The 743,523-nt window shown below is 54.3% G+C and carries 645 protein-coding genes, 6 tRNA genes and 13 rRNA genes (1 of these 664 running past the window's edge); 306 read left to right on the forward strand and 358 right to left on the reverse strand.

The window, feature by feature from the left end; all coding sequences use genetic code 11:
* Together K0H81_RS16900 and K0H81_RS16905 are read left to right on the forward strand one after the other, a co-directional pair.
* Positions 1–142, forward strand: partial view of a TonB-dependent receptor plug domain-containing protein gene (locus K0H81_RS16900; RefSeq protein ID WP_220059088.1) — the 3' end only. 1,700 nt of this gene lie to the left of the window's left edge; only the last 142 of its 1,842 coding nucleotides appear in the window; the start codon falls outside the window, past its left edge; it ends in the stop codon at positions 140–142.
* A gap of 378 nt (positions 143–520) precedes the next feature.
* Positions 521–1,483, forward strand: coding sequence for a LysR family transcriptional regulator (locus tag K0H81_RS16905; RefSeq protein WP_220059089.1), 963 nt, complete (start codon positions 521–523; stop codon positions 1,481–1,483).
* Between the two features lie 177 nt (positions 1,484–1,660).
* On the opposite strand, the gene K0H81_RS16910 is transcribed toward K0H81_RS16905, so the two are convergent.
* Genes K0H81_RS16910 through nrfD form a run of 3 tightly spaced genes read right to left on the reverse strand, consistent with a single transcriptional unit; the run spans position 1,661 to position 6,362 of the window.
* A complete protein-coding gene (locus tag K0H81_RS16910) occupies positions 1,661–4,735 on the reverse strand; it encodes a molybdopterin dinucleotide binding domain-containing protein (RefSeq protein ID WP_220059090.1) in 3,075 nt (1,024 codons plus the stop codon).
* Positions 4,736–4,739: 4 nt separating this feature from the next.
* A complete protein-coding gene (locus K0H81_RS16915; RefSeq protein ID WP_220059091.1) occupies positions 4,740–5,456 on the reverse strand; it encodes a 4Fe-4S dicluster domain-containing protein in 717 nt (238 codons plus the stop codon).
* Between the two features lie 9 nt (positions 5,457–5,465).
* Positions 5,466–6,362, reverse strand: a complete 897-nt coding sequence (nrfD, locus tag K0H81_RS16920) for an NrfD/PsrC family molybdoenzyme membrane anchor subunit (protein ID WP_220059092.1) — start codon at positions 6,360–6,362, stop codon at positions 5,466–5,468.
* A gap of 555 nt (positions 6,363–6,917) precedes the next feature.
* Between nrfD and K0H81_RS16925 the strand changes: the two genes are divergently transcribed.
* Entirely contained in the window at positions 6,918–7,595 is a 678-nt protein-coding gene (locus tag K0H81_RS16925; RefSeq protein WP_220059093.1) for a TorF family putative porin, read from the forward strand.
* Between the two features lie 236 nt (positions 7,596–7,831).
* Here the strand turns inward: K0H81_RS16925 and K0H81_RS16930 are convergent.
* Positions 7,832–7,918, reverse strand: a tRNA-Leu gene (locus K0H81_RS16930).
* 51 nt (positions 7,919–7,969) lie between these two features.
* Positions 7,970–8,054: transfer RNA gene (locus K0H81_RS16935), tRNA-Leu, on the reverse strand.
* A gap of 312 nt (positions 8,055–8,366) precedes the next feature.
* On the opposite strand from K0H81_RS16935, the gene K0H81_RS16940 reads away from it, so the two are divergent.
* Complete coding sequence (locus K0H81_RS16940) at positions 8,367–8,495, forward strand: DUF3149 domain-containing protein (RefSeq protein WP_011867043.1); 129 nt, start codon at positions 8,367–8,369, stop codon at positions 8,493–8,495.
* 131 nt (positions 8,496–8,626) lie between these two features.
* On the opposite strand, the gene K0H81_RS16945 is transcribed toward K0H81_RS16940, so the two are convergent.
* Positions 8,627–9,238 (reverse strand): superinfection exclusion B family protein, encoded by a 612-nt coding sequence (locus tag K0H81_RS16945; RefSeq protein ID WP_011867044.1) that lies wholly within the window; start codon positions 9,236–9,238, stop codon positions 8,627–8,629.
* Positions 9,239–9,467: 229 nt separating this feature from the next.
* Here K0H81_RS16945 and K0H81_RS16950 point away from each other — a divergent pair, with 229 nt between their 5' ends.
* Positions 9,468–11,108, forward strand: coding sequence for a sensor histidine kinase (locus K0H81_RS16950; protein ID WP_220059094.1), 1,641 nt, complete (start codon positions 9,468–9,470; stop codon positions 11,106–11,108).
* Between the two features lie 7 nt (positions 11,109–11,115).
* On the opposite strand, the gene pepT is transcribed toward K0H81_RS16950, so the two are convergent.
* Both pepT and tcdA read right to left on the reverse strand, forming a co-directional pair.
* Positions 11,116–12,345 carry a peptidase T gene (gene pepT, locus K0H81_RS16955; RefSeq protein WP_220059095.1) on the reverse strand — a complete coding sequence of 410 codons (1,230 nt, stop codon included), beginning with the start codon at positions 12,343–12,345 and terminating at the stop codon, positions 11,116–11,118.
* 112 nt (positions 12,346–12,457) lie between these two features.
* Positions 12,458–13,270, reverse strand: coding sequence for a tRNA cyclic N6-threonylcarbamoyladenosine(37) synthase TcdA (gene tcdA / locus K0H81_RS16960; RefSeq protein WP_144202770.1), 813 nt, complete (start codon positions 13,268–13,270; stop codon positions 12,458–12,460).
* Positions 13,271–13,636: 366 nt separating this feature from the next.
* Between tcdA and K0H81_RS16965 the strand changes: the two genes are divergently transcribed.
* Positions 13,637–14,695, forward strand: coding sequence for a porin (locus K0H81_RS16965; protein ID WP_144202767.1), 1,059 nt, complete (start codon positions 13,637–13,639; stop codon positions 14,693–14,695).
* Between the two features lie 504 nt (positions 14,696–15,199).
* A complete protein-coding gene (locus K0H81_RS16970) occupies positions 15,200–16,222 on the forward strand; it encodes a porin (RefSeq protein ID WP_220060885.1) in 1,023 nt (340 codons plus the stop codon).
* Positions 16,223–16,329: 107 nt separating this feature from the next.
* Here K0H81_RS16970 and K0H81_RS16975 read toward each other — a convergent pair whose 3' ends face one another.
* Positions 16,330–16,986, reverse strand: a complete 657-nt coding sequence (locus K0H81_RS16975) for a thiopurine S-methyltransferase (protein WP_220059096.1) — start codon at positions 16,984–16,986, stop codon at positions 16,330–16,332.
* Between the two features lie 105 nt (positions 16,987–17,091).
* Entirely contained in the window at positions 17,092–17,436 is a 345-nt protein-coding gene (locus tag K0H81_RS16980; RefSeq protein WP_011867058.1) for a hypothetical protein, read from the reverse strand.
* Between the two features lie 211 nt (positions 17,437–17,647).
* On the opposite strand from K0H81_RS16980, the gene K0H81_RS16985 reads away from it, so the two are divergent.
* The gene (locus K0H81_RS16985) at positions 17,648–19,483 is read left to right on the forward strand and encodes a protein kinase domain-containing protein (protein WP_220059097.1); all 1,836 of its coding nucleotides are present in this window, start codon (positions 17,648–17,650) and stop codon (positions 19,481–19,483) included.
* 33 nt (positions 19,484–19,516) lie between these two features.
* Here the strand turns inward: K0H81_RS16985 and K0H81_RS16990 are convergent, their stop codons facing one another.
* Positions 19,517–20,125 carry an FxsA family protein gene (locus tag K0H81_RS16990; protein WP_220059098.1) on the reverse strand — a complete coding sequence of 203 codons (609 nt, stop codon included), beginning with the start codon at positions 20,123–20,125 and terminating at the stop codon, positions 19,517–19,519.
* 525 nt (positions 20,126–20,650) lie between these two features.
* Here K0H81_RS16990 and cutA point away from each other — a divergent pair.
* The 8 genes from cutA to K0H81_RS17030 all read left to right on the forward strand — a co-directional run bounded on the left by cutA (position 20,651) and on the right by K0H81_RS17030 (position 32,881).
* Positions 20,651–20,974: a divalent-cation tolerance protein CutA gene (cutA, locus tag K0H81_RS16995; protein WP_144202758.1), complete on the forward strand. Its 324-nt coding sequence runs from the start codon at positions 20,651–20,653 to the stop codon at positions 20,972–20,974.
* Positions 20,971–22,779 (forward strand): protein-disulfide reductase DsbD, encoded by a 1,809-nt coding sequence (locus K0H81_RS17000; protein ID WP_220059099.1) that lies wholly within the window; start codon positions 20,971–20,973, stop codon positions 22,777–22,779. Before cutA ends, K0H81_RS17000 begins: the two co-directional genes overlap by 4 nt.
* Before the next feature lie 152 nt (positions 22,780–22,931).
* Positions 22,932–24,560 carry a cation:proton antiporter family protein gene (locus tag K0H81_RS17005; RefSeq protein WP_220059100.1) on the forward strand — a complete coding sequence of 543 codons (1,629 nt, stop codon included), beginning with the start codon at positions 22,932–22,934 and terminating at the stop codon, positions 24,558–24,560.
* Positions 24,561–24,653: 93 nt separating this feature from the next.
* Positions 24,654–25,640 carry a TolB family protein gene (locus K0H81_RS17010; RefSeq protein WP_220059101.1) on the forward strand — a complete coding sequence of 329 codons (987 nt, stop codon included), beginning with the start codon at positions 24,654–24,656 and terminating at the stop codon, positions 25,638–25,640.
* Positions 25,637–28,855, forward strand: coding sequence for a glycoside hydrolase family 2 TIM barrel-domain containing protein (locus tag K0H81_RS17015; RefSeq protein WP_220059102.1), 3,219 nt, complete (start codon positions 25,637–25,639; stop codon positions 28,853–28,855). The genes K0H81_RS17010 and K0H81_RS17015 overlap by 4 nt, the downstream gene beginning before the upstream one ends.
* An 18-nt stretch (positions 28,856–28,873) precedes the next feature.
* Positions 28,874–30,298, forward strand: coding sequence for a solute:sodium symporter family transporter (locus K0H81_RS17020; RefSeq protein ID WP_220059103.1), 1,425 nt, complete (start codon positions 28,874–28,876; stop codon positions 30,296–30,298).
* Between the two features lie 264 nt (positions 30,299–30,562).
* Positions 30,563–31,729: a galactokinase gene (gene galK, locus K0H81_RS17025; protein WP_220059104.1), complete on the forward strand. Its 1,167-nt coding sequence runs from the start codon at positions 30,563–30,565 to the stop codon at positions 31,727–31,729.
* Positions 31,730–31,840: 111 nt separating this feature from the next.
* Positions 31,841–32,881, forward strand: coding sequence for an aldose epimerase family protein (locus tag K0H81_RS17030; RefSeq protein WP_220059105.1), 1,041 nt, complete (start codon positions 31,841–31,843; stop codon positions 32,879–32,881).
* Positions 32,882–32,997: 116 nt separating this feature from the next.
* Here the strand turns inward: K0H81_RS17030 and K0H81_RS17035 are convergent, their stop codons facing one another.
* A complete protein-coding gene (locus tag K0H81_RS17035; RefSeq protein WP_011867069.1) occupies positions 32,998–33,432 on the reverse strand; it encodes a hypothetical protein in 435 nt (144 codons plus the stop codon).
* A gap of 310 nt (positions 33,433–33,742) precedes the next feature.
* Positions 33,743–34,756, reverse strand: a complete 1,014-nt coding sequence (locus K0H81_RS17040) for an NAD(P)H-quinone oxidoreductase (RefSeq protein ID WP_220059106.1) — start codon at positions 34,754–34,756, stop codon at positions 33,743–33,745.
* 282 nt (positions 34,757–35,038) lie between these two features.
* On the opposite strand from K0H81_RS17040, the gene K0H81_RS17045 reads away from it, so the two are divergent.
* Positions 35,039–35,503: a chemotaxis protein CheX gene (locus K0H81_RS17045; RefSeq protein ID WP_011867071.1), complete on the forward strand. Its 465-nt coding sequence runs from the start codon at positions 35,039–35,041 to the stop codon at positions 35,501–35,503.
* A 26-nt stretch (positions 35,504–35,529) separates the two neighbouring features.
* Here the strand turns inward: K0H81_RS17045 and K0H81_RS17050 are convergent, their stop codons facing one another.
* The 3 genes from K0H81_RS17050 to dnaB form a co-directional block, all read right to left on the reverse strand.
* The gene (locus K0H81_RS17050; RefSeq protein ID WP_220059107.1) at positions 35,530–36,819 is read right to left on the reverse strand and encodes a BamA/TamA family outer membrane protein; all 1,290 of its coding nucleotides are present in this window, start codon (positions 36,817–36,819) and stop codon (positions 35,530–35,532) included.
* 4 nt (positions 36,820–36,823) lie between these two features.
* A complete protein-coding gene (alr, locus tag K0H81_RS17055; protein WP_220059108.1) occupies positions 36,824–37,900 on the reverse strand; it encodes an alanine racemase in 1,077 nt (358 codons plus the stop codon).
* Between the two features lie 109 nt (positions 37,901–38,009).
* Complete coding sequence (dnaB, locus tag K0H81_RS17060; RefSeq protein WP_011867074.1) at positions 38,010–39,416, reverse strand: replicative DNA helicase; 1,407 nt, start codon at positions 39,414–39,416, stop codon at positions 38,010–38,012.
* Between the two features lie 116 nt (positions 39,417–39,532).
* On the opposite strand from dnaB, the gene K0H81_RS17065 reads away from it, so the two are divergent.
* Together K0H81_RS17065 and K0H81_RS17070 are read left to right on the forward strand one after the other, a co-directional pair.
* Positions 39,533–41,737 carry a S46 family peptidase gene (locus tag K0H81_RS17065; protein WP_220059109.1) on the forward strand — a complete coding sequence of 735 codons (2,205 nt, stop codon included), beginning with the start codon at positions 39,533–39,535 and terminating at the stop codon, positions 41,735–41,737.
* Between the two features lie 141 nt (positions 41,738–41,878).
* Complete coding sequence (locus tag K0H81_RS17070; protein WP_220059110.1) at positions 41,879–42,292, forward strand: hypothetical protein; 414 nt, start codon at positions 41,879–41,881, stop codon at positions 42,290–42,292.
* A 78-nt stretch (positions 42,293–42,370) separates the two neighbouring features.
* Here the strand turns inward: K0H81_RS17070 and rplI are convergent, their stop codons facing one another.
* From rplI to rpsF, 4 genes are read right to left on the reverse strand one after another with little or no spacing between them, the layout of a single operon-like run.
* Complete coding sequence (gene rplI, locus K0H81_RS17075) at positions 42,371–42,823, reverse strand: 50S ribosomal protein L9 (RefSeq protein WP_144202729.1); 453 nt, start codon at positions 42,821–42,823, stop codon at positions 42,371–42,373.
* A gap of 27 nt (positions 42,824–42,850) precedes the next feature.
* Positions 42,851–43,078 (reverse strand): 30S ribosomal protein S18, encoded by a 228-nt coding sequence (gene rpsR, locus K0H81_RS17080; protein ID WP_011867078.1) that lies wholly within the window; start codon positions 43,076–43,078, stop codon positions 42,851–42,853.
* Positions 43,079–43,090: 12 nt separating this feature from the next.
* Positions 43,091–43,396: a primosomal replication protein N gene (gene priB, locus K0H81_RS17085; RefSeq protein ID WP_144202728.1), complete on the reverse strand. Its 306-nt coding sequence runs from the start codon at positions 43,394–43,396 to the stop codon at positions 43,091–43,093.
* 8 nt (positions 43,397–43,404) lie between these two features.
* Positions 43,405–43,812 carry a 30S ribosomal protein S6 gene (rpsF, locus tag K0H81_RS17090; RefSeq protein ID WP_144202726.1) on the reverse strand — a complete coding sequence of 136 codons (408 nt, stop codon included), beginning with the start codon at positions 43,810–43,812 and terminating at the stop codon, positions 43,405–43,407.
* Between the two features lie 222 nt (positions 43,813–44,034).
* Here rpsF and K0H81_RS17095 point away from each other — a divergent pair, with 222 nt between their 5' ends.
* Positions 44,035–44,778 carry a DUF481 domain-containing protein gene (locus K0H81_RS17095; protein WP_144202724.1) on the forward strand — a complete coding sequence of 248 codons (744 nt, stop codon included), beginning with the start codon at positions 44,035–44,037 and terminating at the stop codon, positions 44,776–44,778.
* Between the two features lie 311 nt (positions 44,779–45,089).
* Here the strand turns inward: K0H81_RS17095 and K0H81_RS17100 are convergent, their stop codons facing one another.
* The 12 genes from K0H81_RS17100 to zapE form a co-directional block, all read right to left on the reverse strand.
* The gene (locus K0H81_RS17100) at positions 45,090–45,842 is read right to left on the reverse strand and encodes a Clp protease/crotonase-like domain-containing protein (protein WP_220059111.1); all 753 of its coding nucleotides are present in this window, start codon (positions 45,840–45,842) and stop codon (positions 45,090–45,092) included.
* A 147-nt stretch (positions 45,843–45,989) separates the two neighbouring features.
* Positions 45,990–46,226: a hypothetical protein gene (locus K0H81_RS20285; protein WP_258406324.1), complete on the reverse strand. Its 237-nt coding sequence runs from the start codon at positions 46,224–46,226 to the stop codon at positions 45,990–45,992.
* Positions 46,190–46,411 carry a hypothetical protein gene (locus tag K0H81_RS20290; protein ID WP_258406325.1) on the reverse strand — a complete coding sequence of 74 codons (222 nt, stop codon included), beginning with the start codon at positions 46,409–46,411 and terminating at the stop codon, positions 46,190–46,192. Before K0H81_RS20290 ends, K0H81_RS20285 begins: the two co-directional genes overlap by 37 nt.
* Before the next feature lie 353 nt (positions 46,412–46,764).
* Positions 46,765–47,256: a hypothetical protein gene (locus tag K0H81_RS17110; protein ID WP_220059112.1), complete on the reverse strand. Its 492-nt coding sequence runs from the start codon at positions 47,254–47,256 to the stop codon at positions 46,765–46,767.
* 594 nt (positions 47,257–47,850) lie between these two features.
* On the reverse strand, positions 47,851–48,591 hold the full coding sequence (gene rlmB / locus K0H81_RS17115) for a 23S rRNA (guanosine(2251)-2'-O)-methyltransferase RlmB (protein ID WP_220059113.1): 741 nt from the start codon (positions 48,589–48,591) through the stop codon (positions 47,851–47,853).
* A gap of 14 nt (positions 48,592–48,605) precedes the next feature.
* A complete protein-coding gene (gene rnr / locus K0H81_RS17120) occupies positions 48,606–51,080 on the reverse strand; it encodes a ribonuclease R (RefSeq protein WP_220059114.1) in 2,475 nt (824 codons plus the stop codon).
* Positions 51,081–51,137: 57 nt separating this feature from the next.
* Complete coding sequence (locus tag K0H81_RS17125; RefSeq protein WP_186300623.1) at positions 51,138–51,827, reverse strand: tetratricopeptide repeat protein; 690 nt, start codon at positions 51,825–51,827, stop codon at positions 51,138–51,140.
* Positions 51,828–52,118: 291 nt separating this feature from the next.
* The gene (locus K0H81_RS17130; protein ID WP_011867087.1) at positions 52,119–53,414 is read right to left on the reverse strand and encodes an adenylosuccinate synthase; all 1,296 of its coding nucleotides are present in this window, start codon (positions 53,412–53,414) and stop codon (positions 52,119–52,121) included.
* Between the two features lie 66 nt (positions 53,415–53,480).
* The gene (locus K0H81_RS17135; RefSeq protein WP_011867088.1) at positions 53,481–53,669 is read right to left on the reverse strand and encodes a DUF2065 domain-containing protein; all 189 of its coding nucleotides are present in this window, start codon (positions 53,667–53,669) and stop codon (positions 53,481–53,483) included.
* A gap of 106 nt (positions 53,670–53,775) precedes the next feature.
* Positions 53,776–54,168, reverse strand: coding sequence for a 30S ribosomal protein S9 (gene rpsI / locus K0H81_RS17140; protein ID WP_011867089.1), 393 nt, complete (start codon positions 54,166–54,168; stop codon positions 53,776–53,778).
* Between the two features lie 15 nt (positions 54,169–54,183).
* The gene (gene rplM, locus K0H81_RS17145; RefSeq protein ID WP_011867090.1) at positions 54,184–54,615 is read right to left on the reverse strand and encodes a 50S ribosomal protein L13; all 432 of its coding nucleotides are present in this window, start codon (positions 54,613–54,615) and stop codon (positions 54,184–54,186) included.
* 286 nt (positions 54,616–54,901) lie between these two features.
* Entirely contained in the window at positions 54,902–56,008 is a 1,107-nt protein-coding gene (gene zapE, locus K0H81_RS17150) for a cell division protein ZapE (protein WP_011867091.1), read from the reverse strand.
* A 310-nt stretch (positions 56,009–56,318) separates the two neighbouring features.
* Between zapE and degQ the strand changes: the two genes are divergently transcribed.
* Complete coding sequence (gene degQ, locus K0H81_RS17155; RefSeq protein ID WP_144202716.1) at positions 56,319–57,671, forward strand: Do family serine endopeptidase DegQ; 1,353 nt, start codon at positions 56,319–56,321, stop codon at positions 57,669–57,671.
* A gap of 137 nt (positions 57,672–57,808) precedes the next feature.
* Positions 57,809–58,888 carry an outer membrane-stress sensor serine endopeptidase DegS gene (gene degS / locus K0H81_RS17160; protein WP_144202714.1) on the forward strand — a complete coding sequence of 360 codons (1,080 nt, stop codon included), beginning with the start codon at positions 57,809–57,811 and terminating at the stop codon, positions 58,886–58,888.
* 149 nt (positions 58,889–59,037) lie between these two features.
* Here degS and K0H81_RS17165 read toward each other — a convergent pair whose 3' ends face one another.
* The 8 genes from K0H81_RS17165 to K0H81_RS17200 form a co-directional block, all read right to left on the reverse strand.
* Complete coding sequence (locus K0H81_RS17165) at positions 59,038–59,196, reverse strand: hypothetical protein (RefSeq protein ID WP_220059115.1); 159 nt, start codon at positions 59,194–59,196, stop codon at positions 59,038–59,040.
* A gap of 151 nt (positions 59,197–59,347) precedes the next feature.
* Positions 59,348–60,607, reverse strand: coding sequence for a UDP-N-acetylglucosamine 1-carboxyvinyltransferase (murA, locus tag K0H81_RS17170; RefSeq protein WP_220059116.1), 1,260 nt, complete (start codon positions 60,605–60,607; stop codon positions 59,348–59,350).
* Between the two features lie 15 nt (positions 60,608–60,622).
* Positions 60,623–60,874, reverse strand: a complete 252-nt coding sequence (locus tag K0H81_RS17175) for a BolA family protein (protein WP_011867095.1) — start codon at positions 60,872–60,874, stop codon at positions 60,623–60,625.
* Between the two features lie 15 nt (positions 60,875–60,889).
* Positions 60,890–61,183: an STAS domain-containing protein gene (locus K0H81_RS17180; RefSeq protein WP_220059117.1), complete on the reverse strand. Its 294-nt coding sequence runs from the start codon at positions 61,181–61,183 to the stop codon at positions 60,890–60,892.
* Positions 61,183–61,803 (reverse strand): MlaC/ttg2D family ABC transporter substrate-binding protein, encoded by a 621-nt coding sequence (locus K0H81_RS17185; protein ID WP_258406470.1) that lies wholly within the window; start codon positions 61,801–61,803, stop codon positions 61,183–61,185. The genes K0H81_RS17180 and K0H81_RS17185 overlap by 1 nt, the downstream gene beginning before the upstream one ends.
* Positions 61,804–61,847: 44 nt before the next feature.
* Entirely contained in the window at positions 61,848–62,321 is a 474-nt protein-coding gene (mlaD, locus tag K0H81_RS17190) for an outer membrane lipid asymmetry maintenance protein MlaD (RefSeq protein WP_011867098.1), read from the reverse strand.
* A gap of 71 nt (positions 62,322–62,392) precedes the next feature.
* Positions 62,393–63,178: a lipid asymmetry maintenance ABC transporter permease subunit MlaE gene (gene mlaE / locus K0H81_RS17195; RefSeq protein WP_144202706.1), complete on the reverse strand. Its 786-nt coding sequence runs from the start codon at positions 63,176–63,178 to the stop codon at positions 62,393–62,395.
* On the reverse strand, positions 63,165–63,974 hold the full coding sequence (locus tag K0H81_RS17200; RefSeq protein ID WP_434086895.1) for an ATP-binding cassette domain-containing protein: 810 nt from the start codon (positions 63,972–63,974) through the stop codon (positions 63,165–63,167). The genes mlaE and K0H81_RS17200 overlap by 14 nt, the downstream gene beginning before the upstream one ends.
* 234 nt (positions 63,975–64,208) lie before the next feature.
* Here K0H81_RS17200 and K0H81_RS17205 point away from each other — a divergent pair, with 234 nt between their 5' ends.
* The 15 genes from K0H81_RS17205 (at position 64,209) to K0H81_RS17275 (ending at position 75,943) form a co-directional block, all read left to right on the forward strand.
* Positions 64,209–65,168 carry a calcium/sodium antiporter gene (locus K0H81_RS17205; RefSeq protein ID WP_186300621.1) on the forward strand — a complete coding sequence of 320 codons (960 nt, stop codon included), beginning with the start codon at positions 64,209–64,211 and terminating at the stop codon, positions 65,166–65,168.
* A gap of 33 nt (positions 65,169–65,201) precedes the next feature.
* Positions 65,202–66,179: a KpsF/GutQ family sugar-phosphate isomerase gene (locus K0H81_RS17210; protein ID WP_220059119.1), complete on the forward strand. Its 978-nt coding sequence runs from the start codon at positions 65,202–65,204 to the stop codon at positions 66,177–66,179.
* A 1-nt stretch (position 66,180) separates the two neighbouring features.
* Positions 66,181–66,732 carry a 3-deoxy-manno-octulosonate-8-phosphatase KdsC gene (kdsC, locus tag K0H81_RS17215; protein ID WP_144202704.1) on the forward strand — a complete coding sequence of 184 codons (552 nt, stop codon included), beginning with the start codon at positions 66,181–66,183 and terminating at the stop codon, positions 66,730–66,732.
* A complete protein-coding gene (gene lptC, locus K0H81_RS17220) occupies positions 66,729–67,286 on the forward strand; it encodes an LPS export ABC transporter periplasmic protein LptC (RefSeq protein ID WP_011867104.1) in 558 nt (185 codons plus the stop codon). Before kdsC ends, lptC begins: the two co-directional genes overlap by 4 nt.
* On the forward strand, positions 67,273–67,818 hold the full coding sequence (lptA, locus tag K0H81_RS17225; protein ID WP_220059120.1) for a lipopolysaccharide transport periplasmic protein LptA: 546 nt from the start codon (positions 67,273–67,275) through the stop codon (positions 67,816–67,818). Before lptC ends, lptA begins: the two co-directional genes overlap by 14 nt.
* Complete coding sequence (gene lptB / locus K0H81_RS17230) at positions 67,815–68,546, forward strand: LPS export ABC transporter ATP-binding protein (RefSeq protein WP_011867106.1); 732 nt, start codon at positions 67,815–67,817, stop codon at positions 68,544–68,546. The genes lptA and lptB overlap by 4 nt, the downstream gene beginning before the upstream one ends.
* 134 nt (positions 68,547–68,680) lie before the next feature.
* Positions 68,681–70,168, forward strand: coding sequence for an RNA polymerase factor sigma-54 (locus K0H81_RS17235; RefSeq protein ID WP_220043409.1), 1,488 nt, complete (start codon positions 68,681–68,683; stop codon positions 70,166–70,168).
* A gap of 30 nt (positions 70,169–70,198) precedes the next feature.
* Complete coding sequence (gene hpf, locus K0H81_RS17240; protein ID WP_011867108.1) at positions 70,199–70,486, forward strand: ribosome hibernation promoting factor; 288 nt, start codon at positions 70,199–70,201, stop codon at positions 70,484–70,486.
* A 2-nt stretch (positions 70,487–70,488) separates the two neighbouring features.
* On the forward strand, positions 70,489–70,932 hold the full coding sequence (gene ptsN / locus K0H81_RS17245) for a PTS IIA-like nitrogen regulatory protein PtsN (RefSeq protein ID WP_011867109.1): 444 nt from the start codon (positions 70,489–70,491) through the stop codon (positions 70,930–70,932).
* Positions 70,929–71,777, forward strand: a complete 849-nt coding sequence (rapZ, locus tag K0H81_RS17250) for an RNase adapter RapZ (RefSeq protein WP_220059121.1) — start codon at positions 70,929–70,931, stop codon at positions 71,775–71,777. The genes ptsN and rapZ overlap by 4 nt, the downstream gene beginning before the upstream one ends.
* Complete coding sequence (locus K0H81_RS17255) at positions 71,770–72,045, forward strand: HPr family phosphocarrier protein (protein WP_011867111.1); 276 nt, start codon at positions 71,770–71,772, stop codon at positions 72,043–72,045. The genes rapZ and K0H81_RS17255 overlap by 8 nt, the downstream gene beginning before the upstream one ends.
* Positions 72,046–72,145: 100 nt before the next feature.
* A complete protein-coding gene (gene mgtE / locus K0H81_RS17260) occupies positions 72,146–73,513 on the forward strand; it encodes a magnesium transporter (protein WP_220059122.1) in 1,368 nt (455 codons plus the stop codon).
* A gap of 104 nt (positions 73,514–73,617) precedes the next feature.
* On the forward strand, positions 73,618–74,301 hold the full coding sequence (locus K0H81_RS17265; RefSeq protein WP_220059123.1) for a response regulator transcription factor: 684 nt from the start codon (positions 73,618–73,620) through the stop codon (positions 74,299–74,301).
* A gap of 11 nt (positions 74,302–74,312) precedes the next feature.
* A complete protein-coding gene (locus K0H81_RS17270) occupies positions 74,313–75,575 on the forward strand; it encodes a sensor histidine kinase (protein WP_220059124.1) in 1,263 nt (420 codons plus the stop codon).
* A gap of 119 nt (positions 75,576–75,694) precedes the next feature.
* On the forward strand, positions 75,695–75,943 hold the full coding sequence (locus K0H81_RS17275) for a hypothetical protein (RefSeq protein WP_220059125.1): 249 nt from the start codon (positions 75,695–75,697) through the stop codon (positions 75,941–75,943).
* 155 nt (positions 75,944–76,098) lie between these two features.
* Here K0H81_RS17275 and K0H81_RS20295 read toward each other — a convergent pair whose 3' ends face one another.
* From K0H81_RS20295 to mnmC2, 3 genes are all read right to left on the reverse strand, one after another.
* A complete protein-coding gene (locus K0H81_RS20295) occupies positions 76,099–76,230 on the reverse strand; it encodes a hypothetical protein (protein WP_258406326.1) in 132 nt (43 codons plus the stop codon).
* Positions 76,231–76,575: 345 nt separating this feature from the next.
* Complete coding sequence (locus K0H81_RS17280; protein WP_220059126.1) at positions 76,576–78,105, reverse strand: FG-GAP repeat domain-containing protein; 1,530 nt, start codon at positions 78,103–78,105, stop codon at positions 76,576–76,578.
* A gap of 196 nt (positions 78,106–78,301) precedes the next feature.
* The gene (gene mnmC2 / locus K0H81_RS17285; protein WP_220059127.1) at positions 78,302–79,012 is read right to left on the reverse strand and encodes a tRNA (5-methylaminomethyl-2-thiouridine)(34)-methyltransferase MnmC2; all 711 of its coding nucleotides are present in this window, start codon (positions 79,010–79,012) and stop codon (positions 78,302–78,304) included.
* A gap of 386 nt (positions 79,013–79,398) precedes the next feature.
* Here mnmC2 and rarD (K0H81_RS17290) point away from each other — a divergent pair, with 386 nt between their 5' ends.
* Positions 79,399–80,325, forward strand: a complete 927-nt coding sequence (rarD, locus tag K0H81_RS17290) for an EamA family transporter RarD (RefSeq protein ID WP_220059128.1) — start codon at positions 79,399–79,401, stop codon at positions 80,323–80,325.
* Here rarD (K0H81_RS17290) and K0H81_RS17295 read toward each other — a convergent pair.
* The gene (locus tag K0H81_RS17295; RefSeq protein WP_220059129.1) at positions 80,245–80,880 is read right to left on the reverse strand and encodes an alpha/beta fold hydrolase; all 636 of its coding nucleotides are present in this window, start codon (positions 80,878–80,880) and stop codon (positions 80,245–80,247) included. The genes rarD (K0H81_RS17290) and K0H81_RS17295 overlap by 81 nt on opposite strands.
* A 105-nt stretch (positions 80,881–80,985) precedes the next feature.
* Between K0H81_RS17295 and K0H81_RS17300 the strand changes: the two genes are divergently transcribed.
* The gene (locus K0H81_RS17300) at positions 80,986–81,999 is read left to right on the forward strand and encodes a class I SAM-dependent rRNA methyltransferase (protein ID WP_220059130.1); all 1,014 of its coding nucleotides are present in this window, start codon (positions 80,986–80,988) and stop codon (positions 81,997–81,999) included.
* 445 nt (positions 82,000–82,444) lie between these two features.
* The gene (locus tag K0H81_RS17305; RefSeq protein ID WP_220059131.1) at positions 82,445–83,614 is read left to right on the forward strand and encodes an MFS transporter; all 1,170 of its coding nucleotides are present in this window, start codon (positions 82,445–82,447) and stop codon (positions 83,612–83,614) included.
* Here K0H81_RS17305 and K0H81_RS17310 read toward each other — a convergent pair.
* Positions 83,611–84,852: a cation:proton antiporter gene (locus K0H81_RS17310; protein ID WP_220059132.1), complete on the reverse strand. Its 1,242-nt coding sequence runs from the start codon at positions 84,850–84,852 to the stop codon at positions 83,611–83,613. The genes K0H81_RS17305 and K0H81_RS17310 overlap by 4 nt on opposite strands.
* A 78-nt stretch (positions 84,853–84,930) precedes the next feature.
* Positions 84,931–86,376, reverse strand: coding sequence for an MBL fold metallo-hydrolase RNA specificity domain-containing protein (locus K0H81_RS17315; protein ID WP_220059133.1), 1,446 nt, complete (start codon positions 86,374–86,376; stop codon positions 84,931–84,933).
* 443 nt (positions 86,377–86,819) lie between these two features.
* On the opposite strand from K0H81_RS17315, the gene K0H81_RS17320 reads away from it, so the two are divergent.
* The 3 genes from K0H81_RS17320 to K0H81_RS17330 all read left to right on the forward strand — a co-directional run bounded on the left by K0H81_RS17320 (position 86,820) and on the right by K0H81_RS17330 (position 93,038).
* A complete protein-coding gene (locus tag K0H81_RS17320) occupies positions 86,820–89,471 on the forward strand; it encodes a DUF6242 domain-containing protein (protein ID WP_220059134.1) in 2,652 nt (883 codons plus the stop codon).
* Positions 89,472–89,723: 252 nt separating this feature from the next.
* Positions 89,724–91,655, forward strand: a complete 1,932-nt coding sequence (locus K0H81_RS17325) for a bifunctional diguanylate cyclase/phosphodiesterase (RefSeq protein ID WP_220059135.1) — start codon at positions 89,724–89,726, stop codon at positions 91,653–91,655.
* 177 nt (positions 91,656–91,832) lie between these two features.
* The gene (locus K0H81_RS17330; RefSeq protein ID WP_220059136.1) at positions 91,833–93,038 is read left to right on the forward strand and encodes a GGDEF domain-containing protein; all 1,206 of its coding nucleotides are present in this window, start codon (positions 91,833–91,835) and stop codon (positions 93,036–93,038) included.
* Here K0H81_RS17330 and K0H81_RS17335 read toward each other — a convergent pair.
* From K0H81_RS17335 to K0H81_RS17360, 6 genes are all read right to left on the reverse strand, one after another.
* Positions 93,022–93,798, reverse strand: coding sequence for a Crp/Fnr family transcriptional regulator (locus tag K0H81_RS17335; protein ID WP_220059137.1), 777 nt, complete (start codon positions 93,796–93,798; stop codon positions 93,022–93,024). The two genes, K0H81_RS17330 and K0H81_RS17335, sit on opposite strands and share 17 nt — an antisense overlap.
* Positions 93,799–93,920: 122 nt before the next feature.
* A complete protein-coding gene (locus K0H81_RS17340; protein ID WP_144202666.1) occupies positions 93,921–94,373 on the reverse strand; it encodes a copper chaperone PCu(A)C in 453 nt (150 codons plus the stop codon).
* Between the two features lie 20 nt (positions 94,374–94,393).
* Positions 94,394–95,032 (reverse strand): SCO family protein, encoded by a 639-nt coding sequence (locus K0H81_RS17345; protein WP_220059138.1) that lies wholly within the window; start codon positions 95,030–95,032, stop codon positions 94,394–94,396.
* A gap of 17 nt (positions 95,033–95,049) precedes the next feature.
* A complete protein-coding gene (locus tag K0H81_RS17350) occupies positions 95,050–95,886 on the reverse strand; it encodes a hypothetical protein (protein WP_220059139.1) in 837 nt (278 codons plus the stop codon).
* 79 nt (positions 95,887–95,965) lie between these two features.
* Entirely contained in the window at positions 95,966–97,144 is a 1,179-nt protein-coding gene (nirK, locus tag K0H81_RS17355) for a copper-containing nitrite reductase (protein WP_144202660.1), read from the reverse strand.
* Positions 97,145–97,550: 406 nt separating this feature from the next.
* Entirely contained in the window at positions 97,551–98,051 is a 501-nt protein-coding gene (locus tag K0H81_RS17360) for a MarR family winged helix-turn-helix transcriptional regulator (RefSeq protein WP_220059140.1), read from the reverse strand.
* A gap of 179 nt (positions 98,052–98,230) precedes the next feature.
* Between K0H81_RS17360 and K0H81_RS17365 the strand changes: the two genes are divergently transcribed.
* Both K0H81_RS17365 and K0H81_RS17370 read left to right on the forward strand, forming a co-directional pair.
* Positions 98,231–99,127 carry a DMT family transporter gene (locus K0H81_RS17365; RefSeq protein ID WP_220059141.1) on the forward strand — a complete coding sequence of 299 codons (897 nt, stop codon included), beginning with the start codon at positions 98,231–98,233 and terminating at the stop codon, positions 99,125–99,127.
* Positions 99,128–99,215: 88 nt separating this feature from the next.
* Positions 99,216–99,425: a TOBE domain-containing protein gene (locus K0H81_RS17370; protein WP_144202655.1), complete on the forward strand. Its 210-nt coding sequence runs from the start codon at positions 99,216–99,218 to the stop codon at positions 99,423–99,425.
* Between the two features lie 126 nt (positions 99,426–99,551).
* On the opposite strand, the gene K0H81_RS17375 is transcribed toward K0H81_RS17370, so the two are convergent.
* Together K0H81_RS17375 and K0H81_RS17380 are read right to left on the reverse strand one after the other, a co-directional pair.
* Entirely contained in the window at positions 99,552–99,926 is a 375-nt protein-coding gene (locus K0H81_RS17375) for a GFA family protein (protein ID WP_220059142.1), read from the reverse strand.
* Between the two features lie 96 nt (positions 99,927–100,022).
* Positions 100,023–100,178 (reverse strand): hypothetical protein, encoded by a 156-nt coding sequence (locus K0H81_RS17380; protein ID WP_190272400.1) that lies wholly within the window; start codon positions 100,176–100,178, stop codon positions 100,023–100,025.
* A 514-nt stretch (positions 100,179–100,692) separates the two neighbouring features.
* Here K0H81_RS17380 and K0H81_RS17385 point away from each other — a divergent pair.
* Positions 100,693–102,750: a TonB-dependent receptor gene (locus K0H81_RS17385; protein ID WP_220059143.1), complete on the forward strand. Its 2,058-nt coding sequence runs from the start codon at positions 100,693–100,695 to the stop codon at positions 102,748–102,750.
* 75 nt (positions 102,751–102,825) lie between these two features.
* Here the strand turns inward: K0H81_RS17385 and K0H81_RS17390 are convergent, their stop codons facing one another.
* The 5 genes from K0H81_RS17390 to yegS form a co-directional block, all read right to left on the reverse strand.
* Complete coding sequence (locus K0H81_RS17390; RefSeq protein WP_220059144.1) at positions 102,826–103,806, reverse strand: sensor domain-containing diguanylate cyclase; 981 nt, start codon at positions 103,804–103,806, stop codon at positions 102,826–102,828.
* Positions 103,807–104,006: 200 nt separating this feature from the next.
* On the reverse strand, positions 104,007–104,543 hold the full coding sequence (locus K0H81_RS17395) for a response regulator transcription factor (protein ID WP_220059145.1): 537 nt from the start codon (positions 104,541–104,543) through the stop codon (positions 104,007–104,009).
* A complete protein-coding gene (locus tag K0H81_RS17400) occupies positions 104,540–105,721 on the reverse strand; it encodes a sensor histidine kinase (protein WP_258406471.1) in 1,182 nt (393 codons plus the stop codon). The genes K0H81_RS17395 and K0H81_RS17400 overlap by 4 nt, the downstream gene beginning before the upstream one ends.
* A gap of 69 nt (positions 105,722–105,790) precedes the next feature.
* Positions 105,791–106,714 (reverse strand): dTDP-4-dehydrorhamnose reductase family protein, encoded by a 924-nt coding sequence (locus K0H81_RS17405; protein WP_220059147.1) that lies wholly within the window; start codon positions 106,712–106,714, stop codon positions 105,791–105,793.
* Complete coding sequence (gene yegS, locus K0H81_RS17410; RefSeq protein ID WP_220059148.1) at positions 106,714–107,637, reverse strand: lipid kinase YegS; 924 nt, start codon at positions 107,635–107,637, stop codon at positions 106,714–106,716. The genes K0H81_RS17405 and yegS overlap by 1 nt, the downstream gene beginning before the upstream one ends.
* A 201-nt stretch (positions 107,638–107,838) precedes the next feature.
* Here yegS and K0H81_RS17415 point away from each other — a divergent pair, with 201 nt between their 5' ends.
* Complete coding sequence (locus K0H81_RS17415; protein WP_220059149.1) at positions 107,839–108,534, forward strand: MliC family protein; 696 nt, start codon at positions 107,839–107,841, stop codon at positions 108,532–108,534.
* A 32-nt stretch (positions 108,535–108,566) separates the two neighbouring features.
* On the forward strand, positions 108,567–110,417 hold the full coding sequence (locus K0H81_RS17420; protein ID WP_220060887.1) for an alkaline phosphatase D family protein: 1,851 nt from the start codon (positions 108,567–108,569) through the stop codon (positions 110,415–110,417).
* 34 nt (positions 110,418–110,451) lie between these two features.
* Here K0H81_RS17420 and K0H81_RS17425 read toward each other — a convergent pair whose 3' ends face one another.
* From K0H81_RS17425 to K0H81_RS17435, 3 genes are all read right to left on the reverse strand, one after another.
* On the reverse strand, positions 110,452–111,360 hold the full coding sequence (locus K0H81_RS17425; RefSeq protein WP_258406327.1) for a pseudouridine synthase: 909 nt from the start codon (positions 111,358–111,360) through the stop codon (positions 110,452–110,454).
* A 66-nt stretch (positions 111,361–111,426) separates the two neighbouring features.
* A complete protein-coding gene (locus K0H81_RS17430; RefSeq protein WP_011867145.1) occupies positions 111,427–112,005 on the reverse strand; it encodes an LON peptidase substrate-binding domain-containing protein in 579 nt (192 codons plus the stop codon).
* Between the two features lie 210 nt (positions 112,006–112,215).
* Complete coding sequence (locus K0H81_RS17435) at positions 112,216–113,271, reverse strand: alpha/beta hydrolase (protein ID WP_220059151.1); 1,056 nt, start codon at positions 113,269–113,271, stop codon at positions 112,216–112,218.
* Between the two features lie 117 nt (positions 113,272–113,388).
* Here K0H81_RS17435 and K0H81_RS17440 point away from each other — a divergent pair, with 117 nt between their 5' ends.
* The 4 genes from K0H81_RS17440 (at position 113,389) to K0H81_RS17455 (ending at position 118,111) form a co-directional block, all read left to right on the forward strand.
* Positions 113,389–113,829, forward strand: a complete 441-nt coding sequence (locus K0H81_RS17440; protein ID WP_220059152.1) for a hypothetical protein — start codon at positions 113,389–113,391, stop codon at positions 113,827–113,829.
* A 28-nt stretch (positions 113,830–113,857) separates the two neighbouring features.
* Positions 113,858–114,916, forward strand: a complete 1,059-nt coding sequence (locus tag K0H81_RS17445) for a DUF3080 family protein (RefSeq protein ID WP_220059153.1) — start codon at positions 113,858–113,860, stop codon at positions 114,914–114,916.
* Between the two features lie 89 nt (positions 114,917–115,005).
* Positions 115,006–115,467 carry a NanQ anomerase/TabA/YiaL family protein gene (locus K0H81_RS17450; RefSeq protein WP_011867149.1) on the forward strand — a complete coding sequence of 154 codons (462 nt, stop codon included), beginning with the start codon at positions 115,006–115,008 and terminating at the stop codon, positions 115,465–115,467.
* Between the two features lie 364 nt (positions 115,468–115,831).
* On the forward strand, positions 115,832–118,111 hold the full coding sequence (locus K0H81_RS17455; RefSeq protein WP_220059154.1) for an aminotransferase class V-fold PLP-dependent enzyme: 2,280 nt from the start codon (positions 115,832–115,834) through the stop codon (positions 118,109–118,111).
* 83 nt (positions 118,112–118,194) lie between these two features.
* Here K0H81_RS17455 and K0H81_RS17460 read toward each other — a convergent pair whose 3' ends face one another.
* From K0H81_RS17460 to K0H81_RS17490, 7 genes are all read right to left on the reverse strand, one after another.
* A complete protein-coding gene (locus tag K0H81_RS17460; RefSeq protein ID WP_144202795.1) occupies positions 118,195–119,415 on the reverse strand; it encodes a carbohydrate porin in 1,221 nt (406 codons plus the stop codon).
* A gap of 715 nt (positions 119,416–120,130) precedes the next feature.
* Positions 120,131–123,361, reverse strand: a complete 3,231-nt coding sequence (locus K0H81_RS17465; protein WP_220059155.1) for an efflux RND transporter permease subunit — start codon at positions 123,359–123,361, stop codon at positions 120,131–120,133.
* Positions 123,362–123,373: 12 nt separating this feature from the next.
* Complete coding sequence (locus tag K0H81_RS17470) at positions 123,374–124,609, reverse strand: efflux RND transporter periplasmic adaptor subunit (RefSeq protein ID WP_220059156.1); 1,236 nt, start codon at positions 124,607–124,609, stop codon at positions 123,374–123,376.
* A gap of 81 nt (positions 124,610–124,690) precedes the next feature.
* Entirely contained in the window at positions 124,691–126,001 is a 1,311-nt protein-coding gene (locus tag K0H81_RS17475) for a TolC family protein (protein WP_220059157.1), read from the reverse strand.
* Positions 126,002–126,212: 211 nt separating this feature from the next.
* On the reverse strand, positions 126,213–126,644 hold the full coding sequence (locus K0H81_RS17480; protein ID WP_220059158.1) for a hypothetical protein: 432 nt from the start codon (positions 126,642–126,644) through the stop codon (positions 126,213–126,215).
* Between the two features lie 141 nt (positions 126,645–126,785).
* A complete protein-coding gene (locus K0H81_RS17485; protein WP_011867156.1) occupies positions 126,786–126,968 on the reverse strand; it encodes a DUF3012 domain-containing protein in 183 nt (60 codons plus the stop codon).
* Between the two features lie 49 nt (positions 126,969–127,017).
* A complete protein-coding gene (locus tag K0H81_RS17490; RefSeq protein ID WP_011867157.1) occupies positions 127,018–127,401 on the reverse strand; it encodes a SpoIIAA family protein in 384 nt (127 codons plus the stop codon).
* A 112-nt stretch (positions 127,402–127,513) separates the two neighbouring features.
* Between K0H81_RS17490 and arfB the strand changes: the two genes are divergently transcribed.
* The 4 genes from arfB (at position 127,514) to accC (ending at position 130,338) form a co-directional block, all read left to right on the forward strand.
* Positions 127,514–127,924: an alternative ribosome rescue aminoacyl-tRNA hydrolase ArfB gene (gene arfB / locus K0H81_RS17495; RefSeq protein WP_220059159.1), complete on the forward strand. Its 411-nt coding sequence runs from the start codon at positions 127,514–127,516 to the stop codon at positions 127,922–127,924.
* Between the two features lie 116 nt (positions 127,925–128,040).
* Positions 128,041–128,493 (forward strand): type II 3-dehydroquinate dehydratase, encoded by a 453-nt coding sequence (gene aroQ / locus K0H81_RS17500; protein ID WP_220059160.1) that lies wholly within the window; start codon positions 128,041–128,043, stop codon positions 128,491–128,493.
* 6 nt (positions 128,494–128,499) lie between these two features.
* The gene (accB, locus tag K0H81_RS17505; RefSeq protein WP_220059161.1) at positions 128,500–128,931 is read left to right on the forward strand and encodes an acetyl-CoA carboxylase biotin carboxyl carrier protein; all 432 of its coding nucleotides are present in this window, start codon (positions 128,500–128,502) and stop codon (positions 128,929–128,931) included.
* A gap of 54 nt (positions 128,932–128,985) precedes the next feature.
* Positions 128,986–130,338 (forward strand): acetyl-CoA carboxylase biotin carboxylase subunit, encoded by a 1,353-nt coding sequence (gene accC, locus K0H81_RS17510; RefSeq protein ID WP_220060888.1) that lies wholly within the window; start codon positions 128,986–128,988, stop codon positions 130,336–130,338.
* A gap of 86 nt (positions 130,339–130,424) precedes the next feature.
* On the opposite strand, the gene K0H81_RS17515 is transcribed toward accC, so the two are convergent.
* From K0H81_RS17515 to K0H81_RS17530, 4 genes are all read right to left on the reverse strand, one after another.
* Positions 130,425–133,622, reverse strand: coding sequence for an HD domain-containing phosphohydrolase (locus tag K0H81_RS17515; protein ID WP_220059162.1), 3,198 nt, complete (start codon positions 133,620–133,622; stop codon positions 130,425–130,427).
* 80 nt (positions 133,623–133,702) lie between these two features.
* Positions 133,703–134,755 carry an MJ1255/VC2487 family glycosyltransferase gene (locus K0H81_RS17520; RefSeq protein ID WP_144202609.1) on the reverse strand — a complete coding sequence of 351 codons (1,053 nt, stop codon included), beginning with the start codon at positions 134,753–134,755 and terminating at the stop codon, positions 133,703–133,705.
* 25 nt (positions 134,756–134,780) lie between these two features.
* Complete coding sequence (locus K0H81_RS17525) at positions 134,781–135,311, reverse strand: phosphatase PAP2 family protein (RefSeq protein WP_220059163.1); 531 nt, start codon at positions 135,309–135,311, stop codon at positions 134,781–134,783.
* A 104-nt stretch (positions 135,312–135,415) separates the two neighbouring features.
* Entirely contained in the window at positions 135,416–135,670 is a 255-nt protein-coding gene (locus K0H81_RS17530) for a YgjV family protein (protein WP_011867165.1), read from the reverse strand.
* 335 nt (positions 135,671–136,005) lie between these two features.
* Here K0H81_RS17530 and rraA point away from each other — a divergent pair, with 335 nt between their 5' ends.
* Positions 136,006–136,491 (forward strand): ribonuclease E activity regulator RraA, encoded by a 486-nt coding sequence (rraA, locus tag K0H81_RS17535; RefSeq protein ID WP_220059164.1) that lies wholly within the window; start codon positions 136,006–136,008, stop codon positions 136,489–136,491.
* Positions 136,492–137,089: 598 nt separating this feature from the next.
* Here rraA and K0H81_RS17540 read toward each other — a convergent pair.
* The 3 genes from K0H81_RS17540 to K0H81_RS17550 form a co-directional block, all read right to left on the reverse strand.
* Positions 137,090–137,449, reverse strand: a complete 360-nt coding sequence (locus K0H81_RS17540) for a hypothetical protein (protein ID WP_220059165.1) — start codon at positions 137,447–137,449, stop codon at positions 137,090–137,092.
* 90 nt (positions 137,450–137,539) lie between these two features.
* On the reverse strand, positions 137,540–137,821 hold the full coding sequence (locus K0H81_RS17545; RefSeq protein ID WP_220059026.1) for a barstar family protein: 282 nt from the start codon (positions 137,819–137,821) through the stop codon (positions 137,540–137,542).
* Positions 137,822–137,918: 97 nt separating this feature from the next.
* Positions 137,919–138,338 (reverse strand): hypothetical protein, encoded by a 420-nt coding sequence (locus tag K0H81_RS17550; protein WP_220059166.1) that lies wholly within the window; start codon positions 138,336–138,338, stop codon positions 137,919–137,921.
* A 617-nt stretch (positions 138,339–138,955) separates the two neighbouring features.
* Between K0H81_RS17550 and K0H81_RS17555 the strand changes: the two genes are divergently transcribed.
* The 11 genes from K0H81_RS17555 (at position 138,956) to hemB (ending at position 149,350) form a co-directional block, all read left to right on the forward strand.
* Positions 138,956–139,999, forward strand: coding sequence for a formimidoylglutamase (locus K0H81_RS17555; protein WP_220059167.1), 1,044 nt, complete (start codon positions 138,956–138,958; stop codon positions 139,997–139,999).
* 213 nt (positions 140,000–140,212) lie between these two features.
* On the forward strand, positions 140,213–140,968 hold the full coding sequence (gene ubiE, locus K0H81_RS17560) for a bifunctional demethylmenaquinone methyltransferase/2-methoxy-6-polyprenyl-1,4-benzoquinol methylase UbiE (protein ID WP_011867169.1): 756 nt from the start codon (positions 140,213–140,215) through the stop codon (positions 140,966–140,968).
* A 234-nt stretch (positions 140,969–141,202) separates the two neighbouring features.
* Positions 141,203–141,826, forward strand: a complete 624-nt coding sequence (locus K0H81_RS17565) for a ubiquinone biosynthesis accessory factor UbiJ (RefSeq protein WP_220043455.1) — start codon at positions 141,203–141,205, stop codon at positions 141,824–141,826.
* Positions 141,823–143,472, forward strand: coding sequence for a ubiquinone biosynthesis regulatory protein kinase UbiB (gene ubiB, locus K0H81_RS17570; RefSeq protein WP_220059168.1), 1,650 nt, complete (start codon positions 141,823–141,825; stop codon positions 143,470–143,472). Before K0H81_RS17565 ends, ubiB begins: the two co-directional genes overlap by 4 nt.
* A 60-nt stretch (positions 143,473–143,532) precedes the next feature.
* Positions 143,533–143,763 carry a Sec-independent protein translocase subunit TatA gene (gene tatA, locus K0H81_RS17575; protein WP_011867172.1) on the forward strand — a complete coding sequence of 77 codons (231 nt, stop codon included), beginning with the start codon at positions 143,533–143,535 and terminating at the stop codon, positions 143,761–143,763.
* A 6-nt stretch (positions 143,764–143,769) separates the two neighbouring features.
* Positions 143,770–144,168, forward strand: a complete 399-nt coding sequence (gene tatB / locus K0H81_RS17580) for a Sec-independent protein translocase protein TatB (protein ID WP_011867173.1) — start codon at positions 143,770–143,772, stop codon at positions 144,166–144,168.
* 3 nt (positions 144,169–144,171) lie between these two features.
* Positions 144,172–144,927 (forward strand): twin-arginine translocase subunit TatC, encoded by a 756-nt coding sequence (tatC, locus tag K0H81_RS17585; protein WP_011867174.1) that lies wholly within the window; start codon positions 144,172–144,174, stop codon positions 144,925–144,927.
* 111 nt (positions 144,928–145,038) lie between these two features.
* A complete protein-coding gene (locus tag K0H81_RS17590) occupies positions 145,039–145,578 on the forward strand; it encodes a hypothetical protein (protein WP_220059169.1) in 540 nt (179 codons plus the stop codon).
* Positions 145,578–146,387, forward strand: a complete 810-nt coding sequence (locus K0H81_RS17595; protein WP_011867176.1) for a TatD family hydrolase — start codon at positions 145,578–145,580, stop codon at positions 146,385–146,387. Before K0H81_RS17590 ends, K0H81_RS17595 begins: the two co-directional genes overlap by 1 nt.
* Complete coding sequence (locus K0H81_RS17600) at positions 146,374–148,242, forward strand: sensor domain-containing diguanylate cyclase (RefSeq protein ID WP_220059170.1); 1,869 nt, start codon at positions 146,374–146,376, stop codon at positions 148,240–148,242. The genes K0H81_RS17595 and K0H81_RS17600 overlap by 14 nt, the downstream gene beginning before the upstream one ends.
* Positions 148,243–148,333: 91 nt before the next feature.
* Positions 148,334–149,350, forward strand: coding sequence for a porphobilinogen synthase (gene hemB / locus K0H81_RS17605; protein WP_011867178.1), 1,017 nt, complete (start codon positions 148,334–148,336; stop codon positions 149,348–149,350).
* 78 nt (positions 149,351–149,428) lie between these two features.
* Here the strand turns inward: hemB and K0H81_RS17610 are convergent, their stop codons facing one another.
* From K0H81_RS17610 to K0H81_RS17635, 6 genes are all read right to left on the reverse strand, one after another.
* Positions 149,429–149,989, reverse strand: a complete 561-nt coding sequence (locus K0H81_RS17610; protein ID WP_144202581.1) for a hypothetical protein — start codon at positions 149,987–149,989, stop codon at positions 149,429–149,431.
* Positions 149,990–150,214: 225 nt separating this feature from the next.
* Positions 150,215–151,075, reverse strand: coding sequence for a 4-hydroxybenzoate octaprenyltransferase (gene ubiA / locus K0H81_RS17615; RefSeq protein WP_220059171.1), 861 nt, complete (start codon positions 151,073–151,075; stop codon positions 150,215–150,217).
* 116 nt (positions 151,076–151,191) lie between these two features.
* Positions 151,192–153,372 carry a DNA helicase II gene (gene uvrD / locus K0H81_RS17620; protein WP_220059172.1) on the reverse strand — a complete coding sequence of 727 codons (2,181 nt, stop codon included), beginning with the start codon at positions 153,370–153,372 and terminating at the stop codon, positions 151,192–151,194.
* A gap of 159 nt (positions 153,373–153,531) precedes the next feature.
* On the reverse strand, positions 153,532–154,467 hold the full coding sequence (locus K0H81_RS17625) for an SPFH domain-containing protein (protein ID WP_144202575.1): 936 nt from the start codon (positions 154,465–154,467) through the stop codon (positions 153,532–153,534).
* Positions 154,464–155,390, reverse strand: coding sequence for an SPFH domain-containing protein (locus K0H81_RS17630; protein ID WP_144202573.1), 927 nt, complete (start codon positions 155,388–155,390; stop codon positions 154,464–154,466). Before K0H81_RS17630 ends, K0H81_RS17625 begins: the two co-directional genes overlap by 4 nt.
* A gap of 29 nt (positions 155,391–155,419) precedes the next feature.
* Positions 155,420–155,881 carry an NfeD family protein gene (locus K0H81_RS17635; protein ID WP_144202571.1) on the reverse strand — a complete coding sequence of 154 codons (462 nt, stop codon included), beginning with the start codon at positions 155,879–155,881 and terminating at the stop codon, positions 155,420–155,422.
* 301 nt (positions 155,882–156,182) lie between these two features.
* On the opposite strand from K0H81_RS17635, the gene K0H81_RS17640 reads away from it, so the two are divergent.
* Positions 156,183–156,935, forward strand: a complete 753-nt coding sequence (locus K0H81_RS17640) for an outer membrane protein OmpK (protein ID WP_220060889.1) — start codon at positions 156,183–156,185, stop codon at positions 156,933–156,935.
* A 76-nt stretch (positions 156,936–157,011) separates the two neighbouring features.
* On the opposite strand, the gene udp is transcribed toward K0H81_RS17640, so the two are convergent.
* The gene (gene udp, locus K0H81_RS17645; protein ID WP_220059173.1) at positions 157,012–157,770 is read right to left on the reverse strand and encodes a uridine phosphorylase; all 759 of its coding nucleotides are present in this window, start codon (positions 157,768–157,770) and stop codon (positions 157,012–157,014) included.
* Positions 157,771–158,213: 443 nt separating this feature from the next.
* Here udp and K0H81_RS17650 point away from each other — a divergent pair, with 443 nt between their 5' ends.
* Positions 158,214–158,429 (forward strand): HP1242/YdcH family protein, encoded by a 216-nt coding sequence (locus K0H81_RS17650; RefSeq protein WP_160793842.1) that lies wholly within the window; start codon positions 158,214–158,216, stop codon positions 158,427–158,429.
* A 66-nt stretch (positions 158,430–158,495) separates the two neighbouring features.
* Here K0H81_RS17650 and K0H81_RS17655 read toward each other — a convergent pair whose 3' ends face one another.
* Positions 158,496–159,671, reverse strand: coding sequence for a type III PLP-dependent enzyme (locus tag K0H81_RS17655; protein ID WP_011867188.1), 1,176 nt, complete (start codon positions 159,669–159,671; stop codon positions 158,496–158,498).
* A gap of 223 nt (positions 159,672–159,894) precedes the next feature.
* Positions 159,895–160,350, reverse strand: coding sequence for a hypothetical protein (locus K0H81_RS17660; RefSeq protein ID WP_220059174.1), 456 nt, complete (start codon positions 160,348–160,350; stop codon positions 159,895–159,897).
* 231 nt (positions 160,351–160,581) lie between these two features.
* On the opposite strand from K0H81_RS17660, the gene K0H81_RS17665 reads away from it, so the two are divergent.
* Positions 160,582–161,415 (forward strand): mechanosensitive ion channel family protein, encoded by an 834-nt coding sequence (locus K0H81_RS17665; protein ID WP_220059175.1) that lies wholly within the window; start codon positions 160,582–160,584, stop codon positions 161,413–161,415.
* A gap of 24 nt (positions 161,416–161,439) precedes the next feature.
* Here the strand turns inward: K0H81_RS17665 and K0H81_RS17670 are convergent, their stop codons facing one another.
* Complete coding sequence (locus K0H81_RS17670) at positions 161,440–162,318, reverse strand: radical SAM protein (RefSeq protein ID WP_220059176.1); 879 nt, start codon at positions 162,316–162,318, stop codon at positions 161,440–161,442.
* Positions 162,319–162,613: 295 nt separating this feature from the next.
* Here K0H81_RS17670 and K0H81_RS17675 point away from each other — a divergent pair, with 295 nt between their 5' ends.
* Positions 162,614–162,790, forward strand: a complete 177-nt coding sequence (locus K0H81_RS17675) for a hypothetical protein (protein ID WP_258406328.1) — start codon at positions 162,614–162,616, stop codon at positions 162,788–162,790.
* A gap of 155 nt (positions 162,791–162,945) precedes the next feature.
* Here K0H81_RS17675 and K0H81_RS17680 read toward each other — a convergent pair whose 3' ends face one another.
* Both K0H81_RS17680 and K0H81_RS17685 read right to left on the reverse strand, forming a co-directional pair.
* Complete coding sequence (locus K0H81_RS17680; RefSeq protein ID WP_220059178.1) at positions 162,946–163,398, reverse strand: GNAT family N-acetyltransferase; 453 nt, start codon at positions 163,396–163,398, stop codon at positions 162,946–162,948.
* Between the two features lie 65 nt (positions 163,399–163,463).
* Positions 163,464–163,622, reverse strand: coding sequence for a hypothetical protein (locus K0H81_RS17685; RefSeq protein WP_220059179.1), 159 nt, complete (start codon positions 163,620–163,622; stop codon positions 163,464–163,466).
* Between the two features lie 160 nt (positions 163,623–163,782).
* Here K0H81_RS17685 and K0H81_RS17690 point away from each other — a divergent pair, with 160 nt between their 5' ends.
* From K0H81_RS17690 to K0H81_RS17720, 7 genes are all read left to right on the forward strand, one after another.
* Positions 163,783–164,079 carry a c-type cytochrome gene (locus K0H81_RS17690; RefSeq protein ID WP_220059180.1) on the forward strand — a complete coding sequence of 99 codons (297 nt, stop codon included), beginning with the start codon at positions 163,783–163,785 and terminating at the stop codon, positions 164,077–164,079.
* Positions 164,080–164,426: 347 nt separating this feature from the next.
* On the forward strand, positions 164,427–166,493 hold the full coding sequence (gene nosR, locus K0H81_RS17695; protein ID WP_258406472.1) for a transcriptional regulator NosR: 2,067 nt from the start codon (positions 164,427–164,429) through the stop codon (positions 166,491–166,493).
* Positions 166,494–166,545: 52 nt separating this feature from the next.
* Entirely contained in the window at positions 166,546–168,432 is a 1,887-nt protein-coding gene (nosZ, locus tag K0H81_RS17700) for a TAT-dependent nitrous-oxide reductase (RefSeq protein WP_220059182.1), read from the forward strand.
* A 189-nt stretch (positions 168,433–168,621) separates the two neighbouring features.
* Complete coding sequence (locus K0H81_RS17705; protein ID WP_220060890.1) at positions 168,622–169,995, forward strand: nitrous oxide reductase family maturation protein NosD; 1,374 nt, start codon at positions 168,622–168,624, stop codon at positions 169,993–169,995.
* A gap of 4 nt (positions 169,996–169,999) precedes the next feature.
* A complete protein-coding gene (locus tag K0H81_RS17710) occupies positions 170,000–170,968 on the forward strand; it encodes an ABC transporter ATP-binding protein (RefSeq protein WP_220059183.1) in 969 nt (322 codons plus the stop codon).
* Positions 170,965–171,783, forward strand: a complete 819-nt coding sequence (locus tag K0H81_RS17715; RefSeq protein WP_220059184.1) for an ABC transporter permease — start codon at positions 170,965–170,967, stop codon at positions 171,781–171,783. The genes K0H81_RS17710 and K0H81_RS17715 overlap by 4 nt, the downstream gene beginning before the upstream one ends.
* Positions 171,783–172,319 (forward strand): nitrous oxide reductase accessory protein NosL, encoded by a 537-nt coding sequence (locus tag K0H81_RS17720; protein WP_350354823.1) that lies wholly within the window; start codon positions 171,783–171,785, stop codon positions 172,317–172,319. Before K0H81_RS17715 ends, K0H81_RS17720 begins: the two co-directional genes overlap by 1 nt.
* A 34-nt stretch (positions 172,320–172,353) precedes the next feature.
* Here K0H81_RS17720 and K0H81_RS17725 read toward each other — a convergent pair whose 3' ends face one another.
* Together K0H81_RS17725 and K0H81_RS17730 are read right to left on the reverse strand one after the other, a co-directional pair.
* A complete protein-coding gene (locus tag K0H81_RS17725; protein WP_144202549.1) occupies positions 172,354–173,970 on the reverse strand; it encodes a DHA2 family efflux MFS transporter permease subunit in 1,617 nt (538 codons plus the stop codon).
* A complete protein-coding gene (locus tag K0H81_RS17730) occupies positions 173,967–175,043 on the reverse strand; it encodes an HlyD family secretion protein (RefSeq protein WP_220059185.1) in 1,077 nt (358 codons plus the stop codon). Before K0H81_RS17730 ends, K0H81_RS17725 begins: the two co-directional genes overlap by 4 nt.
* 110 nt (positions 175,044–175,153) lie before the next feature.
* Between K0H81_RS17730 and K0H81_RS17735 the strand changes: the two genes are divergently transcribed.
* From K0H81_RS17735 to K0H81_RS17745, 3 genes are all read left to right on the forward strand, one after another.
* On the forward strand, positions 175,154–176,089 hold the full coding sequence (locus K0H81_RS17735) for a LysR family transcriptional regulator (protein ID WP_220059186.1): 936 nt from the start codon (positions 175,154–175,156) through the stop codon (positions 176,087–176,089).
* Positions 176,090–176,197: 108 nt separating this feature from the next.
* Positions 176,198–176,923, forward strand: a complete 726-nt coding sequence (locus K0H81_RS17740; RefSeq protein WP_011867204.1) for a YebC/PmpR family DNA-binding transcriptional regulator — start codon at positions 176,198–176,200, stop codon at positions 176,921–176,923.
* 372 nt (positions 176,924–177,295) lie between these two features.
* Positions 177,296–178,327, forward strand: coding sequence for a DUF4382 domain-containing protein (locus K0H81_RS17745; protein WP_220059187.1), 1,032 nt, complete (start codon positions 177,296–177,298; stop codon positions 178,325–178,327).
* Between the two features lie 102 nt (positions 178,328–178,429).
* Here K0H81_RS17745 and K0H81_RS17750 read toward each other — a convergent pair whose 3' ends face one another.
* Positions 178,430–179,869: a permease gene (locus tag K0H81_RS17750; protein WP_220059188.1), complete on the reverse strand. Its 1,440-nt coding sequence runs from the start codon at positions 179,867–179,869 to the stop codon at positions 178,430–178,432.
* 3 nt (positions 179,870–179,872) lie between these two features.
* Positions 179,873–180,349: a Zn(2+)-responsive transcriptional regulator gene (gene zntR / locus K0H81_RS17755; protein WP_011867207.1), complete on the reverse strand. Its 477-nt coding sequence runs from the start codon at positions 180,347–180,349 to the stop codon at positions 179,873–179,875.
* A 296-nt stretch (positions 180,350–180,645) separates the two neighbouring features.
* Between zntR and purH the strand changes: the two genes are divergently transcribed.
* The 3 genes from purH to K0H81_RS17770 all read left to right on the forward strand — a co-directional run bounded on the left by purH (position 180,646) and on the right by K0H81_RS17770 (position 186,903).
* Entirely contained in the window at positions 180,646–182,259 is a 1,614-nt protein-coding gene (purH, locus tag K0H81_RS17760) for a bifunctional phosphoribosylaminoimidazolecarboxamide formyltransferase/IMP cyclohydrolase (RefSeq protein ID WP_220059189.1), read from the forward strand.
* A 51-nt stretch (positions 182,260–182,310) separates the two neighbouring features.
* A complete protein-coding gene (gene purD / locus K0H81_RS17765) occupies positions 182,311–183,612 on the forward strand; it encodes a phosphoribosylamine--glycine ligase (protein ID WP_220059190.1) in 1,302 nt (433 codons plus the stop codon).
* Between the two features lie 288 nt (positions 183,613–183,900).
* Positions 183,901–186,903 carry a hypothetical protein gene (locus tag K0H81_RS17770; protein ID WP_220059191.1) on the forward strand — a complete coding sequence of 1,001 codons (3,003 nt, stop codon included), beginning with the start codon at positions 183,901–183,903 and terminating at the stop codon, positions 186,901–186,903.
* Between the two features lie 117 nt (positions 186,904–187,020).
* Here K0H81_RS17770 and K0H81_RS17775 read toward each other — a convergent pair whose 3' ends face one another.
* Positions 187,021–187,827: an SDR family oxidoreductase gene (locus K0H81_RS17775; RefSeq protein ID WP_144202533.1), complete on the reverse strand. Its 807-nt coding sequence runs from the start codon at positions 187,825–187,827 to the stop codon at positions 187,021–187,023.
* An 89-nt stretch (positions 187,828–187,916) separates the two neighbouring features.
* Positions 187,917–190,490 (reverse strand): sensor domain-containing protein, encoded by a 2,574-nt coding sequence (locus K0H81_RS17780; protein WP_220059192.1) that lies wholly within the window; start codon positions 190,488–190,490, stop codon positions 187,917–187,919.
* Between the two features lie 323 nt (positions 190,491–190,813).
* Between K0H81_RS17780 and K0H81_RS17785 the strand changes: the two genes are divergently transcribed.
* The 4 genes from K0H81_RS17785 (at position 190,814) to K0H81_RS17800 (ending at position 194,581) form a co-directional block, all read left to right on the forward strand.
* The gene (locus tag K0H81_RS17785; RefSeq protein WP_220059193.1) at positions 190,814–191,515 is read left to right on the forward strand and encodes a spondin domain-containing protein; all 702 of its coding nucleotides are present in this window, start codon (positions 190,814–190,816) and stop codon (positions 191,513–191,515) included.
* A 9-nt stretch (positions 191,516–191,524) separates the two neighbouring features.
* Positions 191,525–192,253, forward strand: coding sequence for a spondin domain-containing protein (locus K0H81_RS17790; RefSeq protein ID WP_258406329.1), 729 nt, complete (start codon positions 191,525–191,527; stop codon positions 192,251–192,253).
* A gap of 109 nt (positions 192,254–192,362) precedes the next feature.
* Positions 192,363–193,091 (forward strand): response regulator transcription factor, encoded by a 729-nt coding sequence (locus K0H81_RS17795; RefSeq protein ID WP_144202527.1) that lies wholly within the window; start codon positions 192,363–192,365, stop codon positions 193,089–193,091.
* Between the two features lie 2 nt (positions 193,092–193,093).
* Entirely contained in the window at positions 193,094–194,581 is a 1,488-nt protein-coding gene (locus tag K0H81_RS17800) for a sensor histidine kinase (RefSeq protein WP_220059195.1), read from the forward strand.
* An 8-nt stretch (positions 194,582–194,589) separates the two neighbouring features.
* Here K0H81_RS17800 and K0H81_RS17805 read toward each other — a convergent pair whose 3' ends face one another.
* Positions 194,590–194,805: a hypothetical protein gene (locus K0H81_RS17805; protein ID WP_144202523.1), complete on the reverse strand. Its 216-nt coding sequence runs from the start codon at positions 194,803–194,805 to the stop codon at positions 194,590–194,592.
* Between the two features lie 176 nt (positions 194,806–194,981).
* On the reverse strand, positions 194,982–196,046 hold the full coding sequence (gene hemE, locus K0H81_RS17810; protein ID WP_144202521.1) for a uroporphyrinogen decarboxylase: 1,065 nt from the start codon (positions 196,044–196,046) through the stop codon (positions 194,982–194,984).
* A gap of 477 nt (positions 196,047–196,523) precedes the next feature.
* Here hemE and rsd point away from each other — a divergent pair, with 477 nt between their 5' ends.
* Entirely contained in the window at positions 196,524–196,991 is a 468-nt protein-coding gene (rsd, locus tag K0H81_RS17815) for a sigma D regulator (protein WP_186300617.1), read from the forward strand.
* Between the two features lie 93 nt (positions 196,992–197,084).
* Here rsd and acnB read toward each other — a convergent pair whose 3' ends face one another.
* Positions 197,085–199,682 carry a bifunctional aconitate hydratase 2/2-methylisocitrate dehydratase gene (gene acnB / locus K0H81_RS17820; protein WP_144202517.1) on the reverse strand — a complete coding sequence of 866 codons (2,598 nt, stop codon included), beginning with the start codon at positions 199,680–199,682 and terminating at the stop codon, positions 197,085–197,087.
* Between the two features lie 413 nt (positions 199,683–200,095).
* On the opposite strand from acnB, the gene hxpB reads away from it, so the two are divergent.
* A complete protein-coding gene (hxpB, locus tag K0H81_RS17825) occupies positions 200,096–200,767 on the forward strand; it encodes a hexitol phosphatase HxpB (RefSeq protein ID WP_220059196.1) in 672 nt (223 codons plus the stop codon).
* Between the two features lie 87 nt (positions 200,768–200,854).
* Here hxpB and K0H81_RS17830 read toward each other — a convergent pair whose 3' ends face one another.
* The 9 genes from K0H81_RS17830 to ampD form a co-directional block, all read right to left on the reverse strand.
* Positions 200,855–202,909, reverse strand: coding sequence for a M13 family metallopeptidase (locus K0H81_RS17830; protein ID WP_220059197.1), 2,055 nt, complete (start codon positions 202,907–202,909; stop codon positions 200,855–200,857).
* Between the two features lie 131 nt (positions 202,910–203,040).
* Positions 203,041–205,254 (reverse strand): patatin-like phospholipase family protein, encoded by a 2,214-nt coding sequence (locus K0H81_RS17835; RefSeq protein ID WP_220059198.1) that lies wholly within the window; start codon positions 205,252–205,254, stop codon positions 203,041–203,043.
* Positions 205,255–205,349: 95 nt separating this feature from the next.
* Positions 205,350–209,804, reverse strand: coding sequence for an EAL domain-containing protein (locus K0H81_RS17840; protein ID WP_220059199.1), 4,455 nt, complete (start codon positions 209,802–209,804; stop codon positions 205,350–205,352).
* A 142-nt stretch (positions 209,805–209,946) separates the two neighbouring features.
* Entirely contained in the window at positions 209,947–211,374 is a 1,428-nt protein-coding gene (gene lpdA / locus K0H81_RS17845) for a dihydrolipoyl dehydrogenase (protein WP_041509825.1), read from the reverse strand.
* Between the two features lie 153 nt (positions 211,375–211,527).
* Positions 211,528–213,483, reverse strand: coding sequence for a dihydrolipoyllysine-residue acetyltransferase (gene aceF / locus K0H81_RS17850; RefSeq protein ID WP_220059200.1), 1,956 nt, complete (start codon positions 213,481–213,483; stop codon positions 211,528–211,530).
* Positions 213,484–213,494: 11 nt separating this feature from the next.
* Positions 213,495–216,161, reverse strand: a complete 2,667-nt coding sequence (gene aceE / locus K0H81_RS17855) for a pyruvate dehydrogenase (acetyl-transferring), homodimeric type (protein WP_220059201.1) — start codon at positions 216,159–216,161, stop codon at positions 213,495–213,497.
* 69 nt (positions 216,162–216,230) lie between these two features.
* On the reverse strand, positions 216,231–216,983 hold the full coding sequence (pdhR, locus tag K0H81_RS17860) for a pyruvate dehydrogenase complex transcriptional repressor PdhR (protein WP_220059202.1): 753 nt from the start codon (positions 216,981–216,983) through the stop codon (positions 216,231–216,233).
* Between the two features lie 238 nt (positions 216,984–217,221).
* Complete coding sequence (gene ampE, locus K0H81_RS17865) at positions 217,222–218,073, reverse strand: beta-lactamase regulator AmpE (protein ID WP_220059203.1); 852 nt, start codon at positions 218,071–218,073, stop codon at positions 217,222–217,224.
* 56 nt (positions 218,074–218,129) lie between these two features.
* Positions 218,130–218,675 (reverse strand): 1,6-anhydro-N-acetylmuramyl-L-alanine amidase AmpD, encoded by a 546-nt coding sequence (gene ampD / locus K0H81_RS17870; RefSeq protein WP_220059204.1) that lies wholly within the window; start codon positions 218,673–218,675, stop codon positions 218,130–218,132.
* A 446-nt stretch (positions 218,676–219,121) separates the two neighbouring features.
* Between ampD and nadC the strand changes: the two genes are divergently transcribed.
* From nadC to mutT, 9 genes are all read left to right on the forward strand, one after another.
* Positions 219,122–220,003, forward strand: a complete 882-nt coding sequence (gene nadC, locus K0H81_RS17875) for a carboxylating nicotinate-nucleotide diphosphorylase (protein WP_220059205.1) — start codon at positions 219,122–219,124, stop codon at positions 220,001–220,003.
* Positions 220,004–220,940: 937 nt separating this feature from the next.
* Positions 220,941–221,351 carry a type IV pilin protein gene (locus K0H81_RS17880; RefSeq protein WP_220059206.1) on the forward strand — a complete coding sequence of 137 codons (411 nt, stop codon included), beginning with the start codon at positions 220,941–220,943 and terminating at the stop codon, positions 221,349–221,351.
* Positions 221,352–221,454: 103 nt separating this feature from the next.
* Positions 221,455–223,161, forward strand: a complete 1,707-nt coding sequence (gene pilB / locus K0H81_RS17885) for a type IV-A pilus assembly ATPase PilB (protein WP_220059207.1) — start codon at positions 221,455–221,457, stop codon at positions 223,159–223,161.
* 26 nt (positions 223,162–223,187) lie between these two features.
* The gene (locus tag K0H81_RS17890) at positions 223,188–224,453 is read left to right on the forward strand and encodes a type II secretion system F family protein (protein WP_220059208.1); all 1,266 of its coding nucleotides are present in this window, start codon (positions 223,188–223,190) and stop codon (positions 224,451–224,453) included.
* A gap of 57 nt (positions 224,454–224,510) precedes the next feature.
* Entirely contained in the window at positions 224,511–225,422 is a 912-nt protein-coding gene (locus K0H81_RS17895) for a prepilin peptidase (RefSeq protein WP_220059209.1), read from the forward strand.
* 20 nt (positions 225,423–225,442) lie between these two features.
* A complete protein-coding gene (gene coaE / locus K0H81_RS17900; protein ID WP_220059210.1) occupies positions 225,443–226,048 on the forward strand; it encodes a dephospho-CoA kinase in 606 nt (201 codons plus the stop codon).
* An 8-nt stretch (positions 226,049–226,056) separates the two neighbouring features.
* On the forward strand, positions 226,057–226,791 hold the full coding sequence (gene zapD / locus K0H81_RS17905; protein WP_220059211.1) for a cell division protein ZapD: 735 nt from the start codon (positions 226,057–226,059) through the stop codon (positions 226,789–226,791).
* 48 nt (positions 226,792–226,839) lie between these two features.
* Complete coding sequence (gene yacG, locus K0H81_RS17910; protein WP_041407493.1) at positions 226,840–227,052, forward strand: DNA gyrase inhibitor YacG; 213 nt, start codon at positions 226,840–226,842, stop codon at positions 227,050–227,052.
* Entirely contained in the window at positions 227,053–227,442 is a 390-nt protein-coding gene (gene mutT, locus K0H81_RS17915; RefSeq protein WP_220059212.1) for an 8-oxo-dGTP diphosphatase MutT, read from the forward strand. It abuts the gene before it with no gap.
* A 1,218-nt stretch (positions 227,443–228,660) separates the two neighbouring features.
* On the opposite strand, the gene rrf (K0H81_RS17920) is transcribed toward mutT, so the two are convergent.
* The 12 genes from rrf (K0H81_RS17920) to K0H81_RS17975 form a co-directional block, all read right to left on the reverse strand.
* Positions 228,661–228,776 (reverse strand): 5S ribosomal RNA (gene rrf / locus K0H81_RS17920).
* Between the two features lie 134 nt (positions 228,777–228,910).
* A 23S ribosomal RNA gene (locus tag K0H81_RS17925) occupies positions 228,911–231,803 on the reverse strand.
* Between the two features lie 280 nt (positions 231,804–232,083).
* Positions 232,084–233,626: ribosomal RNA gene (locus K0H81_RS17930) — 16S ribosomal RNA — on the reverse strand.
* A 1,629-nt stretch (positions 233,627–235,255) separates the two neighbouring features.
* Positions 235,256–235,371, reverse strand: a 5S ribosomal RNA gene (gene rrf, locus K0H81_RS17935).
* A 9-nt stretch (positions 235,372–235,380) separates the two neighbouring features.
* A tRNA-Thr gene (locus K0H81_RS17940) sits at positions 235,381–235,456 on the reverse strand.
* 83 nt (positions 235,457–235,539) lie between these two features.
* A 5S ribosomal RNA gene (gene rrf, locus K0H81_RS17945) occupies positions 235,540–235,655 on the reverse strand.
* Between the two features lie 134 nt (positions 235,656–235,789).
* Positions 235,790–238,682 (reverse strand): 23S ribosomal RNA (locus tag K0H81_RS17950).
* 273 nt (positions 238,683–238,955) lie between these two features.
* Positions 238,956–239,031 (reverse strand) — tRNA-Ala (locus K0H81_RS17955).
* A 114-nt stretch (positions 239,032–239,145) separates the two neighbouring features.
* Positions 239,146–239,222: transfer RNA gene (locus K0H81_RS17960), tRNA-Ile, on the reverse strand.
* Between the two features lie 205 nt (positions 239,223–239,427).
* Positions 239,428–240,970: ribosomal RNA gene (locus tag K0H81_RS17965) — 16S ribosomal RNA — on the reverse strand.
* Together the 16S, 23S and 5S rRNA genes with 3 tRNA genes alongside form the textbook arrangement of a ribosomal RNA operon.
* A 706-nt stretch (positions 240,971–241,676) precedes the next feature.
* Positions 241,677–244,400: a preprotein translocase subunit SecA gene (secA, locus tag K0H81_RS17970; RefSeq protein WP_144201749.1), complete on the reverse strand. Its 2,724-nt coding sequence runs from the start codon at positions 244,398–244,400 to the stop codon at positions 241,677–241,679.
* A gap of 58 nt (positions 244,401–244,458) precedes the next feature.
* Positions 244,459–245,358, reverse strand: a complete 900-nt coding sequence (locus K0H81_RS17975) for a M23 family metallopeptidase (RefSeq protein ID WP_011867242.1) — start codon at positions 245,356–245,358, stop codon at positions 244,459–244,461.
* A gap of 27 nt (positions 245,359–245,385) precedes the next feature.
* Between K0H81_RS17975 and K0H81_RS17980 the strand changes: the two genes are divergently transcribed.
* Positions 245,386–245,841, forward strand: coding sequence for a DUF721 domain-containing protein (locus K0H81_RS17980; RefSeq protein ID WP_144201747.1), 456 nt, complete (start codon positions 245,386–245,388; stop codon positions 245,839–245,841).
* Between the two features lie 3 nt (positions 245,842–245,844).
* On the opposite strand, the gene lpxC is transcribed toward K0H81_RS17980, so the two are convergent.
* From lpxC to mraZ, 15 genes are all read right to left on the reverse strand, one after another.
* The gene (gene lpxC / locus K0H81_RS17985; RefSeq protein WP_011867244.1) at positions 245,845–246,765 is read right to left on the reverse strand and encodes a UDP-3-O-acyl-N-acetylglucosamine deacetylase; all 921 of its coding nucleotides are present in this window, start codon (positions 246,763–246,765) and stop codon (positions 245,845–245,847) included.
* A gap of 178 nt (positions 246,766–246,943) precedes the next feature.
* Positions 246,944–248,119: a cell division protein FtsZ gene (gene ftsZ / locus K0H81_RS17990; protein WP_011867245.1), complete on the reverse strand. Its 1,176-nt coding sequence runs from the start codon at positions 248,117–248,119 to the stop codon at positions 246,944–246,946.
* A 34-nt stretch (positions 248,120–248,153) separates the two neighbouring features.
* Positions 248,154–249,389 (reverse strand): cell division protein FtsA, encoded by a 1,236-nt coding sequence (gene ftsA, locus K0H81_RS17995; protein WP_011867246.1) that lies wholly within the window; start codon positions 249,387–249,389, stop codon positions 248,154–248,156.
* A gap of 3 nt (positions 249,390–249,392) precedes the next feature.
* Positions 249,393–250,157: a cell division protein FtsQ/DivIB gene (locus K0H81_RS18000; protein WP_144201745.1), complete on the reverse strand. Its 765-nt coding sequence runs from the start codon at positions 250,155–250,157 to the stop codon at positions 249,393–249,395.
* Positions 250,158–250,300: 143 nt separating this feature from the next.
* Positions 250,301–251,755, reverse strand: coding sequence for a UDP-N-acetylmuramate--L-alanine ligase (gene murC / locus K0H81_RS18005; RefSeq protein ID WP_220059213.1), 1,455 nt, complete (start codon positions 251,753–251,755; stop codon positions 250,301–250,303).
* On the reverse strand, positions 251,748–252,842 hold the full coding sequence (gene murG, locus K0H81_RS18010; RefSeq protein WP_220059214.1) for an undecaprenyldiphospho-muramoylpentapeptide beta-N-acetylglucosaminyltransferase: 1,095 nt from the start codon (positions 252,840–252,842) through the stop codon (positions 251,748–251,750). The genes murC and murG overlap by 8 nt, the downstream gene beginning before the upstream one ends.
* Positions 252,843–254,057: a cell division protein FtsW gene (gene ftsW / locus K0H81_RS18015; RefSeq protein WP_011867250.1), complete on the reverse strand. Its 1,215-nt coding sequence runs from the start codon at positions 254,055–254,057 to the stop codon at positions 252,843–252,845.
* The gene (murD, locus tag K0H81_RS18020) at positions 254,050–255,381 is read right to left on the reverse strand and encodes a UDP-N-acetylmuramoyl-L-alanine--D-glutamate ligase (RefSeq protein WP_220059215.1); all 1,332 of its coding nucleotides are present in this window, start codon (positions 255,379–255,381) and stop codon (positions 254,050–254,052) included. The genes ftsW and murD overlap by 8 nt, the downstream gene beginning before the upstream one ends.
* A 6-nt stretch (positions 255,382–255,387) precedes the next feature.
* The gene (mraY, locus tag K0H81_RS18025) at positions 255,388–256,470 is read right to left on the reverse strand and encodes a phospho-N-acetylmuramoyl-pentapeptide-transferase (RefSeq protein ID WP_011867252.1); all 1,083 of its coding nucleotides are present in this window, start codon (positions 256,468–256,470) and stop codon (positions 255,388–255,390) included.
* A complete protein-coding gene (locus K0H81_RS18030; protein WP_220059216.1) occupies positions 256,470–257,840 on the reverse strand; it encodes a UDP-N-acetylmuramoyl-tripeptide--D-alanyl-D-alanine ligase in 1,371 nt (456 codons plus the stop codon). The genes mraY and K0H81_RS18030 overlap by 1 nt, the downstream gene beginning before the upstream one ends.
* The gene (murE, locus tag K0H81_RS18035) at positions 257,837–259,306 is read right to left on the reverse strand and encodes a UDP-N-acetylmuramoyl-L-alanyl-D-glutamate--2,6-diaminopimelate ligase (protein WP_220060892.1); all 1,470 of its coding nucleotides are present in this window, start codon (positions 259,304–259,306) and stop codon (positions 257,837–257,839) included. The genes K0H81_RS18030 and murE overlap by 4 nt, the downstream gene beginning before the upstream one ends.
* A complete protein-coding gene (locus K0H81_RS18040) occupies positions 259,303–261,039 on the reverse strand; it encodes a peptidoglycan D,D-transpeptidase FtsI family protein (protein ID WP_220043507.1) in 1,737 nt (578 codons plus the stop codon). Before K0H81_RS18040 ends, murE begins: the two co-directional genes overlap by 4 nt.
* Positions 261,036–261,350 carry a cell division protein FtsL gene (ftsL, locus tag K0H81_RS18045; RefSeq protein WP_011867256.1) on the reverse strand — a complete coding sequence of 105 codons (315 nt, stop codon included), beginning with the start codon at positions 261,348–261,350 and terminating at the stop codon, positions 261,036–261,038. The genes K0H81_RS18040 and ftsL overlap by 4 nt, the downstream gene beginning before the upstream one ends.
* Positions 261,351–261,387: 37 nt before the next feature.
* Positions 261,388–262,329 (reverse strand): 16S rRNA (cytosine(1402)-N(4))-methyltransferase RsmH, encoded by a 942-nt coding sequence (rsmH, locus tag K0H81_RS18050; RefSeq protein ID WP_011867257.1) that lies wholly within the window; start codon positions 262,327–262,329, stop codon positions 261,388–261,390.
* 33 nt (positions 262,330–262,362) lie between these two features.
* On the reverse strand, positions 262,363–262,821 hold the full coding sequence (mraZ, locus tag K0H81_RS18055; RefSeq protein ID WP_011867258.1) for a division/cell wall cluster transcriptional repressor MraZ: 459 nt from the start codon (positions 262,819–262,821) through the stop codon (positions 262,363–262,365).
* Between the two features lie 413 nt (positions 262,822–263,234).
* Here mraZ and K0H81_RS18060 point away from each other — a divergent pair, with 413 nt between their 5' ends.
* From K0H81_RS18060 to K0H81_RS18070, 3 genes are all read left to right on the forward strand, one after another.
* On the forward strand, positions 263,235–263,945 hold the full coding sequence (locus K0H81_RS18060; protein ID WP_220059217.1) for a peptidase: 711 nt from the start codon (positions 263,235–263,237) through the stop codon (positions 263,943–263,945).
* Positions 263,942–265,066 (forward strand): 2Fe-2S iron-sulfur cluster-binding protein, encoded by a 1,125-nt coding sequence (locus tag K0H81_RS18065; protein WP_220059218.1) that lies wholly within the window; start codon positions 263,942–263,944, stop codon positions 265,064–265,066. Before K0H81_RS18060 ends, K0H81_RS18065 begins: the two co-directional genes overlap by 4 nt.
* Before the next feature lie 146 nt (positions 265,067–265,212).
* Complete coding sequence (locus K0H81_RS18070; RefSeq protein WP_220059219.1) at positions 265,213–265,521, forward strand: hypothetical protein; 309 nt, start codon at positions 265,213–265,215, stop codon at positions 265,519–265,521.
* Between the two features lie 42 nt (positions 265,522–265,563).
* Here K0H81_RS18070 and glpK read toward each other — a convergent pair whose 3' ends face one another.
* From glpK to leuA, 7 genes are all read right to left on the reverse strand, one after another.
* A complete protein-coding gene (gene glpK, locus K0H81_RS18075) occupies positions 265,564–267,060 on the reverse strand; it encodes a glycerol kinase GlpK (RefSeq protein WP_220059220.1) in 1,497 nt (498 codons plus the stop codon).
* Between the two features lie 11 nt (positions 267,061–267,071).
* Positions 267,072–267,569 carry a nuclear transport factor 2 family protein gene (locus K0H81_RS18080; RefSeq protein ID WP_220059221.1) on the reverse strand — a complete coding sequence of 166 codons (498 nt, stop codon included), beginning with the start codon at positions 267,567–267,569 and terminating at the stop codon, positions 267,072–267,074.
* Between the two features lie 201 nt (positions 267,570–267,770).
* The gene (locus tag K0H81_RS18085; protein ID WP_144201766.1) at positions 267,771–269,123 is read right to left on the reverse strand and encodes an outer membrane protein transport protein; all 1,353 of its coding nucleotides are present in this window, start codon (positions 269,121–269,123) and stop codon (positions 267,771–267,773) included.
* Positions 269,124–269,689: 566 nt separating this feature from the next.
* Positions 269,690–270,295, reverse strand: coding sequence for a 3-isopropylmalate dehydratase small subunit (gene leuD / locus K0H81_RS18090; RefSeq protein WP_144201720.1), 606 nt, complete (start codon positions 270,293–270,295; stop codon positions 269,690–269,692).
* A gap of 9 nt (positions 270,296–270,304) precedes the next feature.
* On the reverse strand, positions 270,305–271,705 hold the full coding sequence (leuC, locus tag K0H81_RS18095) for a 3-isopropylmalate dehydratase large subunit (protein ID WP_220059222.1): 1,401 nt from the start codon (positions 271,703–271,705) through the stop codon (positions 270,305–270,307).
* Positions 271,705–272,799: a 3-isopropylmalate dehydrogenase gene (gene leuB, locus K0H81_RS18100; protein ID WP_220059223.1), complete on the reverse strand. Its 1,095-nt coding sequence runs from the start codon at positions 272,797–272,799 to the stop codon at positions 271,705–271,707. The genes leuC and leuB overlap by 1 nt, the downstream gene beginning before the upstream one ends.
* 55 nt (positions 272,800–272,854) lie before the next feature.
* Positions 272,855–274,426, reverse strand: coding sequence for a 2-isopropylmalate synthase (gene leuA, locus K0H81_RS18105; protein ID WP_011867268.1), 1,572 nt, complete (start codon positions 274,424–274,426; stop codon positions 272,855–272,857).
* Between the two features lie 581 nt (positions 274,427–275,007).
* Between leuA and K0H81_RS18110 the strand changes: the two genes are divergently transcribed.
* Positions 275,008–276,693, forward strand: coding sequence for a tetratricopeptide repeat protein (locus K0H81_RS18110; RefSeq protein WP_220059224.1), 1,686 nt, complete (start codon positions 275,008–275,010; stop codon positions 276,691–276,693).
* Between the two features lie 90 nt (positions 276,694–276,783).
* Here K0H81_RS18110 and recQ read toward each other — a convergent pair whose 3' ends face one another.
* A complete protein-coding gene (gene recQ, locus K0H81_RS18115) occupies positions 276,784–278,616 on the reverse strand; it encodes a DNA helicase RecQ (protein WP_220059225.1) in 1,833 nt (610 codons plus the stop codon).
* Between the two features lie 238 nt (positions 278,617–278,854).
* Here recQ and K0H81_RS18120 point away from each other — a divergent pair, with 238 nt between their 5' ends.
* Together K0H81_RS18120 and rarD (K0H81_RS18125) are read left to right on the forward strand one after the other, a co-directional pair.
* The gene (locus K0H81_RS18120) at positions 278,855–279,319 is read left to right on the forward strand and encodes a thioesterase family protein (RefSeq protein ID WP_144201708.1); all 465 of its coding nucleotides are present in this window, start codon (positions 278,855–278,857) and stop codon (positions 279,317–279,319) included.
* Positions 279,320–279,475: 156 nt separating this feature from the next.
* Entirely contained in the window at positions 279,476–280,363 is an 888-nt protein-coding gene (gene rarD, locus K0H81_RS18125; protein ID WP_220059226.1) for an EamA family transporter RarD, read from the forward strand.
* Here rarD (K0H81_RS18125) and K0H81_RS18130 read toward each other — a convergent pair.
* The 5 genes from K0H81_RS18130 to radC all read right to left on the reverse strand — a co-directional run bounded on the left by K0H81_RS18130 (position 280,334) and on the right by radC (position 283,927).
* Positions 280,334–280,873 carry a hypothetical protein gene (locus tag K0H81_RS18130; protein ID WP_220059227.1) on the reverse strand — a complete coding sequence of 180 codons (540 nt, stop codon included), beginning with the start codon at positions 280,871–280,873 and terminating at the stop codon, positions 280,334–280,336. The two genes, rarD (K0H81_RS18125) and K0H81_RS18130, sit on opposite strands and share 30 nt — an antisense overlap.
* Before the next feature lie 186 nt (positions 280,874–281,059).
* Positions 281,060–282,382, reverse strand: a complete 1,323-nt coding sequence (argA, locus tag K0H81_RS18135) for an amino-acid N-acetyltransferase (RefSeq protein ID WP_144201702.1) — start codon at positions 282,380–282,382, stop codon at positions 281,060–281,062.
* Positions 282,383–282,709: 327 nt separating this feature from the next.
* The gene (gene rpmG, locus K0H81_RS18140) at positions 282,710–282,883 is read right to left on the reverse strand and encodes a 50S ribosomal protein L33 (RefSeq protein WP_007651290.1); all 174 of its coding nucleotides are present in this window, start codon (positions 282,881–282,883) and stop codon (positions 282,710–282,712) included.
* Positions 282,884–282,889: 6 nt separating this feature from the next.
* Positions 282,890–283,126, reverse strand: a complete 237-nt coding sequence (rpmB, locus tag K0H81_RS18145; protein WP_011867275.1) for a 50S ribosomal protein L28 — start codon at positions 283,124–283,126, stop codon at positions 282,890–282,892.
* 123 nt (positions 283,127–283,249) lie between these two features.
* Positions 283,250–283,927 carry a RadC family protein gene (radC, locus tag K0H81_RS18150; protein WP_220043519.1) on the reverse strand — a complete coding sequence of 226 codons (678 nt, stop codon included), beginning with the start codon at positions 283,925–283,927 and terminating at the stop codon, positions 283,250–283,252.
* Positions 283,928–284,062: 135 nt separating this feature from the next.
* On the opposite strand from radC, the gene coaBC reads away from it, so the two are divergent.
* The 5 genes from coaBC to folE all read left to right on the forward strand — a co-directional run bounded on the left by coaBC (position 284,063) and on the right by folE (position 289,421).
* Entirely contained in the window at positions 284,063–285,259 is a 1,197-nt protein-coding gene (gene coaBC, locus K0H81_RS18155) for a bifunctional phosphopantothenoylcysteine decarboxylase/phosphopantothenate--cysteine ligase CoaBC (RefSeq protein WP_220059228.1), read from the forward strand.
* On the forward strand, positions 285,256–285,714 hold the full coding sequence (dut, locus tag K0H81_RS18160) for a dUTP diphosphatase (protein WP_144201696.1): 459 nt from the start codon (positions 285,256–285,258) through the stop codon (positions 285,712–285,714). Before coaBC ends, dut begins: the two co-directional genes overlap by 4 nt.
* Positions 285,715–285,843: 129 nt before the next feature.
* Positions 285,844–286,437 (forward strand): nucleoid occlusion factor SlmA, encoded by a 594-nt coding sequence (gene slmA, locus K0H81_RS18165; RefSeq protein WP_011867279.1) that lies wholly within the window; start codon positions 285,844–285,846, stop codon positions 286,435–286,437.
* A 149-nt stretch (positions 286,438–286,586) separates the two neighbouring features.
* On the forward strand, positions 286,587–288,551 hold the full coding sequence (locus tag K0H81_RS18170; RefSeq protein WP_220059229.1) for an alpha/beta hydrolase family protein: 1,965 nt from the start codon (positions 286,587–286,589) through the stop codon (positions 288,549–288,551).
* A 225-nt stretch (positions 288,552–288,776) separates the two neighbouring features.
* Positions 288,777–289,421 carry a GTP cyclohydrolase I FolE gene (gene folE / locus K0H81_RS18175; RefSeq protein ID WP_041508989.1) on the forward strand — a complete coding sequence of 215 codons (645 nt, stop codon included), beginning with the start codon at positions 288,777–288,779 and terminating at the stop codon, positions 289,419–289,421.
* 82 nt (positions 289,422–289,503) lie between these two features.
* Here the strand turns inward: folE and pyrE are convergent, their stop codons facing one another.
* Both pyrE and rph read right to left on the reverse strand, forming a co-directional pair.
* Positions 289,504–290,145, reverse strand: coding sequence for an orotate phosphoribosyltransferase (pyrE, locus tag K0H81_RS18180; RefSeq protein ID WP_220059230.1), 642 nt, complete (start codon positions 290,143–290,145; stop codon positions 289,504–289,506).
* 84 nt (positions 290,146–290,229) lie between these two features.
* A complete protein-coding gene (rph, locus tag K0H81_RS18185) occupies positions 290,230–290,943 on the reverse strand; it encodes a ribonuclease PH (RefSeq protein ID WP_011867283.1) in 714 nt (237 codons plus the stop codon).
* 181 nt (positions 290,944–291,124) lie between these two features.
* Between rph and K0H81_RS18190 the strand changes: the two genes are divergently transcribed.
* Both K0H81_RS18190 and K0H81_RS18195 read left to right on the forward strand, forming a co-directional pair.
* Positions 291,125–291,988 (forward strand): YicC/YloC family endoribonuclease, encoded by an 864-nt coding sequence (locus K0H81_RS18190; protein WP_220059231.1) that lies wholly within the window; start codon positions 291,125–291,127, stop codon positions 291,986–291,988.
* 180 nt (positions 291,989–292,168) lie between these two features.
* On the forward strand, positions 292,169–293,404 hold the full coding sequence (locus K0H81_RS18195; RefSeq protein WP_220059232.1) for a tyrosine-type recombinase/integrase: 1,236 nt from the start codon (positions 292,169–292,171) through the stop codon (positions 293,402–293,404).
* Here the strand turns inward: K0H81_RS18195 and K0H81_RS18200 are convergent.
* On the reverse strand, positions 293,379–294,710 hold the full coding sequence (locus K0H81_RS18200; RefSeq protein ID WP_220059233.1) for a hypothetical protein: 1,332 nt from the start codon (positions 294,708–294,710) through the stop codon (positions 293,379–293,381). The genes K0H81_RS18195 and K0H81_RS18200 overlap by 26 nt on opposite strands.
* Positions 294,711–294,723: 13 nt before the next feature.
* On the opposite strand from K0H81_RS18200, the gene K0H81_RS20330 reads away from it, so the two are divergent.
* The 6 genes from K0H81_RS20330 to K0H81_RS18230 all read left to right on the forward strand — a co-directional run bounded on the left by K0H81_RS20330 (position 294,724) and on the right by K0H81_RS18230 (position 302,200).
* Positions 294,724–294,906 (forward strand): helix-turn-helix transcriptional regulator, encoded by a 183-nt coding sequence (locus K0H81_RS20330; protein ID WP_220059234.1) that lies wholly within the window; start codon positions 294,724–294,726, stop codon positions 294,904–294,906.
* Between the two features lie 169 nt (positions 294,907–295,075).
* Positions 295,076–295,372, forward strand: coding sequence for a hypothetical protein (locus K0H81_RS18210; RefSeq protein WP_220059235.1), 297 nt, complete (start codon positions 295,076–295,078; stop codon positions 295,370–295,372).
* Positions 295,369–297,078: a type IV secretion system DNA-binding domain-containing protein gene (locus K0H81_RS18215; RefSeq protein WP_220059236.1), complete on the forward strand. Its 1,710-nt coding sequence runs from the start codon at positions 295,369–295,371 to the stop codon at positions 297,076–297,078. The genes K0H81_RS18210 and K0H81_RS18215 overlap by 4 nt, the downstream gene beginning before the upstream one ends.
* Positions 297,072–299,615 (forward strand): MobF family relaxase, encoded by a 2,544-nt coding sequence (mobF, locus tag K0H81_RS18220; protein WP_220059237.1) that lies wholly within the window; start codon positions 297,072–297,074, stop codon positions 299,613–299,615. The genes K0H81_RS18215 and mobF overlap by 7 nt, the downstream gene beginning before the upstream one ends.
* Positions 299,616–299,861: 246 nt before the next feature.
* On the forward strand, positions 299,862–300,023 hold the full coding sequence (locus tag K0H81_RS18225; RefSeq protein WP_220059238.1) for a hypothetical protein: 162 nt from the start codon (positions 299,862–299,864) through the stop codon (positions 300,021–300,023).
* Positions 300,024–300,082: 59 nt separating this feature from the next.
* On the forward strand, positions 300,083–302,200 hold the full coding sequence (locus K0H81_RS18230; RefSeq protein ID WP_258406331.1) for a C39 family peptidase: 2,118 nt from the start codon (positions 300,083–300,085) through the stop codon (positions 302,198–302,200).
* A 98-nt stretch (positions 302,201–302,298) separates the two neighbouring features.
* On the opposite strand, the gene K0H81_RS18235 is transcribed toward K0H81_RS18230, so the two are convergent.
* The 3 genes from K0H81_RS18235 to K0H81_RS18245 are packed head-to-tail and all read right to left on the reverse strand — an operon-like array spanning position 302,299 to position 305,195.
* On the reverse strand, positions 302,299–302,634 hold the full coding sequence (locus K0H81_RS18235) for a ubiquitination-like system serine protease family protein (RefSeq protein WP_220059239.1): 336 nt from the start codon (positions 302,632–302,634) through the stop codon (positions 302,299–302,301).
* Positions 302,631–304,037, reverse strand: a complete 1,407-nt coding sequence (locus tag K0H81_RS18240; protein ID WP_220059240.1) for a HesA/MoeB/ThiF family protein — start codon at positions 304,035–304,037, stop codon at positions 302,631–302,633. Before K0H81_RS18240 ends, K0H81_RS18235 begins: the two co-directional genes overlap by 4 nt.
* Positions 304,038–304,046: 9 nt before the next feature.
* Positions 304,047–305,195: a multiubiquitin domain-containing protein gene (locus K0H81_RS18245; RefSeq protein ID WP_220059241.1), complete on the reverse strand. Its 1,149-nt coding sequence runs from the start codon at positions 305,193–305,195 to the stop codon at positions 304,047–304,049.
* A 366-nt stretch (positions 305,196–305,561) separates the two neighbouring features.
* On the opposite strand from K0H81_RS18245, the gene K0H81_RS18250 reads away from it, so the two are divergent.
* The 3 genes from K0H81_RS18250 (at position 305,562) to K0H81_RS18260 (ending at position 309,731) form a co-directional block, all read left to right on the forward strand.
* Positions 305,562–306,473 carry a BrxR family helix-turn-helix transcriptional regulator gene (locus tag K0H81_RS18250; RefSeq protein WP_220059242.1) on the forward strand — a complete coding sequence of 304 codons (912 nt, stop codon included), beginning with the start codon at positions 305,562–305,564 and terminating at the stop codon, positions 306,471–306,473.
* A gap of 433 nt (positions 306,474–306,906) precedes the next feature.
* On the forward strand, positions 306,907–307,518 hold the full coding sequence (locus K0H81_RS18255; RefSeq protein WP_220059243.1) for a paraquat-inducible protein A: 612 nt from the start codon (positions 306,907–306,909) through the stop codon (positions 307,516–307,518).
* A 461-nt stretch (positions 307,519–307,979) separates the two neighbouring features.
* Positions 307,980–309,731, forward strand: a complete 1,752-nt coding sequence (locus K0H81_RS18260; protein WP_220059244.1) for an amidohydrolase — start codon at positions 307,980–307,982, stop codon at positions 309,729–309,731.
* A 203-nt stretch (positions 309,732–309,934) separates the two neighbouring features.
* Here the strand turns inward: K0H81_RS18260 and K0H81_RS18265 are convergent, their stop codons facing one another.
* The 4 genes from K0H81_RS18265 to K0H81_RS18280 form a co-directional block, all read right to left on the reverse strand.
* Entirely contained in the window at positions 309,935–311,221 is a 1,287-nt protein-coding gene (locus tag K0H81_RS18265; protein ID WP_220059245.1) for an acetyl-CoA hydrolase/transferase family protein, read from the reverse strand.
* A gap of 178 nt (positions 311,222–311,399) precedes the next feature.
* Positions 311,400–312,464: a phosphotransferase enzyme family protein gene (locus tag K0H81_RS18270; protein WP_220059246.1), complete on the reverse strand. Its 1,065-nt coding sequence runs from the start codon at positions 312,462–312,464 to the stop codon at positions 311,400–311,402.
* Complete coding sequence (locus K0H81_RS18275; protein WP_220059247.1) at positions 312,457–313,398, reverse strand: NTP transferase domain-containing protein; 942 nt, start codon at positions 313,396–313,398, stop codon at positions 312,457–312,459. Before K0H81_RS18275 ends, K0H81_RS18270 begins: the two co-directional genes overlap by 8 nt.
* A gap of 87 nt (positions 313,399–313,485) precedes the next feature.
* A complete protein-coding gene (locus K0H81_RS18280) occupies positions 313,486–314,685 on the reverse strand; it encodes a hypothetical protein (protein WP_220059248.1) in 1,200 nt (399 codons plus the stop codon).
* Between the two features lie 239 nt (positions 314,686–314,924).
* On the opposite strand from K0H81_RS18280, the gene gmk reads away from it, so the two are divergent.
* The 33 genes from gmk (at position 314,925) to K0H81_RS18445 (ending at position 346,492) form a co-directional block, all read left to right on the forward strand.
* A complete protein-coding gene (gene gmk, locus K0H81_RS18285; RefSeq protein ID WP_220043530.1) occupies positions 314,925–315,548 on the forward strand; it encodes a guanylate kinase in 624 nt (207 codons plus the stop codon).
* Positions 315,549–315,607: 59 nt separating this feature from the next.
* Complete coding sequence (rpoZ, locus tag K0H81_RS18290) at positions 315,608–315,889, forward strand: DNA-directed RNA polymerase subunit omega (protein WP_011867293.1); 282 nt, start codon at positions 315,608–315,610, stop codon at positions 315,887–315,889.
* Positions 315,890–315,902: 13 nt separating this feature from the next.
* Positions 315,903–318,008, forward strand: coding sequence for a bifunctional GTP diphosphokinase/guanosine-3',5'-bis pyrophosphate 3'-pyrophosphohydrolase (gene spoT / locus K0H81_RS18295; RefSeq protein WP_220059249.1), 2,106 nt, complete (start codon positions 315,903–315,905; stop codon positions 318,006–318,008).
* Between the two features lie 34 nt (positions 318,009–318,042).
* Positions 318,043–318,426: a RidA family protein gene (locus K0H81_RS18300; RefSeq protein WP_011867295.1), complete on the forward strand. Its 384-nt coding sequence runs from the start codon at positions 318,043–318,045 to the stop codon at positions 318,424–318,426.
* Positions 318,427–318,494: 68 nt separating this feature from the next.
* A complete protein-coding gene (gene trmH / locus K0H81_RS18305) occupies positions 318,495–319,199 on the forward strand; it encodes a tRNA (guanosine(18)-2'-O)-methyltransferase TrmH (RefSeq protein WP_220059250.1) in 705 nt (234 codons plus the stop codon).
* A 343-nt stretch (positions 319,200–319,542) separates the two neighbouring features.
* Positions 319,543–321,198 (forward strand): AMP-binding protein, encoded by a 1,656-nt coding sequence (locus K0H81_RS18310; protein ID WP_220059251.1) that lies wholly within the window; start codon positions 319,543–319,545, stop codon positions 321,196–321,198.
* A 177-nt stretch (positions 321,199–321,375) separates the two neighbouring features.
* A complete protein-coding gene (locus K0H81_RS18315) occupies positions 321,376–322,308 on the forward strand; it encodes a calcium/sodium antiporter (protein ID WP_220059252.1) in 933 nt (310 codons plus the stop codon).
* Positions 322,309–322,479: 171 nt separating this feature from the next.
* Positions 322,480–323,145 (forward strand): tetratricopeptide repeat protein, encoded by a 666-nt coding sequence (locus K0H81_RS18320; protein ID WP_220059253.1) that lies wholly within the window; start codon positions 322,480–322,482, stop codon positions 323,143–323,145.
* A 100-nt stretch (positions 323,146–323,245) separates the two neighbouring features.
* Complete coding sequence (locus tag K0H81_RS18325) at positions 323,246–324,337, forward strand: sensor histidine kinase (protein ID WP_220059254.1); 1,092 nt, start codon at positions 323,246–323,248, stop codon at positions 324,335–324,337.
* A 7-nt stretch (positions 324,338–324,344) separates the two neighbouring features.
* A complete protein-coding gene (locus K0H81_RS18330; RefSeq protein WP_144201664.1) occupies positions 324,345–324,941 on the forward strand; it encodes a response regulator transcription factor in 597 nt (198 codons plus the stop codon).
* 157 nt (positions 324,942–325,098) lie between these two features.
* The gene (gene recG, locus K0H81_RS18335) at positions 325,099–327,174 is read left to right on the forward strand and encodes an ATP-dependent DNA helicase RecG (protein ID WP_220059255.1); all 2,076 of its coding nucleotides are present in this window, start codon (positions 325,099–325,101) and stop codon (positions 327,172–327,174) included.
* Between the two features lie 126 nt (positions 327,175–327,300).
* The gene (locus K0H81_RS18340) at positions 327,301–328,170 is read left to right on the forward strand and encodes a DUF3014 domain-containing protein (protein WP_220059256.1); all 870 of its coding nucleotides are present in this window, start codon (positions 327,301–327,303) and stop codon (positions 328,168–328,170) included.
* 194 nt (positions 328,171–328,364) lie between these two features.
* Complete coding sequence (locus K0H81_RS18345; protein ID WP_220059257.1) at positions 328,365–329,099, forward strand: beta-ketoacyl synthase chain length factor; 735 nt, start codon at positions 328,365–328,367, stop codon at positions 329,097–329,099.
* Positions 329,092–329,913 (forward strand): lysophospholipid acyltransferase family protein, encoded by an 822-nt coding sequence (locus K0H81_RS18350; protein ID WP_220043542.1) that lies wholly within the window; start codon positions 329,092–329,094, stop codon positions 329,911–329,913. The genes K0H81_RS18345 and K0H81_RS18350 overlap by 8 nt, the downstream gene beginning before the upstream one ends.
* A complete protein-coding gene (locus K0H81_RS18355) occupies positions 329,891–330,145 on the forward strand; it encodes a phosphopantetheine-binding protein (protein ID WP_011867306.1) in 255 nt (84 codons plus the stop codon). Before K0H81_RS18350 ends, K0H81_RS18355 begins: the two co-directional genes overlap by 23 nt.
* 8 nt (positions 330,146–330,153) lie before the next feature.
* Positions 330,154–330,402, forward strand: coding sequence for an acyl carrier protein (locus K0H81_RS18360; RefSeq protein ID WP_011867307.1), 249 nt, complete (start codon positions 330,154–330,156; stop codon positions 330,400–330,402).
* The gene (locus tag K0H81_RS18365; RefSeq protein ID WP_011867308.1) at positions 330,402–330,950 is read left to right on the forward strand and encodes a COG4648 family protein; all 549 of its coding nucleotides are present in this window, start codon (positions 330,402–330,404) and stop codon (positions 330,948–330,950) included. The genes K0H81_RS18360 and K0H81_RS18365 overlap by 1 nt, the downstream gene beginning before the upstream one ends.
* A complete protein-coding gene (locus K0H81_RS18370; protein WP_220059258.1) occupies positions 330,947–332,308 on the forward strand; it encodes an AMP-binding protein in 1,362 nt (453 codons plus the stop codon). Before K0H81_RS18365 ends, K0H81_RS18370 begins: the two co-directional genes overlap by 4 nt.
* Positions 332,301–332,672: an ApeI family dehydratase gene (locus tag K0H81_RS18375; RefSeq protein ID WP_220059259.1), complete on the forward strand. Its 372-nt coding sequence runs from the start codon at positions 332,301–332,303 to the stop codon at positions 332,670–332,672. Before K0H81_RS18370 ends, K0H81_RS18375 begins: the two co-directional genes overlap by 8 nt.
* A complete protein-coding gene (locus tag K0H81_RS18380) occupies positions 332,672–334,390 on the forward strand; it encodes a glycosyltransferase family 2 protein (RefSeq protein WP_220059260.1) in 1,719 nt (572 codons plus the stop codon). The genes K0H81_RS18375 and K0H81_RS18380 overlap by 1 nt, the downstream gene beginning before the upstream one ends.
* Complete coding sequence (locus tag K0H81_RS18385; RefSeq protein ID WP_220059261.1) at positions 334,391–335,953, forward strand: HAL/PAL/TAL family ammonia-lyase; 1,563 nt, start codon at positions 334,391–334,393, stop codon at positions 335,951–335,953.
* A 10-nt stretch (positions 335,954–335,963) separates the two neighbouring features.
* Positions 335,964–336,398, forward strand: a complete 435-nt coding sequence (locus tag K0H81_RS18390; protein WP_011867313.1) for an acyl-CoA thioesterase — start codon at positions 335,964–335,966, stop codon at positions 336,396–336,398.
* The gene (locus K0H81_RS18395) at positions 336,395–337,150 is read left to right on the forward strand and encodes an outer membrane lipoprotein carrier protein LolA (RefSeq protein ID WP_220059262.1); all 756 of its coding nucleotides are present in this window, start codon (positions 336,395–336,397) and stop codon (positions 337,148–337,150) included. The genes K0H81_RS18390 and K0H81_RS18395 overlap by 4 nt, the downstream gene beginning before the upstream one ends.
* Positions 337,147–339,705 (forward strand): MMPL family transporter, encoded by a 2,559-nt coding sequence (locus K0H81_RS18400; protein ID WP_220059263.1) that lies wholly within the window; start codon positions 337,147–337,149, stop codon positions 339,703–339,705. The genes K0H81_RS18395 and K0H81_RS18400 overlap by 4 nt, the downstream gene beginning before the upstream one ends.
* On the forward strand, positions 339,702–340,961 hold the full coding sequence (locus tag K0H81_RS18405; RefSeq protein ID WP_220059264.1) for an NAD(P)/FAD-dependent oxidoreductase: 1,260 nt from the start codon (positions 339,702–339,704) through the stop codon (positions 340,959–340,961). Before K0H81_RS18400 ends, K0H81_RS18405 begins: the two co-directional genes overlap by 4 nt.
* Complete coding sequence (locus K0H81_RS18410; RefSeq protein WP_220059265.1) at positions 340,952–341,524, forward strand: DUF3261 domain-containing protein; 573 nt, start codon at positions 340,952–340,954, stop codon at positions 341,522–341,524. Before K0H81_RS18405 ends, K0H81_RS18410 begins: the two co-directional genes overlap by 10 nt.
* Before the next feature lie 21 nt (positions 341,525–341,545).
* Positions 341,546–342,751 carry a beta-ketoacyl-[acyl-carrier-protein] synthase family protein gene (locus K0H81_RS18415; protein ID WP_220059266.1) on the forward strand — a complete coding sequence of 402 codons (1,206 nt, stop codon included), beginning with the start codon at positions 341,546–341,548 and terminating at the stop codon, positions 342,749–342,751.
* Between the two features lie 53 nt (positions 342,752–342,804).
* A complete protein-coding gene (locus K0H81_RS18420) occupies positions 342,805–343,308 on the forward strand; it encodes a hotdog family protein (RefSeq protein WP_220060894.1) in 504 nt (167 codons plus the stop codon).
* Positions 343,305–344,030 (forward strand): 3-ketoacyl-ACP reductase FabG2, encoded by a 726-nt coding sequence (locus tag K0H81_RS18425; protein ID WP_220059267.1) that lies wholly within the window; start codon positions 343,305–343,307, stop codon positions 344,028–344,030. The genes K0H81_RS18420 and K0H81_RS18425 overlap by 4 nt, the downstream gene beginning before the upstream one ends.
* The gene (locus K0H81_RS18430) at positions 344,030–345,271 is read left to right on the forward strand and encodes a beta-ketoacyl-ACP synthase (RefSeq protein ID WP_220059268.1); all 1,242 of its coding nucleotides are present in this window, start codon (positions 344,030–344,032) and stop codon (positions 345,269–345,271) included. The genes K0H81_RS18425 and K0H81_RS18430 overlap by 1 nt, the downstream gene beginning before the upstream one ends.
* Before the next feature lie 116 nt (positions 345,272–345,387).
* Positions 345,388–345,843, forward strand: a complete 456-nt coding sequence (locus tag K0H81_RS18435; RefSeq protein WP_220059269.1) for a GNAT family N-acetyltransferase — start codon at positions 345,388–345,390, stop codon at positions 345,841–345,843.
* 132 nt (positions 345,844–345,975) lie between these two features.
* Positions 345,976–346,314 carry a rhodanese-like domain-containing protein gene (locus tag K0H81_RS18440; RefSeq protein WP_144201625.1) on the forward strand — a complete coding sequence of 113 codons (339 nt, stop codon included), beginning with the start codon at positions 345,976–345,978 and terminating at the stop codon, positions 346,312–346,314.
* Entirely contained in the window at positions 346,307–346,492 is a 186-nt protein-coding gene (locus K0H81_RS18445) for a hypothetical protein (RefSeq protein ID WP_220059270.1), read from the forward strand. Before K0H81_RS18440 ends, K0H81_RS18445 begins: the two co-directional genes overlap by 8 nt.
* 103 nt (positions 346,493–346,595) lie before the next feature.
* Here K0H81_RS18445 and K0H81_RS18450 read toward each other — a convergent pair whose 3' ends face one another.
* Complete coding sequence (locus tag K0H81_RS18450) at positions 346,596–347,189, reverse strand: FMN-dependent NADH-azoreductase (protein WP_011867324.1); 594 nt, start codon at positions 347,187–347,189, stop codon at positions 346,596–346,598.
* Between the two features lie 305 nt (positions 347,190–347,494).
* Between K0H81_RS18450 and K0H81_RS18455 the strand changes: the two genes are divergently transcribed.
* The 3 genes from K0H81_RS18455 (at position 347,495) to mtr (ending at position 352,733) form a co-directional block, all read left to right on the forward strand.
* Positions 347,495–348,868 carry a DUF4397 domain-containing protein gene (locus K0H81_RS18455; RefSeq protein WP_220059271.1) on the forward strand — a complete coding sequence of 458 codons (1,374 nt, stop codon included), beginning with the start codon at positions 347,495–347,497 and terminating at the stop codon, positions 348,866–348,868.
* 185 nt (positions 348,869–349,053) lie between these two features.
* Positions 349,054–351,477 carry a glycerol-3-phosphate 1-O-acyltransferase PlsB gene (gene plsB, locus K0H81_RS18460; protein WP_144201618.1) on the forward strand — a complete coding sequence of 808 codons (2,424 nt, stop codon included), beginning with the start codon at positions 349,054–349,056 and terminating at the stop codon, positions 351,475–351,477.
* Positions 351,477–352,733 (forward strand): tryptophan permease, encoded by a 1,257-nt coding sequence (mtr, locus tag K0H81_RS18465; RefSeq protein WP_220059272.1) that lies wholly within the window; start codon positions 351,477–351,479, stop codon positions 352,731–352,733. The genes plsB and mtr overlap by 1 nt, the downstream gene beginning before the upstream one ends.
* Before the next feature lie 70 nt (positions 352,734–352,803).
* Here the strand turns inward: mtr and K0H81_RS18470 are convergent, their stop codons facing one another.
* A complete protein-coding gene (locus K0H81_RS18470; RefSeq protein WP_220059273.1) occupies positions 352,804–353,217 on the reverse strand; it encodes a globin family protein in 414 nt (137 codons plus the stop codon).
* A 126-nt stretch (positions 353,218–353,343) separates the two neighbouring features.
* Between K0H81_RS18470 and K0H81_RS18475 the strand changes: the two genes are divergently transcribed.
* Together K0H81_RS18475 and K0H81_RS18480 are read left to right on the forward strand one after the other, a co-directional pair.
* Positions 353,344–354,123 (forward strand): VOC family protein, encoded by a 780-nt coding sequence (locus K0H81_RS18475; protein ID WP_220059274.1) that lies wholly within the window; start codon positions 353,344–353,346, stop codon positions 354,121–354,123.
* A 159-nt stretch (positions 354,124–354,282) separates the two neighbouring features.
* Complete coding sequence (locus tag K0H81_RS18480; protein WP_186300602.1) at positions 354,283–354,435, forward strand: hypothetical protein; 153 nt, start codon at positions 354,283–354,285, stop codon at positions 354,433–354,435.
* Between the two features lie 70 nt (positions 354,436–354,505).
* Here the strand turns inward: K0H81_RS18480 and K0H81_RS18485 are convergent, their stop codons facing one another.
* From K0H81_RS18485 to K0H81_RS18510, 6 genes are all read right to left on the reverse strand, one after another.
* Positions 354,506–357,649: an efflux RND transporter permease subunit gene (locus K0H81_RS18485; RefSeq protein ID WP_011867329.1), complete on the reverse strand. Its 3,144-nt coding sequence runs from the start codon at positions 357,647–357,649 to the stop codon at positions 354,506–354,508.
* Positions 357,650–357,657: 8 nt separating this feature from the next.
* On the reverse strand, positions 357,658–359,247 hold the full coding sequence (locus tag K0H81_RS18490; protein ID WP_220059275.1) for an efflux RND transporter periplasmic adaptor subunit: 1,590 nt from the start codon (positions 359,245–359,247) through the stop codon (positions 357,658–357,660).
* Positions 359,248–359,270: 23 nt separating this feature from the next.
* Positions 359,271–359,804: a heavy metal-binding domain-containing protein gene (locus tag K0H81_RS18495; RefSeq protein ID WP_011867331.1), complete on the reverse strand. Its 534-nt coding sequence runs from the start codon at positions 359,802–359,804 to the stop codon at positions 359,271–359,273.
* 271 nt (positions 359,805–360,075) lie between these two features.
* The gene (locus tag K0H81_RS18500; RefSeq protein ID WP_220059276.1) at positions 360,076–360,483 is read right to left on the reverse strand and encodes a hypothetical protein; all 408 of its coding nucleotides are present in this window, start codon (positions 360,481–360,483) and stop codon (positions 360,076–360,078) included.
* 105 nt (positions 360,484–360,588) lie between these two features.
* Complete coding sequence (locus K0H81_RS18505) at positions 360,589–361,026, reverse strand: DUF2057 family protein (RefSeq protein ID WP_220059277.1); 438 nt, start codon at positions 361,024–361,026, stop codon at positions 360,589–360,591.
* Positions 361,027–361,145: 119 nt separating this feature from the next.
* Positions 361,146–361,604 (reverse strand): hypothetical protein, encoded by a 459-nt coding sequence (locus tag K0H81_RS18510; protein ID WP_220059278.1) that lies wholly within the window; start codon positions 361,602–361,604, stop codon positions 361,146–361,148.
* A gap of 394 nt (positions 361,605–361,998) precedes the next feature.
* On the opposite strand from K0H81_RS18510, the gene K0H81_RS18515 reads away from it, so the two are divergent.
* A complete protein-coding gene (locus K0H81_RS18515; RefSeq protein ID WP_220043567.1) occupies positions 361,999–362,562 on the forward strand; it encodes a NapC/NirT family cytochrome c in 564 nt (187 codons plus the stop codon).
* A gap of 210 nt (positions 362,563–362,772) precedes the next feature.
* On the opposite strand, the gene K0H81_RS18520 is transcribed toward K0H81_RS18515, so the two are convergent.
* The 5 genes from K0H81_RS18520 to K0H81_RS18540 form a co-directional block, all read right to left on the reverse strand.
* Positions 362,773–363,243, reverse strand: a complete 471-nt coding sequence (locus K0H81_RS18520; RefSeq protein ID WP_220059279.1) for a thioesterase domain-containing protein — start codon at positions 363,241–363,243, stop codon at positions 362,773–362,775.
* Between the two features lie 2 nt (positions 363,244–363,245).
* Positions 363,246–363,683, reverse strand: a complete 438-nt coding sequence (gene dtd, locus K0H81_RS18525; protein ID WP_220043569.1) for a D-aminoacyl-tRNA deacylase — start codon at positions 363,681–363,683, stop codon at positions 363,246–363,248.
* A 29-nt stretch (positions 363,684–363,712) separates the two neighbouring features.
* Positions 363,713–364,276, reverse strand: a complete 564-nt coding sequence (locus tag K0H81_RS18530; RefSeq protein WP_220059280.1) for a hypothetical protein — start codon at positions 364,274–364,276, stop codon at positions 363,713–363,715.
* Positions 364,277–364,403: 127 nt separating this feature from the next.
* The gene (locus tag K0H81_RS18535; RefSeq protein ID WP_220059281.1) at positions 364,404–365,354 is read right to left on the reverse strand and encodes an alpha/beta fold hydrolase; all 951 of its coding nucleotides are present in this window, start codon (positions 365,352–365,354) and stop codon (positions 364,404–364,406) included.
* Positions 365,351–366,229 carry a virulence factor BrkB family protein gene (locus K0H81_RS18540; protein WP_083764388.1) on the reverse strand — a complete coding sequence of 293 codons (879 nt, stop codon included), beginning with the start codon at positions 366,227–366,229 and terminating at the stop codon, positions 365,351–365,353. Before K0H81_RS18540 ends, K0H81_RS18535 begins: the two co-directional genes overlap by 4 nt.
* 134 nt (positions 366,230–366,363) lie before the next feature.
* Here K0H81_RS18540 and K0H81_RS18545 point away from each other — a divergent pair, with 134 nt between their 5' ends.
* The 6 genes from K0H81_RS18545 (at position 366,364) to K0H81_RS18570 (ending at position 372,786) form a co-directional block, all read left to right on the forward strand.
* Entirely contained in the window at positions 366,364–366,585 is a 222-nt protein-coding gene (locus K0H81_RS18545; protein ID WP_011867341.1) for a hypothetical protein, read from the forward strand.
* Between the two features lie 24 nt (positions 366,586–366,609).
* A complete protein-coding gene (locus K0H81_RS18550) occupies positions 366,610–367,260 on the forward strand; it encodes a DUF2959 domain-containing protein (RefSeq protein ID WP_144201590.1) in 651 nt (216 codons plus the stop codon).
* 319 nt (positions 367,261–367,579) lie between these two features.
* Positions 367,580–368,197 (forward strand): hypothetical protein, encoded by a 618-nt coding sequence (locus K0H81_RS18555; protein WP_220059282.1) that lies wholly within the window; start codon positions 367,580–367,582, stop codon positions 368,195–368,197.
* Positions 368,198–368,390: 193 nt separating this feature from the next.
* Complete coding sequence (locus K0H81_RS18560; protein ID WP_220059283.1) at positions 368,391–369,605, forward strand: 4Fe-4S binding protein; 1,215 nt, start codon at positions 368,391–368,393, stop codon at positions 369,603–369,605.
* 749 nt (positions 369,606–370,354) lie between these two features.
* Positions 370,355–371,680, forward strand: coding sequence for an SIR2 family protein (locus K0H81_RS18565; protein ID WP_220059284.1), 1,326 nt, complete (start codon positions 370,355–370,357; stop codon positions 371,678–371,680).
* The gene (locus K0H81_RS18570; RefSeq protein ID WP_220059285.1) at positions 371,644–372,786 is read left to right on the forward strand and encodes a hypothetical protein; all 1,143 of its coding nucleotides are present in this window, start codon (positions 371,644–371,646) and stop codon (positions 372,784–372,786) included. The genes K0H81_RS18565 and K0H81_RS18570 overlap by 37 nt, the downstream gene beginning before the upstream one ends.
* Before the next feature lie 648 nt (positions 372,787–373,434).
* Here K0H81_RS18570 and K0H81_RS18575 read toward each other — a convergent pair.
* Positions 373,435–374,211, reverse strand: a complete 777-nt coding sequence (locus tag K0H81_RS18575; protein ID WP_220059286.1) for an AraC family transcriptional regulator — start codon at positions 374,209–374,211, stop codon at positions 373,435–373,437.
* A 99-nt stretch (positions 374,212–374,310) separates the two neighbouring features.
* On the opposite strand from K0H81_RS18575, the gene K0H81_RS18580 reads away from it, so the two are divergent.
* A complete protein-coding gene (locus K0H81_RS18580) occupies positions 374,311–375,453 on the forward strand; it encodes a multidrug effflux MFS transporter (protein WP_220059287.1) in 1,143 nt (380 codons plus the stop codon).
* Here the strand turns inward: K0H81_RS18580 and K0H81_RS18585 are convergent.
* The 3 genes from K0H81_RS18585 to K0H81_RS18595 all read right to left on the reverse strand — a co-directional run bounded on the left by K0H81_RS18585 (position 375,431) and on the right by K0H81_RS18595 (position 379,549).
* Complete coding sequence (locus tag K0H81_RS18585) at positions 375,431–376,600, reverse strand: BamA/TamA family outer membrane protein (RefSeq protein ID WP_220059288.1); 1,170 nt, start codon at positions 376,598–376,600, stop codon at positions 375,431–375,433. The two genes, K0H81_RS18580 and K0H81_RS18585, sit on opposite strands and share 23 nt — an antisense overlap.
* A gap of 166 nt (positions 376,601–376,766) precedes the next feature.
* On the reverse strand, positions 376,767–378,410 hold the full coding sequence (locus tag K0H81_RS18590) for an aspartate-alanine antiporter-like transporter (protein WP_220059289.1): 1,644 nt from the start codon (positions 378,408–378,410) through the stop codon (positions 376,767–376,769).
* A 230-nt stretch (positions 378,411–378,640) separates the two neighbouring features.
* Positions 378,641–379,549: a LysR family transcriptional regulator gene (locus tag K0H81_RS18595; protein ID WP_220059290.1), complete on the reverse strand. Its 909-nt coding sequence runs from the start codon at positions 379,547–379,549 to the stop codon at positions 378,641–378,643.
* Positions 379,550–379,786: 237 nt separating this feature from the next.
* On the opposite strand from K0H81_RS18595, the gene K0H81_RS18600 reads away from it, so the two are divergent.
* From K0H81_RS18600 to K0H81_RS18625, 6 genes are all read left to right on the forward strand, one after another.
* The gene (locus K0H81_RS18600) at positions 379,787–379,999 is read left to right on the forward strand and encodes a DUF1656 domain-containing protein (protein WP_144201572.1); all 213 of its coding nucleotides are present in this window, start codon (positions 379,787–379,789) and stop codon (positions 379,997–379,999) included.
* Positions 380,000–380,012: 13 nt separating this feature from the next.
* Complete coding sequence (locus K0H81_RS18605) at positions 380,013–380,876, forward strand: HlyD family secretion protein (protein ID WP_220059291.1); 864 nt, start codon at positions 380,013–380,015, stop codon at positions 380,874–380,876.
* Between the two features lie 16 nt (positions 380,877–380,892).
* Positions 380,893–382,431 (forward strand): FUSC family protein, encoded by a 1,539-nt coding sequence (locus tag K0H81_RS18610; protein WP_220059292.1) that lies wholly within the window; start codon positions 380,893–380,895, stop codon positions 382,429–382,431.
* A gap of 519 nt (positions 382,432–382,950) precedes the next feature.
* Positions 382,951–384,642 carry a porin family protein gene (locus K0H81_RS18615; RefSeq protein ID WP_220059293.1) on the forward strand — a complete coding sequence of 564 codons (1,692 nt, stop codon included), beginning with the start codon at positions 382,951–382,953 and terminating at the stop codon, positions 384,640–384,642.
* 251 nt (positions 384,643–384,893) lie between these two features.
* Positions 384,894–386,984 carry a carboxylesterase family protein gene (locus K0H81_RS18620; protein ID WP_220059294.1) on the forward strand — a complete coding sequence of 697 codons (2,091 nt, stop codon included), beginning with the start codon at positions 384,894–384,896 and terminating at the stop codon, positions 386,982–386,984.
* A 74-nt stretch (positions 386,985–387,058) separates the two neighbouring features.
* Positions 387,059–388,528, forward strand: coding sequence for a phospholipase D-like domain-containing protein (locus tag K0H81_RS18625; protein ID WP_220059295.1), 1,470 nt, complete (start codon positions 387,059–387,061; stop codon positions 388,526–388,528).
* 911 nt (positions 388,529–389,439) lie between these two features.
* Here the strand turns inward: K0H81_RS18625 and K0H81_RS18630 are convergent.
* The 3 genes from K0H81_RS18630 to typA form a co-directional block, all read right to left on the reverse strand.
* Positions 389,440–389,868 carry a hypothetical protein gene (locus tag K0H81_RS18630; protein ID WP_220059296.1) on the reverse strand — a complete coding sequence of 143 codons (429 nt, stop codon included), beginning with the start codon at positions 389,866–389,868 and terminating at the stop codon, positions 389,440–389,442.
* Positions 389,869–389,902: 34 nt separating this feature from the next.
* On the reverse strand, positions 389,903–391,072 hold the full coding sequence (locus K0H81_RS18635; RefSeq protein ID WP_220059297.1) for a patatin-like phospholipase family protein: 1,170 nt from the start codon (positions 391,070–391,072) through the stop codon (positions 389,903–389,905).
* A 1,114-nt stretch (positions 391,073–392,186) separates the two neighbouring features.
* Positions 392,187–394,010: a translational GTPase TypA gene (gene typA / locus K0H81_RS18640; RefSeq protein ID WP_220059298.1), complete on the reverse strand. Its 1,824-nt coding sequence runs from the start codon at positions 394,008–394,010 to the stop codon at positions 392,187–392,189.
* 368 nt (positions 394,011–394,378) lie between these two features.
* On the opposite strand from typA, the gene glnA reads away from it, so the two are divergent.
* Both glnA and K0H81_RS18650 read left to right on the forward strand, forming a co-directional pair.
* Positions 394,379–395,788 carry a glutamate--ammonia ligase gene (gene glnA, locus K0H81_RS18645; protein ID WP_011867348.1) on the forward strand — a complete coding sequence of 470 codons (1,410 nt, stop codon included), beginning with the start codon at positions 394,379–394,381 and terminating at the stop codon, positions 395,786–395,788.
* Positions 395,789–396,182: 394 nt separating this feature from the next.
* Positions 396,183–397,007 (forward strand): N-acetyl-ornithine deacetylase, encoded by an 825-nt coding sequence (locus K0H81_RS18650; protein WP_220059299.1) that lies wholly within the window; start codon positions 396,183–396,185, stop codon positions 397,005–397,007.
* Between the two features lie 168 nt (positions 397,008–397,175).
* On the opposite strand, the gene K0H81_RS18655 is transcribed toward K0H81_RS18650, so the two are convergent.
* Together K0H81_RS18655 and K0H81_RS18660 are read right to left on the reverse strand one after the other, a co-directional pair.
* Entirely contained in the window at positions 397,176–398,288 is a 1,113-nt protein-coding gene (locus tag K0H81_RS18655) for an aminotransferase class V-fold PLP-dependent enzyme (RefSeq protein WP_220059300.1), read from the reverse strand.
* 3 nt (positions 398,289–398,291) lie between these two features.
* Positions 398,292–399,464 (reverse strand): PrnB family protein, encoded by a 1,173-nt coding sequence (locus K0H81_RS18660; protein ID WP_220059301.1) that lies wholly within the window; start codon positions 399,462–399,464, stop codon positions 398,292–398,294.
* A gap of 187 nt (positions 399,465–399,651) precedes the next feature.
* Here K0H81_RS18660 and K0H81_RS18665 point away from each other — a divergent pair, with 187 nt between their 5' ends.
* The 7 genes from K0H81_RS18665 (at position 399,652) to K0H81_RS18695 (ending at position 407,491) form a co-directional block, all read left to right on the forward strand.
* Positions 399,652–400,113: an Lrp/AsnC family transcriptional regulator gene (locus K0H81_RS18665; RefSeq protein WP_011867352.1), complete on the forward strand. Its 462-nt coding sequence runs from the start codon at positions 399,652–399,654 to the stop codon at positions 400,111–400,113.
* A 390-nt stretch (positions 400,114–400,503) separates the two neighbouring features.
* Entirely contained in the window at positions 400,504–401,046 is a 543-nt protein-coding gene (locus K0H81_RS18670; protein ID WP_258406132.1) for a DUF4124 domain-containing protein, read from the forward strand.
* Positions 401,047–401,172: 126 nt separating this feature from the next.
* Complete coding sequence (gene glnL / locus K0H81_RS18675; RefSeq protein WP_220059303.1) at positions 401,173–402,228, forward strand: nitrogen regulation protein NR(II); 1,056 nt, start codon at positions 401,173–401,175, stop codon at positions 402,226–402,228.
* Positions 402,229–402,269: 41 nt separating this feature from the next.
* Entirely contained in the window at positions 402,270–403,679 is a 1,410-nt protein-coding gene (gene glnG / locus K0H81_RS18680) for a nitrogen regulation protein NR(I) (RefSeq protein ID WP_220059304.1), read from the forward strand.
* A 256-nt stretch (positions 403,680–403,935) separates the two neighbouring features.
* Positions 403,936–404,826: a LysR family transcriptional regulator gene (locus tag K0H81_RS18685; protein WP_220059305.1), complete on the forward strand. Its 891-nt coding sequence runs from the start codon at positions 403,936–403,938 to the stop codon at positions 404,824–404,826.
* A 510-nt stretch (positions 404,827–405,336) separates the two neighbouring features.
* Positions 405,337–406,194, forward strand: coding sequence for a hypothetical protein (locus K0H81_RS18690; protein ID WP_220059306.1), 858 nt, complete (start codon positions 405,337–405,339; stop codon positions 406,192–406,194).
* Positions 406,195–406,204: 10 nt separating this feature from the next.
* Positions 406,205–407,491 carry a DUF4785 family protein gene (locus K0H81_RS18695; protein ID WP_220059307.1) on the forward strand — a complete coding sequence of 429 codons (1,287 nt, stop codon included), beginning with the start codon at positions 406,205–406,207 and terminating at the stop codon, positions 407,489–407,491.
* A gap of 70 nt (positions 407,492–407,561) precedes the next feature.
* Here the strand turns inward: K0H81_RS18695 and K0H81_RS18700 are convergent, their stop codons facing one another.
* The 5 genes from K0H81_RS18700 to K0H81_RS18720 all read right to left on the reverse strand — a co-directional run bounded on the left by K0H81_RS18700 (position 407,562) and on the right by K0H81_RS18720 (position 414,173).
* Positions 407,562–410,672, reverse strand: a complete 3,111-nt coding sequence (locus K0H81_RS18700) for an efflux RND transporter permease subunit (RefSeq protein WP_220059308.1) — start codon at positions 410,670–410,672, stop codon at positions 407,562–407,564.
* Positions 410,669–411,976: an efflux RND transporter periplasmic adaptor subunit gene (locus tag K0H81_RS18705; RefSeq protein ID WP_220059309.1), complete on the reverse strand. Its 1,308-nt coding sequence runs from the start codon at positions 411,974–411,976 to the stop codon at positions 410,669–410,671. Before K0H81_RS18705 ends, K0H81_RS18700 begins: the two co-directional genes overlap by 4 nt.
* Positions 411,969–412,622, reverse strand: coding sequence for a TetR/AcrR family transcriptional regulator (locus K0H81_RS18710; RefSeq protein WP_220059310.1), 654 nt, complete (start codon positions 412,620–412,622; stop codon positions 411,969–411,971). Before K0H81_RS18710 ends, K0H81_RS18705 begins: the two co-directional genes overlap by 8 nt.
* A gap of 133 nt (positions 412,623–412,755) precedes the next feature.
* Positions 412,756–413,625, reverse strand: a complete 870-nt coding sequence (fieF, locus tag K0H81_RS18715) for a cation efflux pump FieF (RefSeq protein ID WP_220059311.1) — start codon at positions 413,623–413,625, stop codon at positions 412,756–412,758.
* Between the two features lie 65 nt (positions 413,626–413,690).
* Positions 413,691–414,173, reverse strand: a complete 483-nt coding sequence (locus K0H81_RS18720; RefSeq protein ID WP_258406332.1) for a Spy/CpxP family protein refolding chaperone — start codon at positions 414,171–414,173, stop codon at positions 413,691–413,693.
* Between the two features lie 235 nt (positions 414,174–414,408).
* On the opposite strand from K0H81_RS18720, the gene K0H81_RS18725 reads away from it, so the two are divergent.
* Positions 414,409–415,092 carry a response regulator gene (locus tag K0H81_RS18725; RefSeq protein WP_220059312.1) on the forward strand — a complete coding sequence of 228 codons (684 nt, stop codon included), beginning with the start codon at positions 414,409–414,411 and terminating at the stop codon, positions 415,090–415,092.
* Positions 415,092–416,459 carry an ATP-binding protein gene (locus K0H81_RS18730; protein WP_220059313.1) on the forward strand — a complete coding sequence of 456 codons (1,368 nt, stop codon included), beginning with the start codon at positions 415,092–415,094 and terminating at the stop codon, positions 416,457–416,459. Before K0H81_RS18725 ends, K0H81_RS18730 begins: the two co-directional genes overlap by 1 nt.
* Here the strand turns inward: K0H81_RS18730 and K0H81_RS18735 are convergent.
* Positions 416,443–417,096, reverse strand: a complete 654-nt coding sequence (locus K0H81_RS18735; protein ID WP_220059314.1) for a TetR/AcrR family transcriptional regulator — start codon at positions 417,094–417,096, stop codon at positions 416,443–416,445. The two genes, K0H81_RS18730 and K0H81_RS18735, sit on opposite strands and share 17 nt — an antisense overlap.
* 121 nt (positions 417,097–417,217) lie before the next feature.
* Here K0H81_RS18735 and K0H81_RS18740 point away from each other — a divergent pair, with 121 nt between their 5' ends.
* A complete protein-coding gene (locus K0H81_RS18740; protein WP_220059315.1) occupies positions 417,218–418,087 on the forward strand; it encodes a LysR family transcriptional regulator in 870 nt (289 codons plus the stop codon).
* A gap of 73 nt (positions 418,088–418,160) precedes the next feature.
* Here the strand turns inward: K0H81_RS18740 and K0H81_RS18745 are convergent, their stop codons facing one another.
* From K0H81_RS18745 to ardA, 4 genes are all read right to left on the reverse strand, one after another.
* Positions 418,161–419,288: a hypothetical protein gene (locus tag K0H81_RS18745; RefSeq protein WP_220059316.1), complete on the reverse strand. Its 1,128-nt coding sequence runs from the start codon at positions 419,286–419,288 to the stop codon at positions 418,161–418,163.
* A gap of 86 nt (positions 419,289–419,374) precedes the next feature.
* On the reverse strand, positions 419,375–420,619 hold the full coding sequence (gene dddY / locus K0H81_RS18750; protein ID WP_220059317.1) for a dimethylsulfoniopropionate lyase DddY: 1,245 nt from the start codon (positions 420,617–420,619) through the stop codon (positions 419,375–419,377).
* Between the two features lie 397 nt (positions 420,620–421,016).
* Positions 421,017–421,370: an acrylate reductase cytochrome subunit ArdB gene (gene ardB, locus K0H81_RS18755; protein WP_220059318.1), complete on the reverse strand. Its 354-nt coding sequence runs from the start codon at positions 421,368–421,370 to the stop codon at positions 421,017–421,019.
* A 26-nt stretch (positions 421,371–421,396) separates the two neighbouring features.
* Positions 421,397–422,917 carry an acrylate reductase flavoprotein subunit ArdA gene (gene ardA / locus K0H81_RS18760; RefSeq protein ID WP_220059319.1) on the reverse strand — a complete coding sequence of 507 codons (1,521 nt, stop codon included), beginning with the start codon at positions 422,915–422,917 and terminating at the stop codon, positions 421,397–421,399.
* Positions 422,918–423,220: 303 nt separating this feature from the next.
* Between ardA and K0H81_RS18765 the strand changes: the two genes are divergently transcribed.
* Positions 423,221–424,150, forward strand: coding sequence for a LysR family transcriptional regulator (locus K0H81_RS18765; RefSeq protein WP_144201517.1), 930 nt, complete (start codon positions 423,221–423,223; stop codon positions 424,148–424,150).
* A 103-nt stretch (positions 424,151–424,253) separates the two neighbouring features.
* On the opposite strand, the gene acuI is transcribed toward K0H81_RS18765, so the two are convergent.
* Both acuI and K0H81_RS18775 read right to left on the reverse strand, forming a co-directional pair.
* Positions 424,254–425,234, reverse strand: a complete 981-nt coding sequence (gene acuI / locus K0H81_RS18770) for an acrylyl-CoA reductase (NADPH) (RefSeq protein WP_220059320.1) — start codon at positions 425,232–425,234, stop codon at positions 424,254–424,256.
* 103 nt (positions 425,235–425,337) lie between these two features.
* Positions 425,338–427,113 carry a sigma-54-dependent Fis family transcriptional regulator gene (locus tag K0H81_RS18775; RefSeq protein ID WP_220059321.1) on the reverse strand — a complete coding sequence of 592 codons (1,776 nt, stop codon included), beginning with the start codon at positions 427,111–427,113 and terminating at the stop codon, positions 425,338–425,340.
* Between the two features lie 326 nt (positions 427,114–427,439).
* Between K0H81_RS18775 and exaC the strand changes: the two genes are divergently transcribed.
* Positions 427,440–428,960 carry an acetaldehyde dehydrogenase ExaC gene (gene exaC, locus K0H81_RS18780; RefSeq protein ID WP_220059322.1) on the forward strand — a complete coding sequence of 507 codons (1,521 nt, stop codon included), beginning with the start codon at positions 427,440–427,442 and terminating at the stop codon, positions 428,958–428,960.
* 119 nt (positions 428,961–429,079) lie between these two features.
* Here exaC and K0H81_RS18785 read toward each other — a convergent pair whose 3' ends face one another.
* From K0H81_RS18785 to K0H81_RS18815, 7 genes are all read right to left on the reverse strand, one after another.
* On the reverse strand, positions 429,080–429,421 hold the full coding sequence (locus tag K0H81_RS18785; protein ID WP_220059323.1) for a hypothetical protein: 342 nt from the start codon (positions 429,419–429,421) through the stop codon (positions 429,080–429,082).
* Positions 429,422–429,685: 264 nt separating this feature from the next.
* Entirely contained in the window at positions 429,686–430,135 is a 450-nt protein-coding gene (locus K0H81_RS18790; RefSeq protein ID WP_220059324.1) for a DUF6174 domain-containing protein, read from the reverse strand.
* A 79-nt stretch (positions 430,136–430,214) separates the two neighbouring features.
* The gene (locus K0H81_RS18795) at positions 430,215–430,523 is read right to left on the reverse strand and encodes a hypothetical protein (protein ID WP_220059325.1); all 309 of its coding nucleotides are present in this window, start codon (positions 430,521–430,523) and stop codon (positions 430,215–430,217) included.
* 8 nt (positions 430,524–430,531) lie between these two features.
* Positions 430,532–431,038: a hypothetical protein gene (locus K0H81_RS18800; protein WP_220059326.1), complete on the reverse strand. Its 507-nt coding sequence runs from the start codon at positions 431,036–431,038 to the stop codon at positions 430,532–430,534.
* Between the two features lie 102 nt (positions 431,039–431,140).
* On the reverse strand, positions 431,141–431,515 hold the full coding sequence (locus tag K0H81_RS18805; RefSeq protein ID WP_220059327.1) for a hypothetical protein: 375 nt from the start codon (positions 431,513–431,515) through the stop codon (positions 431,141–431,143).
* Positions 431,516–432,174: 659 nt separating this feature from the next.
* Entirely contained in the window at positions 432,175–432,756 is a 582-nt protein-coding gene (locus K0H81_RS18810) for a cysteine dioxygenase family protein (RefSeq protein ID WP_220059328.1), read from the reverse strand.
* Between the two features lie 420 nt (positions 432,757–433,176).
* Positions 433,177–433,728: a GNAT family N-acetyltransferase gene (locus K0H81_RS18815; RefSeq protein WP_220059329.1), complete on the reverse strand. Its 552-nt coding sequence runs from the start codon at positions 433,726–433,728 to the stop codon at positions 433,177–433,179.
* Positions 433,729–434,018: 290 nt separating this feature from the next.
* Between K0H81_RS18815 and trmL the strand changes: the two genes are divergently transcribed.
* Positions 434,019–434,483, forward strand: a complete 465-nt coding sequence (gene trmL, locus K0H81_RS18820; protein ID WP_144201498.1) for a tRNA (uridine(34)/cytosine(34)/5-carboxymethylaminomethyluridine(34)-2'-O)-methyltransferase TrmL — start codon at positions 434,019–434,021, stop codon at positions 434,481–434,483.
* 19 nt (positions 434,484–434,502) lie between these two features.
* Here trmL and K0H81_RS18825 read toward each other — a convergent pair whose 3' ends face one another.
* The 4 genes from K0H81_RS18825 to K0H81_RS18840 all read right to left on the reverse strand — a co-directional run bounded on the left by K0H81_RS18825 (position 434,503) and on the right by K0H81_RS18840 (position 438,521).
* Positions 434,503–435,009 carry a hypothetical protein gene (locus K0H81_RS18825; protein ID WP_220059330.1) on the reverse strand — a complete coding sequence of 169 codons (507 nt, stop codon included), beginning with the start codon at positions 435,007–435,009 and terminating at the stop codon, positions 434,503–434,505.
* Positions 434,993–435,544: a hypothetical protein gene (locus tag K0H81_RS18830; RefSeq protein WP_220059331.1), complete on the reverse strand. Its 552-nt coding sequence runs from the start codon at positions 435,542–435,544 to the stop codon at positions 434,993–434,995. The genes K0H81_RS18825 and K0H81_RS18830 overlap by 17 nt, the downstream gene beginning before the upstream one ends.
* 200 nt (positions 435,545–435,744) lie before the next feature.
* On the reverse strand, positions 435,745–437,136 hold the full coding sequence (locus K0H81_RS18835; RefSeq protein WP_434086896.1) for a M16 family metallopeptidase: 1,392 nt from the start codon (positions 437,134–437,136) through the stop codon (positions 435,745–435,747).
* A gap of 53 nt (positions 437,137–437,189) precedes the next feature.
* Complete coding sequence (locus K0H81_RS18840; protein WP_220059333.1) at positions 437,190–438,521, reverse strand: M16 family metallopeptidase; 1,332 nt, start codon at positions 438,519–438,521, stop codon at positions 437,190–437,192.
* Between the two features lie 213 nt (positions 438,522–438,734).
* Between K0H81_RS18840 and K0H81_RS18845 the strand changes: the two genes are divergently transcribed.
* Positions 438,735–439,445, forward strand: a complete 711-nt coding sequence (locus K0H81_RS18845; RefSeq protein WP_220059334.1) for a flagellar brake domain-containing protein — start codon at positions 438,735–438,737, stop codon at positions 439,443–439,445.
* A gap of 60 nt (positions 439,446–439,505) precedes the next feature.
* On the opposite strand, the gene K0H81_RS18850 is transcribed toward K0H81_RS18845, so the two are convergent.
* Entirely contained in the window at positions 439,506–440,141 is a 636-nt protein-coding gene (locus tag K0H81_RS18850) for a class I SAM-dependent methyltransferase (protein WP_220059335.1), read from the reverse strand.
* A gap of 11 nt (positions 440,142–440,152) precedes the next feature.
* Complete coding sequence (locus K0H81_RS18855; RefSeq protein WP_220059336.1) at positions 440,153–440,500, reverse strand: hypothetical protein; 348 nt, start codon at positions 440,498–440,500, stop codon at positions 440,153–440,155.
* A gap of 265 nt (positions 440,501–440,765) precedes the next feature.
* Here K0H81_RS18855 and K0H81_RS18860 point away from each other — a divergent pair, with 265 nt between their 5' ends.
* On the forward strand, positions 440,766–442,871 hold the full coding sequence (locus K0H81_RS18860) for a putative bifunctional diguanylate cyclase/phosphodiesterase (protein WP_220059337.1): 2,106 nt from the start codon (positions 440,766–440,768) through the stop codon (positions 442,869–442,871).
* A gap of 188 nt (positions 442,872–443,059) precedes the next feature.
* On the opposite strand, the gene K0H81_RS18865 is transcribed toward K0H81_RS18860, so the two are convergent.
* The gene (locus K0H81_RS18865) at positions 443,060–443,662 is read right to left on the reverse strand and encodes a tRNA-uridine aminocarboxypropyltransferase (protein WP_220059338.1); all 603 of its coding nucleotides are present in this window, start codon (positions 443,660–443,662) and stop codon (positions 443,060–443,062) included.
* Between the two features lie 224 nt (positions 443,663–443,886).
* Between K0H81_RS18865 and K0H81_RS18870 the strand changes: the two genes are divergently transcribed.
* Entirely contained in the window at positions 443,887–444,840 is a 954-nt protein-coding gene (locus K0H81_RS18870) for a porin family protein (protein ID WP_220059339.1), read from the forward strand.
* 78 nt (positions 444,841–444,918) lie between these two features.
* Here the strand turns inward: K0H81_RS18870 and K0H81_RS18875 are convergent, their stop codons facing one another.
* Positions 444,919–446,121, reverse strand: a complete 1,203-nt coding sequence (locus K0H81_RS18875; protein ID WP_144201477.1) for a multidrug effflux MFS transporter — start codon at positions 446,119–446,121, stop codon at positions 444,919–444,921.
* 110 nt (positions 446,122–446,231) lie between these two features.
* Between K0H81_RS18875 and K0H81_RS18880 the strand changes: the two genes are divergently transcribed.
* Entirely contained in the window at positions 446,232–447,224 is a 993-nt protein-coding gene (locus tag K0H81_RS18880) for a LysR substrate-binding domain-containing protein (protein ID WP_144201475.1), read from the forward strand.
* A gap of 141 nt (positions 447,225–447,365) precedes the next feature.
* Positions 447,366–447,716 carry a hypothetical protein gene (locus K0H81_RS18885; RefSeq protein WP_220059340.1) on the forward strand — a complete coding sequence of 117 codons (351 nt, stop codon included), beginning with the start codon at positions 447,366–447,368 and terminating at the stop codon, positions 447,714–447,716.
* On the opposite strand, the gene K0H81_RS18890 is transcribed toward K0H81_RS18885, so the two are convergent.
* The 3 genes from K0H81_RS18890 to K0H81_RS18900 form a co-directional block, all read right to left on the reverse strand.
* Positions 447,706–448,989 (reverse strand): hypothetical protein, encoded by a 1,284-nt coding sequence (locus K0H81_RS18890; protein ID WP_258406333.1) that lies wholly within the window; start codon positions 448,987–448,989, stop codon positions 447,706–447,708. The genes K0H81_RS18885 and K0H81_RS18890 overlap by 11 nt on opposite strands.
* A gap of 90 nt (positions 448,990–449,079) precedes the next feature.
* Positions 449,080–450,498: a tetratricopeptide repeat protein gene (locus K0H81_RS18895; RefSeq protein WP_220059342.1), complete on the reverse strand. Its 1,419-nt coding sequence runs from the start codon at positions 450,496–450,498 to the stop codon at positions 449,080–449,082.
* Between the two features lie 48 nt (positions 450,499–450,546).
* On the reverse strand, positions 450,547–451,260 hold the full coding sequence (locus tag K0H81_RS18900; RefSeq protein WP_041406790.1) for a hypothetical protein: 714 nt from the start codon (positions 451,258–451,260) through the stop codon (positions 450,547–450,549).
* Positions 451,261–451,425: 165 nt separating this feature from the next.
* Here K0H81_RS18900 and K0H81_RS18905 point away from each other — a divergent pair, with 165 nt between their 5' ends.
* Entirely contained in the window at positions 451,426–451,944 is a 519-nt protein-coding gene (locus tag K0H81_RS18905) for a DUF2780 domain-containing protein (RefSeq protein WP_011867388.1), read from the forward strand.
* Between the two features lie 91 nt (positions 451,945–452,035).
* The gene (locus tag K0H81_RS18910) at positions 452,036–452,488 is read left to right on the forward strand and encodes a tellurite resistance TerB family protein (RefSeq protein ID WP_220059343.1); all 453 of its coding nucleotides are present in this window, start codon (positions 452,036–452,038) and stop codon (positions 452,486–452,488) included.
* 51 nt (positions 452,489–452,539) lie between these two features.
* Here the strand turns inward: K0H81_RS18910 and K0H81_RS18915 are convergent, their stop codons facing one another.
* Complete coding sequence (locus K0H81_RS18915; RefSeq protein ID WP_258406334.1) at positions 452,540–453,319, reverse strand: class I SAM-dependent methyltransferase; 780 nt, start codon at positions 453,317–453,319, stop codon at positions 452,540–452,542.
* 198 nt (positions 453,320–453,517) lie between these two features.
* Here K0H81_RS18915 and K0H81_RS18920 point away from each other — a divergent pair, with 198 nt between their 5' ends.
* A complete protein-coding gene (locus K0H81_RS18920; RefSeq protein WP_220059344.1) occupies positions 453,518–454,138 on the forward strand; it encodes an energy transducer TonB in 621 nt (206 codons plus the stop codon).
* 78 nt (positions 454,139–454,216) lie between these two features.
* Here K0H81_RS18920 and yjeH read toward each other — a convergent pair whose 3' ends face one another.
* Positions 454,217–455,476, reverse strand: coding sequence for an L-methionine/branched-chain amino acid transporter (yjeH, locus tag K0H81_RS18925; protein ID WP_220059345.1), 1,260 nt, complete (start codon positions 455,474–455,476; stop codon positions 454,217–454,219).
* Positions 455,477–455,645: 169 nt separating this feature from the next.
* Here yjeH and K0H81_RS18930 point away from each other — a divergent pair, with 169 nt between their 5' ends.
* From K0H81_RS18930 to menE, 5 genes are all read left to right on the forward strand, one after another.
* On the forward strand, positions 455,646–456,074 hold the full coding sequence (locus K0H81_RS18930) for an Lrp/AsnC family transcriptional regulator (RefSeq protein WP_220059346.1): 429 nt from the start codon (positions 455,646–455,648) through the stop codon (positions 456,072–456,074).
* A gap of 109 nt (positions 456,075–456,183) precedes the next feature.
* Positions 456,184–457,887: a 2-succinyl-5-enolpyruvyl-6-hydroxy-3-cyclohexene-1-carboxylic-acid synthase gene (gene menD / locus K0H81_RS18935; RefSeq protein ID WP_220059347.1), complete on the forward strand. Its 1,704-nt coding sequence runs from the start codon at positions 456,184–456,186 to the stop codon at positions 457,885–457,887.
* Complete coding sequence (gene menH, locus K0H81_RS18940; RefSeq protein WP_144201458.1) at positions 457,887–458,684, forward strand: 2-succinyl-6-hydroxy-2,4-cyclohexadiene-1-carboxylate synthase; 798 nt, start codon at positions 457,887–457,889, stop codon at positions 458,682–458,684. The genes menD and menH overlap by 1 nt, the downstream gene beginning before the upstream one ends.
* Positions 458,681–459,739, forward strand: coding sequence for an o-succinylbenzoate synthase (menC, locus tag K0H81_RS18945; RefSeq protein ID WP_144201456.1), 1,059 nt, complete (start codon positions 458,681–458,683; stop codon positions 459,737–459,739). Before menH ends, menC begins: the two co-directional genes overlap by 4 nt.
* Positions 459,736–461,292, forward strand: coding sequence for an o-succinylbenzoate--CoA ligase (gene menE, locus K0H81_RS18950; protein ID WP_220059348.1), 1,557 nt, complete (start codon positions 459,736–459,738; stop codon positions 461,290–461,292). The genes menC and menE overlap by 4 nt, the downstream gene beginning before the upstream one ends.
* A gap of 39 nt (positions 461,293–461,331) precedes the next feature.
* On the opposite strand, the gene rpoH is transcribed toward menE, so the two are convergent.
* The 4 genes from rpoH to ftsY form a co-directional block, all read right to left on the reverse strand.
* Positions 461,332–462,189: an RNA polymerase sigma factor RpoH gene (rpoH, locus tag K0H81_RS18955; protein ID WP_144201452.1), complete on the reverse strand. Its 858-nt coding sequence runs from the start codon at positions 462,187–462,189 to the stop codon at positions 461,332–461,334.
* Between the two features lie 292 nt (positions 462,190–462,481).
* Positions 462,482–463,447 carry a permease-like cell division protein FtsX gene (gene ftsX, locus K0H81_RS18960; RefSeq protein ID WP_144201450.1) on the reverse strand — a complete coding sequence of 322 codons (966 nt, stop codon included), beginning with the start codon at positions 463,445–463,447 and terminating at the stop codon, positions 462,482–462,484.
* A gap of 14 nt (positions 463,448–463,461) precedes the next feature.
* The gene (gene ftsE, locus K0H81_RS18965; RefSeq protein WP_144201448.1) at positions 463,462–464,163 is read right to left on the reverse strand and encodes a cell division ATP-binding protein FtsE; all 702 of its coding nucleotides are present in this window, start codon (positions 464,161–464,163) and stop codon (positions 463,462–463,464) included.
* A 119-nt stretch (positions 464,164–464,282) separates the two neighbouring features.
* Positions 464,283–465,890 carry a signal recognition particle-docking protein FtsY gene (gene ftsY, locus K0H81_RS18970; RefSeq protein WP_220059349.1) on the reverse strand — a complete coding sequence of 536 codons (1,608 nt, stop codon included), beginning with the start codon at positions 465,888–465,890 and terminating at the stop codon, positions 464,283–464,285.
* Positions 465,891–466,138: 248 nt separating this feature from the next.
* Here ftsY and rsmD point away from each other — a divergent pair, with 248 nt between their 5' ends.
* Together rsmD and K0H81_RS18980 are read left to right on the forward strand one after the other, a co-directional pair.
* Positions 466,139–466,726, forward strand: coding sequence for a 16S rRNA (guanine(966)-N(2))-methyltransferase RsmD (rsmD, locus tag K0H81_RS18975; RefSeq protein ID WP_220059350.1), 588 nt, complete (start codon positions 466,139–466,141; stop codon positions 466,724–466,726).
* Positions 466,726–467,016, forward strand: coding sequence for a DUF1145 domain-containing protein (locus K0H81_RS18980; protein WP_220059351.1), 291 nt, complete (start codon positions 466,726–466,728; stop codon positions 467,014–467,016). The genes rsmD and K0H81_RS18980 overlap by 1 nt, the downstream gene beginning before the upstream one ends.
* Before the next feature lie 77 nt (positions 467,017–467,093).
* Here the strand turns inward: K0H81_RS18980 and K0H81_RS18985 are convergent, their stop codons facing one another.
* The 12 genes from K0H81_RS18985 to gspC all read right to left on the reverse strand — a co-directional run bounded on the left by K0H81_RS18985 (position 467,094) and on the right by gspC (position 478,747).
* Positions 467,094–467,855 (reverse strand): type II secretion system protein N, encoded by a 762-nt coding sequence (locus K0H81_RS18985; RefSeq protein WP_220059352.1) that lies wholly within the window; start codon positions 467,853–467,855, stop codon positions 467,094–467,096.
* A gap of 20 nt (positions 467,856–467,875) precedes the next feature.
* Positions 467,876–468,352 (reverse strand): type II secretion system protein M, encoded by a 477-nt coding sequence (locus K0H81_RS18990; RefSeq protein WP_220059353.1) that lies wholly within the window; start codon positions 468,350–468,352, stop codon positions 467,876–467,878.
* A gap of 1 nt (position 468,353) precedes the next feature.
* Positions 468,354–469,544: a type II secretion system protein GspL gene (gspL, locus tag K0H81_RS18995; RefSeq protein ID WP_144201438.1), complete on the reverse strand. Its 1,191-nt coding sequence runs from the start codon at positions 469,542–469,544 to the stop codon at positions 468,354–468,356.
* Between the two features lie 84 nt (positions 469,545–469,628).
* A complete protein-coding gene (gene gspK / locus K0H81_RS19000) occupies positions 469,629–470,627 on the reverse strand; it encodes a type II secretion system minor pseudopilin GspK (RefSeq protein WP_220059354.1) in 999 nt (332 codons plus the stop codon).
* Positions 470,620–471,414, reverse strand: a complete 795-nt coding sequence (gspJ, locus tag K0H81_RS19005) for a type II secretion system minor pseudopilin GspJ (protein ID WP_220059355.1) — start codon at positions 471,412–471,414, stop codon at positions 470,620–470,622. The genes gspK and gspJ overlap by 8 nt, the downstream gene beginning before the upstream one ends.
* Entirely contained in the window at positions 471,395–471,799 is a 405-nt protein-coding gene (gene gspI / locus K0H81_RS19010; RefSeq protein WP_220059356.1) for a type II secretion system minor pseudopilin GspI, read from the reverse strand. Before gspI ends, gspJ begins: the two co-directional genes overlap by 20 nt.
* A complete protein-coding gene (gspH, locus tag K0H81_RS19015) occupies positions 471,792–472,370 on the reverse strand; it encodes a type II secretion system minor pseudopilin GspH (RefSeq protein WP_220059357.1) in 579 nt (192 codons plus the stop codon). The genes gspI and gspH overlap by 8 nt, the downstream gene beginning before the upstream one ends.
* 20 nt (positions 472,371–472,390) lie before the next feature.
* The gene (gspG, locus tag K0H81_RS19020; RefSeq protein WP_011867410.1) at positions 472,391–472,825 is read right to left on the reverse strand and encodes a type II secretion system major pseudopilin GspG; all 435 of its coding nucleotides are present in this window, start codon (positions 472,823–472,825) and stop codon (positions 472,391–472,393) included.
* Positions 472,826–472,896: 71 nt separating this feature from the next.
* On the reverse strand, positions 472,897–474,117 hold the full coding sequence (gene gspF / locus K0H81_RS19025; RefSeq protein ID WP_144201428.1) for a type II secretion system inner membrane protein GspF: 1,221 nt from the start codon (positions 474,115–474,117) through the stop codon (positions 472,897–472,899).
* Between the two features lie 2 nt (positions 474,118–474,119).
* Positions 474,120–475,691, reverse strand: coding sequence for a type II secretion system ATPase GspE (gene gspE / locus K0H81_RS19030; protein WP_144201426.1), 1,572 nt, complete (start codon positions 475,689–475,691; stop codon positions 474,120–474,122).
* The gene (gene gspD / locus K0H81_RS19035; RefSeq protein WP_144201424.1) at positions 475,684–477,807 is read right to left on the reverse strand and encodes a type II secretion system secretin GspD; all 2,124 of its coding nucleotides are present in this window, start codon (positions 477,805–477,807) and stop codon (positions 475,684–475,686) included. Before gspD ends, gspE begins: the two co-directional genes overlap by 8 nt.
* Before the next feature lie 22 nt (positions 477,808–477,829).
* On the reverse strand, positions 477,830–478,747 hold the full coding sequence (gspC, locus tag K0H81_RS19040) for a type II secretion system protein GspC (RefSeq protein WP_144201422.1): 918 nt from the start codon (positions 478,745–478,747) through the stop codon (positions 477,830–477,832).
* A 262-nt stretch (positions 478,748–479,009) separates the two neighbouring features.
* Between gspC and hslR the strand changes: the two genes are divergently transcribed.
* From hslR to K0H81_RS19080, 8 genes are all read left to right on the forward strand, one after another.
* Entirely contained in the window at positions 479,010–479,402 is a 393-nt protein-coding gene (gene hslR / locus K0H81_RS19045) for a ribosome-associated heat shock protein Hsp15 (RefSeq protein WP_011867415.1), read from the forward strand.
* A 13-nt stretch (positions 479,403–479,415) separates the two neighbouring features.
* Positions 479,416–480,276, forward strand: coding sequence for an Hsp33 family molecular chaperone HslO (gene hslO / locus K0H81_RS19050; RefSeq protein WP_144201420.1), 861 nt, complete (start codon positions 479,416–479,418; stop codon positions 480,274–480,276).
* Positions 480,277–480,466: 190 nt separating this feature from the next.
* Entirely contained in the window at positions 480,467–482,008 is a 1,542-nt protein-coding gene (locus K0H81_RS19055; RefSeq protein WP_011867417.1) for a phosphoenolpyruvate carboxykinase, read from the forward strand.
* 208 nt (positions 482,009–482,216) lie between these two features.
* A complete protein-coding gene (locus K0H81_RS19060; protein ID WP_220059358.1) occupies positions 482,217–484,010 on the forward strand; it encodes a hypothetical protein in 1,794 nt (597 codons plus the stop codon).
* A 324-nt stretch (positions 484,011–484,334) separates the two neighbouring features.
* Positions 484,335–485,561 carry a dicarboxylate/amino acid:cation symporter gene (locus K0H81_RS19065; RefSeq protein WP_220059359.1) on the forward strand — a complete coding sequence of 409 codons (1,227 nt, stop codon included), beginning with the start codon at positions 484,335–484,337 and terminating at the stop codon, positions 485,559–485,561.
* 254 nt (positions 485,562–485,815) lie between these two features.
* A complete protein-coding gene (locus K0H81_RS19070; RefSeq protein WP_144201413.1) occupies positions 485,816–486,241 on the forward strand; it encodes a hypothetical protein in 426 nt (141 codons plus the stop codon).
* Entirely contained in the window at positions 486,238–486,435 is a 198-nt protein-coding gene (locus K0H81_RS19075; protein ID WP_011867421.1) for a helix-turn-helix transcriptional regulator, read from the forward strand. The genes K0H81_RS19070 and K0H81_RS19075 overlap by 4 nt, the downstream gene beginning before the upstream one ends.
* A gap of 149 nt (positions 486,436–486,584) precedes the next feature.
* Positions 486,585–487,067, forward strand: a complete 483-nt coding sequence (locus tag K0H81_RS19080) for an MgtC/SapB family protein (protein ID WP_220059360.1) — start codon at positions 486,585–486,587, stop codon at positions 487,065–487,067.
* Here K0H81_RS19080 and K0H81_RS19085 read toward each other — a convergent pair.
* The gene (locus K0H81_RS19085) at positions 487,061–487,819 is read right to left on the reverse strand and encodes a ComF family protein (protein WP_220059361.1); all 759 of its coding nucleotides are present in this window, start codon (positions 487,817–487,819) and stop codon (positions 487,061–487,063) included. The genes K0H81_RS19080 and K0H81_RS19085 overlap by 7 nt on opposite strands.
* 31 nt (positions 487,820–487,850) lie before the next feature.
* Here K0H81_RS19085 and bioH point away from each other — a divergent pair, with 31 nt between their 5' ends.
* Positions 487,851–488,630, forward strand: coding sequence for a pimeloyl-ACP methyl ester esterase BioH (gene bioH, locus K0H81_RS19090; protein WP_220059362.1), 780 nt, complete (start codon positions 487,851–487,853; stop codon positions 488,628–488,630).
* Between the two features lie 58 nt (positions 488,631–488,688).
* Positions 488,689–489,183 (forward strand): hypothetical protein, encoded by a 495-nt coding sequence (locus K0H81_RS19095; protein ID WP_220059363.1) that lies wholly within the window; start codon positions 488,689–488,691, stop codon positions 489,181–489,183.
* Here the strand turns inward: K0H81_RS19095 and K0H81_RS19100 are convergent.
* Positions 489,176–491,164 carry an LTA synthase family protein gene (locus K0H81_RS19100; RefSeq protein WP_220059364.1) on the reverse strand — a complete coding sequence of 663 codons (1,989 nt, stop codon included), beginning with the start codon at positions 491,162–491,164 and terminating at the stop codon, positions 489,176–489,178. The genes K0H81_RS19095 and K0H81_RS19100 overlap by 8 nt on opposite strands.
* 494 nt (positions 491,165–491,658) lie before the next feature.
* Here K0H81_RS19100 and K0H81_RS19105 point away from each other — a divergent pair, with 494 nt between their 5' ends.
* A complete protein-coding gene (locus K0H81_RS19105) occupies positions 491,659–491,877 on the forward strand; it encodes a hypothetical protein (protein WP_160796810.1) in 219 nt (72 codons plus the stop codon).
* Positions 491,878–491,964: 87 nt separating this feature from the next.
* Here K0H81_RS19105 and K0H81_RS19110 read toward each other — a convergent pair whose 3' ends face one another.
* The 3 genes from K0H81_RS19110 to greB all read right to left on the reverse strand — a co-directional run bounded on the left by K0H81_RS19110 (position 491,965) and on the right by greB (position 496,984).
* Positions 491,965–494,328: a Tex family protein gene (locus K0H81_RS19110; protein WP_220059365.1), complete on the reverse strand. Its 2,364-nt coding sequence runs from the start codon at positions 494,326–494,328 to the stop codon at positions 491,965–491,967.
* 127 nt (positions 494,329–494,455) lie between these two features.
* Entirely contained in the window at positions 494,456–496,267 is a 1,812-nt protein-coding gene (locus tag K0H81_RS19115; protein ID WP_220059366.1) for a thiamine pyrophosphate-binding protein, read from the reverse strand.
* 234 nt (positions 496,268–496,501) lie between these two features.
* Complete coding sequence (greB, locus tag K0H81_RS19120) at positions 496,502–496,984, reverse strand: transcription elongation factor GreB (protein ID WP_144201397.1); 483 nt, start codon at positions 496,982–496,984, stop codon at positions 496,502–496,504.
* 406 nt (positions 496,985–497,390) lie between these two features.
* On the opposite strand from greB, the gene ompR reads away from it, so the two are divergent.
* The 4 genes from ompR to K0H81_RS19140 all read left to right on the forward strand — a co-directional run bounded on the left by ompR (position 497,391) and on the right by K0H81_RS19140 (position 502,495).
* Positions 497,391–498,116, forward strand: coding sequence for an osmolarity response regulator transcription factor OmpR (gene ompR / locus K0H81_RS19125; RefSeq protein WP_011867431.1), 726 nt, complete (start codon positions 497,391–497,393; stop codon positions 498,114–498,116).
* 21 nt (positions 498,117–498,137) lie between these two features.
* Positions 498,138–499,448 carry a two-component system sensor histidine kinase EnvZ gene (gene envZ, locus K0H81_RS19130; protein WP_144201395.1) on the forward strand — a complete coding sequence of 437 codons (1,311 nt, stop codon included), beginning with the start codon at positions 498,138–498,140 and terminating at the stop codon, positions 499,446–499,448.
* Between the two features lie 138 nt (positions 499,449–499,586).
* The gene (locus tag K0H81_RS19135) at positions 499,587–501,545 is read left to right on the forward strand and encodes a methyl-accepting chemotaxis protein (protein WP_220059367.1); all 1,959 of its coding nucleotides are present in this window, start codon (positions 499,587–499,589) and stop codon (positions 501,543–501,545) included.
* A 104-nt stretch (positions 501,546–501,649) separates the two neighbouring features.
* The gene (locus K0H81_RS19140) at positions 501,650–502,495 is read left to right on the forward strand and encodes a hypothetical protein (RefSeq protein WP_144201391.1); all 846 of its coding nucleotides are present in this window, start codon (positions 501,650–501,652) and stop codon (positions 502,493–502,495) included.
* 113 nt (positions 502,496–502,608) lie between these two features.
* Here K0H81_RS19140 and K0H81_RS19145 read toward each other — a convergent pair whose 3' ends face one another.
* The 9 genes from K0H81_RS19145 to K0H81_RS19185 form a co-directional block, all read right to left on the reverse strand.
* The gene (locus K0H81_RS19145; protein ID WP_144201389.1) at positions 502,609–503,082 is read right to left on the reverse strand and encodes a peroxiredoxin; all 474 of its coding nucleotides are present in this window, start codon (positions 503,080–503,082) and stop codon (positions 502,609–502,611) included.
* A gap of 132 nt (positions 503,083–503,214) precedes the next feature.
* Positions 503,215–503,760, reverse strand: a complete 546-nt coding sequence (locus K0H81_RS19150; RefSeq protein WP_220059368.1) for a DUF2937 family protein — start codon at positions 503,758–503,760, stop codon at positions 503,215–503,217.
* Between the two features lie 26 nt (positions 503,761–503,786).
* A complete protein-coding gene (locus K0H81_RS19155; protein WP_011867437.1) occupies positions 503,787–504,005 on the reverse strand; it encodes a DUF7661 family protein in 219 nt (72 codons plus the stop codon).
* Between the two features lie 138 nt (positions 504,006–504,143).
* Positions 504,144–504,959, reverse strand: a complete 816-nt coding sequence (locus K0H81_RS19160) for a substrate-binding periplasmic protein (protein ID WP_220059369.1) — start codon at positions 504,957–504,959, stop codon at positions 504,144–504,146.
* Between the two features lie 311 nt (positions 504,960–505,270).
* Complete coding sequence (locus K0H81_RS19165; protein WP_220059370.1) at positions 505,271–506,515, reverse strand: DUF1501 domain-containing protein; 1,245 nt, start codon at positions 506,513–506,515, stop codon at positions 505,271–505,273.
* A 19-nt stretch (positions 506,516–506,534) separates the two neighbouring features.
* Complete coding sequence (locus K0H81_RS19170; protein ID WP_220059371.1) at positions 506,535–512,840, reverse strand: LamG-like jellyroll fold domain-containing protein; 6,306 nt, start codon at positions 512,838–512,840, stop codon at positions 506,535–506,537.
* An 84-nt stretch (positions 512,841–512,924) separates the two neighbouring features.
* Entirely contained in the window at positions 512,925–514,166 is a 1,242-nt protein-coding gene (locus K0H81_RS19175) for a DUF1501 domain-containing protein (RefSeq protein ID WP_144201378.1), read from the reverse strand.
* A gap of 19 nt (positions 514,167–514,185) precedes the next feature.
* Positions 514,186–520,539, reverse strand: coding sequence for a LamG-like jellyroll fold domain-containing protein (locus tag K0H81_RS19180; RefSeq protein WP_220059372.1), 6,354 nt, complete (start codon positions 520,537–520,539; stop codon positions 514,186–514,188).
* A 1,182-nt stretch (positions 520,540–521,721) separates the two neighbouring features.
* Positions 521,722–522,501: a class I SAM-dependent methyltransferase gene (locus K0H81_RS19185; protein WP_258406335.1), complete on the reverse strand. Its 780-nt coding sequence runs from the start codon at positions 522,499–522,501 to the stop codon at positions 521,722–521,724.
* Between the two features lie 159 nt (positions 522,502–522,660).
* Here K0H81_RS19185 and K0H81_RS19190 point away from each other — a divergent pair, with 159 nt between their 5' ends.
* Complete coding sequence (locus K0H81_RS19190; RefSeq protein WP_220059373.1) at positions 522,661–523,497, forward strand: 23S rRNA (adenine(2030)-N(6))-methyltransferase RlmJ; 837 nt, start codon at positions 522,661–522,663, stop codon at positions 523,495–523,497.
* A 28-nt stretch (positions 523,498–523,525) separates the two neighbouring features.
* Here K0H81_RS19190 and K0H81_RS19195 read toward each other — a convergent pair whose 3' ends face one another.
* From K0H81_RS19195 to K0H81_RS19210, 4 genes are read right to left on the reverse strand one after another with little or no spacing between them, the layout of a single operon-like run.
* A complete protein-coding gene (locus K0H81_RS19195; RefSeq protein ID WP_144201372.1) occupies positions 523,526–523,888 on the reverse strand; it encodes a nuclear transport factor 2 family protein in 363 nt (120 codons plus the stop codon).
* Between the two features lie 5 nt (positions 523,889–523,893).
* Positions 523,894–524,625: a lytic transglycosylase domain-containing protein gene (locus tag K0H81_RS19200; RefSeq protein ID WP_220059374.1), complete on the reverse strand. Its 732-nt coding sequence runs from the start codon at positions 524,623–524,625 to the stop codon at positions 523,894–523,896.
* The gene (locus tag K0H81_RS19205) at positions 524,625–525,635 is read right to left on the reverse strand and encodes a DUF3137 domain-containing protein (protein WP_220059375.1); all 1,011 of its coding nucleotides are present in this window, start codon (positions 525,633–525,635) and stop codon (positions 524,625–524,627) included. Before K0H81_RS19205 ends, K0H81_RS19200 begins: the two co-directional genes overlap by 1 nt.
* 16 nt (positions 525,636–525,651) lie before the next feature.
* Positions 525,652–526,221, reverse strand: a complete 570-nt coding sequence (locus K0H81_RS19210; protein WP_144201366.1) for a LemA family protein — start codon at positions 526,219–526,221, stop codon at positions 525,652–525,654.
* A gap of 875 nt (positions 526,222–527,096) precedes the next feature.
* On the opposite strand from K0H81_RS19210, the gene K0H81_RS19215 reads away from it, so the two are divergent.
* Positions 527,097–528,710, forward strand: a complete 1,614-nt coding sequence (locus K0H81_RS19215; protein WP_258406336.1) for an AbgT family transporter — start codon at positions 527,097–527,099, stop codon at positions 528,708–528,710.
* Between the two features lie 100 nt (positions 528,711–528,810).
* On the opposite strand, the gene K0H81_RS19220 is transcribed toward K0H81_RS19215, so the two are convergent.
* Entirely contained in the window at positions 528,811–529,683 is an 873-nt protein-coding gene (locus tag K0H81_RS19220) for a LysR family transcriptional regulator (RefSeq protein ID WP_220060899.1), read from the reverse strand.
* Positions 529,684–529,775: 92 nt separating this feature from the next.
* On the opposite strand from K0H81_RS19220, the gene K0H81_RS19225 reads away from it, so the two are divergent.
* Complete coding sequence (locus K0H81_RS19225) at positions 529,776–530,279, forward strand: lactoylglutathione lyase family protein (RefSeq protein WP_220059376.1); 504 nt, start codon at positions 529,776–529,778, stop codon at positions 530,277–530,279.
* An 85-nt stretch (positions 530,280–530,364) separates the two neighbouring features.
* Here K0H81_RS19225 and prlC read toward each other — a convergent pair whose 3' ends face one another.
* Complete coding sequence (prlC, locus tag K0H81_RS19230) at positions 530,365–532,404, reverse strand: oligopeptidase A (RefSeq protein WP_220059377.1); 2,040 nt, start codon at positions 532,402–532,404, stop codon at positions 530,365–530,367.
* 327 nt (positions 532,405–532,731) lie between these two features.
* Here prlC and K0H81_RS19235 point away from each other — a divergent pair, with 327 nt between their 5' ends.
* The 3 genes from K0H81_RS19235 to gorA all read left to right on the forward strand — a co-directional run bounded on the left by K0H81_RS19235 (position 532,732) and on the right by gorA (position 535,676).
* A complete protein-coding gene (locus tag K0H81_RS19235; protein ID WP_220059378.1) occupies positions 532,732–533,508 on the forward strand; it encodes a YjbH domain-containing protein in 777 nt (258 codons plus the stop codon).
* A gap of 153 nt (positions 533,509–533,661) precedes the next feature.
* A complete protein-coding gene (locus K0H81_RS19240; RefSeq protein ID WP_220059379.1) occupies positions 533,662–534,189 on the forward strand; it encodes a hypothetical protein in 528 nt (175 codons plus the stop codon).
* Positions 534,190–534,320: 131 nt separating this feature from the next.
* Positions 534,321–535,676 (forward strand): glutathione-disulfide reductase, encoded by a 1,356-nt coding sequence (gorA, locus tag K0H81_RS19245; protein ID WP_220059380.1) that lies wholly within the window; start codon positions 534,321–534,323, stop codon positions 535,674–535,676.
* 192 nt (positions 535,677–535,868) lie between these two features.
* Here gorA and K0H81_RS19250 read toward each other — a convergent pair whose 3' ends face one another.
* Positions 535,869–536,675 carry a PD-(D/E)XK nuclease domain-containing protein gene (locus K0H81_RS19250; protein ID WP_220059381.1) on the reverse strand — a complete coding sequence of 269 codons (807 nt, stop codon included), beginning with the start codon at positions 536,673–536,675 and terminating at the stop codon, positions 535,869–535,871.
* Positions 536,676–537,390: 715 nt separating this feature from the next.
* Between K0H81_RS19250 and rimK the strand changes: the two genes are divergently transcribed.
* From rimK to K0H81_RS19275, 5 genes are all read left to right on the forward strand, one after another.
* Positions 537,391–538,296 (forward strand): 30S ribosomal protein S6--L-glutamate ligase, encoded by a 906-nt coding sequence (rimK, locus tag K0H81_RS19255; protein ID WP_011867458.1) that lies wholly within the window; start codon positions 537,391–537,393, stop codon positions 538,294–538,296.
* The gene (locus K0H81_RS19260) at positions 538,297–539,319 is read left to right on the forward strand and encodes a succinylglutamate desuccinylase/aspartoacylase family protein (RefSeq protein ID WP_220059382.1); all 1,023 of its coding nucleotides are present in this window, start codon (positions 538,297–538,299) and stop codon (positions 539,317–539,319) included.
* 30 nt (positions 539,320–539,349) lie between these two features.
* Positions 539,350–539,775 (forward strand): ATP-dependent zinc protease family protein, encoded by a 426-nt coding sequence (locus K0H81_RS19265; protein WP_011867460.1) that lies wholly within the window; start codon positions 539,350–539,352, stop codon positions 539,773–539,775.
* A gap of 123 nt (positions 539,776–539,898) precedes the next feature.
* Entirely contained in the window at positions 539,899–541,269 is a 1,371-nt protein-coding gene (locus K0H81_RS19270) for a magnesium transporter (RefSeq protein WP_220059383.1), read from the forward strand.
* A 171-nt stretch (positions 541,270–541,440) separates the two neighbouring features.
* Positions 541,441–542,388, forward strand: coding sequence for a YeiH family protein (locus tag K0H81_RS19275; RefSeq protein ID WP_434086871.1), 948 nt, complete (start codon positions 541,441–541,443; stop codon positions 542,386–542,388).
* Here K0H81_RS19275 and K0H81_RS19280 read toward each other — a convergent pair.
* The 9 genes from K0H81_RS19280 to K0H81_RS19320 all read right to left on the reverse strand — a co-directional run bounded on the left by K0H81_RS19280 (position 542,329) and on the right by K0H81_RS19320 (position 550,738).
* Entirely contained in the window at positions 542,329–542,520 is a 192-nt protein-coding gene (locus K0H81_RS19280; protein ID WP_220059385.1) for a hypothetical protein, read from the reverse strand. The two genes, K0H81_RS19275 and K0H81_RS19280, sit on opposite strands and share 60 nt — an antisense overlap.
* A 129-nt stretch (positions 542,521–542,649) precedes the next feature.
* Positions 542,650–543,375 carry a DJ-1/PfpI family protein gene (locus K0H81_RS19285; protein WP_220059386.1) on the reverse strand — a complete coding sequence of 242 codons (726 nt, stop codon included), beginning with the start codon at positions 543,373–543,375 and terminating at the stop codon, positions 542,650–542,652.
* 123 nt (positions 543,376–543,498) lie between these two features.
* Entirely contained in the window at positions 543,499–544,671 is a 1,173-nt protein-coding gene (locus tag K0H81_RS19290; RefSeq protein ID WP_220059387.1) for an HD-GYP domain-containing protein, read from the reverse strand.
* A gap of 239 nt (positions 544,672–544,910) precedes the next feature.
* Positions 544,911–545,117: a hypothetical protein gene (locus K0H81_RS19295; RefSeq protein WP_220059388.1), complete on the reverse strand. Its 207-nt coding sequence runs from the start codon at positions 545,115–545,117 to the stop codon at positions 544,911–544,913.
* A gap of 30 nt (positions 545,118–545,147) precedes the next feature.
* The gene (locus K0H81_RS19300) at positions 545,148–545,885 is read right to left on the reverse strand and encodes a DNA-binding protein (protein WP_220060900.1); all 738 of its coding nucleotides are present in this window, start codon (positions 545,883–545,885) and stop codon (positions 545,148–545,150) included.
* A gap of 20 nt (positions 545,886–545,905) precedes the next feature.
* The gene (locus tag K0H81_RS19305) at positions 545,906–546,445 is read right to left on the reverse strand and encodes a core component of ECF transporter (RefSeq protein WP_220059389.1); all 540 of its coding nucleotides are present in this window, start codon (positions 546,443–546,445) and stop codon (positions 545,906–545,908) included.
* A 14-nt stretch (positions 546,446–546,459) separates the two neighbouring features.
* Positions 546,460–547,131: an energy-coupling factor transporter transmembrane component T gene (locus K0H81_RS19310; RefSeq protein ID WP_258406337.1), complete on the reverse strand. Its 672-nt coding sequence runs from the start codon at positions 547,129–547,131 to the stop codon at positions 546,460–546,462.
* Positions 547,121–548,497: an ATP-binding cassette domain-containing protein gene (locus tag K0H81_RS19315; RefSeq protein WP_220059390.1), complete on the reverse strand. Its 1,377-nt coding sequence runs from the start codon at positions 548,495–548,497 to the stop codon at positions 547,121–547,123. Before K0H81_RS19315 ends, K0H81_RS19310 begins: the two co-directional genes overlap by 11 nt.
* 9 nt (positions 548,498–548,506) lie before the next feature.
* Entirely contained in the window at positions 548,507–550,738 is a 2,232-nt protein-coding gene (locus K0H81_RS19320) for a TonB-dependent receptor (protein WP_220059391.1), read from the reverse strand.
* Positions 550,739–551,127: 389 nt separating this feature from the next.
* Between K0H81_RS19320 and K0H81_RS19325 the strand changes: the two genes are divergently transcribed.
* Positions 551,128–552,486 (forward strand): isochorismate synthase, encoded by a 1,359-nt coding sequence (locus K0H81_RS19325; protein WP_220059392.1) that lies wholly within the window; start codon positions 551,128–551,130, stop codon positions 552,484–552,486.
* Between the two features lies 1 nt (position 552,487).
* Here K0H81_RS19325 and K0H81_RS19330 read toward each other — a convergent pair whose 3' ends face one another.
* Positions 552,488–553,243 (reverse strand): transporter substrate-binding domain-containing protein, encoded by a 756-nt coding sequence (locus K0H81_RS19330; RefSeq protein WP_220059393.1) that lies wholly within the window; start codon positions 553,241–553,243, stop codon positions 552,488–552,490.
* A gap of 236 nt (positions 553,244–553,479) precedes the next feature.
* Between K0H81_RS19330 and K0H81_RS19335 the strand changes: the two genes are divergently transcribed.
* Together K0H81_RS19335 and K0H81_RS19340 are read left to right on the forward strand one after the other, a co-directional pair.
* On the forward strand, positions 553,480–554,148 hold the full coding sequence (locus K0H81_RS19335; RefSeq protein WP_220059394.1) for a 7-cyano-7-deazaguanine/7-aminomethyl-7-deazaguanine transporter: 669 nt from the start codon (positions 553,480–553,482) through the stop codon (positions 554,146–554,148).
* Between the two features lie 80 nt (positions 554,149–554,228).
* The gene (locus K0H81_RS19340) at positions 554,229–554,690 is read left to right on the forward strand and encodes a GNAT family N-acetyltransferase (RefSeq protein ID WP_220059395.1); all 462 of its coding nucleotides are present in this window, start codon (positions 554,229–554,231) and stop codon (positions 554,688–554,690) included.
* Between the two features lie 272 nt (positions 554,691–554,962).
* Here K0H81_RS19340 and K0H81_RS19345 read toward each other — a convergent pair whose 3' ends face one another.
* Entirely contained in the window at positions 554,963–557,104 is a 2,142-nt protein-coding gene (locus tag K0H81_RS19345; RefSeq protein ID WP_220059396.1) for a sensor histidine kinase, read from the reverse strand.
* A 2-nt stretch (positions 557,105–557,106) separates the two neighbouring features.
* Entirely contained in the window at positions 557,107–558,537 is a 1,431-nt protein-coding gene (locus K0H81_RS19350; protein ID WP_011867476.1) for a sigma-54-dependent transcriptional regulator, read from the reverse strand.
* A 231-nt stretch (positions 558,538–558,768) separates the two neighbouring features.
* Here K0H81_RS19350 and K0H81_RS19355 point away from each other — a divergent pair, with 231 nt between their 5' ends.
* From K0H81_RS19355 to mutM, 8 genes are all read left to right on the forward strand, one after another.
* Entirely contained in the window at positions 558,769–559,581 is an 813-nt protein-coding gene (locus tag K0H81_RS19355) for an ABC transporter substrate-binding protein (protein ID WP_220059397.1), read from the forward strand.
* Positions 559,578–560,285, forward strand: coding sequence for an ABC transporter permease (locus K0H81_RS19360; RefSeq protein WP_011867478.1), 708 nt, complete (start codon positions 559,578–559,580; stop codon positions 560,283–560,285). Before K0H81_RS19355 ends, K0H81_RS19360 begins: the two co-directional genes overlap by 4 nt.
* Positions 560,286–560,287: 2 nt before the next feature.
* Entirely contained in the window at positions 560,288–561,004 is a 717-nt protein-coding gene (locus K0H81_RS19365; protein ID WP_220059398.1) for an ATP-binding cassette domain-containing protein, read from the forward strand.
* Complete coding sequence (mobA, locus tag K0H81_RS19370) at positions 560,988–561,578, forward strand: molybdenum cofactor guanylyltransferase MobA (protein ID WP_144201319.1); 591 nt, start codon at positions 560,988–560,990, stop codon at positions 561,576–561,578. The genes K0H81_RS19365 and mobA overlap by 17 nt, the downstream gene beginning before the upstream one ends.
* A 14-nt stretch (positions 561,579–561,592) precedes the next feature.
* Positions 561,593–563,392 carry a bifunctional molybdopterin-guanine dinucleotide biosynthesis adaptor protein MobB/molybdopterin molybdotransferase MoeA gene (locus K0H81_RS19375; protein ID WP_220059399.1) on the forward strand — a complete coding sequence of 600 codons (1,800 nt, stop codon included), beginning with the start codon at positions 561,593–561,595 and terminating at the stop codon, positions 563,390–563,392.
* Positions 563,393–563,451: 59 nt separating this feature from the next.
* Positions 563,452–564,438 (forward strand): GTP 3',8-cyclase MoaA, encoded by a 987-nt coding sequence (moaA, locus tag K0H81_RS19380; protein ID WP_220059400.1) that lies wholly within the window; start codon positions 563,452–563,454, stop codon positions 564,436–564,438.
* Positions 564,439–564,501: 63 nt separating this feature from the next.
* On the forward strand, positions 564,502–564,954 hold the full coding sequence (locus tag K0H81_RS19385; protein ID WP_220059401.1) for a hypothetical protein: 453 nt from the start codon (positions 564,502–564,504) through the stop codon (positions 564,952–564,954).
* 23 nt (positions 564,955–564,977) lie between these two features.
* Positions 564,978–565,793 (forward strand): bifunctional DNA-formamidopyrimidine glycosylase/DNA-(apurinic or apyrimidinic site) lyase, encoded by an 816-nt coding sequence (gene mutM / locus K0H81_RS19390; RefSeq protein ID WP_144201311.1) that lies wholly within the window; start codon positions 564,978–564,980, stop codon positions 565,791–565,793.
* Positions 565,794–565,917: 124 nt separating this feature from the next.
* On the opposite strand, the gene K0H81_RS19395 is transcribed toward mutM, so the two are convergent.
* Together K0H81_RS19395 and coaD are read right to left on the reverse strand one after the other, a co-directional pair.
* Positions 565,918–567,423, reverse strand: coding sequence for a capsule assembly Wzi family protein (locus tag K0H81_RS19395; RefSeq protein WP_220059402.1), 1,506 nt, complete (start codon positions 567,421–567,423; stop codon positions 565,918–565,920).
* A 10-nt stretch (positions 567,424–567,433) separates the two neighbouring features.
* Positions 567,434–567,910, reverse strand: a complete 477-nt coding sequence (gene coaD / locus K0H81_RS19400; RefSeq protein WP_011867486.1) for a pantetheine-phosphate adenylyltransferase — start codon at positions 567,908–567,910, stop codon at positions 567,434–567,436.
* Between the two features lie 290 nt (positions 567,911–568,200).
* Between coaD and K0H81_RS19405 the strand changes: the two genes are divergently transcribed.
* Positions 568,201–569,226 carry a glycosyltransferase family 9 protein gene (locus K0H81_RS19405; protein WP_220059403.1) on the forward strand — a complete coding sequence of 342 codons (1,026 nt, stop codon included), beginning with the start codon at positions 568,201–568,203 and terminating at the stop codon, positions 569,224–569,226.
* 45 nt (positions 569,227–569,271) lie between these two features.
* Positions 569,272–570,225: an ADP-glyceromanno-heptose 6-epimerase gene (gene rfaD / locus K0H81_RS19410; RefSeq protein ID WP_220059404.1), complete on the forward strand. Its 954-nt coding sequence runs from the start codon at positions 569,272–569,274 to the stop codon at positions 570,223–570,225.
* A gap of 46 nt (positions 570,226–570,271) precedes the next feature.
* Here the strand turns inward: rfaD and K0H81_RS19415 are convergent, their stop codons facing one another.
* Both K0H81_RS19415 and K0H81_RS19420 read right to left on the reverse strand, forming a co-directional pair.
* Positions 570,272–570,664, reverse strand: coding sequence for an FAD synthase family protein (locus K0H81_RS19415; protein ID WP_220059405.1), 393 nt, complete (start codon positions 570,662–570,664; stop codon positions 570,272–570,274).
* On the reverse strand, positions 570,661–571,731 hold the full coding sequence (locus K0H81_RS19420) for a CDP-glycerol glycerophosphotransferase family protein (RefSeq protein WP_220059406.1): 1,071 nt from the start codon (positions 571,729–571,731) through the stop codon (positions 570,661–570,663). Before K0H81_RS19420 ends, K0H81_RS19415 begins: the two co-directional genes overlap by 4 nt.
* 315 nt (positions 571,732–572,046) lie before the next feature.
* Here K0H81_RS19420 and K0H81_RS19425 point away from each other — a divergent pair, with 315 nt between their 5' ends.
* The 3 genes from K0H81_RS19425 (at position 572,047) to K0H81_RS19435 (ending at position 575,146) form a co-directional block, all read left to right on the forward strand.
* The gene (locus K0H81_RS19425; protein ID WP_220059407.1) at positions 572,047–573,234 is read left to right on the forward strand and encodes a glycosyltransferase family 9 protein; all 1,188 of its coding nucleotides are present in this window, start codon (positions 572,047–572,049) and stop codon (positions 573,232–573,234) included.
* 16 nt (positions 573,235–573,250) lie between these two features.
* Positions 573,251–574,105: a glycosyltransferase gene (locus K0H81_RS19430; protein ID WP_220059408.1), complete on the forward strand. Its 855-nt coding sequence runs from the start codon at positions 573,251–573,253 to the stop codon at positions 574,103–574,105.
* Positions 574,106–574,354: 249 nt separating this feature from the next.
* A complete protein-coding gene (locus K0H81_RS19435; protein ID WP_220059409.1) occupies positions 574,355–575,146 on the forward strand; it encodes a glycosyltransferase family 2 protein in 792 nt (263 codons plus the stop codon).
* On the opposite strand, the gene K0H81_RS19440 is transcribed toward K0H81_RS19435, so the two are convergent.
* The 3 genes from K0H81_RS19440 to K0H81_RS19450 all read right to left on the reverse strand — a co-directional run bounded on the left by K0H81_RS19440 (position 575,143) and on the right by K0H81_RS19450 (position 578,507).
* Positions 575,143–576,267 carry a glycosyltransferase gene (locus K0H81_RS19440; RefSeq protein ID WP_258406338.1) on the reverse strand — a complete coding sequence of 375 codons (1,125 nt, stop codon included), beginning with the start codon at positions 576,265–576,267 and terminating at the stop codon, positions 575,143–575,145. The genes K0H81_RS19435 and K0H81_RS19440 overlap by 4 nt on opposite strands.
* A complete protein-coding gene (locus K0H81_RS19445; protein WP_220059410.1) occupies positions 576,233–577,309 on the reverse strand; it encodes a glycosyltransferase family 9 protein in 1,077 nt (358 codons plus the stop codon). The genes K0H81_RS19440 and K0H81_RS19445 overlap by 35 nt, the downstream gene beginning before the upstream one ends.
* A gap of 118 nt (positions 577,310–577,427) precedes the next feature.
* Positions 577,428–578,507: a glycosyltransferase family 9 protein gene (locus K0H81_RS19450; protein WP_220059411.1), complete on the reverse strand. Its 1,080-nt coding sequence runs from the start codon at positions 578,505–578,507 to the stop codon at positions 577,428–577,430.
* 140 nt (positions 578,508–578,647) lie between these two features.
* On the opposite strand from K0H81_RS19450, the gene rfbC reads away from it, so the two are divergent.
* From rfbC to K0H81_RS19470, 4 genes are all read left to right on the forward strand, one after another.
* Positions 578,648–579,196 (forward strand): dTDP-4-dehydrorhamnose 3,5-epimerase, encoded by a 549-nt coding sequence (rfbC, locus tag K0H81_RS19455; RefSeq protein ID WP_220059412.1) that lies wholly within the window; start codon positions 578,648–578,650, stop codon positions 579,194–579,196.
* Positions 579,189–580,259 (forward strand): dTDP-glucose 4,6-dehydratase, encoded by a 1,071-nt coding sequence (gene rfbB / locus K0H81_RS19460; RefSeq protein ID WP_220059413.1) that lies wholly within the window; start codon positions 579,189–579,191, stop codon positions 580,257–580,259. The genes rfbC and rfbB overlap by 8 nt, the downstream gene beginning before the upstream one ends.
* A gap of 51 nt (positions 580,260–580,310) precedes the next feature.
* A complete protein-coding gene (gene rfbD / locus K0H81_RS19465; protein WP_220059414.1) occupies positions 580,311–581,228 on the forward strand; it encodes a dTDP-4-dehydrorhamnose reductase in 918 nt (305 codons plus the stop codon).
* 65 nt (positions 581,229–581,293) lie between these two features.
* A complete protein-coding gene (locus K0H81_RS19470; protein WP_220059415.1) occupies positions 581,294–582,019 on the forward strand; it encodes a 3-deoxy-D-manno-octulosonic acid kinase in 726 nt (241 codons plus the stop codon).
* Here K0H81_RS19470 and waaA read toward each other — a convergent pair.
* The gene (gene waaA, locus K0H81_RS19475) at positions 582,016–583,281 is read right to left on the reverse strand and encodes a lipid IV(A) 3-deoxy-D-manno-octulosonic acid transferase (RefSeq protein ID WP_220059416.1); all 1,266 of its coding nucleotides are present in this window, start codon (positions 583,279–583,281) and stop codon (positions 582,016–582,018) included. The two genes, K0H81_RS19470 and waaA, sit on opposite strands and share 4 nt — an antisense overlap.
* A gap of 283 nt (positions 583,282–583,564) precedes the next feature.
* On the opposite strand from waaA, the gene K0H81_RS19480 reads away from it, so the two are divergent.
* The 5 genes from K0H81_RS19480 to glpG all read left to right on the forward strand — a co-directional run bounded on the left by K0H81_RS19480 (position 583,565) and on the right by glpG (position 588,126).
* Positions 583,565–584,218 carry a TetR/AcrR family transcriptional regulator gene (locus tag K0H81_RS19480; RefSeq protein WP_011867502.1) on the forward strand — a complete coding sequence of 218 codons (654 nt, stop codon included), beginning with the start codon at positions 583,565–583,567 and terminating at the stop codon, positions 584,216–584,218.
* Between the two features lie 430 nt (positions 584,219–584,648).
* Positions 584,649–585,842, forward strand: a complete 1,194-nt coding sequence (locus K0H81_RS19485; RefSeq protein ID WP_144201280.1) for a glycine C-acetyltransferase — start codon at positions 584,649–584,651, stop codon at positions 585,840–585,842.
* 10 nt (positions 585,843–585,852) lie between these two features.
* Positions 585,853–586,878 carry an L-threonine 3-dehydrogenase gene (gene tdh / locus K0H81_RS19490; RefSeq protein WP_011867504.1) on the forward strand — a complete coding sequence of 342 codons (1,026 nt, stop codon included), beginning with the start codon at positions 585,853–585,855 and terminating at the stop codon, positions 586,876–586,878.
* 88 nt (positions 586,879–586,966) lie between these two features.
* On the forward strand, positions 586,967–587,272 hold the full coding sequence (gene glpE / locus K0H81_RS19495; RefSeq protein ID WP_144201276.1) for a thiosulfate sulfurtransferase GlpE: 306 nt from the start codon (positions 586,967–586,969) through the stop codon (positions 587,270–587,272).
* Positions 587,273–587,289: 17 nt separating this feature from the next.
* A complete protein-coding gene (gene glpG / locus K0H81_RS19500) occupies positions 587,290–588,126 on the forward strand; it encodes a rhomboid family intramembrane serine protease GlpG (protein ID WP_220059417.1) in 837 nt (278 codons plus the stop codon).
* 130 nt (positions 588,127–588,256) lie between these two features.
* Here the strand turns inward: glpG and elbB are convergent, their stop codons facing one another.
* Entirely contained in the window at positions 588,257–588,910 is a 654-nt protein-coding gene (elbB, locus tag K0H81_RS19505) for an isoprenoid biosynthesis glyoxalase ElbB (protein WP_011867507.1), read from the reverse strand.
* A 388-nt stretch (positions 588,911–589,298) separates the two neighbouring features.
* Between elbB and polA the strand changes: the two genes are divergently transcribed.
* Positions 589,299–592,049, forward strand: a complete 2,751-nt coding sequence (polA, locus tag K0H81_RS19510; RefSeq protein WP_220059418.1) for a DNA polymerase I — start codon at positions 589,299–589,301, stop codon at positions 592,047–592,049.
* A 782-nt stretch (positions 592,050–592,831) separates the two neighbouring features.
* On the opposite strand, the gene yihA is transcribed toward polA, so the two are convergent.
* On the reverse strand, positions 592,832–593,488 hold the full coding sequence (yihA, locus tag K0H81_RS19515) for a ribosome biogenesis GTP-binding protein YihA/YsxC (RefSeq protein WP_011867509.1): 657 nt from the start codon (positions 593,486–593,488) through the stop codon (positions 592,832–592,834).
* A gap of 168 nt (positions 593,489–593,656) precedes the next feature.
* Here yihA and K0H81_RS19520 point away from each other — a divergent pair, with 168 nt between their 5' ends.
* The 5 genes from K0H81_RS19520 (at position 593,657) to hemN (ending at position 598,411) form a co-directional block, all read left to right on the forward strand.
* On the forward strand, positions 593,657–594,277 hold the full coding sequence (locus K0H81_RS19520; RefSeq protein WP_011867510.1) for a c-type cytochrome: 621 nt from the start codon (positions 593,657–593,659) through the stop codon (positions 594,275–594,277).
* 774 nt (positions 594,278–595,051) lie between these two features.
* Complete coding sequence (locus K0H81_RS19525) at positions 595,052–595,720, forward strand: methyltransferase domain-containing protein (protein WP_220059419.1); 669 nt, start codon at positions 595,052–595,054, stop codon at positions 595,718–595,720.
* A 47-nt stretch (positions 595,721–595,767) separates the two neighbouring features.
* Positions 595,768–596,301 (forward strand): Der GTPase-activating protein YihI, encoded by a 534-nt coding sequence (gene yihI, locus K0H81_RS19530; RefSeq protein WP_220059420.1) that lies wholly within the window; start codon positions 595,768–595,770, stop codon positions 596,299–596,301.
* Positions 596,302–596,394: 93 nt separating this feature from the next.
* A complete protein-coding gene (locus K0H81_RS19535; RefSeq protein WP_220059421.1) occupies positions 596,395–596,862 on the forward strand; it encodes a DUF2489 domain-containing protein in 468 nt (155 codons plus the stop codon).
* A gap of 172 nt (positions 596,863–597,034) precedes the next feature.
* Positions 597,035–598,411 carry an oxygen-independent coproporphyrinogen III oxidase gene (hemN, locus tag K0H81_RS19540; protein WP_144201261.1) on the forward strand — a complete coding sequence of 459 codons (1,377 nt, stop codon included), beginning with the start codon at positions 597,035–597,037 and terminating at the stop codon, positions 598,409–598,411.
* A gap of 56 nt (positions 598,412–598,467) precedes the next feature.
* Here the strand turns inward: hemN and add are convergent, their stop codons facing one another.
* Positions 598,468–599,463, reverse strand: a complete 996-nt coding sequence (gene add, locus K0H81_RS19545) for an adenosine deaminase (RefSeq protein WP_220059422.1) — start codon at positions 599,461–599,463, stop codon at positions 598,468–598,470.
* A 234-nt stretch (positions 599,464–599,697) separates the two neighbouring features.
* Here add and K0H81_RS19550 point away from each other — a divergent pair, with 234 nt between their 5' ends.
* Positions 599,698–601,482: a DUF885 domain-containing protein gene (locus tag K0H81_RS19550; RefSeq protein ID WP_220059423.1), complete on the forward strand. Its 1,785-nt coding sequence runs from the start codon at positions 599,698–599,700 to the stop codon at positions 601,480–601,482.
* Positions 601,483–601,588: 106 nt separating this feature from the next.
* Positions 601,589–602,578 (forward strand): alpha/beta fold hydrolase, encoded by a 990-nt coding sequence (locus K0H81_RS19555; protein ID WP_258406340.1) that lies wholly within the window; start codon positions 601,589–601,591, stop codon positions 602,576–602,578.
* Here K0H81_RS19555 and K0H81_RS19560 read toward each other — a convergent pair.
* From K0H81_RS19560 to K0H81_RS19580, 5 genes are all read right to left on the reverse strand, one after another.
* Positions 602,567–605,065 (reverse strand): putative bifunctional diguanylate cyclase/phosphodiesterase, encoded by a 2,499-nt coding sequence (locus tag K0H81_RS19560; protein ID WP_434086872.1) that lies wholly within the window; start codon positions 605,063–605,065, stop codon positions 602,567–602,569. The genes K0H81_RS19555 and K0H81_RS19560 overlap by 12 nt on opposite strands.
* Positions 605,066–605,457: 392 nt before the next feature.
* Positions 605,458–605,534, reverse strand: a tRNA-Asp gene (locus tag K0H81_RS19565).
* 36 nt (positions 605,535–605,570) lie between these two features.
* Positions 605,571–605,686: ribosomal RNA gene (gene rrf, locus K0H81_RS19570) — 5S ribosomal RNA — on the reverse strand.
* Positions 605,687–605,817: 131 nt separating this feature from the next.
* Positions 605,818–608,710: ribosomal RNA gene (locus K0H81_RS19575) — 23S ribosomal RNA — on the reverse strand.
* Between the two features lie 251 nt (positions 608,711–608,961).
* A 16S ribosomal RNA gene (locus tag K0H81_RS19580) occupies positions 608,962–610,506 on the reverse strand.
* 532 nt (positions 610,507–611,038) lie between these two features.
* On the opposite strand from K0H81_RS19580, the gene K0H81_RS19585 reads away from it, so the two are divergent.
* The gene (locus tag K0H81_RS19585; RefSeq protein ID WP_220059425.1) at positions 611,039–611,596 is read left to right on the forward strand and encodes a gamma carbonic anhydrase family protein; all 558 of its coding nucleotides are present in this window, start codon (positions 611,039–611,041) and stop codon (positions 611,594–611,596) included.
* A gap of 134 nt (positions 611,597–611,730) precedes the next feature.
* On the opposite strand, the gene K0H81_RS19590 is transcribed toward K0H81_RS19585, so the two are convergent.
* Both K0H81_RS19590 and aroE read right to left on the reverse strand, forming a co-directional pair.
* Entirely contained in the window at positions 611,731–612,003 is a 273-nt protein-coding gene (locus K0H81_RS19590; RefSeq protein ID WP_220059426.1) for a DUF1488 family protein, read from the reverse strand.
* A gap of 38 nt (positions 612,004–612,041) precedes the next feature.
* A complete protein-coding gene (gene aroE, locus K0H81_RS19595; RefSeq protein ID WP_258406341.1) occupies positions 612,042–612,881 on the reverse strand; it encodes a shikimate dehydrogenase in 840 nt (279 codons plus the stop codon).
* A gap of 177 nt (positions 612,882–613,058) precedes the next feature.
* On the opposite strand from aroE, the gene K0H81_RS19600 reads away from it, so the two are divergent.
* Complete coding sequence (locus tag K0H81_RS19600) at positions 613,059–613,487, forward strand: group II truncated hemoglobin (RefSeq protein WP_220059427.1); 429 nt, start codon at positions 613,059–613,061, stop codon at positions 613,485–613,487.
* A 56-nt stretch (positions 613,488–613,543) separates the two neighbouring features.
* Here K0H81_RS19600 and hemF read toward each other — a convergent pair whose 3' ends face one another.
* The 3 genes from hemF to K0H81_RS19615 form a co-directional block, all read right to left on the reverse strand.
* Positions 613,544–614,455, reverse strand: coding sequence for an oxygen-dependent coproporphyrinogen oxidase (gene hemF, locus K0H81_RS19605; protein ID WP_220059428.1), 912 nt, complete (start codon positions 614,453–614,455; stop codon positions 613,544–613,546).
* 18 nt (positions 614,456–614,473) lie between these two features.
* Positions 614,474–615,031, reverse strand: coding sequence for an L-threonylcarbamoyladenylate synthase type 1 TsaC (gene tsaC / locus K0H81_RS19610; protein WP_220059429.1), 558 nt, complete (start codon positions 615,029–615,031; stop codon positions 614,474–614,476).
* Between the two features lie 102 nt (positions 615,032–615,133).
* Positions 615,134–615,697 (reverse strand): DNA topoisomerase family protein, encoded by a 564-nt coding sequence (locus tag K0H81_RS19615; RefSeq protein ID WP_220059430.1) that lies wholly within the window; start codon positions 615,695–615,697, stop codon positions 615,134–615,136.
* Between the two features lie 136 nt (positions 615,698–615,833).
* On the opposite strand from K0H81_RS19615, the gene K0H81_RS19620 reads away from it, so the two are divergent.
* Positions 615,834–617,645 (forward strand): collagenase, encoded by a 1,812-nt coding sequence (locus tag K0H81_RS19620; protein WP_220059431.1) that lies wholly within the window; start codon positions 615,834–615,836, stop codon positions 617,643–617,645.
* Positions 617,646–617,702: 57 nt separating this feature from the next.
* Here K0H81_RS19620 and K0H81_RS19625 read toward each other — a convergent pair whose 3' ends face one another.
* The 3 genes from K0H81_RS19625 to K0H81_RS19635 form a co-directional block, all read right to left on the reverse strand.
* Positions 617,703–618,176, reverse strand: a complete 474-nt coding sequence (locus K0H81_RS19625) for a DUF494 family protein (RefSeq protein WP_011867527.1) — start codon at positions 618,174–618,176, stop codon at positions 617,703–617,705.
* Positions 618,177–618,178: 2 nt separating this feature from the next.
* On the reverse strand, positions 618,179–619,198 hold the full coding sequence (dprA, locus tag K0H81_RS19630) for a DNA-processing protein DprA (protein ID WP_220059432.1): 1,020 nt from the start codon (positions 619,196–619,198) through the stop codon (positions 618,179–618,181).
* 88 nt (positions 619,199–619,286) lie between these two features.
* Entirely contained in the window at positions 619,287–620,384 is a 1,098-nt protein-coding gene (locus K0H81_RS19635; RefSeq protein ID WP_220059433.1) for a LysM peptidoglycan-binding domain-containing protein, read from the reverse strand.
* A 125-nt stretch (positions 620,385–620,509) separates the two neighbouring features.
* Between K0H81_RS19635 and def the strand changes: the two genes are divergently transcribed.
* Genes def through K0H81_RS19660 form a run of 5 tightly spaced genes read left to right on the forward strand, consistent with a single transcriptional unit; the run spans position 620,510 to position 626,188 of the window.
* On the forward strand, positions 620,510–621,022 hold the full coding sequence (gene def, locus K0H81_RS19640) for a peptide deformylase (RefSeq protein ID WP_144204151.1): 513 nt from the start codon (positions 620,510–620,512) through the stop codon (positions 621,020–621,022).
* Between the two features lie 7 nt (positions 621,023–621,029).
* Entirely contained in the window at positions 621,030–622,016 is a 987-nt protein-coding gene (gene fmt / locus K0H81_RS19645; RefSeq protein WP_220059434.1) for a methionyl-tRNA formyltransferase, read from the forward strand.
* Entirely contained in the window at positions 622,013–623,296 is a 1,284-nt protein-coding gene (gene rsmB, locus K0H81_RS19650) for a 16S rRNA (cytosine(967)-C(5))-methyltransferase RsmB (RefSeq protein ID WP_220059435.1), read from the forward strand. Before fmt ends, rsmB begins: the two co-directional genes overlap by 4 nt.
* A 9-nt stretch (positions 623,297–623,305) precedes the next feature.
* Positions 623,306–624,715, forward strand: coding sequence for a Trk system potassium transporter TrkA (gene trkA / locus K0H81_RS19655; protein ID WP_144204148.1), 1,410 nt, complete (start codon positions 623,306–623,308; stop codon positions 624,713–624,715).
* Between the two features lie 30 nt (positions 624,716–624,745).
* Positions 624,746–626,188 carry a TrkH family potassium uptake protein gene (locus tag K0H81_RS19660; RefSeq protein ID WP_220059436.1) on the forward strand — a complete coding sequence of 481 codons (1,443 nt, stop codon included), beginning with the start codon at positions 624,746–624,748 and terminating at the stop codon, positions 626,186–626,188.
* Between the two features lie 21 nt (positions 626,189–626,209).
* Here the strand turns inward: K0H81_RS19660 and rlmF are convergent, their stop codons facing one another.
* Together rlmF and K0H81_RS19670 are read right to left on the reverse strand one after the other, a co-directional pair.
* Entirely contained in the window at positions 626,210–627,421 is a 1,212-nt protein-coding gene (gene rlmF, locus K0H81_RS19665; protein ID WP_220059437.1) for a 23S rRNA (adenine(1618)-N(6))-methyltransferase RlmF, read from the reverse strand.
* Positions 627,422–627,464: 43 nt separating this feature from the next.
* A complete protein-coding gene (locus K0H81_RS19670; protein ID WP_041509788.1) occupies positions 627,465–627,872 on the reverse strand; it encodes a flagellar basal body-associated protein FliL in 408 nt (135 codons plus the stop codon).
* Positions 627,873–628,046: 174 nt separating this feature from the next.
* Between K0H81_RS19670 and K0H81_RS19675 the strand changes: the two genes are divergently transcribed.
* The gene (locus K0H81_RS19675; protein WP_220059438.1) at positions 628,047–628,613 is read left to right on the forward strand and encodes a chorismate--pyruvate lyase family protein; all 567 of its coding nucleotides are present in this window, start codon (positions 628,047–628,049) and stop codon (positions 628,611–628,613) included.
* 31 nt (positions 628,614–628,644) lie between these two features.
* Here K0H81_RS19675 and K0H81_RS19680 read toward each other — a convergent pair whose 3' ends face one another.
* From K0H81_RS19680 to K0H81_RS19690, 3 genes are all read right to left on the reverse strand, one after another.
* Entirely contained in the window at positions 628,645–631,500 is a 2,856-nt protein-coding gene (locus K0H81_RS19680) for an immune inhibitor A domain-containing protein (RefSeq protein WP_220059439.1), read from the reverse strand.
* A 388-nt stretch (positions 631,501–631,888) separates the two neighbouring features.
* Positions 631,889–634,087 carry an MGH1-like glycoside hydrolase domain-containing protein gene (locus tag K0H81_RS19685; protein WP_220059440.1) on the reverse strand — a complete coding sequence of 733 codons (2,199 nt, stop codon included), beginning with the start codon at positions 634,085–634,087 and terminating at the stop codon, positions 631,889–631,891.
* Between the two features lie 177 nt (positions 634,088–634,264).
* Positions 634,265–634,858: a YhgN family NAAT transporter gene (locus K0H81_RS19690; protein WP_144204141.1), complete on the reverse strand. Its 594-nt coding sequence runs from the start codon at positions 634,856–634,858 to the stop codon at positions 634,265–634,267.
* A gap of 228 nt (positions 634,859–635,086) precedes the next feature.
* Here K0H81_RS19690 and K0H81_RS19695 point away from each other — a divergent pair, with 228 nt between their 5' ends.
* A complete protein-coding gene (locus tag K0H81_RS19695; RefSeq protein WP_220059441.1) occupies positions 635,087–636,685 on the forward strand; it encodes a ZIP family metal transporter in 1,599 nt (532 codons plus the stop codon).
* Between the two features lie 69 nt (positions 636,686–636,754).
* On the forward strand, positions 636,755–637,561 hold the full coding sequence (locus K0H81_RS19700) for an NRDE family protein (RefSeq protein ID WP_220059442.1): 807 nt from the start codon (positions 636,755–636,757) through the stop codon (positions 637,559–637,561).
* Here K0H81_RS19700 and K0H81_RS19705 read toward each other — a convergent pair.
* Complete coding sequence (locus K0H81_RS19705) at positions 637,558–637,980, reverse strand: YybH family protein (RefSeq protein WP_011867543.1); 423 nt, start codon at positions 637,978–637,980, stop codon at positions 637,558–637,560. The genes K0H81_RS19700 and K0H81_RS19705 overlap by 4 nt on opposite strands.
* 108 nt (positions 637,981–638,088) lie before the next feature.
* Between K0H81_RS19705 and K0H81_RS19710 the strand changes: the two genes are divergently transcribed.
* Entirely contained in the window at positions 638,089–638,640 is a 552-nt protein-coding gene (locus tag K0H81_RS19710) for a lysophospholipid acyltransferase family protein (RefSeq protein WP_011867544.1), read from the forward strand.
* A 75-nt stretch (positions 638,641–638,715) separates the two neighbouring features.
* A complete protein-coding gene (locus tag K0H81_RS19715; protein ID WP_220059443.1) occupies positions 638,716–639,339 on the forward strand; it encodes a LysE family translocator in 624 nt (207 codons plus the stop codon).
* A gap of 39 nt (positions 639,340–639,378) precedes the next feature.
* On the opposite strand, the gene K0H81_RS19720 is transcribed toward K0H81_RS19715, so the two are convergent.
* A complete protein-coding gene (locus K0H81_RS19720) occupies positions 639,379–640,635 on the reverse strand; it encodes a mechanosensitive ion channel family protein (RefSeq protein ID WP_220059444.1) in 1,257 nt (418 codons plus the stop codon).
* A gap of 183 nt (positions 640,636–640,818) precedes the next feature.
* On the opposite strand from K0H81_RS19720, the gene K0H81_RS19725 reads away from it, so the two are divergent.
* Both K0H81_RS19725 and K0H81_RS19730 read left to right on the forward strand, forming a co-directional pair.
* Entirely contained in the window at positions 640,819–641,343 is a 525-nt protein-coding gene (locus tag K0H81_RS19725; protein ID WP_220059445.1) for an outer membrane beta-barrel protein, read from the forward strand.
* Between the two features lie 93 nt (positions 641,344–641,436).
* Positions 641,437–642,150 carry a DUF3157 family protein gene (locus K0H81_RS19730; RefSeq protein WP_220059446.1) on the forward strand — a complete coding sequence of 238 codons (714 nt, stop codon included), beginning with the start codon at positions 641,437–641,439 and terminating at the stop codon, positions 642,148–642,150.
* A 51-nt stretch (positions 642,151–642,201) separates the two neighbouring features.
* On the opposite strand, the gene K0H81_RS19735 is transcribed toward K0H81_RS19730, so the two are convergent.
* From K0H81_RS19735 to hutC, 4 genes are all read right to left on the reverse strand, one after another.
* Positions 642,202–642,681 (reverse strand): PaaI family thioesterase, encoded by a 480-nt coding sequence (locus K0H81_RS19735; RefSeq protein WP_011867549.1) that lies wholly within the window; start codon positions 642,679–642,681, stop codon positions 642,202–642,204.
* Positions 642,682–642,831: 150 nt separating this feature from the next.
* Positions 642,832–644,364, reverse strand: a complete 1,533-nt coding sequence (gene hutH, locus K0H81_RS19740; RefSeq protein WP_220059447.1) for a histidine ammonia-lyase — start codon at positions 644,362–644,364, stop codon at positions 642,832–642,834.
* 27 nt (positions 644,365–644,391) lie between these two features.
* The gene (gene hutU / locus K0H81_RS19745) at positions 644,392–646,062 is read right to left on the reverse strand and encodes a urocanate hydratase (RefSeq protein WP_220059448.1); all 1,671 of its coding nucleotides are present in this window, start codon (positions 646,060–646,062) and stop codon (positions 644,392–644,394) included.
* Between the two features lie 123 nt (positions 646,063–646,185).
* On the reverse strand, positions 646,186–646,893 hold the full coding sequence (gene hutC, locus K0H81_RS19750; RefSeq protein ID WP_220059449.1) for a histidine utilization transcriptional repressor HutC: 708 nt from the start codon (positions 646,891–646,893) through the stop codon (positions 646,186–646,188).
* Between the two features lie 185 nt (positions 646,894–647,078).
* Between hutC and hutI the strand changes: the two genes are divergently transcribed.
* Complete coding sequence (gene hutI / locus K0H81_RS19755; RefSeq protein ID WP_220059450.1) at positions 647,079–648,305, forward strand: imidazolonepropionase; 1,227 nt, start codon at positions 647,079–647,081, stop codon at positions 648,303–648,305.
* A 1,126-nt stretch (positions 648,306–649,431) separates the two neighbouring features.
* Here hutI and K0H81_RS19760 read toward each other — a convergent pair.
* Positions 649,432–649,656, reverse strand: coding sequence for a GDCCVxC domain-containing (seleno)protein (locus K0H81_RS19760; RefSeq protein WP_220059451.1), 225 nt, complete (start codon positions 649,654–649,656; stop codon positions 649,432–649,434).
* Between the two features lie 313 nt (positions 649,657–649,969).
* On the opposite strand from K0H81_RS19760, the gene K0H81_RS19765 reads away from it, so the two are divergent.
* Entirely contained in the window at positions 649,970–651,040 is a 1,071-nt protein-coding gene (locus K0H81_RS19765; RefSeq protein WP_220059452.1) for a hypothetical protein, read from the forward strand.
* Between the two features lie 31 nt (positions 651,041–651,071).
* Here the strand turns inward: K0H81_RS19765 and K0H81_RS19770 are convergent, their stop codons facing one another.
* Positions 651,072–651,602, reverse strand: coding sequence for a helix-turn-helix transcriptional regulator (locus K0H81_RS19770; RefSeq protein ID WP_220059453.1), 531 nt, complete (start codon positions 651,600–651,602; stop codon positions 651,072–651,074).
* 236 nt (positions 651,603–651,838) lie between these two features.
* Here K0H81_RS19770 and K0H81_RS19775 point away from each other — a divergent pair, with 236 nt between their 5' ends.
* The 4 genes from K0H81_RS19775 to K0H81_RS19790 are packed head-to-tail and all read left to right on the forward strand — an operon-like array spanning position 651,839 to position 657,465.
* Positions 651,839–653,071 carry a TolC family protein gene (locus K0H81_RS19775; RefSeq protein ID WP_220059454.1) on the forward strand — a complete coding sequence of 411 codons (1,233 nt, stop codon included), beginning with the start codon at positions 651,839–651,841 and terminating at the stop codon, positions 653,069–653,071.
* Complete coding sequence (locus tag K0H81_RS19780) at positions 653,068–654,108, forward strand: efflux RND transporter periplasmic adaptor subunit (protein ID WP_220043737.1); 1,041 nt, start codon at positions 653,068–653,070, stop codon at positions 654,106–654,108. The genes K0H81_RS19775 and K0H81_RS19780 overlap by 4 nt, the downstream gene beginning before the upstream one ends.
* A 1-nt stretch (position 654,109) precedes the next feature.
* Positions 654,110–657,163 (forward strand): efflux RND transporter permease subunit, encoded by a 3,054-nt coding sequence (locus tag K0H81_RS19785; RefSeq protein WP_220059455.1) that lies wholly within the window; start codon positions 654,110–654,112, stop codon positions 657,161–657,163.
* Complete coding sequence (locus tag K0H81_RS19790; protein ID WP_144204123.1) at positions 657,160–657,465, forward strand: DUF3240 family protein; 306 nt, start codon at positions 657,160–657,162, stop codon at positions 657,463–657,465. Before K0H81_RS19785 ends, K0H81_RS19790 begins: the two co-directional genes overlap by 4 nt.
* Positions 657,466–657,521: 56 nt before the next feature.
* Here K0H81_RS19790 and K0H81_RS19795 read toward each other — a convergent pair whose 3' ends face one another.
* From K0H81_RS19795 to K0H81_RS19805, 3 genes are all read right to left on the reverse strand, one after another.
* On the reverse strand, positions 657,522–658,469 hold the full coding sequence (locus K0H81_RS19795; protein ID WP_220059456.1) for a PDC sensor domain-containing protein: 948 nt from the start codon (positions 658,467–658,469) through the stop codon (positions 657,522–657,524).
* A gap of 271 nt (positions 658,470–658,740) precedes the next feature.
* On the reverse strand, positions 658,741–659,895 hold the full coding sequence (locus tag K0H81_RS19800) for an alpha/beta hydrolase-fold protein (protein WP_220059457.1): 1,155 nt from the start codon (positions 659,893–659,895) through the stop codon (positions 658,741–658,743).
* 43 nt (positions 659,896–659,938) lie between these two features.
* Entirely contained in the window at positions 659,939–660,745 is an 807-nt protein-coding gene (locus K0H81_RS19805) for a tetratricopeptide repeat protein (protein ID WP_220059458.1), read from the reverse strand.
* Between the two features lie 240 nt (positions 660,746–660,985).
* Between K0H81_RS19805 and mtnC the strand changes: the two genes are divergently transcribed.
* Both mtnC and K0H81_RS19815 read left to right on the forward strand, forming a co-directional pair.
* Positions 660,986–661,663: an acireductone synthase gene (gene mtnC / locus K0H81_RS19810; RefSeq protein WP_220059459.1), complete on the forward strand. Its 678-nt coding sequence runs from the start codon at positions 660,986–660,988 to the stop codon at positions 661,661–661,663.
* Between the two features lie 192 nt (positions 661,664–661,855).
* Positions 661,856–662,284 (forward strand): acyl-CoA thioesterase, encoded by a 429-nt coding sequence (locus K0H81_RS19815; RefSeq protein ID WP_220059460.1) that lies wholly within the window; start codon positions 661,856–661,858, stop codon positions 662,282–662,284.
* 17 nt (positions 662,285–662,301) lie between these two features.
* On the opposite strand, the gene K0H81_RS19820 is transcribed toward K0H81_RS19815, so the two are convergent.
* Positions 662,302–663,285: a Solitary outer membrane autotransporter beta-barrel domain gene (locus tag K0H81_RS19820; protein WP_258406343.1), complete on the reverse strand. Its 984-nt coding sequence runs from the start codon at positions 663,283–663,285 to the stop codon at positions 662,302–662,304.
* 157 nt (positions 663,286–663,442) lie between these two features.
* Here K0H81_RS19820 and K0H81_RS19825 point away from each other — a divergent pair, with 157 nt between their 5' ends.
* Positions 663,443–663,688 (forward strand): GNAT family N-acetyltransferase, encoded by a 246-nt coding sequence (locus K0H81_RS19825; protein ID WP_186300669.1) that lies wholly within the window; start codon positions 663,443–663,445, stop codon positions 663,686–663,688.
* A 5-nt stretch (positions 663,689–663,693) separates the two neighbouring features.
* On the opposite strand, the gene K0H81_RS19830 is transcribed toward K0H81_RS19825, so the two are convergent.
* The 5 genes from K0H81_RS19830 to K0H81_RS19850 form a co-directional block, all read right to left on the reverse strand.
* Positions 663,694–664,098, reverse strand: a complete 405-nt coding sequence (locus K0H81_RS19830; protein WP_011867569.1) for an acyl-CoA thioesterase — start codon at positions 664,096–664,098, stop codon at positions 663,694–663,696.
* Between the two features lie 161 nt (positions 664,099–664,259).
* Positions 664,260–666,056, reverse strand: coding sequence for an AMP-dependent synthetase/ligase (locus K0H81_RS19835; RefSeq protein ID WP_220059462.1), 1,797 nt, complete (start codon positions 666,054–666,056; stop codon positions 664,260–664,262).
* 127 nt (positions 666,057–666,183) lie between these two features.
* A complete protein-coding gene (locus K0H81_RS19840) occupies positions 666,184–667,446 on the reverse strand; it encodes a hypothetical protein (RefSeq protein ID WP_220059463.1) in 1,263 nt (420 codons plus the stop codon).
* A complete protein-coding gene (locus K0H81_RS19845; protein WP_258406344.1) occupies positions 667,443–668,288 on the reverse strand; it encodes an ABC transporter ATP-binding protein in 846 nt (281 codons plus the stop codon). The genes K0H81_RS19840 and K0H81_RS19845 overlap by 4 nt, the downstream gene beginning before the upstream one ends.
* 14 nt (positions 668,289–668,302) lie before the next feature.
* Positions 668,303–668,683 carry a GntR family transcriptional regulator gene (locus tag K0H81_RS19850; protein WP_220059465.1) on the reverse strand — a complete coding sequence of 127 codons (381 nt, stop codon included), beginning with the start codon at positions 668,681–668,683 and terminating at the stop codon, positions 668,303–668,305.
* Positions 668,684–668,798: 115 nt separating this feature from the next.
* Here K0H81_RS19850 and K0H81_RS19855 point away from each other — a divergent pair, with 115 nt between their 5' ends.
* From K0H81_RS19855 to K0H81_RS19875, 5 genes are all read left to right on the forward strand, one after another.
* Positions 668,799–670,352 (forward strand): alpha/beta hydrolase, encoded by a 1,554-nt coding sequence (locus K0H81_RS19855; RefSeq protein WP_220060905.1) that lies wholly within the window; start codon positions 668,799–668,801, stop codon positions 670,350–670,352.
* Positions 670,345–671,079: an ABC transporter ATP-binding protein gene (locus K0H81_RS19860; RefSeq protein ID WP_220059466.1), complete on the forward strand. Its 735-nt coding sequence runs from the start codon at positions 670,345–670,347 to the stop codon at positions 671,077–671,079. Before K0H81_RS19855 ends, K0H81_RS19860 begins: the two co-directional genes overlap by 8 nt.
* Positions 671,079–672,212, forward strand: a complete 1,134-nt coding sequence (locus K0H81_RS19865; RefSeq protein WP_186300670.1) for an ABC transporter permease — start codon at positions 671,079–671,081, stop codon at positions 672,210–672,212. The genes K0H81_RS19860 and K0H81_RS19865 overlap by 1 nt, the downstream gene beginning before the upstream one ends.
* Positions 672,213–672,268: 56 nt before the next feature.
* Entirely contained in the window at positions 672,269–672,517 is a 249-nt protein-coding gene (locus K0H81_RS19870) for a hypothetical protein (protein ID WP_220059467.1), read from the forward strand.
* A gap of 201 nt (positions 672,518–672,718) precedes the next feature.
* Positions 672,719–672,970, forward strand: a complete 252-nt coding sequence (locus K0H81_RS19875) for a hypothetical protein (RefSeq protein WP_220059468.1) — start codon at positions 672,719–672,721, stop codon at positions 672,968–672,970.
* A 90-nt stretch (positions 672,971–673,060) separates the two neighbouring features.
* On the opposite strand, the gene K0H81_RS19880 is transcribed toward K0H81_RS19875, so the two are convergent.
* Positions 673,061–674,068: a GlxA family transcriptional regulator gene (locus tag K0H81_RS19880; protein ID WP_220059469.1), complete on the reverse strand. Its 1,008-nt coding sequence runs from the start codon at positions 674,066–674,068 to the stop codon at positions 673,061–673,063.
* A 127-nt stretch (positions 674,069–674,195) separates the two neighbouring features.
* On the opposite strand from K0H81_RS19880, the gene K0H81_RS19885 reads away from it, so the two are divergent.
* Complete coding sequence (locus K0H81_RS19885) at positions 674,196–674,375, forward strand: hypothetical protein (protein ID WP_144204107.1); 180 nt, start codon at positions 674,196–674,198, stop codon at positions 674,373–674,375.
* Between the two features lie 71 nt (positions 674,376–674,446).
* Here the strand turns inward: K0H81_RS19885 and mog are convergent, their stop codons facing one another.
* The 11 genes from mog to K0H81_RS19940 all read right to left on the reverse strand — a co-directional run bounded on the left by mog (position 674,447) and on the right by K0H81_RS19940 (position 688,550).
* The gene (mog, locus tag K0H81_RS19890) at positions 674,447–674,980 is read right to left on the reverse strand and encodes a molybdopterin adenylyltransferase (protein ID WP_011867581.1); all 534 of its coding nucleotides are present in this window, start codon (positions 674,978–674,980) and stop codon (positions 674,447–674,449) included.
* A 175-nt stretch (positions 674,981–675,155) separates the two neighbouring features.
* Positions 675,156–678,272 carry a hybrid sensor histidine kinase/response regulator gene (locus tag K0H81_RS19895; protein ID WP_220059470.1) on the reverse strand — a complete coding sequence of 1,039 codons (3,117 nt, stop codon included), beginning with the start codon at positions 678,270–678,272 and terminating at the stop codon, positions 675,156–675,158.
* Positions 678,273–678,275: 3 nt separating this feature from the next.
* On the reverse strand, positions 678,276–679,238 hold the full coding sequence (locus tag K0H81_RS19900) for an ABC transporter substrate-binding protein (RefSeq protein WP_220059471.1): 963 nt from the start codon (positions 679,236–679,238) through the stop codon (positions 678,276–678,278).
* Positions 679,239–679,251: 13 nt separating this feature from the next.
* Positions 679,252–680,154 (reverse strand): diguanylate cyclase, encoded by a 903-nt coding sequence (locus tag K0H81_RS19905; RefSeq protein ID WP_144204103.1) that lies wholly within the window; start codon positions 680,152–680,154, stop codon positions 679,252–679,254.
* Between the two features lie 226 nt (positions 680,155–680,380).
* Positions 680,381–681,034: a porin family protein gene (locus tag K0H81_RS19910; RefSeq protein ID WP_144204102.1), complete on the reverse strand. Its 654-nt coding sequence runs from the start codon at positions 681,032–681,034 to the stop codon at positions 680,381–680,383.
* Between the two features lie 639 nt (positions 681,035–681,673).
* Positions 681,674–682,045, reverse strand: a complete 372-nt coding sequence (locus K0H81_RS19915; protein ID WP_220059472.1) for a hypothetical protein — start codon at positions 682,043–682,045, stop codon at positions 681,674–681,676.
* Between the two features lie 32 nt (positions 682,046–682,077).
* Complete coding sequence (locus tag K0H81_RS19920) at positions 682,078–683,217, reverse strand: BamA/TamA family outer membrane protein (RefSeq protein WP_220059473.1); 1,140 nt, start codon at positions 683,215–683,217, stop codon at positions 682,078–682,080.
* Positions 683,218–683,296: 79 nt separating this feature from the next.
* Entirely contained in the window at positions 683,297–683,644 is a 348-nt protein-coding gene (locus K0H81_RS19925) for a hypothetical protein (RefSeq protein WP_144204099.1), read from the reverse strand.
* A 120-nt stretch (positions 683,645–683,764) separates the two neighbouring features.
* On the reverse strand, positions 683,765–684,187 hold the full coding sequence (locus K0H81_RS19930; RefSeq protein ID WP_220059474.1) for a PACE efflux transporter: 423 nt from the start codon (positions 684,185–684,187) through the stop codon (positions 683,765–683,767).
* Between the two features lie 97 nt (positions 684,188–684,284).
* Positions 684,285–687,413, reverse strand: coding sequence for an efflux RND transporter permease subunit (locus K0H81_RS19935; protein ID WP_220059475.1), 3,129 nt, complete (start codon positions 687,411–687,413; stop codon positions 684,285–684,287).
* A gap of 6 nt (positions 687,414–687,419) precedes the next feature.
* A complete protein-coding gene (locus tag K0H81_RS19940; RefSeq protein ID WP_220059476.1) occupies positions 687,420–688,550 on the reverse strand; it encodes an efflux RND transporter periplasmic adaptor subunit in 1,131 nt (376 codons plus the stop codon).
* Between the two features lie 243 nt (positions 688,551–688,793).
* On the opposite strand from K0H81_RS19940, the gene K0H81_RS19945 reads away from it, so the two are divergent.
* Complete coding sequence (locus K0H81_RS19945) at positions 688,794–688,946, forward strand: hypothetical protein (RefSeq protein ID WP_160798254.1); 153 nt, start codon at positions 688,794–688,796, stop codon at positions 688,944–688,946.
* Between the two features lie 43 nt (positions 688,947–688,989).
* Here K0H81_RS19945 and K0H81_RS19950 read toward each other — a convergent pair whose 3' ends face one another.
* Entirely contained in the window at positions 688,990–689,862 is an 873-nt protein-coding gene (locus K0H81_RS19950; RefSeq protein WP_220059477.1) for a LysR family transcriptional regulator, read from the reverse strand.
* 104 nt (positions 689,863–689,966) lie between these two features.
* Here K0H81_RS19950 and K0H81_RS19955 point away from each other — a divergent pair, with 104 nt between their 5' ends.
* Positions 689,967–690,662 carry a hypothetical protein gene (locus K0H81_RS19955; RefSeq protein ID WP_144204094.1) on the forward strand — a complete coding sequence of 232 codons (696 nt, stop codon included), beginning with the start codon at positions 689,967–689,969 and terminating at the stop codon, positions 690,660–690,662.
* Positions 690,663–690,724: 62 nt separating this feature from the next.
* On the opposite strand, the gene K0H81_RS19960 is transcribed toward K0H81_RS19955, so the two are convergent.
* The 5 genes from K0H81_RS19960 to K0H81_RS19980 all read right to left on the reverse strand — a co-directional run bounded on the left by K0H81_RS19960 (position 690,725) and on the right by K0H81_RS19980 (position 695,573).
* On the reverse strand, positions 690,725–691,825 hold the full coding sequence (locus tag K0H81_RS19960) for an MFS transporter (protein WP_220059478.1): 1,101 nt from the start codon (positions 691,823–691,825) through the stop codon (positions 690,725–690,727).
* 155 nt (positions 691,826–691,980) lie between these two features.
* A complete protein-coding gene (locus tag K0H81_RS19965; protein ID WP_220059479.1) occupies positions 691,981–693,165 on the reverse strand; it encodes a BaiN/RdsA family NAD(P)/FAD-dependent oxidoreductase in 1,185 nt (394 codons plus the stop codon).
* Positions 693,166–693,416: 251 nt separating this feature from the next.
* On the reverse strand, positions 693,417–694,436 hold the full coding sequence (gene gpsA, locus K0H81_RS19970) for an NAD(P)H-dependent glycerol-3-phosphate dehydrogenase (protein WP_220059480.1): 1,020 nt from the start codon (positions 694,434–694,436) through the stop codon (positions 693,417–693,419).
* A 6-nt stretch (positions 694,437–694,442) separates the two neighbouring features.
* Positions 694,443–694,931, reverse strand: coding sequence for a protein-export chaperone SecB (secB, locus tag K0H81_RS19975; RefSeq protein ID WP_011867598.1), 489 nt, complete (start codon positions 694,929–694,931; stop codon positions 694,443–694,445).
* 207 nt (positions 694,932–695,138) lie between these two features.
* Positions 695,139–695,573 carry a rhodanese-like domain-containing protein gene (locus K0H81_RS19980; protein WP_041406823.1) on the reverse strand — a complete coding sequence of 145 codons (435 nt, stop codon included), beginning with the start codon at positions 695,571–695,573 and terminating at the stop codon, positions 695,139–695,141.
* A 241-nt stretch (positions 695,574–695,814) separates the two neighbouring features.
* On the opposite strand from K0H81_RS19980, the gene gpmM reads away from it, so the two are divergent.
* From gpmM to K0H81_RS20000, 4 genes are read left to right on the forward strand one after another with little or no spacing between them, the layout of a single operon-like run.
* Positions 695,815–697,359: a 2,3-bisphosphoglycerate-independent phosphoglycerate mutase gene (gpmM, locus tag K0H81_RS19985; protein WP_220059481.1), complete on the forward strand. Its 1,545-nt coding sequence runs from the start codon at positions 695,815–695,817 to the stop codon at positions 697,357–697,359.
* 58 nt (positions 697,360–697,417) lie between these two features.
* A complete protein-coding gene (locus tag K0H81_RS19990; protein WP_220060906.1) occupies positions 697,418–698,503 on the forward strand; it encodes a murein hydrolase activator EnvC family protein in 1,086 nt (361 codons plus the stop codon).
* A 35-nt stretch (positions 698,504–698,538) separates the two neighbouring features.
* The gene (locus K0H81_RS19995) at positions 698,539–699,744 is read left to right on the forward strand and encodes a S41 family peptidase (RefSeq protein WP_220059482.1); all 1,206 of its coding nucleotides are present in this window, start codon (positions 698,539–698,541) and stop codon (positions 699,742–699,744) included.
* 15 nt (positions 699,745–699,759) lie between these two features.
* The gene (locus K0H81_RS20000; protein ID WP_220059483.1) at positions 699,760–700,515 is read left to right on the forward strand and encodes a divergent polysaccharide deacetylase family protein; all 756 of its coding nucleotides are present in this window, start codon (positions 699,760–699,762) and stop codon (positions 700,513–700,515) included.
* 21 nt (positions 700,516–700,536) lie between these two features.
* Here the strand turns inward: K0H81_RS20000 and K0H81_RS20005 are convergent, their stop codons facing one another.
* The 6 genes from K0H81_RS20005 to ccoG form a co-directional block, all read right to left on the reverse strand.
* Positions 700,537–700,989, reverse strand: coding sequence for an Rrf2 family transcriptional regulator (locus tag K0H81_RS20005; RefSeq protein ID WP_011867604.1), 453 nt, complete (start codon positions 700,987–700,989; stop codon positions 700,537–700,539).
* A 10-nt stretch (positions 700,990–700,999) separates the two neighbouring features.
* Positions 701,000–701,254, reverse strand: coding sequence for a YkgJ family cysteine cluster protein (locus K0H81_RS20010; protein ID WP_220059484.1), 255 nt, complete (start codon positions 701,252–701,254; stop codon positions 701,000–701,002).
* A 946-nt stretch (positions 701,255–702,200) separates the two neighbouring features.
* Positions 702,201–702,316 (reverse strand): 5S ribosomal RNA (gene rrf / locus K0H81_RS20015).
* Between the two features lie 134 nt (positions 702,317–702,450).
* Positions 702,451–705,343: ribosomal RNA gene (locus K0H81_RS20020) — 23S ribosomal RNA — on the reverse strand.
* A gap of 280 nt (positions 705,344–705,623) precedes the next feature.
* Positions 705,624–707,168: ribosomal RNA gene (locus tag K0H81_RS20025) — 16S ribosomal RNA — on the reverse strand.
* 651 nt (positions 707,169–707,819) lie between these two features.
* On the reverse strand, positions 707,820–709,247 hold the full coding sequence (gene ccoG / locus K0H81_RS20030; RefSeq protein ID WP_220043771.1) for a cytochrome c oxidase accessory protein CcoG: 1,428 nt from the start codon (positions 709,245–709,247) through the stop codon (positions 707,820–707,822).
* 88 nt (positions 709,248–709,335) lie between these two features.
* On the opposite strand from ccoG, the gene K0H81_RS20035 reads away from it, so the two are divergent.
* The 4 genes from K0H81_RS20035 to K0H81_RS20050 all read left to right on the forward strand — a co-directional run bounded on the left by K0H81_RS20035 (position 709,336) and on the right by K0H81_RS20050 (position 711,818).
* The gene (locus tag K0H81_RS20035; RefSeq protein ID WP_011867607.1) at positions 709,336–709,689 is read left to right on the forward strand and encodes a hypothetical protein; all 354 of its coding nucleotides are present in this window, start codon (positions 709,336–709,338) and stop codon (positions 709,687–709,689) included.
* A gap of 122 nt (positions 709,690–709,811) precedes the next feature.
* Complete coding sequence (locus tag K0H81_RS20040) at positions 709,812–710,714, forward strand: 1,4-dihydroxy-2-naphthoyl-CoA synthase (protein ID WP_220059485.1); 903 nt, start codon at positions 709,812–709,814, stop codon at positions 710,712–710,714.
* 189 nt (positions 710,715–710,903) lie between these two features.
* Positions 710,904–711,095 carry a DUF2061 domain-containing protein gene (locus K0H81_RS20045; RefSeq protein WP_144202201.1) on the forward strand — a complete coding sequence of 64 codons (192 nt, stop codon included), beginning with the start codon at positions 710,904–710,906 and terminating at the stop codon, positions 711,093–711,095.
* A gap of 192 nt (positions 711,096–711,287) precedes the next feature.
* Complete coding sequence (locus K0H81_RS20050) at positions 711,288–711,818, forward strand: porin family protein (RefSeq protein ID WP_220059486.1); 531 nt, start codon at positions 711,288–711,290, stop codon at positions 711,816–711,818.
* A 102-nt stretch (positions 711,819–711,920) separates the two neighbouring features.
* Here the strand turns inward: K0H81_RS20050 and K0H81_RS20055 are convergent, their stop codons facing one another.
* The 23 genes from K0H81_RS20055 to ubiG form a co-directional block, all read right to left on the reverse strand.
* Positions 711,921–712,271 carry a cupredoxin domain-containing protein gene (locus tag K0H81_RS20055; protein ID WP_220059487.1) on the reverse strand — a complete coding sequence of 117 codons (351 nt, stop codon included), beginning with the start codon at positions 712,269–712,271 and terminating at the stop codon, positions 711,921–711,923.
* Between the two features lie 9 nt (positions 712,272–712,280).
* A complete protein-coding gene (locus K0H81_RS20060; RefSeq protein WP_258406345.1) occupies positions 712,281–714,524 on the reverse strand; it encodes a heavy metal translocating P-type ATPase in 2,244 nt (747 codons plus the stop codon).
* A 2-nt stretch (positions 714,525–714,526) separates the two neighbouring features.
* Positions 714,527–714,988, reverse strand: coding sequence for a MerR family transcriptional regulator (locus K0H81_RS20065; RefSeq protein WP_220059489.1), 462 nt, complete (start codon positions 714,986–714,988; stop codon positions 714,527–714,529).
* A gap of 180 nt (positions 714,989–715,168) precedes the next feature.
* Positions 715,169–716,998, reverse strand: coding sequence for a glutamine--fructose-6-phosphate transaminase (isomerizing) (glmS, locus tag K0H81_RS20070; RefSeq protein WP_144202228.1), 1,830 nt, complete (start codon positions 716,996–716,998; stop codon positions 715,169–715,171).
* 35 nt (positions 716,999–717,033) lie between these two features.
* Positions 717,034–717,804 carry a DeoR/GlpR family DNA-binding transcription regulator gene (locus K0H81_RS20075; protein WP_011867631.1) on the reverse strand — a complete coding sequence of 257 codons (771 nt, stop codon included), beginning with the start codon at positions 717,802–717,804 and terminating at the stop codon, positions 717,034–717,036.
* Between the two features lie 145 nt (positions 717,805–717,949).
* Positions 717,950–720,088, reverse strand: a complete 2,139-nt coding sequence (locus K0H81_RS20080) for a TonB-dependent receptor (protein WP_220059490.1) — start codon at positions 720,086–720,088, stop codon at positions 717,950–717,952.
* Between the two features lie 210 nt (positions 720,089–720,298).
* A complete protein-coding gene (gene glmU, locus K0H81_RS20085) occupies positions 720,299–721,663 on the reverse strand; it encodes a bifunctional UDP-N-acetylglucosamine diphosphorylase/glucosamine-1-phosphate N-acetyltransferase GlmU (protein WP_144202232.1) in 1,365 nt (454 codons plus the stop codon).
* A gap of 110 nt (positions 721,664–721,773) precedes the next feature.
* A complete protein-coding gene (locus tag K0H81_RS20090; protein ID WP_220059491.1) occupies positions 721,774–722,127 on the reverse strand; it encodes a DsrE/DsrF/TusD sulfur relay family protein in 354 nt (117 codons plus the stop codon).
* 165 nt (positions 722,128–722,292) lie between these two features.
* Positions 722,293–722,721: a F0F1 ATP synthase subunit epsilon gene (locus K0H81_RS20095; protein ID WP_011867635.1), complete on the reverse strand. Its 429-nt coding sequence runs from the start codon at positions 722,719–722,721 to the stop codon at positions 722,293–722,295.
* A gap of 33 nt (positions 722,722–722,754) precedes the next feature.
* Positions 722,755–724,131 carry a F0F1 ATP synthase subunit beta gene (atpD, locus tag K0H81_RS20100; protein ID WP_011867636.1) on the reverse strand — a complete coding sequence of 459 codons (1,377 nt, stop codon included), beginning with the start codon at positions 724,129–724,131 and terminating at the stop codon, positions 722,755–722,757.
* A 35-nt stretch (positions 724,132–724,166) separates the two neighbouring features.
* Positions 724,167–725,027 carry a F0F1 ATP synthase subunit gamma gene (gene atpG, locus K0H81_RS20105; RefSeq protein ID WP_144202235.1) on the reverse strand — a complete coding sequence of 287 codons (861 nt, stop codon included), beginning with the start codon at positions 725,025–725,027 and terminating at the stop codon, positions 724,167–724,169.
* Between the two features lie 49 nt (positions 725,028–725,076).
* Positions 725,077–726,618: a F0F1 ATP synthase subunit alpha gene (gene atpA, locus K0H81_RS20110; RefSeq protein ID WP_011867638.1), complete on the reverse strand. Its 1,542-nt coding sequence runs from the start codon at positions 726,616–726,618 to the stop codon at positions 725,077–725,079.
* 14 nt (positions 726,619–726,632) lie between these two features.
* Positions 726,633–727,166 (reverse strand): F0F1 ATP synthase subunit delta, encoded by a 534-nt coding sequence (gene atpH, locus K0H81_RS20115; protein ID WP_011867639.1) that lies wholly within the window; start codon positions 727,164–727,166, stop codon positions 726,633–726,635.
* Positions 727,167–727,180: 14 nt separating this feature from the next.
* The gene (gene atpF, locus K0H81_RS20120) at positions 727,181–727,651 is read right to left on the reverse strand and encodes a F0F1 ATP synthase subunit B (protein WP_041509599.1); all 471 of its coding nucleotides are present in this window, start codon (positions 727,649–727,651) and stop codon (positions 727,181–727,183) included.
* 37 nt (positions 727,652–727,688) lie between these two features.
* Complete coding sequence (gene atpE / locus K0H81_RS20125) at positions 727,689–727,940, reverse strand: F0F1 ATP synthase subunit C (RefSeq protein WP_011639455.1); 252 nt, start codon at positions 727,938–727,940, stop codon at positions 727,689–727,691.
* A gap of 70 nt (positions 727,941–728,010) precedes the next feature.
* Positions 728,011–728,805, reverse strand: coding sequence for a F0F1 ATP synthase subunit A (gene atpB / locus K0H81_RS20130; protein WP_144202236.1), 795 nt, complete (start codon positions 728,803–728,805; stop codon positions 728,011–728,013).
* A 12-nt stretch (positions 728,806–728,817) separates the two neighbouring features.
* A complete protein-coding gene (locus tag K0H81_RS20135; RefSeq protein WP_144202237.1) occupies positions 728,818–729,201 on the reverse strand; it encodes an ATP synthase subunit I in 384 nt (127 codons plus the stop codon).
* 225 nt (positions 729,202–729,426) lie between these two features.
* Positions 729,427–730,305, reverse strand: coding sequence for a ParB/RepB/Spo0J family partition protein (locus tag K0H81_RS20140; RefSeq protein WP_220059492.1), 879 nt, complete (start codon positions 730,303–730,305; stop codon positions 729,427–729,429).
* Positions 730,306–730,315: 10 nt separating this feature from the next.
* Positions 730,316–731,104 carry a ParA family protein gene (locus tag K0H81_RS20145; protein WP_011867644.1) on the reverse strand — a complete coding sequence of 263 codons (789 nt, stop codon included), beginning with the start codon at positions 731,102–731,104 and terminating at the stop codon, positions 730,316–730,318.
* 96 nt (positions 731,105–731,200) lie between these two features.
* Positions 731,201–731,824 (reverse strand): 16S rRNA (guanine(527)-N(7))-methyltransferase RsmG, encoded by a 624-nt coding sequence (gene rsmG, locus K0H81_RS20150; protein WP_041406831.1) that lies wholly within the window; start codon positions 731,822–731,824, stop codon positions 731,201–731,203.
* Positions 731,825–731,926: 102 nt separating this feature from the next.
* On the reverse strand, positions 731,927–733,816 hold the full coding sequence (gene mnmG, locus K0H81_RS20155; protein ID WP_220059493.1) for a tRNA uridine-5-carboxymethylaminomethyl(34) synthesis enzyme MnmG: 1,890 nt from the start codon (positions 733,814–733,816) through the stop codon (positions 731,927–731,929).
* Between the two features lie 479 nt (positions 733,817–734,295).
* Positions 734,296–734,736: an FMN-binding protein MioC gene (gene mioC / locus K0H81_RS20160; RefSeq protein ID WP_220059494.1), complete on the reverse strand. Its 441-nt coding sequence runs from the start codon at positions 734,734–734,736 to the stop codon at positions 734,296–734,298.
* Positions 734,737–734,866: 130 nt separating this feature from the next.
* A complete protein-coding gene (ubiG, locus tag K0H81_RS20165; protein ID WP_220059495.1) occupies positions 734,867–735,649 on the reverse strand; it encodes a bifunctional 2-polyprenyl-6-hydroxyphenol methylase/3-demethylubiquinol 3-O-methyltransferase UbiG in 783 nt (260 codons plus the stop codon).
* A 186-nt stretch (positions 735,650–735,835) separates the two neighbouring features.
* Here ubiG and K0H81_RS20170 point away from each other — a divergent pair, with 186 nt between their 5' ends.
* A complete protein-coding gene (locus K0H81_RS20170) occupies positions 735,836–736,804 on the forward strand; it encodes a nucleoside hydrolase (RefSeq protein ID WP_220059496.1) in 969 nt (322 codons plus the stop codon).
* 62 nt (positions 736,805–736,866) lie between these two features.
* On the opposite strand, the gene K0H81_RS20175 is transcribed toward K0H81_RS20170, so the two are convergent.
* The gene (locus tag K0H81_RS20175) at positions 736,867–737,508 is read right to left on the reverse strand and encodes a LysE family translocator (protein WP_220059497.1); all 642 of its coding nucleotides are present in this window, start codon (positions 737,506–737,508) and stop codon (positions 736,867–736,869) included.
* A gap of 210 nt (positions 737,509–737,718) precedes the next feature.
* Between K0H81_RS20175 and K0H81_RS20180 the strand changes: the two genes are divergently transcribed.
* Positions 737,719–738,417, forward strand: coding sequence for a sulfotransferase (locus K0H81_RS20180; RefSeq protein WP_220059498.1), 699 nt, complete (start codon positions 737,719–737,721; stop codon positions 738,415–738,417).
* A gap of 846 nt (positions 738,418–739,263) precedes the next feature.
* Here K0H81_RS20180 and mnmE read toward each other — a convergent pair.
* From mnmE to rpmH, 5 genes are all read right to left on the reverse strand, one after another.
* Positions 739,264–740,625 carry a tRNA uridine-5-carboxymethylaminomethyl(34) synthesis GTPase MnmE gene (gene mnmE, locus K0H81_RS20185; RefSeq protein ID WP_220059499.1) on the reverse strand — a complete coding sequence of 454 codons (1,362 nt, stop codon included), beginning with the start codon at positions 740,623–740,625 and terminating at the stop codon, positions 739,264–739,266.
* Positions 740,626–740,719: 94 nt separating this feature from the next.
* Complete coding sequence (gene yidC, locus K0H81_RS20190; protein WP_220059500.1) at positions 740,720–742,348, reverse strand: membrane protein insertase YidC; 1,629 nt, start codon at positions 742,346–742,348, stop codon at positions 740,720–740,722.
* A gap of 3 nt (positions 742,349–742,351) precedes the next feature.
* Positions 742,352–742,606, reverse strand: a complete 255-nt coding sequence (gene yidD, locus K0H81_RS20195; protein ID WP_011867657.1) for a membrane protein insertion efficiency factor YidD — start codon at positions 742,604–742,606, stop codon at positions 742,352–742,354.
* Entirely contained in the window at positions 742,573–742,929 is a 357-nt protein-coding gene (rnpA, locus tag K0H81_RS20200; RefSeq protein ID WP_220045366.1) for a ribonuclease P protein component, read from the reverse strand. Before rnpA ends, yidD begins: the two co-directional genes overlap by 34 nt.
* Before the next feature lie 15 nt (positions 742,930–742,944).
* Positions 742,945–743,082, reverse strand: coding sequence for a 50S ribosomal protein L34 (rpmH, locus tag K0H81_RS20205; protein WP_011867659.1), 138 nt, complete (start codon positions 743,080–743,082; stop codon positions 742,945–742,947).
* Positions 743,083–743,523: the final 441 nt, after the last annotated feature.

Consider the following 743,523-nt stretch of genomic DNA (forward strand, 5'->3'; position numbering starts at 1 on the left):
CTATCAGATCACTCCGAACCTGTCGGCCAAGGTGTGGAGCGAAAACCTCACCAATGAGAGCTACTTCTATAGCAGCGACGAGTTGGCCACCCTGGCTCGGGGCAGGCAGTTTGGCATCACCCTGAGCTATCAATTTCAGTAAGCAGAGTTAACCCCTGAGGTCGGCGTCAAGAGACGGGCACCCACCTCTTTTAACCTTAGCTATACTCCCAAAGCATGGATGCTTCTTTTTTTAGTTCTTGCTAGTCAAGTCCATTAGCTCGCCCTTATCTCCGGCGTTTCCACCGGCTATTTTGAAGACCTTTTTAATTAAGTACTCACCTATTAAATATTCAGCTATTACAAATGTTTATGATTTAAGTTTGAGCGCCATTATCGCCTTTGAGAAATAAGCTTGTCCGGGCCATTAGGCTTTAGTCGATAAAAGCCAACCTGACACACAGAATTGCCAGGCAAATTTGTTTGATGCCTAGGTAAAATGGTAAAAATTAACCAATAAAAACCGTGAATTGCTCTCCTCATGAATATTGATAAACTCGATTATCATTCGCTGATCATTTTCGAATCCATCAGTCGTCACTTGAATGCAGGCCTGGTCGCCAATGAGCTGGGGATGAGCATCTCTTCAGTCAGCCGTCACCTTGGCATACTGCGCGATATCTTTAAGGACGTACTCTTCATCCGTCGGGCACAAGGTTTTGTCTTATCAGACAAAGCCATACAGCTACTGCCTTACATCAAACAGTTGCTCCATGACTATCAGGTGATCAAACACAACCATATTCATTTCAATCCGCTCACCGCCCGGGGCCACTTTAAGATCTATGCCTACAACGAGTTCACCTATGTGATCAACAAGGTGATTCATCAATATATATTGCCTCAGGCACCTAATTTAACCTTCGAGGTGCGCACCCTCTCCAACGACTGCAGCCGCGCCATAGAACATGGCGAGATTGACTTTGCCGTCGTCTACGAAAGATTTAAAGATCACAAGATCATCTGTGAGATGTTTTCCCCCACCGAGGAGCTGTTTTTAATCGCCAAGGAGGGACATGCGGTATTTGAGGACGAATTTACCTTGGCCAACTTATGCCAATATGATTATTTCGCCCTGGATAATTATAACGATCTGCCCATGCCGCTACTGGAACAACTGGGTAAGACGGAAGGCAAGGCGGTTAACGTGCTCGGTGCCACAGACAATATCGCCGCCCTGAGCCGTCATATTCTCGATGGACGCGCCATCTCCATGAGCTGTAACGTCTTCACCCGCGAGTTTTATTCGCTGATCAAAGGAATACGAACCGCCACACTACCGAGCGAGCTCACCGAACGCCTACTCAAGCAGATCACAGTCGGTCGGACGGTCGGCAATTACCTCATCTACTCGGAGATCAACCAGTCACCCACCCACCACTGGCTCAAGCAGCAGCTATTCAACGGCATACGTGATGAGTGGTATCTGGCCATGGGCCGCTAAAAAGAAAAAACTCTATCTATCAAAGCTAAGGATAAATAGAGTATCTAGGTAAAACCTCGGTCGCTAAGACAGGAGATGGGGGCAAGAGTGTCCTATCCGAATGATTGACGACAAAGGCGGCCTAACAACAGCGTAATAAGATGCGCCGCGTCGAAATGACGCGGCGCTTTCTTTGGGTCACACCTTACGGATCGCCACAGGCACACCATGTCTGGCGGTCGAACCAAAGGTACGGTCACGGTAGAGGCTGGCACCCTTACGGCTAGGATCCACTATGTTGAAGGGGTTAGGACAGACCCCCGTTCCTCTCGATGGAATGCCAGGGATCACCTGACCATCGACCTCCAGATCGCTGGCGCCGAAACACCAGTGGCCGTAGCCCATACCCACCACTATGGTGTTGCGGGCCACCGTCTTATCGGCCTGCACTATCCCCTCGATATGTTTCCCCTTAGGAGACAACACCTGCGCCCTATCGCCATCCTTGATGTCAAACTTGGCGGCATCATCCTCATGCAGATGGATATAGTTGGTCTCACCTAGGGCAGTGATGCGCGGCAGCGCCACAGAATAAGGGCTACGAAGATGCAACTTGAAGGTCGACAGGTTGAAGGGATACTCATTCACCTTCCACAGCGCACGCACCGCCGAGCCGTCCCAGAAGCGGTCCACATCATAGACGGGTTGGCCGTCGTTATACTCGCCACTGTAGGAGTCTTTCACCCGGGCCAGGGACTCGTTGTACACCTGGAATTGAGTGTCCATACGCATCATGGGGTTGAAAAACTCCCCTTCGTAACGCTCATCCACCCGCTCGTAACGCCCCCCACGGGTCAGCATATAGGCGGTCGGCCCCACCTCCTCGGGCTTGAGTCTGGCCTTGAACAGCGGCAGCACGCGATCCACGCTGGTAAAGGCGATATCTTCCTCCGTAGGCGATGGCAGCACAGATCCTGTATGGGCGATATTGGCAAACAGCGGCACATAGAAGTCGGCCGGCTCATGAATCGGCAAGTCGCGTCCCTCGACGTCCTTAAGCGCCTTCTCACCAAAGCCTGGCAAGCCTATCGCCTTGCTAATATCGATCAGGAACTGCTCCATGTTGACCTCTTGGCCCAGGGCTGTCTTGACGTTACGTGAAGCCACCACGGGCACACAGGCCACATCGCCGACAAACTCGCTGCCCCACATGCGTGAGTTGGCCCACTGCTCATACTGCAGTGAGTCCGGCACAATGTAATCGGCGAACACATTGGTCTCGTTGATGTAGGGATCCAGGGCGATGATCAGCCCCAGCTGCTTAGGATCTCTGATGGAGTCCTCCACCTGATCCTGCAAGCCTGAGCAGCCATAGATAGGGTTGGTCGCCCAGGTAATCCAGGCCTTGAACTGGAACGGATTCTTGTTGGCATGGGCCACCAGCAGCTCGCCGCTGTTGTCCTGCACGAAGGTATTGTTCCAGGGCTGCTCCGCCGGGTAAGGGTTTATCCCCTTGGCCAGCTTCTGTTGATACTCATGGCTCAGCTCATAATCGCCGGAGCGCTCGGCGTTAAAGCCAGTCAGCGAGGTGTGCTCAAAATCCATCAGGTTATAGAGAGGGCCATCGTAGATGTCATACATGGCGGCGTAACCCACGCCCCCCATGTGCATCATGCCGCCCTTAGCGTTATGGGCGCCAACCAGAGTGCCCAGCATGATCATGGCGAAGGTAAACTGACCGCCGTCTGAGGCATTGCAGCCGGTACAGGTCTCAATAGCCACACTACGCCCATGGGAGGTGAACTCCTTGGCGAGTTCCTCTATCTTGACTATCGAGATACCGCAGCGCTCGGAGAGCAGGCGCATCGGATAGCCGTTTACCCTCTGCTTAAGCAGCGAGAAGGCTGTCTCCACCTGCAGCTCGACGCCATTACCGATCGCCAGCTTACCCTTGTAGAAGAGCTCGGCGGGTTGTTCGCTCTCGCCTGTCACCAGCTGACCCGTGGCCTTGTCGATCACCATCTTGACCTCGGCCTCGCCCACGCCACAGGCTTCGGCGGTGAGGAACTGGTTATAGAGGGGATGACCAGGCTCTTTCACCACCAGATAGGTGGCATTGGTGTAGTTGATCTCGCCGATGGCGTCGGCGCAGGCCTGGCTGGGCGCCTCAAGATAAGCGCGGCGATAGCGATCATGATTGATGATGTACTGCATCATGGCAAACATCAGCGCGGTATCGCCACCCGAGATAATGGGCAGCCACTCGCCCTGCCCGTTATCCACCTCAGAGGTTAAGGAGCGCAAGATGGGATCCACCACCACATACTTAAAGTCGGGGCGATCGCTACGGGCCTTGGCCAGACGGCGCGAGCCCACGTTGAGGCCGTTACCACTGAGCCCTGGGTTGGTGCCGATGAAGATGGCAAACTTGGTCTCTTCATAATCCACCTGGGGCAAGGCCATCTCGTCGACGGCATCAAAACAGCCCAGGGCGCAACCCGCCACCTGTTGGTGACCACAGTAGGAGTCTTTATTGCCTATGTTGGGCGTACCCCAGGATTCCTTGACGAAGCGATGTAAAAAATCGGCCCGCGCCCCCTGCTCAGAAGAGGTAGAGACCAGCAGTTGATTCTTCACCGGACCGAAATCGGGATAAAGCGGATTGGCCAGCGCAGGGTTGTCGTGAATCGTCCTCAGCCCCTCGACCTTGCCCTCGCCGAACAGATCACCGCCCTCAATCACCTCCTTGAGCAGCTGCTCATAGGAGATGCTCTGCCAGCGATTCTCACCTCGCTTGCCCACTCGCTTGAGGCACTGGGTGATACGGTGCTTATCCTCGAACGCATCGGGCACGGCATTGCCGCGGCCACACAGAGTAGCGCGATTGCTCTGACTCAGGCCGCTGACGGCGGAGAGTTGTAACATCGCTTCCTTAGGTGGCGTCTCCATGGTAAAGGGCTGACCTGCGTTATTGGTCAGGGTATAGGGATTACCCACGGCGCGTAGCACCTTGTCTGTCTTGTTGTCTATGCTGACCCGAGCGCCGCAGACGTTAAAGCAACCGAAACACTTGGAGAAGGCGAAACGCTGCTCAGGGTTTTCCACCAATTGCTTGTCCTGATCAAAATAGTACTCAGGAGTCAGCGAGGTCGGGGCATAGCGGCTGATCTCGGCGTCGCTCGTGCTCGCCTTTGTTGCGGCCTTGGCGCCCAGCGCGCCAGTTGTCATCACGGCGGCAACCGAACCCGCCTTTAAAAAATCTCTACGATCCATGCTGCTACCTCTGCCAGGTTTGAGGAGAATTGATACTGTATGCCCTGTTGCTCTCGTCTTGGGTCAAGCCAATATAGAACACATTGGGGGAGGTTTGCTTACCGGCCTGCAACACTAGCGGCCTGTGCTGACGTATCAGCCTGGAGAGCTCGCTCTCGGGATCGTTAATGTCACCAAAGACACGGGCGCCACCGGTACAGGTCTCGACACAGGCAGGCAGCAAGCCGCGGCTGGTTCGCTGAATACAGAAATTACATTTATCCACTGTACCCGTGGCCGAATGGGTGAAACGCACCCCATCGTAGGGGCAGGCCTGTATGCAGTAGTTACAACCGATACACAGCTCTGAGTCCACCACCACTATGCCATCCTGCTCGCGCTTGAAGGTGGCGCCCGTCGGACAGACAGACACGCAGGAGGGCTTGTCGCAGTTGTTGCAGAGGATCGGCATGTTTAACACATACTGCTTACCATTCAGATCCACGCTGTGTTGCGGTACCTGAGTTCTGTGTTCCTCAGGCAGGTTGCCATTCTCTATGCCACAGGAGACCACGCAGGCCTTGCAGCCATTGCAACGACCGAGATCGATCACCATGGCCAGACGCTTCTTACCCTGACGACGAATATCGGCGATCACAGGATCGGCGGGGATAAACATCATGCCTGTGGTTGCGATGGCGCCGCCAGCCAGGAGTTTGAGTGTTCTTCTTCTATCTAACATCTTTAGCTCCTAATAAGACTGACCGGCCAACAAGACCGAATAACGTAAACAGAAGGCGCCAACCAAGGTAAGTGCGGCGATGCCGTATTCCTTGGCATGAGACACGCCGACTCTGCCGACGATGGAGGTAAGGTTAAGCAGCAGCGGCAGCAGCAAACCTATCAATACAGCGCCAAGCCACCAGATCTTACCGGCCGATGTCGCCATCCCCAGCAGGTTATCCAAGCCATAGAACTTGCTCACATTGGCGATGGCGTAAACGAAGATACCCAGTACAAACAGCTCGATGAGCATCACCATGGAATCTGCCTTGGCGAAGTGATGATGTGGGTCGCTCTGCTTTAGCCAGGTCTTGACGATCAGCACCACGGCGGCGCCGGAGGAGATGGCAGACACCAGGAAGATCACTACCAAGATGCTGTTAGACCAAACTATGTTGTGCTTGATGTCACCGATCAGCAGCGCAGTATAGGAGGCAACGCAGACCGCGAGGATCAGATTGATCAGCGCATAGCCACGGTTGGTAAAGGTCTCCTGATTACGCCGCTTAAAGGAGAAGCAAAACAGCAGCGCGAAGATGATCGCCAGGGTCAGCAGCCAGGTACCTATACTCATCATTGAGCTGGGCTCGAAGGTCATAAACAGACGATAGAAGCGCAGCAGCTTACTCATGTCACCATTGAAGATGCCGTACTGGAACGAGGTCAGATCGAAGACGATCATCCCTGTGCCCAGCATCAAGAGTAATAGGCCCGCGATGGCGCTAAACTTCGCCGTCGACCAGTGGTGGGCGTGAACCACCTTTTCGGACAGAACCAGGGCGCCACTGATAAATAAGGCCCCCGCTCCCGCACCGGCCAAGAACAGATAGGCTGCCACCAACAGCCCCCAATGCACTTCGCTCATAGACATTCCTTATTATTCTATTTAACTCTTTATTCCAGCCAATTAATTGATCGACGTAGACATAAAGAATTTTAAGATGATGTATAACAGACCAAACGGGAGAAATAGATTTATTCACCCTTGTTAAAATCATACAAACCAAATCAAAATAAATAAGGAGCAAGATCACACTAACTATTAAGCGTATTCCCTCAATGGTGAGAATTTGAAGAAAGTGGTTATTTTCACTTTTCGAGAAATCATTTTGCGACTAACCCACAAAGTACGCAAGCATCACAAATAACACATTAAACTTTTATAATCAACAAGATATAAACGCTACCATGAACATTTATTATCCTCGGTATTCTCCTGCAAGATGCAAATTGCATTTTTACCAAAACAGAAAAAAGCCATTCAATCACAAATAAACAATATTTTAATAAAGGGTTATTATTTTATTTATATCTATTTATTACAATCTAACCACCACAATAAAAGTGGCAAGTAGTTACATTTAAATAAATTTAATATCAAGTTTATTAGAACAGACTAAAAATAGTTTAAGGGTTGATAATGAATAAGATAATACTCTCCTCTTGTGCCTTAGCCATCGCCTGCACCATGAGCCAACCTCTAGCGGCCGAAGAAAGTCAATTCGCCGCCTCAGGCGTACTCATGGGCCTCAGCAACTACCTGTGGCGCGGCCAAACCATCAGCGACAACAAGCCCACCCTGCAGGGCGACCTTATGGTGGAACATGAAAGCGGCTTCTATCTGGGGACCTCATTCGAGACCTATCGATATGAAGACGAAGGCAGTATCTACAACGATTATGAGATCGATTACTACGGCGGCTACTACCAGATGGTCACCGAGGATCTGGGCCTGGGTTTCAATGCCATGAAATACACCTATGGGGCCGGTGGCTACAGCGTCGAGTATGCAGTAAGCATCGACTACAAGACCCTCAATCTGACGGTGAACTACGATCAGGATGTGGAAGCCTGGTATACAGAGGTCAACTATGGCTTAGATCTGTTTAACGAGAGTCAACTGGTCGCGCACGTGGGCCTGTTTACCGATGCGGAAAACTATGGCTATCTCGACAATGGCAAGGTGGCCGATAGCATTTACGATGTGGGATTGCGCTATCGCTACCCACTGCTATCTCAGTTGGATCTCATGCTAGAGGCCAGCTACCAGGAGTTCGAACACGACCACTATATGATAGGTCTCGCCTACAACTTCTAGTTGCAGTCATACACAGAGTTAAAATAAGCAAGAGATGGGGCGCCGAAGGCGCTCCAGCTGTTTAGGCTAGAGGCTTGCGACTTCTTGCTATTACTAGCAACTCAGCAGAGGCTGTTAAGAGCTGTCGATTAAGGCGAGATGCTGCCGAGATTTCAAACAAGGACAAATTTCAGGCATAAAAAAACCTGCTATTAAGCAGGTTCTTATCTCTTCTAGAGAGGAGTGCATCAACAAGTTGGTACAGATGGCGAGACTTGAACTCGCACGGCCGTTAAGCCACTAGCACCTGAAGCTAGCGTGTCTACCAATTCCACCACATCTGCATCTTGTCTGTCTGATCTTACCGCTATTCTCTCGAGGAGAGCAACTGATAATGGTACCGAAGGACGGACTTGAACCGTCACTCCCGAAGGAAACGGATTTTGAATCCGTCGTGTCTACCAATTCCACCACTCCGGCTCATCAATCAGACCTTACTCTCTGTCTCGAGTAAGTGAACGGAATTATACCTTTGCTTTTACTAATGGCAAGCCTTTTGCGACACCTTTATTACCGACTGCCGATTTTTCATCCTAAGCGGCTAAAACTCGTCACAATCACCCTGTTCACACGGGATAAATTTGCCACCAGGCTCACAAAATTCAGCAAAACGATGATAGGGCGCTATCAAATTGACAGCATTCATTGATCGAGATCAGCATTTCTCATATCCATTCGCGCTAATTTAGCTTCAGACAACGATATAAACAGCTGCGAAAGAGGATTTCTCACATGGCATTTTGGTTAGATTTAATGTTCGGTAACCCCATTGGCCTGCTATCTATGATAGTGATCTTCACCACCATCGGCATAATGTCATACATCATGTGGTTGTTTATCTCGAAGTCGAAACCAGAATAGATAGGACTTAGAAGTCCAGAAAATCATATTTCTAATGCAAATGGGGGCTGATGCCCCCACTTTTTTATCTAGCGCTCGGTGTTTTCACACCAAACCTCCTACACAGTTCCTACCAAAACCCCAAAACGAGATTAGGCGGCGTGCTTGCGACTCGGCACTACACTGTGAATAAAGTGGGGTCTGGCCTTGATCAGCAGCTGTAGCTGCTCTTGATTAGGCTCGCCTTGTGGCAGACGCAACACCTGGCGATTGAGATGGGATCTCGCCTCCATGGCGATCTTAAAGTCAGCCGTCGGCCCGTGGATGGCGTACTGTTGCTTGTTGCCCAGATACTGCAAGATGTTGGCTTGCAGCAGGCTCTGCACCGCGGCCTCATTTTCAGGCAGGGTCAGTACCGTCTCCCCTTGCAGGAAGAATTCTCGCAGCAGGGCGCGCTCTGTGGGATCCAGCAGCCTCACCTTCTTCTCGATCGTCTCCTTGGTGCGCTTGCCCTTGAGATGCTTGATCGCCTCGTCGAGAAAATAGTTGGTCACCTGAGTCAGCAGATAGGCGGCGCCGACAATCAGCCCTAGGCCGATGAAGTGGGCATACTGGTTAACCAGCAGCTCTAACCTCAGGGTCTGCATCAAGGAGGTGGGTGCAAAGAGTAAGGCGGCGCTGATCAGGGTCAGCCACAACATCAAATTAAAGATCACTTGTTTGGGACTCGTCTGTTTAAACAGCATCAGATTTACTTTTTCCATCTTGATACCTAGTGTCAAAAAACCTGCAGTAAGCAGAATAACTGCAAGTAAAATGCCAACACGCATAGCTACATAAAGACTTTACAAACATCATCTTGGCGACATTTTTATCCCTTTACCCGAGCAGAAGATAATAATCAGGCTATGCTTAAAGCTATGTGATCTGGACACTGCACCTAGCGTCAATCGTCGGCCGTTCTTATGGTGCTTAGGATAAGCGAACCCATAAATGGCAAACCACACAGCGCAGCTACTCAAGAGTCCCATCGGCAGAAAACTCACCCTGTCGATCATCCTCTTTAGTTCCTTGATCACCCTGCTCACCACGGGCTTTCAGCTGATCAACGACTATCGTAGCGACGTCAACCGCATCACCCGCCAATTCGACAGTATAGAGAAGGTCAATCTCGACGTGCTGGCGGCCAGCATCTGGGTGATCGACGAGCGGCTGATCAACACCCAGATAGATGGCCTCATCCAACTGCCGGACATCACCTATATAGAGATAGACGACGACAGTGGCCAGCATTGGCAGGCGGGCACGGCCACGCCGGAGAACACCATAGAGCGCAGCTTCAAGCTGATCTATAGCTCGGGCAGCGAGAATATCGACGTGGGTACCCTGCTGGTGCAGGCAGATCTTAGGGTGGTCTATGAGAAACTGCTGGATCGCGCCATCGTCATACTGCTCTCCAACGCCATCAAGACCTTCATCGTCGCCGGCTTCATCCTCTTCCTGGTCTGGTACCTGGTTACCCGCCACCTGCATAAGCTCAGCGACTACAGCCAAAACATCAACCTGGAAGGCGAGTTCGAGCCCCTGGTGTTCGTCAAGGACAGCCATAAGAATGACGAATTCTGGCTGGTTGCCGAGGCGATAAACAAGATGCAGCAGCAACTCAGGCACTCCTTCGACGACATCAAGGCCTCCAAGCTAGAGCTACAGGAAGCCCTGGCGGATCGCGAGCGCCTGCTGGAACTGGAACGTAGCTACAAGGATGAGCTGGCCCGCCAGGTGAAGGAACGCACCCAGGAACTGGAGCAATCACTCTTAGTGCTCAAGCGTGCCCAGCAGGTGCTGGTCGAACAGGAGAAGATGGCGGCCCTCGGCGGCCTGGTCTCTGGGGTGGCCCACGAGATCAACACCCCCATAGGCATCTGTCTCACCGCCGCCAGCACCCAGCTGATCCATATAGAGGAGCTGATCAAACTGATCCACAGCGAGAACGCGACCCTGGAGGAGATCAACGCCATCTTGGAGGAATACCAGCAGAGCTGCGAGCTGATCATCAGCAACATCACCCGTGCCAGCAGTCTAATCCAGAAGTTCAAGACCATAGCGGCCGAGCAGAGCCTGGAAGATAAGCGCAGCATCAATCTCAAACAGGGACTCGAAGAGCACCACGAGTCGATGCGATTTATCTACGGCGATAAACTGGCCGAGGTGGAATACCGGGTCGATCCCGACCTCAACATACTCACCAACCTGAGCCTGTTTAAGCAGATAGTCACTAACCTCTTCTCCAACGCCTATGCCCATGGCTTCAAGGGCCGCAGCCAGGGGAAAATCAGGATAGATGCCGAGGTGGACCAGGGGATGCTCAAGATCTGTATTCAGGACGATGGACCAGGGATCGACAGCGAGGCCACCGGCCATATCTTCGAGCCCTTCTATACCACCACGCGCTCTGAAGGCGGCACAGGCCTAGGCCTCTCCGCCGCCTTCAACGCCGTCACCCTGCTCAAGGGCAATATTCGCTATCGCGACGACGGCGAGCTGGGCGGCGCCTGTTTCGAGGTAAGCTTCCCGGTGGAAGTACTGGACAGCGAGGCCGTCGAGCTCAACCTCTCTAACCCATCAGGCTTTTAAGCACTCATCAGGCTTTCAACTGCTTGGCCGTCAGCTGACAGATCCCCATGATCACCTCGGTCGCCTTCACCATAGATTCCAGACAGATAAACTCATGCTTGCCATGGAAGTTATGGCCACCGGTAAACAGATTAGGACAAGGCAGCCCCATGTAGGAGAGACGACTTCCATCGGTGCCGCCGCGGATCGGTTTGATCTTGGGGGTGATGCCGAGATCAGTCATCGCCTGCTTGGCGATATCGACGATATGGGGATGGGGGATCAGCTGATCGCGCATGTTGTAGTAGCTGTCTGTGATGCTGACGCTTAATGAACCCTGCTGTAGCTGAGCATCGCAGGCCTCGACCCGCTCGACAAGCCAACGCTTGCGCTGCTCAAACTGGTCCAGATCGAAGTCGCGGATCAGATAGGTGAGCTGCGCCTCTTCGGTCACCCCTTTCATCTCAATCAGGTGGAAGAAGCCGGCGTAGTCCAGGCTGTTCTCCGGGGTATCGCCCAGCGGCATCTTGGCATGAAAACGCGCAGCCATGGTCTGGGCGTTAACCATGACGCCGTAGGCCGAACCCGGATGGCAGTTGTTGCCCTTGGCGGTCACCACGGCCGTGGCGCCGTTGAAGTTTTCGAACTCCAGCCCACCTAGCTCGCCGCCATCTACCGTGTAGGCCCACTCGGCCTTGAAGGCGTCGAAATCAAACTTGTCGGCGCCGCGCCCTATCTCTTCATCCGGCGTGAAACAGAGATAGACATCGCCATGGCGACTGTCGGGATCTTGCAGAAGGGTCGATAGCGCTGTGATGATCTCGGCGATCCCCGCCTTGTCGTCGGCGCCCAGCAGGCTGCTACCATCTGTGGTGATCAGCGTCTGTCCCAGGTAGTGATCTAACTCGGGAAACTCCTCGGGAGAGAGTCTATGCTGCGCGCCGAGGGGGATATCGCCGCCATCATAGTTCTCGATCAGCTGAGGACGAACATTGGCACCGCTAAAGTCGGGCGCCGTGTCCAAGTGGGCGATAAAGCCAATGGGCGGAACCCCATTGACCGTCGCGGGCACCAGGGCCGTCAGATAGCCAGTCGCGGAAAGCGCCACCTGACTGAAGCCTAACTTGATCAGCTCCTCTCTGAGTTGATCCGCCAGCGCCATCTGTCCCTGGGTACTGGGGCAGCAGCTTTGGCTCCCGTCAGACTGAGTATCAAATTGCACATAGCGTAAGAATCGATTTAACAGGGCCTGTTTCATAATCAATCACCAGCAAAAAATGTCGACTGAGTCTAACAAGTGACCAAAGGGTGACTTTAGACTTAAATCAAGTTTTTGGTGATTTACGCCTCAGGCCAGCAGGCGATATCGGCTATGCCTTGGCGGCAAGCTTGGTCAGCACCCGGCTCACGGCGGTAAAACCGAAGCTGCCTGTCACGACTGTGACGGCGCCAAAGCCAGAGGCACAATCCATGCGCATGCTACCCTCGGCCGTGGCCTTGACGTTGCAGACGCTGCCATCGGCCTGGGGATAGACCAACTGCTCGGTGGAGAACACGGCCTCGATACTGAAACGGCGCTGCACATTCTTAGAGAAATTGTATTCGCGGCGCAGCAGGTTACGTACCTTGGCCAGCAGAGGATCTTGGTAGGTCTTAGCCAGATCCGCCACCTGGATCTGAGTGGGATCTGTCTGACCGCCGGCGCCACCTACCGTCACTATCGGCAGCTTCTGGCGCTTACAGTGGGCGATCAATGCCGCCTTAGGTTTGACCGCATCGATACAGTCGACCACATAGTCCAGACTACCGCCCTGCTTACGACCGGTAAAATAGTCATTCAGGTTATCTGTGGTGATGAAATCTTCCACCTGATTGACCCGGCACTCTGGGTTAATCTGCATGATACGCTCGGCCATTACGGCCACCTTAGACTCACCTATCGTCTCCTTGAGGGCGTGCAGCTGGCGGTTGGTGTTGGTGACGCAGATATCGTCGAGATCGATCAGGGTGATCTCGCCTATGCCGCTGCGGGCCAACGCCTCGGCCACCCAGGTACCTACCCCGCCTATGCCGACCACAGCCACATGGGACTGCGCAAATCGGGTCAGTGCCTTAGCGCCATATAGGCGGCCAATGCCGGCAAAGCGATTGAGATAGGCGTCAGAGAGTTCAGGTTGGCTCAAGGTGGGCTCCGGTAAGATAACTAAAATCCCGCCGATTTTACCGCAATCCCAGGCAAATGCCCAAAAAGAAAAACGGTGACAAGTGTTAAGCCTATGGGGCGATTGCAGCAGCCAGGAAAGCAGAGGGTGAAACAGGGTAAAGACCAAATTAACCCACTGTTTTTAAATGTAAAACAACATGATAAAACTCACGTAAAACCAATGATTTGCGACACGGATCACATCTCAACATTGCACTTCTGGGCACACTGACGCCGCGACGCAGCATAAGCGGCCAAGAAAGCTCCCTCTGGGCCCATGACTCTCGCTAGCTAAAAAATCAAAGGCCCTCTTTGAGATGGCCATAATCGCTACAGGAAGATGACAATGAAAAAATCTGTTCTATCGGCAAGCATTTTCGCCACCCTCGCAGCCACCTCATTCACCGCGCTCGCCGACGGTCCTCAGTTCTATGGCCGTGCCGATCTTGCCTTCACTCACTCGGATAATGGCATCGCCACCCAAAACCAGAAAGATGGCACCATCATAGAGAACAACTTCTCTTGGTTAGGGGTGAAGGGCAGCGAAAAAGTCGCCGACGGCCTGGAAGTGATCTACCAGATGGAGTTTGGTGTCAGCAACTATGACAACTCAGGCAATACCTTTGCCGCACGTAACACCTACCTGGGGCTAAGAAGCGTCATAGGTACCGCCCTTGTGGGTCGTAACGACACCGTATTTAAGGCATCCGAAGGTGGCTTCGACCTCTTCGGTAACACCAACTCAGATATCGATCTGCTGGCCGCCGGTCAATCGCGTACCGCAGACGGTATCACCTACTACTCGCCTAAGATCGCCGATCTCATCACCTTGAACGCCACCTACCTGATGGAAGACAACTATGTGACCTATGACGGCAACGAGCGCGTGGCACCAGACAACATGTATGCCCTCAGCGCCACCTTAGGTGATAAGGCGCTCAAGGCGCAGAACTACTATGTTGCCGCGGCCTACAACGACAACATCGACGATGTGAAAGCCTATCGCGGCGTAGCACAGGTGAAGCTAGGTCAGGTGATCTTAGGCGCCCTGTATCAGAACAGTGAACATGTGGACAGCAAGTACGCCAACCTAGAAGGCGATACCTACTTTATCAATGCCGCCTATGTGATGGGTAACCTGAAGTTTAAGGCGATGTACGGTAAGGACGATTCGGGTCTGGGCAAGTATGTGAAGCGTTATGTGGGTGGTAGCGATGGCGCGGGCATGGAAACCCTGTCTGACGTAGATCTACAACAGTTCAGCATAGGTGCCGACTACCGTATCAGTAAGAGCACGCTGTTTTATGGTCACTACACTAAATATGATGGCGACCTGAAACTGGCTGGCATGAAGCAAGATCTGGGTGATGACATAGTCACCCTAGGTATGCGCTTCGACTTCTAACTTGTCTCCAGCTTAAATAAAGGCGGCCAAGAGCCGCCTTTTTGCTTTTCTTCTAGCCGCTTTACTCGCCGCGTGGCTTTATCTGCGCTCCCACTGCTTTCGACCCTGTCAGCGAAAAAACACGCAATATTTGTGCGTAAGCGCACACTTTTTAAACATATTTATGCTTTACCAAGCAAAACGCCTACAATTTTAGCAACTTCTTAATAAGTTACAGTTTGTTTACATCAACAGCAGAGTGCATACCCCTTTGGGAGTAGGCGTAATACGTTAAATTTACAAGGATTGGCTGTTTTTTAAACGGATGAGACAGATCTGTCACAAATTCCTCGTAAAGCTAATCTCGATAAGCAGAAATTTGATCTGCGCCACACTCTTGCTGCCATAAAACTGTAAACTTCTGGCCAACTTTGTTACGAGAACGGACCCTCGGAGCAAATTATGGAAACTATGTTAATAACCATTAAAAAATGGAAAAGAACTCAGTTCTTGGGAGCACAATACATGAAAAAATCTCTAATCTCTGCATCAGTAGCATCTGTTATTGCACTGACCTCATTCGGCGCGCTAGCCGATGGCCCTAACTTCTACGGTCGTTTAGACCTAACCCTAACTAACTCTGACAAGGGTTCAACTACTCAAGAAGGTAAAGATGGTACTATTCTTGAGAACAACTTCTCACACCTAGGTGTGAAAGGTTCTGAAAAGATTTCTGACGGTATCGATGTTATCTACCAAATGGAATTCCAAGTTGAGAATACTTCTTCTAAAGGTGACGTATTCAAGGCTCGTAACACATTCCTAGGTCTTAAGAGCGCAGCCGGTACCCTGCTTGTTGGTCGTAACGACACAGTATTCAAGCAATCTGAAGGTGGCATCGACCTATTCGGTAACTCAAACGCCGATATCGACCGTCTGGTAGGCGCGCAAACTCGTAGCGCCGACGGTATCTGGTACTACTCTCCAAAGATCGCTGACCTGATCACTCTGAACGCGACTTACCTGATGACTGACAACAACCAGGCTGGCGTTGAAAATGCTGATGACCAGTACGCTCTAAGCGCAACTCTGGGTGACAAGAAGTTCAAGGCACAAAACTACTATGTTGCAGTAGCTTACAACAAAGGCATCTCTGGTATCGACGCATACCGTGGTGTTGCTCAAGTTAAACTAGGCGACTTCAAAGTAGGCGGTCTATTCCAAAACTCTGAAAGCGTTAAAGACGGTTCAGAAGACAACAACACTTACTTCGTGAACGTTGCCTACAACCTGAACGGCGTTAACCTGAAAGCTGAGTACGGTAAAGACGAAGCTGGTTTCGGTAAGTACTACAAAAACATCTCTGGTGTAGCTGGTACTGACATCAACGTGACTAACATCACTGTGGGTGCTGACTACCGCGTAGCTAAATCAACTCTGATCTACGGTCACTATGCAATGTACGAAGGCGACCACAAAGTTGCTGGCATGAAAGTTGACCTAGAAGACGATAACATCTTCACCGTTGGTGTTCGTTACGACTTCTAATTCGATGAGCCTCTGGCTCTCATGAAAAAGGCGACCCTAGGTCGCCTTTTTGCTTTCTAACGCTTACTTTTTTTAGCTTAGGTTTCTGTAGCTTAAGTTGCTGTAGCTTAACGCCTCACCAGACGATAGACAGACTCGGTCAGCCAGGGCACCTGCTTCTTCACGAACCTTGGATTCTCGGCCAGCACATCCTGGGTGCTGAGGCACTCGATCTCGAAATAGGGGCTCATATGCTCCTGGATCCAGGCATCCGATACCGCAAATGGTGGGCCTTTTAGCGCTTCCTGGGGATAGTCTAAGGTGATCAGCAAGCCTATGCTCTTAGGCGGCAATAACCCGGCCAGGCACTCCACATATTGCTGGCGCATCTCTGGGGGCCAGGCGATCAGCGCCGCCCTGTCATAGAAGCCGCTCACCGCCTCCAAGGGTTCCTTTGGCAGCCGAAACAGATCCCCTTGGTAGATGCTCACCTGCTCGGTGCGGTAGCACTCATGCTCGCCACTCGATTGGCGCTCGACCGGCAGCTCGTTGTCGCTGAAGAACTGCTCCACCGCGCTCTGGTTCAGCTCACAGCCGATCACCTCTAGCCCCTGCTCGGCCAGATAACAGAGATCTAAGGTTTTACCACACAGGGGAACAAAGACCTGGCTGCCGGCAGCTAACTCGAGCTGCGGCCAATAATCGATAAGAAGGGCGTTGACCTCATCCAGATGAAAACCTATCTGCTGTGAGGCCCATTTGTCGTGCCAAAAACTGGGTTGCATCGTTAGCTCCGCATAAGCAAGTGTCTCATTATGCAGGCTACTCTAATCTCTCGCTGGCCAAGATGCCAGCTTACCGATTATTTCAGCAAGCTTTTCTCTTGGTCGTTATTGAATATCCAGGACTTTTTGTACCCGTCTGAGCCAGACACAGTTTTCACATTCGCAGTTACGGCGCGACAGGTGATGAGGGGTGAGGCTGGAGTCGATAAAATCAACCGCGATCAGCAGCTGTTGCTTCAGCTCGGCAACCGACTTGCGTTCGACGGCCACCAGCTCGTCGTTATGGTTCATCCAGACGCACTCCATCCCCTGATAACAGTGGATGCACTGGGGGTCTGTGCTATTGAAAAAACCCGCGTGAGGACAAAACTTTAGCTCCATCGACTGCACGATGCGCTTCCTCGGATATTCTAATAACTCAATCAATAGGGCTTTGTTTAGTTCCGTCATTTCGCCCTCCTCACTCATCAAAGTCGCTCAAAAATGAAGCTTAGTTTTATATTAGCTTCAGGTTACCTGTATGTGTATGTAACAGAATTGATATAGGTCAACATCTCATACGAAAATATCGGTTAGGCATCGCACTGCTGAAAAATCTAGCTATTGTGCCTAGCCGCCGCTTCTTGCTATAAAAACATATCAGTATTCAGTGAAATGACCCATGCCCAACAGCCAAGCCCCCAGCCCTGAGCTACAACACTTCTATATCTCCGAAGAGCAGTCTATCTACCTGCTCAAGGCCGATGACGCCCGTAAACACAGGGCGTGGATCAGGCTCTGTAAACAGCAGCTGAGCAAGCTGGGCTACTCAGACATCGAACTGGTGGGCAAGGGCGCCTACGGTTTCGTGTTCGCCGGCATCAATGGCCATGGCCATGCACACGTGTTCAAGTTCTCCCGTATCACCCTGCCCCAGCAGATCCAGGACAGGCTGGAGGAGGAGGCCTATATGCTCTCCCAGGTGATCCACCCTAATGTGCCTCCGGTGATCAAGTTTGAGCATGTGGGCAAGCAAGGGATCCTGGTGATGGCCAGGGCGCCGGGGGAAGATCTCGACAAGCTCTGCCTCAGGCATGGCGCCCTGCCGGCGCGCATCATAGTCAGTATCGCTCGCCAGCTGGCGCAGATCCTCAACTATCTGCACAACGGCCGCCCCCTGGTACACGGCGACATCAAGCCCTCTAATCTGGTGTACGACATGGAGCGGGATCATCTCTCGCTGATCGACTGGGGCTCAGCGGTATTTGCCCAGCGCGATGGCGAGGGCAATCCGGTCAACGGCAATGTGATGGATCTGCTCTCCAGCGATCAGCAACACACCAACGCCCGCATGGGGGATGTCTATTTCATCGGTGAGGAGCAGCTTAGCGGCGCCCTCTCCAGCCCCAGATTCGACGAGCAAGGGGTGGCGGCGACCCTCTACGCCCTGGCCTCGGGTCAGGCCAGCCGATTCGGCAGCAAGGTGATCCCCGCCAGCAGCATAGGCCTGCCCATAGAGCTGGCCCGCACCCTGGACGGCATGCTCAGCGAGGATCCCGTCACCCGCAACCGGGCCGGGGATTACTTTCTTAAGAGCATGGCCCATAGCCATCGTCTGCATCTGCCGGATCTGCCCATGGCGCCACTGCAGCCTGAGATCCCAGTGTGGACCCTCAAGCAGGCCAAAGATGTGGAGACTGTCACCTACAGCTCGCGTAAATCCTTTCTGCGGGAGCACAACGAGGATGAGCCGATAGAGAAGATGGACGATCTCCAGCTGGAGAAGTACTACCGCAACTTCATGGCGGGCATGGGAGACACAGAGAAGGGTTTTATCGCCGCGGTCAGCCGGGTGGGCCAATATTCGCTGGTTGGCGGACTGGCGATCCACTGGCAGGAGTCCGGGGTCTTTATCGACTCTAACCTGGCCACCTATAACGCCGAGGAGAAGGCGGCGCTCATCCTGGCGGTGAACAACATGGTGACCCTGGCGCGGGGCATCCGCCGTATCGGGGTGTTTAAGGCCTGCTTCTTCAACGCCCGCGACACCCTGCATCTGGAGCGCGACGACACCAGTCAGCCCTTCAAACCAAGCCCGGATCAGCAGCTGCCCTTCGAGGTGGGCGATGTGCCTTCGCTGGAGGATAAATCCAGGCTGCACTCCTACTTCGAGGACGGTCGCGACCCGGATGAAAATCTGGAGCTGCCCAAGGAGATCATGACAGAGCTTGGCTGGATCAACCAGATCCACCACACCGGCTGCATCATCTTCGAGGTGTTACCTAACCATATGAAGATCCACAGCTATCTGCGTCTGTTGAATCCCCGTAAGCAGGCCGCCTTCAGGGCGAGCCTAGACAGGATCCTCAGCCATGTGGATAAGATTCAGGGGAAAGGGGTGTCAGGCTTCATGAAACTGCCCTACAAGAACACCCGCCGTTTTCAACATATCGACAGGAAGGCGGACCACTTCTACCCCAGAAATCCCAAGGAAGTGATGGCCCAGCTAGATGAGTAATGGCTCAACAAGAAGGCTAATGACTAAGCCGATTTACTTCGGCTCGCGCTTGTCCTCGTCGCTCGCCTTATCACCCTCAGGCTTATCGACCTCAGGCTTGTCGCCTAACTGACGCTCTTCATCGAGCTTCTCGGAAGGATCTGGCTTGCGCTCATAGTCGCCATCGAAGGTGTTGCCCTGCTCATCGAAGGGTGAGCGGTCGAAGGGCGAGCGGCCACCGGCCGAACCATTTGACCCAAATGGCCCCTGCCCAAATTGGCCATGAAAGCCTCCCTGCTGACTCACCTTGACCTGCATCCGCTTGTAGAGGAAGGCGGCGATGGGCGCGCGGGTGAGCGGGGTTAACAGCAAAAGGCCGATAAAGTCGGTCACGAAGCCTGGGATCAGCAGCAGTAGACCAGCCATGGCCAGCATCATCCCCTCGACGATCTCCTGACCCGGCGCCTCGCCGCGCGCCAGCTTCTGCTGCACCTGCATCAGGGTGTGTATCCCCTGGCTACGCACCAGAGAGACCCCCACCACGGCGGTGAAGATCACCAGGCCCACGGTTGTCCAGCTGCCTAAGTTTTCGCCAACGCGAATCAGCACATTGAGCTCAATAACGGGAATGAGAACAAAGATAATCAATAGGATGAAAAACACGCTGACCTCACAAACTGACGAAATTTCTAATTGATTGAAAACTAAATGGGGGCGAACGGGTCTACTTTCAAGTCAGGCGGCTTTTTTAGCGAATTTATCCCAGTGACAAACTTGGGATAAGCTCACTATTTTAGCAATAGCTTAATGCAAGTCGCCGACAAAACACGTAAAGTAGCTAGGGTCTGTTGACCTTTCCTGTTTGTTTTTGCAGCATTTTGTAGGGGATTTATACAAGGCAGAGCCTGTGTAGTGTAGTTAATCTACATGAACAGGAGATAACGCCGTAGAAATGGCCTACAAAAGCTGCCCGAAGGGTTCATTTAAACGCGCCTTGCCCGGTGTTGCGTGCTTTTTACATAGAATAACTATGCGACACAGCACGCGCCTTGAGCAAGACACGTTTAGATTGAACAAAAATTAAACCTGAAAGATAAACAGACCCTGATGCTCACGATACCCTCGAGAGCCAGTATAACCCGGTTACCTTAACACCCAATTAATGACCATACAGGGTAATAGCAACAGATGCAGGAAAAATGTCTACTCGTCACCACCAGCTGCCCGGACAATGAGACGGCCAGCACCCTGGCCCGCGCCTTAGTGGAAGCCAAGCTGGCGGCCTGTATTCAGATCTCCGCCCCCGTCACCTCGCTCTACACCTGGGAGGGTGAAGTGTGTCAGGAGACAGAGGTATGCCTGCAGATAAAATGTCTCGCCCGTCATTACGACAAGTTGGAGCAACGCCTCTTGTCGCTGCACCCCTACCAAGTTCCCGAGCTGATCGCCACAGAGATCCACACAGGTTCGGCGGCTTACTTAGCATGGATAAAAGAAACCTCACTATCATGAAGAAAATACTGTTCCTCTTCCTCTCGACCCTGCTGTTGATCGCCCCCGGGGCGCAAAGTGAAAGCCTGTTCAGCAACAGTAAGTTTGATTTTCTTAAAGATGAACCTCAGCTGATGCCTGTGGATCAGGCCTTCGTCTTCGATGCCCAACAAGAGGGCAACCTGGTCAAGATCAGCTGGGTGATCGCCGACGGTTACTACCTGTATCGCGACAAGCTCAAGTTCGCCGCCGACGGCGCGACCCTGGGTGAGATCCAACTGCCTAAGGGCAAGGCTCACAGCGATGAGTATTTCGGCGAGCAGGAGGTCTACTACTCTTACGTCGAGGTGCCTGTGGCTCTCAAAGAAGCCACGGCCGAGGCCAACATCAGCGTAACCTTCATGGGCTGCGCCGAAGGTAAGCTCTGCTTCCCGCCCACCACACGTAGCGCGGCCCTGACCCAGGTCGCCGCCAACGAGGGTCTGCTACCCGAGGCGATGAAGGCTGCACCAGTAGCGAGTGAAACCGCAAGCAATCAGGCGCCTATCACCCAACAGGATTCTCTCAGCCAGATGCTTTCTGGCGACAACCTGCTGTGGACCCTGGTTATCTTCTTCGGCCTGGGCATAGGCCTGGCGCTGACCCCGTGCGTCTTCCCCATGTACCCGATCCTGTCGGGCATCATCGTCGGCCAGGGTGAGAAACTCTCTACCGGCAAGGCCTTCAGCCTCTCCATGGTCTATGTGCAGGGGATGGCGATCACCTATTCGCTGCTGGGGCTTATCGTCGCCTCGGCAGGCATGAAATATCAGGCCGCATTGCAACACCCTGCCGTGTTGGTGGGGCTGGCGGTCCTCTTCTTAGTTCTCAGCCTCTCAATGTTCGGCCTGTACGAGCTACGCCTGCCGTCTAGCTGGCAGGAGAAGATGAACCGCTTCTCTAACAACCAGAAGGGTGGCAACGTCCTAGGTGTGTTTGTCATGGGGATCATCTCGGGTCTGGTGGCATCCCCTTGCACCACGGCGCCGCTATCGGGCGCCTTGGTCTATGTGGCACAAACCGGCGACCTGCTGCAAGGCTTCCTGGCCCTCTATGTGCTCAGCATGGGCATGGGGCTGCCGCTGCTGATCATAGGCTCATCGGGCGGTAAGCTGCTGCCACGCGCCGGCGCCTGGATGGATGTGATCAAGACAGTGTTCGGCTTCCTGCTGATCGCCGTCTCTATCCTGATGATAGGCCGAATCTGGACCGGACTGGTGTCGGATCTGCTCTGGGCCCTGTGGGGCATCAGTCTAACCGCCTACCTGATGCATCAGAACAAACTCACCGAGTTTAACTGGAAGCAGACGGTGCGCTCGGTACTGCTGTTATTGATCCTGCTGGGCAGCTTCTCCTATGGCTTCCAGGCCGTCATGGCCAGCCTGGGCTACCAGGCCCAGACGGGTGCGGTTAGCCATAAGGTGAGCCACAAGACCATCAAGAGCCTTGAAGATCTACAGGCCGAAGTGGCCGCCGCCAGTGCACAGGGTAAGCCCGTGATGCTGGATCTCTACGCCGACTGGTGTGTCGCCTGTAAGGAGTTTGAGAAGATCACCTTCGTCGACCCAGAGGTGCAGGCCCGTCTGTCGCAGATGGTGTTCCTCCAGGCCGACGTGACCAAAAACGACGCCATCGATATCGAGCTACTTGAGCACTACGAGGTGCTGGGGCTACCTACCCTGTTGATGTTCGATGCCAAGGGCGAGATCCGCGACGATCTGCGGGTCACTGGCTTCATGAAGCCTGCGGAGTTTGCCGCCCACCTGGATCACTTGCTAGCCAAATAAGCTCAGGCAGTCTCGTCTAAACTACCTAAAAACCTCCTGCGGGAGGTTTTTTATTAAGGGCTAAAAGATAGCTCGCTCATCAAAGTTTTCATTTATAGTTAACCCAATTCCTATACAATCAGGGGTATACCTTACGGATCTCTAGGAGCAACATGGAACCCGCCATCCTCATCATCACCTTAGCCTGTGGCATGCTTGTCAGTCGTATCGGTTTACCACCACTCATAGGTTATCTGGTCGCGGGCTTTGTATTGTTCCTCTTCGGTATCGACGAGAGCAGCCTGCCCCTATTGGAACAGCTGGCGGAGCTGGGTGTAACCCTGCTGCTGTTTGCCATCGGCCTCAAGCTGGATATTCGTAGCCTGTTTAAGGCCGAGGTGTGGGCGGGCTCCAGCCTGCATCTGATGGGATCTATTATCTTCCTGGTGCCCCTGCTTAAGCTGCTCGGCCTGCTGGGGCTGGAGCAACTGAGCGGCCTGGCGTTCAATCAGCTTACCCTGCTGGCCTTCGCGCTGAGCTTCTCCAGCACCATCTTCGCCGTCAAGGTGCTCGAAGATAAAGGTGACATGCAGTCCCTCTATGGCCGTGTCGCCATCGGTATTCTTATCATGCAGGATATCTTCGCCGTCGCCTTCCTCACCATCTCCAAGGGGGATATCCCTTCAGTCTGGGCTCTGGGACTCCTGCTGCTGCCCTTCGCTAAACCGCTCATCTACAAGGCGTTCGACAAGGTCGGTCACGGCGAACTCTTAGTGCTCTTCGGCCTGGTAATGGCCCTGGTGGTGGGTGCCGGCCTATTCGAACTGGTCGGTCTCAAGCCGGACCTGGGTGCGCTTATCATAGGCATACTGCTAGCGGGTCACGCCAAGTCGTCTGAGCTGGCCAAGTCGCTCTTCTACTTCAAAGAGCTGTTTCTGGTGGCCTTCTTTCTCACCGTAGGTCTCAATGGCTTGCCGAGCTTCGCCGACATCGGCCTGGCGGCCCTCTTAGTGCTTATCGTGCCGGTGAAGATAGTGCTCTTCCTCTACTTGCTGACCCACTTCAGGCTGCGTTCGCGTACCTCCTTGATGACCTCGTTCAACCTGGGCAACTACAGCGAGTTTGGCCTGATCGTCGCCGCCGTGGCCACCAGCAAGGGCTGGCTACCCGGGCAATGGTTGGTGATCCTGGCCGTCGCCCTCAGCCTCAGCTTTTTGTTTGCCGCGCCCCTTAATGCCGCCTCGGCCCGCCTGTATCAGAAGTTTCAGAGTCGCTTGCAGAAGCTGGAAAGACACCCGCTGCACCCCGAAGACAGACAGATCCCCGTGGGCAACCCACGCTTCCTCATCCTGGGGATGGGACGTATCGGTAGCGGTGCCTACGACGAGCTGGCCAATCAGTTTGACGGCGAGATCCTGGGGATAGAACACAAGCAAGAGTTGGTGGACTTCCACCGCCAGCAGGGACGCAACGTGGTACAGGGCGACGCCTCGGATACCGACTTCTGGGAGAAGCTGGACAGGGCGCCGAATCTCGAACTGGTGCTGCTGGCCATGCCCCATCACGCGGGTAACCAGTTTGCGGTGGAGCAACTAAAGCGCCTGGATTATCAGGGCAAGCTGAGCGCGATCGTGCAATACAGCGAGGATGCCCAATCCCTCAAGGCCGCCGGGGTGCACAGTGTATTCAACCTCTACGAGGCCGCCGGCGCCGGTTTTGTCGAACATGTGGTTTGCGAGCTCAAGTCCGGCAGACAGCACGAGGCCGATATCGCCGTCGAGCCTCAGGAGACCACAGGCTAGCCCTAACTGCGCTCAAACCATAGATTGTATACATTATTCCAAATATCTTGTATTGTACTTGCCATCCTGCGATAAGATGGGAAGTACAATACTGTGCCGACAAAAAAACAAAAAACTAATCAATCCAATACTTTCGGAAACATACTCAAGACCAGCCTCTGCCTGTTAGGCGGCGCGACCGCTCAGGTCAGCGCCGCGGGCTATGACATCTGGCTCTATCCCTTAACCAAACAGGCCGACGCCCCCCACTGGCGACTCGGCGAGCCCGTCAGGGTCAGCGACCGCCCGGGTTACGACAATCAGGCTGCATTTGGCCCCAAGGGCAAACAGCTGGTGTTCGCCTCCGATCGCGCCGGTGATCATAACGACATCTTTCGATTCGACATCGAAACGGGCAAAATAACCGCCCTGACCCACACCCCAGAGATCAGCGAATACTCACCTCAGCTAACTTCACAGGGCCTCACCTATGTGGCCGAGCAGGGTGTGCCCCACCAGAGCATCTGGCGACAGTCACTGCATGATGAAACCGCTCCCGAGCGCGCGGTAAACAGCCTGATCCCAGCAGGTTACCATGCCAGGCTAGAGGGTATCGGTACCCTGATCTGGGCCAGATATGGCTATAACCTCTACTATGAGCCAGTTGGCGAAAGCGCCGACGAGCGTCACTTCGTGGTGAGCGATGTCGGGCGCAGCCTGCACGCCCTGCCGAGTATCAAGCAGTTTAGCTACCTTAAGAAACGCATGGACGGCGAGCGAGTCGTCACCCTGTTCGACCCAGAATCTCGCAGCCACACGCCGCTTATCGCCCTAGGCCAGGGCAGTGAAGACTATGCCTGGAGCAGCGATGGTTGGCTGTTTAACCTTGAGGGCACTGTGCTTCGCGCCTGGCCCTACCTGCCGTTAGCGGGCACACATGAAAGAATGACCAAGACGCCCCAGCAAGAGCTGCGCAGCTGGCAGGCGGTAACCCAGCTTACCCCGCCGACGCCACACCATCACAGCCCCTCTCGGATCGCCATCAGCCCCACTTTGGATTTTATTGCCATCACCTGGCAACGTAAGGACACACCACAATGATCAATCGCTTCTCTCTGCTACAGAAACTCTCCTATGCACTTGCATTCTCCCTAGTCTTTGGGCTAGTAATCTCCAACCCGGCGTTTGCAAGGGATCGCTGGCAGGATCACACCCTATTCGAGGTCAACAAGCTGGCGTCCCATGCCAGCTTCTTCGGCTATGAGTCCGAGCCCCTGGCGCTGTTAGATGAGATGGATCGCAGCCAGCATTATCTGGATCTCAACGGCCGCTGGCACTTTCATCTGGCCAAGAATCCCGGCGCCACCCCTAAAGGCTTCGCCGCTGCCGAGTTTGATGCCAGCCACTGGGGTAGCATACAGGTGCCGGGCAATTTCGAGACCCAGGGCTACGGCCACGCCATCTACCTCGACGAGCGCTATCCCTTCGACACGAAGTGGCCCGATGCACCAAATGATCACAACCCCACAGGCCTCTACCGCAAGACCTTCACCCTGCCCGCCCATTGGCAGCAGAAACAGGTGTTCATCCATATAGGCGCGGCGCGCTCGGCCCTCACCCTGTTCGTCAATGGCCGTGAGGTCAGTTACAGCCAGGGCGCCAAGACCCCGGCTGAGTTCGACATCACCCCCTACCTGCAAGCGGGCGACAATCTCATCGCCATGCAGTTGATCCGCTGGAGCGACGCCAGTTACCTGGAAAGCCAGGATATGTTGCGCATGACGGGCATAGAGCGCGAGGTCTACCTCTACGCCACGCCCAAGCAGCGCATAGAAGATATCCAGGTCATCACTCATTTAAACGAGGATCTCACCCAAGCCGAGCTTGCCATCAGGGTAAATCTCACCAGCCACCAGCCAGAGGTAAGAGCCCTTGAATTGGAGGCGCGCCTGTTGGATCCCCAAGGCAAGCCGGTCGCGAAAGCTAACCAGCGCCTGAGCCTGAAAGGCGATGCCAAGCTCGACTTTAGCCAGATTCTAAAATCCCCCAAGCTTTGGAACGCCGAGACCCCGAATCTGTACCGGCTCATCCTGACCCTCAAGACAGAGGCGGGAGAGACGCTTCAGGTCGCCAGTCAGCAAATCGGCGTGCGCAAGATCGCCATCGAGAAGGGTCAGCTTAAGGTCAACAACAAGGCGATCACCATACGCGGCGTGGATCGCCACGAAACAGACCCCCAAACCGGCCATGTGGTCAGCCGTGAGACCATGGAGTTGGATATCCGCCTGATGAAGCAGAACAACATCAATGCGGTGCGATCCAGCCACTACCCGAACCATCCCTACTGGCTCAGCCTCGCCGACCGCTATGGCCTGTATGTGATCGATGAGGCCAACATAGAGTCCCACCCGCTGGCGATAGACGACAAGACCCAGCTGGGCAACGAGATGAGCTGGCTGCCCGCCCATCAGGCACGCATCGAGCGTATGGTCGAGCGCGACAAGAACCACCCCTCGGTGATCATCTGGTCCCTGGGTAACGAGGCGGGCGAAGGCAAGCTGTTTGAGCGCCTCTATCAGTGGATAAAACAGCGGGATCCCAGCCGCCCTGTGCAGTATGAACCGGCGGGCGAGGCGCCTTACACGGATATCGTCGCCCCCATGTATCCCTCCATCGAGCGGATACGCGAATACGCCGAGCGTGCCAGCGACCGACCGCTGATCATGATCGAGTACGCCCACGCCATGGGCAACTCTGTGGGCAACCTGCAAGACTACTGGGATGTGATAGAGGCCTATCCCCAGCTGCAGGGTGGCTTCATCTGGGACTGGGTGGATCAGGCGCTGGCCTTCAGCAACGATTTAGGTCAGAGATACTGGGCCTACGGTAAGGACTATCACCCCGATATGCCCACCGACGGCAACTTCCTCAACAACGGCCTGGTGGATCCCGACCGTAACCCCCATCCCCACCTGAGTGAGGTGAAGAAGGTCTATCAGCCCATCAAGTTGACAGACTTAAAGATTGAAGGTGATAAGGCCTGGGTGAATCTCATCAACGGCTTCGACTTCGCCTCCACATCAAACCTGAGCCTGAACTGGACGCTGCAGCGAGATGGCAAGATCATCGCGAGCAAACGCCAGGTCATGCCGATACTCTCCCCCGGCGAGCAGGCCCGTGTCAGCTTCACCCTGCCGGGCAAACAGAGCCTTAGCGCCCCCTTCGAGTATCACCTGCTACTCGAGGTGCTGGTCGATGCTCCTAGGCCGCTGCTGCCGAGCGATCACCGCATCGCCTTCGAGCAGTTTGCCTTGCCACGCTTCGGGGCTAGAGCCGCTTATCAAGTAAAGAAAAACCAGGCCAAGATCAGCGAGGATAGCGGCAGCTATCGCCTCACCTCGGGTGAGCTGAGCTATGAGTTTGATAAACGCAGCGGCTGGCTGACCCAGATCTACCAAGAGGGTGAGCCTCAGCTTAAGGCGCCACTGATGGCTAACTTCTGGCGCGCGCCAACCGATAACGATCTGGGTAACCAGATGCCTGAGTGGGCCGGGGCCTGGCAAGACGCGGCGACTGAGCTTGAAGTTACGGCGATCGACGCCGATCCCGCCCTTGGCCTGACCATAAGCCAGAGCCATGCGGAGATGGGCTTTAGCCTGCGCACCCGCTATAGCCTGGATGAGGCGGGACGCCTGACAGTCGACAGCCAATTTATCCCCGGGAATAAGCCGCTCGCCGATCTGCCCCGCTTCGGCTTCAGCACCAAGCTAAGCTTTCAGCACAGATACCTGAGTTACTTTGGCCGTGGCCCAGAGGAGACCTATGCCGATCGCCAGTCGGGCAATCCCCTGGGTTGGTATGCCCTGCCAATCGAGCAAACCTATCACAGATACCCAAGACCCCAGGAGACGGGCCAGCGCACTCAGGTGCGCTACGCCGCGGTGACAGATCATCAGGGTCAAGGATGGCTAGCGATCGCTAACCAGGCTCACACAAGAGATCAGCGCCAAGAGATCGCCACCCTACAGACCAGCCTCTGGCCATTCGCCCAGGCCGACATAGATTTTCGCCGCGGCGATGCCCAGGACTCGGCCTCGGGTCTGGTGGCGGTCACCCGCAACCACGGCGCCGAGATCCCGCTCAGGGAGTTCGTCACCTGGAATATCGATTACCGCCAGATGGGCGTCGGCGGTGATACCTCCTGGGGCCGTCCTGTGCACGGGCCCTACTGCATCAAGGCCGAGTCGATCCGCTTCGGCTTTACCCTGATGCCAGTGGGCAGCGATGACGATATCCGCACCCTGGCAAGACAATAACAATAAGGAAGCAAGCAGATGGAACAGACAATACAGGTGGCGATCTTCGTCGCCCTCACGACGCTGGTCGCCCTGATCACCTATCTTAAGTGTCGCAAGGTGACCCGCGACGCCAACGACAGTCGCGACTACTTTCTCGCCGGTGGCGGCCTGAGCTGGATAGTGGTGGCCGGCTCCTTGATGATGACCAACATCAGCGCCGAGCAGATCGTCGGCATGAATGGCGCCCAGACCCTGCTGGTCGCCTGGTGGGAGATCGCCGCCGCAATCGGTCTTATCATCCTGGCCAAGTGGCTGATCCCCATCTATTACCGCTACAACTGCACCACCACCACAGAGCTGCTGGAGCGTAAGTATCAGGACAAGGGGATCCGCGCCATGGTCTCTGTGCTCTTCATGCTGGGCTACGCCTTCATCCTGCTGCCCGTGGTGCTCTACACAGGTTCGCTGTTCATGAAATCCATGTTCGGCCTCTCCATCTCCGTCACAGTGCTGGCGATCATCTTTGCCGTGGTGGGCGCCATCTACGCCATCTTCGGCGGCCTGAGAGCCATCGCCATCTCTGATACCCTCAATGGCCTGGGGCTGATCCTGATGGGGCTGGCAGTCTCCTATCTGGCGATGCATGCCGTGGACTGGGATCTCTCCGGCGTCCCGTTGGAACGCCTGACCCTGATCGGCGATAGCCAGTCGGATATTCCTTGGTCGACCCTGCTCACCGGGATGATCTTCATTCAGATCTTCTACTGGGGCACCAACATGGTGATCACCCAGCGCGCCCTAGCTGCCAAGTCGGTGAAGGAGGCGCAGAAGGGTCTGTACGCCGCCGTGGTGATGAAGCTGATCATCCCAGTGATCGTGGTGCTGCCGGGCATAGTCGCCTTTAAGCTCTATGGCGATGTGGGCGACGTGGCCTACGGCAAGTTGGTGGGTGACCTGCTGCCAAGCTGGCTCTCTGGCGCCTTCGCCGCAGTGATTGCCGGCGCCGTGCTCAGCTCCTTCAACTCCTGCCTCAACTCGGCCGCCGCCCTCTACACCTGCGACATCCACCAGAACTACATCAACGCCGATGCCAACGTGCGCAAGATAGGCACTCGGGTCGCTCTGGTGTTCACCCTGATCTCGGTCGCCCTGGTGCCCCTGTTCGCCCGCTCCGAGAGCATCATAGCCCTGCTGCAACAGCTCAACGGCCTCTACTCGATGCCGGTACTGGCGGCCTTTATCTGTGCGCTGGTCTTCAAAAATGTCAGCGCCAAGGCGATAAAATGGGGTCTGGTCTTCGGGGTCTTGCTCTATGCCCTGTTCACCTTCGTCTGGAGCCCACTGCACTTCATTCACCTGATGGCGATCACCCTGCTGGCGACCATACTGGTTACCTTGGTCTTGAGTCGCCTGATTGCCCAGCCTGTCGTCGCCCCCGTCGCCGAGCCAACCCTGGACTAAGCTATTTGGCTAGAGCAAACAGACCCGTTCCAGGCAGACCTCAGCCGAGCCCATGATGGCTCGGGAACTGGCCAAGATAAAACATCAGGTTAACACTAGAGCCTGTCGGCGATATTTTCCCGATCCCAGCTGACAAATCTCAGTTACATCAATGACTGAGACGTGATATAAAAATGACAAGGATGACTCATGGTTGTTACCACCATGAATAAGACTGCCCACAGGGGCAGAGAACGCTAACTTTTTCTGAGAAGTTCAACACCAATGTCGAATACCGCACAGCGCGCCAATAAACTTTTTGTGCAGACCTTTGGTACCACGGCCGATGACCTGTATCAGGCGCCGGGCCGGGTTAACCTGATCGGCGAACATACAGATTACAACGATGGGTTCGTCCTCCCCGCCGCCATCAACTTTAGAACCGTTATAGCAGTGAAACAACGCGACGACGACAAGTTCCGCGCCGTATCCGACGCCTTTCCCGGCAAGATCTACACCTGGCACTTCGGTCAGGAGGGTGAGATGGATCCCAACGACAGTTGGATCAATTACCTCAAGGGCTTTACCGCGGCGGTATCAGCCAGCGGCCTGCCCGCCAAGGGGATGGATCTGGCGGTCGTCGGTAGCGTCCCCCTAGGGGCTGGGCTTTCCTCGTCTGCGGCGCTAGAGATCGCCTTCGGCACCGCGCTCAACGATTGCAGCCAGCTCAGGCTATCGCCGCTGGCCGTGGCCCAGATGGCCCAGCGCGGCGAAAACCAATATGTCGGCTGTGCCTGCGGCATCATGGATCAGATGATCAGCGCCATGGCCCAAGAGGAGCATGCCCTGCTGATCGACTGTGAAGATCTCGACTGCGAGCCTGTGCCTATCCCGGAAAGCCTGAGCCTGATCATAGTCAACTCCAACGTCCCCCGCGGTCTGGTGGACAGCGAATATAACCTGCGCCGTGAACAATGCGAGCAGGTCGCCGAGCATTTCGGCGTCGAGAGCCTGCGTCATCTTGAGCTGCGTACCCTGGAAGGGGCAAAGGATGATCTACCCGAGGTCTGTTACCGCCGGGCGCGCCATGTGCTGAGCGAAAACCGCCGCACCCAGAACGCCGCCCACGCCCTTGAGGCGGGTAACATAGCCAAGCTAAGCGAGCTCATGGCCCAGTCACACCAATCGATGCGTGACGACTTCGAGATCACCGTGCCCGAGATAGACAAGCTGGTCGAGATCATCGACGCCGTGGTCGGCGATCGCGGCGGCGTACGCATGACGGGTGGCGGCTTCGGCGGCTGCGTCGTGGCGCTGGTGGATCACGACCTTACCGACGCCGTGGTCGAGGCGGTCGAGCGCCAATATCAGGCGGCAACGGGCCTGGAAGCCAGCGTCTATCTCTGCTCGGCCAGCCAGGGCGCCTCAAGGTTGGACGAGGAGCTCTACTAATCGCGGGTCATCGAGCGTAAATCGCTGTTTAGAATACGTATTCATGCCCTCGTCCAGGGGCGAGATAATACAATAGGATCCCAACTTTAATCGCTTAAGGAAAAGATTATCATGGTACGTTTTCGCCCGCTCGATGCCTGGAACGATCCCCGTGGTGGCCAGATTGAACGCATCATCATAGACAACGGCACCCTGGCCATCGAGGTGCTCAGCCTCGGCGGCATTATCCGCTCCCTCTGGGCGCCGGATAACCAGGGCGAGCGTGGCAATATCGTGCTGGGCTGCGACAGCGCCCAGGATTATCTGACCCAAGACGCCCACCTGGGCGCCATCGCCGGACGCTACGCCAACCGCATCGCCGGTGCCCGCCTGAGCCGGGACGGTCAAGAATTCAGTCTGGATAACAACCATCAGGACAACTGCCTGCACGGTGGCCGCGAGGGATTCAATCGTAAGCAGTGGCATATCGGCCAACTCAGCGATGGCGTGCGCCTAAGCCTGTTCAGCCCGGATGGCGACATGGGCTTTCCCGGTAACGCCAATATCCAGCTCGACTACCGCCTGGTGGGCAATAACCTCTATGTGGAGATCCTCGCCAGCACAGATAAACCCTGCCCCATCAGCCTGACCCAGCACAGCTACTTCAACCTGGAAGGTGCGAGCGAGCGCAGCAGCCTGGGGCATATTATCCAGAGCGACAGCCAGCATTACCTCACCACCGATGAGCAGGGGATCCCAACCGATGTGACTCGGGTAGCCGGTACGCCGCTGGATCTCAGCCAGGGACAGTCCCTCGCGAGCCTGAAGACGGCGCTGGAAACCGAGCCGACAAGGGGCATAGATCACTGCTACCTGACGCCCAACCATGACGGCAAGGCCCTGAGCCGCTTCGGCACTGTCAGCGCCCCGGCCTCAGGCAGACGCATGACCCTCTACACCAATCAGCCAGGTGTGCAGATCTACGGCAGTAACTTCCTCGAGGGCACCCTTGGCAAACAAGGACAAAGACTGGCCTCATATCAGGCGGTATGTGTCGAACCTCAGCAACTGCCCGATGCCCCCAATCAGGCACACTTACCGGGCACGCCTTGGCTGATGCCGGGCGAGGTGTATCACCACATGAGTCGCTATCAGTTCGATCTCATCAAATGAGATGCTAACGGGAAGAGAGATAAGAGAAGTAAAATGATTTAGGTAGGGGTTCCAGAGGGACCGGAACCTCTTACCTAAGGATGGCGGCGAACTAAGCAGGAGTCCTGGCAGGTTGCCTAGTTGCGGTCGTCATCGTCAGACCAATCATCATAGCCGTCGTCCAGGCTATCGACTTCGAGTTCGACATCGTCATCGTCGTCATCGCTGGCGCCTTCTTCGGCATCCACCTTCACCTTCTTAGGCGCTGGTGCAGGTTTAGCATGAATCGCCTCAACCCAACCGGCATGCTGCTGCATGAAGGCGGCTCGGGTCGCTAACCAGTTCGCGTCATATTCAGCTTTAGCGGCCTTAAGTTCCTCTTCCGTAAGGTCATGCAGGTTCACCTTAACGATGTCCTCGGCATATTCAATCACGGCATCTCTTACCGTGTTATAGAGATAAACTCGTCCCGCCGTGGCTTCGGGAAACTCTTTGTCGTGAATGAGGATAGTATTACCTCGAGCCGTACGAAGTTCACCATACCAAACAGGTTCTTTAGACGTGTCATACATATATGCTAATACCCTTAAATCAACACATACCAATATAAAATTATAAAGCTGACAACAGTTAGCTTAGTCACTGCCATCGCCACAAACGCCTCTGGACAATAGCCCACACATTTTTAATAAATACCGCCAGAAATCAATAGCCAAATGGATCTATTTTATTTAATTGCTATCAAAATGTTCACTCGGTAGATACTAGTAACGAATTTAGCCGATCAAATCAGTTATTCAAGTTTTTTCTAACCTACTTTATACCAAAGTTAACAGACCGCTCAGCCCCCATGAGCGCGCGGCTTGTCACACCAGTTGACGGCTAGTCTTTCGCTACCTTGAGCACCAGCTTTCCTCTGTGTTGCCCCGACTCCATCAGGGCGTGGGCCTTGGCCGCATCACCCAGCGCAAACTCGGCGAACAGGTGAGGCACCAGGCTGCTGCCCTCCTGGGTGTCGAACTTAGGCCACACCTGCTGACGCAGGCCATCGGCGATCGCCTGCTTGGCCGCCACCGATTGCGGCCTCAGGGTCGCCCCTGTCCAGCAGATACGCTTAGCCATCAAGAGCGCCACATCCACCTCGGCACGCCTGCCCCGTTGCAGGGCTATGGTGACCAGGCGGCCCTCGATCGCCAGCGCCTTGAGGTTGAGGTCGATAAGGTCACCCGAGGCCATATCCAGTACCAGGTCCACCCCTTGAGGCGCCACCGCCTTTATCTGAGCCAGCAGATCCTCGTCGTGGTAGTTAAAGCCGTGGTCGGCCCCCAGGGCGAGGCAGTAGTCAATCTTCTCCTGACTGCCGCAGGTGACCAGCACCTTAACAGCGAATTGTTTCGCTAAGGTTACCGCCGCCGAGCCGATACCGCCCGAGCCGCCATGAATAAGCACTGTCTCACCTGCCTTAAGGCCGCCGCGCATGAACATGTGTCCCCACACGGTGAAGAAGGTCTCGGGCAGCGCCGCCGCCTGGGCCATGGTCACTCCTGTGGGAATAGGCAGGCAGTGCACGCCCCAGGTCGCCACATACTCGCCATAGCCACCGCCGGGTACCAGGGCGCACACCCTGTCCCCCAACTGCCAGCCGGTCACCTGCTCGCCCTTGGCCACCACTGTGCCAGACACCTCCAACCCCAAGATCTCGCTAGCACCGGTTGGCGGTGGATAGAGGCCGCGGCGCTGGGCGACATCCGGGCCATTCACCCCGGCATATTCCACCTTGATCAGCAGCTGATCCGGCGCTATGGCAGGCAAGGGACTCTGCGCCAGCTCCAGCACCTCGGGCCCACCTGGGGCGTTGAATTGTACATGGGTATAGTGTGTGGAAAGCATTGACATGGCGGCTCCTAACATTAGCGGGCGTTAATGCTGTCGAGGCTAGCGCGAAATGGATGAATTGAGCAAGCCTTAGCCGCCATCCTTATACGCCTTGGGCGGCTAAAACAAACAACAGCTCACAAATATCTTTATCATTAGTAAGTTAGATATAAAAGATTTGTCGCCGTGCCAGAGCTTTATGTTATGGTGTTAAAGTGCCAGCAGGCTTTAAGTCCATTTATCACCTAAGCTTAAAGTCCGATATGCTGCAATCTGTTATCACCAGAAGGGGCTGCACCTGCGATGAATGTAGACTTTATCAATCCTTTTCTCGATTCCCTGCTCAATGTGCTCAAGACCATGGCCAACATGGAGCTCAAACCCGGCAAACCTAACCTGAAGAAAGATAACCTGGCCAAGGGCGATGTGTCAGGCCTGATCGGCATGGTCGGCCCTCAGACCAAGGGCTCGCTATCCATCACCTTCGAAGAAACCTTGATCTTAGAGATCATGAATAAGATGTTGGGAGAGAAGCCGGAGAGCATAGACGAAGAGGTGACGGATCTGGTGGGTGAGCTGACCAACATGGTGACCGGCGGCGCCAAGAATCTCCTAAGCGATAAAGGCTACGAGTTCGATATGGCGACCCCCATAGTGGTATCGGGTAAGAACCACACCATAGCCCACAAGTCGGACGGGCAGAAGATCATCATGCCCTTTAGCAGCATCTACGGCACCGCCTACATAGAGATCTGCTTCGAGGGCTAACCAGCCCAGCAATACTCAAGTAATGACTAGAAAGGCTGGTTCACCATGACCCAGAACTGGCTTTCCTCCTCGCCGATGGCAAGATCCGTACGTACCACCACGCCTTCCACCTCGAAGCGGATACCGGCGCCGAAACTGGTTTTCATCTGGCTGTGCAGGCTATCTAAGGCAAACTCGTCACTCACCTTGCCCGCCTCGACAAATGCCGTCCACTGCCACCAGGGAATATCGAACCAGCGAAACACGGGCAGGCTCTGCAATGGCTGCCACTTGGGCTCTAGCCGATATTCGGCCGCATAGAGCAAGGCGCTGCGGCCGGTGAACTGATCGCCGCTGTAACCACGCAGGCGCTTAAAGCCCCCCAGGCCCACCCCGGCAAATCCAGGCGGACGCCCGTTGGTCTGACTGTTTGGGTCAAAGTCGTTCCAGGTAGGGGTGTCGGCGAGATAAAAGTTAAAGGCCAATACTCGGCTGTCGAACCAGCCAGATTGCCCTAGGGACAGATAGAGGCTCTGCTCAAACTCCCAGGTGGTCCAGCTCTGACGCTGGCTACTGCCCCAGTCGCGGGTCAGGGTCAGGCTGGTGCGCCCGCCCTGCTTACTGTTCTCGCGATCGTCGCGGTTGTCCCAGGCAAGCTCAAGCTCAAGCCCCCGCGCCGATTGTGGCAGCGACTCATATCCCTCTAGGCGTTGCTCGGTATAAAAAGGGGTCAGTTCTATGCTGCTCACCCCTGAGGTGAGCGGGTTCCATTCCTGGTTGCCTAATGGTGCGCTGCGCAAACTGGCGGCCGCGCCCTTGGCGCCTCGTCCCCAGGGCAGCACATATTTAAGGTGCAACCTGGCAAAGGACTCATCCCCCAGAGTCACCACCCGCTCAGGCGCATCGGCGGCGCGTCCCACCTCCTGTCCGGGGATGTAGAAGATCCCTTCTGTGTAGCGGGCGCGGTAATACTCACCGGAAAACAGCCAGCTATCGACACCCGGCAGCTGATAGTCGTTGGCGCCAAGATAGGTGACCCAGGAGTCGTTGGCGGTGCCCAGCCCCAAGGCAAACAGGGAGGCCTGACGCTGACCGGCATGCTTGACCACGCCAGCGGCGCCTACAGAGGTACTCAGGCTCTCGGTAGCGAAGATGAAGGGCACGGCCACATACTCGGCCTCGGTGCCATCGTCGCTGCTCACCTGAACCTGAGGTGCCAGGTCATCGCTGGCCAGTGCCTGCTGACTCCCTAAGGCGAGCAAGCCTGTAAATAACAGACGGCTAGCCCGAGAAGCTAGCCGCATGAGAAATAATTTCGCCATGAACAACTTAGTCATCTGATCATTCGAGGCAGACGGCGACACGGGGAGTCAGCTTAGTCACCAGCTCATAGGCGATAGTGCCGATATGCTCGGCCACCTCTTCGACCGGCAGCGCCTTGCCCCAGAGCACGGCGGTATCGCCCACCTTGTCTGTGGCATCCAGGCCGAGATCCACCGTCAGCATATCCATGGAGACACGTCCCACCACGGGCACCAGGCGGCCATTGACCCAGACAGGTGTACCTTCTGGGGCGTTACGGGGATAACCATCGCCATAACCTATGGCCACCACGCCTAGCTTGGTGTCTTGCTTGGCGCACCAGTAGCTGCCATAGCCGACGGGGTCGCCGGCCTTATGATCCCGCACCGCAATCAGCTGAGACACCAGCTCCATGGCGGGCTCCAGGCCATGATTGCGACCGAGATCGCCGACCACAGGCGAAACGCCATAAAGCGCGATCCCCGGGCGGATCCAGTCTGCCTGAGTCGCCTGCCAGTAGAGGGTCGCGGCCGAGTTGGCCAGGGTGCGATCGCCAGGAAGGTCTGCCGTCATCAGCTCGAAGCGGCGCGCCTGCTCGGCAGTCGCGGGATTATCCGGCTCGTCGGCGCAGGCAAAATGTGTCATCAGATTGATGGGCTTGGCCACGTTGGGACAGGCCTGCAGACGCTGATAGATAGCCTCAAACTGATCCAGATTAAAGCCCAGACGATGCATGCCGGTATCTATCTTCATCCACACGGTCACCGGCTTGGCCAGGTTGGCGGCCTCCAGCATCTCGAGCTGCGACTCGTGGTGCACCACGGTATCGATATCATGCTCGACCAGGGTCGCCACGTCGCTTGGGCGAAAGAAGCCTTCCAGCAGAAGCAGCTTGGCGCTCACACCACCGGCCCTGAGCTCCAGTGCCTCTTCGAGGCGCGCCAGGCCGAAGCCGTCGGCGCTGGCCAGGCAGTGGGCCACATTTAATAAGCCATGACCATAGCCGTTGGCCTTCACCACGGCCATCACCTTACTCTGGGGTGCCAGCTGGCGTAATCGCTTTAGGTTAGCTTTCAGCGCATCGCCGCTGATCTCTGCTCGGGGAAAGGATTTCAAACAATAACCTTAATGTTAATGGCGTCGAGACTCGATGAGGGTAACGCAAAATAGCGACCCATAGGGCTAATTAAATCAAGTTTAATCTCACCCTATGAGCTTAGTCGGATTAATCTTCTTCGAACTGCGGACCGGCGTAGTTATCGAAACGGGAGAACTGGCCCTGGAAGGTCAAACGTACCCGGCCGATGGGGCCGTTACGCTGCTTACCTATGATGATCTCCGCGGTGCCCTTATCTTCGGAGTCGTCGTTATACACCTCATCACGATAAATAAACATGATCAAATCCGCATCCTGCTCAATAGAACCAGATTCACGCAAGTCGGAGTTTACCGGGCGCTTGTCGGCACGTTGCTCTAGGGAGCGGTTGAGCTGCGACAGGGCGATCACCGGGATCTCGAGTTCTTTCGCCAACGCCTTGAGCGAGCGGGAGATCTCGGCGATCTCCAGCGTACGGTTGTCGGACAGAGCGGGCACCTGCATCAGCTGAAGGTAATCGATCATGATCATCGACAGGCCGCCATATTCGCGGGCGATACGTCTGGCGCGGCTGCGCACCTCGGTCGGCGTCAGGCCCGAGCCATCGTCGATATACATCTTGCCCTGCTCCAGCATGATCCCCATGGTGGAGGAGACGCGCGCCCAATCGTCATCGTCGAGCTGACCCGTACGTATCTTGGTCTGATCCACCCGGCCCAGAGAGGCCAACATACGCATCATGATCTGCTCCGAGGGCATCTCCAAGCTGAAGATGAGCACTGGCTTGTCTTCGTGCAGCGCCGCCTGTTCACACAGGTTCATGGCGAAGGTGGTCTTACCCATAGAGGGACGCGCCGCGACGATGATCAAATCGCCCGACTGGAAACCCGCCGTCATGCGGTCGAGATCGTTGAAGCCGCTGGACACCCCGGTCACACCGTTGTGAGGGTTGTTATACAGTTCCTCGATCTTATCGACCGTCTTCTCGAGGATGGTCTTGATCCCCTCTGGGCCCTCGTTGGCGTTGGCGCGCTGCTCGGCGATCTTAAATACCTTGCTCTCGGCCAGATCCAGAAGCTCGCTGGAGTTACGCCCCTCGGGGTTAAATCCGGCGTCGGCGATCTCGTTGGCCACCTTGATCATCTCGCGCACCACGGCGCGTTCACGCACGATGGCGGCGTAGGAGAGAATGTTACCCGCGCTCGGGGTGTTCTTGGCGATCTCGCCCAAATAGGCGAAACCACCGGCATCTTCCAGGTTGTCTTCCAGCTCCAACTGTTCGGAGACGGTGATCAGATCGATCGGCTGACCCGCGGCCACCAGGGCCTCCATGGCGGTAAAGATCATCTTGTGGGAGCGGGAGTAGAAGTCATCCTTCACCACGGCCTCGGCCACCTTATCCCAGGCATCTGAATCCAACATCAAGCCACCGAGCACAGACTGCTCGGCCTCAATCGAATGGGGCGGCATCTTCAATGCGTCGATCTGTATATCTCTAGGCTTTTTCTTAGCCTGAAATCCACCTTGCTGTGACATTAACTCTCCAAATTTCCAACGATTAGGCAAAATATGATATAAAACCCGGGTCAAGCAGAAACAGGCCTCTTACCTGTTCGTCCTACAAACTTACACATAATAATTAAGGAATAAACATGCGCAAAGCATTGGTTGCAGCCTTAATGCTGTCATCTGGCGTAGTGATTGCCGATGAAGGGCAATGGCAACCGTATCAAATGCCTTCGATCGCCGACAAGCTGAGCGAACGCGGTATCCAAATTCCAGCAAAACAACTCGCCGATCTGACCCAATATCCTATGAATGCAGTTGTCGGACTGGGGTATTGTACCGCCAGTTTCGTGTCCCCCCAAGGGTTAGTTGTGACGAATCACCACTGCGCCTACCGCGCGATTCAATACAACAGCAAGAAAGAGCACAACTACATCGCCGATGGCTTCCTGGCGCGCAAACAAGCGGACGAACCTTCTGCCGGCCCTAACGAACGTCTCTACATCACAGAGGCGGTCACCAACGTAAGCGAGCAGGTCACCAAAAACCTCAGCGACGATCCGCTGAAACGCTACGAAGAGATCCAGGCCAACCGTAAGGCACTGATCAAAGAGTGTGAGAGCGACGACAACTATCGCTGCTCGGTGCGCAGCTTCCACAACGGTCTGGAATACTACCTGATCAAGCAGCTGATCATTCGCGACGTGCGCTTGGTGTACGCGCCACCTAAGAGCGTCGGCTCATTCGGCGGCGATATCGACAACTACGAATATCCACGCCACTCCGGCGACTTCACCTTCCTGCGCGCCTATGTAGGCAAGGACGGCAAGCCGGCGGCCTACTCGCCTGACAACGTACCCTTCAAGCCTAAGAGCTACCTGAAGATCAACGCCGATGGCGTCAAGGCGGGCGACGGTGTGTTCGTGGCCGGTTACCCGGGCTCGACCAGCCGCTACCGCCTCACCAGCGAGCTGAAGTTTGCCAGCGACTGGCTCTACCCTACCCTGGCCAAGCGTTATCAGCAGCGCATCGACACCATAGAAGCCATGGGCGCTCAGGACGCAGGCGTTAAGATCAAGTACGCCGGCACCCTGGCCTCTATGGCCAACCGCATGAAGAAATATAACGGTCTGCTCGACGGCTTCAAGGCCACCGACATCGCCGGCATCAAGCAGGGTCGTGAAGACGACTTCCGCAAGTGGCTCACCACAGACGCCCAGTACCAGAGCTATCAGGCCAAGTTTGATCAGCTAGAGACTCTGCTAGTTGAGCAGCGCCAGGCGCAGCAGACCCGCTACTTCTTCGAGAACGCCCAATCGAGCGATCTGCTCTCTGCGGCCAACCGCCTCTACCGTCTGGCCAAAGAGAAGACCAAGCCAGATGCCGAGCGTGAAGAGGGCTACCAAGAGCGCGACATGAAGATGTTCAAGGCGCGCCTCAAGCGTATCGACTCAAGCTTCGCCATCAGTGTCGACAAGACACTCTGGCTACAGGATCTCGACGCCTATCTTGCACAGGACAACCGCGTACCTGAGCTCGATGCCATGCTAAAATCGGACGATACTGAGGTGAGCCTGAGCGACAAGCTGGATGGCCTCTACTCGCTAACCGGCCTCACCAACCAGGATGAGCGTCTGGCCTGGATGGACGCCGATGTGAAGGCGTTTGAAACTAGCGCCGATCCTTTCATCCGCATCGCCGTGGCCCTGTACGACACCAACCTGGCTCAGGAGCAAGCCAAGAAGACCCTGGCCGGTAAGCTGTCTAAGGCACGTCCTGGCTACATGGAAGCGGTTATCGCCTATTACAAGGCCAACAACTGGCCCGTCTACCCAGATGCCAACGGCACCCTGCGTATCACCTACGGCATGGTGGATGGTTACCAGTCGAAAGATGCCCTCTACAAGCAGCCCTTCACCCGCCTGGAAGGTATAGTCGCCAAGCACACGGGCGTTGAGCCGTTCGATGCACCTCAAAAGGTGCTGGATGCCATCAAGGCCAAGCGCTATGGCAGCCACAAGGTCGAGTCTGTCTATCAAGACCCAGCTTCTTGGTTATGCCGCCTCTTCTCTTGCCTGGATAAGCCGGAAAGCTTCGGCTCTGTGCCGGTGAACTTCCTCTCCAGCGTCGACACTACAGGCGGCAACTCTGGCTCGCCCGTGTTTAACGGCAAGGGCGAACTGGTGGGGCTAAACTTCGACTCCACCTATGAGGCGATCACCAAGGACTGGTTCTTCAACCCGACCATCACCCGCGCCGTGCACGTGGATTTCCGCTACATTCTGTGGATGATGGATGAGGTGGATCACGCCGACAACCTGATGGGCGAGCTGGACCTAGTCAGAAACTAGTCGGAAACTAGTCTTAAGTCAGAGCGTTTACCCTATCGACAATACCCGGCCTCGCCGGGTATTTTTTTACTTGTCGCTAACTCGGCAGTGGCATAGGTTAATAAGATGGACATCAAGATGAGGCATAGGACGAGGCATAGGATGAGCAGCCCATTAGGCGGATTTTATCTCGCGGCCCAACAACGAAGAATGCAGGCCCTGCAGCGCCAGCGCGACACACCTAAGTGCCGCCTCAACTTAACCCTCACATGCGACGACCGACCGCTTATCGCACAATGCCTCACTCTCGAGCCAGGCGTGAGTGAACTTAGCAATCAAACAGTGAGTATCCAGCTTTGCTCAAGCTTCACCCCAACGGGCCTGCTTAAGGTGGTGAGTGACATCTACCTATGCACTGCGGATGAACCTCGCCATATCGGCACGCAAGAACTCTACCTTAGCCCGAATGAACCCGTGACCAGCCTGGTAGCAGGCAACTGTCACTATCGACTCACTCTGATGGCCTCGCAGCTAGCACAGGATAATACCAAGCAAAATAGGCTTGAGAGCAGCTAGCGGTATATTCCAGGCATAAAAAAACACCGCACTAATCAGATTAGCGCGGTGTTTCTTTTAATCGTTTAAAACTGTGTATTAGTCTTCTGCAACAACAGAAAGCTTAACAACAGCCTTAACTTCAGCGTGAAGCTGAACGTCGATTTCGAATTCACCAGTAGCGCGGATAGCACCTAGTGGTAGACGAACTTCGCTCTTAGCCAGTTCAACGCCAGCAGCAGTTACTGCATCAGCGATGTCACGGTTACCGATTGAACCGAACAGCTTGCCTTCGTCGCCTGCTTTAGAAGCGATAACAACAGTTTCAAGAGCAGCCAGCTTCTCAGCGCGCTCTGTAGCAGTTGCTAGTTCAGCAGCTAGCTTAGCTTCTAGTTCAGCACGACGTGCTTCGAATACTTCAGTGTTAGCAGCGTTAGCAACTACCGCTTTACCTTGAGGTAAAAGGAAGTTACGAGCATAACCAGCTTTAACTGACACTTGGTCACCCAGGTTGCCCAGGTTAGCGATTTTATCAAGTAGAATAACGTTCATTATTAATTCCTCTAAATTGATGCGCTATTACTGATGTAGATCAGTGTAAGGCAGTAGAGAAAGATAACGAGCACGCTTGATAGCGCGAGCCAGTTGACGTTGGTATTTAGCGTTTGTACCAGTGATACGGCTAGGAACAATTTTACCACTTTCAGTGATGTAGTTCTTTAGAGTAGCGATATCTTTGTAATCGATCTCAGTAACGCCTTCTGCAGTGAAACGGCAGAACTTGCGACGACGGAAATAACGTGCCATTTTGACAGTCTCCTAAGTTTTCAATTCGACATTTTCAGCGTGTAATACCAGGCGGTTTTGTCCATTGCGTCCTCTCTGGAGGGCGATGAAACCTTTGACCTCAATATCCACACCGGTTTTCAGTTTGTCTGTGATGCTGTTAAAGCGTTCGCCACTTAATATCACTTGCATCTGGCAGTATACGTTTCTCAGCATCTCTGCTTCATAAACCTGCGATTTGTGTTCCAGCATGATCACACAATGTGGGATGCCTGCCGGGCTACTAAAGCTTCTGGACCGGGTTATGGTTCCAGATAACACCAAGTGATTGGTGGCCACAAATAAACTTACTCTGCTGCGTTTTCAGCGGCTTCTTCAGATGCTTCAGCTTCTACAGCTGGGCGCTCTTCGCTAGAACGACGTGCTTCACGCTCGTCTTTCGCTTTAGCCATTGGAGAAGCTTCGGTGATGGCACCCTTGGTACGCATAACCATGCTACGAAGAACAGCGTCGTTGAAACGGAAAGCTGTTTCTAGCTCTTCAACCGATTCTGCAGTCGCTTCTACGTTCATCAGAACATAGTGAGCTTTATGCAGTTCGATGATTGGGTAAGCCAGTTGACGACGGCCCCAGTCTTCTAAACGGTGGATTTGACCGCCAGCTTGGGTAAGGATACCCGTGTAACGTTCGATCATACCTGGCACTTGTTCACTCTGATCAGGGTGAACTAAAAATACGATTTCATAATGACGCATTTTTTGCTCCTTACGGTTATCTAGCCTCGTTGTTGGCTCAGTCAGACCAAATGGAGGCAAGGAACTAAATAAAGTGACTGAATTAAGCCGCGGAATAGTACATGGTCACACCTCAAAACTCAAGCAATATCTTTCGTTATTCACTTTGCCCATTGCCCGGTGAAACGGTATGATAGTCCGCTGTCATTTTTGTGTTCTAGACGCGTGCAAAAAATAAAAATAATGTTAAGAGCAACAAGTTTATTTATCACACTCGGCCTCAGCCACAGCGCCTGGGCATTGGTGCCCCCGGACTATCAGGAACCCCCCAGCGACTTCTCTGCCGAGATAGAGGCCGGGCTGCAGATTAACACGGGTAACACAGAGTCCAGCAGCTTCAATGGCCGCACCAAACTCGTCTACGACACAGACAACTTTCGTCAGGAAGGAGTATTCAAGGCTTACTTCGCCTCCGACTCGGAAAAGACCACCTCGGAGAAATACGACGTCCAGCTCCAGTCGAGCTACAAGATCTACTCAGGCTATGTCTTCGCCCGCGGTGATTTCACCGAAGACAGATTCGGTAGTTATACCCGCATCTCCACAGTGTCGACCGGTTATGGTTTTGACGCCATCAGCGACGACAGCACTAAGCTGAGTCTCGAAGTCGGTCCAGGTTATCGATACAACCTGCCCCAGGTGAGTGAGTCAGTGCCCGACCCCGAGGCCGACCGCGAGATCATTCTGCGTACCGCCGCCAAGTTCGAGCAGAAGATCCACGAATACACCAGCTTCAACGCCGACCTCACCGCCGAGACCGGCGAGGCCAACAACACAGTCACCCTGGACATGAGTTACAAGAACACCCTATTCCAGGACTGGGCGTTTAAAATCGGCATGAACATCAAGTACACGGAAGTGGTACCTGAAGGGTCGAAGCAGACAGATACCGTCACCACCTTTAATCTGCTGTACACCTTCAAATAAAGGTTTGAGTGCCCCCAAATGATGGGGCAATTAATCTGACTTGCCAGTCGTGGCCACTAGCCACTTTGATATTTGCTCGGAAGCCTTGAACCATGGCTTGATGATGTATCAATTGCCTGCCGCAGGCTTTATGTGCAAACACGTTTTTGGCACGCCACTAGCACTTCCCTGTGGGCTCTACGAAATCATCCCTGATTTCGAAGGCCAATAACGTGTTTACACCGATATCTATCGTCTCTTCGATTTCACCTTACTGGTGTCAGTCGGTTATCAATCAGGAGCGAATCTGTTTTAGACATTATTATCTTTTCTCAATTCGTTCCATATACTCTGGCTTGAGCCAAACGTAGTGAATGATTTTTCAACATCACTTGCAACTGTTGAGGAGATAGCTGAAACACCTGAAGAACCTCATTTCCCTCGACATCAAATCGGTTTTGCTCACCAACATACTTAATACTCGTTCCCAATAAGTTTAGTGTCTGCTTATCAAAGCTATATAGCATCGTATTTCGCTTTTCTTTTAGTCCAGGCACCATACCCAAAACTGTCAAAGACTGATTCACACCAACTTTCTCAAAGAAGGCTCGTTCCTTTAACTGCCACTCCGCAAGATATTCCTTAAAAGATTCTTTATCTGTAAAAAGCGAATCGAACCAATCATGCTCAAACCCTCCATATAAGGATTGCAGCGAACCACCATGCCAACCAAGTACAGCTCCTTCTTCAACTATGACATTACTACTGGCGGTCGCAATATAGTTGGCACAAGAAGAGGCACATACTCCTCTAATGATTACGTTCAATTGATGGGAGTGAACGAGTTCACCAAGGTAAATACCTGACAAAACATCCCCCCCAACACTTTTGATTACGATTGTAGCGACTTGTTGGAATTGAGCGTTTAACAGCTCTTCAAAAACAGCTACATTTTGCTGTGTTATAGAGCCGTCAAAAAGAATAGTATCTGGAGAAATTAGGCTAATCTTGGCTTGTTCATCGATCCTAGTATTCGAACAACCAACAAAAATCAGAGTAAGCCAGAGTGTAAGAATCCATCTCATTAATTGCTTCCTTGTCAAATGCACTGCTATTACGGCAAAAATCATCTTAAAATGTAACCAATGAAGCCAAACCTAAGAGGCTATCAAAATAGGTGAACGCTGCTTTTATCATTCGATATCAAGGATAACTCCCGCTGACTTGGCTTGTTAGCTGCTTTGCTCAATAGCCTTTATTAAGTTTTCAGGATCGTTTGTACCCAAACTAACGGTTGTGCCATCTTTGAGTTTTAATTCAACAGCTGTTAGACCTGAAACGTTATATAACCATCCAGTTGAAATTAAACGAATTCCAAGCCCATAGTACCATTTCGTTCTTGTCTTTTTGATCGACTCGATTTCAGATATTTTTATTGATTTATTCCAAAATTTTGGACCAAAAACCACTTTACTTCTCCACCTTCCACTTTAATGGTTAATGATGAAAAAAGAATAGAAAGCACACCTAAAATTAAATACGCAAATCCAATAGGTTCGGTAGGCTTCGTTACCGAAGCAAAGACAAGCACCAATACTACAATTCCCATAATTGAAAGCATCGCGATTCCAGGCTGAGTGTTTTTATACTGCATAACGATCTCCTTTCTACAGCTAGTGGCTTATTATCCGACCTACCGGATAAATCCCTGCCGATAATTAATTTACACTCCAAGTACCGATGTAACCAATTGATGAAGAGGCTAATCCATCACTATTTGGCCTATATACAGTTAAAGCATTCCTCAAAATTAATCAACATCATTTGCCAATGCCAAGTGAAGCCAAATCGAAGAGACGTTTAGATGCGGGGGTAAGCACTTCCCCCGCCGGGCAGCCGATAGATATTAAGGAAGGTGCGTTCCTCAAACTTAACTAACAAATGAATGAATCGTCAATTGCTACAATGCAAACGAAATTGAATGGCATTGGAAGAATTGGTTCCCACCTATAACAAACTCTTTAGATCTCTAATTTTATGAGACAAGTCCATGTTCTCTTGCCTAATTTGTTGATCTGTTTTCCGAATAGACTTCTCTATTTCTCTAACTTCGGTATCCGAAGTGCTCGCAGCGCTTAGCTTTTGATGTTCAATAGACCTTTGCTCATACAAAGACTTTAATCTTTCATTGTGAGCCTTAGTCATCTCTTCAATTTGCGACTCAACGAAATCAGTAGATAGAGGAGAACGGTTTTGTGCAGAAGTAATCATGGCTTCCACCAGGGGATTCGGTTCATGTTCCAAAAGCTTGGGTATGTGTGGTGCGGTAAAAGCCAGTACTCCTAACACCAGTGAAAAGGCCATATAAAAATAGATAGCCTTAAAATACTCCTTACGCTCTTCTCTTACTTGTTTATTTAACAGGAGTCGATAAGCCATAAAAGCGAGCAAAAAGGCTAAACCGCCAAACCCTAAATTTAGTATTTCAACTATGTTCATTCCCTTGCCCACTGTTTCAGCCTAGAAGCCTTATCATCCGAAAGCAGCTATATTACAAATCCTACATAAGTATTTAAATACTGAATAGAATTTTACTGCTCATAAAATCACTCTTTCATACCCCTACATATAAAAAGAACCTAGAACTGGATAACCCAATGCTGCTCAATCGAAGAGACGTTAGATACCGGGTGTAAGCACGCTTTTGGCTCTCGGCGGCATGGACGCCGCCGTGAAGCGTATAGGGATATATTCACAGCGTGCCAAAAGAGTGCTTGCACATCCCCCGCCGGGCAGGCGATTGATAACAGCGAAGGTTAACGCTACAAAACCCAACCCAAGTACACATTCCCCCGCTGGGCAGGCGATTGGTAACAGCGATGGTTAACGCTGCACAACCCACCCCAAGCAAATATCCCCCGCCGGGCAGGCGTTAGATAACAATGAAGGTTAACGCTACAATCCCCTCACTAAACGACCACGTCATCAAACGACAAATACAAAAATGCCGATGAAGCCTAAACCTCATCGGCATTCCTACCACCTATGGAAACCCACTAGGCCAACTCAAAAATTGAAAGATCGAATTTCCGATCACCCCAACCTTTGGCGAACCGCCTCAAACAAACAGATCCCAGTGGCTACAGAGACGTTGAGGCTAGAGACGCTCCCCGCCATCGGGATAGACGCCAGCGAGTCGCAGCTCTCGCGAGTCAGGCGGCGTAGGCCCTTGTCTTCGGCGCCCATGGCGATGGCGATAGGGCCTTTCAGGTCGGCCTTGTAGAGGTCGTGCTCGGCTTCGCCGGCGGCGCCGACGATCCACACGCCCTTCTCTTGCAAGGCCTTCATGGTGCGCGCCAGGTTAGTCACCTGAAACAGGGGCACCACTTCGGCGGCTCCGCAGGCAACCTTGCTAACGGTTGGCGTGATGCCAACCGAATTGTCGCGCGGCACAATCACCCCATGTACCCCGGCGGCGTCGGCGTTACGCAGACAGGCGCCCAGGTTGTGAGGGTCGGTTACGCCATCGAGGATCAACAGAAACGGCGTCTCTGTCTTATCCAGTAGCGCCAGCAGATCGTTATCATTGAGTTGCTTGGCAGGCTTAGCGCGTACCAGCACGCCTTGGTGCTGACTGCTACCGGCCTTGTCGTCCAGCGCCTTGCGTGAGGCCTGCTGCACTGACACACCATATTCGGCGGCCATAGCGATCAGCGGCATCAGACGCTGATCGTCGCGCCCCTGCAACACCCACATCTCGATCACCCGCTCAGGGCTGTTTTTTAGCAAGGCCTCGACGGCGTGGATGCCGAAGGTGAAATCTTGTTTCTTCATCTAATTTGAGTCTCTTATTTCTTACTGCTGCGCTTCTTCACGCTCTTACGTTTCTTGGCGCCCGGCTTGGCCGATGACTTCTTCGCCCCGGCCTTCGACTTGCTCGCGCCCGCCTTACCGGCTCCCGACTTACCTGCTCCGGGCTTACTTGTCCCAGGTTTAGCGTCGCTGCGTCTGGCGGAGCGGCGCTTACCGCTCGGCTTGTCATCTTCTTTACCCTTGCGCGCCATCTTGGCACCCTCGAGGTTGACCCGCTCGCGGGCGGTCAGTGGCTTCTTGGCGCGGCGGGGGCGCGACGTCTTACCATCGTCGCCCACCATCATGAGATCGATCTGGCGATCGTCCAGGTTGACCGCGGCCACCTTGACGGTAACTGGGTCGCCTATCTGATACACCTGGCCCGAGGCCTCGCCCACCAGGCGCTGACGCATATTATCATAGTGATAATAGTCGCCACCCAGGGTGGAGATATGCACCAGACCATCGATGAAAAGATCGCTCAGACGGACAAACATGCCAAAGTGAGTCACAGAGGCGATCACCGCCTCGAAGGTATCGCCCACATGGTCACGCATAAACTCACACTTGAGCCAATCGCTGACATCGCGGGTCGCCTCGTCGGCTCGCCGCTCTGTGTTGGAACACTCCTCGCCCAGCAGATCCAGCTCTTCGATCTGGTAGTGGTAACCGCCATCCAGCGTCCACTTGTCGCTGGCCTCACCACGTTCCTTCGCCAACAGGTAACGGATCACCCTATGGAGGATGAGGTCCGGGTAGCGGCGAATCGGCGAGGTAAAGTGAGAGTACTCCTCCAGTGCCAGGCCGAAGTGGCCCTCGTTATCCGGGGTGTAGGTTGCCTGACGCATGGAGCGCAGCAACATCACCTGGATCAGCTCGGCATCGGGTCTGTCGACCACCTGTTCCATCAAGGCCTGATAGTCGGCCGGCTCAGGCTCTAGGCCACCGCCCATCGACAGGCCGCGCTCCTTGAGGAAGTCCTTGAAGTTGGTCAGCTTCTGCTCAGACGGCGCCTCATGCACCCGGTAGAGCACCTCGCCCTTATGCTTCTTCACAAACTTGGCCGCCGCCACGTTGGCCAGGATCATGCACTCTTCGATGATCTTATGGGCCTGGTTACGGGTGCGCGGCTCGATGCGCTCGATCTTACGATCGGCGTTGAAGATAAACTGGGTTTCCGTGGTCTCAAAGGCGATGGCACCGCGCTGGGCACGGGTATCGTCCAAGGTCAGGTAGAGCGACTGCAATGTCTGCAAATGCGGGAAGAGTGGCTTGAGCTCATCGCTCACCTCGCCACCCTCGAGCATATCCGCCACCTGGGTATAAGTGAGGCGCGCGTGGGAGTGCATCACGGCCGGGTAGAACTTGTAACCCGACAGCTTACCCGTTGCCGAAATGGTCATCTCGGCAACCATACAGAGGCGGTCGACCCCTGGGTTGAGGGAGCAGAGGCCGTTAGACAGCTTCTCCGGCAACATAGGGATCACCTGAGACGGGAAGTAGACAGAGTTACCGCGTGCGCGGGCCTCTTTGTCCAGCGCCGACTCGGTGCGTACATAATGACTCACGTCGGCGATGGCGACCCACAGGCGCCAGCCGCCACTCTTCTTGGTCTCGGCGTACACGGCATCGTCGAAGTCGCGTGCATCTTCACCATCAATCGTAACCAAAGGTAGCCTGCGCAGATCGACTCTGCCCTGCTTATCCTCTTCGGTCACCTCATCGGGGATCTTACGCAGCTTCTTCTCGATCAGGCTCGACCAGGTATGGGGCAGATCATAGTTGCGCAGGGCAATCTCTATCTCCATGCCCGGCGCCATCTCTTTGCCCAGTACCTCTGTGACCTTGCCCGCCGCCTTCATGTAGCGACCGGGGCGGCGTGTCAACTCGACCACCACCACATCGCCCTGACGGGCGCCGTTGCGAGCGTCATCGGGGATCAAGATCTCCTGGGTGATACGCTTGTCGTCGGCGATGACAAAGGCCATGCCGGAATCCAGATGGAAACGCCCCACCAGAGGCGCGGTGCGCTCATGGGTCAGACGGACGATGCGTGCCTCGCGGCGCCCCTTACGATCGACGCCAGCCTTCTGCGCCAATACCTTGTCACCGTGAAAATACATCAGCATGTCACGGTTGTTGATAAAGAGGTCGTCGCCGCCCTCATCGAGTTTGAGGAAGCCGAAGCCATCCTTGTGCCCCAGAACGGTACCGCTGAGCAGATCCATACGCTCGGGCAAACCATAGGCCTGGCCACGGGTAAAGACCAGCTCGCCGTCTCGCTCCATGGCTCTGAGGCGACGGCGCAAGGCTTCGAGCTGCTCTTCATCGCTGATGTTCAGCGCCTGGGCGATTTTCTCGCGATTGAGGGGTGATTGCTGTGAGCGTAAGTAATCTAAAATATACTCACGACTAGGAATGGGGTTGTCGTACTTCTCTTGTTCACGCTTTAAATGCGGATCTTTGATCATTCATTATCCATAAATTTTGCCCAGGCTCTCCTGCTGTTGCTAAGGGGCTTAGGGCGTTTACCGGGATCTCAGGTGCGCCTGCTTAGCCCTCTCAACTGCACTTGCGGGCATTTTCGCTTCCAGCACCATCAATAATTTCAGGGCTTCCTGTTTGGTCGCCTCATCACTAAATACATCGTTGTATAGCCAGTGGTAACCCATCTCATAGTCTCTGGGGCTACCATAGCCTTCGCCAAACAATCTGACCAGCATCATGCGCGCAGGCAGATCGCCACTGGCGGCAGCGGGCAGTGTGTATTGCACCGCACGCTCCTTATCTTGGATCACGAACTTACCGTCATGGTAATACTCGGCGATCCTGACCATGGCCTCGGCGCTCCCCTGCTCTGCGGCGTCGCGTAGCATGGAGATCCCCCGTGGCGGATTGGCCGTGACGCAGATGCCATAGTTCAGCATCTCCGCCCATAAATATTGGTACAGCGGCTGCTTCAATACCTCGGCGCGAGCCTCGATATCTTGCACCAGCTGACAGTCGTCCCCCTTGACGCGAGTCAGGTAAGACTTGTCACGGATCATCTCGACAAGCTGCTCTTGGCTGTAGATGTTGACCGCCTTGAGCTCCGCCTTCTTATCGGCAGGCTTGTTATCGCTAGCCTTAACGGCTTGTACCTCGGCTTGTACTTGTGTTTGGGCCTGGGCCAGCGTCGATAGACAGGCCAGCAAAATAACGCATACTAATCTCGTCATCACTCTTGCCTTAACTCCTACCTTAACTCTTGCATTAACTGTTACGTTAGTTAAGGTCTCTAGATTGATCTCACGCCTTATCTTTATGACAGACTTAGGCAGTATACCTTATCTTATCGGCCGCTGCGGCGTTAGCTTAAAAAGTGATTACGCGCTTATCGCTAATCTAGCCTATTTGGCTAAGTTTATTCTAACTAGGCTTACTAACCAGGCTTAATCTAACCAGGTTCGCTTTCGCTACTCTAGGCTAGGCCCTAAAAATAAAAAGGCCGCTTAACGCGGCCCTTATGATTAACTGAACGGATTCACTAGAATCATGGTCTCGTTTCTATCGGGACCCGTTGAGATAATGTCGACTGGCGTTTCCAGTAACTCTTCGATTCGCTTGATATAGTCGAGCGCTGCCTGTGGCAGTTGATCGATAGAGGTCGCACCGAAGGTGCTTTCGCTCCAACCAGGCATAGTCTCGAGCACAGGTGTTACCTGCTCGTAGCCTTCGGCTGCCAGCGGAGTTACGGTAGAGATGCTGCCATCTGGGTACTGATAACCCACACATAGCTTCACTTCTTTCAAGCCGTCGAGTACGTCGAGCTTAGTCAAGCAGAAACCGCTGATGCTGTTGATCTGAACCGCGCGCTTCATGGCAACGATATCTAACCAACCTGGACGACGCTTACGACCTGTGGTCGCACCGAACTCTTGACCCTTAGTACCTAAGTGATCGCCGATCTCGTCACGCAGTTCAGTTGGGAAAGGACCCGCACCTACACGTGTGGTGTATGCCTTGATGATACCGCAGACATAGTCCAGATGACGTGGACCGAAACCTGAACCTGTTGCTACACCACCGGCAGTCGTGTTTGAAGAGGTTACAAACGGATAAGTACCGTGGTCGATATCCAGTAACGTGCCCTGAGCGCCTTCGAACAAAATGTTGTCGCCATTCTTACGGGCCTGATCCAGCAGTTCAGTAACATCGGTACACATGCTCTTCAGATAGTCGGCAATGGCCAACGCATCTTTTAGCGTGGTCTCGTAATCAACCGCTTCGCAACCATAGTATTCGGTCAACATGAAGTTGTGATATGCCATCACTTCCTTCAGTTTCTCGGCGAACAGTTCTGCGTTAAACAGATCGCCAACACGAAGACCGCGACGAGAGATCTTATCTTCATAAGCAGGACCGATACCACGACCCGTTGTACCAATAGCTTTGTTACCGCGTGCTTTTTCACGTGCGATATCTAAGGCACAATGGAAAGGAAGGATTAACGGACACGCTTCGGAGATAAGCAGACGCTCCTCTACAGGGACGCCACGCTCTTTAAGCATGTTGATCTCTTTCATCAGGGCGTCGGGCGCAAGCACAACACCATTACCGATAATGCATTTTACATTATCGCGTAAGATCCCTGATGGAATAAGATGAAGAACGGTTTTGTCACCATCGATAACAAGTGTATGACCAGCATTGTGGCCACCTTGATAACGAACGACATATTTGGCCTGTTCGGTAAGTAGATCGACTATCTTACCCTTTCCTTCGTCACCCCATTGGGTGCCGAGAACTACAACGTTTTTGCCCATTATTTGCTGCAAGGTAGTGGTTAAAACGGGATTTTAGCAGATCTTGGGGGGGAAGTGGCAAGTAATTTATGAAAAAATAATCAATATGACCACGCCCGCGGTCACTAAAGCACCACCCAACCTTTGTAAAACCCGTTGATTTTGGCTGGAAATTTCTTGCAAATATGCCCGCCAACGATTCGGAAATAAAAGCGGACCTATCCCTTCGATAATCAGCACTATGGCCAAAACCAGCATCAGGAGTTGGAATGTCATCTAGGTGTGTTTCCTGTAGCGAACAATTAGGGTTTAAAAATAGCAGAAAACAGCCATAAAAAAACCCAGCACAAGGCTGGGTTTTTCCAATCTTCGCAGCGTAATATTAACGCTTTGAGAATTGTGGCTTACGACGTGCTTTACGTAGACCGACTTTCTTACGCTCAACTTTACGAGCATCACGGGTAACGAAACCAGCGGCACGTAGAGATGGACGTAGAGCTTCATCAAGCTCCATCAGGGCACGAGTGATACCGTGACGGATTGCACCTGCTTGGCCAGTGATACCACCGCCCTTAACAGTTACATAGATGTCTAGCTTTTCAGTCATTTCAACTAGCTCTAGAGGTTGACGAACAACCATACGAGCAGTCTCACGACCAAAATATTCGTCAAGTGGACGTTGGTTCACGACGATGTTACCACTACCTACTTTAGCGAATACGCGAGCAGTAGATGTTTTGCGACGGCCAGTGCCGTAGTACTGAGTTGCAGACATTAGCTTACTCCCGGATTAGATATCAAGAACTTGTGGTTGTTGTGCAGCGTGGTTGTGCTCTGCGCCAGCGTAAACTTTCAGTTTACGGTACATGGCACGTCCTAGAGGACCTTTTGGCAACATACCTTTTACTGCTTTCTCGATAATCATTTCTGGCTTATGATCTTGCAGCTTATCGAAAGTAATCTGCTTGATACCACCTGGGAAACCAGAATGAGAGTAGTAAGTCTTAGCTGCTGCTTTGTTACCAGTTACAGTTACTTTCTCAGCATTGATAACGATGATGTAATCGCCAGTATCAACGTGAGGAGTGTATTCTGCCTTATGCTTGCCACGTAGACGACGAGCGATTTCAGTCGCGATACGACCTAAAGTTTTACCTTCAGCGTCAACAACGAACCATTCGCGCGTCACTGTTTCTGGTGTAGCAGTATATGTAGTCTTCATTTACAAAAACCCAATGTTTAAATTCTGTCTCAAATGCCATTATTTTTTAATAAATAACAACACAAAAAATGCCATTCTCCGCCCCTTCGAGCAAAGAATAAGGCTTTACAACTTCCGCCGTTTTGGCGGAGTAACGAGGGCAGGTCGCGAATTATAGACAAAGCTGAGTTAAAAATCACCTAATTTTTTCAGCTAATTTAAATGATTTACTCAGCTTGGCATCGATTTGATGACGAAAAGGCAAAAAGCGCCCTTTATCGCATTAATCTAGGACTTAGGGCAGCACTTAGGGTAGGTGTTCCAGCGCTAGATAATCGTGAGATTGCATCTCGGTCAGGCGCGAGCGACAGCGTCTGAATTCGAAACTCAGTAGCCCCTGGGTATAGATCTCCTCCAGTGCTACCTCGGCCGAGATGATCAGCTTCACATGGCGCTCGTAGAACTCATCCACCATGGCCAGAAAACGACGGGCGATATCATCCCCCGTGCTCTGGCTACCCATCTGCTCGACGCCGCTGAGCAATACGGTGTGATAGAGACAGGCCAGCTCCATATAGTCGCGCTGACTACGGGGGCCGTCGCACAGGTCGCGAAAATCGATCAGCAACACGCCCTGTGCCTGCTGACGTATGCCTATCTCACGGCCATCGATATCTATGGCCTCGCGGGAAACTTCCGACTCAGGCGCAAGCTGCTGGAAGTAACTCAGCAGGTTCTTGTCGGCCTGAGGATCCAACGGATAATGATAGATCTCCGCCTGCTCCAGGGTGCGCAGACGATAATCTATACCGCTGTCGACATTCAGCACCTGGCAGTGTTTGTTGATCAGCGCAATCGCCGGCAGGAAACGCGCCCGCTGCAGGCCGTTACGATAGAGCTCGTCCGGAATGATGTTTGAGGTGGCGACCAGAGCCACCCCTTCGGCAAATAGCGCCTGAAACAGGGTGCCCAGCAACATGGCGTCTGTGATGTCGGAGACGAAGAACTCGTCGAAACAGATCACCTGATAACGCTCGGCCATCCGCTTGGCAATCACCAACAGGGGGTCTCGTTGCCCCTTGAGGCCGTCGAGGTCCAGATGGATCTGATGCATGAAACGGTGAAAGTGCGCCCTGAGCTTACGCTCGCCCGGCAGGGCATCATAGAAGGTGTCCATCAGATAGGTCTTACCGCGCCCTACCCCGCCCCAGAGATACAAGCCTTGCACCTGAGGCGCTGGCTTAGCCAGGAAACCCAATAGTTTCGCCATCCCCGAGGGCTTTTGCTGCGCCGCCAGCAACTCATCATAGACACGTTGCAGGGCCTTGACCGCCTGCTCCTGAGCAGGGTCATAGGAAAAGTCATCACGTTGTAGATCGGCTTGGTAATGCTGCCAGGGGGTGAGATGCGACACTGAAATTATTCTCTTCTATCCTTAATTCAACCGCCAAATGGTATCACGACAATCGATCCCAGGGTATATGTGGGCCAAGCTAAAACCTAAGCTGGCACAGACAAGCCTTAATGGGACGGTCAAGGCTGTATCGCTCGCTAGTCGATGAAGACTAACGAAAAATTAACCTTTGTTAATCACCTGAACTTTATCGAGAAGGCGATAGTCGGATTGAGTAACACTGCATTATTTAATCACTTGATTTACGTCCGAGTAGCCTTATATCTACAGAGTCATAAGTTCATAATTGCAACATTGGAGTCATGAATAGATGAAAACGAAATTATCACTACTTTCCGCCGCACTGCTCGGCGCGAGCCTGATGGTTATGCCTGCCGTTTCTCAAGCCGCCATTCCACTGGCCGTCGACGGACAAGCGCTGCCCAGCCTGGCCCCCATGCTGGAGAAAACCACCCCAGCCGTGGTTGCCGTCGCCGTCTCTGGCACCCATGTCTCTAAGCAGCGTCTGCCCGATGCCTTCCGCTACTTCTTCGGCCCCAATGCCCCGAGAGAACAGGTGCAGGAACGTCCCTTCAAGGGTCTGGGTTCGGGCGTCATCATAGATGCTAAGAAAGGCTATATCGTCACTAATAACCATGTGATCGAGGGCGCCGACGAGATCTTGATTGGCCTGCACGATGGTCGTGAGATCGAGGCCAAGCTTATCGGTACCGACGCCGAGTCAGACGTGGCCCTGCTACAGATAGAAGCCAAAAACCTGGTGGCCCTCAAGCGCGCTGACTCGGATGAATTAAAGGTGGGCGACTTCGCCGTGGCTATCGGTAACCCCTTCGGTTTAGGCCAGACGGTCACCTCGGGTATCGTCAGCGCCATGGGCCGCAGCGGCTTAGGTATCGAGATGCTGGAGAACTTCATTCAGACTGACGCCGCCATCAACAGCGGAAACTCGGGCGGCGCCCTGGTGAACCTCAACGGTGAGCTGATCGGCATCAACACCGCCATCGTCGCCCCGGGCGGCGGGAACGTGGGTATCGGCTTCGCAATCCCCGCCAACATGGTCAACAACCTGGTGGATCAGCTGATCGAACACGGTGAAGTCCGCCGCGGCGTGCTGGGGGTCAGTGGTCGTGACTTAGATAGCGAGCTGGCTCAGGGCTTCGGCTTAGATTCGCAGCACGGCGGCTTCGTCAACGAGGTAATGCCAGACAGCGCCGCCGACAAGGCGGGCATCAAGGCCGGCGACATCATAGTCAGCGTCAACGATAAGCCGATCAAGTCCTTCCAGGAGCTGAGAGCCAAGATAGGTACCATGGGCGCTGGCGCCAAGGTGAAACTGGGTCTTATCCGCGACGGCGATGAGAAGACGGTCACCGCGGTATTAGGCGAGGCGAGCCAGCAGACAGAAACCGCGGCGGGCGCCGTACATCCAATGCTGGCGGGTGCCACCCTGGAGAACAACAAGAAGGGGGTCGAGATCACCGAGATCGCCCAGGGTTCTCCGGCGGCGGCCAGTGGCCTGCTTAAGGGCGATATCATAGTCGGGGTCAACCGTACCCGTATCGAAGATCTTAAGGAGCTCAAGGCGGAACTGAAGGAGCAACACGGCGCCGTGGCCCTGAAACTGCTGCGCGGTGACAACAGCCTCTATCTGGTTCTGAGATAAGGCGCACTAGAGGCCATGGCAGGGTTTACACACCCTTGTTGTGGCCTCTTTTATTTCCTGCTTATGCACTTAGGCCAATAGTGCCCTATAAATAAACATGTTAATCTAACGCTACTTATCCTATAACACCTTAAATCATGACGCTTAAAGACACGGTAATTTACATCGCGAAAGCAGTTTTTTTCGGCCTCATCATGGCCGCCGTCTTTCTGGTCATCACCCCATGGATCACAGGCACTGCCAATCACGGTAACTTCTTCCAGAGCCGGGGACAAAACGGGATAGAACTCTCCTTCTCTCAGGCAGTACGTCGCGCCGCACCCGCCGTGGTCAACATCTATAGTCTGAGCATAGATCAGAGCCGCCCGCTCAACTCGGGCTCCCTGCAAGGCCTGGGGTCAGGCGTGATCATGAGCAAAGAGGGCTACATACTCACCAACTATCACGTGGTCAAGAAGGCGGACGAGATAGTGGTCGCCCTGCAAGATGGCCGCAAGTTTACCTCAGAGGTGGTGGGGTCAGACTCTGTCACCGATCTGGCTGTGCTCAAGATAGAGGGCGATACCCTGCCCGTGGTGCCTATCAACTTAGACGTGCCGGCACAGGTGGGCGACGTGGTACTGGCCATCGGCAACCCCTATAACCTGGGGCAAACCATCACCCAAGGGATCATCAGCGCCACCGGCCGTAACGGCCTTAGCTCGGGTTATCTGGACTTCCTGCAGACAGATGCCGCCATCAACGCGGGCAACTCGGGCGGCGCGCTTATCGACACCAGCGGCAGACTGATCGGCATCAACACCGCCGCCTTCCAGATAGGTGGCGAAGGTGGTGGCCATGGCATTAATTTCGCCATCCCCATCAAGCTGGCCCACAGCATCATGGGTAAGCTGATCAAAGATGGCCGGGTGATCCGTGGTGCACTAGGCATCACAGGCGAAGCGATCAACCCGGTGATGGCGCAGATCCTCAACCTGCCGGATCTGACCGGTGTCATGGTAACTGGTGTGGATCATCAGGGACCGGCCGCCCAGGCCAAGCTGAGACCCAGAGACGTGATCACTAAGTTTAACGACGAGACCGTTCCCGGCGTCGAGATGCTGATGGATAGGATTGCCGAGACGCCACCGGGCACTCAGGTGACCATGACCATTATCCGCAGTGGCAAGTACTATGAGGTACCTGTCACCATAGGGGAAAACCTGGGTACGGAATAACGAGTTCTGAAGAATAGCGACTCAAGCCCGCAGACCAAAAAAGCCAGCAATCGCTGGCTTTTCTTTTATCTTTTCATTGTCACGCTAATCTCATGATGTCGAGCGGCTAACTTGCTCAGGCTCTGAGCATTAGCGCTTAGCTTAAGCCCTTAGCTTGGGCTCTTAAACAGCCTCAGCCAGAAACCACATTCGAGCAGCGCGCCGACGACCAGCAGGCTCAAGGCCCCCAGGTGCATTCCCACGCCGTAACAGATCAGGGCGCCGATCAGCAGCCCCACTAATAACGCTATCCTTTTGCCATGTGCCATATACTCTCCTTAGCATATTCAAATTGGCCTACCCACCAATCATAAGCTTAGCCTATGTAAATTACCTGCATTATTTTGTGAGCAGTTGCGTCATCCATGCATCAGGCACAAAAAAGCCACCCTAAGGTGGCTTTGTAAGATGAAGCTAGGCTTAGCTGACCCGCACGACTTCGCCGCCCAGCCCCTTAAACTTCTCTTCGATATGCTCGTAGCCTCTGTCGAGGTGATAGATACGATCTACCGTGGTTACGCCGTCGGCCACTAGGCCGGCGATCACCAGACTCGCCGAGGCGCGCAGATCCGTTGCCATCACCTGAGCGCCGTTGAGCAGCTCACAACCCTTGATAATACAGGTGTTGCCTTCCAGCTCCATGTTGGCGCCCATGCGGATAAGCTCGGGCACATGCATGAAACGGTTCTCGAAGATGGTCTCGGTAATGGTCGCCGTACCTTCTGCCAGGGCGTTGAGTACACAGAACTGCGCCTGCATATCCGTCGGAAAACCTGGGTAAGGCATGGTCTTGATGTTGACCGCCTTGGGGCGTTGCCCCTGCATGTCCAGCTCGATCCAATCTTCACCGGTTGTGATGCTGGCGCCAGCGTCTTCGAGCTTGGCGAGCACGGCCTCCAGGGTCTTAGGATCGGCATCGACACAACGTATCTTGCCCTTGGTTACCGCCGCGGCCACCAGGAAGCTGCCGGTCTCGATACGGTCTGGCATCACGCGATATTCGCAGCCACTAAGCGACTCGACACCCTGGATGCGAATGGTATCGCTACCGGCGCCGCTGATCTTAGCGCCCATGGCGTTGAGGCAGTTGGCGAGATCAATAACTTCTGGCTCACGGGCCGCGTTCTCTATCACCGTCTCGCCATCGGCCAGGGCCGCCGCCATCAGCAGGTTCTCTGTGGCACCTACGCTGATCATGTCCATGAAGATATGGGCACCCTTGAGGCGACCATCGACACGGGCCTTGATATAACCCTCTTTCACTTCGATCTTCGCGCCCATCTGCTCCAGACCATGCAGGTGCAGGTTAACCGGGCGGGCGCCGATGGCACAACCACCGGGTAGAGAGACGTCGGCGGTGCCGTAGCGAGCCAGCAAGGGCCCCAAGATCAAGATAGAGGCGCGCATGGTCTTCACCAGCTCATAGGGCGCGCAGAACTCGTTGAGATGGGTGGTAGAGATGGTGATCTTACCCTCGTCGCTACGGCTCACCTCGGCACCAAGACAGCGCAGCAGCTCAAAGCTGGTGTTGACGTCCCTCAGGTTAGGCACGTTGCTGACCACAAAGTCTGTCTCGGCCAGCACACCGGCCATCAGGATCGGCAGGGCGGCGTTCTTGGCGCCAGAAATCACCACGTCACCGGCCAGTGCACCACTGGCCTGAATTGTTAATTTATCCACTATGAGTCTCTAGCCTTACATGTTGAAGATTTTTTCACGCTTCCACTGCGTAGGGGTAAAGGCGTTGATAGTGATGGCATGCAGCGCCCCACTGGTCACATGTTCCATCAAAGGGCCGTAGATCATCTGCTGTTGCTTCACGCGGCTCACACCGTCGAAACACTCACCGACGGCAACAATCTTATAGTGTGTCCCATCCTGGCTCACGTGTACTTCATCCAGTGTCAGCGCTTGGCTAAGCAGCTGTTCAATCTCATTACATTCCATAAACGGATAACCCTTTTATTTGGCTTCTTCGGTGAAGAAGTCTTGTAAATCATATAAATCTATTAACTTTTGCAGTTGCGCCGGCGGATTACAGAGCACCAGCGACTGACCCTTTTTCTGCTGCTCTGCCACCAGATGCAGCAGCAGGGCGACACCGGCGCTGTCGCTATAAGACACGCCGGCAAGATCCAGTCGGTCACAGGCACCATTGAGTAGCATCTCCAGCTTAGGCCAGAGCTCCACCACCGCCGCCTGAGACAGCTCACCGCTGACCTGGCACTGCCCCGCCGCCTGGTTAAAGGCCAGCATTATAGCTTAGTCCCCTTGTTAACCAAGCTGATATGGTTATCTGTGTGGGTCTCCAGCTCTTTTATTACCGCATCTATGCCATTTTGGCGGATCAGGTTAGTGATCTCCGCGCTCTTAGAGGAGAGCAGGCTCACCCCTTCGGCCACTAGATCGAACGCCTTCCAGGTATCGTCCTTCAAGCGACGCACCCTAAAGATCAGCTTGATAGGCGGACGGCCCTGCTCGATGATCTGCACGTTGACATCCACCATCTTCTCACCATCGAACCCCTTAGCCGGGGCAAACTCCACCTGCTGGTCGGTATACTCGGTAAATGCCTGGGCATAAGTCGCGATCAGATAAGTCTTAAAGGCCTCGGCGAAACGCTCGCGCTGATCCGGCGTACTCTGACGCAGGTAGGGCCCCATCACCTTGTAAGACGCATACTTATAATCGATATAAGGCATCAACTCGTCAGAGACTATCACCTTAAGATGGTCGGGATTGGCCTGAATTGTGGCAATATCCTGATGAAAACGGGCAAAAGTCTTGTTGGCCACGGACTCCACCATGGCATAGGGGTCCTTGGTATTGACCGAGATCTCCTCGGCGCTAACCGCACCGCCGATCATCAATAACATGGAGGAGAAGAGTACTTGCAACAACTGTTTCATATTCGTCCCTATTAATTTTCTTTAGACTTCATACTGTATAAGAACTGGCCAATGAGATCTTCGAGCACTAAGGCCGAATGGGTATCGTCGATACGATCGCCATCTTTGAGCATGCCGATATCGTCCATCACAAATCCTGGGGTCAGCCCCAAGAACTGCTCGCCCAGCAGACCCGAGGTGAGGATCGACAGGCTACTGGTCTCGGGGAACTGATCGTATTGATTGTCCATGGCCAGCTCGACCACCGCCACCAGTTCCTCAGGATCCAGGCTGATGTTTGTCACCCTGCCAACCACCACGCCACCCACCTTGACCGGTGAGCGCACCTTGAGGCCACCTATGTTGGTGAACTTGGCATAAAGAGTGTAATGGCTCTGGCCAGGCTTCACCTCGACATTGGCCACGTTGAACACCAACACCAGAAAGGCCATCAGGCCCGACAGAATAAACAGGCCAACTAATAGTTCAATTTTTCGAGTCAACATACTCAATTACCACTCAGTTCTATACATACCACGACGGCAAATATATAGGTTTATCCATAAACAAAATTTAATCAGCGGCCAAACATCATGGCCGTCAACAGGAAGTCTAACGCCAACACCGCCAGGCTGGACTGCACCACGGTTTGGGTGGTCGCCCGGCTGATCCCCTCGGGATTGGGGATCACATGATAGCCGCGATACAGGGCTATCCAGGTCACCACTACGGCAAATACCAGGCTCTTGATCAGACAGTTCACTATGTCCTGACGCCACTCCACCGAGGCCTGCAGGATCGACCAGAAGCTACCGCTGTCGATCCCCTTCCATTCCACCCCGACCAGATGACCGCCATAGATGCCCACGGCGGTAAACATCAGTGCCAGTAGCGGCAGGCTTATCACCCCGGCCCAGAAGCGCGGCGCGATCACTTGCCGCAGGGGATCGATTGCCATCATCTCCAGGCTAGAGAGCTGCTCGGTGCTCTTCATCAAACCTATCTCGGCAGTGAGCGCCGAGCCGGCGCGTCCGGCAAACAGCAGCGCGGTCACAACTGGCCCCAGTTCACGTAGCAGACTGAGCGCCACCATGGGCCCCAGGCTGTCTTCTGTGCCAAAACCCACCAAAATATTATAGCCCTGCAACGCCAGCACCATGCCGATGAAGAGGCCAGAGACCAGGATGATCACCATGGACTGCACGCCAATCACGTACAGCTGCTTAATCAGCAGAGGCGTGCCCTTGCGCACCCTGGGCATCTTGGCGATGGCGCCCCACAACATGAGTCCGGCGCGTCCCAGGCCGGTGACGCTATCGATCGCACCACGACCTAAGCGGGCGATTTGATCAATCACGCTCACCTAACATCTCCTTCTGGTAATCCTGGGCGGGAAAATGAAATGGCACGGGCCCGTCGGGCTCGCCGCCGATAAACTGCTTCAACTTAGGGTTATCTGCCGCCTTCAACTCGGCTGGCGTGCCGTGGGCGATCACCTTCTTGTCGGCCAGCACATAGACATAGTCGGCGATCCCCAGCACCTCTTGCACGTCGTGGGACACCACCACAGAGGTGAGGCTCAGCGCATCACTCAGCTCGCGGATCAGCTTCACCAGCACCCCCATGGAGATGGGATCCTGACCGGCGAAGGGCTCATCGTAGAGCACCAGTTCCGGCTCCAGGGCGATGGCTCGGGCCAAGGCCGCACGTCTCTGCATGCCGCCGGAAAGCTCGCTCGGCATCATCTGCGCCGCGCCTCTTAGCCCCACGGCTTCGAGCTTCATCAGTACGATGCGGCGAATGATCGCCTCGGGCAGGTCCGAGTGTTCCCTAAGGGCGAAGGCGACGTTGTCGAACACATTCATGTCGGTAAACAGGGCGCCGCTCTGAAACAGCATGCTCATGCGCTTGCGCAGGGCAAACAGCTCGCCGCGATTGCATTTATGCACGTCAACGCCATCGACCTTGATGACCCCAGAGTCCGGCCGCAGCTGACCACCGATCAGCTTAAGTAGGGTGGTCTTGCCTATACCGCTGGGCCCCATGATGGCGGTCACCTTCCCTTTGGGAATGGTGAGACTGACGTCGTCATAGATAACATGGGTGCCACGACTGAAGCCCAGATGACTGATCTCCACCAATGGCTGTACGTGTTCCATCGACGCTTGTTCCATCGGCTTAGTCTCACCCTTGGCTTGGCTGTCATGACTTAACGATTGATGACTCATAACGGGACCTAATGCGTTCCATGGTTAGGCGGCAGGAAAAGAGACAAATTGTACGAAATTGACGGATTGTGCACAACTGAATCGACACTATCTTTGCGCAATACTTTCAATTTTGTTCAATTCCAGCGAAAATGCGCGGCAGACTCTTAAACAAAAAGATTTTCAATGCTATTTAATATTTTCTTACTGATTGCTGGTTTGGGTGCCCTTGTCTGGAGTGCCGACAAATTTGTCTTCGGCGCCGCAGCATTCGCCCGTAATCTTGGGCTGCCGCCCATGTTGATTGGCCTCACCATAGTCGCCATGGGCAGCTCGGCCCCGGAAATGTTTGTGGCAGCCACCGCCTCCCTCGAAGGCATGACAGACACCGCCATAGGGAATGTGCTGGGCTCCAACGTCGCCAACATCACGCTGATCCTGGGGATCACCGCCCTATTAGGCGCAATCTCGGTAAGCTCACAGACACTCAAGCGAGAAATCCCTATGATGCTAGGCGCTACGGCGCTGGCGGGTTATTTCCTCCACGATGGTCAGTTGACCCGCATCGAGGGTCTGGTGCTATTGGCACTCTTCTTTGCCCTCATGGGGTATCTGATCTGGCATGCCATCGTCAACAAGGAAAAGGATCCACTCATCGACGAGGCCGAAAGCGAGGTGCCTAAAGATGTGCCTACACCTAAGGCGATCCTCTGGCTGGTGATTGGCCTTGTGCTGCTGCCCCTGTCTGCCGACTGGATGGTGCAGGGCGCCGTGGGTATCGCCAAGGCCTTCCATATGTCAGACTTAGTCATAGGCCTTACCATTATCGCCGTCGGTACCAGTCTGCCTGAACTGGCGGCCTGTGTGGCGGGCGTATTAAAGAAAGAGGACGACCTTGCCATAGGCAACGTGGTCGGCTCGAACCTGTTTAACATTCTTGCGGTGCTGGCGCTGCCCGCCCTTATCGCCCCAGGCGCGGTCGACGCCGCCGCCAGCAGTCGCGACTTTTATATGGTGATGGCAACCAGCGTTGCCCTGGCCATACTGATTTTATTAACCGGCAAGGCCCGCCAACTACGCCCCTGGCATGGCGGTGTGTTATTAGCGACTTTTATCGCGTACCAAGTCACGCTTTTCCTATCCTAATAACGTTTAGGCCGACAAAATAGAGAGAACAAGATGGTAGATGCAGATCAATTACGTCAATGGGGACGCAAGGTTATCGATACCGAGCGCAACGCGCTGGACAACCTGTATCAATATGTCGACTCGAGTGAATTTGCCAAGGCCTGCCAACTGATCCTCGCCTGCACCGGCAAGGTGATCGTGATGGGCATGGGCAAATCCGGTCACATAGGTAACAAGATCTCGGCCACCCTGGCCAGCACAGGCACCCCAGCCTTCTTCGTCCACCCCGGCGAGGCCAGCCATGGCGACCTGGGCGTGCTGAGCGAGAACGATATCGTGCTCGCCATCTCCAACTCGGGCGAGGCCAGCGAAATTTTAACCCTGATGCCTGTGATCAAGCGCATGGGGCTGCCTGTCATCGCGGTGACGGGCAAACCTGAGTCCAATATGGCCAAGCATTCGGTCGTTCATCTGTGTATCGAGGTACCGGAAGAGGCCTGCCCGCTCGGACTGGCGCCCACCTCGAGCACCACGGCGACGCTCGTCATGGGCGACGCCCTGGCGGTAGCCCTGCTGCAAGCCAGAGGCTTCACCAAAGATGATTTCGCCCTCTCCCACCCCGGCGGTAGCCTGGGACGCAAGCTGCTGCTCAAGGTGAGCGACGTGATGCACAAGGGTGATGACTTGCCTCTGGTAGCCGAAGATATCTGTATCACAGAGGCCCTGTATGAGATCTCCAAGAAGGGGCTGGGCATGACAGGCGTGGTCAACAGCCAGGGCATGCTGGTCGGTATCTTCACCGACGGTGACCTGCGCCGGGTGATCGACGCCGAGATCAACCTGCGCAAGACCTCCATCTCAGAGGTGATGACCCATGGCTGCGTCACCGTTAGCGAAGGCATCTTAGCCGCCCAGGCCCTCAAGGTGATGGACGAGAAAGAGATCAACGGCCTGATTGTCACCGACGAGCAGAAGAAGCCGATTGGTGCACTCAATATGCTGGACATGGTTAAGGCGGGGGTGATCTAACATGGCACATCAAGGTTTTTACGGCCCGATAACCGACGCAGTCTGGCAGAAGGCTAAACAGATCAAGCTCTTGATCTGCGACGTCGACGGCGTCTTCTCCGATGGTCTGGTCTATATGAGTAACTCGGGCGACGAACTCAAGACCTTCCATACCCGCGACGGCTATGGCGTCCGCTCGCTGCTGACCAGCGATATTCCGGTGGCCATCATCACGGGGCGCAAGTCGCAGATAGTGGAAGATCGCATGACGGCCCTGGGTATCACCCACATCTACCAGGGGGTTGACAACAAACTCGAGCCTTATCAGGAGCTGCTTAACCTCTATAAGGTGACGCCAGAGGAAGTTGCTTATATCGGCGATGACATGGTGGATCTGCCCGTGATGGAGCAAGTAGGCCTGTCTGTGTGCGTGGCCGACGGTCATCCCTATGTGCGCCAACACGCCGACATGGTTACCCATATCAAGGGCGGCCACGGCGCGCTGCGTGAACTGACGGATCTCATCCTGCTCAGCCAGGATAAGTTTGCCTCAGCCCACGGAATGAGCATATGAACAGAGTCACGCTGGCGATCATCGCCTTCTTCGGCACAGCACTGATCCTCTATTGGCAGGTTCAGTCGAAAAAGGGCAGCGAAGAGCTGGCCCTGGATAATGTCGATCGTCCCGACTACATAGTCCGGGATCTCAAGAGCGTGCAATACAATGATGAGGGTGGTATCAACAGTCGCGTATCGGCCAGTCACATGGAACACTACGCCGAACGCAACCAGACCTACTTTACCCAGCCCATCTATCTGGTCTACCCCGACAACGGCGATGCCCAGTGGCGCCTGAGATCCACCAAGGGCACACTGGACAAAAATAGCGGACGGGTCACCCTGGAAAATAATGTTATCATTGATGCCATTAGCCCAGAGGAACCGATTCAGACCATAGAGACCACCTATCTGGAGCTGGATCTCAATACTATGATTATGACATCCGACAGAAGCATTCGGATCACAGGGCGCGATTTCCTCATCACGGGGGAAGGCCTATATGCCGATCTTAACGCCCAAAATATCAAACTGACGAGTCAGGTAGAAGGAACATATGAAACTAAATAGCCTTATTCTTGCGGGTCTGCTGCCCCTGGTCAGTGTTGGCACCCACGCCAAGGTAAACGACCTGCTGCAAGAGGTTAAGATCTCTGCCGCCAGCCAGGAAGCTGACATTAAGAACAACCAGATCATCTTCCACGGTCCGGTCGAGGTCACCCAAGGCTCTATCAAGATATTGGCCAGTGAGCTGCGTGCCTTCAGCAAAGAGAAGAACAGCGGCAAGATACTGATCGCCACCGGCAACCCGGCCACCTACTCTCAGGTGATGGAAGATGGCCGCCCCGCCTCGGCCAGCGCCAAGGAGATCCGTTACGAGCTTTCCAGCCGCACCCTGACACTGATCGGCGACGCCACCCTGGAACAGGAAGGCAGCCAGGTCACGGGTTCGCAGATCCGCTACAACATAGAGCAGCAACAGCTGATCGCCGAGAGCACAGGCAAAGACAGAGTGATCACCATCATTCAGCCTGAGAACTACCAGGAACAGATCCAGCCAGAGCAGAAGCCCGAGAAGAAACCAGAACAGGAAAAACAATGACAGACCTGATCTTGAAGGCGGAGAACCTCGCCAAGAGCTATAAGAGTCGTGCCGTTGTCCAAGACGTGAGCCTCACGGTAAAGACCGGGCAGATCGTCGGCCTGTTGGGGCCAAACGGCGCCGGCAAGACCACTACCTTTTACATGGTCGTCGGCCTGGTACAGAGCGACAAGGGCCGCATCTTTATCGACGATGACGACCTGACGCTAGACCCCATGCACCTACGCGCCCGCAAAGGCATAGGCTACCTGCCTCAGGAAGCCAGTATCTTCCGTAAGCTCTCGGTGCGGGACAACATCATGGCCGTACTCCAGACCCGCAGCGATCTTAATAACGATGGCCGCGAAGAGGAGCTGGAACACCTGCTGGAAGAGTTCCACATCACCCATATCCGTGACAGCCACGGCATGGCACTCTCGGGCGGTGAACGTCGCCGGGTGGAGATCGCCAGGGCGCTTGCCGCCAACCCTAAGTTTATTCTTCTCGACGAGCCGTTCGCCGGGGTCGATCCCATCTCGGTCATCGACATCAAGAAGATCATCGAGCAGCTCAAGAATCGCGGCCTGGGGGTGTTGATCACCGACCACAACGTGCGCGAAACATTAGACGTCTGTGAGAAAGCCTATATCGTCAGCCATGGTAATCTGATCGCCGAGGGCACACCCGCCGAAATCTTAGACAACCAGCAAGTACGAGCAGTGTACTTAGGTGAACAATTCAAGCTATAGTTAATCTTATAATGGGGCCACAGAGGAAAAACCACGCGTTAATTGTGGCCTTAGGAACTATCCGATATATTTGTCCGGCACATATAGCCAGAGCTTTCTCATTTTATAATTAGAAACAAGGGAATAGCAGTACGATGAAAGCGTCACTTCAGCTCAAAATGGGTCAGCATCTCACCATGACGCCCCAGCTACAGCAGGCCATACGTCTGTTGCAGTTGTCGTCATTAGAGTTGCAGCAGGAGATCCAGCAGGCATTAGAATCCAACCCGTTACTGGAGTTGGATGAAGAGCAGGAGAGCGCCAGCATCGAGCTGCAAGACGATAGCGTCAGCGACAGCTTCGACAACAAGTACGACGACAAGATAGAGCTGGATTCGAGCCAGGATAACTCAGGGGTCGAGACCTCAGATGCCCTGACTCAAGATTCCATGCCAGACGAGTTGCCGGTAGATACCACCTGGGATGAGGTCTACACCGCCTCACCAAACTCAAGCTCGGGCGCCATGCGCGACGACGACATGCCTTTTCAGGGCGAGACCAGCGAAGGTCTGTATGAACACCTGGAATGGCAGAAGAACCTGACCCCTTTTTCCGATAACGACCTGGCCATCGCTACCGCCATCATCGACGCTATCGACGAGCGCGGTTACCTCACCCAGACCTGTGAAGATATTCTCGAGGCCATGGGCGACCCTGAGATCGAACTCGACGAGGTCGAGGCGGTGCTCAAACGGGTACAACACTTCGACCCTATTGGCGTGGCGGCCCGCGACCTCAGCGAATGTCTGACGATCCAGCTGGCCCAATACAGTGACGACACGCCGCACATCGCTAACGCCCGCATGCTGATCAAGGAACACCTGGATCTCATCGCCGGACGCGACTTCCGCCTGCTGATGCGCAAGACCAAGCTCAAGGAAGATGAGCTGAGGGATGCCATCGCCCTGATCCAGACCCTGAATCCCCGTCCAGGGCTCGCCATCACCGCCAGCCGCGACGAGTACGTGATCCCAGATGTGACCGTCACCAAGAAGAAGGGACGCTGGGTAGTCGAGCTTAACCCAGACAGCATGCCCAAGATCAACGTCAACCAGCAGTACGCCGCCATGGCCCGCAGCACTAAGAGTCAGGCGGACGGCCAGTTTATTCGCGGCCACCTGCAGGAAGCCAAATGGTTCCTCAAGAGCCTGGAGAGTCGCAACGAGACCCTGCTCAAGGTGACCAACTGTATCGTCGACTTCCAACAAGGCTTCTTCGAATTTGGCGAAGAGGCGATGAAGCCCATGGTACTGAACGACATCGCCGAGGCGGTGGAGATGCATGAATCCACCATCTCACGTGTGACCACGCAAAAATATATGCATACCCCGAGAGGGATCTTCGAGCTTAAATATTTCTTCTCCAGTCACGTCGGTACCGACGATGGCGGAGAGTGCTCTTCAACAGCAATACGTGCCTTCATCAAGAAGCTGGTTGCTGCGGAAAACCAGAAAAAGCCATTGAGCGACAGCAAGATGGCTCAACTCTTGGCCGAACAGGGTATTAAGGTGGCTAGACGCACCATTGCCAAGTATCGCGAGGCAATGCTTATACCGCCCTCGAATCAGCGCAAGAGCTTATAAAACAAACCTGGAAACTGGAGGACTATCTTTATGCAAATAAACCTGACTGGGCACCATATCGAGATCACCCAATCTCTACGAAGCTACATCGAAGAGAAATTCACAAAGCTTGAACGTCATTTCGATCAGATCAATAATGTGCACGTTGTATTAAATGTCGAAAAGTTGCAACAGAAGGTTGAGGCAAAGTTACATCTCCGTGGCGGAGAAGTGTTCGCAACATCCGAACATGCGGACATGTATGCCGCGATAGACTCCCTGATTGACAAACTCGATCGTCAGGTCATTAAACACAAAGAGAAGCTTACTAAACATTAACGATGGAACTGAGTACCATCCTGCGGCCGGAGTGCACCACCTGCGCCACTCCGGGCAGTAAGAAAAAGGTACTGGAGCTTATCAGCGACTTAGCCGCTGTCCAGTACCCCACCCTCTCCTCTCAAGAAATATTTGAAAGCCTTCTGGCTCGAGAGAAAATGGGCAGCACAGGTATAGGCAATGGTATCGCGATTCCTCACGGGCGGCTGACTAACATAGATCAACCCGTGGCCGTACTGGTGAAATGTGCTGAACCAATCGCATTCGATGCCATTGACAATCAGCCCGTCGATATCCTTTTTGCGTTATTGGTGCCCGCAGATCAATGCGAGCAACATCTTAGCACCCTGGCCGCTATGGCCGAGAAACTCAATGATAAGGCGATCATGAAGCAGCTAAGAAAGACCCAAGACGAATCCGAACTCTATCAGGTGATCACCCAATGAAATTGGTTTTGGTATCCGGACGCTCAGGATCGGGAAAATCCGTCGCACTCAGGGTCCTAGAAGATCTAGGCTACTACTGTGTCGACAATCTGCCCTTGCAGATGATGGAGTCCCTGCTTGAGCAGCTCAAGGGGCGCAGCGAGCTCGTGGCCATCAGCGTCGATGTGCGCAACATGCCAAGCGAAGAGATCCAGCTGGAAAAGCAGCTGGCCAAGCTCCCTAAAGATACCGAAATCTTAAGTTTCTTCCTGAACTCCAGCGACAATGTGCTGCTCAAGCGCTATAGCGAGACCCGCAGGCTACATCCGCTGTCGCGCTCTAAGGTCTCCCTCAAGGAGGCTATTCAGCTCGAGGGCAAGCTGCTCGATCCCATAGCCAAACTCGTGGATCACTACATAGACACCTCTAACCTCAACATCTATGAGTTGAGCGACAAGGTGCGCGAGATCCTGCTGGGCACGGTCGACAAGGAGCTAGTGATCAACTTCGAGTCTTTCGGCTTTAAATATGGCATGCCGACCGAAGCCGACTTCATGTTCGACGTGCGCTTCCTGCCTAATCCCCACTGGGAACCTGAGCTAAGGCCTCTAACCGGCCTGGATGAGCCTGTGCAGCAGTTTCTGAGTCAGCAACCCCTGGTCAACAAGTTCATCTGGCAGATCGAAAACCTGCTGGAGACCTGGTTACCACACCTGGAGCGCAACAACCGCAGCTACCTCACCATCGCCATCGGCTGCACCGGCGGCCAACACAGATCTGTCTATGTGACCGACCAGCTCGCCAAGCTGTTCAACAAGGGCAAGCATAAGGTTCAGGCGCGCCACCGAGAGCTAAAGCATGACTAAGTTGGCTCGCGAGCTGACCATCTGCAACAAGTTGGGCCTGCACGCCAGAGCGGCGACCAAACTGGCTGTGCTCGCCGCCAAGTTCGACGCCGAGGTCACCTTGATCCAGGGCGATAAACAGGCCTCTGCCGCCAGCGTACTCGGCCTCTTGATGCTCGAAACCGGCATGGGTAAAACCATCACCATCACCAGCGAAGGCAAAGATGCCCAGGCGGCCTTAGATGCCATCAGCGCTCTTATTGACGCCAAATTCGATGAGGCCGTATAATCGGCTCGCTTTGCGGTGCCCGCTTAATTTCGTCCTATACTTATCATAGACTTACAAGCCTACCACCCAAGCCGTTCAATCAACTGCCAAAGGAGGAGCTATGCCGATCGAAGTGTTAGATAGTGAAACCACAGATCAACGCATTAATCAGCTAACTCAAGCCTTAGGCAGCGGCATGTTTGTCCATGTGCGCAGCATGCTGCACGACATGGCCGCCTCTGATATCGCCTTCATCCTGGAATCTTCACCACCGCGAACCCGTCAGGTGCTCTGGCAGCTGATCGATCAGCAGCACACGGGGGAGATCCTCGACGAGCTAGGCGAAGAGCTCAAAGATACCCTGATCACCCAGATGAGTCCCGAGCGCGTCGCCAAGGCGGCCGAAGGAATGGACACTGACGATCTGGCCTACATACTGCGTAGCCTGCCCGACAGCGTCTTCAATCAGGTGTTGCAGTCGATGACGGCGCAAGACAGGGCCAGGGTAGAGCAAGCCCTCTCCTACCCTGAAGACACCGCCGGCAGTATCATGAACACGGACACCGTAACCGTACGCCCCGATGTCACCATAGATGTGATCTTGCGTTACCTGAGGATCCGCGGCGAGCTGCCCGATGCCACCGATACCCTCTATGTGGTGGATAAGCGCGACAGCCTGCTTGGCGGTGTGCGCATTACCGATCTGCTCACCTGCGACCCCAACGCCTCGGTGCGGGAGATCATGAACGACGATCTCGAAGGGATCCCCGTGGGCATGGATGACGGCGAAGTCGCCCAGCTGTTCGAGCGTCACGACTGGGTCTCAGCCCCCGTGGTCGAAGAGGAGAGCAACCGTCTGCTGGGGCGTATCACCATCGATGATATTGTCGACGTGATCCGTGAAGACGCCGAACACTCCATGATGGGGATGGCGGGGATGGACGATGACACAGATACCTTCGGCCCTGTGGTCAAGAGTACCCTGAGGCGCTCCCTCTGGCTGACCATCAATCTGTTTGCGGCCCTGCTGGCCGCCTCGGTCAGCAACATGTTCGAGAACACCCTGGAGCAGTTTGCCACCATCGCCATCTTGATGACCATAGTGCCCAGTATGGGCGGCGTCGCCGGCAACCAGACCCTGGCGCTGGTGATCCGCGGTATCGCCCTGGGACAGATAGGCCAGAGTAACTCCCGCTGGCTGATCGGCAAGGAGCTGGCCATCGGCTTTCTCAACGGCCTGCTCTGGTCCTTGCTGGTGTTTGCCGCCGTCTGGCTGTGGAAGGGCGATATCGCCCTGGGCGGCCTGATCGGCGGCGCCATGCTGATCAACATGACGGTCGCCGGTCTGGCCGGCGCTTGTATCCCACTGCTGCTGAAGAAGTTTAACGTCGATCCCGCGCTGGCCGGTGGCATGGTGCTGACTACAGTCACTGATGTGATCGGCCTATTCGCCTTCCTCGGCCTGGCGACCCTGTTCCTGCTAAATTGATCAGTAAGCGCATCCCAAGGCCCAATCGGATGCGCTTGAATTTCAATGTTATCGACATCTTTTTCACGCTAGGATAGGTAGAGTCACTCGGCCAGAGAACTGCCATGCAAAATACTCAAATACTCATCATAGAAGATAATGCCGATGTCGCCGGTGTCCTGGGAGACTATCTCGAATCCCAAGGAGCTCAGGTAGATTATGCCAGCAATGGCGAGCTCGGCCTGCGCCTCGCCACCGAAGGGCACTTCGACGCCATAGTACTGGATCTCATGCTGCCCAAGATGGACGGCTACGCCGTGGCCAAGGCCCTGCGCGAGCAGGGTTCCAGTGTGCCCATATTGATGCTGACGGCGCTGGACGACAAACAAGATCTGTTGCAAGGCTTTCATAGTGGCGCCGATGACTACCTGACCAAGCCCTTCGATCTCGATGAGCTGCATGTGCGCCTGCTGGCCTTGATCAAGCGTCAGCTCGGGCGTGTCGCCCAGGGCTGTCAGCAGTGCGGGCCGCTCACCCTCAACATCGCCGAGCATACCGCCTATCGCGATGGCAAGAAGCTACAGCTCACCCCAAGCTGCTATCAGATCCTCCACCTGCTGATCTCCCGCGCGCCCAACGTGGTGAAGCGAGAGGAGATAGTGCAGCACCTGTGGGGAGAAGAACCGCCCAACAGCGACATCTTGCGCAGCCATATGTACCAGCTGAGAAATCAGGTGGATAAACCCTTCGACACCCCCATCATACTCACCGTGCCTAAGATAGGCTTCCGGTTAGACGTGAACCAATAGAGGCCCTACAGGTGCAAAAAACCGCCAAGAGTCTGACTCGCAAGCTAAGTTTCTACTTCGGGGGGATCGCCCTCTTGGTGGCCGCCATTCTCTACCTGCTCAGTATCGTTATCCTCTACTGGGTCGAAGATGAGCTCAACCGTCGCACCCTGGAACAGATAGCGCCTAGCGCCCAGACGGCGTTCCAGCAGGGCGCCGAATCGCCGCTGGTGTTGAGCACTACTATCGTTGCCTATAATGATATCGCCAGCTTACCCGATGAATATCAGCGCATTGCCGACCTGCCCAATGGTTTTCTCGATGAACTGCACGACACCTTCAAGGAAGATATCTTCATCTTTCGCGGCCAATATGGCGAGGGCGAGGCGACACATCCCCTGATTCTGGTGATGGACGCCGAGCAGGTAGAATTGAGCCGTAACGAATGGAACAACATCAGCCTGGTGATCCTGGCCGTCACCTTGATGTTGTTTGCCCTGTTCGGCTTTGCCATCACACTGCTCACCCGCAGGCTTATCGCGCCCATTCGCGCCATCAGCGAGCAGCTCGAGGATTCGGAGGGCGACCAGAGCTTTAGTGTCTCCAAGGATGCCACCCAGGAATTTCATGCCCTCACCGCTAGCCTCAACCATTATCAGCAGCAGATCGCCCAGCTGATCCGCCGGGAACAGGCCTTCTCCCGCTACGCCAGCCATGAACTGAGAACCCCGCTGACCATTATTCAGGGCGCCAGCCGTCTAATGGAACAGGAGGGCAAACCTGAGTTTATGCAACGACAGCGAAGCCGTATCGCCAAGGCCGCCAGCAATATGCAGCACATCATAGACGCGCTACTGAGCCTGGTGAAACAGGAGAAGGGGCTGAGTTCACCCGACCTCAGACCGCTACATGAGAAAGAGCTGAGACAGATCCTTGCCGAGGTCGAGCCGCTGGCGAGTCAGAAACAGATCCAATTAAGCCTCACCCTAGATGCCACGCCTCAAATTGCCCCCAGCGAGGCGGTGCTGCGCATGCTACTGATCAACTTGCTCAATAACGCCATCAACGCCAGCGACAGCGGCCGCATCGCCATTAGCGTCGACGAAGAGGGGATCTCGGTGAAAGATCAGGGCCGCGGCATGAGCAGCAGCGACACCCGCCCCCAGGGCCATGGCCTAGGACTGGAGATAGTCGAGGCCCTGTGTCAGCGTTATCAATGGCGTTTTAGCCTCAACAATTGCGACAAGGGCTGCATCGCCAGATTGCACTTTCCTGCATCAACCCATGCCTCCTGATGGTGCAAGATAGGCACTGAGCCGAGTAATCGCTCACTCAAGACCCTGTTTTTCACCTGTCATCTAATTGGCATAAGTTTCGCTTATCCTAGCGCGGTCACGCACTAGGAGGCTTTCCCTTGTATCCACTCAAGACACAATGGCACACCAATGACACAGACGCGTTTTGGCAACCTCAATACGACGGGGAACCAAGCCATGAAGAAGCGCCTTACCCGCACCCTCTAGGCGGTCATCCACAGCGGGGCGCGATAGATGCGCGGCTAAATGCGCTAGGTCGGGAAGAGATAGGCCAGAGCCAGCAGCTCAGCCTGAATCGGGAAATCATGACACTGATCGCCGAGCAGGCCAGGTTATCGCTTAACTAGCTTTAACCTCAGCTAAGTTTTTAAGCTCAAACAAGTTTTTAAGCTCAACTAGCCAGGTTATCGCTCAAGCAGCCAGGTTATCTCTAAAGTAGAGTGCTAAGCTCGGCCACCGGCGAATCAATAGCGCGGCAAAATGGCGCTCGGACGATATGCCGCTAACGGGAACGCGGGGTAATATTGGAGAGACTATCGAAGAATTTTTGTCTCTGCTTCTCGGCATCGAAGCGGCGCACCATCTGCCACTCCTGATACAGGGCAATTGAAAACCCTATGACCACCACCAACAAGCATCCGGCTCCCAGGTAGGTGATGATATTTACTGCGACATCTGCTCCTGCAGAACTGCTGGCGCTGCCAAAACCTATCATACACAACCCTTACACTTAGTCTCTGGGTGACCAGGAGTCACCTTCGACCTCAGGGTAGCGATGAAAAATTAAACAAAACTTAAGCCAATTAGCCCCCTCGAGAGGTATTTGTGTTAGTGAGAGCTAACTCACTGAAGCAGAGCGGGTTATTACCGGCCAATCGAGCCCAGCTTAATTGCGACAAAGTGTATCACCAGGTCCGAGCCACCTTGCCGCGACCGACACAACGGGCAAAACTGACACAACTGACAAAGCAGCCAAGGGCTATTGGGTCATGATCACCAAAAACTGGCTCTGCAACTCGACCTTATCCTGCCTGCCATACTTGATCAGCAGGTCCGCCTTACCGTCTAAATTAAGATCTTCGCTGCTGAGCATGTCACCATCGATAGGCAGGGTGAGCTTGAGGCTTTCTTTGCGATCGAAGGGCTTGCCCTTGGCACTACCCAGAAACAGATCCAGCTCTGTGTCGCCGTCGGACAGCAGTAGATCCTGACGCTTGTCGCCATCGATATCCGCCAGCTTTACCACGGGCGCACCGCTCTGGCCCGAGGTCAGGCTGAAACTCAGCTCCACCGACTTGCTCATGTTCGGTTTGGCGGCGAAACGCCGCTTATCGTCCATGGTAAACAGGTGCACATCCTGATCTATACTGCCCGACACCAGGGCGCCGATGATCTGCGACAGGCCGATATCGAACCCAGACACCAGTACCTCGCTGCGACCATCTAGGTCGATATCCACCAGCTCGAACCCCGTCAGGGTACCATCGCCGCGGATCACACTCTGGGGCTGCTTGCCAAAGCTCACTCCCTTGTCACCCTTCACCCCTAGATAGATCTCATAGTCGTTGACCCTATCCAGCACACCAGAGCTCTTGGTGTAGCGCACCACCATATCCACAAGGCCGTCGCCGTCGATATCCTGCAGCGCCTCGACCTTACGATAGACGAGATCGCTCTGATCCAGCGCCTCGCCATAGGCATCGCGCCTGTCCCACCAGTCCAGGCCGCTGATCGCCTGACTCACGGGCTGAAATCTGGGGTAGGTTTCGAACTTGCCATCTTGATGCTGGGCATAGATCTCAAGCTCCCCCTCGCCCACCTTGATGATGTCGTCGTGACCATCGAAATTCATGTCGGCGAAATAGAGCTTGGTCTCGCTGTAGCGGGCGCCATCGCGATAGAGCAGCACCTTGGGCTGAATCGCCAGGGTCTGGGGCTGCCAGCCATCGCCTTGACTGAGGAAGAGCTGTGTCTGCTCAAACTGGCCCACGATAAAGTCATCACGGCCATCGCCGTTGAGATCCCGCACAAACTCGCCGCGGGCGATAAACTCGATGCGCGGCTTCACCACCAGCGGCGCTACATCTAAAAGCTCGCGAAGCGCCAGCCCCTGGTCGCTGACCGTTAACACAGAGAGGTGAGCGCGCGACATAAAATAGACGGACTGAAGTGAATTGGCCTGCTTTGGCTTAGCGCTCACATCGTATCGATAGAGATCGCCAGGCAGAGGCATCTTATGCAGCAGCCGATACTGGCTGCTTTCGCCATCTAAGCCATAGACGGCGAGCCATTTGGTCTGGCGATCATCGACACCGATCGCCAGCAGCTCCTTGTTGGCATCGCCGACCAGGTTGAGGCTCTCCAGCGGATGGGTGAGCTTAAAACCGGTATCTATGGTTTGAGACACGAAGGCCAGTGGCACCTTATCGGCCAACACCTGCATGGAACAGAGCAGAGTCAGGCTGGCGGTGAGCCAAGGCGCGAGGGCTCGAATTGCCGGTATTTTCACAGATCATTTCCCTATGTGAAGCGAGTTGGGTTCTAATCTATCGATTCCCGGCGAAAAAGAAAGTTCAGTTAATGACTTGTTACAAACAAAAAAGTGCTCGAGGTTGCCGGCAAGCTTAAGCGAAGCTGACGACTATTCCGGCTTAGTCTTCTATTCCGGCTTAGTCTTCTATTCTGACTCAGGTTTCCAGTAAGGATTATTCTTCCTGTCCCGGCAGAGGCTTCCAGGCCCGGGTCATCTCCCGTCGCCCTAATGCCCCCGGATGGGGCTTCACCTTAAAACCTGCGGCCTTAAGATTACGCTTGAACTGGCCGTTGGCGCAGTAGCTGACCAACATGCCGCCCGGCATCATCATTGGAAAGAGGCGATCGAAGTTATCCTGGGTCCAGAGCTCGGGCTGCTTGCTGGGCGCAAAGCCGTCGTAGAACACCAGGTTGATGGAATTATCCGGCAATTCCAGGCTATCCCAGGTGGCGTGGATCTTATGCAGCACGAAGCCGGGAAACAGGGTGACATCCTCGCCCCAGGGCGCGCTGTGTAGGCTATCGAACAGATCCTGCAGCGCAGGCGGCAGATGCTCCTTGTAGTTCAGCTGAGCGATCACATCGCTAGGAACGGGGTAGGCTTCTACCGTCACGAAACGTATCGGCCTTATGAGCCTATCCGGCTTACCATCGCTACCCAGCACCTGCTTTAGTGTCAGCATGGCGTTCATGCCCGAACCAAACCCCAACTCGAGAATGTTCACCCGATCGAAGCTGGGATCCAGATCGGCAAGGCCCGACTGAATATAGACATGTTCAGACTCACTGATGGCGCCGTTATGGGCATGATAACTGTCGTCAAACAGGCTGCTCATCAGGGTGTGGGAACCATCCTTGGTCATCTGTACGTGGATCTTGTTCATTCTCGGCTCATTAAAGGTATTTACCGGAGCCAGATTGTACCTTAGACCGGGCCCCGACATGCAAGTCTTTCCCATAAGCCCACTGACCAGACTCCCGCTAAAAACAAAAAACACCCAGAGTGATCATGCTCACAGCCAAGAAGCCATAGGAATGGGAAAATCCGCTCCACTTTCAGTCATCTAGATGAAGCCGGGTATTTTATCCATGTGACTTGGCAGCTCACTTGCTGATGCGTCAACAGCCAGTGCCTCACCAGCTAGCGCTTTTCGAGATCAGGCCAAGGGCCAAACCCAAGAGTCTGAGTATCGGACGAGAGAGCGATGACAAGGCAGTGCCCAGCACACAACCCAATACAAACATAAGCAAATAATACTTACGAGTCCCTATGCCCAGCCACACCCAAGTTAGCGCCAAAGGCAACGCCCTGGCGATCGTCTCCTTTCTGCTGTGGGGGCTCCTGCCCCTCTACTATCAGTTTCTGCCGGGCGCGGATATCACTGAGATGCTGGCGATTCGCCTGCTCTGCTCTGTGCCTTTCATGCTGCTAGTCTTTCTGCTGCTTGGCAAACCTCTGCCCAACCTGGCACTGCTCAAGGCGAATCTTCCCTCAGTCGCCCTGTGCGCGCTAGCTTCGCTTATCATGTGCGTCTCCTGGTACAGCTTCACCTGGGCATTGACCCATGGTCAGGTGTTGGCGGCGAGCCTGGGCTTCTTCATCAACCCGCTGTTTGCTATCGGATTGGGGGTGCTGTTTCTAAAAGACAGGCTGACTGTCGCCCAGAAATGGGCTGTGCTGCTCGGCACTCTGGGCATAGGCTACATGGTGATGGCCTATGGTCAGCTGCCCTGGCTGGCGCTGTTGATGGGCAGCTTCTTCGCCCTCTACGGCCTGTGTAAGAAGTTTATCCGCTTCGACTCGCTTACCTCAGTCACCATAGAGGCGGCGCTGCTCACCCCCATCGCCGCCGGCTATCTGCTCTGGCTAAGTGCCACGGGCCAGAGCGAGGCGCTCTCGAGCGGCACGGGTACAATGCTACTTTACATGGGGTCGGCGCCCGTAACCCTGTTACCGCTGATCTTCTTCGCCCTGGCGATTCGTCACACCAGCCTCTCCATGGTTGGCCTGCTGCAATACATAGAACCCACCATGCACTTCCTGCTGGCGATCTTCCTGTTTAACGAGGCGTTCGATAGCGTCAAAGCGGTGAGCTTCTCCCTGATCTGGGTGGGGCTACTCCTCTGCTCGCTGGAGGCCCTGCCCGGTTTGTGGCGAAGTCTCGCCACCCGGCGACAGCTGCACCACCCCAGCTAGGATCTCTGCCACCACGCGGCGACTGAAGATCATCGACAGATGTAGCGGTCGCCAGATCACCTTATTCTCGGCCCCCGGCCAATGGGAGCTGCGACTCGGCACTATGGTGAAATCGATGGGCGTGCGAAACGAGTAGAGGGCTATACCCTCGAGATTCTCCTGGCTGTCGGCGAGCTGAGACAACAACTGACTCTTTGGCCTCAGCTCACGCATCGCCCGCGACGGATAGGGCAGCCAGGCGAGATAGCTGCCGTGATGGGGAGAAGAAATAGAGAACAGCGCCTTGGTGCGTTTCTCGCCCCCCAGATGCTGTAGGTAGTAACGGGCAACTATGCCGCCCATACTAAAGCCGATGAGGCAGATGGTCTCATCCTCGGCCAGGGCTGCCTCGATATGGCTTTGCAGCTGTTTGGCCGCAAAGGCGATACCACGCCTGCCATCGAAGGGGGCCAGGGTAGGCGTTAGGCACTCATAGCCGTGACGCTCAAACTGACGCCGCATCCACCCCATCACCTGGCCGGTATTAAAGATCCCATGGACTAACACGAGTTTCATCCCTTCACCCTCTTGCTAACGTCTGAGTTAATCGCCCCCAAGGGGCAAATATTTGCTATGATCCGCGCTCACTCCAGCATACCACCGATTAGGGATCATAAGATCATGTCGAACGCCGACCTGCTGCGCCAGGCGATCAGCCAAAGAGCCGAGCTACTCGCCGCGGCACAAACCGCCAACACCAACTGTTTTCGCGTGTTTCACGGCACGGTCGAGGGGATAGACGGACTCACCATAGATCGCTATGGCGACGCTTGGCTGATCCAATCGTTTCACCAGAGTCTGACGCAAGAGGAGCTTGAAAGCCTCGGCCAAGAGCTCAAGCAGACTCAAGATCTTCCCGTCATCTACAATGATAGATCCAATAAAAACTCGCGTATTCTCAACCCGCTGACGCCTGAACTCGACGCCTTCGCCAGCGCCGAGCAGCAGATGACGGAAAATGGCATCCGCTTCATCAGCAAGTTGCGCCACGAAGGGCAAGATCCCCTGCTGTTTCTCGACATGCGGGTCGGCCGGGAATATGTGAAGGCCAACAGCCAAGGCAAGTCTGTGCTGAACCTGTTTTCCTATACCTGCGGTATAGGCACGGCCGCCGCCGTCGGCGGTGCAGAATCGGTCACCAACGTCGACTTCTCATCCTTTGCCCTGGCCGCCGGCCGCCGCAACGCCGAACTCAACGGGGTGAGCGACAGGTGTGAGTTTATTCAGAGCGATGCCTTTCCCGCCATGCGTCAACTGGCGGGCATGAAGGTGGGTGGACGCCGCAACCAGAAACTCCCCAACTACCCTAAACTGGCACAGCGTCAGTTCGATCTGGTGTTTCTCGACCCGCCGCGTTTCGCCAAGAGCCCCTTCGGCACTGTGGATCTGATCAACGACTACCAGAGCCTGTTCAAACCCGCCATGCTGGCCACCAAGGCTGGCGGCACCATAGTCTGCTGCAACAATGTCGCCAAGGTTGAGCGTCAGGCATGGCTCGACGCCTTGATTCGCTGCGTCGAGAAGCAGGGGCGGCAGGTCGCCAGCTTCGAGTGGCTCCATTGCCACCAGGACTTCCCCTCCTTCGACGGCAATCATCCGCTTAAGATAGTGGCGCTCACCTTGGCAGAGCAGTAACTGAATCGCTGCAAACTGGTCATGGTTAGCCTAGCCAGTTTAGAAAAGACAAAATGAAAGTGGTAAAAATTTGGCCGCTAACTTAAAAATTTACGGCCTTTAGCTACATAACGGCAACAAACAACAAGCTGGCAACATAAAAACAGACAATTTACGCCGAAAATCCGCCACCAAAAGTTTCAAACCAGCCTCACACCAGGTTTAACCGCAAGAGTCCATCAACAAGAACGGCTGCGTGTTAATTAGTCGCAAAATGGCTTTTCAGGGCAAAATTAGCGCTATTACTGCGATTTTTATATCAAAAAATCATCAGCCATCAAAATTCACTTTACTTAGCGTCTCGCTGGCACTACATTTCGCTTCCCGCTAAACAGTGAATAAATGGCAGTCCAACACACACTTCCTTCCAAGGTGCCATTTACCCTACTTAATTTGGAGATTATTGGTGTTAGACGTCGCCGATAACTGTAAATCGAACAATCCTACGGCACCCGTAATAGGTCTCTCTTTCTTTGCCGTCGCCTCAGGTTTTCTGATGAGCCTGATCCCCCTATCATTGGGCAACTTCGGCCTGTCGCCGGACCTGGCCCCTTGGCTCGCCAGCATCTTCTATCTGGGGTTGCTCTTCGGCGCATTGAGGGTCGAGCGCCTGATCGCCCAAATGGGCCACAGACGCGGCTTTGTGCTGTTTCTCTCCCTGCTGATCGCCAGCATAGTGGCCATGTTGCTCTTGCCTGGTGCCGGCGTCTGGCTCGCGGCGCGCCTGCTCGCGGGTTTCGCCGTAGCAGGCGTCTTCGTGGTGGTCGAATCCTGGTTACTGATGGCCGATAGCGCCAAGGCGCGCGCCAGACGACTGGGGATCTACATGGCCGCGCTTTATGGCGGCAGCGCCCTCGGTCAGCTGGCCATAGGTGAACTGGGCACTCAGGGGGTCTTGCCCTATCTGTTTGTCATCGTCCTGCTCCTGTTAGCCATAATGGCCCCAGTGCTGATCCGCTCGGGTGAGCCGGCCCACCAGGCGCAGCAGAGACTCTCACTCAAGGAGAGCACCAACCTGAGTCGCCCGGCGATCATAGGCTGCCTGGTCTCAGGCCTGCTGCTCGGCCCCATCTATGGCCTGATGCCCGTCTATATCGACAATCAGGTAGAGGAGCCAACCCAGACGGGACTCTTGATGGCGGCGATTATCTTGGGCGGCATGGCGGTGCAGCCGTTGATCAGCTATCTCTCGCCGCGGATGGACAAGCGTCTGCTGATGGCCATGTGTACTCTGGTGGGCTTGGTCGGTGTGGTCGGCGCCATAGAAACCAGCGCCTTGGCGTTTAAGGGATTGAGCTACTTCATCTTGGGGGCGGCCAGTTTCGCCCTCTACCCTATCGCCATCTCGCTGGCCTGCGACAGGCTGCCGAGCATCAAGATAGTGTCGGCGACCGAGGTGATGTTGCTCTGCTATAGCCTAGGCTCTGTGGCCGGGCCCCTGCTGGCCTTGACCCTGAGCGACAAAGGCCACGGCATGATGATCTACCTGGCCATCTGTCTGCTGAGCACCTGCCTCTACATGCTACTCAAGAGCCTGCAGAAACTCGACGGTCAGACAGATCGCCTGCAAAGCTAAGCAGTACTGTCCTCGCCATCGGTATCAGGCTCAGCAGGCCGATGGCGTTTGGCATACCAGTTAGCTAGCGGCTGAGCCGATAGACCATGGGCCAATATACTCATCAAGACGGTCACAGTTACCACGGCATAGAGGGTCTCAAACCCCTTGATGCTGCCCATCTCATGGGCGACGATCAGCACATAGAGGATAGAGGCGATCCCCCTGGGGCCAAACCAGGCGATAAAGGCACAGGTCGCCAGATCTAACTTAGTCCCTATCAGGGAAATCATCACGGGCAACATACGCAGCAACGTCAGGCTAAGCAGGGCGTAGCTCACCACTTCCATAGTGACATAGGGCAGCGTGGTTGGCACAAACGCCAGGCCGAAGATGAAGAAGCTTATCAACACCAAGAGCTCCCCCTCGCTCTCGGCAAAGTCTTCGATATGCCCCCTGGCCATCTCGCTGGTGTTACCGGCATAGAGACCGGCGAAGAAGGCGGCGATGAACCCATTGCCCGAGAACTCCTCCGCCAGATAAAAGGCCAATATCGCCAAGGCGATGGGGATCAGGTTGAGGTAGGTCTCCACCATGCCATCACGCTTGAAACAGAAGATCTGCAACTTGGTACCCAGATAGCCGACGGCGCCGCCCACCAAGGCCCCAAACAGGATCTGCTGCAACACATAGACCAGCCAGTGTTGGTCCTGGGCGTGATCCAGACCGCTCATGATCAAGGCCACCACGGTAATTAACACGGGGAAGATAATGCCGTCGTTCAGCCCGCTCTCCACATTGATCGTGGAGCGTATCGTCTTGGGCACCTTAGGGTCCGAGACCACCGCCTTACCCAGGGCAGCATCCGTGGGAGTCAGCAGCAGGGCTAACATCAGCAGATAGAGAAAGGGTTGGTCGGGAAAGAAGAATCCCGCCACTAGTGTGCCAGCCGCAACCGTGATCGGCAGGCCAATAAACAACAGGCGCGCCGGTAGCTGCCATGACTCCTTAAGCAGCCTGAGATCAAGCAGGGCGGCGTCGCTAAACAGCACCAACACTAAGGCGATTTCCACCATGATAGTGACAAATTCGGCATCCACCTTCACCTGAGTCACATCCAAGCCGAAGGGGGACAACAGCAGGCCGAAGGCGGTAAATACCATGGGGCCTGAGATGTCGAAACGCGCCAACCACTTAGAGATATAGCCGTAGAGCAATACGACTAAAGCAATGATAAGTATGACGATATGTTCATCCATTGGGGCTTTCCTTGGCTAGCTGATGGCTTGTAGCTTAAGCTAGCAGAAATTATTCCCCATGGCTCTAGCTGAAACGGACTATTCTCTGCCTGGCAGCCAAACCAGCTCCGGCAAGGCGGTAAGGTCTAAAGTATCGCCCCGCTCGGCGATCACCACATGGGGTGACTGGCTTCCCTCGGGCACCAACTCAGTCTTGAGCCGCTCCTGCGCCTCGCGCTCACCATGGATCAGAATCAGCGGCGGCGTGTGTTTAAAGTGTCGATACCAATGGATAAGCTCGGCCTGGTCCGCGTGAGCCGACAACCCGCCGACCGTATGTATCTTGGCCTTCACCGGAATATCACGGCCATGTATGGTGAGCGACTCGGCGCCATCCACCAGCAGGCGCCCCGGCGTGCCCAAGGCCTGGAAACCACAGATGATCACATCCGACTGGGGATTGGCCAGGTTATGCTCCAGATGGCTGCGGATCCGGCCGCCATTGCACATGCCGCTACCGGCGATGATGATCAACCCCTGATGGATCTCGTTAAGCTCCATCGACTCTTGGGTGCTGTCGATAAAGTCCACATTCGAGAGCAGCGGATGTTTGCCCGGCGACAGACGGGTGAAGCGCTTAAAGTCCTCATCCATCAGCTGATAGTTGGCCACATAGATCTGGGTCGCCTTGATCGCCATGGGGCTGTCGAGACAGATACGCCAGTTGGACAGCGCCCACTCCTTGGCATAGAGGTGAAACAGATAGAGCAGCTCCTGAGCCCGCCCGACGGAGAATGCCGGCAGAAGAATATTGCCGCGGCTCTCCTTAATCGTCTTGGCGAAGATCGCCTTAAGCTCCTCCAAAGTATCGTCCCAGCTGCGGTGCAACCTGTCGCCATAGGTGCTCTCCATCAACACCAGATCGGCATCATCGATCAGCGTAGGATCATCCAGAATCGGCATGCCCGCTCGCCCCAGATCGCCGCTAAACACCAGCTTCTTGCGCTCGCTTCCCTCACCCAGCCACAACTCGACCACGGCCGAGCCTAGAATATGGCCGGCATCGCTTAGACAAGCCGTCAACTGAGGCACCACCTGCACCGATTGACCATAATCGAGGGCGACAAACTGCTTGATCACCAGCGCCACATCTTCTTCGTCGAACAGGGGCTCCAGCGGCGGCAGATCCATCTTCACCCGCTTCTTGTTAAGGCGCTCCACATCGCGTACCTGCAGCATGGCGGCATCCCTGAGCATCACCTCACACAGCTCAACCGTCGCCTTATGGGTATAGATGGGGCCGGTAAAGCCAGACTTGACCAGCAGAGGGAGACGCCCCGAATGATCGATATGGGCATGGCTGAGCACTACGGCATGGATCTCTTTAGGCTCGAAGAGGAAGGGCTCGTGATTGCGCAGGGCATCGAGCTTACCACCCTGGATAAGGCCGCAGTCGAGCAGCACCTGACGACCCGAGATATCGAGAAGATGACAGGAGCCCGTCACCTCCTGGGCCGCACCGAGAAAAGAGAGCGTCATCTTCATAACAATGTCCTGTGCATAACTAGGTCCTTTGAGTAACAAGGCCTTAGAGTGCCCGTAAGCGGCAAGGCAAAGAGAATACCTAGCCCAAACGAGCCTGAAAGAAATGATTCGGCTTATGGTTAAAAGATAGTCTTTTTAGTAGCTTCCAACCAGTTGTCTCAAAGAGAATCACAACCCCAGAAGCGATAAATCTGGTTCTGTCCACACCAAAAAGGCTAATGAGCCTGACTACGAGCAGACGCGAATATTCTCATTCCTTAGTCTTATTTTCTTGTGTCTTTATCATTGACCAATACACAACAAGCAAATAACATATCGACAACAAATCTTATTGATGTACAAAGACTTAATTAAGTAAAAACGAATCTAATACGAGATAAGATAGGGGGATGCACTCAGGCATTCCCAAAATAACAACAAACAGAAAGATAGGGACATTCGCTATGCTTAAGGGATTAATGCGTATAGGCTGCTTGCTTATACTCGCCTCGCAACTCAGCGCCTGTGGCGGTGGAAGCGGCTCATCAGAAACAGATAAAACCGCGGTCAAACTCAACCAGACACTCAGCTTTAGTCAAAGTGGCACCATAGAGAAAACCTACGGTGACCAAGCCTTTAGCAACTCGCTTCAAGGTTTATTGGGAACTGGAGCTATAAGTTATACCAGCTCTAACCCAGAAGTTGTCAGCGTCTCCAATGATGGTTTGGTCGCGATATTAACCGCGGGTTCCAGCACTATTACCGCTCATATCGCCGAAGATGCCAAGTACCTGGCAGCCTCCGCCGCCTATCAAGTCAATGTCGCCAAGGCGGAGAGAGCTATCGCCTTTGACAACACAGGCACAGTGGCGCTCTTTATCGATCAAACTTATCTGAATCCCGTCAATGTCGATGTTGCTAACCTAACCTTTAGCAGCCAAGATCCTGCCGTGGCCTCGGTGGATACCAGTGGACAGGTGACGGCGCATACGCCTGGCGAGGCGCAAATCTTTGTCGAGATCGCCGAAACCGCTAACTACCTTAAAGCCAGCAGCAGCTTCTTTGCTTCTGTCGCGCCAAAGTCGCTAACACTCAAGTTGCTGATAGGAACCGATGACACAAAAGTGTTTACTGATGTAGATACTCCTCTGCAACTAGCCAGAACCACTCAGGCCGACTGTGATTTTAACAATCTCAGCAACTGCGATAACGGGCTGGTCGACAAGCTATCCACACAGCCGCTAATAGACAGCAGCTTAACCACGACGAGTGATGCCTACTATAACCTCTTCCACGGCCAACATGCTGGTCAGGCAACCTATGTCGCCAACAATACCCCTTCTGGCCGCTCTTCAGGCAAGGTCGTTTCTTTCGATGGCTATCTCTGGCTCATCGGTGGCTATGAGCAAGCAGGTAATGATGCCAGTATCTGGCGATCGAGCGATGGCAACATCTGGCAAAAAGTGGTTGATGAGGCTCCCTTTGGCGTGCGTCCTCCCGTGGCTGTCATTACATTTTCAGATCATATCTGGCTCATAGGAAACCGACGTGACACTACGCTTAACGATGTATGGCGCTCAGAGGATGGCATCAATTGGACACAGGTAAATGCCGATATTGGCTTTGGCGAACGCAACAACTATTCGGTGACGACTTTCAAAAACAAGATGTGGATATATGGCGGCTTTGATTTGCAGACTCGCGAGCATGTCAAAGAGATCTACTCCTCAACCGATGGCATCACCTGGAACCTGGAATCGTCAGATTCAACTGCAACCCAGAGAGTAAGCACCGCCTTTGCTGAATTTAATGGCAAGCTGTGGCAATTTAGCGGCAGAAACGATACCGGGAGAGTCGCCGACATATGGAACTCAGACGACGGCATTCATTGGACATTGGTGACAGACACACCAGAATTCTCGGCTAGGGAAAAGCATGAAGTTAGGCAAGTCGGTAATCAACTAATTTTGCTGGGCGGTTATATCGATCAGCTCGATCCGAATCGCTCTCAGAATCCAAACGATGTATGGACCTCCACCGATGGCGCCTCTTGGACGTTAGCAACAGATGACGCCAACTTCGGTGTACAGTCGCCATACATGGCCGATAGGATACGCTTGTACTTCACCACCGCGGTACATAATGATGCCCTGGTCGTTATCGGCGGCAAAAGTGATAATGGCGTCTTACTCAACGACAACTGGCAAACGACAGACGGCAAGCATTGGCTGCCACTCAATAATCAGCTACCAGCCATGACAGACATTCAGGCAGTCAGTCACCAGGGAGAGATACAACTGCTTTCTGGCACCAACGAAGATTTCGAGAAAGTAAATACTCGTTGGCACTCTACTGACGGATTCAGCTGGACATTAGATGATTCCACGACGCTTCCCTTCCCGACGGACAGCAAGATACTTACTTTTTCAGGTAAGATTTGGGCCTTGCACGCAAGTGGTAGCTACTCATCACTCGATGGGAAAAACTGGACCCAAGAGGCTCTTACCGGGCCAAATGTTGGTACGCAAAACGGTCAATACTCAGTCTATCCATTCGACAATAAATTATGGGCTATCGACACGCAAAACAGCGTCGTATATCGCTCAGAAAATGGTATCAACTGGACAGATGTAGGCAACAATAACTTCCCCGCGCGCGCCGTAACCCAAATCAGCAGCTTTGGCGGCAAACTCTGGGCTGTTGCGGGTCATGAAACCCAATCACGAACGACTCAACTCAGTGACATCTGGTCCACCACAGATGGCATCACCTGGACTAAGGAGGCAGACAGCACTGAGGTCGGCGCGAGGCATATTCACCAGCTCGTAGAATTTGACGGTAAATTATGGGCCTTTGGTGGATATGGCGCTAACCAAACCTTAACCGATCTCTGGTATTCCCAAGATGGCACCAGCTGGACCAAAGCCATGGATAACTTCCCCTTCGATGCTAAGCGTGGTTATCGCGCCATGGTTCACGGCAATCAACTCTTCATTTTGGGAGGGATAATGCCCTATCCCTTAGATGCCACCTATCACACCACCGCGAAGCAAGTATGGATGACGACTAACGGCACCGAATGGCGCCGAGCGTTACAGCACACGCTGAGTTTCTAAGCCCAAGCGGCTAACGGCAAGAATGAAGAGGCTCGATGAGATAACCACTCATCGGGCTTTTTTTTATTTTTCAGCCTATGCCATCGCGCCAACCAAGTAAGCTTTTGCGTTAAAGCCAACCGAAAAGAAAAGGTAAAATTAGCCCTAAACCTGCCGCTGATTAAAAAAACAACAAAACAGCGAAAGACAGGGATGAAATCTTTAGGTTATAGTTAGTTAAACGGATGGCACACGCGCTTTTCAGGATCCCCTATGAAGCCCTATCAAGACGCTCTCTCATTGCTGGAGCAAGACCCGCTCTTCAGCCAGACTCAAGTCAACACGGCCCAGCTTGCGGTGCCGGATGAGATGTTTAACGGCTGGCAGCAAACCTTAGATCTCCTATCGGAAATCGTCGACACCCCGGCCATCCTGATCATGCGGGTGACGGAAAAGGATATCTCTGTCTTCACCAGCAGCCATCATCCAGATAATCCCTATAAACGCCATGACACCGAGAGCCTGGGCCATGGTCTCTACTGCGAGACAGTGATCAAGCGCCAGGCAGAGCTGGTCGTGCCCAACGCCTTAAAAGATAAGGAGTGGGATCGCAATCCCGATATCAAGCTGGGGATGATTGCCTACTGTGGTCTGCCACTCACCTGGCCCAACGGCCAGCCCTTCGGCACCCTGTGCATGCTGGACAACAAGGAGAGGGACTACGGCCGCACCTTTCGCCATCTGCTGGCGCGGTTTCAAAACGCCATCAATGCCAATCTCGCCAGCCTGTATCAGAGCGCCAAACTCTTCCATCTCAACCAAGTCTTAGAGACCAAGGTGCAGCAACGTACCCAGGAACTCACCAGGCTCAACAAGAAACTATTGAACGAGATCGAGCAACGTACCGTTATCGAGAGTTCGCTGCAATTTCATAAGGATCATGACCCATTAACCGGCCTTGCCAATCGACTGGGGTTCGTGAATCAGCTCTCACAGCAACTCAGCCAACCCGATGAGCTGTCTACCTATGTGATCTACTTTGGCCTACGCAACTTCAAGTCGATCAACGAGAGCTATGGTTACGTGGTCGGCGACAAGGTGCTGCAACTCTTCAGCCAGCGCATCAAGCGCATCCTGGATAAGGATACCCTGTTTGCCCGCATCGCCGGCGCCGAGTTCGTCATCGCCCACAGGGGCAAGAATCCCCTGGAGCTTCCCCTGATCGACAGCATAATACAGACCGCCAATATTCCCTTCGCCCTGGCAGAGTTCAGCATCAATATTCCCTGCTGCATTGGGGTCGCGGTCGCACCGACGGACGCCCAGGAGGCCTCTGAGCTGATGCAGAAAGCCGGCGCCGCCATGAGCATCAGCAAGGCCGAGGCCACGCCCTATAGCTTCTTCAACAAGCATACTCAAACCAATATCGAGCGCCGCTGCCTGCTGGAATCACACCTGGTAGACGCCCTCAAGCATCAGGAGCTAAGCCTGCATTACCAGCCGCTGTTTAGCCTGCAACACAAGCGGGTTATCGGTGCCGAGGCCCTGCTCCGCTGGCACAGTCCACAGCTCGGTAATGTGCCGCCGGATCAATTTATCAGCCTGGCTGAGCACAATGGTCAGATCATCGCCATAGGTAACTTCGTGCTGCATACCGCCATCGAACAGGCCGCCAAGTGGCGCAGCCAAGATCCCAACAGGCCGTTTAGGGTGGCAATCAACATCTCGCCGCTACAGTTTCGCGATGCCGATTTTGCCGACTATATTGCCAACCTCTTAAGTCTCTACCGCCTGCCGGCCTCCGCCCTGGAAATGGAGATCACCGAAGGCGTGCTGCTGCAAGATGAGCAGCTGGCGCAGCATATCATAGGCCAGTTGCAGGCCCTGGGGGTGAGGATCTCCCTCGACGACTTCGGCACCGGCTACTCCTCCCTGAGCTACCTGCAAAAATACTCCTTCGACACCCTTAAGATAGATCGCTGCTTCATCACGAATCTGGAGAAGAACGAGCAGGACAGAGAGCTAACCCGGGCGATCATCGCCATGGGCAAGAAGCTGACACTCAACGTGATCGCAGAAGGAGTAGAGACCCAGGCGCAGGATGCCTTTATCCGCCAGGAGGAGTGCGACTTCGGTCAGGGTTATCTCTATGGCAGGCCTGTGGATGCGCAGACCTTCGAACGCGACTATCTGAGCGCTGACTAAACTTAAGTTAAGCACGGCTGAGACCCAACAATTAAGGCCAGACCGAGTCACCCAGCGCCGCGAAACCTGATAAGCGCTAGCCCGCTGACGGACAAGACGAACATAACAATTTAGTAACAAACAGTTTCACTCGACGCCACGGCTGCTTTATAGTGTAAAAAAATAAAAAGATCGCTTATGAATATTGACCCCATTGCCGAGCTCTTGGTGCTATTTATCTGCCTGCTCGCCAGTACCTCTACCCTTGCCTGGGGCCTGATGGCCTACCCGCTGCGCATCGCTCCCCGCGCCAGCACCTATTTCTCCCTTGCCAACCTGTTGATCTTAATGGGAGTGCTCCTCACCACCCTCAGAGATCAGACGCCGAGCTATCTCTACTGGTTGGGGGCAGACATGCTGCTGTTACTCGGTTTCGTGCTGCTTCGTAGCGGCACCCAACGCCTGTTTCGCCTGCCAAGCAGCATCAAAATAGATGTCGCCTTACTGCTCCTGACCGGGCTCTTGATGCTAACTCAGCCACCCAGCATAGCAGCCAGCGATACCCTGGGCATCTTCTTCTCCTTCATGGCCGCCAGCACCTTCTTGCTGATGGCCAAGGACAATCTGGTCGCCCTGGAACACACGGTCAAACGCCCCATCGCAGTGATCCTCTTGAGCCCCATCGCCCTGATGGGCGTCATTTTCGGCCTCAGGGCGCTATTACTGCTCATCGAGCCTACTCTAAAATCCCATCTGGCCAGCATTCAGAGCGCCGACGCCATCCCCATGTTATGGCTGTATGTGGTCATGACCTTATGGATCAACGTGATCATGATGGGCAACGCCCTCACCCGCCTGGTGCAGAAGATGCGCCAACAGGCAGACAGGGACTATCTCACAGGGCTATGGAACCGGCGCGCCATGCAGCAGCAACTTGAGCAGCTGCATCAGCGTTGGCTCAGGGATGGACAGGCCTATAGCCTGATCCTGTTCGATCTGGATTTCTTCAAACAAATAAATGACAAGTTTGGTCATTCTGCCGGGGACGCCGTGCTAGTTAAGACGGCGCAGCAGATAGGTAAGGTCACCCGCGCCATGGACATCTTCTGCCGACTCGGCGGCGAGGAGTTTCTGCTGGTGTTACCCGGCACAGATGGCGAGGTGGCGGAGATCATCGCCCAGAAATTGCAGCAGGCCCTGAGACAATCCAGCCTCAACTGGCAGGGCAGCCTAGTCCCCATCAGCGCCAGCTTCGGCATAGTCACTACGGCAACAGGCGATACACCGGACAGCCTATTGGCGCTGGCCGACAAGGCGATGTACCGCGCCAAGGAAACCGGCAGGGATCGCTGCTGTACGGCAGAGCGACGGCTAAAACAGGCTCAGGCTACACCATCTCAATAGCAATCTGCTGACAGGGCGCCTTACCCGAGCGAATGAGCGGCTCGTTGGTCTGCATTGCCTGATTGGCAAGTGGCATGTTGGCGCTGGTATAGAGCTTACCGAGATCTTTAATGTCTATGGCACCACGAGACTCGCCGATGATCCCTTCGGTCACCATCTTCTTCATCAGGCGGGAAAAGGTTTCCGGCTGAATCGACAGGCGCGACGCCAACACACGTTTAGGAATATCCAACTCGACCCGCCCCTGGTTGTCGCCGATCTTCTGCATGTTGCGCAGCAGAAAAAGCAGCAGGCGCGACTGGGCATTCTGCACAGATAGCAGCTCTACCTCATTGATATCCTTGCGTAATCTGACACTCATCTCCGCCATGATGGCGATGCAGGCATCGGGATTGCCCCTGAGCATGGCGAGGTAACCTTCGCTGTCGAAGCTGACCAGAGTGCAGTGGGATACGGCCTGGGCCGACACAGGATAGGAGGCCTGGCGACTAAACATCAGCGCCTCGGCGAAGGTGCGCCCCTCGCGTACTACCTCTATCACCTTGTCCTGCCCCTGCAGGCTGGTGCGATAGAGTTGCAGATGCCCCTGAATCACCAGGTAGAATCGCTTGGCCAGATCGCCCTGATAGAACAAATTTTCGTGGGCGGCCAGGGTGATCTTGGCGGCTTGCCCCAGCAGGCGACACAGCTCCTCTTCGCCCAGTGCCGAAAACAGGTGGTGTTGGTGAATGCAGGCCTTAATCTGTGGATCTGTTATCATCGCGCCTTCCTTAGTCCTGTTGCTCCGTTAATCTAAATCACAACCTGATAACAAGTCGTGATCTAGATCATAATGAACAGGTATTAAAGATGAATCAAATTCAAAAAGCGCGTGAAGCTAAATTAGTGATGCATGCTGTGGTCGTGAGCCTCTCCCTGGGCCGTGACTTTGGCCGTCACCGACAGGGTCTCGCCATCCGCCAGGGTAAGCGTCAACGCCACCTCTTCACCCAAAGCCGGCACGCCAGTCTTAAAGTCCGACATCATGCCGTGATAGCCACCGGGCGCCAATTTCACCATGCCATGGGGCGGGATCTGTATCGCCTCCACTCCTTGCATGCGCATCACCTCATTCTCCATCAGGGTCTGGTGCAGCTCGACCACGCCGCGAGGACTGCTGATGGCCTTCAGGACCAGTGGTTTGTCGCTGGGATTATGCAGCGACAGGTAGACGGGCACTACACGAGAGGTGGGCGGCATGCCGCGGATCCAGGCGTCGTGCACCATCAGCTCGCTGGCCTGGGCGGCACCGAAACAGCTACAAAGCAACACAAATAAGCAGAAACGACCTTTCATATAATTTCCTTTTTTCATGATTAGAGCAGACTCTCGATCTGTTGACGCATCTCGTCTATAGGGGTGCCTGTGTAGAAGAAACCGCGCACCCGCTGTTTGCCATCGAGCACGAAGATCTTGGCGGTATGGGAATAGAGATACCCCTGACGCTTAGGCGCCTTGCTATCTTCCAGGCTCAGCTTCTTATACTCAGTAGTCACCTTCTCTTCGGCCAACTTGGTGTAGTCGGCCTTAAATAACGCGGCGACCTCATCTATCTTCTCCCGCTCATCCACCAAGCCGATAAAGCTGGGGTCGAAGTAGCTGAGGTATTTGTTCAGGTGCTTGGGCGTGTCGTAATCGCTGTCGATGCTGATAAAGAGCACCTGAATGCGATCTCGGGTCTCACTCGGCAACTGATTCATCAGCTGGCTGATGTGGGCCATGGTGGTTGGGCAGATGTCGGCGCAGTTGGTGTAACCGAAAAACATCATCACCACCTTGTCGTTAAAGTCCGATAGACGAACCTCGCCCCCCTTGCTACTGCGCAGGCTAAAATCGCCACCTATCCCCTTGAGGATCGGCATGTTCGCCATGCAAGCAGCGCTCATCAGGCTGCCCATAAGCAGCACACAGAGGCTCAGGGCCAGATGAAACTTACCTTGGTTAACTCGTGTCATAGTCAATTCCTTCTCTGCTAACAACGCACCTCGGCGCCGAGATCGGTTACCGGCGGCAGGTACTCGGCACGGTACAGCTGCACCTTAGCCCCATCTGGCGTCACGGTGAGCAGCATAGTTACGCCGACTCGCGCCAGCTCGACCTCGCCCTCGCTGTTGGTGGCCGTCCACTGATACTCGAAACTCAAACGGTATTGCCCTGCCTCGGGCGTCAGGCTGTAGTTCTTGATCACCCGCCGACTGTCGCTGTGATTCAGGCTGTGCAGGTAGGCGAGATACTGACTCGGGGTCTGGCTAGCATCTTCGGGGCCGGTAAAGCTTGCATCCTTAGCTAACAGACCGAGCAGAGTCACGTCATCCAGCCTGTCTAGCGACTCGGTCCAGCGATAGAGCGCCGCGCGAACCAGATTGATCTCGGCAGCGGGGCGATAACGGGAAGTGAAATCATCATACTCGTTGACCAGGGTGACACTGCTGCGCACCAATCCCAAACTATCCAAGCTCAGGCGTTGCACCACATATTGCCCCCTCACCTCACTCTCGCCTTCGGTTGGCGAGGCCAGCTGAAACTCTGTCTCCACCTCGACCTCGACACTTTCCTGACTGCGAGCGATAGGGGTGATGGACATGAGGTGATGGGCGCCTTGGCTCGGCAGGCTACCGGCATACTCGGCATAGTCCACAAGATCCCTCTCTGGCGCCAAGCGCTTGTCGGCCTGGCCCATATCCAAATTGGCGTACCAGAGATAGACATTTGCCTCCAGGCCATAGTCCACCTCGGCAGCCGCTGCGCTGCGGGTCATAACGACGACTGCCAGCATCATCAGCAATCCCATCAGGAGTAACCTTTGCATCTGCATCTCCCCAAGTCGTGACGATAAATGGCTCGAGCCTCACCTAGACCCGAGCCCTTTTTGCCTAAGCCCTTAGACCTTAGGCAGTGGTGATGTTAGATGGCTTCTTGATCTGCACCATCAGGTTGTCATCCCACTCGCCGTCGACCTTAATGTGCGCCGCGGCGCCCTTGATGATCGCCTCGATCAGATTGTGGTTCACATAGGCATATAGACCAGGCTGACGGAAGTTGTACATAGCGGCGCAGGCACTGCCCCCGGCTAGCATCCAGGTTTCCAGGTTGGTCTGTGGCGCGTCGGTAAAAGAACCCGCTGGCCAGACATAGTCACCGTGTCCGCCGATGATATGCGGACGGGAATCCCGGTTGGCCTGAGAGTGGATAAAGAGCACTGACTCACCCACCTTGGCGGTCATGGCGTTCTTACCTGTCAGGGCACCCACGGCGCCGTTGAACACCACGTGAGATGGGGTAAGCGTCTTCATCACCTCCAGCACCTCATTCATGCTGCCCATCACGGTGTCATAGGCCTTGTATTTACCCTTGGCATCCTTTGGCACATAGAAGTCGGCCTCACCAATGTAGTAGGCCTTGTCATATTTAACTGGCTTGCCTTCGGCATCTTTCAGGCCGTCACGAGGTAGCACCATGATGGCGCCGTGCATGCCCATGGCTACGTGCCAAGGGATCATCACCCCGCCCGGCGCACAGTGATACACGAAGGTGCCGGCCTTGGTCGCCTTGAAGCGGAAGGTCACCTCCTGGCCGGGAGATACTAAAGTCAGCTCGCCGCCGCCCAGGGCGCCCGTGGCCGCATGCAGGTCAATGTTGTGGGCCAGGGCATTGCTGGCGGGGTTCACCAGAGTCAGCTCGACGAAGTCATGTTGATGACAGACGATGAGCGGGCCAGGCACGCTACCGTTGAAGGCGCAGACCCAGGCCTTGGTGCCGTTTTCCAGTTCTACCTGCTTCTCTTCTATCACCAGCTTCACCTGCACCACCTTAGGCTTACCCTTGGCGACCTGATCATGCTTAGGCACCATTGGTGGTGGCACCAACTCTTGAGTAACACGCTCCAGCTGATCCGCCTTGTAGTTTGCCATACGGTCTGACTTGGTCTGTGTGGTGGCCGAGGCACTGCTTGATACCAAGCCGGCCGCCATACCCGCACCCACCAGGCCCAAACCGACTGAACCACTCAAGAAGCTACGACGTTGCTGATCGACATTCACTGCTGGGGTAGAAGATTGCTTTTCCATAAAATACTCCGTTGTTAGCGCATTTCACCAAAGGGGTTCAAACTGCCAGAGCCACTGTGATGAAGGTGTTATTACCTTGTTGCGGTTAAGACTATGCCTTTGACGCAGATTGAAATTGACTTTGGTCAAGTCGCTCAAGAAATTTCAAATTGACTAAATTAGCCGAGAAAATCCGATGGTTTCAGGCGAGAAACGGGGTGAAAAAACTGACAAAAAACCTCGCTATCCCAGACGGGACGGCGGGGTTAAAAGGACAATAGGCGGCGAGGTTCAGGCTGTCAAAGTGACCGGGAAAGCCCCAGCAAGCTTTGCCATTTGTAATGATAAGTTTACAGAAATGAGAAAGCCAGACGGTGAAAAAGTCGGCAGATTCAGGTTGGCCTCTACCGACAGAAGAAGGATAAAGTTAAGACTCGAATGCCTGCAGCCAATGTTTAAACAGCGCATCCAGCTGCTGTTTCTCATCTAACGACAGTTGACTGGTCAAAGCCTGCTGGGCCGCCACATGGGCCTCGATCGCCTCATCGATTAACGCGAGCCCCGCCTCGGTCAGGCCGACGCTGACGCTACGCCTGTCTTCCTGACAATGGCTGCGGGACACCAGCCCCTTCTTCTCCAGGCCATCGACACGATTGGTCATGGCACCCGAGGTGAGCATCATGGCCGCCAGCAGATCCGAGGGCGTCAGGCGATAGGGCTCCCCCGAGCGACGCAGGGTCGCCAGCACATCGAACTCCCCCATGCTGATGCCAAACTGCTTGTGACAGGCGCTAACCTCTGTCTCCAGATGTTTATAGATCCGCATCATGCGGCCGAGGATCGCCATAGGCAGAGTATCCAGTTGCGGCTTCTCCTTGGCCCATTGGGCCCTTAGGCGATCGACGCCATCGAGGTGATTTGAGTTCATCTGCTCTCCGTGAACACATATAGTGATGACAGGCACAATGGTCGCGACTCATAGAGGTATTGAATGACCATAGGCATTTATCTTCAGGCAAAGATAATTAATCCTGAGATACTTTACAAGCAGAATCAAAAGGTGCAGACTTATATCTTCACATAAAGATACTTTTTATTGAGATAAATATGAATGTACTGCTAGCCATGATCCCCGCCTTCTTCTGGGGCACCACCTACGCGGTGACCCAATATACGCTGCCAGATTGGCCTCCCCTGTTGCTTGGGGCCTTGCGAGCGCTGCCGGCGGGCCTTATCCTGCTGGCGATCAGACCCAGCCTGCCAAAGCGTCAGGAGTGGAGCCTGCTGTTTCGCCTAGGCTTTATCAATATCGCCGCCTTCTTCAGCCTGATCTTCGTCATGGCCCTCACCCTGCCCTCGGCCATCTCAGGCGTCGGTATGATCTCTGTGCCTGTATTTGCCATGCTCTACCAGTGGCTGTTTCATGGTCGTCGCCCCGGCCTGACCCAGGGCTTCTTCGGCCTGGTGCTGATCGGCCTGGCCTGGCTACTGTTTAACCCCAACTCCATCAGCCTCAACCCCATAGGCCTACTCGCCATGTTGGCTGCCATCAGCTGCATCATAGTCGGTAGCGGCATCACTAAGGCCCTTGGGGATCGCATGCATTGGTGGACGGTATTGACCTGGCAGCAGATCATCGGCGGCGTGCTGCTGAGTGTAGCGGCAAGCGTGCATGCCTGGCTGGCACCACAAGGCTATGGCAATGCGCTTAGCCAACTCAGCCCAAACAACTTTATCGGCATCGGCTGGATCATCCTGCTCAATACCGTACTGGGCTATATCATGTATGTCTGGCTGTTGCAGCGCATGAGCGTGGTGGACTTTACCTTTGGCGGCATCGCAAACCCAGTGGCGGGTATCGTCTCGGGCATGGTACTACTGGGCGAATCCTTTACGCCGCATCAGTACCTGCTGATGTTGGCCATGATCGCCGCCTCACTGATGCCACAAATCATAGGCTTGATCGGCGAACGTCGGCATGTCGCTCAGGCTAAACCCCAATAGGCTTCACAAATATCTATATCTGAGTATCCCCAATTTACACTAAGGGTTACCATGGCTTTTTCATTATTTAACAGGAAGATAAATTAGTATGAAAATTAGCGCACGCAACAACCTCACAGGTAAGATCAAGGCAATCGAAGAAGGTTCGGTAAACAACGAAGTGGTGATCGAGCTAGCCCCAGGCGTTGAGATCACCTCTGTGGTCACCAAGAAATCATGTGAACAGCTGGGTCTGGTGGTGGGGGGCGAAGCCTATGCCATCATCAAGGCAAGCAATGTGATGATCGCCGTCGACTAATCACTCTTTCGAGATGGATTTAGGCATAGGGCTGAAAAGTTAGAACAGATGCCCTATGCCGACATGGCTTAGTTTAACCAATAAAATCGAGACACTTTAATCCCAGCGATTTTAATCTAGGCGCCATTAATCCAGGTACTGCCAGGTATCGGCACCATCGAAGTGGCGGATCTGAATGTTCTCGCGCAGCGCCTCTGGCGCCATCCTGAAATTCAGCGCTATCCTGGGCTCGCTCACCTTGTCCGTCGTCAGCGTATGGGTCACGCAGCCACAGCGCTTGCAGTGGTAGAAGACCAGATACTTATCCCCATGGCTATACCCCACAGACGCACTCTCCTCCTGGCCGGACGTAGCCTGCTCGTTAAGGCTGACCTCCTTGGGATCAAAATAGCCCCACAGGGCGGCATAGCGGCTGCAGATGGAGCAGTTGCAAGAGGTAAGCGTTTCTGGAGGCGTCGCCAGGGTCAGTTGTACCAGCCCACAATGACAAGAGAGTTGCATGTCAAAATATCCTTATTTGTTAAGTCATGCCTAACCTAAAAGGTTAACTCTCTTATATCAAGACAAGGCCTATTTGGCCGCGGTTACCGCTGGCGATCAGTTATACCCCAGGATATAGCAATCTGGCTCTTCATCTTTAAGATCTGTCTCGTTGCCCGCCAACATCTCCTGCAGCCATTGACGACGTGTCATGGCGCCATGATCAGATTCAGTCTCGGTAACCCTGTGTGCTGTGTTTGTTTCGTGTTCCATAATCAATACCCAATTCATCTTCACCCGCCGGTAATTCACCCAGCCCTAATTAAGCATTTGAGAGCACAACAAAACGCCCGCCGCGTTTAATTTATCAAACACTTAAATTTGATTAAATGACTGAAAACCATTGATGTCAATGAATTTTATTGGTCATACAAATAAACCAACAAAAGCTGCACGCAAAAACCGATAGATCACAAACCATTAATTATAAAGAACTTTACAAACTGAACTCTGTATTCAATCTTTTAAAAACCATAAACCAAGCGACTCGTATCCTTAAAAAAATTAATCTTCAGACCATCAAAATCAACGCCTCTCGCCCGATTGATAAAGCAAACACTTGTTTGAATATCCTCCTCTGGTGAGCCTAAAAGCCAAGAATTAGATGCCAAACCACTCAGGCACGCACCGGGTGCGACACCTTGTCGCACTATCTGAGTTTGCCTTTGTCAGGCCTAAACAGGGCTGCCACAATGCCGCCACCTAACTACCTAAGAACTACAAGATTATGGCGCTGCGTCTCTCTTTCCTTACGCTCTCAATCGGCACAGCCTTGCTGACTCTACCCTTTGCCCAGGCTCAAGAAGCCGCCTTCGAGATCATCGAAGTCCATGGTGCCCATCAGGGTAGCTATACCTCTGTGACCCCAGAAGCCCAGGCCCCCGTCAGCGACATCAGCGGCCTGCTAACCCAGCTACCGGGCACGGCCGTCAACGGTAACGGCCCGCTGACCGGCATAGCCCAATATCGCGGCCTGTTCGGCGACAGAGTCAACACTCAGGTCAATGGTGTCTCCCTCGCCGGCGCAGGCCCCAATGCCATGGACACGCCGCTGAGCTATGCCAGCCTGATCAACAGCGAGCGCATCGAGATGCACCGCGGCATAGCCCCTGTCTCGGCCGGCACTAACACAGTGGGTGGCAGCATCAAGGTGATCGAGTTCCAGGCCAGCTTTAACGATACTCAGGGTCGCATCGCCGCCCAGTATCAAGGCAATGGCGGCCAGAGCCATCTGGGGGCCAAGGTCAATGTGGGTGGCAAGACCCACGCCCTGCTGGTCTATGGCGACCTCATGCATGGGGATGAGGATATGAAATCCGGCGACGATCTTCGCCTCTCTCCCACAGGCTACGACAAGCAGATCATCGGCGGCCAATACCGCTTCAACCTCAGCGACAAGGGGCTGGACGATGAGTCCATCGCCATCGGCTACCAACACCTGGAAACCACAGAGGCGGGCACCCCGGCGTTGCCTATGGATATCGACTTCATCCGTACCGACAGGGTGAAACTCGAAGGTGAGCACAGGCTCGATACCTGGGATCTCAACTGGCATCTGGCCCATAGCGATGCCAGACACGGCATGGACAACTTCAGCGAACGTCAGAAGCCCGAGAGTGCCAACGCCCGTTACAACAACGCCGAGAGCCAGAGCTATGATATGGCGCTGACACTGGGCAGAGATGCCTGGCTGTTTGGCCTCGACAGCCAGCTGAGTGAACACAACTCGCTGATCACAGATCCCACCAAACCCATGTTCAGGGTCGACAACTTCAACAAGGTGCAAGACGACACCTACAGCGCCTTCGCCCAATGGCAACAGGAGATCGACCAGTGGCATTGGCAGCTCGGCGCCAGGGTGAAACACTACCGCACCGATGCCGATGAGGTCAGCCACTCAATGGCTGGCGCCATGCCTGCCATCAAGGTGTTGATGGACAGATATAACCAGGCGGATCGCACCCAGGTTCAAACGGGGCTGGATTTGGTGATCAACGGCCGTTATCGGGTCAATGAGGAGCTAACCTGGATACTCGGGCTAGCCCGCAAACAGGACAGCGCCAGCTATCAGCAGAGATACCTGTGGATCCCTATGCAATCGACCGGTGGACTCGCCGACGGTCGCACCTATGTGGGCAAGATGGATCTGGATCTGGAGACGGCCTATCAGCTGGAGCTGGGCGCCGACTTCAACCGCCAGGGACTAAACATCAGCCCACGAATCTTCCTGCATCGCATCGACGACTATATCCAGGGGGTGAAGTCTACCGATCCCGCGGTGATCATGGCCGCCAACATGATGGGCAGCCAAGATCCTATGGAATTCGCCAATGTCGATGCCCAGCTACTGGGGATGGATATTAACGCCAGCTATGAGATCACAGATCAGTGGCAGTTGGATCTCCTGGCCAGCTATGTCAGCGGTGAGCGCCGCGACATCGACGACAACCTCTACCGCATAGCGCCACCTAAGGTGAATCTGGGGCTCAACTTCAGAGAAGGCAACTGGTCTGCCCGCATCGAAGGGGTGATGGTGGCGGCTCAGGACAAGGTCTCAGAGAGTCAATCCGAGCAGGCAAGCGCCGGCTACGGCCTGGTCAACCTGGTACTGGCCTACGACAGACAAAACTGGCTGGTTAAAGCTGGAGTCAACAACCTGTTCGATACCGACTATGAAGATCATCTCGGCGGCTACAACCGGGTGTTCAATACCGACCTGGCGCCGGGCCAACGCATGCCGGGCACTGGCATGAATGCCTGGCTCACCGGAGAGTATCGCTTCTAAAAGTTAACTCGTTTTTGGGAACCCTCCACTGCGCTCCCGGCCCCGAGCACCCTGCACGCTCGGGGCTTTTTTTATCTACAACGCCTGTTTGTCACGTTTACGGCGCAGCATATCTTCGTCGGCCTGAGCCAGCAAGGTATCCAGTCGCGCATCCTGATCCACTATCTTATGGCCTATGGTCACAGTCACCTCGGGCAGATGGCTGTCGAGCATAGCATTATCCAACCCCTGCATGATGCGCGTCTCAGTGGCAATCACATCCTCATCGCTCTGACACATAAGCAACACCACAAATTCATCGCCACCGATACGGCCCACCACATCAGCTCCCCGTACGCTCTGCTTGATGATCCCCGCCAGCAGCTTGAGTACCTCGTCGCCCACCGAGTGGCCGTGGCCGTCATTGATCCCCTTAAAGTTGTCGACATCGATATAGAGCATCGCCAGACGGCTGTCGTTGCGCTGGGCCAGCTTCATTCGCTGCCTGGCTAACCCATTAAATCCGCGGCGATTATTGATATGACACAGGTCATCCAGATGCGCCAGCTGCTTGAGCTCGTCGTAGATATCCAGCAAGGCGAGATCCGCTTCAAGGATCTCCTTGAGTTCGTGGATCAGCTCGATATAGCTGGCCTGATAATCTGTCTTGGCATAGTCCATCACGCAGAAGGTGCCGAAACAGCTGCCATCGGGCCAAAACACGGGCACCCCAAGGTAGGAGGAGAAGCCATCGTTTTGTACCTCGGGATTGGTGTCCCAACAGGGATCTATCTTGGCATCTGAGACGTAGAGCGCGGCCTGGGTTTCGACGATACGCCGGCAAAAAATATTGGTATCGGGCGGGATCACCACCCCAGACGGATAGGGATTGCTGACCTGCTTGCTGGCGATGGTCACCTGAAATCCCTGCGGGGTGTATTGCACCAAGAAGCTGGCCGGCGCATTAAACACATGGGCCAGCAGATTAACGGTTTTCTGCCATTTATCGAGCGAGATGAGATCGATAGGATTATCGAGAAGAAAGCGTTCACTGCTGTACAAAGATTCTGTCGACATCGCCTTTCCTTTCTTGAGGATAACGAAATCGCCTTCCTGGCGTCTTGACCTCAGGTCAAACACACCTGCCTGTGAACTAATCATGCCTTAGAGCATAGAGGTCAACGGAGAGCAATTCAAACCCAAATAATAAACATTATAAATACATCTTTTATTAAATTATGAGATGAATTACTCACTAGAGCAATGATCTAACGGGCTTATTGACTGATATCTTGAGGCTTCTTGAGCAGCTTACGCTGCAGGGTTCGCCTATGCATTCCCAGTTGCCGCGCCGTCGCCGACACATTGCCCTTGTTGGCGGTCAGCACCTGCTGCAGATGTTCCCACTCCACCCGCTTGGGACTCAGGGGCGCCTCATCCACCTCGGAGGCGATCGCCTTGGGCGCCCTATCGTCCAGCACCCTCAGCAGGGTCGCGGTATCGGCGGGCTTGGTCAGATAGTTATCGGCCCCCAGACGCATCGCCTCGACGGCGGTGGCTATGCTGGCATAGCCGGTCAGCAGCACCAACACGGCCTGGGGCACGGCCCCCTTGAGCGGCGCGATCAGCGCCAAGCCATTGTCTTCGGCCAGCTTCATGTCCAACAAAATATGGCTGGGCTTAAACTGACGCGCCTTGAGCAGCGCCTGAGTGGCATCGTGGGCCATTTCACACTCAAAGCCGTGCTTGCCCATGCGCCGCGCCAGGATCCCGGCGAAACTCAGCTCATCTTCGATGATCAATAAGCGCTTCATGCGGCCCCCTGTATCGGCAGGTAAACCTGGGCCACGGCGCCACCATCCACATGACTGCCGAGGATCAAGCGCCCACCCAGACGCTCCAGGCTCGCATGGCTGAGCAACAGGGCGACCCCCATCCCCTTGGGCTCCTCGATTATCTGATGCCCGAGCTGCTGCACCAAGGACGTAGGAATACCCGGGCCGAAGTCGCGCACCCCAAGCACCAGTTCATTTCCCTGACGCTGGGCGGAGAAGCTCACCTTCTGCTCCCCCGTCGCCTCCTGGCTGGCTCTGGCACCATTCTCAATGAGCGCCAGTAAGGCGGGCTGCAGGCTGGCATCGACCCGCAACTGTAGCCTGTCGAGGCCATCATCTGGCTCCAACGACAGTTTCACCGCCGGCATCAGCAGATTGACCTGCTCACTCAAGCCGCTCAGCAGTTGCTCGCAGGACTCAAGCCGCAGCGCCCCCTCGCGGATCGATTCGGTGGCGCTGCGCAGCGCCGTCAGGGTGGACTCGCACACCGCCAGCGCCGATTGCATCTCCTGCAGCGCAGGGCTATCGCCCTCCTCCTGCAACTCATCCACCAGCAACCTCATGCTAGCCAGTGGAGTCGCCAGCCGATGAGCCATCTGCGCCGAGGCGGTACCCAGGGCGATCAACTTCTCCTGACGCAACTGCGCCTCACGCATAAAGGCAAGCTGAGCATCCTGGCGCCGCATGCGTTTGGCCAGCAAGGCCACACTCGTGGTCAACACCAGGGAGGAGATGATGAAGTTGACCCACATCCCCAGATAGTGAGACTGCATATCCATGCCGTGATGACTCATGGCGCTCTCCGGCATGGTAAACAGCATCAGGCTGTAGGCCAGATTCGACAGCAGGGCCAAAGACCAGGGCGCCCAGAAGGGCAGCAGCACGGCGGCGATCGCTATCGGCAGCAATAGCAGGGAGATGAAGGCGTTGGTGGCGCCGCCGGAGAAATAGAGCCAGGAGATCCACAGCAAAGTGTCGAGCACCAGGGCGATAAACAGCCCAGACTCGCTGCTGAGCAGGGGCTTTCTCAGCCAGAAGGTGAAGCTTAAATAGAAGGCCTCGAGGATCAGGGTCAGGTTCAGCGCCGGGCTGTGAAGCGACAGGCCGAAGGTGTCGGCAAACAGGAAGGTAAGACAGAGTTTGAGCATCAAAGCCATGATGCGCAGCAAGGCCAGTTGGTCGGCGGCCCGGTAGCGGCCATAACTCAGAGTCGTCACATTGCTTTCCTATTTGAGCTCAAAGACTAATCCTATCTTCGCCAGAGCGTCACCCGAGCGGGACAGGCTGTATTTTACGCCCTGTTCGAAGTCGATTTCACTCTTTATTGCCAAAGATTTGAGGCGCGCCATACTCAGACTGCAATCTCTAGGCCGCTTGGCCAGGTCGCTCGGGCTCGACTGAGGCGAGATGTGCTGGCTGCTCAGCCCTAACATCTCGGCCATCTTAAGCAGCATCTGATACTTGGTCATGCGTTCAACGCCGGTGAAATGATAGATACCCGCCACATCGCCCGCCTCTTGTTGGCGTGCCACCAGCTTAACCAGGGCGTTGGCGATATCCAGTGTCGAGGTTGGGCTGCGCACCGCCCAATCATCCTGCTGAGTGGGCGACTGGTTCACCAGCTGTTTGAGCATCACCAACACCGCCGATTCATCCAGCGACTCGACCCGACCATAGAGGATAGGCAGACGCAGCACGGCGAACTCTCTGGACACATCAATCAGTGCCAGCTCCCCCTCACGCTTGGTCTCGCCATAGAAATTGAGCGGATGCGTCTGATCCTCTTCGTCATAATCGGGCGAGGTGCCATCGAACACATAATCTGTGGAGATGTAACAGAGCCAGGCGCCATTAGCCTTAGCCGCCTGAGCCAGCCGTCGGGTCGCGGCCAGATTCAGGGCCTTTGCCGCCTCGGGGTCGCGCTCGGACACGTCCGGTCGCCGCTCGGCCGCGCAGTGTAGAATCACCTCGGGTTTGTGGGTCTCGATAAATCGGTTCACCGCCCCCTCGTCGGTCAGATCCAGCCTATGGGTATCGGCTCCCGCGCGCGAATAACCGCAGGCCAGTAAAGTCACCGGCTCCTTTGCAAATTGCTCAACCAGAGCGCGCCCTAGCAGGCCGGTGGCCCCGGTTATCATTATCTTCAACATTAATGGGTTTCTCTGTTAATAGGCTCGCTGCCCGGCTGCAGCAAGGGGCAATTTTCGGGTAATACCATGGCGATCGCCCCGGCCTGAAGCTCGAACTCCACCCGCGACTCGGCGATGGGCTCGCCATCGAGATTAATGGGCATAGGCGGATTGGAGCGCCAGCTAGCCTGGGTGTCGCGATGATGCTTCACATACTGGTTATCGGCCTTGGGCGACTGCAACTCGGCGATCACCTGCGCCAAGTCCTCGATGGGAAACTGATGTAGGGCGACTAAGTCCATCAGGCCGTCGTTGATATAGGCATCCGGCGCCAGTACCTGGCCACCACCGGCCTGACGACCATTACACACGGCGCCCACCAACAACTGCTGCTGGCTGGCCTCGCCATGTATGGTAAATTCGCCGTCATAGGGCTTGAAATTGAGCGCCTGCACCAGCCCGGACAAGGTATAGGCGCCGCCACCGAGAAAGTGTTTCAGCGCCAGCGGCGTATTGGCGGTGACCTGGGCGCCGAAACCACCACTGGCAATATTCACCACATATCTGTCGTTAGCGCGGATCACATCCACATCATAGGCAGAAGCTCCGGCCGCCAGCATCAGCGCCGCCTCCAGATCAGCAGGCACCCGGGCCGCTGTGGCAAAGTCGTTGGCGGTACCCAGCGGCAAGATTGCCAGCTCGCAGCGCTTATCCTTGTCATGATCCATCAGGGCGCTAACCAGCTCGTTGAGCGTGCCATCTCCGCCTGCCGCCACCAAACGCTGACAGCCCTCGGCGATAGCCTCATCCACCAGCCGGGCTACATCCCCGGCCTCGAAGGTGACCCTCACCTGAATCTCATGATCGGCGCGCACGCTGGCAATCGCCTGACGCAGCAGCTCGTCACCGGCCTTCTTACCATTGAGTATGATGCGAAGCTTCACGTTTACTCTCCTACTGAATTGCCTTTGACAAGGCGCCAAGCACTCGACTTATCATAGCAGCAAGCAGCAACGGGCTAAACCTGACTTGCAACCGGACGACAGCATTAAACGAGTTTAATCCAAGGGAATTTGCCGCGCTCGGCGCAACAGGATATCCTCTTAAATTATCAAGGATATCAGGCCCTAGCTCGGAGCTTAACCATGAACAGATTAGCCATACTCGCCATTGCCAGCATACTGCTGCCAGCCTGCAGCCAGCAGGCCACACAAGCCAATAGCGAGTCTTCTTCAACAGTGCCCTCTGCAGTGCAAAGCGCGCAGCAAACCGAGAGCCAGGCGCCAAATAAGCCAGAAAATCGCACGGCCAACCAGCCCAGCTTCGACTGTGGCAGTGACAAACTCTCCAGCATAGAGATCCTGGTCTGCCAAGACAGCGAACTTGCCGCGCTGGATCGCCAATTAGCCGAGGTCTACCAAGCCGCCAGTGCCAAGGCCGTCAACGAACAGCCACCACTCTTGAAAGCCGAACAGAGAGGCTGGATAAAGGGGCGCGACGAGTGTTGGAAGAGTGACGACAAACATAGGTGCGCGTTTGACAACTACCAGGTGCGTATCGCCGAGCTGCAAGCCAGGTATCGCCTCGTCGCTCCCAGCGCCGAGGTCAGCTACCAGTGCGACGGCATAGCCGCCAAAGAGGTGGTGGTGAGCTATTTTGCCACCGAGCCAGGAACCCTGATCGCCGAGTTCAGCGATAGCGTCTCGCTCATGTACAGCCAGCCCAGTGGCAGCGGTAGTCGCTATCAGGGGCGCAACGAGTCGCTATGGGAGCACCAGGGTGAGGCGCGCATCACCTGGGGCTATGGCGCCGAGCCGATGATCTGTAAACTCGCCGACTGATCATGACCCTGCCTCTGCTGCTGACAGGCCCCATGCTGCGTCATTGCGACGCAGACCATTTCACCCTGACGTTGGTGACCAGTGAGCCGCTGTCGCAGTTAACCCTCACCCTGGGTGAGACTCAACACCTGCTTGCCGATGGCGCCATCGAGTGCCTGGAGCTAGGTACTCACGCCTTCTTCTACCTCATCTATCTGAGCAAGCCCGGGCTCAATTCTCTCGGCACCAGCATTCCCTATGGCCTTAGCGACAGCCACCACGGCGACCTGTTCGCGTCGCTGGCGCAGCTGACCTATGGCGACAATCAGACACCAAACTTGGTGATCAAGCCAGAGATCGATACCCTGTTGCACGGCTCCTGCCGCAACGCCCATCATCACAGCAGCGATGCCATGGTCGCCGCCGATACCCTGCTCGAGAATGGACCGGATGTGGCCGAGCGTCCGGCGCTGATGATGTTGAGCGGCGATCAGATCTATGTCGATGATGTTGCCGGCCCCATGCTTTACGCCATCGGCAGAGTCATAGAGATATTGGGCCTGTATGAGGAAGAGTTTCAACAGGCGCCGCTCACCCATAGCAAGCAGATAAGCTACCACCCGGCGGCCATGTACCAGAGGCACAAGAAGCTGCTGCCGCGCACCGAATACCCGGCCGGCAGCGCCCTGGTGCGTTGGTATATCAATCACCCTATCTTCACCTCCTCCATCGCCGAGAATCACCTGGTGAGTCTGGCCGAAATCGTCGCCCTCTATCTGCTCTCCTGGTCGCCCGAGCTGTGGCAGCTCATCGATATTCCCAAGGAGGTAACAGGCCTGTCGCCCGCCAATCAGCAGAGATGGCAGAGGGAGTGGGTTCACTTACTCGAGTTTAAGGCGGGGCTAACCAAGGTGAGACGCCTGCTGGCACATCTGCCGACCTATATGATCTTCGACGATCACGACATCACAGACGACTGGAACCTCACGGCGAAATGGGAACAGGCGGCCTATGGCCACCCCTTCTCCAAACGCATCATAGGTAATGCGCTGATCGGCTATCTGGTGTTTCAGGGGCTGGGCAATCAGAAGGATAAGTTTAGTGCCGCGATTCTGCCTAAGCTCAAACAGTTTCTCACCAATCGTGAGGAAGCGCAGCATGACGAGCTGATCGACGCCCTGCTCGGCTTCGACGAGTGGCACTACAGTCTCAATACCTCGCCCAAGTTGGTGGTGCTCGACACCCGCACCCAGAGATGGCGCAGCGAATCCAACCTGGCCAAGCCCTCTGGCCTGATGGACTGGGAAGCCCTGATGGAATTTCAGCAGCAGTTGGTGGGACAGGAGAAGGTGATTATCGTCTCGGCGGCGCCCATGTTCGGCGTCAAGCTGATCGAGGCGGTACAACGAGCGGCCACCTTTATCGGCGCCTCTCTCCTGGTGGACGCCGAAAACTGGATGGCGCACCCTGGCACGGCCAACACCCTGCTGAGCATCTTCCTGCACCGCAAGACGCCGCAGCAGTTTGTGATCCTCTCTGGCGATGTGCACTACTCCTTCGCCTATGACATAGGGATCCGCTTTCGCACTCAGGGGCCGCAGATCTATCAGATCACCTCGAGCGGCATCAAGAATCAGTTTCCCGAGAAGCTGTTACCCGTGTTCGACAAGTTTAACGGCTGGCTCTATGGCCATTTCTCGCCGCTGAACTGGTTCACCAAACGCAAACGCATGTCGATTCGCGGCCGCCGCCCCAACGGCATGCGCAGTCAGCGGCTAATCAACGCCAGCGGCATAGGCCTGGTCAGCTTCGCCAAAGATGGGGCGCCCTCCAAGATCGCCGTACTCCATGGCGACATGAGCACCACAGAGTTTTTGCCGCCGCGCCAGTCCCGCAAAGACTAAGTCTCGCAAGGGCTAGGCCCGGTCAGCAACAGATCTATAGAGACAGTTCCGGCAGACAGATATCCAGCTTTCGACCGGTGACTGGGTCAGTGAAGGCGAGACGACGCGCCAGCAGCTTCATCGGCTGGGCAACATCCTCGGCGCTTCTGGGCAATAGAGTCGGATAAAAATTATCGTTAAGGATCGGCATCCCCAGGCTGTTCATGTGCAGGCGCAGCTGATGGGTCTTGCCGGTGATCGGCATCAGCTCGAAACGACCAATCTCTCCCTCGACGCTCACCAGGGCTATCTCCGAGTGGCTGTTGGCCTCGCCGTCGACGATGCGCATGGTAAAGCTGGGCGTGCCCTTATCGATGCGATTCTTCACCGTCCAGCGTCTGGGCAGGCTAAGTTTACCGGCGTGATACTCAGCCAGTAGCTCTGGGGTAAGGCGCGCCAAGGCCTGATATTCCTTGGTGATCTGTCCATGGCGAAACAGGCCATGGTAGGCGTCGCGGCGATCACTCTGCTTGACCAGCAGGACGATGCCCGCGGTGGCGCGATCAAGACGATGGGCGGCGATCAGCGTCTCACAGCCGGTGCGCTCCCTTAGCCGGTTGATCAAACACTGATTGATCACCTCACCACCCGGATGCAAAGCCATGAAATGGGGCTTGTTGGCCAATACTATCTGCTCATCTTGATACAGAATCGACTCACTAAAGGGAGGCGTCTCCTCATGGGCGACCTCACGGTAGTAGTACACCTTCTGCTGAGGCCGATAGGCGCTGGTAAGTTCCAGCGGCTGACCATCTTGCCAATGCACCTTGCCCAGGATGAAGCGTTCGCGCCAAACATCTGCGGAAATATTATCGAACCGCTGACAGAAATAATCGTAAACACTCGCCGGGGAATTATGGGTTAGAGGTAATACGATGAAGGAGGCTTGAGCCGCGCGAACCATGACAGAAAGGCCTAAAGATGAAGGAGCGGCCATGGTATCAAAATTTGCGGCCCGGATGAGAGCAAATTATTGCCCCGCGTGGGACTTGATCAGTTCGAGTACAAAATCCATCGTCTTGTGACAATCGGGCTGATTGACCAGCACCTGCTTGTCACGATTATACAGGGGCAGCACCTCGAGCCAACGCTGGCTGACCCAGGTGGCATCTTCCAAGTGCAGATCCGCATATAGCTCCTGCAAGGCGGGATTGACCAGATAGAACTGCTCTAATGCCGCACTGATCAGCTCAAATTCGCCCTTGATGGGTTCTTCACGCCAATTGTTACAGCTGAGCGTCCTGGCGATCCAGTTACCGTCGCGTCGCTTGGCCGCCGAGAAGATCTTCACCCTCTGCTTGCCTTCCAGCACCAGGCCTAAACAATCGTCTTCGAGCTGATTAAAATCTATGATCTCGCACTGAGTCGCCAGCGGGTAACAGGGGGGATTGGCCTGAGGCCGTGACATGGCAAAGGCCAGGGGGAAGTGCCCCTTGAGCACCTCGGCAATCAGTTTCAAGCTGCTAGGCCCCGCCACTCGTATCTCTATTCTGCCGTCGGGCAAAAGTAGTTCGTCGCGGGTGATCAACGCCATCTCTTGAGTCAACATAGCAACCTCCTCCCCCTTGGTCGGTGATCGCCGTGAGTGTCGTGTCAGTGCGACTAAAAATTAACCAAGGAGCAATAATGATAAAGTGTAGCAGTTGTCAAAATTACTGCTCGAAACGCCATTATTGGATCGGCGATGCCATGCCAATCAAAATACCCGATCCTTCGCTTATTAGACCCAGAAAGATTCCCTTTTGTTGCAGCCATTTCATTAGAAAGTGTTAATGTGACGCATAATATCGCCACTTTTTAATACTTTATCTAAGTCGTCTGCCAACACCTCACTCATCTGCACCGCCTGTCGCCAATAGCGTATCCGCTCCTCGGTATTGAGGCGGCTAAAGTCGTTTCGGTCCGGCAGCTTGCCATAGGGAAGTTGGTTTAAATACGACTCGCTTGGAGCCAAAATCAGGGCGTTGTCATAGTTATGTTTGGCCCGCCGCCAGGGCAAGGACTTGTCGAACCAGCCGGGCAGAATCTTGCTGTAGAAGTGGGGATACAGGGTCAATCCAGGCGCGTGGGCCAGCGGCAGATCGAAGTGATAGTCTGTGATGCCACCGTCGTAATAGTGGCCGGCAGGAGCCCCTTCGATGCGCTCAACAGGTGCCAGCACCCAGGGGATAGAGCCGGTCGCCAGCAGAACCTGGGCAATATTTTCCCCGGTCAGGGCCAGGTGACGACCCGGCAGATCCTTTAACTCATTAAAGGGCGAGGCGACGCCGCCGCTGCCAAACAGGTAACGCTCGAAGTGCCATCCCAGGGTGCGGCGACTTAGCAGATTAGTGACCGCCGTGGTGGCAAGACCGGCGCCAAGTGCGGCTCTATGGGACAAACGGTTGAGATGACGGCCACGACAGGCGATGAAATGGCTCTTGATCACAGGATTGCCGACGATATCCGCCCCCTGCTGCGCCCCCAATATGCCAGAGACGATACCGGCTACCTTATGCGATACCTCGCTCGCCGTAGGCTTGGTCTCGTAACGCTGGCCAATATACTCCCGCTCCAACCGCTCATAGGCCGCCAGTGGGTCTTGCTGTGCCAAACAGGCCAGACGCCAGGCGCCGGATGAGGCCCCCAGGGTATAGAGCGGCGTCTGTCTCGCCTTGAAGAAGGTGCCAAACAGATACTTATCCAGCGCGGCTATGCCAAGCCATTTGGGCCCACCCGACGCCGCCAACACCTGAGTAAAAAGCTCGGGTTTTAGCCCCTGCTCGGCGATCTGTTTGTAGGCGGTCGGCCCGGCAAGAAAACGTAACTTAAGCACCTAACTCGGCTCCCTGAATTTATCTGTGTGCATGGCTTAAGCCATTCTATAAGAATTGCACTAAACTTGTCAGCGCGATTAAAATAGGCCGGTGGCAGGAGGTCACTGAGGATCAAAATGGACGACACGCTAACAATTAAGCCCTATCAAACACTCGCCTACGTCATCATCACGTTGACGGCCAGCCTGTTTATCATAAAGCAGCTTTTCCTGAGCGCCTTCGATGACCAATGGTGCCTCTTTATGGGCTACTGCCTGGCAATGCTCATCTGGGCTGGCGCATTACTGAAACAAGAGATCGTTTTTACCCCGCGGGCGATCGCCTTTATCAATATCCCCCTCACAGGTAGGACAGACCTTGGCAAGGAGACCCAGATCGCCTATAGAGATATTACTGGTTGCCACCTAATGCCCGCCGGATTGGAGATAGCGACAGACACAGAAGTTATCAAGGTTAACCTCAGACTCAACGACAGGCTCATCTCCCGCATCAGCGATAGTTTCGAGCGCCACGGCCTGCAAGCTACCCGAGAGACTGAGCAGAAAAACCTGGCCTAAATTCACCCCATTCTCGGAAGGAGTCAACTTGCCACAGACTCACGTCAGACTAACGACCAAGGGCCTGCTGATGCTCTGTTTCTTGCTCTGTCTCTTACTCTGGCTGCCTGGCTGTCAGCGCGCCAAGGATGTGGATTATCTCTGGCAGAACTACAGCCAGCGACTGGCCCATGTGATAGACCAGCCCTACTCGCCCCCGGAATTTAAGCCCATGCAGCTCGGCAAGGCCGATAGACAAGAACAGGCCTCTCTCACCATCTCGATTCTCGACACCCTGTCTCTGGGCCATTGCCCCCTGGGCCGCCTCATCGCCGACCATAACAGCACCCTGGGCAAGGTGGCACCGCCCAGTCAACAACTCATCTATCAGATAAGCTTTATTCAGCTGGCGCCCGCCTGTATCGACACCTTGGATGAGGGGGAGCTTAAGAACAAGCTGACACAGGCACTCCAGCAGAAACAAGCTCATGCGATGTCCTACTTTAATCGGGTGCTCACCAGAGACAAGAGCTTCACCAAGAGCCTGTTTATCGGCTACGACTCCCTGGTACTCGATGAGATGCGCGCCGGTCGCTTCGAGCTGGAATCGGCAATCGGCCAACTGCTGAGCATCAAAGATCACATCAAGCAGCGCCAGTGGCAGCAGATAGACACGGCCCAGATAGAGCCCGCCCTCGCTCTCATGGCACACCAAACATTGCTGCAGAGATACCTGAGATCCCTCGCCTACAGTCAGGCGCAGCTCATTGCCCTCAACGACTATCTGCAGCTACATAGCGCATCGGTCGCCTGTCGACCCAATCATGCCAACCGCAAACAGGAGATACTGCAGAATGTATTTCATAAATACTACCTGGCCCAGACTCAGGCCTATCTGTCACAGCTCAATCAGCTGCATTATCGCCTGAGTGAACCGCTACTCGCCCTCTTTGCCGGCAGTAACCATCAGGCCTTCATCGAGCACTACTTCGGCGAGCAACCAGGGGCCCTGCCGGAGCAGCTAAAATCCCAGATGCGCAGACACGTCAAGTGGTGGCAGGTCTTCAGGGAGAGCTGCAATATTGCCCCGCCTAGCTCCTCCACCTAACCGCTAGATAAGCTGCTACACCTGAGGCTATCTTGCCGACCAAAAAGCCTGCTACACTATCGGCTCTTTACAAGCCCGAGCCTCCAATCATGATCTTAGACACCTTAGAAAACCTGGCACACTACACCCACCTGGGACCACGCATTGCCAAGGCACTGCAGCACCTCAAAGAGACAGATTTCACTCAGCTACCGGTGGGAAACTACGAGCTGGAGGGCAAAGATATCTTTGTCATCGTCAACGATTATGAGACCAAGCCCAGAGAGGTCGAGCCCTTCGAGGTGCATCGCAAATATATCGACGTTCAGTATGTGGTGAGCGGCGAAGAGGAATTTGGCTATCTGCCCCTGGCAGACCAGACCCCATCCAAGCCCTACTACGACAAACACGACTACGCCGAATTTGACTATGAGTCGAACAAGGCGCGCGCCGCCTTTATTCCCTTCAAGGCCGGCATGTTTGCCCTCTTCTTTCCCCAGGACATGCATATGCCGGGCGTGTCGGCGACGCCGCAGAAGGTGCGCAAGGTAGTCATCAAGGTGAAAATTTAGAGTCTGTTGGCCTTTACTGTTTGTGAACGCCCGCGCCTGTCGCGGGCGTTTTGCCTTATCGCACTCACACCTCATACCTATCTGATACAAAATGTTACCCGGGCTTATCCTCGCCCGCCATAGCCATATTCCGATGCTCCCTCCACTCACATAGCCTCTGATGCCGCTTCTCTTATGCGGCTATCTCCGAATTCTCAGACTTAGCCACTTGTACAAACCCCACTTAAAAATGCCTGTTTGACGCCAAAAACATGATCTTGATCAATACTCACAAGCTGCTAATATAGCCACATCGAATTACATATACCATTTTGTTATATGGGAATTTTTTCTAATAATAAAAACAGCAAGAAGCGAGTATCCCATGCACCACACATCCCCGCTTAGCCAGATATACCTAGACGCCAACGCGACAACCCCGGTACTGCCTCAGGCAGCCAAGGCGGCACTGGGCGCCATGGAAGACCTTTTCGGTAACCCCTCGAGCAGCCATATCACGGGCCTGAAAGCCAAGAGCCTGATGGAGCAGACCCGCCTGCGCGCCAAGCAGATCCTGGCAAGCGGCCAGGGCAATATTATCTTTACCAGCGGCGCCACCGAAGGCATACAGACCGCCATTCTCTCCGCCCTCATCAAGGCCAAGGCTAGCCTGGATCCCAACAAGCAATACAGCCTGCTCTATGGCGCGACCGAACATAAGGCGGTGCCCAACTCATTGGCCCACTGGAATCAACTATTAGAGATAGGCGCCGAGCTCAAGGCGATTCCCGTCGATGACAAGGGTGTACTGGATCTCGACTTCATCGCCAGAGAGGTGCCCAACGCCCTAATGATCTGCACCATGGCGGTCAATAACGAAACCGGCGTCTATCAAGATCTTAAGGCACTCGATACCTGCATTCGTGATCACAATCCTGAGGTGTTCTGGATGGTGGATTGCGTCCAGGCCCTGGGCAAACGCCCATTGGCCCTGGCGCAGACCAGCATAGACTACGCGCCATTCAGCGGTCATAAGCTGTATGCCCCCAAGGGGATCGGCTTCGTCTATATTCGTGATGGTGCCCCCTTCACTCCCTTCATCGCAGGCGGTGGTCAGGAAGGCGGACTGCGCTCGGGCACAGAGAACCTGCCGGGCATGGCCGCCCTTAATCAGGTGTTCGCCATGCTGCTAGCCGAGCAAAACAGCGCCTTCCATAGCCTGTCTACCCTCATAAATTACCGTGAGCAGCTGGCCCAGGCATTGAAGCGCGCCTTCCCGACCCTGGTGTTTAATCACAGCTTCGACAACAGCGTGCCCACCACCCTGAACTTTGCCGTGCCAGGTTTTAGCAGCAAGGAGATCATGGATCTCTTCGACGCCGCCAATATCCGCGTCAGCTCAGGTTCGGCCTGTAGCTCTAAAGTCACCCGCAGCTTCGTGCTCGATGCCATGGGCCTCCTGGCCTGGCAGAGCGAGTCGGCCATTCGCCTCTCCTTCGGTCCGGCCATGACCCAGGCTGAGGTCGATCAGGCCTGCGAGCGCATCCAGTCTGCCGCTAACGCCTTGGGCAACAGCTGCCTGACCCTGAGCGCAGACGATGCCACAACAGATAAAAAACCGCTTAACGGCTTAGTACAGCTCAAGTCTGGCTCCAGCTGCAGCTGGATCTATGCCGACCAGGAGAGTAAACAGGCGGTGGTTATCGATCCCCTGCCGGAACTCGATCAGCGTATCGATACCCTGCTGCAGTGCCAGCAGCTAGAGCCTATCGCCTTCATCGACACCCATGGCCACGCCGATCATGTCTCGGGCCGTGTGGCATTAGCCGCCCGTTATCTGCCACAGCAGACGAGCGATCATCTGGGCTGGCCTGAGGATCACCAGATCACCGAGATAGGCGCCAGACCGGCGCAGACAATCTCCCTAGGTCAGTACTCTCTGGTGAAGCTCGCCACCCCGGGCCACACCAACGACAGCATCAGCCTGCTGCTATGCTCGCCCCAAGGCGAGGTGATCTACGGCTTCTGTGGCGACCTCGTCTTGATGGGCAGCCTGGGCCGCACCAACTTCGACAGCAGCTGTGCCAAGCAGATGTACAACAGCCTCAAGCTGCTACACAGCCTGATTGGTAACGATACCCTGCTCTGCCCGAGCCATGACTACAACAATGAATTCACTACCAGCTTCGCCGCCGAGTTCAGGGGCAATCCGCTGCTGAACGAGGTGATCAACGGCACCATCTCTATGGCACAGTTCGAGCAGCAGAAGGCGAGACTGGATACCCATCTCAAGGATGAAGCCGGCAGCGAGATCATCTGCGGCGCCTATACTGGCGGTTGCAGCAAGGCCAAGGTGAAAGAGTATGACAGCCAGTCGCTCCAGCTACAGCTGGGTCAGTCGCCGCAGCTTAAGTTACTGGATATTCGCGAGCCCCACGAATACGCCCTGCAGCATGAGCTGGGCACCCTGGGTGAGCAGACAATCAACGTGCCTATGACCAGGCTGGTGCAGTTCGTGCAGGAACATAAGCAGGAGAGTGACGCCGAATGGGTGCTGGTCTGCCGCAGCGGCAGCCGCTCACTGGTGGCAGCCCAGGCACTGCACAGACTCGGCTTTAACAAGATAGCCCACCTCAAAGGCGGCTACGCGCTGAGTGACAGTTAAGGTTGGCTATTACCCCTCAGCTGATCGGCACAAAAAAACCGCATCAAATGATGCGGTTTTTTTTATTGGCTTACACTAGACCACTAGAAGTAGTAGCCGAAGTTGATGTTAAAGCGCTTGTTGGTACCGCCATCGCCCACCATAGAGCCGCCGATGAAGGGCTGGTTCTCGGCCACCACGAAGTCGAAATAGGTATAGAGGCCACCTGCGGTGACCGCCACCCCAGTCACATTCATGAAGGTGTCTTTCTGCCCGCCAGGCTTGTCGGTAACAAGCGAGTAGTCGTTATAGAAGGTCAGATTTGACACAGGCCCCCAGGCCACCGGCAGGCTATAGGCTATGTCGGCCACATAACTGGTCGCCTCGGCGGGGATCGAGTCATAGAAGGCATAGGCCGCCACCACCATGCGCTCCACATCCATGCCATCGACATCATATTTGTAGTCGGTGAGCTGCAACTTGAGGTTCCAGCGATCGTAATTGACCACGCCGTGCAGCGCCGCCGCGACCTGGTCGCCATCCGTGCCGTTCTCGATCTCCAGCTGACCCAACTGGCCCGATACACCCAGCTCCAGACTCACCTCATCAAACACGAAATTATGACTGTAGCGGGCATTGAAGGTGTTCTTCTCACCGGCGGCATAGCCAGCCGTAGGCGCATCATAGATCCCCTCACCAGGCAGACGAACGCCGACCACGTCATAGGCGTATCTATGGGTGCGGTCCGACACATAACCGTCCAGGCCACCCTGCTCGTCATTCTTGTAGAAGGCGAGATCCAGTCGGTTAGCGTCACTCTTATAGGTGTAGTTCAGACCCAAGTCGTAGTCGTCTTCCAGGCCGAGATAGAAGTTTGAGCTAAAGAAGTAGTTGTTCGAGGCGTAGGTCAGGATACCGAAAGGCACCTGGGTTACCCCTATCTTACCCTGCTGCTCATCGTCGAAGTTGTAACCCACCCAGGCGTGATGGATCACATTCATATACTCGAACCAACGGTACTGGGCAGAGAAGATAACGTCATCCAGATTACCGTTCACATCGATACGAAATAGGTCGAAGTCGAAGTCGCCACCGCGATCGGCGTTGGCATCGGAATAGTCCTCATAGGAATACTGGAAACGGGCCGCGCCGCCAAACTTGATCGACTTGTCCATCTCCTTTGCTTCGGGTGCCTGCTCCTTTTCGGCCTCCAGCTGCTCGATGCGCGCCTTGAGCGCCTTAAGCTCCTCATCTACCGTGGTGGCACCTGCGTTAGCGCTCAGGGCTAGCGCAATACAACTGGCTGCAAGTGTATAGCGAATCATCATTCATCCTCTTTGATTTATTTAGTTTTCTGCTTTCAAGCTGCCATCAACATCATGAGTATAGAAACCAGGGAACAGTTAGTACAAAGACCCCCAGAGAATTCAGTTCAACGTAAGTATTCACCATAGAGATAAATCCTCACAGGCTTAGCCGAGCGAGCATAAACATCGAACTATAATAGTTAGTAACCTAATCATGAAAAATTATTAGTATTATTGTTGGCGACAGCCCAGATATGACCCAAGCCTAAAAAAACCGAATCAAACCTACGCATTAGTCGCTAAAACTTAACACATTTCACTTGAAACTTACAGGAAGGAAAGATTTTATAAGAGTTAGGCGCCAATAAAACCTCTAGCCATTAGTTACACATCAAATCAAATTGGCATTAAAGGCTCATGATAATGCCTAGATTAATGGTTTCTTGACGACTGGAGATTGTCCCACGAAGGGCATGTAGATAAAGAAAGCTGTGTGCCGTCCAATAGCAAAATGTACAAACAAAAAAGCGCGGCGTCCTGCCGCGCGTGCTCGCTAAAGGGCACTCCCCTTTGCAGCCTCTCCCCACAGGTTAGGAATAGCGAGAGACAGAAAAGAAGACTTCTTGTGCCCTAGAGCGTCACCAAGGAGACGCAACTGCGATGGCAAACTGAAAACATCGCGGCCTCCGGCCGTCCCAGGCCCCATCGAATCACTTGGTCTTGGTGCAACAAACTAATCTAAGGCTTCCAGTTCCTTGTCAGCCTTAAGCGCCTTGATCTGATATAGCCAGCGGTACAGGGTCGGCAACACCAGCAACGTCAGCGCGGTAGAGCTAAACAGGCCGCCTATGATCACCACCGCCAGCGGCTTTTGGATCTCGCTGCCCACACCGCTAGACAGGAGTATTGGGATCAACCCCAGCGCCGAGGTCAGTGCCGTCATCAGCACGGGGCGCAGGCGTCCCACTGTGCCTTCATACACGCTGGTGTAGAGGGCTTCTCCCGAGGCGCGCCTCTGATTGATCGAGTCCACCAGCACCACGCCGTTAAGCACCGCTACCCCAAACAGGGTGATGAAGCCGATGGAGCTAGGCACAGACAGATAGGTGCCGCTGACATAGAGGGCCACCACGCCGCCGATCAGCGCCAGCGGCACGTTGGCCATGATCAGCCCCACCTGCTTGATGGAGCCAAAGGAGAAGTAGAGCAGCAGGGCGATCAAGGCGATGGAGATGGGCACCACCAGCATCAGCTTCTGCTGAGCCCGCTGCTGGTTCTCATACTGACCGCCAACCACGACCGTATAGCCCGGCGGCAGATCCGCCTGGGGTACCATGGCGTAGATATCCTTGACCACAGAGCCCATGTCGCGTCCCGACACGTTGGCCTGCACCACCACCCGGCGCTGCACATCGTCACGGCGAATATTAGGCGGCGCCATCTCAACCACCACATCGGCCACCTCACCCAGGCGCACGGTGGCACCATTTACGCCACTGAGCATCAGATCCTCCAGCGCATCGGGCGCGCTGCGATATTGACTGGCCAGACGCACATTAATGTCGTATCTGGCGTTACCGTCGATCACCTGCCCAGCGCTGACACCACCAATGCCCTGGCTTACCAGGCTCATCACCTCATCGACGCTGATGCCATAGCGGGCCAGTAGATCGCGCTTGGGACGCACCACCAGCTGGGCCTCGCCAGACACCTGCTCCAGGGAGACGTCGACCGCCCCCTCGATACCCGACACCAGCTCGCTGAGCTCCTGTCCCTTGCTGGAGAGCACCTCGAGATCCGGGCCAAACAACTTGATCGCCAGCTGGGCCTTCACCCCTGAAAGCAGCTCATCGACGCGGGTGGCGATGGGCTGAGAGAAGGTAAACAGCAGGCCGGGGAAGACGCTCAGCTTCTCTTCCATCTTGCGCTGTAGCTCAAGACGGCTATTAGCATGTTCCCACTGCTCGATCGGCTTGAGGCCGATATAGATCTCTATGTTGCTCACAGGCTCAGGGTCGCCCCCCAGTTCCGGGGCACCGATACGGCTCAGGGCATAGTCGACCTCGGGGAAGGTCATCAACATCGCCTCGAGTTTAGGCGCCACATCCAATGAGGTGCTCAGGCTGGCGGTTGGCGCCAGGGTCACCCTCAGGTTGATGGTGCCCTCCTCGAGCTCAGGCACAAACTCGGTACCTAGCCTTGGCAGCAGCGCCATGCTAATAGCAAACAGGGTCACAGCCGTCAGCAGCACCAACTTGGGCCTGCCCATGGTGGCACTAAGCAGGTGACGATACAGGGCCTCAACCGGCTTGAGTACCGGGCTCTCCCTCAGGGTCACGCCACGCTTAAATAGATAGACGGCAAGGGCCGGCACGCCGATCAGGGCGACAAACAGCGCCGCCACCATGGCCAGGATGATGCTCATCGCCATGGGTTGGAACAGCTTGCCCTCTACCCCTTCCAGGGCAAATAGCGGCGCAAACACCACTATGATGATGGCGGTGGCGAAGAAGATGGGGCTACACACCTCCTTGGCGGCCAGCATCACCCTCAGGGCGATGCCGCTGCGCTCTCCTTCCTCCCGACCATCTTCCTCGCCGTGGTAGGGGTCACACTCACCCGAGGCTCGCGCCTTGGCTTGATCGAAATGGCGCCTGTCTGGCTGGGTCAGGTGCTTGAAGATGTTCTCCACCATCACCACTGAGCCATCCACCAGCATTCCGATGGCCACTGCCAGCCCGCCGAGGGACATCAGGTTGGCCGACATGCCAAAGTAGGCCATCACCATCAAGGCCAGGCCGATGGAGACGGGGATAGAAAGCAGCACCAACAAAGTCGCGCGCAGGTTCACCAGAAAGAGCGCCAGGATCACCAGGATAAACACGAAAGCCATCAAGAGGGCATCGCGCACCGTCTCTACCGCCTTGTTCACCAGATCTGCCTGATCGTAGAACACCTCGAAGGAGACGCCCTTGGGCAGGGCCTGTTCTATCATAGCGGTGCGGGCCGAGATATCGTCAATGGTCGCCTTGGTGTTGGCCCCCATACGCTTGAGCACCACGCCGGCAACCACTTCCCCCAGCGCCTGTGGCGTTCCAGCATCGTCGCGGCGGGTCATGGTTACCGCGCCCACACGGATCTCGGCGCCAAAGTCCACCTTGGCGATGTCGGCCACCCGCACCGGCGTACCGCCTGCCTCTGTGAGTGGGATCTGGGCGATCGCCGCCAGGCCAGCTTCACCCGCGGGCAGCAGGCCGTAGCCGCGCACCACCAGCTGCTCCTGCCCCTGATCCATAAACCAGCCACCGGCGTTGCGGTTATTGCTCTCCAGCGCCTGGGTCACCTGGGCCATAGAGAGGCCATAGCTGCGCAGCTTGTTGGGCTCTATCTGCACCTGATACTGACGCACCTCGCCCCCGAAGGAGAGCACATCGGTCACGCCCCCTACCGGCATCATGATGAGTTTCACCAGATAGTCGTTGAGGCTCCTTAGCTCGGCGGCATCTATGCCGGACTCAGGCGTGGCCCGCAAAATGTACTGATAGATCTGTCCCAAGCCTGAGGTGTTGGGGCCTATCTCGGGCACACCCACCCCGTCAGGGATCATCTCCCTGGCGGCCTGCAGCTGCTCAAACACCTGTTGGCGGGCAAAGTAGATATCTGTGCCCTCGGCAAACACCACAGTCACTATGGAGAGGCCGGTGCGCGACAGAGAGCGCACCTCGGTCACCGATGGCAGGGCATACATGGCCGACTCCACCGGGTAGCTGATCAGCTTTTCCACCTCCTCGGCTGCCAGCCCCTCGGCGGCGGTGTTGACCGTCACCTGCACATTGGTGACATCGGGAAAGGCATCGAGATTGAGCTTAGGTAACATGGCGACACTGGCTACCACACCACACAGCAGCGCCAGGGCCACCAGAAGCCGATTGCGTATCGCGCTATCGATAAGTTTCTGAAGCATAAGGGCTACCTCTTAGTGGTTGTGAATGTCGAAGCCTGACTTGGCCTGCTCTGACGCCAGGAAGAAGGCGCCCGAGACCACTACACGCATCTTGGGGCTCAGCCCCTGCACCAGGTTCATGCCGCGTTGGCGCTCACTCACCTCGACCTCGACGGCCTCAAAGCCATCCCCCTCTTCGACAAACACCTGCCAGTCACCGTCACCGCCGCGGGTCAGCGCCGCATCGGGCAAGATCACTCCATCCTGGTTGTTGTCGGCCAGATAGATCTCGGCAAACTGACCGGCGTGGAGCACGTGGCCCGGATTGGCGAAGGCCACCAGGATCTGCTCGGTACGGGTAACGCTATCGATCTCATGGGAGCGGCCGATCACCTCGGCCTCCAGGCTAAAGTCGCCCACTTTCACCAGCGCCTTGCTGCCTACCTTGATCTGCTGAGACTGGGTCGGCGTCACCTGAGCCTCGACCCAGAGGTGAGACTCGTCGGTGAGCTGCATCAGGGCGGTGCCACCGCTGAACACTTGGCCTTTCATGGCCACATCCTGCTGCACCCTGCCATCGAGCGGCGCCAGCAGCTGATAGCTGCCGATCGTCTCGGGATCCGACTCCAGCGCCTTGATCTGCGCCGGCGTCATCTTGAGGGCGCCGAGTATGGCGCGCTTGAGTTCGGCATCCACCTGCGCCTGCAGACGGCGGCTGGCACTCACCGCGCTCTGGCTCATGCGTTTAACACGGCCCCACTCGGCCGCGGCATTGATGTAATCCGCCTGGGCCTGAGCCACGGCTGCGCCCCCCAGAGTCAACAGGGGCTGGCCCTTAGTGACCTCCTGTCCCGGCACCACATGACGCGCCAACACCCGCACATCCAGCTGGGGCGCCAGGGTCACGGTGCGCTCTCTGTCCACCACCAGGGTGGCCGTGGCGACTGCGGCTAGGCTAAAACCTTGATTGGTGACCTGCTCCACACGGATCCCCGCCAGCTGACGCTGCTCCTCGCTGAGCACTAGCTCGCCGCCATGAGCTTCTTCGTCGCCCTTCTCTCTTACCTGTTCTTGGGCCCGCTCTCTTTCCTTGTCGTGAGCCAGCTCTTGAGACACTTGCACCCTGGCTAACTCTGCTTTGTGATCATACCCCTCGGCGCCGAGAGCAACCCCGCCCACGGCCGTCATACTCATCAAGACGCCGAAACCCATGGCCCGCATCAGTGGGCTTAGCTGTAGAAAACATGTTTTATTTGATTGATTCTTCATACTTTTCACCTAAATTCTTTATCCGATTTGCTGAAATCCGCTCGCTAAAGTCTGCTCGCTAGCTTTAGCGCCTTAGCGCGACTAAACGCCTTCGCGGCCGAGTTGACGCTGCAGATAGTTCTCGAGCTGACCGCTCTGCCCCATCCAGTCGAGCCAGCTGCGATAAAGAGCGCTCTCGAGGGAGAGGCCAGCCAGATAGCTGTTAGCCAACTGCCTCTGTCCCTGCAGGTAGTCGCTGGTGCTGATGTCGCCCGCACGCCACTGCTGTGACAGGGCATCCTGCACACCGGCGCCAGAGGTGAGCACCAACTCACGCCACTCGCGGTAACGCTGCTGCAGCCTGGGCAGGCTTAGGTGAAAAAGTTTGGCGGCCTGGGTGAGGCTACGTTCACGGGCCAGATAGTCTTGCTCGGCGATGGCAACCTGGGTTCCGGCCGCGGCCTTGGCCTCGCGATAATCGTTGCGGATCTGAATCGGGATCGACAGCCCCACTCCCAGCTTGTTCTCCTCGCCTTCACGCTCGGCGCTCAGGCTGATACTGGGATCGGCGCTGGTGTCTGCCGCCACCTGCTGGCTGGCCAGCTTGGCCATCATCACCTGCTGGTAGGCGCCGGCCAGCGCGGGCAGATCCGGGCCGACCTCCTGACTGGTGTCGACACTGAGGGCGCCGATAAACTCGGCGAAGGGCAACTCCAGCTCGCCAAAGCGGCTGAGCACGCTGGCATCGGCGGCCAGCGAGGCCTGCTCGGCACTGGCGTGATCCGCGGCCTTACTGGCCAGATCCAGCTGCATCAACTGCAGCTCGGCTTGTGACAGGGCGCCCGCCTCCAGCTGCTGCTTGGCGATGGCTGCCTGCTGTTTAGCGCTCTCTAGCAAACGTCCCTGAAAGGCGAGTAATTTCGCCTGCTGCGCCTGCTCCACCAGCGCCATCAGGAGTTCGCCATAGAGCTGACTGCGGGCCAGACGGTTGTCGGCCAGCAGGATCTCGGCCTCGAGCTGAGCCACACGTGTCGCCACCCCGCGCTTGTCGCCCCAGTCCAGGGTCTGACTCACCTCCAGGGTATAGGTATCTTCGCTGGCATTTTGGTAGCTCACCCCCAGCTCAGGGTTATAGACGGGCCTGTCGGCGGCCTCCACCAACAACTGGGCCCGACGCACCTTGGCTTGCTGCGCCTGGATCTCGGGCAGTTGATTCACCTTGCTCATCAAGGGAGCAAGCCAGCCCTTAAAACCTGTCTGGTCTATCTGTGCCAGCAAGGGAGCCGGTGCCATTGAGCCGCTTCCGGCGTACTCTGGCTGGGCGAACTCTGGTTCTGTGTACAAGGGCTCGGCGAACAGGGGCGCGCCCCATATCCCGCCCAATAATGCGGTGGCGATTAAGCTTTTTCTCATCGCAATTCCTAATCTTAAGGATCAGGTGTCTCTGCTGCCTGCCAAGGCAGGTTTAACCTTAGCCAGGCAGGCCATGCACAGCATCGACCCGCGGCAAGATAATTCACCACGGCCCAGGGCTGACAGTTAACAGAGAACGCCCGATAAAAAACGGTAACCCAACAGCGCCCGCGCCATGCACTGGGCCTGAAAAGGCATTATTTTCAGAAGATTAAGAAAGGTAGATGGGTGGGCGATAGGCCGCTTGTTGCTCTGGTGGCAGGTAGTGCAATCTGGCGCTCGCGGGCTCATCGCTCACGGGCACAGAAGGGGTCAGGGCCAGCTGAGACACTAAGGTCACGTGACCACCATGACACTGGCAGTCGAGGCAGAGATCGAAGGTCTGAGTCTCTGTCTTGCTGATCTGGTGTTGATGTGGCGTCTCTAGCTCGGGCTCATCGAAGGCGCATTGGCAATCGACACATTGAGCCAGGCTCACCACTTCGGCAGTAAACTGCAGATGGGGATGGGTTTCGCTCTCCTCTTCGTGACTGCCAAGATGCAACTGATGCGCGCCAAGATTGGCCCCTGCAAACTGCAGTGCGACCACGGCTATCATCATCAAGGCAATCTTGTGAACCAGTTGTCGAAAGAAGAGACTCAAGCAAACTCCAAAGGGGAAAAAGCGTAAAAAGGTCTAGTAATCAGACTCAAGGGGTGGCAAATAGTTCCACGGCTACCGCTAAATTAACAGGAGGTTCCTCCTGTCATGCCAGCCAGATCACACTTGCCACCCGCTAAGGAATTACTTGAATACACAGTGCTTGGTGTAGTCGGCGGCTTCGTTAGCCGTCCAGTCGCCCTTAGGCTTATCTTCCATCTGCTTACACCACTTTTCGCTACCAACCTCGGGAGCACAACCAGAAAGTGACGCCATCAGAGCCAGGGCCAGTGCAGCGGACGTCAAAGAGAGTGAAGATTTTAACATGAAGATATTCCTTTAGGAGGTCAGATAATGTTGTTCCCAGTCACCGAGCCTAAGACTCGCGCACCAGTGGACAACTCAACTTAGCGGTGATCCACTCGATAGCCTGGGGCTTATCCTCGAGAGCATACCACGCCACCTCCCCTTGCATAAAGGGGCCCATGAGACGCACGGCGTTACCAAACCAATCGGGCCCGCCCACCAACACCAAGGCATCGAACCTGGGCAGTTGCAGTTCACCCACGCCCGAGAGTGACTGGCTCTCCCAGCCTTCCAGCAGCACGTCGGCCTCGATATAGAGGCACACCTTACCCGAGGCCTGCTGATATTCCTCAATGATGGGGACTATCTTGTTGCAATAGTCCTGGGTCGACAATCGCCCGCTGGCAAATAAACTGATCACCCCATTGGTGATATCGGCGATTTGACATAACATACTCACACTCCGAGAAGGCGCCTAATTTGGCGACCATTTTGCATCATTTTGACTAGCCAATGATACAGGTCTAGATCAAATAAGCCGAACATGCCGACAAGCGAGCCCTCAGTTGATAAAGATCTCTCAGCGCGTCCAAATAGCCGATAACGAACTGGAATGGCAATTCATCCGCTCCAGCGGCGCCGGTGGCCAGCACCTCAACAAGGTCTCCACCGCGGCTCAGCTGATCTTCGACATTCGCCAATCCTCGCTGCCGGAGTTTTACCAGCACCGCCTGCTCGCCAAGGCAGACCACCGCATCACCAAGAGCGGCAAGATCATCATTAAGTGTCAGGCCAGCCGCAGCCAGGACGCCAACCGTCAGACGGCGCTGGAACAGTTTATCGCCCTGGTGGCCAGCGTCGGCCACACCGCCAAGAAACGTGTCGCCACCAAGCCTACCAAGGCCAGCCAGCGCAGACGGGTCGATAGCAAGAAACAGCGCGGCGCCACCAAGGCCCTCAGGCAGAAGCAGTTCTAATCCGTCCTCACTCTTTGCCTCATCTTGATTTTTGTTAACGAGACGCCAAAATCGCCGATAAGTGTGCTAAGTTGCAGGTATCTGACTTAAAAGACTGAATCCATAAGGTGTTGTGCATGAGTAAAGCGGTGAAAATTCTCCTGGTAAACGGCCCCAACCTCAACCTGCTGGGTCGACGCGAGCCCGGCCACTATGGTCATCACACCCTGGCGCAGATCGTCGAGCAGCTTAAGCTACTCGCTGCCGAGCATGGCGCCAGCCTGGATCATATTCAGTCCAACGCCGAACATGAGCTGATCGACGCCATCCATCAGAGCGACGCCGACTTCATCATCATTAATCCGGCGGCCTTTACCCACACCAGCGTGGCCCTGAGAGACGCCCTGCTCGGCGTCGCCATCCCCTTCATCGAGGTGCACCTCTCTAACGTGCACGCCAGGGAGGCCTTCAGGCATCACTCCTACTTCTCAGACAAGGCGGTCGGCGTCATCTGCGGCCTGGGAGAACAAGGCTATCGCTACGCGCTGGACTCGGCCATTGCCCGCGTCAGAGCCAGCCAGGAGAAGTAGCCTGTCATGGATATTCGCAAGATAAAAAAACTGATCGAACTGGTGCAGGCATCGGATATCACCGAGCTGGAGATCAAGGAGGGCGAGGAGTCGATTCGCCTCTGCCGCCAACCAGCCGCCTCGGCTAGCGGGCAAAAGGCTGGCGTCACTCTCGTGAGTTCCCCCGATGCAGGAGAACCGTCCGAGCAGGAAGATTATGATGAGGAGACGCTGCTGCGCTCCCCCATGGTGGGCACCTTCTATCTCGCCCCCGCAGTCGATGCCGTCCCTTTGGTCAAGTTGGGTCAGCGGGTCGAACAGGGCGAGCCTGTCTGCATCATAGAGGCGATGAAGATGATGAACCAGATTCAGGCGCCTCACGCTGGAGTGGTAACCGCACTTATCTGCCAGAGCGGCGATGGCGTCGAGTTCGATCAGCCTCTAATGGTGATCGAATAATGATGATCAAATAGAGGCAAAACCAAATTCCAGGAGGCTAGGGTGACAGCTTTGATGCGTCGATTCGACAAGGTCCTGGTCGCCAATCGCGGCGAAATTGCCCTGCGCATCATACGCGCCTGTCGCCAGCTGGGCATCAAGACGGTCGCCGTCTACTCAAGCGCCGACAAAGATAGCGGCCACCTGAGGCTCGCCGACCAGCAGATCTGCATCGGCCCCGCCCCCGCCAAAGAGAGCTATCTCAACATCGCCGCCATCTTAGGCGCCGCCGATCTCGCCAGGGTCGATGCTATCCATCCGGGTTACGGCTTCCTGGCTGAAAACGCCGATTTTGCCCAACAGGTGGTAGATAGCGGCTTTCACTTCATCGGCCCAGAGGCCGACACCATACGCCTGATGGGCGACAAGGTGAGCGCCATCGCCGCCATGAAGGCCGCAGGCGTGCCAACCGTGCCTGGCTCAGACGGCCTGCTCGGCGATAATGAGGCCCAGAGCCTAAAGGTCGCAGCCCAAATCGGTTACCCGCTGATCATCAAGGCCACCGCAGGAGGTGGCGGTAAGGGGATGCGGGTCGTCGAGAATGAGGCCCAGCTGCTTGGGGCCATCGCACTCACCCGCCAGGAGGCCGAAGCCGCCTTCGGCAACGGCGGCGTCTACCTGGAGAAATATCTCACCCGGCCACGTCATATCGAGGTGCAGGTGCTCTGCGACCATCAGGGTCATTGCATCTCACTGGGCGAGCGTGACTGCTCGCTGCAAAGAGCCCAGCAGAAGGTGATTGAATCCGCTCCGGCGCCAGGGTTAACGCCCGAGCAGCGCCAGCAGATAAGTGAAAGCTGCATCAAGGCCTGTCAGGCCATCGGCTATCGCGGCGCCGGTACCCTGGAGTTTCTCTATCAGGATGGCGAGTTCTACTTCATGGAGATGAATACCCGCATTCAGGTGGAGCACACCATCACTGAGATGGTGACCGGAGTGGACCTGTTAGTGCAGCAGCTGCGAGTTGCCCAGGGCGAGTCGCTCGCCTTACAAGAGTCGTTAATTCAGCCTCAGGGCCACGCCATCGAGTGCCGCATCAACGCCGAAGACCCCGCCAGCTTCGCCCCCTCCCCCGGGAGAATAGACAGGCTCGTGGTGCCTGGCGGCCTGGGGGTGCGCTGGGAGTCCCACCTGTCCCCCGGCGCCAGTGTGCCGCCCTATTATGACGCCATGATCGCCAAGTTGATCGCTTGGGGCGACGACAGAGCTCAGGCGATTGCCCGCATGCGCACCGCGCTGGATGAGCTGGTGATCACTGGCGTTAAGACCAATGTGCCCCTACTCAGGGCGCTGCTGGCCGATCCTAAGGTGCAGCAGGGAGAGACCTCGATTCACTACCTGGAAGAGATCTTCTTGCCTAGACGATAAGTGCCTGGAAGCTACCTTTCTACCTGAAAGATGAGTATCCAGGCTTCCTCCACGCGCTAATGCCAACAACCGCTAATGCCAACAAGCTAAGCTACCAGATATTTTTCGATATCCACCTCGTCTATCTGCTCCGGCGCCAGATAACGCTCGGCGTACTCCAGATAGATGCCGCTGGTGAGAAACAGCTTAAACACCTCACCATCTACATGCTGGTCCAGCACCATCTTATGCAAAATATCGATGGCGACACTCAGCGGCTTGGCCTTCTTGTAGGGCCTGTCGGCGGCGGTGAGCGCCTCGAAGATATCCGCCAGCACCAGGATGCGCTCGGGTATCGACAGATCCTCGCCGGTGAGTTTTCTGGGGTAGCCGGTTCCCTTCAGCGTCTCATGATGGGTGGAGGCGTAACGGGGTACTCGGGCCAGCTCTGGCGGGAAGGGTAGGTTCTCCAGCATCTTGATGGTGCTGGTAATGTGCTGATTGATCTTGAACCTGTCCTCATCGGTCAGGGTGCCGCGAGAGATGCTGAGGTTATAGATCTCGCCCTGATTGTAGAGCGCTTCGGGTACCGTCATCTTGATGCCAAACTTAGGATCGAACAGCTCGGGGCGGTGACGGGCGATCACATGCTGGGGCTTATCGGCCAGCAGCTGCTCTGTCACCGGCAGACTGACCTCGGCGGAAAATTCAGGGTGATTCAGCTCCTCCACCGGCGACAGGCCGAGACGATCGTCGAAGTGACGCTGCCAGGTGATTTTAGCCAGGGCCTTCAACCTGTCGATATCGGCCTGCTCCATAAACTCGCCGCCCACGTTGGCCCCGGCGATAAAGGCGAAATCCTCCGTCAGCTGCTCGCGGCGCCGCTCAAGCTCAGCTCTATGCTCGGACTCATGTTCTGGATCTGCCTGGCACTGCTCGAGACAATGGATCTCGGCGTCGCGCCACAGCACCTCGAAGCGCATGCGCACCTCATGGATGCGGTTGTAGATCAACTCCAGCTTGCTGCCCTTATCCACGATATGCTCAGGCGTGGTGATCTTGCCGCAGTCGTGGAGCCAGGCGGCGATGCGAAACTCCCTGTGCTCATCGGCGTTCTTGAAGCGAAATTCCTTGAAGGCGGGCAGATCCGACTTGGCCGCATACTCGGCCAGCATCAGCCCCAGCTCGGGCACCCGGTTACAGTGACCTGCGGTGTAGGGAGATTTGTCATCGATCGCCTGAGCGATCAACTTGATGAAGGCGTCCATCAGTGCCTTGTGATCCTGCTCGTGCTGGCGAATCGACTCGGACATATCCACCAGGGAGATCGCCAGCTCATCGATCTCCTTGATGTAGGAATCCACCTTGGTCACCTCGTCATAGCGGCGGTACTTCACCTTGAGATTTTCCAGCGCCAACAGTTTTATCGGTGAGATGATGGGAGAGGCAAACACCCAGGAAAACGGCAGCGCCAGCAGCAAGCAGAGGCCTGTGATGGCAATCGACTTCTTCACCTTATCCAAGCTAGAGGCCAGCAGCATCTCCTGGGGCACCAGAATGGCAAAAAACTCCTGCTCGGCGGCGTGACTTCCGAGCGGCGAAACATAGACAAAACTGGGCTCGCCATTGAGCGTGATGGCGACAAGCTGCTTCTGCCGCCCGGGGTCGTCGGCGAGATCGATCAGCGCCTTGTAGGGCACAGTGCCCTGCACATTAGCCGGGGCCACCTGCTGCCCCTCGGCAAACCATTTGTTGCGTAGCGCCCGCACCTGTTCTGGGCTGATCTCGGCGATCGCCCTGTCGATCAGCGCGATGACGTCGGCGTTCTCCGGGTGCATCACTATGCTCAGCCCGGCGTGAATATCGATGGGGGCGTAATCCAGATCCTCGTGAAACTGTAGATCGTCGATAAAGTACTGCTGCGCCGTGTAGTGCAGCACTATGCTGTTATCGATGGCCGCATACACCCGCCCCTCTTTCACCGCCTGCAGTATGCCCCGGGTCGATGACACCTCGACCACCTCGATCTCGGGAAAATACTGTCTGATGATGGGGATGATCGACCAGCCCTTGGGAATGGCCACCCGCCTGCCCGTCAGCTGGGCCACATGCTTTATCGGCGCCTGATCCAGCCCTGTCACGGCGGCGAAGGGCATGGTCAGAAAGGGCTGACTAAAGACCCCAAGCGATTGATTCGCCTCGCTGTTCAGCACAGAGTGCAGCAGGTTGATCTCCCGCGCCTTGAACTTGTCGACAAATTCCGGCCAGGTGAAGCCATTGTTGTAGTTGATGGTTAGCCCCGTCATCTCGGCCACCAGATTAAGCACGTCTATGCTGTAGCCCATGGGGCGACCGGCCACGGCAAAATCGATCGGCGGCCAATCGGTCTCGTTAGAGGCGATAAGCGCCGGGGTATTGGCCACCAGCGCCTGCTCCTCTGGGGTCAGGATCAGCGGCTTAGCCATGGGAATCTCCCCCTGAGTCGCCTGCAGACGATTGGAAGCTACCAGGGCACCACTGGCGCGGTAGACATAGACCTCGCGCCCATCTTGAGTATCTCCCCTTCCCAGCTGCGCCAGATAGTCATCCAGGCTCGACAGGGCCACATCCACCGCCAGCACGGCGTCGCTACCCGGCAGGCGGATCGAATAGGTGATCCCCGGCGCCTGCAGGTTCTGAAACAGGTAGGGCTCTGTCTTAAACACCTTGTCAGGGCGGGCGTCGATAAACCAGGGGCGGATGCTGGCGTCGTAATCCGTGGGCTCCATTCGGCTGGCGCGCTGATTAAAGTCGGCGTCTAAGTAATGAAAGGCGCGGATACGCCCCTGACCCTTACCTTGAATGCTGATGATCACCCAGCGATCTTCCAAGGAAGCCTTGAGCTGCCGTCGCACTATAGGATGGGCATCGAGATTCACCAGCTCGAACAGATCCCCATCAGGGCTGCCGAGATAGATGGCGTAGATAAACCTGGCCGAGCGCATCGCCTGGCTAAACACCTGCTTGGCCTCTTGGCTCAGCCCCATGGTCGTGTACAGGCCCTCGAAGTTAGCCACCAGCTTAGTGGTGTTGATCGCCTGGTTGTCGAGCTGATTCAGGTAACTGCCTGTGCTGTCGGCGCTCTGATTGTAGAGCTTGAGGCTGGCCTCGGTGGCCAGACGCTGGCTGAAATAATACTGCAGGCCGATGGCCACCACGGCCGTGAACAGGGTGGCGATGATAAAGGTGCCCACCACGGTAACGCGTATGGTAAGCCGCTTGGGTTTGGCTAAGGTGAGGCCCAGCATGCGGTGTCCTTTTCCCATGAGTATCCGACCCAATGAGTATAGTCAGAGATCCGCATGCCCCACGCTTAAAGTGAATTAACTCCCTAAAAAATCACAGATTAGGGGCTTTTCTTGCGCCAGGACTCGGGCAACTCCACCTGCTGCCACAGCTCCTGACACAGCTGCTCTCCCTGATGCCAGTTGCCCTGCTTGATCCAAGTCACTAAGGCATCGCCCACTTGAGGATAGTCGATAGGCTCTGGCTTGGAAGCCCGCAGCCAACGCTTAACCGCTGCGGGGTCGAGCCACTTCATGCTCTCGGCGGCGCCGAGCAGTTCCAGCGCCGCCACATTTGACAGCTGCTCGAACTGACCGTGTAGCGGCTTCACCAGCAGCTTCTTACCCAGGGTTAGCGCCTCACTCGCCAGCTCGAAACCGGCGCTGGCGATCACCCCGCCGCACTGGGCCAACCTGGCCTTGAAGCCCTCACGGTTAAAGCCAGACCAGATCACATTGTCGGCGCACGCCGCAGGCGCGCCGGAGCCGTGAAAGACATAGAAGCGATACTCGCTAAAGTCTTTGAGCAGCTGATGAATATCTTCGGGCGACTCGAACGGCAGATAGACCAGAATATCGTGGGAGTTATAGGCCACCGCCTCGCTCACCTCCACGAAGGGTGGCAGCAGGGGGAAGCCGAAGTGGTGCCAGTGGCAGCCGAGCGCTCTATCGACCGGGGCAAAGTAGTTGAGCAACATCTGATTAAACCAACCGTTGCCCACCTTAGGCACATCATATTGCAGCGCCGCCTGATGGCTCACCCCGATAGAGGGCACCCCCTGAATGCGCGCCGCCCAGGCAGATACGGGCTCGAAGTCGTTAAGCACCAGGTCGTAACCGCTGAGATCCAGGCCGCGTACGTCCTTCACCAGGGCGCTCACCGAGTTCTGCAGCGCCGTCTTGGCGATGCTGACGCAGCCATTTTGGGTCGCGAAGGTTAATCCGGCCTGGGTGCGGTACTCGCCGAAACACTGCATGTCGAAGTAGCGCTGACTGTCACGTCCCGAGAAGAAGAAATCGACATCGACCTGCTGATTTTTAAAGGCTTTTGCCATGACTCTGGCACGACTAAGATGGCCATTCCCTGTGCCTTGCACACCGTAAAGAATACGCATGTTTGTGCTGACTCCTGCTAGTGATTTATTGACCGACGAGAGGTAATGCCAGGTAGCAACTCGTCACGCCCAGAAGGGCACCAGCCAGAATATCCAGCGGGTAATGCACGCCCAAGATGATACGCGAAACACCGATAGCCGTGGCCCAAGCGAAGGCGAGCCAGGCGAAAGTGGGATAACACCAGGCGATGGCACTGGCCATCACGAATGCCGCAGCCGTGTGGCCCGATGGCAGGCTGAACTTGTCTGACGGCTCGAAGGTCAGCATCAGACCGTTGCCGCCGGGCAGCGACTGATGGCAGGGGCGCGTGCGCCGAATGCTGTTCTTCAGCACCAGATAGAGAGGCAACTCTATGATGAAGGCGGTGAGCGCCGCGTTGAACAGTGTCTCGCCGCGCCCATCGAGCAGCAGTAGGAGCACACACAGATAGAGATAATATGGTCCGTCGCCCGTGGCCGAGATGACTCTGGCCTTAGGATTTAGACGGTAAGCCACGCCATAGGCGTTGATCGCGGCAAAGGCTTGACGATCTAGCTTAGCTAAGGTCTGAAACATAAAAGGCTCCGGATCATGATGATATGATCAGGAGCCTAAAAACTCGCTATGACGCCTAGGTGACATCTAGCCTAAATATTTATGACAGCAAAGCTCAGCAGGCACTAGGCCTCGGCGGTTTTACCCACCTGAGTCTTGGCACGGAACAGCTTCACTAGGTGATAGACGTTGATACAGGCAACAAAGGCATTCATGCCGGCAACCGGCCAGGCCGAGATGTAGATCCCGTAGATCACAAACAGTGCACAACCGGTAAAGTTAAGACATCTTAGCCAAACTATATCTTTCATCATCAAAGAGATAGCCACCATTACTGAGGCGGAATAGCCAATTAGTTCAATTGTGTTTGAAGCTTCCATAAGGCACCTTCTTAAGGCCCTCTGCCATCCATAAGCTAACTGGGGGATCCGTGCCCCTAAAGCAAGTTAAAGTTAAGTTAATCGTTACTGCCTACATGCTAACAAATTTAGCCCCAGCTTGTAATTAAAATACGTTATTTAATGACCTTGGTCATGTTTTTTGCACAATAAGAAAGCAATGTAAGAAAGATTACAACAAGTTAGCCAAACGCCGCTATTATCGCCAATAGCGTGAGTTATAACGCTTTTCTTTTTAAGAATCCCTTATATACTGGCTGGTAACAATATATTGCTGATTTATCCCAGTAAAATGCCTCTCTACAGGAGTATGACTTATGGAATACAACACCTCAGAACTTTGTGACACTTACATTGATGTGGTCGATGTTGTTGAACCCATGTTCAGTAATTACGGTGGTTGTAGCTCTTTCGGCGGTTCAATTAGCACCATTAAATGCTTCGAAGACAATGGATTAATCGCTGAGGTTCTGCAACAGGATGGTGAAGGCAAAGTACTGCTGGTCGATGGTGGCGGATCTCTGCGCCGCGCCTTGGTCGACGCGAGCATCGCCGAGATCGCCGTGGCAAATAACTGGGAAGGCATTATCGTTTATGGTTCGGTGCGCGATGTCGACGCACTGGAAGATCTGGACATTGGCATCCAGGCCCTGGCCTCTATCCCTGTGGGCGCAGACGGCCACGGCGTGGGCGAACTGGAGATCCCGGTTAACTTCGGCGGCGTCACCTTCCTGCCGGCCGACCATATCTACGCCGACAACACAGGCATCATCCTGTCACCCGAGCCTCTAGATATCGATTAAGCTGATGCCCGAAATGGCTTAATGATTTTGGCTTGCCTGTTTAGGCTAGATAAGTTAGCCCTAGCCTGAAAGCAAAAAGGACGACCATGAGTCGTCCTTTTTTGTGGCCTATCGATGGCCACCCATCTCTCACTGTAATCAATAGTTATGTCGAAATACCTTCGGCCAGTAAAGAACAGCGTTATCTTTTTTGCCTCAAACTAGCTTGATGTTTAAGAGAGAGCTTTAAACCATAGCTTTATGATGTATCAATTGCCTGCGGCAGGCTTATGTGCAGGTACTGCTGAGGCACGCTGTAGACCCATCCCTGGGCGCTCTACGATTTCATCCCTGAAATCGAAGGCCTCAGCCGCACCTGCACCCGAATTCTCCATCTCTTCGATTTGACCTTAATGGATATCCAAAACCCTTAAAAACTATTTTGTTTTTGGACATTTCCGAGTTAAGGCCTTAACGCTAACTTGTCAGTTTCGGATAAAAATTTCTATGGGCTAACTTTCCGATAACGGGCGCAGGCACGAGGGGCATAATGGCGAAGCCACCCCGCGTGTATGCGTCCCAGCGAACGAAGTAAGCGAGTTTATTGACTTGTTAGCAGTCATGCCGATTTAAACCTCCATTTTTCAATTTTTGGAGGTATGAAAGCAACTAAAAAAAATAAAAGGGCAGAAACGTACTCGAGTGAACTATCTTCGGATACGCCAAATCCTAGTTCAGGTAATATAACTTGTGTAAACAAGCCAATAACAACACCTAGGAAAAGCAAAGTTTCCCAATGAATTTTCGTAGTTTTAGATAAACGCCGTCCAAGTAAATAGCCCAAGGTTGGCAGAAGGTCCATGAAGATAGAAAAGGCGATGAGAAATATGTATTGGCCACTAGAAAGCTTATCTTCCATTGGTATGCCAAGAAGAATAAACAAACCAACAATTGCATTTCCTAAAAATAAATAAAGCATAAAATTCCTTTTGACTGCTAACGCCCAAAGCAGCGGCGCGCGTTAGCGCGTCCAGCCCGCAGGGCGATGCTGCCTTTGTTTGTTATGTTTTTATTCCGAGACAATTTTAATGCCTCTGTTTTCTGCAACACCTTCATTGAAGATGGCGAGTACTTTTAGCTGAAATTCAGCCATATGTTCTGGAGCGGTACCTGTATTGATACTATGAATTGTATATGGAGGTTCAATTGAGTTTATATCCCCAGTAACCACACTATCTGCCAGGGCATCAAGGTTTCTCCCGTGCCACTCTGGCGCTTTTACCTGGGGGAGGAACATGTTGTAGAAATCCTCCTCTTTCTCAATTTTTTTCCAGTCAACGAGTATCTCCATGATTCATCCTGAAACATAACGCTTTGCTAAGGGGCTGGCGCCACATGCCAGTCCCATGGAGCCAGCCGAAGCTGGCGTAGTAAACTTGAGCAACTGGTTATGAAGCCAACCTCGGAATCCAGTACATTACTTTGGTTACACCATCATTTTCAATTACTTGAGGATGTACCGAAAAAGTCATTATTCTCGATTTAACTGCATCGACCCCAAACGTTCTTACGCATGGTGCGATAAACCATTTATTAAAACTCGGATCATTCTCAATTAGTGATGCAAAAACCAAATCATCAAACAGTGCTTTAGGTACAGGATTTACCTTTTCAAGTAGCTTTGCGACAAACCATTTTTTACTGTCATGAGTTAAAGCCATTGTAAACCACGCTAAAGCCTCAGGATTATCCTTCGGAAAATTACAAGCAACCTTACCTATCACTTTTTGAATTGCCTGATGACCGGCACTTTTTTCTTTCACCGATTTTGCTTGGACATATTCTTCGTAAAGAGACTCTAGGTTCATCAGATACCTTTGGCTTCATAACAACTTATTAGTGAGACCTTGCAAGGTACGCTACCTTGTATGGTAGGAGACCAAGCATGTAAATGAATGGGGTCAGAGTAAACTTTTGAGGGCGTTGGTTGGCGCATGGTGGTTGACTTTTCCTTCCCTGAAAGACGTAGTCGATGTTTGATTCGAGTTCGCCTAGCTCTGTCCTTAATTGGTTACACATTAAGCTATTGATCAGGCAGCAATCAACATGTTCAGTCACATTTTCGCGCGTTTTTTATTAAAAAGAATAGTTTGTCTCAATATCATCTAAGTAAGGCGAAATCGAAGAGACGTTGGATACCCAGTGTAAACACGATTTTGGCCCTCGGCGGCAGGGAAGCCGCCGTGGAGCGTATAGGGACATATTCACAGCGTGCCAAAATAGTGTTTGCACATAAGCCCACCGCAGGTGATAGGTTGCCATGAAGGTACGACCTTCAAATTGACTCAACAAATGAAAACATCACCAAACACGACTAATCCAAAAAACTGAAATTTGTGCAGCCCACAAAAAAATCAAACTTTTCTAAATTTTATCCATTAAAATTACCCCACCTTTGCATCAACAACAAAAAACAGAACCCATAATGCAAACCCTAATCCCATTTACCGCCGAGCGTTGCCAGGGCTTTGTCGCCAAGCGCGAGGGCGAAACCAAGATAGGCCAGACAATTCATTGTTATGAAGGCAAGACGCCACTCGGCGAGCAGCTGGCCAATGCCAAGGCCGACGGGGTGCGCTTCGTCATCCTTGGCATAGGCGAAGATATCGGCCCCAGGGCCAACCTGGGACGCGGCGGCGCCGTCGATGGTTTCGAGGCCGCCATGGCGCAGTTTTGCAACTTTCAGTCGAACCAGTTTCTCGACGGCGGCCACTGCCTGGTGCTGGGGCAGATCGCCACAGACGATCTACAACTGCCAGAAGGCAGCAGCGCGCAGGCCCTGAGAGAGAACGTCGACAAGTTAGATGAGCGGGTAATCGAGATAGTCGGCGAGATCATGGCCGCCGGGCTGGAGCCGATTGTGATCGGCGGCGGGCATAACAACGCCTACGGCCTCTTGATGGCCACCAAGCAGGCGACAGGTAAAATGGTAGCGGCGGTTAACTTAGACCCCCACTCAGACTTTCGCCCGCGAGAGGGTCGCCACAGCGGCAATGGTTTCAGCTATGCCGCCGCCAGCGGCGCCTTGGGACACTATCATGTGCTGGGTCTGCACGAGCTGAAAAACAGTCAGCAGACCCTGGAGCAGCTAACGGCCTTCGGCGGCAAGTGGCACACGCTACAGGCTATCTGGGTCAGACGCGAGACAAGCCTGGAGCAGGCGCTCAAGACGATAGTCGAGGACCTCAACGCCAGCGATCTGCCGGTAGCGCTGGAGCTGGATCTCGACGCCATCACTAACATGCCCAGCAGCGCCTCGACCGCGGCGGGGATCCCCCTACTCGACGCCCTCTATTATGTGAATCAGGTGGCCAGCAAGACGCCAGCCGCTTACCTGCATCTGGCCGAGGCGGCGCCAAGCTGTCACGTGGCGGGTGTCGAGGCCGGTCGCCGGGAGACGGGCCAGAGCATCGGCGAGCTGATCTACGCCTATATCCAGGGACGACTGGCACAACATCCCCTGGGGTAAGTCACTCTGCGCATTTGGCATATTGCTAATATTGTGCTGTAATGCGCTCCTCGTTTTTGAAACTCTGGTTGAAACTCTGCGCTATCACGCATTTTTCAATTAATTGTGCACGGATTATTTACATCGATCACAGAGTGATAGACCAATGATTCAGCAAACTGAGTCAATCACTTACACTCGCGGTTAACAGCAGCAATAAACAGGAAGCCAGTAATGTCAGAGGGCAGCTCAAACAGTACCCACTTTGGATATAAGACGGTCGATGCTGAGAAGAAAGCAGACCTAGTGGCCGACGTCTTTCACTCGGTCGCCGCCAAATACGACATCATGAACGATGTCATGTCCTTTGGTATTCACCGTCTGTGGAAGCGTTTTACCATAGAGAGTGCGGGTGCGCGTCCGGGCATGAAGGTACTGGATCTCGCCGGTGGCACAGGCGACCTAACCGCCAAGTTTTCCCATATCGTGGGTAACACAGGTCAGGTGACCCTGGCCGACATCAACGATTCCATGCTGAAAGTGGGCCGCGAAAAGCTGCGTAACCGTGGCGTTGTGGGTAACGTCAACTATGTGCAGGCAAACGCCGAGGCGCTGCCTTTCCCAGACAACCACTTCGATATCATCACCATCGCCTTTGGTCTGCGTAACGTGACCGACAAGGATGCGGCGATCCGCTCTATGCTGCGCGTGCTTAAGCCAGGTGGCAAGCTGCTGATCCTCGAGTTCTCTAAGCCACAGCACGACCTGATGCGTAAGGTCTACGATCTCTACAGCTTCAAGATACTGCCTAAAATGGGCGATATCATCACCCAGGATGCCGGCAGCTATGAGTATCTGGCCGAGTCTATCCGCATGCATCCGGATCAGGAAACCCTTAAAGGAATGATGGTAGATGCCGGATTCGAGCAGGTGGAATACACCAATATGACAGACGGTATCGTCGCCCTGCACAAGGGTTACAAGTTCTAATATTGGTTCGAATACCAATTCTTATACCGAAAGAGGCCCCGCACAATCGGGGCCTTTTTGTTGTCGCCTATTTGTTGTCGCCTACTTTGGCCGCCTCGCCTCAATCTCACTGAATAAATGACATTTTTACCTAGCCCTTTTGTCGCCAGTTTAGTGTAGAATAGCGTCACCTTTGCGCCGTCATCAGTTGATGATGAGCCCAGCAGCCAATGATTCTCAGGTCTTAGGTAACGCATGAAACGTGAAATTGCATTGCTGATCTGTGCGGCCCTCGAAACCGCACTCAAAAAAGTGACTCAGCAGTCTCCCGGCGCCTACGCCAAACTCCACAACCTGCAGGGGCGAGTACTCTGCCTCGAACTCAGCCAACTGGGCTGGCCCATCTACCTACTCTTTGCCAAAGAGATTCAGGTCTTTAGCCAGTATGATGGCGAGGTGACCACCAAGGTGTATGCCGATCTGACCACCCTCTATAAGCTCACCGAAGGCGCCAACCTTACCGAGCTGATCAAGCAAGACAAGCTGACTCTGGAAGGGGATCTCAACCTGCTACAGAGCTTTAGCCACTTCATGCAGCAGGTGGAGTTCGACTTTGCCGAACCTCTGTCGCGTTACATAGGCGATGCGCCGACTCACCTGCTCACCGAGGGCGCCAAGCAGCTGAAACAACAGCTGAGTCAGGTACTGAGCAAGAGCTGGGATCATATGGGCCAGCTGGCCACAGAAGAATATCGCCTGAGCCCCCACAAGATAGAACTTGTGCATTTTAGTGATAGAATCGAGCAACTTGAGGCAGATACCAACGCCTTAAGCCAACGGATTGAGCGACTCATAAACAAGGCAAACAGCAACAGATGACAATCAAAAGCATGCGGCGCGCATACCAAGTCGTAAAGACGGTGCTTCAATATGGTCTGGATGATCTTATCCCCGCTAAGCTCAAACCCTGGTATTTCAGGCTGCTACGCTGGAGTTTCTTCTGGTTAACCAACCAACATAAAGACAAGGTGGGCGGCGAGCGTCTCAAGCTGGCGATGCAGGAGCTGGGCCCCGTCTACATCAAATTCGGCCAGATGCTGTCGACTCGCCGGGATCTGCTCAGCGATGAGTGGGCCGAAGAGCTCGCCATGTTGCAAGACAGGGTGCCCCCCTTCGATTCCGCCATCGCCCGCGCCCAGATAGAGGCCGAACTCGGCGCCCCCATAGAGACCTATTTCGATAACTTCGACGACACGCCACTGGCCTCGGCGTCCATCTCCCAGGTACATACCGCCACCCTCAAGTCTAACGGCGAAGAGGTGGTGCTCAAGGTGCTCAGACCCAATGTGGAAGAGAAGGTCCACGCCGACCTGCTGCTGATGACCCAGAGTGCCCAGGTACTGGAAACCCTGCTTGGCCACGGCAACCGCCTGCGCCCCGCCGAGGTGGTAGAGGATTATCGCACCACCATTGAAGGTGAACTGAACCTCAAGCTCGAGGCCCTCAACGCCATCAAACTCAGAAACAACTTCATCGACTCGGGCGCCCTCTACATCCCTAAGATGTATGAAGAATTTTGCTTTACCCGCCTGATCGTCATGGAGCGCATCTATGGCGTGCCCGTGTCAGACAGGGCGGCACTGGAAGCCCAGGGCACTAACCTCAAGCTGTTGGCCGAACGCGGCGTCGAGCTCTTCTTCACCCAAGTATTTCGCGACAACTTCTTCCATGCCGACATGCATCCCGGCAACATCTTTGTCAGTACCGAGCATCCGGAGGATCCCTTCTACATAGGGCTGGACTGCGGCATCATGGGCACGTTAACAGAGCAGGATAAGCGCTACCTGGCGGAGAACTTCCTCGCCTTCTTCAACCGCGACTATACCCGTATCGCCCAGCTCTATATCGAGTCGGGCTGGGTGGCGGCCGACACAGATCTAGTCGCCTTCGAGCAGGCGATCAAGGTGGTGTGCGAGCCCATGTTTAACAAGCCTTTAGATGAGATCTCCTTCGGCCATGTGCTGCTGGAGCTGTTTCGCACCGCGCGCCGTTTCGACATGGTGGTGCAGCCGCAATTGGTGCTGCTGGAGAAGACCCTGCTCTATATCGAAGGCCTGGGACGTCAGCTCTATCCTCAGCTGGATCTCTGGCAGACGGCCAAGCCTTTCCTGGAAAGCTGGATGGCCGAGCAGATGGGTCCTCTAGGCATGGCGAAGAAGATCAAGAAGCAGTTCCCCTATTGGACAGATAAGCTGCCGGAGCTGCCTGGACTGGTCTATGACAACCTGAAAATGGGTAAAAACTTCGTCAATAGCCAGAATCAGCTGCTTGATCGCTACCTGAAGCAGCAACAAAAAGCCCATAAAAGCAACTACCTTTTAATCACATCAGCAGTTTTAGTGATCTGTGGCAGTATTTTGTTTTCTCAAAACGCTACACTATGGGCCTCTTATGCTTGTATCGGCATCGGCGCAACCTTGTGGTTACTCGGATGGCGATCTAGACCAAAGAATCGCAAATTTTAGCTAGCACTAAATAACCAAAGGGTCATAATAGGACCAGTATTACATCAAGAGGAAAGTTACATGGGTGGCATCAGTATTTGGCAACTTCTTATCATTGCTTTAATCGTTGTTTTGCTTTTCGGAACTAAGAAATTGCGCTCTCTAGGTGGTGACCTCGGCGGTGCTGTTAAAGGCTTCAAGAATGCTATGTCTTCTGAAGATGAGAAGAAGGCTATCGAAGACACCAGCGCAGAAAAAACAGCTCAGACTGAAGAGAAAAAGACTGAGTCCAAGGATAAAGAACAGGCGTAACTCCTTATGTTCGACGGTATCGGCTTTATGGAGCTGCTGTTGATTGGTGTTTTGGGGCTGGTCGTACTCGGCCCCGAAAGACTACCGGTCGCAGTGCGCTCAATTACAGGCTGGATTCGTGCCATGAAGCGCATGGCTAACTCGGTAAAAGACGAGCTGGAGCAAGAGCTTAAAATTGAGCAGCTGCACGCAGATCTTAAGAAGGCGGAAAGCCAGGGGCTAAAGAACCTCTCTCCCGAGTTACAGGATTCAATCGATCAATTAAAAGAAGCAGCCCAATCTGTTAATCGTCCCTATAAGGTAGAAGATATTGCCACTGGCAGCGAACCCGCCAGCAGCGAGGCGAAACCTGCAGAGACCACGACAGCCAAGGCCAGCAATTCAACCGAAAAATCTGACGGGTAGTTCATGTCGCAACAGCAGCCGTTAATCAGCCACTTGCTTGAGTTACGCAACAAGTTGCTCAAAGCCATTGGCAGTGTCCTCCTGGTCTTTATCTGCTTAGTCTACTGGGCAAACGATATCTATCACTACATGGCCACGCCGCTTATGCAGGCGCTACCCGAGTCCAGTAGTATGATTGCGACCGATGTGGCCGCGCCCTTCTTTGCTCCCTTTAAACTGACGCTGATCCTAGCGTTTTTTATCGCCATTCCCTATGTCTTGTACCAGATCTGGTCCTTTATCGCGCCAGGCCTCTACAAGCATGAGAAGCGTCTGATGGTGCCGCTACTGGCCAGCAGCACCATACTCTTCTACCTGGGTATCGCCTTCACCTACTACATAGTATTTCCCGTGGTGTTTGGCTTCTTCACCAGCGTGGCCCCCGAAGGGGTGCAGGTGGCGACCGATATCAGCAGCTACCTGAGCTTTGTGCTTAAGCTGTTCTTCGCCTTCGGTCTGGCGTTCGAGATCCCGATCGCTGTGATCTTGCTCTGTTGGGCGGGGGTTACTACGGTTGAAGATCTCAGGGCGAAACGTCCTTATATTATTGTCGGCGCCTTCGTGGTCGGCATGCTGTTAACGCCGCCAGATATCATCTCACAAACCATGTTGGCCGTGCCTATGCTGATATTGTTTGAGGGGGGATTGATTGCCGCGCGTTTCTACAGTAAAAAGGACTCTGACGAAGACGAGCTCTCCGAGCAAGACAACGCTGAGTAATAAAACAGAATCTTGCTGCAAGCTATCCGGCAACGGATAGCTTGTTGTTATTTATTACCCCATCATCAGCCTGTCTCGCCGCGAGCCCTCCATAATAAAAAGGAACTCTATATGCGCTTAAGTTTTGCGGCACCGACCAGCTGGATAGCACTCTCCACTCTTCTTTTCTCACTCAACGCCTCTGCCGGTATCGAGCAGCAACTCAGCCAATGTGCGGCAAAACAGGACAAGCTAGACAGACTGATCTGTTACGACAACCTGGCAGCCAAGGTAGGCAATAAGTCTCAAACCAGCAGCCATATGGCGCCCGTCTCTAAACCCGCTCCTGCAGCACAACCTAAGCCAGCACCACAGGCAGCAGCCGTAGTTGCCAGCACACCCGCTTCGGCAGAAGCCAGTTTCGGTAAGGTCTACAAGGAAGATAAAGCCGACGTCGAAAAGATTGTCATGACGGTCAAGTCGGTGAAGAAGAATCCCCGTGGCATCCTGACCATCAGCTTCGACAATGGCCAGGTCTGGAAACAGAATGACACCAATCGCTTCAAGGTTAAGGCGGGTGAAACCGTATTTATCGAGAAGGGCGCCCTAGGCTCTTTCCTGTTGGGTAAAGATGACACTAACGCCACCATCAGGGTCAAGCGCATCGACTAATGCCCAGCTACATAGACATAGCTGTCAACCTGGTTGGCAGCCCGTTAGAACAAGAATGTGACACGCTAATCAGTGATGCGGCGGCCCATGGGGTTTCGCCGCTCATTGTTATTGGCTCCAGCCTAGACGAGAGTCAGCAGGCGATCGCCTGCATCGCCCGTTATCCAAACGCCCTCTACACCACGGCGGGCGTGCACCCGCACCATGCCAGCGAGTGGGACGCCACTAGCCGTGATCGACTCATACAGCTGGCTAGGCAGCCAGGCGTTGTGGCCATCGGCGAATGTGGCCTGGACTATAACCGTGATTTCTCGCCCCGACCGAAACAGCGCGAGGCCTTCGAGGCCCAGCTGGCCCTGGCCGTCGAGCTGGAGATGCCTGTGCTGATGCATGAGCGCGATGCCCATGAGGACTTTGCCGCCATACTGCAGCGCTATCGCCCGCATCTGAAGGGTGCTCTACTGCACTGCTTTACCGGCAACCGCGCCAGCCTGGAGCGCTACATAGAGTTAGATTTGCACTTAGGGATCACCGGCTGGGTGTGCGACGAGCGCCGTGGCCAAGAGCTGGCCGAGTTGGTGGTCGACATTCCCGCCGAGCGCATCATGATAGAAACCGACAGTCCCTATCTGCTGCCTCGCAGCATGCGACCCAAGCCGAAATCGAGCAAGAACAAGCCGCAATACCTGCCCTACATCAGCCGGGTCATCGCCCAGCTCAGGGGCGAAACTGAGGAGGCCTTTGCCCGTCAGGCCTATCACAACAGCTGCGCCTTCTTCGGCCTAGAAGCGGACTATGAGCCCCTTTAAGCTGTTGTTACTGCTTATCACCCTGAGCTTCCCCGGCTTTAGCCAAGGGGAGTCGCTGCTGGCGGTCAATAAAAACCAGTCTATCGAGCTCGCCTCCTGGCTCTATTATGTGCAAGATGATTCGCTGACCAGCCTGGAGCAGGTCAGCAAGCTAAGCTCCAGCCACTGGCAACGACTGACCCCGGAATTTAACCAGCACCTGGGGGTAGAGCCTTTCTGGGTCAAGATAAGCCTCTACAACGCCACTGATACCCAGATGCGGCGATATCTCAAGCTGGGCAACCCGCACCTGAATAGGGTCAGCCTGTACCACCTACAGAGAGGTAAGCCGACAGTTCACCTGGAGATGGGCGACAGCTATCCGTTCAGCCAACGGCCCATCATCAACAACGATTTCCTCTATCGTTTCGAACTGGCGCCCGAGGTAGTGCACAGCTTCTATATTCGGGTCGATACCGAGGGCAGTGCCAACCTGCCCATCTCCCTGCTGTCGCCGGACCATATCGTCAAGGCCACGGAGACACAGTCCCTCTATCAGGGATTCCAGCTGGGCGCCCTGATGGCGATTGGCCTGTTTAGCCTGTTTATCGCACTCACCTCGCGCTCCTACAGTTACAGCTATTACTCTGGCTATGTGTTGTCGGTGACCCTCTTGGTGGCCAGCCTTCACGGCCTGTCGTTCCGTTATCTCTGGCCCAACTGGCCCGTGTTGCAGGCGGTGATGATCCCCATACTGATCCCGATCGCCCTCACCTTCGTGCTGATGTTTTCCGAGAAGGTGCTGCAGCTCAAGTACCACAACCTCAAGATGTTGAGGCTCTGTCGTTACAGCGCCGCTACCGGGCTGTTTCTCACCTTGGTCACGCCGTTTTTAAGCTACTCTGTGGCCCTCAAGGTCAACATAGTCGCCGTGCTGATCACCACCAGCATGCTGATGCTGATCGCCCTGCTGCTGAGCCTGCGAGGCCACAAGCTGGCCAGGCTCTACACCCTGGCCTGGTCTGGGATGCTAATAGGCTCCTTCGTTACCGCCATGATGTATCTGGGGGTCATCTACCTGCCTATCATGCATCAGACACCGATAATGGTCGGCCTGAGCTTCGAAATCGTCTTCATGGCGGCGGTATTGGCGATTCGCTACAACGACGAGCGTAAGGCCAAGCTCAAGATCCAGCAGGAAGCCTTGCTGCAGGCCCAGCGGATCCGTCAGGCCCGGGAGGAGGCGCTGCAGATCGAGGCCGACAGCAACGAACGCCTGGAGCAGATGGTGCAGGAGCGCACGTTAGAGCTCGAGATCGCACTTCGAGAATTAAATGAGGCCAACCAGAAACTTACCGAACAAAACACGGTCGATAGTCTCACAGGCGTGAAAAACCGCGCCGCCTTCGAGAAACGCCTACAGGCCGAAGGCCGCCTGAGTCGTCGTCAGCAGACGCCGCTGGCGATCCTCATGATAGATATCGACCGCTTCAAGGCGATCAACGACACCTATGGCCACCTGGCCGGGGATCAGGCGCTCAAGACCATAGCCCAGGCGCTAAAGGAAAAATTAAGACGCCCAAGTGATCTGGTATCACGTTTCGGTGGTGAAGAGTTTGCTATGATACTGCCGAATACCTCCTGTGACGGGGCGCTACAGGTGGCGGAGCTGATGCGCAGCACCGTCTGTGAGTTGCCACTGGCATGGGGAGAGCAGGCTATTCCGCTCACCATCAGTATAGGGATCTGCGCCGAAGTGATCGTCGATGATCAGCACACTCAGCTGCTGGTCGACCAGGCAGACAAGGCACTCTATCGTGCCAAGCATGAGGGCCGAAATCGCGTATGCGTCTATTCGCCCGAACTCGAAGAATAAAGTAACCGACTTAGTGGCTATGCCCCATCCACGGATGAGCTGTGAAGTGTGTAGCCCAATAAAGCAAACAACCCTAAATTAGGAGTCGAATGTGAACATCATTACCAGTGCTTTCCCTCAGCGCAGAATGCGCCGCATGCGTAAACACGACTTTAGTCGCCGTCTGATGGCCGAAAACCAGCTGTCGGTAAACGACTTGATCTACCCTATGTTCGTGCTCGAAGGTAATAACCGCACAGAGCAGGTCGCTTCAATGCCTGGCATCGAGCGCTACTCAATCGATCTATTGCTCAAGGAAGCGGAAGAACTCGTTAAGCTGGGGATCCCTCTGGTGGCCCTGTTCCCTGTGACCCCAGCCGAGAAGAAGACCCTGATGGCCGAAGAGGCCTACAACGCCGACGCACTGGCGCAGCGCGCGGTTCGCGCCCTGAAAGAAGCCTTCCCACAACTTGGGGTGATGACAGACGTGGCGCTGGATCCCTTCACCACCCATGGTCAAGACGGCATCATTGACGAAGATGGCTATATCCTGAACGACATCACCACTGAGATCTTGGTGAAGCAGGCCCTGTCTCACGCCGAGGCCGGTGCCGATATCGTGGCGCCATCGGACATGATGGACGGCCGTATCGGCGCGATTCGTCAGGCGCTGGAAGCAGCGGGTCACGTGAATACCCAGATCATGGCGTATTCGGCCAAGTACTCCTCTAACTACTATGGTCCCTTCCGCGATGCGGTCGGCTCTGCCGGCAACCTCAAGGGCGGTAACAAGCACAGCTACCAGATGGATCCGGCCAACAGCGACGAAGCGCTGCACGAGGTCGCCCTGGACATTCAGGAAGGCGCCGACATGGTGATGGTTAAGCCTGGCATGCCATACCTGGATATCGTTAACCGCGTCAAGACAGAGCTGGCCGTACCGACCTTCGCCTATCAGGTGAGCGGTGAGTATGCCATGCACATGGCGGCCATCGAGAATGGCTGGTTGGCCGAGAAGGCGATCGTGATGGAGTCACTGCTGTGCTTCAAGCGCGCCGGTGCCGATGGCATCCTGACCTACTTCGCCAAGCGCGCCGCGCAGTGGCTGAAAGAAGCCGATAACAAGTAAGGTTATCTTTTTAAACAAAAAGCCAGTGACGCGAGTCGCTGGCTTTTTTGTCTCTATGCGCGAATTGAATGATGACAGTTAACGGCTGGCGGCCAGCGCCATACCTTCATCGTCAAACAGCTGCTCCACCTTAACGATACAGGGCGCCTTGAGAGTATAGCGATTGCTGCGATAGGTGTAGTGATACTCGCTCCAGTAGATGGAGAGCCGCAGGTGGGCGTCGGGGTGAAACTGATTCTGAGTATACAGGGCGCGGTAGCAGCGGGCACTGGGGAGATAGCCTGAGTGATACAGCTTAATGGCACGCTCATCCAGGCTGATCTCGCGGTAATCTATGCCATGTTTGGCCACGTTAGAAAACTGATAGTCGCCGTAGTGAAAGTTGCCCTCGACCACCTCAAGCTTGGCGCCTCTTACCAGCAGGTCGCTGAGCTGACTCACCTGAAGACGGCTCTGCGCGCAAAGGGTTACTAGGCCGCCACTGACTATCAACACCAGGGCCCAGCGCCAGAGTCCCAGGGGCCACCAATGTCCAATCAGCAGACTCAGTAGCAAGATCCCCAGGCCGACACCCAGCAAGACCAGCTCATAGAGCTGCCACTCACCCACCTCAAACACCAGATTCGAATATGACATCATCCCTTGCCTCACCTCAACGCTGCGCCCATTGAGCTTTCCTGTAGCCTGAGCTATTGCGTTAAGTAAGTGTAGAAGGCAATAGCCTTCTTGGCTCGTCAGACAAGATGCTATAGGGAGGTGATGTCAGTTTGGTGAATGGGCTAACTTGCAGGAGGCAGGCATTAAAAAAGCCATGGCGCCGCTACTATAAGCAGTGTCATGGCTTTGTTTTTCATCCTAATGGTATTAGATGAGGTAATCGGCGCCCAGGGTCACGAAGAGCACCATGCCGGCCCAGTTGTTATTTAAGAAGGCTTGCAGGCAGGGGGCGCGCTCACGGTCGAAGATCAACTTCTGCTGGTAGAGGCCGAAGCCGATGAAGGTGAGGATCCCCAGGGCGAAGACCAGGCCGCGATCGGCGCTGAGCCCCGCCATTATGAAACAGCCCAGGGCGGCCAGCTGAAACAGGCCGATGATCTGCCGGTCGAAGCGGCCAAAGAGGATCGCCGTCGACTTGATGCCCACCTTAAGATCATCGTCTCTGTCCACCATGGCATACATGGTGTCATAGGCCACAGTCCAGCACCAGTTGGCGGCAAACAGCCACCAGGCTTCTATCGGCACTGTGCCTAGCTGCGCCGCATAGGCCATGGGAATCGACCAGCTCCACACCACGCCGAGGAACATCTGCGGCATGTTGGTGAAACGTTTGGTAAAGGGGTAGATGATGGTCAATATGATGCCGACGAAGGAGAGTTGTACCACCAGCGGGTTGAGCATCAGCACCAGGGCGAAGGCCAGCAGGCCCATCACCACGAACAGGATAAGCGCCTCTTTGACCGTTACCTCGCCACTGGCCAGGGGGCGGCTCTTGGTGCGCTCCACATGGGAGTCTAACTTGCGGTCGGCATAGTCGTTGATGATGCAGCCACAGGCGCGCATCACCACTACACCGATAACGAAGATAATCAACACCTTAAGATCCGGCATGCCGCCGGCCGCCAGCATCAGCGCCATCAAACATGGCCACAGCAGCAGGAAGGTACCTATGGGTCTATCCATCCGCGCCAGACGCAAATAGGCGTCCAATTTATCCCTTAAGCTCATTTTCTAGGCTCTCCTAACGACTGCTTTGGCCTTTGATTTTTGTGGGCAAGCTCATCAATATCCTTTGGCATTATGACTGACACCCTAAGAGTTTCAAGCGCTTTGTCAACGCAGCCCTACAAGGTCTCGAGACGGGCATAGGCGACCACCAGCCACTTGCTGCCCACGTCGAGAAAATCCACCTGGACTCTGGCCTGGGCGCCGCTGCCCTCGAAGTTAGTCACCTTGCCTTCGCCAAACTTGGGATGATTCACCCGCTGGCCGATATTGAAGCCGGAATCGTTGAAGGCTGAACCGTTAAAGGCGGGCTGGGCCTGACCGAATCTGTTGCTGCTCGCCGGCGCCGACACGCTGGTTCGCATGCGGATCTCCTGCACATAGTCGCCAGGGATCTCCTTGATGAAACGTGACGGACGGGCATAGTTTTCCCGGCCATAGATACGGCGCGACTCGGCATAGGTGATATAGAGCTGCTTCATGGCGCGGGTCATACCCACGTAGCAGAGACGGCGCTCCTCATCCAACCTGTCGCCCTCATCCATCGCCATCTGACTGGGGAAGATCCCCTCCTCGACGCCCGCCATGAACACCATGGGGAACTCAAGCCCCTTGGCCGAGTGCAGCGTCATCAGCTGCACCGCATCGGTGAAGGCATCGGCCTGGCCCTCGCCCGCCTCGAGCGCCGCATGAGACAGAAAGGCGTTTAGCTCGCCCATGTCTTCGAGATCTTCCGGCATCACGAAGGTGCGCGCCGCGGTGACCAGCTCCTCTAAGTTTTCCACCCTGGCGCGGGCCTTCTCGCCCTTCTCCGCCTCATACATGGTCTTGAGGCCGGAGGCCTGAATTACGTGGTCGGTCATGCGGTGCAGCGACTGCTCCGCCGTCTCCTGCTGCAAGGTGACGATAAGATCCATGAAGCCACGTACCGCGTTTGCTGCGCGGCCAGAGAGCACCTTCTCATCGAGCAGGCGCAGACAGGTCTGCCACAGTGTCAGCTCCTGCTGGCGCGCCGTGCTACGCAGGATCTCCAGGGTACGGTCGCCTATGCCACGGGTCGGCGTGTTGATGATACGCTCGAAGGCGGCATCGTCATTTTTATTACTGATCAGGCGCAGATACCCCATGGCATCCTTGATCTCCTGACGCTCGAAGAAGCGCAGGCCGCCATAGATGCGATAGGCCATTCCCTTGTGCAGCAAGGCCTCTTCCAACACCCGCGACTGGGCGTTGGAGCGATACAAGATGGCACAGTCACTGAGGTTACCGCCCATATCCTGCCAGTCTGTGATGCGACCCACGATAAAGCGGGCCTCATCCATCTCATTGAAGGCGCAATAGAGGCCGATCTTCTCGCCGTCCTTGTCCTCGGTCCACAGCTTCTTGCCCAGTCGATCCGGGTTATTGGCGATCAGCTCGTTGGAGGCGTTAAGAATGTTGCCGCTGGAGCGATAGTTCTGCTCCAGGCGTATGGTCTGGGCCGCCGGGAAGTCCTGCAGGAAGCGGTGCAAGTTCTCCACCTGGGCGCCGCGCCAGCCATAGATAGACTGGTCGTCGTCGCCGACGATCATCACGTTGGCCGTGCTGCCGGCCAGCACGCGGATCCAGGCATACTGGATGGCGTTGGTGTCCTGAAACTCATCCACCAGGATGTTCTTAAAGCGCTCCTGATAGTGCTCCAGAATATGGGGCTTGTTGAGCCATAGCTCGTGGGCCCTTAGCAAGATCTCGGCAAAATCCACCAGGCCGGCGCGATCACATGACTCCTGATACACCTGATAGATCTTCAACAGGTTCTGCTCAATGGGGAAGCCACCGGCATCGATATGCTTAGGCCTCAGCCCCTGATCTTTCTTGCCATTGATATAGCCCTGGGCCTGACGGGGCGGATACTGCTTCTCGTCCAGGTTGAGGCTCTTAAGGATCCGCTTGATCAGCCTGAGCTGGTCGTCTGAGTCGAGGATCTGGAAACTCTGGGGCAAGTTGGCGTCTTGATAGTGAGTGCGCAGCAGGCGATGTGCCAGGCCATGGAAGGTACCGATCCACATGCGGCCCATGTTGCTACCGCTCACCTTCTCCACACGCTCACGCATCTCGGCCGCGGCCTTGTTGGTAAAGGTCACCGCCAGAATAGAATAGGGACTCTGCTGCTCTACCTGCATCAGCCAGGCAATGCGGTGGGTCAGTACCCGGGTCTTACCACTGCCCGCGCCCGCCAACACCAGCATGCTAGATTGTGGTGCGCCGACGGCCTCGCGCTGTTTGTCGTTTAAGCCGTCGAGTAAAGAAGATACGTCCATTCTTGCCTCCAAAAAATCAGGCGGCAAGTATAACAGGAGGCGTTGCGCGATCCTACCGTCGACCACATCGCCATAGGTCATCCACACCTAACCCAAGGCAATAAAAAAGCCCAGGCAAGGGCCTGGGCTTTTGGGGTTCGTTAGGGCGCCAAGTGAGGATTAGTCCTTGCTCTCTTCCAGCCCTATGCTGTCCATCCAGTGATCGAAGTCCATCATATTACCCGGCAGCACTATCTTATTGGCGCTGTTGGTCAGGCCATCGAACTGCTTAAGGTACTGGGCACCAAGCTGCATGCGCACCACGTTCTTTCCGCCTGGCGCCGACACCACCTGGGCCATGCGCTCGATAGACTCGGCAGTCGCCTTGGCGATGGTGAGGATCTCCTCGGCCTTACCCTCAGCCTCGTTGATCCGCTTCTGCATCTCACCCTCTGAGCGGTTGATCATCTCCGCCTTGACCCCTTCGGAGCGATTGATCTTGCTCTGCTTGTCACCCTCGCTCTTGGCCAGCAGGGCGCGACGTTCACGCTCGGCGTTCACCTGCATCTCCATGGCGTTCTTCACCGTCTCGGGTGGTGCTATGTTTTTGATCTCATATCTGTGTACCCGGATCCCCCAGGTGGCCCCGGCCTGATCCAGCACCTCTACCACCTTGGCGCTGATCACGTCACGCTCCTCGAAGGTGCGGTCGAGATCCAAAGTACCAATCACAGAGCGAGTGGTGGTCTGCGCCAGTTGAATGGCCGCGTAACGATAGTCGGTCACCCCATAGCTGGCCTTCACAGGATCCACCACAGAGATATAGATAACCCCATCTACCTCGACGTTCACCTCATCGCTGGAGAAACACTCCTGAGGCGGCACATCGATGGTTTCCTCTTTCAGGTCATGCACATAGGCCACCTTGTCGATGAAAGGCACCAGGGCATGGAAACCGGCATCCAAGGTGGTGTGATACTTACCCAGACGCTCGACGATATAGGCCGACTTGGTAGGTACCAGGCGAATCGACTGAAACAGCTTGATGATGAAGATGGCAAAGATCAGTCCCCAAATGCCCAGTACGATTAAATCTGTGTTGATATCTGCGATCATGCGCGACCTCCTTTTACCTGACCCACACTCTGAGTCACCTGCTCCATGCCCTCAAAGAATCCTTCCAACTTGGCCATCTCGGCCGGCACCACTGAAATATCGGCTTCGTTGAGTATCTTACCCAACTGGGTGATGAACTGCTCCTTGAGCTGCATGTTCATCGCCTCATTACCGCCCTCCAGCGCCAAGGCCTCTGAAACCATGGTCATGGCTTCCGCCTTGGCGCGGGCGACGATGGCGATCTCCTGGGCCGTCCCCTTGGCCTCGTTGATCCGTTTCTGCTTCTCACCTTCCGACAGGTTAATTGCCTCCTGGCGCTCCCCCTCGGAGAGGTTGATCATCGCCGCCTTCTCGGCATTGGCCAAAGTGATCTCGGCGCGCTTGCTACGCTCGGCCTCCATCTGCTTCTCCAGGGTGTGGATCACCTTGTGAGACGGGGTAATGTTCTTGATCTCGTACCTGAGCACCTTGATTCCCCAAGGATCAGACGCCTTATCGATCTCACGCACGATAGACTCGTTGAGGCTGTCTCGCTCGGAGAAGGTCTCGCTCAGACTCAGCTTACCTATCTCGGAGCGCATTGTGGTCTGTGCCAGGTTCACCGCGGCGCGGCGATAGTCTTCGATACCATAGCTGGCCAGCTTGCCATCCATCACCTTGAGGTAGACCAGGCCGTCGACCTCCAACTGAGTGTTATCCTTCGAGATACAGCTCTGTGGCGGCACATCCAGCACCTGCTCGCGGGTGTCGTGGCGATAGGCTACGCGGTCGAAGAAGGGAATTAAAAAGTGAAAACCTGGCTGCAACACCACCCTAAACTTACCCAGACGCTCGATAACGTGTACCTCGCGCATAGGAACGATCAGCAATAAGTTATAAAGAATAAAGAAAACGAAGAGTATAAAAATGGTAAATTCGAACATAGATTCCATCCTGTAAAGTAACAGCCAGGCTATGCCTGCTCTGTCAAAGGTTCAACGACCAGGGCAATATTCTCGCGGCAGATCACTCTGACGCGCGCGCCGATGGGGATCTCGCTGCCATCACCCAGTGCTGGCCATTCGCTTCCCTGAAACTCGACGCGTCCCTGCTGCTGTGCCGGGCCGATCACCGCCTTGACGACGGCAACTTGGTTATAAAGGTCAAACTCCTCATCGGTATTATCCACATGGGAATCACCACCCACCAAGCGCTGTGTCACCTGACGAAAAGCCAGCAACAAGACGATAGCGGCGATGAACCAGAGCGTCAGGGCCTGCACAAAGCCTTCGACCCAACCTAGGGTCAATGCGCCCGCCACCACCAAACAGGCGGCGCCCAGGAAAATAACGATACCGCCAGGCAGAATGATCTCGGCTAACATCAAGACTAAACCGACGGCAATCCAGATAAAGATAGGATTAGAAAACTCCATATTTCCCCCCTGAAATGAGAGTATCCCTGCCAAGACTATATCAGCTCTTTTCTCGCAATGCGACATATTATGTCATGATACAAATGTGACACAGGCAACAAACATTTAATTTACCTAGGTAAAAGACATTGTTTTGGAATTGGGCACAATGGCGAAATCCCGTATACTTGCGGCGCATAAATAATAGGGCGTGAAAACAAACCGAAAAGACACCTTGAGAGTGCCGCGATTGTTTTCAAATCAGCCCCAAATAGCGGCGTCAAAAGCTGCCCCAAAAAATAATGATAAAGGTAAAAAGATGATGAACAGGAAATGGCTTCTCCTCGCGCTAGTCGCCGCCCAGCCCGCGCTGGCCGATGATATGATTCAATGGTGGGATTTCAGTGCCACCGCCCTCTATGGCGACAAGTATGATCTGGCGCCCTCGGAGCGACAAACCACTATTACCCTAGAAACCGCCGGCGGCTGGAAGTATGGCGACTGGTTCGCCTTCCAGGACTTCATCTACTTCAATGGCAATAACGGCGGCAAAGACAGAACCACCTATGGAGAGATCTCGCCCCGCTTCAGCGCCAGCAAGATCTTAGGCAAGCCTGTGGGCGTAGGCGCCATCACAGACGTGTCACTGGCACTCACCTACGAAGAGGGCGAAGGCCCGGTGAAGAGCTTCCTCTATGGTGTGGGTCTCGACTTCAAGATCCCTTATTTCAGCTACTTCCAGCTAAACACCTATCGCCGCGATGCCATCAGCACCGGCAACCTGAGCGATGGCTGGCAGCTGACCCCAGTCTTTCGTATGGACTTCCCGGTAGGCCACTCGAACATCGTCTTCGACGGCTTTATCGACTGGGTATTCTCGGCCGACAACACTGGCTATGAAGAGAACTTCCACTTCAACCCTCAGGTTAAGTATGACCTGGGGGCGGCCATCTTCGGCGCCCACAAGAAAGATAAGCTGTTCGTCGGTATCGAATACGATTACTGGAAGAACAAGTATGGTGTTAAGGGCATAGATCAGAACACCTACTCGGTGATCGCCAAGTATCACTTCTAAGTTTTTGAGTACGCTTTGCTCATAAAAAAGGCGCCATCAGGCGCCTTTTTTAATCTCGCGAGTTAAGCAGCTAGGCTTAAGCCAGCAGTTTCTTCGCCGCCGCTACCACGATAGACACGGCACTGGTTTCGGTCTGCTTCATGGTCGCCTCATCAGGGATCTCCTGCTGAGTACGGTTAACGATCACACCGGCCACACAAGCCGCGCGCCAACCTTGAGTCGCACACATGGTAAACAGAGTCGATGACTCCATCTCATAGTTGAGTACGCCCATGTCCTGCCACTCTTTCATCGAACCGGCAAAACGACGAGTCACACGACCCGTCACGGTATCGTAACGCTCTTGACCTGGGTAGAAAGTATCTGACGAAGCTGTGATACCGATATGAGGCTCAAGACCCGCTTCACGGCTCGCCGCCACCATGGCGGTTGTACATTCGAAGTTCGCCACGGCTGGGAACTCCATAGGTGCAAAGTGCAGACTCGCACCGTCTAGACGCACTGACGCCTGAGTCACGATCACATCACCCACGTTAACCTGTGGCTGAATAGCGCCTGTGGTGCCGACGCGCAAGAAGGTGTCGATACCCAGCTGAGCCAGCTCTTCCACGGCGATAGAGGTCGATGGACCACCGATACCGGTAGAGCAGACCACCAGCGGCTTACCATCGATATAGGCAAGGTAGCTGGTGTATTCGCGGTGACTGGCCAGGAATGTTGGATTGTCCATCAACTCGGCAATACGTTTCACACGCTCTGGGTCGCCCGGAACGATAGCAAGTGTTGCACCATCTAACATCTCTTTCGTCAGGCCTAAATGAAATACATCTGACATTGTGAAAACCCCTTTCAATTTTGATTATAAAATTCTTATAAAATGGACTTTAACCTAGTATGAAAGCCATTAAGGTTAACCTGATCACACTTTCCCCGCCAGTAGTTAGATAATTTGTTGTAATGAATTTACCAAAGCATTTTCGCTAGCAGCACTGAAAATATAGCAAGTCCCACCTAGGCTGCCAGCCACCCGGGAAAATTTATCACTTGCCCAGAGCCGTCGCCGAAAACCTGGTTTTACCCCCAAATAAGAATGATAAAATAAGCTTGTATGACAACAGGTTAAATCAGCTGTAGTAAAGCCACGAAAACGAAATCCCAGGCGGTGAAGTCGATCACAAAACCAGCAAACAGATCGCGCTAGGCTGAAACCATAGCAAAGGGAAATTAACCACTTTTGCTATGACCTCTCACCCATTTTGACCAAGAAGGACGGCCAATATGTTTCCAGAATACAGAGACCTGATCAGCGAACTAAAATCAAAAGACGCGCATTTTCTTAAGATGTTTAACAAACACAACGAACTCGACGACGAGATTAAAGAGCTAGAGCAACATGCGGCCAGCGATTTCACCCCAGAGGTCAAGGTACTCAAACAGCAGAAACTGCATATCAAAGAGGAACTGCATCAGATCCTCAAGTCCCACGACAAATAGTGCGGACATCAGACATTAAAAAGGGCGCCTAGGCGCCCTTTTCTTATCTCTTAGAAATTCTATCTACTACAGATAGTAATCCTTCAGCGGCGGGAAGCCGTTGAAGCAGACCGCCGAGTAGGTGGTGGTATAGGCGCCGGCCGTTAGCCAGTACATGCGATCGCCTATAGCCAGATCCAGCGGCAGGCCGTAGCTGTAGTGCTCATACATGATGTCGGCACTGTCACAGGTCGGGCCGGCGATCACGCAGCGATCCAACTCACCCTGACGCTCGGTATAGATGGGGAATTTGATCGCCTCATCCATGGTCTCGATCAGGCCAGAGAACTTACCCACGTCGGTAAATACCCAGCGCTCCAATGCCGTCTGCGACTTCTTGCTGATCAGCACCACCTCAGACACCAGCACGCCGGCATTAGAAAGTAGCGAACGGCCAGGCTCAAGGATGATCTGCGGCAGCTGATCGCCAAAGTCCTCCTTGAGAAAGTGGGTGATCTGCTCGGCGTAGGTGCCCAGCTCGTTAGTCTTGTCCAGATAGTTCGCCGGGAAACCGCCACCCAGGTTGATCATCTTCAGCTCTATGCCATGCTCTTCACGCAGACGCTCGAAGATACTCTTCACCTTGGCGATGGCTGAGTCCCAGGCGCCTATGTCGCGCTGCTGTGAGCCCACATGAAATGAGATGCCATAGGGTTCCAGCCCCAGCGTCTTGGCCAGCACCAGCAGCTCGAAGGCCATCTCATTCTGGCAGCCGAACTTACGCGACAGGGGCCAGTCAGCCGTGTGGGTGCCTTCGGTTAGGATGCGCACATAGACGCGAGAACCGGGGGCTTCCTCGGCAATCATACGCAGATCGGCTTCGGAATCAGAGGCGTACATGCGCACGCCACGCTCATAGAAGGCGCGCACATCTTTACGCTTCTTGATGGTATTGCCATAGCTGACCCTGTCAGGCGTCACGCCGATGTCGCTCACCATATCCAGCTCATAGATAGAGGCGATATCGAAATTAGCGCCGCGGTCACGCAGCAGGGTCAATACCTCCTTGGCCGGGTTAGCCTTGACGGCATAGTAGATACTGGCATAAGGAAAGTTATGCACCATGTCATCATATTGTTTTGCAATGATTTTAGTGTCAATCACCACGAAAGGTGTCGGTTTATCCTGAGCAAACGCCTTGATACGCTCAAAGGTAGCTTGGTCATAATACTCATTAACATCAATCGCTTGAAATTGGCTCATCTCGCCAGTATCTCCGTAGCAGAATAAAAATAATTTAGCGTGATTCGGTTAAAAATCGCTGCGAAGTAAACGCTATTTTTTCGTTGAGATCAACGAATTTTTATGCTTAATAAATAAATTTTTATTCCAAAACGGATAACCTGATTTTCATCGGTGCAAAATCCAAGCTAAGTTATTAATTTTTAAATTAAATTATGCTAACCATCGGTTAGCACTTTTCGCGCTATTTCACCGCCTCGAGCAGGGCCTTGGCGGAATCGACGCTCACTACCTTGATCACCTTGAGCCCATCCAGGGTGATCACTGTCGCCGTCTCCTTGTCACCAGGCAGCAGATGGGTCGCCTCGCCCTCCTGATCCAGGCCGATGGCGAAGTTGAGATCTTGCATCTTGGGGATGGCCACGAACTTGGCGATAAGCGATGGCATACCGCTGATGTCTGCCACATAACGCCAGTTCCCCGGCATGGGGCCCTCTAGGGACTCAAGTGCCTCCTGAATGATCTCGCCCCCCTTCATGCCGCGGCTAAAGAGTAAAACCTGGGTATTGCTGTTGAGCTCCCACACGGCTTGGTGTTGATCCGCCAGGGTGATTGCCTCGATACGATCGCCTGTGGTCAGGCTGCTGGCTAGGCTGGCGGCCGAAAACAGCACGCCCACAGCCAAGAATAGCGCTTTCATAATGCCTCTTTTACTAAGGATTAGGTTACTTAGGGGTGAACTAGACTATATCTTATACTGGCCGCCATGCCCTCGGATGCGTGCCAATTGCTTGATATGCTTCACGCTAATGAGTGTCATGGGACATAAATGAGATATTGGTTATCAAGCCATTGAATATTAAGTAACATACCCAGGTTGGATTCTATGCCCGCGCGATAGTGGTTCGCGGCAAATTTTAGGACGAATGTGATGAACGAAAATGGTCTGGAGCAGGAGCTGGCGCAACTGCAAAATGTCTACAACCTGTTGACCGAGTTTCTGGTGAAGTACAGCTTCCAGCTGGTCGGCGCCCTACTGATCTTCCTGTTGGGCCTCTGGGTCGCCAACAAGATCTCCAACCTGGTGGCCAAGCAGTTTGAGAAGCATGAGATAGACATCACCCTGAGCAACTTCGTCTCCAATCTGGTGCGCATTCTCATCATAGTCATGGTAGGGGTTATCGCCCTGGGCAAGCTCGGGATCAGCATCACGCCTATGGTCGCGGCTATCGGTGCGGCCTCTCTGGGCGCCGGCCTGGCGCTACAGGGGATGCTCTCTAACTACGCGGCGGGCGTCACCATAATCGTTACCCGCCCCTTCGTGGTGGGCAACACCATAGAGATCCAAGGGGTCAGCGGCGTGGTCAAGAGTATCCACCTGGGACTGACCCTGCTCACCAACGAGGAAGGCGAGGTGATCAGCATCCCCAACAAACATATCGTCGGCGAGATCCTGCACAACTCCTTCAGCGACAAGCTGGTCGAGATACGCTTCAACATCAGCTACGCCAGCGATGCCAACCAGGTGCTGGCCATCGCCCAACAGGTGCTGGATGCCAACGAAGAGGTAAATCAGGAGCGTGCCCCTCAGATAGGGATCAACGGCTTCAACAGTATTGGCTTAGAGATAGGCCTGCGTTACTGGGTGCCCACCAATCGCTACTATCAGAATAAATACCAGGTCAACCTTGAGCTGATCAACGCGCTGCGCCAGGCCGACATAGAGATCCCTTGCCCGGTACGCGAAATTCATATCGAGCGCTAGCACCAAAGATAAGGCGGCGTAGCCCTAGAGGCCTCGCTGCCACTCCTGGCGCAGGGGCACCAATCCCTGAATAGCCTGCTCGACCTGGATCAACAGGCTCTGCTTGTCACGACCCAGTATCCCCTTGAGCACCAGATAGTTAGAGGCGTGATCTGACCTGAATATGGTCTTCTCCAGCTCGAGTTCACCCAGCAGCAGCTGCATCTCGCTCAGCAGGCCATGCTGATCCGGCAGTTTAAAATCACCGTCGAACCCGGCGTCCATTCGCGCCTTCCCAAGGGGTAGAGTCACCACCAGGGTCGACAGATAGTCGGGCTGCGCCTCATTCATCAGGCGCGCCGAGTTGAGCGCGTGTTGCCTCGACAGCTCCACGCCCCCCAGACCATTGAGTATCATCACTGAGGACTTGATGCCGGCGGCGCGTATGCGCTGCAAGGCCAGCAGCGAGGAGTCGAAGGTCTCGCCCTTCTCGATACGGGCCAGCACCTCATCGTCCCCACTCTCACAGCCCACATACAGCAGGCTTAGCCCCAGCTCTCTGAGCCGGGCAAGCTGCGCATCCGTCTTATTATTGAGATTGCGCGGCAGACAGTAGCTGCTGATGCGGGTCACCTGGGGCAGATGCTCACGGATCAACAGACAGATAGCCTCCAAACGATTAAAGGGCAGGCTCATGGCATCGCCATCGGCGAGGAATATCCGTGAGATCGGCAGGTTTCGCTGGGCGACCCGTTGAATATCCTCTGCAATTTTATCTATTTTTTGTGCACGAAATTGCTTCTGCGGCGCGGTATACATGTCGCAGAAGTGGCAGCGATTCCAGCTACAACCATTGGTTACCTGGAGTATGAGGGACTTCCACTCGGAAGGCGGCCGAAATAACGGCTCGATATAATTAATCATTTTATGCCTGTCTCAAAATGTGACCAAGATGTGAGCATTTTCATAATTTTTCGCTTTCGGGCCCACTTCTCGCCCCATAAATTGATCTCGTTCAATTAATGTTCAATTAAAGTCAGTAAAATGACTGACGTTAATCTAATTAAGATTAATCTTTTAAAACTGGCTGGCGGTGCCAGCATAGAAAGAAATATTGGCTACATCGGCCGACAAACGTGTAGATAATAACATGCAAATAGCACAGCAACTGCAAGACAGGCGAGGGAACGTCCTGCATCATGATGAGCATTGGAGCTCGATGAGTGCGGAACAAAAGATGGCCCTCTATAGCCTGCATCGATACGGGTATCGGCTGTTGTTTGTTCGCCATTTGCCTTCGGGTCCACTAGCGGTCATCGCCCAACAGAGCCAGCTGTCGACCATAGACAGATATGGCGAAGTTGAACATGATCCTAAGATCCAACTCAGGGATTAGTCACCGACTCGGAGACTAACGAGCCTAACGGCTTAATTGCCCGAACATAGAGGAGCACACCCTGTGCTCCTCTATTTGCACGTCTCTATGACCCATTCGTTAGACCCTTTCGTTAGTCCCTTTCTTTAGACCCTTAGTGTGCCCACAGCTCTGCATCAGGCATCCAGCAACATGTCGAGATGGGGAATACCATCTTCCAGATAGACCTCAGACACGGTTCGAAAGCCCACTCCTTGATAGAAGCCCTTAAGGTATTCCTGCGCACCAATCTGTATTCCCTGCTCAGGCCAAGCCTGTTTGGCTATAGCAATGGCCTCCTGCATCAATGGCTTGGCAACGCCCGCACCGCGAGCCGATGGCGCGACGATGACCCGGCCGATACTGGCCTGGGGGTAACTCACCCCAGGGGCTAAGATCCTCGCATAGGCGACTATCCGTCCCTGCTCATCCAGACCTAACAGATGACGGGTCTCGGCCAGGGTGTCTTTGCCATCCAGCTCGGGATAGGCACAAGCCTGCTCCACCACAAACACATCGACCCTTAACTTCAACAGCTCGTAGAGCCGCTCAAGGCTCAGCTCGGCAAACGCCACACTCTCCCAACGCACAGCTATCCCCTCATTTGTTAATCCCGGCGCCTATCGCCGTTTTTTCAATTGCTTTTGCCTAGCCGTTACAGATTAACCGCTTCGGCGGCCATCAACACCCACGTAAGCGTCTGTTCGGTATACGCCTGCTCTGTAAGCACCTGACCAGTGCCCCAAAAGAGGTGACAGGCTGTGACGCTCACCGCAAATTTCGGCGAGACTTGACCTCGGTCAAATACATGCATTATAAATACACCTAAGATTCACATGCCCAATTTACCCCATTCTAAACTAGGAAGCATTCGATTGACGCCGCCTACATTTAGATGACCAAAGTCGTCTGTCATCAGATATTGCGACAACAATTGTTCTTAAAAATAAAGAACTTATTCTAATGGAGTTCATATGAAAAAGATTGCCCTCATCGCTTTTGCAAGCCTAATGTCTCTGACGGCCCACGCCGGTGATATCGAAGCCGGTAAAGCCAAATCTATGCTTTGTGCCGCCTGCCACGGTGCCGACGGTATCTCTCTGGCGCCCATCTACCCTAACCTCAAAGGCCAGAAGGCTCAATACATTGAGAAACAACTGAAAGCCTTCAAGGAAGGTACACGTCAAGACCCAGTGATGGCGCCTATGGCCATGCCACTGACCGACGAAGATATTGCCAACCTAGCCGCCTATTACGAGAGCCTCAAGTAAGCCCTCTCGTCCTCGCAAGACAGCACTCTCCCAACAGGTCGCGCCCCGTCGCTCAGGTGACGCGGCCTGTCTTTTCCCCGATCCTTCCCCCCCTTCTACAGAGTCGCCGATGCCCAATTTTTGGGTGATCGCCACCCCAATCCGCCTCGCCTCAATGCGTGTCAAATTAACAAAATCGCGATTTATTTGATCTCAGTCACGTCACAATTTTAAAGATGCATTTAGGATGCACTATAAATAACACTAGGTTGACACACCCAGGGACTGACTGTAGGAGCGTTCGAGTGGCAAGATTGATGCACCATGCGAGGCAAGCAAAATGGATTTTATTGACCCTGTTGGCACTCATGCTGGCTGCGCCCAGCTATGCCCTGTTCGTCAGCCCGCCCAAAGATCCCCTACCCATTCTGCGTGAGCTGTTCCCGGAGGCGACACGCATCTCAGACAAACAGGGCGAGCCTGCCCTGTGGACCATCTACAAAGATCAGCAGATCCTGGGCTATGGCTTCGAGACCAATGATATCGCCCGCATCCCGGCCTATTCTGGCGAGCCGGTCAATATCCTGGTGGCCATCGACCCAGAGGGTAAATACCTGGGTGCCAAGGTGCTCGAGCACCACGAACCCATCATCCTGGCGGGGATCCCAGAGAGCAAGCTGTGGAAGTTTGCCGAGCAATATACCGGGCTGTCGGTCAAAGACAGGCTCAAGGTGGGCGGCAACGAGAAGGAGGGCATAGTCGCCATCGACGGCCTCTCGGGCGCAACCGTGACCGTCATGGTGATGAACGTCGCCATCACCAAGGCCGCTACCCAGGCCGCCATCGCACTCGGGATCATCGAGCAGCAGGCCGACCAGATCCAGCCAATCTCCACCATCAAGCAGGAACTCTTCACCTCGGCCAACTGGACCGAGCTGACCGGCGACGGCTCGATTCGCAAACTCTACCTGACCCGCGGCGCCGTCGATGACGCCTTCGCAGGCACCGCCGCCGAGGAGGTCGACAAGGCCAGCGACGATGAGAAGCAGGAGATGTTTGCCGAGATCTACTACACCCTGGCGGACATCCCTACCATAGGCAAGAACCTCTTCGGCGAGGCCGACTATCAGTGGCTGATGCAGACGCTGCAGCCCGGCGAGCACCTGGTGGCCGTCATGGGCAATGGCTACTCCTTTAAGGGCTCTGGCTATGTGCGTGGCGGCATCTTCGATCGCATCCAGGTGCACCAGAAAGATAACGCCATCTCCTTCAGGGATCTGGACCACAACCGCATCAGCGATCTCTACATCCAGGGCGCCCCCAAATTTAACGAGATGTCAGTGTTTCGCATCGCCCAGCACCACGAGTTCGACCCAGGTAGCAGCTGGCAGTTTGAACTACTGGTGCGCCGCCAGACCGGTCCTATCGACAGCATCTTCACCAGCTTCAAGGGGCAGTACGACCCGCTGGACAAGTATGTCGACACTCCAGCGGCCATAGTACCCGAGCCGGAGCTCACCATGGTGCAGCAGATCTGGCACGACAGACAGCTGGAGGTGGTGCTACTGCTGATCCTCATGGGTGTCTTGCTGCTGATCCTCTTCTTCCAGGATATTCTGGTGCGCCACCCTAGCTTCATGCATCGCCTGCGTCACGGCTTCCTGGTGGTTACCGTGGTGGTGATCGGCTGGAGCTGGGGCGGACAACTCTCTGTGGTCAACGTGTTTACCTTCCTGCACGCCCTGATGAAAGATTTCTCCTGGGATCTCTTCCTGCTCGATCCCATCATCTTCATCCTCTGGTGCGCCGCCGCGGTGACCATGCTGCTGTGGGGGCGCGCCGTCTACTGCGGCTGGCTCTGCCCCTTCGGCGCCCTGCAGGAGCTGGTCAATGTCATGGGCCGCTACTTCAAGCTGCCGCAGGTCGAGCTGCCCTTCGCCGTACATGAGCGCCTGTGGGCCATCAAGTACCTGATCCTGCTGGCGCTGTTTGGCCTATCGCTAGACTCACTGGCCATGGCGGAGCAATTTGCCGAAATAGAACCCTTCAAGACCACCTTCTTGCTCAAGTTCGATCGCGAGTGGCCCTTCATTCTCTGGGCGCTGCTGATGATCTTCTCCAGCCTGTTTAATCGCAAGACCTTCTGCCGCTATCTCTGCCCGCTGGGCGCGGCCTTGTCGGTGAGCAACAGCGTGCGTCTGTTTGACTGGCTCAAGCGCCGCCCCGAGTGTGGCACCCCCTGTAAGACCTGTGCCAAGGAGTGCGAGATCCAGGCGATTCATCCCAACGGGGTGATCAACATGCGCGAGTGCCACTACTGCCTCGACTGTCAGGTGACCTATTTCAACGAAGAGAAGTGCCCACCGCTGAAAAAACTGGCGCGCAAACGCCAGCAATACAAAGACCAAGAGATCCCAACGGTCACCGCCGTATAGGACGAATCAACACATATAAGTGCAGGTAACATAACTAAGATGGAGATGGACTATGCAAGATAAGAATAACAAACCAGCCAATCAGTTGGAGAACGCTGGTCGACGCGAGTTTATGGGCAAGACGGCCCTGCTGGGGGCGGGTGCAGTGGCCGCCCCCATGAGCGCCGCCATGTTCGCCTCGATGGCCAAGGCCCAGGCGGCCGAGGCCAATAACAGCCCAGTGGTTCATCCGGGCGAGCTGGACGAATACTATGGTTTCTGGAGCGGTGGACACTCTGGAGAAGTTCGTATCATGGGCCTGCCCTCGATGCGCGAGCTAATGCGCATCCCGGTATTTAACATCGACAGCGCCACCGGCTGGGGCATCACCAACGAGAGTAAGGCGGTCAAGGGCGAAAGCGCCCACCTGATGGCTGGCGACGCCCACCACCCACACATGAGCATGCAGGACGGTCGCTACGACGGTAAGTATCTCTTCATCAACGACAAGGCCAACACCCGCGTGGCCCGTATCCGTTGTGACGTGATGAAGACAGATAAGATGATCACCATCCCCAATGCCCAGGCCATCCACGGTCTGCGGGTACAGAAGGTGCCATACACTAAATATGTCATCTGTAACGGCGAGTTCGAGGTCCCGCTGAACAACAATGGTAAGGAGACGCTTGAAGATGTCAGCACTTACCGCTCCTTGTTCAACGTCATCGATGCCGAGAAGATGGAGGTCGCCTTCCAGGTGATGGTAGACGGTAACCTGGATAACACAGATGCCGACTACGACGGCAAGTACTTCGCCTCAACCTGCTACAACTCAGAGATGGGGATGAACCTCAGCGAGATGATCACCGCCGAGCGCGACCATGTGGTGATCTTCAACCTGGCCCGTTGTGAAGCTGCGGTCAAGGCCGGTAAGTTCAAGACCTACAATGGCAACAAGATCCCCGTACTGGATGGTCGCAAGGGCTCAGATCTCACCCGTTATATTCCCGTGCCTAAGTCACCACACGGCCTGAACACCTCGCCAAGCGGTAAGTACTTCGTCGCCAACGGCAAGCTGTCGCCGACCGTCTCTATCATCTCTATCGAGAAGCTGGACGACCTGTTCGACGACAAGATCAAGCCAAGAGACGCCATCGTCGGTGAGCCAGAGCTGGGCCTAGGCCCGCTACACACTGCGTTCGACAACAAGGGCTACGCCTACACCACCCTCTTCCTCGACAGCCAGATCGCCAAGTGGAACGTGGAAGAGGCGATTCAGGCCTACCAAGGCAAGAAGGTCAACTACCTGCGCCAGAAGCTGGACGTACACTATCAGCCAGGCCACAACCACACCTCTCAGGGTGAAACCCGCGACGCCGATGGCAAGTGGCTGGTGTCTCTGTGTAAGTTCTCCAAGGACAGATTCCTGCCCGTTGGCCCGCTGCGCCCCGAGAACGATCAGTTGATCGACATCTCAGGCGATGAGATGAAGCTGGTGCACGACGGCCCAACCTTCGCCGAGCCTCACGACTGCATCATAGTGCACCGTAGCAAGCTCAAGCCGAAGAAGCTGTGGACCCGTGACGATCCGCTGTTTGCCGATACTGTGGCCATGGCCGAGAAAGATGGCGTGCGCCTGATGATGGACAACAAGGTGATCCGCGACGGCAACAAGGTTCGCGTCTACATGACCTCGGTCGCGCCCAACTACGGCATGAGCGAGTTTAAGGTCAAGCTGGGCGACGAGGTTACCGTAGTGGTCACCAACCTGGATCAGGTGGAAGACGTGACCCACGGCTTCTGTATGACCAACCATGGCGTGCAGATGGAGATTGGCCCACAGGCCACGGCATCTGTCACCTTCATCGCCGACAAGCCAGGGGTACAGTGGTACTACTGCAACTGGTTCTGTCACGCCCTGCACATGGAGATGCGTGGCCGCATGTTGGTAGAAGCCTAAGTGAAATACAGGCGTCTGATGCCCCCGCGTCAGGCGTCTGCCTTAACCAAGGGCTAGCGTAAATAAAAGCGATAACAACGAAAACGAAAGCAACGAATACGATAACAACCAAAACGACAGACACCAGAGGTGTAACTGACCTTGAACCACAAGCCAAACAGATCCACCACCAACCCCGGTATCTCCTCCATGGCATTGAGGCTTAGGCTAGCTGATGGCCTGGGGTGCTGCGGCCTACAGATTGTGCAGTTCTGTGGCTTGATTGCACCAAGCCTACTCTCTTTCTGCCTGCTCTCTTTCAGCCCTCTTAGCCAGGCCGCCTATATCGAGGTGAGTCCAGAGCAAGACCTTCAGCAGGTGCTGGATAGCGCCCAGGCGGGAGACGATATTCAGCTGCAGCCGGGTCGCTACCTTGGCAACTTCGTCATCAAACAAGGGGTACGCCTTACTGGCGCCGACGACTATACCAGCATCATAGACGCCCAAGGCAAGGGCAATGCCCTGCTGCTGCAAAGCTCCAAGGTCACCATAGAGAGACTCAAGATAGTTAACTGGGGCGACGATCTCACCGCCCAGGATGCCGGCATCTATTCGGATCAGAGCGCCAGCGAACTCGTCATCAGAGAGAACCGCCTACAGGGCGACGGCTTCGGTATCTGGCTGCAAAAAGGCAAGGAGATCAAGGTTCACCATAACCGCATTCAGGGCAACCCGGGGCTGCGCTCCGCCGACAGAGGCAACGGCATTCAGCTCTCCATAGTGCAGAACGTCGAGGTCAGCGACAACGAGGTCAGCCAGACCCGCGACGGCATCTACATCATCTCCAGCCAACACAACACAATTAAAAACAACACCATGCATAACCTACGCTACGGGATCCACTACATGTATTCCCACAGCAATCGCGTGCAGGACAACCTGGCCTACGACACCCGCGCCGGTTATGCCCTGATGAGTTCACGTCAGCTCACCGTGAGCGGCAACGAGAGCCGCGACAGCCAGGACTACGGCTTCCTAATGAACTTCATCACCTACTCGGAGATCAGCCATAACCGCATCTACCGGGTCTGGACCAAGCCAGAAAACAAGGTACTGGGCCGCGAGGGCAAGGGGCTGTTTGTCTATAACTCGGCCTACAACAGCATTAATCACAACCTGATCGACACCGCCGAGATCGGCATCCACCTCACCGCAGGCTCGGAGCACACCAAAGTATTTGGCAACAGCTTCATCAACAACCCGGTGCAGGTCAAATATGTGGCCAACCGTCAGGCCGAATGGAGCCAGGACGGCAGAGGCAACTTCTGGAGCAACTACCTGGGCTGGGATCTCGACAACGACGGCTTCGGCGATCGCCCCTTCGAACCCAACGACGGCATCGACAAGCTGATATGGCAATACCCTGAGGCCAAGATGCTACTGGACAGCCCGGCGGTGCTTATCCTGCGCTGGATTCAGACCCAGTTTCCCGTGCTCAAACCCGTGGGCGTCAAAGACAGTTTTCCACTCATGCAGGCGCCACCTCTGGCTGGCCAGCAGGCAGTAATCAATGAGGCAGAGTGACACAATGCAAGCATCTTCTCCTTCAAGGCCCATCGTCTCCCTGAGCAGCGTCGCCAAGCGCTATGCCAAGGTAACGGCCCTCGAGCGTATCGACTTCGAACTCTTTCCCGGCGAAGTCATGGGGCTGTTCGGCCACAATGGCGCGGGCAAGACCACCATAATGAAGCTGATCCTGGGGATCATCCCGGCCTCGGACGGTCAGGTAAAGGTATTCGGCCAGGATCCCCTCTCCAAGCAGGCCTTCGAGGCGCGTAAGCAGGTCGGCTACCTGCCGGAGAATGTCAGCTTCTACGATCAACTCACCGGCCGCGAGGTACTGCGCTACTTCGCCCGTCTCAAGTCTGTACCCAAACAGGCGATTACCCAGCTGCTGGAGCAGGTAGGCCTGACCCACGCCATGGATCGTCAGGTGAAGACCTACTCCAAGGGGATGCGTCAACGTCTGGGACTGGCTCAGGCCTTCCTCGGCAGCCCCAAGTTGCTGCTGCTGGATGAACCTACCGTGGGGCTGGACCCCATCGCCACCCAGGAGTTTTACGCCAGCGTCGATAAGCTCAAGAGCGAGGGGGCCAGCATCATACTCTGCTCCCATGTGCTGCCGGGCGTCGAGCAACATATCGACCGTGCGCTGATCATCTCAGGCGGTCGCCTGCTGGCCAAGGGCAGCCTGAACGAGCTCAGACAGCAGGCCCAGCTCCCCGTCGCCATCAAGACTCAGGGACTCAATGGCGCCCTGAAACAGGATGCCCGCTTCACCCCCTATCTCATCGCCCCGGATCAGCTGCTGGTGCCCGAGCAGGAGAAGCTCGCCATCATACGTCAGCTGGTAGAACTGGATCAGCTGGGGGATATTCGTGTCGAACCGGCGGATCTGGAACGTGTCTACCAGCACTACCTGGGTCAGCGCCCAAGTAAGGCGCACAAAGGGGATAACGAAATAGAGATTAGCCATCAAGGAGGGCAGATACAATGAATGCCATTCTCGCCGTCGCCATCAAGGAGTTTCAGGACGGGCTACGTAATCGCTGGCTGATCTCCATCACCCTTATCTTCGCCGTGCTCTCCCTGGGACTCAGCTACTATGGCTCGGTCGCATCGGGCCAGCTGGGCACGGCATCGCTGTCGTCCACCATCGCCAGCCTGTCGAGCCTGGCGGTGTTTCTGATCCCGCTGATCGCCTTGCTGTTGGCCTACGACAGCTTCGTCGGCGAGCAAGAGGCCGGCACCCTGCTCTTGCTGCTCACCTATCCTATCAGCCACACCCAGCTCTTGCTGGGCAAGTTTATGGGTCAGGGGGCCATCATGGCCCTAGCCACCAGCCTGGGCTTCGGTAGCGCCGCTGTGCTACTGGCCAGCCAGTCCGACGCCAGCGCCGTGCTGCAGAGCTTCGGCCTCTTCATCGCCACCGCCATCTTGCTCGGCCTCTGCTTTATCAGCATCGCCTACGTGATCAGCCTGTCGGTGAGTGAGAAGTCCAAGGCCGCCGGGCTGGCGCTGATGCTCTGGTTCTTCTTCGTGCTGGTGTTCGACCTCGCCCTGCTGGCGGTATTGGTCGGCATAGAGGAGGGACTGAGTCAGCAGCAGCTGGTGCAGCTGATGATGCTCAATCCGGCGGATCTCTTCCGCCTGGTGAATCTGGCCAGCCTGGATACCAAGGATATCAACGGTGTGCTGGCGGTGGCCATCAACAGCAGCATGTCGGCCGGCGGCCTATTCTCATTACTACTCGCCTGGGTATTCGCCCCGCTCTCTTTAGCCGCCCTCATCTTTAACAGGAAGACACTCTAATGCGCCAAACCCAAATGCACCAAACCAAGATGCACCAAACCAAGCTTACCAATTCGCCACTTTTCATGGGTCTCGTCAGCCTACTCCTGCTGGGGCTGAGCGCCTGCGGGCAAGAGAGTGAGCATAACGCTATTCGTGAGGCGGTGGCCATGGAGCACGGCGACGAGTGTCACCTGTGCGGCATGTTGATCGGTAACTTCCCCGGCCCCAAGGGCGAACTCTATCTCAAGACAGAAGAGACGGTGAAGAAGTTCTGCTCCACCCGGGATCTGTTCAGCTTCCTTTTGGACCCCGAGTATCGCAAGCAGGTCAAGGAGATCTATGTGCACGACATGGCTAAAAGCCCCTGGCAGGCACCACTGGACAGCCACTTCATCGATGCCAGACAGGCCTGGTATGTGGTGGGTTCGAGCCAGACAGGTGCCATGGGCAAGACGCTAGCCAGCTTCGGTGAGCGGGAGGATGCCGAGGCCTTTGCCGCCGAGTTTGGCGGCCAGGTTTACCCCTTCGGGCAGATCAGCCTCTCTATGCTCTAGACTCTCTATGCTCTAGCTGGCAAAGAACTAATGGCTAGGCGGCGTCGGGCTTAGGCTTGCGGATCATCAGCACGGCCACCACGGCCAGCATCAGCAGCACTGAGATGATCAGAAACACATCGTTGTAGGCCTGAATGTAGGCCTGCTGGGTCATGGTTTTGGCCAACATGGCCTTGGCCTGCGCCTGGGCGGTCACGGGATCCGAGCCTGCCTGCACAAACAGCTGACTGGTCTGCTGCAGATATTGATAGGCCTGGCCGCTCACCGCCGCCACCGTCTGTTTCATGTCCGCCAGATGGGTGCGCGACTGATTATCGACCAGGGTGGCCACCAGGGCGATGCCGAAGGCGCCGCCGAGATTACGGATCACATTGAGCACAGTCGAGGCCGACGGCGTCTGCTGGGCACTGATGTGCATGGTCGCAATGATGCCAATAGGCACCAGTATGAAGGGCTGACCAAGGGCCCTGACCACCTGCGCCGCGATCATCTGCTCGCCGGCAAAATCCAGCGTCATATGGCTGTTCATGTAGTAGCTCAGGGCAAACATGCTAAAGCCAAAGGCGGCCAGGTACCGCCCGTCGAATCTCTGCAGCAATCTCGGCACCAGGGGCAGCACCAACAGCTGAGGAAAGCCCATCCACATGATCACCTCGCCGATCTCCAGCGGACTATAGTCATGGATCTGCGACAGATAGAGGGGGATCATGTAGATGGCCGAAAACAGCGCCATCCCCAGCAAAAAATAGGCCAGGGTCGACAGGGCGAAATCACGCTGCCCCAGTAGCCTGAGGTTCACCAGCGGCGATGACTTTCGCAGCTGAATAAAGACAAACAGGGCTATGTTGATGGCGGCGACGATCGCTAGATTCTGGATCAGCTCTGAGCCAAACCAATCCTTACGATTGCCCTCCTCCAGCACTACCTCGAGGCAACCCATGCCCAGCGCCATGGTGACTATGCCGGAGTAATCGGCGTTCTTCAGCTTATCCCAATCGATAGCCTGAGCTCTCAAACCATAGGCCAACATGACCATCACCAGCAGTCCGGGAGGAATATTGATATAGAAGAGATAGTGCCAGCTAAACTGCTCGGTGAGCCAGCCCCCCAGGGTGGGGCCGATAGATGGCGCGAAGGTAGCGGTGACGCCAAACAGCGCCATGCCCGTGGCGCGTTTCTCCTCGGGGAGCAGCTCCAGGATGAGTCGAAAGGCCAGCGGGATCAGCGCGCCGCCGAAGAAGCCCTGCAGGGCGCGAAAGGCGATCATTGCCTCCAGGTTCCAGGCCAGCGAACAGAGGAAAGAGGCTAAGATGAAGGCCGCCGTGGTCCACAGCAGATAACGTCTCACCGACAGCCCCTGACTCAGCCAGCCCGATAGCGGGATGGCGATCATCTCGGCCACCAGGTAGGCGGTGGCGATCCAGGAACCCTCCTCTAACGTCGCGCCCAGGCTGCCCTGGATCTCCTTCATCGAGGCGTTGGTGATCTGAATATCCAGGATCGCCATGAAGGCGCCCAGCAGACCGGCAAACACGGCGACCCAGGAGCGAAAACTGCCGCGCTCATAGCCCTGGGGGCCAGCGACTTGCGGTGTAGCGACTTGCTCTGCTACCTCGGCAGGACTCTCTTGGGCGACACTCACGCTGCTCATTGGGTGGCCTTAACCGAAACCTGCTTACGATTGCTGGCGATCACTGTGTCTTTCGGCGCACCTCGGGTATCCACCTTCACCACGGCGCTGAGGCCGGGAACTATGTTGGTCTGGTCATCCAGATCCAAACGGATCCGCACCGGAATACGCTGCACTATCTTGGTAAAGTTACCGGTGGCGTTTTCCGCCGGTAACAGGCTGAATTTGGCGCCAGAGGCGGGTGCCAGGCTATCGATCACACCAGTAAAGCTCTGGTTGGGAAACGCGTCGAGATGAACCTGAACCAACTGCCCAGGCTGCATATGCTGGATCTGGGTCTCCTTGAAGTTGGCGGTGATCCACACCGCGCCATCCGGCACCAAACTGTAGAGCGACTGCCCCGGCTGCACATACTGGCCGGTCAGGGCGCCGCGCTTGCCGATCACCCCCGAGAAGGGAGCTCGAATCTGGGTATCGGCCAGCTGGATCTCTGCCAGCTCAAGGCCCGCCTTGGCCTGCGCCACCTGTGACTGACTCTGATTCAGCTGAGCGTTAAGCACCGCCAGCTCAGCCTGCTTGGCCACCAGGGCCGCCTTGGCCTCATCCAGATGGCCCACGGCCGAATCGAAGGCGGCAGTCGCCTGATCCACCTCATCTTGTGAGCTGTAATCTCTGTGCTTTAGCTTGGTGGTGCGTTTGAGCTGCTGCTCGGCGCGGATCTTCTCCGCCTCGGCGCTGGCCACACCGGCGGCCGCCTGGCGTATGATGGCCTGTTGCAGCGTCACCTTGGCCGACAGGGTCTGCAGCTCTGCCAGACTACTCTCCAGGCTCGCCTGACTCTGGCTCACCTTGGCACGGTACTGGTTCGACTCCAGCTCGGCCAGCAGCTGCCCCTGCTCCACATGCTGGTTATCTGTCACCTTAGCGGTCACCACATAGCCCGGCACCTTAACACTGATATTAGAGATATCGGCCTCTACATAGGCGTTGTCGGTCGACTCGATAAATCGAACCTGACTCCACCAGTAGTAGCCTCCAACTGCCACAACCAATAACAGCAGTGGTAGCACGATAAATATGCGACGTTTTGACATCCAATCCCCACGGATAAACACCTTGATTAGTATTTGATAGTTTACTACTGTCTTATAATGTTTATTAGTCAGTTAAAAAATTACCAACTGTTTCACAGGTGTAACAATAGATGGATTTGAATCGCATTCAGATGTTCGCCCAGGTGGTGGATAAAGGCAGCTTCACCTCGGCCGCCAAGGCGATGGGACTCACCAAGGCGACGGTGAGCCGTAAGATCGCCGAGCTGGAGACAGATACCGGAGTGCAGCTCTTGTACCGCACCACCCGCGCCCTCAAGCTTACCGAGGCGGGAAGCATCTATTACAACAAGATCCAGCGGATCCTCATGGATCTGCAGAGCGCCGAAGACCAGCTCAGCGCCAGCCAGGAGACCATCAAGGGCAACCTTAAAATCGTCTGCCCGATAGAGCTGGGGCAGCTGTTCTTCGGCCGCATCTTCGCCCGTTTTCTCGAGGCGCATCCCGAGATGACCCTGGACGCCGAACTGACCAACCGCAAGGTCGACATGATAGAGGAAGGGATAGATATTCTGTTTCAGGTCTCAGATGTGCGCGACTCTAGGCTGCAATCCTACCGGGTGCTTAACACAGACAAATCTCTGGTGGCCAGCCCAGACTATCTGGCCCGCCATGGTACACCAGCCGCGCCGCAGGATCTGATCGACCACAAGGCGATTCGCCTCAAATCGACCCACATCGACGGTGGCTGGAGATTGTTCGATGGTCAACAGTGGATCACCATAGAGCCCGAGGCCCAGCTGACGGTCAACAACGTCACCCTGGCCCGTGAGGCAGCCATCGAAGGATTGGGGATCGCCACGGCGCCAACCTTGGTGGCCCAGGCTGCCATCGACGAGGGGCAACTGATCCCATTGTTGACCGACTTTCCCATGGCGCAGACCGCCATCACCCTGAGCTTTCCCCGCCGCGCCTACCTGCCGCGCAAGTATCGCGCCTTCATCGAGTATATCTATCTGTCGCTGTTCGACCGCAGACCCGGCGAGATACTGGAGATCCCAGATTTCATCACCCCGCCCCAGCGTTAGGGAGTTGCCGCGCCACAGTTTTGACAAAATAAGCAGCGGAGTCTGCAAAATCGTCGACAAAGCTGCTAACATTGGGCCAATTTTTTTCGCTTAAAGAGATATCGCAAGATGGGAAGAGCATACCAGAACCGCAAAGAATCTATGGCCAAAACGGCTGGGCAAAAGACGAGACTCTACTCTCGCTACGGCAAAGAACTCTATGTTTGCGCAAAGAACGGTGGCTTCGATCCTGACGGCAACCTGGCACTGCGCCACATGATCACCAAGGCTAAGAAAGATCAGGTTCCTGCTCATGTCATCGAACGCGCCCTGGAGAAAGCCAGAGGCGGCGGCGGTGAAGACTATGAAACGGCTCGTTACGAAGGCTTTGGTCCAGGCGGCACCATGGTGATCGTCGACTGTCTAACCGACAACGGCAAGCGTACCTTTACCGAGGTACGTCAGGCCTTCGTGAAGAACGACGCCAAGCTGGGTAGCCCAGGTACTGTTGGTCATATGTTCGATCATCAAGCGGTATTTGCCTTCAAGGGCGAAGATGAAGAAGCGGTACTGGAAGCCCTGATGATGGCCGACGTAGATGTGGCCGACATCGAGGTAGAAGATGGTATCATCAGCGTGTTCGCGCCAAATACTGAGTTCTACAAGGCCAAGACGGCGCTGAACGAAGCCTTCCCTGAGACTGAGCTGGAAGTGGAAGAGATCGCCTTCGTACCACAGACCATGACAGAACTCACCGACCCAGAAGTGATCGCCCAGTTCGAAAAATTCCAGGCCGCACTGGAAGATTGTGACGACGTACAAAACGTCTACCACAACGCCGACATCAAGGCCTAATTTCAGGCATAAGCAGAAACCGAGTTAACGCCTCTTCGACCAGCCAATCTGGTCGAAATAAAACCAAGAGCGATTCGTCGAACCCGCTGATGAATCGCTCTTTTTTTAGCCAATCCGATCGTGATTTTCCCGTAAGTTTTTTGACTCTCGCCAAGGCCTTGGCGTTTAGAGTAAGTGCTCACCACCCTGGCAATTAAACTTTATTCATAGTGCACCTTTTAGCCCTGTTTTAGGTGGACTTGAGCGCCTGTTCGCCTATTCTTATAGCTGACTTATAAAAGCAAGAATCAACCCCGCCGAGACTCGCTGCCTCCCCTTAGGGCATCGCGACCTTGGCCACCTTGATTAACCAAGATGATAAACAGGTAACCTATGAAGTATTCAAAATCGATTATCGCCATCGCACTCACCAGCCTACTCGCGGCCTGTGGTGGCAGCGATGACACACCAGAAACACCTAAGACAGGTGTCTTCAGCCTGGGGGTATCGGACAACCCTGCCGATGCTAAAGTGGTAAATATCGCCTTCAAACAGGTGGTACTCAAAGGAAGCGATGGCTCCCTGTCATTCGATGTATCAGAAAATGGTGAGCTGAAACACGTTGACCTGCTGACGGTACAAGGCCAAGAGGTCGAGACGCTGGTAAGCGGCCAGTCTATTCCGGTCGGCGAATACCAGATGTGCATCTATATGCAAAACAGCGAAGTGGCCGACACCAACAGCTCTTACGTGAAAACCATGGATGACATGGACGCGGGTCTGGTCACCAACAGCAACGGTAGCTGTGGCGGCGTAGGCGCCGAAGAGGAAGGCACGGGTCGTCTCTTCTTCAACAAGGCCTTCACCATTGCGGCCGGTGTAAACAACTTCGTCGCCGAGTTTAACCTCTCTCAAGGCCTGCAGGCACCCCACGGCAACAAGGACTACTGGACCCTTAAGCCTACCGCGGTACAGCTGGTTAACAACGCCGAAGTCGGCGCCATTCACGGCATGGTAGACACCAGCGTGATGGAAGAGTGTGAAGCCGCCGCCGGCGGTTCAGAGTTCAGCCCTGCCGTCTACCTCTACCCAACGGCGACCGTGCTGGATAACATGCTGGACTTCCGCCCCGAAGCCGACATTGCCGAACCGCAAGTGGCACCTATCGCCTCGGCGCGCGTTAATCCAGTCACCGACGAGACAGAAACAGTGGTGGGCTACGAGTATGAATTTGGCTTCGTTGCCGCCGCCAACTACAGCCTGGGCTACACCTGTCTGGCACAGAATGACGATCCTGAAATGGCCAACGGCGTAGATGACGTCGACGCGCCTTTCTTCATTCATGTGGATGAGCAGGACGTGACCGTTACCCAAGGCACTACCACCGAGCGTGACTTCGACGCTGCCGAAGTACCTGCACCATAAGCCCTTGGATTAAGCGTTTATTTGTGAAGTAACCAATATACAGACAGCAAAAAGGCACTCTCATGAGTGCCTTTTTTATTGGCTTAATGCGCTATCTCGATATTAAGAACAGCAATCCCGGCGCCACCAGTTCTTCGGCAGCTTGGCCAGCAAGACTTTGAGCATCAAAATCGCCAGTATGATCCCCGAGGCATTTACCACCAGGGAAGGCAACAGGTTATGCTGCTCGCCCACCTGAGGCATCACCTCGAAACCAAAGGTCGCCACCAGATAGTTCACCAAGACGCCCGATACCAAGGCCACACCCAAGACGCCACCCAGGTAGCCATAGAGGGCGCGTTTACCCAGCTCCTTGGTCACCACACCTAGGGTAGCGATATTGGTCGCCGGCCCCGCCAGCATGAAAACCAGCACCGCGCCTGGCGATACCCCTGCCAGCAATAGACCGGCAGCAATCGGCGTCGACGCCGTGGCGCAGATATACATGGGCACAGAGATCAGTACCATCACCAGCATAGCCAAGATGCCATCGCCCCACTTGGCCATGAAGTCACCCGGTACATAGGTCTGCACCAGGGCCGCGAAAAAGAGGCCGATCAACAGCCAGACTGTGGTGTCACGCACCAAGTCAGTCGCCGCATAGTGCAGGCCCTTGCCCATGCGCGCCAGCACCGAAGTGCCCTTAAGTTCACTGGCGACATCTTTGGTCGATTCGCAGCAACTCTCGCCCTGATCTGCACTCTGCTTATCGGCTTTAACACTCGAGCAGCATGAGCTCGCCGCCTTCATCTCTTGCTTACTGCTACAACATGAGCTGACCGGCTCCGGCGCCGCCTTGCTGGCACAGCATACACCGCTCGCGGGCTTCACAGACGTCGGAGCGGCCACTGGCTTAACCAAGGCTTCTTGCTTGAGAATGGAATCTGAGCTCACGGGGCGCATCATCACGGGCGAGGCATCCGCCGTCATGCGTACAGGCGCACTTGGCTTATCACCGCAGCAACTCGATGACTCAGCCTTATCGAGCGACTTTTCATCAGGCTTTTCGGTAGCCTTACTGCTGCAACAACTGCTGCTCGCCTTAGCCTTCTCTGCCCCGTTTTGCTTAGAATCAGCCAAGTGAGCGACTTCACCAGCCTTAGCTTCATCATCGTCACGCCCCACCAGCAGGCCAGCGACAATGGCGCTGGTGACCGCGGCGATGGGTCTGACAACCGCCATGAAGGGGCCGAGCAGCACATAGGAGACACTTACAGAGTCGATGCCCGTCTCTGGGGTGGACACCAAGAATGAGGTGGTGGCGGCCTTAGAGGCGCCTGAGCGGCGTAGGCCGACGGCGGCAGGGATCACCCCGCAGGAGCACAGCGGCAGGGGCGCGCCTAACACGGCAGCCTTGATAGTGGTCTTCACCCCGTGGCCTCCCAGCTGCTTCTGCATCCAGGTCATAGGCACAAACATCTTCAACATACCGGCAAGCACCAGACCCAGCAGCAGCCAGGGCGCGGAATCGAGAAAGAGATCGATAAAATTAGATAACAACATAGGTTAACCCTTTAGCTTACAACTGGTTTTATATTCGGTTTCGCCGTGATCATGGCTGTGGTTCTCACACTTCACCTCGACGTTAGACTCGAGCGCCTCCAGGATGGAGCAGTGTTCGGCGCTCTCCGGGCCGCCACAACAGGCATCGGATAGCCGCTGCAGAGAGACGCGAAAATGGTTCAGCTCGGCGATCTTCTCTTCCACATTGGCAAGCTTGATATCCACCATCCCCTTCACATCGGCGCAGGCCCAGTTGGACTTGTCCAGATCGATAGATAACAGCTCGGTGATCTCCGACAGGGTGAAGCCCACCGCCTTGGCCCGCAGAATGAAGCGCAGACGCTCGGCGTCCTGTTCTGTGTAGAGGCGATAACCCGAGTCGCTGCGCATCGACGGCGACAACAGGCCATGTTTCTCATAGAAACGCAGGGTATCGGCCTTGACCTCACACTGTTTGGCTAACTCTCCAATACGAAACATCTTGCCTCCACGGCGCCTTTTTCATTGCGATAGTGCCAGTATAAACCTTAGAGTTAAATCTAAGGTCAAGGGTTATTCTGCCGTAAATTACAATCTGTTGCTTGTTCGCCATGGCGTATTGTGAAATCGCACAGAAAAAAACAGCATGGCACACAGTTTTACGGTAAAATACGCGCGCCGCGATGGTCAGTAAAAAATTGAGGGGCTTTTGGAAAGCAATACGCCCGGGTTAGTTGGCACTAACTGTTCTGTTTTCCGAAAGATCCTTAAAATAACCACTGGACCCTGTACCTAAAATGAATAATGCCAGACCTATTCGTCGCGCGCTGTTAAGCGTTTCTGATAAAACCGGAATCCTGGAGTTTGCACAAGCCCTGCACGCTCAAGGTGTTGAACTGCTATCTACTGGCGGCACCGCTCGTCTGCTAGCAGACAACGGTGTGCCTGTCATTGAAGTCTCTGACTACACGGGCCATCCTGAGATCATGGACGGCCGCGTAAAAACCCTGCACCCTAAAGTGCACGGCGGCATCCTCGGCCGTCGCGGTATCGATGAGATAGTGATGGAACAGAACGCCATTAAGCCTATCGATCTGGTTGCCGTTAACCTCTACCCCTTTGCCGAGACAGTGGCCAAAGAAGGCTGCACCCTGGCCGACGCCGTGGAAAACATCGACATCGGCGGCCCAACCATGGTGCGCTCTACCGCGAAGAACCACAAAGACACCACCATTATCGTTAACGCCAAAGACTATGATCGCGTGATCCAAGAGATGCAGGCCAACCAGGGCAGCACCACGCTGGAGACGCGTTTCGATCTGGCTATCGCCGCCTTCGAACACACGGCCGCCTATGATGGCATGATCGCCAACTACTTCGGCACCCAAGTGCCACCGCACGCGGTGAATGGGGTACCGGCTCACAGCCAGGACGAATGCCACCAGGATTCTAAGTTCCCACGCACCTACAACACTCAGTTGGTGAAGAAGCAAGATCTGCGTTACGGCGAGAACAGCCACCAGAGCGCGGCCTTCTATGTGGATCTCAATATCGATGAAGCCTCGGTTGCCAGCGCGACTCAACTACAGGGTAAGGCACTGTCTTACAACAACATCGCCGATACCGATGCGGCGCTGGAATGCGTCAAAGAGTTCAGCGAGCCAGCCTGTGTTATCGTCAAGCACGCCAACCCTTGTGGCGTCGCCATCGGCAAGGATCTGCTCGAGGCCTACAACCGCGCCTACCAGACCGACCCAACCTCAGCCTTCGGCGGCATCATCGCCTTCAACGGTGAGTTGGATGCAGAGACCGCCAGCGCCATCGTCGAGCGTCAGTTTGTCGAAGTGATCATCGCGCCAGTCGTCAGCCAGGCGGCACGCGACGTTGTGGCGGCCAAGGCCAACGTTCGTCTGTTGGAGTGCGGTCAATGGGCTAGCAAGACCCGCAGCCTGGACTACAAGCGCGTCAACGGCGGCCTGCTGATCCAAGACAGAGACCAAGGCATGGTCGAGATGAGCGACATCAAGGTAGTGACCAAGCGTCAGCCTACCGACGCCGAGATGAAAGATCTTATGTTCTGCTGGAAGGTGGCCAAGTTCGTTAAGTCTAACGCCATCGTCTACGCCAAAGACAGCATGACAATCGGTGTGGGCGCCGGCCAGATGAGCCGCGTCTACAGCGCCAAGGTGGCCGGTATCAAGGCTGCCGATGAGAATCTGGAAGTCGTAGGTTCGGTCATGGCATCCGATGCCTTCTTCCCGTTCCGCGATGGCATAGATGCCGCGGCGGCCGCCGGTATCAGCTGCATCATCCAGCCGGGCGGTTCGATTCGCGATGAAGAGATCATCGCAGCCGCCGATGAGCATGGCATGGCCATGGTCTTCACCGGCATGCGTCACTTCCGTCATTAATTTGCTTTCGCGCCTGGGTCACAAGCCCGGGCGCCGTTTTAAGGATATAGCATGAACGTATTAGTAATAGGTAGCGGCGGACGCGAACACGCGCTGGCCTGGAAGGCCGCCAAGTCACCGCTGGTCGAGAAAGTCTTCGTGGCACCGGGCAATGCCGGCACGGCGCTGGAGCCTAAGCTTGAGAACGTTTCGATTGCCGTCGAAGCCATCTCTGAGCTGGTAAGCTTCGCCAAGGAGCAGGCGATCGAACTAACTATCGTCGGCCCGGAAGTGCCGCTGTCATTGGGCGTGGTCGATGCCTTCAACGAAGCTAAGCTACCTATCTTCGGTCCAACCCAAGGTGCGGCGCAGCTAGAGTCTTCTAAGGCGTTCACCAAGGACTTCCTGGCCCGTCACAACATTCCGACGGCAGCCTACTCGAACTTCACCGAGATCGAGCCTGCCAAGGCCTACGTCACAGAAGTCACCGCCAACACAGGCTTCCCTATCGTCATCAAGGCCGACGGCCTGGCGGCGGGTAAAGGGGTGATCATAGCTCAGGATCAGGCCGAAGCCGATGCGGCTATCGAAGATATGCTGGCCGGTAACAAGTTTGGCGAGGCCGGTTCTCGCGTGGTGATCGAGGAGTTCCTCAAGGGCGAAGAAGCCAGCTTCATCGTCATGGTCGATGGCAAGAATATTCTGGCCATGGCCAGCAGCCAGGACCATAAGGCCAGAGACAATGGCGACAACGGCCCAAACACGGGCGGCATGGGCGCCTACTCTCCGGCGCCAGTGGTCACTCAGGCGGTTCACGACTGGACTGTTGAAAACGTCATTCGTCCAACCGTAGATGGCATGGCTGCTGAAGGTAATGTCTATACAGGTTTCCTCTACGCCGGTCTGATGATTGCGCCAGATGGCAGCGCCAAGGTACTGGAATACAACTGCCGCTTCGGCGACCCAGAGACCCAGCCTATCATGATGCGTCTTCAGTCAGATCTGGTCGAGCTCTGCCTGGCCGCCACCCGTGGCGAGCTGGACAAGGTGACCGCAGAGTTCGACAGCCGCGCCGCCGTAGGCGTGGTGATGGCTGCCGGTGGTTACCCAGATGCCTATCGCAAACACGATGTGATCGAGGGACTCAGCCTGGGCAGCGATGATGCCAAGGTGTTCCACGCGGGCACCAGCATGAAGGATGGCCATGTGGTCACCAACGGCGGCCGCGTCTTGTGTGCCACCGCCCTGGGCCAAGATGTGACTCAGGCGCAGCAGCGTGCCTATCAACTGGTCAATGAGATCCACTGGGATGACGTCTATTTCCGTACCGATATCGCCTATCGCGCCATCGCCCGGGAAAACGAGCAGGCCTAATACCCATAAAGGGATATTCATAGAAAATTGAGATCTAAGTCACGCTCAGTTTTCATGCAATAAAATCGCATAAAAGCACCTATACTCCATAAGGGTATTAGGTGCTTTTTTATACGACTCAATAAGTTAACTGCGAATTCCGAATCATGTATTAAAAATAGCCTGAATACATTATTTCTATACAATAAAAACCACAATATTAGCATAATTCAATATTTTACCCTCATATTGCAGCAGAATATTCACATCTGTATACTCGCCGCCTCTGTTTTTTAAGCTGGAGGCTTAATGAGATACTTCATCCTGTTGTTCACCCTTTTACTTACCGCTTGTGGCGGAGGCGACTCGGACAGTCCTGCACCGCAAGCCGAAAAACTAGCGCACCCTGGCATTCAAATTCAGGAACTGGTGCAAACCTATGCGCCAGATCAGCGCCTCACCCCGGCCATCACGGGCAAGTTAGGCAGCATCAGCTATCAATTGGTTAACGGCGCTCCTACCGATGTGGTCAAGATCTCTGCCGACAAGCAGTATCTCACTATCCTCAATGCCGGCAGCACAGAACTGATCGCCACAGATAGTGGCAACAGCCAAACCAAGCCGGTCAGCCAACGTTTTAGCATCAGCATCAATAAGGCACCTCGCACGCCGCTACTGACTAACGATATCAGCCAGGGCTATGTCGCCGGCGCCCAGCTCTCTCCTAGCATCAGCGGTGTCAAAGGCAGCCTCAGCCTGATGCTGGCCGAGGGTCAGCCCGCAAATGTAGTGACAGTCGACGCCCAGGGTAAGATCACTGTGCTAGGCACTGGCAGCGTCAAACTGCTGGCCAAAGATGATGGCGGTCGTAACTTCCAGGCCGACTCGCGCGAATTTCAGGTCAACATCTCGCCTGCCGAGACCGCCTACGCCACTTATCAGAATATCGCAGGTAAGCCACTGATCTTTGGCGGTAAGCTACTGCCCGTCTACAGCGGCACGCCCACCACAGAGGCTCACTACCAGCTGGTTGCTGGCGCCAATACTCAGGTGGTTCAGGTGCATCCCACCACGGGGGCGATGAACATACTTGGCGCCGGTGAGACCCAGGTTGAGGTGCAGCAAGTCGCGCCGGCCAACCATACTCAGGTGCCAGTTCAACGCTTTAGCGTTCAGGTCGACAAGGCGCAGAACCTGGCCTTCAAGGCAAGCGATGTCACCACACGTTTCGACGCCGATAAGACGGCGAGCTTCGATGTCACCGGCGTCCAGGGCAAGCTACGTTACGCCATCAAGGCGGGTGCGGCCGAGGATGTCATCAGCATCACTGATGCCGAGCTGGGTGAGTTTAGCTTCCAGGGCGTCGGCGAAACTGAGGTCGAGGTAACCGACACCGGTAACCACAACTATCTGAGTACCAGTCGCACCATTAAGGTCAAGGTCGAGGCCATGATCGCCAGCTCTCTACAGGCTATCGATATCAACACCCAATATCAGACCAATCAAACCCTGACGCCGCAAGTTGTCGGTGCCAAGGGCAGCCTTAGCTACAACCTGACCGCCAGCAGTGCCACAGATGTAGTCACACTGGATACCAAAACCGGCCAGATGCAGGTGTTGAAGCCAGGCACGGTAGCGGTGATCGTTAAAGATGATGGCGGCGAGCTGTGGACGGCGCAAGAGAAACAGTTTAGCGTCACCATAGACAAGCAGGATAACAGCCTGTTTGTGGTGGAAAATAGCCGTGTGGACTTTGCCGCTAACGCGCCCTTCGTCCCTCAACCTAGCCATAATCAGGGCCAGGTCAGCTACCAGGTAGACAATGGCGGCGACGGCGTCTTAAGCCAGGATGCCGGTACCAAGGCAATCACTATCGTCGGCGCAGGCCGAGGCTGGATCACCGCAACCGATGCGGGCAATGACTTCTATCATCCCGCCAGCAGCCGTTTCTTCGTCGATGTGGCACCGCTAAACGGTAGCCTGCAGATATCGTCCGTGCGCAGCCAATACGCGCCGGGCAAGACACTCACTATTCCCATGTCGGGCGCCATCGGCAGCCTGAGCCTGGCGTTAAAAAGCGGTCAGGACGATGTGGTCGGTGTCGACCTAGCCAACAAGACCCTGACGGTTAAGAACGCCGGCAGCGTCACCTACATAGTGACAGACAGCGGCGATGCCGGTCACCTGTCACAGAAGGCCGAGCTAAATGTGGTGATAGACAAGGGAGCCGAAAACCCTGAACTGGCACTCTCAAGCACCTTGGTCAGCAGTGCCTATAGCCCAGATGCCAGCCTCAAGGCACCTGGCGTCAGCGGTCGCGGCATCGACAGCGAGATCAGCTACTATACGGATACGGCATCCAGTAAGGTGGTAAGCCTGAACGATACGACAGGTGAGATGACGGTGCTAGCGGCCGGCATGGCCAAGGTGACTGTGATCGAGCAGAGCCGCAACTACGAGCGCACCCTGCGCGACTTCAACGTCAGCGTCGCCAAGGCGGTTCACCCTGGCCTAAGCCTGGATGAGATCAGCCAGTCCGTGGTTTACTATCCGGATCGCAAGGTGCTACCGCCAGAATTTACCAACGCCTTTGGTAAACTCACCTATGCCTTCGGCCTACAGGTATCACCCGAATATGCCGAGCTCACCTCGACGGGCGAGCTCACCCTGCATGCCTATCCACGTTCTGGCGATAACGACTACTTCGACATCATAGTCACCGACGATGGGGGCAACAACTATCAGAGCACCAGCCTGAACTACAAGGTATTCCTTAAAGATATCGAGCCAGGCCTTGGCGAAGAGGCCAGCCTGACCTTCGATGGCAGCGAGCTGCAGCTAGTCTCTCCCGCTGACGTTGCCTCAGGTGATGTCTCCTACTTCACCGCCATAGGTGGACGAGGCGATGCCCTCAGCAAGGATGGCGACGATGAACTAGACGGTGGCTACACCAATATGGTGACTCAGGTGTGTACCGATCCGGACAATTATAAGGGCTGCACGCTGATCACCCTCAGGCTGCAAAATACCAGCCTGTGCAGTGATGGCAGTAGAGTCGCCTATCCGATCGCCTCTGACAGCCGTTACACCTGCCCGGGCATGAGCCAGCCAGTCAGCTCCGAGGTTAGCGTCAGCATGCATAGCGACGATCCTTACAACGCCTGGTTCGTCAACCCGGGACGTTTTAAGACCCTCAAGCCTATCGTGGTGACACATTTTGCCAAGCCATATCGCAGCGGCGACGTGGTCGAGGCGGGTGACATTCAGGCCAGAGCCTGGTGGCTGATTAACTTGGATATCACCAAGAAGTAAGCTCGTCTTTACTCCTTACAAAAAAAGCCCAGTTTAAACTGGGCTTTTTTTATTGCTCTACCGCTTCTGCTTTACCAGAAATTTTAAGCCTGCCAGCTAGGACCTTAGCGAATCTAATCAATGTCCTGAGGCGATCGCCTTGCGGGCGATCTTGTCGATAAGGCCTGGGGCGATGATCTTAAACCAGCGGCCCAAGCGCCCCCGCGTCGAGGTGATAAGCAGCCGCTTACGCCCGGCGATGGCCGGCAGCATCATCTGGGCGCACTGCTCGGCGGTGATGATCTTAGCCTCCTGCATCGGGCTCTTACCGAGAGGCTTACCCTGACCATCCAGGGCGCGCTTATGGATCTCAGACACCACGAAATCGGGACAGATATGGGTGACGGCCACATCATGTTCCACCAGCTCGATGCGCAGTGAGTCAAAGAACCCCATCACCGCATGCTTAGAAGCGCTGTAACCGCTGCGGGTAGGCACACCGGTTAGGCCTGCCACCGAGGCCACCACCACAATCTGACCACGACTGGCCTTGAGGTGCGGCAGGGCAAAATGGGTCAGCATGGCCGGGGCCAGGTAGTTAACCTGCATCACACGTTCGAGAATGGAGAGATCTTCGAGCTCATCGAAGCGCGACCACATGGTCATGCCGGCATTGTTGACCAGAATATCCAGGCGGCCGAAATGGGCCACACAGGCATCGATGAGGCCTTGGCAGGCAGCGGCGTCGGTGACATCGGCAGGGATCACTAAGGGCGGTACACTGGCGATGGACGAGAGCTCCTGCTGCAGGGAGTGCAGTCGCCCCTGACTGCGGGCGGTGAGCACCAGGCGACATCCCAAGGGCGCCATCGCCTTGGCCAGGGCGCGGCCAATTCCCTCTGAGGCACCCGTGATGATAACGACCTTATCGGCTAAAGTTTGCATCGAAAACCTAAGGTGTGAATGGATGGATAAGCCACAAATTCACACACTTAAGCCCAAAGTACAAGCCTTAAAACGGGTCGACCATGCAGTTAGGCCATCAGCCGATGCACATTGTCGGTCGGCGCAGTGAGGTATTGATCCAGGCTCTTGGGACGACCGATGGCATAGCCCTGGGCATAGTTGATACCGATCGACTTGAGGCGCTCGATGATCTCCTGGTTCTCCACGAACTCGGCCACCGTCTCTATGCCCATCACGCGGCAGACGTCGTGTATCGATTTAACGATGGCATAGTCCTTGGCGTTGCTGGCCAGGGACTTGATGAAGCAGCCATCGATCTTCACATAGTTCACCGGCAGCTCCCGCAGGTAACCATAAGAAGCAAACCCGGTGCCGAAGTCGTCCAGGGCGAAGGAGAAGCCCTGCTTCTTCAGCTGATTGAGCATCTCCATCGCCCGGTTACGATTCTGAATCGCACTGGTCTCGGTGATCTCGAAACAGATGCACTGACTGGGGATGGCGAAACGCTCCAACTGGGCGATGATATAGTCCACCATGCCCTCGGCCCCTAAGCTATTGGCCGAGAGGTTGATCGACAGGCAGTGATCTGCCCACAACTCCTCATGCAGAGAGAGCCAGAGGAAGGTCTTACGTATTACCTCCTTATCCACATCTGTCATCAGCTTGAAGCGTTCGGCAGCGGCTATAAACTGCGCCGGCGCCAGGATGCGCCCACAGGGTTCCTGGATCCTCAGCAGAACCTCCATGCGCTGCTTGCCCTGAGGCCCCAACGCCTTGATGGGCTGATAGTAGAGCAGTAGCTCGTTGTGTTCGATCGCCTGGGCGATACGCACTGCCCATTTGGGGGCGTTGCGCTGATAGGTGAGCTCCTTGTCCTTATCATCATAGAAATGCACCTGGTTGCTGCCCTTGCGCTTGGCGGCGATACAGGCAATATCGGCATCTTTGAGTAGCTCCAGCGCATTGATATAGGGTGCCCTGGCCAATGCCACCCCGGCGCTGATCCCCACATGATAATGGCAGCCGTGATGCTCCATCACCTGTTTGCCGACGGCATTGATGATCTGTTTCACCTGCTGAGCCAGTGCCACCACGCCTAAGTCTTTCAGCGCCAGGCCAAACTCGTCGCCGCCCAGGCGGGCCAACAAGCCCTGCCCCTCCAGGCTGGCCTGAATCGCCTTGGCCACCATCTTTAACATGGCATCGCCGGCGTTGTGACCGCAGGAGTCGTTGATAAGCTTAAACTGCTCCAGGTCGAAATAGCAGATCGCCAAGGTCTGGGCGTCCTCGGCAAAGGCTTGTAGCCGCTCCTCGAAGGCGCAGCGATTGAGCAAGCCGGTGACATTATCGAAGTTTGCCCTGCGTCTGAGCTGATGCTTGAGCAGCTCCTCCTGGGTGATATCCCTCAGCACGATCACGGTGCCGATGATCTTGTTGTTCGGCCCCTTGAGGTTACTGATGCTGCGCTCCATCAGCCTGGGGGTATGACTGGTAAACTTGACCTTGCTCAGCATGGGCGTCGGCGTGCCACTCGCCATGAAGGCAAACAGCGACTGATTCAGCTCGGGTTCGCTGCGAAACACCTTATCCAGATTCATCCCCACCGCAGATTCGGCCTTCACCTTGAGCAGCCGCTCGGCCTGGGGATTGAGGTAGATCACCTTGGCCCAGCTATCGGTGAGGATCACCGCCTCGGCAATCGCCTCCAGGGTGATCTTGGAGCGCTCCTTCTGCTGAAAGATACGCGCCAGCAGGCTGTTGACCTGCTCGGAGATCACCATAAATTCTGAGGTGCCCTTGGCCCGGATGGGTTGATAGGTCTTCGCCGTCGGATCCACCCGCGAGAGCTGACGCAATAACTGCTTGAGGGGATTGACCACCCCATGACGCAGCCAGAGGTAGCCCAGCAACAGCAGCAACAGGCTAATGCCACCGATGAGATAGACCAGGGTCGCCGGACCGCTCTGCACCAGGCTGTCTCTCTGTGTCAGCTCGATATCTAATAGCAGCGAATGGTCACCGAGCAGGCTGGGCACCTCCAGAGTCACCCGCTGTGGCGAAGTCTGCGCCAGCAGGCTCGGCGTGGTGGTCGCCAGCCTCAGTCCCGCCAGCGACGAATAAGCCTGATAGTGTTCGAATAATTGATTGTCGACCCGGCGCACCATCAGCAGGCGCCTGTTGTCAGACAGAGGGATCACGCAGGCCAGAAAACCTTGCTTGCCCTGGAGCAGAAAACCGGTGCGAACGCCATCCAGAGTCAGGAGATCGGGCCAGAGCGCATCGAGATCCAATACCTGGGTTTCCGGGCTGGGCTCTGCAAAAGCGCGAATGCCATCGTCCTCTACGCCATAGAGGCTGACATGGGCAGACAGGGCCATGGCATGCCAGGTCGCCGACAGGGTCTGACGCTGGTCGGCAGGCAAGAGCGCCATGGGCACGCCGTAGAGCTGGGCCAACATCTCAAACTGCCCCAGATCTTCCTCGAGATGGTGGGCGATATTCTGCTGCGCCCGCTGACTCATCTCCTGGCGAAGATCGCTCAGGCGCAGTTCGTACCAGGCGTTTAACCCATAGGAGATGGCCATGATGGCGGGCAGGCAGAAGCCGGCCACAAAAACCACAATTTTCTTGCTAATGCGCATCTTGTCTCTGAGCCATCCTATCGGTATCGCTTTTTGGGGCTAGGTTTGAATCGGCGAGGAAAATACCCTATTTGCCCTAGGGTTTAAACCGCCGGGCGACTGCCCGTTGCAAAACTAGCCAATAGCCTGCCTGCGGCGAACGGCCGCTGCATTGACTTAGCGCAGGAATTGACGATTGAGGGGCAATTCTAAGGACAAATTGAGAGCCAGTTCACCGCCAAGGGGCAGTTGTGAAACTTTTGTGATAATTTGGCGATACTTAAGTGAACTCCAAACGCCATGCTTGAAGCTAGGATTCGATCATGTCAATCAGGAGAACACCCATGACCCTACGCAAAATCAGCGCCGGCCTAATTCTAGCCGGTTTAGTCGCCACCCCAATCAGCGCAGCCGAACTCACCATCAGCATCAGCAACCTCACCCATGGCAACCACTTCACCCCAGTCCTCATCGCCGCCCATGATGCACAGATGCATCTGTTCCAGGCGGGCGAACCTGCCACCAGCGCACTGCAGAAGATGGCGGAAGGGGGGGATATCGCCGATCTCGCCGCCATGGTTGACGGCGCCAGTGGCGTCACCCTGTCTAACCCGGCCGGCGGCCTGATGGCACCGGGACAGAATGTCGCCAGCATCAGCTTTGACTCCCAGGCGATGACTCATCTGTCCCTGGTCGCCATGATACTGCCTACCAACGACGCCTTCGTCGGCCTGGACAGCTGGGAGATCCCAACCACGCCCGGCACCTATACCCTGAACCTCAACGCCTACGACGCAGGTACCGAGGCCAACGATGAGGTGATCAATGGCGGCGGCATGCCAGGCGTGCCGGGGATCCCTGCGGCGCCGGGCGGCGATGGCGGCAGCAATGCTAGCGGCGTGGCCGACACCAGTCCCAACGACAAGGTGCATATCCACCCCGGCATTCTGGGTGACACAGACCCTGCGGGCGGCATGAGCGATCTCGACAGCCGGGTACACCGCTGGCTCAACCCGGTCGCCCGCGTCACCATCACAGTTAAGTAGGAGGCCATGATGAAACTGCAACAGCTTAAGAGTGGCCTCCCCTTGACGGCGGTGGCACTGAGCGTGGGGCTGCTGCTCAGCGCCTGCTCAGACAACGACCATGACACTAATATGCCAGAGCCGCCAACAGCGCCTGTGGAGCGCAGCTTTACCCTGACGGTGACCAACCTGACGGCGAATCAACCTATGTCTCCCCTGGCGCTGCTGGCAACCTCCAACGGCTATCATGCCTGGCAAAACGGCGAGCCTGCCAGCCTGGCGCTGGAGCAACTGGCCGAGGGCGGCGATCAGTCGGGCTATAGCGCCGAGATGGACGGCATAGATATGGTCGTAAGCGGCGCCGGCATACTCCCTCCCGGGGCGAGTGAAAGCCTGACCCTGACCCAAACCGAGGCGGCAACTGCCTCCCTGTCACTGCTGACCATGCTGGTCAACACCAACGACGCCTTTAGCGGCCTTGACGCTATTGATATCAGTCTGATGGCTGTGGATCAGAGCCAGAGCTTCTACACGCCCGCCTATGACGCCGGCACAGAGGCCAACAGCGAAATCAAGGGAAGCATCCCTGGGCCGGCGGATGGCGGTGAAGGCTTTAATGCCGGCCGTGACGATGTAAATCGTGTGCACCTGCACCCAGGGGTGATCAGCCAGGACGATGGCCTAAGCGACTCTGTGCTCAAGGCCAGTCACAGGTTTGACAACCCTGTACTTAAGGTGACCATTCAGCGCACCCGCTAGCACACCAAGCTAACCGACAAGCTAACCGACAAGCTATATTTAGCATCGACGAAATAAATTCCCTCTGGGCTGGGTCTACTGGATGTAGGCCAACTAGAGGGAGTTTGCTATGTCTGTGTTAAACGGTGACAGGACGCTAGGTGAAGGGCGACGCATCTTGCTGGTCGAGGATGAGCCAGACCTCGCCCGTCTGATCCGTCTCAACCTGGAATCTCTGCAACATGAGGTGACCCAGGTCAGCACTCTGAACCAAGCCAGGCAACAGCTGCGCAGCAAGTGTTTCGATCTCCTGCTGCTGGATCGCATGCTGAGCGACGGCGATGGCCTGACCCTGTGCCAGCAACTCCGACAGGAGGGCAAGAGCTTACCCTGCATGATGATCACCGCCAGAGACAGCGAGGCAGACATAGTCCTCGGCCTGGAGTCCGGCGCCGACGACTATTTAGTCAAACCCTTCAGCGTGTTGGAACTCAGGGCCAGGGTCAAGGCGCTACTCAGACGCTCCGCCCAGCAGGCCGCCGACCAGTATGCCCTCACCTTCGACGAGCTAGTGATCGACAGTAAGACGCGTGAGGTCACCGCCGCTAATCAGCCCCTGACTCTCACCGCCAGGGAATTCGATCTCCTCTACTACCTGGCCCAACATCCACGTCAGGTATTCAGCCGCATGCAGCTGCTGGAAGCCGTGTGGGGATACTCCTATGCGGGTTACGAACACACGGTCAACAGCCACATCAATCGCCTCAGGGCCAAGCTGGCCTGCTGTCCCAGTAGCAACGAGCTGGTGCAAACGGTATGGGGCGTGGGCTATAAGTTCGCTCCACCGGCGGCGCACTAGCCATGGTTAATAGCCTGTTTGGCCGCATCCTGCTGCTTGCCAGTGCCTGTGTCTTGCTGTTGTTTCTCGGCTTCTGGCAGTGGTCTAGCCTGAGTCAGCAACACAGCCAACGCCTGGTACAGCAGTCCCTGCACAGAGAGCTGGCAACCCACATGGCCGAGATCAACCCGCTTTTGTCACAAGGGATCACCTCGGACGCCGCCCTCAAGGAGGCCTTTCACGACCTCATGTTGCTGGGGCCCAGCTTCGAGATCTACACCTTAGATACTCAAGGCAGGGTGATCGCCTTCGACGCCAGGGAGGAGCAGATCAAGACCCACAGGGTAGACACAACCAAGATACATTCCTTCCTCAAGGGTGACACCCTGCCAATCCTGGGCACAGATCCCAGGAGTGACGACCAGCAAAAGATCTTCTCCGTCAGCCCACTTATAGGCCCGAGCGGCACCCTCAGCGGCTACCTCTATGTGATCATCGGCGGCGAAGCCTTCGATAGTTGGCAGTCGCTTATCCAGGCCAAAGACCTGCCCGAGCGCTGGGGCGTCGCCCTGGGCGGCTGGGCCCTGTTTACCCTAATCTTATTTGCCCTGCTGCTGCGCTACCTGACCCGGCCCCTCAATCGCCTCACCCAGGCCCTGGGCGAGCTGGAACACAAACCGATAGATCAGCCCCTCGCCCTGCCCCTGGCGCCGAGCCGCAGCCAGGAGATGGCCCAGCTCAATGGGCAGATCAATCGTCTGTTAGAAGAGGTAGCCCAGAAACAGCGCCAGGTGACTGCGCAGCAGGCGGCCAAGCAGGAGTTCCTGCTGCACCTGTCACACGATCTCAAGACGCCGCTCACTACCCTGCTGGGATACCTGGATACCTGGCTGCTAAGTCCGGCCGATGAACGCGACGACAGTCTGCTGCAGTACGCAGCGGCCTCGGGGCAGAGACTACAGCAGCTACTGGCGCAGATGCTCGAGTTGGCGGCGCTGGAGAACGGTCAGATCAAGGCGGATATGCGCCGCGTCTCGCTGCAGTCGATTCTCGATGAACTCACCCAGACCTTCGCCCCTAAGGCTAAGCGGGCCGAGGTCAGCCTCCGCCTAGACCAGGGTGACAGTGAGGGTCAGGGCAAGGGTGAGTTTCTCTACACAGATCCCCAACTCATGGGCCGAGTGCTCAATAACCTGCTGGACAACGCCCTACGCCACACGCCGCCGGGCGGCGAGATAGCCGTCTATCCCCAGACGTTGGCCTCGGGCTCTTACCTGGTGATCCAAGACTCGGGCAGCGGCATGCAACCCGAAGCCATTGCCGCCCTGCAGCATACTCCTAGTCCAAGCCAGCCCGAGCTCTACTATTGCCGGGGCGAAACGCTACCACAGCTGGGCGTTGGCCTGGCAATCGTCAGGCAGCTATTGGCCAGACTCGGCTGTCGTATCGAGGTACAGAGTGCAACCGATCGAGGCAGCCGATTCATGATCGCACTGCCCCGATATCGATGAGGCGGGGGTTATTGCGGGGAGATCACCAGATGGCGACGGAGGAAGGGGTACGCCAGGCTAGCCAGCGAGGCGAAGAGGCTGGCCCACATGACCACCACCAGCGCGGCAACCATATATTGGCCCAGAATAGTGTCTGCGTTAGCAACATAGATGTGGTGAATACCATTAAGCAGACCGAAGAATACTGCGAAACATATCACGCTGATTGCTATAAACTTTTTCATATCGAAATCCTTGTTTTTCCCTGACTGAATTCAGGTTAGCAGATGTTCCCCGACAATTCACACTAGTTACTATTCGATTTATTAATAGGTTAAGGAGGAAGAATTGACAGAGAATCGTGGGCAAAAAAATAGCCAGCCGGGTTGCCCCTGGCTGGCTATCTCAATCTGGATATTTATTACTTATGGTATTGCGCCGACAGTTCGTGAACTGACTTGATGAAGGCGCCCGCATGCTCTGGATCCACATGCTGATGAATACCATGACCCAGGTTGAATACATGGCCCGAACCTTCGCCGTAACCGGCCAGGATCTGACGCACTTCTTCATGGATGCGCTCTGGTGAGGCGTAAAGCATAGATGGATCCATGTTACCCTGCAGCGCAACCTTGTGACCCACGCGACGACGTGCATCGGCAATGTCCACTGTCCAGTCAAGACCTAGTGCATCACAGCCAGTCTCGGCCATCGCCTCTAACCAGAGTCCGCCACCCTTAGTGAACAGCGTCACAGGCACCTGACGGCCATCGGCATGACGAGTCAGACCATCAACGATCTTCTGCATGTAGCGCAGCGAGAACTCACGATAGGCAGTATGCGACAGTGCGCCACCCCATGAATCGAAAATCATCAACGACTGAGCACCGTTCGCTACCTGAGCGTTCAGGTACAGAGTCACAGAATCGGCCAGCTTGTCTAACAGCATGTGCAGCGCCGCAGGCTCGGCATAGGCCATCTTCTTGATCTTCTCGAAGGTCTTGCTTGAACCGCCCTCAACCATGTAGGTCGCCAGTGTCCAAGGTGAACCAGAGAAGCCGATCAGCGGCACTTCGCCTTTCAGCTCGCGACGAATGGTGCTAACGGCCTTCATCACATAGCCAAGCTCATCTTCTGGATCCGGTACGGCCAGCTTCTTGATGGCATCTAGCGTATCGGTTGGACGCTCGAAACGAGGACCCTCACCGGTTTCGAAATAGAGACCCAGGCCCATGGCATCTGGCACAGTCAAAATATCAGAGAATAAGATCGCAGCATCGAGATCGTAACGACGAAGTGGTTGCAACGTCACCTCACAGGCCAACTCGGCATTGCGGCACAGTGACATGAAGTCGCCGGCTTGTGCGCGGGTTGCTTTGTATTCAGGAAGGTAACGACCCGCCTGACGCATCATCCACACAGGAGTCACATCAACAGGCTGTTTTAGTAAGGCACGTAAATAACGATCATTTTTTAGTTCTGCCATAAGGCTCTATTCCTACGCTTATTGATTTTCGCTGGGACAGTAGTTTAGCATTTACGCGAGTAAAGTAACCTCCATCGGCGCATTTATGTGACAAACGCCGCTTGATTATTTTTTTATCCCCGCGCGCTTTCACTCAGGGTTTGGCCTGGGGCGCAAATTGCTCGCTTCAGCCCGCAATTCGTTAGAAAAAAGTTGCACCCCCTCTTTGCCTTTGGTATAAAAAGTCTGCGCTAGCAAGAACAATCAAGAAGCTCGTCGCATCGAGCCCGCAAAAACTTTACTCGCCCAGCGATAGATTTCTATCGCTGGGCATTTTATTTCCGGCCCTCTCAATAGTGCCTCCCCCGTCATTTTGTATACAAAACAAGCAGATTCGACCAGCTGAAAGATCGCCCGGATCGACTAAAAAATGGTTGATCAAAGCAGTGTTTCTCACCTACATTAGAAGTCATAGAATAACTTGCGATGGGGACCATCATGCTAAAGCAATTGGAACGGGCCGAACAGAAATGGGGTGGCGCCAATACCCTGATTGATCAATGGCTAAACCACCGTCGTAAGTTGCTGATTAACTACTGCCAAATCGCCGGGCTGCCGCCCTACGAGGCGATAGACAAGTCACTTCCCGCCTTCAAATCGGTGAAAGAGTTCTGTGATCTCTTGGTCGATTATGTCTCCGAAGGCCATTTCGAAGTCTACGACCGAGTGATGACAGCCTGCGAGCAAAACGGTGAATCAAGCCATTCGCTGGCACAGACCATAGTGCCTAAGATCAGCGAAACCACAGATATGGCCCTGGACTTCAACGACAAATACACCAGCGCCAGCGACGACAAGATCCTCTATCAGCTGGACAAAGATCTCTCCTCACTCGGCGATGCCATGGAAACCCGCTTCCAGCTGGAAGATCAGCTATTAGAAGCCTTACACGCTAAATATTCATAACCGAGAACAAGCCGCTCACTTTGCAAAGTTAACGGCAAAGCCCAATAAAAAAGGCCAGCTAATCAGCTGGCCTTTTCGCGTTATCAATCCTGATTACACAGCAGACTGGAAGATCACTTCGCCCGCTTTTTGTGTGTATGAATCGATCTGGTCGAAGTTCAGGTAACGGTAAGTATCGGCTGCAGTGGCATCGATCTCTTTCGCATACTCTTGATACTCTTCAACGCTTGGCAGACGACCCAGAAGTGCGGCAACCGCGGCCAGCTCGGCAGACGCCAGGTAGACGTTTGCGCCAGTACCCAGACGGTTCGGGAAGTTACGGGTAGAAGTCGATACTACCGTCGCGCCCTCGGCAACACGTGCCTGGTTACCCATACACAGAGAACAACCTGGGATCTCGATGCGTGCACCGACACGACCGAAGATGGCGTAGTAACCCTCTTCTGTCAGTTGATCACGGTCCATCTTAGTTGGTGGTGCGATCCACAGACGAGTTGGTAGCGTCTTGGCGAACTTGTCCAGCATCTTACCAGTTGCACGGAAGTGACCAATGTTAGTCATACAAGAACCAACGAACACCTCGTCGATCTGAGTGTCTTTCACCTGAGACAGGAGAACGGCATCATCTGGATCGTTTGGCGCACACAGGATAGGCTCTTTGATCTCGTTCAGATCGATCTCGATCACTTCGGCGTATTCTGCATCAGCATCCGCTTCCATCAGCTCTGGGTTAGCCAACCACTCTTCCATCGCAGTGATACGACGCTCTATGGTGCGACGGTCACCGTAACCTTCGGCGATCATCCACTTCAACATCACTATGTTAGAGTTGAGGTATTCGATGATAGGCTCTTTGTCCAGCTTGATGGTACAACCGGCAGCACTACGCTCGGCCGAGGCATCAGACAGTTCGAATGCCTGCTCAACCTTCAGCTTCTCCAGACCTTCGATCTCTAGGATACGACCAGAGAAGGCGTTGATCTTGCCTTTCTTCTCAACGGTCAGCAGACCCATTTCGATCGCCTTGTGCGGAATCGCATGTACCAGGTCACGTAGCGTGATACCAGGCTGCATTTCGCCCTTGAAGCGAACCAATACCGACTCAGGCATATCCAGTGGCATCACACCGGTCGCTGCGGCGAAAGCCACCAGACCAGAGCCCGCAGGGAAAGAGATACCGATTGGGAAACGAGTATGCGAGTCACCACCCGTACCAACGGTATCAGGCAGCAGCATACGGTTCAGCCAAGAGTGGATAACACCATCACCTGGACGTAGCGACACACCGCCACGGTTCATGATGAAGTCAGGTAGTGTGTGGTGAGTGTTCACGTCCACAGGCTTAGGATAAGCGGCTGTGTGACAGAATGACTGCATGGTCAGGTCGGCACTGAAGCCTAGACATGCCAAGTCTTTCAACTCGTCACGCGTCATAGGACCCGTGGTGTCTTGTGAACCCACAGAAGTCATCTTAGGCTCACAGTATTGGCCTGGACGCACACCGGCTACGCCGCATGCCTTACCCACCATCTTCTGCGCCAGGGTGTAACCCTTGCCAGAATCGGCCACATCTTGTGGACGTACAAATACGTCAGAGGCTGGTAGACCCAGGGTCTCACGGGCGCGATCTGTCAGACCACGACCGATGATCAGCGGAATACGGCCACCGGCACGTACTTCGTCAAGCAGCACGTCAGTCTTGAGCTTGAACTCAGATATCACTTCGTCGCTGCCGTGTAGCTTAACCACACCTTCGTATGGGTAGATGTCGATCACATCGCCCATGTTCATCTTGCTTACATCTAGCTCGATTGGCAGTGCACCGGCATCTTCCATGGTGTTGAAGAAGATAGGCGCGATCTTGCCACCTAGACAGAAACCACCGGCACGCTTGTTAGGTACGAATGGGATATCGTCGCCCATGAACCAAAGCACTGAGTTGGTCGCAGACTTACGTGAAGAACCTGTACCCACAACGTCGCCCACATAAACCAGTGGATGACCCTTCTGTTTCAGGGCTTCGATCTCATTGATTGGGCCTTTCACGCCCGCTTCGTCTGGTACTATGCCATCGCGCGCGTTTTTCAGCATCGCCAGGGCGTGCAGTGGGATATCTGGACGAGACCAGGCATCAGGAGCTGGTGACAGATCGTCTGTGTTGGTTTCACCCGTCACCTTGAATACGGTCAGGGTAACCTTGTCGGCCAGCTTAGGACGACTGAGGAACCACTCGGCGTTCGCCCAAGACTCAACCACTTGCTTAGCGTGAGCGTTGCCCGCTTGCATCTTCTCAACCACATCGTGGTAGGCATCGAACATCAGCAGGGTATTTGACAGTGCCTTAACCGCCAATGGCGCCTGAGCGTCATTGTCGAGTTGCGCAATCAGCGGCTCGATGTTGTAACCGCCCTGCATGGTACCCAGTAGCTCAACGGCACGCGCCGCAGACAGGATAGGAGATGTTGCCTCACCTTTGGCAACCGCGTCGAGGAAACCGGCTTTCACATAGGCCGCTTCGTCAACACCTGGTGGAATTCTGTTTTCTAGCAGGTCGAGGATGAACTCCTCTTCACCCGCAGGTGGATTCTTTACTAATTCGACTAATTCGGCCACTTGATGGGCATCTAGTGGCTTAGGGACTACGCCCTCTGCAGCACGTTCTGCGACGTGTTTACGATATGCTTCTAGCACGGCAACATTCCTCTTTGTTTGGCGTTCTAACAGCGAAACTGCACGTCTTCAATTCTGAAGCTCACAGTCAAGCAGGCTCAACCCGTATTTCCGGCCGCATTATACTACAGCTTTGCAAAAGTATGAATCAGATCACACTCTTAGAAGTGAGAAATTACCGGGATTTCCTAGGGTGCCCAGCAAATTAGCGCAGCCCTGAAACAAATGAAATTAGACAATAGTTTGAATAACAAACTAAGCACATGAAATACAATGCTTTTCAAAGACTACACAAATTCATTCCAAACGCATAAACCTGGCTCTCTCCGGAGAAAAAATCGCGCAAAAAAATTGCCTGGAGACTCGTAAATACCCGAAGAATCCGCATAATATTCCACTTTCTCAATCAATATGAAGCAGCAAGAGCCATAACCATGAGCCAAAAAAATTTAGCGGCAGTCATCTTCGATATGGATGGCGTGCTTATCGATTCCGAGCCGAGTTGGCAGGCCGCCGAATACAAGGTGCTAAGCCAGCTGGGGCTGCCCATCAGCCTCAGCGATACCGAGCAGACCACAGGGCTGCGCATCGACCAAGTAGTCGAGTACTGGTATCGACGCCACCCTTGGGAAGGCTATGACAATGCGGCGACCGCCGAGGCCATAGTCACTCAGGTGGCGGGAGAGATCCTGAGTCACGGCGAGGCGATGTCCGGCGTCAAGGAAGCCCTCGAGGCCTGCAAACAAAGGGGACTCAAGCTTGGCCTGGCGACCTCATCGCCGACGCTTCTAATCGATGCCGTGATGCAAAAGCTGGCCATCAGAGAGCTGTTCGACGTCATCGAGAGCGCCGAGGCGCTGGCCCTGGGCAAGCCCCACCCAGAGGTGTACCTCAACTGCGCCAAGGCCCTAGGCGTTGAACCTTCGCAATGCCTAGCGATAGAGGACTCCTTCAACGGCCTGATTGCCGCCAGGGCCGCCAACATGCATACGGTCGTCATTCCGGCGCCCCATGAGGCAAACCAGGCCAGATGGGCAGCCGCCCACCAGCAGCTCACCAGTCTCAAGGAGTTTGCCGACTACCTGGCACTATGCGCCGCTAAATAGCAGTAAGCCACTCGATTTTGACAACAAAAAGCCCATCCTAGGATGGGCTTTCGTTTGTTTAGATTGCGCCTTTCGCTAAGGTCTGGCTTACCAGATCTTCACGCGATCTTCTTCGCTCAGGTACATCTTGTCGCCTGCCTTAACATCGAACGCCTCGTAGAAGGCTGGGATGTTACGCGGCGTGCCCATGGCGCGGAAATGGCTTGGTGAGTGCGGATCGGTCAACAGACGACGTCCCAGCTCTTCGTCGCGATAGTTACGACGCCATACCTGTGACCAGCCGATGAACAGACGCTGCTCGCCGGTCAGGCCATCGATCACCGGCGCCTCTTTACCGTTGAGGCTCAGCTGATAAGAGCGTGCCGCCACAGTCAGACCGCCCAGGTCACCGATGTTCTCACCCAGGGTGAGGTCACCGTTTACAAACTTACCCGGCAGGGCTTCATAGCCAGAGTATTGGGCGCTGAGCTGAGCACCGCGCTTCTTGAACTCTTCTCTGTCTTTGTCAGACCACCAGTCTCTCAGGTTGCCGTCACCGTCATACTTGGCACCCTGGTCATCGAAACCATGGCTGATCTCGTGGCCGATCACCGCGCCGATACCACCATAGTTGATCGCATCGTCGGCATCCATGTTGAAGAATGGCGGCTGCAGAATCGCGGCCGGGAAGACGATCTCGTTCATCACAGGGCTGTAGTAAGCATTAACCGTCTGCGGCGTCATGTGCCACTCGGTGCGATCGATTGGCTTACCTAGCTTGTCCAGCATGGTCTTGTATTCAAAGTGAGCATAACGCTGATAGTTACCCACAAGGTCATCGGCCTTGATGCTCAGATCTGTGTAGTCTTTCCACTTATCTGGGTAGCCGATCTTGTAGTTAAACTTAGACAGCTTCTCTTGCGCCGCCACCTTAGTCTCAGGCGTCATCCACTCGAGTTCATTGATGCTGACCTCGAAGCCCTTGATCAGGTTATGGATCATCTTCTCCATGCGGGCCTTGGCTTCTGGCTTAAAGTGACGCTTAACGTACTCTTTACCCACCAGCTCACCGATCACCTGATCCGCGGCATCGACCGCCTTCTTCCAGCGCGGCTTCTGCTCTTCGATGCCCATCAGCGTCTTGCTGTGGAAGGCAAAGTGAAGATCGACCATCTCTTTGTTCAGCAGCTCGGCATAGCTGTCCACCAGGTGGAACATCAAGTAGTCTTGCCACTGCTCGACGCTGAACTGGTTAAATTGCTTACCAAACTTCTCGAAGAAGGAGGGCTGACGCACGATCACCTCGGTGACCTTTGTCATGTCGGCGCCATTGGCAAACTGTGAATAATCGAAGTTGCTGACTGTCTTCTGCAGGCCAGCGATATCCATCTTGTTGTAGCTCTTGTTAGCGTCACGAGACTCGGTGCGCGTCCACTGGCTCTCGGCCAGGAAGCGCTCGATCTCGGCAACGTTGTTCGCGGCGCGCTTGGCATTCGCATAGCCGGCAGCAGCCAACAGATCCGTCACATAGCTTTGCAGCGCGGCGCGGTTGGCCACGAACTTAGCATCGTCTTTCAGGTAATAGTCTCTATCCGGCAGGGTCAAACCTGACTGGTAGAAGTAGACGCCATACTGGGTCGACTTCTTGGCGTCGTTGTTGACATAAAAGCCCAGCGGCATCTGTACGCCTGACACCAGCAACTTACCCATCTGGCTGGCAACATCCTGGTGGCTCTTGAGGCCAGCGATCTCCGCCATAGACGCCTTAATCGGCGTAACACCCAGCTGCTCAGCCAGATCGGTATTCATGTAGCTGGCGTAGAAGTCACCCACCTTCTGCTCGCTAGTGCCTTCGGCCTTGTTTGGCATGGCCGCCACTTCGTCGATGATCTCTTTCAAGGCATTCTGGCTCTGTTCATACAGTACAGAGAAGGCGCCGTAGTTAGACTTGTCGGCAGGGATCGGCGTGTTCGCCAACCAGTGACCGTTAACGCTGTAATAGAAATCGTCCTGATGACGCACCTGAGTGTCGAAGTTTTCCTTCTCAACGCCCGACACCTTTGCCGCTTGTACACTCTCTACCTGAGTGGTGTCATGGCTACCACAGGCGCCTAGGCCCAAGCCCAACGCCACGGCTAATGCCAAATGACTGACTTTTTTCATCTCGAATTCCCCGGTTTTTACGCTTTATTGTTTATCTTCTGGTTGGTTAAACCATTGCGAATGACACACTAACACCCCAGCCTGCTCGACTGTAGGGCGATTTTGTAACTTTGTATGACGCACCAAACGGCCTACCAGTTCTTACCCAGGAAGAGGAAGACGGTATTTTCGCCATCGTCTGTCCAGCCATAACCGATAGCCGCCGGTCCTATGGCGGTATCTGTCCCCAGATAGAGGCTACCGCCATAGATAAGATCATTCAGGCTGACGCTGTCGCGGATCGACCAGACGTTACCCGCCTCAAGACTGGCTCCCAGATAGAGAGGATAATCTGTCATGCCAAGTACGTCGCGGCCCAGGTCATATTGATAGACGAAGGCGCCGAACACCTTATGAGGTCCGACCAAGGCATTCTTGTGATAGCCAGAAAGATTGAGGAAGCCGCCAAGTTCTGAGACGTTGACGCTGAAACCGCGCTCCTTATCTACGGTCGCCAGCGAGGCCTTACCCACGAAGGCATGGTTGCCGACACTCAGGGCGCCGCGCCAATCGGCCGTGATCTGGAAGGAGGTCTCGGATGGATCTTCTCCCAGGATGTCGGGCGAGTGTTCACGGCGATAGTACATGTTGACCGTGACGCGATTACCCGAGGTCGGAAAGCTGATGCTGTCCAGGTCATCGAAACCAAATTTAAGATAGGCGCCGTAGGAGCTAAAATCTGCCCGGCCATCGAGGGCCGCATTCTCGAGATAGCCAGTGTCGCCCATCACGCCCAGCTCAATCAGCCCTTCCTTGATGTAGTTGAAGCCTATGCCCATCTCGGCGCGATATTTGACCTGATTGAGCTCCAAGAAACGATTGTTTTCCTCATACAGGGTCCAGTCTTTCTTCTCGTAACCCACCTCGGCACGGGTGAAATAGTTCTGGTCGGAGTCCAGCGGCACATACAACTCTGATGAGAGCAGCTTCTCAAAACCCAGACGCAGCTCGTTGCGCCACTCGCCGCCATAGGCGGTGAGATCTGTCATGGTATAGGCCAGATCCAGTGCCACGACTGAGTCTAAGGTGAAGTCATCTTCCCAACTAAAGCCGAGCTGAAAATAGTTAGGGCCCCAGGATTTGGCCCGAGTCTGCAGGATCAGAATCCGCCCCTCTTCGGTATCGACAAACTCGGCATTGACCCGCTCAAACTTATCCAAGGCGTAGACATTGTTGATCCCCTTCTCCAGCTTCGCCTTATCGACCACCTCTCCCGGTTCTATACCTAGGGTCTCGGCCAGCAGCTTCTCGCTCACCTTAGAGTTGTTGTCGAAACGTATGGCGACCACTGGGCGCGACAGGTTATAGAGCCAACCGACACTGGTGGCATCCTTGTGGGCCTGATAGGCGGCGTATTGCTCGGGAGTCACAGTGAGCTGCTTGAGTCTTTCCAGTTGCTCTTTCACCGCCACCTCGCCCAGGCGATAAGCCTCGGGCATGATGGCAAAGTCTGTGGTGCTGAGCTCGCCCACCTCGGGGCGGATCAAAATATCTTGTTCTGTCAGCAGCTGTTTCTGCCGCTCAGTGCTGGCATTGGTCAGCATGGTCGACAGCTGATTGAGTACCGCCACCGTGCTCTCAAGCTGATCCCGCTTTACCAATGAGGAGCCTATATCTACGGCGATGACTATGTCGGCGCCCATGGCCTTGACCACATCCACTGGCATGTTGTTGGCGATACCGCCGTCGACGATAATATGCCCCTTGTACTGGGCCGCCTGCAGCGCGCCAGGTACGGTGGCCGAGGCCTGCATGGCATCTACCAGGCTGCCGCTGTCGATCACCACGGCGCCGCTGGTCTCGAGGTCGGTCGCCACCGCGCGATAGGGAATCGGCAGCTCATCGAAGTGTTCGAACTTATGCACCAGATCCGTCGAGTGTTGCAGCAAGATAGACATAGACTGGCCACGCAGCAGACCGTTAGGTACCTTCACCTCTTTGTCGCTGTAGCCGACATTGATAGGGATATTGAATCTGTCCCGTTGCTGCTTGCCGCGATAGCTGAGGGCGGCGCGGGGAATGGTATCGGAATAGCCGGCGTTCCAGTTGGAACCCATCATGATCTCTTCTATCTCTTCGGCGCTATAGCCCAAGGCATACATGCCGCCCACATAGGCGCCTATGCTGGTCCCGGCAATGTAGTCGACGGGAATATGCTCCGCCTCCAGCGCCTTAAGCACGGCGATATGGGCCGCCCCCTTGGCACCGCCACCGCTGAGCGCCAGACCTATCTTGGGGCGTTCTTCGCTCAGGACTGGGGCTGAGAGGCTTGCCAGCAGCAAAGAGAATAGAAAAGGTTTCATCATCGGCGGTGCATCTTCCTTTGAAAATAGGGACAAGATATTCTAGCAAACCTTTTAAAAAACAAGAAAGTTTGCCCTATCACGCGATGAAAATGCCGCTACTGAGACTTGATGTAGAGGTATTTCTCAAACTCATCTATGGTCATCGGCTTGGCAAAATAGTAGCCCTGAATGATGTAACAGCCTCGGCTAAAGACCTGCTCTAGCTGTTCCTGGGTCTCGACCCCTTCGGCCACCACTTTGAGCTTAAGGTTACGGGCCAGCTCTATGATACTGCTGGCGATCGCCTGATCCGCCTCGTTAGTGGCGATATCGATCAGGAAGGAGCGGTCGATCTTCAGCGTGCTGACATCGAAGCTGCGCAGATAGGCGAGCGATGAGTAGCCGGTACCGAAATCGTCAATCGCTACCTCTATGCCGATCTCTCGTAGCGCCTTAAGGTGATCCTTGGCCACATGCAGCTCTTTCATCAAGACGCCCTCGGTGATCTCCAGCCCCAGCATCTTAGCCGGCATGCCAGACTCCTTGAGCGCCAGCTGCACGTCTTGAATAAAGTCGGGTTGCCTGAAGTGCACGGCCGAAACGTTGACCGACAGCTTCAGCTCGTCGCCAAAATGTTCGGCCCACTTGGCGCCCTGCAGACAGGCCTGCTTGATCACCCAGCGGTCAATTTCGATGATCAGGCCGCATGACTCCGCCACCCGGATAAAGATATCGGGACGGATATAACCTTCCTTGGGGTGATGCCAGCGCAGCAGCGCCTCCATGCCCACCACCTTATCGTCTCTGAGGATATCGATCTGCGGCTGGAAGTAGAGTTCAAACTCCTGCCTGTCCATCGCTTTACGCAGCTCTGCCTCTAACTTGAGGTGATACAGGGCCTCGGCGTTACGCTCGGCCGAGAAGTATTGGAAGTTGCCGCGCCCCTCTTCCTTGGCGTGATACATGGCCTGATCGGCGTTCTTGATCAATACCTCGGGCTGCTTGGCATCATCCGGCCACAGGCTGACCCCGATACTGGTTGAGATGAAGAACTCACGACCATAGAGTTCGAAGGGCTTCTCTATCTGGCGGATCAGCGCCTCACACAGATGGTTGACCTCGTCGATATCCACCATGTCGCGCATCAGGATCACAAACTCATCGCCCCCGAAGCGGCAGAGAGTGTGGTTTTCGCTCACGCAGGCTTGCAAGCGGCTCGCGGCCTCCACCAGCAGGGCATCACCCATGCTGTGACCATAGGAATCGTTGACGTTCTTGAAGCGATCCAGGTCGAGGAAGATCAGCGCCAACTTATCTTCGGTCTGCTCGGCGCGATGGATACACTTAGCCAGGCGCGCGGCGAACAGGGAGCGATTGGGCAAGCCGGTCAGCACGTCGTAGTTAGCCAGGCGGCGCAGATCCGCCTCGGTCTGCTTACGCTCAGTGATATCTGAGAAGACCGCCACATAATGGCTGATGTTGCCGCGATCATCTTTCATGGTGGACAGGTTCAGCCACACGGGGCAGATAAGCCCCTCGGCGCACTGAAACTCGTGCTCGCCGGTCCAGGTTATCCCCTGCTCCAACAAGATGTTGATCTCATCGCTCCTGTCTTCGCTGCTGTGAACCAGCTGGGCAAAGTATCTGTCGATAAGATCATCGGCGCTCATCCCCAAAATGGACTGGGCTGCCTTGTTAGAGACCCTTACCCGTTCATCGGCATCTAAGATCAACACCCCTTCCGAGGTGTTGGCAAAGGCCTGGGCCAGCAGTTTAACGTCATCCTCCAGTCGTCGCTGGGTGGTGATATCGGTATAGATACCGGCAACCTTCTTCACCCGGCCGCTAACCGGGTCGAACTCTAATGCGCGGCCGCGCACCCGGGTCCAACCCCAAGACTCGTCGGGGCGACGGTAACGATAATCCACATCCAATCTGTCATCCTGCTTCGAGAGCAGGCGTTTCCAGGCGGTAAATACCTTTTCCTGATCATCGGCGTAGATGGGAAATTCATCCATCTTAAGCTCGAAGGCATCCCCCCTGTCGGGGAAATAGCGACCACGGTTTTCCAGTAGGAAGGTTTCGCTCTCGCTGTGCCACTCCCATAGCTCGGAATCACTTCCCCGCAGCGATTGTCGCAGCCTATCCTCGCTCTCCTTAAGCTTCTTGTTGACCCGTCTGAAAGCGCCTATCTGCTTCTGACGCAGCAGCAGGAAGTAGAGTCCCACCAGCAATAGCGATATCAGCAGCAAGCCTCTGAACCAGTCGTAGTTCCACCAGTAATCTTCGACCACGAAGTTGAACGAATAAGGGGTCTGCGACCAGACGCCGTTTTGCTCACTGAGAATGTCTAAGGTGTAGTGGCCATCCTTGAGGCCCGAAACGTTGACCTGGGACTGACCCATCAGCTGTAAGTACTTGCTCTCCTCTGGCGCCTTACCGCGGCGCAGACGATACTGCAGCTGAAACGGAATATCGGTCAGATAGTCGAGACTCGTCAGCTGGAAACTGATCAGGCGCGCGCCGGGTTTTATCAGCATACCCGCCTCGGGCACCAGTTTGGTTTCCGTGTTGTCCTCGTAGAATACGGAGACAGATTCCATCATGATGCCATCTTCCGCCAGGCGGTTACGCATCTGGGGCACATCCACCAGGGCAACCCCATCTGGGCTACCGACATACAGGCCGACGCCTGGCTCATAGAAGGCGGCGCCGTCGTTGAGCTCGTGACTGATCAGTCCGTCCTGCTTCTCGATAACCGTGATCCCGCCGGTGGTGAGATCTTGCCTCACTAGGGAGTTGGCACAGCCGAGCACCCGATAGCCCGGCAACTGCTCGATGAAATAGACGGAGCTACACTCCACCTGCCAGTTGTCGGTGAGAAAATAGGTCAGGCCTGTCTTGGGGTGATACTCCACCAGTCCCTTGGGTGAGGTGCCCAGCCAGAGCACGCCTGAATCCACCTCTTTGATATAACTGACATCGACTGAGATATTTTCATCGGCGAACAGATCGATACGCGAATAGAAGAGCCCCTTGCTATCGATATAGCCGAACAGATTCTCACCGCCGATCCACAGCTTGCCGTCGGCTGCCCGGTAGATAGAGCGCAGCGGGATCTGATGCAGGGTACCGTCAACGCCTTTGACCTGCATGCGAGTCGGCTCCAGGCTCCCCTTGTCCCAGTAGAACAGGCCCGTGGCAGTGACGAACCACCAACGTGAGGTGATCAAAGGATCCTTGTAGCTAAAGTAGATCATCTTATTTTCGAGCGAGGTGCGCCCACCGCTGATCTCGGCGAAACGCATGGTCTTGCGCGCCTGCTTGTCGTAGATGAACAGGCCATTGGTGGTGCCCAGCAGCAGACGCTGCTTGTCGAACTCGCTCACCGTATAGACGCTGTCGTTGACCTCCATCTCGTCGGGCAGGTAGGTCTCACTCTTCTTGGCGTCACGATCGACCTCGATAAGCCCCTTGTCTGTGCCCAACCACAGCTTATTTTGCTCTGCAAAGATGCTCCAAACCATCTCATTGCTAATCTGATAAGGGGCGTTGCGGGTAAAGTTGTCCAGCACGAAATCGGGATCGTCGGCGATGATCGCCAGGCCATCACCCGAGCCACCAACCCAGACCAGGTCATTATCGTCCACCGCCAGGTCATAGATGTAGTCGAGATCCGCCGCCAGCTTCAGCTCATTGCTAAAGAGCTTTATCTCCAGGGTGTCCGGGTGCCACTTGATCAACCCCTCACGACCCGAGAGCCAGAGAAAGCCGAGCTTATCCTGAGCCATCTGGGTTACATAGAAGGGGATCTGCTCCACCTTCTCAAGGGTTAATGAGTCGGGGTAGACGCGATACAAACCATTGCTCGAGCCTAGCCACAAACGCCCGGCCCTGTCTTCGAACAGATTCTTTATCTGGCCCTGCTCTTCGGTCCAGGGGAAGATGCCTCTGAGCATCCCCAGGCTGTCTCTAAGCTGCAGCTCGTAACTCTTGCCGACGATCAGCTGGGCATCGCCAAATTGCGACAGCACGAACCAGGGCATATCGGGATCGCTTGGTAAGGCGCTGATAAAGGTGAGTGTCATCGCCTTGTAGTCGAGTCGGTACAGCTCCCCCACATAGCTGAGTAACACATAGCTACCGTCTTTCTGGCGGGTGATCGCCTGTAGCCCATTTTGATGAAACTCGGGAAACAGCTTGTCGCTGCCCAGCTGGACAAACTCATCTTTGACTATGTCGTACAGATAGGTGTTGGCATAACTGCTGACCAACAGGTGCTGTTTGCTCAGGGATTCGGCGAGATAGATATACTCGTCAGAGAGGCGGATATGGTTGGCGTCCTTGTCGATACGCCGCGCCTTGGTATCGCTGATACGATACAGCCCCTGCTCGGTGGAGAGCCAGGTATAGCCATACTCATCGAAGCTGATGTCGTTTACCGTGGCATTGTTGAGGCCGTCCCGCGCGCTAAAGACCCTCTGCACCAGATCGCCCGCCATACTTGGCGCGGTATAACCAATCATGAAAAGCAAACAGCCTAATAAGCGTAACGCCTGGGTAAAACTCATAGAGGATCCCATCTCAGACAGACAGCACAACGGGGTTGGGGCATAGCGCGATAAACTTATAATTGTTACAAAAATATAATATATAAGTTAGCCAGCCAAAAAAAAAGCGCTCAGTGAGCGCTTTTTCCGATTTCAGAAGCAATTACTTTTTCTTCTTTGCCTTAGGGTTAGGCAAATCGGTAATTGAACCTTCGTAGATCTCGGCCGCTAGACCGACAGACTCATGCAGTGTTGGGTGAGCGTGGATAGTCAATGCCAGATCTTCGGCATCACAACCCATCTCGATAGCCAGACCGATCTCGCCCAGCAGTTCGCCACCGTTAACACCCACGATAGCACCACCGATCACGCGATGAGTTTCCTTATCGAAGATCAGCTTAGTCATGCCGTCTGAGCAATCAGAGGCGATTGCACGACCACTCGCCGCCCATGGGAAGCTTGCTGTCTCGTAGGCGATGCCTTGCTCTTTAGCTTCTTTCTCGGTCAGACCAACCCAAGCCACTTCAGGATCTGTGTAGGCAATTGATGGAATCACCTTAGGATCGAAGTAGTGCTTCATGCCAGCAATCACCTCGGCGGCGACGTGGCCTTCATGCACACCTTTGTGTGCCAGCATTGGCTGACCGACGATGTCACCGATAGCATAAATGTGTGGCACGTTGGTGCGCATCTGCTTGTCGACATTGATGAAGCCACGCTCATCGATGTTCACGCCAGCCTTGTCGGCGTCGATCAGCTTGCCGTTAGGTGTACGGCCGATAGCCACCAATACTGCGTCGTAGCGAACTGGCTCGGTCGGCGCCTTCTTGCCTTCCATAGAGACATAGATACCGTCTTCTTTCGCTTCAACGGCAGTCACCTTGGTCTCAAGGATCAGGTTGAACTTGTTCTTAATCTTCTTGGTGTAGACGCGAACGATATCTTTATCGGCAGCAGGGATCACCTGGTCGAACATCTCAACCACGTCGATTTCACTACCCAGTGATGAGTAAACTGTACCCATCTCAAGACCGATAATACCGCCGCCCATTACCAGCAGCTTGCCAGGCACTTCTTTCAGCTCAAGCGCATCGGTCGAATCCCAGATGCGTGGATCTTCATGAGGAATGAAAGGCAGTTGAATTGGACGAGAACCCGCAGCGATGATCGCTTGTTCGAAGTGAACCACTTTCACGCCATCTTCACCGGCAACTTCGATGGTGTTAGGACCGGTGAACTTACCCAGGCCGTTAACCACGTTGACTTTACGCATCTTAGACATGCCGCCAAGACCGCCAGTCAGCTGGCTGATAACACTCTGCTTAAACTCACGTAGCTTATCGAGATCGATCTGTGGCTCGCCAAATACCACACCGTGGTTTGAGATGGCCTTAGCTTCTTCGATCACTTTTGAAACGTGCAGCAGTGCCTTAGATGGGATACAACCCACGTTCAGACACACACCACCTAGGGTGCTGAAACGTTCTACGATAACAGTCTCCAGGCCTAAGTCGGCAGCACGGAATGCTGCTGAATAACCTGCAGGGCCTGCACCTAAAACCACTACCTGAGTTTTGATTTCGTTACTCATGTTTTCCTCTATTCTTTCTCTTTGTGTTGGGAGGAATTCCGGCCCAACCCATTATGACGCCAGCTTTTTGAACGTTAGTTCTTGTAAGGTGGCCGCATTTTAACCTTTCAAGGAGTTAAACAAAAGGCTACTCATGGTGAGTAGCCTTCATCATTACAAAATAAGTGTGCGTATGTCGGACAGCATACTTGACAGGGTCACGCTGAAGCGCGCCGCCATGGCGCCGTCGATCACACGGTGGTCGTAAGATAAAGAGAGCGGCAACATTAACTTAGGCTCGAACTCTTTACCATTCCACTTAGGTTTAATTTCAGACTTAGAAACCCCTAAGATCGCCACGTCAGGATAGTTAACGATAGGCGTAAATGCCGTACCGCCGATGCCCCCCAGGCTAGAGATGGTGAAACAGCTACCCTGCATGTCGGCCGCCTTAAGCTTGCCGTCACGGGCCTTAACCGAGATCTCCATCAGCTCAGCTGACAGCTCTATGATACCTTTCTTGTCGACATCGCGAACCACAGGCACAACCAAGCCATTTGGCGTATCGACCGCCACTCCTATGTGGTAGTACTTTTTCTTGATCAGCGACTCACCGTCGGCACTCAGGCTGGCGTTAAACACTGGGAACTGCTGCAGTGTCTTGGCAACCGCCTTCATCATGAAGACCAGCGGCGTGATCTTAACACCAGTCTTCTGCTTGGCAGCAATCTCGTTTTGCTGCTTACGGAAAGCTTCCATCTCTGTGATGTCGGCTTCGTCGAACTGAGTCACGTGTGGAATGGTGACCCAGTTGCGATGCAGGTTAGGTCCAGAGATCTTCTGGATACGGCTCAGCGGCACTTCTTCCACCTCACCAAACTTAGCGAAATCAACCTTAGGTGCTGCAATCACCTGCAGACCGCCCTCACCGGCGCCCACACTAGTGGCCGCAGAGGCTTTAGGACGAGACAGCTCATACTTGATAAAGGCCTGAACGTCTTCCTTCAGAATACGTCCCTTAGGACCAGTACCAGTTACTTGAGTCAGGTCTGCACCAAACTCACGTGCCAGACGGCGAACCGCTGGCGAGGCATGCACGGCACCTGTTACCGGCTTGCTACCGGCACTTGGATGATGCGGCACAGGCGGCTTGCTCGCCGCCGGCGCTGGCGCGCTTGCTTGTGGCGCTGGCGCAGCTGCAGCTGCCGGAGCAGGAACCGCCGCAGGGGCACTTGACTGTGTCTCTATGGTCGCGATGACGCTACCCTGAGAAACCTTGTCGCCCACCTTAACGGTCACAGACACCAGCTTACCGGCGAACGGCGCTGGTACTTCCATGGTGGCCTTGTCGGTTTCCAGAGTGATCAGGCCTTGGTCGGCCTCAATCACATCACCGGCAGCGACCAATACCTCGATAACATCGACGTCAGACGCATCGCCGATATCGGGCACGCTAATCTCTTTCACTTCGATGCTGGCAGCTGCCGCTGGTGCAGCCTCTGCACTTGGTGCTGGAGCCGCGCTTGCCGCAGGAGCCGCAGCTTCACCGCCGCTCACCTCAAGCATCAGGACCAGAGAGCCTTGAGAGACCTTGTCGCCAACGGCCACTTTCATCTCTTTCACGACACCTGCAGCCGGCGCTGGTACTTCCATGGTCGCCTTGTCGGTTTCCAGGGTAATAAGCCCTGTGTCGACATCTATGCTGTCGCCCACGGCCACCAGCACTTCGATGACGTCGACATCTGAGGCATCGCCAATATCTGGCACTGTCACTTCGATGACTTGTGCTGACGCTGGCGCCGCAGCAACAGGGGCCGCCGGAGCAGGCGTAGCCGGTGCTGCTGCAGGAGCCACTTCGGCTGCCGCTGGTGCAGGCTCGGCGGCCTGCGCCTCACCTGCTTCCATCATAGCGATAAGTGTGCCTTCAGAGACGGTATCACCTACGGCGACCTTGATCTCAGCAAGTTTACCGGCGAAAGGCGCAGGAATATCCATGGTCGCCTTGTCGCTTTCAACGGTAATGATCGATTCTTCGGCGGCGAGGGTATCGCCCACCGCAGCACAGATCTCGATAACCTGTACTTCATCCCCACCGATATCGGGGACTAAAACTTCTTTTAATTCAGCCATGCTCTATCCCCTTACGCGAACTGTGGGTTGATCTTGTCAACATCGATGCCGTACTCGGCAATTGCTTGCGAGAGTACTTCAACTGGCAACTCGTTGCGGTCAACCAGCGACTTCAGTGCGGCGATCACGATGAACTTGGCGTCCACTTCGAAGTGGTGACGCAGGTTCTCGCGGCTGTCACTACGGCCGAAACCGTCAGTACCCAGCACCTTGTAGTCGGTAGGAACATAGGCGCGTAGCTGCTCGCCATATATCTTCATATAGTCGGTAGCAACAACGGCTGGTGAATCGCTAGACAGCACCTGGCTGATATAAGCCTGCTTAGGCGTCTCGGTTGGGTGCAGCATGTTGTAACGCTCTGCCGCCTGACCGTCGCGAGTCAGCTCGTTGAAGCTGGTCACGCTGAATACATCTGACGAGATACCGAAGTCTTTCGCCAGCGCCTGCGCCGCCTTGCGAACTTGTTCAAGGATGGTGCCACAGCCCATTAGCTGTACCTTACCCTTACCGCTACCTGAAACTGATTCCAGCTTGTAGATACCCTTGACGATACCTTCCTCGGCACCCTCTGGCATCTCAGGCTGAACATAGTTTTCGTTCATCGTAGTCAGGTAGTAGAAGATATCTTCCTGGTTTTCGCCATACATGCGACGGATACCGTCTTGAACGATAACCGCAATCTCATAACCATAGGTTGGGTCGTAAGAGATACAGTTAGGGATAGTGTTAGCCAATACGTGGCTGTGACCATCCTGATGCTGCAGACCTTCGCCGTTCAGGGTAGTACGGCCCGATGTACCACCAACCATGAAGCCACGAGCACGCATATCACCTGCCGCCCATGCCATGTCGCCAATACGTTGGAAACCAAACATAGAGTAGTAGATGTAGAATGGGATCATTGGCATATCGTTAACCGAGTAGCTGGTCGCCGCAGACACCCAAGAAGACATGGCGCCAAGCTCGTTGATACCCTCTTGCAGTACCTGGCCTGACTTATCTTCACGGTAGTAAGCCACCTGATCCGAGTCTTGTGGTACGTACTTTTGTCCTTCGTGAGCATAGATACCCACCTGACGGAACAGACCTTCCATACCGAAGGTACGCGCCTCATCCGGGATAATAGGGACAATGTTCTTACCTATCTTCTTATCTTTCAGCAGCGCAGTCAGAATACGGACGAACGCCATGGTGCTTGAGATCTCACGACCGTTAGAGCCCTTGAGGATAGAGTCGAAGATCTTCAGTGAAGGTACTTCGAGATCTTCAGAGAACTTCTGACGGCGAGCCGGCATAGAACCGTGCAGCGCGGCGCGGCGTTCCTGAAGGTACTTCACCTCTTCCGAATCTGGACCTGGGTGATAGAAAGGGATCTCTTCTAGCTTGTCGTCAGGGATCGGGATATTGAAGCGATCGCGGAAGTAACGTACGGCGCTAATGTCCATCTTCTTAACGTTGTGCGCGATGTTCTTACCTTCACCGGCATCACCAAGACCATAACCTTTAACTGTCTTAGCCAGGATAACGGTTGGACGGCCCTTGGTGTTCTTAGCGTGTTGCAGCGCGGCATAGATCTTCACTGGATCGTGACCACCACGGTTGAGGCGCCAGATGTCGTCATCAGACATGTTAGCAACCATCTCGGCGGTTTCAGGGTACTTACCGAAGAAGTGCTCACGGGTATAAGCGCCACCTTTGGCCTTACAGTTTTGGTATTCGCCATCGACGGTTTCTTCCATCAACTGCAGCAGCTTACCGCTGGTGTCGCGAGCCAATAGCGGATCCCAGTAGCGACCCCAGATGACCTTAGCCACTTCCCAGCCAGCGCCGCGGAATTCGCCTTCAAGCTCTTGAATGATCTTGCCGTTACCACGTACAGGGCCATCGAGACGCTGCAGGTTACAGTTAACGATGAAGACCAGGTTGTCCAGTTCTTCACGAGCGGCCAGACCGATAGCACCTAGCGTTTCTGGCTCGTCACACTCACCATCACCCAGGAAGCAGTATACGGTTTGCTCAGAGCAATCTTTCAGACCACGGTCGGTCAGGTATTTCAGGAAACGAGCCTGATAAATCGCCTGAATTGGACCCAGACCCATAGAAACCGTTGGGAACTGCCAGTAGTCAGGCATCAACTTAGGGTGTGGGTAAGATGATAGACCCTTGCCGTCCACTTCCTGACGGAAGTTAGCCAGTTGATCTTCAGTCAGGCGACCTTCGAGGAAAGAGCGTGCATAGATACCAGGAGCGATATGGCCCTGGAAGTAAACCAGATCACCGCCATCCTTCTCGTTTGGTGCACGGAAGAAGTGGTTGAAGCAAACATCGTAAATGGTTGCACTAGAGGCGAAACTGGAAATGTGACCACCCAGCTCAAGATCTTTCTTCGAACCACGCAGTACCATGGCCAGGGCGTTCCAACGAATGATGGCGCGAATGCGACGCTCCATCTCTTGGTTACCTGGCATATGAGGTTCCTGACCAGCAGGAATTGTGTTGAGGTAGGCGGTGGTCGCCTTATAAGGCAGATGTGTACCGTTACGACGAGCCTTGTCGATTAGCTTCTCAAGAAGAAAATGAGCACGTTCCGGACCTTCTTGCTCTAATACGGCTTGTAATGAATCGACCCACTCTTGAGTCTCTAACGGATCTAAATCTTGCAGCATATGTTCAGACATTTCGCAGTCCTTCCCTATATACATTAATTGTATGAATTGAATAATAAAAAGTGGCGGTTAGACCTAAGCCTACACACCACTCTTCAAACGGCGCAGACTACGCTGCAACCGGCTATCTTCTTCCCTCACCGACAACATCACTTCCTCAATGTAGCTTAGATGCTCGTTTGAGGCTTCTCTTGCGGCTTCGGGATCACGACGGACGATGGCGGCAAGAAGATCTTGCCTATGCTCGTTCGCCATTTTAGAGGCATCAGCTCTGCGCTTTAGCAACTCTAGGTTTTGCGCCACATTCTTATGCAACACGGGAGATAAACTCAGTACCAAGTGCAGCATAGCCACGTTGTGAGAAGCTTCGGCAATGGCGCGATAAAAACACACGATCGCCTCTGCCTTCGCCTCGATGTCAGACGCAGCTTCTACCGCTTGGATTTTTTCTTTGATGTTTTGCATGTCGGCATCGGTACCCCGAAGCGCCGCAAAATAGGCCATCATGCCTTCAGTGGCGTGACGAAACTCGAGAAGATCGTACTGACTCTCAGAATCGCTGTGCATCAGCTCCACAATAGGATCGGCAAGACTCTGCCAAAGTTGCTCTTTGACATAGGTTCCACCGCCTTGACGACGCAGCAGCAGGCCTTTTGCTTCTAACTTTTGAATTGCTTCACGAAGAGATGGTCGAGAGACTTCGAATTGCAGTGCCAATTCACGCTCTGGTGGTAACTTCTGACCCGGTTGCAGACTCCCCTCCAGGATCATCTGCTCCAGCTGATTCATGATCACGTCAGAAATTTTTGGCTGGTTGATTTTGCTATAAGCCATATGGCCCTCAGCTCCTATTGTAAATTGGTCTTACCAATTTAATTGACTGAGCGCACTTTATCAAATCACATTTCAGATGTCCAGTTCGTGATCTGCTTCATGTAAACTCACGATTTGTGAGAATAGCTTATATTTATGATTAAGGGGTCTGACCATTGCTCCAAACACCTAGGGTCGTACTCGAGTAGAAGCAAGGAGGCGAGTCAGGCGCTAGATAGCCGCCGGTCTCGCCCAGTCCCTACACTACCACCCCGAAGATCGTCAGCAAAGAGAGACCGATCACGAGTAAGATAAAGTTTCGCTTACTCAACTGTAGCAAAGAGATGGTCGATTGGACGCAAATTGGTGTAGGTGAATTAAATTCAACTGTCTCTGCCGCTAGGGCAACCTCTGAGACCACATCTCGCGCCGGGCAGCGCCAGCACAGTGCCTGCTGGCGCCAACGGCTAAATGCCAGCGAAAAGTGGCCGCTTAGTACGTAACCCAGCGCGATCAGGCGGCTCGGCAGCCAGTCTAGTAGCATCAAGGCGGTATCCACTAAGGGAAGATCCGCGCCTCGGCTCTTGGCATCGTCAGAGAAATAACGCACGGTACAGTAAAGCACGGCACCGGCCGGTCCGAAGAAGATAAGGTATAAGGCCACGGCACCATAGAAGCGGTAATTGAGCCAGGCAACGGTTTGCCCGACCTTTTCACCTAGGTCTTGCTCTGAAACGGCATTGAGTGACACATAAGGGTCGAGCTCATCGGCAAAATGATAACAGGCCTGGGCATCGCCGCGACAGGCTGCCTGTATATATTGTTTGAAGACTTGACGCTGTTTGAGATGACTGAAACAGAGAATCGACACTCCGACCCAGAGCCCGAGGCTCAACAGCCCCCAAAACATGCCAGCCACGAACCAGGCCAGCACTTGGACGGCTATCGCCGGCAGAATCAGCGCAATCGCCATCATAAGGTCATTGGTTAGCTGCTTGCGACCAAAGAAACTCTTGGCATACAAGGCTAATAGGGTTTCTAGCTGCCATGCCTGGGGTAATAGCTTGAGGCGCTCAATCATGATCGCCAACAATAAGGAAAACAGTGCCATCTTACTCCCCTCTCCCTTCCATCTGATTATTGTGTTTGTCGGTCAACTAAACGGTTTTATTCAGTCACTAGGCTGGCGCGATATCTGTGCCAGTCGAAACTCTCGCCCGGATCTGTCTTACGCCCAGGAGCGATATCACAATGCCCGAGGATAAGATTTCTATTGAGCATAGGATATGCGTCAAACAAGACCAAGGTTAATTGCGTGAGCCGCTCATACTGCTCATCGGTATAGGCAAGGCTGTCAGTACCTTCGAGCTCTATACCTATGGCAAAGTCGTTACAACCCGTTCGCCCTGCAAACGAGGAGACGCCGGCATGCCAGGCGCGATCATCACAGCTGACATACTGCACCAACTCGCCATCTCGCCGGATCAGAAAATGCGCCGAGACTTCTAATCCTTGTAGGTCGCAAAAACTCTCATCGGCTTGAGTATCCAAACAACCTTGAAAAAGCTGGTCGATATAGGGCAAACCAAACCGGCCAGCAGGCAGGCTGATATTGTGGATCACCAGCAGGCTCACCTCATCATCTGGACGGGCATTAAAATGTGGCGAGACACACTGTCGACACTCTCGAATCCAACCTTTATGCAATGTCATGTTACCCACAGACCAATCTACCTCCAAACAATATCAAGCCGTTAGCACTTTAACCCAATTCGGATGATAGCCGCCAGTCACACGAGACCAATGATTACAAATCGGCACAAATTGCGTCTATCTTCACCGCGTAATGCTAAATATCCCTGCTTTTTCAATCAGGGATTTGTTACTATTAACGGCATATAGCTAAGTGCTCGCAGCCTTTGAATCAAGAGAGATAACCCATTCGAGCTTAAGTGTAATACCAATCACAGTAAGTATGTGATCAGAAATAGCGCAGAAAAAACGCTTGAGAACAAAGCAAGATTTTTAGATAAGCAGTTATTCTACAATTAAAAATATTAATGTAGTTATCGAGCGTTTTAACAAGCTAGAATGATCAATTGTTTATTACGATTGGTATAAGCTCAGGGAATGCGGCGAGCCGCCATGAGGAAAGAAAGATGCTGGAAAATGACATTAGATTAGCCGTCAAAGTCGCACTCGAAGAAGATTTAGGTTTTCAGGCCGATTCAAATCTTACCGCCGAAGAAAAGTTAAGCCTGGATATCACGGCTCAGCTTATTCCTAGTGATAAGTATGCACAGGCTAGCTTGATCACCCGCGAAGAAGGGGTCTTTTGTGGTAAGGCCTGGGCAGAACAAGTCTTTAACCAGCTAGGTGGTGAAGTTGCCTTGCACTGGCATGTGGACGATGGCGATCTCGTCTTACCAAACCAAGTGTTATGTGAAATGTCAGGTTCCGCCCGAGCCATCCTGACCGGTGAGCGCACCGCGATGAACTTCATCCAGACACTATCTGGCGTTGCCACCCTAACCAAACTCTATGTCGACAGACTGGCGGGCACTCACTGCAAGCTATTAGATACCCGCAAGACTATTCCGGGTCTACGCACGGCACAAAAATATGCCGTCACCTGCGGCGGTGGCAAGAACCATCGTATAGGTCTGTTCGATGCCTTCCTGATCAAGGAAAATCACATCATGGCCAGTGGCTCAATTGCCTCTGCAATTAATGCCGCCCGTAGGCTTGCCAGCGACAAGCTAGTGGAGGTCGAAGTCGAAAGCATAGATGAACTCAAGCAGGCGCTCGACGCAGGCGCCGATATCGTTATGCTCGACAATTTTGACGTCACCATGATGATAGAGGCGGTAGAGCTAAATAATAGCTATAACGAAAACCAGCGGGTAAAACTCGAGGTATCGGGCAACGTGACGCTAGACACCATCTCAGATTATGCCAAGACAGGCATAGACTACATCTCGGTCGGAGCCCTAACCAAACACGTCAAGGCACTGGATTTGTCGCTACGACTCAAAGACTAATTGATCGTGATTGGAAAGTAGATAGCAAACCGAATGCTCAGCTTAATCCCCTTCATTCGAGCTGAGCAACATTTGCGCAACAAATCCTATTACCACTAAATCTTGTACGTAAAATGAGCGGGCCAAATGCGGTGTTTTAACCGCTATAAAATTGACACTACTATCTCGATCGCCAATTTTTCAGTCAAAGTCATAATTACGCTATAACTTTTTTTACAAAAAAAAACTTTATTAGACAAATTCACCATTAAATTAGTACTTTGATGCGATTTACGGTTCCCTTTTTATTAACTTTGTACTAACTTTGGCTTTAGGCGAGATGGCCCTTTCGGCCAGCTTACCATGAAGGTAAACCGACTTAGTAAGTCGAAAGCATTAATTATCGTTAATTGAGGATTTTCTAGACTAGCGACAAGTTCAATGAAACATGTCATTAACACTTTCATATTAACTGGAAGCGTTATGCAAGAGTGCCACTGAATGAGTAGCAGCAAATTAGCTGTGCTGGATTAGACGAGAAACATTAATTGTAACATGATGATTTTGACAAGCTAAATTGCCAAATGGTGCAGTTTGCCGATTGAAGATAAATCAAACTTAGAGTGAAAGCCGAAAATGAAAAGTAAGCCATGGTAAAACTACCTAAGCACTTAACTCATTCAGGAATTCATAAAATACTAGTTGATAGCAATAACGATTTGACCAAGGACGATGTCTTAAGCTAGGTAGGAGCAAGCTGACCGAAGAGGTTTCAGCAGCTTATTCGAAAGAAAGGGTCTTAGCCATAGAGCAGATAAGTTGCGGTAATTGAGTAGTGTTTCGCAACAAGTTTGGCTATAACTAAAGGGCTAACTACTAGAATATGAAGTGCTGTTATCCTAAAAAATCAGCATTGAGACAAGTCGAGTCAGAGTTCTGTCAAATGGAGAGAGTAAAAATGAAAGGTTTCAAAAAGACTAACGCTAAGGGTTTCACCCTGATTGAATTAATGATCGTTGTTGCAATCATCGGTATTCTCGCCGCAGTTGCACTACCCGCCTACAGGGAATATGTTGCAACGTCACATGGTGGCGCTTCAATGAAAGGCTTAGCCGGTTACGTAACTAAGGCCCAAGCATGTATTCAGACTGGAGTAGGCTGCACTTCTATAGGTACTGAAATAACTAACGATAGTAAAATTACTGCTACTCCAGCAGTCGCCGAAGCAACAGCAACATCTCTAGTTTATGACGATGCAACCTGTTCTGTTACAGCAACTATTGGAGCTGACGGCGCATTGTCTTATTCAGCAACTTCTACTGGTGCAGGTGCTACTGCAGCACAATGTCAAGAAGGTGCAGGTCTGTAATAAGTCGCAAAATGACACAAAGAGACTATTTGTGTAGTCTCTTTGTTCTAATAATAGAATAGTCATCTTTATCCTATTAAAGTAACTATCTTCAAGGTCTTAAATGCCAACAACTGGTCTGCATCTCGGTCTATCAACGTTATTTATTCGCAAACAATTGTTAAGCGAAGAGCAAATTTCATCAGCAATAACCAAATCTCGCCAGTCAAAACAATCTTTAGTTTCAACCATAGTATCTGAAAAGCTTATTTCAGCTAGAGAGATAGCAGAGCTATGCTATGAGGAGTACGGTACTCCCCTACTCGATCTTAACGAATTTGATATCAGTGGTATTCCAGAAGACTTCATCAACAAAAAGTTAATTGAAAAACATAAGTGTCTTCCATTATTCAAGCGTGGAAACCGTCTGTATATAGGGACTTCCGATCCTACCAATATTGCAGCATTAGAAGACTTTCAATTTAGTGCAGGGTTACATGCGGAGGCGATTCTCGTTGAAGATGACAAACTAACAGTCGCTCTTGAGAAGGTGTTAGAAGAAGATATCTCTGCGCTCGATTTAGATGGCATAGATGAAGATTCACTATCCGGCATTGAAATTACAGATACCGACAAGCGCCAGGAAGAACAAGGCGATGCTAGTGACGATGCTCCTATCGTCATCTATATCAATAAAATCCTCACAGATGCCATACGAAAGGGTGCTTCTGACTTACACTTTGAGCCATATGAAAAACGCTATCGCATTAGATTTCGTATTGACGGCATTCTACACGAAGTCTCTGAACCCCCCGTTAATTTAGCAGGACGTATCTCCGCGCGTCTAAAAGTAATGTCTAAGCTCGATATTGCAGAGCGCCGCGTCCCTCAAGATGGTCGAATCAAGATGAAACTGTCTCGCACAAAGTCTATCGACTTTCGTGTCAGCACCTTGCCCACCATCTGGGGTGAAAAAATCGTAATGCGTATCTTGGACTCATCTTCTGCACAGCTAGGTATCGAAAAGCTCGGATATGAAGATGACCAAAGGGCACTGTACGAGGAAATGTTAGCCAAACCGCAAGGAATGATCTTAGTCACAGGGCCAACAGGTTCGGGAAAAACGGTCTCCCTTTACACTGGACTCAATATCCTAAATACAGAAGAACGCAACATATCTACAGCAGAAGATCCTGTTGAAATAAACTTGGAAGGCGTGAACCAAGTTCACATTAACCTAAAAGCAGGCCTTACTTTCGCCTCAGCTCTACGCTCTTTCTTACGTCAAGATCCAGATGTGGTGATGGTGGGTGAGATACGTGATTTAGAAACGGCAGAAATTGCGATCAAGGCTGCTCAAACGGGTCACTTGGTATTATCAACACTCCATACCAACTCCGCCGCAGAAACCCTCACACGTCTGATCAATATGGGGGTCCCCGGATATAACATTGCTAGCTCAGTCAACCTGATTATTGCTCAACGTCTCGCCCGAAGACTCTGCACCGAATGTCGTCACCCAGAAGAAGTACCGGAACATGAACTAATCAATTTGGGCTTTACCCAGGCTCAAATTGATAATGGATTCACTGTTTATAAACCCGTTGGCTGTGACCTCTGCTCCGGTGGATACAAAGGCCGCGTGGGTATTTACGAAGTAATGAAGATGTCAGATGAAATTGCCCGTACTATTATGGAAGGAGGCAATTCACTGCAAATAGCCAGCCAAGCAAAAGAACAAGGCATGCGAGATCTTAGAGAGTCTGGATTACGCAAGGTCATTGCAGGCGTGACGAGTATCGCCGAAATAAACCGTGTTACAAGCTTCTAATACATTTTAATCTCTGAGGACTTTCCATGGCTAGCGCATCACTCGCAAAAGCAAAAAGCAAAAAGGAAAAGACAGCCAAAGCGCAACCCAAAGTTGTCACCTTCGAATGGAAAGGTACAAACCGTGATGGAAAGAAAACTTCCGGTGAATTAAGAGGCATTTCATCTGCTGAAATTAAAGCTCAGCTAAAATCCCAAGGAGTGAATCCCAAGGTAGTCAAAAAGAAAGCTGACCCTCTATTCAAAAATGACCCTAAAATCAGAGCGATGGATATCGCTATGATCACTCGTCAAATTGCAACCATGCTAGCTGCTGGCGTGCCAATTGTAACAACACTCGAAATGCTTGGAAGAAGTCATGAAAAACCCAAAATGCGTGAGTTGTTAGGTGCTATCGTTAACGATGTACAGTCAGGAATTCCACTCTCAGACTCTTTAAGACCTCATAGACAATATTTCGATGATCTATACGTTGACCTTGTCGCTGCTGGCGAACACTCTGGCTCATTAGATGCTGTATTCGATCGTATTGCCACCTACCGAGAAAAAGCAGAAGCCCTAAAATCAAAAATTAAAAAAGCCATGTTTTACCCTGCAGCAGTGGTAGTAGTCGCTATAGGTGTAACAGCATTATTATTGCTCATGGTTGTTCCTCAATTTGAAGAGATCTTTAAAGGTTTTGGAGCAGAGCTCCCCGCCTTTACTCAGATGATTGTCGGCATATCAAGATGGTTACAATCCTCTTGGTATTTCTTCGTAATTGGATTAATCATTTTCGTCTTCATGTTTAGAAGAGCACATCTTACGTCTCAACACTTTCGTGATCGAGTCGACGAGTTTGTTTTAAAGATCCCAGCTATTGGCCCCATCCTCCATAAAGCGGCTATGGCAAGATTTGCTCGCACCCTTGCAACCACCTTTGCAGCTGGTGTACCTCTTATTGATGGACTGGAATCAGCTGCCGGGGCATCTGGCAATTATGTTTATCGTAGTGCGCTTCATAAAGTTAGAACTGAGGTTATGTCAGGTATGCAGATGAATGTTGCAATGCGTACTACGGAGCTTTTTCCCGATATGCTCATCCAGATGGTCATGATTGGTGAAGAATCCGGCGGACTCGACGAGATGCTCAACAAAGTCGCTAATATTTATGAAATGCAGGTTGATGATGCCGTTGACGGCCTATCTAGCCTCATTGAGCCTATCATGATGGTCGTTATTGGTACACTCGTCGGAGGCTTAATTGTAGGTATGTATCTTCCTATTTTCCAACTAGGTAAAGTAGTTGGTTAATAATTTAATTTTAAAACTAGTCCAGAAGACTATTACTTTATTACAGCCAACACTAAAATGACAGAATCTCTCCAATTAATGGCTCAGTACCCTTTGCTGTTTGCCGCAATTTCCTTTGTCTTCGCCTCTACAATTGGCAGTTTTTTAAATGTGGTGATTCATCGCCTTCCCGTGATGATGAAAAGAGAGTGGCAGCTAGAATGTAACCAATATCTCGATGAATACCACAACGCAACCGTTGCGGATATTAAAGATAAATTAGCTCAGCCGATCGATGACTATCCAGAAAAATACAATCTTGTGGTACCTGGCTCTGCCTGCCCAAAATGTAAAACAAGCATAAAGCCTTGGCATAATCTACCAGTATTAGGCTGGTTGATGCTTGGTGGGAAATGCGCTCATTGTAAAGCACGTATCTCAGCAAGATACCCAGTCATTGAAGCCTTAACTGGATTAGCGGTTGCCTATCTGGCCTACCATTTTGGCCCAACTTGGCAATTTGTCTTTGCCACCATTCTGACCTTTGGTCTAGTAGCCTTAACAGGAATAGATCTCGATGAGATGCTGCTGCCGGATCAGATCACTTTGCCACTCTTATGGATTGGCCTACTTATAAATCTAAATGGCACCTTTGTCTCGATTACAGATGCGGTCATTGGCGCTTCTGCAGGCTATATGAGCCTTTGGAGCGTGTTCTGGGGATTCAAAATATTAACCGGCAAGGAAGGTATGGGTTATGGCGACTTTAAGCTATTAGCCGTATTCGGTGCCTGGTTTGGCTGGCAATTACTGCCCCTCATCATCCTGTTATCCTCCATTGTCGGCGCACTAGTTGGCTTGCTGCTCATCGTCAATAAGAAAATCAATTCTGGCAACCCCATACCATTTGGCCCTTATATCGCCTTAGCAGGTTGGATAGCCATGATTTGGGGTGAGAAAATCGTAAACTGGTACCTATCTACCTTATAGGCGTTAGCTAAGAAAAAATCATGTCGAAATTTGTTGTAGGCCTCACCGGCGGAATAGGAAGCGGCAAGACGACTGTCGCCAACTTGTTTGGTGAAATGGGTATCGATCTTGTTGACGCAGATGTTGTCAGCAGAGAGGTTGTCACAAAGGGAAGTATAGGGCTAACCGAAATTGCTCACCATTTTGGTCCAAGCGTCCTCCTCGAAGATGGTGAGCTCAATCGCACCGCTTTAAGAGAAAAAATTTTTAACGACCCATCCGCAAGAGAGTGGTTGAATAACCTCCTCCACCCGTTAATTCGGACGGAAATGTTAACACAATTGCAAAATGCGACTTCAGCCTACGCAATTTTAGTTGTCCCCTTGCTATTTGAGAACGGTTTAGATAGGTTAGTCAATTGCACTTTAGTGGTTGATATTTCGCCAGAGTTACAAATAAAGCGAACCACTGAAAGGGATGCTGTCGATGCGCAGCAAGTAAAAAATATAATAGCTAGCCAGGCAAGCAGAGACGAAAAACTATCTAAAGCCGATGATGTTATCGATAATCAAGGTGATATTTCGGCATTAAAAGAAAAAGTCACTGCATTACATAATAAATACATAAAATTAGCCGCTCAGACTTAATAATCGTCATGAATGAATTGATCTATGAACAACCGCTAAACGAGAAGACTCGAAGCTACCTTAGGCTAGAGTACCTCGCTAATCAGGTGCGAAGTAATTTAGATCAAGACCATCAACACCGCTGTTTTTACCCGTTATTTTCTCTTTGTGAACTCACCGAACGTTGTGACTATCGCAGTGAAATTATAAAAGACATCGATAAGCAGCTAATAAACCTAAAAAAATGGCAGCACTTGCCCCACATCGATGAACAGCAGGTAGAAGGCTATATCGATCAGATGCAAGAGGCGAGAATTAAGCTCATCCGCTGCGAACGACCCGGTCAAAAACTAAAGCAAGACAGATTTCTCTCAGCCTTACGCCAGCGATTTGGCATGCCAGGAGCCTGCTGTAACTTCGATCTCCCCCAGCTACATTACTGGTTAGCCAAACCCTGGGAAGTACGCCAGCAAGAGTACAAGAACTGGACAGAACATTTCGAATGCCTGTTGACGCCAATTAAGTTACTGCTAGAGCTCACCCGTAAAACAACCGTTTATAACCCTGCAACAGCCACCGCTGGCTTTTATCAAGGATCGAGCACTCAAGCCCTCTCACTTATCCGAGTGAAGATAGATCCCGCTCAAGGATGCTATCCCACCATCAGTGGCAACCGTAACCGCTACGCCATACATTTCGTCTTATTTGACCAACAAAAACACTCAGACAGATCGATAGACTTTATGTTGGCAACCTGCACCTAAAGTGGTTTACCATAGCCGACTGTTACAAATCGGCCAATGGGAATGATTATGCCAACCACAGTTAAGTGCCCTACCTGCCAGAAAGAGGTGCTTTGGTCAAAAGAATCTCAATTTAAACCCTTCTGCAGTGAAAGATGTAAGCTGATCGACCTTGGCGACTGGGCATCAGAAAAGCACGCCATCCCAGTAAAGCCCGAGTTTGATCCCGAAGCCCTAGATTCACTAGGCTATGAAGAAGCAGACTTTTTTAAGGATCACTAAATGAAACGTGTGCACGTCGCGGTAGGTATAGTATTCGATGACCAGGAGCAGATCTTACTTGCCAAACGTCCAGATCATCTACACCAAGGTGGGAAGTGGGAATTTCCTGGTGGTAAGGTCGAATCCGGTGAAACAACCTCCGAAGCGCTGATTAGAGAGTTAAGGGAGGAGGTTGCAATAAAAGTTACCTCCACAAGCCCCTTAATGGCAATTTCCCACGATTATCCGGATAAACAGGTATATCTTGACATCCACACAGTAAAATCCTTTTCTGGTGAAGCTCAAGGGCTTGAAGGCCAAGAGGTAAAATGGGCTAGACTCGACGAGCTCAAAGACTATGACTTTCCAGAAGCCAATACACCCATCATAGAAAAGCTACTCTCTTTATAGCAACGAATTGCAAAGCCCGAAAATCAGCTCGGGCTTTTACCCTCTCTTCCTAACAAATCACAATCTCTATCAACACATCACTCCCCGAAGAAGGAGCTTCTCGAATAATTACGATCGATATGAGATAAATGACTTATACAATGGCTTTAATTGAAATCTCCATCACTCACCAAACAATCATCAGCCAGACACCATTAAACCTCATTAGCTAGTGTCATAATGGTATTGAAAAACCACGCATCGGGCCAAATAGAATCTCAGTTGCTAGCTTCATCCCAGACTCCGTCTTGTTACCCGTCACGAATGCGAAATATACAGACTTAGTCAGATTTATCATTCGCCGTCTTTTACTTGAGAGCAAATTCAGCCCCTTATCAAGCAATACCTATAGGCTTCAAACTAGAAACTCCACCGTGTTTAATAAAGAAAATTAAGATCTCTCACATGGGGGCGTGAGGCATCCGCGTATCAAGCTAAGCATGATGGATGACTGGAGTGCGAAGCATCTAGGCTGCGAGCGGGGGGCAAGGCACATGAATGTGTCGAATGGCATAAACGCAGTATGCAGTTTATGGGCAAGCTCAGCGGTAATATTAGGCACCTGTCATAGTCATAGTCATATTCAAATCAAATATCAGGTGGTTATTAACGACTCATCTCACATGGGGGCGGAGAAGCCCTGCTATAGATGCGTAGCATCTAAGGGCTTTGTAGCGCGAAGCTGCTAGGCTGCGAGCCGGGGGGGCAAGGCACATGGATGTGCCGAATGCCATAAACGCAGGATGCAGTTTATGGCCAAGCTCAGCGGTGGGGCGACGTCGAGAGTAGGCATTCATGCCTACATAAGTGAAGAAGCCACCTTATTCAGATGGCTTCTTCACTTATGTAGGCGCCTGTCATGGCCAGCTTCGAGCATGCCGCCATGGATGGCGGCAATTAGAATAACGCAGGAGCAGTTATCGAAGCTCTCCGCGTTCAGCCCTTGCATCAAACTTAGTTTGATAAACGCAAGAGCTTCACCATACGACCACCACGGACGGTGGAAGTGTCGATAATGCAGGATGCAATTATCGACCAATCACATGGAAATGCACCTCACTACGTTCGGGCTCTTTATATTCCCCATGTTCGAGTTGATATTTCAAAGGCTGTTAAACGAAAAAATCCCCAACACTAGGTGCTGGGGATTTATCGACTCTCTTTCGAGAATAAATAGGCGCCTGGAAATGACCTACTCTCACATGGGGAGACCCCACACTACCATCGGCGCGATTGCGTTTCACTTCTGAGTTCGGGATGGGATCAGGTGGGACCACAATGCTATGGTTTCCAGACAAATTTGGAAATTCGGAAAGCTGTACTCTTTATTTAAGAGTCAATTTGAGTTCGGACTTCAATCAAGTACTTTTGTATTCTTTTGATTTTCGTAAACCATTACTTACTTTGCAGTAAAACCCTTTTGGGTTGTATGGTTAAGCCTCACGAGTCATTAGTACAGGTTAGCTCAACGCCTCACAACGCTTACACACCCTGCCTATCAACGTCCTAGTCTCGGACGGCTCTTTAGAGACCTTAAAGGTCTAGGGATGACTCATCTTAGGGCTCGCTTCCCGCTTAGATGCTTTCAGCGGTTATCGATTCCGAACGTAGCTACCGGGCAATGCCATTGGCATGACAACCCGAACACCAGCGGTTCGTCCACTCCGGTCCTCTCGTACTAGGAGCAGCTCCCTTCAATCATCCAACGCCCACGGCAGATAGGGACCGAACTGTCTCACGACGTTCTGAACCCAGCTCGCGTACCACTTTAAATGGCGAACAGCCATACCCTTGGGACCGACTTCAGCCCCAGGATGTGATGAGCCGACATCGAGGTGCCAAACACCGCCGTCGATATGAACTCTTGGGCGGTATCAGCCTGTTATCCCCGGAGTACCTTTTATCCGTTGAGCGATGGCCCTTCCATTCAGAACCACCGGATCACTATGACCTGCTTTCGCACCTGCTCGACGTGTATGTCTCGCAGTTAAGCTGGCTTATGCCATTGCACTAACCGTACGATGTCCGACCGTACTTAGCCAACCTTCGTGCTCCTCCGTTACTCTTTGGGAGGAGACCGCCCCAGTCAAACTACCCACCAGGCACTGTCCTCAACCCCGATTCAGGGGCCAGAGTTAGAACATCAACACTACAAGGGTGGTATTTCAAGGATGACTCCACGAGAACTGGCGTTCCCGCTTCAAAGTCTCCCACCTATCCTACACATGTAGGGTCAATGTTCAGTGCCAAGCTATAGTAAAGGTTCACGGGGTCTTTCCGTCTAGCCGCGGGTATACGGCATCTTCACCGCAATTTCAACTTCACTGAGTCTCGGCTGGAGACAGCGTGGCCATCATTACGCCATTCGTGCAGGTCGGAACTTACCCGACAAGGAATTTCGCTACCTTAGGACCGTTATAGTTACGGCCGCCGTTTACCGGGGCTTCGATCATGAGCTTCTCCGAAGATAACCCAATCAATTAACCTTCCGGCACCGGGCAGGCGTCACACCGTATACTTCCTCTTGCGAGTTTGCACAGTGCTGTGTTTTTGATAAACAGTTGCAGCCACCTGGTATCTGCGACTCCCGTCAGCTTAGAGAGCAAGTCTCATCACCAACAGGAGCGTACCTTCTCCCGAAGTTACGGTACCATTTTGCCTAGTTCCTTCAGCCGAGTTCTCTCAAGCGCCTTGGTATTCTCTACCCGACCACCTGTGTCGGTTTGGGGTACGATTCCTACTAACCTGAAGCTTAGAAGATTTTCCTGGAAGCATGGCATCAACTACTTCATCACCGTAGTGACTCGTCATCAACTCTCAGTATTAGGTACCCGGATTTGCCTAAGTACCCTACCTACAGCCTTAAACGCGGACAACCAACGCCGCGCTAGCCTAGCCTTCTCCGTCTCTCCATCGCAGTTAGCAGAAGTACGGGAATATTAACCCGTTTCCCATCGACTACGCCTTTCGGCCTCGCCTTAGGGGTCGACTCACCCTGCCCCGATTAACGTTGGACAGGAACCCTTGGTCTTTCGGCGAGGAGGTTTTTCACCCCCTTTATCGTTACTCATGTCAGCATTCGCACTTCTGATACCTCCAGCGTGGGTTACCCCTTCACCTTCAACGGCTTACAGAACGCTCCTCTACCGCACTAGCGCAAGCGCTAGTACCCATAGCTTCGGTGTATTGCTTAGCCCCGTTATATCTTCCGCGCAGGCCGACTCGACTAGTGAGCTATTACGCTTTCTTTAAATGATGGCTGCTTCTAAGCCAACATCCTAGCTGTCTAAGCCTTCCCACATCGTTTCCCACTTAGCAATAACTTTGGGACCTTAGCTGATGGTCTGGGTTGTTTCCCTTTTCACGACGGACGTTAGCACCCGCCGTGTGTCTCCCGAGTAGTACTCATTGGTATTCGGAGTTTGCAAAGGGTTGGTAAGTCGGGATGACCCCCTAGCCTTAACAGTGCTCTACCCCCAATGGTATTCGCTCGAGGCGCTACCTAAATAGCTTTCGAGGAGAACCAGATATCTCCCGGTTTGATTGGCCTTTCACCCCCAGCCACAAGTCATCACCGCATTTTTCAACATACGTGTGTTCGGTCCTCCAGTTGATGTTACTCAACCTTCAACCTGCCCATGGCTAGATCACCGGGTTTCGGGTCTACACCTTGCAACTAAACGCGCAGTTAACACTCGGTTTCCCTACGGCTCCGCTATTCGCTTAACCTCGCTACAAAATGTAAGTCGCTGACCCATTATACAAAAGGTACGCAGTCACGGTCTCAAGAACCGCTCCCACTGCTTGTACGTATACGGTTTCAGGTTCTATTTCACTCCCCTCACAGGGGTTCTTTTCGCCTTTCCCTCACGGTACTGGTTCACTATCGGTCAGTCAGGAGTATTTAGCCTTGGAGGATGGTCCCCCCATATTCGAACAAGATATCACGTGTCCCGTCCTACTCGTTTTCACCTAAAGTTAGTTTTCATGTACGGGGCTATCACCCTGTATCGCTGTGCTTTCCAACACATTCCACTAACACCCTCTAGGCTTAAGGGCTAATCCCCGTTCGCTCGCCGCTACTAGGGGAATCTCGGTTGATTTCTTTTCCTAAGGGTACTTAGATGTTTCAGTTCCCCTCGTTCGCCTCATTAAGCTATGTATTCACTTAATGATGACACCTTATGGTGCCGGGTTTCCCCATTCGGACATCGTTAGCTCAAATGCTTGTTACTAGCTCGCCAACGCTTTTCGCAAGTTACTACGTCCTTCATCGCCTCTGACTGCCAAGGCATCCACCGTATACGCTTAGTCACTTAACCATACAACCCAAATGAGTTTCATCTGAGTCGCATCGCAACTAACGGTTTCTACTTTCGCCAAAAGAATACTCAAGTCACTTGATTAAAGTGTGTTTTGAGAACTCAATTATTTTTCGCGCTAATGCTACAAACAGCGATAAATCGCCATCCCTTTCACATTAACACTATCAGCTTTCCAAATTTTTAAAGAACAAGCATCGTCGCTCGGACGTGCCACTCGCTCTAACAAGAACAAGTTATCTGTGTGAACACTCAACAAATATCAATTCAATCGTATAGGTAAGGAGGTGATCCAGCCCCAGGTTCCCCTAGGGCTACCTTGTTACGACTTCACCCCAGTCATGAACCACACCGTGGTAAACGCCCTCCCGAAGGTTAAGCTATCTACTTCTGGTGCAGCCCACTCCCATGGTGTGACGGGCGGTGTGTACAAGGCCCGGGAACGTATTCACCGTGGCATTCTGATCCACGATTACTAGCGATTCCGACTTCATGGAGTCGAGTTGCAGACTCCAATCCGGACTACGACCGGCTTTGTGAGATTAGCTCCACCTCGCGGCTTCGCAACCCTCTGTACCGACCATTGTAGCACGTGTGTAGCCCTACTCGTAAGGGCCATGATGACTTGACGTCGTCCCCACCTTCCTCCGGTTTATCACCGGCAGTCTCCCTAAAGTTCCCGGCATTACCCGCTGGCAAGTAAGGATAAGGGTTGCGCTCGTTGCGGGACTTAACCCAACATTTCACAACACGAGCTGACGACAGCCATGCAGCACCTGTCTCAGAGTTCCCGAAGGCACCAATCCATCTCTGGAAAGTTCTCTGGATGTCAAGAGTAGGTAAGGTTCTTCGCGTTGCATCGAATTAAACCACATGCTCCACCGCTTGTGCGGGCCCCCGTCAATTCATTTGAGTTTTAACCTTGCGGCCGTACTCCCCAGGCGGTCTACTTAATGCGTTAGCTTGAGAACCCAGTGTTCAAGACACCAAATTCCGAGTAGACATCGTTTACGGCGTGGACTACCAGGGTATCTAATCCTGTTTGCTCCCCACGCTTTCGTACCTGAGCGTCAGTCTTTGTCCAGGGGGCCGCCTTCGCCACCGGTATTCCTTCAGATCTCTACGCATTTCACCGCTACACCTGAAATTCTACCCCCCTCTACAAGACTCTAGTTGACCAGTTCGAAATGCAGTTCCCAGGTTAAGCCCGGGGCTTTCACATCTCGCTTAATCAACCGCCTGCGTACGCTTTACGCCCAGTAATTCCGATTAACGCTTGCACCCCTCGTATTACCGCGGCTGCTGGCACGAAGTTAGCCGGTGCTTCTTCTGCGAGTAACGTCACAGCTAACGGGTATTAACCGTTAACCTTTCCTCCTCGCTGAAAGTGCTTTACAACCCGAAGGCCTTCTTCACACACGCGGCATGGCTGCATCAGGCTTGCGCCCATTGTGCAATATTCCCCACTGCTGCCTCCCGTAGGAGTCTGGGCCGTGTCTCAGTCCCAGTGTGGCTGATCATCCTCTCAGAACAGCTAGGGATCGTCGCCTAGGTGAGCCATTACCTCACCTACTAGCTAATCCCACCTAGGTACATCCAATCGCAGAAGGTCCGAAGAGCCCCTCTTTTCCCCCGTAGGGCGTATGCGGTATTAGCAGTCGTTTCCAACTGTTATCCCCCTCGACTGGGCAGTTCCCTAGGCATTACTCACCCGTCCGCCGCTCGTCAGCAAAGTAGCAAGCTACTTCCTGTTACCGCTCGACTTGCATGTGTTAGGCCTGCCGCCAGCGTTCAATCTGAGCCATGATCAAACTCTTCAATTAAAAGTTTTTTTGCCCCACTCTTTATTCAAAAGGAAGCGACTCAATGAATTCTGATTCATCACTTAGACTCGGAAGAATCTAAGGATGTTTGTACATATTGCTATGAACACTCACTATCTCTAGTGAAACTAGATTTAGTAAATCATGCATTGAGATTTAAATCGTTTTCGATTAACTCAATACCTGTGAGTGTCCACACAGATTTCTTGTTTTATCTTGTTAAAGAACGTTTGCCTCATACTGGACTCCAGCGGGCTAGGGCTGCGTATTCTACGCTTCTCCCTGTCGGCGTCAAGCGATTTTTTCAAAAGATTTTTAAGTGGTTAATTACTGTGCTTTCGCGTTGTAACTACCGACTTAAAAACTCGAACCGCTTATCCCCTTGACTCGACCTTGGTTGCTTACTCACTTGGTAAGTAGCGCCGTTTGCCGTGTCAGTGGGAGCGCATTATAGGGAGCCAAATCTTTTGCGCAAGGGCTTTTTTCAATAAAAATGAACTTATTTTTTATACCTGACATAAGCACACTCTTTGCACCAATTACGCACAACGTTATCCACAAAATCGATAATTGAAGCAATGACACAAGCTGTTCATTGCTTATCTTCAAACACAGCAAACTTGCTAATAAAAGAGTCTTGAGCGCTGACAAACCTATTCACTTTCTATAAACAAAAGGAAATAACTATCGCCTTAACGGCCGGAATAAACATCTACCCATCGCTTCTCCGGTAAAAATTAAGGCAACTAAGAGGTAGAGATAGAAATAGAGATAGAGATAGGCTTGCCTTAGGAGGAGTTCTGATACTAGGCATGCCGTTAAATGAGGAAATAGGTATCCACTGAGCATTTAACGAATTGCTTCACAATGAATGTTCAAAAGCGGTAAGGAATGTAAATTAACTCTAGAACAGTACAAACAACTTTGCTCAATGAAACATTACGCTATTACGGTCAATTTAACTAAAGAGATGAAGAACTTTTTGGATCTTTAGCGCCTATCATGGACAGCTTCAGCCAAGCTCTCCAAATCCTCCATCTTCTGCACCAAATTGCATTTGATCGACGCAAATTCTTCTCTCCTATTCCGCTATGATTTGTGGACATGTCGATTTAGCAGTATCCATTTATCGATCTATCACATGAGGCGTAAGAAATCTGCTTACCGAACTCATCTTGATAGTTGACTAGATCTTGAAGGCCCTGAAGGCTAGGCTGCAAGCTGAGAAGCAAGAGCGCCATGGACGGCGGAAGTGTCGGCATTGCAGAATGCATTATCAACTTCTGCATGGGATTGCACCTCACTCGTGAGGACGATTTACCTCCCCCATGTTCGAGTGAGATTCCTCGTTATTAGACGCCTTAAAATAACCTGCTCGGTTCGTGAAGCGAATACGCGGGGGGTGAAAGTAAGGCTCTTTGAATAAGCATTACTTAGCCTGACTTGAACACGGAGAAGCTATGCTTCGCGGCCTATTACAAGGCACATGGATGTACCGAATGTCATAAGCTCAGGATACGGTTTATCACCACGCCTGGCGGCGGGGCGACATCGGGGTAAGTTTTTTCTCAGAGTGTAGAAAGCAAAAAGCCCTAGCGTTTTAGGCTAGGGCTTTTTGCTATATTAGGCGCCTGGAAATGACCTACTCTCACATGGGGAGACCCCACACTACCATCGGCGCGATTGCGTTTCACTTCTGAGTTCGGGATGGGATCAGGTGGGACCACAATGCTATGGTTTCCAGACAAATTTAGTGGTGCTGATACCCAGAATCGAACTGGGGACCTCATCCTTACCAAGGATGCGCTCTACCGACTGAGCCATATCAGCACAAAACTGTTAAATAACTATGCGTCTTACTCTAAATGCGCTTGGTTATTTTGCTTATACCTTAAAGGTTAAGCGAAATTAATGTCTGGAAATGACCTACTCTCACATGGGGAGACCCCACACTACCATCGGCGCGATTGCGTTTCACTTCTGAGTTCGGGATGGGATCAGGTGGGACCACAATGCTATGGTTTCCAGACAAATTTGGAAATTCGGAAAGCTGTACTCTTTATTTAAGAGTCAATTTGAGTTCGGACTTCAATCAAGTACTTTTGTATTCTTTTGATTTTCGTAAACCATTACTTACTTTGCAGTAAAACCCTTTTGGGTTGTATGGTTAAGCCTCACGAGTCATTAGTACAGGTTAGCTCAACGCCTCACAACGCTTACACACCCTGCCTATCAACGTCCTAGTCTCGGACGGCTCTTTAGAGACCTTAAAGGTCTAGGGATGACTCATCTTAGGGCTCGCTTCCCGCTTAGATGCTTTCAGCGGTTATCGATTCCGAACGTAGCTACCGGGCAATGCCATTGGCATGACAACCCGAACACCAGCGGTTCGTCCACTCCGGTCCTCTCGTACTAGGAGCAGCTCCCTTCAATCATCCAACGCCCACGGCAGATAGGGACCGAACTGTCTCACGACGTTCTGAACCCAGCTCGCGTACCACTTTAAATGGCGAACAGCCATACCCTTGGGACCGACTTCAGCCCCAGGATGTGATGAGCCGACATCGAGGTGCCAAACACCGCCGTCGATATGAACTCTTGGGCGGTATCAGCCTGTTATCCCCGGAGTACCTTTTATCCGTTGAGCGATGGCCCTTCCATTCAGAACCACCGGATCACTATGACCTGCTTTCGCACCTGCTCGACGTGTATGTCTCGCAGTTAAGCTGGCTTATGCCATTGCACTAACCGTACGATGTCCGACCGTACTTAGCCAACCTTCGTGCTCCTCCGTTACTCTTTGGGAGGAGACCGCCCCAGTCAAACTACCCACCAGGCACTGTCCTCAACCCCGATTCAGGGGCCAGAGTTAGAACATCAACACTACAAGGGTGGTATTTCAAGGATGACTCCACGAGAACTGGCGTTCCCGCTTCAAAGTCTCCCACCTATCCTACACATGTAGGGTCAATGTTCAGTGCCAAGCTATAGTAAAGGTTCACGGGGTCTTTCCGTCTAGCCGCGGGTATACGGCATCTTCACCGCAATTTCAACTTCACTGAGTCTCGGCTGGAGACAGCGTGGCCATCATTACGCCATTCGTGCAGGTCGGAACTTACCCGACAAGGAATTTCGCTACCTTAGGACCGTTATAGTTACGGCCGCCGTTTACCGGGGCTTCGATCATGAGCTTCTCCGAAGATAACCCAATCAATTAACCTTCCGGCACCGGGCAGGCGTCACACCGTATACTTCCTCTTGCGAGTTTGCACAGTGCTGTGTTTTTGATAAACAGTTGCAGCCACCTGGTATCTGCGACTCCCGTCAGCTTAGAGAGCAAGTCTCATCACCAACAGGAGCGTACCTTCTCCCGAAGTTACGGTACCATTTTGCCTAGTTCCTTCAGCCGAGTTCTCTCAAGCGCCTTGGTATTCTCTACCCGACCACCTGTGTCGGTTTGGGGTACGATTCCTACTAACCTGAAGCTTAGAAGATTTTCCTGGAAGCATGGCATCAACTACTTCATCACCGTAGTGACTCGTCATCAACTCTCAGTATTAGGTACCCGGATTTGCCTAAGTACCCTACCTACAGCCTTAAACGCGGACAACCAACGCCGCGCTAGCCTAGCCTTCTCCGTCTCTCCATCGCAGTTAGCAGAAGTACGGGAATATTAACCCGTTTCCCATCGACTACGCCTTTCGGCCTCGCCTTAGGGGTCGACTCACCCTGCCCCGATTAACGTTGGACAGGAACCCTTGGTCTTTCGGCGAGGAGGTTTTTCACCCCCTTTATCGTTACTCATGTCAGCATTCGCACTTCTGATACCTCCAGCGTGGGTTACCCCTTCACCTTCAACGGCTTACAGAACGCTCCTCTACCGCACTAGCGCAAGCGCTAGTACCCATAGCTTCGGTGTATTGCTTAGCCCCGTTATATCTTCCGCGCAGGCCGACTCGACTAGTGAGCTATTACGCTTTCTTTAAATGATGGCTGCTTCTAAGCCAACATCCTAGCTGTCTAAGCCTTCCCACATCGTTTCCCACTTAGCAATAACTTTGGGACCTTAGCTGATGGTCTGGGTTGTTTCCCTTTTCACGACGGACGTTAGCACCCGCCGTGTGTCTCCCGAGTAGTACTCATTGGTATTCGGAGTTTGCAAAGGGTTGGTAAGTCGGGATGACCCCCTAGCCTTAACAGTGCTCTACCCCCAATGGTATTCGCTCGAGGCGCTACCTAAATAGCTTTCGAGGAGAACCAGATATCTCCCGGTTTGATTGGCCTTTCACCCCCAGCCACAAGTCATCACCGCATTTTTCAACATACGTGTGTTCGGTCCTCCAGTTGATGTTACTCAACCTTCAACCTGCCCATGGCTAGATCACCGGGTTTCGGGTCTACACCTTGCAACTAAACGCGCAGTTAACACTCGGTTTCCCTACGGCTCCGCTATTCGCTTAACCTCGCTACAAAATGTAAGTCGCTGACCCATTATACAAAAGGTACGCAGTCACGGTCTCAAGAACCGCTCCCACTGCTTGTACGTATACGGTTTCAGGTTCTATTTCACTCCCCTCACAGGGGTTCTTTTCGCCTTTCCCTCACGGTACTGGTTCACTATCGGTCAGTCAGGAGTATTTAGCCTTGGAGGATGGTCCCCCCATATTCGAACAAGATATCACGTGTCCCGTCCTACTCGTTTTCACCTAAAGTTAGTTTTCATGTACGGGGCTATCACCCTGTATCGCTGTGCTTTCCAACACATTCCACTAACACCCTCTAGGCTTAAGGGCTAATCCCCGTTCGCTCGCCGCTACTAGGGGAATCTCGGTTGATTTCTTTTCCTAAGGGTACTTAGATGTTTCAGTTCCCCTCGTTCGCCTCATTAAGCTATGTATTCACTTAATGATGACACCTTATGGTGCCGGGTTTCCCCATTCGGACATCGTTAGCTCAAATGCTTGTTACTAGCTCGCCAACGCTTTTCGCAAGTTACTACGTCCTTCATCGCCTCTGACTGCCAAGGCATCCACCGTATACGCTTAGTCACTTAACCATACAACCCAAATGAGTTTCATCTGAGTCGCATCGCAACTAACGGTTTCTACTTTCGCCAAAAGAATACTCAAGTCACTTGATTAAAGTGTGTTTTGAGAACTCAATTATTTTTCGCGCTAATGCTACAAACAGCGATAAATCGCCATCCCTTTCACATTAACACTATCAGCTTTCCAAATTTTTAAAGAGCGGGCTTAAAAAAGCCAAAGATAAATTCTGCATTTATCTTTGGCATCTCTAACCATAACTGCATGCTCTCTTCAAGAGCAAATGGTGGAGCTATGCGGGATCGAACCGCAGACCTCCTGCGTGCAAGGCAGGCGCTCTCCCAGCTGAGCTATAGCCCCATTACATGCAGCGAACAAAGTATACCATTGCCAATTCGAGTTGAAACAAGGCATGTATTGAGGACGTTTAGCCTGCTAAACGACAAAATACATAACGCAGTATCAACGAAGAATTGGTGGGTCAGAGTGGACTTGAACCACCGACCTCACCCTTATCAGGGGTGCGCTCTAACCAGCTGAGCTACAGACCCATTTATACTTGTTTCTTTGCTCCATCGCGTTGTTGTTTTTCATTACTCACTCAGTCATGTAGTTATCTACATTCTTTCGTTCGCAACTCAAACGCCTAGCGCTGAAACAAATTAACAGCGTCTAAATAGACGTGTATATCTTTGCTCTATCTTCTATCAAGTAATCTGTGTGAACACTCAACAAATATCAATTCAATCGTATAGGTAAGGAGGTGATCCAGCCCCAGGTTCCCCTAGGGCTACCTTGTTACGACTTCACCCCAGTCATGAACCACACCGTGGTAAACGCCCTCCCGAAGGTTAAGCTATCTACTTCTGGTGCAGCCCACTCCCATGGTGTGACGGGCGGTGTGTACAAGGCCCGGGAACGTATTCACCGTGGCATTCTGATCCACGATTACTAGCGATTCCGACTTCATGGAGTCGAGTTGCAGACTCCAATCCGGACTACGACCGGCTTTGTGAGATTAGCTCCACCTCGCGGCTTCGCAACCCTCTGTACCGACCATTGTAGCACGTGTGTAGCCCTACTCGTAAGGGCCATGATGACTTGACGTCGTCCCCACCTTCCTCCGGTTTATCACCGGCAGTCTCCCTAAAGTTCCCGGCATTACCCGCTGGCAAGTAAGGATAAGGGTTGCGCTCGTTGCGGGACTTAACCCAACATTTCACAACACGAGCTGACGACAGCCATGCAGCACCTGTCTCAGAGTTCCCGAAGGCACCAATCCATCTCTGGAAAGTTCTCTGGATGTCAAGAGTAGGTAAGGTTCTTCGCGTTGCATCGAATTAAACCACATGCTCCACCGCTTGTGCGGGCCCCCGTCAATTCATTTGAGTTTTAACCTTGCGGCCGTACTCCCCAGGCGGTCTACTTAATGCGTTAGCTTGAGAACCCAGTGTTCAAGACACCAAATTCCGAGTAGACATCGTTTACGGCGTGGACTACCAGGGTATCTAATCCTGTTTGCTCCCCACGCTTTCGTACCTGAGCGTCAGTCTTTGTCCAGGGGGCCGCCTTCGCCACCGGTATTCCTTCAGATCTCTACGCATTTCACCGCTACACCTGAAATTCTACCCCCCTCTACAAGACTCTAGTTGACCAGTTCGAAATGCAGTTCCCAGGTTAAGCCCGGGGCTTTCACATCTCGCTTAATCAACCGCCTGCGTACGCTTTACGCCCAGTAATTCCGATTAACGCTTGCACCCCTCGTATTACCGCGGCTGCTGGCACGAAGTTAGCCGGTGCTTCTTCTGCGAGTAACGTCACAGCTAACGGGTATTAACCGTTAACCTTTCCTCCTCGCTGAAAGTGCTTTACAACCCGAAGGCCTTCTTCACACACGCGGCATGGCTGCATCAGGCTTGCGCCCATTGTGCAATATTCCCCACTGCTGCCTCCCGTAGGAGTCTGGGCCGTGTCTCAGTCCCAGTGTGGCTGATCATCCTCTCAGAACAGCTAGGGATCGTCGCCTAGGTGAGCCATTACCTCACCTACTAGCTAATCCCACCTAGGTACATCCAATCGCAGAAGGTCCGAAGATCCCCTCTTTTCCCCCGTAGGGCGTATGCGGTATTAGCAGTCGTTTCCAACTGTTATCCCCCTCGACTGGGCAGTTCCCTAGGCATTACTCACCCGTCCGCCGCTCGTCAGCAAAGTAGCAAGCTACTTCCTGTTACCGCTCGACTTGCATGTGTTAGGCCTGCCGCCAGCGTTCAATCTGAGCCATGATCAAACTCTTCAATTAAAAGTTTTTTTGCCCCACTCTTTATTCAAAAGGAAGCGACTCAATGAATTCTGATTCATCACTTAGACTCGGAAGAATCTAAGGATGTTTGTACATATTGCTATGAACACTCACTATCTCTAGTGAAACTAGATTTAGTAAATCATGCATTGAGATTTAAATCGTTTTCGATTAACTCAATACCTGTGAGTGTCCACACAGATTACTTGATAAATTGTTAAAGAGCGTTAGCACATCCCGGTGATTCCCGAGTGGCTAGGGCTGCGTATTCTACGCAATCCCTTGTTCGCGTCAAGCAGTTTTTGCAAACTTTTTGAGGCTTCACTTTTCAGTGACTGACCATCTTATTGCCTTAGCTACCAAGTGTTTCGACGCTGCGTTGTCTGCTTTGCCGTGTCAGTGGATGCGCATTATAGGCAGTTCTGATTTGGGCGCAAGTGGTTTTTTAAGAAAAATCAGACTTTTTTCGATCTTTTTAGATAGTCACATCATACGCACTATTTACCCCCAAAGTTATCCACAAATATTGGCATTTAGGCCAATTTTATGCCTGCTGGTCATGGAAACTCGGGGATCAAAAAAGCCATCCTAAGGATGGCTTTATATTATGTTTGGCTAAATCAGCCCACTTACTAAGTTATAGCTTAGCTAATGTTTTTGTTTAACTAATGCTGTTGCTTAACTAATGCTTTTACTTAACTTAGTCTTAGCTCAACTTGCCGTGGCACTGCTTATACTTACGTCCCGAACCACAAGGACAAGGATCGTTACGGCCAACCTTCTCCCCCTCACGAACCACAGGCTGAGTCGCGGCCAAGGCTTGTGCCTCTTCTGCACCCACGAGGGCTTCGGCTTCGGCGTGCTGATAATCGCGGCGCACCTTAGCTTCTTCCTGGCGACGACGCTCTTCCATCTCTTCGACATCAGACTGAGCCTGAACCTGTACCTTAGAGAGAATACTGATCACGTCATGCTTTAAAGATTCCAACATCTGCTGGAACAGCTCGAAGGACTCACGCTTATACTCTTGCTTAGGATTCTTCTGTGCATAGCCACGTAGGTGGATACCCTGACGCAGATGATCCATCGCCGCCAGATGCTCCTTCCACAGGCCATCCAGGGTCTGCAGCATTACGGCCTTCTCGAATTGACGTAGCACCTGGGCACCGACCATCTCTTCTTTAGCCTTATAAGCCTTCACCCAGATCTCGACGATACGCTCACGCAGCGTCTCTTCGTGCAGGTCGTCTTCCTTATCCAACCACTCTTGGACTGGCATTCTTAGCGCGTACTCTTGCTCGAGCCGCGTCTCTAGGCCGGCGATGTCCCACAACTCTTCCACCGATTGCGGTGGAATGTACTGATCGATAAGACCATTAACCACATCGGCCTGGATATTAACGATAGTGTCTTGAATACTTTCGGCATCCATCAACTCGTTACGCTGAGCATATACTACCTGACGTTGGTCGTTGGCCACGTCATCGAACTCAAGCAGTTGCTTACGGATATCGAAGTTACGTGCCTCAACCTTACGCTGGGCATTTTCAATCGCGCGAGACACCCATGGATGCTCAATCGCTTCACCTTTCTCCATGCCAAGCTTCTTCATCATAGATGAGACACGCTCAGAGGCGAAGATACGCATCAAGCTATCTTCCATCGACAGATAGAAGCGTGATGAACCTGCATCACCCTGACGACCCGAACGGCCACGTAGCTGGTTATCGATACGACGCGACTCATGACGCTCGGTACCTAGAATATGCAGACCACCGGCGGCAACCACTTCGTCGTGGCGCACCTGCCAATCGGCCTTGATTTTGGCTTTCTGCTCGGCAGTTGGATTCTCGAGGGCATCGATCTCCATGTTCCAGTTACCGCCTAACACGATATCGGTACCACGACCGGCCATGTTAGTTGCGATGGTCACCGCACCACTGCGACCCGCCTGGGCAACGATCTCGGCTTCACGCTCGTGGAACTTAGCGTTAAGTACCTCGTGAGGGATCTTAGCCTTCTTGAGCATGCTATGGAGCAACTCAGATTGTTCGATAGAGACTGTACCCACCAATACAGGTTGGCCTCGATCACGACAATCTATGATGTCTTTGATGATGGCATCGTACTTCTCTTCCGCCGTCAGATAGACCAGATCCGCGTGGTCCTTACGAACCATAGGACGGTTGGTCGGGATAACTACGGTATCCAGTCCATAGATGTGCTGGAATTCGAACGCTTCGGTATCGGCAGTACCTGTCATACCGGCCAGCTTTTCATACTGACGGAAGAAGTTCTGGAAGGTGATAGACGCCAGCGTCTGGTTTTCATTTTGAATATGAACCCCTTCTTTGGCTTCTACCGCCTGGTGCAGACCTTCCGACCAGCGACGACCCGGCATGGTACGACCCGTATGCTCATCGACGATGATCACTTCGTTGTCCTGTACTATGTAGTCGACATCTTTTTCAAACAGGGTATGAGCGCGTAGCGCCGCGTTGACATGATGCAGCAGTGAGATATTAGCCGCAGAATAGAGCGAATCACCTTCGGCCAACATGCCACGTTCGGTCAACAGGACTTCTACCTTCTCCTGACCACGCTCCGTCATATGAACCTGCTTGGCCTTCTCATCGATAGAGTAATCGCCATCGCCGATCTCTTCCTCGGTATCTTCCTTGTCCTGACGGATAAGGTGAGGGATCAGGGTGTTGATCTTGATATAAAGCTCAGAGCTGTCTTCTGCGGCGCCCGAGATGATCAGTGGCGTACGCGCCTCATCGATCAGAATCGAGTCGACCTCATCGATCAGTGCATAATGCAGCGGGCGCTGCACGCGCTCGTTTGGCGAGAATGCCATGTTGTCGCGCAGGTAATCGAAACCAAATTCGTTGTTGGTACCATAGGTAATGTCAGACGCGTAGGCCATCTTCTTCTCGGCCTGACCCATACCGGCGATGTTCACGCCGACTGTCATACCCAGGAATTCAAATAGAGGGCGGTTATTTTCCGCGTCGCGACGGGCAAGGTAGTCGTTCACTGTGATCACGTGAACCCCTTTGCCGGTCAAGGCATTCAAATAGGCAGGGAGAGTTGCGGTCAGCGTCTTACCTTCACCGGTACGCATCTCGGCGATACGGTTACTGTCCAGTACCATACCACCCAGTAGCTGCACGTCGAAGTGACGCATCTCAAACACACGCTTAGAGGCTTCGCGCACTACGGCAAAGGCTTCCGGCATGACGTCGTCCAGCGTCTGGCCCGATTCCAATCGCTCCTTAAACTCGGCCGTCTTGGCCTTGAGTTCCTCGTCGGACAACTTCTCAAAATCCGCTTCGAGGGCATTAATCTTTGTGACAATCTTACCGAGAGTTTTTAGGGTGCGATCGTTACGACTACCAAATATTTTTGTCAGTAATTTACCAAACATCTGAACCACTTTTATGTTGTTGGCTAAGTCCCTGTCGAGTCTAAAAGCCTATTTTAGTTTAACCTGCCTTGCGGTAGACATACTTCTTAGGATCTATCTGCTGTCCACCACGCAACACTTCATAATGCACATGGGGACCGGTCGAACGACCCGTACTCCCCATTTTGGCAATACTTTCGCCTTTTGCGACCACATCACCTACAGCTACTGACAAAGACTTATTGTGTCCATAGCGAGTTCGCAGACCATTGCCATGATCTATCTCGACCAACTCACCATAACCAAACATATTGCCTGCCCATGTTACGACGCCGCCCGCGGTGGCGACAACATCGGCTCCCTCTTTGCCAGCAAAGTCTATGCCTTTGTGCATGGTTCTGCGGCCGTTAAAGGGATCATTGCGTAAACCGTAGGGCGAAGACAACCAACCTTTCTGGATGGGACGCCCTGAGATATAACGTTCTTCATCTATATGGAGATTAGATGTCACCGTTTCAAGTAGTGATAATTGAACATTATTGTTATCTATTCGTGACACTAGCCTATCCATGTCCTGGATAAGCTGATCGAGTTCGATGTTGCTGCCCAGCTCGCTCAGGCCGCCAACACCGACTTCAGAAGAGAAATCGAATTGATCTTCGAGTTTGTAATCTTTTGCAACTTGCTGGCCCAGGGCCTCGAGACGTGCAAGCTTGGCCTGCATCTTAGCCACGTGGGTAACCAAGATCGCCAATTGCGATTCGGTCGCGCCTTTAAGTTCGATAAGCTCGTTTTTCTGCTCTTCACGAGCAACACGTTCGTTATCGACGCTGGCCTGCTGCTGCTGAATTTGTTTGGCGTTATGCTGATATAAGCCAGTGCCTGCGGCAATAAGCAAAACCGGTAATAATAGCCAACGCTTACCCGGCTGCCAGCGCGTCGCACCATTCCGACCTTGAATAAAAACTGTTACACTCATAGCCTCATTAAGCCATTTTATTATGTTATGAAAAAGCCCCCGCAGGACCTCAGTCAATTACTGCTTCAGCAGGGTCAATTGCCCTCTATCGCCGAAAAAGCAGAACTACTGCTTCACCTGGATCACTATGTTAAACAGGTGATCACCGGTCCTGTCTCGGAACAACTAAAAGTTGCCAACTTCCGTCAAGGTGTGCTCGTTATCGAAACCAGTACCGCCGCATGGGCCGCGAGAATAAACTTCCAAAAACCCAAACTTTTACAGCAGTTACAAGCCGAAACGCTCCCCATGCTGTCCGCTATCGAGGTTAAAGTCAACCCAAGCCTGAAAATGTATGAGACAAAATCAAAGCAGGCTCACAACCAGATAAGCGAAACCGCTGCGGCGCATATCGACGCCTTGGCCGAGCATATAGAAGGTTCCCTAGGCCAAAAACTAAAACGGCTGGCTGCTTTAGCCAGCCGTTCAAGGCAATCCAAATAAGCGTTACGCCAAAACCGCACCGGCTGGCACGGCGAAACTGACTGGTACCTCTTCTTCTTTCTCGAAGCTTACCAATTCCCAAGCATCTTGCTCGGCTAACAGGGCACGAACCAGCTGATTGTTCAGCGCGTGGCCTGTCTTGAACGCACGGAATTCACCGACGATAGCGTGACCGGCGACATAGAGATCACCGAACGCATCGAGAATTTTGTGCTTAACAAACTCGTCCTCATAACGCAGACCATCGGGGTTGAGGACGCGGTATTCATCAAGCACAACGGCATTTTCCATGCTGCCACCTAATGCCAGGTTATTGGCACGCAGATATTCGATGTCGCGCATAAACCCAAAGGTTCTGGCGCGGCTGATATCGCGAACGAAGGCAGAAGAGGAAAAATCCATCACCATATGCTGCTGACTTCTGGCGATCTCAGGGTGATTGAAATCGATCGCGAAATCGACTCGAAAACCCTTGAATGGACGCAGTTCGGCCCACTTATCACCATCTTCGACACGCACAGGGCGCTTGATTCTTAGATATTTCTTTGCTGCGCTTTGCTCCTGAATGCCGACAGATTGCAACAGGAAGACCCATGGGCTGGCGCTGCCATCCATAATGGGGATCTCAGGGGCATCGACTTCGATTGTCGCGTTGTCTATGCCTAAACCTGCCAGGGCGGCAAACAGATGCTCAATCGTTGAGATACGAACACCTTCGTCATTCACAAGCGCCGTACACATGGTCGTCTCACGCACTTGATCCGCCTTGGCGGCAATGGCCACGCTTGGCGTCAAGTCGGTACGAACCAACACGATCCCTGTATTAACTGGCGCGGGTTTGATCGTCAAAGTCACCTTGTTACCGGAATGCAATCCGACACCGGTGGTCTTAACCATTTCTTTAACAGTTCTTTGAAAAATCATTTAGTTACCCGTTATATCACAACCAAAAAGCGTTTATTTCTGCACAGCAAAACGGCGCACAAAGGCGCAGCAGGTCGGACATGCTAGCATATCTTTGCCAATTCACCAAAATTTACCGACGAAAATCGTCGTACCACATTCAGGTATATGGCGCCGACTAGCACGCTCCGTCCTGAAACTAGTCAGCTTGCTTACGCAAAAATGCCGGTATATCTAAGTAATCAAGGTCACTCTTAGGCGCGGCGGCCGCGGCTGGTTGTGCTACCTGCACAACATTACCCGCCCCCATTGCCTGTGGGACAGCTTCTTCCACTGGAAGTTCAATCTTGACCTCAGGTGCTGGCATTGGCTCTGGACGCGGCGCAGGCTTAGAAACCAGTTGAATATCAGGCTTCTTCTCGGCGCCGATTCCGGTTGCGACGACGGTTACACGCAGCTCGTCGCTCATCTCTGGATCGATAACCGCACCCACAACGACAGTCGCGTTATCTGATGCATAAGCCTTAACATGGTTACCCACTGTCTCGAACTCTTCGATGCTCATGTCCATACCGGCGGTAATGTTCACCAATACGCCACGGGCACCAGCCAGATCGATATCTTCCAGCAGCGGGCTGGCCACGGCAGCTTCGGCCGCTTCTTCGGCGCGATCTTCACCGCTGGCGACGCCTGTACCCATCATGGCGTTACCCATCTCAGACATCACAGTCTTAACGTCGGCGAAGTCGACGTTAATCAGACCCGGACGGGTGATCAGCTCGGCAATACCTTGTACCGCACCAAGCAACACGTTGTTAGCCGCCGCAAACGCATCTAACAGCGAAGTGCCACGGCCTAAAACCTTGAGCAGCTTCTCGTTAGGAATAGTGATCAGCGAGTCCACATGCTTAGCCAGCATCTCGATGCCTTGGTCGGCATAAGCCATACGCTTCTTGCCTTCGAATGGGAACGGCTTGGTCACCACGGCAACGGTCAGAATCCCCTCTTCACGGGCGATCTCGGCAACGACAGGGGCTGCACCTGTACCCGTACCACCACCCATACCGGCGGCGATAAAGATCATGTCCGAGCCCTTGATCGCGCTGCGGATATTCTCTCTGTCTTCTTCGGCCGCCAGACGACCGATCTCTGGGTTGGCGCCGGCGCCAAGACCCTTGGTTACATCGCGTCCCAACTGAATGGTCGTACCCGCGGCCGACTTGCGCAGCGCCTGGGCATCGGTATTGGTTGCAACGAACTCAACACCCTCGATATTGTGTTTCACCATATGCTCGACGGCGTTACCACCACCGCCACCGACGCCGATGACCTTGATCACCGCCTCATCGGAATGACTATCCATGATCTCAAACATGGTCTTTTCTCCGTTTTAGTCTGCGTTATTAACCTTAAAACTCACCCTTAAACCAGCTCTGGACCCGATTCCAAAGACTGGTCACCCCTTGGCGCTCGGGGCGCTCGAACTGTCGCTCGAGCACACGTCTTGCACCATAATGTAACAACCCAACACCCGTGGAGTAGATGGGCTGGTTCACATATTCAAATAATCCTTTTACCGGCAACGGCTCGGCCACCCTAACCGGCATGCCGAAGGTCGCCTCGGCGACATCCACCGCGCCTTCAATCGATGCGGTACCGCCCGTGAGTACGATACCGGCGGCGACCTGATCTTCCAGGCCGCAGTCGCGCAGTTCTTTGCGCACCAGCTCGAACAGCTCCTGATATCTTGGCTCGACCACCTCGGCCAGGGTATGGCGCGACATGGTGCGCGATGGACGTCCGCCGACCGATGGCACCTCAATGCTATCTTCGCGGCTCACCATGGCGCTTCTGGCGCTGGCGTATTGCACCTTAATCTGCTCAGCATGTGACAGCGGCGTGCGGAAGATCTTGGCGATATCGCTGGTCACCTGGTTGCCGGCCACAGGTACCACGGCGCAGTGACGCAGGGCGCCATTGGTGTAGATGGTGATATCTGTGGTGCCGCCGCCCATATCCACCAGGCAGACGCCGAGATCTTTCTCATCATCGGTGAGCACGGCATCAGCCGAGGCGATGGCCGAAAACACCAGGTCATCCACCTTCAGGCCACAACGCTCGACACTCTTGGTAATATTCTTGGCCATGTCGTTGGCGCAGGTGACGATATGCACCTTGGCTTCCATACGCATACCCGACATGCCGATTGGGCTGCGGATACCGTCTTGTACGTCGATGGCATACTCTTGCGGCAAGACGTGCAGAATACGACGTTCTGTCGGGATTTTCACCGAACGCGCGGTATGGATGACGTTGTCTACATCTTCCTGCGTCACCTCTTCGTCGTTAATCGACACCATGCCGTTTTCGTTCTGACACTGGATATGCTTGCCCGAGATCCCCAGGTATACCGAGGCTACCTGACAGTCGGCCATCAACTCGGCCTGATCCAGCGCGCGCTGCACACTACGCACGATAGAGTCGAGATCGTTTACCCCGCCCTTATCCATACCGCGGGAGGGGTGACTGCCGAGGCCGACCACACTGATCTCACCATCGGGTAGTACCTCACCGATGATCACAGCAACTTTGGACGTTCCTATGTCTAATCCAACGATCAGATTTCTATCTTGATTCTTGGTCATTAATTAACGGCTCTCATCTTGTGCTTCATCCCAACCTACGGCCAATCCGGTATCGTAGCGCAAATCGACTCGGGCAACGGGCTTATCCTGTTTCACCAATGTGGGATACACATGGATAAAGCGCTGCACCCTTGCCATCTTATCTTCCCTTCCCAGCTTCAACTCTATGCCGTTGGCCAGCACGGCTAACCAGGCATGTCTGGGGCTTAACTCTAAACGGGCCAAATCGAACCCGTTGATCTTCAATAATTCACTGACCTGGCGATAGTTAGTCAACACAGACTTCGCCTGATCTTCCGGGCCGACCAGATTGGGTAGCTGGCCTATGCCCTCACGATGGGGCGCCTTAAACACCTGCCCCTGCTCGTTGAGCCAATCTGTCTCGTTCCAGTGGGCAACCGGCGTCTGCTCCACCAGATAGACCTTTAACTTTGCAGGCCACTCGCGCCTCACAGAGGCGTGGTAGACCCAGGGCAGATTTTCCAGCGCCTGCTGTACCTGATTCACATCTGCCGAGAAGAAGCTTCTCTGCATCAGATCCTGCAGCGCACTGCGTATCTCGGCGTCGCTGGTAAACTGCCTGTCACCCTTGATCGCCACCGCCTCAATCGGCAGGGCATCGGCGTCGTTCAGTACCAGGTGAAGCTTCCAGCCTCCCATGGATAAACCACAGATCACCAGGAACAGAAAAATCAAGCCGAAACACAGGTACCAATCGACCTGTCCCAACCTACTTTTCCAACCGCTACCTAGCTCTCTTAAGGACACTGCTTATCGCCCTAACGCATCATTAAATGTATAAAAATTAACCAATTTATTGCCAGAGGGCAGTCCTAAGGAACCGGCCATTATAACTACCTCACCTCTAGCGTCAAAAGCTTCATCGAGGCCAGGGCAAGATGCCCTCAACCTCATTGGTTTTCCGACTCAAACTGCAAACCGGCGTCGGCCAGCTGACGACTCAGGGCGCCGATATTGCCCGCCCCTTGGGTCAACAGCAGATCGCCCCCTTGCAACACCCCTGGCAGTATCGTCTGTAACTGCTCGGGCTCGGCCACGAAGATAGGATCTAGCTGGCCACGCTGACGAATCGAGCGACACAGGGCGCGGCTGTCTGCACCGGGTACCGGCGCCTCGCCGGCGCTATAAACGTCGAGCAGTAACAGGCAGTCCACCTGGGCCAGCACCTCGACGAAATCGTCATAGAGATCCCGGGTGCGGCTATATCTGTGGGGCTGATAGATCATCACCAGACGCTTATCCGGCCAGCCGGAACGCGCCGCCTTGATGGTTGCCGCCACCTCACTGGGGTGATGACCATAGTCATCGACCAGCATCACCTCGCCCGCTGCGGTGGTAAACTCACCCAGCTGCTGGAAGCGACGCCCTATCCCCTGGAACTCATCCAGGGCGCGGATGATCGCCTCATCTTCAATCTCATCTTCTGTGGCCACGGCTATGGCCGCCAGGGCATTGAGCACATTGTGACGACCCGGCAGATTAACCCGCAGGTCCAGATCCGCCATCCCTTCACGGCGCACGGTAAAGCGTGAGCTATACCCCTGCTGCTCGAAGTTAAGCGCCTGCACGTCGGCATCATCGCTGAAACCATAGGTCACTACCTTACGGCCGATGCGGGGCAGTATCTCTCTCACCACGGGATCGTCGATACAGGCCACGGCCACGCCGTAGAACGGCAGGTTATGCAAAAAGTCGACGAAGGTGGATTTCAGCTTCTCGAAATCTCCCTCATAGGTATCCATGTGGTCGGCTTCGATGTTGGTGACCACACTCACCATGGGTTGCAGATGCAGGAAGCTGGCATCGCTCTCATCGGCCTCGGCGATCAGGTAACGGCTCTTACCCAAACGGGCATTGGTGCCGGCACTGTTCAGCAGGCCGCCGATCACGAAGGTCGGATCCCGCTCGGCCTGACCATAGACGCTGGCGATCAGACTGGTAGTGGTCGTCTTGCCATGGGTACCGGCCACCGCCACGCCGTGGCGATAACGCATCAGCTCGGCCAACATCTCTGCCCGGCGAACGATGGGGATGCGTCGCTCCTGGGCCGCTAAAATCTCTGGGTTACTGGCATCGATGGCCGTCGAGACCACCACCACATCGGCGCCCTCGACCTGATCGGCGCTGTGACCGATGAAGATCGCCGCGCCAAGGCGCTTCAGGCGCGCCGTCACGGCATTCTCGGCGATGTCGGAACCGCTAAGACGATAACCTTCGTTTACCAAGACCTCGGCAATACCGCCCATACCCGCGCCGCCGATCCCCACAAAGTGGATCCGCTTAACGCGACGCATCTCTGGAATGATGGTTCTTAATTGGGCGTACTTCTCTTCGGTTTTAATCATCTTTTTCCTTACTTGCCAGCGCGATACACACGGCGGCGACCCGCTCTGTGGCATCTAATACGGCAACACTCTTGGCCAGCTGCCCCATCTCAATGAGGGCCTTACGGTCTGAAGCCAAGATCTGCAACTTGCTGATCAACTTCTCACTATCTAATACTGTCTGCGGCAGCAAAAATGCGCCGCCCGCTTCCACCAAGACCTGGGCATTCTTGGTCTGGTGATCGTCTACCGCATGGGGGTAAGGCACCAGGAGACTCGGTAGCCCCACCGCCGCTACCTCTGACACAGTCAGGGCGCCCGCACGGCACAAGATCACGTCGGCCCAGCGATAGGCCGCTTCCATATCATCGATAAACTCGGCCACCTTGACGCTGCCGGACTGTCCCAGCTGCAGATATTCCGCCTCCACCTGTGCCTGATTACCCTTACCCACCTGATGCCATACCGTCATCGAATGGTGCTGGGCCACGGCCGCCGTCACGCTAGGCATCAGGTCGTTAAATATCTTGGCCCCCAAGCTGCCGCCGACCACCAACACCCTAAGAGCATCGTCCGGAACGATAGGCTGCTCACTACGTCCCAGGGCGATCAGCTCGCTGCGGATCGGGTTGCCCACCACCTCGGCATTGCCCTCGAAGGTGTTTTCGAAGGCGCATAGCACGCGGGTAGCGATGCGCGACAACAACTTGTTGGTCATGCCTGGGATGGCGTTTTGCTCGTGCAGCACCAGAGGGATGCCGCTCAGCCTGGCGGCAACCCCACCCGGGCCGCTGGCGAATCCGCCCATGCCGAGCACCACATGGGGTTTAAACTCTTTGATCACCTCACGCGCCTGCATGATGGAACGTAAGATCTTAAAGGGCGCCGCGAGCTTACGGATCAGGCCGTTGCCGCGCACCCCCTTGATATCGATAAAATCGATATCAAAACCATGCTGAGGCACCAGACGTGCCTCCATACGATCGGCGGTGCCAAGCCAGCGCACCTGCCAACCCTGTTTGGCTAACGCTTTGGCCACGGCAAGCGCCGGGAACACGTGTCCGCCCGTGCCGCCCGCCATGATCAAAATACGTTTCTCTGACGCCATCTATTTCACCTTGCCTTGTACTGCCTGGATCAGGCTTAATCTTCTCTCATGATCGATACGGATCAATATCATTGCCGCTGCCGTCATCACCCACAGGCTACTGCCGCCATAACTGATAAAGGGCAATGTCAGCCCCTTGGTGGGCAACATGCCTATGCTGGCGCCCACGTTGACCACAGTCTGGAAACAGATCCAGATGCCGATGCCATAGGCCAGATAGCCCTCGAAGGCCCGATCGCCAAGCAGACACAGGTTACCCAGCTTTATCGCTCTCAGGGCGACAAACAGCAGTACCGACAACACGGCGATGATGCCGAGAAATCCTAGCTCTTCGCCGATCACGGCAAAGATAAAATCTGTGTGGGCCTCGGGCAGGTACTCCAGCTTCTGAATGCTGTTGCCCAAGCCCTGTCCCAGCCAATCCCCGCGGCCATAGGCCATCAAGGATTGGGTCAGCTGATAACCGCTACCGAAGGGATCCTGCCAAGGATCCAGAAACGAGGTCACCCGTCGCATACGGTAAGGTTCCAGCAATACCAGGCCGACGAAGGCCATGGCTCCGGTCAAGATCAGCGCGAAGAAATCGAGTAATCTTGCACCGGCTAAAAATAACAAACCTACGGTGCCGACAAACAGCACCACCACGGTACCGAGATCCGGCTGTAGCAAAATCAGAAAGGCATACACGGCAAATACGGCAATCGGCTTATAGAAGCCCTTGGCGTTTTCCCGCACCTCCTGATGTCGCCGCACCAGATAACCCGCCATATAGATGGCAAAGGCAAACTTGGCGATCTCGGCCACCTGAATACGAATAGGCCCCACCGATAACCAACGGGTCGCCCCGTTTACCGTGGTGCCCACGATCGGCACTGCTACCAACATGATGCCGACGACCAGCAGCAAGATAGGACTCAGCTGCTGCCAGCTGTGCATCTCTATCTGCAACACCACGGCGGCGATCAGGGCGCACCCCATCAGGTAGGCCACATGGCGCCACACGAAGTGGTAGGGGTTGCCCGTTAAACTCGTGGCCTCTGGCATAGAGGCCGACATCACCATGATGAAGCCGAAACTTATCAGGGAGATGATCGCAAACAGCAAGGCTCTGTCATAGAGCTGCATGCCCGGCGCTTCGCGTTGACTAAACAGGTTCGGCAGCGACCAGCTAAGGGAGCTGCCAAACAGGCTTAGTTGACGCTCGTCGCTACGCATGCATCACCTCTTGGGCCAAGGCATTCACCTGGGCACGAAAATCATCGCCCCTGGCCATGAAGTTGGCGTACATATCCAAACTGGCACAGGCTGGCGACAGCAGGACCAGATCGCCCGGCTTAGCCAGCTGAGTCGCCTGAGCGACCGCCTCTTGCATCGATTCGACGCGAACAGCGCCTTCGAACTGCTCGGCAATTTTGTCGCCATCCTTACCCAGGGTGATCACCTGACCGACGCCCAGCAGTGCGCCGCGTAGCGCCGAGAAGTCGGCGCCCTTGCCGTCACCGCCGGCGATTAAAATAATCTGACCTTCATGGTCGCTCAGCCCCTGCAGGGCCGCTATGGTGGCGCCCACATTGGTCGCCTTGGAATCATTCACATAGCTCACGCCCTGATGCTTACCCACAAGCTCGCATCTATGAGCCAGCCCCTTAAACTGTTTCGCCACCTCGACCATGGCCGCCTTATCGACACCGGCGCTATCGGCCAGGGCCATAGCAACCAGCAAGTTGGCCAGGTTGTGACTGCCCACCAGTGAAACCTGATCGCCGGCAACATATTCTGTCGTGCCATGCACCAGGACACCGTGGTTAACGCCCCATTCATCCCCCTCTGCCAGAGAGAGGCCAAAGCTATTCTGGTTCATAGGCTCATTCGGGCGAGTCAGCAGATCGTCGCGGTTGAAGATCGCCAGCTTGGTCTGGTCATACAGACGCAGCTTGGCCTGACGATAACTCTCGAGATCCGAATACCTGTCCATGTGATCTTCACTGATGTTCAGGCAGGTGGCGCTGATGCAGTTGAGGCTAGCCGTCGTCTCCAGCTGGAAGCTAGATAACTCCAGCACAAACAACTCATGGTCACCATCGAGCAGGTCCAGCACGGGCACGCCGATATTGCCGCCCACGGCCACCTTGAGGCCCGCCTTGGCGGCCATTTCACCCACCAGGGTTGTCACGGTCGACTTACCGTTAGATCCCGTGATGCCGATGACGCAGGCGGGGCGATCTGCCAGCGCCCTGGCGAACAGCTCGACGTCGCCGACGATATCTATGCCCATATCCACCGCGGCGCGCACCTCGGCGGTATCCAGCGGGATGCCGGGACTAACGACGATCTGGCTAGCCTGCACCAGGTAGCGACAATCGAAGCCGCCGGTGAGCAATAGCACCTCGGGAAACTCCTGGCTCAGGATCTCGCGACCCGGCGGATTCTCACGACTGTCCATCACCAGAGGCGTGATGCCCTGCTTAATGAGATAACGCACTACAGAGAGCCCTGTAGCCCCCAATCCTAATACTATGTGCGTGTACTGACTCGCCATGGCGTCTTACCTTAACTTTAAGGTTGCTAAGCCTAGCAACACCAGGAAAAGGGAGATGATCCAGAAACGCACGATCACCCTGGGCTCGGGCCAACCTTTCAGCTCGTAGTGGTGATGGATAGGTGCCATCCTGAAGATACGTTGACCGCGTAGCTTATAGGAGCCGACCTGCAGGATCACAGAAACTGTCTCCATCACGAATACGCCGCCCATGATCACCAATAGGATCTCCTGACGCACCAACACGGCGATGGTGCCCAGTGCAGCGCCCAGAGAAAGGGATCCCACGTCACCCATGAAGACCTGGGCCGGATAGGTGTTGAACCACAAAAAGCCCAAGCCCGCACCGACGATGGCGGTGCAGACGATCACCAGCTCGCCCGAGCCAGGCAGATAAGGAATATGCAGGTAGTTGGCAAACTGCACGTGACCAGACAGATAGGCGATCAGCGCAAAAGCAGCCGCCACCATCACGGTCGGCATAATCGCCAGACCATCTAGACCATCGGTCAGGTTCACCGCATTGCTCGAGCCCACTATGGTGAAGTAGGCCAGCAGGATGAAGAAGGCGCCCAGCTGTGGCATCACATCCTTAAAGAAGGGCAGGACCAATTGGGTTTCGCCTTCACTGCCCGCCGAGGCATACAGATAGAAGGCGATGGCTAAGGCTGCCAGGGACTGCAAGATATACTTCCAGCGCGCGATAAGTCCCTTGGTGTCCTTGCGCACCACCTTGCGATAATCGTCGATGAAGCCGATCAGGCCAAAGGCGCCCAGCACGAAGAGCATGACCCACACGTAGCGGCTACCCAGATCGCCCCATAGCAACACGCTGATGAACACGCCGGCCAAGATCAACAGGCCACCCATGGTCGGTGTGCCGCGCTTGGCAAAATGCGACTCGGGTCCTTCGTTACGGACCACCTGACCTATCTGCAGCAGTTGCAGACGCTCGATCATCTTAGGTCCCCACCACAGGCTAAACACCATGGCGGTCAACAGCCCTAGGATCGCCCTGAAGGTCACATATGAGAAAACGTTAAACCCGGTATAAAACTGGGTTAGATACTCAGCCAGATAAACCAGCATTAAAACAACTCCTTGCGCTCAAAGGCGGCAATGAGGGCCTCGACAACCCGCTCCATTCTGGCGCTTCGAGACCCCTTAACTAACACAGTCACCTTGCCGGCTAACTGGTTAAAATAACTAACTAAATCAACAACCAATGCATCTAAGTCGGTAAAATGCTTGCCGGCGAAAGCCTCGCTACTCGCCCGACTCAACTCTCCCAGTGAATACAAGGCATCGATCCCCTGCTGCTTGGCCTTCTCGCCCAGCTGCCGATGTAAAAGGGACGCATTGTCACCTAATTCACCTAAATCGCCCAGCACTAAACAGCGATTTCCTTCAATTTCTTGAAGCCAGTCGATTGCCGCCCCCACCGAGGCCGGATTGGCGTTATAGGTGTCGTCTATCAGCAAGAAACGTCCCAGACGTGTCGGCTGCATACGCCCCTTCACGGGTTGTAACCGCATAAGCCCTTGAACTATCTCATCCAGCGACAATCCCAGCGCCAGACAGATGCTGGTCGCCGCCAGGGCGTTACTCACCTGATGACGGCCCGACAGCGGCAGACTGACGGTACGCTGCTCATCCCGATACGCGATTCGAAAGCGATAACAGCCCAAGGCGTCGGCGCTGAGCTCATCGGCGCTGACATCTGCAGGATTCCCCTGGGATGAAAAACTCAACTGGGTATGGCTACCGGCCGCGCGGCGCATCACATCGGCAAATGCGTCGTCGGCATTGATCACGGCGACGCCATCCTTAGCCAGGTGGAGGAAGATCTCAGACTTGGCCTTAGCCACGCCTTCGAGCGAGCCAAAACCCTCTAAATGCGCCGAAGCGACATTATTAACCATCGCCACATCGGGTTGCACTAAAGATGAAGTGTAATTAATCTCGCCTAGATGATTGGCACCCAGTTCGAACACGCCATATTCGTGTTGCGGCTCGAGGCGCAGCAGGGTCAACGGCACACCCACTTCGTTGTTGAAGTTGCCTGCGGTATAGAGCACTTGGTGCTGGGTCGACAATATGGTCGCCACCATCTCCTTGACGCTGGTCTTGCCGTTAGAGCCGGTCAGGGCCACGCTCTTGGGCGCGACGCACCGCTTCACATGGGCACCAATCTGGCCCATGGCTTTTTGACTGTTAGCCACTATGAGTTGCGGCGCGGCAATCGGCAGTTCACGCTCCACCAGCAGGGCACTGGCGCCATCCATCACCGCCTTGGCGGCAAAATCGTGGGCATCGAAACGTTCACCTTTTAAGGCGACAAACAGGGTCTGTGCATCCACCACCCGGCTATCGCTCGATACCTTGCTGACGCTTAAATCGTCGCCGATATGCTTGGCATTCAGTACCTTGGCGAGCTCTGACAGTTTAAGTGGGATCATTTGCCGCCCCTCGCAATTGCCGCCGCCAGGGCGCGTTCATCATAATCCAGGCGCTTGCCGGCGATCTCCTGATAGGTCTCATGGCCCTTACCGGCCAGCAAAATGAGGTCGCCACTGGAGGCCAGGGTCACCACCTCGCGGATCGCCTGTTGTCTATCGACCTGGGTCAGGGCGATCTGCGGCTTGTTGAGTCCGGCCAATACATCTTGAATGATCGCCATGGGATCTTCGCTGCGAGCATTGTCGCTGGTCACCATGACGCAGTCGGCATTCTCCTCGGCGGCGCGGGCCATCAAGGGCCGCTTGCCCTTATCACGATCGCCACCACAGCCAAAGACGCACCACAGCTTGCCGCGGCAGTGACCACGCAGGGCTCTTAGTGCCTGCTCTATGGCGTCCGGCGTATGGGCGTAATCCACCACCAGGGTAACCCCTTCTGGTGTAGTGAAACGCTCCATGCGCCCCGCCACAGGCTTGAGGCTGGACACCTGAGTCAACAGCTGCACCATGGCGTAGCCGCTCAGGTAAAGAGCCCCCAAGGCCGCCACCAGGTTAGACAGGTTAAAGATACCCAGCAGGGGCGAGTCGATCTTCGCCTCGCCCTCGGGCCAGACTAAGGTCGCGCTGACGCCCTGGCTATGCTGCTTCACCTCTTTGGTATAGATAGCGGCGCCTTCCTGGCCTTGAATGCTAAAGCCCACCAAGCCCTTGCAGCGCTTATCCTGGATCCACTGACGCCCAACAGGATCGTCGAGGTTGATCAGGCCATGGCTCAGTGAACTGAATCTAAACAGGCGCTGCTTGGCCGCGCCATAGGCATCCATAGAACCGTGGTAGTCGAGATGATCCCGGCTCAGGTTGGTAAACACGGCCACATCGAAGGGCACGGCGTCAACCCGTCCCTGTACCAGGCCATGGCTGGAGACCTCCATGGCGCACACGGCCGTGCCCTGGCGGTCAAAATCTTCTAGCTGGCGCATCACGGTAATGGGATCCGCCGTGGTGTTACCGCTGTCGACCAGCTGGCCCCACAGACCATTGCCCAGGGTGCCCATGACGGCGGCGGGCTTGCCCAGACCATCGCTTAGCTGAGCAATCAACTGGGTCACGGACGTCTTACCATTGGTGCCGGTTACGCCGATCAGCTTGATCCTATCCCGTCCCAGCACATAGAGCTGAGAGGCGAGCGCCGACAGCTGACGCTGCAGCTGAAAGAAATAGATACGCAGGCCATTGTCCTGGCTCACCTTGCCATGCTCTGCCGGGTCGTCGGTATGAATAAGTGCCGCTACGGCTCCTTGCGACAGGGCGGTATCGACATAGTCTCTGCCATCGACCCTGTGACCGGGCACGGCGACAAACACGCTGCCCTGGCCTATCTCGCGACTATCCAGCGTTAGATGGCTGAGGGACTCACCACCGGCATAATGAAACCAGGGGGCTAGGAGATCGCATAGCTGCACTATTCGCCCCTCCTGACATTACCGGCTAATTGAACTTTTTCTCGAGCGCTAATCGGCTCAACATTTAACATCTGTAGTGCCCCTGACATCACTTTGGCAAACACGGGAGCGGCCACATCGCCGCCATAATAACGATCGCCCTTGGGCTCATTGACCACCACCACCATGGCAAGTCTCGGATTGTGTACGGGCGCGACTCCGGCAAATAGTGCGACATAGTCTTCACCATAGCCACCGGCCACGGCCTTACGGGCGGTTCCCGTCTTACCCGCAACCGGGTAACCGTCGATATGGGCCTTCTTTGCGGTGCCGCCTGGCTCAGTTACCCCGATCAGCATCTGCATCACGCTGCGGGCCACCTCGGGTGAGATCACCTGCTCACCCTCGGGTTCCTTCTTCAGCTTGAGGATCGAAGAGGGATAGAGCACGCCGCCGCTACCCAACATGGCGTACATGCGGGCGATCTGCAGTGGTGTAACGGTCAGGGCATAACCGAAGGAGAGGGTTGCCCGCTCAAAATCGGACCAACGACGACGGTCATGGATAAGACCGGCGCTTTCGCCCGGCAAATTGATGCCAGAATAGTTACCCAGCCCCATGGCCTGGTAGTAACCCAGCAGCTCCTGTACCGGCATCGACAAGGCGATCTGTGTCATCCCCACGTTACTGGAATGCACCAAGACATCGGCCAGTGACATGTCACCATAGTTGCGACCGTCACGCACTATCTTGCCGCCGATACGCACGCGGCCCGGATGTGTCTTGAAGATCTGATCTTCCTTGATGGTGCCGGCCTCGAGCGCCGCGGCGACCACGAAGGGCTTGATGGTGGAACCCGGCTCATAGGCGTCAGTCAGGGCGCGGTTACGCATGCGATAGCTTTGCAGGTTATCTCGGGAGTTAGGGTTGTAGCTGGGGGTATTCGCCATGGCCAACACCTCGCCGGTGTGCACGTCGAGCACCACGATAGAGGCCGAGGTAGCCTGGTTGATCTCGGTAGCACGCTTGATTTCGCGGTAAGCCAGCTGCTGGATACGCTGATCGATACTCAGCACCAGATCGTTAGAGCTCTCGCCGGTCTGTACCGTATCCAGGCGCTCCACCACGTGGCCGTCACGGGACTTACGCACCTTGTGCTTGGTGGGCGTACCTGTGAGCCAGTCGTTGTAGGTGCTCTCGATCCCTTCGATACCCTTATCGTCGATATTGGTCAGGCCCACCAGCTGGGCGCTGATCTCACTGGTGGGATAGTAGCGGCGTGATTCGGCCTTGAGGTAGACGCCGGGCAGCTTGAGCTGCTTGATATACTCGGCCACCGCAGGTGTGACTTGACGCTTGAGGTAGGTAAAACGTTTCTTGGGATTGGTCTGCACCCGCGCGAGGATCTCCTCCTTGGGCTCGTGCAACACGTCGGCCAGCGCCTGCCAGCGACGCATATCGGCAAAACCGTTACGATCGTGCACCACCTTAGGATCGGCGTAAACCGCCTTGACCGGTACGCTCACCGCCAGCATCTCACCGTTGCGGTCGGTGATCATGCCGCGGTGTACCTCGTTACTCGTGGTACGCAGGGTGCGCATGTCACTCTCGTGACGCAATTTTTCCGGCTCAATGATCTGAATATAGGCGGCGCGGCCCACCAGGCTGGTAAACAGCAGACACACGAAACCGACCACGACGTAGAGACGCCAGTGGATCAGCTGTGGTTTCTGTTTACGTTTCGCCTGCTTGCTCATGGTACTCTCACCACCACTTCTTCGTTGGGTAACGGCCGCTTCATCTCCAGCTCTTTCGTGGCAATCCGTGTCACCCTGCTATGTTCCGACTGCGACTGCTCTTCCAGCAACAGGTTGCGCCATTCGATATCCAAGCGGTCACGCTCCTGCAGCAACTGATCCCACTGGCTGGTGTACTTGCGACTGGAATGGCTGGTGTAAACCACCAAAATGGCATTCGCAATCACAATAAAAGCCATCAAAAGCACCCACTTGTGGTGCCAAAGATCGAGTAATACGATACGAGTCAGGTTAAGTTGTGACTTACTCACTAGCGTTCCCCTAGTCTCTTACGTCTGCTCGACAGGATTAGTAGTCTAATCGCTCGGCAACCCGCAACACTGAGCTACGCGCCCTGGCATTGCGGTCAATTTCCTCGGCCGACGGCTTAATCGCCTTACCCACGGCCTTGAGTAATCGTGTTTTATTTATTTCGGCCTCGGTCAGCGGTAACCCGTGGGGCACAGACTCACCTTGGCTATGGCGGCGAATAAAACGCTTCACCATACGGTCTTCCAGCGAATGGAAGCTGATCACCGACAGACGTCCCTGGGGCGCCAATACGGTAACCGCCCCTTCCAGCGCCTGATCGATCTGCTCAAGCTCGCTGTTGATATAGATACGGATCGCCTGAAATACGCGGGTGGCCGGATGTTTGTTGCGCTCCTTGCTCTTGCTCACCCTGGCGATCAGATCCGCCAGCTCCTTGGTGCGCAAGAAAGGCGTCTTGTCTCGGTCGGCGGCGATACAACGGGCAATATGGCGGGCGTTCTTCTCCTCGCCATAGGTCTTAAATACCCAGGCCATATCTTCTATCTCGGCGCGGGCCAGCCACTCGGCGGCGGTCTCACCCTGGGAGTTATCCATGCGCATGTCCAGCGGCCCGTCACGCAGGAAACTAAAGCCGCGCTCGGCATCGTCTAGCTGAGGGGAAGAGACCCCAAAATCGAACAGAATGCCGTCGATCTTGCCTCTGAGGCCGAGATCGTCGACATATTGGGCCAGCTGGCCGAAACCACCGTGAACGATTGAGAAACGCGCATCATCGGCAAATTGCTCTGCGGCGGCGATCGCCTGGGGATCACGGTCGATGGCGATCAGGCGTCCATTAGGGCCCAATTGCTTGAGCACTTCACGAGAGTGTCCGCCGCGGCCGAAGGTGCCATCGATATAGATGCCCTCTGGCTTGATGTTGAGTCCGGCTACCGTTTCCGTCAGCAGCACGGATAAATGCGCAAATTCTTGAGTCATCGCTCTCTTCTTTAACTTATGGTTATTCTCTTATCACAAAGAGAAGTCCGCCAAACGCTCACTATTGGCAAAGGCATCGCTTTGAATCGTTTCACGGCTAAGTTCAATCTGTTGCTGCCAGGCCGCCTCATCCCACAGCTCAAACTTGTTCAATTGCCCCACCAGCATCGCGTGCTTATCCAGGTTGGCATATTGGCGTAGCGGTGGGGGCAGTAGCAGGCGACCATTGCTGTCTAACTCGCACTCATGGGCATAACCGAGTAACAAGCGCTTCATGGCGCGCTCCGGTCCCTGGGTATCTGACAGCAGTAACAGCTTGGCTTCTATCGCTTTCCAAGCCTCGAGTGGATAGATGAGCAAACAGGCGGCATCGAAATCGACCGTGATCACCAGCTGGCTGTTAAAATCGACGTGCAGGCGCTCGCGGTATCGCTTTGGGATCGCGATCCGGCCTTTGGCGTCAAGATTAATAGCACTCGCTCCACGAAACACGTTAGCTCGTCCTTGTTTTTCTGGTTAATAGATCCACAAATATCCACAATTTCCCACAAATGCTAAGTTTAGAGATAGTGTGCAAGCATTGTCAAGGGATGCCACCATTTATAAAGCCAGTATTCAAGCGGGTTCGCAGCCAGTTTGTAAATTTGTAACTACAGCCAAACCAGGGACAATTTGTGGGAATTTCAGGGTCAAATATGTTGAAAAAACAAACAGAAGTGGAGGACCTACAGGCTTTGGTGGATCGATAAGTGGATCGCCGTCCCAAATTCAGGCCATGATCTGTGGGATCGACGCGAGCAGATGAAACCGACCCGTCTGTTCGACCCTAAACAGTTGGAGTCACGCCTATTATGCCTTGCCCAAAGGCGGCTTGATCCCTATGATGGCCAATAAAAACTAAAATTATGCTGACACCCAAACAGAGCCGCTGGCTTCGAAAATCACACAAATGGTTGACCCTGTTCCTAGGGACACAACTCCTCATCTGGTTAATTTCCGGCCTCTATATGGTGATCATGGATATTGACTATATCCATGGCGATCATCTCGTTGACGAGTCCAGGCTCACGCTGGACGCTAGTCAGCTAACCATATCGCCCGAGACGATCTTCTCACGTTATCCCGAAGCTAGCAGACTAGAGTTGCTCCCGACGGCGCTTGGCCCCATCTATAAACTCAGGCTCGACGGCAAAGCTCTCTATCTCTCTGGCCAAGATGGCGAGCCGCTCGAGCCGCTAAGCCAGCAGGATGCGATGCAGCTTGCCCGCCTGCTCCATCCCGGCGACCTATCAAACGCCAGCAGCGAGCTGTTAACCGAGTCGGCACCGGCCGAGATCGGTGGACGTCACCTGCCCCTGTGGCAGATAAACCTTAACGATGCCTTCGACTCACGCCTCTATATCTCGGCCAGCAGCGGCGAGTTGGTGACCAAGCGCCATGACTTCTGGCGCCTGTTCGATTTCATGTGGATGCTGCACATCATGGACTATGACACTAGGGAAGATGTGCACAATCCGCTACTGACCGGCTTTAGTCTGCTAGCGCTACTGACGGCGCTTTCCGGCGCCCTGCTACTCCTCATCGCCTTTAAACGGGGCGAGGAGGAGCCAGCATGAGACTTAGTATGATTAGCGCAAGAAGTTTACATCGCATCCTGGGACTCATAGTCGGTGCCCAGCTTCTCATCTGGACCCTGACCGGCCTGGCATTTAACCTGATCGATGACCAGCTGTTAGATGCCAATACCATGCGCGCCAAGCCTGGTAACCAAGAGCAAAACAACGTCAGGTTAATTCAGCCGACGGTGACATTGGCAGAGATAATGGCAGAAATAACGAGCCAACTGACAAATAAGAACGCTGAGCAATTAAGCCTTAAGCGTGTCGAGTTCGCCGCGCTGCTGGAGCGCCCGGTCTATCGCCTGAAGACGAGCGGCGGCACCCTCGCCTTTTGGGGCGATACTGGTGAGGCGGTGAATTTGAATAACGAGCAGTTGGTACGGCTCGCCCGGCAGAGTTATATAGGGGAAGCCAGGCTCTCTTCGCCCATTGTCGATAAAGAAGCAGCGCAGCGCTATGGCGGCAACCCGGCCTTCTACCGCTTCGATACCCAGGATGAGCTAGGCACACAGATCTTCATCGACGGCCAGAGCGGTCAGGTCAAGGCCCACGAAAACCAGGGCTCGCGATTCAAGCAGCTGCTCTTCATGCTGCACTTTATCGACTATTTCCCGAATAATGGCGTGAACTTCAATCACCTGGCGACCCAGCTGATTGCCTCCGCCGCCCTGCTACTCGGCCTCAGCGGCGCCTGGGTGCTGGTGCGCAAACTGGCCGCCGGTGACTACTTCAGCTGGCAGGTAAATAGAAGCGCAGACAAGGGAGAGCGGCAATTAACCTTACTCTCCCCAGACGGCGAGCCGCTCGAAAGCCTCACTCTGGCACCTGGAAATCTGCTTGATAATCTTAATAACGACAGAATTCGCATCCCCAGCCAGTGTGGCGGTGGCGGTCAGTGCGGCATGTGCCGCGTCCGATTCCTGGAGCAGGCGCCGCAGGCGACCGTCGAAGAGCAAGCCCGCCTCAAGCAGGAACACCTGGCCCAGGGCATTCGCCTCAGCTGTCAGCATAATTGCCACCAGGGCAAGATCGCGCTCACCAGCCGCGCGCAGCTAAGGTTCTGGCAGAAGGCACAGAGTGATGCCGAGCAGGCAGTGAGTCCGGCTAAGGCCTCGTAAACGAAGGCAGCCTCTTGATCGAAAGCTGCCCTCCTGAACGAAACCGCCACTTTGAACGAATATAGCGAACAGGATGTCTAAATTTTAAGCAGAAGCAGCCGATAAATAGGTTAGAGGAGTTATACCCAACCTAAAAAGGAGGAGAGATGGTTGCCCTAGATAGCCTGTACGCCATGTTAGCCAGACCGGTACAACGCGTGGTAACACGTAAGCGCGTGGTGGATCAGACTGAGCACATAGATGCCATCCACGCCGACAGTCATGAGGCGCCCCAGTCGCAGCTGCCGCCCCATCTGGAACGTCGTCGCCAGACTGACAGGCGCATCAATCCCAGACCCGGGCGCGACGATCGACGAGGCCAGGCCAGACGCCTACAGGCGCAGAAACAGGCCGAAGAAGAGACAGAAAAAGAAGCATTGGACTCACCACTGCCCCGTATCGATATCGACGTCTAACATCGACTGCTAATATCAACGCCTAATATCAGTGTCTGGCGATTAGCCCACAGATTCGCTGGTCACCTGAGCAACCGCACGTTTCCATCCAAGATACAAGGCTTCACGTTCATCGTCGGCGATGGCCGGCTTAAAGCAGCGCTCCACGCCCGCCTTGTGTTTCAACTCGGCCGTCGATTGCCAGAAGCTTACCGCGAGGCCCGCCAGGAAGGCTGCCCCCATGGCCGTGGTTTCAGTCACCTTAGGTCGCTGCACCTCGACGTCGGTAATATCTGCCTGGAACTGCATCAGAAAATCGTTGGCGACCGCGCCACCATCCACCTTCAGTTGTTTCAGCTGCACGCCACTGTCTTTGGTCATGGCATCGAGCAGATCCCGGCTTTGATAAGCAATCGCCTCGAGGGCGGCGCGGATGATATGGTTGCGATTCGCTCCCCTGGATAGGCCGACCAAGGCGCCGCGAGCACTGGCATCCCAGTAAGGCGCCCCGAGCCCCACGAAGGCCGGCACCAGATACACACCGTTGTTGTCGCTGACCTTAAGGGCAAAATATTCCGTGTCCTGAGCATCGCGGATCAGCCCCAGCTCATCGCGCAGCCACTGAATGGTGGCGCCGCCCATGAATACCGAGCCCTCCAGGGCATAGTTAACTTCGCCCTTTGGTCCCACGGCTATGGTGGTCAACAGGCCATGGTTAGATTGCACCGCCTGCAGACCTGTGTTCATCAACAGGAAACAGCCTGTGCCATAGGTGTTCTTTGCCATCCCCTCGTCGATACACAGCTGACCGAAGAGGGCCGATTGCTGATCCCCCGCCATGCCGGCCACGGGGATTTCGCCCCCCTCCCCGGCGATGCGGGTCTTGCCATACACGGCGCAGGAGGGCTTCACCTCCGGCAGGATACTCGCGGGAATATCCAGCGCCTCGAGCAGCACGGGATCCCAGGCCTGCTGGTGAATGTTGTACAGCATGGTGCGTGAGGCATTGGTAGGGTCAGTCACATGCACCTTACCCTCGGTGAGTTTCCACACCAGCCAGGTATCTATGGTGCCAAACAGCAGCTCGCCGGCCTCGGCCTTCTCTCTGGCGCCCTCGACATTGTCGAGGATCCAACGGATCTTGGTGGCCGAGAAATAGGGGTCTAACACCAAGCCTGTATTCTGCCTGATGTACTCCTCATAGCCCGCCTCCTTCAGGGATTCACACAGGGGTTGGCTGCGGCGACACTGCCAGACGATGGCGTTATAGATGGGTTTACCCGTGCTTTTGTCCCACAGAACAGTGGTTTCACGCTGATTGGTGATGCCGATGCTAGCGACCTCGTCGCTGTGGATCCCCGCTCTGGCGAGCGCCTCGATCAGAGTAGAGCTCTGGGAGGCCCAGATCTCCATGGGATCGTGCTCCACCCAACCCGCCTTAGGGTAGATCTGGGAAAACTCTCGCTGGGAGATGGCGACAACATTGGCGTCGTGATCGAAGATGATGGTACGCGAACTGGTCGTGCCCTGATCGAGCGCGATGACATACTTCTGCTGCACGAACGCCTCCGCTACTGCTGGTTAGGCTGGTTCGGATCGAGCTCAGGCTCTAGCTCAGACTCGACTTGCTCGGCGGCCTCTAACTGCTCGTCACAGGCGTGGGCGGGCAGATACCAAAACTCGGCTATCTTACCGTCCTGCACGCGGAAATTCCCTATGCTGCACTGGCTGAGTTGCTCACCATCGTTCTCCCAGGTCACACGCTCTACCGTGCTGACATAGTGGGAGGAGTCGATCAACTCGAGTATGGTGGCCTGGGCGCCGGTGAGGGTCTCGAAATAGTCTGTCATGGCGGCGCCAAATTGCGCCTTATCCGAGGTTTCTACTTCTATCTTGCTGCCGGAGATATGCATCCAGCGCACATCGTCCGACACATGAGTCAGCATCTTCTCGACACTGTGCTGGTTATAGGCGTCGATAAACCCTTTCACCACTTGCGTCGCACTCGGGTCGGCGAAGGCCGATATCGGCAGTAATGCTATGCTTGCAGCCAGAAGATAGGGTTTCATGGGACACCTCTTATTGTTGGTTCATCGCGCCTATCGCCCTGCTCTGTTGGCTGTGGGGCAATAGTGGATCGATTAGCGCTAAAAATATGTTGATAATTAGACGAATATAATCCGATGAAGTTCAGATAGCCAACAAATATTCAGATAAAAAAATGCCCCACATAGGTGAGGCATTTTCGTTTAGCTTAACTAGCCATTAAGTTACATCTTGTAGCTTAACTGAGCGCCCAGCAACCAGACATCGCCGCCCGCTTCACCGTTAAAGCTCACCTGAGCCAGGTTCATTAGGTTCATGGTCTCGTTGATCGGCGCATCACCATGAGCCTTGATGTAAGTCACGGCAAAGTCCAGGGTCAGGTTCTTAGAGGCTTGATAGCCAGCGCCCGCGCTGAACCACAGACGGTCTGAATCAGGGATAGTGATGGTGCGATACTCATCTTCTACCGCCGTCTTATCCAGCGCCACACCGCCACGTACCAACCACTTATCGCTTAGCTGATAGCTGGTGCCCAAGGCGAAACGCCAGTTGTCTTTAAAGTTCTCAACCTTCACCAGGTCTGACTCTAGGCCGCCAACAGGCTTCTGCTCACCAGGGAAGTATGCCACCAGTTGATCGAACACGCTCCACTGGGTCCAGTTGACGCTGGCATGCATTGCCCAGTTGTCGGTGAGCTGATGGTAAGAGGCCAGTTCGGCGAAGGCTGGCAGTTCGAGCGGCATATAACCCTCGATCTCCACATCCTGACCACCGTTGTAGATAAGGCCAGAGGCATGACCGTCGAGTTCCAGCTCGACGCCACTGTGATAGGCCAGACCGATACGGTGCGCCGGGTTGATCTGCCAGCTGGCACCCAGCTGCCAACCATAGCCAATATCATCCCCTTCCATCGATTTCAGGCTGGTGCCGCCCGGTGGCAGTGCTGCTGCGACTTCGGCAGGCAGGGTAGGAATCGCCTTGATACCGTCTACCCAAGCCGGCGTCGAGGCGCCAATCTTACCTTCGCCATAGACGATACGCAGACCCGCACCGACAGAAACGGCCTCAGACACCTTGTAAGCCAGGTTTGGATTGAACTCCACAGTGGTCACCGAGGTTTCTTTTCCAAAGATAGCGGTAGGATGGGTGCTCGGCACTTCAGTCGCCAGACCATAGTTAGAGTTAACCGCTAAACCCCAGGTCCACTGGTCGTTAAGCTGGTTAGAGTAGTAGAAGTTAGGCACCAGGGCGTCGTCAGCCACATCCAGGGCATCGGCGTTCATGGTCACGCCCTGAGGCCCCAATACAGGTGAAGCCAGGGTCACGTCGCCCTCTACGTCGACATTTGGCATCACATAGATACCACCCAGCGACAGCTGACGTCCCTCGAGGTAGGTCAACATAGCAGGGTTGCGCGCCTGAGCGGCAGCATTGTCGGCCATGGCCGCCTCACCCGCAAAGGCACGGCCTAGACCCGTGGCAGAATATTCGGCAAGTTGAAATCCAGCGGCCTGAACTTGAGATAGCGGCGTGGCGATGGCAGCAACTACAGCTAAAGATAAAATATGCTTCTTCATCATGGCTCTCTTGTTATTATGACAACCTAGAGCAAAGGCTCCAGATATTGAGTGAGCCGCAGTCTACTGATGCAGAATATCTTTACAAGCAAATTATGAATTTAAGCGAATAATGCTGGCCATAGCGCCTAAATAGCATACAAAAACCAGCTAAAACCGACTTTTAAACGTCAACTAAAGTACAAAAATGTGATCCACGTTCACTTAATGAGATTTATAAAAATCAGCAGACACAGACAAATCACCACAATATCAAACAATTAAACTGAAAACATTCAATTAACACCTGTACGCCTGAAAACCACAAAACCACCAGCATAAATCACTAGCTCGTTGCACATCTGGCTAGCCAACGGCTAGAAACCACAATAAACAACTGAAAAATATAGACTTAACAAGATTCAGCGCCGCTAATGTAAACAAAAAGCCGACCACAGCAAACTGCGATCGGCTCTATTCGATAACCCTAAGGTACAGATGTACGCCTAATTTCTAGTGCGCCAAACTCCTAAAGCGCCTAATCCCTAAAACATGTATCGGGCGCAATGAGTTAGGCCTTCTTAGCATTAGGTGCGCCAGCTGGGGATCTCGGCTTCATAAGCCGCTATCGCCTCGCCGTAACCCAGGCTGATGCCTATGGCATCCAGGCCGTTGAGCAGGTTATGACGTGCCGACGGGGCAATCTCGAAGCTAAAACTTGCCCCCGAAGGTGAGGTCACCGTCTGTGCCTGCAGATCCACGCTCACCTGAGCGCCCTCTTCGGCTTCAACCTCTCGCATCAACTGCACCACCTCCGCCTCGGTGAGGCGAACCGGCAACAGGCCGTTGTTGATGGCGTTGCCATAGAAGATATCGGCAAAACTTGGCGCTATGATCACCTTGAGGCCAAAATCGGCCAGGGCCCAGGGCGCATGTTCACGACTCGAGCCACAGCCAAAGTTCTCCTTAGCCAGCAAGATAGAGGCTCCCCGATAGCGGGGCCGATTCAGGCTGAACTCTGGATTAGGCTGATCGCCGGCATCGTCCAGATAACGCCAATCGTGGAACAGGTGAACCCCAAAGCCGTCACGAGTGACCTTAGAGAGAAACTGCTTAGGGATGATCTGATCCGTATCGATATTGGCACTGTCGATGATCACCGCAAGCCCTGTATGTGTGGTAAATGGTTGCATCTCTCCCTCCTAGTATGGCTTGCGAATATCGACGAAATGACCGGCAATCGCCGCGGCGGCGGCCATGGCAGGGCTCACCAGGTGAGTGCGGCTACCGCGTCCCTGACGACCCTCAAAGTTACGGTTACTGGTCGAGGCGCAGCGATCACCGGCCTCCAGTCTGTCATCGTTCATCGCCAAACACATGGAGCAGCCCGGCAGACGCCATTCAAACCCGGCGTCGATGAAGATCTTATCCAGGCCTTCCGCCTCCGCCTGCTCCTTCACCAAGCCTGAGCCCGGCACCACAATAGCCGTAACACCTGCCGCCACCTTGCGTCCCTTGGCCTGCAGGGCCGCCGAGCGCAGATCTTCGATGCGCGAATTGGTACAGGAGCCGATAAACACCTTGTTGATGCTCACATCTGTCATCTGAGTGCCAGGGGTGAGCGCCACATAGTCCAGCGCCTTCTCGATACTCGCCTTCACCGTCGGGTTTGTCTCATCCTCTGGGTTAGGCACACACTGATCGATCGCCACCACCTGGCCTGGGTTAGTGCCCCAAGTCAGCTGAGGCGCGATATCGCTCGCCTCTAGCACCACATGGGCATCGAACACGGCATCCTCGTCAGACTTCAGCGCCTGCCAGGCGGCAACCGCCTGCTGCCAAGCTTCGCCCTTAGGCGCAAATTCACGGCCTTCTAGGTAATCAATGGTGGTCTGATCCGGCGCTATCATGCCCGCCTTGGCGCCCATCTCGATCGCCATGTTACAGACGGTCATGCGCCCTTCCATCGACAGGGCGGCAATCGCCTCGCCGCAGAACTCCACCACATAACCCGTGCCGCCATCCATGCCTATCTTGCCTATGATGGCCAGCACGATATCTTTGGCGGTGATCCCATCGGCCACCTGGCCGCGCACCTCGATCTTCATGGTCTTGGCTTTCAGCTGGCGCAAGGTTTGGGTGGCCATCACATGCTCCACCTCTGAGGTGCCGATGCCGAAGGCCAAGGCGCCGAAGGCGCCATGGGTTGCCGTGTGCGAGTCGCCGCACACAATCACAGTGCCCGGCAGAGTGATGCCAAGCTCGGGGCCCATCACATGGACAATCCCCTGATTCTTATGATGAATATCGTATAAACGCACACCAAACTCTTTACAGTTTTGTGCCAGCGTCTCCACCTGAGTGCGCGCCATGGGGCTGAGTGCATCCAGGCTGGCGCTCTTGGTCGAGGTGTTGTGATCCATGGTGGCGAAGGTCTTCTCTGGCGCCCTTAATTTACGGCCGGCGACTTTCAAGCCGCTGAAGGCTTGAGGCGAGGTCACCTCATGCACCAGATGGCGATCCACATAGATAAGCGGCGCCTCCCCTTCGGGGGCGGCTACGATATGACTGTCCCATACCTTTTCATACAGTGTCTTCGCCATTAGTTTGCCTCTCTGACTGCTTGGGCAATATAGTCGCCCATCTCGCGGGTTGATTTTGCCTTGTCACGCTGATCTGCGGGCAAGAGTTCTCCAGTTAGATAGCCATCGCTCAATGCCTTGGCGACCGCATCTTCAATCGCCTTAGCCGCCGCTTCTTCTTTGAGGCTGTGGCGCAAAAGCAGCGCTGCAGACAGGATCTGCGCTATCGGGTTGGCGATGCCTTTACCTGCGATATCTGGCGCGCTGCCGCCTGCGGGTTCATACAGACCAAAGCCATCGCTGTTGAGACTCACCGAAGAGAGCAAACCCATGGAGCCGGTCAACATGGCGATCTCATCTGAGATGATGTCGCCAAACAGGTTAGAGCAGAGCATCACATCGAAATCGAAGGGGCGACGCAGCAGCTGCATGGTGGCGTTGTCGATATAGATATGCTCGAGCTCCACATCGGGAAACTCCTTGGCCACCTCTTCGACCACTTCACGCCACAACACAGAGCAGGCCAGGACGTTGGCCTTATCCACAGAGGTTACCTTCTTGCGACGGCCTCGGGCGGCCTCGAAGGCGATCTTGGCGATACGGCGCACCTCGCGGCGACTATAACGCATGGTGTCGAACGCCTCTTCCTGCTCGCCCTCACCCTGACGCCCTTTGGGCTTACCGAAGTAGATGCCACCGGTCAGCTCGCGCACGCACAGCACGTCGAAGCCCTGGGCCGAGATGTCGCTACGCAGCGGCGACATATGCTCCAGGCCGACGTGTAGCTTGGCCGGACGCATGTTACAAAACAGCTCGAAGTGTCCCCGTAGCGGCAGTAAGGCGCCACGCTCTGGCTGATCGTTTGGGGGTAGATGCTCCCACTTAGGGCCACCTACCGAGCCGAACAAGATAGCGTCGGCCGCCTCGCAGCCCTTCAGGGTCGACTCGGGTAGCGGACAACCATGATTATCGATGGCCGCGCCGCCCACATCATATTCGCTATACTCGATATCCAACGAGAAACGCTCTTCCACCGCCTTAAGCACCTTGCGTGCTTCGACCATAACCTCGGGGCCGATCCCATCACCGGCCAATACCGCGACTTGATAACTCATACCTCAAGTGACTCCCTGCAATTAATTGTCTTTATGCTGTTTAATTCGAAATTGGTTATACGCCGCCTAACTCGGTACGCGCCTGTTTTAACTTATGCTTGTTCTCGGCCACCTTGTCCGCGCGCCAGGTCAGATTCATCACGTGGATCAGCGCCGCTGCCGAGGCCTCGACCACATCGGTCGCCAGGCCCACACCATGGAAGCTCTGATCATGATACTTGGCGGTGATATCCACCTGTCCCAGGGCATCTTGCCCTTGGCCCTTGGCGCTAAGCTGATAGCTGCTGATGTTGATCTCACAGCCGCTGGCGCGGGCAATCGCCTTGTAGGCCGCATCGACCGGGCCGTTACCCGTTGCCGCCTCTGTTACCGCCTTGCCGTCTATGCTTAGGGTCACTGTGGCGGTGGCCTGTCCCTGAGTCGAATCTGAGTGCACCACCAGCTGCTGCAAGCCATAGTGGTTTTCATCTTCTGCCTGAGCCTCTACATATACCAAGGCCTCCAGGTCATAGTCGAACACCTGCCCCTTCTTGTCAGCCAGCTTCAGGAAGGCCTCATACAGGGTGTCCATGTCATAATCTTGCTCGCCATAGCCCATCTCTTCCATACGATGTTTGATCACGTGGCGGCCGGAGCGAGAGGTCATGTTCAGGTTGTTGCGGTTCAGACCAATACTCTCTGGCGTCATGATTTCATAGGTGTTTTGCGACTTCAGCACGCCGTCCTGATGGATACCCGAGGAGTGGGTAAAGGCGTTGGCGCCGACGATCGCCTTGTTGGCCTGTACCGGCATGTTGCACAGCTGGCTCACCAGATTAGAGGTGCGATGGATCTCTTTGGCGTTGATCCCCGTCTCTAGCCCCAGGCTGGCCTTGCGGGTGGCGATGATCATGGCGATCTCTTCCAGGGAGCAGTTACCGGCGCGCTCGCCGATACCGTTGACGGTACACTCGATCTGACGTGCCCCGTGCTGCACCGCAGTGATAGAGTTCGCCACAGACAAGCCCAAATCGTCGTGACAGTGCACTGAGATCACCGCCTGATCGATATTCGGTACCCTGTCGAACAGGTTTTGAATGATGCCGCCAAATTCGCTCGGCACTGTGTAGCCAACGGTGTCGGGAATGTTAATGGTCTTGGCACCCGCCTTGATGGCGGCCTCGACCATGCGGCACAGGTTATCTATTGGGGTACGACCGGCATCTTCACAGGAGAACTCCACATCATCGGTGAAGCGGCGGGCATATTTCACCGCGCCAACCGCCATGTCCAACACCTGATCGAAGGAGCGCTTAAGCTTGCTCTCCACGTGTATGGTCGAGGTCGAGATAAAGGTATGGATACGGAACTGTTCTGCCACCGACAAGGACTGAGCCGCGGCGTCGATATCTTTCTCAAGCGCCCTGGCAAGCGCACAGACCCGGCTATTCTTTATGGTACGGGCAATGGTCTGCACCGACTCGAAATCCCCCGGCGATGAGACGGGAAACCCCACCTCCATGACATCCACTCCCAGACGCTCGAGTGACAGTGCTATCTGTAGCTTTTCCTTAACCGTTAAACTCGCCGCTAATGCTTGCTCACCATCTCGTAAGGTCGTATCAAATATTATCACTCGGTTAGACATCTGGTTTCTCCATGGTACGTCTAGGCTCTAATTTTGGGTGTTCGTCGAATCCATAAACAAAAAAACCCCGCGTTGTTGGGCGCGGGGTTTATGAATGCTGAATGTGTTATTAAGCGTGCAACACTACATTCTCCGCGCAGGACCTGCGAGAATGAGAATAAGGAGGCTGAGGAGTGCACGGTTAATAGTCGTCATTGTATTCAGTAAAAGTAATTAATTATTCGTTTCGCTTCGAAAGATTGATTAATATTTAACGTGTGTCTGTTCAATAGTCAACCCCATATTTTTCATGTTTGCCACATTAGACCAGATAAAAATCTTGATTAACTGCGCAAATCTAACCATTTATTTGCTCACAAGAGTGACTAAGTGATTAAATTCAGCATACTAGGTCATTTGCCGAGCAATCCCTCTGATTCCAATCGCAGGCGCTATTTTTTATGCAATTGCTGATGAAAAATCAGTATAATGCCGCCAAAGGAAACAGAAACAGCACACTCGTTCCGGAGCTTTTAAAAATGGATTTTCGTCTCATAGTGTTAAGTCTCAGCTTCTGGCTGATCCCAGCTTATGGGGACACTATGACAGAGTTAGATGAGTTGGCCCAAACCGTCTACCAATATCCCAACAAGACACTGACCCAGATCTCGGCGCTGGAACAACGCCTGGATCAGGAAGCCACGTCTGAAGAAAATCGTCTGCGCCTCTCGCTGCTCAAGTGCGAGGCCTTTGTGCAGCTGGGCGAAAACGAGGCCGCCATCAACCTGGGCCGCATGAGTGAGGCCAAGGCCAAGTCGCTCAAGCTCAATCAGCTCAGCCCCTATTTTCTCAACTGTATGGCCGCGGCCTATATCGATTATGGCGACCTCAGACAGGCGCTGACCCTGCTAGATTCCGCCATCTACCTCTCTCGCGAGCAGCAACAGCCCCAGTCCTTAGTCAACGGCCTGATGCTGCGCGGCAAGATAGATACCCATATCGAGAGCCAGAGCAGCGCGCTGGAAGATCTACGCCTGGCCCAAGATATCTACCCGGACACCGAGAAGCAGAGACCTCAATGGCTCACCCCGCCGAGGCCCTATGTGCAACTGGCCATGGCCGAACTGCTGAGAACCAAGGGACTCTACAACCAGGCGTTCAACAATGCCAAGGGCGCCCTGGATAGCGAGCAAACCACGGGAAAGGTGAGGCTAACTGTGCTGCTCACCCTGGCCAAGATCGCCCACTACAACCAAGAGGTGAAGTTCAGGGACGATATGGTACTCGAGGCTAAGATCCTGCTACCCGAACTTGCCACGGCGACCGAGCTGGCCGAGAGTTACACCCAGCTGGCGGAAATTGAATTTTTACGGGGAAATGATAAGAGCGCCATTCAGCTGATCAATATCGCCCTCAACACCTTCGACAAGCAGAAGAAGATCAACGACAGCCTGAGAGCCAATCGTCTACTGGCCAATATTCAATTGGCGAACGGCGAGCAGGCCCTGGGAACAGAGCTGATGCAGAAGGCGATCGCCATCGGCGAGCGCACCAATCAGTTTGACGAGCTCGTCTATTGCTACGGCATCCTGAGTCGCTACTTTGCCGACATAGGCCAATACAAGGACGCCTATCAGTATCAGCTGAAACGCTTCGAGATGGCCCAGCGCAGCTATGAGTTTCTTAAAGATACCCGACTGCTGCAGATCAAGGCCCAGCTGGGGCGCTATCAGCAGCTGGCCCAGGACAATCAGCCTAAGCCCATCAAGCTCGATGCCCACATCAGCGACAGCTATGGTCTTATCGGCATACTGGTGCTCTTCCTGCTGCTGACGCTGTTTATTCTGCTCAACCGTATCAGAATGCCTAAGACGCCGCTGCAGGTAAGCCAGAGAGATGAGCCGATGAGCACCCAGGAGAAGATGGAGGCCCTGCTGACCAGCGCCAAGCAGATAGGTTTTCCTATCACCATCTTGCTGATCAATCCCAGCCATCTGGCCAAGGCCGATGTCGACAGGCTACTGACCCGTTTGTCACAGAAGATCCGCCAGCAGGATATCTTGCTGAGCACCAGCGCCGATCAGATATTGATCATGCTGCCCTTCACCTCGCTGGCGGGCGCCCAGCTTATCGCCCGCCAGCTGAGCGCCATCATAGAGCCGCTACAAAACGGCGCCCGGGTTAACATGGGGATGGCGGTGATGCAGCATCACGACACCCTCTCCTCCTTGGTTAAAAGGGCCAGTGTCGATCAACTGAGTAAGTACAGCGGTCAGCAGGCACACTAAGTCTGGTAGCAAATACAATAAGCCTGATAGCAAGCAGCGCCAGAATATACAGAATCTTGGTAAGCCGAGTCTTAGTTAGCGAAATATTAGCTAGCTACGGGCGAGATAGTCGTTGATCTCGTCGAGAAACTCGCCGCCGAAACGATTCAGCTTGGTCTCGCCCACGCCGTTCACCGCCAGCATCTCGCCAGGACTCGTCGGCAGCATGGCCGCCATCTCCGCCAGCGTGGCGTCGTTAAACACCAGATAGGGCGGCACATCCAACTCTTCTGCCAGGCTGCGACGCAGCTGCTTCAGACGGGCAAACAACTTTCTGTCGTAGTTAATTGGCGCCCGGCTACTGCTGCGACGCTTCACATGTGTGGTGATGCTGATACGCGGCTCGGCGAGCTGCAACGGCACCTCCCCCTTAAGCACGGCCCGCGCCTGAGGATTGAGCTTGATGGCCGAGCCTCTGGTGATATCCTGGCTGGCGAAACCCAGATGGATGATCTGACGTATGATACTGAGCCAGAACTCATGGCTCTTCTCCTTGCCTATGCCCCAGGTCGACAGCTTGTCGTGGCCACGGTCGACCACAGAGGCCGCCTTGGAGCCGCGCAGCACCTCTATAAGATGGTTTACACCAAACTTCTGCTGTAGACGGAAGATGCAGGAGAGCACCTTCTGGGCATCCTCGACGCCATCGTACCGCTTGGGTGGGTCCAGGCAAATATCACAGTTACCGCAGGGCTCGGACGCACTCTCGTCGAAGTAGTGCAGCAGCACCTGACGGCGACAGGTTTGCGCCTCGGCAAAGGCCGCCATGGTATTGAGCTTATGGTGTTCCACCTGTTGCTGAGGACCCGGCTCCTGCTGCTCGATGAGATGGCGCACCCGGCCGATATCGGCGGGATCGAACAGCATAAAAGCCTCGGCATCCAGGCCATCACGGCCGGCACGGCCTGTCTCCTGGTAATAGGCCTCGACGCTCTTGGGAATATCGTAATGCACCACGAAGCGCACGTTGGACTTGTTGATCCCCATGCCAAAAGCCACGGTGGCTACCACGATATCTAATTGATCTTTGAGGAAACGCTCCTGAATATCGGCGCGCTCTTCCTGGGTCTTGCCCGCGTGATAAGCATCGGCATGATAGCCCTGCATACGCAGACGCTCGGCCACCTCATCCACCCGGCGACGACTGCTACAGTAGATGATGCCACTGTTGCCATTCTGCGCCTGAATAAACTGCCTGAGCTGATTGGCGGCGTTGAGCTTCTCCGCCACCGTATAACGAATGTTGGGGCGGTCGAAGCTGGTGAGTAGCTCAAAGGGCGCTATGCCCAGTCGCTGGCAGATATCCTCCCGCGTCGCCTTGTCGGCGGTGGCCGTCAGCGCCATCATGGGCACCCGAGGAAACAGCTGCTTTAGCTGACCCAGGGCCGCATATTCGGGGCGGAAGTCGTGCCCCCACTGGGAGATACAGTGAGCCTCGTCGATGGCAAACAGGGAGAGCGGCAGGTTGTGCAGACGCTCGATAAAGCTGTCGGTCAGCAGGCGCTCGGGTGATACATACAACAGCTTGAGCTCGCCGTTATGCAGCTGGCGATAGATGGTCATCGCCTCTTCCCGCGACTGCGACGAGTTGAGGTAAGCTGCGGCGACGCCCATCTGTTTCAAACTATCGACCTGATCTTTCATCAGAGAGATCAGCGGCGACACCACCAGAGTCAGCCCGGGTAAGACGAGTGCCGGCAGCTGATAACACAGGCTCTTACCGCCGCCGGTAGGCATGATCACCAGAGCATCCTGGCCGCCACAGACCTGCTCTATCACCTCACGTTGACCCGTCCTGAAAGTGCGATAGCCAAACACCGTCTGCAGGCAGGCGGCGAGCGGATCGCTATCGGTCACGTCGGGAGAAGTTAAGGCTAAGTCCATGGCGCTCAGTAATCATTAATTTGGCCGCTTATTCTAATCAAGCTGGCTCGGCTTGTCTCATCTATCCGAGTATTAATTACCCCTCGCCCCCCATCGACTGATGAAATTTTATCCGCAGGCTTGCCTCGCGCCGTGCATTAGCGATAGATTAAATGCTCTAACCATTAGGTTGACTAATGCTCAAACTTAACCCGCTTGTACCCAGCAAGCAGTGTAGGACAAAACAAGGAGTGCCCCTATGACGACGCCCATACAAGCGCAGACCCTGGCCAGCGTAGCCGAGATCTTCGATACCAAGGTGCCCTTTCATAACCTCTTGGGGATGGATATCAAGCGTTACGACCTGCAGGGCGTCGAGGTCGAGGTGAAGATGAAGAAAGACCTCATAGGCAACATTCATCAGCAGATCCTCCACGGCGGCGTGACCGCTACCGTGCTGGATGTGGTGGGCGGCCTGACGGCCTTCTCTGGCCTGGTGGCTAGCCGGGACGACTGGTGTTTAGAAGATCTGCAGCAGCGCCTAAAAACCTTAGGCACCATAGATCTGCGTATCGATTATCTCAGGCCGGGGCGCGGTGAGATCTTTACCGGCACAGGCACAGTGATCAGGGCGGGTAACCGGGTCTCCGTCTGCCGCATGGAGCTACACAACGAGAAGGGCTCGCATATTGCCTTCGGTACTGGCACCTACATGGTGGGCTAGCCAGCTAATCCCCCTATAAATTACCGCCAATTTAGTGAGACGCGCTGACAAGAGACTGCTCCAGCGCGAGGCGCGAAAAGAATGCTTATGGCCGCTTGAGTCACGCGGCTTAGGCGCCTACAATGCCACTCCCGCACTTTTTCTAAATCCTAAGCTATGGCCGATATTGAGTATCGTAAAGGGGTAGCGCTCGCCATCTGCGCCTACTGCCTCTGGGGCTTTGCTCCCCTCTATTTTAAGCTGCTAAACCATGTGTCGGCGACCGAGATCCTGCTGCATCGCGTGATCTGGTCCTTCGTCTTCATGCTGATCTTGATGCAATTTATCGGTGGTTTCGCCAAGCTGCGCGCCCTGTTCCGGCAGCCCAAACAGCTTGGCGTGTTAGCTATCACCTCGGTTCTGATCGCCGGTAACTGGCTGTTGTTCATCTGGGCGATCAACAATGATCATATGCTCGATGCCAGCCTGGGCTACTTTATCAACCCTTTGGTCAATGTGCTGCTGGGCATGGTGTTCCTGCAGGAACGTCTGCGTAAACTGCAGTGGGCCGCCGTCTCTTTGGCCTGTGCCGGCGTACTTATCCAATTGATCTCTTTCGGCTCGATTCCTGTGGTGTCCCTGGGGCTTGCCGCCTCGTTCGGCATCTATGGTTTGCTGCGCAAGAAGGTCAATGTCGACGCCAAAACGGGACTGCTGGTCGAAACAGCCATCTTAGTGCCTGTGGCCCTGCTCTATCTGGCAATGAATCTCGATGGCACCAGCATCCTGGAAAACAGCTGGCAGATGAACCTGCTGTTGATGGCCGCCGGGATAGTCACCTCTATTCCCCTGCTCTGCTTTGCTGGCGCCGCCACACGTATCCCATTGTCTATGCTTGGCTTCTTCCAATATATTGGCCCCAGCATCATGTTTATCATGGCCGTCAGCCTGTTTAACGAGCCCTTCGATCTCGAAAAGGGGATCACCTTCGCCTTCATCTGGAGCGCCCTGGTGATCTTTACCCTGGACTTGGCGTTAAAGAGTCGGCGTAAGCAGGCTGGCTAACAAGGCCTCCGGCTGCTCCAGACTCAAGATCAACAGATAGCCCTCGGTCGTCGGCAAAACCAATACCTGGCCGTCGCCGGTGACCGACAGTAGGGCCTTATCTGTTCTGTCGCTGGCATCTGCCAGCTTAAACCACCCCAGCGAATAACCCGGCATGCCCACACCGTTGCTGCGATAGCTTAGTTTAGGCGCGTCATCTTCTCCCAAGCTGACGATTTTAGCCTCAGCCGGCACCAGGCTTTGACGCGGTAACTCGACCCGGTAGAGGGGAATATCCACCAGCATAGTGCTTAAAGTAAGGCGAACGCTGGTATCATGGGCCTTGTAGAACACCCAGGAGAGCAGGCCCAATACGGCGATCACCATCCCAGCAGAGGCATATTTCGCCTTCTTAGGTAAGGGCTTCACCATCAGCAGCACTAGCACCAAGGCAACACCCAGCAGCATAGACAGGAAGATCCCGCTGGTTGCCGAATCTAAGGTTGTGAGTTGAAAGACTTGAGTATCCATCTCTAAATATCCTCTTGAAACATTTGGGCATGCAAGCAGATCATCCCTGAACCCAACCCTAACATGAACCGATAACTTGAGTGTGGTACTCTCGACATATTATGTCAAGAGTCGTTACTGTGAGTTAACTTGGACACACAAAAAGACCACCCCAAGGGTGGCCTCTTTCATCGGACGCGTTTAGCGTTATTGAAGATCTAAGGCGAGAATCTTCGACTTGCGCTGATAGTTATACAGCTGCTTCTTCTTGTTTGGCAGGGCATCGACCTCGACGATCTGGAAGCCATGCTCGAGGAACCAGTGAATGCTGCGGGTCGTCAGCGCAAACAGGCGAGCATAACCACGCACCTTGGCCTGACCTATGATGTTCTTCAGCAAGATGCTGCCGCGGTCGGCATCACGATAATCGGGATGCACCACCAGGCAGGCAAACTCTCCGGCATTGTCCTCCTCGAAGGGATAGAGGGCGGCACAGCCGATCACCAAACCATCACGCTCGATCAGCATAAACTGCTCTATCTCCATCTCCAGCTGCTCACGGGAGCGGCGCACCAAGACCCCAGCCTGCTCCAGCGGGCGAATGAGATCCAAGACACCACCGATATCGGCAATGGTAGCCCTGCGCAGGCGCTCGGCGCTCTCGGTCACTATCTGGGTACCAATACCGTCGCGGGAGAACAGCTCTTGCAAAAGGGCGCCGTCATCGAGATAGCTGACGAAGTGGCAGCGGGCCACGCCGTTACGACAGGCGTCTATGCTGGCCTGTAAGAAGGCCCGTGTGCCCACACACCAATTGTCTTCATCGGTCAGCTCAGACAAGATGCGCTGAGCATCGGTAGGCATCAGCTCGGCGATCACCTCGCCGTTACTGTCGAGTATCCCCTCCTTAGCGCTGAAGCCTATCATCTTGTCGGCCTTGAGCTTCACCGCGATCTGGGTCGCGACCTCTTCGGCGGTCAGGTTAAAACACTCGCCGGTCACCGAGGCCGCTACCGGCCCCAGGAGCACTATACCGTGGTTGTCCAGTTGACGTCTGAGGCCCGCCACATCTATGCGTCTCACCTTGCCACTCAGGCAGTAGTCGACGCCGTTATCCACTCCTAAGGGCTGGGCTATCACGAAGTTACCGCTAACCACGTTGATCTGCGCCCCTTGCATCGGGGTATTGCTCAGGCTCATCGACAGGCGCGCGGTAATGTCCAGCTGCAGACCGCCCACCACCTGCTTGATCACTCGGAAGGACTCTTCATCGCTGATGCGCACCCCGTTGTAATACTCAGGGGAGAGATTATGCGCGGCCAGGGCCTCATCGATTTGCGGCCTGGCACCATGCACCAGAACTATCTTGATCCCCAGGCTGTGAAGCAGGGCGATATCGTTGATGATGGAGCGAAACTGACTCTGCGCCAGCGCCTCACCGCCCAACATGACCACAAATGTCTTGCCCCTGTGTGCATTCACATAGGAAGCAGAATGACGAAAACCCTCGACTAACTCAGTAGTGCGCACCCGCGTAACCTCAACAATAAATATGTGACAATATCATCACCAGACGAATAACAAGCCAATTTTATTGCATTTAAATTCACATTAAAAGCATTTGTTGTCATCGGAAGTGATATTTTTTCATCACAACGAGACAATCTGATTAAGCATAGCAGAACAGATTAAGATCAGAGGCTTAGGTAGAGATCAGAATCCGCAGACGCGCAGGGCTATCGACTGGGAATTTATCTAAAGAATTGGAGAGAGCTGGCCAAGCCATGGGGATATATTTAGGGCAAAAAAAAAGCCCCTGCAATGAGGAGCTTTTTCCCAAAAAACGTGAATCAAGAATTACTTGATTTTCGCTTCTTTGTAGATAACGTGCTGACGGATAACGGGATCAAATTTCTTGATCTCCATCTTTTCAGGCATGTTACGCTTGTTTTTCTCAGTCGTGTAGAAGTGACCTGTTTTAGCGCTAGAAACTAGCTTGATCTTCTCACGGTTACCTTTAGCTTTAGCCATGGTTTATTACACCTTCTCGCCGCGGGCACGAAGTTCAGCAACAACAACTTCGATACCTTTCTTATCGATAATACGCATACCTTTAGTAGATACACGTAGCTGTACGAAACGCTTTTCGTCTTCTAACCAGAAACGGTGGTTCTGTAGGTTAGGTAAAAAACGACGACGAGTCGCGTTCTTAGCGTGCGAACGGTTGTTACCAACCATCGGCTTCTTGCCAGTAACTTGGCATACTCTTGACATGTCAATCTTCTCCAAAAACAATTTAACGCTCGAGCATTAATGTACCTCGAATATGGCCGTCGCCCGAGGCACACAAAGAGGGCGCATTTTATACAGGATCTAAAATCAAAGATCAAGGGATATTCAATCTATCCATCCCCTCTCTGCAAACGAAACTATCTCACGATCGCCCACAACCATATGGTCTAGCAGCGAAACATCTATAGTCGCCAACGCGTATTTCAATCGCTCAGTAATTCGCCGATCAGCATGACTGGGCTCAGCCACCCCCGAGGGATGGTTGTGGCACACAATTACCGCTGCGGCTTTTTTCTCAAGCACTAGGCTTACCACTTCTCGCGGATAAACCGAGGCTGAATCTATGGTGCCACGGAACAATTCGACGAACTGAATCACCCTATGCTGACTATCGAGCAATAAGATGGCAAACACTTCGTAGGCACGATCCGCCAATTGTCTCATTAAATAGTCCCGAGTTAAATCAGGATCTGACAAAATCTTTCCTCTTTGTAGATTTTCTTGCGCGATCCGCTTGCTTAACTCGATGGCAGCCTGCAATTGGGCATACTTTACCGGACCGATCCCCTGAATATCACACAGCTCACTCAAGGAGGCGCTAAAGAGCGCCCTGAGGCCACCGAAATGGGTTAACATGACTCTGGCCAGGGACACGGCGCTTTGTCCCTTAAGGCCGTTTCTGAGCAGCACCGCGAGCAACTCGGCATCGGAGAGTTGAGCGACACCGCTACGCAGCAGTTTTTCTCTGGGCCCCTCTCCCTGAGGCCAATCTTTGATTGCCATAAACACTCCTTGTCTCGGCGCCATCTGCACACCTAGGCTTTAGAGTATGGTCTAGTTTTTAAAAACTTGTATCCTCAACCTCAGCAGGATTGTGGTATGGTTAGCGGGCAAAATTAAACGCGATTAGTGATCAACATGAGTCTAACCAATAAAAAGATATTGCTGGGAATTGGCGGCGGCATTGCTGCCTATAAGTCTGCCGATCTGGTCCGCCGCCTGAAAGAACGCGGCGCAGATGTGCGTGTCGTCATGAGCCAAAGCGCGCAGGAATTTATCACGCCGCTGACCCTGCAGGCGCTATCGGGCCATCCCATTGCCACCGACCTGTTAGACCCGGCGGCCGAAGCCGCCATGGGGCATATAGAACTCGCCCGTTGGGCCGACTTAGTGTTAATCGCCCCGGCAACCGCCAACCTGATCGCCCGCATCAATGCCGGCATGGCCGATGAGTTGATCACCACCACCTGCCTGGCCACAGAAGCGCCTGTAGTGCTCTGCCCGGCGATGAATCAGCAGATGTATCGCAACGTCGCCACCCAGGACAATCTGGATAACCTGAGAAAGCGCGGCCTCACCATCTGGGGACCGGCTTCGGGTAGCCAGGCCTGTGGCGAAGTTGGCCCAGGCCGCATGGAGGAGCCCCTGGTGATCGCCGAGCGCGTCGAACACTTCTTTGCGCCGAAGCTGCTTCAGGGAATATCGATACTGCTGACGGCGGGCCCGACCCGCGAGGCGATCGATCCCGTGCGTTACATCTCTAACCACAGCTCGGGCAAGATGGGCTTTGCCCTGGCACGCGCGGCGGCCGAGATGGGCGCCAAGGTGACGCTGGTCTCCGGGCCGGTTAATATCGAGACGCCGATGAATGTCAATCGCCTCAACGTCGCCTCGACCCAGGAGATGCTCGACGCCGTGATGCAGCAGGTACACCACAGCGATATCTTTATCGGCTGCGCCGCGGTCTGCGACTATCGCACCGCGGATATTGCCGACGAGAAAATTAAGAAATCTGCCACAGAGATGTCACTTGCGCTTGTACGCAATCCTGATATCTTAGCCACGGTCGCGGCCCATGAGGTACGTCCATTCACGGTAGGATTTGCCGCCGAGACCCAGGATGTAGACCATTACGCCAAAGACAAGTTGACCCGCAAGAAACTGGATATGATCGCCGCCAATGACGTATCCGACCCGGCCATCGGCTTTAACAGCGATAGCAATGCCTTGAAGGTCTTCTGGCAAGGAGGCGAGCACGCCCTGCCCGCCACAGATAAATACACCCTGGCGAAACAACTACTCACCTTAATCGCACAGCAGATGAAGACAGCATGAAGACGCCCATAGAACTCAAGATCCTCGATTCTCGCATCGGCTCACAGTTTCCGCTTCCCGCCTACGCGACACCGGGCAGTGCAGGGATGGATCTGCGTGCCATGATAGAGACCACCATGGTGATTCAGCCGGGCGAAACCCAGCTAATCCCAACCGGGATTGCCGTGCATGTGGCAGATCCCAGCCTGGCGGCCGTCATCCTGCCGCGCTCAGGCATGGGCCACAAACATGGCATAGTGCTGGGCAACCTAGTCGGTCTTATCGACTCTGACTATCAGGGCCCCCTGATGGTCTCTTGCTGGAACCGCAGCAGCGAGCCCTTCACCTTGGAGATTGGCGATCGCCTGGCACAACTCGTGTTTGTGCCTGTGGTACAAGCCGAATTTAAATTGGTCGACGAATTCGACACCTCAGATCGAGGCGAAGGCGGTTTCGGCCACTCAGGTACTCGATAATTAGGTACCTATTAGCCAAATTCTCGATAACACGGCACTCAATCCTCGACACGCCGCATAGAATAATTAGAGAGTCATGGGCAGCGCCTGCCCATCGGCTCCTGTAGTAATTAAGTAAAGGATACTTAGATGGCTGCAAGCCCTAAAATCAACCGACGCGAACATATTCTTCAATGTCTGGCCACCATGCTAGAAACAAGTCCCGGCCAACGAATCACCACGGCAAAACTTGCCGCTGAGGTGGGCGTGTCTGAGGCGGCGCTTTATCGCCACTTTCCCAGCAAGGCGAGAATGTTCGAGGGGCTAATCGACTTTATCGAAGAGTCACTGTTGTCGCGCATCAATCTCATCATGGATGAAGAGAAAGACACCATGAGACGCTGTCAGTTGCTGCTGCAACTCTTGCTGGTATTTGCCGAGCGCAACCCAGGGATCTCCCGCGTACTCAACGGCGACGCCCTATTGGGAGAGAATGAGCGACTGCGTAACCGTACCGGCCAGATCTTCTCCAAAGTTGAGACTCACCTGAAACAGATCCTCAGAGAGAAGACTCTCAGAGAAGGCAAAGGCTTTAACCTGGACGAGGCAATCCTGGCTAACCTGCTGCTGGCCGTGGCCGAAGGCCGCATCGCCCAATTCGTGCGCAGCGACTTCAAAAACAAACCCACCGAACACTTTGCCGAGCAGTGGCAGTTTATTCAGCAGCAGCTACTTCAGAGTTAACTAATATCAATAAAAACAGCGACCTGTAATACACGGGTCGCCGTGTTTTTCTAGACAAAAGTATTGCACTCGTAAATCCATTGTTTTACCCTCATTGGCGCAACAACCCCACAAAAACTCTATAACAATTGTGCGTACAAGGATGTTATATGAAACTAATTCAGTCGTTTAGTTTAGCCTGCCTCTGCCTTATCAGTAGCCAAGCCACGGCTTCAAACAAAGATATTACCGAGCTTTTTAGCCGCTCAGCCGAATTTTCTAACGTGCAGATCTCCCCCGACGGAGACTACCTCAGCGCCATCACCTCCCACGAAGGTAAGCATATGCTGATGATTCTGGACGCCAAAACCAAGAAACCGACCAATGTGGTTCGCTTTCCGGACAACGCCCAGGTAGGGCAATACGTTTGGGTTAACAATGAGCGTGTCGTGCTGGCTAAGGAATACCTAAAAGGCTGGAGCGACCATCCCATCTATTATGGTGAGCTGATGGCTGTCAATGCCGATGGTTCTAAGCCAACCTATCTTTTCGGTTATAAAGGCGGTGAGCAACAAACGGGTTCTCGCATCAAGAAAAATACAGCGATACAAGCCACAGCCTATATTCTCGATCCTATGCCTGAAGATGATCGCTACATGCTCATCCAAGCGCTCCCTTGGGGTTCCGGCAGCGCAAACACAATGGAGAATCTTCAGCAGGTTTATAGAGTCGATGTCTACAAGGGAACACGTAGAAAAATTGCGACCTCACCTATCTCCTACGCTCGATTTCTGCCGGATCATGATGGCGAAGTTCGCTTTGTCAGTGGTACCCGCGACTACGTCAGTTCCCAGCTCTATTACCGCAAAGACGATGAATGGGTAGACACAGATAAGCTGAATTTAAATCTCGATGATATTACTCCTATCGCCTTCGGTGATGATGAGAACAGTGTCTATGTACTCGGCAGCGAAAACGGTAAACCTAAAGGGGTCTATTTAGTCGATATCAAGAACGGTAAAAAGCAGCTTATTAGCCAGGACAAGGTGGTCGATCCTAGCAATGTTTGGATCAACCGCGTCAACAAGCAACTCTACGCCGTAGAATATGAAAATGGCTATCCTACCTATGAGTTTGTCGATAATGATGAAAAACTGGCCACCACACTGAAACAGCTACTCACCGCACTGCCTGGCCATCAAGTTCATCTCGTCAGCCAGACCAACGACATGAGCAAACTGATCATCAAGGCTTTCAACGATAGAAATCCTGGCGACTACTACATATTCGATGCCACCAGCAAGAAACTTGAATATCTAGTCTCACAAAAGAAATGGTTAGATCCCGATAAGATGGCCGAGATGAAGCCAATAAGCTTCACCGCCAGAGACGGTAAAGTGATCAACGGTTATCTCACACTGCCCTATGGGAAAGAGGCTAAGAATCTGCCGCTCGTGGTCAATCCTCACGGCGGTCCTCATGGTCCAAGAGACTGGTGGGGCTTTGACGACCAAAACCAGTTGATCGCTAGTCAAGGCGCGGCCGTGCTGCAGGTAAACTTTCGCGGTTCGGGCGGCTATGGTAAAGCATTTGAGCATGCTGGCCACCAGAAATGGGGCTCGGAAATCCAGTACGATATTATCGATGCCACCAAACATGTCATCGAACAAGGCATAGTGGACAAAGAGCGAATCTGTATTGTCGGTGGCAGTTTCGGTGGATACTCGGCGCTACAAAGCCCAATCCTGGCACCGGATCTCTTTAAGTGCGCCATAGGCTTCGCCGGTGTCTATGATCTCGAGTTGATGTTCAGCGAAGGGGACGTACAGGGCCGCCGCGCGGGTGAGCGCTACCTGAAGCAGGTACTGGGTGAAAACCAAGCCATGCTTGAGCAGATGTCACCCAGCAAGAACGTCGATAAGCTTAAGGTCAACTTGCTGCTGGTGCACGGCGGTGAAGATGAGCGAGCGCCAATCGAACAGCTCGAAGCGCTTGAAGAGGGGCTCAAGAAACACAACTACCCTTATCAGAAACTGGTCATGGACGATGAGGGCCATGGCTTCTATAACGATGAACATAGGGCGAAATACTACCGCCAGATGATGAGCTTCCTCAAAGACAACCTTAAGCTCTAAACCCCATAAAAACCCCAAAAGCCGATTGCCACAATCGGCTTTTTTGTTAATCCCCTAGTAATTCTGGGTATAAATTACCCGCAATTCAGGGTATCCTCCCTGACCCGCCGCCCTATGTTTACTGGCGCCGGACAGGCTATAATGAATATCTTAAAGGTTAATTTGTTAAAAACATTAGTAAATTAACCTTACTGAATAGACCACTATCTGATGGTGGAGGACACGATGGCATTAAGTGAAGCAGCACAGCAGGTGCAAACTGCATTATTAGAGCGCGGTCTCGAGACGCCCATGGTCCCGTGCGGACTGAGCAGCGAGGCGCGCAAGGAAAAGATTGAGCACCATATGCGCGAGATCTTAACCTTAATGTCACTGGATCTGCGCGACGACAGCCTGGTCGAGACCCCTAAGCGTATCGCCAAGATGTATGTCGATGAGATCTTCTCGGGCCTGGATTACGAGAACTTCCCCAAGATCACGGTTATCGAAAACAAGATGGGCTTCGATGAGATGGTCAAGGTCAACGACATCAGCCTCACCAGCACCTGTGAGCACCACCTGGTGACCATAGACGGCGTAGCTACCGTGGCCTACCTGCCGCGCAAGAACATCATAGGCCTGTCTAAGATCAACCGTATCGTGCGCTTCTTTGCCCAGCGCCCACAGGTGCAGGAGCGCCTGACACAACAGGTTTTGGTGGCGCTGCAGACACTGCTTGAGACAAAAGATGTGGCAGTCAAGATGGATGCGGTGCACTACTGCGTTAAATCCCGCGGCGTGATGGACTCTACCAGCACCACAACCACCACGGCCCTGGGCGGCATCTTCAAGTCGAATCCGGCCACCCGCGCCGAGTTCCTGAGTAATTAAACCATGTTGGTTTAAGCATATTCCGCCCAATAAAAAACGCTGCCTAGGCAGCGTTTTTTTGTATCACAACAATTGGTACCGATTAGATACCGTATTGGTCGCGATAGGCGCTCACCGCTGCCAACTGCGCTTCCATGCCTGGTTTTTCCGACAGGTAGTTGATCAGATCTTCCAGCTTGATGATAGAGACGATATTGCAGCCGAAATCGCGCTCGACTTCCTGGATTGCCGACAGCTCGCCCTTGCCTTTCTCCTGACGATCCAGCGCAATCAACACACCCGCCAACTCGGCATTGTGGGCCTCGATAATCTCCATAGATTCGCGAATCGCGGTACCAGCGGTGATCACATCGTCCACCAGCATCACACGGCCCTTAAGCTCGCTGCCCACCAGACTGCCACCCTCGCCGTGATCTTTCTTCTCCTTACGGTTAAAGCAGTAAGGCATGTCGATATCATGGTGATCGCACAGAGCCACCGCCGTGGTGGTCGCAATAGGGATACCCTTGTAGGCAGGGCCGAACAGCAGGTCATATTCGATACCCGAATCCACCAGCGCCGCCGCATAGAAGCGACCCAGACGCGCCAGATCACGCCCGGTATTAAACAGGCCAGCATTAAAGAAGTAAGGGCTAGTGCGGCCTGACTTTAACGTAAATTCGCCAAAACGTAATACCTGACGCTCAAGGGCAAACTCAATAAACTCACGTTGATAGGCTTTCACAATCTCTCCTTTTTAAAATGTAGGGGTACGCTCAATTCGATTTAAAAAAAGGACCCCGTAGGGTCCTGATCAACAAAATAATGATTAACTCAATGCCGCCTTCTGCACATCGACGATCTCGCGAATGCCGTGCTTGGCCAGATCCAGCAGACTCAGCAGCTCTTCATGGCTAAAGGGTTCGCCCTCGGCTGTACCCTGAATCTCGATGATTTTACCTGTCTCTGTCATCACCACGTTCATATCGGTCTCTGCGGCGCTATCTTCCACATACTCGAGATCGCAGATAGGCTCGCCCTTGTAGATGCCTACACTCACGGCGGCAATCAAAAACTTAAGTGGGTTGGTCTTGATCAGTCCCTTACCACGGGCCCAGTTAAGCGCGTCAACCAGCGCCACACAGGCACCGGTAATGGCTGCAGTGCGGGTGCCACCATCGGCCTGGATCACGTCACAGTCGATGACGATAGTGTTTTCACCCAGTGCCTTCATATCTACCGCGGCGCGCAGAGCACGGCCGATAAGACGCTGAATCTCCTGGGTACGTCCAGACTGTTTACCACGGGCAGCCTCGCGATCCATACGGCTGTGGGTCGAGCGTGGCAGCATGCCATATTCGGCGGTTACCCAACCTTGGCCCTGACCTTTCAGGAAACGTGGCACCCCTTCGGTGAAGCTCGCGGTGCACAGCACCTTAGTCTCGCCAAATTCGATTAATACAGAACCTTCTGCATGGGCTGTGAACTGTCGCGTAATGGTTACCGGACGAGATTGAGCTGGGGTTCTGTCACTTGGGCGCATTGGCATTTCCTGTTTGAAATAGAGATAAGCAGATTTGGCTGCATATTATAGGGGCTTGCGCGCTTCGATGCCATGTTAATCATGACCGAAAGCGTAAAGGGAGGAGAGTTTGCTTTAACCCTGCAACTCATCGGACTATAATCCAAGGTCACTAAATCGATTTAAACTATTGGAATTACCCATGATCCAAAGCATGACAGCCTATGCTCGCATCGAGCACAAAGCACAATGGGGCACCGCCTCCTGGGAGATCCGTTCGGTCAATCAACGTTACCTGGAAACCTACCTGCGACTGCCAGAACAGCTGCGCAGCCTAGAGCCTGTCCTCAGAGACCGTCTGCGTAAACGTTTAAATCGCGGCAAGATTGAGGTCAACCTACGTTACGATCTCGGTGAAGATAAAAATAGCGACCTACAGCTTAACCAAGCCTTGGCCAGTCAGATCATTCAGGCGGCCAACTGGGTCAAGCAGGAAGCCGGTCAAGGCGAGATCAACATTGTCGACGTGCTGCGCTGGCCAGGCGTGATGTCAGGCAGCGAGCAGGACATGGATGCCATAGGCAAAGAGCTACTCTCCGCCTTCGACAGCGCGGTCGATCAGTTCATCGAGGCCCGTGGTCGTGAGGGGGAAGCGATCAAGGCAATGCTGGAAACCCGCCTGCAGGCCATCGAGGAACAAGTAGCCATCGTTCGCGAGCACATGCCTACTGTGATGCAGTGGCAGCGCGACAAACTCACCAACCGTTTAGCCGAGATCCAGGGCGAACTGGATCCCGCCCGCCTGGAACAGGAGATGGTACTGCTGGCGCAGAAAATGGACGTCGCCGAAGAGATGGACAGACTCGACGCCCACGTCGCCGAGACCCGCCGCATCCTCAAGAAAGGCGGCGCCCAGGGCCGACGCCTAGACTTCATGATGCAGGAGTTCAACCGCGAGTCCAACACCCTGGCCTCCAAGTCTATCAGCTCAGAGGTCACCGCCGCCGCAGTAGAACTCAAAGTGCTTATCGAGCAGATGCGAGAACAGATCCAGAACGTGGAATAGTATTTCACAAAGTAAAGACATAAATTAAAATGTTTATAAAACAGGAGAATAGCCCACATTAAGATGTAATGATATTTTACAACATCTTCTTTAAGTGCATTTTAATGGTGACAGATACGGTGGCAGATTTTCTATAATCATGTAGGATGTAGAAATCTGTCACCTTTTTATATCTGCCTTATGAATGACGCTCAACTAAAATCCAAACTTAGAGAAGGGACTGCTGGCAAGTTCAATGTTGACAGGGGGCTGTATTTTCGAGTCACTCCAGAAGGTACAGGCTTCTGGATTGTCCGTTATACGATCAATAGCAAAAGACGTGAACTTACAATCGGTCGCTACGGTAAGCCTCCTGAAGGCTTAAGCCTAGCAAATGCAAAACTTAAAGCTGCTATTGTTAGGGCACAAGTGAATGAAGGTGTAGATCCAATAGCAGAAAAGAAACGCTCCTCATTAGTAAATCTGAACACTGTTAACGATATTGCTCTAGACTGGTTAGAAGGTTGCAAAAAGAGGCTAGAGAACCCGCAGATACCCGAAAGAGTCTACAGGAAAGATATCGCACCAAAGATTGGTGACTTACCGATAGGGAGAGTTAGCCCAAGAGACATATTGGGCATAATCCGAGGCATCGATAATAGTGGACGACCAACAATCGCCAACGATGCTCTTGTCTACTGTAAGCAAATTTTTAACCACGCAATAAAACTAGGGCTTATTGATTTCAATGTAGCTTCAGCATTCACAAGCAAAGATGCAGGTGGAACCGAAAAGTCGCGTATCCGCGCCTTATCTTTCGACGAAGTAAGATCCGTTTTTCACGTTTTCTCAGAAAACAGCCAACAATTTACACGAGAAAATTATATAGCCTGTTTGCTACTAATATGCCTAGGAACTAGAAAAGGTGAGCTGATAGCTGCCCAGTGGAAAGAGTTTGATTTTGACAACCTCATTTGGACCTTGGATAAAAACAGAACAAAAACAGGTGTTGAGATAAAAATTCCTATTCCTGCAAAACTGCTCCCCTATTTCGAAGAGCTAAAAGTACGATCTTGTGAATCTGACTATCTGTTCCCTGCACGAAGAGCAAGTAAAAAAAGAGCTTACATTTCGCATGACACTTTGAACCACGCTTTAGCTAAACTATTCGGAATGAAAGTCGATTCAAATAAAAGCCCACTAGCCAACAAGCTACAGCAAGCTGGCGTAGAGCACTTTGTAATACACGATTTACGAAGAACTTGCAGAAGCTTACTTGCGGAGCTATCAGTTCCCTCACACATTGCAGAAAGGTGCTTAAACCACAAACTTCGTGGTGTTGAAGGTATTTATGACCGTTATGACTATTTCGACGAGAGGAAAGCGGCTCTAGATGCTCTAGCGACAAAAATCATAGAGTCCTTAAATCAACAATAGGGTTTTCATCGTCTTGAATCATTGAGAAGTACTTTGCCTGCCAGGCATCTATTTCTGATAGTTCCCTATGTTTTGCTGCTTTCCTAATCAAACAAAACTGGCCTTCTCGAATTAGAGTGTACGTAATTAGATGTAGATTTTCCATTGACAAACTACAGTCTATATTAACATCACCCAATGTAATACGTGCGGCATTTTCAATATTAGTTAATGACAGATCAAAATTAAACGATTGATTTCCATCAACCGATAACAAGCTTATGGTATGTTCAAAACGTCTAACAATATTGATCATATAACCAAAGTAAAGCTCCAAGTCAGGAATTGTAAGATTTCCTGAAAAAATTTTGATCTCGATGCATTCCTCAATTAGCTTAATCTCATTTCTAAATCTTTTTTGTATACTATGACGCCTTGACCAACCTTCTAATAACTCGCATCTTTCATTAAAAGCATCTTCGACTGTTTTTCCACTTTTTTTAGTGAGAATATTCAGCTTATTCAGCAACTCTTTTTTATCTTTCACGCTCTTCACATTCACGGCTTCCACATCGTGGATATACTTATCAAAAAGCTTAAGGTTGAGATAAGAGCTATTTATTATTCTTTGCATTCTTCGAATTGCACTTTCTCGAAGATTGCTCTCCTCAGGCTCAAGAACCTCACTGCTTTTAGGCTTCAAATGCTGAATACAACGAGTATGTTCGGAAGAAGCAAGTGGTTGAGAACAAAGCATACAAGCAACTTTATAAGAAAAGTAAGATTGAGCTTGAGATTGCTTTCTAATGTATCTCTCAGGTCTTACTTTATACTTGCTTATCACAGTAGCTACACTTCTTAATAACTCTCCTATAGATTGTAATTCCAGAAAGAATTCTTCCTTTAGGTTAAAAAACACTTCTTTCAGTACATACTTAATAAGTTTATCTATTTTAATAATAGCGATATCTATATCACCGGAACAGGATGCCGAAATAAATGTCCCTAGGCTCTCCGAAAACAGTTTGTCATACTCTAATATAAATATTTCTTCCCTTTTCAACGCATCAGGAAGTGTAATTCGAATCTCTCTAAAAAATGTCCAATATCCAACACGCTTACCAACCATCGCTTTTTCCGTACAAGCAATATTATTCTTAGATGCAAATTTATCGAGCTCAATCAAGTGCTTAACGTGTTCTTCTGAATGGTGCAGCCCGCCGAAATTTACTAAATTTTTCTTAACCATAAAAAGTGTCCCGGTTTGGTTATGTGCTGAAAATTCATTCTCAATATACTCCACCTTGAACATTAACTGAAATTTCATGGTGGAGCATCAAATGAATATCAATCAAATAGTTAGACCGAATCAGTTAGCACATGATCTTGGAATTAGTCTCTGTACTCTATGGCGCTGGCGACAACAGGGGAAAATTCCTCAACCAATGCAGTTAGGTCCGAGATTAGTGGGCTGGAGAAGAGAAACCATCGAGGAATGGCTGAAAAGCCAAAATCAGGGATGACATTCAGACCCCACCCATCTTCGATGGTGCAGTCATGCCTAGCAATTGTCTTCAGACCCAAAGCTACAAATGCTTTGAGCTGATTTCAATGCTGTTGCAGTAAACAGAATTATTAACCCTATACCCCTCTTATTAAATATGATTTCAATGAAATCACAAAAGGTAAAAAATGAAACGATTTCAACATCAACAACAGAAGGCTATCACAGTCAGGTTCACAATTTCAGATTATTTAAAGATCGAACAGGAAGCTGAGCGAATCGGCTCAAATCTAGCAAATGTCCTTCGACAGTCTTGGTCAGCCTATAACAATAAAAACCAATTTAAAAGAGATTTAAAACACTTGGAAAATAACCTCTTAAGGCAAACCTTTGAGGTTTGCTGCGCGGTTCAGGGCTTAAACCCTATTGAACGAAAAGAAGCTCTTGATGAGCTAACCACACGCCTGAATGGAGATGCACAATGACTTTACCCGACCGATATCAAAGATGGGGATTAATTGTTTCATTATCAATTATTATCACTCTATTTATTTCATATTTTCTAACTATGTATACATGGAAGCTTGTAACGCCTTGGCCTAACCCCGAGGCTCACAGAAGAGTATTAGTAAGTATTTTTCATGATATTTTTAGCCAAGATTCAACCACACTAATAGCCTATATCGATTACCTCAAAAAAAATTACTGGCTTGATGATTTTTTCTTTCACCTGCTAGCACCTCTCATTATTAGTAGCTACTTAGCGAAGGAAATCACTATGGCGCTATTCTATGTTGATGGTGGGATTGATCCTGCTAGTCATGTACAAGGACCTAGACTTTATGTTGGTTATGAAGCATATAAGCATGCCAAAAAGTGCTTTCGACGCATGAAGGTAAAGTCAAACTCCCCCTTAAAAGTTCACAACCACATAGTACTCCCAGAGCAACTAGAAAGCGGGAATATCTTTGTAGTTGGAGCTCAAGGTTCAGGTAAAAGCACAGTAATTAAGCCATTAGTTCAACAGCTCAAATCTAAAAATACCAATGCTCTTATTTATGATGCCAAGCAAGAATATACACAGCTCTTCTTTGAAAACAGTGTTGTGTTAATTAATCCGTTGGACCAGCGTTCTATCTACTGGGATATTAGTGCTGACATTAACACCATCGAAGCAGCTCAAAGAGTCGCTGAGGCTTTTATACATGAGACTAGTGGTGATAAATACTGGACAGATGGAGCTAGGATCATTTTTGTTGGCATATTATTAACACTAATGAATACAGAAAAAAGCTGGGGCTGGGCAGACATACAGCTCCAATTAGCACAAGAAACAAGTAACTTAAAAGCAAACCTCTTTAAATATTATCCTGAAGCCGAAAAATTTATTGAGAAGGATAGTAAAACTACGCAAGGATTCATGACTGTACTCACAACACAATTAAGTTGGATTAGAACAGTGGCTCATTGCTGGAAGGTTGAGTCAAAGTTTAAATTTTCAATAAAAAAATGGTTGAAAGGAGACTATGGAAACCGCCAAGTTATTTTTCCTAACATTGCTCAATATTCCCACATTTCATCCCCACTATGTACTGCTGCAATCAGCCTACTAACAGATGAGCTGCTTAGCAAGGAGGACTCGAATAGACCTATTTGGTTAATTGTAGATGAACTAGCTGATTTACCTAGAACAGCAAGTATAACCAAATGGCTATCATTAGGCAGAAGCAAGGGAGCTAGAACAATTGCAGGCACGCAAAACATCAGCCAGATATATTCAAAATATGGTGATAAAGATGCAGAAACATTAATTAGTCTTTTTTCCAATTCCGTAACACTTAGAACAAATTCAGCAGATTCCGCAAGCCGATTATCCAAAAATATTGGTAACAGGGTAGTAAAGAGGTACACAGAATCATTTGACCGTGAAGGCAATAAAAGTCGGACTCTTCAGCAATCTGAAGAGCCTGTAGTTAGAACTGAACAGATAATGCAACTTCCCTTAGCTGATAGTGAGGGAGTAACAGGAGTTCTGAACGTTTCAGGTTGGAATGCCGCATATTGGTTGATCTGGCCTTATCCTAAACTAGAATTAATCGCAAAGGGATTTATTCCGAAAAGTGCTCCAGCTGAATCCACTATAAAAAAAAGTAATAGAAGAGGTTCAAGAGGGAGAGAGCAGTCATGCTAACTATTTCTCCTGTACGCAATATCAGCTACTACACCGATCTCGCCAAAGAAGATTACTACCTAGATGGTGGTGAGCCGAATGGTGAATGGACTGGTGTAGGTGCAAGGTTAATTGGGCTTACAGACAGTGTTGAAACAAACGATTATCTTAATATCATGAGGGGGCATACTCCAGATGGCCGATATGCCCTAAGGCAACAAAGCAGCCTAAAACAGAGAGCTGGTTGGGATCTAACCTTTAGTGCTCCTAAATCAGTTTCCATTGCGTGGGCGCGAGCTGATAAAGAGCTGAAAATAAGAATACAAAAGGCTCATCGACAAGCTGTTCTCAAGGCAGTTGAAAAGCTAGAACAGCATGCTGGATATACACGTATTGGTAAGAATGGCATACAGCAAGAGCGTACAACAGGCCTTGTCGCAAGCCTATTTGAGCATGCAACGAGTCGAGAGCAAGACCCCCAACTCCATACACATTGTCTTATTGCCAATGTCGCCCCACGAAATGATGGCTCTTGGGGAACGATAGACAGTCGACACTTTTATCTATGGCAAAAGGCTATCGGAACCTCATATCGTGCTGAATTAGCTTACCAGTTATGTAGTTTAGGTTTCGAAATCGAACGTGATAAAGAGTCATTTAAACTTCCCTGTATTCCTCAAAGCATATGTGATCTTTACTCAAAACGTTCAAAGGAAATCAAAGCAGAACTATCAAAATATGGTACTAAATCAAGCTCAAGTAAAGCTGGCGATATCGCAGTGTTAACAACAAGAAATAAGAAGGAAAATGTAGCAAGAAACACTCTATACCAACAATGGCATCAAGAACTCGATCTGCTCAACTTAAGCACAGAAAATTTGCTCACTAACATTGTTAATGAAAACAAACCAGAAAACATTCAAGTAGAGCATGGGAACCCAGAATTATCTGCTCAATTACTCGCAGAAAAATTGGGAGAATCAAAATCATCATTTACTCAGCAAGAAGTATATAGACAGGCTAATGAGCTCGCTCAATGCAGTACTGGAGGAATTTATATAGCGGAATTGATAGCCAGAAGCTTTATTGATGACGAGAAGACGATAGAGCTCGGTTTGGACCTCAAAGGGAGACAACTATTCACAACCACCTCAATTCTTGAAATGGAAACCCAAATGATTTCTCTGGCTAAAGACTTAGCTTCAAAAAAGTCGTTTAACTTAACCGAAAATATTATTAAATCAAATATGGAACAGCATCACTTTCAACTTAGTGAAGAACAACAAGAAGCTGTACATCAAGCTTGTCAACCTAGCTGTTTGTCCATTCTGCAAGGCTCTGCAGGCGCAGGGAAATCTGCATCTATGGATGTGGTAAGAAGAATATATCAGCAAAGTGGTTACCAAGTCATAGGCGCATCCATTGCTAAATCTGCGGCAAATAACTTAGCACTAGAGGCAAACATCGAAACTCATACCGTAGCCAAACTAATAAAAGATGTAGAAAATAAGCGTATGGCTCTTTCTAATAAACTGATTTTGATAGATGAAGCAGGCCAAGTCAGCACTAAAGATCTTCTAAAACTCATCAAGTTATCTACACAGCATAATTGCAAGTTACTACTTGTTGGTGAGGACAAACAACTAGATGCCATTGAGCATGCTGGAGCACTTAGATACCTTTCACGACCAGAAGTGATAGGAACGACAAGAATTGAGACGATAAGAAGACAACGAGCAGAATGGTCAAAAAAAGTCGTTGCAGATCTTAGAGATGGTCGCTCCCTGCAAGCCCTTAATGAATTAGATAATCGAGGGCTTGTTGATTTTTCGACAGATGCCGAAACTGCCAAAAACGCATTAATAAAAAAGTGGAATCGCTATCGAAAATCTCAACCCAATAAACAATCTTTACTGTTAGCTCATAAATGGTCGGATGTAATGGATTTAAATGCAAAGGCAAGAGGCGCCTTGCAAGCTGAAGGCAGACTCCAAGCCCAACAAGTTAAAATGAAGTGTGCTATCAGCAACAAGGTGTTCACCCAACAGTTTGCTATAGGAGAAAAAATCAGGTTAACAAAGAATGACTATAAAATGGGACTAACTAATGGAGATTTAGGGACAGTAACAAACATTGTCACAGGCCAAGACGGAGAGACCGTTTTCGAAGTGTTACTAGACTCTGGTAAACAGCTGAACATAAACACATCTAGTTATTGCAGTTCTGAGGGCAACTGCTACATAGCTCAAGCATATGCAATGACTGTATATTCCAGTCAGGGTCTAACAATAGATGGTGACACCTTCATTTATTACACATCTGGAATGGATAGAGCAAACAGTTATGTCGCTGGCAGCAGACATAAAGACAATAGCCATTGGTTTTTCAATAGTAAAGAACTTGTTCCAAATGAAGAAGTTGACATAAAATCTCTAACAAAAAAGCATTTCCTTAACAAAGCATCTAAAACCATGAGCTTACACAGTAAAACGATACTAGCAAATGCTCTCCATGAATCCCAACCTAGTCTACCAAGAGCTCTGATGGAGAGGAGCTAAGCCTTTGAGCGGAGGAGAAACGGGTCATGCTAGTTTTATGAGAACAATGACATCCCCACCTTTTAGTGTAATGACGGGTAAGTGAACAGCTTTTGTACTATGTTTACATCACAGTACAAATAAAAGCTCCCGATGGGTTGACCTGCAATTCGCAAAGTTTTATTGACTGGGCTGTCAACAACAGGGTAGAATCGGCGTAAATTCGCGAACTGTTTTCGGTTTGCGTCAACAGATAAGGAGTTCGCTATGCCGCAGTGGTTAATTGATGCATTACGAAGTCATGAATTTACTGCAGATGAAAAAGCATCTATCGCTGGTGATGTTGTAGAAACTGCTGCAGTACGCAGCCAGCAAGCAGCAAGTGTTAAGCCAACTGAGGCTGACCGACAACGTCGTTACAATATGTAATGTAAAACGGAATTTGAATAAAGCGACTCTAGGGTCGCTTTTTTTGTACTGGAACACACATGAAAGCACCTTTCTTCGTATCATCTTTTAATAGAAATGTTGATAACTTCGCCTTAAGTAACCTGATCAAACAAACCGTCAACGTCCAATTAGAGGATGTTACTCTCAAAAAGCAGCTAGCTAGCATTACAAAAATTCTCAGCGAACTTAACGCCAAAACTATGGTTTGCGAAAACCAATATACGGATAACGGCTACCTCGAAGACTACTTAAATTACTATGTTGGATGTCATGAAAATTACTCCAGAACTTGTAGTAGAATTCATTTCTTCGACGGTGATTTTGACTATGATAGATTTGAACAAGTTATAGTAAACTCGACAGATAACGCTGAATCCTTAGGTAATTACTTAGGCTTTATGGTTGTTAAGCCCATCCCAATGACATTTATTGGTAGAACATGTTTAAAGCTTCCTGAAAGCTATGCATATCCAGCTCATACGGTAATCACTAGAGAGTATACTGCTGACCTATTCGGACTAAAGCTAACAGTTTCGTCTTTAGCATTTCAGGAACAGGATAGAGTCGTTGCGGCCTGCAGTAGTTCATCTATATGGTGTTTACTTCATGCTCTAAAGTTAAGGCGAATTAAATCACCTGCACAGATAACGATGGCTGCGACAGAAAGTAGTAAGATCATTAATACATTTCCTAGCTCAGGACTCAATACAGCAGAAATAGAAAGAGCACTTGAATATTTTGATTTAAGACAGCACCAAATAAGTCCGCATGCTTCGTCAAGCCAAAATTTACTTTTGCTTAAAGAAGTAGTTCAAACATATATAGATAGTAATATCCCACTTATCTTAGGTGTGGAGTGCCAAAAAAAACAACCTAATATGCCATATATAACTGCTGGCGAGCATGCTGTCACGATTATTGGTTACGGGAACAATAAAAGCGGCGAGATGGATAAACTGATTGTCCATGATGATCGGAGTGGTCCTTTTTCAATTTTAAGATTTGTTCCGGATTACACAATAAAAAGTACAGAGGAGAAAGTTACTGTTCTCATATCTGAAGAGTTTTATGTTGATACTACAGTAATTACGGCTCATGAATACCCAGAAGTAATGGTCTATAACAACTTGATTATTGCTACTGACCCAAGAGTCAGAATTGGTTTTGACCCGATAGCACAGACAGTTGATGGTATCGCCACTTTATTAAGTTCAACTTTTGCTATACTAGCATCGACTTTACCCGGCCCATTGAGAGCAGTTGTTACATCAAAGGTAAAATTACAGAAGAGTTCTAACTATAAGCAAAAAGTCAAAAGTAAATGTGTAAGTAATAAATCTGAAATTTTAACTCGCAACTTCCCCAAATATCTTTGGATTGGTGAATACTCAGTAAATGGCACACCTCTCTTTGATTTGATTTTTGATTCTACTAATTTGCCTCAAGGCGAAGCTTATTTATGTTCAGCTTTCTATGATGATTCCGCCCAAGAAATACTAACTAAGCTGGCAACCGAACATTACGATGATGTTATAGCCAAAAGGGAAGAATACACTAACCATTCTCCAGACTTCATTCACCAAGTATTGAGAGTTATTAAGTCTAAAAATAAACCAAATCGGTTTTTCAATTATTTAGACGAGGTTTTTGGCAGAGCTTGGATGCCCCAACTAATAAAAAATACTGAAATTGCTAACAAACAGCTTAACGAGCAGGATCGCAGACTGGTTTTACAACACTCTTTTGATAACAAGAATCAAATTACAAATGATCGATTTAAAGCTTTACTCGATATTCAGACTATCAGAACCTACACATGGAAAAAGGAACCAGAACCGAAGGAAGAAATTGAGGCTAGATGGTTAATATGGGTAATTTCTGAGTATGGTGCTTTGTTCATCGGTGAAGATAGCGATGAAACAGGTCATCCAACATTAACAGGAGCAAGACCCGCAAGAATAGGGGGAGAGTTTATTCAAAGACCAGAAGATCCTAACACCATTTTTGTCAATTGCTTTTCTGGTCGTTACTCAAAGAATTTTGCTAACAAGCCTGAAAAAGAGATTTTTCTGAACAATGCTATGACCAAAATATCCGATATACTTGGTGGAAATGGCTACACTTTCGTACTAGACGAACGACTTCATACTAAATAATAAAATAGCAATTTTGAGTTGTGATGATAGCTCAAAATTGCCTATCTTATTTAGTATTAATATCAACGGAATTTGTTAAAAATAAATCAAAAATATTTCTAACTTTTAACCCAAACGATTTGACCAGAGCGAACAAAAAAGTGGCTATGGCAACCAACTTTCCTCCATACAGATGGATTAATTGTTGGTACTTTATCCCGAAGCATTATCGACCATGTAGGCTTATTTCCTGGAATCAGATTTAGATGGATTTTGCTTTTACAGCCACAAGGACACAACATAACAGCAATGGCATGAAAATCGACGTCTCCGATTAGGTAGATAATTTTATCATCCACATATTCAGGCTCACCTTCTACAATCTCAACTTTGTAACCTTTATAGAATATTCTTCTGAAACACGCCGCAACCTTCTTTATTAATGTAAAGATCATGCTACCCTCTCATCTTCAGAGAATTCTGGCATATCAAGTAACAGAGTTTTATCACCTCTACCTAGACACTTATTTACCCCGAAAGGTACTGTAAAACTGCTTTCACTTTTAGTTTCATAGAAATTATTTACCAAACAGAAGACTTGCTCTGCAAAGTCTTCATTAGGTTCATTTCTGTAGTCATGGACCCTCGCTAGAAACTCCATTACAGCTAACGATGATGCATAGGTATTAACAGGGATAATTGCTGGACTATTTTCAACCACCCCCTTAATATAACCTTCGTCCAGCATGTTTTCATATATCTCAGGAGAGCTTCTTTTCAGTGCTTCCGCTTCCAATGTGGCGGGAAGGACCGAACGTCTAGTGATATGGTCAGATTTTCCTGGCTGAAAGTAAGCCACTTTACCACTGATATTATTAACCCCCCCTTTACCATCGGCATCTAAAGAAATTCCAATATCAATATAAGGCACCAGGTAATAAGTTGAAATTCTATTCAAAAAACATCGTGCTTCAGCTGAATCTACACATCCAAATATAAAATCACAAACGGCTATTTCTTTGACAATTTCGGCCTCGAATATACTTTCAGGAAAAGCTGATACGACAGTGCTTAACCCGATCTCATCCAACGTATCTTTTATGGATGAGACTTTAAATTTCTTAGCGTCCGCATCCGCAGTTTTCACGTTAGTTATCCTGTTTAGATTTTTGTGCTCTACAACATCGGGATCGAATAGTTTTAATTCACCTACTCCTAATCTATTCAGCTGTTCAATGACTGGCGCACCAGTGCCGGAGCAACCTATAACTGCAATTTTCATCCGACTAAGTGTGTCACGAGTTTTAGATCCAAATACCTGAAGATTTCTTTCCTCAAAGTCTAAAACTTCACGACATAATGACAACTCAGCAGGTGTGTGGTGAACTTCATCACCAATGATAGTGACTGAAACTGGCGTAAATACTCCAGACTCAGAAACATGCCTAACTATTAGTTCGTTACTAGGTAGTAGTATGGCTGACAAACTGGGTAAAATATTTTTAGACCAATTATAAATGCTCGGGTAGAGCTCTCTATCAGATTCATTATCTACATTAGAAAACTGAGGGTATCCTTTAGGATGAGAATGAACTTTAACAACAGCTAAGTTCTCTTTTTCAGCTTCATTGAGTATAGGAACAAGTTCCTTGGTAAGCCACTTCACGAAATCATGCTCCCTAACTGAACAAGAATCATAACTAAGAGGCACTACCTTATGGGCTAACAATATCGTCTCTTTGTCACCAACAACGTGACCACAAAGAACAAAAGCTACAGCTTCTTTGTCATCTCCAGGAAACAGATGTTTATCTAACTCGACCATAGCCGAGTCTGTTATCTTAAACTTTATCGACATGGCACACCTCTACTTCAGGAGTTCTTGAGCAAACCAGCTTTGAATGTACGCAACATGAGTCGCTACACCATCTACACCTGGCTGCCAAGGATTTGAAGCGGTTCTGTGCCTTGACCAACGCTGCCAACTTTTTCCATCGAAAACATCCTGAGTTGTTGCTCGTATGGGCTTATTGTCGGCTCTATCTATAGCAGGAAAAAAATAGGCCATGTCAATTTGCGTAGTTGGATAACTATTTGGAATTTGCATGTTGACATCAACACAGCTCAAATTATATCCGTCAGGCAATGGAAATCTACGGATCACAACTCTTTTGATACCATTTTCAGATACACATTCCCAATCAAGGTTGAGTGAGTTCAAGAACTCAACATCTTCCTCTGGTAGAGAGAAGTGCTTCCTAGATTGCTCAAGGCCTTCTTGATGTTCACATCTCATAGTATGAAAACGTTCAATTCCAGGTTCAGTGAAATCAACTTTCTCATTAAGGTCGATCAACCTTCTCTCGCCACCAGCAAACTTTTGATATAAGTATCTCGACTCGTCATAGCCAGCTAAAGCAAGAATTTCACGTCCTGTTAGTCTCGGACACTCTACCTTATACTTGGTTTTATCGATCTTAATCTTATACTTTTGGTGCTTATCAGACTGATTATGGCCACAAGCACAATCTTCTAAATCAGGTATGTCACCATCAGAATTAGACTGGTTTACAAGAAGGAACTTATGGGAATTACTGATTATCAAGCAATCATCATCACTAAGTAAGTAATCAGGTGCATCATCAAGTTCCAAATAAAGCACTTTATTTGAAATATCATCATGTACAAGCTTCTTTAACGTAGAACCACAAAGCTTAGATTTCGACGTTTCGATAATTTCAGAGCCATTTATATTGATTGAAAGGCTATTAACTAGATCCGGACAATCAGGTAAATTAGAGTTACCGAAATAGAAGACCTCACCACCTTGAATTTGAACTAAGTCATCGTCAAGCACAGGAATATCTACATCCCCCTTCAGGTCTAGATAGAGTCGTCCTTCACTATCTAATGTTGTAAGAGTTGTCAGGGCTATCAAACTAGCTCCCTTGTGCAACCCAGGCTTTAATTCGACTAACTCATCATTAATTTTTACTGATACGATAAATTTTGGCATTAGTTATCCCTCCTTAGGGAATTGGATTTTGAACTTTGAGCTAAAACTTGACTTGGAGGGACGTTAGATAGATACTTCAGGTTCTCACACCGGTTTTTTAGTATCGCACTATTAATCCCTAAAGAAGGCAAGCCATATATGGTTTGCTTTTTTTTACCTCTTTTTCATTATCTTCCCTCCTAACTAAATTACATTTTCCACCTCATAGAACAATAATACATCAAAAAGCAGAACAAGTCAACCAAATAGATCGAAACGATCTATCAAATAACCCATTATGATCTATAAAATAGCCCATTATGATCTATCAAGATGTATTCATTGAGTTTTCATGCTATACTTGTGAATAGAAGAGAGGAGTTACACATGAATACTGACAACAACAACACAACTAAACTTAGTAACAGTGTAATAAATGAACGACTAGCTTATGTTGATTTCAAGCTAAGGTTTACAGGCCACATTAGCAGAGCGGATTTAGGGGAAACTTTTGGGATTGCAGAAGCGGCGGCTTCACGTGTATTGAAAGAATATGGTGAAATTAGGCCTGACAATAAAACCCAAAAAGCAAACACCATAATAAGAGAAAACTTTTCTCCATTAATTTCTATTGATGGTGATACAGCATTAGGAATGTTGGCGAATGGGTTTAATAAAAACAAACTGACCAATAATACAATCATTCCCTATGTAAAGATTGGTGCAATTCCACATCAACTCAATGCATCTGACGTAGCAATGATTACGAGGGCTATTTCAGGAGGCTATGCCATAACGTGTAAGTATCTTTCAGAAAATAGCGATAATCACGGAGAAAGAACTATACTGCCTCTAGCAATTATGTATGACGGCACACAATGGATGTATAGAGGTTGCTACCGCGCAAAAGATAGTTCTACTGAGTTTAAAAACTTTCGTTTCACCAGAACTATAGATATTACAGAAAAACACCAAGACAAAGAGTTCAAAAGGTTAGAGCACGAAGAGCTAGCCAATGACAAAGCTTGGAACCTTAGGCTTCCTCTTGCTTTGAAGTTACATAGTAACTTAAATGAAGAAAAGAAATCACAAATACGCAAAGACTTTGGTATCCCAGAAGATAGTGATGAGCTCTTTGTTTCTGAAAGGCAGGCTCTAATTTGGATGATAAAAAGAAAGTGGTATATTGACGATAGAAGCTCTGAACAAAAAAACCAGGAAGAGAAATTAAAAAGATTTTTCCAGTTTGAGCTAACTAATGTAGACATGATCAAAATGCTTGAAAGCCAAGTACGATAGATCTTGTATATGGCGAAATGGTGACAGAAATGGTGGCATACCTGCACAAAAACAACTTAAATATCTAATAACAAACATTAATAAACTGAGAAACACAAGCAGATCCAGAACGTGGAATAAGCGCTTCAGCCTTACTAAAAGCCTCATTATTGAGGCTTTTTTCATTTCCGAATCAAGCTGGTTAACAGCTCATACCCTAAGCTTTGAGCCAAGCAACTCGCTGAAATCAGAATATAAGACACTAAAGGGCATGCCGCTTCACTCGAGCAAAGAGTATTGCTCCGGCAAAGTGCCCGGACTTCAAAGCCAAGGCTAGGCATGGTAAAAGGTGTCTCTCGGGTGAGCGGCGACATTCAGCCAGCGTTCATTCCAATAAATATATAACCAAGTCCCAACGCCGAAACCTAGGCGACACAGGAAAGATGGAGACCCCATGTCACAACGGAGTAAATGGCCTCAATTACTGGTGATTCTGATCGCCCTAGCGCTGCTTATCCCTGGACTCAGCCTCCCTATGCTGAGCCTAGATGGCCAGGCGGACAAATCTAAGTTTGCCCAAACCAGCATAGAGCTGATGACGGAAGACAGCGAAGTGCGCGGCCTGCTGGGGTCAGTATCCGCCTTCCTCGGCTTTAACGAGCTTGAGGGTCAGGTGGAAATTTATCGTAAGCACCGCAGCATACTAGGGACGGTTCAAGATCTGATGCAGAGCGGTAACCTGCTGGTTGGCATCATGATAGCCACTTTTTCGGTGATCATTCCTACCCTTAAGCTACTGGCGCAGGCGGTACTGGTTTTCGCACAGGGCAGAACTGCTACTCTGCTCACACGCCTTATCGACACCATAGGTAAATGGAGCATGGCCGATGTATTTGTAGTGGCCATCATTGTCAGCTACCTCGCCGGCAACGCCGAGGATCAGATGGGCGAGCTGATCATAATGCACGCCCAATTAGAGAGCGGCTTCTGGTTTTTCACCGGTTACTGCCTGTTTGCCATAGCATCCAACATCATGATGAGCAAACCTAGACATGTACATCTCTAACGCCCACTGTTTAGGTGTTGCTATTGTGACTATGTTTTTAAAGCCAAAATAAGCTGGATTGAAACTACTAAGCTGCCAGTACCCACCATCTTGGAGTCCAAACAAACCGACACAGTTAAACCAACCAATGACAGGCCTAACGCAGCTGGTAGGCCTCCTATTCCAGGTTACCTCACACCAGCTCGAGAGTGACAACTAAACTCAATAAGTCCTCATCTTTCATAATTCAGCCTATACAGCAAGACCTTCCCTTCATATACAAGGGTGTGAGCACACTGTGCGTGTAACATAGTCAACCTCTGCAACATTGATAAAATCTCACTCCAATTACAATTACAATTACAATTATAACTTTTTAGGTAGTCTTAAGATAAAAACGATATATGTTTATGGCAAAAATGAGCCATCATTTTATATAGCAAGAATTCTGAAATCCTCGGGTGTTTCTTAAGGAAGTCAACATGAAAAAATCGCTTTCCCTCTTCGTCGTTGCAGTGCTGATGAGTGTCGCAATGACACCTATATCATGGTCCAACGAATCGGCAGACTATGTATTCACTGGTGGTAAAGTCTTTACCGTTAACGAAAAGCAACCTTGGGCTGACGCCGTTGCCGTCAAGGGCAACAAAATTATCTATGTTGGTGACGCCGCGGGTGCACGCAAGCTGACTGGTGAAAACACAAAAATCATAGATACAAAGGGTAAAACCGTCATGCCAGGCTTTGTCGATGCCCATGACCACCTCATAAGCTCAGGCTGGACAAGTAAAGGGGTGCATCTCTTCGATGGTAAAAGCAAAGAAGATTACATCAAAATGGTAAAAAAATATGCCGATGAAAATCCAGATCTCAAATATATCATTGGCATAGGTTGGTCCACTGGAGTGTATGGCGGCCGACCCACAGCCAAAGAACTCGACCAAGCGGTGCCCAATCGCCCGGCTCTGATCTTAGACTTCACAGCCCATGATGCCTGGCTTAATTCCAAAGCCATGGATATAGCAGGCGTCACCAAAGACTCACCCGATGATCAGGAGAATGTCATCTACTGGGAGCGCGATGAATCGGGTACTCCCACAGGAACAGGAGTAGAAGGTCAATGGATGGAAGCCTATGTCGCCATCGGCGCTTGGGATGCCGAAAAGATCATTAACGAAACCATAGACAAACTACACAATCTAGCGGCAAGTAATGGCACTACGACCTATCTCAATCCAGGCATAGTTACGCCGAACATGAAAGATACCAACGGTGGTATGCAAGATGACATGATTGCCGCCCTGAAGAACCTAAGAGAGCGAGAGCAAGCTGGCACCCTGAAACTTCGCACCTTTGTGTTACCTTTCGTCAAGAATCCTAAGGCAGACTTAGATCAATTAATGAGCTTTATGGAAGAGATGCGTAAGGAATACAATGGGCCTAAACTCTTTGCCCGTCAGATCAAGATCCACCCTGAAGCAAACTGGAACGTCGAATTAGCCCCCATGCTAAAGCCCTATGAATCAGGCAAATTAGGGGCCTATGGTATTTCTCCAAATAAAATTAAAGAGATAATGGTTACAGCTGCCAAACATGGGTTCGACAGCATGATACATACCGACAGCACTGGGACCTCTCATGCCGGTATTGAAGGGATCCTCGCCGCCCGAAAAGTCGATCCTGATAACCGTAGCGCATTACATCATGCCACTTGGTTAATCCCGGAAGACGCAAAACGCGTGATCGACAACAAGATTCCAATTAACTCGACCCCTAACTTCACCAATGACTGGAGTGATACCGACAAAGATGCCCTGCGCTTGCTAGGTGAAAAACGCACCATGAACTACTTCGGTCTCTATCCTAATTTTGCCAGAGCCGGGGTCAAAGTGAGTATTAGTGCCGATCTCCCCAGCACACCACCTACGATGCAAGGCCCGCTATTTTGTCTCCAAGGTGCCGTCACGATGAAAGATCCCGCCAACCCAAATGCCAAGGCCTTCCCACCCACGGTGAAACCTATGACAATAGAACAGGCACTACGGGCGATAACCATAGATGCTGCCTGGCAACTTCGTATGGAAGACAAGATTGGCAGCCTGGAGGTCGGCAAACTAGCGGATATTGTCGTACTGGATGCGAACCCCTTCGAAACCGCCCCCATGAAGCTGCAAGATATCAAGGTTGAACGCACCATGATGGATGGCAACTTCACCTACGAGCGTTCTGAATGATTCGCTAATCACTCTTGTCAAACGGGGAAACGTGAACTTTCCTATGGCTGGTTCACGTCTAACCAATACGAGTCAATTTATATCTAATGTGCAAAAGGAGTAGACATAGGATATGAAAATCACTACGACTCTCGCTTCATTCTTCCCAATGCTAATAATCAGCCCCTTAACATCAAGGGGCTTTTATGGAATGTAAAAACAGGTTAAACCCTTAACCCCCACATATCGAAGGTCTCCTTACAGAGCTGCTCCCTAAAATCAGGATGAGCGATATCGATCAGCGCCCTGGCGCGCTCACGCAGCGACTTGCCGCGCAAATTAGCCGCGCCATATTCTGTGACTATGTAATGCACATGGGCGCGGGTGGTGACCACGCCTGCGCCAGGGGATAACACGCTGGCGATACGCGACACCTTACCGCCCGCCGCCGTGCTGGGCAGGGCAATCACCGAGCGCCCCCCTTCCGAGAGACCGGCGCCGCGGATAAAGTCCATCTGGCCACCAACACCTGAATAGATGCGGGTGCCTAGAGAATCGGCGCAAATCTGTCCCGAGATATCCACCTGCAGCGCCGAGTTAATCGCCATCACATTGGGGTTCTTGCGAATGATCGAGGTGTCGTTGACCTGTTCGATATCCATGAAGATCACGGAAGGATTATCGTCCACATAGTCATACAGTCGCTGACTGCCCAGGGCGAAACCTGTGACCAGCTTGCCTGGATGCACCTTCTTGCGACTGTTGTTGATCACCCCCTGCTCGACCAGATTCAACACCCCATCGGAAAACAGCTCGGTATGCACCCCAAGGTCTTTATGATCCGTGAGGCAGGAGAGTACGGCATCTGGGATGGCACCTATACCCATCTGTAGGCAGTCACCGTCGCGCACCAACTTGGCGACGTGCCGGCCGATTGCCAGGCTGGTTTCGTCGCTGGCCGCCAGCGGATGTTGCGGCAGCGGCATGCTCTGCTCGAACACGGCGGCAAACTTGTCGTAATGGATGAAGCCATCACCATGGGTACGTGGCATGCAGGGGTTGATATGGGCGATGATCTTGCCCGCCACCTGACAGGCCGCCAGCGTTGCCTCCACCGAGATCCCGAGCGAACAGATACCATGCTTATCCGGCGGCGATACCTGAACGATCGCCGTGTCTATGGGCTGCTCGCCGGAGCGAAACAGTTTGGGCACCTCGGAGAGAAAGATGGGCACATAATCGGCGTCCCCCTGCTGCAGTAGCAGCCGGGTCGGCAGGCCACCGAAGAAGCAGCGATGACGCAGATGACCTTTTAAGTGGGGATCGCTGAGGGACTCGGCACACTCGGTATGCAGCTGCAACAGAGTCAAGTCTTGCCGGGTCAAGGCATGCTCGGCCAAAGCATCGAGTAAAAGCTTAGGGGTGGCGCCCATGGAATGGGTCCAGAGGGTCTCGCCGCTCTGGATCAAGGCGACGGCTTCTCGCGCAGTATTACAGATAATGGGTGGCATCTATCTCACCTATAGTCGGAAAACTGAGTGCAGTGTACGAACTAACTTAACGCTTTGATAGCAAACTTATCAATGAGTTCACCTTAAGTTGATCTCGAGCAAGAGAGTGTCTATTCGGCATAAGATAAATACGCCGGTGGCCACAAAAAAGGGGCCGTTCGGCCCCCTTTATCACGCACTATTTTAGATAAGCCTTGAGGCTATCCCCTTGGGTCAACAGACTCTTATAGAGGGTAAACTGGTTGGCCGCACGCTCGAGATTATGGTTCTCATGATGAATATGAAAATAGACATCGCCATTAAGGTGATCCGTTAAGAAACGTACCCCGATCATCAGGCAGATCACCCTGGCGCCCAGCCACAGACTCTTGCGCTCGACATCGCTCAGCACCTCTCCAAGCTCGCTCAGGTAACCGCGGCAGATGGCGGCGAAGATAGGCTCCCGCACCTCGACCCTGGCGAGATTGGTGGAGTCCTCGGCCTCTGGAGAGGCAAAGGTTCGCACCATGTCGCCAAAGTCATACATCAGGTGTCCCTGCATGCAGGTATCGAGATCGATGATCGCCATGCTGCTCATATCGCGCTTATCAAACAGCATGTTATTGATCTTAGTGTCGTTATGACAGACACGTGGCGGCAGCTGCACCTCGACTTCGCTAAGCTCGCTCAAAAGCTCATCTTGAGACAGGGCAAAGTCCACCCAGGCCTGACAGTCTTTGAGACGTCCCTGGCTGTCTTTAGCGACTGCCGCTTGCAACTGGGCGATACGCCCAGGCAGGTGATGAAACTTGGCAATCACATCCTCAAGCTGACTGGCATCGAGATCGCTCAGGGCGCGGGAAAAGTGACCAAAAGCCTTGGCCGCAGACTCTGCCTGGGCGGCATCGGCGACCACCTCTATGCTGTGGCTAAAGGGCAGATAGGTGATGGCACGCCAAAAACCTTGTTCGCCTAAGTCCAGCGCCAGCTCGCCCTTTGAGTCTGTCACCGGCTGCACCACACTCAAGCGATACTCACCAGCCTCATGTTTGGCGAGCAGATGCTCTGCCACCTTCTGGGCGTTGCTCACCAGGGCGTGGGGTTGAGTAAAGACTTCCGTGTTGAGGCGCTGCAGCACAAACTCGCCCTCTGGCCAGCGCACGAGAAAAGTATCATTGATATGACCGTTCCCAAGGGGACTCACTTTGGCCGAAGCGGTTACGCCAAAGTGCGGCAGCACCTGCTGCCTTATAAAATCAATCACCCAGTAACTCCATTAATTTTTGTTTTACCCAATCAATATCTTGCGGATAGGTCACCCCTAACCAGGTGTCCGGGGTTTGACTCACGAATACCTGTTTAGCCTTCGCCTCATCGGTTAAGGCGGCTTGCACCACGGCGGGAAGATAACATTCGCTGTCCGGCTTATGCCCCTGCTGGGTCACAAATTCCACCAATGCCTCGCCCAGAAGATCGAAGATGTCCGGGGTAAAGCCCCAACAGGTCATAGAGGCCATCGCCTCGGGCGCCAAATTGCCCTGTCGTCCCTGATGCGAGCCCACCAGATTATCACCTTGCCAGGCAATATTCAGCCACTCTTCGACAGAAATCAGCAGATTATCCTGGGTCACACAGATGCCGCGATTGACGCCGCCATGCTCCGACAGCGTCTCCTTGAGGGGATAGGCCACCATTTGCCACCGATTCGGCCGCAGCTTAAAGCCTTGAGCCAGCAAGACGAAGGCCTGATCGCCATAGTAATCGTCGGCATTGATCACCGCCATGAGACCGGATACAAAATTACGAGCACTCCAGAGCGCATGAGCCGTGCCCCAGGGCTTAGTTCTATTGCTTGCCAGCACTTCGAGATTAGCACCGCGCGTAGACTCCCCACTGAGCTCAGGCAAATCTGTCAGCTGCTGCACACAGAAATGCAGCGCAAAATGAGACGGCAAGCCAGCCAGGCGCGCCTTAATACTCGGGATCAGCTCGGCGCGGGTCACTATCACGGCCGCCGAGAAGCCCGCCTGAATGGCGCTGGCGATCGACAGCTGCAACATGGTCTCGCCCTTGGGCCCAAGCTCGGCCAACTGCTTGTCGCCGCCGAAACGGCTCCCCAGGCCCGCCGCCATGATCACTAGGGTCAGGGATGAATTATCATCCCCATTGGACACTGCATCTGTTAACTTCATCGACATCAAACCACACGAGCCAATGGCTCGTCTTAAAAATGGAGATAAGGGCGGCTGTGTAACCGCCCATAATATACTCATGGAATTAGGGAATCAGAGATAAGGCCTGAAAGCCGGCTCCTTGGCCAGCGCCGCCTGACTGCCCTTGAGGCTAAATTCAAAGCCACACAGGGTCAGGCTGCCGCGCATGGCTATATCATTGATGATGGCGGGCGTATCAAGCGGCGAGAAACGCGCCTGGGTCGAGGTGTCGGCCAGCAGACTTACCGTCATCGGCCGATAGCTCACGCCATTATTAAAGGTCAGGTTCTTACAACTGCTGTCACCCTCGGCGCTGGCGAGGGACCAGATGGTGCTGGGCTCGCCTCGCTCACCCAGCCAGCTAAGCATCAATACCTTGCCCTCCAGTTGCACCTTAAAGCCATCTGGCATCGCCACCTGCTTGATGTTTGTCCCGGGCGCCTGAGCAATCTGCGCTGCGGCTTCTGACTCTGCTGCGACTTGTTCGGTAGCATCATCGCCCCCAAGCCAGAACAGGCTGCCAAGCAACAGCGACAGGCAACCGAAGCCTAGCAGGGCGCCGCGAGGATGACCCTTGATGGCGATTAAGGTTGTACCAAACAGCTTAGCCAGCTGCTCCCCAAGCGTATTAACTCCTTGCGCCAACCTATCCTGGGGTTGGCTAGCTTGGGACTGGCTAGCTTGAAAATATTTGTCTTTTGTAGCGTCACTTCGATAGACCTGCTGCGCATCGAGATCAGACGCCATGGCAAATGCCTGCTCCCCCCCTGGCTCATTGTCCTGCGCCAACTCTTGCCCTATTGCGTGCTCCTGAGCTGGAGCATGAGCAAATGCAGGCGAATCGCCCGCCAGGGTGGGCTCAACCCGGGTGCGGCGCTCGTTACTCACCATCAAGGGGCCACTGTAGCCCAGGCTATCGAAGGGGGCAGATGTCTTAGGCCGAGGACGAGAGACGATGAAGCCCACCGCCAGAATACTCAAGATAAGGGCGACCCAGTTCGGCCAGGCCTGCTCGGCAAATACCAGGCTCACTGCCAGCAGCAGTGGCCCAGGGACGACCGCCAATGCCAGCAGACGCTGAGCGGCTATCAGACGACGGCTGGCGCTGAGCAGCGAGACGGCGATTAATGGCAGGGCCAACAGTAACAAGATGCCATGACCGGCAAACAGTAAGGAGAAGAGATAGATAAGGCAGAGCGAGGCGCCACTAATGACAAGAAAACGCAGGCTGGTATCCACGCCCTGGCGACAGAAAAAGGTGTTTAACGACATAAAAAATCCCACTTCACGGCTATCTCAGCAAAGAGTCTACTGGATCTCGCCCCGGATGACGCTTAATTTTGGTTAATTTTCCCGGCCCGCCTAATGCCTACCAAACAATTACCCGTCCAAAGCAATCTCCATCCAGTCAGAAATCAGCAGGAAAGATAAACAGACCCTAGCCTAAATTTACTACTAGGCTGTATAATGTCTGGCTACCTAAAACGATACAGCCTTTGGATAGCAATTACATGACCGCTCGCGGAAACCTCTTTATCATTTCAGCGCCTAGTGGCGCCGGCAAGTCTTCACTTCTTAGCGCTATTTTGCAGGATAAACCCGCCGATATGAAGGTCTCTGTGTCACACACAACACGCCAACCCAGAGTCGGCGAAGTCGACGGCGAGCACTATCATTTCGTCAACGTCGACGAATTCAAGGCGCTGATCGACAAGCAGGCCTTCTTCGAATGGGCCGAGGTGTTCGGTAACTATTATGGCACCTCGAGAGAGGCGATCGAGGTCATGCTGAATAAAGGCATAGACGTGTTTCTCGACATCGACTGGCAAGGCGCCCAGCAGGTCAAACAGATGATGCCAGAGGCGATTGGCGTCTTCATCCTGCCCCCCTCTAAGGCCGAGCTTGAGCGTCGCCTCACCGGCCGTGGTCAGGACAGCGCAGAGGTCATTGCCGGGCGTATGGCCCAGGCAACCTCGGAGATCTCCCACTATGGTGAATATGACTTCATCATAGTGAACGATGACTTCGAGCAGGCACAGGTGGATTTAAAGGCAATTATTCGCAGCCAACGCCTCACTCGTGCTAGTCAAATTCATGCTCAAAATGATATGCTTAATGATCTGTTGGCAGACTAACTGTCATCGTGTACAATTTTGCGTCATTTTTTCACCCATAAACACTGGAGTTTCAATACATGGCTCGCGTAACTGTAGAAGACGCCGTAAACCAAATCGGCAACCGTTTTGATATGATCCTGGTTGCAGCGCGTCGTGCTCGCCAAATCGCTGTGCAGGGCAAAGACCCTATGGTTGAAGAAGAGAACGACAAGCCAACGGTTATCGCCCTACGCGAAATCGAACTTGGCCTGGTTACCGCCGACACACTGGACGCCGATGAGCGTCAGACCGTCCGCGAACGTGAAGCAGCCGAAATCGCTGCCGTTGCCGCCATCGCCGAAGGCCGCAACACTATCTAAGGAGTGAAGCCACTTGTATCTGTTTGAAGGTCTCAAGGAGTCTGCGTCAAGTTACTTAGAAGCGACGCAGGTAGAATTACTCAAGCAGGCCTATCAGGTAGCGCGCGATGCTCATGAAGGGCAGATGCGCACGAGTGGCGAACCCTACATTACCCATCCGGTTGCGGTTGCCCGCATCCTGGCCGATATGCGTCTCGATCATGAGACGCTCATGGCCGCCCTGCTGCACGACACCATCGAAGATACCCCTGTCACCAAGGCAGAGCTCTCAGAGCTGTTTGGTGAATCTGTGGGCGAGCTGGTCGAAGGCGTCTCTAAGCTGGACAAGCTTAAGTTCAGAGACAAGAAAGAAGCCCAGGCGGAAAACTTCCGCAAGATGATGATGGCCATGACCCAGGATATCCGGGTGATCCTCATCAAGCTGGCCGACCGCACCCACAACATGCGCACCCTAGGCGCCCTGCGTCCCGACAAGCGTCGCCGCATCGCCCGGGAAACCCTGGAAATTTACGCCCCCATCGCCAACCGTCTGGGTATTCACAATATCAAGACAGAGCTGGAAGACCTGGGCTTTCAGGCCTACTACCCCATGCGCTATCGGGTACTTAAAGAGGTGGTCAAGTCTGCCCGTGGCAACCGAAAAGAGCTGATTCAGAATATCGAAGGCGCCATCAAGACTCGCCTCGAAGACACAGGCCTCAAGGGCACGGTCAAGGGTCGCGAGAAGAACCTCTATTCCATCTACAACAAGATGTGTAACAAGGAACTCCAGTTCCAAGAGGTGATGGATATCTATGCGTTTAGGGTGATCGTCGACTCCATCGACACCTGTTATCGCGTCATGGGCGCCATGCACGGCCTGTATAAGCCGCGTCCCGGTCGCTTCAAAGATTATATTGCCATCCCCAAGGCCAACGGTTATCAGTCGCTACATACCTCGCTATTTGGTCCACACGGCGTGCCGGTGGAGATCCAGATTCGTACCGAGGATATGGATCAGATGGCCGACAAGGGGGTTGCAGCCCACTGGCTTTACAAGGGAGCCGGTTCTGCCCAGCAAGGCACCACGACTCAGGTGCGTGCCCGCAAGTGGATGCAGAGCCTGCTGGAGCTACAGCAGAGCGCCAGCACCTCCTTCGAATTCGTCGAAAACTTCAAGACAGAGCTGTTCCCAGAAGAGATCTATGTCTTCACTCCAGAGGGACGCATTCTCGAGCTGCCTGTAGGCGCCACCGCGGTGGACTTCGCCTATGAGGTGCATACCGACGTTGGCAACACCTGTGTCGGCGCGCGGGTCAACCGTCAGGCCTACCCGCTGAGCCAGCCGCTGATTTCCGGCCAGACTATCGAGATCATCACCGCCAAGGGCGCGCGGCCCAATGCTGCCTGGCTCAACTTCGTGGTAACGGGTAAGGCACGCGCTAAGATCAGACAGCTGCTCAAGAGCCTCAAAGAAGATGATGCCGTACTGCTCGGCAAGCGTCTGCTCAACCATGCCCTGGGCGACATCAAGCTCAAGGATATCCCTCAGGAGCAGATCGATAAGGTGGTGAGCGAGACCAAACACGCCACCCTAGATTCCCTGCTGGCCGACATTGGCCTGGGCAACGCCATGAGCATAGTGATCGCCCAGCGTCTCAAGGGCGATCGCGTCGAGCAGCACGAACATAAAGAATCCAACATGATGCCGATCCGCGGCGCCGAAGGCATGCTGGTCTCCTTCGCCAACTGTTGTCGCCCCATCCCGGGTGATGCGGTGATCGCCCACGTGAGCCCGGGTAAGGGCCTGGTGGTGCACATGGAGAGCTGTGCCAACATCCGCGGCTATCAGGGCGAGCCGGACAAGTATATTCCTGTGCACTGGGATAACGCCGAGGGCGTTGAGTTCCAGGCCAACCTGCGCATCGAGATCGTCAACCACCAGGGCGCGCTGGCCAAGATCACCTCTATCGTGGCCGCCGAAGGTTCGAATATCCATAACCTGAGCACCGAAGAGCGTGACGGCCGGGTATTCTTGATTAACTTACGGATCTCGGTCACCGACCGGGTCCACTTAGCCAACGTGATGCGCCGTATCAGGGTACTGCCGGAAGTGCTTCGCACATCGCGTAATCGTTAGTTCCACCACTATTAACCTAAGTAGAGAGAGCGTTATGGCAGAGAAGATCATCATTGCAACCGACAAGGCCCCACAGGCGATCGGCACCTATTCTCAAGCTGTTAAAGTTGGCAGCACAGTCTATCTGTCTGGCCAGATCCCGCTGAATCCAGAAACCATGCAGATGGTCAGCGACGAGTTTGAAGCCCAGGTCGTACAGGTGTTCGACAACCTGACTGCCGTGTGTGAAGCCGCCGGTGGCAGCCTGAAGGATATTGTGAAGCTTAACATCTTCATGACAGATCTGGCCAACTTCGCCACGGTAAACGAGATCATGGGTCGCTACTTCGAGCAGCCATATCCTGCCCGCGCCGCCATAGGTGTTAAGCAGCTGCCGAAAGACTCGCTGGTCGAGATGGATGGTGTGATGGAGCTGTAAGCTCTAAGTTGACACCAAAGGGCGCTGCGGCGCCCTTTGTTCTTGATAAACATTACAAACGAAACATCATGAGTCCAGAACGCTTCAAACGCATCAACCAGATGCTAGACAACCGCCAGACCGACCTCACCCTGTGTTTGGACAAGGTACACAAGACCAACAATATCGCTGCGGTGATCCGCACCGCCGACGCCGTGGGCATACATCAAATTCACGCCGTCTGGCCCGATATCGAGATGCGTGTCTCGGGCAATACCGCCTCGGGTAGCCAGCAGTGGGTCAAGACCATCAAGCACTACCACATGGATGAAGCCGCGGCCCAGTTCAAGGCGGCGGGCATGCAGATTTTGGCCACCAACTTCTCGGAAACCGCCGTGGATTTTCGCGACATCGACTATACCAAGCCGACAGTAGTGATCATGGGCAACGAGCGCGACGGCGTCAGCGAGGAAGGCCTTGCCATTGCCGATCAGCAGATCATCATTCCCATGATAGGCATGGTGCAGTCCCTCAACGTGTCTGTGGCCTCTGCCCTGGTGATGTATGAAGCTCAGCGTCAACGCGCCCAGGCCGGCATGTATGGCCAGCGCACCCTAGACGACGCCTACTGCCAGACCATGCTGTTCGAGCAGGGCCACCCCGTCTATGCCAAGGCCTGTCGACGCAAGAAGATCCCCTATCCCGCCATCGACGACCAGGGGCAAATTGTCGCCGACGAGACCTGGTGGCAACGGATGCGCGCCCCGGACCCGGACGCCGAGCCAGAAGCCTAAGTTCGTTTTGCAGGAAAGTGAAACGCCTCGCTTTCCCCACACCGCCCCGATACTCGCCTGGCAAAGGATTCCTTCCTGGGCATTCTTGCTAGGGCTTTCTTACCAGAGCATGCCTACCAGAGCCTTCGAGCTAAGACTATGACAATTGGCCTTTTATTCCGGCAAAACAATTGTCATAGATCACATTCTTCGCCATACTCAAAGACGCGCATAAAAAGTGGCCAGGCGCTCTCATTGCAGAGAAGGGCCCACTCAATAATGGGGGTTGTTGAGTCTCGCTCCGGCATTGGCCGAGCGAACCTAGTTGCGTCTCCTTTAACAAGAATAACGATGGAATGGCAAGATGGACTCACTATTCAAATCACCGGTCGACATGTTGCACCACTGGGCCGAGCAATATGGCGACAGCACCTACCTGAAACAACCCATAAACGGTCAATACGTTAACTACAGCTGGCGCGAAGTGCAGCAGAAGATGCAGCAGATCGCCGGCGCCCTGCGTCACCTCGGCCTAGAGCCGGGCGACAAGGTGGCAGTGTTATCGAAGAACTGCGCCGAGTGGTTCATTACCGATCTGGCGCTGATGCATGGCGGCTATATCAGCGTGCCCATCTATCCTACCGCCAATGCCGACACCATACGCTACGTGCTGGAACACAGCGAGTCGAAGGCGATCTTTATCGGCAAGCTGGACTACTGGGCCGATCAGGAGGCAGGGGTCGGTGGCGACATACTGCGACTGGCCATGCCATACGACACCATGCCGGCGCAATACCAGTGGGACACACTGCTCAAGCTGGGCCACCCCTTGGTCGAGGTGGAATCTCCGACACCCGAGCAGATCATGACCATCATCTACACCTCGGGCTCGACCGGTAAGCCTAAGGGAGCGATTCAGACCTTCGCCAGCTACGAGTGGACCTGCCGCGCCGTGGTGCGGGATCTCAAGACAGATGTGGAAGACAGGCTGCTCTCCTACCTGCCGCTGGCCCATATTACCGAGCGTGTCGCCATCGAAGGTTCTTCCTTCTATTCCGGCAGCAGTGTCGCCTTCGTCGAGAGTCTCGACAGCTTCGTTGCCGACGTGCAGCGAGCCAGACCGACCGTCTTCTTCTCAGTGCCCCGCCTGTGGAGCCTGTTTCAGAAGAATATCATCGACAAGATTGGCTATACCAAGCTCAACATACTGCTGAAGATCCCCTTCGTCAGCTCGCTGGTGAAGAAGAAGATCCATCAAGGGTTGGGCCTCGAACATTGTCACCTGCTCGGTTCGGGCTCTGCGCCTATCCCGCCTTCGTTGATCGCCTGGTATCACAAGATTGGCCTGAACATCTGTGAAGCCTGGGGCATGACGGAAAACAGCGCCTACTCCATCATCAACCACCCCTTCGATGCCAGCAAGATAGGCACGGTCGGGCGCGCGGTAGAAGGTTGTAGCGTCAAGCGGGGCGACAACGGCGAGCTGCTGGTCAAGAGCCCAGGCCTGATGAGCGGCTACTACAAGCAGCCGGAAGTCACCCAGGCCAGCTTCGACGAGGATGGTTATTTCCGCACCGGCGATCTCTGCTCAATCGACGCCGATGGCTGCGTCACCATCACGGGCCGGGTCAAAGACAACTTCAAGACCGCCAAGGGCAAGTATGTCGCCCCAGTACCTATCGAGCGTAAGCTGGCCCAGGATCCCCATGTGGAGCTGATCTGCATCATAGGCTCAGGCCTGCCTCATCCGGTTGCCCTGGTACAGCTCTCCGAGGGCGCAGCCTTGCAGCCCAAGGAAGAGGTGCGCGCCTCACTCAAGGCGACCCTGGACAGCATCAACCCTAACCTGGAATCGCACGAAACCGTCGATGCCATCATAGTGGTGAGCGAGCCCTGGGATGTAGATAACGACGTGTTGACACCGACCCTGAAGATCAAGCGCCATGTGCTGGAGCAGAGATTCAGCGCCAAGGTCGAAGGCCAGCGCGGCGGCGTGGTGCGTTGGGAAGACGAGCTCTAAGCCTAGCTTGTAAACCCAATCGCTAAGACAATGACCTAAAAACACGCCATCTGGCGTGTTTTTTATGGGGCAATCTGTGACGAGATAAACAAAGTTTAATAGCTCCCCCCTAAATTTTTGTTGCCTAAAATTGTGCAGCCTCTATGCTTGGCGCCCCGCTACTGTAGAGAGTCAATCATGTTCACCCCGCTAGCCCTTATCGCTGGTCTGCTCATCCTTATTCTTGGCGCCGAATTCCTGGTCCGTGGTGCCAGTGCGCTGGCCCTAAAACTCGGCGTCACCCCACTGATCATCGGCCTCACCATAGTCGCCTTCGGCACCAGCGCCCCCGAGCTGGCGGTGAGCCTCAAGTCGGCCCTGGCCGGCAACTCAGGCATCGCCCTGGGCAATGTTGTCGGCTCCAACATCGCCAACATAGGTCTGATCCTCGGCTTGACCGCCCTGGTACGCCCCATCGGCGTGCAATCTATGATGGTTAAGCGCGACATCCCCCTGATGCTGTTCGCTAGCCTGCTCTTCTGGGGGCTGATCAGCGACGGTAGCCTCAGCCAGCTGGACGGTGCCCTGCTCAGCTCCATGCTGATCGCCTATCTGGGGATGAACTACCTGTTCGATAAGCAGCAGGCCGATACCGAGTCGATGGAGCTCAAACCGCTCGCGCCTCTGTTGGCCGTGGTGCTACTCCTCATTGGCATCGCCATGTTAGTCGGCGGCGGCATACTCTTTGTCGACGGCGCCGTGGCCCTCGCCAGACAACTGGGAATGAGCGAGCTGCTCATCGGCCTGACCATCATCGCCATAGGTACCAGCATGCCTGAGTTAATCACCTCACTGGTGGCTGCCAGACGCGGCGAGAGCGATATTGCCATCGGCAATCTGGTGGGCTCTAACCTGTTTAATATATTGGGGATACTGGGGATAACCGCCATTATCCATCCCATCACGGCCAGCGTGCCCAAGCTGGACATGTTGGTGATGGTTTCGCTGGCACTGCTGCTTCTGCCCCTAGCCTGGAGCGGCCTGCGCGTGGGACGGCGCGAAGGCGCCTTACTGCTGCTCTGCTACCTCGTCTACCTGAGCTACCTAGTCCTCTCCGCCCAATCCCTATAAGTTAACGCCGCCTTTTTAGCGCTACCAATTTAGCTTTCCCGCCGATAAGGAATGACAAATGTCATCCCTTATCGGTGACATCTGTGCCTGAACAAAAATTGCCATCAGGCAGATACTCTCCTTAACCCCGCTACGGGGCATTACGCAACACAGGTTCTTAAGGAGAAGCCAATGAAAACACTTATCATCGCCACCAGCCTGGCCCTACTCAGCCCGCTGAGCCAGGCCAATGACATTACCGAGATAGACAGCGCCGCCAATCGGATGGATATCGGTCGCCTGAGCCAATTGAGCGAACAAAGCCAAGGCTACGAGCAGGCCTACGCCCTCTATCGCATGGCCATCAGTGCCAACATTCTCAGCCAGAAGGACCAGGCCCAAGCAGCATTGAACCGCGCCGAGAAGACCCTGTCGCCCATTGCCGACCAAGGCGAGGCCGCCACTCTACTGGCCTCAGTCTACGGCATGCAGATAGGCTTAGACATGAGTCAGGCCGCCAAATACAGCACTAAGATGGCCGGTGCCCTCAATGACGCCGAAACCTTGGTCCCCCAGAGCCCCCGACTGGCGCTGGTCAAGGCGATCGCCGCCTATTCCAGCCCTAAAGATCATGGCGGCAGCATGAAAGATGCCATCGCTTTTAGCTCAAAAGCCATTGATCTATATCGAGAACCTTGCGATAACATCTGTTGGGGAGAGGCAGAGGCCTACACCTGGCGCGGCTTGGCCAAGCAGAATCTCGGTGACAAGGCGGGAGCCATTGCCGATTGGCAGGCCGCCCTGCAGGTACAGGCCGATTACGCCTGGGCAAGTTTCCTGCTAAAACAGAACCACTAAGGTAATCGGCTCAATATCGGTTGCCACTAAGCCAGATGGCTAGGCGTTAGAGCACTCATAGCGCAACATCATGGACTTAGTGGCACCTAGGATAAAGAAGATGGACAAATACCCTATTCCAAACACCCTAGATATCGAGCGGGCGACCGAAGACAAGCTCGCCTGGGTCTATCTGATCAACTTGGGCTTCTATTTCATCCCGCTGTTCTTGCAGACTATGCCCATCTGGCACATAGTCCTGAGTCTGGTCGTGCTGGTGCCCTTTATCTACTGCTATTTTTGGGCTCACCGCAGCCCGAGTAAAACGGCCTACCAGCCTATCTTGCTGATCATCGCCCTGGCCTGTCTGATCACGCCGGTTAATATCGGCTCGCTGTCCCTGTTTACCTTTGCCGGTTTCTTTATCGGCTTTAACTACTCCTTGCCCAAGGCCTTCGCCAGCCTTATCGGCTTGGCCGTCATCCTGTCGCTGCTAAGCATGACGCTAGGTATTCACTACTACTTTGCGGTTTATGGCGTCGCCCTGATCACCGGCGTAGGCTTCTTTGGCGTGGCCGAGCGTAAGCGGGTCGAAGCCAAGCGCGCCCAACGGCAGAGTCAGCAGGAGATACGCCAGCTCGCCACCATGTTAGAGCGCGAACGTATCGCCCGGGATCTGCACGACATCATGGGGCACTCGCTCTCCTCTATCTCACTCAAGGCCGAGCTGGCGCGCAAACTATTGGCCAAGGGGCAAGCCGACCAGGCCAGCGCCGAGCTGGCAGAACTGGAAACCATCGCCCGCGAAAGCCTCAGCCAGATCCGCCAAACGGTCTCAGGCTACAAACACAAAGGGTTAGACGCCGCCCTGACGCACCTGTGCCAGATGCTGAGGGACAAGGGCATGGCCGTCACCCTCTCTGGTGAGCTGCCATCACAGTCACAGGAAATCGAGACCCAGTTGATCCTCAGCCTGACCGAGCTGTGCAACAATGTTGTGCGTCATAGCCAGGGCGATAGCTGTAATATCGACCTGTCGGCAACACCTCAGGGGCTGCGGATCTCGGTCACAGACAATGGTAAGCTGAGGCAGCTCAGCGAAGGCAATGGCCTCACCGGCATTCGTGAGCGACTGCGCCCCTTAGGGGGTACACTCAGTATTGAGCTCGAGCCAAACCCGAAATTTATCATCGAGTTACCAAATCAGGGATAGAGACAGGATGAAGATACTACTCGCCGAAGATCAAGCCATGGTGAGGGGCGCGCTGGCCGCGCTCCTCACCCTCGAGGGCGACTTTGAGGTGATCCAGGCCTGTGACGGCGACCAGGCCCTGAGCCTGCTCAAACAGCAGGAGTTCGACCTGCTACTGACCGACATAGAGATGCCAGGCCTCAGCGGCCTGGAGCTGGCTCAATGGTGTCAAAACCAAGCGGCGCCCATTAAGGTCATCATCCTGACCACCTTTGGCCGTGCAGGCTATATCAAGCGGGCCATCGAGGCGGGCGTGGGTGGCTTCTTACTTAAGGACGCACCTTCCGAGACACTGATCCAGGCAATTAACGCCGTCAGCCGTGGCAAGCGCATCATAGATCCCGAACTGGCCATCATGGCCGTCGGCGAACAAGACCCCCTCAACGATAAGGAACGCCGGGCGCTCAGGCTCGCCAGCGAGGGACGCTCCAGCGCGGAGATCGCCGCCACCCTGTTCATCGCTGAAGGCACAGTGCGTAACTATCTCTCCGAGGCCATCGCCAAACTCAATGCCAGCAATCGCATCGACGCCGCCCGCATCGCCAAGCAAAAGGGCTGGCTGTAACCTCAGACTATGACCTCAGGCTTTAACCCCAGGCTTTAACCTGCCATGGTTAACGCGAGATTGCGTTCATGCCGAACTCTGATAGTATATGTATATATTTACAGTAATAGACTCAGGTTCTGGTTAAATAGAACGCTAAATCAAATGGGTACAAAGCGTGGATAGACTCGATCTCATGGCTGTGACAGAGTTAAAGGGCGTTGCCGCCAAGATGGCGCAGCGGCTGGAGAAACTCGGCATCAATACAGTCCAGGATCTGCTGTTTCACCTGCCGCTACGCTACGAAGACCGCACCCAGATCTATCCCATCGCCGCCCTCTACCCCGGTAGCTACGGCACCATAGAGGGCGTCATACAATCGACCCAGATCGTCCAGGGCCGCAAGCGTATGCTCACCTGCACGGTACGTGACGACTCGGGCACCATAACGCTGCGCTTCTTCAACTTCTCCGCCGCCATGCGTAACGGCCTCGAAGAGGGCGAGCGCATTCGTGCCTACGGCGAGGTGCGTCGGGGCAAGCTTCATCGGGAGATCATCCACCCGGAATACAAGATGCTCCACGGCGAAAGCGACTTTAGCCTCAGCGATACCCTGACCCCTATCTACCCGACCACAGAGGGACTCAAGCAGGCCAGCTGGATCCGTTTGACGGATCAGGCCCTGACCCTGCTGGCCCATGGCGCCCTGACCGAACTATTGCCGCCTCAGCTGAGGCCCAATCAGCTCTCATTGGTCGACGCGCTGCAGCTGCTGCACAGGCCCCCTAGCGAGGTCAGCCCCTTTGCCCTGGAGCAGGGCACACATCCGGCGCAGCAGAGGCTGATCCAGGAGGAGCTGCTGGCCCACAACCTGAGCATGTTACAGCTCAGGGCACGCAGCAATCATGATAAGGCCATCGCGATGCAGCCCACCGGGCAGCTGCTCAATCCCTTCCTGGCATCTTTACCCTTCAAGCCCACCGGCGCCCAGCAGAGAGTGGTTGCCGATATCACCCAAGATCTCGACAAGACGCATCCCATGATGCGTCTGGTGCAGGGCGATGTGGGCTCGGGCAAGACGCTAGTGGCCGCGCTGGCGGCGCTGCAAGCCATAGAGAGCGGCTATCAGGTCGCCATGATGGCACCGACTGAACTGCTCGCCGAGCAGCACGCCAACAACTTCGCCGCCTGGTTTGAGCCACTCGGCCTCAGGGTCGGCTGGCTGGCGGGTAAGCTCAAAGGCAAGGCGCGGGCGCAGTCGCTGCAGCAGATTAAGAGCGGCGAGGCCCATATCGTCATCGGCACCCACGCCATCTTTCAGGAGCAGGTGGAGTTCAACCGTCTGGCGCTGATCATCATAGACGAACAGCACAGGTTCGGGGTGCATCAACGTCTGGGGCTGAGAGAGAAAGGGATCAGCCAGGGCTTCCACCCACACCAGCTGATCATGACGGCAACCCCTATTCCCCGCACCCTGGCGATGACCGCCTATGCGGATCTCGATACCTCCATCATCGACGAGTTGCCGCCGGGGCGAACGCCGGTGACTACGGTCGCCATCTCAGACAATCGCCGCGGTGAGGTGATCGATCGCGTGCGCCGGGCCGCGCTGCAAGATGGGCGTCAGGCCTACTGGGTCTGTACCCTGATCGAAGAATCCGAGGTGCTGGAATGTCAGGCCGCCGAAGACACGGCCGAGGAGCTTAAACAGCTGCTGCCCGAGCTGTCCATCGGCCTGGTGCATGGCCGCATGAAACCCACTGAGAAACAGGCGATCATGGACGCCTTTAAGGCCGGCACCATACAGCTACTGGTGGCCACCACAGTGATCGAGGTGGGGGTCGATGTGCCCAATGCCAGCCTGATGATCATCGAAAACCCCGAGCGCTTGGGTCTGGCCCAACTGCATCAGCTGCGGGGGCGTGTCGGCCGTGGCGCCGTGGCCAGCCACTGCGTGCTGCTCTACAAGGCGCCGCTTTCCCATACCGCCACCCAACGTTTAGGAGTGCTCAGGGACAGCAACGACGGCTTCGTGATCGCCCAGAAAGATCTGGAGATCCGCGGACCGGGTGAGGTCTTAGGCACCAAGCAGACGGGTATCGCCGACATGAAGATAGCGGACTTAGTGCGGGATCAGGCCCTCATCCCCCACATTCAAAAATTGGCCCAACATGTGATGCAAGAGGTGCCGGAAAACGTTGACGCCCTAGTGCTGCGTTGGTTAGGCGAGCGCCAGCAATACGTGCAGGCCTAACTCAACTAACAATTAAATATTTTTTATTTCGCTGGCCGCCCCTAGACAAGCCCGGTGAATTTTGCAGAATGGAAAGAGGCCTCTGTGGTCACAGGGCTTATTCCAGCCACAATTCAAGGAAATCTCATGCAAGTCAGTCAAGAAGATAGAATTGCCCCACAGACAGCGCGCAGCGGGATCAATGCGCTCAGCATTGCCGTGGTGATCATATTAGTGTTGCTCGCCGCCGGCGCCTACTATTTCCTGGGCAGTGACGAACCCGCGCCCGAGCCTGAATTGCCAGCCCCTATTACCCTGCCTGAGCCAGAGCCCGAGCAGCCCTTGCCAACCGATGCGGCCCTGCCTGAACCAGAGAACCTGGCGCCGGAGCCTGAAACCCAGGTAGAAGAAGCACCAGCCGAGGCGGTTGAGACCCTGCCGACACTGGCCGAAAGCGATCAATATGTTCATGACAAGACGGTCGAAGTCGCCAATGGCATGAAGATAGACCCGCTACTGGTCGAGAAAGATATCGTCAGACACTTCGTGGTGTTCGTCGACAACCTAGCTCAGGGCGAGCTGGCCCGCAAGGTGAGCCCACTCAAGGCGCCCAACAGCAAGTTTACCGTCTCCGAGGTGACCAACAAGACCTACCTCAATCCCGACAGCTACCATAGGTATGATCTCTATGCGAACTTCGTCGATAACCTGGACGAGGAGCAGCTGCTTAGCACCTATAACAAGGTGAAGCCGCTGCTGGGTGAGGCCTTTGCCGAGCTGGGTTATCCCGACATGAATTTCGATGACCGTATGGTAGAGGCGATAGACGTCATGCTATCCGCCCCCGTCATCGACGCACCGATTGAGCTGGACAGCGTCAGCGTAAACTATAAGTTTGTCGACCCTCAGCTCGAGAGCCTGCCCAATGCCCAGAAGCTGATGATCCGCATGGGTCCGGAAAACAGCAAGAAGGTCAAGGCCGCCCTGCGTAAGCTCAAGAAGCAACTCAAACAGTGATGACCCCAGCTCGCCCACCTCCTCGTGGGCGAGCTTTTTCCTATCTCCTCAGTTCACACTATCTAGCAACAGATCAATCACATATTTATGTCACCCGTCAAAGGGTGTACAATAGCCGCCCCACAAATACACCTTGTGGCTCAGTTTCTGGTTATGGAAAACATCAGCAAGACGCTGTATTTAGAGGCAAAGTAGTGCGGTTACACTTTCACATTCATTCTGCGGGCGCCTGGTCTCCCCTATACCAGTGCTTAAGCGATTGGCAGACATGGCCAACGCCGCCAGCAGATGCCGAGCAGCTCGCTCATGCCGCCCCGGCGCTGAAGCAAGTACCCGCCATGCAAAGGCGACGCTTTAGCAAGCTCACCAAGATGCTGTTGGATGTCGCCTTTCAATGCGACGCGCCCTCACAATGCCGCACCATCTTCGCCTCTCGCCACGGCGAGCTTAACCGCACAGTGGATCTGCTGCAGGACATAGTGCGCCAGCAGCCCATTTCGCCCATAGGCTTCAGCCAATCGGTGCATAACACCGCCAGCGGCATCTTCAGCATATTGACGGACAACCGCGCGCCTTCGACCTCGATTGCCGCCGGTGAGGCCACCCTCACCCAGGCCCTTGTCGAGGCCTATGGACAACTGGCGGAGGACAACTCGCCGCTGCTGATGGTGTTTGGCGACGAGCCCGTGTCAGATATCTACAAAGAATTTACCCAGGAACCCGAACTGCCGCTGGCCATCGCGCTGCAGTTGTCGCTATGCCAAGATCAGGTTTCAGGCACTCAGCTAGTCATTGAGACCAAGCCAGATGCCTCCGAATTAGCGGCGACGCAGCCGCTGAGCTTTGGCCAAGTGATCCACGCCATCGCCAGCCAGCAACCGCTCGAGGGGCGCCTGAATCAATACCTGGTGCGGATCTGTCATGACTAGTCAGGTCGTCGCCAAACGCCTGACCGGCATCGCCTATATTCCTCGCTGGCTGGGCGGGGTGAGCTGCTATATCGCCTTCGGTTTAGGGGGCCTGCTCAGCTCACTCACCATATTGCCCGTACTCAGATTCTGGCCCGGCAGCCAGCAGGTGCGCATCGCCCGGGTGCAGCGCGCTGTACACCTGATGTTTCGCGGCTTCGTGCGTATGCTCACCTGGGCCGGGGTGATTCGGGTGACCACCCAAGATCTGCATCGACTGGAAAGTGCCAAGGGCAAGGTGATCATCGCCAACCATCCGACCCTGGTCGACGTGGTGGTATTGATAAGCCTGATGCCTAATGTCGGCTGTATCGTCAAACAAGGCTTGTGGCGCAACCCCTTCCTGCGGGGCGTGGTCTCCTGCGCCGGTTATATTCCCAACCGCGGCGCCGATCTCCTGCTCAAGGATTGCAGCGAGGTGCTGGCCCAAGGCACTAACATGATCATCTTCCCCGAGGGCACACGTACCGTTAAGGGCGAGATAGTTAACGAATTTGCCAGGGGCGCAGCCAATATCGCCCTGCGCACAAACACAGATCTAATCCCCGTGGTATTAAGAACCAATGCCGTCGGCCTGACCAAGCAGGAACCCTGGTATGAGATACCTCGCCAAACCATAGGCATGAATGTCGAAGTAGGCGAAACTATCGAGCATATCAGGTATCATGCTCAAACGGGTGGAGACGCCAAGATGGCCCGTCAGTTGACGCGGGATCTCGAAGAATATTATAAACAACAACTTGATAAAAATTATGAGCTTACAAAACGAAATTAAACAACTCATCATAGATTGCCTGGATCTCGAAGATGTCAGCATCGACGACATCGACACGGATGCGCCGCTCTTTGGCGACGGTCTGGGACTGGACTCTATCGATGCACTTGAGCTGGGACTGGCCATCAAGAAGCAGTTCGATGTCAAAATCGAAGCCAACTCGGAAGCCACCAAGGCCCATTTCTACAGTGTTGCCAGCCTGGCAAGCTTTATCGAATCTCAACGCGGTTAGGAGGCAGCATGCAAAATCGTGAGCAAATTCTACAGATGCTGACTCAGATCCTAGTTGATGAGTTTGAAATCGATGCCGACGACATCACCCCAGAGGCGTCTCTGTACCAAGAGCTGGATCTGGACAGCATAGACGCTGTGGATCTGGTGATTAAACTACAACAACTCACGGGCAAGAAGATCCAGCCCGACGAGTTTAAGGCCGTGCGTACCGTCGATGACGTAGTTACGGCTATCGAAGGGCTAGTGAAGCAGTAATGCGCCTGTTTCTGCAACTAGTCACCGGCCTGGTCGTGCTGGGGTACCCCCTGGCCGTCTACTTCGGCCTGAACTATTTGCCGCCGGGTGTGATCGCCCTCCTGCTCTGCTCTCTGCTGCTGCTCAGGCTCGCATTGCAGAGGCAACAGGTCAGGGCCATGATGCTGCCAATCGTCGTGGGTATATTCCTGACCGCGGGCAGCTACCTGGCGAAACAGACTGCCTGGCTGCTCTACTATCCCGTGGTGATCAACCTGAGCATGTTGGCGCTGTTTGCCTACTCCCTCAAACATGGTCCCACCATGATTGAGCGTCTCGCCAGGCTGAAGGAGCCGGATCTGCCCGACGAGGCGATCCCCTACCTGCGTAAGGTCACCCAGATCTGGTGTGGTCTGTTTGTCTTCAACGGCGCCATGGCGCTCTACACCGCCAGCGCCACTAGCCTGGCGACCTGGACCCTCTATAATGGATTTATCGCCTATCTGCTGATCGGTACGCTGCTCGGTGGAGAATGGTTATATCGCACCTTCTGGTTGAAAAAGTCATGACAGCCCTACTCAAACATTGGCTCAGGCATGGGCCGGCGAGCCAGCAGCTTATCAGCTTCAATCACCACGATATTCTGACGGGTGAGGCCTTTACCGCCCAAGTGGCCGCCATCTTCGAGGCACTGAGCCAACATAAGGCCAAGCGCTGGCTTTTGGCCTGCGACAGCAGTGATCTGTTCGCGGTCGGCCTGTGCGCCGGTCTGCTGGCAGGTAAACAGCTGATCCTGCCCGCCAACACCCAGAGCGGCACCCTGAGTGAACTCACCCATGAGTTCGACGCCGTGCTGGCAGACAGGCCACTGTGCGAGGCCAAAGACTTTGTCGCCCTGCATAAGGATCTCAAACATCCTGGTCCCTGGCCGACCAGCCAAGTATTTGGCGAGTTGATTCTCTATACCTCGGGCTCAAGCGGTCAACCCAAGGCGATCACTAAGACGCTAGATCAGCTCGATGCCGAGGTGACGGTACTGGAACAGACCTTTGCCAATCATCTGCCCCAATGCAGCGTGATCGCCACCGTCTCCCATCAGCATATCTATGGTCTGTTGTTTAAGGTGCTCTGGCCCCTGGCCGCCAGTCGCCCCTTCTTGAGCGATCTGGTGGAATACCCAGAGACCCTGACCTACTACGCCAACCTGTTTCCCAACCTCTGCCTGATCAGCAGCCCGGCGCAGCTCTCTCGCCTGCCAGATGCCTTGGAGCATCAGCCGCAGCTGCGCGCGCCCAGCCTGATCTTCAGCTCGGGCGGCCCGCTGAGCCTGGAGGCCGCCAATGCCATCGCCCACTGCTATGGCAAGCCGCCCATAGAGGTATTCGGCAGCACGGAAACCGGCGGCATTGCCTATCGTCGTCAGCAGGACAACCAGCAGAGCTGGCGCGCCTTTGCCACCCATGAGATCAAGCAAGATCCAGACGACGGTGCCCTCTGGCTCAAGTCCCCTTACCTGGAAAGTAGCGACTGGCTCAGGTGTGACGACAAGATACAGCTTATCGCTCCCGGCGAGTTCGTATTGCAGGGACGACTGGATCGTATCGTCAAGATAGAGGAGAAGCGCCTCTCACTGGTGCAGATGGAAGCCCTACTGGAGAACCATCCCTTGGTAGATCAGGCCGCGATCGTGGTGCTGGAGCAACCCAGGGTACAGCTGGGCGCCGCCATCAGGCTGTCTGCCGAAGGTAACGCCTTGCTGGAGCAGGAAGGTAAACTGGCGGTCAACAACGCCCTCAAGCAGCATCTGCTGAGTCAGTTTGAGCGCGTTACCCTGCCAAGACGCTGGCGTTATCCCGCCGCGCTACCGCTCAACACCCAGGGCAAGCGTATCCACAAGGAGCTGTTGGAGTTGTTTCTTCATGATTAAATCTGACCTACCGCCCATCATGGCCAAACGTTGCCTGGAAGATGGCGTCGAATGGCAGCTGCGCATCGATGCCGACCTGCCCTATTTCGAGGGGCATTTTCCCGAGCAGGCGGTACTCCCCGGCGTGACCCAACTGGATTGGGCGGTGCAGCTGGGCGCCAGCGAATTTGGCTATGCGCCCCAGGTGCAGAGCCTGGAGGTACTCAAGTTTCAACAGTTGATCCTACCCGGCAGCGAGGTGCAACTGAAGATCAGCCTCAATCGCGCCAAACATAAGCTCACCTTCGCCTACTATCAGGGCGAGCAGCGCTTCGGCTCGGGCCGCATCTGCCTGACGCCACACGACAACGAGGAGAGAGGCTGATGCAACTGGCATTAGTCATTCCCAACTACAACCATCGCCAGGCGATCAAGGCTACCCTTGCACGCCTGGAGCCCTTGGGACTCACCTGTTATCTGGTCAACGATGGCAGCGATGACGAGACCCGTCACCTGCTCTGCCAGCTGGCGGCGCAGCACGACTGGGTGCGCCTGCTGCATCATCCCTTCAACCGGGGCAAGGGCGCGGCGGTGATGACGGGCCTCAGGGCCGCCTATGCCGATGGTTTTAGCCATGCACTGCAGGTGGACGCCGACGGTCAGCACGATCTTGACGATATTCCTAAGATGATAGAGACGGCTAAGGCCCAGCCCCAGGCGCTGATCTCAGGCCTGCCACAATACGATGAGTCCGTGCCCAAGGGGCGCCTCTATGGCCGCTACCTCACCCACTTCTGGGTCTGGGTCGAGACCCTGAGCCTGGATATTCGAGACTCCATGTGCGGTTTTCGCGTCTACCCTCTGGCCGCCACCGAGCAGCTGTTTCTCAACGAGGCACTGGGCGAGCGCATGGACTTTGATATCGAGGTGCTGGTCAAGCTCTACTGGCAGGGCGTCGAGGTAAAACACCTGCCGACCAGGGTGATCTACCCAGAAGATGGCACCAGCCACTTCCAGGGCTTCAAAGACAATGTGCGCATCTCCACCATGCACAGCAAGCTCTTCTTCGGCATGTTAAGACGCATGCCACAGCTGCTGCGCCACAAGCGCAGCCGCCCCAAGGCGGTGAAGCACTGGTCTCGCATGGGCGAGCGCGGCAGCTACTGGGGCATCAAGCTGTTGGCCACCAGTTATAAGCTGGGCGGCCACTGGCTATGCCGCGCCATCATGTATCCGGTGATCTGCTACTTCTTCGCCACGGGCCGCACGGCGCGGCACGCCAGCCAGACTTTCCTGCGTCAGGTGCAGCAACTCGAACCCAAGCATCCGGATCTCCAGGGCGAGATAAACTGGCGCCACAGCCTCAAGCACTTCATCGCCTTCGGCAATGCGGCACTGGATCGCATCGATGCCTGGTGCGACCGCATCAAACTCAGCCAGGTCGACTTTCCCGACCGCGAGGTGCTCGCCAAGCCGCTGGCCCAGGGACAAGGTGCCGTGCTGCTGGTTTCCCACCTGGGTAATCTGGAGCTTTGCCGCGCCATCTCGATTCACCAGCGCAAGGTGAAGGTCAATGTCATGGTGCTGACCCAGAATGCGGAGAACTTCAACCGGGTACTGAAACAGCTCAATCCAGACAGTGCCCTCAACCTGATCCAGGTGACCGAACTGGGCCCCAGCACCTCTATGCTGTTGCAAGAGAAGATAGAGCAGGGGGAACTCGTGGTGATCGCCGGCGATCGCACCTCCACCAGCAGTGAAGGCCGGGTACTTTACGCCCCCTTCATGGGTAAGGAGGCGCCTTTCCCACAAGGTCCGTTTATTCTGGCCAACCTGCTGGACTGCCCCGTGTACCTGATGTTCTGCCTCAGGGAAAACGGCCGCTACCGGGTGCACGTAGAGCACTTTGCCGACACCCTCAAGGGGCCGCGTGCCGGCCGCATGGAACGACTACAAGCAGCGGTGAATCGTTACGCCGAGCGTCTGGAACACTACGCCCGCCGTGCACCGCTGCAATGGTTTAACTTTTTCGATTTTTGGCGCAAGGACGATGAACTCCTGCGCGAGGCCAAGCCTCAAACGCCTAACAGGACAGAGAAATAGATGACACAGACGACTCAATCCCCCACCTCCACCACCTTGGTCGAATTTGGCCAGCGTAATCTCAATCTCGAGGAGGTCGTTGCCATCGCCAAGGGCGCTAAGGCCCAGCTCAAGGAGAGCGCCGACTATCAGGAATATATCCAGAAAGGTGCCCGTTTTATCGACAGCCTGCTGGCCGAAGAGGGCGTGGTCTATGGCGTCACCACGGGCTACGGCGACTCCTGCACAGTCACGGTCGGCCTGGATCTGGTGCACGAACTGCCGCTGCATCTGTCGCGCTTCCACGGCTGCGGCATGGGTAACATTCTCTCCGTCATGCAGGCCAGGGCCGTGATGGCGTGCCGCCTAAGCTCGCTGGCCGTGGGTAAATCTGGCGTAAGTTACGAACTGCTGAAACGCATCGAGACTCTGCTGAATCTGGGCATCACCCCGGTTATCCCCGAAGAGGGCTCTGTGGGCGCCAGCGGCGATCTCACCCCTCTCTCCTACCTAGCCGCCGTACTAGTGGGTGAGCGCGAGGTGATCTACCAAGGCGAGCGCCGTGCTACTGCCGATGTGTACCGTGAACTAGACATTACGCCATTGACCCTGCGTCCCAAGGAGGGTCTGGCCCTGATGAACGGCACCGCCGTGATGACGGCGCTGGCCTGTCTTGCCTACGACAGGGCTCAATACCTGAACCGTCTGGCCAGCCGTATCACCGCCATGGCCTCGCTGACGCTCAAGGGTAACTCCAACCATTTCGACGACATACTATTTGCGGCCAAGCCACATCCGGGCCAAAACCAGATCGCCGCCTGGATTCGCGAAGATCTCAACCACCATGAGCATCCACGCAACTCGGATCGCCTACAGGACAGATACTCGATCCGCTGCGCGCCGCACATAATAGGCGTGCTGCAAGACGCCCTGCCCTTCATGCGTCAGTTTATCGAGACCGAACTCAATAGCGCCAACGACAACCCTATCGTCGATGGCGAGGGTGAGCACGTGCTCCACGGCGGCCACTTCTACGGCGGCCATATCGGCTTCGTGATGGACTCGATGAAGAACGCCATCGCCAATATTGCCGACCTGATCGACCGCCAGATGGCCCTGGTGATGGACCCTAAATTTAACAATGGCCTGCCCGCCAACCTCTCTGGCGCCCAAGGTAGCCGCAAGGCGATCAACCACGGCTTCAAGGCGGTGCAGATAGGCGTATCGGCCTGGACCGCCGAGGCGCTAAAGAATACCATGCCTGCCAGTGTCTTCTCGCGCTCCACCGAGTGTCATAACCAAGACAAGGTGAGCATGGGCACTATCGCCGCCCGCGACTGTATGCGCGTGTTGCAGCTCACCGAACAGGTGGCCGCGGCTGCGTTGTTGGCCATGACCCAGGGCATTCACCTGCGTATCGCCCAGGGCGAGCTGTGTCATGCCTCGCTTACCACCTCTGTCGCCAAGACCCTAGATCAGGTCAGCGCCGACTTTGAACTGCTCACCGAAGACAGACCCCTGGAAACCGTGCTTAGGCAGACGGTCGACAAGATCCAGCAGGGACTGTGGGAAGTGTGTCACTAGGAGGCGCAAGATGAAGGCACTGCTCACCACAGAGATGGAGATGGTCATCCCCTTCCACGACGTCGACTCCATGGGGATCACCTGGCACGGTAATTATCTTAGATATTTCGAGATCGCCCGCTGTCAGCTGCTGGACGAAATAGACTATGGCTACCGCAAGATGCAGGCCTCAGGCTATGCCTGGCCCATTATCGATCTGCAGATAAAATATGTGCAGGCCAGCACCTTCGAGCAGAGGGTCAAAGTGATCGCCAGCCTAGTGGAGTGGGAGAACCGTCTCAAGATCACCTATCAGGTACGCGACGCCGAGACCAACCAGCGCCTGACCAAGGGTTATACCGTACAGGCGGCGGTCGAGATGGAGAGCAAGGAGCTCTGCCTGGTCACCCCTGACTGCTTCAGAGACAAGATAGCCCACCTGCTGCCGAGCGAGGCGCAGGCATGATGACCTCTTTGCTTCACCGCATCGCTAGCCTTCACCGCTTAGCTAAGGCCGGCCTGTTTTGCCTGCTGTTTTGTCCTATGTTCTGCCTGGGCCTCGTTAGTTTCGTAACTCACGCAGAACAATCAGCCGACTATGAGGCACTTTTTAAAGCGCCAGCAGACAATGCAGCCCTATCCAAGCTGGTGACCCGCCTGGGCGGCGGTGAGTCGGCAAGGGGCGAGTTTACCCAGTCCCGCTACCTCAAGGTGCTGAAGAAGCCGCTGGTAAGCCGCGGCGAGTTCCTGTTTCAGGACAAACTGGGGATCGCCTGGCTACAGACAGCGCCCTTCCCCTCTGGCCTGGTACTGACGCAAAACACCCTGGTGCAGATAGATGCCGACGGCAACCGTCAGGTGAGCCACGCCGATGATAATCCACAGGCGGGTGCCATGGCGCAGATGATGCCAAACCTAATGAGCGCGCTGCTAAGCGGCGATCTCGCCCCCCTGGAGGCGCAATTTACCCTGCATCTGCAGCAGCAAGCAGAGTGCTGGCAGTTGGGCTTGGAGCCGATAGATCCCCTCATCAAGCAGGCGATGCCACGCATAGTGCTACAGGGAAGCGAACAACTTGAATCTCTCAGCCTCCTGGATAACCGCGGTGATCTCAGCGTGATCGAATTTAACGCCCTGGCGCAGCGTCCGTTGACGGCGGATGAGCAGGCCTATTTCAAACTCGACGCCGACCCTCGCCCCGCGACAGAGGCGAGATGATCCTCAACCTCAGCGACCGCCTGAGTCGCCTCTCTGCCAATACCCGCCTGGTTATCTGGCTGGTGCTGCTGGCCGCCATGGCGCTGCTGGCCGCCCAGGCGCTGAACAGAGGCGCCGGGGTGCAGAGTGACATCCTGGCCATGCTCCCCAAGATCCAGGAAGATCCCCTCACCCAGAGGGCGATAGACAGGGTCGAGCAGCAGCTGGCCAATCGCATCTATCTAGGGGTCGTCAGCCCGGACCAAGCCACCGCCGTCAAAGGCGCCAAACAGCTGCTGAGTGCACTTCAGGGGGCGCCTGAGGCCTTTACCCAGGTGCAGAGCGCCGATATGCAAGGCGCCCAGGCACTCAATCGCTTCTATTTTCCCTATCGCTTTCACCTGCTCACCACGCAGCAGAAAGATCTGCTCGCAAGTGGACAATTAGCCAAGTTAGAGGCTAATACGCTCGCCCAGCTCTACAATGCCTTCGGCTACGCCAATAGCCAGCTATTGAGCCAAGACCCGCTATTGCTCTACCCCGAGCTACTGAAACAGCTCTCGCCCCAACGCCGCCTCAAGGTGGTCGACGGCATTCTGGTAGGCCAGGAATTAGCCCAGGACGCTACCGATAGAACCTCCTTAAACAAAGACAGACAGGGAAACAGCGTCGCCATCGTCATGGCGAAGGGAGTCGGCAGCGCCTTCAACCCTAAGGCGCAGGAGCTGCAGTTGGCCAAGCTCCAAGAGGCGATAAACCAGATGCGGCAGAGCCTTGGGTCCGAACAAAGAGTAAGTGTACTAAAAGGCGGTGCCCTGTTTCACGCCGCGGCGGCAACAACACAGGCGAAGAGAGAGGTCTCCAGCCTTGGGCTCGCCTCGCTGATCGGCGTGATCCTGCTGGTATGGCTAGCGTTTCGCTCTATCATGCCGCTCACCATAGCGGCCCTGACCATAGCCACCAGCCTGCTATTTGCCCTGAGCGCGACCCTATGGATCTTCACCCAGGTTCACCTGCTCACCCTGGTATTCGGTACCAGCCTGATAGGGATAGCCATCGACTACAGCTTCCACTTCTACTGTGAACGGCTGCAAAGCCAGAAAGCAGATTCAGGGATAACCGCGACTAATGCCGTAGCCCGCGTGTTTCCCGCCGCCAGTCTGGCACTGCTCACCACTGTCATCGCCTACCTGGCCATCGGCCTGACGCCATTCCCCGGCATGCAACAGGTGGCCGTATTCTGCGCCGCGGGACTCCTCGGCGCCTATCTGACACTGATCTTCGCCTATCCCAAGCTAGCGAGCAGCGCCATGAAACCCGGCGACCGCGCGCTCGGCCTGGCGGCGCGTTATCTCAATGCCATGCAGACCATAGCGCGGCCCCTTAGTGGACTCAAGGGCGTAGCACTCGCCGCCGGCCTGCTGCTCGTGGCTATATTCGGCCTGAATCGACTCGGGGTAAACGATGATATTCGCGCCTTGCAGCAGAGTCCTCTGAGCCTCACCCAAGGCGAGCAACGACTGCGCCAGGTGATGAGCGGCGGCACAGATAACCAGTTTATCCTGGTACGGGCAGAGACCGCCGAGGAACTGCTGACAAGGCTGGAGGCGCTGTCGCCCACGCTCGGCTCATTGCAACACCAAGGTGTGCTGGGTAACTCGGTTAATCTGGCCCGCTACCTGCCCAGTCAGGCAAGCCAGCAAGAGGCCTATCGCCTACAGGGGCAGATTTACAACAAGCTGCCCCAAGTGTTGGCGCGTATAGGCCTGGAGGGCGACTTGGCACCCTCCCTGATGGCGAGCTTCGAGGCCAGCGTCAATGAGACCATCACCCCTAATAATTTTTTCGCCTCCCTGGCCGGTGAACTGTTCGCCCCCCTATGGCTGGCGCCCGATGGGACTGATGCTCAAGCTCATGCTCATGCTCATGCTCATGCTCATGCTCATGCTCATGCTCAAATTCAAGCTCAAGCTCAAGCTCAAGCTCAAACGCAGGCGAGCGATAAAACCTCTGACAGTGACGGCGCCACATACGGCGCAATTGTCCTGCTGGGCGGCATCACAGATCTTCACGCCTTAACCCAGGCGATCGGCCCATTAAGTGGCGTAACCTTGGTGGATAAGGTGCAGGATATCTCGGATGTGATGGCCAAGTATCGCAGCCTAACCCTGAGCCTGCTGGGCCTGGCGCTTGTGGTCGCTGGGCTTATCTTCTCGCTGCGCTTCGGCCTCAAGATGGCCCTGTGGATCACAGCCGTGCCCGCCCTCGCAGCGCTGCTCACCTTGGCAGGCCTGGGATTAGCCGGCTCACCACTCACCTTGTTTCATGCACTGGCGCTGATCTTGGTCTTTGGCATAGGCGTCGACTACAGCCTGTTTTTCGCCGAGAGCCATAGAGGCGAAGGCGTGATGATGGCGGTATTCATGTCCGCCTGTTCGACCCTGATGGCCTTCGGTCTGCTGGCCTTCAGCCAGACACCAGCCATCCACTATTTCGGCCTGACATTACTCCTGGGGATAGGCCTTACCTTCGTGCTCTCCCCCTTTATTCACACATTAACAAGGATTGATAAGTGACCCCTTTCGCGCAAACAGCCGCTCAGACGGACCATTATGATGTGATAGTGATAGGTGCGGGCCCCTCGGGCAGCGTTGCCGCCAGCCTGCTGCATCAACAGGGTAAGCGTGTCTTAGTCTTGGAGAAGCAGCACTTCCCCCGCTTCTCCATCGGCGAGAGCCTACTGCCCTGCTGCATGCAGGTGATTGCCGAGGCCAATATGCTCGATGCCGTCAATCAGGCGGGGTATCAATTCAAGAATGGCGCGGCCTTCAACGCCAATGGCCGCTCGACCTACTTCGACTTTACCGACAAGTTCACCCCGGGGCCGGGCACCACCTTTCAGGTCGAGCGTGGCGACTTCGATAAGCTACTCGCCGACACTGCCGCCAGCCAAGGGGTCGAGATCCGCTATGGCCAGCGTGTCGATGCCGTGGATCTCAGCCAACAGCCCAGGCTCACCGTCAGCGACGAGCAGGGAGAGAGCTATGAGCTGAGCGCCGATTACCTGCTGGATGCCAGTGGCTTCGGCCGCGTGCTGCCTCGATTGCTGGATCTGGAGCGCCCCTCCAATCTACCCAGCCGCACGGCGATATTTACCCATATCCAAGACAATATCGACAGCGTCGACATGGGCGACTACCACTTCGATCGCAACAAGATACTGATCAGCGTCCACCCGGATAATCGCGACATCTGGTATTGGCTGATCCCCTTCAGCAACGGTCGCTGCTCGCTGGGTGTGGTGGGCGAGCCTCACCTGCTGGGCGAAGATGCCGATCTCGAGGCCACACTGATGCGCCTGGTGCGGGAAGAGCCGCGCCTCAAGCAGCTACTCAGCCGCGCCGAGATAATACGCAAGCCCGCCAAGCTGGCAGGTTACTCGGCCAACGTCAGCACCCTGGCTAGCAATAAATTTGCCCTGCTGGGTAATGCCGGTGAGTTCCTCGATCCCGTGTTCTCCTCTGGCGTCACTATCGCGATGCAATCAGCCTCAATTGCGGCTAAATGTGTCGTGAAACAGCTCAATGGTGAATCGGTCGACTGGCAGACAGAGTATGCCCAGCCGCTGATGCGCGGCGTCGATACCTTCAGAACCTATGTGCAGGCCTGGTACGATGGTCGCTTCCAGGATGTGATCTTCTATCAAAACCCTAACCCTAAGATTAAGCAGATGATCTGCTCTATCCTGGCGGGCTACGCCTGGGACGAAAGCAACCCGTTTGTCGCCGAATCTGAGCGTCGTCTCAACATGGTGGTCGAGTTATGCCGTTAAGGGCGAGTCTCCTCATCTGCATGGCGCTGTTACTGAGCGCCTGCGCCCACAAGCTGGACAGGCAAACCTGTATGGCCCTGGCTCAGGGAGTCGACTACTGCCTGGCGCCTCTGCCGGACTCGGCGCCCGTCAGTCAGAGCCAGCTGGTCAAACTCAAAGTGAAACAGGCCAGGCATCAGCTGCTGAGTCAGCTGGATCTGACGCCCGAGTCGCTCACTCTGGTAGGCCTGGCCCCTCTCGGACAGCCGCTGTTTACCCTCAGCTATGACGGCCAGCGGCTGATCAGCGAGCAGAGCGTCCTATTGGGAGATCAATTTAAGGCCGAGTATCTCCTTGGGCTGTTGCAATTGATATACTGGCAGCCAGAGAATGTAAATCGCCATTTACAAGGCGCGACACTGGCCGACTACGCCTGTGATGCAGCCTATTGCAGAAGATTATATGCTAGCGATGGCGAGACAATCATGGATATCCGCTATAGCCGGAAGAGCCCCTGGACAGCCGAGGTGACGCTAGATTTTCACCAGGCTCAGCTGACGCTGAACATCCAGCCGCTAGAGTAAACGTAAACAAGAACGGACACGATGACACAGATAGCTATCACCCACCTAGGATTATGCACCCCATTGGGCGACGATCCCCAGACCGTCTTACGCCGCCTGCTCGATGGCGATACCCAGGGCATGAGGTGGCGTGACGACCTAATCCCTGACAGCCAGGTGTTGGTGGGAATGGTCACCACAGAGTTGCCGAGCATAGCGCCCGAATTACAAAGATTCGACTGTCGCAACAATCAGTTACTCCAGCGCGCCGCCGAACAGATTGCCCCGGCGGTCGAGGCGGCTAAGACCCAATACGGAGCGGATCGCATAGGTATAGTGCTAGGCACCAGTACCTCGGGGATCGCCAGGGGCGAGAAGGCACTGGCCTACCGCGCCGAGCATGGTGTATTGCCCGCCGATTACCTCTACTCCAAGCAGGAGCTAGGTAACAGCTGTGACTTTCTGCAGCACTATTTCGACCTCGCAGGCCCCTGCTACACGGTATCGACCGCCTGCTCATCCAGCGCCAAGGTATTCGCCAGCGCCAAGCGCCTGCTACTAGCTGACGTCTGCGACATGGTGATCGTCGGCGGCGCCGACAGCCTGTGCAAGCTGACCCTGAACGGCTTCCACTCGCTGGAATCTGTCTCCAAGGCCCATTGCCAACCCTTTAGCCGTAACCGTGATGGGATCAACATCGGCGAGGGAGCGGCGCTATTTACCTTAACCTTAGGCAAGGCCGAGCTGATGCTCGCGGGTGTGGGGGAGTCCAGCGACGCCCACCATATCTCTTCACCCCATCCAGAGGGCGATGGCGCCGTGGTCGCCATCGAGATGGCGCTCACGGATGCAGCGATCGCCCCGTCACGGGTTGGCTACATCAACCTACACGGCACGGCGACCATAAAGAATGATGCCATGGAGAGTCGCGCCCTGCTCAAGGTGTTCGGCAAGCAGCTGCCACCAGTGAGTTCTACTAAGCCGCTCACCGGCCATGCCTTGGGCGCCGCCGGTGCCTTGGAGGCGGCCTTCTGCCTGCTGCTCCTCTCAGATCTTAATCGAGAACATGGGCTGCCGCCTCAGGTGGGCGATCAAGAGTGGGATGGCGACAACCCGGCACTGCCCTTCGTATCACAGGGGCACAGCACTCGGCCTGAGAATGCCAGGCTCGAATATGTCATGAGCAACTCCTTTGCCTTTGGCGGCAGCAATGCCAGCATCATCTTCTGCCGGGGAGCCAAGCGATAATGTCAACGCAAGAATTACAGCCAGATTCACTTACTGTGTCTGAATCACAAGCTATGTCACAGCCAAACACAGCGCTTACCGAGATACCGCTTGAACAGGTGCTGCCACACCGCGCACCTATGATCTTGATCGACAAGCTGCTCGAGCAGGCGCCAGACACACTGCTTACCGAGGTGAGGATAAGCACAAACAGCGCCTATTTCGACGCTGCCAGCCAGTCTGTGCCTAACTATGTGGGCATAGAATATATGGCTCAAAGCATCGCCGCCCTCGCAGGCCTGGAGGCCAGCGCCCGAGGCGAACCCATTCGTGTCGGCTTCCTGCTCGGCACACGCAAGTTAACATTCGCGATCCCCGCCTACCGACTCGGCGAGCGTTATCAGACCCGAGTCAGCCGCCTCTATCAGGAAGATAACGGTCTGGCGGTGTTTGATTGTAAAATATTCCACAACAATCAACTTGTGGCAGAGGCTAATGTCAATGTATTCCAGCCTCAAGACACCCAGGCCTATATCTTGGAGAGCCAGGCGGGTACAGAAGAAGAGAAAGCAAGATGAATAAACGCGTATTGATCACAGGTGCCAGTCGCGGCATAGGCAAGGCCATCGCCCTCAAGCTGGCCGAGACAGGCTATGATATTGCCCTGCATTTCCACAGCAATCAGGCGGCGGCCGATGCAACCCAGACAGAGCTCGAGGCATTAGGGGCCAAGGTGAGCCGCCTGCAGTTCGACGTGGCGGACCGCGCCGGCGTCAAGGCGGCCATAGAGGCCGATATCGACCAGCACGGCGCCTACTATGGCGTGGTGCTCAACGCAGGGATCACCCGGGACACCGCCTTTCCTGCCATGAGCGACGAGGAGTGGGACGGTGTGATCCACACCAACCTGGATGGTTTCTACAACGTAATCCACCCTTGCACCATGCCGATGATCCAGTCACGCCAGGGCGGTCGCATCATCACCATGGCGTCTGTCTCCGGCATCGCGGGTAACCGTGGCCAGGTCAACTACAGCGCCTCTAAGGCGGGCATCATAGGCGCTACCAAGGCGCTGAGCCTGGAGCTGGCCAAACGTAAGATCACGGTTAACTGTATCGCCCCCGGGCTGATAGAGACAGACATGGTGGAGTCGTTCCCCCAGGAGATGGTCAAGGAGCTGGTACCTATGCGCCGCATGGGCAAGGCCTCGGAGATCGCCGGCCTGGCCAACTTCCTCATGTCTGATGACGCGGCCTACATCACCCGCCAGGTGATCTCGGTAAATGGTGGCATGATCTGATGAATAACAAGACTCGACGCGTAGTGATCACTGGCGCCGGCGGCGTCACCGCCCTGGGCCACGACTGGCCAAGCATCGCCCAGCGCCTGCAGGCCAAGCAAAATTGCGTCCAGCGCATAGACGAGTGGGACAGGTTCGACGGACTCAACACACGTCTGGCCGCACCGGTCACAGACTTTGAACGCCCGAGCCACTATTCGCGCAAGAAGATCCGCTCCATGGGACGAGTCTCTGTCATGGCGGCCTGGGCCAGCGAGAAGGCGCTGATGGATGCCGGCCTGCTGGACGATCCCATAGTGACCTCAGGTGCCATGGGCATCGCCTATGGCTCCTCCACCGGCAGTACGGATCCCATCATCGCCTTCGGCGACATGCTTAAAGAGGGCGACATGTCTGGGGTCACGGCCACCAGCTATATCCGCATGATGGCCCATACCACTGCGGTCAACGTCGGTGTCTTCTTCGGTCTCAAGGGTCGGGTGCACACCACCAGCAGCGCCTGTACCTCGGGCAGCCAGGGCATAGGCTACGCCTATGAGGCGATCAAATATGGTCAGCAGGATCTCATGTTAGCCGGCGGCGCGGAGGAGCTCTGCCCCACCGAGGCCGTGGTGTTCGATACCCTGTTTGCCACCAGCACCAAGAATGACGCCCCAAGCGAGACGCCGAGCCCCTTCGATCGTGACAGGGACGGCCTGGTGATCGGCGAAGGTGCCTGTACCTTGGTACTGGAAGAGCTGGAACACGCCAAGGCCCGCGGCGCTAAGATCTACGCCGAATTAGTGGGTTTCGGCACCAACTCTGATGGCCTGCATGTCACTCAGCCTAACGCCGAGACCATGGAAGTAGCTATCCGCCTGGCCCTGAAGGATGCCGACCTGGACGCCGACAAGATAGGCTATGTCAATGCCCATGGCACAGCCACGGATCGCGGCGATATCGCCGAGACCCAGGCCACTCAGGCGGTATTTGGCGAGCGCATGCCCATCTCCTCCCTCAAGAGCTACACGGGCCACACCTTGGGCGCGTGCGGCGCACTGGAGGCCTGGCTCAGCGTCGAGATGATGAATGCCGGCTGGTTTGCCCCCACCCTCAACCTCAAGCATATCGATCCCGCCTGTGGTCAACTGGACTACATAAAAGATGAGGTTCGTAAGCTCGACACCGACTATGTGATGAGCAACAACTTCGCCTTCGGCGGCATCAACACCTCGCTAATCTTCAAGCGCTGGCAAGACTAATATCGAGACAACCGCCACGAATGATCGCTAACGAGTCTCAAGACTCTGGCGGTCATCGGCGGCTGGCACAGGCTTTGCTGAGGCTCAGGGTCCTTAATTACAAGATGGAGCTTAAGATGCAATTTGTGCTCGGAGTCGTCAGCCACGCCAGCGTCGTCAAGATGCTAGAACAACACCTGGAAGATATGTATGCCACCTCGCCACCAGAGAGTGTGCATGCATTAGATTTAAACGAATTAAAACAAGATGATATTAGATTTTGGACCCTATGGGAGGCCGACCGACTCTGCGGCTGCGGCGCCATCAAGCGCCTCTCGCCAGAGCATGGCGAACTCAAGTCGATGCGGGTCGCCAACTACTATCGCCAACGTGGCATAGGCGAGCGGATCTTGCACCATCTTCAGGCAGATGCCGCCCAAAATGGGATGACGCGCCTCAGCCTGGAAACCGGCAGCATGGGCTTCTTCCTTCCAGCCCGGCGCCTATACCAGAAATTTGGTTTCGTCGAATGCGCCCCCTTCGGCCGCTACCAGGATGATCCCAACAGCGTCTTCATGACCAAGCGGCTCTGACATAACACTGGTTTGCACTTGGCTTGCCCTTAACTGGCAATTGGTTTGCGCTTAGCTTGCACTCGGCAATTAATTAGAATAATCTTATTGAAGCAAATCTTATGGATTCGATTCTAATTGTAGGGGCAGACCATGTTTCAATCTCTCTTAGCCAAGCTATCTGGCAGCCATCCCGCCGAGCAATGCTGGCAACTGATCGAACAGGGCGTACAAGTTATCGATGTACGCTCTCCCCAGGAATATGCCGGCGGCCACCTGCCAAACGCACTCAATGTCCCCCTGGATCAACTGGCCCAGTGGCTGACGCAACACAGCGATAAGCAGACCCCCTTCGTGCTCTACTGCGGTGCGGGGATCCGTGCCCAGAAAGGCTGCGACATCTTAAGGGCCAACGGCTTTAGCTGTGCCATCAACGGCGGCGCCCTCAAAGATCTGCTCTGCTACCAGCCACAAAGCGCCGCCAATGGCTGACACCGAAACTCGACCTGAAACCGAGCTGCCAATTCCTCAGGCCAAACACTTGGCTCCAGAGACACCCAGGCCCAGATACCAGTTCAGCGCCAATCGCACCCATGGGCGCCACAGGGTGCGCTATGTGGAAACCAGTCAGCAGAGTGACGAGTGCACCCTGTGCGAGCTAGCGCAATAGTCGTTCGCTAAATAAAAAAAGGCGCTCAAACTGAGCGCCTCAACCTAGAGATGGGTTAAATGTGGTTGACGATGAAAACCATGGGCTATTAGCGTCCGAAAACTTAAGCTACCAGCTGCTCTATGCTCTGCTTGGCTTGGCTGATCCCCTGCTCATTGGCTTCTGGACCCATGTTGAGGGCTTCGCCGTAAACGGTTTCCACCTCGTCGATACCGATAAAGCCAAGCACTGTCTTGAGGTAAGGTACCACGTGGTCGCTCGCACCATTCTTGTGTACGCCGCCGCGAGTGGTTACCAAGACCGCACGCTTACCTTCTACCAAGCCTTTAGGGCCTGTCTCCGTATAGGTGAAGGTCACGCCGGCACGGGCCACCAGATCGATCCAGTTTTTCAGCTGGGTCGGAATGCTGAAGTTATACATAGGGGCGGCGATAACCAGTGTGTCATGTGCCTTCAACTCGGCCACCAACTCGTCTGACAGGGCCAACACCTCTTGTTGACGCGGGCTCAGCTCGTCACCGCCACGTAGCCCCATGGCGATCTCGCCATCGAGTACAGGCAGTGGCTGCGCCGCCAGATCCCTGACTGTTACCTCGGCGCCCTGACCCTGCCAGTGTTGCTGCAGGTGGTCGATCAGCTTAGCCGATTGTGAGTAGTCCCCTAAGATGCTTGATTTCAATACCAGTACTTTTGCCATAATCTGCTCCAATTCAAAATCTCTGTTACAACCAATTGAAGCCAGTTTATCCACCATTTAACCGAAAGATAAGCGCATTAAATGCGACAAAACGTTCTAAAAAAACGAAAGACAAAGAAAGGCAATAGCAAACAGCCAGCTGCAACAGCATTCAGTCTCAGACAAAGCCATGAACAACTGACTAATTAATATCGGGTTATTTTTCGTGCAAAAAATAATCATTAAGTGTTGCGCAGTCATAATGATCCCTTGGGCAACTCGGGTCGTAACGCACTAGGAACTCAACCCTTGTTAAGGAGAAGCTGATGAAGAGGATATATCCGGCACTTATGCTAAGTGCTCTGCTCGGTATCACCGCCTGTAACGATGATGACTCGGATGATGTGATCAATGTAGTTCCCACGCCGATCGCCGAAGCCAAGGTGCGCGTCATCCATGCAGGCATAGATGCCCCCAAGGTAAATGTGACAGCCAACGACGCCCAACTGGTTGCCGATGTTGACTACGGCATATCGAGTGGTTTCCTCACTGTGCCCGTCGGCCTGTATGACATAGATGTCGATGCACAGATAGCCGACGGTTCTTTACTCGAAGTGCTCGGCGCCGACCTGGATCTGTCTGCCGACATGGAATACACGGCCATCGCGCTGGGTAAGGTGAGCGACGACACCTTGCAACTCAAACTCGTAGCCAATGCCAGTGCAGATATCGCCGCTGGGTATGCGCGAGTTCAGGTATTGCACGGCGCCTCTGACGTCGGCCTGGTCGATGTGTACGTCACCGCACCCGGGGCTGACATTAGCGACACAGCGCCCACGTTATCAGCTAACTTCCTCGATGCCAGCACCCAGATAGAAGTCCCCGCCAGTGACTATCAGATCCGTATCACAGCATCGGGACAGAAGACACCGGTGTTCGATTCCGGAACCATCCCCCTGATGGCCGATACTGATTATTTCATTACCGCGATTGCCAATGCCTGGAGCGGCGATTCACCCGTTGCCTTGCTAGTCGCCCTGGCTGATCAGCAGGCGTTACTCCTCGATGAGATGAGCGGCAGCGATCTGCGGGTAATTCATGCGGTAGCAGACGCTCCGGCGGTCGATATATTTGTCGATGGAGCCACGACGCCCGCAGTCGACATGTTTAGCTTCGGATCAGTGACCGACTATATCAATGTCGCAGATGGCGCACACACAGTCACAGTTGCAGCAGACGCAGATAACAGCGTGGTGGTTATCGATGAAGCCGCCCTTTCCCTGGAAAAGGGTCAAAGCTACAGCGTATTGGCTACAGGCTCCCTAGGCGACATGGATATCAAGCCTTGGGTAGTGATGGAAGAGGCTCGACGTGTCGCCACTGAGGCTAAGATTAATATTGCTCACGCAAGTTATTCCGCTGGCAATGTGGATATCTACCTCACCCCAGATAGCGATATCTCGTCGGCAACCCCAGTGTTGAGCGATATTCCCTTCTTAGCGGCCTCAGGCAGTTTATCGGTAGCCCCTGGAAACTATGTCGTCAGCGTCACCCCAACGGGTAGCAAGACAGTCGCAATCGGTCCTCTGGATATTAGCCTGGCCGCGGGCGGGCGCTATGGTGCGGTCGCTGTTGATGCTATGGGCGGCGGCGCGCCTCTGGGTGTGATCCTCTTGGATGATTTTGTCACCGAGATGTAGGAAGCCCCTCCCCCATTAGCAATATCAAGCCTAGCGCCCCTTTTTGTGGGCGCTTTTTACTGCTTAGTCAACCAAGAGTGATCCCCTACCACCTCTGTCGCATCAAAGCAGACAAATTAGGGATTAGTGTTCATTTTCTGGTATTCTATGGCGTTATTAAACATGACTCCTATGCATAAAGAATAATGTCCAAACAAGACTCTCTTTGGTTTAAATCCTTACGTTGGATCCAGAAGAAACTCGTGCACACCATAGTGGTGCCTCAGGATCCCTTTGCCGATCTCAACCTGGATTCAGACAGACCCCTGGTCTATGTGATGAAGACAGAATCGATCAGTGACATCGCCGCCCTGAGCGAGGTGACCGACCGACTCGGCCTGCCCAGCCCCTATCAGCCGCTGGATGTCGAGGGGGAACAGGCGCCGCGAGTCGTCTGTGTCGAAGGAGCCAAGCCGCTATTTGGCGAGCGCGAAGGCAACGAGTTTTACCTCGACAGCTTCTCGCGTCTGCTGAGCGCCCACAAGAAACATCCTGATCTGGATATTCAGCTGGTGCCCGTCAGCCTCTACTGGGGCCGCACTCCAGGCAAGGAAGATGACACCATGAAGGCCGCGGTGCTGGAGCGAGAGAACCCCACCTGGCTACGAAAGTGTCTGATGATCCTCTTCCTCGGCCGCCACAACTTCGTGCAGTTTTCCAATGCCATGTCGCTGCGCTACATGGCCGACGAGCATGGCACCGACAAACGCATCGCCCAAAAGCTGGCGCGCGTGGCCAGGGTGCACTTCAGCCGTCAACGTAAGGTGATGACAGGCCCCGTACTGCCTAACCGCCAGAACCTGTTCCACGCCCTGCTGAAATCCGAGTCGATGAAGAAGGCAATTCTGGAAGAGGCTCAGAGCAAGAAGATCTCCGAGGCCAAGGCCCGTGAGACCGCCATGGAATACTTAGACGAGATCGCCGCAGATTACTCAGACAGCCTGGTGCGTATCGCCGAGCGTTTCCTCACCTGGCTGTGGAACAAGCTCTACAAGGGGATCAACATCAAGGGTGCCGAGCAGATCCGTCAGCTGCACCACGACGGCCATGAGATCGTCTACGTGCCTTGTCATCGTAGCCACATGGACTACCTGCTGCTCTCATATATCCTCTACTATCAGGGCATGGTACCGCCCCATATCGCCGCCGGAATTAACCTCAACTTCTGGCCCGCCGGCCCCATGTTCCGCCGCGGTGGCGCCTTCTTTATTCGTCGCAGTTTCCGCGGCAACAAGCTCTACACCGCAGTATTCCGTGAATACCTGGATCAGCTCTTTGCCAAGGGCTATTCGGTGGAGTACTTCACCGAGGGCGGCCGCTCACGTACCGGTCGCCTGCTGGCACCTAAGACGGGCATGATCGCCATGACACTCAACAGCGTGCTGCGTGGCGTCGAGCGCCCCGTCACCCTGGTCCCCGTCTATCTGGGCTATGACCATGTGATGGAGGTAGCGACCTATCACAAGGAGCTGAGCGGTAAGAAGAAGCAGAAAGAATCTGTATGGCAGGTGTTTGGTGCCATACGTAAGCTAGGCAACTTCGGCCAGGGCTATGTTAACTTCGGTGAGCCTATTACCCTGCATACCTACCTCAATGAGCAGGTGCCCGAGTGGCGCGAAGAGCTGGCCCAGGATCCCGAGCAGAAGCCAAGCTGGCTGACCCCAGTGGTCAACACCCTGGCTAACCGCGTCATGACCCGCATCAACGATGCCGCCGCCGTCAGCTCTATCACCCTGACCAGCCTGGTGCTGTTGGCCTCTGAGCAGAATGCCCTGCAGCGCAGCCAGCTGGAGAAGCAACTGGATCTCTATCTGTCGCTGCTCAAGAGCGTGCCTTACACGGGCTACACCTCTGTGGTCGAAGGCGACGGCGCCAAGCTGATCGCCCAGGGCCTGGAGCTGAAGAAGCTCAAGCTGGACAGCGACCCCTTGGGTGACATCATCTCCATCGATGAGAGCCTGGCGATTGCCATGACCTATTATCGCAACAACATCATCCATCTTTTGGTGATCCCATCCTTGATCGCCAGCTGCCTGACCCGCCAGGATGAATGTAGCCGCGACGAGATCATCGCCACGGTGAAAGATTTCTACCCGCTGCTGCAGGCTGAGCTGTTCATGGGGATCGATAACCTCGAGACCTATGTGAACCAGCTGCTGGATCAGCTGCTGGCCGAAGGCTTAATCGACGAAGATAAGCATTTCAGCGTCAAGCCAGACGGTCTCAACCAGCTGTTGCTGCTAGCCGGTACCATCAGCGAAACCATGCAGCGCTACGCCATCATCTTCAACCTGCTGGCGGCCTCGCCTAAGATTGAGCGCTCAGAGCTCGAGAGCGACAGCCACCAACTGGCACAGCGTCTGGGCGCACTCCATGGCATCACGGCTCCTGAATTCTATGACAAGAAGCTCTACGGCACCCTGAGCGTCAAGCTCAAGGAGCTGGGTTACCTGGCCGATGACAGCCACAGCGAAGATGTTCAGCGTATCCGCACCCGGGCCAACAGACTGCTGCGGAGCTCGGTTAGACAAACCATAGTCGACAGCGTCGCCGCGGAGCATCAAGCCTAATGGCCAATCATATGAATGCGGCCAAGCATAAGGCCTCGGGTAAGTCGCTGCTGGGCGGCGCCATGATCATCGCTGGGACGGCCGTGGGCGCGGGTATGTTCTCCCTGCCGGTGGTCGGTGCCGGCATGTGGTTTAGCTACTCAGTGCTCATGATGCTGGGCGTCTGGTTCTGCATGCTGGTCTCTGGCCTGCTGCTACTGGAGACCAACCTGCACTATGAGCCGGGTGCCAGTTTCGATACTCTCACCCGGGATACTCTGGGTAACTTCTGGCGTATCGTCAACGGCCTCTCGATCGCCTTCGTGCTCTATATTCTGGCCTATGCCTATATCAGTGGCGGCGGTTCTATCGTCAACCACAGCCTGAGTAGCTTAGGGCTAGAGCTGCCTCAGAGCTTTGCCGGCCTGGTGTTTGCGGTGGGGCTGGCAATTATCGTCTTTATCAGCACCAAGGCGGTGGATCGCATCACCACCATAATGCTGGGCGGGATGATCATCACCTTCTTCCTCGCCATAGGTAATCTGCTGATCGAGGTGGAACCCGCCAAGCTGTTTGTACCCGACGGTGAGGCCAATTATCTGCCCTATATGCTGGCCGCCATCCCCTTCGGTCTGGTGAGTTTCGGCTATCACGGCAACGTCCCCAGCCTGGTAAAATACTATGGCAAGGACCCAGGCACTATCGTCAAGGCGATCACCTTAGGTACCCTCATCGCCTTCGTGATCTACCTGTGCTGGCTGGTCGCCACCATGGGGAACATCACTCGCAGCGGCTTCGTCGAGGTGATTGCCCAGGGCGGTAACATGGGCGTGCTGGTTGCGGCGCTCTCGGATGTGATGGCCAGCGACTGGCTGACCACTATGCTGACCCTGTTTGCCAACCTGGCGGTCGCCTCCTCCTTCCTGGGGGTGACCCTGGGGCTGTTCGACTATCTCGCCGACCTGTTTGGCTTCGATGAGTCGCGCAGCGGACGCCTCAAGACGGCGGCAGTGACATTCCTGCCACCGACTGTGTTAGGTCTGCTGTTCCCTAACGGCTTTTTGATTGCCATAGGCTTTGCTGCCCTGGCCGCCACAGTGTGGGCTGCCATAGTGCCGGCCCTGATGGCCTATCGCGCCAGACAGATGTTCCCAGACAGCCAGAGTTTCAGGGTGCCAGGCGGCACAGTAGTTATCGCCATAGTGATCTTCTACGGCCTATTGACCGCGGCCTGCCACCTGCTTGCCATGGCAGACCTGCTGCCCATGTACGGCTAGTTTAAGGGACTATCTCCTAAGCAGAAAAAGGCGCTCGATGTGCGCCTTTTTTCTTTAAAAGAGTTACAAATTACCTGTCAAGCAGCGGCTTCATGGTATCGGCCACCAGATGAATCACCGCCACCCAGGCCTCGCGCACCTCTCGGGTATAGGCCTCTCCCAGACCTGTCTTCAGGGTATAGAGCAGGGCATTACCCACAGGGGTAAAGTGGGACTGTTTAACGCCATAGGCTTGGTGGCGACGTGCCAGCTCATGCAGCTGAGGCACCAAGGCGTCGAGATCTGTCAGTCCCTCCACCGCCGCCTTCAACATGACCATCAACTTACGTCCCTGAGCACGAATGTCCTGTTTAAACAGTGGCCGTAGATTGGGGTCTATCTGAAACAGGGCATCGTAAAAAATTGCCGCCGCCTGCTCGCTGATCGGCTCGACCTGTTTAAATGAAGTTTGTACAAGATCTATCTGGGTGGACGTCAGGCTCATCGAAACTCCCTCTTCTGAATAACTCTCTCTTCGCAATAACTCTCCCCACAGCATAGACATAAATGGCAAAACAGGCTTAACTAAATTGATATCACGACAGATTTTTCATTAGGGAAGGACTCAAAGATGAAGATTACTAGCTATCAACATGGCGACCCCTGTTGGATCGAACTGGCCAGTCACGAGGCCGCCTCGGGTAAACATTTCTACAGTGCGCTGTTTGACTGGCAGCTTAAGGATATGCCGATCCCCGACGGTGTCTACACCATGTTTGCCATCGAAGATGACGACATAGGGGCCATGTATCAGCTGCCGCAAAATATGATCGACGACAAGGTGCCGACCCACTGGAGCATCTACTTCGCCGTCGATGATCTCGAGGCCAGCCTGGAGGCAGTTATAGCTAACGGTGGCCAGGTGATCCTAGGTCCCCACAGCGTGGGCGATGCGGGCAAGATGGCCCAATGTCTGGATCCCGAAGGCGCCAGCTTTGCCCTCTGGCAGGCCGGCGCCCATATCGGCTCTATGCGCATGGGCGAGGCAAACACCCTCTGCTGGGCCGAGCTCTGTTGTCGTGATACCGCTAGAGCCCAGGCCTTCTACACTAAGGTTATGGGCTGGCAGGTGCGTGAGTCGCAGATGGAAGACTTCACTTATTATGAATGGCTCCAGGGGGAGCGCGCCGTCGGCGGCATGATGGCCATGACGGCTGAGTGGGGCGATATGCCACCACACTGGATGCCCTACATCATGGTGGATAACTGCGATGCTACAGTTGCCAAGGCTACAGAGATAGGCGGTCAGGTGTGTGTGCCGCCGACGGACATACCCGAGGTGGGACGCTTCTCTGTGATCAACGACCCTCAAGGCGGCACTCTGTCAGTCATAAGACTCAACATGGCCTAAATCTCTAGTAGTAAAGCGCTAATCTTGAGTCGGGATAGGGATCAGGCATTGTTTTAACCCTTTGTTTTGGTTAGGTTCGTAACATTGCGAATTTATTTTGGCAATGTTGTTAACTACTAATCAGGGATGTAAACCATGCTTAAAAAATGGATGCCTATCATGGCGACGACTCTCGTTATAGGACTTAGCGGTTGTGCGTCAACCCAAGAGTCAGATACAGAAACCACCGCCGACAACGGCAGCACCAAGGCTAGCCAGCAGTGTAAGAAAGTACGCTCAACCGGCTCCAACATCGGCCGTTGTCAGAAATAACGGTTACCAGATAGAAAAAAAGCACTGCGATTGCAGTGCTTTTTTGTACCTAAACTAATCAATATCCGAATCAAGCCTCGGCAGAGTGCTTGAGGCGACGACCATAGATCAGCAGGTAGAGGGCCGGCAGCACGAACAGCGACAGCAGCGGCGCTGTGATCATGCCGCCCACCATAGGCGCGGCGATCTTCTGCATCACATCGTTACCCGAGCCTGCGCCCCACATGATGGGCAAGAGGCCGAAGAAGATGGTCGCTACCGTCATCGCCTTGGGACGAATACGCATCACGGCGCCTTCTATCAGGGCCTCCTTGAGATCCGCCACATACTCGTAGCCGCCGGTGTCTTTACGGTGCTTGATGGCATTATTGAGATAGACCAACATCACCACCCCAAATTCCGCCGCCACCCCGGCCAGCGCAATCATCCCTACCGCCACGGCCACCGACATATTGAAGTCCAGCGCGAACAGCAACCAGGTGCTGCCTACCAAGGCGAAAGGCAGACTCAACATGATGATAGAGGCCTGAAGCGGCGAGCCAAAGGTCATCATCAGCAGGATGAAGATCACCCCAAGTGCCATAGGGATCACCTTCTTCAGCTTGGCATCGACCCGCTGCATATACTCATACTGGCCGGCGAAACTGTAGCTGTATCTCGGTGGCACCTTGAGCTGCTGATCCAGCGCCGACTTGGCCTCATCGATATACTCGCCGATGGAGGTGTTTTGAATATCCACAAACACCCAGGAGATCAGGCGGCCGTTCTCACTCTTGAGCATAGGCGCGCCATCGGTGATCTCGATATCGGCCAGGTTGCGCAGCGGCAGATAGTGACCCGACTTAGTGATCACCGGCAGCTCCCTGAGCTTCTCGATATTATCCCGCAGCGCCCGCGGATATCGCAGATTGATCGGGTAACGCTCGGCCCCTTGAATCGACTCGCCGATATCCATGCCGCCGATGGCGTAACGCACCACGTCCTGAATGTCGGTCAGTGTCATGCCGTAGCGTGACGCCACATCCAGCTTGGGCGTGATATCCACGTAACGGCCACCGCCCACCCGCTCGGCATAAGCCGACTTGGTATTGGGTAGCTGGCTGAGGATCGCCTCGATATCGGCCCCCACCTTCTGCAGCTCGTTGACGTCGGCGCCGGTGATCTTGATCCCCACAGGGGTCTTGATACCGGTAGAGAGCATGTCGATACGCGTCTTGATCGGCTGCACCCAGGCGTTAGTCAAGCCAGGCACCTTGACCGTCTTCTGTAGCTGGTCGATAACCCCTTGGAGATCCACACCTTCACGCCACTCCTCTCTTGGCTTGAGCATGATGGTAGTCTCCAGCATGGTGAGCGGCGCAGGGTCGGTCGCCGTCTCGGCGCGTCCCACCTTACCGAACACCCGCTTCACCTCGGGCACAGTCTTAATCAGCCTGTCGGTCTGTTGCAGCACCTCGGCCGCCTTACTGGCGCTGATGCCAGGCAGAGCCGTCGGCATGTAGAGCAGATCCCCCTCCTCCAGCTCAGGCATGAACTCGCTGCCCATCTTGGTCACAGGATACCAGGCGCTGCCCAGGGCGATCACCGCCAGCATCAGGGTGATCTTGGGGAAGCGCAGCACCATATTGAGCGCAGGCTTATAGAGGGCAATCAGCACACGGCTGATGGGGTTGCTGGTCTCCTTGGGGATCTTGCCCCGAATGAAGTAACCCATCAGGATAGGCACTAAAGTTATCGACAAAATCGCCGCCGCGGCCATGGCAAAGGTCTTGGTATAGGCCAGCGGGCTAAACAGGCGCCCCTCCTGGGCCTCAAGGGCAAACACGGGCACGAAGCTCAGGGTGATGATCAGCAGCGAGAAGAACAGCGCCGGGCCCACCTCGATGGACGCCTTGGCGACGATATGCCAGTGCTCCTTGTTGTCCGGATCCCTGCGGTACTCATCCTTAAAGTGCTCCAGATGCTTATGCATGTTCTCGATCATCACGATGGCGCCATCCACCACGGCGCCGATGGCGATGGCGATACCGCCCAAGCTCATGATGTTGGCGTTCACTCCCATCTTATTCATCACGATGAAGGCGATCAGAATCGACAGCGGCAGGGTGATCACCGCAACCAGAGTCGAGCGGGCATGGAGCAGAAACAGTAGACACACCAGGCCCACCACCAGCATCTCTTCGATCACCTTGTGGAACAGGTTGTCCACCGACTTGTTGATCAGCTCAGATCTGTCATAGGTGGGAATGATCTCCACCCCTTGTGGCAGACCCGCCTTGAGCTGCTCCAGCTTAGCCTTGACCGCGTCTATGGTGGCCAGGGCGTTTTCGCCGTAGCGCATCACGATAATGCCGCCGACCACCTCGCCTTCACCATCGAGTTCGGCAATGCCGCGCCGTGAGGCAGGCCCCTTGCGCACGGTCGCCACATCTTTGAGTAGCAAAGCGGTACCAGACGGACTGGTGACCCCCAGAGGGATCTCCCTGAAGTCATCCAGCGTCTGACGATAGCCCTTGGCGCGCACCATATACTCGGCTTCGGCCATCTCGATCACTGAGCCGCCGGCCTCGGTGTTGGACTTGTTGATGGCGTTCTTCACCGCGGCAATATCCAGCTTATAGATGGCCAGCTTGTCGGGTTCGATTACTATCTGGTAGGTCTGCTCCATGCCGCCGACGGTCGCCACCTCGGACACCCCGGCCACGCTCTGTAGCTCTAGCTTGAGATACCAGTCCTGCAGGCTCTTGAGCTGTGAAAGATCCAGGTTACCTGAGCGGTCCACCAGGGCATATTCGTAGATCCAGCCCACCCCCGAGGCATCTGGCCCCAGCGATGGCTGAAGCCCCTGGGGCAAGCGGCTGCTGACCTGGCTCAGGTATTCCAGCACCCGCGACCGCGCCCAGTAGATATCTGTGCCATCTTCAAAGATCACATAGACATAGGAGTCACCGAAGAAGGAGTAACCCCGCACCGTCTTGGCACCGGGTACCGCCAACATGGCGGTCGACAGAGGGTAGGTCACCTGCTCTTCCACCAGCTTAGGTGCCTGACCTGGATAAGGCGTCTTGATGATCACCTGCACGTCCGACAGATCCGGCAGCGCATCCAGGGGAGTCTTTCTCAGCTCCTGCACGCCCCAGACAGTGATCATCAGTGCGATGATCAACACCATCAATCGCTGGGCGATGGAGGCCTCGATAATTTTCTTTAACATAGCGCCCCCTAGTGCTGATGACCGCTGCTAAGACGCATCAGGCTGCCCTTCAGGCTCGCCTCTGAATCAAGTAGGAACTGACCCGAGGTCACCACCTGTTCACCTTCCTCGATGCCGCTTAAGATCTCCGCCTTGCCCTGAGACATCATGCCGACGGTGACCTTGCGGGCCAGGAAGCTGCCGTCACCCTGCTTGACGATGACACGGTTCTCTTTACCCGTCTGGATCAGGGCTTCCTGCGGGATCACCAGCACATCCTCATTCGGGCCGCCGTAGATCTCTATCTTGGCCAGGGTATTGGGGCGCAGTGCCACCTCATTGTTGGCCAGCACGATACGCACCCTCAGGCTACGGGTCACGGGATCCAGCTCGGGATAGATGTAATCGATCTTACCCTCGATCCCCTTAAGGTCCATGGCGGGCACTGAAACTTCTGTGGGTTGGCCTATCGCCAGCCAGCTCTGTTCATTCTCGAACACGTCGGCGATCACCCACACCTTAGAGAGATCCACCACAGACATCACCTCTGTGGCGGGTTGAATATACATGCCGTCACGCACCGACAGCGCCTTAACGATACCATCGGCCTTGGCATAGAAAGGCACCCGGTACTGGGTCTGCTTGCTCTTGGCCAGCTGTTTGATCTGGGCCTGGTTCATCCCCAGTAGCTCGAGGCGTAGCCCCGCCTTGCGCACCAGATCCTGGTAGTTGCGGCTATCCTTAGAGCTCTGCAGGCTGCTCAGCGCCAGCAGGTAATCGTCCTGGGCGTTGATCAGATCCGGCGAGTAGATCTCATACAAGAGCTGCCCCTTGGAGATCTTGTCACCCACTGAGGTGATGGCCAGCTTCTCTATCCAGCCGTTGACCCTGGCGTGCACGTGATTGATCTGGCTCTCGTCATAACCTATCTGGCCCACGGTCTGGACAAACTTCCATAGGGTATCTTTCTCCGCCTTGGCGACCTTAAGTGCCAGGGCCTGCTGCATGCTGCCAGAGACATCTATCTCTATCTGTTGGGTATCTGCCGACATCTCCACCTTTTCCAGGTTCATGCCGCAGATAGGACAAGTACCGGGCACATCGCTGACGATGTGGGCGTGCATGGGACAGACATATTTGATCGACGGCTCGCCGGTGAGCGGCGCGGGCTTGGCCTGGGCCAGGGGATCGTGTTGGCTGTGATCCATCTCGGGCTCAACCTTAGTACTGGTCGACTCCTCTTCCTCTTCGGCCACCAGGAACATGTTGCACTTAGGGCAACGGCTGCCGGGCTCATGGCTGGTCACCTCAGGGTGCATTGGGCAGACGTAGGTCACCTCATGGCCTGCCGTTAAACTGGTCTCGCTTGCATCGGTTTCCTGCTCGACCAGGAACATGTTGCACTTGGGGCAACGACTGCCCGGCTCATGGCTGGTCTCCTCAGGGTGCATTGGGCAGGCATAGGTCTTCTCCCCGGCCTGATGCACATGGGCTTCATGGCCCTGGCTTGCCTTGGCCTCAAGCGCCTGGGTATGACCCAACTGCGGGGTCGCCACCATAAATAGACTCAAAAGATAAGCGAGCTTTTGGCCTCTGTTTTTCGAATTTACCTGACTCATAATGCCTCATCTCCACTCATGTACTAGTGATGCTTGTGGCCGCTTTCGGCGCTCGCCACAGGCTCGAGGAACATGCCACACTTAGGACATGAATCCCCTTTCCCCCCCTTCACTTCGGGATGCATGGGGCAGTGATAGCCTTGCTTGGCCATCTGATGCTGATGTTTAGGACAGTTGTCACACGACTTGCCTGCCTTAGCCGACTTGGCCTGCTCCAGGTTCATGCCACACTTAGGGCAGGTATCGCCCTTTGCGCCTTTTACCTCAGGGTGCATAGGACACTCATAACCGCCTGCCTTATCGGCCTTGGCATGCTGATGGTGAGGACACTTGTCGCAGTCCTTGCCATGGTGTTTGGCCATGGCGTGGTGCGCCGCTGGCTCAAGGTTCATGCCGCACTTAGGACAGGTATCGCCCTTGGCGCCTTTCACTTCGGGATGCATGGGGCAGTCATAACCTTGTTCGGCCGCCGCAGCGTGATGCTGCTCAGCGAAGGCCATTGGGGCCGTACTCACAAAGATAAACGCAGTTAAAATCAGACTGATCAGGGTTTTCATCTATGGACTCCATCAAAGGATGACCGCATAACACGCGCAACGCTTACGCGACTTAAGCCTAAAACAGTTAAATTAAGCTAATTAATATGCGGCTAATATAATTCATTTTTCGTTAAACATCAGTGAAGTAAATATTGAGGCGTACCCGGCAGATGGAAAGACTCCAAGGCAGAGGGATTTATTACGCCAATACACCTAGCAAAACGCTTTATAAAACAAAAGGGGTTATCGATTTAAGCTCGGGCACTCGTCAGCACGATGCCACGGAAGATCAGGCGATCGGCGGCCGGAAGGCTGAGCCTAAAGAGATAGAGTGGAAATGAGGCATTTGAGTGGCCAGGATAGACTCGGAACCGGCTACGCCAGGCCAGGGCGTAACGGTAAACAGCGTGCCTGTCACAGAGATCACCACGCAGTGGTTACAATCTCCCTTGCAAAATCCTTTGCCTTCACAGCAATGCTGAGCAGCGGGAAGCACATTTTGCTCATCATCGCAGCAGTGAGATTGCATCATAGCGTCGTCATCATAACAGTCGTCGCCATTATTCATCTGCATCATGGGCTGCTCATCCGCCTGCGCATAAGAGACCATTGCCATGCCATTAGCCATCAACACCTGGCCCAACAGCGCGAGCAGTGTAAAGATGACTAATGTGTGGTGTCTAAGCGTACGACGCATGGTGTAACCCTATAATGAGATGGTCCAAGTCTATCACGATATAAAGATTGGGCCTTGATAAAACTCACATTTCCAGCAAGTCAAGGCCCTTCGCCTCAGGCATTCTTATTGTGCTAACCAGATCTTTTCCATCAGTTGTTGATGATTCATCAGGGTTAATTCCTGCTGTTGACCTGTTTGTGACACCAGGCGGGCCTTAGGCGCATTGACAAAGGCCTGGGCGTCCTGCTGAGTCACTATCTCGGGAAGCACCAGACGATAGGCATCGTCGCCTTTGACATCTAGGGCAAGATAGAGGGGCTCTGAGGTCACCCAGGCGCCTGAATCGTCGGCGTTATCGGCAAAGATATCGCGATATACCAGCTCGACCAGTTGTTTACCCGCATCCAGGCTGAGCACGCTCTGCTCATGACCCACTTTAACATCGGCGCCTTGTACCTGAAGTTCATCGGGTAGGGTGAGGCTGGCGGCGCTGGCGGTGTTAACTAAAGTCAGTGCAACGAAGGCGGCAAATAGGCTGCTAAAGAAATGACGTGTTTTCATAATCGACTCCCATCAGGCACAGGCCTGACAAATTGGCTAATTCTTTGGCCACGCCAACTTGAGTTAACGGCGCGGCAGATTCATTGTTCGTGTGCGTTACGCAGGTTTAAGACGAACCATTAACCAATGGGAGGGGGAGATAGGGGAGTGAGATCGGCGGTCTGCAGCGACCAGCCAGAGATGACGATAGGACCAGACAGAGGCTGAATGGTCAAAGATGGTACGGCTGCGCTCAGGTTACCTAAGGTCGATGCGCAGTGGGTCATGCAATCACCAGGGCCCATGGCGGCGCACAGGGCCTCGCAGTCCACCAGCGAGCCATCGCCAGACATCTTGCAGGGCTTCCCCTGATGGGACATCTGCATCCCAGTCTCATGCTTAGCTGAGGCTTGGGTTGACGGCGCCATCTCAGGGTTCATCTTCTGAGCTAAGCGCATATCGCCCTGGTCGAGAGCCATCTCCATATGACCACCATGCATCAGTGACATGAGCGCGCTGGGCATAGCCATAGCTGGTGTCAGAATAAACTGACCCAGGAGGGCGATGATCAGTACAAACTTGCCAAGGATAGCTGCCATATAAGAGATAAAATTCTCGTAAATTGAACCGGGATTACCTTGATAGACAGACGTCTCATAAAAAGGTTCACCGCCAATTAAATTATTTTCCGGCTTCGCGAACAATCGTCATATTAGCGATAGATAATTACCCTCGAAAATCCAACAAAATCATTACGAAATAGTAAAATTCCCGACAAACTTGTCATGTCATGGTCTTTGCTATAACTTTAGTAAATGCGCATATATTATGAGCAATTTCATAAAATCTTGCTTAGGTAAGATAGAGTTAGAGCTAGCTCTCATTTTACGGTTTTAAAGCCAGATCAAGCGGCGTCTTCTGGTTATACTCTCAGCTACAGAGATGCATTAAATATAATAGATATAATAAACATATTATTTTGGAGATAGAGTGATGAACTGGCGTGCACTATTCAAACCTAGCGCGAAATACTCAATATTTGCCCTACTCGTGGTGGGTATTGTAGTCGGTGTTGTGGGCTACTTTGCGACACAACAAACTTTACATGCAACCAGTACAGATGCCTTCTGTATGTCTTGCCACAGCAATCACTCTCTGAGAGATGAAGTGATGGCGTCGGCTCACGGCGGCGGACGTGCAGGTGTGACTGTACAATGTCAAGACTGTCACTTGCCACACGGCCCAGTTGACTACCTGATCAAGAAGATCATCGTTTCTAAAGATCTATACGGCTTCCTTACTATCGATGGCTTCAACACTCAAGAGTGGTTGGATGAAAACCGTAAAGAGCAAGCTGACCTGGCGCTGAAATACTTCCGCGCTAACGACAGCGCTAACTGTCAGCACTGTCACACTCGTATCTACGAAGACCAGCCTGAAACCATGAAGAAGATGGCGAAGAGAATGCACGCCAACAACTTCAAGAAAGAAGCTGACAAGCGTAAGACCTGCGTAGACTGTCACAAAGGCGTTGCACACGTTTATCCTAAAGGATAAGACTCTGCGCACCCTAGGGTGATTCGCGAAATAAAAAGCCTCACACTGTGAGGCTTTTTTTGTATATGGCGGTCAGCGTATTTATCCCGGAGGCCTAGCCCGCAAATCTAAGGTGGCCTGAAAGGGGCTTTGTATTCACCCCCTCAGGTAAGAGTGTCTCTTACGCAACAGTCTCTTACGCGGCAGAGTGATTAGCAGGCCAGCTCAGGATTAATCTACTTTCGGCATACTCACATAGGTGCCTTGGAACTGGGCGCAGCACTGCTCGCCGCAATATAGGGCCACCTCCAGCTTCACCTTGGCACGCTTCCCCCGCCCCAGCACACTTAAGTCTGTTTCCGGCCAACTAACTCGCGCCTGGGGCGACTCTCCCACAGGCGCCAGATAGCGAATGTCCGCCTGCCCAAGGACGATGTCGCCCTCGACACCGGCTAAGCGCTGCTGCAGCCACACCATGCCCCAGCCGGTGAGCGTCATCAGGGTATAGATGCTGCCGGCAAACATGGTGTGATGCAGGTTGATGTTGGGCGCCAGCGGCGCGCTCACACTCAGCGTCTGCGCCTGATAGGCTTCGGGCGCTATCTGCATGAAAGCACTGACGGGGATAGTCTGATGCCAGGTGCGCAGCAGCTCCCCGAGTAGTGCCTGTATCTGCTCTGGCTCTTCTGCCTTAGACATCATGATCACACCTGCAGATTAAAGGTAACCGGGCCATCGTTGATCAGGCTAACCTGCATGTCGGCGGCAAACTCTCCGGTCTGCACAGGCACTCCCTGGGCGGCGCAGTAATCTACAAATGCCTGATAGAGCTGCTTCGCCTGCTCCGGGGTACCGGCGCCAGAAAAACTCGGGCGCAGGCCACGGCCGGTATCGGCGGCCAGGGTAAACTGAGACACCACCAAGAGGCTGCCGCCCACCTGCTTGAGGTTAAGGTTCATCTTGCCGTCTTCATCGCTAAATACGCGATAGCTCATCACCTTAGTGGCGAGCTTCTCCATCTTGGCCTGGTCGTCTTCACGCTCCACGCCTAGCAATACCAGCAGGCCTTTGTCGATGGCGCCTATGGTTTGGCCATCCACATCCACCTTGGCCTGTTTGACTCTCTGTATTAAGGCTATCACTGGCCTCTCGACTCCTATGCTTTTCTCAATTAATTCATCGGCATCACGGGAATGGGTTTGATCAGCTGCTCGGCGGTGTTAGGCAGCGCCTGACCCACACGCAGCAAGGCATCGTCGATCCAGATCAGGAAGCGGCGCAGCTCCTCCAGCTCCAGAGTATCGACGAAGGTCGCCGCGCCCTGCACCTGAATCACCTTGCCCTCCTCCCTCAGGGTGAACTTGGCGAAGTTGAGCTTATGGTTAAGGGTGCCGATGAGCACCATCAGCTCCTGAGTACCCACCAGCTTAGGGCTCACCGCGTAGAAACGGCTGGCCAGGATGCGATCTATCCCTTCTGGGTTCAGGCTCGGCTGCAACACAAACTGATGATCCCCCAGCTGTACGCCCACCTTGTTAGGCCCCACCTTCTTGGCCAGATAGTTCTTGTTGATCAGCGACACCAGCAGGGCATCGGCGGCCAGCTCGTCGCTCATGCCGCTAAAATAGACTCGCTCGGGCGCAGGCTGAGGCGTGCGCTCTGTCGCTAACACTTCAGTCACCAACACTTGGTTGCACACCAGTAGCGCCAACACGGCGGTTAATCTCTTCTTCATGATTCAGCTTCCTTTTAGCTATTAGCTTGGCTTACGCGACTCACTGTTTACTCACTATTTATTTCTTACTGCTTATTCTTTAAGGCTTATTACTACTCGCCACGCTAGGCGCAACGACATCAATAGATTAGGAACGGCCAGCGGCCAGATAACGCCCCATCTGAGTCACCGCCTCGGCGACCGCCCGGCACATCTTGTTGTCGGCGAGGGTATGATAGCCCCCCTTAACTAGACGTGACCTTAATAGCCTGGGGCCGTGGTTGTCGAGAAACTCATCCACCAGCCTTTGGGGGCAGACCCAGTCTAGCTCTCCCTGCAATATGATGGTCGGGCAGGTGAGATCCCCGCCCACCCGCTTCATCAGCTGATAACCACCGAAATAGTCGTTGCGGGCATAATGCAGCTCCACTCTCGCCAAGGCTCCGCCTTGCTCGGCCAGGGCCTCACTGAGCTCGAAACCGGGCACCGCCAGTGCCAGCTCCCAACTGAGCCAGCGCATCACGCAGTTGCGGCGCACCTCGGCGTCCCTATGATTAAAGCCATCGGTGAAATGACTAAACAGGCTATCGAGGGTATCGCCATGGCCAGCGGCAAACTGGCGATACTGGCTGGAGAAGATCTGCGCCGCGCCGCCACGACCATAGAGCCACTCCATCCCCTCGGCAGAGGGAATAAACATGCCCCAATAGATCTGCGACAACACCCGCTCGGGATAGATGCAGCTATAGAGATAGCCCAGGGTCGCGCCGAAGGAGCCCCCCAGCAGACACCAGGCCTCTATGCCCGCCCAGTGACGCACCCGCTCGATATCCTTCACCAGGCTGGGAAAGTCGTTGTTAGCCACCTCGCCGCAGGGCTTAGAGCGACCCGCCGCGCGCTGATCCAGCAGATAGATATGAAAGCTGCGGTCGATAAACAGCCTCAACTCCTGAGGGTTACAACCCGCCCCGGGCCCGCCATGAAGATAGAGCACAGGGATCCCCTGGGGATCACCATATTGCGCCAGAAACAGCTGGTGCCCCTCGCCGACATCGATCCAATCCTGACGGATCAGCGGATGCGACTTAGCGGGACTCACCTTTTATGCTCATCTAAGTGGATCTCCGACTCATCGTCCGCCAGCTCCTTGTTCACCAAGTCCATCAGACGCTTGTCGAGGTACTCTGGCATGGCGGCGGTGATCTCGGCGCCGATCAGCACGATAATCCAGGAGAGATACACCCACATAAACAGGATAGGGATGGTCGCCAGCGCGCCATAGATAGCCTCATAAGCGGGGAACTCGGTGAGATAAAGCGCAAAGCCCTTCTTACCCAGCTCAAACAGCAGAGCCGCCACGATGGCGCCCAGCAGGGCGTGGAAAAACTTCACCTTGGTATTGGGCACCACCATATAGATCAGCAGGAAGGTGGCCACAGAGAAGAACATGGGCAGGCGCTCAACCAAGAGGGGCACCACGCCGCTAAGATCTGTGCCGCTAAACAGCTTGAGCGACACCACATAAGAGGTGGCTACCAGGCTGGCGCCCATCAGCACAGGCCCCAGAGTCAGCACCATCCAGTACATAGAGAAGGAGACCACCATGGGGCGCTTCTCCGTGGTGCGCCAGATGCCGTTGAGGGACTTGTCGATATTGGAGATCAGCAGAATAGCCACTACCACCAGGGCGCCGATACCCACGGCCGTGCCCTTGGAGGCGTTGGCGACAAACTCGTTGATATACATCTGCACGCTGTCGCCGGCAGAGGGGATAAAATTCTCGTAGATGAAGGTCTCGATATGGCTGCGTATCCCCTTAAACACGGGGAAGGCCGACAGCATAGACATGGTCACTGCCACCATAGGCACCAGAGAGAGTAAGGTAACGTAAGCCAGGTGACCCGCCCGCATATTTATCTGATCTTCCGTGATACGCTGTTTTAGATGTATCATGAATTGCCAGATACCCAGCATGATCGAACGAAGCAGGCTCACATCTATTTTATTTATCACGTTATTCTCTTGATTCAAGTAGGGTTAACTGCGTATCTTGGTACATTAAGATTACAAGTTTAAAGACACTAGATACAAGTGTAAGGAATAAATTGATGTCCCAACAAGGTTCGGCCGGCAACGTGATTGCCGCCATCGCAAGTTTCTTTTTCCCTGGCCTGGGCCAATTAGTACAAGGACGCATACTCGCGGCACTCCTCTTCTGTGTCGTCACCATAGTCGGCTACGCCCTGTGGTGGTTGATCGTCCCCGCCATCATAGGCGGTATTGCTCACCTGTGGAGCATCATAGACGCCGCTAAATTCAAGGCCGACTAACCGTCTAACAAGGAAATCGTCAGGATGAAAAAACTCATCACCGCAGCGGCCCTGGGTGCCGTCGTCATGCTCAGCGGCTGTCAGAGCGCCTACTATGGTGCCATGGAGAAGGTGGGCTACCATAAGCGCGACATCATGGTGGATAGGGTCAACGCCGCCAAGGAATCCCAAGAGGAGGCCCAGGCCCAATTTAGCTCGGCATTGGAAGAGATGCAGGCCCTGCTCAACCACGATGGTGGCGATCTGCAGAGTGCCTACGAGAAGGCTAGAGATGAATATGAGTCCTCACAGGAGGCCGCCGACGAGGTGAGCAGCCGTATCGACAAGGTAGAAGATGTGGCCGAGGCGCTGTTTGACGAGTGGCAGGCAGAGATTGGCGAGATCAGCAAGGCTAGCCTGCGCCGCAACAGCGAGACCAAGCTGCGCGAGACCCGTCGCTCCTACGAGCAGCTGGTACGCACCATGCGCCGCGCCGAGAGCAAGATGCCGCCCATCCTGACCGCAATGAAAGACAACATGCTCTACCTCAAGCACAACCTCAACGCCCAGGCCATAGGCGCCATCAAGGGCGAGTTTGCCAGCCTGCAGACGGATATCTCAAGCCTGATCAAAGAGATGAACAAATCGATTGCCGAGTCCAACCGCTTCATCGAGTCGATGGAAGGCAACAAGTAACGCCCTAAAGCCCTAACCCTGGTTAGGGCTTTTCTTTTACCGCATCGCGTCAGTTACATCGCTTCCCGTTTAGTCTTTCCCCTGGCTCACAACGGCCACTCCCGAAACGTGTCACCTATTTCAGCCAGTACTCTTTACCACTAGAAGCTGCCACAAGACGCTGCCACAAGCACAAGAAGCTGCCGCCAAAGCTTATAGTTTAGGTTAAAGGTTCTACCATCCTACGTTTTCGGCACCGACATACAATGAGCTCATCGAAATAACAGGCCGCGATTAAACCGGTCAGTCAGCCTACAGTCAGCTAGATGAGGACACACCAATGTCAGCCAAACTATTCAAGATGTTAACCGCCGCCGGTATCGGCATCGTCATGATGACGGGTTGCAGCAGCCTGCCCCACGAGATCGCCTCCGAGCAACGGAGCGACCAGCTCAACAAGCAATATCAGAGCCTGACGGTGATGGCGGCTCAGACGGATCCCGCCTCACGCAAGATAGTAGAAAGACAGTTAGCCGACGATCTGGGTCAACATCAGATCAGCGCAACCCCAAGCTTCGAGAGCCTGCCAGATACCGCCAAGATCACCGATGAGACGGCGCTAAAGGCCTACGCAGACAGCCAGGCCAACGAGGCGCTACTTATCATCAGCGTCACCGACGCGGGCTACGACTACGGCTACGACGACTATCTGGAGACCCGCGGCTGGGTCTACATGCTCGGCGGCGAGCCGGGGGCCGGAACTCAGCTTGGCTCACTCATCTCCTGGGCGGGTTCAGGCCAACATAAACTGCATGTACAGGTCTACGACAAGCAGGCCAAGCAGACCGTCTGGCAGGCCGACATAGATGCAAAAGATAGCGGCTCAGAGGTACAGAACATTCAGGCACTGACCCGCTTCATCGTCGACCAGATGCAGGCCCGCGCCATCATCCAATAACCTCTCCCTTTGGCTGGCACTAAGTGTCAGCCTTTTTTATCCCCGCTTTTTTAACGCCATTTGGACCAAGATCACCTAAATTCACAGCCAATCAGGCTTTTTAGCGAGCCAGCGCACACAAGCGAAACTCTGTCAGAACTCTTCCCCGGCCCTTGACTCTCACCTATATCCGCCTCCTAACTGGTTATTGGCAATGAGTTTTATCGAATCCCTGACCCTGACACTGGCCCTGCTCTACAGCTGCAGCCTGCTCTATTGGAGCGGCAAACGCTGGGGCGCCGTGGTAAGCGCTGCCTCCCTGCTGGGCGCGGCACTGGTCACCCTCTACTGGCCACTGTTTATCGCCTTGCTGCTCGCCGCCGGCGTGCTGGCCCTCGCCCACAGATACCAAGGCGATTTCGTCAAGGGGGAGGTGCGCGCTAACACGCTCAGGGAGGGGATACAGCACCTGCTGGCGCTCTCCATCTTGCTGGTTGGCATCCAGTACGCGGCCAACGCCGTCATGCTCAAGCTGGGCATCACCCCCTACCTGATTCGACCCGACGTGGGCGACGCCTTCCTGCCCATCGCCGGCGCCATAGAACTCAAGGCGATCCTCACCCTAGGCATCTGGGATCAGAACCATCCGGCCGCCGCCGTGATGCTCACCGTGGTGCTCCTCACGGGCTTGATGTGTAAGCGCGCCTTCTGCGGCTGGGCCTGCCCCCTGGGGCTCGCCGGCGAATACCTGTATAAGCTGAGAAAGCGCTTCATCAAGCGTGAACTGCTGCCGCCCGCCTGGCTCGACTGGCCGCTGCGCATGCTCAAATACCTGCTGCTGGCCGGTCTGCTCTATATAGTGCTCGGCATGCCTTCGGCGAGTATTCCTCACTATCTCGAGGGCAACTACCATAAGATAGCCGACCTTAAGATGGCGCTCTTCTTCGTCACCCCTGGCCTCATCACCCTGGCCTGCTTCGCCGTCATACTGCTGCTGGCCGCCTGGCGCCGCCAGGGCTTCTGCCGTTACATCTGCCCCTATGGCGCCCTGCTTGGCCTCACCAGCTTCTTGAGTCCGTTTAAGATCCGCCGTAGCACCCAGCACTGCCTCATCGAAACCAAGGGGATGAACTGCGACAAGTGTACCCGCGCCTGCCCGGCCAACATCAAGGTGCATCAACAAGGCACGGTACGCTCGGACGAATGCCAGGCCTGCATGCGCTGCGTCTCCGCCTGCCCTAAGCAGGAGGCGCTGCACTTCAGCAGCAGTAACGGCATCAAGCTCTCCGCCCGTGGCCTCACCATCATGCTGTTACTGCTGCTGTTTATGATCCCGCTAATCGCCTATGTCGGGGGATTCTGGGTCAGCCAGACGCCGACCGAGATTCGGATGTATTTGATACAACATTTGGGGGCAATTGGGCATTGATGCCCTTTGGGTAGGGGATACCCTTTTGGTTTGGGATGCCCCAGAGGGAGTGGTTATCTGAGCGGAAATTGAAGGTCGTACCTTCATTGCTATCTATCACTTGTGATGTGGGTAAGTGGAACGTATTTGGCATTTATAAAGTCAGTTTGAAAGCCTTACCTTCAACGCAACCTATCACCTGCGGTGGGCTCATGTGCAAACACTAGGTATCTAACGCCTCTTCGACTTGCCTTTGTTTGTAAGACAGTGAGCTTTAGTTTTTGGTAAACACTTTAGTCTATAGGCCACGGTTGAAATCCTACCCTCAATTCAGCCAATCTCTAGATCGCAGGATAATAATCAAAAACCATTCGCCTCCATCCGACTCTCACAAAACACAATTAAAAACAAGCACTTGAGGATAAAGACGAAAATCCATTTCATTTCAGTTTAGTTATAAAGTCTGATCGTTTTTCAATCTATTCTCTGATAGAGTACGTATTTCATATAGAATAATCAGTTAGTTACCAGAAATTCAGAATAAATTATTGGGATGATTTTAAAACTTACTTCCGTAACTCATTTTTAAGGCATTAACAATTCCATTTAAAATCAGCACGTTACGATATCAATACGGCGGTAATAACTTGACTTTAAGCAGTAATTTATAACTATAAATGAGAATCTAAGGCGTTTACTGAAACACAGTAAGCAACTAAAATCTTCAATAATCGACCAATCCAGTAGAAATTGATTTTAAAGGGAATTTTATGAGCATTTCACTATCAGAGATGATTGAAGGCGTTGAACCATCAAAAACTGTTTTATTTTTTGGCTCTGGCTCATCAATACCATCAGGCGCCCCCAGCGTTAGTAAGATCATCGAAAAAATATCAGAAGACTTTAACATTGATGCGGATGGTTATTCATTAACAGAAATATCTAGCTTAGCAGAAGAAAAAAGATCTAGAACTGATCTTATATCAAGTCTTAGAAGTATGTTCAGCAGAATCCGTGTTACTGGCGCCTTGCTAAACCTTCCATTGTACAATTGGAAGAACATATACACTACAAATTATGACAAACTAATAGAACAGTCATATTCAAAAAAAGAAAAAGCACTTTCAGTTATATCATCAAATTACGACTTCAGAGAGCAAAGATATCCAGAAGCCCCTAAATTATATAAATTACATGGCTGCATAGAAAAAGACATATCAGATGGGCATCAAAGTAGAATAATAATTTCAGAAACAGACTATGATAACACATCCGAATACAGAGAATCTTTGTGGGATGCATTCAAACACGATATAAATGGCAGCAATGTTATAATAATAGGATATTCACTAGCAGACACTCACATTAAAGAACTCGTTAGCAGAGCCATTTCCATTAATAACAAATCGTATTCACCAGCATCCATTAATCTAGTTCTATATGAAAAAGATGAGGGGCGTGCAGCGCTATTTGAGCGCAGAGGAGTGAAAGTATCATTTGGTAGTGTTGATGATTTCTTTGTTGAGCTGCAAAAGCAAAATAGACCCGATGCGTTGGTATATAAATCGACTGGAGACCCTCTTGATAAACAAAGCGTACTTCAACCGGTGACATTAAATGTTGATGATGAACTTAGAAACATCGACAAAAATGTAAGTGCCATGTTCCAAGGCTGGCCAGCCACTTACTCTGACATTCAGGCTAATCTGACTTTCGATAGATGTATTATCAAGGAAATTGAATCAACTCTTAATTCAGATGAGACTTTATGCGCTTGTTTATTAGGTGCAAGCGGTATGGGGAAAAGTACGTCTGCAAGAAAAGTAATACTAAAACTTAAAACATTGGGTCACCATTGTTGGGAACATAAAAGTAGCCATAGATTGCTATTCGATGAATGGCGACTAGTTGCAAAAGATCTGAAAGAAAAGAATGAAAAAGGAATCCTGTTAATTGATGATGCTCACAACCATTTATTTGAAGTTAACAGCTTAATAGATCTTTTATCAGCTGATGATAATTATCATCTGAAAATAATTATGACGTCAGCAAGAAACCAATGGCATCCAAGAGTAAAAACTCCAAATTTTTTCTAAAAGGAAAGGAATTTGTATTAAAAAAACTAGAAGAGGTCGAAATCGAAGGTTTATTATCGCTAGTTGAGTCACATCAAGATTTACAACCACTTGTAGAAAATAGCTTCTCAGGGTTTTCAAGAACTGAGCGAAAGAGAAGACTTGTTGCAAAATGTGAGTCAGATACATTTGTATGTTTAAAAAATATTTTTGCATCTGAACAGTTCGACGATATAGTTTTAAGAGAGTTTGCAGGACTGGAAGATAAACTACAGGAGATTTATAGACTAGTTTCAGCTATGGAAAGTGCTGGAGTAAATGTTCACAGACAATTAGTGGTTCGCCTCCTTGGTATTCCTGCTGAAGCAGTATCTGCCTCACTAACGAATTTAGTAGATATTATTCATGAGTATACAATAAGTGAGCGAGAAGGAATATATGGATGGAAGGGACGCCATCCAGTCATTACCGACATTATAACAAAGTACAAGATGACTGATGAAAGCGAATATTTCAAACTTTTTGAAACGGTCATTGACAATATAATACCAACCTATGATGTTGAAATCAGAACAATTAAACAATTATGTTCATTTGATTCAGGTATTAGCCGTTTCCCTGACAAGCATGTTCGTAATAAATTACTGCGGAAAATGATTTCAAAAGTCCCAGGGGAACGTGTACCGAGACACCGGCTAATTAGGTATTTAATTGATGTAAATCAATTAGAAAAAGCTGAAACGGAAATAAGGCTTTTTGAAAACGATTTTGGTACTGAAGGCCCATTAGAACGATTCAAAATAATACTCCTACTAGCTAGATCGGAAAGAACTCCCGGAATCCTAGAGGAGGATCGCATGGCAATTTTAGAAATGGCTAGAGAAAAATCAGTTAAAGCAATTGAACGTTATAAACATAATAAAAATATTTTGAAGACCTACTGTGATGTTGGTCTGGAAATCTTTAAACGTTCAAAAGAAACCAACGTTTTTGAAGATTCAATGACACATCTTAAAGATGCTGAAAGTAGATTAGGTGACCCAGAAATAACAACCTCTTTAATAATGTTTGATAGACAATTTGCTAAGCTTCAATCTGAAATGCTGGAAGAAGAAGATGCTATTTGAATAATATCACGAGCTTACTAAGATACTACACTGATTCGTAATATCAGATCGAAGTTTTATTTTAACACTCCCGATATTGACCATAAAGCCAAATCGAAGAAGAGATGGATAACTCGGTGTAAACACATTTGTGACCTTCCGAGGCATGGATGCCGAGGTAGAGCTCACAAGGATGTGCTCGTAGCGTGTCACAAATGTGTTTGCACTTGGGCCTGCCGCAGGCAATAGGTTGACCACTAAGCATTGGTGTCAAATAACTCAGCTAAACAACTGTATCAGCCAGAAGCTCAATAGCTAAAATCCAGCACATCTCCCGCCGGGCAGGCGATAGGTTGACCATGAAGCCATAGAAACAAACAATCACACTAAACACCAGTTCAGGTCGACGCTAAGAATCGAAACGCCTATGGTTCCCAGCTGCACCTGTCGCAGGCAATAGGTTGACCATGCAGCAATGGAAGCAAACGCCTCCACTAAATACCTTTATCAGCCCAAAGCTCAATGTCTAAAATCCAACACATTCACCACCTGGCAGGTGATAGGTTAACCATGTGGCAATGATATTAAATCGTTCCGCTAAATAACCGTCTCAACCAGAAACTAAAATCTAAGATATTGAAATATAGTCATTTCTAGTGACCAACCCCCTCAGTATTTTGGCTGCAAATACTGCAACGGCGTGCTGCCGGTGTGTTGCTTGAAGAAAGCGATAAAGGCGCTATCGCTGGAGAAGGCCAAACGGTAGGCGACGTCGTTCACCTGATGGCCGGTGGCGAGCAGAGCGATCGCCTGTTGCAGCCGCCACTGCTGACGCCAGTTTTGATAGGGCATTCCCGTCTGTAGGGTAAAGATACGGCTAATGGTCTTACTACTGGCGCCCAGTTGCTGCCCCAACTCCTTGAGGGTCGGCACATCACAAGGGGCACGCTGCAAATCTGCCAGCCAGGCTTGCAGGCGTCTGTCGCTTGGCAAAGGTAACGCCAGATGACTCTCCTTGGCCTGGGAAAGCTCCTCGAAGAACAGCTGATAGGTGTTCACCATAGCCGTCGCCGATTTGTCCCAGGGCCAGAAGGCCATACGCTCCACCAGCGCCTGCAACAGGGGATTCACTTCGAGGATCTGAATGCGATTGGCAATGCTCCCCGTCAACTGCGGCGCAAAATAGAGGGAGCGGTAATCCACCACCCGATTCATCACCACGCTGTGACGGCACGCCGGCGGGATCCAGGCGGCACGGGTGGGCGGCAACACACAGTGCAATCCCTCCAGTGTAATGGTCATGCACCCCTGAGGGGCATAGAGCAGCTGCGCCTTGGCATGACTATGCATGCCCGAATCGTGTTGTCCCAGGCGGGCGGCGATCCCCACCACCTCGGTCTCTAAGGCATCGGGATCAAATTTACAGGACTCGTCAATAAACGCCATCTGTCCTCATTTCAACATTTATTGTCTTAATCATATTATTGGGACTATAGCAGAGGCCATTAGACTGCACATCCTTTCGATGACGACGAGTTTAGCAGCATGAAAACCACTCCCTCGATCCCCTTGATGGTGATCCTGATGATGTTTCCCCAGATAGTGGAGACCCTCTACAGCCCGGCGCTGCCCCACATCGCCGCTGGCTTTGACGTGCCTCTGGCCTTGGCGGGCCAGACGCTATCCATCTATTTCCTGGCCTTCGCCTTCGGCGTGGTGTGTTGGGGAATTTTATGCGACCACCTGGGCAGGCGCCGCACCATGCTGTTGGGCCTTGGACTCTATGGCATAGCGGCCTTTGCTGCGCTATGGGCACCCAGTTTTAAATGGCTGTTGGCGATGCGAGCCCTCAGTGCCTTCGGCGCCGCCGTGGGTTCTGTGGTCACCCAGACTATGTTGAGGGACAGCTTCGACGGCACTGCGCTGGCCAAGGTATTTGCTTATATGGGCATGGGGATCGCCATCGGCCCCGTCGTCGGTATGCTCTCCGGCGGGCTGCTGGCAAGCCTAGGCGGCTACCCAGCGGTATTCCTCACCCTGTCTCTGATGGCAGCGCTACTCTACACCGTCTGTCTGCTGCGCCTGCCCGAGACACGCCCGGCCACCAGTCAGCCTCTTCCTCTTTGGGCACTCATGAGGCGCCTGGCGACAGATGGCAATATTTGGCACAACGCCTTGCTGGTCGCGGGTTTCAATGTGTTGCTGTTTAGCTACTACCTACAGGGTCCATTTGTATTTCAGCGTCTGGGATTGAGCACACAGGCCTTTGGCTATAGTGGCATCGCATTGGCAATCGGCACCCTGGTCGGCAGCGCGATCAACAAAACTTTACTGCAGCGGGGTGTTTCGCAGCCTCGTTTGTTAAGACTGGCCAGCCTGCTGGCCTTAATCGGCGCTGTTGGGGTGTATCTTAGCGAGACCCATCTTGGCTTCCTGCTACCCATGGCATTGATCGTCGCCGCATTTGGCATCGCCATTCCCAACATTCTCAGCCAAGCCCTAGTGGAGTATCGCGACCAGGTCGGGGCGGCCGGCGCCCTGTTCGGCCTACTCTACTACTTGCTTATCGCACTGGGGCTGGCCATGGTTAGCCTGGCCGAGCAGCTGGGCGGGCCGCTACTCATCACAGGTCTGCTACTCAGTCTGGCGATAGGGAGGAGAGGCCTTAGAACCCAGATCCAACCTTGAAATAGATGGCGTTGTCGTCTCCGCTTCTGGCCAAGTCTACCCCCATGTGGATGCCGTAGCGACGAGCGATCTGATAGCGAAAGCCCACACCGTAAGCATTGACCGAATCTTGGTTCTCATGGCTGCTGTAGTTAGCCGTCTGTCCATAGCCATAGAAGGCAGAAACGGTCCATCTGTGGTCGAAGTGATACATCAACTGAGACTGGACGGTAGCTACCCTGTCACCCTGATAGCGAAACGCCGACACGCCGCGCAGGTTAACAAAAGGCTTGGCGGTCGGGCTCAGTTCGCTGTCATCGCCATAGAGGGCGTCAAAGCTCGCCGCCGCCGCAAAGGTCCAGTGCTCGGACATAGGCACATAGACCTCGCCACTGACATTGAGGGTCTGATAGTTAGTGTCGGACCCAAGATGTTCATCGAACACCATATAATCAGCCGTGAGCAGATACCCCTGCTTGGGGAAAAACATATTATCCCGGGTATCGTATTCGGCGACCAGTCCCAAGCCTGAAGTGGTACTACTGTCGCCCAGGCGATGTTGAAAGATCCAATCCACCACAGGGTCTGATGATGAGACGCTAGACTCGCTCCAGATCTGCTTAACCCCCAACATCAAGGGCGTATCGGCAACCCTAAATTGCGCCTTCTGCAAGGCGAATACCGCCTTGGTCTGGGTGTCGAACTGAATGGCGTGCTCTGGAGGCAGCAGGCCCCCCAGACGGGTATAGATATCTAAGTTGGCATTGGCCACCCCGCCAACGACGGTATAGCGAATGCTGTCCTTCAGCCAGGAATGACGATGACCGGCAAACGCCAGCCAGGTACCATTTTCGGTACCTGCGGCGCCGACCAATGTCATGGCTGCGGGCATCAGCTGGGCACCACCGTCGATAGATTCACGGGCCTTTTGCATGCGCAGCGCCTTTTCCGCTTCTGTTTCATGCAGAAACAGGCCAACCAATCCGCCACCCACGCCCAGGGCGGGTTCGGTGATCACCATAGGAATAGGCAGAAAGCCATAGGCGTTCTCGGCCAGATGATGGCCGAGATCCAGCTGGCCATCCTTCTCATCGAAAAAATAGCTGCCATCGGCAACGGCTTGCGTCGATGCCAGCAGCATGGCGCAGAGGAGTATTTTCTTATTCATTGTGTCGACTCATTAAAATTTTTAAAGGAATTTGGTTAAGCATCGGCCTTCAGGGTCTAGCGCCGATTAGAGGGCGCCTAGCTGATAGCACTTAGCTGATAGCACTTAGTTGCTAGCACTTAGTTGATGGCACTTAGTTGATGGCACTTGCCCAATCGCACTTAGGTCACAGCAGGTGCAGCACCGCATACACCAGCATCAACATCAGCGCACTCGAGGTAACGTAAGAAATCAGCAGCGCGTAGAGGGTGCCGTCGCGGGCTTGCTGTCGATAAAGCGCAGCGATCTCCAGGCCTGGATGCTGGCTATCAGCTCTCGTGAATTCGGCCGGTTGCTTGATGTTGAAGATCCGATAGGCGAACGCAAATGAGAGCAGCTGAGAGATCAACACCAGGGCGCCGCCTATCACGACGACTCTGATGCCACCTGCCTGCATGGCCTCAATCATATGCGGCCCAAAATAGAGGCCAGTCACCGCCGTAAACGCCAGCAGCGACAGATTGCGCAGATACTTGCTGGTATGCTGAGGCAAGCGCTCCAGTGGGTTGTTCTTGTGGCAAGCCCAGCCCACGGCAATCCCCGAGAGCAAGCTCGTCAGCCCCGTTCCGAAATAGAGATACAGGCTGCCGAGCTCCAGATGCCAGAGGCTGACGAGATAGGCCGCCACCAGGCCAAGCCCAAACAAGGCCTGGTTTCCCCCTTGGCGAGGCAATCCCGACTTCAACCCCTGTGTGACTGTCTGTATGTCGCGGCTGCTACCCGTCAGCTGCAAGATGTCGCCGGATTTGAGCTCCAGCTCTGGAGTCACTTCCAGCGTCAGCTCGTCTCTAGAAACCGCAGTGATGCACACTTCTCTATGGGTGCGCTCATTGAGCGCCATCTTCACCTGTTGCAGCGACCGGCCCACTAACGCCGGGGCATGGATCACTATGAGGCAGTTCTCTTCGCCGAGCTCTGCCGAGGCAGAGCTCGGAAGCTCAGTGCCAAGCAGGTTGTCGCCAAAGTAAAACAGGGCGTTGTGACAACCCGTCACTGTGATGATATCGCCGGCCACAATCTGCTCATCCTTAGGGTGCGGCCCGCCGGTAGCGGCGCGCGACCGCTCAAAGATGATGTCCACAGAGGGGGCATTGAGTTGCGCCAAGGTTTTGCCCACCACAGTGCTGTCCACGTTCACCTTAAAGACGCGTCTGACTATGCTAGTTCGGGTATCGATAGCTTTGTGTATTCCGGCATAGGCCATGGCTCGTGGCATCGCCGCTGGTAGTAGCCAGGTCAACAGCGCCACTGGCACCAAGACACCTAAGATGACAGTGAGCATATAGCCTAAATTAACTTGGTTCTGGGCGACCTGCTTGGCCGCCTCATCCAGGCCGGGTAGCAGACCTATCAGCTCGCTGGCCTCGGAGATGATTTCCGGGTGCACAAAGCTACCCGCCGTCATGCCTATGACGAGGAAGATATTCAAGTCAAACAGCCAGCTGGCGATAGCCAGGGTGATTATGGCGATCATACTGATCGCCACACTCGCCAGGAGAATCGCTTTTCCGCGCAGCTTGAGGGTTTTGATGAGGTGATAACCTCCCTGGTACCCCACCAGATACATGAAGATGGCGAAAAATAGCCATCGAATGGAGGGGGTGATCTCGGCGCCCATCTGCCCTATGAGTATCCCCATCGCCAGGGTGCCGACTATGCTGCCCAGACGAAATCGCCCAAAGCCAATCTTGCCAACCAATAACCCCGAGACCAAAGCGATCAAAATGGGCAAGTAGGGAGATAAATGCAAAATGTCGTGTAGTGTTTCCATCGCCTGATCACTTCTAAATCAATAAGGGGTGAGATGCTTATAGAGTCACATCCCGATTCCTGATTGATTTTATGCCCGGCGAATGAACACTGATAATCACCGATGAAGGATGAAACCCTTCATAAATGACGAAAGAGGACTCAAGCCACCGATTCGAAGCGGCGGCGAGTGTCGGCGATGGAGAAGATAAAGGAAGTAAGATTCAGGCCTTCGAATAACCAGGCAGCAAACTATCTGTGACCACTGTCGATAGATTTCAGGTAATCCTCGATGCACTTGGAGATCGTCTGTTTCACTATCAACACCTGCTTTGAGTGTTGACTCCAGAGTGACACGGGAACATGTATGGCCTCTTTAATCTGATCGGCTTTGATCTCGACGATATCATCGGAATAATACTCTGACAGGACTATGGTTCGAGGCAGTAACGCCCAGCCGAGTCCCTCTTGTACCAATCTGATAATCAAGGTCTGTTGATCGACCACCTCATATTGTGACGAGAGAATCACCCTACTGGCCATATCATCGTCGAGCATAGACTTAAGCACGAATTGCCGGGTCGACTTCATTGCCGTAATGGTTTCACTCGGCGGTAACTTTGCCAGTTCACTGTCTGCACTGGTAAAAGGCACGAAGGTCATGCTACGCATCAACATAGAATCTATGCTGTTGATAACCTTCCCCTCAAACACATTCACCAGGCCGAAATGAATCGAACCATCTTGAATCCCTTTCTTGATATCTGCCTTAGAGCGCACCCAAAGATTCACCCCCATGGAAGGAAAATCTTCTGCCAAGGCCTTGCGAATGGCTGTTAGCACCTGCTGAGGAATGAAACTCGCATAGGCGATGGTCACAGACTCCAGCCCCCCATAAGATAGGCTTAAGGCCATGCGGTCGAAGGTGCGAGTCTGTTCTATGGCTTGTTTGGCATAGTGATAGAGCAAGGTGGCATCTTGGGTAGGTTCAACCGTACGGCCGATTCGCTCGAACAGCGTGATGGCCAGCTGATCCTCTAAGTTAGTGATCACCTGGCCAATGGTGGTACGGTGTTTATCCAGTTTCACCGCCGCCTTACTGAAAGACTTAAGCTCATAAACGGTAACAAAAGCAAGAAGTTGTTCTAAGCTGAAGTTCATCAATCTACTCCCTTAAACGTCTCTATCTCGGCCTAAGGCTGGGCCACAGGCAAGGTCTTTTTATGAGTCAAAGCTAGCATATCCCATCGGGTTTGTTTACCTATTTTGATGGGTTTGATCCGTCATATGTGATTATTGAATGGAGCTCTGCTCCATTAACATCACCAGCCTAACGAAACAAGAGTAGCTGCAAATCATCTCAGAGCGACTCTTTCATCCAGACAAGGTTACACGCAAATGAACATCATGCCCCATGAGATCGCAATCGGTGATGTCTATTTTCCCCCCTTATTACTGGTGGGCATTCTGGCTTACCTACTCGGCAGCCTATTGACCACACTCGGGACCAAACTGGGTTGGCACAAGTACCTGGCGTTGCCCGCCATTGCTGAACTCTCCATCACCATCATCTTGGTGGGTGTGATCAGTCAGTTCATTTCAATTTTCTAAAGTAGGTATCACTATGTTTAAAAAATATTTGCTCACACTGCTGATCGCTACTGCAGCCGGCGCGACCCTATACAGCCAGTATCAGACCTATCTGGAAAACCCTTGGACCAGAGATGGTCAGGTGCGCGCCCATGTCATTCAGATCACCCCGAGAGTCACGGGACAGATCATCACAATGCAGGCCCAGGACAATAGCCAGGTTAAACGCGGCGATCTCCTATTTGAAATCGACCCGAGTCTTTACCAGGCCAGCCTCAACAAGGCTATCGCCAACGAGAAACAGGCGGCAACACTTTTAGATAAGGCGAAAAACGAGGCCCACCGCGCAGTGAATCTGGAAAAACTCACCCCAGGTGCGCAATCGGAACTCACCCTCAACAATCTACAAAATGCCATAGAGACGGCCAAGGCCAATCTACTGATGGCCAAGGCTCAGGTTGAAGAGGCCAGATTGAACCTGCAATACACCAAGGTGACAGCTCCCGCTGACGGCTATATTACCAATCTCAACTATCGCGTCGGCTCCCAGGTGATCGCCAACAACCCAGTGGTGGCCCTGATCGATGCCTCCAGTTTCTGGATCGAGGGTTTCTTCAAGGAAACCGATCTCAAGGATGTCGACATCCATGATAAGGCGCAGGTGACCCTGCTAATGCACGACAGCGACATGCTGCAGGGAGAAGTACAAAGCATAGGCTATGGCATTGCCAAGGCCGATGGCAGTACAGGCAACGCCCTGCTGCCCAACGTCAACCCGAGCTTTCAATGGATCCGTCTGGCTCAGCGCATTCCGGTCAAGATTAAACTCGATCGCCTCCCCCAAGACCTGCAACTCAGAGTCGGCATGACGGCATCGGTTAAGATCCACAAGCACTAAAATGGGGTGAGACCATATGCTCAGCAGATCCATCAAAGAGGCAATTAAGGTCGCGACCGCGGTCGCGGTTTCCATCGCATTGGCACTGTTTTTTCAATGGGATAAACCCTATTGGGCTGCCGTTACCGTAATTGCGATATCGGCCAACGAATCTTTCGGTCATGGCATACGCCAGGGCAAAATGCGCTTACTGGGTACCCTTATGGGTGTCCTCTACGCGCTTGTGATGATCGCCTTGTTTTCCCAAGAACGGCTGATGTTCATTGCCTTTTTCCACCTTTTCTTAGGCTTTTGTGTCTTCTTTAGCGACAACAAACGCTATGGCTACGCCTTTACCATGGCATTCACAGTGTTTGCCATAGTGGCCATGATGGGCGGGACCAATGGCACCGCCTCATTTGATGTCGCCATCTTAAGAATTCAGGAAACCCTGCTGGGGGTGCTGGTCTACTCCGGCGTCTTTCGTTTTCTCTGGCCGACAACAACAGAGTCGCTGTTTTTCGACACTCTGGAGACGCTAACCCAGCAATTTGCGCTGGCAAGAACGCGCTTAACCCAGGCCCTCAGCGATGGGCAGACTCTGGATGGTGACGCTGAGCTATTGGCTAACCAGGGCAATGTCGATAGACTCCGCGAGCTATTGGCCCTGTCGGCCGCTAGCCACTATCAACTGCGCCATGAAAAGGACAAATGGCAAAGCGTGGTGCAGGCCTGCGATGGCATACAAGGACATATCACTCAGCTGACCGAAGCGATAGCGAGTCAACAGCGTCAACAGCGTCAACCGCACGAGGCTAATCACCAACAGCCAGACCTTGAACAGCCAAGCCTTGCACAGACAGCTCTGGCTGAAACAGATCAGGCAGAAACAAGTCTGGATGAAACCGGCTTAATAAGGCAGGGGCTCGATAAGTTAAACCTGGAACTGGATCTGCTTGCGGCCAGCATAGACAAGGAGAAGCCCCAGAGTCGAGAGCTGGCCCGATACTGGGCGGGGCAAAGCCAATCCAATGCCGAGCTTAATGCCCAGGTTGAAGCCAATGCTAATGCCAAAGCTGCAAACAAGGCTGCTCAGAGCAAGTTGTTGCAGCAGCGGCTCACCAATGCCCTGACCGCTATTGCCATCTCGCTCACCTGTTTCAGCCTGTGGATCTACTTCGCGATTCCGGGTGGCCCCATCTTTCCACTGATAGGCGCCGCGCTGGCCAACGTCGCAGTACACATGCCTGGCAGCATCATTCGGCAAGCCAAGCTGGCCTGCCTCGCCTGGGGCGCACTGTTTCTGGCCGAGTATTGTTTCATCTTGACCACGCTGACCGAACTTTGGCAACTCGTCGCCTTCTATGGCATTAACACACTGTTGGTCTACGGCTATTTCAACAAGCCATCTCAGGTCGTCATTCGCCTGTTGGGTGGTAACCTGCTGCTGATCATGACGATGAACGCGCTGCATAGCACGCCTCAGTATGAAATTATCACGCCACTGTTGATGCTGGTGATCATGCTGATCTGTTTAACTGTGGTCAGGTTCTACCTTCGCCTGTTTAAGGAATGAAATGGTTAATCGCGCCCCCTCAAAAGTGACTCGCAGATAGGCGACGCCTTAAATCACGGTTAACGGTTACCTGTGGTGACTGTCAGGGGACGGTCGCCGCCGATGACGGTTTCCGATGGCATTTCCCGATGAATGTCGGCCGCTAATTGACCACAAAAAAATTTTCACTTTTTTAAAAAATCTTTCCCCTCATTAGGAGAAAGATCATCGCCAAGCCGGAGCGTCGCTTGGTAAATACTCGTTAAAACACACATGAAACCCCATTAAAAACATACGATTAAATAAGCACCCCGTGCTAATTCCTTTCTCGATGTTTGAAGGATTTCATCCTTCAAACGTGATTACTTTAATGTCACATCTGCTCATAAAATACCCTCATCGAATGAAGAAGCAGGCTCTGGATTAAGCGTTACTCCCCGGTTAATCCCAGCGCCGAACCTCTTCAACAACTAACAATGAGTCCTCTATCTGGATTCGGCCAGTGACACAAAGACTGGACAAACGACAAGGGTTACCAGAATGCAAAAGCTTCAATTTCGCACCATCAAGATGACATCGGGCAAAGCGGCCATGCTGAAGGCTGTTCCTTTGGCTCTCGCCCTCTCTTTTGGCAACCTGGCCTATGCCGATGCCGAACCTGCACAAACAATCCAAACCATGGAAACCAGTGCGGCTGAATCTATGCTGGAGCGTTATGGCGTCACAGATGAGTTACTCAAGCTGGGACTCAGCTCACTTACCTATGGCGATCAGCAAGTTGAGCACGTTCAACGTTCAATCGAGATCGATGGCGAAAAGCATGAGTCAGAGGTCTTTCTGGTACAGAGCACAGACAACCGAGGCAACATAGATCTGCGCATCAAGTATGACCAGGCGAAACTGGATGCTGAGGAAGATGTGATTGCCAAGATAGAGGCGATCACTAAGATCGAATACCGTCTCAAAGATTACATGGACAGCTATGACAAGTCGTCCGTCGTCATTAATGAAATCAACCCAAATCATGTCGAGATAAGCTTCAACTACTCTAAGTATGGTTTGCCACAAGATATCGCCTACTTCCGCTTCATGCAGGTCAAATTGACCCTGATCGACGGCAAGGCGAGCACCATGCAGATCACCAACAATGGTAAGACATTTGAATATGATGACTATCGTGTGAGTGAATATGTACAGGAAATCACCTTCGATAACCTGGTCAATGGCAAGACGGTTGTTAAAGAGAAGAGCATCCAGGCCAAGGGTCAAAAAGGTAAGAAACCCGTGAACTACCAGGCCAAATTGCGACCTGTCGCCTTCTACGACGACATGCTGGGTGTGATGGTCATGGATCAAGAATTACTTACGACAGTGTCAGATCCCCGCATTCGTGAAGAGAAGGTTGATCTCGACAGAATCTTCCCAATCCTGGGTGACTTCGTCCGCCAACGCGGGATTGATGTGCCACTGCCCTTCGGCTTCTCGGTGGCCTATCGCAACCAGGATATGAATGTCGGCTTTAATAGTTTTGACATCATGGGGCTGAACTTAGACGAGTTCTTCGACCCAGAGAGTTCAATCGGTACCGTTAACGCCGAAAGTTACTCATTGCGCGCCGACATCAACATACTGCCCTTCTGGAACGTGTTCGGCTACATAGGCAAGGTCAATGTGGATGCCGTGGTAGACGCCCACTACACGGGTAAGATGAAAGATGTGTTCGAAGAAAAACTGGGCGTGATCGGCGGCAAGCTAGCCTGTAATGCGGTAGCGAGCCAGGGCGTTGACCTCTGTTCACCCGGCGATGTTAACGTGCCGCTACACCTGGATTATGACCTGGTTGGAGTGGGGACTACCCTGTCAATCGGCTACAAAGAGTTCTTTGCATCGGTAACCGCGAGTTACAGCGTGACCCGCCTCGAGGGTAACGACAACTGGGGCGATGGTATTCTCACCATTCAACCTATGCTGGGGTATCAGTTCCTCGACTATCGTGCACAGGTATTTATCGGTGCTGAGTACCAAGGCCTCAAGCCGACGATGGAAGGCAACTTAGGCTACATTGACGCCCTGGGACGCGACTTTACCTACAATGTTGGGGTCGAGTTGAACAAGTGGGCCTACCTGGTGGGCTTTAACAAGCAGATAGGTAAAAACCTCAACTTTACCGCCCTGTATAACAAGGGTGAAACCCGAAGCGCCATCACCCTCAACCTGGGTTACCGCTTCTAATTTGCCCCCGCGCTATCGACGACTCAATCTATTCGGTTGAGTCGTTTTTTTATGGCCATCAACTGGCTTGCTCTCGATATTACAACTCTTCTCTCCCAGCCATAACACCTCAACACTAGGCTGACGGATTAACGCCAGATTAAGCGAGGATTCGATCCATCATAGCCGATTATTGAATGGTCAAAAAACCTACTACTATACCCCCATCATATGAGCCCAACTCATCCCCAATTAGATTAATGGAGTCTAAAATGACCATGTTTTCTCGCTCTGCTATAGCCGTATTTGTAACGCTGTCGCTAGCCGCTTGCGGTGGCAGCGATGATCAGTCCAGTGGCAATCAACCCGCCCCAGAAGTACCAGCACCAATCACTCCACTACCAGCCGAACAGATAGCGGTGCAGATAGGCGATCACCAGCTCAAAGCGATGAAAGAATCCGTTGTTATTGATGATCTCCAGGGACAGGCTACCCGCGTCGAACTCGAGGCCTTCAAGGGAATTCCCTATGCCAGTGCCGCGCGCTTCGAACACAGTCAGCTCCGTGACATCTCGGCAGTCCAAGATGCCACTGAATTCGGCTATGTCTGCCCACAAAACCGCGGCACAATCCAGGCTCAGTCGGAAGACTGCCTCAACCTCAATATCTGGCGTCCGGAAAATACCCAGGCCGAAGCGGCACTGCCGGTATATATATTTATCCACGGCGGTGATTTTGAAGTCGGCTCAGGCGCCGACCCATTGATTCAAGCCGATAATGTAGTCGCCCAGGGCGCGCTCGATGGTAAGCCATTTATTGCCATCACGATCAACTATCGCCTTGGTATCTTAGGTAGCTATTGGATGGATGGCACCCAAGCGCCAGAAGGCGGTAACTTTGGTCTGGGAGATCAGAAACGGGCACTGGCATGGGTCAATGAAAACATCGACTTATTTGGCGGCGATCCCAATAATGTCACCCTTATTGGTCAGGAGGCAGGCGCCATGTCTGTCGGCATATTGCAACAGCGCGAGACTCAGGAAGATATTGCCGGCATTCATTTTCAACGAGCCATCATGCAGAGTAATCCCTATGGATTCGATTATAAATCCTATGGTCAGGCTCAAACCTTTCACGATAAACTGGTTCAATATGGCGCCGAGCTATATCAATCCGAGACACTAACAGAGCTAAGCCTTACTCAGCTCCTCGCAGTTCAGGCAAAGGCTACAGGGCTCACATCGACTATCTCTGCTTGGTCTGGCATAGACTGTATCGACACCCAAGATCTGGTTGGCAGCAGCCTCTGCTTCGCCAGCAAACTCGATAGTGAGATGACACCGCAGCATCATCTTAAGCCTTTCGCCCCCTACATTGAGTATCGTGCAAAGGGATTTTTGAAACCTGAAATCAGCGGCTATCACCTGACGACACAGCCGGCACAAACCCAGTACAGAATACCGACAGTGGTGGGGTTCAACACCGATGATGCCGCGACCACCAGCTTTATGCCAAGCCTAGCGTCGCTGATCCCAAGTATCATCCAACTGCTCCAAGAAATGAACGATGCCCCTGAAGGCATAGAACTTTCGGCCCAAGAAATTCAGGCCTGGCTAGCGTCTCAGGAAAATCTAAACCTGCTCAACCAACGCCTGCTGCAACTCACACCTGAACAGCTTACGGCGCAGGCTGAGCTTGGCAACATCCTGCCCGGTAGCGCCTACGAGGCCATAGTGAAGTTTTTCTTCGGCCTGGGTAACAATGAGCTAGCCAACAAGCTGCTTGCCTTGACCGATTTCGTCCCTAACGGCGAGAGTGAGCTCTCGGGGGCTACCGCCAACATGGCACAGCTTAACCTGCTCACCAATGACATGCTGTTCAGCGGCCCGGCCTACATCAAGGCCAAACAAACCAGCGATCAGGGGCAAGTGGCCACTAGCCTGTATCAGTTCGACTATAAGCCGAGCTTTAACAATTGGACCGTATACAATGAAGAGGAAACCATCTACCCCAGCGATACCTTTAAGTCCGTAAGTTGTACCGGCAAGGTATGCAGTGGCACCGAACTGCCCTTTATCTTCAACAAGCCATACAACTTAGCTGGCAGTAAAGTAAAGCCCAGCAGCACAGATCAGCAGCTGATGAACAAACTGTCGCGTATCTGGTTTAGTGACGAGCTATTCACCGATCATCAATACGATACAGCCACAGACAGAGTGCTGACCATCAAGGCTGACGGACAGGTATCACCCGTCACCGACTGGGACGCTGAGCAAAATTCGGCCCAAGATCCTGAGCTGAGAGGCGGACGTCTTACAGGCTTGGAACACTTAGGCTTGATAATGAATTACTTCGATAAGTAAGCCTGAACTTCCCATCCCCCAAGGCCGACTGGTTAACCACTAGCCGGCCATTTTTTGACCAGGAGCTCAAGCCGATGAGCAGATCTTCTCTATGTCGCCCGATGACGGCACGACTCTTCTCCCTCTTTATACTAGTGCTCACAGGGTGCGCCAGCACTTACCCTGAAATCGAGCCTGGTTTCGAGTCAGATTGGCAGGCTCAACCCCATGAGGCTCAGGTCTATTTGATCCCCAGCGCGAGCGAGGCGCTGGCCCGTCGCATAAACGCGATCCGCCACGCCCAGCAGAGTATCGACATCACCTATTTTTCATGGAATCAGGATCTTTCCGGTCTGATGCTGCTCAACGAGTTAAAACTGGCAGCAGACAGGGGCGTGCAGGTGCGCATCATCCTAGATGATCTGCTAGTGTTCAACGAAACTTGGTTGGCCGAGCAGGCACAACACCAAAATATTGCCCTACGCATTTTCAACCCGTTTCACTCTCGTAAGACGGGCTGGTTAGGCCGCAGCGTGGACTTCGAACGTCATAAAGCGCAACTGGATAATCGTCTACATGAAAAATACTTCAACGTCGACGGCCAGGTGATGATCTTAGGTGGACGCAACATAGGTGATAACTATTTTGGTTACAGCCAAGAGGCGAACTTCTTCGATCTCGATGTTGTGTTTAAAGGCGATATTCTTCAGCCATTTATGATGAACTATCGACAGCTTTGGAACAGTGATCTTTTAAGTCCCATCGAGCAGCTTATCCACACCAAGGGAAATAGTCACTATCGTCACTTTGACCGGGCATGGCAGCGCCACCAAGACGAGCAGCCCCAGGTGCTAGCGGCAATATCCGCTTCGCTCGCGGACTTGCCCACCATGCACTTTATCCGCGCCCAGGTCACCCCAGTATTCGACTCGCTAAACAAGGTGAAAGACAACAAACCTTACTTCAGAAGCCGGGTAGAACACCTGATGAACGACGCAATAGCCAATGCCAAGAAAGCCATTATCTCGACGCCTTACCTTATACCGACCCAACATAGGTATGACATCATAGAGACGCTGACCAAGCAAAATACGCAAGTGACACTGATCACCAACTCCTCGGCATCCAATGATTCAGCCTTCATCCCAGCCTACTTTGAGCAGTATCGTCCAGAGCTGCTCACCATGGGGGTCGACCTGTATGAATTTAGGGATGACGCGATTAACACCGATCACCTCTACCATGTGGCAACCTATTATCACAACAAGACCTTCATCTTTGATGACAAGCTTGCTTATATAGGTTCATCAAACTTCGACCCACGCTCGGACTTTCTCAACATAGAATTTGGCGTCGTCATAGATAGCCCGGCCTTTGCCGAAGCATTGACCCACTATCTGTTAGCGAGGAAAGCGGATCTCTATTGGCATGTGACCCTAGCACCCGACGGCAGCATAAGCTGGCATTCCGGTGAGGAAACCCATGACGCCTCACCCAACTATGGTGGCTGGCACAAGCTGCCAGACTGGTTTATCAGACAGCTCGACAGCGAATTTGAGCTCTAGCCCACTTACTTCTCCGCGACAGACACCGGGAAATGGCCTTTATCTCTCGTGAAAGGTCTTCCCCCGGCAAACATCTTGCCCCTCATTTTCAGCCTTCTCTATCCTTAATACCTGGCTTTCGCCCCTGACCTCTCCAGTCGCGCCGCCAGATACCTCTATCTAAGCTTGGCGATTAACCACCCACGGTTAGAGGCATGAGAAACTTACATTGCATTCGCTTACATCAGTCCATTTGCCCTCATTTTTTCCATAGGCATAAGGGCTCGACATCAGGCTTTACAGCTCGGGCTACTAACCGGCTTAACCAAACGAACCCAACAGGCTCGGCTGATAATACCTAACGGCAGAACCAGATGAGGGAACAAGATGACAAGACCGAATGACTTTGTATAGTGAATCAGCACTATGAGCTAGCGCTATGAACTAGCACAGTGGGTAGAATTGAGAAGAGGACACAGAGAACAAGGCTGTGTTCGAGTCATCCAAACGGACAAGGGTTAAAGGGAAAGGTGTTGCCAAGCTAAGCCGTGACGCGAAGGATATCGAATCTTAGTCACTTATGCGAGAAGCTCAGCATCGCAAGCGTTAGCTCACAAGGAAAGAGATAGAGATAGAGATAGAGATAGAGATAGAGATAGAGATAGAGATAGAGAGAGCCACACCTTGGCGATGTGCGCCTCACTATTCAAGCTGAGGGTATAGGAAAGACGCATAGGAAGCATACAGAGTGGAAGGTATATGAATGGTCTAAACGAGCAGCTAAGTTCCTACGCCAGACACCTAGCACCTAGCACCTAGCACCTAGCACCGGAATGAAACCAGACATGAAATCCGGTGAGGAAGAGGCGAACGTATTGGGTAGCAAAAAAGTAAGAAAGCCCGCACAGAGACGGGCTTAAATTGGGAGGCGATTATCGATAGGCGATGACACGGGCGACATAACTGAAGTCACCAGAATCACCGTGATAGTCGCGAAACAGATCTACCGAGAAGAATAGCGGCCTATCTTGCTCGATCCGCTCGGCAATCTTATGGCCCAGGCTGTCGATATCTTTCTCACCATACACATAAAACTTGCCCGTTTTCTCAAGCTTATGTGCTTCCGCCTGCTGACGGGTGACATAGATTTCGCTGAACTTCTCTGTGATGAAACCCTGATATTCGACCGATTCAAAGCTAGCCTCCTCGTCGATAGTAATAAAGAGTTCGGTCTCCTTCGTGAGTGTCACTAGCTGCGCCATCTCCTCGGCAAGCTGTTCGTTCTCGAGACCATCTATATCCTGAGCCAATGCACCTGTACTCAGAACAACCAAGGCCAGCGATAGGAGTGTTTTCTTCATATATTTACCTTCTTCATAGTTAATCAAATCTCGTCTAGGGGACTTCTGTCGACCAGAGTTCGTCGCTGTTCACCTTGTCGTAGCCATATTGGTACAAGGCCTTCATGTACTCTAAATCGAACATATCTTTAGTGGCTTTAGGGGCATCAAACTCATCGTCAACATAGGCGAAGCGGAGGTCTAAGCCGGTCATCTCGCTGAAATAAAGCATGCGGTAGAGATCGCCTTTAGCCTGCTGAATCGTCATGCTGGCAATGCTTCTGCGTAGCAATTGCACGCCTTTATCTTCGGTGGCCGAGTAAGGCACCTTCAGCATGCCATTGCGGATAACATGCACCTGAGGTGCGCTAGACAGACCGAGCGCCTGATTTACCTTGTGATAGTCAATATTGACCACCTCGAAAAACATCTGCACTGTGAGGCCACCGTCGACATGCAGCTCCTCGAGGCGCTGATTGTCATGATCCACAGCGATAAACTGAGGTGGAAAGACCCCGGGAATTGACGAACTGGCCGCTAGGATCTGATGGATCAGATGCACCTTGTTCGGTAGATGACTCTCGGCAATACGGCCAAGGTTCCAAACCACCAGCTCTTCCGAGTCGAAATGGGTGGTCCCGATAAACAGGCGACGACCAGCCTTATGTTGCAGGGCTATCTGCTCTATCATCTCCGGGGTATAGACCTGTTCGATAAACTCAAACATCTGCTCACCATTGGTAAAGGCATCTTTGATGAGGGTATTCAGCAAGTTATGTTTGCCTAAGATCATCTTGTCGTTGATCCCCAGCATGACCTCTTTAAGACGCGGGATCTCGTCTCCACCGACAAACACGAAGGGCGCAATGAGTGACCCTGCGCTGATCCCCGTAATGATGGTGTACTCTTGCAGCTGCTGACTGTCGTACAGACCGTTAATAATGCCGGCGCCAAATGCCCCATTGGCACCCCCACCAGACAGGGCCAGAATATTCAATCTGTCGCCCTTGACCTTAAGTGGGGTCGAACCGTCCTTAGCATCGTAGAGAAAATCTGAGGTCTCATCGGCCCAGACTCTAAAAGGTTCGTCCGTCTGCTGCTGAATGTCAGCCGCCAGGGTCACTGCTCTGTAGTTTTCTTTGGTAACACGGGTTTCCAGCGTATGCGTCGAACTGCACGCCGCGAGAAATATCGCCAAAAATACGGTAATGGGTAGACGGCCCATGACGCTCTCCTTTCCACACACTATGTGGTTTATTCAGTAACGACGAACAGGCAGTTCCTATTCGCCAGGTAAGTTGATTGCCCCATCGCAATGCTTTTGCAGACAAGGGCATTGTCGATTGGTCATAGTTTAATCAGTAAATGGGGAAGCTATTAATCGCATTTGAAGGACTTCGCCCTACAAAGCGAGATGGGAGGCGAAGCGAGGCGGAATCTTTGCCGCCTGGCTCTAGCTGTTTCAGGGGAAATAATATTGAGGAAAAGGCTTGGCTTTTGGCTTTTGGCTTTTGGCTGTTGGCTGTTGGCTTTTAATCGAGTTTATAAGCCGCGCTTGAAGTCTAACCTCCACATCTCACCCATAGGATTTGGGAAATACCGACGTGATATCGGGGACATCACCGACCATGTGATCACGACATTGGTACTTCCATGTACATTCCCCCGCCGCACAGGCGCTAGGCTAACCAAGCGGCCATGGAAGTAAACAACCCCACTAAACACCAGTTCAGGTCGACGCTAAGAATCGAAACGCCTATGGTTCCCGGCTGCACCTGCCGCAGGTAATAGATTAACCACCAAGCCATGGTGTCAAATAACTCAGCTAAACAACCGTATGAGCCAGAAGCTTAATTGCTTAAATTCATCACCTCGAATGACAACAAATAATGCTTAGTCGAAGAGACGTTTAGATGAGGGTGTAAGCACGCTTTTGGCTCTCGGCGGCATGGCCAAATATGTTCCCTACATTTATTGGCATTCCCTACATCCATGTAGGTCAGTACCGCCGTGAAGCCCACATGGATGTGCTCAAAAAACATCCCTGTTTAACAGCCAGTTCGGCATCCATGCCTCTCGTTCGTGAGCCAGAAGCTGCGCTTCACTCACCGTGCCAAAAGAGTGCTTGCACATCCCTCGCCGGGCAGGCGATAGGTTAACCATGCGGCCATGGTGTCAAATAACTCAGCTAAACACCCATATCATCTAAGGCTCTAAGGAATCCAACTTGGCGCCACGGCTGAACATCTGGCCAGCTAACGCCAGATACAAAAAACCCCGGCCATCTGCATGGTCGGGGTTTTGGGCTAATCGACTGCACCTAAAAGGTGCGGGTCAAATTAAGCGTCTTTCGAGGCGCGGCTAGCACGCTTACGATCGTTTTCGGTCAGGTGACGCTTACGCACGCGGATGCTTAGCGGAGTCACTTCTACCAATTCGTCGTCATCAATGAACTCGAGCGCCTGCTCTAGGGTCATCTGGATGTGCGGTGTCAGTACCTGAGCTTCGTCGGTACCAGAGGCACGCATGTTGGTCAGCTGCTTACCTTTCAGACAGTTAACTGTCAGGTCGTTAGCGCGAGAGTGGATACCCACTACCTGGCCTTCGTAAACTTCTGCCGCGTGACCGATCATCAGACGACCACGATCTTGCAGACCGAACAGGGCGAAGGTCAGTGCTTTACCGGTAGCGTTAGAGATCAACACACCGTTCTGACGTTGGCCGATATCGCCACCCTTCACTGGACCATAATGGTCGAATGAGTGGTAGATAAGACCTGTACCAGAAGTGGCTGTCATAAACTCGGTTTGGAAACCAATCAGGCCACGGCTAGGAATGATGAAGTCGATACGCACACGGCCTTTACCGTCTGGCTGCATGTCGCGCATGTCGGCCTTACGGGTACCTAGCTTCTCGATCACCGCCCCTTGGTGCTCTTCTTCAACGTCAACGGTTAGGGTCTCGTATGGCTCGCACTTCTCGCCGTCGATCTCTTTAACGATAACTTCTGGACGTGATACGGCCAGCTCGTAGCCTTCACGACGCATGTTTTCGATAAGGATAGACAGGTGAAGCTCACCACGGCCCGATACGCGGAAACGGTCTGGGCTCTCTGTCTCTTCGACGCGCAGTGCCACGTTGTGTACCAGTTCCTGTTGCAGACGCTCAAGGATGTTACGTGAAGTCACGTACTTACCTTCTTTACCAGCGAATGGCGAGGTGTTTACCTGGAAGGTCATGGTCAGTGTTGGCTCGTCAACAGACAGAGGAGGCAAGGCTTCGGCGCTGCCCACTGCACATACAGTGTCAGAGATCTTCAGCTCGCCAAGACCTGTGATCGCTACGATGTCGCCGGCATTAGCTTCAGTCACTTCATGACGGTCCAGACCCATGTAGCCAAGTACCTGGCCGATCTTACCGTTACGCGTGGTGCCATCGGCGCCCACTACGGTAACCTGCTGGTTCACCTTAACGCTACCGCGCTTGATACGGCCAACGCCGATAACGCCCACGTATGAGTTGTAGTCCAGCTGAGAGATCTGCATCTGGAAGGCACCTTCGGCATCGGCGTCAGGTGAAGACACTTTCTCGACGATGGTCTCGAACAGTGGCGTCATGTCAGTACCAGTCTCTTCAGGATCCAGAGTCGCGAAACCGTTCAGTGCAGAGGCATAAACGATTGGGAAGTCTAGTTGCTCGTCGGTAGCACCCAGGTTGTCGAACAGATCGAATACTTGATCGATAACCCAATCAGGGCGCGCACCCGGACGGTCGATCTTGTTGATCACTACGATAGGCTTAAGACCTTGAGCGAAGGCTTTCTTAGTCACGAAACGTGTCTGTGGCATTGGACCATCGACCGCATCAACTAGCAGTAGCACACAGTCAACCATAGAAAGTACACGTTCAACCTCGCCACCGAAGTCGGCGTGGCCAGGGGTATCAACGATGTTGATACGGTAATCGTTCCACTTGATGGCAGTATTCTTCGCCAGAATCGTGATTCCACGTTCCTTTTCAAGATCGTTGGAATCCATCACCCGCTCAGCGGCCTCTCCTCGAGTCTCAAGGGTTCCAGACTGTGCCAGCAACTTATCAACCAGGGTCGTTTTACCATGGTCAACGTGTGCAATAATGGCGATGTTACGTAAATTCTCTAACACGGATAAACCTCTTACCATCGAAAAAATAGGGTATTGATAACAGCCCTAATAATAGCTGTTGCAATAAAAAACGTGCCATTCTACTCTAGCGAGGGGCTCTCGCACAGGATTATTTTTTAGTCAGCTATGAATAGTCATGTTTATATTGGTGCGCACCATATTGGTGAATGCACCATCAAGAGGCATCAGCTGCACCTTTATGGTGCAATAACGAGATTCCCGCCACCTACCTTCTTTATTGTTCCCATAAAAATCAATACGTTAAACTTTTGGCACGAGTCTAGCTTTACTCATGCCAGAACCGCGTTGGTCGCAACGCTGAATGATATAAGAAGGGCATCCCCTCTACTCTACTCGGAGACTTTAGAATGTCAGTTGAATCAGTTTTACAACAACTAGAAGAACTTGAAGTTAAGTTTGTTGATTTGCGTTTTACCGATACTAAAGGTAAAGAGCAGCACGTATCTATTCCTGCTCACCAGGTTGATGCCGATTTCTTTGAAGACGGTAAAATGTTCGACGGTTCATCTATTGCTGGTTGGAAAGGCATTAACGAGTCAGACATGGTACTGATGCCAGACCCAACGACCTTCGTTCTTGACCCGTTCACCGAAGAAACCACTGCCCTGATCCGCTGTGACATTCTCGAGCCAGGCACTATGACTGGTTACGACCGCGACCCACGCTCTATCGCTAAGAAAGCCGAAGAGTACATGGTTTCTACCGGCATTGCCGATACCGTACTCATTGGTCCTGAGCCAGAGTTCTTCCTATTTGACGACGTTAAGTTCGGCACCGACATGTCAGGCTGTTTCGTTAAGCTAGACGCTAAAGAAGCGGCTTGGAACTCAGGCACTCATTACGAAGACGGCAACACAGGTCACCGTCCATTCGTGAAAGGCGGTTACTTCCCAGTAGCACCGGTTGACTCTTCTCAAGATCTTCGTAGCGCCATGTGTCTTGTTCTGGAAGAGATGGGTCAAGTAGTTGAAGCTCACCACCACGAAGTGGCGACTGCCGGTCAGAACGAGATCGCGACTCGCTTCAACAAGCTGACTGAAAAGGCTGACGAAATCCAGATCCTTAAGTACGTGGTTCACAACATGGCCCACGCTTACGGCAAGACGGCGACCTTCATGCCTAAGCCAATCGTTGGCGACAACGGTAGCGGCATGCACGTTCACCAATCACTGGCTAAAGACGGTGTAAACCTCTTCTCTGGTGACAAGTATGCGGGTCTGAGTGAGACTGCTCTGTACTACATCGGCGGTATCATCAAGCACGCTCGCGCGCTGAACGCCTTCACTAACCCAAGCACCAACTCGTACAAGCGTCTTGTGCCTCACTTCGAAGCACCAGTCATGCTGGCCTACTCGGCACGTAACCGCTCTGCGTCTATCCGTATCCCAGTAGTGCCAAGCCCTAAGGCACGTCGTATCGAGACTCGCTTCCCAGATCCAACGGCTAACCCATACCTGGCGTTCGCTGCACTGCTGATGGCTGGTCTTGACGGTATCCAGAACAAGATCCACCCAGGCGAAGCCATGGACAAAGATCTATACGATCTGCCAGCGGAAGAAGCGGCTGAGATCCCACAGGTTGCAACCTCTCTTGAGAACGCACTTGAGAACCTGGATGCAGACCGTGAGTTCCTTACCAAAGGCGGCGTATTCTCTGATGACTTCATCGATTCTTACATCGCGCTGAAGACAGCAGAAGCTGAGAAAGTGGCTCGCACCACTCACCCAGCCGAGTTCGAACTGTACTACAGCCTATAATCCTCGCCTCTAAGCTAGGATTAGTGCTCGAAAAGGCCGCCCCATGAGGCGGCTTTTTTTATGGCTTTTATTCGATGCCGGGACTCTCTTTTCAACTCCCAGTAAAGACTCCACCGATGCGAAACGTGCATCGCGCTGAAGACAACAGAAGCTTCGAGTCTGGCTCGCACCACCCAGCCGAGTTCGAACTGTGCTAAAACCTGTAAGCCTATAATCCTTGCCGCTAAGCTAAGATTAGCGCTCGAAAAGGCCGCCACTTAAGGCGGCTTTTTTATGCCTTTTTACCACCAGATAAACTTGGCTTAAGCGCCTGACGTCGGGCATAAAATTGATTTAACTTTATGGCCAAACTGCTATCATGATCACGCCGAATCACTTACTTTAGAATCCCATTATGTCTAGCCGCGATCCCTTCCAGTCTTTCACCTGGCACAGCGATATTTTTAGCTGTCAGAGCAATGATATCAGCAGCTTCTATGCCCGCTTAGAAAAGCAGGCAAGTCGCCTCGGGCTACAGGCGCGCAAGCTGGGTGATGCCGGTCCGCATCCGCTGGAACTCTATCAGTCGCCGGCGCAGAAGGCGGATCAGCCCTCGATATTGATCAGCGCCGGCTTTCATGGCGAAGAGGCCGCCGGCCCCTGGGGGCTGCTCTACTTCCTCAACGAACTGGAACCCGATCTCTTCGGCCAGCTCAACCTTAGCCTGCTGCCGCTGGTGAACCCCACAGGTTTCAAGCGTGGCCATAGATTCAACAAGTTGGGACAAAACCCGAATCGTGGCTTCGTGTTAGAGAACGGCCGTGGCCGCAGCAATCAGGACACCTCGAGCGAGGGTGAGATCCTGCTGGCTCACTCTCAGCTGCTGGCCGCCGCCAGTAAAGATGGCATCCTCACCTGCCATGAAGATGTATTGCTTACAGACACCTACATCTACTCCTTCGAGGCCAACCAGCACCCAGGCCAATTCAGTCGCGAGCTGCGCGACGCCCTGGGGCACTATTTCCCCATCGCCCAGGACGGACTGATCGACGACTGCCCAGTGAATGATGGCATCATCTTCAACCATTTCGACCTCTCCTTCGAGGCCTTTCTGGTGCGACTGGGCGCCAGCGTCGGCGTCTGTAGCGAGACTCCGGGCCAGCAAAGCTTCGATCAACGCATCCTGGCTAACGCCGCCATCATCAAACGTTTCGTCGAGCTGACCCTAGCAAAGCGTTAAAAGAATGAGCGAAGCGATAAGGGCATAAGCAAAGCGTTAAAGGAATGAACGAAGCGCTAAAACATTAGTGAAACGCTTGCTCCAATAGAAAGCCAGGCACTCGGCCTGGCTTTTTGCTATCTGTTTTACGGTCATTCACTCACTACTGCGGGAGTAACGGCAATTAGGCTAGCGACAGAAAGGCGCCAGGGCATCCAGCAGTCGCTGCATATCCTGCTCGCCGTTGTAGATATGGGGCGAGATCCGCATCCCCTGCTTGCGCACATCCAGGCTAATATCCGCCTGGGTCAGTGCCTCGACCGCCGTTTGCTGGGCTTCACCGAAGTCTAAGATGGCCGTACCGCTACAACGAGCCGGATCCGAGGGTGAGACCAGGGCATCACCCACCTGACGCCAGATGCGCTCCAGCTGCATCAGGTTGTGCTGGCGAACCTTGTCGCTACCCAGCTCGGCAAAATAGCCAATGCTGTGGGCCGCGAGGGCGAAAGGTGCCACAGACGGCGTGCCGCCCCAGAACTTGAGCGCCGAGTCGTGATAGCGAAAATCGTGAATATCGAACTCGAAGGGGTTCTCATGGCTGAACCAACCCACATCCTGGGGTGAGCAATGCACCAGCTGATCGGCGCTCACCCAGAGGTAGGCCGCCCCCGGCCCGCCGCAGAGCCACTTGACGCTGGAGCCCAACATGAAATCTGGCTTGAGGGCATTAAGATCCAGGGGCAATACCCCGGCGGCCTGCGCCACATCCACCAGCGAGAGCGCCCCCAGCTCGCGCACCTTAGGTACTAGATAATCCAACGGCGCCTGCTGACCCGTGTTGGAATAGGCGTGGCTGATAAACACCAGATCGATATCATCGGTCAGATGTGCCTGCCACACCTCGGCCAGACTCACATCCAGGTTAGCCGGGATGAAACGTAACTCAGCCTCAGGCAGCGCCTGACGTAAGGCAAAGCCCATGCTGGGAAAATCGTTCTCGCTCATCAGGGTCACGGCGCCGGGGCGGCGCAGCCTTGAATGGGACTGCACCAATTTGGTGAGACCGCTGGAAAGGTTAACCTGAGGGCAAAACAGCCGAGTCTCGCTGTTGAACAGCCTAGCGAGCTGAACGCGAAAATCCTCCACCACAGAGAGCCAGTCACCCCAGGGCTCTCGCCCCGAACCCTGCCAGGGCAGGAAGAAACGCTCGTCGAACGCCTGGCGCAGACTCTGCAGCGGCCTGCCCACCGAGTGGTTGAGCAGGTAGACTGACTTTGGCATCACAAAATCATTCTGGTACATGGCTTACCCCTCTAGGCTGGCGCGCAGCCTGGCGATGTCGTCGAAACGGGTGCGTATGTCATCGCGCTTGGCGGCGGCGCGTCTGTCTCTGAGTTTCTCCAGCGCCCCCAGCAGCACAGGCAACGGCGGGCCACTGGCGGTAACCTTGTCGATATGCTGGCTCTCCATCTGCTTGGCAGGCTGAGCGATATACTTCTCCACCAGCTGATCATGGTGTTGTATCGCCCCCTGGCCATGGGCCTCACACACCCGCAGGAACTGCGCTAGATTCTCCTGGTACCAGGGATGGTCACGCATATCCATGGCGGCGAGGAAATCGTCCATCAGGCTGGTGCGGCGCATGCAGTCACGCAAGATGCGCTGATCTTCCGGCATCATGTAGAGGAACTTATCCACCAGCAGTTGAGAGTAGGCCGACTCGTTGGCGAAGCAGAGCCCCAGCTGCAGGTCGATCACATTGATGCCGGCAAAGTCACCAGCATTGGCGCCGCGATACACCTGCTGGCCGACGCGATAGGGCTTGTAATAGGGACGCACGCTGTTGAAAAACGCCTGGGTATCGAGGCGATCGAATAGCGTCTGATTGGAGGCGATCACCTGCTGAAGCGCCACCAGGGCGACCTGTAACAACTCGGCGGTCATGGGGTGGGAGATCCCCAGAGGCTGGATCTTCAGTAGTGCATCGGCCGCCCGCTTGTAGGCGAGGATCCCCTTGGTGTTGTAGTCGACGAACAGCTTCTCGTCGTCGAGATCGGTAAAGCGCTTATAGAGGCCGTTAACGGCGCGATTGTGAGTAGTCAGATGGGCGGTGGCAAAGCGTGGCGTCACCCCGATGGAGGCGCCTATATGCATGGCAAGCGCCGAGGCCTCCAACAATGGCGAGCTGGTTTCGCGGCTCGGCTCTGTGATCTCGTGGCGACGACAGGCCGCCATGTAGAGGCCCACGTTACCCAGCAGATCGAAGGCGGCATCGAAACCCTCGTCGGTATTGCCCTCATCCAGCAGCGCCTTGATGAGCGTCCGGCCTTCGGCCTCCAGCCGGGCCTTAAGCTCGTCGCCTATGCCCACCACGTTAGCGGGGTCGCTTTGCTGCATGTAGAGGCGCTCCAGCGCCGAGTTAATCTCGACAAACTCCTGCCTGATCCAGTGATCGAAGGCCGCGACATCTTGACTCATAGGGTAGGTATCTCTTGGTTATTTTAATAATGACTCAATAAGCTACCACTAAGCCATTAGCGCAAACCTGCAATATCAATCCGGTAAACAGAGATTTTTTAGTGGATTCCGATAAAAATAACCACTTTAATAATCTTATCCAACAAATCAGCCCTAGAGCCCAATCGAGGGACAAGAGACCTATGCGATGAAACTGGACAGCAAAGACAAGCAGATCTTAAGCATACTGCAGGAGGAGGGACGCCTGCCCGTGGCCGAGTTGGCCAACCGGCTCAACCTCTCCGACACCCCCTGCCTGCGGCGCATCAAGAAGCTGGAGCAGGCGGGCTTTATTCAGGGCTACAGCGCCAGGCTCGACCCTAAGTCGCTGGCACTCAATGTGATTGTCTACGCCTTCGTGCGCCTCACCGAGAACTCTGCCGCCTATGGTGAACAGTTCGAGCAGGAGATGAGCCGTCTGCCTCAGGTGCAGGAATGCTCAGTGATCACCGGTGCTCACGACTACCTACTCAAGATAGTCGCCCACGATCTGCTGGAATATGAAGGCTTCGTCAAACACTCACTGGGCGGCCTCAAGTGTATCGCCAGCATAGAGTCGACCGTGGTGCTGAAACAGACCTTCTCCCGCCATCAACTGCCAATCACATAGGGCCTGTTTATCTTTCAGGTTTAATTTTTGTTCAATCTCAACGCGTTGTGCTCAAGGCCTGAGCCATGAGGCATAGTTGCACTATGGGAATGGCAAATAACCAAGAAATCGCTTGGAACGATTTCTAACAGCTTGTGGTGAAAGGCAGGAAGCCTTTCACAATGAGATAGACGCGTTGAGATGAACCCCTTGGGCTGCGCTTGTAGGCAATTTCTACTGCGTTATCGCCAGCTTGTGTAGCGTAACTACACGGCACAGGCTCTGCCTTGTATCAATCACCTACAAACGGCAGCAAAAACAAACAGGAAAGGTCAACAGGCCCTAGCCCTGATGCTTTTTACCGCGAAAGCGACTAATCTGTAGCAAAGACAAGGTATAAAAGGAATGCTTATGCGCCCGATATTGCTGTTTACCCTGCTGTTAATGACCCTTGGGGCTCAGGCAGCCATCTATAAATGGGTCGACAAGGATGGCAAGGTTCACTACTCGGATACCCCGGTAGAAAACTCCACCCAGGTCGAGTTTAAGGAAAATACCGAAAACCAGATCAAGCTGCCGCCCCCTGTGGTACGCGAGCCGCTAACCCCCGCCAAGGAGGAGCCCAAGGAGCTCTACAAGCTGACCATCTCCAGCCCCAGCGAAGAGGAGACCCTAAGGGACAATAACGGCAATATCACAGTGATCGGCTCCATCACCCCAGATCTCGCCGCCGGTCATGTGCTGGTGCTCCTAATGGATGGCAAGGTGGTCAGCACGCCTCAGGCAAGCCCGGTATTTACGCTGGAAAATGTGGATCGCGGCGAGCACAAGTTTGAAATCAAGGCCTTGGCACAAAACGGCAAACAACTTGCATCGACCCCCCCTAGAACCGTATTTCTTCACCGGGCGACCATAAATGCGATTCCTAGGGCGACCCCTCTCGGGGGCGGTTAAAAATTTATATCTTAATTTTTAATAACTTAGAAAATCACATCCCAAAACAGTCCCGGTGAAGATAGCTTGCAGCGTGCACCAAATTGGTGCACCATTATGGTGCAACCTACTTCCCGGGAGTCGTAAATGAACACAGACCCTCTGCTCAATCATCTGGTGACGGCCGTGCTCGTCATCTCAGATGATCTCAAGCTGTGCTATGCCAATAGCGCGGCCGAGCAACTGCTTGGGTTAGGCAGTCACCGCCTCACGGAACACAGCCTGTTAGACTGCTGCCAGCTGCTGAGCATAGATCATCAGCTGCTGCGCACTGCCATTCGCGAACACCAAGGCCTGACGGTCAACACCGCCAACCTGGTGACCCTGGATGGTCAGGGTCATACGGTCGACATGACACTCACCCCGCTGGAAGTCCAGCCGGATCAGCCCGAGCAAGGGGTGCTGGAGCTGCGCCAAGTGGACCAGCAAAGACGGATACATCAGCAGCTGACCCTGGATGCCCAGCAGCAGGCGGCCCAGTATCTGGTACGTAACCTGGCCCATGAGATCAAGAACCCCCTAGGCGGCCTCAGAGGCGCGGCCCAGTTGCTGTCCCGCGAGCTGGAAGACGCCGACCAGCGCGAGTTTACCGACCTCATCATAGAGCAGGCCGATCGGCTGCGTAACCTGGTCGACCGACTGCTTGGCCCGCAGAAACCCACGGAGCACAGCCTGCACAACATCCATGCGGTGATCCAGAAGGTGCTCAAGCTGGTGAGCGTCACCCTGCCGGGCAATATCCACCTGATCCAGGACTATGACCCCTCGATCCCGGATATCGAGATGGATCAGGAGCAGCTGCAGCAAGCGGTACTCAATATAGTGCAAAACGCCATCCAGGCGCTGGAGACGGTGGAAGACGGCGGCGAGATCCGCATCAAGACCCGCACCCAGCATCAGGTCACCATAGGCACCACACGCCACAAGCTGGTGCTGGCGCTCTCCATCATAGACGATGGCCCGGGGATCCCACCCGAGCTGATGGATACCCTCTTCTACCCCATGGTCACGGGCAGAGAACAGGGCTCCGGACTTGGGCTCTCCATCGCCCATAACTTTGCCAGGCTCCACGGCGGACGCATCGACTGCGCCTCTGTGCCGGGCAAGACAGAATTTACCATACTGCTGCCGCTCAAGAGCTAGCACAGGTGACCTTAGAGCATTCAACTTAAGAGAGTAGGTGTATGACAGAAAAAGTTTGGGTTCTCGATGATGATAGTTCGATACGTTGGGTGGTCGAACGGGCGCTCAAAGGCGCCAAGATAAGCTGCGCCAGCTTCGCCGCCGCCGAATCCCTGTGGCAGGCATTGGAACAAACCCAACCCCAGGTGATCATCTCGGATATCCGCATGCCGGGCACCGATGGCCTGACCCTGCTGGATCGCCTGCAGCTGCACTATCCCCACATTCCCGTGATCATCATGACGGCCCATTCCGACCTCGACAGCGCCGTCAGCGCCTATCAGGCGGGAGCCTTCGAGTATCTGCCCAAGCCGTTCGATATCGACGAGGCGATCGGCCTGGTGGAGCGCGCCCTGAGCCATGCCAAGGAGCAGTCACCCAAGGTCATTAGTCAGCCCGAGGTCAAGGCGCCGGAGATTATCGGCGAGGCACCGGCCATGCAGGAGGTGTTTCGCGCCATCGGCCGCCTGTCACGCTCCTCCATCAGCGTGTTGATCAACGGTCAGTCGGGCACGGGTAAGGAGCTGGTCGCCGGCGCCCTACATAAACACAGTCCGCGCAAGGACAAGCCCTTCATCGCCCTCAACATGGCGGCGATCCCCAAGGAGCTGATTGAATCTGAGCTGTTCGGCCACGAAAAGGGCGCCTTCACCGGCGCCGCCAACGTGCGTCAGGGCCGCTTCGAGCAGGCCGATGGCGGCACACTGTTTCTCGACGAGATCGGCGACATGCCGCTGGATGTGCAGACCCGTTTGCTGCGGGTATTGGCAGACGGTCAGTTCTATCGTATCGGTGGTCACTCGCCGGTGCAGGTGGATGTGCGCATCATAGCCGCGACTCACCAGAACCTGGAGTCTCTGGTAGCCAAGGGGGATTTTCGTGAGGATCTCTTCCACCGCCTCAACGTGATCCGGGTGCATCTGCCGCCGCTATCACAGCGCCGGGAGGATATTCCTCAGCTGGCACGCCACTTCCTGGCCACCGCCGCCAAGGAGATCAGCGTCGAACCTAAGATACTCACCAAGGCGACCGCCGACACCCTGGCCAGCCTGCCCTGGCCCGGTAACGTGCGTCAGCTGGAAAACACCTGTCGCTGGCTCATGGTGATGGCCTCGGGCCAGGAGATCTTGCCTCAGGATCTGCCGCCCGAGCTGCTGACACCCAGCAACAGCCACGACAATTCACCCCAGGCGGGCAGCGGTGGCTGGCAGGAGGCCCTGACCCAGTGGATAGATCAACGCCTGAGCGAAGGCGAGAGCGATCTGCTGACACAGATACAGCCTGCGTTTGAAAAGATATTGCTAGAGACGGCGCTGAAACACACCAAGGGACACAAACAGGAAGCAGCTAAGCGCCTGGGCTGGGGTCGTAATACCCTGACGCGTAAGCTGAAAGAACTCGAGATGGATTGAGTGAAAGCACCCAGCCTAGGCTGGGTGCTTTGGCGCCTCTTCCGCAGGCGCATTGTTTGCGCTAACAACAACACTCTCAGACTGACACTCGGATTCGATGACTTCACGTGGCATAGCCGCCTGCCATAAAGCCCCTACCCATAAACTTTGATTCGCTTTCATTAACCTTGCCCTCATTTTGCCAACTGGATCAAAGTAATCTTAAGGCGACTATTAGTAAAATGAATAAATAGTATCCCGTGAATGCCAAATTAGAATGAACATACCAATCAAAACCTTACATTATTTTCTCACCCTGGTTGAAACGGGAAATTTTACCCGGGCGGCGGAAAAGTCTTTTATCACCCAACCAACCCTGAGCAAGATCATCCAGCGACTAGAGGAAAATCTCGGCCAGCAGCTGCTGCACAGGAATAATCAGAAGATAGAGCTAACCCAGGCAGGCATACTGCTGGAGAACAGCGCCCGGGAGATCTTGGGCCAATGGCACAGGCTGCAGGAGGACCTTACCAATCTGAGCGGCCTCAAGTCTGGACACCTGCGCCTTGGGGTCTGCCCCATGATGAGCAGCCTGATCATCGACCTGCTCACCGCCTTTCGCCAGCAATATCCGGGCATAGAGCTACAGATGTATGAGTATGGCGGCTTCGGCTGCGAGCAGGCGCTGCTCAACAACAGCCTGGATATCGCCTTCACCGCACTGCCCACTACCCATGATATCGAGCTGGCCAACCGCGCCCTCACCCGCTATCCGCTGCTGGCCTGCCTGCCCAAGGACCATGCCCTCGCCCAGCAGGAAGCGGTGACCTGGCAGGACTTCGAGGCCTACCCCTTCATCCTCTACAACGAGGACTTCTCCCTGGCCAAGCTGATTACCCGCCTGAGCCACAAGGCCGGCGTGCAGCTCAACATCGCCTTTCGCAGCGGCCAGTGGGACTTTCTGGCAACCATGGTAGAGGCCCAGATGGGGGTCGCCATCCTGCCCGAGCCTATCTGCCACAAGTTGCAGGGCAGCTCGCTGGTGTTCAAGCCTATTCGCCCCAATCTCACCTGGGATCTGGCGCTGATCTGGCGCAAAGACCTGCCCCTGACACCGGCGGCCCAGGCGCTTTTGGATCTCAGCGAGCAGGCCCATCTGCACCCGTGATAAGGGTTAAAATCTACCGGATTTTCAGCCAGCAAAGCTGAGTAAATGACTATCTAAAACTGAGAAGCGGGTCGCCGACAGATAAAATCACTGGTGATGAGTCAGACGGCGCCCGCTTGCACAACAAAGGTGCAAATTTTTTCGCTCGTTATTCAAACGCGGGCCATGGCCGCTGACGCACCATAGTTAGGTGCGCGCCTTTTTGTTTAAAACAATCAACCACCTAAGCTTAGTTTAACTGGTACTAAAGTACCGTTAAAAAGCCTTGCCGCCTCACTTTCCTGCCGTTAGTTTCCCTTAAGAGGTCTGACGTCCGACGTCTGACCTCTGTATCTAAATATTTAAAACCCTGAGTAGCTAAAGCCTGAGTAACTAGGTTCTAGTTACTAAAACCTGAGTAACTGAAACCTGGGTAACTAACACCTGAGTAGCTAACACCTAGTTGCTGAAACTGGTGATTGAAACCAGGTAACAAAACCTAAAACAACATCAAATAAGAGAAATAAGCCAATGAAGATCTATAAAAAGCTCATGATGCTGGGTCTGTTTGCTGTCAGCCCATTGACTTATGCCGCCTCCGGACTCGTGTTTATCCATGGTACCGGGCATCAGACAGATGCGCTGTCGGACTATTGGACACGGGAGTTTGTCGACTCCGTCCGCCAGGGGGCTGCCTCGCCCGATAACTACCTGGTGATCAACTGCGATTTCGACCAATACATGTGGGATGACGCCGCCGCAGGCTGCCTGGCCGGGCAACTCACCCAGTTTATCGAGAGTAAAAACATTAATGATCTTACCCTGCTGACCCACTCCAACGGCGGCAACGTGGTGCGCTGGATCCTCTCCAATCCCACCTGGGACAGTCGCTATCCCAAGATCATCAACGCCACCTCCAAGGTGATCGCCCTGGCACCATCCAGCGGCGGCACACCGCTGGCCGATGCCGTCACCCAGGGCAATGTGTTCGAGACCTCCCTGGGTTGGCTGCTGGGCTATGGTAGCGATGCGGTGAAACAGCAGCAGGTCAGCTGGATGAGCAGCTATAACAACAGCTGGCTCTATGGCACCTCGGGTCGCCCGGCGCTGCCCTCGCCCTTCGAGGTCGTAGTGGGCTCAGATGTCGACTCCGCCTTCTGGGACGGCGACAGCTACTGCGCCGGCTATCAGTATCAGGTGGCACTCGAGACCACACAAAACTGGCTCGACGACTGCTCGGACGGCTTCCTGGAGTGTCAGTCGCAATCGGCTGCGGGCACAGTCTGGTTCAAAGACATTCAGCGCACCGCCGGAAAGGAGCCGCTGAGCCATCAGCAGAGCCGCCGCGCCTGCTTCAATCTCGATATTCTGATCCGCGACCATATTTAGGAGCCATAAGATGAAACCATCAATTAAAATGGCGAGTGTGTTCGCTCTGTCCGCCCTGTTGAGCGCCTGTCAAAACGACGATTCTCAGACAGAAAATACCCCACAGGCCAGCGCAGTGACAGTCACCCAGGTGACCCTGCTAGCGCCCACCTCAGGGGATCTCACCATAGACACCCTGGCCACCACAGAGCTGCCAGCTGTCAATGGTAATCGTGGTGGCGTGAGTTTTAGCGCGCCCATGGGCGCCGCGGCTCAGATCCAGGCCCCAAACCAGCTTGATCAGAGCTGCAGCGATCAGTATTGGCGTACCGTCTCGGGCGCCGAGCTGAATAAGGGGATCATGCTTGCGGTCAGCCAGAGCGATAGCGTGATCCGTGTGGCGCCGCGCGGCGATGCCAGTTCGGGGACCCTGCAACACAGCCCGGCTATCTCGCCGGATCAGCTGCGCCTCTACAAGGTCGACAAACAGAGCGTGGATAAGTCGGCCTCTATGATCCAATCCATGAGCGACCCACAGGCCATGGCGACGGCCGGCATAGTCGATGACTCCAGCGCCCTGAGGCTCTCCAAGCAGGCGACGCCCGGCGTGTATCAGCTGCAGGTGGTCCAGCCCCTTGGGGCCAACGACAGCTATCTGGTTAACGTCAAGGAGAAGGGCAGCCCCTATCAGCTGGCCCTATCGGCGCCTAACCGTTTGAACAGTCAGGCACCTAAGCTGGCGTTCGAGCTTAAGCTGAGCAACAGCGATATCGCTCTTAGTCCAACCGCGACGCTCAAGCAGAGCGATGGTCGCTACCACAGGCTGGCCGTGGTTAAGCAGGGCGATAACTGGCAGGCTCAGCTACCGGATGAGCTGGCGATGCCCAGCAGCAACCTGGGCCTGAGCGAGATCCAGGTCGACGTCGAGACCCGGGTCAACGGCCTGCCGCTTATTCGCACCGTCAAGACCGCCTTCAAACAATATGTGCCGGCGGCCAAGCTGGCGGATCAGGCCAGTATACATTGGCAGAACGCCAAGCCGACCCAGGCGGTGTTCGAGCTGCAGGTGGCCAGCCCTGGACGCTATCAAGTGTCAGCCGTGTTAGTGGGCACTGATGCTCAGGGTAAGCAGGCCAATATCCTGCGCGCCGAGACGGCTCAGTGGCTGGACGCCGATGGCCAGGTGAGCCTGAGCTTCGACGCCGAGCAGCTCAAGGCCTCGGGTCTGGGCGCTCCCTACGCCATCAAGGCGCTGGAGCTAAAAGATCAGAGTCAGATGGCGCGTCTGAGTTACCTGGGCGAGGCCGCCTCACTCTAGCTATATACTAAAAGCCAAAGCGCCCGCTATGGTCACATGGCGGGCGCTTTTTTATTTTCTATTTAACGCCTTACAGCTCGGTATGGGGCTTCACCTTGTCAAAGTCAGCCAGGATGGCGTAGGCACAGGGGATGATAAACAGCACCAGCAGGGTGGAGGCGAAGATACCGAAGACGATCGACACCACCAGGGGCTGCACCACCTGGGCCTGCAGGCTGGTTTCCAACAGCAGGGGCAAGAGACCCGCCGCCGTGGTCAGCGAGGTGAGAAACACCGCCCTGAAACGCTCGCGACTGGCGCTCACCACCGCCTGATGCACACTGTCTCCCTCATCCACATGGTGGCGTATGTACTGCACCAGCAGGATGGAGTCGTTCACTACGATCCCCGCCAGCGAGATGAAGCCCATGATAGAGGGCATGGAGAGGTTATAGCCCAGCAGCAGATGGCCCCAGAGCACGCCGATCAGCGCCAGCGGGATCGCCAGCATCACCACGGCGGGTTCCAGATAGCTCCTGAACTGAAAACTCAGGATGGCAAACAGGCCAAACAGGCCGATGAGGAAGCCTTTTCCCATGGAGCTGCCGGTCTTGGCCGTCTCCTTGGCAGAACCCTCGAAGTCCACCCTCAGCTGAGGATAGCTCTGCTGCACCTGAGCCAGCCACTCGCGCTTTATCGCGGCTATGGTCTCGTTGGCATTGGCGCGCTGATTGTCCACATCGGCCATCACGGTGACGCTGCGCAGGCCATTGATGCGCTGGATACGCACATAGGAGCGCTGATCCTGCAGCAGGGCGATGGAGGAGAGCGGCAGCTGGCTGCCATCACTGAGCATGATGGGGAAGTTGGCCAGGGTCTGTAGATCCCCTGCCTGCAACTTGTTGAGCCGCACCTCGATCTCGATATTTTCCGGCCCTACCTGCACCTCGTCGGCCAGCTGACCGAAGTAGGCGCTGCGCAGCTGGGCCGCCACCAGTTGGCCGTCGATGCCGAAGCTCTCGGCACCGGGGCGCAGGCTCACCTTGATCTCCTCCTTGCCCGGACGCATGTCGTCGAGTATGCCGCTGATGCCATCAAACTGCCCCAAATAGCTCTGCAGCGACACAGACGCCTGTTTCAGCATGTCCAGATCGTCGCCTTGCAGGCGGATCTCTATATCCCGCCCCGCCGGGCCCATGGTCGGCTGCTTGAACACCAAGGATAGCGGCATCGCCAGCTCCCCGGTCTCGATACGCCAATCGCGGATAAACGCCTCGATCAGGGTATTGCGGGTCTCTGCCGACAAGAGATCCAGCCTGACGGTCGCCACATGGGGGCCGCTCTCGCCGGCGTCGGCGTTAAAGTTATATTGTGCCGTGATGTCGCGGATCAGCTCATGCTCATCCTCCACCTCATGGGTGTATCTAGCGCCCACACGCTTGGCACTGGCGATCAGCGTCTCGACCACCTTCTGAGTCTGACTCAGGGAGCTGCCCGGCGGCAGTATTATGCGGGCCTCGGCGATATCGCCATCCAGATCGGGGAAAGGCACAAACTTGAGCGCGCCGCCCACCACCAAAGAGACAGAGATCAGCAGCAGGCCTATGGTGGCGCCGACGCTGACATAGCGCCAGCGCACCATGAAGCTCACCAGAGTCACCAATCTAGTATTACGAAACGCCTCGAAACGGGTCAGAAACTTAGCCTTGAGCTCGCCGATACGATTGGGCTTAATCTCTGCCTTGGCGTGTGACAAGGAGTGATTCAAATGATTGGGCAAGATCAGGAAGGCCTCAAACAGACTGATGGTCAGCACCATGATCAGCACGGTTGGAATGGCCGACAGTACCGCCCCCATCTGACCATCCAGCCCCAGCAGCGCGCTGAAGATCAGCACAGTGGTCAGGAAGGAGGAGACCACACCCGGGGCGACCTTCTGCACTCCCTTCACCACGGCCTCATGGGGCGCCATGCCTCTGTCTATGTGGGAGGCGATCGACTCGGCGATCACTATGGCGTCATCCATCATGATACCGATCGCCATCAAAAGCCCCACCAGGCTCATGAGGTTGATAGACACGCCGAACAGGCTCATCAAGTAGAGTCCGCCGAGGAAGGCGACCGGCAGGCCGGCCGACACCCAGAAGGAGTAGCGCAGGGAGAAAAACAGCCACATGCTGAGGAAGACCAGGATGATCCCCTGCCAGCCGTTGGTGATCATCATCTTCAGCCTGTCTTGCAACACGGAGGAGAGATCGTTGGTCATGGTCAGGCGCACCCCGTCAGGCGCGCGGGCCTGCTCCAGCTCGATAAACTCGCTCACCTTGGCCTTGATCCGCAGCGCGTCGTCGGCCTTGTTCTTCTGCACCTTGATCAGCGCCGCGTTGCTGCCATTAAACTGAATATGCTCCTCATCCAGCTCGAATCTGTCGCTGATAGTGGCGATATTGCCAAGGCGCACCACGCTGCCGTCGGGGTTGGAGGCGACGATGATCTTGGCCAGCGAGGCAGGGGTGACCTTACGCTCATCGAACCTCAGCAGGATATTCTTATCCTTGAGTTCGATATTCCCCGCAGGCATCTTCACGTTCTGGCGGCCGACCTTGTCGGCGATCTCGGCGGCGGTCAGCCCCAGCCTGCGCATATCCGCCTGATTGAGCTCGATGCGCAGCTGATGGTCCGAGAAGCCCGCGATGGAGACCAGGCTCACCCCGGCATCTATCTTGAGACGACGCTTCACATCCTCGGCATAGCTCTTCAGATGTGGCCAACTGGTGTCGGCGACGATGGCGATATCCACCACGGGCTCCGCCCAATCCAGCTCCTTGACGATGGGCGGTTCGATCTGCGCCGGGAAGTTCTGAATCGCGTTGATCTGAGTCTGCACATCCACCAGCATGCGACCCAGATCGGCCTTAGGCTCCAGCTTGAGGCGCATCGAGGCTATCCCCTCCTGGGCGTCACACTTAACCTCTTCGATGTTGGCCAGGCCGTCGACCGCATCCTCCATCCGCAGGCAGATGCTCTCCTCCACCTCGACCGGCGAGGCGCCCGGGTAGACCACGGTCGCCATCACATAGGGCGGGGCAAACTCGGGAAAGGTCTCGCGCTTGATACTGCTCATGTTGAGCAGACCCAGCAGCAGGAAGGCCAACATCAAGAGGTTTGCCAGGGTGGGATGTCTTGTGATGTAGGCGATCACAGCGGCGCCCCTCCCTCATTGGTGACGGGCTTGAGCGACATACCGGGGATGGCCGGGATCAGGTCATTGAGCACCAGGGCGTCACCCGCCTTCAGCTCACCCTCGACGGCCACCTGCTGCTCGTGGCGGAACAGCACCTCGACCGGCTTGATCACCAGCTTCTGCTGGGCATCCATCAGATAGATCTGATCGCCCCGCAGCGCCCGCTCGGGAATAACGAAATGTTCCCTCGGCTTGCCGCTGATCACCGCGCTGACAAACATCCCCTTGGTCAGCGGCGGACGCAGCAGCAGATCCATCTGGCTGAAGTCCTGCTCCACCTCCAGATAGACGCCTATGGTGGCCTGGTTGGGATTGACCGTCTCGGCGACCCGGGTTACCCGCGCCGGCCAGCTAAAGCTATGATTGCCCGCCTGAAAACTTACCTCCGCCTGCAACTCAAACTCGTCGATAGAGGGCATGCTTCTGGGCTGTGATGCCTGCACTAGGCTGCTGACCAGGGCGCGCATATCCTGCAAGGATAACTCCGCCTTGATCTCGGCTGTGCCTAGCCTGTGGGCCACCAGCATCACGGCGCCGGCAGCCACCACCTGATCTTGCTCGATATTGATGTCCGACACCCGCGCATCGAAGGGCAGCACCACCTTGGTCTGGTTAAGGCGGCGTTCGGCGTCCTGCAAGGAGGCCTTGTCGACGCTCAGCTGCGCCTCGCTCACCTTGCGATCGTCGGGGAGCAGCTTGAGGGAACTCTGTAGATCTTCCACCATCTTGGTCTGTGCCAGCAGCGACTGCTTCTGATTCTCCAATTCCGAACTCGATACCAGGTTGCGCTTCTTCAGGGTCAGCTTGCGTTGATACTCCTGTTCGGCCAGCACCAGCTTCTGCTCCTCGATCTTCAGGCTGGTATTGAGGTTTTTCTCCTGTTGATCCAGACGGGTCAGCTGTGCCTGGGTGGCATGCATACTGGCCTGTGCCTGGGCGACCTTGAGCTGGTATTCCAGCGGATCTATCTCGAGCACCAGTGTGCCCTTTGGCAGCATGCGGCCGGTTTCCAGCTGGGGATGGCGATACAACACCTTGCCGCCTACCTCGGCCACCGCCTGCCACACATGCTTGGGCTCGACCCGGCCGAAGCCGATGACTCTGGGGGCGATGGGCTGCTGAGCTAGCGGCACCACCTCGACCGCCCTGGCCTTATCGTATCCGGCCACCAGTGAGGGCGAAGGTTTAAGCAGCGCCGCCAGCAAGATGGCCAGTACGCCGACGCCCACACCGACTAATAGATAGCGTTTCTTGTTATTCATCTCTCTCATCCTTCACATCCATCAGCCCACGCTGCAGTAGACGGGTATTTTGCTCGGCAAGTAGTTGTAGAAAGCTCGGCGTGATCTCTATGCCGACCTTTTCGAGTAAGTTTTCCGGCACGATAAAGGGAAACACCATCATGGCGAAGAAGCTCAGCTGAGCGCAGTGGGCGTCCACATCATCCTTCAGCAGATTCTTATCCTTTAACCGTTGAAATATGGCGATATTCTCGAAGTTAACCACCTCATAGAAGGCCTTGGTCACCTCGGCGTTTTCCGGCAGGCTCTGATCCAGTCCGGCGATGCGCAGCATGAGTCTGGGAAAGTGCGGATGCTTGCTCATGACGCTGTAGTAGGTCTGTAGCAAGGCCGCCGGGCTCTCCTGGCGCGTCTCTCTTTTCGCCTTATGCAGCTGGGCCAGCACGGGCATCGCCGTCTCATGGATCATGGTCGAGAACAACTTCTCCTTGGAGCCGAAGTAGTAACGGATCAGGCCGGGGTCTGTGCCCGCCTGGCTGGCGATCTCGCGGATCGACACCTGAGCATAGGGACGTTCGATAAACAGATTTCTCGCCGCCAGGATCAGCTTATCGCGATTTTGGGTGTCGCCGCTGGGACGGCCGACACGACTTTTAGCTTCTGCCATAAAAATTCCTCAGTAGAGGAATTAATACTAGAAGAACTGGATTTGAATTGGCAGGGAAATAATTCCCCTAAAATCGGGGTTGTGTAGAATTTTCGGCGACGAAACCTGGCTCGGCCTCGCCGCCTGGGGCAGCTTAGATGGGGTCTTGGTGGATCAGCACTTCCACGTGCTCGAACAGGCTTCTCACCCTTGCCTCGGCGGCATCGGCGATGGCGTGGGCCTCCACCAGCGGCAGTCTGCCGTCGAGCTCCAGGTGGCACTGCACGAAGGTGGTCTTGCCCGAGGTGCGGGTACGCAGATCATGGAAGCCGTTGATGCGCGGATCTTTCTCTATCGCCTGGACTATCTTGAGCTTGGTATCGGCATCCAGCTCCCGGTCCAGCAGCGACTGCGCCGAGCGGTAACCCAGATCCACCGCCTGCTGACCGATAAACAGGGCGATCAGTATGGCGAACAGGCCATCGGCCCACCACCAGCCAAACTGCGACAAAACCAGGGCCAGTAGCACGGCGCTGTTGAGAAACAGGTCCGACTTATAGTGAAGGGCATCGGCCTCCACTATGGTGCTGGAGGTCTTGGCCAGGGCGCGGCGTTGCAGCAGCACCAGGGCCAGGGTCAGCACTATGGCGATCATCGACACCACCACCCCCACCATGGCATGGCTGATAGGTGTTGGATTGATCAGCCTGTCGCTGCCATGTAGCAAGAGCAGCAGCGCCGAGCCCAGGATGAAGGCCGACTGGGCCAGGGCCGCCAGGGGCTCGGCCTTACCGTGACCATACCTGTGGTCTTGGTCTGCGGGCACTATGGCATAGCGAATGGCAATGAAGTTGACTATGGAAGCCAGGGCATCGGCGAACGAGTCGGTAAGCGAAGCCAGCATGCTGGCGGAACCTGAATAGAGCCAGGCCGCCAGCTTGATGACTATCAGGGTGAGCGCGGTCGCCACGGCGGCGCGGCTAGCCAGTTTCACCCAAAAATCGTATTGGGAAGTGTCGGTCATAGGGTCATATTACAGCTAACAATTAGCAGGGGAAGAATATGACCCAATTGTAACTCAGTTATCCCCTATGGGCGATCTCCTTTACGTCCGCCACGCTTGGCAAAATTCTCTTTAAATTTAGCCTGCTGCTCAGGGGTAAGCATTTGATAGATTTCGCGTTGCATCTTCATGCGCTCCACCGCGGCCTGCGCTCTGAGCTCGCTGCGCTGGGCCGTCATCGCCTTAAGATCGGCCTCGTTAAAGCTGTCTGAGGTGATCATATCCAGCATCTGCTGTTTGTGGGCCGCACGCACCTCGTCCGATGGACGCTTGGCCTGCATCGCCTCACGGTGCGACTGCATCAGTTCCCTCATCTGAGTACGCTGGGCGTCAGTGAGATCCAGGCCGCGAAACATCTTGTGCATCTCGCCGTGGTAGCCTCTGTGATCACCACGCATCTCATGGCGACAACCGCCGTCATCCGGGCCAGCCGCATACACAGCGGGTGCCAACAGGGCGGCGCTGGTCATTAACGCAAATAATCCTGATTTTAGGGTCATCTTATTCATAATCTGCCTCTTACGCTTATCGCGGATAGTTAGTTCGCTCTGGGAAGAGCTTCGACACTAACAGTTTACGCCCCCCTATGTAATGCAGGGTTTTCCTTAGGTAAACCTCTGTAAAGTTTGCGCAAAAAGTGACAATCTGCTGCCCGTCACGCCTTTACCTAGACTTACATTCTTAGACTGCAATTGACATCTAAAAGGGTATACTCAAGCTGTTATAGGTGTAGAGAGACGTACCATGAGCCAAATTCTGTTAATCGATGACGATCTAGGGCTAGCGGAACTGCTAGCACAACTGCTTGAACTTGAAGGGTTTAACCTCACGCTCGCCCACGATGGCGAGGCAGGACTTGCCCTGGCACTGGAACAGCAGTTCGATCTCATCCTGCTCGATGTCATGCTGCCCAAGCTCAACGGCTTCGAGGTGCTCAAGGCATTGCGGGCCAAGAAACAGACCCCGGTACTCATGCTCACCGCCCGCGGCGACGAGATAGACAGGGTCGTTGGCCTGGAGATTGGCGCCGACGACTACCTGCCCAAGCCCTTCAACGATCGCGAGCTAGTGGCGCGCATCAAGGCGATCATCCGCCGCACCAGCCATCAGATGGACGAGCAGCAGCCCAGCATACTGGAGTTTGCCGACATCAAGCTCGACCCCAGCCGCCAAGAGGTAGTCTGCCAGGACCAGCTGCTGATCCTCACCGGCACCGAATTTAGCCTGCTGTATCATATGATACAGCACAGCGGCGAGGTGCTGAGCAAGGACAACCTCAGCGAGAATGTCCTGGGCAAGAAGCTGATGCCCTTCGATCGCAGCCTGGATATGCACCTGTCTAATCTGCGTAAGAAACTGCCCGAACGCGCCGACGGCCGCCCCAGGGTCAAGACCCTCAGAGGCAAGGGCTACATCTGGCTAACCTGATGAAAATTAGTAGTCTTCCCAACCGCATCTTCATCAAGCTGCTGCTGAGCTTCTGGCTCTGTAGCAGCCTGATCATCGCCATCGTCGGCTTGTTGCCGCTGCTGCAACAGAATCACGATCAGGCCCCTATTCCGCCCCATCTGCAGGGACTGCTAGAACGCGTGGTCGAGCGCATTCAGGAAAGTCCCGAGCTGCTGACCATGAAGCGTGACAAACACTGGCACAGACTCAAGGAGATGGGTAACAAGCCGGTACGCTTCTATGTGGCCGACGAGCAGGGCCAGCTGATCAACAATCAACGTGTCTCCCGCGGCATCCGGCGCTTCATGCTGATGGCCGACGAGGCGGGCCATCCCATCAGCCACCAATTTAAGAGCGAGCTGCTGTTTGGCCCCATGCCCTTCGAGATAGAGGGCAAACGCTACACCCTCTATGGCCGCCTCGCCGAGATGCACCCCAGGCCCTGGTTCTTCTTCTTCGCCGAGAATATCGCCCTCACGCTAACTCTGGCGATCTTGCTCTCGGGCCTCTTGTGTGGCCTGCTGGCCTGGCACTTGGGTAAGCCGCTGCGCGCGCTTAAACAGAGTGCCGAGGCGGTGGCCAGCGGCGATCTCGGCCACAGGGCCGATGCCAGTACCACGGCGCGCAAGGACGAGATAGGCCAGCTGGCGCAATCCTTTAACGCCATGGCCGATGCCATCGAGTCCATGGTCAACAGCCAGCAGCGACTGATCAGCGATATCTCCCACGAACTCAGGACGCCATTGACCCGGCTGCAGCTGGCCCTCGCCCTCACCCGCAAGAAGGGGCAGGCCTCGACCGAGATAGACCGCATCGGCTATGAGGCGGAGCAGCTGGAGGCGATGATCGCCGAACTGTTGGAGCTGTCGCGGGTGAAGCTGGATATCCATGAAAACAAACATCGGCTGTCGCTGTCCGAGACCCTGGGCCAGGTACTGGACGATGCCGAGTTCGAGGCGGAGCAGCAACAGAAGTCCCTGGTGATCGACATAGACGATAGCCTGATGCTGATGCTCAACCCGCGCCCCCTGGCAAGGGCGATTGAGAATCTACTGCGTAACGCCATCCGCTACGCCGAGCAAGAGATCAGCATCAGCGCCACTGCCGAGCCGAATCAGGTGATCCTCACCATCAAGGATGACGGCCCGGGCATAGAGGATGAGGCGGATCTGCAGGCGATCTTCGAGCCCTTCTATCGCCCACAATCGGCGCGAGAGCGCGAATCCGGCGGCTGGGGCCTGGGGCTGGCCATCGCCAAGGCAGCGATTCAGGCCCATCAGGGCCAGATAGTCGCCAGCAACGCCAAGCCCCACGGGCTGGAGATCACCATCAGGCTGCCGCGTTAGTGTGCTGCTGTTCTATTTGCTGCAGCCAGAGTGAGAAAGTTTGCTTACTGGGAATACGTCTATCTGAATGGCCCATTAACTGGGCCATCGCATAACTAAATTGATAATAGGTTTGCACGTCATCACACCGCTTAAGACCATCATCGCTGTTGATCATAGTACCGCGAATATAATTCTTAAGGAGTTCGTAGCGATCAAACCCAGGACGCTCGCCCACAGCTGAGATGATGTTTTGATTCCACTTACAATATTGTGCAAGTAACCCATTAAATCTATCGCGATACTCTTCAGAGGCTTGCTGCAACAACTCTTGATTGGGCATGAGACGCTCTATCACAAAGCGCTTTTGCGCTAAGACATCATAGAGGCGCAGACAGTGATGAAACAGATAACATTCAAAGGGGTCTGTATAGCGCTGCTGTTCACTCTCGGCAGCCCTTAGCCAACCTTGGTATTGCGCACAGGCTACGGCCACCACCAAATCGGCCTCTGTGGTGAAATGATTGTAGATGGTACCCTTGGAGATCTGGCTGGCCGCAACAAGATGAGAGCGGCACAGTTCAAAACTCTGATGCCCTCTCAGACAGCGCTGCGCCACCTCAATCAGATAGACTTCTCTTTGCTCCCAGCTACTCATATCGACCCCATCACACTTTCCGAAACATCTTAGTTGCAACTTCACAATCAAACGATAACAGTGTTCTGCGCCAGCGGATATTGAGTAATACTGATACCACTATGAACAATCTCAATAGCACATGTTAAAAATCGAATTACTCGAGAGTTTTATAGCGGTAGCCGAGGCGGGCAACCTGTCGAGAGCCGCCGATAAGATCTGTCGCACGCAATCGACCCTCAGCCTGCAAATCAAGAAGCTCGAAGAGAGTGTCGGTCAGCCTCTGCTATTGAGAGATAACAAGGGGGTCAGCCTCACCGAGTCCGGTGAGACACTGCTGAACTACGCCTATAAGATGATGCAGCTCAACTCCCAGGCGTTGGATGACCTCAAGGAGTGTCAGAACCGCGAGATCATCCGCCTGGGCGTGCCGACCGACTATATCAAGCGCTACCTCGGCAGCTGTCTGCTGGAGTTCATTCGCGAATTTACCTGTATCGAGCTGGTGATCGACACAGATGTCAGCGGCAACCTCTACAAGCGTTTGCAACAGGGAGAGTTCGACCTTATCGTCGCCACCCACTGGCAGCCGCCTGTCAATGGCGAGCTCCTATTCGAGCGTAAGTTCCACTGGGTTGCGGCCAAGGGCGGTAACGCCCACAAGCGTGAAACCATTCCCATGGCTCTCTATCCGGAAAACTGCCCGATACGGGCCCAGGTATTTGCCAACCACCAGCTGACGATGAGGCCGATCAACGTGCTATTGTCGACCCCCTCGCCACAGGCGCTGTGTATGGCGGTCGAGAACGATCTCACCATAGCTCCTATCGCCGAGTTCAGGGTCAATGACAAGATGCAGATCCTGGATCCTCTGGAGCACCAGCTACCTGTACTGCCTGTGTTTAACGAGTCCCTCTACCTCAACCCAGATACCCAGACAGATGCGACACTGCAGCTGATCACCCTGATCAAGGCGAATGTGCACAATCTGGCTGAAGTTGCTGAAGACTAACGCCATCATAAATTGACAAGAGAAAGCCAACCCTAAGGTTGGCTTTATTCAATCAGCTTCAACTCGCTGCTGGCTAGAAGTAGTAGCCGAAGTTGATGTTAATCCGCTTATCCCAGCTGTCACCAATTTCGGGCAGGCCCACATGGCCATTGTCCCGGGTAGAAGCGTACATATTCTTGCCTACGATGAAGTCGACCATGGTATAGGTGGCACCTGCCGCGATGGCGCAACCGGTGACGTTTTGATAGCTGGTATCGTAGCTGTCATCGGCCACATCCGGGGTGACCATGCCAAAGTCATTATAGAACTTCAGGCTGCCCCAGTCGGTGGCTAACGTCTTGGCAAGGTTAACGCTATAGGCCTGGGCCTTAGCGGCGATCTCGTACTGCCAGTTGTAAGCCGCTACGGCGATCTTATTGCTATCTAGCGCGTCTGCCGCGTCATATTCATACTGCATCGCCTGCAATTGTAGGTTCCAGCCTTTATAGCTGCTATCCATGTGCAGTGCAACGGCATAACGGTCGCCATTGTTGCCCGTCTTATTGTTGTAGATCTGCCCATATTCGACCGAGGCACCAAACAATGTCTTGCCGCCTTCATAGCTCATCTCATAGGTTTGACGAAGGTTTAACTGGTTGGTCTCCTCGTTGTGATATTCGGTGCCATTGACGACACCGCTATAGAGATCTGTCGAGTAACGGTCGGCGCGGCTGGCACCATATTCGGCATTCTTGTAGAAGGCCATTTCCGTGCCCCAAGCACCACTGGTATATACCCCTTTGATACCCAGGTCATAGTCATCTTCGAAGCCCAGGTAGTAAGGCACGCCAAACCAGAAGCTGTTAGAGATAAAGCCTGGATTACCGAAAGGCACCTGATTCACCCCGAACTGCAGCTGCCACTCGGGATTGAGGTCGTAAAATCCATAGCCATAACGCAGCGCCTGCCAACCATCATAGAAGCGATACTCACTCGCCAGCCCCCAGTCGCCGAGTTTGCCGTTAAATTTGACCGCCGCCATATCGAAGGCTAGGTCACCGCCTTTGTCTTTTGAGCTCTCGCTGTAATCCTTGTAGGCGTAGTTCACCCTAACGGTGCCCGTCACATCAATGCCATCTTCTTGTTCTTGCGCCTGGGCCACTCCCGCCAAAGCCAGGGGCAACAGCGCCACAACGAAAGACACATTAAACTTCTTCATCATTTCACCCTTTATTGTTAATTGCCGTGCAACAAAGGCGCACGGCGAACCTTAAATTGGCCATATGCTTGGCCTTATTGTTTGTGCCGTTACCACTTCAGATGAGTCAGGTCGCACTGAATAACCTCATCCTTATTGGCCGGTGTGCCGGGATGCTTAGCCGATTCGCACAGGAGCGTGGTGCCGTAATCGTTACGCTTGTCGTTGGCATTACTTCTGGCCCAGACAGAGACTATGGCCCGCTCCTCAGGCTTGGCCTCGCAGCTGCCGTCCACATCGAAGGCGTGTATGGTGTTTTGGTGGAAGTAGAGCAGTGAATCTTGCTGGGAGCTGCCTGCAAGCCACTGGGTATGGCCGTTGTGCTGGGCGGCATCGAATTGCACCCTGCGCATCTTGTCATCTTCTTTGACCGTGGTAAGCAGAGGCGAGTCTGCACGTACGGCAAAGCTCTTAAACTGATTGGCACACGCGGGCACGCGCATGTTGTAGTAGATCTCAGAGATGGCATGGTTATGGTAAGGGTAGAGGGTATCGACCGACTGCACCGTCATCCCCACCTCGGCGCCCACCTTCTCACCATTGATCTCATCGATGCGTAGCAATCCCCAATGACCGAAGATCTCGGCGTAGGCGTAACCGCCGCGAATGTTGTTAAAGTTCTTATCGTTACGCTTGCTCTCTTCGGCATACATAGGGAACCAGCCCGCCGCCGCCCACAGGTTTGGCAGGGCATTGGCGCTGATGTCATAGGGGAAGGCCGACGGCATCTTCACTTCATCACCGGTAACCATCTTGGCGAAGTTTTTAGTAAAGGTTTTCCCCAGTTTCTGCACCTCCTTGTTGGTCACCTTGGTCTTGAAAAACTCATCGAAGGTGGTGCGCTTAAAATGTTGCGCCACGGGAGAATGCTTGGTGAGCTCGCCACCCGGATTGTAGATCCAGTTGACCTCTTCACGGGCACCGAAACACTGTTTGGCCTTGTCTGGGTTATTGATCACCTGATAGATGTTCTTCACCATCAGCTTCATATCACGACGATCCATGATGCAGATCTTTTGGCCACCTTGAGTCGTATCGAACAGGGCTTCATCTGAGTTAAGACAGTGACTGTTCTCACCATTGGTTAAAGCCACGGCATAGGCCTTGAGGTAAGTCAGGGTCTCGTCCCACAGCATGTCGACATACTTCTGATCCGCCGCGCTGTACTCGACTGGCGCTCCCAGACATTTGAACTCGGCATTGTCGATATCGCGCTGATCAACAAAGTCCGGGAGGCTAGCCGCCATCGCACCATTGGCCGATAACAAAGACAAAGCAATAATGGTCTTTTTCATTCATCTCATCCTTATTCACATATTATTTTTTCACCACTTACTGAGCGGCATAATATGCTTGGAATCCGTTCCAAAAATGTAATCAGCACCTATTTGCAACAATCTGAACGGGGAAATAACAACCCAGTTCACATATTTAATAACTTGATGTTTATAAAGAAATTATTTGATTGCCGATGCATAAAAAAAGCCCCTAAGCCATGTCTAACAAAGGGGCATATAAAGCGAAACGGCTAACGGTAAATTGTCTTTGCAGGGATAATTAACTGTCTTTGTCGCTCGAAGATGTTGCACAAGCCTGAGGGGAAGCTGTCAGGGCTTGTGTCGCCCGCTTTATAGCGGGGGAGATGCAAGATAAGAGAAGCCCATGAAGCTCATGGGCCTCTCTTAGAGGAAGTTACTCTTTATGCTTGTCAAACTTGAAGGTATGACAGTTACTGCATAAAGGTTTCTTCGACTTATGTTCGCCATGACATTCCTGACAAGGCAGGTCTTTACCATAGTGAAGATTGTTGTGTGGGTTCTGCCACTTATCCTCTTCGCTACGGGCCGTCTGTGCGGCCAGGTCATCGACATCATGGCACTGCAGACAAGCCTGATCCGATGGGAACTGCTTGATGCCATTGTCATGGCACACCTTACAGTCTTTGCCGATCACCTCTTTGTGCCAGGCACGTTGCTCTACCGCCTGGGCCGACAGACTCACTAAGCCAGCTAAGACCAGCGCGAGTACAATATTTACCTTTTTCATTATTGATTCCTCTTAATAACCGGTCGTTAAGCTTTCATGACGCTGCGCGCAGCCGTCATGCCCATCACCATACACTCAGGAATTGAGCAGCTACCCAGGCGGCTGACGCCGTGGATACCACCACAGACTTCACCGGCCGCATACAGGCCTTTAATTGGCTGACCTGTAAAGCTGTCTTTCACCTCGGCCTTGGTATTCACCTGAACGCCACCCTGGCAGTAGTGCACTTTTGGCCATAGGCGAACCACGGTAAATGGCGCCTCGATATACTTATCTTTCGCCTTGGTCATGTTCTTGCCGAACTGCTTATCTTCACCGCTCTTCACATAGCCGTTGTACTCTTCAATCTGCGCTTTCAGCGGCTTGAGAGGTACCTCGAAGTGTTTCGCCAGTTCTTCGATGGTGTCGAACTTCCAACCCACGTTGTATTTGATCACCTTCTTGGTGTTCGGATGCTTCTTAGAATCCTTGTAGCTGGTGATCAAGATTGGCGGCAGCGGATTGCCCTGCTCGTCACGGCAAGCCAACTCGGCATCGGCGCGGGTCTTGCGGTCGGCAATCTCATTCATGAAACGCTTACCCGTCAGGCGGTTGATCGCCATAGAGTGTGGGAAGTTGTAGATAGAGTAGTTAGACACATAGCCAAAGCCCCCCTCATCAGGCGATGCCCAAGGTCCAGACTGAATGTGTGCCAGATGCACTGGAATCGCGCCCAGGCGGAACATCTCATACATGCCTTCACCGGTTGCGCCTGGGGCATTGGTACAGCCCACCTCAGAGGTCAGTGTCGGGTCCTGCGCCATACGCAGATCCACGTTTTGCGCGAATCCGCCGGTTGCCATGATCACCCCACGCTTGGCACGGATCTTCAGCACTTTGCCTGGCTGGTCTTCGCCGAAGTGGTAGTTCTCACGCATTTTCACGCCGAGCACTTCGCCCTTGTCGCCCACCAGGAAACCTTCAAACTTAGAACGGTTATGGGTGTGAACCCCCAGCTTCTTACACTCTTTATAGAGGGGCTGAGTAATACCGGCGCCACAGCTAACGGTCGTCTGGTAAGTACGAGCCACAGAGTGACCACCAAGCTGTTGCAGGTAAGGATGGAACTCGGCGCCCGCATCTATCGTCATCTGCAATGCCTCGACGGCGTGCGAAGCTACATGGCGCAGCAGGGCTTCATCGGCGATGCCGCGGCCGGACTTGAGTTGGTCCGCCACCATACGATCGACCGAGTCTTCTACCCCCTCCTTCTTCTGCATCGGCGTACCCGGCGCCGCAAACAGGCCACCATTAATGGCAGAGTTACCACCGAAGTAGGCCATTTTCTCGAAGATATGGACATCTTTCGCACCCTTGCGCGTGGCTTCAATCGCGGCCGCCAAGCCGGCGAAACCTGAGCCGATAATCAATACTTCAACTTCTTTGTCCCATTTCACACCGTCAGCTTTCTCGGAAACTGCCATCGCAGGCGCGGCCATTGCGACACCCGCAGCGGCTCCCATACCCTTGATGAAATTACGGCGTCCTAGCAGATCTACATTGCTCATCTGTTATCACCCTTTTGGTTTTATTCGACAGCGCCATCTTAGGGCTGGAATGGGTTCCAAAACGGGAGTGAATCAACACTTGTTTTTAAAACAACTTGCTAACATAACTAAATTTGTAGCCAGCTCAAAAATCACCCAGAAACACTACCTTGTGAGTATTTTGGAAACCATTCCAAAACATGACGCCATAGCCCATAACGCCTGAGAGGAGTGAGATATGGCTCAACGGCAAGATAAAAAGTCAGGCAAGCGCTGGCCCGCACTGGTAAGTTAGGCCCTATGTAGACCTACCTCAGCCGACCTATGGAACTCGAAGATATCTATCGACAGGACTTAAGCCTATTAATCGCCCTGCAAGTCTTGGTCGAGGAGTGCAGCGTCACCCGCGCCGCTAAACGGTTACACCTGAGCCAATCAGCCACCAGCCGCATCTTGGCACGGCTAAGGCAAATGCTGGATGACCCGCTGTTTTCTCGGGTGGGTCAGCAACTGGTCCCCACTCAGTACGCCCTTGACTGCTACCGGCAGCTTCAGGGGCCGACCAGCGAACTGCTCACACTCTTGACGCCCAATGCTTTCGTGCCCAGCCAATGCCGGCAAACTTTTACCCTGGCGGCCACCGACTTTGCCATTCAGGGGCTCTTGCCCTTCATCCTGCCGGAGATCTATCAACAGGCGCCAAACATCAGGCTGAATATCCTACCGGTACAGCACCAGACGCTCGCCTCGCAGCTCAGCCTGCAAGGGGTCGATATGGCAATCTGCCGCGCCTTGGGTCAGGTGTCGCCACTTGCCAGCACGCCACTAGGTCGTGTTGGTGTTAGCTGCCTGGTCTCCAGCTATCACCCTGTGGCGGATCGCCCATTAACGCTCACGGATTACCTGCACTATCCCCACGCCACCATCGCCATCAGCGACGGCGTGAAGGCGATAGTCGATGCAGCCATCGCTCAGCATCCACCCCGGCACGAGTGCTTACGTACCGCGCATCTAGACAGCGCCCTGGCCCTACTGTCGATTCATCCCCTCATTATCACCCTGCCCGAGGGACTGGCCGAGATGGCCGCCGCCCGCCACCGACTCAGGGTCAAGCCCCTGCCCTTTGAGATCGCCGCGCTCAACTACAGTCTGTTTTGGCATTCGCGCTGCGAGCTGGATAAGGCCCAGGCTTGGTTGCGGGGCAAGATCACCGAACTCATTCGGCCGCTACTTGGCCAGCAAGGGAAGCCCTAGGCGCGGCGAGCCACGCCTTAGCGTTAGCGTTAGAGATACCATTAGCCGATGAGCAGGCAAAAAAAAGTGGCCAAGTGGCCACTTTGTTATCTGAGAGTAAAGGCTACACCTTAACCAATACCCGTCCGGTGACCTTACCTTTGACTATCTTGTTGGCGTACTCGCCCAGCTGCTCCAGGCTGATGGTCTGGCAGGCCTGCTGATAATAGCTTTCGGGTAGGAGTTCAAGCACCTGCTGCCAGGCCTTGATGCGCTTATCGATGGGGCAGGCCACAGAGTCGATACCCAACAGATTAACCCCACGCAAAATGAAAGGCATCACAGTCGTTGGCAGGGCAAAACCGCCCGCCAGACCACAGATGGCGGCGCTACCGCCATATTGCATCTGCGCCAGTGCCGTGGCCAGCACCTTGTTGCCTACGGTATCGACCACACCCGCCCAGCGCTGTTTCTCCAGCGGACGGCTGTCTTGTTCGAGCTCACTGCGATCGATCACCTCGCTGGCGCCCAATGCTTTTAACCAGTCGCCGTTAACCTCGACCCGGCCCGAGCTGGCCACCACGCGATAGCCAAGCTGAGCCAGCAAGGTCACCGCCACCGAGCCTACGCCGCCACTGGCACCTGTCACTAAGACGTCACCCTGCTCTGGGCTGACACCCGCCTGCTGCAGCGCCTGCACACATAGCATGGCGGTCAGGCCGGCCGTGCCTATCATCATCGCCTTGGCGCCGTCACAGCCCTTAGGCATGGGCACCAGCCAGTCGGCCTTCACCCGCGCCTTCTCGGCCATGCCGCCCCAATGGTTCTCACCCACGCCCCAGCCGGTCAGGATCACCTCATCACCGGGCTGAAAACGAGAGTCGGCCGACTCGCTCACCACACCGGCGAAGTCTATGCCCGGCACCATGGGGAACTCGCGAATGATCTTACCAAGGCCGGTGATCGCCAGGCCATCCTTATAGTTGAGCGATGAGTAACTCACGTCCACCAGCACCTCACCCTCGGGCAGATCGCTCTCAGGCAGCAGTTTCACATCGGCTTGGGTCTGTTTATCTAGCTGGGTCAATACGAGTGCCTTGAACATGGGGCCTCCTTAACAACAAAATGGACTGACAGATTAGTGCATCTGCCATCATGAATACACTGCACATTTTGCATGAACTGCATGCAGCTTGCGCATAGCTAGATCAGGGTTTGAGCCCCAATGCCTTGAGTTTTCGATACAAGGTATTGCGGCTGATCCCCAAGTGTTTGGCACAGCGGCTGACATTGCCCTCAAACCTGTGGAAGCTTGAGACGATATTGGCGTTGACCATGAGACTAAGCTCACTCTCGCAGGCCGCCATCTGCTCGCCCGCCTGCTCAGGCAGCTGCAGCTGGGCCTGCAGGGTGTCGGGCAGATGCTGCCAATTGAGTTCGGGATCGCCATCGGCCATCAGACAGGCCACCTGCATCAGGTTATCCAGCTCCCTCAGGTTGCCCGGCCAGTCGTGGGCCAACAGTCGCCTCAGTAGCTGAGGGCAGAGCTGCTGCGGCGCCTGGCGATAGCGCCTATGCAGCTTGTGAATGATGCGTTCTATATCGGCGCGCTGACGCAGGGGCGGCAGCGACACCTGCAGGCCGTTGAGGCGATAGTAGAGATCCTCCCTAAATGCTCCCTCATTCACCAGCTGGCGCAGATCCGCGTGGGTCGCGGCCACCACCTGAATATCCACCTTGTAGCTGCGATTGCCGCCCACTGGCACCACCTCGCGCTCCTGAAGCACCCGAAGCAAGCGGCTCTGGGTCGCCAGCGGCATCTCGCCTATCTCGTCGAGAAACAGAAAGCCGCCATCGGCCTGACGTATCTTGCCCTCGAACCCCTGACGAGAGGCGCCGGTGAAGGCCCCGGCCTGATAGCCGAAGAGTTCTGACTCCACCAAATCTGCGGGTAGTGCGGCGCAGTTAACCGCCACCAGGGCCGCCTGGGCGCGGGCACTCTGTCCATGGAGCTTCTTCACAAACTGCTCCTTGCCCACCCCTGTCTCGCCGCAGATGAGCAGCGGAATGTTGCGTCCCACCACTTTATTGGCCTGCTGCCAGGCGCGCTCTAGCTTAGGGTCGCGAAAACGCACGCCTATCTGCTGGCTCACCAGCTGGCTTGGCCGGGTTTCGACCAGCTGCTGGGTCTTGAGGTGCAGGCGTTGGTCCTGACACACCTGCTCACCGCTGTTCCAGCTCGCACCCAGGTGACGGTCGATATCGTCGCCGATGCGCGGCCTGTGTAGCAGACGCTTGGCCATGGCGTTGCAGCCTAAGATCTTGCCGTCGACATTGGCCACCACTATCCCCTGCCAGCCTGAGGTGATCAGCGACGGCTGCTCGGCGAGATCGATGCGGTAGTGACTGCCGGGCAGATGACACAGCAGCGCCGTCTCTATCTGTTGCACCAGGCTGGCGATGAGCACCAGGGTCTGCTGGGTATGACGCTGCTGCTCGCTGGTGATGTCGATGGCGCCGAGTAGCTCGCCTTCGGGGGAGAAGATGGGGCTGGCGGTGCAGCTCATAAATCTGTGGTGACGGATGAAGTGCTGCTCGCCGATCACCGCCACCGTCTGCCTTGCGGTCAGGGCCGTGCCTATGGCGTTGGTGCCCTTGTGCTCCTCACGCCAATTGACCCCCACATCCAGGGCGACGTTGGCCAGCTTATCCGAGTAGCGGCTGACGCCCCAATGGCAGAGCACATAGCCGTCGCGATCTGAGAGGATCAGTCGGCTCTGGCTGTGGGCCATCATCTGATTAAACAGGGGCAATGCATGCTGTTTGGTGAGATTGATGAGTTGCTTGTTGGCGTGATGCCGCTCGGCGAGCGCGTCGGCGTTGAGTCGTAATTCTTGCGGTAACTTGGCTTCGCTTAACCCAGCGCCCTGACTACGAGACCATGAGTCAGACAACCAAGCCTGTGTCTGTGGAGCTATCGTCATAACAGTGTTCCATTTTGGCACACCCGAGGTGCGCACTTATGTCACAGTGCATGCCAACTGCCAGTGCTACACCATCCTGGACCACGCACATTCGGACATCAAAAATTAGTTTTTCATCATACTGTTACTCCATCCACATCACAACTCCTGCCAGTTTGGCCTAGGCTTTGCGTTAGCTAACCTGAGTCTGCGCCCTAATGAACACAAGCGTGACACTCAAATGGGGCACAGATAAAAAATTTAAACCTGTTGTTTTTTAAACATAAAAATAGGGCGCCCGGCAGAGGCGTCTTTCGACAAGACAAAACCATACAAGGAAGCTCAAGATGATCTACAGCAAGCCAGGCACGACAGATGCCATAGTTAACTTCAACAGCCGTTACGACAACTTCATTGGGGGACAGTGGGTCGCGCCTGTGGGCGGGGAATATTTCGATAACCGCTCACCCGTCGACGGCCAGGTGTTTTGTCAGGTGGCCCGCTCGGACGAGCGCGATATCGAGCTGGCACTGGACGCCGCCCACGCCGCCAAGGATGCCTGGGGCAAGACCTCGGTGACCGAACGCGCTAACTTACTGCTGAAGATCGCCGATCGCGTCGAGCATAATCTGGAGTTCCTCGCGGTGGCCGAAACCTGGGAGAACGGTAAAGCAGTACGCGAAACCCTGAATGCGGATCTGCCGCTGTTTGTGGATCATTTCCGCTACTTCGCCGGTTGTATCCGCGCCCAGGAAGGCAGCGCCGCCGATATCGACAACAACACCGTCAGCTACCACTTCCCCGAGCCGCTGGGCGTCGTCGGCCAGATCATCCCCTGGAACTTCCCGCTGCTGATGGCCGCCTGGAAGATCGCCCCGGCGCTGGCCGCCGGTAACTGCATAGTGCTCAAGCCCGCCGAGCAGACACCCGTCTCCATCCTGGTGATGGTCGAACTCATTCAGGATCTGCTGCCAGCCGGCGTGCTCAATATCGTCAACGGTTTCGGCACCGAGGCGGGTCAGGCACTGGCGGTCAGCAAGCGCATCGCCAAGCTGGCCTTCACCGGCTCGACTCAGATTGGCCACCATATCCTCAAGTGCGCCGCCGAGTCGCTGATCCCCTCCACCGTCGAACTGGGCGGCAAGTCGCCCAACATCTACTTTGCCGACGTGATGGAACAGGAAGACGAGTATCTGGATAAGGCGGTTGAAGGCATGCTGCTGGCCTTCTTCAACCAGGGAGAGGTCTGTACCTGCCCGTCACGGGTGCTGATCGCCGAGTCCATCTACGACAAGTTCATCGACAAGGTGATCGCCCGCGCCAAGACGATCAAGCAGGGCAACCCGCTGGATACCGACACCCAGGTAGGTGCCCAGGCCTCCCAGGAGCAGTTCGATAAGATCCTAAGTTACCTGGAGATCGGTCGTAACGAGGGCGCCGAGGTGCTAATTGGTGGCACCAGCTGCCAGCTGTCTGGCGATCAGAGCAGCGGCTTCTATATCGAACCCACCATACTCAAGGGCCACAACAAGATGCGCGTCTTCCAGGAGGAGATCTTCGGCCCGGTTATTTCAGTCACCACCTTCAAGGATGAGGCCGAGGCGCTGGCCATCGCCAACGACACCGAATATGGCCTGGGTGCCGGCGTCTGGACCCGCGACATGAACCGCGCCCAGCGCATGGGCCGCGGCATTCAGGCCGGACGCGTGTGGATCAACTGCTACCACGCCTACCCTGCCCACGCCGCCTTCGGTGGCTACAAGAAGTCAGGCATAGGTCGCGAGACCCACAAGATGATGCTCAGCCATTACCAGAACACCAAAAACTTGCTCGTCAGCTACGACGTCAACCCGCTGGGTTTCTTCTAACCTCACTCTCCGTTAAAAGCATAGAGCCTGCCGGGACACAATCCCGGCAGGCTCTATCTTTTCATAAAGATACCGCTAGCTTAGTAAGCTAGCATCAAACTGATTTTAGATTTGGAAGGCTAGCTTGAACTGGATATCTTTATAATTTTGTTACTTCTACCTTTTTTCACATAATCGATGGATACACATTGCCCATCTTTTAGAAAATTATCCAAGTGATCTTTGCTATGAAAATATAATGGGTCATCATAGTTTGAAAACTCGAAATCAACATTCCCCACATTAAAAGACTCGACAATGGTACCTTGCTTTGGCTTTTTCACCTTGTAATTTGTTAGGCAACCTTTGACATTTGAGTACGTTTTATTTTCGACTATATTTTGCAACTCTACTTGCCTCATATAACTAAAAACAAAGGCTATTACCCAAAAAGCCATTAAACCTGTGAATGCACGAACCAAAGTAACTCTTTTTATTTTGGTTACTTTAGATGCGACCTCCGAGAACACTGGATACTTGAGAACAATCGTGATTAGTAAAAAAATAAAAATTGGTGTTATCAATAAGTCGATTCTTGTGTTTGTCGTAACTTCAAAATATGTGCTCAAACTATTTCCATCCAGTTAGCGCTCGCATAAGAGACCCCAAAATACTTTTCTAAAATTTTCAACGAAAGAGCACATGCCAAGCATTTTTCGTCCCTTTGAGTAACTTGTTAGAGTTTTCTACTCGAGGACTTTGAATTTACTAATTTCATAAAAGCATTCATCATCTATTGTGTCTTTACTCCAATCAACTTTGATTACTTCTGGAAATCCAAATTTCGGGTGGTATTTAATTTCCATACTTGCAGCTTCAAATAACCCTTTATTTGAAGCTTTAAAAAGATCGTCAATAACCAATTTATGCTCGTGTTCACCAAGTTTCTCAAAAAGTGCTACACCATTTACGACTAAAACTTTTGAGCCAGCTACATACATACAACCTTCTTGGGCGACATAGCTGTACCTTTCAGGTTCATTTTGTAGCCAAATCTCCAATTGACTCGCTATTTTTTCGTGTGTTTGAGAGTTTACCGATTGATGCCCAATTCCCCAAAAACTAAATATTAGGACTATTATCGTTCCTAATACAAAGAAGATTGAATATGGATTGCGGGTATCGAATATTTGCATAAAACTCTAACGCCCAGCTCCGTGGGCAATTGGAGCGCAGCGTAAATTGATCCGCTGCAGCTGCTTGTTAGCTGTGATGCTACTCGATAACTGCATCTGTACCTTGCTCGATAAACAAACTTTGAATTCGTTGTGCAATCATAAGCTGCTCGCTTTTTTGCAACTCGCGCCTAAGCTCTGGCGGATTTGCTACATGTAACGTATTGGTATGGATGTGAAGCGGTGCGACCATCTTTGAGCCTTCCCAACTCCAAGTGACCTCACCTTCAACGTATTCAGTGCCGTCATAGTACTTGACCTGTTCACCTCGGTTAATGAGGTGGGCTACATATCCTTTTTGCTCGAGCTGTTTCTCGAGAATTTTCTGATGTCTAGTTTGCTTATCCATAATTGCAGCTAACGCTTCGGGTTGGGGCTGACATGGAGCGCGAGCGGAATGGCAGTCCCAGCCACCGGCGACAACCCCGACTTGTTAGGCATAACCCACAGTTCTTGTGACTGCGGTGGATCTCCCCACCCAATATAAATTTTTGGTGTTCGCTCCTCAGACGTTTCAACGAAAACTATAACCTTGCTATCGATGCTGCATGTTGCAAGATAAATCCAGAGCGAAGTAGCATGTGACGTAACACTTATAGGTTCTAATCTCGCTATAGACTCCGGCAATGTTTCCAGATTGTAATGGCGCCTAGATTTGTCCGAATGTAGCTTTACCGCCTCTAAGTAGATTTCTTCCCATTCTGCTCGCGTGATCGATCGAGCCTTCGTTAACGCCTCATCTTCAAGGCATGGACCGCTAAAATAAATGAATGCACCAATGAGCGCACCAAATAGTAGTGCCATTCCACCAATGACGTAAAAGAAACCAATTAGATATTTTATAACTTCGTCTTTGATGCTCATGAATGCCTAACGCCTGGCACAGCCGCCGGCAAAATTGGCGGTTGTTTTGCCGGTTTTTTGGCAAAACAAGTGACACTTTTGACGGTCGGTTGCTGCCACTTGTTATGTTTTTTTGCATTCTTCAATGCCCGTTTTTTTGATGTACTCTTCAAAACCTGCCCGCATTTCATCTTTAGAAGGCTTAAGCTTTTTACAAAAGGAAGAATCAATTTCTAACGATTGATATTTATCATTTGGAATTGTTGCCATATGCCCACAACCTCCAACATGCCTATCTCCATCACCAGCTTCTAAACACTGGACATGTTTATACCAATAATTTGATTCGGACGTTGCACTGATGCACCGAACATATCCAGAACGCGCTTCTCTAACGTATTCAGTTCTAGTTTTCTTGTACTCTTCCGTTAGCTCACAAGCTAGAGACGAACTTGAAGCCAACATAAGTAGAATAATTGTGAGAAACTCAAATTTCATAACTTCTCTCTGAGAAAACATAACATTTTATTAGTGCGCATGCGCGTCTACCTCGTTGGACCAGTGAAAACGCGCATTGTTAACTGATTGTATTAAAAAGAAGTTATCACCTTTGCTTAAAATACACCATCTGGAAAAACGCGCATGCGCGTTTTCCAAACCTATTATCTACTTAACGAATGGCATAAGTAATTAATTTTAAATGTGTTTATTTAATGCGAAATGAGAAAACGCGCACGAATACAGGATGAAAATCGTTCAAAATCCTTATGATTTTAATATGACTGTATCCTTATCCAGTTTTTGATGGGGAGTAGTGAATTACATCACAGGGGGGTAACGATGAATATCTTTAGGTCAGAAAATCAGTTCGGTACTGAACCACCGACAACGTGCTAACTCAATTTTGGGCATAAATAAGTTAGCGTTTTACTCCGTTCTCTCCCCAACGCGGCCAAATCGAAGAGACGTTTGATACCAAGTGTAAGCACGCTTTTGGCTCTCGGCGGCATGGACGCCGCCGTGAAGCGTATAAGGACATATTCACAGCGTGCCAAAAGAGTGCTTGCACATAAGCCTGCCGCAGGCAATTGATGAAGGTGAAGGTTCGACCTTCAAAATCCCTTCAAATACAAATGCAGCTGGAAGCATCGGCCCGATCACCCCCATATATTCGGCATCACACTATTCGAATACCCAGATATAAATGGCTTCTTACCCCCGGTATCGGGGTCATAGACATGCCGCTGCACCGCACCTATGTTGCCACCATAGACATGAATGCTGATAGATACCCCCTCCGCGAGGGCGTTCGATACCCTATGGATATCGCCGATATCGGGCGAGACCAGATCGACACCGCCGACGGGCAACTCATGACTGCCGCTGGCCCGCAGACAGCTGGCAGCCTCATCCAGCTCATATTCCTCACAGCACTCGGCGCCGCGCAGCACGCCCACCATGCCCCATACGGTATGGTCATGAACAGGCGTGGTCTGCCCCGGCGCCCAGACGAAACTCACCACAGAGAAACGCTCCATTGGATCGCAGTAGAGCAGATACTGCCGATAGCTCTCAATACTCGGCTGAGCAAAGGCATTAGGTAGCCAGTCATCATGAGCAATAAGCTCCGACAGCAGCGCCTTACCCTCGGTAAATATACGCGCCTCATCGCAGCCGACCTGCTCGACCAGCCGGGTAAAAGACTGAACAAAATCCCGTAATCTGCCAATGTTTTCCATCACGCTCTCTCTGTCCTAAATGTCATCAATCAAGGCTAGGCGATCCGCCTTAGGCAATAAATAGGCAATAGGTCGATAGCAGATAAAAGCCAACCTATGGAAGAGTAACAGGGAGTGAGTAAGTGCGTGACACCAAACGCCGCCAAATCAATGGAGGGGAACAACTCAGAGCAAGCACACTTTTGGTCCTCGAAATCAAGGAAGCTTTCGCGGAGCCCACATGGGTGTGCTTGTGGCGTGCCAAAAAAGTGCATACAGATGCGTCGTTACTTCACATCTAACCCATTGGGATATGGAAAAAGTCCGCTTGATGTCGGGAAGGTCAAGACCCTTTGATCACGAGATTGGGCTCTTCCATGTATCGCCCTAAAATGCCTGCCATGCCGATTGTTGAAGTCTCGCCATAGGCAAGAATATTGATCAGGCCTTGATTACTCTCGGGCGAATGAGAGAACCAATAATATTACCAAGCAACTCCTTGTACATTAGCTCTATTTCTTCCTTACTTATGATTCCCCCACGTATGAGCATCTCTTGCATTTGGTCTGGCTCTTTAACGAGATAACCGGTAGAAATAAAACCATTTTTTTCATAGAAGGCTTTGCGCTCTATTCGTTGCTGATAATTTCTTGCCTGCTCATTAACTTCTTCAATGTTCAATACCATCCTTTTTTCTGGGTACAGATCACCTAAGGCATCCATGACCTTACTTCCATAGCCCTTAGAACGGATTGATGCCGTTACTGCCAAGAATTGTACAAATACAATATCCCTGTATTGAGTGAGATAGATAAGACCAATCCACTCTTCTCCATCATAAAGTACGCTAAAGCCCTTCTTACCCTTTCTCAGTTTAAAACGAAGCAGAAATGTCGGTATGCGCTGCGCACCGGGAAATGCCTCTTTATAAAGATCGATCACTTTCGAGTAATTACCGTCACTCTTATTAAACGGCCGGAAATTGATGCTCATATCTAGTACACCTAACCTTATATAGTGCCCATGTACCTTTCTCTGCGAGCCGAGAAAAACGCCAAGCCTTAACTCTCTGTAATTCATAGAACTTATCAGCATTCACTAAAACAAACCAACTGGAAAAACCTGCCAGCAGCAGATGTCGCTAAATCGAAGAGATAGAATAAGCTGGTACAGATGCATCTGCGGACATGGATACCAGGCAAAAATCTCACTAAAACCGTGAGGTTTCCCCCCATAGTCATTTCCCTTATAATCGCCGCTCATCCGTTCAAAGGTAAGCCAAGATGTTCCATATCGCCCTCTATGAGCCAGAGATTGCCCCCAATACCGGCAATATCATCCGCCTGTGCGCCAACAACGGCTGCCAGCTGCACCTTATCGAGCCATTGGGTTTCGATCTTGAAGAGAAGAAGCTGCGCCGCGCCGGGCTGGACTATAGCGATCTGACCCGGGTCACCCGCCACAAGGACTTCGAGAGCTTTCTAGTTGCCATGGCCGGCAAGCGCATCATGGCCTGCACCACCAAGGGCAGTCGCCCCCATAGCGAAATCGCCTTCGAGAAGGACGATGTATTGCTATTTGGCCCCGAGACCCGCGGCCTGCCGATGGAAATCATAGAATCCATTCCCACCAGCCAGCGCCTGCGCATCCCAATGGCCGCCAGCAGCCGCAGCCTCAACCTGTCCAACTCGGTCGCCATCATCAGTTATGAGGCTTGGCGTCAGCTGGGCTACGAGGGCGCCTGCTAAACCCTTTCAGTGAAAATTATCAGACGGGATTAAGGGCGATGCCACGATAGACTTGATAGTCGTCATCGTCCTGATCCAGATATTGCACCTTCTGTAGCCATAACCAGCCATCTCCCTGCGGTACGAAGCTGAGGTGGATCATCGCCGGGCGCTGCTGCACTAGGCCCTTGCCCAGCAGAGAGAAGCCGCTCTCCTCCCGGTACAGTGTAAAGAAGAGGGTCTTATCCGGGTCGACGCCGTTGAAATAGGTAAGCTTTATCTCACCATCTCCCTCGCGAAACCACCAGGTCTCGCTCAGCGGGTGGCTGGCGTGTTCGCTCACTGAGAGTGTCAACTGACGCCGATCGCCGCTACAGAGCCCCTGCACCTGTACCGCTTTCACCTGTCCCTTGGGCCTCGAGGCTTCCCCCTGCCAGCGCCCCGCCAGGGCCTGACAGAAGTCGGGCAGGGCTATCTTCTCCGCCGATGCCATCGATGAAAACAGAATGGCCGAGAATAAAATGAGCGATTTAAAATAGTTCAACATCTTGTTTTGTTTGGTGTAAATGAGTTTCTCGATAGGCTTTTAGCACCTCGTGTATCGGCACACCCTCAAGCAGGGCCGCAAACATCTGCCGTTCGCAATCGAGAGAATAATGCGCCTGTATCTCCCCTTGCAAGTTTGCCCAGGCCGCCTGGGAGTGGCGCCGCTGCTCATCCCCCAACATGGCCTCCATCAGACTCAGCGCGGTGATCACATGATTCAGCCGCTGGGAGATGCGATCGTAGAACTGAAACGCCATCACCCCGCTGTCGATGGCTTGCATCAGGCTATCGCTGTGGGCCAGAATCGCCGCAGGCGTATCGGCCGTGCCATGGAGGTGACGATTGACCTCGGTAAGATGCCCGGCCATCTGGGTAAACAGCTGTCCGAGGCCGGTGACATTATGGTCGCCATCGGTGAGCGATAACTCTATCTGCGCCGTCGCCAATAGTAGCAGCTTAGTGGTCTCCTGCAGGTGACACCAGTCGGCGTCATCACAGGCGCATGTGTCGCAGCGAGGCGGTATAACCTGGGTCATGGGCATCTCCTGATAGGGCTGGGCTAAGACTTGGTTAAGGTGTTAGTTAAGGTGTTAGTTAACCCTAGATGAAAGCCCATCGAAATGCGAACCGCTCACCAGCATATGCTAGCGCCAATAGCCGATAAAAAAAGGCCCGCCAGCGTTAGCCGACGAGCCTTTATGATTTAGCCTAACTAGCTATCTTTTATTGAGAAGGCTTATTGCGAGAAGCCGACCGCATTGATCTCCACCTGCTTCACCTCACCATACTGGGCGGCGATATCGGCGATCTTGCTGGCATTGCCAATCAGCACGTATTGCAGCTTGTCCTGTGGGAAGTAGCTGTTCACCAGGCGCTGGGTCTCCGCCAGGGTCAGGCCATCAACATTCTTCTGGAAGTCGTTGATAAAGCTGTCGTCGAAGCCGTAGAGGTACATGCTCGACAGCAGGCCGGCCAGTTGTTCGCTGGTCTCGAACTTAGGCGGGAACTGCCCCTTCACATAGGCCTTGGCCGAGTCCAGGGTCGGCTGATCTATCCCAGTCTGCCACAAACGTGAATAGGTCTTCAGCGCCAGATCGATCGCCTCCTTGGTAGTATCGCTCTTGGTGAAGGTACTGATCCTGAATACGCCCCCTTGTGAATAAGGGGTAAAGGCCGAGCGGGCACCATAGGTCAGGCCGGCATTCACCCTGAGCTCGTCGTTGAGCCATGAGGTGAAACGGCCACCCAGGATAGTGTTGACCACCTGCAGCCCCACGTAATCTGGATTGTTGCGACTAATGCCCTTACCACCGATAAGGAAGGTGGTCTCGATGGCATCGCCCTTGTTGACCAATAGCACCTTGCTGGCATCCAGCGACGGCTGACCCTCGGCCAGGTCTTGCTTGGCGATCGCCTCGCCGTTGTGCCAATCGCCAAACAGCTTGTCGAGTCTTGCCTTCATCTCGCCTGGCTTAAAATCGCCGACGACCGAGATGGCGATGTTCTGTGGCTGATAATAGCTCTTGTGGAAGGCGCGCAGTTGGTTAACCGTCAACTCGGCCAGCGAGTCACGGGTACCCGATGCCGGATTACCGTAGGGGTGATCGCCAAATACCAGCTTGTCGAAGTAGCGATGGATCACCACACGTGGGCTCTCCTTCTCCTGGGCCAGGCCCGCCATCTCACGTTGACGCAGTTTGTCGAACTCGCCGCCATCGAAGTCGGGAGCGCGCAGCAGATCCCGCACCAGAGGCAGCATCTTGTCTGTGTCTTTCGCCATGAAGTCGGCATCGATAAAGCTGCCTTCCTTACCCGCATCGGCGGCAATTGAAGCGCCTAAGAAGTCGACCATCTGCTCGATATCTGACTTGCTCTTACCGTTAGCGCCCAGCAACAGGGACTTGGCGGTCATGTTGGCCACCCCTGAGGTGGTGTCCTTGACCGCACCGGCGCGCACCACGGCGCTGACGGTGATCAGCGGCACCTCTGTCTGTGGCATCAGATAGACAGTCATGCCGTTGGCCAATTGATACTGCTCATAGGCGGGCATGCTGAAGCTGCCGGTGTCGACCGTCTGGCTCGTTGTCGTCGCGGCGCAACCCGAGAGTGCCAGGGCGCCGGCCACCATGGCCGCCGTGCCCAGCTTGGCAAAGCCTTGGGGAATTTGAGTCAATAGGGTCTTCATTGGTCACTCTCCTCTGTGGCCGCCAGAACGGCAACTGTGCGGTTGGCGCGGCGTAGATAGGTTTGCGCAACACGCTGAATATCTTCTGGGGTCACCTTGTTATAAGCCTCAGGCGCATTGAACAGCTTGTCGAAGCTGCCGAAATAGAGCTCGTAGGTTCCTAAGGTGTTGGCCTTGCCGTTAATGGTTTCCATGGCGCGGTAGAAGTTCATTAGCTTGATATTCTTCACCTTCTCAAGCTCATCCTGGGTCACGCCTTCGCGGGCGATACGGTTGATCTCACCGATCATGCCGCTCTCCAGCTCCTGGGCTGTGATGCCGGGGTTGGCAACGCCCATCACATAGAAGAGGTTAGGGTCGAAGCTCATCGGCATATAGGTTTCCACCTCGATGGCCACCTGCTTCTCCACCAAGCCTTGATACAGGCGCGAGCTGTTGCCCGTAGTCAGGATAGAAGAGAGCAGATCCAGGGCGTAGTAGTCCTGATTCGAGGTCGCCGGCACATGGTAGGCCAGCATCACGTTCGGCGTGCTGACCGAGGCCTTCTGTACGAAGACGCGGCGCTCACCCTTCTGCAAAGGCTCGACCGTCTTCACCTCGCGTGGCGGAGTCTGGGCGGGGATCGGCGCAAAGTACTTGTTGGCCAAGGCCTTGACTTCGTTAAGCTTCACATCACCGGCGATCACCACTACGGCGTTGTTGGGCGCATAGTAGGTCTTATGGTATTGCACCAGATCTTCCTGGGTCCAGGCGGCGATATCCGACTCGTGACCTATGACAGACCAGCTATAGGGGTGTGCGCGAAATGCGGCGCCCTTGATCTCTTCCTGCAGGGTACGCCAGTTAGAGTTTTCCAGGCCTGTGGTGCGCTCGGAGGCGACCACGCCACGCTCACTCTCGACCATCTCAGGATTGATATCCAGATGGGCGATACGGTCGGCCTCGAGATCGAAGATGGTCTCCAGGGCATTGGCCGGGAACCAGTCGGTGTAGACGGTCAGGTTTTCTGTGGTGTAGGCGTTGTTGGCACCGCCCGCCGCTTCCATGGTGCGGTCAAACATCTTAGGACCAAATTTCTTCGAGCCGTTGAACATCATGTGTTCGAAGAAGTGAGAGATCCCCGTGATGCCCGGCACCTCGTTGCGGGATCCCACCTTCCAAAATAGATACATGTTGGCATTTGGGATCGAGGCGTCTTCTAGCACCATGATTTTCATGCCATTATCTAACGTGAAGCTTTTTATGTCTTCGGCTTGAGTTGCCTGCGCCCCCATGGAGGAGAGGATTCCCCCAATGGAGAGGCACAGCGCGATAATCTTTCGCATCATCTGTCGTTCCCTCATTCGTGAGCAGATAGAATTTTTCTCGGTATCTGGTGGCATCGTTTGTGAGCCCCCAATCATCGACAACTATAAGAGGCGAAATTATAAATAAGATCAAGTCTGTTGTAGCGACTATCGCGAGAGAGAATTGTAACTTATTGCTTTTGTGCCATGCTAAGACACAAGTTTGACGGCACCTAACCCGAGGGAGAGTACGCCTTGCCACAAGCCACAGAGATCGATTTAGCCTACCTAAACCGCATCAACTGCAACACAGAGGCGCAGCTGCAAATTCTCACGCCGCTCAGGCCCATCAGGCTCAAGACCCGGCTGATCGGCATAGACCCGGACAACGCCATCATTCTCGCCCTTGGCCAGGACAAATACTGGCAGGCCGCCCAGGACTATATTACCCAGGGACAAGGTGTGGTGGTGCGCCTGATCAACAGCGACGATCCCGAGGCCAACATCCTCGCCTTTCGCAGTCAGATCAAGACCCTGCTCAACAACGCCGGGCGCTGGTTAGTGGTGAAATACCCCAAGGCGCTGCAGAGCGTAGCCCTGAGGCAACACTGCCGCATTCCGGTCAATCTGGCCGCCTCGATACATGAGCGCACGGCAGAGAGCCACTCCACCCATGTCTGTTCCAGCGGCTTTCTGCAGGATATCTCGGTCAAGGGCGGCGCCTACATAGGTGATGAGATTGAGGGAGGCGCCCTGAATCAGGGCTATCGTTTACAGGTCAAATTTGGGCAGTCGCTGGAGGCCCTCAGCGTGCCTATCCTGCTCAAGAACATCCAGCCGCCAGGCGTGGGGCGCAGCCAGTATCAATACGGCTTCATCTTAGATGAGGGTCAGGATGAGGAGACGTTGGGCGACTTTGCCCAGAAGGTGATCATCAATCACCTGATGCAGCAGCCTAAGGCATAGCCCTAAAAATGAGTCTTTAAGGCAACGGCCTGAGACTGAATCTGAGGATTAATCTGAGGCTTAGCATTTAGTAAAGAAGACCACATCCTTGTCTATCACCTCGAGCCGCCAGTTAAACGCTTTAGCGATCCACTCGAAGGTGGCGGTGCTGTAGAAGCGGATATGGGTCTGATCCTGCTTATAATGCCAGTTGGCAAAGGCGGCCTCATCCAGCACCCGCTTGGTCATGACAGCCAGACAGCTGCCCGGCTTCATCATGGCATCCAACCTCTGCAGCAGGGCCGAGGCATCGGCCACATGCTCTATCACCTCTGTCATGGTAATAAAGTCATATTGCTGCTTTAGCAGCTGCTCGTCGGGAAAGTAGTAGAGATCATAGTTGTCCATGGCAATCCCCGCCTCGCCCGCCATCACGCTGATGGTCGGCCCCGGGCCACAGCCAAAATCCAGCCCTCTATGCTCGCTAGTCAATCGTTCACTCAGGGGTAACCAGGTGCGCCCCAAGAAGCGCCGATAGCCCTGATCATTACTGTCGTTTTGGTGATGGTCGTAAAACGCCTTCTCGGCTTCGGCGCTTAGGAGGTACTGGTCGGGGACGCTCACCAGATGACACTGGTTACAGATTTCATATGCTCTGTGCTTATCGCGATGAAAGCACGCCAGGTTATCACTATGACAAAGGGGACAAAGACTCACAGGGCTTCCAATTAGCTTTTGGGTTTGGGGATTTTTCTTTCTTGGGCCGCGGCTTCGCGCGCCTCTTTTAAGTACTTAGACTCTCGACTCTCGCGCTCGTTAAACTGACGCTGCGCCTTCTCGCGCTGGTCTTCCTGCCACTCGCCCGATTGCTGACGTTCGAGCACGGCCTGCTCTCTCGCCTGAGTGGCGTTGGCTGCCTTTCTGGCCTTCTCTAGCTGCTCCGCCTCCGTCTGGCGGGCAATCTTACTGGCCTCCTCGGCCTTAGGGCTCATGCGCTTATGCTCCTTCGCCGCCAGATCCCAGCTCAGGCTAGCGAACAACACCAAGACGATACAAGAAATTGAGCGGGTCAACATGACAGTTATCCTTAACCAGATGAGGGTCTGTGGTGATTCTAGCACTATCACGAGCGCAAAGCTGAAAAACCTGAGGCCCGGCTCCCTTAAGGGATTTGTTAACAAATGTCATAAAAATGACTGAAAAACCATGCAAAAACTTATCCTTAGGTTTGAGTCTCTTGTCAATTCGCGGTATTTTTAACCCAATTGGCACAGAGAAGACCAGCGCAGGCAAGATATGCTGCTCTATGCCCCATTTGCGAGCCATCTCTTGGAGCACCCTATGGGCCCTTGGTTTACCTTATTGGCGCAGCTTAGCAGCGCACAGCCTGAGATTCAGCGGCAACTCGACAGTTGGCGCCAGGATGAGTGCGCTTACCTAGCCGTTCTCAAGGGACACGCCTTCATAGGGGCCAGTCAGGGCACGCTGGATTATTTCGACACCCAGCGCGATAGCTTCATCACGGCCACCCCCTACGACTTCTCCCCACGGATCCAGGCCAGCGGCATCAACAGCATAGAGGTGGCGCAGCAACTGATCGAACGCGTCCATCAGGGCGAGGTGGTCAGCATCAACTGGCTGCACATGAGCCAGCTGGGGCGTGAGCTCCCCACCAAGGTCACCATGCTGCCGGCAGATCATGAGGGAAGCCAAGTGATCCTGGCGCGCTTCGATCCCGCCGATCGCAGGGCCAAACGGCGCGAGACGGTATCCAACGGATTCGATCGCCTACCGGCGCAGTTGGTCTCCAGCATATTGGAAGACAGCGCCGAAGCCGTCTACATCAGTAACCACCAGCATGAGATAATCGCGGTCAACAAGGCGATGTGCCGCATCTGCGGCTATAGTGCCGACCAACTGCTGAATAAGAGTCCGCTGGAACTACAGGGATTTTGCGAGGCCAGCCAAAGACAAACCGATTTCCTACAGAGCCTGGAAGAACGCGGCAGCTGGCAGGGCGAGACAATGAAGACCCGCTCCGATGGCAGCCAGTTTCCCGCCTGGAAGAGCTGCCGCAAGCTACAGATAGACGGCGAGATCTTCTATGTCACCCTATTTAGCGACATCAGCGCCAAGAAGCGGCTGGAGTCGCGCCTGACCGAACAGGCCATGGTCGACACCCTGACCGGACTGCCAAACCGCCACCAGCTCAAGCTGCATCTGGATCAGGTACTGGCCGATGCCATGGAGGTAGGCGGTAAGCCGGGCGCCGTGATGTTTTTGGACCTTAACGGCTTCAAGAATGTGAACGATTGCTTCGGCCACGCCACAGGCGACAAGGTACTGCAACTGGTGGCCGCACGCCTCGAGGCCAGCTGCATCGACAATGCCCATATCGCCCGTCTCGGCGGCGACGAATTTACCTTAGTGTTAAACGATTGCCAGGATAGCGAGGAGATTGAGGCCATCTCGCAGCAGCTGCTGGCGATATTCGACGCGCCCTTCGAGATCAACGGTCAGAAGTTCTTCCTGGGTACCAGCATAGGCATAGCCTGCTTCCCGGAACATAGTGACCAGGCCGCGCAACTGCTCAGCTTTGCCGACACCGCCATGTATTGCGCCAAGAAGAGCCCTAACCATGTGCTCTTCTACGACAGCCAGATGCACAGAGATGCCCAATACAAGCTGAAGACGATCAACGATCTGCGCCACGCCTTTAGTCTGAACCAGTTCCAGCTGGCCTATCAAGTGATCGTCAACCTCGATGGCAGCCAGGTATTGGGAGTCGAGGCGCTGCTGCGCTGGCACAAGAGTGATACAGAGATAATCGAAGCCAGCGACTTCGTCCCCCTGCTGGAAGAAACCGGCCTGTTGATCAACATAGGTCAGTGGGTGCTCACCACCGCCTGTGAGCAGGTCGCCAAGTGGCGCAGCGAGATAGATAAACCACTTCAGGCCTGCGTGAATGTGTCGGCAACCCAACTGGAACATCCGGATTTTGTTAAGCAGGTAACCCATGCGCTCGAATCCAGCGGCCTGCCCGCCAACGGCCTGGTACTGGAGATCACCGAATCGGCCCTGCTGCGCCAGCCCAAGCGGGTGAAAGCTACCCTCAACCATCTCAAGGCACTAGGGGTGCGTATCGCTATCGACGACTTCGGCGCCGGGCTCTCTTCCCTCAGCAAGTTGGGCAGCCTACCCATAGACACGCTCAAGATAGATGCGGGCTTCGCCGAACGACTCAACGATCCCCAGGGTCGCGAGCTCTGCCAGGCCATGATACAGCTGGCCCAGGCGCTTAAGATCCAATTTGTGGTAGAAGGGGTCGAGACGCTGAAGCAGAAACAGATACTGGCGGGGATGGGCCAAGGGTTCGCCCAGGGGTATTTTTATGGTTATCCGACGGCGGCGGAGCAGTTCACCAAGGCAAACTTCATCCTGCATTAAACCGATAACTGTGTCAGCGCCTCGAGGGCAATACTGCCTCCCTGCATGGACAGTAAACTGACACAGCTATCTGACCACTCTATCTTGAGTGACTCAGGCTATTAGACCTTAATTCGTTTCAGATTATCGTGATCTACCCCATAGGCTTTTTCCGCAACCTATAGTTGGTTCACAGTTTTATCACCAAGTTATTTGGGCTCGTATCTGTGCCTCACCGCCGGGGGCATGGCCGCCAGACGTTTCTCCACCAGGGCCGCCAAGGCGTCATGAAGTGGCGACACATCGCAGCCAGGTTCTAGCGTCTCTATGGCCAGCGCCGCCGCCTCCAGGGTCGACAGGCTATCATCCCGTTTGGCCTTACGTATGGTGTACTTGGAGGGGGCGTCGAGATTCAGGTGTACCCCGGTAAACTCAAGCAGCCAAGGGTTTAGCTGCAACAACTTGTAGGCCTTGCGCCAGGTACCGTCGAGCAGCAACAAGATCGCATCTTGGTGCTGCACCGACGCCGCCAGTGGCTGGCTGGTTTCGCTGGGGTAGAGCAGACACACAGGCCCGCTTTGCGCCGCGAGATAGCCCCTCAGGTCGGCAAAATCTTCCGGCGTCTCCCCCACCACCAGCCGCAACTGCTCCCCCATCACAGCCTGCATCAGCTTGACGCTGTTCTTGGCATGAGACACCTCGCTGGGGTGCTGCAACACGATCACCTCGACGCGGGTAGATAACGGACGAATGCTGTCGCACAGACAGGCATTAACCGGGTATTGGCATTGGGGGCAAACGGGACGGCTCACAAGATCCTCGATAGCGATGGCTGAGTGCTATATCTAACCGAGCTGACACACTGCGCGACTCGGCCACTTAAAACTCACGCATAAAAATCAAACCTTTACACAACAATCGATTAACAAATATAATCCAGCGCTGGGCAATGGCTCGTCTTAAAGCAAGATTATAACGGGCAGCTGAGTGTTATCACAGCATGGACGCTGCCAATAAATCAACAAGGAAGAAGAACATGAAAAAACAGCTACTCACACTCCCTCTCCTCCTAGGGTTAACGACACAGGCGTTTGCCGGTGAAGCCGTTAATACCTTTCAACACGAAGCCAATGTGAGCTTCGGCACCGACACAGATCACTTCGAAGACGGTGTCTGGAACCTTGACTACCGCTTCTATTTTAAACCTGTGGAGAATAACAATGCCCCCCATGCACTGGCGGGATTCCTTGCGCAAACCTCCTATTTAGGCGGTATGTATGCTCAGGAAAACGCCTATGACGATACGGTTCGCTACACAGTAGATGGCCGATATGTGATGGACTCCAAATGGTTTATCGGCGCCAATTATCTCTATCTCGATGTGGCTCAAGACGATTTGATTGCATCTGTGATAGATGAAGATCAAACCGGTTATGGCATCAACTTCGGCTACTATTTTAACGACAGCTCCGAAGTCGCCATCTATTACCAGTATCAAGGTAACTCAGATTCTTGGAGCATGAGCACAGAGGAAGTCGTTAATTACGATCTAGACAATAGTCTCTATGGCGCTCATATCCGCACATACTTCCCGCTGCAATCGACCACAGGCTTAGATCTAAAGGCCCAGATCGAATATGGCAAACTAGAAAGCAGCAGTGTCATCGCTTCCCGACCGATAGAGAGCCGCTATGAAAACGACACGACTCACGTGAGCCTGAGCGCCGACTGGTATATCACCCCGGCTTGGTCAGTTGGCGCCGGTTATAGCTGGTTCAATAGCGATGCAAAAGCCCAGTTGCCCACCCAGGATAATACCGTTTACACATACAGCTATGATGACAGCATCAACCTGTTTAGCCTGTCGACGAAATATTGGTGGCAAATATCCAACAACTTCGCCGCTAACTTCGCCGGGGTTAAGCGATTTTCCGATGAAGATTTAGCAGATGAGTTCCTTATCGGTATTGGGGTAAACGCCCGCTTCTAACGTCAGCCCAAAAAAAGCCTGCATTGAGGTCACTAATGCAGGCTAAAAGGGTGTTGCTAATGGATTAGGTTGCGCCTATCAATGGGCGTGACGCTCCTGGTGCCAGGTGTCTAGTCGACTCATGTTCATGGCAACCAGCAGAAGGCTCGCCAGGCCGCCCATGACGACAACTACGGCGTAGGGTGCGGTCAGCGAGGTCTGCTGCACCAGACCCGCCAGAATCGAGGCGCCGCTCATCTGAATGAAGCCAAGCATGGCGGTCGCCGTACCGGCACGCTCGCCAAAGCCCGCCAGGGCCATGCTGGTCGCCGGACCAAGCAGCAGGGCGAAACCGATACACAAGAGCATCATAGGCAGCATGAAGCCGAAAGCAGCCGCGAGTCCGGTCTGTGGCCCTGCCCACTGCACCGCAAACTGTAGCAGTGCCGAAACCAACATGGCGCTCAGGGCGACGATAACGGTCGGGCGGTTCCCCAGCTTCTGAATCACCACAGGCGCAGCGAAACAGGCACCGATATTCACCAGGGCATTGAGACCGAACAGGCCGCTAAAGGTCAGCTCGGACACGCCTATGGTCTCGATAAGCCACACGGGCGAGTAAGAGACATAAGCAAGAATCGCCGCCATGCCCGCCATACAGGCGAAGGCATAAAACATAAAGTGCGGGTCCATCAACACAGGCTTATAACGCGACCAGCGATAGAGCGGCCCTTCGGTAACCGTGTTGGCCGGACGCGTCTCTGGCAGACGATAGCCGACGATGATCATTATGATGATGGCGTACAGTGTCATAAACACGAAGGTGGATCGCCAGCCAAATTGCAGCGCCAGCAGGCCGCCCAGAGTCGGCGCCAGAGCAGGGATCACGCAGATCACACCGTTAAGATAGCTGTAGTAGCGGGCGCCCTCTTTAGGAGTGAAACAGTCTCTGACGGCACTAAATACCACGATAGAGGTTGAGCATGCTGCCAGCCCCTGCAGCACTCGCGCCAGTTGCAGCCATTGAAACTCCATCGCCACCGCAGCCAACAGGCTGCTGGCGATATAGAGCAGCAGACCACCCAGCGCGATAGGACGACGACCGTAACGATCCGCCAGCGGGCCGATCAGCACCTGACCGACACCCATGGCAAACAGAAACAGCACCAGCGTCGACTGCACCTGACTGGCCGACACAGCAAATTCGGCCGCCATCACGGGCATAGAGGGCAGATAGATGTCGATGGCTAATGGGCTCAAGACCACCATCAACATGAGTATGGGTAACAGGTTCCGACGCATATTTCTCTAATTTTATGTAGGGGTAAAGGTAATGATGCTTATTTTAGACCAGCCAAGTTATGAACAGAAATGGTATAATTTCAAAAGCTAATTTCCTGTAAGGAATATCTATGAATCTCGACAACTTGGCGCGTATCGACCTCAATCTACTGGTGATGTTGCAGGTGTTACTGGAGGAGCGCAGCGTAACCCGCGCCGCCAGCCGTCTGCATCTGAGTCAATCTGCCCTGAGCAAGAGCCTCAACCGGCTGCGCGATACCCTGGGAGATCCCCTGTTTATCCGCACCGCCCACGGCCTCAAGCCCACGGCCCACGCCGCCCTGCTTGGCCAGCAGCTGCCTGACATGTTGCAGGGACTCTACCTGCTGACTCAACCGCCTAGCTTCAATCCCGCCAGCAGCAGACGCCAGTTCTCCTTCGCCATGGTGGAGAGTGCCTATGAGACGCTGATCCCCTACTTCATCGGCCCTTTGCTCAACAACGCCCCCAATCTCAGGCTAGACTCCTACCTGTGGACGGAGAAGTCTCTCTCCTCCCTGCAGAAGGGCCAGATAGATTTCGGCATCACGGGCAGAGACATCAACCCACAGTCGGATCTCATCATCGACAGGCTGCCGGAAGGGATCGCTCACCAGACGCTGTTTACCGATCATCAGGTCTGCCTGGTGCGCCAAGGCCACCCCATGCTGCCGGCCATCCGTAATCATCAGTGGGATCTCGACATCTATCTGGAAATGTCCCATGTGCAGGTGCGCTGCGAGGGCAACGAGTGGTGGGCGCTGGACTATTTTCTGGCGAAATCTGGGCAGCGACGTCACCTGAGCACCACAGTGCCCGACTTCTATGGCGCCGCCAGCGTCTGCGCCCATAGCGATCTTATCTTTACAGTTCCCTCGAGCTTCGCCGCCCACGCCCGCAAGCTCTACGCGCTGGAGGAGCTGCCGCTGCCGTTCGACTTCCACTCCCTGGCCTATGTACTGCTATGGCACGAGCGCAACGATGACGAACCCGGGCACAAGTGGATCCGCGAGACCATCTGCAAGCGCGTCGCCCAGGCGGTCAACCAGCCCGAAGATGCGTTATCGGCATCCGGTTCAGCTTAGGTTAACCTTATGGCAGTTAAGATAAGTTTCTGCCGCCACCGAGACATTTAGTAACAGTTTACGAAGAAGATTAAACGAATTTAACGTGATCTCGTGGGGCGAATATGGGCACAATCGAGCCATCGCCATGAAGGAGAAACTATGATTTATCATCAATTTCAACAGACGCCTTTCCAGCATAGGTTCTCAGGCACTAAAGGCTGGATGGCCTTCGCTATCGGTTTAGTTGTGATGACATTGGTCTTGCTAGCGCTTCCCTTTGTCATTCTTGTCGGCGCCTTAAGCTTCATCATCCTGAGCCTGTTTGGCCGGGTCTTTCTTAAGCGCCAGCTGGCCAAGTTCCGCCAGCAGGGGAATGCCGCCTTCGGCGGACAGACGCAAGGTTTTGACCACAAGGGGTTTTCGTCGCAGTCGTTTGAGACCGCTTCGCCCTTTGGCAAGACCCAAGCCCCACGTCAGGGTCGCACCTTCGAGCACGACCCTAACGAATAATCCCGCTCGCCGCCCTTGGCCTTGCCAGTAGAGCGGCAAACACTTCCCAGGCCTGTGCGTTATCACGGGCCTGATTCGTAACATACTCCCCGATGCTCGCCTCACCATGGTGATAGTTGAGTACATAGCTACGATTAGCCTGATAGAAACGCACCCGCTGGGCTGCCTTTTCTGGGGTGTAGAGGGCAAATTCCACCAGTAACCGCGCCGCCTCCTCGCGAGTTATTTCGCCGTCGATCAATTGCCTGCACACCAGCGTATCCAGATTAGCCAAGGCTTTATAGGCTTCCATCACCTCATGATAATGCTGCAGATCCCCCTCTATCCCCGCCATGGGCATCAACACCCGCTGCTCGAAGTCGATTCTCTCCTCCTTGGTCATCAGCAGCGATAGGCCATAGTTGGCACTACCCTCGGAGAGAAACGAGATGGGACTATAGAGGGGATAGATGGCATATTCCCACCAGCCAAGCCCCTTCACCAGTTCACGCTCCTGCAGCAGGTTAAACACGTGATGGCCTGGATAGCCCTCGTGACTGGCCAGCTCCAGGGCGCGATCAAGGTGCAGGGGATGGTCTTGATTGAGCTGGATCAGGCTGGCGTAATTCCCCTGATACCAGTTGTAGGCGGTCCAGATCTGATCTTTGACGAACTCGACTCTGAACTGCTCCCCTTCCGGCAGGGGCAGATGGCGCTTTGTCAGCAGCCTCGCCTGCTCCACCGCGGCGGTGAACACCTGAGGCACTCTGTCGGCCGGCACGATAAACTGGCTTCGATAGGCGTCAAACCGCTTAGTCAGACTCCCCTCTCCGGGCAGCAGGCTATCGATTCTTGCCAGCACCTCACTGAAGTCACTCAGATTCAGTTTGGGCGCCTGGGTATCGTAGAGTAGCTGCGACTCGGCATCGAAACTAAACTCCTGACCCATCAGGCGTTTAAGGTAAGTCGCCACCGAGCCGAGCTGCTTGCTCAGGAAGCCATGACGCTCCCTAAGGAGCTGACAGGGCTGGTCCTGACCGGCATTAGCGAGCCCTGCCATAAGTGAGGCGCAGCGCGAAGCCTGCTCTGGCAGGGACAGCATTGAGGCTTCGGCCTGCCACTTGGCGGGACCGTAATAGGCATCCACATAGAGGGGCTCATGATGGCCTATGGCCAACACCAGCTTAACGTATTCTGCGGCGTGTTGGTTGAGAGTGTCGTTGTGCTCGGCGCACCGCGTCAAACAAGGCGTCTGCTGGCAGAGTTGGCAGCGAATAGGTTGAATTTGTGACAAGGCGACTCCACACCGGCTGAGAACAGAGGCGCACATTTAGCCATAAATGGATATTGTATGCAATAATTGTTAATTGTTAATTGTTAGCTATTAGGCGGGGTCGCTCAGCAGTTCCCGTGCGCGCTGCAGGGCTCTCAGCTCCTCGGCATCTTGGGTGACGCTCAGGACCTTATCGATCTGCAGGGCCAGCGACTCCCACAGTGGGGCTATCACCTCACGTTCGCGTTCATTGCCACGCTGGCGCGCCATCTTCAGCAGCGCCGCCGAGCCCACCACGTCGATGCGTCCCAATATGCCGTCGGCCAGGGCGATGCTCAGCTCTATCATGGCCGGCACGCTGTGGCCATATTTCACTGCCTCCCTCAGGTAGCGCTCGGCCAGAGAGAAGTCATTGCCCAAGGCATTCTCGTTGTTAAGCATCTGCTGGGCACAGTGCAGCATGGCATCGAGTTGCCCCTGCTCGGCGGCCTCGGCCATCCACTGCTCGCTGGCCAAGGGATCGGCCTCACAGCCCTCGCCCCGCGCCAACATGAGCGCCAGGTGATACTGGGCATGGGGGTATCCGGCTTGGGCGGCGCCGGAGATATAGTGAAACGCCTGGGCATAGTTGGCCTGCTGGTAGTAAAGTACACCTAGGTTCGCCATGGCTTCCGACTGCTCGCGATCCGCCGCCGCCTGCAGGTATCGATAGGCTAGCTGAGTATCTATGCTGATCTGCTCGCTGCCAACCAGATAGAAATAGCCCAGCAGGGCCATGGCATTCACCACCCCGGCCTTGGCCGCGGCTATGATGGCGCTCTCGCCCGCCGCCACGTCCGCCTTGCCAGCATAGCCGTGCAGCAGGCTCACGCCGTGTTCATATTTCGCCTCGGGTAGATGGGGCGCGGCTAGGGCAAACCAGTGGGCCGCCTGCTTAAAGTTGGCCTCACTCTGAAGATCAAGCTCGAGCTCCGCCTCGTCATGCAGAGCTTGCTCTTGCTCCTTCTGCATCAGGGCGCGGGTCTTGAGCGACATGCCCACCAGATACTGCGCCTGAGGATCGTTTTCCATCACGGCCCGGTAGCAGAGATCCCGCCCGGCGAAGGCATCGAAAGGCTCGAAGCGATACTCGGGGGCTGGCCCATTGCAGAGCAGCGGATAGAGATCTTCCACCAGCTTGACCAGACGTTCGATCGCCTTCTCGGCCAGCTGCTCGAGCGCCTCGGCGGTGAGGTGATATTTCTCGGGATGGGCCCCACGGTTGCCGTCGCTGCGCAGCCTATGCAAGGCGCGGGTCAGGCGCACGTTGATCACCCGCTGACGGTTGAGCAGTTCGATTCGGTCGTAGAGGTTGGGGCTGTCGAAAACCAGCTGCTGGGAGGCCGCCAGCTTATCGGTCAATCTATGGGTGAAGCTCCGCACGTGCAGCAGTGCCTGGGTCGGCACGTCACGCACATAGCTCTTGGCCACACGGTAGTCTTCACCCAGGTCGTGCGAAAATTGGCTAACCAGTTCGATATCGCTGAGCAAGGTGAGGACTCCGTCTGTGCTGTATTTAAAAGGCGCTGCTCTTTAGGATCACACCTGCTCGTCTATGCTGGGACGCGACACCATGTAGAGACGGAATAGAGCGACGTTGACGAACAGGCCGAAGAAGGCCACCAGCACCTCGACCACTAACACCAGCGGGAAGCCTACGGATTGTGCCAGGCTAGAGAGGGTGCCGCCGATGAGCGACAGCGGAATGTAGAGCATGAGAACCAGCAGGGTCTTGAAGGCGATAGGGCCACTAAACTTGAAGCTACCCTTGATCGCTTCCAGCGGCGTCAGACGCTCGACCACCACCATGAAGTTCACATAAGCCAGGCGGGCGAACACATAGATGCTGATCACTAGACCCACCAGCCAGATAGGGCCAAAGGCGGCAAACAGCATCACAGGTGCCAAAATTGCCAGGCCAGAGAAGACACCGGCCAGCAGCAGCGGCGGCACGAAACTCAGGCTGGTCTTGAGCAGTATGCCGGTCGACGGCTCATGCCCATGGGATCTCACCTCCATAAACAGCGTCAGGGCGGCGATAAGCAGTGAAAAGACCAACAAGAGCACCATCATAGCGATCATGTGGGGCACGCCAAACTGGGGATTCTCCAGATCCGCGCTATTGATCTCCATTCCTAACCACATCTGAATCCCCACCTGTAGGAACAAGATAGGCACGGTAAGTGCGGCTAACTGGCGGATATGGTTACGAAAGAAGTTATAAGCTTCGGTCAAAATCGCTGATAATGACATGTGACTTTCCATTAGATAGATATAAACCAACTTGTGAGTGCGACAGGATACCGAAATTTCGCCGCCAATGCACAACACATGTCTAAAAATAGATACAAACTTGTTGCCAGGCTAGGCTAGAATAGGTCGCCTATCTAGCACTTAATCACCATGGGATGGCGATTCATGAAATTATCCACTATCAGCGCGGTTATCTTAGGCTCATTACTGCTCAGCAGCCCGGCATCGGCTGGCTGGTTTGACGACCTCACCAAGAAAGAAGAGGCACCTCAGGTCGCCACCCAGACTCAAAACAACGATCTCGTTGGCACTGTGATGTCTCAGCTAGGTCTCAACCAGACCCAGGCGGAAGGTGGACTGGGCAGCCTGCTGTCGCTGGCAAAGACAACCCTTGGCGGCGACAGCTTCGGCCCTATCGCCGAGGCGATTCCTGGCATAGATGGCCTGCTATCGGCGGCGCCGCAGCTCGACAGCGACTCTGGCATGTCAGGCCTACTCTCTAAGGCGGGCGATCTCGGCAGCTCGCTACAGGGTGGCGCCCAGGTCTATGATTCCTTTGAGAAGCTGGGCATCTCCAAGGAACTGGCTAAGCCCATGGTCGATATCGTTAAGGGGTATCTCGACGCCAACGCCGGCGCCGGTACCACAGATCTGCTGATGCAGGGGCTGGGCGCCCTGCTCTAAAGCCTCGATGAAACAGAGTTCATCTACACAAGATGAACTCTGTCCTTTCCAGGGACTCTAACTTCTACCCAAGTCTTGAAAGGTATGCGCGATGATCGCCAAGCTAAAGCAATTTCTCACCGCCCAGACACATGCGGAGTCTCCCGAAGAGAAGGCCAAACACCTGCAGTTGGCCGCCGCCTGTTTGCTGCTGGAAGTGGTGTATGCCGATCAGACCCTGGATGAGCAGGAAGCCGCGCTGCTGCCAGAGCTGCTCACCTCGGCGCTATCGCTGAGCATGCAGGAGGCTCAGGCGCTAATTGCCGAGGCCAGGCAGGTGCAGGGCAATGCCACCTCGCTGTTTGAGTTCACCAAGGAGATCAACGACCAGTGCACGCTGGAGCAGAAACAGCAGCTGATCCTCGCCATGTGGACCCTGGCCTACGCCGATGGCAACCTATGCCGCTATGAAGATCAGATCATCCGCCGCACCGCCGAACTCCTCTACCTCAAGCACAGCGAACTGATTCAGCTGAGAAACGCCGCAATCAACAAGACGCGCTAGAGTTGCCTACTCGCAATCTCAGCACCCAGCTTTCAAACTCGCTCTCAAAAGCTAAGGCTTCACAAACTTAAGCACGTAACGGCTGGTCTTGCCGCGCACCGCCTCATCGAAGGCCGACAGCGTCAGCTTATCCTCTGGGTTTTCCAGCACAGCCAGACTCCCTTGCAGTTTAAATCCGGCCGCCTCCATGGCATCTACCACATGGCGCTTGGCCAGACGGTGCAGCTCATGGGCCGTGTCGGTGTCACTTTCCGGTGCGGCGTCGTGATCGATAATCGCCACGATACCGCCGGGTTTCAGGCTGGTAAACATCTGCTGCAATAGCCTTTCCCTGTCGATGGCCGGCCAACCTGGTTCGTGATAATAGGTGTCGTGAAAGCCCAGAATGAAGAAGATGCGGTCAAAGCTCGCCGCGGGCAGTTGCAGCTCGTCGGCTTCGCTGATAATCACTTCGGCATTGGGCAGACGTTCTTGATAGTGACGCTCGGCCAGATCTTCCTTGGCAAAGGGCAGATAGGCCTGGTTGTTATGTACCAGCACACTGCCCTGTTCGCCCACCACACGAGACAGGAGTTCACTGTAATAACCACCACCAGAGAAGAGATCGAGCACTCTCTGCCCAGGCGCCACCTCGAAAAAGTTCAAGATGGCCTCGGGATGCCGGCTGCCGTCACGCGCCTTGTCACGGGCCAATCTCTCTGGATGCTCTACGGCCACCCGTATCGCCGACACGTCCTCTGCATAACTAGAATTGATGCCGCTCAAGATCAAGCCTCCCAATAGCGATAACACAACAAAATTAAAAGCCTTCACACCTAACCCCCAGTTCATCTGTTTCGCCCTAGGATAAACGCCAAATGTAAATTACTGGTTACACAAATGTAATTAAAAATATCTCAATTAGACCCGAAATCGATTTTTTATTAGCCAAGTCTAAAAAAGGGTGATAACCCTATAAGTTCGTTATTTACATTTGCTTACAAATAGGTGGCATAACTTGTAGCAAACATAATAAGGTAAGGATGCTTTATGAAAGAAACTGCACTGTTAAAACGAACCTTTATCGCCATAGTCGGTGGTGTGATCACCCTTTCTCTGTTCGCTTTCATGGCCAAACTCATCGATAACGAACGGCCCACTCAAACATACGCCATTGCAACACCCGACCTAAACCTCTCCTTCGAGCCCAAACCGCCTGAAGAGAAGCAGCGGGAAACCATCATAGAACCTCAACAAGAGCCGCTTCAGCCCCCCAGACGGGTCGAGGGATTCGAGCAGAGTGAAACCAGCGAAACAGGAGTACTACCGGGTGTCATCGAGATGCCTAAGGTCGTCAATACCACCCGAGACTCACATGCGGTAAACGACACGAGCGATGCTCTGCCCATCATTCAGGTATCGCCTCAGTATCCCGTATCGGCTGCCCAGGAGGGCAAGGAGGGCTATGTGCTGCTGGAATTTGACATCACGGCCAGCGGCGCGGTCGAGAACATCAAGGTGATTGAGGCTAATCCGAAACGCATCTTTAACCGTTCGGCCGTCAACGCGTTAAAGAAATGGAAGTATAAACCTAAAATGGAAGAGGGACGGGTCATGCCACAAACCAGGCAGCAGGTGAGACTCGACTTCAAGTTAGATCAACAGATCTGAATCATATCGTCTTTTCCCAAGGAGGCTGCCAGGGCAGCCTCCTTGGCATGTTAGACTCGGCTAAGGCTATTAAGCCACCTATCCAACACGGCAGGTCTGCTTACGCACCAGGTGAGTCTTCTGCCACCAGAGTAGCGGGGCAAGCACAGACACCAACAGCAGGGCGTAGAGCATGTTAGCGCCCAGCGCCACTGCCATGGCAAGACAGAAGGCCACGCCCATGATCACCAGAGGCAGATAGCGCTTACTCAGCAGCCTGGCCGCCGCCAGCATGGAAACCAGATAGATGAGCACGAACACTCCATTGGTCCAGGCGATCAGATGTTCCAGCTCCTGGCCGAACAGGTAAGTCAGGCAGATAACCGTGGCCATGGTGATCAGCACGGCCACCAGCGCCCGTACCGGCACCCTGTGTTGATTGAGCTTGTCGAAATAACGGGGCAGCACGCCTTCGCGACTGAAACTCCAGATCAACCTGGCCACACTGGCGGTATAGACGTTGACCGTAGAGAGCCCGCCAGCGATCCCCAGAATTCCTATCACCTGAGCACCATAACCGCCAAGCAGATGATCGAAGGCGGTCACCATGGCGAGCCCCTCCCCCTTAGGCACAAACAGCAGGAGTAAGGTGCAGGTGACATAGACCAGGCCCACCAAGATGCTGCCTATGATCATCGCCGGCAGCATATCTTTATCCGGACGTTTGAAGTCGTTGGCCAGATGGGTCATCGCCTCGATACCGAGAAAACTCCAGAAGGCGATACCGGCCGCCGCCATCACCAGTCCCATATCGCTGCCCGCCTGGGGCGCCGCCAGTTCGAGATCGCCAAGCTTGGCACCACAGGCGCCGAACAGGATCACCACCACGGAGACTATGGCCAGGGTCAGGGCAAACTGCAACTTGGCCGACACCTGTATTCCCTTGAGGTTAAGTGCGAGCAGGAGCAGCAACAGCGCCAGCTCGGTCATCAGCTGCTGCCAACCCACCAGGGGCACCAGGGCATTGATAAACTGGAAGGTCATCAAGATGGCGGCGGGCGTGCCTATGGGCACCACTAGGAGGAAGATAAGTCCCGTCGTGCGTCCGGCGGTGCGGCCGAAGGCCTTCTCAACAAAGTATGCAGGACCGGCGGCATGGGGAAATACCCCCGCCAGGCGTGCAAATACCAGGGTCACAGGGATAATCGCCAGGGTGAGTAGTATCCAGGCTAGCAGGGCACCACTGCCCGCGGTAGCAATCGTCATCTCCGGCAGGATAAATACGCCTGTACCAAGCAAAGTGGTGGCCATCAGACCGGCACCTTGCCAGCGACCAATAGTACCGTGATTATGTTCCATCTTAGGTTCTGTTAGGGTTATCTATGGGGATAGTATAGACTTAGCGAGTCAAACAATCTGTCAAAGATTTCCGCCGAAAATCAAATTAGAGCCGACACTTTGACGGATTTTTATCGATTTACCGACACTTTGTCGGTCATATGCTTGGTCAGATACCAGAGAGGACAGCTTGGACAAGTTTGATAAGGCCATCATCAACGCCCTGAGACAAGACGCCAGACAGAGTGTTTCCAGCATCGCCGAAACCGTCAGCCTGTCGCGCAGCGCGGTTTCCGAACGGATCAAGAAACTGGAACAGACGGGGATCATCCGCGGTTATCAGGTGCTGCTCAGCGAATCTCAGAAAGAGGGGGTCTCCGCCTACTTCGAGATCCAACACCGCTGTCCCCGCTGCGCCGATGTGGTGCATGTGTTCCAGTCTATCCCCGAGGTGATCACCTGTCGCGGCATCACGGGCGACATGGATCTCCTGGTCTATGTACAGGCCAACTCCATGCGCCGCCTGCACGAGATCCGCGAATATATCGACGCCCAGACCGACATCATCAAGCTCAAGACCCATGTGGTGATGAGCGAATGGATCGACAATCGCGGCTAACATGGATATTTCTCATGCCTGAACATGAGTAACAGTTTAGGCCTGTGGTTTCCTTTACTATATGCTTAACGATAGACTATCGTTTAACTCTTTCATTGGTTAAACCATTATGCAGATTGAAAAAACCGCCGAATTGAACCTTCTTTGGGGCTCGCTAATCCTCGAAGAGCTGGCACGCCTTGGAGTGCAACATGTCTGCATGGCGCCCGGCTCTCGCTCGACCCCACTCACCCTGGCGGCGGCCAAACAGACCAAGCTCAAGCAGCATCTTCATTTCGATGAGCGTGGCCTGGGCTTTCTCGCCCTGGGACTGACCAAGGCCAGCCGCGCCCCGGTCGCCATCATCACCACCTCGGGCACGGCGGTCGCCAACCTCTATCCTGCCATAGTCGAGGCCTGGCTGACCCAGGTACCGCTAATCGTCCTCTCCGGCGATCGCCCGCCAGAGCTGCTGGGCTGCGGCGCCAATCAGGCGATCGTGCAGCCGGAGATTTTTGCCGACTATGCCAAACAGGTCAATCTGCCGACTCCGGATATGGCGATACCGCCCCAGGCGCTGCTCACCCTACTGGATGAGTCGGTCGCCAACGCCAAGGGGCCGATACACGTCAACTGCATGTACCGAGAGCCCCTCTATCCGGGCTCCATGAGCGCCGATTTCACTCACTACCTCAGTCCGCTGGGCAACTGGCAACATAGCGCCCAGCCCTATAACCTGTTTGCCGACGCCCAGCTGATCAGCGCGCCGACGCCAGACGCCCTGGCGCGCTTCGTTCATGGCAAGGGCGTGATTATCGCAGGCACCCTGGCGCCCGAGCAGCAACCCGAACAGCTTATCGAACTGGCGCAAAAGCTCGGCTGGCCACTGCTGACCGACGCCCAGTCTCAGCTGAGACAACATGGCGCGGCAATCGGCAACATAGATCAACTCCTGCTGCAGCCCAAGGCCAAGGCGCTGCTGCAGGAAGCCGACACTGTGCTGGTGTTCGGCGGACGTCTGCTGTCGAAACGCCTGATTAACTATCTTAGCGAGCAGAAATGGAAACGTTACTGGCAGGTGCTGCCGCGTCAGACCCGGCTCGATCCTAGCCATAGCGCCAAGCAGGTGTGGATAAGCCCACTTGCCGCCTTTGCTCAACTGCCCTGGCCGAGATCCTCCGAGGCCAACTGGGCACTGCAACTGATCGAGGCCAACGAGCAGCTGGCAACCCTGTTCCAGCAGCAGATAGACGACGCCGAGTTTGGTGAGGCCCAGGTGGTGCGCGCCATCGCCGGACGCGGTGAGCAGCAGCTGTTTATCGGTAACAGCCTGCCGGTACGCCTCTACGACATGTACGCCCCCATCACCCCCTTAGCGCCTCGCGTCTTTACCAACCGCGGCGCCTCGGGTATCGACGGCCTGCTGGCCACCGCCTGCGGAATAGCGGCCCACAAGGCCAGCCCGACCACGCTTGTCATCGGCGATCTGTCACAGCTGCACGATCTCAACTCATTGGCGTTGGCGGCGAAGCAACAGGGCACTCTGGTGATCGTCATACTCAACAACGACGGCGGCAACATCTTCAACCTGCTGCCCGTGCCCGACGAGAAGCTGCGCAGCGGGTATTATCGTCTGGCCCACGGCCTGGAATTTGGCTATGGCGCGGCCATGTTCGGCCTGCCCTATAATCGCGTCGAGGATATAGTGAGTTTCAACGAGGCATACGACGATGCCCTCACCTACCCGGGTGCCTCTGTCATCGAGGTCTGTGTGGCGCAGGATCAGGCCAGCGAACAGATCGAGCGCCTCGCCGCCTGGATCAAGCAAAGCTGATGCTGGCCTACCGATGCGATGGCGACAGCCAAAGACCCGTCTTAGTCTTATTGCATGGACTGCTGGGAGATAAAGATGACTGGCAGGCCATCCTCCCTCGGCTCAGTCACCATTTCTGCTGTATCGCCCTGGATCTGCCCGGTCATGGCGCCAGCCCTTCGCTCGAAGGCAATCCAGACTCGTCAGGCTTTCAGCGGGTCGTGACCCATATCCTCTCGACACTGGACGAGCTAAAGGTAAATCGCTTTCATCTGCTGGGTTACTCACTCGGTGGCCGCATCGCCCTGCATCTCGCCCAACATCTTGTAAAACGGGCGCCCGAGCGTCTGCTCAGCCTACATCTGGAATCTTGTCATCCTGGGCTTAGCAATGACGAAGAAAGAGCCCAGAGGCTGGAGCAGGATAGGCGCTGGCAGCAGAAGTTACTGTCTCTGCCCATCACAGATTTTCTCGCCCTCTGGTACAGGCAGGGGGTGTTTGCCTCCCTTAGCGACGCGCAGCGGCAGAGGCTCATCCAGAAGCGGGCCCATAATAGTCCCGAGGCGCTGGCCAGCATCTACCTGCCCACCTCTCTGGGGCAGCAGGCGAATCTGGCGCAGTTACCCAGTGAGCTGGCGCTCCCCTGGCACTACTATGTCGGCCTGCAGGACGATAAGTTTCTCGCCCTGGCGAGCGCCTGGCAGGCGAGACAGGGGATATCCCTAACCAAGGTGCCGGAAGCCGGACACAACGTGCATCTGGCGCAGCCAGAGGCCTTTTGCGATACCCTTATCGCTAATCTCAGGATACAAGCATGATACTCAGCCAACTCAGCCTCTATCGCTATCAGATCCCCTTGGACAAGCTGCTGCCGGTGGGCAAGCAGCGTATCGATAACCGTCAGGGGCTGGTCCTCAGAGCCAGCGCGGTAACCGAGCAGGACGAATCTGTCACCAATGAGGTAGAGATAGCCCCCCTGAGCGGCCAGGATGTGGACGAACAGCCCCTCAAAGGCTTTAGCCAGGAGTCGCTGAACCAAGTGATCGACCAACTCATGCCCCTGCTGGATGAGCTGATAAACCAACCGGTCGACGAGCTGGCAAGACTCGCCCAGGAGACACAACTTCCCTCCTTGGCATTTGGCCTTTCGCTGCTTCACGCCAGACTCTCGGGCCGATTGCCCGCCGCCAGACGAGGCGCGCGAACCATCCCCCTCATCTATCAGGCGCAGGATGAATCGCCCCAGGCGCTGGATGCCCGCATAGATGACTTGGAAAACTCGACTCATGCGGTGAAGGTCAAGGTGGGACAGACCTCGATGGAGCAAGAGGTTGCCATGATCCATCGCATCCTGGCCCGTCGCCCCGATCTCAAGCTAAGGCTGGACGCCAACGGCTGCTTCACCCTGGAAGCAGCTATCGATTTCCTCGCCTGTCTGCCATTGGAGGCGATTGAGTATATCGAGGAGCCTTGTGAAAACCCGGGCGACAACACGGCCCTGTATCAGGCCCTGGGAGTAGGATTTGCCTTGGATGAGACCCTGAGTAACCCAGGCTACCGATTTACCATGATGCCGGGGCTTAGCGCCCTCATCGTCAAGCCGATGATCTTAGGCTCGCTGGCGAATCTTCAAACCCTGACTCAGAAGGCCCACGAGGCGGGCGTGCGGGTCATTCTCAGCGCCAGCCTGGAAGCCAGCCTGGGCATCAATGCACTGAGAGATCTCAGCGAGGCCCTGACCCCTGACGAGGTGCCAGGACTGGATACCCTAAGCGCCTTTAGCGCCGATCTGCTGGTATCTACGGGTAAGAGTCGCTGCCTGACGCTGGAAAACCTGATCTGCCTGAAACAGGTCTTGCGGGAGGCGGTTTGAAGCACAGCAAGGAAATTGGCCACGAAACTAGCCAGGACATTGGCCGGAAAAGCATAGACACCTCGCCGCTGCACCTGATGGCGACCAAGGCGCCCGGGCAAGTCGCCCTGCATCACTGGCAGGATGGCGGCTACCGCGCCATCGACTATGCTCAACTATCCCAAAGGATACGACAGTGCGCACGCCAGCTGCATGATCTAGGCGTAACGTCAGGCGACAAGCTGGCCTGCGTCGACCAAAACTCTCTGGCACTGGTGATCCTCTACTGGGCCTGTATCGATCTCGGCGCCATCTTCTGCCCGTTAAACCCAAGGTTCCCCAAGGCGCAGATCGCCGCAATAGCCGATCGCTACGGCTTTAAGTATTTCTGGGCAGGCGAGGCCTATCAAGCCTTACTGCCGGAACCGGGCCTGACGCTTACATTAGACGCCGAGGCGTCACTCACCACGACTCGCGATAGCAAGAAAGCAACCAAGGCAGAAGCAACTAAAGTCGAACCAACCAAAGTAGAAGCAACTAAAGTAGAAAAAATCAGGATAGACACGGCGCGGCCCTGCAACATCATACTCACCTCGGGCAGCAGCGGCATGCCCAAGGCCGCCGTGCACTGCCTCAACAATCATATCGCCAGTGCCCTGGGCTCGACCCAGAAGATCCCCCTTGCTTGCGGGGACAACTGGCTGCTCTCCCTGCCGCTGTTTCATATCGGCGGCCTGGCCATAGTCAATCGCTGCGCCTTGGCCGGCGCGGCCCTAACCCTGCCAGCACCAGGCCTGTCGTTGGCAAAGCAGCTTAAGGCAATGCCTCTGACTCACCTCTCCCTGGTGGCCACTCAGCTAGTGAGATTGCTTAACGACGCACCCGAGAGTCTTAAGGGCCTCAAGGCGCTGCTGCTGGGCGGTAGTGCTATGGATGAGCAGCTGATCGAACGCCTGACGCCGCTGGGCATTCCGGCATTTACCAGCTACGGTATGACAGAGATGAGCTCGCAGATCACCACGGCAAGAGCCAATGCCCAGGGCAGTTGCGGCATGCCTCTGCCTGGGCGTCAGCTGAATATTATCGATGAGGTGATCTATGTGCGCGGCGAGACACTGTTTCTCGGTTATCTGGGCGATAAACCGCCCCATAGCATCGCCAGACCGCTGGATGACGATGGCTGGTTCTGCACCCAAGATCGCGGCCGATTCACGCCCGAGGGTGAGCTGCTCATACTAGGGCGCACGGACAACATGTTTATCTGTGGCGGCGAAAACGTGCAGCCCGAGGAGATAGAGGCAGTGCTGAGAAGCTATCCCGGCATCGAGGAGGCGCTGGTGTTTGGCGTAGCAGATGAGGAGTTCGGCCTGCTGCCGGTGGCCATCATCAAAGGGGAAGTCGCATCGCTTGAGAAACTCGAAGGGTTTCTCTGCCAGCATATCGCCCGCTTTAAACGCCCACGGCGCTATTTCCCCTGGCCAGAGGTCGAGCAGACGGGACTCAAGTTACCCCGTAAACTCGTGATTCAGGCGGTGGCCGAGCGCCATGGATTAGCCACAAAAAAACCTGCTTGATAGCAGGTTTTTTCATTCTTTGTTATTCACCTTAGGGCGTTACATTTCCATGCGACCCTTGAGCTTGTTCATGGCGTTCTTCTCAAGCTGCCTGATACGCTCGGCAGAAACTTGATAAGTGGCCGCCAGCTCTTGCAGCGTGGTCTTATCTTCGTCTAACCAACGCGCCTGTAGAATATGCTGGCTACGCTCATCAAGGGTCTTGATGGCCGCCAGAAGACGAGTTTGGTTATCGGCTTCGAAGTTGTCATTTTCGACCTGAGAGGCGATATCAGACGAATGATCCTCAAGGTAATGCACCGGGGCATAGTCCTGATCGTCATCGTTGTCACTGGCCAGATCGAAGGCTGGATCCTGCGCCGCCATGCGTGATTCCATCTCAGTCACATCGCTCTTCGAGACGCCCAGGTTTTCGGCCACCATGGTCACCTCTTCATCGCTGAACCAGCCAAGACGTTTCTTAGCCTTACGCAGATTGAAGAACAGTTTACGCTGCGCCTTGGTGGTCGCGACCTTAACGATACGCCAGTTTTTTAGCACGTATTCGTGGATCTCGGCTTTAATCCAATGCACGGCAAACGAGACAAGACGTACACCCACATCGGGATCAAAGCGCTTTACCGCCTTCATCAGACCAATGTTACCTTCCTGGATCAGATCCGCCTGTGGCAGACCATAACCCGCGTAACCTTTGGCGACATGAATAACGAAACGAAGATGAGACATAATCAACTGCTTCGCAGCCTGAATGTCACCGGTCTCCTGCAGACGTTTCGCCAGCTCATACTCCTCATTCGCCTCCAACATAGGAATGTTGTGCGCAGAATGGATATAAGCCTCTATGCTACTGCTGCTTTGAGGTACCATTAGTGCCATTGATTGCGTTTGATTAGTCATTAACGCTCCTAACTTCTTATCTTGCTTAAATTTAACGCTTCGGGTGCTCAGCGCCGTCTGAGGACAGCATTCCGTGGGAGTATAAAGAAAGGGATTACGCCCAGGGACAAGCTGATGAACTATTAACTATCTGACAGTCTATGTCAACACTCGAAGCTGAACAGGGTTTAATTTCACCCGATTCTATAGACATTGCAAGTGAAAATTAGTTCATAAATTCCCGGGAGTCCAGCCCCCAGGCCAGCCTATTTCTGCGGCAATAAATACCCGCTTAGCCTGTGTGGCACAGCCCCTAGGAAGGCTCGATCGCCCTTAGGTGTTGACGCACCGACAGGTAGGAACCTAACCAACCGAGGAAGGAGGCCAAGAGTATCAGCTCGCCCAGCTCAACCAGGGTCAGCGACTGCATCTCCAGCGTACTGCCATAGAGGCCGAGCAGGCTCGCCAGGGCGCCGTCCAGATACCAAACCAGCAGATTGATGATCACCCAGGCCAGTACGCCGCCGATCACCCCAAACCAGATCCCGGTATAGAGGAAGGGACGCTGAATAAAGGCCTCTGTGGCGCCCACCAGCTTCATCACCTCGATCTCGGTGCGGCGATTCATGATGGCCAGACGTATGGTGTTACCTATCACCAGCACCACGGCCAACACCAGCAGGGCGGCGATGGCCATCACGGTGCGCTCCAGCAGCCTCACCACGGCCTGCAGGCGCTCCAGCCACTCAATATCCAGTCGACCAAAGCTTACCTCAGGTTCGAGCTCTAGCTTCTTTAGCAGCTCGCGGGCGCCATTAGGGCTGGCGTGCTTGATACTCGGGGTTACCGTGATCACCGCAGGTAACGGATTCTCATCCAGATAAGCCAAGGCCTCGCCAAAACCCGACAGGCGCTGAAACTCTTCCAGGGCCTTGTCGCGGTCGATATAGCTGACGGCGCTCACCTCAGGGTAGGCGCTGATACGGCTGATGAGGCTCTGTATACTGCGCTCGCTGCGTCCCTCGTCGATAAACAGGGAGATCTCGGCGGCGCTGTTCCAGGACTGAGTAATGGTCTCGGCGTTCTTCACCAACACCTGCAGGGCCGCCGGCAGGCTAAGGCTTACCCCCAGCACGGCCATGGTCATCAGCGAGGAAACTGGATTGCGCCATAACTCCCCCATGCTGCCCATGGCATGTTGAATATGACGGATAAAAAACATCACGATACGACCGCTGATAGGAAGCTTACTGCGCACCAATTGAGGTTGCTGACTCATGTGACTCTCCTCAATTATTCGCCGAAGGCACTGGCAGTTGTGTGAGTGCTCGCCAGCTCGTCACCACCCAGGATACGCCCCTGTTTCAGGGTCAGGGTGCGATAACGCATTCTGGCGATCAGGCCCAGATCATGGGTGGCGATCAGCACAGTCGTGCCGGCATCGTTAAAGGTTTCAAACAGGCGCAGGATATCCATGGACAACTTAGGATCCAGGTTACCCGTAGGCTCATCGGCCAACAGCAGTGGCGGCTTGTTGACGATGGCGCGGGCGATCCCCACCCGTTGCTGTTCACCGCCGGACAACATGATGGGATAGTGACGCTCCTTGCCATACAGACCCACCATATCCAGCGCCGCTAGCACCCGCTTCTTGATCTCATGCAGGGCGAAGCCCTCGATCACCAGAGGCAAGGCTATATTGTCAAAGACGCTGCGGTCCATCAGCAGGTGATGGTTTTGGAAGATCATGCCGATATCCCGGCGCAGGAAGGGGACATCCTTGGGGCGGATGTTAGCAATGTCGTGGCCATTGATGGCTACTCGGCCGGCATTGGCCCGTTCGATCACAGTGATCAATTTAAGCAGGGTACTCTTGCCCGCCCCGGAGTGGCCGGTTAAAAATGCCATCTCACCGCGTTTCAGATGAAAACTTACGTCGGAGAGGGCCTTCTGACCACCGGGATAAACCTTGCTAACCTGCTCAAATCGAATCATAAGTACCCAATCTTAGGTTGTTGAAATCAGATTGTTGAAATTAGATTGTTGCAATAGTGTCTTGATGAGGCCAGCCGAAATCGGCTGGCCCTGGCATTATGCCCGAGTTCAGACATTTGCTACTTGGCATCATCCTCATGGCTGAACAGGGCGTCGACAAAGTCTTTCGCATCGAAAGGCCTTAGATCGTCGATCTGCTCACCGACACCTATGTGCCTAATTGGGATGCCAAATTTATCTGCGATGGCAAAGATCACCCCGCCCTTGGCCGTGCCATCGAGCTTGCTCATGGTGATACCCGTGACGCCAACCGCCTCTTTGAACAGCTGCGCCTGGCTAATGGCATTCTGACCCGTACTCGCATCCAGGGTCAACATCACCTCGTGAGGGGCGCTCTCATCTTGTTTCTTCATCACACGCACCACTTTCTTCAGCTCATCCATCAGATGGGCCTTATTCTGTAGGCGTCCCGCCGTATCGGCGATCAAGATGTCTATCTTACGGGCACGCGCCGCCTGCAGCGCATCGAACAGTACCGAGGCACTGTCTGCACCTGTGTGCTGGGCGATCACTGGAATATCATTACGTTGACCCCAGACCTGCAGCTGCTCGACGGCCGCGGCGCGGAAGGTATCGCCCGCCGCCAACATCACCGACTTGCCCTGCTGTTGATACTGCTTGGCCAGCTTACCGATAGTGGTGGTCTTACCCACGCCGTTAACGCCGACCATAAGGATAACGAAAGGTCCGTCACTGTTTTCCGGCACCAGAGGAATGCTCACCGGCTCCAGAGTCTTCTGCATCTCTTCACGCATCAGCTCATAGAGGGCCTCGCCATCTTTCAGCTGCTTACGGCTTGCCTGCTCGGTCAGACTGGCGATCAGGCGACTGGTGGTTTCTACCCCCACATCGGCGATCAACAGCTGCTCTTCCAGCTCTTCGAATAGCTCATCATCGATCTTCTTGCCCTTGAACAGGCCGATGAAACCACTACCGATATTCTCACTGGTGCGCTTCAGTCCGCGTTTAAGGCGGGCAAAGAAACCCTCTTTGGTCGGCTTCTGCTGCGGCTCGGGCTGTTGTTCAACCTGCTCCTCTTGCGCTGTCTGTTCTGCTTGCTCAGCGGCTAGATGCTCCTGCTCTGCCTGCTCGGCTGCAAGGCGTTCTTGCTCTGCCTGCTCGGCGGCAAGACGGGCATTCTCTGCCTCGACGCGAGCCTGCTCGGCAGCTTGACGGGCATTCTCTGCCTCGACGCGAGCCTGCTCCTCGGCGATGCGTTGCTGCTCAGCCTGCTCGGCTGCTAAACGCTCTTGCTCTACCTGCTCGGCAGCAAGACGGGCATTCTCTGCCTCGACGCGGGCCTGCTCCTCGGCGATGCGTTCCTGCTCAGCCTGCTCCGCAGTTAAACGCTCCAGCTCAGCTTGTTCCGCAGCTAGACGCTCACTCTCTGCTTCGAGACGGGCCTGTTCGGCAGCCAGACGGGCGTTCTCCGCTTCGACGCGAGCCTGCTCCTCGGCTATACGTTGCTGCTCTGTCTGCTCGGCGGCTAGGCGTTGCTGCTCTGCCTGCTCTGCCTGCTCTGCCTGTTCGGCAGCTAGGCGTGCATTATCTTCTTCGACGCTAGCCTGTTCGGCTTCTGCCTGGGTCGAAACTTCTACTTCTGGTGCCGCCGCTTCCTGCTCAGATTTATCTTTGCGGAACCAAGAAAAAAAACCTTTTTTTGCCATGTGTAATACCAGTACTCAACTAACTGATTCAAAATTCGCTATAAAGTCGTTTTGCGCCCGTTATTATAACCAGATAGCTAGGCTATTGACGCAGAAAAACACGGCATTTTTTTCGCTAATGCCCCGGGCTTTACACCTTTTTATTATGCTTTACGTTAAAATAGCGACCTCAATTTAGCGCAACAGTCTAACACTTAATCTGGTCAGGCCAAATTCCGCTAAATGAATCCACAAAATACAGGTAGAAAATGGCAAGAAATCGACCCGCAAGCGGACAGGTGAGGATCATCGCCGGACAATGGCGTTCCAGAAAACTCCCGATCCAAGATCTCGAGGGGCTAAGGCCCACCACAGACAGAGTCAGGGAAACCCTGTTTAACTGGATCGCAGGGGATCTTCCCGGCGCCCGCGTGCTCGACTGCTTCGGCGGCAGTGGCGCCCTCTGCTTCGAGGCGCTCTCTCGCTACGCTAAATACGCCAAGGTATTCGAGCTACAGGCCGGCGCGGCCAAACAGCTCAAACAAAACCTTGCCACCCTCAAATGCGACTGCGCCGAGGTGGTACAGGGCGACACCTTAGTGCAGCTTAAGACGCCGCCCGCCGAGGGCTTCGATGTGGTCTTCATCGATCCCCCCTTTCGCAAGGGATTAGCCCAGGCCTGTATCGACGGCCTGAATGCCCAGGTATGGCTCAATGAGAATGCGCTCGTCTATGTGGAGACGGAGCGTGAGCATCCGCCGCTAAACTTGCCTGCCCACTGGCTTCCTCTCAAGGAGAAACAGGCCGGTCAGGTGACCTATCGTCTTTATCGAGTAGAACGTCCGGAGGCTGAATAATGAAAATGATCATTCTCATCGGCAAGGGGATCACTCTATTTGCCTGGGCCGTGATGCTCTACAACCTGTTTGTCCCGGCAGAAGGCAACATAGGCATGTTGCTGACGCTGCTACTTGGGATCACTCTGGTGATGCACGGCCTACAGACGCTGATCTTCCGCACCCTGTTTAAGCCGCTGATGACCATAGGTTACGGCGATTACCTGAGTGTCATGCTCTTTGGCGTCTTCAGCCTGCTGGAATATCGCCAGCGCGTGATGCAGCAAGGCGTCACCGACAATCAGGCCTAAACGCTGATCTTTTGCTAAAGATAAGCAGCCATAAAAAAGCCCCATAAAGGGGCTTTTTTATATCTTAATCTTAACCACTAGAGGCCGGGGACCCGTCCCTGATAGTTGATCGGGTAGTAGCCCTGGCTGTCGCGCTTACCGAGGAAGCTTAGCGCCTGCTTAAGATCGTCGGACTGCGCCTCTGTCTCTTTGATCTTGGCGGTTACCTGCACCAGCTTGTCGGCCTTAAGCAGCGCATGACCACTGAGGCCTAAGGCATTCATGCTGTCATCCGTCTGCACCTTGATGTTGCCATCGACACAGCTCAGCGCCACGGCGACATCACCCAGAGGATACTTACCGAACTGGTTATTCACCTGCAACTGCTGGGCAAAGAGTTTACCCGTGAGCTGCTGACACCAAGGTACGCCCTGCTCCAGGTCTTGCAGCATCAGGCTGAAGTTGCCCCCTACCTGGGTACGAAACGGCAGACGCGCGTTGCCCACCAGGAACTCGCTCGGCGCGTCGAAACGCACGCCGCTGGCATCGATACCAGACATAGACAGGCTTACGAAACCCTTACCATTTACGGCGGTGGCGCGGCTGCCCACCACGAAGTCGATGTTAGCCCTGCCCGTCAGCAGGCCCCAGGGGCTCAGCTGCCAGCTCACCTGCTCCAGGCGGCGCTTCTGCAGCATTAAGCTATCAATCTCACCGGACCAGATGGTGCCAGAGATCCCAGAGGCGTTCACCTGCTTAGGCAGGGGCGCTAACTTAACCGCCAGACTCGCCGGAAACAGGGCGAACAGAAACACCAGATAGACGAAAACGCCGATAACAATTTTTTTCACTAGACTCACAAAAAACCCTTACTACTTTGTTACTGCGAGAACTGGATACGACGCACCTTGACGAAGCCTTCGGTCTCACCATCGGCCAGATCGATATTCTCCAGGGAGAGCCCCTTCTGTTGCACCAGATCGCTCAGGTAATCCAAGAGCGAATCGAAGGGCACCTCGTCCATCCATACCTGGATCTTATTGCCCTGGGGCTGCATGCGGGTGATCTCCAGGCCATAGCTTTTAGCACTCTGGGTCACCACGGCGCTGAGACTACCGGAGAAGCCCTTCTTACCGCCGCTTTGCTTGAGGCCGGCTATCTTGTTGGCCGTCTGCTTCACATAGTTGAGCGTGCTCTCCTGAGCCGCCAGGTTACGCTGGGCATCCTCTTCGGCCTGGCTGATAGGCGTCCAGATCCCCCAGTAGAAGATGCCGAGCACCAACACTATGGCGCAAGCCGCCACGAGCTGCTGCTCGCGCAACACTAAGCCATTCCACCACGTCTTAATGTTGTCCATCTTACTTGCTCCTCAGGGTTAAGGTACTGGTCACTTCATCTTCGCCGCTGTTCATGGCGCCAGAATCCACCTGGAAGTGAGGCGAGATCAGCTCCTTAAACTGTTCAATCTGGGCATAACTCTTGGCGGTGATCTGCATGCGCAGCTCATTACGGCCGCCGTCGAAACGCAGACTGGTCGGCTTGAGCTCAGGCACCTTATCGAAACCAACGGCAAGATCGTCTAGCATGGTGAAGAAGGCCATGCCGCCGCCCGCGCCTTGCAGGGTGCGCAGCTGACTCTCCATCTGCGAGCGCACGTTCACCATGCGCGAGCTGCCCATCACCTGCTTGAAGATCTCACCCGTCTGCTGCTGCAGGCCTTCACGCTCGACGTTCATTTGGTGGATATTGAGTCCCTTGTTGACCAGGGCCAACACCAGTGCCACCAGGATGACGATGGCAGCGTTACGCCATAGCAGCAGATGCTTGCTGTATTCGCGCTTAGGGGTATAGATACCGCTGAGCAGATTTAATGGCGCGTTGAGGATCCCCTTGGCCAACACCAACATAGGCAGATCCAGCGGCTGAGGCTTGACCTCGACCCCTTGGATATCCAGATCGCTGTAGCTGGCCAGGGTGATAGGCGTCTCTTCCTGGGCCTCGGCGAGTCTTGGCAGGGCGGCCTGGAACCAGCTGGCATCCAGGCTGACGCCGCTACCCGTGCTGGTACGCAGCAGGTAATCCGGGCCAAATTTCATCGCCGCCCACTGGCATTCCTGTAGCGGCAGGGCAAGACAGTCGGGCACCAGTTGACGCGCCTTGATACCGGCCTCGCTCAACCAGGAGAGCCAGGTCTGCATCTGCTCGTGAGCCACCACGGCAACACTCAGCGACTCGCCATTGCGGGGGCCGGGGACAAAATGCAGTTCATCGACATTCTCGGCCAGGGTCTCTTCCAGCATGAAAGGCAGGGCCTTAAGCGCCTGACGCTGCCCCTTCTCCGGTAGCTGCACCGAGGTAAGGGTAATGGCTGAGGCGGGCACCAAAATATCCACCGGACGGTTGCCGGCGCGTTCGGTCAGGGTCGACAGCCCCTGGGCGTCGCTCAGTTCTCCCGAGGCGATGATCTCCTGCTCTTGCTCCGACCATACCAGCCAAGAGCAGCTCTGCTCCGCGCTTCTTCCTAATCGGATAAATAATCTTTCACTCAATGTCTTTCTCCACAAGTCTCATTAAGTTGCTCTCGATGAGCTTGTCCTTTTATTAGCCTAGACGAGCGCTGCCCACCTAAGAGATTATTTTTGGCCGCCATATTGACGGGTCAAGACGTCCAGCTGGTTGTTACCGCCCACACGTAATACACTTTGCATCCTGAAGGTGGCGCTATCAACCTTAGCGCCCGCCTCCAGCAGAAAATACTGACTCTTGAGGCTAAAACTCGATTCCAGATTCTTGTCCTGACGCAGCCCTGAGATAGAACCATTAGACCAGAAGTCATCCAGGCTGTCATAGCCGTCACCTGGGCGCTGATTAATGATGCTCTCGGCCTCGCCCACGCTGATCTTATTATCAAACATGCCCGCCAGCAGCGCCGCCTGCTCCACCTCTACAGTGTTGACGTTCAACACCTGGCGGTCATAGCCAGGAATGACGCAGATATAGGGCGCCAACTTGAGATAGACCTCCTGGCTGAAGCCGATGACCGCCCGCAGCTCGCTTCGATGGCTCATCAGGGTGTTAGCCGCCCGGTAAGGCACGGTGCGCGACTCATAGTCGGCATCTTCGGCGCCGAACGGGCTGGCGACCGTGTCCTCATCGATATAATCTTTCAGCGTATGGGTAAGGCGCTCGGCTGAAAAATCATCCATCCCCAGCGCCACCAACAGCCCCTTAAATTGTACCGCCGCCAGCGGCAGCTTGGGTTGGCCGTTTTCCACCTCTGTGGTCTCGATCGCCAGGGCGTTTAGGTTGAAACAGGCCTGCAGATCGCTGATACGACCTCCTATCTCACCTTGCTCGGCGGGAAACACCACATCGGCCTGGGCCCAATATTGCTGGCGATGCACCTTGCCGTCATCGGCATCGTCCAAATCTTGTTTCAACACCTTCTTGGCCAGCTCTTCGGCCGAGATCGCATACCAATAGGCCTGATCATACTGCGCCAGGTTAATGGTGCGGCGCACCGAGATCTGGTTACGGCTGTTGATATTAGTGGCTATGATGGCGATCATGGCCACGATCAACAAGACGACGATCAGCGCGACCCCACGCTGCTTTCCTGGCAAGCTATTCATCGTCATCTTCCTTGCCACCGGCACCGCCACTGTTGTTGCCACCCGTATTATTACCGCCCGAGTTGTTGCCGTTGTTATTGCCGCCGTTACTACCCTTGTTGTTGCCGTTGTTATTACCGTTATTGTTACCGTTATTGTTACCGTTATTGTTGCCCGAGCCATTTTCACTCAGCATAGCTCCCAAAGGTAACAGGAACTTGCGCTGTATCTTGCCCAGGCCTTCCACCTCAATTTCCATGGCGATCACCTTGGGCAGGCTAGTGGCATCAAACTTACGCTGCCATTTGTCCTCGACATAGAAGGAATACTCCACCGAAAGGACGTTTTTAATCACCACAGTCTTAATCGGCTCTGCGCCAAACTCCGGCTCGGGATAGGGAAAATACCAACGCTCCAGGTTGTTTTCCTGCACCACATAGGCCACCGACTGCAGGCTGCCCCGGGGCAAGAGCCCGTCAGGATTCAACCAGCCGATACGGTAGAAGACGATGGCCTCAGACTCTGAATCAAACAGGTCTTTGCCGGTTTGAATCACGGTCGAGCCACGCCCGCCTTCTAGCAGACGCGGAGTTCGGGCCACCATCTGGCCAAAATCCCGCTCCAAGGCACCGAAGCCCTGTTGCAACGACTTGAGCCGCTGAGCAAACTCGGCGGTGACCTCATCGTTTTTCATCACAGTGCTGAGCACGGCATTCGCCGCCAGGCCCAGCATGGCGAAGATGGCGATGGCGATCAGCATCTCCAGCAGGGTAAAGCCCTGTGCCCGCTTAGTCTTGCTTAAGCACATAACTGCTCACCTGGGCGATGATGCGCTTATAGCGCTCATCGTCACTGACACTGATGCGTATCATTCGAAAATTATCATCTGTGGTTTTCACCACCTCTTTGCGCCAATACCACTCTTTTCCCGCCAGTTCGACGCTGCCGTCTTTACGGCCGAGATCTGGAAATTTCTTCTCCAGGCGGGCATCCACCATCTGATTGCTGGCCACCCACTGAGCCAGGGTGCGCTCCTCGAGGATCGGCATGTTGGCCATCTGCTCACCCAGGCTCTTGGTGATGGAGACGGCGGCGATGGCAAACACCATGAGGGCCACGATCACCTCGAGCAGGGTCATGCCGGCGCTACGGCGTCTGCCCGCGAGACTCAGGCCTAGCCTGCGCTTACTCATCGAATCCATCCTCTCTGCCCAGGGTCAGGCGGCCTAAGGCATCGCCAACCACCAGGGCCTCAATCTCTTGGCCACGCTCATCTTTACCGACGAAGGTCAGCTCGAAGACGCTCATCTCGCCGCTAGGAAACAGCAGCACCTGAGGCTCGGGAAACTTTTTCTTCTCTTCTTCGCTGGGTTCGATAAGTGGCTCATCGAACCAGGACTCATCCTCTTCATCTCCCTGGGTTAGGGGCAAGCCGTCGAGCACCAACTCCATCTCTACCCCAGGCTCCATCTCTTTGGCCGCCAGCAGGCGATCTTGTTGCAGTGGCTTCCATTTGCCCTCATCGTAGACCACAAACTCGTAGCGCTGCTTGTCGATGACGATGCCGATGAAATGGCCGCTGAGTATGGTCTCATCCAACACCAGCTCGGTGGCCGCCATAAACTGGCGGGCCGTACGCTCCAGCGCCTTGTGTTGGTCGGCGCCGCTGGTGGTATAAGTCACCGCGGCGGCAGCCAATCCCATCAGCAAGACGACCAGCAGGACCTCTAGCAGGGTGAAACCGAATTGGCGGACGCCACGCATAAACAGACTCGTCTTAAGGCTTATTGGAAATCTTGTAGATTCCAGTTACCGATATCATCTTCGGTACCCGGTTGACCGTCAGGACCGGCACTGAAGATGTCGATCTTACCCTGCTCGCCTGGGCTCAATAGCAGGTAATCGTTACGCCATGGATCCTGTGGCAGACGCTTCACATAACCATCGGCGCGGTAGTTACGCGGCTCGGGTGAGATAGTCGGCTTCTGTACCAGGGCTTCGAGGCCCTGCTCTGTCGTCGGATAGACGCTGTTGTCCAGACGATACATGTCCAAGGCATTTTCCAGTGCAACAATGTCAGATACCGCCTTCTGGATGTCGGCTTTATCTTTGTTGCCCATAAGGTTAGGCACAACCATAGAAGCAAGGATCCCTAAGATAACGATAACCACCATGACTTCCAGTAGGGTAAAACCTTTTTGCTTGTTTCTTGCTTGCATTAATACTTCCTCTATAAAAAATGCCCTAACATCTGCGGCTAGGACGGCAGTTGGTGATAAACGCCTGGGCGTTAACCACTAATCATGTTGTTGAGTTCTAAGATCGGCTGCAGAATCGCCAGGACGATAAACAGCACCACGGCCGCCATGCTGACCACCAGCATGGGCTCGAACACCCCAAGGGCGATGTTGACGTTAGACTCAAATTCTCTGTCTTGGTTGTCCGCGGCGCGCTCAAGCATCTGCTCCAGCTGACCACTCTTTTCACCCGAGGTGATCATATAGAGCATCATAGGGGGAAAAAGTTTAGTATTGGCGAGTGCCGCGCCTAGGCTAGTACCTTCACGTACCCTGGCCGTGGCCTCTTCGACCGCCGCCCGTACCCGGACATTCATCAAGACCTCGCTGGCGATACGCATTGCATCGAGCAGAGGCACCGAACTGGCAGTAAGGATACTCAGGGTGCGTGCAAAACGCGCCGTATTCAAGCCCTTACTCACCCGGCCGACAACCGGCATCTTTAATATTGCGGTATCGAACTTCATCCTGTTAGCCGCGCTGCGCAGCAGCTGCTTGGCGCCCACCACCAGAGCGATGATGACGCCTATGACGATCAGGCCATAGTCGCGAACAAAATCCGATGAGGCGATCAAAAACTGTGTGGTCCAGGGCAGTTCCTGACCCATATGTTCGAACTGACCCACCACCTGAGGCACCACGGCGGCCAGCAGGATGGCGATCACGCTAATGGCAACCAGGGTCAAAACGATGGGATAGATCATCGCCTGGGTCATCTTGGTCTTTAACTGCTGACGACGCTCGGTATAGTCGGCGAGGCGGTTGAGCACCACCTCGAGATGGCCCGATTTCTCGCCCGAGGCAACCATGGCCCGGTAAAGATCGTCGAAGATATGGGGAAATTCGGCCATGGAATCGGCCAGGCTGTAACCCTCGACCACGCGAGAGCGCACCGCCATCACCATGCTGGCGAGACGATCCTTTTCACACTGCTGACCCACGGCCTTGAGGGCCTCTTCTACCGGCAGGCCGGCGGCCACCAGGGTGGCGATCTGACGGGTGATCAGCGCCAGCTCGGCGACCGAGATGCCACGCTTGAAGCTGAAACCGCCGCTCTTTGCCTTGGCTTCCTTCTCGACCACAGGGGTGATCTCCAGCGGCATCAGACGCAGCTCGCGCAGTTGTCCCCTGGCATGGCGAGCCGTATCGGCCTCGACAACCCCTTTCTGCTGTTTGCCCTGGGCGTTTAACGCCTTGTACTCAAATGCTGGCATGGCTACTCCTCGCGAGTGACGCGCAGCACTTCTTCCAGCGTAGTCACCCCGGCGAGGACTTTGATCATGCCGTCATGGCGAATGCTAGGTACCGTCTTACGAATATGCTTCTCGATGGCCAGCTCGCCGCGACCCGTGTGGATCAGCTCGCGTACATAGTCGTCCACCAGCAGCAGCTCGTGGATACCGGTACGGCCACGGTAGCCATTGTGGCCACAGGCCGAACAGCCTGTTGCCCGGTAGATGGTGCGTGGATCGTCTTCGCTGATCCCCAAAAGCTCACGCTCACGCAAGTCCGGCGTGTGCTCTGTCTTACAACTAGGACACAGGGTACGGATCAGGCGCTGCGCCAGCACCCCGAGCAGACTCGAGGAGACCAGGAAAGGCTCGACGCCCATGTCCTGCAGACGCGTGATAGCGCCCGAGGCGGTATTGGTATGCAGGGTGGAGATCACCAAGTGACCCGTTAGCGAGGCCTGCACCGCGATCTGCGCAGTTTCCAGGTCACGGATCTCACCTATCATCACCACATCCGGATCTTGACGCAGTATGGCCCTCAGACCACGGGCGAAGGTCATGTCGACCTTGGTATTGACCTGAGTCTGGCCTATGCCAGGCAGTTCATATTCAATCGGGTCTTCGACGGTCAGTATGTTAGTGTCGATGGAGTTGATCTCGGTCAGACCCGCATACAGGGTGGTACTCTTACCCGAGCCCGTAGGGCCTGTGACCAGGATGATGCCGTGGGGCTTGCGAATCAGCTCGTCGAACTGATGACGTATCTCATCTGTCATCCCCAGCTGTTTAAGATCTAGGTTGCCGGCATTCTTATCCAGCAGACGCAGCACCACGCGCTCGCCGTGGCTGGAAGGCATGGTCGAAACACGCACGTCCACCGCACGACCTGCGATACGCAGCGAGATACGGCCATCCTGCGGCACCCGCTTCTCGGCGATATCCAGACGCGCCATTACCTTGATACGCGAGACTAGCAGCGAGGAGAGCTTACGATTGGGCTTGAGCACCTCTTTGAGCACGCCGTCGACGCGAAAACGCACCACCAGCTGCTTCTCGTAGGTCTCGATATGGATATCCGAGGCTTCCTCTTTGATCGCCTCGGACAGGAGCGCGTTGATCAGCTTGATGATAGGCGCATCATCGTCACCCTCTAGCAGATCTTCGGTCTGTGGCAGCTCCTCGGCCAGGGTAAACAGATCCATCTCGTTGCCGATATCTTCCATCAGCTGCTGCGCCTCGGAAGAGTTGGCCTGATAGACCTGAGTCAGCTTGGCCTCGAACACAGAGGGCTCCAGCTGTGCCAGCGCCAGCTCTTTTCCTGTGTAACGGCGCACCTCCAACATAGCGTCGATAGGCGTGTTGATTGTGTGGTACAGGGTTAATCCGGCTTCGTCGTCCTTCTCCAGCACCAACTCGAATCTGTGGGCGAAGGCAAAGGGCAGACGATCCCGGCTGCTTGAGTGAAATACCTCATCGGATTCGGCCTCCGAGGCTAGCCCGAGTTCACTCGTTACCTGGGCCAGTTCCTCGTTTTGCGTGGCTTGGATATCACTCATCTTGCTTATCTTGCTGCTTGTTTTCGTTGATCTGTTTCAGCGCAGGATCGGTTTCACGCATCTTGGTCTCTAACCCCTTGCGATCCTTATAACGCTGCAGTACTTCGTTAACTTCGGGCGGCAGGTACTCTTCCTGATTCCACTCTTCCAGGATAGGCACGCTGGTATTTGGCATCAGGTTCACGCCACGCTCCTGCTGCTCGAGCTGCAGGGCACGGAAGTAGTTGTACTTACGACCGGCAATGCCTTCCATGGTCAGGCCATCACGTATGATGGTCGGCTTGATGAAGACCATAAGGTTTTTCTTCTTCTTGCCACTAGAAGAGGACTTAAACAGGTGACCTAAGATAGGGATATCGCCCAGGAAAGGCACCTTCTGCACGCTCTCCTGTACCTCTTCGTTGATCAGACCACCGAGCACCACGATCTGGCCTGAGTCGGCCATCACAGTAGTCGTCAGGCGACGGGTCGCGAAGGTCACGTCGACCCCTGTCTTACCGTTAATGCCCGAGACTTCCTGCTCTATGGTGAGCTTAACCGTTGTGCCTTCGTTGATCTGTGGCACGACTTTTAACTTCACGCCCACTTCCTTACGCTCGACCGTCTGGAAGGGGTTGCTGTTACCATTACTGGAGTTTTGGCTACCTGTCAGTACAGGCACCTCATCACCGACTATGAAGGAGGCTTCCTGGTTATCCAGGGTAGTGATAGAAGGCGTTGCCAACACGTTCGACTTGGTATCGCTCGACACCGCCTGGATCAGGGCGCCGAAGTCACCCATGGCAACACCCCAGGCCATACCGTTCACCTTACCTAGGGCCTGGGCCAGCAGGGTGATGTCACCCTTCTTGTCTGGATTCTTGGTACAGGTCAGGTTATCACCCGAGCCGGTACATGTTTGAGTCGCTTTCTCGTCTTGCGCCGCCCAGATACCGGCACCGATCTCACCGATAGTAGGGCCTAAGTTATTAAATTGGGTACCGCCACCTGCCTCTGTAGCCCACTGGATACCGAAACCGACATCGTCACCCTCGGCGACCTCGACGATAATGGCCTCCACCAATACCTGCGCGCGGCGAATATCTAACTGGTTTATGACGCTCTCCAGGGTGCGCATCTGATCCGGCTCGGCGCTGATCACTAGGGCGTTGGTGTCTGGGTGGGCCATGATATTAATTTCGTTGCGGCGCTTGCTGCGACCACCCTGGGCCTGACCGCCATCCTGATCTTTGGCCAGCTTCTCGGCAAAGCCGGTCAACACTTCCACTAAGTCTTCGGCCTTGGCGTAACGCAGGTAACGCACCTTGGTATTACCTGTGGTCGCCTGCTCGGCATCCAATTTCTTAATCAGGGTCACAACACGCTGACGACTCTTCTCGTCACCGCTGACGATCACGGCATTGGTACGCTCGTCGGCAACCACCTTAGGCGCCTGACCCGGTAGCTGTGACTGGTTGGCACTGGCGCGATACAGGGTGTCGATAATGCGCACCATCTCGCCGGCAGAGGCGTATTCCAGCGGCACAACCTGCACCTCGGTATCACCCTGCTTGTCGACGCGGCGAACAATTTCCACCAACTTGTTCACCACGGCCGCACGGCCAGAGATCATCAATACGTTTGACGGGTCATAGTTGACCACGTTACCCCCACCTGCGTTATCGTTTAACTGACGCAGCAAGGGAGCAAGCTGTTTGGCCTCTGTGTTGTAGAGCGCGACGATTCGGGTCACCATCTCATCGCCAAGGCCTGGGGTGTTGTCGTCGGCAACGCGGATCGCCGAGGTCTTGGCGTCTTTGTCCTTGATCACCTTGATGATGTTGTTGTCCATCTCGACAACAGCGTAGCCATAGACCTGCAACACGTTAAGGAAGAATTGATAGTACTGCTCATCGTTAAGCAGATCGTAACTGCGTACGTTGATCTTGCCGCGTACGGTAGGGTCGACGATGATAGTCCGGTTCAGGTTCTTACCAACTATGTTGATAAATTCCTGAATGTCAGTGCCCTTGAAATTAGCCGCGTATTGTTCCGACCACGCCACTTGTGGCGCTAACAGCGAGGCGCCCATCACGACGCTCGCGATAAGATTGCGGCGTATTTTCTTGTTGTTCATTAATGACTTCCCCTAACCCTTTTTATTGCGGCAAACTAAACATGATCTCAACCAGCTGACCCTCTCTTTCAACCATCAGAGAAATTTCGGTCAATTCTGGCAACTGCGCCATCACTTCCAATGCTTGGCTCATATCAGTCAGATCATAGCCGTTCATTGATTTTGCTAAATCGTTGGCCTTAAAGCCAGCCTGTTCAAATAATTGTCTGTCCTTGCCCGGATTCAGGCGATATCCCTGCAGCTCGCCGCCGACGTTGACTGGTGAGATAGCAAGGTAATCGGTGATCTTGCTGGGGTCTTCCAGCAGGGCGTCGCGCGACTCTTCCAGCTCTCTGGAGACGGCGCTGTTGCTACGTTTGTCTATGGTGCGCACATCGCGAGAGGAACGTGCCTCTTGCAACTGGCTATTGGCTGCCCCCTGGGTCTCATACTTGAGGCCATCGAGCATCAGGGTCTCATAGCGACCACTGTTGGAGATGATGATGCGATCGGCATACACCTCTTTAAGCGAGGCCGAGGTGCCCTTGATCTTATCGCCTAGGCTATAGGTGTTCTGGCTGCCGCCCGACTCGATCACCGCCAGCCCATGTTGCTCTGCGGTCGAGGCAACCACCCCGGTCAACTGAATCGACAGCGAGGTCTTAGGGGCATCGGTGATCTTCTCTTCCACCACGGGCTTGGGCTTATCCGAATTAGGATCTGCCTTACCGAAGAGGGCTAACGCTTGCAGCGTAGAGACATTCACCTGAGACGATGACTGACTGCTGGAGACAGGGGTCGCCTGCCATTTTTGTGGGGTTTCTGCGACGGGCACCAACTTCCATGTGATCTGCGCCAATAGATAGATAGCGATAATCAAACCGAGCCAGAATACGGCCGAACTCAGAGGCTTCTGCGGTACGGCAGAGGCCTTAGATATTACTTTGTCTAATAAATCCATATTATTGTGGACCCTCTTTGCAGGCCTCTAATCTGATTATGATAATTTCCTAGCTGTGGCTCATGCTAACCTACACAGCTAATCGCAACAAGCCCATAACAGTCTCTTTATTGGCCTATAGAGCCGATTTATGCTAACTTTACGCGCCGAAAAAGGGTGTGAGGTCTGTCGCTATCTCATCTGTTGGCTAACGACAAGTATGGACTATTTTTTCAGCCTGTGAGCTTGCACATCTTTATACACCTAAGGAGACCTGATCACCATGACCTCAGAAAAAGAGCTTGGCGTTCGGCTCGACAAGTGGCTGTGGGCCGCCCGCTTCTACAAGACGCGTGCAATCGCCAAAGAGATGATCAACGGCGGTAAGGTGCACTACAATGGCCAGCGCACTAAGTCGAGTAAGCTGGCCGAAGTCGACGCCGTGATTAGATTACGACAAGGATATGACGAAAAAGAGATCGTCATAAAAAAATTATCCGAGCAGCGCCAGAAGGCGGTGGTCGCCCAAACCTTATATGAAGAGACGCCAGAAAGCATAGCCAAACGCGAGACCTATGCCGAGGCAAGACGCTTGAATGTGCTCAACAATCCCGCGCCGGATACCAAGCCAGACAAGAAACAGCGTCGCCAACTAATACGCTTTAAAGAAAGCTAACTGTGAGACACAAATGAGTAAAGATATCTTAAACCGTTACCTATTCGACAACGCCGATGTGCGCGGACAAATCGTACAGCTAGAGAAGAGCTATCAAGAGATCTTGTCGGCCCACACCTACCCTGAGGCCATTGCCCGTCTGCTGGGCGAACTGATGGCGGCCACCTCTTTACTCACCGCCACACTGAAATTTGATGGCGACATCAGCGTCCAGGTACAGGGCAACGGCCCGGTATCCCTGGCGGTGATCAATGGCAACAACCTGCAGCAGCTGCGCGGTGTCGCGCGCTGGGAAGGCGAAGTCGCCAAAGAGGCCAGCCTGCAACAGCTGATGGGCCAGGGACACATGGTGATCACCCTGACGCCCAACAACGGCGAGCGTTATCAAGGCGTAGTGGCGCTGGAGAAGGAAACTCTGGCCGAATGCCTGGAGCAATACTTCCTGCAATCTGAGCAGCTGCCTACCGCCATCCGCCTCTTTGCCAACGGCAAGCAGGCTGCCGGCATGTTGCTTCAGGTTCTACCGGGTGAGGACGAGCACAACGAAGAGTTCGAACATCTTGAGCAGCTGACCAGCACCATCAAGGCCGAAGAGCTATTCGAGCTGGAAGCCACAGAGGTGCTGCACCGTCTGTATCACCAGGAAGAGGTTCGCCTGTTCGATCCTATCGAAGTCACCTTCTCCTGTACCTGCTCACGCGAGCGTAGCGGTCAGGCACTCAAGACGGTAGCCAAAGAGGAGCTGGACGCCATCCTGGCCGAACAGGGCAAGATCGAGATGGGCTGCGAATACTGCAACAGCAGCTACAGCTTCGATTCTATCGATATCGAGGCGCTATTCAAAAACGCCCCCAAGGCCGATACTCAGCAGTAAATCATTGGCTTAAATTCATGATTAATAGAGGATGCCTGTGCGCATCCTCTTTTTTTCACGATTTTCGCGATCTTCCTCACACATTCAATTCCGCTTAAGTTACAATCGGGCCTCTGCCTATCATGCAGATAAAACAAAAACAAGCTGGCACAGACCGGCCAACCCTACTCGAATGATGGAGACCTTACAGATGGCGGATGGATCTAAGCAAACTCATAAAAATCCCTCTACGGCACAACTAGTTGAGTTTGCACTCGCACGCGGCGAAGGAGAGCTAACGGCGAATGGTGCATTAGTGGCAAAAACCGGCGAGCGTACCGGGCGTTCACCGAACGACCGCTTTATCGTGAAAGAAGCGAGCAGCGAAAATGATATCGATTGGGGTTCGGTTAACAAGCCGTTCGCCATGGATGCCTTTAACGCCCTCTGGGATCGCGTCGCAACCTACTTGGCCGACAAAGAAACTTTCGTTTCTGAGCTGGAGGTGGGTGCCGACCCTGAGCACTACCAACCCATTGAAGTTAAAACTGAAACCGCCTGGCATCAGCTCTTTGCCCGCAACCTGTTTATCGTGCCTGAGCAGTTTAACGTCGCCAACAAGCCTGTATGGCAGATCATGAACGCACCGGGTTTCGAGTGCGATCCTGCTCGCGATGGCACCAACTCAGACGCCACCGTCATCATCAACTTTGCCGATCGCAAGGTACTGCTGGCTGGCCTGAAGTACGCCGGCGAGATGAAAAAGTCTATGTTCTCTGTGCAGAACTTCCTGCTGCCTGCCAAAGGCGTGCTGCCAATGCACTGCTCGGCCAACGTCGGCAGCGAAGGCGACACTACCCTATTCTTCGGCCTGTCTGGCACGGGCAAGACCACCCTATCAGCAGATCCTAAGCGTTTCCTTATCGGCGACGACGAGCATGGCTGGGCACCGGGCGGCGTATTCAATATCGAAGGCGGCTGCTACGCCAAGTGTATCGATCTGAGTCAGAAGAACGAGCCGGTTATCTGGGACGCGATCCGTTTCGGTACCGTACTGGAAAACGTCACTCTGGACGAGCAACGCATCCCAGACTACAGCAACACAGAGCTGACCGAGAACAGCCGCGCGGCCTACCCACTGGAGCACATCGCTCAGCGTAAGGAAGAGAACCGTGGCGCCGAGCCAAATGCCGTAGTCTTCCTGACCTGTGATGTGTCTGGCGTGCTGCCACCTGTGTCTAAGCTCAGCAAAGAGCAGGCGGCCTACCACTTCCTCTCGGGTTACACGGCTAAGGTGGGTTCGACCGAGATGGGCTCGACCTCTGCGATTCAGTCAACCTTCTCGACCTGTTTCGGTGCACCTTTCTTCCCACGTCCGGCTGGCGTCTACGCCGAGCTGCTGATGAAGCGTATCGAGTCATTCGGTAGCCAGGTTTACCTGGTCAACACCGGCTGGACCGGCGGTCCACACGGCGTAGGTAAGCGTTTCGATATCCCAACGACCCGCGCCATCGTCGATGCCATAGTAAGTGGCGAGCTAAAAGACGTGGAAACGGTTCACATCGACAAGCTGAACCTTGACGTGCCAGTAGCTGTGACTGGCGTCGATGCCAAGCTACTTAACCCGGTCAACACCTGGGCCGACAAGGCAGAGTACGACAAGTATGCTCAGCAGCTGGCCGAAGAGTTTGCCGCCAACTTCACTAAGTACGACGTGTCTGACGCCATCAAACAGGCTGGCCCTAAGGCTTAAGCCCTGGGTCTGATGACAATATTTAAAATGGCCCTTCGGGGCCATTTTTTATTGCCTAACCCTCAGTAAGTCCCGCCTTCCAACCTACCCGATCGGGTAATGGTAATTTAATCAAAGCCATAGATAATGTCCTTTCAGCCGTATTGGACCTCGGCTAAGTTGTCGTTGTCGGGTCCTTTTTATTGTTAATATTTGTAAGGACACAAATATGCGTTTAACTCACCTTAGCTCTCTACTGCTCGGTACCTGTCTACTCAGCGCCTGCGGTGGCTCCAATAACGATTCAGATACCCCAACCGACGGTGGCACGCCGCCTCCCACGAGTTTCGACCATAGTGTTGTCGGCACTGTGGTGTACCAAGGCGCAGTAGCCGGCGCCGAGGTCTGTGTGGATCTCAACCAAAATGCCAGCTGTGATAGCGATGAGCCAAGTGCCATTGCAGATGGCGAGGGTAAATACCAGATAGACTGGAGCAGCGATATCGAGATGCCCGTCTATGATCTGATCGCCAATTGGCAACAGGCAGCTGAGGCCAGCAGCAAGCCAGCCCTGCTCAAGGCGGCATTCCGCGCCGATGCGCTCAATGTCAATGCCTCCAAATCCGATAGCAATCAGGGCGTGATCTCCATGGAAGGTGTCGGTAAGTTGGTCGCCCTGCAGGAACACGGCGGTGAGATCAACCCTATGACTCATCTGGAGTATCAGCGCGTTGCCCGCATGCGCGCCGCCGGTACCACGTCCCTTGATATCGTCACTCAGCGCGGTCTGCTGGCCGCTCTATTGCTGACTATCTACGATCGCGACGGCAATCCCTATAAACTGAGCGCCGAGCAATCCCTCGCCCCTGAATTTATCGACATCTACCGACTGCACCGTCATCTAGAGGCGCTGATCGGCGAGCAGCTCAGCGATGTGCTGGCCGTGGATGACATCATGTCGATTACCCGTGACCAGCTAAAGACCTTGGTAGAAGAGAGTGGCATGAGCACCGAGGATTATTTAGCCAGCGACCCCATGGCGGTGCGCTTCCTGGTCAACAATGCACTGATCGCCGAAGAGTATATCGAGACGCCAATAGACGCGAAGATCATGTCGGACGCCGACTGGCAGGTGATCAATAACCACTTCCTTGAGGACGACCAGCTGCATAGCAACTTCACCCTGGCCCCCGCCACACTACGGAGCCTCTTTACCCTCACTTATGGCACGCCCGATCTCACCTTCGTAGGTTCTATCGTCGAGGGTAAGGTCAATGGTCGGGTATTCGATGATCGCGACGGAACTGACACTCCAGAGGAGTGTTGGAACAAGGAGCTAAAACATTGGGTTATCGAAGGCGACAAAGACTATCAGCCGCCCGAAATTAAGTACGAAAACAACACACTCCAGACTGTGTACAGTGGCACCTCGGTACCCATCACAATCGAATTCACTAAATACTCAGGCACTGGCGAGGAGTGGCAGGCCATTCTCAGCACCACGCCACCGGCACTCAAGCTGGCCGAACTCAACTGGCCAAGCCAGGTGTACCGCTACCGTGGAAAGCAGGCAGATGACGTGATGTGCCGTGTACGGGGTGAGTTCGCCACCTGGCCCATGCCGAGCCATCAAGATCCAGAGCTCTTGACCACGGCGGATGTCGCTCGCCTCTTCTGGCCAGCCTTCTACCCAGACGATGTAGTGGTCGATGAAGAGAACAAAACCATCAAGCTCAACATCACAGGAGAGGTCACGACTTATCAATGGTCGCTGAGCACCAGTCCAAGCGATGAGCCTGTCCTGCGTATGAAGCAGATAGACCTGCCAGCCGCCTATGCCGAATTTGTCTCTGTCGATAACTATCTGATCCAAGGCGATAAGCTCATCGAAGTCAGTATCTACGAGGCCACCGACTACAGCGGTAAGTTCGGCGATTACCTCAGTATCAGCTTCGACGGCAATGAAGACAACTTCAACCAGCGCTTCTACAAACACCTAGAGGCGATCGTCAAGGGGCAATAACCTAAGCCGGACGCGTTTGAGCTTACTGCTAAGCAAAAGTAAGGCATAAAAGTCAGCTAAATAAGAAAGAGGATGGTGAATGCCATCCTCTTTCTTTCCCCAACAGTCCAGCCAAGACAAGCCGTTTTACCAAAAAAGCGACTCAACTCTCCACAAAGCCTGCCGCTCGCATCCAATACTTAGACTCAGTACTTAAGCTCAGCTTGGGCTTTATCCTCAGGGTAAGCCTTAATTCACAGACTCTTCTCCTCGCCCGTGCTACGCTGCGCGCCTGCAAGACTATACTCATTTCAAAAGCATAACTGACGACAAGACGAGGCAAAGGTGAAAACCAAGACAAGTAGGCTATTAGGCAATATCGGGGTGCAGGTGGTGATCGCCATGATTATCGGCGCCGCCGTCGGTTTTATCATGGGTGAACAGGCCAGCATGTTTGCCCCCCTGGGCACCATATTCATCCACCTGATCAAGATGCTGGTTATCCCTTTGGTGCTGGTTTCCATCATCTCGGGCGCCGCCAGCCTGGGTGACAGCCCCTCGGCAGGCAAAATAGGCATAGGTACCTTCGGCTTCTTCATCATCACCTCGGGCGTGGCCGTCGCCTTGGCACTCCTGCTGGGCTCACTATTCCAACCCGGTAACGGCGTCGATTTCACCGCCCACAGCGCCAGCGGCCTGATGACGGTGACCGAAGAACATGGCGCCCTGCCCGGCGTGATGGACACCTTTATCGGCATGATCCCCACCAATGTGTTCGAATCGCTGACCGGCGGCAATATCCTGCAGATCTTGGTCTTTAGCATCTTCTTCGGCATCGCCCTCACCAAAGTAAAGGGAGAAGGCAGCAAGCCAATCCTGGCGGCGCTCAACACCATAGTCGATGCCTTCGTCTGGATGATCAACTGTGTCATGGTGATCGCGCCTATCGGAGTATTTGGCCTGATGGCCGATTCTGTGGGCACCTTCGGCTTCGACGCGTTAGAGGTGGTCTTTAAGCTATTCGCCGTGTTTGTCCTCGGCATCTTGCTGTTTGGCTTCCTCTTCTTCCCGCTGCTGGTGCAGCTGTTCTCCAATGTCAGCGCCAAGAAGTTCATCAGCGTCATGAAGAAGCCTCAGGTGATGGCACTTTCTACCGCCTCCTCAATGGCCACCCTTCCGGTGAACATGGAAACCTGTGAGGAGGAACTGGGGGTCTCTAAACCCACCGCCTCCTTCGTGCTGCCCCTGGGCGCCACCATCAACATGAGCGGTAACGCCATCTACTACGGCCTAGTGGCCATCTTCTTTGCCCAGATGTACGGCATAGATCTCAGCCTGGGCGCCTATGTGGCCATTATCTTCACCTCGACTCTGGGCGCCATAGGTCAGGCCGGCGTACCCGGCCCCTCCTTTCTGGTGGTAGCCGTGCTGCTGGCCGCGGGCATCCCCATCGATGGCCTGCCGCTACTGTTCGCCCTGGACAGAGTGTTTGACATGATCCGCACCTCGCTCAACATCACTGGTGATGCGGCCTGCGCCGTGATCCTAGATAAATACACCAAGGGCGAATAACAGGCTGATGATCTCTTAGCCGGGTGCCATTGGCATCCGGCTAACTGCTGTTAAATACCTGCCATCGTCCATTTGGATCCGCACCCGAACTATACTTTCCTCTCCAAGCGAGTCCAGTCTCAGCGCCATTTCCTACCGTTTAAAAGTCAAACAAACCAAACTTTATGTAAAGCACGCTTGACCTTGATTCTTTTTTAGCCTAACTTGTTATGTAAAGGGTGTTTGACATTTTTAGCAAACGAGAGGAACTGCACATGAAACAGATCATCGACGCCATCTGCTCCAGAGGGCTACCGTCAAGGGATATTCAAAATGCTAACCGGGTGAACCTGCTCGCCCTGCTGTGGGCACTAAGCCTGGGCGGCACCTCCTTCCTTGCCCACCAAGGCTATCTGGCCAGCACCTGGGTCGTGGTAAGCTGCTTCATCCTCCATGGCGCCATCGGCATCTGGATGCTGTTTGCCTTCAAACGCTTCCTGCGTCAGCTCGATGAGATGGAGCGCAAGATACAGCTAGATGCCCTGGCCTTGGCCGTCGGTGTCAGCATCATTGGCTTCTCCCTCTACTCGATTCTGGATCTGGCGGATCTGCTACCAGACCTCAAGGCGGCCTATCTGGTGGTGCTGCTAGCGCTCACCTATATGCTGGGGATCATCTTCGGGAGACTGAGCTACAGATGAAGAACCGTCTAAAACCCCTGCGCGCCGAGCGCAACTGGACTCAGGCCGACCTGGCGGGACTGCTGGATGTATCACGCCAGACCATCAATGCCATCGAGAAGGGCAAATATGATCCCAGCCTGCCACTGGCCTTTAAGATCGCCCGGCTGTTTCAACTGCCCATAGAGGCAATCTTCGAGGAAGACGAGGCCTAGGCCTCAGGCCTACTAATATATCCCATGGCCCCTATTGACTCAGGGGCCTTTTAGATCGACACTCGCCGAAAATTGACCCGCAGAATAGCCCAAGACGTCATCCCGCCCGTAAGCCCTCTGCACCAGACATAGTAAATTAGGACCACACCATGAATCTTGATGCTTGGGTAGCTATCGATCCCTTTCGCTGGCGCGAACTCGGCTGCGCCGTGCTCTGCGGCCTCATCATAGGCCTGGAACGCCAACTCAGGGGCAAACCCGTGGGGATACGCACCTCATCGCTGATCGTGCTGGGCACTTATATCTTCATCACCGCCTCCATGACTGTTGCTACCTCGGTATCGGATCCCTCGCGCATCATAGGCCAGGTGGTCACCGGCATTGGCTTTCTGGGGGCAGGCGTCATGCTGGCCAAGGAAGGGGTTGTTGTCGGCGTGACCTCGGCCGCAGCCATCTGGGCGCTGGCGGCGATTGGTGTCTGCATCGCCGTGGTCGACCCCTTTGTGGGGATCAAGCTCTCCCTGCTGGTGGTCGCCATCCTCTATGGCGTAGATCTGCTGGAGGAATACTCCTCGCTGTTCACCCGAGGCGTACACACTAAGTATCGCAACTGGCGCCGTAACGGCTATTGATCCATAAGGTGGGGCGCCTCGGCGCGCGCCAGACACCACACCTGCACCTGGATATAACGCGCCTCAAACAGCTTGGCGATCTCCTTGGCCGTGGTGCCGGTTGTCACCACATCGTCGATCAGCGCGACACGCTGAAAATCGAATTCCTCAATCAAACGAAAGGCGCCGGCAAGATTACGCCGTCGCTGCTTACCCGTCAGCCCTGCCTGGGGCGGTGTATCACTGAGCCGCTCAAGGGCGTCGGGCAGCACAGGCAACTCGAGGGCCCGGCCAAGCTCATGGGCGATAACAAAGGCCTGATTAAAGCCGCGCTCACGCAGGCGGCGTGGATGTAAGGGCACGGGCAATAAGGCCTGAGGCAGGCTAATAACCTTCGCCTCAGCCAGCAGCCGAATGCGCCTCACCAAGGCCTGCACCAAGGGAGTCAGACCGGCGAGTTGTCCCTGATACTTGATAGCCGCCACTATCTCCCCCAGCCCCTGATGATAACTGGCAGGCGCCACCACCTTGAGGGGCTGACTCGTCATGCAGCTTCCGCAATAGGCACTCTGCTGAGGCATAGTTCGACCACAGCCCAGACAAGCCGGCGACGCATAGAGCCCGGCATCGAGACAGGTGAGACAGATGCCTCGCTGTGGCAAGACCATCCTTTGATGGCAGATCATACAGCGATTGGGTAGACTAGCCGCCAGCAACCGCCGCAATTGCACAAGCCACTGCCAGCGCGATAAATGCAGATGAGTTCTATCCATTTAACTAACCTTATGATCCAGAGGCAACTTAGTGAGTCAGCAATCCTTGCATATTGAAACTATAGGCCAAGGCCGCCCCATCGTCCTGCTGCACGGCTGGGGGGTAAACAGCGCCGTATTTACCCCCTTGCATCACACGCTCAAAGATCATCAACTCCTGTTAGTCGACCTGCCCGGCTTTGGCGATAGCCCGGCCATAGAGGGAGACCTGGATGCCTGGGTCGATCATCTCATGGGACAGTTGCCAGAGCGGGCTATCTGGGCCGGTTGGTCACTGGGGGGACTGGTCGCCACCCGCGCCGCCCTACGTTATCCAGAGCGCATAAATGCCCTGCTGACCATAGCCTCCTCCCCCTGCTTCATGGCGCGGGATGACGAGGGCTGGCCGGGGATTCCACCACAAATTCTGGGGCAGTTTGGCGATCAGCTGGAAAAAGATCTCGGTAAGATGATCGAGCGTTTCCTGGCCATCCAGGCCATGGGGAGCGAGACCGCCAAGCAAGATATCAAGCAGCTCAGGGACTTGGTGATGGCCAAGCCGCTACCGGATGCAGACGCCCTGCGCGCCGGCTTACAGATGCTCAAGGAGGTGGATCTCAGAGACCAGCTTAATCAGATACAAGTGCCCTGGCTCAGGGTGTGGGGAAGGTTGGACGGCTTGGTGTCTCGCCGGGTACAACCGCTGATGCCGGTTTGCGAGTCACGCTTTGAGGATCTTGTGCTACCTAAGGCCTCCCATGCGCCCTTCTTCTCCCACAGGGATGCCTTTGTCGAAGGGGTCGAAGCCTGGCTGCAGACGCTTAAAGAATAATCACTTTAATTTATAACACTTTTTGGTTATTATTTAGGCAATACGCTAGGAGTTTTCTATGTTAGTGGTGACCAACTATCCGCAAGTGCCTATCGCGACGACCAACGCCGCGACCGATAGCGCGCGGGTAGAGAGTCAGCAACGCCCACCTATCATACCTGCGCCTCAACTCGCCAAGAGCAACGAAGAGCGCCCCTTCAATCCCCAGAATGAGCGCGCGGCGGATCAGGCCAACATTCAGGCAAAACTCAATGAGAAGGTGCAGGCCAAGCAGCAAGGGCAAGGCCAGCATCAGCAGGAAGGTCAGCAACAACAGCAACAGGCGAAACAAGGCGCAGCCACCATCATAAGGCCGCTGATGATGAAGCCTGCGCTGGCACGCCGCGACATACGTAGCACGCAGGCTGAGACGCCAAAAGAGCCCCAGAAACCTAAGACCCGCTTAGAGAATCAGGCCAGCAGCTTCTATCAAAGCGTGTCGGCCCACATCGCCAGCTTCTACCAGACTCAGACCCTCCCCAAGGGAGAGCCCGAGTTATCCACCTTTATCTGATCGACGCTTCATCCGACGACGTGTTCGATGCCGTGTTCTGCTGCGGCGTCTGATACAGCTGTTGTTGGTAAGCCATGCTGCCCCACAGCGCCCACGACAAGGCTGTCTGCTTCATCTCATCACTCTGCGCCTTATGGGTCAGGGTATTGTTGGCAAAGTCGTAGACATAGCCGGTCGGCTCACGCTCTGGCTGCAGGATCACCACATCGTCACCACGCAGATAGGCCATGTTCTTGTCGTACTGCATCAAGGCGCGGCCCGGCCAGTCGTCATCCATCTTGGTCAGATCCCGTCCCAGCATGGGGTAGCTACCCGAGACGCCCATCAAAGACAACAGGGTAGGCGCCAGATCGATCTGGCTGGCGACACGTTGGTCCATCTTAGGCGCAATGCCATCACCTATGATGATCGCCGGGATGCGGAACTGCTCCACGGGTACCAGAGAGGCACCGCCTACGCGGCTCTCATGGTCGGCCACCACCACAAATAGTGTGTCTTTCCAGTAGCTGGACTCTTTGGCCAGCTTAAAGAACTCACCCACGGCGTAATCGGCATACTTGGCCGTGTTATTACGGGTCTGCTTAGGCTGATCGTAGAGCTCGATACGGTCATCGGGAAACTCGAACGGCTCATGGTTAGAGGAGCTGAACACTAAACTAAAGAAAGGCTTACCCTCCTTATGGAACTGCTCAAACTCGTTATTGGCTCGCTTGAGCAGGTCTTCGTCCGACACGCCCCAAGAACCGACAAACACAGGATCTTTATAGTCGTTCTGATCCACGATATCGCTAAATCCGTTGCCCAGGAAGAAGCTGCGCATGTTGTCAAAATGGCTCTCGCCGCCATAGATAAACTGGGTCTCATAGCCGTTCATCTTCAGCAGATCGGCGATAGTGAAGAAGTCCGTCTGACTCTTACCTAGCTTAACCACGGAACGTGCCGGGGTCGGCGTAAAGCCGGTAGTGACCGCCTCGATGCCGCGCACCGAACGGGTACCCGTGGCGTACAGACGATTGAAGGCCCAGCCCTCTTGCGCCAAGGCATCGATATTAGGCGTCAGCGGCAGGCCGCCAAGGTAACCGGTAAATCTCGCCCCCAGGCTCTCCTGCAGTATGATCACCAGGTTCTTGGGCTTGCCCTGGAAACTCGCCTGGTTATAGGTCACGCTCGGCAGAGACTCAGAGGTGAAGGCGCTTAGCGGGCGACCACTGTCTTTACGTATGTTGTCTATGATCTGGCTCTTCTCCAGCTTGCCATACACCTTAGAGGCATTGGCTTCCGCCGCCATCTGATCTATGGCAAACACCAGCGAATAGGAGGAGTTCACCACCAGAGAGTTCACCAGCGGATCGTCGGCGAAGGCCACCATGGCAGGATTAAGCGGTCTGTGCCCCAGGCTAGAGCGCGCGCCCATCAGGGTCACGGCGATAACCAGTAGGGCAATGGCCGGGCGCCAGAACCAGCGTGGATAGACCACCTCTTTCAGTAAGCGCCCACTCAGGCGCCAGCCGCCCCACAGACTCAGGGTGCTGACGATCAGCCCGAGGAAGATCTCTCCCTTACGGCTGGTCCACAGCATGGAGAGCACCTCTTTGGGGTAGATGAGGTATTCGATATAGAGACGATTCGGTCTCAGACCATATTCATCGATAAACGAGGGAGTCGATAGCTCGAGGAAGATCATCAACCAGAGGCCTAGGGTCAGCCAGACTCTCAGTACCGACTTCCAGCCACGGCCGACGATGTGGTCGCCACCAAAGATGGTGGTGCCTAGGGCGGCGATGCCCCATAACCAACACAGAGTGGCAAAGTCGACCCTCAGTCCCTGAAGCAGCAGGTGTGGCCAGCCATCAACGGAGGCGACCCTATCGGCCTGCCAGATGCCCAAGCCGATACGGCTCAGTGTCGTGATGGCCAGGGCTATCAGGCCAAAGTAGACAATGGCCCGCATTGGCCCATGTTTCTTGTGGGACGTCGTCATGGTTTCCTCAATCAAAATCGTTATCGCTTAATGGGTACGAGCATGTTCGCTCGGCAATGTGCCATTTTGACATAAAAGTCAGTAAAAAGTTCGAAAAGTGTAACAGGTTAAATAAGACGTGAATTATCAGCTAAATAGTGGATTCCCACGCTTTATACCCGCCAAGTGCCCCCTGTAATCTATTAAAAAATCGAATAGTAACTATCTTTCGATCTCCCCTCTCCCTGAGTAGGATAGCGCCAGGCAAGTCAACAAAATCATTGAAAACAACCAGATAATAGAAAGTTCTCGGCTCTGCGCCGCATAAAGACGATACGCCCAGGGCTCGCAATTGAGTCCCTCATGGCCACCTGCCGAGAACAGTGTCAGCCAGCAAGCCTTAGGGCCTCGTAAATACATAAAAATAACAACTGGTTATTTTCTAACAGCTTAAACACGACAACTCATACGGTTACACATGCATTCATATCAGAGATCCACGCCAGAGGCGCCCTATGGCTGACTACCTCATTAGCTATAGCTTCGAATCACCCACACCGCTGAGCGGCCGTCCCAGCCCCAAGGCGAACAAGACACACCTGGATAACACCCTCAGCGCCAGCGTGATAGTCAATGCCCGCGGCCTGACGCTCGCCAAGCAGAAAGTGATCGCCAGGGGTAAACAAAATGGCGTCAGGCGGCTCAAGATACTCTCTGCCGAACTCCTGCTCTAGCTGCAGTGCTAGCGACCAAGCAGTTCCATACGTAAGCCACATATAAAAAAGGCCGCAAATGCGGCCTTTAAAAACGGTAAAGCGAGATTACTTCTTCAATTTGGCGAAGGCATCGGCAAAGGCATTACCCATGGCCGCGTTGGCTGGCGCCTTAGGCTGCTTGTACTGGCCCTTAGCCTGGTTCTTGCCCTGTGGACCTTTACCTTGATGTCCCTTGCCTTGGCCCGCTTTCGCCTGGCCCTTGGCGCCTTGGTGAGACATTTGCTTCTCGCCCGGCTTCTCGTCCAGACGCATGGTCAGGCTGATACGCTTACGCTCGGCATCGACCTCCATCACCTTGACCTTGACCACGTCACCGGCCTTCACCACAGTGTGAGGATCGCTGACAAACTTGTCGGTTAGCGACGAGATGTGCACCAGACCATCCTGATGCACGCCGATATCGACGAAGGCACCGAAGTTGGTCACATTGGTCACCACGCCCTCTAAGATCATCTCCACCTTAAGATCTTTGATCTCCTCGACCCCTTCCTTAAACACGGCGGTCTTGAACTCGCCGCGGGGGTCACGACCCGGCTTATCCAGCTCGCTGAGAATATCTTCTATGGTCGGCAGACCAAACTCCTCGGTCACAAACTCCTTAGCATCGATCTGCTTGAGCAGATCTGTGTTGCCAATCAGGGCATCCACCGCCTGCTGCTGCGCCTTGGCGATTCGCTCGACCAGAGCATAGGTCTCGGGGTGCACTGCGCTGGCATCCAGCGGGTTGTCGCCCTCACGAATACGCAGGAAACCGGCGGCCTGCTCGAACGCCTTGGGGCCGAGACGCGGCACCTTAAGCAGCTGTTTACGCGAGGTAAACTGACCATTTTGGTCACGATACTCGACGATATTACGCGCCAGCGTCTTGTTCAGGCCGGCCACCTGAGTCAGCAGCGGCATAGAGGCCATGTTGAGATCCACACCCACGCCGTTTACACAGTCTTCCACTACAGCCTCGAGGGATTGTGACAGCTGACTCTGACTCACGTCATGCTGATACTGACCCACGCCGATAGACTTAGGCTCTATCTTCACCAGCTCGGCCAGCGGATCCTGCAGACGACGTGCGATAGAGACGGCGCCGCGAATCGACACGTCCAGCTCGGGAAACTCCTCCGCCGCCAGCTCAGAGGCGGAGTAGACGGAGGCGCCCGCCTCGCTCACCATAATCTTGGTGAGTGACGGCATCTCACTCTTCAGCTCGGCAATCAGCTCGCCCGCCAGCTTGTCGGTCTCACGTGAGGCGGTGCCATTGCCAATGGCGATCAGCTCCACCTTATGCATCTTCACTAAATTCGCCAGGGTACGGATCGACTTATCCCACTGGTTTTGCGGTGCATGGGGGAAGATGGTGGTGTGGGCCATCAGCTTGCCCGTGTTGTTGACTATGGCCACCTTGACGCCGGTTCTCAGCCCTGGGTCCAGACCCAGCGTGGCCTTGGCACCGGCAGGCGCCGCCATCAGGAGATCGCCAAGATTTCGGGCAAATACATTGATCGCCTCTGTCTCTGCACGCTCACGCAGCTTGGCGATAAACTCAGTCTCCATCTGCAAGGCTATCTTGATGCGCCAGGTCGAGGTCACCACCAGCTTGAGCCACTGATCCACCGGCGAGTCGCTCAGCTTAAGACCGAAGTGATCGGCGATAATCACCTCGCAGTAACTGCCTGACTTGGCCTCGCTGTCTGGGTCGGCATTCATGCTCAGGCTCAGTACGCCCTCGTTGCGACCACGCAACATGGCCAGGGCACGATGAGAAGGCACATTCATCAGCTTCTCGCTGTGCTCGAAATAGTCTCTGAACTTGGCGCCCTCTTTCTCCTTGCCCTTCACCACACGGCTCTCGATCATGGCGCTTTGAGTCAGGTGTTGGCGCACCTTCTGCAGCAGTTCGGCGTCTTCGGCGAAACGTTCCATCAGGATGAAACGGGCACCATCGAGCACCGCCTTCACCTCATCAAACCCGGCCTCGGCATTGAGGTACTCGCTCGCCAGGGCCTCGATATCTGCCTGACGATCACTCAGCAAACGATCCACTAAGGGCTCGATACCGGCCTCGATGGCGATCTGCCCCTTGGTACGACGCTTAGGCTTATAAGGCAGATAGAGATCTTCCAGGCGCGTCTTGCTGTCGGCCTGATCTATGGCGGCCTGCAGCTCGGCGGTCAGCTTACCCTGGGCCTGAATGCTGGAGAGGATCACCTGACGGCGATCGTTGAGTTCGCGCAGATAGCCCAGACGACTATACAGGGTGCGCAGTTGGGTATCGTCTAAACCACCTGTGACCTCTTTACGATAACGCGCCACGAAGGGAACCGTCGCGCCGTCATCCAATAGAGTGATAGTTGCCGTCACTTGCTGCTCACGAACATTAAGTTCCTGAGCGATGATTTGTGCAATATTTTGCATAGATTACGTCGTGCCCAAATAGAGAGTTAAGTGCCGCCAAAGATAACACAGCCCAGGGGCAAGTTGTACGCCCTATCTGTCGCAACCCTAGATAAAGCAGGGTAAATTAGGCGACACGTCTCTCAGTTTAGCCGCGTTTTTCGCATAGCTCCTGCCAGCGGCGCGTTGCCTCAGGCTGACCGTTACGATAGCCGATGTAACAGTTGAGCTTCTGGGTGGTATCGCTCTGGAATGACTCCTCGATAGGCGCCGGCACCTCAATAAGATGCAGGCCGCCACTGGCGATGCAGCCACACAGGATATCGACAAACTCGCCATCGTACCGGCACAGATGTCCCTTGCCACCATAGGCCTGAATCAACAACTTAGGATCGAATCCCTCATGGTTACAGGCATAGATGGGCGCATCGCCGGCCTTACCCAGATGGAAGATGTTGTTGCGCATGTAAACGATAACCAGGTTAGCCCCCTGCTTCTGCAGGTTGATCAGCTCATTCGCTTGGAAGTTGAAGCCGCCGTCACCGGTGATCACCACCACGGGCTGGGCGCTGCCCTGCTCGGCAAGCTGATCTACCACGGCCCTGGCATAAGGCAGGCTGGTGCCCATGGCCGCATACCAAGGGTTGGCCAGATAGCTGCGGCCGATATCGCTGCCGAGTGTGGACAGCTCGAAGCTGGCAAACAGTGAATTACCCACCTCCGGCACGAAGATGAAGGGGCGCTCGCTAGCCCGCTGCACCGCGTTGATGCAGGCCGCCAGATGATGATAACCCAGCTCAGCATCGCTGGCGTTCAGAGGCGTTGACGCCAAGTTAGATTCGACATCAAGGCTCAGATGCACGGGCGCCGCCTTGATAATAGGCTGCTCGCTCAGCAGCTCCATCACGGCGGTGATATCCGCCTCCCACTGGGCCGTGCCCTTAAGCATGGTCTTGTTGCCATGATTGTCTATGGCATGGGTCTGGCTGCTAAAGGCATTGTTGGTGTCTGAAGGGAAAATCGCCGTGCCCAGCTCAAGCACATAGTCGGCCGTAGACTCGATATACTCCTGATGTGGCAAGCGGCTGAACACACCGTTGTAGCTGCCAAGGCAGAGTGGCTTCGACTCATCCAGCATCCCCTTACCAAACCAGGTGGTGGCATAGGGCAGCTTGTTCTGTTCGCAGAAACTTAAAACTTTCGCCAGCAGCGGCGCATTCAACCTGAGCTTCTCACCGAGGAATACCAGCGGCGCCTTGGCGCGCTGCAGCTGGTTGCGGATCTGACTGGCGATCAGCTCGGCGCCGCTCAGGTTAAGCGCCTGGGGCCTTAACTCACTCGGGCAAGTCGGCAGGCTCAGCGCCTGGGTGGGCTGATAGATAAGATCCCGTGGCACCTCGATATACACGGGCTGACGATTCACATAGGCATGGGTGAGCAGCTGTAGAAACTGCTCCGCCGCCACGTTAGGCTGACCGCTGTGACGCTGGCCCTGTAGACGCTCGGCGCGCACGCCCAGCGCCTTGAAGGCGTTGAGCGCCGCATCGAGATCCGTATGCCAGGCCGTGTGGGGATGTACGCTGTGATGCAGCGCCTGACTGTTGATCTCCGCCTCGCCAGGCGCGCCCGAGATAAACACCACGGGCAGGCCTTCGGTGCGCGCCAGGGCCGCGGCCGAGGTGCAGGGCAGGCTACCGACAGTATAAGTGGTCATGCAGACCCCGAGAGGGTTCAGCTCGGCCTGGGCGCAGGCGCTGAAACCTGCGTGCATCTCGTTGCTCGAGGGCAATACCGCCACTCGTTTATCCAGGGTGTTGATCAGGTTAGCGACGAAGTCGCCGCCGACACCATAGACACGTTTCACACCGAAGAAGGCCAGCAGCTCGGCAATGCTATCGCCAAGCAGCGGCAGATGGGCGGCGTAGTCGGCGCCAAAGTTAGATTCGATCGATACAGACACGTTAGACTCTCGGGTTGTCCAAAAATGTCTGTAGCCTAGGGGCTGCGGTGCATCTGTGCCTTGATCGAGATCATCAAGGCTTAGCGCGCAGTGCTATGCCAATGACAAACCACAGTGACAAGATATCGTTACAGGGCTCATATTAGGCAGATATTGATTTGTTTATCAGCGAATTAACTGAGGCTGGAGGCGTTAGCCCAGGCTTACACCCGGGCTGAAATCGCGAAGGCAGGTTTAGTCCTCGAACGCCTTATATTGGATCTTGTTGACGTACCACTCCTTCTTACCGGCAGGGGTGTTGACCACCACTTCATCGTCCACCTGCTTGCCGATCAGCGCCCTCGCCATGGGCGAGTCTATGGTGATATAACCGAGCTTGGTATCCAGCTCATCCTTGCCGACGATACGATAGCGCACTACCTTGCCCGCCTCGTCCTCCAGCTCCACCCAAGCGCCGAAGAACACCTTGCCCTCCTGCTGGGGCGAGTAGTCGACGATCTGCAGATCTTCCACTCGCTTCACCAGATAGCGTACCCGGCTATCGATTTGACGCAGTAAACGCTTGTTATAGGTGTAGTCGGCGTTTTCGCTACGGTCGCCCTGGGCCGCCGCCTCCTGCACCTTCTTGGTGATCTCGGGGCGGTACTCTTTCCATAAATACTTAAGCTCTCTGTCGAGCGCTTGCCACCCTTCGCGGGTGATCAACATGGCTTTCATCTTTCTCTCGTCACACCTCAATAAGATGCCAGGCAACCGCCCGCACATCGAATGATTTTCGGCTGATAATAACCAGCGCAGCCGCAGAAAAACAATAGCCCAGTGGCACGACCTTGGCGAGGCGATAAGCCAAACCATCTCCTAACCACCCGTCGCCCGGCGGTTTCAATTTGGTTACAATTTCCCGGCGAACAGTATAAAGGCATATATTTTCTATTGGTATCAGTATGTTACAACGGTTTTATTTCTAGCGCTGTGGAAAATCACCGCAACTCTGAATGAAATCTCGCTAGGCTTTTAAATAGCAAAGCGGCTATATTAAGCAGGCACATAAGATTAATATTGAAATTCAGCCAGTTGAGCGATAAACCTCGAGCCGATCGCACTGAAATAAGGGATAGAGAGCATGGGACAAGAAACCTCTAAAATTCTCGTTGTCGACGATGATATGCGCCTAAGAGCCCTGCTAGAGCGTTACCTGATGGAACAGGGTTACCAGGTCAGGAGCGCCGCCAATGCCGAGCAGATGGACAGGCTGCTGGAGCGGGAAAACTTCCACCTGCTAGTGCTGGATCTTATGTTGCCGGGCGAGGATGGCCTCTCAATCTGCCGTCGCCTGCGCCAAAATGGCAATACGATTCCCATAGTTATGCTGACCGCCAAGGGTGACGAGGTGGACCGCATCATAGGCCTTGAGCTGGGCGCCGACGATTACCTGCCCAAGCCTTTCAACCCCAGAGAACTCCTTGCTCGTATCAAGGCGGTCATGCGCCGTCAGGCCCCCGAGGTCCCGGGTGCGCCGACACAGCAGGAAGAGGAGATCACCTTCGGTGAATTTACCCTTAACCTGGCCACCCGCGAGATGTACCACGGCGAAGAGGCGATCTCCCTCACCAGCGGCGAATTTGCCGTGCTCAAGGTGCTGGTGAGTCATCCCAGAGAGCCACTGTCACGGGACAAGTTGATGAACCTGGCCCGCGGCCGCGACTATTCGGCGCTTGAGCGCTCGATCGACGTACAGGTATCGCGCCTGCGTCGCCTGATCGAGAAAGATGCCGCCAACCCAAGATATATCCAGACCGTTTGGGGCCTGGGCTATGTGTTTGTGCCCGACGGTGCCGCGCGGCGTTAGCCCCGGCCATCGTCCCCAATAATGAGCTGGTTTAAACGCTTTCTTCCCCGCAGCGCCTTCAGTCAGACAGTACTGCTGATAGGCTCGCTGCTGCTGGTCAATCAGCTGGTCTCCTATCTCTCGGTGGCTGTGTACTTTATTCAGCCCACCTACCAGCAGATCAACCAGCTGATCGCCCGCCAGGTAAACCTGCTGTTCGTCGACGGCGTAGATGTCGGCCGCGAACACCTGTCCATGGTCGATGCCCTCAACGCCAAGGTGCGCGACGACAGCATGGAGATTTACAACCTTAAGGATGCCCGCGAGGCCGGGGTCGACCGCGCCGCCTACTACAGTCTGCTATCGGCGCAGATGTCAGAGCATCTGGGCGGCAAGGCCGAGGTGCGCATCGCCCAGGGCAAGGAGTTCGAGATCTGGATCCGCCCGCCCCAGGCGCCATCGGTATGGATTAAGGTGCCTCTGACCGGCTTCAACGAATTTGGTCTCTCGCCCCTGACCCTCTACCTCATGGTGATCGGTGCCCTGAGTGTCGCCGGCGGTTGGTGGTTCGCCCGTAAGCAGAACAAACCGCTCAAGCGTCTGCAGAAGGCGGCGATCTCCGTCTCCCGGGGCGACTATCCCGCGCCCCTGCCTCCCAGTGGCTCCACAGAGATCATCGAGGTAACCAACGCCTTCAACCAGATGTCCCGCAGCATGCAGCAGCTGGAGCAGGACAGGGCTTTGTTGATGGCGGGGATCTCCCACGATCTGCGCACGCCGCTGACTCGCATCCGTCTCGCCTCCGAGATGATGGTGGAGGAAGATGAGTACCTCAAAGAGGGCATAGTGCATGACATCGAGGATATGGACGCCATCATCAACCAGTTTATCGCCTATATACGCCAGGATCAGGAGGCCAATCGCGAACTGGTGCAGATAAACGATCTGCTGCAGGATATCGCCCAGGCCGAGACCAACCGCGACGGCGAGATAGTGCTAGCGCTAAACGAGTGCCCCGAAATTCCTATGCAGGCGGTGGCGGTCAAACGCATCATCAGTAACCTGGTAGAGAACGCCTTCCGCTACGGCAACGGCTGGGTGAGATTGAGTTCCAATTTCGACGGTCGCCGGGTCGGCTTCGGCGTGGAAGACAACGGCCCAGGCATTCCCAGTGACCAGATCCACAAGCTGTTCCAGCCCTTCACCCAGGGTGATAGCGCCCGCGGCAGCGTCGGCTCAGGCCTGGGATTGGCAATCATCAAGCGGATAGTCGACCGTCATCAGGGCCAGGTAGTACTCACCAACCGCCCCGAAGGCGGCCTGCATGCCCAGGTATGGCTGCCTTTGGAATAGTTGCCTCTCGGCCCCTCCCCTAAACCCTGGCAATAGCTCACCCTCTTCTCATACTCAGACGTCATACCTAAGTGCCAATGTCATCAATTTGCAACAATTACGTCATATTCTGGCGCAAACTGTCACTGGCGCGCGATCATGAAAATTTCCACTCTCTCCCTCTGGGCCTCTGCCACCCTGTTACTGCTGGCCGCACTCTTGGCCGGTGTCGTCGTATGGAGCAATCAGGAACGTGCCCAGATAGAACAGAAGAATCAGATGCTGGCCGATCTGCAGCAGCAGTTTCTGGTCGAGGTTCGCCGCCAGCTGGAGAGCTACCTGAGCACGGGTAATAGCCAGCAGCTGAGCAGCGCCAAGCAACAGCTTCAGACCATAGCCGCCAGCCTGAACCAACTCTCTCACGAGGAAGCCGACCGGCTACAGGGGTCTATCTCGGCTTTTATCAAAGACTTGGACACCCAATACCGCGCCGCGGGTAAGCTGGCCGGCAATCCCCGTCAGCTGTTGGCCCACGCCGAGAGCGAGATGATCTCCTACAACCAGCACCTGGCCGAGTATGCCGACAAGGGTCTGGCGGAAAACCCGAAACTCGCCAAACAATACCTGCAACTGACCCAGAGTCTACCACCTCTGGTGTATCAGCTGTCACAGTTAACCCAGGACTATCTGATTGGCAAAGATCAGCGCCTCAAGTCCCTGCTGGCGACTCAGATCCAAGCCCTGACCGACTGGCACGACCAACTGGCCAAGCTGCCGCTACTCGGCCTGTATGAGGCCCAGGAGGCCGACGAGTTTGCCCTGGGCGATGACGAGGCGGAACAGATAGAGATAGGCGAGAGCTATTACAGCGAGCTGCTCTCCCTCAGCCAGCGCTATGGCAAAGAGGTGAGCAACACCCACCAGATGCTGACCGCCAACCAGGCCGCCCAGGAAGCCATGATGGCCGCCATCGTCCGCATCGAAGATGAGCTGCTCCAGCTCGGCCAGGCGCAGCAGGCGCAAAACCTGCACCTCAAGCAACAGCTACAGACCCTGCTCTACGGCGTGGTCTCAGTGCTGGCGGTGTTCGCCCTGGTCTACCTCCTGTTACAACAACGCAGGGTGGTAAAGCCCCTCAGACACCTGAATCAGGCCTTCATGCGCCTGAGCGAGTCCAACAACCGCGAGCGCCTGACCATAGAGCGACGCTGTGAAACCGGCCAGATCGCCGGTCACTTCAATCAGCTACTCGATCGCTTCGAGGCGGAAGACGCCGCCCAACGCGTCAAGATAGGCCAGATCTCCACCTCGCTGTCACAGCTGGTACACCGCATTACCGAGCTGACCCAGGGCACAGAGACCACACTGGGCATAGTCGACACGGCGCAGAATCAGACCGAGCAGGTGCGCGCCATCGCCCGTGAGGTGAGCGAACTCTCCAGCCAGGTCGAGCAGCATGCCCAGCAGACCCACAGCCAGATGCTCGCCAGTCAGGAGGAGGTGCAGGCCTTCATGAGCGCCGCCGACGAGACTCAGCAGGCGGTGAGCCACTGCCACCTCTCTTTAGGCAGCCTGACCACCTCGGTCAACGACGTCTCCACCATACTGGATGTGATCGGCAACATCGCCGAGCAGACCAACCTGCTGGCCCTCAACGCCGCCATCGAGGCCGCCCGCGCCGGCGAGCAGGGACGCGGTTTCGCCGTGGTCGCCGACGAGGTGCGCAACCTGTCTCAACGCACCCAGGAATCCTTGCAGCAGGTGGTGACCATATTGAGTCAGCTCACCGAAGCCAATCAGCAACTGACCCTGAGCGTAGAGGGAATAGCTAGCACCAGCCAGAAGCAGGCCCAGGGGGCTCAGAATCTCTGGCAGGTGACCCAGACGGTACAGCAACAGTCACAAGAGATGACAGAGACCGCCAAGCAGGGCAGCCGCTTCAGCGTCGATCAGGCCAGCCACCTGGATAGCCTGTCACAGGCGATGGAGTCGCTGAAACAGCACGCCATGGCCGCCGCCAGTCAGAGCGAGGTGATCGCCGATGAGGTGGCTCAAGGGGTCGCCGACATCGAGGCCAGCCTGGGTATCGACGGACAATCTCTGGATAACGCCGCCTAACATAGAGACTCGGGAGCAAACTGGAATCTGGCCAGCAGAAAAACTAGCCATTTTATGCTAATGTGCGCCGCACCATAACGGATGATGAACCACAGAGGCGCCTCATGAAGACCACGCTCGCACTCGGCCTAGCCGGCCTACTCAGCTTTCCTGCCCTAGCAGACTCAGACAACTCCCCCTTCGCCATGTCACTCATAGCTGGCCTGGAGTCCTACCCGGATTCAGAGTTCAGCTCCATGTCACGTGGTGGCGGCCTGTCGTTTATCTGGGACGACCTGCGTTACGACAATGTCTACCAGCTGGATAACAACTACTTCCGGGTGCGTGGAACCTACTACTACGAGCGCGACTCGGAAAAATACGATGAAGACAGATTCCGTAACTCCATGGATCTGCGCTTCAACTATCAGCGTCCCTTCGCCCGCTTCGGCGAACAGCAAGACTACCTGCTGAGTTTCCATGGTCGCTACGAAGGCCACTACAACAGCCAGCAGCTAGAAGAATTCGAACAGCTGGCGGTAGCCGGGCTGTCACTCAACCGCCGCTTCAGCGACGTCAACCACTATGATCTCGGCCTGACGCTCGGCCTGGGCTACAGCGAAGAAGAGAAAGATGACGACTGGCCGCGTGAGGAGATGGGCCGCACCGAAGAGGAGCTCAACCGCGCCGGTTTTGGCTATTTCTTCGAATGGAGCAATAAATACACCTTCGCCCACACGGGGGTGCAGCTCGGCGCCAAGTGGAGCCGCTTCGACGGACAATGGGGCTATGACGCAGACAAGTTCTACACCATGGACAGACTCACCCTGGAGGTGATCATGCCACTGGCCAATCAGAACAACCTGCTGCACTTCACCACCCAATATATCAACCGCGACTACGAGGTGGATCTACTGGGCTTCGAAGACACCCTCTATCGTGTCGCCGTGGAATATGTGCACTACTTCTAAGGCCCTGTATTAAAGCTTTGTTTTTGAGACTTGTTTTAAAAAGCTGTTTTAGTGCCTTTTAACATCTAGCCACAAAAAAGGGAGCCAAAGGCTCCCTCTTTATTTGCAGCGACTTATAACGCTGCCAGTACCACCTCTGCCTTGCTGACCTCGAAGCTCTTGGGCGCCTCGACATTCAGCAGAGTCACCACGCCGTTGTCGATCACCATGGCGTAACGCTGAGAGCGAATGCCCCCAAAGCCGGCGGTGTCCATCTCCAGCCCCAAGGCCTTGGTAAAGCTGGCATCGCCATCGGCCAACATCATCAACTCGCTGGCATTTTGCGCCTCGCCCCAGGCCTTCATCACGAAGGCATCGTTAACCGATACACAGGCAATCATATCGACCCCTTTGGCCTTAAACTGATCCGCCAGCACCACATAGCCGGGCAGATGCGCCTCGGAGCAGGTTGGAGTAAAGGCGCCGGGTACGGCAAACAGCACCACCTTCTTGTTGGCAAACAGTTCATTCACATCATGGTTGACCATGCCGTTCTCGGTGAGCTGACCTAAGGTGGCGGCGGGTAATGTTTGTCCTTGGGCTATCATGGAAAAATCCTTATGGTTAACAGAAAACTTAGGCGGCCCAATTTGAGCCTTATCCAATCGCAAACCTAAGCAGATACCTGAAGCATAGCCGTTATTGGGCGAGACAAACACGGACGAATGTTAGGGTTTCTCTTACCTGCCTTCTGGCTGCGACTCAGCTTTAGGCCTGAGGCGGCGATAGGCGCCGCGACAACAATGGCCGCAGCCGTGTAGCGTCAACTCGCAAAACATGGCAAACAACAGGCCGAACACCAGGCCAAAGGCGATGGCGCGGCCATCCAGCAGTATGCTGTGGCTGAAATGCTGCCACACCTGGTCTCGGATCTCTGGTAGGGGCGCCAGCACAAGCCTGTCGAATCCGCCGTAGCCAGATTGATTAAACTCAGTCAGCGCCGCAGACAGCAACTGATACCTCTGATACAGCGCCTCTATGCTCTCGCCGCCAGCGTTGAACACGGCGTCGGGATTCTGCTTGTAGTGGGCGATCAGCTTGTCGATATCGCCGCCGAAGAAACGGTCGGCATCGCGCTGAAACTCCGCCAGACTCTGTTTGGCCTCCTGGGTATGAGCCGCAAGCGCCTTGCCATACTGATCCACAAAGGCTGGCACCTGCACCCCGAGCAGCACGCCGCAGACAAACAACAAAAGCCTGAGGTAATCCATTAAACGTCTAATCATCTTTTCTGGCCCTCCGGCAAAACGTGCTATTTGCTCTCTAACCTGACCTCAGGGTGCTGGGCACTGGCCTGCTCGTGATAGATATCATCCAGATAACTAAGCAGCTGATCTTCAGCAAGCTCGGGCGGGATCACCACCTCATAGACGCGGCTACGCATCCCGGTTTGCGACTCATTAAACAGCTGCCACTCCTCGCCCACACGCCGCACCGACATGGACCTGCCAAACACATTCACCCTGATCATCGCTCACTCCCAAGACGCCACTAGATTAGCAAGCTAACACTCGCCGCCGGGCATCACAATAGCCGCCTCATTAAAGGTCATTCACACATAAATAATCAGATTGGTAATGGCGCACAAGCATTTAGAGATGAAAGGTAACTAAGGATTAGTCTTGCCACCTTGTCCCTCGGTGAAACGCGTCCAGAGTCTGGCCAGGGCGCCGCTCTGTTCCAGGCTATCGACACCGCGATTGAACTCGCTCAGCAGCGCCTGAGCATGGGGGCTACGACGGGACACCAGCATGTAGAAAGGTACCTTAATGCCCCCCGCCATAGGCAAGATAGCCAGCCTATCCGCCAGGCTCTCCTGCCCCTCCAGTCGTAAGATGGCACTGTAAACTTCCCGATTGATCAGGAAGAATTCACAGCGGCGCTTGAGCAGTAGGTCGCTAAATTGCAATATCTCGTTGCTACGATGGATGCCGAGATCGGCCGGTTGCTCATAGTAAGCGTAGTTAAAACCTCTAATGCCGCAGACCCGCCCTAATGAATCCAGTCGTTGAGGGAGTCCCTCTTGCTTTAGTTGGGGAAAGCGCTCAGGGAGGAAGGCCACTGACGGACTCAGATAGAAATAGGGCCGAGACAACAGAAAAGTTGCCCTGCGCTCATCGTTGGCCGATGAAGCCATGGCAGCATCGAGTCGTCCCTGCTCCACCTCCAGCAAACAGCGAGGCCAAGGCGCCGCCACCAGATTAACGCGCCAATCTTGTCTGGACAGCACAAGGCGTAGCAGTTCGATATCGAAACCTGCATTTACACTGGTTTTACGACCATCAAGGCGAATGAAATAGTTAAGGGGCGGATACTCAGTCTCATCGATGCAGATGTTAACCTTTTTACGCCCCAATTCAGTTTGAGACGCGGCGCAGATCTGGCAGGCAAGCAGCAGAAACAATAGAAAGAGTTTCGAGTTCATAAAGAGCCCATTACAAAATATTCCTTTAGAGTATAGGCGAGTAATTAGATCCAACGCATTGGACGTCACCTCGCCAAATTCATAGCATGACTAAGATGTCACAGAAAAAGTGCTACAAACGACTCCCTGGAAATACCTTTGCAACCATAAGTCATCGAATGACAGCCAGAAGCAGAAGGTTCCCCAATTCAGCCTCACCAGAAAACTGATGAAGGCCCACAGAGACTCTTAGTTCAAGCCCAAGTAAGGTCTTTGACAGGTATAAAAAAGCAGGCGACCCAGGCCGCCTGCTTTTTTAATGGGCAAACAAGTTAGTCGAGTAGCCCCAGCGTCTCCACGCCTAATGGGAACTTAAAGCTTAACTCGCTAGCCTGACCTATCCCCATCTTGGCTCGAATTGCCGCATGCAAATGACCAGGACTAAGTATTATCCCGTCTTGTGACAGTGCCAAAGAGTTTGGATCCACGGCTTGCGCTCTGAGCTGACTATCTGTGGCTCCCACCAACAGATTGCCTGTCATCTGCTTATCCCACACCATCATGCTACCTATGCTCCAATGATCTTTGCCCTGATCGCCATTGTAGTATGGGGTACGACCAAAATCGGATCCCATCACTATGGTGGTGCGATCGGCAATCCCTTGGTATTGCAGTTGTGCAATGAGATGATTGATCAACTCGAAGTAGGCCGGGATCTCCTTACCTTGTCCCTCGTCATTGTTGCTATGGGTATCGAAAGCCCCCAGGCCGATAGATGCAGTGGTCGACAGACCGGCAGCAAAGGCGGCAGCCGCGATCTCTGCCCGCAACAACTGACCGCTGGAGGGGTTAGCCGGCATAGAGTTGAGCAAACGGGAGAGATCTCCCCCGTGAGTATGAGCATTGCCAAACTGAGACAATGCCACCAGCTCGGCATCGTTGAGCGCCGAATTGCTATAGTCGCTCAATGCCGCCTGCTGCTCACTATTCACCATCTCCAGAATATCCTGAGGCAGGTATCTACCGGTATCGGCCATGCTACTTACCCGACTCAAGTCATTGAGGCGTGCCGCCTGCACTATGCCAGCCGTCTTACCATAACCCGATCCCAGATAATAAGGCATCAGGTACTGGGACTGATTGAGGGAGGCAATCAAGGCCGGCGTTGTCGGGTAGGCCGGAGACTGATGGCCGGTGGCAAAGGCATGCATACCGGCGGTATGACTATTGGTACCACAATCGACACCGTTGAATACCCGCAAATTTTGATACTGAGCATTAAAGAAATTACCCAGATGATCTGGTCCGCTGTAACTTGAATTCAGCATAGGGGCAATCTGAAAATTTCCCACCTGACGGATCGCCGAGGTGTTGTAATTATTGATCACTCCCTTTGGACTGCTGTACTCGATATTACCCTTAGGATCACACACAGAGGTGGTATCCCAGCCGCCGTCGGCACTCACAAACACCCAAAACTGACCGTTGGCGTTGCCGGTGTTGGCCAGGGCGAAGCGACTGCAAGCCGCCATAGAAGTCAGTGCTGCCAGGCCTTTTATAAATTCTCTTCTGTTCATTTTTATCTCCTCGCAACCCTTAGTGATAGAAGAAACGTATATCTTTCAGCAGGTAACTAACTGTCGCCTGCCAGGCGCGAATGTAGAAGAAATGGTCATTCTTAGTTAGGTGCGGATATTCAACACCAGAGATAGCCAGATTCGCTGGATTACAGGCAGAATCTACGGCTCGGCCGAAACCTTCGCCTATGATGCCCTGTTCACCCCGTTGCAATACCCTTTGGTAGAAGTTCATCGCCCTGGTGATCTGCTCATCATCCACTGCCAACAACTCACCGTAGAAGGCATAGAACATCTCTCGCAGCGCATTGCGCATAACGCTCTCGGTTTGGTCGATATTCCGCAGGAACAGGCTGTCGATGGTGGCATCGCTGAAGCCTTTCCCCTTGAAACGCAATTGATAACTTCCCGGGCTGAGATAGAAGCTACTGCTTTGTGCCAGGCGCCAGGTTGACCAGCTGCCGGTGGGCAAGAGTTCAATATCGTCGGCCACCAATAGGTCATCAATCTCTAACTGGAAGTACACAGGGTTCACCCTTGCATTGGCAGCGGGTAACACCAATTCATAATTACCCGCCTGAGTAATAATCAGGGGAGCCGTGAACTCTTGATCATCCTCTGCGGCAAAGTCGAATACATAATCGCCGCCATAGGTCTTGGTTGCATTGGCATCCAGTTTGAGTGCGCCATTAGTAAAGACAAACTCTTGGGGGGTTACCCTCACCCCGACACCCTCAGGCTCAAGCCCCATGGCGATCAGGCGGTCATCATTGGCACGTGACCATTGACGCGGCGTCACCTCACACGCCAAATCCACCGCCATCCAGGACTGTACAGCGGCGCCTGTGCCGGACAACACAGGATTGCGCGTCATAACACTGGTATGATCTATACCGCCGTACATCAAACGAATTGCGATATCGTCCAACCAATCGGTTTGGCCGCTATCCCACTCACGCCCAAACAGTGCGCGGATCTTGCGATCCAATGCCTCTGGACTCAACAGATGCTTAGTGCCTCCCAATGCGTTATCTCGCTTGGCATAACCACTGAGTAACAGATCTTTCACCAGAGGCTTCACCTGATAGTTAGTCGCGCGGAAACGACTGGCCAGAGTATTGATATCCTGCTGCTGTGAGGCATAACGAGACTTATCGTTATCACTAGCCGTCGTCAAGGGCTGTTCCAACAGGGGGAAACCTGTGATCGGCTCAAACAAGATTTTCACCACAGAACGGGCAAAACGTGAGTCTTGCACGGCCTGCTGCGCCAACCACTGCAAGGGGTCGACTCCCGACAGCGGTGCCACCTCGCCGTTAAAGCCGGCTGCGAGTATCTTGTTGTTAGGCCACTTATACTCTGCATCGTAGTAGTTCTTATTCCAGTGCTGGAAGCTAGATGCAACGGGATCCATCACCAAGTGACAACCAGTACAGGCCGGATTGGTCAGGGTAGGCTCATCACCCGACAGATCATCCGCCGAGGGACGTTCGCCAGCCATGGCCAATATGTCGGTATCTAAAAAGTTCTTATAAAACTTGTAAGATCTGTGACGGTTGAGGTTTGTCGGTGTAGTAGGGAAGATCGACATATACACAGGATTAGTCATGACCCCCGCCTGGGGAATCGGCAACTTCACTGGTTGATAGTCCTCAGGATCCCAAGGAAACTCAGCCACTTCCGGTTCGGCTAACTGACGGAAGTTCAACTGACTCGCCACCCCGTAACTGCGGGCATTGAAGTAGTTAACCATAGTATAATCGGCCGTAAGCAGTTCAGAGAATGGACGATTGTTGGCTACCAGATAGCGCACCAATTCGGTCGTCTCACGACGATGCGCGGCGACACTCTCTGTCCAGGCATGATTACTCTCATCGCTACCGGCGACATAATCAATCTTGAACCAGTTAGAAGTACCCCCGACAATTTCTGAGAACTTATTGGTTCCATTGAGTACACCAGTTAACACTTTGGTGTGCAATATGTCGTGATATATCTCTGTCATGCGCTCGGCAAAGGCTGGCTCTTCCAACATTTGCCCAAGCAACTCAGGTAAGACCCCGGCCCCCTCTGCTTGCAATTGCAGACGCTCCTGTGGAGTCGGCAGTCGCGAGGCCAGATTGAGAGCAGCCTTATGCAACAACTCGGGGGCATAGTCATCGCTGATCGTCGCATCCAAGAGGCTAATGCTCGCAGGTGACGAAGGAGGATTGGCGCCATTGACGATTAACTCCTGATACATCCAGTCATACAGTTTCTCGGCGCAGGCCTGATCACAGCTCCCAGGGTTACCATAGGGCATGGTTTCGCGAATGAGATCTATGATATCGGCACGATACAGAGACTCGAGGATAGGCGTACTGCCCAGACCGTCTGCACCATGACATGTGGCACACTTGAAGGTTGACCAGAGCTCCTCGCCACTCATGTTGCCAGCGTCAATCTCGGTGCCGCTATCGGCCACCGCACCGGCGGTAGGATTACGATATAAGGTCATGACCTCATCAGCACTGAGCACGCGCTTATATATGCGCACTTCATCGAGCAAACCACCATCAAACTTAGCCAACAGGAAACGATCAATTGGCGCAGAAGCCCCGTGTTGTGCCTGTTGATGTAGCTCTCCGTCGAGGTAGACGGCTGCATTCCCACTGACATCTCGGGTGTAGGTCGCCATCACCCAGCGATTGGCTGGCAGCGAATTAGCCGCTGTATTGATCTTATTGCTGCTGTTATTACCGGTGGCAAACTGAAGATTAAACTCCCCCTGACTCTTAATGTAGAAATCGCCGCTGGCGTAAGGGAACAACTTATAGCGACCATCCAGATCACTTGCTTGCACCGTCTTCAGCCAGAAGTTAATAGTGAAATCCGTCTTAGCCATATCTATGGCTTGCGTCGCATCGAGTAACAACTCGGCGGCACTATTACCATTAGGTTGCAATGCGTATCCAGCAACTCCCCCGTCAACATAAGCCGTATCACTCAACCGCAGGTCTAACCCATTGCCGGCCTGATCGATAGCACGACCGGGGGTCAACTCATCGAAGGTCCAATGAATGTAGAGATCGTGGGAAGACATTTTCCACCAGCCAAGATCGGCCAAATGCACTTTAGTCGATTCCGAGTAGGTGGTACTTCCCTCGCTATCCAGGGTCACTACCCGCAATTCGATATCGCCACCATATTGCATTTTGACACTGGCGCTGGTCGTGACCAGATCGGCCGTAGCCTGCCATTCGCTCATCATCGGCTGCAAATAACGGAATTCAATAAACTGCCGCTTTACCGAACCGGGAATCGTCGAGCCGCCCTCAAACGCCCACTCCAGATTGACAAACTGTCCGCTGACCTGGGTACTACTGATTTGAGCTTGATCGGCACCGCCTTGAGTGTTGGGTTGCCTGGGGGCTGGCAATTCTGGAGAGCCAAACTGCGCCCACCTCTCCGACCATAGATAGCGCCCCACCTGTTCCGCGCAGTTGCTGTCACAGTGCAGTGGCATGCCATCGATTTTAGCCACTAAGGCATCGAAGCCTGAACCAATCCATCTATTGGCTATCTCCTGCGTCACCAAACCCGCCGCCTGACTACCGTGACAGGCACTGCACTGGCCGTCGGCGATGCGTTTACCCAGATCGGCGGTGATCAGGTAGTCGAGGTCGACCACAATTTGCGGCGCCGCTTCGCTAATGTTAACCACCTGGGTGGCAGGTGTAGGCAGACCGCCCCACAGGTAACTAAACTCCAGCTGGTACTGACCGTAGGAGAGCGCCAACTGGCTTGTCTCACCCCAGGCAAGTTCCAGGGTCTGGGTTTCGGCCCCTATCACAGTTACCCGTGGTAACTCGCTATCGCTATAACCGGCGGGTTTGGTGGGCAGCTTGATCATCAGGGCACCACTCAATACCTCCGGCTGATATTGCCAGTTAAGCACCGGATTGGGGTTCGCGGCGCTGATACTGAGACTGTAACTGCTCTGATCCGGCTGCCAACCGGGCAGCGAGTTCATCACCACTGTGTATTCGCCATCCGGCAGACCGGCGAATTGGAACTTGCTCTCATTCCAATTGATATAGAAGCGCCGCTCGACCCCATTGGCATCAATCAGACGCCCGGCCAGCAGCTCGTCGGTCAGCGACGCATCCGGCTTGGCAGGAACATTGATGGTCAGGGTGCTGTTACTGGCCGGTGTCTGGTAGGACACCCGATAGATCACCCCGGCCTTGTCGTCACTGAGCAGGAAGGAGCCATCGGCCAGCCTGAGCATTTCCACCGGACGGCCAATACAGGCGTCGGTGAGGCAGGCATAGGACTGCACCTCGTCGATGTTCTGCATCCAGCCGTGCACCAGCGGCTGCTCGGAGACCACGGCGCCACTGTTATCAAGCGTCAGCATCCGCAGTTCCAGCCCAGGACGCAGACGCTTGAGACCCGTGGCATGGGTGGCAAACAGCAGTTGCTGCTGTCCCTCGGCGGCCGGATAGCCGTCCCAGAACATCACTCCCAATGGCGCGCTGAAAGGCTCAAGTTCAAAGGCCGGCGCGCGGTAATTGGCGACATTGATGTCGGCCGGGGCAATATCACTGAGCACACCGCCGGCAGGCACGGCGGCCTCTTCGGTGCCGTTATACTCACCCTCGGTGATACCTATGATGTCTTTACCGAACACATAAGGGGCACCGAAATGTTGGCCCCAACTGGTCACCCGGTTAATTTCATCGGGGTTGTCGAACCCCTGGCGATTATTGTCGGAGAACCAGATTTCCCCTGTCACAGGATGCCAGTCGAAGCCTACGCTGTTGCGGATCCCTTCGGCCACAGTGGTGGTCTGCAGGGTCTCAAGATCCAGGCGCAATATAGTGCCGTAACGTTGGTCTTCCATCACACAGACGTTACAGGGGCGCCCGACGGCGGTGTACAAAGCTTTATCGTTGACATCATAAGGGTTAAAGCGCAGCGGGTGCTTCTGGTGCCAGTAGCGGAAACTGCCGCCGAGCACTGTGCCTTCGTCCGCCGGATAGGTGTAGATTTTTTCCGGTGTGGCCAGCTTACGATAGTTGCTGTCGATGTCGCTGATCTTGTACAGGGCCCCGACGGTGGAGAAGTAGAGGTCACCGTCTCGGTAGGCGACACCATGGGGCTCTTCCAGGCCGCTGGCGACCACATAGGCCTCACCAGGCGCACCGGTTTGGGGATCCAGTGGGATAGCGTAAATGAGTCCCGACAGACCTTCGCTGTCCAACGGGATGGCACTGGAGCCCACATAGAGCACATTGTTGCCCATTACCATCTGCCGGGGCTGGAACAGCCCTTGGGAGTATAGCTCCACCTCCACGCCCGGCAGCGGTGACAGCTGCTCCACGGCAATGGGATCGCGATAGAGCACCCCCTGCACGACGCTGGGCGTGGCGGCACTGAGTTCAAGCACCTTGGGCAACATGCGCGGCACATAGCCGGCGACGGTATCCAGGGTCAGCTGGTACTTGCCGTCGGGCAGATTGTCCAGCATGAGCGACTCACCCCAACTGCCCGAGAAGGGAATGCGGACCTGGGAGGCGAAATGAAACAGCGACCCCGTCACCGGGATGTTGTCCACCGCGGCGGCCGGGCTGGGCGGCAATTCAACTGTAATTTGGCCAGGGTAATCCTGCGCCGGCGAATCGAACAACTGCCAGCTTTCCAGCGGCGTCAGCGCCCGATCGTACAGACGCAGCTCGTCCAGACTCCCTTTCACCAAGGATCCGTCGGTCAGGTTCTTGCCGAATTGAGCCTTGATGTTCCACCAGGGATCGCTGTAGGGGGTCACCCCGGTTTGCCGGGCAATCTGTACCCCGTTTTGATACAGGGTCAGGGTAGAGCCGTCGAAACTCGTGGTCCACAAATTCCATTGGTCCACAGGTTGCAGCAGCTGCTCAGGTGTCAGATCGATCACCACATTACTGGCAATGACCACCTTAACATTGTCACCACTGACAATGAATTGAAATCGATTCCAGGCGCTGCCTATGGTGGTGTAGTTGGTGAGGCCGTTCTCGTAGACCTGTTTCATCCAGAAACTGGCGGTAAATTGCGGAAAGTCTTTACCGCCGGCAATTTTACGCTCCAGAGTATCGCCGGCTCCCTGCAGTTGCACGGCATTCCCATCCACGCCGCTGACGACTTGAAAGTTTCCCGTCACCGTCGCGGGCTCGTCGTTAACCAACTCCCCTGAAAATGATGTTCCTTCTACCTGCTCAAATTTGTGCCAGGTGATGATGCCCGATGAAATATCCCCATAGGCGGCGAAAGGCAAAAGCGCGGCCAGGGGCAGTAGCTTTTTCATAGCTAGCTCCAAGATATTGTTATAGTTTTTATATAGTGACTCCCCAAGCGGGCTAAATAATTAGCCCGCTATCGAGAGACATACTCAGGTGAACAGCTGCAACAAATCCACCCCCAGGGGATATTGGAAGTTGATATGGCTGCTCGAGGAAATACCCATGCGTTGCCGGATAGCCGCATGAATATGGCCCGGACTCAGCACCACGCCGCCAGGCGACAATGCCAGCGTATCAGGATCCACCGCCAACGCCTTGAGCTGGCCGTCGGTCGCACCTATAACCCGGTTTCCCTGCCACTGACGGCTCCAAACCATAGTGGAACCCACGTTCCAGTGATCTTTGCCCTGATCACTATTGTAGTAGGGTGTGCGGCCAAAGTCCGATGTCAGCACCAAGGTGGTCCGGTCGGCAATACCCTGCTGCTCCAGCTGGGCAATCAGGTGATTGACCACCTCGAAGTAGTTCATCAGTTCCGGGGTATGGCGACTGTTGTGGTTACTGTGGGTGTCGAAGATGCCAATGGACAACGCGGCCGTGTTGGACAACCCCGCGGCAAAGGCCGCCGCGGTAATTTCGGCTTTCAACTTATCACCACTGGCGGGGCTTGCAGGCAGTTTATCCAGCAAACGTTTCAGATCCGGCCCATTGGCATGGGCGGTACTGAACTGCGTCTGGATCAATTGCTCGGCCTCGTTGGCGCCATTACTCAACGCCGCCATGGCCGCCTGATGTTCATCATTCACCAGGTCCATGACCGAAGGGGTCAAATACCGCTCCGGATTGGTGAAATCCTCCACCCGGCGCAGATCGTCCAGGCGTGACGCATTCACCAAATTAGCCGTATTGCCATAGCCAGATCCCAGGTAAAAAGGCATCAAATACTGGGACTGGTTGAGCGAGGCAATGACCGCCGCCGTCACCGGATACAGGGGCGACTGATGACCGCTGAGAGAGGCCCGTATTCCCACCTGATGGCTGTTGGTCTGATAATCCAAACCATTAAACACCTGCAGATGCTCGTACTGGCTGTTGAAAAAAGTCTCCATCTGATCTGTGCCACCATAATTGCTGTCCAGCAGCGGCGCAAAGCGCAGGTTTCCCGCCTGGCGAATATCCGCCATGCCAAAGGGGTTGATGGGACCCAAGCTACTGCTGTAGGGAATATTCCCCTTGGGATCGCACACCGCCGTGGTGTCCCAACCACCATTGGCACTGACAAATACCCAAAACTGCTCGCCCGCACTGGCGGCATTGGCCAGGTTCAGCCGACCGAGTGCCAGGAGGCCACCCAGGGCTGCGAAACCGGTTATAAATTCTCTTCTGTTCATCGTTAAATCTCCGCAGCCATTATTGATAGAAGAAGCGATAGTCTTTAAGCATGAAGGTCAAAGTCGCCATCCATGCCCGCACATAGAAGTGGGGATCGCTGTTGTCTTCATAGGGATAACTCACCCCTGCCTGACGATGAGTCTGTACCTGGCAGGCACCGTCCAATTGAACACTGGCCTCGTCACTGCGCACCGCATTGCGCCCCGTGGTCAGCAGCTGCTGATACAGTTGCCATGCCCGGGTCACCTGGGGTGAGTCACTGGCCAGCACCTCACCGTACATGCGGTACATCAGCTGCTGCAGGTTGCTGCGAACTGCCGCCTCGGTGCGGTCGACATCCCGGAAGAAAAGCCCGTCTATCTTGACGTAGCTGAATCCCAGGGCCTTCAGGCGGATTTCATGGCTACCGGCGCTCAGGGCAATCGCATTGGTTACCTCATGGGTCCAGCGCGACCAGCCTTTGGTGTAGCCAAGGCTGAGATTGTCGGTCCACAACTGACCGTCCACGTACAGCTGGAACTGCACCGGTGCATCTCTGCCATTGGCATAGGGCAGCACCAACTGGTATAGCCCGGCTTGGTCCACATTCAGGGTCGCGCTGATTTCCTTGTCGTCGCCCCAGGCGAACTGGTAGACGTAGTCATCACCGTAGCCCACGGACTGGTAGGCATTCACTTCCAGCTGCCCATCACTAAACACAAACTCACTCGGCGCAATGCGGATCCCCACACCTTCTGGGTCCAATCCCATGGCGATCAAACGTTGATCTGCCGTTTGCGCCAATTGCTGCGGCACTATCTGACAGGCAAAATCATTAGCAAGCCAGCTCTGCACAGTGGCAGCTGTGCCGGAGAGCACCCGCTGTCGGTCCAGTACGCTGAGATGATCTATACCGCCGTACATCAATTGGGTGCCCTGCTCCTCGAGCCAGTCGAAGTACACGCCTTCCTCCCAATCCTGTCCGAATACCGCGGTGACCTTGCGCGCCAGTTGCTCAGGCGTCAGCAACAGACGACTGCCGCCAAAGGCGTTATCACGCAGTGCGTAGTCACTGAGCAACAGATCTTTCACCAGGGCGCGAAGGTCAAAGTTGCCCTCACTGAACCCGGTGGCCAGGCTGTTGATGTCCTGCTGCTGGGCCGCATAGCGGGACTTGCTGGTGTCACTGTCCGTCTCCAACGGTTTGGCCAGCAGCGGATATCCGGTCACGGGCTCAAACAAGGTACGTACCACCGACAGGGCGAAACGCGAATCCTGTATCGCCTCCCCCATCAACCATTGCAGCGGGCTGACATCGGGGTCGAAATAACTAGGTGACAGCTTGCCGTTAAAGCCGGGAGCAAGGATCTCGTTCTGTGGCCAGTACTTGTTGTCCCAAGGGATCGTGGGCATGGTCCAGACATATTCACTGCCAGCCCAATGCTGGAATGAAGACGCCACGGGATCCATCACCTGGTGACAGCCGGTACAGACAGGGTTGGTCAGGGTTGGCAAGCCTTCACCGACCAGATCCTCGGCCTTTGGCCGCTCACCACCAATCTCCAGAATGTCGGTGGCCAAAAACTTCTTGTAGAAGCTGTAAGCACGGTGCCGGTTTCTGTTGGTTGGGGTGGTCGGATAGCGGCGCATAAACACAGGATTAGTCATCACCCCGGCATGGGCGATACCCAATTTCACCGGCTGGAAGTCGGTCTCATCCCAGGGAAACTCCTCATATTCAGGCTCATCCTGCTGGCGGAAATTAAACTGGCCTTCAATGCCATAGGAACGGGCATTGTAATAGTTCACCATGGTGTAATCGGCGGTGAGTATCTCCGAGAAGGGTCTATGGTTACGCACCAGGTATTTCACCAGTTCGGTACTTTCGGCGTTATGGGCATTGGTGGTCCTCAGCCACAGTTGTCCCTGCATATGGGTATCGGCCGTCACCTTATAGAACCAATTAACATCGCCTCCCAGGTTACTGGCGAAGGCGTTAACGGAGCCCAGCGATGCCATGTCGCCTTTAGTGTGCAGCACATCATGGTAGATTTCGCCGATGCGCTCGGCAAAACCGTTTTCTTCCAGCAACCCATCGAGCAGCTGTGGCAGCACCGCAGTCCCCTCGTCGGCCAGGCGTTGTTGCTCCTCGGCGCTCGGCAGCCTGGCTCCCAGGTTCAGCGTCGCCTTGTACAGCAGCCAAGCGGCCTGAGTGTCGTCGATACTGGCATTGAGACCACTGTCGATGGCCGGTGGCATGGCGGGCGGATTGCTGCCATGGGTGATGAACTCATCGTACATCCAGGCATAAAGGTTCTCGGCGCAGGCCTGATCACATCCTCCGGGATTACCATAGGGCATGGTGTCGCGGATGAGATCTATGATGTCGTCCCGGTACAGAGACTCCAGAATGGGAGTGGCCCCCAGACCATCGACGCCGTGACAGGTTGCGCAGTTGAACTGCTGCCACAACTGGTCACCGCTCATGCTGCCCGTGTCTATCGCGCCCCCGGCAGCATTCTTGGTACCGGCGGTGGGGTTGAGGTATAGAGTGCGCACCTCGTCGGCGGAGAGACTGCGCTTATAAAGTCGGAACTCATCCAGGGCGGTGTCGTAAAACTCATCCAACACTATCCGCCGCAGCGGATTGCCCGGTGCCAGATGCTGGGTTTGCGCCACTTGTTGCCCGTTGACATACACGGTAACGTCGCCGTTTTGTTTGCGCACATAGGTGTACATTTGCCAGCGACCCGGCACTATCACATTGGCTGGCGAGGTCCAGGTGTTGTAGCCGCTCTGCTGGGTCTTGATGAAGAAGTTGTAGCTGCCGCCGGTACCGAAGAACAATGCATCCTGGGCAAAGTTATCACCGGCATAAAACAGCTGATTGCGCCCCCAGGAGTCCTGTTCATCCTTCATCTGTAGCCAGAATGACAGGGTAATGTCGGTTTGTGACAAATCCACCTGCTGCTCGACACTCAGATCCAGCTGCGCCGAGTAATCCTTCATGAAGGGCTTGAGCGCGTACCCGGCCGCCGCATCTTCGACGTACCTGGCAGACTCGATACTCAGAGGCAAACCGTTACCCGAAACATCGACGGCCTGATTGGTAGACAGCTGATCAAAATTCCAGTGAATATAGAGTCCATCTGTGCTCAGCTTCCACATTGCCAAGCCGCTCAGATTTACCTGCACCGGCGCAGAGTAGCTAGTGCTACCCTGGGCATCCATAGTCACAAGGCGCAGCTCTATGTCACCGCCGAAACCAGGTTGCAGTTGGGTGCTCAGCCCGGAAACCACGGCGGATTGCCAGGCGCTGGGCGTGGGTTGCAGATAGCGGTATTCCAGGCTCTGGCCACTGACGGCACCGGGCACCCCGGTTTCATTGGCGTATGACCAGCTCAGGCTGATGACCCCTTGCTGCACCTGAGCACTGTCGATTTGCGCCTCGGGTGCCGTGCCCTGTACCTCATGGGCCGGTGGCGGCAAGCTTGGGGCGCCAAATTGGGCCCACTGAGTTTCCCACAGGTAACGGCCTGCCTGCTCGGCACAGTTGCTGTCACAGTGCAGCGGCATACCATCAATCTTGGTGATCAGCTGATCGAAGCCCAGGGCAATCCAGTTGGACGCAATGGATTCGGTGACCAGCCCCTGGGCCCCCGTACCATGGCAGGCGCTGCATTGCTGCTCGGCTATGCGCTTTCCTGCGTCGGCGGTGATCAGGTAATCGAGGTTCACCTGGATTTGTGGGCGACTTTCGCTAAGATCGATCACTTGGGTTGTAGGTGATGGCAATCCTCCCCACAGATAACTGAATGCCAGTTGATATCGACCGAAAGACAGCTCCAGCTGACGGGTTTCGCCCCAATTCAGCGCCAGGGTTTGGGCCTGGGCGCCGGTGACGATCACCTGAGGCAGTTCGGTGCCGGTATAGCCCGCGGGCTTGGCGGGCAGACTGACCGACAGGGTGCCATTGAGCACTTCCGGCTGAAATTGCCAGTTGAGCACAGGATTGAGGTTACTGGCACTGATGTTGAGACTGTAGCTGCTCTGATCCGGCTGCCAGCCCGGCAGGGAGTTCATCACCACCGTGTAGTCACCTTCCGGCAGACCGGCGAATCGGAACTCGCTCTCCTGCCAGTTGACGTAGAATCGCCGCTCGTTACCCTGGGCATCGATCAACCGACCGGCAAGTAACTCATCCTCGATAGCGGCATCGGGTTTGACCGGTACCTGAATGGTGAGGCTGCTGTTGAGCGCCGGTGTCTGGTAGGACACCCGGTAGATCACCCCGGCCTTGTCATCACTGAGCAAGAAGGAGCCATCCGTCAGCTCAAGCATCTCCACCGGGCGACCAATACAGGCCGAGGTCAGGCAAGCGTAGGATGCGGTGTCTATGTCCTGCATCCAGCCGTTCACCAAGGGTTGTTCGAAAGCCACGCTGCCGTTGTCGTTGACTGTCAGCATCCGCAACTCCAACGCAGGGCGCACCGCCTTCTGGCCGTTGCCGTGGGTGGCAAACAGCAGATGCCGCTGATTGGCGGCCGCGGGGTAGCTATCCCAGAACATGACTCCAAGGGGGGCACTGTTGGTTTCCACCTCGAAGGCAGGGGCACGGTAATTGGCAATGCTGATATCCGCCGGGGCGATATCGGTCAGCACGCCGCCGGCCGGCACGGCGGCGCTTGTTATGCCGTCGTACTCGTCCTGGGTAATGCCGATAATGTCTTTGCCAAACACGTAGGGCGCGCCGAAGTGCTGCCCCCAACTGGTGACACGGTTAATCTCGTCCGGGTTATCGAAGCCCTGGCGATTGTTATCGGAAAACCAGATCTCCTTAGTCACCGGGTGCCAGTCGAAGCTGACACTGTTGCGGATCCCTTCGGCCACCAAGGTTGTCTGCAGTGTGTCCAGGTCCAGCCGCAAAATGGTGCCATAGCGCCTGTCTTCCATCACGCACACATTGCAGGGCCGACCTATGGCGAGGTACAGCCCCTTGTCGTTGGGGTCGTAGGGGTTGAACTTCAGCGGGTGTTTCTGGTGCCAGTAGCGGAAACTGCCGGTCAATACCGTACCTTCGTCCGCCGGGAAGGTGTAGATTTTTTCCGGTGTCGGCAGGGTACGGTAGCGGCTGTCGATATCGCTGATCCTGTACAGGCCACCGACCGTGGAGAAATAAAGGTTACCGTCGCGGTAGGCCACACCATGGGGCTCTTCCAACCCGCTGGCCACCACGTAAGGCTCGCCCGGCTTACCGGTTTGCGGGTCGATTGCCATGGCGTAGATCAGCCCGGCTGCGCCCTCATTATCCACAGGTATGGCACTGGAGCCCACATAAAGCACCTGATTGCCCATGGCCATCTGCCTTGGCTGGAACAGCCCCTGGGAGAACAGCTCCACCTGCACCCCGGGTAGCGGGGACAACTCATTGACCTCGATAGGATCCCGGTAGAGTACAGCTTGCTGCACGCTGGGATTGGCGTCGCTGATCTCAATTACCTTGGGCAGCAACCGAGGCACATATCCCGCGATCGTGTCGAGCGTCAACTGGTACTTACCATTGGGCAGATTATCCAGCGTCAAGGATTCGCCCCAACCGCCGGAGAAGGGGATGTGGCTACCTGAAGCAAAATGATACAAGGAACCCGTGATCTCGGCGTCATTCACCGCCACTGCAGGACTAGGGGGCAGTGTGAGGGTGACCCCGCCAATGTATTCAGCCTCAGGTGAATCATACAGTTGCCAAACATCTAGCCCGGTTAGAGCTCGGCTATAAATTCGCAATTCGTCAATGCTAGCATCGACATCAGCAGCATTGGCTAACTCGCTACCAAAAGCGACTTTAAACTCCCAAAAGGGTTTAACTTCTTCGGTGCTCAGTTGGTTAGCAATCTGTTTGCCATTTTGAAATAGTGTTAGCTGCTGACCATCATAGCTAACCGTCCAATGATTCCACTCCTGCAAGGGCTGAAGTTGCTGCGAGGAACTTAAAATCAAAGGATTATAATAATTCACGAAACTATTAATTTCGCCGCTACGCTTAATGTTAAAACCGAAGCGATCCGAGCCAGCTCCTAGGTGGCTAAAACTTTTGTCCCCGTTAGGAAACGCCAACCGACTCCAGAAGCTGACAGTATATTCGCTGGGCTGCCAGCCATTCATTAGCCCCTTAAGTTCATTACCCTGACCTCCAATGCGGATCGCATTGCCTTTAGGTCCAGGAACCAACTGATAGTTTCCCTGAATGTCCAGCGGCATGCCGCCTGAAATTTCATTAGATAGAGAAACACCCGAGACTTGTTCAAACTTATGCCAACTGACTAAATCTTCATTGATATCGCCGAAGGCTGAGGTAGATAAAGTTGCTATCAAAGGGATGCAGAGCTTTTTCATTTATTGCTCCTTATATTTTTAGTTTTATCTGGCATGGATGAGATACAACAGTTGCGACCTTCTTTCACATCCTGCCAAGCCCAGAAATTTGTGATAATTCGTAACAAAAACGTTGCCTTAGAGTTTATTTTTTGTTAACTGGACGGGTGACACTATACGGATCATCCCTGGTTAATTAATAGCCCCCACTCTTACTTTTTGTGATCTGGATCACGCTATACCCATATATTTTTTACAGGTATATACTGAGCAGCACGCGAACACTCAGAATAATTAATTATCAATTAAAATCAGTATGTTGCGAGACACATAGGTAAGAGTCAGTCTTTTGGCGCAGTGAAAAAAACTACAAAATCATGCATATAGCAAAACGCTATATCGTTATAACCATTTGTCAGCAAAATTATCTCAAGGGAAAATGTTTACGGGTGATTACACTTTTTTTCGCCTTGAACCTCTGTTCATTGTTGCGACTTACCTCATACACAAATTGATTTTGTAACACTGTCATCCCGTGAATGAGTCAAGAGACTGCCTTAATGAGAGATCTTGGTTACGGATTGTCACAGGTGGGATTGAAAATTTTTTATGATTTCCTTTAGGCTGAAGATTCGATGTAAAAGGAATTTAAATTATGAATGCAGGTCTATTCGAACTTATTGCCTTACGCCTAATATCCAAATCAGTTCTCACGAATAAGGCTACTATCCAGAACTGCCATATCACCAAGCAGACATTCGGCAGTGCCGAGTAAAGTATTTATGATTCTGTAGATGAAGGCCTGCTGCCAAATTATCTTGCCCCTGACTACCCTGTTGATCTGGTATAAAAATCACAAAAACACATAACGTCATCGATAGGCACTCTGGCTGAAGAAGGGCTACCAGGTTTTCTAGGTAATGCAAGAAGATGAGAAACGAACAGTGACTCAAACAAGGGAGAATGTGCGTGCAACGTACAGTCAAAGCTATGAAGGAGGTCGCGGGATCACTAAAAAGTGGTGATAGTTATTATCGATCTTCCTGTATATCCTGTTTGATGTTGTCAGGCCTGAATATGACCTTTAATCGCAAAAATAGGCCCGTACTTAACGGGCTTATTTAATAAGTTAAGCACTTCACTGAGTATGATAAATGCTCTAATTTGTAAACTCCTTACCCATTCAATAGGCTTGCATTTACCCTACTCGCTCTTCATCGCGGCCTTGACGTAGACATCGAAGCGGTTCTTCTTGGTTTCGATGCGGGTGCTGGGTTTGACGCCGTCGAGGTCGTCGGCGTAATCGGGGCGCTTAACCACTACCCGCTTACTGGCCAGCGCCATGGCGGGGGCCAGCAGGCCGTCTGCATCGAGATCGGCGCCCACCAGCGATTGAAATACCCGCATCTCCTTCTTCACCAGGGCCGACTTCTCCCTGTGGGGATACATAGGATCCAGATAGACCACATCCACCTGCTCACCCAGCTCGGCCAGCGTCGTCAGGCTGGAGCCATGCAGCAGGCGCATGCGTTCCTGCATCCAGGGGCCGATATCGGCATCATCATAGGCGCGGCGCAGGCCGTCTTCCAACAGGGCGGCAACCACGGGATTACGCTCCACCATGGTGACAGTGCAACCCAGGCTGGCAAGCACGAAGGCGTCTCGCCCAAGACCTGCGGTACCATCGACGACACTCGGGGTCACCCCCTGCTTAAGGCCAACGGCTTTGGCGATCGCCTGACCCCGGCCACCGCCGAACTTACGTCTGTGGGCCACGGCTCCAGAGACGAAATCGACAAATATCCCCTTCAGCTTGGGCTCGTCACGCTTATTCAACACTAGGCAGTTATCTTCGAACACCAGCTCAAACAGGGCGTCTGCGTCGAACTCCAGCCCCCAACGGTCACACACGGCTTCCAGGGTCGGGTATTGGCGATTAAAAAAGATCCCCACAGAGGCGGGCTGGGTCGATGATGCTGTCACTTTGGCTCGGTCAATTATGAAATCACGCCGCCATTATGCCAAAACTGCGCCGCGCTGAATATGGCATTGTTATCGGCCTAGGCCCAGGCGCTGTACCTGGGCTGGCATCCCCCCTATAATCGCCCTATCAGGCTAGCGCCCTCATCATCTGGAATATTCATGTTAAGTTACCGCCACGGTTACCACGCCGGAAACTATGCCGACGTGCTCAAGCACAGCATCTTGCTGCAAATCCTCAAGCTGATGCATAAGAAGAATAAGCCCATGGTGTATATCGACACCCATGCCGGCGCCGGCGGCTATGCGCTATCCGATGAGTTTGCCCAGAAGACAGGCGAGTATTTAGAGGGGGTCGCCAAGCTGTGGGACAAGCAGGACCTGCCCGAGGCACTTAGCCAATACGTCAGCGATATCAAACACTTCAATGGTTCAGATGAGCTAGAGCTCTATCCAGGCTCGCCCGCCTTTGTCGACATGAACCTGAGAGATAAGGATCGCATGGTGCTGCACGAGCTGCACGGCACAGATCATCAGCGACTTGAAGAGCAACTGGGCGACAAGCAGATCAAGGTGATCAAGGGCGATGGCCTCAAGGGGCTGTTGGCCGCCGTGCCACCACTCGAGCGTCGCGGTGTCATCCTCATCGACCCCAGCTATGAGATGAAGAGCGATTACCAGGAGGTCGCCAAGGCGGTGATCAAGGCCCATAAGAAGTTCGCCACCGGTGTCTTCATGATCTGGTATCCCGTGGTGCAGCGCGAGCAGACGGAGGCGATGTTCGAGCTGCTCAAGCAGAGCGGCATCAAGCGTCAGCTACGCATAGAGCAGGCAATAAAACCTGACAGCGAGGAGTTTGGCATGACGGCAGCCGGCCTCTGGGTGATCAATCCCCCCTGGCAGCTCGATGAGATAGCCGAGACGACGCTAGAATATCTGGATCCCTTGCTCAATCAGGGCGGTGGCCATGTACAGGTCACCTGGGAAGTGGGCGAATAACGCCCTCAATAACGAATACTTTTAGTGTTTAGAAGAAGGGCGCGCAGGGCGTGCCCTGATGGTAGATCATCTGCCAACGCCCCCCATCGCATTTCCACAGCGAGGTGCGCAGCGAATAGCGCTTATCCACCTCGTTCACCGGCTTAAAGCAGGCGCGATAGTTGAGCTGAGCCAGGTCCTCACTCAACAAGCGATACTGCATATCACTTATCTTAAACGCCGGCGGCTTCTCCTTGGGCAGACGCGCCAGCACCTCGGGCTTACCAAAGCTCATCCCGGTAGCGCCCACCTCCAAGAAATCGGCATGGATCAGCTCGTCGAGTACATTGGCATCGCAGCGCACCTCTGGGCTAAGTAGCGCGAGTTCCAGTTCGATAATGGTCTGGCGCATCTCATCTACCCCAGCTTCTGATAGCGTTTCAGCAGTATCTTGACCCGTTTCACATAGGCCTGGGTCTCCGGATAGGGCGGGATCCCCTTGTACTGAGTCACTGTGGTGGGGCCGGCGTTATAGGCGGCGCAGGCCAGATCGATATTGCCGTCGAACCTTGCCAGCATCTTGGCCAGATAGCGGGCGCCGCCGTCGATATTCTGCTCGGGCCGGTAGGGATTCTTCACCCCCATCGCCTTGGCAGTACCCGGCATCAGCTGCATCAAGCCCATTGCACCACTGCGCGACAGGGCAAATACGTTGAAGGCGGATTCGGCGTGGATCACGGCGCGGATAAGCGCAGGGTCCAGCCCATGGGTCTTGGCCGCCCGTGAGATCAACTCATCATATTCGGCGCTAAACAGCGGCATCTTCTGCCAGTCGAGATCTGAGTCGGGTTTGCAGGCGTAGCACTCATATAACAAGACCCTGAATTCGCTGTCGCCCGGGGCATGGTCGGCAAAGGCCACCACGCCGTTGGCCTGGGTGTATTGATAAACCTTGATCTTGCTGTCGTCGGTCTCATCCAGGCGCGGGGCATCGCCGTTGCTTAAGATGCCATGCTTAGAATAGCTCGCCTTGTAGCGCGGCTTCTGTGCCTGCTCGGTGGCACCTAAAGGCAGACACAGCGCCAAGCCGCACCAGAGACACAGCAGCTTTTGAACAAAATGAGGCACAGGACGAGCACGGCTAGGCATTAGAATCCAATGTTCTGATCGAGTTTAAGTACTTCAATCATAGCAAAAAGCTGCTTCATCTCTCGGTTAATTTGGCTAAATTCGTACTCGAAGGTCGCGCCGTTGAAGATAGAGCCCAGCTCGAAACGATTGTCGCCGCTTTGCAACATGATCAACAGCTTGTCTTCGTAGAAGGCACACTGGATCTTGCCGGAAAACAGGTTAGCAAGTGACTGCAGACGCTCCATGAAACCTAGGGTGAGCAGGTAGCGCGCCTCGATCTGATCGCTGGAGAAGACATCAAACTGCTTCTCGAATCTCGGGTCTTCCAACTTGACCCGACTCAGGCTCTTAAAGCTGCTGGAGAGGAAATTCACCAGGCCGCCGCGGTTCTTCACCACCACGGTATGGCCCTTAAACCTTTTGTGGCTGCTGAGCTGCACCATGACGCCACGAAAGACGGTTTCTGTCTCCGTGCTCTTCTCGCGTTTGACCTGCTTGGTCAGACACAGCTCGTTGATGGCGATCTCCACCCCCTTATGGGTGCCCTGCACATAGTCATCGAATGAGGCGTTGTCGTAGTGGGGCAACAGCTTGGAGCGTTTGAGCTGAGTCAGGCTCATGTTATGGCTGGTGCTGAAGATAAAGTCGGGGCCGAAGTAACGAAAGATCTTGGGAAACACCTCCTGCTTCACATCCCGCTTATAGCGCTTTAGCGGACGATAGCTCCACCAGCCAAAGGGGAGGCACAACACGATGAAGAAGACCCAGGGGATATCCAGGTAACCGGACATACTAAAGATAAGGATCAACAGGGCCAGGCCGAGGAGGATCCCTAAGCTGGTATAGATACGCCCGCGCAGCGCCTTGAGGCTGGAGACCCTGTGGTTTTCAAATTTACGGGTGAGCGGCTCGATATGTTCTTCATAATAAGCCTTAAATTGTACCAACTCCTCGGGGTCTGCCCGCAGGCGTTGCGGCTCACGCTGGGCCTTAATCGGCGCCCCGAGGATGAAGCTGATGGGGTTCATGGCATCTGAACCCGGCTTACTTCAGGTAATCGGATGCGTCGATCGGCGCCTTAGACGCTTCATCGGCCTCATAGAAAGGCATCACCTTGACCTTGGCCATAGAGGCGATAATTGAGCCGGGGAAGATCTCCACCGCGGTATTGAGTTCGGACACGGCAGCGTTGTAGAAACGTCTGGCCGCCGAGATATGCTCTTCGACCTCGCTATAGGTCGCCATCGCCTGCACCATAGTCTTGTCAGACTTGAGCTCGGGGTAGTTTTCGACGCTGACCATCAGCTGGCCCATCTTGCTGTTGAGCTGCTCTGCCAGACCCAGATGCTCCTTGATGGCGGCGGCATCGTTAAGGTCATAGCCCGCGGTCACCTGAGTACGCAGCGCGGTGATCTCCGTCAGCAGCGACTTCTCGTGATCCATAAATTTCTGTGCAATCTTGAGGATGTTGGGCACCAGGTTGGCGCGCTTCTTCAGCTGCACATCGATACCCGACAAGGCTTCACGCACGGCGTTACGCTTCTTGATCAGGCTGACATACCAGAGGTAGGTGATAATAACGACTAGGCCAAGGCCTAACAGCAAACCTTCCATCTTTGAGTTCCTTCCCTATAGTTATTCTTATATCTCGTTAGTTAACGCACCAGCTTCACCGATTTTCGCGATGATTTCCAGCAATTTATCAGTGCCATTTACGGCAAGGCGTTGCTGCTATATTCATCTTTTTTCACCAAAAATGATATTTATCACGCCATTTTTGCGCTAAAAGCATCCTTTTCACCTAGCTTCACCGCTTTTAACTCGGCGCGCACTAAAAAGCACAACAAGCGGCGAATCAAAGATAAATAGCAATACAAAACAACGTTATATAGATTGATGCAATATTGCTGCATCAAAATCATCCCCCAAGCCAAGGGTCAAAATGACAGGCTTTATCGGCAATCAGCGAGGCATTAGGGCAAAAATCGGTCGATCTGCTGCGTATTTCATAGACACTGTCGCCCCTGCATTCAAACTTAGCCTGCTAGTTGCGCAGAGTTTGACCAGTGAGATCAGGCCTTGCAGGCAGAGGACGGCCTAATGAAGTTTTTCACTTTTTCACCGGCGTTTGTCCAATCGCGGCTCCAGCCTTTAAAGCTGTCGCCTGTTCAGTATTCGTACAGCCAGCCTGGGCTATTATCTTAATCAACCAAGAGGCAACCCAATCTTCCCTAGTTGGGCTTTGGTTTCAATCATCATCCTTTCATTGGCCCGCTTAGACTAAGCTGGGCTTTTTTTTGCCTGAACGAAGCCGCCACTATTACTTTCAGTACTCTCCATTAACCACTCGCCATAACCCGCTATGGGTGGGCAAATCTGGCAAATTAAGCTTCAGTTAAAGCAACTCCTTCATCATAAAGTGCTAACACTCCGCCTACAGGCGGTCAAAATGATAAGGGCACCCAGATGCCCAAGATGAAGGAAACACCATGAGCTCCAACCAAGAAGATGGTCTGGTGGCCAGTCAGCCCCCGACACCATCGACGACCAAGAAGGGCATTTTCGTCCGCTTTCTCAACCTGGTCGAACACCTGGGTAACCTCCTGCCCCATCCCATCACCCTCTTCGCCCTGTTTTGCGCCGCCGTCATAGTGATCAGCGGCATCGCCGGCTACTTAGAACTGACGGTAAACGATCCCCGTCCGGTCGGCGCGGCGGGACGCGGCGAGGATGGCCTGATCCACGTGGTCAGCCTGATGAATGCCGAAGGCCTGAGGATGATAGTCTCCAACCTGGTGACCAACTTCACCGGCTTCACTCCCTTAGGCACTGTACTGGTGGCCCTCTTGGGGGTCGGCATCGCCGATCGCTCCGGCCTGTTGTCGGCCGCGATGCGTACCCTGGTGATGGGCGCCTCTAAGCGTCTGGTTACCCTCACCATAGTCTTCGCAGGTATCGTCTCCAACACCGCCGCCGAGCTGGGCTATGTGGTGCTGATCCCCATGGCGGCGCTGATCTTCCACTCCCTCGGGCGCCATCCCCTGGCGGGTCTGGCGGCGGCCTTCGCCGGTGTCTCCGGCGGCTACAGCGCCAACCTGCTGCTGGGCACGGTGGATCCTCTGCTGTCGGGCATCACCGAAGCGGCGGCGCAGATGATCGACCCCGACTATTTAGTAGGCCCAGAGGTCAACTGGTACTTCATGTTCGCCTCCACCTTTGTCATCACCATTCTCGGCGCCCTGGTCACTGAGAAGATCGTCGAGCCCAAGCTGGGCAAATATGATCCCAGCGAGGCCAGCATAGATCTGCACAATCAGAAGATGGATGGCGTCACGCCGCTGGAGATCAAGGGTCTGAAGATGGCTGGTCTGTCTATCTTAGTATTGGGCGGCATATTGGCGCTCTCTGTGGTGCCGGAAAATGCACCGCTGCGTCACCCAGAGACGGGGCTGGTTGCGGGTTCGCCCTTCCTCAAGGGGATAGTGGCCTTCATCTTCATCTGTTTCGCCATTCCTGGCCTGGTGTACGGCAAGGTGGTGGGCACCATGAAGCGAGATAAGGACGTGATCGACGCCATGTCCCACAGCATGAGCACCATGGGTATGTATATCGTGCTGGTATTCTTCGCCTCCCAGTTTGTCGCCTTCTTCAAGTGGACTAACCTGGGCGCCGTGCTGGCGGTAGCAGGGGCCGATGCCCTCAACGCCATCGGCCTCACAGGTCCGCTGGTGTTCCTGCTGTTTATCATGATGTGTGGCTTTATCAATCTGATGCTGGGCAGCGCCTCGGCCCAGTGGGCGGTGACGGCACCTATCTTCGTGCCCATGTTGATGTTGGTGGGTTATGCCCCAGAGACGATTCAGGCCGCCTATCGTATCGGCGACTCGGTCACCAACCTGATCACCCCCATGATGAGCTACTTCGGTTTGATCCTGGCGGTGGCCTCCCAGTATAAGAAGCACCTGGGCATAGGCACCCTAGTCGCCACCATGTTGCCTTACTCTATCGTCTTCTTCATCGGTTGGACCTGTTTCTTCTTCATCTGGGTGTTTGCCCTGGGGCTGCCGGTCGGCCCAGGCGCGGCAACCTACTACACGCCTTAATACCAATTGCGAGACCGGTGAAACCGCCGGTCTCGCTCGCTTTCTAAACCTGATCTTTCTAGGCCAGATCTTTCCAGGCCAAACAGGCCTTACTCACTTGCTAAGCCAGGCAGGCCTTAATGGCCTCGCTGAGCGAATCGACCCGTCTCGGCAGCACGGCCTGACGTCGACGACAAAGATAGATAGTCTCGCTGACGGCTACCGGCAGCCGATGGGCGGTTATCTTATCCTGACGGGCAAAGGCCTCCACCGCATAAGCAGGCAAGACGCTAAAGCCCAGGCCACGACTCACAGGCTCTAATATCAGACCTATCTGATTCGAGAAGCCCCGGTTCGGCAGCTGATCGCAGTGCTCGAACTCAGGGTAGTTAGCCCCCAGCAGCAACTTGGCATGGTGGGCGCCGTCGGGATGATCGATAAAGCCCAGCTGTAGCAGCCCCTCCCAGGAGAGAGACCTTTGGTCCGCTGGCGTGACTAAGAGTAGCGGCTCCTCGGCAATCGCCTCGGCCTGCACCTCGGACAGCTCTGGCTGGCGGGTCATCAGGCCGATATCCGCCTCCATGGCGGCGATGGCGCGCTCGACCCCGGCGTTGGAGGCGAAACGATAATCCAGCGACAACTCACGGTGCGCGCATTGCAGCTCAAGCAATTCACCGTAGAGCTTGAGGCCGACGCTGCCGGGGGAGATCAGGCGTACCTCTCCGGCGAAGGGCGGGTCTTGCTTGATCCCCTGCTCAAGTTGAGCCAGGGATTGCAGTATCGCCTGCCCCTGCTGGTATAGCTGACGCCCGGCGTGGGTCAGGGAAAATTTCTTGCCTTCTCTCAGTAGCAGCTGGGTATCGAGCTGCTCCTCCAGCTTGCGCACATGCTGGCTGACGCCAGATTGGGTCATGTGCAGACGCTCGGCGGTGCGGGTAAAATGCCCCAACTCCACCAAGGTGCAGAAGCTGCGCAACCAGATAGGATTCATCATCACGCTTTGTACTCAAAATGATTAATTTTGATAATTTTACATAATTTAGTTCACTTTGTAATCTGTGCCCAACTCACCAACAGGAGCACAGCATGAACAACCCAGCTTACCCAAGAACCTTCTCACACATAGGCATCTCGGTGCCGGATCTCGATGCGGCCGTCGCCTTCTACACCCAGGTACTGGGCTGGTATCTCATCATGAAACCCACAGAAATTGTGGAAGATGACAGCGCCATTGGCGAGATGTGTACCGACGTCTTCGGCGCGGGATGGGGCTCGTTTCGTATCGCCCACCTGGCTACCGGCGACAAGATAGGCGTCGAGCTATTTCAGTTTGCCAACCAGGAGAACCCGGAAGACAACTTCGAATATTGGAAGACGGGGGTATTCCATTTCAGCGTGCAGGACCCGGATCTCGAAGGCCTGGTAGAGAAGATTGTCGCCGCCGGCGGTAAGAAGCGCATGCAGGCGCCACGTTACTACTACCCAGGCGAGAAGCCTTACCGCATGATCTATATGGAAGATCCCTTCGGCAACATCTTAGAGATCTACAGCCACAGCTATGAGCTGACCTATAGTGCGGGCGCTTACTAATCCCAAGCACTTGCCCATAAAAAAGGCCAACCCTAATCACAGGGCTGGCCTTTTCGCGTTTATTTAGACTAATCAGAACAAGGCATTAGCCTTGAATGCCCGAGTGTCTCAGCAGGGCGTCGATCTCTGGCTCACGGCCTCTGAAGCGTTTAAACAGCTCCATTGGCTCCAGGCTTCCGCCCATCTCGAGAATATTCTCCAGGAAGCTGCGACCGGTATCGGCGTTGAAGATCCCCTCCTCCTCGAAGCGCGAGAAGGCATCGGCCGACAACACCTCGGCCCACTTATAGCTGTAGTAACCCGCGGCGTAACCACCGGCAAAGATATGGGCGAAGCTGTGTTGGAAACGGTTGAAATCGGCGGCCTTCACCACGGCAACCTGCTCTCTCACCTCATCCAGCTTGGCCTGAATATGGGCACCCTCTGCCGGGTCATATTCCAGGTGCAGGCGGAAGTCGAACAGCGAAAACTCCAGCTGGCGCAACATCATCATGCCTGACTGGAAGTTCTTCGCCGCCAGCATCTTGTCTAGCATGGCCTTAGGCAATGGCTCATGGCTCTCGAAGTGTCCGGAGATCTCGGCCAGGGCCTCCTCCTCGAAGCACCAGTTTTCCATGAACTGACTCGGCAGCTCCACCGCGTCCCAAGGCACACCGTTGATGCCTGATACGCCCGCCACGTCTATCTTGGTCAGCATATGATGAATGCCGTGACCGAACTCGTGGAACAGGGTCGTCACCTCGTCGTGGGTAAACAGCGCAGGCTTACCATTGACCGGGGCATTGAAGTTACAGGTGAGGTAGGCCACCGGCTTCTGCAGGCCGTGGGCGGTTTGACGACGCACGCGGCAATCGTCCATCCAGGCGCCACCACGCTTGCCCTCGCGGGCATAGAGATCCAGGAAGAAGCTGCCTCTGTGCTCGCCCTCGGCATCTTTGATATGGAAGAAACGCACATCTTTGTGCCAGCTGTCGAAATGTTCCTGCTCCTCTATGGTCAGGCCGAACAGGCGCGACACGGTATAGAAGAGGCCTGAAAGCACACGATCTTCCGGGAAGTAAGGACGCAGCAGCTCCTGGGAGATCTCATATCTGTGGTGCTTGAGTTTCTCGGCATAATAAGTGAGATCCCATGGGGCCAGCTCGCTCACGCCAAACTCTTTCTCGGCGAATGCGGTCAGTTCGGCAAGCTCGTTCTGTCCCTGCTGCTTAGAGCGGGCCGCCAACTCGTTAAGGAAATCCAGCACCTGCTGTGGCGACTCGGCCATCTTGGTCGCCAGCGACTTATGGGCGAAGCTGTCGAAGCCAAGCAGTTTAGCCAGCTGATGACGCAGATCTAATATCTCATCCATCAGCGGGCCGTTGTCGAACTCTCCTGCGTTAGGGCCTTGATCCGAGGCGCGGGTCACGAAGGCGCGGTAGCACTCCTCTCGCAGCTGACGGTTGTCGCTGTAGGTCATCACGGGCAGGTAAGAGGGGAAGTCCAGGGTAAACAACCAACCTTGCTGCTCTTTGGCCTCGGCCATCGCCTTAGCCGCGGCAATGGCAGACTCGGGCAGACCAGCCAGCTCCTGCTCATCGGTCACCAACTTGGTCCAGGCCTGGGTGGCGTCCAATAGCTGATTTGAGAAGCTACTAGTTAGCTCAGATAAACGTTTAACCAGTTTTCCATAAGTTTGTTTATCTTCATCGTTCAATCCGATGCCAGATAACTCGAAATCACGCAGGCTGTGAGTGATGCTGGTTTGCTGCGCCTGACTTAGCAGGGCAAACTCGTCGGACTCCTTCAGCGCCTTATAGGCCTGATACAGCCCCTGATGCTGACCCACATAGGTGCCATATTCAGACAAGAGCGGCAGGCAGGCATCGTGAGCGGCGCGCCACTCATCAGTGCTGAGCACAGAGTTCATGTGCGACACGGGCGACCAGATCTGGCTCAGTTCGCCATCCACCTGCTCGAGCGGGGCGATCAGATTATCCCAGGTGTAGGGACCGCCACTGGCGAGCACCTCATCGATCTTCTGGCGACAATTAGCAATCCCCTGCTCGACGGCTGGCTGAATATGCTCGGGTTTGATTTGCGAAAATGGCGGTAATTCACTGCCGCTTAGCAAAGGGTTACTCATCTGTTGTCCTCGTCAATCTTAGGGTATTGAGATTATGTATGGGCGACGGCGCGACTATTCAAGCATCTTTAGCAAACTAGCCCGCAGAAGAGAGCTAAACCCAGGATTTAACAGCTAGGTCTACAAACCTAACACTGAAGACCTGGAAGTTGAGACCTAACAGCAGCCCGGATGAAAAACCTTGATCTAAAACAAGGCTATATTTACTTCACATTTACAACACAGATATTGCCAAGCGGATCGCAAATGCAACCAATTCTCATTTATGTTTAATATTTGACCCATTATCATTCATCCCGATCCCAAACTTATTTCAGTGTTACACCCATGAACAGATTGATCAGCCACTCTTATATTATCGGTCTACTGCTGGCCGGTACCGCCAACGCCGCCGACCAGGCCATTACCGGCACTGTCGATGACTCGCATATCAACAACATCATCAGCCACAGCGAAGGCCCGGATACAAACGTCATCCTCGACCTGGGTTGGGACTCGAAATATATCTCAGAGGGGCGTAGCAACTTAGACAAGGGCGGCATCTACTGGGCAACCGCCGCCGTGCAGATAGACGATCTCACCCTGTTTACCACTGTCGGTCGTGGCGATAGCCAATACTACATAGAGTGGAACATGGGGCTGGAATATGGCTTCGAGCTTGGCGACAACTTAAGTGCCGCCCTGGGTTACCAGCGCATCGAGGCCTACGGCGATGAGCGCTGCGGCGACAACGAGCTGTTCGCCACCCTGGAATACACAGGCATCGCCTGGTTAACCCCTTCGCTGAGCTACACCTACTCCACCGAGGCGGCGGGTTACTTTGTCGAGGCCAGCCTGCACAGCGAATGGCCTGTCTCAGACAGACTCACACTGACGCCCTATGTCACCCAGGCGTTCGACTTCCAATATGTGACCGAAGCGCACAACGGCCCTAACCATTTTCAGTTTGGTCTCGAGGCCCAATATCAGTTGGCCGACCGTCTGGTACTCTCGGGCCACCTGAGCCGCACCCTGGCCCAGGACGATATTAAGCAGGAAAACCCAGACACCAAGGGCAGCCTCAACAACACCTACGCGGGCCTGCACCTCACCTTCAGCTTCTAGGGCTCTAGCTTTTAGGGCTCTAGGTTCCAGGTTCTAGGGCTATAGCCTGAAACCGACAGCCTAGGCTGTGTCCTTCATTGAAAGCTGGCTCGCCATGAACTAGCTTTATCTAAGGCTGGCAAGGAGTGCCAGCCCTGACTTGGAGGACACGGAATGTCTGGCCACTATCGAACGCTTACCTATTTCACCTTAAACACCATCGCACTCTCGCTACTATTCATCTGCGCCGCTCAGGCCCAAGAAAAAGACGCGCCGCTCACAACTGAGACTATCACCCTGCCCGCCGACGGCGCCCTGGACAGCGAGGGCAATCCACTCGTCATCCCTGACAACCCAACCGGCGCCCTTAACTATCGCGCCAGCCCGACGCAGCCCAAGTCGCGCCGGGATAAGAGATCCACCCAAAAACCCAAACAGAAACGCACTAAGAAACTAAGTCAAAAACAGCTAAGCCGCAAACAGCAGCTCGCCAGTCGCCAACATGTGGCCGACGACCCCAGCTGCCGCTGGCTCGACAAGCGTATGTCGCATCTGGAGAAGAGCCTCAAGCGGCAAGCGAAACAGGATTACGGCTATCAGGACAAGGAGCTTCGCGCCCGCCAAAGCGAATGGGTCTGCATGAAGTGCGGCGCCGAGGGGCCAAGCCAGAGCGACCATCACAAGTGCCAATACCGGCGCTAAACGCAAACTCATTTGAAAGTCATACGCCCTGACGCGGGTCTATTGCTAAAGGGCGCACACGCCTCTGGTTTGCTTGTCGCTTTACCCCTACAATGACCCCCATATGCAATCCTTCGAATTTGGAGAAAAAGATGGCTCAACATTTTGACTATATCTGTTTAGGCGCCGGCAGCGGCGGCATCGCCTCGGCCAACCGTGCGGCCATGCGCGGTGCCAAGGTACTGCTGATCGAAGCCAAGGCACTGGGCGGCACCTGCGTTAACGTCGGCTGCGTCCCTAAGAAAGTCATGTGGTATGGCGCCCAAGTCGCCGAGGCCATGCACCTGTACGCCAAAGACTATGGCTTCGACGTATCGGTCAATAAATTCGATTGGAGCAAGCTGGTCGAGAGCCGCGAGGCCTACATAGAGCGCATCCACGGCGCCTACGACAGAGGCCTGGACAGCAACGGCGTCACCCTGGTGCGCGGCTATGGCCATTTCGTCGACAACAACACCATAGAGGTGAATGGCGAGCACTACAGCGCCGACCATATACTAATCGCCACCGGCGGCACCCCGACCATTCCTAATATTCCGGGCGCCGAATATGGTATCGACTCAGATGGCTTCTTCGCCCTCAACGAGCAGCCTAAGCGTGTGGCCGTAGTCGGCGCAGGCTATATCGCCGTCGAGCTGGCGGGTGTACTCCATGCCCTGGGCAGCGAGACTCACCTGTTTGTACGTAAGCACGCACCGCTGCGCAGCTTCGACCCTATGCTGAGCGAAGCCCTGATGGAGTCTATGGCCACAGACGGCCCTAGCCTGCACACCCACAGCATTCCAGAATCTGTCACCAAGAACGCCGACGGCTCGCTGACCCTCAAGCTGGAAAATGGCGAGAGCTATGAGATCGATACCCTAATCTGGGCCATCGGCCGTCGTCCATCCACCGACAAGATCGGCCTGGAAAACACAGATGTTAAGCTTAACGACAAGGGTTATGTGGTGGTTGATGCCCAGCAAAACACCACAGCCCAAGGCATCTACTGCGTCGGCGACATCATAGAAGGTGGCATAGAGCTGACCCCGGTTGCCGTGAAGGCGGGCCGCCTGCTATCTGAGCGCCTGTTCAACGGCATGACAGATGCCAAGATGGATTACAGCCTGGTACCAACCGTGGTATTCAGCCACCCGGCCATAGGCACCATGGGCCTCACCGAACCCGAGGCGATCGCCCAATATGGCGAGGAGAACGTCAAGGTCTACAACTCAGGCTTCACCTCAATGTACACTGCGGTCACCGCCCACCGTCAGGCCTGCAAGATGAAGCTGGTGTGCGCCGGTAAAGAGGAGAAGGTCGTGGGCATCCACGGCATCGGTTACGGCATGGATGAGATACTGCAAGGCTTCGGCGTCGCCATCAAGATGGGCGCCACCAAGGCCGACTTCGACGCCGTCGTCGCCATCCACCCCACAGGCGCCGAAGAGTTCGTCACCATGCGTTAATACGCTTGTCTCTTAATTGAGAGAACAGCAAAAGGCCAGACAGATGTCTGGCCTTTTTAATGCTGCCGCGATGAGAATTGGCGCTCATCTTGTGGAGATATCGGCTAACGCCCCGCTAAAAGGCGAGCATTAGCGAGTCCGGCGGAGGCCTCGCTTTTTGTGGCCGGAACGTATTTGAGCAACTTGTTAGCCTTACGGCCTGATAAATGTTTTAACAACTAGCTCATCACTATCTTTGTTTAAATCAGCTTCCAGACCACGCGGATTTGCTACACGACCATCTGGATCATAGACAAAACATACAAGAGCATCACAATCAGGGTGTGAACTATACCTATGAATATCTTCGATGAGTTGGCTGCCAATTTCTTTGGCCCCAAGCCCTTTTCGTGTTTTCTTGATCTCTACAACGATTCCTTCAGGTTTAAGTAGAAAATCGACGCGCGTGGATTTTCCCGCATTACTTGGAACCCAATCTTCAGGCCTGATATCTTCAAAATCAACGTGTAGTAACGCATGAAAAAGGTCTTGGACATCATATTCATCTTGAATATCTATTGTGTCTCTTTCATCGTGCCGCTCTCGTAACTGCCTAGCGACTAAATGGAACCTATCACACAGATTCTCTATGACTTGAATAGGATTTTTGGTGTCTGTTACCGTACTGACATCTCCAGATTCTATTTCTTCTTTAACTGCTGTTAAAACACCAATGCCTGTACTAATTGATCCGGTGTAGGGTTGTTTAACCTTGTCTTGAAATTCTAGATAATATGCACTTGTAGATGAAAATTGCCGTTCTAATAAAGACAGTGACTGTGTTTTCCACGTGGCAAATATTCCTGAGTCACAAGTTGGGAATCCAATAACACCTGGCGGGTTCGGCCGATGTGAAGCCAATACGGCCTGTCCCTTTTCGATTAATTTATCTACTTTTTCAAGAATCCTCATGAACTCTCCAGAGTAAGGCCAACGCTTATTAGCGAGAATGCCGCCCATGTAAATCACCGTCACCGAATACAGATCGCGACAAATTTTTTAACCATCTGAAATTTATATCAATAACACCACTGCATAACAAGGAAAAGTGAGCAGGCCCAAAAACAATGCGGAGCCGCTTATTTAAAGGAAAGGACGAGACCTGCAATGCTTCCCATTTAACAGGCAACACGATAATCCAAACTCTTATATGCGAAGCAATAAGCAAAGCGGATTATCAAATTAACTAAGTCTTAAGCAGATCTATCAGCCTTATCCTTCACTCCTGCCTTAGTCTACTCCTGGCGCTGAATCACTGAACATCAGCCAAAAGTGTGACTTGCACGGTACTGCAGAGTGAGTCAAATCCAGCGTAGATAACACTCCCGTCATGGCTTGGGTTCGGCAACAAAATCCATTGTGGTCACGACAAAAAAAATTAGCTTTTCTCCGCTGGGGTTTATCAATAAGGTCGCGCCCTAAACAGGCGATGGAAAACCTCAGACAATCGAATGAAAACCAAGGAAAAAAGTCAGCGGCGCCACGGTGGTGGCCAATTATGACTATAGTTAAGCCAACTGAGCTTTTCTGCTGGCCGCGCGCCGTGCTTAGGTGACCTCACCCCCACGCGACGCCTAGCGCCGTCGCTCTCGATTGTTCGCCCTGAGGCCAACAATCACTTTGAATTTGAAAGCATTATTTTAATTACTTAAAGATTTACACTAAGGAAGTAGAGATGCGTATTGCAATCTTATCTCGCAACGAAAACTTATACTCCACCCAACGCCTGAAAGAAGCCGGCGAAGCGCGCGGCCACGAGGTGGACATCATAGATACACTGCACTGCTACATGGATATCACCAGCAGCAACCCAACCGTGCGTTACATGGGTAAGGTATTGCCTAAGTATGATGCCGTGATCCCTCGCATCGGCTCGTCGATCACCTTCTACGGTACGGCCGTGGTGCGCCAGTTTGAGATGATGGGCACCTTCTGCGTCAACGAGTCTGTGGCCATCAGTCGTTCTCGCGATAAGCTGAGATCCCTGCAGCTGCTATCACGCAAGGGCATCGGCCTGCCACGTACCGGATTTGCCAGCAAGCCCGACAAGATCCAGGATTTGATCAAGAACGTGGGCGGCGCGCCCCTGGTGATCAAGCTGCTGGAAGGCACCCAGGGCATAGGTGTGGTCTTGGCCGAGACCAATAAGGCGGCCGAGAGCGTGATCGAGGCCTTCATGGGTCTCAAGGCCAACATCTTGGTGCAGGAGTTCATCAAGGAAGCGGGCGGCGCCGATATCCGCTGCTTCGTGGTGGGTGATAAGGTAGTGGCGGCCATGAAGCGTCAGGCGGCCGAAGGCGAGTTTCGTTCTAATCTGCACCGTGGTGGTGTGGCCCAGCTGGTGCGCCTATCTAAGGATGAGCGCGCGACGGCCCTCAACGCCGCCAAGGCAATGGGGCTCAACCTCTGTGGTGTGGATATCTTGCAATCGAACAACGGCCCAGTGGTGATGGAAGTGAACTCGTCGCCGGGACTTGAAGGGATAGAACAGGCGACAGGTAAGGATGTGGCCGGGCTGATCTATGAATTTATTGAGAAGAAGGCGAAACCCAACGCCAACAGAACGCGCGGAAAAGGCTAAATGAGCGAAGCACTTACCATAGCGGGTGTCGATATCCAGCCTGGCACCCAGCACCAGCTTGAACTACCGGTGGCCAGCCTGTATACGGACACTCAGGTGTCGATACCTGTGCATGTGATCCGGGCCAAGAAAGATGGCCCCAAGGTGTTTGTCAGCGCCGCGGTGCATGGCGATGAGCTCAATGGTATCGAGATCATCCGCCGGCTGATCCAGAGCAAGCTTAAGCTGCTCAAGGGCACCTTGATTCTGGTGCCCATGGTCAATGTCTATGGAGTGCTGAATCAGAGCCGCTACATGCCCGACAGGCGTGACCTTAACCGCTGTTTTCCCGGTTCGCCCAAGGGGTCGCTGGCCGGACGGGTGGCGTACACCTTCTTAAACAGCATAGTGCAGCACTGCGACTATGGTATCGATCTGCATACCGGGGCGATCCACAGATCTAACCTGCCGCAGATCCGCGCCAACCTGGATGACGAGCAGACCCTGGCCCTGGCTCAGGCCTTCGGCGTGCCTGTGCTGCTTAACGCCAACGTGCGCGACGGCTCGCTGCGGGAAGCCGCGGTGAACAAGGGCACCCGGGTGCTACTGTATGAGGCAGGCCAGGCGCTAAGGTTTGATGAGCTGTCGATACAGACGGGCGAGCGGGGGATCCGCAATGTGCTGTCGTCACTTGGGCTGATACGTAAGCGTCAGCAGCGCAAGAAGATAGCCCCCTTTATCGCCAACCGCAGCGACTGGACCCGCGCCTCGGCCAGCGGCTTCGTGTGCGAGTTTGCCAAGCTGGGCGCCTATGTGGAGAAGGGCCAGGTGCTGGCGGAGATCAACAGCCCACTGGGCGAGCTGATCCAGAGCGTGGTATCGAACCGCACGGGTATCGTCATCGGCAAGCAGAATATCCCCCTGGTGCTGGAGGGAGACGCCATGTTCCATGTGGCCTACTTTGGTAGCGCTGCCGACGAGGTGGCGGAACATATTGAGATAATGAACGATCAGATAATGCCGCTGACCACCCAGACCATCTAGGGGCGGCCGAGACATTAAGGGATACAAGCGATGAACAAGATCATCATAGGCAACTTAGAGGCCTGCGATCTGCCGGATCTGGGCATCAAGGATCTGCAGGTGCGCATCGACACGGGCGCCAAGACCTCTGCCCTGCACGTGGATAACCTCAAGCGGATCAAGGTGGGCGGGCGCCCCTATGTCGCCTTCGACCTGCACCCGGACGTGTATGACCTGGAGCAGATAGTCCACTGTAAGGCGCCGGTGCGCGACTCGCGCCGCATCAAGTCCTCCAACGGCGAGGTAGAGCAGCGCTGCGTGATAGCGACCACCCTCAAGCTGGGGGAGCATGAGTGGCCCATAGAACTGACCCTGAGCAATCGCCAGGACATGACCTACCTGATGCTACTGGGCCGCGAGGCCATGGGCGATCGCGTCCTGGTGGACCCCTCCCAGAGTTTTCTGATTAACGGCTAGCCAGTGAGTGCCTGTTATCGCAGGCACTCACCACACCTTTGCCGACCAAAGGTCAGCGTTTCAATGGTTTAGTTAACGGCTTTCCCTTACACTGTCCCCCAAGCTCAACCAAGGACATCCCCTATGACAATGCCAGACCCAACAGCACAAACCGATCAGGCGGCCAGAGACGATTTACTCGCCCGCGTCATCGACATTGTCAGCCATCCCGAGGCGGAGGAGCTGCCCTCTCTCGGCTTTATCAGCGACTATTCCGATGCCGACCTGGCCGACCTGCTGGAGTCGGTGAGCGACCAGTATCGTTCGCCCATCTGCCGTAAGATCCCAATCGACCGCGGCTGGCCCATATTGCACCTGCTGCACTATGAAACCGCCCGCCACGTCTTAGACCTGCTTAGCCCAGAGCAGCTACAGGGACTGGCACGGCGCATCTCTGAGATAGATATCCTCACCTTCGCCGAGATCTTGCCCGGCGATATTGTCGAAGACTATCTGGATCAGCAAGAAGCCCTCACCACGGAGCAGATGCAGCAGGCGCTGAGCTACCAGGATGAGGCCGTCGGCCGTTACCTCAACAACAATATTCTGCGCTCGCGCCCCACCGCCACCGTCGGCCGAGTGCTGGAGCGGCTGAACAAGCAGAAGCAGCGGGAATATGTGGCCGTCTATGGCGTCGATGCCGAGGGGCAGTTCCACGGTGGCTGCACACTTGAGCAGCTCTATCGTACCGATCCCGCCACGCCTTTGTCTGAATGTCTCACCGAACTCGAGGCCGTAGGCGACGAGCTGGACATCACCCAGGCGGCGCAGCAGTTTAATCCGGCAGCAGGCTTTGCATGGGTGCCGGTGGAGAAAGGCGGCAAGATCATCGGCGCCATCGCCCTGTCGACCCTGATGCACCGCCTCAAGGAGCGAAGCCTGGAGGTGCTGGTGTCTGAGACCCCACAGGATGAGGAAGACCTCTTCACCCCGGTTGGCGTGGCGGCGCGCATGCGAGCCATCTGGCTGACCACTAACCTGCTGACCGCCTTTCTCGCCTCCTGGGTGATCGGCCTGTTTGGCGATGCCCTGCAACAGGTGGTGGCCCTGGCCATACTCATGCCGGTCGTCGCCAGCATGGGCGGCATCGCCGGCAGTCAGACACTGGCGGTGGCCCTGCGGGGTATCGCGCTGAACCACTTGAAGCGCAGCAACCTCACCCTGCTGCTGGACAAGGAGCTGAAGATCGCCGCCTTCAACGGTGTGCTACTGGGCGCCCTCATAGGTGTGGTGGTCAGTTGGTGGTTCTCCTCCCTGGCGCTGGGTGGCATCATCTTCGTAGCCATCGTCTTCAACAGCCTGGCGGCCGCCTCATCGGGTACGGTTATTCCCTTTGTGCTCAAGCAGATGCGTATAGACCCTGCGGTGGCGGGCTCGGTGATCCTCACCACGGTCACAGACGTGGTGGGCTTCTTCATCTTCCTCGGCCTGGGTAGCCTGCTCCTCCTGAGCTAGCCCTAGACTTGGCGTTGATATGAGTCGAGGCATGTGGCGTAACACAAGACGGCGCGGCGAAACCTGACATAGGTAAGGTTAATAGGCTCGATTCTGTGGTAAAACACCCGGCATTCGAAAACGGTGGGCAGGATAAAACCTGCCCATCTGGTTAAACAAGATATGGAACCGATGAAAGCATTGTTTCAAAAGTGGCCCTTTCCCCCGGCTCAGGCGATCTTCTTTGTCGCCGGTGCCCTCTGCCTGACACCGGTGATCTCATCGCCCATCGCCCTGGTAATAGGCTTCACCCTGGCCAGCCTAGGTTTGGTGCCCCACAATCTGGATATCGGCGCCCTGACCAAGAAGCTGCTGGCTTACGCCATTATCGGCCTGGGCTTCGGTATTCAGCTCGACGCCGCCATCAGCGCCAGCAGCCAAAATATCGGGCTTATCTTAGGCTCTATCGTCTTCACCCTGCTGCTGGGGACGGCCCTGGGCAGGCTGCTCAGAGTCGATGCCAAGCTGAGCCATATGATCGCCTCGGGCACCGCCATCTGTGGCGGCAGCGCCATCGCCGCCGTGGCCCCGGCCATCAAGGCAGACAGCCAGGACACGGCCATAGCGTTGGCGACCGTGTTCGTGCTCAACTCCATCGCCCTGTTTCTGTTTCCGGCCCTTGGGCATCTGCTGCAGCTGAGTCAGTATCATTTTGGGGTGTGGAGCGCCATCGCCATCCACGACACCTCGTCGGTCGTAGGCGCCGCCTCGGCCTATGGCGACGAGGCACTGCGCACGGCGACCACCCTCAAGCTGGCCAGGGCGCTGTGGATAGTGCCGGTTGCGCTGGTGAGTGCCATGGCGTTTGGGGGCAATCGACGCAAGGTCGCCGTGCCTTTCTTTATCCTCTTCTACTGTCTCGCCATACTGCTGGCGCACTTGGTGCCCCAAGGACAGGTGCTGTATGACGGTATCTTTGCCTTGTCGAAGCGGGTGTTGGTGCTCTGTCTGTTTATGATAGGCGCGGGGATCACCATAGGTAAGATGCGCCAGGCGGGAATGCGGCCGATGGCCCTGGGATTACTGCTCTGGCTGATTATCGGCGCGGGATCTTTGCTCTACATCGTCAACTTTAGCTGAGGTGCTGTAGCGCCACACCAAAGTCACTATGGTGATAAAGGCTGCCAGCTCCACCAAGGAGCGGGTTAGCCCTGTGGTGAGCCAGGACGCCAACAGGAAGGCGCAACATAAAAGCACTAGCCACTTCTTCATCTTTGCCTCCTTATATTTGACCAAATGGTCTGGCGAAATGATCGAGTGGCTATTATTTATTGGCGCCGAAATCTCAGCAAATATCCGTTTTTACTAACAAATAGCTGAATCGGCTAAGCACTAAATCGACTAACTTATGACGGCATAGGGATCCTTGTCGGCGTCGCTGTTCCATTGATATTCGGTGAGCGCCTCTATCTTCCGCGCTTGGGCCTCGCCATAGGTTTGGGCGATATAGAAGAGGGCAGCATCTATCCCCGCCGACACGCCGGATGAGGTGAGGAAACGGCCATCGTCCATCCAGCGAGCGCTGGGCTGCCAGATAACCTTGTCGTTTAATCCTATCACCCAGGAATAGGCCATCTTGTTGGTGGTGGCGCTTACGCCATTGAGTAGATCGGCCTTAGCCAACAGGGCTGCGCCAGTACAGACGGAGAACACCTTGTTAGAGACCTTGGCCTGACGCTTTAGCCACTCCAGCAGGCGGGCGTCGTCCACCAGCTTGCGCGTGCCCATGCCACCGGGGACCAGCAGGAGATCGCACTCGACCACCTCATCGAGCAGGCGATCGGCCACCACTCTCGGCCCCTGATAGCTGCGCACGATAGACTGGGGGCCGATCAGAGTGATCTCGACGCTGGGCAGATGCCCCAACATCTCTAGCGGGCCATGAAGATCTAAGGTTTCATAGTCGTCAAACACCAGGGCGAGCACCTTGAGCGGCGCCTGGGTTTGATCACCCGACGGGGAATGCGTCTGTATTTGATTCGAAGTCGGACTCGCGGCAAAAAGCTTAGGAGAGAGACCGGCGGCGAACACCGCGCCGCCGGCCAGGATAAATTCTCGTCTGTTCATCTATGAGTTAAGCCAGTTTAGGTAAGAGATTGGCGCCAGTGTAACCGCCCACGACGCGCCATACAGCAGCACAGGGGACTTCTGCTAGCCGGCGCGCAAATCCAGTGAAACGTTGATGCCTGATCAGTAGAAAGGCGTTGGGTCCACATCCAGGCTGCTGGGCGACACGCCGCGCTCGATGAAGAGATCCGATTTAAGCAGATCCACCATGGTCACCTCTGTGTAATGCTTATGCTTCACCGAATAGAAAGTTTTGAGCACTGGATGCAGGGCATCTCTGTCTTTCGCCTCCCAGACTATGCCAATCCGACCGTCGGATAGTTGCACCAGTGAACCCACAGGGTAGATGCCGACACAGCGAATAAATTCATACACCAGCTTCTCATCCAGATGGAAGGGGGTCAGGCTGAGGAGAATCTTAAAGGCGGCGGCCGGGCTCATCGCCTCCTTGTAGCAGCGAGTCGCGGTCAGGGCGTCGAAGATATCCACGATACAGCTCATGCGGCCATGGAGGGAGATCTCCTCCCCTTGCAGACCATTGGGATAGCCCTTGCCATCGAGCTTCTCGTGGTGCATCAGGCAGACGTCGCGGCTGATCTGCGACAGGCCAGTGGTTTCCGCCAGGATCTCCTTGGCATAAACCTGATGCAGCTTCATATGCTCAAACTCTTCAGGCGTCAGGCGTCCCGGCTTGTGCAATATGCGATTATTGACGCGCACCTTGCCGATATCGTGCAAGATACCGCCCACCGCCAACTCTTTGAGCACGCTACGCTTAAGCTTGAGATAGCGACCAAAGGTCACCAGCAGGAAGGCGACATTGATGGAGTGTTCCAGCAGGTAAGCATCTTTGGAGCGCAGGGCCGAGATACACTTGAAGGCGTCGGCATCGAGCATGACGGATTCGAGCATCTTGTCCGCCAGTGCCTCGAAGGGCTCTACCTTGACCGCCTTGCCCTCGAAGGTCTCGGACAAGACCTTCTTGACCAGATCTTTCGCCTCGCTCATCAGGCGTTTGGCCTTCTCCTGGGATTGATCCCGGGTCAGACGTATTATCTTCTCTGGCTCTTGTTTCGGCCTGAGTCCACACTCTGGCGCCGACCTTTCTACGTCGACCCAAACATACTCGATACCGTTACGCACCAGCTTATCTATGGCTTGTCGATCTTTAATCTGTCCCGGATTGGTGATATTGACTCTTCCCTGATGATCGATAGCCGCAACATACATACCCAGCGCCAGGTTTGGCACCGGCACCTTCATGACATCCGCTTTTTCGTTCACACTTTCGGTCATACCGCTTTCCAAAAAATCACCCGGTTTTCGCATCCGCTCCTTTTTAGCCTAGTCTAAATCCCTTAGCTTCGGTGCGATTGCCTGTGAAAACACTGTGATAGGAGGGAATTATAGTATGCCTGGGCGCGGCAGAACGCCAGAGGCCGGCGAGGATAGTTTCAGGCTGAAGGCCGATTCATCCCTATTTGCCAGCCACCGAAAATGAGGCAAGTTTTTGTAAAGTAAAGACTAATATACTGCTACAAGAAGGTACACTCGATGGCGTCGATCAACCAACGACGGCGGGCACAATTGACGCAGGAACGCTCGATATCATCCACCTGCTCATCTTCATCGTCGGCGATGAAGCCGTCGCACCCAGCCGCCAGTTGCCGCGAGGTGCCGTAATCTTCCTCCGCAAGGGTCAGTTGCCAGCGCCCCTGGCGTAGTTCAAATGCTTGCTGCATGCTATTCCTCATCGATTTAGCAGTGGGCCGTTAATAGTGTTTCAGCTGCTGCTTGAGGGCGTTGCGCCAGCGGCCCTGCTCCTCATACACCAGTAGAGAGACCTGATGATCCCGATAAACGGCCTTGACCTTGCCAGACAGATAGAGGGGCGTCTTGAAGCAGAGCTGCTCGCCGCAATCGCTGAGCACACGGTCGACCCCGGTCAGCTCGATCACCTCACCAACCGAGAGTGACACCTCACCCGCCTCTAGGCCGGGCAGGTTAAACTGCCCCTTGATACGACCATCGTTGCCCTGCAACCTAAGCCCCAGCCCCGCGAGGGCCCCTATGATCCCCTGCCCAGTGCCGCCATGTTCGCTCAGATGTATGCCAAGCTGCTCGGCCAGGGCGTAGGCTTGCGCCTTGGTCTTTACCTCCTCCTTAGCCTGCTCGCCGAAGGCGATGAGCGCCTCACGATCGCATGCATGCTGCAGATCCAGCAGGGCGATGCCGGGGTCTGCGGCCGCGGCGCTCTCGCTACGCAGATGGGCCACGGCTATCTCTAAGATCTCATTCTGAGACTTAGCGGTGCGCACCTGAAAACACATGGCGCTGTTGTGTGAGGTGTAGGGAATATCCGGGTGCACATAGAGCTGATGCCTAGTCACGAAGGCGCAGCGGCTCAGGTGGTTGTCGCTCAGCAGATGCGCTATCTCCTCGGCGATCTCCCCGGTTCCCTTGGTGCCGATATCGTCGGTATCGTCGATGCACACCAACCAAGATCTCAACCCAGATGCTCTCACCATGCTTATATCTCCTCTCTATCAATTAGATCGTGGCTGCGCAGTCGCTCCAGTACGGGCGGCACCAACATGGCCGCCAACAGGGCGAAGAAGCTGCCAAACAGCAGGCTCTTACCGAACTGTAGCGCCACCACTTGCGTGCTCATCCCCGCCAGAAGCCCCTCGATCAGCCCCTTGCTGGCCCAGGCCAGGGTGCCCACCAGCGCCAGTATGATGCAGCGCCACTTGAGCGCCAGCAGGCTGGGCAGTAGCAGCAGGCAGATATCCATGGTGATGGCTGGCAGGCCAAACTTGATCAGCAGCAAGGGACCGCCCTTGCCCACGCCCAGGGTCATGGCCATCATCCCCGCCAGCAGGCCACACAGGCTGATGGCACCGCGTTTACCCACGGCGCCATAGCAAATTAAATAGAAGAAGCTCATCAGGAACATGGAATGTCCCGACAGCCCTAGTTTTAGCCTCAGCATCCCCTTCAGCGCCACCAGCAGGGTGGCACAGAAGCCGATAAACAGGGCGTCATTTAGGTTGAATCCTTTATTGTTCATACGCTTGGTTCTCACTAATAGGGCCAGTGGGTCGGCTTGGGATGACGACCAAACTGGCGCAGCCTGGCCGCGGTGGCCATCTGCTTGGATAGTTTTAACAGCTGGATCAGCAGCGGATAGAGCACGCAGTAGATCAGCTCGCGCCAATGCTTGAGTCGCCACAACGACTTGAGGCGAATGTTGGCGCCGCGCATCACCTGCATCTGATAGATCTCCCGCGTCTCCTGCCCTAAGTAAGGCAAGATGCCGAAACAGGCGGCCAGCACGAAGGCCCACTTGTGGGGCAGACAGAAGCTGAGTACCTCGCCGATACGCTGGGGCGAGCAGGCCACCGACAGCCACCAGCCGGGGATCATGGCCATCAAGATGCGGCACACGGCGATAATCCCCTCGGGCAGACGCTCGAGCCCGTGCAGCAGCAGATAGAGCAGGCTAGTGATCGCCAACTGACTGGTGAAGATCACCAGCAGCCCCCTGAGTCGCCCGCCCAGGTAACGCCCCTGTATCAGTAACAGCAAGTTCGCCAGCCCCAGGTAATGCAGCCATGACTGGGGCAACAGGAAGGCGCAGCTGGAGAGCCCCAGTGCGAGCAAGATAGCGAGCGCGCACCAGCGGGTGTCGTTAACCGCGAAGTGGCGTTTAGCACGGCGCACTCCAGGCGCACGTACGCCGCGTCTAGCCCACACGAGAATACGCCTGTGGCGAGGCCCCCAGCGAGGCAGAGAGGGTCTCGAGACGCCCATCCACCACCCGCCAGAGGCGATCCACCGGCAGCGCCGCAATCGGCCTGTGACTGGCGATCACCAGGGCTGTGCCCCGACGGCTCAGCTCCATCAGCAGCGCCACTATCTTGTCGGTAAAATGCTCGTCCAGCCCAGCGAAGGGGTCATCCAGCAGCAGTAGTTTGGGCCTAAGACAGGCGAGCGACGCCAGGGCGATCAGATGCTGCTGACCGTAGGAGAGCGTATGAGGCGAGTGCCGCGCCAATGTAGTCAACCCAAGTTGCCCCAGGAGTTCGATGGCCCGCTCCAGCGGCAGGCCGAAACGCTTGAGGCTAAACTGCATCTCCTCGATAACCGTATTTTCAAACAGCTGTCGACTCGGCCGCTGGTGCAGCAAGGCCAGGTCGGCGCCGAAGCGTCCCAACTTGGGCTTCTTGCCAAACACCTTGATGCCCAAGGGATCGATATCCGCCTGAATACCGGCCAGACTCTTGAGCAGGGTACTCTTGCCGCAGCCGTTGTCGCCCACCAGGGCGGCAATCTCACCGGGGAAGAGCAGCAGGGAGTCGGCGTCGAACAGCTTCTGGCGCTCACGAAACGCTAAGGTAAAGCCATGACTGTCGATGACGGCGCTGCCCTGCGGCCAGGCCGGCGACTCGCGCCAACTTACCTGCTCCGCAGTCGCTTCACACTCCGCCGGCGCTAACGCCTGCAACTGACCCTGACTGAGCTGCCATCTGTGGGTGACCAGATCGCTGAAGACACCTCTGTGATGCTCGACGATCAACAGGGCCACGCCCTGCTGCTTGAGCTGGTTGAGCACGGCCGACAACTCAGCTACCCCCTGATCGTCCAGCTGCGCCCAGGGCTCGTCGAGCAGCAAGAGGTCCGGCTCGAGCACCAGCTGGGCGGCGATCATCAGGCGATAGCGCTGACCCAGCGAGAGGCTGGCGATGGGCGTATCCAGGCTGATATAGAGGCCGACCCGTCTTAGGGCCGAGCGCACCTGCACCAGCATCTCATTGCTGGCGACCCCTAAGTTTTCCAGGGCGAAGGCCACCTCGGCCCCCAGGGTCTGGCGCAGCAGCTGCACATTGGGGTCCTGCATCACCACGCCCAGGGTAGCCCCCTCGGCGATCTCACGCTCCCCCTCCCAGGGACGCTCCAGGATCCCCAGCAGCAGCTTGAGCAGAGTCGACTTACCACAGCCGGTGTAGCCGTGGATCAGGTGACACTCGCCGGCCGCTATGGTCAGATTAAGATCCTCAAACAGCGGCTGCGCCGCTGTCTGGAAGTTAAAATGGATCTGACTAAGTCGCACCAGGGCCATGGTTTATGCCTATAGCTGCCAGTTCACGCCCAGGAACAACTGACGACCCGCCTGAGGCAGCCCCTCGCTCTGATAGTAACGCTCATCGAGCAGGTTAGTGGCTCTGAGGTAGACAGACAGGGCGTCACCCGCGATAGGCTGGCTCAACTTGAGATCCACCAGTGTGTAGTCATCCAGCGACTTCTCCACCAGCTGTTTCTGACCGGCCACCTTCTCTTCGGTGTGGTACACCTGGCCCATGATGTGCTCGATATTCAGATTGATGCGGGTCGCAAAGCTAAACTCGTAATCCGCCTGTAGCCTGAATTGATGACGCGGACGATACTCTAAGGTATCTAGCCCCGGCGCCGCATCCTTGTCTTCGCTATCGAGGAAGCTGTAGCCAAAGCTCAGCGACAGGTTATCGATACTCTGATCACGCACCAGGAAGTCGACCCCCTTGAACTGATAGCGGCCCATGTTCTGATAGATGCCATCGACATCCTTGGCGATATAGTTGTCTGCATCCGTGTAGTAGGCCGCCAGGCTCAGATCTGTGTTGCTACCCAGCCCCTGTGCCAGACTCAGCTCCAGGTGTTTAGAGGTCTCGGATTGCAGATCTTGGTTACCCGACGAGAGTGAGTAGAGGTTGCGCATCGATGGGAAACGCACCTTACGGGCCACACCCAGATTGAGGCGAGTCGCTTCGGCGGCCTGCCAGTAGGCAGAAGCCTGCGCCGAGTAGTCGGACTCATCTTCGCGCACACGTTGCTGCTCATGTAGGGCGCCGCCTAGGCTGGCACCGATACTATCCTGTTGATACTGATATTCCGCCGCCAGGGTGTAGAGCCAGGACGAATCGTCGAATGACTCGGCGCCGCCAGAGCCATTACCACCGCCAGTACCAGAGCCATTACCACCGCCGGTTCCTGAGCCAGAACCGCCACCTGTGCCAGATCCGCTACCCGAACCAGTTCCACTGCCTGAACCCGAACCGCTACCGGTTCCCGATCCCGAGCCTGATCCGCCCCCAGTACCTGAGCCCGAACCACCTCCAGTTCCTGTTCCAGATCCGCTGCCAGAGCCAGTACCTGAGCCACTTCCTGAACCACTGCCGGTGCCACTTCCTGTGCCACTTCCAGAACCAGTAGTGTCGGTATCTACCTGATTACTCTCCGACTCCCAGCTCTGATGCTCTGCGATCAGGGCACCGGTCAGCAGGTGACCCTTATCGAAATCGGCGATCAGCTGCAGGTTACCGCCGCTGACCACAGAGCGGCCGTCCAGGCTCTGCTGCAGGCCGGCGAAGCTGTCATCCAGATAACGGTTTTCCAGCACGTCAGACTGATTCTGATAGATGAAGCCCCTCAGGGTCAGTAGTTCGTTGAATCTATGGGCCAGGCCCAGTTGCACCGTATGAGCATCGTAGTCGTCGACGCGTTCAAACTTGGCCTTTCCAGAGGTGGTGCCATCGACGGCGGGCTTGCCCCACTCGCCGCTACGCAGGCTGAGGTTTGCCATCAGTTGGGTATCGTCCGACAGCCAGTAGCTGCCCTGGGCAAACAGGTTGTTGATCGTCTTATCGCTGTTGAAGCGGGTATCGCCCTGCTGCACCTCGGTATCCGGCTGATCGCCAGACACGGGCCAGCCGTCTATCTGCTGACGCGACAGCGACACCAGTCCCTGCCAACGTTCGCCCGAACCCGCCACTGTCACGTCGCCGTTGAAGGTATCATTTTCGCCGCCCTCAATATGGCCGGAGAAGCCGGGCACGTCGGCGCCCTGCTTAGTGCGGATGTTAATCACACCACCGGCGCCGCCCGGACCATAGAGCACAGAGGTTGGCCCCATGGAGACGGTGACCGAGGCGATCTGGCTGGCGGGTACCACGCTAGGATCGAACTGACCATCTTCGGCGCCATTGGCGGGCACGCCGTTGATCAGATAGATAACGTGTCTGGCCTTAAAGCCGCGCACATCGACCCTGGGCGTTCCCTGACCACCGGTACGCACATAGACGCCGGGGGCATTCTTTAGCACCTGATCCAGGCTCTGGGCACCCATGGCCTGAATTTCATCCGCGCCTATGGTCCAGCTACTTGTGGTCTGTTGCAGCGGCGTCGGCTTCTCGCCGGTCACCACTATGACTTCGGCCACATCTAAAATGGGCTCGTGTTTGACTTCCTCGGCCATGACCAGAGGGCTGGCGGCAACCGCGGCGGCCACGAGTGATAATTTGAGACTGATTGGTTTGTTTTTCATGCTTTCATCGCTGTGTCATTTCCCTATGGCCGTCATTCTTCCGGCTTACACCTGTAGCAACAAGCTAACGAAAACCAAAAACAAACCCAGATCGACAAATTTGAACAAATGCCGCGGTAACGACGATAGACAAGGGACATTTTGTCCAGCGTAAAACCTTGATTAGACAAAAATACACAGGCTTGAAATGCTTCCGAAAAAACTGACAAATCTCTCTTTTCTTGGACAAGCTCACAGCTTAACCGCCTGTAACTTGACAGCTAACAGTCGGCACATTAGTTTGTGGTAAAGATTCTTATTACCAATTCAGATAAGTCTCACATTCGCCGCGTTTGATGTCCTTAACCCGCCCTCAAACTCACGCACTTTTTACCAGGTTGGAGTATTTCTTGAGCGTTTCCTCGCTGCCACAGGCCATACAATCCCTATCCCGCAAACTCGAAAAACTCGACATACACCCCCAGGGTGAGCCGATCATTCAGTTGTCGGTGACGGCCTGCGTTATGCCGATGATCGCCTGGATCGCCAGCCAACCTTGCTATCCCAGGATCTACTGGCATGGCCGCGACACCCAGGAAGAGGTCGCCGCCCTGGGGTGCTGTAAAGATTTCATCTTCGAAGATGCGGTAGACGACAACCAGCTTTCTCAGGCCTATCAGACCCAGAGATCACTCTCGACCAATCAGGAGATACGCTACTACGGCGGCGTCGCCTTCGATCGTCATACCGAGTGCTGGCCCGAGTATGGCCGCGCCCATTTCATCCTGCCCAGGGTCGAGCTGAGACGCAGTGGCGATGAATACAAGCTGCTGGTCAACCTCAATGTCGAATCCGGCGATATCGAGCAGGAGCGTAACCTGGCACAGCAGGCCCTCGCCGCCCTTGTACCACCCAAGCCGCTGGCGCCACCGAACAAGATCCAGCTGCTGAGTCGCAGCGACCGTCCCAACAAGCTGCGCTGGCACGAGCTGGTCAACCAGGTCACCCATGACAGGTTTATTCAGGACACGCCTAAGGTTGTGCTGTCCCGTCTGACGCAACTCGAGGTGAACGAAAAGGTGGATCCCTGGATGCTGCTGGCCAGCTGGCAGGGTCGCAATCAGAACAGTTTTCAATTTGGCTTTCAATTCAGCCCAGACAGCGCCTTTATCTCCTGCACGCCGGAGCGTCTCTACCGACGTCGCCAGCGCGAGGTATTTACCGAGGCCTTAGCGGGCACCACCACACGCGGACTCAACGAGGCCGAAGATGCCATGCTGGCGCAGCAGTTGCTGGACGACACCAAGAACAGCCATGAGAACCAGCTGGTACGCGAACATATCGTCGATGCCCTGACCCCACTGAGCAACTATGTGGGCGCCGACGAGCTGGCCAAGGTGTTTAAGCTGAGCCACATCCAGCATCTACACAGAGCCATTCGCGCAGAACTCAAGCCTGGGGTGAACGATTTTCAGATCCTGCAGGCCCTGCACCCCACCCCTGCCGTGGGCGGCCTGCCAAAGGCTTCGGCCATCAACTTTATTCGCCAGCGAGAAGGCTACACCCGTGGCTGGTATGCCGGTGCCTGTGGCTACTTCAACAAGTATGAGAGCGAGTTTGCGGTGGCGATTCGTAGTGCGCTGATCGAACCCGGGCGCATCAATCTGTTTGCCGGTGCGGGCATCGTCTCGGGCTCTGAGGCCGAGGCGGAATGGAACGAGCTGGAGAATAAGCTCAAGACCATAATGTCTATTCTGACCGAAGTGTAATTTAATTGGGTAGTGGCACCCGGACGCGATAGCTGATGTTGGCCTGAAACAGCCTATCCAGCTCGCCACTCTCGGCCATGCGCGCCATGGCGCCATTGAAGATCGCCTTCAGACGCTTGCCCTTAGGTGTCTGAGGAAAGACGAAAAACACCTCTGGATTCAACACGTTTTCCTTGATCACATATTGCTGTGGCCGATTTAGCTGGCTGGCGAGTCCCTGCAGGGAACGCTTGTAGTCGAGCACGGCGTCTATCTTGCCGTTGTTGACATGATTGAGCATCTGCAGCAGATCGCTGCCCTCCTCGTAATACATGGGCACCTTGATAAAGGTGTCGTAGCGATACTCCAGCAACGCCTTCACCTTCTTCTTTTTCAGGCTGTTGATATCCTGCCAGATGGCCGCCAGCTCTGGGGTGAGGGCCGCGTCCACCTGATCCACCTCCACCGGCAGGTCGCAGTAATAGTCGGGTTTGACTTCGTCGATATAGAAGCCCAGCCCCACATCGACCTTTTGTTGTTGCACCATGTAGAGGGCGCGGGAGAAAGGCACGAAATCTATCGAGAGTTTCCACTTGGGGGCGGGAAAGGCGCTTTGCAGCAGCGCGAGATAATAGCCCTTGCCATCGGGCGTGCTGTAACCGGGCCAGTTGCCGGTCACGACAGTGATCTCTTCCACCTCTTCGGATGCGGCGCGCCTGGGCGTACTCACTAACAGGCAGGCGCACAAGATGACCACAAGATAACGCCAAGATCTCATCGGCCCCCTCCTCGAAATCATGGTGATAGTCCACCAAGTGTAGTCTCTTTATGTGGTCCAGGCGGGAGCTGGGCAGAGAAAACGGCGCAAAATCCTTGCTCATTTGGTCTTAATGACTATAATTTGCCGCCCTGTCTCCCGGGCCAACCCTGGAGACGGCTAACCGAGGCATAAGCCTTATCCAGTTTCTAAGCGGGTTCCCTCACCCCGCGTTAACCCACTAAAAAGGCCACAAGATGTTAATGTTATCCCAAGCGCAGATTCAGCGTGCGCTACTGCTGCTCGTCAGCTTTCATATTGCCATTATCACAGCAAGTAACTACTTGGTTCAGCTACCCTTTCAGCTATTTGGTTTTCATACCACCTGGGGCGCCTTTAGCTTTCCCTTCGTCTATCTGGCCACAGATCTGACGGTGAGAATCTTCGGCCAGCAGTCGGCGCGTAAGATCATCCTCAGGGCCATGATACCTGCGCTGCTGATCTCCTATCTGATCGGCGTGCTCTTCCATCAGGGCAGCTTTCAGGGTGGCGACGCCTTGGCGCAGTTCAACAACTTCGTGTTTCGTATCGCCTTCGCCAGCTTCGCCGCCTATCTGGTGGGCCAGCTGATGGACATTACCGTGTTCGCCCGCCTAAGACAGGCCAAGGCCTGGTGGGTAGCACCTGCAGCTTCGACGGTTATAGGCAACCTTATCGACACCCTGGTGTTCTTCAGCGTGGCCTTCTATGCCTCGAGTGATCCCTTCATGGCCGAGCACTGGATGGAGATCGCCAGCGTCGATTACGGCTTTAAGCTGATCGTCAGCCTGGGCCTCTTTCTGCCCGCCTACGGCGTCTTGCTCAGGGTATTGCAGGAGCGAATTTTGCGAGAAGGCCAGACAAAATCGCAAAGCGAACTGGCCTGACCAGTTGATTTGTACTATCATCGCGGCACTCAAATTTTCACCAGTGCCGCCTTGCTAGCGACAAACTTTGGAGAGCCAAGATGTACACCACAAGTATCGAGCATCACACCCAGCTGAGCGATGAGCTCATCGACACTCTGATTGGCCTAAGCCAGGAGGTGCCCGAATTCGACGGCCGTCATCGGGCTGAAGACTATCAAGCGCGCCTCAGCGGCAAAACCTTTCTGGTACAGCTGATCCGCATCGAGGGCGAGTTGGCGGGCTACAAGATAGGCTATGGCGAGACCAATGGTGAGTTCTACAGCTGGCTGGGCGCCATTCTGCCTGAGTTTCGTCAGCTGGGACTGGCCAAGGCATTGATGCAAGATCAGGAGCGCTGGGCCAAGACCCAAGGCTTCAACACCCTGGCGGTGAAGACCTATAACCGCTTCGCCAGCATGTTACAGCTGCTAATCCAACAGGGTTATAAAATAGCCGGCTTGGAAAATATCGCGGCCAATATCGATGATAACAAGTTGGTTTTAAACAAATTACTGAACTAAAGCATGTTGATCGTGAATCTTTACACGATAAAAGCTTGCAAACCTAAATGATAATTATTACTATTTAGGTGCGTTCCAAAACTCAGTCTGTTTTAAGCACTTCATCTCTGCTTACTATGATGAGTTCGCAAGCACAACATTGCTCACACACTCTTTGTGGCCGGAATATTAGTATTCCGGCTCTTTTTTTATCTGAAGCCCAAGCTTACCGAGCTGCCCAGGGAATCTTTACGAATCCCTAAACCTCACCAATCACTAAGCCTTACCAATCACTAGGCCTCTCGCGCCTTCTTATCCAGCGCACTGGAGAAATGCAGCCCCTCGTAGGGCGGATTGAACTGATCGTCGATCGCCTTGTGGTACAGGCCTATGGTAAACAGGGTGCCCTTACCGACCGTGGAACTGACCTCTATGGTGCCGCCGATACGCTTGATGATGCCATAGCTCAAGGAAAGCCCCAGTCCGGTACCGTCCTGACGCGTGGTGTAGAAAGGATCGAAGATGCGCCCCAGTTGCTCCTCGGGGATCCCCTTACCCTCATCTTCCACCTCTATCTTGACCCCTATAGGCTCTCCGCCCTGCACCCAGTCGTAGGTGCGGATCCAGATGCGTCCCTGTCCATCCATGGCGTGGGCGGCGTTGACCACCAGGTTGATCAACACCTGTAATAGCTGAGGACGATTCACCTCGATAGGATAACTGGCGTTGAGATCCTGGATCAGCACCACCTCCTGCTTCTTGATGGAGTGACGCACCAGGATAGCCATCTCCTCGACGATCGGCGTGAGCTGATGCATCTCCAGCGGCGCGTTGAACTCGCCCGGACGGCTGTATTGCAACAGGCTGCGAATGATGGTGCTGATACGCCCCACCTGCTCGATGACGATATCTATCTCTTCCTCGACATCCTCGGCCTTGTCGCCTAGCTCAGACTTCAGCAGCTCCATGTTACCCAAGATAACCGCCGTGGGGTTGTTGATCTCATGGGCGATACCTGCCGTCAACTCACCCAGGGCGGTCAACTTCTCGTTGGTCACTAGCTGCTGGCGGGTCTCGTTCAGCAGGGCCACGTTACGCTGTAGCTCCTCTGTCTTCTCCTGCAGGCTGCGGGTACGTTCCTCGACCTTGACCTCAAGCTGCTCTGCCGCCGCCTGGATCTGCGAGTTGCGTCGCTGCAACAGGTCCAGCATGCGGTCGAACTGCTCGGCCAGATTCGCCAGCTCGTTGTCGCGCTCCAGCCCCAAGGATCCGATTCTCAGGTTACGCCCCGATTGCACCGCCTTTACCACATGGTGAATACGCTCGATCGGCTGTAGCAGGCTGTAGGCGCCGCGGTAAACCAGCAGGCCAGAGACAAGCAGCACCAACATGAGGATAGTCCCCAGCTCTATGATGTTCAGCAGGTAGTTATGAATAAAGGGAGATTCGGAAAATCCGGTGTAGATCATGCCGATACGCTCACCGCGAATATCCTTGAGCGGTGCATAGGCGGAGATAAACCAGTCGTTGTAGACGAAGGCGCGGTCGACCCACAGCAGCCCCTGCACCAACACCTTCTGCCTTACCTCTTCCGACACCAGACTACCCAGGGCTCGGCCGCGCTTCTCGCTGTCCTGGGGGAAGAAGTTCAGCGGCACGTTAGTGCTGATGCGAGTGTTGTCGAGGAAGATGGTTACCGTGCCGATGGAGCGCTCCGGCAGCGTACCCTTGTCATAAACCAGGTCACGAATATGGTCCACGATGCGAATGTCGCGATTAAGCAAGATGCCGCCGTCCAGATACCAGCCCACTGTGCCATCGCTGCCCAGGATCGGCAGCAGGCTGCGGCTGAGCATGCCGCGCTTCTCCACATCCTTGCTCGGCTTCTGGGATCTTGGGGTATCCACCAGGGTGATCACCGCCTCCTGCTCCAGGTTGGGCGCCAAACGGGCCAGACGCTGGGGCTGCAACACCATTAAACCCGAGAAGGGCTGATTGTCCTGTATCTTGGGCAGCATCACCCTAAGATCCGGGTCTTGGGCCGCCTCGGAGACGCTGATCAGCCTGAGGAAGTCCAGATCGAGCTCGGCCTGCTTTTGCTTGAGCAGCTCGGCCAGCTGAGATCTGGCGGCCTTGCTGTCGGTATCGAGATCGCGAAATTCGTTTTGAAACTCCCAGGAGGCGCGCACCAGCTCGAGCTGATTTTCCTGCTTCTCCTGCACAGAGATCAGTGTGTTGCTGGCAACGGTAAGGTCGGCCTTCACCTTCATGAAGAGCTGTTTGCCCGTGTAGCTGATATTCCAGTAGATGGTGATGAACACCAGGCTCACCAAGGTCAGCAAAATGGGCAGCAGGGTGAGGATCAAGATGCGATAACGCACCTTGGCTTGCAGCTGCTGCCAGTTGACACCAAAGAGACGCGAGAAAAAAGACACTGTTATTCTTCCTCGAGATGATTGAGTTCGAACCACTCTTTATATTTACGATCCAGTGTCTTACGGGAAACCCCGAGATCGCGCGCGGCGGCAGACTTGTTGCCCTGATGCAGGTCGACTACCGAGGTCACATGGTGTTTCTCAACTTCCTTGAGCGACCAGTCCAGCGGATAACCCAGCTCGCCAGTTGCCTCTGATTTAGGCTGCTGTTTCCAATATTCCGCCGGTGGCTTACCCAGCAAAATACAGCGCTCAATCATGTTGCGCAGCTCGCGGATGTTGCCCGGCCACTCATGCTGTTGCAGCTTGAGCATATCCTCGTGGCTCCACACCACCTCTTTAACCCCCAGCTCGGCGGCCAATAGGCGGGTGAAGTGATGGGTCAGTTCCACCACATCTTCGGGGCGCTCCCGCAGCGGTGGGATCACTATGTCTAATACGTTGAGTCGATAGAAGAGATCACGCCTGAAGTTGCCGGCCTCAACCTCATCCGCCAGCTTACGGTTGGTGGCCGCCAGCACCCGGACATCGATATTGATCTCCTTCTCGCTGCCCACGGGGCGTATGGTGCGCTGCTCCAGCACCCTCAGCAGAGCCGTCTGCATCTTGAGCGGCATCTCGCCTATCTCGTCGAGGAAGATGGTGCCGCCCGAGGCGAAGCTGAACAGGCCTTCACGGTTGCCCTTGGCGCCGGTGAAGGAACCGGCGGCATGGCCGAAGAGTTCACTCTCCAGCAACTCGGGGGCGATGGCGCCACAGTTGACCGGCACGAATGGCCCCTGACGACCGCTGAGCAGATGCAGCTGTCTGGCCACCAGCTCCTTACCCGTTCCTGATTCGCCTTCGATCAGGATCACCGCGTTGGTGGGCGCCACCCGCTCGATCACATGTTTCACCTCCATCATGGCATCGCTGCTGCCTATGATGGTGGAGGATTGACCGATGGAGACCTCGCGGCGCAGCATGAGGTTTTCGCGCTTGAGCAGGCGACGTTCGATGCAGCGGTCAACCGCCTTCATCATCTGCTCCAGGTGGAAGGGCTTCATAATAAAGTCAGAGGCGCCGGCACGCAGCGCCTTGATGGCCACGTCCATATCGGCATAGCCCGTCATGAAGATGATGTCTGAGCGCCGCTCCTGATCGCTCAGCGCCTCGTCCCACTCGATGCCGGAACGACCCGGCAGGCGAATATCGACGATCAGCAGATCGAAGTGACAGCGGCTCCTGAGCTGCTCGGCATCTTCGACGCTACCGGCGGTTTCCACCAGGGCGAACTTCTTCGACAGCGCCTTCTTCAGGAAGCTGCGCATGCCCGGCTCATCGTCGACGATTAGCACAGATACGGCAGATGGTAGGGGCTTCATCTCTTTATTAGGCTGGCTCATATTGTCTTCTTTTGGACATTTTGACTCATATTGAACAGATTCTAGCATCAAACCTCGGCCAATTGGTCACCCTGAACCAGTAGAATCACGCTCTGGGACATTATGTCTGGCGACAATTTGCCGAGCTTGCGATCTGCTTCACACTTTGTTGGCAACTTGTGAGCTTTTTTTACAGATAATGGATTTGGCACTGTTTTTGCTGAAACAGAGTCGTTATTTACACACAATCGGCGTGATACCGGCAACATCACGCACTCAAGCAGATGCCAAGGAGCAAAAATGCTAAAGCTAAAATCGATACTCAGCCTAGCGATCGTCGCCAGTGCCCTAACATTAACCTCGGCCCAGGCAGAAGAGATCATTAAACTGGCCACCACCACCAGCACAGAAAACTCTGGCCTACTCAAGCACCTACTGCCTAAGTTTGAACAGGAGTCTGGCTACAAGGTTCAGGTTATCGCCACAGGTACGGGTAAAGCACTTAAACTTGCTCGTCAGGGTGACGTGGACGTGGTAATGACTCACGCTCCGGCTGCCGAAGCCAAATTCGTTAATGAAGGCTATGGCATGATGCCACGCGGTATCATGGAAAACGATTTTGTGATCTTGGGCCCGAAAAATGACCCAGCGAAGATCCGTAGCAGTAAGACAGCCGAAGAGGCCTTTGCTAAAATAGCCGACTCTGGCGTGGGCTTCGTCTCTCGCGGTGACAACTCAGGTACCAACATGAAAGAGTTGATCATCTGGAAAGGCGCCAAGGTCGAGCCAACATTTAACGGCTACCGCGCCGTGGGCCAAGGCATGGGTAAGACACTGCTGATGGCCAACGAGCTACAAGCCTACACACTATCTGACCGCGGCACTTTCGTGGCCTACAAGGCGAAGCTAGATCTCGCGGTTGACTATGATGGCGGTAAGACACTGGCGAACCCCTATCAAATCATGTTGATCAACCCTGAGAAATACCCAGATCTTAACCACAAAGGTGCTAAGGCGCTGAGTGACTGGCTGATCGGCAACGAAGCCCAAGGCATGATTAACAGCTACACCGTACAGGGTGAGCAACTATTTAAGGCAACATATAGCGAATGAGTGAAGGCTGGTTAGCCCTAATACAGCAGGCGTTGAGCCTGCTGTTTTCATTAGATCCCGATGTTTGGTCTATCGTCAGCGTCTCCTTTTCTGTCTCTCTGGCTGCGCTGGCGATCACCCTTATTCCCTCTATGATACTGGGCTTCGTGCTGGCCTTCGCCCGTTTTCCCGGACGCTGGTTTGCAACGAATCTGGTACAGACGACCCAATCTATCCCCACAGTGGTGATCGGCCTCTTGGTCTATCTGATGCTTACCCGCATGGGCCCACTGGGCGATCTAAAATGGCTATTTACCCAGAAAGGCATGATACTGGGACAGATGATGATCTGCGCCCCCGTGTTAATCGCCATGAGTCAGGCCGCCTTTACCAGCGTCGACAAGCGTGCCTGGGAAACCTCACGCACCTTAGGTGCCTCCTGGCTGCGTTCCGTCTGGCTGGTGTGCCGCGAACTCAAAGTACCGCTATTGATGGCCATAGTCGCGGCCTTTAGCCGCATTCTCACCGAGGTGGGTTGTTCCATGATGGTGGGCGGCAACATCGCCGGCGTCACCCGCAATATCCCCACCGCCATCGCCCTGGAAACCAGTAAGGGCGACTTCGCCCAGGCTATCGCCCTGGGACTGGTACTGCTTATTCTGGCCTTAGTGCTCAACTTCACGCTCGGCACCCTCAGAGGTAGAGCCGAACCTAGGAGCCTTTAATCATGGTCAAGATCATCGCCAACAACATAGAGATGCGTTTCGGCAGTCGCCTGCTGTACCGTTTCGATCGCCTCAGTCTGGCCCAGCACCAGACCATTCACCTGCAGGGCGACAACGGCAGCGGCAAGACCACACTGATGAAGATGTTGGCAGGCCTGCAGGCGCCAAGTAGTGGCGAGATCCGCACAGAAGGCTTTAGCCCAACGCCATGGTGGCGCCGCAACCCTTTGCTGGGCAAGGCGGTCTATCTGCACCAACACCCCTATCTGTTTGACGGTAGCGTGGCCTACAACCTCAACTATGTGCAGCCCCTTTGCGACATGACGGAACAGGAGATCGCCTCGCGTACCCAGACGGCGATCGAGATGGCCCAGCTGGGCAGCCTGCTCAACCAAAGAGCCGCCAGCCTCTCCGGCGGCGAGCGCCAACGTCTTGCCATCGCCCGCACCTGGATCATGCGTCCACGCCTACTGATGCTGGACGAGCCTACCTCCAACATGGACAAGCTGTCCCAGCAGCTGGTACTGACCATGGTCAGCCACCTGAAACAACAAGGCACAGGCATGCTGATCAGCAGCCATCAAAGCTGTTCACTCACCAGTCTGTGCGAGCAGACCTGGCAGATACAGGCACAAGCAATTCGGGTAAGCCCGTCGACTCTCGATGAGCGCCCCTTCACCCCATCACAGCAGGAGCTGAGATATGTCACCGCAAATTGATGCCGTGATCCTTGCCGGCGGCATGGCCAGACGCATGGGCGGCAACGATAAGGGACTGGTCGAGTTAAACGATCAGCCGATGATTCAACATGCTATCGACAGGATAAAACCTCAGGTTAAGCAGATCCTGATCAACGCAAATCGCAACCAGGATCGCTATGCTGAGTTTGGTTACCCAGTATTGAGTGACGAAGACTCGGGTTATTTAGGGCCGTTGGCCGGCATGATCACGGCGATGGGACAGACCCAGGCCGACTACCTCCTTGTAGTGCCCTGCGACTGCCCGCTACTGCCGACAGATCTGGTACAGCGTATGCTGGCGGCGATCAAAGCCGAAGATGCCGAGATGGCAGTGGCCAGCGACGGCAAGCGAGAACAACCCGTGGTGTTACTGATGAAGCCCGCACTGCGAGGGTCGATGAAGGCCTTCTTAGATGCCGGCGAGCGTAAGATCGATTTCTGGTACGCCAAACACCAGTGCGTGGTGTGTGACTTCTCCGATCAGCCCAACGCCTTCGTGAACGTCAACACGCCAGAACAAAAACAACAACTTTCCGAGGCAATTGCCCACTAAAAATAGAGGTGTACATGAGCGTACCGTTTAACAATCCACTGCCGATCCCCGTCCTCGGATTTTGCGCCTACAGTGGCACGGGCAAGACGACCCTACTAAAGAAACTGATCCCCGAACTCAATCGTCGAGGCCTGCGGCTAGCCGTTGTCAAACATGCTCATCACAACTTCGATGTGGATATTCCCGGCAAGGACAGCTTTGAAATGCGCAAGGCCGGTGCCCGCCAGATGCTGGTCGCCTCCCATGTGCGCTGGGCACTGATGACGGAAGATCCTGTCGAGGATGCGCCCGAGCTGCCCCACCTGCTGGCCCAGATCGAGGCCGACAAGGTGGATATCGTCCTGGTAGAGGGCTTCAAGAAGCTGGCCCTGCCTAAGGTCGAGCTGCACCGCGCCGCCCACGGCAAGCCCTTTATCCATACCCATGACGAGCACATTCAGGCCATCGCCTGCTGCGACGACACTGAGCTGCCCTCGGATCTCAGACGCTTAGATATCAACGACGTGGGCCAGATAGCCGACTTCGTCATCGAATACGCCAACAACTGGCGCCCCTGCACGCCATCGCTCCCCCTCGCGCCAGAGTGCGGCTGCGAGCTGGACACCAGCAAGACGCTGTCGGTGAGACAGGGAATATACAAGATCCTCTCCTACGTCACGCCTGTATCGGCCACCGAAGAGGTCGCCATCGACGACAGCACAGACAGGGTATTGGCCCAAGATGCCATCTCGCCGGTGGACGTGCCCCAGCACACCAATTCGGCGATGGATGGTTTTGCGTTTGCCTACTCAGACCCCATGCTAGACAGCTACACACTGGTGGGCGATGTGATGGCGGGTCACAGCTATCGCGGCACACTCAACCCCGGCGAGGCGGTGCGCATCATGACGGGCGCTCCCATGCCGGACGGCGCCGATACGGTGCAGATGAAGGAGATGGCAGAAGATCGCGGTGACAGCGTCAGCTTCCAAGGCAAGATCAGCCTGGGACAACACGTGCGTCAAGCCGGTGAAGACATTGCCAAGGATCAGACCGCCCTGAGCGCCGGACACAGACTCAAGGCCGCCCATCAAGGCATGTTGGCCTCACTGGGCTTCGGCAAGCTGCCCGTGTATCGCCGTCCTAAGGTCGCCATCTTCTCCACTGGCGACGAGGTGTGTCAGCCGGGCGAGCCCTTAAAGCCTAACAGCATCTACGACTCCAACCGCTTCACCATCAAGTCCATGGTGAAACAACTGGGTTGCGAGGTGATCGATCTCGGCATCCTGGAAGATAACGAATCAGCCCTGGTCGACGCCCTACAAGGCGCGGCGCAGCAGGCCGATGTAGTGATAAGCTCCGGCGGTGTCTCGGTAGGCGATGCCGACTTTATCAAGTTGGCACTCGCCAAGGTGGGACAGATCAACTTCTGGCGCATCAACATGCGTCCGGGTCGTCCACTGGCCTTCGGTCAGATAGGCGATAGCCTCTTCTTCGGCCTGCCGGGTAACCCTGTGGCCGTGATGGTCTCCTTCATGCAGTTCGTTCAGCCTGCGCTGCGCAAGTTAGCAGGCGAACTGGAATGGGCGCCGACCTTAGTGCCCGCCATCGCCGACTGCACCCTGCGCAGCCGCACCGGCCGCACAGAGTTTACCCGCGGCGTCTATCATCTGGGCGCTGACGGTCGCCTGCATGTGACCAGCACAGGTGCTCAGGGGTCGGGCATGTTGAGCTCAATGGTGAAGGGTAACTGCCTTATCGTGATCGCCGAGAAAGACGAGCAGCTCAACGTGGGTGATACCGTTTATATTCAACCCTTTGCCGATCTTTTATAGTCGACAATGGATTAGCCAGGCGGGTGAAGTAAATACCCCGCCGCCGTAGGTGATTCTGTATGAGTTTGATAGTCGATACCTTTGGCCGCACCGTGGAATATCTGCGTCTCTCGGTGACCGACAGATGCGATTTTCGCTGTGTCTACTGCATGAGTGAAGACCCCTGCTTCCTCGACAGAGAGCAGGTGCTTAGCCTGGAGGAACTGGCCTGGATAGGCCAGGCCTTTACCGAACTTGGGGTTAAGAAGATCCGCCTCACCGGCGGCGAGCCTCTGGTGCGCACCGATTGCGACCAATTGGTCAAGCTGCTGGGACGACTCCCCGGCCTCAAAGAGCTGTCCATGACCACCAACGGCTCGCGCCTGAGCAAGTTTGCCGGCAAGATGCATGAGGCGGGACTAAGTCGACTCAACATCAGCCTGGATACTCTGAAACCCGAGCTATTTACCCAGCTGACCCGCAACGGCAACCTGGAGCGGGTAATACAGGGGATCGATGCCGCCAAGGCGGCAGGCTTTAACCGCATCAAGATCAACGCCGTGATCCTGCGTGGCCAGAATGACGACGAGGTGCTGGATCTCATCGAATTTTGCCGCGAGCGCGAACTGGACATCGCCTTCATCGAGGAGATGCCACTAGGGATCATCGACGAGCGCAAGAAGAGCCGTCACTGCAGCAGCGACGAGGTTAAGGCGATTATCAGCCAGCGCTATCCACTCTGTGTGTCCGACAAGCGTACAGGTGGCCCGGCCCGCTACTACACCATGCCAGGCAGCAAGATTCATGTGGGCTTCATCTCACCCCACAGCAACAACTTCTGCCACGAGTGCAACCGTGTGAGGGTCACAGTAGAAGGACGTTTGCTCCTCTGCCTGGGTAACGAAAACTCGGTGGACCTCAAGGCAATTGTCAGAGAATATCCCGGTGATATCGCGCGCCTGAAGCAGGCGATTCTCGAGGCGATCAAGCTCAAACCCAAGGAACATCACTTCGGCCCAGAGGGCGAAACCCAGATCCTACGCTTCATGAATGCCACCGGCGGCTAATGCCCTGGGCCATTTTCGGTGATAGACTCTGACACATCTGATATTGAATGAGTCTGACTCGAGATGGCCCTGACCCGAAGAAAATGGAATAACATCATCATCTTCGCCTCCATCGCCATGGTGGCGATACTCACCTTTTTGGAACGTCACCGCCAGGCGATCCCGGAAGATGCCCAGCCCCTCTTCGATCAACAGGCGCCCCTGTTTCAGCTGCAATATGACGATCTCTGGCTCGCCCAGCAGGGCTTCGGCTGGCAGTGTGACCCTCAGGTGCTCAACTGCCGCCAATGGGCCGAGGCCTGGAGTGGCATCCTGGTCTCGCCAATCGCCAAGCCCGCTGGCTTAGCCACGTCCGCCCATGAGTTGGTGATCCAGATCCGAGACATAGAGACGCCCCAGCTCTGGCTCATCTATCCCGAGGAGGGGCTGCTGAGCTCACCGGCCGGCAACTGGTACCGGATCCCGCCGAGCCTACGCCCGTCATTACAGCCGATCCTCAGACTCGATAATCCCTAAACCAGTAAAACGAAGAGACACCTATGCCCGAACTCCCAGAAGTCGAAGTGACCCGCCAAGGGATCTCCCCCCACCTGCTGGATCAGCAGGTCACAGGATTAACCGTGCGTAACGCCTCGCTGCGCTGGCCCGTCCCCGAGGTTGCCCAGCAGATAGTCGGACAGACCATCAGAGGCATACGCCGCCGCGCCAAATACCTGCTGCTGGATACCGATGCCGGCACCACCATAGTCCACCTCGGCATGTCCGGCAGCCTGCGGATCCTGCCCAAGTCGACGCCGGTGGAGAAGCATGACCATATCGATTTGGAACTGGCCAGCGGCAAGGTGCTCAGGTTTAACGATCCCAGACGCTTCGGCGCCTGGCTCTGGTGCGAGCTGCCCGAAGCCGCCCATCCCTTGCTGGCCAAGCTAGGTCCGGAGCCCCTGCAATCGGGCTTCAATGTCGACTATCTGGCCAAGGCACTGGAAGGTAAGAAGAAGGCGGTCAAGCTCTGCCTGATGGACAATCATATCGTGGTGGGCGTAGGGAATATCTATGCCAACGAGGCCCTGTTTGCCGCCGGCATACACCCCCAGGCCGAGGCGGGACGAATCGATAGGGAGCGGCTTACCGTGCTGGTTGCCGAGGTAAAACAGATCTTGGCCCAGGCGATCAAACAGGGCGGAACCACGCTCAAAGACTTCACCAACGCCGATGGCAAACCCGGTTATTTCGCCCAGAAGCTGCATGTCTATGGCCGCGGCGGCGAGACCTGCACCCAATGCGGCAACCTGCTGAGCGAGATCAAACTGGGGCAAAGGGCTACCGTCTTCTGCGGCCTGTGTCAGCCACGCTAGGACCTGCTTGGATACCCCTGCCTGAGCAACTCCCTGCCGCAAAAAGCAAAAAGGCTGACAAGATGTCAGCCTTTTTAATTGCTCGTTTTCAGCTAAAGCCTTAGCTATACAACTATTCTAAATATTAGAAGCGATACTCATAACTGCCGAACAGGGTCGCATTGGTATCCTTGTCGTCCGCCTCGAATTCAGACTGAGACACAGTGCCGCCGAGGCTCATCATCCCCTTCCAAATTGGCAGGCGATAGCTGAGCTCCAGCATCAACAGATCTTCCTTACGCGGCTTGGGTGCCCAACCATTATTGACCGTCTTTCCATCCTTGTTTAACTGAGCATAACGCAGCAGAGAGGTGAAGCCATGGCTATTGGCAAACTGACCGATAAGCCCCAAGACATAGACGTTGGCGTCGCTGTCATAGGTACTGCCGAGTGAGCGGCCATAGTAGCGCGAGCCACTCTTATAGGTGGTGTGCTCATAGAAGCAGTTGAAGACATTCTGATCCTCGCCACAGGCCACCATGGTATCTGAATACTCGAAGAAGAGCTTATACTGCTGAGAATCGAACTCGAAACGGGTATCGGCGCCGAACAGCTTGGCGCAGTCGGCCAGATCCCAAGGCATAGGGCCACTCGAGTCTTCACAGGTACGCTCTAAGTAGAGGCCTACCGGGATATCGAACCAGGTATCGGCGTAACGAATATCGAAGCCCGCCATCTGGTTGCCTATCTTAGACTCCAGAGCAGGGTCACAGCTCGCCTCACCGTTCACACAGGTGGTATTACCGGCGATGGCATCGAACAGGGTCGATAGGCCGCACTCCTCGCCCTCGCCGCAGAACATTGTGGTCCAGGAGATCCCCATCTCTAACTGCCTCAGGGGACGTATGGTGCCGCGAAAGTTCCACAGCAATGGATTGGCGACGGCGCGCTCCTCTTCCAGGTAGCTGATGCCGGTTGTCAGTGTCCAGGGACCTATCCAGGAGAGCCAGGGCGTCTCGAACGCCGCCGCATTGTTGCGGCTCAGCATCAGGCTAGGCAGCGGACGGGCATTATTGGAGCGATGCAGCGCGGTATCGAATCCCGGTCCCCACCATTGATCCACGGCGCCGGCAGTGACCATCCAGTTACCCAGGGCAACTGCAAAATAGGAGTCATCCAGGCGAATCTCTTTCTCGTCCATGGGGTCATAGTGAGCCGAGGCCGCGACTTTGAAGGCAAATCTGTCACCCAGATACTCGTGGGACGCCTGTACCTCTGCCTTCTCGCGATAGTCGGAACCGAAATGCTGGAAGCGCGCCGGGTCGCTGCTGCCAGCCAGCTTGATGCGGCTGTTACCACGATTCTCGACCGCATTGCGGTAGTAGAAGTTCACCCGGGCAAACGCGGTGGCGAGACCTGGCGAGAGCACTGAGGGTTCCACCTTACTCAGATCGCTCCCAATACCCGACCACATCAGGGGGTAGGTATTGACGGGCACAGTGATCACTCCCGCATCGGCGAGGGCCTGAATGTCGGCTCTGAGATAGATATCGGACACATCGACCCAGGGGGCCGCGTGGGCTAAGGAGGTGATCATCAGGCCTAAGGCTGCGACGCCTCCAACAACATAAGCGCGAATTTTTTCCATCATAACGGGCAAATTAATCCTTTTTTTGCAGCGCTTTGGCTACTTCTTCATGCACAAATTGACTGACATCACCACCATGTAATGCCACCTCTTTCACCAGCGTCGAAGAGATAAACGAGTTCTCTTCGGCCGGGGTTAAAAATACGCTCTCCAGGTCGGCGCTCAGGCGCCTGTTCATGTTGGCGAGCTGAAACTCATATTCGAAATCTGATACCGCCCGCAGGCCACGCACGAGGACACTGGCATTCTGCTCCTTGGCAAAGTCCACCAGCAGGCCGCTAAAGCCCACCACCTCGACATTGTCCAGATGCTCGGTCACCCTTTTGACCAACTTTACCCTCTCCTCCAGGCTGAACCTCGGCTGCTTGGAGGGGTTGGCGGCGATGCCTATCACCACCTGTTTGAACAACTTCGCCGCACGCTCGATAAGGTCGGTATGACCGTTAGTGACGGGGTCGAATGTTCCAGGATAAATCGCTTTCGTGTGCATGGCTCGCAGCCCTTACTTTGGCTTGGTATAAGTTAATGGCGGAATTGCGCCTAGTTTAACGAGTTTCCCCCCCGGATTGAACCACCGGCATCGAATTGTTTATTGTCGAAAAAATCCCTAAAAGTTACAATTTGCATCAATAGTGTAAAAATGCCGTGGGAGAATGCTCGGCAAGACACTCGCCGATGCTATGATAGATGAGATTAACCGTCGTTCTAAGCACGCTTGTTTTAAGCATTCGGCCTTAGGCGCTGTGCCTACTAACAACCTCCCATCAGATAAGTTTTCATATGATTAAAAGCGTACTAGTCATTCGCAATGATAAAATTGGCGACTTCGTGCTCACCTGGCCCGCGCTCTATGAGCTTAAAATGGCGCTACCCAACGCCAGCATTGAGGTCTTCGTCGATCCTGCACTGAAAGATTTCGCCATGGCCTGCCCCTACATAGACCATGTGATAGTGGATGATGGCGACGACCAGGCGATCACTAAGACATTTGCCGAGCGTCATTACGATGCGGTTATCGTGTCACGCTCACAGATCCGCACCTACCGACTGCTACGCAAGCTGGATATTCCCTACAAGCTGGCCCCTAAGCTGAACTGGTATCAGTATCTGTACCAGCACAGAACCAGCATAGAGGTGCCTAAAGGGCTGGGTGGCTGGCGTAAGAGCTGCATGATGGTCGAGCGCTTCTTAGCCGATCACAGAATACCTGTCCCCACACTGCCGACACGCTACTGGGATCTCTCCCACGAGCGGCGCAAGTGGCAAGATCACTATGGCCAACAAGGAGAGGAGCGACTGATCTTCGCCCATCCCGGCACCGGCGGCTCATCGGGCGGCATCTCCCCCAGCGACTTTGCCGGCCTGCTGGCTCAGGTAGATAGGCTGACCGCAATTGAGTGCAAGTTCGTGCTGACTTTCAGCGGCCAGGAGATCGCCCTGGCCCAGCAGATCTATGACCTGCTCAGTGCCCAAGGGATCAAGGTGGTGATGGCCGAGCCGCTCGCTAGCCTGGCCGACTTTGCCAAGTCTCTGGTCGCCGCCGACATGTTTATGGCAGGCTCTACCGGTCCTCTGCATATCGCCGGCTTACACAATGTGCCGACAGTCGGTTTCTACGCGGGCAGACGCTCTGCGCCTAAGGTGCGTTGGCAGACCCTAACCCAGAGCGAGAGGCGTCTGGCCTTCACTCCGCCCGTCGGCAAGAAGACAGGCAGGAACATGGCGCTTATCGACTTCGATCTGGCTGCCAAGGAGATCGCGGCCTTTTTAGATACCCAATACGCGAGTCAGTCAGCTGTCAGCTAAGCTAGCTGGTGTGACTCTGTTTTTCTCACAAACGGGACAAGTATTATGATCATAGTAACGGGTGCTGCCGGCTTTATCGGTAGCAACTTAGTTAAAGCGCTCAATAATTTAGGGCGTAGTGACATTATCGCCGTAGACGACCTGACCGACGGCACTAAGATGTTTAACCTGGCCGACTGTGAAATTGCCGACTATCTGGATAAAGCCGACTTCATCGAGCAGATCGCCCAGGGACAGTTCGATGGCAAGGTCGAAGTGATCTTCCATCAGGGTGCCTGCTCGTCGACCACAGAGTGGGACGGCAGGTTTATGATGGCCAACAACTACGAGTATTCCAAGACACTGCTCCACTTCTGCGAGCGTAACGGCAGCCAGTTTATCTACGCCTCGTCGGCCTCCGTCTATGGCGGCAGCGACAAGTTTATCGAGCAGCGAGAGCTGGAGAAACCACTCAACGTCTACGCCTACTCTAAGTTCCTGTTCGACCAATATGTCAGGCAGCACAGCTTCACCACTCAGGTAGCTGGCCTACGTTACTTCAACGTCTATGGGCCTAGGGAGCAACACAAGGGCGGCATGGCCAGCGTGGCCTTCCACTTCAACAACCAGATCAAGGCAAGCGGCATCTGTCGCCTGTTCCAGGGCCACGACGGCTTCGAAGATGGCAAGCAGCTGAGAGACTTCGTTTATGTGGAAGATGTGGTCAAAGTCAACCTCTGGCTTTGGCAAAACCCAGGGATCTCAGGGGTATACAACTGTGGTACGGGTCAGGCACAGAGCTTCAACGACGTGGCCAATGCGGTGATCGCCTATCATGGTAAGGGAGAAATTGAATATATTCCCTTCCCGGATAAGCTCAAGGGCGCCTATCAGAGCTATACCCAGGCCGACCTCACGCAGCTGAGAGCCGCCGGATATACTCAGGCCTTTAAGACGGTCGAGCAAGGGGTTCCCGAATATCTGGACTGGCTGGCCGCGCAGCACTTTATCGGTCAGTAGTGAAAGGTCAGTAAAAGAAAGCCCCGGGTGATACCTGGGGCTTTTTTTATCTTATCTCCCGCACAACCTCGATCAGCTGGGTCGTCGAGATGGCCGGTGTTCGCGGTAGATAGATCACCTGGCACAGAGGTTTGAGATGATCAAACTTGCCTTGCCAATCATCGCCCATCACCAGGATATCGGCCTTATGCGCCTTGATATATTCCGCCTTTAACTCCAGCGATTCCTCCAGAAACACCTCATCGACACAGGCGAGCGCCTTGACGATGCGCATTCTGTCGCGTTCGTTACAGATGGGATAGCGCTGTTTCTTGGAGAAATTCAGCGCATCCGAGGAAACGCCTACCGTCAGGTGCTCCCCTAACGATCTGGCGCGCTCGATAATGTTGAGATGTCCGATATGAAACATATCGAAGGTCCCGAAAGTAATAATTCTCATGAAGCCTCTTCGGACAAAAGATAATCGACGATGCGCTGACTAGAGTGGCCATCAACCCGACCGGCCAACTCTAGAGTGTACTCTGCCCGCTTAGCAGCAAATGACTCGGGCTGGGCGATCTGTTGATCCACCACGGTTTTGAGCTCCTTGTACGACGCCGCATGAGCGGCCACACCGGCATAACGGTAGAGATCTTCATCCATGCGATTCTTGAAACGGAAACTTAAGATGCCACGATAACTCCAGCGCAGGTGGTAAAAATCACACCAGACCACGGGCTTATCCAAGGCCGCAAACTCAAACAGCGCCGACGAGGCGTCGCTGATCAAGAGATCGGCACTGGCCATGAAAGGCAAGAGGTTCGCCTGCTCAACAGGTGCCAGGTAGACGTTATCAAAACTGCCCCAATGCTCCAGCAGTTGCTTCTGTTTCTTATAGCTGGGTTTGCTAAGCGAAAAATAGTGCGGCTTAAGCAAAATGTTGTATTCGCTAAAGGCGCTGGGCCAATCTTTGGCCATCTTCTCTATGCTGCTGGGATAGAAGGTCGGCGCGTAAAGCAGCGTCGGCTTGGCAGGATCTAAGCCTAATGCCGCCAGATCCAGGCCGGCCTCCCTGCCCTGCACGATAGGATCCAGCTTGGCATAGCCGGTATCGATAAAAGTCTTATGGGGAAAGAGCTGCTGTAGGCGCTTGAGGCGATATTCCCCCTCGACGAAACGCACATCCATATCCGATTCGGACACAGTGTAATAGCAGGCCTTAGGGCCGATGCCGTGCTGCATCAGGGCGGTCTTGCAGATCCCCTTGAGCTTAGCGGCCGCATCGAAGCTGTTGCCAAAGATCACCCAGCTGGGTTTCTCCTTCAGGTAATAAGCGAGCGCCTCCTCCTGAGAGTCGACCCAATGGGCCTCCAGGCCATTCTGCGCCACCAGGGCATCGAGCGCCGCCTGCTGATCCTGACTGCGATAGATCACGAAGCGCACTACTTGCCCACGCGCCTGCAACTCCTGCATGACGGGCAAATATTGCGGCAAATAGTATGGATGCAGAACATCAAAACAGATCACAATCAATCTTCTCGCTGGTTATCGAAACCTTTGACCCGGCGCGAGGGACAGCAGATCGCCGCCAAACACTCAACCTAGCCTCAGTCTATCAATGGGCATACTGGCGCAGATTGTAACACATTCCATTAATACTACAGCCAATTTGTCACCTCGCCAGGCGAAAGCCTGACCAGTGAGCCCGGCGCAATTGGCGCCGAGTCACAAATGAGCGAACGCATAGTCCCGGGTCACTGGCAAATAGCCATTGGCCAAGGTTTTCTCTGTCAGCAAAGCCATGTATCCTTAAGCCACTTTTATTTTATCGGCTAGGGCACAATGTCTCTTATTCCAAGTGAACGATTAGCACAGGCAAGACGCCTCCTCTTTGTTTCCCCTTTGGCGCTGGGCGATTTTCTCTATATCAAGACCTTTCTGGCCGCACTCAAACAGCAACATCCAGCACTCGAGGTGGATATCTGGCTCGACGATAACCGCAACAACCAAGACAGTTGGCGCCTCTCTCGCAGCAAGATCATGCAGCAGTGGATCGCCGCCGAGCCCGCCTTTAGCCGCAGCTATGGCTGCAGCGACAGCAAGGCAATGCAGGACAAACAGGTCGAGGCCGCCAAGGCCCTAGATTACGACCTGGTGATAACTCACTCAGGCAGCAAGAGCGAGCAGTTTTCGGCACTGGCCAGACGCATCAGTCCCAAGGGCTTTATCGTCACCAGCCTGGCCAAATCCAAATTTGGCGGGCTGCTCGACCCCTGGTTTTTTCGTCACAGCGACAAGACCTTTAAGATAGATGTGGCGGCCCTCGGCGAGCAGCACCATATTACCGATCGCTACTATCAGCTGCTGCACAGAGTTGCCGGGCTGACACTGGATAAATCGGCCTTCATGCCGTCGCTGGCCATCACGCCAGAGGTTACCGAGACGGCAAAGGCCTGGCTAAGCAAGACCTTTCCCGGTCAGTCTCAGGGCAGGCTCTATTTTCTCAACCATCTGTCGACCAATAAGAAGCGCGACTGGCATCAGTCTCAGCTGTTTGAATTGATCGCCCGCCTCACCGAGCAGGCACCAGACAGCCGCTTCATCGTCAACAGCACCCCGGAAAACTTTAGCGCCCTCGAGCAGGCCATCGACGATGAGCCTAAGCTAGCGAACAGCCAGGTCGCAGTCTTTACCGTGCAAGACAACTTCTTCGAGCTGCCGGCGATGATCGCCGCCGCCGATATGGTGATCACGGTAGAAACTGCCATCATGCACTTCGCCACCGCCAGTCAGCGACCGCTTATCGCCATGATGCGGCAGAAAAAGCCCTACTGGGCGCCGCCGGAAACCGCCAGCGCTAAGGTGCTATACGCCTCGACAGGCAAGGGCTATGTTAGCGATATCGGCGTCGACGAGGTGATGGCCACGCTTGCCCAGATGTCTGGCCCCCAGATGTCTGGCCCGCAGATGCCTAATACCCAGATATCTGACGACGAGAAGCCAGCCGCCCATTCACAGTTAAGTTCATAACAGCCAAGGCCCCATTATGAAAAAAGCCATCTTCACTCTCGCCATTGGCGACAATCCCATGTACCGCGCGGCGCTAAAAAGCTTCGAGCGCTACGCCGAAAAGGTCGGTGCCGATCTCGTGGTATCGGATCGACTGCACTACAAGATCCATATCGAAAATCCTAAATACTCGGCCAGCCCGGCCTGGCCCGAAAAGCTCTATACCGCCGAGTTATTGAAGCAATACGACAGGGTGCTCTATCTGGATGCGGACATCATGGTGACGCCATGGGCGCGAGATATTTTCGAAGAGTATCAAGATCTTGAGACTGTCTACATGTTCGACGAAGGTCCTTACACCGACCGCACCATTCCGGTAGGCGAGATCAATGCCGCCTTCGACGCCGTCGAGAACTGGCCACAAACCGATGGCCACTACAGTTACTACAACTTCGGCATGTTCCTGATCTCTAAGGAGTGCCCCCTGTTTGAACTCGCCACCCTGGAAGGGATGCAGCAGGTGTGTAACACGGTTAAGTTCTACGATCAGACCTATGTGAACTACGTCATTCAGAAGAACAAGATCAAGAACCAAGGCGTCGATGCGGCTTTCAATCGCATGGATCTGCTGGGCAACGAAGATTATCGCAAGGCCGACTTTATTCACTACGCAGGTCGCGGCTACCGCATCAAGTGTCCGAGCCGCGAGATCCGCTATGTCGACGACTACTGCCAGATGTATGGCGATACCCTGACACCAGCAGAGATCAAGCAGCTCAAGCTAGACGCCTGGAACCTCTATACCGCCAACCTAAAGCGTAAGAGTGGCGTTCCCCAGGGACTACTGAACTTTATCGGCAAGCCAACTCTGGGACGAAAGTGGCTTAAATAAAAGCGGCTTAAATAACGGTTTATATAAATAAGCAATTACTTAAGTTCTGGGGCTGCAAACACTAACAGTTGCAGCCCTTTTCACACCACAGTCCACCAGCCTTTCGCTCACCTTTGCAACCGCAGATTTACCCCCCAATAACAGCGACACCCATGCATTAACACAAAACCAGCTAATCAATTGAAAAGGTAAGACTTATCCCCTCTAACGAGTAAAATTCCGGCCAAGATTATCACTCGTTAAGGCGCCATGAAGACCTCACTCATCATCACCACCTATAACTGGCCCCAAGCACTAAATGCTGTGCTCGCCAGCGTCCAGAGGCAAAGCCGGCTTCCCGACGAGGTGATCATCGCCGACGATGGCTCAGGCCCGGCAACACGCGAGCTTATCGACACTCTCAAGGCCAGCTTTCCCGTCCCGCTGATCCACAGCTGGCATGAAGACAGGGGCTTTCGTCTGTCAGCCAGTCGCAATCGCGCCATAGGGCTGGCCCGCTTCGACTACATCATAATGATCGACGGCGATCTCGTGCTGCACCCAGACTTTATCGCCGATCACCTTGCCGTCGCCGAGCCCGATTGCCTGGTGACGGGCAAACGAGTGAAGCTGGGACCGGCCCTAAGCCAGCGGATCTTGGCAGGCGCCGCGCGCCCCTGTCTCTTCTCACCAGGCATCGCCAGGGGCAGAGAGCAAGCGCTTCGCAGTCGCTGGCTATGCGAGAAAAGCGGCTGGGGAGCGCCGGACTCGATAGAGGGCATACACGGTTGTAACCTCGGATTCTGGCGGCGAGATGCCCTGGCCATCAACGGCTTTAATCAGGCGTTCGAGGGCTGGGGCCCTGAAGATAAGGAGTTTGCCCTGCGCATGTACCACAACGGTAAATGGCGCAAGCGGGTAAAGTTTTATGCCGTCGCCTTTCATCTACATCACAAGGAGAGCTGCCGCCAGCAGCTGGCCAGCAACAATCTTTTGTTTCAGCACACGCTTACCCAGAGGCCAATTCGATGCACCCAGGGCATAAGTGAACTCGGCTCTTAAGGTGACTGGCAGAGGCTCAGATAGTCGGCGACTATCTTATCGATTGCCACCTGAGTGAGGATCTCACTGTCGACAAGGCTAGGATAATGCTCCAAGGCCTGATCTAGCTTACGACTCAAGGCCTCACTATCCCGCCTCGGCACCAGATATTCGGCAAGCTCTTTTGTCATGATCTCATCCGGCCCATGGGGGCAGAGGGTGCTGACCACGGGCGTACCACAGATCAAAGACTCGATTAGCACGGTCGGCAGGCCCTCATAATCGGAACTCAGCACTAAGAGGCGCGCCGCCTTGATCCAGGGAAAGGGGTTGGCCTGAAACCCGGGGCAGATGATGCGATCGGCCACGCCATGCTTCTTAGCCAGCTTCATCGCCTTCTTGGGGTTGTTGCAAAGTAGCACAAGTGGCAAGGGCTTATGCATCTTGGCAAGCGCCTGGAACAGTATGTCATGACGTTTCTGGCGGGCGACGCGACCCACGTGGATAAGGAATTCTCCCTTAGGGATATCCGGGTTCACCTCATCGGCCTTTGCCCTTATCGCCTCGACATCGAAGGGATTGTAGATGGTGCGCACACTGCGAGGCACGATTCGACCGCTTTGGTTGATCTCGCGTGCTATCCCCTTGGACACAGTGATCAATGCCTGGCCGTTCAGTGCCCGCTTGGCTCTGAGCATGGTGAGATAGGAGATAGGCCCGAGTTTACGCTCGCGCTTCAACTCCTCTTCGATAGAGTTATGCACCACGATATAGAGCGGCGACACTCCGGCGCGGGTCAACAACAGATTACTCTTGTCCAGATTAGATAGAATCAGATCGAACTTACCATGTATCTGCTCGAGTCCGTCGATCCACTGCTTCACTCTGGCCGCCGAGCGGCTCAATCGCCACCAGGCGATGATATGACGGTCGCGCTCATCGAAGCAGACATGCAGGGGAATATCCGCTGGCACGGCATAATCATAATGTGGGGAAAGCACCAGCAGGTGCGGCTCATGCCCTAGGCGTTTCAGCTCGGCCGCCAGGGTCAGAACTATCTTTTCGGCCCCGCCACCGGCGAGGCTGTCTATGGCCAAGCCGATGCGTTTAGCGCTCACCGGTGAGCCCCAAGAGTCGTTCAATCTCCGCCATGCAGATATCTAGCCCCTTGGCCTCGGCCTCTCTATCCATATTGACAGTTAACTGCTGAGCGGTCTTGGGTTCCAGCAGGCGCTGCACCTGAGTGCACATGGCATCGAGTTCGATATCACAACTCAGCGCCAGGCCTCGCTGCACGCAGCGCTGGATCCGCTTGGGCTGATCCTTGGAGACGGCCACCGCCAGCGTCGGCACCTTGAGGGCAATTGCCTGCAACAGGGTGTCGCCACCGCTCAGCACGGCGCCCGCAGCGCCATCGAGTAGATTGATAAACTCAAGGCTGGAGAGTCGCTCTATGGCCACTACGCCCTCTAGCTGAGGTAGATCTTGGGGGTAGTTAGGGCCAAACACCATGACGCTGGGGATCCCCGTCTTTCGATAACAGGCCTGCGCCACCTGGGCGAAGCGTTCGGCGGCCAGCGTCGAGCCGATATAATGTCCGCCAGAGCCGGCACTATAGAGAAGATAACCCTTTGGCTCCAGGCCGTGCGCTTGCTGCAAGGCGCGCTGCAAGGCGCTATCTGGCCGCGCGAAGATAGAGCCGGTAAAGATGGGCTCGGCGCGGTTGATCAGGTTTAACTTAAAGCGGTCGAAACGACTGATATCGCCAATCACAAACTCGGGTTGCACCACCCAATGGCTATCGGTGACCAAGGCCCTCTCAAGCTTCATGCCGCGGGCACGCTTGCGTTTGTGTTGACTGATGAAGACCACCTTGGCGCCGCTACGGTTGGCATGTTTTAGCTGGGCCTTGCGGCCGGCGGCATCGAAGATCACTAGGTCAGGCTTGAGCCTGGAGACCAGCTGATTCACCTCTTTCACACGCTTGGTGGGGGTGTCGTTAACCAGGTGGGTCGGATAGGGACAATGTTTGGCATAGGGCGCGCGGCTATTGAGCACGAATTCAACCTGCGCCTGCGGCCAACGCTGCATGATCTCGTCGGCCACTATGGTGGAACGCATATATTCACCTATGCCCTCTTCACAGGAGACAGGTACAAACAGAAATTTTGGCGCCACTGACATTGACGATATCCCTAAAAATGAATGGGAAAACCCCATCTTCCCTCATTGCATGACTCAGCCGACGGGGGCCAGATGAGCCAATCAAACCTGAAGTCTACCATTAATCGCCAACCCCTGGCTAATGGCTGGCGTGTGACTGCGACTCGCTAACTTGGTCACCGGCGCTGGCTTGCGCCAGGCGATCAAACTCCGCCAGCACGGGCGCCACCTGAATCATCTCCATCAGGTGCTCTCCCTTGGCACGGGTTCCCCAAGGCACCCCACCCGCATGTTGCTGAGCGATCGCCTGATCATAGACGCTGACCACGCTGTCTAAACAGGTGTAGGGGCCGGTGCGCCCAGGATTGGAGTGGGCGTAGAGGCCGATCACAGGCGTGCCCTGAGTCACCGCCATATGGGCCGGGCCGGTATCTGGCGCCAGGACGATACTCGCCTGTTTCAGAAGCGCCAGAAGCTGGGTCAGCGAGGTCTTGCCCACCAGGTTTTCGATGCGGGGATCGCCATGTGAAAGGATCGCCTCTGCCAGCTGACGCTCCATAGGAACCGGACCACCGCAGAGCAGCACACGATAGCCTTTTTCCAGCGCATGGTCCGCCACCTTGGCATAACGCTCGGGCAGCCAGTTTCGCTCGGCCTTACTGGCGGCGGCGCAGATCACTAAGGTCTTGTCTCCATCTGGGATCAGCTGGCGGGCAAACTCGGTATCCGCGGCGGGCACTGGAATCTCCCACTTAGGCTTAAGATCCGTGACGCCCACGGCCTTGGCAAAGCCCATGAAACCCTCGAGCACATGGGGCGTTGCCAAGGGCTCCACCCTATGATTGGTCACCAGCCACTGCCCCTCCTTGGCCCTGGCGCGATCGAAGCCCAGACGCACCTTGGCCGAGATAGCCAAGGAGGCGATGGTTGCCCTCAGTGCCACCTGCATATGCAGCAGCAGATCGAAACGACGTCCCTTGAGGGCGCGGTGCAGATTGAAATAACTGCGCCAGCCCTGGGACTTATCGAAGATCACAAACTCGACGCCGGGCAGATGCTTGAGCAGCTGATACTCCACCTTGCCAATCACCCAGGTGATCTTAAGAGCTGGATACTGGCGCTGAATCGCCTGCACCATGGCCACCGCATGACACACGTCACCGATCGCAGATAAACGTAAGAGACACAAAGAGTGGGCAGTCTGCAAATTCAAGCTCATATAGGGGCCGCTGAGAAATAGTAAGGGAGTAAGGATCCGCAACGAGTTTAATGTAGAATGTCACTAGGTTCCATGATTAGGCCGCCATAGGACGAACTTTCTTTAAAACCTATGGCCCTGTATACCGGTCGGATGACACGATGAAGATCCTCAATACTTCCATTCCAGACGTTAAGCTGCTCGAGCCTCAGGTGTTCGGCGATGAGCGCGGCTGTTTTTTCGAGACATTTCGTCAGCAGTGGTTTAAGGAGCACCTGGTGGATCTGGACTTTGTGCAGGAAAATCAGAGCCATTCGCTGCAAGGCACACTGCGTGGGCTGCACTACCAGCTTAGACAGCCTCAGGGCAAGCTGATCCGCGTGGTCAGCGGTGAGATCTTCGATGTATGTGTCGATCTGCGCCTCAATAGCCCAAGTTTCGGCCAATGGACGGGGCACCACCTGTCGGCAGACAACAAGCACCAGCTCTGGGTGCCACCCGGGTTCGCCCACGGCTTCTATGTCATCTCTCCCGAGGCCCACTGCCTCTATAAGTGCACCGACTATTATGCGCCGAATGACGAACACAGCATCCGCTGGGACGACGCCAGTCTCGCCATCGATTGGCCGCTACTCAACACACGGTCGCCAATCCTGTCGCCCAAGGACAAGGCCGCAGGCACCTTTGCCGAGGCCGATTACTATGAATAGTAGCCAGCAGCACCCGTTAGCCGGGCGCAATATCTTGATCACCGGTGGTGCTGGCTTTATCGGCTCGGCCTTGATTCGCCACCTCATCGCGCTAGGCGGTTGCCGCGTGGTGAACTATGACAAGCTTACCTATGCCGGCAACCTGTTGTCGCTCGAATCCATCGCGCAAGATCCCAATTACCATTTCATCCAAGCCGATATCTATGATGGCGATACCCTGGGCAGAGCCCTAAGGCAACACCAGATAGATCTGGTGATCCACCTTGCGGCGGAGACCCATGTGGACCGCTCTATCGAGGGGCCCAGAGCCTTCATCGACACCAATATTGTCGGCACCTTCGAGCTGCTGCAGCAATGCCTAGACTATTACCGCAAGCTGCCGACGGAGGTAGCGGCACGCTTTCGTCTGCACCATGTCTCGACCGACGAGGTATTTGGCGACTTAGGCTCAGACGAGACTGGATACTTTAGCGAGCAATCTCCCTACGCCCCCAGCTCACCCTATTCCGCCAGCAAGGCCGCGGCGGATCATCTGGTTAGGGCCTGGCATCGTACCTACGGCCTACCTGTGGTGCTGTCGAACTGCTCCAACAACTATGGCCCTTATCAGTATCCGGAGAAGCTGATCCCCGTAACCCTGCTCAACGCCCTGCAGGGAAAATCGATTCCCGTCTATGGCGACGGCAAGCAGATCCGCGACTGGCTCTATGTGGACGACCACGCCCAAGCCCTGTGCCAGGTGGCCGCTCGGGGCGAGCTAGGCGAAAGCTACAACATAGGGGGCATGAATGAGATGACAAATCTCGAAGTCGTCAGCCTCATCTGCGATCTGTTAAATCAAAAAGTCACCGAGAAGCCCAACGGCATCAGCGACTTCAGGCAACTCATCGGCTTCGTCAAAGACAGGCCCGGGCACGACACCCGCTACGCCATTGACGCCAGCAAGCTGAGCCTCACCTTAGGCTGGCAACCTAGCGAAAGCTTCGCCAGCGGCCTGGAGAAGACGGTGGACTGGTATCTGACGCACCTGGATTGGTGCCATCAGGTCGCGGACCAGTCATGATGAGCAAGTCGTAATGGGCCAAGCGCGATGAAACCGATAGTGAAACAAATAATGAAACCGATATTGGTGATCGGTCGTTATGGGCAGGTTTCCCAGGCGCTCAAGGCGACTCAGCCAGAATGCTACCAGGTGGACTATCTGGGCCGTGAGGCGCTGGATATCCGCGACAGTAAGGCGATCGAGCGGCTATTAGACCAGCAAGGCTATGGACTGGTTATCAACGCCAGTGGCTATACCCAGGTCGATGCCGCCGAGACAGACTGTCAGGCCGCCTTTGCCCTCAATCACCTGGCGGTAAAGGCACTGGCCGAGCACTGCGGTAAACGTGGCATCCGGCTTATCCACCTTTCCAGCGACTATGTCTTCAACGGGGTCTTCGATGGTTTTTTTGATGAGGCTTTTAAGGGGAAGCTCGATAAACAACAGTGCCAGCCCTATCGCCCAACGGATGCGCCTAACCCGCTCAGTCGCTATGGCGAGTCAAAGTGGCGCGGCGAGCAGGCAGCGCTGGAATATGGCCAGGGCCATGCCTGCATAGTGCGCACCTCATGGCTCTACTCCCCCTTCGGGCATAACTTTGTCAAGACCATGCTGACCCTGATGCGCCAGGGTAAACCGCTTAAGGTTGTCGACGATCAATGGGGCACGCCAACTTCGGCGATGGCACTGGGGCAGTTTATCTGGCAACTCATTCAAGTGACAAAGCCAGACCCCATCTACCACTGGAGCGATCTCGGCGTCACCAGCTGGTATGAGTTTGCACGGCAGATATCAGATAGCGCCTATGCATTGGGGCTTCTCGATAAGCCAGCAAGCATCAGCCCCATTAGCACCCAGGAATACGGTGCGGCGGCGCCTCGCCCGCACTACAGCGCCCTGGATACCAGTAGCTCCCAGGCTATTTTGCCCGCCAAACGCTGGCAGGATAATCTCATCCAGGTGCTGCAACAACTGGCGAAAGAGGGCTGACAGGGCGCCAATATCGGGTACAATTCCCACTAGCGACCATTTAAGCCTGTTGAGCCAGTGAATCTATGCAAATAAAACCCACCGATGCCGGTTGCATCGTCTTTAGCCAAGCTTCGCTCAAGGCGATCACCCCAGATTGGTTTACCTTCGATTACTGGCAAGACCTAGGGGCCATCACAGGCTCTTCAAAGGGCCGCTACACCACCTGGTTTGTCAATCCAGCGCCTCTGAGTAAGGCGCCCGAGGAGGAGTGGGTACTCAGACACTATTATCGTGGCGGCATGATGGAGAAGTTCAGCCGCGATGCCTATCTCTATACCGGGCTTAAGCGTTGCCGGGCGATCGCCGAATTCAACCTGTTGGAGCAGCTGTTTAAGGAAGGATTTGCGGTGCCTGAACCTGTGGCGGCGCAGATCCAGCGCAGCGGCCCCTATTATCGCGGCGATATCATCATCAAGCGGATCCCGGGCGCTCGCGATCTGGTGGCCGAGCTAAGCCAGGGGCCTATGTCGGATGAAAAATGGCAGGCGCTCGGTGCCTGTATCGCCAAGTTCCATCGCCGCGGCGTCTACCACGCCGATCTCAATGCCAAGAACATACTGCTGGCCGGAGAAACCTTTACCCTGATCGATTTCGACCGCGGCGCGTTAAAACAGCCTGACTGCAAATGGCAACAGGCCAACCTGGATCGCCTGCTCCGCTCCTTCAACAAGGAGAAGGGCAAGACACCCGAACTGCACTTTAACCAGGAAAACTGGCAGCAGCTGTTAGCGGGTTACGCCCAGGCCTAGCCGTTAATCAGATCTCTGGCCAAGTCGAACTGGGCCGTCAGTGCCCCCTTATTGGCCTCGACTACTTCAAGCCCGGCCTCTCTGGCGGCCAGATAGGCCGCCTTATCGTCAAACTTATGCACCAACTGCTGCGCCAACTCATCGGCATCCTTCACTAAGGCGAGGGATCCCGCGTCCTTGAGTAAGCCAGTGATCTCAGCAAAATCCCAGTGATGTAGCCCCACATAGACAGGCAGGCCGATGGCCGCCGGCTCCAGTGGATTATGGCCACCATTCTCAATCAGGGTACCGCCGACAAAAGCCTGATCCGCCGCGCCATAAAAGCTCAGCAGCTCACCCATGGTGTCGCCCAGCAGCACCTGAGTCTGGTCATCCACCGCATCTTGTTTACTTCTGCGTGCCAGCACTAGCCCTGCGGCCTTCACCCGACTGGCCGCCGCATCAAACTGCTCTGGATGCCTCGGCACCAACACCAGGAGGGCATGGGGGAAGCGCATCAACAGGCTCTTGTGCGCGGCGAGCATGATATCAAACTCCCCCGGATGCACGCTGCCCGCTACCCAGACCGGGGTCTCCATCCGCTGCCAGGTCTTACGCAGCTCTTTTGCCTTCTCTAGCAATTCTGGCGCTATGTTGAGATCGAACTTAAGGCTTCCCGTGACCTTTACCCGCTCGGCCTCGACGCCCAGGTCGATGAAACGCTGCGCCGCCTGAGGCGACTGGGCGGCGATCAGATCCAGTGAGCGCAGCATGGGCAGCGACAGCTTGGGCCGGCCGCGATACTGGTTGGCCGACTTCTCCGACAGACGGGCGTTGGCCAGCATCAGCCTGACACCCCGGCGTTTGGCCTGATGAATGAGGTTCGGCCATAGCTCCGTTTCCATGATGATGATCTGCTTAGGCTGCAGCTGACTCAGGAAACGCGCCACACACAAGGGGAGATCGAAGGGCAGATAGCAGTGCTGTACGCTTTCACCAAAGGCCTTTATCACCTCGGCCGAACCTGTCGGACTCGTGGTGGTGATGGTAATACTGAGCTCAGGGTAGGCCGCCTGTATCTGTTTAATCAGCGGAATCGCCGCCAGGGTTTCCCCCATGGAGACAGAATGGATCAGCAGATCTGCCCGCGACAGTTTCGACAGACCAAAGCGTTCGCCCCAGCGACCACGGTAATCCGGGCTCTTGATCGCCCGAATCGCCAGATAGAGAATCAGCAGAGGGCTTAGCAGATACAGCAAGGCAGAATAGAGGGTACGATTCATAGGGGACGGCACTTATACAGGGTCAATTTACTCATAGACCTTAATAGTAACATATGCCGCTGGACGACGGGCGGCAAACAGACGCTGGCAATAAGCCTCACGTTGATTTATAAATCGGCAGAAAAACAGGGGGTTAATCTTAACTGGTCTGAGTAGCCATAGATTGACTTTTACCCGCTGGCTGATAACTTCAACTGGAGCCTTTACTCGAATATAGCCCTATAACTCGCGCGCCAGGCAAGACCGGCCCACGAGTAATAAACCGACCAGACTTAGGATCAAGATGAAGACCCGCGATAAAATCGTCCACGCCGCCCTGGCCCTGTTTAACGAGCATGGTGAGCGCGCCATCACCACCAACCATATTGCCGCGCATCTGGGGATCAGCCCGGGTAACCTCTACTACCATTTTCGCAATAAAGAAGACATCATCCGCTCCATCTTCAGCCTCTATGAACAACATCTGGAGACAGGCTTTCAGCCCTATGAGGGAAAAAAGGTCGACGTCGACCTCTTGATCGGCTACTTCGACGCCCTCTTCTACACCCTGTGGCAGTTCCGCTTCATGTACGCCAATCTGGTGATCATCCTCAGCCGCGACGAGGTGCTCAACAAGCAGTATACGGTCACCCATGAGCAGGTACTCAAGCGAGCCACCAGCATCCTGACCCAGCTAAAACAGGATGGCGTATTGGTGATCGACGATGCCGAGATCACGCCGCTGGCCGACACCATCCGCATGGTGGCCTGCTTCTGGATCAGCAACCAGCTCACCCACTCGGAGGCCACCCAGATCACTAAGACCTCCCTCTACGAGGGGCTGTTACGGGTGTTGATGATCTTCAAGGCCTACGCCAGCGAATCCGCCAGACCCACCTTCATCAGGCTTGAGCAACACTACCAGGCCCTGGCTAAGGCGGAACAGGAAGAAGACTAAACAACGGATCTGCCACTCACCTCATCATCTGGCCTCTCGCTAAATCTGTCGAGATAGGCCTGTCGTGATAGGCCAGTTGTGACATTTCGCATTATTTTTTGTTATGCGAAAGTTGCACTTGCACTAACTTAGTTAATAGCGCAAAAAAAAATGTGGCGCCGGCCGGGTTTAAGGTTAGAATTCGGCCAGCCTAGCGCGATCCATATCCCAGGCGTCCCCTTTTCCGGCAGGCGTGTCGGCAACAATAGATGGTCGAAACTGAACTAGACTTAATCATTCATCGACGGGGCGATACCTGGCTATGACAAGCCTGACTTATGCGTTAAAGATGGTTCCTAACTTATCGCCTTTCCTCGAGTTTATCTGCCAAGTGAGCAGGCTCGGGCAAAGCATACAAAAATAAAACGAGACAGAAAGAAGGAGACTACAGGTGGCAACGACCTCATTCTACGATCAAATCAATCAGCAGCTGGCTGAAGTTAAAGCGGAAGGCTTATACAAGAGCGAGCGCGTTATTGCCTCTCCTCAGAAGACTGAAATCGAAGTCAACGGCCACGAAGTGATGAACTTCTGCGCCAACAACTACCTTGGCCTGGCGAATCATCCCGAGCTGATCGCCGCGGCGCAGCAGGGCCTGAGCGATCACGGCTTCGGCATGGCGTCTGTGCGCTTCATCTGTGGTACCCAAGATATTCATAAGCAACTCGAAGCCAGCCTGAGCGAATTCCTCGGCATGGAAGACACTATTCTTTACTCTTCTTGCTTCGATGCGAACGCCGGTCTGTTCGAGACCCTGCTGGACGCCGAAGACGCCATCGTCTCAGATGCCCTGAACCACGCCTCTATCATCGACGGTGTACGTCTGTGTAAGGCCAAGCGTTTCCGCTATGCCAACAACGACATGGCCGATCTGGAGACCCAACTGCAGGCGGCAAAGGCAGCCGGTGCCCGTCATATCTTGATCGCCACCGACGGTGTGTTCTCGATGGATGGCGTGATCGCCAACCTCAAAGGCGTCTGCGATCTAGCCGATAAATATGGCGCCCTGGTCATGGTGGATGACTCTCACGCCGTGGGCTTTATCGGTCAAAACGGCCGCGGTACCCACGAGTATTGCGACGTGATGGACAGAGTCGACATCATCACGGGCACCCTGGGCAAGGCCCTGGGCGGCGCATCGGGTGGATTCACCTCGGCGAAGAAAGAGGTCGTCGACTGGCTACGTCAACGCTCGCGTCCTTACCTCTTCTCTAACTCGCTGGCCCCTTCTATCGTCACCGCCTCGATTCACGTGCTGGAGATGCTAAAGTCTGGCCAGGCACTGCGCGAAGCCGTATGGGAAAACAGCCGTTACTTCCGCGAGAAGATGACTGCGGCAGGCTTTACCCTCGGCGGCGCCGACCATGCCATCATCCCTGTGATGATTGGCGATGCCAAATTGGCGAGCGACTTCGCTAACCGTCTGTTGGAAGAGAATATCTATGTGATCGGCTTCTCCTTCCCTGTGGTACCTAAGGGCCAGGCCCGTATTCGTACCCAGATGTCGGCCGCCCACACCCGCGAGCAGCTAGATCGCGCCATCGATGCCTTCACCCGCATCGCCAAAGAGATGGGAATTATCTAGGAGTCTATCGATGAAAGCCTTAAGCAAACTCAAGCCTGAAGAAGGCATCTGGATGGTTGATGCGCCAAAACCTGAAGTTGGCCACAACGATCTGCTGATCAAGATCCGCAAGACTGCCATCTGCGGTACCGACGTGCATATCTACAACTGGGACGAGTGGTCACAAAACACCATTCCTGTGCCTATGGTGGTCGGTCACGAATATGTGGGCGAGGTGGTCGAGATTGGTCAGGAAGTCCGTGGCTTCCAGATTGGCGATCGCGTCTCTGGCGAAGGTCATATCACCTGTGGCCACTGCCGCAACTGCCGCGCGGGACGCACTCACCTGTGCCGCAATACCTCAGGTGTGGGTGTTAACCGTGAAGGTGCCTTTGCCGAATACCTGGTGATCCCGGCCTTCAACGCCTTTAAGATCCCTGACGATATCTCTGACGATCTGGCTTCTATCTTCGATCCATTCGGCAATGCGGTACACACGGCACTGTCGTTCGACTTGGTCGGCGAAGATGTGCTGATCACTGGGGCAGGCCCTATCGGCATCATGGCCGCCGCGGTTTGTCGCCATGTCGGTGCGCGCCATGTGGTGATCACCGATGTGAACGAATATCGTCTGGAACTTGCCAAGAAGATGGGCGCAACCCGCGCCGTTAACGTGGCCAAGGAGAAGCTGGAAGATGTGATGCAAGATCTCGGCATGACCGAAGGCTTCGATGTCGGCCTCGAGATGTCGGGCGTACCGGCTGCCTTCCACTCCATGCTAGATACCATGAACCACGGCGGCAAGATCGCCATGCTGGGGATTCCTGGCGGCGACATGGCCATCGACTGGAGCAAGGTGATCTTCAAGGGGCTCATCATCAAGGGGATCTACGGCCGTGAGATGTTCGAGACCTGGTACAAGATGGCCAGCCTGATCCAATCGGGTCTGGATATCTCGCCTATCATCACACATCACTACAATGTTGATGATTTCCAAGCCGGTTTCGACGCCATGCGTTCGGGTCAATCGGGCAAGGTGATCCTCAGCTGGGATTAATCCCCCGCTCCACTCGCAACCGGGGCTGTACTCTCACGGCCCCATGTTGCACACTTAACTTATCCCTCTTTTTCATTACAGGTTGACTATGTCTGCTTTTCAACACCTGAGTGTCAATCAACTCATCCATATGCTGGAAGACAATGCCGAGGTACAGGTGGTCGATATCCGTGACGGCGCCAGCTTCGAGGCGGGACAGATCCCCGGTTCGACCAACCTCAACAACGAAAACCTGGCACGCTACATTGCCGAGGCCGACATGGACAGCCCCTTAGTCGTGGTCTGCTATCACGGCATCAGCAGCCAAAATGCCGCGCAATACCTGCATGAACAGGGGTTCGATGATGTCTATAGCCTGGACGGTGGCTTCCAGGCCTGGCGCGAAGCCCATTAATTTTCAGAGGTACGCCTATGTTGGAACTTGGTCGTCTCCCCAATGAGCGCGCCGCCCAGGCGCTGATCGATTACCTCAAGGGCCAGGGCATAAATTGCCAGCTGCAACATGCCGAACACGGGGTGATCCTCTATGTCACCCGAGAGCAAGACTACGCCAAGGCACGCCACGAATATGAGCACTTCGTGCGCAATCCCTATGACGACAAGTACCTTCAGGCCTCCTGGGAGAACGGCAGCACAGGCACCAAGCTAGATTACGGCGCGCCTGGGCTGCAGCTGGTGACTCAGTTCCTGTCCGGGGCCGGCCCCCTGACCCTTATCGTGATGCTCAGCTGTACGCTAATCTATCTCGGCTTTATCTTCGGCTTCGCCAACCCTATCTTCGAGGCACTCTCCTTCTTCGGCGCTGTACCCGGTAGCGACAGCAGCCAGATCTGGCGCGTATTTACCCCGAGCCTGATGCACTTCTCCGCTATGCATATCATCTTCAACCTGCTCTGGTGGTGGTATCTAGGCGGTAAGATTGAAAACAAGCTAGGGGTGACTCCACTTTTAACCTTACTGCTGATAGCCGGCACCCTGCCGAACCTGCTGCAATATGCAATTGGCGGCCCCAACTTCGGCGGCCTCTCAGGCGTTGTCTATGCGGTGGTAGGCTACACCTGGATCATGGGAGTCAGACGTCCCGAGAAGGGGATAGGCCTGCCCCCGGCCTACATAGGCTTCATGTTGGTCTGGCTGGTGTTTGGCTTTACCGATATGTTCGGCTTATCTATTGCCAACGGCGCCCATGTCGGCGGCTTAATGGTGGGCCTGGCCCAAGGCTTTATCGACAGTCGCCGACGGGTTTAGGTAACCCCTAGATAACATGTGCCCTCAGAGAGGTCACGAGATCAATAAGGGCCCATTAAATGGGCCCTTTTTGATTGGTATTATCCAATCACAATGAGTGATCGGTTATTTATTGCGGTTTAGCATGAGTTCACGCCAGCTCAATCACCTTCTTCACCAGCTTATCTATGCCGATATGGGCCTGGGCAATATTCTCGGCCAACATATAAGCCGGCGTACTTACCAGTTTACGCGCCTCATCGACGACGATCTGCTCGACATTGGCCTCCACATGCTCACCGCCCATCAGGTTAAAGGCGTGGGCTGTGTCGCTGTCATGGCCTATGGTACCCTTGGCCTTCTCGCCATAGAGCTTAGGGATCATCACGGGCGAGATACAGATAAAGCCCACCGGCTTGTTCGCCTCGACAAACTCGCTGATGAAGGCCTTCACGCTGGGTGCCACCTCACACTCGCTGCCCACCACGGCAAAATTACACAGATTCTTCGCGGCGCCAAAGCCACCTGGGATCACCAGGCCATCGAAGGCCTGGATATCTAACTCGTCCGTTGCCTTGATGTCGCCACGGGCAATACGCGCCGACTCCACCAGCACGTTGCGATGCTCACCCACGGCCACCTCACCTGTGAGGTGATTCACCACGTGCATCTGCTCTATGTTAGGTGCGAAACATTGATAACTCACTCCGGCCTGGGTCAGCGACAGCAGAGTCAATACCGCCTCATGAAGTTCGCTGCCATCGAACACTCCCGCGCCGCTTAATAAAACAGCAAATTTTTTCATTAAAAACTCCTTTAATAGACCGAATGGTTTTAACAACCAGATAACAAAAGGGTTGATCTGATTATTTTTCATGCTAAGTTAGTTCATCGACTCTAACAAGGCCGAGCAATTTCGCCAAGTCAGAGCATAAATATGGATGAAAAAATAAAAAATCCACAAATTAGGAATTTTTACTCGGAAGTAATACCTAGTTCACATAAAAATATAATACAAAAACAAATCAACAAGTTGCATCACCCGCTTATGTTCGTCGTCGTGATCCCTACTCGCTGAAACTTTTTTAGCTCACAGACTTATCCACAGGCTGCTGAGTAATTTGCCGTGGCCGAAATCGCCCTAATATGGCATGCTAGCGCCATCATCGCATACCGAAAAAATAGATAAAATTATGCCTAATATCGCTGAAAACCCACTCATTCTTGTGGATGGTTCTTCCTACCTTTACCGCGCCTACTATGCGCCGCCTCACCTGACCAACTCCAAGGGTGAAGCCACGGGGGCTGTGTATGGCGTGATCAACATGCTGCGCAGCCTGCTTAACCAATATAAGCCGACCCAGATGGCGGTGGTGTTCGATGCCAAGGGAAAAACCTTCCGCAATGAGATGTATGCCGAATATAAGGCCCACAGACCCCCCATGCCGGACGATCTCAGAACGCAGATCGAGCCGCTGCATCGCATCATTCGCGCATTGGGGCTTCCCCTGGTCTGTATTCCCGGCGTCGAGGCCGATGATGTCATAGGCACCATCGCCAGACAGGCGAGCCAGGAAGGCCGCTCCGTGCTGATCAGTACGGGCGATAAAGATATGGCCCAGTTGGTGGATGACAAGATCACCCTGATCAACACTATGACCAACACTATCCTAGGCCCTCAAGAGGTGAGCGAGAAGTTTGGTGTCGGCCCTGAGCTGATCATCGACCTACTGGCACTGCAAGGCGATAAGGCAGATAACATCCCCGGCCTGCCTGGCGTGGGTGAGAAGACGGCGCTGGCTATGCTACAAGGCGTCGGCGGCGTCGAAGCCATCCTAGCCAACCCAGAGAAGATGCCGGAACTCGGCTTTAGGGGTGCTAAGACCATGCCCGCCAAGATCGCCGAACATGGCGACATGCTCAAGCTCTCCTATGAGCTGGCGACCATCAAGTGCGACGTCAAGCTGGAGCAAGACTGGCACCAACTCAACATTCAAGACGCGGATCGCGACGAACTGATCAAATGCTACGGCGAGATGGAATTTAAGCGCTGGCTGGCCGAGGTGTTAGACAACAAGTCGAGCACCGACAGCCAAGAAGAGGCCGACGAAGTGCCGGCGCCTCAAACTATCGATACCCAGTACGACACCATTCTGACTTGGGAAGCCTTAGATGAGTGGCTAAAGGCCCTGGCCGCCGCACCACTATTTGCCCTGGATACCGAAACCACCAGCCTCAACTACATGGAAGCCAAACTGGTGGGGCTCTCGTTTGCCATCGAGCCAGGCAAGGCCGCCTATCTGCCGCTGGCACACGATTATGCCGATGCCCCAGAGCAGCTCGACAGCGAGCAGGTACTAGCCAAGCTCAAGCCACTGCTGGAAGACCCTAGCCTTCTCAAGGTGGGACAGAACCTTAAATATGACATGAGCATACTGGCCAATGTCGGTATCTCCCTCAAGGGCGTGGCCTTCGATACCATGCTAGAGTCCTATGTGTTTAACTCGGTCGCCTCCAAGCACAACATGGATGACCTGGCGCTGAAATACCTGGGTCATAAGAATATCAGCTTCGAAGAGATCGCGGGCAAGGGCGTTAAGCAGCTGACCTTCAACCAGATCCCGCTGGAGACGGCAGCACCTTACGCCGCCGAAGACGCCGATATCACACTCAGGTTGCATCAACACCTCTGGCCAAGACTGCAAAAGGCCAGCGAGCTTGCCAGCGTCTTTACCGACATAGAACTGCCTCTGGTCAACATATTGTCTCAAATCGAACGTCAGGGCGTGTTGATCGACAGCATGTTGCTGGGCCAGCAGAGCGACGAATTGGCACGCAAGATAGATGAGCTGGAACAGAAGGCTTACGAGATCGCTGAAGAGCCCTTTAACCTGGGCTCGACCAAACAGCTGCAGGCCCTCTTCTTCGAGAAGCTGGGCTATCCGGTATTGAAGAAAACTCCTAAGGGCGCACCGTCCACCGCTGAAGAGGTACTGGTCGAGCTAGCACTAGACTATCCGCTGCCCAAGATCATCCTGGAGCACAGGAGTCTATCTAAGCTTAAGAGCACCTATACCGACAAGTTGCCACTGATGGTCGATGGCAAGACTGGCCGGGTACACACCAGCTACCATCAGGCCATCGCTGCCACCGGTCGCCTGTCATCCAGCGAACCTAACCTGCAGAACATCCCCATCCGCACCGAGGAGGGCCGCCGTATTCGTCACGCCTTCGTGGCGCCAGAGGGACGCAAGATCCTCGCAGCCGACTATTCGCAAATCGAGCTGAGGATCATGGCCCACCTCTCCCAGGATAAAGGCCTGCTGAGTGCCTTCGCAGAGGGCAAGGATATTCACAGAGCTACCGCTGCCGAGGTGTTTGACGTCGACTTCGGCGAAGTCACCAGCGAACAGCGTCGCCGCGCCAAGGCGGTGAACTTTGGTCTCATCTATGGCATGTCGGCCTTCGGTCTGGCCCGCCAGCTGGATATTCCGCGTCACGAGGCCCAGCAATATATCGACATCTACTTCAAGCGCTATCCTGGCGTGCTCAAGTATATGGAAGATACCCGCGCTGCCGCCGCCGAGCAGGGATACGTATCGACCCTCTATGGTCGCAGGCTCTATCTACCAGCCATCAAGGATAGAAATGCCATGCGCCGTCAGGCAGCGGAGCGCGCCGCGATCAACGCCCCCATGCAGGGCACGGCCGCCGATATCATCAAGAAGGCCATGATCAATATCGCCCAGTGGATCGAGACAGAGACCCAGGGAGAGATCACCATGATCATGCAGGTGCACGATGAACTGGTGTTTGAGGTCGACGCCAACAAGGCCGATTCGCTCAAACTCAAGGTGTGTGAACTGATGGCACAGGCCGCCTCGTTAGATGTCGAGCTACTGGCCGAGGCTGGTATCGGCGATAACTGGGAACAGGCGCACTAGACTTACGTTTTGCGACTATGGCTCAACGGATTCTAGGCTCAATGCTCAATTAAATCTGAATTGAGCCACAAAAATGCCTCGACTATTCCCCGGCCTGTCGGGGCATTTTTTTATGCTGTGAGAGCCATTCACCTTGGCATCTCGCCCTCTCGACCCGCGAAGCCGTAAAAACCACCAAAAATAGTAATATTTTTTCACTTAAGGGCAGTTTTTAGCTAAACAGCTCTTTTAAAGGCAATTTTGGTAAATTTTAGATCAAAAACCTGTGCTTTTATTGAGCACTTTTTTAGACATTGCTCACATTATTGTCGTTTTTTACAAAAAACAGTTTCCCATATTACGACCAATGAAGTATTATTCTCTGCGTAGGGTACAGAGGTTAAGATGTTCTATCTTTCAGACCTTTTTTTATTTCACGTTAAGTGAAAAGCCAAATTCTGGCGCCCCAGCAAGTTACTTGCTGGGGCTTTTTTTCGTCTGAAATTTAATTTAGAGCAAATACTTTAATTTGAGTGGGATTCGGGCTATCCTATGACCACTGAGAACTATTGGTCGATGACCGATAGAACTTGAGTCTTGTTGAAATTTAGCTTCTCCCCAAAAGAGCTAATGTATTTTTTGCCGATGGTGTAGCCGTCGGCATTTTTTTTACCCACCATTACTAATCCACTCAAAGAGTTACCCGCTAATAGCCGTTGCAGCTTAGAGCCTTTGCAACTAAAAACCAGGCATAAAAAAACGCCCCCAATCTGGAGGCGCTCTCTAATCACAAATGAAAGTTGTTACTCTTGTTCGGCATCGGCTAAGGCTTCCACCAGCCAATCTGGATGACACCATTCGTTAAGAATCCCCAGCACCTTAGGCTTGCCGGTTCCCTTCAAGGAAGAAAATGGCTCCACCTTCACGCCGTCGCCAAAATCCGCCAAGGCCTTACGCACATCGTTAACCGTCTTCATTCGAGCACTCTGCGCCAACTTGTCACACTTGGTCAGCAAGGCAAGCACGGGAATATCGCAATCCACCGCCCACTCGATCATCTGCATGTCGAGATCCTTGAGGGGATGACGAATGTCCATCAGCACGACCAGGCCACTCAAACAGGCGCGTTCCTGCAGATATTGCCCCAGCGCCTGCTGCCATTTTTTCTTCATGGCCAGCGGTACCTGAGCAAAACCATAGCCAGGCAAATCCACCAGGCGTCTGTGCTCATCGAGCGCGAAGACGTTGATCAACTGGGTACGCCCAGGTGTCTTACTGGTTCTTGCCAGGTTCTTCTGCTCGGTTAATTGGTTTAATGCGCTCGACTTTCCGGCATTAGAGCGGCCGGCAAAGGCGATTTCGACGCCTACATCACCGGGCAAGTGCTCATCCAGATGCGCAATATCCGGCGCACTGATCAAAAACTTGGCCTGTCGAAAATCGATACGAGAATCAGTCACTACCCACCCCAAAATTTGTTATTTCTTCAGTTTAAATATCGAAGACTTGCTTACATTTGCACAATTTCGTGTAAAATATTACCCCGATCACATAAATCATATTTTATCACGCTTGCAGGTCACTCTCGTAAGCTCAGGACAAAAAATTTAACTAAAAGTTGGAACGCCATGAAAAAGTTCGCTATTGCGCTATCGATGTTAGCCACTCTATCAACTCCGGCTCTAGCAGCAGGTGATGCTGAAGCGGGAAAAACTAAAGCAATCATTTGTTCTGCCTGTCACGGTGTTGATGGTAACAGTATGATCGACATGTACCCCAAGATTGCGGGTCAACAAGAAACTTACCTGAAGAAGCAGCTAACCGAGCTGCGTCAAGCTGCCCACACAGGCGGTAAAGAAGGCCGTAACGATCCTATGATGAGCCCAATGGCGGCGGCATTGTCGGATCAAGATATCGAAGATTTAGCGGCTTACTTCTCTTCGCAAAAACTTGCGATGAGCGAAGTCAAAGACGTGCCTGAACTGGGTGAGCAACTATACAAGGGTGGTGACGCCGTACGTGGTGTGACTGCATGTATCGCCTGTCACGGTCCGAGCGGTAAAGGTTCTGAGGCTGCAGGCTTCCCAGCTATCGCGGGCCAACACGCTAACTACATCAAGATCCAGCTGAATAAGTTTCACGATACAAGTCGTAACAACGACCTAAACGGCATGATGCAAGACGTTGCCAAGAAGCTGACCAGCGAAGATATCGAAGCACTATCTAAATATATTTCAAGCATTAAGTAATTAATCGCTGGATAACGAAAGGGTGGTTTATACCACCCTTTTTAACACCCCCAAATTTACGTTTACGTAAACTGCTGAAAATTGGTGCTTGACATAGATCACAGATTTCGTTTTAATTGTGCCCGTACCGAGGTAAACCCAACTGTTTGTATAAAGTCTACCTAATAACAATAAACAGATTTCGGTATGTGATTACATTTAAGATATAAGAATAAAGTTAAGCAAAAATAATAATAATTTTTTGACCACTCACTAAAAATAATAAGAGAAGTACTTCGCATCTGAAGTCGGGTCGTAATAACTTGGTAAGGATATTGGTTAGGAAGGCCAATGCGCTAATTAGCATTTTCCTTACGGTTCAGAAAACAGTTGAACTGCTTACTGCTGAACTTAATGTACACCGAACAGGGATGGTTTATTAGGCGTCAAAGATGACGATATGGATTGTGATGTGTCAATGAAGACCATCTACGGAAGCTGTGGTCAGGAAGGCGACAGGGAAAGAAAAAAAGCGTCTGGAAGACCGAAAACGAAAATAACTATGCATGGAAAGCAGATTAAAAAATAAGATGGAATCCGACTGGGAGAGTCGCATAGCAAGTAAGGAAACTTGGAATCAGAATTGAGTACCTTTGGTACTTTTTGGAAGGCGACAGTGATACTGTCGCCTTTTTTTATATCCGGCAAAAAATACGCTTCTGTTTCCGCTTGGCCTACAGTAAATTAAACCGGGTAGCAGCAATTAACCCAGCCTTTAAGAGTCATGCCCTAGCCATGCGAAGATGCCCCCTGTGCACCAGCGAAGAGACCGCCCCCTTCTATCAAGATAGAAAACGCTGCATCTATCGCTGTAAGCGCTGCATGCTGCTGTTTGCCGATGCCAACTCTCATCTGCCGCCCAGCGCCGAGGTAAAACGCTACCGCTCAGCCAATAGTAAAGACAAGCCGCTGCAACAATTCCTGTCGAGCCTGATCACTCAGTGTGAGCAGCAGGTTCAGGGCCCACTGCTTGGGCTCAACTTCGGTCGACTGCTAAACCCACAGGCGATAGACGCCATCAAGGCGCGAGGCCATCAGCTCAACCAGTATGATCCACACTTCGCCCCGGATCATACTCTGCTAAGACTCGAGTACGACTTCATCTGTTGTTATCGCGTCTTCGAGCATTTTCGCTTTCCTGGAAAGGAGTGGCAGCTGCTTTGTTCCCTGCTTAAACCCGGCGGCTGGATGGCGATCAGCACCCAGCTGCTCACCGAGCTTCAGGGCTTTCCCAAATGGCACCACAAAAACAATCTGACCCATGTCAGCTTTTATCAGCAAGCCACCTTCCAATATTTGGCAAACCAGGCCGAGTTTAGGCTATTATTCGCCTCGAAAGATCTCATTTTGGTGCAAAAACCAACAGGATCTGGTATAACACGCGACCCAAGTTCACTTATCTAACTCAGGGTTAGGTAGGTTCACGATTTTTTGTAGTTGAGATTAACGTTATGACCCGTAAGAAATCGCGCAAGATCAATGAGAATGCGCCAAAACGTCCGCCTAGAACCAAGAAAGAAGACCGTGTCGTCACGGGTAAGAAGCAGAAGTCGGGCAATAAAGCGGGCAGTCGTCATAACGAAAAGCAGATCCAACAGAAGCAATCGGGCACGGCACAGGCCAAAGATCCCCGCCACGGCAGCAAGAAGCCTATCGCACTTGAGCTTCCGACTAAGGCGCCTGTTGCCAAGCAGCCCAAGGCACCTAAAATGAGCGACGAACAGAAACTGCTGAAGCTAGAGGAAGATCCTAGACTCAACAAGCTGCTCGACATGCTTGAAGAAGGTCGGGATCTCAACGATACGGATCAAGCCTGGTTAGAGAAGCAACTAACAGAGATTGAGCGCCTGATGGATCGCTTGGGCATCACGGAAGAGGATGACCTCGAGCATGTGATGAAGACCACGGTCGGCTCAGACGACGATCTGCTGGATAAGTTTGAATCTGGCGCCGATCTGCTCAAAGATTATCAAGATAAAGACTAGCCTCAGGCTAACCCAAATGGCATCGATTCGATGCCATTTCTCTATCTCGCCTCTGTGATTAACACCTAGCTAACCAACACCTCGGATTGCATTATGACTACGACACTCCTCATCCTGGGCGCCATCATCATCTTAGGCCTGGCCGCCTATGCCGCCAGCCTGTTACTCAAGCTGAAACAGCAAACCGCACGACAAAAAGCGCAACGCGAGGCACAACAGGCCGCGGCTGACGCCAAGGAGCTGGAACTGCTCGGCAACATTCACTATATCGCCGCCGCCATGCTCGAAGAGCGCTGTGAACTGTCAGAGGGCGTGATGCGTATCGGTAAGCTGTTCAATATTCTTGGCCACACAGAGCAGGTGAAACACCAGTACCCGGCGCTCTTTAAGCATTATGAGATCATCGAGTCCCACCCTATCATGGAGCAGCGCAAGGCGTTGGCCAAGCAGCAGCGCATGAAACTAGACTTAGAGAGAATGAAGTCAGAATCCGCCCTGGAAGCGGAGATCATCGCCGAGGTGGCCCTGTTGGCCAAAGCCTATGCCCACCTCAGCCACTGACGTGAGTCGGTGCACAAAAACGGCTTAAGACCAAGACATTTAAGCCGAAAACAAGGATATTCGACAGCTAACATAAATTGCAGTGCCAATTTGCAACCTGGATCAATGTTATTCACTCAATAACATTGCATACTTCGCTAGTTGCTAATTTACCACCCTCGGAGGACACGCCTTGAAGCAGCCCACCCAAATTAGTTGGGATCAGTCAATGATCGAAAAATATAATTACAGCGGTCCTCGTTATACCTCTTACCCGACCGCACTAGAATTTGACGCCTCCTTCACCGAAGAAGACCTGCTCACCTCTATTGCCAACAGTAAGAGCAATAAACTGTCGCTGTATCTACACATTCCTTTCTGCGCCAAGCTCTGCTACTACTGCGGCTGCAACAAGGTGATCACCCGTCACCAGCACAAGGCCGACCAATATATCGAATACCTGGCGGCAGAGATCGTCAAACGCGCACCACTGTTTAAGCATTATCAGGTCACCCAGATCCACTGGGGTGGCGGTACGCCAACCTTCCTCAGCCCAGAGCAGATCCTCAGGCTGTCGGCGCTGCTCAGAGAGCACTTTAATATTGCCGAAGAGGGTGAATACTCTATCGAGGTCGATCCACGCGAGATCGAACTCTCTATGCTAGACACCCTCAAAGAAGCTGGCTTCAACCGTATCTCGGTCGGCGTGCAGGACTTCAACAAAGAGGTGCAGATTGCCGTTAACCGTGAACAGGACGAGCAGTTTATCTTCGACCTGATCGCCAAGGCCAAAGCCATGGGCTTCGTGTCGACCAACATCGACCTGATCTACGGCCTGCCACACCAAACACCGCAGAGCTTTGCAGAGACTATGCAGCGCGTACTGGATCTGTCTCCAGACAGACTCTCTGTCTTTAACTACGCTCACCTACCTGCACGTTTCGCGGCCCAGCGTAAGATTAAGGACGAGCATCTGCCGACACCACAGCAGAAGCTGGAGATGCTACACCAGACTATCGAGACGCTGACGGGTGCTGGCTACCAATACATAGGCATGGACCACTTCGCCAAGCCGGATGATGAGCTTGCTATTTTGCAAAACGAAGGACGCCTGCACCGTAACTTCCAGGGTTACACGACCCAGGAAGAGTGTGATCTTCTGGGTCTTGGGGTATCTTCTATCAGCCAGATTGGCGATTGCTACGCCCAGAACCAGAAAGATATCCGTCCTTACTATGAGTCGGTGGATGAGAAGGGTCACGCCCTGTGGAAAGGCTGCAAACTTAATCGTGACGACGAGATCCGCCGCGCCGTGATCAAGCAGCTGATCTGCCACTTCGATCTGGATATGGCCAAGATGGATGAGCGATTAGGCATTAAGTTTGAAGAGTACTTCGCCGAAGATCTCAAGCTACTTCAAACCTTTATCGACGACAAGCTGGTCGAAGTCAAAGACAGAAAGATCACAGTTGGCGAAACCGGCCGTCTGCTGATCCGCAACATCTGTATCTGTTTCGACGTCTACTTCCGCGACAAGGCTCGTCAACAGCAGTTCTCTCGGGTTATCTAATCCCCAAACATGAAAAAAGCCGATGATGATTCATCGGCTTTTTTGTTTATGTTTTCTTAGGCTTTAGCGGCGTAGAGCGCCTTACGCTCGCTGTCGGAGATAAAGGCCATCTCCACGCCGTTACGCTGTAGCTGTGCCAGCTCGGCATCGCTAAAGCCCATCTCCTGCTTCACGGTGCGGTACTCGTGCTTGATGTCGATGGCACTCACGCCCGGATCGTCTGTGTTAAGACCGATCAACACGCCCGCCTCCATGAAGGTGCGCAGCGGATGCTCCTGATAACTGGTCACAGTCGAGGTGTGCAGGTTACTGGTTGGGCAGGACTCTATGCCTATCCTGTTGGCGGCAAGATACTCCATCAGCTTAGGATCATGTATCGCATTAACCCCATGGCCGATACGGGTCGCACCCAGTTCCTGAATAGCCTGCCACATGCTCTCGGCGCCGGCAGCCTCGCCGGCATGGGCCGTAATGGCTAACCCGGCGTCACGCACCTTCTTGAAGTGATCGTTAAACAGGGCGCCCGGGAAGCCTAGCTCATCCCCAGCCAGGTCCATCGCCACCAGGTGCTGCTTGTGGGCAAGTAGCGCATCCAGCTCCTGCATGCAGGCATCCTGCCCGAAGGAACGCGACATGATGCCGATCAGGTTGATCTTCACCTGATGATCCTTGAGGCCCGCCTTAACCCCGTCGATAACGGCTTCGACGACGCCTTCTATCGGCAACTTGTGGTTCATCGCCATATAGTAAGGACTGAATCTCAGCTCGGCGTAATCCAGACCAGAGATCGCCGCATCGGCGACGTTCTCATAGGCCACGCGTTTAACCGCATCGAGATCCGCCAGGACGGCAACCATCCAGTCGAGCTTCTTTAGAAAAGCCACCAGACTCGATTCTTTCCCCTGAATTTGAACGAAAGGCGCTAAACCTTCCAAGGTATCGGCAGGTAAAGCAATATTGTGTTGGTGGCCCAGGTCCCAAATCGTTTCCACCCTGACGTTACCATCAAGATGACGATGCAGATCCACCAACGGAATGGATGTATCAATCATATTTAACCCCTATTTGAACCCCTCAGCCAATATTGTTTTTTGTCTGGTCTGAAGTTGTTGCAACTATAACATGCATTTTTTAACGATATGCATGACTTATGTTCAGCTTTCGACTTAACTCTGCTGCAATACCTGCTCACAATTTATCTAGTGCCGTGGGTGACCCGCCAAATTGAATATTGCATAATCGTGGTACCCATTCCTGGGCCCATAATAATGACAACAGGACCACCCATGTATAAACCCTTAGCCCCTTGCCTACTCTTATTCAGCCTCACAGCCTGCCAAATGGCCCCTACGGCGGATGTCGCCACGGCGCCGCAAACCAGTGTCAGCCAGAGCCATCAGCAGTTACAGCGCATCATAGACGATGCCTGGCAACTTAGATTAGAGTCTAGCCCAGAAATGGCCTACGCACAGGGAGACGAGAAGGCGGCGGGTAAACTGGATGACCTCTCACCCAAGGCGCTGGCAAACCATAACCAGGCCGAGCAGGCGCTGTTAACGCGCCTCAAGTCTTTAGATATGGCATCACTCGATAAGGCCGATCGCATCGACGCTCAGATACTCATCTATCAGTTACAAAACAGCGTCGACCAGTACCGTTTCCACGACCATTATCTGCCTATCACCGCAGAGAGCGGCTTTCACGCCTATATCGCCTCCATCGCTAAGGGCAACTTCAATAGCGAGGCCGATTACCGCAATTACTTAAGCAAGCTCAAGGCCCTGCCCCACTATTTTGCGCAACAAACCTATTGGCTGAAACAGGGGCTGGCTCAAGGCATCACCCCGGCTAAGGTGGTCTTAAACGGCTTCGAAGAGAGCATTAGCGCCTTCATAGTACCGGTTGAGCAGAGCGGTTATTTCAAGCCCTTCACCCACTTTCCCAAGCACTTTACCCAGGCCCAGAAAGCCGAGTTGACGGCGCAGGGCAAGGCCTTAATTGAGCAGAACGTACTACCCAGCTATCAGGCCTTTTATGACTTCATGACCCAGGAATATATCCCAGGCGCGCGGGAGAGTATCGCCGCCTATGACCTTCCCGATGGTAAAGCCTTCTATGAGAATCGCGTACGCTACTACACTACGCTGCCAATGACAGCCAACGAAGTGCACCAACTCGGGCTAAAAGAGGTTAAGCGTATCCGCGCCGAGATGCAGGCGATCATAGACAAACTCGGCTATCAGGGCAGCTTCGCCGATTTCCTCCACTTCCTGCGCACCGATCCTCAGTTCTATGCCAAGACCCCAGAGCAGCTGTTGAAAGAGGCCGCCTTTATCGCCAAGAAGGCCGATGCCATGCTGCCGAAGTTCTTCGGCAAGCTGCCGCGCACGCCCTATGGCATCCAGGAGGTGCCAGCCGAGATCGCCCCCAAATACACCACCGGGCGTTATTCTGGTGCCAGTGGCGATGACCAGCCCGGCTATTACTGGGTCAACACCTATGCCTTGGACAAACGTCCCCTGTATGAGTTGGAAGCCCTGACCCTGCACGAGGCCGTACCTGGCCATCACCTGCAGATTTCCCTCAACAAGGAGCTGACCTCCCTGCCTAACTTCCGTCGTTATAGCTATATCTCGGCGTTTGGCGAGGGCTGGGGACTCTACTCTGAGTATCTCGGACTGGAAGGCGGTTTCTACCAAGACCCCTACAGTAACTTCGGCCGTCTGACCTACGAAATGTGGCGCGCCGCCCGCCTGGTGGTCGACACTGGCATGCACGCCAAGGGTTGGACACGTCAGCAAGCCATCGACTATATGGCCGGCAATACGGCGCTGTCGCTTCACAATGTCACTACTGAGATAGACAGATATATCTCCTGGCCGGGACAGGCCCTGTCCTACAAGATAGGCGAACTCACCATCAAGCGTTTACGCGCTAAGGCCGAACAGGCGCTGGGTGATAAGTTCGATATCCGCGCCTTCCACGATGCGGTCTTGGCCAATGGCTCAGTGCCTATGGCGCTGCTCGAACAGCAGATAGACGACTTCATCGCCGCTCAGGCCGCTCGCTAGCCCCTCCGGCGTACCAATGGCTTGAGGAACTTAGCCCCCTCAAGCCATTAATCACCATAAGATATCGTGTTACACTCAGACATCTTGTCCCTAATTCAAATAGCCCATGTCCACAGCCCCAGTCTCTAAAAGCATTGACACTATCGCCACCTCACTGCCGGCTTTTTCCAGCGAGCTAACTGACAATCGTCAGCAGCTAAATGCTTTCTGGCAGGGTGTCGAGCAGGGCTATCTGACGACAGGCGATGGACTCAAGCTGGCCTACTGCGTGGCCGCTCACCCCGAGTCGAATCAGGCGATAGTGATCAGTAGCGGTCGCGTCGAGGCCTATCTTAAGTATCAAGAGCTGATCTTCGATCTCTATCAGCTGGGATATAGCGTCTATGCCCTGGATCACAGAGGACAGGGGCTTTCAGACAGGCTAACCGACAATCCGCACCAGGGACACATAGAGAAATTTACCGACTATGTAGATGACCTTGTCCTCTTCGTCGATACCCTAGTCATCCCCAAGCAACATGACAGGCTGTTTCTGGTGGGGCACTCCATGGGCGGCACCATAGCGACCCTGTATCTACAGCAGGCACCCAAGGTGTTCGATGCGGCCGTGTTATCGGCGCCCATGTATGGCATCTGCCTGCCTATGCCTAAGCCATTCGTGCGTTGGTTGGCCGGACACCTGGACAATGGCTCCAGCAGCAAGCCCAACTACGTCTTAGGGGGCAAGAACTATCAGCCCATCCCCTTCGAGCAGAACGAACTCACCCATAGCGCTAAGCGCTATCAAGACTATCGTCGGCTGTATGAGACCTACCCGCAGCTGCAGCTGGGCTCCCCCACCAACCGTTGGCTAACCGAGTCCCTCGATGCCTGCGAGCAAGCAGTAGAAGCCGCGAAACACACACAGACGCCTATCTTGATCTTACAGGCAGAGGAAGACTCCATCGTCGACAATCGCGCGCAAGATGCTGCCAGGGGAGAGCATTGCCACCTGTTTAAGGTCGCCCATGCCCGGCATGAGCTCTTCATCGAAAGGGATAGCGCCCGAAACCAGGCGCTGGGACAACTTGCAGACTTTCTCAGCCTACACGCTTGATAGCAGCGGCCTGTCTCCAAGCCTTACCAGCAGGCGAGCCAGCTCTTCGCCCGGCATAGGACGGTGGAATAGATAACCTTGGTATAAGTCGCAACGATAGGCCTTGAGCTGCTCGAACTGGGACTGGATCTCCACGCCCTCGGCGACAAACTCGAGATTCAGGCTGTGGGACATATCGATCATGGCCTTGACGATAGAGGCTGATGCCTCGCCATTACCCATGTCTCTGATAAAGCTGGCATCTAGCTTGAGGCGATTCAGCGGCAACTCCTGCAGATAGCTTAGAGAGCTGTACCCCGTACCAAAGTCATCCACGGCGATGCTGACCCCTGCCTCTCTCAATTGCGTCATGGTCTGGCGCACCTGCTGCAGGTCAGTCAATAGCACATGCTCGGTAAGCTCGAGTTCGATATGGGCAGGGCTGATCCCTTGATCCTTTAGCATGGCCAGCAGCTTAGGAGCAAACTCATCCTGGTGGAACTGACGCGCGCTGACATTGATCGAAACCATAGGTGGGCGAATACCTTGTTCCTGTAACCCACGAATGAAACGGCAAGCCTCCAGCAACACCCACTCACCCAGTTCGACGATCAGGGCGCTGCCCTCGGCCACTGGAATAAAGTCGGCCGGTGAGATAGCCCCATGCTGTGGATGGTGCCAGCGCAGCAAGGCCTCGACCGAGGCAATCTCGCCCTTGGCATTTAACAGCGGCTGGTAGAAGAGAGATAACTGATGACGTGCGACGGCATGCACCAGCTCGGTGCGAATCATCAGATTTTGTGCGGCGCGCTTATCCATCTCGCTGCTGTAGACCACACAGGCATCGCGTCCACTCTCCTTCGCCTGAGCCAGCGCCATATTGACCCTTTTTAACTGCTGCTCCGGTGGGATAGCCTCGCTTGGATCGATAATGGCGATCCCCACACTGGCGGAGAGATTAAAGGTATGACCGCTGATATGGAAGCTGCGGGCAATCAGCTGACGCATCTGACTCGCCAGGGCTTGAGCACGACGCTGCGCGCCGAGGAGATCCTCCGGTAGCTTCTTCACTAGAACCACAAACTCATCGGCGGCCACACGGGCGATCAGCGAGTTAGAGGAGAAGTAGCTGGATAACCTGGCAGCGATCTGGATCAGCAGCCTGTCGCCACCATGATGCCCGAGGGCATCGTTGACGACCTTAAAGTTATCCAGGTCCAGCATAAACAAGGCCGCGCAGCTTCCCGACTCGTCCTGCTGCTGATACAGGGCGTCCATCAAGGCGCGGCGATTGGCAAGATCCGTGAGCGGGTCGTGCTTGGCCTGATGCATCGCCGCCTTCTGGTTACGAATATCCTCTGTCACATCGGACAGCGTGCCTATCATGCGTAGCGGCTTCCCCTTCTCGTTCCACTCAACCGTCATCCCCCTGTCGAGCACCCAGATGTAATGCCCCTGCTGATGACGCAGTCGATGCACACTCTCAAACTCCTCGGTTTCCCCATTGAGGTAGGCGTTAAGGTTTTTGAGTATCCCCTCTTTGTCCTCAGGGTGTAACCGGCTCTCCCAGGTTGCCAGCTCGGGCACTAAGTCTTCAGGCCCATAGCCCAACATATCCTTCCAGCGGTCGGAGAGAAATACGCTATTGTCCTCCAGGTTCCAATCCCAGATGCCGTAACGCGAGACCTCAACGGCAAACAGCCATCTCTGCTCGCTATCCTTAAGCTGTTTCGCCCCCTGCTGGAACCTATCCTTAAAGCGCCTAAGATTCTGCTCCAGGCTATGCAGTTCGATGAAGGGGGATTCAATTGTCTTTTGTCTGGAATCAGCTTCACGCTGACCCAGGGTCGCCGCCTGTCGACTCAGGTAGCGAATCGGCGACAATACGAAATAGTAAAACAGGCCGAGCAAGACTAGGGTGGTCGCCAGGGCAATCGCGCCCGTTCGCATCAGGCCTACTAGCACGGTTTCATCGCTAGCGGCCAGCATGGGCGCCATATCATACTCAAGATAGATGAGTTCGGGACGTTCGACCGAAAGAGAGGAGAGCTGTGGGGTGATAGGATAATAGGCCTGTATCGACTGACGCTTATCATTGAAGTAGATACGAGAGCTACCCTCGGCGACGCTGTCTTTGTGGGCCTGACTCTCATAACCATCGATCACTAACTGCGCCGAGCTGTCGCGCCATACCCCATGATTGGCAAAGCGTATGTTACCCCTGCGATCGATAAGCGTATAAACGGATAGGCGAATATCGCTGCCGAGCAAGGCTAGCTCCTCCTCTACCCTCGTGAAGTCTTGCGCCTTAGCCGCCATCGCCACCAGGTGATTCATTCGCATCAATCCCTGAGACAGAGACTCCACCTGAGAGGAGGACACATAGTCTCGGCGCTGCTGGCGCTCGACAAAGTAGCTACTGGTAATAAAAAACGCGAACAGCAAGACACACACCAGAGGTGCGAAGAGAATGAGCGAGGGACGAGAGAAAAATTTCAGCAAAGCCACTGCACCTAAAAAAGGGTCGTCAGACGTAACACATCTTATCAATACAGGATCAATTGCGTGTGTTTGTGCCGATTATGCCACATTTAAGTTACTTAGTGACTAAACATTATTGCATTTAGCTATAAGCATATAGAGATAAGCTAGGACGGCTTAAGCTAGTGAAACGAGCTGGGGAGGACGGGACCGATGGTCCGGCATTCCGGCCCGTGTGCCTTCGACACGCGTGACAGGCCGCTTCCTGTTTATTAAGAGTCTAACCAACTAAACTACGAAGAATAGGGATATTCAAATGTCGCCGAGACTATGGATGGTCGAGAGTGACCGCTCTGTCCCAACTTATTTTTTTCATAGAAAAAAGGCCTTATCTTTCGATAAGGCCTTTCTCTTAATGTTGGCGGAGCGGACGGGACTCGAACCCGCGACCCCCGGCGTGACAGGCCGGTATTCTAACCAACTGAACTACCGCTCCTTTAGTAACACGCTTACGCGGGATACTAAATTAGGCGCCTGGAAATGACCTACTCTCACATGGGGAGACCCCACACTACCATCGGCGCGATTGCGTTTCACTTCTGAGTTCGGGATGGGATCAGGTGGGACCACAATGCTATGGTTTCCAGACAAATTTGGAAATTCGGAAAGCTGTACTCTTTATTCAAGAGCTAATTCGAGTTCGCACTTCAATCAAGTACTTTGTATTCTTTTGATTTAGTAACCATTACTTACTCTGCAGTAAAACCCTTTTGGGTTGTATGGTTAAGCCTCACGAGTCATTAGTACAGGTTAGCTCAACGCCTCACAACGCTTACACACCCTGCCTATCAACGTCCTAGTCTCGGACGGCTCTTTAGAGACCTTAAAGGTCTAGGGATGACTCATCTTAGGGCTCGCTTCCCGCTTAGATGCTTTCAGCGGTTATCGATTCCGAACGTAGCTACCGGGCAATGCCATTGGCATGACAACCCGAACACCAGCGGTTCGTCCACTCCGGTCCTCTCGTACTAGGAGCAGCTCCCTTCAATCATCCAACGCCCACGGCAGATAGGGACCGAACTGTCTCACGACGTTCTGAACCCAGCTCGCGTACCACTTTAAATGGCGAACAGCCATACCCTTGGGACCGACTTCAGCCCCAGGATGTGATGAGCCGACATCGAGGTGCCAAACACCGCCGTCGATATGAACTCTTGGGCGGTATCAGCCTGTTATCCCCGGAGTACCTTTTATCCGTTGAGCGATGGCCCTTCCATTCAGAACCACCGGATCACTATGACCTGCTTTCGCACCTGCTCGACGTGTATGTCTCGCAGTTAAGCTGGCTTATGCCATTGCACTAACCGTACGATGTCCGACCGTACTTAGCCAACCTTCGTGCTCCTCCGTTACTCTTTGGGAGGAGACCGCCCCAGTCAAACTACCCACCAGGCACTGTCCTCAACCCCGATTCAGGGGCCAGAGTTAGAACATCAACACTACAAGGGTGGTATTTCAAGGATGACTCCACGAGAACTGGCGTTCCCGCTTCAAAGTCTCCCACCTATCCTACACATGTAGGGTCAATGTTCAGTGCCAAGCTATAGTAAAGGTTCACGGGGTCTTTCCGTCTAGCCGCGGGTATACGGCATCTTCACCGCAATTTCAACTTCACTGAGTCTCGGCTGGAGACAGCGTGGCCATCATTACGCCATTCGTGCAGGTCGGAACTTACCCGACAAGGAATTTCGCTACCTTAGGACCGTTATAGTTACGGCCGCCGTTTACCGGGGCTTCGATCATGAGCTTCTCCGAAGATAACCCAATCAATTAACCTTCCGGCACCGGGCAGGCGTCACACCGTATACTTCCTCTTGCGAGTTTGCACAGTGCTGTGTTTTTGATAAACAGTTGCAGCCACCTGGTATCTGCGACTCCCGTCAGCTTAGAGAGCAAGTCTCATCACCAACAGGAGCGTACCTTCTCCCGAAGTTACGGTACCATTTTGCCTAGTTCCTTCAGCCGAGTTCTCTCAAGCGCCTTGGTATTCTCTACCCGACCACCTGTGTCGGTTTGGGGTACGATTCCTACTAACCTGAAGCTTAGAAGATTTTCCTGGAAGCATGGCATCAACTACTTCATCACCGTAGTGACTCGTCATCAACTCTCAGTATTAGGTACCCGGATTTGCCTAAGTACCCTACCTACAGCCTTAAACGCGGACAACCAACGCCGCGCTAGCCTAGCCTTCTCCGTCTCTCCATCGCAGTTAGCAGAAGTACGGGAATATTAACCCGTTTCCCATCGACTACGCCTTTCGGCCTCGCCTTAGGGGTCGACTCACCCTGCCCCGATTAACGTTGGACAGGAACCCTTGGTCTTTCGGCGAGGAGGTTTTTCACCCCCTTTATCGTTACTCATGTCAGCATTCGCACTTCTGATACCTCCAGCGTGGGTTACCCCTTCACCTTCAACGGCTTACAGAACGCTCCTCTACCGCACTAGCGCAAGCGCTAGTACCCATAGCTTCGGTGTATTGCTTAGCCCCGTTATATCTTCCGCGCAGGCCGACTCGACTAGTGAGCTATTACGCTTTCTTTAAATGATGGCTGCTTCTAAGCCAACATCCTAGCTGTCTAAGCCTTCCCACATCGTTTCCCACTTAGCAATAACTTTGGGACCTTAGCTGATGGTCTGGGTTGTTTCCCTTTTCACGACGGACGTTAGCACCCGCCGTGTGTCTCCCGAGTAGTACTCATTGGTATTCGGAGTTTGCAAAGGGTTGGTAAGTCGGGATGACCCCCTAGCCTTAACAGTGCTCTACCCCCAATGGTATTCGCTCGAGGCGCTACCTAAATAGCTTTCGAGGAGAACCAGATATCTCCCGGTTTGATTGGCCTTTCACCCCCAGCCACAAGTCATCACCGCATTTTTCAACATACGTGTGTTCGGTCCTCCAGTTGATGTTACTCAACCTTCAACCTGCCCATGGCTAGATCACCGGGTTTCGGGTCTACACCTTGCAACTAAACGCGCAGTTAACACTCGGTTTCCCTACGGCTCCGCTATTCGCTTAACCTCGCTACAAAATGTAAGTCGCTGACCCATTATACAAAAGGTACGCAGTCACGGTCTCAAGAACCGCTCCCACTGCTTGTACGTATACGGTTTCAGGTTCTATTTCACTCCCCTCACAGGGGTTCTTTTCGCCTTTCCCTCACGGTACTGGTTCACTATCGGTCAGTCAGGAGTATTTAGCCTTGGAGGATGGTCCCCCCATATTCGAACAAGATATCACGTGTCCCGTCCTACTCGTTTTCACCTAAAGTTAGTTTTCATGTACGGGGCTATCACCCTGTATCGCTGTGCTTTCCAACACATTCCACTAACACCCTCTAGGCTTAAGGGCTAATCCCCGTTCGCTCGCCGCTACTAGGGGAATCTCGGTTGATTTCTTTTCCTAAGGGTACTTAGATGTTTCAGTTCCCCTCGTTCGCCTCATTAAGCTATGTATTCACTTAATGATGACACCTTATGGTGCCGGGTTTCCCCATTCGGACATCGTTAGCTCAAATGCTTGTTACTAGCTCGCCAACGCTTTTCGCAAGTTACTACGTCCTTCATCGCCTCTGACTGCCAAGGCATCCACCGTATACGCTTAGTCACTTAACCATACAACCCAAATGAGTTTCATCTGAGTCGCATCGCAACTAACGGTTTCTACTTTCGCCAAAAGAATACTCAAGTCACTTGATTAAAGTGTGTTTTGAGAACTCAATTATTTTTCGCAATAACCTTTCGGTTATTACTATCAGCTTTCCAAATTTTTAAAGAACAAGCATCGCCGCACGGACGTGCCACTCGTTCTAACAAGAACAAGTTATCTGTGTGAACACTCAACAAATATCAGTCAATCGTATAGGTAAGGAGGTGATCCAGCCCCAGGTTCCCCTAGGGCTACCTTGTTACGACTTCACCCCAGTCATGAACCACACCGTGGTAAACGCCCTCCCGAAGGTTAAGCTATCTACTTCTGGTGCAGCCCACTCCCATGGTGTGACGGGCGGTGTGTACAAGGCCCGGGAACGTATTCACCGTGGCATTCTGATCCACGATTACTAGCGATTCCGACTTCATGGAGTCGAGTTGCAGACTCCAATCCGGACTACGACCGGCTTTGTGAGATTAGCTCCACCTCGCGGCTTCGCAACCCTCTGTACCGACCATTGTAGCACGTGTGTAGCCCTACTCGTAAGGGCCATGATGACTTGACGTCGTCCCCACCTTCCTCCGGTTTATCACCGGCAGTCTCCCTAAAGTTCCCGGCATTACCCGCTGGCAAGTAAGGATAAGGGTTGCGCTCGTTGCGGGACTTAACCCAACATTTCACAACACGAGCTGACGACAGCCATGCAGCACCTGTCTCAGAGTTCCCGAAGGCACCAATCCATCTCTGGAAAGTTCTCTGGATGTCAAGAGTAGGTAAGGTTCTTCGCGTTGCATCGAATTAAACCACATGCTCCACCGCTTGTGCGGGCCCCCGTCAATTCATTTGAGTTTTAACCTTGCGGCCGTACTCCCCAGGCGGTCTACTTAATGCGTTAGCTTGAGAACCCAGTGTTCAAGACACCAAATTCCGAGTAGACATCGTTTACGGCGTGGACTACCAGGGTATCTAATCCTGTTTGCTCCCCACGCTTTCGTACCTGAGCGTCAGTCTTTGTCCAGGGGGCCGCCTTCGCCACCGGTATTCCTTCAGATCTCTACGCATTTCACCGCTACACCTGAAATTCTACCCCCCTCTACAAGACTCTAGTTGACCAGTTCGAAATGCAGTTCCCAGGTTAAGCCCGGGGCTTTCACATCTCGCTTAATCAACCGCCTGCGTACGCTTTACGCCCAGTAATTCCGATTAACGCTTGCACCCCTCGTATTACCGCGGCTGCTGGCACGAAGTTAGCCGGTGCTTCTTCTGCGAGTAACGTCACAGCTAACGGGTATTAACCGTTAACCTTTCCTCCTCGCTGAAAGTGCTTTACAACCCGAAGGCCTTCTTCACACACGCGGCATGGCTGCATCAGGCTTGCGCCCATTGTGCAATATTCCCCACTGCTGCCTCCCGTAGGAGTCTGGGCCGTGTCTCAGTCCCAGTGTGGCTGATCATCCTCTCAGAACAGCTAGGGATCGTCGCCTAGGTGAGCCATTACCTCACCTACTAGCTAATCCCACCTAGGTACATCCAATCGCAGAAGGTCCGAAGAGCCCCTCTTTTCCCCCGTAGGGCGTATGCGGTATTAGCAGTCGTTTCCAACTGTTATCCCCCTCGACTGGGCAGTTCCCTAGGCATTACTCACCCGTCCGCCGCTCGTCATCTTCAAAAGCAAGCTTTTGAAATGTTACCGCTCGACTTGCATGTGTTAGGCCTGCCGCCAGCGTTCAATCTGAGCCATGATCAAACTCTTCAATTAAAAGTTTTTTTGACTCTCACTCAATAAAGAGTAAAGAATCGACTCAATGAATTCTGATTCATCACTTAGACTCGGAAGAATCTAAGGATGTTTGTACATATTACTATGAACACTCATCGTTGCATTGAGATTTAAATCGTTTTCGATTAACTCAATACCTGTGAGTGTCCACACAGATTTCTTGTTTTATCTTGTTAAAGAGCATTGCATCATTATTTTCGATGCCGCCGCTGGCGCCTGGCCGTTGGCTTAGGGATGCGTATTCTACACTTCCCGATGTTGGCGTCAAGTGATTTTTAAGAAGTTTTTCAACTTTTCACTCGAACCATCTGAAGGCTGTTACCGTCGCTAAGCAGCGCCGTTTGCCGTGTCAGTGGGAGCGCATTATAGGGAGCAGAAACTTTTACGCAAGGGCTTTTTTAAAGAAAAGTGCTACTTTTGCATTGTTTGCATGCTTTTTAGCCTGACTAGCTACTTTTTCCCCATTATACTGGGTGACCCTCACTCATTTGGCCGTTTTAAGGACCTAGCCATGACAAAATCTATCCGTGCCTATAAGGGCGTTAGCCCACAATTTGATGCCAGTGTGTATATTGATGAAGCCTGTGTGCTCGTCGGCGATATTGCATTAGACACAGATGCCAGCGTCTGGCCCATGGTGGCGGCCCGAGGCGATGTGAATCATATCCGCATAGGTAAACGTTCAAACGTGCAGGATGGCACAGTACTACATGTGACCCGTAAGTCGGCCAGCCGCCCCGAGGGACATCCACTGCTTATCGGCGACGATGTCACCATAGGCCATAAGGCGATGTTGCATGGCTGCCAAATAGGTAATCGTATCCTTATCGGCATGGGCGCTATCATACTGGACGGCGCGGTAATAGAAGATGACGTGATATTAGGTGCAGGCTCTTTGGTGCCCCCCGGTAAGACACTGGAGAGTGGCCACCTCTATGTAGGCAGCCCAGCCAAGAAAGTGAGAGCGCTGACAGAGGCAGAGATAAAGTTCCTACCCGAGTCGGCCGACAACTATGTCCGCCTGAAGAATGAATACATTGAAGAAGCGTTACAGGATTTACCGACCTAGGCTTTTATCGGCTAACTGGGCCTAGCTAGGCCTTAACTAGCTAAACCTTAAAAGGCCTAGATTTAGAAGGCGTCGATATCTCGGCGCCTTTATGACGACTAGAAGTAGTCAGTGGCGAAAGATAGCAGCGCAAATTAATCGACGCGTTCCACCTGGATATGACCCTGGACGTCGAACGCCTCCTGCTCGATCATCTTTTCCGCCTGCTCCTCGATATCGAAACGAAACTGCTCAAACAGCGACAGTGCCTGTTCGCTGTTGTTAATCTTCTCTGCCGCAAGATGCTCAAGCACCTTCTGCCCTATGTAGCAATCGATCACCATCCCTTGCTGCTGCGCCGTAAAATGAATAGCCCTTAGCTGGGCGTCCCAGGTCAGTTGCTCGGTAAATATGATGCTTTGATTCATGGCCCATTACTCCTGTTGCCAATCGATATGAGTGCTTATCACACCTGCGCCGCGAGCTCACTACGCAGCGTCGCTAATACGGGCTCGACAGCGGGCTCGACACCGCGCCATATGGCGAAGCTCTTGGCAGCCTGGCCCACCAGCATGCCGAGGCCATCGATCACCTCGTCCGCCCCCAAGTCTAAGGCCCAGCGATTAAAGGCGGTGAGATCCCGACCATACATCATATCGTAGCAGACGCTATGGGCGGCGATAATCGCCTTGGGCAGATTCGGCAGCTCGCCACTCAAACTGGCTGAGGTTGAGTTGATCACTATATCGAAGCTATGTGTCAGTTCATCCAAGGTACTGGCCTTCACCTGGCCATAGGCCTTAAATGCATCGGCCAGTTGCTCCGCCTTGCTATGGGTACGGTTATGTATTGTCAAAGAGTCGATACCGGCATTCAGCAGCGGCAATATGACGCCGCGCGCCGCGCCACCTGCGCCGATAAGCAAGACATTTTTACCGCTTAAGGATCCTATGTGACGCTCGAGATCCGCCACCAGCCCCAAGCCATCGGTATTGTCGCCCTTGATGCGGCCATCCGCCAGGCGAGTGAGGGTGTTCACGGCGCCGGCGAGCTTGGCCTCATCACCCAGGCAATCACACAAGGCGTAGGCCTGCTCTTTGAACGGCAGGGTCACGTTGGCCCCCTTGCCACCATGTTCGAAGAAAGCTTGCAGAGATTCGGCGAAACCATCGAGGGGCGCCAAGATGGCTTCATATTGCAGCGACTCGCCCGTCGACTTGGCGAACGCCTGATGAATAGCCGGGGATTTGCTATGCCCTATGGGATGACCAAATACGGCGTATCTGTCTTGCACCTGCTGCGTCATGGGGAAATTGTCTCTGTTTGATTCGATTACGCTCAGTCTACTGAGCTTTTTCGGTGAAGCAAAGGGCGCAAGCATGCAATCTCTTCAGGGGAAACTTGGATTGATTGCGACCGGAGAATCGGCTAGTGTGCCGCTTGATACCAAGACCCAGTAAAACAGAGCCCGCGAGAGAGTCAGATGAAGTGGTTAAAAAAGATGATGGCTAGGCCTTCGGCCGAGCGCGATCCTCAGCAATCGAACGCCTATGACAAAATTGGTGGAGAGAAGGTGATCCGCGCGCTTGCCAAGCAGTTTTACCATCAGATGCAGACCAGCCCAGATACCCAGGCCTTGCTGGCCATGCATAGATCCCCCATTGCCGAGTCGGAACAGAAGCTGTTTGAATTTCTCAGCGGCTGGCTGGGCGGCCCCCAGCTGTTTCATCAACGTCATGGGCATCCAGCCCTGCGCGCAAGACACATGCCCTTTAGCATAGACGAGACGATGCGTGATCAATGGCTACTCTGCATGCAACGGGCATTGGCGATAGAGATTAAAGAGCCGCAACACAGGGAAGCAATCTACCAGGCGATCTCGACGCTCGCCGACCATATGCGCAACCAATAAAGTATTGCCATTGTCCTGATTAAAAAAGGGCTCATTCGAGCCCTTTGTGATATTCCTTATGCCTCTAACCACTCTCGCGGCTTGAGGAAATCGCTGTAAAGCTTGGCCTCTGGGGTGCCCGCCTCTGGAGTATAGGCATACTGCCAGCGCACCAGCGGCGGCATAGACATCAGGATAGACTCGGTACGACCACCTGTCTGCAGGCCAAATAGTGTGCCTCTGTCATACACAAGGTTAAATTCCACGTAGCGACCGCGGCGATAGAGCTGGAAATCACGCTCACGCTCACCGTATGCCGTCTCTTTACGCTTCTCGACGATAGGGGCGTAGGCCTTCAAAAAGCCTTCGCCCACCGCCTGCATGAAGGCGAAGCTGTTTTCGAACCCTGGCTCGTTAAGATCGTCGAAGAAGAGGCCGCCGACACCACGGGTCTCGTTACGATGTGGCAGGAAGAAATACTCGTCGCACCATTTCTTATATTTAGGGTAAACGTCTTCACCGAAGGGCTCACACAATGCCTTGGCGCTCTGATGCCAGGCCACCACATCTTCTTCGAACGGATAGTAAGGGGTCAGATCGAAGCCGCCGCCAAACCACCAAACGGGATCCGCCCCCTCTTTCTCGGCGATGAAGAAGCGCACGTTGGCGTGGGTCGTCGGCACATAGGGGTTGTTTGGATGGATCACCAGGGAGACGCCCATGGCTTCGAAGCTGCGTCCGGCCAGCTCGGGTCTGTGGGCGGTAGCCGATGCAGGCATGGCCGCACCTGTCACGTGGGAAAAGTTTACTCCGGCCTGCTCAAACACCTTGCCCTTAGTCAATACGCGGCTGGTGCCGCCACCGCCCTCTTCCCGCTCCCAGGAGTCGGCGACAAACTTGGCCTCGCCATCGAGTTGTTCCAGGCCTTCACAGATCCTTTGTTGCAGGTCGAGTAAGAATGCTTTGACTTGAGTGGCATCAGGCTTCATAAAAATTCCTTGCTATGGTTATCGTAAAATCTTTCCGCTGATCACATCTATGATGGTCGATGGTTTAGGCTCGGCGCCCAGGCTACCGGCCACCAGGCCATCTATCTTGCCATCAAACTGGCGTATAACGTCCTCTGGAGTCAAGGCGGGCTCTTCCCCGGTCAGATTGGCACTGGTCGAGACGATGGGCTTACCCAGCGCCTGACATAGCGCCTGCACGCCAGGATGATTAGAGACGCGCACGGCAAGGGAGTCAAACTGACCACTCAAGAGGCTAGAGAGCCCGGGTCGTTTCGGCATGATGAAGGTAAAGGGGCCAGGCCACTTGTCGAAGGCCGACTGCAGCTGTGCCTCGGTGAGGACAGAACTATCGATATAGGGCATTAACTGATTGAAATCGCTGGCGACCAAGATCAAACCTTTCTGCCATGGACGCTGCTTTAAATCCAGCAGCTTCTGAATCGCCTCATCGTTGTCGGGGTCACAACCCAGCCCATAAACGGCCTCGGTCGGATAGGCTATGACGCCTCCTTGCAGTACCGTTTCAACCAGGGCAGCGGGATCTTGCTGTAACATGTCGCCTTACCTTTCTGTGTTCAACGGGTCGACTTGACCCTATGGGTCGAGATTATACAGACAAAGCTAATACGAACAATGGCGGCAAAGGATAAACAGGCCCTATAGCGGACGCTTATACTTACAACTCTTTTGAGGACATTCCAGGCGCATGCCGGCTGCGCCCTTGCGCTCGACTAAGATACCGAAGCCGCAATCGGGGCAGGTTTCCTGCACGGGCGGGTAATTCACCAAGAACTTACACTTAGGATAGGCACTACAGGCGTAGAAGCTTTTACCGAAACGGCTGGTTCTATGCTCCATCACCCCTTTATGACAGCTGGGACAAGTGACGGCCTCGGCGGGGTCTTCCTGATCATGCTTCTCGATATGCTTACAATCAGGATAGCGGGTACAGCCGATGAAAATACCGAAACGACCCGACTTTACCGCCAGCTCGGCGCCGCATTCTGGGCACTCTGAGCCTTCAATTACCTGAGTCTCGATCGACTCATGATGCACCAGAGGCCGGGTGTAGTCACAGCTGGGGTAGTTGTTGCAGCCGATGAATCCACCATGTTTACTGTTTTTCACCGACAGCTCACAACCACACTTAGGGCAGAGTTCATACTCTTTCTCCAGTGCATGCTCATGTGAACTAAACAGTTGATCATCTATCTTAGACATGGTTTTCTCGACAGCCGGTGACTCTAGCTATTTTACCAAGCTCTACAGCGCCTTGGGAATCGAATGTGCACTTAATTATAGCTAGTCTTCTTTGCTGGATTGAAATATATTGTATGCAAAATAACAAGGAGACCCTATGTTGCGCCAATCACTCTGCGCCCTCTTGCTCGTCGGCCCCAGCCTCTTGGTGGGCTGCAGCGTCACTGCACCAGGACAGATAGCCCAAGAAAAGATAACCCCTAGACAGATAGACTCGGCCTTTATCAATGAGCTAAGCACCTTACCGTCACAGCAGCTCTTCAGCCATGACAACCCCCTGCTCGATACCGCCGGCTTGGCTAAGGCACTACAAGCCATCATGCAGAGCCAGGATGAGGCAAGCCTAGACGCCCTGCTCTATTACCTAAGGGCCTTTAGCTATTTCGGCCCCATGGATAAGCTGACCGATACCGAATACACCGCTCTGACAGATGCCTTAAGCCGACTTGGCAATAGTCAGTTGATCACTCAGGCGCCCAGATTACAGGAGCACTTCGCGGTAACCCTGTATCGTTACTATGGCAGTGATGACAAAGTAAATAACCAGCGCGCCGAGCAGCTTGCTAGCTTGCTCCCCCTACTTAATCGGCAACTACAACATGTTGCAAAACAAGCGCCTAGTCAGGCAGCAGATTATGCTCTTTGGGAGACACTGAGAGCCTATGGCATGCTGCTGAATGTCGCGCGCAAACAGCCCGATGGCGCGCTCAATAAGCAGTTGATCGCCGCCGAACTGGATAAGCCTCTGCTCGACTTTGCGGCCTCTAAACTAAGCCTGCATGATCAGCAAGACTGGCCAAGAGCCAATGCCTATTGGGCACTGGGGCTCTACCGCCTAGCACTCCCCAGCGGCGAAGAGGGCAAACTTACCCCAGCAGAACAGGCACTGGACGATGCCATGGTAAGACTCGCCGAGCTGGATGTCGCCCAGCGTGGCGAGGCCGCCAAGACCACCTATACCTTGGGCTATCATGTGAACGCCTTCGCCGGCCTGGAGGCCTGCAAAACCCGCAGCAGTGTCTGTCAGATCCCCGAGCTGACACAAGTCTTACCCATACGCCATCAATGTTCAGATAGCCTGTATATCCTGGCGCAAGATCTCACCCCAGATGAGCTGAATACCAGCTGCACTAAGCTCACCTCACAGGAGGCCAACTTTCATCGACTACTCGAGACTCAGCACCAGCCGACCGCCAACGATAACAATGACGCGCTGCAGGTAGTGGCCTTCAAGAATTGGAGCCAATACAACGCCTACGGCCAACTGCTGTTCGACATAGGCACGGATAACGGCGGCATGTATATCGAAGGCACGCCGTCGAATCCCGATAATCAGGCCAGCTTCTTCGCCTATCGACAGTTTTGGATCGCGCCCGAGTTTGCCATCTGGAACCTGAATCACGAATATGTGCATTATCTCGACGGCCGCTTCGTGAAATATGGCGGCTTCGGCCATTTTCCGCGCAAGCTGGTGTGGTGGTCGGAAGGGCTTGCCGAGTACGTCTCCAAGGGCAATGACAATCCATCGACCCTAAAGGTCATCAAGGCTAAACTCGATGAGGCGCCAGATCTCAAGACCATCTTCGCCACCGAATATAAGGATGGCCTGGATAGAACCTATAAGTGGAGTTACATGGCCATCCGCTTCTTGGCAGAGCACCACCCAGAGGAGTTGGTGCGTCTCAGCCATTACCTGAAGACAGATTATTTTGAGGGATATGAGAAGCTGCTCGATGAACTCTCAGCGCAACAAGAAGCATTCTCGGCATGGTTAACCAAACAGGTTGCCCAATTTGAGGAGTATGACACGGATAAGGCGCCCAAGATAAACAAGCTTAATCGTTACGCCTATCGCGATTATCTGATGCCGAGCCATCTCAAGTTAGATGGGGCCCATCAACATTTTTAATCAAGCATTAAAAAAGGAGGCTCAGGCCTCCTTTCTTTTAAATCCGAATCGAGTCAATTATGAATGTAGCCGCCCATCGGGTTGCTCGAAGATCAGATCCTCCATCTGCTCATAGGCGGACTCGTTGCCCGGCACATTAAACAACACCATGAGGATCACCCACTTAAGGTCTTCCAGAATCAGCGCAGGCTCGTCCAGCTCCATCACGCGATCGATTACCATTTCGCGCAGCTCGACATTGAGCACCTTGATCTGTTCTAAGAAGAGCAGGAAACCACGACACTCGACATCTAACTTCTCCATCTCGGCCTGAGTATAGATACGGAAGGAGTGTTGATCATGATTACATAGGTAGGGTTGATCACTTTCTTGCAGCGATGCCAGGTGTTCCAACCAGGACAAGGCCTTGATAATCGCTGACTGATGAAAACCAGCGCGTGTCAGTTCTTGGGTCAACTCGTCTTCATCGACCAGTAACTCGACCTCACTGTGCACATAGTTTTCGAATAGATACATGAGGATATCGAACATGGCTAGCTCCTCTTAAGTCTTATATAACCACCGGGTACAGCTGAAACCCAACCTTGTAGTTCAAGTTCAAGCAACTGCTCTAATACTAGCTCTATCGTTTTTCCACTATGCTCGACCACCACATCTAATGGTGTGGCCTCATAGCCTACACTAGCTAACAGTGAGGCAAATGGCAAATCAGAAGCTAACTCCTCCCCTATATGGTGACGACGATGCAACTCTTCAAGGTGAAATTTTGATAAAGCTGCAACCTCTTCGATAATATCGGCGGCGCACTCCACCAATTTAGCACCATCTCGTAACAAATCATGACAACCCTGATGATCCCCCGCCAGGATATTGCCCGGCACGGCAAACACCTCGCGGCCCTGCTCCAACGCGAGGCGCGCGGTGATCAACGAGCCACTCTTTCGTGCCGCCTCGACCACGAGTACGCCCAGCGAGAGCCCGCTGATGATGCGGTTGCGCTTGGGAAAGTTACCCGCATAGGGTTTCATCTGAGGCCAGAACTCACTGAGTACACAGCCCCTCTGCTGGATCTTCTCGTAGATGGGTTTGTGGCGTTTGGGATAGACGACCTCTATGCCTGTGCCCAACACGGCCAGGGTTATACCATCACCATCTAATACCCCCTGGTGGGCCGCGCCATCGATGCCGGCCGCCATGCCACTGGTCACCGCAATTTTGGCCGCGGCGAGTTCCTGGGCCAGTTGATAGCTAGCGGCTAATCCCGACTGAGACGCGGCGCGGCTACCCACCATGGCGATACAGGGATGCACCAAGGCGTTAGGATCACCTTTGGCAAAGAGAATCGGCGGCGGGTCGTTGATCTGCTGTAGCAGGCTGGGGTAGAGGGTATCTTGGGGGCAGAGAATATGATGGTGAGGCGCGGCGTCTTGCCAAGCTAGCGCCTGTTCGACCAAAGAAAAATCGGGGGACAGCTTAGCCGTCAATAGGCGCTCAGGCAGGGGTAAGGCATCGGGTTCATGCTCCAGCCTTTGCCTGAGCTCTGCTACATCCATGTAGTTTAATAATTGTTTTACCCGGGCCGGTCCTAACCCGGGTACTGCAGAAACAACTAGCCAGTCGACCAGCTTGTCGTCGATGGCACTATTCGCTCGCTAACAGGGTATCCGGTTGCAGCAACTTGTCATGGACACGCACGGGCTTCTCGTTGATCAGAATAAGCCCCATGCTGACACGGTCGAACACCTTAAATACCATCAGCTTACCGCGATAGATATCCGGCATCTTTACTGCATTATCTGACGAGATACTGGCCAGCAGTTCCTCATAGGTGCTGCGATCCTTAGGTTGTACCGGCTTGCCGTCGCCATCGATCACCACCTCGACACCGTCGCGGAAGATGGAGAACACATGGCCAGGCTCGACGCCGTCTTGGCTACCGCGGTCGATATAGACCACATCTAGCTTACCCATGGCGCGCACATCTTTCTCAGAGGCGAGCACTGTGCCAGGCGTTGTCGCCGCCTTAGGCATGAAATACGCTGACATCAGCGAATCATCTTCGATAGGCAGCACACGATAACCCGCCTTGGTCTCGCGCATATTGCTCAGCAAACGCACCTTAGACACAGGGCCCGACTCTATGACGCGGCCGCTGGCGGTCAGAATCACCTCCAGCCCCAGATCATCGCCAGATTCGGCATCTTCAAACTGACGTCCCTTGGCATAGACACCAAACTTGTCACCAAGAGTCAGCTCCCCTTGAACATAGATAACATCATCGGTCACATGGTGCTTAGACTCACTTTCGCCCCCCATGACCATAGGCTGCTCATCGAACCACTCGCCATCGACAACTCGGTTTTGCACCAGATAAGGCTGGATCAGGCTGAGATCCACGGCGGGGATCGCACCACCTTTCGGTAAAACACGTCCTTCGGGGCTCTTACGAATATGAGGCTTGACCACCAATCTGGGTTCACCGTCGATAAAGACCAGGGTCAGTCTGTCTCCAGGATAGATAAGGTGAGGGTTGGCGATCTGTGGGTTGGCGCCCCAGAGCTTGGGCCAGCGCCAGGGGTCCTTGAGAAATTGGGCTGAGATGTCCCAAAGGGTATCCCCTTTCTTCACCACATACGAATCGGGATGGCCAGACTTCAATGTCAAGGTATCCGCGACAACAAACGAACTACTAAAAATCATTAAACCGAGTAAAATTAGTCGTTTCATGGGGGTATCCATGCTGTTTGCCCTTTATATAGAGCTTTTACTGTTATTGAATGCCACTAAGGATTAAAATTAACCCATTAGCCTAAGTCAGTATAACCAACTGTCTCGAATTTGACAGACTTGTTAAGAGTTTATGTATGAGTTTACTAAAAGTTTTACGCTTTCCCGATGAGCGCTTACGCACGATTGCGAAGCCCATTACAGAATTTAACGCTGAGCTTCAGACACAAATCGATAATATGTTCGAAACCATGTATGAAGAGAAGGGAATTGGTCTGGCGGCAACCCAGGTTGATTATCATCATCAATTGATCGTTATGGACCTGCAAGATGACGTAGAACGCCCTAAGGTTTTCATTAATTTAGAGATAATCGAGAAAAGTGGCGATTTTTGCAACGAAGAGGGCTGCCTCTCGGTGCCCGGTATCTATGCCAAGGTCGATCGCGCAGAGTTTGTCACCATCAAGGCGCAGGACAGAGAGGGCAACGAGTTCACTTTAGAGGCTGATGGGCTGTTCGCCATCTGTCTGCAACATGAGCTTGATCACCTCAATGGCAAACTGTTTGTCGATTACCTCTCGCCCCTCAAGCGTCAGCGTATCAAACAGAAACTCGAAAAAGCCGCGCGCCTCGAAGCCAAACAAGGATAAGCCCCATTTGAAACCACTCAAGATACTCTTTGCGGGTACGCCAGATTTTGCCGCCCGCCATCTACAAGCCTTAATCGATTCAGAACACCAGGTTATCGGGGTCTACTCCCAACCAGACAGACCCGCGGGTCGTGGCAAGAAGCTACAGGCCAGCCCGGTCAAGGCCTTGGCACTCGAACATGATATCCCAGTCTACCAACCTGCGAGCCTGAGAAACGAAGATGCCCAGGCAGAGCTCGCCGCTCTCGGCGCCGACATCATGGTGGTGGTCGCCTACGGCCTTATCTTGCCTCAGGTGGTACTGGATACCCCAAGACTGGGCTGCATCAATGTGCATGGTTCCATCCTACCCCGCTGGCGCGGCGCAGCGCCGATTCAGCGCGCCCTGTGGGCCGGCGACGCGGCAACCGGCGTCACCATAATGCAAATGGATATAGGTCTGGATACTGGTGACATGCTGCTCAAGACCCATCTGCCTATCGAAGACATCGACACCTCCGCCAGCCTGTATGAGAAGTTGGCCGAGCAGGGGCCGACCGCCCTGATCCAGGCACTAAAAGGCCTCGCCGAAGGCAGCCTAACGCCTGAGCCACAGGATGAAGCCCTGGCCAGCTACGCCGAGAAGCTCAGCAAAGAGGAGGCGCAGCTCGACTGGCGCAAACCGGCGCAGCAGCTGTGGCGTGAAGTTCGCGCCTTCAATCCATGGCCCGCCAGCCACTTCCCCCATCAGGATGCGGCAATCAAGGTATGGCAGGCCAGCGTGTCAGACGAGACAAGCCAGCAGGCCCCTGGCACCATCATCCACGCCGACAAGCAGGGCATAGCGGTCACTACAGGTGAAGGCGTGCTGGTACTTGAAACCATTCAGCTGCCGGGCAAAAAAGCCATGGCGGTGGCCGACGTGCTTAACGCCCGCGGCGACTGGTTTACCCCGGGCACCCAACTACAGGGCACAGACAACGTAAACAATAGCTCCGACGAGGCGCAGGCATGAAGAATCTGCGTGCCCTCGCGGCCAGAGTCGTCTTCCAGGTATTAGAGAAAGGGGTTTCACTGTCCGTGGCCCTGCCCGAACAGCAGCAAAGACTCACCAGCGGTAAAGACAAGGCCCTGCTAGCCGAGCTCTGCTATGGCGTGATGCGTCACCTGCCCCAGCTCGATAAGCTGGTGAGCGACTGCATGAGCAAGCCGCCCAAGGGCAAGCAGCGCATCGTACATCAGCTGCTGCTCGTGGGATGTTATCAGCTCTATTTTACCCGTATCCCCGGCCATGCGGCGATCTCGGAAACCGCCGAGGCCTGTCGCCAGCTCAAGTTTGAGGGACTGGTCAAGGTAGTTAACGGCGTGCTGCGCAACCTGCAGCGCAACCAGAAGCCGCTGCCCGAAGACAACGAGACTCTGGCCTTTAATACCCCCGCCTGGTTGATCAAGCGCCTCAAGGCCGCCTATCCAGACAGCTGGCAAGAGGTGATTACCCAGAGCCATCAACGCCCGCCCATGTGGCTGCGTAACAATCAATTGTCCCAGACCCGAGAGCAATACCTGGCGCTACTCGACGAGCAGGAGATAACGGCGACACCCGGTGCGAGCGATGACGCCATACTGCTGGAGAGCCCGAAAGATGTCGGCCTGCTCCCAGGTTTTGCCGATGGCGCCGCCTCGGTGCAAGATGGCGCCGCGCAATGGGCCGCCAGCCTGTTGGCGCCCGAAGCAAATGAACTGATTCTCGACGCCTGCGCCGCCCCCGGCGGCAAGAGCTGTCATCTGCTGGAGAGTGAACCCAGCATAGATCTGGTGGCGGTCGACTTCGACGCCAAACGCCTGGAGCGGGTGCAGCAGAACCTCGACAGATTAAGCCTCAAGGCCAAGCTGGTACATGGTGACGCCGCCAAGATAGACACCTGGTGGCAGGGCGATAAGTTCGATCGCATCCTGCTGGACGCTCCCTGCTCGGCCACCGGCGTGATCCGCCGCCACCCGGACATCAAATGGCTACGAAAGCAGGCCGATATCGAAGAGCTAGCCACATTGCAGTCACAAATTTTGGATCATTGCTGGCAGTGGCTTAAACCCGGTGGCACACTCCTGTATGCTACATGCTCAATTTTACCGCAAGAGAACGCCGAGCAGATCGCGGCTTTCTTAGCGAGAACCCAAGACGCAACCCTGATTCCAATCGCACAACAACAAAACAGCGATGACATTGGCTGGCAAATCACGCCGGGCCAAGACAATATGGATGGGTTTTACTACGCTCGCTTGGTTAAGGGATAACGTTAGGCTATGAAAATTATCATATTAGGTGCGGGTCAGGTCGGCGGCACATTAGCCGAAAACCTGGTTGGTGAAAACAACGACATCACCATAGTCGACAATGACCGCGACCGGCTGCGCTCGCTGCAAGACAAGTATGACTTGCGGGTAGTGCTGGGCCATGGTGCCCACCCAGGTGTCCTCAAGGACGCGGGGGCCGAAGATGCCGATATGTTAATTGCCGTGACCAATAGCGACGAATGCAACATGGCGGCCTGCCAGATCGCCTTCTCCCTCTATGGCACCCCCACCAAGATCGCCCGTATCCGTTCAGAGCAGTATCTGGCACTGCGGGACAAGCTGTTTATCGACAGCGAGACCAAGCAGAGCGAGAACCGACCTCGCGGTGGCTTCATCATAGATGAGTTGATCGCCCCCGAGCAGCTGGTTACTTCCTACATACGTCGCTTGGTGGAATACCCAGGTGCCCTGCAGGTGCTGGAGTTTGCCGAGGGACGCCTAAGTCTGGTGGCCGTGCGTGCCTATTATGGCGGTCCGCTAGTGGGTAACGCCCTGGCCGCCCTGCGCGAGCACATGCCTAACATCGACACCCGTGTGGCGGCCATCTTCAGACAGGGCCGTCCCATCATGCCACGGGGCACCACCATCATTGAAGCGGACGACGAGGTATTCTTCGTCGCCGACAGCCGCCACGTGCGCGCCGTGATGAGTGAGATGCAGAAGCTGGACAATACCTACCGCAATATCATGATCGCCGGCGGCGGTAACATAGGCCTGGGACTGGCCAAGCAGTTGCAACGTAATCATGCGGTCAAGCTGATCGAACACAGACCGGATCGCGCCGAGGCGCTGTCTGAAAAGCTGGAAAATACCACGGTATTCTGCGGCGATGCCTCAGATCAGGAGCTGCTGCTCGAGGAGCATATCGACCAGACCGACGTATTTATCGCGGTCACCAACGACGACGAGGCCAACATCATGGCCGCCCTGCTGGCCAAGCGCATGGGCGCCAAGAAGGTGATGGTGCTGATCCAGCGTGAAGCCTATGTGGATATCGTCCAGGAGGCCAATATCGATATCGCCATCTCGCCGCAACAGGCGACCATCTCGGCGCTATTGACCCATATTCGTCAGGGGGATATCTGTAACGTCTACTCGCTAAGACGCGGCGCCGCCGAGGCGATCGAAGCCATCGCCCACGGCGATCCCAGCACCTCCAAGGTGGTGGGCAAGCAGATTAGCGAGATCAAGCTGCCACCGGGCACCACCATAGGCGCCATCGTCCGCGATGACGAGGTACTGATGGCCCACGATAAGACGGTCATCGAGCAGGGCGACCACGTGATCTTGTTCCTGGTGAACAAGAAATTTATCGGTGAAGTTGAAAAGCTGTTCCAGCCTAGTGCATTCTTCTTCTAAGCTACTCACGAAGCCAAGACTTAATTCGCGATGCTAAATTTTCGGCCGCTACTCTTCATCTTAGGCGTGTTCCTGTCGACCCTGACCGCCTTTATGTTTTTTCCGCTGCTCTTCGCCCTACTCTATGGTGAGGAGACGGTGGGCGCCTTCATGATCGCCTCGCTGATCACAGGCACCTGCGCCAGCGCCTGCATGCATCAGGGGCAGAGCGAAAACATCCGCCTCAATATCCGCGATATGTTTCTGCTCACCAGCCTGACCTGGTTTATCGTTAGCCTGTTTGCGGCCATGCCCTTCACCCTCTATCACGGCATCAACTATACGGACGCCTTCTTCGAGACCATGTCGGGGATCACTACAACTGGCTCTACCGTGCTGTCCGGCCTGGATACCATGGATCACAGCATCCTGATCTGGCGCTCGCTGCTGCAATGGCTGGGGGGAATAGGCTTTATCGTGATGGCGGTGGCCATTCTGCCGTTTCTCAACGTGGGGGGGATGCGGCTGTTTCGCACCGAATCTTCGGACTGGAGCGATAAGGCGGTGCCTCGCACCCAGGATATGGCCAAGCACCTCTTCTATGTCTACATCATACTGACGGTCTGCTGCGGCGTGGCCTACCATCTGGCGGGAATGACCTGGTTTCAGGCGATCAACCATGCCATGACCACACTCTCCACCGGCGGCTACTCCACCTCAGACAGCTCCATGGCGGCCTTCTCTGCGCCCGCCCACTGGGTCGGCACCATCTTCATGGCGGCCGGCGGCCTTCCCCTGCTGATGTTTGTTCACAGCCTGTCCCAGCGTTCGCTGCGGATCTGGAACGATGCCCAGGTGAAGGGCTACCTCATCTTCCTGGCGTTCGTCTCCTGCAGTCTGGCCTTCTGGCTCTGGCATGGACACGAGATGACGGCGGCCGACGCACTGCGCCTGGCCAGCTTTAACGTGGTCTCGGTGGTGACGACCACTGGCTATGGCCTTACCGACTACACCTCATGGGGCGCGGTGGCCAACGTGGCCTTCCTCTTCCTGATGTTTGCCGGCAGCTGTTCGGGTTCGACCTCTGGGGGAATTAAGATCTTCCGTTTCCAGATCGCCATCGCCATCATGCGCGAACAGCTGAAACAACAGTTCCACCCTAACGGTATCTTCAAGGAGCGCTATAACGGACGCCCCATCACAGAAGATATCGTGCGCTCCCTGGTCACCTTTATCCTGCTGTTTATGCTGGTGATAGTGCTCTTGTCGGTGATCTTGGTGTCTACCGGACTCGACCCGACCACCAGCTTTACCGGCGCGGTGACGGCGGTGACCAATGTGGGCCCAGGGCTTGGGCCAGTGATCGGCCCGGCGGGGAACTTCTCCAGCCTGCCCGACATCGCCAAATGGTCACTGGCCATCGGCATGCTGCTGGGCCGTCTGGAGATCCTGACGGTGGCGGTGCTCTTCCACCCTAACTTCTGGAAGTACTAAGCAAACTAGCGCAGGGCCCGACTAAACCCGATACTGACTCCAGAGGCGGTGTTGCTCTGGTGTCAGGAAGGTCCAGGCTAGCACCCGGGTCAGCTTATTGCCCTGGGCCATCTCCAGGGTCTCTACCCGCTTGGCACCCACCTGCTCCAGCAGACGATAGCAAGGCTTAAGGTTCTCCTTCTTCGATACCAGAGAGGTAAACCAGAGACACTGTGAGCCGAACGACTGGCTCTCACGGATCATCTGGCCGAGAAAGGCCTGTTCACCCCCTTCGCACCAGAGCTCAGCCTTCTGGCCGCCAAAGTTAAGCTTCTCCTGACTCTTCGCGACCTCATGTCCTTTGGCTCGCTTGTTGGCCGCCAGATTCTTCAGCTTACGCTCGCTACCACGGCTAGCCTCCGCCAGCGAGGCATGAAATGGCGGGTTGCACAGGGTCAGATCGAACCTGTCCTCGGCCCTGATAATACCGGTAAAGATCTGTTTCGAATCTGACTGCAGGCATAGGCTTAACTTGCCCGACAGCTGTGAATTGTTTGCAATGATCCGCTCGACATTGGCCAGCGAGACAGGGTCGATATCACTTGCCACGAAACGCCAACCGTATACCTGATGGCCCAGCAGTGGATAGATGCCATTGGCGCCTGTGCCGATATCCAGGGCGACCACTCGCTCCCCCTTGGGCACTCTCGTCACATTAGGCAGCTTGCGCTTGGCCATCTCCTGGCTCCCGGGAGCCGATTCGGCCAACAGATCCGCTAGATAGTGCAGGTAATCCACACGACCCGGTATCGGCGGGCAGAGAAAACCCTCGGGAATATCCCAATAGCTCAATCCATAATGCAACCTGAGCAGCGCCAGGTTAAGCAGCTTCACGGCCTTGGGGTCGGCAAAGTCGATAGACAAGTTGCCATAGGGATTGGGACGCACGAAGGGCTTTAGCTCCGGTGTGGTGTCCATCAGCGCGTCGAAGTCATAGCCCTGTCCATGCAGGTTGCGGGGGTGCAGCCCCTTGCTCGCCCCCTGAGTCTTGCCCTCAGCTGGCTTAGACTTGGCTTTTAGTTTTGCTTGTGGTTTCGATTCTGGCTTAGCTTTTGGCTTAGCTTTTGGCTTAGCTTTTGGCTTAGCTTTTGGTTTAGATTGAGACGAAGGCTTTGGCCTTGAGGCATTAGCAGGCGGCTCTTGAGAAACAACTTTCTTGGCGCCGGGGCGCGCGGGCTTTCGAGACGGGGTCATCAGGGGATCCTGGCTGCACGCACGGCATGCAGCCCATAACACATTAATCGTACAGGTATTTAGTAAACAGCAGGTTGACGATAAGCGGCTTGCCTATCTCCTGCTCCAGCAGACGATTCAGTGTATCGTAGCACTCGCGGCGGATCTCCTCCTTGCCGGTCAGAGACTTCACCTTATCTTCTGTCTGCGCCCCTAAGATCTCTATGATGGCGGCGCGCAGCAGCGGGTCGTGATGTTCAAGCACGATCAGATCTTCCGGCACCTTCACCATGAGCTCGACACTGATCTTCACAAAGCCCAGCTTCTTACGATTGGAGATATAGTTAGTCACAATATCGGGCTCGAAACCGTAATAGGCGTAGGTGTCGACCACCTCTTCCTCTTCGGCAAATGCCCCCAGGCTCAGTACACTGGTCACTAGCATGAGGCACAGCAGCGCAAACTTTTTCATATTAGACGAATACTCCGTTCATGATTTGATGGTCAACACTCGCTTTCTAGCCTGGCGATACCTTATTAACGGCACCAATACTTAGATGCTTTAGTACTCAAGGCTTTAATTACCGACATCAAAGCCTCGTCATGATAAACTGCTGACGTTTTTGAGTATTGTACCGAGAATTTAATGAGTGTGACCAGGTTAAGCTTCCCCTATGGTGAATCCATTCAATGGCATTCACCGGATCAAATTCCCCAGCTGCCACCCAGCCCCTTCAGGGAGTGGCTGTTAGCTTCCGGTAGTTTAACCCAAAAACTCAAGTCTCACTGCAATCAATTTGAGGTCAAGGTGTTAGGCGAGGCCATGTTGCCTCCCTTCCCGGGCGAATTGCCCCACCAAGGGCAAGCCTGGATTAGAGAAGTGCTGCTCTGTCTCGATGGCATCCCCTGGGTATTTGCCCGCACGCTCGTGCCCGGCGCCATGATGGACAACGCCCAGGATAACTTCCTCTCTCTGGGCACCCGCCCCTTGGGCGAGCTGCTGTTCACCAGTGGCGATTTCACCCCGGGCAAGATAGAGGTCGGCGAGTTTACTGCCTGCGACTCCCTCGCCAAACTGATCGATTCGCTGGAACAAGATAGTCACCATCCCCTATGGGGCCGCAGACGCTACTTCAGTCATGGGGACCAGCAGCTGATCGTCAGCGAGATCTTCCTGCCCAAGGCCCGCCAGCTCATCGACCGGCTGGCATAAAAAAACGCCTCTTAACGAGGCGTTTTTTTGTTTAGCTTCTGCGGCGCAGTCCCAGGAGCATCAGCAATGACAGGCTGATCCAACCCAGACTACCACCACCCGAATCCTGCTTGGTCTCGACCACAGGCGGCTGCACCACGGGAGCGGTCACCGTCAGCGTCAGGCTCTTGCTCGCCTGATTATTGGCCTCATCGGTCACAGTCAAAGTCACTGTATAGCTACCCGCCGCGCCATAGGTATGTGTCGGCGAGGCGGCCGTGCTCGTCTGCCCATCACCGAAGTTCCAGGCATAACTCAGCGAGCCAACCCCTTGATTGGACAGGTTGCTAAAGGTCACCGTTAGATCGCTGGCCTTATAACTGAAATCCGCCACCGGTTGGATGACGACCGTCACCTGAGTGTTGGCCGTGACCGACTCACCGGCACCATCTGTCACCGTCAGGGTGACTTGATAGCTTCCCGATGCCTGATACACATAGGTTGGCGCCGCCAGGGTGCTAGCAGCACCGCTGACACCGAAGTTCCAGGCATACTGATAACTGCCATCACCACCTGTCACATTGGCGCTGAAGCTAACGCTCGCGCCCTCTTGTGTCTTAGCGATAGAGGCGCTCAATGCCCCAGGCGCTGGCGGAGGCGTCACAGTGCCCGAATACTCGAAGCGTACCTTGGCGCTGCTGGAATCCTGGCTCTGGGTAACCACCTCCATGGTCAGGCCAAGTTCAGGCAGTATGATACCCGCCTGCGGCTTGAGTGGCGCACTATAGTCCTGGCTGTCATCAAACAGGCTGTTGCCCGCCAGATGGTCATCACCAAAATAGGTGGATTGGTTATACAGGCTAAAGGTGGCATCGCGGATCTGAGTCGCCGTGCCATTGGTGCCAATTAGCACCTGGTCGGCGTCGACCACACCGATCAGGCCACTGCCTGGATGCTTGCTGGAGTTGTTGTCGGACTCGTTAAAGTTCTCCAGCCAGAGCAAGACACCCGGCTCATAACTGTGGCTCTTCAATCCGGCATCGACGCCGTTGTAGCTGCGCAGCTGCACCAGGTAGCGGCGCGGCTTGCCCGGACGGGTGTTATCGATTCTGGCAAAGCCACCGTTGAGCGCCATGGTATTTGGCTCCTCGGCGCCGTCGCTGTAGATAACCGACTCACCGTCGAGCACCTTAAGCTCATCGAACACAAAACCATAGTCGCCCACCGCCTCATCGGTGAAGTAGACGATGCTGATCTGACGATCGCTACTACCCGCATAGGCACTGAGGTCGAAGCTTAGCTCCACCCAGGAATCGGCGCCTTCGGCACCCGCCACATCAGAAGACTTGCCTGTGATGATGTTCTTGGCATTATTGATGATGTTGCTGGCCTTGGTGTGATTACCAGCTAAGGCCACATCGCCCACCTTCACCTGCACATAATCATAATCTGTCTCTATGCTCCAGTGCGCCTTCATCTTCAGGGTCAGACTGCTGCTCGCCGGGAAATCCAGGCTAAAGGAGGCCGCAGTGCTCAGCAGGTTACCCTGACCCGAATAGTACTGATAGCTGCCGGCATAGGGCTGCTTGAAGGGAATATTATCCGAAGGCAGAGGAATAGAGATCTGGTTCACCTGGTTGGCATTGACGGCCTCGGCCAGCTGTACCTCCTGGCCACCCGTCGGGATAGCGGCCAGATCCACCTGAGTCTCATTGATCCACTTGCCCTTATACTTGTTTTGCAGGTAAGAGCGGGCATAGGGGCTAAAGCCTGTCGGCTGGCTGCCAGGAATATCCCCGGTCCAACTACCGCCAGACATGATAGACCAAGAGCCCACGGGTGAACCGTCACCGCTGTTGCTGGTGTCATACTCATCGGGCAAGCCGAGATCGTGGCCAAACTCATGAACAACCACTCCGGCGGCCGCATCTATGGGCTGAACCGTGTAACCAAACACCTTCTTGCCTGTGCCGGGGATCTCATAGCCAGGCGAGTTGCCCTCATAGACAAAGTAGCGGTGCGACCAGATGGCATCATCACCCAAGACGCCACCACCGGCCTCTTCGCCTATGCTGGAGTGAAACAGCATCACATGGTCTATGTCGCCGTCGGCCTCATTGAGGTTGCCGTCGCCGTCCAGATCATAAGGGTCTTCCACGTCGAACGAGGCGATTTCGCTGGGCGTCATGCTGGCCAGCGCCTGGGTCACCGCCTCTTTCACCAGCTCGGGAACCGCCTTGTCGTCATCGTCGTTGTTGGGGTCATTCTGCCCGTAATAGGCCGCGTTTTGGTTGGCGGTATACCAGCCATAGACCTTACCTGTGAAATAGAAGCTTCCGCCGGACTCCGCCTGATAGTATTGATACCCGGTCAACAGGTTCTGCCCCTGAGGGCCGGCAAAGCCAGTCGTCGAGAACATGAGATCCTGATAGTGGGCGACAGGGTAGCTCGCGTAATACATAGGTGTATCAGAGGCTGTCAGGCGGTTGTTGTCATGGGGCAGATCGGGAAAGTCGATCAGCACACCCAGTACCTTCACCGTCTTAGTTACATCTGCGTCGGCCTGGGGCGTCACAAAGGACATCACCCTCGCCTTCTGCTGGGCCTTCTGACGCATACTCTGCTGAGATTCCAGCTTGGCCTGAACCTGGCCACCTTTTTCCTGATAGCCCTTGGCTCTCTGGGTGTAGGCCTTAATTGCGGCGCGCTTCTCCGCCTCGCTGGCATCACTGGCCAACTCACCACGCTTCACCAGCCAATAAAGGATCTGCTGCTCGTTAATCACCCCGGCGTCGGCCACGCCAGTCACTTCCTTCATGGTGATCGGGGCGGCATTTGCCGACGCGCCAATCAGCAGGAGGGAGAGGCTCAATGCGGACAACGCACCGGCATAATACTGTCTCTTCATGCTAAATATTCCTTGTGCCTGTATTTATCCCCAACGGAACGCCTTCCCCGCTGGGTGACCCTAAGGCTGCCTAACTTAGATAATTTTAGTGGGGACTTGGGAAGGGGGCTAACTCATCGCTATAGGCATTTAGATTGCCAATATGAATCGACACAAAAAACACGCTGAGTTAAGCGGCCGGTGACTCGGCCAGACGGGTGTTAACGCCCACTTAGCGGCAAACGCAACAACAACACCCAAGGTCCACTACAAGACATTAACAGTATTTTTCCCTGTAGAGTAGAGTAAAAGTGCTATTTTTCACTAAAGAGGTATAGGTCAGCGGCTAAATAGCGAGAAGCGCGGCCAATCGCCACGCCACTCTTATCTCTTATCTCTTCTCTCTGCCTCAATCAGTGCTGAGCCAGCTGCGATAGATGAGCAGCAACACAGAGGCAGACCAGCTAAAGTTGGTGCAGTGCAGCCCGTCTCCGGTCAGAGGATCATAGTTTTCCCGTATGGGCCCATCACCCAGTACACCTTGGGCTTCATTCACCAACTGAGTGGCGAGGCGCCGCGCCAGCTCGTCGTGGCCATAACGGGAGACTCCCTGCAGGCCAAACAGCGCCTGATCCAGCCAGACGGGGCCGCGCCAGTAACGCCGCGGGGCAAAGGCCGAATTGTCGGCGCTCACAGTGGGAAAGGGCAGCTTGGTCCCAAAGTTAGTAGCATTGAGCTGAGTGGCGATCATCCGCTCCGCCTGAGCCTGACTGGCGGCGCCGGCCCACAGCGGCAGCCAGCCCTCGACCCCCTTACCCTGGGCGATCATCAAACGTGAGCGCTCACCCGCTAAGCGTCTGTCGTAGAAGAAGCCACTCTGCTCATCGAAAAACTCGCTGCGGATCAGCTCCCCCAGGCGCACCGCCTGCTTACGCCAAACCGCCGCCTCGCTGTCCAAGCCCAGTAACTCAGCCATCTGAGCAAGATAGCCCTTCTCCGCATACAGGTAGCTGTTGAGATCAACTGACTCCTGGGAGATGGAGTAACCCAACAGTCGCCCCTTAGCATCATAATTTTCTAGCACCTGGAGCCCATCGCCCATGTCGAAACGCGGCGCATTGTCCATGCCAGACTCCCAGGCCGCCGCCTCGATCACCGCCTCCCTGTCCGGCTTACCCGGCTCGCCATGGCGGGGATGACGATTGGCGCCATATTCCGCCAAGCCGTTGTGGTTATGATCTCGATTGCGATACCACCATTCATGGTAGGCGACCAGCTTAGGGTAGAGCCTGGTAATCAACGCCTTATCCTGGCTCTGCTGGTAGATCTGCCATACGGCCCAGGCCGCCAATGGTGGCTTGCCGTTACGTTCGTTCCAGTTGCCCCCCTTGCCGCCGCGACTGGCATCGGAGTTATAGAAGATAGCGTCGGGTAGATTGCCCGCATCCTCAGGGCGCAGCGAGTCCTTGGCATCGAACTGATAGTCAAACATCGCCAGCACGTTCGACTCGGCCAGCGCCACATCGAACTGCGCCAGCGCCACCGCCTGCTTCCAGCTGTCCCAGGCCCAGACCCCGTTGAACCACTTGTAGGTCACAGATGGGGTGACGGCGTCATGCAGCAGGGCGCCCGCCGGGCTACGCCAGTTGTGCAGCAGGGTCACCATGGCCTTGGCGGCCAGGCGCCTGGCCGAAAGCTCGCCGCCGCGCACTAGCTTATCCAGCCGCTGCTGCCACCGGGACCGATTGGCCGCAAGCTTCGCTGCCACAGTAGACCAGTCAAGCTTAGCCGCATGCCTGGCCTCGACTTGAGTATGAAAATACTGGTGGGCGGCGCGTAGCACAGTCGCCTCCCCCGGTGCCAGGGTCAACAGCCCACTGTCGGCGCGATAGCCCTGGGGTCCCTCAGTCGATAGGGTTAGCGCCTGCTCAAACGCCAGCCGGTAACTGGCATCGTCGAGCTGCATCTGCCAGGTCTGATCTATGGGGGTAAACTGCCAGGTCACGGTGTCATCGGTCAGCAGCCGCTTATCGACCAAGCGATACTGTTTCAGTTTGGGATGAGTGGCGAAGGGGCTGCCCGACCAGCTCAGACGCCAGGAACCTGGCTTGTCGCTCAGGTTAATCAGCCTGGTCGAGACGATGGCGGTGCGGTTATCGCTATATTCCAGGGTGGTGGTGAGTTCAAGATCCTTGAAGCGAAAGCGCTGCACCAGTCCCCCGGGCTCGCTATAGATCTCAACCTGCTCCGCCTTGGACAGATCCACACTCTGACCAGACTCCCCCGAGAATAGCTGCAGTTTCTGCAGGCTATCGCTCAAATGCAGGCTGTACTCTTGGGCAATAAACAGCGGCCCGGTGAAGCCACCATAGTAGGCGGGCGAGTCCGGCAGATGAAAGCCATGCCAGGCACCTTGGTCCATGTAGACGGCGGGAATCGTCAGGTTACCCTGTGGATCCCTCTGTTCCATGGTACTGGGGGTTCCCCGATAGTTGAGCAGATCCCGATACTCGCTGGCCTGAACCATAGCAACAGAGGGCAGAGAGCAGAGAAGAGACAGAGAAAGCAGCAAGAGGCGGCGAACAGATAGCGCAGGCAGACGCGTCATGGGGTCACTCAAGAGTTAATTGAATACAATATTCAAATCATTCCAGAGTCGCTTCCGAGATGCAAGGAGATCTCTTACCTTCAAACAGCTGTTACGGCCTTAAGGCAAAGGATAAATCACGACTGTTCAGGTCAAAAGAGTGAAGGCGCCGACCATTACGGCAAGCGCCCATGTCCCTTATGCGGCGTGAGCGATATATTTAGCCACGCCGTCGAGGAACATCTGCACCGAGATCATCACCAGCACCATACCCATCAGGCGCTCCACCGCAGTCAGGCCCTTCTCACCCAGAAGTTTGGTAAACAGCTTATAGAAGAGCAGTATTACGGCGCTGGCCACCCAGGCAGCAAACAGGGCTATGGTCCAATCCATCATGCGCGAGCTGTCGGTATGGGCCAGCAGGATAAGCGCCGCCAACACAGAGGGACCAGCCATCAGAGGGATCGCCATAGGCACAATAAAGGGCTCTTCACCGGCCGCCAGCCCCACCACGCCACCTGGCTGGGGGAAGATCATCCGAATGGCGATGAGGAAGAGTATGATGCCGCCGGCAATGCTGACCGACTCAGATCTCAGGTTAAGAAAGCTGAGAATCGCCTCACCGGCAAACAGGAAAAGCAGCATGATGATCAGCGCGAAAATCAGCTCCCGCACCAACACCTTGCGCCGCTTCTTAGGTTCGATATGACGAAGAATCGAGGCAAAAATGGGTAAGTTCCCCAGGGGGTCCATGATCAAAAACAACATTACCGCAGCAGAAAAGATGTCCATAGCTCAATATTCGTCAAAAGTTGAACCTATATTGTATAACTTAATGACAATATTAATCAGTAGCTAAGATAACAAAATCGACACTCTTCCCAGGTTTTTCCGCCGTCCACGGGGGCACCAGCCGGCTCATGCCATGTAAATTATTTTTCCCCTCGGGTTAATTGTTCGATTGGCAGACATAAGACTGATATACTAGCTGGCTTTCTAGGTTCCCTTGTTAACACTTATATGTACTATCTCGTCGCCAGTTGTATTGCACTCCTGTTAGGCCCACTCTTCTATCGTTTCTTTACGACGGGGACAGGTCTGCAAAAAGGCTTGGATGGTTTCATCTTCGTGTCCCTTGGCGGCCTGGTGCTGATCCATATCCTGCCGGAGCTCCTGGAGCACGGCGGTTTCCTCTCCCTGGCGTTTGTTATTGTCGGCCTCTGGGGCCCGACCCTTAGCGAGCGCCTGTTTCACCGCTACTCAGAGGTCACCCATAACCTGACCCTGACACTCGGCATAGGCGGACTCCTGCTGCATACCCTCACCGACGGCGGCGCCATGGTGCTGGCCCAGCAGGACGGTAACTCCAGCCTGTTGGCCCTAGGGGTGATTCTGCATCGTCTGCCTGTGGGGCTAGCGATCTGGTGGCTACTCAAGCCTCAGGTAGGTAGTCGCTGGGCATCCATAGTATTAGGCGGCATGATGCTGCTGACAGGCGTGGGCTATTTCGCCGGCGAGCAGTTACTGGCGCAGCTAAGCCTGGACAATACCGTCTATCTGCAGGCCTTCGTCACCGGCTCGATTCTGCACGTGGTGCTGCATCAGCCCCATGGCCACACCATAGACGACAAACAGGGCAAGTATGAATATCAGGCCGGCATAGGCAGCCTGTTGGGTATCGCCCTGCTGTTTGTGCTGCTGGCGTTCGACTCCGGCGGCCACGACCATCACGAACACAGCCACAGCAGCGATCAACTGCTGGACTGGCTGCTGACCCTGGCGCCTGTGCTCCTGCTGAGCTATAGCCTGGCGGCGATGCGCTACCTGTTTGGCCTGTCACCTCACCATGAGCGCCTGAGCCAGCGCTGGCTGCAACGCCTGGCAGGGCCAGAGGCTCTGGTGATCACCCTGCTGCTGCTTGGGCCTAGCCTGGCATTTATCCAGCTGATCGGCCTGACATTGGTGGGGATCTTACTCACCATGACGCGGGTCGAACCCACGGATCCTCATCTGGGATTACCTAACTCCGCCTTGCGCTTCGGCTTCGCTCACCTGGTGGATCGCAGCGCCCCCTGGATCATCCTCAGCCTGGTATTGGCCAACCTTATCGGCCACCCGTCTGTGCCCCTCACCTCTCCTCTGGTGCAGGTTGGCGTATTGCTCCTGCTGCTTCTGCCGATGCGTTTCTGTAATCTCGGCGGCGCGGTACTGGCACTGTCCCTGGCCTACAGCGGCTGGACCATGGAGGCTGTGATGCTAGTGTTGCTGGCGGCCCCCGTCTTCAACCTAGCACAGCTGAAATTGATGGACTGGACCCAGCGTCTGGCGCTCACAGGGGTGATCGGCCTCTGTCTGCTGGGCACCCACTGGTTGATCCCTGAATGGAGCCGGCTGCTCAGCCTGCCCGAGACGGTTAACCAGCTGAGCCTAGCACTGGTCGCCATGTTATTTGCCGCCAGCCTGCTACGACTGGGGCCGCGCAAGTTTATGGCCCGCATCATGCTGTGGAAGCCTAAGGCCCATGATCACAGCCATAATCCTGCTAGTGGTCATGAACACAAGCACAGCCATGAGCACAAGCACACACATCACCACGAACATGAGCACGGCCAGCACTAGGAGTTAGGGGATAGCTTTTCTCGCCACGGGAGGCTAAGTTAGAGACAAACGCCCCCTCTGGAGCCATCCATGTGCATTCTCTTCGTCGCCCTCGAGGTACATCCCAGGTATCCGCTGATCCTCTGTGCCAATCGGGACGAGTTTCACCACAGACCCACGGAGCCGGCCCACTTTTGGCCCCCTGACAATCGGCTGCTGGCAGGCAAAGATCTCGAGGCCGGTGGCAGCTGGCTCGGGGTGAATCGTCAGGGCGAGATCGCCGCACTCACCAACATTCGCGCTCCTGAGCTGCACGAGGCCAATCGTCACAGCCGGGGCGATCTGGTGATCAAGGCGCTGACCCAGTCCCAGACCATGACCACGGGCTGGCTCAGGGAGCATAGCCAACACTACAACCCCTTTAACCTGCTGTTCGGGAAAGACTTGGAGCTCTACTGCTACCACAGCGTCAGCAAGACGGTGAAGCCGCTGTCACCAGGCTTTCATGCCATCAGCAACGGCGCCCTCGACGATATCTGGCCCAAGATGGCCAAGGGAACCCAGGCCTTGGAGCGGGAGATCACCCAAAGTGACGAGATAGATATTCAGGCCCTGCTGACCATAATGACAGACGAGCGCCAGGCGCCCGATGCGGATCTGCCGCAAACCGGCGTCGCCCTGGAGTGGGAGCGGCTACTCTCCTCCATCTATATCAAGCATCCGGAATATGGCACCCGTTCGACCTCCATCCTGCTGCGAGACAGACAGGGCAGATGTGAGTTTGTCGAGGTCAGGTACGATGGTAAGGGGAGAAACCTGGGCAGGCAGGTGTTTAAGTTTAAGACCGGCCCCGAACAAGGGGCCGAAATGGACGGCGAGTCGCCTAAAACAGCCTAATCCGACGAGTGATCGTGCGTGATCACCCACTTGTCGTCTATCTTCTCCACCAAGAGGGTAAATACGCCGTTGGGCTTGTCTTTCACCCGGGTCAGCTGCCAGCGGCCCACGACGATGGCGGCATAATTGCTCAGCATCTTGGTCTCTTCTATGGTGAACTTGAGCTGCCCCAGGGTCGCCTTATCGGGATAGTTCTTCTTGTAGGCCGCCAGCGTCTCCGCCCAGCCATAGCGGAATTTGTTGCCCGAGACGAAACGCATCTTGTCACTCTGCCAGTAGCCTTGCATATAGGCATCCAGATCGCCGCGATTCCAAGCTGCCTCCTGATCCCGCAGGATATTGGCGATATCGTCCGTCGGTACCGCCTGCACCGGGAGTCCCAGCAGCAGGAGCAGTAAAATCCATCCTTTTTTATGCATCATCCTCTCCAGAGGGAAATATTAGTTGTATTATATAATAAATGTTCACTAAGGCATTATCTTCTCTATAAAAATGCCTCGTTAGACCGATTCAGTAGAGCCTAATTTATGTTTCAATCTTTGTGTAAAGCTATCCTCAAACTCAGCGGCTGGACCATAGACGGTCGACTCCCCGAGGCGCCTCAATATATCGCCATCGTCGGCCCCCATACCAGCAACTGGGACTTCATCGTCGGCGTGTTGGCCAGGGGCGCCCTGGGGCAGAAGATCCATTTCCTCGGCAAGCATCAGCTGTTTATTCCCCCCTGGGGCTGGCTGTTCCGCGCCATCGGCGGTACCCCGGTGGATCGCCGCAAGAGCAACAACCTGGTAGACGCCGCGGCGCAACTGTTTCAGCAAGACCCTAATTTCAAGCTGGCCCTGGCACCGGAAGGTACCCGCAGCCCGGTGAAACGCTGGAAGACAGGCTTCTACCACATCGCCACCAAGGCACAGGTGCCCATAGTCACGGTAGCGCTGGATTTTGCCGGTAAGCGAGTGGTGATCCCCGAGGCAATAAGCGTCACCGGCGATATCGACAAGGAGATGGCGCAGATCCTCGACTTCTACCGCACCATCAAGGGCCGCCACGCCAAGGCCATCCCCGACTACCACGCCTAAGACTGCCTAACAGATTGCCAAATCGGGTCGCACTGGTTATAGTGCGGCCATCGGCATTTTGTATACAATTTTCAGATGAACTTAGATACCTGGCTACTCTACCTGGCGGCGATCCTGCTTATCGCCATCTCCCCCGGCACCATGGCGGTGCTGTCCATGAGTCATGGGATCCATTTCGGCAAGGTGCGCAGCCTGGCCACCGCCCTAGGTAGCGTCAGCTCGGCCCTCTTGTTGATGTTTGCCTCAGCCGCCGGCCTGGGCGCACTGCTGAGCGCCACCGAGTATGGCTTTACCCTGCTTAAGTATTGCGGCGCGGCCTATCTTATCTATCTGGGGATCAAGCTGATACTGACCAAGGCCAGCGCACAGGGGCTGGACCTGCAACACATCAAGGGTAAGGGCACGCCTAAGCAGATGTTTAAACAGGCCTTTCTGGTGGGGATAAGCAATCCTAAGGATCTACTCTTCTTCGGCGCCCTGTTTCCACAGTTTATCGATATCACGGCGCCCCAGGGGCCACAGCTCGCCATACTGGCGCTCACCTGGGCCCTGGTGGATTTCAGCTTCGTGATGCTCTATGCCAGCATGGCAAACGTGTTGGCCCCCAAACTCAGGGCCAGCAACCGTCTGCTTTGGTTTGACCGTACCAGCGGCGGCGTATTTCTCACCCTGGCCGCCATACTGGTGACGAAAGACTAATCTGACGGCCTCAGGCCCGACAGCGTCAAACAGCGAGCTTTATAGCGCGCCCTTAAGACTACGCACATCGGCGCCGGTAGGTGCCTGGAAGGCCCTAAGGTTAAACTGCGGCAGAATCGCGTAAATATGATCGAAGATATCCGCCTGAATATCCTCATAAAACGCCCAGCGGGTATCGTTGGTGAAAATATAGATCTCTATGGGTAACCCCTCTGTGGTCGGCGCCAGCTGACGCACCAGCAGGGTCATCTCCTGATGCACCTTAGGGTGCTTACGCATATATTCCAACAGATAGGCCCTAAAGGTACCGACATTGGTGAGGTTACGGCTATTCACCGGCATGTCGCCATCCTGAATCTTGGCGTTGAACTCGGCGATCTCCGCCTCTTTGCGGGCCAGGTAATCCTTGAGCAGATTGATCTTACCCAGGCGTTTAAGCTGTTCGTCACTGAGAAAGGCGATGGAGTCGATATCGATATTCACCGCCCGCTTGATACGCCTACCGCCCGACTCTGACATGCCGCGCCAGTTCTTAAAGGCGTCGGACACCAGGGCGTAGGCGGGGATCATAGTGATTGTCTTGTCCCAGTTCTGCACCTTGACCGTGGTCAGCGAGACCTCCTCCACCGCACCGTCGGCGCCATACTTATCCATCTGGATCCAGTCACCCGGGCTGACCATGCGGTTGGCCGCCAGCTGAATACCGGCCACGAAACCCAAAATAGTGTCTTTGAACACCAACATCACCAGGCCCGTGGCGACACCCAGGCCGCTGAGGAAGTAGACCGGCGACTGCTCGGCCAATACAGAGATAGAGATGATGATGGCGACGAAGAACATGAACAGCTTGAGCAGCTGCACGAAACTCTTGATCGGCAGGCGACGGCTGATCATGTTGACGTCGGCGATCTCGTTACCCGCGTCCAGCACGCTGTAGACGGCACGCACGAAGAGGATCACTATCGCCACATCCAGCAGTCTATCCGCCAGGCTGCTTAGCAGCGGATGCTCCACCAAGGCCAACGGCAGCAAGATGTTGAGGATCAAGGCGGGCACCAGCTTGGCCAGCTTCTCCAGCACCCTGTGCTGCATGAAGATGTCGTCCCAACGCACCTTAGAGCGCTGGATCACTATGTTCATTGTGCTCACCACGCCGCGTTTCACCACCACATAGCCGATAAAGGCGATCAACAGACAAGCAAAGACCATGACGCCGGTAGATACCCCGTCCGATGGACTATCTATGCCGAAGTGGGTCAACCAGAGCGACACCTGTGAGCGTAATTCTTGATCCAAAATTCTCTCTCCTTGCAAATTCACCTGTTGTGGCAAATCCGATAATGAGCCTGCAACAAGACCATTTCAGCACACCAACAAAAGCGATACAACTACTTATTTTAAAAGCTATTTTAGCCTGTCTGATTGACTGTAATACAGAGATTCTCAACAATCCATTGTCCCGTGATGATGGAGAGAATTATGCTAAAGCCTCTACTCGGCGCCGTCTTGCTCGTCGGCGCCAGCCCCCTGTTGGCGGCAGACCAAACCCAGGGGCCAAGCCCCAAGACGGCCATCACCCTGGATTATATTCCGGCCGAGTCGGCGCTCTATGGTATCACCCTGGCACCCAGCCATTATGACAGGAATTATGCCAACTGGGGCTACTATCTGGGCTATGCCCAGAGCCAGAAACGGGACATAGAAGTGGAGGCCCCCAGCGAAGCCTATACCCAGGATAAACTGTGGCGGTTCGGCCTCAGCTATGGACTCACAGACCACCTCAGCCTCTACGGCGGTGCCAGCGCCTACACCCATGAATACTCCTACACCAACAACATCTCGCCGCGCATCGTCGACGGTAAGCCCACTTGGGAAACGGAGCGAGACACCCGCTGGGGCGGCGAACTCGGGGTCCGCTATCGGCTAGGTCGTCATCTGGTGCTTGGCCTGGGTTATGACTCGGGCAGCCAGTCGGCGCTCTTCAGCCTGGGCTACAGCAACTAAAATCCGCTAATCGCGATCCAGGCATATAGGAATTTAGCGCGAGTTTGACTATGCTAGAGGCCACAGACAAACCGCTAAAACTGGTTAAATTCAATGTATAAAGCACTACAAAGCTGCGCCATCATGGCCCTCTTCCTCCTGATGGCTCCCGCCTTTGCAGCCGATAAGGCTGACGATGCCGTCGCGCTGATCACCCTGGAAAATGGCGCCACCGTCAGACTCAACGCCGACTTCACCTGGGAATATGTGTTCCTGACGCCTCAGACCACCTCTGCCACAACAGAAGGCCAGGCGATAGAAAACCAAGGTACAGAGACAGCCCAGACACAGGCTAATACACAATCCAATACACAAGCCATGACACAAGCCGAACAGGCCAGTCAGCCCGTCGCCAAGGTGCAGCCTGTGGTGATCGCCAGCGGCCCGGTCGTGGGCGGCGCCATGACGGCATCGGCCATGGATCACGCCAACCTGCTGAGATCCACCGCCAAGGGTGGCGCCAAGGTGAGCTACCTCAAGAGCCAGTGGGACAGCAAGGGGCGCCTGGGGCTCAACTTCGAGCTCAGCAGCAACAGCGAAGAGAACTATGTGATCATCGAGATGGAGATCGGCCTGTATGCCGACTCGGGCGAGCTGATCAAGACAGAGACGGTCAACGTCTGGCAGGCGATCTTCCGCGTGCCGGAGACCTATCTGCGTAAGGGACAGACCCGCGACAGCGAGACCTTCTGGATCGAAGGCATAGACAAGGCCCAGTGGAGCAAGGAGCTGATGACGCTGAAGATTATCGACATGAGCTCTCGCTAACGGCGTGAGTATCGAGTAGAAAGTAGAAACAGGCCTTAATGGCCTGTTTTTTTATGCGGACGTAGCGGCCATGGTCTCTGGCATCTTGACCGCCACCATATGGCCGCGGGCACACAGCTTACCGTCTGCCGACAGGGCAATCTCCACCACCACCTTGCGGGGCTTCACCTCTTTGATCTCACCGACAAGCTCCAGCTCCACCCCCATGGGGGTCGGCGCCAGATAGTCTATGTTAAGGGCTGCGGTGACAAATCTTGGCGGCTCATCCAGCTGCTCCCCCGCCTGTTCGAGCGCGCGCTGGGCGGCGGCGCTGGCACTGCCCGTGCCGTGACAATCGATAAGCGAAGCGATAAGGCCGCCATAGACGAAGCCTGGGATCGCCGTGTGAAAGGGCTTGGGCATAAAGTGGGCTATGGTCTGCTCGCCGCGCCAATAACTCTTGAGTTGATGCCCCTGCTCGTTGTTGCGGCCACAGCCATAGCAGTGGCTCAGGTCATCCGGGTAGGCATCCTGAAAGGCGATTCCCTGCATAGTAAACTCCTCGACAAATTAGCCTTCTACGCTAACGGGATAGCGCCCCCATGGCAACACAGACTTATGGACTAATACCGATTCTAGTTGGCCCTATACGCCATCCAATAAAAAAGGGCCCTAAGGCCCTTTTCGCTCACAACATTTCCACTAGAGGCTAGGTAACACGCCAGCCGGTAGATACTGGTTGTAGCTGGCGCTCAGCAGCAGGTCGGTAGCCGCCTCGATATCCGGACCGAAGAATCTGTCCTTATCATAGTAAGCCACCACCTCACGCAGCTCGGCCTTAGCCTTAGCCACGGCCGTAGCTGGCTGCAGCGGCGCACGGAAATCCAGGCCCTGAGCCGCCGCCAGCAGTTCAACTGCCAGTACGCCACGGGTGTTTTCCGACATGTCGCGCAGACGGCGTGCCGCGAAGGTCGCCATAGAGACGTGATCTTCCTGGTTGGCCGAGGTCGGCAGGCTGTCGACCGAGGCTGGATGGGCGTAGGTCTTGTTCTCAGAGGCCAGTGCCGCCGCAGTCACCTGAGCGATCATGAAGCCTGAGTTCACCCCGCCGTTTTCCACTAGGAATGGTGGCAGCTTAGAGAGGTTAGAGTCGATCAGCAGGGCAATACGACGCTCGGCGATGGATCCCAACTCAGCCAAAGCAATCGCCAGGTTGTCCGCCGCCATGGCCACAGGCTCGGCGTGGAAGTTACCGCCTGAGATGATGTCGCCGGTATCCTGGAACACCAATGGGTTATCGGTTACGCCGTTGGCTTCGGTGGCCAGCACCTCGGCGGCGTGACGGATCTGAGTCAGACAGGCACCCAGCACCTGTGGCTGACAACGTAGCGAGTATGGATCCTGCACCTTCTCACAGTTGATGTGATCCAGGCTGATCTCAGACTCTTCACCCAGCAGGTGACGGAACACGGCGGCCGAGTCGATCTGACCCTTCTGACCACGGGCCGCATGGATGCGTGGGTCGAACGGGCTACGACTGCCCATGGCGGCCTCGACGCTCATGGCGCCGATCACCGAGCTGGCCGCAAACAGATCTTCGGCGTTGAACAGACCTTCCAACGCCAGGGCGGTAGACGCCTGGGTGCCGTTGAGCAGCGCCAGACCTTCCTTCGCCGCCAGTTCGATTGGCTTAAGGCCGGCGATCTCCAAGCCTTCGGCAGCCGAGATGATCTGTCCCTTGTAGCTCATCTCACCCTCGCCCAGCAGCGGCAGACACATGTGTGACAGCGGCGCCAGGTCGCCCGAGGCACCTACCGAGCCCTTCTCGGGCACGCATGGGTAGACTTCGGCGTTCACCAGGGCGATCAGAAAATTGATCACCTCGAGACGAATACCAGAGAAGCCACGGCTCAGGGAGTTGATCTTCAGCACCATCATCAAGCGCACTGTGGCGTCTTGCATATATTGGCCGGTACCGGCGGCGTGTGACAACACGATAGAACGCTGCAGCAGCTGCAGATCTTGCTCACCAATCTTAGTGTTGGCCAGCAGACCGAAACCTGTGTTGATGCCGTAGACGGTGCGGCCTTCGTCAAGCACCTTCTGTACCAGACCGGCACTGGTGTTGATGTCGGCAACCGCGCTGTCACACAGCTCAAGGCTCACCTTGCCACGGCTGATGGCTCTTAGCTGTGCCAGGCTCAGGGTGCCTGGCTTTAATACTAGATGACTCATAGTTACAACCTCTTTTTCTTATTGTTTTTATAGGTCAAGCATGGGCAGATCCAGGCCCTGCTCCTTGGCGCACTGCTTGGCGATCTCATAGCCCGCATCCGCATGACGCATCACGCCGGTGGCCGGATCGTTCCACAGCACACGGCCCAGACGCGCCTCGGCCTCATCGGTACCATCGGCAACGATCACCACACCCGAGTGCTGGCTGAAGCCCATGCCGACGCCGCCGCCATGGTGCAGAGACACCCAGGTCGCGCCGCTTGCCGTGTTAAGCAGGGCATTCATCAGCGGCCAATCCGATACCGCATCGCTGCCGTCCAGCATAGATTCGGTCTCACGATTAGGGCTGGCCACAGAGCCTGAATCCAGGTGGTCACGACCGATCACGATTGGCGCCGACAGCTCGCCGTTTTTCACCATCTCGTTGAAGGCCTTAGCCAGACGCGCCCTGTCTTTCAGACCGACCCAGCAGATACGTGCCGGCAGGCCCTGGAAGGCGATGCGCTCGCGCGCCATGTCCAGCCAGTTATGCAGGTGTGGGTTGTCTGGGATCAGCTCCTTCACCTTGGCATCTGTCTTGTAGATATCTTCCGGATCGCCAGAGAGCGCCGCCCAGCGGAAGGGACCTATTCCTTCGCAGAAGAGTGGGCGCACATAGGCGGGCACGAAACCTGGGAAGTCGAAGGCATTTTCCACGCCCTCGTCGAACGCCATCTGGCGAATGTTGTTACCATAATCTGTGGTGGCCGCGCCTGCTGCCTGCAGGGCCAGCATGGCTTTCACCTGTACCGCCATCGACTGCTTGGCCGCCTTCACCACGGCCGCCTCATCTTTTTTGCGCATCTCGGCGGCATACTCTAACGTCCAGCCCTGTGGCAGGTAGCCGTTTAGTGGGTCGTGGGCCGAGGTCTGGTCGGTCACTACATCCGGGGTGATACCACGCTCGACCAGCTCGGCGAAGACATCGGCGGCGTTGGCGAGCAGGCCGACAGAAACAGGCTTGCCACTCTTGTTGGCTTCGTCGATCATCGCCAGCGCCTCATCCAGGCTAGTGGCCTTCTTGTCCACATAACGGGTACGCAGACGGAAGTCGATGCGGGTCTCGTCAACCTCACAAGCCAGTACAGAGTAGCCCGCCATGGTCCCGGCCAGTGGCTGAGCGCCACCCATGCCACCCAAGCCGCCGGTGAGGATCCACTTGCCGCTGGCGTCACCGCCAAAGTGCTGCTTGGCCATGGCCACGAAGGTCTCATAGGTGCCCTGGACTATGCCCTGAGAGCCGATGTAGATCCAAGAACCTGCAGTCATCTGGCCATACATGGCCAGGCCCTTCTTATCCAGCTCGTTGAAGTGTTCCCAGTTGGCCCAGTGTGGCACCAGGTTAGAGTTAGCGATGATGACGCGTGGCGCATTGCTGTGGGTCTTGAACACGCCCACAGGCTTACCCGACTGTACCAGCAGGGTCTCGTCTTCTTCGAGACGCTGCAGCACCTCTACTATCTTGTCATAACACTGCCAGTCACGGGCCGCACGGCCGATACCGCCGTAGACCACCAGGTCTTCCGGGCGCTCGGCGACATCTGGGTGCAGGTTGTTCATCAGCATGCGCATCGGCGCCTCGGTGAGCCAGCTCTTACAGCTCAGCGTAGTGCCATGTGGCGCTATGATGCGACGGCTTGGGTCGTGTCTCTTATCCATTCTTGCTTACCTCAATTGTGCTGTCTCGATGACATTATTTTTATCTTTATTCAGTAACTTATTACCTGTTGCAGCCTAAGTACTGCTAAGGGAAACAGGCCGTTCCCAAATGGGTTTATCGCCTTACCGGTTAAAGGTCAGGTGTCCACCGAGGCGGAAACGGCTGCCCGGATGCAGCAGGCGAGCGAAACTCACCACGCCCTGCCTGGACCAGGTGCGACGCAGGATCTGCAGGCAAGGTTCGCTTTGGGTTATCTGCAATCGCTCGCGCTGGATATCGTCAGCCACCACGGCCTCTATGGTGTGGCGGGCCTCGGTGAGCGGCGCCACGAAGGAGAGATATTCGTGGGGCGTCTGCAGGCTAAAATCCTGGGCCAGATAGTCGGGCACCAGCTGGGGGTTAACGAAACGCTCCTCCAACTGCAACGGTGTCCCCTGCTCGCAGTGCACCAGTACCGAGTAGAACACCTCGCTGCCCTCCTCGAGCCCAAGGGCGATGGCGATCTGCGCCGTGGCCTGGGTTAGGGTCAACTCAAGTTGCTCCACGCTGTAGCCATGACCCCTGTCTTTGATCTCGTCGGCGATGTTGCGGATCGCCATCATGGAGGATTGTGACTTAAGCCCGGCGACGAAGGTGCCCAGCCCCTGGGAGCGCTCGAGCACGCCGGACTCGGTCAGCTCGGTCAGGGCGCGCCGCGCCGTCATGCGGCTACAGGTAAACAGCTCGGCCAGCTGGTTCTCCGACGGCACGCGGCTATGCTGCTGCCACTCGCCGGACTCCACCTTGGTCAAGATAAACTGTTTGATCTCTGCAAACTTGGGCGTCGCCATCTCTGCTCCTCTGTGGGCGCACCCGATGGATTATGACTTCCCAGGCATCGCCGCAAACTCGATTACACTTTTCAAATGTTGAAAATTACCGCTATAATCCTAGCTTGTATATACAAGTAAATACAAGCTAGCTCACATAAATTTATTGCCGCCACCGTTAGGGCGCGCCAGTCGAGGGAAACATCATGTCTTGGGATCAGGTTTGGATAGACGTCAACATCGCCACTATGGACCCTGAAATTTCAGCGCCTTACGGTGCGATCACCGATTCCGCCATCGCCGTCAAGGAGGGCAAGATCGCCTGGATGGGTCCCCGCAGCGAGCTACCCGAGTTCGATGTCTTGTCAACGCCGGTTTACAGAGGCAAGGGCGGCTGGCTCACCCCAGGCCTTATCGACGCCCACACCCATCTGGTGTTCGCCGGCAACCGCGCCAACGAGTTTGAGCTGCGCCTGCAAGGTGCCAGTTATGAAGAGATCGCCCGCGCCGGCGGCGGCATCATCAGCACGGTCAAGGCCTGCCGCGAGGCCAGCGAGGCCGAGCTGTTCGAACTGGGACGCCAACGCCTCAATGCCCTCGCCAAAGAAGGGGTAACCACGGTCGAGATAAAATCAGGCTACGGTCTGGACACAGAGACAGAGCTCAAGCTCCTCAGGGTCGCCCGCGAGCTTGGCAAGCATCACCATGTAGATGTGAAAACCACCTTCCTCGGCGCCCACGCCATTCCGCCCGAGTACAAGGACAACAGCGACGCCTATGTGGACTTAGTGATCGACGAGATGCTGCCCGCCGTGATTAACGAAAACCTGGCCGATGCCGTGGATGTCTTCTGTGAAAATATCGCCTTCAGCCTGGAGCAGACAGAGCGCGTACTGAGCGCGGCCAAAGCGGCCGGTCTGGATATCAAGCTGCACGCCGAGCAACTCTCTAACCTGGGCGGTTCGGCTATGGCCGCCAAATTGGGCGCCAAGTCGGTAGACCATATCGAATACCTGGACGAGGCTGGCGTGAAGGCCCTGAGCGAGAGCGGCACCTGTGCCACCCTGCTCCCCGGCGCCTTCTACTTCCTGCGGGAAACCCAGATGCCGCCTATCGACCTGCTACGTCAATACGGTGTGCCCATGGTGCTGGCCAGCGACTATAACCCTGGCTCTTCGCCGCTCTGCTCTAGCCTGCTGATGCTCAACATGGGCTGCACCCTGTTCCGCCTCACCCCAGAGGAAGCTCTGGCGGGCATGACCCGCAACGCGGCCAAGGCGCTGGGAGTCGAGGACTCAGTTGGCACACTCAAGGTCGGCATGCAAGCCGACTTCTGTCTGTGGGATATCACCACCCCAGCGGCGCTGGCCTACAGCTATGGGGTGGATGTGTGTAAGGGATTGGTGAAAAACGGGAACTTGGTTCATCAGTAAGATTGTTAGACGCCTGAGCGATGATGCGTACTCATCGTTTGGGTGGTCTCCCTCCCAAATTTTTCATTTGATAGGTCTTTGCAGACCATAGCGCCTAGGTGATCAATTGCCTGCCGCAGGCTTATGTGCAGACACGGCATCGACACGCTGTAAATATGTCCCTATACGCTCCACGAAAACATCCCTGTTTTCGAGGGTCTCTGCCGTATCTACACCGAGTCTTTCATCTCTTCGATTTAGCTTAATGGGTGAAAAACTGTGGTTAACTCATTAATATTTAAATTGTTTCATGAGAGCCAGCTAGGAAGAATTCGACTTTACCGCAACTTTTACAGGCAAACATATCCAGGCTTTCTTTATTCACAAAGAACTCAGCTAGGTTTCCCAATACACCCCAGCGCACTCCTTCATGAAACTCTTTGGTACCGATAAAGGTCAATGACGTGTTACAGCGTAAGCAATCCAATGACGTGTTAACCTTTGTTATCGTCTTTCCTCTCTCACAACTACAATTCCAACAAACTTCAAAATCGTCATCGTCGATCTCTGTCATACAATTTTGGCAAGTCCAAGCCATACATACTCCTTAATTACTTACGCTATTCCTGTGAGTTTCCACTCTCAGTAAAAGTTTTCATCTTAGTCTACATAGGGTTGGGCCAAAAATGAAAATAACTGATGTCATGTCTCTACCCAGCAAAAATATTAAATATTGGCGATTATTATCAATGAGTTAATAAAGAACGTAAATCGAGGAAACGTTGGATAAGGTGTGTAGGTATGTCTGAGGGTATCGAAAATAGGGCCAAAAATGTTCCCGACATTTTTCGGCATTCCCGACATCCATGTCGGTCAGATGTTTTCGTTAAGCGGCCAGGGATGGCTTTACAGCGTCCCGAAGACGTACCTGCACATAAGGTCGTTCTATCGCATCCATGCGATCACGACATTCATAAATCCCTAAACCACACCCGCGAAAGGCGATTAACAGAAATTATGGTAAGATATACAATCACCTATATAAATGACAACTCAGCGCAAAGTTAATAATTTGCTCTTTACCTCACAGGCTCAGTTCCAAACCGTTATTAAAGAGAGCCCGCGCTAATCCCCACCATTCTGGGTCTCAAGAAGACCTCCCCTGACAACACCCGCCAAGTTGTATTGGCGGACACTTCACCGTGCCGTAGGAGCAGAAGACGCAGCAGTCGCCGGGGAGGGGTTTGAGAATCTCGTGGCAGCCCTGGCACTCGTAGAAGAACTGGCAGGCGTCCTGGGGCATGGTCTCCACACGCTTGTGACCGCAGTGGGGACAGGTGATCTCAGATTCGAGTTGGATTGGGTTCGCCATAAAAACCTCACACAAGGATCATCACCTCAAGTTACGCCCATTAGGTGTAAATAAACAGCGCTTGGCTCACATTGCAGTAAGCAAAAACCTCGACTATTACCTAGCCAAAAACCGCGCGAAACACCAATGCAGGCACAAGATAGTTTCTCAAGCCGTGTAAAGCATTGTGACTCCGCACTGAACCAAGTGTAACCCCCGATTTACTTGGCTTTGCACATATTTCGCAAGCGGCACAGCCTCGGGTCATAGTGATAGCCACTATACCTAAAAGATCTCCCCTCGCTTGATCAAGCCTGATCGATTAGGAGTCGCTATGAACAGCCACACATTCTGCCGCGCCTATCCCCTGTTAATTGCCAGCCTGCTCGCCGCCGGGTTCACCTTCAGCCCAAGCAGCCAAGCCGACTTGCTATCTGACATCTGGGATAAGCTTAAGACCACGGCAACGGACGCCGCCGACGCCGCAGAGGATGCTGGCAAGACAGTTACCAACACGGTAGATATTCAGGGTAAGGTGCTGATCCTGCAGCAGGCACAGCAGAGCTTTAACGGCTACACCCAGCAGATGTTCGACATGATCGAGAATGCCGGCAGTGAAGGCCGCATGGTGATCCAGCAGGAATTTGAGGGGCTGGCCGCCTTCGGTGGGGCCAGCTGCGCCGGGGGTAGCGAGTGCTACCGCTTTAAAAACGATCTTATCGCCTTCGTGAGCGATCTGGAATCCACGGGTAACCTGTTGTTTAACATGCAAGACAGCAGCCTGCTCGGCAACATCTATCACTTCGACCCCATGATCAGCCTGATCGATGCCATGCCGGGCTACTCCCTCTATCCCCTCTATCGCGCCTTCACGGTCGACGGCGGCGCCTTCCAGTCGGGATTCTTCGATGTGTTTCACGAGATGACGACTCATCTGGAAACTCTGAGGCGGGGACTCGGCCCCAACAGCAACGCCAGCTTCGGCATCAACAACCTAGTGGGCGACAGCTGCCAGTTTATCAACAGCAACCCTGCCGAGTTTGAACAGGCCGCCTTCTTCGTCACCGCCGGAGCGGGTTCCATCAAGCTATTCGGTCAGCTACTCAAGGCCCTGGGCACCACCAAGATAGAGCCTGTGGCCCAGGTGCACGGCTATGTGGGTGGCACCATAAAGAATAACCCTTTGAAGAAGTTCGGTGAGCTACTCAACGGCATCTCTTCGGCGGCGCTGACGGCCGCCAATTACGGCCATAACAAGCTGAGGTACTGCCAGACCCAGGCGATTCAGCAGGCGATCATCGCCAACCAGCAGGAGGTGCTCAGCAATCAGGTACTGTTGCTGCAACGTCTGGAGCAGATGGAAAACAGCCTGCCAGCGGGTTGGGCCAGGAAGGGCGGGGAATAACGCTCGGCCGGAGGGCACTGACAAACAGAGACTAGGCCGCCTCGTTGCCGGCCAGCTCCTGGTTGTGATCTTGAATGAAGTCTTCCATAAACCAGGCGCAGAAGGTGTGGCGGCCATCCACCTCGGCCTTGCCATAGATGGTGGAGGCCTGCTGGCGCACCGTCTTCTCCTTGGTCTGGCGCACCTCGGCGATCTCCTTGAAGCTGAGCCCTTTGAGGATCAGAAACGCCACCTGCTGCTCGCTCTTGGTGAAGCCCCAGGTATCGAACTGGCTGGCCACCGCCTGGCTATACTCCTGGCGGGCGGCGCGCATCTGAGTCGATAGGTTGTCTATCTTCTTGTCGGCCTGGGCGAGCCTGTGGGCCAGTGCCTTGACCTGCCGGGAGCGACGCATTAGGTCGCGGCTCAGATAGAGGGTGGCGATCACGGTCAGCAGCACCAAGACACTCTCCTGGGCGATATGCCAAGCGGGGATCTCCAGCTGCACATCGGCGACAATATCCACCAGCTTAAACAACATGATAAGCACCAAGAGGGCGATGATAACCAGATCCTTTTTCATGGATATTCCTACTCCTATCACGGCCTGCCCACACTCAATTACGCGCCAGACAGCCAAAATCCACAGGCAAATCTACAGCCAAATTCCGATAATACAAAAAGGCGAAGCAACTAATAATCAATAAGTTAACTTATGGTACATATGTACCATAGCCCGCTTTATGATACATCTCCCTCAAGACAGGGGCGGCACAATCACTAGACTGACGGCACACTTTAATACCACAGAAATCGCTTATGTCCGTCGTTAAGTCTTGTATCAAGATATGTCTGTTGACCGCATTAAGTAGCAGTAGTTTCTTTGGCTATGCGGCCTCGACTCATCAACTCCATCACCTGCTGAAGATCAGTAAGTCGCGGCTCCCCAATGCCAGCGCCCAGGCGCCCGTCGTCGAGGATGAACGCGCCCAGCAGCTGAGCAGTTCAAGCTGGTTGATGGGGCTCCCCAGCATCAGCCTGAGCCATCTGGGTAGCCTGGACAATGGTAACAGCTACGAGCAGGAGGTGTCGCTCAATTTGCCATTAAAGTCCCCCGGCGCCTACGACAGCGACAGCCAGATCAAGCAGTTGTCCCAAGCCATCGGCAGCCAGCAACAGGCGCTGCAGAATCTCTACCTCTCCGGCCTTATCCGTCAGAGCATCTGGGACTATCGTCTCGCCAGCGTCAAGCTGGCCCAGCTGGAGCGCAAACGTAAGCTGCTGGATAAGCTGCATCAACAGCAGAAACGCCTCACCGACGTGGGCGAGCTGCCAGTGGCTAATCTATTGCTGCTCGAGCGCGAGCAGGTGGATATCGACCTGCAGCAGATCCAGCTTAAACAGCAACAGGCCGAGGCGGCCTCGCTGTTTTACCGTCTCACCGGCCAGCAACAGCCACCTGAAACCATCGATGACCAGCCAAGCACCAAGCTGCGGCAGGTGTCCGAGTTCGACAACCAACTGGCCCTGCACCCCCTGTGGCAGCTGCAGCGACTACAACAGCAACAGGCGCGTCTGCTGATCGAGCGTCAGCAGGCGGGCACGCAAGATCCCTGGACCCTCTCTCTCACCGCCAAGCGCACCGCCGACGACCAGCTCGACGACAATCAGCTGGGGCTGGGGATCACTGTCCCCCTAGGGATCAGCTCCGCCCTGTCCCAGAGTGACCTCGCCAGCTGGCAACAGACCAATCAGGAACAGCTACTGCAAAGCGATCGCATCTATCTACAACTCAAGACCCAGGCGGAGAAGCTAGCCAAGCAACAAGAGACGCTAGACCAGCAGCAGCGACTGCTCAAGCAGGGGCTCTCCCTGAGCCGCACCATCACCGAAGAGCTGGCCAAGGTGAAAGACCAGAACCAGGTGAGCTATGAGATCTGGCTGCGCCGCTACATGGATGCGCTGGATACCGAATCGCGTCTGGCGCTGAACAGGGTCAGCCAACAACAACTCCATTCTCAGCAACTACAAGCCTTAGGAATCTCATTATGACGGCCAAGTATGGCGCCAGCCTCCTCTGTTTATCCGCGTTTCTCTCCGCCAGCCTTATGCATCCCGCTCAGGCCGAGCCACTAAGCTTAGAGACCCTAGGCAAGCTTGCCTTAAGCTATGTGCAGCCGCAGAAGGTAGCCAGCTATGAGGGCAGCGCCCTGCCCGCCCAGGTCGCCCGCCTGCCCGGCAACGATTACTGGGTCAGCACGCCGGAAAATATCCAGCAGGTCACCTTCCTGGTGGGCCAAGGCCAGCCCGTCACCCAGGGACAGGCCATCGCCAGGCTGACCGGCCCAGAGGTCTTCCACTTCCTGGCCCAGGTCGAGGCCGCCAGCAGCCTGTATCAACTGGCGAAGCAGCGTTACGATCGTAATCGCCCGCTGCTGAAGAACGGCAGCATCAGCGCCGACAAGTGGCGCGAGATCAGCCAGGACTATTTCGCCAGTCACCTGGAATATGAGCATATGCAGCATTTCATGGCCATGGTGCTCGCCAAGGACGAGGCCAGCGAGTCGCTAACCATAGGCGCGCCCGTGGCCGGTATCGTCAAACTCAATCAGCTCGACACTCCCTACCACGCCGGCACACAGCTCTTCTCTCTGGTGCCCAGCGATGCCATTCGCGTCCGGGTCAATGTGCCCATGAGCCAGTCGGCCTCGCTGTCGGCAATCAACATCAATGCCTGTCATCTCACCATAGATGCCCAGTCGGCCATCGCCGACGGCGCCTTTATCAACGCCTGGTCTGAGCCGGTTCCTCAAGGCTGTAACTTGTTGCTGGGACAGCAGATAACTGTGATACCCGAGTATCAAAAGGCCGTCTACCTGCTGCCCAAGCATAGCGTCTTCAGCTGGGAGCAGGAGAGTCAGGTATTTACCCAGCAGGCGAGCCAGCTCGAGGCGGTCACCATAGAGATTTTGGGGTCTACGCCGGAGCAGTACATAGTCGCCAGCGATCTGGATCTGAGCCAGATGCAGGTGTTGTCGCAATCTGTGGCGGCGGTGAAAGGGATCATGCTCGGCCTAGGGGGCGAATAAGATGCTGACCTCGGTAATACGCTTCTCCCTCACCCAGCGCCTGTTTGTGCTGATCGTCGCCGCCATTTTGATGGCCGCCGGCGGCAAGGCCTGGCTGGCGATCCCCTTAGATGCCTTTCCCGATATCTCGCCCACCCAGGTGAAGATAATCCTCAAGGCGCCGGGCATGACGCCCGAAGAGATAGAAGCGCAGATCACTGTGCCCATAGAGACAGAGCTGCTGGGGATCCCCAATCAGGCGATCCTGCGCTCGACCACCAAGTACGCCATCAGCGACATCACCCTGGATTTCGCCGAAGGCACCGACATCTACTGGGCGAGACAGCAGGTGAGCGAACGCCTGGCCGCAGTGTGGGACAGCTTCCCCGAAGGGGTCTCCGGCGGGGTAGCCCCCATGAGCACGCCCTTGAGCGAGATCTTCATGTTCTCCCTGGAAAACCCCAATCTGTCGCTGATGGAGCGCAGGCAGCTGCTGGAATGGGAGGTGCGCCCCTTGCTGCGCACTGTGCCCGGGGTGGCCGACGTCAACATTCTCGGCGGCTATGCCAAGAGCTTCAGCATTAACCCCAACCCGGCAGCCATGGCGGCGGCCGGCATAGGCTTTGCGGATCTGCAGCAGGCGATCAAGGACAACAACCACAACGAGGGCGCAGGTAAGCTCACCATAGGCACGGACACCATAATCGTGCGCGCCGAGGGTCGCATCGACGATATCGACGAGCTGGGACAACTCGTGGTGAAGGCCGACGATGCCAAGGTCTATCGCCTTAAGGATCTGGCCGAGATCCAGATAGGTCACCTAGCGCGCTACGGCGCGGTCACCAAGGATGGTGATGAGACCGCCGAGGCGTTGATCATCGCCCTGAAAGACACTAATACGGCACAAGTTGTCGACGGCATTAAGCAGAAGCTAGCGCAGATCCAGGCCAGCCTGCCCAAGGGCAGCGTGATCAACACCTTCTACGATCGCGCCAACCTGATCAACACCGCCATAGACACCATCTCCAGCGCCCTGTTCGAGGCGGTGCTGCTGGTGATCGTGCTGCTGGCGCTGTTTCTGGGGAATGTGCGCGCCGCCTTGGTGGTGTCCCTGTCGCTACCGTTGGCGGCCCTGATGACCTTCCTGTTGATGGATCTGTTCGACCTGTCGGCCAACCTGATGAGCCTGGGCGGCCTGGTGATCGCCATCGGCATGTTGGTGGACTCCTCTGTGGTGGTGGTCGAAAACATGGTCAATCAGATCGCCTCCAAGCAGCGACTGCCACGCCTGCACCTGATCTTCCGTGCCACCAAGGATGTCGCCATCCCTGTGGTCTCGGGCACCATCATAGTCATCATAGTCTTCTCGCCCCTGCTGAGTCTCACTGGGCTGGAGGGCAAGCTATTTACTCCGGTGGCGGTCACCATAGTGTTTGCCATGCTCTCCTCCCTGGTGCTGGCGCTCACCGTGATCCCTGTGATCGCCTCCTATCTGGTGAACGAGAAGGCGGCCCAGGAGCCCAAGGCGATAGAGAAGCTCAAGGCCGCCTACCTTGGCAGCCTGAAGCGCACCTTCGAGGCAAAGAAAGGCTTTATGCTGATCGCCTTCAGCCTGCTGATCGTCAGCCTGGGGCTGTTTAGCCTGGTGGGCAAGACCTTCATGCCCACCCTGGATGAGGGCGATATCATTCTGCAGCTGGAGAAGTCGCCCTCTATCTCGCTGGAGGCCTCCATCGCCATCGACAAACAGATACAGCAAACCCTGCTGACCAAGGTGCCGGAGATCAAACAGATGGTCGCCCGCACCGGCGCCGACGAGATAGGCCTGGATCCCATGGGGCTGAACGAGACGGACGTGTTTCTCGAGCTTGCCCCGCGCAGCGAGTGGCGCTTCGATACTAAGGCCGAACTGATCGAGGCTATTCGCGGCGAGCTGCTGCAATACGCCGGGGTTAACTTTAACTTCACCCAGCCGATCCAGATGCGGGTCTCCGAGATGTTGACCGGCAGCATAGGCGATGTGGCCATCAAGGTGTTCGGCACAGATATCGACACCCTGGGTACACTGACCGGCGAGATCCAGCAACTGGTGAGCGCCACAACTGGCAGCGTGGATGTGAAGATGTCGCTTATCGAGGGCAGCCCCTTCATCAACCTTACCCTGGATAACGAGCTGGCGAGAGGCTTCGGCATGAGCACCATGGAGTTTGCCCGCTACCTCAAGAGCCAACTCGAAGGGGTGGCGGTGACCGAGGTGCTACAGGGCAAGAAGCGCACCCCAGTGCTGATCGCCAGCGGCGAGGGTAAGCTTGGTAGCATCAATGAGCTTAAGCAACAGCTGCTGGTAATGCCGGATCACTCCCTCAGGCGCCTGACCGATGTGGCCAAGCTCAGCTATAAGGAGGGCCCGATACTGATCGAGCGGGAACAGGGCGATCGCTTCTCGGTGATCACCACCAACGTCGAGGGACGGGATATCGTTGGCTTCGTCGAGGAGCTTAACGCCAAGATAGGCGAGCAGATCAAGCTGCCGGCCGGCTACAGCGTCAGCTTCGGCGGCGAGTTTGAGAATCAGCAGCGCGCCACCAACAACCTGCTGCTGGTGATCCCCATCGCCATGGCGCTGATCACCCTGATCCTCTTCACCACCTTCGGCTCCCTCTCCAAGGCGGGGCTGATCCTGGCCAACGTGCCCTTCGCCATGATGGGCGGCATCGTCAGCCTCTACCTGTCGGGGGAATACCTGTCGGTCCCCGCGTCGGTGGGCTTCATCGCCCTATTGGGGGTGGCCGTGCTTAATGGCGTGGTGATGGTCAGCTACTATGAGCAGACCCGTCACCTGTTTAGCGACCTCTTGACCCGGGTGGAGCAGGGCGCCATGCGCCGCCTGCGCCCTATTCTGATGACGGCCACCACCGCCATGTTCGGCCTGATGCCGCTGGTATTCGCCACCGGTCCAGGAGCGGAGATCCAGAAACCCCTGGCCATAGTGGTGATAGGCGGCCTGCTGACCTCCACCATCACCACCCTCTACATGTTGCCTATCCTCTATTACTGGCTGGAGAAACGCCGATGAGCAGTGAACAACTACTGGTGCTGATCGCCCAGAACGATATTAAAGACGACATAGTCGATACTCTGATCGAGCTGGATTTTCTCTCCGGCTTCAGCCTGGGCAATATCTGCGGCTTCAGCCGTGAGCACAGCCACTTCAACATCAAGGAGCAGGTGGAGGGTTATCGGGAGTTCTGCAAGTTCGAGATCATGCACCCCAGCAGCCAGCAGCAGGCGCTGCTCGCCGAACTCGCTCGGGTGTGCCAGCACAACCCCTGCCGCTACTGGATCATGCCGATCCAGCAGACAGGTACTCTCTGCTAAATTTGGATAACGCCTTAGATCTGTACTCTTTAGCCTATGGCTTAAGAGCCAAGGGCCTAAGGCTTACCATTGCCCTGTTTGAGCAGCAGCTCGGCCTTGGCACCGAGAAACACATAGATCCCCAGCCCCACCAGCAGGCCGACGACGGCGAACATCATGCCGATGGCGGGCTGCACATACTTCATCTCTCCCAGAGAGGCCTTAAACATGGTCAGCAGGGCCTCGATGGAGATGGCGATCAAGATAGTGGAGATGAAGCGGGTGATGGTGCGCCGGGTTGAGCTGTGGCGGAAGATATCCTTGTGCATCAACACCTCCTCTTCGAGAATCGTCTTCCCCAGATCGAACACCGCCAGGGCCAGGGTGATGAAGATAATGATGCTAAAGGGCTTGATTGAGCCGCTGGGCACAACTCCCTCGGCGAGCAAGGCGGCGATATCCACGGTCGCCATGCTGATGAGCACCAGCACCATGATAAACAGCCCGACCACCAACGCGGTATAGACCCCCTTGAACAGGGGCGTCGCCCGCCGTCTGGCCCGATCGCCCATCATAAACTCGATCAACTGTGTCAGATTGATATCCACCACGATAAAACCCCGCCCCGCGTCGTCTTCGATACGATAGGAGGCCGACAGGCAGAGCTGGCCGCTGGCGTTGGAGAGATAGGGAGTGGTGATCTTGAGCAACTGCGTCTCCTGCGCCTTGGAGAAGTAGGGCCTGTGGCTGCGGCTCAGGTTGCGCCCCACGGGGATCGCCTGCACCACACGATTGACTATGGCCACGTTGTCGCTGATCTGCACCCCATCGCCGTCGAGCACATAGAGCAGCTCGATAAAGGGATAGCTGTTGGCGATCTCGGCCATGGCTCGCACCCGAAAGCCGGGGTCGGACAACATCAGGGGATCGCTTATCCCCACCAGAATCGACTCCAGCAACTCCTTCACCAGCTGCTCATGTTCATGGTACCGCTCGATCACGCTCAAGTAACTCATTGCCGCCATAGACTGCTCCCTTTAGATAACAGCTCTAAGCTTTGCAACTATGGCGCCAATCCCACTCGCGGGCACAGAAACCCGGCTAAGGCAGAGGAAAACGCCGCGCCATGGGGCGAAAACCCAGGCTGGGAGGGACTGATAAGGAGATGAATCGCGCGAGCCAGAGCATGCAATTCGCTCTGACTGCGCCGAAACGCATAGGCATCTGCACCAAAAGAGGGCAGATGCCGGCGTATTTCAATAAAGGTAAACGGCGAAGAGCCTTACGTAGAATCAACTAGTGCCGCTGCGCCTCTAACGCCGCCAGGCTCTCGCTGTACTTGCGTGTCCAGAAGGGATGGTCTGTCTTGGCCAGCGCCTGCTTCTGCTGGGCTATGGCTAAGTCATACATCTTCAGCTCGCCGTAGGCCCTTGCCAAAGCATCGTGGGCGCTGTGGGAGTCGGGATTGGCCTCCACCGCCGCCTGATAAACTGCCAGCCCCTTGTCTTTGTCCTTGGCAAATTCAGCATCCGCCAGGGCGATCAGCGAATCTGTGGAGGGCACGGGGAAACCATACTTCTGCTGTGACAGGTAATTGTAATGGTCGAGAATCGCCTTCACGCCGCCCTTGGCGATCGCTGAGTCTGGCGAGAGCACCCTATGGTAGTCGTCGAACAGCCACTCTATGCCGTGGGCGGTCGCCAGGATCGGCTGGGTCATATAGTAGGTGCCGTCGAAACGCTTCACCTTATGGTGCAGCGCCGGATGATTGGTGGTCTCGAGCAGCTCCTCCAAAGCGGCAAAATCCGCCAGCTGTCGCTGCTCGAAATCGCTGTCGCTGGTGGTCAGCATCAGGTAGCGCGGCTTGCCCTTGAGCTTCTCCAGCTTGTCCGCGGCCGACTTGATCACATAGGCAAAATCGTCACTCAGCACCGGGCTCGCCGCCAGGTAAGCGTTGAACAGCTCGGGGCGATTGAGCAAGGTGTAGAGCACCAGGCCGGCGTTGCCGGTAAAGCCATTCATGATACGAAAGCCATTGGTGCGATACTTGGCATCGATGGCGGGCAGCAGCGACTGCTCCATGAAATCCAGCAGGGCGACACTGCCCTCCTGCTCTATCGCCTGACTCTTCAACTTCCCCAGCGCCTGGTCACCGTCGGGCGCTGTGACGATTATGGTCTCCAACCAGGGCCAGTCGCCATTATGGCTCATCCAGTCATGCATCCCCTCGAGATAACCGCGGCTGCGGGGATGAAAGTCGAACAGCAACACATAGCGCTTATCTAGGTTCTCGCCATAACTGGCGGGCAGAGTGACCTTGAAGGCCATGGGCTTGTCGACACCCGGCGCCTTAACCATCAGCGTTTCAAGGTTAGTAGTAGGAGCCGCCTGAACCAGGTTCAAGCCACTACCGAGAAGTAAGATAACACCAGCAATCCATTTATTTATCACGTGTATTCCTTGTTATTGTTAAGTGATAGGGCGACCTGAGCCGTTACCAGGTGGACATAAGAAAATCGCGAATACGCTCTCTGTCTTCCTGAGTATTACAGGAGATCATCTCGCCACAGGTACGACCCCGCAGCGAGGTCCCCGTACTGCTGATGCCATCGGGCACACGAGCACGCAAAGTGGCGATATGGTAGGAAAACACCTCTTCCAGACTCGGTGCGCGTACCTCGATCACCTCCATCTCATCTGTCGGAGCGGCCTGACTCTTGGCCGTAACCGGCGCCACCTTGGACTGGCGCTTGACCTCGAGGGCCACCTCACTAACTTCGGCCAGCAGGTTAAGTGTCGGCTCATGACCCGCCTCATAGGCCTTGGTCAGGTAGTCCTTGGCTTTCACCTTGTCCTTCTCCACCAGCTCGCCTTCTATATAGAGCATTCCCAACAGGTGAGCCGCCTCGTTAAGATCGGCGCGGTTGGCGTCTCGCAGGTAGCGCATCGCCTTGTCGATATCCTGATTCTCGCCATCCTGTAGATAGAGGATGGCCACCTTGTACTGGGCAAAAGGATTACCTAACTTGGCGGCGCGGCGATACCACTTAGTGGATAAACGCATATCGCTCTCTGTGCCATAGCCCAGACGGTACATCTCGGCCAGGGTGTACATAGCATCAGAATGGCCATAACGGGCCAGCGTCTTGTATTCCTTGAAATGATCGACGCATTCGCCACGCTCACAGCTCTCCAGCTGAATCGGCAGCGACTTTACGCTGATTTTGGCCGCAAGTGGCAGGCAGTAACTGCCAGCAACCAAGACTAAGCAGCTAATAAATTTGAGGTATTTAACAGTCATTCGCCCTTCCTTGTTTCCCTTTCCATGTTTTACGCCCCAAGCGAATGAGTATGATATTTAAGCAAAAGCAAGTCAAACCTCCCCCCGAAAACGCCAGACCTGTTTCCCCTTGTGATCCGCTGCGTCTTCGCTCGTCTTTGGGCGATAATTCACTAGCCAAAGGGGCGTTTTCAGCTTAGGATCTGGCCTGTCATTTAAGCGAATCATTTCTATTAATGCATAGTGGAGTAAGCCAACGTTATGGGTATTCGAGCCATAGTTGTAGATACAGCAGGTACAACAACCGATCTGAACTTTATTCAGGACACCCTTTTTCCCTATTCGTCTAAGGCACTCGCTGATTTTTTAGAAGATAATCAAACTAATGTATTGGTCGATAACTGCATCAGCGACGTGAAAGATATCGCGCTGGAGCCGGACGCCTCACTGGAGCGCGTGGTAGAGATACTGCAGCAGTGGATTGCCGAAGATCGCAAGGCCACTCCGCTTAAGACGCTGCAAGGCCTTATCTGGAAACAGGGCTACGCCCAAGGCGAATTTAAGGGCCACATCTACCCTGATTTCATCGACAGCGTGAAAGAGATTAAGGCGCAGAACGTGCGTCTCTATAGCTTCTCTTCCGGCTCTGTGGATGCCCAGAAGCTGCTGTTCAGCCACAGCGACGGCGGCGACCTGACCGAATATTTCGATGGCCACTTCGACACCCGCACCGGCAACAAGCTGTTTAAACAGGCCTACCTTAACATCATCAACACCATCAGCCTGGCGCCTAAGCAGGTGCTGTTTATCTCTGATGTGCTCGAGGAGCTCAAAGCTGCCGAGCAGGCGGGGATGCGTGTAATGCAGATGGTGCGCGAGACCACCCAGCGCACCGGCGACTACCCACAGATCAGCAACTTTAAAGAGTTGAGCTTCTAATCTGTCGCTTTGAAAAATAAAGGCACCCCAGGGTGCCTTTTTTGTTGCCCACTCGCCGAACAAATCGAAGAACGAGAGAAAGCCTCATCCTGATTCATTAGCCACTCGAACGCCCTCAGGGATTGGTATTGTGGCGAGATGCTGATATCTTAATCCAAAACTAAACGCTTGTTTGAAATTAAAGGTTAAGATATGGAGCAGTTCGCTAGCCAGTTTCCCTTTCACACCCGTATCCCGGTCGCCTGGGGCGAGATGGATGCCCTGAAGCACGTCAACAATGCGGTCTATTTTCGGTACTTCGAGACGGCGCGGATAGACTTCTTTAACCAGCTGTTCCCGCTAGATAAGCTCTACCAGTACGGCATGGGCCCGGTGATCAGCGACAACCATGCTCGCTACAAGCGCCCGGTCACCTTCCCCGACACCCTATTGATCGGCGTCAGTATCAGCGACATCCACAAGGACCGCTTCACCATGCATTATCAGGTGTTCAGCGAGCAGCAACAGGCGATCACCACCAAGGGCTCCTCGGTCGCCGTCATGTTCGACTTCAACAAGCAAGCCAAGGCAAATCTGCCCGACGAGCTGTTGGCCGTGCTCAGAGAACACTGCATCGACTAATCTCAATTGTGCCGAGCTCACATCTCTTCGTTAAACAGCAGCACTATGCCGCCGCCACTCAGGCCACTGTTGATGTTGAGTGTGATGCCTATCCCTATGTTGCGCAGCCAGGCTGATAGCGAAGGGGTCTGCACCACCCAGCCTGCACCGAACTCGTAGTAGTGACGCGTCCCCATAGAGTCGATGACATCGCCGCTGAGATCGATCCGCTTGGCCAGCAGGCGCATCTCGTTCTGACGGTCAAAGAAGTCGGGCAGCCCATAATGAAACACCAGGGCGTTGCTCAGACGCCCGACCTGAGGCGTCACCGCCTGCATGCCATCGTCGGTCAGCAGGCTGCGGCCTATGCCGTATCTGAGGGTGCTGATAAATTCCCACTTGTTCCCCATGAGGTCACCGGTATAGGTCAGCTCGGCATTGGGGTCGAACATGATGGCGCCATAGCTGGTGTTCACCAGCTTGTCGTCGAGAATGCCACTGACGCTGCGCAGCACGGGGTCGTTATAGATTAGGCGGTTTTCCAGCCAGATAAACTGCGCCCCCAGGCCAAAGACCGCCCGCCACTGCTCATTTATCTGATACTTCCAGCGATACTCGCCCGCCAGCAGGTAGCTGGTATCCTTGATCGGACTGCTGATGGTCTCATCCTCCAGCCCCTGTATGCTGTCGCTGGCGTGCACGTAGGAGAGGCGCACCTGGATGCTTTGGGACCACTCGGGCGAGAGCGGCACAGTGTCGCTCTCCCAGGGCAAGGTGTAGGAGGTCAGCTGACTGCGACGCTTGAGCGACTCTTCATCACCGGCGTTGATATCGCCTATCTCACTCAGGTCCACTATGGTGTTGGGGTTGAAATCGACTATGCCCAGGGTGATCAGGTTGGCGTCGGTCAGCACCATGGCGCTGGTGATATCCCCCTTCACCTTGGCCTCGACCGCCCCACGAATGTCGATCTCCTGGGCCAAGACAGTAGTGCCGCTCCCTAACAGGAGCGTGAGTCCCAATGCCGCAAGTCCCTGGGGCGCGACGTGCTTTAAACGACTGAAAAATATGCCTATCAAGCCGCAACCCTTAAGCTAAATGTTGACCGAATCATCTTGTGACTTATTTCCTCACCCTGTGCTAACGTTAAGAGTCATCCAACCAAACGAGAAGCAGACTATGACCCAGGAGACGATATTACACCAGGCCGATCAGCAGCGATTTGTGTTGTCGATTGAAGGCCATGATGCGGTATTAGAATATCAGCGACAAGGTGATAAGGTGGATTTTGTACGAACCTTCGTGCCGGATCCCCTCAGGGGTCAGGGCGTGGCCGGGCGCCTGGTGCGCCATGGGTTGGAGTGGGCCAAGTCCCAGCAACTCGCCATCAGCGCCAGTTGCTGGTACGTGCAGAAGTTTTTGTAACCCGCTTATTCGCCGGTCAGGGTCAGCAGCGCCTGCTTCACCTCTTCCCCTATGGGTCGGCTCTTGTCGATACTGTAGTCGTAATGCACTAAGGTGGTCTTGGCCTCGGCGGTCATCTTGCCGCCCTGCCAACTCTGCTGTGCCACCTCGAAACTGGCGTTGCCCACGCGACTGATCCAGGTCTTGATCTCCACCGGCTGACCATATTGGGTCGGCGAGGTATAGGCGATGGTGAAGCCCGCCACGATAAGGTTCCACTCGGCCAGATTGAGCGAGGGATTGAAGATGGCGAAGATAGGCTCACGCGCCGCCTCAAACCAGACGGGCATGACGGTATTGTTGATATGGCCCAGGCCATCGGTTTCGTTGAATCTGGGTTGAATGGTTAAACTGAAAGAGCGTAACGGCACAGGGAGCCCCTAAGACTAAGTCGTTATTTTTGTGCCAAAGACGTTAACCGAGATACCAGGGGGATGCAAGATGGACTTTTGGACTACTGACCTAATAGATACTGGCTCCATAGAATAAGGGCGCCTCTGTTGAGGCGCCCTTATTATTCAAGCTATTTTGGCTATTTCGAATACATAGCATTAATTTCTGTGGCGTACTTATGGTAGATCATCTTACGCCTTAGCTTCATGGTCGGCGTCAGCAGGCCAGCCTCCATGGAAAATGCCTCGGGCAGCAGGGTAAACTTCTTGATCTTCTCGAAGCCTGCCAGCTCCTGCTGCAGATGCTTGAGGCGCTGCTCGAAGTGCTCGATCACATGGCTGTGGCGCAGTAGTTCCATGGGCGACTCGTAATGCAGCCCCTTCTCCTCGGCCCAAGCCTCTAACGACTCGAACGCCGGTACGATAAGCGCGGTCACATAGTTTTTCGCATCGGCAATCACCGCCACCTGCTCGATGAAGGGGCAGCAACCTACCTTACCCTCGACCCGCTGCGGCGCAATGTATTTGCCGTTTGATGTCTTCATCAACTCTTTGATTCTGTCTGTGATAAACAGGTTGCCCTGCTCGTCTAATTGACCGGCGTCGCCCGTTTTCAACCAGCCATCTTCGAAGCTGTCGGCGGTCTCTTGAGGGCGGTTGTAGTAGCCGCGCATCACGGTATCGCCGCGCACCAGGATCTCGTTGTCTTTACCCAGCTTGATCTCGACTTCCGGCAGCGTCTTGCCGTTAGAGCCGGCGACACGGTTATCCAGGGTATTACAGGTCACGGTCGCCGTGGTCTCCGTCATGCCGTAGCCACAGAGCACGGGAATATCTATGCCATGGAAGAAGCTGGCCACGTTCTGATCCAGCGCCGCGCCGCCGCAAGGCATAAACTTAAGCCTGCCACCCAGCACCTGCTGCAGCTTGCTGTACACCAGCTTATGGGCCAGTTTCCACTGGATCTTGAGCCACCAGGAAGCCTTAGCACGCCCCTGACTGACCTCGAACTGACGCTCGCCCACAGACATAGCCCAAGCAAACAGCTTCTTGCGGGTATCGGGCGCCTTATTGACCTTATCCTGCACCGCGCTGTAGACCTTCTCCAGAAAGCGCGGCACCACACAAAGGGTATGAGGACGAATATCGACGATCGCCTCTTTCACCGTCATAGGATCTTTGAGGTAGACGTTATGGCCGCCGCGGCACAACACATAGAAACTCCAGCCCCGTTCGAACACATGGCTCAGCGGCAGGAAGGCCAGCGACACATCGCCAGGCGTGAAGGGTAATATAGTATCGTGCTGACGGACCACAGAGGCGATATTACGATAATCCAGCATCACCCCTTTAGGGTCACCCGTGGTGCCCGAGGTGTAGATCAGGGTCAGCAGATCGTCCAGGGCCAGGTTAGCCAGACGGTGAGCCAGTTCGGTCTCGACCTCAGGCGAATGGGTTTGCGTCAGCAGGCTATCGAAATGAACAGCTGTATCCTCTTGCGCCAGCGCCACCTCGGCATCGAAGACCACTATCTGGGTCAGGCTGGGGCAGAGTGCAAGCAGTTCGCGGGCCATGTGGTACTGCTCGGCATCGCCGACGAAGATCAGCTTGGCCTGGGCATCGTCTATGATGTAGCGCGCCTGCTCCAGGGTACTGGTGGGATAGATGGGCACCACCACAGCCTTGGCCTTGAGGGCACCGACGTCGGCACAGGTCCATTGGGGGCAGTTTTGCGACAGGATCGCCACCTTGTCTTGGGCCGCGAAGCCAGAAGCGATCAGCGCTTTAGCGATCTGGTCACCAATCTCGTCGAATTGTCGCCAACTGATCTGCTGCCAAGGCGCCGATAAGCCATAGCCTTCCAATGCGATGGCATCGCCACGTTGCTGGCTCTGGGCCTGCATCAGGCTGATGGGATGATACTGTTGGAGCGACATAATTTTCTGACCCTTTTAGCGTACACTTGTACCTGTTTTGGCGCATTTTACTGCAATGGCGGCCAAAAAATAAGAGTTTTTGCTCCAATAATGTTAATTGGAGCACAAAAGCCCGGCGCTAGAAGGATCAGGCCAGGGCGTCACGCCACAACTTTCGCTTGCCCCACCAAAGCGTTAGCAGAGAAAAGGCCACCAGGCCGATATCCAGGGTCACATAGGTGGTGAGGTCTCTGCCCTCGCGTAGTGCCACCAGCGCCGTCGACAACCAGATGGCGTGGCAGATCACCACCAGCAGGCTCAGCGAGATATGCATGGCGCTGCGGGCGGCGCAGCCAAGGCCGAGTAAGAGAGCGCAGACGCAAAAGGTGCTGAGCACCAGATGGCTCCAGATGAGCAGGGTAAAGTCGGGCTTGAGTATCAGGGTGCAGGTCGCCAGCAACGCCATGGTGCCGGTGAAATAACCCAGCAGGCGATACTGGGCACTGGCGAAGGCCTCTATCAGCCCCTGTTTACCGTCGAAGCCCGGCAAGATATAGAGGGTCTCAGTCGCCCGCCATCTCTGCACGCGGCTCCAGTGCACTAAGGAACAGGCAATCGCACTGAACTGTGCCACGATGAAGAGCACGGGCAGCTCTATGCCGACAAAATAGTTAACCAGCCCCAGCAGCAGCGCCAGCGCAGGCAGTAACACCAGCATCATGGAGAGCATGGGGCCGACGAAGAAGTTTACCGGATGCAGCCACCTGTCCAGACGGTTCATCAGGCTGTTTGAACCCAGATTAGGCAACCAGAACCAGCCCATCTCTAGGCCATTGAGGTAGACAGATCTGGCCTCCAGGTGCCAGACCTCGGCCCTGAGATCAGCACGGATCAGATAGATAAGCCCCACGACGGCCAGCGGCACCAGGTAGAAGCTGAGGCTAGGCAGAAATGCCGTCATCTCAGGCGTAAAGGGCAGCAGTAAAAACAGGGCGAAAGAAAAGTAAAACCCCTTGATGTGTCGGCGACAGAAATAGATGAAGGCGACCCCAGCCAGGCTCGCCAGCAGCACCTGCTGAACCGCCGCCTCGAGGGGCAATAGTATCGCCGCACTCAGCGAGATCAGTGTGGCGATAATCCCGACGATAAACGCCTGCCATTGAATGCTCTCGGCGTAGCCGGGCACCAGGCTGGCCCACTCGGTGGCCGACAGGCGATTGAGTTGCCAGGCGATCGCCGCGCAGGTAGAGACCTGCATCATCCCCAGCATGATAGGCATGGCGTCGTATTTGCCCGAGAACGCCAGCACCAGCATCATCACCAGCGCCAATAGCCCGGTGCCGAGAAAGCTGGCGCTGCCCACATCGAACAGCCAGAAGCGCAACATGCCGCGCAGCGCTTTAGGCATCATCTGTGCAGCTCCATGAAGAGTTGTTCCAGGTTCATTGGCGTTACCGAGGTGAAGCTTGGTGCCATGGCGGCCTCATAGTGATCCACCAGCAGCTTATCCTGCTGACGGTTGAGCACAACAAGCCCCTCGGGCAGAGACTCGCCCGGCTTGAGACTCACCAGCTGCACGCTCTCCCTGAGGGCATCTATCTCCTTGAAGAGTACCAGCTTGCCCTTGCGCATCAAGGCCACATGGCTGGCGACCCGCTCGAGATCTGAGGTGATGTGTGAAGAGAAGAGCACCGCCGAGCCGGCATCCAGCGCCAGGTCGAACAGATCCGACATAAACTCGCGCCGGGCGATAGGATCCAGGCTGGCAACCGGCTCATCGAGGATCAACAGCTTAGGGCGATAGGCCATGGCCATGATCAGCGCCAGCGACTGGCGTTGCCCCACTGACAGGCGCTGTACCTGCTGCGCCCCATCGAGCTGGAAGCGGCTCAACCACTCCTGCTCCAGCGACCCGTCCCAGTTAGGATAGAAGCTGCGATGCAGGGCCAGGGCGCGCTCGACGGTGAAGCCCTCATAGCCGAAGGGTTGCTGAGGCACATAGCCGATCAGCTCCTTCTGTGCCGAGCTGATGTTGTCGCTGGTACCGCCCAGTATCTCTATCTGCCCCTCGGTGACATCGAGAATCCCCAGGGCGCAGCGCATCAGGGTCGACTTGCCCGCGCCATTTTGCCCCAGCAGACCTACCACCATGCCGGGATAGAGGGTCATCGACAAGTCATCTATGGCTAACTGGCCGTCAAAGGCCTTAGTGATCCCATGAAAGGCCAATATGGCTTGATTGCTCTCTTGCATCTGCATCTGTTCCTTTATTGCGCCTGTTGCCATGCCTTGGCGATGATGGCATTGAGTTCCTCCAGGCTTACCCCTAACTGCTTAGCCTGGTTGATGAGTGAATTGACTTGTGGCGCCATCAGATCGGCACTCGAGGTGCCCTGGCTGTCGCCACGCTGTGCCACCCGGGTGGGTTGGCCGCGGCGACGCTCGAGCCAGCCCTGTTCCACCAACTGCTGAATGGCGCGGGAGACCGTCATGGGGTTGACCGCCAGGTGCTCGGCGATCTGCCGCACCGACGGTAGCACCTCCTGATGTTGCAGCTGACCGCCGACGATCAGACGCACTATCTGATCGCTAAGCTGGCGGTAGATGGGGTCGCCATTACTGGGGTTGACATTGAGTAAATCTAGCATTAGCCTTTATTCACTGTATTAATACATTGATACACCGATACAGTACTAAATTAACATAGATACGGTAAATTTCAACTAAGGAATCGGTATCATGCTTCAAGGAAAGGTTAAATTGATGGCCAATAGATTCACCCGGCAGCAGCGGCTGGCCGCGCTACTCCTGCCCGCCTGCTTGGCGCTACTGCTGTTGTCTCAGCCCACTTGGGCGGACGCTAATCAAGCAGATCAGCAAGACAGCCTGCCGACATCTTGCTATGTGGACGACCTGCCAGATCGTCTGCGTTGCGGCGCCATCACAGTGCCGGAAAATTACGCTAAGCCCCAGGGCAAACAGATACAGATCCACTATCTGGTTCTGCCCGCCATCAAGTCCAGTTTCGAGAAAGAAGCGCTATTAGCCATCGCCGGCGGCCCAGGCCAATCGGCCATAGATAACGCCGCCAGCTTCGACAAGATCTTTACCAAGGTGCGCCAGCAGCGGGACATACTACTGATCGACCAGCGCGGCACAGGTCTCTCCAACCAACTCGTCTGTGAAGGCGCCGGCTTCGAGGGCGGCCTGGCCTTCAACGACGACGAGCTGGATATCGCCGCCGAGACTAAGGCATGCCTTACCAAGATAGATGCCGATGTCAGCCAGTATGGCAGCGAAACCGCCCTTAAAGATTTCGAGGCGGTCAGGCAAGCCCTGGGGTACCAGAAGCTGCACCTGTATGGCATCTCCTACGGCACCCGCATGGCCCAGCTCTATATGCGCCATTACCCAGAGGCCCTGGCTACCGTGACCCTGGACGGTGTGGTACCCATGCAGCAGAGCGTGCTCAATATCGGCGACGCCATCACCCGCGCCATCGACCTGCTGCTCCAAGATTGCCAAGGCAACGCCCTATGCCATCAAGAGTTCCCTAATCTCAAAGCTGAACTCGAACAGGTAGAAACGCTGCTCAGCCAGGGACCACAGATAAGCCAGACCCGCGATCCCCTTACCAATGCGCCGACCCAGCTCACCATGACCCGCGCCAAGTTTATGGGCGCCATCCGCATGGCGCTGTATATGCCTAATGTCAGGGCGCTGCTGCCCCACGCCATCCATCAGGCGGCTGAGGGGAATTTTCAGGCCATCATGGGGCTATACGCCCTCACGGTTAACAGCACAGGCATAGCCGCCGGCATGCACTCGGCCGTGGTTTGTGGCGAAGACTGGCACCGCTTCAGCGAGGCCGAGCGTCAGCAGATAGGCCAGAGTTACTTCGGGCGTGAGATGCTCGAGGCCTTCGATCTGAGCTGCCCTATCTGGCATATTGCGGCTGTGGGTGAAAATTTTTCCGCCCCCATAGCCAGCGCCCTACCGACACTCGTGCTATCGGGACAGATAGACCCGGCCACGCCGCCCAGCTGGGGCGAACTGGCCATGGCCAAGCTGACCAATGCCAAGCATTTCGTCGCCCCCTATGCGACTCACGGGGTGGCCTATCAGTCTTGCGCCAACACACTGATCGCGGAGCTTATCAGCAGCGGCAGCATAGACGGCCTGTCTCAGGAGTGCCTGAGCAAAGATATCAGCCGTAACTTCTACCTCAACGCCAACACGGTTGAGGCCATCCCACAGGACACACTCAGCCATTCCACTCTCGGTAGCGACCAGCAGCAAGGAGCACGCCATGATTAAGGTATCGAATTTATCTAAACGAATCGGCGAGGTGCAGGCGCTAAACGACCTCAGTTTCGAGGCGCTGGACGGCCAGATCACCGGCCTGCTGGGCCCTAACGGCGCGGGCAAGACCACCTGTCTGCGCACCGTCTTCGGCCTGCTCAAGCCAGACCAGGGCATCGCCGAGATCGACGGCATAGATGTCGCCAAACAGCCGGTAGCCGCCAAACAGCAGCTGGGCCTGTTCCCAGACCCCTTCGGCCTGTATGAGCGCCTGACACCGAGAGAATATATCCGCTACTTCGCCGAGCTTAATGGCCTCTCCCGCGAGCAAGCCAAGGCCGCCTCGGCCAAGGTGCTGAGCAAGCTGCACATGGACGATATTGCCGATCGCCGCTGCAAGGGGTTCTCCCAGGGACAGAGAATGAAGACGGCGCTGGCCCAGGCGATAGTGCATGAGCCCACCAACATCATACTCGACGAGCCCACCCGCGGCCTGGACGTGATGAGCACCCGGGTGCTGCGCGACCTGCTCAAGGATCTCAAGCAGGCGGGACACTGCGTACTCTTCTCCAGCCATGTGATGCAGGAGGTCGCCGCCCTGTGCGATCGCGTCATCGTCATGGCCGAGGGGCGCGTGGTCGCCGTCGGCAGCCCACAGGAACTCTGCCACCAGACGGGCCAGGCCTCTCTGGAAGACGCCTTCATTCAGCTAATCGGTACCGACGAGGGAATCGCAGCATGATCAGTTCAATCATTACCATGGTCAGAAAAGAGCTGACCGATGCCGCCAGGGACAAGCGCTCTGTGATGGCGGGCCTCTACTACGCCATCGGCGCGCCGCTGATGATGTGCGGCATGTTTATGATCCTCATCGGTCAGATCACCAGCCCTGAGGCGCTCAACATCACCATCACCCACGGTGAGCGCGCACCGGATCTGGTGAAGTACCTCGCCAGCAACGAGATAAGCCAGGGTGATGAGGCCGATCGTAAGGAGATAGAGCTTGTCATCAGCCCAGACTACGCCGCTAACATGGCCAAGAGTCAGGCCGCCGAGATAGTGCTGATCGCCGACAACTCCAACGAGAAGCTACAGTCATCGATTCGCCGTCTGGAGAAGGCGTTGCAGCAATACAGCGCCGAGATGGGCAGCCTGCGACTGATCGCCCGCGGCATAGACCCTAAAGTGATGCAGCCGATCAAGGTCAAGGTGGAAGATCAGGCCACCTCTGACTCCAAGGGCGGCATGATCTTAGGCGTCGCCATCTTCATGATGGTCTATGCGGTGTTTATCTCCGGCATGAACCTGGCCATAGACACCAGCGCCGGCGAGCGCGAACGCAACTCGCTGGCCCTGCTGCTCAGCCATCCGGTGTCGACCCGGGATATCGTATTGGCCAAGGTGACGGCGGTAACCATCTTCGCCATGCTGGGGCTGATCCTCACCCTAGTGATCTCAAAGGTCGCCTATGGCTTCGTGCCTTGGCAGGAGCTGGGCTTCTCGGTCAACATCAATGTCGACTTCATCCTCTTGATGCTGGCGATTGGCCTGCCCATCGCCCTGATGGCGGCGGCGCTGCAGCTGTTCGTCTCCTTCATGGCCAAGTCGTTCAAGGAGGCGCAGTCCTACCTCACCATAGTGCTGATCGTGCCCATGATGCTGTCGATGGCGGCAAGCTACAACATAGCGCCAGACACCCTGCAGTGGCTGCCGATATCGGGACAGATGCAGGCGCTGATCGCCTTCATCAAGGGCAAGGAGATCCCCATGATGCAGCTGGCGCTCTCCAGTGCCATCACCTTCGTCATCGCCCTGGCACTAGCTCTAGGCATGGAGCGCTCACTCAAGAGCGAGAAAATCGTCTTCGGACTCTAACCCCAACTTTGTCATCGACAAGGGTCTTCACCTGAAGGCCCTACAAGGAGCATGCTATGGATAAGCAACAAGTGGTTATGATCGTCATGTTGGTATTGGTGGTCGCCACCAGCCTGAGCGAACTCTATAAATACCGCCTCAGGCAAGAGAGACGCCGCCCTACACGGGGCGATACCGATGAGATGGCTCGTCTGAGGCAGGAGAACCAGCGACTGGCCGAGCGCGTCAGCGTGCTGGAGCGTATCGTCACCGACAGCGACTACCAGCTGAAACAGGAGTTTGCCGAGCTCAATCGCAGTGCTTAGGCTTTTGTCTTAGCATAGATTAATTTGGCTTTAGGCCTGACGTAGCCCCAGGATTAGGCCCTGATTTAGACCCTGGACTAGGTAAGGCGCCCATCAATACCACAAGTTCTTTAGGGTTTTTCACTTGTGCCCCAGGTGGCAAATGGTTTTATAATGGCGAACTAAGACAAATCGCTGTAAAAATCTTATATTCGAGACGATATGACCATAATATCCGCCATCAAACACACTTTCGTTGGCTTGCTTGCCCTGGCCAGCCTTTCGGGCTGCGCCAGCGCGCTGTGCGACGCCCAGACCGACCATGCCACCAATCCGCTGCAGCGGGAGAATAACCGCCTGGAGTGCCAGCGTCAGGTGATGAACGCCATGGACGAGCATGAACGCAAGAAGAGGAAAGAGAGTGATGCCCAGTTAAAAGCCTATCTGGACAAACACCTCAAAGACACCCACTAACTTAAGGTGGGCGCCCTAAGCGCCCGCCTCTAACTTCCTGCTTACAGCCTTAATAAACAGCCATATACAAACGCCCGAAAGCGACTAACCTCAACAGCAGCTGTGGGTATTAAATTTTTGCCGGTAGGCCCTTGGCGACAGGCTGGTCAACTGAATGAACAGCTTGCGAAAGGAGCTGACATCTTCATAGCCGACCCGCTCGACAATCTGCTCCAGCGCCAACTCTGTAGTCTCCAGCAGCCGCTTGGCCTCATCGACCCGCAGACGCTGCATGTAGCTGGCGGGCGTCTCGTTGAGGGCCTTCTTGAAGCGGCGGATCAGGGTGCGCTTACCCAGGGCAAACTTCTGCGCTATCTCATCGAGCAACCAGTTTTGATCTAGATTAGACTGCATCCACTGCTGAATCTTGCTCACCAGCTCATCTTGATGCTGCTCAGGGGTGATCGCCATGGTCATGAAGGGCTGCTGGGAGATGCGGTTAGGATCTATGAGCAGAATCTTGGCCATCTGCTGCGCCAGCCCCTCCCCCGCCAACAAGCCCACCAGATGCAGGGCAAGACTCAGGTTAGAGGTGGTCGCCCCGGCGGTGTGAAACTGACCATCTGACACCACCAAAGAGTCCATACAGAGATCGACCCTAGCGAAGTTACGCTCAAACATCTGCGACAGCCACCAGACAGTGGTGGCCCGCCTGTTATCCAGCAACCCAGAGGCCGCCAGCATCAGGGTACCCGAGCAGTAGGCGGCGATGGGCTTGCCCGTCTCGGCATAGGCCTTAAGCGGCCCAAGCAGGGGCGCAAAGTCCTGTGAATATGCCTTGAATTCCGCCTTGTTAGTCACGAAGGCGGAGGCCAGCACCACGGCGTCGGCCGCCTCTAGCTGCGCCGCATCGCTTAGCCCCGTGGCCGCGAGCTGAAAGCCCTGATTGGTGGTGATCGCCTTGCCGTCGCCAGAGACGATATGGCAGTGAAACAGATCTTGGGTCGCCTCGGGATGCAGCCTGCGATAGAGGGCATTGGTAAAGCTGAACACATCGATCAACCCCACTATGCCACCGGCCACCACATTGCCCGCCGCCAGTATCATGATTGTCTTCATCTCAGTCCCCTTACCCAAGTTGTCACTTGTCACCCTTATTTTGTCAATAATGACACTTTTGAGCCGTTTGTCGAGTTTTTATACTGACCCCATTGCAGATTTAACGACAAAGTGAAGGATTAAGCAGATGAACACACGGACACTACACCTGATGTTGAGCCTAAGTTACCTGGGCGTGAGCTGGACCTTGCTGCTGTGGCTGCACTTTACCACCCAGCCTAATCTCTTCGCCCATTTCATCGCCATCCCTAGCCTGCTGCTGTTCAGCGCCTTCAGCGCCCACCAGATCATCCGCAAGGGCGTCTGATATTAAGGCCATGGGCATAAAAAAGCCCGGCATAAGCCGGGCCTTTCCTTGAGTCGACGGGGCGAAGCAGCTTATTTCGCCTTTGGTCTGAAGGGCTTGATCACCGCCTCGTCGCACTCGAGATAAGGCCCTTCCATCAGATCGATGCAGTAAGGGATCGCCGGGAACACGGCATCCAAGCACTCGCGGATCGATTTAGGCTTGCCGGGCAGGTTGACGATCAGGCTGTCGCCACGCAGGCCGGCGGTTTGACGAGACAGAATGGCGGTAGGCACAAACTTGAGCGACTCGGCGCGCATCAACTCACCGAAGCCCGGCATCATGCGATCGCACACCGCCTCGGTCGCCTCTGGAGTCACGTCGCGCTTGGCCGGCCCTGTGCCACCCGTGGTGACGATGAGGCAACAATCTTGCTGATCGGCCATCTTAATCAGGGTCTGCTCGATAATGGGCTGCTCATCGGGAATGACTTCATAGACAGGTTCCCACTCTGAGGTGAGGTATTCGCCCAAGACCTCGATGATCGCCTTACCGGAAATATCTTCGTACACGCCGGCGCTGGCGCGATCACTGACTGTGACTATGCCTATCTTTGCTTTTGCCATTCCACTTTATCCTTTAGATGTTTGGGTCGTGCGCGGCGCCAAGCGCCCCGCCAGGGTTGCGCCCTAAAATAACATATTTTGCCGATCGCTAAAGTGGCCCAAAAGAGATAAAAGTGGGACAGAGGTCGAATATTAGCGACCTAAGGTGAGCCAAACAGGAAAACCGCGGCGCGGATCAGTGACAGCAGGCCAGGGTATCTTCGAGTAGCTCGAGAAAGGCCTCGCGACCGGCGAGCACCGCCTGCAGATCGCCGCGGCGGGCATCTGCCTCGAGCTGACGGGCAAGCTCCACCAGCGCCGTCATGCTGAGATTACTGGCGGCGCCCTTGATGGCGTGGACACTGGAGCGAATAGCAGTGCAATCTGCCGCCGCTATCCCCTCGATAAAGGCCTGTCTGTGATCCTGCATCTCCTCGACAAACACCTGCAACACCTCATCCAGCAGCGCCTCATCGCCGGACATGAGTGCCAGGGCACTGTCGCGATCGAACAGCTGATTGGAAACCTCGACTGCGGCAGCTACCTCTTCGGCATCCGGGTCATGACCCAGGGCCGCCTCATAGTTTTGCTGGCTCAGGGAGAACCAGCGATAGAGACACTCTTTCAGGACACTAAGCACCAGCGGCTTGGTCAGGTAGTCGTCCATGCCCGCCCGCACGCAGTGCTCCCTGTCGCCCTTCATGGCGTTGGCCGTCAGGGCGATGATGGGCAGGGCACAGAACTGGCTGCCCCCCTGCCCCTCGCGAATCGCCGCCGTCGTCTGGAAACCATCCATCTCCGGCATCAGGCAATCCATCAGAATCAGCTGATAGGGATTCCCCTGCTGCGCAGACAAGAGTGCCAGCGCCTCGCGGCCATTACCCGCCACATCCGCCTCTACCCCCAGCTGGTGAAGCATGCCGAGGGCCACCATCTGATTGACCTTGTTGTCTTCCACCAGTAACACCTTGGGCTTGTCCGGCATACAGGATTCCACGATCGGCTCTATGGCAGGCTCGACCTCCTCCTCATCGGCCCGATCCGATAGGGCACGGATCAGCTGGCGAATATTCAAAGGCTTACCTAGGTGTGGCACCCTGGGCTCCAGCTTCTCAAACTCTATCTGTTGCCAATAGGAGAGCAGAGGCAGGACTCTGATCTGCTGAAGCTCCACCAGATCACGCCAGGCATCCAGCTCCTCGACAAATGCCTCCCGCTGTGGGGCAAAGCTGTAGATGATCACGTCCGTCTCAGGGATGGCATCCCCCTCTTCCAGGTAGCTCAACCTGGCGCCCCAGCTAGTGAGCAACTCGCCCAGCATGCGCTCAAACGCGCCTAGCTGACCCATGAAGGTTACCCGCTCGGGCGACAAATGGGCGCGCCAATCTGTCATCTTGTCGCTATCGGCCAGCTGCTGGGTCAGGGTAAAGCTGAAGATGCTGCCCACCTCCTGCTGACTCTTGACCTGGATCTCCCCCCGCATCAACTCGCACAGACGCTTGGCGATGGAGAGACCCAACCCGGTGCCGCCGAACATGCGGGTGGTGGAACTGTCCACTTGAATGAAGGGGTTAAACAACATGGCCAGCTTCTCTTTGGCTATGCCTATACCTGTATCTTCCACCTCGCAGGAGAGCATCACCTCGCCCGACTCGCTCAGACGATTCGAGAGTCGCAAGGCGATCCACCCCTCCTCGGTAAACTTGATGGCATTGCCCACCAGATTCACCAATATCTGACGCAGACGACTGGGGTCGCCGACCACATAGCGATACTGCAGCTGGGTGATATCCACAAACAACGGCAGGTGGCACTCCTCCAGTTTGAGGGACACTGACTGCACGAAGAGATCCAACAGCTCCACTAGGTCGAACTCGATCGCCTCTATCTCGAACTTGCCCGACTCTATCTTGGAGAAATCCAGAATATCGTTGAGCAGCGACAGCAGCGAGTCGGCGCTGGCCGAGGCCACGTCCACATAGCGCTTCTGCATCGGCGATAGCTGGGTCTCCCCCAGCAGCCCTAGAATACCAATGACACCATTCATCGGAGTGCGGATCTCATGGCTCATGCAGGCGAGAAAATCCTCCTTGGTCTTGGCGGCGACCTCGGCCTTCTCTCGCGCCTCCGACAGCGCCCAGTTACTAAACTCCATCTCCTGGGCGTAGGTTTCTATCTTGCGCTCGTTAAGCTTCATCCGGGTCAGGTCTTCGACACAGATGAAGTAGCCCTCTACCTGACCGTCGTCGCCCACGTCCGGCACATAGGTGATATGGAAGAATCTGGGGGCCTGATCCGCATCTATGGTCTCCGCCTCAAACACCTGCTTGTTGCCCGCCAGCACACCTTGCTGATAGGGCTTTATCAACTGGTAGACATCCGCGGGCTGAACCGCCTCCACCGTCTGATCCAGCACCTCCTCTTCGGTCTTGCCGAGCCACTGCAGATAGTGTTGGTTGATGAAACGATAGCGGCTCTGGGCATCCACATAAGCCAGCTGAATGGGGATCACGTTAGTGATGTTGTCGATATAGCGCCGGGACTTTTGCAGCTCAAGCTGCTTCTGATTACGGGCGCTAACGGCCTCGTTGTAGCTGTTGACCAGCACGCCGAACTCATCTTCGCTGTCCAGGCATATGGTCTTCTGACCACCGAAGGCCTCTATCTGACGCCGGATACGACGAATGGGATCCAGCAGCACCCTGTGCTGCACATAGAGGTTAACCGTGAGCAGTACGGCAAAACCAAGCAACAGGATACTCACGTAGTGGATCAGCTCCTCGGAGCTGTAGGCCTCTATCTCGCTAGCATCGTACCTGACATAGAGCACATAGGCCCGAAGGCGCTGCAACTCGGGGGAGATCAGATACAGCTGCTGCACCTGATGCACTATGCTGCCCTGGCGCCAGACCTCCTTGGAACTGTGTTTATCGCTGACCTGACTAACCATCTCCGCCAGTTCCGGGGCCAGACTGGTCGACAAGGAACTGCCTAGATACTGCCCCAGATTATCGGCCACAATCTGTTTCTCCCGGGGATCGAACAGCACCAGACGCTTGATACTCCCCTGAGCCGCAAGGCCATTGATCACCCTGCGCATGTTGCTAAAGTCAGTACTGGCCTCCAGGGCGAGTCGCAGCGACACAGACACCTGGGCGATCTCATAGTCGACCTGTTGCTGGGTACGCTCGGTCATCTCGTCATAGTAATAGAGGGCGATAAGGCCAGAGATGATCAGGGCGCACACTAAGGTCGCCAGATTCAGCTTGTAGACTATGCCCTGGGCAATCTTGTCCCTATAGTGACGCCACATAGGCTAAGGTGCCCGATAGAAGAGATTGTCGACATGGCGGCAATCGGACTCGATCGCCTCAATCTTGACCAGGGTCTCGCAGACGCTATAACCCAACTGAGTCAACTTATCGCCCTGGGCAAACAACTTGCGTTGCTCCTCACCGCTTAGCAACTTGAGATCCGCCAGCGCCCCCTTGAATTCTGCCACCTGCAGCCCTTCACGTTTAGCCATGATGGCCATCGCCTCCTCGGGATGTTGCTGCAGATAATCCATCGCCAACTGCCAGGCCTGTTGGAGTTGATCGGCCAGGTTAGGATTCGCCGCCAAGACGCTGGAAGAGATAGATATTGTGTCTAGCACCTCCTCGGGGATCTCCTTGGTGGAAAATAGCTGACGATAGGCGCCGCTGGACTGAATCTCCACCGAATAGGGCGGATAGGTCACCATGGCGGCAATCTTGCCTATGGCCAGGGCGCTCACCGCCGCCCCCTGCTCCACATTGATCACCCTAACGTCGTCCATGTTCATCTTGTGCTGCCTGAGGGCCCGCTCCAATACAAAGATCCCTAAGGAGCTGACCTCACAGCCTATGGTCTCGCCCTTGAGAGCCTGCAAATTCTCGATAGCTTCCGGCGCGATAATCACGTCACCGCCGTCGGAGTAATCTGCCAGCAAGACGATCTTAATCGGCTTGCCCCCCAGGGGCACCACCTGAATCGCCTCTATCATGGTGCTGGCGAAACCATCCACATAGCCAGTTAAGTAGGCACGCTGGGCATCGGAAAGGGTCGACACCTGTACCAGCTCGATATTGGCGCCCACCTGCTGAAAGAAACCCTTCTGCTTGGCCAGATAGAGGAGTTCGTAGCCGGGCCAGGGGTTGATCGCTATGGTAATTGGTTCTTCGACCTTCTTCGGCCCGCAGCCGACCAAGAATACAGCGAGTAACGACAGCAATAGCCCAGAAATGATTCCCTTAATCATTTGTTGTTCTTCCTTAATCATGTTCTACCGTCAGATAGGCACCATCCTGGTAACAGACCACACAGTTGCGCCCATCGGCCTTAGCCTTGTACACGGCCTCATCGGCCAACACCAAGAGGTGGGAGAGATCGGCATTCTGGGGATTGGCGGTCACCACACCGAAGCTGCCGGTCACCTCCAGCCCCATGGGATTGAGGCGCGCCAGTTGCCGGCGCACATCCTCTGTCTTCTCTCTGGCGATATCCAGGCCGCACTCCATCAGGATGACAAACTCCTCGCCCCCCATGCGCGCCACCAGATCTTCCTTACGAAAGCTCTCCTGCAACAGCTTGGCCACCGCCTGCAGCACGAGATCGCCGATATGATGGCCGTTAAAGTCGTTGATCTTCTTGAAATGATCCAGATCCAGCATCACGATGGAGAGCTCTTTCTGATGACGCACCATGGAGGAGAGACTCTGGGCGGCACACTCGGCGAGGAAATGACGGTTATAAAGTCCGGTGAGCTGATCGTGCAGCGCCATGAATTTAAGCTTGTCGCTGTGTTGCTTGAGTTGAATATGGGTGCTGACCCTGGCACGCACAATCGCCGGGCGGATCGGCTTGGTGATATAGTCCACCGCGCCGATTTCCAGCCCCTTCTGCTCGTCATCGTCGGAGTCTTTGGCGGTAACGAAGATAATGGGGATCTCGGCGGTCTCGGGGTCGGCCTTCAGCTGGCGACACACCTGGTAGCCATCCATGCCGGGCATCAAGACATCCAGCAAGATGATGTCGGGTTTCTGCTTGGCGACCCTGAGGCACTCTTCGCCACTCTCGGCGGTCCATACCTGAAACATCTCCTTCAGACACTGCCTCATGATCAGCACATTGGTCTTCACATCGTCAACCACCAGCACTACAGATTGTTCTTCCATGCAATCCCCTAATCAGCCATGAGCAATTAGCCGCAATGTTTCAAATGGATAGAGATATTTTTAAGTGTAGCAGAAAGGATTTTTTCATCCGTAAATCCCATCACTAACATCACAGATGTCACGGCAGATGGCAAGCGATGGCTATTAGAAGAATACGAGGGACAACAGATGAAACAGGAGAAAAGAAAAAGGGCCAACAGGCCCCTTTTTTTAAAATCATGAATGCTTAGAAGCGATAGGTTAAGCCGATAACCGACTTAGTTTCCCAATCAGTCGCACCATTAGCATAAGGCACAGCCTGATCCGCTTCTTCGCGGCCAACCTTAACATAAGCCGACAGGTTGTCGATGAACTCATAACCGGCAACGGCGAACACGTTACGGGTATTTGAGTTAACACCTTCGAAACGATCACGTATGTACGAAGCCTCGACACCGGCGAATAAGCCATTATCGAACTGGTAACCTGTACCCACCTCGGCGCGATACTCTTTAACAGTTGAATCTACAATCACTTCGGCACCATTGCCTGTGATATCCATAGGTGCAGCACCATAGACCTTGATGCGATCTTTACGCATCGCGCGGCCTTCGGCATAGGCATAGAAATTCTCGAAGTTTGTCTCTACACGCAGACCACCACCGAAAGAACCATCGTTGAAACGCTTATCTTCATATTGGGTCTCAACTGACGCAAACGGGATCACAGACACGACGCCGAAGTTGAAATCATAGCCAATTCTGGCTTCCAGGTTAGTCGACTTGTCTTGAGTGGTATGCTCAGCCTCTACCTTTCCGGTAAAGCCGTTTAGCACGTCGGCGTTAGCCGCACCGGCAGATAACGCAAGTAATGTAGCAACAACAATAGCTGACTTTTTCATGTATATTCCCCATATCTATATTTTGATGAATGTCTCTCACGAGCATCAAACCTTGGCTCGTGAGATGGGGGCCATTTTCCTTGCGACTTTCGCAAATATTGAATTAGAAACTATTCGATATTCAAATACATCAATATCTACCAGCTGTACCACAACACAAGCCACACCAAACAAAAAATAACAGTTTCAAAGCCTTACGATGCAGCACCAATCTGCGATGCAATTTTGAGCAGAGTTCTAAAACGGGTGGGAAAAAATCTTAGGGGGCGCTCTGTCAGCTTAGGTTCAGGAAACTCACGCCATCAAAGTTCAAATACGCCCCTATGAGCCTGAAAAACCCCCGCCTTCAACCCACGAATTGCCATTAATCAGTGACTCAATGACACCCAAGCTGCTCGCCATCTGACGCTCAGCCTAATTTTTATGGCTAGAAATGAAGGACTTGAGATGTGAAAAGGCCACATACATAAGCCAAGCAACGGCTAAATGGAGCAATCTGCAAAGATGAGCAGCCTGAGACGGCTAAACAAAGACAACGGCGCGGCAAGCACACTGAAAAATAAGGAGAGATAAAGGGGCAAGCAAAGACAGCAGGGTTAAGCGCCAGAAGACTCGAGGCGCTCACCCTGCCGCCAGGGGTTATCTTTCACACTCGTCGACACGAGAATGGTAAGGGTCGTCGTCGGCAAGACAGAGTCTGTCGGCCTGAAGTTGACCCTGCTTCTGCTCCGCCTGCTCGGCCTTCTTCTGCGCCTCGAACTTAGCCAGGCGCTCGTCCAGCGCACGCTCGATAACATCGTGATTGAGCTCGATGCAGTCATAGTCGCCGGCGGCACATTCCCACTCGGCACGCACGGGTTGGCTGGCAATAATCGACAGCATAAGCGCAACCATCAGGCTACCCAGCACGCCCACCAGCTTAGAGCGACGCTGCTTGAGTAGCGGCAATTCGGGCAATAGGAATTGCTCTACGCCGCCGACGGGTTCACACACTCTATTTAAATTGGCCATAGGAATTACCTCTTGTGCTAATCAAAAATGACTTACCAGGCCCCACCGACCTGTAAATAAAGGGTCCACTCTTCTGGCCCCTTGGCGATATCCATCCCGGTGCGCAACCCAAGCTGGCGCGCCATCAGGTAACGAAAGCCCACCCCCTGGGTCTTGAGCCAGGGGCTATCGGCAAAACGCTCGTCTGCCATCACCGCCTTACCGGCTCCGGCAAAGCCCAGCAAGGTCCAGCGATCGTCGAGGTCATAACTCACCTCTACCTCTCCCAGGGCGGTGTCATCCCCCTGATAGCGCATCGCCGGCATGCCGCGCATGTCCAGGTAAGGCAAGGCGTAGAAGGGGGCATCGCCCGAGAGCGACTTGGTATCCAGACGCATGTTGACGCCCCACTTGGCGCTTAGCCTGTGATAGCCATGCAGGTAGGCGCTGTCGGTGCGATAGTCGAAATCGCCGCCGAGTCGTTTGTCGTGCTGGGTACTCTTCAGCCGCGCCTTGATACCGCTGCGGGGCGAGAAATGGTTGTCTGTGCTGTCGTAGGTGAGCTTGAGGCCCAGGGCGCCATCGCTATCGACCATGGCACTCTCCTGGTTGAGCGGATGCTCGCCGCCCAGGTCAAACTCGGCCTCGGAGCGGGTATAGCTATATTCGCCGCCGAGGAAGAAGTTGCTCTCTCCCAGGCGTACATCGATATCCTGAAACAGGTGCCAGCCTTGCAGCGAGAACCCCATGGCCGGGGCGTCAATCCCCGTGTAGGCCTTGAGCCTGAGATCGGCGGCGAAGATGCCACCCAGATAACGCACCCTGTCTTCCAGCCAGTTACCCGAATGAAACAGGCCACCCAGCTTGGTACCGTTATTGGTGCCGGCGGCCACCACGCCTGTGACGCTCGGCGGGATCTCGGCCACGGCCAAGGGGTCTTCGAGCCGCTTCTGCCTTTGCGACTCGGACTCATGGAAGAACAGCAGGGCGGCACCGCCGCCCACCCCTACCGCAGGCTCGGTGATCAGAATCGGCACAGGCATGAAGCCGTGGGCGTTGTTGAGGATCCACTGACTGGCATCGACACGGCCATCGGTGGGATCCTTAAACTGATCGGTAAAGCCTGCCTGACTAGCACCGGCTAACAGGCTCAGGCTGAGTGCTAACAGGCTGGGGTAGCTGGGGGTTGCCATAATCTTCTGCCTCGGGAGTTGGGATGACCTTAGCGAGAAACCCTTTCGTTGCTAAGGTCTATGCGGGAAGCGCATTCTGTTAATAACCGTTGATGATGGCGTCATCTATGATCGCATCTTCGATGTAAGCGTCTTCGATCTCTTGCTCTATGATGGCGTCTTCAATGTCTTCGAGGTCACGCTTGCAGCGCTCGCGTTTCACCTCGCCTTCCACCAGGCCGTCGATTGCACCTATGGCCCCCCCTATGGCCGCACCACGCTTGGCACCTTCACCACCATCGGCGATGGCCCCGGCGGCTGTGCCTATGAGGCCACCTTCGATGGCACCGGCCACCACATCGCCCAGGGTGTCGTCACAGTAATCGGCCATAGCGAAACCAGAAGCCGCACTCAGGGATAAAGCGAGTAACAAGGGTTTGATTTTCATCTTATGCTCCGAATCATGCTGTTAATGTCGAGGTCATGATAAGAGCAAAAAGCGAATAGCTTTAGTTAGCTATTATTCGATTTGGTAATAGGTTAGTGGGAATGCGCAAAGCGCGAGGCCTTAGCCCCGCGACGCGTAGAAAAATTTCTCGTAGAGGTAGGTGTAGCAGTAGTTGAAGACCAGGTAGAAGACCACGAAGCCGATATCCAGCCAGAAGGCCTGCCACAGTGAGATGGACAGATAGGCCGCCATGATGGGCACAGAGATAAACAGTAAACCCAGCTCAAACAACAGGCTGTGCCAGACTCTGTCTGCCATGGATTTCACCATGGTCGACTTGAAGTAGACCATGGCCTTGTCGAACATCAGGTTATAACCATAGTTCCAGGCCGCTGCAATCAGCGACATGCCAATAGCCAGGGCCAACAAGGCACGAGAATCGACCGAGGTCAGCCAGGCCCCCAGGGGCACGGCTAACACCATGGCCCCCAGCTCGAACCCTACTAGATACCTGATGCGATCGAATCTCGTCTTTTGTTGCATGATAACCCCCTGCGCCCACTTGGCAGCAGAATAAAGTGTTCTCCAACCGGCAACGCCGTCAGCCAAAACATTGATACGCCGGCGGAGAACATAAACCTTAAGCCGTCACTTCAGTCGCCTTGGGTGAGCGTCTTAGCTCACGCAGGCGTTGCAGTGCGATGAAACAGATAGGTACCAGGAGACAGCCGATCACCGTGGCAATCAACATGCCGCCGAAGCTGGCAATACCCAGGGCGTTACGGCTGGCTGAGCCCGCCCCCGAGGCGATAACCAGAGGCAATACCCCAAGGATGAAGGAGAAGGCCGTCATCAATACCGCTCGCAGACGCAGGGCAATCGCCTGCTTTGCCGCCTCCATGATGGAGAGCCCCTTCTCTTCACGCAGCACCTTGGCAAACTCGACAATCAGAATCGCGTTGCGACTCGCCATACCTATGAGCAGTACCAGGCCCACCTGGGTGTAGAGGTTGATACTGCCACCGGCAAGGGCGGTAAAGCCCAGGGCACCAAACAGCGCCGTCGGTACACAGAGGATAATCGCCAGCGGGATCATCCAGCTCTCGTACTGCGCCACCAGAAATAGATAGGTGAACAGCAGTGCCAGGGCGAACAGGATAGGCGCCGAATCGCCCGCCTGTAGCTCCTGATAGGTCATGCCGGTCCACTCGTAGGCGTAGCCCTGTGGCAGGCTGGTGTCGGCAATCTGCTCCATGGCGGCGATGGCCTCACCCGAGCTATAACCGTCGGCCGGAATGGCAATCACCTGCGCCGTGTTGTACAGGTTGTAGCGGGCGGTGTTGTCCGAACCCACCAGCGGCTTGTAGGCGGCAAAGCTCGACAGCTTGACCATCTCACCAGACACGGCGCGTACATAGATCTGCTCCAGGTCTTTCTCTTGCGAGCGGTAAGATTGCTCCGCCTGCAGGTTTACCTGATAGTTCTTACCGAACTTAGTGAAATCATTGACATACATATTGCCCATCATGGCAGACAGCGTGCTGTTGACCTCATTAAGATCGACCCCCAGCGCCATCGCCTTGGCCCTGTCCACATCCAGATAGAGCTGTGGCACGTTGGCACTATAGGTAGTGAAGGCCATGGCAATCTCGTCGGCATCGTTGAGCGCCGCCAGATAGCCATCCAGCGCGGGCGCCATCTGCTCGACGCTGCGACCGCTGAGATCTTCCACCTGCAGGGTCAGACCGCCGGCATTACCCAGGCCGGGAATGGCTGGCATAGAAAACGCCATGCCGGTGACATCTTTGTTCTGGTCGATAATTGCCTGCACCTGAGCCACCAGCGCAAACTCTGAGGTTGCTGCGCTTTGACGCTCGTTCCAGTCGTCCAACACCACGATCATCATGCCCGAGTTGGAAGAGGAGGCTCCCTTGAGCAGGCTATAGCCCTTGGCGGCCACCACATGCTTGACCCCTTCGAGGGCACTGACCTCACTGATCATCTCATCGACCATCTTGTCGGTTCTATCCAGCGACGAGGCTTCCGGTAGGTTCATGTCTACCATGAATGAGCCCTGATCTTCGGCCGGGATGAAGCCCTTAGGCATGTTATCGCCCAGCAGATAGATTGCGCCCATCAGCAGGGCCAGCAGCGCACCCGATAGCATCAGACGCTTACCGAAGAAGCCTACCGACGAGACATAACCATTGGTCAGTCTGTTGATGAATTGGTTGAACCAGGCCAGCGGGCCACGTGTCTTAGGCGCCTCATGACGCATCAAGGCGGCGCACAGGGCTGGCGTAAGGGTGAGAGCCACCACGGTCGAGATCACTGTCGATACCGAGATCGTCACACCGAACTGCTGATACATCTGGCCCACCAGACCGGGCGCGAAAGAGACAGGGCCAAACACCGCCAATAGCACCAGTGCCGAGGCGATCAACGGGGCGGTCACCTCCTTCATCGCCTTGGAAGTTGCCGTCTTGGCATCGAGATGCTCCTCGCTCATCAGGCGTTCGACGTTTTCGATCACCACGATGGCCGCATCCACCACCACACCGATAGCCAAGATCAGGCCGAACATGGAGATGGTGTTGATATCTATCCCCATGGCCGCCATCACCACGAAGGTACCGATGAGTGACACGGGAATAGCGATCGAGGGGATCAGGGTCGCGCGCCAGCTCTGCAGGAAGAGGAAGGTCACGACAACCACCAGGCCGATGGCGATATAGAGGGTCTCAAACACCTCATCCATAGACACCTCAATAAAGGTGGTGGAGTCGTAGCTGATCACATGCTCCATATCGGCAGGGAAACGCTGACTGAGACGCTCCATCTCGGCGCGTACCCCTTCGGCAACCTCGAGGGCGTTGGCACCCGGTGCCTGATAGATGGCCAGGATAGGGCTCTCATTCTTGCCGTAGGTAGCCATGGCAGAGTATTGCTCCGCCGCCAGCTCGACACGGGCCACGTCTTTTAGTGTGATGAAACCTGCCTGGTTGTCGGCGCGCAGTATGATGTTTTCAAACTCCTCGACATCCACCAGACGACCCTGGGTCTGAATCGTGTATTGGAACACCTGGTTACCGGATGAAGGACGCTCGCCCAGCTTACCGGCGGCAACCGTGGTGTTTTGTGCGCTGATGGCAGCGGCCACATCGTTAGCGGTGATCGCCTTGGCGGCCATCTTCTCTGGGTTAAGCCAGACGCGCATCGAGTAGTTCTGCTCACCGATCACCTGCACCTTACCCACACCTTTCACCCTCAGCAGGGCATCTTTGATGTTGAGCGAGGCATAGTTAGACAGGTAGAGATTGTCGTGGCTGCCGTTGGGCGAGTAGGTGTTGACCGTCATCAAGATGGAGTTAGCCACCTTCTCGACCGTCACCCCCTGACGCTTAACCTCTTCGGGTAACTTGGCCATCGCCTTGTTGACCCGGTTCTGCACCAGCACCTGGGCCTTGTCGGGATCTGTGCCGATGGCAAAGGTTACATAGGCCAGGTAGGTGTTATCGTTGTTCGACTTGGACTCGATATAGATCATGTCCTCGACGCCGTTTATCTCCTGTTCGATCACCGAGGCGACCGTGTTACGTATGGTGTTATGGTCGGCACCAGGAAACACGGCAAACACCTCGATAGAGGGCGGCACTATGCTGGGAAATTGCGATACTGGCATTCTTGCCAGACTGAGTAAGCCTGCCAAGGTCAGCACAATCGAGAGTACGATGGCGAACTTGGGGCGATTAATGAAGAAATCGGCCATGAGTTGTTACCCCTTCTTGGCTAGGGCTACAGGCTGTTGCACGTCGACTTCGACGCCAGCCCGCACCGACTGAAGGCCACTGAGGATCACGCGCTCACCGGCTTGCAGACCATCCTGCACTATCCAGGAATCCGCCTGACGCAAGCCCAGCTTGACGTAACGGGCCTCGACCACATTGTCTTGGTTAACGGTAAACACATAGCGACCGCCCTGATCTTCCTGCACCACGGCCTGAGGCACCACCAGCTGTTGCTGGGCTACCTGTTGACGCGACGACACAGAGACGAATTGGCCAGGTACCAGCAGGCCTTCTGGGTTAGGGAAGGTGACGCGAAAACGGATAGAACCGCTGCGACTGTCCACATGGTTGTCGATGAAGTCGACCTCACCCTTGTGGTGATACAGGGTGCCGTTGGCCAGGGTCAGCGCCATCTCGGGCGACGCTATCTCCTCACCCGCCTGCACACGTTGCTGCAGGTCATTGAGATACTGCTTCTCATCCAGCTTGATATCCACATGCATGGCGCTGCTGCTCACTAGAGTGGTCAGCGGCTCGACATCAGGGCCAACCAGGGCACCGACACTCACGCGGCTGTCGCTCATCACACCGTCGAAGGGGGCAAAGATGCGGGTATTTTCCAGGTCCAGCTGGGCATAGTTGAGCGCCGCCTTGGCGCTTTGCACCTCGGCCTTCATGCCGAGAAGCTCGGCTTCGATCTGCTCGACCTCCAGGCTGCTCAGGGCATCTTGCGTCAGCAGGGCCTGGGCCTTCTCATGTTTCTTCGCCTGTAGCATCATCTGCGCCGTTTTCTGCGCCAGGTTGGCCTCCAGGCGGGCGACCTCGGCCTGAAACGGCTTAGGGTCTATCTCAAACAGCAGATCGCCCTTCTTAACCTGGGCGCCATCGGTATAAACCTGGCTGATCAGGTAACCGGAGATCTTTGGCAAGATCTCCACCTGGTCGACCGCCTGGGTCTTACCCATGAACTGTTCGGTGAGTTGGATCAGCTGAGGTTGCATAACCTGCACTGTGACCTTGGGTTGTTCGGTGAACTCCCCGTCGACTTCGGCTTGCTGCGAACAGGCAGCGAGTAGAAGTGGGAGGGAAATCGCAATAAGTTTGGCTGACGTACCCATAATGACCTCTTCTCAAGCATCGACACTCATGTGCCACAAACGATTAAATTACGGCCACTATACAGAGGAGTTTTTAATACTTTTAACTAGGTATTATTAGGTTATCGAATGGGTTTGGGGCGGGGGTAGCGAGGATGGATGACACCACATCTATTCGAAATAAAGATGGTTATTAATTAACCTAGGCAGGATTGTTAATAGATAATGGCCTCACCAACAGCAAGGTACAATATCGAGGTCATCATGTTTAACAAAAACGCTAACCTGGGCAAAATGGATCAATTCATGTCAGTGATCACCGCCGGCGCCATCATTAGCCTATTTGTGGTTTACGAGTCGTTATTCGGCCAGGACCTGGCCATTCAGCAAGTGGTTATCGAGCTGCTGAGACACTAATAGGCTGTCTCAGCTACCAAGCCTCAGCCGCTCGCGTGGAAAATTAACGCTTGAGTAGGTCGATAAAGAAACTCTTTGCCGGGCCCTGCTGCGCGGTCGACTTCCATAGCAAATCGACTGTCGTCAAGCCGGCCTCTTTCTCGATCACAGGCTTGAAGGTAGAAAGTGTGCCTATGGCCGCCTTCTCTTCATACATGCTCAAGGGGATGATCCCCCAGCCGATGCCCTGCTCCACCAGACGTATCATGTCATCCAGATCCGACGCCTCCCAGGTTTCCTGAGACACACGCCCAAGCTTCGCCAGATACTCATTTTGCAACATACTTGAACAGACGATCTGCCGCTCGATGATCAACATCTCGCTGTCTACCGCCTCCAGGTCCGCAAACTTATAGTCGGGGCTACAGATACACACCCACTCTATACGTGCAATACCGACAAAATCGAGATTCTCAGGTACCGCCTCGGACATGATATTAAAGCCGACATCGACCTCATCGGCTTCGATCGCCCGATTAAGGCGGTTGCCAATTAGCTTGACCAGCTTGACCCGGGTGAAGGGAAACTTCTCCGCCATCTTCTCCAACGCCGAGTCAAATACAGACATGGGCACCAGAGGGTCGGCGCCGATGACCAGCTGATCTTCGACCTCTTCGATCACTCCCTTGGCATAACTCTCCATACGAGTCGCCTGGCGCATGAGTACCTTGGCCTGATGATAGAGCCGGTCACCCTGCTCGGTAAGCTGTGGATACTTAGTGCTGCGGTCAAACAGCTCGACCCCGAGATCCAGTTCGAGATTATTCACCCCTATACTGACCGAGCTCTGGCTCTTGCCTATGTGTCTGGCGGCGGCCGAAAAGGAGCCTTTCTCTACGGCGGCTATAAATGCGTTGAGTTGTTCTAGATTTAACATTTGCGACCTATTCGATTACAAGATACTTACTAACTCTAGTTATTAAAGCTCATCGGAGATACTAACGCCAGTACATTTTACAACCAAGACTAGAGATCAAGACTATGAGCAAATTAATCGCAAAAACCTCAATCATAGCAGTCGCCACCTGTGCCCTGCTGTCACTAAACGCCATGGCCGCCGAGGCGCCAGCCGAAGAGAAAGTCAACTATGGTGATCCAACCGCCAGCTTCAGCACAGTGGGCGTGTCCACCAGCAAAGATGTTGACCAGATCTCCGGCATGATGGGTGTTGGCAACAACATGTATCAGTTGGATCTGAACCGCGACAAGAATACCGGCGACTTCAGCGGCCGCGGCCGTTACTTCCATATCACAGATGGCCTGGGTTACTCGGTGGATGTGATTGGCGATGCCGACACTCAGACGCTACTTGGTGGCCTGATGTACAAGTTCCAACTTAGCGACAACGTCTCCATCTTCCCCATGCTGAGCCTGGGTGGTACCCAGACCAAGCGTCCGCTGGAGAACGACAAGTATGACCGCAGTAGCCTGGTGCAGGCCGGTGTCTATGCTATGTATGGTTTCGACGCGGGTCACTGGCTCTACGCCAACCCTAAGAGCACCTACCATGTGAAGAACGAGTCCTTCATCAACCAAGTTGAAGTGGGTGGTGGCTTTATGGTGACCGACAACATCTCTGTCGGTGCCAAGGTGGAATACACCGCCGCCTTCGATACCCCTCAGGGCCGCATGAAGGAAGACACTGTGACCTGGTTACAGGCCAACTACTACTTCTAAGCAGAAGCATGACAGCCACCTAATGAGGTGGCTGTTTTTTTATGCCATGGAAACCCTGCCAACTATGGCTGCTTGAGCCGACTATTGTTGTAAATGGCAGGCATGATGAGCAGCAGGGTGATCAGCAGGAAGATCACCAGCTCGAACAGCACCCACTCCTTGAGCAGCACAGCCGGAGCCAGCGCGGCGCCGATAGACTGGGCCGCCACCGCCAGACGAATCGCATGCCCCTCAGGATCAGCCTCGGATATCACCCCCATGAAGAAGGGCAATAGGAAGTTCCACATAAACATGAAACAGCTCACCGCCACAAAATAGACCAGTGGATCCCGGGTCGAAAACAGCAAAACGATGGCGATGCTTTGCCCCAACACCCCAAAGGTGATCACCCGCTGCCGATTGCCATATTTCGCCAACAGCGAGGCGCTCACCGCGCCGAGCAGGCTAAACAGGGTACCGATCGCCAGTATCACCCCCTGATCTATCTCGCTGATGCCGATGCGGGTCGCCACCACGCTCAGCATGGACCAGGCACCGGAATTGGCCAACATGATCATCAAAATGGCAAACAGCGCGGTATAGAGAAACACCTTACCCGTCTTCACCCCTTGAATCACCGGCATCTGCTGCGCCCGGGTATCCACCGGCAGCAACACCATCAACATACAGAAGCCTGCTAACAGCACCAGGAGACCATCGAATCCCCCCTGCAGCCTCAGCTGAGGATAGAGGAGAAACAGCAGGCCACTGTAGAGCATCTGCATGGCGATCGCCCGGCCGAAGGCGGCATCGGGCAGCTTGTCACGGGACAGGGTATCGAAGCAGCGGACGATCAAGATGCCGGCAAGGAAACCGGCGGCGAAACGCAAGACGACAAACCACTCCACCTCGGAACAGAGAGCGCTACCAAAGTGAACAAGCGCCAGGGCCAGGAAGACGCCGCGCTCCGAAATCAAGTTCATTCGCTGCCAGAAGAAACAGCAGATTGAAGCCAGCGAGAAACCGATGAGTTCTATAGTGGCCACATAGGTGAGCGTCAGCACAGGCTCGGCGAACTGCCGGGAGATCACATCGAAGTAGATGGGCAATAACAGGAAGACGCTAGACGCCACCGACATCTTAACGCCGGCATACAGACTAAAGCCCCCTCTGGATGTAGACAATACCCACTCTCCTCAGCCAAAACGACCATGACCTCTAGTTAAGTTTATTCATGATCTCGCAAAAAAACCTATTAAACAGGTAAGTTACCGCCAGCGAGCGCAAAAGCCCAGCCAATATTCGCGTCAAAGGAGGAGAATGTGAGGGCGCGCGCCGACTACACCGCCTGACCGACGGCGACGCCCGATGCCCAGGCCCACTGGAAGTTGAAGCCGCCGAGCCAGCCGCTGACATCCATCACCTCACCGGCGAAGTAGAGTCCGGGCACCTTCTTGCTCTGCATATCCTTGGAAGAGAGTTCATTGGTGTCCACGCCACCCAGGGTCACCTCGGCGGTGCGATAGCCTTCGGTGCCATTCATCAGCAACTGCCAGTTATGGAGATTGTCCACAACCTGATCGCGCTGAGCATGCACCAGCTGATTGAGGGCCATGTTGAGCAGCGCCTCGTCGAATAACACCTCAACCAGACGTTTAGGCAGCCACTGCGACAGGGTATTGCGCAGGCTCTGCTTAGGATGTTGCTCCTGGGCCTCACTCAATGCCTGGGCGGCGTCGAGCTGGGGCAGCAAGTTGATAGAGATACTCTCGCCCGGCTGCCAGTAGTTGGAGATCTGCAAAATAGCAGGGCCCGACAGGCCTCTGTGGGTAAACAGGAGGGCCTCGCTAAACTGGGTGCCATCTTTGGCGGTAATGGTACTTGCCACTGCGATACCCGAAAGGGGCTCAAACTTCTGCTTCTGTTCACTATGCCAGGTAAAGGGCACCAGGCCCGCGTGAGTCGGCAACACCTTGAGACCAAACTGCTCGGCGATCTGATAGCCGAAAGGCGAGGCCCCAAGCTTGGGCATGGAAAGTCCACCGGTTGCCACCACCAGCGACTCACAGCGGTATTCGCCCTTGCTGGTCTCCAGCCTGAAAAGGCCGTCATCCTGCTTGCTGATAGCGAGAATATCGGTTCTGAGCTGCACCTGAGCGCCCGCCCATTCGCACTCGGTCAGCAGCATGGTGACAATCTCTTTGGCCGAGTCGTTACAGAACAGCTGGCCATGATCTCGCTGGTGATACTCGATGCCGTGCCGCTCGACCAGCTCGATAAAATCCTGAGACGAGTAGCGCGCCAGGGCCGACTTGACGAAGTGGGGATTAGCACAGATAAAGTTAGCCGGCTCCACTTTTTGATTGGTGAAGTTACAACGGCCACCGCCACTGATTAAGATCTTGCGTCCCGCCTGTTTGCCGTTATCTAACACCAGAACGTCTCGGCCGCGATAGCCCGCTGTCGCCGCGCACATGAGGCCCGCCGCACCCGCACCGATAATGATCACGTCATGATGTTTCACTTAACTACCGCCTCAAACAAATTAATAGCAACCGAACGCAGCCCCACATAAAGGGACAAGCCAAAATGTCTGGAACATTTTTTGGCCGTGTTAAATCCCCTCTTTCACCCTCTATGGTGATCGGGGATAAGTATCTGACCCCCACGGATGGGGGAAATGCCAAAAAATGTCTGGAACATTTTTGGCCGCGTATTAAAAAGGGCGCTATTTTAGCACCCTTTGTTATTTTTAGCATGAGTCGCCGATGGCCACTATTCGCTGTCAGTCGTCTCCGACTTTTTCTCTCTTGCCAACAAGGCCTTAGCCGCCTCATGTGGCGTGCCGCCCTGGTAGAGCACCTTATACACCTGCTCGGTGATCGGCATCTCAACACCCAGACGCTTAGCCAGGGTATAGACCTCTTTGGTGTTACGGTAACCTTCGACCACCTGGCCAATCTCGGCCTGAGCAGTATCGACATCCTTACCCTGACCCAGTGCCAAACCGAATCGACGGTTACGGGACTGGTTATCAGTACAGGTCAACACCAGGTCACCCAGACCCGCCATGCCCATAAAGGTAGAAGGTTGAGCGCCGATGGCCTCGCCAAGGCGAGACAACTCCACCAAGCCACGGGTGATCAATGCGGTACGGGCATTCGCACCAAAGCCGATGCCATCTGACATGCCCGCGCTGATGGCGATAACGTTCTTCACCGCGCCGCCAAGTTGCAGACCGATAAAGTCGTCGTTGGCGTAGACACGCAGGCGTTTCGGGCTATGCAGTAACTCCACCAAGTCATTGGTGAAGGTCTCGTCGGTACCGGCAACCGAGATAGCGGTGGGCAAGCCTGCCGCCAGCTCTTTGGCAAAGGTTGGACCCGACAATACCGCCAGCGGATACTCGTCACCTAAAATCTCGCGCGCCACTTCCTGTAACAGACGACCGGTTTCTGGCTCCAACCCCTTGGTCGCCCAGACGATGCGGGCATCTTTGCGCAGCAGCGGTTTCGCCTGCTTAAGCACCAGACCAAACACATGGCTAGGCACCACGACCAACACATTGTTGGAGGCGGCTAACGAGGTAGCAAGGTCGGCTTCGGGGATAAGAAGATCCGGCAGCGGGATACCGGGCAGAAACGCCTCATTGGATCGATCACGCTTGAGGTTCTCGATATGTTCAGGCTCATGGCCCCAAATAAGGGTTTTGTGTCCGTTACTGGCTAAAGAAATAGCAAGGGCGGTGCCATAAGAGCCCGCCCCCAGTACCGTTATATCGGCAGTGTTGTTCATGCGTAATTAAGCGTTCGCTTCTGCTGCTTCACCGGCAGCTTCTGCCTGCGCCTGACGCTGTTGCACGTATTGAGCAAACAGGGCGTCAAAGTTAACTGGCGCTAGGTTCAGTTGTGGGAAAGTACCACGGGCAACCAGGCTACCAACCGCTTCACGAGCGTATGGGAAAAGTACGTTCGGGCAGTATGCACCCAGTGAGTGAGCCAGCTGCTGATCAGTCAGACCAGAGATAGCGAAGATACCCGCTTGTTGAACTTCACATAGGAAAGCGGTTTCTTCACCGTTTTTAGCCGTAACAGTCAGTGACAGAACAACTTCATATACGTCGTCGGCCAGCTTAGCGCTGCGAGTGTCAAGGTCTAGCTTAACTTCTGGGTTCCACTCTTTCTGGAAAACAGCTGGGCTGTTTGGCGTTTCGAAAGAGATATCTTTAGTGTAAACACGTTGAATGTTGAACTGTGGACCCTGTTGTTCGTTATTTACTGCTTCAGCCATAATTTCCTACCTAATCAATTTTGTTCGATTCGTTCCGTATGGAGAATCATCTTCAGGGCCTTTGTTACTCGAGTCCTAATCTAGACCTCAGCCACCATCCCGATTTTAGTATTTCCTTAAATCCCACCAGATGGGCGATTTAAGCCATTTTTTATAAGAGATGACACTCTAATCAAAGATGCTTAATAAAAGCAAACTTTGTGTGGGTTATCTTTTGGTTTTGGCAACGGGTAAGTTATTTTGTTGCCATTCGCTCATCCCACCCTTGAGGTTATAGACAGTTTCGAAACCTGCTTTAACCATCAACTGAGCCGCTTGCGACGAGGTCATCCCTGCATTGCATACCATTATAATGGGACTGGCTTTAAACTTTTCAAGGGCAGATGTCTTATTATTTTTAATTTCTGCTAAAGGCATGTTAATCGCGTCGACGATATGGCCTTTCTTAAACTCTTCCTTAGAGCGCACATCGACCACCTTGGCGTCTTGCTTGTTAATTAACAAGGTCGCCTGCTGATGATCTACAGTTTTCACTTTCGAGATACTAGACTTAAAAACGCTCACAATAAGCGCAGCAAACAAGCCCACCCAGGCGAGACTCAACATAGGGTTGGCTTTAAAAAATTCGATATATTCTTGCATAGTTTTCGGCCTACTTCTGTGGCTTGAGAGACTGTTCGGGCTGAGAGTATAACCGATTGTCCCTGCAGATTGCAGCATGTAGTTCACCTCTGGCAGGGCGCCGAGATTGAGAGATCCCTAAAATTGTGACGGGCTCGATGAGGGCTATCGGTGTAAATCACTTTTTGATCGCCCCTGTACGTAGTAATATTTATCCAATTTCAGAATTCTAGTTTTCTTTTTAACGTTAATAGGTACCACCATGACGACACGCAAACGCCCATTGGCACTGCTGATCCTCGATGGCTGGGGTTACCGTGAAAATACCCACATGAACGCGGTATATCACGCCAACACACCAGTACTCGATCGCCTCAACAAAGAATACCCCAACAGCCTGATCTCAGGCTCGGGCCTGGATGTCGGCCTGCCCGACGGCCAGATGGGTAACTCGGAAGTTGGCCACATCAACATCGGTTCTGGCCGCGTGGTCTACCAGGAGCTGACCCGTATCGGTAAGTCGATTGCAGATGGCGAGTTCGACACTAACCCAGCCTTTGTCGACGCGGTCGATAAGGCGATCGCCGCAGACGGCGCCGTACACATCATGGGGCTGCTGTCACCCGGTGGCGTACACAGCCATGAAAGTCACATCCAGGCCATGTGTAAGATGGCGGTAGCGCGCGGCGCCAAGCAGGTTTACCTGCACGCCTTCCTCGATGGCCGTGACACGCCGCCAAGAAGCGCCAAGGGCAGCCTGCAGGTCTTCAACGAGCTGTTCGCCGAACTAGGCACTGGCCGCATCGCATCCCTCATTGGTCGCTACTACGCCATGGACAGAGACAACCGTTGGGATCGCGTCTCACAAGCCTATGAGCTGATCACCCAGGGCAAGGCGCTGCACCAGTATCAAGACGCCGTTGAGGCGCTCGACGCCGCCTATGGCCGCGATGAAAACGACGAGTTCGTTGCCAGCTCGGCCATCACAGACGCCGACGGTAAGATTGCGACCCTCAATGACGACGACGCGCTGATCTTCATGAACTTCCGCGCCGACCGTGCCCGTCAGATCACCCGCAGCTTCGTCGACCCAGGGTTCGATGGCTTCGAGCGAGCGGTAACCCCTAAGATCAACTTCGTCATGCTGACCGAATACGCCGCCGACATTAAGGCACCTGTCGCCTATCCATCGGTAGATCTAGTCAACACCTTAGGCGAAGTGCTGCAAAACAGCGGCAAGACGCAGCTACGTATCTCGGAAACCGAGAAATACGCTCACGTCACCTTCTTCTTCAACGGCGGTAAAGAGGAGCCATTCGAGGGCGAAGACAGGATCCTTATCCAGTCGCCTAAGGTCGCCACCTACGACCTACAGCCAGAGATGAGCTCGACCGAACTGACCGACAAACTGGTAGAAGCGATCGAGTCGACCCAATATGACGTGATCATCTGTAACTACCCTAACGGTGACATGGTGGGTCATACCGGCAACTTCGATGCCGCCGTCAAGGCCTGTGAGGCGGTCGATGCCTGTATCGGTCGTGTGGTCGAGGCGCTGGCCAAGGTAGATGGTGAGTGTTTGATCACCGCCGACCATGGTAACGCCGAGCAGATGACCGACGAGCAAACTGGCCAGGCGCATACCGCCCACACCAGCGAACTCGTGCCCCTCATCTATGTGGGACGCAAGGGTGAGATCGCACCGAACGGAAGATTAAGTGATTTAGCGCCAACCATGTTAACCTTGATGGGACAAACCGTGCCATCAGAGATGACAGGGCACTCAATCATTACCCTAAGCGAGTAACGACTCTTTGCTTAAACGTTCCGGTTTCTATAAAGCCAGCATACTTGCTGGCTTTATCATGCTCTCTTGTACTGCGCAGGCATCCGACCTGAAGCAGCGTCAATCCGAGCTTGAAGCCATTCAGAAACAGATAAGCAACCAGCAGTCGGCCCTCAAGGACACCAGTCGCCAACACGAGAAGCTGATTTCTCTGCTGAAAAAAGATGAGCAGGCGATCGCCGCAGCGGCAAAGAAGGTGACCAATACCAGGGCGTCACTGGCACAAACCGACAAAAAACTGGCCGAGCTAGATGGCCGCAAGGCAGAGCTTGATACCCTCAAGCAGAAGCAGCAGAAGACACTGTCCAACCAGCTAGCCAGCGCCTATCTGGCAGGCAACCACGATTACACTAAGATGCTGCTCAATCAGCAGAGTCCGGCCACCATAGAACGCCTCCTCGCCTACTATCAATTTCTCAACAAGGCGAGAATGGACGCCATCAAGCAGCTGCAACAGACGATGACCGAACTGACGGCCGTCGAGTCTGAGCAGAAGGCCCAGCAAACCAAGCTCAACGAGCTGATCCTCAACCAGGAACAGCAGGCCAAGGCCCTCACCCAAGAACAACATCAGCGTCAGCAGACCCTGAAACAGATAGAGCGAACCCTCAATTCACACGGCGCCAAGCTGGAACAACTGCAGATAGAGGAAGCCAGCTTGAAGCGGGTGGTTGAACAGGCGCTGAGGGCCATGAAAGATAACCCCAGCATGGAAGGCCTCTCCAGCCGCCAGAAGCTTAGCTGGCCGACCAAGGGCCGTATCCGCGCAGGGTTTGGCAGCCTACGTTCGGGCGAAGTGAAATGGAAGGGTGTGATGATGGCCGCCCCAGAGGGGCAATCGATCAACGCCATCGCCTCGGGCAAGGTGATCTATGCCGACTGGCTCAGGGGTTTCGGTATGGTGATGGTAGTCGATCACGGCAAGGGCTACATGAGCCTCTATGGCCACGCCCAGACCCTGCTAAAGGATGCCGGCGACAGCGTTAAGAAGGGTGAGACCATCGCCCTGGTCGGACGCTCGGGTGGACAGACAGAACCTGGCCTATACTTTGAGGTAAGGCATAAGGGGCAAGCGGTCGATCCTGCGAGATACTGTAGACGATAACGCGACAACGACCCCGAGTAATGGGGAGGTCGTCCATGTCTCAAATGATCCGCTATTTCACCTGTGTCGCCCTAGGGCTGACCCTAGGCCTCTCTATCACCTTGTTTGGCCACGAGAATGCCAAGGAATACCAGCCCAAGGTCAACTACCCACTCCTCATCGACATCATCAGCACGGTAGAGACCTACTACGTAGACAAGATCTCTCAGGAAGATCTGATCCAGGCCGCCATTGAGGGGGTATTCAGCAAGCTAGACCCCTATTCAAACTTCCTCGACAGCCAGGCCTTCTCCGACATCAAGGATGCCAACAAGGGCGAATACTTCGGTTTCGGCATAGAGATAGCCACAGAGCAGAACCAGGTCACCATCATCAGCCCCTTTCCCCATTCGCCAGCCGCCAACGCGGGCATTCAGCCCGGAGATCGCATCGTCAAAGTCAACAATGAAACGGTAACAGCCAAGCAGCTCGACAATGTGCTGGAGGAGATCAAATTCCATAGCAAGCATAATCTGGCCATCAACCTGTCGCTGAGCCGCGCCAACTCGGAAGCCCTGTTCGACGTGACACTCACCCCTAGCCTTATCGACGTCAACTCGGTAGAGGGTGAGCTGCTCGACAATGGCATAGGCTACATCAGGCTCTCCAGTTTTCAGGATGATTCCACGGAAGATCTCATTAAACTGCTGACCCAATGGCAAAATGAGCCCATGACAGGCCTGATCCTGGATCTGCGTAACAACCCTGGCGGCCTGCTGGATCAGGCGATCAAGATTGCCGACATCTTCCTCGCCAAGGGGCGTATCGTCTCTACACGGGGTCGCTTCTTCGACGCCAACTCAGACTACTTCGCCTCACCACAGACCATGTTCTCAAAGCTGCCGCTTACCGTGCTAATCAACAAGGGCTCGGCCTCGGCCTCTGAGGTGTTGGCGGCGGCGCTTCAAGAAAACAAGCGCGCCACACTGATCGGCGAAAAGAGCTTCGGTAAGGGCACGGTGCAGAGCCTGATCCCCACTCTTATCGAGGGCAATGCCATCAAGCTGACCATAGCCCACTACACCACACCCAAAGGCAGGGACATACACTCCATCGGCATAGAGCCGGATATAAATATCCCGGGCGAGACTATGACTGCCGGACAAAGTATGCCTATAATCGATGAGCAAACACCCCATGAGGAGAGCGCCCACGATAGGGTTATCGAATCGGCGATCTCATGGATAAAAACAAATAGTTAGTGAATAACCAAAACAGTGCGCTTATTACTCTTATTAGCTGTCTTATTTACCACACCACGCTGCTTCGCCGCCCAGGTCTCCATCATCATTGACGACATAGGTTATCGTCAGACTGACGAGGCGGTGTTGGCATTGCCAAGCGACATCACCCTCTCCGTATTGCCTCATACCCCTCTGGGCGAAAGGCTTGCCGCCATCGCCCACGACAAGGGCCACGAGATCATGCTACACCTGCCCATGCAGGCATTAAATGGCAAGGAGATGGGCCCAGGCGGATTGACCAATCAGATGAGCGAACAGGCTCTCAAGCAGGCGGTCGATGACGCCTTTAAGAGTGTCCCCTACGCCAAAGGTGTCAACAACCATATGGGGAGTCTGCTCACACAACTAGACGCTCCCATGACCTGGCTAATGGAGAGCCTGAAGCAACAAGACAACTACTTTGTCGACAGCATGACCACCAGATACAGCAAGGCCAGCGACGCAGCCAACAGGCTGGGGATTCCGCTATTGAGAAGACAACTCTTTCTGGACAACGATGTGTCGCCGCAAGGACTTGAGAGACAATTTAACCAGCTGATCCAGCGGGCGAACAAAGAGGGGCAACTCATAGTGATCGCCCACCCCTATCCGGAGACCATCAGCTTCTTAAAGGCGAATCTGTCCAGACTCTCGGATGAAGGAATCGCCGTGGTGAATACATCCAGGCTCTTGCCCTATCGCCTCGCACAGAAGGAACCCGCGACCAGCGACAAGGCGCATTTAAGATAGGCGAACTTAAGAAAGGCTAAGTTAAAGCTCTAAGACTGGGATGGTAAGATCCGGTAGCAAAGCTCTTAACTCGTCACGGTTACTGACGACATCGGCCAATGAGTATTTGTCTAGCACGGCCAGATAAGCGTCTACCGCCTCGGCGAGCACGCCCTTGAGCTGACAGGCTGGCGAGAAACGGCAATAGGGCTTGCTGCAATCGATAGGCGACAGCGAATTTTCCAGCGTACGCACCAGGACACCGATATTGATCTGATCCGCCGGCTTACCTAGCTTAAAACCACCTGCCTTACCGCGTACCGTCTGCAGATAACCTTCCTTACCAAGATGGTGCACTATCTTAGACACATGGTTAGCCGACAGATCGAACACCTCGGTGATCTCGGCGATTCTAAACAGGGTTTCTCTCTCTGGCGATAAGGCCAGGTACATTAACGTACGAATACCAAAATCTGTATAACGAGTTAACTGCATAACCTACCTTCTAAGACTGGGTCGCCGCTTCTAAAGATGTAATCAACCAAAGTGCCTCTTCTGCCGTCGAACCACAGACTTCAGGTTCGGCGATGAAACGATCACACAGCGCCGGGCGCTCAGGGTGACCGAATATCTTGCAAAGATTCTGCTCATCTAGCTGGATGCAACGCTCCCCGGCAGGCTTGCCATTGGGCATGCCAGGGATAGGGCTGGTGATAGACGGCGCTATACAACAAGCACCACATCCTAGACGACAATTCATACGGCATTATACCTATATTTGCGTAGCTTGTTAGTCATTAAGATCACAGCATTATTCTGAGATTTCATAAAGCTTGGCCCCACCTAATAGTAAAAGAGATAAAAACGCTAAAGTTCTATAGGGAATTCCATACAGATAATGACGTTATCGCTAGAAGTAAGATAACATCTCAATTCCGTCTATCTAGCGAACTTAAGTGTTTTAACTCATTCACCTTATGCCATCGCCTTGTCTTCAGGACTATCTAAACTGTGCAGTTTATCTGCCCTCACGTGGGCGCTTTGTAGCGCCAAGCAGCTAAGCTACGATCCGGGGCAAGACACATGAATGTGTCGAATGCCATAAACGCAGGATGCAGTTTATGGCCAAGCTCAGCGGTGGACGACCGCCATGAATGGCGGAAGTGTCGATATAGAAGGAGCATTTATCGACCGACATCGGAAGTAGGCGCCTGTCATGGCCTGCTTCAACCCAGACATCAGAACTAACTCCGTCAATCTCACATGGGGGCTCCAGACATCCGCTTATCAAGCGCAGCTTGATGGATGACTGGAGCGCGAAGCAGCTAGGCTGCGAGCTGAGGGGGCTGACCACCATGGATGGCGGAAATGCAGTTTAATGAGTGGAGCACTTAACTGCCACCCACGAAGTGGCTGTGGGCTGCGTGTGAAGCAACACTTTCGCGCGACCTACATGGATGTAGGAAGTGCCATAAATTGCTGGGAGCAATTTAGGCGCCTGTCATGGCCAGCTCCGCTAAAGCTTCGCGCTCATAAGCACATCGCTATCGCGATATTCGCCCTACTTCACATGGAAATGCACCTCACTACGTTCGGGCTCTTTATATTCCCCATGTTCGAGTTGATATTTCAAAGGCTGTTAAACGAAAAAATCCCCAACACTAGGTGCTGGGGATTTATCGACTCTCTTTCGAGAATAAATAGGCGCCTGGAAATGACCTACTCTCACATGGGGAGACCCCACACTACCATCGGCGCGATTGCGTTTCACTTCTGAGTTCGGGATGGGATCAGGTGGGACCACAATGCTATGGTTTCCAGACAAATTTGGAAATTCGGAAAGCTGTACTCTTTATTTAAGAGTCAATTTGAGTTCGGACTTCAATCAAGTACTTTTGTATTCTTTTGATTTTCGTAAACCATTACTTACTTTGCAGTAAAACCCTTTTGGGTTGTATGGTTAAGCCTCACGAGTCATTAGTACAGGTTAGCTCAACGCCTCACAACGCTTACACACCCTGCCTATCAACGTCCTAGTCTCGGACGGCTCTTTAGAGACCTTAAAGGTCTAGGGATGACTCATCTTAGGGCTCGCTTCCCGCTTAGATGCTTTCAGCGGTTATCGATTCCGAACGTAGCTACCGGGCAATGCCATTGGCATGACAACCCGAACACCAGCGGTTCGTCCACTCCGGTCCTCTCGTACTAGGAGCAGCTCCCTTCAATCATCCAACGCCCACGGCAGATAGGGACCGAACTGTCTCACGACGTTCTGAACCCAGCTCGCGTACCACTTTAAATGGCGAACAGCCATACCCTTGGGACCGACTTCAGCCCCAGGATGTGATGAGCCGACATCGAGGTGCCAAACACCGCCGTCGATATGAACTCTTGGGCGGTATCAGCCTGTTATCCCCGGAGTACCTTTTATCCGTTGAGCGATGGCCCTTCCATTCAGAACCACCGGATCACTATGACCTGCTTTCGCACCTGCTCGACGTGTATGTCTCGCAGTTAAGCTGGCTTATGCCATTGCACTAACCGTACGATGTCCGACCGTACTTAGCCAACCTTCGTGCTCCTCCGTTACTCTTTGGGAGGAGACCGCCCCAGTCAAACTACCCACCAGGCACTGTCCTCAACCCCGATTCAGGGGCCAGAGTTAGAACATCAACACTACAAGGGTGGTATTTCAAGGATGACTCCACGAGAACTGGCGTTCCCGCTTCAAAGTCTCCCACCTATCCTACACATGTAGGGTCAATGTTCAGTGCCAAGCTATAGTAAAGGTTCACGGGGTCTTTCCGTCTAGCCGCGGGTATACGGCATCTTCACCGCAATTTCAACTTCACTGAGTCTCGGCTGGAGACAGCGTGGCCATCATTACGCCATTCGTGCAGGTCGGAACTTACCCGACAAGGAATTTCGCTACCTTAGGACCGTTATAGTTACGGCCGCCGTTTACCGGGGCTTCGATCATGAGCTTCTCCGAAGATAACCCAATCAATTAACCTTCCGGCACCGGGCAGGCGTCACACCGTATACTTCCTCTTGCGAGTTTGCACAGTGCTGTGTTTTTGATAAACAGTTGCAGCCACCTGGTATCTGCGACTCCCGTCAGCTTAGAGAGCAAGTCTCATCACCAACAGGAGCGTACCTTCTCCCGAAGTTACGGTACCATTTTGCCTAGTTCCTTCAGCCGAGTTCTCTCAAGCGCCTTGGTATTCTCTACCCGACCACCTGTGTCGGTTTGGGGTACGATTCCTACTAACCTGAAGCTTAGAAGATTTTCCTGGAAGCATGGCATCAACTACTTCATCACCGTAGTGACTCGTCATCAACTCTCAGTATTAGGTACCCGGATTTGCCTAAGTACCCTACCTACAGCCTTAAACGCGGACAACCAACGCCGCGCTAGCCTAGCCTTCTCCGTCTCTCCATCGCAGTTAGCAGAAGTACGGGAATATTAACCCGTTTCCCATCGACTACGCCTTTCGGCCTCGCCTTAGGGGTCGACTCACCCTGCCCCGATTAACGTTGGACAGGAACCCTTGGTCTTTCGGCGAGGAGGTTTTTCACCCCCTTTATCGTTACTCATGTCAGCATTCGCACTTCTGATACCTCCAGCGTGGGTTACCCCTTCACCTTCAACGGCTTACAGAACGCTCCTCTACCGCACTAGCGCAAGCGCTAGTACCCATAGCTTCGGTGTATTGCTTAGCCCCGTTATATCTTCCGCGCAGGCCGACTCGACTAGTGAGCTATTACGCTTTCTTTAAATGATGGCTGCTTCTAAGCCAACATCCTAGCTGTCTAAGCCTTCCCACATCGTTTCCCACTTAGCAATAACTTTGGGACCTTAGCTGATGGTCTGGGTTGTTTCCCTTTTCACGACGGACGTTAGCACCCGCCGTGTGTCTCCCGAGTAGTACTCATTGGTATTCGGAGTTTGCAAAGGGTTGGTAAGTCGGGATGACCCCCTAGCCTTAACAGTGCTCTACCCCCAATGGTATTCGCTCGAGGCGCTACCTAAATAGCTTTCGAGGAGAACCAGATATCTCCCGGTTTGATTGGCCTTTCACCCCCAGCCACAAGTCATCACCGCATTTTTCAACATACGTGTGTTCGGTCCTCCAGTTGATGTTACTCAACCTTCAACCTGCCCATGGCTAGATCACCGGGTTTCGGGTCTACACCTTGCAACTAAACGCGCAGTTAACACTCGGTTTCCCTACGGCTCCGCTATTCGCTTAACCTCGCTACAAAATGTAAGTCGCTGACCCATTATACAAAAGGTACGCAGTCACGGTCTCAAGAACCGCTCCCACTGCTTGTACGTATACGGTTTCAGGTTCTATTTCACTCCCCTCACAGGGGTTCTTTTCGCCTTTCCCTCACGGTACTGGTTCACTATCGGTCAGTCAGGAGTATTTAGCCTTGGAGGATGGTCCCCCCATATTCGAACAAGATATCACGTGTCCCGTCCTACTCGTTTTCACCTAAAGTTAGTTTTCATGTACGGGGCTATCACCCTGTATCGCTGTGCTTTCCAACACATTCCACTAACACCCTCTAGGCTTAAGGGCTAATCCCCGTTCGCTCGCCGCTACTAGGGGAATCTCGGTTGATTTCTTTTCCTAAGGGTACTTAGATGTTTCAGTTCCCCTCGTTCGCCTCATTAAGCTATGTATTCACTTAATGATGACACCTTATGGTGCCGGGTTTCCCCATTCGGACATCGTTAGCTCAAATGCTTGTTACTAGCTCGCCAACGCTTTTCGCAAGTTACTACGTCCTTCATCGCCTCTGACTGCCAAGGCATCCACCGTATACGCTTAGTCACTTAACCATACAACCCAAATGAGTTTCATCTGAGTCGCATCGCAACTAACGGTTTCTACTTTCGCCAAAAGAATACTCAAGTCACTTGATTAAAGTGTGTTTTGAGAACTCAATTATTTTTCGCGCTAATGCTACAAACAGCGATAAATCGCCATCCCTTTCACATTAACACTATCAGCTTTCCAAATTTTTAAAGAACAAGCATCGTCGCTCGGACGTGCCACTCGCTCTAACAAGAACAAGTTATCTGTGTGAACACTCAACAAATATCAATTCAATCGTATAGGTAAGGAGGTGATCCAGCCCCAGGTTCCCCTAGGGCTACCTTGTTACGACTTCACCCCAGTCATGAACCACACCGTGGTAAACGCCCTCCCGAAGGTTAAGCTATCTACTTCTGGTGCAGCCCACTCCCATGGTGTGACGGGCGGTGTGTACAAGGCCCGGGAACGTATTCACCGTGGCATTCTGATCCACGATTACTAGCGATTCCGACTTCATGGAGTCGAGTTGCAGACTCCAATCCGGACTACGACCGGCTTTGTGAGATTAGCTCCACCTCGCGGCTTCGCAACCCTCTGTACCGACCATTGTAGCACGTGTGTAGCCCTACTCGTAAGGGCCATGATGACTTGACGTCGTCCCCACCTTCCTCCGGTTTATCACCGGCAGTCTCCCTAAAGTTCCCGGCATTACCCGCTGGCAAGTAAGGATAAGGGTTGCGCTCGTTGCGGGACTTAACCCAACATTTCACAACACGAGCTGACGACAGCCATGCAGCACCTGTCTCAGAGTTCCCGAAGGCACCAATCCATCTCTGGAAAGTTCTCTGGATGTCAAGAGTAGGTAAGGTTCTTCGCGTTGCATCGAATTAAACCACATGCTCCACCGCTTGTGCGGGCCCCCGTCAATTCATTTGAGTTTTAACCTTGCGGCCGTACTCCCCAGGCGGTCTACTTAATGCGTTAGCTTGAGAACCCAGTGTTCAAGACACCAAATTCCGAGTAGACATCGTTTACGGCGTGGACTACCAGGGTATCTAATCCTGTTTGCTCCCCACGCTTTCGTACCTGAGCGTCAGTCTTTGTCCAGGGGGCCGCCTTCGCCACCGGTATTCCTTCAGATCTCTACGCATTTCACCGCTACACCTGAAATTCTACCCCCCTCTACAAGACTCTAGTTGACCAGTTCGAAATGCAGTTCCCAGGTTAAGCCCGGGGCTTTCACATCTCGCTTAATCAACCGCCTGCGTACGCTTTACGCCCAGTAATTCCGATTAACGCTTGCACCCCTCGTATTACCGCGGCTGCTGGCACGAAGTTAGCCGGTGCTTCTTCTGCGAGTAACGTCACAGCTAACGGGTATTAACCGTTAACCTTTCCTCCTCGCTGAAAGTGCTTTACAACCCGAAGGCCTTCTTCACACACGCGGCATGGCTGCATCAGGCTTGCGCCCATTGTGCAATATTCCCCACTGCTGCCTCCCGTAGGAGTCTGGGCCGTGTCTCAGTCCCAGTGTGGCTGATCATCCTCTCAGAACAGCTAGGGATCGTCGCCTAGGTGAGCCATTACCTCACCTACTAGCTAATCCCACCTAGGTACATCCAATCGCAGAAGGTCCGAAGAGCCCCTCTTTTCCCCCGTAGGGCGTATGCGGTATTAGCAGTCGTTTCCAACTGTTATCCCCCTCGACTGGGCAGTTCCCTAGGCATTACTCACCCGTCCGCCGCTCGTCATCTTCAAAAGCAAGCTTTTGAAATGTTACCGCTCGACTTGCATGTGTTAGGCCTGCCGCCAGCGTTCAATCTGAGCCATGATCAAACTCTTCAATTAAAAGTTTTTTTGTTTGGCTTTCGCCAAACGACTCAATGAATTCTGATTCATATAAATGACTCGGAAGAATCATCTACATGTTTGTACATATTGCTATGAACACTCATCGTTGCATTGAGATTTAAATCGTTTTCGATTAACTCAATACCTGTGAGTGTCCACACAGATTTCTTGTTTTATCTTGTTAAAGAGCATTGCATCGTATGTTGATGCCGCCGTTGGCGCCGGGCCGTTGGCTTAGGGATGCGTATTCTACACTTCCCGATGTTGGCGTCAAGGGTTAATTTTAAGAAGTTTTTCAAGCGTCGATTCTTTAACCAGAAGGCGACATTTGAAAGCCTTAAACCACTCTCTGCCCGACTCAACTCATTGCGTTTAACCGCGACTGGAATCGAGTCACTGACCAGGCTGAACCCCTCTGTTTATCTGGCTTTCACCAGTTGAAGAAGTTGCTGCGCCGTATCAGTGGATGCGCATTATAGGGAGACGATTCTTTTACGCAAGGGCTTTTTGAAAGAAAATGACACTTTGAAGACTAAGCGGGCAATAATCAGACATTACGTACAAAAAAGGGGCTAAAAAGCCCCTTTTTCCTATCTTTCGCTACCTTTTACTATCTTTTACTACTAGTGAGTAATAGTCGCAGCCAGGTTATTGGCTAAAGAAGCGTGACTCTTGGGTCGCCTCGACTGTCTCACCGTCTAATACCGTGGTGACCTTGAAGTCGACTCTGGTCATGGCACGTGACAGTCCTACAGGATCCACGGCGACACTCACAGGCAGGGTCAACACCTCGCCTCCTTCGATAGTCACAGATTGCGGACCATACCACTGATAGTCAGGCAGACCGTCGACACTGAGTTGATACTCATGCTTGGCTTCCGTCTTATTGAGAATCTTCAGGGTAAAGGTGTTCTCGATTAGACCTTGATCATTTTCCCTAAAGAGCTGGTTACGGTCGCGAATGATATCGATACGTACAGGTGCTATGGTCACCGTCGCATAGATAAAGACCAAGATCATGAATGCCAACACGGCGCCATAACCCAGGAGCTTAGGTCGTAGTACCTTCTCTTTCACGCCTTCGAGTTTGTTTTCCGTGGTGTAGGCGATCAGGCCTTTGTCGTAACCCATGCGCTCCATAGTGGTATCACAGGCGTCGATACAAGAGCCACAGTTGATACACTCATATTGCAGACCATTACGAATATCGATACCGGTAGGACACACCTGCACACAGAGATCGCAGTCGATACAATCGCCCAGGCCAAGGGCCTTAGGATCCGCCTTTCGCGAACGGGGACCACGATCTTCACCACGCTTAGTGTCATAACCCACTATAAAGGTGTTCTTGTCGAACATAGCCGATTGGAAGCGGGCGTATGGGCACATGTGGATACACATGATCTCGCGCATCCAGCCGGCGTTACCATAGGTGGCCACGGTAAACAGGGTTACCCAGAAATAGATGGCGCCCGAGGCGCTGCCACTAAAGACGTCGGCATAGACTTCGGTAGTCGGTACGAAATAGGAGACGAAGGTCATGGCGGTGAGTAGCGACACCAACAACCAGGAGAGATGCTTGGCGGTCTTGCGCCAGACCTTATTAAAACTCCATGGCATCTGATCTAACTTCATCCGCTTATTACGGGCACCTTCAAATTTCTCTTCGAACCAGATGAAAATAAAGGTCCACACCGTCTGCGGGCAGGTATAACCACACCAGACACGGCCAAGATAAGTTGTCACAAAAAAGAGACCAAACGCGGCTATCATTAATAATGCAGCGAGTAAGGTAAGGTCTTGGGGCCAAATGGTTAGGCCGAAGATATGAAACTTCTGCTCACCCAGATTAAACCAGACGGCTTGTCTGTCTCCCCAGGGGATCCAGGGCAAGATAAGGAAAAAGAGCATAGCAACCCAGCCCAAGCGGCGACGTAGCTGAGTCCAAAATCCTTCTATTGCTCTAACATAAATACGATTGCGGGGATTAAAACGATCGGATTTATTCTCGTCCGGCTGATGAATTTTGATCCGCTCAGCCTTGGAATAATCCTTTTTATTTGATTCTGCGTTCATATTTAACAGCCTTACAGCTTTAATATTCCATGAAAACTGGCTTATTATACATTTCTAATACTGATTGTTCACCATGGTTGGATAAATAATGAGAGGCTGGATTATTTTAGGTGCAGGGATAGGATTACTCTATTATCTAGCGACCGAGACAGACAAACTCGATGAGCCCATCGCGCAAACGGATGCCCTGATGAAGCGTATCGAACGTAAACTCGACTCGATGACGGGAACCAAGATCATTCGCGTCGACAAAAACATCGCGATGTTTAAGACGCAAATCGCCGAGCGACTGACTCGAAAAGAGTTAGCGGCACTGGACAATATTCTCGAATCGAAAGAGTCGGTGCTCGAGTTTACCGAGAAATATTGCGGCAATAGTAGCAATCGCTTTGACGAGCTGAGCAAAGATAACCAGCAATTTATCTGCGACAAGCTCAGATAATCCCTCACAGGCAACAGAAAGCTTTGCCCAGCGCACGGTTTTCTGCAGCCTAATTGATCTCTATTCATAATGAGCCTAGCCTTGGCTCATCATCTCGATGCGACACACATAGGGTTACGAACATGACAGACAAGGTTTCCGATATCTTTGATCCCTCCTTATGGGATCGAGTGCCAGGATTTGATTTCGAAGATATTACCTACCATAGGGCGAAGGATCAGGGCACGGTACGTATCGCCATAGATCGTCCAGATTGCCTCAACTCATTTCGCCCTAAGACGGTCGATGAACTCTATATCGCCCTGGATCATGCCCGCCAATGGTCTGATGTAGGTTGTGTACTCCTGACCGGCAACGGCCCGTCGGCCAAGGGACAATGGTCCTTCAGTGCCGGTGGCGATCAGCGTATTCGCGGCAAAGATGGCTACAAATATGAAGGCGAAGAGACAGATAGGCCCGACTTGGCACGCATGGGCCGCCTGCATATCTTAGAGGTGCAGCGCCTGATCCGTTTCATGCCTAAGGTGGTAATAGCGGTCGTGCCGGGCTGGGCGGTAGGCGGTGGTCATAGCCTGCATGTGGTCTGCGATCTTACCCTGGCCTCAAAAGAGCATGCGGTATTTAAACAAACCGACCCGGATGTAGGCAGCTTCGACTCGGGCTATGGCAGCGCCTACCTCGCCAAGATGATTGGCCAGAAGCGCGCCCGGGAAATTTTCTTCCTCGGTTTTAATTACAGCGCCGATGAGGCCTTCGACATGGGCATGGTCAATCGCGCCATCCCCCATGCTGAGTTGGAAACCGAGGCGCTGAGATGGGCCAAAGAGATCAACTCTAAGTCGCCTACGGCCATGCGTATGTTGAAGTACGGCTTTAACCTGCCGGACGATGGCTTGGTGGGTCAGCAACTGTTTGCCGGTGAGGCGACACGCCTGGCCTATGGTACCGACGAGGCGGTAGAAGGACGTGATGCCTTCCTGGAAAAACGGGATCAGGATTTCTCTAAGTTCCCTTGGCATTACTAGTCTCTACGTACCACTAAAATCACACCAGCCGCCCCAGAGTGCCAGTTAAGGTATCTGTCACTCTGGGCATTTTTCTCGACTCGCTCATCTTTATTAATCGTCTTACTGCATTAAGCCAATCGCACTCTCCGACTTTACAACTTAAATGATAATAATTATCATTTAACTAAATCTAAGAGGAGACGCATCATGGCTAAGACATTCACCTTTGCAGTACTACACTTCGGTGTCGCATTCGGAATCACCTACCTGTTAACCGGTAGCATAGTGATAGGTGGCGCCGTGGCACTCATAGAACCGGCGATCAACACTGTCGTGTTCTACTTCCACGATAAGGTGTGGCAACGCATAGAGAAGCGCTCCCAGCCGCTGTTAGCCTAATTCACAACTAATTACCGCCAACAGTAGCTTTTAACGCTTAAAAGCAGACCATGTTTAGATTAATAATTGAAAAATAACTAATTTAACAGACGATAATTTTAAACAAAATCAAATTATCTGTACCCTTTGTAGGCGACATCTGCTATAAGTCGGATTCGATATTTTGCCGTTATCAACTTACAAAGGATTGTTATGAAAGCTCTTCTTGCCGCAGCTTGCCTGCTCGTTACACCTCTCTCTTTCGCGTCGGATTACCATCACGCCCTATCGGTCGGTGCGGGGATAGGTTATACCAGTATTTCATCAGATGATCATGTCTCCGATAATATTCCACTTCACTATGATCTTGCCTATCGCTACCAATTTTCCTCCGAATGGGGCCTAGAAGTGGGCTACCAGGATGTATTTGTCAACAATATTATTATCATTGGTAATCAAATGGATGATGTCGACAGCTTCCGAGCGGCAGCCCTGTATACACTCCCCTTGTCTCAGCGAAACAGTCTGGTATTTAAACTGGGCGCCAACCAATATCGACTAAAATTTACTGATACCGACGACAACGGCCGCAAATATACAGATGATGGTACTGGCCTGCTGGCAGGACTAGGTTGGCGGATGGAGTTTGCGTCGGGCATGGATCTCGGTCTCACCTATCACTATCAAGCGATGGATTTACTCGATACCCATACCTTTACTTTCGCCCTCGGTTATCGATTCTAAATCACCCGATAAAAAATAGGGCAAACCTGACAATAGCGTTTGCCCTACTATTTATACTAAATCCCTCTATCAGACCTTATTCAACTCCTTTATTCACCCTTTTCATTCGACGACTATCACACCTTTGTACATCTGCATCTGGCAGTGGAATGCATACTCTCCGGGTGTCATGGCCGGAATATTAATAACCGTAGGCTTATCCAATGCCAGCTCCTCACTGATCTCCAGCGCTGGCAACTGTAGTATCGCCGAACAGGCTGACTTATCCTGCCTTAGAAAGGTAAGTGATGTCGCCTGCCCCGAGGGGATCTTGACACGCGACGGCGTATAGACCCCGTCTTTGACCACTATCTCTATGCCTTCTTGACTCACGGGCGCCTCGGGCGAGTAGAGCCAAAACCACCAGACGATAAAACCGATAAGGGCGAGACAGAACAGATTGATAAATAACATACCAGCCTCCTAATGCGCTTTGGCTTTAAACAGACGCAGACGATTGGCGTTGCTCACCACGGTTAGCGATGAGAAGGCCATGGCCGCACCGGCAATCACAGGGTTAAGCAGTAAGCCAAACATGGGGTAGAGGATGCCGGCGGCAATGGGAATACCCGCGGCGTTGTAGACGAAGGCGCCAAACAGATTCTGCTTGATATTTCTCAGCGTTGCCTTGCTGACCGCAATCGCATCGGCCAAGCCGTGCAAGGAGCCACGCATCAGGGTGATGTCGGCACTCTCAATAGCCACATCCGTACCTGTGCCTATGGCAAAGCCCACGTTAGCCAGTGCCAGCGCCGGGGCATCGTTGATACCATCTCCCGTCATGCCCACCACCTCACCATCTTTCTGCAACTCGGCGACCTTACTGGCCTTATCTTGGGGCATCACCTCTGCAAAAAACGTCTCTATGCCGACCTTAGCGGCCACCGCCTTGGCCGTGGCCTGATTATCTCCGGTTAACATCACCACCTTAATGCCATTGTGCTTGAGCCGTGCGATCGCCTCGGCCGAGTCAGGCTTGATAGGGTCTGCCACCGCTATGATGGCAATAAGCTCATTGTCTCTCGCCAGATACATGGGCGTCTTAGCCTCCGCCGCCAGCTGCTGCGCCTTGGCTTGATAAGCCTGAATATCCACCTCATAGTCCTGCATCAACGCCTGGTTACCAAACAGCAGCGACTGACCATTCAATTGAGCCTGTACGCCACGACCCGAAATGGCGGTAAATGCCTCGACATCCTCAAGCTCAATTTCACGACGAGTCGCCGACTCGACGATCGCCTCGGCCAGGGGATGCTCAGAGTGTCGCTCAATGCCGGCGGCCAGGGCTAGTACCTCACTCTCGCCAATGGAAGCAGCCTGAGTAACCACCACATCTGTGACCTGAGGTGAGCCCTGGGTAATAGTGCCCGTCTTATCCAGTACCATGACACTGATCTTAGAGGCAGTTTGTAGCGCCTCGCCGTTACGGATCAACACCCCAGACTCGGCAGCCTTGCCCACACCCACCATGACAGACATAGGCGTGGCCAGCCCCAGGGCACAGGGGCAGGCGATGATCAACACAGTCGTGGCCGAGACGATGGCAAACACCATGGAAGGTTCGGGGCCAAAGTTAAACCACACCATGGCGCTAACGATGGCGATGATCATGATGGCCGGTACGAAATAGCTGGCGATTACATCTGCAAGCCGACCGATAGGCAGCTTAGAGTTTTGCGCCCGCTTCACCATGGCGATAATTCTGGCCAGGGCAGTGTCTTTACCCACTCGGGTCGCGCTAAAGACGATGGAACCGGACTTGTTTAAGGTCCCCGTGACAACCTCGCTGTCGATCGCCTTCTCAACCGGCATAGGCTCGCCGGTCAACATAGACTCATCCACCATGGTGGCGCCCTCGATGACCACACCATCGACGGGGATCTTCTCGCCGGGGCGCACCCGAACCTTGTCACCTTGCAGCACCTGAGCAATGTCGATATCCAGCTCTTTACCATCGCGTATCACCCGTGCCGTCTTGGCCTGTAAGCCGATCAGACGCTTAATCGCCTCTGAGGTCTTGCCCCTGGCCTTGACCTCTAATGCCAATCCCAGGTTGATCAAACCTATGATCATCGCCGTGGCCTCAAAATAGACGTGGCGCGCCATCTCGGGCAGCAGGGTTGGAAAGGCGACCACCAGCATGGAATAGAGCCAGGCTGTGCCTGTACCTAAGGCGATAAGCGTGTCCATGTTGGCGTTGTGGTGCACAAAGGATTTCCACGCTCCCACATAGAAGTGTTTACCGGACAGGAGCATGATGCTCAGAGTCACCAAGCCCACCAGGCCCCAGGCTAGCTGCTCGGTCGTGGTCGTTACCGTCATCTCGCCGATAAACAGGCCGTAGATCATCAAGGGAATACCTACAGAAAGGGCGATAAAGGTATGGCGCAGCAGGCTGCGGTAATAGTCGAGATCCGCCTGCTCCTTCTCATCCATGGCATCATTACCCGCCTCGGCCTGCAGCTGGGTCGCGTTATAACCCGCCGCCTCGACAGCCGCAATCAGCTGCTGCGGCGTTGCCGAACCCGAGACATCGACGATGCGCTCGGCAAAGTTCATCTCGACCGAGTCGACACCGGGCACAGATTTTAATGCCTTCTCTATCTTACCGACGCAGCTGGCACAGCCAGCACCTATGATATTGAGTTGTACTCTGTTGGTGTCCATCTTCAATCCTCCAGGCTAGGCGTCATGCTTGATTCACGATTGGCTTCTATGTGGCTGCTTTCTGTATAAGTGCCTTCGATTAGATGACAGATCATGTTGCCGGTCGGCGCCTTATCCGGCTTATGGGACCAATCCGCTACCGCATTCGACAGCTTGCGTCTCAGCTTTACCATCTCTTCAAACTGCTTCTCTGTCTCCTCGAGCTTCAGCTGGATCATCTGCCGCACCAAGCCGCAAGCACTCTCGCCCTGATCCGTGCGCGAGAAGATCACCTTGATCTCATCGACGCTAAACCCCAGGTTTCTAGCGCTTAAGATAAACTGCATACGCGACTGATCCTTGTCGCTGTAGTCCTTGTAGCCGTTGACCGAAGACTTAGCCGGGCTCAGCAGGCCGATGCGGGTATAGAAGCGCACTGTATCGCCCGTGATATTAAGATTCTTTGCTAGTTGATTGACGCGCATATTCACTCCAACAAGACATTTTTTAAGCTCATGCCTTGACTATAAACCTGTGTGTTAGACACAGGTCAAGGAACTCAGAAAGAAAAAATCGAAAGCGTGATGAAAAAGCGACTGGCATAAAAAAAGCAGCCGTTAGAGAGGCTGCTTTTTCTGATATGGGGCTTAGTTTAAGAGCGCAAATTACTCTACCGTCACCGATTTTGCCAGGTTACGCGGCTGATCCACGTCGGTCCCCTTGATCAGGGCGACATGATAAGACAGCAGCTGCAACGGTATGGTGTAGATGAGCGGCGCCATGTAGTCGTCACAGTGTGGCACAGGGATCACCTTCATGGTGTCGTCTGACTCGAACTCGGCGTCCTTGTCGGCAAACACATACATCAGGCCACCACGGGCACGCACCTCTTCGACGTTCGACTTGAGCTTCTCCAGCAGTTCGTTGTTTGGCGCCACGACGATCACCGGCATATCGGCATCGATCAGTGCCAGCGGGCCATGTTTTAGCTCACCAGATGCATAAGCTTCGGCGTGGATGTAAGAGATCTCCTTAAGCTTAAGCGCACCTTCCATCGCGATAGGATACTGATCGCCACGGCCCAGGAACAGAGCGTGATGCTTATCGGCAAAGTCTTCGGCCAACTCGGCGATGGCATCATCCAAGCCTAGCGCCTGCTCCACCTTAGCCGGCATAGACTGCAGACTCTGGGTGATCTCGGCCAACATCTCGGGAGACATGCCGTTGTGACGACCGACAGCGGCGGTCAGCATTAGGAGACCTGCCAGCTGTACGGTAAAGGCCTTGGTTGAGGCCACGCCGATCTCGGCGCCCGCCTTCATCATGTAAGCCATGTCCGACTCGCGCACCAGAGAAGAACCTGGCGCGTTACAGATGGTCAGGGTCGCCTTGTAGCCCATCTCTTTGGCCAAACGCAGCGCGGCCAGGGTATCGGCGGTTTCGCCCGATTGAGAGATGGTCACCAGCAGGCTGTTGGGGAACAGGTGCGACTTGCGGTAACGGAACTCGGAGGCTATCTCGACGTTACAGGAAACGCCTGCCCAATCCTCAAGCCAGTAACGTGCCGCCATGCCCGCATGGTAGCTGGTACCACAGGCGATGATCTGCACGTGTTTGATATCTTTTAGGAACTCAGCCGCGTTTTCACCGAAGGCAGAATCCAGCACATGGCCACCGGCGATGCGTCCCTCCAGAGTATGAGCGATAGCGCGAGGCTGCTCATAGATCTCCTTGAGCATATAGTGACGGTACTCGCCCTTGTCGCCCGCATCATGAGTCACTTCCGACTCTTTCACTTCGCGCTCGACCGCGTTGCCATCAACGTCGAAGATACTCACGGTGCGACGGGTTACCTCGGCCACATCACCCTCTTCGAGGAAAGCGAACGAGCGGGTCACAGGCAGCAGCGCCAGCTGATCCGAGGCGACGAAGTTTTCGCCCAGGCCGAAACCTATCACCAGTGGGCTACCTGAGCGGGCGACTATCATGCGCTCGCTGTCACGGCGGTCGATAACAACCGTGCCGTAGGCACCTTCGAGTTGCTTAACCGTGGCCTGCACTGCGCCAAGCAGAGTGTCATGAGACTTAAGCTCATGGTGTACCAGGTGGCAGATCACTTCGGTATCTGTATCTGAGTTAAAGGTGTAACCCAGGCCCTTCAGCATGTCGCGTAGCTTATTGTGGTTTTCGATGATGCCGTTGTGCACCACGGCAATGTCACCGCTGGACTGATGAGGGTGAGCATTACGCTCACTCGGCTCGCCATGGGTCGCCCAACGCGTATGGGCGATGCCGGTGCCACCGACCAGCGGTGCCTGCTCTAAGGCACTAGACAGCTCTTGCACCTTGCCTACACGGCGTGTGCTTGCCAGTTCATTGTTATGGATAACCGCCACACCGGCAGAGTCATAACCACGATATTCGAGGCGGCGTAGCCCCTCGACTAGAATTTCCGCAACATCCCTTTGCGCCACTGCGCCAACGATTCCGCACATAGTTTTTTCCTACTTACTCTTACTAATTTAAAAATTTACTTTGAGTAGGGCGCGAGAATCACCTCTACACCCTGCTCGATAATCTGTTCTACCGTCTGCTCATCGACTCTGTCGTCGGTCACCAGCACGCTTATCTGCTGCCATGGCAGCTCCAGGTTAGGTATACGCCTGCCTATCTTGTCTGAGTCCACCATGACGATCACCTCACGGGAAACCTCGGCCATCACCTTGCTAAGACCGGTCAACTCGTTGAAGGTGGTAGTGCCTCTGGCGAGATCTATCCCATCGGCGCCGATGAACAGCTGATCGAAGTTATAGGAGCGCAGCACCTGTTCGGCCACCTGTCCCTGGAAAGATTCTGAATGGGGATCCCAGGTGCCGCCGGTCATCAGTAGCGTCGGCTCGTTTTCCAGCTCGTGTATGGCGTTGGCCAGCTGCAACGAGTTGGTCATCACCACCAGACCGCGCTTGGTATTGAGCTGCTGTACCAGGCCCGAAGTGGTACTGCCGCTGTCTATGATGATGCGGTTATGATCTTTAATCAGCCTGGCCGCCGCCTCGGCGATAGATAGCTTATTGGGGGCTATCTTGGCGCTGAACTGCTGAGTCACCTCATCGGGGATCGCCACGGCGCCACCGTAACGACGCAGCAGCAAGCCGGTTTTTTCCAGCACTGCCAAGTCTTTACGTATGGTGACTTCGGAGGTCTCGAAACGATTAGCCAGCTCATCGACGCTCACCTCGCCAGTCTCATTCAAGACGGCTATGATGCTGTGGCGGCGTTGCTGAGTGTTTCGTTTATTCACAAAGAGTTTCACTTAAGTTTCGTTTCGAAAGATGAATTATAGTGATTCGAAACTTTTTTACCAGCAATAAAGATTGAAAACCGAGCTAAAAACGCAAAAAGCCGCTATCACAGATAGCGGCTTAATGAGTGAAATGAAATTGAGATTAGAACTTGGCTTGCAGCGCTAAACCGAAGTGACGTCCCTCTCCCACGGTAACGTCCGTATTGGTACCACCGGCCAGGTAATCGGTATCGAACAGGTTCTTCACATTGAGGCGTACGCTGACATCGCTACCCATCACATCCATGGTATAGGCGGCGCCGATATCGAAGCGCACATAGGCATCCTTGGTGATGGTGTTATCCGTATTGGCGAAACGCTCGCCCACATAGATGGCACCAAAGTTAAGCGCTAAGGCCTCTGTCATCTCATAGCGGGTCCAGATGTTGGCCGACCACTCGGGGGCATCCACAGGCGTCTTGCCGTTGAGTCTGTCTTCTTCCGGCCGTTGATACTCGGCATCTAGATACATCATAGAGCCTGTCATGAACCACTTGTCGCTCAGCTGCCCTTGAGCCCCCATCTCGAAGCCTTTATGACGCTGTTCACCAGATTGAGTGGTGATCGTCTTATCGCCACTGGTCGGGATCACCTCGAGATCTTGGGTCACGGTAACATTGGATACCGTAATATCGAAAACAGCGCCGGTTAGCAGCAGACTGCCATCGAACAGCTCCCACTTGGTACCGACCTCATACTGCTCGCCATACTCAGGATCCAGATTCATCTGATCGTTCACATCATCCGGATCATTCACCATACCCTGGGGGGTGAAGCTCTTAGAGTAGTTGAAATAGATGCTGCCGTTCTCAGCCGGCGAGTAGATCACCCCAAACTTAGGCGATACCGCATAGCTGTTATTGCCCTTACCATCCTTCTTCTGCTCATCGTAACGTACACCGGCCAACAACTGCCATTGCTGGTTGATGGTCATCAGATCCTGAATATAGAAGCCATAATGCTTATAGTCGGACTCAGACTTGGTGGTGTCGCGATGATAATCCAAATCTGGACGAGGCACAGGCTGTCCCGGCATCACCAGCTGGTTCTTATCTCCCGCCTCCTTTAGCTGGCCATAGTAGTAGTCCAGCATATTGGCGCCGATCAACAGCTTGTGCTCGAAGTCGCCGGTGCTAAAGTCGCCGGTAAAGTCGATGAAGCCAGTCTTGTGTTGCCAGTCGTCATAACGATCGAATGGGCTAATGGTGTAACCATCGGTGAAGGGATCTTCCGAGCCCTTTACCAGGCTAGGTGAGGAATCTAAACGCTGACGATTAAACTGCTGATCGTTATAACCCGCCTTGATCTGCCAATCGTCGCTAAGATGATAGGTTAGCTCGGCGCCCAGGTTTGAGATGGTGTTATCGGTAAAGGCCCAGGGCTGATCCCAGATGATATCGCGGCCACCGATCAGCTCGCCTCGACTGTTGAGCCAGCCACCACGGTCTATGCCCGTCTTATCCTGAGTGTGGTCATACTTGAGCGACAGCATAAGATCGTCTGTGATATCGAACTCCAGATTCAGATAGCCCAACCAGCGATCCCGCTCCTGATTGCTGCCGTCCTGATATTCACGCCAATATTGAGTGTCTTGCTTAACCAGCACTGTGCGGTAACGTATGGTCTGCGCCTCATTAAGGCTGCCACCGGCATCCAGCTGAAAACGGGTAGAACCATGCTCGTCGGTATCGAAGCCCAGCTCAAACAGAGTGTCATAGATAGGCTTCTTGGTGACCATGTTGATCAGGCCACCAGGGCCAGACTGGCCATAGAGCATGCTAGAGGGGCCCTTTAACACCTCGACCTGTTGCAGGGTCTCGATAGGCTGCACATAATGAGACCACTGCTGCTGACCATTGATCAGATAACCCGAGCCCGATGACAGCTCGAAACCGCGGATGTTAAATACCTGACGATTCCACTTCTCACTGCCGCTGGTGACACTCGAGTCGTTTACCAGAACCTCCGACAGGTTGGTCGCCAACTGCTCGTCGGTCACAAAGTCGGGGATCACAGCCACAGATTGCGGCGTATCCATAAGATCGATATCACCACGCATGGCGCCAGAGGCGACGCCCACCTTATAGTCGTTGAAGGTTCGCCCCGTCACGGTAATACGTTCGATATTAGCCTCAACCAGGCTGTTTTCGGCATCATCGGCCACTGCAGGCGTCGCCGCCAGGGCGACCAACACGGCAAAACCGACAGGAGAATAGTTAAACGAACCTAGCTTAAATGACATGCAAACCTCACCACTAAACAACAAGTAAACGAAAGTTGCGACAAATATAAATGAGAATTGTTTTTATTTAAGATTATTTACATCCCTTTACACTGTTGGCCGATCCAGTTCACTAAATTAGCCTTATCGGCCAGAGAATTGGCAGTTATGCAATGAAAACGGGCATAAAAAAAGCGACCATAGAGGTCGCTTCTTCTTACTTTTACCAGCTTATTTCTTCTGCTTCACCGGACGGGTCCAGCCAGTCAGATGACGCTGTTTCACTCGGGTGATCACTAGCTCATCGGCCGCCACATCACGGGTAATGGTTGAGCCCGCACCTAATGTGGCCCCCTTACCTATGGTCACAGGCGCGACTAGCTGAGTATCGCTGCCCACAAACACGTCGTCTTCGATCACCGTCAGGTGCTTGTTGGCACCGTCATAGTTACAGGTAATGGTACCTGCACCGATATTCACCCCAGCGCCCACCTGAGCATCGCCAATATAGGCCAGGTGACCCGCCTTAGAGCCTTCACCCAGTACTGCCTTCTTCATCTCGACGAAGTTGCCGATATGGGCATCGCGCTTGAGCTCGGCGCCTGGGCGAAGACGGGCAAAGGGACCAGCACTGGCTGCTTCACCCACAATCGCATTTTCGATAATAGAATAAGGTTTAATCTCGGCGTTATCGCCAATCTCACAGTCGATGAGGATAGCGCCGGCGCCGATAGTCACGTTATTACCTATGGTCACCTTCCCCTGGAATACCACATTGACATCGATCATCACGTCCATGCCTACTGAGACTTCACCGCGCACGTCGATACGGGCAGGGTCACGTAAGTTAGCCCCCTCGAGCATTAGTTTCTCGGCGGCGCGAGCCTGATAGGCGCGCTCCAATTGAGCCAGCTGCACACGATTGTTTGCGCCCTCCACCTCGATGGCAGATGCTGGCTGCGCCGTAGTGATGCTCACGCCATCACGATGGGCCATAGCGACGATATCGGTAAGATAATATTCGCCCTGGGCATTGTCCGACGACAGCTGACCCAACCAGGCCTTAAGCTGCTTGCCGGGCGCGGCCATGATGCCTGTGTTGATCTCATTGATCTTAAGTTGTTCCTCGTTGGCATCCTTCTGCTCGACGATCCCCACAACCTTACCGGCCTCACGAACGATGCGACCATAGCCGGTTGGATCAGGCAGGTTCACAGTAAGAATGGCCAGGCCGTTAGCATCACGTGCCGCCAATAGGGCTTCCAGTGTCGAGGCCTGGATCAGAGGCACATCGCCGTAGAGGATCAGGACAGTATCATCGTCGCCAATATTGTCATTGGCCTGAGCCACGGCGTGACCCGTACCCAACTGCTCGGCCTGCAATACCCAGTTCAGCGTCTGCTCACCCAGACGGGCCTTAAGCTTATCGGCGCCATAACCATAGACCAGCTGAATCGTCTCGCTCCCCAGTTGATGCGCGGTATCTATCACATGCTGCACCATGCTCTTATGGGCGATGGGATGGAGAACCTTGGGAAGGTCTGAGCGCATGCGAGTCCCTTTGCCTGCGGCCAAAATAACGACGTTCAGTGCCATGGAAATATCCTTGAATTATTACTGCTGATACAGAAGAAAATGCAAATTAAGTGGGCCGATTTTAATAGATTGCGCCGTCAAAAGCGACACGCGGCGCACCTTTAAAGCCGTTAGAAATTGATCACCTTGTCCGACTGCAGCAACCAGAGGGCGAGATCGTCCATGGTGGCCTTCACACATCCCTCGATAACACTCAGCTCATTAAGCCCGCGAGCCTGCACGCAGGAGGTGCAATACTTCACCTCGGCACCCTGGGCCAGAATAATCTCCAGCATCTGTTGTAGGTTATAGCCCTCACCCGGTGTTTGCCTAGGTAACACGCCCGTCACGGCATCGGACAAGAGAAACAGCTTAACCTTAGGTGTGGAAGTCTGTTCGTTGAGCTGTATCGCCAGACGTAGGGCGTTAAAGAGTTTCTCAGATCCATAAGGCGCATCGTTAACGACGATTAAGACTTTTTGCATGGAATATCCCTCATTGAAAACAAGGGCATCAGCCTATCACCGCCTTGAGGTCGAAACGTCTGACTCGATCACGTAAAGGGAGTAGAAAAATAGTTCCGGGGTGGGAAGTAGATACAAAAAAGGCGGTCACCCGAGGGCACCGCCTTTTATCATCAAACAATAACCTTATCTGGCAATGTTCTTCTTGATGGTCTCTACAACGCGCAATTGAGCGATAGCCTGAGCTAATTCAATCGCTGCAGCGGCATAGTTAAAGTCTGCGCCAGCATTAGCCATGTGGGCTTCTGCGCGACGCTTGGCTTCTACGGCTGCCTGCTCATCAATCTCTTCGGCACGCAATACTACGTCAGCCAATACTGATACTGAGAAAGGTTGTACTTCCAGGATACCACCCGAAAGATAGAAGACTTCCTCTTTACCATCTTGTTTGACGATGCGCGCCATGCCAGGTTTGATATGCGTAAGCAGAGGGGCGTGACCCGGCATAACGCCTAAATCACCCTCAGCACCTGAGACTTGTAGGTGTGCTACCAGACCCGAAAAGATGCTGCTTTCTGCGCTTACAATATCAAGTTGTACTGTCATGGCTGCCATCCGTTCTCCTTAAAATATCAAGCTAACGCCTGATTATTTTTTGTTAGCTCGCTCGATAACTTCGTCGATTGAACCTGCCATGTAGAACGCTTGCTCTGGAATGTGGTCGAACTCACCTTCCAATAGGCCTTTAAAGCCACGGATAGTGTCTTTAAGGGCAACGTACTTACCTGGAGAACCGGTGAATACTTCTGCTACGAAGAATGGCTGAGACAGATATTTTTCAATCTTACGCGCACGGGCAACGGTAGTCTTATCTTCATCAGATAGTTCGTCCATACCCAGAATCGCGATGATGTCTTTCAGCTCTTTATAGCGCTGTAGTACGTTCTGTACACCACTTGCTACGTCATAGTGCTCTTGGCCAACAACCTGTGGATCTAGCTGACGTGAAGTCGAATCCAGTGGGTCAACCGCTGGGTAGATACCCAGAGAAGCAATGTTACGTGACAGTACAACGGTCGCATCCAAGTGAGCGAAGGTTGTTGCTGGTGACGGATCCGTCAAGTCATCCGCAGGTACGTATACCGCTTGAACAGAGGTAATAGACCCTGTCTTAGTCGAGGTAATACGCTCCTGAAGAACACCCATCTCTTCAGCCAGTGTTGGCTGGTAACCTACCGCTGAAGGCATACGGCCTAGCAGTGCAGATACTTCGGTACCCGCTAGGGTGTAACGATAGATGTTATCGACGAACAATAGTACGTCTTTACCTTCGTCACGGAACTTCTCAGCCATAGTCAGACCGGTCAGTGCCACACGCAGACGGTTTCCTGGAGGCTCGTTCATCTGACCATAAACCATGGCCACTTTGTCGAGTACGCCAGATTCTTCCATCTCGTAGTAGAAGTCGTTACCCTCACGAGTACGCTCACCTACACCGGCGAATACTGACAAACCAGAGTGTGCTTTAGCGATGTTGTTAATCAGTTCCATCATGTTAACTGTCTTACCAACACCCGCACCACCAAACAGACCTACTTTACCACCCTTAGCAAACGGACATACAAGGTCGATTACCTTGATACCAGTTTCTAAAAGCTCAGTAGTGTTTGATTGATCTTCATATGAAGGCGCTTCACGGTGAATCACATAACGCTCATCTTCACCGATAGGACCCGCTTCATCAACTGGCTGACCTAGTACGTTCATGATACGGCCAAGAGTTGCACTCCCAACCGGAACAGTAATAGGTGAACCTGTGTTTACTACCTCGATACCACGACGCAGACCATCTGAAGAACCCATAGCGATGGTACGAACTACACCACCACCAAGCTGCTGCTGAACTTCCAGCACCAAGCCTTCACTTTTGATCTCTAGAGCGTCATAGACCTGAGGTACGGCATCATGTGGAAACTCAACGTCCACAACCGCGCCAATTACTTGGACAACAGTACCTGTGCTCATGATTAATCCTCTAAAACTTGTATTCGTTACCCAGCCTAAACCGCAGCGGCACCAGAAACAATTTCCGACAGTTCCTGCGTAATCGCAGCCTGACGGGCCTTGTTGTAGACCAACTGCAAGTCATCGATAAGTTCACCAGCGTTGTCTGTCGCAGCCTTCATAGCAACCATACGGGCTGCCTGCTCTGATGCGATGTTTTCAACAACACCTTGATACACTTGAGACTCCACATAACGAACCAATAAGGTGTCCAAAAGTTCTTTTGGATCTGGCTCGTATAGGTAATCCCAGTGATGAGCAATCTCATCATCTTCTGACTTAGGCAAAGGTAGCAGCTGTTCGATCACAGGCGTCTGGCTCATGGTATTCACAAACTTGTTGAATACTACGTACAGACGGTCTAGCGTGCCTTCGTTGTATGCTTTTAGCATTACGCGTACTGTTCCGATCAGGTCAGCGAGCTTAGGAGCATCGCCTAATCCTGACGCGTGAGCAGACACTTTTCCGCCAAAGCTGTTGAAGAATTGTACGCTGCGTGCACCGATTGGGCAGAATTCAACTTCCACTCCGGCTTCACGCTGCTTCTTCACGTCCGCGACAACCTTCTTAAATAGGTTGACGTTAAGACCACCACAAAGACCACGGTCGGTTGACACAACAATGTAACCAACTCGCTTAGCTTCTCTCACTTCCAAATATGGATGCTTATATTCGAGAGAACCCTGCGCCACGTGACCGATCACCTTACGCATATTTTCCGCGTATGGACGGCTCGCTGCCATGCGATCCTGCGCCTTGCGCATTTTGCTGGCTGCAACCATCTCCATTGCGGATGTGATCTTCTGAGTGTTCTGAACACTCGCGATCTTGGTTTTAATCTCTTTAGCGCCGGCCATCTTTACTCTCCAATCTGGACCTGAGGTGCCTTAAGACACCTCCGTGTCTTTACCAGGTTTGGGTTTCTACGAACTTGTCGAGGCCAGCCTTCAAACCACCTTCGATGTCGGCATTGTAGTCGCCAGTCTCGTTGATAGTCTTCATTAGGTCAGCATGCTCGCTGTTCATGTAAGAGAGCAAAGAAGCTTCGAAATCACCGATCTTGTTCAGCTCAACACCTTTTAGGTAACCTTTTTCAGCTGCGAAAATAGACACAGACTGGTCGGCTACGCTCATTGGCGCGTATTGCTTCTGCTTCATGAGTTCGGTAACACGCTCACCATGCTCAAGCTGAGCACGAGTTGCATCGTCAAGGTCAGATGCAAACTGAGAGAACGCTGCAAGCTCTCGATACTGTGCAAGTGCAGTACGGATACCGCCAGACAGTTTCTTGATGATCTTAGTCTGAGCCGCACCACCAACACGAGAAACCGAAATACCTGGGTTAACCGCAGGACGTAGGCCTGAGTTAAATAGGTCAGTTTCAAGGAAGATCTGACCATCGGTAATCGAAATTACGTTGGTCGGTACGAATGCAGATACGTCACCCGCTTGAGTTTCAATAATAGGCAGTGCAGTCAAAGAACCGGTTTGGCCCTTAACTTCGCCATTAGTGAACTTCTCAACGTACTCAGCGTTAACGCGTGAAGCACGTTCTAGTAGACGAGAGTGAAGATAGAAAACATCACCTGGGTATGCTTCACGTCCTGGTGGACGCTTCAGTAGCAATGAGATCTGACGGTAAGCAACAGCTTGCTTAGAAAGATCATCATATACGATCAGTGCATCTTCACCACGGTCACGGAAGTATTCACCCATTGAACAACCTGAGTACGGAGCCAGGTATTGCAGCGCCGCAGCTTCAGAAGCTGTAGCCACAACAACCACTGTATTAGCCAGTGCGCCGTGTTCTTCAAGTTTGCGTACCACGTTAGCAATGGTAGAAGCCTTTTGGCCTACTGCTACGTATACACACTTAATGCCTGAATCTTTTTGGTTGATGATGGCATCGATCGCCAGTGCTGTCTTACCAGTCTGACGGTCACCGATGACCAGCTCACGCTGACCACGACCGATTGGGATCATAGAGTCAACGGCTTTATAACCAGTCTGTACTGGCTGATCAACCGACTTACGTTCAATAACGCCTGGTGCGATCACTTCAACAGGAGAGAAACCATCGTTGTCGATAGGTCCTTTACCGTCGATTGGTTGGCCCAGAGTGTTAACTACGCGGCCAAGTAGACCACGGCCAACAGGCACTTCCAAGATACGACCAGTTGTCTTAACTTTTTGGCCTTCTGCCAGATCGGCATAAGGACCCATAACTACGGCACCGACAGAATCACGTTCTAAGTTCAACGCGATCGCATAACGGTTACCAGGCAGTTCGATCATCTCACCTTGCATTACATCGGCAAGGCCGTGAACGCGAATAATGCCGTCGCTCACTGCAACGATAGTACCTTCGTTGCGAGCTTCACTAACGACTTCGAACTGCTCGATCCGCTGTTTAATCAGATCGCTGATTTCAGTGGAATTCAGTTGCATGCTCAAACTCCCAATTACGACTGCAGCTTTTCAGACAGGCGGTTTAGTTTACCGCTGACCGAGCCATCTATGACCAAGTCACCTGCCGTGATGATTACACCAGCCACCAGGCTGGCATCTACGCTGCAATTCAGCTTAACTTTGCGTGTGAGACGTTTTTCTAGAGAAGCACTAATTTGTTGCTGTTGCTCTGCGCTAAGCTCAGTGGCAGAAACAACAGATGCTTCAACCTCTTTCGCCCACTCGTTGCTGAACTCATGAAAGAGTTCATATACAGCAGGAAGTACTTCTAAACGACCGTTTTCAGCCATTACCTTTATCAGATTTTGACCTTGCTCATTGATCTGCTCACCACACACCTTAATAAAAAGGTCGGCAAGCTGGCTGCTCGAAAGCGCACCAGACAGCAGCGGCTTCATCGTCTCGTTTTCACTGACTTGAGCGGCAAAGCTAAGCATTTCAGCCCAGCTTTCTACTGCATTTTTCTCAATAGCAAAGTCAAATGCTGCCTTTGCGTAAGGACGAGCGATGGTGCTTAATTCAGCCATAACTCACTCCCTAATCAAATTTCAGCAACAAGTTTGTTAACTATGTCACTGTGGGCGGCTTCATCAATCGAACGCTCAAGGATCTTCTCTGCACCGGCGATAGCCAGAGCAGCGACTTGCTTACGCAGGTCTTCTTTCACGCGATTACGTTCAGCTTCAATTTCTGCTTTACCCTGAGCGATAATTTTCGCACGCTCAGCGTCTGCTTCGGCTTTGGCCTCATCGACAATCTGAGCTTTACGCTTGTTAGCTTGCTCAATGATTTCGTTAGCAGTTGCCTTAGCTTCTTTTAGTTGGTCGGTGGCTTTCGCCTGTGCCAACTCTAGGTCTTTTACAGCACGATCAGCATCAGCTAGACCGTCGGCGATCCTTTTTTGGCGCTCTTCGATGGCATTCATCAAAGGAGGCCAAACAAACTTCATGCAGAACCACACGAAGATAATAAAGGCAACCGTCTGACCGATTAGGGTAGCGTTGATATTCACAACAGCCTCCTATTTAGATTAAAGACAGAAGCGTTGATTACAGCATTGCACCCAGTGGGTTAGTAAACAGCATAAATAGTGCAATACCTACACCGATCATGGTTACCGCATCCAATAGACCAGCAACAATGAACATCTTAACTTGTAGCATAGGAGCCATTTCTGGTTGACGCGCAGCGCCTTCCAAGAACTTGCCACCTAGTAGGCCGAAACCGATAGCGGTACCTAGAGCACCCATACCAATCAGTAGAGCAACAGCGATAGCTGTCATGCCTAATACAGTTTCCATCTCTATCTCCAATATTCTAAATCTTTAGTTAGTTTGTGATTTAGCTTAAAAAAAATTTCTTCAGCAACCCTTAATGATCTTCATGTGCCATGCTGAGATACACGATCGTCAACATCATGAAGATAAACGCCTGCAGAGTGATAACCAAAATATGGAAGATTAACCAACCTAGTTGTAGAGTCACACCTAGGGCAGATAACGCCAAGTTAGCACCATACATCAACGCAATAAGGATGAAGATCAACTCACCTGCGTACAAGTTACCGAACAGACGCAATGCCAATGAAATAGGCTTAGCGATCAGGGTAACCGACTCTAATAGGAGGTTGACGGGTATCATTGCCTTATGGTTAAAAGGCTGTAATGTCAGTTCTTTAACAAAGCCTGAAACGCCCTTGACCTTGATGCTGTAGTAGATAATCAGCACAAACACACCGATAGCTAAGCTGAAGGTGATGTTTAGGTCGGTCGTTGGTACCACTTTCATGTATGGGATACCGGCAGCAGCTGCCAGCTCAGGAATCCAGTCAACTGGAATCATATCCATGAAGTTCATCATGAATACCCACACAAAAATAGTTAGTGCCAACGGAGCAATAACAGGATTGCGGCCATGGAAGGTTTCCTTCACGCTGCCATCGACGAACTCAACGATCATCTCGATAAAGCATTGAAGCTTACCGGGAACACCTGTCGTTGCCTTCTTGCCAACGCTGCGGAATAGCCACAAGAATAGAACACCAAGCCCAACCGAAAAGAACAACGAATCAATGTGCCATGTCCAGAAGCCTTCACCAACGTGTAAGTTGGTAAGGTGGTGCTGGATATAGCCCTGCGGTGTTAACGCTTCACCAGTTGCAGCCATGATTCATCCCACTTAACTTTGCTTGAAGTATAAAGGAGCTGTCCAATGCACTATTAACGCCGAGATATAACAAACAAAAAGCGGCATAAAGACCACTTGAAGATTGATAAATACCAGCGAGAACATTGCTATGGTTAACAGCAACTTTACCGCTTCCCCCCAGTAAAAAGTTTTCATTACTTTTCCTGCTGAACTTGCTCCCGTATGGGAAAAAGCGAGGGTCGCGAATACAAAATTAGGGAGTACAGCAATGGCACCACCTGCTAACGCAGACAGTCCGTACTGTGCTCCCCACACGGCGAAAAAGACAATCGAAACACCCCCAGCCACCGCCGCCTGCATCAACACCAATTTATAGGCAGACCACCGGCCACGACGTGCTAAAACCTTGCTCAATTCATCTTCTCCGCATTCTTACTTTTTGTTCCTATGACCGGACGACAAATTATCAGGCCATCTTAGAGGTACAAAAAGCTTGCGAAAGTATACCTTTTCGCACATTCAAAGCAAGTTTAAGGTAAGTAAAAATGGGGACTTTTAACGTGATCTACGCCAAAAGTCTAAAAGTGAAAGATTAACAGATGTCACAAAGTTACATAATATTACGTTAACTTGGGCTAATTAACGAATTTTCTCAATAATACCATCCAATTCAGCCAAATTTTGATAGTTAATTACCATTTTGCCCTTGCCTTTTTTGTTATGGCTAATGGAAACTTTTGCCCCTAATTTTTCAATTAATTGGCTCTCTAGACGGGCGACATCCTGATCTTTTGCGGGTTTATCGACAATTTCAGGTGGATTTAAGGTTTTATTCACTAATCGTTCAGTTTCACGAACAGTTAGTTCTTTGGCAATCACGGTTCTGGCGAGGTTAGTTTGCTCATCACCAGGCAGCGCGAGCAGGGCACGGGCATGGCCCATATCGATATCGCCATATTCCAGCATACGCTTTACAGGCTCTTCTAAACCATTCAAACGTAGAAGGTTTGATACAGTCGTGCGCGACTTACCCACGGCATCGGCCGTCTGTTGATGGGTTAGATCGAACTCCTTGATCAGGCGCTCCAGCGCGATAGCCTCTTCCATAGCGTTGAGATCTTCACGTTGAATATTCTCGATTAAGGCTATAACACCGGCCGCCTCATCCGGTACCTGCTTGACGATACAGGGCACCTTGTCGAGTTTAGCCAGTTGCGATGCGCGCCAGCGGCGTTCACCGGCGATGATCTCGTATCCTTTGTCCAACACCTTACGCACCACGATAGGCTGAATGATCCCCTGGGTCTTGATCGACTCAGCGAGCTCCTCCAGCGCCTCGGGCGACATATCCTTGCGGGGCTGATACTTGCCTGGCTGCAGCAGATCCAGGGCTATCATCTTGAGCTCTTCGTTGTTATTCGGCTCGGCCTCTTGAGTCGGGGCCTGTCTTGCCGCCGCATGGCTAGTGCTTAACAGTGCGTCTAATCCTTTGCCTAGACCACGTTTTTTGGGTGTCATCTGTTTTTCCTTAAGCTTGCTCTAACTGAGAATGCTGCTCAGCTCGTCGAATGATCTCGCCAGCTAACGCCAGGTAAGCCTTGGCGCCAGCACTGGACTTATCGTAATACATGGCGGGGGCACCAAAACTTGGCGCCTCGGCGAGTCTCACGTTACGCGGGATCACTGTGCGATAAACCTTATCGCCAAAATGCTGCTTTAATTGATCCGACACGTCGTTAGCGAGTCGGTTGCGGGGATCGTACATGGTGCGCAGGATCCCTTCGATGGAAAGCCCAGGGTTCACCATGGCCGCAAGCTTACTGATGGTGTCCATCAGGGCGGTCAAACCTTCCAAGGCATAATATTCACACTGCATCGGCACCAAGACCGAATCGGCGGCCGACATGGCGTTAACCGTCAGCATGTTCAGCGAAGGCGGGCAATCGATGAAGATAAAATCATAGTAATCTTTGACAGGTGCCAGGGCGTTACGCAGGCGGATCTCCCGGGCGAAGAACTCCATCAGCTTGATCTCCGCCGCCGTCACGTCACCATTGCCGGCGATCAGATCGTATTTTCCGGCGGTGTCGCGATAAACCACCTCTTCGACCGACTTTTCTTCGACCAAGAGTTCATAGGCGGTATTTTCGACGCTGTACTTGTCGACACCGCTCCCCATAGTCGCATTACCTTGAGGATCGAGATCGATAAGCAACACTTTTCGCTTGGTGGCCGCCAGAGAAGCCGCTAAGTTCACACAAGTCGTTGTTTTTCCGACGCCACCTTTCTGGTTAGCCACGGCTATCACTTTACCCACAATATCATCCTGTCTATCACGTTGGTCGATTCGATAGTAAAACGCCCTATCAAATTGCTTGAACTGGTTAAATAATGCAACTCTTAACCCAGGGGACTAAGCCGCTTTGACCACCCGTAGCAGGTGGCGCTGTTCGTCGAGACGAGGCACCTTAAGCTCGAAGACGTCGGTCAGGGTAAATCCTTCGGGCATGTTCGCCATCTCTTCATCGCTCAACTGTCCCTTCAAGGCATAAAAACAGCCTGTGGGCTTTGGCAGATGGTGGCACCATTGCAACATGTCCTGAATCGACGCGAAGGCGCGGCTGAGCACACCATCAAACTTCTCTTCGGGTTGATAGGCTTCGACCCGGCTCTCGACCGAACTAATATTACCTATCGCCAGCTCAAATTGAACCTGTTTTTGAAAACGAATCCGCTTGCCCAAACTATCAAGCAGCACAAACTCTTTGTCTGGATTCATGATCGCCAGGGGGATCCCCGGAAGACCAGGCCCCGTACCCACATCAATGAAACGTTCACCCACCAAGTGAGGGCTGGCTGCCAGGCTGTCCATGATATGACGGATCAACATCTGCTCGGGATCCCGTACGGATGTTAGGTTATAGGCCTTGTTCCACTTGGCAAGCATGGCAACAAAATCAAGCAGTTGCTGCTTCTGCTTCGGAGTAGCCGTCATCTGCATGTCGGCAAGGTAGCTGTCTAATTGGGCTGCTAACACAGGAGTATCCTCGATAAACAATGGGATATTATGAAGCCGAGTCGCAGGGATGGGAAGTGTTTGACCTCCCATCCCGGTCATCAAAATAGATTTTTTGCTGGTTTAGGCGCTCTTTCTGAGCAAGCCACGCTTCTTCAGATGAACGAGTAGAATAGAGATTGCCGCCGGGGTGATCCCCGAGATACGCGAAGCCTGACCAACGGTATCCGGCTTGTGATCGTTAAGCTTGGCGATCACCTCGTTAGAGAGACCTGGTACCTCTTGATAGTCAAGATCCTGTGGCAGACCAGTCTTTTCATGGCGAATCGCCTTGTCGATCTCATCTTGCTGACGCTGGATATAACCCGAGTATTTCACCTGGATCTGCACCTGCTCGGCGGCGCGTTGATCTTCGATAGCAGGACCAAATCCCTCAACGCTCATCAGCTTAGGGTAATCCAACTCGGGTCTGCGCAGCAGCTCCTCGAAGGTGGCTTCACGGGTGATAGGCGTCTTGAGATGCGGATTAAGGGCATCGACCAGCGGCGAGTTAGGGTGGATCCATTGACTACGTAGACGCTGTAATTCGAGCTCGATCGCCTCGCGCTTGGCATTGAACTTAGCCCAGCGATCATCATCCACCAGACCCAATTCGCGGCCTTTTTCGGTGAGACGCAGATCGGCATTGTCTTCACGCAGCAACAGACGGTATTCGGCGCGACTGGTGAACATGCGGTAGGGTTCTTTGGTGCCCAGGGTCGACAGATCGTCAACCAAGACGCCGAGATAAGCCTCGTCACGACGCGGACACCAGGCTTCTTTGCCCTGTACCTGCAATGAGGCGTTCATGCCAGCCAACAGGCCTTGGGCGCCGGCCTCTTCGTAACCTGTGGTACCGTTGATTTGCCCCGCGAAGAACAAACCGGAAATCGCTTTGGTTTCTAGAGAGTTTTTCAGATCTCTCGGATCGAAATAATCATATTCGATGGCATAACCCGGACGGATGATCTCGGCGTTTTCCATCCCTTGAATCGAACGCACCAGGTTCAGCTGCACATCGAAAGGCAGGCTGGTGGAGATCCCGTTAGGGTAGATCTCGTTGGTGTTCAAGCCTTCAGGCTCGATAAAGATCTGATGCGAACTCTTATCGGCGAAACGATTAATCTTATCTTCGATTGAAGGACAGTAACGCGGACCTATACCTTCGATAACCCCTGAATACATGGGGCTTCTGTCCAACCCGCCACGAATGATGTCGTGGGTACGCTCATTGGTGTGGGTAATAAAACAGGAGATCTGCTTAGGATGATCTTTGACGTCACCGATAAAAGACATCACAGGTAAAGGATCGTCACCTTTCTGCTCAGTCATGAGATCGAAGTTAATGGTGTTGGCATCGATACGCGGTGGCGTACCGGTCTTCAGGCGACCAACACGAATCGGTAATTCACGTAAGCGATCGGCAAGGGAGATCGATGGCGGATCGCCGGCACGACCACCGCTGTAATTTTCCAGACCTATATGGATCTTACCGCTTAAGAAGGTTCCCGCCGTCAGCACGATTGCAGGCGCCTCGAAGGCCAATCCCATTTGGGTTACAACCCCGATAACACGATCATTCTCGACGATGAGATCGTCTACCGCTTGTTGGAACAGGCGTAAATTAGGTTGGTTTTGCAGGATCTGTTGGATTTTGGCGCGATAGAGGGCGCGATCCGCCTGTGCACGAGTTGCACGTACTGCTGGGCCTTTACTGGAATTTAAGGTACGAAACTGAATACCGGCGTGATCGGTTGCAACAGCCATGGCGCCACCCAGGGAATCGATCTCCTTAACAAGGTGACCCTTACCAATACCACCAATTGCCGGGTTACAGGACATCTGGCCTAAGGTATCGATATTATGGGTTAACAATAATGTCTTGGATCCCATCCTAGCAGATGCTAAAGCTGCTTCGGTTCCTGCATGACCACCGCCAACAACAATTACATCAAACCGCTCATGAAAATGCATCAGATTACCTTAAAACCTATATCGAAAATAAAAATGATATTGCCCACAGATCGGACAGAGTTACTCGATGAGTAGCCGAGTATTTTAGCATCTGGAAAGCCATAGGTGAAAGATCAATTTAGGCCTTTCGATCGCCAAAGGATCTCGCTTATAGATCTTAAGATCTTTATATAGATCCTTTATTATGTTTACTATTAGGATCGCGATCTTCTGTGGGTAAGTCTATTTACCATTCCAAATCAATAAGTAACGACACTTTGATCCTGTGATCTGATCGCGATCTAAATGAATTAAGCTTGTGGGTAGATCCCTTACTTATCCACAGTGCGGATCTTAGCTGCTGAGATGGGTTGAATAATGCAGAGTTAGATCAGATCAAAATAATACCTTATCCACATATTTATCATTTTGGATCGTAAATTGTGGATAAGGTAGATCTAATCTGTGGGTGAGATCAGTGCTGTGATGGAGGAGGGGATCTAAAGCTTATCTTGCCAGCCGTTCAACCAAGCCTGCGCGGGCTCTTCGGGGATAGGATCGTATTGAACATCGATCTGGATCTTATCCACATAGACTTGTGCACCGCAATTTTCCATCGCCTCGATCAGTTTTTCTGGCCCCTGACAAAAGGTGTCGTAACTCGAGTCGCCTATGGCGCATAAGGCGTATTTAGTCCGGCTCAGATCGGGTTTTTTACTGTCGATCTCATCGAAAAATGGCTGCAAATTATCGGGTAGATCGCCAGCACCATGTGTCGATGAGACGATCAACCACAGGCTCTTGGGATCCAGATCGCTCAGTTCGGCCTTTAGATGTACCTGGGTTTCGTGTCCCTGATCCTCTAGTTGGGCGGCTAACTCGTCGGCGACATACTCGGCGCTTCCCAAGGTGGTGCCGACAATCAGTTCAATTTTTGCCATTATATTTCCTAAATTCAAATAGTTAATCTAGCTAGACAAGCAATGCTGTCAGCAGGCTGATGGCTGCCATCATAAGCCAATTCTTGGCGTTGGTCTTCTCTGCTTGCCGCATTTCGCGAGCAGAAGGGGATTAGGCTTCTAAAAGCCCGGGTGCAGGCTTACTGGCGTAGAGCAGATAGTTGACCGCCGAATTGCTGGTGATCTTCCAGCGGCGGGTGAAGGGATTAAAGGCCATACCCTCGACCGCTTTGGTCGATAAACCATGGGGAGTGAGCATATCGTCCAGCTCCTGGGGCGTAACGAAGTGGTGCCAGTCGTGGGTGCCTATAGGGAGGTAGCGCATGATGTACTCTGCGCCGACTATGCCGATGAGATAGGACCTCAGGGTGCGATTTAGGGTCGCCATCACCAAGAGACCACCTGGCTTTAACAGGTCACAACAGGTGGCCACCAGCGCCGCCTGATCCTCGACATGTTCGATCACCTCGGTATTTAAGATCACATCATATTGAGGCTGATCCCTTGGAAGATCGCCTGCCAAGCAATGGTGATACTCTATGGGGATCGACCAGCTGTTGGCGTGGCGGCGTGCCAGGGTGATGTTATGCTCGCTGGCGTCTATGCCTGTTACCTGGGCGCCCTGGCTGGCTAAGGGTTCGCACAGCAGGCCGACGCCGCAGCCTATGTCCAATAACGACAGCCCATCGAAGGGGATATCCTGGGTGAGATCCCGACCAAAATGGTTGGCGATCTGATCTTCTATGGCCGTAAGCCGGGTCTGATTGAAACCGAGCACATGCTTAAACTTGCCGTGGGGATCGCGCCACTCCTTGGCCAGCGCGTCGAACTTGGCGATCTCTGTTTGGCTGTCTATCTGGGTCTTGAAGCGGCTCAGTCGGCTTTTGTCTAACATGCTTTAGTGTCTTAATTTGTGGCGATACTGGCGGCTATATCCTTAGGGGCTAACCGCGATTTATCTCTGTATTATAGATGATGCCCCTGGCGACTTTGGTGAGCTAAAAGCTGGATCACGTTAGTTTGGCCGGGGGCAGGCTAAGCTTGTCTTACTTTATACGTCTGCTTAAGGAAGTGAAGTTCAATGGTGCAGAAAATTATTTTAGATACGGATCCTGGCATAGACGATGCGATGGCGATACTGTTTGCAGAGGCGCATCCTGGTATCTTGCTCGAGGCGATCACCTGTGTTTATGGCAATGCCACGATAGATAATGCCACGGCCAACGCGCTCTTTTTAAAACAGAAATATGGGCTAAAGGCGGATGTGGTTAAGGGGGCCGACAGGCCTCTGGTGAGACCGCCAGTGGGTCCGACAACTATTGTTCATGGCGAGACAGGTTTTGGCGATTTTCATGCGCCCTGCGTCAAAGATCTTCGGGCGGATCCCAGACCCGCCTATCAATATATTATCGATAGCGTGCGGGCTCAGCCCGGCGAGATCACCCTGGTGGCAGTCGGGCCGCTGACCAATTTAGCCCTCGCTTTACAGGCGGCGCCGGATATCGTCGATCTGGTGAAAGAGGTGGTGGTGATGGGCGGTGCCTTCGGCGTCAATGGTCACAGGGGCAATGTAACCCCCTATGCCGAGGCCAATATCCATGACGATCCCCAAGCGGCAGATCTGGTCTTTACCGCGCGTTGGCCTGTGACCATCATAGGTTTGGATGTGACGCAGCAGAGCTTCTTTACCCGTGAGTATCTCGATGAACTGCGCGATGCGGCAGGGGAGCCGGGCCAGTTTATCTGGACCATTAGTCGCTTCTATCTCAAGTTTTATTCCCAGAAGCTGGGGCTGGAAGGCTGCCATGTACACGACCCATCGGCCATTGCCTATGTGATCGATAAGAGCCTGTTTACCCTGCGAGACGGCCCGGTTCGGGTGGTCACCGATGGGCCGGCCGAGGGCCATACCATACAGAAGTTTGATGGTCGTCAGTATCCCCACGACGAGTGGCACGATAAGCCGTCTCAGCGCGTCGGGGTTGCGGTGGAGGACAAGCGTTTGCTGGACCTCTATCGGCAAACCTTAGTGGACTATGGTTTGCGTTGATTATGGTAAGAGTGGGCCAAGGTCAGAGTAGGCTAAGCCAAGCAATGCTGGCATAAAACGCCTTAGCCCACGCTTTGCAGCTGGGAGGCCAGTAGCCAGATGGCCAACACGAAGAAGATCAGGCCCATGAACTTGTTCTGATTGCTCCTGAACTTCTCGTTGTCGAGCAGGTTCTTGCCCAGGCTACCAACCAGAGCCACCAGCAAGAGATTGAAGCTGAGGCCCATGATGTTGAGCAATAGCCCCAGGGCCAGTATCTGCTCGGCAGAGCTGGCTGTCAGTTGGCTGGAGACAAATTGGGGTAAGAAAAGCACGAAGAAGATCAGTGCTTTAGGGTTTAACAGGTTGCTGATCACCGCGCGGCGATAAAGCTGCCTGGCTAATTTTTTCTGACCGGCGATCTCCGGAGCCTGACTCGGCGCCGCGCGCATACAGTCCCAGCCCATCTTCAGCAGATAGAGACCACCGGCGATCCTTAATACTTCAAGTGCAATTGGGTTTAGGGCTATCAGCGCCGATACCCCTAGCGCCGCCAGCAGGGTCAAGATTAACCCTGAGGTGGCATTGCCGAAGCTGGTATAGACGCCAACCTTCTTGCCATAGCTGAGACTCGAACTGGCGATGAGTAACATGTCGGGCCCGGGGATCAGGAGTAGGGCGATTACCGTGGTTAAATAGAGGGGAAGCAGTGCCAGATCTATCATGGTGTATTTACAAAAATGCCGTCTTGGGTCAAACAAGGCGCGGATTGTACAGGGTTGAAACGAATTTAACAGTGATCTCCTAGTGAAAGCCGCCTCTATATTGGCAGCTAGGCTTTACGCTTGTGAATAAACGGCCGTTGGCCGAAAAGTCTGTTTTCCTGCCAAGGTATTTTCACTATACTGCGCCTCCATTTATACCGAGTCATACCTATGCAGCCTCATCAGCCCTCATCGCCTGCTTATCAGGTAAGGCCTAAGAGTAAAATCTTCATCTTAGGGTTGCCTCGCACCGGCACCACAAGTGTCAGTGTGGCCCTGCTGGAGATGGGGCTCAGGGTGGCACACCAAGCCTTTACCAAACAGGCTGTTATTCTCGCCGATGCCATTTCCGATGCGCCGTGTTTTAGTGATTATCGTCAGCTGCATAACCTCTATCCAGAGGCCAAATTTGTCTATCTCGATAGGCCGTTAGATGCCTGGGTGCCTTCGATGCAGATGCTGCTGAGCCGAATGTTGGTGCATCTTGATAAAGAAAGAGGGCGTTTTCATCCTCTGCTTAAGCGCAGTTTCGGTCATACCTTTGGTATCTATCGCGTAGCCGACCCTATGGATGCAGTGCATCTAAAGACTTGTTATCAAGTGCATAAGCGGCAGGTGTTTGATTATTTTTATCAGGATCAGGGGCTCGCGCAGCAGTTTTTGAGTTTGCAACTGGATGACCCCCTGAGTTTGTCGCGCTTAGCCAATTTCATTGGGTTGAATGCTCAAGTCGATAGCTCTCAACTTGCTTTTCCCCATCTCAATCGGGGCCGCAATGTCGCCAGTTGGGATGAATATAATCATGAGCTAAAGATAAGCAGCAACCTGGCCGGGCCTGAAAATCGCAAGTATTTCAATTATAAAATTTAGATCAGCGATTGCTTAACTAATCGTTTTATCGTTTGGCGCTGCCGGCGCTATTGTCGCGGGGGTAAGTCTAGCGACAATCGTTGCTCTGACGATTACATTGCTATCTCTAGCTCTTCTCTATGAGAGGCTAAATCTGCCTAGTTTCACGTGGAACTCAGCTATCTGGTGGGAAATCATCGTCTGCCGCACATAGGTGGTTTGGAACATCTGGTTCAAGTTTGGGGGAGCTAAACTTTGAGAAGCTCTTAGCCTGGCCGAGGAAAGATGAAGAGCAGGCCAACCCAAGGTAATTGGCACTTAAGGAGCTTAAGCTGAGGGTCAGTAAATAGAGTGACAGCAAGTGGAGTGTGAGTGTGATTAGCCAGCGTAAATCTGGCCTAAAACTCTGGGAACGGCTCGCAGGGCGGAATGCGCGTCAGGTATATGAAAGTCAGTCCTGTGGGAGAGGATACGATCCCAAAAGATCTTATCCAAAATTGATGACATGCTTTTGAGTATAACTTTTTGGTTTAGATCCCATCGCGGGATCAAAATTTAGCAGCTCGTAAAACAAGTAAGATTAAAAGATAAATATAATCAATGAATTATATGGTTTATTTAGTTATGCACCACTTTTGATCGCAAAGTGAATTACTTGTTGATATCTCTGTTGATTATTTCGATCGCCATCTTGGATGTTTATGCACCAAAATGAGGAAAGATCCCGCTGGGATCTTTCACTGTTTGTTTAAATAATCTTCGCTGGATACGGCAAAGGCCCTAGCCTTAGGCTATCCGTAGTGGGCACCATAAATGGTTGTTTGAAAAACGCTCATCTATAGTGCAATAAGAGAGCAATAAGTATGCTTATTTACCGATACAGAATGAGCCGAAGATCTTGCCGAGGAGATCGTCTGAGGTGAACTTTCCGGTGATTTCAGACAGTGCCAGTTGACACATACGCAGCTCTTCTGCCAGGAGTTCACCCGCTTGATAGACCTCTAACTGTTCCTGACCCAGTGCCAGATGACTACTGGCGAGCTCTAATGCTTCTAGGTGGCGACGACGAGCCAGGAAGCCCCCCTCTAGATTGCTCTGATAGCCCATTAGGGACTTAAGGTGTGCCTTGAGTTCATCGACGCCCGAACCTGTCTTGGCGGATAGGCGGAATACCTTGTGGCCCTGTTCATCTGTGGCATCTAAGGCTTCACCAGTAAGATCCGCCTTGTTGCGCACCACGGTAACCCCCAGGTTTTTAGGGAGGCGATCGATAAAATCGGGCCAGATATCATGGGGATCGACGGCATCCGTGGTGGTGCCATCCACCATGAAGAGCACCTGATCGGCGGTATCTATCTCGGCCCAGGCGCGCTCTATCCCTATCTGCTCTACCGTGTCTGTGGTGTCGCGCAGGCCGGCCGTGTCTATGATGTGTAGCGGCATGCCGTCGAGATGGATATGTTCTCGTAGCACGTCTCGGGTGGTGCCAGCGATTTCGGTGACGATAGCCGACTCTTTACCCGCGAGAGCGTTGAGCAGGCTGGACTTGCCCGCGTTGGGGCGACCGGCGATCACCACCTTCATCCCTTCGCGTATGATGGCGCCCTGCTTGGCACTGGATTGCACCGAATCGAGCTTGGTGATGATCTTGCTAAGTGAGGCGGCAATCTTACCGTCGGAGAGAAAGTCCACCTCCTCGTCGGGAAAGTCTATTGCGGCTTCCACGTAGAGACGCAGGTTGGTGACCTGATCCACCAGCTGGTGGACCTGAGTGGAGAACTCACCCTGTAGCGAGTTAAGCGCGCTCTTGGCTGCATGTTCGCTGGTGGCATCGATCAGGTCGGCAATCGCCTCGGCCTGGGTCAGATCCAGCTTGTCGTTCATGAAGGCCTGCTCGCTAAATTCACCCGGCTTGGCGATACGCACGCCATCGACATCCATGACACGCTTGATCAGCATATCCAGCACTACCTGGCCGCCGTGGCCCTGTAGCTCGAGCACATCTTCGCCGGTGAAGGAGTTAGGGCCCTTGAAGTAGAGGGCGATGCCTTGGTCGATAACGGCGCCATCGGCGTTCTTGAAATCACAGTAGTCGGCATAACGAACCTTAGGCAGATGCCCGAGTACCGCCATGGCTACGTCGCTGGCCTTGTCGCCAGAGACCCTGATGATACCTACGCCGCCGCGGCCTGGTGCGGTTGCTTGTGCCACGATAGTATCTGTCGTCATTACTGTGTTTCCTGCGCTGATGGAGTGAAAATAAAAAGCAAAAAGCGGTCAATACAAAGTATCCGACCGCTTTTTCATTAGTTGGAGTTAGAGGTTATTTTAACCCTTTTTTCTCCAAACCGGCATAGATGATCTTCTGCTGGGTGATGGCTACTAAGTTACCGACCAACCAGTAAAGCACCAGACCCGCAGGGAACCAGAGGAAGAAGACGGTAAAGATAACCGGCATCCACTGCATCATCTTCTGCTGCATAGGATCCATGGTTGGTGCCATAGGTTGCATCTTCTGCATTGCGAACATAGAGACACCCATCAGCAGCGGCAGTACATAGTATGGATCTTGTACCGATAGGTCGGTGATCCAAAGCATGAATGGCGCGTGACGTAGCTCATAGCTTTCCAGCAGTACCCAGTAGAGGGCGATGAAGATAGGCATCTGTAGCAAGATTGGCAGACAGCCACCCATAGGGTTCACTTTCTCTTTCTTGTACAGTTCCATCATGGCCTGACCCATCTTCTGACGGTCATCGCCGAAGCGCTCTTTCATGTCCTGCAGCTTAGGTTGCAGGTTGCGCATCTTGGCCATCGAGGTGTATTGCGCCTTAGTCAGCGGGTACAACATACCACGTACGGTTAGCGTAATTAGGATAATCGCCACACCCCAGTTACCCACGAATGATTGATAGAACATCAACAACCAGTGAATTGGGATTGCCAGCCACCATAGGAAGCCGTAATCAACAACCAGGTTCAGCGATTCAGAGATGGCCGATAGGGCCTCTTGGTCTTTAGGACCCACGTAGAATTGGGCACTGATAGTTTGCTGTGTACCAGGTGCGACATCATAGATTGCACCGCGGAAACCGATATTGGCCAAGCCGCCGGCGCTTACGCTAGAGAAGATGGTGTTTTGATCGTTGGCTGGTGGTACCCAGGCTGACACGAAGTAGTGTTGCAGCATGGCTGCCCAACCACCCAAGGTCTTCTTGTCCAGGTTCTTGTCGGCCATATCTTCGAAGCTGTACTTCTCGTAGCGGGTATCTGCTGTCGAGAAGGCGGCGCCGCGATAGGTCGGCATCATCATGCTGCTTTCGCTTTTCTTGATGCTGTGCTTGATCTGGCCATACATCTGCACCTGTAGCTGTTCGGCTGAGGTGTTGTTGATGCGATATTCAACGCCGACATCGAACTTGCCTCTGTGCAGGGTGAACACCTTAGTGTAGGTCACACCATTGTCGGCAACATAGGTCAGTGGGATCTCCAGGCTATCCTGGCCATCGGCTAGGGTGTAGGCCTGTGACTGGCTGCTAAAGTGGGCACGGCCCTTAGCGCTGCTGTCGATGCCGTTACGACCAATCAGACCACTCTGAGAGATGTAGTAGATATCTTTGGTTTGCTGTAGCAGGACGAAAGGCTCTTCCTTGTCTTGCTCCAGCTTGTGACCCACCAGCGCAGAGTAGACGATATCGCCACCCACTGGGTTAATTTTCAGGGTCAGTTGGTCTGTCGTGACGCTAATGAGTTCTTTAGAGGCGGCTACTGCTTCTGGAAGAGCAGCGTCGGCATCGGGAACGTCAGCACTGTGCGCATCTGTGACGGTTGAAGCTACAACTGAAGATTCAGTGGCAACCGGTTGCGGATTTTTGTCTGTTTGCCATTGCTGCCACAGCAAAAAGCTGACAAAAAGCAGACCGATGAGCAATATATTGCGTTGAGATTCCATAGCCTATTTATTACACCTGTTATTTTTTGGAGGGACGGGATCTTCACCGCCCGGATGTAAAGGGTGACATTTTAATACGCGTTTCCCTGCAAACCAACTCCCTTTCACAAATCCGTGCAATCGAATCGCTTCGAGCGCGTAATTGGAACATGTGGGGTGAAAACGGCACTTTGGCCCCAGTATAGGGCTGATAAAGATTTGGTAGCCTCGGATCAGCTTGGTGGCTAGCCATTGTAACGGCGACTGAGCTTGCGCCATAACTTCTCTACCAGTTTGTGCAATGCTGCATTATCCATTTCCAATACACCGTTTCTGACGAGCACGACGATATCGAGCGGCGGTAATTCGTGTTGGTGCAAACGAAAACTGTCGCGGATGATACGTTTAACTCGGTTGCGCTGATTGGCTCGCTTAACATAACGCTTTGCAACAGTTAATCCAATACGAGGATGCTGTAGCTCATTAGGGATGGCGAGTAAGGTTATTTCAGCTGAAGAAGCTTTGATGGGATTGGAGAATACAGATTTGAATTGCGCGGGAGTTAACAGACGTAACTCCCGCGTAAAGGTATAGCTGGTCACTTGCATTTCTACTTATTAAGCAGAAAGACGAGCGCGACCTTTTGCACGACGACGTGCGATAACCTTACGGCCACCAACAGTAGCCATACGAGCGCGGAAGCCGTGAGAACGCTTGCGCTTCAGGTTGCTAGGTTGAAAAGTACGTTTACTCATTATGGCAATCCGTCTTTGTTAGGTGAATAAACCTTATCCCTATAAAAGAGGTAAGGGCAAAAAAGAGGCCGAATTGTAATCACTTTAGTTAAGCCCGTCAACAAGCAAAACCTTCAAGTGGGTAAAATCTGCCTCTATATCTTCTTATCAAGTCATCCTTATACACTATCTAGTGTGGATAACTCTGTGAATGGCCACTACATCTTGTGGATCTAGTGATCATTAGCCAGATCGAAGGTCGCCAATTATAGATCGATCCGGATCGCTTAATAAAGCTGAGTTTGCTGCTTTGTCAGATTATTTTGATCGTTAAGGATCGTTTTGGATCGGCGTAAATAAATAAAGATGATCTTACTGGGGATAAATCTATTTAAAGGATAGCGATCCTAGTGATCTCGCTATAGAATACACCTCTTTTGTATGATCTTTTGGGGATAAGTA

The sequence above is a fragment of the Shewanella halotolerans genome (assembly GCF_019457535.1).
Taxonomy (GTDB): Bacteria; Pseudomonadota; Gammaproteobacteria; order Enterobacterales; family Shewanellaceae; genus Shewanella; species Shewanella halotolerans.

Excerpts from the sequence above, each read along its gene's own strand:
- K0H81_RS19350 (WP_011867476.1), bottom strand. The coding sequence starts at position 558,537 with ATGCTAGAATCTGTTCAATATGAGTCAAAATGTCCAAAAGAAGACAAT.
- acuI (WP_220059320.1), bottom strand. The coding sequence starts at position 425,234 with ATGTTCAAGGCACTCGTATTGACCCAGCTAGATAAACAGACCCAAGCC.
- K0H81_RS18480 (WP_186300602.1), top strand. The coding sequence starts at position 354,283 with ATGGCGACGACTCTCGTTATAGGACTTAGCGGTTGTGCGTCAACCCAA.
- K0H81_RS17380 (WP_190272400.1), bottom strand. The coding sequence starts at position 100,178 with ATGGAACACGAAACAAACACAGCACACAGGGTTACCGAGACTGAATCT.
- K0H81_RS18920 (WP_220059344.1), top strand. The coding sequence starts at position 453,518 with ATGAAAGAAACTGCACTGTTAAAACGAACCTTTATCGCCATAGTCGGT.
- K0H81_RS17705 (WP_220060890.1), top strand. The coding sequence starts at position 168,622 with ATGGCATTGAGGCTTAGGCTAGCTGATGGCCTGGGGTGCTGCGGCCTA.
- K0H81_RS17205 (WP_186300621.1), top strand. The coding sequence starts at position 64,209 with ATGCTATTTAATATTTTCTTACTGATTGCTGGTTTGGGTGCCCTTGTC.
- K0H81_RS17555 (WP_220059167.1), top strand. The coding sequence starts at position 138,956 with ATGCAAACCCTAATCCCATTTACCGCCGAGCGTTGCCAGGGCTTTGTC.
- K0H81_RS18210 (WP_220059235.1), top strand. The coding sequence starts at position 295,076 with ATGAAACGATTTCAACATCAACAACAGAAGGCTATCACAGTCAGGTTC.
- K0H81_RS18670 (WP_258406132.1), top strand. The coding sequence starts at position 400,504 with ATGCGCCCGATATTGCTGTTTACCCTGCTGTTAATGACCCTTGGGGCT.
- K0H81_RS18030 (WP_220059216.1), bottom strand. The coding sequence starts at position 257,840 with ATGATCCCACTTAAACTGTCAGAGCTCGCCAAGGTACTGAATGCCAAG.
- K0H81_RS18830 (WP_220059331.1), bottom strand. The coding sequence starts at position 435,544 with ATGACCCAGGTTATACCGCCTCGCTGCGACACATGCGCCTGTGATGAC.
- K0H81_RS19315 (WP_220059390.1), bottom strand. The coding sequence starts at position 548,497 with ATGGCCCTGGTGCGACTTAGTCAGATCCATTTTAACTTCCAGACAGCG.
- purH (WP_220059189.1), top strand. The coding sequence starts at position 180,646 with ATGAATAATGCCAGACCTATTCGTCGCGCGCTGTTAAGCGTTTCTGAT.
- accC (WP_220060888.1), top strand. The coding sequence starts at position 128,986 with ATGCGTCGATTCGACAAGGTCCTGGTCGCCAATCGCGGCGAAATTGCC.
- hutC (WP_220059449.1), bottom strand. The coding sequence starts at position 646,893 with ATGGCGACGCCCAAGTTTGCAGAGATCAAACAGTTTATCTTGACCAAG.
- K0H81_RS18630 (WP_220059296.1), bottom strand. The coding sequence starts at position 389,868 with ATGAAGAAAACACTCCTATCGCTGGCCTTGGTTGTTCTGAGTACAGGT.
- K0H81_RS19900 (WP_220059471.1), bottom strand. The coding sequence starts at position 679,238 with ATGATTAAGGGAATCATTTCTGGGCTATTGCTGTCGTTACTCGCTGTA.
- ardA (WP_220059319.1), bottom strand. The coding sequence starts at position 422,917 with ATGAGCAATGTAGATCTGCTAGGACGCCGTAATTTCATCAAGGGTATG.
- K0H81_RS19635 (WP_220059433.1), bottom strand. The coding sequence starts at position 620,384 with ATGGATACCCCCATGAAACGACTAATTTTACTCGGTTTAATGATTTTT.
- rapZ (WP_220059121.1), top strand. The coding sequence starts at position 70,929 with ATGAAATTGGTTTTGGTATCCGGACGCTCAGGATCGGGAAAATCCGTC.
- K0H81_RS18725 (WP_220059312.1), top strand. The coding sequence starts at position 414,409 with ATGAGCCAAATTCTGTTAATCGATGACGATCTAGGGCTAGCGGAACTG.
- K0H81_RS19205 (WP_220059375.1), bottom strand. The coding sequence starts at position 525,635 with ATGAACCCCATCAGCTTCATCCTCGGGGCGCCGATTAAGGCCCAGCGT.
- rlmB (WP_220059113.1), bottom strand. The coding sequence starts at position 48,591 with ATGAAGAAACAAGATTTCACCTTCGGCATCCACGCCGTCGAGGCCTTG.
- K0H81_RS19385 (WP_220059401.1), top strand. The coding sequence starts at position 564,502 with ATGGCCCTGACCCGAAGAAAATGGAATAACATCATCATCTTCGCCTCC.
- K0H81_RS18440 (WP_144201625.1), top strand. The coding sequence starts at position 345,976 with ATGTTTCAATCTCTCTTAGCCAAGCTATCTGGCAGCCATCCCGCCGAG.
- mnmG (WP_220059493.1), bottom strand. The coding sequence starts at position 733,816 with ATGCATTTTCATGAGCGGTTTGATGTAATTGTTGTTGGCGGTGGTCAT.
- K0H81_RS18250 (WP_220059242.1), top strand. The coding sequence starts at position 305,562 with ATGAATACTGACAACAACAACACAACTAAACTTAGTAACAGTGTAATA.
- K0H81_RS17400 (WP_258406471.1), bottom strand. The coding sequence starts at position 105,721 with ATGGCTTTGATGCTCAAACTCTGTCTTACCTTCCTGTTTGCCGACACC.
- exaC (WP_220059322.1), top strand. The coding sequence starts at position 427,440 with ATGATCTACAGCAAGCCAGGCACGACAGATGCCATAGTTAACTTCAAC.
- K0H81_RS20170 (WP_220059496.1), top strand. The coding sequence starts at position 735,836 with ATGGTGCAGAAAATTATTTTAGATACGGATCCTGGCATAGACGATGCG.
- atpG (WP_144202235.1), bottom strand. The coding sequence starts at position 725,027 with ATGGCCGGCGCTAAAGAGATTAAAACCAAGATCGCGAGTGTTCAGAAC.
- K0H81_RS18245 (WP_220059241.1), bottom strand. The coding sequence starts at position 305,195 with ATGCCAAAATTTATCGTATCAGTAAAAATTAATGATGAGTTAGTCGAA.
- K0H81_RS17375 (WP_220059142.1), bottom strand. The coding sequence starts at position 99,926 with ATGCAACTCTCTTGTCATTGTGGGCTGGTACAACTGACCCTGGCGACG.
- K0H81_RS19170 (WP_220059371.1), bottom strand. The coding sequence starts at position 512,840 with ATGAAAAAGCTACTGCCCCTGGCCGCGCTTTTGCCTTTCGCCGCCTAT.
- K0H81_RS19225 (WP_220059376.1), top strand. The coding sequence starts at position 529,776 with ATGAACAACCCAGCTTACCCAAGAACCTTCTCACACATAGGCATCTCG.
- lptC (WP_011867104.1), top strand. The coding sequence starts at position 66,729 with ATGAACAGAGTCACGCTGGCGATCATCGCCTTCTTCGGCACAGCACTG.
- K0H81_RS18395 (WP_220059262.1), top strand. The coding sequence starts at position 336,395 with ATGATGACCTCTTTGCTTCACCGCATCGCTAGCCTTCACCGCTTAGCT.
- K0H81_RS19355 (WP_220059397.1), top strand. The coding sequence starts at position 558,769 with ATGCTAAAGCTAAAATCGATACTCAGCCTAGCGATCGTCGCCAGTGCC.
- K0H81_RS19850 (WP_220059465.1), bottom strand. The coding sequence starts at position 668,683 with ATGCTAGATTTACTCAATGTCAACCCCAGTAATGGCGACCCCATCTAC.
- K0H81_RS19525 (WP_220059419.1), top strand. The coding sequence starts at position 595,052 with ATGCGAAGATGCCCCCTGTGCACCAGCGAAGAGACCGCCCCCTTCTAT.
- K0H81_RS17550 (WP_220059166.1), bottom strand. The coding sequence starts at position 138,338 with ATGAACCTAGAGTCTCTTTACGAAGAATATGTCCAAGCAAAATCGGTG.
- K0H81_RS20005 (WP_011867604.1), bottom strand. The coding sequence starts at position 700,989 with ATGCAGTTAACTCGTTATACAGATTTTGGTATTCGTACGTTAATGTAC.
- K0H81_RS17670 (WP_220059176.1), bottom strand. The coding sequence starts at position 162,318 with ATGATTAATTATATCGAGCCGTTATTTCGGCCGCCTTCCGAGTGGAAG.
- K0H81_RS19855 (WP_220060905.1), top strand. The coding sequence starts at position 668,799 with ATGGCCAATAGATTCACCCGGCAGCAGCGGCTGGCCGCGCTACTCCTG.
- K0H81_RS17830 (WP_220059197.1), bottom strand. The coding sequence starts at position 202,909 with ATGAAAAAAGTCAGTCATTTGGCATTAGCCGTGGCGTTGGGCTTGGGC.
- K0H81_RS17265 (WP_220059123.1), top strand. The coding sequence starts at position 73,618 with ATGCAAAATACTCAAATACTCATCATAGAAGATAATGCCGATGTCGCC.
- glmU (WP_144202232.1), bottom strand. The coding sequence starts at position 721,663 with ATGGCACTGAACGTCGTTATTTTGGCCGCAGGCAAAGGGACTCGCATG.
- rimK (WP_011867458.1), top strand. The coding sequence starts at position 537,391 with ATGCGTATTGCAATCTTATCTCGCAACGAAAACTTATACTCCACCCAA.
- plsB (WP_144201618.1), top strand. The coding sequence starts at position 349,054 with ATGTCCAAACAAGACTCTCTTTGGTTTAAATCCTTACGTTGGATCCAG.
- yjeH (WP_220059345.1), bottom strand. The coding sequence starts at position 455,476 with ATGGAACATAATCACGGTACTATTGGTCGCTGGCAAGGTGCCGGTCTG.
- rpsI (WP_011867089.1), bottom strand. The coding sequence starts at position 54,168 with ATGTCTGCAACTCAGTACTACGGCACTGGCCGTCGCAAAACATCTACT.
- hslR (WP_011867415.1), top strand. The coding sequence starts at position 479,010 with ATGACCTCAGAAAAAGAGCTTGGCGTTCGGCTCGACAAGTGGCTGTGG.
- K0H81_RS18275 (WP_220059247.1), bottom strand. The coding sequence starts at position 313,398 with ATGTCGATGAAGTTAACAGATGCAGTGTCCAATGGGGATGATAATTCA.
- K0H81_RS16975 (WP_220059096.1), bottom strand. The coding sequence starts at position 16,986 with ATGCAACCCAGTTTTTGGCACGACAAATGGGCCTCACAGCAGATAGGT.
- K0H81_RS17350 (WP_220059139.1), bottom strand. The coding sequence starts at position 95,886 with ATGCAAAGGTTACTCCTGATGGGATTGCTGATGATGCTGGCAGTCGTC.
- K0H81_RS18905 (WP_011867388.1), top strand. The coding sequence starts at position 451,426 with ATGAAATTATCCACTATCAGCGCGGTTATCTTAGGCTCATTACTGCTC.
- K0H81_RS19935 (WP_220059475.1), bottom strand. The coding sequence starts at position 687,413 with ATGGCCGATTTCTTCATTAATCGCCCCAAGTTCGCCATCGTACTCTCG.
- K0H81_RS17540 (WP_220059165.1), bottom strand. The coding sequence starts at position 137,449 with ATGCTTTATTTATTTTTAGGAAATGCAATTGTTGGTTTGTTTATTCTT.
- murD (WP_220059215.1), bottom strand. The coding sequence starts at position 255,381 with ATGGCGAGTCAGTACACGCACATAGTATTAGGATTGGGGGCTACAGGG.
- K0H81_RS17655 (WP_011867188.1), bottom strand. The coding sequence starts at position 159,671 with ATGAGCCAATTTCAAGCGATTGATGTTAATGAGTATTATGACCAAGCT.
- rplM (WP_011867090.1), bottom strand. The coding sequence starts at position 54,615 with ATGAAGACTACATATACTGCTACACCAGAAACAGTGACGCGCGAATGG.
- K0H81_RS20080 (WP_220059490.1), bottom strand. The coding sequence starts at position 720,088 with ATGTCATTTAAGCTAGGTTCGTTTAACTATTCTCCTGTCGGTTTTGCC.
- K0H81_RS19955 (WP_144204094.1), top strand. The coding sequence starts at position 689,967 with ATGAGCAAATTAATCGCAAAAACCTCAATCATAGCAGTCGCCACCTGT.
- polA (WP_220059418.1), top strand. The coding sequence starts at position 589,299 with ATGCCTAATATCGCTGAAAACCCACTCATTCTTGTGGATGGTTCTTCC.
- K0H81_RS19260 (WP_220059382.1), top strand. The coding sequence starts at position 538,297 with ATGAGCGAAGCACTTACCATAGCGGGTGTCGATATCCAGCCTGGCACC.
- K0H81_RS17685 (WP_220059179.1), bottom strand. The coding sequence starts at position 163,622 with ATGCATGTATTTGACCGAGGTCAAGTCTCGCCGAAATTTGCGGTGAGC.
- K0H81_RS18505 (WP_220059277.1), bottom strand. The coding sequence starts at position 361,026 with ATGAAAACACGTCATTTCTTTAGCAGCCTATTTGCCGCCTTCGTTGCA.
- K0H81_RS18860 (WP_220059337.1), top strand. The coding sequence starts at position 440,766 with ATGGGCCCTTGGTTTACCTTATTGGCGCAGCTTAGCAGCGCACAGCCT.
- rplI (WP_144202729.1), bottom strand. The coding sequence starts at position 42,823 with ATGAACGTTATTCTACTTGATAAAATCGCTAACCTGGGCAACCTGGGT.
- K0H81_RS18235 (WP_220059239.1), bottom strand. The coding sequence starts at position 302,634 with ATGATCTTTACATTAATAAAGAAGGTTGCGGCGTGTTTCAGAAGAATA.
- K0H81_RS17390 (WP_220059144.1), bottom strand. The coding sequence starts at position 103,806 with ATGTCGACAGAATCTTTGTACAGCAGTGAACGCTTTCTTCTCGATAAT.
- K0H81_RS20095 (WP_011867635.1), bottom strand. The coding sequence starts at position 722,721 with ATGGCAGCCATGACAGTACAACTTGATATTGTAAGCGCAGAAAGCAGC.
- K0H81_RS19470 (WP_220059415.1), top strand. The coding sequence starts at position 581,294 with ATGCAAATAAAACCCACCGATGCCGGTTGCATCGTCTTTAGCCAAGCT.
- K0H81_RS19815 (WP_220059460.1), top strand. The coding sequence starts at position 661,856 with ATGGAGCAGTTCGCTAGCCAGTTTCCCTTTCACACCCGTATCCCGGTC.
- pilB (WP_220059207.1), top strand. The coding sequence starts at position 221,455 with ATGCCAACAACTGGTCTGCATCTCGGTCTATCAACGTTATTTATTCGC.
- K0H81_RS17185 (WP_258406470.1), bottom strand. The coding sequence starts at position 61,803 with ATGTTATTGATGATCGGCGGTGCGGTTAGCGCCGAGGAGATCTCGGTC.
- K0H81_RS18215 (WP_220059236.1), top strand. The coding sequence starts at position 295,369 with ATGACTTTACCCGACCGATATCAAAGATGGGGATTAATTGTTTCATTA.
- K0H81_RS20060 (WP_258406345.1), bottom strand. The coding sequence starts at position 714,524 with ATGGACACCAACAGAGTACAACTCAATATCATAGGTGCTGGCTGTGCC.
- ompR (WP_011867431.1), top strand. The coding sequence starts at position 497,391 with ATGGGACAAGAAACCTCTAAAATTCTCGTTGTCGACGATGATATGCGC.
- hutU (WP_220059448.1), bottom strand. The coding sequence starts at position 646,062 with ATGGATAAGAGACACGACCCAAGCCGTCGCATCATAGCGCCACATGGC.
- degS (WP_144202714.1), top strand. The coding sequence starts at position 57,809 with ATGACGCTTAAAGACACGGTAATTTACATCGCGAAAGCAGTTTTTTTC.
- radC (WP_220043519.1), bottom strand. The coding sequence starts at position 283,927 with ATGGCAATCAAAGATTGGCCTCAGGGAGAGGGGCCCAGAGAAAAACTG.
- mog (WP_011867581.1), bottom strand. The coding sequence starts at position 674,980 with ATGGCAAAAGCAAAGATAGGCATAGTCACAGTCAGTGATCGCGCCAGC.
- leuC (WP_220059222.1), bottom strand. The coding sequence starts at position 271,705 with ATGGCGAAGACACTGTATGAAAAGGTATGGGACAGTCATATCGTAGCC.
- K0H81_RS18720 (WP_258406332.1), bottom strand. The coding sequence starts at position 414,173 with ATGAATAAGATGACCCTAAAATCAGGATTATTTGCGTTAATGACCAGC.
- K0H81_RS17690 (WP_220059180.1), top strand. The coding sequence starts at position 163,783 with ATGAAAAAGATTGCCCTCATCGCTTTTGCAAGCCTAATGTCTCTGACG.
- rpsR (WP_011867078.1), bottom strand. The coding sequence starts at position 43,078 with ATGGCACGTTATTTCCGTCGTCGCAAGTTCTGCCGTTTCACTGCAGAA.
- K0H81_RS18420 (WP_220060894.1), top strand. The coding sequence starts at position 342,805 with ATGTCACAGCCAAACACAGCGCTTACCGAGATACCGCTTGAACAGGTG.
- K0H81_RS19670 (WP_041509788.1), bottom strand. The coding sequence starts at position 627,872 with ATGAAAAAGTTTGCGCTGCTGTGCCTCATGCTAGTGACCAGTGTACTG.
- hutH (WP_220059447.1), bottom strand. The coding sequence starts at position 644,364 with ATGAGTCATCTAGTATTAAAGCCAGGCACCCTGAGCCTGGCACAGCTA.
- K0H81_RS18380 (WP_220059260.1), top strand. The coding sequence starts at position 332,672 with ATGCAACTGGCATTAGTCATTCCCAACTACAACCATCGCCAGGCGATC.
- atpB (WP_144202236.1), bottom strand. The coding sequence starts at position 728,805 with ATGGCTGCAACTGGTGAAGCGTTAACACCGCAGGGCTATATCCAGCAC.
- K0H81_RS19270 (WP_220059383.1), top strand. The coding sequence starts at position 539,899 with ATGACAATGCCAGACCCAACAGCACAAACCGATCAGGCGGCCAGAGAC.
- K0H81_RS18800 (WP_220059326.1), bottom strand. The coding sequence starts at position 431,038 with ATGAGCATCAAAGACGAAGTTATAAAATATCTAATTGGTTTCTTTTAC.
- K0H81_RS19675 (WP_220059438.1), top strand. The coding sequence starts at position 628,047 with ATGAGTGTGACCAGGTTAAGCTTCCCCTATGGTGAATCCATTCAATGG.
- rpoH (WP_144201452.1), bottom strand. The coding sequence starts at position 462,189 with ATGACTAATCAAACGCAATCAATGGCACTAATGGTACCTCAAAGCAGC.
- K0H81_RS18120 (WP_144201708.1), top strand. The coding sequence starts at position 278,855 with ATGACGACGCCCATACAAGCGCAGACCCTGGCCAGCGTAGCCGAGATC.
- glnG (WP_220059304.1), top strand. The coding sequence starts at position 402,270 with ATGACAGAAAAAGTTTGGGTTCTCGATGATGATAGTTCGATACGTTGG.
- K0H81_RS17780 (WP_220059192.1), bottom strand. The coding sequence starts at position 190,490 with ATGCGCATTAGCAAGAAAATTGTGGTTTTTGTGGCCGGCTTCTGCCTG.
- K0H81_RS17165 (WP_220059115.1), bottom strand. The coding sequence starts at position 59,196 with ATGGCACATGGCAAAAGGATAGCGTTATTAGTGGGGCTGCTGATCGGC.
- K0H81_RS19790 (WP_144204123.1), top strand. The coding sequence starts at position 657,160 with ATGAGCAGTGAACAACTACTGGTGCTGATCGCCCAGAACGATATTAAA.
- mraY (WP_011867252.1), bottom strand. The coding sequence starts at position 256,470 with ATGCTGGTTTATCTGGCTGAGTATCTAACCCAGTTTTATACCGGGTTT.
- K0H81_RS19290 (WP_220059387.1), bottom strand. The coding sequence starts at position 544,671 with ATGACCGAAAGTGTGAACGAAAAAGCGGATGTCATGAAGGTGCCGGTG.
- K0H81_RS19710 (WP_011867544.1), top strand. The coding sequence starts at position 638,089 with ATGTTTCAATCTTTGTGTAAAGCTATCCTCAAACTCAGCGGCTGGACC.
- K0H81_RS18325 (WP_220059254.1), top strand. The coding sequence starts at position 323,246 with ATGGACAAATACCCTATTCCAAACACCCTAGATATCGAGCGGGCGACC.
- K0H81_RS18880 (WP_144201475.1), top strand. The coding sequence starts at position 446,232 with ATGAATCTCGACAACTTGGCGCGTATCGACCTCAATCTACTGGTGATG.
- pdhR (WP_220059202.1), bottom strand. The coding sequence starts at position 216,983 with ATGGCTTATAGCAAAATCAACCAGCCAAAAATTTCTGACGTGATCATG.
- K0H81_RS18410 (WP_220059265.1), top strand. The coding sequence starts at position 340,952 with ATGCCGTTAAGGGCGAGTCTCCTCATCTGCATGGCGCTGTTACTGAGC.
- K0H81_RS17595 (WP_011867176.1), top strand. The coding sequence starts at position 145,578 with ATGCCCAGCTACATAGACATAGCTGTCAACCTGGTTGGCAGCCCGTTA.
- gspG (WP_011867410.1), bottom strand. The coding sequence starts at position 472,825 with ATGCAAGCAAGAAACAAGCAAAAAGGTTTTACCCTACTGGAAGTCATG.
- fieF (WP_220059311.1), bottom strand. The coding sequence starts at position 413,625 with ATGACCGACACTTCCCAATACGATTTTTGGGTGAAACTGGCTAGCCGC.
- K0H81_RS19395 (WP_220059402.1), bottom strand. The coding sequence starts at position 567,423 with ATGATGGAAAAAATTCGCGCTTATGTTGTTGGAGGCGTCGCAGCCTTA.
- K0H81_RS19950 (WP_220059477.1), bottom strand. The coding sequence starts at position 689,862 with ATGTTAAATCTAGAACAACTCAACGCATTTATAGCCGCCGTAGAGAAA.
- K0H81_RS18635 (WP_220059297.1), bottom strand. The coding sequence starts at position 391,072 with ATGGGCCGTCTACCCATTACCGTATTTTTGGCGATATTTCTCGCGGCG.
- K0H81_RS18435 (WP_220059269.1), top strand. The coding sequence starts at position 345,388 with ATGCAATTTGTGCTCGGAGTCGTCAGCCACGCCAGCGTCGTCAAGATG.
- K0H81_RS19055 (WP_011867417.1), top strand. The coding sequence starts at position 480,467 with ATGGCGGATGGATCTAAGCAAACTCATAAAAATCCCTCTACGGCACAA.
- K0H81_RS17665 (WP_220059175.1), top strand. The coding sequence starts at position 160,582 with ATGAACGAAAATGGTCTGGAGCAGGAGCTGGCGCAACTGCAAAATGTC.
- mtnC (WP_220059459.1), top strand. The coding sequence starts at position 660,986 with ATGGGTATTCGAGCCATAGTTGTAGATACAGCAGGTACAACAACCGAT.
- K0H81_RS18350 (WP_220043542.1), top strand. The coding sequence starts at position 329,092 with ATGACTAGTCAGGTCGTCGCCAAACGCCTGACCGGCATCGCCTATATT.
- kdsC (WP_144202704.1), top strand. The coding sequence starts at position 66,181 with ATGGCACATCAAGGTTTTTACGGCCCGATAACCGACGCAGTCTGGCAG.
- K0H81_RS18805 (WP_220059327.1), bottom strand. The coding sequence starts at position 431,515 with ATGAAATTTGAGTTTCTCACAATTATTCTACTTATGTTGGCTTCAAGT.
- K0H81_RS18775 (WP_220059321.1), bottom strand. The coding sequence starts at position 427,113 with ATGACGATAGCTCCACAGACACAGGCTTGGTTGTCTGACTCATGGTCT.
- K0H81_RS18070 (WP_220059219.1), top strand. The coding sequence starts at position 265,213 with ATGGTTGCCCTAGATAGCCTGTACGCCATGTTAGCCAGACCGGTACAA.
- ubiB (WP_220059168.1), top strand. The coding sequence starts at position 141,823 with ATGACAATCAAAAGCATGCGGCGCGCATACCAAGTCGTAAAGACGGTG.
- K0H81_RS19980 (WP_041406823.1), bottom strand. The coding sequence starts at position 695,573 with ATGCAAGAATATATCGAATTTTTTAAAGCCAACCCTATGTTGAGTCTC.
- K0H81_RS17635 (WP_144202571.1), bottom strand. The coding sequence starts at position 155,881 with ATGGAGTTTTCTAATCCTATCTTTATCTGGATTGCCGTCGGTTTAGTC.
- K0H81_RS17095 (WP_144202724.1), top strand. The coding sequence starts at position 44,035 with ATGTTAAGAGCAACAAGTTTATTTATCACACTCGGCCTCAGCCACAGC.
- K0H81_RS17405 (WP_220059147.1), bottom strand. The coding sequence starts at position 106,714 with ATGTTGAAGATAATGATAACCGGGGCCACCGGCCTGCTAGGGCGCGCT.
- K0H81_RS19535 (WP_220059421.1), top strand. The coding sequence starts at position 596,395 with ATGACTACGACACTCCTCATCCTGGGCGCCATCATCATCTTAGGCCTG.
- K0H81_RS18240 (WP_220059240.1), bottom strand. The coding sequence starts at position 304,037 with ATGTCGATAAAGTTTAAGATAACAGACTCGGCTATGGTCGAGTTAGAT.
- hslO (WP_144201420.1), top strand. The coding sequence starts at position 479,416 with ATGAGTAAAGATATCTTAAACCGTTACCTATTCGACAACGCCGATGTG.
- glmS (WP_144202228.1), bottom strand. The coding sequence starts at position 716,998 with ATGTGCGGAATCGTTGGCGCAGTGGCGCAAAGGGATGTTGCGGAAATT.
- K0H81_RS19620 (WP_220059431.1), top strand. The coding sequence starts at position 615,834 with ATGTTGCGCCAATCACTCTGCGCCCTCTTGCTCGTCGGCCCCAGCCTC.
- K0H81_RS18555 (WP_220059282.1), top strand. The coding sequence starts at position 367,580 with ATGTCAGCCAAACTATTCAAGATGTTAACCGCCGCCGGTATCGGCATC.
- K0H81_RS18900 (WP_041406790.1), bottom strand. The coding sequence starts at position 451,260 with ATGTCATTATCAGCGATTTTGACCGAAGCTTATAACTTCTTTCGTAAC.
- hutI (WP_220059450.1), top strand. The coding sequence starts at position 647,079 with ATGTCTTGGGATCAGGTTTGGATAGACGTCAACATCGCCACTATGGAC.
- dnaB (WP_011867074.1), bottom strand. The coding sequence starts at position 39,416 with ATGTCACAGCAAGGTGGATTTCAGGCTAAGAAAAAGCCTAGAGATATA.
- K0H81_RS19365 (WP_220059398.1), top strand. The coding sequence starts at position 560,288 with ATGGTCAAGATCATCGCCAACAACATAGAGATGCGTTTCGGCAGTCGC.
- K0H81_RS19375 (WP_220059399.1), top strand. The coding sequence starts at position 561,593 with ATGAGCGTACCGTTTAACAATCCACTGCCGATCCCCGTCCTCGGATTT.
- rpsF (WP_144202726.1), bottom strand. The coding sequence starts at position 43,812 with ATGCGTCATTATGAAATCGTATTTTTAGTTCACCCTGATCAGAGTGAA.
- K0H81_RS19235 (WP_220059378.1), top strand. The coding sequence starts at position 532,732 with ATGAACAGATTGATCAGCCACTCTTATATTATCGGTCTACTGCTGGCC.
- K0H81_RS18470 (WP_220059273.1), bottom strand. The coding sequence starts at position 353,217 with ATGAGCCTGACGTCCACCCAGATAGATCTTGTACAAACTTCATTTAAA.
- K0H81_RS18605 (WP_220059291.1), top strand. The coding sequence starts at position 380,013 with ATGTTTAAAAAATATTTGCTCACACTGCTGATCGCTACTGCAGCCGGC.
- leuB (WP_220059223.1), bottom strand. The coding sequence starts at position 272,799 with ATGAGTTATCAAGTCGCGGTATTGGCCGGTGATGGGATCGGCCCCGAG.
- K0H81_RS17365 (WP_220059141.1), top strand. The coding sequence starts at position 98,231 with ATGAATGTACTGCTAGCCATGATCCCCGCCTTCTTCTGGGGCACCACC.
- leuD (WP_144201720.1), bottom strand. The coding sequence starts at position 270,295 with ATGCAACCATTTACCACACATACAGGGCTTGCGGTGATCATCGACAGT.
- K0H81_RS18560 (WP_220059283.1), top strand. The coding sequence starts at position 368,391 with ATGAGTTTTATCGAATCCCTGACCCTGACACTGGCCCTGCTCTACAGC.
- K0H81_RS19880 (WP_220059469.1), bottom strand. The coding sequence starts at position 674,068 with ATGAAGACAATCATGATACTGGCGGCGGGCAATGTGGTGGCCGGTGGC.
- K0H81_RS17490 (WP_011867157.1), bottom strand. The coding sequence starts at position 127,401 with ATGTTATGTCAAATCGCCGATATCACCAATGGGGTGATCAGTTTATTT.
- gpmM (WP_220059481.1), top strand. The coding sequence starts at position 695,815 with ATGACGACACGCAAACGCCCATTGGCACTGCTGATCCTCGATGGCTGG.
- mobA (WP_144201319.1), top strand. The coding sequence starts at position 560,988 with ATGTCACCGCAAATTGATGCCGTGATCCTTGCCGGCGGCATGGCCAGA.
- ftsE (WP_144201448.1), bottom strand. The coding sequence starts at position 464,163 with ATGATTCGATTTGAGCAGGTTAGCAAGGTTTATCCCGGTGGTCAGAAG.
- ftsY (WP_220059349.1), bottom strand. The coding sequence starts at position 465,890 with ATGGCAAAAAAAGGTTTTTTTTCTTGGTTCCGCAAAGATAAATCTGAG.
- rarD (WP_220059128.1), top strand. The coding sequence starts at position 79,399 with ATGCCCAGCCACACCCAAGTTAGCGCCAAAGGCAACGCCCTGGCGATC.
- K0H81_RS18745 (WP_220059316.1), bottom strand. The coding sequence starts at position 419,288 with ATGATGAAGAAGTTTAATGTGTCTTTCGTTGTGGCGCTGTTGCCCCTG.
- K0H81_RS18260 (WP_220059244.1), top strand. The coding sequence starts at position 307,980 with ATGAAAAAATCGCTTTCCCTCTTCGTCGTTGCAGTGCTGATGAGTGTC.
- slmA (WP_011867279.1), top strand. The coding sequence starts at position 285,844 with ATGGCTGCAAGCCCTAAAATCAACCGACGCGAACATATTCTTCAATGT.
- K0H81_RS16950 (WP_220059094.1), top strand. The coding sequence starts at position 9,468 with ATGGCAAACCACACAGCGCAGCTACTCAAGAGTCCCATCGGCAGAAAA.
- K0H81_RS17775 (WP_144202533.1), bottom strand. The coding sequence starts at position 187,827 with ATGCAAACTTTAGCCGATAAGGTCGTTATCATCACGGGTGCCTCAGAG.
- K0H81_RS17745 (WP_220059187.1), top strand. The coding sequence starts at position 177,296 with ATGAAGTATTCAAAATCGATTATCGCCATCGCACTCACCAGCCTACTC.
- K0H81_RS18810 (WP_220059328.1), bottom strand. The coding sequence starts at position 432,756 with ATGGAAAACATTGGCAGATTACGGGATTTTGTTCAGTCTTTTACCCGG.
- K0H81_RS19175 (WP_144201378.1), bottom strand. The coding sequence starts at position 514,166 with ATGAACAGAAGAGAATTTATAACCGGTTTCGCAGCCCTGGGTGGCCTC.
- K0H81_RS20330 (WP_220059234.1), top strand. The coding sequence starts at position 294,724 with ATGAATATCAATCAAATAGTTAGACCGAATCAGTTAGCACATGATCTT.
- nosR (WP_258406472.1), top strand. The coding sequence starts at position 164,427 with ATGCTGGCTGCGCCCAGCTATGCCCTGTTCGTCAGCCCGCCCAAAGAT.
- lptB (WP_011867106.1), top strand. The coding sequence starts at position 67,815 with ATGACAGACCTGATCTTGAAGGCGGAGAACCTCGCCAAGAGCTATAAG.
- K0H81_RS18315 (WP_220059252.1), top strand. The coding sequence starts at position 321,376 with ATGTTCACCCCGCTAGCCCTTATCGCTGGTCTGCTCATCCTTATTCTT.
- K0H81_RS19860 (WP_220059466.1), top strand. The coding sequence starts at position 670,345 with ATGATTAAGGTATCGAATTTATCTAAACGAATCGGCGAGGTGCAGGCG.
- aroE (WP_258406341.1), bottom strand. The coding sequence starts at position 612,881 with ATGACGCAGCAGGTGCAAGACAGATACGCCGTATTTGGTCATCCCATA.
- aceF (WP_220059200.1), bottom strand. The coding sequence starts at position 213,483 with ATGGCTGAATTAAAAGAAGTTTTAGTCCCCGATATCGGTGGGGATGAA.
- K0H81_RS20055 (WP_220059487.1), bottom strand. The coding sequence starts at position 712,271 with ATGTTATTTATCAATCTGTTCTGTCTCGCCCTTATCGGTTTTATCGTC.
- K0H81_RS17475 (WP_220059157.1), bottom strand. The coding sequence starts at position 126,001 with ATGAGAAAAAGCTTAATCGCCACCGCATTATTGGGCGGGATATGGGGC.
- K0H81_RS20035 (WP_011867607.1), top strand. The coding sequence starts at position 709,336 with ATGAGAGGCTGGATTATTTTAGGTGCAGGGATAGGATTACTCTATTAT.
- nrfD (WP_220059092.1), bottom strand. The coding sequence starts at position 6,362 with ATGAGCGAAGTGCATTGGGGGCTGTTGGTGGCAGCCTATCTGTTCTTG.
- K0H81_RS17425 (WP_258406327.1), bottom strand. The coding sequence starts at position 111,360 with ATGGTTCGCGCGGCTCAAGCCTCCTTCATCGTATTACCTCTAACCCAT.
- galK (WP_220059104.1), top strand. The coding sequence starts at position 30,563 with ATGTCGAATACCGCACAGCGCGCCAATAAACTTTTTGTGCAGACCTTT.
- K0H81_RS18540 (WP_083764388.1), bottom strand. The coding sequence starts at position 366,229 with ATGCTGGGTATCTGGCAATTCATGATACATCTAAAACAGCGTATCACG.
- K0H81_RS19240 (WP_220059379.1), top strand. The coding sequence starts at position 533,662 with ATGTCTGGCCACTATCGAACGCTTACCTATTTCACCTTAAACACCATC.
- K0H81_RS17175 (WP_011867095.1), bottom strand. The coding sequence starts at position 60,874 with ATGGAATGTAATGAGATTGAACAGCTGCTTAGCCAAGCGCTGACACTG.
- K0H81_RS16905 (WP_220059089.1), top strand. The coding sequence starts at position 521 with ATGAATATTGATAAACTCGATTATCATTCGCTGATCATTTTCGAATCC.
- yidD (WP_011867657.1), bottom strand. The coding sequence starts at position 742,606 with ATGGCGCAAGCTCAGTCGCCGTTACAATGGCTAGCCACCAAGCTGATC.
- K0H81_RS17070 (WP_220059110.1), top strand. The coding sequence starts at position 41,879 with ATGAGCAGCCCATTAGGCGGATTTTATCTCGCGGCCCAACAACGAAGA.
- K0H81_RS17315 (WP_220059133.1), bottom strand. The coding sequence starts at position 86,376 with ATGAAGATGACGCTCTCTTTTCTCGGTGCGGCCCAGGAGGTGACGGGC.
- K0H81_RS18320 (WP_220059253.1), top strand. The coding sequence starts at position 322,480 with ATGAAAACACTTATCATCGCCACCAGCCTGGCCCTACTCAGCCCGCTG.
- K0H81_RS19550 (WP_220059423.1), top strand. The coding sequence starts at position 599,698 with ATGTATAAACCCTTAGCCCCTTGCCTACTCTTATTCAGCCTCACAGCC.
- K0H81_RS18585 (WP_220059288.1), bottom strand. The coding sequence starts at position 376,600 with ATGAATAAGAAAATACTCCTCTGCGCCATGCTGCTGGCATCGACGCAA.
- murG (WP_220059214.1), bottom strand. The coding sequence starts at position 252,842 with ATGGCGTCAGAGAAACGTATTTTGATCATGGCGGGCGGCACGGGCGGA.
- K0H81_RS17000 (WP_220059099.1), top strand. The coding sequence starts at position 20,971 with ATGAAGAAAATACTGTTCCTCTTCCTCTCGACCCTGCTGTTGATCGCC.
- K0H81_RS19405 (WP_220059403.1), top strand. The coding sequence starts at position 568,201 with ATGATTAAAAGCGTACTAGTCATTCGCAATGATAAAATTGGCGACTTC.
- rpmB (WP_011867275.1), bottom strand. The coding sequence starts at position 283,126 with ATGTCAAGAGTATGCCAAGTTACTGGCAAGAAGCCGATGGTTGGTAAC.
- def (WP_144204151.1), top strand. The coding sequence starts at position 620,510 with ATGAGTTTACTAAAAGTTTTACGCTTTCCCGATGAGCGCTTACGCACG.
- K0H81_RS17720 (WP_350354823.1), top strand. The coding sequence starts at position 171,783 with ATGCGCCAAACCCAAATGCACCAAACCAAGATGCACCAAACCAAGCTT.
- K0H81_RS18625 (WP_220059295.1), top strand. The coding sequence starts at position 387,059 with ATGAGCAGATCTTCTCTATGTCGCCCGATGACGGCACGACTCTTCTCC.
- K0H81_RS16915 (WP_220059091.1), bottom strand. The coding sequence starts at position 5,456 with ATGTTAGATAGAAGAAGAACACTCAAACTCCTGGCTGGCGGCGCCATC.
- tatB (WP_011867173.1), top strand. The coding sequence starts at position 143,770 with ATGTTCGACGGTATCGGCTTTATGGAGCTGCTGTTGATTGGTGTTTTG.
- K0H81_RS18565 (WP_220059284.1), top strand. The coding sequence starts at position 370,355 with ATGAGCATTTCACTATCAGAGATGATTGAAGGCGTTGAACCATCAAAA.
- ubiE (WP_011867169.1), top strand. The coding sequence starts at position 140,213 with ATGTCAGAGGGCAGCTCAAACAGTACCCACTTTGGATATAAGACGGTC.
- coaD (WP_011867486.1), bottom strand. The coding sequence starts at position 567,910 with ATGCACACGAAAGCGATTTATCCTGGAACATTCGACCCCGTCACTAAC.
- K0H81_RS17530 (WP_011867165.1), bottom strand. The coding sequence starts at position 135,670 with ATGGAAGCTTCAAACACAATTGAACTAATTGGCTATTCCGCCTCAGTA.
- envZ (WP_144201395.1), top strand. The coding sequence starts at position 498,138 with ATGAGCTGGTTTAAACGCTTTCTTCCCCGCAGCGCCTTCAGTCAGACA.
- K0H81_RS17640 (WP_220060889.1), top strand. The coding sequence starts at position 156,183 with ATGAACAGGAAATGGCTTCTCCTCGCGCTAGTCGCCGCCCAGCCCGCG.
- K0H81_RS19075 (WP_011867421.1), top strand. The coding sequence starts at position 486,238 with ATGAAGAACCGTCTAAAACCCCTGCGCGCCGAGCGCAACTGGACTCAG.
- dprA (WP_220059432.1), bottom strand. The coding sequence starts at position 619,198 with ATGGATGTAGCAGAGCTCAGGCAAAGGCTGGAGCATGAACCCGATGCC.
- K0H81_RS18190 (WP_220059231.1), top strand. The coding sequence starts at position 291,125 with ATGATCCAAAGCATGACAGCCTATGCTCGCATCGAGCACAAAGCACAA.
- K0H81_RS19200 (WP_220059374.1), bottom strand. The coding sequence starts at position 524,625 with ATGCCTAGCCGTGCTCGTCCTGTGCCTCATTTTGTTCAAAAGCTGCTG.
- mlaD (WP_011867098.1), bottom strand. The coding sequence starts at position 62,321 with ATGTTGACTCGAAAAATTGAACTATTAGTTGGCCTGTTTATTCTGTCG.
- K0H81_RS17015 (WP_220059102.1), top strand. The coding sequence starts at position 25,637 with ATGATCAATCGCTTCTCTCTGCTACAGAAACTCTCCTATGCACTTGCA.
- K0H81_RS19280 (WP_220059385.1), bottom strand. The coding sequence starts at position 542,520 with ATGAAGAAGTGGCTAGTGCTTTTATGTTGCGCCTTCCTGTTGGCGTCC.
- K0H81_RS18450 (WP_011867324.1), bottom strand. The coding sequence starts at position 347,189 with ATGGCAAAAGTACTGGTATTGAAATCAAGCATCTTAGGGGACTACTCA.
- ubiG (WP_220059495.1), bottom strand. The coding sequence starts at position 735,649 with ATGTTAGACAAAAGCCGACTGAGCCGCTTCAAGACCCAGATAGACAGC.
- K0H81_RS19220 (WP_220060899.1), bottom strand. The coding sequence starts at position 529,683 with ATGATGAATCCTATCTGGTTGCGCAGCTTCTGCACCTTGGTGGAGTTG.
- K0H81_RS17770 (WP_220059191.1), top strand. The coding sequence starts at position 183,901 with ATGAGATACTTCATCCTGTTGTTCACCCTTTTACTTACCGCTTGTGGC.
- tatC (WP_011867174.1), top strand. The coding sequence starts at position 144,172 with ATGTCGCAACAGCAGCCGTTAATCAGCCACTTGCTTGAGTTACGCAAC.
- K0H81_RS19870 (WP_220059467.1), top strand. The coding sequence starts at position 672,269 with ATGGATAAGCAACAAGTGGTTATGATCGTCATGTTGGTATTGGTGGTC.
- K0H81_RS17565 (WP_220043455.1), top strand. The coding sequence starts at position 141,203 with ATGAAACGTGAAATTGCATTGCTGATCTGTGCGGCCCTCGAAACCGCA.
- ftsA (WP_011867246.1), bottom strand. The coding sequence starts at position 249,389 with ATGACCAAGAATCAAGATAGAAATCTGATCGTTGGATTAGACATAGGA.
- K0H81_RS19430 (WP_220059408.1), top strand. The coding sequence starts at position 573,251 with ATGAAAAAAGCCATCTTCACTCTCGCCATTGGCGACAATCCCATGTAC.
- yacG (WP_041407493.1), top strand. The coding sequence starts at position 226,840 with ATGCCAACCACAGTTAAGTGCCCTACCTGCCAGAAAGAGGTGCTTTGG.
- K0H81_RS19725 (WP_220059445.1), top strand. The coding sequence starts at position 640,819 with ATGCTAAAGCCTCTACTCGGCGCCGTCTTGCTCGTCGGCGCCAGCCCC.
- K0H81_RS18580 (WP_220059287.1), top strand. The coding sequence starts at position 374,311 with ATGAAAACCACTCCCTCGATCCCCTTGATGGTGATCCTGATGATGTTT.
- K0H81_RS17610 (WP_144202581.1), bottom strand. The coding sequence starts at position 149,989 with ATGATGTCATATTCGAATCTGGTGTTTGAGGTGGGTGAGTGGCAGCTC.
- K0H81_RS18840 (WP_220059333.1), bottom strand. The coding sequence starts at position 438,521 with ATGATGCGAAAGATTATCGCGCTGTGCCTCTCCATTGGGGGAATCCTC.
- K0H81_RS18370 (WP_220059258.1), top strand. The coding sequence starts at position 330,947 with ATGACAGCCCTACTCAAACATTGGCTCAGGCATGGGCCGGCGAGCCAG.
- K0H81_RS18735 (WP_220059314.1), bottom strand. The coding sequence starts at position 417,096 with ATGAGTAGCTGGGAGCAAAGAGAAGTCTATCTGATTGAGGTGGCGCAG.
- K0H81_RS19180 (WP_220059372.1), bottom strand. The coding sequence starts at position 520,539 with ATGAAAAAGCTCTGCATCCCTTTGATAGCAACTTTATCTACCTCAGCC.
- K0H81_RS19905 (WP_144204103.1), bottom strand. The coding sequence starts at position 680,154 with ATGGAAGAACAATCTGTAGTGCTGGTGGTTGACGATGTGAAGACCAAT.
- rsmH (WP_011867257.1), bottom strand. The coding sequence starts at position 262,329 with ATGACTCAAGAATTTGCGCATTTATCCGTGCTGCTGACGGAAACGGTA.
- K0H81_RS18390 (WP_011867313.1), top strand. The coding sequence starts at position 335,964 with ATGAAGGCACTGCTCACCACAGAGATGGAGATGGTCATCCCCTTCCAC.
- K0H81_RS18110 (WP_220059224.1), top strand. The coding sequence starts at position 275,008 with ATGACAGAGTTAGATGAGTTGGCCCAAACCGTCTACCAATATCCCAAC.
- K0H81_RS17340 (WP_144202666.1), bottom strand. The coding sequence starts at position 94,373 with ATGAAAGGTCGTTTCTGCTTATTTGTGTTGCTTTGTAGCTGTTTCGGT.
- rpmG (WP_007651290.1), bottom strand. The coding sequence starts at position 282,883 with ATGGCTAAAGCTAAAGGTAACCGTGAGAAGATCAAGCTAGTTTCTAGC.
- K0H81_RS17295 (WP_220059129.1), bottom strand. The coding sequence starts at position 80,880 with ATGAAACTCGTGTTAGTCCATGGGATCTTTAATACCGGCCAGGTGATG.
- nosZ (WP_220059182.1), top strand. The coding sequence starts at position 166,546 with ATGCAAGATAAGAATAACAAACCAGCCAATCAGTTGGAGAACGCTGGT.
- hemF (WP_220059428.1), bottom strand. The coding sequence starts at position 614,455 with ATGAAGCCTGATGCCACTCAAGTCAAAGCATTCTTACTCGACCTGCAA.
- K0H81_RS17650 (WP_160793842.1), top strand. The coding sequence starts at position 158,214 with ATGTTTCCAGAATACAGAGACCTGATCAGCGAACTAAAATCAAAAGAC.
- K0H81_RS18980 (WP_220059351.1), top strand. The coding sequence starts at position 466,726 with ATGAAAATGATCATTCTCATCGGCAAGGGGATCACTCTATTTGCCTGG.
- udp (WP_220059173.1), bottom strand. The coding sequence starts at position 157,770 with ATGTCAGATGTATTTCATTTAGGCCTGACGAAAGAGATGTTAGATGGT.
- accB (WP_220059161.1), top strand. The coding sequence starts at position 128,500 with ATGGATATTCGCAAGATAAAAAAACTGATCGAACTGGTGCAGGCATCG.
- K0H81_RS17430 (WP_011867145.1), bottom strand. The coding sequence starts at position 112,005 with ATGTTGACTCAAGAGATGGCGTTGATCACCCGCGACGAACTACTTTTG.
- K0H81_RS17800 (WP_220059195.1), top strand. The coding sequence starts at position 193,094 with ATGGTTAATAGCCTGTTTGGCCGCATCCTGCTGCTTGCCAGTGCCTGT.
- K0H81_RS17100 (WP_220059111.1), bottom strand. The coding sequence starts at position 45,842 with ATGAGATGGATTCTTACACTCTGGCTTACTCTGATTTTTGTTGGTTGT.
- mutT (WP_220059212.1), top strand. The coding sequence starts at position 227,053 with ATGAAACGTGTGCACGTCGCGGTAGGTATAGTATTCGATGACCAGGAG.
- murC (WP_220059213.1), bottom strand. The coding sequence starts at position 251,755 with ATGATTAAAACCGAAGAGAAGTACGCCCAATTAAGAACCATCATTCCA.
- K0H81_RS17310 (WP_220059132.1), bottom strand. The coding sequence starts at position 84,852 with ATGGATGAACATATCGTCATACTTATCATTGCTTTAGTCGTATTGCTC.
- K0H81_RS20290 (WP_258406325.1), bottom strand. The coding sequence starts at position 46,411 with ATGCAGTATAAAAACACTCAGCCTGGAATCGCGATGCTTTCAATTATG.
- K0H81_RS19775 (WP_220059454.1), top strand. The coding sequence starts at position 651,839 with ATGTCCGTCGTTAAGTCTTGTATCAAGATATGTCTGTTGACCGCATTA.
- K0H81_RS17455 (WP_220059154.1), top strand. The coding sequence starts at position 115,832 with ATGCACCACACATCCCCGCTTAGCCAGATATACCTAGACGCCAACGCG.
- gspH (WP_220059357.1), bottom strand. The coding sequence starts at position 472,370 with ATGCGTGGCGTCCGCCAATTCGGTTTCACCCTGCTAGAGGTCCTGCTG.
- K0H81_RS18595 (WP_220059290.1), bottom strand. The coding sequence starts at position 379,549 with ATGAACTTCAGCTTAGAACAACTTCTTGCTTTTGTTACCGTTTATGAG.
- K0H81_RS17460 (WP_144202795.1), bottom strand. The coding sequence starts at position 119,415 with ATGATTCGCTATACACTTGCAGCCAGTTGTATTGCGCTAGCCCTGAGC.
- K0H81_RS17200 (WP_434086895.1), bottom strand. The coding sequence starts at position 63,974 with ATGGAACACGTACAGCCATTGGTGGAGATCAGTCATCTGGGCTTCAGT.
- K0H81_RS19555 (WP_258406340.1), top strand. The coding sequence starts at position 601,589 with ATGTCCACAGCCCCAGTCTCTAAAAGCATTGACACTATCGCCACCTCA.
- K0H81_RS18485 (WP_011867329.1), bottom strand. The coding sequence starts at position 357,649 with ATGTTAAAGAAAATTATCGAGGCCTCCATCGCCCAGCGATTGATGGTG.
- K0H81_RS18550 (WP_144201590.1), top strand. The coding sequence starts at position 366,610 with ATGAAAAAACTCATCACCGCAGCGGCCCTGGGTGCCGTCGTCATGCTC.
- menD (WP_220059347.1), top strand. The coding sequence starts at position 456,184 with ATGCAGATTGAAAAAACCGCCGAATTGAACCTTCTTTGGGGCTCGCTA.
- K0H81_RS18620 (WP_220059294.1), top strand. The coding sequence starts at position 384,894 with ATGACCATGTTTTCTCGCTCTGCTATAGCCGTATTTGTAACGCTGTCG.
- K0H81_RS17485 (WP_011867156.1), bottom strand. The coding sequence starts at position 126,968 with ATGTTAAAATCTTCACTCTCTTTGACGTCCGCTGCACTGGCCCTGGCT.
- K0H81_RS19340 (WP_220059395.1), top strand. The coding sequence starts at position 554,229 with ATGTACACCACAAGTATCGAGCATCACACCCAGCTGAGCGATGAGCTC.
- K0H81_RS17415 (WP_220059149.1), top strand. The coding sequence starts at position 107,839 with ATGAACAGATTAGCCATACTCGCCATTGCCAGCATACTGCTGCCAGCC.
- hemE (WP_144202521.1), bottom strand. The coding sequence starts at position 196,046 with ATGGCAGAACTAAAAAATGATCGTTATTTACGTGCCTTACTAAAACAG.
- K0H81_RS18425 (WP_220059267.1), top strand. The coding sequence starts at position 343,305 with ATGAATAAACGCGTATTGATCACAGGTGCCAGTCGCGGCATAGGCAAG.
- purD (WP_220059190.1), top strand. The coding sequence starts at position 182,311 with ATGAACGTATTAGTAATAGGTAGCGGCGGACGCGAACACGCGCTGGCC.
- K0H81_RS18130 (WP_220059227.1), bottom strand. The coding sequence starts at position 280,873 with ATGGATACTCAAGTCTTTCAACTCACAACCTTAGATTCGGCAACCAGC.
- K0H81_RS18655 (WP_220059300.1), bottom strand. The coding sequence starts at position 398,288 with ATGTACCAGAATGATTTTGTGATGCCAAAGTCAGTCTACCTGCTCAAC.
- K0H81_RS18600 (WP_144201572.1), top strand. The coding sequence starts at position 379,787 with ATGAACATCATGCCCCATGAGATCGCAATCGGTGATGTCTATTTTCCC.
- K0H81_RS20090 (WP_220059491.1), bottom strand. The coding sequence starts at position 722,127 with ATGCAAAAAGTCTTAATCGTCGTTAACGATGCGCCTTATGGATCTGAG.
- K0H81_RS19930 (WP_220059474.1), bottom strand. The coding sequence starts at position 684,187 with ATGCAACAAAAGACGAGATTCGATCGCATCAGGTATCTAGTAGGGTTC.
- K0H81_RS18300 (WP_011867295.1), top strand. The coding sequence starts at position 318,043 with ATGGCAGAGAAGATCATCATTGCAACCGACAAGGCCCCACAGGCGATC.
- K0H81_RS19210 (WP_144201366.1), bottom strand. The coding sequence starts at position 526,221 with ATGGAAGGTTTGCTGTTAGGCCTTGGCCTAGTCGTTATTATCACCTAC.
- K0H81_RS20065 (WP_220059489.1), bottom strand. The coding sequence starts at position 714,988 with ATGCGCGTCAATCAACTAGCAAAGAATCTTAATATCACGGGCGATACA.
- K0H81_RS17630 (WP_144202573.1), bottom strand. The coding sequence starts at position 155,390 with ATGTTCGAATTTACCATTTTTATACTCTTCGTTTTCTTTATTCTTTAT.
- K0H81_RS18545 (WP_011867341.1), top strand. The coding sequence starts at position 366,364 with ATGTCCCAACAAGGTTCGGCCGGCAACGTGATTGCCGCCATCGCAAGT.
- K0H81_RS19680 (WP_220059439.1), bottom strand. The coding sequence starts at position 631,500 with ATGAAGAGACAGTATTATGCCGGTGCGTTGTCCGCATTGAGCCTCTCC.
- lptA (WP_220059120.1), top strand. The coding sequence starts at position 67,273 with ATGAAACTAAATAGCCTTATTCTTGCGGGTCTGCTGCCCCTGGTCAGT.
- K0H81_RS18740 (WP_220059315.1), top strand. The coding sequence starts at position 417,218 with ATGTTAAAAATCGAATTACTCGAGAGTTTTATAGCGGTAGCCGAGGCG.
- K0H81_RS18490 (WP_220059275.1), bottom strand. The coding sequence starts at position 359,247 with ATGAGTCAGGTAAATTCGAAAAACAGAGGCCAAAAGCTCGCTTATCTT.
- K0H81_RS19705 (WP_011867543.1), bottom strand. The coding sequence starts at position 637,980 with ATGCATAAAAAAGGATGGATTTTACTGCTCCTGCTGCTGGGACTCCCG.
- K0H81_RS19250 (WP_220059381.1), bottom strand. The coding sequence starts at position 536,675 with ATGGGCGGCATTCTCGCTAATAAGCGTTGGCCTTACTCTGGAGAGTTC.
- ccoG (WP_220043771.1), bottom strand. The coding sequence starts at position 709,247 with ATGAACGCAGAATCAAATAAAAAGGATTATTCCAAGGCTGAGCGGATC.
- K0H81_RS17395 (WP_220059145.1), bottom strand. The coding sequence starts at position 104,543 with ATGAAGCGCTTATTGATCATCGAAGATGAGCTGAGTTTCGCCGGGATC.
- K0H81_RS17320 (WP_220059134.1), top strand. The coding sequence starts at position 86,820 with ATGCTTAAGGGATTAATGCGTATAGGCTGCTTGCTTATACTCGCCTCG.
- K0H81_RS17210 (WP_220059119.1), top strand. The coding sequence starts at position 65,202 with ATGGTAGATGCAGATCAATTACGTCAATGGGGACGCAAGGTTATCGAT.
- K0H81_RS19160 (WP_220059369.1), bottom strand. The coding sequence starts at position 504,959 with ATGAACTCGAAACTCTTTCTATTGTTTCTGCTGCTTGCCTGCCAGATC.
- K0H81_RS18060 (WP_220059217.1), top strand. The coding sequence starts at position 263,235 with ATGCTGACACCCAAACAGAGCCGCTGGCTTCGAAAATCACACAAATGG.
- K0H81_RS17785 (WP_220059193.1), top strand. The coding sequence starts at position 190,814 with ATGACCCTACGCAAAATCAGCGCCGGCCTAATTCTAGCCGGTTTAGTC.
- K0H81_RS18855 (WP_220059336.1), bottom strand. The coding sequence starts at position 440,500 with ATGTTGACCCGCTCAATTTCTTGTATCGTCTTGGTGTTGTTCGCTAGC.
- K0H81_RS19445 (WP_220059410.1), bottom strand. The coding sequence starts at position 577,309 with ATGTCAGTGGCGCCAAAATTTCTGTTTGTACCTGTCTCCTGTGAAGAG.
- K0H81_RS19875 (WP_220059468.1), top strand. The coding sequence starts at position 672,719 with ATGACCATAATATCCGCCATCAAACACACTTTCGTTGGCTTGCTTGCC.
- K0H81_RS19945 (WP_160798254.1), top strand. The coding sequence starts at position 688,794 with ATGTTTAACAAAAACGCTAACCTGGGCAAAATGGATCAATTCATGTCA.
- K0H81_RS19940 (WP_220059476.1), bottom strand. The coding sequence starts at position 688,550 with ATGGGTACGTCAGCCAAACTTATTGCGATTTCCCTCCCACTTCTACTC.
- tdh (WP_011867504.1), top strand. The coding sequence starts at position 585,853 with ATGAAAGCCTTAAGCAAACTCAAGCCTGAAGAAGGCATCTGGATGGTT.
- K0H81_RS18665 (WP_011867352.1), top strand. The coding sequence starts at position 399,652 with ATGAAACTGGACAGCAAAGACAAGCAGATCTTAAGCATACTGCAGGAG.
- rph (WP_011867283.1), bottom strand. The coding sequence starts at position 290,943 with ATGCGCCCAAGTGACAGAACCCCAGCTCAATCTCGTCCGGTAACCATT.
- atpD (WP_011867636.1), bottom strand. The coding sequence starts at position 724,131 with ATGAGCACAGGTACTGTTGTCCAAGTAATTGGCGCGGTTGTGGACGTT.
- cutA (WP_144202758.1), top strand. The coding sequence starts at position 20,651 with ATGCAGGAAAAATGTCTACTCGTCACCACCAGCTGCCCGGACAATGAG.
- glnL (WP_220059303.1), top strand. The coding sequence starts at position 401,173 with ATGAACACAGACCCTCTGCTCAATCATCTGGTGACGGCCGTGCTCGTC.
- K0H81_RS18385 (WP_220059261.1), top strand. The coding sequence starts at position 334,391 with ATGACACAGACGACTCAATCCCCCACCTCCACCACCTTGGTCGAATTT.
- K0H81_RS19110 (WP_220059365.1), bottom strand. The coding sequence starts at position 494,328 with ATGCAAAATATTGCACAAATCATCGCTCAGGAACTTAATGTTCGTGAG.
- nadC (WP_220059205.1), top strand. The coding sequence starts at position 219,122 with ATGCTGGAAAATGACATTAGATTAGCCGTCAAAGTCGCACTCGAAGAA.
- pepT (WP_220059095.1), bottom strand. The coding sequence starts at position 12,345 with ATGAAACAGGCCCTGTTAAATCGATTCTTACGCTATGTGCAATTTGAT.
- K0H81_RS19600 (WP_220059427.1), top strand. The coding sequence starts at position 613,059 with ATGAAGTGGTTAAAAAAGATGATGGCTAGGCCTTCGGCCGAGCGCGAT.
- K0H81_RS19150 (WP_220059368.1), bottom strand. The coding sequence starts at position 503,760 with ATGATTAGACGTTTAATGGATTACCTCAGGCTTTTGTTGTTTGTCTGC.
- K0H81_RS19190 (WP_220059373.1), top strand. The coding sequence starts at position 522,661 with ATGTTAAGTTACCGCCACGGTTACCACGCCGGAAACTATGCCGACGTG.
- mgtE (WP_220059122.1), top strand. The coding sequence starts at position 72,146 with ATGCCGATCGAAGTGTTAGATAGTGAAACCACAGATCAACGCATTAAT.
- K0H81_RS18310 (WP_220059251.1), top strand. The coding sequence starts at position 319,543 with ATGGACTCACTATTCAAATCACCGGTCGACATGTTGCACCACTGGGCC.
- mnmE (WP_220059499.1), bottom strand. The coding sequence starts at position 740,625 with ATGACGACAGATACTATCGTGGCACAAGCAACCGCACCAGGCCGCGGC.
- K0H81_RS19585 (WP_220059425.1), top strand. The coding sequence starts at position 611,039 with ATGACAAAATCTATCCGTGCCTATAAGGGCGTTAGCCCACAATTTGAT.
- rnr (WP_220059114.1), bottom strand. The coding sequence starts at position 51,080 with ATGATCAAAGATCCGCATTTAAAGCGTGAACAAGAGAAGTACGACAAC.
- K0H81_RS19925 (WP_144204099.1), bottom strand. The coding sequence starts at position 683,644 with ATGAAAATCAAACCCTTGTTACTCGCTTTATCCCTGAGTGCGGCTTCT.
- coaBC (WP_220059228.1), top strand. The coding sequence starts at position 284,063 with ATGAGTCTAACCAATAAAAAGATATTGCTGGGAATTGGCGGCGGCATT.
- ftsZ (WP_011867245.1), bottom strand. The coding sequence starts at position 248,119 with ATGTTTGAGATCATGGATAGTCATTCCGATGAGGCGGTGATCAAGGTC.
- uvrD (WP_220059172.1), bottom strand. The coding sequence starts at position 153,372 with ATGGACGTATCTTCTTTACTCGACGGCTTAAACGACAAACAGCGCGAG.
- K0H81_RS17420 (WP_220060887.1), top strand. The coding sequence starts at position 108,567 with ATGCTGCGTCATTGCGACGCAGACCATTTCACCCTGACGTTGGTGACC.
- K0H81_RS19735 (WP_011867549.1), bottom strand. The coding sequence starts at position 642,681 with ATGCAGGGAATCGCCTTTCAGGATGCCTACCCGGATGACCTGAGCCAC.
- K0H81_RS17515 (WP_220059162.1), bottom strand. The coding sequence starts at position 133,622 with ATGGGAAAAGGACACCGCATGCTGGGCCTCACCTTAGCCAAACCCAAG.
- K0H81_RS19165 (WP_220059370.1), bottom strand. The coding sequence starts at position 506,515 with ATGAACAGAAGAGAATTTATAAAAGGCCTGGCAGCACTGACTTCTATG.
- K0H81_RS17360 (WP_220059140.1), bottom strand. The coding sequence starts at position 98,051 with ATGAACTCAAATCACCTCGATGGCGTCGATCGCCTAAGGGCCCAATGG.
- K0H81_RS17130 (WP_011867087.1), bottom strand. The coding sequence starts at position 53,414 with ATGGGCAAAAACGTTGTAGTTCTCGGCACCCAATGGGGTGACGAAGGA.
- mobF (WP_220059237.1), top strand. The coding sequence starts at position 297,072 with ATGCTAACTATTTCTCCTGTACGCAATATCAGCTACTACACCGATCTC.
- K0H81_RS17520 (WP_144202609.1), bottom strand. The coding sequence starts at position 134,755 with ATGCGTATTCTTTACGGTGTGCAAGGCACAGGGAATGGCCATCTTAGT.
- K0H81_RS20045 (WP_144202201.1), top strand. The coding sequence starts at position 710,904 with ATGGCTAAGACATTCACCTTTGCAGTACTACACTTCGGTGTCGCATTC.
- K0H81_RS17975 (WP_011867242.1), bottom strand. The coding sequence starts at position 245,358 with ATGAGTGTAACAGTTTTTATTCAAGGTCGGAATGGTGCGACGCGCTGG.
- K0H81_RS19100 (WP_220059364.1), bottom strand. The coding sequence starts at position 491,164 with ATGACGACGTCCCACAAGAAACATGGGCCAATGCGGGCCATTGTCTAC.
- K0H81_RS18835 (WP_434086896.1), bottom strand. The coding sequence starts at position 437,136 with ATGGTGGCCGGCGCCCTGGCACTCTCGGGTTGCGCCGCGACGACAACG.
- K0H81_RS19920 (WP_220059473.1), bottom strand. The coding sequence starts at position 683,217 with ATGGCAACCCCCAGCTACCCCAGCCTGTTAGCACTCAGCCTGAGCCTG.
- K0H81_RS19135 (WP_220059367.1), top strand. The coding sequence starts at position 499,587 with ATGAAAATTTCCACTCTCTCCCTCTGGGCCTCTGCCACCCTGTTACTG.
- mtr (WP_220059272.1), top strand. The coding sequence starts at position 351,477 with ATGGCCAATCATATGAATGCGGCCAAGCATAAGGCCTCGGGTAAGTCG.
- K0H81_RS19805 (WP_220059458.1), bottom strand. The coding sequence starts at position 660,745 with ATGACTGTTAAATACCTCAAATTTATTAGCTGCTTAGTCTTGGTTGCT.
- K0H81_RS17525 (WP_220059163.1), bottom strand. The coding sequence starts at position 135,311 with ATGTTTCAGACCTTAGCTAAGCTAGATCGTCAAGCCTTTGCCGCGATC.
- K0H81_RS18650 (WP_220059299.1), top strand. The coding sequence starts at position 396,183 with ATGTCTAGCCGCGATCCCTTCCAGTCTTTCACCTGGCACAGCGATATT.
- rsd (WP_186300617.1), top strand. The coding sequence starts at position 196,524 with ATGCTAAAGCAATTGGAACGGGCCGAACAGAAATGGGGTGGCGCCAAT.
- coaE (WP_220059210.1), top strand. The coding sequence starts at position 225,443 with ATGTCGAAATTTGTTGTAGGCCTCACCGGCGGAATAGGAAGCGGCAAG.
- K0H81_RS17040 (WP_220059106.1), bottom strand. The coding sequence starts at position 34,756 with ATGTCAATGCTTTCCACACACTATACCCATGTACAATTCAACGCCCCA.
- K0H81_RS19070 (WP_144201413.1), top strand. The coding sequence starts at position 485,816 with ATGAAACAGATCATCGACGCCATCTGCTCCAGAGGGCTACCGTCAAGG.
- K0H81_RS19910 (WP_144204102.1), bottom strand. The coding sequence starts at position 681,034 with ATGAAAAAGTCAGCTATTGTTGTTGCTACATTACTTGCGTTATCTGCC.
- dddY (WP_220059317.1), bottom strand. The coding sequence starts at position 420,619 with ATGAAAAAGACCATTATTGCTTTGTCTTTGTTATCGGCCAATGGTGCG.
- K0H81_RS18730 (WP_220059313.1), top strand. The coding sequence starts at position 415,092 with ATGAAAATTAGTAGTCTTCCCAACCGCATCTTCATCAAGCTGCTGCTG.
- elbB (WP_011867507.1), bottom strand. The coding sequence starts at position 588,910 with ATGAAAAAATTTGCTGTTTTATTAAGCGGCGCGGGAGTGTTCGATGGC.
- K0H81_RS18375 (WP_220059259.1), top strand. The coding sequence starts at position 332,301 with ATGATTAAATCTGACCTACCGCCCATCATGGCCAAACGTTGCCTGGAA.
- K0H81_RS18690 (WP_220059306.1), top strand. The coding sequence starts at position 405,337 with ATGAAGATCTATAAAAAGCTCATGATGCTGGGTCTGTTTGCTGTCAGC.
- K0H81_RS18085 (WP_144201766.1), bottom strand. The coding sequence starts at position 269,123 with ATGAAGAAGCATATTTTATCTTTAGCTGTAGTTGCTGCCATCGCCACG.
- K0H81_RS18685 (WP_220059305.1), top strand. The coding sequence starts at position 403,936 with ATGAACATACCAATCAAAACCTTACATTATTTTCTCACCCTGGTTGAA.
- K0H81_RS16925 (WP_220059093.1), top strand. The coding sequence starts at position 6,918 with ATGAATAAGATAATACTCTCCTCTTGTGCCTTAGCCATCGCCTGCACC.
- K0H81_RS17880 (WP_220059206.1), top strand. The coding sequence starts at position 220,941 with ATGAAAGGTTTCAAAAAGACTAACGCTAAGGGTTTCACCCTGATTGAA.
- K0H81_RS18815 (WP_220059329.1), bottom strand. The coding sequence starts at position 433,728 with ATGAGCATCAATTTCCGGCCGTTTAATAAGAGTGACGGTAATTACTCG.
- K0H81_RS17385 (WP_220059143.1), top strand. The coding sequence starts at position 100,693 with ATGGCGCTGCGTCTCTCTTTCCTTACGCTCTCAATCGGCACAGCCTTG.
- K0H81_RS17740 (WP_011867204.1), top strand. The coding sequence starts at position 176,198 with ATGGGAAGAGCATACCAGAACCGCAAAGAATCTATGGCCAAAACGGCT.
- K0H81_RS18330 (WP_144201664.1), top strand. The coding sequence starts at position 324,345 with ATGAAGATACTACTCGCCGAAGATCAAGCCATGGTGAGGGGCGCGCTG.
- K0H81_RS17725 (WP_144202549.1), bottom strand. The coding sequence starts at position 173,970 with ATGAGCAGCGTGAGTGTCGCCCAAGAGAGTCCTGCCGAGGTAGCAGAG.
- K0H81_RS17345 (WP_220059138.1), bottom strand. The coding sequence starts at position 95,032 with ATGACACGAGTTAACCAAGGTAAGTTTCATCTGGCCCTGAGCCTCTGT.
- lpxC (WP_011867244.1), bottom strand. The coding sequence starts at position 246,765 with ATGATTTTTCAAAGAACTGTTAAAGAAATGGTTAAGACCACCGGTGTC.
- K0H81_RS19885 (WP_144204107.1), top strand. The coding sequence starts at position 674,196 with ATGAACACACGGACACTACACCTGATGTTGAGCCTAAGTTACCTGGGC.
- trmL (WP_144201498.1), top strand. The coding sequence starts at position 434,019 with ATGTTCCATATCGCCCTCTATGAGCCAGAGATTGCCCCCAATACCGGC.
- K0H81_RS17660 (WP_220059174.1), bottom strand. The coding sequence starts at position 160,350 with ATGAAAGCGCTATTCTTGGCTGTGGGCGTGCTGTTTTCGGCCGCCAGC.
- rsmD (WP_220059350.1), top strand. The coding sequence starts at position 466,139 with ATGGCAAGAAATCGACCCGCAAGCGGACAGGTGAGGATCATCGCCGGA.
- degQ (WP_144202716.1), top strand. The coding sequence starts at position 56,319 with ATGAAAACGAAATTATCACTACTTTCCGCCGCACTGCTCGGCGCGAGC.
- rpoZ (WP_011867293.1), top strand. The coding sequence starts at position 315,608 with ATGGCTCGCGTAACTGTAGAAGACGCCGTAAACCAAATCGGCAACCGT.
- K0H81_RS17135 (WP_011867088.1), bottom strand. The coding sequence starts at position 53,669 with ATGACATTCCAACTCCTGATGCTGGTTTTGGCCATAGTGCTGATTATC.
- greB (WP_144201397.1), bottom strand. The coding sequence starts at position 496,984 with ATGAAAGCCATGTTGATCACCCGCGAAGGGTGGCAAGCGCTCGACAGA.
- gorA (WP_220059380.1), top strand. The coding sequence starts at position 534,321 with ATGGCTCAACATTTTGACTATATCTGTTTAGGCGCCGGCAGCGGCGGC.
- menC (WP_144201456.1), top strand. The coding sequence starts at position 458,681 with ATGATACTCAGCCAACTCAGCCTCTATCGCTATCAGATCCCCTTGGAC.
- gspD (WP_144201424.1), bottom strand. The coding sequence starts at position 477,807 with ATGAACAACAAGAAAATACGCCGCAATCTTATCGCGAGCGTCGTGATG.
- K0H81_RS19760 (WP_220059451.1), bottom strand. The coding sequence starts at position 649,656 with ATGGCGAACCCAATCCAACTCGAATCTGAGATCACCTGTCCCCACTGC.
- K0H81_RS17750 (WP_220059188.1), bottom strand. The coding sequence starts at position 179,869 with ATGTTGTTATCTAATTTTATCGATCTCTTTCTCGATTCCGCGCCCTGG.
- ptsN (WP_011867109.1), top strand. The coding sequence starts at position 70,489 with ATGGAACTGAGTACCATCCTGCGGCCGGAGTGCACCACCTGCGCCACT.
- hxpB (WP_220059196.1), top strand. The coding sequence starts at position 200,096 with ATGAGCCAAAAAAATTTAGCGGCAGTCATCTTCGATATGGATGGCGTG.
- K0H81_RS19450 (WP_220059411.1), bottom strand. The coding sequence starts at position 578,507 with ATGAGCTTGAATTTGCAGACTGCCCACTCTTTGTGTCTCTTACGTTTA.
- K0H81_RS19195 (WP_144201372.1), bottom strand. The coding sequence starts at position 523,888 with ATGCGCCAGACCATTATCGAACTGGAACTCGCGCTACTTAGCCCAGAG.
- nirK (WP_144202660.1), bottom strand. The coding sequence starts at position 97,144 with ATGGAAAAGCAATCTTCTACCCCAGCAGTGAATGTCGATCAGCAACGT.
- K0H81_RS18340 (WP_220059256.1), top strand. The coding sequence starts at position 327,301 with ATGCAAGTCAGTCAAGAAGATAGAATTGCCCCACAGACAGCGCGCAGC.
- K0H81_RS18610 (WP_220059292.1), top strand. The coding sequence starts at position 380,893 with ATGCTCAGCAGATCCATCAAAGAGGCAATTAAGGTCGCGACCGCGGTC.
- K0H81_RS16940 (WP_011867043.1), top strand. The coding sequence starts at position 8,367 with ATGGCATTTTGGTTAGATTTAATGTTCGGTAACCCCATTGGCCTGCTA.
- K0H81_RS19080 (WP_220059360.1), top strand. The coding sequence starts at position 486,585 with ATGAATCTTGATGCTTGGGTAGCTATCGATCCCTTTCGCTGGCGCGAA.
- K0H81_RS18445 (WP_220059270.1), top strand. The coding sequence starts at position 346,307 with ATGGCTGACACCGAAACTCGACCTGAAACCGAGCTGCCAATTCCTCAG.
- gspC (WP_144201422.1), bottom strand. The coding sequence starts at position 478,747 with ATGGATTTATTAGACAAAGTAATATCTAAGGCCTCTGCCGTACCGCAG.
- K0H81_RS17450 (WP_011867149.1), top strand. The coding sequence starts at position 115,006 with ATGATCTTAGACACCTTAGAAAACCTGGCACACTACACCCACCTGGGA.
- K0H81_RS17440 (WP_220059152.1), top strand. The coding sequence starts at position 113,389 with ATGGACGACACGCTAACAATTAAGCCCTATCAAACACTCGCCTACGTC.
- K0H81_RS19700 (WP_220059442.1), top strand. The coding sequence starts at position 636,755 with ATGTGCATTCTCTTCGTCGCCCTCGAGGTACATCCCAGGTATCCGCTG.
- secB (WP_011867598.1), bottom strand. The coding sequence starts at position 694,931 with ATGGCTGAAGCAGTAAATAACGAACAACAGGGTCCACAGTTCAACATT.
- K0H81_RS18875 (WP_144201477.1), bottom strand. The coding sequence starts at position 446,121 with ATGCGTCGGAACCTGTTACCCATACTCATGTTGATGGTGGTCTTGAGC.
- K0H81_RS18475 (WP_220059274.1), top strand. The coding sequence starts at position 353,344 with ATGAAGATTACTAGCTATCAACATGGCGACCCCTGTTGGATCGAACTG.
- gspJ (WP_220059355.1), bottom strand. The coding sequence starts at position 471,414 with ATGTGCTTAAGCAAGACTAAGCGGGCACAGGGCTTTACCCTGCTGGAG.
- K0H81_RS19835 (WP_220059462.1), bottom strand. The coding sequence starts at position 666,056 with ATGTCGCTCCAACAGTATCATCCCATCAGCCTGATGCAGGCCCAGAGC.
- K0H81_RS17035 (WP_011867069.1), bottom strand. The coding sequence starts at position 33,432 with ATGTATGACACGTCTAAAGAACCTGTTTGGTATGGTGAACTTCGTACG.
- rsmB (WP_220059435.1), top strand. The coding sequence starts at position 622,013 with ATGAAGAATCTGCGTGCCCTCGCGGCCAGAGTCGTCTTCCAGGTATTA.
- K0H81_RS19995 (WP_220059482.1), top strand. The coding sequence starts at position 698,539 with ATGTCTCAAATGATCCGCTATTTCACCTGTGTCGCCCTAGGGCTGACC.
- K0H81_RS19265 (WP_011867460.1), top strand. The coding sequence starts at position 539,350 with ATGAACAAGATCATCATAGGCAACTTAGAGGCCTGCGATCTGCCGGAT.
- rfaD (WP_220059404.1), top strand. The coding sequence starts at position 569,272 with ATGATCATAGTAACGGGTGCTGCCGGCTTTATCGGTAGCAACTTAGTT.
- add (WP_220059422.1), bottom strand. The coding sequence starts at position 599,463 with ATGATTGATACATCCATTCCGTTGGTGGATCTGCATCGTCATCTTGAT.
- K0H81_RS19335 (WP_220059394.1), top strand. The coding sequence starts at position 553,480 with ATGTTAATGTTATCCCAAGCGCAGATTCAGCGTGCGCTACTGCTGCTC.
- tsaC (WP_220059429.1), bottom strand. The coding sequence starts at position 615,031 with ATGTTACAGCAAGATCCCGCTGCCCTGGTTGAAACGGTACTGCAAGGA.
- rfbC (WP_220059412.1), top strand. The coding sequence starts at position 578,648 with ATGAAGATCCTCAATACTTCCATTCCAGACGTTAAGCTGCTCGAGCCT.
- K0H81_RS16985 (WP_220059097.1), top strand. The coding sequence starts at position 17,648 with ATGCCCAACAGCCAAGCCCCCAGCCCTGAGCTACAACACTTCTATATC.
- K0H81_RS19795 (WP_220059456.1), bottom strand. The coding sequence starts at position 658,469 with ATGGCGGCAATGAGTTACTTGAGCGTGATCGAGCGGTACCATGAACAT.
- K0H81_RS18080 (WP_220059221.1), bottom strand. The coding sequence starts at position 267,569 with ATGAAACCCTATCTTCTGGCTGCAAGCATAGCATTACTGCCGATATCG.
- K0H81_RS19320 (WP_220059391.1), bottom strand. The coding sequence starts at position 550,738 with ATGAAAAACAAACCAATCAGTCTCAAATTATCACTCGTGGCCGCCGCG.
- K0H81_RS19845 (WP_258406344.1), bottom strand. The coding sequence starts at position 668,288 with ATGCAAGAGAGCAATCAAGCCATATTGGCCTTTCATGGGATCACTAAG.
- gmk (WP_220043530.1), top strand. The coding sequence starts at position 314,925 with ATGACCGCTCGCGGAAACCTCTTTATCATTTCAGCGCCTAGTGGCGCC.
- K0H81_RS20175 (WP_220059497.1), bottom strand. The coding sequence starts at position 737,508 with ATGATAGATCTGGCACTGCTTCCCCTCTATTTAACCACGGTAATCGCC.
- menH (WP_144201458.1), top strand. The coding sequence starts at position 457,887 with ATGCTGGCCTACCGATGCGATGGCGACAGCCAAAGACCCGTCTTAGTC.
- K0H81_RS18705 (WP_220059309.1), bottom strand. The coding sequence starts at position 411,976 with ATGAATAACAAGAAACGCTATCTATTAGTCGGTGTGGGCGTCGGCGTA.
- K0H81_RS17590 (WP_220059169.1), top strand. The coding sequence starts at position 145,039 with ATGCGCTTAAGTTTTGCGGCACCGACCAGCTGGATAGCACTCTCCACT.
- K0H81_RS19480 (WP_011867502.1), top strand. The coding sequence starts at position 583,565 with ATGAAGACCCGCGATAAAATCGTCCACGCCGCCCTGGCCCTGTTTAAC.
- K0H81_RS19765 (WP_220059452.1), top strand. The coding sequence starts at position 649,970 with ATGAACAGCCACACATTCTGCCGCGCCTATCCCCTGTTAATTGCCAGC.
- K0H81_RS19685 (WP_220059440.1), bottom strand. The coding sequence starts at position 634,087 with ATGACGCGTCTGCCTGCGCTATCTGTTCGCCGCCTCTTGCTGCTTTCT.
- leuA (WP_011867268.1), bottom strand. The coding sequence starts at position 274,426 with ATGTCTAACCGAGTGATAATATTTGATACGACCTTACGAGATGGTGAG.
- K0H81_RS18530 (WP_220059280.1), bottom strand. The coding sequence starts at position 364,276 with ATGAAGAAGAGATTAACCGCCGTGTTGGCGCTACTGGTGTGCAACCAA.
- K0H81_RS17020 (WP_220059103.1), top strand. The coding sequence starts at position 28,874 with ATGGAACAGACAATACAGGTGGCGATCTTCGTCGCCCTCACGACGCTG.
- dut (WP_144201696.1), top strand. The coding sequence starts at position 285,256 with ATGAAGACGCCCATAGAACTCAAGATCCTCGATTCTCGCATCGGCTCA.
- K0H81_RS18915 (WP_258406334.1), bottom strand. The coding sequence starts at position 453,319 with ATGAACTGGGGGTTAGGTGTGAAGGCTTTTAATTTTGTTGTGTTATCG.
- K0H81_RS18195 (WP_220059232.1), top strand. The coding sequence starts at position 292,169 with ATGAATGACGCTCAACTAAAATCCAAACTTAGAGAAGGGACTGCTGGC.
- K0H81_RS19520 (WP_011867510.1), top strand. The coding sequence starts at position 593,657 with ATGAAAAAGTTCGCTATTGCGCTATCGATGTTAGCCACTCTATCAACT.
- K0H81_RS19295 (WP_220059388.1), bottom strand. The coding sequence starts at position 545,117 with ATGCAGCAAGCATTTGAACTACGCCAGGGGCGCTGGCAACTGACCCTT.
- trkA (WP_144204148.1), top strand. The coding sequence starts at position 623,306 with ATGAAAATTATCATATTAGGTGCGGGTCAGGTCGGCGGCACATTAGCC.
- rfbD (WP_220059414.1), top strand. The coding sequence starts at position 580,311 with ATGAAACCGATATTGGTGATCGGTCGTTATGGGCAGGTTTCCCAGGCG.
- K0H81_RS18200 (WP_220059233.1), bottom strand. The coding sequence starts at position 294,710 with ATGAAATTTCAGTTAATGTTCAAGGTGGAGTATATTGAGAATGAATTT.
- atpA (WP_011867638.1), bottom strand. The coding sequence starts at position 726,618 with ATGCAACTGAATTCCACTGAAATCAGCGATCTGATTAAACAGCGGATC.
- K0H81_RS20180 (WP_220059498.1), top strand. The coding sequence starts at position 737,719 with ATGCAGCCTCATCAGCCCTCATCGCCTGCTTATCAGGTAAGGCCTAAG.
- K0H81_RS18265 (WP_220059245.1), bottom strand. The coding sequence starts at position 311,221 with ATGCCACCCATTATCTGTAATACTGCGCGAGAAGCCGTCGCCTTGATC.
- K0H81_RS16970 (WP_220060885.1), top strand. The coding sequence starts at position 15,200 with ATGAAAAAATCTCTAATCTCTGCATCAGTAGCATCTGTTATTGCACTG.
- glpG (WP_220059417.1), top strand. The coding sequence starts at position 587,290 with ATGTTGGAACTTGGTCGTCTCCCCAATGAGCGCGCCGCCCAGGCGCTG.
- K0H81_RS18365 (WP_011867308.1), top strand. The coding sequence starts at position 330,402 with ATGCGCCTGTTTCTGCAACTAGTCACCGGCCTGGTCGTGCTGGGGTAC.
- K0H81_RS19425 (WP_220059407.1), top strand. The coding sequence starts at position 572,047 with ATGTCTCTTATTCCAAGTGAACGATTAGCACAGGCAAGACGCCTCCTC.
- hpf (WP_011867108.1), top strand. The coding sequence starts at position 70,199 with ATGCAAATAAACCTGACTGGGCACCATATCGAGATCACCCAATCTCTA.
- gpsA (WP_220059480.1), bottom strand. The coding sequence starts at position 694,436 with ATGAACAACACTGCCGATATAACGGTACTGGGGGCGGGCTCTTATGGC.
- K0H81_RS19360 (WP_011867478.1), top strand. The coding sequence starts at position 559,578 with ATGAGTGAAGGCTGGTTAGCCCTAATACAGCAGGCGTTGAGCCTGCTG.
- K0H81_RS19285 (WP_220059386.1), bottom strand. The coding sequence starts at position 543,375 with ATGAACAGACGAGAATTTATCCTGGCCGGCGGCGCGGTGTTCGCCGCC.
- ampD (WP_220059204.1), bottom strand. The coding sequence starts at position 218,675 with ATGACATTGCATAAAGGTTGGATTCGAGAGTGTCGACAGTGTGTCTCG.
- K0H81_RS17980 (WP_144201747.1), top strand. The coding sequence starts at position 245,386 with ATGAAAAAGCCCCCGCAGGACCTCAGTCAATTACTGCTTCAGCAGGGT.
- K0H81_RS18515 (WP_220043567.1), top strand. The coding sequence starts at position 361,999 with ATGAACTGGCGTGCACTATTCAAACCTAGCGCGAAATACTCAATATTT.
- K0H81_RS19085 (WP_220059361.1), bottom strand. The coding sequence starts at position 487,819 with ATGGATAGAACTCATCTGCATTTATCGCGCTGGCAGTGGCTTGTGCAA.
- yihI (WP_220059420.1), top strand. The coding sequence starts at position 595,768 with ATGACCCGTAAGAAATCGCGCAAGATCAATGAGAATGCGCCAAAACGT.
- K0H81_RS20140 (WP_220059492.1), bottom strand. The coding sequence starts at position 730,305 with ATGACACCCAAAAAACGTGGTCTAGGCAAAGGATTAGACGCACTGTTA.
- K0H81_RS18400 (WP_220059263.1), top strand. The coding sequence starts at position 337,147 with ATGATCCTCAACCTCAGCGACCGCCTGAGTCGCCTCTCTGCCAATACC.
- rpmH (WP_011867659.1), bottom strand. The coding sequence starts at position 743,082 with ATGAGTAAACGTACTTTTCAACCTAGCAACCTGAAGCGCAAGCGTTCT.
- K0H81_RS17030 (WP_220059105.1), top strand. The coding sequence starts at position 31,841 with ATGGTACGTTTTCGCCCGCTCGATGCCTGGAACGATCCCCGTGGTGGC.
- rlmF (WP_220059437.1), bottom strand. The coding sequence starts at position 627,421 with ATGACCCCGTCTCGAAAGCCCGCGCGCCCCGGCGCCAAGAAAGTTGTT.
- K0H81_RS18590 (WP_220059289.1), bottom strand. The coding sequence starts at position 378,410 with ATGGAAACACTACACGACATTTTGCATTTATCTCCCTACTTGCCCATT.
- K0H81_RS19105 (WP_160796810.1), top strand. The coding sequence starts at position 491,659 with ATGGCTGACTACCTCATTAGCTATAGCTTCGAATCACCCACACCGCTG.
- K0H81_RS17255 (WP_011867111.1), top strand. The coding sequence starts at position 71,770 with ATGACTAAGTTGGCTCGCGAGCTGACCATCTGCAACAAGTTGGGCCTG.
- mutM (WP_144201311.1), top strand. The coding sequence starts at position 564,978 with ATGCCCGAACTCCCAGAAGTCGAAGTGACCCGCCAAGGGATCTCCCCC.
- tatA (WP_011867172.1), top strand. The coding sequence starts at position 143,533 with ATGGGTGGCATCAGTATTTGGCAACTTCTTATCATTGCTTTAATCGTT.
- K0H81_RS17470 (WP_220059156.1), bottom strand. The coding sequence starts at position 124,609 with ATGAAGAATCAATCAAATAAAACATGTTTTCTACAGCTAAGCCCACTG.
- K0H81_RS17005 (WP_220059100.1), top strand. The coding sequence starts at position 22,932 with ATGGAACCCGCCATCCTCATCATCACCTTAGCCTGTGGCATGCTTGTC.
- K0H81_RS18280 (WP_220059248.1), bottom strand. The coding sequence starts at position 314,685 with ATGTCGTTAAACACCTTTTTCTGTCGCCAGGGCGTGGATACCAGCCTG.
- K0H81_RS18695 (WP_220059307.1), top strand. The coding sequence starts at position 406,205 with ATGAAACCATCAATTAAAATGGCGAGTGTGTTCGCTCTGTCCGCCCTG.
- K0H81_RS17045 (WP_011867071.1), top strand. The coding sequence starts at position 35,039 with ATGAATGTAGACTTTATCAATCCTTTTCTCGATTCCCTGCTCAATGTG.
- K0H81_RS18495 (WP_011867331.1), bottom strand. The coding sequence starts at position 359,804 with ATGAAAACCCTGATCAGTCTGATTTTAACTGCGTTTATCTTTGTGAGT.
- K0H81_RS16965 (WP_144202767.1), top strand. The coding sequence starts at position 13,637 with ATGAAAAAATCTGTTCTATCGGCAAGCATTTTCGCCACCCTCGCAGCC.
- K0H81_RS19990 (WP_220060906.1), top strand. The coding sequence starts at position 697,418 with ATGCTCTCTTGTACTGCGCAGGCATCCGACCTGAAGCAGCGTCAATCC.
- K0H81_RS19305 (WP_220059389.1), bottom strand. The coding sequence starts at position 546,445 with ATGAACAATAAAGGATTCAACCTAAATGACGCCCTGTTTATCGGCTTC.
- K0H81_RS16910 (WP_220059090.1), bottom strand. The coding sequence starts at position 4,735 with ATGGATCGTAGAGATTTTTTAAAGGCGGGTTCGGTTGCCGCCGTGATG.
- K0H81_RS19095 (WP_220059363.1), top strand. The coding sequence starts at position 488,689 with ATGTTAGTGGTGACCAACTATCCGCAAGTGCCTATCGCGACGACCAAC.
- K0H81_RS18520 (WP_220059279.1), bottom strand. The coding sequence starts at position 363,243 with ATGATGTCTAAGGCAGAAGAGCCAGAGCAGATACAGGCACTACTCGGG.
- K0H81_RS18765 (WP_144201517.1), top strand. The coding sequence starts at position 423,221 with ATGGAACTCGAAGATATCTATCGACAGGACTTAAGCCTATTAATCGCC.
- K0H81_RS17330 (WP_220059136.1), top strand. The coding sequence starts at position 91,833 with ATGAATATTGACCCCATTGCCGAGCTCTTGGTGCTATTTATCTGCCTG.
- K0H81_RS18990 (WP_220059353.1), bottom strand. The coding sequence starts at position 468,352 with ATGGACAACATTAAGACGTGGTGGAATGGCTTAGTGTTGCGCGAGCAG.
- K0H81_RS17730 (WP_220059185.1), bottom strand. The coding sequence starts at position 175,043 with ATGTCAAAACGTCGCATATTTATCGTGCTACCACTGCTGTTATTGGTT.
- K0H81_RS17805 (WP_144202523.1), bottom strand. The coding sequence starts at position 194,805 with ATGAAAAAGTTTATAGCAATCAGCGTGATATGTTTCGCAGTATTCTTC.
- prlC (WP_220059377.1), bottom strand. The coding sequence starts at position 532,404 with ATGAGTAACCCTTTGCTAAGCGGCAGTGAATTACCGCCATTTTCGCAA.
- K0H81_RS17790 (WP_258406329.1), top strand. The coding sequence starts at position 191,525 with ATGAAACTGCAACAGCTTAAGAGTGGCCTCCCCTTGACGGCGGTGGCA.
- K0H81_RS17600 (WP_220059170.1), top strand. The coding sequence starts at position 146,374 with ATGAGCCCCTTTAAGCTGTTGTTACTGCTTATCACCCTGAGCTTCCCC.
- K0H81_RS19435 (WP_220059409.1), top strand. The coding sequence starts at position 574,355 with ATGAAGACCTCACTCATCATCACCACCTATAACTGGCCCCAAGCACTA.
- aceE (WP_220059201.1), bottom strand. The coding sequence starts at position 216,161 with ATGTCTGAACATATGCTGCAAGATTTAGATCCGTTAGAGACTCAAGAG.
- K0H81_RS18570 (WP_220059285.1), top strand. The coding sequence starts at position 371,644 with ATGGCATCCAAGAGTAAAAACTCCAAATTTTTTCTAAAAGGAAAGGAA.
- K0H81_RS19275 (WP_434086871.1), top strand. The coding sequence starts at position 541,441 with ATGAAAGCATTGTTTCAAAAGTGGCCCTTTCCCCCGGCTCAGGCGATC.
- ftsX (WP_144201450.1), bottom strand. The coding sequence starts at position 463,447 with ATGAGTCAGCAACCTCAATTGGTGCGCAGTAAGCTTCCTATCAGCGGT.
- K0H81_RS17335 (WP_220059137.1), bottom strand. The coding sequence starts at position 93,798 with ATGATAACAGATCCACAGATTAAGGCCTGCATTCACCAACACCACCTG.
- zntR (WP_011867207.1), bottom strand. The coding sequence starts at position 180,349 with ATGTTTCGTATTGGAGAGTTAGCCAAACAGTGTGAGGTCAAGGCCGAT.
- K0H81_RS17370 (WP_144202655.1), top strand. The coding sequence starts at position 99,216 with ATGAAAATTAGCGCACGCAACAACCTCACAGGTAAGATCAAGGCAATC.
- K0H81_RS19060 (WP_220059358.1), top strand. The coding sequence starts at position 482,217 with ATGCGTTTAACTCACCTTAGCTCTCTACTGCTCGGTACCTGTCTACTC.
- K0H81_RS19615 (WP_220059430.1), bottom strand. The coding sequence starts at position 615,697 with ATGTCTAAGATAGATGATCAACTGTTTAGTTCACATGAGCATGCACTG.
- K0H81_RS18500 (WP_220059276.1), bottom strand. The coding sequence starts at position 360,483 with ATGCGTCGTACGCTTAGACACCACACATTAGTCATCTTTACACTGCTC.
- K0H81_RS17835 (WP_220059198.1), bottom strand. The coding sequence starts at position 205,254 with ATGATGAAACCTTTTCTATTCTCTTTGCTGCTGGCAAGCCTCTCAGCC.
- yidC (WP_220059500.1), bottom strand. The coding sequence starts at position 742,348 with ATGGAATCTCAACGCAATATATTGCTCATCGGTCTGCTTTTTGTCAGC.
- K0H81_RS19825 (WP_186300669.1), top strand. The coding sequence starts at position 663,443 with ATGACCCAGGAGACGATATTACACCAGGCCGATCAGCAGCGATTTGTG.
- rraA (WP_220059164.1), top strand. The coding sequence starts at position 136,006 with ATGGAATACAACACCTCAGAACTTTGTGACACTTACATTGATGTGGTC.
- mioC (WP_220059494.1), bottom strand. The coding sequence starts at position 734,736 with ATGGCAAAAATTGAACTGATTGTCGGCACCACCTTGGGAAGCGCCGAG.
- ftsW (WP_011867250.1), bottom strand. The coding sequence starts at position 254,057 with ATGCGTAGCGACGAGCGTCAACTAAGCCTGTTTGGCAGCTCCCTTAGC.
- K0H81_RS17715 (WP_220059184.1), top strand. The coding sequence starts at position 170,965 with ATGAATGCCATTCTCGCCGTCGCCATCAAGGAGTTTCAGGACGGGCTA.
- K0H81_RS17895 (WP_220059209.1), top strand. The coding sequence starts at position 224,511 with ATGACAGAATCTCTCCAATTAATGGCTCAGTACCCTTTGCTGTTTGCC.
- K0H81_RS19145 (WP_144201389.1), bottom strand. The coding sequence starts at position 503,082 with ATGATAGCCCAAGGACAAACATTACCCGCCGCCACCTTAGGTCAGCTC.
- waaA (WP_220059416.1), bottom strand. The coding sequence starts at position 583,281 with ATGAATCGTACCCTCTATTCTGCCTTGCTGTATCTGCTAAGCCCTCTG.
- K0H81_RS18230 (WP_258406331.1), top strand. The coding sequence starts at position 300,083 with ATGAAAGCACCTTTCTTCGTATCATCTTTTAATAGAAATGTTGATAAC.
- K0H81_RS19895 (WP_220059470.1), bottom strand. The coding sequence starts at position 678,272 with ATGTGGCGTCACTATAGGGACAAGATTGCCCAGGGCATAGTCTACAAG.
- K0H81_RS19415 (WP_220059405.1), bottom strand. The coding sequence starts at position 570,664 with ATGAGAATTATTACTTTCGGGACCTTCGATATGTTTCATATCGGACAT.
- K0H81_RS19780 (WP_220043737.1), top strand. The coding sequence starts at position 653,068 with ATGACGGCCAAGTATGGCGCCAGCCTCCTCTGTTTATCCGCGTTTCTC.
- K0H81_RS16945 (WP_011867044.1), bottom strand. The coding sequence starts at position 9,238 with ATGGAAAAAGTAAATCTGATGCTGTTTAAACAGACGAGTCCCAAACAA.
- K0H81_RS19785 (WP_220059455.1), top strand. The coding sequence starts at position 654,110 with ATGCTGACCTCGGTAATACGCTTCTCCCTCACCCAGCGCCTGTTTGTG.
- ardB (WP_220059318.1), bottom strand. The coding sequence starts at position 421,370 with ATGAAAAAGGTAAATATTGTACTCGCGCTGGTCTTAGCTGGCTTAGTG.
- K0H81_RS19660 (WP_220059436.1), top strand. The coding sequence starts at position 624,746 with ATGCTAAATTTTCGGCCGCTACTCTTCATCTTAGGCGTGTTCCTGTCG.
- K0H81_RS18225 (WP_220059238.1), top strand. The coding sequence starts at position 299,862 with ATGCCGCAGTGGTTAATTGATGCATTACGAAGTCATGAATTTACTGCA.
- K0H81_RS19215 (WP_258406336.1), top strand. The coding sequence starts at position 527,097 with ATGAGCTCCAACCAAGAAGATGGTCTGGTGGCCAGTCAGCCCCCGACA.
- gspI (WP_220059356.1), bottom strand. The coding sequence starts at position 471,799 with ATGAGTAAGCGCAGGCTAGGCCTGAGTCTCGCGGGCAGACGCCGTAGC.
- K0H81_RS19840 (WP_220059463.1), bottom strand. The coding sequence starts at position 667,446 with ATGATGCCTAAAGCGCTGCGCGGCATGTTGCGCTTCTGGCTGTTCGAT.
- ampE (WP_220059203.1), bottom strand. The coding sequence starts at position 218,073 with ATGGCACTGTTTTCCTTATTGTTGGCGATCATGATTGAGCGCCTCAAG.
- K0H81_RS18170 (WP_220059229.1), top strand. The coding sequence starts at position 286,587 with ATGAAACTAATTCAGTCGTTTAGTTTAGCCTGCCTCTGCCTTATCAGT.
- K0H81_RS19915 (WP_220059472.1), bottom strand. The coding sequence starts at position 682,045 with ATGGCCAATTTAAATAGAGTGTGTGAACCCGTCGGCGGCGTAGAGCAA.
- K0H81_RS17735 (WP_220059186.1), top strand. The coding sequence starts at position 175,154 with ATGGATTTGAATCGCATTCAGATGTTCGCCCAGGTGGTGGATAAAGGC.
- K0H81_RS19770 (WP_220059453.1), bottom strand. The coding sequence starts at position 651,602 with ATGAAAAAGGATCTGGTTATCATCGCCCTCTTGGTGCTTATCATGTTG.
- ubiA (WP_220059171.1), bottom strand. The coding sequence starts at position 151,075 with ATGAGCTTAAGGGATAAATTGGACGCCTATTTGCGTCTGGCGCGGATG.
- moaA (WP_220059400.1), top strand. The coding sequence starts at position 563,452 with ATGAGTTTGATAGTCGATACCTTTGGCCGCACCGTGGAATATCTGCGT.
- K0H81_RS18255 (WP_220059243.1), top strand. The coding sequence starts at position 306,907 with ATGTCACAACGGAGTAAATGGCCTCAATTACTGGTGATTCTGATCGCC.
- K0H81_RS19715 (WP_220059443.1), top strand. The coding sequence starts at position 638,716 with ATGAACTTAGATACCTGGCTACTCTACCTGGCGGCGATCCTGCTTATC.
- K0H81_RS19695 (WP_220059441.1), top strand. The coding sequence starts at position 635,087 with ATGTACTATCTCGTCGCCAGTTGTATTGCACTCCTGTTAGGCCCACTC.
- K0H81_RS18355 (WP_011867306.1), top strand. The coding sequence starts at position 329,891 with ATGAGCTTACAAAACGAAATTAAACAACTCATCATAGATTGCCTGGAT.
- K0H81_RS20010 (WP_220059484.1), bottom strand. The coding sequence starts at position 701,254 with ATGAATTGTCGTCTAGGATGTGGTGCTTGTTGTATAGCGCCGTCTATC.
- K0H81_RS18710 (WP_220059310.1), bottom strand. The coding sequence starts at position 412,622 with ATGGCAGAAGCTAAAAGTCGTGTCGGCCGTCCCAGCGGCGACACCCAA.
- mnmC2 (WP_220059127.1), bottom strand. The coding sequence starts at position 79,012 with ATGAACAAGATCCACGTACAGATGACCAAGGATGGTTCCCACACCCTG.
- K0H81_RS17300 (WP_220059130.1), top strand. The coding sequence starts at position 80,986 with ATGTCGAACGCCGACCTGCTGCGCCAGGCGATCAGCCAAAGAGCCGAG.
- atpH (WP_011867639.1), bottom strand. The coding sequence starts at position 727,166 with ATGGCTGAATTAAGCACCATCGCTCGTCCTTACGCAAAGGCAGCATTT.
- K0H81_RS17625 (WP_144202575.1), bottom strand. The coding sequence starts at position 154,467 with ATGATCGCAGATATCAACACAGATTTAATCGTACTGGGCATTTGGGGA.
- aroQ (WP_220059160.1), top strand. The coding sequence starts at position 128,041 with ATGAGTAAAGCGGTGAAAATTCTCCTGGTAAACGGCCCCAACCTCAAC.
- K0H81_RS17125 (WP_186300623.1), bottom strand. The coding sequence starts at position 51,827 with ATGACGAGATTAGTATGCGTTATTTTGCTGGCCTGTCTATCGACGCTG.
- K0H81_RS18415 (WP_220059266.1), top strand. The coding sequence starts at position 341,546 with ATGACACAGATAGCTATCACCCACCTAGGATTATGCACCCCATTGGGC.
- K0H81_RS20050 (WP_220059486.1), top strand. The coding sequence starts at position 711,288 with ATGAAAGCTCTTCTTGCCGCAGCTTGCCTGCTCGTTACACCTCTCTCT.
- K0H81_RS17545 (WP_220059026.1), bottom strand. The coding sequence starts at position 137,821 with ATGGAGATACTCGTTGACTGGAAAAAAATTGAGAAAGAGGAGGATTTC.
- K0H81_RS18575 (WP_220059286.1), bottom strand. The coding sequence starts at position 374,211 with ATGGCGTTTATTGACGAGTCCTGTAAATTTGATCCCGATGCCTTAGAG.
- K0H81_RS19155 (WP_011867437.1), bottom strand. The coding sequence starts at position 504,005 with ATGATCAGGGTGAATGTGTTTGGCAGGTCCATGTCGGTGCGGCGTGTG.
- K0H81_RS17325 (WP_220059135.1), top strand. The coding sequence starts at position 89,724 with ATGAAGCCCTATCAAGACGCTCTCTCATTGCTGGAGCAAGACCCGCTC.
- K0H81_RS17065 (WP_220059109.1), top strand. The coding sequence starts at position 39,533 with ATGCGCAAAGCATTGGTTGCAGCCTTAATGCTGTCATCTGGCGTAGTG.
- K0H81_RS18660 (WP_220059301.1), bottom strand. The coding sequence starts at position 399,464 with ATGAGTCAAGATGTCGCGGCCTTCGATCACTGGATCAGGCAGGAGTTT.
- secA (WP_144201749.1), bottom strand. The coding sequence starts at position 244,400 with ATGTTTGGTAAATTACTGACAAAAATATTTGGTAGTCGTAACGATCGC.
- K0H81_RS18040 (WP_220043507.1), bottom strand. The coding sequence starts at position 261,039 with ATGAGCAAGCAGGCGAAACGTAAACAGAAACCACAGCTGATCCACTGG.
- gspE (WP_144201426.1), bottom strand. The coding sequence starts at position 475,691 with ATGAGTGATATCCAAGCCACGCAAAACGAGGAACTGGCCCAGGTAACG.
- K0H81_RS17675 (WP_258406328.1), top strand. The coding sequence starts at position 162,614 with ATGAGTGCGGAACAAAAGATGGCCCTCTATAGCCTGCATCGATACGGG.
- K0H81_RS18430 (WP_220059268.1), top strand. The coding sequence starts at position 344,030 with ATGAATAACAAGACTCGACGCGTAGTGATCACTGGCGCCGGCGGCGTC.
- K0H81_RS20040 (WP_220059485.1), top strand. The coding sequence starts at position 709,812 with ATGACAGACAAGGTTTCCGATATCTTTGATCCCTCCTTATGGGATCGA.
- K0H81_RS19690 (WP_144204141.1), bottom strand. The coding sequence starts at position 634,858 with ATGGACATCTTTTCTGCTGCGGTAATGTTGTTTTTGATCATGGACCCC.
- K0H81_RS18790 (WP_220059324.1), bottom strand. The coding sequence starts at position 430,135 with ATGCAAATATTCGATACCCGCAATCCATATTCAATCTTCTTTGTATTA.
- K0H81_RS17795 (WP_144202527.1), top strand. The coding sequence starts at position 192,363 with ATGTCTGTGTTAAACGGTGACAGGACGCTAGGTGAAGGGCGACGCATC.
- rfbB (WP_220059413.1), top strand. The coding sequence starts at position 579,189 with ATGAATAGTAGCCAGCAGCACCCGTTAGCCGGGCGCAATATCTTGATC.
- K0H81_RS17890 (WP_220059208.1), top strand. The coding sequence starts at position 223,188 with ATGGCTAGCGCATCACTCGCAAAAGCAAAAAGCAAAAAGGAAAAGACA.
- K0H81_RS16980 (WP_011867058.1), bottom strand. The coding sequence starts at position 17,436 with ATGACGGAACTAAACAAAGCCCTATTGATTGAGTTATTAGAATATCCG.
- K0H81_RS18910 (WP_220059343.1), top strand. The coding sequence starts at position 452,036 with ATGATCGCCAAGCTAAAGCAATTTCTCACCGCCCAGACACATGCGGAG.
- K0H81_RS18870 (WP_220059339.1), top strand. The coding sequence starts at position 443,887 with ATGAAAAAACAGCTACTCACACTCCCTCTCCTCCTAGGGTTAACGACA.
- trmH (WP_220059250.1), top strand. The coding sequence starts at position 318,495 with ATGAGTCCAGAACGCTTCAAACGCATCAACCAGATGCTAGACAACCGC.
- recQ (WP_220059225.1), bottom strand. The coding sequence starts at position 278,616 with ATGGACTTAGCCTTAACTTCTCCCGACGTGACCGATAGCGATCCGCTC.
- K0H81_RS17465 (WP_220059155.1), bottom strand. The coding sequence starts at position 123,361 with ATGCTTCAGAAACTTATCGATAGCGCGATACGCAATCGGCTTCTGGTG.
- K0H81_RS19140 (WP_144201391.1), top strand. The coding sequence starts at position 501,650 with ATGAAGACCACGCTCGCACTCGGCCTAGCCGGCCTACTCAGCTTTCCT.
- glnA (WP_011867348.1), top strand. The coding sequence starts at position 394,379 with ATGTCAGTTGAATCAGTTTTACAACAACTAGAAGAACTTGAAGTTAAG.
- atpE (WP_011639455.1), bottom strand. The coding sequence starts at position 727,940 with ATGGAAACTGTATTAGGCATGACAGCTATCGCTGTTGCTCTACTGATT.
- K0H81_RS19590 (WP_220059426.1), bottom strand. The coding sequence starts at position 612,003 with ATGAATCAAAGCATCATATTTACCGAGCAACTGACCTGGGACGCCCAG.
- K0H81_RS18510 (WP_220059278.1), bottom strand. The coding sequence starts at position 361,604 with ATGGCAGCTATCCTTGGCAAGTTTGTACTGATCATCGCCCTCCTGGGT.
- K0H81_RS18455 (WP_220059271.1), top strand. The coding sequence starts at position 347,495 with ATGAAGAGGATATATCCGGCACTTATGCTAAGTGCTCTGCTCGGTATC.
- K0H81_RS18065 (WP_220059218.1), top strand. The coding sequence starts at position 263,942 with ATGAGACTTAGTATGATTAGCGCAAGAAGTTTACATCGCATCCTGGGA.
- K0H81_RS18615 (WP_220059293.1), top strand. The coding sequence starts at position 382,951 with ATGCAAAAGCTTCAATTTCGCACCATCAAGATGACATCGGGCAAAGCG.
- K0H81_RS18360 (WP_011867307.1), top strand. The coding sequence starts at position 330,154 with ATGCAAAATCGTGAGCAAATTCTACAGATGCTGACTCAGATCCTAGTT.
- K0H81_RS17180 (WP_220059117.1), bottom strand. The coding sequence starts at position 61,183 with ATGCTGGCCTTTAACCAGGCGGCGGGGCAGTGCCAGGTCAGCGGTGAG.
- K0H81_RS19330 (WP_220059393.1), bottom strand. The coding sequence starts at position 553,243 with ATGAGATCTTGGCGTTATCTTGTGGTCATCTTGTGCGCCTGCCTGTTA.
- gspF (WP_144201428.1), bottom strand. The coding sequence starts at position 474,117 with ATGCCAGCATTTGAGTACAAGGCGTTAAACGCCCAGGGCAAACAGCAG.
- rarD (WP_220059226.1), top strand. The coding sequence starts at position 279,476 with ATGGCCGATATTGAGTATCGTAAAGGGGTAGCGCTCGCCATCTGCGCC.
- gspK (WP_220059354.1), bottom strand. The coding sequence starts at position 470,627 with ATGAATAGCTTGCCAGGAAAGCAGCGTGGGGTCGCGCTGATCGTCGTC.
- K0H81_RS18825 (WP_220059330.1), bottom strand. The coding sequence starts at position 435,009 with ATGTTGAACTATTTTAAATCGCTCATTTTATTCTCGGCCATTCTGTTT.
- K0H81_RS17710 (WP_220059183.1), top strand. The coding sequence starts at position 170,000 with ATGCAAGCATCTTCTCCTTCAAGGCCCATCGTCTCCCTGAGCAGCGTC.
- glpE (WP_144201276.1), top strand. The coding sequence starts at position 586,967 with ATGTCTGCTTTTCAACACCTGAGTGTCAATCAACTCATCCATATGCTG.
- K0H81_RS18885 (WP_220059340.1), top strand. The coding sequence starts at position 447,366 with ATGATTTATCATCAATTTCAACAGACGCCTTTCCAGCATAGGTTCTCA.
- lpdA (WP_041509825.1), bottom strand. The coding sequence starts at position 211,374 with ATGAGTAACGAAATCAAAACTCAGGTAGTGGTTTTAGGTGCAGGCCCT.
- K0H81_RS18795 (WP_220059325.1), bottom strand. The coding sequence starts at position 430,523 with ATGGATAAGCAAACTAGACATCAGAAAATTCTCGAGAAACAGCTCGAG.
- K0H81_RS19625 (WP_011867527.1), bottom strand. The coding sequence starts at position 618,176 with ATGTTCGATATCCTCATGTATCTATTCGAAAACTATGTGCACAGTGAG.
- folE (WP_041508989.1), top strand. The coding sequence starts at position 288,777 with ATGGCATTAAGTGAAGCAGCACAGCAGGTGCAAACTGCATTATTAGAG.
- K0H81_RS17050 (WP_220059107.1), bottom strand. The coding sequence starts at position 36,819 with ATGACTAAGTTGTTCATGGCGAAATTATTTCTCATGCGGCTAGCTTCT.
- K0H81_RS17235 (WP_220043409.1), top strand. The coding sequence starts at position 68,681 with ATGAAAGCGTCACTTCAGCTCAAAATGGGTCAGCATCTCACCATGACG.
- K0H81_RS17840 (WP_220059199.1), bottom strand. The coding sequence starts at position 209,804 with ATGAGTTTTACCCAGGCGTTACGCTTATTAGGCTGTTTGCTTTTCATG.
- K0H81_RS19730 (WP_220059446.1), top strand. The coding sequence starts at position 641,437 with ATGTATAAAGCACTACAAAGCTGCGCCATCATGGCCCTCTTCCTCCTG.
- K0H81_RS17110 (WP_220059112.1), bottom strand. The coding sequence starts at position 47,256 with ATGAACATAGTTGAAATACTAAATTTAGGGTTTGGCGGTTTAGCCTTT.
- zapD (WP_220059211.1), top strand. The coding sequence starts at position 226,057 with ATGAATGAATTGATCTATGAACAACCGCTAAACGAGAAGACTCGAAGC.